General features: G+C 45.1%; 799 protein-coding genes, 33 tRNA genes, 2 rRNA genes, 2 other RNA genes, 5 pseudogenes, 2 riboswitches and 1 other annotated feature (2 of these 844 cut by a window edge). Of the genes and pseudogenes, 347 read left to right on the top strand and 494 right to left on the bottom strand.

Going from position 1 to position 922,746, the window contains the following annotated elements:
- The 4 genes from QMY49_RS07880 to QMY49_RS07895 all read left to right on the top strand — a co-directional run.
- A protein-coding gene (locus QMY49_RS07880) for an ABC transporter transmembrane domain-containing protein (RefSeq protein WP_074050361.1) crosses the window boundary here: on the top strand, positions 1–880 show its 3' portion. 863 nt of this gene lie to the left of the window's left edge; 880 of the gene's 1,743 nt are visible here — the last part of the coding sequence; its start codon lies beyond the left edge, outside the window; it ends in the stop codon at positions 878–880.
- The gene (locus tag QMY49_RS07885; RefSeq protein ID WP_017819468.1) at positions 880–2,658 is read left to right on the top strand and encodes an ABC transporter transmembrane domain-containing protein; all 1,779 of its coding nucleotides are present in this window, start codon (positions 880–882) and stop codon (positions 2,656–2,658) included. The genes QMY49_RS07880 and QMY49_RS07885 overlap by 1 nt, the downstream gene beginning before the upstream one ends.
- Before the next feature lie 577 nt (positions 2,659–3,235).
- Positions 3,236–4,963 (top strand): DUF3466 family protein, encoded by a 1,728-nt coding sequence (locus QMY49_RS07890; RefSeq protein WP_061065830.1) that lies wholly within the window; start codon positions 3,236–3,238, stop codon positions 4,961–4,963.
- A 462-nt stretch (positions 4,964–5,425) separates the two neighbouring features.
- Positions 5,426–5,974: an MSHA operon transcriptional regulator gene (locus tag QMY49_RS07895; protein ID WP_005442115.1), complete on the top strand. Its 549-nt coding sequence runs from the start codon at positions 5,426–5,428 to the stop codon at positions 5,972–5,974.
- 44 nt (positions 5,975–6,018) lie between these two features.
- Here QMY49_RS07895 and QMY49_RS07900 read toward each other — a convergent pair whose 3' ends face one another.
- The 9 genes from QMY49_RS07900 to QMY49_RS07940 all read right to left on the bottom strand — a co-directional run bounded on the left by QMY49_RS07900 (position 6,019) and on the right by QMY49_RS07940 (position 17,555).
- The gene (locus QMY49_RS07900; RefSeq protein WP_061065829.1) at positions 6,019–8,241 is read right to left on the bottom strand and encodes a TonB-dependent siderophore receptor; all 2,223 of its coding nucleotides are present in this window, start codon (positions 8,239–8,241) and stop codon (positions 6,019–6,021) included.
- Between the two features lie 216 nt (positions 8,242–8,457).
- Complete coding sequence (gene fhuB, locus QMY49_RS07905; protein ID WP_005444426.1) at positions 8,458–10,434, bottom strand: Fe(3+)-hydroxamate ABC transporter permease FhuB; 1,977 nt, start codon at positions 10,432–10,434, stop codon at positions 8,458–8,460.
- Positions 10,434–11,318 carry an ABC transporter substrate-binding protein gene (locus tag QMY49_RS07910; RefSeq protein WP_283313927.1) on the bottom strand — a complete coding sequence of 295 codons (885 nt, stop codon included), beginning with the start codon at positions 11,316–11,318 and terminating at the stop codon, positions 10,434–10,436. Before QMY49_RS07910 ends, fhuB begins: the two co-directional genes overlap by 1 nt.
- Before the next feature lie 12 nt (positions 11,319–11,330).
- The gene (locus QMY49_RS07915) at positions 11,331–12,095 is read right to left on the bottom strand and encodes an ABC transporter ATP-binding protein (protein WP_009699516.1); all 765 of its coding nucleotides are present in this window, start codon (positions 12,093–12,095) and stop codon (positions 11,331–11,333) included.
- Positions 12,096–12,469: 374 nt separating this feature from the next.
- Entirely contained in the window at positions 12,470–12,685 is a 216-nt protein-coding gene (locus tag QMY49_RS07920) for a hypothetical protein (protein ID WP_005433984.1), read from the bottom strand.
- A 99-nt stretch (positions 12,686–12,784) separates the two neighbouring features.
- Positions 12,785–13,909, bottom strand: a complete 1,125-nt coding sequence (locus QMY49_RS07925; protein ID WP_029789404.1) for an HD-GYP domain-containing protein — start codon at positions 13,907–13,909, stop codon at positions 12,785–12,787.
- Positions 13,910–14,169: 260 nt separating this feature from the next.
- Positions 14,170–15,375, bottom strand: coding sequence for an aromatic amino acid transport family protein (locus tag QMY49_RS07930; RefSeq protein WP_009698092.1), 1,206 nt, complete (start codon positions 15,373–15,375; stop codon positions 14,170–14,172).
- A gap of 174 nt (positions 15,376–15,549) precedes the next feature.
- On the bottom strand, positions 15,550–16,743 hold the full coding sequence (locus QMY49_RS07935; RefSeq protein WP_005444440.1) for an iron-containing alcohol dehydrogenase: 1,194 nt from the start codon (positions 16,741–16,743) through the stop codon (positions 15,550–15,552).
- A gap of 179 nt (positions 16,744–16,922) precedes the next feature.
- On the bottom strand, positions 16,923–17,555 hold the full coding sequence (locus QMY49_RS07940; RefSeq protein ID WP_005444445.1) for an SDR family NAD(P)-dependent oxidoreductase: 633 nt from the start codon (positions 17,553–17,555) through the stop codon (positions 16,923–16,925).
- 292 nt (positions 17,556–17,847) lie between these two features.
- Here QMY49_RS07940 and QMY49_RS07945 point away from each other — a divergent pair, with 292 nt between their 5' ends.
- Positions 17,848–19,107, top strand: coding sequence for an HD-GYP domain-containing protein (locus QMY49_RS07945; RefSeq protein WP_283313932.1), 1,260 nt, complete (start codon positions 17,848–17,850; stop codon positions 19,105–19,107).
- 93 nt (positions 19,108–19,200) lie between these two features.
- On the opposite strand, the gene QMY49_RS07950 is transcribed toward QMY49_RS07945, so the two are convergent.
- Positions 19,201–19,803 (bottom strand): 2OG-Fe(II) oxygenase, encoded by a 603-nt coding sequence (locus QMY49_RS07950; RefSeq protein WP_009698095.1) that lies wholly within the window; start codon positions 19,801–19,803, stop codon positions 19,201–19,203.
- A 168-nt stretch (positions 19,804–19,971) separates the two neighbouring features.
- Complete coding sequence (locus QMY49_RS07955) at positions 19,972–20,739, bottom strand: TerC family protein (RefSeq protein ID WP_283313934.1); 768 nt, start codon at positions 20,737–20,739, stop codon at positions 19,972–19,974.
- 339 nt (positions 20,740–21,078) lie between these two features.
- On the opposite strand from QMY49_RS07955, the gene QMY49_RS07960 reads away from it, so the two are divergent.
- On the top strand, positions 21,079–22,035 hold the full coding sequence (locus tag QMY49_RS07960) for a LysR family transcriptional regulator (RefSeq protein ID WP_283313935.1): 957 nt from the start codon (positions 21,079–21,081) through the stop codon (positions 22,033–22,035).
- Positions 22,036–22,051: 16 nt separating this feature from the next.
- On the opposite strand, the gene QMY49_RS07965 is transcribed toward QMY49_RS07960, so the two are convergent.
- The 4 genes from QMY49_RS07965 to QMY49_RS07980 all read right to left on the bottom strand — a co-directional run bounded on the left by QMY49_RS07965 (position 22,052) and on the right by QMY49_RS07980 (position 26,868).
- A complete protein-coding gene (locus tag QMY49_RS07965) occupies positions 22,052–22,933 on the bottom strand; it encodes a YjjW family glycine radical enzyme activase (protein WP_026000104.1) in 882 nt (293 codons plus the stop codon).
- A 21-nt stretch (positions 22,934–22,954) separates the two neighbouring features.
- Positions 22,955–24,499: a YjjI family glycine radical enzyme gene (locus tag QMY49_RS07970; protein WP_283313936.1), complete on the bottom strand. Its 1,545-nt coding sequence runs from the start codon at positions 24,497–24,499 to the stop codon at positions 22,955–22,957.
- Positions 24,500–24,706: 207 nt separating this feature from the next.
- Positions 24,707–25,333, bottom strand: a complete 627-nt coding sequence (locus QMY49_RS07975) for a LysE family translocator (RefSeq protein ID WP_017188148.1) — start codon at positions 25,331–25,333, stop codon at positions 24,707–24,709.
- Positions 25,334–25,656: 323 nt separating this feature from the next.
- Positions 25,657–26,868 carry a cyclic di-GMP phosphodiesterase gene (locus QMY49_RS07980; RefSeq protein ID WP_005444470.1) on the bottom strand — a complete coding sequence of 404 codons (1,212 nt, stop codon included), beginning with the start codon at positions 26,866–26,868 and terminating at the stop codon, positions 25,657–25,659.
- 460 nt (positions 26,869–27,328) lie between these two features.
- Between QMY49_RS07980 and QMY49_RS07985 the strand changes: the two genes are divergently transcribed.
- On the top strand, positions 27,329–29,035 hold the full coding sequence (locus QMY49_RS07985) for a putative bifunctional diguanylate cyclase/phosphodiesterase (protein WP_005444471.1): 1,707 nt from the start codon (positions 27,329–27,331) through the stop codon (positions 29,033–29,035).
- A gap of 85 nt (positions 29,036–29,120) precedes the next feature.
- Here QMY49_RS07985 and QMY49_RS07990 read toward each other — a convergent pair whose 3' ends face one another.
- The 5 genes from QMY49_RS07990 to QMY49_RS08010 form a co-directional block, all read right to left on the bottom strand.
- Positions 29,121–29,594, bottom strand: a complete 474-nt coding sequence (locus QMY49_RS07990) for a response regulator (protein WP_283313940.1) — start codon at positions 29,592–29,594, stop codon at positions 29,121–29,123.
- Positions 29,581–30,918 (bottom strand): ATP-binding protein, encoded by a 1,338-nt coding sequence (locus tag QMY49_RS07995; RefSeq protein ID WP_009698101.1) that lies wholly within the window; start codon positions 30,916–30,918, stop codon positions 29,581–29,583. The genes QMY49_RS07990 and QMY49_RS07995 overlap by 14 nt, the downstream gene beginning before the upstream one ends.
- A gap of 3 nt (positions 30,919–30,921) precedes the next feature.
- Entirely contained in the window at positions 30,922–32,340 is a 1,419-nt protein-coding gene (locus QMY49_RS08000) for an SLC13 family permease (protein ID WP_283313941.1), read from the bottom strand.
- A 209-nt stretch (positions 32,341–32,549) separates the two neighbouring features.
- The gene (locus QMY49_RS08005) at positions 32,550–33,029 is read right to left on the bottom strand and encodes a GNAT family N-acetyltransferase (RefSeq protein WP_283313943.1); all 480 of its coding nucleotides are present in this window, start codon (positions 33,027–33,029) and stop codon (positions 32,550–32,552) included.
- A complete protein-coding gene (locus QMY49_RS08010; RefSeq protein ID WP_009698103.1) occupies positions 33,026–33,502 on the bottom strand; it encodes a GNAT family N-acetyltransferase in 477 nt (158 codons plus the stop codon). The genes QMY49_RS08005 and QMY49_RS08010 overlap by 4 nt, the downstream gene beginning before the upstream one ends.
- Positions 33,503–33,630: 128 nt before the next feature.
- Here QMY49_RS08010 and QMY49_RS08015 point away from each other — a divergent pair, with 128 nt between their 5' ends.
- Together QMY49_RS08015 and QMY49_RS08020 are read left to right on the top strand one after the other, a co-directional pair.
- Positions 33,631–34,095 (top strand): DUF417 family protein, encoded by a 465-nt coding sequence (locus tag QMY49_RS08015; protein ID WP_005444484.1) that lies wholly within the window; start codon positions 33,631–33,633, stop codon positions 34,093–34,095.
- A 377-nt stretch (positions 34,096–34,472) separates the two neighbouring features.
- The gene (locus QMY49_RS08020) at positions 34,473–34,703 is read left to right on the top strand and encodes a PAS factor family protein (protein WP_009698104.1); all 231 of its coding nucleotides are present in this window, start codon (positions 34,473–34,475) and stop codon (positions 34,701–34,703) included.
- 58 nt (positions 34,704–34,761) lie between these two features.
- Here QMY49_RS08020 and QMY49_RS08025 read toward each other — a convergent pair whose 3' ends face one another.
- The 4 genes from QMY49_RS08025 to QMY49_RS08040 form a co-directional block, all read right to left on the bottom strand.
- Positions 34,762–35,121: a T6SS amidase immunity protein Tai4 family protein gene (locus tag QMY49_RS08025; RefSeq protein ID WP_009701546.1), complete on the bottom strand. Its 360-nt coding sequence runs from the start codon at positions 35,119–35,121 to the stop codon at positions 34,762–34,764.
- A gap of 215 nt (positions 35,122–35,336) precedes the next feature.
- Positions 35,337–37,013: an alkaline phosphatase D family protein gene (locus QMY49_RS08030; protein WP_283313947.1), complete on the bottom strand. Its 1,677-nt coding sequence runs from the start codon at positions 37,011–37,013 to the stop codon at positions 35,337–35,339.
- A gap of 291 nt (positions 37,014–37,304) precedes the next feature.
- A complete protein-coding gene (locus QMY49_RS08035) occupies positions 37,305–37,682 on the bottom strand; it encodes a hypothetical protein (RefSeq protein ID WP_005444488.1) in 378 nt (125 codons plus the stop codon).
- A gap of 402 nt (positions 37,683–38,084) precedes the next feature.
- Positions 38,085–40,439 carry a helicase-related protein gene (locus QMY49_RS08040; protein ID WP_283313952.1) on the bottom strand — a complete coding sequence of 785 codons (2,355 nt, stop codon included), beginning with the start codon at positions 40,437–40,439 and terminating at the stop codon, positions 38,085–38,087.
- Between the two features lie 228 nt (positions 40,440–40,667).
- Between QMY49_RS08040 and QMY49_RS08045 the strand changes: the two genes are divergently transcribed.
- From QMY49_RS08045 to QMY49_RS08055, 3 genes are all read left to right on the top strand, one after another.
- Positions 40,668–42,356 carry an NAD-dependent malic enzyme gene (locus QMY49_RS08045; protein ID WP_005444490.1) on the top strand — a complete coding sequence of 563 codons (1,689 nt, stop codon included), beginning with the start codon at positions 40,668–40,670 and terminating at the stop codon, positions 42,354–42,356.
- A gap of 166 nt (positions 42,357–42,522) precedes the next feature.
- A complete protein-coding gene (locus QMY49_RS08050) occupies positions 42,523–43,257 on the top strand; it encodes a SanA/YdcF family protein (RefSeq protein WP_009700901.1) in 735 nt (244 codons plus the stop codon).
- A gap of 245 nt (positions 43,258–43,502) precedes the next feature.
- Positions 43,503–44,873 (top strand): SLC13 family permease, encoded by a 1,371-nt coding sequence (locus tag QMY49_RS08055; RefSeq protein WP_009698107.1) that lies wholly within the window; start codon positions 43,503–43,505, stop codon positions 44,871–44,873.
- Positions 44,874–45,069: 196 nt separating this feature from the next.
- On the opposite strand, the gene QMY49_RS08060 is transcribed toward QMY49_RS08055, so the two are convergent.
- Positions 45,070–46,407 carry a GGDEF domain-containing protein gene (locus QMY49_RS08060; protein ID WP_017188153.1) on the bottom strand — a complete coding sequence of 446 codons (1,338 nt, stop codon included), beginning with the start codon at positions 46,405–46,407 and terminating at the stop codon, positions 45,070–45,072.
- Between the two features lie 339 nt (positions 46,408–46,746).
- Here QMY49_RS08060 and QMY49_RS08065 point away from each other — a divergent pair, with 339 nt between their 5' ends.
- A complete protein-coding gene (locus QMY49_RS08065; protein ID WP_026000105.1) occupies positions 46,747–47,571 on the top strand; it encodes a DUF2797 domain-containing protein in 825 nt (274 codons plus the stop codon).
- Positions 47,572–47,650: 79 nt separating this feature from the next.
- On the opposite strand, the gene QMY49_RS08070 is transcribed toward QMY49_RS08065, so the two are convergent.
- The gene (locus QMY49_RS08070) at positions 47,651–48,886 is read right to left on the bottom strand and encodes a cysteine desulfurase-like protein (RefSeq protein ID WP_047513635.1); all 1,236 of its coding nucleotides are present in this window, start codon (positions 48,884–48,886) and stop codon (positions 47,651–47,653) included.
- Positions 48,870–49,529 carry a 2OG-Fe dioxygenase family protein gene (locus QMY49_RS08075; protein ID WP_005444497.1) on the bottom strand — a complete coding sequence of 220 codons (660 nt, stop codon included), beginning with the start codon at positions 49,527–49,529 and terminating at the stop codon, positions 48,870–48,872. Before QMY49_RS08075 ends, QMY49_RS08070 begins: the two co-directional genes overlap by 17 nt.
- A 633-nt stretch (positions 49,530–50,162) precedes the next feature.
- Here QMY49_RS08075 and trxB point away from each other — a divergent pair.
- From trxB to cydC, 3 genes are all read left to right on the top strand, one after another.
- The gene (trxB, locus tag QMY49_RS08080) at positions 50,163–51,122 is read left to right on the top strand and encodes a thioredoxin-disulfide reductase (protein ID WP_283313960.1); all 960 of its coding nucleotides are present in this window, start codon (positions 50,163–50,165) and stop codon (positions 51,120–51,122) included.
- Positions 51,123–51,225: 103 nt separating this feature from the next.
- Positions 51,226–53,013: a heme ABC transporter permease/ATP-binding protein CydD gene (gene cydD, locus QMY49_RS08085; RefSeq protein WP_283313961.1), complete on the top strand. Its 1,788-nt coding sequence runs from the start codon at positions 51,226–51,228 to the stop codon at positions 53,011–53,013.
- Positions 53,006–54,727 (top strand): heme ABC transporter ATP-binding protein/permease CydC, encoded by a 1,722-nt coding sequence (gene cydC / locus QMY49_RS08090; protein WP_283313963.1) that lies wholly within the window; start codon positions 53,006–53,008, stop codon positions 54,725–54,727. Before cydD ends, cydC begins: the two co-directional genes overlap by 8 nt.
- A 260-nt stretch (positions 54,728–54,987) precedes the next feature.
- On the opposite strand, the gene dsdA is transcribed toward cydC, so the two are convergent.
- Positions 54,988–56,319: a D-serine ammonia-lyase gene (gene dsdA, locus QMY49_RS08095; RefSeq protein WP_283313966.1), complete on the bottom strand. Its 1,332-nt coding sequence runs from the start codon at positions 56,317–56,319 to the stop codon at positions 54,988–54,990.
- A gap of 15 nt (positions 56,320–56,334) precedes the next feature.
- The gene (gene dsdX, locus QMY49_RS08100; protein ID WP_199450176.1) at positions 56,335–57,672 is read right to left on the bottom strand and encodes a D-serine transporter DsdX; all 1,338 of its coding nucleotides are present in this window, start codon (positions 57,670–57,672) and stop codon (positions 56,335–56,337) included.
- A 208-nt stretch (positions 57,673–57,880) separates the two neighbouring features.
- Between dsdX and dsdC the strand changes: the two genes are divergently transcribed.
- The 4 genes from dsdC (at position 57,881) to QMY49_RS08120 (ending at position 62,145) form a co-directional block, all read left to right on the top strand.
- Positions 57,881–58,828: a DNA-binding transcriptional regulator DsdC gene (dsdC, locus tag QMY49_RS08105; RefSeq protein ID WP_005444507.1), complete on the top strand. Its 948-nt coding sequence runs from the start codon at positions 57,881–57,883 to the stop codon at positions 58,826–58,828.
- Positions 58,829–59,010: 182 nt separating this feature from the next.
- Positions 59,011–59,961 carry a helix-turn-helix domain-containing protein gene (locus tag QMY49_RS08110; RefSeq protein WP_050908859.1) on the top strand — a complete coding sequence of 317 codons (951 nt, stop codon included), beginning with the start codon at positions 59,011–59,013 and terminating at the stop codon, positions 59,959–59,961.
- Between the two features lie 549 nt (positions 59,962–60,510).
- Entirely contained in the window at positions 60,511–61,524 is a 1,014-nt protein-coding gene (locus tag QMY49_RS08115) for a helix-turn-helix domain-containing protein (protein WP_017188162.1), read from the top strand.
- A 234-nt stretch (positions 61,525–61,758) separates the two neighbouring features.
- Positions 61,759–62,145 (top strand): hypothetical protein, encoded by a 387-nt coding sequence (locus QMY49_RS08120; protein WP_005444511.1) that lies wholly within the window; start codon positions 61,759–61,761, stop codon positions 62,143–62,145.
- Positions 62,146–62,223: 78 nt separating this feature from the next.
- Here QMY49_RS08120 and QMY49_RS08125 read toward each other — a convergent pair whose 3' ends face one another.
- The 4 genes from QMY49_RS08125 to QMY49_RS08140 all read right to left on the bottom strand — a co-directional run bounded on the left by QMY49_RS08125 (position 62,224) and on the right by QMY49_RS08140 (position 67,983).
- Positions 62,224–64,158: a diguanylate cyclase domain-containing protein gene (locus QMY49_RS08125; RefSeq protein ID WP_222325551.1), complete on the bottom strand. Its 1,935-nt coding sequence runs from the start codon at positions 64,156–64,158 to the stop codon at positions 62,224–62,226.
- Entirely contained in the window at positions 64,155–65,327 is a 1,173-nt protein-coding gene (locus QMY49_RS08130; RefSeq protein WP_283313973.1) for a sugar ABC transporter substrate-binding protein, read from the bottom strand. The genes QMY49_RS08125 and QMY49_RS08130 overlap by 4 nt, the downstream gene beginning before the upstream one ends.
- A gap of 167 nt (positions 65,328–65,494) precedes the next feature.
- Entirely contained in the window at positions 65,495–66,589 is a 1,095-nt protein-coding gene (gene serC / locus QMY49_RS08135) for a 3-phosphoserine/phosphohydroxythreonine transaminase (protein WP_187992332.1), read from the bottom strand.
- Between the two features lie 131 nt (positions 66,590–66,720).
- Positions 66,721–67,983: a DUF945 family protein gene (locus QMY49_RS08140; protein WP_187992333.1), complete on the bottom strand. Its 1,263-nt coding sequence runs from the start codon at positions 67,981–67,983 to the stop codon at positions 66,721–66,723.
- A gap of 185 nt (positions 67,984–68,168) precedes the next feature.
- On the opposite strand from QMY49_RS08140, the gene QMY49_RS08145 reads away from it, so the two are divergent.
- The 3 genes from QMY49_RS08145 to QMY49_RS08155 all read left to right on the top strand — a co-directional run bounded on the left by QMY49_RS08145 (position 68,169) and on the right by QMY49_RS08155 (position 71,359).
- Positions 68,169–70,109 (top strand): ATP-binding protein, encoded by a 1,941-nt coding sequence (locus QMY49_RS08145; protein WP_009698121.1) that lies wholly within the window; start codon positions 68,169–68,171, stop codon positions 70,107–70,109.
- Entirely contained in the window at positions 70,106–70,603 is a 498-nt protein-coding gene (locus tag QMY49_RS08150; RefSeq protein WP_009698122.1) for a response regulator, read from the top strand. Before QMY49_RS08145 ends, QMY49_RS08150 begins: the two co-directional genes overlap by 4 nt.
- 207 nt (positions 70,604–70,810) lie before the next feature.
- Positions 70,811–71,359, top strand: a complete 549-nt coding sequence (locus QMY49_RS08155) for a hypothetical protein (RefSeq protein WP_005442235.1) — start codon at positions 70,811–70,813, stop codon at positions 71,357–71,359.
- 210 nt (positions 71,360–71,569) lie between these two features.
- Here QMY49_RS08155 and QMY49_RS08160 read toward each other — a convergent pair whose 3' ends face one another.
- Complete coding sequence (locus QMY49_RS08160; RefSeq protein ID WP_005444533.1) at positions 71,570–72,157, bottom strand: TfoX/Sxy family DNA transformation protein; 588 nt, start codon at positions 72,155–72,157, stop codon at positions 71,570–71,572.
- A 370-nt stretch (positions 72,158–72,527) separates the two neighbouring features.
- On the opposite strand from QMY49_RS08160, the gene QMY49_RS08165 reads away from it, so the two are divergent.
- The 5 genes from QMY49_RS08165 (at position 72,528) to QMY49_RS08185 (ending at position 78,118) form a co-directional block, all read left to right on the top strand.
- Complete coding sequence (locus QMY49_RS08165; RefSeq protein ID WP_005444535.1) at positions 72,528–73,448, top strand: HDOD domain-containing protein; 921 nt, start codon at positions 72,528–72,530, stop codon at positions 73,446–73,448.
- A 106-nt stretch (positions 73,449–73,554) separates the two neighbouring features.
- Positions 73,555–74,460, top strand: a complete 906-nt coding sequence (locus tag QMY49_RS08170) for a LysO family transporter (protein WP_005444536.1) — start codon at positions 73,555–73,557, stop codon at positions 74,458–74,460.
- Positions 74,461–74,671: 211 nt separating this feature from the next.
- Entirely contained in the window at positions 74,672–75,184 is a 513-nt protein-coding gene (locus QMY49_RS08175; protein ID WP_005444538.1) for a hypothetical protein, read from the top strand.
- A 121-nt stretch (positions 75,185–75,305) separates the two neighbouring features.
- Positions 75,306–76,952 carry a pyridoxal-dependent aspartate 1-decarboxylase PanP gene (gene panP / locus QMY49_RS08180; protein WP_050903952.1) on the top strand — a complete coding sequence of 549 codons (1,647 nt, stop codon included), beginning with the start codon at positions 75,306–75,308 and terminating at the stop codon, positions 76,950–76,952.
- Positions 76,953–77,263: 311 nt separating this feature from the next.
- Positions 77,264–78,118, top strand: a complete 855-nt coding sequence (locus QMY49_RS08185) for a MurR/RpiR family transcriptional regulator (RefSeq protein ID WP_005444542.1) — start codon at positions 77,264–77,266, stop codon at positions 78,116–78,118.
- 79 nt (positions 78,119–78,197) lie between these two features.
- Here QMY49_RS08185 and QMY49_RS08190 read toward each other — a convergent pair whose 3' ends face one another.
- Positions 78,198–79,436 carry an iron-containing alcohol dehydrogenase gene (locus QMY49_RS08190; RefSeq protein ID WP_283313985.1) on the bottom strand — a complete coding sequence of 413 codons (1,239 nt, stop codon included), beginning with the start codon at positions 79,434–79,436 and terminating at the stop codon, positions 78,198–78,200.
- Positions 79,437–79,796: 360 nt separating this feature from the next.
- On the opposite strand from QMY49_RS08190, the gene QMY49_RS08195 reads away from it, so the two are divergent.
- Entirely contained in the window at positions 79,797–80,063 is a 267-nt protein-coding gene (locus QMY49_RS08195) for a GrxA family glutaredoxin (protein WP_005428550.1), read from the top strand.
- 181 nt (positions 80,064–80,244) lie between these two features.
- Positions 80,245–81,927: an aspartate:alanine antiporter gene (locus QMY49_RS08200; protein ID WP_005444545.1), complete on the top strand. Its 1,683-nt coding sequence runs from the start codon at positions 80,245–80,247 to the stop codon at positions 81,925–81,927.
- Positions 81,928–82,040: 113 nt separating this feature from the next.
- Here the strand turns inward: QMY49_RS08200 and fabV are convergent, their stop codons facing one another.
- From fabV to QMY49_RS08240, 8 genes are all read right to left on the bottom strand, one after another.
- Positions 82,041–83,243: an enoyl-ACP reductase FabV gene (gene fabV, locus QMY49_RS08205; RefSeq protein ID WP_005444550.1), complete on the bottom strand. Its 1,203-nt coding sequence runs from the start codon at positions 83,241–83,243 to the stop codon at positions 82,041–82,043.
- 178 nt (positions 83,244–83,421) lie between these two features.
- Positions 83,422–85,707 carry an acyl-CoA dehydrogenase gene (locus QMY49_RS08210; RefSeq protein WP_283313988.1) on the bottom strand — a complete coding sequence of 762 codons (2,286 nt, stop codon included), beginning with the start codon at positions 85,705–85,707 and terminating at the stop codon, positions 83,422–83,424.
- 68 nt (positions 85,708–85,775) lie between these two features.
- Positions 85,776–86,402, bottom strand: coding sequence for a TetR family transcriptional repressor PsrA (gene psrA, locus QMY49_RS08215; protein ID WP_005444555.1), 627 nt, complete (start codon positions 86,400–86,402; stop codon positions 85,776–85,778).
- 458 nt (positions 86,403–86,860) lie between these two features.
- Positions 86,861–88,036, bottom strand: coding sequence for a Na+/H+ antiporter NhaA (gene nhaA / locus QMY49_RS08220; RefSeq protein WP_005444559.1), 1,176 nt, complete (start codon positions 88,034–88,036; stop codon positions 86,861–86,863).
- 331 nt (positions 88,037–88,367) lie between these two features.
- Positions 88,368–89,492: a lipocalin-like domain-containing protein gene (locus QMY49_RS08225; RefSeq protein ID WP_005450604.1), complete on the bottom strand. Its 1,125-nt coding sequence runs from the start codon at positions 89,490–89,492 to the stop codon at positions 88,368–88,370.
- On the bottom strand, positions 89,492–91,945 hold the full coding sequence (locus tag QMY49_RS08230; protein ID WP_009698130.1) for an ABC transporter permease: 2,454 nt from the start codon (positions 91,943–91,945) through the stop codon (positions 89,492–89,494). Before QMY49_RS08230 ends, QMY49_RS08225 begins: the two co-directional genes overlap by 1 nt.
- Positions 91,926–92,597, bottom strand: coding sequence for an ABC transporter ATP-binding protein (locus QMY49_RS08235; RefSeq protein ID WP_005428554.1), 672 nt, complete (start codon positions 92,595–92,597; stop codon positions 91,926–91,928). The genes QMY49_RS08230 and QMY49_RS08235 overlap by 20 nt, the downstream gene beginning before the upstream one ends.
- Positions 92,598–92,726: 129 nt before the next feature.
- Positions 92,727–94,103, bottom strand: a complete 1,377-nt coding sequence (locus tag QMY49_RS08240) for an MATE family efflux transporter (protein WP_005450606.1) — start codon at positions 94,101–94,103, stop codon at positions 92,727–92,729.
- A gap of 95 nt (positions 94,104–94,198) precedes the next feature.
- Here QMY49_RS08240 and QMY49_RS08245 point away from each other — a divergent pair, with 95 nt between their 5' ends.
- Positions 94,199–95,659, top strand: coding sequence for a DUF2867 domain-containing protein (locus QMY49_RS08245; RefSeq protein WP_005450607.1), 1,461 nt, complete (start codon positions 94,199–94,201; stop codon positions 95,657–95,659).
- On the opposite strand, the gene QMY49_RS08250 is transcribed toward QMY49_RS08245, so the two are convergent.
- Positions 95,656–96,717: a LacI family DNA-binding transcriptional regulator gene (locus tag QMY49_RS08250; protein ID WP_239923800.1), complete on the bottom strand. Its 1,062-nt coding sequence runs from the start codon at positions 96,715–96,717 to the stop codon at positions 95,656–95,658. The two genes, QMY49_RS08245 and QMY49_RS08250, sit on opposite strands and share 4 nt — an antisense overlap.
- Before the next feature lie 232 nt (positions 96,718–96,949).
- Here QMY49_RS08250 and QMY49_RS08255 point away from each other — a divergent pair, with 232 nt between their 5' ends.
- Entirely contained in the window at positions 96,950–99,052 is a 2,103-nt protein-coding gene (locus tag QMY49_RS08255) for an alpha-galactosidase (protein ID WP_283313999.1), read from the top strand.
- A gap of 133 nt (positions 99,053–99,185) precedes the next feature.
- Positions 99,186–100,907 (top strand): solute:sodium symporter family transporter, encoded by a 1,722-nt coding sequence (locus tag QMY49_RS08260; protein ID WP_239923802.1) that lies wholly within the window; start codon positions 99,186–99,188, stop codon positions 100,905–100,907.
- A 71-nt stretch (positions 100,908–100,978) separates the two neighbouring features.
- Here QMY49_RS08260 and QMY49_RS08265 read toward each other — a convergent pair whose 3' ends face one another.
- The 3 genes from QMY49_RS08265 to rsuA all read right to left on the bottom strand — a co-directional run bounded on the left by QMY49_RS08265 (position 100,979) and on the right by rsuA (position 104,012).
- Positions 100,979–101,641, bottom strand: coding sequence for a DUF2913 family protein (locus QMY49_RS08265; RefSeq protein WP_009702485.1), 663 nt, complete (start codon positions 101,639–101,641; stop codon positions 100,979–100,981).
- Positions 101,641–102,843 (bottom strand): Bcr/CflA family multidrug efflux MFS transporter, encoded by a 1,203-nt coding sequence (locus QMY49_RS08270; RefSeq protein ID WP_005450614.1) that lies wholly within the window; start codon positions 102,841–102,843, stop codon positions 101,641–101,643. Before QMY49_RS08270 ends, QMY49_RS08265 begins: the two co-directional genes overlap by 1 nt.
- A gap of 467 nt (positions 102,844–103,310) precedes the next feature.
- Positions 103,311–104,012, bottom strand: a complete 702-nt coding sequence (gene rsuA / locus QMY49_RS08275) for a 16S rRNA pseudouridine(516) synthase RsuA (protein ID WP_009698137.1) — start codon at positions 104,010–104,012, stop codon at positions 103,311–103,313.
- Positions 104,013–104,086: 74 nt separating this feature from the next.
- Here rsuA and radD point away from each other — a divergent pair, with 74 nt between their 5' ends.
- The 4 genes from radD (at position 104,087) to QMY49_RS08295 (ending at position 108,365) form a co-directional block, all read left to right on the top strand.
- Complete coding sequence (radD, locus tag QMY49_RS08280) at positions 104,087–105,838, top strand: DNA repair helicase RadD (RefSeq protein WP_009698138.1); 1,752 nt, start codon at positions 104,087–104,089, stop codon at positions 105,836–105,838.
- 77 nt (positions 105,839–105,915) lie between these two features.
- Positions 105,916–106,335, top strand: coding sequence for a PepSY domain-containing protein (locus tag QMY49_RS08285; protein ID WP_005450617.1), 420 nt, complete (start codon positions 105,916–105,918; stop codon positions 106,333–106,335).
- Between the two features lie 31 nt (positions 106,336–106,366).
- Entirely contained in the window at positions 106,367–107,026 is a 660-nt protein-coding gene (locus tag QMY49_RS08290; RefSeq protein ID WP_005442273.1) for a response regulator transcription factor, read from the top strand.
- On the top strand, positions 107,016–108,365 hold the full coding sequence (locus QMY49_RS08295) for an ATP-binding protein (RefSeq protein ID WP_017819499.1): 1,350 nt from the start codon (positions 107,016–107,018) through the stop codon (positions 108,363–108,365). Before QMY49_RS08290 ends, QMY49_RS08295 begins: the two co-directional genes overlap by 11 nt.
- 109 nt (positions 108,366–108,474) lie before the next feature.
- On the opposite strand, the gene QMY49_RS08300 is transcribed toward QMY49_RS08295, so the two are convergent.
- Both QMY49_RS08300 and QMY49_RS08305 read right to left on the bottom strand, forming a co-directional pair.
- A complete protein-coding gene (locus tag QMY49_RS08300) occupies positions 108,475–109,770 on the bottom strand; it encodes an LssY C-terminal domain-containing protein (protein WP_009698140.1) in 1,296 nt (431 codons plus the stop codon).
- 14 nt (positions 109,771–109,784) lie between these two features.
- Positions 109,785–110,519: a glycosyltransferase family 2 protein gene (locus QMY49_RS08305; RefSeq protein WP_005450620.1), complete on the bottom strand. Its 735-nt coding sequence runs from the start codon at positions 110,517–110,519 to the stop codon at positions 109,785–109,787.
- Between the two features lie 422 nt (positions 110,520–110,941).
- On the opposite strand from QMY49_RS08305, the gene rplY reads away from it, so the two are divergent.
- Positions 110,942–111,220: a 50S ribosomal protein L25 gene (rplY, locus tag QMY49_RS08310; protein ID WP_005450622.1), complete on the top strand. Its 279-nt coding sequence runs from the start codon at positions 110,942–110,944 to the stop codon at positions 111,218–111,220.
- A gap of 224 nt (positions 111,221–111,444) precedes the next feature.
- Here rplY and QMY49_RS08315 read toward each other — a convergent pair whose 3' ends face one another.
- Positions 111,445–111,960 (bottom strand): GNAT family N-acetyltransferase, encoded by a 516-nt coding sequence (locus tag QMY49_RS08315; RefSeq protein ID WP_005450623.1) that lies wholly within the window; start codon positions 111,958–111,960, stop codon positions 111,445–111,447.
- 15 nt (positions 111,961–111,975) lie between these two features.
- Positions 111,976–112,680 (bottom strand): GNAT family N-acetyltransferase, encoded by a 705-nt coding sequence (locus QMY49_RS08320; protein WP_050933469.1) that lies wholly within the window; start codon positions 112,678–112,680, stop codon positions 111,976–111,978.
- Positions 112,681–113,029: 349 nt separating this feature from the next.
- Here QMY49_RS08320 and ushA (QMY49_RS08325) point away from each other — a divergent pair, with 349 nt between their 5' ends.
- Both ushA (QMY49_RS08325) and QMY49_RS08330 read left to right on the top strand, forming a co-directional pair.
- Entirely contained in the window at positions 113,030–114,724 is a 1,695-nt protein-coding gene (gene ushA, locus QMY49_RS08325) for a bifunctional UDP-sugar hydrolase/5'-nucleotidase UshA (RefSeq protein WP_017188176.1), read from the top strand.
- 387 nt (positions 114,725–115,111) lie between these two features.
- Positions 115,112–115,333 carry a hypothetical protein gene (locus QMY49_RS08330; protein WP_005450627.1) on the top strand — a complete coding sequence of 74 codons (222 nt, stop codon included), beginning with the start codon at positions 115,112–115,114 and terminating at the stop codon, positions 115,331–115,333.
- Positions 115,334–115,450: 117 nt separating this feature from the next.
- Here the strand turns inward: QMY49_RS08330 and QMY49_RS08335 are convergent, their stop codons facing one another.
- Positions 115,451–115,699 carry a DUF1289 domain-containing protein gene (locus QMY49_RS08335; protein WP_283314016.1) on the bottom strand — a complete coding sequence of 83 codons (249 nt, stop codon included), beginning with the start codon at positions 115,697–115,699 and terminating at the stop codon, positions 115,451–115,453.
- 220 nt (positions 115,700–115,919) lie between these two features.
- On the opposite strand from QMY49_RS08335, the gene QMY49_RS08340 reads away from it, so the two are divergent.
- Positions 115,920–116,363: an META domain-containing protein gene (locus QMY49_RS08340; protein ID WP_005450631.1), complete on the top strand. Its 444-nt coding sequence runs from the start codon at positions 115,920–115,922 to the stop codon at positions 116,361–116,363.
- A 77-nt stretch (positions 116,364–116,440) separates the two neighbouring features.
- On the opposite strand, the gene QMY49_RS08345 is transcribed toward QMY49_RS08340, so the two are convergent.
- The 4 genes from QMY49_RS08345 to QMY49_RS08360 all read right to left on the bottom strand — a co-directional run bounded on the left by QMY49_RS08345 (position 116,441) and on the right by QMY49_RS08360 (position 121,471).
- Complete coding sequence (locus QMY49_RS08345; protein WP_005450633.1) at positions 116,441–117,931, bottom strand: SulP family inorganic anion transporter; 1,491 nt, start codon at positions 117,929–117,931, stop codon at positions 116,441–116,443.
- Positions 117,932–118,253: 322 nt separating this feature from the next.
- Positions 118,254–118,922, bottom strand: coding sequence for a hypothetical protein (locus QMY49_RS08350; RefSeq protein WP_005450635.1), 669 nt, complete (start codon positions 118,920–118,922; stop codon positions 118,254–118,256).
- Positions 118,923–119,079: 157 nt separating this feature from the next.
- Entirely contained in the window at positions 119,080–119,676 is a 597-nt protein-coding gene (locus QMY49_RS08355; protein WP_114092538.1) for a response regulator transcription factor, read from the bottom strand.
- Entirely contained in the window at positions 119,666–121,471 is a 1,806-nt protein-coding gene (locus tag QMY49_RS08360) for a sensor histidine kinase (protein ID WP_283314098.1), read from the bottom strand. Before QMY49_RS08360 ends, QMY49_RS08355 begins: the two co-directional genes overlap by 11 nt.
- 301 nt (positions 121,472–121,772) lie before the next feature.
- Between QMY49_RS08360 and QMY49_RS08365 the strand changes: the two genes are divergently transcribed.
- The 8 genes from QMY49_RS08365 (at position 121,773) to QMY49_RS08400 (ending at position 130,500) form a co-directional block, all read left to right on the top strand.
- Positions 121,773–122,756 (top strand): sulfurtransferase, encoded by a 984-nt coding sequence (locus QMY49_RS08365; RefSeq protein ID WP_258455342.1) that lies wholly within the window; start codon positions 121,773–121,775, stop codon positions 122,754–122,756.
- Positions 122,757–122,777: 21 nt separating this feature from the next.
- A complete protein-coding gene (locus QMY49_RS08370; RefSeq protein ID WP_283310991.1) occupies positions 122,778–124,574 on the top strand; it encodes an FAD-dependent oxidoreductase in 1,797 nt (598 codons plus the stop codon).
- Positions 124,571–125,341 (top strand): heterodisulfide reductase-related iron-sulfur binding cluster, encoded by a 771-nt coding sequence (locus QMY49_RS08375; RefSeq protein WP_009698151.1) that lies wholly within the window; start codon positions 124,571–124,573, stop codon positions 125,339–125,341. Before QMY49_RS08370 ends, QMY49_RS08375 begins: the two co-directional genes overlap by 4 nt.
- 55 nt (positions 125,342–125,396) lie before the next feature.
- Entirely contained in the window at positions 125,397–126,074 is a 678-nt protein-coding gene (locus QMY49_RS08380) for a TVP38/TMEM64 family protein (protein ID WP_005450645.1), read from the top strand.
- 335 nt (positions 126,075–126,409) lie between these two features.
- Positions 126,410–127,567, top strand: coding sequence for an ABC transporter substrate-binding protein (locus QMY49_RS08385; RefSeq protein ID WP_005450647.1), 1,158 nt, complete (start codon positions 126,410–126,412; stop codon positions 127,565–127,567).
- Between the two features lie 9 nt (positions 127,568–127,576).
- The gene (locus QMY49_RS08390; RefSeq protein ID WP_017819507.1) at positions 127,577–129,286 is read left to right on the top strand and encodes an ABC transporter permease; all 1,710 of its coding nucleotides are present in this window, start codon (positions 127,577–127,579) and stop codon (positions 129,284–129,286) included.
- Positions 129,252–129,899: an ATP-binding cassette domain-containing protein gene (locus QMY49_RS08395; protein WP_005450651.1), complete on the top strand. Its 648-nt coding sequence runs from the start codon at positions 129,252–129,254 to the stop codon at positions 129,897–129,899. The genes QMY49_RS08390 and QMY49_RS08395 overlap by 35 nt, the downstream gene beginning before the upstream one ends.
- Positions 129,892–130,500: a CDP-alcohol phosphatidyltransferase family protein gene (locus tag QMY49_RS08400; RefSeq protein WP_005450653.1), complete on the top strand. Its 609-nt coding sequence runs from the start codon at positions 129,892–129,894 to the stop codon at positions 130,498–130,500. The genes QMY49_RS08395 and QMY49_RS08400 overlap by 8 nt, the downstream gene beginning before the upstream one ends.
- A gap of 69 nt (positions 130,501–130,569) precedes the next feature.
- Here the strand turns inward: QMY49_RS08400 and QMY49_RS08405 are convergent, their stop codons facing one another.
- Positions 130,570–130,722 (bottom strand): hypothetical protein, encoded by a 153-nt coding sequence (locus tag QMY49_RS08405; RefSeq protein WP_017188183.1) that lies wholly within the window; start codon positions 130,720–130,722, stop codon positions 130,570–130,572.
- 270 nt (positions 130,723–130,992) lie between these two features.
- Here QMY49_RS08405 and norR point away from each other — a divergent pair, with 270 nt between their 5' ends.
- From norR to QMY49_RS08420, 3 genes are all read left to right on the top strand, one after another.
- Positions 130,993–132,522 (top strand): nitric oxide reductase transcriptional regulator NorR, encoded by a 1,530-nt coding sequence (norR, locus tag QMY49_RS08410; protein WP_283310998.1) that lies wholly within the window; start codon positions 130,993–130,995, stop codon positions 132,520–132,522.
- A gap of 562 nt (positions 132,523–133,084) precedes the next feature.
- The gene (gene hcp, locus QMY49_RS08415; protein ID WP_222325614.1) at positions 133,085–134,746 is read left to right on the top strand and encodes a hydroxylamine reductase; all 1,662 of its coding nucleotides are present in this window, start codon (positions 133,085–133,087) and stop codon (positions 134,744–134,746) included.
- Positions 134,747–134,822: 76 nt separating this feature from the next.
- The gene (locus QMY49_RS08420; protein ID WP_005450665.1) at positions 134,823–135,866 is read left to right on the top strand and encodes an FAD-binding oxidoreductase; all 1,044 of its coding nucleotides are present in this window, start codon (positions 134,823–134,825) and stop codon (positions 135,864–135,866) included.
- Between the two features lie 140 nt (positions 135,867–136,006).
- Here QMY49_RS08420 and QMY49_RS08425 read toward each other — a convergent pair whose 3' ends face one another.
- The 4 genes from QMY49_RS08425 to QMY49_RS08440 all read right to left on the bottom strand — a co-directional run bounded on the left by QMY49_RS08425 (position 136,007) and on the right by QMY49_RS08440 (position 141,015).
- Positions 136,007–136,939 carry a class I SAM-dependent methyltransferase gene (locus tag QMY49_RS08425; RefSeq protein WP_005450667.1) on the bottom strand — a complete coding sequence of 311 codons (933 nt, stop codon included), beginning with the start codon at positions 136,937–136,939 and terminating at the stop codon, positions 136,007–136,009.
- A 31-nt stretch (positions 136,940–136,970) separates the two neighbouring features.
- Positions 136,971–137,663, bottom strand: coding sequence for a TIGR01621 family pseudouridine synthase (locus QMY49_RS08430; protein ID WP_047513565.1), 693 nt, complete (start codon positions 137,661–137,663; stop codon positions 136,971–136,973).
- A 49-nt stretch (positions 137,664–137,712) separates the two neighbouring features.
- Entirely contained in the window at positions 137,713–139,326 is a 1,614-nt protein-coding gene (locus tag QMY49_RS08435; protein WP_026000108.1) for a methyl-accepting chemotaxis protein, read from the bottom strand.
- A gap of 261 nt (positions 139,327–139,587) precedes the next feature.
- Positions 139,588–141,015, bottom strand: coding sequence for a sodium-dependent transporter (locus QMY49_RS08440; RefSeq protein WP_005450673.1), 1,428 nt, complete (start codon positions 141,013–141,015; stop codon positions 139,588–139,590).
- 372 nt (positions 141,016–141,387) lie between these two features.
- Between QMY49_RS08440 and cls the strand changes: the two genes are divergently transcribed.
- The 4 genes from cls (at position 141,388) to QMY49_RS08460 (ending at position 146,565) form a co-directional block, all read left to right on the top strand.
- Positions 141,388–142,845 carry a cardiolipin synthase gene (gene cls / locus QMY49_RS08445; protein ID WP_005450675.1) on the top strand — a complete coding sequence of 486 codons (1,458 nt, stop codon included), beginning with the start codon at positions 141,388–141,390 and terminating at the stop codon, positions 142,843–142,845.
- A gap of 457 nt (positions 142,846–143,302) precedes the next feature.
- On the top strand, positions 143,303–144,508 hold the full coding sequence (locus QMY49_RS08450) for a cystathionine beta-lyase (RefSeq protein WP_005450676.1): 1,206 nt from the start codon (positions 143,303–143,305) through the stop codon (positions 144,506–144,508).
- A gap of 280 nt (positions 144,509–144,788) precedes the next feature.
- Positions 144,789–145,691 (top strand): esterase/lipase family protein, encoded by a 903-nt coding sequence (locus tag QMY49_RS08455; RefSeq protein ID WP_009698161.1) that lies wholly within the window; start codon positions 144,789–144,791, stop codon positions 145,689–145,691.
- 13 nt (positions 145,692–145,704) lie between these two features.
- Entirely contained in the window at positions 145,705–146,565 is an 861-nt protein-coding gene (locus tag QMY49_RS08460; protein ID WP_283311006.1) for a lipase secretion chaperone, read from the top strand.
- Here QMY49_RS08460 and QMY49_RS08465 read toward each other — a convergent pair.
- From QMY49_RS08465 to pspA, 7 genes are all read right to left on the bottom strand, one after another.
- The gene (locus QMY49_RS08465; protein ID WP_258455346.1) at positions 146,562–147,122 is read right to left on the bottom strand and encodes a DNA-3-methyladenine glycosylase I; all 561 of its coding nucleotides are present in this window, start codon (positions 147,120–147,122) and stop codon (positions 146,562–146,564) included. The two genes, QMY49_RS08460 and QMY49_RS08465, sit on opposite strands and share 4 nt — an antisense overlap.
- 69 nt (positions 147,123–147,191) lie before the next feature.
- Positions 147,192–150,299: an efflux RND transporter permease subunit VmeI gene (vmeI, locus tag QMY49_RS08470; RefSeq protein WP_005450688.1), complete on the bottom strand. Its 3,108-nt coding sequence runs from the start codon at positions 150,297–150,299 to the stop codon at positions 147,192–147,194.
- Positions 150,296–151,381 carry an efflux RND transporter periplasmic adaptor subunit gene (locus QMY49_RS08475; RefSeq protein ID WP_005450690.1) on the bottom strand — a complete coding sequence of 362 codons (1,086 nt, stop codon included), beginning with the start codon at positions 151,379–151,381 and terminating at the stop codon, positions 150,296–150,298. The genes vmeI and QMY49_RS08475 overlap by 4 nt, the downstream gene beginning before the upstream one ends.
- 1 nt (position 151,382) lies before the next feature.
- The gene (locus tag QMY49_RS08480) at positions 151,383–152,414 is read right to left on the bottom strand and encodes an efflux RND transporter periplasmic adaptor subunit (RefSeq protein WP_005450692.1); all 1,032 of its coding nucleotides are present in this window, start codon (positions 152,412–152,414) and stop codon (positions 151,383–151,385) included.
- A gap of 156 nt (positions 152,415–152,570) precedes the next feature.
- On the bottom strand, positions 152,571–152,960 hold the full coding sequence (gene pspC / locus QMY49_RS08485) for an envelope stress response membrane protein PspC (RefSeq protein ID WP_005450693.1): 390 nt from the start codon (positions 152,958–152,960) through the stop codon (positions 152,571–152,573).
- Positions 152,953–153,186: an envelope stress response membrane protein PspB gene (gene pspB, locus QMY49_RS08490; RefSeq protein WP_005450695.1), complete on the bottom strand. Its 234-nt coding sequence runs from the start codon at positions 153,184–153,186 to the stop codon at positions 152,953–152,955. Before pspB ends, pspC begins: the two co-directional genes overlap by 8 nt.
- A 14-nt stretch (positions 153,187–153,200) precedes the next feature.
- A complete protein-coding gene (gene pspA / locus QMY49_RS08495; RefSeq protein ID WP_005450697.1) occupies positions 153,201–153,872 on the bottom strand; it encodes a phage shock protein PspA in 672 nt (223 codons plus the stop codon).
- A 233-nt stretch (positions 153,873–154,105) separates the two neighbouring features.
- Between pspA and pspF the strand changes: the two genes are divergently transcribed.
- From pspF to QMY49_RS08525, 6 genes are all read left to right on the top strand, one after another.
- Positions 154,106–155,116 carry a phage shock protein operon transcriptional activator gene (gene pspF, locus QMY49_RS08500; RefSeq protein ID WP_009698165.1) on the top strand — a complete coding sequence of 337 codons (1,011 nt, stop codon included), beginning with the start codon at positions 154,106–154,108 and terminating at the stop codon, positions 155,114–155,116.
- 477 nt (positions 155,117–155,593) lie between these two features.
- Positions 155,594–157,213, top strand: coding sequence for an ABC transporter substrate-binding protein SapA (gene sapA / locus QMY49_RS08505; RefSeq protein WP_283311012.1), 1,620 nt, complete (start codon positions 155,594–155,596; stop codon positions 157,211–157,213).
- Positions 157,213–158,175: an ABC transporter permease gene (locus QMY49_RS08510; RefSeq protein ID WP_005450705.1), complete on the top strand. Its 963-nt coding sequence runs from the start codon at positions 157,213–157,215 to the stop codon at positions 158,173–158,175. The genes sapA and QMY49_RS08510 overlap by 1 nt, the downstream gene beginning before the upstream one ends.
- The gene (locus QMY49_RS08515) at positions 158,162–159,049 is read left to right on the top strand and encodes an ABC transporter permease subunit (RefSeq protein WP_005450707.1); all 888 of its coding nucleotides are present in this window, start codon (positions 158,162–158,164) and stop codon (positions 159,047–159,049) included. The genes QMY49_RS08510 and QMY49_RS08515 overlap by 14 nt, the downstream gene beginning before the upstream one ends.
- A complete protein-coding gene (locus QMY49_RS08520) occupies positions 159,049–160,044 on the top strand; it encodes a peptide ABC transporter ATP-binding protein (RefSeq protein ID WP_005450708.1) in 996 nt (331 codons plus the stop codon). Before QMY49_RS08515 ends, QMY49_RS08520 begins: the two co-directional genes overlap by 1 nt.
- Positions 160,041–160,823: a peptide ABC transporter ATP-binding protein gene (locus QMY49_RS08525; protein ID WP_005450710.1), complete on the top strand. Its 783-nt coding sequence runs from the start codon at positions 160,041–160,043 to the stop codon at positions 160,821–160,823. Before QMY49_RS08520 ends, QMY49_RS08525 begins: the two co-directional genes overlap by 4 nt.
- A 103-nt stretch (positions 160,824–160,926) precedes the next feature.
- Here QMY49_RS08525 and QMY49_RS08530 read toward each other — a convergent pair whose 3' ends face one another.
- The 10 genes from QMY49_RS08530 to torE all read right to left on the bottom strand — a co-directional run bounded on the left by QMY49_RS08530 (position 160,927) and on the right by torE (position 172,369).
- Positions 160,927–161,316, bottom strand: coding sequence for a DUF2750 domain-containing protein (locus QMY49_RS08530; RefSeq protein WP_005437260.1), 390 nt, complete (start codon positions 161,314–161,316; stop codon positions 160,927–160,929).
- 75 nt (positions 161,317–161,391) lie between these two features.
- Entirely contained in the window at positions 161,392–162,297 is a 906-nt protein-coding gene (locus QMY49_RS08535) for a manganese-dependent inorganic pyrophosphatase (protein WP_005450712.1), read from the bottom strand.
- A gap of 548 nt (positions 162,298–162,845) precedes the next feature.
- Positions 162,846–163,700, bottom strand: coding sequence for a metal ABC transporter permease (locus QMY49_RS08540; protein WP_005450714.1), 855 nt, complete (start codon positions 163,698–163,700; stop codon positions 162,846–162,848).
- Positions 163,693–164,601 (bottom strand): metal ABC transporter permease, encoded by a 909-nt coding sequence (locus tag QMY49_RS08545; protein ID WP_283311014.1) that lies wholly within the window; start codon positions 164,599–164,601, stop codon positions 163,693–163,695. Before QMY49_RS08545 ends, QMY49_RS08540 begins: the two co-directional genes overlap by 8 nt.
- A 13-nt stretch (positions 164,602–164,614) precedes the next feature.
- A complete protein-coding gene (locus tag QMY49_RS08550; protein WP_283311016.1) occupies positions 164,615–165,469 on the bottom strand; it encodes a manganese/iron ABC transporter ATP-binding protein in 855 nt (284 codons plus the stop codon).
- Entirely contained in the window at positions 165,469–166,377 is a 909-nt protein-coding gene (locus QMY49_RS08555) for a metal ABC transporter substrate-binding protein (protein WP_005450720.1), read from the bottom strand. Before QMY49_RS08555 ends, QMY49_RS08550 begins: the two co-directional genes overlap by 1 nt.
- 148 nt (positions 166,378–166,525) lie before the next feature.
- Positions 166,526–168,268, bottom strand: a complete 1,743-nt coding sequence (locus tag QMY49_RS08560; protein WP_009699912.1) for a glycoside hydrolase family 36 protein — start codon at positions 168,266–168,268, stop codon at positions 166,526–166,528.
- Positions 168,269–168,466: 198 nt separating this feature from the next.
- On the bottom strand, positions 168,467–170,929 hold the full coding sequence (torA, locus tag QMY49_RS08565) for a trimethylamine-N-oxide reductase TorA (protein ID WP_005450724.1): 2,463 nt from the start codon (positions 170,927–170,929) through the stop codon (positions 168,467–168,469).
- A 25-nt stretch (positions 170,930–170,954) separates the two neighbouring features.
- Positions 170,955–172,139, bottom strand: a complete 1,185-nt coding sequence (torC, locus tag QMY49_RS08570) for a pentaheme c-type cytochrome TorC (RefSeq protein WP_005450726.1) — start codon at positions 172,137–172,139, stop codon at positions 170,955–170,957.
- 50 nt (positions 172,140–172,189) lie between these two features.
- Complete coding sequence (gene torE / locus QMY49_RS08575) at positions 172,190–172,369, bottom strand: trimethylamine N-oxide reductase system protein TorE (RefSeq protein WP_005450728.1); 180 nt, start codon at positions 172,367–172,369, stop codon at positions 172,190–172,192.
- Between the two features lie 464 nt (positions 172,370–172,833).
- Between torE and QMY49_RS08580 the strand changes: the two genes are divergently transcribed.
- Both QMY49_RS08580 and QMY49_RS08585 read left to right on the top strand, forming a co-directional pair.
- Positions 172,834–173,634: an ABC transporter permease gene (locus QMY49_RS08580; RefSeq protein WP_283311021.1), complete on the top strand. Its 801-nt coding sequence runs from the start codon at positions 172,834–172,836 to the stop codon at positions 173,632–173,634.
- Positions 173,635–173,883: 249 nt separating this feature from the next.
- A complete protein-coding gene (locus tag QMY49_RS08585; protein ID WP_005450732.1) occupies positions 173,884–174,021 on the top strand; it encodes a hypothetical protein in 138 nt (45 codons plus the stop codon).
- A 63-nt stretch (positions 174,022–174,084) separates the two neighbouring features.
- Here the strand turns inward: QMY49_RS08585 and focA are convergent, their stop codons facing one another.
- Positions 174,085–174,945, bottom strand: coding sequence for a formate transporter FocA (gene focA, locus QMY49_RS08590; protein WP_005450735.1), 861 nt, complete (start codon positions 174,943–174,945; stop codon positions 174,085–174,087).
- Between the two features lie 299 nt (positions 174,946–175,244).
- On the opposite strand from focA, the gene QMY49_RS08595 reads away from it, so the two are divergent.
- Positions 175,245–175,481 carry a TIGR02647 family protein gene (locus tag QMY49_RS08595; protein WP_005430269.1) on the top strand — a complete coding sequence of 79 codons (237 nt, stop codon included), beginning with the start codon at positions 175,245–175,247 and terminating at the stop codon, positions 175,479–175,481.
- Positions 175,482–175,568: 87 nt separating this feature from the next.
- Here QMY49_RS08595 and QMY49_RS08600 read toward each other — a convergent pair whose 3' ends face one another.
- Entirely contained in the window at positions 175,569–175,991 is a 423-nt protein-coding gene (locus tag QMY49_RS08600; RefSeq protein WP_005450737.1) for a PACE efflux transporter, read from the bottom strand.
- A gap of 89 nt (positions 175,992–176,080) precedes the next feature.
- Between QMY49_RS08600 and QMY49_RS08605 the strand changes: the two genes are divergently transcribed.
- The 3 genes from QMY49_RS08605 to QMY49_RS08615 are packed head-to-tail and all read left to right on the top strand — an operon-like array spanning position 176,081 to position 178,445.
- Positions 176,081–176,953, top strand: coding sequence for a LysR family transcriptional regulator (locus QMY49_RS08605; protein WP_005450739.1), 873 nt, complete (start codon positions 176,081–176,083; stop codon positions 176,951–176,953).
- Positions 176,954–176,982: 29 nt separating this feature from the next.
- The gene (locus QMY49_RS08610; protein WP_283311027.1) at positions 176,983–177,810 is read left to right on the top strand and encodes an NAD(P)H-binding protein; all 828 of its coding nucleotides are present in this window, start codon (positions 176,983–176,985) and stop codon (positions 177,808–177,810) included.
- On the top strand, positions 177,807–178,445 hold the full coding sequence (locus tag QMY49_RS08615; RefSeq protein ID WP_017819518.1) for a YdcF family protein: 639 nt from the start codon (positions 177,807–177,809) through the stop codon (positions 178,443–178,445). The genes QMY49_RS08610 and QMY49_RS08615 overlap by 4 nt, the downstream gene beginning before the upstream one ends.
- A gap of 85 nt (positions 178,446–178,530) precedes the next feature.
- Here the strand turns inward: QMY49_RS08615 and QMY49_RS08620 are convergent, their stop codons facing one another.
- Together QMY49_RS08620 and cysS are read right to left on the bottom strand one after the other, a co-directional pair.
- Positions 178,531–179,109 (bottom strand): thymidine kinase, encoded by a 579-nt coding sequence (locus QMY49_RS08620; RefSeq protein WP_005450744.1) that lies wholly within the window; start codon positions 179,107–179,109, stop codon positions 178,531–178,533.
- A gap of 84 nt (positions 179,110–179,193) precedes the next feature.
- Complete coding sequence (gene cysS, locus QMY49_RS08625; RefSeq protein WP_005437232.1) at positions 179,194–180,576, bottom strand: cysteine--tRNA ligase; 1,383 nt, start codon at positions 180,574–180,576, stop codon at positions 179,194–179,196.
- 204 nt (positions 180,577–180,780) lie between these two features.
- Here cysS and QMY49_RS08630 point away from each other — a divergent pair, with 204 nt between their 5' ends.
- From QMY49_RS08630 to QMY49_RS08645, 4 genes are all read left to right on the top strand, one after another.
- Complete coding sequence (locus QMY49_RS08630; protein WP_005437228.1) at positions 180,781–181,275, top strand: peptidylprolyl isomerase; 495 nt, start codon at positions 180,781–180,783, stop codon at positions 181,273–181,275.
- A gap of 60 nt (positions 181,276–181,335) precedes the next feature.
- On the top strand, positions 181,336–182,073 hold the full coding sequence (gene lpxH, locus QMY49_RS08635; protein ID WP_026000110.1) for a UDP-2,3-diacylglucosamine diphosphatase: 738 nt from the start codon (positions 181,336–181,338) through the stop codon (positions 182,071–182,073).
- Positions 182,074–182,172: 99 nt separating this feature from the next.
- Complete coding sequence (locus tag QMY49_RS08640) at positions 182,173–183,387, top strand: EAL and HDOD domain-containing protein (RefSeq protein ID WP_009698175.1); 1,215 nt, start codon at positions 182,173–182,175, stop codon at positions 183,385–183,387.
- Between the two features lie 137 nt (positions 183,388–183,524).
- Positions 183,525–184,037: a YchJ family protein gene (locus QMY49_RS08645; protein WP_283311030.1), complete on the top strand. Its 513-nt coding sequence runs from the start codon at positions 183,525–183,527 to the stop codon at positions 184,035–184,037.
- Between the two features lie 280 nt (positions 184,038–184,317).
- Here the strand turns inward: QMY49_RS08645 and hisIE are convergent, their stop codons facing one another.
- The 8 genes from hisIE to hisG all read right to left on the bottom strand — a co-directional run bounded on the left by hisIE (position 184,318) and on the right by hisG (position 191,488).
- Positions 184,318–184,953, bottom strand: coding sequence for a bifunctional phosphoribosyl-AMP cyclohydrolase/phosphoribosyl-ATP diphosphatase HisIE (hisIE, locus tag QMY49_RS08650; RefSeq protein WP_005450749.1), 636 nt, complete (start codon positions 184,951–184,953; stop codon positions 184,318–184,320).
- Positions 184,950–185,723: an imidazole glycerol phosphate synthase subunit HisF gene (gene hisF / locus QMY49_RS08655; protein WP_004749837.1), complete on the bottom strand. Its 774-nt coding sequence runs from the start codon at positions 185,721–185,723 to the stop codon at positions 184,950–184,952. The genes hisIE and hisF overlap by 4 nt, the downstream gene beginning before the upstream one ends.
- Positions 185,705–186,442: a 1-(5-phosphoribosyl)-5-[(5-phosphoribosylamino)methylideneamino]imidazole-4-carboxamide isomerase gene (hisA, locus tag QMY49_RS08660; RefSeq protein WP_005450756.1), complete on the bottom strand. Its 738-nt coding sequence runs from the start codon at positions 186,440–186,442 to the stop codon at positions 185,705–185,707. The genes hisF and hisA overlap by 19 nt, the downstream gene beginning before the upstream one ends.
- A 12-nt stretch (positions 186,443–186,454) precedes the next feature.
- Entirely contained in the window at positions 186,455–187,069 is a 615-nt protein-coding gene (gene hisH, locus QMY49_RS08665; RefSeq protein WP_017819522.1) for an imidazole glycerol phosphate synthase subunit HisH, read from the bottom strand.
- 26 nt (positions 187,070–187,095) lie between these two features.
- Complete coding sequence (gene hisB, locus QMY49_RS08670) at positions 187,096–188,169, bottom strand: bifunctional histidinol-phosphatase/imidazoleglycerol-phosphate dehydratase HisB (RefSeq protein WP_005427528.1); 1,074 nt, start codon at positions 188,167–188,169, stop codon at positions 187,096–187,098.
- 71 nt (positions 188,170–188,240) lie between these two features.
- Positions 188,241–189,281, bottom strand: coding sequence for a histidinol-phosphate transaminase (hisC, locus tag QMY49_RS08675; RefSeq protein WP_017188198.1), 1,041 nt, complete (start codon positions 189,279–189,281; stop codon positions 188,241–188,243).
- A gap of 12 nt (positions 189,282–189,293) precedes the next feature.
- Entirely contained in the window at positions 189,294–190,586 is a 1,293-nt protein-coding gene (gene hisD, locus QMY49_RS08680) for a histidinol dehydrogenase (protein ID WP_009699819.1), read from the bottom strand.
- Between the two features lie 5 nt (positions 190,587–190,591).
- Positions 190,592–191,488 (bottom strand): ATP phosphoribosyltransferase, encoded by an 897-nt coding sequence (hisG, locus tag QMY49_RS08685; RefSeq protein ID WP_005450765.1) that lies wholly within the window; start codon positions 191,486–191,488, stop codon positions 190,592–190,594.
- A 53-nt stretch (positions 191,489–191,541) separates the two neighbouring features.
- Positions 191,542–191,680, bottom strand: a sequence feature (His leader region).
- Positions 191,681–192,042: 362 nt separating this feature from the next.
- Between hisG and QMY49_RS08690 the strand changes: the two genes are divergently transcribed.
- The gene (locus tag QMY49_RS08690; RefSeq protein WP_199480101.1) at positions 192,043–192,999 is read left to right on the top strand and encodes a sigma-54 interaction domain-containing protein; all 957 of its coding nucleotides are present in this window, start codon (positions 192,043–192,045) and stop codon (positions 192,997–192,999) included.
- 279 nt (positions 193,000–193,278) lie between these two features.
- Here the strand turns inward: QMY49_RS08690 and tet(35) are convergent, their stop codons facing one another.
- Complete coding sequence (gene tet(35) / locus QMY49_RS08695; protein ID WP_047513512.1) at positions 193,279–194,880, bottom strand: tetracycline efflux Na+/H+ antiporter family transporter Tet(35); 1,602 nt, start codon at positions 194,878–194,880, stop codon at positions 193,279–193,281.
- 109 nt (positions 194,881–194,989) lie between these two features.
- Positions 194,990–195,171: riboswitch (Lysine riboswitch) on the bottom strand.
- A 600-nt stretch (positions 195,172–195,771) separates the two neighbouring features.
- On the opposite strand from tet(35), the gene QMY49_RS08700 reads away from it, so the two are divergent.
- Positions 195,772–196,179 (top strand): H-NS family histone-like protein, encoded by a 408-nt coding sequence (locus tag QMY49_RS08700; RefSeq protein ID WP_005450770.1) that lies wholly within the window; start codon positions 195,772–195,774, stop codon positions 196,177–196,179.
- Positions 196,180–196,315: 136 nt separating this feature from the next.
- Here QMY49_RS08700 and QMY49_RS08705 read toward each other — a convergent pair whose 3' ends face one another.
- Both QMY49_RS08705 and QMY49_RS08710 read right to left on the bottom strand, forming a co-directional pair.
- Positions 196,316–197,620 (bottom strand): inosine/guanosine kinase, encoded by a 1,305-nt coding sequence (locus QMY49_RS08705; RefSeq protein WP_005450773.1) that lies wholly within the window; start codon positions 197,618–197,620, stop codon positions 196,316–196,318.
- A gap of 117 nt (positions 197,621–197,737) precedes the next feature.
- Positions 197,738–198,007 carry a hypothetical protein gene (locus tag QMY49_RS08710; RefSeq protein ID WP_005450775.1) on the bottom strand — a complete coding sequence of 90 codons (270 nt, stop codon included), beginning with the start codon at positions 198,005–198,007 and terminating at the stop codon, positions 197,738–197,740.
- 190 nt (positions 198,008–198,197) lie between these two features.
- Between QMY49_RS08710 and mnmA the strand changes: the two genes are divergently transcribed.
- The 3 genes from mnmA to purB all read left to right on the top strand — a co-directional run bounded on the left by mnmA (position 198,198) and on the right by purB (position 201,492).
- Positions 198,198–199,340, top strand: a complete 1,143-nt coding sequence (gene mnmA / locus QMY49_RS08715; protein ID WP_005450776.1) for a tRNA 2-thiouridine(34) synthase MnmA — start codon at positions 198,198–198,200, stop codon at positions 199,338–199,340.
- A 10-nt stretch (positions 199,341–199,350) separates the two neighbouring features.
- Positions 199,351–199,968: a high frequency lysogenization protein HflD gene (gene hflD / locus QMY49_RS08720; protein ID WP_017819156.1), complete on the top strand. Its 618-nt coding sequence runs from the start codon at positions 199,351–199,353 to the stop codon at positions 199,966–199,968.
- A 153-nt stretch (positions 199,969–200,121) separates the two neighbouring features.
- Positions 200,122–201,492 carry an adenylosuccinate lyase gene (purB, locus tag QMY49_RS08725; protein WP_152163532.1) on the top strand — a complete coding sequence of 457 codons (1,371 nt, stop codon included), beginning with the start codon at positions 200,122–200,124 and terminating at the stop codon, positions 201,490–201,492.
- A gap of 174 nt (positions 201,493–201,666) precedes the next feature.
- On the opposite strand, the gene QMY49_RS08730 is transcribed toward purB, so the two are convergent.
- The 9 genes from QMY49_RS08730 to htpX all read right to left on the bottom strand — a co-directional run bounded on the left by QMY49_RS08730 (position 201,667) and on the right by htpX (position 208,907).
- Entirely contained in the window at positions 201,667–202,185 is a 519-nt protein-coding gene (locus QMY49_RS08730; protein ID WP_005450780.1) for a DUF3833 domain-containing protein, read from the bottom strand.
- 14 nt (positions 202,186–202,199) lie between these two features.
- Entirely contained in the window at positions 202,200–202,793 is a 594-nt protein-coding gene (locus tag QMY49_RS08735) for a chalcone isomerase family protein (RefSeq protein ID WP_045488203.1), read from the bottom strand.
- On the bottom strand, positions 202,753–203,265 hold the full coding sequence (locus tag QMY49_RS08740) for a DUF2878 domain-containing protein (protein WP_050903429.1): 513 nt from the start codon (positions 203,263–203,265) through the stop codon (positions 202,753–202,755). Before QMY49_RS08740 ends, QMY49_RS08735 begins: the two co-directional genes overlap by 41 nt.
- Before the next feature lie 6 nt (positions 203,266–203,271).
- On the bottom strand, positions 203,272–204,528 hold the full coding sequence (locus QMY49_RS08745; protein ID WP_283311044.1) for an SAM-dependent methyltransferase: 1,257 nt from the start codon (positions 204,526–204,528) through the stop codon (positions 203,272–203,274).
- On the bottom strand, positions 204,522–205,343 hold the full coding sequence (locus QMY49_RS08750) for a DUF1365 domain-containing protein (RefSeq protein WP_283311046.1): 822 nt from the start codon (positions 205,341–205,343) through the stop codon (positions 204,522–204,524). The genes QMY49_RS08745 and QMY49_RS08750 overlap by 7 nt, the downstream gene beginning before the upstream one ends.
- Before the next feature lies 1 nt (position 205,344).
- Positions 205,345–206,655 carry an NAD(P)/FAD-dependent oxidoreductase gene (locus QMY49_RS08755; protein WP_017188202.1) on the bottom strand — a complete coding sequence of 437 codons (1,311 nt, stop codon included), beginning with the start codon at positions 206,653–206,655 and terminating at the stop codon, positions 205,345–205,347.
- A gap of 12 nt (positions 206,656–206,667) precedes the next feature.
- Complete coding sequence (locus tag QMY49_RS08760; protein WP_283311048.1) at positions 206,668–207,393, bottom strand: SDR family oxidoreductase; 726 nt, start codon at positions 207,391–207,393, stop codon at positions 206,668–206,670.
- Entirely contained in the window at positions 207,390–207,809 is a 420-nt protein-coding gene (locus tag QMY49_RS08765; RefSeq protein WP_005450787.1) for a nuclear transport factor 2 family protein, read from the bottom strand. The genes QMY49_RS08760 and QMY49_RS08765 overlap by 4 nt, the downstream gene beginning before the upstream one ends.
- A 228-nt stretch (positions 207,810–208,037) precedes the next feature.
- Positions 208,038–208,907, bottom strand: coding sequence for a protease HtpX (gene htpX / locus QMY49_RS08770; RefSeq protein ID WP_005450788.1), 870 nt, complete (start codon positions 208,905–208,907; stop codon positions 208,038–208,040).
- A gap of 372 nt (positions 208,908–209,279) precedes the next feature.
- Here htpX and QMY49_RS08775 point away from each other — a divergent pair, with 372 nt between their 5' ends.
- Positions 209,280–209,447: a hypothetical protein gene (locus tag QMY49_RS08775; protein ID WP_005450789.1), complete on the top strand. Its 168-nt coding sequence runs from the start codon at positions 209,280–209,282 to the stop codon at positions 209,445–209,447.
- Positions 209,448–209,541: 94 nt separating this feature from the next.
- On the opposite strand, the gene bioD is transcribed toward QMY49_RS08775, so the two are convergent.
- The 4 genes from bioD to bioB are packed head-to-tail and all read right to left on the bottom strand — an operon-like array spanning position 209,542 to position 213,233.
- Positions 209,542–210,225: a dethiobiotin synthase gene (gene bioD / locus QMY49_RS08780; RefSeq protein WP_009698190.1), complete on the bottom strand. Its 684-nt coding sequence runs from the start codon at positions 210,223–210,225 to the stop codon at positions 209,542–209,544.
- Positions 210,222–211,043 carry a malonyl-ACP O-methyltransferase BioC gene (gene bioC, locus QMY49_RS08785; protein WP_283311055.1) on the bottom strand — a complete coding sequence of 274 codons (822 nt, stop codon included), beginning with the start codon at positions 211,041–211,043 and terminating at the stop codon, positions 210,222–210,224. The genes bioD and bioC overlap by 4 nt, the downstream gene beginning before the upstream one ends.
- Positions 211,043–212,194, bottom strand: a complete 1,152-nt coding sequence (bioF, locus tag QMY49_RS08790) for an 8-amino-7-oxononanoate synthase (protein WP_283311057.1) — start codon at positions 212,192–212,194, stop codon at positions 211,043–211,045. Before bioF ends, bioC begins: the two co-directional genes overlap by 1 nt.
- Complete coding sequence (gene bioB, locus QMY49_RS08795) at positions 212,181–213,233, bottom strand: biotin synthase BioB (RefSeq protein ID WP_005450797.1); 1,053 nt, start codon at positions 213,231–213,233, stop codon at positions 212,181–212,183. Before bioB ends, bioF begins: the two co-directional genes overlap by 14 nt.
- A 130-nt stretch (positions 213,234–213,363) precedes the next feature.
- On the opposite strand from bioB, the gene bioA reads away from it, so the two are divergent.
- Positions 213,364–214,641: an adenosylmethionine--8-amino-7-oxononanoate transaminase gene (bioA, locus tag QMY49_RS08800; protein ID WP_283311061.1), complete on the top strand. Its 1,278-nt coding sequence runs from the start codon at positions 213,364–213,366 to the stop codon at positions 214,639–214,641.
- Positions 214,642–214,739: 98 nt separating this feature from the next.
- On the opposite strand, the gene QMY49_RS08805 is transcribed toward bioA, so the two are convergent.
- The 8 genes from QMY49_RS08805 to lrp all read right to left on the bottom strand — a co-directional run bounded on the left by QMY49_RS08805 (position 214,740) and on the right by lrp (position 224,028).
- Complete coding sequence (locus QMY49_RS08805; protein WP_017819146.1) at positions 214,740–215,006, bottom strand: DksA/TraR family C4-type zinc finger protein; 267 nt, start codon at positions 215,004–215,006, stop codon at positions 214,740–214,742.
- Positions 215,007–215,143: 137 nt separating this feature from the next.
- The gene (locus QMY49_RS08810) at positions 215,144–215,572 is read right to left on the bottom strand and encodes a hypothetical protein (RefSeq protein ID WP_017188206.1); all 429 of its coding nucleotides are present in this window, start codon (positions 215,570–215,572) and stop codon (positions 215,144–215,146) included.
- On the bottom strand, positions 215,562–216,464 hold the full coding sequence (locus tag QMY49_RS08815; protein WP_045488171.1) for an N-acetylmuramidase domain-containing protein: 903 nt from the start codon (positions 216,462–216,464) through the stop codon (positions 215,562–215,564). The genes QMY49_RS08810 and QMY49_RS08815 overlap by 11 nt, the downstream gene beginning before the upstream one ends.
- Positions 216,465–216,667: 203 nt before the next feature.
- On the bottom strand, positions 216,668–217,975 hold the full coding sequence (gene serS / locus QMY49_RS08820) for a serine--tRNA ligase (RefSeq protein WP_017819144.1): 1,308 nt from the start codon (positions 217,973–217,975) through the stop codon (positions 216,668–216,670).
- A 92-nt stretch (positions 217,976–218,067) separates the two neighbouring features.
- Positions 218,068–219,423 (bottom strand): replication-associated recombination protein A, encoded by a 1,356-nt coding sequence (locus QMY49_RS08825; protein WP_017819143.1) that lies wholly within the window; start codon positions 219,421–219,423, stop codon positions 218,068–218,070.
- Positions 219,424–220,050, bottom strand: a complete 627-nt coding sequence (gene lolA, locus QMY49_RS08830) for an outer membrane lipoprotein periplasmic chaperone LolA (protein ID WP_005450808.1) — start codon at positions 220,048–220,050, stop codon at positions 219,424–219,426.
- Positions 220,051–220,111: 61 nt separating this feature from the next.
- Positions 220,112–223,381, bottom strand: coding sequence for a DNA translocase FtsK 4TM domain-containing protein (locus QMY49_RS08835; RefSeq protein ID WP_283311065.1), 3,270 nt, complete (start codon positions 223,379–223,381; stop codon positions 220,112–220,114).
- 152 nt (positions 223,382–223,533) lie between these two features.
- On the bottom strand, positions 223,534–224,028 hold the full coding sequence (lrp, locus tag QMY49_RS08840) for a leucine-responsive transcriptional regulator Lrp (RefSeq protein WP_005437169.1): 495 nt from the start codon (positions 224,026–224,028) through the stop codon (positions 223,534–223,536).
- 156 nt (positions 224,029–224,184) lie between these two features.
- On the opposite strand from lrp, the gene ald reads away from it, so the two are divergent.
- Positions 224,185–225,309, top strand: a complete 1,125-nt coding sequence (gene ald / locus QMY49_RS08845; RefSeq protein WP_005450810.1) for an alanine dehydrogenase — start codon at positions 224,185–224,187, stop codon at positions 225,307–225,309.
- 93 nt (positions 225,310–225,402) lie between these two features.
- On the opposite strand, the gene QMY49_RS08850 is transcribed toward ald, so the two are convergent.
- Together QMY49_RS08850 and cysB are read right to left on the bottom strand one after the other, a co-directional pair.
- Positions 225,403–226,599 (bottom strand): methyltransferase, encoded by a 1,197-nt coding sequence (locus QMY49_RS08850; RefSeq protein ID WP_283311067.1) that lies wholly within the window; start codon positions 226,597–226,599, stop codon positions 225,403–225,405.
- Positions 226,600–226,652: 53 nt separating this feature from the next.
- Positions 226,653–227,627, bottom strand: coding sequence for an HTH-type transcriptional regulator CysB (gene cysB / locus QMY49_RS08855; RefSeq protein ID WP_005450814.1), 975 nt, complete (start codon positions 227,625–227,627; stop codon positions 226,653–226,655).
- A gap of 339 nt (positions 227,628–227,966) precedes the next feature.
- Here cysB and QMY49_RS08860 point away from each other — a divergent pair, with 339 nt between their 5' ends.
- Both QMY49_RS08860 and miaE read left to right on the top strand, forming a co-directional pair.
- Positions 227,967–228,731, top strand: a complete 765-nt coding sequence (locus QMY49_RS08860; protein WP_005450816.1) for a hypothetical protein — start codon at positions 227,967–227,969, stop codon at positions 228,729–228,731.
- 126 nt (positions 228,732–228,857) lie between these two features.
- Complete coding sequence (gene miaE / locus QMY49_RS08865) at positions 228,858–229,637, top strand: tRNA isopentenyl-2-thiomethyl-A-37 hydroxylase MiaE (RefSeq protein ID WP_283311069.1); 780 nt, start codon at positions 228,858–228,860, stop codon at positions 229,635–229,637.
- 214 nt (positions 229,638–229,851) lie between these two features.
- On the opposite strand, the gene QMY49_RS08870 is transcribed toward miaE, so the two are convergent.
- From QMY49_RS08870 to QMY49_RS08885, 4 genes are all read right to left on the bottom strand, one after another.
- A complete protein-coding gene (locus tag QMY49_RS08870) occupies positions 229,852–230,880 on the bottom strand; it encodes a metal-dependent hydrolase (RefSeq protein WP_283311070.1) in 1,029 nt (342 codons plus the stop codon).
- 428 nt (positions 230,881–231,308) lie between these two features.
- The gene (locus tag QMY49_RS08875; protein WP_005450822.1) at positions 231,309–231,560 is read right to left on the bottom strand and encodes a hypothetical protein; all 252 of its coding nucleotides are present in this window, start codon (positions 231,558–231,560) and stop codon (positions 231,309–231,311) included.
- A 443-nt stretch (positions 231,561–232,003) separates the two neighbouring features.
- Positions 232,004–234,442, bottom strand: a complete 2,439-nt coding sequence (locus QMY49_RS08880; protein ID WP_283311072.1) for a M9 family metallopeptidase — start codon at positions 234,440–234,442, stop codon at positions 232,004–232,006.
- A 209-nt stretch (positions 234,443–234,651) separates the two neighbouring features.
- The gene (locus QMY49_RS08885; protein WP_283311074.1) at positions 234,652–236,292 is read right to left on the bottom strand and encodes a methyl-accepting chemotaxis protein; all 1,641 of its coding nucleotides are present in this window, start codon (positions 236,290–236,292) and stop codon (positions 234,652–234,654) included.
- 508 nt (positions 236,293–236,800) lie between these two features.
- On the opposite strand from QMY49_RS08885, the gene QMY49_RS08890 reads away from it, so the two are divergent.
- Positions 236,801–238,129 carry a sphingomyelin phosphodiesterase gene (locus tag QMY49_RS08890; protein ID WP_283311076.1) on the top strand — a complete coding sequence of 443 codons (1,329 nt, stop codon included), beginning with the start codon at positions 236,801–236,803 and terminating at the stop codon, positions 238,127–238,129.
- Positions 238,126–239,085 carry a hypothetical protein gene (locus tag QMY49_RS08895; RefSeq protein ID WP_005450835.1) on the top strand — a complete coding sequence of 320 codons (960 nt, stop codon included), beginning with the start codon at positions 238,126–238,128 and terminating at the stop codon, positions 239,083–239,085. The genes QMY49_RS08890 and QMY49_RS08895 overlap by 4 nt, the downstream gene beginning before the upstream one ends.
- 185 nt (positions 239,086–239,270) lie before the next feature.
- On the opposite strand, the gene QMY49_RS08900 is transcribed toward QMY49_RS08895, so the two are convergent.
- Both QMY49_RS08900 and trpS read right to left on the bottom strand, forming a co-directional pair.
- Positions 239,271–239,825, bottom strand: a complete 555-nt coding sequence (locus tag QMY49_RS08900) for a hypothetical protein (protein ID WP_009699822.1) — start codon at positions 239,823–239,825, stop codon at positions 239,271–239,273.
- A gap of 194 nt (positions 239,826–240,019) precedes the next feature.
- Positions 240,020–241,042, bottom strand: coding sequence for a tryptophan--tRNA ligase (gene trpS, locus QMY49_RS08905; RefSeq protein ID WP_005450839.1), 1,023 nt, complete (start codon positions 241,040–241,042; stop codon positions 240,020–240,022).
- 796 nt (positions 241,043–241,838) lie between these two features.
- Here trpS and katG point away from each other — a divergent pair.
- The 3 genes from katG to QMY49_RS08920 all read left to right on the top strand — a co-directional run bounded on the left by katG (position 241,839) and on the right by QMY49_RS08920 (position 246,179).
- Positions 241,839–244,019, top strand: a complete 2,181-nt coding sequence (gene katG, locus QMY49_RS08910) for a catalase/peroxidase HPI (protein WP_283311079.1) — start codon at positions 241,839–241,841, stop codon at positions 244,017–244,019.
- Between the two features lie 428 nt (positions 244,020–244,447).
- Positions 244,448–245,326, top strand: coding sequence for an NAD(P)-dependent oxidoreductase (locus tag QMY49_RS08915; protein WP_045488142.1), 879 nt, complete (start codon positions 244,448–244,450; stop codon positions 245,324–245,326).
- Positions 245,327–245,879: 553 nt separating this feature from the next.
- Positions 245,880–246,179, top strand: coding sequence for a lipase (locus tag QMY49_RS08920; RefSeq protein WP_283311083.1), 300 nt, complete (start codon positions 245,880–245,882; stop codon positions 246,177–246,179).
- 70 nt (positions 246,180–246,249) lie between these two features.
- Here the strand turns inward: QMY49_RS08920 and QMY49_RS08925 are convergent, their stop codons facing one another.
- The 4 genes from QMY49_RS08925 to QMY49_RS08940 all read right to left on the bottom strand — a co-directional run bounded on the left by QMY49_RS08925 (position 246,250) and on the right by QMY49_RS08940 (position 250,629).
- Positions 246,250–248,007 carry a sodium:solute symporter family transporter gene (locus QMY49_RS08925; RefSeq protein ID WP_256892887.1) on the bottom strand — a complete coding sequence of 586 codons (1,758 nt, stop codon included), beginning with the start codon at positions 248,005–248,007 and terminating at the stop codon, positions 246,250–246,252.
- A 617-nt stretch (positions 248,008–248,624) separates the two neighbouring features.
- Entirely contained in the window at positions 248,625–249,248 is a 624-nt protein-coding gene (locus QMY49_RS08930) for a bifunctional 4-hydroxy-2-oxoglutarate aldolase/2-dehydro-3-deoxy-phosphogluconate aldolase (RefSeq protein ID WP_005388506.1), read from the bottom strand.
- A 78-nt stretch (positions 249,249–249,326) separates the two neighbouring features.
- The gene (gene kdgK, locus QMY49_RS08935) at positions 249,327–250,259 is read right to left on the bottom strand and encodes a 2-dehydro-3-deoxygluconokinase (RefSeq protein WP_050940206.1); all 933 of its coding nucleotides are present in this window, start codon (positions 250,257–250,259) and stop codon (positions 249,327–249,329) included.
- Between the two features lie 34 nt (positions 250,260–250,293).
- A complete protein-coding gene (locus tag QMY49_RS08940; protein WP_005450851.1) occupies positions 250,294–250,629 on the bottom strand; it encodes a cupin domain-containing protein in 336 nt (111 codons plus the stop codon).
- Between the two features lie 421 nt (positions 250,630–251,050).
- Here QMY49_RS08940 and QMY49_RS08945 point away from each other — a divergent pair, with 421 nt between their 5' ends.
- Both QMY49_RS08945 and QMY49_RS08950 read left to right on the top strand, forming a co-directional pair.
- A complete protein-coding gene (locus QMY49_RS08945) occupies positions 251,051–253,216 on the top strand; it encodes a heparinase II/III domain-containing protein (protein WP_053050721.1) in 2,166 nt (721 codons plus the stop codon).
- A 2-nt stretch (positions 253,217–253,218) separates the two neighbouring features.
- Positions 253,219–255,384, top strand: a complete 2,166-nt coding sequence (locus tag QMY49_RS08950) for a heparinase II/III domain-containing protein (RefSeq protein ID WP_009703185.1) — start codon at positions 253,219–253,221, stop codon at positions 255,382–255,384.
- A gap of 475 nt (positions 255,385–255,859) precedes the next feature.
- Here QMY49_RS08950 and QMY49_RS08955 read toward each other — a convergent pair whose 3' ends face one another.
- From QMY49_RS08955 to QMY49_RS08965, 3 genes are all read right to left on the bottom strand, one after another.
- Positions 255,860–257,149: an MATE family efflux transporter gene (locus QMY49_RS08955; protein ID WP_017188222.1), complete on the bottom strand. Its 1,290-nt coding sequence runs from the start codon at positions 257,147–257,149 to the stop codon at positions 255,860–255,862.
- Between the two features lie 187 nt (positions 257,150–257,336).
- Positions 257,337–258,053: a FadR/GntR family transcriptional regulator gene (locus QMY49_RS08960; protein ID WP_005450855.1), complete on the bottom strand. Its 717-nt coding sequence runs from the start codon at positions 258,051–258,053 to the stop codon at positions 257,337–257,339.
- Between the two features lie 119 nt (positions 258,054–258,172).
- Entirely contained in the window at positions 258,173–258,949 is a 777-nt protein-coding gene (locus QMY49_RS08965) for an SDR family NAD(P)-dependent oxidoreductase (RefSeq protein WP_188015239.1), read from the bottom strand.
- A 368-nt stretch (positions 258,950–259,317) separates the two neighbouring features.
- On the opposite strand from QMY49_RS08965, the gene QMY49_RS08970 reads away from it, so the two are divergent.
- From QMY49_RS08970 to QMY49_RS08985, 4 genes and pseudogenes are all read left to right on the top strand, one after another.
- A complete protein-coding gene (locus QMY49_RS08970) occupies positions 259,318–260,037 on the top strand; it encodes a FadR/GntR family transcriptional regulator (protein ID WP_005450857.1) in 720 nt (239 codons plus the stop codon).
- Positions 260,038–260,214: 177 nt separating this feature from the next.
- Positions 260,215–262,077, top strand: coding sequence for a putative nucleotidyltransferase substrate binding domain-containing protein (locus tag QMY49_RS08975; RefSeq protein ID WP_049535736.1), 1,863 nt, complete (start codon positions 260,215–260,217; stop codon positions 262,075–262,077).
- Positions 262,077–262,793 (top strand): 3'-5' exonuclease, encoded by a 717-nt coding sequence (locus QMY49_RS08980; protein WP_029789096.1) that lies wholly within the window; start codon positions 262,077–262,079, stop codon positions 262,791–262,793. The genes QMY49_RS08975 and QMY49_RS08980 overlap by 1 nt, the downstream gene beginning before the upstream one ends.
- Positions 262,794–262,811: 18 nt before the next feature.
- A pseudogene (locus QMY49_RS08985) lies at positions 262,812–262,958 on the top strand (DMT family transporter); the annotation flags it as partial.
- A 149-nt stretch (positions 262,959–263,107) separates the two neighbouring features.
- On the opposite strand, the gene QMY49_RS08990 reads toward QMY49_RS08985, so the two are convergent.
- Both QMY49_RS08990 and QMY49_RS08995 read right to left on the bottom strand, forming a co-directional pair.
- A complete protein-coding gene (locus QMY49_RS08990; protein ID WP_005450860.1) occupies positions 263,108–263,824 on the bottom strand; it encodes an oligogalacturonate-specific porin KdgM family protein in 717 nt (238 codons plus the stop codon).
- Positions 263,825–263,893: 69 nt separating this feature from the next.
- Positions 263,894–265,153 carry an alginate lyase family protein gene (locus QMY49_RS08995; RefSeq protein ID WP_283311103.1) on the bottom strand — a complete coding sequence of 420 codons (1,260 nt, stop codon included), beginning with the start codon at positions 265,151–265,153 and terminating at the stop codon, positions 263,894–263,896.
- 1,415 nt (positions 265,154–266,568) lie between these two features.
- On the opposite strand from QMY49_RS08995, the gene QMY49_RS09000 reads away from it, so the two are divergent.
- From QMY49_RS09000 to QMY49_RS09015, 4 genes are all read left to right on the top strand, one after another.
- Complete coding sequence (locus tag QMY49_RS09000) at positions 266,569–268,347, top strand: sodium:solute symporter family protein (protein ID WP_005450862.1); 1,779 nt, start codon at positions 266,569–266,571, stop codon at positions 268,345–268,347.
- 65 nt (positions 268,348–268,412) lie between these two features.
- On the top strand, positions 268,413–270,029 hold the full coding sequence (locus QMY49_RS09005; protein WP_005450863.1) for a polysaccharide lyase 6 family protein: 1,617 nt from the start codon (positions 268,413–268,415) through the stop codon (positions 270,027–270,029).
- Positions 270,030–270,208: 179 nt separating this feature from the next.
- Positions 270,209–271,165 carry an AEC family transporter gene (locus QMY49_RS09010; protein WP_172458613.1) on the top strand — a complete coding sequence of 319 codons (957 nt, stop codon included), beginning with the start codon at positions 270,209–270,211 and terminating at the stop codon, positions 271,163–271,165.
- An 87-nt stretch (positions 271,166–271,252) separates the two neighbouring features.
- The gene (locus tag QMY49_RS09015; protein WP_283311111.1) at positions 271,253–272,062 is read left to right on the top strand and encodes a fumarylacetoacetate hydrolase family protein; all 810 of its coding nucleotides are present in this window, start codon (positions 271,253–271,255) and stop codon (positions 272,060–272,062) included.
- A gap of 64 nt (positions 272,063–272,126) precedes the next feature.
- Here QMY49_RS09015 and QMY49_RS09020 read toward each other — a convergent pair whose 3' ends face one another.
- From QMY49_RS09020 to QMY49_RS09030, 3 genes are all read right to left on the bottom strand, one after another.
- Positions 272,127–272,828 (bottom strand): DUF1028 domain-containing protein, encoded by a 702-nt coding sequence (locus tag QMY49_RS09020; RefSeq protein WP_188015245.1) that lies wholly within the window; start codon positions 272,826–272,828, stop codon positions 272,127–272,129.
- Positions 272,829–272,850: 22 nt separating this feature from the next.
- The gene (locus tag QMY49_RS09025; protein ID WP_283311116.1) at positions 272,851–274,242 is read right to left on the bottom strand and encodes a YfcC family protein; all 1,392 of its coding nucleotides are present in this window, start codon (positions 274,240–274,242) and stop codon (positions 272,851–272,853) included.
- Positions 274,243–274,375: 133 nt separating this feature from the next.
- Positions 274,376–275,623, bottom strand: a complete 1,248-nt coding sequence (locus QMY49_RS09030; RefSeq protein WP_239923844.1) for a M20 family metallo-hydrolase — start codon at positions 275,621–275,623, stop codon at positions 274,376–274,378.
- A gap of 517 nt (positions 275,624–276,140) precedes the next feature.
- Between QMY49_RS09030 and QMY49_RS09035 the strand changes: the two genes are divergently transcribed.
- Positions 276,141–276,887: a FadR/GntR family transcriptional regulator gene (locus QMY49_RS09035; RefSeq protein WP_009700450.1), complete on the top strand. Its 747-nt coding sequence runs from the start codon at positions 276,141–276,143 to the stop codon at positions 276,885–276,887.
- Positions 276,888–276,915: 28 nt separating this feature from the next.
- Here QMY49_RS09035 and QMY49_RS09040 read toward each other — a convergent pair whose 3' ends face one another.
- From QMY49_RS09040 to QMY49_RS09050, 3 genes are all read right to left on the bottom strand, one after another.
- Complete coding sequence (locus tag QMY49_RS09040) at positions 276,916–277,368, bottom strand: MarR family winged helix-turn-helix transcriptional regulator (protein WP_005446725.1); 453 nt, start codon at positions 277,366–277,368, stop codon at positions 276,916–276,918.
- A gap of 1,007 nt (positions 277,369–278,375) precedes the next feature.
- Positions 278,376–281,537, bottom strand: coding sequence for an efflux RND transporter permease subunit (locus QMY49_RS09045; RefSeq protein WP_222325701.1), 3,162 nt, complete (start codon positions 281,535–281,537; stop codon positions 278,376–278,378).
- Between the two features lie 2 nt (positions 281,538–281,539).
- Positions 281,540–282,676: an efflux RND transporter periplasmic adaptor subunit gene (locus tag QMY49_RS09050; RefSeq protein ID WP_038898123.1), complete on the bottom strand. Its 1,137-nt coding sequence runs from the start codon at positions 282,674–282,676 to the stop codon at positions 281,540–281,542.
- A gap of 497 nt (positions 282,677–283,173) precedes the next feature.
- Between QMY49_RS09050 and QMY49_RS09055 the strand changes: the two genes are divergently transcribed.
- Entirely contained in the window at positions 283,174–283,800 is a 627-nt protein-coding gene (locus tag QMY49_RS09055; RefSeq protein ID WP_283311122.1) for a winged helix-turn-helix domain-containing protein, read from the top strand.
- A 438-nt stretch (positions 283,801–284,238) separates the two neighbouring features.
- On the opposite strand, the pseudogene QMY49_RS27315 reads toward QMY49_RS09055, so the two are convergent.
- The 5 genes and pseudogenes from QMY49_RS27315 to QMY49_RS09080 all read right to left on the bottom strand — a co-directional run.
- A pseudogene (locus tag QMY49_RS27315) lies at positions 284,239–284,352 on the bottom strand (alpha/beta hydrolase); the annotation flags it as partial.
- Positions 284,353–284,579: 227 nt separating this feature from the next.
- Positions 284,580–286,217, bottom strand: a complete 1,638-nt coding sequence (locus QMY49_RS09065) for a methyl-accepting chemotaxis protein (protein ID WP_017819109.1) — start codon at positions 286,215–286,217, stop codon at positions 284,580–284,582.
- A gap of 192 nt (positions 286,218–286,409) precedes the next feature.
- Entirely contained in the window at positions 286,410–286,877 is a 468-nt protein-coding gene (locus tag QMY49_RS09070; protein WP_283311125.1) for a hypothetical protein, read from the bottom strand.
- A 207-nt stretch (positions 286,878–287,084) separates the two neighbouring features.
- Positions 287,085–287,408, bottom strand: a complete 324-nt coding sequence (locus QMY49_RS09075) for a cupin domain-containing protein (RefSeq protein WP_283311127.1) — start codon at positions 287,406–287,408, stop codon at positions 287,085–287,087.
- A gap of 3 nt (positions 287,409–287,411) precedes the next feature.
- Entirely contained in the window at positions 287,412–288,218 is an 807-nt protein-coding gene (locus QMY49_RS09080) for a class I SAM-dependent methyltransferase (protein WP_283311130.1), read from the bottom strand.
- Between the two features lie 212 nt (positions 288,219–288,430).
- Here QMY49_RS09080 and QMY49_RS09085 point away from each other — a divergent pair, with 212 nt between their 5' ends.
- The 3 genes from QMY49_RS09085 to QMY49_RS09095 all read left to right on the top strand — a co-directional run bounded on the left by QMY49_RS09085 (position 288,431) and on the right by QMY49_RS09095 (position 292,498).
- Positions 288,431–289,111, top strand: a complete 681-nt coding sequence (locus QMY49_RS09085; protein WP_038898128.1) for a Crp/Fnr family transcriptional regulator — start codon at positions 288,431–288,433, stop codon at positions 289,109–289,111.
- Between the two features lie 201 nt (positions 289,112–289,312).
- Positions 289,313–291,568 carry a TonB-dependent hemoglobin/transferrin/lactoferrin family receptor gene (locus tag QMY49_RS09090; RefSeq protein WP_283311133.1) on the top strand — a complete coding sequence of 752 codons (2,256 nt, stop codon included), beginning with the start codon at positions 289,313–289,315 and terminating at the stop codon, positions 291,566–291,568.
- Positions 291,569–291,661: 93 nt separating this feature from the next.
- Complete coding sequence (locus QMY49_RS09095; RefSeq protein WP_049535749.1) at positions 291,662–292,498, top strand: heme/hemin ABC transporter substrate-binding protein; 837 nt, start codon at positions 291,662–291,664, stop codon at positions 292,496–292,498.
- 81 nt (positions 292,499–292,579) lie between these two features.
- Here QMY49_RS09095 and QMY49_RS09100 read toward each other — a convergent pair whose 3' ends face one another.
- The 4 genes from QMY49_RS09100 to QMY49_RS09115 all read right to left on the bottom strand — a co-directional run bounded on the left by QMY49_RS09100 (position 292,580) and on the right by QMY49_RS09115 (position 297,083).
- A complete protein-coding gene (locus tag QMY49_RS09100) occupies positions 292,580–292,915 on the bottom strand; it encodes a zinc ribbon domain-containing protein YjdM (RefSeq protein ID WP_005450215.1) in 336 nt (111 codons plus the stop codon).
- Between the two features lie 153 nt (positions 292,916–293,068).
- The gene (locus QMY49_RS09105) at positions 293,069–294,523 is read right to left on the bottom strand and encodes a sucrose-6-phosphate hydrolase (protein WP_283311138.1); all 1,455 of its coding nucleotides are present in this window, start codon (positions 294,521–294,523) and stop codon (positions 293,069–293,071) included.
- A gap of 31 nt (positions 294,524–294,554) precedes the next feature.
- Entirely contained in the window at positions 294,555–295,478 is a 924-nt protein-coding gene (locus QMY49_RS09110; protein ID WP_114321019.1) for an aminoimidazole riboside kinase, read from the bottom strand.
- A 165-nt stretch (positions 295,479–295,643) separates the two neighbouring features.
- Positions 295,644–297,083 (bottom strand): sucrose-specific PTS transporter subunit IIBC, encoded by a 1,440-nt coding sequence (locus tag QMY49_RS09115; protein WP_005450218.1) that lies wholly within the window; start codon positions 297,081–297,083, stop codon positions 295,644–295,646.
- Positions 297,084–297,318: 235 nt separating this feature from the next.
- Between QMY49_RS09115 and QMY49_RS09120 the strand changes: the two genes are divergently transcribed.
- Positions 297,319–298,305 carry a LacI family DNA-binding transcriptional regulator gene (locus tag QMY49_RS09120; protein ID WP_009698245.1) on the top strand — a complete coding sequence of 329 codons (987 nt, stop codon included), beginning with the start codon at positions 297,319–297,321 and terminating at the stop codon, positions 298,303–298,305.
- Between the two features lie 63 nt (positions 298,306–298,368).
- Here QMY49_RS09120 and QMY49_RS09125 read toward each other — a convergent pair whose 3' ends face one another.
- The 3 genes from QMY49_RS09125 to QMY49_RS09135 all read right to left on the bottom strand — a co-directional run bounded on the left by QMY49_RS09125 (position 298,369) and on the right by QMY49_RS09135 (position 301,001).
- The gene (locus QMY49_RS09125; protein WP_009698246.1) at positions 298,369–299,742 is read right to left on the bottom strand and encodes a carbohydrate porin; all 1,374 of its coding nucleotides are present in this window, start codon (positions 299,740–299,742) and stop codon (positions 298,369–298,371) included.
- 460 nt (positions 299,743–300,202) lie between these two features.
- Complete coding sequence (locus tag QMY49_RS09130) at positions 300,203–300,586, bottom strand: carboxymuconolactone decarboxylase family protein (protein ID WP_009698247.1); 384 nt, start codon at positions 300,584–300,586, stop codon at positions 300,203–300,205.
- A 58-nt stretch (positions 300,587–300,644) separates the two neighbouring features.
- Complete coding sequence (locus tag QMY49_RS09135; RefSeq protein WP_274790831.1) at positions 300,645–301,001, bottom strand: MerR family transcriptional regulator; 357 nt, start codon at positions 300,999–301,001, stop codon at positions 300,645–300,647.
- A 312-nt stretch (positions 301,002–301,313) separates the two neighbouring features.
- Between QMY49_RS09135 and QMY49_RS09140 the strand changes: the two genes are divergently transcribed.
- The gene (locus QMY49_RS09140; RefSeq protein WP_172458612.1) at positions 301,314–301,490 is read left to right on the top strand and encodes a hypothetical protein; all 177 of its coding nucleotides are present in this window, start codon (positions 301,314–301,316) and stop codon (positions 301,488–301,490) included.
- Between the two features lie 94 nt (positions 301,491–301,584).
- Here the strand turns inward: QMY49_RS09140 and vopD are convergent, their stop codons facing one another.
- Genes vopD through sctW form a run of 12 tightly spaced genes read right to left on the bottom strand, consistent with a single transcriptional unit; the run spans position 301,585 to position 311,527 of the window.
- Positions 301,585–302,598 carry a type III secretion system translocon subunit VopD gene (gene vopD, locus QMY49_RS09145; protein WP_005450225.1) on the bottom strand — a complete coding sequence of 338 codons (1,014 nt, stop codon included), beginning with the start codon at positions 302,596–302,598 and terminating at the stop codon, positions 301,585–301,587.
- 9 nt (positions 302,599–302,607) lie between these two features.
- Complete coding sequence (gene vopB, locus QMY49_RS09150) at positions 302,608–303,807, bottom strand: type III secretion system translocon subunit VopB (RefSeq protein ID WP_009698249.1); 1,200 nt, start codon at positions 303,805–303,807, stop codon at positions 302,608–302,610.
- A 3-nt stretch (positions 303,808–303,810) separates the two neighbouring features.
- Entirely contained in the window at positions 303,811–304,302 is a 492-nt protein-coding gene (vcrH, locus tag QMY49_RS09155; protein WP_005450229.1) for a SycD/LcrH family type III secretion system chaperone VcrH, read from the bottom strand.
- Between the two features lie 12 nt (positions 304,303–304,314).
- Positions 304,315–306,405: a virulence-associated V antigen gene (locus QMY49_RS09160; RefSeq protein WP_283311150.1), complete on the bottom strand. Its 2,091-nt coding sequence runs from the start codon at positions 306,403–306,405 to the stop codon at positions 304,315–304,317.
- Positions 306,406–306,415: 10 nt separating this feature from the next.
- Positions 306,416–306,706: an LcrG family type III secretion system chaperone gene (locus QMY49_RS09165; protein ID WP_005441819.1), complete on the bottom strand. Its 291-nt coding sequence runs from the start codon at positions 306,704–306,706 to the stop codon at positions 306,416–306,418.
- 60 nt (positions 306,707–306,766) lie between these two features.
- On the bottom strand, positions 306,767–307,180 hold the full coding sequence (locus tag QMY49_RS09170) for an LcrR family type III secretion system chaperone (RefSeq protein WP_283311151.1): 414 nt from the start codon (positions 307,178–307,180) through the stop codon (positions 306,767–306,769).
- The gene (gene vcrD / locus QMY49_RS09175) at positions 307,180–309,306 is read right to left on the bottom strand and encodes a SctV family type III secretion system export apparatus subunit VcrD (protein ID WP_155771760.1); all 2,127 of its coding nucleotides are present in this window, start codon (positions 309,304–309,306) and stop codon (positions 307,180–307,182) included. The genes QMY49_RS09170 and vcrD overlap by 1 nt, the downstream gene beginning before the upstream one ends.
- The gene (gene vscY / locus QMY49_RS09180; protein ID WP_009698254.1) at positions 309,290–309,628 is read right to left on the bottom strand and encodes a type III secretion system chaperone VscY; all 339 of its coding nucleotides are present in this window, start codon (positions 309,626–309,628) and stop codon (positions 309,290–309,292) included. Before vscY ends, vcrD begins: the two co-directional genes overlap by 17 nt.
- A gap of 5 nt (positions 309,629–309,633) precedes the next feature.
- Positions 309,634–310,011 (bottom strand): type III secretion system protein VscX, encoded by a 378-nt coding sequence (vscX, locus tag QMY49_RS09185; protein WP_005441811.1) that lies wholly within the window; start codon positions 310,009–310,011, stop codon positions 309,634–309,636.
- Entirely contained in the window at positions 310,008–310,382 is a 375-nt protein-coding gene (gene sycN / locus QMY49_RS09190; RefSeq protein WP_005441809.1) for a type III secretion chaperone SycN, read from the bottom strand. Before sycN ends, vscX begins: the two co-directional genes overlap by 4 nt.
- Positions 310,369–310,653 carry a TyeA family type III secretion system gatekeeper subunit gene (locus tag QMY49_RS09195; protein WP_005441806.1) on the bottom strand — a complete coding sequence of 95 codons (285 nt, stop codon included), beginning with the start codon at positions 310,651–310,653 and terminating at the stop codon, positions 310,369–310,371. Before QMY49_RS09195 ends, sycN begins: the two co-directional genes overlap by 14 nt.
- Positions 310,634–311,527, bottom strand: a complete 894-nt coding sequence (sctW, locus tag QMY49_RS09200) for a type III secretion system gatekeeper subunit SctW (protein ID WP_005441804.1) — start codon at positions 311,525–311,527, stop codon at positions 310,634–310,636. The genes QMY49_RS09195 and sctW overlap by 20 nt, the downstream gene beginning before the upstream one ends.
- Positions 311,528–311,714: 187 nt before the next feature.
- Here sctW and vscN point away from each other — a divergent pair, with 187 nt between their 5' ends.
- The 8 genes from vscN to sctU all read left to right on the top strand — a co-directional run bounded on the left by vscN (position 311,715) and on the right by sctU (position 318,823).
- The gene (vscN, locus tag QMY49_RS09205) at positions 311,715–313,037 is read left to right on the top strand and encodes a SctN family type III secretion system ATPase VscN (protein ID WP_283311153.1); all 1,323 of its coding nucleotides are present in this window, start codon (positions 311,715–311,717) and stop codon (positions 313,035–313,037) included.
- Entirely contained in the window at positions 313,034–313,495 is a 462-nt protein-coding gene (locus QMY49_RS09210) for a type III secretion protein (RefSeq protein WP_005441793.1), read from the top strand. The genes vscN and QMY49_RS09210 overlap by 4 nt, the downstream gene beginning before the upstream one ends.
- Before the next feature lie 9 nt (positions 313,496–313,504).
- Positions 313,505–314,980 (top strand): type III secretion system needle length determinant, encoded by a 1,476-nt coding sequence (locus QMY49_RS09215; protein ID WP_283311154.1) that lies wholly within the window; start codon positions 313,505–313,507, stop codon positions 314,978–314,980.
- Positions 314,977–315,942, top strand: coding sequence for a type III secretion system cytoplasmic ring protein SctQ (sctQ, locus tag QMY49_RS09220; RefSeq protein WP_050908109.1), 966 nt, complete (start codon positions 314,977–314,979; stop codon positions 315,940–315,942). The genes QMY49_RS09215 and sctQ overlap by 4 nt, the downstream gene beginning before the upstream one ends.
- A complete protein-coding gene (vscR, locus tag QMY49_RS09225) occupies positions 315,939–316,589 on the top strand; it encodes a SctR family type III secretion system export apparatus subunit VscR (protein ID WP_005426130.1) in 651 nt (216 codons plus the stop codon). The genes sctQ and vscR overlap by 4 nt, the downstream gene beginning before the upstream one ends.
- Positions 316,590–316,602: 13 nt before the next feature.
- Complete coding sequence (vscS, locus tag QMY49_RS09230) at positions 316,603–316,869, top strand: SctS family type III secretion system export apparatus subunit VscS (RefSeq protein WP_005441784.1); 267 nt, start codon at positions 316,603–316,605, stop codon at positions 316,867–316,869.
- The gene (gene sctT, locus QMY49_RS09235; protein WP_283311159.1) at positions 316,866–317,648 is read left to right on the top strand and encodes a type III secretion system export apparatus subunit SctT; all 783 of its coding nucleotides are present in this window, start codon (positions 316,866–316,868) and stop codon (positions 317,646–317,648) included. Before vscS ends, sctT begins: the two co-directional genes overlap by 4 nt.
- A 122-nt stretch (positions 317,649–317,770) precedes the next feature.
- Positions 317,771–318,823, top strand: coding sequence for a type III secretion system export apparatus subunit SctU (sctU, locus tag QMY49_RS09240; protein WP_005450246.1), 1,053 nt, complete (start codon positions 317,771–317,773; stop codon positions 318,821–318,823).
- 186 nt (positions 318,824–319,009) lie between these two features.
- Here sctU and QMY49_RS09245 read toward each other — a convergent pair whose 3' ends face one another.
- The 20 genes from QMY49_RS09245 to QMY49_RS09340 all read right to left on the bottom strand — a co-directional run bounded on the left by QMY49_RS09245 (position 319,010) and on the right by QMY49_RS09340 (position 336,974).
- Positions 319,010–320,488: a single stranded DNA-binding domain-containing protein gene (locus tag QMY49_RS09245; RefSeq protein ID WP_009698258.1), complete on the bottom strand. Its 1,479-nt coding sequence runs from the start codon at positions 320,486–320,488 to the stop codon at positions 319,010–319,012.
- An 11-nt stretch (positions 320,489–320,499) separates the two neighbouring features.
- Positions 320,500–320,958 (bottom strand): CesT family type III secretion system chaperone, encoded by a 459-nt coding sequence (locus QMY49_RS09250; protein WP_017188265.1) that lies wholly within the window; start codon positions 320,956–320,958, stop codon positions 320,500–320,502.
- Positions 320,959–321,178: 220 nt separating this feature from the next.
- Positions 321,179–322,156: a hypothetical protein gene (locus QMY49_RS09255; RefSeq protein ID WP_009698260.1), complete on the bottom strand. Its 978-nt coding sequence runs from the start codon at positions 322,154–322,156 to the stop codon at positions 321,179–321,181.
- A 12-nt stretch (positions 322,157–322,168) separates the two neighbouring features.
- Positions 322,169–322,609 (bottom strand): type III secretion system chaperone, encoded by a 441-nt coding sequence (locus QMY49_RS09260; protein ID WP_152163569.1) that lies wholly within the window; start codon positions 322,607–322,609, stop codon positions 322,169–322,171.
- A gap of 434 nt (positions 322,610–323,043) precedes the next feature.
- Entirely contained in the window at positions 323,044–325,935 is a 2,892-nt protein-coding gene (locus tag QMY49_RS09265) for an ADP-ribosyltransferase (RefSeq protein WP_283311163.1), read from the bottom strand.
- Positions 325,936–325,938: 3 nt separating this feature from the next.
- A complete protein-coding gene (locus tag QMY49_RS09270; RefSeq protein WP_283311165.1) occupies positions 325,939–326,334 on the bottom strand; it encodes a hypothetical protein in 396 nt (131 codons plus the stop codon).
- A 224-nt stretch (positions 326,335–326,558) separates the two neighbouring features.
- Positions 326,559–327,194, bottom strand: a complete 636-nt coding sequence (locus QMY49_RS09275) for an HrpE/YscL family type III secretion apparatus protein (RefSeq protein WP_005441770.1) — start codon at positions 327,192–327,194, stop codon at positions 326,559–326,561.
- On the bottom strand, positions 327,173–327,838 hold the full coding sequence (gene vscK / locus QMY49_RS09280) for a SctK family type III secretion system sorting platform protein VscK (RefSeq protein WP_009698262.1): 666 nt from the start codon (positions 327,836–327,838) through the stop codon (positions 327,173–327,175). Before vscK ends, QMY49_RS09275 begins: the two co-directional genes overlap by 22 nt.
- Complete coding sequence (gene sctJ / locus QMY49_RS09285; RefSeq protein WP_005441767.1) at positions 327,831–328,574, bottom strand: type III secretion system inner membrane ring lipoprotein SctJ; 744 nt, start codon at positions 328,572–328,574, stop codon at positions 327,831–327,833. The genes vscK and sctJ overlap by 8 nt, the downstream gene beginning before the upstream one ends.
- A 2-nt stretch (positions 328,575–328,576) precedes the next feature.
- Complete coding sequence (gene sctI / locus QMY49_RS09290; protein WP_005450269.1) at positions 328,577–328,921, bottom strand: type III secretion system inner rod subunit SctI; 345 nt, start codon at positions 328,919–328,921, stop codon at positions 328,577–328,579.
- Between the two features lie 8 nt (positions 328,922–328,929).
- Positions 328,930–329,562, bottom strand: coding sequence for a YopR family T3SS polymerization control protein (locus tag QMY49_RS09295; protein ID WP_009698264.1), 633 nt, complete (start codon positions 329,560–329,562; stop codon positions 328,930–328,932).
- Positions 329,562–329,918, bottom strand: coding sequence for a YscG family type III secretion system chaperone (locus QMY49_RS09300; protein WP_005441753.1), 357 nt, complete (start codon positions 329,916–329,918; stop codon positions 329,562–329,564). Before QMY49_RS09300 ends, QMY49_RS09295 begins: the two co-directional genes overlap by 1 nt.
- 3 nt (positions 329,919–329,921) lie before the next feature.
- Positions 329,922–330,170 (bottom strand): type III secretion system needle filament subunit SctF, encoded by a 249-nt coding sequence (sctF, locus tag QMY49_RS09305; RefSeq protein WP_009698265.1) that lies wholly within the window; start codon positions 330,168–330,170, stop codon positions 329,922–329,924.
- 15 nt (positions 330,171–330,185) lie between these two features.
- Positions 330,186–330,392 (bottom strand): EscE/YscE/SsaE family type III secretion system needle protein co-chaperone, encoded by a 207-nt coding sequence (locus tag QMY49_RS09310; protein ID WP_005450274.1) that lies wholly within the window; start codon positions 330,390–330,392, stop codon positions 330,186–330,188.
- Positions 330,379–331,680 (bottom strand): type III secretion system inner membrane ring subunit SctD, encoded by a 1,302-nt coding sequence (gene sctD / locus QMY49_RS09315; RefSeq protein WP_283311173.1) that lies wholly within the window; start codon positions 331,678–331,680, stop codon positions 330,379–330,381. Before sctD ends, QMY49_RS09310 begins: the two co-directional genes overlap by 14 nt.
- 5 nt (positions 331,681–331,685) lie before the next feature.
- Entirely contained in the window at positions 331,686–333,491 is a 1,806-nt protein-coding gene (sctC, locus tag QMY49_RS09320) for a type III secretion system outer membrane ring subunit SctC (RefSeq protein ID WP_430381702.1), read from the bottom strand.
- A gap of 65 nt (positions 333,492–333,556) precedes the next feature.
- On the bottom strand, positions 333,557–333,985 hold the full coding sequence (locus tag QMY49_RS09325; protein ID WP_005450277.1) for a YscB family type III secretion system chaperone: 429 nt from the start codon (positions 333,983–333,985) through the stop codon (positions 333,557–333,559).
- A gap of 12 nt (positions 333,986–333,997) precedes the next feature.
- Entirely contained in the window at positions 333,998–334,978 is a 981-nt protein-coding gene (locus QMY49_RS09330) for a T3SS regulon anti-activator ExsD domain-containing protein (RefSeq protein WP_005450278.1), read from the bottom strand.
- Between the two features lie 143 nt (positions 334,979–335,121).
- Positions 335,122–335,982 (bottom strand): helix-turn-helix transcriptional regulator, encoded by an 861-nt coding sequence (locus tag QMY49_RS09335; RefSeq protein ID WP_005450279.1) that lies wholly within the window; start codon positions 335,980–335,982, stop codon positions 335,122–335,124.
- Between the two features lie 584 nt (positions 335,983–336,566).
- Positions 336,567–336,974 (bottom strand): YscW family type III secretion system pilotin, encoded by a 408-nt coding sequence (locus QMY49_RS09340; RefSeq protein ID WP_005450280.1) that lies wholly within the window; start codon positions 336,972–336,974, stop codon positions 336,567–336,569.
- A 373-nt stretch (positions 336,975–337,347) separates the two neighbouring features.
- Between QMY49_RS09340 and QMY49_RS09345 the strand changes: the two genes are divergently transcribed.
- Entirely contained in the window at positions 337,348–337,794 is a 447-nt protein-coding gene (locus QMY49_RS09345; RefSeq protein WP_283311180.1) for a type III secretion system chaperone, read from the top strand.
- 7 nt (positions 337,795–337,801) lie between these two features.
- Positions 337,802–338,083, top strand: coding sequence for a T3SS regulon translocated regulator ExsE2 (gene exsE2, locus QMY49_RS09350; RefSeq protein ID WP_283311182.1), 282 nt, complete (start codon positions 337,802–337,804; stop codon positions 338,081–338,083).
- Positions 338,084–338,214: 131 nt separating this feature from the next.
- Here the strand turns inward: exsE2 and QMY49_RS09355 are convergent.
- The 3 genes from QMY49_RS09355 to QMY49_RS09365 all read right to left on the bottom strand — a co-directional run bounded on the left by QMY49_RS09355 (position 338,215) and on the right by QMY49_RS09365 (position 341,889).
- Positions 338,215–338,302: transfer RNA gene (locus QMY49_RS09355), tRNA-Ser, on the bottom strand.
- Between the two features lie 144 nt (positions 338,303–338,446).
- Positions 338,447–338,896: an L-alanine exporter AlaE gene (locus QMY49_RS09360; RefSeq protein ID WP_283311183.1), complete on the bottom strand. Its 450-nt coding sequence runs from the start codon at positions 338,894–338,896 to the stop codon at positions 338,447–338,449.
- Between the two features lie 572 nt (positions 338,897–339,468).
- Entirely contained in the window at positions 339,469–341,889 is a 2,421-nt protein-coding gene (locus QMY49_RS09365; protein ID WP_045488050.1) for a hybrid sensor histidine kinase/response regulator, read from the bottom strand.
- A 94-nt stretch (positions 341,890–341,983) separates the two neighbouring features.
- Here QMY49_RS09365 and QMY49_RS09370 point away from each other — a divergent pair, with 94 nt between their 5' ends.
- A complete protein-coding gene (locus tag QMY49_RS09370; protein WP_009698271.1) occupies positions 341,984–342,553 on the top strand; it encodes a YecA/YgfB family protein in 570 nt (189 codons plus the stop codon).
- Positions 342,554–342,618: 65 nt separating this feature from the next.
- On the opposite strand, the gene QMY49_RS09375 is transcribed toward QMY49_RS09370, so the two are convergent.
- From QMY49_RS09375 to aspS, 21 genes are all read right to left on the bottom strand, one after another.
- Positions 342,619–343,785, bottom strand: coding sequence for a glutathionylspermidine synthase family protein (locus tag QMY49_RS09375; protein WP_029789032.1), 1,167 nt, complete (start codon positions 343,783–343,785; stop codon positions 342,619–342,621).
- Between the two features lie 5 nt (positions 343,786–343,790).
- Positions 343,791–344,360 carry a DUF1190 domain-containing protein gene (locus QMY49_RS09380; RefSeq protein WP_283311188.1) on the bottom strand — a complete coding sequence of 190 codons (570 nt, stop codon included), beginning with the start codon at positions 344,358–344,360 and terminating at the stop codon, positions 343,791–343,793.
- A gap of 8 nt (positions 344,361–344,368) precedes the next feature.
- Positions 344,369–344,785: a DUF350 domain-containing protein gene (locus tag QMY49_RS09385; RefSeq protein ID WP_005450290.1), complete on the bottom strand. Its 417-nt coding sequence runs from the start codon at positions 344,783–344,785 to the stop codon at positions 344,369–344,371.
- Positions 344,785–345,828, bottom strand: a complete 1,044-nt coding sequence (locus QMY49_RS09390) for a potassium channel family protein (RefSeq protein ID WP_005450291.1) — start codon at positions 345,826–345,828, stop codon at positions 344,785–344,787. Before QMY49_RS09390 ends, QMY49_RS09385 begins: the two co-directional genes overlap by 1 nt.
- A gap of 132 nt (positions 345,829–345,960) precedes the next feature.
- Positions 345,961–347,022 (bottom strand): quinolinate synthase NadA, encoded by a 1,062-nt coding sequence (gene nadA / locus QMY49_RS09395; RefSeq protein WP_005450292.1) that lies wholly within the window; start codon positions 347,020–347,022, stop codon positions 345,961–345,963.
- Positions 347,023–347,242: 220 nt separating this feature from the next.
- Positions 347,243–347,998, bottom strand: coding sequence for a tol-pal system protein YbgF (gene ybgF, locus QMY49_RS09400; RefSeq protein WP_283311192.1), 756 nt, complete (start codon positions 347,996–347,998; stop codon positions 347,243–347,245).
- 15 nt (positions 347,999–348,013) lie between these two features.
- A complete protein-coding gene (pal, locus tag QMY49_RS09405; protein ID WP_283311195.1) occupies positions 348,014–348,535 on the bottom strand; it encodes a peptidoglycan-associated lipoprotein Pal in 522 nt (173 codons plus the stop codon).
- Between the two features lie 32 nt (positions 348,536–348,567).
- Positions 348,568–349,920: a Tol-Pal system beta propeller repeat protein TolB gene (gene tolB, locus QMY49_RS09410; RefSeq protein ID WP_080971538.1), complete on the bottom strand. Its 1,353-nt coding sequence runs from the start codon at positions 349,918–349,920 to the stop codon at positions 348,568–348,570.
- 16 nt (positions 349,921–349,936) lie between these two features.
- Complete coding sequence (gene tolA, locus QMY49_RS09415; protein WP_017819043.1) at positions 349,937–351,001, bottom strand: cell envelope integrity protein TolA; 1,065 nt, start codon at positions 350,999–351,001, stop codon at positions 349,937–349,939.
- Between the two features lie 13 nt (positions 351,002–351,014).
- Positions 351,015–351,458: an ExbD/TolR family protein gene (locus tag QMY49_RS09420; protein ID WP_005450302.1), complete on the bottom strand. Its 444-nt coding sequence runs from the start codon at positions 351,456–351,458 to the stop codon at positions 351,015–351,017.
- Positions 351,459–351,461: 3 nt separating this feature from the next.
- A complete protein-coding gene (gene tolQ / locus QMY49_RS09425; RefSeq protein ID WP_005450306.1) occupies positions 351,462–352,160 on the bottom strand; it encodes a protein TolQ in 699 nt (232 codons plus the stop codon).
- A complete protein-coding gene (gene ybgC, locus QMY49_RS09430) occupies positions 352,150–352,569 on the bottom strand; it encodes a tol-pal system-associated acyl-CoA thioesterase (protein WP_005450307.1) in 420 nt (139 codons plus the stop codon). Before ybgC ends, tolQ begins: the two co-directional genes overlap by 11 nt.
- Positions 352,570–352,740: 171 nt before the next feature.
- Positions 352,741–353,043, bottom strand: coding sequence for a cyd operon protein YbgE (ybgE, locus tag QMY49_RS09435; RefSeq protein WP_017188312.1), 303 nt, complete (start codon positions 353,041–353,043; stop codon positions 352,741–352,743).
- Positions 353,036–353,143, bottom strand: a complete 108-nt coding sequence (cydX, locus tag QMY49_RS09440; RefSeq protein WP_000270284.1) for a cytochrome bd-I oxidase subunit CydX — start codon at positions 353,141–353,143, stop codon at positions 353,036–353,038. Before cydX ends, ybgE begins: the two co-directional genes overlap by 8 nt.
- 12 nt (positions 353,144–353,155) lie before the next feature.
- Complete coding sequence (gene cydB, locus QMY49_RS09445; RefSeq protein WP_005450311.1) at positions 353,156–354,292, bottom strand: cytochrome d ubiquinol oxidase subunit II; 1,137 nt, start codon at positions 354,290–354,292, stop codon at positions 353,156–353,158.
- Positions 354,293–354,309: 17 nt separating this feature from the next.
- Positions 354,310–355,896, bottom strand: a complete 1,587-nt coding sequence (gene cydA, locus QMY49_RS09450) for a cytochrome ubiquinol oxidase subunit I (RefSeq protein WP_005450312.1) — start codon at positions 355,894–355,896, stop codon at positions 354,310–354,312.
- Between the two features lie 461 nt (positions 355,897–356,357).
- A complete protein-coding gene (gene ruvB, locus QMY49_RS09455) occupies positions 356,358–357,362 on the bottom strand; it encodes a Holliday junction branch migration DNA helicase RuvB (RefSeq protein WP_009698277.1) in 1,005 nt (334 codons plus the stop codon).
- Between the two features lie 21 nt (positions 357,363–357,383).
- On the bottom strand, positions 357,384–357,998 hold the full coding sequence (ruvA, locus tag QMY49_RS09460) for a Holliday junction branch migration protein RuvA (protein ID WP_009698278.1): 615 nt from the start codon (positions 357,996–357,998) through the stop codon (positions 357,384–357,386).
- Positions 357,999–358,076: 78 nt separating this feature from the next.
- On the bottom strand, positions 358,077–359,528 hold the full coding sequence (locus QMY49_RS09465) for a methyl-accepting chemotaxis protein (RefSeq protein WP_283311208.1): 1,452 nt from the start codon (positions 359,526–359,528) through the stop codon (positions 358,077–358,079).
- Positions 359,529–359,650: 122 nt separating this feature from the next.
- The gene (gene ruvC / locus QMY49_RS09470) at positions 359,651–360,172 is read right to left on the bottom strand and encodes a crossover junction endodeoxyribonuclease RuvC (protein ID WP_005426231.1); all 522 of its coding nucleotides are present in this window, start codon (positions 360,170–360,172) and stop codon (positions 359,651–359,653) included.
- Between the two features lie 100 nt (positions 360,173–360,272).
- Positions 360,273–362,051, bottom strand: a complete 1,779-nt coding sequence (aspS, locus tag QMY49_RS09475) for an aspartate--tRNA ligase (protein WP_049535766.1) — start codon at positions 362,049–362,051, stop codon at positions 360,273–360,275.
- A 272-nt stretch (positions 362,052–362,323) separates the two neighbouring features.
- On the opposite strand from aspS, the gene QMY49_RS09480 reads away from it, so the two are divergent.
- The 7 genes from QMY49_RS09480 (at position 362,324) to QMY49_RS09510 (ending at position 368,998) form a co-directional block, all read left to right on the top strand.
- Positions 362,324–363,190: a DUF72 domain-containing protein gene (locus QMY49_RS09480; RefSeq protein WP_283311211.1), complete on the top strand. Its 867-nt coding sequence runs from the start codon at positions 362,324–362,326 to the stop codon at positions 363,188–363,190.
- Positions 363,191–363,294: 104 nt separating this feature from the next.
- Positions 363,295–364,032 carry a carboxy-S-adenosyl-L-methionine synthase CmoA gene (cmoA, locus tag QMY49_RS09485; RefSeq protein WP_005426299.1) on the top strand — a complete coding sequence of 246 codons (738 nt, stop codon included), beginning with the start codon at positions 363,295–363,297 and terminating at the stop codon, positions 364,030–364,032.
- 185 nt (positions 364,033–364,217) lie between these two features.
- On the top strand, positions 364,218–365,189 hold the full coding sequence (gene cmoB, locus QMY49_RS09490; RefSeq protein WP_005450339.1) for a tRNA 5-methoxyuridine(34)/uridine 5-oxyacetic acid(34) synthase CmoB: 972 nt from the start codon (positions 364,218–364,220) through the stop codon (positions 365,187–365,189).
- Between the two features lie 221 nt (positions 365,190–365,410).
- A complete protein-coding gene (locus QMY49_RS09495; RefSeq protein WP_005450340.1) occupies positions 365,411–366,157 on the top strand; it encodes an ATP-dependent zinc protease family protein in 747 nt (248 codons plus the stop codon).
- A gap of 11 nt (positions 366,158–366,168) precedes the next feature.
- Positions 366,169–367,674 (top strand): inactive transglutaminase family protein, encoded by a 1,506-nt coding sequence (locus tag QMY49_RS09500; protein ID WP_005450341.1) that lies wholly within the window; start codon positions 366,169–366,171, stop codon positions 367,672–367,674.
- Positions 367,675–367,677: 3 nt separating this feature from the next.
- Positions 367,678–368,646, top strand: a complete 969-nt coding sequence (locus tag QMY49_RS09505; RefSeq protein ID WP_005450342.1) for an alpha-L-glutamate ligase-like protein — start codon at positions 367,678–367,680, stop codon at positions 368,644–368,646.
- Between the two features lie 199 nt (positions 368,647–368,845).
- Positions 368,846–368,998 carry a hypothetical protein gene (locus QMY49_RS09510; RefSeq protein ID WP_005450343.1) on the top strand — a complete coding sequence of 51 codons (153 nt, stop codon included), beginning with the start codon at positions 368,846–368,848 and terminating at the stop codon, positions 368,996–368,998.
- 125 nt (positions 368,999–369,123) lie between these two features.
- On the opposite strand, the gene mukB is transcribed toward QMY49_RS09510, so the two are convergent.
- The 4 genes from mukB to cmoM are packed head-to-tail and all read right to left on the bottom strand — an operon-like array spanning position 369,124 to position 376,427.
- Positions 369,124–373,587 (bottom strand): chromosome partition protein MukB, encoded by a 4,464-nt coding sequence (gene mukB, locus QMY49_RS09515; RefSeq protein WP_283314105.1) that lies wholly within the window; start codon positions 373,585–373,587, stop codon positions 369,124–369,126.
- Positions 373,588–373,589: 2 nt separating this feature from the next.
- Positions 373,590–374,315 (bottom strand): chromosome partition protein MukE, encoded by a 726-nt coding sequence (gene mukE, locus QMY49_RS09520; protein WP_005450345.1) that lies wholly within the window; start codon positions 374,313–374,315, stop codon positions 373,590–373,592.
- Positions 374,296–375,633, bottom strand: a complete 1,338-nt coding sequence (gene mukF, locus QMY49_RS09525) for a chromosome partition protein MukF (protein ID WP_283311216.1) — start codon at positions 375,631–375,633, stop codon at positions 374,296–374,298. Before mukF ends, mukE begins: the two co-directional genes overlap by 20 nt.
- A 2-nt stretch (positions 375,634–375,635) precedes the next feature.
- Complete coding sequence (gene cmoM, locus QMY49_RS09530) at positions 375,636–376,427, bottom strand: tRNA uridine 5-oxyacetic acid(34) methyltransferase CmoM (RefSeq protein WP_283311218.1); 792 nt, start codon at positions 376,425–376,427, stop codon at positions 375,636–375,638.
- Between the two features lie 114 nt (positions 376,428–376,541).
- On the opposite strand from cmoM, the gene elyC reads away from it, so the two are divergent.
- Positions 376,542–377,333: an envelope biogenesis factor ElyC gene (gene elyC, locus QMY49_RS09535; RefSeq protein WP_005450349.1), complete on the top strand. Its 792-nt coding sequence runs from the start codon at positions 376,542–376,544 to the stop codon at positions 377,331–377,333.
- 81 nt (positions 377,334–377,414) lie between these two features.
- Here the strand turns inward: elyC and torR are convergent, their stop codons facing one another.
- A complete protein-coding gene (gene torR, locus QMY49_RS09540) occupies positions 377,415–378,128 on the bottom strand; it encodes a two-component system response regulator TorR (RefSeq protein ID WP_005450350.1) in 714 nt (237 codons plus the stop codon).
- 233 nt (positions 378,129–378,361) lie between these two features.
- Between torR and torD the strand changes: the two genes are divergently transcribed.
- The 5 genes from torD to QMY49_RS09565 all read left to right on the top strand — a co-directional run bounded on the left by torD (position 378,362) and on the right by QMY49_RS09565 (position 382,662).
- Positions 378,362–379,009 carry a molecular chaperone TorD gene (gene torD / locus QMY49_RS09545; protein ID WP_005450351.1) on the top strand — a complete coding sequence of 216 codons (648 nt, stop codon included), beginning with the start codon at positions 378,362–378,364 and terminating at the stop codon, positions 379,007–379,009.
- Between the two features lie 446 nt (positions 379,010–379,455).
- The gene (gene purR, locus QMY49_RS09550) at positions 379,456–380,460 is read left to right on the top strand and encodes an HTH-type transcriptional repressor PurR (RefSeq protein WP_005450353.1); all 1,005 of its coding nucleotides are present in this window, start codon (positions 379,456–379,458) and stop codon (positions 380,458–380,460) included.
- A 278-nt stretch (positions 380,461–380,738) separates the two neighbouring features.
- Positions 380,739–380,828, top strand: a riboswitch (cyclic di-GMP riboswitch).
- Between the two features lie 116 nt (positions 380,829–380,944).
- Complete coding sequence (locus QMY49_RS09555) at positions 380,945–381,535, top strand: TfoX/Sxy family DNA transformation protein (RefSeq protein WP_005450356.1); 591 nt, start codon at positions 380,945–380,947, stop codon at positions 381,533–381,535.
- A 120-nt stretch (positions 381,536–381,655) separates the two neighbouring features.
- Complete coding sequence (locus tag QMY49_RS09560) at positions 381,656–382,345, top strand: TVP38/TMEM64 family protein (protein ID WP_005450359.1); 690 nt, start codon at positions 381,656–381,658, stop codon at positions 382,343–382,345.
- On the top strand, positions 382,345–382,662 hold the full coding sequence (locus QMY49_RS09565) for a putative signal transducing protein (RefSeq protein ID WP_005450364.1): 318 nt from the start codon (positions 382,345–382,347) through the stop codon (positions 382,660–382,662). The genes QMY49_RS09560 and QMY49_RS09565 overlap by 1 nt, the downstream gene beginning before the upstream one ends.
- 32 nt (positions 382,663–382,694) lie before the next feature.
- On the opposite strand, the gene QMY49_RS09570 is transcribed toward QMY49_RS09565, so the two are convergent.
- The 4 genes from QMY49_RS09570 to topA form a co-directional block, all read right to left on the bottom strand.
- On the bottom strand, positions 382,695–383,498 hold the full coding sequence (locus QMY49_RS09570; RefSeq protein WP_005450365.1) for an alpha/beta fold hydrolase: 804 nt from the start codon (positions 383,496–383,498) through the stop codon (positions 382,695–382,697).
- Between the two features lie 122 nt (positions 383,499–383,620).
- Positions 383,621–385,078, bottom strand: coding sequence for a glycogen synthase GlgA (gene glgA / locus QMY49_RS09575; RefSeq protein WP_026000128.1), 1,458 nt, complete (start codon positions 385,076–385,078; stop codon positions 383,621–383,623).
- On the bottom strand, positions 385,068–386,285 hold the full coding sequence (gene glgC / locus QMY49_RS09580) for a glucose-1-phosphate adenylyltransferase (RefSeq protein WP_005450367.1): 1,218 nt from the start codon (positions 386,283–386,285) through the stop codon (positions 385,068–385,070). The genes glgA and glgC overlap by 11 nt, the downstream gene beginning before the upstream one ends.
- Before the next feature lie 531 nt (positions 386,286–386,816).
- On the bottom strand, positions 386,817–389,447 hold the full coding sequence (gene topA, locus QMY49_RS09585; protein ID WP_005450368.1) for a type I DNA topoisomerase: 2,631 nt from the start codon (positions 389,445–389,447) through the stop codon (positions 386,817–386,819).
- Positions 389,448–389,926: 479 nt separating this feature from the next.
- Between topA and QMY49_RS09590 the strand changes: the two genes are divergently transcribed.
- Positions 389,927–390,175, top strand: a complete 249-nt coding sequence (locus tag QMY49_RS09590) for a YciN family protein (RefSeq protein WP_283311225.1) — start codon at positions 389,927–389,929, stop codon at positions 390,173–390,175.
- A 65-nt stretch (positions 390,176–390,240) separates the two neighbouring features.
- On the opposite strand, the gene aroA is transcribed toward QMY49_RS09590, so the two are convergent.
- Together aroA and QMY49_RS09600 are read right to left on the bottom strand one after the other, a co-directional pair.
- Positions 390,241–391,521, bottom strand: a complete 1,281-nt coding sequence (gene aroA / locus QMY49_RS09595) for a 3-phosphoshikimate 1-carboxyvinyltransferase (RefSeq protein ID WP_005450370.1) — start codon at positions 391,519–391,521, stop codon at positions 390,241–390,243.
- A 329-nt stretch (positions 391,522–391,850) separates the two neighbouring features.
- Positions 391,851–392,327: an outer membrane lipoprotein gene (locus QMY49_RS09600; protein WP_005450372.1), complete on the bottom strand. Its 477-nt coding sequence runs from the start codon at positions 392,325–392,327 to the stop codon at positions 391,851–391,853.
- Between the two features lie 41 nt (positions 392,328–392,368).
- Between QMY49_RS09600 and aat the strand changes: the two genes are divergently transcribed.
- The 3 genes from aat to infA all read left to right on the top strand — a co-directional run bounded on the left by aat (position 392,369) and on the right by infA (position 394,076).
- Positions 392,369–393,079 (top strand): leucyl/phenylalanyl-tRNA--protein transferase, encoded by a 711-nt coding sequence (gene aat / locus QMY49_RS09605; RefSeq protein WP_005450374.1) that lies wholly within the window; start codon positions 392,369–392,371, stop codon positions 393,077–393,079.
- Entirely contained in the window at positions 393,076–393,777 is a 702-nt protein-coding gene (locus QMY49_RS09610; protein WP_009701172.1) for an arginyltransferase, read from the top strand. Before aat ends, QMY49_RS09610 begins: the two co-directional genes overlap by 4 nt.
- Before the next feature lie 80 nt (positions 393,778–393,857).
- The gene (infA, locus tag QMY49_RS09615; protein WP_001040192.1) at positions 393,858–394,076 is read left to right on the top strand and encodes a translation initiation factor IF-1; all 219 of its coding nucleotides are present in this window, start codon (positions 393,858–393,860) and stop codon (positions 394,074–394,076) included.
- A 358-nt stretch (positions 394,077–394,434) separates the two neighbouring features.
- Here the strand turns inward: infA and clpA are convergent, their stop codons facing one another.
- Both clpA and clpS read right to left on the bottom strand, forming a co-directional pair.
- Complete coding sequence (gene clpA, locus QMY49_RS09620; RefSeq protein ID WP_005449844.1) at positions 394,435–396,705, bottom strand: ATP-dependent Clp protease ATP-binding subunit ClpA; 2,271 nt, start codon at positions 396,703–396,705, stop codon at positions 394,435–394,437.
- Positions 396,706–396,753: 48 nt separating this feature from the next.
- Positions 396,754–397,074, bottom strand: a complete 321-nt coding sequence (gene clpS, locus QMY49_RS09625; protein ID WP_005427554.1) for an ATP-dependent Clp protease adapter ClpS — start codon at positions 397,072–397,074, stop codon at positions 396,754–396,756.
- 711 nt (positions 397,075–397,785) lie between these two features.
- Here clpS and cspD point away from each other — a divergent pair.
- The gene (cspD, locus tag QMY49_RS09630; protein ID WP_005427548.1) at positions 397,786–398,004 is read left to right on the top strand and encodes a cold shock domain-containing protein CspD; all 219 of its coding nucleotides are present in this window, start codon (positions 397,786–397,788) and stop codon (positions 398,002–398,004) included.
- Between the two features lie 129 nt (positions 398,005–398,133).
- Here cspD and QMY49_RS09635 read toward each other — a convergent pair whose 3' ends face one another.
- The gene (locus QMY49_RS09635) at positions 398,134–400,359 is read right to left on the bottom strand and encodes an NADP-dependent isocitrate dehydrogenase (protein ID WP_005449846.1); all 2,226 of its coding nucleotides are present in this window, start codon (positions 400,357–400,359) and stop codon (positions 398,134–398,136) included.
- A 371-nt stretch (positions 400,360–400,730) separates the two neighbouring features.
- Here QMY49_RS09635 and QMY49_RS09640 point away from each other — a divergent pair, with 371 nt between their 5' ends.
- The gene (locus QMY49_RS09640; RefSeq protein ID WP_172580474.1) at positions 400,731–401,435 is read left to right on the top strand and encodes a pseudouridine synthase; all 705 of its coding nucleotides are present in this window, start codon (positions 400,731–400,733) and stop codon (positions 401,433–401,435) included.
- Between the two features lie 98 nt (positions 401,436–401,533).
- Here QMY49_RS09640 and QMY49_RS09645 read toward each other — a convergent pair whose 3' ends face one another.
- Together QMY49_RS09645 and QMY49_RS09650 are read right to left on the bottom strand one after the other, a co-directional pair.
- Complete coding sequence (locus QMY49_RS09645; protein ID WP_017188321.1) at positions 401,534–402,199, bottom strand: DUF2057 family protein; 666 nt, start codon at positions 402,197–402,199, stop codon at positions 401,534–401,536.
- Positions 402,200–402,459: 260 nt separating this feature from the next.
- A complete protein-coding gene (locus QMY49_RS09650; protein ID WP_050926269.1) occupies positions 402,460–403,467 on the bottom strand; it encodes a porin in 1,008 nt (335 codons plus the stop codon).
- Between the two features lie 514 nt (positions 403,468–403,981).
- On the opposite strand from QMY49_RS09650, the gene dinG reads away from it, so the two are divergent.
- From dinG to rsmS, 4 genes are read left to right on the top strand one after another with little or no spacing between them, the layout of a single operon-like run.
- Entirely contained in the window at positions 403,982–406,057 is a 2,076-nt protein-coding gene (dinG, locus tag QMY49_RS09655; RefSeq protein ID WP_283311236.1) for an ATP-dependent DNA helicase DinG, read from the top strand.
- Positions 406,058–406,071: 14 nt separating this feature from the next.
- The gene (locus tag QMY49_RS09660; RefSeq protein ID WP_005449856.1) at positions 406,072–406,857 is read left to right on the top strand and encodes a sulfite exporter TauE/SafE family protein; all 786 of its coding nucleotides are present in this window, start codon (positions 406,072–406,074) and stop codon (positions 406,855–406,857) included.
- On the top strand, positions 406,854–407,396 hold the full coding sequence (locus QMY49_RS09665) for a primosomal replication protein (RefSeq protein ID WP_049535772.1): 543 nt from the start codon (positions 406,854–406,856) through the stop codon (positions 407,394–407,396). Before QMY49_RS09660 ends, QMY49_RS09665 begins: the two co-directional genes overlap by 4 nt.
- Before the next feature lie 2 nt (positions 407,397–407,398).
- On the top strand, positions 407,399–407,563 hold the full coding sequence (rsmS, locus tag QMY49_RS09670) for a pleiotropic regulatory protein RsmS (protein WP_283311239.1): 165 nt from the start codon (positions 407,399–407,401) through the stop codon (positions 407,561–407,563).
- Positions 407,564–407,637: 74 nt separating this feature from the next.
- Here the strand turns inward: rsmS and QMY49_RS09675 are convergent, their stop codons facing one another.
- Entirely contained in the window at positions 407,638–409,755 is a 2,118-nt protein-coding gene (locus tag QMY49_RS09675) for a methyl-accepting chemotaxis protein (RefSeq protein WP_283311241.1), read from the bottom strand.
- 177 nt (positions 409,756–409,932) lie between these two features.
- Between QMY49_RS09675 and xthA the strand changes: the two genes are divergently transcribed.
- A complete protein-coding gene (gene xthA, locus QMY49_RS09680; RefSeq protein ID WP_009698305.1) occupies positions 409,933–410,739 on the top strand; it encodes an exodeoxyribonuclease III in 807 nt (268 codons plus the stop codon).
- A 366-nt stretch (positions 410,740–411,105) separates the two neighbouring features.
- Here xthA and QMY49_RS09685 read toward each other — a convergent pair whose 3' ends face one another.
- From QMY49_RS09685 to QMY49_RS09705, 5 genes are all read right to left on the bottom strand, one after another.
- Entirely contained in the window at positions 411,106–411,783 is a 678-nt protein-coding gene (locus QMY49_RS09685) for an ABC transporter permease (RefSeq protein WP_005446711.1), read from the bottom strand.
- A 3-nt stretch (positions 411,784–411,786) separates the two neighbouring features.
- On the bottom strand, positions 411,787–412,527 hold the full coding sequence (locus QMY49_RS09690; protein ID WP_005446710.1) for an ABC transporter permease: 741 nt from the start codon (positions 412,525–412,527) through the stop codon (positions 411,787–411,789).
- An 81-nt stretch (positions 412,528–412,608) separates the two neighbouring features.
- Positions 412,609–413,379 carry an ABC transporter substrate-binding protein gene (locus QMY49_RS09695; protein WP_009698306.1) on the bottom strand — a complete coding sequence of 257 codons (771 nt, stop codon included), beginning with the start codon at positions 413,377–413,379 and terminating at the stop codon, positions 412,609–412,611.
- A 79-nt stretch (positions 413,380–413,458) separates the two neighbouring features.
- Positions 413,459–414,229, bottom strand: coding sequence for an ABC transporter ATP-binding protein (locus QMY49_RS09700; protein WP_005446708.1), 771 nt, complete (start codon positions 414,227–414,229; stop codon positions 413,459–413,461).
- Between the two features lie 239 nt (positions 414,230–414,468).
- Entirely contained in the window at positions 414,469–415,935 is a 1,467-nt protein-coding gene (locus QMY49_RS09705) for a 54K polar flagellar sheath protein A (RefSeq protein WP_283311249.1), read from the bottom strand.
- 457 nt (positions 415,936–416,392) lie between these two features.
- On the opposite strand from QMY49_RS09705, the gene QMY49_RS09710 reads away from it, so the two are divergent.
- From QMY49_RS09710 to QMY49_RS09750, 9 genes are all read left to right on the top strand, one after another.
- Complete coding sequence (locus QMY49_RS09710) at positions 416,393–417,940, top strand: DUF3360 family protein (RefSeq protein WP_005446706.1); 1,548 nt, start codon at positions 416,393–416,395, stop codon at positions 417,938–417,940.
- Positions 417,941–418,246: 306 nt separating this feature from the next.
- Complete coding sequence (gene pflB / locus QMY49_RS09715) at positions 418,247–420,523, top strand: formate C-acetyltransferase (protein WP_005446705.1); 2,277 nt, start codon at positions 418,247–418,249, stop codon at positions 420,521–420,523.
- A 152-nt stretch (positions 420,524–420,675) separates the two neighbouring features.
- Positions 420,676–421,653, top strand: coding sequence for a lipid A deacylase LpxR family protein (locus QMY49_RS09720; protein ID WP_017819026.1), 978 nt, complete (start codon positions 420,676–420,678; stop codon positions 421,651–421,653).
- 144 nt (positions 421,654–421,797) lie between these two features.
- Positions 421,798–422,538, top strand: coding sequence for a pyruvate formate lyase 1-activating protein (gene pflA / locus QMY49_RS09725; RefSeq protein WP_005446703.1), 741 nt, complete (start codon positions 421,798–421,800; stop codon positions 422,536–422,538).
- Between the two features lie 179 nt (positions 422,539–422,717).
- On the top strand, positions 422,718–423,383 hold the full coding sequence (locus QMY49_RS09730) for an energy-coupling factor ABC transporter permease (protein ID WP_009698309.1): 666 nt from the start codon (positions 422,718–422,720) through the stop codon (positions 423,381–423,383).
- Positions 423,384–423,541: 158 nt separating this feature from the next.
- Positions 423,542–424,042 (top strand): YfbU family protein, encoded by a 501-nt coding sequence (locus QMY49_RS09735; protein ID WP_005431701.1) that lies wholly within the window; start codon positions 423,542–423,544, stop codon positions 424,040–424,042.
- 489 nt (positions 424,043–424,531) lie between these two features.
- Positions 424,532–426,466 (top strand): PrkA family serine protein kinase, encoded by a 1,935-nt coding sequence (locus QMY49_RS09740; protein ID WP_005431706.1) that lies wholly within the window; start codon positions 424,532–424,534, stop codon positions 426,464–426,466.
- 45 nt (positions 426,467–426,511) lie between these two features.
- Positions 426,512–427,783, top strand: a complete 1,272-nt coding sequence (locus QMY49_RS09745) for a YeaH/YhbH family protein (protein WP_005446701.1) — start codon at positions 426,512–426,514, stop codon at positions 427,781–427,783.
- An 11-nt stretch (positions 427,784–427,794) separates the two neighbouring features.
- Positions 427,795–429,354 (top strand): SpoVR family protein, encoded by a 1,560-nt coding sequence (locus tag QMY49_RS09750; protein WP_283311256.1) that lies wholly within the window; start codon positions 427,795–427,797, stop codon positions 429,352–429,354.
- A gap of 82 nt (positions 429,355–429,436) precedes the next feature.
- Here QMY49_RS09750 and kdsB read toward each other — a convergent pair whose 3' ends face one another.
- From kdsB to QMY49_RS09775, 5 genes are read right to left on the bottom strand one after another with little or no spacing between them, the layout of a single operon-like run.
- Positions 429,437–430,195, bottom strand: a complete 759-nt coding sequence (gene kdsB / locus QMY49_RS09755; protein WP_050902260.1) for a 3-deoxy-manno-octulosonate cytidylyltransferase — start codon at positions 430,193–430,195, stop codon at positions 429,437–429,439.
- A complete protein-coding gene (locus QMY49_RS09760) occupies positions 430,195–430,374 on the bottom strand; it encodes a Trm112 family protein (RefSeq protein WP_005378451.1) in 180 nt (59 codons plus the stop codon). Before QMY49_RS09760 ends, kdsB begins: the two co-directional genes overlap by 1 nt.
- Entirely contained in the window at positions 430,355–431,362 is a 1,008-nt protein-coding gene (lpxK, locus tag QMY49_RS09765; RefSeq protein ID WP_017188333.1) for a tetraacyldisaccharide 4'-kinase, read from the bottom strand. Before lpxK ends, QMY49_RS09760 begins: the two co-directional genes overlap by 20 nt.
- 5 nt (positions 431,363–431,367) lie before the next feature.
- Positions 431,368–433,116, bottom strand: a complete 1,749-nt coding sequence (gene msbA, locus QMY49_RS09770; RefSeq protein ID WP_005446696.1) for a lipid A ABC transporter ATP-binding protein/permease MsbA — start codon at positions 433,114–433,116, stop codon at positions 431,368–431,370.
- Positions 433,117–433,147: 31 nt separating this feature from the next.
- Entirely contained in the window at positions 433,148–435,406 is a 2,259-nt protein-coding gene (locus tag QMY49_RS09775) for a DNA internalization-related competence protein ComEC/Rec2 (RefSeq protein WP_283311260.1), read from the bottom strand.
- Positions 435,407–435,414: 8 nt separating this feature from the next.
- Between QMY49_RS09775 and QMY49_RS09780 the strand changes: the two genes are divergently transcribed.
- Entirely contained in the window at positions 435,415–435,924 is a 510-nt protein-coding gene (locus QMY49_RS09780) for a DUF2062 domain-containing protein (protein ID WP_005446692.1), read from the top strand.
- Between the two features lie 197 nt (positions 435,925–436,121).
- On the opposite strand, the gene lolE is transcribed toward QMY49_RS09780, so the two are convergent.
- Genes lolE through lolC form a run of 3 tightly spaced genes read right to left on the bottom strand, consistent with a single transcriptional unit; the run spans position 436,122 to position 439,277 of the window.
- Entirely contained in the window at positions 436,122–437,366 is a 1,245-nt protein-coding gene (gene lolE, locus QMY49_RS09785) for a lipoprotein-releasing ABC transporter permease subunit LolE (RefSeq protein ID WP_005446690.1), read from the bottom strand.
- A gap of 2 nt (positions 437,367–437,368) precedes the next feature.
- Positions 437,369–438,076 (bottom strand): lipoprotein-releasing ABC transporter ATP-binding protein LolD, encoded by a 708-nt coding sequence (gene lolD, locus QMY49_RS09790; RefSeq protein ID WP_005446689.1) that lies wholly within the window; start codon positions 438,074–438,076, stop codon positions 437,369–437,371.
- Positions 438,069–439,277: a lipoprotein-releasing ABC transporter permease subunit LolC gene (gene lolC / locus QMY49_RS09795; protein ID WP_026000130.1), complete on the bottom strand. Its 1,209-nt coding sequence runs from the start codon at positions 439,275–439,277 to the stop codon at positions 438,069–438,071. Before lolC ends, lolD begins: the two co-directional genes overlap by 8 nt.
- A gap of 264 nt (positions 439,278–439,541) precedes the next feature.
- On the opposite strand from lolC, the gene QMY49_RS09800 reads away from it, so the two are divergent.
- The 4 genes from QMY49_RS09800 to QMY49_RS09815 all read left to right on the top strand — a co-directional run bounded on the left by QMY49_RS09800 (position 439,542) and on the right by QMY49_RS09815 (position 444,976).
- The gene (locus tag QMY49_RS09800; RefSeq protein WP_005446685.1) at positions 439,542–440,111 is read left to right on the top strand and encodes a PilZ domain-containing protein; all 570 of its coding nucleotides are present in this window, start codon (positions 439,542–439,544) and stop codon (positions 440,109–440,111) included.
- Positions 440,112–440,116: 5 nt separating this feature from the next.
- Positions 440,117–443,578, top strand: a complete 3,462-nt coding sequence (gene mfd, locus QMY49_RS09805; RefSeq protein ID WP_005446683.1) for a transcription-repair coupling factor — start codon at positions 440,117–440,119, stop codon at positions 443,576–443,578.
- Positions 443,579–443,585: 7 nt separating this feature from the next.
- Complete coding sequence (locus QMY49_RS09810) at positions 443,586–444,356, top strand: peptidoglycan binding protein CsiV (protein WP_074050253.1); 771 nt, start codon at positions 443,586–443,588, stop codon at positions 444,354–444,356.
- A 71-nt stretch (positions 444,357–444,427) separates the two neighbouring features.
- Positions 444,428–444,976 (top strand): GNAT family N-acetyltransferase, encoded by a 549-nt coding sequence (locus tag QMY49_RS09815; protein WP_005446680.1) that lies wholly within the window; start codon positions 444,428–444,430, stop codon positions 444,974–444,976.
- Positions 444,977–445,062: 86 nt separating this feature from the next.
- Here the strand turns inward: QMY49_RS09815 and QMY49_RS09820 are convergent, their stop codons facing one another.
- The 7 genes from QMY49_RS09820 to hinT form a co-directional block, all read right to left on the bottom strand.
- On the bottom strand, positions 445,063–446,352 hold the full coding sequence (locus tag QMY49_RS09820) for an NAD(P)/FAD-dependent oxidoreductase (RefSeq protein WP_005446679.1): 1,290 nt from the start codon (positions 446,350–446,352) through the stop codon (positions 445,063–445,065).
- Between the two features lie 526 nt (positions 446,353–446,878).
- On the bottom strand, positions 446,879–447,418 hold the full coding sequence (ycfP, locus tag QMY49_RS09825) for an alpha/beta hydrolase YcfP (protein ID WP_005446677.1): 540 nt from the start codon (positions 447,416–447,418) through the stop codon (positions 446,879–446,881).
- A 75-nt stretch (positions 447,419–447,493) separates the two neighbouring features.
- Positions 447,494–448,375 (bottom strand): thiamine kinase, encoded by an 882-nt coding sequence (gene thiK / locus QMY49_RS09830; protein WP_005446675.1) that lies wholly within the window; start codon positions 448,373–448,375, stop codon positions 447,494–447,496.
- A 43-nt stretch (positions 448,376–448,418) separates the two neighbouring features.
- Positions 448,419–449,009, bottom strand: coding sequence for a penicillin-binding protein activator LpoB (gene lpoB, locus QMY49_RS09835; protein ID WP_005431666.1), 591 nt, complete (start codon positions 449,007–449,009; stop codon positions 448,419–448,421).
- A gap of 87 nt (positions 449,010–449,096) precedes the next feature.
- Positions 449,097–449,489, bottom strand: a complete 393-nt coding sequence (locus QMY49_RS09840) for a YcfL family putative periplasmic lipoprotein (RefSeq protein ID WP_005446667.1) — start codon at positions 449,487–449,489, stop codon at positions 449,097–449,099.
- Positions 449,489–450,886, bottom strand: a complete 1,398-nt coding sequence (locus QMY49_RS09845; RefSeq protein WP_101960924.1) for a COG3014 family protein — start codon at positions 450,884–450,886, stop codon at positions 449,489–449,491. The genes QMY49_RS09840 and QMY49_RS09845 overlap by 1 nt, the downstream gene beginning before the upstream one ends.
- Before the next feature lie 128 nt (positions 450,887–451,014).
- Positions 451,015–451,365, bottom strand: coding sequence for a purine nucleoside phosphoramidase (hinT, locus tag QMY49_RS09850; RefSeq protein ID WP_005446662.1), 351 nt, complete (start codon positions 451,363–451,365; stop codon positions 451,015–451,017).
- 235 nt (positions 451,366–451,600) lie between these two features.
- Between hinT and QMY49_RS09855 the strand changes: the two genes are divergently transcribed.
- Together QMY49_RS09855 and QMY49_RS09860 are read left to right on the top strand one after the other, a co-directional pair.
- Positions 451,601–453,592, top strand: a complete 1,992-nt coding sequence (locus tag QMY49_RS09855; protein WP_029790272.1) for a methyl-accepting chemotaxis protein — start codon at positions 451,601–451,603, stop codon at positions 453,590–453,592.
- 165 nt (positions 453,593–453,757) lie between these two features.
- A complete protein-coding gene (locus QMY49_RS09860; protein ID WP_005437515.1) occupies positions 453,758–454,918 on the top strand; it encodes a DUF1887 family protein in 1,161 nt (386 codons plus the stop codon).
- A gap of 164 nt (positions 454,919–455,082) precedes the next feature.
- Here the strand turns inward: QMY49_RS09860 and udp are convergent, their stop codons facing one another.
- From udp to QMY49_RS09885, 5 genes are all read right to left on the bottom strand, one after another.
- Complete coding sequence (gene udp / locus QMY49_RS09865) at positions 455,083–455,841, bottom strand: uridine phosphorylase (RefSeq protein WP_005437517.1); 759 nt, start codon at positions 455,839–455,841, stop codon at positions 455,083–455,085.
- Positions 455,842–456,146: 305 nt separating this feature from the next.
- Positions 456,147–458,453: a zinc/cadmium/mercury/lead-transporting ATPase gene (locus QMY49_RS09870; protein WP_101960921.1), complete on the bottom strand. Its 2,307-nt coding sequence runs from the start codon at positions 458,451–458,453 to the stop codon at positions 456,147–456,149.
- A 99-nt stretch (positions 458,454–458,552) separates the two neighbouring features.
- Positions 458,553–460,004, bottom strand: a complete 1,452-nt coding sequence (locus QMY49_RS09875) for an MATE family efflux transporter (protein ID WP_005446645.1) — start codon at positions 460,002–460,004, stop codon at positions 458,553–458,555.
- A 63-nt stretch (positions 460,005–460,067) separates the two neighbouring features.
- A complete protein-coding gene (locus QMY49_RS09880) occupies positions 460,068–460,487 on the bottom strand; it encodes a CBS domain-containing protein (protein WP_005446643.1) in 420 nt (139 codons plus the stop codon).
- Between the two features lie 344 nt (positions 460,488–460,831).
- On the bottom strand, positions 460,832–462,451 hold the full coding sequence (locus QMY49_RS09885) for an NAD(P)/FAD-dependent oxidoreductase (RefSeq protein WP_005446641.1): 1,620 nt from the start codon (positions 462,449–462,451) through the stop codon (positions 460,832–460,834).
- 232 nt (positions 462,452–462,683) lie between these two features.
- Between QMY49_RS09885 and fdxA the strand changes: the two genes are divergently transcribed.
- Complete coding sequence (gene fdxA, locus QMY49_RS09890; protein ID WP_005431654.1) at positions 462,684–463,007, top strand: ferredoxin FdxA; 324 nt, start codon at positions 462,684–462,686, stop codon at positions 463,005–463,007.
- Positions 463,008–463,097: 90 nt separating this feature from the next.
- Here fdxA and QMY49_RS09895 read toward each other — a convergent pair whose 3' ends face one another.
- The 5 genes from QMY49_RS09895 to QMY49_RS09915 form a co-directional block, all read right to left on the bottom strand.
- Positions 463,098–463,832: an RNA methyltransferase gene (locus QMY49_RS09895; RefSeq protein ID WP_050908950.1), complete on the bottom strand. Its 735-nt coding sequence runs from the start codon at positions 463,830–463,832 to the stop codon at positions 463,098–463,100.
- Positions 463,833–464,016: 184 nt separating this feature from the next.
- The gene (locus QMY49_RS09900) at positions 464,017–466,770 is read right to left on the bottom strand and encodes a cation-translocating P-type ATPase (protein WP_283311277.1); all 2,754 of its coding nucleotides are present in this window, start codon (positions 466,768–466,770) and stop codon (positions 464,017–464,019) included.
- Positions 466,771–467,621: 851 nt separating this feature from the next.
- An RNA gene (gene ffs, locus QMY49_RS09905) (signal recognition particle sRNA small type) lies at positions 467,622–467,718 on the bottom strand.
- A gap of 143 nt (positions 467,719–467,861) precedes the next feature.
- Positions 467,862–469,859: a GGDEF domain-containing protein gene (locus tag QMY49_RS09910; RefSeq protein ID WP_009698326.1), complete on the bottom strand. Its 1,998-nt coding sequence runs from the start codon at positions 469,857–469,859 to the stop codon at positions 467,862–467,864.
- A 174-nt stretch (positions 469,860–470,033) separates the two neighbouring features.
- Positions 470,034–470,777, bottom strand: a complete 744-nt coding sequence (locus QMY49_RS09915) for a VP0952 family biofilm-associated protein (protein WP_005446632.1) — start codon at positions 470,775–470,777, stop codon at positions 470,034–470,036.
- 273 nt (positions 470,778–471,050) lie between these two features.
- On the opposite strand from QMY49_RS09915, the gene QMY49_RS09920 reads away from it, so the two are divergent.
- Positions 471,051–471,353: a DNA base-flipping protein gene (locus tag QMY49_RS09920; protein ID WP_005446629.1), complete on the top strand. Its 303-nt coding sequence runs from the start codon at positions 471,051–471,053 to the stop codon at positions 471,351–471,353.
- Between the two features lie 34 nt (positions 471,354–471,387).
- Here QMY49_RS09920 and QMY49_RS09925 read toward each other — a convergent pair whose 3' ends face one another.
- Complete coding sequence (locus QMY49_RS09925) at positions 471,388–471,822, bottom strand: YbaY family lipoprotein (RefSeq protein WP_038899106.1); 435 nt, start codon at positions 471,820–471,822, stop codon at positions 471,388–471,390.
- A gap of 167 nt (positions 471,823–471,989) precedes the next feature.
- Here QMY49_RS09925 and tesB point away from each other — a divergent pair, with 167 nt between their 5' ends.
- The gene (gene tesB, locus QMY49_RS09930; protein WP_005446627.1) at positions 471,990–472,850 is read left to right on the top strand and encodes an acyl-CoA thioesterase II; all 861 of its coding nucleotides are present in this window, start codon (positions 471,990–471,992) and stop codon (positions 472,848–472,850) included.
- A 57-nt stretch (positions 472,851–472,907) separates the two neighbouring features.
- Here tesB and QMY49_RS09935 read toward each other — a convergent pair whose 3' ends face one another.
- Complete coding sequence (locus QMY49_RS09935) at positions 472,908–475,958, bottom strand: cadherin repeat domain-containing protein (protein ID WP_283311281.1); 3,051 nt, start codon at positions 475,956–475,958, stop codon at positions 472,908–472,910.
- 330 nt (positions 475,959–476,288) lie between these two features.
- Complete coding sequence (locus QMY49_RS09940) at positions 476,289–476,756, bottom strand: Lrp/AsnC family transcriptional regulator (protein WP_017188345.1); 468 nt, start codon at positions 476,754–476,756, stop codon at positions 476,289–476,291.
- A gap of 145 nt (positions 476,757–476,901) precedes the next feature.
- On the opposite strand from QMY49_RS09940, the gene QMY49_RS09945 reads away from it, so the two are divergent.
- The gene (locus QMY49_RS09945; protein WP_009698329.1) at positions 476,902–477,996 is read left to right on the top strand and encodes a PLP-dependent cysteine synthase family protein; all 1,095 of its coding nucleotides are present in this window, start codon (positions 476,902–476,904) and stop codon (positions 477,994–477,996) included.
- A gap of 73 nt (positions 477,997–478,069) precedes the next feature.
- Here QMY49_RS09945 and QMY49_RS09950 read toward each other — a convergent pair whose 3' ends face one another.
- Positions 478,070–478,387 carry a DUF1244 domain-containing protein gene (locus QMY49_RS09950; protein ID WP_005446621.1) on the bottom strand — a complete coding sequence of 106 codons (318 nt, stop codon included), beginning with the start codon at positions 478,385–478,387 and terminating at the stop codon, positions 478,070–478,072.
- A gap of 202 nt (positions 478,388–478,589) precedes the next feature.
- Here QMY49_RS09950 and QMY49_RS09955 point away from each other — a divergent pair, with 202 nt between their 5' ends.
- Entirely contained in the window at positions 478,590–479,165 is a 576-nt protein-coding gene (locus QMY49_RS09955; protein ID WP_005446619.1) for a porin family protein, read from the top strand.
- Positions 479,166–479,267: 102 nt separating this feature from the next.
- Here QMY49_RS09955 and QMY49_RS09960 read toward each other — a convergent pair whose 3' ends face one another.
- The 3 genes from QMY49_RS09960 to QMY49_RS09970 all read right to left on the bottom strand — a co-directional run bounded on the left by QMY49_RS09960 (position 479,268) and on the right by QMY49_RS09970 (position 483,903).
- A complete protein-coding gene (locus QMY49_RS09960) occupies positions 479,268–479,465 on the bottom strand; it encodes a type II secretion system protein (RefSeq protein WP_009698330.1) in 198 nt (65 codons plus the stop codon).
- Positions 479,466–479,692: 227 nt separating this feature from the next.
- Positions 479,693–482,806, bottom strand: a complete 3,114-nt coding sequence (vmeF, locus tag QMY49_RS09965) for a multidrug efflux RND transporter permease subunit VmeF (protein ID WP_029789978.1) — start codon at positions 482,804–482,806, stop codon at positions 479,693–479,695.
- Positions 482,806–483,903, bottom strand: coding sequence for an efflux RND transporter periplasmic adaptor subunit (locus QMY49_RS09970; RefSeq protein WP_114321998.1), 1,098 nt, complete (start codon positions 483,901–483,903; stop codon positions 482,806–482,808). Before QMY49_RS09970 ends, vmeF begins: the two co-directional genes overlap by 1 nt.
- Before the next feature lie 282 nt (positions 483,904–484,185).
- Here QMY49_RS09970 and QMY49_RS09975 point away from each other — a divergent pair.
- From QMY49_RS09975 to QMY49_RS10000, 6 genes are all read left to right on the top strand, one after another.
- Positions 484,186–484,270, top strand: a tRNA-Tyr gene (locus tag QMY49_RS09975).
- Positions 484,271–484,369: 99 nt separating this feature from the next.
- Positions 484,370–484,454, top strand: a tRNA-Tyr gene (locus QMY49_RS09980).
- Positions 484,455–484,554: 100 nt separating this feature from the next.
- Positions 484,555–484,639, top strand: a tRNA-Tyr gene (locus tag QMY49_RS09985).
- 99 nt (positions 484,640–484,738) lie between these two features.
- Positions 484,739–484,823, top strand: a tRNA-Tyr gene (locus QMY49_RS09990).
- Positions 484,824–484,922: 99 nt separating this feature from the next.
- Positions 484,923–485,007 (top strand) — tRNA-Tyr (locus tag QMY49_RS09995).
- A gap of 100 nt (positions 485,008–485,107) precedes the next feature.
- Positions 485,108–485,192: transfer RNA gene (locus QMY49_RS10000), tRNA-Tyr, on the top strand.
- Between the two features lie 408 nt (positions 485,193–485,600).
- Here the strand turns inward: QMY49_RS10000 and QMY49_RS10005 are convergent.
- A complete protein-coding gene (locus QMY49_RS10005; protein ID WP_005446611.1) occupies positions 485,601–486,473 on the bottom strand; it encodes a Tim44 domain-containing protein in 873 nt (290 codons plus the stop codon).
- Positions 486,474–486,729: 256 nt separating this feature from the next.
- Between QMY49_RS10005 and QMY49_RS10010 the strand changes: the two genes are divergently transcribed.
- The 3 genes from QMY49_RS10010 to QMY49_RS10020 all read left to right on the top strand — a co-directional run bounded on the left by QMY49_RS10010 (position 486,730) and on the right by QMY49_RS10020 (position 490,274).
- Entirely contained in the window at positions 486,730–487,320 is a 591-nt protein-coding gene (locus tag QMY49_RS10010; RefSeq protein WP_005446609.1) for a TetR/AcrR family transcriptional regulator, read from the top strand.
- A gap of 13 nt (positions 487,321–487,333) precedes the next feature.
- Positions 487,334–489,208, top strand: coding sequence for an MFS transporter (locus QMY49_RS10015; RefSeq protein WP_005446607.1), 1,875 nt, complete (start codon positions 487,334–487,336; stop codon positions 489,206–489,208).
- A gap of 133 nt (positions 489,209–489,341) precedes the next feature.
- Positions 489,342–490,274: a YeiH family protein gene (locus QMY49_RS10020; protein ID WP_102970157.1), complete on the top strand. Its 933-nt coding sequence runs from the start codon at positions 489,342–489,344 to the stop codon at positions 490,272–490,274.
- Here QMY49_RS10020 and QMY49_RS10025 read toward each other — a convergent pair.
- Positions 490,260–490,460 carry a hypothetical protein gene (locus QMY49_RS10025; protein ID WP_045490397.1) on the bottom strand — a complete coding sequence of 67 codons (201 nt, stop codon included), beginning with the start codon at positions 490,458–490,460 and terminating at the stop codon, positions 490,260–490,262. The genes QMY49_RS10020 and QMY49_RS10025 overlap by 15 nt on opposite strands.
- Positions 490,461–490,816: 356 nt before the next feature.
- Positions 490,817–491,701 (bottom strand): LysR substrate-binding domain-containing protein, encoded by an 885-nt coding sequence (locus tag QMY49_RS10030; protein ID WP_005446602.1) that lies wholly within the window; start codon positions 491,699–491,701, stop codon positions 490,817–490,819.
- Between the two features lie 156 nt (positions 491,702–491,857).
- Between QMY49_RS10030 and nagE (QMY49_RS10035) the strand changes: the two genes are divergently transcribed.
- Entirely contained in the window at positions 491,858–493,312 is a 1,455-nt protein-coding gene (gene nagE / locus QMY49_RS10035; RefSeq protein ID WP_050904053.1) for an N-acetylglucosamine-specific PTS transporter subunit IIBC, read from the top strand.
- Between the two features lie 50 nt (positions 493,313–493,362).
- Here the strand turns inward: nagE (QMY49_RS10035) and menE are convergent, their stop codons facing one another.
- The 6 genes from menE to QMY49_RS10065 all read right to left on the bottom strand — a co-directional run bounded on the left by menE (position 493,363) and on the right by QMY49_RS10065 (position 500,595).
- Positions 493,363–494,796: an o-succinylbenzoate--CoA ligase gene (menE, locus tag QMY49_RS10040; protein WP_283311295.1), complete on the bottom strand. Its 1,434-nt coding sequence runs from the start codon at positions 494,794–494,796 to the stop codon at positions 493,363–493,365.
- A complete protein-coding gene (gene menC, locus QMY49_RS10045) occupies positions 494,781–495,770 on the bottom strand; it encodes an o-succinylbenzoate synthase (RefSeq protein ID WP_005446597.1) in 990 nt (329 codons plus the stop codon). The genes menE and menC overlap by 16 nt, the downstream gene beginning before the upstream one ends.
- Positions 495,771–495,898: 128 nt before the next feature.
- The gene (gene menB, locus QMY49_RS10050; RefSeq protein ID WP_005446595.1) at positions 495,899–496,765 is read right to left on the bottom strand and encodes a 1,4-dihydroxy-2-naphthoyl-CoA synthase; all 867 of its coding nucleotides are present in this window, start codon (positions 496,763–496,765) and stop codon (positions 495,899–495,901) included.
- 26 nt (positions 496,766–496,791) lie between these two features.
- Positions 496,792–497,586, bottom strand: a complete 795-nt coding sequence (gene menH / locus QMY49_RS10055; RefSeq protein ID WP_009698338.1) for a 2-succinyl-6-hydroxy-2,4-cyclohexadiene-1-carboxylate synthase — start codon at positions 497,584–497,586, stop codon at positions 496,792–496,794.
- Positions 497,573–499,291, bottom strand: a complete 1,719-nt coding sequence (gene menD / locus QMY49_RS10060; protein ID WP_009698339.1) for a 2-succinyl-5-enolpyruvyl-6-hydroxy-3-cyclohexene-1-carboxylic-acid synthase — start codon at positions 499,289–499,291, stop codon at positions 497,573–497,575. Before menD ends, menH begins: the two co-directional genes overlap by 14 nt.
- Positions 499,288–500,595 carry an isochorismate synthase gene (locus QMY49_RS10065; RefSeq protein ID WP_017188355.1) on the bottom strand — a complete coding sequence of 436 codons (1,308 nt, stop codon included), beginning with the start codon at positions 500,593–500,595 and terminating at the stop codon, positions 499,288–499,290. The genes menD and QMY49_RS10065 overlap by 4 nt, the downstream gene beginning before the upstream one ends.
- A gap of 217 nt (positions 500,596–500,812) precedes the next feature.
- Between QMY49_RS10065 and QMY49_RS10070 the strand changes: the two genes are divergently transcribed.
- From QMY49_RS10070 to QMY49_RS10080, 3 genes are all read left to right on the top strand, one after another.
- A complete protein-coding gene (locus tag QMY49_RS10070) occupies positions 500,813–502,027 on the top strand; it encodes a pyridoxal phosphate-dependent aminotransferase (RefSeq protein WP_005446588.1) in 1,215 nt (404 codons plus the stop codon).
- 83 nt (positions 502,028–502,110) lie between these two features.
- Entirely contained in the window at positions 502,111–502,695 is a 585-nt protein-coding gene (gene yfbR / locus QMY49_RS10075) for a 5'-deoxynucleotidase (protein WP_026000131.1), read from the top strand.
- A 3-nt stretch (positions 502,696–502,698) separates the two neighbouring features.
- Complete coding sequence (locus tag QMY49_RS10080) at positions 502,699–504,033, top strand: anti-phage deoxyguanosine triphosphatase (RefSeq protein WP_283314107.1); 1,335 nt, start codon at positions 502,699–502,701, stop codon at positions 504,031–504,033.
- A gap of 36 nt (positions 504,034–504,069) precedes the next feature.
- On the opposite strand, the gene QMY49_RS10085 is transcribed toward QMY49_RS10080, so the two are convergent.
- On the bottom strand, positions 504,070–504,687 hold the full coding sequence (locus tag QMY49_RS10085) for a tRNA-uridine aminocarboxypropyltransferase (RefSeq protein WP_005446584.1): 618 nt from the start codon (positions 504,685–504,687) through the stop codon (positions 504,070–504,072).
- Positions 504,688–504,690: 3 nt separating this feature from the next.
- On the opposite strand from QMY49_RS10085, the gene rrtA reads away from it, so the two are divergent.
- The gene (gene rrtA / locus QMY49_RS10090) at positions 504,691–505,242 is read left to right on the top strand and encodes a rhombosortase (protein ID WP_005446582.1); all 552 of its coding nucleotides are present in this window, start codon (positions 504,691–504,693) and stop codon (positions 505,240–505,242) included.
- 152 nt (positions 505,243–505,394) lie between these two features.
- On the opposite strand, the gene QMY49_RS10095 is transcribed toward rrtA, so the two are convergent.
- From QMY49_RS10095 to QMY49_RS27280, 8 genes and pseudogenes are all read right to left on the bottom strand, one after another.
- A complete protein-coding gene (locus tag QMY49_RS10095; RefSeq protein ID WP_005446580.1) occupies positions 505,395–505,694 on the bottom strand; it encodes a ComEA family DNA-binding protein in 300 nt (99 codons plus the stop codon).
- Positions 505,695–505,839: 145 nt separating this feature from the next.
- Positions 505,840–507,699, bottom strand: a complete 1,860-nt coding sequence (ppiD, locus tag QMY49_RS10100; protein ID WP_049536102.1) for a peptidylprolyl isomerase — start codon at positions 507,697–507,699, stop codon at positions 505,840–505,842.
- 215 nt (positions 507,700–507,914) lie between these two features.
- A complete protein-coding gene (locus tag QMY49_RS10105) occupies positions 507,915–508,187 on the bottom strand; it encodes an HU family DNA-binding protein (protein ID WP_005430934.1) in 273 nt (90 codons plus the stop codon).
- A 191-nt stretch (positions 508,188–508,378) separates the two neighbouring features.
- The gene (gene lon, locus QMY49_RS10110; RefSeq protein ID WP_005446574.1) at positions 508,379–510,730 is read right to left on the bottom strand and encodes an endopeptidase La; all 2,352 of its coding nucleotides are present in this window, start codon (positions 510,728–510,730) and stop codon (positions 508,379–508,381) included.
- A gap of 130 nt (positions 510,731–510,860) precedes the next feature.
- The gene (gene clpX / locus QMY49_RS10115; RefSeq protein WP_005430932.1) at positions 510,861–512,141 is read right to left on the bottom strand and encodes an ATP-dependent protease ATP-binding subunit ClpX; all 1,281 of its coding nucleotides are present in this window, start codon (positions 512,139–512,141) and stop codon (positions 510,861–510,863) included.
- A 71-nt stretch (positions 512,142–512,212) separates the two neighbouring features.
- A complete protein-coding gene (clpP, locus tag QMY49_RS10120) occupies positions 512,213–512,839 on the bottom strand; it encodes an ATP-dependent Clp endopeptidase proteolytic subunit ClpP (protein ID WP_005430931.1) in 627 nt (208 codons plus the stop codon).
- Positions 512,840–512,944: 105 nt separating this feature from the next.
- The gene (gene tig, locus QMY49_RS10125; protein WP_009698344.1) at positions 512,945–514,249 is read right to left on the bottom strand and encodes a trigger factor; all 1,305 of its coding nucleotides are present in this window, start codon (positions 514,247–514,249) and stop codon (positions 512,945–512,947) included.
- Between the two features lie 302 nt (positions 514,250–514,551).
- Positions 514,552–514,737: pseudogene (locus QMY49_RS27280) on the bottom strand (hypothetical protein).
- 39 nt (positions 514,738–514,776) lie between these two features.
- Here QMY49_RS27280 and QMY49_RS10130 point away from each other — a divergent pair.
- The 3 genes from QMY49_RS10130 (at position 514,777) to QMY49_RS10140 (ending at position 518,184) form a co-directional block, all read left to right on the top strand.
- Positions 514,777–516,570: a sensor histidine kinase gene (locus QMY49_RS10130; RefSeq protein ID WP_283311312.1), complete on the top strand. Its 1,794-nt coding sequence runs from the start codon at positions 514,777–514,779 to the stop codon at positions 516,568–516,570.
- A gap of 15 nt (positions 516,571–516,585) precedes the next feature.
- A complete protein-coding gene (locus QMY49_RS10135; protein WP_009698346.1) occupies positions 516,586–517,923 on the top strand; it encodes a sigma-54-dependent transcriptional regulator in 1,338 nt (445 codons plus the stop codon).
- 78 nt (positions 517,924–518,001) lie between these two features.
- Positions 518,002–518,184, top strand: a complete 183-nt coding sequence (locus QMY49_RS10140; RefSeq protein ID WP_026000132.1) for a hypothetical protein — start codon at positions 518,002–518,004, stop codon at positions 518,182–518,184.
- A gap of 57 nt (positions 518,185–518,241) precedes the next feature.
- Here the strand turns inward: QMY49_RS10140 and QMY49_RS10145 are convergent, their stop codons facing one another.
- The 8 genes from QMY49_RS10145 to QMY49_RS10180 form a co-directional block, all read right to left on the bottom strand.
- Entirely contained in the window at positions 518,242–519,603 is a 1,362-nt protein-coding gene (locus QMY49_RS10145) for a TRAP transporter large permease (protein WP_005446567.1), read from the bottom strand.
- A 3-nt stretch (positions 519,604–519,606) separates the two neighbouring features.
- Positions 519,607–520,278, bottom strand: coding sequence for a TRAP transporter small permease (locus QMY49_RS10150; RefSeq protein ID WP_005446565.1), 672 nt, complete (start codon positions 520,276–520,278; stop codon positions 519,607–519,609).
- A gap of 120 nt (positions 520,279–520,398) precedes the next feature.
- The gene (locus QMY49_RS10155; RefSeq protein ID WP_009699389.1) at positions 520,399–521,394 is read right to left on the bottom strand and encodes a TRAP transporter substrate-binding protein; all 996 of its coding nucleotides are present in this window, start codon (positions 521,392–521,394) and stop codon (positions 520,399–520,401) included.
- A 214-nt stretch (positions 521,395–521,608) separates the two neighbouring features.
- Positions 521,609–523,078: a protein adenylyltransferase SelO gene (locus QMY49_RS10160; protein ID WP_188015328.1), complete on the bottom strand. Its 1,470-nt coding sequence runs from the start codon at positions 523,076–523,078 to the stop codon at positions 521,609–521,611.
- A 216-nt stretch (positions 523,079–523,294) separates the two neighbouring features.
- Positions 523,295–526,288 (bottom strand): M6 family metalloprotease domain-containing protein, encoded by a 2,994-nt coding sequence (locus QMY49_RS10165; protein ID WP_283311317.1) that lies wholly within the window; start codon positions 526,286–526,288, stop codon positions 523,295–523,297.
- 231 nt (positions 526,289–526,519) lie between these two features.
- On the bottom strand, positions 526,520–527,887 hold the full coding sequence (locus QMY49_RS10170; protein ID WP_283311318.1) for a TrkH family potassium uptake protein: 1,368 nt from the start codon (positions 527,885–527,887) through the stop codon (positions 526,520–526,522).
- Positions 527,884–528,546 carry a potassium channel family protein gene (locus tag QMY49_RS10175; protein WP_005446558.1) on the bottom strand — a complete coding sequence of 221 codons (663 nt, stop codon included), beginning with the start codon at positions 528,544–528,546 and terminating at the stop codon, positions 527,884–527,886. The genes QMY49_RS10170 and QMY49_RS10175 overlap by 4 nt, the downstream gene beginning before the upstream one ends.
- Before the next feature lie 338 nt (positions 528,547–528,884).
- The gene (locus QMY49_RS10180) at positions 528,885–530,120 is read right to left on the bottom strand and encodes a DEAD/DEAH box helicase (RefSeq protein ID WP_283311320.1); all 1,236 of its coding nucleotides are present in this window, start codon (positions 530,118–530,120) and stop codon (positions 528,885–528,887) included.
- Between the two features lie 197 nt (positions 530,121–530,317).
- Here QMY49_RS10180 and QMY49_RS10185 point away from each other — a divergent pair, with 197 nt between their 5' ends.
- Positions 530,318–531,640 carry a hemolysin family protein gene (locus tag QMY49_RS10185; RefSeq protein WP_283311321.1) on the top strand — a complete coding sequence of 441 codons (1,323 nt, stop codon included), beginning with the start codon at positions 530,318–530,320 and terminating at the stop codon, positions 531,638–531,640.
- A 62-nt stretch (positions 531,641–531,702) separates the two neighbouring features.
- Here QMY49_RS10185 and QMY49_RS10190 read toward each other — a convergent pair whose 3' ends face one another.
- Entirely contained in the window at positions 531,703–533,664 is a 1,962-nt protein-coding gene (locus QMY49_RS10190) for a TonB-dependent receptor domain-containing protein (protein WP_029788631.1), read from the bottom strand.
- Between QMY49_RS10190 and QMY49_RS10195 the strand changes: the two genes are divergently transcribed.
- Positions 533,639–534,511, top strand: a complete 873-nt coding sequence (locus QMY49_RS10195; RefSeq protein WP_101904117.1) for a 4'-phosphopantetheinyl transferase family protein — start codon at positions 533,639–533,641, stop codon at positions 534,509–534,511. The genes QMY49_RS10190 and QMY49_RS10195 overlap by 26 nt on opposite strands.
- Before the next feature lie 15 nt (positions 534,512–534,526).
- Here the strand turns inward: QMY49_RS10195 and QMY49_RS10200 are convergent, their stop codons facing one another.
- The 6 genes from QMY49_RS10200 to QMY49_RS10225 form a co-directional block, all read right to left on the bottom strand.
- Complete coding sequence (locus QMY49_RS10200) at positions 534,527–535,468, bottom strand: hypothetical protein (protein WP_283311324.1); 942 nt, start codon at positions 535,466–535,468, stop codon at positions 534,527–534,529.
- Positions 535,461–539,408, bottom strand: a complete 3,948-nt coding sequence (locus QMY49_RS10205; protein ID WP_283311325.1) for an enterobactin synthase subunit F — start codon at positions 539,406–539,408, stop codon at positions 535,461–535,463. Before QMY49_RS10205 ends, QMY49_RS10200 begins: the two co-directional genes overlap by 8 nt.
- 33 nt (positions 539,409–539,441) lie before the next feature.
- Positions 539,442–540,332 carry an isochorismatase gene (locus QMY49_RS10210; protein ID WP_283311326.1) on the bottom strand — a complete coding sequence of 297 codons (891 nt, stop codon included), beginning with the start codon at positions 540,330–540,332 and terminating at the stop codon, positions 539,442–539,444.
- A 66-nt stretch (positions 540,333–540,398) separates the two neighbouring features.
- A complete protein-coding gene (locus QMY49_RS10215) occupies positions 540,399–542,018 on the bottom strand; it encodes a (2,3-dihydroxybenzoyl)adenylate synthase (RefSeq protein WP_283311328.1) in 1,620 nt (539 codons plus the stop codon).
- The gene (locus QMY49_RS10220) at positions 542,015–543,235 is read right to left on the bottom strand and encodes an isochorismate synthase (RefSeq protein WP_283311331.1); all 1,221 of its coding nucleotides are present in this window, start codon (positions 543,233–543,235) and stop codon (positions 542,015–542,017) included. The genes QMY49_RS10215 and QMY49_RS10220 overlap by 4 nt, the downstream gene beginning before the upstream one ends.
- 354 nt (positions 543,236–543,589) lie before the next feature.
- Positions 543,590–544,696 carry a hypothetical protein gene (locus QMY49_RS10225; RefSeq protein WP_017818983.1) on the bottom strand — a complete coding sequence of 369 codons (1,107 nt, stop codon included), beginning with the start codon at positions 544,694–544,696 and terminating at the stop codon, positions 543,590–543,592.
- Between the two features lie 92 nt (positions 544,697–544,788).
- On the opposite strand from QMY49_RS10225, the gene QMY49_RS10230 reads away from it, so the two are divergent.
- Positions 544,789–545,580: a 2,3-dihydro-2,3-dihydroxybenzoate dehydrogenase gene (locus QMY49_RS10230; protein ID WP_009696055.1), complete on the top strand. Its 792-nt coding sequence runs from the start codon at positions 544,789–544,791 to the stop codon at positions 545,578–545,580.
- Between the two features lie 24 nt (positions 545,581–545,604).
- Here the strand turns inward: QMY49_RS10230 and QMY49_RS10235 are convergent, their stop codons facing one another.
- The 5 genes from QMY49_RS10235 to QMY49_RS10255 form a co-directional block, all read right to left on the bottom strand.
- Positions 545,605–546,324 (bottom strand): transglycosylase SLT domain-containing protein, encoded by a 720-nt coding sequence (locus QMY49_RS10235; RefSeq protein ID WP_283311334.1) that lies wholly within the window; start codon positions 546,322–546,324, stop codon positions 545,605–545,607.
- A gap of 169 nt (positions 546,325–546,493) precedes the next feature.
- Positions 546,494–546,913 carry a DUF5991 domain-containing protein gene (locus QMY49_RS10240; protein ID WP_050941219.1) on the bottom strand — a complete coding sequence of 140 codons (420 nt, stop codon included), beginning with the start codon at positions 546,911–546,913 and terminating at the stop codon, positions 546,494–546,496.
- A gap of 184 nt (positions 546,914–547,097) precedes the next feature.
- A complete protein-coding gene (locus tag QMY49_RS10245) occupies positions 547,098–548,342 on the bottom strand; it encodes an NAD(P)/FAD-dependent oxidoreductase (protein ID WP_283311337.1) in 1,245 nt (414 codons plus the stop codon).
- A gap of 8 nt (positions 548,343–548,350) precedes the next feature.
- Positions 548,351–549,418, bottom strand: a complete 1,068-nt coding sequence (locus QMY49_RS10250) for a class I SAM-dependent methyltransferase (protein ID WP_009696050.1) — start codon at positions 549,416–549,418, stop codon at positions 548,351–548,353.
- Positions 549,419–549,448: 30 nt separating this feature from the next.
- Positions 549,449–549,844 carry a hypothetical protein gene (locus tag QMY49_RS10255; protein WP_005446495.1) on the bottom strand — a complete coding sequence of 132 codons (396 nt, stop codon included), beginning with the start codon at positions 549,842–549,844 and terminating at the stop codon, positions 549,449–549,451.
- Between the two features lie 75 nt (positions 549,845–549,919).
- On the opposite strand from QMY49_RS10255, the gene QMY49_RS10260 reads away from it, so the two are divergent.
- The 17 genes from QMY49_RS10260 to QMY49_RS10340 are packed head-to-tail and all read left to right on the top strand — an operon-like array spanning position 549,920 to position 565,161.
- On the top strand, positions 549,920–550,645 hold the full coding sequence (locus QMY49_RS10260) for a beta-ketoacyl synthase chain length factor (RefSeq protein ID WP_283311341.1): 726 nt from the start codon (positions 549,920–549,922) through the stop codon (positions 550,643–550,645).
- A complete protein-coding gene (locus QMY49_RS10265; protein ID WP_005446490.1) occupies positions 550,642–551,406 on the top strand; it encodes a lysophospholipid acyltransferase family protein in 765 nt (254 codons plus the stop codon). Before QMY49_RS10260 ends, QMY49_RS10265 begins: the two co-directional genes overlap by 4 nt.
- Before the next feature lie 16 nt (positions 551,407–551,422).
- Positions 551,423–551,695 carry a phosphopantetheine-binding protein gene (locus QMY49_RS10270; RefSeq protein WP_009696047.1) on the top strand — a complete coding sequence of 91 codons (273 nt, stop codon included), beginning with the start codon at positions 551,423–551,425 and terminating at the stop codon, positions 551,693–551,695.
- Positions 551,696–551,710: 15 nt separating this feature from the next.
- Positions 551,711–551,968: an acyl carrier protein gene (locus QMY49_RS10275; protein WP_005446488.1), complete on the top strand. Its 258-nt coding sequence runs from the start codon at positions 551,711–551,713 to the stop codon at positions 551,966–551,968.
- Positions 551,968–552,528: a COG4648 family protein gene (locus QMY49_RS10280; protein WP_009700647.1), complete on the top strand. Its 561-nt coding sequence runs from the start codon at positions 551,968–551,970 to the stop codon at positions 552,526–552,528. The genes QMY49_RS10275 and QMY49_RS10280 overlap by 1 nt, the downstream gene beginning before the upstream one ends.
- A gap of 5 nt (positions 552,529–552,533) precedes the next feature.
- Positions 552,534–553,904, top strand: coding sequence for an AMP-binding protein (locus QMY49_RS10285; RefSeq protein WP_047513078.1), 1,371 nt, complete (start codon positions 552,534–552,536; stop codon positions 553,902–553,904).
- An 11-nt stretch (positions 553,905–553,915) separates the two neighbouring features.
- Entirely contained in the window at positions 553,916–554,275 is a 360-nt protein-coding gene (locus QMY49_RS10290) for an ApeI family dehydratase (RefSeq protein ID WP_283311351.1), read from the top strand.
- A 1-nt stretch (position 554,276) separates the two neighbouring features.
- On the top strand, positions 554,277–556,019 hold the full coding sequence (locus QMY49_RS10295) for a glycosyltransferase family 2 protein (RefSeq protein ID WP_005446481.1): 1,743 nt from the start codon (positions 554,277–554,279) through the stop codon (positions 556,017–556,019).
- Positions 556,003–557,556 (top strand): HAL/PAL/TAL family ammonia-lyase, encoded by a 1,554-nt coding sequence (locus tag QMY49_RS10300; protein WP_017188379.1) that lies wholly within the window; start codon positions 556,003–556,005, stop codon positions 557,554–557,556. The genes QMY49_RS10295 and QMY49_RS10300 overlap by 17 nt, the downstream gene beginning before the upstream one ends.
- The gene (locus QMY49_RS10305; RefSeq protein ID WP_005446478.1) at positions 557,556–558,002 is read left to right on the top strand and encodes an acyl-CoA thioesterase; all 447 of its coding nucleotides are present in this window, start codon (positions 557,556–557,558) and stop codon (positions 558,000–558,002) included. Before QMY49_RS10300 ends, QMY49_RS10305 begins: the two co-directional genes overlap by 1 nt.
- Positions 558,002–558,631 (top strand): LolA family protein, encoded by a 630-nt coding sequence (locus QMY49_RS10310; protein WP_283311357.1) that lies wholly within the window; start codon positions 558,002–558,004, stop codon positions 558,629–558,631. The genes QMY49_RS10305 and QMY49_RS10310 overlap by 1 nt, the downstream gene beginning before the upstream one ends.
- On the top strand, positions 558,603–560,945 hold the full coding sequence (locus tag QMY49_RS10315) for an MMPL family transporter (RefSeq protein ID WP_222325763.1): 2,343 nt from the start codon (positions 558,603–558,605) through the stop codon (positions 560,943–560,945). Before QMY49_RS10310 ends, QMY49_RS10315 begins: the two co-directional genes overlap by 29 nt.
- Complete coding sequence (locus QMY49_RS10320; protein WP_005446475.1) at positions 560,942–561,553, top strand: DUF3261 domain-containing protein; 612 nt, start codon at positions 560,942–560,944, stop codon at positions 561,551–561,553. The genes QMY49_RS10315 and QMY49_RS10320 overlap by 4 nt, the downstream gene beginning before the upstream one ends.
- 21 nt (positions 561,554–561,574) lie before the next feature.
- Positions 561,575–562,762 (top strand): beta-ketoacyl-[acyl-carrier-protein] synthase family protein, encoded by a 1,188-nt coding sequence (locus QMY49_RS10325; RefSeq protein ID WP_017818966.1) that lies wholly within the window; start codon positions 561,575–561,577, stop codon positions 562,760–562,762.
- Complete coding sequence (locus QMY49_RS10330; RefSeq protein ID WP_017188383.1) at positions 562,755–563,219, top strand: hotdog family protein; 465 nt, start codon at positions 562,755–562,757, stop codon at positions 563,217–563,219. The genes QMY49_RS10325 and QMY49_RS10330 overlap by 8 nt, the downstream gene beginning before the upstream one ends.
- Positions 563,216–563,941: a 3-oxoacyl-ACP reductase FabG gene (gene fabG, locus QMY49_RS10335; protein ID WP_029788652.1), complete on the top strand. Its 726-nt coding sequence runs from the start codon at positions 563,216–563,218 to the stop codon at positions 563,939–563,941. The genes QMY49_RS10330 and fabG overlap by 4 nt, the downstream gene beginning before the upstream one ends.
- Positions 563,938–565,161, top strand: coding sequence for a beta-ketoacyl-ACP synthase (locus tag QMY49_RS10340; RefSeq protein ID WP_283311359.1), 1,224 nt, complete (start codon positions 563,938–563,940; stop codon positions 565,159–565,161). The genes fabG and QMY49_RS10340 overlap by 4 nt, the downstream gene beginning before the upstream one ends.
- A gap of 54 nt (positions 565,162–565,215) precedes the next feature.
- Here the strand turns inward: QMY49_RS10340 and QMY49_RS10345 are convergent, their stop codons facing one another.
- Both QMY49_RS10345 and QMY49_RS10350 read right to left on the bottom strand, forming a co-directional pair.
- Positions 565,216–565,812 (bottom strand): hypothetical protein, encoded by a 597-nt coding sequence (locus tag QMY49_RS10345; protein WP_047513060.1) that lies wholly within the window; start codon positions 565,810–565,812, stop codon positions 565,216–565,218.
- Between the two features lie 112 nt (positions 565,813–565,924).
- Positions 565,925–566,001 (bottom strand) — tRNA-Arg (locus QMY49_RS10350).
- A 203-nt stretch (positions 566,002–566,204) separates the two neighbouring features.
- Between QMY49_RS10350 and folD the strand changes: the two genes are divergently transcribed.
- From folD to QMY49_RS10365, 3 genes are all read left to right on the top strand, one after another.
- The gene (folD, locus tag QMY49_RS10355) at positions 566,205–567,065 is read left to right on the top strand and encodes a bifunctional methylenetetrahydrofolate dehydrogenase/methenyltetrahydrofolate cyclohydrolase FolD (protein ID WP_005446463.1); all 861 of its coding nucleotides are present in this window, start codon (positions 566,205–566,207) and stop codon (positions 567,063–567,065) included.
- 196 nt (positions 567,066–567,261) lie between these two features.
- The gene (locus QMY49_RS10360) at positions 567,262–568,587 is read left to right on the top strand and encodes a phospholipase D-like domain-containing protein (protein ID WP_283311360.1); all 1,326 of its coding nucleotides are present in this window, start codon (positions 567,262–567,264) and stop codon (positions 568,585–568,587) included.
- Positions 568,588–568,976: 389 nt separating this feature from the next.
- Entirely contained in the window at positions 568,977–569,990 is a 1,014-nt protein-coding gene (locus QMY49_RS10365; RefSeq protein WP_005446460.1) for a DNA cytosine methyltransferase, read from the top strand.
- Positions 569,991–570,096: 106 nt separating this feature from the next.
- Here the strand turns inward: QMY49_RS10365 and QMY49_RS10370 are convergent, their stop codons facing one another.
- From QMY49_RS10370 to QMY49_RS10385, 4 genes are all read right to left on the bottom strand, one after another.
- Complete coding sequence (locus QMY49_RS10370; RefSeq protein ID WP_005446458.1) at positions 570,097–571,296, bottom strand: NupC/NupG family nucleoside CNT transporter; 1,200 nt, start codon at positions 571,294–571,296, stop codon at positions 570,097–570,099.
- Positions 571,297–571,532: 236 nt separating this feature from the next.
- On the bottom strand, positions 571,533–572,477 hold the full coding sequence (locus QMY49_RS10375) for a LysR family transcriptional regulator (protein WP_005446456.1): 945 nt from the start codon (positions 572,475–572,477) through the stop codon (positions 571,533–571,535).
- A 71-nt stretch (positions 572,478–572,548) separates the two neighbouring features.
- A complete protein-coding gene (locus QMY49_RS10380; protein WP_283311363.1) occupies positions 572,549–573,520 on the bottom strand; it encodes a lytic murein transglycosylase in 972 nt (323 codons plus the stop codon).
- 48 nt (positions 573,521–573,568) lie between these two features.
- Positions 573,569–573,850, bottom strand: a complete 282-nt coding sequence (locus QMY49_RS10385) for a YcgL domain-containing protein (protein WP_005430875.1) — start codon at positions 573,848–573,850, stop codon at positions 573,569–573,571.
- 197 nt (positions 573,851–574,047) lie between these two features.
- Between QMY49_RS10385 and minC the strand changes: the two genes are divergently transcribed.
- Genes minC through minE form a run of 3 tightly spaced genes read left to right on the top strand, consistent with a single transcriptional unit; the run spans position 574,048 to position 575,806 of the window.
- Positions 574,048–574,710 carry a septum site-determining protein MinC gene (gene minC / locus QMY49_RS10390; protein ID WP_005446451.1) on the top strand — a complete coding sequence of 221 codons (663 nt, stop codon included), beginning with the start codon at positions 574,048–574,050 and terminating at the stop codon, positions 574,708–574,710.
- A gap of 17 nt (positions 574,711–574,727) precedes the next feature.
- The gene (minD, locus tag QMY49_RS10395) at positions 574,728–575,540 is read left to right on the top strand and encodes a septum site-determining protein MinD (protein WP_005446449.1); all 813 of its coding nucleotides are present in this window, start codon (positions 574,728–574,730) and stop codon (positions 575,538–575,540) included.
- Positions 575,541–575,542: 2 nt separating this feature from the next.
- Positions 575,543–575,806, top strand: coding sequence for a cell division topological specificity factor MinE (minE, locus tag QMY49_RS10400; protein WP_005437690.1), 264 nt, complete (start codon positions 575,543–575,545; stop codon positions 575,804–575,806).
- Positions 575,807–576,154: 348 nt separating this feature from the next.
- Here minE and rnd read toward each other — a convergent pair whose 3' ends face one another.
- From rnd to yoaA, 7 genes are all read right to left on the bottom strand, one after another.
- On the bottom strand, positions 576,155–577,273 hold the full coding sequence (gene rnd, locus QMY49_RS10405) for a ribonuclease D (protein WP_005446447.1): 1,119 nt from the start codon (positions 577,271–577,273) through the stop codon (positions 576,155–576,157).
- Between the two features lie 87 nt (positions 577,274–577,360).
- Positions 577,361–579,052 (bottom strand): long-chain-fatty-acid--CoA ligase FadD, encoded by a 1,692-nt coding sequence (fadD, locus tag QMY49_RS10410; protein ID WP_005446443.1) that lies wholly within the window; start codon positions 579,050–579,052, stop codon positions 577,361–577,363.
- A gap of 106 nt (positions 579,053–579,158) precedes the next feature.
- On the bottom strand, positions 579,159–580,013 hold the full coding sequence (locus QMY49_RS10415; RefSeq protein WP_114321161.1) for an alpha/beta fold hydrolase: 855 nt from the start codon (positions 580,011–580,013) through the stop codon (positions 579,159–579,161).
- A 6-nt stretch (positions 580,014–580,019) separates the two neighbouring features.
- Positions 580,020–580,577, bottom strand: coding sequence for a Slp family lipoprotein (locus tag QMY49_RS10420; RefSeq protein WP_009698574.1), 558 nt, complete (start codon positions 580,575–580,577; stop codon positions 580,020–580,022).
- A gap of 25 nt (positions 580,578–580,602) precedes the next feature.
- The gene (locus QMY49_RS10425; RefSeq protein ID WP_283311376.1) at positions 580,603–580,908 is read right to left on the bottom strand and encodes a chromosome partitioning protein ParA; all 306 of its coding nucleotides are present in this window, start codon (positions 580,906–580,908) and stop codon (positions 580,603–580,605) included.
- 60 nt (positions 580,909–580,968) lie between these two features.
- On the bottom strand, positions 580,969–581,670 hold the full coding sequence (tsaB, locus tag QMY49_RS10430; protein ID WP_283311378.1) for a tRNA (adenosine(37)-N6)-threonylcarbamoyltransferase complex dimerization subunit type 1 TsaB: 702 nt from the start codon (positions 581,668–581,670) through the stop codon (positions 580,969–580,971).
- Positions 581,671–581,715: 45 nt separating this feature from the next.
- Positions 581,716–583,641, bottom strand: a complete 1,926-nt coding sequence (yoaA, locus tag QMY49_RS10435; RefSeq protein ID WP_283311381.1) for a DNA repair helicase YoaA — start codon at positions 583,639–583,641, stop codon at positions 581,716–581,718.
- Between the two features lie 217 nt (positions 583,642–583,858).
- On the opposite strand from yoaA, the gene purU reads away from it, so the two are divergent.
- Positions 583,859–584,692, top strand: a complete 834-nt coding sequence (purU, locus tag QMY49_RS10440) for a formyltetrahydrofolate deformylase (protein ID WP_005428723.1) — start codon at positions 583,859–583,861, stop codon at positions 584,690–584,692.
- Between the two features lie 74 nt (positions 584,693–584,766).
- Here the strand turns inward: purU and QMY49_RS10445 are convergent, their stop codons facing one another.
- Positions 584,767–585,366, bottom strand: coding sequence for a VOC family protein (locus QMY49_RS10445; protein WP_283311385.1), 600 nt, complete (start codon positions 585,364–585,366; stop codon positions 584,767–584,769).
- A gap of 220 nt (positions 585,367–585,586) precedes the next feature.
- On the opposite strand from QMY49_RS10445, the gene argS reads away from it, so the two are divergent.
- From argS to QMY49_RS10460, 3 genes are all read left to right on the top strand, one after another.
- On the top strand, positions 585,587–587,320 hold the full coding sequence (gene argS / locus QMY49_RS10450) for an arginine--tRNA ligase (protein WP_188015346.1): 1,734 nt from the start codon (positions 585,587–585,589) through the stop codon (positions 587,318–587,320).
- A gap of 104 nt (positions 587,321–587,424) precedes the next feature.
- Positions 587,425–587,853, top strand: coding sequence for an HIT family protein (locus tag QMY49_RS10455; RefSeq protein WP_188015347.1), 429 nt, complete (start codon positions 587,425–587,427; stop codon positions 587,851–587,853).
- 150 nt (positions 587,854–588,003) lie between these two features.
- A complete protein-coding gene (locus QMY49_RS10460) occupies positions 588,004–588,525 on the top strand; it encodes a YqhA family protein (protein ID WP_005446434.1) in 522 nt (173 codons plus the stop codon).
- Between the two features lie 109 nt (positions 588,526–588,634).
- Here the strand turns inward: QMY49_RS10460 and QMY49_RS10465 are convergent, their stop codons facing one another.
- From QMY49_RS10465 to znuA, 5 genes are all read right to left on the bottom strand, one after another.
- Complete coding sequence (locus tag QMY49_RS10465) at positions 588,635–588,865, bottom strand: FeoC-like transcriptional regulator (RefSeq protein WP_005382192.1); 231 nt, start codon at positions 588,863–588,865, stop codon at positions 588,635–588,637.
- Positions 588,862–591,138 carry a Fe(2+) transporter permease subunit FeoB gene (gene feoB / locus QMY49_RS10470; RefSeq protein ID WP_005446432.1) on the bottom strand — a complete coding sequence of 759 codons (2,277 nt, stop codon included), beginning with the start codon at positions 591,136–591,138 and terminating at the stop codon, positions 588,862–588,864. Before feoB ends, QMY49_RS10465 begins: the two co-directional genes overlap by 4 nt.
- Positions 591,138–591,365 (bottom strand): FeoA family protein, encoded by a 228-nt coding sequence (locus QMY49_RS10475; protein ID WP_005426705.1) that lies wholly within the window; start codon positions 591,363–591,365, stop codon positions 591,138–591,140. Before QMY49_RS10475 ends, feoB begins: the two co-directional genes overlap by 1 nt.
- A 776-nt stretch (positions 591,366–592,141) precedes the next feature.
- The gene (locus tag QMY49_RS10480) at positions 592,142–595,519 is read right to left on the bottom strand and encodes an AraC family transcriptional regulator (protein WP_283311393.1); all 3,378 of its coding nucleotides are present in this window, start codon (positions 595,517–595,519) and stop codon (positions 592,142–592,144) included.
- Positions 595,520–595,731: 212 nt separating this feature from the next.
- Positions 595,732–596,613: a zinc ABC transporter substrate-binding protein ZnuA gene (gene znuA, locus QMY49_RS10485; protein ID WP_009701938.1), complete on the bottom strand. Its 882-nt coding sequence runs from the start codon at positions 596,611–596,613 to the stop codon at positions 595,732–595,734.
- A gap of 78 nt (positions 596,614–596,691) precedes the next feature.
- Here znuA and znuC point away from each other — a divergent pair, with 78 nt between their 5' ends.
- Together znuC and znuB are read left to right on the top strand one after the other, a co-directional pair.
- Positions 596,692–597,480: a zinc ABC transporter ATP-binding protein ZnuC gene (gene znuC / locus QMY49_RS10490; RefSeq protein WP_283311397.1), complete on the top strand. Its 789-nt coding sequence runs from the start codon at positions 596,692–596,694 to the stop codon at positions 597,478–597,480.
- A complete protein-coding gene (gene znuB, locus QMY49_RS10495; RefSeq protein ID WP_009698582.1) occupies positions 597,473–598,258 on the top strand; it encodes a zinc ABC transporter permease subunit ZnuB in 786 nt (261 codons plus the stop codon). Before znuC ends, znuB begins: the two co-directional genes overlap by 8 nt.
- Positions 598,259–598,328: 70 nt before the next feature.
- On the opposite strand, the gene sucD is transcribed toward znuB, so the two are convergent.
- From sucD to sdhC, 8 genes are all read right to left on the bottom strand, one after another.
- Positions 598,329–599,201 (bottom strand): succinate--CoA ligase subunit alpha, encoded by an 873-nt coding sequence (sucD, locus tag QMY49_RS10500; protein WP_005436989.1) that lies wholly within the window; start codon positions 599,199–599,201, stop codon positions 598,329–598,331.
- Entirely contained in the window at positions 599,201–600,367 is a 1,167-nt protein-coding gene (gene sucC / locus QMY49_RS10505; RefSeq protein ID WP_005446426.1) for an ADP-forming succinate--CoA ligase subunit beta, read from the bottom strand. Before sucC ends, sucD begins: the two co-directional genes overlap by 1 nt.
- 203 nt (positions 600,368–600,570) lie before the next feature.
- Complete coding sequence (odhB, locus tag QMY49_RS10510) at positions 600,571–601,779, bottom strand: 2-oxoglutarate dehydrogenase complex dihydrolipoyllysine-residue succinyltransferase (RefSeq protein ID WP_283311401.1); 1,209 nt, start codon at positions 601,777–601,779, stop codon at positions 600,571–600,573.
- A 28-nt stretch (positions 601,780–601,807) separates the two neighbouring features.
- Positions 601,808–604,633, bottom strand: a complete 2,826-nt coding sequence (sucA, locus tag QMY49_RS10515; RefSeq protein ID WP_009698583.1) for a 2-oxoglutarate dehydrogenase E1 component — start codon at positions 604,631–604,633, stop codon at positions 601,808–601,810.
- A gap of 92 nt (positions 604,634–604,725) precedes the next feature.
- Positions 604,726–605,436, bottom strand: coding sequence for a succinate dehydrogenase iron-sulfur subunit (locus QMY49_RS10520; RefSeq protein ID WP_005446424.1), 711 nt, complete (start codon positions 605,434–605,436; stop codon positions 604,726–604,728).
- A gap of 15 nt (positions 605,437–605,451) precedes the next feature.
- Complete coding sequence (gene sdhA, locus QMY49_RS10525; protein WP_009698584.1) at positions 605,452–607,218, bottom strand: succinate dehydrogenase flavoprotein subunit; 1,767 nt, start codon at positions 607,216–607,218, stop codon at positions 605,452–605,454.
- Positions 607,219–607,563, bottom strand: a complete 345-nt coding sequence (gene sdhD, locus QMY49_RS10530; RefSeq protein WP_005446422.1) for a succinate dehydrogenase, hydrophobic membrane anchor protein — start codon at positions 607,561–607,563, stop codon at positions 607,219–607,221.
- Complete coding sequence (gene sdhC / locus QMY49_RS10535) at positions 607,557–607,949, bottom strand: succinate dehydrogenase cytochrome b556 subunit (protein ID WP_005446421.1); 393 nt, start codon at positions 607,947–607,949, stop codon at positions 607,557–607,559. Before sdhC ends, sdhD begins: the two co-directional genes overlap by 7 nt.
- 395 nt (positions 607,950–608,344) lie before the next feature.
- On the opposite strand from sdhC, the gene QMY49_RS10540 reads away from it, so the two are divergent.
- Positions 608,345–609,634 (top strand): citrate synthase, encoded by a 1,290-nt coding sequence (locus QMY49_RS10540; RefSeq protein WP_005446419.1) that lies wholly within the window; start codon positions 608,345–608,347, stop codon positions 609,632–609,634.
- Between the two features lie 313 nt (positions 609,635–609,947).
- On the opposite strand, the gene QMY49_RS10545 is transcribed toward QMY49_RS10540, so the two are convergent.
- Positions 609,948–610,706, bottom strand: a complete 759-nt coding sequence (locus QMY49_RS10545) for a Nif3-like dinuclear metal center hexameric protein (protein WP_005446417.1) — start codon at positions 610,704–610,706, stop codon at positions 609,948–609,950.
- Between the two features lie 132 nt (positions 610,707–610,838).
- Between QMY49_RS10545 and QMY49_RS10550 the strand changes: the two genes are divergently transcribed.
- Complete coding sequence (locus tag QMY49_RS10550; protein WP_283311407.1) at positions 610,839–611,591, top strand: DUF1853 family protein; 753 nt, start codon at positions 610,839–610,841, stop codon at positions 611,589–611,591.
- A gap of 304 nt (positions 611,592–611,895) precedes the next feature.
- On the opposite strand, the gene pgm is transcribed toward QMY49_RS10550, so the two are convergent.
- Both pgm and seqA read right to left on the bottom strand, forming a co-directional pair.
- A complete protein-coding gene (gene pgm / locus QMY49_RS10555; RefSeq protein ID WP_283311410.1) occupies positions 611,896–613,542 on the bottom strand; it encodes a phosphoglucomutase (alpha-D-glucose-1,6-bisphosphate-dependent) in 1,647 nt (548 codons plus the stop codon).
- Between the two features lie 92 nt (positions 613,543–613,634).
- Entirely contained in the window at positions 613,635–614,177 is a 543-nt protein-coding gene (gene seqA, locus QMY49_RS10560) for a replication initiation negative regulator SeqA (RefSeq protein WP_005446408.1), read from the bottom strand.
- 92 nt (positions 614,178–614,269) lie between these two features.
- Here seqA and QMY49_RS10565 point away from each other — a divergent pair, with 92 nt between their 5' ends.
- From QMY49_RS10565 to fldA, 3 genes are all read left to right on the top strand, one after another.
- Positions 614,270–615,037, top strand: coding sequence for an alpha/beta fold hydrolase (locus tag QMY49_RS10565; protein ID WP_009698588.1), 768 nt, complete (start codon positions 614,270–614,272; stop codon positions 615,035–615,037).
- A 112-nt stretch (positions 615,038–615,149) separates the two neighbouring features.
- Positions 615,150–615,371 carry a DUF2788 domain-containing protein gene (locus QMY49_RS10570; RefSeq protein ID WP_005446406.1) on the top strand — a complete coding sequence of 74 codons (222 nt, stop codon included), beginning with the start codon at positions 615,150–615,152 and terminating at the stop codon, positions 615,369–615,371.
- 48 nt (positions 615,372–615,419) lie between these two features.
- Positions 615,420–615,953, top strand: a complete 534-nt coding sequence (gene fldA / locus QMY49_RS10575) for a flavodoxin FldA (protein WP_005446405.1) — start codon at positions 615,420–615,422, stop codon at positions 615,951–615,953.
- Between the two features lie 55 nt (positions 615,954–616,008).
- On the opposite strand, the gene QMY49_RS10580 is transcribed toward fldA, so the two are convergent.
- Complete coding sequence (locus tag QMY49_RS10580) at positions 616,009–616,512, bottom strand: DUF4442 domain-containing protein (RefSeq protein WP_047513020.1); 504 nt, start codon at positions 616,510–616,512, stop codon at positions 616,009–616,011.
- A gap of 199 nt (positions 616,513–616,711) precedes the next feature.
- Here QMY49_RS10580 and fcrX point away from each other — a divergent pair, with 199 nt between their 5' ends.
- Positions 616,712–617,161: a ferric iron uptake transcriptional regulator FcrX gene (gene fcrX / locus QMY49_RS10585; protein ID WP_005446402.1), complete on the top strand. Its 450-nt coding sequence runs from the start codon at positions 616,712–616,714 to the stop codon at positions 617,159–617,161.
- Positions 617,162–617,233: 72 nt separating this feature from the next.
- Positions 617,234–617,821: a pilus assembly FimT family protein gene (locus QMY49_RS10590; RefSeq protein ID WP_283311415.1), complete on the top strand. Its 588-nt coding sequence runs from the start codon at positions 617,234–617,236 to the stop codon at positions 617,819–617,821.
- A 53-nt stretch (positions 617,822–617,874) separates the two neighbouring features.
- On the opposite strand, the gene glnS is transcribed toward QMY49_RS10590, so the two are convergent.
- Together glnS and nagE (QMY49_RS10600) are read right to left on the bottom strand one after the other, a co-directional pair.
- Positions 617,875–619,545 (bottom strand): glutamine--tRNA ligase, encoded by a 1,671-nt coding sequence (glnS, locus tag QMY49_RS10595; protein WP_005446398.1) that lies wholly within the window; start codon positions 619,543–619,545, stop codon positions 617,875–617,877.
- A 234-nt stretch (positions 619,546–619,779) separates the two neighbouring features.
- Entirely contained in the window at positions 619,780–621,354 is a 1,575-nt protein-coding gene (gene nagE, locus QMY49_RS10600) for an N-acetylglucosamine-specific PTS transporter subunit IIBC (RefSeq protein ID WP_005446396.1), read from the bottom strand.
- A 489-nt stretch (positions 621,355–621,843) separates the two neighbouring features.
- On the opposite strand from nagE (QMY49_RS10600), the gene nagA reads away from it, so the two are divergent.
- The 4 genes from nagA to asnB all read left to right on the top strand — a co-directional run bounded on the left by nagA (position 621,844) and on the right by asnB (position 627,763).
- Entirely contained in the window at positions 621,844–622,980 is a 1,137-nt protein-coding gene (nagA, locus tag QMY49_RS10605) for an N-acetylglucosamine-6-phosphate deacetylase (RefSeq protein WP_005446394.1), read from the top strand.
- Positions 622,981–622,982: 2 nt separating this feature from the next.
- Positions 622,983–624,197: a DNA-binding transcriptional regulator NagC gene (gene nagC / locus QMY49_RS10610; RefSeq protein WP_005446392.1), complete on the top strand. Its 1,215-nt coding sequence runs from the start codon at positions 622,983–622,985 to the stop codon at positions 624,195–624,197.
- An 81-nt stretch (positions 624,198–624,278) separates the two neighbouring features.
- On the top strand, positions 624,279–625,868 hold the full coding sequence (locus tag QMY49_RS10615; protein ID WP_005446391.1) for a cation:proton antiporter family protein: 1,590 nt from the start codon (positions 624,279–624,281) through the stop codon (positions 625,866–625,868).
- A gap of 230 nt (positions 625,869–626,098) precedes the next feature.
- The gene (gene asnB / locus QMY49_RS10620) at positions 626,099–627,763 is read left to right on the top strand and encodes an asparagine synthase B (protein WP_009698590.1); all 1,665 of its coding nucleotides are present in this window, start codon (positions 626,099–626,101) and stop codon (positions 627,761–627,763) included.
- 111 nt (positions 627,764–627,874) lie between these two features.
- On the opposite strand, the gene rfaH is transcribed toward asnB, so the two are convergent.
- A complete protein-coding gene (rfaH, locus tag QMY49_RS10625) occupies positions 627,875–628,375 on the bottom strand; it encodes a transcription/translation regulatory transformer protein RfaH (protein ID WP_005446384.1) in 501 nt (166 codons plus the stop codon).
- Between the two features lie 334 nt (positions 628,376–628,709).
- Here rfaH and QMY49_RS10630 point away from each other — a divergent pair, with 334 nt between their 5' ends.
- Positions 628,710–630,098, top strand: coding sequence for a peptide MFS transporter (locus QMY49_RS10630; protein ID WP_005446383.1), 1,389 nt, complete (start codon positions 628,710–628,712; stop codon positions 630,096–630,098).
- Positions 630,099–630,188: 90 nt separating this feature from the next.
- Here the strand turns inward: QMY49_RS10630 and hemH are convergent, their stop codons facing one another.
- The 3 genes from hemH to htpG all read right to left on the bottom strand — a co-directional run bounded on the left by hemH (position 630,189) and on the right by htpG (position 634,161).
- Positions 630,189–631,154, bottom strand: coding sequence for a ferrochelatase (gene hemH / locus QMY49_RS10635; RefSeq protein ID WP_283311422.1), 966 nt, complete (start codon positions 631,152–631,154; stop codon positions 630,189–630,191).
- A gap of 140 nt (positions 631,155–631,294) precedes the next feature.
- Positions 631,295–631,939, bottom strand: a complete 645-nt coding sequence (gene adk / locus QMY49_RS10640) for an adenylate kinase (RefSeq protein WP_005425498.1) — start codon at positions 631,937–631,939, stop codon at positions 631,295–631,297.
- Positions 631,940–632,256: 317 nt separating this feature from the next.
- Positions 632,257–634,161: a molecular chaperone HtpG gene (htpG, locus tag QMY49_RS10645; RefSeq protein ID WP_050908080.1), complete on the bottom strand. Its 1,905-nt coding sequence runs from the start codon at positions 634,159–634,161 to the stop codon at positions 632,257–632,259.
- Positions 634,162–634,434: 273 nt separating this feature from the next.
- Between htpG and QMY49_RS10650 the strand changes: the two genes are divergently transcribed.
- Genes QMY49_RS10650 through QMY49_RS10665 form a run of 4 tightly spaced genes read left to right on the top strand, consistent with a single transcriptional unit; the run spans position 634,435 to position 636,952 of the window.
- Entirely contained in the window at positions 634,435–635,310 is an 876-nt protein-coding gene (locus QMY49_RS10650) for a transcriptional regulator (protein WP_005446380.1), read from the top strand.
- Between the two features lie 11 nt (positions 635,311–635,321).
- Positions 635,322–635,837, top strand: coding sequence for a transmembrane regulator ToxS (gene toxS, locus QMY49_RS10655; protein ID WP_005446378.1), 516 nt, complete (start codon positions 635,322–635,324; stop codon positions 635,835–635,837).
- A gap of 46 nt (positions 635,838–635,883) precedes the next feature.
- Entirely contained in the window at positions 635,884–636,639 is a 756-nt protein-coding gene (locus QMY49_RS10660; RefSeq protein ID WP_009698593.1) for a sulfite exporter TauE/SafE family protein, read from the top strand.
- A 34-nt stretch (positions 636,640–636,673) separates the two neighbouring features.
- Complete coding sequence (locus tag QMY49_RS10665) at positions 636,674–636,952, top strand: Rdx family protein (RefSeq protein ID WP_005446375.1); 279 nt, start codon at positions 636,674–636,676, stop codon at positions 636,950–636,952.
- A 43-nt stretch (positions 636,953–636,995) separates the two neighbouring features.
- Here the strand turns inward: QMY49_RS10665 and yfcE are convergent, their stop codons facing one another.
- The 6 genes from yfcE to QMY49_RS10695 all read right to left on the bottom strand — a co-directional run bounded on the left by yfcE (position 636,996) and on the right by QMY49_RS10695 (position 640,249).
- Positions 636,996–637,541 carry a phosphodiesterase gene (gene yfcE / locus QMY49_RS10670; protein WP_005446373.1) on the bottom strand — a complete coding sequence of 182 codons (546 nt, stop codon included), beginning with the start codon at positions 637,539–637,541 and terminating at the stop codon, positions 636,996–636,998.
- Between the two features lie 71 nt (positions 637,542–637,612).
- Positions 637,613–637,822 carry a hypothetical protein gene (locus QMY49_RS10675; protein WP_009698596.1) on the bottom strand — a complete coding sequence of 70 codons (210 nt, stop codon included), beginning with the start codon at positions 637,820–637,822 and terminating at the stop codon, positions 637,613–637,615.
- A gap of 160 nt (positions 637,823–637,982) precedes the next feature.
- Complete coding sequence (locus tag QMY49_RS10680) at positions 637,983–638,390, bottom strand: CBS domain-containing protein (RefSeq protein ID WP_009698597.1); 408 nt, start codon at positions 638,388–638,390, stop codon at positions 637,983–637,985.
- A complete protein-coding gene (locus QMY49_RS10685; RefSeq protein ID WP_005451557.1) occupies positions 638,387–638,737 on the bottom strand; it encodes a P-II family nitrogen regulator in 351 nt (116 codons plus the stop codon). The genes QMY49_RS10680 and QMY49_RS10685 overlap by 4 nt, the downstream gene beginning before the upstream one ends.
- Positions 638,727–639,518, bottom strand: a complete 792-nt coding sequence (locus QMY49_RS10690; RefSeq protein ID WP_114092145.1) for a DUF1538 domain-containing protein — start codon at positions 639,516–639,518, stop codon at positions 638,727–638,729. Before QMY49_RS10690 ends, QMY49_RS10685 begins: the two co-directional genes overlap by 11 nt.
- Positions 639,515–640,249: a DUF1538 domain-containing protein gene (locus QMY49_RS10695; RefSeq protein WP_005451555.1), complete on the bottom strand. Its 735-nt coding sequence runs from the start codon at positions 640,247–640,249 to the stop codon at positions 639,515–639,517. The genes QMY49_RS10690 and QMY49_RS10695 overlap by 4 nt, the downstream gene beginning before the upstream one ends.
- A 260-nt stretch (positions 640,250–640,509) precedes the next feature.
- On the opposite strand from QMY49_RS10695, the gene QMY49_RS10700 reads away from it, so the two are divergent.
- From QMY49_RS10700 to QMY49_RS10735, 8 genes are all read left to right on the top strand, one after another.
- A complete protein-coding gene (locus QMY49_RS10700) occupies positions 640,510–641,427 on the top strand; it encodes a TIGR01777 family oxidoreductase (protein ID WP_005451554.1) in 918 nt (305 codons plus the stop codon).
- A 37-nt stretch (positions 641,428–641,464) separates the two neighbouring features.
- Positions 641,465–642,292: an SDR family oxidoreductase gene (locus QMY49_RS10705; RefSeq protein WP_283311438.1), complete on the top strand. Its 828-nt coding sequence runs from the start codon at positions 641,465–641,467 to the stop codon at positions 642,290–642,292.
- Positions 642,293–642,366: 74 nt separating this feature from the next.
- On the top strand, positions 642,367–642,549 hold the full coding sequence (locus QMY49_RS10710; RefSeq protein ID WP_009698600.1) for a hypothetical protein: 183 nt from the start codon (positions 642,367–642,369) through the stop codon (positions 642,547–642,549).
- Between the two features lie 199 nt (positions 642,550–642,748).
- Entirely contained in the window at positions 642,749–643,603 is an 855-nt protein-coding gene (locus tag QMY49_RS10715; protein ID WP_283311440.1) for a thioredoxin family protein, read from the top strand.
- Positions 643,604–643,760: 157 nt separating this feature from the next.
- Positions 643,761–644,675, top strand: a complete 915-nt coding sequence (locus QMY49_RS10720) for an SPFH domain-containing protein (protein ID WP_005451550.1) — start codon at positions 643,761–643,763, stop codon at positions 644,673–644,675.
- 9 nt (positions 644,676–644,684) lie between these two features.
- Positions 644,685–645,146, top strand: a complete 462-nt coding sequence (locus QMY49_RS10725) for an NfeD family protein (protein WP_283311443.1) — start codon at positions 644,685–644,687, stop codon at positions 645,144–645,146.
- Positions 645,147–645,476: 330 nt separating this feature from the next.
- Positions 645,477–645,659, top strand: coding sequence for a hypothetical protein (locus tag QMY49_RS10730; protein ID WP_100216240.1), 183 nt, complete (start codon positions 645,477–645,479; stop codon positions 645,657–645,659).
- A 119-nt stretch (positions 645,660–645,778) separates the two neighbouring features.
- A complete protein-coding gene (locus QMY49_RS10735; protein ID WP_283311449.1) occupies positions 645,779–645,952 on the top strand; it encodes a hypothetical protein in 174 nt (57 codons plus the stop codon).
- A 39-nt stretch (positions 645,953–645,991) separates the two neighbouring features.
- On the opposite strand, the gene QMY49_RS10740 is transcribed toward QMY49_RS10735, so the two are convergent.
- The 3 genes from QMY49_RS10740 to zipA all read right to left on the bottom strand — a co-directional run bounded on the left by QMY49_RS10740 (position 645,992) and on the right by zipA (position 650,979).
- The gene (locus tag QMY49_RS10740; protein WP_283311451.1) at positions 645,992–647,398 is read right to left on the bottom strand and encodes an OprD family porin; all 1,407 of its coding nucleotides are present in this window, start codon (positions 647,396–647,398) and stop codon (positions 645,992–645,994) included.
- A 511-nt stretch (positions 647,399–647,909) separates the two neighbouring features.
- Positions 647,910–649,922: an NAD-dependent DNA ligase LigA gene (gene ligA, locus QMY49_RS10745; RefSeq protein ID WP_283311453.1), complete on the bottom strand. Its 2,013-nt coding sequence runs from the start codon at positions 649,920–649,922 to the stop codon at positions 647,910–647,912.
- An 88-nt stretch (positions 649,923–650,010) separates the two neighbouring features.
- The gene (zipA, locus tag QMY49_RS10750) at positions 650,011–650,979 is read right to left on the bottom strand and encodes a cell division protein ZipA (protein ID WP_005451545.1); all 969 of its coding nucleotides are present in this window, start codon (positions 650,977–650,979) and stop codon (positions 650,011–650,013) included.
- A 249-nt stretch (positions 650,980–651,228) separates the two neighbouring features.
- Between zipA and cysZ the strand changes: the two genes are divergently transcribed.
- The 5 genes from cysZ to crr all read left to right on the top strand — a co-directional run bounded on the left by cysZ (position 651,229) and on the right by crr (position 656,142).
- Entirely contained in the window at positions 651,229–651,972 is a 744-nt protein-coding gene (gene cysZ / locus QMY49_RS10755; protein WP_005451544.1) for a sulfate transporter CysZ, read from the top strand.
- Positions 651,973–652,138: 166 nt separating this feature from the next.
- A complete protein-coding gene (cysK, locus tag QMY49_RS10760; RefSeq protein WP_005436896.1) occupies positions 652,139–653,107 on the top strand; it encodes a cysteine synthase A in 969 nt (322 codons plus the stop codon).
- Between the two features lie 298 nt (positions 653,108–653,405).
- The gene (locus tag QMY49_RS10765) at positions 653,406–653,663 is read left to right on the top strand and encodes an HPr family phosphocarrier protein (protein ID WP_005436894.1); all 258 of its coding nucleotides are present in this window, start codon (positions 653,406–653,408) and stop codon (positions 653,661–653,663) included.
- 139 nt (positions 653,664–653,802) lie between these two features.
- The gene (ptsI, locus tag QMY49_RS10770) at positions 653,803–655,527 is read left to right on the top strand and encodes a phosphoenolpyruvate-protein phosphotransferase PtsI (protein WP_017818939.1); all 1,725 of its coding nucleotides are present in this window, start codon (positions 653,803–653,805) and stop codon (positions 655,525–655,527) included.
- Between the two features lie 105 nt (positions 655,528–655,632).
- A complete protein-coding gene (crr, locus tag QMY49_RS10775; protein WP_005425608.1) occupies positions 655,633–656,142 on the top strand; it encodes a PTS glucose transporter subunit IIA in 510 nt (169 codons plus the stop codon).
- A 98-nt stretch (positions 656,143–656,240) separates the two neighbouring features.
- On the opposite strand, the gene QMY49_RS10780 is transcribed toward crr, so the two are convergent.
- From QMY49_RS10780 to QMY49_RS10855, 16 genes are all read right to left on the bottom strand, one after another.
- Entirely contained in the window at positions 656,241–657,365 is a 1,125-nt protein-coding gene (locus tag QMY49_RS10780; RefSeq protein WP_283311460.1) for a flagellin, read from the bottom strand.
- 114 nt (positions 657,366–657,479) lie between these two features.
- Positions 657,480–658,613: a flagellin gene (locus QMY49_RS10785; protein ID WP_005447265.1), complete on the bottom strand. Its 1,134-nt coding sequence runs from the start codon at positions 658,611–658,613 to the stop codon at positions 657,480–657,482.
- A gap of 516 nt (positions 658,614–659,129) precedes the next feature.
- Complete coding sequence (locus QMY49_RS10790) at positions 659,130–660,284, bottom strand: flagellin (protein WP_283311464.1); 1,155 nt, start codon at positions 660,282–660,284, stop codon at positions 659,130–659,132.
- Positions 660,285–660,775: 491 nt separating this feature from the next.
- Positions 660,776–661,966 carry a flagellar hook-associated protein FlgL gene (gene flgL, locus QMY49_RS10795; RefSeq protein ID WP_005449187.1) on the bottom strand — a complete coding sequence of 397 codons (1,191 nt, stop codon included), beginning with the start codon at positions 661,964–661,966 and terminating at the stop codon, positions 660,776–660,778.
- A gap of 13 nt (positions 661,967–661,979) precedes the next feature.
- Positions 661,980–663,893, bottom strand: coding sequence for a flagellar hook-associated protein FlgK (gene flgK / locus QMY49_RS10800; RefSeq protein WP_005449189.1), 1,914 nt, complete (start codon positions 663,891–663,893; stop codon positions 661,980–661,982).
- A 167-nt stretch (positions 663,894–664,060) separates the two neighbouring features.
- Positions 664,061–664,987: a flagellar assembly peptidoglycan hydrolase FlgJ gene (gene flgJ / locus QMY49_RS10805; protein WP_283311469.1), complete on the bottom strand. Its 927-nt coding sequence runs from the start codon at positions 664,985–664,987 to the stop codon at positions 664,061–664,063.
- 18 nt (positions 664,988–665,005) lie between these two features.
- Positions 665,006–666,097 (bottom strand): flagellar basal body P-ring protein FlgI, encoded by a 1,092-nt coding sequence (locus QMY49_RS10810; protein ID WP_253650692.1) that lies wholly within the window; start codon positions 666,095–666,097, stop codon positions 665,006–665,008.
- Between the two features lie 44 nt (positions 666,098–666,141).
- Entirely contained in the window at positions 666,142–666,921 is a 780-nt protein-coding gene (flgH, locus tag QMY49_RS10815; protein ID WP_005449195.1) for a flagellar basal body L-ring protein FlgH, read from the bottom strand.
- 29 nt (positions 666,922–666,950) lie between these two features.
- Positions 666,951–667,739, bottom strand: a complete 789-nt coding sequence (gene flgG, locus QMY49_RS10820; RefSeq protein WP_005449197.1) for a flagellar basal-body rod protein FlgG — start codon at positions 667,737–667,739, stop codon at positions 666,951–666,953.
- A gap of 18 nt (positions 667,740–667,757) precedes the next feature.
- Positions 667,758–668,507 (bottom strand): flagellar basal body rod protein FlgF, encoded by a 750-nt coding sequence (locus QMY49_RS10825; protein WP_005449199.1) that lies wholly within the window; start codon positions 668,505–668,507, stop codon positions 667,758–667,760.
- A gap of 318 nt (positions 668,508–668,825) precedes the next feature.
- Positions 668,826–670,139: a flagellar hook protein FlgE gene (gene flgE / locus QMY49_RS10830; RefSeq protein ID WP_005449201.1), complete on the bottom strand. Its 1,314-nt coding sequence runs from the start codon at positions 670,137–670,139 to the stop codon at positions 668,826–668,828.
- A 31-nt stretch (positions 670,140–670,170) separates the two neighbouring features.
- Entirely contained in the window at positions 670,171–670,878 is a 708-nt protein-coding gene (gene flgD, locus QMY49_RS10835; protein WP_005449203.1) for a flagellar hook assembly protein FlgD, read from the bottom strand.
- A gap of 17 nt (positions 670,879–670,895) precedes the next feature.
- Complete coding sequence (gene flgC / locus QMY49_RS10840) at positions 670,896–671,309, bottom strand: flagellar basal body rod protein FlgC (RefSeq protein ID WP_005393132.1); 414 nt, start codon at positions 671,307–671,309, stop codon at positions 670,896–670,898.
- 5 nt (positions 671,310–671,314) lie between these two features.
- Positions 671,315–671,710 carry a flagellar basal body rod protein FlgB gene (flgB, locus tag QMY49_RS10845; protein WP_005449205.1) on the bottom strand — a complete coding sequence of 132 codons (396 nt, stop codon included), beginning with the start codon at positions 671,708–671,710 and terminating at the stop codon, positions 671,315–671,317.
- 345 nt (positions 671,711–672,055) lie between these two features.
- Positions 672,056–672,883: a protein-glutamate O-methyltransferase gene (locus QMY49_RS10850; RefSeq protein WP_009696835.1), complete on the bottom strand. Its 828-nt coding sequence runs from the start codon at positions 672,881–672,883 to the stop codon at positions 672,056–672,058.
- An 11-nt stretch (positions 672,884–672,894) separates the two neighbouring features.
- Positions 672,895–673,821, bottom strand: a complete 927-nt coding sequence (locus tag QMY49_RS10855; protein ID WP_005449208.1) for a chemotaxis protein CheV — start codon at positions 673,819–673,821, stop codon at positions 672,895–672,897.
- 76 nt (positions 673,822–673,897) lie between these two features.
- On the opposite strand from QMY49_RS10855, the gene flgA reads away from it, so the two are divergent.
- The 3 genes from flgA to QMY49_RS10870 all read left to right on the top strand — a co-directional run bounded on the left by flgA (position 673,898) and on the right by QMY49_RS10870 (position 675,526).
- The gene (flgA, locus tag QMY49_RS10860; protein ID WP_029789160.1) at positions 673,898–674,644 is read left to right on the top strand and encodes a flagellar basal body P-ring formation chaperone FlgA; all 747 of its coding nucleotides are present in this window, start codon (positions 673,898–673,900) and stop codon (positions 674,642–674,644) included.
- 115 nt (positions 674,645–674,759) lie between these two features.
- On the top strand, positions 674,760–675,074 hold the full coding sequence (flgM, locus tag QMY49_RS10865) for a flagellar biosynthesis anti-sigma factor FlgM (RefSeq protein WP_017818937.1): 315 nt from the start codon (positions 674,760–674,762) through the stop codon (positions 675,072–675,074).
- Between the two features lie 26 nt (positions 675,075–675,100).
- The gene (locus QMY49_RS10870; protein WP_005449212.1) at positions 675,101–675,526 is read left to right on the top strand and encodes a flagella synthesis protein FlgN; all 426 of its coding nucleotides are present in this window, start codon (positions 675,101–675,103) and stop codon (positions 675,524–675,526) included.
- Between the two features lie 154 nt (positions 675,527–675,680).
- Here QMY49_RS10870 and flgP read toward each other — a convergent pair whose 3' ends face one another.
- Together flgP and QMY49_RS10880 are read right to left on the bottom strand one after the other, a co-directional pair.
- The gene (flgP, locus tag QMY49_RS10875; protein WP_049535671.1) at positions 675,681–676,112 is read right to left on the bottom strand and encodes a flagellar assembly lipoprotein FlgP; all 432 of its coding nucleotides are present in this window, start codon (positions 676,110–676,112) and stop codon (positions 675,681–675,683) included.
- Positions 676,113–676,121: 9 nt separating this feature from the next.
- A complete protein-coding gene (locus QMY49_RS10880) occupies positions 676,122–676,760 on the bottom strand; it encodes a FlgO family outer membrane protein (protein ID WP_005449216.1) in 639 nt (212 codons plus the stop codon).
- A 171-nt stretch (positions 676,761–676,931) separates the two neighbouring features.
- Between QMY49_RS10880 and QMY49_RS10885 the strand changes: the two genes are divergently transcribed.
- The 3 genes from QMY49_RS10885 (at position 676,932) to QMY49_RS10895 (ending at position 679,141) form a co-directional block, all read left to right on the top strand.
- Positions 676,932–678,065, top strand: a complete 1,134-nt coding sequence (locus QMY49_RS10885) for a flagellar assembly protein FlgT (protein ID WP_017188417.1) — start codon at positions 676,932–676,934, stop codon at positions 678,063–678,065.
- Between the two features lie 68 nt (positions 678,066–678,133).
- Positions 678,134–678,210, top strand: a tRNA-Arg gene (locus QMY49_RS10890).
- Positions 678,211–678,634: 424 nt separating this feature from the next.
- On the top strand, positions 678,635–679,141 hold the full coding sequence (locus QMY49_RS10895; RefSeq protein ID WP_005449220.1) for a hypothetical protein: 507 nt from the start codon (positions 678,635–678,637) through the stop codon (positions 679,139–679,141).
- A gap of 430 nt (positions 679,142–679,571) precedes the next feature.
- On the opposite strand, the gene QMY49_RS10900 is transcribed toward QMY49_RS10895, so the two are convergent.
- The 4 genes from QMY49_RS10900 to chiP all read right to left on the bottom strand — a co-directional run bounded on the left by QMY49_RS10900 (position 679,572) and on the right by chiP (position 684,642).
- Positions 679,572–680,531: an OmpA family protein gene (locus tag QMY49_RS10900; RefSeq protein WP_152163628.1), complete on the bottom strand. Its 960-nt coding sequence runs from the start codon at positions 680,529–680,531 to the stop codon at positions 679,572–679,574.
- Between the two features lie 604 nt (positions 680,532–681,135).
- Positions 681,136–682,563: a glutamate--tRNA ligase gene (gltX, locus tag QMY49_RS10905; RefSeq protein WP_005449225.1), complete on the bottom strand. Its 1,428-nt coding sequence runs from the start codon at positions 682,561–682,563 to the stop codon at positions 681,136–681,138.
- Positions 682,564–682,800: 237 nt separating this feature from the next.
- Complete coding sequence (locus QMY49_RS10910) at positions 682,801–683,397, bottom strand: YccT family protein (RefSeq protein WP_017818936.1); 597 nt, start codon at positions 683,395–683,397, stop codon at positions 682,801–682,803.
- Between the two features lie 123 nt (positions 683,398–683,520).
- On the bottom strand, positions 683,521–684,642 hold the full coding sequence (gene chiP, locus QMY49_RS10915; protein ID WP_038898462.1) for a chitoporin: 1,122 nt from the start codon (positions 684,640–684,642) through the stop codon (positions 683,521–683,523).
- Between the two features lie 473 nt (positions 684,643–685,115).
- On the opposite strand from chiP, the gene QMY49_RS10920 reads away from it, so the two are divergent.
- A complete protein-coding gene (locus QMY49_RS10920; RefSeq protein WP_283311496.1) occupies positions 685,116–687,812 on the top strand; it encodes a heavy metal translocating P-type ATPase in 2,697 nt (898 codons plus the stop codon).
- Between the two features lie 24 nt (positions 687,813–687,836).
- Positions 687,837–688,286: a DUF411 domain-containing protein gene (locus QMY49_RS10925; RefSeq protein WP_005449230.1), complete on the top strand. Its 450-nt coding sequence runs from the start codon at positions 687,837–687,839 to the stop codon at positions 688,284–688,286.
- A gap of 67 nt (positions 688,287–688,353) precedes the next feature.
- Here QMY49_RS10925 and QMY49_RS10930 read toward each other — a convergent pair whose 3' ends face one another.
- Complete coding sequence (locus QMY49_RS10930) at positions 688,354–689,046, bottom strand: oligogalacturonate-specific porin KdgM family protein (protein ID WP_005449231.1); 693 nt, start codon at positions 689,044–689,046, stop codon at positions 688,354–688,356.
- A gap of 450 nt (positions 689,047–689,496) precedes the next feature.
- A complete protein-coding gene (locus QMY49_RS10935) occupies positions 689,497–692,148 on the bottom strand; it encodes a beta-N-acetylhexosaminidase (RefSeq protein ID WP_005449232.1) in 2,652 nt (883 codons plus the stop codon).
- A 458-nt stretch (positions 692,149–692,606) separates the two neighbouring features.
- On the opposite strand from QMY49_RS10935, the gene QMY49_RS10940 reads away from it, so the two are divergent.
- A complete protein-coding gene (locus QMY49_RS10940) occupies positions 692,607–693,482 on the top strand; it encodes a TraB/GumN family protein (RefSeq protein ID WP_005449233.1) in 876 nt (291 codons plus the stop codon).
- A 151-nt stretch (positions 693,483–693,633) separates the two neighbouring features.
- A complete protein-coding gene (locus QMY49_RS10945; RefSeq protein ID WP_005449234.1) occupies positions 693,634–694,056 on the top strand; it encodes a hypothetical protein in 423 nt (140 codons plus the stop codon).
- 428 nt (positions 694,057–694,484) lie between these two features.
- Here the strand turns inward: QMY49_RS10945 and QMY49_RS10950 are convergent.
- A tRNA-Pro gene (locus QMY49_RS10950) sits at positions 694,485–694,561 on the bottom strand.
- A gap of 260 nt (positions 694,562–694,821) precedes the next feature.
- Here QMY49_RS10950 and QMY49_RS10955 point away from each other — a divergent pair.
- From QMY49_RS10955 to rluF, 3 genes are all read left to right on the top strand, one after another.
- On the top strand, positions 694,822–694,962 hold the full coding sequence (locus QMY49_RS10955) for a DUF3149 domain-containing protein (RefSeq protein ID WP_005382236.1): 141 nt from the start codon (positions 694,822–694,824) through the stop codon (positions 694,960–694,962).
- Between the two features lie 133 nt (positions 694,963–695,095).
- The gene (gene smrA / locus QMY49_RS10960; protein WP_005449235.1) at positions 695,096–695,677 is read left to right on the top strand and encodes a DNA endonuclease SmrA; all 582 of its coding nucleotides are present in this window, start codon (positions 695,096–695,098) and stop codon (positions 695,675–695,677) included.
- Between the two features lie 105 nt (positions 695,678–695,782).
- Positions 695,783–696,892, top strand: coding sequence for a 23S rRNA pseudouridine(2604) synthase RluF (gene rluF, locus QMY49_RS10965; protein WP_009696823.1), 1,110 nt, complete (start codon positions 695,783–695,785; stop codon positions 696,890–696,892).
- Between the two features lie 64 nt (positions 696,893–696,956).
- On the opposite strand, the gene ybaK is transcribed toward rluF, so the two are convergent.
- From ybaK to hemA, 8 genes are all read right to left on the bottom strand, one after another.
- A complete protein-coding gene (gene ybaK, locus QMY49_RS10970; protein ID WP_005449237.1) occupies positions 696,957–697,430 on the bottom strand; it encodes a Cys-tRNA(Pro) deacylase in 474 nt (157 codons plus the stop codon).
- 91 nt (positions 697,431–697,521) lie between these two features.
- Positions 697,522–699,183, bottom strand: coding sequence for a bifunctional UDP-sugar hydrolase/5'-nucleotidase UshA (gene ushA / locus QMY49_RS10975; RefSeq protein WP_009696822.1), 1,662 nt, complete (start codon positions 699,181–699,183; stop codon positions 697,522–697,524).
- Between the two features lie 431 nt (positions 699,184–699,614).
- Complete coding sequence (gene kdsA / locus QMY49_RS10980) at positions 699,615–700,466, bottom strand: 3-deoxy-8-phosphooctulonate synthase (RefSeq protein ID WP_005449239.1); 852 nt, start codon at positions 700,464–700,466, stop codon at positions 699,615–699,617.
- A gap of 54 nt (positions 700,467–700,520) precedes the next feature.
- Positions 700,521–701,330, bottom strand: a complete 810-nt coding sequence (locus tag QMY49_RS10985) for a SirB1 family protein (protein ID WP_005449240.1) — start codon at positions 701,328–701,330, stop codon at positions 700,521–700,523.
- Positions 701,331–701,335: 5 nt separating this feature from the next.
- The gene (locus QMY49_RS10990; RefSeq protein ID WP_005449241.1) at positions 701,336–701,719 is read right to left on the bottom strand and encodes a SirB2 family protein; all 384 of its coding nucleotides are present in this window, start codon (positions 701,717–701,719) and stop codon (positions 701,336–701,338) included.
- Between the two features lie 40 nt (positions 701,720–701,759).
- The gene (gene prmC / locus QMY49_RS10995) at positions 701,760–702,617 is read right to left on the bottom strand and encodes a peptide chain release factor N(5)-glutamine methyltransferase (RefSeq protein WP_274878220.1); all 858 of its coding nucleotides are present in this window, start codon (positions 702,615–702,617) and stop codon (positions 701,760–701,762) included.
- A 3-nt stretch (positions 702,618–702,620) separates the two neighbouring features.
- A complete protein-coding gene (gene prfA / locus QMY49_RS11000) occupies positions 702,621–703,709 on the bottom strand; it encodes a peptide chain release factor 1 (RefSeq protein WP_005449249.1) in 1,089 nt (362 codons plus the stop codon).
- Positions 703,710–703,738: 29 nt separating this feature from the next.
- Positions 703,739–704,995, bottom strand: coding sequence for a glutamyl-tRNA reductase (hemA, locus tag QMY49_RS11005; protein ID WP_005449251.1), 1,257 nt, complete (start codon positions 704,993–704,995; stop codon positions 703,739–703,741).
- A gap of 134 nt (positions 704,996–705,129) precedes the next feature.
- Between hemA and lolB the strand changes: the two genes are divergently transcribed.
- The 26 genes from lolB to QMY49_RS11135 all read left to right on the top strand — a co-directional run bounded on the left by lolB (position 705,130) and on the right by QMY49_RS11135 (position 712,236).
- Positions 705,130–705,768: a lipoprotein insertase outer membrane protein LolB gene (lolB, locus tag QMY49_RS11010; protein WP_005449252.1), complete on the top strand. Its 639-nt coding sequence runs from the start codon at positions 705,130–705,132 to the stop codon at positions 705,766–705,768.
- Complete coding sequence (ispE, locus tag QMY49_RS11015) at positions 705,765–706,637, top strand: 4-(cytidine 5'-diphospho)-2-C-methyl-D-erythritol kinase (protein WP_283311509.1); 873 nt, start codon at positions 705,765–705,767, stop codon at positions 706,635–706,637. The genes lolB and ispE overlap by 4 nt, the downstream gene beginning before the upstream one ends.
- A gap of 27 nt (positions 706,638–706,664) precedes the next feature.
- Complete coding sequence (locus QMY49_RS11020; protein ID WP_005449254.1) at positions 706,665–707,609, top strand: ribose-phosphate pyrophosphokinase; 945 nt, start codon at positions 706,665–706,667, stop codon at positions 707,607–707,609.
- A gap of 151 nt (positions 707,610–707,760) precedes the next feature.
- Positions 707,761–708,351, top strand: coding sequence for an aminoacyl-tRNA hydrolase (gene pth, locus QMY49_RS11025; RefSeq protein ID WP_283311513.1), 591 nt, complete (start codon positions 707,761–707,763; stop codon positions 708,349–708,351).
- A 10-nt stretch (positions 708,352–708,361) separates the two neighbouring features.
- On the top strand, positions 708,362–709,453 hold the full coding sequence (ychF, locus tag QMY49_RS11030) for a redox-regulated ATPase YchF (protein ID WP_005449255.1): 1,092 nt from the start codon (positions 708,362–708,364) through the stop codon (positions 709,451–709,453).
- 285 nt (positions 709,454–709,738) lie between these two features.
- Positions 709,739–709,815 (top strand) — tRNA-Met (locus QMY49_RS11035).
- A 39-nt stretch (positions 709,816–709,854) separates the two neighbouring features.
- Positions 709,855–709,939 (top strand) — tRNA-Leu (locus QMY49_RS11040).
- A 31-nt stretch (positions 709,940–709,970) separates the two neighbouring features.
- Positions 709,971–710,045 (top strand) — tRNA-Gln (locus QMY49_RS11045).
- Between the two features lie 79 nt (positions 710,046–710,124).
- Positions 710,125–710,201, top strand: a tRNA-Met gene (locus tag QMY49_RS11050).
- 72 nt (positions 710,202–710,273) lie between these two features.
- A tRNA-Leu gene (locus QMY49_RS11055) sits at positions 710,274–710,358 on the top strand.
- A gap of 25 nt (positions 710,359–710,383) precedes the next feature.
- Positions 710,384–710,468: transfer RNA gene (locus QMY49_RS11060), tRNA-Leu, on the top strand.
- Between the two features lie 31 nt (positions 710,469–710,499).
- A tRNA-Gln gene (locus QMY49_RS11065) sits at positions 710,500–710,574 on the top strand.
- A gap of 33 nt (positions 710,575–710,607) precedes the next feature.
- Positions 710,608–710,692: transfer RNA gene (locus QMY49_RS11070), tRNA-Leu, on the top strand.
- A gap of 30 nt (positions 710,693–710,722) precedes the next feature.
- Positions 710,723–710,797, top strand: a tRNA-Gln gene (locus QMY49_RS11075).
- A gap of 70 nt (positions 710,798–710,867) precedes the next feature.
- Positions 710,868–710,952 (top strand) — tRNA-Leu (locus QMY49_RS11080).
- Between the two features lie 24 nt (positions 710,953–710,976).
- Positions 710,977–711,053 (top strand) — tRNA-Met (locus tag QMY49_RS11085).
- Between the two features lie 52 nt (positions 711,054–711,105).
- A tRNA-Leu gene (locus tag QMY49_RS11090) sits at positions 711,106–711,190 on the top strand.
- A 40-nt stretch (positions 711,191–711,230) separates the two neighbouring features.
- Positions 711,231–711,305, top strand: a tRNA-Gln gene (locus QMY49_RS11095).
- 33 nt (positions 711,306–711,338) lie between these two features.
- Positions 711,339–711,423, top strand: a tRNA-Leu gene (locus QMY49_RS11100).
- A gap of 31 nt (positions 711,424–711,454) precedes the next feature.
- A tRNA-Gln gene (locus QMY49_RS11105) sits at positions 711,455–711,529 on the top strand.
- Between the two features lie 53 nt (positions 711,530–711,582).
- Positions 711,583–711,667: transfer RNA gene (locus tag QMY49_RS11110), tRNA-Leu, on the top strand.
- Between the two features lie 23 nt (positions 711,668–711,690).
- Positions 711,691–711,767, top strand: a tRNA-Met gene (locus QMY49_RS11115).
- Positions 711,768–711,785: 18 nt separating this feature from the next.
- Positions 711,786–711,870, top strand: a tRNA-Leu gene (locus tag QMY49_RS11120).
- A 21-nt stretch (positions 711,871–711,891) separates the two neighbouring features.
- Positions 711,892–711,976 (top strand) — tRNA-Leu (locus tag QMY49_RS11125).
- Between the two features lie 46 nt (positions 711,977–712,022).
- Positions 712,023–712,097: transfer RNA gene (locus QMY49_RS11130), tRNA-Gln, on the top strand.
- A 54-nt stretch (positions 712,098–712,151) separates the two neighbouring features.
- A tRNA-Leu gene (locus tag QMY49_RS11135) sits at positions 712,152–712,236 on the top strand.
- A gap of 160 nt (positions 712,237–712,396) precedes the next feature.
- Here QMY49_RS11135 and QMY49_RS11140 read toward each other — a convergent pair.
- Positions 712,397–713,572: a 2-octaprenyl-3-methyl-6-methoxy-1,4-benzoquinol hydroxylase gene (locus tag QMY49_RS11140; RefSeq protein WP_283311516.1), complete on the bottom strand. Its 1,176-nt coding sequence runs from the start codon at positions 713,570–713,572 to the stop codon at positions 712,397–712,399.
- 258 nt (positions 713,573–713,830) lie between these two features.
- On the opposite strand from QMY49_RS11140, the gene miaB reads away from it, so the two are divergent.
- From miaB to lnt, 5 genes are all read left to right on the top strand, one after another.
- Positions 713,831–715,255, top strand: a complete 1,425-nt coding sequence (gene miaB / locus QMY49_RS11145) for a tRNA (N6-isopentenyl adenosine(37)-C2)-methylthiotransferase MiaB (protein WP_005438595.1) — start codon at positions 713,831–713,833, stop codon at positions 715,253–715,255.
- A gap of 73 nt (positions 715,256–715,328) precedes the next feature.
- Positions 715,329–716,426 (top strand): PhoH family protein, encoded by a 1,098-nt coding sequence (locus QMY49_RS11150; RefSeq protein ID WP_005447495.1) that lies wholly within the window; start codon positions 715,329–715,331, stop codon positions 716,424–716,426.
- Between the two features lie 2 nt (positions 716,427–716,428).
- On the top strand, positions 716,429–716,893 hold the full coding sequence (gene ybeY / locus QMY49_RS11155) for an rRNA maturation RNase YbeY (protein ID WP_005425552.1): 465 nt from the start codon (positions 716,429–716,431) through the stop codon (positions 716,891–716,893).
- Positions 716,894–716,999: 106 nt separating this feature from the next.
- Complete coding sequence (gene corC / locus QMY49_RS11160) at positions 717,000–717,899, top strand: CNNM family magnesium/cobalt transport protein CorC (RefSeq protein WP_005425551.1); 900 nt, start codon at positions 717,000–717,002, stop codon at positions 717,897–717,899.
- 37 nt (positions 717,900–717,936) lie between these two features.
- Positions 717,937–719,457 (top strand): apolipoprotein N-acyltransferase, encoded by a 1,521-nt coding sequence (lnt, locus tag QMY49_RS11165; RefSeq protein WP_017818929.1) that lies wholly within the window; start codon positions 717,937–717,939, stop codon positions 719,455–719,457.
- 51 nt (positions 719,458–719,508) lie between these two features.
- Here lnt and QMY49_RS11170 read toward each other — a convergent pair whose 3' ends face one another.
- Complete coding sequence (locus tag QMY49_RS11170; protein ID WP_005447499.1) at positions 719,509–719,979, bottom strand: zinc ribbon-containing protein; 471 nt, start codon at positions 719,977–719,979, stop codon at positions 719,509–719,511.
- A gap of 155 nt (positions 719,980–720,134) precedes the next feature.
- Between QMY49_RS11170 and leuS the strand changes: the two genes are divergently transcribed.
- The 12 genes from leuS to lipA all read left to right on the top strand — a co-directional run bounded on the left by leuS (position 720,135) and on the right by lipA (position 732,705).
- Positions 720,135–722,708 carry a leucine--tRNA ligase gene (leuS, locus tag QMY49_RS11175; RefSeq protein ID WP_009697741.1) on the top strand — a complete coding sequence of 858 codons (2,574 nt, stop codon included), beginning with the start codon at positions 720,135–720,137 and terminating at the stop codon, positions 722,706–722,708.
- Between the two features lie 171 nt (positions 722,709–722,879).
- Entirely contained in the window at positions 722,880–723,437 is a 558-nt protein-coding gene (locus tag QMY49_RS11180) for an LPS-assembly lipoprotein LptE (protein WP_009697740.1), read from the top strand.
- A 5-nt stretch (positions 723,438–723,442) separates the two neighbouring features.
- Entirely contained in the window at positions 723,443–724,462 is a 1,020-nt protein-coding gene (gene holA / locus QMY49_RS11185) for a DNA polymerase III subunit delta (protein ID WP_005447513.1), read from the top strand.
- A gap of 90 nt (positions 724,463–724,552) precedes the next feature.
- The gene (gene rsfS, locus QMY49_RS11190) at positions 724,553–724,870 is read left to right on the top strand and encodes a ribosome silencing factor (protein ID WP_009697738.1); all 318 of its coding nucleotides are present in this window, start codon (positions 724,553–724,555) and stop codon (positions 724,868–724,870) included.
- 4 nt (positions 724,871–724,874) lie between these two features.
- The gene (gene rlmH, locus QMY49_RS11195) at positions 724,875–725,345 is read left to right on the top strand and encodes a 23S rRNA (pseudouridine(1915)-N(3))-methyltransferase RlmH (protein WP_005447517.1); all 471 of its coding nucleotides are present in this window, start codon (positions 724,875–724,877) and stop codon (positions 725,343–725,345) included.
- A gap of 29 nt (positions 725,346–725,374) precedes the next feature.
- Entirely contained in the window at positions 725,375–727,300 is a 1,926-nt protein-coding gene (mrdA, locus tag QMY49_RS11200) for a penicillin-binding protein 2 (protein WP_005447519.1), read from the top strand.
- The gene (gene rodA / locus QMY49_RS11205) at positions 727,300–728,421 is read left to right on the top strand and encodes a rod shape-determining protein RodA (RefSeq protein WP_005447521.1); all 1,122 of its coding nucleotides are present in this window, start codon (positions 727,300–727,302) and stop codon (positions 728,419–728,421) included. The genes mrdA and rodA overlap by 1 nt, the downstream gene beginning before the upstream one ends.
- 3 nt (positions 728,422–728,424) lie before the next feature.
- Positions 728,425–729,228 (top strand): septal ring lytic transglycosylase RlpA family protein, encoded by an 804-nt coding sequence (locus QMY49_RS11210; protein WP_009697737.1) that lies wholly within the window; start codon positions 728,425–728,427, stop codon positions 729,226–729,228.
- A 92-nt stretch (positions 729,229–729,320) separates the two neighbouring features.
- Complete coding sequence (locus tag QMY49_RS11215; RefSeq protein ID WP_005447533.1) at positions 729,321–730,499, top strand: serine hydrolase; 1,179 nt, start codon at positions 729,321–729,323, stop codon at positions 730,497–730,499.
- Positions 730,500–730,625: 126 nt separating this feature from the next.
- On the top strand, positions 730,626–730,904 hold the full coding sequence (gene ybeD / locus QMY49_RS11220) for a DUF493 family protein YbeD (protein WP_005384135.1): 279 nt from the start codon (positions 730,626–730,628) through the stop codon (positions 730,902–730,904).
- Positions 730,905–731,080: 176 nt separating this feature from the next.
- Positions 731,081–731,743: a lipoyl(octanoyl) transferase LipB gene (gene lipB, locus QMY49_RS11225; RefSeq protein ID WP_005447534.1), complete on the top strand. Its 663-nt coding sequence runs from the start codon at positions 731,081–731,083 to the stop codon at positions 731,741–731,743.
- On the top strand, positions 731,740–732,705 hold the full coding sequence (lipA, locus tag QMY49_RS11230; protein ID WP_005447535.1) for a lipoyl synthase: 966 nt from the start codon (positions 731,740–731,742) through the stop codon (positions 732,703–732,705). The genes lipB and lipA overlap by 4 nt, the downstream gene beginning before the upstream one ends.
- A 498-nt stretch (positions 732,706–733,203) precedes the next feature.
- Here the strand turns inward: lipA and glyA are convergent, their stop codons facing one another.
- A complete protein-coding gene (gene glyA, locus QMY49_RS11235; RefSeq protein WP_005440106.1) occupies positions 733,204–734,454 on the bottom strand; it encodes a serine hydroxymethyltransferase in 1,251 nt (416 codons plus the stop codon).
- A 347-nt stretch (positions 734,455–734,801) separates the two neighbouring features.
- On the opposite strand from glyA, the gene QMY49_RS11240 reads away from it, so the two are divergent.
- The 3 genes from QMY49_RS11240 (at position 734,802) to QMY49_RS11250 (ending at position 738,052) form a co-directional block, all read left to right on the top strand.
- Positions 734,802–735,404, top strand: a complete 603-nt coding sequence (locus tag QMY49_RS11240) for a YitT family protein (protein ID WP_005447540.1) — start codon at positions 734,802–734,804, stop codon at positions 735,402–735,404.
- A 90-nt stretch (positions 735,405–735,494) separates the two neighbouring features.
- Positions 735,495–737,021, top strand: coding sequence for a winged helix-turn-helix domain-containing protein (locus tag QMY49_RS11245; RefSeq protein WP_005447542.1), 1,527 nt, complete (start codon positions 735,495–735,497; stop codon positions 737,019–737,021).
- A 131-nt stretch (positions 737,022–737,152) separates the two neighbouring features.
- Positions 737,153–738,052, top strand: coding sequence for a hypothetical protein (locus tag QMY49_RS11250; RefSeq protein WP_009697735.1), 900 nt, complete (start codon positions 737,153–737,155; stop codon positions 738,050–738,052).
- A 98-nt stretch (positions 738,053–738,150) separates the two neighbouring features.
- Here QMY49_RS11250 and treC read toward each other — a convergent pair whose 3' ends face one another.
- From treC to gmhB, 4 genes are all read right to left on the bottom strand, one after another.
- Positions 738,151–739,836 carry an alpha,alpha-phosphotrehalase gene (gene treC / locus QMY49_RS11255; RefSeq protein WP_009697734.1) on the bottom strand — a complete coding sequence of 562 codons (1,686 nt, stop codon included), beginning with the start codon at positions 739,834–739,836 and terminating at the stop codon, positions 738,151–738,153.
- A gap of 92 nt (positions 739,837–739,928) precedes the next feature.
- Positions 739,929–741,353: a PTS trehalose transporter subunit IIBC gene (gene treB / locus QMY49_RS11260; protein ID WP_005440120.1), complete on the bottom strand. Its 1,425-nt coding sequence runs from the start codon at positions 741,351–741,353 to the stop codon at positions 739,929–739,931.
- Between the two features lie 175 nt (positions 741,354–741,528).
- Entirely contained in the window at positions 741,529–742,476 is a 948-nt protein-coding gene (gene treR, locus QMY49_RS11265) for a trehalose operon repressor TreR (protein WP_283311537.1), read from the bottom strand.
- A 74-nt stretch (positions 742,477–742,550) separates the two neighbouring features.
- Positions 742,551–743,102: a D-glycero-beta-D-manno-heptose 1,7-bisphosphate 7-phosphatase gene (gmhB, locus tag QMY49_RS11270; RefSeq protein ID WP_005447547.1), complete on the bottom strand. Its 552-nt coding sequence runs from the start codon at positions 743,100–743,102 to the stop codon at positions 742,551–742,553.
- 343 nt (positions 743,103–743,445) lie between these two features.
- Between gmhB and metN the strand changes: the two genes are divergently transcribed.
- From metN to QMY49_RS11285, 3 genes are read left to right on the top strand one after another with little or no spacing between them, the layout of a single operon-like run.
- A complete protein-coding gene (gene metN, locus QMY49_RS11275) occupies positions 743,446–744,480 on the top strand; it encodes a methionine ABC transporter ATP-binding protein MetN (protein ID WP_005447548.1) in 1,035 nt (344 codons plus the stop codon).
- Positions 744,470–745,147, top strand: coding sequence for a methionine ABC transporter permease (locus tag QMY49_RS11280; protein WP_005432672.1), 678 nt, complete (start codon positions 744,470–744,472; stop codon positions 745,145–745,147). Before metN ends, QMY49_RS11280 begins: the two co-directional genes overlap by 11 nt.
- Positions 745,148–745,179: 32 nt before the next feature.
- Entirely contained in the window at positions 745,180–745,989 is an 810-nt protein-coding gene (locus QMY49_RS11285; protein ID WP_005447551.1) for a MetQ/NlpA family lipoprotein, read from the top strand.
- Positions 745,990–746,076: 87 nt separating this feature from the next.
- Here QMY49_RS11285 and QMY49_RS11290 read toward each other — a convergent pair whose 3' ends face one another.
- From QMY49_RS11290 to syd, 4 genes are all read right to left on the bottom strand, one after another.
- The gene (locus tag QMY49_RS11290; RefSeq protein ID WP_283311541.1) at positions 746,077–747,267 is read right to left on the bottom strand and encodes a YibE/F family protein; all 1,191 of its coding nucleotides are present in this window, start codon (positions 747,265–747,267) and stop codon (positions 746,077–746,079) included.
- Positions 747,268–747,357: 90 nt separating this feature from the next.
- The gene (locus QMY49_RS11295) at positions 747,358–749,553 is read right to left on the bottom strand and encodes a bifunctional metallophosphatase/5'-nucleotidase (protein ID WP_283311543.1); all 2,196 of its coding nucleotides are present in this window, start codon (positions 749,551–749,553) and stop codon (positions 747,358–747,360) included.
- Between the two features lie 318 nt (positions 749,554–749,871).
- On the bottom strand, positions 749,872–750,648 hold the full coding sequence (locus tag QMY49_RS11300; RefSeq protein ID WP_283311545.1) for a Zn-ribbon-containing protein: 777 nt from the start codon (positions 750,646–750,648) through the stop codon (positions 749,872–749,874).
- Positions 750,649–750,650: 2 nt separating this feature from the next.
- A complete protein-coding gene (gene syd, locus QMY49_RS11305) occupies positions 750,651–751,196 on the bottom strand; it encodes a SecY-interacting protein (protein WP_005447560.1) in 546 nt (181 codons plus the stop codon).
- A 107-nt stretch (positions 751,197–751,303) separates the two neighbouring features.
- On the opposite strand from syd, the gene queF reads away from it, so the two are divergent.
- The 6 genes from queF (at position 751,304) to QMY49_RS11335 (ending at position 759,625) form a co-directional block, all read left to right on the top strand.
- Positions 751,304–752,149, top strand: coding sequence for an NADPH-dependent 7-cyano-7-deazaguanine reductase QueF (gene queF, locus QMY49_RS11310; protein WP_283311546.1), 846 nt, complete (start codon positions 751,304–751,306; stop codon positions 752,147–752,149).
- 148 nt (positions 752,150–752,297) lie between these two features.
- Positions 752,298–754,580, top strand: a complete 2,283-nt coding sequence (locus tag QMY49_RS11315; RefSeq protein WP_017188442.1) for a tetratricopeptide repeat protein — start codon at positions 752,298–752,300, stop codon at positions 754,578–754,580.
- A 98-nt stretch (positions 754,581–754,678) separates the two neighbouring features.
- Positions 754,679–756,244 (top strand): GGDEF domain-containing protein, encoded by a 1,566-nt coding sequence (locus QMY49_RS11320; protein ID WP_005447568.1) that lies wholly within the window; start codon positions 754,679–754,681, stop codon positions 756,242–756,244.
- 217 nt (positions 756,245–756,461) lie between these two features.
- Entirely contained in the window at positions 756,462–757,838 is a 1,377-nt protein-coding gene (gene ppnN / locus QMY49_RS11325) for a nucleotide 5'-monophosphate nucleosidase PpnN (protein WP_005447570.1), read from the top strand.
- Between the two features lie 58 nt (positions 757,839–757,896).
- Positions 757,897–758,679 carry a flap endonuclease Xni gene (xni, locus tag QMY49_RS11330; RefSeq protein ID WP_005447572.1) on the top strand — a complete coding sequence of 261 codons (783 nt, stop codon included), beginning with the start codon at positions 757,897–757,899 and terminating at the stop codon, positions 758,677–758,679.
- Positions 758,680–758,872: 193 nt separating this feature from the next.
- Complete coding sequence (locus QMY49_RS11335; RefSeq protein WP_009697728.1) at positions 758,873–759,625, top strand: DNA/RNA non-specific endonuclease; 753 nt, start codon at positions 758,873–758,875, stop codon at positions 759,623–759,625.
- 87 nt (positions 759,626–759,712) lie between these two features.
- On the opposite strand, the gene rlmM is transcribed toward QMY49_RS11335, so the two are convergent.
- From rlmM to pomA, 7 genes are all read right to left on the bottom strand, one after another.
- The gene (gene rlmM / locus QMY49_RS11340; protein WP_005447575.1) at positions 759,713–760,804 is read right to left on the bottom strand and encodes a 23S rRNA (cytidine(2498)-2'-O)-methyltransferase RlmM; all 1,092 of its coding nucleotides are present in this window, start codon (positions 760,802–760,804) and stop codon (positions 759,713–759,715) included.
- Positions 760,801–761,199, bottom strand: coding sequence for a DUF423 domain-containing protein (locus QMY49_RS11345; protein WP_005447577.1), 399 nt, complete (start codon positions 761,197–761,199; stop codon positions 760,801–760,803). The genes rlmM and QMY49_RS11345 overlap by 4 nt, the downstream gene beginning before the upstream one ends.
- Positions 761,189–761,812 carry an alpha/beta family hydrolase gene (locus tag QMY49_RS11350; protein ID WP_188015368.1) on the bottom strand — a complete coding sequence of 208 codons (624 nt, stop codon included), beginning with the start codon at positions 761,810–761,812 and terminating at the stop codon, positions 761,189–761,191. Before QMY49_RS11350 ends, QMY49_RS11345 begins: the two co-directional genes overlap by 11 nt.
- Positions 761,793–762,713 (bottom strand): transcriptional regulator GcvA, encoded by a 921-nt coding sequence (locus QMY49_RS11355; RefSeq protein WP_005447583.1) that lies wholly within the window; start codon positions 762,711–762,713, stop codon positions 761,793–761,795. Before QMY49_RS11355 ends, QMY49_RS11350 begins: the two co-directional genes overlap by 20 nt.
- A 521-nt stretch (positions 762,714–763,234) precedes the next feature.
- Positions 763,235–764,683 (bottom strand): tRNA uracil 4-sulfurtransferase ThiI, encoded by a 1,449-nt coding sequence (gene thiI, locus QMY49_RS11360; protein ID WP_005447587.1) that lies wholly within the window; start codon positions 764,681–764,683, stop codon positions 763,235–763,237.
- 199 nt (positions 764,684–764,882) lie between these two features.
- Positions 764,883–765,827, bottom strand: coding sequence for a flagellar motor protein MotB (locus tag QMY49_RS11365; RefSeq protein WP_005447588.1), 945 nt, complete (start codon positions 765,825–765,827; stop codon positions 764,883–764,885).
- A 15-nt stretch (positions 765,828–765,842) separates the two neighbouring features.
- Positions 765,843–766,604 (bottom strand): flagellar motor protein PomA, encoded by a 762-nt coding sequence (gene pomA, locus QMY49_RS11370; protein WP_005427558.1) that lies wholly within the window; start codon positions 766,602–766,604, stop codon positions 765,843–765,845.
- Between the two features lie 265 nt (positions 766,605–766,869).
- Between pomA and xseB the strand changes: the two genes are divergently transcribed.
- The 3 genes from xseB to dxs are packed head-to-tail and all read left to right on the top strand — an operon-like array spanning position 766,870 to position 769,903.
- Positions 766,870–767,112 (top strand): exodeoxyribonuclease VII small subunit, encoded by a 243-nt coding sequence (xseB, locus tag QMY49_RS11375; RefSeq protein WP_005427560.1) that lies wholly within the window; start codon positions 766,870–766,872, stop codon positions 767,110–767,112.
- Between the two features lie 21 nt (positions 767,113–767,133).
- The gene (gene ispA / locus QMY49_RS11380) at positions 767,134–768,018 is read left to right on the top strand and encodes a (2E,6E)-farnesyl diphosphate synthase (protein WP_005447589.1); all 885 of its coding nucleotides are present in this window, start codon (positions 767,134–767,136) and stop codon (positions 768,016–768,018) included.
- A 19-nt stretch (positions 768,019–768,037) separates the two neighbouring features.
- The gene (gene dxs / locus QMY49_RS11385; protein ID WP_005447590.1) at positions 768,038–769,903 is read left to right on the top strand and encodes a 1-deoxy-D-xylulose-5-phosphate synthase; all 1,866 of its coding nucleotides are present in this window, start codon (positions 768,038–768,040) and stop codon (positions 769,901–769,903) included.
- Positions 769,904–769,992: 89 nt separating this feature from the next.
- Here the strand turns inward: dxs and pgpA are convergent, their stop codons facing one another.
- From pgpA to vcdP, 15 genes are all read right to left on the bottom strand, one after another.
- The gene (pgpA, locus tag QMY49_RS11390; protein WP_009697721.1) at positions 769,993–770,496 is read right to left on the bottom strand and encodes a phosphatidylglycerophosphatase A; all 504 of its coding nucleotides are present in this window, start codon (positions 770,494–770,496) and stop codon (positions 769,993–769,995) included.
- A 57-nt stretch (positions 770,497–770,553) separates the two neighbouring features.
- Entirely contained in the window at positions 770,554–771,519 is a 966-nt protein-coding gene (gene thiL, locus QMY49_RS11395; protein WP_005447592.1) for a thiamine-phosphate kinase, read from the bottom strand.
- Between the two features lie 78 nt (positions 771,520–771,597).
- Positions 771,598–772,065 carry a transcription antitermination factor NusB gene (gene nusB / locus QMY49_RS11400; RefSeq protein ID WP_005440182.1) on the bottom strand — a complete coding sequence of 156 codons (468 nt, stop codon included), beginning with the start codon at positions 772,063–772,065 and terminating at the stop codon, positions 771,598–771,600.
- The gene (gene ribH / locus QMY49_RS11405) at positions 772,065–772,535 is read right to left on the bottom strand and encodes a 6,7-dimethyl-8-ribityllumazine synthase (protein ID WP_005440184.1); all 471 of its coding nucleotides are present in this window, start codon (positions 772,533–772,535) and stop codon (positions 772,065–772,067) included. Before ribH ends, nusB begins: the two co-directional genes overlap by 1 nt.
- 169 nt (positions 772,536–772,704) lie before the next feature.
- Positions 772,705–773,814 carry a bifunctional 3,4-dihydroxy-2-butanone-4-phosphate synthase/GTP cyclohydrolase II gene (ribBA, locus tag QMY49_RS11410; protein ID WP_005447594.1) on the bottom strand — a complete coding sequence of 370 codons (1,110 nt, stop codon included), beginning with the start codon at positions 773,812–773,814 and terminating at the stop codon, positions 772,705–772,707.
- Positions 773,815–773,966: 152 nt separating this feature from the next.
- Positions 773,967–774,620 (bottom strand): riboflavin synthase, encoded by a 654-nt coding sequence (locus QMY49_RS11415; RefSeq protein ID WP_283311559.1) that lies wholly within the window; start codon positions 774,618–774,620, stop codon positions 773,967–773,969.
- Between the two features lie 11 nt (positions 774,621–774,631).
- Positions 774,632–775,756 (bottom strand): bifunctional diaminohydroxyphosphoribosylaminopyrimidine deaminase/5-amino-6-(5-phosphoribosylamino)uracil reductase RibD, encoded by a 1,125-nt coding sequence (gene ribD, locus QMY49_RS11420; protein WP_283311560.1) that lies wholly within the window; start codon positions 775,754–775,756, stop codon positions 774,632–774,634.
- 7 nt (positions 775,757–775,763) lie between these two features.
- Positions 775,764–776,213 (bottom strand): transcriptional regulator NrdR, encoded by a 450-nt coding sequence (nrdR, locus tag QMY49_RS11425; protein ID WP_005424846.1) that lies wholly within the window; start codon positions 776,211–776,213, stop codon positions 775,764–775,766.
- Between the two features lie 127 nt (positions 776,214–776,340).
- Positions 776,341–777,591, bottom strand: a complete 1,251-nt coding sequence (locus QMY49_RS11430) for a glutamate-5-semialdehyde dehydrogenase (protein WP_026000141.1) — start codon at positions 777,589–777,591, stop codon at positions 776,341–776,343.
- 17 nt (positions 777,592–777,608) lie between these two features.
- The gene (gene proB / locus QMY49_RS11435) at positions 777,609–778,748 is read right to left on the bottom strand and encodes a glutamate 5-kinase (RefSeq protein WP_005447599.1); all 1,140 of its coding nucleotides are present in this window, start codon (positions 778,746–778,748) and stop codon (positions 777,609–777,611) included.
- Positions 778,749–778,870: 122 nt separating this feature from the next.
- Positions 778,871–779,260 carry a sigma factor-binding protein Crl gene (crl, locus tag QMY49_RS11440; RefSeq protein WP_005447601.1) on the bottom strand — a complete coding sequence of 130 codons (390 nt, stop codon included), beginning with the start codon at positions 779,258–779,260 and terminating at the stop codon, positions 778,871–778,873.
- A gap of 118 nt (positions 779,261–779,378) precedes the next feature.
- The gene (frsA, locus tag QMY49_RS11445; protein ID WP_009697716.1) at positions 779,379–780,626 is read right to left on the bottom strand and encodes an esterase FrsA; all 1,248 of its coding nucleotides are present in this window, start codon (positions 780,624–780,626) and stop codon (positions 779,379–779,381) included.
- A gap of 90 nt (positions 780,627–780,716) precedes the next feature.
- Entirely contained in the window at positions 780,717–781,181 is a 465-nt protein-coding gene (gene gpt, locus QMY49_RS11450) for a xanthine phosphoribosyltransferase (RefSeq protein ID WP_283311566.1), read from the bottom strand.
- 342 nt (positions 781,182–781,523) lie between these two features.
- Positions 781,524–782,813 carry an NCS2 family permease gene (locus tag QMY49_RS11455; protein WP_005447607.1) on the bottom strand — a complete coding sequence of 430 codons (1,290 nt, stop codon included), beginning with the start codon at positions 782,811–782,813 and terminating at the stop codon, positions 781,524–781,526.
- Between the two features lie 486 nt (positions 782,814–783,299).
- Positions 783,300–783,386 (bottom strand): small protein VcdP, encoded by an 87-nt coding sequence (vcdP, locus tag QMY49_RS27345; RefSeq protein ID WP_017188447.1) that lies wholly within the window; start codon positions 783,384–783,386, stop codon positions 783,300–783,302.
- 459 nt (positions 783,387–783,845) lie between these two features.
- Between vcdP and QMY49_RS11460 the strand changes: the two genes are divergently transcribed.
- On the top strand, positions 783,846–785,318 hold the full coding sequence (locus QMY49_RS11460; RefSeq protein ID WP_009697714.1) for an aminoacyl-histidine dipeptidase: 1,473 nt from the start codon (positions 783,846–783,848) through the stop codon (positions 785,316–785,318).
- 98 nt (positions 785,319–785,416) lie between these two features.
- Here the strand turns inward: QMY49_RS11460 and QMY49_RS11465 are convergent, their stop codons facing one another.
- Entirely contained in the window at positions 785,417–785,956 is a 540-nt protein-coding gene (locus QMY49_RS11465; RefSeq protein WP_005447616.1) for a DUF3332 domain-containing protein, read from the bottom strand.
- A 330-nt stretch (positions 785,957–786,286) separates the two neighbouring features.
- On the opposite strand from QMY49_RS11465, the gene QMY49_RS11470 reads away from it, so the two are divergent.
- The 3 genes from QMY49_RS11470 (at position 786,287) to QMY49_RS11480 (ending at position 790,386) form a co-directional block, all read left to right on the top strand.
- Positions 786,287–787,357, top strand: a complete 1,071-nt coding sequence (locus tag QMY49_RS11470) for a succinylglutamate desuccinylase/aspartoacylase family protein (RefSeq protein WP_005447618.1) — start codon at positions 786,287–786,289, stop codon at positions 787,355–787,357.
- Between the two features lie 240 nt (positions 787,358–787,597).
- On the top strand, positions 787,598–789,784 hold the full coding sequence (locus tag QMY49_RS11475) for a TonB-dependent receptor domain-containing protein (RefSeq protein WP_283311570.1): 2,187 nt from the start codon (positions 787,598–787,600) through the stop codon (positions 789,782–789,784).
- A 179-nt stretch (positions 789,785–789,963) separates the two neighbouring features.
- Positions 789,964–790,386 (top strand): DNA-directed RNA polymerase subunit beta, encoded by a 423-nt coding sequence (locus tag QMY49_RS11480; RefSeq protein ID WP_283314109.1) that lies wholly within the window; start codon positions 789,964–789,966, stop codon positions 790,384–790,386.
- Between the two features lie 89 nt (positions 790,387–790,475).
- Here the strand turns inward: QMY49_RS11480 and QMY49_RS11485 are convergent, their stop codons facing one another.
- Together QMY49_RS11485 and purL are read right to left on the bottom strand one after the other, a co-directional pair.
- A complete protein-coding gene (locus QMY49_RS11485; protein WP_005447624.1) occupies positions 790,476–790,778 on the bottom strand; it encodes a DUF3622 domain-containing protein in 303 nt (100 codons plus the stop codon).
- A 232-nt stretch (positions 790,779–791,010) separates the two neighbouring features.
- Positions 791,011–794,922, bottom strand: a complete 3,912-nt coding sequence (purL, locus tag QMY49_RS11490) for a phosphoribosylformylglycinamidine synthase (RefSeq protein WP_005447626.1) — start codon at positions 794,920–794,922, stop codon at positions 791,011–791,013.
- A gap of 323 nt (positions 794,923–795,245) precedes the next feature.
- On the opposite strand from purL, the gene mltF reads away from it, so the two are divergent.
- Positions 795,246–796,850, top strand: coding sequence for a membrane-bound lytic murein transglycosylase MltF (gene mltF / locus QMY49_RS11495; RefSeq protein WP_256893449.1), 1,605 nt, complete (start codon positions 795,246–795,248; stop codon positions 796,848–796,850).
- Between the two features lie 504 nt (positions 796,851–797,354).
- On the opposite strand, the gene tadA is transcribed toward mltF, so the two are convergent.
- From tadA to QMY49_RS11525, 6 genes are all read right to left on the bottom strand, one after another.
- A complete protein-coding gene (gene tadA / locus QMY49_RS11500) occupies positions 797,355–797,888 on the bottom strand; it encodes a tRNA adenosine(34) deaminase TadA (protein ID WP_005447631.1) in 534 nt (177 codons plus the stop codon).
- A 379-nt stretch (positions 797,889–798,267) separates the two neighbouring features.
- Entirely contained in the window at positions 798,268–799,827 is a 1,560-nt protein-coding gene (locus QMY49_RS11505; protein WP_005447634.1) for an AbgT family transporter, read from the bottom strand.
- A 289-nt stretch (positions 799,828–800,116) separates the two neighbouring features.
- Positions 800,117–800,527, bottom strand: coding sequence for a type IV pilus modification PilV family protein (locus tag QMY49_RS11510; RefSeq protein ID WP_005447635.1), 411 nt, complete (start codon positions 800,525–800,527; stop codon positions 800,117–800,119).
- A complete protein-coding gene (locus tag QMY49_RS11515; protein WP_005447637.1) occupies positions 800,517–801,824 on the bottom strand; it encodes a hypothetical protein in 1,308 nt (435 codons plus the stop codon). Before QMY49_RS11515 ends, QMY49_RS11510 begins: the two co-directional genes overlap by 11 nt.
- Complete coding sequence (locus tag QMY49_RS11520) at positions 801,824–802,450, bottom strand: PilW family protein (protein WP_005447638.1); 627 nt, start codon at positions 802,448–802,450, stop codon at positions 801,824–801,826. The genes QMY49_RS11515 and QMY49_RS11520 overlap by 1 nt, the downstream gene beginning before the upstream one ends.
- A 9-nt stretch (positions 802,451–802,459) precedes the next feature.
- Positions 802,460–802,975, bottom strand: coding sequence for a GspH/FimT family pseudopilin (locus QMY49_RS11525; protein WP_009697707.1), 516 nt, complete (start codon positions 802,973–802,975; stop codon positions 802,460–802,462).
- Positions 802,976–803,078: 103 nt separating this feature from the next.
- Here QMY49_RS11525 and QMY49_RS11530 point away from each other — a divergent pair, with 103 nt between their 5' ends.
- Positions 803,079–803,513 (top strand): type IV pilin protein, encoded by a 435-nt coding sequence (locus QMY49_RS11530; protein ID WP_005447645.1) that lies wholly within the window; start codon positions 803,079–803,081, stop codon positions 803,511–803,513.
- A 132-nt stretch (positions 803,514–803,645) separates the two neighbouring features.
- Here the strand turns inward: QMY49_RS11530 and dnaJ are convergent, their stop codons facing one another.
- The 4 genes from dnaJ to grpE form a co-directional block, all read right to left on the bottom strand.
- Positions 803,646–804,794 (bottom strand): molecular chaperone DnaJ, encoded by a 1,149-nt coding sequence (gene dnaJ / locus QMY49_RS11535; RefSeq protein WP_283311574.1) that lies wholly within the window; start codon positions 804,792–804,794, stop codon positions 803,646–803,648.
- A gap of 202 nt (positions 804,795–804,996) precedes the next feature.
- On the bottom strand, positions 804,997–806,913 hold the full coding sequence (gene dnaK, locus QMY49_RS11540) for a molecular chaperone DnaK (protein WP_005447648.1): 1,917 nt from the start codon (positions 806,911–806,913) through the stop codon (positions 804,997–804,999).
- 301 nt (positions 806,914–807,214) lie between these two features.
- Positions 807,215–808,489: a dicarboxylate/amino acid:cation symporter gene (locus QMY49_RS11545; protein WP_005447650.1), complete on the bottom strand. Its 1,275-nt coding sequence runs from the start codon at positions 808,487–808,489 to the stop codon at positions 807,215–807,217.
- 421 nt (positions 808,490–808,910) lie between these two features.
- Positions 808,911–809,507 carry a nucleotide exchange factor GrpE gene (grpE, locus tag QMY49_RS11550; protein ID WP_005447652.1) on the bottom strand — a complete coding sequence of 199 codons (597 nt, stop codon included), beginning with the start codon at positions 809,505–809,507 and terminating at the stop codon, positions 808,911–808,913.
- Positions 809,508–809,652: 145 nt separating this feature from the next.
- Here grpE and nadK point away from each other — a divergent pair, with 145 nt between their 5' ends.
- The 4 genes from nadK (at position 809,653) to bamE (ending at position 814,409) form a co-directional block, all read left to right on the top strand.
- A complete protein-coding gene (gene nadK / locus QMY49_RS11555) occupies positions 809,653–810,537 on the top strand; it encodes an NAD(+) kinase (RefSeq protein WP_005447653.1) in 885 nt (294 codons plus the stop codon).
- A 242-nt stretch (positions 810,538–810,779) separates the two neighbouring features.
- Complete coding sequence (locus tag QMY49_RS11560) at positions 810,780–811,967, top strand: DUF3103 domain-containing protein (RefSeq protein ID WP_005447654.1); 1,188 nt, start codon at positions 810,780–810,782, stop codon at positions 811,965–811,967.
- Between the two features lie 168 nt (positions 811,968–812,135).
- Positions 812,136–813,800 (top strand): DNA repair protein RecN, encoded by a 1,665-nt coding sequence (recN, locus tag QMY49_RS11565; RefSeq protein WP_005447655.1) that lies wholly within the window; start codon positions 812,136–812,138, stop codon positions 813,798–813,800.
- A 249-nt stretch (positions 813,801–814,049) separates the two neighbouring features.
- Entirely contained in the window at positions 814,050–814,409 is a 360-nt protein-coding gene (bamE, locus tag QMY49_RS11570) for an outer membrane protein assembly factor BamE (RefSeq protein WP_005447656.1), read from the top strand.
- A 135-nt stretch (positions 814,410–814,544) separates the two neighbouring features.
- Here bamE and QMY49_RS11575 read toward each other — a convergent pair whose 3' ends face one another.
- Both QMY49_RS11575 and QMY49_RS11580 read right to left on the bottom strand, forming a co-directional pair.
- A complete protein-coding gene (locus QMY49_RS11575) occupies positions 814,545–814,901 on the bottom strand; it encodes an RnfH family protein (protein ID WP_283311581.1) in 357 nt (118 codons plus the stop codon).
- Positions 814,891–815,334: an SRPBCC family protein gene (locus QMY49_RS11580; RefSeq protein WP_005447659.1), complete on the bottom strand. Its 444-nt coding sequence runs from the start codon at positions 815,332–815,334 to the stop codon at positions 814,891–814,893. Before QMY49_RS11580 ends, QMY49_RS11575 begins: the two co-directional genes overlap by 11 nt.
- A gap of 118 nt (positions 815,335–815,452) precedes the next feature.
- Here QMY49_RS11580 and smpB point away from each other — a divergent pair, with 118 nt between their 5' ends.
- The 3 genes and pseudogenes from smpB to QMY49_RS11595 all read left to right on the top strand — a co-directional run bounded on the left by smpB (position 815,453) and on the right by QMY49_RS11595 (position 817,790).
- The gene (gene smpB, locus QMY49_RS11585) at positions 815,453–815,938 is read left to right on the top strand and encodes an SsrA-binding protein SmpB (RefSeq protein WP_005440253.1); all 486 of its coding nucleotides are present in this window, start codon (positions 815,453–815,455) and stop codon (positions 815,936–815,938) included.
- 68 nt (positions 815,939–816,006) lie between these two features.
- Positions 816,007–816,374: a transfer-messenger RNA gene (gene ssrA / locus QMY49_RS11590) on the top strand.
- A 166-nt stretch (positions 816,375–816,540) separates the two neighbouring features.
- A pseudogene (locus tag QMY49_RS11595) lies at positions 816,541–817,790 on the top strand (integrase domain-containing protein).
- 286 nt (positions 817,791–818,076) lie between these two features.
- Here QMY49_RS11595 and QMY49_RS11600 read toward each other — a convergent pair.
- From QMY49_RS11600 to QMY49_RS11620, 5 genes are read right to left on the bottom strand one after another with little or no spacing between them, the layout of a single operon-like run.
- Positions 818,077–823,584 (bottom strand): DEAD/DEAH box helicase, encoded by a 5,508-nt coding sequence (locus QMY49_RS11600; protein ID WP_283311584.1) that lies wholly within the window; start codon positions 823,582–823,584, stop codon positions 818,077–818,079.
- Positions 823,585–823,602: 18 nt separating this feature from the next.
- The gene (locus QMY49_RS11605; protein ID WP_283311587.1) at positions 823,603–824,637 is read right to left on the bottom strand and encodes a hypothetical protein; all 1,035 of its coding nucleotides are present in this window, start codon (positions 824,635–824,637) and stop codon (positions 823,603–823,605) included.
- A gap of 7 nt (positions 824,638–824,644) precedes the next feature.
- Positions 824,645–826,510, bottom strand: a complete 1,866-nt coding sequence (locus QMY49_RS11610) for a hypothetical protein (protein WP_283311590.1) — start codon at positions 826,508–826,510, stop codon at positions 824,645–824,647.
- A complete protein-coding gene (locus QMY49_RS11615) occupies positions 826,507–828,171 on the bottom strand; it encodes a competence protein CoiA family protein (protein WP_283311592.1) in 1,665 nt (554 codons plus the stop codon). The genes QMY49_RS11610 and QMY49_RS11615 overlap by 4 nt, the downstream gene beginning before the upstream one ends.
- 27 nt (positions 828,172–828,198) lie before the next feature.
- A complete protein-coding gene (locus QMY49_RS11620) occupies positions 828,199–829,392 on the bottom strand; it encodes a Druantia anti-phage system protein DruA (protein WP_283311594.1) in 1,194 nt (397 codons plus the stop codon).
- A gap of 567 nt (positions 829,393–829,959) precedes the next feature.
- On the opposite strand from QMY49_RS11620, the gene QMY49_RS11625 reads away from it, so the two are divergent.
- Entirely contained in the window at positions 829,960–830,988 is a 1,029-nt protein-coding gene (locus QMY49_RS11625; protein WP_283311596.1) for a hypothetical protein, read from the top strand.
- Complete coding sequence (locus QMY49_RS11630; protein WP_283311598.1) at positions 830,985–831,608, top strand: hypothetical protein; 624 nt, start codon at positions 830,985–830,987, stop codon at positions 831,606–831,608. Before QMY49_RS11625 ends, QMY49_RS11630 begins: the two co-directional genes overlap by 4 nt.
- A gap of 82 nt (positions 831,609–831,690) precedes the next feature.
- On the opposite strand, the gene QMY49_RS11635 is transcribed toward QMY49_RS11630, so the two are convergent.
- The 3 genes from QMY49_RS11635 to QMY49_RS11645 form a co-directional block, all read right to left on the bottom strand.
- Positions 831,691–831,894 carry a helix-turn-helix transcriptional regulator gene (locus QMY49_RS11635; RefSeq protein ID WP_283311601.1) on the bottom strand — a complete coding sequence of 68 codons (204 nt, stop codon included), beginning with the start codon at positions 831,892–831,894 and terminating at the stop codon, positions 831,691–831,693.
- A 220-nt stretch (positions 831,895–832,114) separates the two neighbouring features.
- Positions 832,115–832,570 carry an RNase H family protein gene (locus QMY49_RS11640; protein ID WP_283311603.1) on the bottom strand — a complete coding sequence of 152 codons (456 nt, stop codon included), beginning with the start codon at positions 832,568–832,570 and terminating at the stop codon, positions 832,115–832,117.
- A 99-nt stretch (positions 832,571–832,669) separates the two neighbouring features.
- Positions 832,670–833,065, bottom strand: a complete 396-nt coding sequence (locus QMY49_RS11645; protein WP_283311605.1) for a hypothetical protein — start codon at positions 833,063–833,065, stop codon at positions 832,670–832,672.
- A 93-nt stretch (positions 833,066–833,158) separates the two neighbouring features.
- Between QMY49_RS11645 and QMY49_RS11650 the strand changes: the two genes are divergently transcribed.
- The 5 genes from QMY49_RS11650 (at position 833,159) to QMY49_RS11670 (ending at position 839,389) form a co-directional block, all read left to right on the top strand.
- Entirely contained in the window at positions 833,159–833,812 is a 654-nt protein-coding gene (locus tag QMY49_RS11650; RefSeq protein WP_283311607.1) for a hypothetical protein, read from the top strand.
- 273 nt (positions 833,813–834,085) lie between these two features.
- Complete coding sequence (locus QMY49_RS11655; RefSeq protein WP_274878245.1) at positions 834,086–834,979, top strand: LysR family transcriptional regulator; 894 nt, start codon at positions 834,086–834,088, stop codon at positions 834,977–834,979.
- Between the two features lie 99 nt (positions 834,980–835,078).
- Positions 835,079–837,121: an FUSC family protein gene (locus QMY49_RS11660; RefSeq protein ID WP_283311610.1), complete on the top strand. Its 2,043-nt coding sequence runs from the start codon at positions 835,079–835,081 to the stop codon at positions 837,119–837,121.
- A 145-nt stretch (positions 837,122–837,266) separates the two neighbouring features.
- Complete coding sequence (locus tag QMY49_RS11665; protein ID WP_283314112.1) at positions 837,267–837,842, top strand: DedA family protein; 576 nt, start codon at positions 837,267–837,269, stop codon at positions 837,840–837,842.
- Positions 837,843–838,021: 179 nt separating this feature from the next.
- Positions 838,022–839,389: a Na+/H+ antiporter NhaC family protein gene (locus tag QMY49_RS11670; protein WP_005447666.1), complete on the top strand. Its 1,368-nt coding sequence runs from the start codon at positions 838,022–838,024 to the stop codon at positions 839,387–839,389.
- 177 nt (positions 839,390–839,566) lie between these two features.
- Here the strand turns inward: QMY49_RS11670 and QMY49_RS11675 are convergent, their stop codons facing one another.
- Together QMY49_RS11675 and QMY49_RS11680 are read right to left on the bottom strand one after the other, a co-directional pair.
- The gene (locus QMY49_RS11675) at positions 839,567–840,412 is read right to left on the bottom strand and encodes a beta-keto acid cleavage family enzyme (RefSeq protein ID WP_283311612.1); all 846 of its coding nucleotides are present in this window, start codon (positions 840,410–840,412) and stop codon (positions 839,567–839,569) included.
- Positions 840,406–841,734, bottom strand: a complete 1,329-nt coding sequence (locus QMY49_RS11680; RefSeq protein ID WP_283311614.1) for an aspartate aminotransferase family protein — start codon at positions 841,732–841,734, stop codon at positions 840,406–840,408. Before QMY49_RS11680 ends, QMY49_RS11675 begins: the two co-directional genes overlap by 7 nt.
- Before the next feature lie 203 nt (positions 841,735–841,937).
- On the opposite strand from QMY49_RS11680, the gene QMY49_RS11685 reads away from it, so the two are divergent.
- Positions 841,938–842,324 carry a hypothetical protein gene (locus QMY49_RS11685; RefSeq protein WP_226982055.1) on the top strand — a complete coding sequence of 129 codons (387 nt, stop codon included), beginning with the start codon at positions 841,938–841,940 and terminating at the stop codon, positions 842,322–842,324.
- Positions 842,325–842,343: 19 nt separating this feature from the next.
- Here the strand turns inward: QMY49_RS11685 and sufE are convergent, their stop codons facing one another.
- The 10 genes and pseudogenes from sufE to QMY49_RS11735 all read right to left on the bottom strand — a co-directional run bounded on the left by sufE (position 842,344) and on the right by QMY49_RS11735 (position 852,324).
- The gene (sufE, locus tag QMY49_RS11690) at positions 842,344–842,751 is read right to left on the bottom strand and encodes a cysteine desulfuration protein SufE (RefSeq protein WP_005447670.1); all 408 of its coding nucleotides are present in this window, start codon (positions 842,749–842,751) and stop codon (positions 842,344–842,346) included.
- A 13-nt stretch (positions 842,752–842,764) separates the two neighbouring features.
- Positions 842,765–843,988 (bottom strand): cysteine desulfurase SufS, encoded by a 1,224-nt coding sequence (gene sufS, locus QMY49_RS11695; protein WP_199479925.1) that lies wholly within the window; start codon positions 843,986–843,988, stop codon positions 842,765–842,767.
- The gene (gene sufD / locus QMY49_RS11700) at positions 843,985–845,265 is read right to left on the bottom strand and encodes a Fe-S cluster assembly protein SufD (RefSeq protein ID WP_283311618.1); all 1,281 of its coding nucleotides are present in this window, start codon (positions 845,263–845,265) and stop codon (positions 843,985–843,987) included. The genes sufS and sufD overlap by 4 nt, the downstream gene beginning before the upstream one ends.
- Positions 845,240–845,986 (bottom strand): Fe-S cluster assembly ATPase SufC, encoded by a 747-nt coding sequence (gene sufC, locus QMY49_RS11705; protein ID WP_005447675.1) that lies wholly within the window; start codon positions 845,984–845,986, stop codon positions 845,240–845,242. The genes sufD and sufC overlap by 26 nt, the downstream gene beginning before the upstream one ends.
- A 6-nt stretch (positions 845,987–845,992) precedes the next feature.
- Positions 845,993–847,468: a Fe-S cluster assembly protein SufB gene (gene sufB / locus QMY49_RS11710; RefSeq protein ID WP_283311621.1), complete on the bottom strand. Its 1,476-nt coding sequence runs from the start codon at positions 847,466–847,468 to the stop codon at positions 845,993–845,995.
- Positions 847,469–847,516: 48 nt separating this feature from the next.
- The gene (gene sufA / locus QMY49_RS11715) at positions 847,517–847,888 is read right to left on the bottom strand and encodes a Fe-S cluster assembly scaffold SufA (RefSeq protein WP_005447677.1); all 372 of its coding nucleotides are present in this window, start codon (positions 847,886–847,888) and stop codon (positions 847,517–847,519) included.
- A gap of 228 nt (positions 847,889–848,116) precedes the next feature.
- Entirely contained in the window at positions 848,117–849,385 is a 1,269-nt protein-coding gene (locus QMY49_RS11720; protein ID WP_009700544.1) for an O-acetylhomoserine aminocarboxypropyltransferase/cysteine synthase family protein, read from the bottom strand.
- Between the two features lie 155 nt (positions 849,386–849,540).
- Positions 849,541–850,683, bottom strand: a pseudogene (locus QMY49_RS11725) (lipase family protein).
- 1 nt (position 850,684) lies between these two features.
- Positions 850,685–851,257, bottom strand: coding sequence for a DUF6795 domain-containing protein (locus tag QMY49_RS11730; protein ID WP_053053259.1), 573 nt, complete (start codon positions 851,255–851,257; stop codon positions 850,685–850,687).
- A gap of 164 nt (positions 851,258–851,421) precedes the next feature.
- On the bottom strand, positions 851,422–852,324 hold the full coding sequence (locus QMY49_RS11735) for a LysR substrate-binding domain-containing protein (RefSeq protein WP_017188495.1): 903 nt from the start codon (positions 852,322–852,324) through the stop codon (positions 851,422–851,424).
- Between the two features lie 104 nt (positions 852,325–852,428).
- Between QMY49_RS11735 and QMY49_RS11740 the strand changes: the two genes are divergently transcribed.
- Together QMY49_RS11740 and QMY49_RS11745 are read left to right on the top strand one after the other, a co-directional pair.
- A complete protein-coding gene (locus QMY49_RS11740) occupies positions 852,429–853,685 on the top strand; it encodes a D-amino acid dehydrogenase (protein WP_283311627.1) in 1,257 nt (418 codons plus the stop codon).
- 307 nt (positions 853,686–853,992) lie between these two features.
- Positions 853,993–855,540: an alanine/glycine:cation symporter family protein gene (locus QMY49_RS11745; protein ID WP_005447683.1), complete on the top strand. Its 1,548-nt coding sequence runs from the start codon at positions 853,993–853,995 to the stop codon at positions 855,538–855,540.
- Positions 855,541–855,665: 125 nt separating this feature from the next.
- Here QMY49_RS11745 and QMY49_RS11750 read toward each other — a convergent pair whose 3' ends face one another.
- The 5 genes from QMY49_RS11750 to guaB form a co-directional block, all read right to left on the bottom strand.
- Positions 855,666–856,259 carry an acetate uptake transporter gene (locus tag QMY49_RS11750; protein WP_005447690.1) on the bottom strand — a complete coding sequence of 198 codons (594 nt, stop codon included), beginning with the start codon at positions 856,257–856,259 and terminating at the stop codon, positions 855,666–855,668.
- Positions 856,260–856,441: 182 nt separating this feature from the next.
- The gene (locus QMY49_RS11755; RefSeq protein ID WP_050940916.1) at positions 856,442–858,121 is read right to left on the bottom strand and encodes a chitinase; all 1,680 of its coding nucleotides are present in this window, start codon (positions 858,119–858,121) and stop codon (positions 856,442–856,444) included.
- A 200-nt stretch (positions 858,122–858,321) separates the two neighbouring features.
- Positions 858,322–859,845 carry a Na+/H+ antiporter NhaC family protein gene (locus QMY49_RS11760; RefSeq protein WP_283311629.1) on the bottom strand — a complete coding sequence of 508 codons (1,524 nt, stop codon included), beginning with the start codon at positions 859,843–859,845 and terminating at the stop codon, positions 858,322–858,324.
- A 164-nt stretch (positions 859,846–860,009) separates the two neighbouring features.
- Positions 860,010–861,563 (bottom strand): glutamine-hydrolyzing GMP synthase, encoded by a 1,554-nt coding sequence (gene guaA, locus QMY49_RS11765; RefSeq protein ID WP_005447693.1) that lies wholly within the window; start codon positions 861,561–861,563, stop codon positions 860,010–860,012.
- 126 nt (positions 861,564–861,689) lie between these two features.
- A complete protein-coding gene (gene guaB / locus QMY49_RS11770; RefSeq protein ID WP_005447694.1) occupies positions 861,690–863,153 on the bottom strand; it encodes an IMP dehydrogenase in 1,464 nt (487 codons plus the stop codon).
- Positions 863,154–863,384: 231 nt separating this feature from the next.
- On the opposite strand from guaB, the gene xseA reads away from it, so the two are divergent.
- Complete coding sequence (xseA, locus tag QMY49_RS11775) at positions 863,385–864,716, top strand: exodeoxyribonuclease VII large subunit (RefSeq protein WP_005447695.1); 1,332 nt, start codon at positions 863,385–863,387, stop codon at positions 864,714–864,716.
- Here the strand turns inward: xseA and QMY49_RS11780 are convergent.
- The 21 genes from QMY49_RS11780 to trmJ form a co-directional block, all read right to left on the bottom strand.
- A complete protein-coding gene (locus QMY49_RS11780; RefSeq protein WP_074051091.1) occupies positions 864,713–864,937 on the bottom strand; it encodes a zinc ribbon domain-containing protein in 225 nt (74 codons plus the stop codon). The two genes, xseA and QMY49_RS11780, sit on opposite strands and share 4 nt — an antisense overlap.
- A gap of 72 nt (positions 864,938–865,009) precedes the next feature.
- Positions 865,010–866,014 carry a GGDEF domain-containing protein gene (locus QMY49_RS11785; RefSeq protein ID WP_005447698.1) on the bottom strand — a complete coding sequence of 335 codons (1,005 nt, stop codon included), beginning with the start codon at positions 866,012–866,014 and terminating at the stop codon, positions 865,010–865,012.
- Between the two features lie 294 nt (positions 866,015–866,308).
- A complete protein-coding gene (locus tag QMY49_RS11790) occupies positions 866,309–867,178 on the bottom strand; it encodes an alanyl-tRNA editing protein (RefSeq protein ID WP_009697677.1) in 870 nt (289 codons plus the stop codon).
- A gap of 93 nt (positions 867,179–867,271) precedes the next feature.
- Complete coding sequence (gene der / locus QMY49_RS11795) at positions 867,272–868,768, bottom strand: ribosome biogenesis GTPase Der (RefSeq protein WP_009697676.1); 1,497 nt, start codon at positions 868,766–868,768, stop codon at positions 867,272–867,274.
- Between the two features lie 181 nt (positions 868,769–868,949).
- Positions 868,950–870,110: an outer membrane protein assembly factor BamB gene (gene bamB, locus QMY49_RS11800; RefSeq protein WP_283311637.1), complete on the bottom strand. Its 1,161-nt coding sequence runs from the start codon at positions 870,108–870,110 to the stop codon at positions 868,950–868,952.
- A gap of 12 nt (positions 870,111–870,122) precedes the next feature.
- Positions 870,123–870,737, bottom strand: a complete 615-nt coding sequence (locus QMY49_RS11805; protein WP_283311639.1) for a YfgM family protein — start codon at positions 870,735–870,737, stop codon at positions 870,123–870,125.
- 126 nt (positions 870,738–870,863) lie between these two features.
- Entirely contained in the window at positions 870,864–872,132 is a 1,269-nt protein-coding gene (gene hisS, locus QMY49_RS11810) for a histidine--tRNA ligase (protein WP_005447704.1), read from the bottom strand.
- 55 nt (positions 872,133–872,187) lie between these two features.
- Entirely contained in the window at positions 872,188–873,306 is a 1,119-nt protein-coding gene (ispG, locus tag QMY49_RS11815) for a flavodoxin-dependent (E)-4-hydroxy-3-methylbut-2-enyl-diphosphate synthase (protein ID WP_005424674.1), read from the bottom strand.
- A gap of 5 nt (positions 873,307–873,311) precedes the next feature.
- Positions 873,312–874,277 carry a cytoskeleton protein RodZ gene (rodZ, locus tag QMY49_RS11820; RefSeq protein ID WP_017188502.1) on the bottom strand — a complete coding sequence of 322 codons (966 nt, stop codon included), beginning with the start codon at positions 874,275–874,277 and terminating at the stop codon, positions 873,312–873,314.
- Between the two features lie 419 nt (positions 874,278–874,696).
- Positions 874,697–875,824 carry a dual-specificity RNA methyltransferase RlmN gene (gene rlmN, locus QMY49_RS11825; protein ID WP_009697672.1) on the bottom strand — a complete coding sequence of 376 codons (1,128 nt, stop codon included), beginning with the start codon at positions 875,822–875,824 and terminating at the stop codon, positions 874,697–874,699.
- 210 nt (positions 875,825–876,034) lie between these two features.
- Complete coding sequence (ndk, locus tag QMY49_RS11830; protein ID WP_005440311.1) at positions 876,035–876,460, bottom strand: nucleoside-diphosphate kinase; 426 nt, start codon at positions 876,458–876,460, stop codon at positions 876,035–876,037.
- 100 nt (positions 876,461–876,560) lie between these two features.
- Positions 876,561–877,859 (bottom strand): aminopeptidase PepB, encoded by a 1,299-nt coding sequence (pepB, locus tag QMY49_RS11835; protein ID WP_005447710.1) that lies wholly within the window; start codon positions 877,857–877,859, stop codon positions 876,561–876,563.
- Between the two features lie 172 nt (positions 877,860–878,031).
- Positions 878,032–878,226, bottom strand: a complete 195-nt coding sequence (iscX, locus tag QMY49_RS11840) for a Fe-S cluster assembly protein IscX (RefSeq protein WP_005424887.1) — start codon at positions 878,224–878,226, stop codon at positions 878,032–878,034.
- A gap of 44 nt (positions 878,227–878,270) precedes the next feature.
- The gene (gene fdx, locus QMY49_RS11845; protein WP_005424889.1) at positions 878,271–878,609 is read right to left on the bottom strand and encodes an ISC system 2Fe-2S type ferredoxin; all 339 of its coding nucleotides are present in this window, start codon (positions 878,607–878,609) and stop codon (positions 878,271–878,273) included.
- A 13-nt stretch (positions 878,610–878,622) separates the two neighbouring features.
- Positions 878,623–880,476, bottom strand: coding sequence for a Fe-S protein assembly chaperone HscA (gene hscA, locus QMY49_RS11850; protein WP_283311647.1), 1,854 nt, complete (start codon positions 880,474–880,476; stop codon positions 878,623–878,625).
- 21 nt (positions 880,477–880,497) lie between these two features.
- Complete coding sequence (hscB, locus tag QMY49_RS11855; protein ID WP_005447715.1) at positions 880,498–881,013, bottom strand: co-chaperone HscB; 516 nt, start codon at positions 881,011–881,013, stop codon at positions 880,498–880,500.
- A 55-nt stretch (positions 881,014–881,068) separates the two neighbouring features.
- Entirely contained in the window at positions 881,069–881,392 is a 324-nt protein-coding gene (gene iscA / locus QMY49_RS11860) for an iron-sulfur cluster assembly protein IscA (protein WP_005424893.1), read from the bottom strand.
- A 73-nt stretch (positions 881,393–881,465) separates the two neighbouring features.
- Entirely contained in the window at positions 881,466–881,849 is a 384-nt protein-coding gene (iscU, locus tag QMY49_RS11865; protein ID WP_005424883.1) for a Fe-S cluster assembly scaffold IscU, read from the bottom strand.
- A gap of 37 nt (positions 881,850–881,886) precedes the next feature.
- On the bottom strand, positions 881,887–883,101 hold the full coding sequence (locus tag QMY49_RS11870; RefSeq protein ID WP_005447719.1) for an IscS subfamily cysteine desulfurase: 1,215 nt from the start codon (positions 883,099–883,101) through the stop codon (positions 881,887–881,889).
- Between the two features lie 28 nt (positions 883,102–883,129).
- A complete protein-coding gene (iscR, locus tag QMY49_RS11875; RefSeq protein WP_005381720.1) occupies positions 883,130–883,636 on the bottom strand; it encodes a Fe-S cluster assembly transcriptional regulator IscR in 507 nt (168 codons plus the stop codon).
- Between the two features lie 125 nt (positions 883,637–883,761).
- Positions 883,762–884,481, bottom strand: a complete 720-nt coding sequence (trmJ, locus tag QMY49_RS11880) for a tRNA (cytosine(32)/uridine(32)-2'-O)-methyltransferase TrmJ (RefSeq protein WP_101960752.1) — start codon at positions 884,479–884,481, stop codon at positions 883,762–883,764.
- A 231-nt stretch (positions 884,482–884,712) separates the two neighbouring features.
- Here trmJ and suhB point away from each other — a divergent pair, with 231 nt between their 5' ends.
- Positions 884,713–885,516 carry an inositol-1-monophosphatase gene (gene suhB / locus QMY49_RS11885; RefSeq protein ID WP_005447724.1) on the top strand — a complete coding sequence of 268 codons (804 nt, stop codon included), beginning with the start codon at positions 884,713–884,715 and terminating at the stop codon, positions 885,514–885,516.
- A gap of 71 nt (positions 885,517–885,587) precedes the next feature.
- Here suhB and QMY49_RS11890 read toward each other — a convergent pair whose 3' ends face one another.
- From QMY49_RS11890 to QMY49_RS11920, 7 genes are all read right to left on the bottom strand, one after another.
- A complete protein-coding gene (locus QMY49_RS11890; protein WP_033008539.1) occupies positions 885,588–885,926 on the bottom strand; it encodes a hypothetical protein in 339 nt (112 codons plus the stop codon).
- Between the two features lie 479 nt (positions 885,927–886,405).
- Positions 886,406–887,353 (bottom strand): protein translocase subunit SecF, encoded by a 948-nt coding sequence (gene secF / locus QMY49_RS11895; RefSeq protein ID WP_005447727.1) that lies wholly within the window; start codon positions 887,351–887,353, stop codon positions 886,406–886,408.
- 14 nt (positions 887,354–887,367) lie between these two features.
- A complete protein-coding gene (gene secD / locus QMY49_RS11900) occupies positions 887,368–889,224 on the bottom strand; it encodes a protein translocase subunit SecD (RefSeq protein WP_005447728.1) in 1,857 nt (618 codons plus the stop codon).
- A gap of 21 nt (positions 889,225–889,245) precedes the next feature.
- Positions 889,246–889,575 carry a preprotein translocase subunit YajC gene (yajC, locus tag QMY49_RS11905; protein ID WP_005424903.1) on the bottom strand — a complete coding sequence of 110 codons (330 nt, stop codon included), beginning with the start codon at positions 889,573–889,575 and terminating at the stop codon, positions 889,246–889,248.
- Between the two features lie 177 nt (positions 889,576–889,752).
- On the bottom strand, positions 889,753–890,889 hold the full coding sequence (gene tgt / locus QMY49_RS11910) for a tRNA guanosine(34) transglycosylase Tgt (RefSeq protein ID WP_009697666.1): 1,137 nt from the start codon (positions 890,887–890,889) through the stop codon (positions 889,753–889,755).
- Positions 890,890–891,096: 207 nt separating this feature from the next.
- Positions 891,097–892,149, bottom strand: coding sequence for a tRNA preQ1(34) S-adenosylmethionine ribosyltransferase-isomerase QueA (gene queA / locus QMY49_RS11915; RefSeq protein WP_283311663.1), 1,053 nt, complete (start codon positions 892,147–892,149; stop codon positions 891,097–891,099).
- A gap of 235 nt (positions 892,150–892,384) precedes the next feature.
- Positions 892,385–893,554, bottom strand: a complete 1,170-nt coding sequence (locus QMY49_RS11920; protein ID WP_005445304.1) for a trypsin-like serine protease — start codon at positions 893,552–893,554, stop codon at positions 892,385–892,387.
- Between the two features lie 260 nt (positions 893,555–893,814).
- Between QMY49_RS11920 and QMY49_RS11925 the strand changes: the two genes are divergently transcribed.
- Together QMY49_RS11925 and QMY49_RS11930 are read left to right on the top strand one after the other, a co-directional pair.
- The gene (locus QMY49_RS11925; RefSeq protein WP_005445303.1) at positions 893,815–894,036 is read left to right on the top strand and encodes a hypothetical protein; all 222 of its coding nucleotides are present in this window, start codon (positions 893,815–893,817) and stop codon (positions 894,034–894,036) included.
- Positions 894,037–894,270: 234 nt separating this feature from the next.
- Positions 894,271–894,717: a CBS domain-containing protein gene (locus tag QMY49_RS11930; RefSeq protein WP_009697664.1), complete on the top strand. Its 447-nt coding sequence runs from the start codon at positions 894,271–894,273 to the stop codon at positions 894,715–894,717.
- Between the two features lie 101 nt (positions 894,718–894,818).
- Here QMY49_RS11930 and aceA read toward each other — a convergent pair whose 3' ends face one another.
- From aceA to QMY49_RS11945, 3 genes are all read right to left on the bottom strand, one after another.
- On the bottom strand, positions 894,819–896,132 hold the full coding sequence (aceA, locus tag QMY49_RS11935) for an isocitrate lyase (RefSeq protein WP_005440333.1): 1,314 nt from the start codon (positions 896,130–896,132) through the stop codon (positions 894,819–894,821).
- A gap of 148 nt (positions 896,133–896,280) precedes the next feature.
- Positions 896,281–897,909, bottom strand: coding sequence for a malate synthase A (aceB, locus tag QMY49_RS11940; RefSeq protein WP_005424786.1), 1,629 nt, complete (start codon positions 897,907–897,909; stop codon positions 896,281–896,283).
- A 606-nt stretch (positions 897,910–898,515) separates the two neighbouring features.
- Positions 898,516–899,421, bottom strand: coding sequence for a hydrogen peroxide-inducible genes activator (locus QMY49_RS11945; protein WP_005440336.1), 906 nt, complete (start codon positions 899,419–899,421; stop codon positions 898,516–898,518).
- Between the two features lie 200 nt (positions 899,422–899,621).
- Between QMY49_RS11945 and QMY49_RS11950 the strand changes: the two genes are divergently transcribed.
- The 6 genes from QMY49_RS11950 (at position 899,622) to QMY49_RS11975 (ending at position 904,344) form a co-directional block, all read left to right on the top strand.
- Positions 899,622–900,230 carry a peroxiredoxin C gene (locus tag QMY49_RS11950; protein ID WP_005445301.1) on the top strand — a complete coding sequence of 203 codons (609 nt, stop codon included), beginning with the start codon at positions 899,622–899,624 and terminating at the stop codon, positions 900,228–900,230.
- 275 nt (positions 900,231–900,505) lie between these two features.
- The gene (locus tag QMY49_RS11955; protein ID WP_283311669.1) at positions 900,506–901,249 is read left to right on the top strand and encodes a copper homeostasis protein CutC; all 744 of its coding nucleotides are present in this window, start codon (positions 900,506–900,508) and stop codon (positions 901,247–901,249) included.
- 66 nt (positions 901,250–901,315) lie between these two features.
- Positions 901,316–902,092, top strand: coding sequence for a polyphosphate kinase 2 (gene ppk2 / locus QMY49_RS11960; protein ID WP_005445296.1), 777 nt, complete (start codon positions 901,316–901,318; stop codon positions 902,090–902,092).
- 9 nt (positions 902,093–902,101) lie between these two features.
- Positions 902,102–903,034: a LysR family transcriptional regulator gene (locus QMY49_RS11965; protein ID WP_005445294.1), complete on the top strand. Its 933-nt coding sequence runs from the start codon at positions 902,102–902,104 to the stop codon at positions 903,032–903,034.
- Positions 903,035–903,172: 138 nt separating this feature from the next.
- Positions 903,173–903,811, top strand: coding sequence for a YadA C-terminal domain-containing protein (locus QMY49_RS11970; protein ID WP_005445292.1), 639 nt, complete (start codon positions 903,173–903,175; stop codon positions 903,809–903,811).
- Between the two features lie 53 nt (positions 903,812–903,864).
- Entirely contained in the window at positions 903,865–904,344 is a 480-nt protein-coding gene (locus QMY49_RS11975; protein WP_009697662.1) for a hypothetical protein, read from the top strand.
- A 3-nt stretch (positions 904,345–904,347) separates the two neighbouring features.
- Here the strand turns inward: QMY49_RS11975 and phoU are convergent, their stop codons facing one another.
- Genes phoU through QMY49_RS11995 form a run of 4 tightly spaced genes read right to left on the bottom strand, consistent with a single transcriptional unit; the run spans position 904,348 to position 909,805 of the window.
- On the bottom strand, positions 904,348–905,046 hold the full coding sequence (phoU, locus tag QMY49_RS11980; protein ID WP_005440349.1) for a phosphate signaling complex protein PhoU: 699 nt from the start codon (positions 905,044–905,046) through the stop codon (positions 904,348–904,350).
- A gap of 32 nt (positions 905,047–905,078) precedes the next feature.
- Positions 905,079–905,897, bottom strand: a complete 819-nt coding sequence (gene pstB / locus QMY49_RS11985; protein WP_005424834.1) for a phosphate ABC transporter ATP-binding protein PstB — start codon at positions 905,895–905,897, stop codon at positions 905,079–905,081.
- 2 nt (positions 905,898–905,899) lie between these two features.
- Positions 905,900–907,573: a phosphate ABC transporter permease PstA gene (gene pstA, locus QMY49_RS11990; RefSeq protein ID WP_017188512.1), complete on the bottom strand. Its 1,674-nt coding sequence runs from the start codon at positions 907,571–907,573 to the stop codon at positions 905,900–905,902.
- A gap of 27 nt (positions 907,574–907,600) precedes the next feature.
- Entirely contained in the window at positions 907,601–909,805 is a 2,205-nt protein-coding gene (locus QMY49_RS11995) for an ABC transporter permease subunit (protein WP_017188513.1), read from the bottom strand.
- Between the two features lie 211 nt (positions 909,806–910,016).
- On the opposite strand from QMY49_RS11995, the gene ppk1 reads away from it, so the two are divergent.
- Positions 910,017–912,107 (top strand): polyphosphate kinase 1, encoded by a 2,091-nt coding sequence (gene ppk1, locus QMY49_RS12000; protein WP_017188514.1) that lies wholly within the window; start codon positions 910,017–910,019, stop codon positions 912,105–912,107.
- Positions 912,091–913,596 carry an exopolyphosphatase gene (ppx, locus tag QMY49_RS12005; protein ID WP_239211027.1) on the top strand — a complete coding sequence of 502 codons (1,506 nt, stop codon included), beginning with the start codon at positions 912,091–912,093 and terminating at the stop codon, positions 913,594–913,596. Before ppk1 ends, ppx begins: the two co-directional genes overlap by 17 nt.
- A 34-nt stretch (positions 913,597–913,630) precedes the next feature.
- Here ppx and QMY49_RS12010 read toward each other — a convergent pair whose 3' ends face one another.
- Genes QMY49_RS12010 through phoB form a run of 3 tightly spaced genes read right to left on the bottom strand, consistent with a single transcriptional unit; the run spans position 913,631 to position 916,624 of the window.
- Positions 913,631–914,596 carry a PstS family phosphate ABC transporter substrate-binding protein gene (locus QMY49_RS12010; protein ID WP_049535718.1) on the bottom strand — a complete coding sequence of 322 codons (966 nt, stop codon included), beginning with the start codon at positions 914,594–914,596 and terminating at the stop codon, positions 913,631–913,633.
- Positions 914,596–915,894: a phosphate regulon sensor histidine kinase PhoR gene (gene phoR, locus QMY49_RS12015; RefSeq protein WP_005445279.1), complete on the bottom strand. Its 1,299-nt coding sequence runs from the start codon at positions 915,892–915,894 to the stop codon at positions 914,596–914,598. Before phoR ends, QMY49_RS12010 begins: the two co-directional genes overlap by 1 nt.
- A 40-nt stretch (positions 915,895–915,934) precedes the next feature.
- Positions 915,935–916,624, bottom strand: coding sequence for a phosphate regulon transcriptional regulator PhoB (gene phoB, locus QMY49_RS12020; RefSeq protein ID WP_005424836.1), 690 nt, complete (start codon positions 916,622–916,624; stop codon positions 915,935–915,937).
- A 224-nt stretch (positions 916,625–916,848) separates the two neighbouring features.
- On the opposite strand from phoB, the gene rdgC reads away from it, so the two are divergent.
- From rdgC to QMY49_RS12035, 3 genes are all read left to right on the top strand, one after another.
- Complete coding sequence (gene rdgC, locus QMY49_RS12025) at positions 916,849–917,763, top strand: recombination-associated protein RdgC (protein WP_005445276.1); 915 nt, start codon at positions 916,849–916,851, stop codon at positions 917,761–917,763.
- A 166-nt stretch (positions 917,764–917,929) separates the two neighbouring features.
- Positions 917,930–919,330 (top strand): prephenate-dependent tRNA uridine(34) hydroxylase TrhP, encoded by a 1,401-nt coding sequence (trhP, locus tag QMY49_RS12030; RefSeq protein ID WP_283311714.1) that lies wholly within the window; start codon positions 917,930–917,932, stop codon positions 919,328–919,330.
- A 2-nt stretch (positions 919,331–919,332) separates the two neighbouring features.
- Positions 919,333–919,587, top strand: coding sequence for a YfhL family 4Fe-4S dicluster ferredoxin (locus QMY49_RS12035; protein WP_005445273.1), 255 nt, complete (start codon positions 919,333–919,335; stop codon positions 919,585–919,587).
- Positions 919,588–919,628: 41 nt separating this feature from the next.
- On the opposite strand, the gene QMY49_RS12040 is transcribed toward QMY49_RS12035, so the two are convergent.
- The 7 genes from QMY49_RS12040 to QMY49_RS12070 all read right to left on the bottom strand — a co-directional run.
- Complete coding sequence (locus QMY49_RS12040) at positions 919,629–919,937, bottom strand: hypothetical protein (protein ID WP_005445270.1); 309 nt, start codon at positions 919,935–919,937, stop codon at positions 919,629–919,631.
- Positions 919,938–920,274: 337 nt separating this feature from the next.
- Positions 920,275–921,114, bottom strand: coding sequence for a penicillin-insensitive murein endopeptidase (gene mepA / locus QMY49_RS12045; RefSeq protein WP_258456292.1), 840 nt, complete (start codon positions 921,112–921,114; stop codon positions 920,275–920,277).
- A gap of 12 nt (positions 921,115–921,126) precedes the next feature.
- Positions 921,127–921,459, bottom strand: coding sequence for a DUF1904 domain-containing protein (locus QMY49_RS12050; protein WP_005445267.1), 333 nt, complete (start codon positions 921,457–921,459; stop codon positions 921,127–921,129).
- A gap of 446 nt (positions 921,460–921,905) precedes the next feature.
- A tRNA-Trp gene (locus QMY49_RS12055) sits at positions 921,906–921,982 on the bottom strand.
- Positions 921,983–922,017: 35 nt separating this feature from the next.
- Positions 922,018–922,094, bottom strand: a tRNA-Asp gene (locus tag QMY49_RS12060).
- 68 nt (positions 922,095–922,162) lie between these two features.
- Positions 922,163–922,279: ribosomal RNA gene (gene rrf / locus QMY49_RS12065) — 5S ribosomal RNA — on the bottom strand.
- Between the two features lie 91 nt (positions 922,280–922,370).
- Positions 922,371–922,746 (bottom strand): 23S ribosomal RNA (locus QMY49_RS12070); it runs 2,514 nt beyond the window's last position.

The following is a 922,746-nucleotide window of genomic DNA, read 5'->3' on the forward strand; positions in this document are numbered from 1 at the left end:
TTGGCCGATGTTGGCATTCGCGTTCTTGTTCAATATTCTGGAACGAGGCTCTGCTGCGTGGAATCGCCTACAAGAAATATTTGATGAGAAGCCAGAAATCATCAGTGGCGATACAGCATTAGGCACGGCTCCATTACCTTTGCAGATCAAGATTAATGAGTTCCACTGGTCAAAAGATCTGCCCGCTGCGCTCACCGATGTTCACATCACTTTGGAGCCTGGAAAAATGCTCGGCATTGCAGGTCCTGTCGGTAGTGGCAAATCAACCTTGCTAACCCTACTGCTTCGTCAACATGACATGGACAACGGTACGATTCAATTTGGTGATATCAAAATCAAAAACGCACTCTTACCAGAATGGCGAAACCGCTTTGCCGTGGTCAATCAAAGCCCGTTCTTGTTCTCTAAATCTATCTTCGACAACATCGCTCTAGGTAACCCTGACGCATCAAAAGAAGACGTTTATCGTGCAGCGAAACTGGCTTGTATCCACGACGATATTGAGAAGTTTCCTGAAGGCTATCAAACAGAAGTGGGCGAAAAAGGCATTACCCTCTCTGGAGGTCAGAAACAACGTATCGCTATTGCTCGCGCCATGTTGCTCAATGCACAAGTGCTGGTCTTAGATGACGCTCTATCTGCCGTTGATGGGCGTACAGAGCATCAAATACTAAAGAACCTAGAGACGCATTACCGTGAACAGGCGTTAATCGTCATCGCTCATCGCCTCACTGCACTAGAGGCAGCCGAAGAGATTGTCGTACTCAACCACGGTCACATCGCAGAACGTGGTCAACATCGCGCGCTCCTTGAGCGGCAAGGTTGGTACGCAGAGATGTACCAATATCAAAAACTAGAACAAGCAATGGAGGACGAATAATGAAGCAATCAACAACGTTTAAACGGTTATTGTCTTACCCATTGTCGCAACCAAAGCCGATGTTAAAAGGCTTAGCACTGCTGTTTATAGCCGCGTTAGCCAGCGCGGGTGGACCTTGGCTCGTTCAATACTTTATTGATGAACACATCGCGAAAGGTGATTATTCACGAGATATTTTGATTTCATTGGCAGCGGGCTACATCGCATTACAGCTTATTTCAGCGACGTTTCAATACTTCCAATCGCTGCAGTTCAGCATTGTGGCGACCAACACAATAAAAACGATTCGCAAACAAGTTTTCGCTGGCGTCATCAAGCAACCCTTGTCCGAGTTTGATTACACTCCTGCTGGTAAGTTGGTTTCAAGAATCACCAACGACACGGAATCGCTGCAACAGTTTTACGAACTGCTAATCGCGACGGTAGTGAAGAACGCGGTGATGATCTTGGTAATGCTTGGGGTTATGTTTTACATGAGCTGGAAGCTGACTATCGTGGTGTTAGTGCTCCTACCTATCGTTATCGGCTTCATGTACCTGTTCAAAAAACTAAGTACCGAAAGCTACCGCAACATGCGTGATTTACTGACAGACATTAACGCCAACTTGAGTGAGTCTATTCAAGGCATGAGTGTAGTGCAGTTGATGCAGCAAGAAGAACGATTCAACAAGCAATTCAACGGGCTCACCGCAGATCATTTAGTCGCATCAAAGAAAGTTATTCGTTTGAACGGCTTCCTACTGCGTCCGCTCATGGATTTACTCGCGGGTCTTGCACTGCTCTCACTCGTTGCTATCTTTGGTTTTAATGGCGTAGAAATGATTGGTGTCGGCGTTCTTTATGCCTTCATAAGCTACTTAGCGCGCGTAACGGAACCTTTGATTGAAATGACTCAGCAGTTGGCACTACTTCAGCAAGCATTAGTATCGAGTGAGCGAGTGTTCGAGTTGATGGATGCGAAAGAACAAACCTATGGTGACGATCACCGCCCACTCCAAACGGGTGCAATCGAATTGAGCAACCTCACTTTCAGCTACGATGGCAAACAAGACGTGTTGAAAGACATTTCTCTCAAAGCTGCTCACCAAGACTTTATCGCTCTTGTTGGTCATACCGGCAGTGGTAAAAGTACTCTCGCATCACTACTGATGGGCTTTTATCCAACGAACATCGGTGAGTTACGCATCGATGGTCGTCCATTAAAGTCCCTAGGAAAAGACGTACTTCGTAAAGACGTTGCCATGGTTCAACAAGACCCGCATATCTTACCTGCTAGCGTAAGAGAAAATATTTCTTTAGGTAGAGCGGTCGAAGATACTCAAGTTTGGGATGCACTAGAAAAGGTAGGATTGGCAGAACAAATTCGTCGTTATCCGAATGGTCTAGACACACAACTTGGACAAGGCGAAACGAATCTTTCTGCAGGTCAAAAGCAGTTGCTTGCGCTGGCGCGTGTTTTGGTGGCTAAACCAAAAATCCTTATCTTGGATGAGGCAACCGCGAACATCGATTCGGGTACTGAAGCTCTGATTCAAAAAAGCTTAGAAGTTCTGCGCCAAGATATGACGCTTGTCGTCATTGCGCACCGATTATCGACTATTTTAGATGCCGATCAGATTATCGTTTTGCATCATGGCGATTTGGTTGAAAGTGGCACGCACAAAGCGCTGTTAAAACACAATGGACGATACGCGCAGATGTACCAGCTTCAGCAAGCAAATCGACATATTCAGCAACTTGAAGAGGAAGATGACAAACAGTTTGAGGAAGCTGTTTAAACAGTCTACAGACCCAGACATTAAGCCCGTTGGTCATACTGCGGGCTTTTGTTTATCCCCAATACGGGCGAACCGATTTGGTGTCTCGTTCTTCGGTTTCCACCGCCTACATTTCTAGTTTTCTTAGACTATACCCAAGTAACCTCGAGATGCTAGGTTCAGCGAGAATGACTTGGTTTGTAGACGCGGCGACGATTTAAAGATCTAGCCACTCTAAATCAAGAATCAGCAACAAAGTATACAAGCCAGACAGCTCGCCCTTCGGGAGCGTGGCATTGCCCCGCTTTTTTAATTAAACCAATGGCTGCGTCAAACAACTTGGAAAGAGCTGGCTATTTCGCTGCGTTGTTTTCCTTGACCTCGAATCAATGACAACGCTCTGAATCCTACATCTTGAAGTCACTTGGGTATATAACCCGTTATCCATTCTTATTTTAAAACTATTTACTTTGTATTTTTATGTATTTATTTGTACGTGAATACATACAAAAAAAACACCGTTCAATAATGAATTATCTATAAATCCCTTGGTCACATATTACCGAAAACATTATTTAGAATGATAGGAATTGGATGGATGAGTTTAAAAGCGAATATTAAGTTTATAGCGCTTGCTACTGCTAGTTTTTCAATAAGTTCACAAGCTGCACTATATCAAGTAGTGCAAGTCGTTCCCGATAACACTAATTTATCTTCATTTGGTTCCGCGATTCAAAGTGGAGACATTAATAATCCAATTACTGGACAACCTTACTCACTCGGTTGCTTTGAAAAAGAAGCGAATTGTGATGCCAGTAAATTCAAAATAGCACTCGATGTTCGCTCAACGGCTATGCTAGAGGGGAAACCTATTGATGTATCTGAACTGAGAGAAGAAGTACCTTTTGCAATGGATTCTAGCTTTGCATATCGAGGTAGTGAATCTGGTTTTAAACGATACTGTGACAACGAAAAAAAATACAAGATTTGTTCAGCGTGGGCGAGCACACTCTGGCAAGCATGGTCATTGGGTCACAATGAGGCATCTGAGCCAACAGTAACCGCATACGTAGAAGGTGACCACAACACAGCCTTCCCTCTCTTTAACCCAAATACCAAAAACAGCGTGGTTAATGCTTTAACAAAAGACGCAAAGTCAATTGGGACAGTGGCGACTGGATTAGACTCTAAAGACACCATTTCACCAGTTAAACCAAACTTTACTACTGCAGGCGATCAAGCAGCCATAGTCGCAACCCGTGCATGGGCGACAGATGGCACTATCACTGTTGGCAGCGTGGCGAGAAAATCAGGGTCAAACCACAGTTCTAAAGCTGCAATATGGGATGACAAAGGAAATGCGCTAGAACTCGAATGGCAAAGCAAACGACTCAAAGGCGGCAAAAGACTTGCCCAAGGTAGTATGCGAGACTTTGTTACTGATGGTAGTACTGTCTATGGCGTCGGCTACAACTCGTATCAGAAAGACAACTACATGGACGCCACCGTCTTTGTTGGCGACCTTAATAAAAAAGAAGATTGGGTCAACAAACCCGTGGACGGGGCACAGCAACGAATTAAAAACAAAACACTGCATAGCAATTCAAGGTTAACCGGCGTTAACTCTAACTTCGTTGCGATTGGTGAAGCGAAACGTTCAGGGCAGTATTTAATGCCAACAGGTTCTGCGCCCAACCGTTTATTCGTCGTCAATGATGTAAGAGCAAAAACATTGCGAGCCAACTATTTGCAATCCGGGATCTTCTTTGACGGTGCGAGTGGAAAAATGGGTGCAATCAATACATACAATGAAATTGTCGGCAGAGTGGATGCAGAAAAGGTACGCGCATCGAAAGGCAAACCACGTAGACAACGAGCGTTTATCTTGCCTTATGCAAAAAATAGTAAAGTCAGTGAAAGAGCAAAAACGCTGTTTGATGGAAAAGCGTGGTATTTGGATGATTTAACAAACGGTTCAGATTCAAGCGATACTTCGTCCACCTCTTACTCCCAAGAAAATAACCGATTCAGAATTATCGATGCGAGCGACATTAATGATGCGGGCATTATTTCTGCAACAGCGCTGAAGTGTCATTCTGGATATAAAACCACCGCCAATAATGCGACTTGTTCAGATAAGGAAGAAGTCGTTGCGGTTAAATTAATTCCAATTAAAGGAAAAACAGCGAAGAATATTGTACCTAGGGATGTTGAAAAAACACCAACGAAACGTAATGGCGCGGGTTTGGGGCTATTTACCGCATTCGGGTTGATTATTCTTTCAATTACGAGAAACGTTAAGACAAGAAAAATAAACATTAAATAGGAAAATATTGGAGCAAGTTAAAAACACATCGTAGATGACAATGGTGACTCCCCTGTTTCTGAACAACCAATTAAAACAGAAATGGGGGCATTCATGAGCTTAAAACTCTATTTGAAGTTCAGAACAGGCAAGGCTAATGAGATTTACGCCCTAGCTTTGAGCTTTTGATAAAGACTCGAAACTGACGTCCCTTTCCTTTTACAAAGTCGGAAGTACACTAAGGTTACTTTGGAGGTGTTCAAGTTAAAATCCCCATAAAACCACCTGATTCTATTCATAATCTAAACAATTTTTTTATTTCTTACCTATTATTGACATAACCCCTCGCTATTTTGAGCGATGTCGTTGTAAAATCGCGCTAATTACCGACACGTTTTCCCTCAGCAAAGTGGATTCATTCTGCTTGCCGGGACTCGCGTCTATCAATTTTCCTATTGCATGTTAATTTCATGACTGAAGTCCATGGACCAAGATAAGTTTACTAACATCTATCGCTTGCCAGGTTCGCTACAAATTCGAATCGCTAAGTGGCAAAAGACCTTCCGCGGCACATCTGATTTGGTTCTTCATCAGGTGCTAATGGAACGTAATAAGCAATTTAAGAAACCAAGCTTTTTACCAAAGAGTTGGTGCATCACGCCTATCGATGAGAATGACATCACCATTACTCATCACGGTAAATACATTCAAACCGTCATGCGTACCATGCTGGACAGAAAGGTTTCTTACAAACGCCTATTCTTATCTCGAATGGATGCGGACAAGGGTGAGAAGGTATTACGCGAGTACAAGCTTGAGTGGGTAAGAAAGCACAATCAGATTGCTAAAAAGTACAACCAAATCAAGAAAAAACAGTACATGAACTTTGCAAGAGAAGAGGAAGAAACGCTCTACCCTTCAATCCCAAAAGGCGAGTTCGATAAAGCGTTATGGAATAAATTGGTGGTTTCTACCTTTGGTCCCGAGAAAAAGTACAAAAACCCTCATTACGTGCGCAAAGCTGATTTCTAAAAAATCCCCCGATAATTCGGGGGATTTTTGTTTCACACTAATATTTACCAATCGTAGGTTAAGCTCGCGATGACATTACGACGGTCGCCGTACCAACAAAAGCCATCACATGTCGCGACATACTCTTTATCTGCTAGGTTCTTAGCTGCAACTTGCAACTTGTAATCACCAATACGGTAGCTCACCGTCGCATCCATCAAGAAGTAGCTCGGCACTTTAATTGTTTCAGTGTTATCGCCGTATGATTCACCGGTGTAACGCGCCCCAAGCCCAACAGCTAAGCCATCAAGTGTCCCTTCTAGGAAACGGTAATGCGCCCAAGCGGATGATACCGTGTTCGCCACTTGAGATGGAGAATTGCCCACCCATGCTGCGTTCACATCTTCTTTGATTTCAGAATCCACATAAGCAATGTTACCAAGTAATGTCAGTGACGGGGTCACATTTGCTACTGCTTCAAATTCAATACCCTTATTTTCTACTTTACCAATTTGAGTTAACTGATTGAGGTGGATTCGAGCAAGGTTCTCTTTCGTTGCTTGGTAAGCTGCAATATTAAAGTAGCCATCGAACGTACGAGGTTGGTATTTCACACCGATTTCAAACTGGTCTCCACTTTCTGGCTTCGCAGGCTTGCCTGCACTGTCTTGCTGAATAATAGGATCAAAATACTGCGAATAACTAAAGTATGGCGTAAAACCAGCCTCTGAAATGTATGCAGTACCTACGCTAAACGTCCACTCTTCATTATCAACTTTAGTTCGAGAGCCTGTCGTTACATTGTGAACCTCATTGCTCGTATCATCATAACGTGCGCCAAGAAGAACCGCCCACCTGTCATTGACCAGAATGTGGTCTTGTAGATAGATACCAAGCTGCTCGTTATCAACCTTTGTTCGCTGCTTGTCGGCGTCAGTCAAAGGCTGAAGCGTTGTTGGGTCTAGCAACCAAACATTGTTCGAATAACTTGGGTTGAAAACATCAAAACGCGGATCTGGCAAGATTCCAATAGGCGTGGTTAAGAGTGAATTTCCATCAGCCACCAATGGGTCGCTTGCAAAGTCTTTACCATCAATACTGACCATCTGATAGTCAATACCAACCATGAGGTTATGTTCAACACTTCCCCATTGCATGTTGTGCATCAAGCGGTTATCAATATTGAAAGCATCAGAAGAGCCCTCTTCTGTACTGGCCGCACGCAGGATGCTTTTGCGCTCATTCAAAGGATCAAGCAGCGGACCTAATCCTGGGACGTCAGCAGCATAGACGTACGAATACATTTGTCGAAGGTTGACGTCCATTTGGCTATAACGAGTCGACTGAACAAAAGAAGTCGTGTCATTGAACATATGTGCAAACTCGTAACCAACAGAAAGCTGTTCGCGTTCAAACGTTTCCCAATCCGTGTTCCCGACCGCAAGACTATCGCTTATCTTACCGTTTTTGTTTGGCTTCAATGTTCCCTCTACAGGTAAGAACTGCAGGTATGGGTCAGAATCATCTTTTTGGTAACTGGTCAGCAAAGTAATTTCTGACGTATCAGTGAACTTGTAAGTCAGTGAAGGAGCAATAAGGAAACGCTCGGCCTCAACGCCATCAACACGTGTGCCGTTCTTTCGCGCCAAACCTTGCACACGAACAGCAAGCTTCTCATTCACTTCTGAGTTCACATCCAGAGAAATCTGTTTGCGATCTTCAGAACCATACTCCACCGACACCTGACCAGAGCCACCATCAAACTGAGGGCGTTTGCTCACCAAATTGATAACACCACCTGGAGGGTTTTGACCATAAAGCACAGAGGCTGCGCCACGAAGCACTTCCACTCGCTCTAATGCAAACGGGTCAATCTGCCAACTGTAAAATCCAGATGAATACAGACGAGTTCCATCTTGATATAAGCCACTATTCGCCTGCTTAAAACCACGGATAATAAACCAATCTTGCTTGTTATCTTCACCAAAGTAATTGGTTTGAATGCTTGGCGTATATTGCAGTGCATCTGAGACACTGATTGATGCGCGGTCATCCATTTGCTCACGAGTCACAACGGAAACAGCGCGTGGCGTTTCGTTGATCGCTAAATCCATCTTCGTTGCAGTACGACTCTTCGCACCAAGGTAGCTAAAATCAGGACCAACGGCACTGTCTTCTTGTAGACCAATTACAACAATGTTTTCATCTTCTTGAGCAAGCACTTGAGGGGTCACTAGCACCATCGCAATAGCCACTGCTGCGGGTGTTAGCATAAACTGCCGATTCATCATTTTTCTCCTTTTTTGTCGGCAACCTTTCCAACCTTTTATGCGTCGAGCGAATAGACAAGCCCACACGGGTTGGTTCCGGCATAACCACTGATTTTCCTTAAATGCAAAAACACAGGACGTGCTTTGCTAGCATCACAAACTGGGTGATGAGAGCGATCACCCAGTTCTAGATTTTTATTGTTTTGATATGTGAGGAATGAAGCCAAATCGTCGTTACAGTCGACGTAGTCCCCACATCAGATACAAACCACCAATAAGAGATGCCACCAATCCTGCAGGGATCTCTTGCGGATAAAGCACCTGTCTGCCCATCCAGTCAGCCAATAGCATCACACCTGCACCAAGCAAGGCGGCACATAGCATGTGTTGCGATGCTTTATTAAAGCCAAACAAACGTGCCAAATGTGGCGCAAGCAAACCGACGAAACTAATAGGACCAACAACCAAAGTCGCGCTGACAGTAAGACAAGCCACAAGCAATAGTAAAATGGCACGAGAACGGTCAACTTTGAGACCGAGAGCTTTAGAAGAAGAAGCCCCGATCGGCAAAATATCTAACCAACGAACACAAACAAAACTCAAACCAATAAACACAATGGCAGAAAGAGCGAGCGGGAGCAGCGTGTCCATTGACACGTAATACGTCGAGCCTGAAAGCCAAGCCAATGCTTGATAACTGCGTGGGTCACCCGTTGCCAAAATAAAACTCTGGATGGCATTCATGAGCGCAGTAATGGCAATACCTGTCAGCAAGATTCGTTCTGGTTGGAAGCCAGATTTTCTATTCAACAAGACAATGATTAGTACCGTCAACAAGGCACCAATCAAGCCACCAATAGACAAAGTCACAACCGATGCACCGACGCCAGTAAACATAGCAATGATCAAGCCCATTGCTGTTCCTGAGCTGATACCAATCACTTCCGGGCTAGCCATCGGGTTGCCGCTTAATCGCTGAATCATGGTTCCTGCAATCGCCAACATAGCCCCGGCCATCGCCGCGGCTAAAAGCCTAGGTGTGCGCCATTCCAAAAATAGCCATTCATGGGTAGAGAAAAGCGATGTCCAGCCGTCGTTCTGAACTGAAACGGTGCTGAAGAGCACGATGCCCGCCAAGATGATCAACAAAGTAAATGCGATAGCGTGTTTGTTAAGTTTGTTGACGCGCTCCGAGTGACGAGTGAGCACAGTTTGCGTATGCCCTTGCGTCTTTTGTGATAATCGAGGTAGTAACCAAAGTAACAGTGGTGCGCCTAACGCGGCAGTGGCAGCTCCTGTTGGAATAAAGCTCGCCATCAAACCCGGTAATTGTTGAATGACTAAATCGGTGAGGGTCAAAAGCATTGCACCAATCAACATTGAGATCCAAAGTTTGTGCTGAATCTTATGCACGCCAATCAAGCGTGTAATAGCTGGCGCAGCAAGACCGATAAAACCGATGATACCCACCGTCGCCACAACCCAAGAAGTAATAAGCACCGCTAAGCCAAGGCAAACAAAGCGCAGCTTCGCTAGCGACACACCTAAGCTCTTTGCTCCTTGCTCTGATAGCTCCAAAAGGCTCAAAGGTTTAGCAAACAAAAATGCCACTAGTGCAGCAATGGCGACTCTTGGTGCAAGATAGCTGAAATCATCCCAACCACTTTGAACTAAGGAGCCTGCTCCCCAGATCATGAGTCCATTGAGCTTCTCCGTATTCATCATCAAAATGACCGTACTCAGAGAAGCAAAATACAAGTTGATCACCAAGCCAGAAACAACAACAACGGTCGGAGAAAGAGCCCGTCGCCAAGACAACAACATCACTAGCCCCATTGAAGTGATACCACCAACCAAAGCAACTAAATTGGCAGAAAAGTCCAGCATCCAAGGTGTGAATAACGTGGCAAGCATGAGCGTAAAGTTCGCCCCACTCGCAACGCCTAAAGTCGTAGGAGATGCCAACGGATTACGTAGAACCTGTTGCATCAACACACCAGCAACTGCCAAGCCCGCTCCGGAGATCACCGTCGTAAACACGCGTGGCCACCAGCTAAAATGAAGAAGAACGGAATTTATCGACTGGAAATCAGGCTGCCAAAGGCTTGCTAAACCATTGGAAAAGGCGGTGGTTTGACTCAGATGTAACGCTCCAACCGACACCGTAAACATAGAAAGTAAGATCACTAAGGATAAAGGAAAAGCTCTCATTAGAAGTGCTCCTTCTCTTTTGCCGCAGCGACTAAATGAGCAAAGCGAACCGCAGAGGGCATGGCACCAAAGCTCCAAACAGGATCAACGCGCATAACTGGGTGACCTGATTGTTCTACGATATATTGCCAAAATTGGTCTTGTGCCAACTGTTGCTCTCCACCATGAGGAAGCGGATCCACAATAACGATCTGCGCTTTTATTCCCGCGAGTTTGTCGATACCGACCATACTAAAACCCCAGCTATTGGTTTTTTCCGTCCACGCATTAGAGAGACCAAGCTGGTTTATTGCTTGTGAATACAAACTGTTCTCGCCAAAGACACGCACGTGTTTAGTGTCCATAAACTGGACCATTAATAATGGCGCTGAATCTTGGTCGACTTTTTCTTTGAGTGAGGCAAGCTGTGCCTCTGACTGTTCAATAAACGTTTCTGCTTCTACCTCTCGTCCCAATTCTTTGCCGAAAGTACGAGTGAATTGAGTCAATACCGACCAATCCGTGATTCCCTGCCCGTAAAGATCTATCGTTGTAACAGGCGCAATTTCCGCTAATCGGCTTTCCATCGCAGAAAAATAAGGGGCAATAAAAATACGGTCGGGTTTGAGCTCGTAGATACGCTCAATGTTGGGTTGCGTTCTTAAACCCACATCTTTTGTGTGTTTTGGCAATATTGGGGCTTTCACCCATGCGTCATAATCTTGCCCTTGTGCGACGCCAACCGGAACAACACCGAGTGCAAGCATGGTTTCGGTCTGTGTCCAATCCACCGACATCACTCGTGGTGATTGCGTCTTATCAACTGCATGAGCAAACAGAGGAAAAGCAAGACTTGTCGCCCAAACAAGTCGCTTCAGCAATGAAATAAGCGGCTTACAATCCATTGTTGACCCCACTTAGCTTGGCATCGCTACTGGATACCCAGCAGGATGGTCAGAAATACGCATTTCAATGCCATAGATTTGTCGTAACTTAGGCTCGGTAAATACTTGTTGAACGTCACCTTGCGCTATCAAGTCGCCTTGGTGCAGTGCGACAATCTCATCACAAAAGCGTGCAGCTAAGTTAATGTCATGCAATACGATGATGACCCCTAAACCTAGGTCCTTACTAAGTTTAGAGATCAAAGAAAGCATATCGACCTGATGACTAATATCGAGCGCAGACAAGGGCTCATCAAGCAACAGGTATTCGGTTTTCTGTGCGAGTAACATCGCAAGCCACACTCGTTGGCGCTCACCACCCGAAAGCGTGTCAACAAGGCGATCGGCATATTTGGATGTTCCTGTCATTTCCATCGCCTCTTCCACGATGGTTTTATCTTTTGTACTCAACCGTCCTAATAAACCATGCCAAGGGTAACGACCAAAGCTCACTAAATCTCGACCGAGAATGCTGTCGGTCATGGGTAAGTGCTGAGGAAGGTAAGCGATGTGCTGGGCGAATTTCTTTGCCGATAAACGGTTGATGTTGTCACCATGCAGCAAAATATCGCCATCACTGTATGGTTGTTGCTGAGCGAGCAGCTTGAGAAGTGTAGATTTGCCAGAACCATTGTGTCCGACAAGCGCGTACGTTTTTCCAGTTTCAAACGTCAAATCAAATGCTTTCAACAAAGACTTACCGTCAATATCGAATTGGAGTGCTTTGGCTTCTAACATCCCTACTTCACCTAATCCTATGTACGTCTCGGGGCTGGTGAAACTTCGCTTTGCCGTCTACCTTCCCGTTACGTTTTATAATTTTATTCAACAAAACGATTAATAAGCTTGGCTTTATATAACAGCAAAGATACAAATGCAAACCATTGTCATTATCATTAATAAATAATTTTATAAATCTTATTGGGAGCACATTCTCGCTACAAAAAGCACGTCAGAAGCAAGGGGAAAAGCAATTTAAAACGAAATGAAATAGGGATTGGAAATGAGGACTATCGGCGGCGAGCATCGCCATTCGCAATGCTCGCTCAAGGAATAAGTTAAGCTGCGACGATAAGAAAAGTTGGATGAGAGCCGCAGCGTTGTTGAACCAGTTAATGACGAGCGTCAGCGCCAAACTCTACTTCTTTATAGATATCGGCCAGCGACTTCTTACCTTGTTTGTCTTTGGCTGAACGCTTTCTTGGTTGGTAGTGATACTCTTGGTCATGCAAAGCTTCTTCATGTTCCTTTGCCGACTCTACGAATTCAGCATTCGCAAGTGCTTGTTGGCGTAAGCGGTTTACTCTCTCTAGGGTTTCCCACAACATACTTCACCTCCAAACGAGTTACTGTATACATATACAGTATTATTTATTCCGACCTCCTAGTCAATATTTTGATTCCCTTCATGGTTTGCTCCTCTACTTTCACATTAACCCCATACCAGCATAATGCTCTGGGTACTTATGAATAATTTGTTTTAAGTAGCCTTGATGTTCGCGCAAAGCATTCACGCATTCTCGGGATAACAAGCCTTGGTAAACGCGTTTTTCAAGCTCTAACAAGGCATACGGGATTGACCACGCTTGACGATATGGATGATGGGTGGTCATGACATCAAACACATTAGCAACTGCCGCAATTTGAGCGGCGATAGGAATCCCTGAACGATCTAACCCATGCGGATAGCCAGACCCATCGAGGTTTTCATATTGGTAAGACGTAATTTGCTGAAATAAAGTGACACTCGGATGAACTGGATTACCAATTCTCGCCACAATGTTATCTGCTGATTCAACACATTGTTCAATATGCTCAGATAGCAGCGCTTCTTGCTCTGCATTCACACATCGGCGATTACATACCACATCAGCAGGGAGTTTTATTTCACTCAAAGCATGATAACGAGTGAACATTCCAATTTGCTCGACAACTTCATCACTAAATTGATAAACATCGGCAAGCTCTGTCGCAATTAATTGGGCGTACATACCAATACGCTTAGTGTGCGAGTAAACTTCCGGCGAATACCCTGGCATCAAGCACTGCATTCTTTCTGCCAAGATTTCAATCGCATTGACGACGTGGTCTTCAGATTCAACGGCAAATTGCACCATCTCAAAATAGGGTCTTAGCCCATTTAAAGCCTCGACGCTAAACGCATTGGGTTGAATCGAATTGAGAAACACAAACCCAGTAAAGGTTTGACGGTCATAACAAGGAATAGCGACAGACGAGTGGTAGCCTTGTTTCAACAAGGTTTGAATACGTGGACAGTGGTTGATGTCGTAAAGATCGTTAACAAGACGAGGGATGGCATTGTCTGCAGCAATGCTCAGATTGTGCAGTTTTCGAAGTGGCGCTTCGTGATGAGCCAAACACCAAGTGTCGAACTCACTTTCGGCAAAAGATTTAAGCATGCCTTGTTTAGGGTGATACTTAGCAAAAGACACCCTATCGACACACGGTAAATGTGCCTGCATCCTATTCTTCAACGTTTGCATTTGCTCATTGAGCGGTTTTGCAAACGGGTAAAAACTCCGGTGCGCCATACTTCACCTCCACACCAAGTAGAGAAACCAGAAGAAAAGGCTCATGAAAGTCAGCGTATTTGATGTGATTAGAGCGGCTTTTCTCCACCTAATTTATCGACATACCACAACTTAAGTGTACGAAATAAAACCAGTTTTTCGCCAATCTTTTCACCGAATATTCTACGGTAATTTAATCCAGATCAAAAAAAAACCAGTGCTATTTTGAGCACTGGCTGTTTTATGCAAATTGAGTTTTCCGATATCAATCCGTTTGGTGATTAACCCAACGCAGGAAGAACACCCAAAGTAATGAGTAGCTGCGCCATCACAATACCAGTACCAGCGATACCTGTTACTAATAGTGCTCCTTGTCCACCTGCCACACGGTATTCACCCGTAAACTCATCAGAGCGACGCACCTTTACCACCATAACTAGCGGTAGGAAGATAGCAAGAATAGCTAAAGCGATTGCAGCATAACCTAGCGCCATGATGAAACCTTGCGGGTAAAACAATGCAAAGCCTAGTGGTGGTGTAAATGTGATCACTGCTGCAACCAAACGGTTTGGCTTTTCACTGTCGCCTTTGATCGTGTCACCCAAGAATTCAAACAGACCCAAACTCACACCTAGGAAAGACGTCAGAAGTGCAAGGTCAGCAAATACACCTACCACACTACCAAGATTTGACTGGTGAACAGTTTGAGACAGTTGACCAATCAATGCGCTCAAACCACCGTTTTCAATCAAGGTATCTTGGCTTACTACACCAAGCGTTACAATTTGCCAGAAAATGTAGATCACGAGAGGAATTGTAGAGCCAACGATGATCGCTTTACGCAGAGACGACGTGTCACCGTCGAGGTAGTTAACAATAGCCGGGATACTGCCGTGGAAACCAAAAGAGGTAAAGATTACTGGAATAGCGGCAACGACAAGACCTTGCTCTATTGGCATGCTTAGCAAGTAAGATTCGGTCACGTTTGGCGCAAGAAATGACAAGACTGCAATCATGGTCACCATTTTAAGACCAAACAGCACGCGGTTTACTTTGTCTACAGTGCCAGTGCCCACTGTCACAACCATGGTCACGATAAGGGTAAAGATGATGGTTGAAGTCGAGCCAGAAATATCCAGACCAAACCACTCTGTCAAACGGTCACCAAACTGAGCACCACCACCCGCAATGTAAGCAGCACACAATGAGTAGAACAAGAAGAGCATGGCAAAGCTTGCAACCCATTTGCCCTTCTGACCAAGAATTTGTTTCGCTAGAGTATGAAGAGTTGCACTGCTGTCCGCATATTGGTGAAGCTCCAGCATCAACAACGCAGTAAACGCCATTAACGCCCATAACCCCAGCATAATAATTAAAGAGGTAGAAAAACCAATGCCAGCAGAGGCAAGAGGAAGCGCCAGCATGCCAGCACCAATCGTAGTCCCAGCAATAATCAGGGTGCTACCAAACACTTTAGATCGACTCATTGTATATTTATCTTTACAGCTTTATAAGATTTATCAGCATCAGATCGGGCAACGGCATACCAAACCTAACACCATATTTGGAATGATGACGATTCTGTAGGATCTTTCTAATAAGATCAAGTAAAGTGTAAGGATAAAAACCCACACACGTAAACTTAAGTGTACATAACTTTTTTAAACTCTAATTTCTGCAAGCAATTGGGCGCACTCCTCTTCATTCATAAATTTAGGAACAGGATAATTCCAGTGCGCTTCTTTAAGGATCAAACTCACTAACTCTCCAGTATCAGAGGATTGCAACAGTGGCGATGTTTGTTCGATGCCAATTGCGTTATACAAATCTTCTAGCCTATGAATGAAATCTTGTGCACTCGCTCTATCCTCACCTTGCGTTCCGATCAAGGCTTCACTTAGGGCTGTCAGTTGTGGCTCAATCTCAGAGAAAGAAAATCGAAGGACAGGGAGCAAAGCAAGACCATTCGCCATTCCGTGAGGTATGCCATACTTGGCACCCAAGTTATGCGCGAATGCGTGAACGTAACCAAGACTCGCTTTAGTAAAGGCTAACCCAGCATAGTAAGACGCCATTGCCATTTTGTTTCGAGCCTCAATACTACTCCCGTCTTCTACGGCTTGAGGTAAGTACTTGAAGATAAGCTTAATAGCCGCAATCGAATAGGCTTTGGTATCAACAGTCGCATTACGGGAAATGAAAGCTTCTACCGCGTGTGTCAACGCATCAATACCCGTATCAGCCGTTATCTTTGCCGGTAAACCAACCAGTAAATTCGCATCCAATGCGGCCATTAAAGGCACCAATTTCGGATCCATTAATGGAGTTTTGTGGTGGGTGTCTGGTTCGGAAACAACAGCGGCAATCGTCACCTCAGATCCAGTACCAGACGTCGTCGGAATCACGAATAAAGGCGCAGGAGTTCTCCACACACGAAACAAACCAGCAAGCTTCTTAATGGATTTCCTGTTTGTCACCCGGGCAGCAATAACTTTGGCACAATCCATGGCAGAACCACCGCCAAGCGCTAAAATCGCGTCACATCCTGAGTCGAAATACATCGTTAATCCAGTCTCTACTTGATCGTATGTGGGATCTGGTTTTACTTCAGAAAACAGCACAACGTCTAAACCTCTGGCTTTCGCGCTTTCTATTACCTGCTCCGCCATACCAATTTTTACTAAGCCGTCATCAGTCACAAGAAGCAACTTTTTAAAACCAAGATCAGCAATCGCCTCCGTCAACTCATGGAGACTGCCAGCACCAGAGAATAATGTCGGTTTAGGAAGTGGGAGTACATAGGCGGCGGCTTTCAAACCATTGGTATAACCGCGATAAAGCAGGTGTTTTAACATAACAAGTCCTTTTGTTTTGAGCTTTTATTCTAGTTGCTTTTTTAATCCGCTCGAACTTGTAAGGTCACAGATTCATCTTTCCGTTAGCATTATTGATAATACAAATATCGAGACTCTAAGCGCAAACAGGGACAGCGCCTAAACACTCTCCCTGTTTTTGATTCATTCGATTAGCACATTTAGTACGTTAATTCTGGATCGACACAATGGAAGATCTCTCCGCTTCCTTTGCCGTCTTCAAGCATATCAAAAATCAAACGAGCAACTTCTTGACGATATACCAATCCATGCACTTCTTTCGGCTCGACCAAAACACCATTGCCTGTCACGTCACCATCTTTAAGACCACCTGGGCGAATAATGGTGTAATCCAAATCACTAGTCTGTAACCATGCTTCTGCCAATGACTTCTCCCGGACGACACCGCCGAAGCCCGCTTTAGAGCGTTCAGAAAGATACTGCCAGCTGTCACCACAACCGAGAGACGTCACCAATACAAAACGCTTCAGTGAAGCGTGGCAAGCAGCGTCGATAAGATGGCGATGACCAAGATAATCCACCGGAACATCCGCACGAAAGCTGCCCATAGTACTGATGATGATGTCATCTTGATTAAGCTGCTCGACAACCGCATTCACCTCAGTCGCTACCGTTGCATCACACGTAAAGGTCGAGTGGCATATCGCCTTCAATTCCGGATTCTTATCTGGATTTCTTGCTACGCCAATCACTTGAGTACCCTTATCAGCAAAATACTGCGCAATTGCCAAACCAAGACCACTGCTCGCGCCCCATATAACGACTCTTTTCATAACTTACCTTTCACAACACACATGATAATGAGAATACTTTACATCAATATTTGTGTGGTTTTCAAAGGAAGTCAATCGAACAAGGAGAAATCTTTCGAAATCAATACGTAGTTCAAAGAAATGACCAAGAGTTCTGGGCTTCGGATGAATTTTACGTGCGACAAGCAGTATTATTCTCGGCATAACTATAACTAAGCCATGTGCACCCTTTTTAGGTATCAGTTCGCTGTCGCATTCCCCTAAAAAATCAAAATAAAATAAGCACAGGCGAGTAAAAACGTCGGTAATTACAATGAAGCAATCTTCCCACTCCATCTCGGGGTTTGAAGTCGATCTAAAACAAGCCCTGATCTGGGTAGCGCGTGCGTTAGATTACGTAGGCGTAGACGATACACACCATAGCCATCGAGTCGCCTATATTGCCTATCAATGTGCGATCACCTTAGGTTGGGACATCAAAAAAGCAGAGTTCTGTTACTTTGCTGGCATGATCCACGACTGCGGAGTTTCTGAGACCCGCGAGCACATGATGCTGCTTGAACAGCTTGTTCCTCAAGACGCCAAAGCGCACTGCATCCGTGGCTACCACACGCTTAAGCAATGTCGGTTGCTCACTCAATTCGCAACGCCAATTCTTTATCATCATACGCACTGGAAAGAACTCGAACAGATCGATCTTCCGACATTTGAAAAAGACGTAGCTGCACTGCTTTACCTTTCTGATCGTCTCGATTTTATGCGTGCGTATTACGTATCTAACTGCCATAGCGACCTTGTCACCTTGCATGAGGAACTGATTGCCGAGTGTGTAATGGCAAATGCGGGCACGCTGTTTAACCCAAACATGTGCGACGCGATGGTTCAATTGATCATGACAGATGCGTTTTGGTTTGCGATGGAGTCAGAGCATATCGAAACGATTGGACTTCAATTTGAGAATATAGACTGGCTGCAAAAACAACTAACCATAGAAGACATGAACAGCTTGGGTTTGTTCTTAGCTCGTATTGTTGATGCCAAGAGCCCTTTTACTTATCAACATTCACAAAAGGTCGCTGAACTGTCTCGTTACTTGGCGAAGAAAATGGGGTTGGATGAGCACGAACAAGAGATGATTTTCATTGCTGGACTCGTTCACGATATTGGTAAACTCAAAACTCCGGATGAGATCCTTCATAAGGAAGGACCGCTGGACAAACACGAATACACTCGAATTAAACGTCACACCGTGGACACAGAGTTAGCACTGCATAAAGTGTTTCCTAACGCCAAAATTGCTGAATGGGCTTCCAATCATCACGAGCGCTTAGACGGCTCAGGTTATCCATACCATAAAACAGGTGAAGCCTTGGACGTACCATCGCGCATTATTGCGGTCGCAGATGTCTTTCAAGCACTTTCTCAAGATCGTCCCTACCGTGGACGCATGACGCCACAAGAAATCGCCATCATCATGGATGAGCAGATCAAATCAGGTAAGCTCTGTGCTGATGTATATCGAGTTTTGTCATCACACATGCAAACGTGTTATGAGCTCTCCACTCAAGCTTAACGCCAAGCCGTAAACAGAATAAAACAAAGGGACACCAGATTGGCGTCCCTTTGTTATTTCAAACGTATTTCAACGCGACCACAATAATAAGGTCTAGTGAGCGATGTCGAGCTGGTTATCTTTGACACCGTTAATACGGAACCAACCTGCAATACTGAATCGCTCAGCGTTTGTCGGCAACACTTCGTGTGGGAATTGCTCAGATAGGAATACGAACAGACGACCAGAACGCGGTGGAATAGTCGCAATTTTGTTGTCATTCAAATCGTACACCACCAACTCACCTGCATCTTCTTCGCTCCACGACTCATTCATATAGAACACCGTGGTTAGGCGGCGGTTTTCATTGCCCTTAAAGCAGTCGAGGTGTTTTTGGTAGAAGTCACCTTTCTCGTATTTCGCGAAGTGCGCTTCGTACTCAAACAAGCCTAGAAAGAAATGACGGTTTGCTTCCAAACGGATCTCTTCCATCTTGTCTAAGAAAGACGCCACTGGTGCACCCATGTCGCGTTTCAACCATTGGATCTTGTCACTGCGAATGGTTTCAATACGAGTCACGTCGTCGTTACGACCAATACGTGCTTTCTTCCAATCATCAGGAATACAGTCACGCAGCTCAGCCACTTCCTCTTGAGAAATAAAATCATCCCAGATGTAGTATCCGTGCGTCGATAACGCGTCGATCAGTTTGTTCATTCTATTTTGTTCACTCGTATAGGTTTGGGCGGTCTATATAAGAAATCCGTGCTACAACAACAAATTCCATTTTCTATCGACACGACAAATCCACACAGTTCGCAGAATACAGACGTAAAAAAGCCGCTCTCAAGAGCGGCTCAGTTTGCTTCAGTTGCTACGTTTCAATTATCGAGTTTGAAGCGCAACAGAACGAGGTCGGATTGGACGAATTCGCTGAATCACTGGGCGTTGTTTTTTCTTTAGCTGGATATGACACATTTCCAACACTAGACCAAACGCCATCGCGAAATACACGTAACCTTTGTTGATGTGAATAGCAAAACCTTCTGCCATCAACAGACCACCTAGCAATACTAGGAACAGTAGAGCAAGTGTCTTAAAGCCCGGGTAACGCGTCACTAGATTGTTGATTTTCTCCGCCGTTAATACCATTACAATTGCTGACGAGATGATTGCCGCCACCATAATAGGTACCTCGCTCGTTAAACCAACTGCGGTGATCACCGAGTCCATTGAGAACACAGCGTCAACTGCAACGATCTGCAATAGAACCACGGCAAGACCAGTACGAACATGAGTCGAGTGACCGTGTTCTGTATGCGTTAACCAACTCCACAACTCTTTCAAGCTTTTCGCCAACAGGAACGCACCACCTGCAATCATAATCAAATCACGACCAGTAAATGCGTAGTCTCTAAAGCTGATTAACGGCTGAGTAAGCTGCATGATCCAAGAGATCGAGAACACCAAAACAATGCGAGCCATAACGGCAAGACCGATACCTAGGTTTCGGGCAAGTTTACGCTGGTGTTGTGGTAATCGTTCACACAAAACGGAGATGAATACGACGTTATCAACGCCTAAGACAACTTCAAGAGCAAACAAGGTAGCGAAGATAGCCCACGCTTCTGGTTGCATAAAAAGTTCTAACATGAGTACGCCTCCGATGATTGGAAGCCATACAGTGAATTGTTCAGTCGACTAAAGGGGTCGTCCATTAAGTTTATTTAAACCTCTGTTACTTAGGAAAGTTGAGTAAATCACCTCTCCTATTTGTTCGCAATCCCCTATTTTGTCAGGCTTATGTCAACCATCTTTCGTCCTCTAAGGGTTATTGCCACTACTCACCCCCATATAGTGCCCAGTTGAGCCAAATCTTTATATAGAACACGAAAAGAAACACCTCTTTTTGCGTGCTTCAACAATCGTAAAAAAATGTTTCACAATAATATTTTGATATACTGAGAAAAATCACACTAGTTAGTCTTACGAATGGATTACATAACACTCTCACGCATTAGCCTTAAACACCTTACCGTATTGCACATGTTGCTCACAACACACAGTGTGACTCAAGCAGCAGAACAGCTTTGCGTGACCCCTTCTAGCGTGAGTAAAACGCTAAGCCAATTGCGCGACATTCTTAAAGATGACCTTTTTTACCGCGATGGTACTCGCTTAGTTCCAACGCCGTTTGCTTTAAACATCGGTCCTTCGGTACACGGCATTCTTTCCAGTATGAACGGTTTGCTTTATCAAGGCTCATTCAATCCTGCGTATTACGAAGGTCACTTCTCTTTGGCGATGCGTGAAAGTACCTTTGAAATTTTCGCACCAATGCTACAAAACCTATCTCAACAAATGGGCAGTCGAGCACAATTGAACGTCTACGCGAAAGAGCAGATGAGTTTTGATTCTTTAATCCGTGGACAAGTGGACTTTATGATTCTGCCGCACGATATCAGCCAACCACCTACGCATAATAAAGACTTGGTTTGGGAAACGATTTTGGAAGATGAGATGATCTGTTTGATGGGCAGTAACAACCCATTGTCAAAAGAAGATCTCTCGGTAGAAAACTACTTGTGTGCTAGGCACATTGGCATTCACGATAAAGACTTATCTCAACCTTACTTTGAGCAGAACTTAACTCAGCGCTACGCCAAACGCAGTATCGCGATGCACGTGGCGGACTTTGGGTCCGCAGCTGTGATGTGTCACCACTCAGATTATCTGTTCACTTGTTCAAAGCTTTGGGCACAAATGGCACTACAAGCGAAAGGATTAGTAGAAAGACCATTGCCGTTCGAATATGGACAAGTGGCGTATAGCTTGGTGTGGAACAAAGCGAGCCTCAACGATCCCGCTTTAAGATGGCTACAACAACAAGTGCTTAAGGCTTGTGAAACCTTGGGAGGATGCAGCAAACCAAGAGTGAATAAACTCTAAAGTTATCCCCGCTGCGTTACACGTAGACCGATGGCATGGTCATTGGTTTGCTAACGAATTGGCTCAATTGAGCGTGGAAGCGCTCCATTTCATCCTGAGAGCATTTCTCCCAGCCAAGGGCTTCGCCTGTTACACCATGATGCTGAAACGCGTTCAAACGAATGTTGACTGATTCAGGTAACGCTTGCAGATAGTGCCCAACTGTTGCGACTTCCGTATCGAGATCGCTCTTACCTGGAATATGCAGTAAACGCACTTCATACAACTTGCTTGCTTCGGCTAAATACTGAATCGCTTGAAATACACGGTGATTATCCCGCCCTACTAACCAGTGATGCGTTTCACTTTGCCACGATTTTAGGTCGATCATCGCCCCATCCATATACGGTAGGACTTTTTCCCAACCTGCGGTAGATAAAGAGCCATTGCTATCAATGAAGCAAGTAAGATGTTGCAATTCAGGGTCCTGTTTAATCCCTCTAAACAGCGCAATAATGAAAGGAAGCTGTAAGGTAGATTCCCCACCGGATACCGTCACACCGCTAATAAAAAAGCGCTGTTTTCGTATCAAATCGAGCATTGCTTCCACAGAGTAGTCAGTAATTTTTGGATTAGATTGGTGCTGACATATCTCTATACAACGGTCGCAGTGGGTGCACTCCTCTTTAAGCCAAACAACGTTGTTGCTTTCGTCGAACTTCAGTGCGTCAGCAGGACACTCGCTCACACAATCACCACAATGGTTGCAGTGATTGATTGTGTGCGGATTGTGGCAGTTGATGCACTGATAGTTACAACCCTGTAGAAAGATGACTAGACGGTTTCCAGGTCCATCAACACAAGAGAACGGAAGGATACGAGTTACCTTAGCCAAGAGGTGTTCCGATCGTCTAGCCATCTTATTCTTATCCGTCACCAATTACTTAACGTAAATCGGTGACATTTCATGACTCACCACACGTGGTGAACGCTCCAAAATACCAGTGTTCTTCGCCGCTTCTGCGCCTAGGAATGTAGTATTAGTACGTGAACCTCCTGCATCGTATTTCGCGATATCAGACAGCTTCACCATGTAACCCGTCACGCGAACCAAGTCGTTCGATGCTACGTTTGCCGTAAACTCGCGGTAACCAGCATTCAATGCGCCTTTACATAGGTTGAACATCGCTTCTGGGTTCGATTTCACGGTTTCGTCGATAGTCAGAATGTCACTGATGCCAGAACGGTAGTATTGATGATGACCTGCCGTCGCTTGCACGTAAGACACTGGATCTGGTTCGTTGCCGTAAGGAATGCGCACACCCGGCGTCACATCCAAATCTAAGCTGATGCCACCTTGCGCGTGCAGTAGTGCTTTGCCTTCCAAACCAAATTTCACTGATGTGCTTTCTACCAATTCAGCCAATTTCGCAGAGATCTTATGACCTAGCTCATTTGCCGCTGTGTCTTGACCATAACGGCTCGCATTGCCCTCTTTCTCTAGCAATACGTTTACCGCTTCTGCCATGCCATAAATGCCATACATTGGCGCAAAACGAGACTCTTCGATCAGACCTTCTTGCGTTAGAAAGCCTTTAAAGAATTCAGATTTCTCATGCAAATGTGAAGCTCGAGCATCCATCAACTCAACCATCAAACCGTGGTATTCTGGCAGAACGTTGTTGAAGAAATCTTCACGGTTATCTGCACGATTCGCCGCTTCTTTTAGATTCATACGCACTAACGTGTTTGAACCACCAGCCAATGGCAGAGAGTTGTAGCAACTCACGATACCAAAGCGACCACCTTCGTACGCGCTCACATGCATTGGGTAGTTTGCGATGTGCGGCTTGCTGCACTCACAAATGTTTTGTGTTGCTTGTTTTAACAGGTCGTCTGGTGTAACTGCTTCGTCGTACATGAACGTTAAGTTTGGCGCGATCTGTTTTAGCTCTGCGTCAACTTTCAAAATCGTACGACAAATGATGTTGTCCGTAGGACCAATATTCACGTGCATGAACGCGTCTGGCAATGTGCGATCAAGCATGACCCAGAAGTGTTTCAGTTTTTTGTATATTTGCTCGTCAGTTAGGTCACCCACGTAAGGCATTAGCACGTCATCAAGTTGACCAAGGTAAACGGGAATGTTGGTTACCGAAGGCACGTGATGATAAATGATGGTCAACATATTGATCGCATCATCAAAATCTTCTGCTGGAGCTAACTCCAAGTATTCAGAACCTTGAGAAAGAAATTTTGCGTAATCTGGCAAAACATAGCGCGGCTTAAATGGCGCGTGACCTTCAAACATGTCACATATGACGCCTTGCTGCATCGCTTGGCTTACCTCGTCAGAGACGGTCATATATGGAATTGTGGCTTCGGCTTCCAAAGCAAGAAAATTTGATTTCTGTTTTGGAGATAAGTTGCTATCGGTCGCGATAGCAAGGAAACGCTGCTGAAGATCAGAAAGGCTTTGAGTCATCTAAGATGTTCCTGGAGAAAATACAACGAATACGTCCTTTCAAATCGTTTGCTCACTTTTGAGCATTGGTTGAAAGGACGCGTTGAATTCTACGCCTTGAGAATCTTTGCCACTAATGAAAAAAACCAAAAAGTTGATTTCCATTTTGGAAATAAGATTTTGCTAATTTAGCCTAAGTTTTAATAACTTAGCGAAATAATTATCAATTCAGCTGCGATGCGCAGTCGACAACATAACGCCCGCGCTAATGAATACACCGCCCGTTAAACGATTGAATAACTTCGCTCGTCCTTTCACAAATAACCAATCCGATGTTTTCACGCCCAGCAAACCATAGAAGGTCAGCCAGCTCAGTTCAAACACCACAAAGGTACTAGCAAAGACAATATATTGAGTGAATAACGATGCAGATGGGTCAATAAATTGAGGAAACAGCGCGGTAAAGAACACAATGGCTTTCGGGTTACTCGAACCCACAATAAAACCACTGGTAAATGCGCTTAAATAATTCGAAGAAGATTGCTCCGGTTGTGCTTGTGAGAAATCCGTTTGCTTAGAGCGTAATGCTTGAATACCAAGCCAAATAAGATACGCAGCACCACACCATTTAATGATGTTAAACACCAGTTCTGAAGAGGCGATAACGACGCCAAGTCCAGTAAAAGATAAGGTAAGAATTATAGTAATTGCCGTCAGACTGCCAAGGGCGGTCGCAAAGGCATGGCGAAATCCATTACTGACGCCTTTACTCAAACAAAGCAGCGAGCTAGGACCAGGAGAGGCAGTCAGAACAAGTATCGCAAGGGTGTAGTAGATCCAAGTATCGAGTTGCATTGGCGCTCCTTTCCAATGTGTTGATGGGGGTACAGATCGTGTAGCCTACTTGCCTTTCTCGACGTTTCTATCCATGAAACGTAACGCGGAAAGACACCACATAGCTTTTATGAAAGCTGAACGAAGATAACTGAACAGACTCAAAACCAACCTAGCTTTTAGTCGATCCTATGAGTAAGCAAGCTAAGTAGAAAAACTCAGTTTGCCTCGCTTCTAGTCCACTTTGAGCTGTTGAGTTATGCAATCAACATACTGGTAATATGCAACCCTGTAAAGCGATTCGTTACTCGACAGATATTGTGAATAACCCATCTTAATTGCGCTTAATCGTAGAAAGGTTTTGGATCCACTTCTAACGATGATGGCGCTACTGCTTTCTCAACCGAATGTGAGCTGTTTTTTAAATCTACCATAGCAACATCGATGTAACGCTTGTACTTACGTGAGTAGAAACACTTCACGATGGGTTTAAGTGGCTGAGAATCGTTGGATGTCCACACAATGCCAACTCGGCCATCACTCAATTGTACTATCGAGCCCACAGGGTACACACCTATGCAGTTGATGAACTTGTACACCAAGTCGGGATCAAGGTGGAATGGCGTCAAACTCAATAAGATTTTAAACGCTTCTGCCGAGCTCATGCCCTTTTTGTAGACGCGATCCGCCGTCAATGCATCATAGATATCAACGATACAGCTCATGCGCCCATGCATCGGGATTTGCTCACCCGATAAGCCCAGTGGGTAACCAGTACCATCAAGTTTCTCGTGGTGCATCAAGCACACATCACGACTCACGCTACTCAACCCTTTAACGCCAACAATGATCTCACCTGCGAACACTTGGTGCAGTTTCATGTGTTCAAATTCTTCCGGTGTTAAGCGAGCAGGTTTATGCAAGATCTCATCATCAACTTTGATTTTACCAACATCATGAATGATGCCGCCGATCGCAAGTTGTTTCAGCGTCTCTTTGTCTAGCCCTAAATGCTTACCGAAAGAAACCAACAAACAAGCGACATTCACTGAGTGCTCCAAAAGGTAACTGTCTTTTTGGCGCAGCGCTGATACACATTGGAGTGCATCAGAATCAATGAATACGCTGTCAATCATGTCATCGGCCCACGATTCAATCTCGTTGACCTCAATGATTTTTCCTTCAAAGGTTTGGTTCAGCAGCTTTTGCGCTAAACACTTCGCTTCCGCAATCAGTTTTTTGGCACGCTTGTGCTGCGCCTCGCGGGAACGGAACGCTCGCTGGATTTGAGGAGTGGTCGTGATTTCAGAAGCTGACAACGTAATGTCATGCTCTTCTTCAACAGGCTTAAAGACGCACTGCTGCGCTGAGAGTTTCTGATCGACCCAAACGTACTTTACGCCGCTCGCATGCAGTTTTTTGATGCCCTGCTCCGTAGAGACACGACCAGCATTCGCGAGGTTGACACGTTTGTTCTGTTCAATCGCAGTAACGAACATACCGATACTGACGTCTGCGATCGCTATTTTTATTGAGTCTTCTGGTTTGTACTGCATACGCGCAACTTGTTAACACTTATTATTTAGCAAACGCATTATAAGAGATCTGACCATTCACTGTTATAAGAATTCACTATCATTTAGAATTAATGAGCTTTTGGTCAATATATGAGACAACATCGCCACAATAAACCACTTTTATTTTATGGACTTAGGTCAAGATTTCATCACAGATGCTGACAATTTCGATAATTTGGGTGCTGAATCAATAACTTCTCAATACAAATGGTATTTACTGTTGACTAAGTTTTATAAATACCGATTATTAGTCGCATTACTCTAATAATTATTCTACTTACACATAAACACCGTAAGCTCATTAACATAACAAACTGTCAATCTGGACCGACTTCTTTCGTTTGCAGTGTAAAAGGACAAACTTCAAAAATATGTCATTTGCGTGTAGCTCGACTTATATACTTATCTCCAAGACGGCTTGGGTTATGGGGGAAGTATCTTGACCAACAAGGTTGATCAAACTATTTCAGAACACGATCGTGATTTTTTACAGATCGTTGAACAACGCTTCATTCATATCTTCGATGTGTTTAATGAAGGACTCTTCTACATGGATGAGTTCGGCAGCATGGTTTTTTACAACCAGCGTTTTTATGAGCAGTTCGGCATCAACGCTGGGCGTATCAACCTCGATAGATGGTTAGAGTTGGTGCACCCGTTAGATCGAGAACGCTTATCTAAACGTGTCGATGAACACATCACGACCGACAACACTCGCGTCACGACCACCTACCGCCTTCGTAAACCCAACGGGCAATATGTTTGGATCGAAGGCGTTGCAATGACCAAAGAAACCGAACTGGGTCATTATATGGTTGGCAGCCATCGCGATATTTCTGAACGTAAGTTGATGGAGAGTTACATTCATCAAGTCGCTTTCCATGACAACGCATCCGGTATGGCCAACCGCGCTCACTTACTGCTTAACATCAGTGAATGCGTAAAATCCAACGGTGCTCATGCGTCGATTTTTTACATCCAGATCGAAGAGATCAAGTCGTACCTAAACCAATACGGTAGCGAGCTTGTTGATGGTTTAGTAGAAAAGCTATTGCAAACGCTTAGTCACTTACCTTCACCAAACTGCACGGTTTATCGTGTTCACGATGACGACTTCGCGATTTTGGTACTTGACGACGTGCCGCTCGAACAGTTGCAAGAATACGCACAGACCATCAAGCAAAATTATCACGATGCCGTTGTCGAACAAGGGCAATATCTTGGCAGTAACATCAGTATCGGTTTATACCCTTCCATCGATCCGGAACATTCTGCTGAAGAAATTTTGCGTAAAGCCGCACGCACTTGCCAATACGCCAATGAGAAGAACAAAGATCGTATTGCCGTATACAGCCAGAAAACGCAGTATGCGGTAGATCGCTATTTCTTTATTGAGCAAGGCTTAAAAAACGCACTTGAAGAGCGAACACTGAGTGTAAAATTCCAACCAATCGTCAGTGCATCCGATCTGCAAGTCGTGAGTTTCGAGTCTTTGGTACGTTGGCGCAGTAAAGAGTTCGGTGAGATCTATCCAGACGAGTTCATTCCCGTCGCAGAAAACAAAGGCTTGATCGTTGAGCTTGGCTATCAAGTATTCGAGAAAGCGTGTCAGTTCATAAAGAGCTATCGTGAGCGCTATCAAAACCAAGTAAGGGTGAACGTAAACGTATCAGTATTACAGCTTCTCAATAGCGAATTTCCAAACAAAATTAAAGCAATGGCTGACGAAGTAGGAGTCGAGCCACAAGCAATTGTTTTGGAGCTTACTGAGACCTTTATATTGGACAATAACCAGGCAGCTATTGCTCCTTTGAACACCTTGAGTGAGTTGGGCTTCGCTCTCTCTTTGGATGACTTCGGTGCTGGTTACAGCTCATTAAACTGCTTCTTCGATCTGCCAATGACACAGATTAAGATTGATAAGTCGATGGCTTGGAAGACATTAACCAACCGCTCCTCTCATGAGTACCTGAAGTTCTTGATCACTATGTGTCGCGAACAAAATATAGAAGTGGTTATCGAAGGGATTGAAGACGCAAAAATGCGCGACTTCTTTACCAGTATGGGCGTGGACTACCTACAAGGCTATTGGTTCTCGAAACCACTTTCAGTGGCGAGCGCAAGCCGATACACCTTGAGTCAATAAAGGCGCTCACTAAGAATCGGTCCTCATCATTGAACTTCCCTGAGCTGGAGACACTCCAGCTCAGGCTTTTCATTTTGTTTGCGATTTATCTCAAGCGATCAAACACAACATTTTGAGCTAAGTGCTCATGATATTCGGTGTAGTCTAATCCCATATCAAAGATATATTTAGTCACCAAATTTCTGACACATTCGACCAATTGTTCCGCTTGCCATGGCTTTTCAAAGTAACGGTCAATGCCTGCCGAGTTAATCGCATTAATCGTATCCGTATGGGTTGCTTGTCCTGTCAGCAGAACTTTTCGCGTATGGATAAAACGACTGTCTTTGGAAATTTCCGTTAGCAGCTCTACACCTGTTTTCCCTGGCATGACGTGATCTGAAATAATGAGAGCGATCATCTCACCTTCCGCATCCAATTCGTCCATCAGCTCAAGAACTTCATCGGCAGACTCGCAATCTTCAATGTTGAGCCATTGGCTTAACGACTGTAAGTCTTGCAGAACCGCGCTTAACACCTCTCGCTGGTCATCAACGCAAATTAAATTAAGCTTGTCCATGTTCATCCTCTACCGGTAATTTAATTCTAAATATGGTTTTCTCACTGTCGCTTTTCACCGCAATTGAGCCGTTGTAGCCAGCCACAATACGTTTCACTATCGACAGCCCCAACCCTAAGCCAAACGACAACCCACCTTTTTTCGTGGTGAAGTTTGGTCGAAAAATCTTTCTGCGTGTCGCTTCATCAATCTCTGGACCATTATTTGCGATGGTCACAAGTATCTTGCTTTTACTCACACGAGTTTGGATCTCAATCGCAGGTGATTCTGTCTCTCTCATCGCATCACATGCGTTCTTTAGGATGTTGACCCAGATCTGCACCAATTCCGTTTGTGAACCAACAAACAAAGGCAAGTCAGCAGGACTAAAGCGCACGCTTACGCGTCGTAAATCGCTTTGTAACAAAGCAAGCGCTTGGTTTATCGAGTCATTGACTCTAAGCCCTTCTTCTTTATCGATGTCAGTGCGACCAAGCTGTTTCACCGATTTCACGATGCCAACAGTGTGCTTGGAGGCAATGCGTAAGTCGTGTAAATCACGCCCCATTTGCCAGTAACGAATGGCTTCTTCTGGTCGCTTTAACCAATGTTCATTTAGGTAATCGGTCGGCACTGCACGGGCGAGTTCACGAGCCAATTCTTTGGGTAAACCGTAATATTTTTCGAAATGGCGTCCCCGCTTTCTTGCCTCACTGGAAGAAACTTTTTGCCCTTGCATCAAACCAAAATCAAAGAACTGACTTGCTTCCGGATGAACTTCTTCAAGTAATTCCATGATCACGGATTCCAAACGCTCCGACTTACTACTCACCACCCCAATGGCATTATTAAGCTCATGCGCAATGCCTGCAGCAAGTTGACCTAACGTCGTCATTTGCTCTGCGGTGTGCAGCTTTTGCAGTGCTTTCTCTTTGGCTAAGGCTTCTTGCATCGCTCGACGTTGACGGCGCGACAGCTCATTGACCATGACAGGCATAAACTGCGCCGTTAATGGTCCGTATTTGCCCGCTTCCACAGCCGGAGTATTGCGCTCTATCCACGCTAGCTCAACATCCGTTTGCGCTATCACCGTTGACGACGCGGTCCACGTTCCTGAAAAGAAACTGTGCACACCGATAAATGCCCCTTTCGATGCAGAAAACACTTCGGTTTGCTTTTTACCGTCTTCGGAAAAGTAGCCAGCAAGCTCGCCTGATAACACGTAATAGAGTCGCTCGTTGTAACCGTCTTGTTCAATCAAAACCGAACCTGCCGCTACGGTAATGCGACGCTCGATATGATTGAAGTAACGCTCGACCAGCGTATCTAGTTTACTTTCGTACATGGCTTAACCAATGTGTCCAACCGTGTGAAGAATCCACACCATCAAGAAGCTCAACAACACACCAACCACACCGAGCACAACGCCGACACGAGCCATTTGATTGCTTTGTACATGCCCAGTTGCATGAGCCAATGCGTTTGGTGGTGTACTGATTGGGAGAGACATTCCTAATGACGCTGCGAAAGTCACTACTAGAATCAATGTCACTTCACCGCCCAACGGAGTCAAGGACGCCATAGATGTACCAAGCGCAGCCATAATAGGCATCAGCAAGTTAGCCGTCGCAGTGTGGGACATAAAGTTCGCCATCACCAAACATAAGAACGCCGCACCAAACAACACAACATAAGGTGAGAATTCATCAAACGGAATGCTATGCACCACCAGCTTAGCTAGACCCGTTTTATCCAGAGCAAGCCCAAGCGCAATACCACCAGACACGAGCCAAAGCACATCCCAAGAGATTTTTTTCAAGTCTTCTTTGTTGATGATGCCAGTTAGCGAGAATACCGCGACAGGAATTAAAGCGACGGTGTACGAGTTCATGCCATGAGCAGAACCCATCAACCAAAGTAAAATGGTGCCTGCAAAGGTGATATAAACGATCATCGCTTTCGGTGTTTTTAGGAATTTGCTCTTAATATTGAGGTCAATCGTGGTTTGTTCCGCTTTATACATAAAGCCGATTAAAAACCAAGCAAGAGCCATCATCACAACCACAAAAGGTACACCGAAGACCATCCACTCACCGAAGGTAATTAAGTTATCACCAACGAGATACTTCAAGGCAATCGCATTTGGAGGCGTACCAATTGGCGTGCCGATGCCACCAATGTTTGCAGCAACAGGAATACACAAAGCAAACGCGATACGCCCAGGGTCTTTGGGGCCAAACACCGCAATCACTGGCGTTAGAATCGACAACATCATTGCGGTTGTCGCGGTGTTCGACATAAACATCGAAAAAATCGCCGAGATCAGCATTAAACCTAACATCACGTATTTAGGATTTTGCCCAAAAGGCTTGAGTAGCACACGCGCCAAGTTCACATCCAAGCGATATTTAGTTGCGGCCATCGCAAGAAAGAAACCGCCCAAAAACAGCATAATGATTGGGCTAGCAAAGGTCGCCATGATGTCGTTGTATTGCAATAGCTCGCCAAAATGAGGCTGCCCTTCATCAAACCTAAAGAAAATGATGCTCTTGTTGGATACGAGCAACAGCTCAAGCACGATGATCACCACCGACGTGGCATAAATTGGGATCGGTTCAAATACCCAGCAAAGCGCTGCAAGCAAGAAGATTGCAATCACTCGTTGCTGAATAATGGTGATTCCTTCGAATGGAAAGGCTGACAATGGCATCAGCAAAACGAGCAAAGGGATCACCGTTGGGATGATGTATTTGAGATAAGGGCGCATAGTACTACTTCTCTTCCTGAGATGGTTTACCGTGAGATAACAAGCGTAAGAAGCTGTTTTTATTGGCTTCCTTTCGCCACTCCGAGAAGAAATTATGCGCGCCCTTTAGAGGAGGGTTTCTGGTGTTAGATCAATGAACTCTTATTCACGACGGAAAACATGCGGTATCTGTGTTCAAGCTCACTAATTGAGCGAAATATATTTATCGATCACACAGCGCTTCCATCATACGCTCGCTCCATAACATAGTTCGTCAGTATCGCTCCACGCACCTCAACTTGTTGTTCCTTAAGCACAGAGAATCCCATGTGTTCAAAGAAAGGACGAGCGGTAATACTCACCTCCGAATAGAGCCGTGTCAGCCCTTTTTCTTTAGCTTGCTTGAATACATGCGCCATTAGTGCGCGTCCAACGCCCTGCCCTTGATATGCGTGATGACAGAAAAAGTGGTCGACAAGCCCGCTTGATTGAACATCACTGTAGCCCACAATGACCCCATCTAACTCTGCGACAAAGGGTTGAATTTCCATCATTTTCTGCAGCCAGATTTCTGAATCAAACTCGTCTGGCGCCCACGCTTTCAGTTGCTGTTCGTTGTAGTCTCGACGGTTAACATTACGTACCGTGTTATAGAAAAGTGCCCAGAGTATTGGTGCATCTTGCTCACGAAAATCACGAATAACAATCATAGTTTTTCTATTAAATCGAACTGCATTAATTGGCCTCGCACACCTGGCTCACCTACTGGGTACCAACCATGCTTGAGGTAGAAACGTTCTCCCGCATCATTACCCGGAATATAACGCAATCTTGCATATACGCAGCCCTCTTCAACAAAGCGTTTGAATAGGAAATCTTGCAATTGCTTACCCAGCCCTTGATGACGAAACTCCGGCAGCAAATAAAACAGGTTGATATATCCGAATCTATGACCCTCTTCATCGGCTACCGGATACCGACACTCTAATTGCCCGATAATTTGGTCATCTTTGATCACATGAAAAAAACCCGCTTCGGGATCTTCCACTATCGACTTGAACCACAAGGTGATTTCTTGAGTATCGAACCCATTTTGATGACCAAAACTCACCTCATACGCGTCTTGTCGAAATGCAATGCACAAATCCAAATGACGAGATAAATCGACGGGAACAAATTCCATTTAAGCCTTTCCTTTTCTTGCTTAGCTTGCCTATATAGACATTAGTTATTTTATATAACCATAAATTCAAGAATTTTATAATTCAACCGTCGGTCATTTGAAATCATGCTTTTATAGGAGAAGTTATTATGCATGCATCATCTGTTACCCAAAAACCGACTCAATTTGGCTACTACCTAGGCGTATTTGGCGTTGCCTTGGTTCTTATCTGGCTAGGTATTTATAAGTTCACCCCTACAGAAGCCAAGCTAATTGAACCTTTGGTGCTTAATCACCCAGCAATGTCTTGGCTGTACAGCATCATCTCAGTTCAAGCAGTTTCTAATATCATTGGTCTGACAGAAATCATTGTCGCACTTGGATTGATCATCGGTTTGAAAAAACCAACCGTTGCCTACTGGTCTGGTATTGCGGCTAGTGTCATCTTTCTTGCTACACTAAGCTTCTTAGTTACGACACCAAACACATGGAAAGTTTCCGACGGTGTTCTAATCGCGAACTTTTTCCTAGTGAAAGATATTTTGTTCCTAGCAATTTCAATCAGTGTGATTGAGAAGAATAAACCGAGCTCGTTTACAAAGGCAGCCGCTTAAGTAACAGGCACTTTTAAAGTGAATGAAGAGGAGCGCCATTTGATAGTGGCGCTTTTAATCAGGCGTAATACAACGCAGTGTTTTTCCATGTCAGCTCCCTTTTTAATCCTTTAAAATCGAACTTGTTAAAGTGCAAATAAAAGTACGCTTTGAAGTCCTTGAAGTTCCCAACTTAAATATCATCTATAAGAATCATACCTCCCCTATCACGCTGATTTAAATAAACATTTAATCTCGGCTCATACATAACTACTGATAAATAGTTACTTCGCTTCGAAAATTTTCATTGGGCAGCTTTTCTGTGATTGGTACGTCTGAAATTTAGCTTGTAATCGAATACACTCCATATGCACCCCGTGCAATAAAAAAGGAATTATATGAAAACGCTTATTTATGACACGCTTGTCAACCTTGCTAACCAAGAACCTGAACACCACGCAAAGATCCGCCAAAACTTGTATGAGCAACTCGATCTGCCATTTGATAAGCAACTTGCATTGTATGCATGCGCTCTTGGCCCAGCGAGTTCAGGGAAACTGGAAAGCCGTGAAGGAATAGACAATGCAGTAGACAGCGCGATTAGACTGTTAACGACTCCTGAGCGTTAATTTGCTTTTTGTTCTGTGACGGCCCTACTCCCCTAAGGGCCGTTTTTCTTTCCGAGATTTAATCAGAAGTCGTGAGTCGCTGGACTTGTTCTGAGTGTGAGAAGTCGATGCAATAAGCGAGCTCTACCGTCCCTCCTCTTTTCGCTTGATACTGTTCTACCGCTTTACGGTCAATGAGTTCATGAATACCTGCAAACACTTCTATCGATAGATCTGAAAACTCTACGTACCCCTGCATTGCCACTTTCGCGTCTTTTGCCACTTCTGTTTTTGGATAAAACGTGGCGATGCACGAAGCAAGAGCAAAGTTCGTCAACAACTGCTCGTTACTGTGATTTTCAAGCGGACTTGCTCCTACCAATAAACTGTAAAACCAACCGACACATCCTAACCAGACGCTATTTTTCAATGTCTTCATCCTTGAGTCTCATCCAAAAAGTTTAAACTTTAAGCTAGATGCAACCTAACGCACCTTTACGTCTCATTGCACCCAGCATTTGGAATTTGCGACACATTCGAGGAAAGTGATTGTTCATTGGGAGTGAGGGCGTCATGTGTAATCAAGCCAGCAACGACCTTGCTGGCTTAAGGTTAACGTTTAAGGAGTTCGTTCAAGGAGAGTGAGTTGAAACCCTATTCAAGAGCGAGCGTGACACCATCTGTTGTTGATGCCATCTTTTTGGTCACTTGGTAGTTTTTATCTTTAACACTAGAGAGCATGTACCAAGTAGATTGCGCTTTTTCTGGTGTAAAGGTTACACGCATAAAGCCACGCTGTTTAATGTCTGTCCATTGCAACTCAGAAACCAAATGCGGCAATGTGTACTCCATTTGTGCGATGGCAACGGGCTCTAACGCTAAATATTCTTCTAAACCCGGAGAGCTAACCGAACTTGTCGCAAACTCGACACCAACAGGGTTATTAGATACATCCTTTAACTCACTGGTCCATGCATTGTGCGTATCACCAGCTAAGCAAACAAAATGACCTTCACTCGCTTTTGCAATCTCATACACTCGCTCTCGCTCAACATAGTACCCATCCCAAGCATCGAGGTTATATGGCAGCTTAGTCGTATCTGAGCTTGGATCAGCGAGGTAATTTGAAATCGCACTGTTCACCGCGAGAAGAGCATCCATTTTCTGCTCGTCTGTGGCATTGAATAACTGAAACATTGCTAACATAACCGAGCTCGGAAGCTCCATACGCGACATAAGAACTTGCTGCCCAAGAACATTCCATTTGGCGTCTTGGCTGTTAAACGCATTCATTAACCAAGCCAGTTGTTCAGTACCAAGTAGCTCCCTATCAGCACTGCGTGATTGCGCTACGAGTCCACCAATCGCATCCATTGTCGGTGCATTAAGCGAAAAGTAGTCCAACGGCTGATCTCGCCCAACTAAGCGAGTATCGAGCATCATTAGGTTGATCAAATCACCAAACGAGAACTGACGATAAATCAACATATTCGAAAAGGTATTCTCGCGAACAGGCAACCACTCAGTCCATGCTGCGGCAGCGGCGGCGCGTCTGTCGACAAAACTGCCTTCATTATTTTGATGGTTTTCTGCACCATTTTTCCATGCGTCATTTGCGAGCTCATGGTCATCCCAAACCGCAATCATTGGCAATGCAGCATGCAAAGCTTGGAGCTCTTGATCTTGACGGTATTGAGCATAGCGCTTTCGATAGTCATCTAAAGTAATGCATTCGGTACCTTTACTTGGCTCACGCCCCAACCTAGCTGCATCGTCACTAGCATAACCACCAGCACCATATTCGTAGATGTAATCACCAAGGTGCAAAACTACATCGAACGACTCTGTTTGATGCTGTTTGAGAATCTCCTTATAAACGTTGAAATAACCCGCGGGATAATTTGCGCAAGACACGACAGCCATGGATGCTTTATCTACGCCGCCTTCAGGTAGAGTTTGTGTCATCCCAACGATGCTAGTGGTCTCGCCTACCATGAAGCGGTAGTAATACTGAGTACTCGGGTTGAGGTTTTGCACATCCACCTTAACCGTAAAGTCTCGACTGGTGTCCGTGGTGAAAGTACCGCTTTGCTCAACGGTTGAAAAATCTTCTGACCTTGAGACCTGCCATGTTACATCCACATAACTGGCGGCGGTGGTCACTCGACTCCAGATAATCACTTGAGTTTGGGTCGGGTCGCCGCTGGCCACACCGTATTCGAATGATCCCGTGGGAGTCGCATCGCTATCATCGCTACCACAGGCGGTAAGTGTTGTTACAACGGCTCCTGAAGAGACGGCTTTTATGAAATCTCGACGAGACAATGACATAGTAACTTCCTTTGTTATTGTGTTTTATTAACGCGCTCGTTCCTGCACGATTTAACCAGCCAGTAGACGCATTATGCTTCTTTGGCTAATTACTCTAAAAAAACATTAAGTTAGAAGGTAGTTATGACAATTGCATTTCTTGATGTTACATTTTTGTTAATTTAAGTGTAAATACTCTATATTCATCACACTTCCAACAAATCATGAAGGTATTTATAAATCTGATAGGTAAAACAAAAAAAGCGACCTTTTGACAGGTCGCTTTTGTGTTTGGGGATCGTTCCTTGGGTGTTAGAGCCTCAAATTCAGCACATCTTGCTCGGCAGTTTCTACTTTTAGTTTGCTTCGAGATTCAATGTACTCAATCTGCTTTGAGTCTAACGAATAAGGCATAACTACACGTAATTCATGGATCCCTTCATGTTTTGCTAGCTTCACCAACATCACTAGATTGGATTCATCACTCTGACGTGAAGACATCGATTTTAAGGCAGCATCCCAAAGGCGATCCTCTGGTAAGCTCAACTCCGCGATGTTCTGTTTCCACATCAAGCCAAAAATGGGAGCGATGGTGGCGAATGCCTCCAAGAAGGTCCACTTCTTACTTCCCGTTGCCCCTAGGAAGCTTGTGTAGTCGAATTCAATGCATGTCTTTCCTTGTTGCTCCATCCTATGCCTCGACACTCTGAAATGAGATATACAAAATATCGTTCAATTACTTTGATATAGCAATAGGATATAAAACAATGGTCTTTTATGCCCTAATTTAACCTCAAAAGGAAATATTAAAACCAGCTTTGTAACAAATGGAGTACAGCTTCGCCATATATAAGCATTCAATTGATTAATATTTTAAACGACGAACTAAAACTACGGTGTGCCAAGGCATGCCAGTGGATGATGACTATTAAGTTCAAAAGACGAATATCGAGTCCTACTTGAGTTTGTGACTAGTCATAATCTATCGAGGTTTCTCCGTAGTCGTGATACCCCTGCACATACAGACCTAAGATGTCATTAAAGTACAAGGTGTCGCTTAGTTCGATTCCGCCTTTACTGTTCCGGTTTAGGTTATTTTACATCGAGCACTCGGCTGGCTTTCTTATATTGCACTTTCCAGCCTGACCATCGTGGTAGCTCCCAGCGTTTTGGGTCACCTTTCCGGTTACCTTCTGTGTAGATGACATGAACCAATTTACGTGACACAAAGTACTCTACGTCGAGTTTTAGTTCAGCTAACACCAGCTTAAGTGGAAACTGTTCTGCAAAATCTTGATATTCCCAATCTGGAATACCTTCGAAAGGGATATCATCCGCGTCAAACAGTTCGATGTCTTCTACACTTTCGACACCAAGCGTTTCCAGCTGTTCGACCAGCCAAGTAGAAAAAGACAAATCATCAAGCATGCTTTTATCAACAGGAGTTTGGTTTAACCCGAGAGCGTTATAGATCTTCCAATGCTGAATTTGTTGCTTTCTTAGTGGCGCAAATCCCGGCAATAGCGCTTGTTCATCAATCATCTCAACAATAGACTGAACCGCTACTTCTCCTTGAAGTGCTTGGTATTCAGTACAAATGGTTCGCCCTGCATAGATCAAATGCATGGTCGCGCGCGGGACTTCTTCTTCATAATTGGTTTCGCCTTGCTGCCATTCGCCAAGTTCTAATTCACGTAGCAGCGCCAAGGAAACAGGTAACATCACAGATGCAAGGTTAAGCGTCTGCTTTACGCCTCTTCCGGGGACACTATGGCTATCGAGCACCAATGCTGCCTCACTTTTATCAGAGAAGCGGCTATTGCGACCGACCACCATTTCCATCAAGCCATTGCCCAAAGCGTCACGGCGTCGTTCTCGACGAACGAAGACCAGCTCAGGATGCAACTTGGCGATTGCTTTAGTCAGTTCATCACGTTTGTATCGCGATGCTACGTCAAGTTCTGGCAATTCAAACACTTCTCGCATCTGTTTCGCCAAGCCTTGTGCTTCTTCAAGTACGCTCACATCAACATTAACGCCGGGAAGTTGCTCTCCTCTCACCAAGCGAATCATCAGCGATGCATCACAACCAAATGGTTCTTCTTGCGCTAGGGCTTCGGCAGACTCACCGCCTTGCAATTGATGCAACTGAGCTGGAACAGAGAGTGCGGCAGCTAAGTCGATCATCGCTTCTTTTTCTGATTTGGTTTGCATACGAGTGACTAAATCAGCAAACAATGCGTCAATAGGTAAGGGGTAAACTTTTTTACCATGCTCGGTTACATCACCTTGTTGGTCTATCGCTTCCATACCTCGCAAGGTTTGGCTCGCGGAGAGCAGCGATTTTTCAGGTAACGCATCAAGAAATTGAAGTTCGGAAAGTCTATAGCCGCAACAAGCAGCCGCAAGCACAGGCTCCACAAGTTCTTCACGATGTAATTCGGGTGGGGTAACCAATTCTAATGGCGCATGTTCACCAAACAGACGAATACACGCCCCTTCTGCAACACGACCAGCACGCCCCATTCGCTGAGCGGCACTGGCTTTGGAGATATGAGTTAATGTCAGAGCTGTGCGTCCGTTTCGTTGCACCGTTCTGCGTTCCAAACCACTGTCGATCACCACGCGGATATTGGGAATGGTCAGCGAGGTTTCCGCTACGTTGGTCGCTAAAACCACTTTGCGTTGATTTTGTACCGTTAACGCATGGTGTCGCTCTTCATCACTCACCGAAGCATGCAGCTTCACAATCATTACGTCATTGATGTTTTGCAGCATTTGTGCGCATTGAGTAATTTCTTTGCGACCCGGTAAGAAAACGAGAATATCGCCCTCTTCGTCTTCCAGCGCCTCCTTAACTGTTCGAACGACATCATTCTCGCAACCTTTTTTGTTCGGCAAGTAACGGCTATCCAGTGAACGATGGGTAACGGTAACAGGAAAACAACGACCTTCCGATCGCAGCCGTTTGGCATCCAAATAGTTCGCCAGTTTTTCACCTTCTAAGGTTGCTGACGTCACGATCAAGCGGTGTTGCTTTTCTTGCTTTAAAATCGCCGTAAGGAGATCAATGTCCCAGCGACGCTCATGAAATTCGTCCACCATCACGATATCGAAGCTAGCAAGCTTGTCTTCTGCGAACCAACGTAGTGCAACACCAGGCGTCACAAACACGACTTTGGTGTTTTCATCATAGTGAGCGTGAAGCTTAATCGCGTAACCAATCTGCTTCCCTAACGGTTGACCAGATTGATCAGCAAGAAACTCTGCCAATGACGTACATGCGATTCGACGCGGCTCAATGACCAATACTCGACCATGATTAGCAGACCAAAGCGGTAAACGCGTAGATTTACCAGAGCCCGTTTCGGCTTCTACCACCAAATGGTGGTGATTCACGAGTTGGTCAAATTTAGCTTGTAAGCTATCGATAGGCAATTGAGACATAACAAATAAGAACGTGATAATGGATTGCGGGGCATTATACCTGAGTGAGAAATTCCTGCTTTAGGAATCGATTTCATGGTTATGTTTTCTTTCCAGTGACGATATTTTCGTCGGGAACTGAATTTTTTTGCGACATTACGTTGATGTACATCAACGAATGTTTACAACTAAATAGTGAACCCGTTAGAATTTTGCACGCATCCTTCAACCCTACATTTAAGGCACCCAATGAACAACGACAAGCGCCCACTCTATATCCCATATGCGGGTCCGGCTCTTTTAGCGACTCCTCTATTGAACAAGGGCAGTGCGTTCTCTGCAGAAGAACGTAGTTCATTTAACTTGGAAGGTCTTCTACCAGAGACAACTGAAACGATCCAAGAACAGGTAGAGCGTGCGTACCAACAGTACAAAAGCTTTGAAAGCGACATGGATAAGCACATTTACCTGCGCAACATCCAAGATACAAACGAAACGCTATACTACCGACTAGTTCAAAACCACATTTCAGAGATGATGCCTATCATCTACACACCAACTGTTGGTGCAGCGTGTGAGAACTTCTCAAATATCTACCGTCGTGGTCGTGGTCTATTTATCTCATACCCGAACCGCGATCGTATCGATGATCTGCTAAACAACGCAGCCAACCACAACGTTAAAGTTATCGTTGTGACTGATGGCGAACGAATCTTGGGCTTGGGTGACCAAGGTATCGGCGGCATGGGCATTCCAATCGGTAAACTTTCTTTATACACGGCGTGTGGTGGTATCAGCCCTGCGTACACGCTACCAATCGTACTGGATGTAGGTACTAACAACCCGCAACGTCTAGCAGACCCAATGTACATGGGCTGGCGTCATCCTCGTATCACGGGTCCAGATTACGATGCGTTTGTTGAAGAGTTTATCCAAGCAGTACAACGTCGTTGGCCAGATGCGCTAATCCAGTTCGAAGACTTTGCACAGAAAAACGCAATGCCGCTTCTAGAGCGCTACAAAGATCGCATCTGTTGTTTCAACGATGACATTCAAGGTACAGCTGCGGTAACGGTAGGCTCTCTACTAGCAGCATGTAAAGCGGCAGGCACTAAGCTTTCAGATCAACGTATTACTTTCTTGGGTGCAGGTTCAGCAGGTTGTGGTATCGCCGAAGCGATCATCGCACAAATGGTGTCGGAAGGGATTTCTGATAAGAAAGCGCGTTCGCAAGTTTACATGGTTGACCGTTGGGGTCTATTGCAAGAGGGTATGCCTAATCTTCTTGATTTCCAGCAACGCTTGGTTCAGAAGTTCGACAACACAAAAGAGTGGGAAAATGAAGGAAATGGCTTCTCACTTCTTGATGTGATGCACAACGCGAAACCAACAGTGCTGATCGGTGTATCGGGTGCTCCGGGTCTGTTCAGTGAAGAAGTAATCAAAGAGATGCACAAACACTGTAAGCGTCCGATCGTGTTCCCATTGTCGAACCCAACTAGCCGTGTAGAAGCAACGCCAAACGACATCATTCGTTGGACAAACGGCGAAGCATTGGTTGCAACAGGTAGCCCATTCGAGCCAGTGGTTCATGAAGGTCGTTCTTACCCTATCGCACAATGTAACAACAGCTACATTTTCCCAGGTATTGGCCTTGGTGTTCTGGCGGTGAATGCGAAACGTGTAACCGATGAAATGCTGATGGAATCAAGCCGAGCGTTGGCAACATGTTCGCCATTAGCTATCAACGGCAACGGTGCCCTACTTCCACCACTAGAAGAAATTCATTTGGTATCGAAGAAGATTGCATTCGCTGTTGCGAAGAAAGCAATTGAGCAAGGCGTTGCGCTAGAAATCACCGATGAAGCGTTAAACGACGCCATTGACCAAGCGTTCTGGCAGCCTGTTTATCGCCGTTACAAACGCACAGCATTCTAAATTTTGCTACGCTTTGTATAATAATTAGCCCTCGCATTGCGGGGGCTTTTGTTTTTTATGCTTTTTTTTCTCATCCTAACCGTATTTTGGCATAAATGGGCTTCTCTCTTTTCATTTCTATCAGATATGATGAGGGATACACATTGAAATAAGGACATCGAACGTTTTGCTGTTTTCCCGCATAAAGTCAAAGTGGAAGCTTAAATTCTCATGGAAGCGTCTGGCTTTGGTTTTGTCGATCTCTTTAATCGGTCTCCTCGTCACTGTTATCGCCATAGACCGTTGGGTTGTGCTACAAGCACAAGAACAAATTTTTACCGACTACGAGCAAGTACCCGAGCATGAAGTCGCCGTTGTTCTTGGTACCAGTAAATACATTGGTAAGGTGCTCAACACCTATTACACACACCGAATCAATGCTGCTATTGAGTTGTACAAACAAGGCAAAGTGAAGCAATTTTTGTTGAGTGGGGATAACGCTCACCGCTCTTACAATGAACCTTGGACGATGAAACGAGACTTACTGAAAGCCGGTGTGCCGGAGGAGGTCATCCATCTCGATTACGCAGGATTTCGTACTTTGGATTCGATTGTTCGAGCAAAGAAGATTTTTGCCTCTGAGCGCTTCCTAATTGTCACACAGCGGTTCCACTGTGAGCGTGCTCTTTTCATTGCCGATGCATACAATATCGACGCACAATGTTTGGCAGTAGCAGGTCCAACGGCAAGCAAGCAAAAACTCAACATGCGCACTCGTGAACTTATGGCTCGTGTAAAAGCATTCTTAGATCTGTACGTAATGCATACTCAACCGCGCTTTCTTGGTCCTCAAGAGCCAATCGTTGCCGTGGAAGAGGTACCAGAAACCATCGATAACGAACGTAATATCCCTGTGCAGTAAACCCTATGAGATGTCGTTTATTTCAACCACTCAGCCATGCATTACACACCGATAACAATTCATTAAAAGTAAATGGGTAGCTTTCTACCCATTTCTAATTCCCAACCTCACACTTTCTTGCTCGACCGTCGATTCAGACAAAATTACCTTTCGCATTCGCAGTAACATTTAATCAATAAATAACTACAAGTCAGTTACTTTGCCATAAAAAACCAACACTAAGGCAATGCAAAAGGAGCACAATCATGACCGCACTCGCTGTGACATTGAAGAACTGGTTCTTCACTCGCAACAGCATGATATTAACGTCTAATGTCCTGCTGTTCGCTATATTGTTCAACACCCTACCCTTTGATCCTCAAGTCGTAACTGGCTTGTGTATTTTGATTTTCGTAGCTGTACTTTGGTTAACGGAAGCAATCCATGTGAGCATCACGGCCCTTTTGATCCCGCTACTCGCGGTATTTTTAGGGGTCTTTAATACGCAAGCCGCACTGAACAACTTCTCTAACTCGATCATCTTCTTGTTCTTGGGTGGATTTGCTCTTGCCGCTGCCCTTCATAAACAAAAGCTCGATCAGGCCATCGCCGATAAAGTGTTGCTCATCGCACGCGGTAAGATGTCAGTTGCTGTGTTTATGTTGTTTGGTGTTAGTGCCGGTCTTTCAATGTGGATTTCAAACACCGCAACCACAGCCATGATGTTGCCATTGGTTCTAGGTGTAATGAGCAAACTGGATGCGAAGAAAAGTCACAGTACCTACTTGTTCGTTCTACTGGGCATTGCTTACAGCGCCTCTATTGGTGGCATTGCAACGCTAGTTGGTAGCCCACCGAACGCTATCGCAGCGGCAGAAGTCGGTTTGAGTTTTACAGAGTGGATGGAACTAGGTTTACCAATTTCATTGATTCTCATGCCTATCGCTATCTTGGTCCTTTACACCATGACTAAACCTGACTTGAGCCACAAGTTTGAACTTGACCACCAGCCTGTTGAGTGGACAAACGGCAAAATGATCACGCTAGCAATCTTCCTATTGACGGTTACTTTGTGGATTTTCAGCAAACCAATCAACGCGATGCTAGGTGGCTTTGCTAAATTCGATACCTTAGTGGCAATCGGTGCAATTCTTTTGCTTGGTGCGTCACGAGCAGTGGAATGGAAAGATATTGAGAAAACCACCGATTGGGGCGTACTGATCTTGTTCGGCGGTGGTATCTGTCTGAGCAATGTGCTTAAAGCGACAGGAACAAGCGTATTCCTAGCAAATGGTCTAGCTGGATTCCTAGAGCAAGCAGGCGTGCTACTGACTATCTTAGCCGTTGTCGCATTCGTCGTTTTCTTAACTGAGTTTGCAAGTAACACGGCGAGTGCTGCACTGTTAGTGCCTGTATTTGCAACCATTGCTGAGGCTCTTGGTCTATCGCCAGTGATTCTATCTGCGTTAATCGCTGTTGCTGCGTCTTGTGCCTTCATGCTTCCAGTAGCAACACCACCAAATGCTATTGTTTTTGCAACGGGTCATATTAAACAGAAAGAAATGATGCGAATTGGTATGGTTCTGAACATCGCATGTATTGGTGCACTAACGCTGTTCGCTTGGTTGTTCTGGTAACAACGAGGTTCTTGAAAAACGCAGAGAGCTACATCATGCGCAGCTCTCTGTCGTCAAAGTCTAGCACTACAGCTGCTGTTCTCGGTAATCATATGAATACCTAGCTACTACCCCATAGTCATGTTCAGCAGTTTCCCTTTTGGTGGTCGGTCGGCCACCTTTTTTCTTCTCTGTATTTCTCTGTCTAAGGCTGGATTTAAGACGCCACATCTGACTTCATTTGCATGCCGTAATTCACTTCGATTCGGTTGCGACCATTGCGCTTAGCTAAGTAGAGCACTTCGTCTGCACGAGCCATCGTCTCAGAGACTCGTTCATTTTGCATCTGAGCGACACCGATACTGCACGTCAAAGGTTCACCATGAACCCACAAGTGACTTTCAACATTCTGTCTTATGACTTCTGCTTTTTTCACCGCTTGTTCCACATTGGTGTCAGGGCAAAAAACCACAAACTCTTCCCCACCCCATCGAACCAGGCGATCTTCGGGTTGAATCGAACTTGAGATTACCATGACGAACTCACGCAGAATATCATCACCCATCTGGTGACCGTACTTGTCGTTCACACGTTTGAATTTATCTAAGTCCATATACAAAATGGAAAATGAGTCGTGCCCCCATCGAACCTGTCGAGCTTGCTGTTCTAGCCAACTTTGTACCGCATGACGGTTCATCGCTCCAGTCAATGCATCACGGTGCGCCAGTTCAGCGAATTCATAATTTTGCGCACGTAACGTGTTGTTAACTTTCTCTAGATGACGATGACGTTTTTTCGCTTTGTTGTAAGCCATTTTGTTCTTTCGCATCTCGTGCAGTGAAAATGCCAAACCTAATGCCATCCAGGAGAACAATAAAACAAACAACAGCGTTGATTGCTGGACGTACGCACCTTCAAACTCAATTTTGTCGATCACGATCTTATGTTTACCAAGCGCCGCACCTGCACCTGTCGCTAAATCAATGCGTGTAATGTTAGAAAACTCCGGAGCAGAGTGCTCAATAGCAACATCATTGTCATTCAACCACCATGTCATAACTTGAAGGTTCTTAATTGGGATCTCAATAATCTCACTGAAATCGGAAGGAGAAAACTGCATACCATTGTATTTAATGGTGTATTCATCCGTTGGTATTGAGTAGGCAGAGTTAAAGTTTCTTAAATACAAACGTAGATTTTTGCTTGGGCTTTGCCCATCACCTGCAGCCTCGTAACGGATCTTCAAACGGACCGTGTGGTAACTAGAAAGATCCAACCCCTTGGTTGCTTCTTTTACATCGGTGTACACGGAAATTCCACAGTATGGCCATGCGTACTTACTCTCTTTGAGATCACAATTTAAAGTCAAACTGTGGTTTTGATAGGTAATATCTGACTCACTCAGACCGCCCGCAATAGCGTCATTGGTTACATGGATATTGAACTTGTCTGGTGTAACTTCAAGTTTGCGGGTGTCACCAAGCAAGCTATATAACGCCACCAAACTGATGGTGCATATCGATAATGCAAAAATTAATCTATGTATCCATTTCATCACGACCAACCTAGTTACTGAGTATCATTCTGTTTATATCGACCAATGTACTGAATGTTATTTCACTTTTCAAATAAAGTTATTTATCAAGCCAAAAAGTGATTTTTAACTCAAATTCTCACTATTGATACATTACATATGGTTATACAACATGATCTTGCTCCAAGTAGCCTGTGTATTTTCATTTAGGTGCTTGTGCGAAGCACTTCAAACCCTAATAGAGCACATCGATTAAAAAACCAACAAAGAACACTCAAATCCCGCAACTTCGCTCCCTCTTCCTGCCTATCGAGCCCGGTTCGGTATATACTGTGCAAAAACACAATAATGAGTAATGTCATGTCAATAATTGCTACTGGTACGCTAAGTAAGATGCGTGCTTCTCTAGACGGTGCCGTAAGTTACCGTTTACCTGTCGGTGATGAAGAAGTGGATCTAAGTCCGTTTCTTGGTCAAACACTTACCTTGACTCACACTGGCAACATTTACTGCTGCTCTTGCGGTAAGAAAACTAAGAAAAGCTATTCTCAAGGCCACTGTTTTGTTTGTATGAAAAAGTTAGCGAGTTGCGACATGTGCATCATGAAGCCCGAAACTTGTCACTACGAGCAAGGTACCTGCCGTGAACCTCAATGGGGGGAAGAGAATTGCATGGTAGACCACTTCGTTTACCTGTCGAATACGTCAAGCTTGAAAGTTGGTATCACACGTCATACTCAAATCCCAACCCGCTGGATCGATCAGGGTGCGACGCAAGGCCTACCGATCTTCAAGGTGAAAACCCGCCATATCTCTGGTCTGATTGAAGTAGAATTAGCGAAACACATTGCCGATAAGACGAATTGGCGTACTCTATTAAAAGGTGATGGAGAACCAATTGAGCTACAAGAGCGTTTCGCTGAGCTGCTGCCATTGGTGGAAGATAAAATTGCTGAGATTAAGCAACAATACGGTGATGATGCTATTGAAGTATTAAGTGAGAACATCACTTCCCTGAGCTACCCAGTTCAGCAACATCCAACAAAAATCACCTCACACAACTTTGATAAGAACCCTGTCGTCACTGGCACGCTACAAGGCATTAAAGGTCAATACCTAATCTTTGATACTGGGGTGATTAACGTACGTAAATTTACTTCGTATGAGATTGAAGTGAGCGAATAAGCCTCGATTAATTGAATTTAGAGAAACGAAAAAGCTCGAGCCAAGTGCCCGAGCTTTTTGTTCTTTGAGTTTTCGATTCTTACGCGTCGAGTATGCTCTCTAACACATCAAATAACATATCGATCTCAGCTGTGGTGTTGTAGTGCATACAACCAATTCGCACCACGCCACCAGATTCTTCGAGCCCCAATTGGCGAACCAACCCGAGTGCATAGAAGTGCCCGTTCCAAACGCAGATATTGTGCTCACCCAACGTTTTAGCAATGAACTCTGGAGCGTATTTATCAAACGTAAGAGCAAACGTGGGTGTCCTCAGTTGGCTACTTTCATCGTTAATACCAAACAGATTCACCCCATCAAGCGCACTCAGACGGTGTAAGAAATGCGCACTTAATTGCTGTTCATGCTGATTATATAACGCGTAGCTTTGCTCTAAACGCTGACGAAGTGACGCACCTTCATCACCAAATTGCGCTAAGTATTCGATAGCAGCAGTCACGCCTGCTAAACCTTCAAAACTCTGCGTTCCTGTTTCGAAGCGTCCTGGTCCGATATTCGTTGCAGGTTCCACTTTATACGGTTTGATACTGTGCAACCATTGGTCAGCAATGTAAGCGATACCGACATGTGGTCCAAAAAACTTATATGCGGAACACGCCAAGAAATCACACCCTATAGCTTGTACATCGACTAAGTGGTGCGGCGCATAATGAACAGCATCCACATAAACCTGAGCACCAATGCGATGCGCCAGTTCTACCACTTGATGAATGTCGACAATTGAGCCGGTGGTATTCGATGCGTAAGTCACAGCGACTAAGCGAGTTTTTTCGCTCAGCAGACTTTGCAGATGTTCTAGATCTAACGTACAGTCATGTTCGTTGATTCTCACTTGGTGAACAATGACGCCTTTGTCTTCTGCGGCTTGCTGCCAGCTAGATACATTGGAGTAGTGATCTAATGCCGAGACAATGATTTCATCTCCCTCTTTCCAATCGCGACTGATCGCACGGCTTAATTGGAAAGTCAGTGACGTCATATTGGCACCAAAAACGATATTACCGGATGAAGGTGCATTGAGCAGTGCTTGCGCAGACTCACGAGCGGATTGCATAACGTCAACCGTCGCTTGACTCGAGAAATAGTGCCCACCGAGATTAGAGTTAAAATGCCCAAGGTAACTCACCATACTGTCTAACACCGACTGCGGTACCTGTGAACCACCAGGACCATCAAAAAACGTTACTGGACGGTCGTTATGGTATTGCGCCAATGCCGGAAACTGCTCTCGAATTTGATTAAGATTGAAGTTCATTTCGTTTGTCCGTCGCTGTCAGTACAAATACATCCATGTGACCTTCTTGATCATTAATCACTGAGCGAATTGGAACGGCGTTGTGCCACAGTTTGCTGTCTGCCAGCATTGCTACTTCCCCATTCTCCAGCACTTTACGGAAGAAAGGCGCTTGATTGTGGCTGCTGTAAAGCATGATGTCCCCGCCCATGATGTTGTGACGTCCCACGCCGACAAGCGCGATATGGTCAAAGCCATCTTGGTGCACGCCTTCGGGAGCAACTTGAGTTTCATCATAAATCGCTGTGATTCGAATCTGGTGAATTTCGATTTCCTGACCTTCTGGTAGGTGATTAGCATTAACAAACAACGCGCACATTTCACGGAAGCCGTCACTTGAAAGAATACCTTTCTCAATCGGCTCAAATTGACGAACGACATCACCTTGAAAGCGGTTGATATCCGATGACTGAACAAAGCTGTTCTTGTTTAAATCAATCACTTGACCATTTTCAAACCCCACGACGGAGTAGCGGCGTAAACGATACTGACCATCGGCATGTTCTGTCCGAGGTAGTCCTTCAAAGGAAGGAGAAAGTTGCTCAATCGCGGCCATGCTGAGCTGAGTTAAATGTAGGGTGTTCTCACGTGAATGTAACATCATTGGCTCCTTTAATGAGGCACATCTAGTTTGTTTTAGTTAACATTTAATTTACATTCTAGGATACGCAAATATTCTGCAATTACCAGAATTTGACGTTGATAGCTTCAACAAAAACGAAAAAACAACATACATATCTAATATTTCGTTAAATATCAGTCTAAACATTCAGAACGGAGCATTCGCCACATTTGAAACTAGAACTCTCCACTATGAATAGAATTTTATTCTGGAATGGCACACTCGATGATATACCCAAGTGACTTCAAGATGCAGGATTCAGAGCGTTGTCATTGATTCGAGTTCAAGGAAAACAACACCGCGTAATAGCCAGCTCTTTCCAAGTTGTTTGACGCAGAAATCGAGGCAATGACACGCTCCCGAAGGGCGAGTTGTCTTGGCTTGTATACTTTGTTGCCGATTCTTGATTTAGAGTGACTAGATCTTTAAATCGTCGCCGCGTCTACAAACCAAGTCATTCTCGCTGAACCTAGCATCTCGAGGTTACTTGGGTATAAACATCAGCAAGTTCTAACCTATAACCAATAATTCGGTTGGCTCCTTTCGTTTATGCTTTTAAAGCACTAAGAATTTCCATACAATCGGAGAAAATGTTCAGCCCTCTATGGAGCCATAATGAGCGACGTAAAACACTGTAAACTATTAATTCTTGGTTCTGGTCCAGCAGGTTACACCGCAGCAGTCTACGCAGCGCGTGCCAATCTAAACCCTGTGCTTGTGACGGGAATGCAGCAAGGTGGTCAGCTAACGACCACAACAGAAGTAGAAAACTGGCCTGGTGATGCAGAAGGTCTTACTGGTCCTGGTTTGATGGAACGTATGAAAGAGCACGCAGAACGATTCGAAACAGAAATCGTGTTCGATCACATTAACGAAGTGGAATTGTCTCAACGTCCATTCCGTCTAAAAGGTGACTCTGGTGAGTACACTTGTGATGCGTTAATTATCTCTACCGGCGCATCAGCAAAATACCTAGGTCTTGAATCTGAAGAAGCGTTCAAAGGCCGTGGTGTATCGGCATGTGCAACCTGTGATGGTTTCTTCTACCGTAATCAAAAAGTAGCGGTAGTGGGTGGTGGTAACACAGCGGTAGAAGAAGCGCTTTACCTATCAAACATTGCCTCTGAAGTTCACCTTATCCACCGTCGCGACTCATTCCGCGCTGAAAAGATCCTCGTGAAGCGTCTGATGGATAAAGTAGAAAGCGGTAACATCATTCTTCATACTGATCGCACTCTAGATGAAGTGCTAGGTGACGACATGGGCGTTACTGGCGTTCGTATCAAAGATGTGAACAGCGGTGCGACCGAAGATCTCGAAGTAATGGGCGCATTCATCGCAATCGGTCACCAACCAAATACACAGGTCTTTGAAGGTCAGGTAGACATGAAAGATGGTTACATCATCGTTCAATCTGGTCTTGAAGGAAACGCAACACAAACCAGCATTAAAGGTGTGTTCGCAGCGGGTGATGTGATGGATCATAACTACCGTCAAGCTATTACCTCTGCAGGTACTGGTTGTATGGCTGCACTGGATGCAGAACGTTTCCTAGACGCACTTACTGACAAATAACTTTTCACATTTGTGTCATATCCTTAAAGCCCAGCGGTATTCCCGCTGGGTTTTCTTTTGTATACTACCGCCTCATTAAAACAATTATCATTAAGCCTTCACGATGGATAAGAAAAAGCAAAGCAGCTTGAATAAGTGGCTTAAGCAACAAAGTAAGTTAGCCAAGCGCTGGCTGATGGTTGCGATAGGCCTAGGCGTACTATCAAGCGTGTTTTTATTGGCTCAAGCAGCCCTGCTCGCCTCCATTCTCCACCAGTTAATCATTGAGCATGTCGACAAAAGTGAACTTGTTTGGCACTTCGTCGGATTAGGTGTCACCGTTGTTGGTCGCGCGGCCTGTACTTGGGGACGCGAAATTGCGGGATACCGTTGTGGTGAACAAATCCGCGTTTATATTCGTCAACTGATTCTCGATAAAGTCCACCAACTTGGTCCTGCTTACATCAAAGGCAAGCCAGCGGGCAGTTGGGCAACTCTGATTTTAGAGCAAGTAGAAGATATGCAAGATTTCTTCTCTCGCTACCTTCCACAAATGTCGTTGTCTGTATTGGTGCCTTTCATCATTCTGGTGGTGGTCTTCCCTATTAACTGGGCAGCGGGTTTAATTTTCCTAGTAACTGCGCCATTGGTCCCAATGTTCATGGCCTTGGTTGGTATGAAAGCCGCTGACGCAAACCGCAAGAACTTCAAAGCGCTACAACGTCTTTCTGGGCATTTCTACGACCGCTTACAAGCGATGACAACGATTCGTTTGTTCGATCGCACTAAGTCAGAAACCGAGACATTAAAAGGGGCATCAGAAGTCTTCCGTACACGTACGATGGATGTCTTGAAGATTGCCTTTCTATCTTCTGCCGTGCTTGAGTTCTTCACTTCGATTTCAATTGCGATTACTGCGGTATACTTCGGTTTCAGCTACATCGGTGAACTGAACTTCGGCTATTACGGCGCTGGCGTAACCCTCTTCGCCGGTTTGTTTATTCTTATCCTTGCGCCTGAATTCTATCAACCACTGCGCGATCTAGGCACTTTCTATCATGCGAAGCAGCAAGCAGTCGGTGCAGCAGAAAGCATCGTTGAGTTCTTAGAGCTAGACATTGACCAAGTGAAAGACGGCAATAAAGTCGTTGAGCAAAACGCAGCGATTCACATCGAAGCCAGTGACCTTGTTATCTTCAGTCCAGAAGGCAAACAACTCGTCGGTCCCCTAACCTTCTCTTTAGACGCCAACCAAAGCACGGCATTAGTTGGCCCTAGTGGTGCAGGTAAAACCAGCTTAGTGAACACCATCCTTGGCTTTATGCCATACAAGGGCAGTCTGAAAGTTAACGGTTGTGAATTATCTGAGTTGGACTTGTCTACATGGCGAAAAGCCATCAGTTGGATTGGGCAAAACCCGATGCTTTTACATGGCAGCATTCGTGACAACGTCATCTTGGGCAAGCAAGATATTCAAGACCAACAAGTCCATTCAGTACTCAACGACTCTCACGCCGCAGAGTTTGTTGAAATGCATGGCTTGGATTACCAAATTTCTGACCGCTCCGGTGGTCTATCTGTTGGTCAGGCACAGCGTCTTGCACTTGCGCGTGCGATGCTACAAAACGGGAGTTTTTGGTTACTCGATGAGCCAACCGCCAGCTTGGATGCTCGGAGCGAGAAACTTGTGATGGAAGGCATCGGTAAATACACCGAATCCACCACTAACTTGATGATCACTCACCAATTGGCACCACTGCAAAATGTGTCTCAGATTTTGGTGATGCAAGAAGGTCAAATTGTCCAACGTGGTGATTACGAAACTCTGGCATCTCAAGATGGTTTATTTAAAGAAATGTTGGCTGCCAACCTAGCTCAACGTGAATCAGACAAGGGGAACTTAGATGCGTGATTTACTCCCTTATCTAAAACTGTATAAAAAGCACTGGTTTGGTTTGTCGCTGGGTATGCTACTGGCTTTCCTAACACTGGCCGCTTCCATTGGTCTGCTAACCTTATCAGGCTGGTTTATTTCGGCTGCTGCTGTGGCAGGATTGACCATAGCTCGCGAGACCTTTAACTACATGTTGCCTGGCGCAGGTGTTCGTGGTGCGGCAATGGCACGTACGGCAGGTCGTTGGGGTGAACGAGTGGTTAGCCACAATGCGACCTTCAAGCTACTAACGGATCTACGTATCTTCTTCTTCAAGAAGCTTGCGCCGTTGATCCCCGGTCGTGTTTCGACTTTGCGTGATGCAGACTTACTAAACCGTCTAGTGGCGGATGTAGATGCAATGGATCATGTTTATTTGCGTCTTATCAGCCCTGTGATTGTTGGCGTATTCGGCATCTTGTCGCTAACCGCAGTGCTTGCTTTCTTTGACTGGCATCTTGCCCTATTGCTTGGCGGTATTCTAACGGTAATGCTGTTAGTGTGGCCGGTACTGTTCTACAAACTGGGTAAGCATAACGGCGAACATCTGACACAAAATAAAGCACAGCTACGCGTGGCAACATTAGACTGGTTGCAAGGTTACAGCGAACTAAGCTTATTCGGCGCAGAAGAGCGCTACCGCAATGTGATTCTTGAGAAGCAAAAACAACTGCTATCCAACCAGTTCGTCAACGCGAACCTAACGGGCATGGCGTCTAGCCTGCTGATGCTAGCGAATGGTTTAACGCTCGTTGCGATGCTGTGGTTTGCTGCGGATGGCGTTGGTGGTCGTGCGCCAGATCCTTGGATTGCGCTGTTCGCATTTGCCACCATGGCGAGCTTTGAAATTCTGATGCCAATCGCCGGTGCTTTCCAATACCTAGGTCAAACACTGACTTCAGCACGTCGATTAAACGAAATCACGCTAGCTGAACCAGACGTTATCTTCCCTGAACGTTCTAAACGCGAAGATAAGCCGTTAGATATTGAGTTCAGTAAGGTAGATTTCATCTACCCTGATGGTCAGCAAAAAGTACTGAAAGATCTAACGCTATCACTGCCACTGGGCTCGAAAACGGCGATTGTTGGTCAAACTGGTTCAGGTAAATCAACACTTATTCAATTGCTTTGTCGCTACTGGGATGTAAACCAGGGTCAAGTGAGCATCGGTGGCGCACCTCTGCAAGATTGGAGTGAATCTGATCTGCGCGCGGCAATCACAGTAGTAAGCCAACGTGTTGATGTTCTTAATGGCACATTGCGTGACAACCTGCTGCTTGCAGCCCCTGAAGCCACGGACGAGCAGCTAGCTGATATTCTGACCAAAGTGGACTTGGCGAATCTCTTAGAAGAGCCAGGATTGAACGCTTGGTTAGGTGATGGCGGACGTCAACTGTCTGGTGGTGAAAAGCGTCGAATTGGTATTGCGCGCGCTCTATTGCGTGATGCCCCAATCCTGCTTCTTGATGAACCAACTGAAGGTCTAGACAAACGCACAGAGCAAACGGTAATGGCACTGTTCAAAGAGCACTTTGCGAACAAAACCGTGGTATTTATCACCCACCGTTTGATTGAGCTAGAGAGTATGGACAAAATCTGTCTGATGGAGCAAGGCGAGATCATCGAACAAGGTAGCCACCAAGCGCTACTAGCTGAGAAAGGTCGTTACCACCAGCTATTACAATCTCTGTAGTCTGGAATTAACATAAACAAAGGGCTCATCCATTGATGAGCCCTTTTTTATACCAATCACAGTAAGCAAGTGTTCAGAGTTAACGCAGGAAAAACGCTTGAGAACAAGGCTAAAATTTTCGATAAGTAGTTACTCTACAATTAACTTACTTTGAAACGAAAAGTAAACAAAGTTATCAAGCGTTATAACCAGCTAGAATGACCAGTTATTTGCTACGATTGGTATTACTCTCACAGTTCCCAAAGCAAGAGTAAACTCAATTATCGACCAGATTTCGCAAGGTACGCCGACATTTCAGCCTCTGGCACCATGCCGCCACCCGTAGCCCAAACTAGGTGAATGGCGTTCTTCATCTTATCTTCACTAAATTGCATTCGAGCTTGGTAAACTTGGTCTTGTGAAACGTGAACTGCCCCCATCATGCCCGCCAACGCAGAAGGCTCTAAACGAATGTCTTCTTGTTCACTTAGCTCACCCAGATGATGGTACATGCGCTCATCCGTCATGGTGTAGTAACCATCAAGCAGTCTTTCCATTGCTCGTCCCACAAAACCAGACGCACGCCCTACCGCTAGACCATCAGCGGCAGTAATGTTGTCGATACCAAGATCTTGCACCGCGATGTCATCATGTAAGCCAGTGTGCACCCCAAGCAGCATACACGGAGAGTGTGTCGGCTCCGCGAAGATACAATGAACGTGGTCACCAAATGCCATCTTCAAGCCAAACGCCACACCACCAGGGCCACCGCCCACCCCACAAGGTAGGTAAACGAACAGAGGGTGCTCCGCGTCAACGATGATACCCATATCATCAAACTGTTGCTTCAAGCGTTCGCCTGCAACGGAATAACCTAAGAACAAGGTCTGAGAGTTCTCATCATCAATAAAGAAGCAAGTTGGATCTTTCTCCGCTTCTTTGCGTCCCTGCTCTACAGCAACACCGTAATCTTGCTCGTACTCCACCACGTTTACGCCATGAGAACGCAGCTTGTTTTTCTTCCACTCTCGTGCATCCGCTGACATATGAACCGATACCGAGAAGCCGAGTTTTGCACTCATGATGCCGATAGACATACCGAGATTCCCTGTCGAACCTACGGCAATGCTGTACTGCTGAAAGAACTGACGAAACTCTTCACTGAACAATTTGCTGTAATCATCACTTTCACTTAGAAGCCCAGCTTCAATCGCCAACTTCTCTGCATGTGTTAGCACTTCATAGATGCCACCACGCGCCTTTATTGATCCTGAAATAGGCAAATGACTGTCTTTTTTAAGCATCAAACGTCCAAGAATTTGAGTACCATATTGCGCTTCCAAGCAGGGCTTCATCTTGTCGATGTCAACAACGTTCGATTCAATAATTCCGTTAGAAGCCACCGTTTCTGGGAAGGCTTTCATTAAGTATGGAGCAAAGCGTTTTAGTCGTTCACTCGCGTCTTTGATGTTGGCTGCACCTAAACCAACGTACGGCAGACCTTCTTCAAGTGTGGTGATATTTGGGTTGAACCAAACCACCTCTTCTAACCCAATGAGTCGCTCAACCAAAGGGAATTCTGCTACTAGTGCGTTTACGTTATGCGTAGTCATTATTGTTTACCTTTATTAGATCATGTACGACAGAAGGAATGTGCCTGCTAATGCAACAAAAGAGGCAATGAATGTCGCTGTCGTGTAGTACTTGAAGATTTCTGTCATCGTGGCTCCGCAATATTGCTTCACCAACCAAAAGAGCGAATCGGTCACTATCGTACAACCAATTGCGCCAGAGCCTATAGCCAGAGTAATGATTTCTGGACTTACGTTCGGATAAAGTGGGAGTAATGGAGCCACAATTGCCGTCGCGCCCATCATGGCAACGGTGGCAGAGCCCACTGCCGCATGCAGAATAATCGCGACAAGCCATGCAAGAAGGATCGGATGCATATCGAGATTAGAAAGTAACTGTGCCAATACATCCGCCAAACCACTGCCCTTTAATACGCCGTTGAATGCACCACCAGCGCCAATAATCAGCAAGATGTTGGCAATCGAAGAAAATGCACCTTCCGTTTTCTCAAGCAGTACACTCATGCCCATGTTCTGCTTAATACCTAACATGTAATAAGCAACAAAAGCGGCGATAAACATTGCTGTAATTGGGTTGCCGATAAACTCCAAAGTGGTGTAGAGCACAGTGCCTTGTTCCATATTGAGTTCTGCCGCCGTTTTTAACAGCATCAGCGCAATAGGTAACATCACGGTGAATAGCGTCGCCCCCAAAGATGGTAATTGTGATTCATCTTTCACTTCTAATGAGGTGAACTCTTCAGGTACGGTTTTGAAAGGTAGACGAGCACCCATCATCTTCAAGAACAGCGGACCGCCAACTAAAGACGCAACCAAACCTATGAGTAAGCCATAGAAAATCACAGAACCGATATCAGCACCAAGCTCATTGGTCACAAACAATGCGGCGGGGTGTGGAGGAACAATACAGTGCACTGCCATCAAGGCGGTACAAAGCGGAATGGCGAGATTTAAAAGTGAGGTATTGGTTTTTTTCGCAATCGAAAAAGCCAGTGGAATTAACAGCACTACGCCAACTTCTACGAATAGGGTAATTCCGCAAACAAGGCCGATTAACACCATAATGACTTCAGGTGATAGCCAGCGAATCTTTTGTAAGGTAAGCCCAATTCGCTCAGCCGCCCCAGACACTTCCATCATCTTGCCAAGTATGGTGCCTAAACCAATCACGACAGCAAGAAAACCAAGAGTGCCGCCAATGCCACTTTCGATAGCACTGACCATCTCTAAAGGTTGCATGCCCATCATCCCACCAACGTAAAAACTGGCGAGTAACAGCGCTAAAAAAGGATGGAGTTTAAACTTAACGATCGCAAAAACGATCATTAAGATACTCGTTATGAGGGTAGTAATGACCCAAAGGTTGGATTCCATGTTCAGACCTATGTTGTTGTTTTAATTGACTGCAATTAAACGAGGAATCCATAGCCCTGACAAACGATCAAAACTCACCTTTAGATGAAGTAAACTTAAACAAAAGCGTGATTTATACGACGTTTAGTGAATTTTTCGACCAATAGGTGAATCCAACTATAACAACGCCGTTATTATGTGTTCTATCAAGTTCGACTCAATAACGCACATGTATACCAGAGACAATATTTTCGCCAAGAACCAACGCATCAATAGTTTTCAACTTTCCAAGCTTCATACTTTTGAAGTGGCAGCACGACACAGTTCATTTTCTCTTGCAGCAGAAGAACTCTCCATGACGCCCAGCGCCATCTCTCACCGTATCAACAAGCTCGAAGAAGAACTTGGCATTGCCTTGTTTACCCGCTCTCACCGAAAAATCACGCTCACTGAAGAAGGGGAACGTATTTATCTCGCCTTGAACAGAACGCTCAACGAGTTAAACCAAGAGGTCATGGAAGTCAGAAATGGCGAAGTCTCCGGAGAGCTGACGATTTACTCCCGCCCTTCTTTTGCACAATGTTGGCTTGTGCCTAGGTTGTACCTATTTAAGCAAAAGCACCCTTCCATCGAGCTGAATATTCTTACTGGCAATGAGAACGTCAATTTCCAAGGTTATGGCATCGATGCCGCGATCTATTTCGATGAGCAAATGCCAGAAAAGTTGTGGTCGAAAGAATTGATGAGCGAAGAGATAATCCCGGTCTGCACTCAAACATATGCAGAACAATTTAACCTATTTGAAAAGCCAGCGAATTTGGTAAACGCCACCCTACTTCACGACAACCAAGCATGGGATTACAACTCCCATCACGATGAATGGACACTGTGGGCAAAGCAAAATGGCATAACAGACATTGACGCTATTCCAAGCATTTCATTCGACCGATCCGATTTAGCCGTCAGTGCTGCTATGCACAATGCGGGGGTTGCTATCGGTCGATTATCGCTGGTGGAAAAACGACTTAAATCCGGCGAACTGATCACCCCTTTTAGAAACCAAACTCTGCAATGCAAACAGAAATATTATGTCGTTACGGCTAACGAAAAACATTCTCGAAAGCTTGAGCTTTTTATTAACTGGCTAATTGAGCAAATCAGTATAACGAGAATATAAGAGAAAACGATTCAGAAGATCTATTACTTCACGCGCCGATTTCGCGTCACAAATAAATGTTAAGGCTGACTGAAAAACCAGCGCCTTCATTAGAAAGCGCTGATGCTTGAGCTTTGTCTGTCTCTCCCTATAATGACCCAACAATCAATACCCCAAACAGAACAAACTTGGTGAGGTAGTTAATGTTCGGTGATTATCTAAAGCAATTGAGATATCAACTTGGATTAACGCAAAGGGAGCTTGCGACAAAATTAAACTTGGCAAATCCAGAGTTTTCATCTGTGGATTCAGTCACTATTAGTCGCTGGGAAAGGAATGCAACGGCTCCTAAGACCGTCAAAGCAATTAAAGTGCTACGTGAGCTTACCTTAGATCTCAGACCTTTTTTGCTCTCTTTGCCTTCGCCGGAGAACGAAACGTTTTTGGACGATATCATTTATGAACGTTACTACTCACAAAAAGCACTATTACTTTCTTCTGGATATGAAGAATTAAAACCCCAAGAAGAAGCGCCTATTATCGAAGAGGCACTCTTTGCTCATGACATCGACACTCACCTCCCACGGTTGCATAACTTCTTCCTAAATGCCGATGCTCACTACCCAGGAATGCTGGACCTTGATTTCTTAGCATTAGATGAAGAAAACAAATTGATAGCCAAGGTGTATAGAGATAGTGAGTCCAACAAGGTAAAAGGACATTCAATTTCCTTCTTATTTAAAACAAAGGACCTCGACGAACACTTTACCAATCCTAACCAAACACTGCCATTTGAGCTCGTGCGGTCTTATTCGGAGCAGTATCAATTCGCCATGTGTTGTTTGAGTCGTTATGCCATGAGTGAACAAGTCTTCATGACACTGCACCCAACGTTTGTGGATTACATCGCGAGCAAATCCAATATTACTGAGATTTACTACTATGCCTTCGATAACAAATTCAGTGATTATCTAGTGGACCTTGGTGCCAAAAAAGTCGCGTATGACAGCCCAGCTCGGACCGGCTCTGTCAAAATCGGTCGAAAAGCATATCGAAAGTGTTTATTGAAATTGGATACTGCCGTGCTGTTAGCTCAGCCAGCGATGATCTACCTGCTCCACCAACATCAAACCAACATGGCTGCTCAAAGATAAATATAAAATGACTATGCAACGTTATTAATGGCTTTAGTTCGTATATTCCTACGTATAAGAGGTTGAAATTCACCTAAAGAACACCATTCCATTAATACCTATTATTTTCTTATGAAATATATTCTCTTTGATGAACATTTCTCATTTTTAAGATAATGGCAAAAAATATTAGCTCGAATTAAAATTCAATTATTTTTGTTTGGACATTGATAAATAAAACAATAAAATCATTATTATTCATATGGTTATATGAATGCAAAATAATATCCTTCATTTTCAACTAGGCATCTCATGCCTATAGAATACGCACAATGCCTTCTCAATTAAACGACAAACATAATACGATTTGCATGATATTTATGAGCAGCACGACATAAATATTAATGCATTTCCAACTTCCTATATGTCTCATCAATTTTAAATGATTGTACCGTACCGGAATACCATTTCTCAAAATTGACACATTTGGCAGAGAAATGTCATGCACATAACTTAAACGAAAAATAACAATTAGCTATGGACATGTTTTAAACCTATGGGGGAAGTAAAGTGTTCGGGAGTTATCTAAAATCAATAAGAACCACATTAGGGTTAACTCAGGAGCAAGCATCAATAAGACTAAATCTATTAGGTGGTGATTTAGCAAATATAGACTGTGTTACTTTTAGCCGATGGGAAAGAGGAATCACTCAACCGAGTCTAAGCCGACGAGTCAGAGTGCTTCGTGCATTTGAAAACAACCTGCTGCCATACCTTTGTAATTTAGGGTTAGATACGCCTTTAAAAGACGAGGTTGAACAGTTTGAATTGTCTTTGAAACAAAGATACCAAGACGCAATGTCTATCATCTCAGGGATTGACTACAAAAATGCTTACCCTGTTGTGTATGATCATATTGAAGAGGAAGAACTGAGCCAAAATAATGAGCAAGAATTCATTAATAGTCTGAACAACTTTCATAATCAGCTTAAGTCTTTAAATATTAAACATAGTCTTGCGACTATTGATTTGGTTGAATATCAGAAAGACAATCGAGCAATTGCTTATAAATACCTTTCCAAAGGTGAGCTAGTCGGTCATAACATTGGTATGTTTTTTACTGTGCCCACATTGGAAAATGAGCTAGATAGAACTAAAAAGCAACGCTTACCTATCGACACGATTGACCTTAGATTAACCAAGCCATTGAGAGAGAAAGGAGTATATTCTTACTACGCCATCAGTCAGCACTCCAAAAATGAACGCGTATTTCGTAAACAGCTGCATACAGAGTTCACTTTCTTGGCTCAAAACGCGCATATTCATCATTATTACGCAAGTGTCACTTTAAAGAGCTCGGTCGATGTGATGTTTAAAATGGGCTTTAGTGTTGCGGCTTACGAAGGAGAAAGCCCGGTAGGTGCAATCAAAGTTGGCGCTAAACGCTATACTCGCGCAATCATGTATATTGAAACCAGTGAGCTGTTTATTCAGCCAGAATTTCTCTATTTATTGACGTGTTGTGGTGTTTGTACTCATCGCCAATGTGACAGTTGTACAGAACACCCTAATTGCATTTGTTAAACAAATACCGGCTTTTACGCTTTGCTGTCGATTGTTAGTTTAGATTCACTGTGCCTTCATATCGCTATCTTTGACTTCTGATAACGGTTCACAGCTCTATAGCGGCATTCAAATGATTGCCGCTATATCACTTAGCAATCGAGATGCTCATCAATTCTCAAATGCTATCCTGCTCAACATCTAAGTCGTTAAGATCTATACCCAAGTGCTTTAATTTATTAGCAGGTGAAACGCATGAAAAAGATTCGCTATCCATTTGATTTGCACGGGACACTCTCAATTCAATATCGGGATAAAGTTAATCCAATATTTCTAGACACTAATGAAGAAAACCAATCCATCATTGATATTGATGACTTTGCAGTAAGAGCATTCAGCTATGAAGCGGAAGATCGTCTATTAAAAATCTCACTACAAAAAGCGGTAAATTTATCTGAAATAGCTGACTGTGATTCAGTATTGACGGGCATCGAACTTAAACAAAATAATATCAAACTTGATATCGTCTATTGCCTATATAATGCAGGCATTGTCAGCTCTAGTATCTCCTATCCTCTCGATGATGACTCGCCGATTGAATCCATTGCTATCGCGAAACCTCTGACTCTGCACCTTAACTAACCTAACGTTTAAAACCGGATACGAAAAAGCCCTTAATTCGGCAAGAACAAGGGCTTTTCTGTCTGCGATTACTCGTTATTACTTCTGATAGAAGGCGCGTTTTTTCTCATACATAGCTTCATCCGCGATCGAAAACAGATTTTCAATCGACACAGATTCACTTGAAGCCCCTCCAACAGAAAACTGAACTGGGTAGCGGTTATGCTCAGATAGCTCAACCCACTTATTCTGTTGAGATACCTCAAGACGTGTAATCAACTCGTTTAGAGCGTCAATACTCAAGTCTTTTGCAATGACGGCAAATTCATCACCACCAATTCTGTACAACAAGGATTTTCCGTTGAGAACCGACTTGATGAGTTGCGTTGACTTAGCAATCAAAACATCACCACGGTCGTGCCCATAATTGTCATTGAGGTTTTTTAAGCCGTTTATATCAATCACAATAATAGCCATAGATTGCCAATGTCCTTGAATGACGGATTGGCAAGCAAACTCATAGTCTTCGTCAAACGCCTTACGATTAAAGCACTTTGAGAGTTTGTCTCGACGTGCGAAATCTTCTAACTCCAGCCACGAGTATAACTGCTTCTTAAATAGCTCCAATAAAATGCGATCTTCTCCTGTCATGACATAATTGCCATAACAGAAGTAACCAATTTCAGCTCCCGTAGAAGATCGCATGGTTTTCGCATTTTCGCTGCGCGGTTTTTCAAAACTAAAGCGCATGTCTGAGTCAGGAAACAAGCGGGAGAGCCCCGAATTAATCACTTCCGGAATCGCATGGAACCCTACCCCTGCATGGCTAGTGGTAAAGTTAATCAGCGTCATGAGTTTTGCTTGGTGCGCTTCTTCGCGTGTTAAGTTTGCCCGCAACTCCGCCGTTTGCTCTTCAACTCGATGCTCTAGCTTTTGGTTGAAGTTCGCAAGTTGCGCGTTAGTATCTTGAACTTGTTGGTTGGCGTTGCGCAGCGCTTTGTTTCGTACTTCCAACTCATCCATCTGACTGGTCAATTGCGCCCAAAGCGAATCCAATAGGCTCATCAACTGTCTAAACTCTTTAAATTGAAAACGCTTAGGCGATAAATCTGGTCGTTTATTCGTTTTAAATCGACGCACGACCACTTCCATCTGACGAATAGGTTCTGTAAGCCATCGGCTTGCCACAATCGCAATGCATAGAGTCACAACCAAGGTCGCAATGATGATATTTAATAGCTGTTGCTTCGATTGTGTCAGTTCTTGGTTTCGTGCTGCGTCTGACACAGTGTGAATCATAGTCACTTCTAATGGCTTCACAAAACTGTTGTTCTGGACGGTAATTTTACTCAAATGATGCGTGGTATCCCCCTTGGTATTACTCACCGCACCATAGTGGAAGTTAACGCTTTCTTGAGCATATAAGAATGGTTGCGAAATTCGGATTAAATCCTGATATGACACTAAAACAACCAAATAACCTTGCGGCTCATACTCTGAACCTGCCAGCAGCGTGTACGGCAGTAACGGGCTGACAAAGGCGATACCACTTTGCCCCCCATTTAATACCAGCCCCTCATCAAAGTAAGTACTGTGATACATCTTACCTTGCTTATAAATATCTTCAGCGGCTCGAATTTTGGTCAGCAGCTTACTGTTTTCTAGGTGATATACTGAGCCATTGCTTTCGTACATTGGTTGCCAGTTTTTATCGATAATGTAAGTCGTACTGACATTGACCGCCAACTCTTCAAATGTCTCTATCATTTGCCAGATAATGGATGAATACAGGACGTTATCCATGCCTTGAACGAGTAAGCGATCCTTGGAATACCAGCGAGTTAAGTTCGCCACAAAGGTCAGGTCTTCACCTATCGTTTCTTGGATACCTTGATTGGTATTTTCCAGTTTAAGTTCTTTTTGCACCAACAAATCGGTTTGGTGCTTATCGATCATACTGGTGCCCACCCAATAAGCAGGCAGTAACGACCCTACCACCACAATCAAAGTTAAGATGCTACGCAAACTTATCATAAGGATGCTTTCCTACTCTTGTGAATGTGATTTGAATGTTTATTGATGAAGTCCACCACAAATTGAGCGGCGCCGTGTGCAGGCATGCCTACTTTGTAGCGCTTATATCCGCGAATCAACGCTTCCCAAGTCACCGCCATTTCTACGGTACTTGGCATGGCATAAGCGGGGGTCAGCTCTTTGTACAAATCGCTATAGTAGGTGTTCTCTTCGTCATACCATTTGCGGTTGATTGAGCGATTGGTAGAGATCAAGTTCTGGTTGATGATGACGTCTTCAATAAACTCCGGCTTTTGTACGATCATCGCCAGAGTACGCATTGCTTTTTTCTTCGCCGGATTGCGCATTGCTTCAGCATTAAATGCCAACACCTTACCGCCACTCAGTGAGTGCATGTGGTGATTATTGTACGTCGGTAAACTGCTGATTCTGAGTTCTGTTGAGAAGTGTTGCTTCAGCTCACCTAGCGCCCAATCACCATCAATGAGATATGGCGCTTTCCCTTCAATGAACAACGCTCGCGCTTGATCTTGGTTGTAATCATCAATCACCACACCTTCTTTAGGTAAACGACCATAAAACTTAAGAGCCGCCGCCAGTGCACCAACATCAATATCGGTGATAGGTTGCGTTCTATGATCGGAAAACATAGGCACAAACGACATCAAGAAGTACATGTTCGGATACTGCATTGCGAGCGTGCTTTTGCCCTGTTTGGCATCTTCAATAAGCTTTTCCCAAGTTGGCTGTACTTCGTTGGTCAGCTTCGTATTCACATACAAAACCAAGTGATTACCTAAACCAAGCGGTACCCCATAAATGGCGTCGTCCACGGTGACGAGTTCCAGAGCTTTTGGCTCTATGCTTTTCTCTTCTAACCAGCTTGGCGGAATTTGGGCGAGATCAAAGTAGTCATGTAGTCCCAAGAAATCAGAAGGAACCCAAATAACATCAGGCACGGTAATACCAGTTTGCTTGGCGAGTAGTAGTTCTGAACGGATATTGTTTACATCGAACTCTCTGATCGCGAGTGTGTTGCCTGTTTCGGCTTCGAAGCGCTCGTTAATTTCTGCGACGGTAGAATATTCAATGCCACTCCAAACTTGGATCTCTTGAGCGGAGACCAAGGAGGAAAACAGAAATAACAACAACAGGCTCAGGTTTCTCACTAGAATTCTCGAAAATTGATGGTATTACAAAAGTAGCGAACGACTGGTGCTTATTCAAAAGCGCCGACAGGAAATGTGCGGGTGCTTCCATTGGTGGTTCACCCTACCATAGAAAGCAAAAAGCGCCGCAATTGCGACGCTTTCAAAGATTATATCACAGTTAGTGATTAAGCGTACTCTTGCTCGAACTCACGCATAAAGTCCACGAGAGCTTGCACTCCTTCAAGCGGCATCGCGTTGTAAATTGATGCACGCATACCACCAACGGCACGGTGACCTTTTAGTGCCTTCAGTCCTTTTGCATCTGCCAACTCTAGGAATGTGCCATCAAGTTCTGGTTTTGCTAGTTGGAACGGTACGTTCATCAGAGAACGGTTCGCAGTGTGCACTCCGTTACGGTAGAAATCAGACTGATCGATGTAATCGTATAGCAATGCTGCTTTTTCACGGTTTACTTGCTCAATCGCTTTTACGCCACCTTGCTCTTTTAACCACTTAAACACTAGACCTGATAAGTACCAAGCGAATGTAGGAGGCGTGTTGAACATCGACTCTTTTTCTGCCAACACTTTGTAGTCAAGAATACTCGGTAGCACTTCTTTCGCCAAACCAAGAAGATCGTCACGAACAATCGCAATTGCAATGCCTGATGGACCAATATTCTTTTGTGCACCAGCGTAAATGACACCGTATTGAGAAACATCAATTTCACGAGAAAGAATGGTCGAAGACATATCTGCAACAATTGGTTTATCCGTTACTGGCAGATCGTTGATTTCAATACCATCAATGGTCTCGTTCGGGCAAAAATGGACGTAAGCCGCATCTGGCGAAATTTTCCATTCTGTTGCAGGTAGAACTGCCGCTTTACCGTCAATCACCGTTTTTGCGTTGAACACGTCAGGTTCACAGTACTTTTTCGCTTCCGCTACTGCGCTTTCTGCCCAGTAACCACCATCAATGTAAGTCGCAGTTTCCGCGCTACCTAATAGGTTTAGTGGAACAGCGGCAAATTGAGCACGAGCACCACCTTGGCAAAACAATACTTTATAGTTGTCTGGGATATTTAAAAGATCACGAAGGTCTTGCTCTGCTTCTTCTGCAACCTTAATGAACTCTTTGCTTCGGTGACTGATTTCCATCACTGAAGTCCCAAGACCTTGCCAGTTGATTAGCTCCTTTTGTGCTTGCTGCATGACTGCTTTTGGCAGACCTGCAGGCCCTGCACTGAAGTTAAATACGTTGTCCGTATTTTGTTCCATGATGCTCATTGCTCCTGCTAAGTAAAGATTACGAAATTAATATCACGTTTTTGCAGGGATAAAAACAAGAAAAGAGGTCTTACGACCTCTTTTTAAACCGGAAAAGCTAAAAACTTACTTTGTAAACTTCTCTATTGCATCAATGCAGGCATAAGCAGTGCGATTAAAGGAAATTCTTGTCCATTTTCGAACTTCAATTTCCCATCAGAAATTTGTGCTTTTAGTTCATAGCCCTTGTCTTTTTTCTCAATAAGTTCCATCACCATCAACTCGTCAACGCCTTCTTGAATGAATGGGTACAGATCCACCAACTCATCAGAGAAGTAAGTATTCAGCGAGCCTTTTGTCGCTGTCATTAGCTTCATCGGGTCTTGCGTGATGTGGTCGGTACCTTCCGGCACGGATAATTGCCATTCATTACGGAATTTGCCGTCTCCAAATGCGAGAGATAGCTCGTTGACTGATAGGTTAAAGCCTTTGCTAAACAAAGTATCAATATGCGGCAACAGCTTTTGAATCTCTTGCTCATCTAGCATTGGTGAACTTTGGTAAATCGACATAATTTGATCGAACGACTGGCTGTCAATATCACCGATAGCGAAATCAAGCTTGAAGTTATCAACGTCTGTACCATCCGTTAAACGCATTTGCTTAGCGTCTAATACCAACTTGGTGTTCAGTTTGTCGCCAGATTCATTCAGGGACGTATTGCCACTGTAGCTTGCGTTCTCGATTAGGAACATAGGGGCAAGTTGCGCATCAACAATATCCAATTTTTGTAGAGAGAAAGACTGCTCCCCTAGCCAGTATCCTTTTGCTTGCTTACCTTTACCTTCACCTTTCAGCTCTGTTAGATGAATCTCTTCACCATTTTCAAAGTCGATTTGTACCGAAGGAATCGACACTTGGTAGTTTAAATCACCCAGCACAGTCACATTACCTTTAACTTGCGCAGGACTAGATGAAAGGTGCATACCTTGAGCGTCGTTTTGGTAATTCCAACTTGCTAGGTTAAGCGTGAAATCCGTGTTTCCGTTGAGCTGAGTTTTACTGTGCATCGTCAACGGTAGGAAGTCCGCGTCAACGAGTTTAGAATCTGCACTTAAGCTCGTTAAACCATGTGTTACGTCGCTGGTCACATCAAAAGCTGTCGGAAGACCATCACGCTCAAGCTGCGCTTTGATTTCTGGGTCGACAACGGTGTAACGCGTCAGAACGACCGAAGACAGGTAACCGCGGTCATATTCCACAATTTCACCTTTGACCATTTCATCGTTCATATTGGCGATGCCATCTTCAATGATAGTTTGACCAATCTGACCAACTGCTAACGGCCAACACAGCGCAAGAGAAATAGCGCCACCAATGGCACCGATTTTTTTAAGATTTTCCATAACGTCACTTATTGAGTATTTGTGCTCAGTCTAACCCAAACCCAAAGCGGATAAAACATTGAGATATATCAGACTATTGATGGTTATTTTAGTTCATTAATCGAGAACAATACTCAGCTCTCAACCATTTCTATATTTAATTGATATGTTGTTGGTGCCAAGTTTTAACCGGAGCTCAAACCACTGTGAACCGTTACGCCGTATTGTGCCTCGACAACAATCCAATCAGTGCCGAACAGTTTCGACTGGAGTTGTCTGCCTTTTCGAGCAAGTTTGATATTCTCTCTGTAGAATCGATAGAAGAAGCGCAGAGCGCTCTCGAATACCTTGAAGAAAGAGAACAAAAGGTTGCGCTGGTTATTGCGAGCCATCATGCACATTTTAATGGCGTTGACTTCCTCATCGGTCTCGACCGCAAGCCACACACTGAGCAAGCTCGCAAAATCCTTATTAGCTGCTCGTCCGATATTGAGGCCATTTTAACCGCCGTCAATGAAGGACGCCTCGATCACTGCTTAACCAAGCCTCTTCCGGATAAGGTCCTGTTCAATACGGCGCAAAAAGAACTGACCCAGTTCATTCTCCGTCATGATAGAGAAGACTTGCTCAACTACAGCCAAATCCTCGACCAGCATAAATTGCTGCGCGCTCACATCGAAAATCAGATGAGCAACTATCAAGCAGGGTTCTTGAACGACTACCACGCCCTCTCTGATGGGGAACTCGCAGAACAAGTCATCACGGCGTTGCAACACTTCTTTGAACAAAATGACGATACCAAGGCTTGCCGTACCTACTCTCCTGAACACCTACTTACGATTGAAGGCGAGCCAAACAGTTTCTTGTGGTTTATTACCAGTGGTGAGGTAGCGCTCTACAAACGTGATGAACTTGGCATGCAACGTGAAGTGGTGCGCCATTCAAAAGGAAACATTGTCGGCGGCATGTCATTTGTCACTGGAGAGAGTTCGTTTTCAACTGCACTCACCCTAACAAAAACGGAAGTCATCAAGCTTGACAGAAATGTCTTCCGTAAGGTGATGCAAGGTGATTCTAACTTACTACCTCTGTTTACCAACTTGTTGCTACGTCATTTCAACCGACGATTGCAACGCAGTATCAACACTAAGTTGCAACTGCAAAAAACATTGGAATCATTGGAGTCCGCCCACCAGCAACTCATCGAACGCGAAAAAATGGCGATGCTGGGTCAACTTGTTGCGGGTGTCGCACACGAATTAAACAACCCCATTGCAGCTATCTTGCGAGGGGTAGAAAACCTAACTCTGACACTTGAAAACCTACTCACTCAGCTACCTAGTTACGAGGTTCAAGAAAAAGGCATTGGTTTACTGACAAGAGCTCAAAGCGCCAAACCGGCTTCGACCGCAGAACTCAGAGAGCGAGTAAAACAATTGAGTTCCAGCCTTCCCGACAGAACATTAGCAAAGAAAGTCGTTAATCTAGGGCTTGAGGGCGACCAAACTTTGGTTGCACAACTTAACCGTCAAAACGCCGACTCATTGGATTCACTTGGCACGTTAGAACAATATCATCAAGTCGGCGCATCACTTCGCTCAATCAATGTTTGCGCAGCTCGCATCGCTGATATGGTAAAAAGCTTAAAAGGCTACGCACGCTCAGACGACGAAGGTTTACACTTTGCCAACTTACATGAAGGCATAGAAGATACGTTGGTGATCTTTGAGAACAAACTCAAGATGCATAAGGTCACAACAAACTACGCAGAACTTCCTAATACACTCTGCCAACCCATTGCTTTACAGCAAGTTTGGACGAATCTAATTTCCAACGCCATTGATGCCTTTCCTGATAAAGGCGAACTCACAATTCAATCTCGTTTGGTAGAAAAAAACCAACAAAAGTATGCCGTAATTTCGTTTACAGACAACGGATGTGGCATCCCCGAATCGCAACAAAAAGCCATTTTTGAACTCAACTTTACAACCAAGAAAGAAGGTAATTTCGGTTTAGGTATCGGACTGTCTATCTGCCAACAGATTATGGCAAGCCATAAAGGCTGGATAGAGGTGGAATCTGAGCTCAACCACTTCACTTGCATGACCGTCTGGTTACCTATCACTCAAGAAGGAGATGAAGTATGACTAAATATCTGATTTTATGTGTGGATGATGAAAGAGAAGTCTTAGATAGTGTCCTTCAGGATTTGATGCCATTCGAAGAAAATTTCGTTGTTGAGGGTGCGGAATCTGTCACGGAAGCAAAACAGGTGATTGAAGAAATGGCGGAAGACGGTATTCAGCTTGCCTTGATTCTGTGTGACCACATCATGCCGGAGCAAACTGGCATCAGCTTTTTAATCGAACTCAGTCAAAATGGTGACACTAAATCATCTCGCAAGCTGCTCTTAACGGGTCAAGCTGGCTTAGAAGACACCGTTGAAGCAATCAATCATGCGAGCCTCGATTACTACATCGCCAAGCCTTGGAAAGGTGAAGAGCTCAGAGACGCTATTGTTTCGCAACTGACTGCTTTTATGATAGAAAATGATGACAACTTATTATCGTGGACATCCATCCTAGACGCAGAGGCAATCCTCAACGCGATGGCACAACGACGTGCAAGCTTTGGTGAATGAGAGCTGGGATAGAAAAACAAGTCATATTCGTCATCAACATGGCGCGTTTTTTGCTGATAAAACGGCACAATGAGTCATTTGACAAAACATCGACACATTTTTGTTGGTCGTAGACCTTCGTTTTTATTATGATGTCGAACAAATCAGATTACGGTTCAAGTGGTTACTTGGATCCATGGAACTATAAGACAAGGTTTATCGTTAGTTATGCGTAAAACACTATTAGCCGCTGCCCTTTTGTTGGCATCAAGCCAAGCTCTAGCTGCGAACGACTACAACGCTCCAGCAACAATGAGCAACTTTAGCTACGACTACATGGAAGCTCGCATTGGTGCTAGCCCAGTAACGTTCGGTGCTGGTTTCAGCAAATCAATCCACCCAAATGCACACGTAATCGCGCGCATCGACTCTGAGTTTGATGGTGATTTCGATTCAGCAGCAGGTTTTGGTTTCCACTCACCACTAAACAACTGGGCTGACCTAACGGGTGCAATGCTAATGCGCGTTGTACAGCCGTCAAACTCAAGCAGCACTGACGTTGGTATGGAACTTAACTTAGGCGTGCGCCAATGGCTTGGTCCTCAACTAGAAGTTGGTGGTAAAGCGGGTTACGTTTCTATCGACAACGATGACGATTGGATCGGTTCTGTTTACGCTCGTTTCCACTCTACAGAGCTATTCTCTCTGGGTGCTGAAGCGCGTATCAACGACTTCTACGGTGATCAAGTAATGTTCACTACTCGCTTTAAGTTCTAAACGCCTACTGAGCGTACTTTCTTAAAGTATGAACTAAAAAACCGAGGCATTTACCTCGGTTTTTTTGTATCTACAAACTGTCTTGTTGCAATGACTAACTCAAATGAAGTGGCCAAAAGCATCAACTTCCTTTTGTCGCTTTCAACACTCACCTTTTATGACTCGCTAACTTCATCCTAAACGAGTCAATCATCGTGAAACTAAAGCGATTTATTCACACATTGCCAGCAGTTGTTTCTTGCGTGGTTCTTGGAGCAGTTTCCAGTGAATACCATCAGTGGCGCCAGCAAACTTCCATAGAAGCTTTACATCAACATCACTACCGTATGTCACTCTTACTTTATTAAATACTTCTACTGGTCCTAGTTCCAAAAACGTTTCTACGTCATCAATACCTGCTTTTTTGACCATACGCTCTAGCGTCAACTGCATATTGGGTAGGTCACGCAAACGTCTACTGGCTGAAGACTTTTGGTATTTACGTTCCTTAATAGAACATTCAATCGATTTTTGTAACAACGCGTCTAGACCCGCAAAACCTGAGTCAAATAGATCGGTTACATCATAGTAGTTAACGGTTGCCGTCGTTTGTTTTTTGACGTGCTTATATTTTTCACAGTTTAGTTGAGTAAATTCTTCATCTAACCCATTACCACCACGTAAATAACAACAGTCGTTACTTACTAGTGCGAACATTGCGTCGTTGCTGAATAAACCAATCCCGCCAAACATTGAACGTTTTTGGTACTCACTAAAATTGCTTACATAGTTAAAAAAAGCTTGGTCTGTCATGTCCATTGACCTCTGTAATTGGAATAAATTACCCCGATTAGCGATGTCACCAGATGAACAGCAGCTTATAGCGAATTATAAATTGTCGATATGTTGGCGATATTTTTGTGAATTGCGCTCACCAACTGTCTTAATCATACTTAACGTTGAAAAATAAGTTAGGATCTATGTCACAGTTGCCGAACTACAAATTTCACATACGTGATTAGTTTCACATTTACTCATCCTTAAGCGATGTTTTTTTGACACAGCAACTGCCAAAAATCAAACATCATGGTGATAAATGCGGCAATTGCGAACGTGAAATAGGTATTTAATTGATAAGCAACATAGTGTGGAGGTACACTGTACGAAAGCTCTCTAGCACAACGTCATAATGGAACATCTATCATTTTTTTGGCTACCAAATAATAAAGATAAGCTTATAAAAGCACTCGAATCTGAGTTCGCTCACCTAGTAGAACAATCAATTTCTACCGGGAAAATCTCCCTTCCTCCTATCCCTGATGTCGTACTTAAAATCCAGCAACTCTGCACAGAAGAAAACACCACGATTTCCGACGTCGCAAATGCGTTACTAGAAGATCCTAGTCTTGCTGCGGTTGTGGTTCGCGTCGCGAATTCCGTGATTTTTAATCGCCGTAATATTACCTGTAATGACCTAACAACAGCGGTATCTCGCTTAGGCATTTTACGAGTGAGGGATATCGTCACAGCTCAAGCAATTGAACAGTTAAAGCATTCGGTCAACCTTTCTAAAGACTGCAATAGTATATTGGTGAAAAGTGCCGCGGTTTCTCGTGAGCTAGGCGCAACCATGGTATTGGTTGTACAAGAGTTCCGTAAGCATGAACCAGCGACATACGGTCACCTAGAGCAAGAAAAAGCGCTATTAGTAGGTTTGTTGGCGGATATTGGTCTGTTCTGTCTCATCAACGAATACCACTTATATCTTGATCGTGGTAATTACTTAGATGCAGATATTGCACTACAAATATTCCAAACGCGCTGTTCTGCGACAAGCAAATTAGTATTGGAGAAGTGGGGTTTTGACAATGATTTCCGTGAGGTTTCATCGAATGAAAAATATGAAGCATCGCGCCCAGAAGTCAGCTACCTAGATATTGCTCGTATCGCAAACCACTTATTAATGTTCCGTAACCAAGATGAACGCATTGAAGATCATGAAGTGGAATTCAATTTAACGGGTGCAGAAATCTTGTACGAGTTGAGCAATATGAGTGATACTGACTTCCATTGTGAAATTAAAGAAGTTCTAAGCGCAAGCGGTCTTTAATCTCTCAATACTTCATTTTAAGCCACGCTAAGCATCAGATAGTATTCTGAGCTGTTTATGCGTGGCTACGTATTTTGCTTACCTCATAAAGGAATCATTGAGTTTTATGTTCTCAGGGATGCTATTTATCTTTGCCCCATTGGTGGTGGGCTACTTAATTCCAATTTCTCAGGCGTCGGTACTTGAAAAAATCAACAAGTCGACCTCATACCTGATTTACGTCATTCTCTCCTTGATGGGTTTAAGCCTTGCTGCACTCGACAACCTCGGCAGCAACTTGCAAACCATCTTGCTTTACGCTGGTACTTTCTTCGTCTGTTTGGGCGCTTGTAACCTACTTGCCTTGCCGCTAGTCGATAAACTGCTTCCTTTGCAAACCGACCAAAACCAGAAAAAACTCCCACTGTCTTCTATGGCATTAGAATCAATCAAGCTTGTTGTCGTCGTTGGTGGTGGTTTGATTGCCGGTTTGATCTTGCCAATTGGTCTTTCTTGGGTGGATACAGCGAGCGAATGGATTTTATTTCTTCTACTGTTCTTTATTGGCATTCAATTGCGTAATAGCGGCTTAACCCTTAAGCAGATTCTGTTGAACAAACAAGGCATGGCGATTGCGACAGTCATTATTGCAACTTGTATGCTCGGTGGTGCAATTGCCTCAGTGATCTTGGATTTACCACTCTACCAAGCGCTGGCAATGTCTTCTGGCTTTGGTTGGTATTCGTTAGCTGGCATCTTGATGGGTGATGCATTTGGTCCCATTTTTGGCGGCGCTTCCTTCTTGATTGAATTGATGCGTGAGTTGGTCGCATTAGTTGCTATTCCATTGTTTATTCGCACCTACCCTTCAACAGCCATTGGTTACGCAGGAGCAACAGCAATGGACTTTACCCTGCCAGTCATCCAGACAACTGGGGGTGTTCGATGTGTGCCTGTCGCGATCGTAAGTGGTTTTATTTTGAGCTTATTGGTGCCTGTCATGATGCTTTTCTTTGTGTCTCTTGCTAGCTAGATCTCAGGAATATTCATTAACATCCATTACAATACGGCAAAAATTCAAATACCCACGTAACCTCAAAATGCTCAATTCAAAGAGAATTTTCTGGATTACCGCTTAGTTATCGAGCCCTTTGATTTTTAAACTCTTGGATCGGTAATCAGTGACAGGCAAGGCATAGTGCCTATTGGGGTTACAAAGGGAATTCAACCAAAAAGGAATAACAATGAAACGCTTTGTCGTTGCAGCGCTCCTCGCTACAAGCTCAACTTTTACCTTTGCTGCTGACCAGCAATGTCTTGCAAACAAATACGACGGTTATATAGACGCCTCTTTACAGTGGTATCAAGACCTTGTAGACCTAACCGTTACTCAATACCCAGATTTGAAAGAAGTAAGTCAATGGTTCTTAGAAGGTCGCCAACACCACTTTGAATTAAACCGTGAAGCGGTACATTACTTCCTGAAAAATGATCCTAGCCGTGTTGCTACAGAGCAACCTGTTGAAGCGTGGCTCAAGCTAGAACAACACGATGTGAAGCAGCTTGCAACACGCAGTGATGAGCTCGGTCAAGCTGCACAAAAAACGTTTAGTGATCGTCAATCGGCGAACCATCCAAAGAACTATGACCTACGTTCTGCATTTGCTGACTTATTGAGCCACCCAAAACAGATCGATTCTGCGCTTAATAAGTACAATCAATCAATTGCTAAGATTGAAAAGCAGAAGTGTGAATAAACCTCGCCCTAGAATTTCATTTTAGCAACATGGGTTTCAATAATTAAAACGGGACTTTGCGCCCGTTTTGGTTTAGATTGTGCCGCTCGCATTACCAAAATAACTACAAAGATTCTTTGCTATGGTTAAGGAACAAAAAACCGCTGACGTTAGCTTCGAGAGCTTGTTAAAGATCTTCACAATTCCTGAAGGTCCAGATTCTACGTTGACCAAAATCGACGAGAGTCTCTCCCAGAACTTGAACAAATTTCTTCGTGAACACATCGTGGCAGAAGAAAAGCCTTTACGTGAAATTGAGAAAGACTTTTCTTCTGCTCAGATTCCTGAGCAACCAGAGTTCGTGTCAGACCATACCGAGCACCTACTAGATACCTTGGTATCTCACTCGGTTCATACCTCTGCGCCAAGCTTTATTGGTCACATGACTTCTGCCCTGCCGTATTTCTTAATGCCGCTGTCGAAGATCATGATCGCCTTGAACCAAAACTTGGTAAAGATTGAAACTTCGAAAGCATTCACACCACTTGAACGCCAAGTACTTGGTATGCTGCATCGCCTTATTTATGGTCAGGACGACAAGTTCTACCGTAAGTGGATGCACAGCGCGAAGCACTCTCTCGGTGCATTTTGTTCTGGCGGTACCATCGCGAACATTACTGCGCTTTGGGTTGCTCGCAATAAAGCACTAAGAGCAGATGGCGCATTCAAAGGGGTAGAAAAAGAAGGTCTGTTCAAAGCCATGAAACATTATGGCTATGAAGGACTCGCAATTCTGGTTTCTGAGCGTGGGCATTACTCACTGAAGAAAGCTGCCGACGTACTTGGGCTTGGTCAAGAAGGATTAGTTGCCGTCAAAACAGACGCAAACAACCGCATTATCGTTGATGACTTGAAAGCAAAAATTGCGGAACTTGAGTCGCAAAATATCAAGCCTATTGCGGTGGTTGGTGTTGCTGGTACGACAGAAACCGGTAGCGTTGACCCGCTTCCTCAAATCGCTGAAGTGTGTGCTGAACACGATTGTCACTTCCATGTGGATGCAGCATGGGGTGGTGCGACACTGATGTCGAACAATCATCGTCACCTACTTGGTGGGGTCGAACTTGCAGATTCTGTGACGATTGACGCGCATAAACAACTCTACATCCCTATGGGTGCAGGTATGGTTCTGTTTAAAGACCCAGATGCGATGAAGTCAATCGAGCACCACGCACAATACATTTTGCGTAAGGGCTCAAAAGACCTAGGTAGCCACACCCTTGAGGGCTCTCGCTCCGGTATGGCGATGTTGGTTTACGCGGCAATGCATATCATTAGCCGACCTGGTTATGAACTGCTGATTGACCAGAGTATCGCCAAAGCGCGCTACTTCGCTGATCTTATTAACGAGCAAGAGGACTTTGAGTTAGTGTCTGAGCCTGAGCTTTGTCTGCTGACTTACCGTTATTTGCCAACCAATATGCGCGCAGCATTAGAGAAAGCACAAGGTACGCAGAAAGAGAAACTGAATGAGTTACTCAACCAACTAACTCAGTTTATCCAAAAGCGCCAGCGTGAAACAGGTAAGTCCTTTGTGTCACGTACTCGACTGAACCCAGACCAATGGCAACGCATGAACACCATTGTATTCCGTGTTGTGTTAGCGAACCCATTGACGACCAATGACATTCTAAGTGCGGTATTGGACGAGCAGCGCGAAATTGCTCAACAAGCCCCAAGCTTAATGGCAAAAATTGAAGAAACTGTCGACGACATTCTCAATTCTTAAGCGCCAATGTGAGTTACATCAAATTGAAAATTTCTTTCTTTTTGATGTAACTCAATCATCATTATTGTGCCACTAGAGCAACAAACCATCGTTCCCACATCCAATTCTGTAGTTTTTACAACATTTTGTTTGAGGCTTGTCAAATTCTCACGAAATAGTAACCGTATTTGGTTTAGCCAGATTGAGGATCGGGTTTATACTGAATTTATGGCGCTGGTAGTTTTCGTTAACGCCCCTCTAGACCGAGAAGCCTTTGGGTTTCCATTCGTTAGCAGAGCCAGCGAGTTGTTCTCTATACCCTCGTGAACACTATGAATACATTAGAAAAAATTCAAAAAAATCTGGAGAATTTCAGTAAGTCAGAGCGCAAAGTTGCGGAAGTGATTATGGCGTCTCCACAAACTGCAATTCATTCAAGCATTGCAACGTTAGCTAAAATGGCTGACGTGAGTGAGCCTACTGTTAACCGTTTCTGTCGTCGTCTGGATACCAAAGGTTTCCCAGATTTTAAACTTCACCTTGCGCAAAGCCTTGCCAATGGTACGCCTTACGTTAACCGTAATGTGGAAGAAGACGATGGTCCTGATGCCTACACGCACAAGATTTTCGAATCGACAATGGCGTGTTTAGATGTCGCAAAAAACAGCCTTGATGCGATGCAAGTTAATCGTGCAGTTGATCTCCTGACTCAAGCGAAGCGCATCTCATTCTTCGGTCTAGGTGCTTCTTCTTCTGTCGCACGCGACGCTCAAAACAAGTTTATCCGCTTCAACATTCCTATTACTTGTTTTGAAGATATCGTAATGCAACGCATGAGCTGCATTAACTGTAGCGACAATGACGTTATCGTTCTGATTTCTCACACAGGTCGTACTAAGAGCCAAGTTGAGATTGCGAACCTTGCACGTGAAAACGGTGCAACCGTTATTGCAATCACAGCAAAAGACTCACCACTAGAGAAAGCGAGTTCACTGGCTATTACACTAGACGTGCCAGAAGATACCGACGTGTATATGCCAATGGCAAGTCGCGTAGTACAAATGACGGTTATCGATGTCCTAGCAACAGGCTTCACGCTGCGCCGTGGTACTGGCTTCCGTGAAAACCTAAAGCGAGTAAAAGACGCATTGAAAGACAGCCGCTACGATAAGCTAAGTCAATACTAACGAATCGACTTAGTCTGTAATAAAAAATAGAAAGGGGAGCTAAATAGCTCCCCTTTTCGTATCTGTTCAGGTCGTATTTCTATTGATTCACATCCGATAGATCAGAGCGAGACTCCAGCACTTCTACTGAACTTACGTGATGCGAACTCTCTCCTACACACGCATCGCTACAATCACAGACTTGACGAAGAATGTACACCAACCGATCCTGCGTAAGGGGTAAGGGGTTGCCTTTGATTGCTACTGACTTCAAAGCATCATCCGCAACTTGCTCAAAAGAAGTTTGGCATACTCCAAACTTACCTAACTGAGGTAGCGCTATCTTATCTAACACCATTTTCACCCAAAGCACGCCATCGTGCTCATTGGCATTAGTTCGGTCCGTCACTAATTGCGCTAAACGCTTATAACGACTGATCACATCACTTCGTCCTGCTTGCTTTGCCGCATTGATATTCTCTTGCATCACATGCGGAGCCAGACGTGCAGTAATCACACTATGAGGCGCATCAAGCTTGCCTCCCAATGCGGAAGCTAAACCATGCGCAGCGCCGAGCTTGGCATTTGTGATTGCCATTCCGCCTAAAAGTGCCGCAAAAGAAAGGTCTGATCTGGCTTTGTGACTGTCTTGTTTACACCCTGCAATTACTGAGCGGCTTAAGCGACGTAAACCTTCTTCACACACCATATCGGTAAGAGGATTTGGATCACCACAAACGTAGGCTTCCATAAGGTGAGTAAACGCATCCATCGCGCCACGACCAGAAGTATACTGATCAGTACCATAGGTTAAGGTTGGATCAACAATCGCAACGTCTGCGAGCATTTCCGGGCTTCTTAAGCTTACTTTCACTTGGTCTTGCCCCGATTTAAGCACAGCATTTCTGGTTACCTCTGACCCTGTGCTTGCTGTCGTAGGAATAGCAATAAAATGAATCGGCTTGGTTTTCAAAGGAACGTTTCTTCCAACGACTTCGACGTAGTCATAGACGTCACCTTGGTTAGGTATGATCGCCGCAAGCGCTTTGCCCATGTCAATGACACTACCCCCTCCAATCGCGATAACCATATCAGGTTGGAACTTACGTCCAAGCACTGCGGTTTCTTCTACCATTGTGATATTAGGTTCACCATTGATGGCAACGTGCTGATAACGCATGTTCTGCGCTTTTAGATAATTAATGATAGGTGTGGCACGTTGCGTATCTTTACCAGTCACCAGTAAAACGCTGTAGCCAAATTGATTGATTACAGACAGCGAAGATTGGAGTGCTCCCTCGCCGAAGATAATCCGTGTCGCAGTCATAAACTGAAACATACACTTCCTCCCCAAAACAACAACTCACACTAGAGTGCTATGCTTTCCACCAAAAAAAGTTGACCAAGTGCACCTTGCCGCCATTAACCCTTCAAAAAGTGTGTTTTTATGCGTCACTTCACATACTTACGTCATGTGCTTTTGCGGTTAAGAATCATTCTAAAAAGTGACTTTTCATGGCTTTAAGCTTAGTGCGTGTTTAGTTTTTATACGATAGATTTCGCCTATCGAGACAAGAGGTAAATGCTGCTTTATTTCCGTATCTGGATCGGGCATAGTTGTCTCAAGAAACGAAAGCATGTACCGACATGAAGTCTAGTTGTGCTTTCAAAAAGAATAGATTTTAGGAGAAATAAGATTATGTTCGTAGTTATCTTTGGTCGCCCAGCTTGCCCATTCTGTGTTCGCGCGAAAGAGCACGCAGAAACACTTAAAGCAAAACGTGATGACTTCAACTACCGTTACGTAGACATCCACGCTGAAGGTATTTCTAAAGCTGACCTAGAGAAAACAGTTGGTAAGCCAGTAGAAACTGTTCCTCAAATCTTCATCGACCAAACACACATTGGTGGTTGTGATGATTTTGAAGCTTACGCAAAAGAGCACCTAGGTCTATTCGACGAGTAATCCAAATTACTGAATTTTTAAAAGCCGCTATTAGCGGCTTTTTTATTGTTTATTCAATTTGTTATTCCCTTACGTCAAGTAATAGTAAAACCTAAAAAAATTCACTTATCTTTTTGCTATATTTAGTTACAATTCGCAATTCTTAATCTTTTATTTGGCACACACTTTACCGAGCCACACAGTGAACATAGACGTCGTACACCTTCTTGAACAAAACCCTATTCTTCTAATCTTCGTCGTATTAGCAATTGGTCTTGCCATTGGTAAAATTCGCTTTGGAAACCTACAGTTAGGTAACTCCATAGGCGTCCTCATTACTTCTCTTGTTATGGGTCATCTTGGTTTCTCCTTTAACGCAGAAGCCCTAACCATCGGCTTTATGCTATTTATCTACTGTGTAGGTATTGAAGCTGGTCCAAACTTTTTCGGCATATTTTTCCGCGACGGTAAACATTATTTTATTTTGAGCATGACCGTATTAGTCTCAGCGGTAGGGCTAACCTATTTCTGTAGCCATTATATGGGACTCGATTTTGGTTTATCTGCGGGTATGATGGCCGGCGCTCTCACCGCTACGCCTGTATTGGTGGGCGCACAAGATGCGTTGAATTCTGGTCTTGCAACCATCCCACGAAACATGGATTTTTCTTTGGTATTAGAAAATCTATCGGTTGGTTATGCGATGGCTTATTTGGTGGGTTTGATCAGTATGATCATGTTCGCCAAACTGTTGCCAAAACTGCAAAAGCAGAATCTATCCGATTCAGCTCAGCAAATTGCGCAAGAACGTGGATTGGGTAACTCTAGCCAACGTAAGGTCTACTTGCCAATCATCCGTGCGTACCGCGTTGGTCCTGAGCTAATTGACTGGACAGATGGTAAGAACCTTCGTGAGTTGGGCATTTACCGCCAAACAGGCTGCTACATAGAGCGTATTCGCCGTAATGGTATCCTTGCTCACCCAGACGGTGATGCAATCCTACAAGAAGGTGACGAAATCGCATTGGTAGGCTTCCCAGATAGCCATGCACGTCTTGATCCAAGCTTTCGCAACGGTAAAGAAGTATTCGACCGTAACTTGCTGGACCTTCGAATCGTCGAAGAAGAGATCGTGGTTAAAAGTGATGCAATTGCTGGTAAGCGCCTATCTGATTTGAATCTATCGGAATTCGGCTGTTTCTTGAACCGCGTAGTGCGTGCTCAAATTGAAATGCCAATGGACTTGGACATTGTTCTAGCCAAAGGTGATGTGCTCCAAGTAAGTGGAGAGAAGAGTCGTGTTCATGGTCTCGCTGAGAAAATCGGTTTCATCTCGATCCACAGCCAGATGGCAGACTTGCTCGCATTCTGTAGCTTCTTCATTCTAGGTATTATGTTTGGTTTGGTGACCATGACGTTTGGTCAAGTGTCATTCAGCCTAGGTAACGCAGTTGGCCTGTTGCTTTCAGGCATCACGCTGGGCTTCCTACGAGCGAACCACCCTACTTTCGGTTATGTACCGCAAGGGGCATTGAATATGGTCAAAGACTTAGGTTTAATGTTCTTTATGGTTGGCATCGGCTTAAGCGCCGGTGGCAAGATGTTTGAACACTTAACTCAAGTGGGTCCACAAATCATCGGTTTGGCATTTATCGTTAGTGTTGTGCCTGTCGTGCTCGCGTACCTAGTTGGCGCTTACGTACTTAAGATGAACCGTGCTCTACTCTTTGGTGCCATCATCGGTGCTCGTACGTGTGCACCAGCAATGGACGTAGTGAACGAATACGCAAAGTCGACTATTCCTGCCCTTGGCTACGCGGGTACCTACGCGATTGCCAATATCTTAATGACTTTAGCCGGTACGATTCTGATTATTTTGAGTTAATCTCTTTGAGCACGCTTTTCAGGTGTGTTCAAGCAGCGCTCATTATTCAGCACAGAGATTCAAGACACAAAAAAGGCGCTCAATGAGCGCCTTTTTAATACCGTTAGAAACGATTAGATTTGAGTGAAATCTGTTTCTACTGCTGGGTTAACGTCTGCTTCGTAATCCACACCGTCAACACCAAAGCCGAATAGCTTCAAGAACTCTTCTTTGTACTCAACGTAGTCAGTCAGCTCTTTTAGGTTTTCAGAGGTAATTTGTGGCCATAGATCTCGGCAGTGTTGCTGGATATCTTCACGTAGTTCCCAGTCATCCAGACGCAGACGGTTTACTTCATCTACTTCTGCTGCGCTGCCGTCTTCTTTGTAAAGACGTTGGCTGAACATACGGAAGATTTGCTCCATACAACCTTCGTGTACGCCTTCTTCACGCATTTTCTTGAACACCATCGCGATGTAAAGAGGCATGACAGGAATTGCAGAACTTGCTTGAGTCACAACAGACTTAAGTACCGCTACGTTTGCGCTACCGCCTGTTGTTGATAGTTTCTCGTTAAGTGCTGCTGCTGCGCGGTCTAGGTCCATTTTCGCTTTACCTAGAGCACCATCCCAGTAGATCGGCCAAGTCAGCTCTGTACCGATGTAGCTGTACGCCACAGTTTTGCAGCCATCTGCTAGAACGCCAGCTTCTGATAGTGCATTAATCCATAGTTCCCAGTCTTCACCGCCCATTACGGTTACTGTGTCTTGGATTTCTTGCTCAGTAGCAGGCTCTACGCTTGCTTCGATGATTACATCTTTGTTGGTATCAACAGCAGTCGACGTGTAAGTTTCACCGATAGGCTTAAGTGCTGAACGGATCAGTTCACCCGTTTCTGGCATTTTACGTACTGGAGAAGCCAGTGAGTAAACCACCATATCCACCTGACCAAGGTCTTCTTTGATCAGATCGATTGTTTTCTGTTTTGCTTCATTTGAGAAAGCGTCGCCGTTTAGGCTTTTCGCGTACAGACCCTCTTCACGAGCTAGCTTCTCGAAAGCAGCCGCATTGTAAAAACCTGCTGTACCTGGCTTCTTCTCTGTGCCTTCTTTTTCGAAGAAAACACCAATAGTTGAAGCGCCGCCACCAAATGCCGCAGCGATACGAGAAGATAGACCGTAGCCACTTGATGCACCCACAACAAGAACGCGTTTTGGCGCGTTTTTAATTGGACCTTGCGCTTTAGTGTAAGCAATTTGTTCTTTTACGTTAGCTTCACAACCCACTGGGTGCGTAGTAGTACAGATAAATCCACGAATTCTAGGTTTGATGATCATATTCAACTTCCTTTAAAAAACGTTGCTAGGATAAAAGGTTCAGCCCTACTTCGCACCTAATTTCTGTAAAAATGCTGCGAAAATGCAAGTGGTTGGAGCACTCAACAAAAAAGCTATAGGCTCAAACACGAAAAAGCACCTCAATTGAGGTGCTTTTCTTATTTTATACGCAGTCGTATTACGCTGCCGAGTTCAAATGCGATTTTTTGCTTGGGGCATTTGTACGAACTTCTGAAAAGTCGTGGCTAAAATGGTCGACTTGAATCGCTTTATAGCGCAGTTTGTCTGCTGCCATAATTTGATCAATTTCTTGCTCAGTAAGTACGTCCGCTTCGAATGCTTGTTGCAGGCGGTCATGCAATAAACCTTTACGCGCTACCTTGCCATCTTTCGCTGCTTTCATCAGTTTGCGTTCAAGAGGCTTCACGTCGTACATCGCAAGGAACGCTCGTTCCATGAGCCCTACGCTATCATCCTCTGATTGACCGATGTAGCATAAGCTCGTCATTCGGTCACGTTGAGCTCCAGGCGTCATCATTGCCTCAGCAAGGCTCACACAGAGCTCATCGCTTGGAGCTTTGAAGTGATTACCCAATGGGAACAACAGACCTTTCAGAACGCCACCGACGTATTTCACTGGGAAGTTTGAATACGCTTCATTAAGCGACTTCGATGCGTTGTACAAACAGTGCTGAACGGCATAGTGCACAAAGTTCAAATCACCTTGTTGACGGCCTTCATCTTCGTACTTCTTAAGTGCAGCGGACGCCATGTACAAGTAACTCAAACCATCACCAAGGCGTGCAGAGATCATTTCTTTACGCTTCAGATCGCCACCTAGAGTTAACATTGCAAAGTCTGCGCTCACTGCAAGTGCGCGGCTTAAGCGCGTGATGTCTTTATAGTATTGCTGCGTAGGACCGCTCATGTGCGCTTTAACAAAGCGAGAACCTGTCAATGCCGCGCCAAGAGCACCAAAAGTATTACCCATCGCATGTTTAATATGTTTGAACAACAATTCGTCAAACTCTTTTGCGCCTTCTTTTACATCTGGGTTTGCTGCTGCTTCCATTTCTTTCAAAACATATGGATGACAACGTGTCGCACCTTGACCGAAGATCATCAAGTTGCGAGTCAGGATGTTTGCACCTTCAACGGTAATCGCAACGGGAATACCCAGATAGTGCTTAGCTAGGTAATTCATTGGGCCATCTTGAATTGCACGTCCTGCATGAATATCGAAAGAGTCGTTCAGGATAGTACGAGCCATTTCGGTCATGTGGTATTTGGCAATTGCGGTCACGATGCCCGGCTTCTCCTTCATATCCAGAGAAGTGGTTGTCAGCGTTCGTGTCGCTTCCAACAGGTAAGTTAAACCACCAATGCGACCCATCGCTTCTGCCACACCTTCAAACTTACCAATCGACATACCAAACTGCTTACGAACATATGCATAAGCACCGGTTGTACGCGTTGTAAGGTGACCAATCGCGGTGCCAAGTGCAGGAAGAGAGATACCACGACCAGCCGATAGACATTCCACCAACATACGCCAGCCTTTACCTGCGTATTCGGAACCACCAATCAACCATTCCATTGGAATGAATACATCATTACCGCGTGTTGGACCGTTCATGAATGCAGAGCCTAGTGGGTCGTGACGCTCACCGATCTCCACACCTTCATGATCTGCTGGGATAAGTGCACAAGTAATGCCCACGTCTTTTTTGTCGCCAAGTAGACCATCAGGATCTTGAAGCTTAAATGCCAACCCAAGAACTGTTGCTACTGGCGCTAGAGTGATATAACGCTTATTCCAGCTAACACGGATACCAAGAACTTCTTCACCTTCGTGAGTTCCGTAACACACTACGCCTTGATCTGGAATGCCACCGGCATCAGAGCCCGCTTCTGGAGCTGTAAGGGCGAAACACGGAATGTCCGTACCATCTGCTAAACGCGGCAACCAATAATCTTTCTGTTCTTGAGTACCATAGTGAGACAGCAACTCACCAGGTCCCAGAGAGTTTGGAACCATCACTGATACCGCAGCACTGATACTACGTGTTGCGATGCGAGAAACGATGGTCGAGTTAGCCAGTGCTGAGAACTCACGACCGCCATACTCTTTTGAAATGATTAACGAGAAGAAACGCTCTTTACGCAAGTATTCCCATACTTCAGGCGAAAGATCTCTGTCTTCCTTAACGATCTTTTGGTCATCAAGCATTTCAAGCAATGTTTCGAGTTCATTGTCCATGAAAGCTTGTTCTTCAGAAGAAAGCGCAGGTTTTGGATAATGATGTAACGTCGTAAAGTTAGGTTTGCCTGAAAACAGCTCAGCATCCCACCATACGCTACCCGCTTCCATCGCTTCTTTTTCCGTGCTCGACAATGGAGGCAGTACTTTCTTAAACATTTTGAATGCTGGGTCACTAATCCATTTTCTTCGTAGAGAGCTCATAGTTCAGATCCTTTTGTTCACGTCATCGCTCGCGGCTTTAACTTATTTTATTATTGATTTAATTTCGTTTACTTGGCTGACATACCTGCCGACAAGTATGGAATCAGAAGATCAACGACAGACTTTGCATCGACCTCTTTTTCAAACTTACTTTCTGCAATCTCGGTTAACGCTTGGCTTGATGCCATAGTGAAAACACAAGTGCCTAGTGTGAAGTGCAATCGCCAGAACAACTGTTCTTCCGTCAATTCCGAATTTGCTTTCATGATGGAAAACATAAACAGCTTCAGCACTTCCTCATATCTTGTACTAATAAACCAACGTAAATGACCTTGGACATCGGTATATCCACGACCAATTAGCAACATAAATAACGCAGTACCATTCGGACGCACATCATTCAGTGCTCTTAGAGGCAAACGTAGCGATTCAAACACTTCATCCATGTTGTAATCATCGCGCGTGTTTAACTCGATCAAAGACGTCTTAATATTTGGCATTAGCGCTTCTAGGTATCGGTCTAATACTGCCCTCACCAGTGTTTTCTTATCGCCAAAGTGGTAGTTAACCGAAGCTAGGTTGACATTCGCCTTACCAGTAATGGTTCGTAGTGATGTGTCATTGAAGCCGTATTCTGCAAATAGTCCTTCTGCTACATCGAGTATTTTTTCTTTAGTTGTACTTCTCGGGGCCATTTCAATCACTCGTATTAAACAACTGTTTGAAATATACTCCCGAAACCTGAGATCAACAAATGATTAACATCACATTTTCAAGCATTGGTCTGACCAGACAGAAGAAGTGCGAACTTAAAGGAATGAATTTAAAGCGAATATTGTTTTGTGAAAAAAAATTCTAAAAAAAATGGAACTGTTTGGAATTGTCTCGGTCTGAATTATTGTAACAACTAGGGCATTTAAAGTTTCACAGGCCGTCAAACTTGTTTCTATCTAGTTGCTACATTGCTGCTTTTTCTTATTAACTCCTATGTTTGTATCCGCCCAGACAATTTTTCGTCTGGGCTTTTTTTCGTCTGTCATTTGAGTTTGCCGCCTTCGCTTAACCTTGTATTACGTTGAACAAACTTCACCGATCCTCGGATACAAAAAAGCCCCCCTGTCGGGAGGCTTTCGTTAAATTATTCTATCTTAGCTTACGCTTTTTTCTCGCTTGCGACTTCTTCAGCCGCTTTCTTTGGCAAGGAGAAGTGCAGTAGTGCGTAACCAATTACAGCAGCTGTCGTTGAGCCCATCAGGATACCTAGTCGAGCGTAAGTATCAAATTCTGGACTTACATTGCCAAACGCAAGTGACGAGATGAAGATCGACATGGTGAAGCCGATACCACACAACACGGACACAGCGAAAATATGTACAAAGTTCACACCTTCTGGCAGCTTAGCCACGCCCATTTTCACTGCAGCCCAGCTAAATGTGAAGATACCAAGTGGTTTACCAACCAACAGACCCAGCGCAATACCCAGAGGCAACATTGAAGTCAGACCTGACATCGATACGCCTTCTAGTGAGATACCTGCATTTGCAAAAGCAAACAGAGGAAGAATACCGAATGCTACGTATGGGTGAAGTGCGTGCTCCATGTGTTTCAGTGGAGAGTGCTCGCCCTTCTTGCCTTTAAGTGGGATAGCGAAGCCGATAACCACACCTGCAAGTGTTGCGTGAACACCAGATTTAAGTACGGCAAACCATAGTATCGCACCGACAATCATATAAGGTGTTAGCTTGGTGACCTCTTTTGCGTTCAGCATGAACAAGACACCCGTCATGATGAAGCCGACAATCAATGCCATCGTTGATAGGTCGCCAGTGTAGAACAGCGCAATAATCACAACCACACCAAGGTCATCAATGATCGCCAACGCAAGTAAGAAAACCTTCAAGCTGATTGGAACACGCTTACCAAGAAGCGCCATGATACCTAGAGCGAACGCGATGTCTGTTGCCGCAGGAATTGCCCAGCCAGAAATCGCTTCTGCATCACCTGCGTTGAAAGCAACGTAGATAAGTGCCGGAGCTAACATACCGCCTACCGCTGCAATTGCAGGGAAGATTGCGGTTTCTTTTGATTTAAGTGCGCCTTCAAGCAGCTCACGCTTTACTTCAAGACCGATTAATAGGAAGAACACAGCCATCAGGCCATCGTTGATCCAGTGAGACACTGACATACCAAATACATAAGTATGCAGCATTGCTTGATAACTTTCGCCAAGCGGTGAGTTTGCAATGGTCATAGCGATTGCTGCTGCAATCACAAGAAGGATACCGCCTGCGGATTCCATTTTGAAAAAGTCACGAATGACATCGTTCATGGTTTCGCCCTTATATTTATTATCTTAATAAACGATTAACAAAGAATGATGAGAGTGTATAGCTGCTGAAAATTTTAGAATAATCGCTTGTTTAGAGTTTAAACTTCGATTTTTCCGAGGTTTCATTTACGAAACATCGTATTTTTCAACAAGAACATAATTATTTACAAGACCTGCCTATCTCCTTATAAGCTCAATCTATTCACATAGACTACTATTAAGTTAGTATAATATCTGACTAATTTTCGTGATTAACGTGCGGTTTTACACCGAAAACTGCGTGTTTCAGTAACAAAAAAGCCACCCTTGTTGGGTGGCTTTTTCGTTGTTTCTAGTAACCGGTGAGTTGCATAAAACCCCAGGCTTCATTGGAACCCGATGCGAGTATCGGTCCTTCCCAATATGGAATCACAAAAGGAAGCCACATGTCCGATTTTATGATCCGTGTCGTTAAATTGATGTTTTGCCCGGGGACATTGATGATCCACTGAAGCGGTAGCCTTCTTCCATTAGACAAGTTAGTGACGTGCAGTGGCGTCATCGTCAGCTCTTTTTCTGTTAGGTTTATCACCTTGCCAGAACGCGTTGATAGTGTGCCGAATAAATGAGGAACCTGACCATTATGACGATAACGACTCACTGTAAGCGCTCGTCCATCATCAAGGTTAAACACAAACCAATCCCAACCTTGCTGCCCTTCGCCAATCAGACCACTTCCCCACTCCTTCTGTGTCCATCCAGAGCCTGATACCGGGATTTCACGTCCATTAAGGGTAAGGGTACCTTTGACATTGAGAAACGGCGCACTGAAGCTAAAAGACGCGATAGATTGCAGCGCATGTTTAACTTGGAACCCTTTGTCACCATTAACAACAAAAGGACCGCTCGTTGTAGTATTTAAGTCAATTGCAAACGTATCGGTCGAGACATCAAGATTTCCTGGGAATGGTGTGGAGCCAAGCGCACGCCAAGTCCAGTTGTCAATCCATAAACGGAAAGGACGATTCGTCATGCCCGCCTGCCCAATCCCTCCACGAGCGACACGCTGCTCTTTCCAAACATGCGAGCCGGAACTGACGACAATATGAGAGATAAACAATTGTGGGTTTTGCCAACCTCGAGTATCACGCTCGTCGGTAGCAACGCGGAAATAACTCCATTGAATGTTGTAAACCTTGCCGTGCTTGTCTTGCACCTTCGCAAAGTAGTTCCACCATTCATGTTGGTAATCTGGATGAAAACGGAAATCATGCGGCAGCGAAACGTGCTCATTTGGTAGAACTGGCTCGAAGATAGTCTTACTTTCGCGCTTTAATACATCGCTGATTTCACTTTGTTCAGTTGCTGTCGCTTCCGCCCAATACGTAAAATAAAGAGTCATGCCCGCGAGGGTGACAAATACGACAAACACTAATGCAGAAAGAGATAGCAGCTTTTTGAGTTTCATGTTTTTCACTACAGCGCATCCCTCAATGACTTCATTGGCGTGCTCTTAATCATCCTGATAACAGGTAAAGCTCCTGCTATCATGATCGCCAACATTGCCCAAGCGATCGTTTGAGCGTATTCCCAAGGAATCGTCTGTAACTCTAGCGACCAACCAAATGATTGTTTAATGATGATATCAACGATCAAGTGTGCCAATGCTAAACCAAGTGGGACCGCAATGATGGCTGAGATGGTACCGAAGACAAATAACTGTAAACCACCCAACATGACTAGTTCTTTGCCTGATACACCCATACACCGCAGTAGTGAGAAGTGTCTTTGCCGAGAAAGTTCTCCCGCAAGTGTTGCAAAGAACAAACCAAATACCGCAATGATCAGAGTGATGTTGCCCAAGGTGCCTGCAATAGCAAAGGTATGGTCAAACACACGCATAGCTTGGTTGTAGATATTGTTGTTATCAAAGACTCGGTCTTGGGACAAACGGAATACGTTCTCTAATCTACGCTTCAAGCCTTCGCCATTGACATTATCTTCCAGCAAAACACCAAGTCCAACATTACCAGAGCCCGCAAACGCGTACAGCCAATTACGATGAGACATCATGATTTGGTTATATGGGTTGCCATAATCGTAGTACACGCCAACCACTTGCCAACCTCCCCCTAAAGGAGGTTGAAGGTCGATATAGTCGCCAGGGCGAATGTCGAGCTTCAAAGCCATGGATTCACTTACCATTAAACTCTTAGAATGGTGCAAGTGATACCAGTAATTTGGAACGCCTAGTTTCACCGTAAGAGAGTCCAACTCTCCTTCTGAAGAACCCGTGCTCACCACTTGTAATGCACCGCGCTCAGTAGGGACATCTTTTTCCCAACGCCACCAAACAGCATCCACTTCGGGTTGCTCTTTTAACCAAGCACTCATGCGTGCTGCTGAGTTATTAGTTGGGTAAATATAGATATCAGCCGCAAGGCGTTGGCTCAGCCACTTATCCGTTGTATCACGGAAGCTGCCCACCATGGTCTCCACGCCAATGTTCGCTGCCAATGCGAGCATAAATGCCATGGTTGCTACACCACGATAACTCATACTTGCTGCAGCATCGGCAAAGAACCAACGTACACGAACCCAACGAAGTGAATAAGAGAAGCTTTGGAACATATGCCACATCAAAAACGGCATAAACAACGCCACACTGATCAGCATGAGTGCGATAATCGCAAATCCCGACTCTTGAGTTTTTGGCGCTTGATAGACGGCAACTGCCGCTACACAGAACGCACACGCCGCGAAAGCCTGCCAAGAGAACTCTCGCCCAGCAAAACGCATCAGAGACAACCGAGAAGAAAGTCGAATCGGTTGTGACTTTAACAAGCGAATCAGCGGCCACAGACACGAAATCAAAGCGCCCATCGCTGACATTGCCAAACTGTACAGGCTCGACTCCCATGACCAGCCAATCGTCAAACCGACGTTTGCGTCATAAAGATCGCTCAAGCTTGAAGAGACAGCAGGGATAAGCTCATTTGCCAAAATAAGACCAAAGAAGTTACCACACGCCCAAGCAACAAGAACAAGGATGGTCAGTTCAAGCATAAGCGCTTGCGCCAATTGCATGCCATTCACCCCCGTTTGACGGAGGATACCAACCAAGCGCTGACGTTGAATAAAAGACAACGACATTGCTTGATAGAAGATGAATAAGCCAACTAAGAACGACAACATACCCATCGCCGTTAAGTTCATGTGGAATGCTTTTGTCAGTGACTCTAATTCGGAGCGGCTGTTACGCACCAGTGTCATACCGTTTGGCAGCATATTTTTTAGTGCCAACATTTTCTCTTCGGACATTTCACCACAAGCAATAGCGGACAAACCGGAGCTGCGCTTAAGCATACGAAGAAGAGAAATATCGGTAACGAGGCGAGTGCCAGAGAGTAAGTTGTCCGTATCGACTTTTAGCGGTCCAAGTCGACTGCCATCATTGAGCTCAATAAAGTCGCCATCATTCCATTGCATGTGTGCAGCCAGATCTTGGCTAGCAAGGATAGGATACGGAGGCTTCATTAAAGACAACATAGGAAGGTCTTTAAGTGATTTACCTTGGTGAAGCGGCAACAGCGCTACAGGATCAACGCCTACTAGCATCAGGCTTAAGTCGGCTTTCGTATCGAGATGAAGAATATCAAAAGGCGCACATTGGTTGAAACCAGCGCGACGTAATTGAATATAAAAGCCCTGAGGAATTTTGTTAGCAGAATGCTTAGTACGAATACGGTAAGGCAAAGGGTTTGAAAAAAGTTTCTCACCGGTTTCGTAGCTCTGTTTAGCGTGTTGGTTAATAGAAGTCACACCGACAAGGAGGGACACCCCGAGGGTTAAACCAAGCCAAACAAGAATGATTTGAAGTGGATAGCGACGGTAATGACCGAGTAGTGCCTTAACTACGGGCCATAACATGTAGCTGTCCTCCTTGAAGACGGATTCGACCTTCCATGTGTTCTGCCACTTTTTCACTGTGTGTCACCAGCAGCAAAGTACATTCTAACTGGCGAGCAAGACTCGTTAGCAAACGCATTACCGCTTCAGCATTACGCTCATCCAAACTACCAGTTGGCTCATCGGCAAGCAGGATTTTCGGTTCCATGTACAAAGCACGAGCAATCGCTGCACGTTGTTGCTGACCACCAGAGACTTCTTCAGGGTAACGACCTAAAAGCGGCATAAGGTCTAGAGCTGAAAGAATTTGACGCCACAAGCCTTTATCTTCTGGTAAGCCTTTTAATTGGCGACAAAAACGGATGTTGTCAGCGATGTTCAAAGTAGGAAGTAGGTTAAACTGCTGGAAGATATTACCAATATTGTTGCGGCGGTATAGAGTTCTTAAGTGCTCTGGAGCGCTGTGCATGGCGAAGCTTGGGTACTGGATCTCGCCAGAATCTGCGGTATCAAGACCAGCTATCAAGTTAAGTAAGGTACTTTTACCTGAGCCACTTTCCCCCATTAATGCAACTTGTTCACCTTGTTGTAATGTTAATTCTGCCCCTTGTAGTACAGGATGAAATTCTCCCCCGTCTACATAGCCTTTACATAGGTCTGACAGTTTTAACATTGATTTTGCCGCTCAAATGGTGTTTAAAAATTGGAATCAGAATCTACACTAAAATCCTGTTGGTAGGAAGTATTTTGAATAGTTGATCACACTATCAGAGTACAAATGCAACTTGTCTCGCGACACCATTCAAGCTTCGATCAAATTTTTCATCCATTTCTTGCTCGCCATGCGGTGTAGACATGTTCCCCACTTCACCACTTCTTCGGTCAAAAACAGCAAATAAACCCACTGAGGCTCAAAACCAAGATAAATTGCACCAAAAGCAGCAAGAGGGATACTGATCACCCATTGCGCGATTAGATCTTGGTATAAACAGAACTTCACATCCCCACCCGCACGAAGTACACCAACAATAGCCATCATAGGTACAGAGCGAAGAACCACACCGATCGCAAGAATCACCATAAACTGTTCAGCTAGGTGGCGCGTTTCTGGCGTTAGAGCACTAAAGGCATCGAGAATAAGTTGGTTTGAGAGCAGAAGTAAAATCGCGACAACAACAGCTATCAACACATTGAGAATCACGGTTGCCCACGCTTGGTAGTAAACCGGACCAAAGTTCTTTGCGCCTAATTGATTACCCACCAATACCGCAGCAGCGTTAGACGAGCCAATCATCATAGCAAGAGCAATCGACTCTACTGGCGTCATTACTGACAATGCCGCTAAGCCTTGCACGCCTGCTTGTCCCATAATCGCGTGATAAGCAAACAAGCCGCCCGCCCATGCTAGGAAGTTAAATGTTGTCGGAAGGGAAAGTTTTAAGAATCGGGTGATTTTATCCAACACTAAGCTGGCACGAATGTCATCCAAGCCAAAAGCAATGATGTGCTTTTTAAACCACAGATAACTGAATAAACAGGTTACTTCAATTGCGCCACTGATGACCGTCGCAATGGCAGCCCCTTTAATCCCCATCGCAGGAAAGCCAAATTGCCCAAAAATAAGCACCCAGTTAAGAAAGATATTAGACAGAATGCCGATGCCGCTAAAAAAAGTACTTAACCCCGGTTGATGCATGGCGCGTAGACCCACCGCCATACTGGCAACACAAGCCACGGCAAACATGCTGACCGATGAGATCACCAGATAATCGGCACCAAGACGAATCACTTCTTCTGAATCTGTTGTCAGACGCATAATGGGCTCGGGGAACAACACAAATAACACGACAGTGAAAGCCGCGAATACCATGGAGATCATCCAAGTGAGTGAAGTACTCTGGCGCACCCCCACTTTATCGCCCGCCCCCCAATATTGCGCCGTTAACAACGCACCACCAGTTGTTACACCAAGCAACATAATTGTGGTAACAAAGGTCGCTCTAGCTGCAACACCCACAGCCGCAATTTCTGCCTCACCCAACTGACCAAGCATCAACACGTCTACTAAGCCACGGCTGGAGAACATCATACTCTGTAAAGTAATGGGTAATGCGATAGCAAATAGTCGACGTAAAAACGACTTATCAGCATGAGTAACCAATTGTGAGAAAAAAGTCATGCTCGCTCCGACGACAACTTATTGATAGAACGGGAAAAGTGTCTCATGATTATACCCAGTGGTGACTAATCCACCAGCAATAAAAAGGACTCAGAATGAAAAAGGTGTTGGTACTTGGGGCTTCAGGATACATTGGTTCACAGCTTCTTCCACAACTGCTTGATAAAGGTTACATTGTCACGGCAGCGGCGCGTCATATTGACTATTTAGAATCCCGAACTCAGCCACACCCTAATCTCACACTCACTTATTTAGACCTCGCCGAAGCAGAAGCGACGCTCGAAATCGTGAATGATTTTGATTTGGTTTTCTTCCTTGTGCACGGTATGGCGCAAGGTCACGACTTTGTTGAATACGAATTAAACCTCGCAGAGAACTTCAAAAATGCCCTTGAGAAAAGTCGTGTAGAACACGTTATTTACTTAAGTGCAATTCAGCCTCAAACTGGCAACTCTCAACATTTGGCAGCACGCAAAGCGACGGGAAAGATCATTCGCCAAGCCGGTGTGCCTGTTACTGAACTTAGAGCTGGCGTCATTATCGGTCCCGGTTCTGCGGCATTCGAGATCATGCGCGACTTTGTCTATAACCTGCCGATTCTAATTGCACCTAAATGGGTAGACTCCAAAGCCAACCCAATCGCCCTACCCAACCTCAATCACTATTTGCTTGAATTGGCAGAAACCAAACCAACAGAAAGTGAAATTTATGAAGTTGGTGGTCCAGATACACTAAGTTATCGCGATCAATTTGAAGTAATCTGTAAGGTCACTAAGAAACCTTACCGACTTTGGTCAACACCCCTGCTGACACCTAAAATGGCATCGTATTGGTTAGCTATTGTGACATCTGTACCCGCAAGTATTGGTAAAGCGCTACTTGCAGGTTTGGAACACGATTACATTGCTGATACCAAAGCCATTCATGAGCGATTCCCTCAAGAGCTGATCAGCTATGAGCAGTCCGTTACAGACACCATAGCAACTGAAGGGACTTTTGTGCGCAGTAATGTTTGGGGATTTGAGCCTGCAGCACTCAAACGTTGGCAACCAGGCTACGGGTACTATCCAAAACAAGCGGGAGCTAACATCAAGACAAAAGCCTCTGCGGAATCACTTTGGAAAGTCGCGCAAAAGATCGGAAGCCCGGAAAAAGGCTATTACTTTGCCAATCTCCTTTGGCGAACCCGCGAGTGGCTCGATATCTTCTTTGGTGGTGGGAAACCTATTCGAGTTTCACCACCAGGACCAGAGCTTAAGGTGGGTGACTTCATTGATTCATGGAAAGTCATTCGCTGTGAAGAGAACCAGTTCCTCTCACTGTTCTTTGGAATGAAAGGACCGGGACTTGGTCGTTTGGAAATCACGATTAAAGACGATGGCGAAGAGCGTGAGTTCGACATTACCGCATGGTGGCACCCACAAGGCTTTCCGGGCTTACTTTACTGGTTTGCGATGATGCCCGCACACCTATTTATCTTTAAAGGAATGGTGAAAGCCATCGCCAAAGAAGCAGAAGTGCTAGAAAGCCAAAGCAAAGCCCAACCTGACGGTTAAGGCAATAATCGGCGGATATTTTCTAGATGAGCAAGTATTTCTTGCTTGTCATAAAGTGTATCCGCCTTTGCTGATGTGCTTTGTCGTTCAACCAAGCTGACAGGCAATACTTCTGACACAACGCCTTGTCCTTTTTCCATCTGGCTCAGCACTAACTTGACCGCCCTTCGTCCAAGTTCGTTGAAATCTTGCTTAATCGTTGTCAGAGGGGGTGAGAAAAATTGGCTATCTTGAATGCCATCAAACCCAACCACAGACACGGTTTTAGGGACATTAATACCCGCCTCCGAAAGCGCGCATAACACACCAAGCGCCATCTGATCATTTGCGACTAATACGGCATCAAAAGATACACCTTTTAACACGGCGTCTTTAACTGCGTTGTAGCCACTGGCTGCTTGCCAGTCCCCCTCATAGAATGCCGTTTGCATCAGTCCACGCTGCTGAATCTGTGACTGCCACTCTTGGTAACGAATCTGAGAAGCCGTGGATGCCTTGGGTCCAGAAATGCACACAAAAGATTCGCGTTTGTGCTCAATCAAATGGGAGATCGCCAAATTTGCCCCAGATTTATGATCACAACTGAGAGAATTAACGGGCGTCCCCTCGGGTACATCGATAAAAACCAGCGTGAGCTGAGTGAACTGCTCCACTAGGGTCTCTGCCATCTCTCTGGTTACTGGGGCGTTGATGATAATGGCATCAACTTGTTGGGCAATGAGCTCTCGGATTGCAACACGGAATTCCTCAATGGAGTTGTCACCTAACACTGCCAGCGCCGTCGCGTAATCCATCTCATGCGCTTGGTTGCGCACGCCATTAGCAATAAGAGCCACACCGTGCAGTGAGATATCCAAAGAGACAATACCGATGATCCGCGACTTCGCTCGGCTCAACATTTGTGCCCCTTTGTTCGGCACGTATCCAAGCTTTTTGATTGCGTCGTTAACTCGCTTTCGTGTTTCTTCTGCGACGTTATCCGCGCCGTTGGTTACGCGCGATACGGTTTGCGTCGAGACACCTGCTAACCGTGCAACATCTTTAAACGTAACTGCCACTGCGTTCTCCTATTCTGATTTGCTGTTCACTCTACCAAATTTATTCGAATGTTCTCGTGAACAATGTCGTAAAAAACATGAAAAAATGTTCCCGAAAACAGCAGATCTAGCACACAAAACTGCGTTCTAAAACCTGTTCAAAGTCACATTTAAACGGCTATTTAATCGAAATAAAACCAAACAAGCGCATGATTATTTGCAGACTAAATGTTTGCGAAAACAGAGAAACAACATGCAAAAAATTGTTCACTTAAAATCCAAGAATCACAGCATGATCATTAAAGTGGATCGTGTTCCTGAAATCCTTCATTGGGGCGCAAAAATCGCTCAGATCGATCCCGATTTAATGCTCTCAACCGAGCGCCCTATATCTCAGGCTCGCCTTGATGTCGACGTACCCTTATCACTCTGCCCTGAGCTGGGTAGTGGTCACTTTAATGCGCCTGGGATTGAGGGACATCGCAATGGCGAAGACTGGGCTCCCGTGTTCACAACCACATCCATTGAGCACGATGACAACAGCGCGACATTTACCCTGCAAGATGACATTGCCGGTCTTGAATTATTGATTGAGCTACAACTGGACTTTAACAGTGATGTGGTACAAAAACGCATCACCGTAAAAAACACGACTGCCGGTGAGTATTGCTTGGGTAAGCTCTCCTCTACCCTGCCACTTCCTAACCATGCAAACGAGCTGATGACGTTTCACGGACGCTGGTGCCATGAGTTTCAAACTCAGCGTTTGAGCTTTGAGCATGGTGGCTTTATGCAAGAAAACCGTCGCGGTCGCACCTCTCACGAAAACTTCCCAGGTTTGTTCGCAGGCACTAATGGCTTTAGTGAACAATTGGGACAAGTTTGGGGCTTCCATCTTGGTTGGAGTGGTAACCATCAACTGCGTGCCGATGTTCGTAGTGACGGTCGCCGTTTTGTTCAAGCAGGTGAACTGCTGTTGTCTGGTGAAAAGCGCCTACAAAGCGGTGAAACCTACCAATCACCATGGCTTTACGCGACATACAGTAACTCGGGTTTGAATGGAATATCAGAGCGATTCCACGAGTTCGTTCGTGCCAATATTATTCAATTTCCAAACAACAAGCCTCGTCCTGTTCACTTAAACACCTGGGAAGGCATCTACTTCGATCATAAACCCGAATACATCATGCAGATGGCAACCGAAGCCGCCGAGATGGGTGTCGAGCGCTTCATCATTGATGATGGTTGGTTCATAGGTCGTGATGGCGAACGCGCAGCGCTTGGTGATTGGTACTTGGATGAAACAAAGTACCCAAATGGTCTTGAGCCTGTCATCGAGCACGTAAACAACAAAGGCATGGAGTTTGGTCTTTGGGTTGAGCCAGAGATGGTCAGCCAAGACTCAAATCTATATCGCCAACACCCAGATTGGGTATTAAGTCTGCAAGGCTACCACCAGCCCTCCGGTCGCTGGCAATACGTGTTGGATTTGCAAAACCAAGATTGCTTCAACTACCTGTTTGAACGTTTGAATGACTTACTGACTCGTTACAACATCGGCTACCTGAAATGGGACATGAACCGTGAATTGGTTCAACCGGGGCATCAAGGTAAACCTGCTGTACATGGTCAAACGAAAGCGCTTTACCGCTTGCTGGACGAGCTTCAAGCAACACACCCTGCGGTTGAAATTGAGTCTTGCTCTTCGGGTGGTGGTCGTATTGATTTTGAAATCCTTAAACGCACTCTCCGTTTCTGGGCTTCTGATTGTAACGATGCGCTGGAACGTCAAGCGATTCAGCGTGGTATGAGCTACTTCTTCCCACCTGAAGTCATGGGCGCTCACATTGGTCCTGCAGAGTGTCACTCAACCAATCGTCGTCATGCGATCAACATGCGTGGTGTGACAGCGTTAAGCGGCCACATGGGTGTGGAGCTCGATCCAGTAAAAGAAAGCGCGGAAGAAAAACAAGCGTTTGCTCATTACATTCAACTGCACAAACAGTATCGCGATTTGCTTCATTCTGGACGTACTTTCCGCATCGATCCTGCCGATCAAAACCAGAACATCTATGGCGTTGAGAACGGGCAAGAAATGCTGATTACGGTGTGTCAGTTGGCAATGCCAAATCATGCGCTGCCATCTCCACTTCGCGTTAGCTGTGCGGATGAAAACGCCCGTTACGAAGTCAAGATTGTTGAAATGCCAAAAACCAGCTTCCAGTTGATGAAGCAACGTCCGCAATGGCTAGACAAAACCCTGACGTTAAGTGGCGATAACTTAAAGGAAATTGGGGTGACGCTTCCGATTCTCGACCCTGAATCGGCACTGATTGTACACCTTAAGAAAATTTAAACCTCTATCTGTGCCCTCTAGCGACCGGGTTTCAACTTCGCGTTGTTCCTGATAAAACACTCCTATACGCGCTAGAGGGACACCCTACAACTAACAAGCAAAACTTAATTGCTTAACTTGTTAAGGAAACAAAATGTCTATTACAGTATTACTTTCGTTCTTGCTGTTTACAGGCTTTGTTGTGGTGTTCACTTACAGCAAAGTTAAAAACGATAAACACACCTCTCAAGACGGTTTCTTCCTTGGTGGACGAAGCTTAACAGGTGGGCTGATTGCCAGCTCCTTGATTCTTACCAACCTGAGTGCTACTAGCTTTGTTGGCATGAGTGCACAATCCTACACCCACAACATGAGTGTGATGGGTTGGGAAGTGGCCTCTGGCGTCACACTGGTTATCATTGCGCTGCTGCTTGTCCCTCGCTACCTCAAGCAAGGTATCACCACCATTCCTGACTTCTTAGAAAGCCGTTACGACATGTCGGTGAAGAAGTTCGTTACCCTGTTGTTCTTGTGCCAATACGTCATCAACATTCTACCTACCACTCTTTACGCTGGCGCAGTGGTACTGGGCGAAATCTTTGATGTGCAAGGTTTATTGGGTATTTCTGAGTTCAGCTCTATCGCCCTTATTTCTGCCACTATTGGTTTGCTGGGTTTCTTTTACGCGATTTACGGCGGTCTAAAAGCCGTGGTAATTGCAGACACGATCAATGGCGTAGGCTTGATCACCGGCGGTTTGATGATCCCTGTATTTGGTCTGATGGCATTAGGCGGCGGTAACTTTATGGAAGGTTTAGACGTATTGCTGACTGCCGCCCCAGAAAAGCTGCAATCCGTAGGTAAAGAAACCGATCCACTGCCGTTCTCTACCCTGTTCACAGGTCTATTGTTGGTGAACTTGTACTACTGGGGTACTGACCAATCTATTATCCAACGTGCACTTGGCGCGAAGAACCTGAAAGAAGGTCAGAAAGGTGTGATTCTCGCGGGTGCGATTAAAGTTATCTCTCCACTTTTCCTAATCATTCCGGGCATCATTGCTTTCCATATGTTTGGCGCAGATGCAGGCAACCCAGACACGATGTACACACGCTTGGTGAACGAGGTATTGCCTAAGCCGCTTGTTGGTTTCTTTGTTGCGGTCATGTTTGGCGCTATCTTAAGTACCTTTAACGGCGTATTGAACAGCTCAACAACCTTGTTTGCTTTGAATGTTTACAAACCATTATTTGGCAAAGACAAATCGGATGAGGAGTTGGTCGGTAAAGGTCGTATCTTCGGTGTTATCATTGCGATCATTTCGGTCTGTATTGCCCCTTTCATCATGTACGCACCAGAAGGCTTGTTCCAATACCTACAAATGGTTGCGGGCTTCTTTAGTGTGCCTATCTTCACCATCGTATTTGTAGGCTACATTTCCAAACGTGTACCGGCTATTGCTGCAAAAGTCGCGCTAACCATATTTGTAAGCTCCTACGCAGCGATGCAATTGGTCTTTGATACACCAATCCACTTCCTACACCAATTAGCGATTCTATTCGTCGTGTGTACTGCGTTGATGTTTGCGATTGGTCACTTCATGCCACGTGATACGGATTACGTAATGCCAGTGAATAAGAATATCGATGTGACGCCGTGGTCATTCCGCTTTGAAGCATCAGCGGTCATCATCTACATGGTATTGGGGGCTTACGTGATGTTCTCGGACGCGGGCTTTGTGTCAAGAGATCCAACCATCATGCAAGTGTACGGCTTCTGTGGTCTCGTCTTGATGTTTGGTGTGGTTTCTAACTACTTCATCAAGCGTAGAAAGCATAAGCAAGTGACTAAACTGAATGACATGTACATGCCATAAATAAGATCGATAAGTCACGGATATAAAAAATCGGAGCACAGGCTCCGATTTTTTATGATGCGATAGATGAATTAGTCTGCTTTAAATGACAGTGGAATCTCTGCCAATTGATTGCCTTCGTTCGCAGGGAAGATAAGGTACTCACCGTGGTATTTCACCATCGATTTGTAGTCAGTGACCTTGTGCACCATGTAACCTGCTTGCGATGCTTTCTCAACGAACTCTGCGTGGTTACCGCGAACAAACCAACTCATCGGTTTTACCAACAGCTCACCATCAAAACAGCTTTCACACTGGTCAGCACATAAGGCTAGTGAGTTTTGACCTTCAGTGTAGATTTGTACTTTGCCGCAGCCAACTAACTGCTCAGAAGTTGACACTTCCCAGCCCGCTTGCTCCATCGCATCAAGAAACGCTTCAATGTCAGAATCTTTGATCACTTTAGACTCTTCACCTTCAGGGAAAAACTGCGCGTAAAAGCCTGAGATGCGTTTAAAGATAAATAGCAAACCAGCATCGTTGCCTTTTGAGCGACCTGCTTTTTGCCAACGCGTTAGATCATCACCTACAGTGCGACCAAAACGCTGTGACTTCAGCGCCTTGGTTACCCAACGAACCAAGTAATGATTGTTCGCTACTGGTGCATTTGCCAATTTACCAGAGCGATGCTCTTGGTCTAAATCTGCCAAAGCAGCGTTAACTAAATTTTGAATTTCTTTGGTGTAATTAGACATTACGCCTTTCTTCCTAAAGTCCAATAAAACAGTGCAGACAGCACTGAACAAGCAAACATAACAACGATCATCGGCCACGCAACGCCACCGGGCATTGCTGCAACAAGCGCTCCAATCAATGAACCTGTGCCAAAGCGCAGAGTACCAGCAAGTGAAGATGCAGTGCCTGCCATCGTTGGGTAGCCACTTAACAGCAGCGCCATCGAGTTACTACCAATCGTAGACAAGGTTCCGATAAACAGCACTACAAATGGCACGATGCCCCACAAACCAAGATCAAGCATCCAACCAGCAAACAGTCCAATACCAGCAATCAACTGGATGGTTAGACCGAAGCGCAGCATAAAATGGGAACCGACCTTTTTCACCATGCGACCATTGAGACTGGTCATGATGATCATTGCCACAATGTTCAAGCCAAATAGGTAACCAAATTGGTCTGGCCGAACACCGTATAAATCGATATATATAAATGAACCCGCAGTCAGGAATGCAAACATGCCTGAGAACGAGAACGCACCTGAGAGCATTAACCCTAACGCTTCAGGGTTAGAACACAGACGTGCATAGTTACGAATCGTGGTTCTGAATCTTAATGGCTGACGGTTTTCTGGTTTCAATGTCTCTGGAATCATCCATAGAACAAGCAAGATCACCACAACCGCGAAGATAGCGAGCACCCAAAAGATTGAACGCCAACCGAACCAGATCGCGAGGTGACCACCAATCATCGGTGCAACCAAAGGTGCAATCGTGATCACCAACGTCACGAATGACATTGCACGCGCAAAATCTTCACGGTCAAACATGTCTCGTACAACCGCTTGGATAATCACAGCCGCTGCCGCACCAGCAAAACCTTGTGCCGTACGCACATAAGTAAGCGCATCAATACCGTTAGTCGTTGCACTGACTACCGCTGCCAAACCAAAAAAGAGCACACCTAAAATGAGTACAGGTCGGCGACCATAGCTGTCGGCTAACGGACCATGAATCAGCTGACCTATTGCGAAGCCTGCTGTATAAGCCGTTAACGTAATCTGTACAGCACCTGCGGTTACACCAAGATCTTTAGCGATGGTTGGCATAGCCGGCAAATACATATCGATAGCAAGTGGCGTCAACGCACCAATTGCACCGAGTACAAGGAACAATAAAAAACTGATTTGTGACTGGGGAGCACTTTGGGCTTTTTCTGTCATTGCCTTACCTCTTGTTGTGTCCTCCCATCAACATTCCACATTGATTGAGATAGATGATTGACGCTTCCCTTACCCCGAATCCGTAACAATCACGGAGACAGTGCATAGTATCCTTACTATTGAGAAGATCATAAAAGACGAAAGTATACCAAGGCGGTCTTGCCTAACTCGACGCTAAAACCTGCATGATGAGTATGCAGAACGAAAAAGTAACCGAGCTAAAACGAAGAGGCGACGACGTTAACACCGTCTGTACTTATCGTCAGTAAGGACCAACAAGAGAAAAGACTTTTCTCAGATTAAATACAGTTCTGCCTGCGTTTATGAGCGGCGAATGCGCGTCTTGTTCAGACACTAAGACTTATTTGGTAGGAATCCCCATTCTGAGCGATTTCCTACCAAAACACTAGTTCCTATCAGGAATTAAACAATTTCCCAGAACAGCAATTACTTCCAACCAGAGTGAATCATTTCACTACTGATTCGACTTCTTCTTCTGTTAAGAATCGGTAATCACCCGGCTCAAGCGATTCATCAAGCACAATTGAGCCAATACGCTCACGGTGAAGGTGTTCAACCTTGTTGCCGAGCGCAGCAAACATACGCTTCACTTGGTGGTATTTACCTTCCACAATCGTTAACAGCACTTCGTTTTCAGCTTCGTTTACAATTTCAAGGTGGGCAGGCAATGTTGGTTCGCGTTCATTACGTAACTCAATACCTTCGGCAAACTTTTCAACGTAATCAGGTTGAATCGCATCCACAAGCCATACGCGGTACGTCTTTTCACATTTGTGTTTTGGCGACGTAATACGGTGGGACCATTGACCATCGTCAGTGATCAACACAAGACCAGTAGTGTCCACATCCAAGCGACCAGCAAAGTGTAGGTTTTCTACCTTTGGCTCATCAAGCAACACGAATGCGGTTGGGTTATGCCCATCTTCATGTGAACACACAAAGTCCGCAGGCTTGTACAACATAATGTAACGAGGACCAGGTGCACCAACTTCGCGCCCTTCCCACTCAACCACACCACCTTCTGGCACTTTGAAAGCACCACTCTTTTGTACTTCGCCATCAACGGTCACTTCGCCACTTTTGATGATCTTCGTTGCCTGCTTGCGAGTCGCACCCAGCCCATCACACAAATATTTATCTAAACGCATGAATACCTCTAATGTTTAAGGTCGGGTATTATAGCGATCCTAATTCGAATAGTTGAGCAATTTCACAGATTTTCATGTACACCCTTCGACCATACCAAGCCGACTCTGTTAAAGCGGTGATTCACTATTTTCGTAAACACACCACACCAGCAGTCATTGTGCTGCCTACAGGTGCAGGTAAAAGCTTGGTCATTGCAGAGCTAGCAAGACTTGCCAAAGGGCGCGTCCTAGTACTTGCTCATGTAAAAGAGCTGGTGGAACAGAACCACGCTAAGTACGAAGGCTATGGACTGAAAGGCTCAATATTCTCAGCGGGTCTTGGACGTAAAGAAACCGATCAGCAAGTGGTGTTTGCTTCTGTACAATCAGTAGTGCGCAATCTGGACTCTTTCAAGAATCAATTTTCCTTGTTAGTGATTGATGAATGCCATCGCGTGCCAGACGAAAAAACCAGTAGCTACCAAAAAGTAATCACGCACCTAAGAGAACTCAACCCAGGCATTAAAGTTTTGGGGTTAACCGCAACCCCATACCGCTTAGGCATGGGCTGGATCTATCAGTATCACACCCGTGGACAAGTTCGCACGGAAGAGTCACGCTTTTTCCGTGACTGTATCTTCGAACTCCCTATCCGTTACTTACTGGATGAAAACTTCTTAACACCAGCTCGCATGATGGACGCGCCAGTCCTATCTTATGACTTCTCACAACTCAAACCAGCAAACACAGGTCGATACAAAGAAGCTGAGATGGACATGGTGATCGACAAAGCTAAGCGAGCGACACCACAGATCGTTGAACAAATCATTCAATACGCCAAAGAACGCAAAGGCGTAATGGTATTTGCAGCTACAGTTCGCCATGCACAAGAAATCCATGGTTTATTGCCTGAAGGCGAAACCGCGATTGTGATTGGGGACACGCCAACACCAGAGCGCGATGCCATTATTCAGTCGTTCAAGAATCGTGAGATAAAGTACTTGGTTAATGTGTCCGTTTTAACCACGGGCTTCGATGCACCACATGTGGATTTAATCGCGATTCTGCGCCCAACCGAGTCGGTCAGCTTGTATCAGCAAATTGTTGGTCGTGGTTTGCGTCTGTCGGAAGGCAAATCAGAATGTCTCGTACTGGATTACGCTGGCAACAGCTATGATTTATATCAGCCTGAAGTGGGCGATCCGAAGCCAGATTCCACTAGCGAAATCATCACCATCCCTTGCCCCGCTTGCGGCTTTAATAATAACTTCTGGGGAAAACTGGATAGCAATGGCTTTTTGCTGGAGCACTTTGGTCGTCGTTGCCAAGGATATTTTGAGGACGATGAGACCGGAGAACGTGAGCATTGCGGTTATCGATTTAGAGCTAAATATTGCGGCGAATGTGGCGCTGATAACGACATTGCAGCGCGTATTTGTCATGAGTGTGATGCCACGCTGGTTGATCCAGACAAAAAGCTCAAGGAAGCATTGAACCTAAAAGATGCGTTGATCTTTGAATGTACCGAGATGGACTTGTCAGTATTTAAGTCCAGTGATGGCAAATCACAGTTGAAAGTGACGTATTCCGGTGAAACCTATCAAGGAGAAGGAAATGCATTGGTTCACGAATTCTGGTCACTGAATACCAAAAAACAGAAGCAAATCTTCAAAGACCAGTTTGTCCGCCCTCACCTTGCTGACAAACATCGTCCATTTGAAGAGGCGTCGCCAACCAGAGTCGTGGCAAACCAGCATCGTTTCCGTCTGCCACAATTCGTGATTGCTAGAAAGTCAGGGCGTTTTTGGAAACTGCGCGATAAGATCTTTGACGACGAACTAAGATAAGCGAATGCTCACGAATTCACTTTCTGTTCATGTACAGCACGATATAATCGTCGTAACTCATTGAAAAAGGCTTTGCTATGTCTACCTCCTTCACTCCGCGCAAACTTCCCGTGCTGCTAGGCTTAGTGCCACTTTTATTGTCAGCACCAAGTTTTGCATCTCACCATGATCATCATGATGAAAAAGACGGTCATGCCATCGTTCGTGACGTTGAGAAACCGGGAACTCGAATTGAATTCGATGAAGATCAAGATGAAGTCTATCGTGCCGTTCAAAAAGGTTACATTCGCCCATTCTCCGATATGTACGCAGCAGTGGAGAATGATTTGTATGGGCGTATTATTAAAGTTGAACTTGAAGAAGACGATGACGAATGGGTTTACGAGCTGAAAATCTTGTTCAATGACAGTGTGATAAAAGTGGAATACGACGCTGCCACACTAGAGATGCTCGAGATCAAAGGGCGTAACTTCAATAAAGCTCTTAAGCCGCAGTAACCGATATCCAAACATAATTAGAAGAAAGAATATGAAAATACTTGTTGTCGAAGATGAACCTCGCCTAGGCGAACAGATTTTAGAAACGTTGGAAAACAATGGCTGGGTACCAGAACTTTCCCAAGATGGTATCGACGCGCTTTACCGTGCGACCTCTGAAGAATGGGATGCGATTGTGCTCGACTTGGGTTTGCCAAAGCTCGATGGTCTAACGGTCCTTAAAGGTATTCGAGACGAAAACATTAATACGCCAGTTGTTATTTTGAGTGCCCGTGACACACTATCTCAACGTGTTGAGGGTTTGAATGCCGGAGCCGACGATTATCTAACCAAGCCATTTGAAATGGTTGAGCTAACGGCTCGCCTTCGCGCTCAATTACGCCGTGCTTCAGGTAACGCCTCACCTGTCATGCAGATTGGTGATTTAAGTTTAGATACGCGCTCATCAAAAGTGCTGTGGCAAGGGCAAGCAGTAAGCTTAACCGCGTTAGAATATAAAGTGGTCGCGTACTTCATGCACAACCCAGAAAAAGTCATTTCTCGTACCGAGTTGGTAGAACACATTTACAAGCAAGACTTCGACCGTGACTCAAACACCATCGAAGTGTTTATCGGTCGTATTCGCAAGAAGATCGCCCCAAAAATCATCAAAACCGTCCGCGGTTTAGGGTATCAATTGAATGCGGAATAGAAGCAAACTTCCCATGCACATTCTTAAGCGGCTGAGCATCAAAAGCCGCTTAGTGCTAGCGGCGGTCGTTTGGCTCACAGCGATGATCCTCGCGGCGGGCGTCACGATCCCAACCCAAGTTTACAGCTATATGGTGGACGACACTCGCTCCCAATTGAATGTCTACATGGACGAGATTGCCGCCCAGCTCGAAGTCGACAGTAAAGGTCAACTCACCCTTCCTACTCAACTTTCCGACCCAAGATTTAATCGTCCATACAGTGGTCTTTACTGGAGCGCATCAACGGACACAAGCCTAGAACGTTCGCGTTCACTATGGGATAAGAAAATTGAGTACAAAGGATTGGATAAAGACGCCTTTGGCGCACGTGATGAAAAACTTATCACGTTGAAAAAGACCCTTTATCTACCGGATTACGATGGTCCCATTGATGTCATCATCGGCATTGACGAAGATCCAATTGAAGGCACGATTCAGTCTTTAACTGGGCAGCTTTGGATCATTTTAGGATTGCTCTTTGCTGGTGTTCTTGCGGTTATCTTGCTGCAAATCGCCTGGTCATTGAGTCCGTTAACCAAGCTGCAAAGAGAGTTAGCCGAACTGAAATCAGGCAACAAGAAAGGCTTGGAAGAAGAGTACCCGAAAGAAATCTCACCTTTGATTTCTGACCTTAATGCCCTGCTCTTTCACTATCAAGAGCTACTTGAACGTGCACGCAATCATGCAGGAAACTTATCTCACGCGCTGAAAACACCACTTTCGGTTTTAAAAAACGAAGTACAAAACTTCACGCCTGAAGAACAAGAACGCTTGAACGCGCCAATCGCACAGATCCAACAACACATCGATTACCACTTAGGTCGCGCTCGTATGGCTGGTTCAATGAACATTCTTTCGGTGAAATCGAACCCTTCAGAGCGCGTTGATGCCATATCCATGGCGTTTGACAAGGTCTACGCACATCGTGACGTCACACTGATTAACGAGCTTGATTCTGAATTGAACGTCGCCGTAGAGAAAACCGATCTGGATGAAATGGCGGGAAACTTACTGGAAAATGGCTACAAATGGGCGAACAGCATCATTCGTGTTCATTCAACGTTAGATAAAGACAACATTCATATCATTGTTGAAGACGATGGTCCGGGTATTCCTCCTGAGCAATTATGCCAAGTAATAAAGCGTGGCTACCGTCTGGATGAAACAACGCCAGGATCCGGTTTAGGTTTAAACATTGTCAGTGAAATGGCGCACAGTTACCGCGGTCAACTTGAATTATCAGAGAGTAAAATGGGAGGGTTAAAAGCCACCTTGATTCTGCAAAAGAGCCGCGCTTAAGTCAGCTTACATCAGTCACTCACAGTATTACTTTAAAATGGCACTTATCGATTTATTCGCTAGGTGCCATTTTTATATACCCAAGTAACCTCAAGATGCTTGGGTATATCTAAATAGCGCTTTGATTGGGTAAGTTTAATGCTAGCGATGGTTCACTAATCAACAGCACATTCCCATCCGAATAATAGTCGTGCTTACTATCCATTGCGACAGGTTGCGCTAACGAATGTAACTCTCCTACTAGCGCTAAATGACTGACTTCAATTTGATTCGCTAGACGGTCTCTTTCGCTGTCCACATTAGGATCTATTCGATGCAACACCGTCACAATACCCGAGTAATGCGCCAACTTGAGACCGTCATCGTAGCTAATCGCTCCGACCCAAATCGGTTGACCAGACTTTGATTCTAACCCTGCTTGCCACCAGCGAACATGAGAGCGTTTTAACAAACTTCCGGGCTCTTGGAATGCCATCGACTGTGGCTTGCCATTCCAAAACAAATCAGAAACGGGCGGCAGCTTCTGCTTCAATAAGCTCACATAGTCTGCCAATTCAATGTCGTTTCTTGAAAAGGTTTGATTCTCTAGCCAGCCGAGCTCTTGCATTAGGCTTCGCGGGGATTCTCCGACGTACACCAAGTTGACTGCCTGAGCGTCAAACACATTCGAGCGCCCCGGATAAACCTTAAAGCCGATATCATTAAGGACTATCGATTGATTTTCAGTAACGCCGGGTTGTTCAATATTGTCATCTGCTAGATAGAAAAAGTGTCCATAATTCGCAGCAACTAAACATAACACTAAAGCCGTTAGGGATTTGGTCCATTTACGTGACCAGTTTTTCTTCCAAGCCACAAGAGCGAATACAGAAGCGATGAGTACTGAGGCAATAAGAAGCTTATGCTCAACAAGGATGAACTTTATGGAATCAAGTGGAATCCATGTGTTAAGACCCGCAGCAAGCAAATACCCAGCAACGACAAATTGCCCAACACCAAGTATCAATCCAATTGATGAACAGACAGTAAAACGCTTCCAACTCACATTCGCAGTACCCGCCATAAATGGCACGACCCAAGCAACAGGTCCGAGTAAGCGTGCAAAGATCAAAATGGCATTGCCGCGTTTTTTCATCAACAAACGACAACGAGCGATTGGACGCCTTGTCTTGGCTTGCCAACGAATCAGCTTCTTCTGTGCTTTAGAGCCAGAACGCTTACCAATAAAGTAACTGAGTTGATCGCCAACCCAACCGCCCAACAAAACGGCGACAACGCCCCAAATCACACCTTGGTGCAATTGATAGCCCGCAGCGAGCAAAAACGGCTCGCCCGGGACAAAGAGATTAGGTCCAATCGTCGCATCCAGAAATGCTCCGAAAAACAGACTGATTGCTTCCAGCATGCAGCCTCCGACGATTACGAATGTTGATCTTTGTAGTGACCGAATTTGTATTCCATTTCGTTGTTACGCATCTCGCCAAAGAAGAATCGACGTACATTGGCTTTGAAATAGGTCATGCCCATCTTAAAGAAGCCGTCTTGCTCAAGGCGGCGCGGATCGAATTCAAACGTCATCGGTAAGAAGCGGAAACGCCATGTTTTAGAAGCGCGTTTTACGTAATCACAATCTTCGCAAAGTGTAATAGACTCATCAAAGCCGTTGATCTCTTTGTGTGCGCGTTTGGTAGAGAAAATACAAGCACCTACCGCCGTTGGGAATGTGTACTGAGTAATAAACAATCCCGCGTTAAACATGCCATAACCCAACTTATGTGCCATTGGCAGATTTTTTGAGCCCATGTAAACACCAGCAACTTCCAACTTCGCATCCTCAAGCTTACTCATTGCACGGCTCAGAAAATCACTTGGTAAGCGCACGTCCGCATCTAAGAAAAGAATACGTTCATACTTCGCCAGTTCTGCACCTGTATTACGACCTAAGCTGACACCACGCGTATCCATGCGGTGCACTGTCAGTTCTGGCAATGAGCTTTCGTAAGCTTGTGCAACTTCACGTGTCGAATCTTCGCTGTTCGAATCCACCACGATCACTTCAAAGTTCTGGTGAGTTTGTTTGGTTAAGTCTTCAAGTAGTCGACCAATACGTTTTTCTTCATTGAGGGTAATAATCACGATACTGATAGGATTCATAATGTGCTCCATTGAGGTTGTCCGTTTATGTACGATGGAGAATAGAACCGACTGACTTAACGGTTACTGAGGTCAACATTCATTTTGCGTTCATTTTGTGAATAACAGATGTCGTTAATGAATGAATTAACTTGGAAAGAGGATTGAGTCCTAGGCAAATAAAAACGTACTGACAAAAAGCCAAATAGGTTAAAATCAGCGCAATGCGGACAAAGTTTTGCCGACACCACAAAACAGACACTCTTCTTGACGAAGAATTACTGGCTTTTTGGTGATTTAGGTACAATTTTGGTTGCTGAATGTAGAGCAGGATGATAGTATCCGCGCTCGCTTGAACAGTTCCTGTTTCAAGCTTTACTACGAACACAAGGTCGCATTGTGTTTGTAAAGTTTTATTTTTTACTAATTTGAGAGTAAATACTATGAAATTCGAAGCAGTAGTACGTACTGAACTAGGTAAAGGTGCGAGCCGCCGCCTACGTCACGCTGGCAAATTCCCTGCAGTTGTATACGGCGGTGAAGAAGCAGCAGTTGCTATCGTTCTTAACCACGACGACATCGTTAACCAAATGGACAAGCCTGAGTTCTACGAAGGTATCGTTCTAGTGATCGACGGCGCTGAAGTTAAAGTTAAGCCACAAGACGTTCAACGTCACGCTTACAAGCCAAAAGTTGAGCACATGGACTTCATCCGTATCTAATTCCCTACCAAGGAATTAACGGATAAAATCCAAACCTTTTGCATAAAGATTATCGGACTTACCAACCGAGACATCTAAAAAATTTCAAAACCCCGGAGACTTACCACCTCCGGGGTTTTACTATTTAGAACAGAAGTAAATCTCCCCTACTCTTTTCTCAATTCTCTTTTCATTACCGATAGTGCTTTTCTGCAAACACCGCATTAAACACTCTCACCAGTAAGTTATGTTCGTGCTATGTACTTCACCAGCGTCACGTCGTTGAGCGTCATATCATCGATAACCTCCGACTCTTCCTCTCCAGATCGCACAAAGCCACACTTCTTATAGAAATTAAGCCCTTGTTTATTGGTGTCTAACGCCTTAAGGCTAATTTGCATCACTGGTGTCGAGAGTAAACGAGTTTCTAATTCATCAATCAGAGCACTGCCAGCGCCCTGCCCGAAGTATAAAGGCGAAACATAGCAACAAGTAACCGTTGCCGTCTTGTCTTCACTGGTGTGATCAGGCAGTTCATAACTTAGAAAGCCCACGATCTCTTTCTGTTTCTCAACAACAATGAGATTGGCCAGTTGCTCCGTCATTACTCGCGTCCACATGCGCTCTCGACGTTCTCGAGTAAATTGGTCAATGTAACTCTGCGGCATTAATCCTCGGTAAGCGACTTGCCATGAATCAACGTGTATTTTAGCGATCTGATCCGCTTCATCTCTCACTGCATTTCTAACTGTATATCCCATTGCTTGCCTTTCTCATTACTCCGGAGTAAACACTCTTTGACGACTGTACGCTTCAAACCCCAAAGACTGGCAGAGCCTTATTGAAGGCGTATTTTCACTATTTACTCGATACCTAATTTTGCGCTGCCTCGACTTCACTTCATTGATTAAATGACGGAGCAGGCGTTTTCCATACCCTTTTCCTCTTGCTTCAGGAGAAACCAATATGGATAAAGACTCAAACGGCTCTTTCCCTTTATAACAATAAGAAGCAAGCACAGCGACCAGCTCATTTTTGTCAAATATGCCGTAAAAAAAATGGCTATCGAGGTCAAAGTCCGCTTTAAGGATATCTTCTTCACTCATTCGGCTGACAAAAGATTCAAGTAATTCGAGATCAGATTCGATCGAGAGAGGAATTATCCCATCGTCTTTGTTGACGTTGTCGTCATTAAATAAATAGTAGTCGACATCATCATATTCACAGAACATTTGTTTATTATTGAGTTTTCTCTCCAGCTCACTTGGCTGAAAATGTTTAATTCGTTCCCATAATTTAGGGGGACAAGATATAAACGTAACGGCGTCTGATTGATATAAAAATACAGCGCAAAGATCGGAGAACTTTTGCCAATAGTGAGGGTCATAAGAATAGCCATTGTACAAATTACAGCTCACACTGAACTGCTTTTGCCATGAGCAATCGATTTCCGCGGCAAGTGCGGTTGTTTTTTTGAGCATCCTTACTCCTCAACACAGCGTACAGAAAAATCTTAACTATTTGTTTCGTAGAGAGTAAGAAGACATTAATCTGGCAAAATAATCACCAAAGTTTGCTCCATATCTCACCAAAATGCGTATTGATTCACATTAGTAAATTGAAATCAATTAAGCGACTCACAAATTTAATTAGTAAAAACATTAAATCCTTTCTAAATACGGTTTCTGTTTATTTGTCGACGCGGTTTGCAGCCCTGTTATTTCCTGTATTCAACAAAACTGTAAATAAGATATAGATCACTAAAGTTTCACATTATTTCCGTATATTTCACGCCGTAATAAAATCAAAATCACAAAGAAAGGATCCCTTATGAAGTTTTACAAATCCCTTTTGGTACTTTCAGTCGGCGCTGCGCTAGCAGGATGTGGCTCAGACAGCGACAACTCTCCAGTCACTTGTGACACTGCAGATTCATGTACCAAGTTCACAATTCTACATACCAATGACAACCACGGTCGCTTCTGGCATAACGAAGACGGCGAGTATGGTATGGCTGCGCGTAAAACACTGATTGATCAAATGCGCCAAGAAGTTGCAGCAAATGGCGGCTCATCCCTACTACTCTCTGGTGGTGACATCAACACTGGTGTTCCTGAATCAGACCTACAAGATGCAGAGCCTGACTTCTTAGGTATGAGCGATATTGGCTATGATGCTATGGCAGTTGGTAACCACGAATTTGATAACCCTCTTAGCGTTCTTGAAAAGCAACGTGTTTGGGCAAACTTCCCAATGCTTGCTGCCAACATTTATGATAAAAATGGCGACCGCTACTTCAAACCTTACAAAATCTTTGAGCTTGGTGACCTTCGTGTAGCTGTTGTAGGTATGACAACAGAAGATACAGCAAAAATCGGTAACCCTGAGTTTATCTCTGACCTGACATTTACCAAACCAACAGAAGAAATGCCGAAGGTAATTGCAGAAATCAAAGAAACCTACAAAGATGACCCTGTCGATTTCATTTTCGCTACGACACATATGGGTCACTATGAAAATGGCCAGCACGGTTCAAATGCACCTGGCGATGTAGCGATGGCGAAAGCAGTCGAAGAAGGACAGCTTGCAGCTATCTTCGGTGGTCACTCGCAAAACCCTGTTTGTATGGAACCAGATGGTTCAGGATACGCTGACTTCGAACCTGGTGATGACTGCAAACCAGACCAACAAAACGGTACTTACATCATGCAAGCGCACGAGTGGGGTAAGTACGTTGGTAAAGCAGACTTCGAATACTACGACGGTAAACTTCACCTTGCTGGTTATGAGCTAGTTCCTGTAAACCTAAAACGCAAAAACGAAGCTGGTGAGCTAGAATTCATTGGCACAGAAATCAAGCCAGACCTTGCTCTTCAAGGACGTCTTCAATACTTCCAAGATAAAGGACAAGATGAGCTAGATAAGGTAATTGCTACCTCTGATGACAAGCTGGAAGGTGACCGCGCAGTAGTTCGCTACCAACAAACTAACTTAGGTCGTTTGATCGCAACTGCTCACCAAGAAAATCAAAAAGCCGATTTTGCGGTTATGAACTCAGGTGGCGTTCGTGCATCAATTGAAGCAGGTCCGATTGCTTACCGCCATGTACTAACAGTTCAACCATTTGGCAATATGGTAACTGTAGCCACGATGACTGGCGCTCAAGTAGTCGATTACTTGAACGTGGTTGCTACAATGCAACGTGGATCGGGTGCGTACGCACAACTGGCAGGTCTAAATATGACTGTAGACTGTACTGCTAAGAAAGTTGAAATCAGCAAGATCAATGGCAAAGATTTCGACACAGCGGCAACTTATAAGTTTACCGTACCAAGCTTCAACGCGGCGGGTGGTGATGGTTACCCTGCACTTAACGTAATTAACACTGGTAACGTTGACGCAGAAGTAATGTACAGCTACCTAGAGACTCTTGGTACAGTACAAGTAAGCAACTACGAGCCACAAGGCGAAATCGTCTACACTAACTCAGACAGCCCACTTGGTTGTGAAATCGCAGCTGAGTAAATAAAAGGCGTCTCAGACTGACTCTAAGACCAACCGGAGCCCAAGTGGCTCCGGTTTTTTTATTTGCGCTAAATCTCTGATAAAACGCCACCTTCACAAATCGTTCAAAAAATGTTCATTTACGTTGTTGACGACCATGTGTAGGGCTTCTATGTTTGATAAGGTCTTTCGAATATGAAGATTCATCAACTGTGTTTGAGCAATTAACTTTTATTCACACAGTCAATGATTCTGAGAAAGATGCGAATGGCGTTACAAACACTGCTCTCAAACAATTTGTCTCTCAGACTTCAAACGAAGGCGATGGGCTTCTACGCTCCCGCCAATGAGCAGCGATCTGAACGCCAATGTGTTCAAACTGCTGCCATCGAGTTCTGGAGGTCAAAAATGAAACGAGCCAGCAACAGCTATAGACTGCAGATAATTAAAGAAGTGGTCACTCGCAGAGAGCGTGAAGCATGTACTGATCCAATGGCAAGATACATTCATCAAATGATGGATGAATTACCCACCAGTAAATTAGACGTGGAACAAAATCACCGCTTTGCCGGTAGTCACTTCGACGAACAAGCAGGAGGCTGGGTAAGCGACCAATGGTCTTTAAAGTAACGCCAAGTGCTCATCACTTTGAGCACGAAAATGGATAGGAGCTTCCCGGCTCTTATGGATAAGTAGTTCAGACTGGGCCGGGAACAGTTAGTCATAAGTAATAAAGCGTAAACAACACTAAAACAAATCCTGTTGCGGGGATGAGTCATCTTGAGGCAGTTCTGCTTTCCCCCTCCCTGCTAGCACCTTTCTTCTGTACCTCTGACGACACAGCTTAATCACGTGCAACTGTTGTGCAGGAGTAAAACTCAGCCAATTAACCCGCTCTTCTCGTTTACGCATGCATCCCTTGCAATAGCCCTTTTCGTCAGAAGTGCACACTCCGACACAAGGACTTGGGACGGTAAAAAACTCCAGTTGCTCCATGCTCAACCCGTTCTTTGGTTATCTCATCAAGACCCGATTCACTTATAGTCGAATAACTGTAAGAAATTTCGAAGTTTTCGCTGAATTTTAGTACCTGGAATGGGATCTCTGTTATAAAATACGCCGTGTTTAAAAACATACGAAACCATAACCGTATGCTGACAAAAACACTGTTTTATTACCTATACTTACCACGTTTTCTAAAAACGGAGTCAATAAAATGAAGCTTAGCCTAAAAACGTTAGTAGCAGCAATCTCACTTCCAGTTCTAATGACTGCATGCGCTAGCAACGGTGACAATGTGAAAGAAATTACGGCTCAAGATCTACAGCACCACAACTGGCAGCTGGTTCAAATCGATGGCAAAAACATCGCAGCAGAAGAACGCCAAGCACCTCGCTTAGAAATTGGTGAAAACCTAACAGCGAACGGTAATGCAGGTTGTAACAACTTCTTCGGTCAAGCTGAACTAAAAGATAACCAACTACGCATCGAGAAAATGGGCATGACCATGAAGATGTGTATGGAAGACCAAATGAAGATTGAAAAAGTAATGTCTGAAACGCTTTCTGATTGGAGCGACATTACTCTGACTAACGATGGTCTAGTACTGAAAAACGCAGATCACGAACTAACGTTCACACTGCGTGACTGGGTAAACTAATCCCACATTTGTTTCTGAGACAATAAGTCTCTGAAAGAATCTCTAAAAAAGCAGCCCTTTGGCTGCTTTTTTTGTTTCTAATGCCCCATACCTTGCTTAGCCAGCTTTTCAGGATCATCATAAACCGCGTGGCGATCTATCATATCCAAGGTTGCTTCATTCATTCCGGTTACAGCAACAATAGAGCCGCCTTTACGAAACTTAATGATGGCTTTATCCAAAGCTGATATTGCTGTGATATCCCAAAAATGCGCATCGGATAAATCAATCGTGATGTATCGCGTCGCATTATCGAAATCAAACATATCAGTGAAACTATAAGCGGAAGCGAAAAAGATTTGCCCATGAACTTTGTGAATCGTATGGTCGTTATCAACAATGACTTCATCCGAAACCTTCATTAAAGTCCGGCTCTGATTCACATAAAAGACACACGCTAATAAAACGCCCACCAGCACACCAATAGCAAGATTGTGGGTGGCAACAACCGCAATCACCGTCGATAGCATGATAAGGTTTGTCGATAAACTGTGTTTACGCATTTCTGCAATGGAGTGCCACGAGAAAGTACTTATCGCAACCATGATCATCACAGCAACGAGCGCCGCCATTGGGATTTGCTTGAGGTAATCCCCCAAGAACACCACCATGATCAGCAAAAACACACCGGAGCAAAGCGTCGATAAACGTGTTCGACCGCCAGACTGGATATTGATCATCGACTGACCAATCATTGCGCATCCTGCCATACCGCCAAACAGCGATGCGACCATATTCGCAATCCCCTGTCCTTTGCACTCGTCGTTTTTTTCACTCTCTGTATCCGTCAACTCATCGACGATAGATGCGGTCATCAGTGATTCAAGGACACCGACAATGGCGAGAGCTAATGAATAAGGGAAAATGATTTGGAGTGTTTCAATGTTGAAGGGAATATCGGGAATCATGAATACGGGAAGCGAATCGGGTAGCTGCCCCATATCGCCAACAGTACGAATATCGATATCAAACATCAACGCAACCACTGTCACCGTGATAATGCATACCAAAGGGGACGGTAGCATTTTTCCGATTTTCGGCACATATGGAAACAAATAGATGATGGCTAGTCCTAAAACGGTCAATGCATAAACGGACCAAGAAACGTTCGTCAGTTCAGGCAGTTGCGCCAAAAAGATTAAAATTGCCAACGCATTTACAAATCCAGTCATAATGGATTTAGACACAAAACGCATTAAATCCCCTAGCCTTAAGTAGCCAATCAATAACTGCAGTACACCAGCGAAAAACGACGCGGCGAGCAAATATTGCAGACCATAATCTTTAACTAAGGTGGTCATCAATAGCGCCATAGCTCCGGTTGCCGCGGAAATCATTCCGGACCTTGAGCCAGTAAACGCAATCACGACACAGATGGAAAACGAGGCATACAAACCCACTTTGGGGTCGAGTCCTGCGATGATAGAGAATGCAATAGCTTCTGGAATAAGTGCCAGTGCTACAACAACTCCTGATAAACAATCTCCTTTAACGTTGTTAAACCAAGTATCTTTTGTAAATTTAAACATAAATCTCTCATAAACGTATTGCCTTAGTTGGTGCATTGCGCACGGTGAAGGGAGTGATGCAAACGCATCTGAGAGATCGTTCTAGGGCGGACTAATGAGCAAAAAGCACCTACCTTATTCGTCAATTGAAACGTCACGGTTTTTCTCGATATGGGCCAGTCAAAAACAAAACCAGCCTCATCGAAGGTGTGCTTTATATCACTTTAAAAATGCAATTTGTAATAAATTCTTACAAAACCAAGTAAATTTACCTACAAGTAATCATAAAAAAGCGCCTCTAAAAGGAGGCGCTTCTTCATTCATAACATCTACTTAAGTGACTTCAAAATGACTGCTGAGAATAAGATTGTCCATCAAAACCACTTAATTGCTCGTACGCTTTAGACAAAATAGCAATCCCGATGATGGTCACTAGGAAGCTTAATAAACTCATTAGGATTGGCAGTTGTAAATACGCCAGAGGTGATATTGCGATACCACACAGAAGCGGTACCAAGATCACCACACCCATCATGTACCACGTGTACCCTTTGGTTAAGTTCCATGCATAAGGGAATGACACACCTTTACCAATAGCAATGGCGGGAAACACCAACACCAATCGGCAACAGATCACACCAAGTGCGAACAGTACAATGGCGGCAAGCGCAACGTTAATCATCGCAAAGATGGCGGCAACGGCGACTACTGCAACTGTCATCACCAAGTAATGACCGATGAACCACATTTCGATCTTACCAAGGGTGAAACGCCCCCACTGAGGGACAGATTGAGGACCTTTAAGGATAATACTGTGCACGTTAATCGCGACGATCGCAGACAATAGCGCCATCAAGATTTGTACGAAGATAGCAGCACCATCGCCTTCACTTGCACCTAAAAGGAGATCAAGAATAACAGAAAAGAGAATCGGTAAAGCGGTCGCTTTCGCAATCGCTTGTTTATGCGTGTTTAGTGAAGCAAAGGCACTTTTAACGGTATCGACAAACATAGTTAGGTTCTAGCCAAGATTAAGATTCATTTCATTTTGGGTACTGATGTTATCTTCCTGATACCGGTTGAGCAAACCTTTCCCAAAATATCATTAGGTTACAGTGATTAATTCGACCTAAATAGCTCAGTTCGTTGCCCCCAAAAACATAAATCAATTAGATCAAATGCCCGACTTTGCGAATCAATACTGCAAGGCTTTCTGCTTCAAGTTTTTTCATCACATTAGAGCGATGTACCTCAATTGTTCTTAGAGAAACACACAACGAATCGGCCATCTCTTGGTTTTTCATCCCCTTGACTACCAATCCAAGTACTTCTTTCTCGCGCTTGGTGAGATTCTGTAATACCTGATTCGCACTCAACTTTTCACCGTTTTTTAATGACTGTGCCATAGCATTATCCACTGCAACCACAAGCGCGTTTCCATCAACAGGCTTTTGAAAGAAATCTAATGCGCCATCTTTTAGTGCATCGACAGCCATAGGTATGTCACCATGACCAGTTAGGTAAATCACGCTGATCGGGCTGAATTTCTCATTCATTACATGATGGACATCTTGTCCCCGCATCTCAGGCATACGGCTATCAAGCAAAACACAACCCGGAGCGGACAATTCAGCGTTGTTGAGAAAATCTATCCCACTAGAAAAAGACTCAACCTCGTAACCATAACTTTCCAACATAAACGCCATGGATTCTAATACTGGCTCTTCATCATCAACAATGTAGAGTGGACAAAGGTTACGACTCATAACAAGCCTCCTGATACGGTAAAACAATGGTCACCTGACACCCAGTGGGCTCTATGGACCTAAATTGCATGCTGCTTTGGTGCGCATCGAGTACATCACGACATATTGCCAGACCTAGCCCTAATCCATTTTCCTTCGTGGTGTAGAAAGCTTGGTCTAATGGCGTACTTTCTTCTTCAATTCCAATGCCGTTGTCCGTCACGTCAATGATGACCATCTCATCACAGAAGCTCACGTGCAGATCCACGTACAAATCTCTACGTTTAGGCGAATGGCTCAAACACGCATCTTTGGCGTTATTTAAAACATTGAGAATGACCTGCTGCAAACCTGTCACATCTGCAAAGACTTTTTGCGGCTCACCAGAGTAAAGCACGCCAAGTTGGATTCGATGACGTTGGAATTCGTAATCCACCAGCTTCATCGCTTCTTCAATCAAACAAGGTAGATCCACCCAGTTTTTTTCAATCGGTGTTTTGTTTATCAAGCTACGAAGGCGCTGAATGATGTCGCTTGCAGAAGTCACCTGTTGCTGGATTTTATCGAGGATTGGCGCCATTTCTTCGGCAGTCGCGCCATGTTCCATGCGCATTTTAGCCCCTTGACTGTAGTTTTTGATTGCTGCCAATGGTTGATTAATTTCATGCGCAATACTGCTACCAAGTTCACCGACAATGGTGATACGTTGGGCATGCTCCAACATTGAGCTCTTACGGCGTAAGTCGTTCATGGTGGTTTTTAACGTTTCACGACTACGTTGAAACTTCCATTCCAACCAGAAGTGATATCCCGTCAATAGCAGCAAAGTCAGTAACGACGCCATTGCGATCGCTTGGTTCTTATGCAGCCATTCTTGTGCTTTTTGTCCCCAAGACTTTTGCAACGGATGCATGTCTAAGTGCTTGTAGACTTTATCAACGTTGATGCTCGGCGCAGGCAACATCCAGCCAACGTTGTTCGCCGCAACGGCTGCTGGATGATCTTCTGGCATTGCGAAAAGGGTTTGCGCCACCATTTGCCCCACATCCGTCGGCGCTCGCTCTGTCATAGCCATGGTCCAGTTTGGATACAGTGGCGTGCTCACCGCGCAAACAGAATCAGCAGGGCGCTTCTCATTCAATACACGCAAGCTGTGCAGTTGAATACGCCCCTCCTTCGCCATGTTCTCCAGAGTACATGCAGGGACGATCGCGACATCGAGATCGTTCTTGATCACGTCCAAAATCAACTGGTCAGTTGGTGGACCAGTAAAATGAATTTTTTCGAAGAAAGAGGAATTGAAATAGCCGAGCTTATCGAGCTCATAACGCAGCGCGAGAAAGCCGCCAAAGGCTTTTTCCGATACCGCCGCGACATTAGCTTTATTGATGTCACGCAGCGTTTTATAAGGCGACTCTTCACGCACCACTACCACCGAAGCAATCGACTTATTTGGTAAGTTGCTATAGGCAGTTTTTTGCGTTGCTAACCAGTTGATTGGGTATTCACGTGCCAACTTAGTCGCCTGCCCTGGACTAGTTAGAATGAAGTCAAGCCAACCGTGCAAAAATGCATCTTCAAGTTGGTCGAAATCGTAAGTATGTAGGTTGAATTGATAGCCAGGATTCTGAGTCTCCAACCAATCCAAAGTTGGTTGCCACGCTTCACGAGCATGTGCGTGTCCACGCAGCGCTAAAACGCCAACATCGTAGTCTTTTCTCGGTACTTTTTGATCATTAGCAGAGGCAAAAGAGGTAAAGAAAAAGGAGAGAGCAAAAATGAAAAGAATTAACTTTTGAGAATAATTATCAATCACTTGCGAAATACTACCAAAACTCGGTTGTGGCACATTTTAGCACCACTTCCCCCTTCTACTTTGTTGCTTTAGATCAATCCCACATCATTATTGTGGGAAACCACAATATCGTCATTTAAACGATTTCCTCAGAATGCCTTACCCATAAAGGGGTAGAGCGCATTTCCGCTTTTTTTAAGCCATGAACACCAAAAATGATTAAGAAACGTTCATGTCAGCACTGCCCCATCAAAAGCATTCTATCTGTCGAAACATCAAGGATTCGGCAGCAAAACTTTAAATTAAAATATGGAAGCAACTCATGAAAAAATCGACGATTGCGTTGGGTGTGTTAGCAGTTGTCACAGCGGTTGGCTACTCAGCTTACAATACGATGTTCTCAGCTGAGGCTGTGATTGTGGATGCCGCTGCTCAAGAGCAGAAATTCGCAGAATATGCTCATCCTGAGCACTTCATTTCGGCACAACAACTTAAGTCGCTGATGGACGGCGACAAAGATGTGGTTGTGATCGGTGCGCTAAACCCTATCAAACCAGATAGTCCTATTTCTGGCTCTTACACTATGTGGCGTAACGATTACTCGGCGGCTGATGGTCAATACGACTTCGGTGGTATGAGCAATAACACCGAAGAAATGGAGACCATTCTGGGCAGCTTCGGCGCAACAGCTGACAGCACAATCGTGGTTTACGCAGCAGGCTCTCACCACGATGCCGCTCGCCTTTACTGGCAAATCCATAACCTTGGTCATCAAGACGTTCGTTACCTAGACGGTGGCTTGAACGCTTGGATGGGCGCTGGTTACCCAACTGGCTCTGCAAACCCAAGCGTTGCCGCAGTTGAATACAAAGCACCGAACACAAAACAAGACAACAACACGCTAGCGACACTGGATATGGTTATCGCAGCGCAAAACAACCCTGATTGGGTGATCCTAGATACTCGCGGCAACGACGAGTTCAACGGCGACGTTGCGGTTTCTGGTGCGTACGGTCCGGGTACTATCCCAAGCAGTGTTCACATTAACTGGACCAAAGCGTTAAACGAAGACACAACGCTGAAATCTGCACAAGAACTGCAAGCTCTTTATGGCGACATCATCAAAGGCAAAAAAGTGATCGCTTATTGCCAATCCGGTGTTCGTTCTGCCCACACCACCATGATTCTTACTGAAGTACTTGGCGCAGAAGGCGTCTACAACTATGACGGTTCATGGATCGAGTACAGCCATGCTCACTATGAGCAGAAAAACCCTGAAGTGAACGTTATCAACGGCAAGAGCTAATCAACACGGAAATAGCAGTTAATGAACAATGTAATTTTTAGTCAAAAGCTATTCGACACCGCTCAAATGATTGTCGATGGCTGTATGGGTGATGCCGATCCGGCATGTCAAACCGCGTGCCCAATGCACACAGACGTAAAGCAATACGTTCGCATGGCGGGTGAAGGTGATTTTCAAGGTGCTCTGGATCTGATCCGTAGCAAACTATTCCTTCCTCAAACACTAGGTCGCATCTGCGCACATCCGTGTGAAGCGTCTTGTCGCCGTAATTCTGAGTTTGGTCAGCCAATCAGCGTAGCTGGGATTAAACGTTTCGTCGCAGAGAAAATGGATAACCAAGATCACTGGGATCTAAACATTGCGCCCCTAACTAACAAGCACATCGCGATCGTAGGTGCAGGTCCTGCTGGCGCTCAAGCGGCAATCGAACTGCGTCGTCAGGGTCATGAAGTCACCATCTATGAAAAGCTGGACGTTTACGGCGGCATGATGCGTGTTGGTATCCCTGAATACCGCCTGCCACGCGATGTTATCGATTTCGAATACAGCTACTTAGCGATGCTGGGAATCAAAACTCAGTTTGGCGTTGAGATCGGCAAAGACATCAGTTTCGAAACACTACGCAACGAGCATGATGCGGTGGTACTTGCACATGGTGCGCACGTAGGTTCGATCATCCCTCTACCGGGTCATGACAACGATGGCGTGTTCTCTGCGGTTGAATACCTAAAAGAGATTTCTGAAACTCGCCAATTCCCACGAGCAGGTAAGCGCGTAATGGTTATCGGCGGTGGTGACGTAGCGATGGACTGCGCACGCTCTTCATGGCGTATCGGCGCAAGTGAAGTTTACCAATGTTCACTTGAGAGCCTTGAGAACCTGCCTGCAAGCCAAATCGAAATCGATGAGTCACTAGAAGAAGGCGTTGAATTCCATGCGGGTTGGGGACCTGTCGCTATCGAGCACGAGAGCGGCAAAGTAACAGGCATTACTATCAAGAAAGTGCTGTCGATCTTTGATGAGCAAGGCAACTTTGCACCTCAGTACAGCGAAGAAAGCAAAACTATCTCTGTGGATACCGTTGTTTTCGCTACGGGTCAAATCGTGGCAGATATTACTGACGGTGCACTAGAGCAAACTCGCGGTGGCCGTTACGTTGTCGATAAACAAACACTAGCATCTAGTCTAGAAGACGTATTCGTAGCTGGTGATGCGTGTGGCGGGAACATCGTAATTGAAGCGATGGCATTAGGTCGTAAAGCAGCAATGAGCGTTGAACGATTCCTAACGACTCGTCCACTAACTGAAGACCGCGACTTCGAGCAAGAATACAGCTACTCATCTCGTCTAGCCGTACCACTACCAAAAGGTACGGTAGATACCCCTCGCCTACACGGTGAATTGCGTGACGCTGAAGAGCGTAAGCAGGATTTTGCACAAGTGGATTTAGGCTTTACTGAAGCGCAAATCAAACTAGAAGCTTCTCGCTGCCTGCAATGCAGCTGCAAGCTATGTATGACCGAGTGCATCATGATGAATGACTTCAGCGACTGTCCGAAAACCATTTTCTCAGACTTTGTGAACAACAAGTCGATGGATCCACTGATGGCTTACTCATGCAACGCGTGTGACCAATGCACCATCGTGTGTCCGAAAGACTTCCCAATGAAAGAGATGTTCCTAGGGGCACGTGCTGACTTTGTTAAGGCAAACAACGGTGAATCTCCAATGCCGGGTCATAAAGCGATCAACATGCACCAGAAGCTTGGCTTCTCAAAAATCTTCACTATGGCAAAACGAGCGGTATCGACAAAATGAGTAATAAAGTATTTATGCCAGGATGCAGCTTGCCATCCTATTCACCTGAAGGTGTAGCTGCCATTGCTAGCTACCTAAAGCAAGTATTTCCAGACATGGGCGCAGTCCAAAAATGCTGTGGCAAACCGACTGCTGCTATCGGTCAAACGGAGAAGTTTAAAGAGCGTTACGGTCAGCTACAGGCTGATTTTGATAAGCTAGACGCACAAGAAGTGATTGTGGCGTGTCAAAGCTGCTACGGCATGATCAAAAAATCTGGTGGCACACAAAAACCAGTGTCTTTGTGGAAGCTACTTCCTGAAATTGGTTTACCGGAAGAACTGCGCGGCAAAGCCAAAAACAGCGACGTGGTGTTTACCATTCACGACTCTTGTTCAACTCGCTACGAGAAAGAGCTGCAAGACGGTATCCGTTGGATATTAAACGAACTTGGTTACAAAACCTCTGAGCCAGAACACACACGAGAAAACACCCGCTGCTGTGGCTTCGGCGGCATGGTTGTACCTGCAAACCCAGATGTGGCAACGCGCGTAATTAAGCGCCGTGTTGAAGAGTTTGAAACCGACTACGTAGTGGTTTATTGCTCGGCATGTCGTGCATCCATGATGGGTGTTGGTACAAAGTCTTGGCACATTCTGGATCTGATGTTCGGTCCTGTGATCATGCAAGGTGATGAGCCGCCAGTAAACGTACTTGCGAGCCCTGTAAAAGCTTGGTTCAACCGCTACAAGTCAAAAGCGGGCCTGATCAAGTGTATGTCAGTGTAACTGTCTCTGTGTCGCTATCTCTTTTTAATTATTAGGTTTAAGTGAAGTTGAACTTATGAAACTCGTAAAAATCGCTCTTATCGTCGCTGTTGTAGCTCTCGCTCTGTTCGCGGCAAAACAAACTGGCATTCTTGAAATCATCACTGACATCAAGAGCCTACAAGATTGGATCGCAAGCTTTGGTGTGTGGGGTTACGCCGTATTCGTAGCAGCATTCGTATTTGCGTGTGTTTTCCTACTACCGGGCAGCGCATTTACCATTGTGGCAGGTATCGTATTTGGTCCTATCAAAGGTGGCGTATTGGCGCTCTTTTCTGCAACGCTTGGTGCAGTAGCAGCCTTTATCGTGGCGCGCTTCCTACTGCGTAACACCATCATGAAGAAGTTTGGCGACAACCCAATATTCAAGAAAATCGATGACGGTGTAGCAGCAAACGGCACCAGCTTCTTGATTCTGACTCGTCTTGTGCCTGTATTCCCATTCAGCCTACAAAACTACGCTTACGGTCTAACCAGCCTAAACCTTGGCACTTACGCTCTGGTTTCTCTGTTGACCATGGCGCCAGGTGCTTTCATTTTTGCTTACATGGCTGGTGACATCGCAACAAACGGTGTGTCTGCAATGTTGTTGGTAAAATTTGCGGTTGCGGGTCTTGTGCTGTTTGGCATGTCTTTGATTCCAAAATACATCGCAAAGAAAAAAGGCATCAACATGGAAGAATTAGCGAAGTAATCCGGTCTATCCATTATTGAAGTCAAAATAGTGCGACTTATCGAGAGTCGCACTATTTTCATTGCTACTGATTTGCTCACACTTTGTCCTTAAATTGGTGACTTTTAAGACCAAAAACTGACGTGGATTGGTATCACCTCACAAGGCGAGTAATTCTCTGAATCTATTATCAAATTCGCGTTGATAATAGAGCAAGATAGATTACTATCCATCTAGAGGGAACGGAGCTTCCAGCGTGGTTTATCCCCAATTCAGAGTACCAAAACAGCCGTTTGTACCTCATGGGAATATAAAGCTCCAAAATGAAAACAAAGATAAAGAAACACGGATTACGTATGAAAAAGCTACTTAGCACCATTGGCATTTTAGCCACCACATTCGCGACCTCCTCTTTTGCATCTTCGACCGCTGAAGAATGGCAAAAAATAGAACAGCAAGCCGACGGTCAGACCGTTTATTTTCATGCTTGGGGTGGTAGCCAAGAAATTAACCGCTACATCCAATGGGCAGGCAAAGAGCTTAAATCTCGCTACAACGTGACACTTAACCACGTCAAGGTCACCGATATTTCTGAAACCACCACTCGTCTTATTGCTGAAAAAGCCGCAGGGAAAAACAGCGGTGGCAGTGTTGATATGGTTTGGATTAATGGCGAAAACTTTAAATCGATGAAAGACAACCAACTATTGTTTGGTCCTTTCGTTGAAGGTTTACCAAGCTGGCAGTATGTCGATAAAACCCTGCCTGTTGATGTCGATTTCTCTGAACCAACAGATGGTCTAGAAGCGCCTTGGGGCGTAGGTCAATTGGTGTTTATCTACGATGAAGAAACCCTGCACAACCCGCCAAGCTCATATGCTGAAATGCTGAGCTACGCAAAAGCGTTTCCAAATCGTCTGACATACCCTCGCCCACCGGAGTTTCATGGCACCAGTTTCATCAAATCTCTACTGATCGAACTGAGCAATAACGATCCTGCACTGCAAAAGCCAGTGACAGACGAATCATTCAAAACTATCACGCAACCTCTATGGGCTTACCTAGATGAATTTCACAAAGTCGCATGGCGTGGCGGTAAGCAGTTTCCGGGTGGCACAGCGGAAACGGTACAACTACTAGATGATGGTCAGATTGACTTAGCCGTCACTTTTAACCCAAATGCGGTTTATTCAGCACAATCTAGCGGCAACCTTGCAGATAGCACCAAAGCGTATGCGATGGATGCGGGTGCACTTTCTAACATTCACTTCTTAGCTATCCCTTGGAACGCAAACGCCAGTGCAGGGGCTCAAGTTGCTATAAACTTTTTATTAAGTCCTGAAGCGCAATCTCGTAAAGGTGATATCAACATCTGGGGTGATCCTTCAGTGCTAAGCAGCCAATACCTGACTGGTACGGCTAAAAATACTCAACAATTCAAGTCTATTGCAGAGCCACATCCAAGCTGGCAAGCCGCACTAGAAAAAGAATGGTTGAAACGCTACGGGAATTAATAATCACCCATGTTAAGAGCGCTGTATCTAGTTATTATCGCAGTTTGTATATTACCAACCATCCCGGGTCTACTCGGGGTGGTGGTCTCTGCGCTCGGCTATGTTCCCCCTATCGGCTTACATCATTTTTCACTTGATGGCTTTGATGCTGTGTTTGACTGGGAAGGCGTGTGGACATCTATTGGTCTAACGTTCTACTCTGCCATTTTCAGTAGCTACCTTGCTTGTTTGATGACGTTTGCGATTCTGCAAGCTTCTTGGGGAAGTAAATTCTGGCGTAAAATCGAAGTCAGTCTTTCTCCGCTTCTTGCCATGCCACACGTGGCATTCGCCATTGGTTTTGCTTTCCTATTTGCACCAACAGGTATGGGCGTTCGCGTACTCAACCAAATGTTTGGTTACGATCCAAATGCGCAAACGGTGAATGACTTAGCGTTGCTGATCAAAGACCCACACGCACTAGGTTTGATCATCATGCTTGCCATCAAAGAAGTCCCGTTCCTTTTGTTGATGAGTATTCCGATTCTTCAACAATTGAAGGTCGAGAAGATAGAAAAAGTCAGTCATTCGATGGGGTATAGCTCAGCTCAAGCTTGGTGGAAATGCGTTTTCCCACAATGGTTAGCAAAACTGCGCTTCCCAATGCTAGCCGTGCTGGCTTACAGCTTATCCGTTGTCGATGTCGCGCTAATTATCGGTCCAACCAACCCTCCTACCTTTGCAGTATTGGTATGGCAGTGGTTTAACGATCCTGATTTATCCCTCCTACCAAGGGCGGCGGCGGGTGCGGTGGTGCTGTTTGCTATTGCAAGCCTTTTGATTGGTTTTGCACGACTCGTCGAGTGGAGCATCACCAAAGGCTTCAAGCGCTGGCAATACTCCGGTCGTAGCGGTTTCCGCTTACCAGGAAAGACCTTGTTCTCTATGATTGCTCTACTCGCACTGTTAATGGTGCCGTTGATGGTGGTGTGGAGCTTTGCACAGCGTTGGCGTTTCCCTGACTTATTGCCAAGCCGTTACAGCTTACGTTTTTGGGAATACGAGTGGCAAAGCATTCTTGGCACGCTAGAGCAAAGCATGTTGATTGCGGTGATCAGCGCATCAATTGCTCTGGTACTTGCTCTGATTGCTCACGAATACCGACTGCGTTACCGCTGGCAAGTCCCAGGGTACATCATTGCCGTGCCAATGTTGATTCCGCAGCTTTCCGTTTTGTTTGGAATGCAAGTCGTCACGCTGTACCTCGACAGCAGCGCGTACTTGTTCTGGGTATGTTGGGCACACGTCTTCTTTGCTTTCCCGTTTGTTTACCTATCACTCGACGGTCCATGGCGCAGCTTCGACAATGGTCTGACTCGTGTCGCCTTAAGCCTTGGTAAATCACCGATGCAGGCTTGGTTAAAAGTCAAACTGCCCATTCTTTTGCCTGCGATTGCTTTTGCTTGGGCAGTTGGCATTAGTGTCAGCTTAGCGCAGTACCTACCAACACTCGTGCTGGGAGCTGGTCGCATCAGCACAATAACAACAGAAGCGGTCGCCCTATCAAGTGGCTTTGACCGTCGTGTCACTGCGATTTACGCAATTTGGCAAGCTCTCTTGCCGTTAATGTTCTTCTCTTTTGCGATTTTACTTAGCCGCTTACACGTTAAGTATCGCCGGTTGTCTATTAAAGGTTTACTACCGAATGAGTCTCTGTCTCGAAAACCTCGCCATCCATAAAACCAATGGCGACACGCTTTTCTCTGCCTTCAATATGACGGTAGAGAAAGGTGAAATTGTTACCCTGATGGGTCCAAGCGGCTGTGGCAAATCCACTTTATTGGATGCCATTGCTGGTCACCTATCTTCCGAGTTCGACTATTCAGGCTCAATCACTCTCGATAATGAAAAGTTGGATGCTTTGCCTGCGCATAAGCGTCAGGTAGGTATTTTGTTCCAAGACGATTTGCTCTTTCCGCACCTCACCGTATGGGAAAACCTTGCCTTCGCTCTGCCTGATTCAATCAAAGGGGCTGAGCGTAAAGAACGTGCGATGCAAGCATTGAAACACATCTCGTTAACCAAGCTCGCGGAATCTTTCCCAGATCAAATATCAGGTGGTCAGCGCGCCCGTATCGCTCTGACTCGTATGTTGTTGGCGAAACCAAAAGTTGCCCTACTCGACGAACCATACAGCAAACTCGATAAAGATTTGCGCGTGCAGTTTCGTAACTGGGTCGTGGAACAGCTTCAACTTGCTAATATCCCCGCGTTGATGGTGACGCACGATGAAGACGATATCCCTGCAGGCAGTCGTTGCCTAAACTGGCCGTGGGAGACAAGTCATGCTTGATAGCCTAAGCATCAAAATCATTAAGTGGCCACTGGCACAAAGCGCAAAGCTGATCGACAAATGTGGCGTGACGGCTAACCAAACCACACTGTTCGGTTTTGCCCTTGGATGCTTTGCCCTACCAGCATTGATGGCAGAGCAATACACACTCGCATTAGCGTTTATCCTGCTGAACCGAATTTGTGATGGATTAGATGGTGCGTTGGCAAGAATCCAAGGTATTACCGATGCCGGAGGCTTTCTCGATATTAGCTTGGACTTCTTGTTCTATTCTTTGATTCCATTTGGTTTTGTGTTGGCAAATCCAGAACAAAACGCCGTCGCGGGCGCATTCTTGATCTTCTCGTTTATTGGCACGGGGAGCAGCTTCTTAGCTTTCGCGATCATGGCAGGTAAACGCGGTATCGATAACCCTGTCTACAAACACAAATCTCTGTACTACATGAGCGGTCTAACAGAAGGCACCGAGACCATTGGTTGTTTCGTGTTGTTCTGTTTGTTCCCACAACATTTTGCCGTGATTGCGTATATCTTTGGTGCGGCGTGTTGGTTTACCACATTTACACGTATTTACTCTGGGTTTCATACGCTGAAACCGTAAACAAAACTTAAAGGGAGATTCCTGATTGCTACGAAGGAATGCAACCGGGAATCTCTTTTCAATCTTCCCTCAATAAAGCATCCCACTCACCACCAGCGTCACCACAATCCCAGAGACAAAACTCGGCACATGCCACTTCTGCTGCTTAGCTCGAAAATACTCTTTTTGTCGCTCTTCTTGATAGCTCTTCACCGCTAGTTCTTTAATGTAATCGTTTTGCATAATCTACCCTCCTGACGTTTTTCAAATCGAGGATAGAAGCTCAAGTTAACTTGAGGTCAATGCTGAAGTTCCAATTTAGGATATATTCCTTAGAAGTGGAGCGATCCTTGCTTTCAATTCATTAAACTCAACCAGTTGCATTTATTTGTATCACAGTTCTGGCGTGTCACTTGATCGTCGTCAATGGAACATCAATCTATTTCACCTTTCGATGTTCAAATGACATCAAGTTGCTAGCATGAGCCCATTCAAGATAACTCTGGGCTTGTTATGACTCCTACTGTTGACCATGTACTCCTCAATATCGCACTCAATTTGAGCTCAAACCGTTCTCATGAGCAGCAATACCAAAACCTGATTGATGGGGTCGCACAAGTCTTCCCTTGTGATGCGAGTTGCTTGTTCATATTCGATGAGGATGGCTTTCTAACGCCGGTTGCAGTAAAAGGCTTGTCAAACTCAGTACTCGGTCGCCGTTATTTTCCTAAAGCCCATCCGCGCTTAGACGCTATTATCCACAACCGTGAGCCTGTTCGCTTCGATGCCGACTGTGCCCTGCCCGACCCATTTGACGGGACATTATTGACCGAAGACCAATGCATTGATGTCCATGACTGCATGGGTTTTAGCTTATATGTTGAAGGGCAACTTGTCGGGGCATTAACCATGGATGCACTTGCGGTTGGCGCGTTTGATCATATCGACCCAGTAGCTATCGAAACCTTCGCGGCACTAACGGCGGCAACACTGCGCAACATTGCACAATTAAAAGCCCTCAAAGCACAAAACCAAAAGCAAAAAAGCGTTACACAAACCCTGATTCAACAAGCGCGATCACAACATGGTGACATGGTTGGCTTAAGTCCACAGATCAATCAGTTACGAAATAACATAGCAACCGTTGCACAATCGGATTACGCGGTATTGGTATCTGGAGAAACCGGTACAGGTAAAGAACTTGTCGCTCATTCAGTTCACGCTCAATCTCATCGCAACGATAAGCCGATGATCTACGTGAACTGTGCCGCTCTGCCCGAGGGCCTGGCGGAGAGCGAACTGTTTGGCCATGTGAAGGGAGCTTTCACCGGAGCCAATAGTCACCGTGCAGGTAAGTTCGAGCTAGCTGATGGCGGCACAATCTTCCTAGATGAAGTGGGTGAATTGCCTTTAGTTTTACAAGCAAAACTACTGCGCGTTATTCAGCAAGGCGAGCTGCAACGTGTGGGCAGCGATCAGCATTTGATGGTGAACGTACGCATCATCGCAGCCACTAACCGACAGTTAGAAAAAGAAGTGGAAACTGGCACATTCCGCGCTGATTTGTTCCATCGATTGAACGTGTTTCCCATCAAAGTGCCACCACTGCGCGCGCGTGACGGCGACATTCCAGTTCTTGCGGGATACTTACTGGAAAAAGTGCGTCAGCAATTTAACGCACCAAACCTTCATGTTCACCCTAAGGTACTGAATCAATTAGAGTTTCTGCCTTGGTACGGTAATGTTCGAGAGCTTGAGCATACCTTAACGCGAGCAGCATTACATGCCATTCAGCAAGGCGATAGCACCATCATGCTCAATCACTTTGACACTTCACTCGCGTTAGATGATGTAAAAAGCACATCACATTACTTGCCTAGAGAGAGCCAGCCGATGCGCGAGTTGGTGGAGCGTTATCAACATGACTTGATTGAGCACGCATTGAGCCAATCTGGCGGTGTTTGGGCAAAAGCAGCGGAGTTTTTACAAATGGATCGAGGTAACTTATATCGCATGGGTAAAAAGCTCGGCATAAATAAATAGAGGCTCCCGCTTCGCCCTTGTGAAACAACGATTTACTTTTATCGATAGCAAACATATCGATAACAAACAAAGAGATTCCGGATGACTCACTCTGGCTCGTCCGGAATGACACCCAACACCAATGAACTTGGGCTAACTGTCCCATCTGGTTTCTCGTATTTCACTTACTCTTCCTCATTCGTAATAATTAAACCGCTCAAGTCTCAGCTTTCTTGTAACTCTTTAAACTCATCAAGTTTTCGGTTGCCTTATTGCGTCATTCCCGACAGCGACGAAGGAGCGTAATCGGGAATCTCTTGCCTCCACAAAACCGCAATAACTTATCTCCTGTTTAACAAGCACTTCTACTATCGTCCGTTAAAACGTTTATCGCGCGTCGCTTTTATCACCAATTCAAATACACCGTTGTAATTTACACATCAGTTACGTTGTAAAAATCACATCATCGACATACTCAAAAAAACATAAAGCCGTTAAAAATCAAAGAGATAATTATTGGCACGCATTCTGCTCTATTGGAGAAAACAAAACGACTATTACTACAATCACTGGAGAACCCAATATGTTCTGTATTCAATGTGAACAGACAATCCAAACCCCGGCTGTAAAAGGCTGTTCTTTCGCACAAGGTATGTGTGGCAAAACTTCAGAGGTATCCGATCTACAAGACGTGTTGGTTTACACTTTGCAAGGGGTTTCTTTTTGGGCAGCACGCGCGCTTGAATTCAATATCATCAATGATGAAATCAACCAGTGGGCTCCAAGAGCATTCTTCTCTACGTTGACCAACGTAAACTTTGATCCAGAACGTATCCTTGAACTGACTTCTCAAGCAGCCACTTACAAAGCGCAGCTAAAAGACCAAGCGACGACAGCAGCAACTCTTGCAGATGAAGTGCTAGTGAACATTCCTGATGTAGCGAACTTCGAGTTGCCAAACAGCGCAGAGGAAATTTTGGCGTTTGCTCCTCAAGTTGCGGTAAACCGCGGTAAAGAACAAGTACACGAAGACGTTATCGGTCTACGTCTGCTTTGCTTATACGGTCTAAAAGGTGCAGCTGCGTACATGGAACACGCACGCGTACTTGAGCAAACCAACAATGACATCTTCGCCGAATACCACGAAATCATGGCTTGGTTGGGTACTGACCCTGAAGATCTAGGCGAACTGTTAGATTGCTCAATGCGTATTGGTCTTATGAACTACAAAGTGATGGAAATGCTGGATCACGGTGAAACAGCTACGTTCGGTCACCCAGAGCCAACAACCGTTAACGTTAAGCCAGTCAAAGGCAAATGTATTCTTGTTTCTGGTCATGACCTTCACGACCTAGAAAAAATCTTGCAACAGACAGAAGGCAAAGGCATTAACGTATACACTAACGGTGAGATGCTGCCTGCACACGGCTACCCAGAGCTGAAGAAATACCCTCATCTAGTAGGTAACTACGGCAGCGCGTGGCAGAACCAACAGAAAGAATTCGCCAACTTCCCTGGCGCGATTGTGATGACCTCAAACTGCCTATTGAACCCGAACGTGGGTCAGTACGCAGACCGTCTATTCACTCGTAGCATTGTCGGTTGGCCAGGTGTCGCTCACCTAGAAGGTGATGATTTTAGCCAAGTAGTCGAGTGTGCATTGGCACAAGAAGGCTTCCAACACGATGAAATCGAGCACAACATCACGGTTGGTTTTGGACGTAACGCACTGATGAACGCGGCTCCTGCGGTTATCGACCAAGTGAAACAAGGCAACATCAAACACTTCTTCCTAGTAGGTGGTTGTGATGGCGACAAAGCAGAACGTAGCTACTACACAGACTTCACTGCAGAAGCACCAGAAGATACGCTAATCCTAACGCTGGCTTGTGGTAAATACCGCTTTAACAAGAATACATTTGGCGATATTAATGGCATCCCTCGCCTATTGGATGTGGGTCAATGTAACGATGCATACTCAGCAATTCAGCTGGCATTAGCCCTTGCGAAAGAATTCGACTGCGACATCAACGAGCTTCCTCTTACGCTTGTTCTTTCTTGGTTCGAGCAAAAAGCGATTGTGATCCTACTTACGCTATTCGCACTGGGCGTAAAAGGCATCTACACAGGTCCAACAGCGCCTGCATTCTTGACGCCAAACCTGATTGCAATTATCCAAGAGAAGTTCGATATGCGCAGCATTGGTAATGTTCAAGATGACCTTAAAACTATCCTAGCAGCGTAATCACCTTGCTTATCACGCGCCTCCTTAATTGGGGGCGCTTTTATCTATTGAGTACTCGACAACCAAAGAGATTGTTATGTTTTTTGAATGGCAAGGCAGTCAACCTGTCACCTTACGCTGTGTAGATAAATATCACGAGACTGCCGATGCAGTGAGCCTCAAGCTGGCAGACTTATCTGAATCGCTTTTGTTTGAATTTAAAGCGGGTCAGTTCATAAATCTTGGCATTGAAATCGATGGCAAGATGGAATTCCGAGCCTATTCACTCAGTTCCCTTTCCGGCGATGATTGCTTACAACTGACCATTAAACGCGTCGACGGCGGGAAGGTATCAAACTACATCATCGATAAACTGTTGATTGGAGATACAGTTCAAGCTCTTCCACCAACGGGTGATTTCAACTGTGTTGACCATCCACCAATCACGCTAGATGGTAAAAAGAAAGCCCTGCTGATCAGTGCTGGATGCGGCATCACTCCCGTATTCGCGATGACAAAACAATGGCTGAGCAATGATCAAGAAGTGGATATCGAATTTCTGCATATCGCTCGCTCTCAACCAGAAACGATTTACTTTGATTTGCTAGAGACTTACCACTCAGTTTACCCAGATTTTAACTTGAAGCTGTTACTAAAAAATCGCGGTGAGACCCAGTACCCTGAAGGTCGACTCAGTAAGGAATGGCTTCAGGAGTTGGTCCCAGATTTTAATCAGCGCACGGTTTATCTATGTGGTCCAAACCAGTTCATGCTCGATGTTCAAGGTTATTTGACCGAGCTTGGCTTTGATATGGCTAACTTCTTCCAAGAAAGCTTTACACCAGCAGCAAGTGAAGAAACTGAAGTGTCAGATGAAACGGCAAGTGTGTCAGTCCCCGATTTTGCTCAAACGATTGATGCACAAAAAGGTCAAGTCCTTGCTGATGTGTTGGAAGGCGCAGGGTTACCGTTGATCGTCGCTTGTCGAAGTGGCATTTGTGGCTCTTGTAAGTGTAAGGTTCGCAAAGGCAGTGTTTCTTCAACCAGCCTTGAAACATTAACACCGGAAGAAATTGAACAAGGTTATGTACTCGCCTGTTCTTCGACGATTGAATCCGACCTCGAAGTTCAGATTGGTTAAAGCGGTTGATACAAACATTAAAAAAGCGCCGTACTCGGCGCTTTTTGTTTATCGAAGACTGTAATTCTACCAAGACGCGAAGCATTTGATAGAGATTCTCTATAAGGAGAAACGACTGAGCTGGGAACCTCGCTTTAAACTCAGCTAAACAGCAGAACCTTCAGTGCGGCTTCGCTATCTACATCCATAAACTCTGGTGGGTTGTCCAAACGCTCACGGAATGTCAGCTCAGGCGCTTCTTCCTTCATGCTTTCAATCAAGAAATCGCTGGTCACCGATGGCGAGTTTACACACGCGAGAACTTGTCCACCTTCTGCTAGCAAATCTGGCAAACGGCGTAGAATCTTTTTGTAGTCTTTCGTTAACGCGAAGCTGCCTTTTTGGAATGATGGTGGATCAATGATGATCATATCGTACTGACCTGACTTCTTGATCTTCCCCCACGACTTAAAGATGTCGTGCCCCATAAAGCTCACTTGGTTGATGTTATGGCCATTCAGTTTATGGTTCTCACGACCTTTCGAAAGCGACGCTTTTGCCATATCCACGTTTACGACTTTATCGGCACCACCAGCAATAGCCGCCACAGAAAAGCCGCAAGTATAAGCGAACAGGTTAAGTACATTTTTGTACTTGGCATTTTCACGAACCCAATCACGACCGTAGCGCATATCAAGGAACAAACCGAAGTTCTGGTTACGACCGATATCTAGCTGGTACTTCAAGCCACTTTCTTCAACCACAGGTCGAGCATCTAGCTCACCCAACAGAATTTCTGAAGGTGCGCCGTCAGCATAACGGTGTTGAATCACGATAGTGCGCCCCTGTTTCTCTGCCCACAGAGCAGATTCAGAAAGCGTATTTAAACCAGCTTTTAATTCAGAAACAAACGTCTCATCGACTTCTTTAAATAGGTTAATGATCAACTGACCTTGTAACCAATCACATGTGATTTGCTCTAAACCTTCGAAGCGGCGACCGCGACCGTGGAACAGTCGGCGAATTTCATTGGGAGCTTGTGTTAGCTCCGCTTCTAGATGCTGGAAAAACAGCGGAAGTTGTGATGCTTGCATCGAATTCTCTTATTCGTTTTCTTTGTAATGGTTATTTGATCGTAGGCCAGTTCAGTTCCCATGGAGAAAGCCAAGTGTCGATACCTTGGGATACAATTTCATTGTGCCATTTACTGCCAAGCGCTTTATGCTCGCGTGGATCGCAAACAAAGCAGTGTGTTTCATCTTGATACGGGAAACACAATGAAAATGCATGCAAGTAACCACGGTCAGCGTCATTACCTGCATTATAAATAGGATCACCAACAATACCCGAACCAACGGATTTTAATGCCACACGAATTTGGTGTGTTTTGCCAGTATGCGGCTTGCATAAAAACAGGCGCTCTCCCGGCTCTGCAGCGAGAGAAAAGAATTGGGTAATCGCTGGATTCGTTTTGCTGTTGACCAGTTTCCATGAAGAACGACGAGAGCGTTCCATGTCCCCCACTACCAGCCCTTGCTTCTTCTTAGGCTTTTTCGAACCAATCGCAAGATAGAACTTCTCGACTTCACGATCTGCAAATGCTTGCGACAACGCGCTTGCTGCTTTTGCGTTGCGACCCAAAAGCAAAATTCCAGACGTCATTTTGTCGAGGCGGTGAATAAGATACAACTGCTCATCACCACTTTGTTTCGCTACTTCTTGCAGCAACATAGTTTCACCATCGTCCTTATGTACTGAGACGTTGGGATGTTTATTGATGATCAGAAAATCTGGATGGGTGTGTAGAATGTCGAACATAAAAAACTGGCTCCACGTTTGGAGCCAGAAGTATACCGATTCTAAGCAATTAGGCGAGCTTAAACTTACCCACCAGCGCTTCCAATTCTTGAACTTTACGGTTCAGACCTTCTACGCTTTGCGAGCTGTCATTCGCTAATTGTAATGAACGGTTTGAGATGTCGCTGATCGATGTAATGTCAGCCGCAATTTCTTTCGTCACTGCGGTTTGCTCTTCCGCTGCTGTCGCGATTGAGTTCACCATGCTTTGAACATGAGCCGCACCAGAAACGATTTCTTCCAGTGAGTTCACCGCTCCCGAGCTTTGACTCACGCCAATTTCAACCAAACGACAGCCATCTTCCGTGTAAGTCACTGCCTCTTGAGTGCCGACTTGAATCGCTTGGATGATCTCACCGACCTCTTGTGTTGCCTTCGTTGTGCGTTCAGCCAGAGCGCGTACTTCATCGGCAACCACAGCAAAGCCACGACCAAACTCGCCTGCACGTGCCGCTTCGATTGCCGCGTTCAATGCCAGCAGGTTCGTCTGCTCGGCAATGTCTTCGATCACTTTGATAACCGCGCCAATTTTCTCGCCATGAGAACCTAGGCTGTTCATCTGCACCGACATATCCGACATTTGCTGTGATACCTGTTGAATGCTCTCCACCATCTCAACAATCACGGTGCGACCTTGTTCAGCGGTTGATTCCGACTTGCGTGCTTCTTCAAACGTCGCAGCACCTTGCTCTGCAACTTGAGAAATGGTCAAGCTCAACTCTTCTGCCGCAGTCGCAATCAAGTTTGCTTTATCAGATTGGCTACTTGCACCCGACACAATATCTTGGCTCACAACTGACAGCTCGCCGGTAACCGATTTCACTTCTTCCGATACGAGCGAAATCGAACCAATAAGGCTAGTCAATGATGCTTGCATCTTATTTAGAGAAGTCGCTAGGTTAGCCAACTCGTCACCCGATTTATCTTCAATCGGTTCTACCGTTAAATCGCCTTCCGCGACACGTTGCGCTAACTCATCGAGCTTACTCAAACGGTGAGTAATTGAGTTGGACAACAAGTACGCAATAACGGCTGTTGCAATCAGCGCAATCGAACCAAGCACATAAATCGTCAGTTCAATGCTATTAAACGAATCCGAAAGGTCCAGTAGCGCTTCACTGGTACTTTGGCGACCATCCGTTGATGCCGCATCAAGGATAGATTCAATCGGCGCTAGGTTAGCGTCATAAAGAGAGCGAAGGCGCGCCACGTTCTCTTCAACGTTTTCTAGACCAAGATTAGTCAAAATTTGCGACTCAAAGTCACGAGTGAAATTACTCATGTAACGTTCAACTTTTTCAACATTACGGTAATCTTCGCCACCAACCGTTTCCAAAAGTTTGACTTCAGCAATCGCTGCTGCAAATTCTTGTTTATTTACTTGGTACTCCGCCTGAGCACCCGATACACCTACGATGCTACCTAATGCATCACGATAAACATCACCTGCTTCATCGATCAAAATTAAGTACTGAACAGTTTCAGGAACATCGTCCGTTCTCACCTCGTCAGCCACTTCGTGCGAGTTCAATACTTCTAATGTGATAATTCCAATCATCACCAGCATGATTGCTAAGATTGCACCAAAACTCGCGTACAGTTTTTTACGAACAGACATTGTCACTAATAACCTACCTTACCCTTGTCTTCTATTTTCTAACTTAGTTCATCCACATATTTACACATGCTTTGTAAGGCTTATCGGAACGTTCAACTGCAACTTTAACACTTATTTTTGTGATCCAGCTCTCTTTGCGAGTCGTCTCACAATTAATACCCATTATTAATATGAATTCACTCAATCCTATAAATAATGAATATAAAAAACGGGAGCCTGTGAAGACTCCCGTTTATTAGTTTTTGAATTTAGCTGAATACTTCTCGCTTATAGCTTCTTAGAAAAGATACCTGCGAGGGCAATGATACCAATACCAAGTAGCATGATTTCGCCTTTACCGCTGTCGAAACCAGACTTGATGCCCATGAAAGCTACGATTGCGATAGCGACTGGGATTACGTATTTAACTAGGTTGTACCATAGACCAAATAGAGGGAAAGAAACTTTACCATCGTTAGTGATCTCTTTTTCAAGGTCAGCACGGTTTAGACGCCAGCCTGCAAAGATACATACCAACATACCGCCGACCGCTAGGAAGATCTTATCTGTTAGTAGGTCGAAGATATCAAATGCGCCCGTACCGAATAGAGTTGGACCAACACCACCAAGTGACAGTGACGCGAACACACATAGTGTTGCCATTACGACGCTCGCAGACAGTACTGCTGTTGAACGCTTCAGACCTTTCTCATCGATTAGGTAAGAAACAACTACCTCTAGTAGAGATACAGAAGACGTCAGTGCCGCAACAGTAAGACCAATGAAGAACATCAGAGCAAATAGAAGACCAATTACGCCGCCCATTTCAGCAAACAGTTGAGGTACAACTACGAAGACTAGACCTGGACCTGCTGCTGGCTCCATACCAAATGCGAACATTGCAGGGAACATAGCTACACCCGCTAGGATTGCAACACCTGTGTCCATTGCCGTAACCATACCGGTTGTTTGAACTAGGTTCTCTTTCTTCTTCAGGTAAGAACCGTATGTCATCATACAACCCATACCTAGACTTAGAGAGAAGAATGCCTGACCTAGCGCCGCTAGAACGACATTGCTGTCTACTTTTGAGAAGTCAGGCATGAACAGGAACTCAAGACCTGCCATTGCGCCCGGTAGCATCAGACCTTTCACTGATACAACGATCAGGATAAGGAATAGAAGAGGCATTAGGATTTTACCCGCTTTCTCGATACCGCCAGAAATACCTTTCATTACGATAACGATGTTTAGGAACAGGTAAACACCCATCCACATTAGCGGTTGAACTGGATCAGAAATGAAGCCGCCGAAGCTGTCACCAATTGCTTCAGGAGCACTTAGTAGACCACCGCCTACTTTAAAGATGTACGCTAACGCCCAGCCACCTACTACAGGGTAGAAACCCATGATCAATAGACCACTCAGTACGCCGATAACACCCGTAAATGTCCAACGACGATCAGTCGATTTGAAAGCACCTACTGCTGAAAGACCTGTCTTACGACCAATAGCGAACTCAGTAAGCATGACGCTAAAGCCGATAAAAATAACAAACAAAAGGTAAATTGCAACGAACGCACCGCCGCCGCTCTCACCAGCTGTGTAAGGGAATTTCCATATATTGCCTAAACCGACAGCGGAACCCGCTGCTGCCATTACGAAGCCTAGTTTAGACCCCCACGTATCACGTGGTGCTGCTGTATTTGTAGCCACGCTTTTTCTCCAAAATGTTTTGTTGTGTTTGCATAGAGATAGGCGTCTAGAATATGTTCGTGTAAACATTAATGTACACTTTATAAGATGTTTGTGTGACGCTCTATGTATGGCAAGTAAAGCAGTTTAACTTTAAAATTGGAACCCCGAATAGCACATTTATCGCGCAAATGTATCATTGTTCACGCTAAATGCTGCTTTTTTGCGCAAAAGTTAAAATTTCATCCAACTTTTCACACCTTAGTAACACATTACCCCGTTATAAAATCTATTTCACAACATAAAATCACCTAACCGTGTTGGTATGAAAATAGTTTCCCGTTACGTCATTTCCGCTTAATATCCATGTTGGGCTTATTACTTTTGGCGTATATGGACAAGTTCTATCACTTTCTCACCCTAGCTAGCATCGGGCTTTATTGGTTCCTAGTGGCTGGTGTTACTATTCGTGTCGTATTAAAACGTCGCGCTGTTAGCGTCTCTCTTGCATGGCTGATGATCATCTACATCCTGCCAGTGCTTGGCGTTGCCTGTTATTTCTTATTTGGTGAGCTTAACCTTGGTCGAAAACGTGCAGAACGGGCTAAAGTGATGTTCACACCGTTCCAACAATGGTTCACTCAGTTAAATGATTGTAACGCGCATGTTCCAGAAGCAATGGGGCGTCATATCTATCGCATTGATGAGCTATGTAACAACCGTTTGGGTCTTCCTGCATTAAGTGGTAACACACTTTCACTTCAGCAATCACCGGATGAGATCCTTCATTCCATCATTGAAGATATCGAAAACGCACAGCACAGCATTCGAATGGTGTTCTACATTTGGCACCCAGGAGGCTTAGCCGATTCAGTCGCTTCTGCACTGATTCAAGCGGCAAAACGTGGCGTAGACGTAAAACTGCTTCTTGACTCTGCTGGTAGTCCGCGTTTCTTCCGCAGTCATTGGTATAAGATGATGAAGGATGCGGGCATCGATGTAGTACAAGCATTGGAAGTTAAAATGTGGCGTATCTTCCTGCGCCGTTTGGACTTGCGTCAGCATCGTAAGATCATCGTGATTGATGACGAAATTGCTTATACAGGCTCAATGAACTTGGTCGACCCTGCTTTCTTTAAACAAAGCAGTGGTGTTGGTCAGTGGATTGACATCATGGTGCGAATTACCGGTCCTACGGTCAACGTGCTAAGTGCCATTCACTGCTGGGATTGGGAAGTAGAAACAGGTGAACGTCAGTTACCTAAACACCCAGAGTGCCGCATTGACAACAGCGATGAGTTTCAACATCCAATTCAGGTGGTTCCGTCTGGTCCGGGGATGCCGGAGTACTTGATTTACCAAGTACTGACTTTGGCGATCAACCAAGCGAATCGCTCGGTGAGGATCACCACGCCTTACTTCGTGCCAAGCTCTGATTTACTCGAAACATTAAAAATGACCGCACAACGTGGCATCGATGTTGAGCTGATCATCCCGCACAAAAACGATTCCATGATGGTGCAATGGGCATCGCGAGCTTTCTACAGTGAGCTGATGGCTGCTGGTGTGAAAATCTACGAATTCTATGGCGGTTTATTGCACACTAAATCGGTGGTGATTGATGATCAATTCTGTCTGGTCGGCACGGTAAACATGGATATGCGCAGCTTGTGGCTCAACTTTGAGGTAACTCTGGCAGTAGATGACGAAGAGTTCACCAAGCAAATGTCGTGGCTGCAGGACACCTACATCCAACAATCACACACTGTTGATAAAGAAGAATGGGAGAAGCGCAGTATCTTCTCTCGTTTCTTGGAACGTGTTTTCTATCTATTTAACCCATTGCTATAACAAATGAGTTATACCCAAGTAACCTCGAGATGCTAGGTTCAGCGAGAATGACTTGGTTTGTAGACGCGGCGGCGATTTAAAGGTCTAGTGGGTCTAAATCAAGAATCGACAACAAAGTATACAAACCAAGACAACTCGCCCTTTGGGAGCGTGTCATTGACTCGACTTCTGCGTCAAACAACTTGGAAAGAGCTGGCTATTACGCTGCGTTGTTTTCCTTGACCTCGAATCAATGACTACGCTCTGAATCCTGCATCTTGAAGTCACTTGGGTATAAAGCTAATAAATCTCTACAAAACCGACAGTTCTATGCTGTCGGTTTTCTTTATCTGTTGCACTTTCTCACTGTTTTTCGCTCTATGCTCTGACGAGTCGTTTCATTTCTACTTTTCCCTTGCAAACCACCCTTGGTCCATGTTTTAAATATTGAAAATCGTAATTTAGACAGGGAATTTTTATGTCAGAAGGCAAAAAGACCAAACTCGTTACCGCAGGTCGTGATAAGAAGTGGACAAATGGCGTGGTAAACCCACCAGTGCAGCGCGCTTCTACTATAGTGTTTGATACCGTCGCAGAAAAAAACCAAGCGATGATCAATCGTACAAATAAAACCCTGTTTTACGGACGCCGTGGTACAAACACACACTTTGCCTTTCAAGATGCCATGGTAGAGGTCGAAGGCGGCGCAGGGTGTGCCCTTTACCCATGTGGCACGGCGGCAATTTCTAATGCCATCTTGTCTTTTGTCGAAACGGGCGACCATATCTTAATGGTGGATACCTGCTACGAACCTACTCGCGATTTCTGTGACACCATCATGAAGAAGATGGGTGTAGAGACAACTTACTTCGATCCTATGATCGGCGCAGGCATTCGTGACCTTATTCAGCCGAATACTAAAGTGCTTTTCCTTGAGTCTCCTGGTTCCATTACCATGGAAGTGATGGATGTCCCTACCCTAGCAAGCATTGCACACGAACAAGACATCATTGTAATGTTGGATAACACATGGGGCGCGGGGGTGAACTTCTCACCATTCGAGCACGGCGTGGATATCTCTATCCAAGCAGCAACCAAATACATTGTTGGTCACTCAGATGTAATGCTGGGTACGGCGGTTGCGTCTGAGAAGTACTGGGATCAGCTACGCGAGCAGAGCTACCTAATGGGTCAATGTGTTTCTCCTGATGATGCATATCTAGGTCTGCGTGGTATTCGCACACTTGATGTACGCTTACGCCAACACGCGGAAAACAGCCTAAAAGTCGCGCAATGGTTAGCAGCTCGTCCTGAAGTTGACCACGTTCGTCACCCTGCTCTAGAGAGTTGTCCGGGTCACGAATTCTATAAACGCGATTTTACTGGTGGTAACGGTCTGTTCTCATTCGTGTTGAAAAGCTCGTACCCGAAAGCCACCACAGCATTGTTGGATGGTATGAAGCACTTCAGCATGGGTTATTCATGGGGCGGGTTTGAGAGTTTGATTTTAGCTAACGAGCCAAAGAGCTTTAATAGCTTGCGCACAGTGGCGAATCCAAATTTCGAAGGTACATTGGTACGTCTACACATTGGTTTAGAAGATGTAGAAGACTTAATCGCCGATCTTGAAGCTGGCTTTGCTCGATACAATGCATTAGTGCTAGAAAAAGAAGCCTCTTTATAAGCATTCAGAACAATTATTAAATAGCCTCGTACTGCGAGGCTATTTTTTTACCTCTCATTATAGAGTTACTAACTCATTGTCTTAATTAGAATTAACTAACATTCTAATATTCATCAATCCTATGTTAATTGAATCTGTTGATTTTCTTTTGAGTAATCACAGATTAAAACAATGTGCCACAAACGAACTTCTCAACCGCAAAACTTATCTCCTATTTTATAAAACTCATAAGAGGTCATACCACAAGGAGATAGTTTTGAAACTCAGATTCATAACAACAATGCTTTTCGTTTTAAGCACCCTACCTTTTGCATCTGCCAACGCCAGTGGTTACACAGAAACCAAATACCCCATCGTACTTGTCCATGGTTTATTTGGTTTTGATTCCCTTGCCGGAGTCGATTACTTCTATGGCATCCCACATGCTCTAACGAAAGATGGCGCGACGGTTTATGTCGCTCAAGTCTCCGCAACCAACAGCAGTGAAGCACGTGGAGAGCAGCTCTTGGCTCAAGTAGAAACGTTGCTTGCTGCTACAGGCGCGGAAAAGGTCAATTTGATTGGGCACAGCCATGGTGGACCAACAACACGTTATGTTGCTTCTGTACGCCCAGATTTAGTGGCGTCCGTTACCAGTATTGGAGGGGTGAACAAAGGATCAAAAGTAGCTGATATTGTGCGTGGAACGGTTCCTGAAGGTTCCATCAGTGAAGGTGTCGCGGTGAAGCTAGCAGAAGGGCTGGTGACTCTCATTAATCTACTTTCCGGTGGCACTGATCTCGACCAAGACCCACTAGCTTCCTTAGCGGCACTAACCACCGAAGGTTCTTTGGCGTTCAACCAGCATTACCCTGAAGGCATTCCAACCAGTGAATGTGGAGATGGAGACCTATTGGCGTCTAACGGTGTGCATTACTACTCATGGACTGGCTCTTCCAACTTTACCAACCTGTTTGATCCAACAGACGGCGCAATGGTGGTTTTAGGTTTGGCGTTTGATAGTCCAAATGATGGTCTCGTGGGCACGTGCAGCACTCACTTGGGGAAAGTGATTCGTGATGATTACAAAATGAATCATCTGGATGAAATCAACGGGCTGCTAGGTATCCATCATTTGTTCGAAACGGATCCAGTCACATTGTATCGCCAACATGCAAACCGCCTAAAACAGCAAGGTCTATAAGAAGGAAGCCATTATGAAGAAAGTCGCTCTCATCACCTTATTCATCGTATCACTCATTGGTGTAGGAGCGGCTTATCTGTTTCCATCGTCTCCACCTTCACAACTTATAAAAGCTCAGTCACAACAGGACACCAGTATTGATCTCTCTTCTCAAAAAGACTTCTTTGAATACACTCTGAGCGGTCTAGGAGAACAAAGCCTTGAAGAAATCAAAGCCAACGTAAAAACTGGTGAATCACAACTAGATTCACTGGGTATCAGCGCAGAACTGTTCGAGACCTATCTTGCATACAAAGAAGCACTATCCAAGCTAGAACCGTTCGAAGGAAATTCGTTGTCATTAAACGAACTGAAGCAGCTAAATGACGCAATCTTAGCGATGCAAAGCGCGTTTTTTACTGACGAACAAATTGCTCAACTTTTCGATGAAGAAAATCGCTTACGCCAGTTAGCAATAGATAAACTCACCATTCGAGAAACCGAATTAGACGCTGATTCTCAACAACAAATGCTTGAAGAAAACCTCGCCTCTCAACCTAAGTACATTCAACAAAGTGAGCGCAACAACGCGCTAGTGATTGAACTAAATCAGACCTCAGAAATGTCTGCACAGGAGAAGTATTTGGCTCGTGTTGATTTGGTGGGTGAAGAAGGCGCGGAACGACTACAAGCTCTGGATGAACAACGAGCCTCGTTTAACGCATCACTCAACGATTATTTAGAGAAACGTGCGGAGATCATCAACAATGATTTCCTCGGCGAAGAAGAAAAGAAAACAGAAATAGCCGGATTAAGAGAACAAAGCTTCGAGCAAAACCAATGGCGTCGCATAGAAGCTTTGGAAAGGATTCATGATAGTAAATCTAAAAACTAATTCAGTTTTTTAGGACAACCAACAATATGGTCATCGACCATACCTACTGCTTGCATGAAGGCGTAGCAAATGGTCTCACCAACAAACTTAAAGCCTTTCTTTTTGAGGAACTTACTCATCGCTTTGGATTGTTCTGTCGATACTGGCACTTGGCTCATGTCTGTCCAGTGATTCACGATTGGTTTGCCATCAACAAATTGCCATAGCGCCGCTGAAAGGCTTCCGTATTCTTCTATCAATTGCTTTGCCGCTTTGGCATTACTGAATACCGAATTAATTTTGCCGCGATGCTTAACCACGTCGAAGTTTTCAACGATGAATTCGGTACGCACTTCATCGCGTTTAATCAGCTTATCTAAGTCATAGTTTTCAAACGCTTCTCGATAACCTTCACGCTTTTTCAAAATCGTAATCCAGCTTAAACCGGCTTGCGCACCTTCTAGCGTGATGAATTCGAACAATACCGTATCGTCGTGTACAGGCACACCCCATTCAGTATCGTGATATTCGCGTTCAAGTGGATGGTTCATCGCCCATGCACACGTATTCTGTTCCATATTTAATCCTTATAAAAACGCCCCTGACGTTAGCCAGAGGCGCTCTAGAACGTTACTTAAACTAAGTCGTTACTTCGGCACTGCCACCTTGTGGAATAGACGATACAACACTGGCACGACAATTAGTGTCAGTACGGTCGCAAAACCTAAACCAAACATGATGGTTACAGCCATTGGTTTAAAGAAGATATCCGGTAGTAGAGGAATCATACCTAGAATGGTTGTGATTGCAGCCATGCATACTGGACGCACACGACTTACTGCGGCATCCACCACTGCGTCGTACGCTTCTTTACCCGACTTCATTTCAATCTCAATCTGATCAAGCAGTACGATACCATTTTTCAGTACCATCCCCGACAGACTCAAGAAACCCAGTAATGCCATAAAGCCAAACGGCGTATTCAACACCAATAGACCGGTTGTCACACCAATTAATGCCAAAGGTACTGTCAACCAAACAATAAGAGGCTCTTTGATTGAGTTAAACAAGAAGATGGTGATCAAGAACATAAACAAGTAACCCATCGGCATCGTGGTAAACAACGACGCCTTCGCATCACCTGATGACTCATACTCACCACCCCACTCTAGTGAGTAACCTGGTGGCATTTCGATCGCTTCAATCTGCGGCTGTAGACGTGCTTGCAATGTTGCCGCTGTCTCTTCACCTAGGATATCTGGATCTGCCATTACCGTTAGCATGCGCTTACGGTTCTTACGCACAATGATTGGGTCTTCCCAACGCATGTCGTAACCCATAGTTACTTGTTGTAGAGGAATAAATTCACTCTGCGCTGGGCTCCAAATTTTCATGCCTTCGATGTTACGAATGTCGATACGCTCATCTTCCGGAAGACGCGCAACAATCGGCATCAGAGTTGTACCATCGCGGTATAAACCAATATTCATACCAGAGAAGGACATCGATAAGAAATCATCCACATCCGATTTAGTGATGCCGTAACGACGAGCTTGACTTTCATTAAACTGAGGCTCAAGCACTTGTGTACGTTCACGCCAATCGTGACGAATGTTCGTTGCTCCCGGGTCGGCGTACATCACATCCATCACTTGTGCAGCAATAGTACGCAGCACCGTTGGGTCAGAACCAATAATGCGCGCTTCAATCTTCGCACCGCCACCAGGACCCAATTCAATTTGCTTCAATTTGTAATTGATTTCTGGGTAGTTGGATTTGATGTGCTCTCTAAAGCGCTCCATAAGTGGTGCTAACGCTTCGTAGTTCTCAACACGCGTAGTGATCTCACCATAAGCCGCGTAGCTTTTCTCTGGGGCATAAGTCAGCATGAAGCGCTGCAAACCCTTACCTGCGGTGGTAGTGATATGTTCAACGTGATCTTGCTCAGCAAGCCAGCCTTCCAGTTCTTTCAGCGTATCATTCGTAGCTCGAATATCCGTACCCTCTGGCAACCAAACATCCAACTGGAAAATAGGGGTGGTTGAAGATGGGAAGAAGGCTTGTTTCACATAGGTGAAGCCGTAAACACTCGCCGCTAGACCTGCCACCAAGACAACAACAGTAAACCACGCTCGGCGCATACAGAAGCTTAAGAACTTCTTATACATAACGAAGATGATGCCATTGTATGGGTCATTGTCTTCGCCTTCACCACTCTTAATTTTCTGACCTTTGAAGAAAATATCAGCGAAGAAAGGCGTCAACGAAATAGCGGTAAACCAGCTCAGCATTAACGAGATAAGCAGTACGGTAAACAAGGTACCACAGTACTCACCCGTCGAGTCTTCTGATAGACCGATTGGTGCAAAAGCAGTAACAGCGATAACCGTCGCGCCTAAAAGCGGCCATTTGGTTTGCGTGACGATATCCGTCGCAGCTTGAAGTCTCGTTCGTCCTTTTTGAGTCCCGATGAGTATCCCTTCCACGACGACGATGGCGTTATCCACCAGCATACCCAGAGCAATAACCAATGCCCCAAGAGAGATACGTTGTAAATCGATGGCTAAGTACTTCATAAAAATGAAGGTACCTAGTACAGTCAGTAGCAAGATCAGACCAATAAGCAGACCTGAGCGTAAACCCATAAAGAACAACAGAACGATGATTACGATACCAACGGCTTGAGCCAAACTGATAACGAAGCCACTCACCGACTTATCTACTTCTTTTGGCTGATTGTAGATTTCTGAAATTTGAACGCCTACTGGCTGTTGGTACTTCAGTTCTGCAACTCGACGATCAAATGCCTTGCCAACTTCAACAACGTTGACCCCTTGAGCAAATGAAATCCCCAAGTTCAGCGCCAACTCACCATTGTAGTTAATGATGTTGGTTGGAACTTCTACATAACCTCGTTTAATTTCGGCAACGTCTTTTAAGAAAATCAGACCTTGTGCACCAGACTCGGTGATCAATAAGTCACCTAGCTCATCTACGCTTTGAAACTCACCGGTAGGTTGAATACGAATGTACTCATCACCGATACGGATCGCACCTGCATCAGAAACTACGTTTTGGGTCGAAAGTAAGTTAAAAACGGTTGTCGGAGATAGCCCCAAACTGCTTAGCTTTTTCATCGAGATTTCGATGAACACTTGCTCTTGCTGTTGACCAGATACCGAGACCTTACTTACCCCATCAACCAGTTCAAGTTCACGCCTTAAATAATCAACGTAATCGAGCAACTCTTTATAACTGTATCCGTCACCAGTTACCGCAAGCAAAATCCCGTATACATCGCCGAAGTCATCAATCACCGATGGGTCATTGACACCCGGTGGTAATGTACCTTTTAGGTCATTAACCTTACGACGTAGTTCATCCCAAATCTGTGGTAAATCATCCGGACCATAGTTGTTTTTCATGGTCACTGTAATTTGAGATAGACCACGGCTGGAAATGGAGTTCACTTCATCCACGTAGGTTAATTGCTGAATCGCTTTCTCTATCGGATAAGTAACTTCTTCTTCCACTTGTTGTGGCGTTGCCCCCGGATAAGAGGTCACTACCATTGCGTCTTTAATAGTAAAGGCTGGATCTTCAAGACGCCCTAATCCAAAGAACGCTGCAACACCACCAATCAAGAAGATCAGCGACACCATCCAACTGATTACGCGGTTTCTAATGAAATACGCCGCAATACCCGTTACGTTTTCATCATCTTGTTGAGGCGCAACGTTATTTTGTTCACTCATTGAGTTGCCTCCTGCTTAACCACTTCCACTTTCATGCCTTCTCTCAATCGAGCCACACCTGCAACAACGACTTTGTCATCAAGCTCTAGACCATCAAGAATTTGAACCGATGTTTTTGATGCTTTGCCCGCTCGTACTTGCTTGCGAGTGACGGTATTGTCGTCATTTAGCACCCAAACAAATTTGTTTTCTCGGCTTAAATCATCGCCATCAGCATTGAAAATCGCTTCAATCGGAACATTGATACCAACATTCAATTCCAAGCCAACATTCTCATCTTTAGACGTCACATCAACAGCCATACCGTCAAGAATGTACTCTTGCTCTGGCATAGGCAGTGATAAGGTGACGGTAAATGTGCCAGTATCTGGATCTGGTTCGGTCGTGAATTCTTTGATGTGGGCTTTGTATTCATTACCACTTGGTACACGAACCACCGCATCAATTTTGGCAAGATTTTCCGACGTCGGCGGCTGTTTGACATAGAGGCGATCCGGAAGTTGGATCAGCACTTCAACACGATCAACACTATGAATGTTCACGATGTACTGCCCAACTTGAATATTTTCAAACTGGTCAACGTTGACACGTGAGATGATGCCGTCAACAGGCGCTTTAAGTTGAGTAAAAGACAGTCGAAGTTTGGCTAACTCCAATTCAGCAAGTGCGATTTGACGTTGTGCTGCAATCTCATCGAATTGAGATTTCGCTAATAAACCTTTTTTCACCAAAGGTGCAGAGCGACGATACTGGCTATCGACGACGGAAAAACGTGCCGAAGCATTATCAACATCAAGCTGATAATCCGTAGGATCCAGTGTGGCAATGACATCGCCTTTAATGACTTTATCACCCTCTTTCACCAACACTCGGCTCACCTCACCCGCAACACGGAAACTCAAATGCGAACGGTCAGCCGCATTGGCAATAGCAGGGAAATAAAGATTATCATCGACTCGCTTTCCTTCCAGAGAAGCGACTCTCACACGAGGTGTTTCTAGTTCTCTTTCAGGTCCTTTGTCACCACAACCAGCGAGCAATACCGCAGAGCAAAGCGTCGTTAAAGCTAAGATTCCTTTCATGTTACAGCCCTCGCTCCTTAACCCATTCTCGAACCTTAATACCCGGTTCGATCACGTTCACGCCAGAGATAATGATTTGATCACCATCTTGCAGTCCTTCCTCGATTTGCTGCTTATCGTTTAACGCGACGGACACTTTCTCAACAATACCTTGGTCATTGACACGCCAAACACAGGTTTTGCCATCTTCAGTAAATATCGCGGAGCTTGGAATTCGGGTGGCACCTGCATTTTCAGAAACTAAATGCACGTTACCGGACATACCCGGCAATATCCCCACCCCTTCTGGTCGTTCCATTACCATGGTGACTTTGTAACTACCAGTTTTAGGGTCTGCTTCAGTATCAATTTCTTGGAAGGTTAACTCGAAAGAACGCTCTGGGAATGCATCAAACGTCATGGAGGCGTACGCATTTGCACCTTGAGTAAATTTACTTAACAAGTGATCAGGCAGTTGGAACAGTACCTTCATTACTTGGTTGGTCTGAATATTCATGACGCCTTCTTTTGCCGCCACATACTCATGGTTTTCTGCTGGGAGATAAGAAATCGTGCCGTCATAAGGGGCAACAAGTTTGGTGTATCTTAGGTTTGCTTTTGCCTGATTCCACTGGGCTTTGGCCGAGTTGTGATTGGCTTTTGCTGCATCAAAATCTTGTTCCGAGACTACTTGTTCTTTACGAAGCTTTTTCGAACGCTCGTATTGAACGTCAGCAAGGGTGTAGTTTGCACGGGCTTGTTTTTCGAGTAGTGAATACTCATCGGGGTTGAGCACGGCAAGCACATCGCCTTTATTGACCATTTGACCTGCGTTTACTTCTATCGATTGAAGCAAACCAGGGACACGAAATGCGAGTACTGCTCGGTCACCAGCTTCTGTAGTGGCAGGAAAATGTCTTTCAAACTGAGCATTGCCTACAGAAACAGTGAAGAGTTTGGCGGGCCGAGATTCGGGTTCAGGGACTGGTGGCAGCTCTTTACCACACCCCGAAAGAACCGTCATGACAGCGATTGGAATGAGCGCTTTTCTCATGTGAATTCATCCATTTAACATCCATTCTTTTTAAGGTAGATGAATTTATGACATTCTTCTAGAGCATCTGAATCTAATTTTTCTTTAAAATGAGCTATTTGAGACAAAAATAAAGCAGACCGAGGTCTGCTTTATCAATAAATTCATAATTAATTATCAGAGCTTATTAAATTCTCTGTTTACGCGATAGGCATCAGAGGTGACATACGCTTCCATACTTCGAATCTTATTATCAAGACGACTGAAGTCGTTTTCTAGCACACTGAGCAACTGATCTGGGCTTTGCCCTTTTTGCCACGGTTTGCTCTTCAATGTATGTTCCTGTTGCGACTTAATGTTTTCGGTATAAGTCATTGGCTGCTTTTCTAACATGAAGGTCATCGCAATGTATGCCAACAAGACAAGGAAAGTACCACCAAGCAAGGCTGCGGAAATCACAACGATACGAATCAACCAAACTTCTGCACCAAAGTAGTTTGCCACTCCGGCACACACGCCGGAGATTTTACCGTTTACAGGGTCACGATACAGTTCTCGTTTACTCATACTTGCGTCTCCACGTTGGGGATTCTGCATCTAGGATACGCTCCAATGTATCAACTCGAGACTGCATCGCTTCCGCTTTCTCAGACAGCACCTGAAGACGCTCTAGATCTTGGCTCGACAGTGCACTATCTGCTTTGCGTTTGCTGCGATAGTGTAAGAAGAGCCATAGTGGAGCGACAAAGATTAAAAAGACAATCAATGGTCCAGTAATAAAAAATGTCGACATAAATGGCTCCTTTCTTATTTATTGTTTGATGACATCTGTTCTTTCAGTTTTGCCAACTCTTTTTCGATTTCATCTTGTGCTTGTAGCTCGGCAAACTCTTGGTCTAAAGATTTTGCGTTGCCAGTTTTTGCGTAAAGATCTGCTTCTGCTTCCATCTCGTCAATTTTACGAGAGTACTGTTCGAACTTTGCCATCGCTTCGTTTGTGCGACCTGCATGCAGTTGTTTTTGAACATCACGACGGTTAGATGCCGTTTGGTTGCGAATTGCCAATGCTTGTTGCTTAGCGCGCGTTTCAGCAATTTTGTTTTCTAGTTTACCGATTTCACCGGTTAGCTTCTCGATGGTTTCTTCAACCAACGTTTGCTCAGTATGAAGACCTTTAATGACTTGCTCTAACTTTTGCTTTTCAATCAGAGCTGCGCGAGCCAAATCTTCACGCTCTTTCACTAAAGCTAGGCTTGCTTTTTGCCCCCACTCAGTGATTTGCTCTTCTAGAGCTTCGACTTTGCGAGCCAACTCTTTTTTATCTGCAATCGCTTTAGCCGAGTTAGTACGCACTTCTACAAGTGTGTCTTCCATTTCTTGGATGATAAGACGGATCATTTTTTCAGGATCTTCCGCCTTGTCCAGCAATGCACTGATGTTTGAGTTAACGATATCTGCAAAACGAGAAAAAATACCCATAACGGAACTCCTCTTTTTTCCTATTAAAACTCGACAAGGCGGTTATTCACCTTGTGTCTCCATTTAGATATTACAAGTAGCGTGCCAACTTTTATTTCCCTTAATAAACAGCAAGTTAAGCATTTTGTTGTTGTTGCATACCGTTATGCTATGATGGTTTTTACCAACTGTTGGTAAATTTCACCAACTCCAATACTGTAAGTCATGGCAAGATAGAAAATAAGAAGGATTTTATGAAGCAAAACCTCATCGGTGAATCACCTGCTTTTCTCGCCGTATTAGATAAAGTATCACAACTTGCGCCAATTGAGCGCCCTGTCCTCATAATTGGAGAACGAGGCACAGGTAAAGAACTCATCGCGCAACGTTTACACTATTTATCAAAGCGTTGGGATAAACCACTGCTTTCCCTAAACTGTGCGACATTAAGCGAAGGTTTGATTGATTCTGAGCTTTTTGGTCATGAGTCCGGCTCATTTACTGGCTCTAAAGGCAAGCACAAAGGACGTTTTGAACGCGCAGAGGGTGGCACACTATTTCTCGATGAATTGGCGACCGCTCCTCTCCTCGTTCAAGAAAAACTTTTGCGTGTGATTGAATATGGGGAATACGAGCGCGTTGGTGGGCATACTGCATTAAACGCCGATGTACGTTTGGTGTGTGCAACCAATGCAGACTTACCAAAGTTGGCGGAACAAGGCGATTTCCGAGCGGATTTACTCGATCGCTTGGCGTTTGACGTCATCATGCTTCCTCCTTTACGTGAAAGAAAAGAAGACATTCTCTCTCTTGCCGAGCATTACGCGATCAAAATGTGTCGTGAACTCCAACTTGAATACTTCGTCGGTTTTACGGAGCAAGCGCAGCAATCGCTCCTAGACTACGAATGGCCAGGTAACGTACGTGAACTTAAGAATGTCATTGAGCGTGCCATATACCGTCATGGATTGAACTCAGATCCGATTGAACACTTGATCTTTAACCCATTTGAAACGGGTTGGGAGAACGCATTGGGGCACTCTGCGAGTCAAGAAGAACCAGAAACAACACAAGCCGCACAAAAAGCAGAAATACACTTCCCGTTGGATTACAAGCAGTGGCAAGAAGACCAAGATATTGAATTGCTCAACCGTGCATTGGAAGAAGCCAAGTTTAACCAGCGTCAAGCAGCAGAGCTGTTAGGTCTGAGCTACCATCAACTAAGAGGCATGGTGAGAAAATATGGCTTAGTTGGTCAAGGATAAACGTCCTTGCACCAAGTTAACTATCATTGCTCTCTAGCGATGTCTCACTCTATCAATTGATCACTATACCCAAGTGACTTCAAGATGCAGGATTCAGAGCGTTGTCTCTGGTTCCCTGTTTAATGAAAGTAAGCAAGGAAGACAACGCTGGATAATAGTCGGCTCTTTCCTAGCGGTTTGACACAGCAGCCAGGTTAATAGCACGCTCTCGAAGGGCGAGTTGACTTGGGTATATAATGATAAAACGAACCGCGGTGCGAAAGGCGCTATTGCACGTACGTTGTGAGCAATTTCAAGAGGCAAAACAGGTCAACGACCAGAAATGATACGGTAATTTGATCTAACACCCTGCAGCTCAACGATTTTATGTTTGGAGCGAGTTGGCAAAAGTGATAAATTAGCGAGATCATTTTCGCTTGTTATACCCGATGCTATAACGCGCTGGGAGCAAGCAAAGTCCAATGACCATTTCATATTATGAATGCTTTTATAAGACTATCGCTGAGCCTAATTGGTATTAGCTTACTCACCGCCTGTGGTGACGAAATCGATCACAATGATATTCGAGAGAATGGCTTTGTGTTTTGTGGGCAAGGTAAGCCAACCACATTCAACCCTCAGCTAATTGACAGCGGCATTACAGCCGAAGCATTAAGTCCTCAGCTTTATGACACGCTGCTCACGCTCGATCCTAAATCTCATCAACCCATCGCGAACCTTGCTGAGAGCTGGTCGGTGAATGAAGAAGGCACCGAATATACGTTTAATCTTAAGCGTGGTGTTCAGTTCCAAAAGACTTCATGGTTCACACCAACTCGACCATTCAACGCGCAAGACGTGGTATTTAGCTTTAAGCGAATCATTGATGTAGACCATCCGTTTCACGACGTCGGTGGTGGTTTTTATCCATGGTTTGCAGGTTTAGATTTCCAAAACCTAGTTAAAGATGTGATTGCGCTGGATGACCACACGGTTAAATTTGTTCTGGCTCAACCTAACTTTGCTTTTTTGGCAAACATTGCCACCAGCCATGCTGTGCTTCTCTCTGCAGAATATGGTCAGCAGTTAGCAGCAAAGGATGAGAAAGCGCAAATTGATATGCTACCTATAGGTACCGGTCCATACCAACTAAAAGAGTATCAAGTGAACGACTTGATTCGTTTAGAGCGCCATCCTAAATACTGGAAATCGCCGGCAAAAATGGAGCAAGTCGTATTCGATATTTCCCACCGTGGTACGGGCACACTCGCTAAGCTACTGAGAAATGAGTGCGATGTCTTGGCTTCACCGATCTCTAGCCAAATCCCGATCATCCAAGAAACAGAAGAGCTGGAATTAACCGCAACACCTGCTAACAACGTGTCCTTTATTGCGATTAATACTGAGCACCCTGCTCTGCGCGATGCTCGAGTTCGCCAAGCCTTGAATCTGGCGATCAACCGCCAGAACATTCTTGACTCGGTTTATTACGGTACGGGTACTCAAGCTTATACACTGCTTCCACCGAACTCTTGGGCTTACCAAAAAGACAGCGTGAAAATACGTTATGACCGTAATTATGCTTTAGCCCTACTTAGAGAGGCAGGTTACGAGAAAGGTCTGCAACTGACGATGTGGGTCCCATTAGAGCCTCGCGCTTTCAACCCTAGCCCGCGTAAAACCGCAGAACTTATCCAAGCTAACTTTGCCGATATCGGTGTTGAGTTACGCCTACTGACCGATGATCGCTTTGAACGCACACAGCTCGAAACCATCAACGATGTTGATTTGCTCTTAACTGGCTGGATTGGTGATACTGGCGATCCTGACAACTTCTTCCGTCCGTTGCTTTCTTGTGAATCTGAGCGGGTGGGTTTAAACGTTTCAATGTGGTGTAACGATGATTTTGACTTCCTGCTCGATCTCGCATTAGAGACACAGCAGCAGCGTTACCGCTTGAACCTATACCGCCAAGCACAGAATATTCTGAATGAAGAGTTTCCAGTTATCCCATTAGCTCACGGCGTTCAGTTCCGTGTTCACGATAAATCGCTGAAAGGTTTTAAATCGAGCCCTTTCAATGCGCAACCTTTTGATAGAGTTGAGAGAATTCATTAATGTTTTGGTACGCCGTAAGACGTCTTAATCTATTTGTCATCACTTTGATGATTCTCACTTTGGTGGGCTTTTCACTCTTGCGTTTGGATCCAACATCTCATTGGGCAAATGTAGAGTTTTGGTCGGGCTGGCAAAGCTACCTAGTCGAGTTGTCTCAGCTCAATTTCGGTATCAGCAAAAATGGCAACCCAATCTATGAAGAGTTAGCGGTGGTGTTCCCTGCAACGCTAGAGCTGTGCTTTTTCGCCTTTGTTGTGTCACTGCTGATCGGTATTCCACTCGGTACAATAGCGGGCATGAAACAAGGCAAATGGTTAGATACCAGCATCTCGTTCGTTTCTATGTCTGGTTATTCCGCCCCAATTTTCTGGGTTGCGCTGATGTTGATTATGGTCTTTTCACTTCAATATCATGTCTTCCCTGTCGCAGGACGCTATGATCTTCTTTACGAAATTGACCATGTGACAGGCTTCGCCATTATCGATGCATTTATGGCAAAAGGTGAATACCGAGCTCATGCGCTACAAAGCGTTATTGAGCATATGGTTCTTCCTTGTTTGGTTCTAGCTCTAACACCAACCACACAGGTCATCGGTTTGATGCGTGCATCAGTGGCAGAAGTGATGAGCCAAAACTACATCCGTGCGGCACGAATCAAAGGTCTATCAAACCGTGAGATCGTGACACAACACGTATTACGCAATGCGATTCCACCCATCATTCCAAAGGTTGGGGTTCAGCTTTCAAGCATGATTACGTTAGCTATCATTACTGAGTCTATCTTCAACTGGCCAGGCATTGGGCGCTGGTTGTTGGACGCTCTTTCGAATCAAGACTATGCGTCAATTCAAGCTGGTGTCATGGTTCTGGCGACCCTTGTTTTAACTGCCAACATCCTTTCGGATTTGATTGGTGCCATGATCAACCCTCTGGTGAGAAAGGAATGGTATGCTAACAAATAACGTCTATCAGGAAGAGCGCATTCCGACTCAGTTCGAACGATTCTGGCGTAGCTACCGCGCGAACAGCTTGGCAATGTTTGGCTTGTGGTGCTTGATCTTCATTGTGCTGATCACCATTTTTGCGCCTTTAATTGCCCCTTATGATCCTCAAGCTCAATCTGGCGAATTGCTTGTGCCGCCATCATGGGCACCAGCTGGCACGGTTGACTACTTCTTAGGGACTGACGATTTAGGTCGTGACATTCTTTCGCGCCTTATTATGGGCTCTCAACTGACGTTCGGAGCTGCAGTCGCAATTACGGCGATAGCAGCGTTGATCGGTTGTTTCATTGGTGTTTTAGCGGGCATGACTAAAGGTCTGCTCTCCAGTACCTTAAACCACTTGCTCGACACTGTGATGTCTATTCCATCACTACTGCTCGCGATCATTTTCGTGGCATTCTTAGGCTTTGGTGAGTTCAATATTCTTCTGGCCATCTGCTTAGCTCTGATCCCACGTTTTATCCGTTCGGTCTATATTGCCGTGCATACCGAGGTTGAAAAAGATTACATCATGGCAGCACGTCTGGATGGTGCGAACGATTTTTATCTGCTGTGGAACTCCATTCTACCTAACGTATTAACGGTTATCGCCGCTGAAATTACCCTTGCACTGTCAGTTGCTATTCTAGATATCACTGCGCTTGGTTTCCTCGGCTTAGGCGCTCAAGCACCAAGTACTGAATGGGGAGCAATTCTAGGTGACTCTGTTGAGCTCATTTACATTGCGCCATGGACAGTAACACTACCAGGTCTCACCATTATGTTTACCGTGGTTGTTCTAAACTTAGTGGGTGAAGGTGTACGCCAAGCTCTCAATGCGGGGATCGAATAATGCCGTTATTAGATATTCGACATTTAACCATTGAAATTGAAACGCCCTCAGGTTTGGTGAAAGCCGTGGACCGCATGAGTATTACCCTGAATGAAGGGGAAATCCGTGGTTTAGTAGGCGAATCAGGCTCGGGCAAAAGCTTGGTGGCCAAAGCCATTGTAGGCGTTTGTAAAGACAACTGGAAAGTGACCGCAGACCGAATGCGTCTTGGCAATATTGACCTGCTTCAACTGACGCCAAAAGAACGCCGAAGAGTGATTGCGCGAGACATCGCCATGATATTCCAAGAGCCTTCAACGTGTTTGGATCCCTCAGAAGAAGTAGGACGTCAGTTGATAGAATCGATCCCGTCTCGCTCTTTTGAAGGTAAATGGTGGGAACGCTTTAAGTGGCGTAAAAAACAGGCCATCGCCCTACTCCATAAAGTGGGTATCAAAGATCATAAACGCTTAATGGGCAGTTACCCGTACGAGCTAACCGATGGTGAATGTCAAAAAGTCATGATCGCAATGGCTATTGCAACCAAGCCAAAAATCTTGATTGCCGATGAACCAACAAACGACCTTGACCCAATTACACAATCGCAAATCTTGCGTTTGTTGAGTCGTATGAACCAACTCAACAACACCACCATTGTGTTGATCGGGCACGACTTGACGACCATTACACAATGGGCAAATCGCATTACCGTAATGTACTGTGGTCAATCGGTGGAATCAGCAGATACCGATAAACTCATCGAAGCACCTAAACACCCTTATACTGCTGCGCTGCTAAAAGCGATGCCCGATTTCAATGATTGGATTCCTCATAAACAGAAACTGCAATCGCTGCCAGGCTCAATCCCTCCGTTGCAGCACTTACCGATTGGTTGCCGTTTAGGACCTCGTTGTCCTTATGCACAAAGACAATGTGTCGAAATTCCGCATACCAAACGAATTAAGAACCATAAATTTAACTGCCACTTCCCATTGAACACGGAGAAACATTCATGAGTGCGTTGCTTGAAGTCGATAACCTATCGAAACAGTTTGTCACGCGCTCAGGTCTGTTCAAACGCACAGTCAAAGAGGCAGTAAAGCCGGTCAGCTTCAGTTTAGAGCCGGGGCAAACTATCGGCTTTATCGGACAAAATGGTTCAGGCAAATCGACGCTAGCACGTATGTTAGCTGGCGTTGTTGAGCCGAGTTCTGGTGAGATTCGAGTGAACGGTGAACGTCTCGAACACAAAGATTACTCGACGCGCTGTAAGCTGATTCGCATGATTTTCCAAGACCCAAACACCTCTTTGAACCCACGAATTCAGATAGGTCGAATTTTGGAAGGTCCGTTAAAGCGAAACACGAACATGCCGCCAGATGCACGTATGAAGCGTGTGAAAGAAACCTTACTTCGAGTTGGTCTGCTGCCGGAACATGCGTACTTCTACCCTCAAATGCTCGCAGCAGGTCAGAAACAACGCGTGTGCCTTGCTCGTGCATTGATCCTTCAGCCTTCGATCATTGTGGCTGACGAAGCACTCAACGGTCTCGACATGGCGATGCGCTCTCAGATCATCAACCTCTTCTTAGAGCTGCAAGAAGAGATGGGACTGTCCTTTGTTTATGTATCTCAGCATATTGGGATCGTAAAACACATTACCGACAAAGTGATGGTGATGCACGAAGGCGAAGTTGTGGAGTTTGGTGAAACTAACCAAGTACTTACCAATCCAGAGCACGCTATTACTCAACGATTGGTCGAGAGTCACTTTTACAAAGCGCCAAGCCACTAATCCTTGTCTCTCAGAAAATCGTAAATTACTGACAAAAATAACAAAGCCTGCATCAACGCAGGCTTTTTAGTATTACTGGATATCAAGACGCGACTCGACCCAATTAGCGACGGCTTTCTTGTTTGCGCAGTTCAAAATCAAATTCGTCAGGAAAAAGAACAACACCTTCTTCATTCTGGTTTGGGAAAACCACGACAGAGAGCTCATCGTCTTCTAAACCGGACGTCCAGCGACTGTGCCACTTGTTCAATGAAATAGCTTCCGGCTCACATTCTTCCCAGTCACCCGTTGCCCATTGCTGTGCAAACTCTTCGTTTGGCCAAACTGGTACACAATCGTCATCTTCTGTGTTTAGCATGACACAACCGTGTTCGTCTTTCAGAATCCACACTTTGCGGTTCGCTACGATTTCTTTTACGCAGTATTTCAAACGCTGCTCTTCATTGTAGCGGTTAATGGTGTCCATCTGCTCTTGGGTTAATGCTTCAGACATAGTCGTCTCCTATTTCCCATAGAAAAATGCCCACCGAAGGGCGGGCATCTAAAGTATAAACTGGTAACAATGAAATTACGCAAGCTCAGTTTGAAGCCAAGGCCAACCTTGCTTCTTACGGCTTAGCGTGTTTTCCATCATTAGCATGCCATCTTTCTCATGCTTAACAAGCTTCTCAGCCCACTCACCTTTGTATAGAAGACGAGTTTGAGCAGTAGTGATGTCTGTTAGCATCACTGCCGCGAATGCTAGGTTGTCGTTTGCACAACGCGCCTCTAGATCAGCTTCTAGCGCATCGATCATGCCATCCACTTGCTCAAGAGTTGCAAGCTCAACCTGACCTACAACTACGTCACGACCGTTGAATGGGTAACCTTTCAGGTCTTTTTCAACAAGCTCAGCAGCAGATAGACCTTCGATGTTTGTCTTAGCAATTAGAAGATCTTTAGTGAATGCGTCAACATCTTGCACGTCTGCGATTGCCGCTAGTTCAGCAACAGCGTCTTTGTCTTTTTGAGTACAAGTTGGAGAAGCAAAACCAACAGTGTCAGATAGAATAGCTGACATCATTAGCTTAGCGATTTGAGGTGTGATCTCGTGACCTTCAATCTTGAACATGTTGAATAGTACTGTGTTAGTACAACCAACAGGCCAGATCCATGCTTCCATTGGGTTTACTGTCATCACATCACCTAGACGGTGGTGGTCAACGATACCCGCGATTTCAGCTTCAGCGATGTCGTCTGGTGCTTGCGCTAGATCTGAGTAATCTACTAGCCAAACTGTTTCACCCGCAACTGAAGTACGTAGCTCAGGAACTTCTGCGCCAGCTACTTCTAAGATGTGCTGAGTTTCACGGTTAATTTCGCCCTGACGAATTGGCATTGCTTCAACACCACGCGCCTTTAGAAGTTCAGTTGCAACTAGTGCACTACAAATACTGTCACTGTCTGGGTTCTTATGACCTACAACTAGAATCATGTCTCTTCCTATTCAAGTCAATTTGATGGCTTCCTAACGGGGTGAATTACGTAACGAATTGCACCAAGGAAGCGAGTTTGCTCACAAAGGCGGTTACTTTACCTGAAATTTTGCTTTTGTCCTAATTTCAAAACGTAAAAAAGACTCAATAAATTCACCCGACAAGCACAACACACAGGATTCATTCAATAGAGGTCGTTTATACCCAAGTGACTTCAGGATGCAGGATTCAGAGCGTTGTCATTGATTCGAGAGCAAGGAAAACAACGCAGTGTAATAGCCAGCTCTTTCCAAGTAGCCATTTGTTTGACTAAAAAAGCGAGTCAAAGACACGCTCCCAAAGGGCGCTCCTTGCAAATATAAGGGCCTTGGCTTGTATACTTTGTTGCCGATTCTTGATTTAGACCCACAAAACCTTTAAATCGCCGCCGCGTCTACAAACCAAGTCAGTCTCGCTGAACCTAGCATCTCGAAGTTACTTGGGTATAGTAGTGACAACGAAAAAAGCTCAAGCAATTCAATACTTGGGCTTTGATGAAAAGTCTGGTTTAAAACTGTTCTATCGTGTCGCCAGATTTAAACTCCACTTTCCTATTTTTATAACTGGTGTAGCAGAAGACAATAATAAACTTCAGCGTCATGATGAGAATGATGGTAGGCGCTGGTGCACTGTCAATGAAAAAGCTCAAGTACACACCAAGAAAAGCACTCAGCAGTGACATACATAAGGCAAGCAACACCATGCTGTGGAAACGGCGCGTTAGTAAGAATGCGGTTGCCCCGGGAGCAATCAGCATCGCGATAACTAAGATCATCCCAACAGCCTTAAGTGCAGCGACAATGGCTAACGATAGTAACGAAAGCAAACCATAATGGAGAAACTTAACAGGCAGACCAATTGCTTGCGCGTGTTGGTAATCAAATACGAAAACTAACAAATCTTTTCCTTTGAACACCGCAAAAAGCACAACAAGTAAAGCGACGATTGCGGCTTCAATGATGTCCGCCCAACTCACACCTAGTGCATCACCAAACAAGATATGATCTAGGTGGACGCCTACTTCGATTTTGGTCATCAATACGAGACCAAGCGCGAACATGGCAGAAAAGACTACGCCCATAATGGTGTCTTCTTTGATACGGCTATTTTCTTTTAAGTAGCCTGTTGAAAGCGCACAAAATATACCCGCAGCAAACGCGCCAACGGTGTAAGGGATAGCAAGGATATAGGCAATCACCACACCAGGAAGAATCGAGTGCGCGATGGCGTCCCCCATCAACGACCAACCTTTCAATACAAGGAAGCAAGACAATAAAGCCGTTGGAATTGAAACAAGCAAAACAATCAAGAATGCTTGCTGCATGAATGTGAAGGTAAAAGGCATAAGGAGTGTATCAAGCATTTTTGTGCTCCTTATTCATCATAGGCATTGAAGACGCTGATTCACGATTCTTTTTTGCGATTTGTTGTTTGCTTTTACGTCTAATCGCAATTTGACCATGCTTAGGTGCGAAAACAAATGCCATCAAGAAACAAGCTGTTTGCAGTAAAACGATGCTCCCGCCAGTCGCGCCATCAATGTAGTAACTGACGTAGGCACCAACGAATGAACTTAGAGACCCAATTGCAACAGCGTAAACAATCACGCGTGAAAATCGGTCAGTCATTAAATACGCTGTAGCCCCTGGAATAACAACCATCGCAATAACCAAAAAAGCACCAACGGTCTGCAACGCTGCGACAGTACATGCACTTAGAAGCGTAAAAAACAACACTTTCAATCGGGTCGGGTTCAGTCCGACACTCTTGGCATGGTTCTCATCGAAAAAGACCACCATTAGGTCTTTCCATTTGACGAGCATAACGGCAAGCGAGATTCCACCAATAATAACTAACTGGAATGTATCGGTCGGCGTGATGGCGAGCACATTACCTAATACAATAGTTTGAATATTCACCGCGGCAGGGAAAAGTGAAACTAAAAATAACCCCAGACCAAAAAAAGACGTAAATATCAAACCAATGATGGCATCTTCTTTTAATTTGCTTCTTTGGCTCAAGAACAACATTCCAGCGGCAGCAAGACCACCAGACAAAAACGCGCCAAAGGCAAAAGGTAAGCCGAGCATATATGCACCAGCAACCCCAGGAACGATCGAGTGAGAAAGTGCATCACCAATGAGTGACCAGCCTTTCAACATTAGGTAAGTCGACAGAAAGCCGCAGACACCGCCAATCAATGCACTCACCCACATGGCATTCACCATGTAGCCATAGTGAAAAGGTTCGAGTAAATAATCCATAAAAATGAACTCCTTACTTGTCTGGACGCAAAACCGGAACAGCTTGCTGCTCACCATACATAACAACTGGACGTTCGTGGTCAGACAATACTGTCAACTTACGCTCATCATCATCTTCATGAAGATCTTTACCGCCAAGGATGAAGTGTCGAAGGACGCCACCAAATGCAAGTTCGAGGTTTTCAGGAGTGAAGATTTCGCTAGTCATCCCGGAAGCAAGCACAGTTCGATTGATCAATACGGTGCGGTCACAAAAATCTGGCACACTACCTAAATTGTGCGTGGATACCAGCATGACTTTGCCCTCATCACGTAAGTCACGCAGCAACGCCATGATTTGTTCTTCCGTTTGAACGTCGACACCAGTAAAAGGTTCATCCAGCAAAATAACGTCACTCTCTTGCGCCAATGCTCGCGCAAGAAAAACACGTTTCTTTTGTCCGCCAGAAAGTTCACCTATTTGGCGTTTTCTAAACGCGGTCATGTTCACGCGATCAAGTGCAGCCGTCACCATGTCATGATCGGTTTGCTTTGGAATGCGGAGTAATCCCATATGACCATAGCGCCCCATCATGACAACATCTTCAACCAGAACAGGAAAGTTCCAATCGATTTCTTCGCTTTGCGGTACGTACGCGACAACATTCTGTTTTAGAGCTTTTTTTGCCGGCATACCAAGGATCTCAACCGATCCTTGGCTAACCGGTACAAACCCCATAATGGATTTGAATAACGTCGACTTACCGCTGCCATTCACACCAACAAGAGCCGTAATTGATCCTTTTGGAAGAGAAAAACTTGCATCATATAGCGCGGTATGACCGTTGCGATAAGTGACACTAATGTCTGATACTTTAATTCCTGCCATTACTGTTCTAGACCCTCTGCGATTGTGTTTGAAGTCACTTTCAGTAAGTCTAAGAAGGTTGGCACTGGACCGTTTTTACTGCTCAATGAATCCACGTACAAGACACCTGCATATTTAGCCCCTGTTTCACGCGCAACCTGCTGTGCTGGCTTTGCCGATACAGTGCTTTCACTGAATACCGCAGAGATCTGATTTGCACGAACTTCATCAATAACACGTTTAACTTGTTGTGGCGTACCTTGCGAGTCTGCATTGATTGGCCATAGGTAGAGTTCTTTAAGACCGAAGTCTCGAGCCAAATAGCTGAATGCCCCTTCACTTGTTACCAACCAACGTTTGTCTTCTGGGATTTGAGCCACTTTTTCACGAATAGGCTGAACCATATCCATGATCTGCTTTTTGTATGCTTCAGCATTCTTTTGGTAAGTCTTTGCATTAACACTGTCGTATTTCACTAGTGCATCACGAATATTATCGACGTATATCAGAGCATCACTTGGAGACATCCAAGCATGGGGATTAGGTTTGCCACTGTAAGGACCTTGAGCGATGCTCATCGGCTGCACACCCTCGGTCACAATCACACTTGGCACATCATGAAGATTTTTGAAGAACTTTTTGAACCACAGTTCTAGGTTCAAACCATTGTACAGAATAAGATCCGCGCCTTGAGCGCGTCGAATATCACCAGGGGTCGCTTGATAGTTGTGAATCTCAGCGTCAGGTTTAGTAATCGACTCAACAACAGCCGCATCACCAGCTACGTTTTGAGCCATATCCGCGATAATGGTGAAAGTTGTCACTACTTTAAATTTCTCGGCTGCCATTGCTGCCGTGCTTAATCCAAGTGACATCATAGACAAAAGTACAACCGCAGGTTTGGCAAAAGAGCCAATTTTTAATCTCATCCCTGTTTTCTCCAGAAGGCAAATAGTTACTTTGAAAAGATAGAAGGATTCTACCTTTCATTAGCATTACTGTAAATGATAATAGTTATCATTTGCAGTAATTTTAGCCTTTATTTCTGAAAAGGACGAGATTGGCTCACTTTTCCAATTACATTGCTGTCACGACAGCCTTAGCATTTAACCCTTTATCTAAGCTGACTAGCAATAACTGACATGGCTCTTGATTGAGCTTCTCCCCGGTCCAGTAATCATACCAATCTGTTGGTTGGTCTGCGGTAAGCGTAAATTCTGTCGCATCATCGTTCGCGTAGTTAAACAAACAGTGCAGATCATTCTTAGATGTTAGTGGCAGAAAAGCATGGTTCAAACCTAATGCGGTAAACTTAGCCGATTCTTGATTACGGCGTTGACGCAGCATCAGTTTCGCTAGCGTCTTACTCGCAAATGGGGTGATTTCTGGTAGAGGGTCACCGGAAAGTAGTAGACCGCCACACGCTAGCAGCACGTTACGATGGAATTGATAATCTTCACGCGAGGCTGCTTGGTTAGGTAATGAAGTGAACGTTGCGCAATCTGGGTCGATTTGCCATAACTTGCGATGCTGCCAACTGCGGAAGAAGGTCTCTTTAGCAATTTGCTCAAAGCGATGGCTATGGCGCTCTACATCGTCAGACACACGCATGGCATCGACTAAGCCCAAAGAAGGCCACATTGGTGCGTTACAACCCAATAGCCATGCATCTCCTGCCCCTTTAGCGATCGCTTCCATACCCATACGGTAGGCTTCTACACCGGTTACGCCCGATTGACTGCGCTTACCTTTTAAAGTGCCCCAATAGTTTGCGTCTAATTTGAATAGCTCAACACCCCACTCTTCGCGCATGACAGATACTACGTGAGTTAAGTGATCTTGAACTTCAGGGTTTGAAGTATCGAGAATGTACCAAGGTGTACACCGCCAACCACCATAGGTGACATCTTCAGCTTTCAGAAGCTCTCCGTCTTCGTGACGCACAAACCAATCGGGATGCTTTTTGAAGATTTCTGATTCTGGCTGGGCAATGAATGGTGCCATCCAAATGGCTGGTTTTTTGCCTTTTGCACGAATGTTATGAATCAGCTCTTTTACACCACCAGAGAACTTATCTGAAGGCGTTAGCCAATCTCCCATAAATGCTTGGTAGCCATCATCTAGCAGTACCCATTCGAGCTCAGCTAGGTTGTCTTGCATACATTCCACGTTTTCCAAAACGTTGCCTTCGGTCACGTCCGCGTAGTAGGCATACCAAGAGCACCAACCAACCGGAGCGTCTTGCATTACTCCGTTACGTGCAGGGTGATGTTCTGCAATCATCTCACTGTATTCTTGATACAGCTCAGATAACGAACTCCCACGTAACACAACAACCGATTCAAGATGGTTATGTTCCCAGTCTGCAACTTGCGTTCTTTCACCATCGATTGCTGCTGAAAGTACCCAATGTTCACCATGTTGCTTCACCTCAAAGTAACCAGCAAAGCGACGGCAAGTAGTGAAACCAAATAAGGTGTAACCTGCAGAGTCTTCTACGACTAAATAGTTGTAGTAACGCTTTGGTGCGCTCTCAGGGTAAATACGGTAGGAATTGTTGTTATCGGGGCAACGACCAATGTCGATAGGTTGAGAAATGGTACCGCTGGTCTGTGCCAACATTTGGAAGCCATCACCGATAACGGTTGCGCCTTGCTCATAGAGAAAAGGCATTTGAAACAAGACTTCACGGTCAGTAAAGGTTTTATTGTGTATCCCGGCAAAAGAAAAGTGAATTTGGTTGCCGACGATTTCGAATTGAAGATCGTTATCACTTACTGAGATCTCAGTGTGATTGGCCAATTGAATGGTCTGAGCCATAGAAAATCTACTCACTTGATTATTATTGTTTAGTTTGGCTCATTATCCTCCGCTTCTGCTGCTCAATTCGTTATCGACGTCACGAATCTGTTGCTCTTGAGCAAGCCCAAACTCGGTATTGAGAGAATGCTCACTGAAATTTGGTCAAAAAAATACCAGCCCGGAGGCTGGTATTTTATTTAAAGCTTAGTGCTCTGATTAAGCAACTTCGATTGGACCACCGAATGAAGTAACTGGTGGAACTTTACCAGTGAACTTCTCGAAGTTTACGATACATGTATTCGCAGAAGTCGCCTGTGCTAGCTCAGAAGAACCGATATCTTGAGTTAGAGTGTTAGGGTCACCGTAAGTACAGATTGCACCTACTTTCTCGTTTAGAGGACCGTACCACGCACCTTCTTCGATACGGATAACACCACGTGGGTAGCTGTCAGTAAGTACAGCACCGGCAAGAAGCTGACCACGATCGTTAAATACGCGTACCAAGTCACCGTCTTTGATGCCTTTCGCTTTTGCATCAGCCGGGTTGATGTATACAGGCTCACGACCTTGAACAGCGTAAGTTGCACGGAAGTCTTCAGATTCACACATCTGAGAGTGCAGACGCTTGTCTGGGTGGCAAGATTGTAGCCAGTACGGGTGTTTGTCAGAGCCAGGACCACCGTGTGAACGTTCTGATTTCTCGAACCACATAGGGTGTTCTTGACAGTGTTCGTAACCGTAACGACCGATCTTACGAGAAGTGATCTCGATGAAACCAGAAGGTGTACCCAGTGGGTTGATTTCTGGATCTTGACGGAAGTCAGCGTGACGAACCCAAGGCTTACCTTGACCGAAGTCTAGTACGCTCTTCTCCCAGAACTCATCAAATTCTGGCATTTCGAACTTACCGTCGTTCGCTTTCTTACAATCGTTGTACAGGCTGCGGATCCATTCCATCTCGCTCATGCCACGAGTGTACTCGTCGCGACGACCAAAGCGTTGAGTCAGTTCACTCATGATTTGGAAGTCTGGCTTAGATTGGAACAATGGGTCCACTAGACGATGCATAGCAATCAGACCTTTGTTCGAGTAAGAACCGTACACGTCGATGTCGTTACGTTCCCACTGAGTACATGCTGGAAGCACGATATCAGAGAAACGACACGTTGCAGTCCAAGCGAACTCAACCGTTACTACTGTTTGTAGCTTCTGGAACGCTTGCTTCATGCGGTTACGGTCTTGGTGGTGGTGCCATGGGTTACAACCCGAGATCACCATCATCTTGAAGTCTGGAAGTTTAACTTTACCACCGTTGTAGTTGATCTCTTTGCCTGGTTCTAGCAGACAGTCGATCCAACGAGCAACAGGGATAGTACGGCTGTAACCGTTAAAGTCGTTGTTGTCCCACTTCGGCTTCATACCAGTATCTAGGTTACGAGGGAAACCACCAGGACCCGCGAAACCAGTTGAAGGTACACCGATACTTGAGTAGTGGTGACCGTAAGAGATACCACCGCCAGGCAGACCAATTTGACCAACCATTGCTGCAACTACTGCTGCTGCCCAGTATGGTTGCTCACCGTGCTCTTGACGTTGGATACACCAACCCATAAGGATTTGTGTACGACCGTTCACTAGCATGCGTGCGAATTCACGAATCTTGTCCGCTTTCACGCCACAGATAGGAGCAGCCCACTCAGGTGTCTTAACAACTTTATCTTTCGTTTCACCTTGAACGTACTTGATGAAATCTTCGAAACCTAGACAGTAAGTTTCAATAAACTTCTTGTCGTATAGGTCTTCGTTGTACAGTACGTGCGCAACAGCAAGCATGAATGCTACGTCTGTTAGCGGGTTAATGTATAGGTGATCGTTCTCTAGGTAACGTTGAGTCTTGTTCTTAACTGGGTCTACAGAAAGAACATTGATCTCGCCTTTCGCTACTTTTTCCTTCAACTGCGCTAGGTAGTTGAAAGATTCGTGCGTTTCACAGTTCCAACCTACTTGCAGGTTTTTCACTGGGTCATTTGCCCAAAGAATGATGTTGTCTGAGTTCTCTAGAATTTCAGACCAAGACGTACCTTGTGCATAAACTTCTGTTGAACCAAGTACGTAAGGCATGATGGTTTGACCTGCACCAGTCGAGTAGTCACCTACTTTAGTGATGAAGTTACCGTGCATACCTACAGCACGTTGCATGTGTGCCGTACAGTTGTTGAACGCACCAGTTTGGTTCCAACCAGTTTGACCTGCGTGTAGAGCCCATGGACCGTATTCTTTCTGAACACGTTCTAGCTCACGGTAGAACAGATCTAGAGCTTCATCCCAAGTTACACGGATGAAACGGTTGTTACCGCGCGTCTCAGCGCTGTATTTGTGCTTCTTCAGCCAATCTAGACGAACCATTGGGTAACGAACACGTGATGGGCTGTAGATGATGCCCTTGATGCCGTTCAACATTTCTGTTGGGTTCTGGTCTAGTTCTAGCGGTTTGATCTCTTGAACTTTACCCGCGTAGATGTGGGCGCGGAACGCGCCCCAGTGTGAACCTGTTACTTTCCAAGTACCAGTAGTCTCAGCTGCGTTTGCAGATGCTGAAGCCAATAAGCTTGGACCGATAACTGACGCTGCACTTGTGGTTGCTACACCTTTAAGAAAACTTCTTCGTGTAATAGCCATTTAATTTACTCCAATCCGACGCTTATTAGTGGTGACCTTCAGCATAATCTGAAGAGTGCTTCTGTAGGTACTTCAAGATCAGTGCTTCACTGTCTGTATCTAGGTTAACGAACGCTAGCATACCGTCGAACATACCTGGCCATGTGTTCGCATCGAAGTGCGCTTCAGCAGGTTGTGTGTGACATACAGAACAGTTAGTTTTGTAAGCTTCTTTTGATTTTTCCCATACAGGGTTGATGTCGTTCAGCATAGATTCTTTCTTGATCCATACTTTCGCAGCTACTTTCTCCCAAGGAAGACCTGTTAGCTCATCAACTTTCTTCTCACCAGCAGTCACAACGTTAGCGTCTGTTGATGCTTCTTTTAGTAGTGATGCTACTGCGATGTTCTTACCGAAGTCTTCTTGAATTACACGACCGAAGCCTTTCGCTTTACGCCAGCCATCGATTTCAACTTCAACGTAGTCGCCTTTCTCTTCAAGAACTTTAACAGTCGATGCAGGGTTTAGAAGACCTGCTTCTTTAGCACCTTTATCGTCGAAGTAGATTGGTAGGTGACGAACACTTACAAGTTGTTGACCTACACCGTAGTCAGTGTTTGAAGTCATACCTTCAAGGTCACCAACGATACCACCAATGCTGTCCATACCTGCTGGCAGGTTGTGTGCGATACCTTTGTGACAGTCAACACAGCTTTGGTCTTTCTCAGCTGCTTGTTTCATTTGGATACGAGCCGTTGGAGACATTTGCTCGAAGTCCATAGAATCATAGTTGTGACAGTTTTTACACTCTAGAGATTTGTTTGCAGAGAAACGATCCCATTCGTGTTTAGCAAGTTCGATACGGCGCTCTTCGAAAACACCCGGTTCGTCGTAGTTGCCAAATACTTGTGCAAATACTTCTTTAGATGCTTGCATTTTACGAGCGATCTTATCTGTCCAGTTGTGTGGAACGTGACAGTCAGGACATGTAGCACGAACACCAGAGTGGTTTTTCCAGTGAACCGTATCTTGCAGTTCAACGTATACGTTGTCACGCATAGTGTGACAGCTAATACAGAATTCTTCTGTGTTGGTTGCTTCTAGTGCGGTGTTAAAACCACCCCAGAAAATAACACCAGCGATGAAACCGCCCATAGTCAGCACGCCAAGGCTGATATGAACTGCCGGGCGCGTCATCGTACGCCACAGTTTAATGATTAATGATTTCATTATTTGCTCTCTTAAAATCTTTTCAAAAGTGTGGTTGTGAGCTCACTGGCTTACATGCCGTGTGCGCCTGGAGGACCAAAGAAGAACACTTGTAGTGCCCAAACGATAAATCCGTAGCCACCTACGAAAGCCACACTCAGAATTGGGAAGAGAACAACTGCAATGAAGAGGAAAGACTTCCACTCCAGGGAGCGTTTTTCACCACTCTCAATTTTGTTAACATCACTCATACATTTGCCTATTTTGTATCTAGTGTTATTGAAAAGCCTGCGTTACCAAGCTTAAGTTTTTTACAATCTCTATTGGAAAATGTTAGACCATACTAATAGTAAGGTTCAATCAAATCTGACGCTCCAGCCCTTGTTATCCAACACTTTTTTGAGCTCATCCAGAGATGTGTTTGATTGATATCCTTTGTGAAAGAATATTAATAGATGTGAAAAAATAAGTCTTTTGCAAACATGTTAAGAATACAACATGAGATTAACTTTGTTTACATTTTTATGGATTTTTTCGTGCTACTAAATCGCTATTTTTTCGACTAAAGACAATGCTTTGTGATCTTTATGTTAAGAAAACTTCACGAAGTCCTAGCGATCATTTTGTCGATGAGATTGCGAAAAAACAGAGCTTAGCAATTCATAAACCTATGCCACTTCGTTAGAATCAAAGCATTGATTTTGGGAGAAGGTTTATGAATCAAGTTGTCGATATAAATTGGTTTGAGCTTGCACTTTTTAGTTTGATTCTTATTGTTCCACTCACCATCAATGCTCGCTATAAATTAGGAATTGCGAAAGATACAGCGATGAGTGTTGTGCGAATGACAGTGCAACTCATTTTGGTTGGTGTGTATCTGGAATACCTTTTTAAGCTAAATAGCTTACTCGTAAATTTACTGTGGTTATCCATTATGGTTGTCGTCGGAGCAAGCTCAATTGTGGGCAAAGCTAATCTTCCGAAGAAACCACTCATGCTCCCACTGATTACTGGCTTGTCTTGCAGTCTAGTCCCTCTTCTTGCCGCTATCACTTTAGGTCTCGTAAAACCAGAACCATTCTACAATGCCCAATACATGATTCCGTTAGCAGGCATGCTGTTAGGCAATAGCTTAAGCAGCAATATTGTCGCGTTGCAGAACTTATTCACCGCTTTCGAACAACGCAAGTCAGAGTACGAGGCAGCCATCTCATTGGGAGCCGCTCCTAGGTATGCCTCCTTCCCTTTTCTTCAAGAAGCCCTTCGCAAATCCCTTGCGCCAATTCTTGCTTCTATGGCGACAACAGGCTTGGTGACGCTCCCTGGTATGATGACAGGTCAGATCTTAGGTGGTGCTAGCCCGATGGTCGCCATCAAGTATCAATTGGTTATTATGCTGACGATTTTTGTCATGCTCAGTGTGTCTGTAGCGATCACTTTAGAGATGACACTAAGTTGTGTACAAACCAAAGAAGGACGTATTAAAGTGAAGTTTATCAACAAGGAAAAAACATAAAACCGGTCACTTCGTCATCACATAAGCGTCTCATTTTATGAATTTTTCTCGATCAAAAAAGATACTCACGATCTTTGAGACAGGTTATCCACAGAAAATGTGGATAAACCCCGAAAACCCATAAGCAACCAGAAACATAAGCGCAACTTTGAGACCACTGTACACTGCGAAATTTAATGGTCACTGATTGGTCATTGAACCGTCATCTTACTCTTCTAAAGTGCAATTAAACGACATAGGGAGAGCACCATGGATAGGTTAGCCGTACGAGAAAACTTCGATGAGTTGCAGTCAGATTCGCCCGTTGATTGGCTGACTCAGGAACCGGTAGAAATGACGTCTCATTGGATTCCAAACGAATATGGCATCAACGAAGAATTGGTTTAAACATCGGTTGAGCGAAGTTTAGATAAAAGAAAGGCAAGCCATTTAGCTTGCCTTTTTTAAAAGTTATTTCAGATGCTTGTCTTCATCACGTAGATAAATCATCCAATACCACATGCCAACGAAGACACCACCACCGATGATATTACCGATTGTCACAGGGATTAGGTTGTTCACTAAGAATCCCATCATGTTTAGATCCGCGTAATCTGCAATGTTTGCACCTGTCATTTGCCAAAACGATTCAGGTGCGAAGTATTTAATACCGATCGCCATTGGTACTTGGAACATGTTAGCGATACAGTGCTCAAAGCCAGCAGAAACGAACATAGCTACCGGCAAGATCATTACGGCGATTTTATCAGTCAATGTGCGACCACTGAACGTCATCCAAACTGCGATACATACCAAAACGTTACACATGATGCCCAGCGCGACAGCTTGGAAAAAGCCATGATGCAGTTTGTGCTGCGAAATGGCCATCGCATTCAAGCCCACTTGACCACCGTCGAACATGTACTGTTTGGTGATCAGCATACACACAACAAGCAAAACCGCACCAACCATGTTACCGAAGTACACAACCAGCCAGTTTTTCATTAAGGCTTTCCATGAAATCTTGCCGCTTGCACGTGCCACCAGCGTAAGAACTGAGCTAGTAAAAAGCTCGCCGCCGGTTACAACCACTAAGATCAGACCAAGACTGAATGCCAAACCACCAATAAGACGTGTAATGCCCCATGGAAGATCACCAGCACCTGTGGTTACGGTTGTATAAAAAATAAAAGCGATACCAATGTGAAGACCAGCTGAAATTGCCAACAGGAAAGATTTCATTGGAGCTTTAGTTGCTTTGCCAACACCTACTTCGGCGGCACGTTCAGCAGCCTGAGGTGGTAATAATGAGTCAAACTGATTGAAGTTCATGGAAGTGTAACATTTAGAAACAATTAACGAGGCGCGGATAATCGCTCCATTTCCAGACTTTTTCAAGGGCTATTTTTCATGTTTACCAAATTTGTTGTTGTTGAGAGAGTAATCGATAAAATTCAACTATGAGTTATTGTCCTAACCATTATTAATATTTGGGTCAAATGTTTACCGTAGAATAAAATTTCCGCGTTATATCAGAGCTATAGCGCTACACTTAACATTTCTAAGGGTTTTCTATTGCTCAACCTTAGTTTTCAGACTAGCTTGGATAAAAAAGTACGAAGGAATTACCTATGAAATATTCAGCTGACCATATCGCCGAACTGAACCTACTTCTTCAATTCGATTTAAGCAGCGCAGCAACAGGCATCAAAGTCCACAAAGAAGCTTCTGAAGAAATGCAGGCAGCCGTTGCTCGTCTGTACGAAAAACAACTATGTACACAACCTGATGGCGGTTATCTAACTGACGAAGGTATCGAAGTTGCAGAACACGCAGATAAAATTCTTCGAGTCCTTTCTGCTGAATAACGATATTTAAATAAACCAGTATCGGAATTAAAAAAGCCACCGCAACGGTGGCTTTTTTGATAATTAAATTTATCTAGACTCACTATATTAAGCAATGAGCTTTCTCATTTTTCCAAATGGTTGAATTTTATCATACGCCCAGTTAAAGCCCGTTGCATAAAATAAGAAGAAAATTAAGAAGCCCGCTTCTAACGCTAATGCCTGTAGCAGAGTGATTTCCAAAAACCACGCGATCACCGGAATAGACAAGAAGATTAATCCACCTTCAAACCCCAAAGTGTGACCAATGCGCATCGCTAGACTGCGCTCTTCACGGTTTGGACCAAACCACTTGTCAAAGTACAAGTTATAAATGTAGTTCCAAACTACGGTGTAAAGACTCAGACCAATACCCACCACTGCTAAGTCACTGGATCCCTTCCCTGTTATTAAAGAAGCAGCAGGAATAATGATCGCCAATGCAATCATTTCAAATAGTACAGCGTGAAAGATACGTTCGTTACGAGTCATGATGTTTTACCTAAATAGTTCTACTCAATGACTGGCATTTTATCTATCATTAAGATAATTAAAAGTTAGGTACCATCGGTTAAAACGATATGTTTACTATTGAACAACTACAAGCTTTCGCCACTACATCAGAAGCTGGTTCTTTCTCCGCAGCAGCCCGTAAGCTTGGACGAGCACAATCGGTGATCAGTCAGCACATCATGAACATGGAACTTGATTGCGGCGTGGACCTTTTTGATCGAACTGGTCGTTATCCAAAACTGACGGAGAAAGGTCATGAGTTAATGCCTTACGCACTTGCAACGCTTAGCCAACTTGACCGACTGAATAATAAAGCGTCTCAACTTTTTTCCAGCCCTGCAACCAAGCTTGTCCTTGCTGTTGACGAAGGGATTCCGCTCACCCGCCTCCCGATTGCATTGAAAAATTTAGAAAAAAAGTTCCCAAGTCTACAGGTGGAATGCTTGACCGCATCCAGCCCTGACATTATTGAACTAATTAAATCAGAACGTGCGACAACGGGCATCATCTTAAGTGACTTACAAATGCCTAAGAATGTTGATTTATCTAACCTAGGGCATATTGGTTTTGATGTGTTTGTCTCATCACAACATCCTTTAGCAATACAGCCAATCCGAAACATCGACGAGCTAAAGCAACATCGTCAACTGGTAATCCGTTCAAAGAATGAAGACGTGAGCGGTCTTAATCAGGCGTTTAGCCCAGATATCTGGTACGCTGATGATTACTACATATTATTAGAACTGGCGAACAAGGGATTTGGCTGGTGCTTTCTTCCTGAACATTTGGTGTCTTACGCACCAAATACCTTAGTGAAACTTGGCGAAGAATTCACAAAACTGGCATGGCAAGTCAACATTGATTTGATACAACATCAGAAATGGCATTCCGATCCCCTGCATCAACAAGCCAGATTAGAGTTACAAACCCTGTTTGAGTAGTCATCAGGGCATACCGTAGGAACATACAGATGGCAAATATATTGATCGTGGGCGCAGGCTGGCTAGGAGCGCCACTTGCACAAACTTTAGCTGACCAAGGACACCATGTTACGGTTACCCGTCGTAGCCAATCTAGGCTAGATGAACTTCCAATCACTTCCGTACGAACGGCTCAACTTGACCTTAACGAGCCAAGAGCTCAACAGAAAATTGTCGAACTGATCAAACAAGAACAAATAGAACGCATTGTCGGATCGTTTCCTCCAGGTTTTCGCAAAGGAAACGGACAAGAATATGCACAGCAATGGCAACGTTTAGTTGAAGCCGCAAAAGTAAGTGGTGTGGAAAAGCTTTTGATGGTCAGTTCAACGACGGTCTATCCAAATTTGCCCGTCGATATGAGAGAGGAAGACGCCACAATCGCTTTAGCGCAAGACAATCCGCATTTCTCTGATAATGCACGTATTATGCTGCAAGCCGAGCAATACGTGATGGACTCCGGTATTGACTACGCTATCGTTCGCTGTAGTGGTTTGATTGGTGCCGACCGACACCCGTCTCGCTTTGCGTTGCGATTAAAACAGGTCAGTCGCAAAGCGCCAGCGAATATGGTGCATCAAAACGATGCTGTTGCGGCAACGGCTTTCGCGCTCAATCAAATTGAGAATGAGGTAGTTAATGCGACCACGCCAAATACCGTCAGCAAAGCTGAGTTTTATCAAGCTGCCATTACGCAAAGTGATTTAGACATTGCCCTTCCGCCAGTCACCGAAACCGCCGATAAGCGAATCCTTGCAGACAAACTTATCTCGCTTGGTTACCAGTTCCAATTCACCTCAACGCTGGACGCACTATGAAACTCTATCAACACATTGAAACCTTGTGGGAGTACATGCAACTCAAGCATAAGCTAAAGCCTGCTGACTGCCTATTTGTAATGTGCAGTAATGACTTACGCGTAGCCGAACACGCCGCTAAGCTTTACCATCAAAAATTTGCGCCACTCATTGTATTTTCTGGTGGCGAAGGGCGTTTTACGGATGGTTTATTTGAGAGAAGTGAAGCAGAGACTTTTGCAGATATCGCCAAGCTTGCAGGTGTACCGAGCGAAGCAATATTGCTCGAAACAAAGTCGAGTAACAGTGGTGAGAACGTTCGCTTCACTGAGCTGTTATTGAAAGAAAAAGGGATTAGCTGTGACTCTCTGATTTTGGTTCAAAAGCCATTTATGGAAAGACGCGCCATTGCAACCTTTGAAAAACAGTGGCAATCGCCTTATTCACAGCTTCAAGTCACGTCCACAGCGCACCCTTTCTTTGAATATATCAACGAAGAAATGCCACTAATGATGGTGCTTGAAGCGCTCATGGAAGATTTTTCTCGTGTGAAAAACTACCCAGAGAAAGGCTTTCAAACAAAACAAGAGATTCCTGCCCACGTTGAGTCTTCTTATCAAGCACTTCGAGAAAAGTTTGAGTTTGGCCTCGCGTAATCCTTCACTTACGGACCAACAGCTAGACAGTAAAAAGCCACCGAATTCGGTGGCTTTTTCTTATCTAACTCTTATCTAGACTGGCTTACTTACCAAGTGCTTCTTTATAATGCTGGCGACAAACGGATACGTAACGATCGTTACCACCGATTGCGACTTGATCACCTTCTTTGATTGCAACACCGTGCTCATCAGTACGGATAACCATGTTTGCCTTGCGACCACAGTGACAAATCGTTTTGAGTTCCACCAACTTGTCTGCCCAAGATAGCAGGTACTTGCTGCCTTCAAAAAGTTCGCCTAGAAAATCGGTACGAAGACCATAGCAGAGTACAGGAATATGCAGCTTATCAACCACTTCTGTTAGTTGGTAAACCTGTTCTTTCGACAAAAACTGACACTCATCAATTAGGATACAGTGACGTTTTTCAACTTCATGCAGTGCCGCGATCTCTTGGTAAAGGTTGGTATCTGGACGGAACAAATGCGCGTCTGATTGCAAACCAATACGAGAGCTCACTTTACCCACGCCGTAGCGATCATCTAACGCTGCTGTGAAAATCACAGGCGTCATGCCACGTTCTTGGTAGTTAAATGAAGATTGAAGAAGAGTTGTCGATTTACCCGCGTTCATTGCCGAGTAATAGAAATACATCTGAGCCACAGAGCACTACCTTCGTTAAAGTTTAGAATTTATAAAAGCTTGTAAAGAAAAGGGCTGAATCATCAGCCCTTTTAAAAGATTCAATTACTTACGTCGCCACGTTGTGCCTTCTGGACCATCTTCCAGAACAATGCCCATTTCCGTCAGCTTGTCACGAGCCATATCTGCGTTAGCCCAATCTTTTGCTGCACGAGAATCGTTACGTAGCTTAATTAGTGCTTCGATTTCAGCCACTTCATCGTCGTCGCCTGCATCACCTTTTAAGAATGCTTCTGGATCTTGGTGAAGAATACCGATCACGTCAGCCAGTTCACGCATTAGCGCACCTAGCTCGCTCGCTTTCTCTAGGTTTTCTGTCTTCAGACGGTTTACTTCACGCGCCATGTCAAACAGTACTGAGTAAGCTTCTGGTGTGTTGAAGTCATCGTTCATCGCTGCTGTAAAGCGAGTTACGTATTCTTCACCACCCGCTGGCGCAGCATTTAGATCCAGACCACGTAGAGATGTGTATAGACGCTCAAGAGACGCGCGTGCTTGGTTTAGGTTATCTTCGCTGTAGTTTAGCTGGCTACGGTAGTGACCAGACATTAGGAAGTAACGAACGGTCTCAGCATCGTAGTGACCTAGAACATCACGGATAGTAAAGAAGTTACCTAGAGACTTTGACATCTTCTCACGGTCTACCATTACCATGCCGCTGTGCATCCATGTGTTCACGTACTGAGTGTCGTGTGCACAGCATGATTGCGCGATTTCGTTCTCGTGGTGTGGGAACTGAAGATCAGAACCGCCGCCGTGGATGTCGAAGTGGTTGCCTAGGATTGACGAGTTCATAGCAGAACACTCAATGTGCCAACCTGGACGACCTGGACCCCATGGTGATTCCCATGTTGGCTCTCCCGGTTTAGACATCTTCCAAAGTACGAAGTCTAGCGGGCTACGTTTTGCTGTTTCGATATCGACACGAGCACCAGCTTGAAGCTGGTCAAGATCTTGCTTAGACAATTTTCCGTATTCGTTGAACTTGCCCACTTCGAACATTACGTCGCCGTTGTCTGCAACGTAAGCAAAACCACGCTCGATTAGCTTTTCAACCAATTCGATGATTTCAGCAATGAACTGAGTCGCACGAGGTTCAACGTCAGGACGTTTCATGTTTAGTGCATCAAAGTCAGCGTGCATTTCACCGATCAAACGTTCAGTGAGTGAATCACAAGACTCGCCGTTTTCTGCCGCGCGTTTGATGATTTTGTCGTCGATATCAGTGATGTTGCGTACAAACGTTAGATCGTAACCAAGGTAACGTAGGTAACGAGAAACAACATCAAAAGAAACGAAAGTACGACCGTGACCAATATGACAGAGATCGTAGATGGTAACTCCACAGACATACATGCCAACTTTGCCGGCTGTAATTGGTTTGAATTCCTCTTTCTGTCTTGTGAGTGTGTTATATATCTTTAACATGATCTCTATCTATGATTGTGAATGAATAACAAGAACACCGAGTATAACAACTCAGACCTTATTAGGTAATAGCAATTAACCGATAAAACGATAATCGGCTAAACTTCAAGCACAAAACTATGAATTTGTTCTTCCTGAGTTTTTAAAGCGTAATAACTTAGGCTAGAATCGCAGTTTCAATACAACACAGTAAAGGAAAGTAGCATGATCACCCTTCACACTAATTTTGGTGACATCAAGATTCAACTAAACGAAGAGAAAGCGCCAGAAACAAGCGCAAACTTCCTTCAGTACTGCCGCGACGGTTTCTACGACAACACTCTTTTCCACCGTGTTATTGACGGCTTCATGATCCAAGGTGGTGGTATGGAGTCCGGTCTACGTGAAAAAGCTACACGTGCACCTATCAAGAACGAAGCAAACAACGGCCTTAGCAACAAAGTGGGTACACTTGCTATGGCTCGTACTATGGAGCCGCATTCAGCAAGCTCTCAGTTCTTCATCAACGTAAACAACAACACGTTCCTAGATTTCCGTAGCGAAAGCCTAGATGGTTGGGGTTACTGTGTATTCGGTGAAGTAATCGAAGGCATGGACATCGTAAACAAGATCAAAGGCGTTAGCACTGGTTCTTACGGCATGCACCAAGACGTACCTCTAGAAGATGTAATGATCACTGGTACTACAATCGAAGAGTAATTCTTTAGAATTGCCACCAAGAGATAAGTTTGTGGGGAGGCTTCGCCTCCCCTTATTTCTATGACGACATTATTTATATCTGATCTTCATCTTACCCCATCACGTCCGGACATCACGGAGTGCTTTGTCACGTTCATGCGTACAGAGGCGATCCATGCAGATACTTTGTATGTGCTCGGTGATTTGTTCGAGTTTTGGATTGGTGACGATGATAACACCCCTTTCGCAGACCAGATCCGCGCTGAATTTAAAGCGCTGACGGATTCTGGTGTCCCTGTTTTCTTCATCCAAGGCAACCGAGACTTCCTCCTAGGTAAACGCTTTTGCAAAGAAACCGGTATGACGTTGCTCGACGACGTTTGTACGATTGACCTCTATGGTCAAAAAGCCGTTATCTTACATGGCGATACACTTTGCATTGATGATGTGAAATACCAAGAGTTTCGTAAAACCGTTCATAAACCATGGCTTCAATGGTTGTTTAATCGAATTCCTTGGTTCGTTAAGAAAAGAATTGTCACCAAGGTTCAATCAGACATTCGAGATGATAAAAAAACTAAGTCTCTCGATATCATGGATGTAAACCAAGGCGAAGTTGAACGTGTTATGTCTCAAAACTGCGTCAACTTGATGATTCACGGTCATACACATCGTCCAAATACACATTTTTTTGAACTTAATGGTGCTAAAAACACCCGCATCGTTTTAGGTGATTGGTATACCCAAGGCTCAGTTTTACAAGTAAATTCTGACGGTTTTGACTTACAAACACGACCGTTTGACACAGAATTGAAGTAAAGCTTGTCGAGCGTGTAGAAGATTGACGCGTAAAGCATAGAAATTTTACAAAAAATCGCTATCATCGTAATACTAAGTTAAACAGAACAAAGTACCGCATTGAAGTATTCATACGTAGCTCGTCAACCGATACTAGACAGAGAAAAGCGTACCATTGGGTACGAGCTTCTCTTTCGTGACGGTCCGAAAAACACCTTTCCAGAAGTAGAACCAGAAATGGCGACTAGCCGACTTTTGTCTGATCACTTCTTGACGACTCACTACAGCACACTAGGTGATAAACTTGGCTTTGTTAATTTTCCATACCAAAGCTTAGTCAACCTAGTTCCTACTCTATTTCCTAATGAGTCGTTAGTTGTAGAGGTGCTGGAAGATTGCGAACCGACAGATGAGCTACTTCATGCGATAAAACATCTGCACGCATCTGGTTATCGTGTCGCATTAGATGACTTCGTTCCGACCAAGGCTTGGAAGCGCTTCTTACCATACGTCGCTATCATTAAGTTTGATATCCGTTTGGTGCCTATAGATAAAGCTGCAATCTATATTCGTTCTCTCGGACATTTTGGTATCGACTTCTTAGCAGAAAAAGTCGAAACCTATGAAGAGTTTGAGCAAGCGATGGATGCTGGGTTTAACTACTTCCAAGGATACTTTTTCAGTAAGCCAGAGATGATTCAGAAAAAACGCCTCAACCCAGCGTTTTTGACGGTTATACAACTGTGCAAAGAAATTGCAGATAAACCTATCGATTTCAATGAGGTAGAACGTCTGTTTTCTATTGATGTGACTTTGTCTTATAAGCTGTTGACTTACGTAAACTCAGGTTACACGCTCACAACTAAGATTAAGTCTTTCCGTCAAGCTCTGGTTTACCTTGGTGAAGAGCGCTTAAGACGCTTTATTTCTCTTGTGGCGATTGCCTCTGTGCACGAGGATAAACCTGACTCTCTCTATTCGTTAGCGATTCAACGCGCACGTATGTGTGAGATTTTGTTGAGCCAGATGAAAACCAAGTATGATCCGGGCCAAGCATTCCTGACAGGTATGTTTTCACTGCTGGACTCACTACTCGATCAGCCACTATCCGATGTAATCAGCGACATTCCAGTCGATGAGGAAATCAAACAAGCACTCACCAGTCGAAAAGGTGTATTAGGCTACCTACTTTCAATGATCATTGCTTACGAGAAAGCCGATTGGGAAACGACGGAAAAGTACTGTAACGCGCTCAAACTGAATGAACCACAATTAGCGAAGGCGTTCAGTCAATCCACTGCGTGGGCCCAAGAACTGCTGTCTCAAACGCCCTAAATCGCTATAATGCCCCAAAAGAATACCTCCAGCCTCACTGATATGCTCAAGTAACCTCGCGATGCTACGTTCAGCGAGAATAAGTTGGGTGTAAAAGGTTGTTTGTTTTACCGCTTAATTAATCGAGATTTCATTTTATGGCTTCTTCTTGTCCTTGCGGGTCTAACCGCACCTACTCACAGTGTTGTGAAATCGCCCACAATAACCATGCTGACGTCATCACTCCAGAGCAGTTGATGCGTTCTCGCTATAGTGCACATGTGTTGGGTCTAGTGGATTACGTGGTAAAAACATATCACCCAAGCTGTAACGCAGAAGAACAACGTGAAGGCATTGCCCAGTCCATCGATAGCGATTGGTGCAAGCTTGAGGTAGTCAAAACTGAAGCGAGTAGCAACAAGAATGAAGGTTTTGTTGAGTTCAATGCGTACTTTAATGAAGACGGCAAACGCTACTGCATGACAGAGCGTTCTCGCTTTGTAAAAGAAGACGGACTTTGGTACTACATTGACGGCACATTTCCTGAAGAGCCAGAAGACGAACTAGAGCAAGATCCACGCTTAAGCCAGCCAGTAAGTAGCCTAAAAGTAGGTCGCAATGACCCGTGTATCTGTGGAAGTGGTAAGAAATTTAAGAAGTGTTGTGGGTAAAGCATTCATACCTAGCTTATTAAACTCGATTTAATTGGATTCTTGACATCGCTTAGGCTTGTCGAAATGACGTGAATATATGTACCTGTTTGAAGTAGATAACTCTACTGCAAGCACCATTAGAAAATATACCGTCATTCTGAACAGCGAGGGACGAGCATGATTCAGAATCCAATCGCCACTCGCACTGTCGCCGAGGTTTACCCCGAACCAAGAACACTAAATTAAAAAAGCCCCTAGACTCCCGAGTCATAGGGGCTTTCATTTATCTATAGCAGGCTTATTTATGACGCTCTTTCAGTTTATTCACCACGTCATTCATCGATAGACCTTGGTCCTGAAGCAATACCAGTAAGTGGTATATCAGATCTGCAGATTCACACACTAACTCCGCCTTATCGCCCGACGTCGCCGCAAGCGCGACTTCAACGCCTTCTTCGCCCACTTTTTGCGAAATACGCTTGGTGCCACGGGCATAAAGACTGGCAGTATAAGAGGAATCTGGGTCGGCACTCTTGCGGGCAGCCAATAGCTGCTCAAGTTGATGAAGCCACACCATTTGTGACTCCTCTTGAGGGTCCACATCCCAGCAAGTAGTGTTACCCAAGTGACACGTAGGACCAATGGGATTCACTTTCACCAGTAGCGTATCGTTGTCGCAATCGAGCTGAATGTTCACCAATTGCAATACGTTGCCAGAGGTCTCACCTTTCGTCCAAAGACGTTGCTTGGTACGAGAGAAAAACGTCACTTGACCTGTTTCGCCCGTTTTTGCCAACGCATCTTGGTTCATGTAACCCATCATCAGCACTTGGCTTGATTGGAAATCTTGTACGATGGCAGGTACCAGACCATCCACCTTTTCCCAGTTGATTCGCTCAGCTAGCGAACTTACTTCGGCGGCTTTCACACTCATAGTCGTACCTCAATGCCTTGTTGTTTCAAATACTGCTTTAGTTCACCAATATTGATGACTTGCTTGTGGAATACCGATGCGGCAAGCGCGCCATCCACATTTGCTTTTTGGTAGGCTTCTGCGAAATGCTCCATGGCACCTGCACCGCCCGATGCAATCAATGGCACGTTACACACTTCACGCACCATATTCAGTTGTTCGATGTCGTAGCCGTTACGTACACCGTCTTGGTTCATCATGTTCAGCACGATTTCACCAGCGCCGCGCTTTTGTACTTCTTGCACCCAATCACGCGTTTCCCATTGGGTCGCTTTGGTGCGTTCTTCATCACCAGTAAACTGGTAAACCTGATACTTGCCCGTCTCTTTGTCGTAGTATGAATCGATACCAACGACGATACATTGCACACCAAACTTATCAGCAAGGTCAGTAATCAACTGAGGGTTAGCCAAGGCAGGAGAGTTAATAGATACCTTATCGGCACCAAACTCAAGAATGCGCGCCGCGTCTTCTGCTGATTTAATACCACCAGCCACACAGAACGGGATATCAATCACTTCTGCAACGCGAGCGACCCAACTTTTATCGACGACACGACCATCACTTGAAGCGGTAATATCGTAGAACACAAGCTCGTCTGCGCCTTCTTCAGCATAACGCTGCGCCAGAGGAACGATGTCACCAATAATTTCGTGGTTGCGAAACTGGACGCCCTTCACCACTTGTCCATCACGAACATCAAGACATGGAATTATTCGCTTTGCCAACATGCAAACGCCTCCTCTGCTGTGAACTTACCATCTAACAATGCACGACCAACAATCACGCCAGCAACACCGCTGCCTTTTAGTGCTTCGATATCCGCTAATGAACCGATGCCACCTGAAGATTGGAACTGCACTTGCGGGTACTGTTTACATAAGTCGACGTAAAGCTCAACGTTTGAACCTTCTAGCGTACCGTCACGAGAAATGTCCGTGCAAAGCACATGCTGTAGACCTACCGTCAGATAATCGTTGATCAATGCTTCGATAGTCACGCCTGAATCTTCTTGCCAACCAGAGATCGCTACCTTACGCGTGCCGTCTTGATCGATGTTGATGTCTAGCGCGAGAACAATTTTCTCTGCACCGTATTTTTCCATCCAACCTTTCACAAGCTCTGGCTGTTTTACCGCTGTAGAACCAACGACAACACGCTGAGCACCCGCTTCTAGCAGGTCAACCACGTCTTGCTCTGTACGCACACCGCCACCGATTTGGATGTTTGCTGGTGTGCTTGCTAGTAGCTTTGCAATCAAATCTAACTGGCGTGCTGTCGTGTCTTTCGCGCCAGTTAAATCCACTAAGTGTAGCCAGTTAGCACCCGCTTGGTGGTACAAATTAAACTGCTTTGCTGGGTCGACTTTGTACTCGGTAACTTGACCGTAATCACCTTGATAAAGGCGAACCACCTGTCCTTCAATTAAATCAAGAGCTGGAATAATCACACTAAATCCCTTTTATAATTCTAAGAAGTTTTGAATAAGCTTCGCGCCTGCTTTTGAAGAACGCTCAGGGTGGAACTGCACACCGTAGTAGTTGCCACTTTGTACTGCTGCTGTGAACGGGTTGCCGTATTCACACTCAGCAATCGTGTACTCCCCGACAGGCATTGCAAAGCTGTGTACAAAGTAGAAGTACTCACCTTCTTCAATGCCTTTGAACAGTGGGTTACCTGCTTTTGCAGACACTGTATTCCACCCCATATGCGGCAGCGGTAAATCGCCGGTTTGTAGCAACTTTACTTCGCCATCACAAAGTCCAAGACACTCAACCAACTCATCTGCTTTCTGCCCTTTCTCTTGAGACACTTTGCCCAATAGTTGCATGCCTAAACAGATACCTAGCAAAGGCTTTTCTACCTGTTTTACCAAGCTGATAAGATCGCGCTCTTCTAGGTTCTTCATCGCTTCACTGGCAGTCCCCACTCCCGGTAGAAATAGCTTGTCAGCTGCCAATACAACTTGTGGATCTTTTGAAATAGTTACGTCATAACCTAGGCGTTCAATGGCAAACTTCACCGAAGAAACGTTGGCACAGCCAGTATCGATAATGACAACTTTCTGTTCTGTCACTGTTTTTCTCCTTGCTAACGTGAGCCTTAAAGCACGCCTTTACTACTTGGTAGCTCAGTGCCTTCTACTTTGATTGCTTGACGTAAAGTACGACCAAACGCTTTAAACAAGCTTTCAATGATGTGGTGGTCATTATTGCCCGCAGAAGACAGGTGCAGCGTACACGCTAGGGTGTCAGTCAGAGAACGGAAGAAGTGAACCACCATCTCTGTTGAAAGATCACCCACTTGCTCACGGCTAAACTGCGCGTCGAACTTAAGGTAGGGACGACCTGATAGGTCTAGCGCACATTGTGCTAAACACTCATCCATTGGCAGGCTGAAACCAAAGCGACCAATACCACGCTTGTCACCCAGCGCTTCTTTCAACGCCTGACCCAAGGCAAGAGCGGTATCTTCTACTGTGTGGTGATCATCGATGTGAAGGTCTCCTTCCACTTTGCACACCATTTGGAATCCACCGTGCGTCGCAATTTGATCCAACATGTGGTCGAAGAAACCAAGACCCGTTGAGATGTCATTACCGCCTTGCTCATCAAGATTAACCGCAACTTTGATGTCCGTTTCTTTCGTGGTACGAATCACTTCAGCAACACGAGCTTTCACCGTCAGATCTTTCAGGATCTGTTTCCAACCCATGGTTTCTGGGTTGTATTGAATACCACGAATTGCCATGTTTTCTGCAAGTTGAAGATCGGTTTGACGATCACCAATCACAACAGAGTTTTGAAAATCAACTTTGCCACCTTGTAGATACTCTTTTACCAAGCCCAATTTAGGCTTACGGCAAGAGCAGTTATCTTCATCAAAGTGAGGACAAATCAGCACGTCGTCAAACTTCACACCTTGAGACTCAAAGATCTCCATCATCATGTTGTGTGGAGCATCAAAGTCTGCTTGTGGGTAGCTGTCGGTACCTAGACCATCTTGGTTCGTTACCATCACTAGGCGGTATCCGGCATCCTGCAACGACAACAGGCTTGGGATAACAAATGGCTCTAGTTTAAGCTTATCTAAACGGTCTACTTGAAAATCAACCGGCGGCTCAACAATTAAGGTGCCATCACGGTCGATAAAAAGGATTTTTTGTTGTTTGCTCACTCGAACTTCCTTATTGCTATATCTTTTTGGCGCTCCCGCTATTGAGCGAGAGCGATAAATACTTTTTCTACTTATGAGTAGTAGTTTCTGATAAATCCGAGTGTTTTTTCGCACTCGTCGCGGTTACCCACACTGATACGTACACAGTTCTCGATTGGTGAGTTACGTAAAATAATGCCCGTATCCCAAGCGGCTTTGAAAAGATCATCGCCATCTGGGAACTTCACCAATAGGTAATTCCCCCATCCTTCAAAGACTTCCAATCCCGGAATCATTGACAAACCAACTTGTAAGTAAGCTCGGTTTGCATTCAAGTCGAGAACTTGGAACTTCGCTCGCGCTAGACCTGCTTCAGACAGCGCTTGAGTAGCAATTTCTGCCACTGGAACCGGTACTGGATATGGTGCGATAACTTTAAGAAGTACATTAATCAGCTCTTCGTTCGCAAGCGTAAATCCACAACGCAGACCAGCAAGCGCGAAAGCTTTCGACAGAGTACGCAGAATTGCTAGGTTCGGATATTGCGCCAGCAAATCTACCGTTGACGCTTCTGGACAAAAATCAATGTACGCTTCATCCATTACAACGATTGCTCGGTCTTTTGTCATTTCAAGCAGAGACACAATGTCTTCACGCTTAACCAAGTTACCTGTTGGGTTGTTTGGCGAACATACGAAAACCAGTTTCACGTTATCCAGATTGGCTTCGATGCCTGCAAGGTCTAGTTGCCAATCTGACGTCAGTGGTACGGTTTTGCGCTCAACACCGATGGTTTCGGCACTGATAGCGTACATACCGTAAGTCGGTGGACAGTAAAGAATCGCATCTTCACCCGGCTCACAGAAAGCACGAATCAGTAGCTCAATGCCTTCATCTGCACCGCGAGAAGTCAGCGTTTGTTCTGGTTTCACACCCGCATACGCCGCGTAAGCGGAAATCAGTTCTTTCGGTTGGCATTCGCTGTAACGATTAAGACGAGCAAAGTCTGTTTTGTATTCATTGTTAAATGGTGATTCGTTGGCATTTAGCCATACGTCACCAGTACCGCCAATTCGGCGAGCCGATAAATAAGGGGTAAGTTTTTGGACTTGTTTACGCGCTAGCTTTTCCATCTCAATATCCTCTTACTTCGCTGCCAATTTTTCTACACGGATAGTCACCGCACGTTTGTGTGCATCTAAGCCTTCTGCTTCAGCCATAGTGACTACTGTAGGGGCAAGGTTCTTTAGACCGTCAGCAGATAGCTCTTGAATCGTCATACGCTTAGAGAAGTCCGCCAAGCCTAAGCTTGAATAAGTACGTGTGTAACCGTAAGTAGGAAGAACGTGGTTAGTACCCGATGCGTAGTCACCTGCTGATTCAGGCGACCAATCACCAAGGAAAATAGAACCTGCGTTGTCTAATAGAGGCAGAAGCTCGCGTGGGTTCTTCGTCTGAACAATTAAGTGCTCAGGACCGTAGTAATTTGAGATTGAAACCGATTGAGTCAGAGACTCAGCAATAATAATCAAACTTGAAGCTAATGCTTGCTCGGCAATGTCCGCACGAGACAACTCTTTAAGCTGACGTTGAACAGCATCCGTCACTTGATCTGCAAGCACAGGAGAAGGAGTCACAAGAACCACTTGAGAGTCAGGACCGTGCTCTGCTTGGCTTAACAAATCCGCTGCAATGAAATCTGGGTCTGCCGTTTCATCAGCAATCACTAGCACTTCTGATGGGCCCGCTGGCATATCAATCGCTGCACCACGGAAATCATTACTTACCTGACGTTTTGCTTCTGTCACGTAAGCGTTACCTGGACCAAAGATCTTATCAACTTTAGATACGGTTTCTGTTCCGTAAGCCATTGCTGCGACGGCTTGACCACCGCCGACATTGTACACTTCATCAATGCCACACAGTTTTGCTACATAAAGGATCTCGTCAGCAATTGGGGGTGGAGAACAAAGCACCACTTTACGACAGCCTGCAATTTTTGCAGGAACCCCAAGCATCAAAACAGTCGATGGCAATGGCGCACTGCCACCGGGAATGTACAAACCCACTTTTTGAATTGGGCGCGTTACCTGTTCACAAACTACACCCGGTTGAGTTTCTACTTTGATTGGCTGCGGCTTCTGCGCTTTGTGAAACTTAGCAATGTTTTCATACGCTTGCTCCAGTGCATTCTTCATTTTTTCAGAAAGACGCGCAGATGCCTCATCGATTTCTTGAGTTGATACACGGATAGATTCCGGCTGCACTCGGTCAAACTTCTCAGTTAGCTCCAATAATGCAGCATCGCCTTCTTTGCGAACTTTTGCGATTACTTCAGAAACCGCGGCAGTGATATTCGCACCTTCTGTAATTGCAGGACGTTCTAGGATTGAGTCTTGCTGCGTTTCACTTAGCGATTGCCATACGACTGTTCTCATTGCGATTACTCCATCATTTTTTCAATTGGTAGTACTAGAATTGAGCTCGCACCCAGTTCTTTTAGCTGTTCCATGGTTTCCCAGAACAGGTTTTCAGTACTTACCAAATGAACCGCAACTTTTTGCTTGTCAGCAGATAGAGGCAATACCGTTGGGTCTTCAGCACCAGGAAGTAGAGCTTTGATTTGGTCTAGCTTCTCTGCAGGTGCGTGTAACATGATGTACTTAGACTCCTTCGCTTGCTGTACGCCTTGCATGCGGGTAAGAAGTTTTTCGATTAGCGCCACTTTGTCTGCATCGAATTCGCCAGTACGTTGAATCAGTGTCGCTTTTGATTTGAAGATAATTTCAGCTTCTTTAAGACCGTTCGCTTCCAGTGTTGCGCCTGTAGAGACCAAGTCAGCGATGGCATCAGCAAGACCAGCGCGAGGAGCAACTTCTACTGAGCCTGTCAACATACATGTTGAGAATGGAACACCCGCTTCATCCATATAAGCTTTTAACAGCTGCGGGTAAGTTGTGGCGATACGTTTTCCAGCTAAGTCTTGAGGACCGTTGTACTCTTCGTCTTTATCAATCGCGATAGATAAACGGCAACCACCGAAATCAAGTCGACGAAGTTGAACAAATTCAGACGGTTCACCCAGTGCTTTGCGATCAAGACGAACTTCTTCTAATTCGTTTTCACCAATAAAGCCCAAGTCAACCACGCCATCCATAATTAGACCTGGAATATCGTCGTCACGAACCAAAAGCAAATCAATTGGCATATTTTCAGAATGAACAACTAAACGCTCACCCATTACATTGAACTTCACGCCACATTTTTTAAGTAGAGCTTGGCTCTCTTTGCTTAGACGACCTTTTTTCTGAATTGCAATTCTTAAGCGTTGTGTTTGCATTGCTTTATCCCTGTGCCAGATTCGGTAATTAAAATATTTTATAAACCAGTAAAACTAAAAAACCCTCGAGAGATGTTGGTCTCCCGAGGGTTTGAAATCTGTTTTCACTTTGATTTTCACCTCCGGGAGTTTCCTATCTCCCGGGTATGCGTGCATCTCCCGAAAGACTAGGCTGGGTGATGATGGTGATGAATGTTCATTACAAAATTACGCATACTTATTTAAGGCTCGATTATGTTGATTCGTTAATGACCACACTAACGAAGGATTAATTTTTTTTCAACAACGAATTTGCACTTTTCCTAATGTTTTTACTAACCAATTGATATTATTATTCTTTATTTTCATTTCAATCATCAAAGAAACACAAATTCAGCTCATTTATGCCACCAATTTGTTATAAAAAAACTAGTAGCCTCAAATCTCGCAAAAACAAACGTTTAAAATTCCATCAATGCGACAAGCAACAAAAGTCTCAATAACGAAACACTTGATTCAAATTTGAGACATCATTCATTACTAAACTTTCCTTTGGGGCATAAAAGTAAAGAGTCATCAAAGTGCAAAAAATCGACACTACGTTAAAACGACATTCGGCAGATGCAGATCCATTGGTTCCTTTAATAGGGAACAGTGCGTGCATCAATGAACTTCGTAACAAGCTCAAAAAATACGCACGATGCGACGCAGAGGTGCTTATTCAAGGTGAAACAGGGGTCGGAAAAGGAATGTGTGCTCGTATCATCCATGAGCTGTCCAACAGGCATTCATTCCCATTTGTCGAAGTAAATTGTGGAGCAATTCCGAGTGGACTGATTGCATCTGAGCTTTTTGGTCATGAAAAAGGCGCATTTACAGGAGCTATCTCCGATAGGATTGGATTTATTCAGAAAGCAAATCGAGGCACCCTATTTCTCGATGAGATTGGCGATATGCCGCCAGAATTACAAATACATTTACTCCATTTCCTTGAGAGTAAGCAAATACATAAAGTGGGTGCAGACAATATCATCGACGTAGACTGCCGTGTGATAGCAGCAAGTCACGTAGATCTAAAAAATGAAGTAATACAGGGAACGTTTCGCGAGGATCTGTTCTACAGACTCAATATTCTGCCACTTACTATTCCCCCCCTACGGAAGCGTGGCAAAGACATCCTGACATTATCAGAATACTTCTTGAGTTCTCTTACCAATAAAAGGTCTCAAGGGCTATCAACAGAAGTTAGAAACAAGCTAATGAAGCACAAGTGGCCCGGAAACGTAAGAGAGCTTCGTAATGTGATCCAAAGAGCGATTGTTATGTGCGAAAACAACACTCTACATGTTGCAGATCTCGGTTTAGATACCAGTGAGAGGCAACTTCTTCCCTCTGTCGAACAAATAGATTTGGATTATCTACTAAAAGCGATTGAAGACAACAAGCACAACATGAGTGCCGCTGCGAGACATTTGGGGATCTCCAGAACCACACTCTATCGCTTAATTAAAAAATATAACCTACCCGTCTGATCCCGTTGAACTTCGAGCCTTGATAAACTGTAACGTAACACTGTGTAACAGGTGAATTCTTGTTTATCAATCAGTTAGACAATGGCGTCCATTCCTTAAAATAAAAAAACATACAATTCAACAAGTTGAGTTCGGCATGCTATTTGCCTTATTCATATCAGTCTTCTAGACAAAATATCCCCAAAAACGCGATTTGCCCCCCTCACCATAAATCGCGTATAAAAAAAGCTCCGCTAGAAATAGCGGAGCTTCCTCTTTATAAGCTTGTATAAAAGCAACTTACGCGTTTTGACAAGATGCCATTTTTGACTTTGAAAGCCATGACAAAATCGCACAAACGATAACGAATGTAATCGATGCTGCGATGAAAGAGAACGCAATTGAAGCCGTCATACCAAGAGCAATAAAGCCAACGCATGAAACAAGCGCGACTGATAATGCATAAGGTAACTGAGTTGATACGTGATCGATATGGTTACAACGTGCACCAGTCGATGACAAGATAGTCGTATCTGAGATTGGAGAACAGTGGTCACCGAATACCGCACCAGCAAGAACCGCACTTAGCATTGGTAGCATAAGCGCTACATCTGTTGCGCCAGCCATATCGCCCGCGATTGGTAGCATGATACCGAACGTACCCCATGAAGTACCTGTCGAGAACGCCATTAGACCAGACAGCAAGAATAGGATAACTGGCAGCCAGTGTGGGTTGATGTTGCCTTGTGCCATTGTAGATAGGTAAGAACCTGTCTTCATGTCACCGATAACAGAACCGATAGTCCAAGCAAACACTAGGATTAGGATTGCACCAAACATTGATTTAGCACCAATCCAAAGCGTACGTGCAATCTCAACCATTGGTAAACCTTGCTTCAGCACCGTAAATAGCGCGACAGCAAGACCAAGTAAGCTACCGTAAATTAGAGAAGTACCAACATCAGTATTCTCAAACGCACCTAACAAAGCAAATTCTTTGCCATCTGCTGCTAGTGCTTGACCACCGGTGTAAAGCATTGAAGCAATCGTTGCCACAATAAGCGTAACGATTGGAAGAACTAGGTCAGAAACCTTACCCTTCTCACTTTCACGGATATCTAGCTCTTCATTTAGCTCATGCGCTTCTTGAGTATCATTTTCTTTATCTTTATCGAAACCACGACCTTGAGACGCCGCGATTTCGTGATCACGCATCTTACCAATATCCAAACCAAACCATGCCACTGCGAATACCATTAGCAAAGCAAACACAGCGTAGAAGTTCATTGGGATAAGGCGAACATAAGCGCCTAGTGCAGAATATTCTGTGATGCCATGTGACACCAAGATACCACCGATAATAGTAATGATGTATGCACCCCAGCTTGATGCTGGCATGATCACACACATAGGTGCAGCTGTGGAGTCTAAGATGTACGCTAGCTTAGCGCGAGAGACGTAAAAGCGGTCAGTTACTGGACGAGAGATCGCACCAACAGCAAGACTGTTAAAGTAATCGTCGACAAAAATGAATACGCCAAGGAAAGCTGCAAGAAGTTTAGAGCCACGTTTACTTTTTACGCGTGTTTGCGCCCATTCAGCGAAAGCACGAGTACCACCAGAAAGTGTTAACAACGCTGTTGTCATACCTAAAAGAATAAGGAAGCCAACAATACTCATGTTCCAAGTATTGATACCACCGTCTTCAATAAAGACAGAAGAAACTTGAGAACTAACATAACCTACCGTATTACCGATAGACCAATCGTTAAGAAGTACCGCACCCAGCACGATACCAACACCAAGAGAAACTAAAACACGTCGAGTTAGAATCGCCAGCGTCAGCGCGACAATAGGCGGTAATAACGAAACAGGAGAATGTGCAAAATCTATTAAATTCATGATCTTCAAAAACCAAAGTTTGGCTAGAGATCTACTGCAGACAAGTCACGTAGCATACGGTACGTGCTCATGTTGAACTTAGCGACAGGGAAGCGAACACTTCACCCAACCCTACAGTAGCGCTCCATAGTTTAATGTAAATATACTATGGCAGTGTTGTTCCTTTCAGAGACAACCCCAGCAAGTGGTTTCGATAGCCCCACTTACTTCGGCAATCTTCGCCTTCCACTATTATTCATTGGCATCACCCCAATAATAGCTACTCTTCGAGACTGCACCTCTACGGCAATAACAAACAATTAACCGTTAATCGTACAAATTAACAACAATTTATCTGCAATATTGCATCAGGTGGTTGTCATTGTACCTATGAAGCCTCCCATTGCAACACATCAAACTAAATTAAATGAATAAATAATCGCGATTTCGATTTATAAATGAAATGTGACCAAATCATACATTGCGCAACTGCAATCACTTCAACCTTGTCCATTATGAAACTTTATTACTACTATTAAATACGCCATAGTTTTACGTGCAACAATAAATGAATGAAATATGACAGTGATAGCATTTGCCATCTAATCCTTTTCTGTCAGAAAAAGGGAAATTTAATTCAAGCTATAAATAAACATGATAGCGATCGAGAAAAAGACCGTATCTATTAAGTAAAAATTGTCTGAAGTGGCTAATTAAATTTCAAATTGATTAATTAATATTGTTAGAACCCGAAAAAACTAAAGAAATTTAATCTAAATCATGAATTAGCATTTGCACATATCAGAAAGATAAAGTTAAATATAAGGACTCTATGTTTATTTCTAGATTCACATTTAATTTATCTTATCGATAAGCGATGTAGAATCTTTTAACCTATTAATAGGAATCGTCATGTCAGAGCTGACTAAAACACTTCTAAATATCCGTAGCCTTCGTGCATTTTCTCGTGAGCTGACTCTAGAACAATTGGAAGAAGCTCTAGATAAACTAACTATCGTTGTTCAAGAGCGTCAAGAAGCAGAAGAAGCAGACCGCGCAGCACAAGCTGAGCAAGAAGCTAAACTGGCTGCTATCGCTGAGCAAATCGCTCAAGACGGTATCGATGTTGAAGCGCTAATTAGTGCACTTGCTGGTGAAACAAAAACTAAAGCAAAAACTAAACGTGCTCCTCGCCCTGCTAAATACAAATACACTGACGTAAGCGGTGAAGAGAAAACTTGGACAGGTCAAGGTCGTACACCTTCTGCAATCCAAGAGCAACTAGATGCAGGCAAATCTCTAGATGATTTCCTAATCTAAGAATAGATTTATGAAATTTTAAAAAGGTTCCCTATGGGAGCCTTTTTTATTTGTCTGTAAATAGATACAAAAATGGCGCATTTTGAATGCGCCATTTTTTGCGTATGTAAGAAGTTGGTTAATTCAACAGAATCTATTAACGTTCCCAGTATGCTTCTTCTAAACTATCTTCGCGCTCAGGAAGACCACGAGAAAGACGTGGTGAATGCTGCACTAACACTTCGTAACTCGCACGGTTTGCGTATTTACAGACTTGAGAGAACGAAGAGTAAGTTAAATACTCATTGCTGTGCTTGCTAGAGTTAGGCACATTTTCTTTGTGGTATTTATTTGCAGCCATATCGTGAAGTACTGCTGACAATGCTGCATCACCTGCACCATTAGTATTTTTAATTTTTTCTGGACCACCCATGTATGGGGAGATATGTGAATATACTTTGATCGCATTTTCACATGAGTCTTTCTTTGCAGGTCGGCTAAATTCAAAACGGTTGAATTCGGCAATAGAACCAGGAAGCAGCGGCAACGACGTTTCACGCTTCGCGCTTTCTTCTGTATAACCCGCCATAAATAGACCAACAGGACCTGCTGTACATAACACAAGGTCAGCCCACTCAAGCGTCTTATCCGACGCCGCTAGCGGATCAGATTCGCCCGTTAGCGCTTCCGCTTCGTCTTCATTCATTGCAACAACGGATACATTGTCACGAATAAATTCTTGCCAGAATGTTGGGTCATCTTGAATAACAAATTTAGTTCCTAGTGTTAGTACCACAGGAACATCATGTTTCTTCGCGTATTCAATTGCACGCATCGTTGCTTCCGGCATTGGGTCGCCTTCTTTACAACGAACTAGGTAAGCAGTCAGTACTAACGCAGATGCGCTCTTGAAGATTTTCTCAGGGATGTTGTCTGGGTGAAGTTGGTTCATTTGACCTTCACTGATTGCGAAAGTACGTTCACCATCTTCTGTAATCAGAGCGAAACAGCGACCGATGGCACCTTCAACACCTTGTAGGTAGTTCAGGTCCATACGGCTAGAAGTGTTACATAGGTAGCGGTAACCGTAGCTACCAATTTTGATGTCCTGACTCATTACACCCAAAAGCGTTGAACGGTCATCCGCTAACACAGAATAGTTGTGTAGCGTGTTACCAATTGTGCCACCAGCATACTCATTGGTAATTAAGCATTCTTCTTTTAGCTGTTGGTATAGCGCTTCTGCAGTCGCGTCATCAATTACCAACGAGTGTCCTTTACTCAAACCGTACTTTTCAATCACATCCGTTGTAACTTTCGCTTCAATATCAACCAGCGTTTGGTCAATGCCGATGATGTGAGTGCGCGTCATCTTTTTGCTTTCTTGTGCTTGGCTCACCAATGGGTCACGAGCATGAACAGGAAAATAGTGCTTCGATTTGCGTTGTCCAGGAAATTTCATATTGTTAGTCTGAGTAAGGGGATGAAAAGGAGAACGGATTCTATACCGCCGTCATTAAAGCAGCAATAAAGGCAATTATAGCAAACGTTTGCAGTCCGCTTTTTTCTTTCAATCGCCCTATTCGCCTTCCATGAAACCAAGATCTGGCAGTTGTTCGAGGTGTTCACTGTAACGCTTAAGGTCGAACTCCCCACCGTTCTTCATTACGTCAAAAATCTCAATAGACATAGCACACGCCATCATCGCCACCGCATCTTCACGTGGTGTGCCTGTCATCATTAGACGCATCAGCGTTTCTTTCACCTTAAGTGGATTACCATCTTCAAGTTGATTTTCAACAATTTCAATCAACTCAGCTTCTTGCATAAATTGGTTTTCTTCAGTCATTTGATTTTTCCTCTTGGATTTTTGCCAACTATGCCATATATAACCCTTCTATACTTATCGAATTTAATACTCACGTTCGCATTTGGATAAATTTAAGCCAAAATCGAAGTGTGATTTCGATCTCGGATCTGTCACCGGTCAGTGGATTCTGGTAGAATCTGCGTCCCGTTAATTTTAGTGGTGTTTAGTAATGTCTGATAACAGCCAAAAGAAAGTCATCGTCGGTATGTCCGGCGGCGTTGATTCATCTGTTTCTGCGTATCTTCTAAAGCAACAAGGCTACCAAGTAGAAGGCCTGTTCATGAAGAACTGGGAAGAAGATGACAACGAAGAATATTGTACAGCAGCAGAAGATCTTGCTGATGCGCAGGCAGTATGTGACAAGCTAGGCATCCACCTACACACTATCAACTTTGCTGCTGAATACTGGGATAATGTATTTGAATACTTCCTTGCGGAATACAAAGCAGGTCGTACACCAAACCCAGACATTCTTTGTAACAAAGAAATCAAATTCAAAGCATTTCTAGAATTTGCGGATGAAGTGCTTGATGCAGATTACATCGCAATGGGTCACTATGTGCGTCGTTCTTTCCCAGAAGACGCTTTACCTGGTGAAGAACAGGAAAAACCACAAATGCTACGTGGTCTAGATGGCAACAAAGACCAGAGCTACTTCCTATACACATTAAGCCACGAGCAGATTGCACGTAGCCTATTCCCTGTTGGTGATTTAGAGAAGCCAGAAGTGCGCCGTATCGCAGAAGAGCAAGACCTGATCACAGCGAAGAAGAAAGATTCTACCGGTATCTGTTTCATCGGTGAACGTAAGTTTACGGAATTCCTAGGTCGTTACCTTCCTGCTCAACCGGGTAATATCGAAACGCCAGAAGGCGAAGTGATCGGTCAGCATCAAGGTTTGATGTACCACACATTAGGTCAACGCAAAGGTCTTCATATCGGTGGTCGTAAAGGCGGTGGCGGTAACGAAGACCCATGGTTTGTTGGTGAGAAAGATCTAGAACGTAACGTTTTGATTGCGGTTCAAGGTAAAGACCACCCAATGCTGAAATCAGAAGGTCTACTTGCATCACAACTTCACTGGGTAGATCGTGAGCCAATTCGCGATGTTATGAAGTGCACAGTGAAAACTCGTTACCGTCAGGAAGATATTCCTTGTACAATCATCCCTATCGATGATGAAAACATTAAAGTGATCTTTGACGAGCCACAAATTGCTGTAACGCCAGGTCAATCAGCCGTGTTCTATAAAGATGACGTGTGCCTTGGTGGCGGCATCATCGAGCAACGCATTAAATATTCTCAAGCTTAGGAGTCGTTACGTGGCGAATACACTTTATGACCGTACTATCGCTTTTGCAGGTATCTGCCAAGCTGTTGCTTTGGTTCAACAGGTAGCGAGAGACGGACATTGTGATCAAGATGCCTTTGAAACGTCAATTAACGCCATTTTGAATACTAGCCCAGCCAACACCATCGGTGTTTTCGGTCGCGAAGCCGACCTTAAGCTGGGTCTTGAATGCTTGGTGAAAGGGATTGATAGCACCCCATCTGGAAGTGAAGTCACTCGCTACATCATCAGCCTAATGGCATTAGAGCGCAAGCTATCGAGTCGTAACGATGCAATGTCACAACTTGGTGACCGCATTCAAATGGCTCAGCGTCAAACGGAACATTTTGAATTGCTAGATGATCAAATGATCAGCAACCTAGCGAGCATTTACTTGGATGTAGTCAGCCCTATTGGTCCTCGTATTCAAGTAACTGGTACTCCATCTGTACTGCAACAAACCGCTAACCAGCACAAAGTTCGTGCGTTGTTGTTATCGGGTATTCGTAGCGCAGTACTCTGGCGTCAAGTTGGCGGTAAACGTCGCCACCTGATCTTCGGACGCAAGAAGATGGTAGAGCAAGCACAAATCCTTCTTGCTCGAATGTAATAAGGTATCAAGTAAGCAGCTCGCGTTTATCGCGAGCTCATTTTTTTCGATCAAAACAAATCTCGCGCAAACGTTTGCGCAATATTCGTGACAATTGCCACAGTTATTGGTATAAAGCTCACGAAATTTAGAAACCCAATTCAGGAGAACATCATGGAACTGTCAGCATTGACTGCTGTTTCACCAGTAGACGGCCGTTACGGAAGCAAGACAATTGCGTTACGCGAAATTTTCAGTGAATACGGTCTACTAAAGTACCGTACTATCGTTGAAATCCGCTGGCTACAAAAGCTTGCTGCTACTGCTGAAATTGCAGAAGTGCCAGCGTTTAGCGCAGAAGCAAACCAATTCCTAGACGACCTTGCTGCAAACTTCTCTGAAGAAGATGCACGCCGAATCAAAGAGATCGAGCGTACAACTAACCACGACGTTAAAGCGGTTGAGTACTTCCTAAAAGAGAAAGTAGCAGACGTTCCTGAACTGCACGCAGTAAACGAGTTCTTCCACTTTGCATGTACTTCTGAAGACATCAACAACACTTCACACGCTCTTATGCTTAAAGAAGCGCGTGAGAACGTGATTCTTCCAGAAATGCGTAACCTAATCGACGCTATCAAAGCGCTAGCAGTGGAATACCGCGACATTCCTCTTCTATCTCGTACACACGGTCAGCCAGCTTCTCCATCAACAATGGGTAAAGAAATGGCAAACGTGGCGTACCGTATGGAGCGTCAATTCAAGCAAATCGAAAACGTTGAGATCCTAGCGAAAATCAACGGTGCAGTAGGTAACTACAACGCACACCTTTCTGCTTACCCAGAGCTAGATTGGCACAAGTTCTCTGAAGAGTTCATCACAGAGTCTCTAGGCGTAACTTGGAACCCTTACACAACTCAGATCGAACCGCACGATTACATCGCTGAACTGTTCGACGCTATCGCTCGTTTCAACACTATCCTGATTGACTTCGACCGTGACGTTTGGGGTTACATCGCACTAGGTCACTTCAAGCAAAAAACCATTGCTGGTGAGATTGGCTCTTCAACAATGCCTCACAAAGTTAACCCAATCGACTTTGAAAACTCAGAAGGTAACCTAGGTCTTGCGAACGCTGTATTCGGTCACCTAGCACAGAAACTACCTATCTCTCGTTGGCAACGTGACCTAACTGACTCAACAGTTCTACGTAACCTTGGTGTTGGTGTTGGCTACGCAATTATCGCTTACACTTCTACGCTTAAAGGCATCAGCAAGCTAGAAGTAAACCGCGAAGCACTTCTTGCTGAACTAGACAAGAACTGGGAAGTACTGGCAGAACCAGTACAAACAGTAATGCGTCGTTACGGCATCGAGAAGCCTTACGAGAAACTAAAAGAACTGACTCGTGGTAAGCGTGTAGATGGTGAAGCAATGCGTAACTTCATCGACGGTCTTGAGCTTCCTGAGCACGAGAAAGCGCGACTTAAAGAGATGACACCAGCGAACTACATCGGTCAAGCAATTGAGTTGACAGACAAGCTGTAAGAGAATCGAATAATAAAGAGGGTTGACGTGAAAGCGTCAACCCTTTCTTTATTTTAGGGGGAACGAACTGCACCCTATGCAGCGCAGTGATTCGGAATAATGGATAAGGCTCTATTCATGAAGCGAAGCGTTCTCGAATCTCGAAGACCAGCATTACCAGCATTACCAGCAATTTTATTGCCTCTGAAAAAACAGAGTAATCGTCCCTACTTCGATCCCAAACTTCTTGATCTTAGTGAGATTAAACACGTGCATTTCGTCTTGGCGGTAGAGCCAGTCATCAAATGAAACCGTGATAGTTGAATCATCCATTTTTAGCTCAAAATCGTACTGCCATTGCAGAGCGTTTCCTACCTCTTTGCCCGTAGCGACACCAATAATATCATCCGCTTTCCCCTGATAAGTACCGTCTGCTAGTTTGGTAATGACCCAGATTCGCTGGTCAAGTTCACCATCGTCAAAGACAAAGTCTTCCACCAGCGTCAACTCATTGCCTTCAACCGTTCCAACAATATCGACTTCAAAGCGGCGAGTTTGCTTCTCGGTGTAATCTTGAACCATCCCCCACGCTTTGACATCGCCTTCAAAGTAGCCAAATAGATCAAAAGCCGGTGAGGACGCCTGGTAATTATCTATGTCAGCTGAACATGCGCCGAGTAACGTTGCAGCAGCGACAACCGATGTTTTGATCATTCGTTTTATTATTTTCACTGCCTCACCTGCCCGATCAGTTGTTTACGAAGTTTGGGGAATTCCGTCTGTGGTGATAACCAAATTGAAAGAAAGGCATCATTGAGGTGCTCATCATTCACATAACCAACCGTCTGGTAAGGTTTACTGCCTGCTTGACGATAAATCAGTTGACCATTTTTACCATCGGTAAGGTAGGTAAGCTCATCGCCTTTCTTGATGTCAGGAAACATAGTGTTCAATTCAGAAATCCACTGCTGGCGATAAGCCTGAGTAAAACCCAGCTTTTGCCATTGTTCGTCGGTCACATCAAGTAGCTGGTCTCTACTGATATCGCGCTGATAGTTAATCTCGAGAGCAAATGGATGGGGAGAAATATCACCGGACACCATATATATGCCCTCAGGCGCTTTTAAGCGAGATTTATAGATATCAAACACGAACCAAGTGAGCTGCGCTTCGCCGACAGTTTGCCATTGCTGCCAATCGCTATTTGTTACTCCGTTTGTACTCGTCACACTTTGCGCTTGCAAAGGCACCGCACAGAATAGGGAGGCGACTATTACACTGCTAGTCAGTTTCCGTTTCCAATTTATCTTCCAACTTTTCATTTCCGTACACCTTGAGTATCAATAGCATCATCAAACACCATTCAACGAACAAAATCGCTAGTGTCGCGCTAACGCTGAAACCAAACTCGACAGCCTCAAGCTTACAACCGGCAAAGTAGCTGGCTGTGCCTCCGAGACCACCTACTATTGATACGTAAATTTTGGGGAAACGGTACAAAATTGACTTAAGTTGATAAGCGTACCAAGAGAACAGAACCCACAAACATGTAAGCCATAAGGGTAACCACGTGGTCGGAAATATAAAGACAGAAAATTGCTTATTGAGTGTGTCTAGCACCAAACCCACAAAGACAACCATTGCGATACGTTTGAGAGCGGAGGGCTCCACTCTCCAACAATGTACTATGGTCAGCAATGTAAGTATTAAGGTCAGCGACTGCCACTGATAGGTTCCAAGCACAGCTAAAAACCAGCATAGTTGGAACCAAGTTGACGCTAAAAACACTTTCATGACGAACTACGGGCGCTGAAACGTCATATGAACCGCACTGATCGTGCGAGCTAGAAACCCACCTTCACAGTAACTTAGATAGTATCGCCACATACGTACAAAGCGATCATCGTAACCAAACGCACGCACGTCATGCTCTGATTGATTAAAGCGGTGGTGCCATTCGTTAAGCGTCTTGGCGTAATCCAACCCAATATCAAACAAGTCTCGCGTCACCAGGTCACTGTGTTTAGTTGTTGCTTGGGTGAGTGACGTTACCGAAGGTAAAAAACCGCCAGGGAAAATGTACTTCTGAATGAAGTCGACATTGTTGCTGTAGTAATCGTAACGCTGATCGGCAATAGTAATCGCTTGGATAGCCATCAAACCACCCGACTTTAGCAGGGACTCACACTTCTTGATATAAGAAGGTAAAAATTGCTTACCCACGGCTTCTATCATCTCAATAGAAACAAGCTTGTCATAAGACCCAGTTAAGTTTCGGTAATCTTCTTTAAGCAAGGTGATTTTGTCGGTCAAACCCCGCTCATTTATCTTCTGTTCAGCGTAGGCATACTGTTCTTCAGAAATGGTTGTCGTAGTCACTCGACAGCCATACTGCTCAGCCATATAAATCGCCATTGCGCCCCAACCGGTACCAATTTCAATGACATGGTCGCTAGATTTGAGCTCAAGTTGTTGACACAGGCGTTCCATCTTATTGATTTGCGCCTGCTCTAATGAGTCATCCACTTGGTTGTACAGGGCCGACGAGTACAGCATATTCGTATCAAGAAATGCTTCATACAAATTGTTGCCTAAATCGTAATGAGCGTGAATGTTTTTGCGCGAATTTTCTTGCGAATTGCGATTTGTCCAATGGCTCACCTTATATAACAGCCTCGTTATCCAGTTGCCCTGCTCTTCAAGCTTATCCAGCGCTCGCATGTTAAGCGCCATTAGCTTCATCAATGCTGTCAGATCTGGACTATCCCACCACCCATCCATATAGGCTTCACCCGCAGCGATACTGCCGCCCTGTAGAATTCGGGAGTAGAACCCCGGATGCTTAACTTCAATAGTTGCAGCAACGGGTTCTCCGTTATGCTCACCATTGGGTGTTGAAAAACGTTCGCTACGCTCAGTCGTTTCTGTCTTGAAGCTCTCAATGACCGTTAAGCATCCAATCTCCATCTTTTGCAGACACTGGAAAAGAACTCCACGGGCCGCTTTTTGCGTTGTTGTTAATTCACGCGGCATTGCGATAGAAGTTGTATTTAACATGCAGAGTTCTCCTTATGCTTATTATTTTTCTTGTCTTCACCCACATGGTTTGCTTCGCCCTTACTGGATTGAGCGTATTTTGGATGTGAGTAAAAAGGTGCGCCTTTAATCCACAATTTCAGTGCGTGCCAATAAATACCAACCATTACTTTTACCGTTTGAATCGGCGTAACGATCAAGCATTTCAACAAGGCATTACTTGAAAAGGGCTTGGCTTTCATAGCCATAGTCGCATCAAAATGTTTTTCGCCTTTATGGCATTCCAAATGAATATTCAGCTTGTCTGTTAAAGGTTTGATTTTCCATCGGTACAGTTGGTCGATTGGGTTGAAAGGAGAAACATGAAATGCTTTGTTCTGCTCCCACCCAAACTCTTCATCTTGCTCGTCCTTTGCTACCGCATAATAATGACGTTCATTCCAAGGTGTGTTGCTCACCTCTGCTAGAAGGTACTTCCATTCCCCTTCTTTGTTATAAACGTAGTAGAAATTGACCGGACTGAAATAGAGTCCTAGATAACGTAAGTGACAAACCGCTATCACTTTACCGGTCAAACGAACACCAGCTAGCGCTTCCAGTTTGTCTTGAACCGCAGATTTTACGCACCCTTTTCCACCAATATAATCACTGCGCTTAAAACGTGCCCAATGCCACCATCGCGAACCAAAGCCCCATACTTTTTTCTCTAACGCTTCGAGCTCGTCCACGTCGATGGCTGGCATAAATAGCGAGTAATTCAACTCATGCTTTATAGGCGTAAAGCGACGGTGACGGACGTTGCCTATAAATAATCTGCTGTTCATCTGACTATCCATATCATGCCGCGCCTTTTTCAAAAGGAACCACATTTTGCTCGCGGTACTTTTCTTCTAGCCCTTGAACAACATCGAGTGCGCTACGGACACCATCTTCATGGAAACCGTTGTACCAATAAGCACCGCAGAACCATGTGCCTTGTATACCTTGAACTTCGTCTTTACGTTGCTGCGCAGCGATAGACTCCGTCGTAAATACAGGGTGATGATAAGTGAATGAGCGTAGGATTTTGCTTGGGTCGATTTGTTCCGTACTGTTCAAAGTGACACAGAAAGTATGCTCAGACTGGACATGCTGAAGGATATTCATGTTGTAAGTAAGCGAAGGAAGTCGTTGCTGCTCATCTTCACTACCTTCTAGCAGATAATTCCATGACGCCCACGCTGCCTTACGTTTTGGGAGTAAACGGGTGTCTGTATGCAGTACAACCTCGTTTGCTTGATAGGTCATATCCCCTAGAATTTCCTGCTCGGTTTGGCTGATATCTCCTAGCATTCTCATTGCTTGATCACTGTGACAAGCGAAGATAACGTCATCAAACCAATGTGTTTCTCCATGAACCTGAACACCTACGCCATTTTCAGTTCGGATAACTTTCTCTACAGGGCTGTTTAGACGAATATCATTGGCATAGCCTTTCGTTAGAGGCGTAATGTAAGAGCGAGAGCCACCTTTAACCACGTACCATTGTGGGCGATTTGTAATATCCAACAAACCGTGGTTGAGGAAGAAGCGTAAGAAAAACATAAGCGGGAATGCACGCATATCCGCTAGTGTCGACGACCAAATTGCAGCGCCCATCGGCAAGATGTAGTTGTCGGTAAAGAAAGCACTGAATTTGTGCTCATCCAGAAACGCTCCCAACGTCTGGTTATTAGTTAACTGTTCATTGGCAAAGCTTTTAGCCAGTTTGTTGAAGCGAAGGATTTCAAAAATAAAACGATAGAACTTTGGATTTGCCCAATTTCGTTTTTGAGCAAACAATGTCGATACAGTGTGTCCGTTGTATTCCAATCCATTACCATCGTTTCTGACGCTGAAGCTCATCTGAGTAGGAATGCCTTCAACGCCAATCTCATCCATCATTTCTATGAAGTTTGGGTATGTACGATCGTTGTATACGATAAACCCAGTGTCGATTGCATACTCTTTACCATCAAGACTGACATCAACAGTCGCCGTATGACCACCAACGTAATCATTCGCTTCAAACAACGTCACGTCATGTTCTTTATGTAAGTAATAGCCACATGTGAGACCAGATATCCCTGTACCTACGATGGCGATTTTTTTTCTTCCTGCCGTATTCATGATTCTTCCTTCTTATGATGCGAGTTTTGAGGTAAGCCGAGCTTGCCAGCTATACGGAAGCAACGAGATAAAACGCAGAACACCGGTGAATCTCGCCGGGAAATAAATATGGCTTTTGTTGGCATCCAACTGTTTTCGAATCGCAGTTGAAGCCTGATTGACAGAAACAATCATCGGCATGTCAAACGTGTTTTTGTCAGTAAGTGGCGTTTCGACAAAGCCAGGGAACACCGTCACCACTTTGATACCTTTCTTCTTCAAATCGACGGCTAGCGTACGCGCAAAGTAACTGACGGCTGCTTTTGAAGCGCCGTAGGCTTCAGCACGAGGCAATGCGACCTCTGACGCGATTGACCCGACAATTACGACGCGATGCCCACGTTCAAATTGCCCCTGACACGCTTCGACACAATTGGCCACACCAACGACGTTAACGTTCATAACACGCGCCATGAGTTGCGCATCAACAATGCCATCATCCATGTATTCACAGTCACCGGCATTGAAAATCCAAGTTTCAGGGATAAACGGCAGTTGAGAGAGAGCTTGAATTGTTTCGTCGTACTGAGTCACGTCGAAGCGTAAACTCGACATGTTGGTTGAACCTTTTTCTAGCTCAGCCAATACAGCTTCGTTACGACCACATGCAATCACTTTCCAACCTTCATTGGCATAATCCAACGCGAGCTGTTTGCCAATGCCTGAAGTTGCCCCGGTGATAAGTACTGAGCCACTCATTGTCCTAACCTCTGTTTAATGGTTTTGACGACAGAACCTAGGAGCGGTAGGTTCTCGTAGAGCATTTCGCCCAAATCAAAATAATCACGATGGTAAATGACTTGCCCTTCACAAAACTTAAGGTGGGATACACCATTTACAGATATCGGCGCACCCTTTTGAAGCTTAGGATGTTGTAAATCCATCGTCCAAGTGAGAAACCCAGTTTCTCCGACTTGTTGATGGTCATGGATAACGAAGTCACAGCGAATGACATTGGTGTATAAGGACTGAAAGTAATCGGAAAGTGCAGGCCACCCTTCTAATCGATGGGCTGCATCTTCAAACACCACATCTCGGTGGTAAACCCCTTCAAGCAAATGCAAGTTTGCTTTACTCAACTTCTGATATATGTTGCCAACTGACTGAATGTCCATTCCTTTGCTCCTATACCACATCAAAAGTTGTACAAAAATATCATATGTACAAGATAGACTAATCATGAAAAGTTGTACAAAAATATTTTTGTATAACTTTGTTTCTGAACAGTGATACGTGATGAAGTACAGCAGAGATCAACAGACACAAAAAAAGGCTTGGTTAAAAAACCAAGCCTTTTCAAAATTTTAACTAGCAGTAAGTTGAACTGTTAGCTTCCAACGTGATTAGTATTGTTGGCTACGTAGCGCTGCAATACGTTTATCTAACGGTGGGTGGCTCATTAGAAGTTCTGTCATCGAGCGCTTACCGTTAATACCAAATGCCATCATAGTGCCATCTAGTTGAGATTCGTGGCTCATCTTCAAGCGCTCTAGTGCTGCGATCATCTTCTCTTTACCGACTAATTGAGCAGCCCCTGCGTCTGCGTGGAATTCACGATGGCGGCTGTACCACATGGTTAAGAAACTTGCTAGGAACCCGAATACCAGTTCAAGTACCATAGATACACCAAAGTAAACCATCATGTTGGTACCTTGACCTTCCTCATCATCGTTAGAAGCAACAATATTTGCGATAAAGCGAGATAGGAAGATAACAAACGTATTCACCACACCTTGCATTAGCGTCATCGTCACCATGTCACCATTAGCGATGTGGCTAACTTCGTGCGCCAATACCGCTTCTGCTTCATCACGGGTCATGTTGTGTAGCAGACCGGTAGAAACTGCAACCAATGAATCGTCGCGTTTTGCACCCGTTGCGAATGCGTTGATGTCCGCAGAATCATAAATTGCAACAGTTGGCATACCAATGCCAGCTTGCTGAGCTTGACGTCCAACCGTTTCAAGAAGCCAATGCTCTGTTTCGTTACGAGGACTTTCGATGACCATCCCACCCACAGAACGCAGTGCCATGCCCTTAGACATCATTAACGAAATAAATGCGCCACCAAAACCAAATACAGCAGCCATCACAAGTAGACCAGATAGACTGCCTGGTTGCATTCCAGTTACAGCGTAAACAATATTCAGAACAACACTAAGCACTAGCACAACAGCTAGGTTAGTTGCTAGGAATAACATAATTCGCTTCATTACTTTTCTCCGAGGAAGCTTATCGTTTTTTAAAACAGATGTTTTTTAAACGGATTATTATATGGAACAGGTTTTTATAAGTAACAGAACGCTTGAAAAGCTGATTCCGCTTAGTTTCGTGCTCCGTTGCGTTATAGATATAGTCTATCCGCGATAAAAACAAGGTTAAGCAATAAATTGCAACATTTGTTTTCGAGACTGAAATAATACACACCTTTTTACACTCTTAAATCAGCACTTTAGACCGAGTATAGACTTTGGTCTTATTGTGCGACTATCTGTACGTGCTAGATTCGGGTTAGATGAACGAAACGGGGTTAGCTTTTAGGACAATTAAGCAGCTCCAAACTTCCATGTCTTGAGGGAAAAATCATGGTAGAAACTAACGACTATCAAATGGCTATCGATCTACTTTGTTGTCATCTGGGTATCTCAGAGGATGAGGCAAAGCAACAACTAGGTATTTCAACCGATGCTCAAATGTCAAAGCGCGTTGCAGAAACACAACAGGCGTTGATGGGGCTTAGCCAAGAGAAATAAACTGAACATCGAATCTTACGATTAGACACAAAGGTTTACACGAAAAAAGGGCTGCATTTCGCAGCCCTTTTGGTTTTAACTAAAACCTTATTACTTATACGTTCAGCAACGGTTCAACGTTGATGTATTTGCCTAACTCTTTACGTTTAGCACTTGGGATGTACGGGATCTCACCGAGTTTTGGCGCGTCTAGACGTTCTTCCAACATATCGATGATTTCTGCATAATGCTCTGTGCCCGGATTCACGCGATTTGCCACCCAGCCGACTAGATTTAAACCATCAGCTTTGATGATTTCAGCGGTGAGCAATGCATGGCTCAAACACCCCAGCTTAATACCTACAACCAATACGACAGGTAACTGCTCTTGCTGTACCCAAGTCGACAAGCTGTCTGTATCAGACACAGGCACACGCCAGCCACCAGCACCTTCCACTAGAACAATGTCAGATTGCTCTTTGTGTTGAGCCAATTTCTCGCTCAGTACTTCGTATTTAATTTCTACATGTTCATGTTTAGCGGCGATGTGAGGAGAAGCAGGTAATTCCAAAGCGTATGGGTTTACATCGTCGTATGCGATATCGAGTGTCGCCGCTTTCTGCAGATGCAATGCATCCGAGTTACGCCAACCTTCCGCCGTCTTGTCGCTTCCTGCTGCCACTGGCTTGTAACCAATGGTGTTAAGCCCTTTTGCACCAAGTGCTTGCAAAATAGCTTTAGACGCTACCGTTTTTCCTACATCAGTATCCGTACCAGCAATAAAAAATGCATCAATCATTTAACTATGACTCCAAAACAAACCTGATAACTTGCAGGTAGAAGACCTTGATCGTTTCTAAATGCTTGGTACGCGCGCTCAACCTGCAACAAAGTGCGACGGCTCGTCAGACCATGTGAGCGCCCGCTTACGTGATTTGCACCAATGCCTTTGAGATCACGCATGACAGAAAACGCTGAATCGTACCAAACTGTGATGGGGGTCAAGTCTAGATGATGGTTGTGGCACCAAGATTGCGCTAACGCAATTTTTACCTGATTGTGGGTAATAAAGTTATTCACGTGTTGATATGTATCAATTTTTGACCAAGCCTCACGCAACTCATAAAGCGAGCCATCGACTAGCGTAGAGAAACACCCGCTTCCCCCCACTTTTAAGACACGACGTATTTCTCTTAATGGGTAACTCAAATCTGTACACCATTGTAAAGCCAAACTAGAAAACACGTAGTCGAAGCTTTCATCATCAAAAGGCAAGTTTTCAGCATCAGCCAACTGATAATGCATGTATTCTGAACCACAACGTTGCTTTGCTTTATCTAACATGGCTTGAGAAATGTCACCGCACACTACTTCTGCGCCCCGCTGCTGAAGAAGCTGAGAAAAGTAGCCAGTGCCACATCCTAAATCTAACACACGCTTGCCGGTTAAATTTGTAGGGAGCTTATTAAGTAACCGATGCCCAACGTCGCGTTGAAACGCTGCATGTTTATCGTATGTTTCTGCAGCTTTACCAAATGAAGAGGCAATCGCATCCTTATCTTGGTGAAAGCTCTCTAATGTGACCATTTGTGCTAAAGCGGAAGTTGCATTATCCATTACAGCGCTCCTAATGCTTGCTTCAATGCCATTGAAAGCGTTTTAACTTGTTCATTAGTATGATTAGCAGTAAGCGTAATTCGAAGACGAGACGTCCCTTTCGGTACCGTCGGAGGACGAATAGCCGTCACCCAAATACCGTTCTGACGACAAGCACCTGCAACTTGCAAAGCCAAATCAGATTCACCAATCAAAAACGGCTTAATCGATGTTTGAGTCTCAACAAAACCGTCAAGATCACTGAGATTGTCTCTATACACTTTCCCCAACTCTGTCAGTTTTTCACGCCGCCACGACTGCTCTTGAATCATCGAGACAGCATGCGTCAGCGCATAGGCTTGCGCTGGAGGTATCGCCGTAGAATACACATGGTGACGAGCAAATTGAGTTAAAAAATCCCCCGTTGCGCGATCACATAAAATGGCTGCACCAGACATTCCAAATGCTTTGCCGAAGGTCACGATCAATATCTCGGGCTTAACCGCCGCCAATTCACATGAGCCACCGCCAGATTCCCCGAGAACACCGATACCATGAGCGTCGTCTACAGCAAGCCATGCATCATGATTACTGGTGACATCAGCGATATCAGCAAGTGGGGCACAGTCACCGTCCATGCTGAACACCCCTTCGGTAACCACAAGATTGTTATCTTCAGCGCTTATGAGTGATGAAAGGTGCTCGATATCGTTATGTTTGAAGCGCTTCATTTTAGCTGGTGACAACGCACCAGCCTCCATCAAAGAGGCATGGTTCAAACGGTCTTGGAGCAATACGTCTGATTTTTCTAGCAGAGTAAACAGCAGCGCTTGGTTAGCACTGAAACCAGAGCCAAATAGGATTGCCCTCTCGTAGCCCAGCCATTCAGTTAGCGCCGCCTCTAAATTGCCATGCGCCGCACTAAACCCCGTAACCATTGGAGAAGCACCGCTGCCACTGCCATATACGCTCAAGCCTTGCTGCCAAGCACGGACAAGTGCTTGGTCATTTGCCAAGCCCAAATAATCATTGCTTGAGAAATTGATGTAACGTCTGCCTTCGTGCTCCAAAATTGATTGGTTACCAGCAAACACCACATTCATGGAACGACTCAGCCCTCGCGTTTTACGCTCAGCAAGAGCGGATTCGATACGAGATTTAAACGCTGGCATCGTAGAAAAGATCGTCTTTTGTCGGGCGAGCAGCAACGCGCTCTACGACGCGATCGAGTAGCTCGTTTTCTTCGATTTCATCAGGTTTTTGAGACACCTCTTGGCTGTTAATGCCAAGCTTCTTAAACAACATCATGTCTTTGTCTTCAGAAGGGTTTGGTGTAGTTAGAAGCTTGCAGCCATAAAAAACAGAGTTAGCGCCGGCCATAAAGCAAAGCGTTTGCATTTGTTCGTTCATGTTTTCACGACCAGCCGATAAACGGACTGCGGATTGAGGCATCATGATTCTGGCAATGGCGATCAAACGAATAAAATCGAACGGTTCAACGTCATCAACTTCTTCGAGTGGTGTGCCCTTCACCTTTACTAGCATGTTGATTGGTACACTTTCAGGATGCACTGGCAAGTTAGCCAATTCAACCAACAAACCTGCTCGGTCATGTGCACTTTCACCCATACCAATGATACCGCCAGAACAAATTTTCATACCTGCATCACGAACGTGAGAAAGCGTGTCTAAGCGGTCTTGGTAAGTACGTGTGGTAATGATGTTGCCATAGAACTCAGGTGAGGTATCGAGGTTATGGTTGTAGTAATCCAGACCTGCAGTAGCCAATTGCTTAGCTTGATCTGGCGTTAACATACCTAACGTCATACAGGTTTCTAACCCCATGTCTTTCACACCTTTGATCATATCGGTCAAATGTGGCATGTCGCGCTCTTTCGGGTTTTTCCACGCAGCCCCCATACAGAAGCGGGTCGAGCCAGCGTTTTTCGCTTTTTGTGCAGCGTCGAGCACACGCTCAACTTCCATCAAACGTTCTTTTTCAATGTCTGTGGTGTAGCGAGCACTCTGAGGACAGTACTTACAATCTTCTGGACAAGCACCTGTCTTAATCGACAAAAGCGTGCTTACTTGAACATGGTTGGTTTGTTGATATTGACGATGAACAAGCTGCGCTTCGAATAGGAGATCCATGAATGGTTTTTCCATGAGATCGCGCACTTCAGCATGCGTCCAGTTATGACGAACTTCCACGTGTATTCCTTTAATCACTTTTTTTGTTGTGTTGACAGTCTACTGAGTCTCGATAAACTGTCAACACAACATAAAACAACAAAGTTTACATTTGGTTATTTTTTAAACTTAATTATTATTGGAATAGCACATGGATCTCGCCTTCGACCGCCAGCATATCTGGCATCCTTATACTTCGACGTTGACACCTCTGACCTGCTACCCAGTTGCATCAGCAAATGGCGTGCGTATTAAATTGGAAGATGGCACTGAGCTTATAGACGGGATGTCTTCTTGGTGGTCGACAATCCACGGTTATAATCATCCGCACTTAAATCAAGCGGCTCACCAGCAAATCGAGCAGGTCTCTCATGTGATGTTTGGCGGGATTACCCATCAACCAGCAATCAATTTGTGTAAGAAACTGCTGTCCCTCGCACCAAGTAACCTTGAACATGTCTTTCTTGCTGATTCTGGCTCCGTTGCCGTAGAAGTGAGCTTGAAGATGGCACTACAATATTGGCATGCCAGGGGCGAACACCGACCAAAGTTTCTCACTTTACGACACGGTTATCACGGCGATACTTTTGCGGCAATGTCGGTTACCGATCCTGACAACTCAATGCATTCTCTCTACAAAGGCTTTTTGCCTGAACATATCTTTGCGGAGTCACCAACTTGTGGTTATTGGGATGAATGGAAATCAGAAGACCTTACTGACTTCGAGCAAAAGATAGAGACGCACCATCAAGAACTTGCTGCGGTGATCCTAGAACCTATTGTTCAAGGCGCAGGTGGAATGCGCATCTACCATCCAGAATTTCTCAGAGGTGTGCGTAAGCTTTGCGACAAATACGGCTTGTTATTGATTGCAGATGAGATCGCAACTGGGTTTGGACGCACTGGCAAATTGTTTGCCTGCGAACATGCAGATATTCAACCAGACATTCTGTGTGTCGGTAAAGCGCTCACTGGAGGTTACATGACCCTCTCAGCGACCCTAGCTAGCAAACACGTCGCAGATACCGTTTGTGGCGGTGATGCTGGGTGTTTTATGCACGGCCCAACCTTTATGGGCAACCCACTCGCCTGTGCTGTTGCCACCGCAAGTTTGGAGTTGGTTGAGCAAGGTAATTGGCAGCAACAAACCCAACAAATAGAAACGCTGTTTTCCGAGCTGCTGCCAAAACTTGAAACATACGACTTGGTGAAAAGCACCCGTTGGCTAGGTGCTATTGGCGTTGTGGAAACGTATAGCCCAGTAAATATGGAAACCATCCAAGCTCTCTTTGTTGAGCACGGTGTTTGGATTCGTCCATTTGGCAAACTGATTTATATGATGCCACCGTTTATCAGCAAACCAGACGAAATTGAAAAGTTGGTTAATGCGATTGATGCTGCTTTGCAACGCGAAGATTGCTTCGCTTAATTCGTTCTCGGTTAACGCAGGACACTGTGACAAAAAGACAAATAAGAACGGTTTGAATTGCTACTCAAACCGTTTTCTTGTCATTGGCTCAAGGAAAGCTATCGAAGTTGACTCTCTTTACTCGCTCGTCGATTGAACAGTGCTTGGCGTCGCGACACCAATTCGATCGTTGACTGGCATTCGATACAAAGACGAACGCCTTTCATTGCAAGACGACGCGCTTCTGGGATCTCATCACCACACTCATCGCAGTAATGGGCGCTCTCACCCTTTGTGATACTGCCACGAACACGGGAAATCTCGTCGTCTATTGTGTTTTGAATTTGTTGGCTGACGCTATCGTCGTTTGCCCACCCTACGGCCATAAGCCCTCCTCGTTACTTGAATGAGAAAATCTACTTACCGTGGTAAGGTGGATGATTATATCGATTACAAATAACAAGATAATTAGGGTAAATTCGAAAACACTATTACGTTTTAGTAATAATTACTCTGTAATCGATTATTCGGCGCTCTCATGGAAAAGCAATGCAAGGTTACTCATACTCCCTTCCTCGCATTCAAAATGCTGCGTTTGCTCAGGCTCTCTCAAAGTAACACTGAGTATCTTCTCTACCTCATCAAACTCCTCGCTAAAGTACTCACTAACCAATATGACGCGCTCACCAATACTAAATTCCAGTGACTTCTCATCTACCAACGCTCGATGATACTGGTCTAATTTAAAGTCCTTTATAACTAATGATCTTTCAATACTGCTCCCCCCTAAGCTAAGCTCCGACAGTAGAACCTGACTGTTTATGTTTTCTATTGATATTTCTAGACGGTTAGGATGTGAAGCATCACACTTAAATAGCGCAGTATTAGTGTGGCTGGAAGCACAAGCAGATGAACTAAAAATAAGTCCAAGCAAAGAAATGTTACGCAGCATTTTTAATCGAAGCATATTTTTTGTAAGCCTTTTCTAATTTGACGTCGTATTGATTTTTCTGATACTCAGAACCATTGTAACCATGAGCAAAGGCAGCCCAATTTTTATCTCTTATATGCTCACCTAAGCCAGACTTTTGGATAAACGTAACAAAAGCCTCAAGTTGTTTCTTCTCCGACTCGAATACAGCTTTAACAAAGGATTCAGCGGTAACATGACCAGCTAACTTGAAATTAAAGCCCATAATTTGGAAACGTCCCCAAGATGCGGAACGGATTGCTGCATTTGAATTCAGTTCAATCGCTTTATTTAAACGTACGTATTCTGAGATACCACCGACATAAAGACTTCGATTCCAATGCCGACTTGAAATACTTGGATGACTGTTATCGTAGGCTCTTGAAGTGAGTCTCGAAAATATATGAGCCTCAAACAAAATCTTTGGCTTACCATTGCTAAAGTAGGCTTCTCCTCGGCTCTCAACTTCCGCTACAGCTTTAATAGCAGCGACTTCGCATCCAAGAGTTTCAGCTACTTTGCGATAATCCAAGTCCGTCAACGCATCTCTTGAGCCAACCAAAGGTAACGTATATGCCACCGCAGTCTCAGGTGTTCGTTTTAAATAATCATTCAGCTTACGATGGCTTCTTCCATTCACATCTATCCTTCCATCTGGACGAGCCATCCCAACAAGGTTTTTCTGAAAAGCTTTAATTGCGCCGACAGTTTTGGAGTTTTCCGGTCTAGAGCCTAGTTTCCCATCCACTTTAAGTTCCTTTACTCCCTTTAAAGAACCAAGCAATTGGTTAATAGACCTTTGTACCGTACGAATGTCACCATCCACATTTTTACCACCCAAGCCAACAGAGCCGCTTATTCTTATTGAAGCCATGAAAGTACCTCCTCTTTATCTTTTGGAGGAGCTTGTCACGCTCAATGAAGCTTAGAAAAATGTCATTAGGGGCTGGTTTTAATAATTTGGGCTAACTATGCAATACCTCATCCTACATTTACATAACAACGTATTTTCACTCGACGCAGATAACAAAAAACCCAGCACTAAGGCTGGGTTTTGGTGTTCTAATGGTCAATGAATTAACCGATGTGCGTTGCGCCCGCCATGTACTTCTGAAGTACTGTAGGGATTGCAATGCGGCCGTCTGCTTCTTGGTTGTTTTCTAGGATAGCAACCATTGTACGACCTACAGCAAGACCAGAACCGTTTAGCGTGTGTACAAGCTCAGGTTTCTTCTCGCCTTTACGACGGAAACGCGCTTGCATACGACGAGCTTGGAAGTCCCACATGTTAGAACATGAAGAGATCTCACGGTAAGTTTCTTGAGCAGGAACCCAAACTTCTAGGTCGTAAGTCTTACGAGCGCCGAAGCCCATGTCACCTGTACATAGAACCACTTTACGGTAAGGAAGCTCTAGAAGTTGTAGAACTTTCTCAGCGTGACCTGTTAGCTCTTCTAGTGCGTTCATTGAATCTTCTGGCTTAGTGATTTGTACTAGTTCAACTTTGTCGAACTGGTGCATACGAATCAAACCACGAGTATCACGACCGTAAGAACCGGCTTCTGAACGGAAACATGGCGTGTGAGCTGTCATCTTAATTGGTAGATCCGCTTCGTCAGAAATCGTGTCACGAACTAGGTTCGTTACAGGTACTTCTGCAGTAGGGATTAGAGACAGTTTACGTGGCTCTTCGTCGTTTACTTTTTCTACTAGTGGCTCAGTGTGGAAAAGATCTTTACCAAACTTAGGAAGCTGACCAGTACCGAATAAGCTGTCAGAGTTTACTAGGTAAGGTACGTACATTTCTGTGTAGCCGTGCTCTTCAGTGTGAAGATCTAGCATGAACTGAGCGATTGCACGGTGTAGACGAGCAAATTGGCCTTTCATCACGATGAAACGTGCGCCAGTGATCTTAACAGCACTTGCGAAGTCTAGACCGTCGCCCATTTCGCCTAGGTCAACGTGATCTTTCAGTTCGAAGTCGTAAGACTTTGGCTCACCCCAACGAGAGATTTCAACGTTGTCGTTTTCATCTTTGCCATCTGGCACTTCGTCTGCTGGGATGTTTGGTACAGAAAGCGTGAATTCGTCTAGTTGAGCCATTACTTGCTCAAGTTCAACTTTCTTCGCATCAAGATCGCTACCTAGAGTACCGATTTGCTTCTTGATTTCTTCTGCGCCTTCTTTGTCGCCAGCCGCCATTTTTTGGCCGATTTGCTTGGAGATGGAGTTACGCGTGGATTGTAAATTTTCTACTTCTACTTGAATGGACTTACGTTGTTCTTCAAGTTTACGAATAGTCTCTACGTCTAGCTTAAAGCCACGACGCGCCAGTTTAGCAGCTGTTTCATCCAGCTCTGTACGAAGTAATTTAGAATCCAGCATTGTTAATCCTATGCTTTTTGTTGTGAAATCACGCGCACTTTCCAAGGCGTGCGCGTTAAAAAAATTTACTGAACAAATGTATCCAAAAACGCCTACTTTTCATAGCGCTTTTGTGGGCTATTTGCGTCTAAAGTAGCCAAGTAATCTAACTTTTCGCCGATTTTGGTCTCTAGACCACGATTTGTCGGCTGATAGTACCTACGATCACCCATTTCAGGCGGCAAATATTGCTCACCTGCGGCGTAAGCGCCAGGCTCATCGTGCGCGTAACGATACTCTGCCCCATAACCCATGTCTTTCATCAAACTGGTCGGTGCATTTCGAAGGTGATGCGGCACTTCATATTCAGGCAAGTTATGAGCATCTGTGAGCGCTTGTTTCCACGCCACGTATACCGCATTACTTTTTGGCGCACACGCTAAGTACACGATCGCCTGTGCAATAGCGCGCTCACCTTCTGCCGGACCAACACGGGTAAAACAGTCCCAAGCAGATAAGGCTACTTGCATTGCGCGAGGATCTGCGTTGCCTACGTCTTCAGAGGCAATAGCCAGCAGGCGGCGTGCGATGTACAAAGGGTCACAACCCGCAGCCATCATACGCGCAGCCCAATAGAGCGCAGCATCAGGGTTTGAGCCACGAATGGATTTGTGGACCGCAGAGATTAAGTCGTACCAAATGTCGCCTTTGTTATCAAAGCGAGAGACCTTTTCCCCTGCGACTTCCGCAAGTAACTTCAGAGTGATCTCTTTTTCGCCCTGCGCATTATCCTCAGCCATATCATAGAGCAGCTCAAGGTAATTGAGGGACATGCGAGCATCACCGTTTACCAGTTCTGCTAAGCGATCTAATACGTTATCGGCGAAATGTGCTGGTGTATTCCCCAACCCACGCTCTTTATCGCTAATGGCTTGGTTCAACGCTAATGAAATTTCTTTTTTATCTAAAGAAGTCAGCTTGTACACACGTGCACGTGACAGCAATGCGTTGTTTAGCTCAAACGATGGATTTTCTGTGGTCGCGCCGATAAAAGTAACGGTTCCATCTTCAATATGAGGTAAAAACGCGTCCTGTTGAGATTTATTGAAGCGGTGCACCTCATCCACAAACAAGATGGTACGGCGACCCGCCATTTTATTCTCACGCGCTTTCTCGATTGCAGCACGGATTTCTTTCACACCAGACGTCACCGCAGACACACGCTCTACTTCTGCGTTGGCATAGTTTGCAGCAACTTCCGCTAATGTCGTTTTGCCAGTGCCTGGTGGTCCCCACAAGATCATCGAGTGAATATGACCCGCTTCTAACGCGCGACGTAAAGGCTTACCAGGACCTAAAATGTGCTGCTGTCCGATGTATTGTTCGATCGTTTCCGGTCTCATACGAGCAGCAAGGGGACGAAAATCTTCGTCCCCCGAGAAATCTAATGTGTAATTGCTCACTACCAATTAATTCCTTTGATCATCCACTTCCACGCCATCTGGGATTGTGAAGGTGAATCTGTCTGCTTTTGGTTTGCCAAGCTTCACGTTGCTAAAGCTGAACAGCCCCTTCTGACCATCTTGCTCAACTACGTTAAAGCCTTTCACCACACCTTTTGCATCAATATTAATCTGGAATTGACCTTGTGTGGAGTCTACTGCGGTAGGAATGAGGGTGAACTCGTCACCTTTTTGAGAAATCTTGTAGTTATCCCAATCACTTGCGCGATTACGCGTTAGCAAAACAAATGGCGTTTGCTCTGTTGCTTGCTCTTGCCAGTAGATGCTGACTTGTTCAATGAATGGGCTGTAGTACCACAGTGTTTTACCATCAGAGACCAGCAAGTTTTCGTCAGGGAATGTCGTGCTCCAGCGGAACAGGCTTGGACGAGCAATTTCAACCGTACCTTCCCCTTCCATGACTGTTTCACCTTCTGGGCTGATTACTTGCTGTGAGAAATCCGCACTGAAGCCATCATTCATAGACAGGCGTTTGTTTAATTCATCTTTAGGAGACGCGGCATGTGCAGTAGAGAAGAGAGAAAAGCTTAAAACAAGCGCAGAGAAAAGTTTCGCTGAAAATAGTTTGTTCATTCAGATACCTATTGTTAGAACCACTCACCTCAGTTGGACTGAGGTGAGTAACACAAGTTCATTAATCTTTTGGTGGCGCAGGAGCCAGTACTTCACGGTTACCGTTATGACCCGGAGCACTTACGATGCCTTGCGCTTCAAGCTGCTCAACAATTCGAGCCGCTCGGTTGTAACCAATCTTGAATCGACGTTGTACGCCAGAAACCGACCCACGACGAGATTGAACCACATGCTCTACGACTTGATCGAACAATGGGTCCACTTCTTCATCCGATTCCATCTGTTCACCCGGAAGCAGACTTTCTGGACCTTGGTCACCACTGATGATTTCGTCGATGTAATTAGGCTTACCACGCGCTTTCCAGTTGTTCACAACAGCGTGAACATCATCATCCGACGCAAACGCACCGTGAACACGGATTGTATGGCTTGAACCCGGAGGTAGGTAAAGCATGTCACCCATACCGAGTAGTGATTCTGCGCCGCCTTGGTCAAGAATCGTGCGCGAGTCAGTCTTAGTAGATACTGTAAATGCCACACGCGTTGGAATGTTCGCTTTAATCAGACCGGTAATAACGTCAACCGATGGGCGCTGCGTCGCAAGGATCAAGTGAATACCAGCCGCACGCGCTTTCTGTGCCAAACGAGCAATCAGTTCTTCAACCTTCTTACCTACCACCATCATTAGGTCGGCAAATTCGTCGACAACCACAACGATGTAAGGCAGTTTCTCTAGCAACGGTGGCTCAGTGTCCATGCTGTCGCCTTCTTGCCAGAATGGGTCATGAATTGGATGACCCGCTTCTGCTGCCATCTTCAACTTCTCGTTGAAGCCTTTGACATTACGGACGCCCAATGCCGACATCAGTTTATAACGACGTTCCATCTCGCCTACACACCAACGTAGCGCGTTAGACGCGTCTTTCATGTCCGTTACAACTTCAGAAAGAAGATGAGGGATACCTTCGTAGATTGAAAGTTCCAACATTTTCGGGTCGATCATGATGAAACGCAGATCTTCAGGCGATGCTTTATACAGCATACTCAAGATCATGACGTTCACACCCACCGACTTACCAGAACCAGTCGTACCCGCAACTAACACGTGAGGCATCTTCGCAATATCAGCAATAACCGCTTCACCAGCAATATCTTGACCAAGAACGACTGTTGTCGGCGAGGTTGCTTGTTCAAATTGAGGACTGTTGATTACATCAGACAGGAACACGGTTTGGCGGCTCATATTAGGCAACTCTAGACCCACATACGGTTTGCCTGGAATAACTTCGACAACACGTACTGCCATTGCTGACAATGCACGAGCCAAGTCCATAGACAAACCTGAAATACGGCTCACTTTTACGCCCGGAGCCAAATCAAGCTCGAATCGAGTGATAACAGGACCTGGGTAAATACCGACTACATCAGCTTTAATCTTGTAATCTGCAAGTTTGGTTTCAACCAAACGAGCCACCTCCTCCAAAGCGTCGCGGTCGATAAAGTTGTCGCGTTTCTCTGGGTGGTAAAGCAATTCTAGCGTTGGCAATGGCTCTGCTGGTACTGGCAAGTTTTGCTCTTGTTGTACCAAGAATGGGTTTTGCTGAGCAGCCACTTTCGCTTGAGCGCTCGAAACCAAGTTTTGGAACGCCGCTACGTCTTGGTCACCTTCTTGAACCTCTTCTACCTCGACATCTTGAGGCGCTGGTGCTACCGGCTGAGGCGCAGCTTGGTGCTGCATGGGTTGTTCTTGTATAGCCTGCGGTTGTACAGGCTGAGAAACAGGTTGTTGCGGCTCAACATGTGTAGGCTGAGCTTGCTGTACAGGTTGTTGCGTTTGGTAATCATCTTCTTCATCCAAGACATCAAAGTTCGAAATCGTTGGCTCGATGTGCTGGCTTGGCTCTGTTTGTTCTGCAATGTTATCCAAAGCTGCAGCGTTAATTACAGGCTCTTCATGTAGAGGTTGCTCTGTAGTTGGCTGTTCGATTGGGGCGTGAACTAATGCTTGTTCTTGAACAACTTGGGGCTGTTGAGCCTGATCTGCTTCAAACTGAGCATACTCATCGTAGCTTGGCTCATTCTCGACCTGTTCAAAGACTGTTGGTTCAGGTGCCACAAACGGTTCTTGTAGCGCTTGTTGATGATCAACTTGCTGTGGAGCTGGTTCTTGAGCAACGGACTGTGGCGCTTCAGGCTGAGCCACAATAGGTGCAACCACTGGCTCTTGGGCTTGTGATACTTGAACTTGTGGCGTTTCATCAGCCCAGTCGTCAGCTTGTTGCGCTGCCGCTTCTAGCTCCTCAATGGTGACATTCAGTTGCTTAGTACGCTCAACCGTCGGATCCACGTTGTCTGTGTTCACTGCTCGAACAGGCTCAACTGATTGAGCTTGCTCTTGAGCTTGATGCTGAACTTGAGATTGTAGTGGCGCTGCATTCACAACCGCTGGTTGAGGCGTTGGCTGCGCTATAGGTTGTGTCGCAGACTGCTGTTTCGGTTGTTCCGCTGCAGATTGAGGCATGTAGATCGGGTATTCATGTGCAGGCGCCTCTTCTTTCGGCTCTTCTACATCATAAGCCGTAAGGTGCGGCAGAGGTTCATCTTCAAGATCATCTTGACCGCGCTTACTCACGACTCGGTCCTCAGCGAACTCGTCTAATTGAGGCTCTAGCGTTTCTTGCTCAGTACCACGAGCTTTATTAGTAACAGCAGCAACTAAGCCAAGCGCACGGTCACCTAACCATTCGACGATCTTCAGCCAAGAAATACCGGTAAACAGAGTAAAGCCGGCTCCCCATAGGAAAAGAAGCACAAGCGTTGTACCCAACACATTGAGTGTAGGTAAAGATAGACTGGTTAGTACGTCACCAACGACACCACCAGATGAGAAATACCAAATGTCGTCAAAGTTAATATCAGCAAGACCACAACTGGTAAGAATGAGGATAACTAACCCAAGTAGACGAGTACCCCACAACATAAGGTCGATAGGATCGTCTTCAGAACGCTTACGGCAAATCACCCATGCTCCTGCTGTCAACAGGAATGGCAGTGGGTACGCAAGGGAACCAAAGGTAAAGAATAGCGTGTCGGCTAACCAAGCGCCGAACAAGCCACCAGCGTTATTGATCTCTCCCCCCCAAGCAGTTTGGGACCAAGACGGATCAGCCGGGCTAAAGGTAAATAGTGCAACGGCTAACAATACCGAGCTAAGAACGCCAACGATAAAGCAGCACTCTTTTAAGCGTTGGAAGCCATTTAGACGTGAAGACTGAGGCTCTTCACTGGTTTTGATAATGGTTTCGACTTTCTTTGCGTTCTCTTTGAACATAAATCAACTTGAATATGGAAATGAATTAGGAATAAGCAAAACATTCCGAGCGGCACAAAGCCGCTCGGTAAATTGATTTAACCATATCAAAGAGAAAAACCCAATTACTCTATGGAGAAAGCGGAAGCATTTACCGCTTTCTTTGCAAGAAATTAACGAGTTTTAATCACAAGCTGGTTAGTTTGCTTCACTTCTTCCATAACGACGTACGTACGAGTGTCATTTACGCCAGGAAGACGTAGTAACGTATCGCCTAGTAGTCGACGGTAAGCACCCATATCAGATACACGGGTCTTTAGAAGATAGTCGAAATCACCTGATACAAGATGACACTCTTGGATGTCGTCTAGTTTTTGAACAGCTGCGTTAAACTGCTCGAACACATCTGGTGCACCACGGTTCAACGTAATTTCTACGAATACCAATAGTGATGCATCGAGGAACTGCGGGTTTAATAGCGCAGTGTACCCTGTGATGTAACCTTGACGCTCTAAGCGACGCACACGCTCCAAACACGGCGTTGGAGAAAGTCCTACACGTTTTGAAAGTTCAACGTTCGAAATACGACCGTCTTTCTGCAGTTCATTAAGAATGTTGCGGTCGATACGGTCTAGTTCCTTGGACGGCTTCTTATAGTTGTCTGCCATTTTTTATTCCACCTTATTACTTCCTTGCAAAAAAATATACTACAACTTTTTAATATTTGGTGCCAAATATTACAAATCAACATCTATACTAGATATTAATTCGACAATAACACCCTACAAACAGTTAATACAACCATTTTAGAAAGAGGACACAGGATGATCATTGGCGTACCTAAGGAAATCAAGAACCACGAATACCGTGTGGGTATGATCCCAGCTAGCGTGAGAGAGCTAATCTCACATGGTCACCAAGTTTTGGTTGAGACCAATGCAGGTGCCGGCATTGGTTTTTCAGACGATGATTACATCGCTGTAGGCGCATCCATTCTTCCTACTGCTACAGACGTGTTTGCGAAAGCAGATATGATTGTAAAAGTAAAAGAACCCCAAGCTGTCGAGAGAGCAATGCTCCGCGAAGGGCAGATTTTATTTACTTATTTACACCTAGCACCAGATTTTCCACAAACTGAAGAGCTAATCAAGAGCAAAGCTGTCTGTATAGCGTATGAGACTGTAACAGATAATATGGGTCGTTTGCCACTGTTAGCACCAATGTCAGAAGTGGCAGGTCGGATGTCTATTCAAGCAGGTGCGCAAACGTTGGAAAAATCGCACGGCGGTCGCGGTCTACTACTAGGTGGCGTACCTGGTGTTGAGCCTGCGAAAGTTGTTGTCGTTGGCGGCGGTGTAGTTGGCGCGAACGCAGCTCGTATGGCTGTTGGTCTTCGTGCAGACGTAACTATCCTAGACCGTAACGTAGATACTCTACGTAAATTAGACGAAGAATTCCAAGGTCGCGCTAAAGTGGTTTATTCTACTGAAGACGCTATCGAGAAGCATGTTCTAGAAGCAGACCTAGTGATCGGCGCGGTTCTAATCCCTGGTGCAGCAGCACCGAAACTGGTAACAAAAGAGCATATCGCTAAGATGAAGCCAGGTGCGGCGGTTGTTGACGTAGCCATCGACCAAGGTGGTTGTTTCGAAACTTCTCACGCAACAACACACGCAGACCCAACTTACATCGTTGACGAAGTCGTTCACTACTGTGTAGCAAACATGCCAGGTGCAGTTGCTCGTACTTCAACATTCGCGCTGAACAACGCAACGCTTCCATACATCGTGAAGCTAGCAAACAAAGGCTACCGTGAAGCGCTTCTTGAAGACAAAGGTTTCCTTGAAGGTCTAAACGTTATCCACGGTAAAGTGACTTGCAAAGAAGTTGCTGAGAGCTTTGACCTAGAATACGTTGAACCAGCGCAAGCTATCGCAATGTTCAACTAATGACAAAATAACGCACAAATTGTCACGTTTTGTTTACAAAAGCCCACATTAAAGTGGGCTTTTTTGCATAGAGCATTTAATTATAAAAAATAACTAAACCTTATAAGCGCAAATTAAAATGTTTCGAGGTGTGACTGATTTAGCGCAAAACTCTGCCAATCTAACACGATAACCACGTTCTTCAAGATAAAGTGCTTTGTCCAAAGCAAGCCAAATCTCCAACGGTCGTTGAAACATCAACTGAACCAAGCTCAAACGCTCCATTTGCCAAAAGCGCTTCTCGCCTAACTTTTCGAAATGTTCGAAGTCGATTTGGCCAGAGAGATCGATACCTTTCTGGTCCGCAGCCCAGCGACACAAAGATTCAAATCCTTCACTTAATTGCGACTTACGCACACTTGGAACTGGTTGGTACTCTTCCATGCCCAACGCTTGTCGTGTGATCAAATCAAACCCAAGACGAAACACCATTTCCTGCTGACGATGACGTCGCACACGTTCTCCGCCCGTTACTGTTTGTTGTAACGGAATACGCAGTTCTTGCTTAGACAATGAGAGATAAGAAGCCCTGCCCTGCGTCGACATCGGCTGATACTGCTCAGACTGAATCAGATGGTAACAACAAGGTGAGATTGTCATCGCAGCAATCCCATTCTCGCTTCCATACTGCATTAAGCGAACATGGAGATCACCACAAGCATGAAGTGCTACCGCGTGTTGCGTCGGTTTAAATACCGCTCTCGCTTTGCTATCGAACGCATCGCCTTGAATAAACGTCATCTTCCAATGGTGTTCATTCGCCGCTTGTTGCCCTGAGTCACACAGCGCTTGCTGGTATTCAAAACTAGTAACAGGTTGATCGGTTTGCGTTGTCAGGATTCGTCCCAAATACCCTTTACCTGAACACCACTCAAGCCATTCTTCACCGTGATGATGTTGAATCGCCGCTTCGCCCATCGAGCTAATTTGCTCTAACTTACGACCAGGGATGCCGTTATCTAAACCACGGACAAGTTCCAAACCCTTTAAATCTAGTGGCTCTAAAAAAGTGAGTTCTGCGAGTTGTTCAAGTTCAGGCAAAAACGGACTGAGTGCTTTTAGCGCAAGTTCTGGTTCCGCTTTATATTCTTCGATTTGAGAGGGACTAAGAGACGCTAACCATTGGCACAACTGAGGGTGTTGCTCTTGCCAAGGTAACGATACGTGAACGCTGCTTTTAAATGGCTCGAATCGCCACAAAGATTGGTTTTCGATTAAGCAGTCATTAATAAATTGAAATTGCGTTTTCATAGCTCCCCCTACAACGAGCGCATTGTAGAGGGAATCGAAACATCAATGAAGTGTTATCTAACCGGAAGCTCGATGTCTTTAAACATCTCTTCAATTTCCGAGTTCGATTTCAGAGAAATCGCTTGTTCAACTACCGGACGAGTCAAGTGCGGTGCAAAACGCTCCATAAAGTCGAACATGTAAGAACGTAGGAAGGTACCGCGACGGAAACCGATGCTTGTCGTACTCGCACCAAATAAGTGGCTTGCGTCAATCGCAACCAAATCGCTGTCTTGGTCTTCATCAACCGCCATACTTGCAATCACACCGACTCCAATGCCCATACGAACGTAAGTTTTAATCACGTCAGCATCTGTCGCAGTGAACACAACGCGCGGCGTCAAACCTTCGCGGTTAAATGCCGTATCCAGTTCAGAGCGACCAGTAAAGCCGAACACGTAAGTCACCAATGGGTAAGCTGCTAAATCGTGAATGGTTACCGTGTCTTTCTTCGCCAATGGATGTTCTTTTGGTACCACGATCGAACGATTCCAGTGGTAACAAGGCAGCATAATGGCATCTTGGTAAAGGTGAAGAGCTTCTGTCGCAATCGCGAAATTGGCCGTACCTTTCGCAATCGCTTCAGACATTTGCGAAGGCGTACCTTGGTGCATGTGCAGCGACACTTTCGGGTAACGTGCCGTAAAGCCTTTGATCACGTCAGGAAGTGCGTAACGTGCTTGGGTGTGAGTGGTAGAAATGTTCAACGTACCCATTTCAGGGTGAGTATGTTCACCAGCAACCGCCTTAATGCTTTCAACCCGCGCCAGAATCTCTTGAGAAATTCGCACGATTTCTTCACCAGCGGGTGTCACCTGCGTTAAGTGTTTACCACTTCGTTCAAAGATCTGAATACCCAATTCATCTTCCAGCAAACGAACTTGCTTACTGATACCAGGCTGAGAGGTATATAGGCTCTCTGCCGTCGCAGAAACATTCAGATTATGGTTCACAACCTCAACAATGTACTTCAGTTGTTGCAGCTTCATCGTAATCCCTTACTCATTGATTGAGATAATAACGTCATACTTATCTTGTCTACTCGCCCGAGTAGATATAATGATTAGTTATAACGTGTTAGCAACTAAATGAACAGTAATTTCTAACTTATAGCTCAAACTCATAGCGAATCGAACTCCTTGATTAAATATGCATAGAGTTGAATTTTAAAAATTCGCTTTTTCTTACAGCTCACCGCATTCCGTGCTTAATTACGTCGGAAAACGTGTTTGGGGCAAAATAATCAAACAAATAGGGTGCCGAGAAAGATAAGATTCATGTATTCTTGAACGCTAGCCATACAAAAGTAAAAAAGCAGACGCAAAGATATGAATACTGGTTTAATAATCGCTTTGGTAGTCATCCTACTGGTACTGATCCTTGGCTATAACATCATGTTGCAGTACAAGGTCAAAGTAGAGACAGCGAAAAGACAAGAGTCTGCTCGCTACGTGGCACTGATTGACGGTACAGAAGAGCTGATTGGACACGCTCATCATATTCCTTTCAGCAAGGACTTACTGTTATGTCTTAATAATCGCATTCTTGATGCGCTTGAAAGCATGCGTGACCTCGATCCGAAGAACAAACAACTTGTTCAGCGCGTCGAGAACATGAAACAGCAGATTGCCCAACTGAATGAGAGCAATCAAAGCGGCGAAAGCACGACGTTTAAAATGCCAAGCAGCGACAAGCAAGCTATCTTGATGCTGAAACTGGTAAAACGCCTGCGTGACACCGTTCGTAACGAGCACAACAAAGGTCGACTCGATACACAAACTTATGTGACTGAAAACGCGCGTCTGGAAACCATGCAGATTCGTATTAACATCGAAAACGTCATTAAGCGTGCAAACGATTCGATTGCTCGTGGTCAGCCTGGTACCGCTCTGCAATTGCTTCGCAAAGGTATTGATGCTCTGAGCACAAAAAATGATGCTTATTCAGTTCAAGCAAAACAAAAGCTTGAAGAAATGCTTGGTGATCTTGATAAGAAACGCCAGGACAAGAACGACGCAGAAATGCAGCAAATTGCCGATAAAGAGCGTGACAGTGATATGGATGCGCTCTTCGGTGAAAAGAAAAAGTGGTAAACTCTCCACAAGCTTTCCGCCCTATCCGATTAAAGGCTGCGTTTGCAGCCTTTTTTGTGTCTTATTACTCTGAAAATGACACAGGCTGGATAACCCAAATTTGAATGTAAAGTGCTAAAAATTAAAATGATGAATCTCGACGCCTATCAGGATCTTCTTGCTCCAATTAACCAATTCTTGCAGTGCAGCACCCCAGATGAGTGGGTTGAAGAAGCAAAGAAGCGGGAAAACCTTCAAACCATTTTATTAGACCATCTACTGTGTGAGCTGAAAGCGGGTCAGTCTGCGATGTTCTTGATCCGTAAATACGCCATAGACAAAGCAAGTTCACACGCCCTGCTCGACTGGTTTAAACCCTACGAAGATTTCGCTTACCGTAAAACGGGGTCATTAGAGACACTAAAAGGTAAGAGCAATATTTCTAAAGCCATCATCGCTAAGTCTGATTCACCATACAGTCAGGATCTGATCGATAAGATGGTTCTGCTGATCAAAGAAGAGTTGCACCACTTCTACCAAGTGCTCGAAATCATGGAAAGCCGTGGCATTGAGTACCAGAACATTCCAGCAAGCCGCTACGCAAAAACCTTAATTTCACACATGAAAACGCATGAACCAGAAACCTTGATTGATAAGCTCATCATCGGTGCTTACATCGAAGCGCGTTCGTGTGAGCGTTTCGCTAAACTGGCTCCGCATATGGATGAAGATATTGCCAAGTTTTATGTTTCTCTGCTGCGTTCAGAGGCGCGTCATTATCAGGATTATTTGATTCTGGCAGAGCAAATCGCGGGTAAAGATATTAGCGAGCGCGTGGCAGAGTTTGGTCGTATCGAAGCCGAGCTGATTTCAACTCCAGACGACGATTTTAAGTTTCACAGTGGTGTGCCTGTACTAGCAGCTTAAGTTGCGAACCTGAAGTAAATAGCAAAAAGCCGGACATCACATCCGGCTTTTCTGTATCTGGTTCGGCACTTGCTGTAACTCAGTGTTCCATAGACATTCCCGACTGCGCCCTTTCGTCGCTTTTGGAAATGACATTATGTTGCGTTAGCAATTCTAACGTCGTCATCCTAAAGAGTGAGGGACGAGCGAGTTGGGGAGCTCTTTTACTCGCCAACTAAGAACGTGCGTTCAGCTCCATACGTTGTAAATTTGCATCAATGGTTTGATCGCCTTTCAGCCTTTCCCACAGCTGCCCTAACAGATCTAAGCTTCGCTCACTTGGGTAACGTTGTGTCGATTCCAACAACTGCCATTCCCCGCTTTGGCTCTTCTCGGCGAAAACAAACTCAAAGGAAAGGTTGTTAGACATACCTAATCGTAAATCAGTCACAATCAATGCATCATTCTCTACACGGTAGTTAAGGTAGTTGTGTGAAAACGCCTGAAGCCCTTTTAACGTATCCGGTTTGTCCTCTAGTGGCCAACTGCCTAGAGGATGTGAGACAAAATCAATGCGTTCGCTATTGTCGAAAACTGATGCCAAACCTTCCCAATATTTACCATCATCCATCACGACTACACGCCAAAGCAGAGTATTAAATGGTGTCGGTGTAATCAGCACCTGTTGATTTGGTAGGCTCTGCGTCATTAAGTTTTGCTCCACTCGGGAAGCAATGATCTGCTGTGAAGCGTAACCCCACCCCAGATAAAGTGTCGAGATCAGCACAACCGCTTGGCACCACTGTCCACCACGCGATTTAGAAAACAGAGCGACACCAATTGCGACCAGTAGAGGTAAGGTGTAAAGCGGATCAATGATGAAGACGTTCCGTAGCTCAAAATAGCCCTCAAAAGGCCATATTAACTGGGTGCCGTAGGTTGTCATCGCATCCAATAAAGTGTGCGTAACCAAAACACTCACAGTCAGAAAAAATACTCGAGACAACGTCCAGAATGTGTCTGGTCTCCATCGACAGTACAGCCAAGAAATCAGCAACGCGAAAGGAGGTAAAACAAGTAAAGAGTGAGAGAATCCACGGTGCTTAATCGTATTTTGGACCGCATCACCATAATCAAGGATCACATCTAGGTCAGGCAAGGTTCCGAGCGCTGCGCCCGTTAATAACACTTTCGCATTGCAGCGTTTGCCGGCTATTGCACCTGAAACCGTTGCCCCTAATGCTGCTTGAGTAATTGAGTCCATACTGGCTATCTAAACCTATTCATGACAAAGATTGATTAAGCCGAAAACTAAAACGCATTCCGATAGGAGTCAAACAACTCGCCTTATTTCACTCTCTTATTTACTTACTTTTACACAATATACCCAAGTGACTTCAAGATGCAGGATTCAGAGCGTTGTCATTGATTCGAGTTCAAGGAAAACAACGTAGCGTAATAGCCCGCTCTTTCCAAGTTGTTTGACGCAGCAATCGGGTCAATGACACGCTCCCAAAGGGCGAGTTGACTGGGCTTGTATACTTTGTTGTCGATTCTTGATTTAGACCCGCTAGACCTTTAAATCGCCGCCGCGTCTACAAACCCAGTCATTCTCGCTGAACCGAGCATCTCGAGGTTACTTGGGTATAGAAGTCGATCAAATGTCGAGACAGGATTGAGCATCACCTTAGGCTAGTTCGGCACCTCAGTGCTGGCAATCTTCTTTAACAGCGTTTCTCTTCGAAGCTCCAAGATCTCATCAATGAGTTTTTCTTTCGCATCGATACCGAAATGCTGAGCATAGTTTTTCACTTTCTCAATTTCGTCTGGCTGGAGACGGTAGACCTCTTTCTTTAAAAGAACTTCTGCTTCGCTTTTGATACAGCCTTGGTGTTGAAGCAACTTAATGATGATTTCATCCGTTGGGTTTACAGCTTTTACCATGATTCTCTAATCTTCAGGTTGAGTGTTGAGCCATTTAGCTCGCTCATTTAAGTCGCACAACTTATAGCCCAAACATGACAACTTTATTGCAGCATCACGTCATAAAATAGCAAAACATGATTTACCGCACATTGGTTTAAATGATTGTTTTTAATCATCATAACTAGACAATCGATATAGCTAGACAAGCAATGTCAGCCGCTCGTAGAGGATATAAAGAGATATCGATAGTAAGAGAAGCAGACAAAATAAACGTACATCGCAGAACCACTTACCTACTCTGCCGAAGAAATATAGAAGCTCAGAATCTTGATACGAAAAAGCCGGACAACTACGTCCGGCTTTGGCTTAATTTAAAGTGACTAGATCGCTAAATCGCCGCCGCGTCTACAAACCAAGTCATTCTCACTGAACCTAGCATCTCAAGGTTACTTGGGTATAGTTCAGTAAAAATATACCAGCATCTCGACATCATCCCCTTGCTGCTTAGCATTTAATGAGAAATGCAAGTAACCAGCTTCGGTAACTGGAATTTGCAGATATTCATTGCTGCCCCAGTAGTTTGATGCATATTCGTGCTGTTCTACTGTCGGCCAGTACGCTCGGCTAGCGTAGAGGTCAACATTGCCATTTTCGTCATTGTTATTTTTATCACTTAACCATACGCGAACTTCTTTTACGCCTTGCGGAACATATACCGCAGCGTAACGTTGTTGATGCACGGTTAAGGTCTTTGCCTGACCAGATTCCAACACTACAGGCGCTAAATCATCTTGTTCTTGTGTTGGGGGTGTTTCTGCTTCTGTCTCTAGCGTCGCAACCAGAGTCACAGCATTAAATTCAGTACGACCAGCAATGGTGATGTAGTATCGACCAGGTTTAATGTAGCCAGAAGGTTCGGTCTCAAAGGTGACTACCTCATTACTACCATCTGCGTACTGGCTGAATTCAAAATCGTAGTAATGCGCTTCTTTCTCAAAGCTCATGTAAAGGTCTGCATCACCTTGATTCTCACCTTGCAACGCGACTTCAAAGTGTGTGCTCTTCTCTGGAACGTCAACATAGAACAACTGCTCACTGTATGCTTCCCCACTAATTACCACGCTTTGGTTGGTCGCTAGCGCCGTGACTTGAGCAGAAGGGTCTGTCGGCTCGTCTGGCTTGGTATCTGGATTTGGGTCTGGCTGCTCTGGTTGGTTAGCAACAGAATCTAACCAGCGGTCAAACTCGCCGTTGTATTGCTGACCTAATATCTGCACTTGCTGCGCCCATTGCTTAAACTCACCAGTACGCGAAAGCGCCAGCAGAGTGTCCACTTCCTGAGGATGCTCTTCCAACATAAAACGTACGGCTAGGTAACCCCAGCGATAAATACGGTTGGAATCGTGAGAGTAAGTGGTTGCAAACACATCCGACAAACTCATCTTTCCATTGTCAATCAAACCAATTGCTGCGTCATAGCCTTGTTTGTAATGCATGTATTCAGCGAAACCTTCTAACCACCAAACAACATAGCCATGTGCCAAGTTATCGCTAAACGAACCGTATTGGTTGAATCTCGCATCCAGATAATGGGTGTACTCATGCTCTAGATTGAGAATAGAAAGCTCATCACCATTGGCGTAACGATAAGCGACAAAGCGCGCCACATTGCCGGCTTCTGATGGGTTACCTTCTAGGTACTGTCCACCATTATCAGTTGTGTTACCAAATAAGAAAGATGAATAATCTACATAGCTGCCATTATTAGCAAACACTGCCACTTCTACCCGTTCGTTATGGTCATCTGCCACTGGCTGATTCCCGGTATTCGCAACTTGGTGAAAGTCCGCTTCTTTGGCAGAAAGCACGTCACATGCTTCTATCGCCTGAGCTTGGGTCAGATCTTGTGAGCGAATAATTGCAGGACCATCACACTCATGACGATTCGGTAAAACACGCGCAGCTAAATCATGTTTTGCTTGGTCTAAATCGAGACCATTCAACCCTTCCGGCGCGTAATAGCTCATCATCTCAACTGCCGCTAACCAAAGTTTGTCGTGTTTGCTACCCAACGGGTTTTGCACCATCACTTGCTGCATTACACGTAGTGCTTTTTCTTTAGTCGCTTTATCCGGACTTGCTAGCAAACGACCAGTTTCACGTACCGCGTTGTACACGAGGAAGCTAGCATCAGTATCAAGCGCCCAAGCGTTATCACGAGCAAAGGCAGCTAAGGTATCGATGTGCTGTGTGTGACTTGCCATGTAACGATAAAAATCATCCTTCGACGCATGCCCTGCCATGGCACGGAATAGATTGTTCAGCCCAGCCACCCACTGCGTATCTTTTGCCGTCTCGCGATTAAAGTGACGAAGAGCAGTGAGCTGAGCATCCATGGTCAACGGTAATTGTCTTACGTTGTCGACCATTAAGGTCAAACTCTTCATCGCCCCCACTTGTTCGCGACCTTGATCAAGCGCATGTGGGTTAGCAAGAAACGCATTTATTGACTGCGCAAAGCGTTGGCTCAGAGCTTGAGAGAAATTCGGTTGCTGCGCGTTATAGCGCACATAGTAAGCAGCACGCACAAATTCACCCAAGTTTTCTAACTTACGCGCTTGCTCGGCGTCACCTCGATAACGAGTAATTTCTTGATTTAATACAGTTTGAATGCGACTCAAGCTCGCTTCGGTGTAAATATCATTTAGCGAGTCAGCAGGAGCAGAAAACCAAGAGCTGTAACAGTGATAGTCGGCAGCAGACACTGCGGAAGCAAGATCAACCGCATGCTGAAGATCAGCAACATCACATTGTTCTTGGGCAAATGAGAAACTGGAAACACTGGCAAGCATGCAAGCTAGCGCCAAGCGATGACGTGGGAATAGACGGGTATGAGACATAACAACACTCATTAATTAGTTATATATTTGAGCGGTGATTTATATTCCCCTTGCACAATTAGGTGCAATTGATAGCATAACTTTTTATGAAGTTAGTTCAGAAATATTTAAACGAAAACGTTTTACAAAATATTGATAAACTTATGAATTCAAATAAAAAAGCTCAGCAAGAATCCTCACTGAGCTTTTTTACAGGTCGCAATCAGATTTTAAACTTTAAAATAAGCCACTTCTTGTTTGAGCTTATTAGAAAGTGCGTTCAGATTCTGGCTTGCGACGTCATTGTTTTTCATCGAGTCAATCGATTCTTTCGACATGCTGGAAATCTGATCCATCGCCACGACAAGCTCACTCACAACTTGAACTTGCTCTTCTGTGGCAGTCACAATATCACGCACTCGATCAAGGGAGTCCTGCGCTTGTTTCTCAATGCTAACCAATAAATGCGTCGCCTCTTCTGTGTTCCTTTGACAACTTTCCACTTGTGGTTGCGTGCTTTCCATCGCGTTCACACTTGCGACCGTCTGGGCTTGAACCTCTTTCAGCATCTTCTCAATCTGAGTAGTGGCTTCCCCCGTACGCTTAGCGAGGTTTCTTACCTCATCAGCAACGACTGCAAAACCGCGTCCAGATTCACCCGCCCGCGCAGCTTCAATTGCAGCATTAAGTGCCAACAAGTTAGTTTGCTCAGAGATGTCACTGATCATATTCACGATGCCACCAATTTCACGCGTTTTTGTCTCAAGTGCCTTCACCTGCCCTACTGTGCCATTTACGGCTGCAGTAACGGATAACATTTGTTCTGCCACAGCAGCAATGCGTTCGCGACCATCACGAGCATTCTCTGATGTGTTAACTGAGTTTTGCTCCGATAAATTTACGATCTTGGCTATCTCATCGATACTCGCATGCATGGTTTCTAATCTGATCGCCATTTGATCCGTAAGAGACGCTTGCTGTTGAGCAGTATCAAATACCGAGCGAGAACCACGAGAGACTTCTTCGACTTGCTCTGCTAATTGCTCAGAAGCGCCACGAATATTGCTGACAATCGAGCTGAGCTTTTCTGACATCAAAGACAGAGAATGTAAAATGCTGCCTTGTGCGCTGTCGCTATGATCTTGGGTTAACTCACCTTCTGCCATTGTTTGAATCGCGCGTTGTGCCTCAAATGGCTCGCCACCTAGAGAGCGTCGGAAGCTACGCTCAATAACAAAACCAACTAAGATTGAAATCAGCAAAGCAATTCCACTTAGAGCAAGCATTAAGCTTTGGAAGCCACTTGCTTGCTCTCGCGCTACTGGCGTCAATTTCTGGTTCAACGTTTCTTGGTAATCAATAAACTCGTTGATCACCTTTAGCCACATCGCAAAGTTAGGGCGGACTTGCTCCAAAAGTAAATCCGTGACCGGTTTGCCGTTTTCTTTTTTAGCGATAACTTCTTGAACGAGAGGAAGTGTTTTCGCTTGGATGTCATCGATACGTTGCAATATCTCGCGTTCTTTAGCGGTAAAAGGAACATCACTTGCCATCATGCTTTGCATCTGTTGTTCAGACTCGCGATAAAACGCTTCCAGACGTTTGATTTCCTCTTCAAAGGCGCGCATTTCTTCCATATTTCGCGCCATTGCAACATCTCTAATTGCAATCGCACGGTCATGAACACTACCTCGATAGTTAATGGCATAGCGCTGCTTCACAGAGTTGACATCCGTAACCTCAGATAAGGTCATATCAATAAAGTTAACTTTCTGAATTCCGACAACCGTAAGTATCGCCATAAGCGCCACTAATGTACCGAAGCCAAGCGCCAAACGGGTTCTCACTTTTAACTGAGCAAGGGACTGCATTTCGTTCTCCTGATAGCAAACGAGATAAGTGAGGCAACTTCGCTGGTTACCTCTCATTTTAATTTTGTGCGAAAGAGAACAGACCTTGTTGTTCTGACAAAAATTCCAAACTAAATGAGAATTCATCACAGGCATGTTCTATACGCTATCCCGATCACATATTTGAGTTTGAATAAGCAGTGGAATCAGAAGGTTAAGTTCAATATTTTATTATGTGAAACAGAATGGTTTGCGGGATTATTACAACCTAACCTGTCAAGTTCTAATCGGTTGAATCAATAAAAGCGATAGGTACCATCGAACAATAAAGATAAGAAATAATTGTTGTTTAACAAGTGCTTAATAAATGTCTGATTCGGTCTCCTCATATTTTCCAATTTCCACTTGGAATCTGGATCACAACTCATCAACAAATTCGGTCAAAAGATAATCTGTCATCCATATTTAACGTGCTAGTCATATTTATAAATAAGAATTATTGCTCTAACACAACTTATGGATAAACAAGATGAAATTTACGCAGTGGAGTCTTTTGCTAAGCGGTTTAGTGGCATTACCAAGCTTGGCAGATACGGACGTATACCTCACTAATAACTCGGACCAACCGTTAACCATTCAAGTGAAGCACGAAGGCAGCGATTTACTGAAATACGGAGAGGAATGGCAGCAACATGTGCAAGTGCTTGGTCCTTGGGAAACCAAATCCGTACTCAGCTTTAACCGCTGGGAAGGTGTTAAGTCTGGTCAGAATTATCGCTTCGAGACTGTGGTGTCTAACCCGCAAGGTGAAAGCGTTACGCTTAACCAAGTCATGGAAGGTCATTGGTACAACTCGACCATTGAGTACGGTTTATCTGCAGCAGATGTGGATTTAACGCTGAAAGATGATCGTAATATTCACCGTTCTAGCACTAGTGCCTTTGGGTCTCGCACTTCTGAATTGGCTTTTAAATCCGCAAGCACTGCGCGCTATGACGATTTGTACTACACCATTACTCCAAACAAAATCGATGAAGTCGTCGATACTGATGAACAAAATCTCAAGTTGATGACTTATAACATTTGGGCGCTGCCTGCGATTACTTCACATATTGGTGATCGTTTTGAACTCATTCCCGATTATGTCAAAGGTTATGACGTGTTAGCACTGCAAGAAGTGTTTGCCAGTGGTCGCGATGCTTTCTTACGCGAACTCGCCAAAGAATATCCTTACCAAACTAAGATGCTGGATAAAGATGGCTTCAACATTTACGACGGTGGCGTGATCATTGTGAGCCGTTACCCTATCGTTAATCAGGCTCAATACGTCTTCCCAGATTGCTCCGGAACAGATTGCTTCGCAGACAAAGGAGTGAATTACGCAGAGATCATTAAAGGTGGTCAGGCATATCACGTATTCGCTACGCATACAGCCTCTTTCGATACTGATACTGCACGCGAATACCGACAGCGTCAGTTCAAGCAAATGCGCACAATGGCGCAATCTCTCAATATTCCGAGTAATGAAACGGTGGTTTACAGCGGCGATTTCAATGTGAACAAATTGAAGTTCCCTGGCGATTACCAGCAAATGATCGCCAACCTAAGCGCGATAGAACCGCAATACTCTGGTTATACCGCTTCGACGTTTGATCCTCGCATCAACAACTTTGCCGGAGAAGCCCTATCCGGGGGTGAAAATGTGGAATATCTAGATTATGTAATGGTGAGTAATGAATATGGCGTGAAGTCGTTTAACGATAACCGTGTCGACATTCCACGCTCAACAGCGGAGAGTTTGTGGAAGCATTACAATCTGTCAGATCACTTCCCTGTTAGCGCTGTGATCAAACCATGAAGCGTATTGCGTTAGTTACTGTGTCCGCCGTTGTGGCGGGCACGATTTGGTTCTCAAGCAAAGGCGAAAAGAGCGAGAGCTTTCTGCCGTTTTCTTCCGTATTGGAGAGTGCGACGAATCCCCAAGTCGCTGCATCTACGTCTTCCACAACCAATCAAACTGCAAACAAAACAATCGTACCAAAAGCGAAGGATACCCCCTCTCCACTCAAAGCAATTGCAGGACGGTTAAGTGATGCCAAAGGCAGAGTATTAAAGGATGAGATAGAAGCGTTTTGGCACTCATGTATGTCCGACCATAACTGTGAATCCAAGCTTGCTGAGTTAGAGAGCTACATGGCAGAAGAACGTTTTGCTCTGCTGGCGAATTACCACCAGCTCAATAGCTTATGGCAACAAAGTGTTGGTAATTTAATGTTTGATGAGCATCAGCCTCTTGCCTCTCGCATCGCACTTCTCAAGGCAGAAGCGAGGAAGATATGGGGGGAACTAGCAGACGTAATTTTTGCCGATGAGTTTGCACTCTATGACTTCAGCTTGCAGGCAAAGCAGTTGGATTCGACTTCTCCTCAAGACTATGTGCAAACCTTTGAGAAGTTAGTCCAAGATTGGCAAGGCAATCAAGAAGCATTGGGATTGGTCAGCGAACAAGCGAAATATGAACGCGCTGTTGAACTGATACCGAAAGACATGGGTCATGCGGAGCGCAAGGCTTTGGTTGAGAAGCTTCAACAAACTTACCTTTCTGAGCAAGAGAGTGAGGAGATACACGCTCGTGAACAACAGGTCGCGCAGCAAAAGCTGCAAGTGCGCGATTATCAGAGCGAGTTGCAACAGCTTGAATCTAAATTAGCAACGCAAAGAGCCACCAGTCACGCGGTTTTGTCGGACTCGGATTGGCAACGTTATTATCAACAAGCGGTAGCCGATTTTCGCCGTGAGTTCTTCGCGGGTTAATCGCTCACTTGTTTATTGAGAAGTAAGGATAACCAAGAGATTCCCTACTCGCTCAAAACTTAAACTAGGTCATTCCAGCAAGCCTAGGCGCGACTAGGAATCTGGTTCCCGCGAATGCTTGATACAAGAAGGTCGCTCACTTAAAGCGACCTTTTGTTATTCATTCTGTTGGTACAACTCAAGAGTTACAGCACGCGCAAGCACTCTTCTGGTGGCAAACTTAGAAGCGTGTTCGCAAAATTAATCTTCTCATCACGCCATTTCAGTGCTGCTTCTCGGCTGTCTTGCGAGTGACGATCTGCTTCAAAATAGCTTTTCCTTGGTAAACCATTTGCTGGTGTCATCACCATAGACTGTTCATTCAAACGAATCGTAAATAAGAACTGACCACGTTGCCCTGTCTGCGCCGCTGGGTGATGCAACGTCGTATCGCAACAATAACGCTTATCACGTAACGCACGACACGTGTACTCAAATGCATCTTGTGCACCACGCCCCGGAAAAGCGGTATACACACTGATGCCATCACGTTGCAAAGACTGATCACCCGCCGCTAATTGCACTGCATACTGGATCATTCTAAAGCCCAGTACCACACCACCAATGCTATTTAATCCACTAAATTGAATCGCCCCTTCTAAACTCAGACGAAGTTTATCTTCACCTTCATAGAGAAAGAGATCAGGCGCCGCCCAATCACTTTTTGGAATAAGCAGTTGAGTAATATCCGTGTGTTCCATGTTGGTCTCCGCAACAGTATTTGTATTTGAGACCATTAAGATAATGTAATGAGAATTATTATCAATAAAATTCAGCAAAAAATGAGAGAAGAAAAAGGCACAACGCCATGAAAAACGGTGTGCCTATAACGAAATCATCTGTCACCGAAGCCCAAATTGAATTCGTTTAGCGAGGTAGGTATTCGATGGTCGTCTCAGAACAGATTCAAACCAAACACCCCTTTCACATCAAACAACACTTGCTCGGTTTTCTCACGGGAAAGCTGACTGCCTTGTTTTAGGATGTCGATAAGCTGTGCTTTGTCATCAAGGAACATGGCGCGTTTTTCTCGAATAGGACGAAGCATCTCTTGCAGACACTCTTCCAATACTTTCTTGGTTGTTCCATCGCCTAATCCACCACGGCGATAAAGCATTTTGAGTTCTTCTACATAATCTTTGTCGGTATGAAACGCATCAAGGTATGTAAATACGATATTTCCTTCAACCTGACCTGGGTCTTCAATGCGTAGGTGGTTTGGGTCGGTGTACATCGATTTCACTGCCGCAGAGATTTCTTTCTCTGTTGCTCCAAGGTTGATTGCATTGCCCATGCTTTTTGACATCTTGTTTTTGCCGTCAGTGCTTGGCAAGCGTGGTGCGTCACTGAGCAATGGACGACACTCTTTCAAGATGGCTTTTCCGCCAAGGTGATTTATCTTTCTAACGATCTCATTGGTCTGTTCTAGCATCGGTAATTGGTCATCTCCGACAGGCACGAGAGTCGCGTGAAAACCTGTGATGTCCGCGGCTTGAGAAATTGGGTACGTCAGAAACCCAGCCGGAATGGAACGCTCAAACCCTTTGCTTTGAATTTCATTTTTCACCGTCGGGTTACGCTCCAAGCGTGCGATAGAAACCAAGTTACTGTAGTACATTGTCAACTCGGCAAGAGCCGGGACTTGAGACTGCAAACAAATGGTAGTTTGGGTTGGGTCAATCCCGACGGCAAGGTAATCCGCGACCACATTTAAAATGTTAGACGAGACCTTAGAGGGATTATGCGCGTTATCGGTTAAGCCCTGCATGTCAGCAACCAAAATGGTTTGCTCATGTTGAGTTTGTAGAGCAACACGTTGTTGTAGTGAACCAACGTAATGACCCAGATGCAAAGGACCTGTAGCTCGATCACCAGTTAAAATAATTTCGCGTTCTTGGGTATCGTGTGGGGTGTTCATAACTTATCTCCAAAGAAAAATAGATCGCTACTGGAGATAAAAAAGACATGACATTCTCAGCTACCGTCCAGCAGCGTAAGAATGTAAAGATTCCGCGCCGCTCTAATTAGAGCGCCACCAGAAGAAGTTTGATGAAGGAGTAAATGTCGTTTTCATGTTTTTAAAACTAACAAGGAGCAGAGCTGAAAACAACCCTACTCCTTGCACAATTTGATTTTTCAATTTTGGTGGCTTTGCCATACACGCATCAAATTTGAATATACATAGCGATAACGAGCGCCGCGCCAAATACACTCCCTGACACAAACGCGAGTAATACCGCTTTGTTCTGTTTACTTCTCATCCTTTGTTTCTCGACTCTCAATTTACGTGAGCTCTCGCTCGGCTCAGTACTCGTAATCAATGGGACAGTAATCAATCCTTTTCGGTGAGCCAATACTGCGAATAACCCTCAGCTCACTCTGTTGCACACAGCGTTACGATTTTTGGCACAAACTTAAACCACTTAGCCCTAGAAATGTGATGACCTTAGAACAAGTTCAATGAAATCCGACATGGATTACAAAGGTACGTATTTTGAAAAATCACGTTTAGATACTTCTTTTAGGATGCTTTTATTTAGATGTTTAATGGATAAAAATTTGAGTTATTTAGCATCAAATACTGTTTATCAAAAGAAGAATGACACCGATCATCTTTTGACCAAAACCTTGAAAAATATAACCAAACCATGAGGGCGAAATAGCTAACCAATAACTAAACTTTCAGGACACTAACCCCAGTTAGGGAGCAAAAGATGAGCGACAACAACAATCACTCCAAATGTCCTGTCATGCATGGAGCGAATACCAACCAACAAGCCACAGAGTTCAATTGGTGGCCGAAAACCCTCAACCTCGATATCCTACATCAACACGATCACAAAACTGACCCAATGGGCGCAGACTTCAACTACGCTGATGCCTTTAACTCTCTTGACTTAGAGGAAGTCAAAAAAGACCTGAAAGATCTGATGACCGATAGCCAAGATTGGTGGCCAGCGGATTGGGGTCATTACGGTGGTTTGATGATTCGGATGGCGTGGCACTCGGCAGGTACGTATCGAATTGCCGATGGCCGTGGTGGTGCAAGTCGAGGCAACCAGCGTTTTGCTCCCCTCAACAGTTGGCCAGATAACGGTAACCTCGACAAAGCCCGTCGCCTTTTATGGCCGGTCAAAAGAAAATACGGTAACAAGCTATCCTGGGCGGATTTAATGATTCTTGCTGGCAACATGGCTTATGAGTCAATGGGCTTCAAGACGTTCGGTTTTGCCGGCGGTCGAGAAGACATTTGGCATCCAGAAAAAGACATTTATTGGGGCGCAGAAAAAGAGTGGCTGCAACCAAGTGGCGGTGAAAACAACCGATACTCTGGCGAACGTGATCTCGAGAATCCGCTTGCAGCAGTGATGATGGGCCTGATTTACGTAAACCCAGAAGGGGTCGACGGTAAACCCGATCCCATCAAAACCGCACACGACATGCGTGTAACATTTGCCCGTATGGCAATGAACGATGAAGAAACCGTTGCATTAACAGCCGGTGGTCACACTGTTGGTAAAGCACACGGCAACGGCGACGCTTCGTTACTTGGTCCTGAACCTGAAGGCGCTGAAATTGAAGACCAAGGTTTCGGTTGGCTAAATAAAACTTCTCGTGGCATAGGACGTGATACCGTCACTAGTGGCATCGAAGGCGCATGGACAACCAACCCAACCAAGTGGGATAACGGCTACTTCCATTTGTTGTTCACCTACGACTGGTGGGTAACGAAGAGCCCAGCAGGCGCAGAGCAATGGGAACCAATCAACATCAAAGAAGAAGACATGCCTGTGGATGTGGAAGACCCAAGCATCCGCCGCAATCCGATGATGACCGATGCGGATATGGCACTGAAGTTTGACCCAGAGTACCGCAAAATCGCCGAGCGTTTCCGCGACGACCCTAAGTACTTTGAGGATTGCTTTGCTCGAGCTTGGTTTAAACTGACTCACCGCGATTTAGGACCTAAATCTCGTTATCTCGGCCCTGATGTGCCAGCCGAGGATTTGATTTGGCAAGATCCGGTACCACCGGTGTCTTATCACTTATCTGAAGACAATATCGATGCACTCAAGATGGCGATTCTTAACAGCGAGCTAAGTATCGTAGAATTAGTCTCAACCGCATGGGACAGCGCGCGAACATTCCGTGGTTCAGATCGCCGAGGCGGAGCAAACGGTGCGCGTATCCGCCTTGCACCGCAAAAAGATTGGGTAGGTAACGAACCGGAAAGATTGCAGAAAGTGCTCAACACGCTCGATTCAATTCGCACCACCCACAACTCCCCTATCAGCATGGCGGATTTGATTGTGCTTGCTGGCGGAGTGGGTATTGAGAAAGCAGCATCGAATGCGGGCATGAATATTTCTGTGCCATTTAGCCAAGGTCGTGGTGACTCAACCGATGCAATGACTGACGCCGAATCCTTCGATGTACTCGAGCCGATCCATGATGGATTCCGTAACTGGCTAAAATCAGATTACGTTGTGACGGCAGAAGAACTATTGCTTGAAAGAAGCCAATTGATGCAACTAACCGCAGTCGAAATGACCGTATTAGTTGGTGGCATGCGCGTGCTTGGTACCAACTACGGCGGCGCTGCGCATGGTGTGTTCACTGATAATGTCGGCGCGTTAACGAATGACTTCTTCGTAAACCTCACTGATATGAGCTACACCTGGCATCCAACCAGTGATAACGAATACGAAATCCGCGAGCGAGCTTCTGGTCAAACAAGATGGACAGCATCACGTGTTGACTTGGTGTTCGGTTCAAACTCCGTGCTCCGCTCTTATGCCGAGGTTTACGCACAAGACGACAACAAAGAGAAGTTTGTGCACGATTTTGTTGCTGCGTGGGTAAAAGTAATGAACAACGACCGCTTTGACCTTTAATCGCCTAACTTAATCAAGCTTTAACCATTGAGAGAAGAGCCAAACATTATGGCTCTTCTCTTTCTTACCTTTCTTTTATTTCTGGTTTCTCTATCCATACTTCCTCGTTCTCTCCTCTCTTTGGCTTAGATTCTTTTACTGAAGATTAACCGCCCGATATTGTCATACAATTAACCATATTCAGAAGGCAAACGTATCTCAATCAAATACCCATTTTTTGCTTATACCTTCTCGTTTTCGTGACCTCATTCCGAAGACATAAAAATCACTCAAAGCCAATAAAAATCGTATCAATAGGCTAACCAACCTCTCATTTTTATCAAAAACCAGTGGCAAATCGCCTTTCGTCTCATTTTCCGATTGCAAATTCAAAATGAGGAATTAAAATAAAAGCATATAATCATACAATACGATATTTGGAGTTTGATATGACAAAACCTGTCATTGGTTTCATCGGCCTTGGTCTGATGGGTGGAAACATGGTTGAGAACCTTCAAAACCGTGGTTACGAACTAAACGTAATGGATCTGAATAAAGACGCAGTAGCAGCATGTGTTGCTCGCGGCGCAAAAGAAGCAAGCTCACCTAAAGCACTGGCTGAAGCAAGTGACATCGTGATGCTATGTCTAACAACATCTGAAGTTGTTGAGAAAATCGTTTATGGTGAAGAAGGTATCCTAGCGGGTATTCAAGAAGGCGCGACACTGATTGACTTCGGTACGTCTATCCCTGCTTCTACTCGTAAGATCGGTGCAGACCTTGCAGCTAAAGGCGCAGGTATGATCGATGCGCCTCTAGGTCGTACGCCTGCTCACGCAAAAGATGGTCTTTTGAACATCATGGCTGCAGGTGACATCGAAACATTCAACAAGGTGAAGCCTGTACTGGACGATCAAGGTGAAAACGTATTCCACCTTGGTGCGCTAGGTTCTGGTCATGTGACTAAGCTAGTAAACAACTTCATGGGTATGACAACAGTAGCGACCATGTCTCAGGCATTTGCGGTTGCTAAACGTGCTGGCGTTGATGGTCAACAACTATTCGACATCATGTCAGCTGGTCCATCAAACTCACCATTCATGCAGTTCTGTAAGTTCTACGCTGTAGATGGCGAAGAAAAGCTTGGTTTCTCTATTGCAAACGCAAACAAAGACCTTGGTTACTTCTTAGAGATGGTAAAAGACCTAGGCACTGAGTCTCTTATCGCAGAAGGGACTTCTAAGAGCCTACAAGCTGCAGTGGACCAAGGTCTTGGTCAAAACGACGTACCAGTGATCTTTGATTACTTCGCAGAGCTAGAAGGTTAATACCTTACTCAACTGCGCTTCCAAAGCCTTGCTAACCCCGTAGCAAGGCTTTTTTTGTGCTTTCTTTTCTCCTCTTAAATTCACTCCTTCTCCCTCTTTGAGATCCACACCCTACGTTCAAACTGTATATGTACTCAAGCAGCTTCAAGATGCAGGATTCAGAATGTTGCCATCGATTCCCTTTTTACCAAAAGTAAGCAAGGAGAATAACGCCGTGCGATAGCAAGGTTTGTCCAAGTGGTTTGACACCGCCATTGGTTTAATAAAAAACCGAGTTCATGACACGCCCCCAACGGATATTCTTGGCAAATGGTAAGTGGATTGGCTTGTATACTTTGTTGGCGATTATTGATTGAACTCTACGAAACCTTTAAATCACCGCCACGTCTACAAACCAAGTCATTCTCACTAAATCAAGCATCACGAGGTTACTTGGGTATAGACATGACATTATGTTTGTACATTATTCCGCGGATATTTTCTTTTTACAGTTAAAGAGTGACCGATTATCTTGAGACTGGTTTCTGAGTACTAGTTGAAGAATTCCAAGTTAATGGGAAGCTTTGCCCTTCGTTACAAACCATCGGTGAACTACCCAGAACAACCATTATCACCGCAGAACATGACCCACGGCGTGATGATTATCGATGACTACAGCTCAAGGCGTGGGAGCACACTGCAAGCGTTATCTGGGTGTTATTCATGGCTTTTTGTCATTCTCTGGGCTGAATGGTTTAGCAACGCGCTCTACTGCAACGTTTTCAAAGCAGCGCAAACATCCGTCATGGCGCACTTTCAGAATCGTTCACTGCAAGTTACTTGGAATGATAAAGATCGTTTGTGGCTCAATTAATGACACCATAAACAAAAAAATCCCACGGTATTGACCGTGGGATTTTTCATAGAGAGTTTGTTAATTGCGGTTAGCTTTTCGCGTTAGCTAACTTTGGGCTTTTAGGTCCTCGCGCCGCGTTCACCAACAGAACACCAACCGAGAGAACAATCGCACCACACAAGATGAACAGCAGTCGACCTGTTGGCTCGTTTGGAATCAGAGCCATCGCTAGGATACCGAAGCCTGCTACGCTAATAAGCTTACCAAGCATGCCACGCTGTTTTGTATCTAGGTTTTGTTGCTCTTCACTATCAGCGACAAGCGGTGTGTTCCAGTTCTCGAACAATTGGTCCACTTCTTTTTCACGCTCAGGCGTCAAGCCTTTGTAGAAGCGTGTTGTTAGTAAGAAGAAACCACCAGTGAAGACAACGTGCGCCGCTAAGCTCAAGCCAACTTTAAGGTCAGCCCACTCACGTGCTGTTAGAGCTTGTTCTAGTCCGAATAGGTGCTCAACATCTTGTGCTTGTAGAGAGATACCGAAGATGTAAGAAACAAAGCCACCTACAACGAGTGTTGCCCAACCAGCCCAGTCTGGCGTCTTACGAATCCACATACCAAGCAACACAGGAATCAACATTGGGAAACCAATCAACGCACCTACGTTTAGTACGATATCAAACAAGCTCAGGTGACGTAATGAGTTAATAAACAGACCAATACCGATGATGATGAAGCCCATCATAATGGTCGTCACTTTACTCACGATAACCAGCTCTTTCTGTGACGCTTTCGGGCGTACAATAGGGCTGTAGAAGTTCATCACAAAGATACCTGCGTTACGGTTTAGACCAGAGTCCATTGAAGACATGGTCGCCGCAAACATTGCTGACATCAGAAGACCCACCATACCCGCCGGCATTACGTTTTGTACGAACGCTAGGTAAGCTGCATCACCACCTACTGAGCCGTACTGCTCTGCAAAGTCAGGCATAAATGCCGCTACGTACCAAGGAGGTAGGAACCAAATGATAGGACCAACAATCATCAACACACATGCAAGACCTGCAGCTTTACGCGCATTCTCACTGTCTTTTGCACATAGGTAGCGGTAAGCGTTGATGCTGTTGTTCATTACACCGAACTGCTTAACAAAGATGAACACCACCCAAAGGACAAAGATACTGATGTAGTTCAGGTTATTACCCAGCATGAAGTCGCCGTGGAAGTTCGACACGATGTTACCAATACCGCCGCCGTGGAAGTAAGCCGCCACCGCACAAGTAATGGTTACCGCCATGATAACCAGCATCTGCATGAAGTCAGAAGCAACAACCGCCCAAGAGCCGCCCGTTACCGCCATCAACATCAGAACCAAACCAGTTACGATAATGGTCGCTTCCATCGGAATATTGAATACCGCAGCCACAAAGATTGCGAGACCATTCAACCAGATACCAGCTGAGATCAAGCTGTCTGGCATGCCAGCCCAAGTGAAGAACTGCTCTGACGTTTTACCAAAACGCTGACGAATTGCTTCGATTGCCGTTACTACACGTAGCTGGCGGAACTTTGGAGCAAAGTAGAGATAGTTCAAGAAGTAGCCAAATGCGTTGGCTAAGAATAGGATTACAACAACGAAACCGTCGTTGAACGCGCGTCCTGCGGCACCTGTAAACGTCCATGCTGAAAATTGCGTCATGAAGGCGGTAGCACCTACCATCCACCATAACATCTTACCGCCCCCTCGGAAGTAGTCACTGGTCGACGTCGTGAACTTACGGAACATCCAACCAATGGCAACTAGGAAGAAGAAGTAGGCAAGAACAACAAAAGTATCAATAGTCATTTTTTCAGCCTTTCGAGTTTGATCATTTTCTACTGCCTAGATTACTCCGTTCATATTTTTATTTGTACTACAATAAGCTTTAATTGTGATCTGAAGCATAAGTTATTCGACGAAGAAAACGCACTAAAAGCCTTTATTTTCTTGGCTCTTTGGGATTTAAAGGAATAATCACCACGTAAGCCATTGCGTTATATTGTAATACAAATAATATATTAAAAATCCATTAAAGTATGGAATATTTTTCTTTCTTGTGCTTTGTCTGAAGATCAAAAATGCGTGGCATTTATTCGTAGGAAACGTAATGAGATGTTTCAGATGAACTGGATCGCAAGCGCGATTATAGATGAATACAAAAATTGAGATTCCCGACTCGCTCCTTCGTCGCTCTCGAGAATGACGCTGAGGAGGTTCTACGCATTACCACTCCCAGATCTCAAACCTCATGCTTCTCCTCTCGGCTTTACCCCTACTCCTTACCGTCATTTCCTAGAAGGAGGACGACTGAGTAGGAAATCTCTTTTCTGGTTCCTTTATCTCGCCTCTTTCAAACACAAAAAAGCGAGCACTAAGGCTCGCTTTACATTCTTTTCGCTAATTTTATCGGGGCGCTACTGCACTTATGCTACGTGAGCGACGGCGTCACGAACCAATGTACCTAGTTCATCCCACTTGCCTTCATCGATAAGTTTTGTTGGAACCATCCAAGTACCGCCACATGCCAGCACTGAAGGAATAGACAAGTACTCATCTACGTTACCTAGGCTCACACCACCTGTTGGCATGAATTTTACTGGGTAAACTGCCGTTAGTGCTTTAAGCATACCAACACCGCCAGATGGCTCAGCAGGGAAGAACTTAAGTGTACGCAGACCCATTTCCATCGCTTGCTCAACAAGGCTTGGATTGTTTACGCCAGGTACAATAGCTACGCCCTTGTCTAGGCAGTATTGAACCGTACGAGGGTTAAAGCCTGGGCTAACAATAAAGTCCACACCGGCTTCAATCGCTTGGTCAACTTGTTCATTAGTTAAGATTGTACCCGCACCAATCAACATTTCTGGGAACTCAGCACGCATAGCACGAATCGCTTCTGCAGCACACTCTGTGCGGAACGTGATTTCAGCGCAAGGCATACCGTTTTCAACCAAAGTGCGACCTAGAGGAATCGCATCTTCTGCTTTGTTGATGGCAATAACAGGAATTACTTTTAGGTTTGCTAATTGTTCGTTTAATGTCGTCATAAGAGTGTACTCATCGTCGTTAACTTGAGTTCAATAAATCACTGCGGAGCGCCGATTATTCAACACTCCGCAAAAGAATTACAAAGGAAGATCGGGCATCACTTCACGTGGAATGATGGCACCTTTGTGCTGAATAACCTCACCAGCCATACAATGACCAGAGTAAGCCGATTCAGCCGCATTACCACCAGTCAAACGCTTCGCCAAAAAGCCTGCACTGAAAGAGTCACCTGCTGCCGTCGTATCAATCACGCTATCGACTTTGTTTGGCGCCACGTATTGCGCTTCGCCATTCGCCACAACCAAGCAATCTTTGCTACCACGTTTGATGATGATTTCATCCACGCCCAGTGCAGAGGTTCTCTCAATGCACTGTTCTAGATGCTCGTCACCATACAGCATTTGCTCATCTTCAAATGTGAGTAGAGCAATATCGGTAAACTTAAGAATCTTAAGGTACCAAGACATGGCATTCTCTCGGCTTTCCCACAATTTAGGACGATAGTTATTATCGAAAATAACCTTGCCGCCTTGCGCTTTAAAGCGTTCGAGGAATGCAAACAACTGCGTCTTACCTTCTTCAGTAAGAATCGCTAATGTAATACCACTCAGGTAAACCGCATCATAAGAATAAAGCGTGTCGACTAGTGCCGAAGATTCGTTCTGTTCAAACAAAAACTTTGCTGCTGCTTCATTACGCCAATAGTGGAAGTAACGCTCGCCTGTCTCATCCGTTTCGATGTAGTAAATACCCGGCTGTTTACCATTAACAGTCAACACTAAGCTGGTATCAATGCCCTCTTCTTGCCATGCTGAAAGCATTTCTTGGCTAAAAGGATCATTACCCAGGGCAGTTACATAGCTAGTTTTGATATCGTGAGCTTTCGTCAAACGGGATAAGTAAAGAGCGGTATTCAACGTGTCACCACCGAATGACTGACGCAACTGACCTTCCTTTTTCTGTAGCTCAACCATACATTCGCCAATGATCGCGATACTTAATGATTTCATACTGTCACCTTAGCAACTGAGGTTGCGCTATACGTTACTTTAAGAAGTCTTCACGAGCTGGGTTGAAGATATCCAGAAGAATGCTGTCTTGCTCTAGTGCAACCGCGCCATGCATCATGTGCTTACGAGCAAAGTACGCGTCACCCTCTTTCAGTACTTTCTTTTCGCCTTCGATTTCTGCTTCAAAGCTGCCACGTACTACGTAACCGATTTGATCGTGAATCTCATGCGTATGTGGAGCACCAATCGCACCTTTGTCAAAACATAGGTGAACAGCCATAAGATCATCTGTGTAAGCAACAATTTTACGCTTGATACCGCCGCCTAACTCTTCCCACGGGTTCTCATCTAATACAAAGAAAGAATTCATCGTCATACTCCTAAAAAGTCTCTATTAAAGCGAACCCTACTGCACTTCATTCTTAACCATGCTTTCACAAGAAGGTTCTCTTAAAAAACCGTCATGTTGATAAAAGTGAAACACGAAACGAAAGGGTCTGCTGTCGAATTGGTAAAGAGCATATCCGATCCATTTTAATTGTCATACAATATATCTAAAAATATGTGATATCCATCAAATGGAGAGACCTAAAGCATTCCACTCAACGATTGATAACGTAGAAATATCAGCCACACAAAGGATTACCGCCGCATTAAAAATCAATAAGTTAACTAAAATCGCGTGATTTCACTCTCCCTTTTTGCCACAAAAACTACACCCAAACCTAATATTGTATTACTTTATAGAAAGTTTAAGAAAACAACACACTTCATCTGAGGGTGGTAAAGAAATGACTACACAACCGATTTTGTTGACTGAAGCAGAAGTCGAACTACTAAGAAAGGAAGTCGGAAAGCCGAGCTTGATGGGCAAATCCATTGAAGCGAATCGCAAGGAACTTGAAGCCTTCATGCGTCTGCCTCTAGACGTCCCAGGTCACGGCGAAGCGGGTGGCTACGAGCACAACCGCCACAAACAAAACTATACCTACATGAACTTAGCGGGTCGTTTGTTCTTGATCACTCAAGAAGAAAAGTACGCGCAGTTCGTTAAAGATCTTCTCGCTATTTACGCAGAGAAGTACCTCACCTTTGATTTCCACGTACAGAAAAACACTAACCCTACAGGTCGTCTTTTCCACCAGATCCTTAATGAACACTGTTGGTTAATGTTTACTAGTCTTGCCTACTCTTGCGTGGCATCAGTGATGACAGAAGAAGAGCGCACTGCGGTTGTTGAGCGCATTTTCGAACCAATGCTAGACATGTTCACCGTGAAATACGCGCACGATTTCGACCGTATTCACAACCACGGTATCTGGGCAGTGGCGGCTGTTGGTATTTGTGGTCTAGCTATTGGCAAACCTGAATATCTAGAGATGTCTGTGTATGGTCAAGATCGTGATGATACTGGCGGCTTCCTAGCGCAAATCTCACAACTGTTCGCACCTTCTGGTTACTACATGGAAGGTCCGTACTACCATCGTTATGCGATTCGTCCAACTTGTGTATTCGCAGAAGTGGTACACCGTCACATGCCTGAAGTAGACATCTACAACTACAAAGACAAAGTGATTGGCAACACAGTACAGGCGATGCTGGCAACAGCTTACCCGAATGGTGAGTTCCCAGCCCTAAACGACGCATCTCGTACCATGAGCATTACCGATATGGGTGTTCAAGTTGCAGTGAGCGTTTACAGCAAGCACTACGGCTTGGATGACAACATTCTAGGCATGGCGAAGATTCAAAACGCCGTTTGGATGCACCCATGCGGTCTAGAGCTTTCTCAAGCTTACGATAAAGCAATCGCAGACCGTGAAATCGGTATACCTTTCTGGCCAAGTGTGGAACTTAACGAAGGTCCAACTGGCAACAACGGTGCACAAGGCTTTATCCGTATGCAGGATAAAACCGGTGATGTGTCACAGCTTGTGATGAACTACGGTCAACACGGCATGGGACATGGTAACTTCGATACGCTTGGCATTACCTTCTTCAATCGTGGTCAAGAAGTGCTGCGTGAATACGGCTTCTGTCGCTGGGTAAACGTTGAGCCTAAATTCGGCGGTCGTTACCTAGACGAAAACAAATCGTACGCACGTCAAACTATCGCGCATAACGCGGTAACGATTGATGAGCAATGTCAGAATGGTTTCGATGTAGATCGCGCTGATTCAGTGCACGGTTTGCCTCACTTCTTCAAAGTAGAAGGCACTGAAATCAACGGTATGAGCGCGTTTGCGAACGACCACTACCCTAAAACAGACATGCAGCGCAGTGTGTTCATGCTTAACCTCGATGAGCTTGAAGCACCGCTATTGTTAGACCTTTACCGCATTGAAGGTGAAGGCGAACATCAGTACGACTACTCTCATCAATACGATGGTCAAATCGTACGTACTAACTTCGATTACCAAAGCTTTGGTGAGCTGAACACGCTTGGCGATGACTTCGGTTACCAGCACCTTTGGAAAGTAGCAAGCGGAAAAACGCAAGATATGGCATTGGTTAGCTGGCTACAAAACAACACCTACTACACTTGGTTAGGCACAAGCAGCAGTGCGAAGCAGAACGGTGATAATGAAGTGATCTTCACTCGCACTGGCGCCAATGACCCAAGCTTTAACCTACGTAGCGAACCGGCATTCATTCTACGCAGCAAGGGTGAATCGACGCTATTTGCTTCTGTGCTAGAAACACACGGCTACTTCAACGAAGAGTTTGAGCAATCGGTGAATGCACGTGGTCAGGTGAAAGATATCCGCGTCGTGGGTTACAACGCCGTTGGCAGCATCGTAGAAATCACGACTGAAAAATCACTGGTTACTGTGATGATCAGCAATGTTCTAGGCGCTGATGACCAAACCCCACACCAAGTAGAAATGAACGGTAAAACCTACAGCTGGAATGGCTTCTACTCTCTAGAAGTGAACGCATTCGGGCAGGAGAAATAATAATGAGCTACCAAACCCAGTCTTACCAACCGCTATTAATGAACTTTGAAGAAGCGGCAGAACTAAGCAAAGCACTTGGCACGGATAGCCTATTAGGAAATGCACTAGCACGTGACATCAAACAAACTGACGCTTACATGGCAGAGGTAGGTATTGAAGTTCCAGGTCACGGCGAAGGCGGCGGTTACGAGCATAACCGTCACAAACAAAACTACATCCACATTGATCTAGCGGGTCGCCTATTCCTTATCACTGGCGAACAAAAATACCGCGATTACATCGTGGACATGCTAACGGCTTACGCGAAGGTTTACCCGACGCTAGAAAGCAACACCAGCCGTGACTCTAACCCTCCGGGTAAGATCTTCCACCAAACTCTTAACGAGAACATGTGGATGCTATACGCCTCTTGTGCGTACAGCTGCATTTACCACACATTGGAAGAAGAGCAAAAATCACTGATTGAGAACGACCTGTTCAAGCAAATGATTGAGCTGTTCGTGGTCACTTACGGTCACGACTTCGACATCGTACACAACCACGGTCTATGGGCAGTAGCCGCTGTGGGTATTTGTGGTTACGCAATTAACGATCAAGATGCGGTAGACAAAGCGCTTTACGGCTTGAAACTGGACAAGGTCAGCGGCGGCTTCCTAGCTCAGTTAGACCAGTTGTTCTCGCCAGACGGCTACTACATGGAAGGTCCTTATTACCACCGTTTCTCGCTACGTCCAATCTACCTATTCGCAGAAGCGATTGAGCGTCGTCAGCCTGAGCTTGGTATTTACGAGTTCAACGACTCGGTCATCAAGACCACGTCTTATGCCGTATTTAAGACGGCATTCCCAGATGGTACTTTGCCAGCGTTGAACGATTCATCGAAGACGATTTCGATCAATGATGAAGGCGTAATCATGGCTACGTCAGTATGTTTCCACCGTTACGAGCAGTCTGAAACGCTACTTGGTATGGCAGACCACCAGCAAGACGTTTGGGTTCATATCTCAGGTAAAACATTGTCTGACGCAGTTGCAGCCGCAGATAACATCAAACCATTCAACTGGGGTAGCCTATTCGTAACAGACGGTCCAGAGGGCGAAAAAGGCGGCGTAAGCATTCTTCGTCACCGTGACGAGCAAGACGACGACACAATGGCGCTTATCTGGTTTGGTCAACACGGCTCCGATCACCAGTACCACTCAGCGCTAGACCACGGTCACTACGATGGTTTACACCTGAGCGTGTTTAACCGCGGTCATGAAGTGCTGCACGATTACGGCTTTGGTCGCTGGGTAAACGTTGAGCCTAAATTTGGCGGTCGTTACATCCCAGAGAACAAGTCTTACTGTAAGCAGACGGTCGCACACAACACAGTAACGGTTGATCAAAAGACACAAAACAACTTCGACACAGCGCTAGCAGAAACCAAGTTCGGTTCTAAGCACTTCTTCAAAGCTGATGACGAAAAACTGCAAGGCATGAGCGGTCGCATCTCTGGTTATTACAACGGCGTAGACATGCAGCGCAGCATCATTCTTGCTGAGTTGCCAGAATTTGAAAAACCGCTTGTGATTGATGTTTACCGCATCGAAGCAGATCAAGAACACCAATACGACCTGCCAGTGCACTACTCTGGTCAAATCATCCGTACGGATTTTGAATACGATGTAGAAAGCACGCTGCGTCCAATGGGCGAAGACAACGGCTACCAGCACCTATGGAACATCGGTTCTGGTCAAGTCGAAGGCAGTTCACTGGTAAGCTGGCTGCACGACAACAGCTACTACTCGCTAATCACAAGCGCAACTAACGGCAGCAAAGTGTTCTTCACCCGCACAGGCGCAAATGATCCAGACTTCAACTTGAAGAGCGAACCAGCACTTATCCTACGTCAATCAGGTCAGAACCACGTGTTTGCCTCAGTGCTAGAAACACACGGTTACTTCAACGAGTCTATCGAAGCATCGGTTGGCGCTCGTGGCCTAGTTGAGTCAGTAACCGTCGTTGGCAACAACGAAGTGGGTACTGTGATTCGTCTGCAAACCACAACAGGCAACGCTTATCTGTTCGCTATTTGCAACTTAGATGAAGACAAGCAAAACGCTGCACATCGCGTTGAATTCGACGGTGTGGCTTACACTTGGGAAGGCGCATTCGCACAAATTTAATCTTTAGATAGCCACTAAAAATTAATGTAAAAAATCGGGAACTAATTCAAAGCCGGACGCTATGTTCGGCTTTTTTTCTTTCAATTCAAATCACTAAGTCTCTCTCAGTTTTATCAAAACAAATCGTTTGTACGTGTTTTATTGAAGGCACAAAAAGCACCTAACCACAGGACTCTGCTGATTAGGGATGTTTGAAATTAATCATTAGCTATCAGGTTACTTGCGGTTTAGCTTTAACTTAGAGAACAAAACTCCACCAACTTGACCAATGTTTTGGGCTTTTCAAAGCGAGGGCTTCTTGTTCCTCTAGAATCTGACCTATCACTTAAAACGCCCCTTTCACTGAGTACCTTATCCGTAGAAATCGGTGCTAAAAGCCCCCTATCATCGGTTGTCTCCCTTCCATAGTGAGCAAGCAACTGGCATAAAAAAGCCCTCGTCGTTGAGGGCTTTTAATCAGATGACAACTTACTTATTAATCATACATAAGCTTCTCTGCTTTCTTTAAATCAAACTCATTAAGGGATTTACGCGCCAAATGCCTAAATGGTAGCGCTTTTACTATCTCCTCAAATGGCATGACGGCGAACGCCCAGAAAAAAGAAAGGTCCCAATGCAGAATGATTAACGCACATAACGGGATAGACACGATCCACTGACCAGTGAAGTTAATCTTGAATACTTCCGTTGTCTTACCTAATGCACGTAAAACATGCCCATGCACCGTGTTATAGCCACGCACAATTGGCAACAAAATGTACAGCGGGGCAATGGAAGCAAGTGCAACGTATGTAGTCGGGTCCAAATCTGGATACAAATCTGGAAGAACGAAACTCAACGCAAGGAAAAAGGCAGCGGATACAAACGAGATCATCACTGCCATATCGATGCTGATATCAACGTTCTTACGTAACTCATCCATTTGTCGTGACCCGATAGCTTGACTGATCGTAATCGCCGACGAGTGTGCCCAAGCGGTGATGAACTGTGTACCTGCTTTAATCCAAGGCATCACAATGGTCATAGCTACGTAGGCGTTCAAGGTAAGCTGCGAGTACAGCAACATGTAAATGGTCGCACCGGTTTGCAGCATGGTCACGTTTGCTGCAACAGGGAAAATCTCTTTAAAGTGATTGAGTGTGTTTCTCTTCAGTGAAGCATCCAGATTTTTAGTCGACAAGACAATGGAGTCATCTAACTTGATACAGAGAGTCAAATACGACAGTCGAATGGTGATCGCGATTAAGCTGCCTGCCGCTGCACCTTGCACACCAATCCCCTCAAAGCCTGCTAATCCGTGAATCAGCACATAAGACATTGCCATGTTCACTGGCAACTCAATCAAGTAACCTTTAAACGGCACTTTGGTTCGACCAAGTGCATTAAACAAAGCGATCATCACTTGAGTAATGGCGTTGAAAATAATGATGAACTTAGCAACAGCAAGGTAGCGTTCAGTCTCTGCATAAAGGGCGACATTATCGGTTAACTTACTGATCAGCGCTTTGTCGAAGGCGGTAATTAATGTCCAAAACAAAACCGCGACCAAAACGTTGATAATTAAGCCCGCCCAGAAGCCTTTGTTGAGCGACAAATGTTGCCCAGATCCGACCGCACGGCTAAGTACCAACTGTGAACCGTTCGCCAACGCCATTTGTATACCTAAAACAAAGGAGACGATAGTGGTAGCAATACCCATGGCAGCAAGAGAAACTTCACCGAGCGGTGATACTAGGAAGGTGTCGATCATTAACATCGACTGCATTAACAGTGCGTTCAAGGCCAGAGGCCAAGCAAGGGACAGATTTTTTCTTATATAGGGTTGGGAAGACATGCTAGACCTTTCAAAGTTGTCACAGAGAACCGCTAACACAACAAGCGGTTGTCATTAAAACCTTGGCTCTGCCCCCCTTTTCATATTCATGGGGCAAAGCCAAACATATGTTGATTCATCAACCGTTAACGACCTGGGACAGTTTTTGGTTTTCGTCATTCAGCAAAGTGTGCGACGCTAACCGAGCTTGATCGCCATTGCCCGCCATGATGGCGTCATAAATTTCACGATGCTCTTCAATGCAGAATCGACCACCTTCAGCTGAATGATCGATAAACAGCTTAAAGATGGTCGAGAGAATATTGCCAAACGGAATATAGAATTGGTTACCCGTGGACAAGAAAATTGTCTGGTGAAACAGGTGGTCGTTGACCGTCCAATCGTCATAGTCATAGCGACTGGCTGCCATGGTCATACGCTGAAAAATGACCGACAATTCCTTTCTTTGCTCTGCCGTTGCGTTACTTGCAGCCAAGGCACATGCCTCAGGCTCAATCGCTTTACGTAGCCCCAAAAACTGAGCCAGAAACGGCTCGGTATCTTCTAAATCTTGAATCCATTCCAAGAGTTGTGGATCGAGAAAATGCCAATTATTACGCGCACGAACTGTTGTCCCTACTTTTGGCTTAGACTCGATCAACCCTTTTGCTGAAAGCAGTTTGGTTGATTCGCGCAATGCCGTACGACTCACCCCAAATGCGTCACAGAGTTCCATTTCATTCGGTAGCCTTTCATTTTGATTTAGCTCACCTGACAGTATTTTGCGGGCGATTTGCCTGGCAACTTGCACATGAATCTTGCGGTGTGAATCTTCCACAAGAGAAAATTTTGCCATTTGACGCTCCTTATAATTATGTTTCCAGTGCTTTGGCACTCAATAAATGATCAAAAAAAGCCAGACGAAGCTGGCTTTTTGAGGTCAGTGTATTCGTCTGAAACGAAATGGGTCAGCGCTTATGGCGCCATTTGACCACCATTTACATCCAGAACTTGACCAGTGATGTAACCCGCACATGCATGTGAAGCGAAGAAAGCAAATGTTGGTGCAACTTCGTCGATTCGACCAAAGCGTCCCATTGGAATGCCATTTGCGATCGCCGCTTTCAACTCATCAGACTTACCATCGTGGAATGCTGTGTCGATTGTGCCCGGTGAAACGATGTTGAAACGGATATTGTCTTTAGTGAACTCTTTCACCCAGTTACGGTGAATGTCATGCAACCACGCTTTTGATGCTGCGTAGATGCCTGCACCAACACCACCACCTTCGCGAGCAGCGATTGAACCAGTACTAATCACACAAGCAGTTTCACCAGATTCTGCAGCCGACGTACGTAGGTGTGGGATTGAATATTTGGTTGTCATTAACGCTGAACGTGCGTTCAGATCCATTACACGGTTGTAAAACTCATCATCAATGTTTTCTAGGTTTTCACGACCGCCAAGACCACCAGCGTTGTTGATTAGCACGTCCATGCCACCGAAATGATCAGTGAACTCCTCAACCAGTTTTTCGCAATCAGCGGTCACCATAAGATTTGCTTGGAAAAACTTCACATCACCACCAAGTGCGGTAAGCTCGGTTACCGCAGCATCGGCATCCGGACCAGCTTGATGACTGTTGATGCCGATTTTTGCGCCGTATTTTGCAAACACGCGTGCAGCCGCTAAGCCCATACCTGCTGTAGAGCCAGTGATAAGTACGCGTTTACCTTTCAAATCGTTAAACATTACGGTTTACCTATGTTAGTTATTCGTGCCGAACTAATAAATCATACAATAAGATCTTTCTTCTGCAAGCGTATTTACTATCAATTGAGTGAGAACTGGCAAAATTCGTCATTTTTGAACCGCAATTGTGCTTCTGGTCACAGTGTGCTGAATTTTTGAGCTATTATTTGTATGAATAATTTAACAAGTTGATAGCGTTCAAAACGATTGAGAGAATAGGCTGAAGTCAACGCAAACATTGATTGTGCCTGCTGCAAAGAAAGGTTCTGTGACCCCTCTTATATTACGTTAACATCCGCTTGGTACAGGGGTGTAGGAGTGCTATAGTACGGCTTAAATAATACATATTTAGCAATTAAGTGAAGATTATGTCTGGCGAATTTCATTCTATCTCAGGCTCGAAGCGAAGCCTTCATGTGCAAGTTGCACGTGAAATCGCTCGTGGCATTTTGTCTGGTAAGCTCCCTCAAGGTTCTATCCTACCCGGTGAAATGGTTCTTTGTGAGCAATTTGGCATTAGCCGCACCGCATTACGTGAAGCAGTAAAATTGCTGACGTCGAAGGGTCTGTTAGAGTCTCGTCCTAAAGTTGGTACGCGTGTTATCAACCGCGCTTACTGGAACTTTTTGGATCCTCAATTAATTGAATGGATGGACGGACTTGCTGACACTGACCAATTCTGTAGTCAGTTCCTAGGTTTACGCCGAGCTATCGAACCGGAAGCCTGTGCACTCGCAGCTATCCACGCGACAGCAGAGCAACGAATTGAATTATCGGAAACTTTCCAACAAATGGTTGAAGTGGCAGAAGCCGAAGAATTTGACCAAGCACGTTGGATGGAAGTCGATACCCGTTTCCACAGCCTAATCTTCAATGCGACAGGTAACGATTTCTACCTCCCGTTTGGCAATATTCTGACGACCATGTTCGTGAACTTCATTGCCCACTCTTCGGAAGAAGGTAGCACGTGTATCAAAGAACACCGCCAGATTTACGATGCAATTATGGCAGGTAACCCGGATAAGGCTCGCCAAGCTTCGGCAAACCACCTACTCGATTCAAAGCACCGCCTGACCGCAGTCAACTAAAGCACTTTCTAGATCTGACATTAAAAAGCACGCCCTAGCGCGTGCTTTTTTGTCTACTCTTTCCTTCTTATCCTCTCAAGATCCCTTCGACCTTCACAAAAATTTTCCTAATCAATGATACTTTGCATGGTTTTAGATATATAATAATACAAATTAAATCATCTAATGTGCCGTGTTATGACTGAATCTCTGCTGCCAAACATCTTGCAATTTATTGGGCAAATCGACCCATTCGACAAAATTCCAAAACCGGCTTTGCGTGAACTCGCATCGCACGTGCAGATTACTTACCTTGGCAAAGGTGAAGTCATTGACCAATGCGTGACTGGGCAAGAGAAATCACTCTATATCATCCGCACAGGCTCCATGGAACAAAGAAAGTCTGATGGTGTACTGCGCGCGAAACTGGGTCCTGAAGACATTTTCGGTTTTACTTTTCTTGGTAGGCAAATAGACAGCAATAAGGGCTATCGAGCCATCGCTATTGAGAACTCGCTGGTGTACGTAATTCCTAATTCTGCTCTCAAAAAATTGTTTGAATCGCACCCTGAATGTGCGGAGCATTTTGCTTCACAGGCACAGGTTCGTTTGAAATCAGCACTGGATGTCGTTTGGTCCAACAAAGAGAAAGGTTTGTTCATTCGCCGAGTTGGTGAAGTCGCCAGTGGTCGCGTTGCTGTAGTGACAGCCGACCAGTCGATTCAAGCCGTTGCCAACGAAATGCTAACTAAGTGCTCACCTTGTGCCGTGGTTTATGAGAATGACAAAATCGTCGGTTTAATTACCGACCGCGATATGACCAAGCGTGTTATCGCGCAAGGGGTAAGTACCGACAGCCCTATTTCAGAGGTCATGACGCACGATCCACAGACCATCAAACCGGATGACCTAGTTTTACACGCTGCATCTATGATGATGCAACACAATATCCGCAATCTACCGCTGGTCGAGAGCAATAAGGTCGTAGGTGTTCTTACTACGACGCACCTTGTACAAAATCACCGCGTACAAGCGATCTTCTTAATCGAAAAAATCAAATATGCGGGCAGCGTAAAATCACTGTCGAGCTTTACCCCAGAGCGCCAAGCTATCTTTGAAGCTCTGGTTGATGGACACGTTTCACCGGAAGTCATAGGTAAAGTGATGACGATGATCATGGACGCTTACACGCGCCGCTTGATTCAAATCGCGATTGATAAACTTGGACCTCCGCCATGTAAGTTCTCATGGATTGTGGCAGGTTCGCACGCTCGTAACGAAGTCCACATGCTGTCGGATCAAGACAGTGCGATTGTCCTTGCTGACCACGCGACGGAGAATGACCGAATTTACTTCAAGCATCTTGCTATGATCGTCAGTAACGGTCTTGCGAGTTGTGATTATCCTTTGTGTCCTGGCAAATTTATGGCCGCAACGCCAAAGTGGTGCCAACCTTTAAGTGTCTGGAAGAAGTACTACAAGAAATGGGTTGCCAACCCAGAGTACGAACGTTTACTGAACATCAGTGTGTTCTTGGAAATTCGTACCCTTTATGGCAATAAAGATTACGAGAGTATCTTGCGAGATGAACTGCACACCAACATTCGCAGTAACCGTGAATTCCTTTCCATGCTGGTGAATGATGCGGTAAACACGAACCCTCCGCTTGGCATCTTCAACAGTTTGGTCTTGGAGAAATCCGGCGAGAATAAGAAGACGCTAGACGTGAAAAAGTACGCCATCAACCTAATCATTGATTTGGCGCGCATTTACGGTTTAGCAGTTGAGTGTGATTTAACCGCGACCGACGAGCGTTTCAAAGCCGCCAATGAAGCGGGTGTATTGAGTGAAGATGCGTACAAGAACATCCTGAACGCGTACCAGTTCATCTTATCGTTCCGTTTTGGTCATCAGTTAGAGGCGCTTAAACGCGGTGAAGAACCAAATAACCACATCGACCCAAACACGTTCGGTAGCTTTGAACGCCAACACCTGAAAGACGCCTTCCGTATTATTGCGGATTTGCAAGAAGCCGCGAAAGTGCGCTTTGGGAGCCGTTAATGAAGCGGATCTTAGACCACTTTCATCCTTGCTCACGCCTGAATCGAAAGCGTGAGCAATACGCGAAGCAAACAACGATGCCAGAGCACATCAAAGCGTTGGTTCAAACGCCATATTTGGACGCCACGCAATTCGCTCAGGATGCCAGCTATATTGTATTGGATTTGGAAACGACAGGATTAGACAGCGAAGAAGATTTGATTTTATCAATCGGCTGGGTCGACATTGTTCATGGCAAAGTAGATCTTGCCACCAGTCAGCACATGTACATTAATAGCGATTCGCAAATCAAGCCAGAAACTGCCGTGATCAACCATATTACGCCGCAAATGCTGTCTGAAGGCGTTTCTATCCATGATGCAATGCGTGCATTCTTCTGCGCAGCCAAAGGCAAGATTTTAGTCGCTCACGCTTGTGTCGTCGAAACTCAGTTCATCAATCAGTATCTTCAGCGCGTGTTTAAACTCTGCGAGCCGCCCTTGGTTTGGCTCGACACTATGTGCATTGAAAAGCACTTACAAAAAGCGATCAATCCTCGTGACGAAATTGATGTCACCCTGTCAGGCACTCGCGCTCGTTATGGCTTGCCTGAGTACAACGGACATAATGCGTTAGCGGACGCGGTCGCGACAGCAGAGTTGTTGTTGGCACAAAAAACTCGAATTACACCTCAAGGAAAAACTACCATCGGTACCCTTTATCGATTGAGTCTCTAGCTCACTATACATTCGAATATGAAAAAATCTGACGTATCTAGCGCCAGCTTCCTTTTGGTGGCGGCGTACTTGGTTGCGTCTCTTTCGAACGTGTCACTCAAAATGCTCAATGGCGAAGTTCCCACTTTTCAATACGTCTTTATTCGCCAGTTAATCCGACAAGTTACCAATCTAAGTGGATTAAACATAGATCATGCAGACGTTTTTAGGTTCATGTTGATATGCTCTTGTACTGTAATCATGCGAAAGCCATAAAAAAATAGCCCGCTTCGGGGCGGGCTATTGGAAAGACTCTAAATTTGTATTCGCTTGGATTAGAAGCTGTACGTGACACCAACACGGCTACGTAGCTGGCGCGATGAGCTGTCATCACAAGAGCTGTTACACTGAACGTTGCCGAACTCAACGTATGGACGCCAATCCCAACCTTTCTCTTTGTAACCCACTTTTAGGTTGTAATCCCACTCGTATTTACCGTCACGGTTGCCAAGCTTCCACTCATTACTGAAGAAATCTTCTTTGTAGTTCGCTTCAAAGCCAAATTGCCATGCGTTCCAGTTGTAATCGATATTACCTGTGATCTTGCCTGCGTTTAGTGAATCATGTTGCTGACCATCTAAGCCCGTTGAAGTTTTACCCGATGCGTAGTTGCGGAATTCGTGACGGTAGCGAAGCTTCGTTGTGATACCAGAATCGAATTTGTATTGAACGCGAACCTGAGGTTTGTATGTTACGGCTTCATCACCAAACGTAATTGGCATCGAAGTAGTAATACGCCAGTGGTCATCCAATTTGAAGTGGTAACCATATTCAAACTCACTGTCACCGCGCTGAAGTTCACTTAGGTTGCCTGTGTGCTTCATTTCAACGCCGTAGTAATGATTGCCAGTGCTACCACTGATCTTAATACGACCTGCCCATTGTTCTGAATCGTGTTTGTATTCTTCACGGAAGTCTAGTGATGCGGCTGAAATACTGCCTGCAAAAAGGGTGGTCGCGATCGCTAAAGCAATTTGTTTTTTAGATGTCATAGTAGTGTTCCACTGTAGATAAATAGTTTTTCAAAGTGGCGACGCATTACACGCCGCCCTTCTAGGGTTTTATTGTTTTGGGTAAAGCAATTCGATATCGCGCTGAGCCCAAACTTCTGCCAAATTCTTCTTCACTGTGAATTGGCTAAAGTCGGTTTCTGTTGCCAGTTTCACCCATTCAGGTTTCTCCATCGCCACACCTGCTTTTAGGTAAATTGGTGTCATGCGTTCTACTCGGCGTGGATTGTCTTTTGCGGTGTATGGCCAGTCAGACGCTGGATCTTGATAAGTCGCCATTAGCTGAATGCCTTGTGCTAACGAGCCACCTTTCTTGTTTTGGTAGTGCCAGAGGTCGATGCCCACTTTGTCACCGATTTGAGCGATGCCGACCAATGGATCTAAGCTGAAGTAGTGGTAGTGGTAAGCACGAGTGCGTTCGATTTCATGAGGTTGAGAACCGTCTTTTTCAAACTGAGTGTCTACACGCATCTTGCCCTTTTGAACCATCTGTTTTGCTAGAGGCTCATTACCTAAGAAGTAAGCAATACTCGCGACTTGGAAGTCATACCAAGTGCCGTGGTTGTTCGCCGCTGCCGCTTCGCCTTTCGGACCACCTGATAAGTCATCAACAATCAACCAATCTAAGTACTCGCCGTACCATTGTGTGATTTGCTGTTCGTCTTTATCCGTCCAAGCTGGAGAAAGCGATAGGATGGCAATGGAATCCAGCATGCGATCTGCCAGCGTACGTGTATCAATGATGCCGCCACGACGTCCTTCTGCTCGTCCAGGAACTCCCTGCCCGTAATTCACGTTCGGGTTCATCTTGGTTTCGTCATTCATAAACCAAGTGCGAACATACTCAATACCTTGGTTTGCGTATTTCTCGTCTTGACTGAAGTAATAAGCCAACGCAAGTGCACGGACAGAGCGCGTGAAATGACCTATGCGTTTAGAATCTGTTTCCGCCGTTTTCGAAGCAGGGTTAGTTTTGCCATCATGGCGGACCCAAGGAAGACCATCTTCTTTGGATTCATCTGGCCACCAGTAAGGGCTGATACTCATGTAATCGTTTTTGCTACCGCTTGGTGGAGTCATGCCTTTCGCGGTAACCGTGAACGGGCCATCTTTCATTGCCAGTTCTGCTTCTTCAATCAGACGATCGTACGCGTCTTTCATTGAATCGCTCGCTTTATCTGACTGTAAAACAGCGCGGTTTTGTTCAAGCGTTGCTTCATCAAGAAACACAAAGTCTGCAGCAAGAGTGTTAGCACTGAAAAGAATGGTGCTGAGGCAGGTTGCTAGATGTAGAGGTCGTAGGGGTTTCATTATTATCGGCCTTTTATCTTGAGTTAAAATACTACAAATATAGTACCCAACCGATGTTGAGCGATCTGTGAATTAGATCTAATTGTATGATTTATCCACATTGCAAAGCTCTATTACAACTTCCACTTAATTAAATAAGCTATTGATATTAAATATATTAAGGCTGTTTCACTGTTTTTAATTGTCTTAATATTTAGGGCAAAAGTGTGCTCTACCGCATATTTTTACACCAACTTAGTTTACCTTTATTTGTCATACAATATAATCATTTGGAGATTTTGAGACACAGAACATAAAGTTACTGTTGACGTGTGCTTTTCGCCATGATCTTTCCTACATAGAGTCAAATTACAGGTTAAGCATCCTTGGTTTTTAGAGATGAAATGAATAGGGCTCGACGCAACAGAAGCGAAGATCACTTATGTAAGGCTGAGACATAAGTAGATAGAAAGGTGAGCAAGCAGCAGAAATAGCCAATAGAGGCAAAGCAAAGCGAGCAGGATGGATTCACCCGGTGAAAATTTCAACATTGAAGAATACTGTTTTGTCATCCCTACTCACTTTTGCTCAAGTTTTAATGGTCCTGAGCAGCTTGTTGTTGCTCCCTACCGTTGTCGTCCTCATCGGACTTAAGTGGGTGTAGAGATTGTTCTTTTTGTCGCCACGCCCCATCGCGACCAGCGACCAGCGACCAGTTTAGGCTTGCTATTGACGGACAATAAGCCAATGAAAACGCTTTATTCGTCAGTAATCATTAATTAAGTGGAGAAAGTTAAGCGGAGATCGTTAATACCAATCGGCATAAATATAACGTCGAAATCTAGACGACAGGGATAATGACTTGTGTCGATTGGTATAGTTGCTCCCATATCATAACAACACTTTAAAGAGCTTAGCTTTGTTGAACTTTGCAATGATTGTCGAAGATCTTACAGCGTAACGTGCTTAGCAGCGATGAAAGGTATACCCCTCGAGTATCTTTCAGCTACATCCAGAACCGCGTTTCACTGTTCTATTGCAATCCAACAGAGCCATTGGCTCAGACGGTATCAATACCGTTTTTCGCCCACGCATTACAGGCATGTCGTGGGCGTTTTTTTATCTTAAATAGTCATACAAATCTAATGATACTTCCTACCTTCTTACACCGTTATACCCTTTGATATCTAAACCTAGAAATCCCACTGAACGTACCTCGTACACATCCAATTTATTGATAGATTAATGTGATGTTGTAGTGGTTTTCCTTTCCCTTTTTGAGTGCAATGTCAATATTCGATCACGATCACTTGTATGATTATTGAAATAACCCATTCCGGATCATTCGTCACGCTTTTGAGTTATTGTACTACAAATAAACAGACTGATAGTTAGTATTACCTCAAGACATTAAATAACTATCAAAAGGTCTAAAGATGGAACTCAATACCCTTATTGTAGGCATCTACTTTCTATTCTTAATTGCAATAGGTTGGATGTTCAGAACGTTTACCAGTACCACCAGTGACTACTTCCGAGGCGGCGGCAGCATGCTTTGGTGGATGGTAGGTGCAACCGCATTTATGACGCAGTTCAGTGCATGGACGTTTACTGGCGCAGCTGGTAAAGCCTATGCTGATGGCTTTGCGGTGGCCGTCATCTTCTTAGCTAACGCATTCGGTTACCTAATGAACTACCTCTACTTTGCGCCTAAGTTCCGTCAGCTACGCGTCGTGACGGTTATAGAGGCAATTCGTATGCGTTTCGGCAAGTTCAACGAGCAAGTGTTTACTTGGTCTGGCATGCCAAACAGCGTAATCTCAGCAGGTATCTGGTTGAATGGTCTGGCAATCATCGCATCGGGCATATTCGGCTTCGATATGACCACCACAATCATAGTGACAGGTCTTGTTGTACTTGTAATGTCGGTAACGGGCGGCTCTTGGGCGGTTATCGCTTCTGACTTCATGCAGATGGTCATCATTATGGCAGTAACGGTAACCTGTGCGGTTGTGGCGATCGTTCAAGGCGGTGGCGTTACAGAGATCATCAATAATTTCCCTGTAGAAGAAGGCGCATCATTTGTTTCAGGTAACAACCTGAATTACCTAAGCATCTTCGGTATTTGGGCATTCTTTATCTTCTTTAAGCAGTTCAGTATCACCAACAACATGCTGAACTCTTACCGCTACCTTGCAGCAAAAGACTCTAAGAACGCGAAAAAAGCAGCTCTATTGGCTTGTTTATTAATGACAATGGGTCCACTAATTTGGTTCATGCCTTCTTGGTTCATTGCAGGTCAAGGTATTGACCTAGCAGCACAATACCCAGATGCAGGTTCTAAAGCTGGTGACTTCGCGTACCTTTACTTCGTACAAGAGTACATGCCAGCAGGTATGGTGGGTCTACTGATTGCCGCCATGTTCGCAGCGACCATGTCTTCTATGGACTCTGGTCTAAACCGCAACTCAGGCATCTTCGTTAAGAACTTCTACGAGCCAATCCTTCGCCCTCAAGCAACAGAAAAAGAGCTTGTGGTGGTATCTAAGCTGACCTCGACGTTCTTTGGTGTTGCCATCATCTTGGTTGCTCTGTTCATCAACTCACTGAAGGGGCTAAGCCTGTTCGACACCATGATGTATGTGGGCGCGTTAATCGGCTTCCCAATGACCATCCCTGCGTTCTGCGGCTTCTTTATTAAGAAAACGCCAGACTGGGCTGGCTGGGGCACGCTAGTCATGGGTGGTATCGTCTCTTACTTTGTTGGCTTCGTCATCACAGCAGACATGGTTCAAAACTGGTTTAACCTAGAGCCGTTAACAGGTCGCGAATGGTCTGACTTGAAAGTTGCTATCGGTCTGATCGCTCACCTAGTCTTCACCGCTGGCTTCTTCATGATGTCGACATTGTTCTACAAGCCGCTTTCAGAAGAGCGTCAAAAGAACGTAGACAAATTCTTCGAAAACCTAGCGACACCACTTGTATCTGAGTCTACAGAACAGAAGAAACTGGATAACAAACAACGCCGCATGCTTGGCTCACTGATTGCGGTTGCAGGTGTTGGCGTGATGACCATGTTTGTTCTGCCTAACCCAATGTGGGGACGCCTAATCTTCGTCTTCTGTGGTGTGATTGTTCTTGCTGTTGGTCTACTGCTTGTAAAAGCGGTTGACGACAAAGTAGAGCAAGCTTCAGAAACGGTTACAGAAAGCTAGATTCCTCCCTTCTCTAATTAAGCGGTCGTCTTCTGACCGCTTTCTACTTAAAAAAGATCATGACTATGAAAAAAACAATGCTTGCTGGCGTGGTTGCCGCGTCCATTTCTGCCCTAACCCTAGTAGGTTGTAACACTTCACCTTCTCAAACCACGGAAGCCGCGGCTCCCGCTGTTGTTGAAACCGCAGTGAATGACATCACTCGCGATTACTTGCTTGCTACGGATCGCTTAAACACAGTGGATGGCAGCGCACTTCAAGCGCAATCCGCAGACACCGTGCAAGCATTGAAACAACAAATGGAGAATGCCGCAGACGGTACAACAATTACGATTCCTGCGGGTAAATACGCGGATCTTGATATCGTCACGGTAAAAGCCAACGACATTACCATCAAGGCGGAGCAACCTGGCAGCGTTTGGCTAACGGGTTTGGCTCAGCTTCGTCTTGAAGGTAACAACATCACTGTCGACGGTTTGGTGTTTACCAAAGGCGGTCCTGCTGAACGTTTCGGTGGTGTGCGTATGATGGGTAACAACAACACTTTACAAAACTCTACGTTCTACTACTTCAACCACGCTTACGAATACCAACCGGATGAACGTCGCTCTGAATACCCGAAATACTTGTGGGTTTCACTTTGGGGTAAAGATGGCAAAGTGATCAATAACCGTTTTGAAGGTAAGCAAAAGCGCGGCACGTTAATTGGCGTACAAAAAGACGACACACCAGATAACCACCTTATTGCTAACAACATTTTCTTGGACCAAAAGCCAAATCAGTTCAATGAATTCGACATCAAAGATGCGATTCGTTACAACGGCAACAGCTGGGAAGCGATTCGAATTGGTGATTCAAAATCTTCTCAGTGGGCATCAAACTCTAAGTTCACCAATAACCTACTGATTGATATGGATGGTGAACGCGAGCTGATTTCGATTAAGTCAGGTGGCAATGAAATCTCTGGCAATACTATCTTTGAAAGTGCGTCTCTGATTTCTCTTCGTCACGGTAAAGCGAACGTAGTGAAAGACAACGTGATTCTAGGTAACGAAAAACTGCTTACTGGCGGTATGCGTATTTACGATGAAGACCACGTGATCGAGAACAACTACATCACTGGCACGCGTGGCCGTGATGGCAAAATTGAAGGCAATGCGGATCTACGTGGCGGCATCGTAATCAATACGGGCATCATTGATGTGGCAAACGGCGAGAAGCTCGACCAAGCAGTGAAAGGCAAAGAGCTCAACAAGCAATGGACACCAAAGAACATCACCATTCGTAACAACACCCTTGTAGATACGGAATGGGGCATTGTCTACGGCAACCAAACGCACCGTGTGAGCCTGTTCAACAACAGTGAAGTGAAAAACATTTTCGCTGGCGTAGATGTTCACTTCGATAGCAACGTGGTTGATAACCATCAGCAAAAGCAATTCGTCAGTGTACGTGCGACAGAAGAGTTACCGCTGGTCAATCCTACCTACAACAACGAAGTGTACGTCGGCACGGTGACTAACGCAGAGCAAATCGCTTCTTACTCAGTAGAACTGCCGAAGAGCGAGCAAGCAAAAGGCTTTACGCAATACCAAGGCGTTGGTGCGGATACGAGCAAGCTGTCTGTAGTAACGGCAGAAACAGCTGGTCCTGATTACCTCCTTGCAAATACCCAAAAGTAATTCTGCTTTAGAGTTTGCTTCCAGTCTGGTGATACAAGCCAGACTGGTTTCCCTCTCCTTTCACCAGTAACCCCACAATAACTGAAGAAAATTTCACCACCCTACTGTCTCCCAAGATTGAGTTGTGGTTTAATTGTATGACAATTATAAAACTCTTTTCTTTTGCTGCGGATACACTCATGGATGCTGTTTTACATCAGTTGCAATTCTCGTTATCGATCACTGGTCCCATCTGCTTAATGCTGGTTTTGGGCGTTGTCTTCAAACGCATAGGACTTATCAACGACAACTTTATCGAAATCGGCTCTAAACTGGTGTTTCAGGTCACGCTGCCTGCGATGTTGTTCCTAAGTATCGTCGTCTCCGAGCACGATTTCTCCGCGGCTAGCGGCTTCGTCAATTACGGTATTGTTGCCAGCATCGCGTTTTTCATTTTCACCTATGTTTCCGTCAAGCTGTTCTTCAAATCGTCACCCGATCAAGGCGTTTTAATCCAAGGTGGCTTTCGCGCCAATACGGGCATCATCGGCATTGCGTATGTGGCGAATGCTTACGGTTCACAAGGCGTGGCGCTGGCTGCACTTTATGTTGCGGTAACCACCTTTATCTATAACGTACAAGCGGTAATTTGTTTGTCTCCAAAAGGCGCAACGTCTGGATCTCAAGCCGCCAAAATGATGGTGAGAACCTTAACGCGCAACCCGCTGATCATCGCGATCGTCTCTGGCATGATGTTCTACCTTCTGTCGATTCCTGTTCCAGATGTAGCGATTGATGCTGGTAACTACCTATCGAAGATGACGCTTCCCCTCGCCCTCTTGTGTACTGGTGGCTCACTCGATTTAAGTTTGATGAAGAAAGAGAAAGGGCCGTCTTGGTTTGCCAGCAGCTACAAACTGGTCGTCGCCCCTATCGTGATTACCACAGGTGCATATTTAGTTGGCTTTCGAGGGATTGAGCTTGGTATTTTGTTCTTTATGAACGCTTCTCCCGTTGCGGCGGCAAGTTATGTCATGGCACGCTCTATGGGAGGTAATTCTGTCTTAGCGGCAAACATCATCGCTTTAACGACCGTACTCTCAACAATTACCTGTACATTGGGTATCGTCATTCTTAAGAGTTACAACCTAATTTAATCGGGACATCACCCCAAGTAGGAGAGATCGGCATACGCTTCCCAGCAATTAACCGATATAATGCGCTAAAAAATAAGGATTTCTATAATGAAACTCATCGCATTATGTTTGGGCGTGTGTTTAAGTGTGGTCAGCCTAACGGCAAATGCAGCTTCAACGACTTATGTTCGCTATCAGCACCTCGGGAAAATCAGTTACGGCAAGTTAGTAGAAGACTCAATCTATCCTCTTAAGGGGGATATTTTCTCCGATTCATCACTCTCACCTCGTCAAGTTTCCGTTGATGATGTCAGTCTGCTGCTTCCGACTAAGCCAGAAAAAGTGTTCATCGTTCAAGCGAAAAAACAAGCAGATAAGGCGAAGAAAAGTGATTATCAGTTTTTCTTTAAACTGCCTTCAGCGTTAATTTCTACCGGCGCTCCAATCCAAGTGCCATCTGATGCCGATAACATCGAGTATTCAAGCTCCCTCGTGGTCGTGATAGGAAAGCAAAGTAAGAACATCGATACCAAGCAAGCGTCAGCCGCTATATTTGGACTCACCGTTGGGGGCGATCTTACGGAAACAAACTGGCTGCAGCATGATGCCCATTCGCTAAGAGCAAAAAGCGCAGACGGTTTTGCCCCAATTGCGAATGAGATCGTTCGCGGACTCGATTTCACCCAGATTCATGTTTCTTCGCAAATCAACGGTAAAGCCATTAACAATGACGCCTTTGCTGAAATGACCTATTCTCCAGCAGAAATCGTGAGTGAACTCAGTCAGTATTTCACACTCAAACCGGGCGATTTAATTTACATCGACTTACCAACTCACACAGTTGAAGTGAAAGATAACGATGTCATTTCTGTTTCACTCAATGGCATCGTTAAAGTTGAAAACAAAATTATGTTTTAACCAATACAAAAAAGCCGAACAGCAGTCACTGTTCGGCTTTTTATTTTGCGCGACATGAATCCTCTTACTGACTCGGCACGCCATTAAGAAACTCTTGAAAGCTCGGCGCTCGAACTCGGCTCAGTACCTTCCTTATGTCTTCCATCAAGCTGTCATCAGACCAATCGACACGAATATCGATCGGCGCATGAGTATAACTTTCTATACGAAGAGAGGCAGAATAGGTACCGCGCTTATCCCCTCCCGCTTCCAATGCGGCTTCTAGTGCAGAAATAAGCACTTCCGCTAGCGTTGCCTCATAGCTATCACGATATTGCGGTTTGCCCCCAGCTCTCACTTGCTCGGCATTGATCACAGTCTGAGCTAGGAACGAATCTGCAAACGCCTCAATAACCGCATCACTTTCAAGCATATTTCCGGCAACCGCCAAATCTTGAAGTGCTAGAGATCCTACGTACGCGATGTTCTCTTCGCCGTTTATAAACGCGGTATGGCCATGTTTGTCCATTACCATACATTGGCGCTTGGCGAATTCCGCATCACCTTCTTTCAAACGGTCAATCACCTCATGACAAGACAGTCCTTGAGATAACCATCGCTTGGCATTGTCTGCATACCAAGGATTGGTAAACAAACCTTGAGTTGCACAGGCGCCAACTCCACGCCAACTGTGGTTCACATAACCACCAACGGCAACACCGCCAGTGGCTGTGATGGAAGCCGATAATCCCGTTTCAGGATTAACATGAATAAGTGAAATCGTCATAGATTCTCGATATAAAAAGACGTTAGTAGCCGACCATTTGTCCAATAAACAGCGCCAACCAACACAAGGCGTAAACAAATACCATGAATGGCATAATTGCCTTTAACCACTGCTCGTAAGAGACGCGACCCAGCGCCAACATGGCTAGCGTACCACCAGAAGTCGGTACAATAAGGTTGGTAAGACCATCACCAACTTGGAATGCAGTGATCATAAGCTGACGGCTCATGCCAGTAAGATCTGCAACAGGAATTAGGATCGGCATGGTCACCATCGCTTGACCAGAACCCGATGGCACAAATAGGTTGATCACACCTTGCACCACACTTGCGACAATCGCAGAGATAGCAATCGGCATGTCTTGGATAAGTGAGCTTAGCGCGTTAACGATGGTATCGATGATTTGCGCTTGGTCGAGAATGATTTGAATCGACGCCGCAACACCAATCACCAAGGCGCCTGCGGTTACGCCCGATGCACCTTCCATCATTTGCTTCACGATGCCATTCGCACTTAAACCGTTCACCGCACCGATCACAATTGCCATTAATAAGAACAGACCTGCGATCTCGTTGATGTACCAACCGTTAGCAAATACGCCGTAAAGCATCACACCAAGACCAGCTAGGAATACGCCTAGCGTCAGTTTGTCTTTCTTCTCTAGGTGGTATTCCGATAAATCTTTGCTTAAGCCTTCTGCTGAATCTGGCTCTTTAAACTCCATCTTCGCCACACGAGTACAGATGTAGTAAGACAGCAATGCAAGAGAGGAAATTACCATCGCTGCACGCAACCAAGCGCCCGAGAAAGTAGGCAGTTCAGCAATACCTTGAGCCACACCTACGGTATAAGGGTTGATTGGTGACAGTGCAAAGCCTACACCGATACCGCCCACTGCCATTACCGTACCGACAAGGCTGGAGTAACCAACCGCAACAGAAATCAGAACCGCAACCGGAACGAGTGCGATGTTGTTCTCAAAGCCTACCGCCACGCCAAAGAAACCGTAGATAAAGGTGCCGATTGTGATGATAAGATTACGGTTCTTCACGCCAGCTTTGTTTACCGCCACACCAATCGCGTTCTCAAGCGCACCAGTGCGTTGCAAGATGTGGAACAAACCACCAGCAATGAATACGATGAACAAGTAAGGTGCCGCGCTGATCAAACCTTTCGGAATCGCGACAAAAATGTCAAAGAAATGCACCGCAGGCACATCACTCAGATAAGCAAATGAGTTTGGGACAACGGTAGTACGACCGTCCACCACAACACGTGAGAACTCCCCGGCAGGCACAACAAAAGTCAGTAGATACGTTGCCACCAAAATCATAAAGATCAGGACCATTGGGTCCGGCATACTCTTGTACCAAGCCTTCTTCTCTGTTGTCTCCATCTTTTTTGTCATATCCATAACAAAATCTCTCCTTAGTATAGGAATGAAAACCCATTGGTATGAGCCTTCACGTTCACAAGCTAAAACCAAGTCTTGGTTTTGAAAGTAAAAAAGAGGATGAACCCCCACCCTCTCTTGTGTTATTTCGCTTTTATTGGTGTTTCATCAGCATGCAGAAATGGTTCAGAACCTCGACTGCTGCTACTAGGTCTTGTTGTAAAATCGCTTCATCAGGATGATGGCTAACCCCGCCCGTACAACGCATAAACAACATCGCAATATCCGTCAGCTCACACACAGCCAGACCATCATGACCCGCGCCACTGAATAGATGTTTGGTGTCAATATTGGATAGTGCGATCGCTTGAGTAAGTGCCGAAGAAAGTGAATCAGAACAGGTGACAGCAGCTTGCTCATAAGTTTGTTCGTGGTGATACGCGAGGTTGTACTGCGCCATCAAGGTTTGAATGTTCTCCAGCATTTCTTTTCGTGCGGCAATGCGAGAGGCATCATTTGGAGAGCGCAGTTCGATAGTGATGTCCGTCTGCTGAGGAATCACATTCACACCATTTGGGAAGTTGGCGATTTTACCTACGACGCCCACTAGGTCGTCTTCACGTTTGCACAGTTGGTCAAACATATGAATGACCTGAGCTGCCCCAACTAGCGCATCTTGACGCATGTCCATTGGCACTGTGCCTGCGTGTCCGGCTTTGCCAACAATCGACAAAGTATGACGCTCAATCCCAGTGATGGCAGTAACCACACCGACTGGCAAGTTCGCTTGTTCAAGCTGTGGTCCTTGCTCAATATGCAGTTCCACAAAGCCCAACACCTTTTCTTTGCTGTAAGCATCTTTTCCGATCTGATCTGGATGGCAACCAAACGACGTTAACGCTTCACGCATGGTCACGCCGTGGGCATCTCGCGCATCCAGCACACTTGGGTCAAACGTCCCAGATATCGCTTTTGAGCCAAGCAGTGTCGATTGGAATCGAGTGCCCTCTTCATCGCTAAAGGCAATCACATCAATATTGAATGGGAATTCGAATTTCTGTTGATGAAAATAGTGAATCAACGCAACTGGTAGAATCACACCCAAAATGCCATCGTATTTACCACCATTTGGCACCGTGTCTTGGTGAGAGCCAAAAATCAGCGTCTGGGCATTTGGATTTGGGCTGTGATAGCGACCAATAAGATTTGCAGCATTGTCCATGCGCACTTCCATACCAGACAGCAGCATCCACTCACGTAGTTTTTCATTCGCTTTTGCGTGCTCTTCACTGGCACATAAGCGAGTAACACCTTCGCTATCTGGGTCTTGGGTTTGGCTGCATTGAGCAATATCTTCCAACCACTCCCACGCTAGGCTGGCAGTTTCTACAAATTTTTCCATCTTGAATCGCTCTTTTTCTAACCATGTTCATTTTTAATTTATCATGATAAATATCAAATGAAAGACATTTATCATGATAAATAGACTTTTTTGTGAGAGTGATTCGATCGATAATCGGATGGTTTCATAATCAACAACCCGTACTTTTTCCAAAAAAAGAAACGTAGAAAACAGGTGACATCCTTTGAATTTCCTTCAGAATTCAATAGGGTCTGTTAACCTTTCGTGCTGATTTTTGCAGCGAATTGTTGGGTGTTTACACAAGGCAGAGACTTTGATGTGTAGTTAGCCTACATGAGAAGTCGATAACGAAGTAGAAATGGTCAACAAACGCTGCCCAAAGGGTTCGGGCTAGGCGCCCCCGCAAAATCGTTTTATGCTTTGTTAAGGAGTATTTGCTTAGAGTGACTAGGCGGCACACTCCTTGCCTCGCCTAAAACGATTTTATCTCGAACAAAATTTAACCACGAAAGATAAACAGACCCTAGATACCGCGAGAAAAACCAGCGAGGATAATGTGGCAAGCAGCGCAAAAGGACGTAGAACTCAACAATTAGCCGAATCGATCAAAGCATGGATTGTCGATCAAGCTTTACAACCCGGCGATCGTCTCCCAAGCGAAACCGACGTGATGGAAACTTTTGATGCGTCAAAAAGCACAGTACGTGAAAGCATGCGTATCTTAGAGGCTCAAGGTATTCTCTCGACCAAGACTGGGCCAAAAGGCGGTGTGTTTGTTAGCGAAATGAGTGAGAACAAAGCTCAGGCACTACTGAGTAACTACCTGTTCTTCAAAGACGTTTCAATTTCTGATCTGTACCAGATCCGCTTATCTCTGGAACCAGAGATCGCAGCATCATTGGCGGGCACATTGACCGATGAGCAACTTGCTCGTCTCGATCAGCAGATCGATAAGTACCAGACGCCACCGGAAGATGTGTATCAAGAGCGCGAACACCACATTGCATCGATTGAGTTTCACAGCCTCTTAGCGAGCTATTCTGGCAACGAGCTGCTGAAGTTTGTGGTTCGCTTTACTGCGCAAATGCTTACCGAGCTAACGATTTATCGCAAACTGTATGAACCGGGCAACCACAAGCTGTGGCAAACGGGTGTGCAAAGCCAACGTGCACTGGTTGAAGCATTGCGTAAAAGTGACGCATCAAAAGCCAAGCAAGTGATGGAACAACACATGCTGACTGCGCATCAATTGATGAAGAAACAAGAAGCTGAAGTGGCGAACCGTTTTCTCACAGAAAGCTAATTGGCCCGCCATCGTTTGAAATGCTGAATTAAGCGTGATTGGCTAAGGTCATTTTACGCACCAAACGGAAGAATTCATCGGATTCTTCTTCCGTCAGGCAAGAGAAGAAATCTTGCTTGAGGTTAGTCATGATGCGGTGCACTTTGCGTACCGCCTCTACCCCTTCTTTTGTGAGTGTTAGAATCTTTAATCTCTGATTGGTTTCGCTCTTAGAGACTTGTACAAAGCCACGCTTTTCTAAGTTGTCCACCATGCGTTTTGCGACACTTCGCTCCGTTAGTACCGCATCCGCCAATTCTTGCTGACTCATCGGTTGAAACTCTTCCAACGCGGCCAAGGCACTCGCCATTTCCAACGTCATCAAGTTCTGACGCGATAGCTCTGCTTGTGCACGATTACGGAATGTTCGGTGCATCACACCACACACAAACATTGGGCTTTGATCCAACACGGATATCGGAGAAATCTTCTGATCTTTCATATTGCCTGTTTTACTTTCGGCTTTGTTTTCAATTGGATAGTCTGGTGTTTGCAAGAGATTCCCGACTGCGCTCCTTCGTCGCTTTCGGGAATGACGAGAAACATAACCGAGAGAGCAACACCCCGTCATTCCGACGAGCCTACGCGAGATCAAGAATCTAATTGCCACACGCTCTCACTCAATATTTCACATCAAGTCACAGCACTCGGTGAGCAGATTCTGAATCATGCTCGTCCCTCGCTGTTCAGAATGACGAGAAACATAACCCAGAGAGCAACACCCCGTCATTCCGACGAGCCTACGCGAGATCAAGAATCTAATTGCCGCACGCTCCCACTCAATATTTCACGTAAAGCAACAGCACTCGGTGAGCAGATTCTGAATCACGCTCGTCCCTCGCTGTTCAGAATGACGAGAAACATAACCGAGAGAGCAACACCCCGTCATTCCGACGAGCCTAAGCGAGATCAGGAATCTAACTGCCGCACGCTCCCACTCAATATTTCTCATCAAGCCACAATACTCGGTGAGCAGATTATGAATCACGCTCGTCCCTCGCTATTCAGAATGACGAGAAACATAACCGAGAGAGTAACATCCCGTCATTCCGACGAGCCTAGGCGAGATCAGGAATCTAATTGCCGCACGCTCTTGGCTCAATATTTCTCATCAAGCCACAGCACTCGGTGAGCAGATTCTGAATCACACTCGTCCCTCGCTGTTCAGAATGACGAGAAACATAACCGAGAGAGCAACACCCCGTCATTCCGACGAGCCTAAGCGAGATCAGGAATCTAATTGCCACACGCTCTCACTCAATATTTCACGTCAAGCTAAGGCTCTCGGTGAGCAGATTCTGAATCACACTCGTTCCTCGCTGTTCAGAATGACGTAAAAATTAAACTTAAAACCCAAACTATCCAATTAAATCCAAAAATAAAGGACGCCGAAGCGCCCTTTTCTTGTACTTATTAGCAATAGTATAACTTAGTCTTTAGCGCTAAGTCCTACTCTTGGCTTGCCGTTGGTTGTGAAGTAGATTCCACTTGCTCTTTTTGAGCCTCTTTTCTTGCGCGGCGGTCGAACAAACGCTCAACCACAACGAAGAACACAGGCACGAAGAAGATACCAAGCAAGGTCGCACTTACCATACCGCCAAGTACACCTGTACCTACCGCGTTTTGACCCGCAGAGCCTACACCCGCACTGATCGCTAGCGGTACTACGCCAAGACCAAACGCAAGCGAGGTCATGATGATCGGACGAAGACGAACACGTACCGCATGCAGCGTTGCTTCAATCAAGCCCGCGCCTTTCTCGTAGTATTCCTTCGCAAATTCCACAATAAGGATCGCGTTCTTGGTTGCCAGACCAACAGTGGTCAACAAGCTTACTTGGAAGAATACGTCGTTATCCATACCGCGAGTCATGACCGCAAGTACCGCACCTAGAACACCTAGAGGTACAACAAGCACAACCGCAAATGGTACTGACCAACTCTCATAAAGCGCTGCTAGTACAAGGAAGACAACCAGAATCGACAGCGCGTAAAGCATTGGTGCTTGGTTACCAGACAAACGTTCCTCGTAAGAGATACCGTTCCAGTTCACCGTAAAGCCAGGAGGCAGTTTTTCTACCATGGCTTCGATTTCTGCCATCGCTTCACCAGTACTTACGCCCGGAGCCGCGCCACCTTGGATGTTCATCGCAGGTAGACCGTTAAAGCGTTGTAATAGCGGAGAACCGTAAGTCCATTCACCCGTTGCAAATGCCGAGAACGGTACCATTTCGCCTTGTGAGTTACGCACGTACCATGAGTCGAAATCTTTCGGCTGCATGCGGTGTTCTGCGTCACTCTGTACCATTACCTTCTTCACGCGTCCGCGGTCGATGTAATCGTTAATGTACGCACCACCCCATGCCGAAGCGAGGATTTGGTTTACATCATTAATGCTCACATCAAGCGCACGCAGTTTCACGTGGTCGATATGAACTTGGTACATCGGCGCATCTGCCTGACCGTTTGGACGCACACCCACCAGTTTCGGGTTTTGTGCTGCCATACCTAGGATTTGGTATTGAGCTGCCACAAGCGCTTCGTGACCGTTACCGGTTGAGTCTTGTAGGTAGAAGTCGAAACCGGTCGCGTTACCCAACTCTTGAATCGCCGGTGGTGCAAACGCAAACACCATTGCTTCTTTAATCGTTGAGAAGTAACCCATCGCACGACCTGTCAGCGAAGCCGCATCCGAACCCGGTGCTTCACGTTCTGACCAATCTTTCAGACCGATAAACGCCATACCCATGTTCTGACCTTGACCTGCGAAGCTGAAGCCCGCTACCGAGAAGACAGATTTAACATTGCCTTTCTCTTCTTCAAGGAAGTAGTTACGGACTTTTTCTAGTGTTTTTTCAGTCTGCTCTTGAGTCGAGTTCGGTGGCAAAATTGCCATTGAGAACACGGTACCTTGGTCTTCATCCGGTAGGAACGATGTCGGAAGGTTCATGAACAACCAACCTGCGCCGGCACTCATTGCCGCGAATACCAACAGCATACGACCGGTGCGTTTTAGCATTTTCGCTACGCCCGCTTCGTAACCCGCTGTTGCTGCATCAAACTTACGGTTGAACCAGCCAAAGAAGCCTTTCTTATCCGAAAATTCTGCATCGCCTTTCTTCAGTAAACTCGCACAAAGTGCCGGAGTAAGAATGATCGCCACCAATACCGATAGCGTCATCGCCGCTACGATGGTGATAGAGAACTGACGGTAGATAACACCAGTTGAGCCAGACATGAACGCCATCGGTACGAATACCGCAGACAGCGTCAAACCAACACCCACTAGTGCGCCAGTGATCTGCCCCATTGACTTCTTCGTTGCTTCTTTTGGATCGAGACCGTCTTCGTGCATTACACGTTCCACGTTCTCTACCACAACGATCGCATCATCTACCAGCAAGCCGATTGCCAGAACCATCGCAAACATGGTTAAGGTGTTAACACTAAAGCCTGTCGCGTAAAGGATCGCAAACGTACCCAGCAATACCACCGGAACCGCAATCGTTGGGATGATCGTCGCACGGAAGTTCTGCAAGAACAGGTACATGATCAAGAATACCAACACGATCGCTTCAAGCAGTGTCTTGATTACCTCTTTGATCGACGCATCAACGAATGGCGTTGTCTCAAACGGGTAAGCGATCTTCAAGCCATCAGGGAAAGTCGCACTTAGCTGACCAAGACGTTCTTTTACTGCTTCTGCCGTTTCTAGCGCGTTCGCACCAGTACCAAGCGAGATACCAAGACCTGCTGCCGGGAAGCCGTTGTACTGACCTTTGATATCGTAGCTTTCTGCGCCGCGCTCAACACGTGCCACGTCTTTCAGGTAAACGTTCGAACCGTTCGCTTCTGATTTCAGAATGATGTTTCTGAATTCAGCCACACTGGTTAAACGGCTTGCTGAAGAAATGGTTGCGTTAAGCAACTGACCTTTTTGCGCAGGCGCTGCACCCAACTGACCAGAAGAAACCTGTGCGTTCTGTTCACGAATAGCGTTCGCGACGTCGATTGCAGTAAGGTTGAACTGAGTCAGTTTGAATGGGTCTAGCCAAACACGCATTGCGTATTGAGAACCAAACGCTTGCACTTGACCTACGCCCGTTACACGGCTGATCGGATCTTGAATATTGGTAACAACAAAGTCACCGATGTCGTTTTCTGTAAAGTCCGGGTCTTCTGAGTAAACTGCCACAACCATCAAGAATGAGGTGTTAGATTTATTTACAACGATACCTTGGCTTTGTACTTCCATCGGAAGCGACGTCATCGCCAATTGCAGTTTATTCTGCACCTGAACTTGCGCGATATCTGGATCGGCTTCGCTATCAAACGTCAGCGTGATGGTGGCATTACCAAACGCATCACTGCTTGAGTTTAGGTAACGCAGGTAGTCCAGACCCGTCATGTTTTGCTCGATAACCTGAGTTACTGAGTCTTCTACGGTTTTCGCAGAAGCACCAGGGTAACGAGCACTGATTGAGATCGTGGTCGGTGAAATCGTTGGATATTGAGAAACTGGCAAGTTGAACAAAGACATTACGCCCGCCAACATAGTCAGAATCGCAAGTACCCAAGCAAATACCGGACGATCGATAAAGAATCGTGCCATGATTAAGCCTGCTCACCTGATTGAATAGTTACTGGACTACCCGGTTGGATCATCTGTAGACCGGTTGTGATGACTTTATCACCCACTTTCAGACCGTCAGTAATACGCCACTGGTTACCAATAGACTCCGCCGTTGTTACCGGAGTTATTGTTACCTTGTTGTCCGCACCCACTGTCATTACTGAGGCTTTGCCCGTTGCGTCACGCGTAACTGTGTTCTGCGGGATAAGAATCGCCACTGGGTCCACACCTACTGTTACCGTTGCGCGCACAAACATACCCGGTAGCAATAAGCCATCTGGGTTCGCGAATTCTGCACGTAGCGTTACGCTGCCAGTACTTTCATCTACATTCACTTCGGTAAACTTCATAATACCTTTATGCGCATACGTCGAACCGTCTTCAAGCGTTAGTGTTACTTGAGCGGATTCGTCTTTTTGCAAGTGACCTTGTGACATCGCTGCTTTCAAACGGAGTAGCTGAGCAGAAGATTGCACGATATCAACATTGATTGGGTCTAGCTGTTGGATAGTCGTTAGCGTCGCCGCTTGGTTTGCCGTTACTAGCGCACCCGCCGTTACGTTAGACTTGCTGATCACACCGCTGATTGGCGCCTTAACTTGTGCGTAAGAAAGATTGATCTTCGCTGTATTGATCTTCGCTTTCGCTACCAACACTTGCGCTTTCGCTTCTTTGTACGCTGCTTCTGCTTCATCGAGATCTTGTTGGCTGATCGATTTCTTCGTAATCAACGCGCGGTAACGACGAACTGTTGAGTACGTCGATTCTTCCGAAGCTTGAGCACGGATCAATTCCGCTTCTGCACTTAATAGGTCTGCTTGGAACGTAGAATCGTCGATCTGGTAAAGCGACTGACCTTTCTCAACCACACCACCCTCTTCAAAATTGCGCTCAGAAATAATACCCGTGACCTGTGGGCGAACTTCTGCCTCTTTAAACGCTCGGCTACGACCAGGCAATTCTACCGTTAACGCTTGGCGAACCGGTTCAACCGTCATTACCGTCACTTCTGGTGTCGGCGCTGGACCACCTTGTGCTTGTCCTTCTTGGCTCTGTTCACACCCGACCAATAATAGGCTCGACGCAATCAAGAGCGATAGCGTGGTTCTACGTGTCATGAAAATTCTCTCTTCCTAACTAAAAAACGTGACTCAATAAAAAGTCAGCAAATATTAGTCGGGATGATAATTATTCAATGTTGTACATACAACAAAATTTACCGCTCTTTACGATAGACAAAAATGTTTGTTCTAAAGCTGTTATTGATCTCTCAATTTGAGCGCTTTTCTATTGGAAAAATAAATTTTCTGTGAGCAATTGAAATTGGATTTTTCTTAAGAAAAACAGGAAAAAAGAGTAGACAAAACCAGAGAATTAGTGACAAAAAAATCAACAAAAATTCATATTGGAGAAAAATTAATATAAGCAGAGCATAAACTGAAATGATAACAAAGTGGCATTGAATTTCATTTACACCTGATTAACATTGAATCATAAGCTGAACATTTACGCTTCGCTTTGCGTAATTATTTTTCAAATATAGACGTTGATTTCCTTCTTCATTTCCCTATAATCCGCTCCCCTAAAACAGCCTGAAATACGAAATAAGTTGGTTATGAAAAACAACAATAGAATAGTATTAGGGAAATTCACATGGGACAGGACGACTCACTATTTACTGCCCTCCCTCTTGAGTGGCAAAACAGAAGAGCTAGACGCACTTAAGCTCACCAATAAACAAAAAGCGTTATTGAACTGCCTTGTTGATGCGTATCCAAACACGATCAGCAATAAAGAGATTATTCAGCAAGTCTGGGGCTATGAGCACATCTCACAAGAGAGTTTACCTCAGCTGATTAATCGCACTCGACGAACGTTAGAAGATAACGAAAAAACCATTCTGGTTAATACCCCTGGGGTTGGTTATTCCCTCAGTTTTGAGTTTGCTCCAGAAGAGCCAGTTTCACAGCCAATGACCAAGCCAGAAGAGTGCGAGAGCAAACCAGTCAACAAGCAAAACGCAAAACTATGGAATGCGCTTTTTATAGTCATGATGCTAGTGACGCTCTTTAATCTTTATGAAACGACGAAAGCACTGTATTACAAGCACGACTTTGAACAAGTGCTAAGAGCCAAAGCTTACCCAGAAATGAACCGTTCAAAAGATGGCACCATCACGCTAACGATAGATAACCATGAATGTATTTACCACAAAGATGAGCTCTTACTTAAATGTCCATAAATACAAAGCATTAGTATTACTGGTCATGCTAAATAGCCTTTTGTTGTTTATTGCGCATCAGTCAAAGGTGCAGCTTTTCGGCAAGGTCGAAGGGATTGGCTACCGATGGACAACTTACACTGAGTTGTATAAAAGCCACATAGATTCCCAAGTTCACTATTCAAAGCTTGATTCTGGTGAAGAGAACTACCAATTTAAGGAATATCACTATGAGTATTCCAAATCAAAAGGGAAAGACTATATTGTTTTGGGCGATGATAAACCAGTAAGTGCCCGACACAATCGTGTCTTCTACATTGACGAACAATGCAATGTCTTTTTCTTCGGTAGAGCCAAAAGAACGTTATCGAATATGTCTTTTCGCTGCTTATACTGAGAAGATTGCAATCGCTGTTAGAGCATAAAAACCGAGCTGAATAATTTCAACTCGGTTTTCTTTTATTTCGAAATAACTGGAAAGTGTTTGTTAAGAAACGCCATCACGTGCGGAGCATACTTCTGAGAATCAAATATCGGCGCACTATGCCCCACTCCTTCTTCAATCCACAACTTCTACTCATTAATAAACGGAAGTCTCGTTTAGTCACGACCTTACGATAAATATTTTGTTCCAATGTCGGTGGCTCGTAGGAAGAAAGCGAGAAATGCACATCGCCAGACACCAGTTTCAATGATGAATAGAGACTTCCCGCCCCCCGAATAATGGTGCGGGTTCAAACACCTATAGACAAAAAAGCCCCAAACTAAAGGGGCTTTGAGTTACCTAATCTTCCACTTGATTAAACGCGGAACTGACTGACTTGCTTGTCTAACTGTTGCGTCTGTTCTGACAGCATAGACAGTGACTGTTGCGCTTGGCTCACCACATCAACAATCGACGTGCTGCTGTCTGCGATACCTTGAACGTTGCTGTTCACTTCATCACTCACTGAGCTTTGTTGACCTGCTGCTGTCGCAATGTGCGTGTTCATCTCGTTCATACGTGCGATCGCGTTAAGGATTTCAGCCAAAGATTCTGTCGCCAAACCTGCCGATTGAATGGTGTCTTCGCTGCTGGTTTTACTGCCCTGCATCACTTCCACCGCCTGAGCAGCGCCTGCTTGCAGCTTCTCAATCATCGATTGAATCTCGCCCGTGCTCTTTTGCGTGCGGCTCGCTAGGGAACGAACTTCATCTGCCACGACAGCAAAACCACGACCTTGCTCACCAGCACGCGCCGCTTCAATCGCCGCGTTCAATGCCAACAAGTTGGTCTGTTCTGCAATGCCACGGATAACGTCCAATACCGAAGCAATGTTGCTTACGTCATTATCTAGTGTATTGATAACTTGGCTTGCACTTTCAATCTCACCCGCAAGATCACGAATCGCTGCGACTGTTTGCTCCAAAATCACATTGGTATTCGACAGCTCTTCGTTCGCTGTTTGGCTTGCCAAAGCGGCTTCTGTAGCGCTGTCGCTCACGTTGCGACTGGTCACTTGCATTTCATGAACTGCTGCGGCAACAGCTTCGCTATCACGTTGTTGGTGAACTGTTGAATCTGCAATGGTTGAGGTCAACGAATTCAGGTTGTTCATTTCCTGACGCAATGTGTTTGCGCTTTCGACGACTTGTGACACTGTCGCTTGAATTTTAGTCACGAACTGGTTGAAGCCACCGGCAAGTTGACCAATTTCATCTTGCGAGTTGATGCTAATACGTTGGCTCAAATCTCCTTCTCCAGACGCAATTTGCACCATTGCTTCTTTGATGTCGTTGATTGGCTTCACAACAGTTTTTAGCAGTAATACCACCATACCAAGCGCAGCAATAATCACGATTGCGATGCCTGCTTCAAGAATAAGTTCTGCACGGAGCGCCGCTGCTGCGATATCCGTTTTTAGCGTCTTTTGTTTCGCTTCAATCGCATCTTTCACCACATTTAGTTGCTCACGTACCGCACCAAATTGGTGTTCAAATTCCGCTTTGTTTGACTCGTAATAACTTACCCACTGCGATTGTGGCTTGCTGATCATGGTTTCATAGCTTTGCAGCCATTTCTCACCTGTTGATACTAGCTTCTGCACCTCGCTACCATGACTGCGAGGCATTACCCCCGCATCGGACAGTGACATGACTTTTTTCATACGTGGCAGAGCTTTGTATGCGTTGTCTTTGTATTCAAATAGATGGTGGTCAATTTCCGCTTGAGACTGCGCCAGAGCTAAACCTTGAATCGCTGACGTCGCCTGATAAAGGTCGCGATACGCATCTTCAATGGTAAAAAGGCTTGGGGTAACCTGCTCGTTAAGCGTGTCGCTAAGCTCGGTTTGTTTCCACATCGTGAGAACATTCAATACTGAGCTTAAAGTCAGTAATACAATCATCAAAGATAGAGGGAGAACTATCTTTTGCTTGATAGAGAGGTTGCTGAACATGAATAGATACCTTTTGTTATATTGTTCAAATCGCGCCCAATTATAACAAAGAGAAAGCACAAGTAATTTCATATACAGTGCAACGTATTATAATAATTTTTATCTTTACGACTAATATTTTAGATTCAACAAATAATTGAATTTATTGGCTTATCTATAACGGACCAAGGTCACAAAGACACATCAAGAACTTCAGTCAATACAAGTTGTTTCCCCTTGTTTTGGTTGGAAGATCTCCATCATGGGTTCAATTTGACCATTACCCCACACGACAAAGCCAAAGCACAATAAGGGGAGCAAGAGATGAATAAGGGATTTAAGCGTGCCAAGTTTGCCGCGTTGAATCGCTGTGGGTCTGAATACTTTGACGCCTTTTGGTGGGAACTGACCTTCGATCAAGCCACGTACACCGAGAGGCAACATCAATACCGCAGAAAGTAAAAACACGGACAGTGGCATCCAAAAGAACAGTATGTGAACCAGAAGTTCTAAACCTGACATACCGAACACTTCATAACATTCCGGTGCTTTGGCAACTGCTTGCAGTAGAGACTCTCCCTTAAGCTTAAACAGCACGCCTACTAGAACACAAAATGCACCAGTGATAGCGACTCTGATGATCTTTTCTTGTTTGCTGTACTCCGGTGCGTATTCCTTCATGCCCTTCCCTACAAAGATAAAAAACGAATCAAACAAGATTAAGAATGGCACGCCAAAGGGCAAATGTGTGGCTGGCTTTTGGGACACACAATGGCGAATAATGAAACAGAAAGAAAACAGCCTCAATATCGGTATTGAGGCTGCCAAATACTGTTGCCCTAGTAAACTAACAATTTGGTTTTAATGATGGCGTACCTTATTTGAACATTACTTAAGCTCGCGCAACAGGTACAGCATCAGCTTCAATGGCGTTTTTGCGATAATGCTGTGAGGCAAATGCGCGTCCATTAGTAGCCAAGCGCCAGCTTTTAGTTCCTTCGCCTCTTCTTCTAACGTGAACGTACATTCTCCTTCGAGTATTTGTGCAATCGCTGGTACTGCTGCGGTATGTTCGCTCATTTCTTCACCTTCGGCGAACCCGAAGATAACACCTCGCAAACGCTCACTTTTGTACACAGGACAACTCGTGATACCTGCTTTGGGGATATTCACTTCATTCGCGAGATCTTCATATAAGGTGTATTCAAACATGATTTAGCTTTCCTTCTTTCTTGCGACAAGCGTTATCGCAGATAGGTTCTTTTCGTATTTACGGAAAATCTTACGCATGCCTAACACACGCTTTCTCGCTTGCGGTTTAGTCAGTACGTTTTTCACGATTTTTAAGAACCCACTCAAGCCTTCATCGGCGATAACGCGTTTTGGTTCGAGTAAATGCATTGGAGCAACAGCTTCAAATTCAACGACAAAACCATTCTCTTCCATCAGAGCTTTCCACTCTGCGGGTGCGATGGGTTTGGCGGGGTGTTGAATGGTCTCGGAAACTTCTCTTTGAATCGCGCGCTTTTTGTCTTCATCGATAGTATCTGGCGTAATGCACAATTCATGGATACCGTAACGCCCATGAGTCGCGAGGATTCGAGCAGCCTCAGCAATAATTTCGTTTTTACGCGCATCGGATTGCATCGTCAGCATTGCTTCGCCATAAACCACAGAAGCGCATTCTGGCTCTAACCCTGTCTCTTGTGCATTCCCGACATGACAACGTTGGTTTGAACCCTGTAAGTAAGAGCGAACAATCTCGGCTGCCTGCTCATTTTGTTCGATAGCGGTGTAGCTTGCAGGGGATTTTTCCAAGCACAAACGTGCCGTATAACCCATACCAGGCGCGAATTCGACAACACGGTCATCACGGGTAATTGCCAACCCTTGCAGCATTTTTTGTGTTAGCTCTTTGCCACCAGGACGCAGCACTTTCTTACCCAGTTGAGCGAGTACCCAGTGTCCCGGTGTTTTTGTCACTTCTCGCCCTTCATTGGGCATCGCTAATCGTTTAGACATAATGACTCCTAAGCAAAGATGGCGACGGGAACAAAAAGAACGACCAGACCGCACAAGGCAACCCATCGAAATACGTGGCTAATACCGTCCATAACTGTTCTCCTTTCTCAGGTTGGATAAGTTGGCACATCAATCAATAATGATTATTATTTGTATCTTATCCCCCAAGTCCGAATTTGCTGCTTGATAATTATCAAGCTAAGGAAAACAGCGTGCCCGGCTCTATTGTTTCGCTCCTGAACGAAGAAGAAAAAACGCAACTCTTCTCAAAACGCTCGCCTTTGCATTGCGATGCAGGGCATCAACTGTTTGAACGTGGGGAGCCTGCGGAAAATATGTATTTGGTAGAGAAAGGAAAAGTCTCGCTGTTTCGTTTGATGCCAAACGGCGACGAAAAGCTGTTTAGAGTGTTCATGGCGGGAGAAATGATTGCGGAAATGGCGATGTTTATGTCTCCAAGAACCTATCCGATGAGTGCCCGTGTCGATCAGGACACGGAGTTATCAGTGTTCTACTACCAAGATGTGTTAACGGTGTTTACTCAGTCTCCGCAGACTTCATTAAAAGTCATGAACTACATGACCAATCGCATCCACCAGCTGATGGATACCGTGAACATTTTGACGCAAGTAAACGCGAACCAAAGACTGGTGATGAAGCTGGCTGACTTCTATTGTGCTCAATCGAGAAGCGAAGGGAAAATCACATTACCCGTGACAAAAAAGCTGCTCGCAACACAGCTAGGGATGACGCCAGAAACGCTTTCTAGGACGTTCAAAAAACTGAAAAACGAGGGTTTTATTACTGAGTGCGAAAGCCATATCACGTTGCTAGATATTCCTGCCATGTGCGAAGCGGTGGAGTTAGCACCAGAAATATTCCAACGAGATTGAGAGGCAGCCATCAGCGGTGTTTGCCGACTTGAACATTCCACCACCACCCAAAAGATGCAAATGAGATGCATTATTAATTGATAAAGATCAAATCTGGGTGAGCAAATCTTGTTCATCATACTGCGATAATAATGATAACCATTCCCACTTAAAGTGCTAAGAGCTTTTATTTTTAGTGCGATTTTTCTAAGGAAATGCAGTATGTCTCTTTTAAAGCCAAGGGTGGCACCTTTTACATTATTGCTGCCAACGCTTATTGCCCCTCTCACCTATGCATCTAGTGATGCCGAACAACAAAAGCCCACAGCAAACACACAAAAAATGGAAACCGTTGTCGTCGTTGCGTCTCGTATGGAACAGTCTATTTCTGACGTCGCAGGTAGTGTGGCGGTTGTCAGCTCAGAAGATATTGAAAAGCAGATGGCAAACAATATCGAAGAAAGCCTACGTTACATACCGGGCGTCAGCATGAATGGCAACTCACGTTTTGGGGCGTCAGATTTCAATGTCCGAGGAATGGACGGAAGCCGGGTTAAAGTTCTAGTCGATGGCGTAGAACAACCCGTCGCTTACGGTTCAGGAGTCAGCGGAACTGTGATGAATGTTCTTGGCAAAGGTCAAGGGCAAGTCGAAGTTGATACGCTCACCGCCATTGAAGTTAACAAAGGTTCGTCTTCAAGTTTGTACGGCAGTGGTGCACTCGGCGGCAGCGTTTTGATGAGAACAAAATCCGCTGATGATCTCCTCCAAGGCGAAGAAGGTCATGCGAGTGTCGACGCAGGGTATCAATCTCGCGACGGCAGTTACAAAGCAACCGTAAACGCGGCTCGCCAGTTTAATGAAGACCTTAAAGGGATGATTATCTTTACTCACCGCGATGGTGACGAACTGGAAACGCATGGCGATGGAGCTGATATCACTGGCGAAGGTCGCGGTAAAGCCGATCCGATGAACTACACATCAAACAACATTTTGTCTAAGTTAGAGCTTCAAGCCAGTGAAGATCATCATTTCGTGTTTACTGGGCAGTACTTCGAACAAGACTCGGATGGAGAAAGTCTTTCTCTAGAAGGCAGCTCTAGTGGCTTCAATAAATATTCTAACTATCATTTCGAGGACACTCAGCGCAGAGGTCGCGTTGGCATTGAGCACACTTGGAATGCTCAATACGCCGCTTTTGATCGCTTAACTTGGCAAGCAAACTGGCAGATTTCGGAAGCGAAAAACACCACAAAAGACACACTGACAAGCGCTTTCCCACCTTTTACCAGCACCGTTCGAACCAGACAACGTAACGCGAAGGATACATCGCTCCAGCTGGATGTACAGCTCGATAAATCGTTCGTGCTAGGAAACACAAATCACGACTTTATTTACGGAGCAACCTTAATCGACAGCGAGTTCAAGCTCGAAACTCGTGACACGGATAATAAAGGGAAAGACACCAGTGGCGTTGTTGAAATGCCACCAAAAACTGACGTACGCAAAGCTGGGCTTTTCGCGCAAGATCAGATGTATCTTATGAATGACCGCTTGATTGTAACCACTGGTCTTCGCTACGACATGTTCCAATACCGACCAACCAAAGATCATCGCAATATCAACGGTAACCTAGGTGAATACGAAGATCTCGATACAGATGCAATCACAGGACAATTGGGAGGCGTGTTCCACTTTACCGATACCACCAGCGCCTTCGCTAAATACGCGCGTGGTTTTAAAGCACCAACACCAGAAGAGCTTTACTACAGCTTTGAGCGTAATCCCGTCCCTGGAATGCATGTTGTAGTGCTTGCAAACCCTGATTTGAAGCCCGAATCCAGTGATTCTATTGAACTGGGTGTTCGCCAGAACTACCAAGCGTTGAACTGGGAATTAGCAGCGTACTACAACGATTACAGTGACTTCATTAACTCGACATCTTGGACTGAAGTGCACCAAGGTACTCGATACATGTACAGCAAAAACGAGAACATCGACAACGCGAAAATCTACGGTGTGGAATTCTCAAGTGCCCTGCAGCTCGGAGCATTAATGCCTGTACCAAATGGCACTTACTTACGTGTCAGTGGTGCATGGTCCGAAGGTGAGGATAAAGACTCAGGAAAAGCCATAGACAGTGTCGCACCACTGACCGGGGTATTGGGTCTTGGCTTCGACCAAGCCAATGCACTGTACGGTTGGGAAACCACCTTAACGGCTGTTGCTAGCAAAGATGGCAGCGATTGGAGCAATAAAGATAACTTGTCAGCACCTGGCTACGGCATCGTTGATGTTACCGCCTATGCGCAACCAATCAAGAACCTAACCATTCGAGGTGGTGTATTTAACGTATTTGATAAGAAATACTGGAACTACAGCCGTGTGAAAGGGTTAACACCAACGTCCGTTGCAAATTCAGACTCGTTAACTTCGCCAGGTATCAACTTCGGCGTGAACGCGAAATACGTTTTCTAAAGCACATTTATACTATTTAGCCCCTTCTTCTACGGAGGGGCTTTGATTTATCAAACATACCCATATTTGTTCATGGTATGTAAGGTGAAATACATGAAAAAACTCTTATGTTTGGCACTCGCTTCTTTGGTCACGATGCCCTTGCATGCTGAAGATCGTATGATCAGCGCAGGCTTTGGGGTGACGGAAATCATTTATGCATTAGGCGCGCAAGACAAGCTAGTCGGTGCAGATTTTACCAGTAGACATTTGATTGAAGGCAATGAAGACATCGCACAGCTAGGCTTGCATGTTCGCCTCTCTGCTGAGGGAGTAATGGCACTGCGCCCTACCCACTTGATCGGCACTGATGAAATGGGACCACAAACTGCCATCAAACAAATTGCCAAAAGTGGTGTCGAAGTGGTAACAATCCCTTCAGGGCAACATGTTCCTCAGCTGTTGTCTCGAATAGACACTCTGGCAGCAGTCATGGGGCATCCTACTGAAGCCAAGCAGCTAAAACAAAGCGTGACATCAGAAATTGAGAAACTAGAACACAAACAATGCCAAACCAAGCCAAAAGCTATTTTCTTTATGCTTGACCGCTCTGGAGCAACACGCGTCGGTGGCGCTGATACGGCAATCGACACCATCATTACTCTCGCAGGGGCGATTAATCCTGCACAAGCACACTTTAAAGGCTATCGCTCAACCAGTATGGAAGCGATGTTAGAGATGCAACCCGACTACATTTTAGTGAGTCAAAGAGCGTGGGATATGTATCAGAGTGCGGATAAGATTCTGGACAAGTTGCCGGTTCTAAAATTAACGCCAGCCGGCATCAACAAAAATATCCTTGTCGTACCAAGTGGCGCCTTATTGGGTGGATTTGGGCTAGCAAGTATCGAGGTAGCAAAAGAGCTCAATCAAACGTTTTGCCCTCAATAATCAAGCGTTGCTTAAAAACAAAAAAACAGCTCCTAATGAGCTGTTTTTGTTGCTTCTGAAAGCGATATCTAAGTGCAGGTATTACGCCTTCTTCACAAACTGCGCCGTCACCATCATCTCGCCAGCGCCATCGACTTTACAATCTAGTTGATGATCTTTGCCGTCTTTAATACGACGAATCACAGCTTTGGTGCCGATCTTCAGCACCAATGAGCTGCCTTTTACTTTTAGATCTTTGGCTAACGTGACCTTATCACCTTCCTGCAGCAAAGTGCCGTTGGCATCTTTCACGTTTACGGCGTCTTCTTCTGCTGCCTGAGTCGGGTTCCACTCGTGTGCGCATTCAGGGCAAACTAAGTGGTCTTGATCTGGATAAACGTATTCTGAGTTACAATTTGGGCAAGGAGGTAAAGACATAAATAATCACGAGCTAATGAATTTGCCAATATGGTAATGGTAATTGCTCACCTTATCGAGCCTATTTGCAAACTATCGTATATATCGAAAAACAAAGCTGATTGAAAACGGCGTCATCTCTTACCCGAGGACAACGCCGTTCGATGCGCCGAACTATATAGACGATTCAAACAAGCCTGTAATACATTTCAAAGGGAAAAGCCTTGCTTGCTCCAACCCTCTCAACGTTACCGTATTGAGGTCATCAATAAAGAAACGACTGGTCATCGTGTGTTTGCCACCATTAATGAAAATCTCGATGACAGAATGGTCGATATACATCTCAATCGTCTGCTTAGCGTCCAATCTTGGTGCTTTTCGAATGCCACCAAATTCTTCTGCGTACAATTGCGACATGTGACGACGGTCCAGCATAAACTCATGCTCTGTCGCACTAAAGACGATGTTGTCACCCTTGAGGTTACTCAGCTCAAGTTCAAAGCCATCACCCTCAAGGTCTAATTGGATCAAACAACTGGTGCTTTCAAGTGTATGGGATTGTGCAAAGACCACCTCTTCTTTTCTTAAACTTTTCAGCTCAGGGAGCGGAGTTTGAACAAGAAAACCATCTGTCAACGCTAGTTCTCTAGGAAGAGACAACATTCCTGCCCACTGGTATGTGACCGATGGTGTGTCGATATCTGGCAACCCTATCCATGCAATAAGAATGCGACGCCCATTCTCATCTAAATAGGTTTGTGGGGCGTAGAAATCAAACCCATAATCTGGCTGCAAAATATCTTGGTGGTTTTCTAAAGTCATCGACTCTAGGTTCAACTGATCACCCACGATATACGCGACAGAATAGATGTTTTTAAAATCATAAGGATTACTACTGCTCACGCCCTGTGGAGAAAACAGCATCACCGATTGACCATTAATCTCAAAGAAATCAGGGCACTCCCACATGTACCCAAGGTCAGAAAACTTGGTCTTGATAGAACCTTTATGCTGCCACGTTTTCAAATCTTTGCTTTGATAGAGCACCATTGAACCATGTTCAGTTTTGGTTTGAGCACCCACCACCATCAAATAGTCGTCGCCTTTCTTCCAAACTTTTGGATCACGAAAGTGCTCCGTGTAATGTTCGTTCTCAATGACCACACCGTGCTTTTCAATGTTGCCGTCTGAATCCATGGTGGCAAAACACTGTGTTGGGATTCGATTCCAGTTTTGGTCACGCTTGTTGCCAGTAAAAAACAGCAAAGCCTTGTTGTTTTCCACCAAAGCGCCGCCCGAATAGACACCATGTGAATCGTAGTCTTGGTCAGGATGAAGACCCACGCCATGATCAGTAAAATGGATGAAGTCTTTAGTAGAAAGGTGATACCAATACTTCATTCCATGAACTGGTCCCACAGGCGTCCACTGGTAAAAGATGTGGTGCTCACCATTGAAATAGCACAACCCATTTGGGTCATTTAACAGCCCAAATCTAGGGGCTATATGAAAACTAGGAAAGCCTTTATCTTGCTGACGTAAAAGTGTCATTTCTTCGATATCACACTGAGGGATTTGCTCAAGTCGGCGATATCTTTGCTCTACAGTCCAACGGTTGTTTAAGCTCATAATTTTTCTCAACTGAAATTGGATCTGGAGATCATTGCCCAATAAATTGCAGCAATTCTGTCTGGGTTGGAAGCGCGGTCATTGCGCCTTTTTGCGTCGTCGCTAATGCACCACAGCCATTTGCCCATTGAGTCGCAGAGCTAACAACAGGATGATTTTTCCAATCGTCATGTTGAGACAGACATGCCAGTAGCCCTCCGACAAAAGCATCACCCGCACCTGTGGTATCAATCGGACTAACGACTTGACCTGTGATCAGCTCACTCTGACTTTCAAAGACGCGCCAAACACCTTTCGCACCTTGTGTCACCAAGACCAAAGCAATATTCAAAGCGGCTATTTGTTGTAAACCTTGTGCCATCGATGTTGAGTCAGTTAAGAACAAAAGCTCCTCTTCAGAGAACTTAACCACATCAGCCATCGCTACAGCCTTCATCACGACAGCTTGGATTTCTGATTGATCTTGCCACACTTCATCACGCAAGTTAGGGTCAAAGCTAATGAAACCACCAGCGGCTTTTGCTCTTTTGATCGCCTCAAATGTGCTACTTCGACTTGGCTCATTTGCCAGTGAAATCGAGCAAACATGCAGCCAATCACCTTGCTTAAAGTTTGGGATATCTTCAACAGACATAAACTGATCAGCGCTCGGTTTTACCATAAACGTAAAGCTGCGTTCACCTTGATCGTCTAAATCCACCACCACTGTTGATGTTCTTTGCTCAGGATCTTTAACGAGAAACTCCGTGCACACGCCCTCTTGATCCAGCGTTGATTGCATGAAGCGACCAAATGGGTCATCACCCACACGTCCAAAAAACGCACTCTTACCAGATAGACGAGCAATTGCTACGGCGACATTCGCTGGTGCACCACCGGGACATTTGAGTAAAGAAGTCTCAGATTCCGGTATTAGATCGACAACAGCATCACCAGTTACCCACACTTGATTCATCTTGCTTACCTTAAAATTAAAGCCCTGATAGTCCAACGTGTTGAACACCTTCACTACCAAGTAAAAATTGAAAAAGGCTAGCCAAGCCATTAGTGCTTGGCTAGCACCCCAAACATTTAGGAAAAGAAGTGGATTTTGGGGGACTCCACCCTTAAGGAGTTCAGATTAAGCCGTTGCTTTTTTACCGACTTTAGCGCGGTCACGCATACCAAGAACAATGGTGAGAACAAATGCGGTCAAGAACGCGATCACCATACCCGCGATGTAGTAACCAATCTTATCCGGCGTGATGGAAATGATGCCTGGAAGACCAGCTGCCCCTAATGCCTGAGCTTTCACATTAAACATTGTGATGAACGCACTTGATAACGCCGCAGCGCAAACTGCCGCAATAAATGGGTAACGTAGTTTTAAGTTAACACCAAACATGGCTGGTTCTGTAATACCCAGCAAACCCGTGACACCCGATGGAATCGCAATACCTTTCATCTTCTTATCTTTACTCATCACGCCCACCGCCAACGCTGCTGCGCCTTGAGAAACGTTAGACATTGCCGCAATAGGAAATATAAAGGTGCCGCCCGTCGTCGCAATATCCGCAAGAAGTTGCGTTTCAATCGCAATGAAGCTGTGATGCATACCGGTAATAACAAACGGAGCATAGATAAGACCAAATACCGCACCACCAACAAAGCCAGCTGTGTTGTATAGCCAGTTCAGACCATCACCCAATAGGAAACCGATATCACGCGTGAATGGACCGACGACAGTAAACGTCAATAAACCAGTGATGAAAATCGCAAGTAGCGGCGTTAAAAGGTTATCTAAAACAGAAGGAATAACCTTGCGCAGACCCAACTCAACCTTCGCAAGAATGAATGCCGATACCAAAACCGGTAACACCGAACCTTGGTAGCCCACTTTTTGAATTTCAAAGCCAAGAATATTCCAAACCGGAATGTTGCCAGATACCGCAGCCCCCCCGAAGCCCCATCCGTTAAGTAATTCTGGGTGGACCATCAACATACCTAACGCCGCCCCTAAATAAGGGTTACCGCCAAACTTCTTACTGGCTGAAAATGCCAGCAAAATAGGCAGGTAAACAAACGGAGCATTCGCAAACGTGTTGATCATGTTCGCCAAGTCTGTCAGTCCTGGGTTGGCATCAATCAAAGATTTGCCATCAATAAACAAACCTTGAGCAGTCAATAGGTTATAGATACCCATCAACAAACCGCCAGCGACGATTGCGGGAATGATTGGGACGAAAATATCAGACAGCCCTTTCACCGCGCGCTGAACGATGTTTTGTTTCTCTGCGCCAGCAGACGCAACGTCGTTGGTGGACATTTCACTCATCCCCGTCAACTTCGCCATTTCTGCATAAACTTGGTTTACGATGCCTGATCCAAAAATGATTTGGTACTGACCCGCAACTTTGAACTGCCCTTTTACCCCTTCAAGGCTATCAATCGCTTGTTCATCTATTTTTTGCTCATCTGCAACGGCAAGGCGTAAGCGTGTCGCACAATGCGCAAGTGCGGTGATGTTGCTTTTACCACCTAATAGAGTTAACAACTCTTTTGCTACTGCCGGATAATTCATTTCATACCCCATTGGATTATTATCTGAGCTTGCGAAATTTTCGGGAACGTTTGCAAAACAGATTTTTGCTCAATAAAACCAAATGATCAAAGATAAAGCAGAGAGAATGTGAGAATGATCGTCAAATTCTCTCCCTAAGAGCAGTATAGGAGGTTAGAATCGCTACTTATCAAAGAGATTTTCATCTTCTCTTTGCAAACAATCCCAAAAACGAAAAACAGAATGGATAGGAACAATGGCGAGTCTGCATGATGTCGCCCGTCTGGCTGGCGTATCAAAATCAACAGTGTCACGGGTTATAAACGATGAGTATGGCGTAAAAGAAGCGACAAAACAGAAGGTCCGCCAAGCAGTAGCGGAGTGTGGCTATGTGCCGAACCAAGTCGCTAAAGATCTAAAATCTCAAAAGACCAATCTGGTTGGTGTCATTGTTCCTCGGGTTTCCTCTCATGCCACATCCCAAGGTGTCGATGGATTAACCGATGTCCTTGAAAAAGCTGGGAAACATGTCTTACTTGCTAGCACTCACCAAGCCCACGAAAAAGAACTGGAATACATTCAGATCTTTAACCAAAAACGGGTTGAAGGGATCATTCTTTATGCCACCCACCTCGATTCCAAGCTGGTAAAAGCAATTCAAAACTCAGCCGTCCCAGTTGTGCTCGTCGGTCAAGATGGTTCCATGTTTAATATTCCAAGCATCATTCATGATGACGCACGAGTAGGGTTTGAAGCGGGAAATAGACTGGTTGCAAAAGGTTGCCAAACCATGGGTTTTATTGGTGTGCAAGGTGACGATATCGCGGTAGATAAGCAACGCTCTGAAGGATTTGTTCAAGCTCTGCAACACCATGGTTTTGAGCTCGCCTTCCATGCTCGTGGTGACTTTACAATCGATTCTGGCTATTCATTGGCAAAACAACACTTAACAAAGAACCCTAAGCTAGATGGCTTGTTCTGTGCGACAGACCGTATTGCTATCGGTGCGATGAGAGCGATTCAAGAGCTCGGGTTAACACCGGGTAAAGACGTTTTAGTGCTAGGAGTTGGTGATGATGAGCTCGCATCAGTGTGCACCCCAACCTTATCAACATTTAACTATGCATTTGATAAAGCAGGGGAAAATGGTGCGAAACTGTTACTAGATAGAATTGCCAACAGAAGTTTTGAAATGAGTAAGATGGTACTAACCTTCAAAACAATTGAGCGTCAGTCCTGTTAATGAAAAAGCGCCAACTGAAATCAGTTGGCGCTTTTCTTATTACTCTTTGTCGGTTAGATCCCTTTAGAACCAAGTTTCCATTTGCAGTGCAAACAGAACTTCACCACCATCACCCATCGTTGCAGCGCCCGCATCCTGGCTAATCGAGTAGCCATTCAAGTCTTCGCTCCAATCAACGTAGCTAACAGCAAAACGTAGCTCCGGACGGTCAAAGAAACCTGCTGCGGTAGACATCTTAAGCGTTGGTGCAATTGTCGCTTTGTAAAAACTGCCACTTGCTTTATCAATCGCATTGTCTAGGTCCATGTATTGGTATGAGCCTTCATAAACCATCTCAAAGTTTTGTGTAAACTCTTGCGCTAAGCGGATGTTGAACGATGCCCAAGTAAATTCATCATTTTTAGCAAAGCGATCTTGGCTATGTTCTGCTAGCAACGCAGGTGCTACACGCCAGTTGTCGCCGATGCGTGTTACACCATAACTGAACAAACGTACGGCTTTTGCGTCTTCTAACAAATCACCGTTTGAACCAATGCCTTTAAGTTCCGCACCCAGTCCATCACCCATCAAAATACCGGTTTTAGAGAAGCCTTCACTCATGCCAAAGAAGTTATCGCCATGGTAAGCAAACATCGCATGTAAACCTTTGTCTGCTGCACCTTCTACGCGATCATTGTTATCAGCAGACGTCATGCCGCTCAGCATCAATTGCCAATTACCAAAGCGGTTGTTCATTGTCGCGATATAGTTTTCAACATCAGTTGACGAGCTATCAATCTCACCAAAATCACGACCATAGATCGAGAAGTTTGCTTTCCATGAATCGTTCATTTGGACGTCATACACGCCAGCACCAGTACCAGATAGGAAAACGATATCCGAGTCAAAGAAGTGAATGTCAAAGTTATCACGGTCAAATCGTTTACCTGCCCAAAACGTTGCGTCAGCAAACGCACTTGATTCAGAGAACATGCTCAACTTGTTTAGCTCAGCATATACCTGACGAACGTTTAATTGACTCTCACTCGCTGTCCATTCGTTATTGGTTTCCGTACTATCTGCCAACATGATTCGGAACAATGCGCTGGAACCATCATCTGCAAAGCGTTTGTGAATAAGGTTTGCTTCCACATAATGATCATCCTCAACCCCTAATCGTCCAATTGGCGCGCCAATAGCACCAGCTGCCGTCATGTAAGGACCAGTACCCACTGCACCATTCAGATCATCATTAATGAGCAGCCCGGAACGAGCGTAGCCATGAAACTCAAAGCTTGAGGCTTTCTCATTTGCTTCTGTGGATACTTTTTCTGTCTGTTCAAGTCTCTGTTCTAATTCATTAATTCGCTTTTCAAGAGCGTCAACATCTGTTGTTGCGAATGCAGGTGCTGTAACCAGCCCAAGCGCTACTGCCATCGTCAAAGTGTGTAGTTTCATTTCCATAGTCTCACGTAAATTTATACTTAGGTTATTTGCAAACGTTCCCAAGTAAAATTGCAAACTTATGGTGACTTTAAATACCCATCTAAAGTCTGAATTTCAGAGCGCTCAGACTCAGAGCGTCTCTACCACTTGTATCAATGGGGCGATAATATACAAACTTTTCGGGAACGTTACCGAACAAAAATAATTTTGTTAGCTGTATCACGTCCAGGGGCATTATTTACATAAAAATCATTAACCAGCGCACATTCCATTGATTGAAGCTATATAAACGAAGAATTGGTATAGCGGTGACCAAGCAGAGATAAGAAGATCATCCTATGTTGTCCTCGCCTTCTTAGTAGATTAGAGATGAGATGAGTTAAGAAAAAGCCAGAGTCGACGCTCTGGCTTTGTTGTATTACCTTTTCAAGACCTTGAGTGCGGTTTGATGCTACGACCTGCGTGCTCCCTATTAATTCAGATCACTCCGTTCAGCGAGGACCTCCTTGAACGCAAACATTCCGTTTAATGCCGCAGGAAAACCTGCATAAACCGACATTTGCAGTAAGACTTCTTTTATCTCTTCTGCTGTACACCCAACATTCAATGCTGCATTTAAGTGTACTTTTAACTGCGGCTGACAGTGCCCCAATGCTGTTAATGCCGCAACCGTCGCGATTTCACGCGATTTGATATCCAGTGCAGGTCGCGAGTAAATATCTCCGAACGGGTATTCAATGGTGAACTTGGCTAAGTCCGGACAGATATCTTGCAGACTATCAATAACGTTATGCCCTGCCTCACCATCGATGTCTGAAAGCAGTTTTAATCCTTGATCAAAGCGTGACGATGACATGTTTATGCCCCTTTTGTATGAATCTAGGAACACTCTACAAGTTAGAGTTAACTCTAAGTCAACGAACTTTTCCTTGCTTATACAAATCTATTTTTGCTTCTAGCGCTGCAAGGTGTAGCTTCTGTAACTCTAGGTATTCAGTCAGTTTTTCTTGATGTTTCTCTAGCAATACCTGACGCTCTTCAATCGTGCTCTCGCCTACTTCACGTAAATCTGCGTACTTAAGGATCTCTTCAAGCGGCATCGCGGTGTCTTTCAAACGTTTGACGAACTCGATCCAAGACAAGTCTTTGGCGGTATACATCCTATGTCCACTGGGGGATCTTTGAATATTCTTCAATAAACCAATTTTTTCATAATATCTGAGTGTATGAGGCGACAGTTCAACACGCTTCGAAAACTCACTCATGTTCATGCTCATTTCCCTACTTAAATTGCTTTATACCCAAGTAATCTCAAGGTGCTAGGTTCAGCAAGAATGACTTGGTTTGAAGGCGAGGCAACAATTTGAAGATCTAGTGGTTCTAAATCAAAAATCGTTAACGAAACATACGAACCAAGGCAGCTCGCCCTTCAAAGCACCTGTGCTATAAAGGCACTCAAATTTTCAATAGCTTTAATCATATAGAAAGAAGCGATGATCCAACAAATTAGGTAGCCTAAACTCAACCTTCTTGATGAAAACGCCAAGTAACAAGACATTGAAAACCATACCGTAGGACTCGACATGGAACGTCAAAAGCATCGGATATCAATTTGTTTGACCGCTAGCGTTACCGCACTGGTCTGTATTCTACTTCTACCGCTATCGGACAACATGAAGCTGTTTTCAATCTTAGCCGTAGAGAGCATCATTGCGTTCAGCTACTACCGGAAGCAAAGCGTTTCAAAACCAAAAGAATAATCTGGCTTATACGACTTATACCATTGCGATCTACACAAAAAAGGCGCTGTATATACAGCGCCTTAACTCTTTATGCGATCTTATCCGTTATGGTTTAAACCGTTGGGATAGATGCACGCCATGCTTGGTTTTGACTATCAGCAATTGAGCGGAACAGTTCACGCAACTCTTTTAGCAACCCTTCTTGGAAGCCGACGTTTTCGTCTGCTTTCTGTTTAGATGCTTGTGCGCGTGTCGCTAGAACTTCGTCTTCTTTACTACGAGCCTGAGCTTTGGTTTGCTCTACGTTTGACGCAGAGTTTGCCATTTGAGTCAGAGCTTGAATGACTGAGTTCGTCGCTTGGTTGTTGCCCATTTGCTTATCAAACTTACGTCCGTAAGCCGTGGTATCCGCTTTGATATGATCCATATCGGTACGAATCATATTTGCTTCGCGGTGCATTTCCCCACGTTTTGCTTTCGCGCCTTCAAAACCTTTGGTGTTTTTGATCTCAGCCATTTTGGCATCTAAGTTCGCTTGTTGTCCCTTAAATGCTTTGTTACCAGCGGCTTCTTGTTTGATCTTCTTACCTGCTTTCATTGAGCCAACTGCGCCCATGATTGCGGTAACACCCGCCATAACACCAGAGATAACCGCCATTGCGATCATCGCTTTGGCTGAGTTGTTAAGCTCTTGTGCTTGGCTCTTAAGGCTTGCTACGTTTGCTTCAACAGCAATTTCACGTTGCAGTACTTGCTGCTCACGGCTTAGCTTAGACACTTGATAAAGCAGCGTAAGCAGAGACAGTGATTGTGAAATTGCGTCCGATGGAGATTTAATGACCTGCTCACCGTTTAGGGCTTTTTCTGTTGTCTGCATTAGCAGATTCACAGTTGGCGCCAATGCGCTCATCAGCTTTTCAACTACTCGAGCTTGATCGCCGATTGCAGGTGCTTTTGGACCATCCAATTGGTAATGTTTAGGACCTGATACTGCTGCCTCGCTGTTACCACGGATTGCCGCAGCTTCCGTTTTTGTCTCAGGCGCTTTTTCAGCCTTAGTGGTTTTACCTAGCTCGCCCAAACCGTAAAGATCTGCACGTCCAGTATTGCCAATTTTATCTAACATAAACGCTCCTTAAACCGTCGCTGGACGGCTCATCACCGCTTGCATCGTTTCGCCTTTCGCCTGAATCATCTGCATGATGACACTCATCAGCTCTTGGAAGTCTTCCATCAGCTTAGCGATCTCTTCTTTAAGCTTGTCGATAACCGCTTGGCTAAGGGTCATCTTCGCTCGCAAGTCAGTGATATCCGATTGGATATTAGTAACTTTCGCGTTATTAGAAGCATGAACCGCATCAGTGGTCCCCTTACCAACATTGACAGCAAGGTCGACGGTTTCTGCACCAAAACGGATTGCTTTCGCAGTCGTAGTCGCAGCTTTAGAGCCCATATCTGCGATCTTCGCCATGTTCGCTGCTGCTTTGGTCGCAATATCAGTGACTTTCTGTGCAATCTTACCTGCACTCTTCGCCGCCAATTTCGCGATACCACCTGCAGCGGCGCCGCCAAAGGTGACGATTGCCCCGATAACTGCTACGGCAATCTCTAGAGCCATCACGACCTTGTTGAGAGCATCGACATTAATGCCAGCCTCTTTCATCGCGTCTTGTACAGCTGGCTCTTGTAGAACCATGCTAACCGCGCCCATCACGCCGCCGGCAATCATTAATGCGCCTGCTGCCGCACCAACACCAGTAGCCACCATGATGGCACCAACGACAATAGAGACAACAGCACTGATCCAACCGAAGATCTTAGAGGCTAAGCCTGACTTCTGAGCTTCTTTTGCCGCAGCTTCAGACTCTTTGATCTTCTCTTGGTTTTCTGCCATTTCTTGCTCGTGCTTCGCTTTCGCTACTTTCACTTCCTGAATTTTAAGCTCGTTTTGAGCGCTCTTCAGTTTGTCTGTGATTGCAGCCAGCTCTACTTCAAAATCATCCGCAGAACCTGCGATGATTCTCACTGCTAGCGAGCCCGTATTGTCGGCAACCGCATGCAAAACCTTGGCAATCGAGTCTACGATTTTTTGTAGCTGAGCCATGGCTTTCAGCGTAAGTTCATTAACCTTATCGCTTACTGCGGCATTAGGTGCATCAAGCTGAACTTTAACTTTACCAGTGTTCAATGCTTCAGCATCTTTACCTTTTACGTTTTCAACGGTTACAGAAGGTGACGCATGAGATGCGGTCTTCGTTACCTTGTCTAACGTAGTTTGGCCAGAATCAGGTGTGTATACCTGACTCTGAGTGCGGTCAAGTGCAATAGAATTCATATTCTAGTTACTCCTTTTGTTTCTCACCGCTTCTAACATGATGTCTGCTCGTTGATGCAAGTCTGCATACTCTGATTTCCCGGCAGACATCTCCTTCGCGCTGTAAAACCCACTCTCTGCTTCTGTCAATTGCTCAAGCTTAAGGTGACATTCTGCAGAGTGGAAAGGTGGGCGTGGATCATTAATATCCACAAGCGCAGCGTAGCTGTAGGCATCAATCGCCTGCAGGTACTCACCCAGTTCCTGACGAGCGGCTCCCAAACCAATGAAAAAGCGCGCTTGGTAATGATCAAGCATGCTAAGTAGTTGGAAAACCTTAGCGGCTTGCTCTACCTTGCCTGATTGGAAAAAGTTGTATCCAACCGCATAAATGTGCTCGATAGTATCTGCCGATACGTCGTGCAGCATTTTTAACGTACCCCCATCCTCTAGAAACGAAAGTAGTTCCTCTGCTTGCATTTGAGATGGGTCAGTTGCCGCGTTTTGTGTAGTCATGGTTGTTTATCCTTAAATCGCTCGTAGGATTTCTTGTAAAATACTGTGGTACTTCTGAACAAACTTGTTCATAGCTTCAACGGTAGAGTTGTATTGAGAACTGGTGTCGTTCAGCTCAGTGGTTTTGATTTGCACTTCATCGTTAAGCAACTTGGATTTATCACTGACAGAACTAGAGAAATCAGACAATTTTTTGGATTTCTCGCCATTTTGATAATTCTCATCTTTTGCATCAATTCCCTCATACTTCAAAAACATACGGTGCGTAACCGATAGTACGTCTTCAGTTGAAGGTTTAATTCCACCGGAAGGGTCTCGGAATTCTGGTTTGATGTATTTCTCAACATTTTCTTTAGTAAAAACAAATTGAGAAATTGATCCAAATTGAAACTTGACGACACTATTCAGATCAACGTTGTCTCTGCTTATTGCATCAAAATCGATATATCGTCGATCTAAAAACACATCCTTGCCTGGTCCAGGTTGCTCCAAACCTCTACTGCTACGAAAAACGTCACTTAGATGTTTAAACTCAGGTGACTTATGAAATTCTTCTGGAGTACTGTAGTTAAAACTGGTGTGGTTAAATTTATAACTTTCAGGGTTGTAACCTTCACCATAAGTACCGCTTCCACTTTGCTTGATATGTATCTGAGACTGTACTTCACCAAAGATTTTTAGCCTTGCTGTATAAGACTGAAGTTCCTCTTTTTGCTGATCTCGTTTTTCAAGTCGGTTAACGCGACGTTCGTTTAAGGCAAACAGCACACGCTCATCAAAGCGATCACCAATGCTGGATTCAATCACAGACAGTAAATCGCGAGCAGTCAGAGAGTGTTCCGCTTTAACATCAGCGTGCTCTTTCCCGTCAGCTCCTGTGGTTATCTTCTTTTCTTCTTCTGAGATTTTGCTCAAGCGCGTATTTAACTTGCTAAGGTTCTCCATCATTTTTTGATGACGCGTAATGAAATCAGTACCAATGTCTTTTCTGGCAACAATCTTCTCAAATAGCAGGTTTATGTCTCGTGCAGTATTTTGTTTGATTAGATCAACCTGATCTTGCGTCGCTTGGTATTTCTGTACCTTATGGAGGTTACCGTAAAAAGTATCGACTTGCTTGTTCACAAGGCTTACCGCAATGCTAGAAAACAAACTCGAAAGTGTTATCGCATTTGGGGAGTTCTTGAGGTTTGCTACCACGGCATTAAGCACGTTTTGCAGTTGACCAACCTGTCCTGCCCCGTATTCGTTTTCGTACTGACCTTTCACTTGTTTTGCTAGGTCATTTAATGCACCGGTAAGCTCTTGCTTGGATATACCTGGAATCCAAGCAATCTTATCTGCCAAAGCCTTAGCATCACTGTTACTTAACGTGATGCCTACGCTGTCCAAAGAAGTAACCAGTTGAGCTGTAACCGCTGCACTGAAGCTTTCTTGCGTTAGCAAGTAGTCCGAGTTCTTGAGCCCGTTGATGTCTACCGAGCCTAGATTACGAAAGGCATTGCGCAAAAATGAAATCGCACTATCACGGACTTCGCTAGAGCTCATTTGCTGCGCAAGAGCGTCTACAAATTTGCTGATCTCTGCTGTCGCGGCTGTAAGCGCACTCGCATCTAAGGCTGCAATTTGCTGCGCTTGGGTGCTTTGGCTGCCTAAACGAAACTCATTGATAAAATCTGTTGGAAGCGAGCTGTCGACCGTATCTTTTAATTGCTTATCGAACCAAGACTGGAATTGATGCGCGAGCGTGTTGTTTATGCCAGTCACTAGGTCTTGAGGCGCAATCTGACCATTCACCGCTTGGTGTTGCAGTGACTGCATCCAATGCGCAGCAGTCTCAGCGGCAGCAGTCCCCGTAAAGGCGGCTTGCTTTTCTAGCAGCGTGCGTAATGAATCTGCATATAGGTCCAAACTTTCTTGTTCGGTGCGCCCAACTACCATTGGTAATTGGCGAATCAAAGACTCTAATTGAGCTGCATCGGAATCGCCTAGAATTGGAGAAAGAGTCTCTACCAAACGCTGCTGGAAAGAGGCTTGAGAGTCACGATTCGTTGCTGTATTTAGAACTCCAGATACAGAGTTCATGGTTGTCATATCCGTCATTTAGAAACCTCTAGATCACCATGCCACGCATCATTGTTGGTCGCTTGCGCCTAGAGCCTTTGGTACTCGTGGCTTGCACTTGATGCTGTTGTTGTCTGCGGCGTTGTACTTCTTCAAGCAGTTCATGCTCTGCTTGTTTCATCAATTGGGGCGAAGCATTTAACCCGTCGAGCAGAATATTGCCTGCTACTGGACCAACGCCTAATCCTTCAAGTAATTCATTGAAGACATCAGTTCTATCTTCCGCATTACGGATAGCAAGTTCTGATTTTTCAATGGTTTCGGTAAAGGGTTGCTTCATCTTGATACCTATCTTAAAGCGAAGCATCTCTTGGATGCTGTCAGTAACAGTCGAGAGTTTTTACTTTTTTCTCTTTTTAAGTGGGCGGTAATCACTGAGGCGCAAGAAGTACCAATCTTCTTGTTCATCGTGGCTCGCCCCACAGGCTTTTAAATAGAACTGCGCTAACCTTTGGCTACTCATATTGCTGCCTCGCAATACGTCAACGTTGCCGCGAATGCTCCAATCGGGTGGGTATAATCGGATCGCGTGTTCTGCGAGCAAAAACAGTGCAGAGAAAGGATTGCTCAAACCTTGATTAGGGCTGATTCTTCGCAGCAGTACGATGATGATTTCACCTTCTTCCACTCGGAATACCAGTTCCATACCGTCGAACTCGTATCGTTGCCCGAGCAAGATGGTGCTTTTCTGCCAAAAGTAAGGCGTCACTTCGATTCCTGACGCCATTAAAGACTGAGCGAGTTCACACGCCATTACATTCCTACCCTTCCCAGCGGTTGAATATTGATTTGCTGAGTCAGTTCTTGGAACGACAACACTGGCAGTTCGTAGTATTCAGATTCAATCAATTTACGTACGTAACGACGCACATCCATCGACACCACCAGCACAGGTTTATTTGGCATGCGACTCAAATCACCGATAGTTTGCTTAACGTCGCTGACAAACTGTTGAGTCACAGAAGGGTCAAGCGCTAAGTAGCTGCCCGCTGAAGTCTGGCGAATACCGTTACGGATCGTATCTTCCAAGCTCTGATCCAACAGATACGCAGGCAGCATATTTTGACCGCTGGCGTACTTGTAACAGATGTAGCGTTTCAAGCTGGAACGGATGTATTCCGTCAGTTGAACCACGTCTTTCTCTTTTTGTCCCCACTCAACCATTGCTTCTAAGATCACACGTAAGTTACGAATAGAAATATCTTCAGAAACGAGGCGTTGCAGGATTTCCGTCATCTTTTGTAGAGGCACAATACGTTGCGCTTCTTTCACTAATTCGGAGTAGCTGCCTTCCATTTGTTCAAGCAAGTAACGGGTCTCTTGAATACCGATAAAGTCTTGCGCGTACTCTTTCAGTACGTGAGACAGGTGGTAAGTCAGAATGCGGTCGGGAGTCAAAAAGCCCACATGGCTGTTTTGCAGTTTTTCTCGGTGACTGTGGTCAACCCAAATACTTACAATGCCCGGCAGAAAGTCGTCATCGCTTTCGTAAGGCACACCCAGTAAATCGATCTGCTCATTGCCCTCTGTCACCAGCAATTTTTCGCTTTCAATTCGACCGCGAGCAACTGGTACTTCTTGCAATTGAATCAGGTATTCACCATTGCTCATCCCTTCATTAAATCGCAAGTGAATACCCGGGAATGGCACACCTAGATCGAGGTACAGCGCGCGTCTGACTCGTGCGAGTTCATCATTTAATGCCACAGCTTCTAGGCTCTCTTGTAAGCGAGAATCCAAGTCGATGAGCAGCGGTACCGTCATCGCAAACTCTTCTTGCTCGCCCAATTTACCTTTGCTGTTGCGAGAAGGAGTTGGTTTATTCGGTTTGGCGGCTGGTGAGCCCGCCCCTTGGGCGACAAAACTAGGCAGATCAGAACTGTCAGATTCGCTTTGCTTTCTCTGTTGATAGAACAAGAAGAAACCACCACCGCCTACAACAACGGCAAGCACAAGGAAAGTGATTTTCGGGAAGCCTGGAATGAGTGCAAACAGCACCAATAGGACACCACCAATCAATAAAGCTCTTGGTTGCGCGGTAACCTGACCACCGATATCTGAACCTAGGTCAGAGGAATCTTCATTTGAAACACGTGTAACGATAATACCGGCCGTAATAGCGATAAACAGCGCCGGAATCTGCGATACCAGGCCATCACCGACGGTCAAAATAGCAAACAGTTCAAGCGCTTCAGACGCAGACATGCCCTTTTGAGTCACACCAATGGTCACACCGCCCAGAATGTTCACCACGATGATCACCAGACCGGCAATGGAGTCCCCTTTTACGAACTTCATTGCACCGTCCATCGAACCGTACATTTGGCTTTCTTTTTCGATCAATGAACGACGATGACGCGCCTCATGAACGTCGATCACCCCAGCACGCATATCGCCGTCGATACTCATTTGCTTACCCGGCATCGCATCAAGGGAGAATCGAGCACTGACTTCCGCAACCCTTTCAGAACCTTTGGTGATCACCATAAACTGAACGATGGTGATGATCAGGAACACCACGATACCCACGACCAAGTTACCGCCAACTACGAAGTTACCGAAGGTATAAACGATCTGACCGGCGTCGCCTTGCAGAAGGATAAGTCGCGTTGTCGTAATAGAAAGTGACAAGCGAAACAGCGTTGTAATCAAAAGAACCGCCGGGAATGCAGAGAATTCCAGCGGTGAGGTAATGTAGATAGCAAGCATCAAAAGGACGACCGCTATACTCATGTTGGTACCGATTAGTACATCCACCAATGCCGTCGGTAAAGGCAAAATCATCATAAAGACGATCGCCAATAGCATCACGGCGAGCATGATGTCTTTGCGTTGTCCAACTTTGTTTAGAATATCGATCAACTTATTCATTTGATTCACTATTTAGAGATTTCAGATAACGTCGATGAGCACGGCGTGCCCCCTCAACATCATTTTGTTTCCAGCGCGCTTGGCTGAGACAAAACCATAAGCCCGCTTTATTTGAGTTGTTTGCTTCCAATAAGCTTTCGCACAGCTCGATTGAACGTGTGTAACGACCAGAATTCAGGCATGCCACCGCCAGTGTTTGGCGAGCTTCTTGATGGTCTGGTTCGATTTCCAACAACGCGTCCAGCAACGTGATCGCCTGTTCGGGCTTTTGATATTGAACTTGGAGTGCTGCGTGGATAAGCAATAGCTCCACATCTTTTGTTTGCAACATGGGGCTTAAACCTGAATCAGTAGATTCAACGCCATGGTGAGATAACGTTGGTCTAATTGCGTGTTTTGCAGCGTTTCCACCGCTTGGGAAAGCGCATGGGAACCGTTTTGCTGTGCCAATTCCTGAAGTCGCTGCTGAGTCGTATCAAACTGCTGACGATACTTGTCTGGGCGAAGTAGCTCTGAATGGGTAAGCTTTGGCTTGGCGAGCGACATCAAGTACTGCTCAGATGGGCGAAGCTCATACAGTTTCTCTAAGTGCGTCGCGATGGCTTGACCATCAGGCAACAGTTGAAAGCGCTGTGGGAAATCGTTTTCAACTTGCTCAAGAGAGACATGAGTAAAGCCTTCAATACCAACGTTTAACGTACTAATTCTACTCATGAATTCGCCACATCATTGTGTAAGCGAACCAAGAGCGCGAATGCTTGTTCGATGGTTGGCAATGTCACTTCATCACCTTCAATTTGCGCAGAGAAAACCAGCGTCTGTTCATCGAGCAATCCGGTTTTAATGGTAAATGGCCAACCTTGCCCTGCATGGCAAAAGCTCAGTGCCTTCTTGATCGGCTCATTAGATTGATGCCACGGCAGCGCTTTCGCCAACATAAGAAACAAACAGTCCTGATGCTTCTCAAGGTGCAAAGTACCGCTCTGTTCAAAGCTCAACTGAACACGTCCTGCTGACGAGAAATCTACAGCGTCAAGCCCCATTCCTCGGCAAAAATCATCCACTGACGCATCAATCCAATTCATCGTCCCACATTTCCTCTTCTTCTAAATCAATCGCTTCATCAAGCGCTTTTTGCACGGCTTGTATTAGGTTTTGTCGCTGTTCTTCATCGTTAAACACATCAATTGGGATATGCCGAACCAGTTTATGCAGCTCTCTGAAAAAGCTAATTTTTCGCTCGGTGGATTCCAATTCCATGGCATTCGCTAAGTTCCAGATCTCTTCACTGCCCACCCAGCGCTGCTCAACCAAAGCAATGACATCTGACATCAAATCAGTAACTTGATAAGCCATGGCTTGCCTGCTGAGGTTTAAACATCTGATAGAGATTGCCAACTTGGTCTTGAAGGGTGTTCAGCGTTTTAAGCTTTTGCATATCTGACATCAAAAGCTGCAACTTAACTGAGTCGATATTGCTACCTTGAACGCTTAAGTCAGCACTCATGCCTTGCAACATAAAGTCGACCGCCGTAGACACCTCTTTTTCACCAAAGCGCTCAACCACATCCTTGTATGCTGAGCCTAAACCTTGGTAGCTATGTACGGTGTCGCGATAGAAACCACGCAGTTGGTGCAAACTGCTGAAGCCTTGTTCTTGGCTGTATTCGTCCGCAAAACTGGATACGCGAATTTCAGTATCAATTTGAGACCATGAATCTGGGTTTTGCTCAAAGTTCAGAAGGGCTTGGTCGATCAGCGCCAGTAGGTTCTTACTTTCTGGGTTAGCGCCAAGAAACTTTTTCACCGCTTTTAATGCAAGGTACTGGTGGCTTTTCTCTTCAGAAAAACCATTAAGGTACGCTTGTAACTGGGCAATTGTTGATAAGTTGCCACTTGCCATTTTGGCAGCAAGGTCTTTGATCTTTTGGTTCTTCTCAAGATCAGGCACTTTTCTTAGGTAATCAGAAACCAACTCGTGGGCTTCATTAACGCGAATACCGCCATCTTTCACTTTGCGTTTGGTCAGATCTTTTTCCGCTTTTTCTGAGCCTAATGACGTCAGCTCTTCCATCGCGTCAAACAGTGATTGAGTAGCATTGTGTACACGGACAGTTTCGCCTCGATAGTTGCCACCAATTGACTCCCCAGAACGTGAAGACTCAAGACCGCTTCGAATTGGCGTGTCAAACTTGTTACCCGTTGTAATTTGATTATTGATAATACTCATTCACTTGCACTCCTTTCGTACAATATGAGCGAATTATAAGAATTGCATTTGCAACGGGCTGTCAAAATCAGACGTGTTTTTTTAGGGCGTTTTAAGTTTTCTAAAAACTCCCGACCAATAGTCACTATAAATACTGCACCATCCTTTTTATTCTCTCAGCATCAGTTATTGCGCATGTTTTCCTAAATTGAACGACTTCTCATACATCACCGAAACCCAACAATCTGCAATCAAACAGACACGTTTGATCCAAATCCGCGGTCGAGTTACTCAAGTTACCGGCACCATCATCAAAGCCGTGGTGCCAGGTGTACGTGTCGGTGAACTTTGTGAGTTGCGTAACCCGGATCAAACCTTGTCACTGCTAGCGGAAGTGGTTGGCTTTCAACAACATCACGCGTTACTCACCCCACTTGGCAACATGTTTGGTATTTCCTCCAATACCGAAGTAAGCCCGCTTGGGAAGATGCACGAAGTGGGTGTTGGCGCTCACCTGTTAGGGAAGATTCTGGATGGTCTGGGGCGACCGTTTGATGGCACCCAAAGCAAAGAGCCGAGTGCTTGGTATCCGGTTTACAGAGACGCGCCGCCGCCGATGCAGAGAAAACTGATCGAGAAACCCATTTCCATGGGGGTTCGTTCGATAGACGGATTGCTCACCTGTGGCGAAGGACAAAGGATGGGTATTTTTGCGGCAGCAGGCGGTGGTAAAAGTACCCTACTCGCGAAACTTATTCGCTCTGCCGATGTTGATGTAACGGTCCTCGCCCTTATCGGTGAAAGGGGTCGTGAGGTAAGAGAATTTATCGAGCACGACCTTGGTGAAGAAGGCATGGCAAGGTCAGTATTGGTTGTTGCGACCTCCGACAGACCAGCAATGGAACGTGCCAAAGCTGCGTTTGTCGCGACCTCTATCGCGGAGTACTTCCGAGACCAAGGTAAACGTGTCTTGCTGCTTATGGATTCAGTGACGCGTTTTGCCCGAGCTCAGCGTGAGATTGGCTTGGCTGCTGGTGAACCACCAACACGACGAGGCTATCCGCCCTCTGTTTTCGCTGCACTACCAAAACTGATGGAACGTGCGGGTCAATCAGATAAAGGTTCCATTACCGCGCTGTATACCGTGCTTGTAGAAGGTGACGATATGACAGAGCCAGTTGCCGATGAGACTCGCTCGATACTGGATGGTCACATCATTCTTTCTCGCAAACTGGCAGCGATGAACCACTACCCAGCTATCGATGTACTTCGCTCCGCGAGCCGTGTGATGAACCAAATCGTGGACAAAACGCATCAAGCGTCGGCAGCTCATATGCGTGAAATGTTGGCAAAATATGAAGAAGTGGAACTGCTGATCAAAATTGGTGAATACCAACATGGTGCTGACAGCCGCGCGGATATGGCAATTGCACAAGGTGATGATATCCGAGCGTTTTTGCGCCAAGGCACACACGAACCAAGTGAACTCTACGAAACCGTGACTCAGTTACGAGGACTGGCGGGCTTATGATCGAGCAGTTACTAGAGATAAAAAAGATTCGAGCTGATCGAGCAGACAGTGCCGTTCAGCAGCAAGAGTATCGAGTCAATAGTGCGCTTTCTTTATTGCGAAAAGCCGAGCAGTCCGTGGTCGATTATCACCAATGGCGAAAAGAGGAAGAAGAGCGACGGTTTGCCAAAGCGAAGCAGAAAACGGTGGTACTAAAAGAGCTTGAAATATTACGCCAAGAAATCGCGCTATTAAGGGAGAGAGAAGCAGATTTAAAACAACGTGCCGCAGAGGCAAAAAAAGCATTAGAACAAGAAAACCAACGGCTTAAAGAAAGAAAACAAGAAGCCCTTGCCGCTCATAAAACAAAAGAAAAATTCATTCAGCTAAACGAACAAGAAATTGCTGAACAAATGCGTCAAGTGCAGTACCAAGAAGAGCTCGAACAGGAAGAGTTTCGTAGCGTCGTTGTTTCATAGAAGGTAAAGATGCGAGTCAAACACGATCACCCAAACACAACAGAATTCTCACAACAAGGTCAACAGAGTCCAGCAAGCAACATCTCTGAAGAACTTGAGTCTCGCTTTAACAACGCTCTTAAGCCAATGCCGTCAGAAGCGGAGCATAGTCAAGAGACGACTCGTTTGTACAAAGCGGCATTGAGTTTAGATAAGTTCGAGCCCCTGAAGCCTACAGCTCAGCCTGAGCAAGAAAGAGCCAAAGACCAAGCTTCTTCTGAAAAAACGGACAAAGCTGGCAGTACAAACGGTGCTGACAGTTCAGACAGCGCGAAACATGCTGCTAAAGCCAATCTTTCTCCGTTAGAAAAAGACTCTACGCTAGGCACAAATCATCAAGCTTCAAAAGACGCTTCGAACAGTGATGCTGTAGAACAGCCAAAGACCGCGACAGAAGCGGAATCAGATATCACAAAACCCGTTAAGCCTAACTCGTTAGTCGAGCAAGCGATTGGCGATAAAGAACGCATAAAGCATGAGAACAGCTTGCACAATACGGGGATAACGGAGCGCCCAAGCAAGGACAAATCTCCTGCCGAAAACAACGATAAAGACGCTGCTCAATCTCTATCTGAAAAAGCGCCTCTGAGTAATATGGCAGGTAAACATGCACAGCAGCAAGAGGAAGTCATTGTGAAAAACCAATCCGTCGGTTCCTCAGCAACAAAAGAAAAAACGACTCGTGATAACCAAGCTGATTCAGCAGGTTCAACCGCATCTCTTGATGGTCTGTATCACGATCCTAAAGCCATTATTGGCGGTTTCCAAAAAGACTTGAATAGTCAACCAACGCCAATCCAGCTTGATGGCAAAGCTGTTACCGCCGTGCAAAACGTATTAAATGGTCAGCGACAAAAGCCAGATACGACAACAAAAGAAGCAGGCACTTTAAGTAACGCGCAAACTAATGCAGAAGCGAAAGCTGCGTTGTCAGCGTTTGAAGAGAAGCTAAAACACTCGAAGCACATTGATTTACATCATTCGACGCCTGAAGCCGACACCAAACTGTTCTCGGCGTCGAATATAAGCCAGCCGACCACCCAAGGTGATGTGATCCTCAAAAGTATGGAGGCACAAGCACCACAAAGTTCGGCAAGAGATGTGAACGAGCTGATCAGCAAGCTGGTTGACAAGATCTATGTGTCTTTGCCAAGTGCGAACGAGAAGGAAGTCCGACTGCTTCTCAACGAAGGTCAGTTAAAAGGTGGCGAGATCTCGATTAAACATGACAGTTCTGGTTACAGCGTTCTGATCAAGCAAGAGCATGCCCTGTCACTGATCAATCAAAACGCTAAACAAGAATTAGTTGAGCGCTTGCAACGCTTGGGTATCGACCAACCAATTCGAATCTCGGTCAGCGAACAAATGAACCAACAACAAGATCAACAACGCTCGCGACAACAACGCAGTATTTATGATGAATGGAAACCTGAGGACGAACGATGATACTTGATTTTCCCAAGGTCGACGCATCGAGCATCGCACTAAGCAACCAACTGTGTGCGAAGCAATGTCACTTTCAAGATAGCCAGAGCAACAGCCTGTCGGTCACGCTTGGACAAAAGCCTGAATTTTCGGGCTACCGTTTAACGCTACTCATTGGCGGACAAACGATTCAAATCGATTTTTGTGGTGCGCAGTTACAACAGTGGCTACATGGCATGCTTGAATCAACGGCATTTGAATCGCTGCCAAACTCATTGCAAATGGCGCTACTCAGCAGTCAGATTGAGCCCTACACCGATGTCATTAAGCGTCTGTTTGGGCAACTGCCAGTGTTGAGTAAATTGCAAGCTCATGAACAGCAAGCTCAGCAAGAAAATGTGTTGATGCTTACCATCAACCGTGATGACGCCTCTCTTAGCCTATGGGTAAATGAAGGTCGAGATGTGCTGATTGACGCCTTGCCACAAGCACCGTCTTACCTAAGCCAAAACATTGCGCTGCCGTTCTGGCTGAGCTTTGGCAAAACACGTTTAGCACTCGGTCAATTTGAACAATTGGAACTGGGCGATGTGGTGTTCTTCGATGATTGCTACATCGCACAACATCAAGTGCTCTTTCAGGTATCCAATCAAAACCTTTGGCGATGCCAACTCGACGAAACCACACTCCATATCCTAGAAAAAGAAACCAATATGAACGATATCAATAGCTCTGAAGCACTTACCGACCACCAGCAACTGCCAATTGAACTCACGTTTGATGTTGGTCAGCAGACCATTACTTTAGAGCAACTTAACGCTCTGCAACCTGGTTTTACCTTTGAACTTAACCAACCAATTTCTAACCCAGTGACAATGCGAGCAAATGGCAAAATCATTGGTGAGTGCGAATTGGTGAACATCAATGAACGTCTAGGTGTGCGTGTACTCGAACTGTTTGGCGGTAGTCAGGAGCCAGCATGATCCAGTTACCTGATGAACTGAACCTCATCGTCACACTCGCCCTACTTGCTTTGATTCCTTTCATTGCAATGATGGCGACTTCTTTCGTTAAGCTGGCGGTGGTATTTTCCCTATTGCGAAACGCACTGGGTGTACAACAAATACCACCTAACATGGCGCTCTATGGATTGGCGATCATTCTGTCGATCTTCATCATGGCACCAGTGGGTTTTGAAACCTATGACTACGTGACGCAGCATGAAATATCCCTAGAAGATTCCGAGAGTATCGAAGGACTGATTGAGAGCGGATTGCAACCGTATCGTGAGTTTTTGAAGAAGCACATTCGTGAAACCGAATCGGTGTTTTTTACCGATGCGGCAAGAACATTGTGGCCACAAAAGTACGTCGATCGTTTGGAATCAGACAGCTTATTGTTGTTGCTCCCCGCCTTTACGGTAAGCGAGTTGACTAGGGCGTTTGAGATTGGTTTCTTGTTGTACCTACCTTTCATCGCAATCGACCTGATCGTGTCCAACATCCTATTGGCAATGGGCATGATGATGGTATCGCCGATGACAATCTCGCTACCGTTCAAACTGCTGCTGTTTGTATTGCTAGACGGTTGGACCAAGCTGACTCATGGCTTAGTGCTCAGTTACGGATAGTAAGGAGAGAAGCATGAATCCGGCTGAAATAATCCACTTTACCACTCAAGCTTTGACGCTTGTTCTGTTCTTGTCGCTGCCACCGATTGTCGTTGCAGCGCTGGTTGGTACTTTGGTCTCGCTCATTCAGGCGTTAACTCAAGTGCAGGAACAGACGTTGGGTTTTGTCGTTAAACTGATCGCCGTCATCATTACCTTGTTCGTCACCACACAGTGGCTAGGCGCAGAACTGCATGCCTTTGCAACATTAGCTTTGGATAAAATCCCGCAAATACGATGAGTTACGATGATTTGCACCAAGCGTTGTTCCTATACAGCTTAACGCTTCCTAGGTTAATGGCTTGCTTTATATTTCTGCCCATCTTAAACAAGCAAACTCTGGGCGGCACCATGGTGAGAAATGGTGTCTTGTGCTCCCTTGCGTTGTTTATTTTTCCGATGATTAACCAGCAGGATTTGCCCGCAGAAACGGATGGGATCTGGTTGATGATCATCTTGGGCAAAGAGGTACTGTTAGGTCTGCTGATTGGCTTTGTTGCGGCGATCCCTTTTTGGGCAATCGAGGCGGCAGGCTTTCTCGTGGATAACCAACGAGGCGCAGCAATGGCGAGTATGTTCAACCCTACCCTCGGCTCACAATCGACGCCAACCGCAGTACTGTTGACTCAAACTCTCATCACCTTGTTCTTCTCGGGCGGTGGCTTTGTCGCTTTTATTTACGCGCTATTTAACAGTTATGCTTCTTGGCCCGTCATCAGCTTTTTCCCGTCCGTAACGGAAGAGTGGGTACACTTTTTCTATGCCCAGTTCGAACAATTAATGTGGCTTGGGGTATTGATGTCTGCGCCTTTAGTATTGGCGATGTTCCTCGCCGAATTTGGTCTGGCATTGATCAGCCGTTTTGCACCGCAGCTGAACGTTTTCTTCTTGGCAATGCCAATCAAAAGTGCCATCGCCAGTGTGCTGTTGATTGTGTACTTGGCGTTGATGATGAATCACTTTCAAGCACTTTTCTCTGAAATTGTAGTGTTCAGAGAGCAGCTCAATACCATTTGGTGATCGCATAAGAACACATTGGAGAGAGGCGAATAGGTGACTGTTCACTAGCTTCCGCCTCTCCGATGATTAAAACGCTTTTAGATTGAACTAAATTTAACTATGAAAGATAAACAGGCCCAGTAATGAGCGGAGAAAAAACAGAACTCCCCACCCCGAAAAAACTCCGGGATGCCCGTCAAAAAGGGCAAGTTGCAAAAAGTCAGGAAATCGTTTCATCGGCGTTGATTCTGGCTTTGATCACCGTGCTATTTGCGTTTGCCGATTACTATATGTCGCATATCTCCGCCCTACTTTTATTACCAAGTGAGCTGGCGTATCAGGGCTTTCAAGATGCTCTTCTCGATGTAGCAATCGCCATTGCCAAAGAAATGGTTTATCTGCTCGCACCGATCATCTTAGTCGCCGCTCTCATCGCCATCATGGCGAACATGGGTCAGTTCGGCTTTCTGTTTAGTGGCGAATCTGTCAAACCAGATATCAAGAAGATCAACCCAGTTGAAGGGGCCAAGCGAATTTTCTCGTTAAAGAGCATTATTGAGTTTATTAAGTCGATCCTTAAAGTTTCGCTGCTTTCATGCATTATTTGGGTAACGTTAAAAGGTAACTTAAACACTTTACTGCAGATTCCTACCTGTGGATTAGAGTGTGTACCGACCATCACTGGCGTGCTAATCAAACAATTAATGATCATTTCGGCAGTTGGTTTTATTGTGATTGCTGCTGCCGACTTTGCTTACCAAAAGTTTGACCATACCAAACAATTGAAGATGACCAAGGATGAAGTGAAGCGCGAATACAAAGAGATGGAAGGCAGTCCAGAAATCAAAAGTAAGCGCCGTCAGTTGCACCAAGAGCTGCAAGCCTCCAACCAAAGAGATAACGTTAAACGCTCAAATGTTTTGGTAACAAACCCAACGCACATTGCCATTGGTTTGTACTACAAGAAAGGCGAAACACCTCTACCTGTAATTACCCTGAAAGAGACCGATGCGATGGCGAAACGCATGATTGCAATAGCCAAAGAAGAAGGGATTCCTGTCATGCAGAAAGTGCCACTCGCACGTGCGTTATATTCGGATGGCCAGCTAAACCAATACATACCTGGCGATCTTATTGAAGCCACCGCAGAGATCTTACGTTGGGTTGCGTCTTTGGAGCAATCCGAAGAACAATAAATAAGAAACAAGAAGCAATAAGCAGAAGCAAGTTTTGTCTTTACAACAGCAAGCCTTGGTCACGGTTGTTTTGACTTTTTTTCATTAGACGGTTTTTCATCAAAAACAAAAGGGAGCATCTGCTCCCTTTTGTGTTTTCTTGTTCGCTAGGATTTCACTGCGGACTTTGGTTTAAAGCCAAATCAGTTAAATCCAACCTTCTGCTAAGTACATCAAACGTAGTTGGCTTGGTGAACCTAGCTTTTCCAGCGCCGAAAGTTGCCCATCATCAAGGTTCGGGCTTTTATCCAAGTACACGCGTCCGTTCGCTGCATCAAGAGGCAGTTTGTAGGTCAAAGTCTTATTGATGTCCTGCGCCTTACCTTGATCAATGGCTCGGACGGCTGGCATCAACCAGTCCCAATCTTCATTGAGCAGTTTCTTAAACGCACCATTCGCCACCGATTCAGTTTGACTTGGAGCATCTTCCACACTCAGTTTAAGCATAGGATCGACATCTGGTACTAAATGCTCGCTAGCATCTGAGCCCAACATCTTCTTGAGCGTCAAACGCGCAGCTTCCATTTCTTGCGCTTCTTTTGGTGCTTGAGGCGATGTCATAGACTTGTCTTCCTTTGGACCTAAGTACGCCATTAAAGCGCGCACTGATGCTGCATCTTGCATGCTGAAAGTAAAGTCGCCCTTGCTGTTAGACACTTCAATACGTGGTAACACGCCAGACATCGGCTCTTGACGAAGTTGATCTTGAACTTCGTTGTTCAAGCCGTAAGAGCCAGCTTGACCAGCAACAAAACCAGAGCCACTGATTAAGCCCGATGCTGCCACACTGCCTAGAGCTTCTTTTGCTACAGGAAGTACACCTGCGGTACCTACGGAGGTAACACCAAATGCTCCAAGGCTACCTGTTGCCATACCTAACGTGGCACCAATCGCGCCTTCTGCCGACAGAGTGGCGTGCCCATGTGCAAGCGCTTGCTGCATTGGCAGTGCCAACCTTTGGTCACGACCGGGTAACTGGGCAATTTGATCCAATTGGTGGTGGTATGCCTCTGCATCACCATTGACGGCGGCTTTATGCAATTCACGCCCAGTGGCAACCAACAAGCCAACACCCGGTAGCGCCAAGTTAATCGCTGCGTTGACACCAGTCCCTTTAATCTTCTCTTTCGCCATCTCAAGTAACTCAGCGCCAAAGCCATCCATCTTTCCTGGGTATTGGTTTTCGATACTGACTTGTAAACGTGGGTCTTTGCTGATCGAATCGAACGTGCCTTTTAGATTTTCATAAGCGCTTCCGTCAACCTTTACTTCTTCCAATAGGCTGACGACTTCAAGGATCTTACGCTCAGTCAAAGGCTCGCCGCGATAACCTGATGGGCTAACAAGAGAGAACGCCAATAATGCCGTTTCTGGTTTTTCTTCTTTTAACAGCGCCTGTTTTAAATCTAAGTGAGTCTTAATGTTTTCTTGGAAGTACTTTTGATATTTCGAGCGCAGCACGTTTTCACTCACCGCTGCGAATTTTTGCCCTTTATGGAAGGTCGAGGGCTCTTTGACTTCACCGCGCTTACTGATAACGCGATCATCTTTTTGTGCCGCGACAGAACGGAATTGATCCAAGCTCGGAACGGGGCTTTGACTGATTTTGCTGGTTGGACTTACCATGGGAGAACTCCTTAAACTCGAAGCGTCTGAACGTGAGATTGTTCTTGATTGATAAATTGGGTTGGGTCTTGGTCTAGCATCGCAAATCGAGCCTGCCAGAGTTGCGTTTGCTCATTGAGGGCATGGAACCAAGTTGATAGGCTCGCTGCGTTTAAATGCTCAATTGGCTTTCGCCCCGCAAGAACCAACTGTCGACCATTGGGTGCAAGTGAAAGCGTTAAGCTCCCATCCGCAATACCGAAATAATTAGCATGGGCGAGAAGTTCGAGACCTTTCAGTCTCAGTTCACCGCTTTTTTCGAGCCCACCAAAAGCCACCGATAAAATAAGATCGTTTTGTTCTGTCGCACTAAAGTAAATAACGTAACGATCATCAACCAATAACTGGCAACGATTTTCTTCAGAAAAAGAAAGTGGTGGTAGCTCGTTTATTTCGCAAAACTCTTTCAATAGAACTTGTAATGTATTCATCGTTTATTCCTTCTGTTTCACTATTGCTAGTAAACAACGAATGGCATAATTACGATGTCGAAAATGGCTTTTATTTTGTTAGTTTCACGATACTGTCGTGATTTGCGCCACAAAAAATGAGAAATAAACAATGAGTAATTTTTAGTTTAATAAATGAAAAAAGAGCAGCAAAATGCTGCTCTTTTAAGAGATTAAATATTAACAACCGATTATGAAATCTTTAATTTAACTTATGGCTATCAAAAATAACTTCAGACGGTGGGAACATATTAGAAACAGGTGGATGAGCAATATCACCAAACATTCTTGCGCCAAAAGCTGATGCTGCCCAAGGGTCTACAATCTTCACATCTTTATTCCATGTACTTGGGTCTTTGATATCACTACCATCTTGTCGACCAACCAGAACATACAAGTGCGTTCCTGAGTGTCCTTTCTTGAATGCCACTACTTCAACCTTGGTGTTTTGATCCATTTCACCTTGCATTCCTTGAATCATTTCAGAGGCGGCGGCAAAGGCAAACGTCGTACAGCAACCGGCTTTAGCATCTTGAACAGATTTCGCGATGTTTTGCAGCGTGCCCATTTGAGGGCTATTGCCTCTTTGCGCTGCGACTTGAACCATGTTTGCCGACATGGTTGCTTTTTTATCTTGTTGAACTCTCGCTGGGTTGGCGTAGAACCCCTCTAATCTTGGTTTCGCTTTCGATTGATAGAACTCAGATCGCTTGTCACCGAACGTATTAAGGTCAGTACAGGCAAAATCACCCAGCTTTTGCAGTGCGCCTTGGTGCTTTCTGATCAGGGCATCTGCAGGGTCTGTTTTACCCGTACTGGATGGCTTTGAAGTGCTTGAAACACTCGGCCAGTTCTCTCGTGGTCCTGTCGATAGTCGCTCTAAATCTTTAAGGTTTCCAAGAGTCAGCTTATTCTCACCATTAAGTACGTTTTGCATCATGGCTTTTGCGACGTCTTTCGGCAGACCTTGCTTAACCAATAAACCCACTACAATCGCTTTCGCTTTGTTTTGGTGATTGATACGAGCGCTTACACTTGTGTTTTTCGGCGCACCTTCTTTAACAAAGATATCCTTGCCACCATGAGCTCGGACTTCTTTGTCATCTGATTGATTTTGCGTAGATAGGTGTGCAGTCAGCTCGCTGAGCGAGTGCATATGTGATGTATTGATATTTACCATGACCATAACCTTTTAAACAGAGATGAAAGAGTGCAGCTTTTCGTGTTGTTCAGCCGACTGATGCTGAGTCGTTAGATATTGATTCCACAACTGGCAAAGCTCCATAAGCTGAGTAATCATGGTCGAAACTCGACTCACTTCTGACGTCATTGGCATGCTTACTTGCATGTGTACTTCTTGGTTTTCTGGGTTTATGCAGAACTGCACGCCACCTGATTCGCGGTATAAGAAGTTATATTCTAAAAGTGTCTGCAGTTTTTTAAACTCAAATGCTTCTTCACCTTGGCAAACCTTGATTGAAAATAACAGTTCTTCTCTCTCATCCAAGCTTTGAACTTCAACTTCTTTGCCTGCAGACATATATACAGCCCACATTTGATTATCATATGCCGTCACTCGATCAATATCGAGTGTGTTACCAAGTTCAATTAGTAAGGTATTCACCTTATCCATACTCACCTACTATCCTGATATTTGATATTGATGTATTAATTTAACAACCAGATATAAAATCTCGAATTTAAAATACATCTATCACATCATTTTTGTTTTATTTTTTATTACTATGGTTAACTTTATTAAACTAACCATTACTGCAAAAACCAAATTAAGTATTCTTGAGCAAACGTTCCGCTCTTATGAGGCTATAGTAAAACCTTTAAAGATGAACAGATTGTCAGTTGATGGGAGTATTGTGCTCAATAACAGCGACAAAATATGCCAGATATGGTCGGCTTTTTTTCGTTTTAAGCCGTTTATAGAAAGGTATATGGTGAGAATCAAAGAATCTCACCATATACCCAGCTTTACTCTTTCAATCTCAAGCAAGTTACAGCTGCTGAGATACTTCAAGTTGAATGGATTTCGTTAATTAGATGAGGACTTAGCTAAACAAAGCCACCAGAATACATCGGTTTAAAGGCTTCTGTTGCCGCTTTATCCGCATTCGCCACACTGACGTTTGGTGCACTGGATTCTCGGCTCAAAACCACAACTTTGGTTTGCTCTTCCATGTTCGAGCTATTTTTCTTGATATGATCAATCAAGTCAGCAAGCTCCGCCTCTCCTTTTGGATCGCTTTTACCACTCAAACCCGCTTTTTCCATCTCTGGCGTCGTCACACGTATGGTCACATGAGGTTGGCGGCGACCCATCGCAACTTCTGCATCGTGGATTCGCTTTTTCATCATAGTATTGGCTGAAGACGGGTAACCTTTCTCGAGATGTAAGGTGTAGCTTTGTTCAACAGTAAAAGACGTCCCCGCAGGAACCAAGATTTCTCTCTCACCTTCAGCTTTGCTGATAGGTTCAATATTCATCCCGATGTCTGGCGTAGGGTTGATGACTAAAAGCGCACCTTTCGCCATGTAACTTTGTGCCACGTCTGGAGCACGCGTTGTACTCATGAATCCAGGAAACTGAAAACCGGTTCCTTTCTCTAACGCCGCATCGGCGACACTAGTGTGACAGCCATGCCAGACTTTACCGGAGTATCGCTCAAACATTGGAGAGTCTAGCGCAGCCTGCAACATATCCACGGTCTGACGATACTCTTTCTTCGCCTGCGCTCGCTCAGCAGAACTGGTGTATTGGTTACGTTTTAGGAACGATTGAAGACGAATCTCCATTTCACTCTCGTTCTTTGGCGGAGCAAAGTCGCCGTAGCCTGGGTTGATAATATTCGCGCCGTTCCCTGTGTAAAATCGAGTCGTCGCCAGCAGCATCACGTTAATCAACGTCGCTTGGTTATTCGCATCATCACCAATGGCTTCTAATACCGCTTGTTGGCGTTCAGCTGGCGTAGCTTTGCTACTCACGACATCTTGTAAAAAGGCCAACGCATCTTGGTGATCAGGTTTGTTTTTTAGCACCAACTGAGCATCAAGCATGTTTGACTTATCTACCGTACGAAAAGTATCCCACACGTCATTACGGTCGCCGTAACGAAAAACATTACTCAGCGATCCTTCCTGTGAAGATTCCGCCAACAAAGATGCAGCATTGCTGAGAAGCTGTTGATATTGCTCAGGAGACTGACGCTCTAACCAATTGCCTAACGCTTCCGCTTTAACACCGTCAATGAATGGCTGTCCTGACGGTGTTCGCTCAGGCAATTCCGGCATGGTTCTCTGCTCGGTATTGTATAACTTCAAGTCGTTCATATTTTGCGCAGCGTAGAGAATTTTCTCAGAAGCCAGACCAAAGGTATCGTCCGCCTCTTGATGACTCTGAGCAGCCTGCGCCAGTGCATCAAGATATTCACTCCCAGCATATTGTGATGGGTAGCCTTTCCCTTGAGTCACAGAATGGTCGAACTCCTCAACACTCATTTTCACCGGTTCAATCGCAGGTAAATGAATTTCTTGCCCATTTAGCGTGATTGTCTTGGCTTCCATTCCGGGTAAGTCGATGTCTTGGCTCACTAGACCCTCGTAAGCACCAAGCCAATTGCCCGTCTCGCGCGCTTGCCACGCCATCATGCCATCACTGTCTACCGTCGCAGCGCCGTGGTCGTTGTGCTCCATCGCATAAGCATCCAGTGCTCCCATGATCTCTGTAAAACTGTGATCACGTGGCTGAATCATCCACCCCAATAGCAAGGCTCGAAATGCTTGCGCTTCAGAAGCGGGCATTTTGAGAAGGCGTGCCACTTCGTACATAAAAGAGGTGGTACTAGATGGTCCAGCAAACATAGGTAATTTCTTATCCATGTTCTGTTGGCGCCAGTTGACTGAAGTTGGCTCATCCTGACCAATCGTGGTTAAGGTTTTATCATTGATAACGAAACCACCATAGCCGGACTCATGCTCTGAACGCTCTTTTAAAGCAACGGCGTCGTTGTGATAAGCCGCAGGCTTCATGGCCTCCTGCATTCCTTGAAACTTGAATCCGGTCCCTTTATGAGGGTCGCCGTTTTGACGACTGCCGATAAAGTCATTGCCGGTTTTGTTGCCAAGCGCTTCACTTGTATTCCAATCGGCATACTTAAGCCATGCCCAACCATGGGGTTGGGTTGTGGTCGGAGTCGAGATCTCGGGCTTTGCCCCTGCACCGTGTGAGTGAAAAATGTTCAGCCTTTGATTCGCTTCCTTGGCATTCAGCAATAGCTGATTCACGGCATCGCCCATCATCTTAAGTCGCGAAGGATCACGAAATACCCTCAAATGACTATAAGCTAATGTAGTCAGTACCCGAGCATTGGCTTTAGGGTCATTGAGTACGCTGTTGAGCTGCTCTGCCCACTTAGCGTCGTCGTCACTCCAGCCGTCCAGAAAACCGATACCTGCGTCTTCATTTGTCTTTGCTACTGGCACTGAAGGATCTTTCGCTTGAGCGATCGCTACGTTTTCTAAGATTCGACGCAAAAACGATTGAGACATGTACTCAACTGCAGGGTTCTGCAGCAGGTCATTGCCCAAATGGTTAAACTCAAATGCTTGGTTGGCTTCTGCAATCTTCTCCACCGACTGAGCAACTATCTGGTTTTTCACCGCGTCAGAGGTTGTTGGAAACTGCGCATTCACCTTATCTCGGACCAAATTTTCAATGCTGCCTTCATACTGTGCAGCACGCATGATGGCATGGTTAAACTCCTCCACAGCCTGACGCAATGGCGGCATTGAGACAGGTTGCGTGTTCAGCGGCGGCTGATTACCAACTAGGGAAACGGAGACCGATGGGGTCTGACTTAAAGAGGTATTAACCGCTCTTGGTGTCTGTTGCGAGGACAGTAAAGCCGCGGTACTTGTCGCCCCGTCTGTGCGAATCGTCGTTTGCATCGATCACCCCGCAGTGGATTCAGTGATCGCATCAAACAAGGCACTGCGTAAACTGAGCGCATTTTGCCAAAAGACATTGAGGTCACTATTCACCACGGAGTCATCCGGCAGTGAAAAATTGAGTACAACAGTAGCGTTGTCTGCCGCTAACGAGAACGACGCAATGCCGACGACATCAGGGTGAGAATTAAGCGCCAGCAGTTTGGAAGGCGATATGCCCCCTTCTGGCTGTTTGGCTGGTGACAAAGGGAACATGACCACCATGCGATTTTCATAATTGAAAATCGTGGCGTAATGCATACCATCTTCGCCAACCAAGTTACATTGATCATTCAAAAGCTGCCATTGCCCACCAGATAAGTCGGATAGCCAGTTGTTTATGATTTCTTCTTTGTTCATTGCGAGGACCCCTTTTCGTATTGAATAATCAAAACGATAAGCGCAAGGGCATTCGCCATATATCACTTTTGGTCAGAAGTTTTTAGGGCGGCTTTTATCAGTTAGCGCTCGCCGCTTTCATTTGCATGCTAGTGAGAGAAAATTGATGCTGAATCTAGAAATAGCCAGCCACTGAAAGCAAAAAAGCCCAGCATCGCTGAGCTTTCAAGTTTCAAAGATAGGCGTTATGAAAGTACCTGTTGGCGCTCGCTGAACTGCTTGGTAATCGCTTGTTTGAGCGCTTGCAACTGTCCGTCGATACTGGCATCAATGATGCCGACTTCCGTTTCCAAGATACATCCGCCATTTTTGAGTCGCGCATCGGCGATCACTTCAACATAACCAACTTCAGGGAAGTCACTGAGTATTGAAGAAACCTTTTCTCGAACCTCAGCCACCTGCTCTGGGTGCACATGCAAGATCACTTGTTTTTGGTTGCTAACCAGTTGAAGCGCTTCTCTTACGACACTTGCAGTTGTATCCACATCATCAAAGCTGCTGATGATCTTTCTGACTGCATCCAGTACTACACCTGTCATTTTCTGTTCGACCTGCAAGTAGTATTCATTACATCTTGCTAGCGTCGCCATCATGGTTTCCGCGTTCTCGATCTTCGCTTGATCGATACCATCTTGATAACCACGTTGTCTTTCTAACTCATAGGCTTCGTCGGCTTTAGCAACAATGCTCTCGGCTTTGGAATGTGCTGCTTCAACCAAATGTTGCGAATCTAAGTAACTCACATAATCTTTTGCTTTGAGAATTTTTAGACCCGGAGCCAACTGTAAGTTGTCGGTTTTTATTTCAACAAATGAAACCATTGAGGAATTACCTGTTTTGCGATTTTCTTTATAAGTCGATAAGCAAGATCTCGATGCGTTTCATCCAACCAATCTGCATTGAGTGTGGTTTGAGTGAGTGAACGTTCGAGTTTGAACTGCCATCTTTGCACGAGCTCAGAGGGCGATTTTGCCAATAGGAATCTTATCCATAGATAGCCGAGCTCACGGGCAGTCTTTTCAAAGCTGGCTTCATCTAAAGTCGGCGGCAACGATTTTTGCCAACCGCTTGGCCAGTTTGAAATCATCATTGGTCCTTGCTGAATAAGAAAGCGGGTTTCATCGACACCAAAAACATGATTGAGACACTGTTTAGGCTGTTTCAATACGACTTGGCGCATCGATTCGCAATACATTGCTCCGCCAATCATCAACAACAATCTGTTGGTCGCTTCGGCTGGCAACAGTGCCAAACTGTTAAATGGATGATTAAAGACATGGTCAGTAATCGACGATAGCTGCCACTCTTCAATGCACCACTGATTGATCGTCGCTTGCTCCCTCCAGCCTTGGAGTCGTAACAACCAAGGCTGTTTTTCGCTTACCCAGCTCTCATCAATATAGCTGCAAGGACAATAGTTAAACTGATGCTGAATCTGAGAAACCGGCGTATCAGAATTAACCACGTTTTGCATTCCTGCGGCACCATGCAAACGTCGCCGCGTTAGAACCAATGACGAGTAGCACTAAGAATACGAGGATTGCAATCAAATGGCTTGCCGTGTCTTTGGTTACTTGAATCGACAAAATACTTTCAAATTGGTTGCCCTGAGCCGTCACTCGAACTTCTGAAGATGGCACCATAACCACGCTAATACGATCGTAATTCAGCCCTTCGATACTGTTGTTCACCAACAGCTTGATTTGAGGGACGTAAGAATCCAGAGCGACATCCGCTGCGTGTTTGATAAACACAGATGCCGATGCTGGCGTCGGACGCTCACCTGGACGAAGGTTTTGATCTTCAAGTACAACGTGAACGCGAGCCACTAGCACACCATCAATTTGTGACAAGGTTGAAGACAGCTCTTGCGATTTCGCGTAGATAAGTCTCGCTCTTTCAGCAAGCGGAGACGAGATCAGGTCGTCTTTCGGGAACACTTCTTTCAGTGTTGAAAATTGCTCTCTCGGATAACCTTTACGTTTCAGTGCATCAACCGCAAACGCAATCTGGGCGTTATCGACCATCAATTTAACGGTGTTGTCTTTATCCGGCTCTTTCGTTGCCACTACGCCCTCAGAAAGCAGAATAGACAGCATTTCATTGCCTTCTTTCTGGCTTACTCCAGTGTATAGCTCCGTCTGACAACCGACTAAAAATAAAACGAGTAACATGCACGCCGCACGCATTGTCTTCATCATGACTATTGGGCCTTCAACAGTGTTTCTACGTTCTGTGTCGTTTTACCTACCGTCTTAGCAATCAGCTCTTCTTGAAAGGTAATTCGAGTCAACGCCCACTGCATCTGCAAAAGTTGAGCGGGGTCGTCACCGACCATTTTCATGCTGTCGGTTAAACTGGTTTTTGCATTGTCGATGGTATTTTTCAGTTCGCTAATGTTTTCTAACAAGCCACCTTCTAAACCGTGGTTTCCCTCCGGCGCTAGCATCGCTTGCTCGAAACGCTCACTAAGCCCCTCTTCAGCTTGTGCGTCTTGCACTTGCTCGAGGTTGGTTTGCATTACTTCTGTGTACTGCGTATTGATCATATCCATTCCTATGAGAGGTCTAGTTTGTGGCTGTAAGTCAACATGTTCTTGACCATGGCATTCTTTTGTATAACAAAGCTCAGCTCTTTTCGGACCATGTCCAACACTGGGGCTTGATCAGGGATGTCTTTCAACTCTGCCCAACTGTGCCAAAGCGCTTGTTCTTTTTGCGCGCCAAGCGGGAAATGCTCAGAAAGCAACGCTTTCAACTCTTGGCGGTCTTTAGGGGGTTCCGCTAATAAGCGCCCCGAAAAACTGCCCAACAACTCTTGCTCTAATGATGCCAACAATTCTGGTGACGCTTTATCGGTGCCCTTTGCACTTCTCTCCTGACTAAAGGCGTACCATAACGCTTCTTTCTTCTCGCTAGGCGAGGAAAACGCACCTTCAAGCGTACTGTTGAGCGTAGTAGCACTGAAATTTCCAGTACGTTTTAGCGTCTCGTACCATTCCTTTATCGCCGTTGTTTTGGCTTCGGCTTGTGTGACGCTGTCCGTGCTCTTTTGCGTCGACGATGTGCTCTTATCTGATGAGCTATCACTCATTAAACGGCTCATCTTGTTCGCATCATGTGCATCAACTCTAGAAGGTTGCTGCACATGACCGAGCGTGTAGTTGAATGCGTTGTTTTCAACCTTCATTAAAGGTTCCTGATGTCCTTAGAGAAACTCATGGCAAAGGCTTGGTTTTCTTCACTGCCTTTTGATGCCATATCTAGCCAAGACTCCGCTTTGCTTGATAGCCCAGCTTTTCCTGCTGCTAACGCTGCCAGACTGATTAAGTCTGGGTACGTCATACAAAGCGGTTCAAGTAGACGATGAGCGTCTTCGTACAAGCCACGATTCATCAAACTCATTGAACGAATCATAGCGACGACTTCTTCTGCACCACCTTGTGACTCAAGGCATTCCGCGATGGTATTTGCCTCTTCATGACGATGCAGACCGGTTGCCATCAACGCTGTTTCAGCCAGCAGCAAACGCATGTCTTTATCCATAACTTACACCTTCTGCAGAATCGACTGCATCACGTCTTTGATTGCACGAGTTGTGGTCGCGTTGATGTTGTAAACCACAGACCATTTGTTGATTGTGTGCTGCAGCTCTGCAAGCTTCGACGGATCGTCTGCGTTCGTTTCTAGGTTTTTGATTGCCGTGTTTACGTCCTCGTTCGCTTTTTGAGCTTGTGCTTCTAGTTTCGCCTTAACGTCGTCGAGATAAACACTTTTACTCGAATCATAAAATGACATAGGTATCGCCTCTTTTTATTTATTGTCTTTGAAAGTTTCAATTACAGTTAAGGCTGCTTGATACGCCTCATGCTGTTTGAGTAGCAATTGATATTCTTGTGGTGAACAACCAAGATCGAGCTGACGCTTTACTGCTGACTGCGCTTGCTTGAACTTGAGGATGATCGCCTCTTTTTCTTGCTGTCCTGAATCGCCTTGTAATAACTGCTCAAGATTTGTCATTGGTATTTTCACCTTCGTACCCTAGATCAATAGTGATCACTCGCCCGCCTTTTACGAGTTCAATCCCTGCAGGAGTAACGCTAGAAATGCGATATCCTTGAGGAGTGCGGGCACCTACCATGTAACGAACATTGTCTGTGAGGATGACGTAAGGGACTCGACCAAAGTTCACGCTACGAAACGGAAAATCGATGTTGGTTCCTTTGCTTACCTTAGGAATGGACTTCAAAACCAAATAAGGTTTCTCGCCATACTGCTCACGGAAATCTCTCGTTACGCCATAAAATCGAGTGGTCTCAATGTCATCAAGCTCACCACGAACTTCGATGCGGTCACCGCTAGTCACAAGCTGAACTTTTTTCAAGAGCTCCGCTTTTTCTAACAGTTCTTTAAGCGTATCCATGTACGCACCCGCTCTTTGTAGCTCGACCTTCCAAGCAACAAGTCCAGGGACATCGCGTTCTAATATCTGCTCAACCTGGCTCCAACGACTTGCGTCATCGATATAGCCCGTTAGCAGCAGCGTGCCTGTCTCATCACCATTTTCGACTTTGACTTGGTGATAACCGAGGTTGCGCAAGATAAAGCGCACACCACGGCGTATCTCTTCCATCGTTCTCAGGTCACTTTTGTAGTTGATACCTAAGGCATCAATCCGACCCAGTAGTTGGAGTTTCTGTGTTCTGTCTTCGACGTAACCTTCAAGTACCGCCTGTCGAGCACTTGCGTTCCATTCAACACGAACATCGTCAAGTTTGAGCTCGCTAAGAATGTTGCGCACCAAGACAATCGGTTCTGCTGCGGTGATGGCGTCTTTGTCACTGGCATGAATTTGACTGTACCAAACGCCTGCAAATATCACGCTTGGAATCAAGCTACACATCAATCCAATGAGCAGTGTTCTCTTCCAACCTGACGATGGTTTATGGCTGACGGGGGCAGCTTGCTTGTCTGATGTATCGCTTGCCACATCGATAACCAAATCGTCTTCTAGATAACCGACTGCAAAGGTTAAACGACCCACAGAGACCAGCGCGTTTCGCGCCAGCTCAATGCCACCAGCATCCACGGTGACACTCTCATTGTTGATGGAGACCTCTTCACAATCGCGCAATAAAACTGTTTCGCCATCGCAAACCAAAACAAGGTGACTTGCTTTGATGCCAGAGTCGGTTAACACCAAATCTGCAGTAAAATCATCACTACCTAATACCAATGAATCATTGGGTAAGGTGACTTCCACTCCGGAATGGACACCGGAGAGGATACGAATTTTCCATTGCTGCATTGAGGCTACTGCTCCTCTAATGGTCGAACGCAATGATTCTCTGAGCCATTACACTCTTTAATTTGTACTCGCCATCCTTTTTGTCCCGTAGGAAGCTCGCATTCTGCTAGCAACGATGACTTTCCTTGTGACAACAAATCTTGCTGGTAACGCTCGGCTTGCACTTGAGTCGTACAGCTGTACAAGGCAAGCGCTGATTTAAGGTCTGCACTGTTGTTTGAAATGTTGTTTAACGTGCCAATCTTTGGTCTTAAATCATATTCATTGCCGATGAGAACGTTGTCGCCAATACCATCCACAACGATTCTTGGCTCGATAATGAACATACGTACCGTTCTTCTTGTGGTGTTTTCCGTACTTCTAAACAAAGCACCAAGGTATGGAATGTCTCCTAGCAAAGGGACTTTTCGCAGCTTGTTGCTGATTTCGTCACGGTATACACCACCGATGAGCAGGCTTTGTCCCTGTTTCACTGTCGCCAGTGTGCTGATTTCTGTCTTGCGAATTGAAGGCACACCGTCGATGCCACCATCAGAGATTTGCGCACCATCTTCTAAGTGCAGACTCAGGTTGATTTCTGGTCTTTCCACAAATCGATCGCCGACGATACGAGGCACGATTTTCAATAACGTACCGTACGTCACTTGCTCTAATGCTGCCGTCTCTTTACCGATCAACTTGACGTAAAAGGTGCTGCTGTTATTGAGTACGGCTTCCACGTTTTCTTGTGTTAGCAAGGTTGGTCTTGAAACTACCTGCGCGCTGCCTCTAGATTCAAGCAAACGGATTTGAGCCAATAGGTAATTCAAGTTCGTTGCGTCAAGCAAAGACTTAAAGGTTTGTCCGCTGCCAAGCTCGACATCGCCATCACCGACGTCACCCGTTGTTTTGAGATCCAGAATGCTGTTGTTACCAACCGCAACACCAGCTCGCCAGTCAACACCAAGCTGACTCAAATCGTTCGCGCTGATATCAACAATTGAAAGCGCCACTTCGATTCTTGACTGCGGCTGATCCAACTGAGCAATCAACTTGCGATACAGCGGCAATCGAGCTTGCGTATCGCGCACAATGATCGCATTTAACCCTGGTTCAGCTTCTACCGATGCGCCGCTATGGACAGAAGCTTTTTTAGTCACTGTTGCAGACTTACTCGCTCCTGCTTCGTCGCTCTCATTCGCCACCTTAACTTGAGTTTGAACACCGGATAGAACTCGGCTCAATACCGAAGCAATACCTGGCACCGTCACCCCTTGGTCACGATAAGTGATCTCTCTATCCGTCGCAGAGGCGTACTTCAACGGAATAATGTCAACAAACAATTCATCCGTAGAGTTGGATTTTTGTACCAGTCGGCTTTCCAGCGCTTCTGCCGTTTGCACAACCAGATCGACGTACCTCGGAGGACCAGCCAAGTAAACCAGACCTTTATTTTCTGCTGCGCGCCAACCGTAACGAGAATCCCAGATCCCTGTTGAAATCAGCGTGCTACGCAGTTCACGAGCCGTTAGCAGTTCTAGCTGTAGCAATCGCGAACGAGTTTCCGTCGCTTTGTATACATGAAGTACCGCGCCATCGAAGTACCACATCAAGTTGTAAACTTGCGCCAAATAGTCGAGAAACTCGGCTGGGTCTTCTGGTGTAAATCGACCACTGACACGGTCATTTACTTTATCGCTCACCGATACAGAAACGCGGTAGTTTGCGCCAAAGTTGTTCAGTAATTCTTTTAGCGAATCATTGTCCGCGTAGTAACGAAACGGTTGATCAGACCAATTAAGCTCAGAAGCATGAGAAGGAAGTGCCATCATCAAGCTTGAGGCACACACCGCTGATAACACGAGTCTGCGCATTTGTGTCTTTAAAACTGCAAGCATTATGGAATCCAAACACTGTGGCTAACGGTATGATTAACACGCTGGTGCTCGAGCAAATCGCTGAACTGCTCCACCAAATTCACGTGTTGAGAAAGTTGCGTACAAAGCGCTTCTGTCGTTGCGCTTTCCATATTCATTTTGCCTTGCACAATCAACTGCGCTTTGTCGTTCACCGTTAACGTGCAACGCGTATCTCGCAACGTTTTCAAAGAGAGCTGCATACAGTGCTTTAGCGCCTGTTCTTTCTGATAATCAAGGTGCTGTTCAAACTGAAATGGGAGAACGGTTTCCCACAAGACCCATGATGATTGCTGCCGAATGTTAAGCAGCATCTGGTCGACTTCGATGTCATAGGAACCATTATTTGAGGCAATAAAATCCCCAACCCCTAGCGTTGCCGCTAGAGATTTCATCATTTGATCTAACATATTTAGCCCTATTTAAATCTGGCTGAGATGGTTACAAGCTTGACCGCACTGGTTGCTCTGAATGTCAAAGTAGTAATGATCTACGCTGCCAACGGTTTGCATGTCTTGAAACCATTGCCAAATTTTCGCGACGGCATTTAGGTCGCTGTATACAAGATCACACGCATCCCAAACATCGTTTAGCTCAGGCGCTTGTACTCGCGCTTCGCTACACCATATTTTCCATTCAGAGATAAACTTATCCGACGTTCTGCTGTACTCAGATAAGCCCTTGAGTTTTTCTAGAGTTGGTTTCCACTCTTCAACCAATGCTCGATGAGATTCAACCACTTGGTTTTGCTGCTCATTGAGAACACTTAGCTGCTCATGCAATTCACTCTGCTGGCTCTTAATCAGTTCCAGTTGTTGCTCTGCAAAAATCGCACTGCTCTCTTCTCCAGACAATCTCAACCAATACTCTTTCTGAATACTCAGTTGATTGATTAACTGTTCAAGCTTGATGGAATCATGCAACACCGTCTGATCCGTCTGCTGATTAACCCACTCATTTAGAGTCAAGTACATCGAAAGGATCAGCGTTTTAGGTGACGCTAGATTGAAGCGGTAACCTAATCGGTGATTAATGTAATCCAGTCTTTGTTCAAAAGTGCTCAACGCACGATTGTCACTGAGTTGCCCACCCACCTCTAAAAAGAGGCGCATAGCAAATCGATCTAGAGACGTACCAAGCTTTTGATATGTCTTAATCAGCTGACTAGCACATAAACAATCGACGACATTGCGATCAAGCAAGCGCTGGAGTAAAGACAATTGGTCGTAACTCAGAACGCCTTCACTGAGTAGCTGTCGGTGATTGACATTAACAACATTGGGCTCTTGCGATGATTGGGATAAACCTTCGTATCGTGCGCCTCGCTGTAAAACAGTGACCTTCCTTTGCGTCACAATGTTGTTAGGAAAAAGCGAACGGCGTCGCCAATGCTGCTTTTTCATTTGTGTTCTTCTCCGCATCTACTTCGAACAATCCAGAAGGAAGTAGAGGTAATAGTTTTGTTCGTTGTTACGCTGAGCATAATAGAGTTTACGTCAGTTAATGCCTTTCAAAATTAGTCAGAAAATTTTAGTCGTCAGACATTTCACTTAGCAATTGCTACTTGTTCATCTCCAGAACGAACCTTACTTGGTGTCGTTCCGAAGCGGCGGCGATAACTTTGTGTAAAGTAAGATTGGCTTGAGAACCCCGCTTCCATCGCAACGTCGACGATGCTCATTTTGCTTGTGAGCAATAGCTTGTGAGCATGCAATAAACGACGTTCACTGATCCACGCTCTAGGAGAAATACCATAATATTCATTAAAGAGCTCTTTAAACGTAGTCAAACTCGCACCAAATTCTTGGGCGTAGTCGGTCAGTTTCCACTCTTTAAGGTAATGAAGCTCCATAAAGCGACGCAGTCGATCTGAGGTTCGGTTTGTCAGTTGTGATAACAACGCGTAGAGGTGTTCACCTTGGTCCCCATGCAACAATAAGATGAGCATTTCCTCATACTTTAAGCGCATAATAGCATCAGGAAAAGACTGTTCTTCTAGCGTCTTCATTCCTGATAGTGTCTGTTCTATCAATAAGTTGAGAGTAAAAGGGAATAATCCAGACTGAACATTTTCAACCTTTGGCAACGACATCAAAAGATCACTATGCTTTTGCAATAGTTGACTCACCAGTTCATTGTCAAACTCGATAACAGAAGCCGTATATTGACCATCTATCGGTGTGTATTCTAGTAAGTAATCCCCTTGAGAGAGATAAATTCCACAACCAGCAACAACGTCTAGCGTGCAATCCCCTGTTTGGACTCTCAGTTGACCATTGTGAACGACAACAATGTGAGATTGACTAGAATGAAATACTTCATCGTGTTTTTCATAGCAGCAAGCACTATGGATTTTTCGCAAGCGCGAGTCGACCCTTTCTGTGTTTAGTTGGCCTAACACATCCATTTTCTACCCTTCATAATTTTAATTTCTCTAATCCCCATCAGAGAAACTGTCAAAGTCCCGCAGTGCGAAGACAAACGCAGGACAATTTCAATTAAAGAAGCAAAGAAAAGAGCATAGAAGCGCATAACACTCCCATACCCCCCGAATAATAACGAATAGCTCAAGCGCTACCTTTGGTAGCAAAATAGTCTTGGCAAAGAAACCTTCCCGATATTGTTATGTATTGTTTTCGGGAATTAATAAGCTTTTGCTAAAGTTCAACTTATAACTAGTGATACTAAAGCAGCAAAAACTCTTTTTATATTAGAATAAATGAAAGTACTAATATTAAAGTCTACTTCATTTATATTGATATTTCTAACAACTTTGAGCTGTTTATTTTTAAACCATTCTACCTAGCCAACGTATCCAAGGCGGTGGATATAACCATAAAAATTATGATGGGCGCAACCGATATTCATATAAAGACAAACTGACCCGATGACCTAAGTTGATTGATTAATAGAGACCTAGGTCTGGAGATATTACTTTCAATTGTCTTAATTTTTTTAAATAATAAAGACAAATGAAAACGATTACTTTTTTTAGTAATTCTTATAAGCTTCTAGCTTTAAGTCCTTATGTACACTGCCTTGCGTAAAAATATACTGCTCTTCTTTTTTTGCGATAATTTCACCTTGAGAACGCAATATAGCGCGCACTTTCATTTCGCCATTTCCAGCTTGTATTGGAGCAATAACAACCGAGTACTGAACAGGTAACTGAACCCCTTGATAGTCTTGCTGTACAACTGTAAAGCATTGATTATCTGAAACCTGACATACTTCGACGTTTACAGAAGTACTCACTGGAGCGACGTAATCATCAAACGTTATCCAACCAAATAGCGTTCCTTGAATATGATTAGAAAACCCATCTGATACCGTATTTGTGGTAGCACAAGCGCTGAGAAGCAATGCACTTAGTATCGGAATATACGTATTACATTTCATTATGGATTCTATTTGACTGAATATGTTTTAAATAAAAATGAGCAGGCGCAATTTTGGTACACAAATATATAAAAGATCAACTATTATTTTATACACCATTCGGACAATATAGATTCTCAAAAGTAAGACTCATTATTATTTGATAAGGAATTTTTATTGCCTTTATTTTATAGTTGATACTGCTTCCAAATAAATGCTCAAACTTTCTGCAAAGGTAAGTGGTACAACACTTGAGACATAAGCAACATAGTTGATAAGTTTTTATTATCCGCATAGAAAAAACGCTTATATAAAAAATTCCAACCAATATTGATAAACATCAGTTTTAACTTTCCATAATTTCGATGATAAAATTCTAAAAAGGACTGCTTCTATGTCAGCGCGCCAAATCGTAGATGAGGTTTTGCTTAAGTTTGCTCATCAAATAGGTTTGCCTGAATTACATTTGACTGAAGACGAACTGGGTTTAGCTTTTGACGATAACTTAAGAGTGCATTTCATTTTCCACCCAGATACAGAAACGCTTCAACTAGAAGCAGAGATTGTCGACCTACAAATTGTTAATTCTGAACTTTATCGTTCTTTTTTGGCATTCAACTATCATTGGTCTGAGCATCAACTGTTTTTTAGCCTAGATAACCACAGGCACAAGCTTTGTTTAAACAGGTTGCTTCAGACCGAGCAGCTCGACTATGAGTTGTTTGAGAGTGCACTTGCTGAGCTGCTCACACAGAGCGAATCTTGGGAGTCATTGTTGTCTGCCCATATCGCAATGGAAGTTTCACCATCTATGCTTCAGAGCTCGGACTTAAGAGTTTAGGTACCCTATGTCCAATGACATCCAACCAACACCAAAGAACTTGTCTATCGACCGGTTAGAACATACCGAGCAAACAGCCTCTGTAAAGCAAGGCTCGTTTCTAGGTCGAACCGTTGTGCAGATAAGCCCTAAAGAGCGAGAGGTGAACCGAGCTAACTCCAAGCTAGAGTTAAGTGAGTCTCTGTCGATGCTTGCAAACGTCGATATTTGCAACTCAATCTTAAGCTTCGAGAAAGATTCCAATGCGGTACAAGCTTTGTTAAATAGAAAGGTTCAAGTGCTCAGTTAACCTCAATAAGACCGACTTTAAACAAGCACTCGCTTCGCCAAAAACGAAAAGCCCCGAACTCTCGGGGCTTTTGTTGTTTCTAAACTGCAGATACAAAAAAAGACGTCCTAGGACGTCTTTTTTCAAGAATGTGGCGGTGAGTGAGAGATTCGAACTCTCGATACGTTGCCGTATACACACTTTCCAGGCGTGCTCCTTCAGCCACTCGGACAACTCACCGAATCTAATTGTGGTTAGCATCATTGGCTAACGAGGCGCTAATTTAATGATTATGTTCCTGATGGTCAAGGCTAAACACGAAAAAAAGCGCCCTTTTGCGTTTGTTTGCTCACTATCTAGCTAAATTGCGCAAAACTGGGGCAATTAGGCTTCTTGATAGTAACCTGGAACTCGGAACCAACGGCGACACTGATCTAAGAAGTAACCGTAAAGGACACCCATGCCACATGACACAACTGCATTACTTGCTACTGCCGTGATGATTTGGTCAGTTGACGCGCCTACTGCCAGCAAAATGCCCGCATAGACTGGAGATTGGAACAATACGTACGCCACCAAGTCAGACACGTTCTTCATAAACGAAGAGGGTGATAGTTTTTTACCTTGGCGTAATACCCAATCACGGAACATACCGTAAGGCCATGCAATCGCGATGTTTACTGGGATAGACAATGTGCGTGATGCTAAAGACTGCTCAAACGTCATACCCGAAATCAAGATCTCGATAATCATCCCTGTAATAAAACAAAAAACCACCATAGCAAAAGTATCCGCTGCGGCATTGCGAATACAAAATGGTCCACGAGACTTCATTTACAACCTCTAAAATCAAACACCAATAAAAATAACATCTATAAAATCATTTACTGCATTTAAAACCACATAGCAGTTAATAGCGCTATTAAATCACATTATTTTCAGTTTATGATTCCGTTTTAAAATATGAGTTGTAAATTAATAACTAACTTTCAAAGCAAAAGTAGCAGCTTTCACCAAAATCAGTAAAAAGCCCCATAAAACACTTCAAAATGGAGTTTTAAAACGTAATTTATTTACTTTTAAGCCAGTTAGCTCGCGAAAAAACACAGAAAACTAGAGAAATATCTGGCAAATGAATTTCAAAAAGATCGTCTCATGCTATTGGATCAAGCAAATTCAGAGTAAACACGAAGTTTATAGAATGGGAAGTGAAGATGGAGGTTATACCCAAGTAACATCGAGATGCTAGGTTCATCAAGGATGACTTGGTTTGTAGGCGCAGCGGCGATTTAAAGATCTAGTTACTCTAAATCGAGAAACGACAACGCTCTGAGTCCTGCATCTTGAAATCACTTGGGTATAAGTAATGTAGGAAGTACCCTACACTACTTAGTGAATGCACGGAGTTAGTGTTCTGCTAACAGTACCGTCAGTTGGTCGATGTCCTCTTGCTCAGGGGTAAGCGCTTTACTCAAATAGTCTTCGATGCGTTGGATAACTTTATTCAGTTCATCAGAGACATTTGGTTTGGCACTTTCGAAAATGTGAGAAAGTGTCGTCATTGCTTGTTCCAAGTTGCCATCATCTAATGCCATATAGAAGTTCAGCAACAATGCCTCGGCGTTTTGAGGTTTAGGTTGTTCTCCGCTTTGCTTGTCTTGGTATTGATAAAGTATCGACGCATGACGATACAAAGCATCATCGAGTTCTGATTCAACAATCGGTTTGGCGATGATATGGTTTGCCCCTACATCTAACATACGCTCCTGCGTTTCTTTGAAGACGTCTGCAGTACAGCCGAAGATCAAAACCGAGCGAGCTGGTGCATCCATAGAGCGAATAACAGCAATCGCTCCTACGCCATCAAGTACTGGCATGTGGTTATCCATCAACACCAAATCAAATTCATGCTTCGACACCTGCTCTACTGCTTGCTGCCCATTCTCGACACAAACGCATACAAACCCTTTAGAGCGCAAGAAGGTCTCCATAATGATGGTGTTCGTACGGTTGTCTTCCACGATAAGCGCACGTAAGCCTTGGCAATCAAGTTTATGTGTATTAGATGCTTCTAACACCCCAGCCTCACAAGGGTTGAGCTCAAGTTCGACAATAAACTTGGTGCCAATACACTCTTGGCTTTGAACAGTAATACTCCCGCCCATATGCTCTGAAATCTGCTTCACTATCGCCAACCCAAGACCCGTGCCGCCATATCGACGTGTTGTCGACGATTCGGCTTGTTCGAATGGTCGGAAAATGCGTTTCTGCGCATCAGGGCTGATACCAATCCCAGTGTCTTTCACACTAATGGTTAGTTTGGTTATGCCATCTTTCACATGCTCGGTCAGTTCGACTTCAACAAAGCCACGATCCGTGAACTTCACTGCGTTATTGAGGAGGTTAAATAACACCTGGCGCAGGCGTGCTTTGTCATTGTTGTACCAACGTCCAAATGGAACATTAGAAATAACTCTAAATTGCAGCCCCTTTTCGGCACATAAAGTGTGATACACACTGTTGATACTACCGAGAATCGATTCGATTGGGAAAGGCGTGTTGTCGAGCTCAATGTGTCCTTGCTCAATTTTCGAGTAATCAAGAATTTCATTCAGTAGCGTCATCATGTGATCGCCAGAATCATACAAGGTATTTAAGTGCTTTCTTTGTTCGTCAGTTAGATGAGTTTTCAGCAGTATTTGTGCGGTTCCCAACACCCCATTCATCGGCGTTCGGATTTCATGAGACAAGGTTGCTAAGAAGGCTGTTTTTGCGTTTGTAGATGCCTGCGCCTTAACCCGTTCACGCTCAAGGTAAACCGTCTTTTCATTGAACTTGGTGATTAAGTGCCCGATTTCATCTTCACTCTCATAGGCGATATCGATAATGCCGCCCGTTTTGGAGTCATCCACTTTCTTAGCAATTCGAACAATCGGTTCTACAATGTATCGGTTTAATAGGTAGTAACCCACCAGCACGCAGAGCAGTAGAAATGGGATAACACCGGTCTCAACACTCATTACTTGATTAAAGACTTGATCCGATACTTTGACCTTGGCATTCACCACATCCATGCGCCAATTAAAGCCACCAAACCCGAGCTGGCTGATGTATATGTTCTTAGTAAGCTGAAAGTTGTGCTCAATCACGACTTGGTCATCGGCATCACGAATCACAACACCTAATGAGTATTGATTTGTATGTTCACGAATGAACTGGAATAACGCTTCCAAAGACAAGTCTACGGTTGCCACTCCGGCAAAAACACCCTCTTTGTAATAAGGCGCTGAAGCCGTGATCATCTGAACTTGCGTGAAGGTATCGATATACACGCCAGACCAACTCACTGCCCCTGCAGGTTTGTTTGCAACAGACTGGTACCAAGGTTCGTTGTCGTAGCCACCAGACTCTGGATTATTGTAGGAATAGATTTGATCCAAGCTGCCGTTGTCATTCTTATTGAAGAATAAGCTTGTATATTGCCAACGTTCATCTTCCAATGTTGGTTTTGGCCATAATCCGCCACTGACGATGATGTCGTCGCTCACCGCGAGTAACTGGGGAATCGTATCTTGAAGTGAAATACTTGGTGTTGGCGTCTGCCCTAACCCTACAAGGCTATTGAGCAAACCAACGGAACTGGTTAGCGGTCCTTCAATCTGTGAGGCGAGCAATTGAGTTCGCAAATCCAAATTACGCTCAAGCTTTTCACGCACTGGAGGCTCAACAACGAGGTAAACAACAGAACCAATGGTCGCGATGAAGAAACACAAATAAAGTGTCAGGGCGAGAATGCTTTTGTTTCTGAGTGACGAACGAATTTCCATAGATGTAGACGAATCATTCCCTAATATCGATTTATCACTGATTGATTGGTAAGATTAGCCAACCAACCAGCCCATTAACAAATGGTATTCTATTTTGAAACTACAAGACATCCTTTCTCTTCCAGAACTTGATGGAAAACTACTAAACCTAGCGAAAACTCAAGGCTTTGTTACGTCTATGGCATGTGCGCCAAACGTGTTGAATCCTCAAGAGTGGCTACCATTCCTATGGGGCGGTGAAGAAACAGCACCTTTCTCTGATGGTGAGCAACTGGAACAGTACATCGATGAGATCATTCAAATGTGGAACCAAACACGCCCAGCGCTACTGGAAGGTGCATGGCTATGGCCTGAAGGATGCGAGCTGGATGATCAAGATATCGTATCTGCAAACACGCGTGATTTCTGTGAGGGTGTACTTCAAGGCTGGCAATTGTCTCGTGACGATTGGGAAACGTTGATGCCTGATGACAGTGAAGACAGTGCATTGCTTGGTGGCGTACTGCTTTCTCTAACTATGCTTTACGATCCAGAAACGACAATCGCGACACTTGCAGAGCAAGGTATGGAAGGTCTAGAGCAGTTTGAAGAGATCTTCAACGCAATGCCGATGATGCTTTGCGGACTGACTCAACGTGGCGTAATGCTAGCTGAGCAAGAATAAACTCCCCCCCTGTGAGAGACATAAGACAGAATGAAAAAGCTCTCCAATCCGGAGAGCTTTTTTGATCAATCTAGAATGACATGGGGGATATATCGCGCCATATCTTGGGTAACTAAACTGCTGTCTTCTCGAATGGAGATCCCGGCTGCTTTATCATTCACTAACCAACTGCCAATCAACGTATGGCTTGAGCCAAACTTAGGTAGCGGATGATATTGTTGAATGATGTTTTGACTCGATTCATACGGACCCGGTGTTTTCACCAATCGCTGACCATTTTTGACAATCTCAATATTGGCACCTTCGCGAGAAAACAGAGGTTTAATGACATAGTCTTTTAAGCTAGCCGCTTTTGGATCATTGGCAAAATACGCGGGCAAAAGATTCGGATGATTTGGAAACCTCTCCCAAAGCAAGGGTAACAACGCTTTATTAGACAGAATCGATTTCCACATCGGCTCTAACCAATTCACACTCGCAGTTGCCAAGTACTGACTGTATTCCTCTTCGAACATGAACTCCCAAGGGTAGAGTTTGAACATCCAGCGAATCGCTCTGCCATCGACATCCACAAATTGCCCATCTTGCGTCACGCCAATATCTTCGACAAAAACAAAGGCGGTTGCTAACCCAGCTTCTCGCGCACAGTCTTCGAGGTATTGCACCGTGCCTTTATCTTCTTCGGTGTATTTGCAACAACTAAAATGCAGCGTTTGACCCGGCTGCAATTTGGCAATATCGGCAAAGCGTTGAATCAGAAAGTCTTGCAGAATATTAAACTGATCCGCACTTTGGTGAATGCGACCTTTATTGACAACATCCTCTAACCACACCCACTGCCAAAAGCCAGTCTCAAACAATGACGTTGGTGTGTCTGCGTTGTTTTCTAATAACTTTGCAGGAGAGGAGCCGTTGTAAGCAAAGTCCATCCTCGAATAAAGAGAAGGCTCTCTTCGTTGCCAAGAGGAAGCGACTTGTGACCACATAGCTTCGGGAATCGCACACTGTGTCAGTAACTGCTCACTTCGTACAACCTGATCGACGATTTCAAGACACATTTGATGAAGCTCTTCCGTTGGGTCTTCAATGTCTTTCTCTATCTGCTCAAGGGTAAATTGATAGTAAGCACTCTCATCCCAATACGGTTGGTCGTACATAGAATGGAAGCCAAAACCAAACTGGCGTGCCAATTCACGCCAGTTTTCTCTTTCTTGTATTTCTCGTCGAAACATTTCAGTTAACCGCCGCGGCTGACTGACACAGCTTTACCAAAGCCACCGCGAGACATCGCACGACCAATCGTACCGCCGCCGCGCTTATTTAGGCTACTGGTAGCAACCTTAGTGGATTGATTGCGATAAGAGCCGTAAAACTGCCCTGCACCGTTGTAATACTTCGATTTATAACGATACATCGGCTCTGAGTAATAACTTTTGTTGTAACCCTTAAGCCCACTCACCGCGCGACTGAAGAAGTAACCACCAACAAATGGGACATATGAGTGATGACGAGAACTGTAGTAACAATCATCCTCGTAAAAGTCATTTTCGCACTCATATTTGTTGTTGTAGCGCGGCGCATTTTCTTCTGCACGCGCCATCGCTTCTTGGTAGGCGATGTCACACTGCTCACTGAATTCAGGCGCGGCAGATTTACACTCGTCAGCATCGACGTAGATATAGCCTTCCGTTTCTGATTCTTGAGTTGCGAGGAAAAAAATCCCACCAAAAGCAACGAATGGAATGATTCGTCCGATTTTAAAACTCTTGTCCATTGAGGAGCGTTTTACATTGGAACTGCGTTTCATCGTTCCTCCTAGTATGTCATGCAGGCTGCGTTAAGCACACCGACAGACACAGAGACAGCCGCTAAAACAATGCCCGCTGGCACTTCATCATTTTCAATACGCTCCGATACTTTTGGCAGCAGAATAAAACGTACAATACCAAACGCAATGATCTGTGCCAGCATCGCTACAACGCCCCATACCATGAAATCCACAATATTGACTGAGTTAGTCGCAGCGCCGGCAATAGCCAGACAGTAACCAAGAAAAGCACCACTTAACGCAACTGCCGCAGCGGTATTTTTCTCTTCCTTGATCAGATGCCATTCATCATAAGGCGTCAATCTGACGTAGACGAATTTAAACGCCAGCACGAAAACGATCGAAACAGAAAAGTAGAGAAGAAAATTGGGAAAACCTGCCAACAGGTCGGCAATCATATGCATTATTTGTCCTTGTTCATGTCTGTCCAAGCGAAGTCATCAATTCGCTCGTCGGCAATGTAAAACAGCTTAGTGCTTGGTGGCACTTGAGCATTTAAATCTGGGTTGAGTTCAATCCCGTCACCAAGATCGAACGCGATCAACGTAGCTTGGTGATGCTTCTTGATAAATCCGAAGATTTTTTCCACGCTGGTTGTCGGTTGATCTTGTGGGTAAATCACCGAGTACTGTGTCATACCCCGAGTTGAAGCAAGTAGCTCCTGATGAAGTGCACTCGAACCCGGATCTACTGCCGCTTTCGCAAGCATCTCTGCGCCAACGGCTGGAATGCATTCTGCTTTTGGACAGTGCTCACTCAACAGTCGACCTAGCGCTTCATCTTTAAAATAAGCCAGCAAGTGTGCATCAGGATTCACTGAGGCACAATACAATGCGGCAGAGAGAGTAATATCATCGCTAAGATTATCGACAATAATACAGTTAGCATCGGTGATGTTGGCGTTTTTCATCTCTTGCGCGTCGGTGTAACTGTTCACCTTGATAAAACCAATTTCACCTGGTAATGGGTTTTCAATGTCTGAACGACTGCATAACACAATTGGGCGTTTGCCCTCTTCTTCATGCTGCAACATGCGGATAAGGTGCATGGTTCGTGCGCCATTCCAACCCAATAATACGATATGGTTATCCACTCTTACTCTCCGTTTACCCAGTATGCCTGCTCGCCAATAGTCAATTGCGCCACCAGCCACTCGCCCCAAAATGGCAGCAAATAAACTCAAACCACCAGGGATAATAAACAGAACCACAACCCACTTACCCATATCACTTGAGGGTGATAAGTCACCATAGCCAACCGTTGAAGCAGTCACCATGAGGTAGTAAATAAAGTTAGAGAAGTTTTCGGTCAGTGCATGCTCTCCTGCAAGAGCCAACAATAACCACGAGATGGCAATATATGCGCCACTAATGACGAGAAGGTTTCGGTTGCTTAATTTGAAAAGATGGGTGCTTAGCCACTTTTTCAGTACTAGCCATACAGCCATAAGTTTCCGATTCCTTTCTAATTGCTATAACTAAATACTAACCTATTGATTGTAAGAAATAAAAAAACCAGCCACATTCGGCTGGTTTTTGAGATTTATATTAACAAACTACAGTCTAAGTAGACGGAATGACTATGCGTTGCCTTTGACTTGCATGTTTAACTGCTCGGCAAAATCTAGCATGCGGTTGAGCGGAATCAGTGACTTCACACGTAGTGCTTCATCAACAAAGATTTCGTGCTCTTCACCACCTTCACGCAGCGCTTGCTCAATTGCTTTAAGACCGTTCATCGCCATCCAAGGGCAGTGTGCACAGCTACGACATGTCGCGCCAGCCCCTGCTGTCGGTGCTTCAATCAGTTCTTTTTCAGGCACTAACTGTTGCATCTTAAAGAAGATACCTTTGTCTGTTGCGACGATCATTTGCTTTTGAGGCAGCTCTTTCGCTGCTTTGATTAGCTGACTTGTCGAGCCTACTGCATCGGCTAGCTCTACAACACTTGCAGGTGATTCTGGGTGCACTAGGATTGCCGCATCCGAGTATACGTTCTTCATCTTGCGTAGCGCATCTGCAGAAAACTCGTCGTGAACTACGCACTCACCTTGCCATAGCAACATGTCTGCACCAGTTTTGTTTGCAATGTAAGAACCTAAGTGGCGATCCGGTCCCCAGATGATTGGCTTATCTTCTGCGTCTAGATGCTCGACGATTTCAAGCGCGATACTAGAAGTCACAACCCAATCAGCACGTGCTTTTACTGCCGCAGATGTGTTTGCGTATACCACCACCGTGTGGTCAGGATGAGCGTCACAGAACTCGCTAAACTTGTCCGCCGGGCAACCAAGATCCAGTGAACATTCTGCTTCTAGCGTTGGCATTAGAATGCGTTTTTCTGGTGTCAGGATCTTTGCAGATTCACCCATAAAGCGAACCCCACCAATGATCAGTGTACTTGCTGGATGGCGGTTACCAAATTTTGCCATTTCTAGCGAATCACCAACAAAACCGCCGGTCTCTTCAGCCAGAGCTTGGATTTCAGGATCAGTGTAATAGTGGGCGATAAGTACCGCGTCTTTTTCTTTAAGCAGCTTTTTGATTCGCTCGATGTAATCGGCTTTTTCTTGTTGGCTTAATGGGATTGGTTTTGGTGGGAATGGGTAAACTGTGTCGATTTTATCTAATATGTGGCTCATTGCTCTTGCTCTACGCAACTTCCTTTAATCCGAGTATTGTAACCTTGTTGATTTTCAAAAACCAACCCGTAACCGGAATTTATAGCAGTCTAGCCGTATATCTTTGTTGTGAGTGACAATTCTGATTGTTGCCTTTAGACATTCATCGCATCAATAGGTCTTTAAAAAAGTGCGCGGTGAAGCCCAAAGAAAAAGGGAGCCTGAGCTCCCTTTTGTTGTTTTACTTCAGCTTAGAGCTAGCGACTTTCGCCGATGCACTGCCTGGGTACTCATCCACCACTTGCTGATAGTATTTCTTCGCTTGCGCTGCATTGTTGTTACGCTCAGCAATATCGCCTAGCTTGACTAATGCATCTGCACGCTTGTTGGAATCTTTGTAAGAAACCACGGCTGCAAAGCTCTTCACAGCTTCTTTATCCTGTTTCTTCGCGAAGTACAACTGACCTAGCCAGTAATGTGAGTTCGCAGAATATGTTGAATCAGGATAGTCCTTTTGGAACTGCTGGAATGCAGCGATAGCACCGGTGTAGTCGCGTTTTTTAAGGATCAAATCCACCGCGTCTTGGTAAGCCGTTTGTTCATCGGCATTCGATGTATACTTACCACCCGTCTCTGCTAGTTTCGTTTCTTTAACAGGTGCGGCTTTCATTTCGCCACGCACTCGATCAAGCTCAACAAACAGCTCACGCTGACGTTTCAGCATTTGCTGCATCTCGTAGCTATTACGCTCTAACTGACCACGTAGATCACTGATCTCTTGTGACATTTGGTCAATTTGCTCTTGCATTTGAAGCTGAACGCGGTTGCGATTTTGCAGCAAGCGCTCTAAACGCTCGATGTCGGTTTCTGAAGAAGATCGAGTAGATACTGATGACGTGCTGTTGAGATCTGATACTGGAGCTGGTGCAGCGAACGCGAAGTTCGCTGCACTTGCCAGTAACGTAAGCGTAACAGCGCGCTTAGTGTTACTGAACATGAGGTTTACCTCGAATTAGTATACTAGAACCGCACGACGGTTCTTAGCGTAAACTTCTTCAGATTGACCTAGAAGAAGTGGCTTCTCTTCACCGTAGCTAACGATAGAGATTTGGTCAGCTTGTACACCTAGTGCTTGTAGGTAGTTTGATACTGCTTCTGCACGACGCTCGCCTAGTGCGATGTTGTACTCAGGAGTACCACGCTCATCAGCGTGACCTTCGATAGTTACTTTTAGAGCAGGGTTCTTGCTTAGGTAAGAAGCGTGAGCTGCTAGCATTTCTTCGTAATCACCTGCAATTCTTGAGTTGTCAAATGCGAAGTAGATAGTTTGAGTTTCACGTAGCGCTTGCTCTTTTAGCTCTTGCTCCGTTAGCTGACCGTTTTGATCGATCGGAGTAACGACTGTTGTTTCTGCAGCACCAGTGTTTGTTTCTGCACCAGTGTTAGAAGCAGCGTCATCGCTTGAACTACATGCTGTCATAGCCATCACAGGAATCGCGATTAGTAGCCCTTTTAGAACCTTGTTCAGTTGCATCTTATTTTCCTTTATTAATCAATTTTTTCTTACTACAAAAACGGTGACCATGCGGGAGCTCTTACACGCCCATTTGTTGCCGGTAATCTAGCTTTAAATCGACCATCAATTGACACCATCGATAGTACGTTTTTCTTGTTGTAAATCGAGCTATAGATAACCATGCCACCATTTGGGGCAATGCTCGGAGACTCATCAAGCAACGTTTTTGTTAGCACCTGAAGAGCACCTGTTTCCAAATCTTGTTTAGCCAAGTTGAAGCCCGAATCACTGCGATTCACCATGACGAGGAATCGGCCGTCAGGAGTGATTTGTCCACCCAAGTTCTGACTGCCTTGCCAAGTCAAGCGGTTAGTTGAACCGCTGCCCAAATTTACTTGATAAATCTGAGGTTTACCACCCCTGTCTGATGTGAAAATCAGCGATTTGCCATCGGGGTGCCAGAACGGTTCCGTATTATTTGATCTGCCACGCGTAATTTGTGTCAGCTTACGTGTTTTTAGATCCAAGGTGTAAACCTGAAGTGAACCTGTCTTAGACAGTACCAAAGCAAGTTTACTGCCATCCGGCGAGAATCTTGGCGCACCATTATGACGAGGGTATGACGTTACCTTCTCACGCTCACCGGTATAGATGTTCATGATGAAGATTTCAGCCTGACCATTTTGGAAGCTCACGTATGCAAGCTTCTGACCATCTGGTGACCATGCTGGAGACATAAGCGGTTGCTTAGAGCGAAGTACCAAACGTTCGTTGTAACCATCGTAATCCGCAACGCGAAGTTGGTATGGGAAGCGATCTTTGTCATTTACAACAACGTAAGCAATACGCGTCATAAATGCACCGCGTTCGCCAGTAAGTTGCTCGTAAACAAGGTCAGCAATACGGTGCGCGTATTCACGCATGCGTGGAGCTTCAACCGTTGCTACTTTGTTGAAAAGAACATGATCTTTAGAAAGTACCAGCTCACCATCACCACCAAGAGCTTTACTCTGACCGCCCGTTAGCTGACCACGAACAACGTCCACTAATTGGTAGTTAACCACATAGTTACCTTGCTCGTTTTGCTTAATTGAACCAGTTAGCAGAGCATCAACGCCAAGACCTGTCCACGCATCAAAGTTCACCTCTGATTCATTGAATGGAGTTTGTGGCATTTTGCTCGTTGGTACAGGGCTGAATTTACCACTGCGTTGCAAATCAGAAGCAATCACAGCTGAAATATCAGTTGGAAGAGGTTTACTGCCTTCCCATTTGAATGGAACAACAGCAATTGGTCGCGCTGAATCAATACCATCGGTAATCACCAGCTCTAGTGCAGCATGAGCCACACTCGTTAGACTGCCAAGCAGTACAAACATTCCTAGTAAAAGGCGTTTAATCACGTCTCAGTTCCTTAATTTAATAATCAACCGTTAAGTTAACATCACGAATTTTATCTATAATGGCGCGGTCTTTTGGCATAGGGAAATTACCAACTTGATTAACTGCGCTCTTTGCTGCGCTACATAAACGAGCATCACCACTGATAATTGAAACACTACTCACTACGCCATCTGTTCCTGTTGGCACAAGCTTAATGTTCAACCTACACGACTTTCCCACAAGATAGTCATCCTTGATGATACGACTTTCGATTAGCTGTTTATAGATCGCACCATAACGATCAGCTTCCGAATTAACATGCTGATTCTTTGCTTCTTGGTTAAGTTCAGATTCACTTTCTAGACCAGCAAAGATGTCATCCAACGCTGCTTCTTGCTCTTTACGCTCACGCTCTAATCGCTCAAGACGCTCTTTTTCTTTGCGCGCTTTTTCAGCTGCCTCTTTCGCGGCTTTTTCTTTCGCAATACGTTCTTGCTCTGCTTTTGCTGCAGCCTCACGTTCACGACGCGCTTTCTCTTCTGCTTCTTTCGCAGCTTTCTCGCGCGCTACACGCTCTTGTTCCGCTTTTGCTGCGGCAGCTTCTTTAGCAATGCGTTGCTGCTCAGCTTTACGTACAGCCTCTTCTTTGGCTTTACGTTCTTTTTCTGCTTTTGCTGCACGTTCTTTTTCTTTACGAGTGCGTTCTTCCTCTGCCTTACGCTCTTGCTCTTTCTTCTTACGAGCAGCTTCGGCTTCGCGAGCGGCTTTGGCATCTTTCGCCTGTTGCTCTTTCAGTTTACGAATCTGTTCTTCTTCTGCTTTGCGATTTTTCTCAAGCTGCTCAGCTTCACGTCTCAACTTATCAAGACGGTCTTGCTCTTTCTTTGCAGCTTTTTCGCGTTGCTGACGAATCTCTTTCGCTTGCTGTTGAACAAGTTTAGGGTCAATGACCACTGCCTGCACCATTTGCCCCGTAGGTTCCGGCTTAGACATTGTGAAATCTGTACCCCAAAGCAGAGCAACGACTAACAGCGCATGCAAACCAACCGATATCGCTATCGGCTTGGTGTATTCTTTGCGTTTCTTCTTGTTGTCTTTCATAGATGTACGATGTCTATTCCTTGATATCGGTCATCAGACCCACTTTTGGGATGCCTGCACGACTTAACTCGTCAAGCAAAAGTACAACGTCAGCATATGGCGTCGCCGCATCGCCGCCCACCGCAACAGGTGAATCTGGCTTGATAGAGCGTTCTGCTTTCACTCGTACAATCACGTCTTGTAGTGATAGACCGCGCTGAACCTCTTCGTCATTCACGCTCAGACCTAAATTACCGTCGCGATCAATTTCAATGATGATAAAGCTGCTGTCTGTATCACCCGCTATATCTTGCATCGATTCAGCTGTCGATGTTTGTGGAAGATCTACATCAACACCTTGGGTGACAAATGGAGCGGTTGCCATAAAAATGATCAGCAATACGAGCATGACGTCGATATATGGCACGACGTTGATCTCTGCTGTCATTTTACGCTTTTTAGGTTGGTAACCCGCCATGCCTTATTCCTTACTTGCGCTGTCTCTACCCGCCATCGCTTGACGGTGCAGGATGCTGTGGAATTCTTCAGAGAAAGTCGCGTAAGTGTGCTCTAACTTACTTACTTTGTTGCTTAGACGGTTGTAAGCCATTACTGCTGGAATAGCGGCAAATAGACCCATAGCAGTTGCAATCAGTGCTTCTGCAATACCAGGAGCCACCATAGAAAGTGTCGCCTGCTTCACTTCACCTAGCGCAATAAAGGCGTGCATGATGCCCCAAACAGTACCAAATAGACCAATGTACGGGCTAATTGAACCAACTGTGGCAAGAAATGGTAGGCTCGTTTCCAGTTCATCGACTTCACGAGCAACGGAGACACGCATCGCACGACCCGTACCTTCCATGATGTAAGCTGGAGAATTCGCATTGCTTTTGCGTAGACGTGCAAACTCTGTAAAACCTGCGTAGAAGATTTCTTCTGTGCCAGTAATGTCATCTTTACGGGCTTTTACCTTTTGGTAAAGCTGAGAAAGATCAGTACCTGACCAGAATTTGTCTTCAAATGACTCGGCATCTTTCGATGCTTGAGACAACACTTTGCTGCGCTTGATGATCATTGCCCAAGATGCGACAGACATACCGAGTAGTGTCAACATCACAAGCTTTACCAACAGACTGGCCTGAAGAAAGAGATCTAAAATGGAAATATCAGCAGTCACTATTTGTTAGCTCCGAATTGATAAAAGATGGGATAGCTATTGGTTTCATTTTCTTATTATCGATACATGCTACCTTAACAATTGTCTTGCACAATGTTTTGCCTTCATCATTGACTAACTCTTGACAGAATTGCAGAGACGCACGTTTTATTTCTGACACTCGGGTAAGAACGGTCAAATGCTCGTCCAATCTAGCCCCTTGGTTGAAATCGATATCCATGTGTCGGACAACGAAACCTATATTTTGTTCCAACAACAGATTTTGAGAAATGCCTTTTGCACGCAATAACTCAGTACGCGCACGTTCAAAGAATTTTAAATAATTTGAGTGATAGACGACGCCGCCCGCATCAGTGTCTTCGTAATACACCGTGATTGGCCAGCGGAAGGAATTTGATGTGCCTTGCAAGGGAGTACCAATATATTCAATTCTTTAAAGCAATTACTATAACTGAAGCGACAGCAATTGGTACTGAGCTAAGGGAATATTTTTGAAATTTGTAGAAAAAATAAAAGCCAGACTATGAGTCTGGCTTTTATTCGATGATTTAGTAACCGACTTTATTTCAGTCTGTAACGCTTACATGAAATACAGTGCAGTTAGATAAATTAAGATAGCGAGCGAGAAATAAGGACTGAACAGCACCTGCCAGTACCAATTTCTTGGCTTGAAGCCCACACCATATACCATGCTTGAGCACACTGCCCAAATCAGCGCTGGTGCGATAAACGCATTAAAGCCACCAATTTCTCGATGGTATGCGTTCGGATCCCACATCACCAACCCTACATGCATAAAGCCAAGGATTAAGGCCAAGACTCTTAGCAGAGTCTTGTCCATTGGTGCGTGAAGTTTCGCTACCTTGTCAGCGAGATTACTCACTGTCTTTATCCATCATTTCTGAGTGCTCTAACCAAAGAGCGTTGATGATACCGAATGCACAAGCAAGTAGTACACCTAGAATCCATGCGAAATACCACATAGTAATAGCTCCTTAGTATAGTGAGTTTTTGTTTTCTTCGATGAACTGGTCATCCAAGCGGCCAAACATCTTGTAGTAAGTCCAAGACGTGTAAGCAAGGATGATAGGAACCATAACAAACGCTACGCCTGTCATTAGGTTCAGAGTCAGTTCAGATGAAGTTGCATCCCACATTGTTAGACTTTGGCTTGGCATCAGGTCTGAAGGCATTACGAATGGGAACATTGCGATACCAGCAGTAAAGATAACACCAGCGTTGCCAAGGCTTGACGTTAGGAACGCGATACCACACTTCTCTAGGCGAGATGCCAATACAGCTAGTAGCGGCATAGCAACACCCAGTACAGGTGCAGCCCATAGTAGTGGGTAAGCTTCAAAGTTATTCATCCACGCACCAGCTTCACGGATAACCTCTTTGTTTAGAGGGTTAGAAGCCGCTGCAGTGTCGATGCCACCTACAATAACGTAGCCTTCGATGCTCTGGATCCAGAAACCTGCAACCACAAATGCAATAACAGTTAGTAGACCTGTTAGCTGAGCCACATTACGAGCACGAGTATGTACTTCGCCAGTTGTCTTCATTTGAAGCCAAGTTGCACCTTGCATCAGGATCATGAACAAACTTACTAGACCACATAACAGAGCAAATGGGTTTAGTAGACCAAAGAATGAACCGTGGTACGTTGGCATTAGGAATTCGTTCAACTGGAATGGAACACCTTGTAGAAGGTTACCAAACGCTACACCAAAGATGATTGGTGGAACGAAGCCACTGATTGAGATACAGATATCCCAAGTGTTACGCCATTTTGGATCTTCGATTTTTGAGCGGTAATCAAGACCAATCGGACGTAGCCAAAGTGCCGCTAGAGTTAGGATCATCGCTAGGTAGAAACCAGAAAACGATGTCGCGTAAACCAAAGGCCATGCTGCGAACAATGCACCACCCGCAGTGATAAGCCAAACTTGGTTACCATCCCAGTGCGGAGCGATTGAGTTAATCATGACACGACGTTGTGTGTCGTTTTTACCGATAACAGGTACAAGCGCGCCTACACCCATATCGAAACCGTCAGTAATAGCGAAACCAACTAGTAGAACACCGATCAGTACCCACCAGATGAATCGCAAGATTTCGTAATCAAACATCTTGTTGTCTCCTTACCTTACGCTTCTACTTGGCGGCTAACTTTGTCTTCAACAGAGTCAGCGTTTTGCTCGAAGTGGTAGCGACCAGTTTTCAGGCTACTTGGACCTTTACGAGCGAATTTCACCATTAGGTATACTTCTGCAATTAGGAATGCAGTGTACAGCGCTAGGATTGCAAATAGTGAAGTCCAGATTTCACCTGCTGTTAGTGCTGAAGCCGCAACGTGTACCGGTAGGATTTCACCTACTGCCCACGGTTGACGGCCGTACTCAGCAACAAACCAACCTGCTTCGATCGCAATCCATGGAAGTGGAATGCTGAACAATGCAGCTTTAAGAATCCATGGTTTCTGTTCGATCTTCTGACGACATGTTTGGATAAATGATGCACCAAATACGAATAGCATGATGAAGCCACACGCAACCATGATACGGAATGACCAGAATAGCGGCCATACTGTTGGGATTGAATCATCTGCAGCAGCTTGGATTTGGTCTTCTGTCGCGTCAACAACGTTTTCTGTGTAACGTTTTAGAAGTAGACCATAACCTAGGTCACCCTTCACTTCGTCAAACGCAGTCATGTTTGCTTCAGACTTGTCGCCTGCACGTAGTTTTTCAAGCAATTCATATGCGTACATACCAGTACGGATACGGTCAACGTGCTCTTCACGTAAGTCGTGCAGACCTGTTACTTGCTCGTCAAATGAACGTGTCGCGATGATACCCATAACGTAAGGGATCTTAATTGCGTAATCGGTGTTCATTGTTTCTTGGTTTGGTAAACCGAACAGTGTGAACGCCGCTGGTGCTGGTTCTGTGTGCCACTCAGCTTCGACTGCTGCAAGCTTCACTTTTTGAACTTCACCAAGCTCGTAACCAGATTCATCACCTAGCACGATAGTAGACAGGATTGCTGCCATACCGAAAGAAGCTGCGATAGCAAACGAACGACGAGCGAACGCCACATCACGACCTTTCAATAAGTAGTAAGAACTGATGCCTAGAACAAACATTGCACCACATGTGTAACCAGACGCTACTGTGTGTACAAATTTAACTTGCGCTACAGGGTTTAGAACAACGTCTGCGAAGCTCACCATTTCCATACGCATGGTTTCAAAGTTGAACTCAGCGCCAACTGGGTTTTGCATCCAGCCGTTCGCAATAAGAATCCAAAGTGCAGAGAAGTTAGAACCCAGAGCAACCAACCAGGTTACCGCTAAGTGTTGACGTTTAGATAGACGATCCCACCCGAAGAAGAATAGACCAACAAAAGTTGACTCCAGGAAGAAAGCAACCAGTGCTTCGATCGCCAGTGGTGCACCGAAGATGTCACCTACATAGTGGGAGTAGTAAGACCAGTTCGTACCAAACTGGAACTCCATGGTAAGGCCGGTAGCCACACCAAGTGCAAAGTTAATACCGAACAGCTTACCCCAGAACTTGGTCATGTCCTTGTAGATTTGCTTGTTCGTCATTACGTACATCGATTCCATAATGGCCAAAAGGAAGGCCATACCAAGAGTCAATGGTACGAATAGGAAGTGATACATCGCTGTCAGTGCAAACTGCAACCGCGACAGATCAACTACGTCAATCATGGTAACTCCTATGTGTCGGCTGAATGACACTCTCTACATATTGCAATCCATACACAAGTGTTATTCACACTTGAAAAATGTTGAATTATCACAACGCTTTGTTGCAAAAATGTGCTTCATTGGTTAGTTAATTGTTAAGCATCAGCTAATATAGCTGGGTCTAATATTACTTGTAAAAACAGTTTGTTTCAAAAGGTTTATGGCGAGAAACCGCTTTGATATACATCAATCTTTATGCGCTGATTTTGCACAAAAATCCATCACATTGATCCAGATCAATCGATATTCGATGAGTATGTTAATAGAGAGTAATCAGGAGAGAAAATAATCAGTTAGGCAAGAACATAGAGTTAACAATCTATAAGTTTCTATTACCTATTTAGTATTAGAAGAGATTTAATAAATGAGAGGTTGGTCAACATTGGTGAAACGCTGAGCGCTAAGCGCCCAGCGATGGAATCTTACTTTTCAATTCCGAAATGCAGATAAGCGCGATCTGTGGCAATTCTACCACGAGGAGTGCGTTGCAAGTAGCCTTGTTGGATTAGATATGGCTCAAGAACGTCTTCAATGGTGTCTTTCTCTTCACCAATCGCGGCTGCCATGTTGTCTAAACCGACAGGTCCACCACCAAATTTCTCCATGATCGCAAGCAACAGCTTACGGTCCATGTAATCAAAGCCTTCTGCATCCACATCAAGCATGTTCAGCGCTTTGTCTGCTGTATCAGCACATATATGACCATTACCTTTCACTTCGGCATAGTCACGAACACGGCGCAATAGTCGGTTAGCAATACGTGGTGTACCACGAGCACGGCGAGCGACTTCCAATGCACCTTCTGATTCCATCGACAAGCCCAAGCAATCGGCACTGCGCTGAACGATATCTTGCAGGTCTTTTACTTTATAGTACTCAAGGCGCTGCGTAATACCGAAACGGTCACGAAGTGGCGAAGTCAGAGAACCTGCACGCGTCGTTGCACCGATCAAAGTGAAAGGTGGCAAATCAATTTTGATAGAGCGTGCTGCAGGACCTTCACCAATCATGATGTCCAACTGGTAATCCTCCATTGCTGGATACAACACCTCTTCAACCATCGGGCTTAAGCGGTGAATCTCATCAATGAACAGCACATCGTTTTCTTCTAAATTGGTCAGCAGCGCCGCCAAGTCTCCTGCTTTCTCAAGCACTGGGCCAGAAGTGGTTCGAATGTTCACTTCCATCTCATTGGCGACGATATTCGCAAGCGTGGTTTTACCCAAGCCCGGAGGACCAAAAATCAAAAGGTGGTCAAGCGCTTCATTTCGCAATTGAGCAGCTTTGATGAAAATCTCCATCTGATCACGAACGTGATCCTGACCTTGGTAATCTGCCAGTTTCTTAGGACGAATCGCACGGTCGATGACATCTTCATCACGAAACGAAGGATTTTCTGGAGCGATTAAACGATCGGCTTCAATCATATTGTTCCCTTGGGCTTTCCGTTACACCATTGATTTTAGTGCTTCACGGATCAGTTGCTCACTGGTCATATCCGGTTTAGCGATCTGAGAAACCACTTTCGACGCTTGAGTCGGCTTGTAGCCCAGAGCAAGAAGCGCACTGATTGCCTCTTCTTCTGCGTTGTTAGAACCCGCAGAGCCAGAGTCCGCAGGTGCTGCATCCGTAAATGGAGTAAACAGATCGCCAGCGCCCCACCCTTTCAGACGGTCTTTCATTTCTACGACGAGGCGTTCAGCGGTCTTCTTACCAACACCCGGTAGCTTCACAAGCGTTGAAATGTCTTCACGCTCAACGCAAGAAACGAATTGGCTCGCCGTCATGCCAGAAAGGATACCTAGACCTAGCTTAGGACCAACGCCGTTCGCTTTAATCACTTCACGGAAAAGCGCACGTTCTTTTACTGTGTTGAAACCGTAAAGCAATTGCGCGTCTTCACGCACAACAAAGTGAGTATAAATAATGGCTTCTTCGCCGACATTTGGCAGTTCGTAGAAACAGCTCATTGGCATCTGAACTTCATAACCAATGCCATTAACTTCAATTAAAACTTCAGGTGGTTGCTTTTCAAGCAGAGTGCCGCGAAGACGTCCAATCACTATAAATACTCTTTGGAAATGAATTTGCGACAGGATAATAAAGAACTGGATAGACATCCAGTCCTTTATGCGGTGGGGTTAAATTTTTGAGACAACTTGATCAAGCTGTTGAGTCAGATTGCGCACCGCGACCACTTGCCCGTTCAGCTCGTTGCCGTATTGCGCGACAGTTTCGGCAATGGTTTTGGTGTTCACTACGCCGTTAGCAACTTCACTGCTGGCTTCATCTAACTCTTTTAAAGCCGTCATTTGCGTCGCCATGATGCCAGACAGACTCTGCACATCGTGAGAGATGGTGGTAACTTGCTGAATAATGGTGTTCATTCGCTCTGTACTCGATGTCACGACGCTTTGACCATGCTTCACTTCTTGCTCACTGCGATCAAGCAAGTTCCGAATTTCCACCGCCGACTGACTGCTCTTAGCTGAAAGCTCTCGCACTTGGTCCGCAACGACCGCAAAACCTCTGCCCTGCTCACCCGCTCTCGCCGCTTCAATAGCGGCATTCAGAGCGAGCAAGTTGGTTTGTTCCGCAACTGACGTAATCAAGTCCGCCACTTTCATGATGTCTTCATGGCTGGTAATGATCTGGCTGATCGCTTGGGTAGAGTCCTCCAATAATTCCGAGCTTTTCTCAGCTTGTTGATGAACGCCCTCACTCTTCTCGCGCAGCTCTTGGACAAACTTGCTGGACTCTTCAATCCCAGTCGCCATGTGATGCACTTGCTGACTCATTTGCTCGGCTGCGCTGGCTTGGGATTCACTGTTTACATTAAGGGCGTTCACTTGAGCATCCAATTGCGATGATTGTTCATCGAGTACTTGCGAGACTTGTTTCAACTCACTTGAGTTTTGATTCGCCTGTTCTAGCACCTCTGCTAAACGTAGCTCCCCTTCTGTCGCCTTTTGTGCCACCAACTCACTTTCTGCTTTAGCTTTCTCTGCACTTTCAATCGCGATGTCTCGCTGCTTGGTGGTAAAGGCTTGCGCAATACAAATCACCACCAGCGGTAACACTGTGCCTGACCATATCTCCACACGCTGCGCAGATTCTGACAACACGAGTTGGGGAAAACCAAAACCAGATACATGCTGATACGTCATTACCGCAGAAAGCACTATTACTAACGCGCTCCAAGAGATTGCCATGATACGAGTGCCAGATAAAAAGAAAGCGACGACTAACAAAGGCACCCAGTAAGTTTGGGTAGAATCGACCACGCCACCACTTTGATAGATGATGTTGAGTGCATGCACTGACATGCCAACAAAACCAAGATTGAGCGACAATGCCGGTTGTTTGAACCACCTCAGGCTAAAGGCGGATATTAGTTCGAGTGCGATTAAGAGTACTGAGGTGAAAATTAGGCTTTCATGTCCATGTTTGGACCATTTGATCAGGCTGTAGATACCGACGAGGAAAGCGATGAAGGTAAATAGAGAGAGGATGTCTGCTTGACGTTGTTGTGTTCTTGTCCATTGAGTTTGGCGCGGCATAAATGCACTGCGCCACAGCGTGGCTGGATTCATGTTCAATCTTCCTTGATTGATTTCTTGTTAGACCTCTGACCACTATAGTTTTGTAACATTTTCTCAACAAATCCAATCCATAAATCTGTCTGAGATGTCTCATTTTTAATACGAGAATACGCCTAACGGTAACGACCTTTTCTTGCACTGGTTGCTTTGCCTGCGAGCGCCACTAGTGTCTTATTGGTGTTAGCGTGACAAATGGCAACACCCAACGCATCGGCGGCATCGGCTTGAGGCTTGGCTGGCAATTTAAGCATGTGTTGAACCATATGTTGAACCTGAACTTTGTCTGCGCCACCAGTGCCTGTTACCGCTTGTTTAATGAGACGAGCCGCGTACTCATGCACCGGAAGATCCGCATTCACAGCCGCCACAATTGCACTACCACGCGCCTGCCCTAGCTTTAATGCAGAATCAGCGTTCTTCGCCATAAACACTTGTTCGATAGCAAATACATCTGGTTGAAACTGGGTGATGATTTCCGTCACGCCTGCGTAGATTTGCTTGAGACGACCTGGCAGCTCTTTTTCAGAAGTACGAATACAGCCGCTGCCTAGATATTGCAGATGACGACCTTGCTGGCGAATCACGCCGTAACCGGTAATACGAGAGCCTGGGTCAATACCCAAAATAATTGACATGAAAAGTCCTAATCAATAACTCACTAAATTTATTAGAATATATGCCATTAAAACAAAAACTCCCGCAGGTGCGGGAGTTTTTTCTTTAATTGTTGTGCGCTTATTCTGCGTCTTTTTCTTTCGCAACTGTCACTGCAATCGCTAGCTCTTCTAGAGCCGCTGGGTTTGCAAGGCTTGGAGCGTCTGTTAGTAGACACGCCGCCGCAGTTGTTTTAGGGAACGCGATAACATCACGGATGTTCTCTGTACCACATAGCAGCATCACTAGACGGTCTAGACCGAATGCAAGACCTGCGTGTGGAGGCGTACCGAATTTTAGCGCGTCCAGTAGGAAGCCGAATTTCAGTTGTTGCTCTTCTGCATCGATACCTAGGATATCGAATACCGCTGCTTGCATTTCTGCGTTGTGGATACGTACAGAACCACCGCCTACTTCGTAGCCGTTTAGAACCATGTCGTATGCGTTTGAGTTCGCTACTGCTGGGTTCGCTTTTAGCTCTTCCGCAGTCACACCTAGAGGTGATGTGAATGGGTGGTGCATTGCGTGTAGGTTGCCTTCGTCGTCTTCTTCGAACATTGGGAAGTCAACAACCCATAGCGGAGCCCAAGTGCCTTCTTTAGTTAGACCTAGGTCTTTACCAAGTTTAAGACGAAGTGCACCCAGTGCTTCAGCAACGATGTTAGCTTTGTCTGCACCAAATAGGATGATGTCGCCAGATTCCGCTTGAGTGCGATCTAGAATGCCGTTGATCACGTCTTCGTTTAGGAATTTAGCTACAGGAGATTGGATACCTTCCATGCCTGCTGCACGGTCGTTAACCTTCATCCATGCTAGACCTTTCGCACCGTAGATACCTACGAATTCTGCGTAGCCATCGATTTGCTTACGAGTAAGCTCAGCACCACCTGGAACACGGATAACTGCAACGCGACCTTTCTCGTCGTTTGCTGGACCAGAGAATACTTTGAACTCAACGTCTTTTACTAGGTCAGCAACGTCTACTAGCTCTAGCGGGTTACGTAGGTCTGGCTTGTCAGAACCGAAACGACGAATCGCTTCGCTGAACGGCATTACTGGGAATTCACCTAGGTCAACGTTCAGTAGCTCTTGCCACATTTCACGAACCATTTTCTCAGTCGTTGCACGAACTTGATCAGCCGTCATGAATGACGTTTCGATATCGATCTGAGTGAATTCTGGTTGACGGTCAGCACGCAAGTCTTCATCACGGAAACACTTAACGATTTGGTAGTAACGGTCAAAACCAGACATCATTAGAAGCTGTTTGAATAGCTGTGGAGACTGAGGAAGCGCGTAGAAGCTGCCTTTGTGAACACGGCTAGGTACTAGGTAGTCACGAGCGCCTTCTGGTGTCGCTTTTGTTAGTACTGGTGTTTCGATATCTAGGAAGCCGTTGTCATCTAGGAAACGACGAACAAAGCTAGACGCTTTAGCTCGTAGCTTGATGCGGTCGCTCATTTCTGGACGACGTAGATCTAGGTAACGGTACTTCAGACGTTGCTCTTCAGAGTTCTTTTGGTTGAAGTCTAGAGGCAGAACGTCAGAACGGTTGATGATTTCAAGACCTGTAGCAAGGATCTCAACTTCACCTGTTGCCATGTCTTTGTTTACTTGGCTTTCTGGGCGAACGCGAACCTCACCAGTTAGCTTGATACAGAATTCATTACGAAGTGTGTTAGCCACTTCATACGCATCTGCCATATCTGGATCAACAACTACCTGAACGATACCTTCGCGATCTCGCATATCGATAAAAATAAGACCGCCTAAATCACGACGACGGTTAACCCAGCCGCAAAGTTCTACAGTTTGTCCTGCAAGGGACTTGTTCAGGTGACCACAGTAATGGGTACGCATAATGAAATTCCCAATCTCTCAAATATTGTTAACTACGCTCTGTCAGCCTCATTGCCGAGCAGAGTAAAGATCCATTTATACGCTGAAAGCCTATGAAAATCGACTACTCAACATACAATTAAGTGTGTTTTATCATTCATTGGTGGTTTTTAGTACAACAAATGTTCAAAAGCGCACCAAAGCGAAAAAATTGGTGGGGATTATAGCGTGAAATTACCCATTTCAGCAAAACTCTCGTAAAGTGGACTCAGGAAAAAACGTAAAGCAGAGATATGGATAATTTACCCCTTCGACTTGGATTGACCATGTGGTCGCACAACCAGTGGCAGCAAAGCTTTTATGGCAGTGGCACCAAACCCGCAGAGCGACTTGAAAAGTACGCGCAGGTGTTCCACACCGTAGAAGGCAACACCACCTTTTATGCCACACCGACGCTCAACACGGTGCAAAACTGGAAAGCCGCGACTCACGACGATTTCAAATTCACCTTTAAGTTGCCAAAAGCCATTACTCACGAACAGATGCTCAGAGGTTGCGACGAGCAGTTACGTGACTTTATGACGATCATGGAACCGCTTCATGAACGTGTTGGACAATGGACGATTCAGCTCCCTGCGGCATTTGGTCCAGAACACCTCGATAGATTAAAGAAGTTCTGTGCCAGCTTTCCGCCGAATTTCCCGCTTGGGGTGGAAGTTCGTCACATGGCGTTTTTCTCCAAAGGTGAAGAAGAACGTGCGTTGAATCAGTGGTTGTTAGAGAGCGGCATCGACCGCATTATTATGGACAGCCGCCCTGTATTCGCCGCGCAGCCGATAACAGAAGCAGTGATCGATGCCCATCAGAAAAAGCCTCGCGTTCCGGTTCATGCAATCGCAACCGCCAAACACCCGATGATTCGTTTTATCGGTCATCCAGACATGGACGACAACCTGCGCTTTTTCGAAGCTTGGTTGAAGAAGCTGCCGATGTGGATTGAACAAGGCATTCAACCGTACTTGATGATTCACACACCAGATAACGTCTTAGCACCAGAACTGGCTGAAAAGTTATATAAGCAGCTACAACTTAAGCTCTCACTGCCAAATTTGTCTGTATTTCCTGCCAACGATGGCAACTCGCAAATACAAATGTTTTAGACAAGCTTATAATTAAGCAAATGACAGAGGCGCGAATTTCCCATAAAATACGCGCCTTTTTTGATGCCTGACATTTTAGGCGGCTTGTATGCAGAGACTTGGTTATGAACCCTAAGAGCAATCCAGATACTATTTTTTCGGCTCCAATCGATAAAATTGGGGATTTCACGTTCGATGAACGCGTGGCGGAAGTTTTCCCTGACATGATTCAGCGATCGGTGCCGGGTTACAGCAACATCATTTCTGCAATTGGTATGTTGGCAGAGCGTTTTGTTAAGCCTCACTCAAACATCTACGACCTAGGTTGTTCTTTGGGTGCTGCTACGCTGTCTATGCGTCGTCATATCAAACAAGAAGGTTGCCAAATCATTGCAGTGGACAACTCTCCTGCGATGGTTGAACGCTGTAAGCTTCACGTCAATGCGTACCGCAGTGATACGCCAGTTGATGTAGTCGAAGCGGACATTCGTAATATCGAAATCGAAAACGCGTCTGTGGTGGTATTGAACTTCACGCTGCAATTCCTTTCTCCAGAAGACCGCTATGCTCTACTAGAGAAAATCTACGCGGGTCTGCGCCCAGGCGGCATTTTGATTCTGTCTGAAAAGTTCGTGTTTGAAGATGAAGTATCTAACGAGTTGTTGATTGACCTTCACCACGACTTTAAACGTGCAAATGGCTACAGCGAACTTGAGATCAGCCAAAAGCGCAGCGCGATTGAAAACGTGATGCGCCCTGATTCCAAAAAAGATCATAAAGAGCGTTTCGCAGAAATTGGTTTCTCAAGCTACGACGTTTGGTTCCAGTGCTTTAACTTCGGTTCAATGTTTGCGATTAAATAAACTTCGCAACACAGTTCGCTCTCATTAGGACGTCATCCTCAAGAGCGAGGAACGAGCGAGTTGGGGATCTCTTATCAAAAACGATAAAAACCGAGATTCCCTATCACGTTCGTCCCTCACTGTAGGGAATGACACATTTAACTTTTACCCAGGGTCTGCAGACTCCATAAACTCAGTGAAAAACTATGTTTAATTTTGCTAATTTTTATCAGTTAATCGCTCAAGACACTCGTCTTCAGCCGTGGCTAAACGTATTACCTCAACAGTTAACAGATTGGCAAAACGCTGAGCACGGTGACTTTGGTCGCTGGCTGAAAGCGCTGAACAAGATTCCACAAGGTGCACCAAACCAAGTGGACATCAAAAACTCAGTAACCATCAGCAACGATACGCCTTTCCATGAAGGTGAGCTGAAAAAGCTAGAAAGCCTACTGCGTACATTCCACCCATGGCGTAAAGGTCCATACACAGTGCACGGTATTCATATCGATACTGAATGGCGCAGTGACTGGAAATGGGATCGCGTTCTTCCGCACATCTCACCACTAAAAAACCGCAGCGTGCTCGATGTAGGTTGTGGTAACGGCTACCACATGTGGCGCATGCTGGGTGAAGGAGCACGCCTAACGGTTGGTATCGACCCATCTCATCTGTTCCTAATTCAGTTCGAAGCGATTCGTAAGTTAATGGGCGATGACCAACGCGCTCACCTTCTTCCATTAGGTATTGAACAACTACCAAAGTTAGAAGCGTTCGACACTGTATTTAGTATGGGCGTCCTTTACCACCGTCGCTCTCCACTGGATCACTTGGTGCAGCTAAAAGACCAGTTAGTATCAGGTGGCGAGCTTGTTCTAGAGACACTCGTTATCGAAGGCGATGAGAACGCGGTATTGGTTCCGACGTCTCGCTACGCGCAAATGCGTAACGTGTACTTCTTCCCGTCAGCGAAAGCACTGAAAGTATGGCTAGAATTGGTTGGCTTTAAAGATGTGCGTATTGTAGATGAGAACGTAACGTCTGTAGATGAGCAGCGTACGACCGACTGGATGACGCACAATTCACTGCCGGATTACCTAGATCCAAACGACCCAAGCAAAACGGTAGAAGGCTACCCTGCACCTCGCCGTGCGGTGCTTGTCGCAACCAAGCCATAATTAACTGAGATTTCTGACATTGTCTTAACTCACTCCCTCCATTAAGACATTAACCTCTCTTCAAATCTAATTAAGGATGCGTCTTGCGTCCTTAATTTTTTGGCTTTTCGTCACTATTCCTCATTCTGTAAGAGTCTGAAGCAGATTCTTGCTTGTGAGCCTTTGGCGATAACGCTAAACTCTTAAAAAACAAACAACTTACTCCAATCCCAAGGTTTTCAATGTTTATACGATTGACTCCGGTTGTTGCCATCGCCTTACTATCTGGATGTACTTTGACCAAAGGCGAACAGTACCACCAAGAAACGTTAGCTGCTATTCAGGCTTCAGAAACGAATTTCAATACTCGCGTTACCAACTTAGAGCTTCAACTTAGTAACCAGTCGGATTACATCGAAAGTTTGGAAGACCAAGTGGATAAGTTAAATGGCGAACTCAATACCTTCCGTAAAGAAGCAATGGACGAAGTGAGAAAGCCTAAAGAACCTATCATTGTTCAAGCTCCTGCTCCCGTTCAAGCAACTCCTACCCATGACATTGTCCTTGGCTCAATTGAGCGAGTGACGATCGATTCAATCAAACAAACGTTCGACGCTCGCGTAGATACCGGCGCGGCAACATCTTCACTGAATGCTGTTGATATCGAAGAATTCGAAAGAAATGGCAAAAACTGGGTGCGTTTCCACCTAGCTGATAATACCAAGTCAGATGAAGAGAAAGATATTTGGATTGAAGCACCAATTATTCGCTACGTGAAAATCCGTCAAGCAACCAATGAAGAACTAGAGCGTCGTGCTGTAGTTGAACTTTGGGTGCGCGTTGGAAAAATTCATGAAAAAGCGCAATTTACGTTGGCAGATCGCTCTCAAATGAACCATCCTGTGTTACTAGGAAGAGAATTTATGCGCGACATCGCACTCGTCGATGTGAGTCGTAAATATATTCAAACGGAAGAAGATAAAAAATAATAAGGTAGATTATGACGTCAAGAATACCGTTTTACCTGTCAATCATCCTTTTGGTGGTTGCGGGCATCGCTTTGAGTGTTTTCAGACATCAGAATTACGGCGTTCCATGGACTCCAGGTGAAACGCGTCAAGTTTGGGATGTTGAAGCCCGCATTGAGTTCAATGCAAATGGCGGTGAAGTTAAAGCTTCTCTCGCTGCTCCTCATACACAAAAAGGCTACACCTTAATCGGTGAGTCGGCGTCATCTCCTGGTTATGGTGTTTCTTACGTAAACTCTGATTCAGGTCGTCGTGCTGAATGGTCTATCCGCCAAGCAACTGGCGCACAAACCATTTACTACAAAGCCCAATTCTTGGTTGATCCACAAGCAAAAGTGGATGAACAGCCACCAACCGGTGAAATTGCCAAACCAACCCTTTCAGCACCTCAACAAGCGGCAGCAAATGCGTTGATTGAGCGTGCAATGAGCCGTTCAGCAGACAACGAGACTTTCGCTCGTGAGCTGATCAAAACACTGAACGATCCAGATAGCCAAAACGCGGCACTGATTCTAAATGACTTTGATCGTACCGACGCTCTGCACAAAATTCTGCTTACCGCTGGCGTACAGAGTAAGACCGTTGGCGTTATCGAGCTGGAAGATGGACGTCGCCGTCAAACGATTCAACCTATGGTTCAAGTTTGGTCTGGCGATAAGTGGGTACTCTTCTCACCAAACTCTGAGCAAGCTGCAGCGCAGCCTAACCTGCTTGTTTGGGATGAATCGAATGTTTCCCTACTTGACCTAGTGGGCGGCAAAAACAGCCAAGTTCACTTCTCTATGATCAAGCAGGAGCTTACACCGCAAGAAGCAACCAACAACAAAGTGGAAGCTGACGGTCTATTGAACCTGTCTATCCACAGCCTACCTCTTGAAGAGCAGGCGATGTTTAAGACCATCATGCTGATTCCAATTGGTGCTCTTATTGTTGTATTCCTGCGCGTTATCATCGGTCTTAAGACATCCGGTACCTTCATGCCAGTTCTTATTGCGGTTGCCTTTGTACAAACGCAACTTGTAACAGGTATCGTCGGCTTCCTACTGATTGTCGGTACGGGTCTGATCATCCGAAGTTACTTATCGAGGCTAAACTTACTTCTGGTCGCAAGGATATCCGCGGTTATCATCACAGTAATCATGATCATCTCTGTGTTTACCGTTGTGGCATTCAAGATTGGTCTGACTGAGGGTCTAACCATTACCTTCTTCCCAATGATCATCTTGTCATGGACGATCGAACGTATGTCGATTCTATGGGAAGAAGAAGGCGCGAAAGAAGTTGCCCTTCAAGGTGGTGGCTCACTACTGACCGCGGTACTGGTTTACTTGGCAATGACCAACACCTACATCCAGCACCTAACGTTTAACTTTATCGGCCTACAGCTCATTGTACTGGCAGGTATTCTACTACTAGGTACATACACGGGTTACCGTCTAACTGAGCTACGTCGCTTTAAACCACTAGCGGAGGACTAAACGATGTTTGAACGTTTTACTTCGCCAGCAAAACTCCGCCATAAAGGCATTATGGGGATGAACAAGCGTAACCACAGTTACATTGGTCGTTACAATGATCGTTCTAAATACCCTTTGGTGGATGACAAGCTCAAAACCAAAATTATCGCTGAAGCAGCAGGCGCGACTGTGCCTGCTCTTATTGGCGTGATCGCCAGCCAAGCTGAAGTGAAAAAGATTCACAAGATGGTTGAGAACTGGCCCGGTTTTGTAATCAAGCCAGCTCAAGGCAGTGGTGGTAAAGGTATCTTGGTTATCACTTCACACAAAGATGGCGTATATACAAAGCCATCTGGTGCTACCTGCAATAAAGAAGAAGTTGAGCGTCACATCAGTAACGCACTCGCGGGTCTTTTCTCCCTTGGTGGTAAGAACGATGTAGCTGTGGTTGAGAACTTAATTAAGTTTGATGACTGCTTCGACGGCTTCAGTTACGAAGGTGTGCCAGACGTACGTATTATCGTATTTAAGGGCTACCCTGTTATGGCGATGATGCGTTGCTCTACAGCAGCATCGGATGGTAAGGCTAACCTTCACCAAGGCGCGGTAGGTGTCGGTATCGACATTGCTACTGGTAAAGCCATTCGCGCGGTGCAATTTGACCAACCAGTGACTCATCACCCAGATACGGGTAAAGACCTGTCGACACTGCAAGTGCCTCATTGGGAGCGCTTGTTAGAGCTTGCGTCCAGTGCTTGGGAAATGACAGGTCTAGGTTACATGGGCACCGACATGGTATTGGACAAAGAAGAAGGTCCAATGGTTCTGGAGCTAAACGCTCGCCCTGGCCTAGCAATCCAAATTGCAAACGGTGCAGGTCTCCTACCTCGCTTGAAACACATTGAGAACCTTGGCACTCCTGCTGAGTATCCAAAACCAAAAGAGCGTGTTGCGTACGCAGCAGAGCAATTTGGCGTAAAATCTCAGTTCTAATCTAATCGCTAGCAGCCATTCTCGTGGTTGCTAGCTTTCTTTTCATATTTGAGCACTATCGCTCTCTTCCTAAGTAATTCATCGTTTTTATCACTGCAATCGATGATCCAGCTAACAAAATACACATCGATCGTTTCTTTTTTCTGCCGATTTTTGATTTTATATTTTCTCCCCCTTACTCAACTCGAGAGGTTGGGCGATGCTAACAAAAGAAACTAATAACAATGATACTCCGCTTGTTGAACAAGAGAACTTTGACCAACACCTACAACGTTTGTCGGAAATCTCTGTCCAAGCACTTGATGAGCTTGCTGAAATGATCGAAAAAGGAAACGACTTTTCAGAAGAATAGGACTTACCTTTTCACATTTAAGCGCCTGCAAAAAAGCCGAGCCTGTTGCCCTACAGACTCGGCTTATTTCGTTTTACAAATACAAAAACGCCCGCGTTTCTTGCGGGCGTTTTTAGCTTCGGAGTTTAGGACTCAAACTCTTCAATCATCTCTTGTGCTTCAGTCTTAGGTTTATCGTTTTGACCAAAACCACGCAGACCAACTACGTGTACATGCTCGTGGTCTTTAAACACCTTACGCACGAGTTTGTAGGTCGTACCTTTCTCTGGGCTGATATTTTCTGGCGCCGCGATAAGAAGCTGCATATCCAGACGGTCACACAGTTCAAACAACGTTGAGATAGATTTCGCATCCAGACGTGCTGCCTCATCAAGGAACAACAGACGACATGGTACGATATCTTTACTGCGCAAACGGCGTGATTCTTCTTCCCAGCTTTGAACAACCATCAGTAGGATTGACTGACCAGTACCGATCGCCTCACCCGTAGATAGCGCGCCAGATTCAGCTTGTAGCCAGCCGTCAGAACCACGGTTCACTTCCACACTTAGCTCTAGGTAGTTACGGTAATCCAGTAGCTCTTCACCCAGAACCTGAGGAGAACGTTGACCCATATCGATGTGTGGGTTCACGCGTTGGAACAGTTTCGCCATTGCTTCAGAGAAGGTAAAGCGAGTCGATTCAAACAGATCTTTATGCTGCTCTTGTTGTGTCGCTAGACCGTTCAGTAGCACTTCGTGACTTTCGCGGATCTTCACATTTAGACGTACGCCCTTCACCTGACCGAACGAGATGTTCGACAAACCTTGGTTCAGCATACGAATACGGTTTTGCTCACGCTGAATCGTCTTCTTGATGATGCTCGCTACTGACTCAGAGCTGATCGCTAGGCGGTTTTCACGTTGCGTTAGCTCTTCCGTTAGACGCGCCAGCTCTACTTCCATCTCTTCGATCGCTTCGACTGGATCATCAGTACGGATGATATCCTGACGAATGCGCTCACGAAGATGTTGGTAAACCGCGATGTAAAACAGAACTTTACGCTCTGGACGTGCATTGTCTTCTGATAGACGCAGCGCATCACGCAGGTCATCATTATTCGCAACCGCTAGACGCAGCGCACCCAATGATTTATCCGACATTGAACGCAGTTCATCCGCTGACATGTAAGCCAGTTCACGCTTGTGTAGACGACGCTCAACATCGTTCTCACGCGCTAGACGAAGTACCGAACACCAGCCAGCTTTCGCTGCAACAACGAAGGTACGCAGCTCAACGTATTCTTTCTGAACTTTCTTCAGACGTTTCGCCAAGCCTTTCATCTCTAGTTCAGTAGAGGTGATCGTACGCTCGTATTCGCTCTTACGGCTACGAGAAGTGTGTAGACGCTCATGCAGTTCGTCACGACGACGCATTGCACGCTCTTCTGCACCTTCGTCAGCGTTCACGCCAAACTCTTGAAGTTCTTGTTTGAACTCTTGAACCGTTTCCAGTTTCGCTTGGTGTGAACTCTTCAGAGAAGCCAATACTTGGTTGTATTGGTTCATTTGACCTTGCGATTGTTTCAACTCTTCACGAGAGCGAGTACGCATTTGTTCAGCTTGAACCAGTTTTGCTTTTAGCTGTTCGCTCAGCTCACTGCTCTTGTTCAGTAGGTCTACTGAATCTGAATAAGCGAAGTAGTGGCGACGTTCAACGAGATCCGAGAGCGCAAAGATTTGCTTCTTAAGATCTTGTAGCTGTTCGTCTGCCGCTTTGTATTCCGCTTCTAGTGCATCGAATTGCTCTGGATCGGCATCTAGGGCAACTGCGACTTTTTCCAGTTCCGCCACCGCTTTCGCGTGGTTATTTAGGAAAGCTTTTGCTTCTGAAAGCTGGGCGATTTTCTCTTCCAACTCATCAAAGCGCGCTTGCAGCGACTCGTCTTCAATCAACGCCATGTTTGGTGCTAGCTTGTCTAGAGAAGACAATGCTTGCTTGCTGGTTTGCAGTTGAGAACGTTGCTGCTGCTCTTTTGCATCCAGATCAGCCAGTACGCGCGCAATTTGGTTACGCTTGTCGCGAATGGTTGCCAATGCTTGCTCTGGGTCAGCTTCGAATGCTACTTGAATGTGGCTTGCCACAAACTGGTTGAAAGCTTGATACAGACGCTGCATTTTTTGCGAATCGAATGCTGCTTTCGCGTGCTTCTCAACAACTTCTTCACGTTCGTTACGTAGTAGCTCTAAACGCTGCTCACGTGCTGCACGACCAAACAGTGGGATTTCAGGCAAGCGAGAGTAACGCATTTGGCGATCGTTCATGCGAACACAAACCGCGCCTTCTAACTCTTCTGCGCCGAATGAGCTGTCATCAAAGGCATCGATGTCACCTTCAATGATGTACAAGTCTTCTGGACAGTCGTCTAGCTCTACCAGTTTCTCTTCGATACCAGATAGGTCAGAAACAACGATAGCGTGACGAGCCGGACCGTACATCGCACTGAAGTAAGGCGCGTCATCAATAGTGATGTCATCGTAGATCTCAGACAGCAATACGCCGCCTAGAGTATCTGCCAAACCTTTCAGGCGAGGGTCGTTTGAACCACCAGGTGAAGCAAGACGCTCAATCTCAGTGTCAAGTTGGCTGCGACGCTCTGCTAGTTTGTCTTTTGCCAGAGAAAGGGTCTTCTCTTGCTCAAGCACCACTTGCATTTGGCTCATGACTGACTGGCTATCTTCTAGCTCAGCGCCACTTTGTTCACGCAGTTTTTCTAGCGCATCGTTCGCTGCAATCCACGTTGGAGCAATGGCTTCTAGCTTGTTGATTTCCGCCGCTGCATCTTGCTCTAGACGACGCTGTTCGCTGCGTTGTTCACGCACGTCTTCTTGCGTCATTTCTAGCGAGTCGATTTGCATCGCATGACGTTCACGCTCTTGTTCAAACGTGATTTCGTCAGTCAGTTCAACATGGAATTGCTTTTGGTACTCGTTGACTAGCTCGCGCGCTTGACGTTGCTGGTTAAGGCTACGCTCAAGGTCACGGTGCTGTGCACGCCATTGCTGTTCGTTTTGCGCGACTTGCTGAGATTCACGCGCTTTCGCAATTGCGGTTTTCGCATGTTCAGACGCGTCTTTACGCTCAACTTGACCAACGATGCTTTGTACCAGTTTAAGCGCGGTTTCGAACTGCTCTGCTGCCGCAGAAGACATGTCCAGTTTGTGCTTAACCGATAGCAACGCGTTGGTGCTTTCTGATTCTTTGCTCTTAAGCTCAGAGACAAGCGCTTGTGCCGATTCTGCCGTTAGGCTGTCATCGCCAAGTAGTTGCTTCGCTTTTTCCAGCGCTTGAACCGCTTGTTGGTATTGAAGGGCGCGAGTTTGTTGAACGTCGAGTGCTTGTTGGTAGTCAGCCAGCTGCGTCTTAAGGCTATCCACCTCTTCTTCCGCAACGGTCGCTTGCTCTTCCACCATCATCACGCGTTCTTGCGCTTCTTCCACTACCATCATCTGTTCTTCAAGACGCTCACTCAGCTCTTCAAGATCTTCTTGGTAGCGTTCGATCTTCTCTTGCTGGCGTAATGCGTTTTGCACCAGTTGCAAGTGATCCGAAGCCGCTTGGTAATCTTGCTCTAGCGCAGATTCCGACTCGATCAGCAGTTCTAGCTCTTCTTGAACACGGTTAAGCAGGTTGTTTTGCTCAACGAGAGTTTCGCGAGAACCGAACAGCTCTGAACGCAATGACAGCGTTTTATCCAGCTTGTTACGACGATCGTTCGCGTGACGCATGTAGTCCGCAGCCACGTAGTTGGTTGACTCTGTGATCAAGTGTTTGAACAAGTCACGGTCTGCTTGCGTGGTTTTGATCGCTTCTAGCGTCATGCGGTTTTCACGCAGTGCTGATTCCATATCTTGGAAGGCTTTCTTCACGCCGCCGTTTTGTGGCAGAAGGTAGTCACGAAGCGAGCGCGTGATTGCACTTGAGATACCACCGTAAAGCGATGCTTCGATCAGGCGGTAGAATTTAGAACGGTCACCAGAGTTACGCAGTTTCTTCGGAATCACACCGAATTCGAACATCTGCGAGTGGTAATCCACGATAGAAGAGAAGGCTTTAAATTGAACGCCTTCAAATTCTGCGATCGATTCTTTTACTTCATTGATTTGACGTACACGAGCTTGAGTCGCAGATACGCTTTCAACCAAGATATCCGTTGGTTTCACATGGCTTGGAAGACCTTGGATAACAAACGGTTTGATGTCTACTTTCTTATCACGACCCGCTACTTGCTGCAGTTTTACTGCAAACAATAGGCGTTGGTTACGTGAGTTCACCACATCTAGCGCCGCATAACATGCGCCCGGCTGTAACTTACCGTACAGACCTTTGTCGCGAGACGATTGGCTGCTGCCTGCTTCTGTGGTGTTACGGAAGTGCAGTAGCGTTTGGTCAGGAATCAATGCGGTGATGAACGCCGCCATTGTGGTTGATTTACCTGCACCGTTACCACCTGATAGCGTGGTGACCAGACCATCGATGTCAAACGTACGGGCAAAGAAGCCGTTCCAGTTGACCATGGTCAGCGATTGGTATTTACCGCGTTCAATCATGCTCATGCTTCACCCTCTTCTGTTGTTTCTTCTTGGGCTTGGTCGTCTTGATCTTCTTCAGACAATAGGCTGCCTTGGCTTGGCTCTTTGGTGTGCACTACCGCTTCACCATCACGGATCAGACGTAGCTGCGCTTCACGCATATCATCACCAATTCGTACATCGGCACCAAAGCGGAATACTGCTTCACTGATGCTGAATTTACCGGTTTCACCGATGTTGATGATCATGCCTAGGCGACGCAGGCGACGGAGTGACGTACGTACTTTTTCAAACAGCTTTTCTTTATCAAGGTCAGAACCAGTCGCACGGTTCGTCACTAGCTTCATCAGCTTGTTTTCATCAGCCAGAGCAAGTAGCTCGTCGTACAATTCTTGGTTAGTGAAGATGCCTTCGTGCGCAAGACGTTCTGGGCTTAGGTAAAGGAAACACAGTACCTTACCCACCAGCATGTCCAGCTCAGAAAGGACACTACGACCAATCAAAGACGTTGAACGTGGACGGAGGTAGAAGAAACCTTCTGGCGCTTTCACCAATTCGGTGTTGTAGCGCTGATAGAAAGAAGAAAGCTCAAGTTCGAAATCCGACAACAACGCGTGGTTGTCCAGATCTTCACTTGAAACATGACGCCCTGCTCGAAGCATGCTGTCTAGCGCTGGGAACAGAGGGTTAGAAATTGCTTTTGCCAGATTCTCTGACATGTATTCATTAGTATCGGTCGATGACATTCGCTTGTACCTTTGCCCCAAATTCGTTGATTGCTTTCCAGTCTGGCTGAACAGCTTGGTAGTCGGATTCTGAATAACCCAGACGTACCGCCTGATCAACGACAATGCGAGCTAAATCAAAGTGATGAGTATGAGGGTGTTGTGCAAGGTAATCTCGCAGTACCACGCTCAAGTCAATAGGTGCGCCTTGGTCTTTATGCGCTTTCAGCATGTCACCAATTCGCTCCGCCAACTCATCATTGACTTGTTGAAACTCTTCGTATTCCACTTCCATCGGAACTTGACCTGTTACCTCGTCATCACGCAGTACTAGGGCTTCATCACGAAGGTCAGAAAGCCTTTCCGCATCTGCATAAGTCAGATACCAAGGCGAATCAAAGTAGTCTTTAACGGACTGGCGTAGACGCGAGCTAAAAGCACGGTTCTTATCCATATCAATTGCAGTACGGATGAACTTGTGTACGTGTCGGTCGTAGCCAATCCAAAGGTCGATCGCTTGCTGACCCCAGCTTGTGATTCGGTCCAGTTTCATCTGAAGACCAAACAAGGCTTCTTCGATAAACTCAAGCTCAGGGTCACCATAGACAATCTCTTGAATGTCTAGGATCTGAGTTTGCAGTTCATCACTGGCAGCTTGCAGCGTATCTTGAAGTTCACGCAACGTGCTTGATGTTTCTGACAGAAGCGCTTCACAGTTGTTGATTGCTTCACGCCAGTCTTTGTTAAGCAGGTCAGCAATCTGTTGTTTCACAGATTGTTGCTGCTCATCCATCACACGTTGGTTGAGATCAATTTGATCGAAGATTTCGCCTACAGAATATTTCAATATCCCGTACACGTTCTTCTTCCAGTGGCCCGAAGTGCCACCTTTTTGTGCCGCTTCAATCGCTTTCGCCATTTCATCAGCGACCATAGACAACTGAATAGAAAGGCGCAGTTTCGAGAACTCACGATGGCGCACGTAGTAGTCGGTAATTCCTATCGCTAATGGCGACAAGCGGTAAATGCTCGCTCCGTCAGTAATCTCACTGACAAAACGGCTCATAAGACGCTGCTTAACCATCTCGTTAATGGCATTGTTCGCACGGAAAGCCGAAGCTTCTCCCGTCTCATCAAAAAGTCGAGTGACGATGGCAAATGCGTCGTGCAATTCACCTTCACCCAATTCTTCATCGAACCTTTCATTACTTAATACAGCGATAGCAATCAAAAATGCCAGTCGCTCAGTGGTCAGGTTCAACGAGAAATCGTGCTGCTTTACCCAGCCAACCAACTCATCGATTGGTTGCTCTGCAGCATTGAGAGTCATCTCACTCATCGTTATTCCTGTTTATCGTTCTTCTTAGCCCACACATGAATATAGCGGCCTAATGAGAGGTATGGCTCTTGTCGACAAAGTTGTTTTTCTAGCGCCAACACATCTTCAAACTCGTAATCGCCCATGTATTGCATATTACCTATGTAATCACTGAATGAACGAATACCAGATTTACCACAAATACTAAAACCAGAATCTTCTATCCATTGATAAACCTCTTCAGGTTTTAGCCCTTTTTGTGGCTGTAGTTTAAATCTTTTTCGGTGAGGCATGCCGTCTAAAACATGAGGAATGTTGCCACAAACCACATTTTTATAGACCAAGCCGTGGTGGTTATAGAACATAACCGAAGCGATGCCCCCCGGTTTGACCTGCTCCAAAAGCGTTTCAAGTGCGGTTTTCGGATCAACCAACCACTCCATAACGGCATGGAACATGACAAGATCCACCTGCGCTTCCATGTGTTCACCAATGGATTGGACAGGCGAATGAATCAGGCGATACTGCTCAAGCAAACCGTTTTTTTCAATATCCTTCTTTGCTAGTTGCAGCATTTCCGAAGATAGATCACACAAAGCGACATGATGTCCGAGCTTAGCAAGCTTTTGCGACATTTGTGCTAAACCACCACCAGCATCAAGGACTTGTAATGCTTGATGGTCGGCGTCTAATTCACTTAGAATCTGTAGAAAATCTTCCCACACAATGATTTGTCGGATCTCCCCTTTATCGGAGCCGTAAATATTTTTTGCAAATTTGTGGGCGATATCGTCGAAATTGCGGTCTTCTGTCACTTCTGCTGAGTTATCATAACGGATTGTGCCGCTATTCTGTCACAAGGAAAGCAGGAATAAAGAGGGTTATCCTCATTTTTATTATCAATTGATGTTTTTTCGGACTATTTATGTATGTTTGAGCTGAAAAAAGTAATGTCAGCCTTGTTAATGCCGCTTCCGGCATTGCTAATCATAGGCTTGTTAGGTCTTGCTCTCATTAGTTTTACCACGAAACGTAAAACTGGCTGCTTTGTTGTTCTATTCTCTTTTGTCGGCATTTTCCTCGTTGCCTTCCAACCTGTTTCAACCAAGCTTCTGATGCCTCTTGAGCGCGAGTACAAAGCGTTTTTACCTGTATCAGGTAGCATTGACTATGTCATGGTGCTTGGTAATGGTCATGTCGTCGATGATGAGATCCCACCAACTTCTCAACTAAGCCGTACAGCGCTAATGCGCCTTACCGAGGGCATCCGTATTTTACGTATGTACCCTGGCGCTAAGTTAATTTTGTCCGGTTATGCAGGTGGATCTGAAATCAGTCATGCGCGCATGATGGCTAACGTGGCACTTTCTCTTGGTGTCGCAAAGTCCGACATCATCCTTCTCGAAGACGCTAAAGACACATGGGAAGAAGCCCGCCAAGCCGCTGCCTTTGTGAAGCAAAAAGACATTGTGCTGGTAACCTCAGCAAGCCATATGAAGCGTGCTTTGTACGAGTTTAATGCTGCAGGTATCAAGCCAATCCCTGCGCCAACCAACTTTATGGCAATTGATGACATTGAACAGCCATGGCAAAAGTACACTCCGAAAGCTCGTTACTTAGAACAAACCGAATTGTATTGGCATGAGTATTTAGGTGGGTTGTGGCAAAAGTTGCGTGATAACGTAGGTCAAACACCAATGGTTGAAGTAGAACAACCATAAAACACTTAAAAACGATTCAGTGGTCAAATTGCGGAAACAAAAAAGGAGAGCCAATGCTCTCCTTTTTTCTTTAGGTATGATTTAATCACCAGCAAACATGTAGCCTTCACCGTGAACCGTCACAAAGATTTGTGGGTTCTTAGGATCAAACTCCATCTTAGCGCGCATGCGGCGAATCAGTACGTCAATCGTACGATCATTTGGCGCATCCACTCGGTGGCTGATCATATTCAAAATACGCTCGCGGCTTAGTACCTGATTTGGGTACGAGGACAGTGCAACCAATAACTCGTATTCAGCTTTGGTTAGTTTCACTGGCTCACCATTACGGCTTAGAGCTCGACGCTGAATATCAAACGTCCACTCACCGAAGCGCACAATGTGTTCTTCATTAGTGTCGTTCGCTGCTTTTTGAGAACCGCTGCGTGCCGCAGAGATGCGCCATAGCAAGTTCTTCACGCGAACCAATAATTCCCTTAGTTCAAAAGGCTTTGTCACATAATCGTCTGCGCCCATTTCTAGACCAACGATTTTGTCAATGCTATCCGTGCGTCCTGTCACTAATATGATGCCGATATCTGATTGGCTGCGTAATTCACGCGTAAGCATAAGGCCGTCTTCGCCAGGCAGGTTAATATCCAGCATGATTAGGTCAACATCACCGCCTTGAAGCACTTCGCGCATCTCTGCGCCGCTTTCTGCTTCACTGACTTTGTAACCTTCATTTTGGAAATAGCCCGCGAGCTTACTGCGAGTTACAACATCATCTTCTACGACTAATACGTGATAGCTCATTTACACCACTTTCTGTCTTTTTTATTTTCCAAGACGTATTCTATTCATAACTAGTAACATTTCTAGTCATAGATACATTAAAAAGCAAGATTTTGCGATTTTATTGATTCAAAGCAAGCTTATTTACAGCCATTCACAAATACGCATATTTTCCAATAATGCATAACAATTATAGTTACTGCTATTCATCTTAATTGTTTACACTTAAGGGATAACCATTCAGGAGCAAAAAAATGCAAGAAGTGAAAGCTTTTAACGAGAAACGCGCAGAAATCTATTGGTGGTTTTCTAGCCTGTTCGCAAAAGAACTGACAGAGAAAGAACTAGAAACCTACCACAGTGTTGAAATTCGAAGCTTTTTAGCGGGTCTTGGTGAAAACGAATCACTAAAACCAGCTGTTGATACCCTTGTTGATGCACTCAACCGTTTACAAGACCGTGAAGACGCTCAGTTAGAATTAGCAGCGGACTTCTGTGAACTCTTTCTAAAAACAGAAAAGCACGGCGCACTGCCTTATGCTTCAATGTACATCGGCGAATCTGGTTTATTAAATGATAAGCCAGCAGAAGAGATGGAAAAACTGATGGCAGACTTTGGCGTGCAAGTGGACGAAAATCTGAAAGAACCAGCGGACCACTTAGCGGTCGAGCTAGATTTTCTAGGCAACATGATTATCCGCTCGAACGAACTAGAGCAAGATAAACATATGGAAGAAGCGTTCGGAAAACAGAACGAGTTCATCCAACAACACCTTATGACTTGGCTGCCACAGTTTGCTGCTAAATGTAAGCAATTCGACGAATTTGGCTTCTACATTAGCGTTACGCAACTATTAATTGCATTTTGTAAACTGGACAGCACCTACCTTCTTGGTGAATAATTGCCACCTATTTTGGGGAGTCTGTCATTCAGACTCCCTATTTTATTCGTTTGTTTTTAATCTGGCACAGAGAAATACAATCAATTTAGCCGTTAAAATGTGACCTCAGGGGCACAAAACAACTGCCTAGAATATTGCCAGCTTGCTCGCATCAGTCTAAAATGTGAGCGCAAACGATTAAATATGATTTATATGTAAACCGCTGAAATAAAGCGGTTTTTGTGTTTTCTTAACAGGATTGCTGACCAATTCCTCACTTATATAAGAAAGGAATATGAGACTCAGCGATAAATGTTGCTACAAACCTTTTTATACCGATTTCGGAACAACCGCTGCCAAATATCTCAGCAATGCCCCTATTCGCAGTTGCTCGGTTTGCGCAAGACCCTAAGCGTATGGTTGTCTTCACTACGGTATTTACAGTAGCTCGATACAGGACATCATTTATGGCCACTATTAAAGACGTTGCTCGCTTAGCCGGCGTTTCTACCACTACGGTTTCGCACGTAATTAATAAAACTCGCTTTGTTGCTGAAGCAACTCAAGAAAAAGTAATGAAAGCGGTGGATGAACTTAATTACGCACCAAGTGCCGTTGCGCGCAGTTTAAAATGCAACTCAACTCGTACCATCGGTATGTTAGTTACTCAATCTACCAACCTATTCTTCTCTGAAGTAATCGACGGCGTTGAGAGCTACTGTTACCGTCAAGGTTACACTCTGATCCTATGTAACACGGGCGGTATTTACGAGAAGCAACGTGACTACATCCGCATGCTAGCTGAGAAACGTGTAGATGGCATTCTAGTAATGTGTTCTGACCTTACGGAAGAGCTAAAAGAGATGCTTGACCGTCATTCAGATATTCCTAAAGTTGTCATGGATTGGGGTCCTGAAAGCTCACAAGCAGACAAGATCATCGATAACTCAGAAGAAGGCGGTTACATCGCAACAAAATACCTGATCGACAATGGTCATACTGATATTGCTTGTCTGAGCGGTCACTTCGAAAAAGCAGCTTGCCAAGAACGTATTGCGGGTTACCGTCGTGCGATGGCTGAAGCAAATCTAGCCGTTAACGAAGATTGGATTCTTGAAGGCAACTTTGAGTGTGACACGGCTGTCTTAGCTGCAGATAACATCAGTGCTATGGACAAACGTCCAACCGCTGTTTTCTGTTTCAATGACACTATGGCTCTTGGCTTGATGAGCCGCCTACAACAAAACGGTATCAAAGTACCAGACGATATTTCTGTTATCGGTTACGACAATATCGAACTTGCTGAGTACTTCTCTCCACCGCTAACGACGATTCACCAACCAAAACGTCGTGTGGGTAAAAATGCATTTGAGATCCTACTTGAGCGCATCAAAGATAAAGAGCATGAGAAGCGTGTTTTCGAAATGCAACCAGAGATCGTTGTGCGTAATACAGTTAAGAAATTGAACTGATCTCTCACTTGATTTTATAAAGCGCTCCTAGGGGCGCTTTTTTATTGCCTAAAAATAACTTTTTTGGACATTTCATCAGAAAAATAATTTAAAGAACGAAGATAAGTTGCTGTTTTAACTCAAGGTAGCACATATCCTTGATAGACCTTTTGTATTACAATTATACATTCCAGCATATGAAACTTTACACATCAAATTACCACTATTAACTGAACCAAGATCACACTTCAACGTTTGAAACGTGATGTTAATTCAATATACGAAGTATCCTCAAAGAGTCACGCACAGGGCAAACCATCCGAAAGGGTGGGACGCAAAGCCTCCGGCCTGAACCATCTTATTAGATGGAAGGTAGCGGGGTTACCGATGGCAAATATGCATTAAGTGAGTTTACCCTTTAATGACATTGTGTCTGCATGCATTTGCTAATCTCTCGGACCTGATTTTTGGTGGCGTAATATTAATTACACCGAGATAACACACCATGGATAAACCGATACTCAAAGACTCAATGAAGCTGTTTGAGGCACTTGGTAATATCAAGTCGCGCTCAATGTTTGGTGGTTTTGGGCTCTTCGCCGATGAAACGATGTTTGCGCTTGTCGTAAACAATCAACTTCATATTCGAGCTGACCAACAAACTTCATCTGACTTCGAGACTCAAGGACTAAAACCGTACGTCTACAAGAAACGTGGTTTCCCAGTCGTTACGAAATACTATGCAATTTCTGATGATCTTTGGGACACAACCGACCGCTTGATTGAAGTTGCCAAGCAATCCCTCGAGACTGCTAAGCAAGAGAAAAAACAACAAGCAAGCACCAAGCCTAATCGATTGAAAGATCTACCTAACCTGCGTCTAGCAACTGAGCGTATGCTCAAGAAAGCGGGCATTGACTCTGTAGAGCAACTTGAAGCAGAAGGCGCGCTAAACGCATACAAAGCAATCCAAGATACGCATGCCTCTACGGTAAGCCTTGAACTGCTCTGGGCGTTAGAAGGTGCAATCAAAGGCACACATTGGAGTGTCGTACCTCAGTCTCGTCGAGAAGAATTGATGAGTGCTCTTTCCTAAAGCATTTATATCAGCATGACATTGAGTAAAAGCCGCAGTTTTCAAACTGCGGTTTTTTTTTGAAATTTTTTATTGCCCCATTCTGTCTTATTATCTAAGAAGCCAAACGGAGCTATTGATATGAATAAGAAACTGATTTTAGGACTGATCCTACTCGCGACGATTATCTTTTTAGGCGTGAATTTTGGTCAATACCTAACGCTAGAAAACGCGAAGGCGCAACAAGAAGCGTTGAACACTTTTATTAGCGAAAACTTCGTATTCGCTGCTGCCACTTATTTCTTTGCTTACATTGCCATCACTGCGTTTTCGATTCCAGGCGCAGCAGTGGTGACTTTGCTTGGTGCGGCGCTATTTGGTTTCTGGACAAGTTTGCTGCTGGTTTCTTTTGCCAGCACAATCGGTGCAACGATCGCTTTTTTAAGCAGCCGTTACCTATTGAGGGAATGGGTACAGAGTAAGTTTGGAAACAAGCTAGGTGCGATCAACCAGGGTGTAGAAAAAGACGGCGCATTTTACCTGTTTTCGCTACGCTTAATCCCTGTTTTTCCATTTTTCCTAATCAACTTGTTAATGGGTCTAACACCAATGACTATTGCTCGATTCTACTTAACAAGCCAAATTGGTATGTTGCCCGGCACTGCGGTTTATCTGAATGCAGGTACACAGCTAGCAACCATTGATAGTCTTTCTGGAATTGTGTCACCAACCGTATTAGCATCGTTTGCTCTACTTGGTTTGTTCCCTATTATCGCTAAATGGGTTATGAATAAGGTTCGCCCTGCACAAGTACAGAATGGAAACGCTTAATGAAAATATACATCGCTAAAAATCCGGCTGAAGCTCATATCGTTTGTGAGCTTCTTAAAACCGAGCAAATAGCCTGCGAAGTGCGAGGTGAAGGCATGTTCGGATTGAAGGGAGAGCTGCCTTTTAGCGATGATACTGACCCGTATGTTTGGCTTTTACATCCGGAGCAACAGTTGAAAGCATCAGCCATCGTCGAAGACTATCGAAAACAAGCAGAACTTATTTACCAAGATTGGCAGTGCCCACAATGTTCGGAGCAAAATGAAGGTCAATTTGGCGCTTGTTGGCAATGCGGATATCAAATAGGGGAGCCTTAATGGCTCCCCTATTCTTTTCAATCATTTTAAGTTTAAGCGGCTAAGCTTTGCTGCTTAATGAACTCGATAGAGTGTTGATTGAAGTCATCAGGTCGTTCTACATTGCACACATGACCACAATCTGGAATCTCGCGTAGAACACTTTGCTTATGTACCGCAACCATCTCTTTAACTGGCTTGATGAACATGTAATCCCTATCACCCATTAAATACAATGTTGGGATAGGCAGTTCACGATCTTTAAAGTATTTCATCAGAGGATTAACGTCAGCGGCTAAGATGAACCATCGTTTGAATTCTTTCTGGCACAATTTCTTTGCTTCGCGGATAAATAGGTGACGTGATTCTCGTTGGTTTTTTTGCGGCATAACAATGTAGGCAAACAACTTGTACAGCCACATATAAGGCAGAATGTGCTTTCCTAGATTACCTAACTTCACCAGGATTTGTGAGCGGGTATTTAAACGCGTAACTGCGCCACCAAGAACCATAGAGCGTACTCGCTCAGAGGCTAACTCAGCCAAATTACGAACAATAATAGTACCCAAAGACATACCGACAAAGTGCGCAGACTGAATCTTAAGATGATCCAAAACTTTTAGAATATCTTGAGTCACCGCCGTAAAGGTATAGCGACTTGTCATCAATTCTTTAAGCAGTTGGTTAGATTTTCCATGCCCTCGAAGGTCGATCAGCAGTAAATTAAAGTGCTGCTTATACGCTTTGATCTGCTTAAACCATATCGAAGAACTGCCACCAGCACCATGCACGAAAACGACCCACTCTTTGCTAGTAGGGTGTATATAGGTTTTATGGAATAAAAGTGGCTGAGTCATGTATCAGTATGAAAAACATTCTTTGTGAACAGGAATGGATAAATGCTACCACACTCCTTATGGGTAAGATAATAAAGGCACCCTATTCGGTGCCTTTCGTTACACTTTTTAAAGATTTTGCGTCAATTTAACGCGGCTCTATACAACTGCAAGTATTCTTCCGCAGCTTTACGCCAACAAAAGTCTTTCTGCATTGCATGAAGCTGTACACGCCTTACTTCGTTCGGACTCTGTGCGTAAAGCAACAGTGCCCTTAGCATCGTCAATAATAACGCTTGTGGTGTTGGCTCATAGAATACAAAACCTGTGGCTTCTTCAAGATCTGCGTCGTAGTCATTAACACTGTCTTTCAAACCGCCTACACCACGAACAATCGGCAACGTGCCATAAGCCATACTGTAGATCTGATTTAAACCACAAGGTTCAAATTCTGAAGGCATCAGGAAGAAATCTGAGCCAGCCTCAACAAGGTGTGCGAGTTCATTATCGTATGCTTCAACAAAAACCAACTTATTAGCGAACTGTGCTGAGACGTCTCTCAGTTGGGCAGCAAGGATAGGATCGCCAGTCCCCACGACGACAACTTGAACATCATGTTTGAGGAAGTCAGCCAATGCTGGTAGCAAATAATGCACGCCTTTTTGTTGCGTTAAACGGCAAACCATACCAAACATAGCGCAATCAGATGCTTCAAGACCCAGCTTTTCTTGTAGGGCTCTCTTACAAGCGTTTTTGCCACGCACCATGCTTTGTCGGTTCGCTTTGTAGTTCAACGGTAAACTAGAGTCCGTTTCTGGATTCCACGCACTGTAATCACAACCATTTAGAATACCCACTAAATCGTCAGCGCGTTGTTGAAACTCCCACGCCATACCATGACTACCTAGCTCAGTCTTAAGCTCTTCTGCGTAAGTCGGGCTTACTGCATTGATTTTGTCTGCATTCATCACCCCCGCTTTGAGCATGGTGATGTGAGTGGCACTGACGGCTGCATCAGGCACATTTCGACTATGGAACTCTGGAAGGCATTGAACATCGTCGTAACTAAATACCCCTTTGAACACCGCGTTGTGAATTGAAATAACGCTGCGAGTGTTTGCAAAGAAGGCTTCATTGCCGTATCGATGTTTGAGCAAGAATGGGACTAATCCTGTATGCCAGTCATTAGCGTGAACAATGTCCGGCTGGAAGCCAAGCTTAGGTAACATGTCCAAACACGCTGCACTAAAGAATGCAAAGCGTTCACCATTGTCTGTATAAGCTTGGTTGTTTTCGGCGTACATAGAAGGACGATTGAAATACGGCGGACAATCAATTAAGTAAACTGGATTATCCCCAAGCGTTAACTTAAGCACTCGGTACGCCGTATGTGGCCAACTCGTTAACTCTGTTTCTAGAACCGTTTCCGCTTCCGATAGTTGCTCAATGCCAGTATAGGCTGGAATAGAAATTCGTACATCTTGCTGAAGATTTTGAAGGGCTTCCGGCAGTGCCTTGGCTACATCAGCCAAGCCACCACTTTTAATTAGTCCTTCGACTTCAGACGCTACAAACAGAACAGACAAATTGTTAGTAGCCAACACGTGCTCCTTTTGGAATTACAACGATGCCATCATCTGACACATGGTAGTGTTTCTTATCTTCTTGTAGATTTACACCAATTTGCGTACCCGGCGCAATATCTGCGTCTTTATCTACAATCACGCGACGAAGCACACAACCTTCCCCGACTTTCACATCACCGAGCAAAATACACTGGCTGATGTCACACGCCGAAGCAATGTTGCTACGGAAACCTAATACTGATTTTTCAATACGTGAACCACGTACGTAGCTACCGTTACATACCAAGCTATCGATGATCTGAACTCGACCATTAACAGAGTCAGTAAATGTCGCTGGTGGCAATGGTGGGTAATAAGTATGAAGTGGCCATTTGCGGTTGTATAGAGAGAACGGTGCGTCTTTCTCAAGAAGATCCATATGAGCTTGCCAGTACGCATCAATCGTACCTACATCGCGCCAATATACTTCTTCTTTCTCACCCGTGATGCGGTTGGTACTGAAGTCATAAACAAACACATCACCACGCGGGAACATTTTAGGAATAATGTCTTTACCAAAGTCGTGCGTTGACGCTTCGTTATCAGCATCTTCAATAAGTTCGGCAAACAGTGTCTGAGCTTCGAAGATATAGTTACCCATAGACACGAGTGCGTGCTCTGGATCACCTGGGATAGATTTCGGATTAGCTGGCTTTTCTTCAAAGCCAATCATGCGACCTTCGTTGTCTACTTCGATAACACCAAATTGAGACGCTTCAGATAACGGCATTCTTAGCGCTGAAACCGTTAGCGAAGCCTCTTTCTCTTGGTGGAAAGCCAACATCTGTTTAATGTCCATTTTATAGATATGATCGGAACCAAAGATACATACTTGATCAGGTTCTGCCAACTCCATAAAACGCAGGTTTTGGTAGATAGCATCTGCCGTTCCTTCATACCAACGCTTGCCTGTACGCATCTGCGCAGGAATTGGGTCGATAAAGCGGTCGGTGATGCCATTGATGTTCCACCCTTTCTTCAAGTGGTGGAATAGAGATTGAGATTTGAATTGAGTCAGGACGTAAATGCGCATTAAATCCGCATTTACAAAGTTATTCAGAGCGAAATCAATAAGTCGGTAACTTCCGCCGAAAGGGACCGAAGGTTTACTGCGGGATTCCGTTAAAGGTCTCAAGCGAGAGCCTTCACCGCCAGCAAGAATCATTCCCAAAACACCAGCCATTCGTTGTTCTCCATATAGTTATAGCTTGGAACTGGTACTCGCTTGATATGAGCAGAACTCGGGGAGTCAAGCGAATACGTTAATACGTCCATACTGATGAGTTTCTATGAACCCTCACAATACGAACTGAAAAAGCTATTGCACATCCTCGTACGCACACGCCTTAGTTATTCTTTATTTTCGGCGCTAAATAACAGCATACAGTTGCATTATCTGTCTAATAAGTTATCGAACTGGAACTAAATTACAATTTAAAATATGCCATTCCGTGTAGTGTACAGATGTTGCTTACTCAATACGGTATCTTGATCACACAATGGGACGCAAACGATTACATTGTGAAAACAATTTACAAACCGATTAACTACACAAGTGCAGTTTTGCGACAGGATACGATGAAACTATGACCGTTGGATGAAAACAAGAATGGTGAAAATGGAAGAAAAGTGATTGGTGAAATGAATGAATTATAAAATAGCAGGTAAAAAATAAGGCAGCGTATGAGCTGCCTTATCGATTCAATCTCTAGGATTATGCTTTCGCTTTTTTGCGCTTGTCCGTGATTTCCCACTTACCATCGATAAACAATGCCGTCCAACCACTTGGTTTTCCATTGTCTTCAGTGCGCACGTAGTTCTCTTTGCTCTTGCGGCTAAAGCGAACAACAGCAGGGCGACCATCAGGGTCCGCAGCTGGCGCGGTAGTCAGATACTTAAACTTCTCAGGAAGACGTTCTTCGAAGCGAGCAAGTTCAGAAACTAATGGAGCACGAGTCTCACGTGATTTAGGGAAGTTACTCGCAGCCATAAACAGACCAGAAGCACCATCACGTAAAACAAAGTACGCATCTGAGTTTTCACAAGGAAGTTCAGGGAAATGAACTGGATCTTCTTTCGGCGGTGCTACTTCACCGTTCTTCAGGATCTTACGAGTGTTCTTACACGTTTCACTTGTACAATCCATGTATTTACCGAAGCGACCGTTCTTAAGCACCATGTCAGAACCACACTTGTCACACTCAACAACTGGACCATCATAGCCTTTCACTTTGAATTCGCCATGCTCGACGATGTAGCCTTCACAGTTCGGGTTGTTACCACAAACGTGCATCTTGCGTTTATCATCGATCAAGTATGCGTCCATCGCCGTTTCACAGATAGGACAACGCTTCTTAGCACGCAGAGCTGCTGTTTCCACATCTTCTTCTAGAACGTTGATGATACCGTCTTCGTCACCCAAGTTGATGGTTGTCTTGCAACGCTCCTTAGGTGGCAATGCGTAACCAGAACAGCCTAGGAATACGCCTGTTGACGCGGTACGAATACCCATAGGACGGCTACAAGTCGGACACTCGATATCTGTCATCACAATGTGATTCAACTTCATGCCGCCTTCGTTCTCGTCTTGCTCCGCTTTCTCTAGATCGCCAGTGAAGTCTGTGAAGAAGTTATCTAGAACATCTTTCCACATCACATCGCCTTCAGCGATTTGGTCAAGCTTCTGCTCCATACGCGCAGTGAAGTCGTAGTTCATTAGATCGTTGAAACTGTCATCCAGACGGTCAGTAACAATCTCGCCCATCTTCTCTGCGTAGAAACGACGCTGTTCTACTTTTACGTAGCCGCGATCTTGGATCGTAGAGATGATTGAAGCGTATGTAGAAGGACGACCAATGCCGCGCTTCTCAAGTTCTTTTACCAGCGCCGCTTCTGTGAAACGTGCTGGTGGCTTGGTAAAGTGCTGTTTAGGATCTAGTGATTCAAGATCTAGCTTATCGCCCAGTTGAACAGCAGGAAGAATCGTATCTTCGTTTTTACCCATTGGGCGTTGAACGCGAGTCCAACCATCAAACTTAAGAATACGACCTTTCGCTTTTAGCGTGTACTCAGCCGCTTTCACACTGATGGTGGTTGAATCGTATTCTGCAGGCGTCATTTGACACGCAACGAATTGATTCCAAATCAGCGCGTACAGCTTATGTGCGTCCGCATCAACACCTTGTAGGTCTTCAGCTTTCACAGCAACGTCGGAAGGACGAATTGCTTCGTGCGCTTCTTGTGCGCCTTCTTTGCTACCGTATGTTAGCGGTTTAGCTGGAAGGTATTTGTCACCGAACTCAGAACCGATGAAACCGCGAACTGCATCTACTGCTTCCGCGCTCAAGTTGGTTGAGTCGGTACGCATATAGGTGATGTAACCCGCTTCGTATAGACGCTGCGCCAGCATCATTGTCTTCTTAACGCCGTAGCCTAAACGAGTACTCGCTGCTTGCTGAAGTGTAGACGTAATGTATGGTGCAGACGGCTTACTTTTCGTTGGGCGGTCTTCACGCTTACATACTTCGTAGCTTGCGTTTTCCAGTACCGACATCGCCGCCTTGGTTTCAGCCTCGTTAACTGGCTTAAACGCAACGCCATCTTTCTGCGCAACAAGCAGTTTGAACGCCGTCTTATCTTTTGTGTGCGTATTTGCGTTGATATCCCAGAATTCTTCTGGAATGAAAGCGTTGATTTCACGCTCACGCTCAACCAGTAGTTTAACCGCTACTGATTGTACACGACCAGCAGACAGACCACGCGCCACTTTCTTCCATAGCAATGGAGAAACCATGAAACCTACTACACGGTCCATGAATCGACGTGCTTGCTGTGCGTTAACACCATCCATGTTTAGCTCACCAGGCGTCTGGAAAGCTTGCTGGATTGCATTCTTCGTGATCTCGTTAAACACTACGCGTTTGTATCGCTCTTCATCGCCACCGATGATCTCACGAAGGTGCCATGCGATTGCTTCCCCCTCGCGGTCTAAATCGGTTGCGAGATAAACGTAATCAGCATCTTTGGCTAATTTTTGCAGTTCGCTAACGACTTTTTCTTTGCCTGGAAGGATTTGGTAATTCGCATCCCAGTCATGATATGGGTTAATCCCCATTTTTTTGATTAGAGCTTTACGGTCTTTTTCTTTTTTGACACGCGCTTTTTCTTCCGGGCTCATTCCTTTAGTAGAAATGGCTGCGGCTTTTTTCTCACCAGTGCTTTGACCGGCCGTAGGCAGATCACGCACGTGACCAACACTAGACTTAACAATAAAGTCTTTACCAAGGTATTTATTTATCGTCTTAGCCTTGGCTGGTGACTCCACTATAACGAGCGATTTACCCATAACTGACTCTAACGTCCTTCATAATAATGCGGGTAACTAGCCCAAAGGAAGCTACCCGCATAATGTTCTATTTCATTGCTTCTTTTTTTACTATTGTGCGAGATGAAAAGAAGATCAACTGCTTTTTTGAAATTCAGATCCGATTGGTTGACAATTCATCGCCTTTGTACTTTGACGAGGCAGGGTACTGCAAAAGGTCTTGAGCGGCATATACTAAGCAGGCAAAGTTTCCTCTCGCTAGTCGAATTCGATAAATTTTGTCTCTCATCACAAAATAATTTGTCTTACGCGATCAGAACGTAAGCTTAAGTTATGCCAGTGAAATATCGGCTATTTGCAGATGAGAATCGCTTCGCTACTCCCTCTATATTAACGTGTGACGTTCGTAAAACACGCAATCACTGTTTTTAGTATGCAAACCCTTCACAATTGTGGGTATACTGCCCCCACTTAAAGTTTCATTGAATGACGAGAATGGTATGTCTGATAGAAAACACATTGAAGAGTTCAACCTTCTTTTAATTGCGAACCAAATCATCCAAGAGCACGATGACTACATTGAAGGCATGCGCGCAACAAGTGTAGAAGAAAAAGACGGTGTTTTGGTGTTTAAAGGTGAGTACTTCTTAGATGAAAAAGGTCTGCCGACAACCAACACTACTGCGGTTTTCAATATGTTTAAGTACCTAGCGCACCACCTTTCAAAAGAGTTCACATTGAACAAGTAAGCGCTTCAAATTCCAATAAAAAAGCCAGAGTCTCTACTCTGGCTTTTCACTTTCAATAAGGCGAATTAGCAGCTTAGTGCCTTTAACTTATCGAAGTAATCTGGGAAGGTCTTTGACGTACATTTAGGGTCGTTAATCGTCACTGGAGTATCACTCAGTGCCACTAATGAAAAACACATCGCCATGCGGTGATCATCGTAAGTATCAATCGCTGCGTGCGTAAGCTTAGGGACTGGTTTCACGATGATGTAGTCCTCACCCTCTTCCACCTCAGCACCGACTTTACGAAGCTCAGTCGCCATCGCTGAAAGGCGATCCGTTTCCTTTACGCGCCAGTTGTATACATTGCGAATTGCGGTTGTACCTTCAGCAAAAAGCGCTGTCGTTGCAATAGTCATTGCTGCATCAGGGATATGGTTATAATCCATATCGATGCCTTTTAACTGACCAACACGAGAAATGACGTAATCATCACCCCATTCGATTTCTGCACCCATTTTTTCAAGTGCATCAGCGAATTGGATATCTCCCTGAATGCTGTTCTTACCAATACCGGTTACTTTTACTTCACCACCCTTGATGGCAGCTGCGGCCAAAAAGTAAGAAGCAGAAGAAGCATCACCTTCCACCAAAAAATCACCCGGAGCGATATATTGCTGACCAGCTGGAATCACAAACTCTTGGTAATCATTGTTGATTACGTTGACACCAAACTGCTTCATAATATGGAGTGTAATGTCGATGTATGGTTTAGAAACCAACTCACCGTCAATATTGATGCGAATCTCACCATCAGCCAGCGGTGCTGACATTAAAAACGCTGTCAGAAATTGGCTAGAGATTGAACCATCAATCGATACAGAGCCAGACTTAAGTCCAGTACCAGTGATTTTCAGCGGTGGGTAGTTTTCGTTCTCTAGATATTCGACGTCAGCGCCTGCTGCTTTTAAGGCTGTCACTAAGTGACCAATTGGGCGTTCTTTCATGCGAGGTTCGCCAGTAAGAACGTATTCACCTTCACCTAAGCACAAGGCTGCTGCCAATGGGCGCATTGCTGTACCTGCGTTACCCAAAAATAGCTCAACAGGTTCAGAAACAGAAAATGGACGACCAAGCCCCTCTACGACACATTCTGTCTTGTCTTCGGACAACTGATACTGAACACCAAGCTTAGTCAGAGCGTTCAACATGTGGCGAATATCGTCGCTGTCGAGAAGGTTGGTCAACCGAGTCGTGCCTTTTGCTAGAGCGGCAAGAAGTAAAGCTCGATTGGAAACGCTTTTTGATCCAGGAAGGTTCACTTCCCCTTGAATTTTATTGATAGGTTGTAACGTTAGGCTTTCCATTAAAAGTTGTTAATCCTTTGTGCTCTCACTTCACAATTTTTGAGAGCTAAACAATTCTTCGTAAATTCAGACTAACGAAAAAGCCACCACAAAACCAGAGCAAATCTACGCTAATTTTTGAATAATTAGTCAACTTCGTTTTTGCAGTACAAACATATACCCAAGTGACTTCAAGATGCATGGTTCAGACCGTTGTCATTGACTCGAGAGCAAAGAAAACAACGCAGTGTATTGGTTGCCAATTTTTGGCTTGGCTCCACTGAACCTTTAAATCCTAACCACGCTAACAAACCAAGCCATTGTCGCGACCCCAAACATCTCGAGGTTACTTAATATGCAATATCAACCCTGACACCATCATCAAAATACAGAATGCGTACATCATCACCACGGTTAAACAGCATACTATTATCAACGTCTTGAATGACGTTGATAAGTTTGTTGCCATCAACCTTAATTAGCAGCTCAACCAATTTATACTCAACCGTGTATTCGTAGTTATTTCGATTTCGAACGACTGCGGCCCCCGCGAGTGCGCCCACGGCAGTTGCGACTTCTCTACCTGTGCCACCACCAAATTGGTTGCCAACTAGACCACCAATTGTGGCACCAAGAAGCGTTTCCCAACCGTTACTTTGTGATTGCTTTACTTCTTGTTGAGTTATGTATCGCACAGAATCGACTTTGCCATACACCACTTGATTGACTGGTTTTGCTACATTTCTTTCATAAGCTGCATTGGCGAAAAATGGCAAAAACAGTATGATCCATGCCCATCGTTTTATATTAAGTCTTTCTCTGCTCATAATAAGCTCCTATAGGCTCTGATGTTGGTAAACTTCTCTTTATGGCTATCTATTTAACTGAACTTGATGATTCGCTCTCTTTTCCATCTCCCTATGATGCGCTGAGCGATCCAAACGGTTTATTGGCGTTTGGTGGCGACCTTAACCCCGATCGCATCCTATGTGGCTATCAACAAGGCATTTTCCCTTGGTATGGTCCAGGGGAGCCAATTCTCTGGTGGAGTCCATCACCACGAGCTGTTTTCGATCCTTTGACCTTTACGCCTTCCAAGAGTTTGAAAAAGTTTCAGCGTAAACAACAGTATAAAGTAACGTTAAACAACGCAACCGAACGTGTCATTCAGTTTTGCTCTTCCACCCGCCCTGCGGAAGAGACTTGGCTCAATGACGAGATGCAAGCTTCTTATATCGAGCTTGCAAAGCGTGGTCATTGTCACTCAGTAGAAGTATGGCACGACGATCAATTAATTGGCGGTCTATATGGTATTAGCGTCGGTCGACTTTTTTGTGGTGAGTCGATGTTTAGCCTCAAAGACAATGCTTCAAAAATCGCATTGTGGTATCTGTGCGAACACTTGGCGTCAAATCAAGGTCAATTGATTGATTGTCAGGTGATGAACCCACACCTAGCATCGCTTGGTGCATTTGAACTCCAACGCGACGATTTCATACAAAAACTACTATCTTTAAGAGATAAGAAAACCGATTTGGGCACGTTTGAGCCACAGATTTTGCAGGGCGCGGTATCATGAGCACAGATCTCCAACATATTCGTATTGGGTTAACCAACAACCATCCATGCAGCTATTTACCTGAGCGTGAAGAGCGTGTGGCAGTAGCTCTTGATGCTGATTTGCATACAGAGCAAAGCTATCAAGTATTGATGGCTAATGGTTTCCGCCGCAGTGGAGACACCATTTACAAGCCGCATTGTCAGCACTGTAGTGCTTGTCAACCAATCCGAATCGCAGTACCGGATTTCGTAGCATCCAAAAGCCAGAAACGTTTGCTAAACAAAGGAAAGGCACTGCATTGGGAGATGAAACCTGAGCTCGATTCAAATTGGTTTGAACTCTACAGCCGTTATATTTGCGAACGGCACCAAAGTGGTACTATGTATCCACCTCGGGAAGACGAGTTCGCGCGATTTGCTCAAACAACATGGTTAACGACTGGCTTTCTTCATGTTTATGATGACGAAGCGCGCTTAGTAGCCGTTGCTGTCACTGATATTATGGAGCATTGTGCGAGTGCGTTTTACACCTTCTTTGACCCAGATTATCCTTTGTCTCTCGGGACCTTAGGCGTGCTTTTCCAGCTAGAATACTGCCGACAGCACAACAAACATTGGCTGTATCTAGGGTATCAAATCGATGAATGTCCGGCGATGAACTACAAAACTCGCTTTCAGAGACACCAAAGGCTAGTAAATCAGCGTTGGCAAGGGTAGAATACGCCCCAACTTTACATAATTACTGTTTAGCGGCAAAATTAGCCCGCTAATACCGCCTAATTTCTAAAGAGGATTAAATGGCTAAAGAAGACGTAATTGAGATGCAAGGCACTGTGCTTGACACTCTACCAAACACTATGTTCCGCGTTGAACTTGAAAACGGTCACGTTGTGACTGCACATATCTCTGGCAAGATGCGTAAGAACTACATCCGTATCCTTACTGGTGATAAAGTAACTGTAGAGATGACTCCATACGACCTATCTAAAGGCCGCATCGTCTTCCGTGCTCGTTAATCTCTGATTTTCGAATACAATAAAAAACGGAGCTCGTAGCTCCGTTTTTTATTGCTTGTCATTTGCTTTAAAAGCCAGTCTGGCTTTGGAAATTCAATTCACGCTACAAGCTATACTCAAGTGACTTCAAGTTACAGGATTCAAAGCGTTATCACTGATTCTCTGTTTACCGAAAGTAAGCAATGAAGACAATGAAGCGAAATAGCCAGCGTTTCAAATAGTCGCCTCGCCTTCAAATCAAGTCAAGTCAAGTCATTCTCGCTGAACCAAGCTCATTGAGGTTAATTGAGAATATAATAGCAGGCATAAAAAAGCGCACGACTAAGCGCACGCTTTTAGAACTCAACAAGACCTAAGCTTAGTGAAGCGCAGCTTCTTTCTCACTTAAGTACTCAAACTTAAGCTCGTCTTTCACCAACGTAACTTTCACTGTACCACCGTCAACCAGTGATCCAAACAGAAGTTCATTCGCCAAAGGTTTCTTAAGCTGCTCTTGGATAACACGTCCCATAGGGCGAGCTCCCATCGCTTTGTCGTACCCCTTGTGAGCCAACCAATGACGCGCATCTTGCGATACTTCCATCGACACACCACGAGCGTCCAGTTGCACTTGTAGCTCCACGATGAATTTGTCAACCACTTGATGGATAACCGTTTCATCTAGGCTATTGAACCAAATGATATTGTCTAGACGGTTACGGAACTCAGGGGTAAATACCTTTTTGATTTCCGCCATCGCATCATGACTGTTGTCTTGTTGGATAAGACCGATCGATTTCTTCTCAGTTTCAGCTACACCTGCGTTCGTGGTCATTACAAGGATCACGTTGCGGAAGTCCGCTTTGCGACCGTTGTTGTCCGTTAGCGTACCGTTATCCATCACTTGCAGTAGCAAATTAAAGATATCCGGGTGTGCTTTTTCAATCTCATCAAGCAGCACGACCGAATGAGGATGTTTAATCACCGCATCCGTCAATAGACCACCTTGGTCGTAGCCAACATAACCAGGAGGCGCACCAATCAAGCGACTGACCGAGTGACGCTCACCATATTCAGACATATCAAAGCGCAGTAGCTCAATGCCTAGCAGTTTAGAAAGCTGAACGGTAACTTCTGTTTTACCAACGCCTGTTGGACCTGCAAACAGGAATGAGCCAACGGGTTTGTTATCCACTCCAAGACCAGCACGAGATAGCTTGATTGCTTCTGACAGTGCATCGATTGCCGTATCTTGACCGAACACAAGCATCTTCATCTTGTCATCCAGATTCTTCAGAATGTCTTTATCTGAAGATGATACTGATTTCTCTGGAATACGTGCCATCTTAGCGACCATCGCTTCGATGTCTGCAACACCAACGGTCTTTTTACGACGACTTGCTGGCGCTAGACGACTGCGGGCGCCTGCTTCATCAATAACGTCGATCGCTTTGTCTGGCAAGTGACGCTCGTTGATGTACTTCGCTGACAGCTCTACCGCTGCACGCAACGCTTTGTTGGTATAACGTACTTCGTGGTGCGCTTCATACTTAGGTTTCAAACCAATTAGGATTTTGGTTGTATCATCCAGAGAAGGCTCTACCACATCGATCTTTTGGAAACGACGGGACAATGCACGCTCTTTCTCAAAGATGTTGCTGTACTCTTGGTACGTCGTTGAACCGATACAACGCAACTTACCACTACTTAGTAGAGGCTTGATCAGGTTAGCGGCATCGACTTGACCACCAGAAGCGGCACCCGCACCGATGATGGTATGAATTTCATCGATAAACAGGATCGCGTCCTCTTCTTTCTCTAGCTGCTTTAACACAGACTTAAAGCGCTTCTCGAAATCACCACGGTATTTAGTACCAGCGAGTAAAGAGCCAATATCCAGTGAGTAAATCACACTGTTTTGAATCACTTCAGGAACCTGCCCCTCAACGATTCTCCAAGCGAGACCTTCGGCAATCGCCGTTTTACCTACGCCAGCTTCACCCACAAGTAATGGGTTATTTTTGCGGCGGCGACAAAGTACTTGGATTGTACGCTCTAGCTCTTTATCACGACCAATAAGAGGGTCGATATTACCGGCTTTTGCAACTTGGTTTAGATTTGTAGCAAAGCTTTCTAAACGTTCTTCTGGGTTGGTTTCTTCAGGCGCTTCCGAACCAAAAGAATCGGACGAAGAAGAGTCTTCGCTTGAACCAGAAGCTTTGGTAATACCATGAGAGATAAAGTTAACGATATCCAAACGAGAGATATCATTCTTTTTCAGCAGATAAGCGGCGTGAGACTCTTGCTCACTAAAAATAGCAACAAGAACGTTTGCCCCGGTCACTTCGCTTCGACCAGACGACTGAACATGGAAGACGGCGCGTTGAAGTACACGCTGGAAACTCAATGTCGGCTGGGTTTCGCGCGTCTCATCGCTTTCTGGGATGAGCGGCGTTGTTTGGTCGATAAAAATATCGAGTTCGTTACGCAAAGCATCAAGGTCCGCTTTGCAGGCTAGAAGGGCTTCCTTAGCTGCATCATTCTCCAATAATGCAAGTAGGAGGTGTTCGACAGTCATGAACTCGTGGCGTTTGTCACGTGCACGAGCGAATGCACCGTTAAGGCTTGACTCTAGTTCTTTATTTAGCATAAGTACCTCCCGAAAGAACAACTTTGGTTGCTCGAGCAAGTCTTCTTATTACGCTTGCTCCATAGTACATAGTAGCGGATGCTCATTTTCCCTTGAGTACATCGTCACTTGCGCTACTTTTGTTTCGGCAATTTCTGCACTGTATGTGCCACAAATTGCCTTTCCTTCATAGTGAATCTTGAGCATGATTTGCGTTGCTTTATCAATATCATGTGAAAAGAATCGCTCAAGCACCTCTATGACGAAATCCATAGGTGTATAGTCATCATTATTGAGTACAACGTTGTATAGCTTTGGCGGCTGAACTTTTGTACTTTCTCGCTCCAGAAGATCTGAGTCTGGAGTCACCCATTCAAAATTTTTACTCATGGCAATTCAAAGATATCGTATCAAAGGGTTGATGTTTTCGACCTATAAAAACAATCTACCATAAGCATGCCGTGCGGTGTAGTGAGATATGACACCTAATTCGATTTTGATAGATAAAATTTGCGTCCTCATATAGAGACTAATGCACCTCCGGCAGGCGCGCAAATAAAAGATTTTTATCTCTTAGAACGGTTATTTTTTGCTGTTAGAACTATCAATTTTTGCTCTGTTTCCATATAACCGATAAACATTCTTAAACTGCCAAGATCACACTTACAACGGAAAAGTCGCTAAATATCACGAAAACATCACTTTTTATTCATTTAGTAGAATCTTCTAATGTACACACTTGGTTTAGAATGCCTTCGCTCTATTTCAATACCTTGCAGACCTTTTATCTAAACTTCGGCGAACCACCTCGATTGAGTTTGCAAAATTGTTAATCTCAAAAGTGATTTGTTTTCAAATATGTTTCTTAATGTTGTCTTTCACTATTGACTGACGAGATTCATTGACTACAGTGGAAAGTGTTGATGCATAAATCCTCATTCTGAATTTGTTGGATTTCTAACAATTTGATGAATGTGGATGTGCACACTCGACGTGTGTTAGCAATTACTAGCATAGCAAGGCTAACAATGAGACCAAGCTGAAGGGATGGCTTGGGTGAAGTAACAACATCAGTAAAAAATGCATGAGGGATGTAAAAGCATGGCTACAGGTACAGTAAAGTGGTTTAACAACGCCAAAGGATTTGGGTTTATTTGTTCAGACGAAGAGGAAGGAGACATTTTCGCCCACTACTCAACTATCCAAATGGACGGTTATCGTACACTGAAAGCAGGCCAACAAGTCTCATACGAGATTGAAAAAGGTCCAAAAGGTTCACACGCAAGCAGCGTTGTTCCAATAGAAGGCCAAGCCAAATAAATAGAGCGCTGTCGGAAAGACAAATCATTTGCTCTCGTAGAAGCACACGAGCTTTTATGAAGAGAAAAATAAACCCGCGTAAAGCGGGTTTATTGTTTCTATAGGTCTACCGAAGTAGCGTGTACAAGATTATTTATTGATAATAGCGTTCAGCGTTGCGCTTGGACGCATCAATGTAGACGCTAGAGAATCATCAAGAGAGTAGTAACCACCTAGCTCGCCTTTTACACCCTGCGCGTTGTTTAGCTCAGACACAATCGCTTCCTCTTGCTCTGCCAACGCTTTTGCGACAGGGGCAAACTCTGCTGCAAGATCCGCGTCTTCTGTTTGCTCAGCCAATGCTTTCGCCCAGTACGATGCTAAGTAGTAATGGCTACCACGGTTATCCAACTCACCTACTTTACGAGAAGGTGATTTATTTTCGTCTAAGAACTCGCCTGTTGCTTTATCAAGAGCGTCAGCAAGAACTTGAGCCTTCGCATTGCCCGCCACAGAGCTTAGGTGCTCTAGAGAAGCTGCCAGCGCAAGGAACTCACCTAGAGAATCCCAACGTAAGTGGTTTTCTTTTTCAACTTGCTGAACGTGCTTAGGTGCCGAACCTCCTGCTCCCGTTTCAAATAGACCACCACCGTTCATTAGCGGAACGATAGATAGCATCTTCGCTGAAGTACCAAGCTCCAAAATTGGGAACAAATCGGTCAGGTAATCACGCAATACGTTACCCGTTACAGAAATGGTATCTAGACCTTCTTTGATACGCTCTAGAGAGAATTTACATGCATCGATTGGCGCAAGGATCTTAATTTCTAGACCTGAAGTATCGTGTGCTGGAAGGTAGGCATTCACTTTTTTGATAAGTTCTGCATCATGAGCACGCGCTTCATCAAGCCAGAACACAGCCGGCGCACCCGAAGCACGAGCACGAGTTACCGCAAGTTTCACCCAATCTTGGATTGGCGCATCTTTGACCTGACACATACGGAAGATGTCACCTTCTTCTACTTCTTGCTCAAGAAGAACCGCACCAGAAGCATCTACAACACGTACAGTACCTGCTGCATCTAAAATGAATGTCTTATCGTGTGAACCGTATTCTTCAGCTTTCTGAGCCATTAGACCTACGTTTGGTACGCTACCCATAGTTGTTGGGTCAAATGCACCATGTTCTTTACAAAAATCGATAACCGCTTGGTAAATACCTGCATAGCTACGATCTGGAATCATTGCTTTAGTATCTTTCTGTTTGCCGTCTGGTCCCCACATTTGACCAGATGCACGCAGCATTGCTGGCATAGAAGCATCAACGATGATGTCACTTGGTACGTGCAGGTTGGTAATACCGCGATCTGAGTCAACCATCGCGAGTGCTGGTTGTGTTTCGTATACCGCAAGGATCGCCGCTTCGATTTCCGCTTTTTGTTCAGCAGGTAGCGCATCGATCTTCGCGTATACGTCACCGATACCATTGTTTACATCAACGCCTAGCTCTTCGAATAGCTTGCCGTATTTCGCAAACACGTCTTTGTAGTAAACCTTAACAGCATGACCAAAGATAACTGGATCCGATACCTTCATCATGGTCGCTTTCATGTGTAGAGAGAGCAGAACGTCTTGCTGCTTTGCTTCTGCAATTTCCTTCTCAAAGAACTCAACAAGCGCTTTCTTGTTCATTACCGAACAATCGATCACTTCTTTGTCTTGTAAAGGGAACGCCGATTTAAGTTCTTTCACCGAACCATCTGCAGCGACAAATTCAATTTTTACGTCAGTAGCACCAGAAACGGTTACCGATTTTTCACTACCGAAGAAGTCGTTGTCTGCCATGCTTGAAACATGAGATTGAGAATCCGCTGACCATGCACCCATTGAGTGCGGGTTCTTCTTCGCGTAATTCTTTACTGAAAGTGGCGCACGACGGTCTGAGTTACCTTCGCGTAGAACCGGGTTAACCGCACTACCTTTGATTTTGTCGTAAGTCGCTTTAATCGCTTCTTCTTCGTAAGTGCTCGGCTCTTCTGGGTAGTTTGGTAGCTCATAGCCTTTTGCTTGCAGCTCTTTGATAGCAGCTTTTAACTGCGGGATAGATGCAGAAATGTTTGGAAGTTTGATGATGTTTGCTTCTGGCGTTTTCGCCAACTCGCCAAGTTCTGCTAGCGCGTCACCGATGCGCTGTTCTTCTTTTAAATGCTCTGGGAAGTTAGCGATGATACGACCTGCTAACGAAATATCACGAGTATCTACATTAATGCCAGACGATGCAGTAAACGATTGAATGATTGGTAGTAATGAATAGGTTGCTAACGCCGGGGCTTCATCAGTGATTGTGTAGATAATTGTAGGTTTTTCTGTAGGCATGAAATTTCCCTATTTTTTACTCAACTAAGCTGAACAACTCAGCAACTGAGTTCGTTGAATTTACGCATTGCTTAACGTTAGTAGTGCATTCCTCCTCACCAACGTGACATGCGGTTTGCACTCTTTCTTATAGTTTGAAGCTCTATGGCTCTCTATCCATGAGTGCACTTTGTGCCAAGTTTGCTTTCATGAAGTTCTTTTGCAAAAACACCTCTCTAAAAGCAACTTGGCTATATCATTAAACAAATAACACGAAATAGTCTATTATTCTGTGCGCTTTTGTTAGTTTTAGGCGCGCAAATGATAGCCGATAAGAAGAAAACTTAAAACTTTCAAACACAGTTCATTTACATTTTTGCAAGGTAGTTAACATGTCATCTCGCACGGGTCATGAAAAAGGTCGCCGTAGTAACCACTCTAAACCGAGCCATTTTAAACGCTCAGGCAAGTCAAACCATTCAAATGGACAGGCGAAAAATCGACCAGGGCGCTCTACCCGTTCATCAAAGTCAACAAAACCACGCATTGCACCAGAAGACCGTAAGGTGATCATCTTCAACAAACCTTATGATACGTTGAGCCAATTTACCGATGGAGATGGTCGTAAAACGTTAGCGGATTACATCCCTGTCAAAGATGTATACGCGGCAGGACGGTTAGATAGAGATAGCGAAGGTCTGATGGTGCTAACAAATGATGGCATCTTGCAAGCAAAGTTGACACAACCTCAATCAAAGTCGCCAAAAACTTACTGGGTACAAGTAGATGGAGCACCTAATGAAGAGGACTTGGAAAAACTTCGTAAAGGTGTTGAATTGAAAGATGGCATGACATTACCAGCAAAAGTAAAAGTGATGCCTGAACCAAAGATCTGGGATAGAAATCCGCCCGTTCGGTTTAGAGCTAATATTCCTACAACTTGGCTAGCAATTACGATCATTGAAGGTCGAAATCGCCAAGTACGACGAATGACAGCACATATTGGCTTCCCGACACTGCGTTTAGTACGTTACTCCATGGGTGATATTGCGCTTGACGACTTGAAGCCGGGAGAATGGCGAGAAGTCACTCTCTAAGCTCGTCTAAGCTCGCACATCAAAAAACACCCACATCAAAAAATATAAAAAGCAGGTCAAGACCTGCTTTTTTATATTTTTGTCGTCACCAATAATATTTATTGTTGAGCAACCCACTTCATGAATGCCTGACGTTCTTCGTCTGTCATTTCTAGGTAGGCAATCTTCGCTTTTGTTACCGGTGATTTTACTCTTTGCGCGCTTTTGCTAGTTGCCGTTACAGCCGTCGCTGCTTGTAGCTCAGACAATTCGACTCTCTTACCGTTAGCAAAGAAAACGCCATTAGCTTCATTGTATTCCGCTAGTTGCTCATCTAGGTTTGAGTAAGGGAACGCACCTTTCTCACCTGGCATTTTATATTGAGAGTAATCAATAGACTTATCGTTGAAACTTACTTTCCAGTCCATTTTGTCTTGTTCGAACAACTTCTCAGCCTGACGTTGCTCTCTAAAAGACGGCGCATCAATGTATAGCTTTCCTGCACCTGCACTCAAGCCGATAATATATGGTGAGGATTTAACTTGGGTACGCTTTTCACCACGACCAATCCCCTTATTAACTTTAACCACAATTTGGTTTGAGCCTTCAACTAGGGGAAACGGTGCACTCAAATCGTCCGCATCAACGCCATTTACAAACAGCACTTGAACGCCTTGAGCGGTAGTTAAGGTTGCTGATGCATCAGCTTTATTTGTTGTGTCTGCGCTCGCTGTTGTCCCAAATAGCCCAAGAACAAATGCTACAGTCCAAGCTTTTAGTCTCATATCCTAATAACCTTAAAATTCAATTAATTACATCAACAGTGTTAAATCTCGTTTACCGTTCATCACAGTTTGAGGAAATCATTGCTGAAAAGCCAATGATTTCTACATAACTCACTGTAGATAATTGGTAAACGCACTCAATCCTTGACGTTTCACACTCTTTCACATTGACCAGAGTTCAAGAAGGATTTGCTTATATACTCTATAGAAAAAAGGTCGCAATAGCTGCGACCTTTTACTATAAATATTAGGCTCTGTAATTAGAACGTGTAGTATAGACCAGCTACAACTACTTCGCCTTCGTCTAGCTTAGCTTTGCCTACGCCTTCATCTTCATCGATTGCTGTGTATTCAATGAACGTAAGGATGTTACCTGTTAGAGCGTAGTCAGCACCTAGAGTGTAGTAGTTGCCGTCTTTGTTGTCTTCGTAGCTAGTGAAACCGAATGAAGTGTATAGACGAGCTTCATTGATTTGGTAAGAAGCAGCTACAGACCAAGTGTCAGCGTCGTTTTTAACGTTAGCTTCTTTCTTCTCTTCAGCAACGTAGTTTACAGCTGCCGCGAAGTTTTCAATGTTTAGACGAGCAGCAACACCCATCACTTTGTAGTCAAGTTTCTTAACTTCGTTCTCACCTTGATCTTGGTAAGAAGCACCAACTGTGAACATGTCGTTGATTGCGTATTGTGCAGATAGACCAAACGCAGTGTCGATGTTCTCTTCTTGGTTTAGGTATGCATCAGCAATAACAGTTAGGTTGTTGAAGTTACCTTTTACAGAAGCAGCGTGACCACGGCTTTCTTGAGAAATTACGAAGTCATCTACGTAACCAAGACCTTCGTTAGTGTTGTCGATAGTGATTGCGTCTAGAGAGTCGCCGAAATCGCCGATTTCACCGAAAGCAACACCCCAGTTGTCGCCTAGGTAAGCACCGAAGTATAGGTCATCAGTTTGTACGTTTTTGTCGTCGCCCGCGAAGCCGTCGCCGTCAAAACCAAAACCTTCACCGTTTTGCATTTCGAAAGAACCGAATACAGTGATATCTTCGTTTACTTTGTGTTGAGAATCGATTTGGATTTTAGCCCAAACATCGATATCTAGATCAGATGACTTTTCTACGTTTTTGTACTTGCTCTTTAGAGTAGTTACGTAAGTATCGATTTCACCTTTAACATTGAAAGATGTTGTACCGTTGTCGTAGATGTTGCCTGCTGCTAGTGCAGACGTAGAGATGCCTGCTACTGCAAGAGCTACTAGAGTCTTTTTCATAATTAATCCACTGCCTTTTCTTAGATTGGGATATCCTTTCCGATTCCCTTTTTTATATTTTTGAGGTCGCTTGTTATCAAATCGCAACAATGCTTTACCTGCAAAATCTGGGCACTAGAGTGCAAAAGATTATTCTGGCTGTCAAATTTTCTAAATCACAACATCAAAAAACAAAAAAATCTTTATTTTACAGCAACATAGAAATTTAAGTTTCAATTATTCGATGAAGTTCTAAACAATCGACTTGATTTTTCTTAATTTAGCAAAAGATAAACAAAAGAGATAAACAACCTTACAATAACAAAAAACCGAATTAATTCAGAATAAAATTCTGGTCAAATGGTATTTTTGAAGCTTTATATTTTTCACCTAATGAAATTATTTTCATTTAGATTGAGTTCAATATTTTTTTGTGAACAAGATCTACATTCCACATAAAAGCATTCCGTTTTGTGAACTACAGTACAACTAGTGATGTGTGCTACTATGCGCGCCCCACGCGTTTGAGGCACTTATGCTAACTAGTAACATCCAAAAATCGATCAGAACCAGCTACCAGAACTTACAAGCTCAACTGGATAACTTTGTACCTCGAAGAGCGCAAAATTACCTAGTCGCAGAGATTGCTAAGACGTTGTGCGGGCAATACCACAAATCGAATAGAATGCTTGTTGCAGAAGCAGGAACAGGGATCGGTAAGTCATTGTCATATCTGATGGCGGTTATTCCCGTGGCAGTCTACAACAACCGAAAAGTCGTGATTTCGACTGCAACAGTCGCGTTGCAAGAACAGTTGGTGAATAAAGATCTCCCATTATTTCGTCGTATTACCGACCGCGAGTTTTCTTTTATTCTGGCAAAAGGGCGCCAACGTTATTGCTGCGCGGAGAAACTCGCAACGGCAAGTGGTGTCGATGGCGGACAACTTGCCATGTTTGAGACTAAGCCAAAAAAGAAAGACATTGATTTGTTGGAAACCATGTACCGTTCTCTTGCTCAAGGCAAATGGGATGGCGACCGCGACTCCTGGCCAAAACCTATTGATGACCATATCTGGCAATTGATTGTCAGTGACAAGCACAGCTGTAATAACAGCCTACCAGCTCATCGTAACTGCCCTTTCCAAAAAGCACGTTCAGAACTGGATAAAAATGATGTCATCATCGCAAACCATTCATTAGTAATGGCAGACGCCGATCTGGGTGGTGGCGTAATTCTGCCCGAGCCGGAAAATACTATTTATGTCTTTGATGAGGCGCATCATCTTCCGCACGTTGCACGAGACCACGCTTCCGCATCTGCAAGCTTAAAAGGAGCGGCAGCTTGGTTAGAGAAACTCAATCAGTCCACCAGCAAATTCTCATCATTGGCAGACGAGAAACGCGTCGCACGCTTTCGCAATGACTTGCAGGAGTCGGTACAAGAACTCATTCCCGCGCTTAGCCAATTAACAAAGCAATTTGACCCAAACCAATTTGAAGAAAACATCTATCGCTTTGAACATGGCGAACTTCCAACTTGGTTAGAAAATCAATCTAAAGATTTAAAACAGCTCAGTAAAAAAGCAAACCAAAGTGTCGCGAAAATTGCGGATTTGATTGCTGAGCGAGTAAAAGACGGGGAACTTTCTTCAAGGTTAGCAGAGCCAGCTCTGGCTGAATTGGGGTTCTACATTCAGCGCTTAGAAAATCTTGCTCAAGTTTGGAACTTGATGGCAGAGCCAACACGAGAAAAAGGGGCACCGTTAGCAAGGTGGCTTGAGAAGCACCCAGATCGTGAAGGTGACTATATTGTGAGCGTTTCACCTTTGGAAATCGGCTGGCAACTTGATCAACAAATCTGGAGTCGTTGTATCGGTGCGGTATTAGTCTCTGCTACGATGCGTGCACTGAATTCATTCCATTACTTTTGCCATCAAGTGGGAGTAGACGCAAAACCTGAGTCAGGTACGCAGTTTTTAGCCTTGGCGTCACCGTTTGATTATCAGAACCAAGCGGAGCTTTTAATCCCTGCGATGAAGTATGAACCTCAAGCGCCACAGTTTACCGAATATCTTATTGAAATTTTGCCTAAGTATTTAGAAGACAACAAAGCGAACTTGGTATTATTCTCGTCATATTGGCAGATGAACCAAGTCGCAGATGCTCTAAGTGCTGATTTTGTAAAACGAGGCTGGGCACTGCAAGTACAAGGCGAAAGTTCACGCGCAGAAATGCTAAAAAAACATAAAAAGCTCGTCGACCAACAGAAAACCAGTATTCTCTTTGGCACGGGTAGCTTCTCGGAAGGTCTTGATTTGCCAGGAGAGCTATTGGAAAACTTGGTCATTACTAAGATTCCTTTTGGTGTCCCTACCTCACCCGTAGAGCAAGCGCACTCAGAGTACATAGAAAAGAAAGGGGGCAACCCATTCATGCAAATTACTGTGCCTGATGCGAGCAAAAAACTGATTCAAAGTGTCGGTCGTTTACTGCGCAAAGAGCGCGATTCTGGTAGAGTGACCATCCTTGATAGACGTTTGATAACAAAACGCTACGGGCAAGCCTTAATTGACTCGTTGCCGCCATTTAAACGCAAGATAGAATATTAGAAGAATAACGATTTATGGAAATGATTGAGCCAACCATGCTGTTGGTTTTGGCGCTCGTCGCTTTTGTTGCTGGATTTATCGATGCGGTTGCAGGCGGTGGCGGTATGCTCACCGTCCCTGCCTTATTGTCATTGGGACTCCCTCCGCACATTGCATTGGGCACAAATAAACTGGCAGCATCGTTTGCCTCTTCTACTGCCGCTTTCACATACTACAAGAAGCGTTTGTTTAAACCACAATGCTGGGGACGAGCGTTTGTGGCGACTCTTGTTGGTGCCACGCTCGGCACATTGTTTGTCGACGCAATCAGTACTGAATGGCTAGAGAAGGTTTTACCTCTCATTATTCTTGCTGCCGCGATGTATACCGTGTTCCATAAAGCTCCACAATCGACTCACCAGAGCCCGACACCCGAACCATGCCCAATGTTGAATAAAAAGCAGTATCTGCAAGGATTCTCAATCGGCTTCTACGATGGTCTAGCCGGACCAGGGACTGGCGCATTTTGGACTGTAAGCTCAATGGCGCTTTATCGGTTGAACATCTTGCTCGCTTCCGGGTTAGCAAAGGCGATGAACTTTACTAGCAACTTCACTTCTCTTGTCACTTTTGCTGTTTTGGGTCATATAAATTGGGTGCTAGGATTAACAATGGGCGTATGTTTAATGGCAGGCGCATTTGTTGGGGCTCACTCTGCAATCCGCTTTGGTTCTAAATTTATTCGCCCTGTGTTTGTTTCTGTTGTCAGCGTATTAGCAATTAAACTCGCTTATGATGCGTGGTTTGTAGGCTTATCATGAACATCAAACAGCTTTCCAATGGTCTAGAACAAATGTCTGAGAAAGCGGCTTCACTTGACCATCAGCGAGGTCATCATGAGGCAATGCTGTTTGATGAACGTCTATTTCGCTGCCGCTCTCGTTTGTTAGTTCCTTGTGTCAATGAAGCAAGAGCGACATTAAACGACATCATCAAGGAGCAAAAAGAAGGTGAGTTAAATGCGCAACGAGCAGAATATCTGACTGACCGATTGGTTGCCCAAATCACGGCAATTCAACGCGAAATTTCTATCGCCGAGATACCTAAAGCAAAGCCTAAGAAATCCGCTCGACAAGACAAGTCCCTTGATGCACTAAAACAAGAAGTCGCGCAGCATAAAGAATGGGCTCGTCGCTTGCGCGAGATGGTTATAGAAAAACAACAAATAGTTGCCATTGCTCCAGCTCATTTACGCACCGAAGCGCAGAAAGCTGTATTAACGGCAAAACAACGACTGATTCGCTGTGAAGCTGCATTAAACGAGCTAGAAAAGCAAGTAATCCAAAGAGAGAACAATTGAGCATGTCTGAAGAATCGAAACCACCACTGGATGATGCCCCAGAAGAGATCAAGCTAGCTGTCGATTTAATTTACTTGCTAGAAACGAATGAAATCGATCCTAAAATAGCGCTAAAAGCGATTAAGATCGTACAAAGCGATCTTGAAAATAAGATCAACGCAAACTGATAGACAACAAATAGACAAAAAAGAGGAGCGATTTCGCTCCTCTTTGTTTAAGCTGAGTTTGCGTTGATACCACGTTATACTTTGAATTGAGACATTAAGGTTTGCTGTTGATCAGAAAGTGAGGTCATCTCGATACCTGTATTTTCCGACGTTTGCGCTTGATTAAGGATTTCTCTGCTCAGATCGCGAATGTTCGCCACACTTTGATTCACCTCATTAGAGACAGATTGCTGCTCTTCTGCCGCTTTTACTATCTGATTATTCATATCACTTATCGCAGCAATTGACTCAAATACTTTCTGTAATTCCTCTACCGCCATATTCACCTGTTGAGAAGAGGATTGCGCACTTTGATTCCCTTCTGTAATGGACTCAACAACCGCTTGCGTGCCCTTTTGAACATTAGCAATGACATCTCGAATTTCACCCACCGAACTTTGAGTTCGACTTGCTAAGCTCCTTACCTCATCAGCCACCACAGCGAAACCACGACCTTGTTCACCAGCTCGTGCGGCTTCTATTGCTGCATTGAGAGCTAACAAGTTGGTTTGCTCAGAAATGCCTTCAATAACAGAAAGAATTTCGGTAATGCTGGCGTTGTTCTTCGCTAGCTCTTCTACAACCGGGACGGCATTCATCATGGTCAATAATAGTTTTTGCATCTGAGCTTCAGACGCCAAGATCACTTTCTGACCGTTTTCTGCAGATTCACTCGCCTCACCAGCCGCCTTTACCGCAACTTCGGCATTTTGTACCACCAACGCCGCTGTTTGCGTCATTTCTTCAGCAGCAGTCGCGACTAAATCAACTTCTTTAAACTGCGAATCACTGCTATTTCGAGTAACGGCTACAACGTGTTTTGCATGTTCGGTCTTATCTGCAATTTGTCGAGATGTTTCTGCGACTTCTTTAATCGTTAATTGCAAACGCTCAAGAAATCGATTGAACGCCCTCGCAAGTTGACCAATTTCATCGTCTGTTTTAACTTCCAAACGCTGAGTTAAGTCTCCTTCCCCTGTCGAAATATCTTCCAAACGAGCGACAACTTCTCGAATCGGCTTCACTAAGGTCTTAGCCAGCAGTCCGGTTGTAATCAGTCCAACAACGACAAGTGCGACACCAACACTTAATTCAATAATAACGCCGTCTTGCATCTTATTGGTAATCAAAGCGTCTAACTGATCCGCATCAGCAAGCACTGCAGAACGAGGCATTTCAAAGATCACACCCCACGTTTGATTCGCTATTTGGATAGGCGAAAAGACCGTCATCCACTCACCAGAGGCATCCCATTCAACCTTGGCTTCACCGCCAAACAATAAATCAGTGAGATTGTCATTAGAAATGGTGGAACTCGAAAAAGGCTGTCCAGGGGAATCAGTGTTACTATCTGAAGCTAACAAAGTTCCATCGAGACTGATCATTGATACCTTTCCAGCCCCAGCGAACAAGCTTTGATCAGAATTAATCGCAATGCTCGCTAACTGGTCTAATCGTAACTCTATACCCAAGAAGCCAATCGGCATACTCTCGACAATGAGTGGAATGGAGATCGATGTTGTTAAGAAGGAACCAGCATCGTTGGTGTTAACCCGCGGCGATGCAATGCAAGTTTGACCAGACGAGAGCGGACAGTAAAAGCGCTCAGCATTGTCGTTCTCATTCAAGGCTTGCTCACTTATCGTACTCGCTAACACGTTTTCACCATTGCTCGCTTTGGACCAATAGGTCGCAAACCGACCGACTTCATTAGAACCGACGTAATCGGCACTTCGATAGTTGGCATCTTCACTGTCGAGCATGTCGGGATTAAACACCAGATAAGCCGCTTGTATCGTGTCAAAGCGTAACACTGCCTGACGAATCATTTCATTCAGAGCGGAGCGAAGATCTTCACTACTGCCAAAATTCTCTTCCGAGTTGGTTTTAAAAAACAGCGCATTTGCTGCCAACATTTCAGCGCGGTAAGTCGCTTCATTGAGATACTCAGACACTTCCGTCGCGTTTAATAACGCTCGTGTCTGTAAGAGTTGTTCAGATTTTTCGATAACAGAAGAGCTAGTTTCTCGCTGCAACAACTTTTGGTTACCGAGCGCGTTGTAGACCGAAAAACCAATTAAAGATAAAGAAGTGACGAGCAGGCAAAGCCCGGAGAGTAATGTAATTTTCCACTGCACAGATATGGTTCGCATACAACATCCTTATTCAAGCAAACTCATTTTTGAGACTCATTAAACCATACGCAGGCACAATAGCAATTACATATTTAACAATTCTTTAAACTTATTCCGTTTACATGAGAACCATTTTCAGCTTGCCTTTGCAATGGTAACATCATGCTCAAACACGCCCTCTGAGAAGGATAAAAAATGAAAGTAATTAGCTTTAACATCAATGGACTTCGTGCGCGTCTGCATCAACTCCAAGCACTCATCGACAAGCACCAACCTGACGTGATTGGTCTGCAGGAAATCAAAGTTCACGACGAAGCCTTCCCTATCGACGATGTAGAAGCAATGGGATACAAAGTTTACTTTCACGGTCAAAAAGCCCATTACGGTGTGGCAATGCTATGTAAACAAGAGCCTATCAGCGTTCAAAAAGGTTTCCCAACCGATAATGAAGAACACCAAAAGCGCATGATCATGGCGACGTTTGAAGATGAAAACGGTGAAAAAGTGACGGTTCTTAACGGTTATTTCCCGCAAGGCGATAACGTTGCTCACGAAACTAAGTATCCATACAAACGTCAGTTCTACAAAGACTTGATGACTTACCTCAACGATCACCACACTAACGATGAGCAGCTGATTGTCATGGGCGACATCAATATCAGCCCAATCGACGCGGACATCGGTATCGGCGAACCAAACCGTAAACGTTGGCTGAAAACGGGTAAATGTTCTTTCCAACCAGAAGAGCGTGAGTGGTTGCAAACGCTTCTAGATTGGGGCTTTGAAGATACTTTCCGTAACTTACACCCTGAAGTCGATGACCGCTTCTCGTGGTTTGATTACCGTTCGCGTGGCTTCGATGATAACCGTGGTCTTCGTATTGATGTTATTTTGGCAACACCATCACTCGCAGAAAAATGCATAGAATCCGATATTGACTATGAGTTACGAGGCATTGAAAAACCTTCAGATCACGCGCCAATCTGGTCAACCTTCAAGTAGTTCTTACTAGGGTCTGTTGACCTTTTGAGCTGATTTTTGCAGCAGTTTGTGGGTTCTTTATACAAGGCAGAGGCTTTGAAATGTAGTTGCCCTACCTGATAAGCCGATAACGCAGTAGAAAGGAGCCACAAACGCTGCCCGAAGGGTTCGGCTAAAAGCGTTTTACTCTTTGTTGAGAGGATTTTGCTTAGAATAACTAGGCTACAAACCTCTCGCCGCGATTAAAACGCTTTTATCTCGAACAAAATTTAACCGCAAAAGGTCAACAGACCCTAACATCGACTAAAAATAAAAAAGAGCGCCAACAAGCGCTCTTTTTTGATGTTTGTATTGTCCTACATGAAGTGGAATTAACAAGCCATCTTGTTAGCTCAATGGTCTTAGGTACGCCAAGAAGCGCTTCTCTGCCACTTTGAAGCACCACAAAATAATAAATGTCAGCGCCATGTAGAAGAGTCCCGCTGTCAAGAATGACTCAAATGGTGCGTAGTATCTTGAGTTCACCAAACGGGCTGCACCTGTCAGATCCATAATGGTGATGATGCCGGCGACCGCACTGCCATGAAGCATGAAGATAACCTCATTCGAGTAGGCAGGTAACGCGCGCCGCAAAGCACTTGGAAGAATAATGCGACGGTAAGTCATAAACGTACTCATGCCGTATGCCTTAGCTGCCTCTACCTCTCCCTTCGGCAAGCCATTGATTGCCCCGCGAATAATTTCAGCAGTATAAGCGGACGTGTTGAGAACAAACGCCACCAGAGCACAAAACCATGCGTTTTCCCAAAGCGTGTCTTTTACCGGAAAAAACTGGTCCATGCCGTAGTAGATCAGATACAGCTGCACCAACAAAGGAGTGCCTCGGAAAAAGTAAATAAACGCCCATGAAGGCAGGCTTAGTGCGTAGTTTGCACTATTACGTGCAATCGCAAGAGGAATCGATACGGCTAACCCAATCACCAGTGCTAACGCAACAAGCCATACCGTCGTCCACAATCCATCTAGGTAGACCGGGAAACTTTCAATTATCAATGAAAAATCCATGGTTTACCTCGCGTGAATACTAAATTTGCGTTCAACCAACTTAAGTAAGCCTGTTGAAACACTGGTAAAGAACAAGAAGATGATTGCAACCGCCATGTAAAAAGTGAATGGCATTTTGGTTGTACCCGCAGCCAACGAGCTAATGCGCACCATATCTTCCAGACCAATGATGGATACTAACGCGGTCGTTTTCAGTAGAACCAACCAGTTGTTACCAAAGCCTGGTAAAGCATGTCGGATCATTTGAGGCAATAGAATTCTTCGGAACGACATTATCGGGCTCATGCCATAAGCTTTTGCGGCTTCTAGTTCACCCTTGTCTACCGCCATGATAGCGCCACGAAACGTCTCTGCCATGTATGCACCGAAGATAAACCCAATGGTTAAAACGCCAGCAATAAAGGGGCTGACATCGATGTAATCTGGCAAATACGAAGTCCACTCATGATTTGGGTCACTTGCAGTAAACCATTCATTGAGTGTTTCATTGATCGAGTAAAGGCTATTGTTAAGTAGAATTTGACCACCAAAGAAGATAAGCATCATCAGAACTAAATCAGGGATGCCACGAATGATGGTGGTGTAAAGCGTCGCAACTGCTCTTGCCCACTTGTACGGTGCCAACTTCGCCAATGCACCCAGCATTCCGAGAATGACCGCTAAAAGTAAAGAAAGTACTGCGACTTCGATGGTTACTAGAGCCCCTTTTAAGATCGAGGCTTCATATCCTTGTAGATCCAGCATAGGTGAGTTCCTAATCCCTAAACTCAAAAGATCGACCGTTGGTTACTTCTAGGAACAAGCCAACGGTCGCTTAATTACAGCTTATTCGCCGTAAACGTCGTAGTTAAAGTATTTACCTGCGATTTCTTGATAAACACCTTTTTCACGTAGTGACAAAATAGCTGCATCGAGCTTTTTCGTTAGATCCTTGTCTTGCTTACGAACTGCAATACCAAAACCATCACCAAACCACTTAGGATCCGTTAGTGAAGGACCAACAAATTCATAAGCATCGCCACCAGCTTTGTTTAAAACACCCTCTTCTAGTGCAGACGCATCACCAAGCACTGCCGCAACACGACCGTTTGCAAGGTCTAGGTACGCTTCGTCAAATGATCCGTAACGCACGATTTCAACTTTGTCGCCATAGTTATCTGTCAGGTATTTGTCGTGGGTCGTTGCACGCTGCACGGCAATTTTTTGACCATCAAGGTTATCAAAATCGAGGTTTGCACCTTTCTTAGCGATGAACTTGTTTGGAATCAGTGCGTATTTTCCTGTGAAGTCGACTTTCTTCTTACGTTCTTCAGTGATCGACATTGCAGCAATAATCGCATCGTATTTACGAGCAAGTAGAGAAGGAATAATTCCATCCCAGTCTTGAGCAACGATCTGACACTTCACTTTCATCTCTTCACAAAGTGCGTTCGCCATATCCACGTCGAAGCCTTTTAGAGAGCCGTCCGTTTCTGTCCAGCTAAACGGAGGGTAAGCGCCTTCAATACCAAAGCGAACGGTTTTCCATTCTTTCGCTTGAGCGACACCAGACACTGCTGTTGCAGCAAGCGTTGCTGCTAATAACCACTTTTTCATTTCCATACTCCTGTGATTGCTTTTATTTGGTTTTGATTGTTGTGCTTATGGGCGGCAAAAGACTGCCACCCAAGAAATATTAGTAGATAGATGAGATAAATTGCTGTAATCGTTCTGAATCTGGGTTTGTAAATAGCTTAGCTGGATCTCCCTGTTCTTCCACTAAGCCTTGATGTAAAAACATCACATGGTTAGATACGTCACGCGCAAATGCCATTTCATGGGTAACGACCAACATCGTTCGCCCTTCATCTGCCAAATCTCGCATTACTCCTAACACCTCACCAACCAACTCAGGATCGAGTGCTGAGGTCGGCTCATCGAACAACATCACTTCTGGGTCAACAGCAAGAGCACGAGCAATAGCAGCACGTTGTTGTTGACCTCCGGATAGATGTCCAGGGTAGTAATCTTTACGTTCGTACAATCCCACTTTTTTCAAAAGCAGTTCAGCGTTTTCGATGGCTTGAGCTTTCGGTACGCCAAGCACATGAACTGGTGCTTCAATCACATTTTCTAGAACGGTTAGATGTGACCAAAGATTAAAGCCTTGAAACACCATGGCTAAACGAGAGCGAATGCGCTGAACTTGTTTCTCATTAGCTGGAACTGACTCTCCTGCTCGGTTGTTCTTCATCTGGATAAGTTCACCATTTACCCAAATTTCACCGGCGGTCGGAGTTTCGAGAAGGTTAATACATCTAAGGAAGGTACTCTTACCTGAACCGGAAGAGCCGATGATGGAGATAACATCACCTTTATGAGCGGCAAGTGAAATGCCTTTCAAGACTTCATTTTGTCCAAATGTTTTGTGCAGGTCTTTTATATCTAGCGCTGGTACATCATTCATGCGCCTTACTCCCTGTGTTTTTGTCACTGCAATTAAGGGACTCCGCCCTCTTTGAATTGGAACAAACTATCACCACCCATCGCAAGTTGCAACAAATTATTAACCTAAATAATTCGAATAGATAGATACAACAATCAAATGAATATGCAATTTTTAGCAATATATTCTTTTAATGCTGAATATTAGACGTAAAAAAGCCCCTCACAGGAAGGGGCTCTTTTTTGTAAAAATGTTAATTATTACTTAATCAACACCATAAAGTCAGACTTCTGAGCATTCGTATTGACCTTCTCAGAATCAACTTCACTGATCACAAGACCATCGTGATCCACTTTAAGATCGGTCACATCACCATGAGAGAAAAGAGAAACAAAGTCATAGCTATTTAGGTTTGCTTCAGCAGACTCCACGACAATAGATTGTGAGTAATCACTGGTAGAAGAAACTTTCAAATCTTGCTTCACACTGTCATCGAATGTGTAGTAGTACAATTCCGGAACAACGACATCACTCTCTAAAGTTGTAAATATCTTGTGTGTTACTCGGTGTAGTGTTCCAGAGTTAGACTCTGCACGATATGCGAGGCGGCTAAAGCCTTTATCTTGGTCATTGAAAGCAAAACCAGTATCAATCGTTGAACCTCTCACCACATGCGCTGCAGGCAGAGCATTTAGGTTGTAGTAAGCGCTTGGATCAATTGAGATATCCCATTTTGCGTCCTGGTACATCTTTTGGTTCAGCGCAACTGTCCAACCATTGATCGGTTTTTCAGCTGCAACACTGTAAGTCCAAGTTTCCGTTTTAGGTTCAAGCGGGTGGTAGAACTTCATCGTTGACATAGGTAACTCTGCAACTTCGTAGTTGTAATCACCAACCAGTACACTGATGTCTAAAGTGTCATATTTAAAAGATGTTGGGTTCAAGATTGGTGAAGAACCAGTCATGCCAACCAACGGCAATGGTGATTCACTTGACCAATCGCGAATACCATATTGGTGCAGTTCTGTCTTCGCTGCGTCCGCATATTGCAGCACGACAGTCGACTCCATCTTCGAACCAATAGCTCTCACATCCAAAGAGTCAATGGAATAAGCAGGCTTAGACTCTTTAGCAACTTGAGATATAAAGTTGTACTCTAAGCCACCAGCTTCTGTTGCCACATAGTTAAGATCGGTTCGGGTAGTCTTATTAAAGTTACCATTTTTGTTACAAGCAGACACAGCCTCTCGATTCATCGAGAACGTTGAGTTTCTAAGGTTATTGTCCTGTAAAAAGTCTCGACTAAAGCTGTTTGCCGTAAATACGGTTCCAGAAGCATCAAGCAACTGATAAGTAAAGTAGCCATCCTCAGGAATGTCTTCTAGAACAAATTTTAAAGTAGTGCCTGATGGGTAGATAAAGTCGCCTTGACGGACACCATTCTTGTCAGAATAGAAACCAACAACCTTATCCCCTGTCAACTGTGCACTTACAGCTGGTTGATAAGTTAATACTTGATTGATGCCATTACCATCTACTCTACGCTCGTAAACAGTACAACTATCTTTTTGTGCGTTTGCTTCACTGATGACATTTGGGGCAGCAAAAGTAAAAGTGAATGTAGTTCTCGGTGTAGAACTGCCACCACCGCCACCGCCGCCGCCACCGCAACCGACCATTAATCCCGAAATGATTGCCACTAGCGGCAGTACTTTAAGCTGTTTCATGTCTTCTTCCTAAACTGAGCGGCAATGGTTAGCCAAAAAATCGTCTTTGCTCGGTACTAAGCAAGAATAAAGCCAGCTTTTAATATCACTCATGAATGATATCAATAAATATCGTTGAGTATTATTTCCGCAAAACCACATCTAATTTTATGCAACTTGTGTAATCGAATTACACACGAAATAACCAAGTTGTTCGCATGCCAGACACTTTCTGTAGTTTTCTTTCACATCTATTCTTAAAGTGATCTAAATCAATCACCCCAAAGGGCTATCTTGTTAGACTCCGCCCCAATGATGAGGAATTTTTTGTGCCTCAACACAACAAGTTATTAGCTATGCTTAGGCACGAGATATTCGTGTGACAAAATCTAATAATAGCTAGCATAGGACGTGCCGCAGGAAGCGGAAAAACACAATTCAATTTAGAATTCATAACTTTTAAATATATGAGGAATCTATGTCAGACGCAGTTAATAAAGCGCACTCTGATTCGGATATTGAGACTAAAAGCTACCGCGAGCTTCATCGTCCATCATCTGAGTTCGCAAGCCGTTCAGACTACCTAGACCACGAACTACAAATTATGAAGCCACGTCGATTTGGCTTGAACTTGCCAGGTCGTGACTTCCGCTTTGAGCTTGAAGACCTTGTTCCAGCACTTGCTGGTACTATCGGTATTATCGCAATGTACTCTGCGGTAATGATGTCTTGGGCTGAAGGTCTTACTGCAGCATGGGACCACGTCAACTTGGGCAAAGATTTTGCTATCGAAGTTGCACGTGTAGAAATGCTTATCCCTGCACTTCTTTTCTGTGTACTTGCTTCTGGTTTTATTAACCCTAAAGCCAACCTTGCAGGTAACCACGGTCCAATGATCCCTCTTATTGGTACCATCGCTCTTGCTGGTGCTCACCCTCTTGCATTGGCAATTCTAATCGGTGTGTTCGGTCTTCTACTGAGTTTCCTAAAAGGCGGCTCCAAACTGGTGAACCTCACCTCGGAAGGTACAGCCGGTGGCTTGCTTATCTTCTTGGGTTTGACTGGTACCATGAGCCAGATTACTTCGATTCAAGAATGGGCCGTTGGTCTGCAATCTTCTACTGTTGAAGCTGGTAGCATGGGCTATGTTGGTCTGATCGTACTGGCAGTCACTATCGCACTATACGCATTCCTTGCAAAAGTGAACAAGCGTTGGCTTGCTATTCCGGTGTGTGCTTTCACTGGTCTTGCAATCGCTTTAGTACTAGGTGCAGGTTTCGATATTAAATTCGTCACTGAAACAGGTCTTCCTAACCTAAACCCTGTTTACTGGTGGGGCAGCACTGAAGAAGGTTGGATGCTAGGTCTTCCTAACATGGAACACTTCATCGCATCTCTACCATTTGCAATCCTTGCCGTGGCAATGTGGTCTCCTGACTTCCTAGGTCACCGTATCTTCCAAGAATTGAACTACCCTAAAAAGACAGAAAAAGTATTGATGGACGTAGATGACACAATGACAATGTGTTCTATCCGTCAGATGGTAGGTACAGCAGTAGGTGGTGGTAACATCACTTCATCTTGGGGTACTTACATGATCCCAGCAGCGATCGCAAAACGCCCTATCCCTGGCGGTGCAATCCTTCTTGGTCTTCTGGTAATGATCATTGCAATCCTTGGTTTCCCAATGGATATCGCAGTATGGCCACCAGTAATGCGTGTTGCTCTTCTTGTAGGTGTATCTCTACCTCTACTTGAAGCAGGTATGCAGATGGTGAAAGACTCGAAAGATTCTCAAGCAGCAGGTATCTGTATCTTTGGTTCTGCAGTCGTTAACCCAGTTCTTGCTTGGGCACTGACTATGCTGCTAGACAACAATGGTCTGATTGGTGATAAGGAGCGCGCTTCTCGTCTATCCTTTGTCGATAAGATTGTGATCCCTGTAGGTGTACTTGTTATCTGTTTAGTCGCTATGCTTGCAGTAGGTATGCTAGAAGGACAATATGGCATTAAAGCTTGGCTATAATGACATTCGTTCAAAAATTGTGTGGGTAGCGCTCGTCGCTACCCAATTTTTATCGAGATTTTTTAGGATTTATTGATTTAGTTTAAGGTTTGCAAAATTTTTTTAGTGTAGCCTTGAATTGTGGTTGGGAAGAACCCACATTGTTAGCAGTGACAATATTTATAGTTTTATGACCCACTCTTTCTTATTTAAGACTATAAATATTGTTATTCATTAAGAGTGTACTGTTCTCCGTTTAACAGTGGAGATAGCTGGCTCAACGGCGAACCAGTACGTATTTTTTTCTACTACAAAGGTAGGTATGTCATGGCAGAGCAATTTGCTAAAGCTTGGGAAGGTTTTGCTGCAGGCGACTGGCAAAACGAAGTAAACGTTCGTGATTTCATTCAGAAGAACTACACTCCGTACGAAGGCGACGAATCTTTCCTAGTTTCTGAAGGTACTGAAGCGACTAACAAGCTTTGGGCTAAGGTAATGGAAGGTATCAAACAAGAGAACGCGACTCACGCTCCTGTTGATTTCGATACTTCAGTTATCTCTACCATCACTGCTCACGATGCAGGCTACATCGAAAAAGACCTAGAAACTATCGTAGGTCTACAAACTGAAGCTCCTCTTAAGCGTGCAATCATCCCTAACGGTGGTATCCGTATGGTTGAAGGTTCTTGCAAAGCTTACGATCGCGAGCTTGACCCACAAGTTAAGAAAATCTTCACAGAATACCGTAAAACGCACAACGCTGGCGTATTCGATATCTACACTCCAGATATCCTAGCATGTCGTAAATCAGGCGTTCTAACTGGTCTTCCAGATGCGTACGGTCGTGGTCGTATCATCGGTGACTACCGTCGTGTTGCTCTATACGGTATCGACCGTCTAATGCAAGACAAGCTAGCTCAATTCAAGTCTCTACAAGAGCGTTTTGAGAACGGTGAAGATCTACAGATGACTATGCAGCTTCGCGAAGAGATCGCTGAGCAGCACCGTGCACTTGGTCAAATGAAAGTTATGGCTGCGAAATACGGCTGTGACATCTCTCGTCCAGCTGAAACTGCACAAGAAGCTATCCAGTGGACTTACTTCGGTTACCTAGCTGCTGTTAAATCTCAAAACGGCGCAGCAATGTCTCTAGGTCGTACTTCTACTTTCCTAGATATCTACATCGAACGTGATATCGCTGAAGGTAAGATCACTGAAGTTGACGCACAGGAAATGATCGACCACTTCGTAATGAAACTACGTATGGTTCGTTTCCTACGTACTCCTGAGTACGATGATCTATTCTCTGGCGACCCAATCTGGGCAACAGAGTCTATGGGTGGTATGGGTCTTGACGGTCGTACGCTAGTTACACGTTCAAACTTCCGTTTCCTAAACTCTCTATACACAATGGGTCCTTCTCCAGAGCCAAACATCACTGTTCTTTGGTCTGAGCAACTACCTGAAGGCTTCAAGAAGTTCTGTGCAAAAGTATCTATCGATACTTCATCAATCCAGTACGAGAACGACGATCTAATGCGTCCAGACTTCGAGTCTGATGATTACGCAATCGCATGTTGTGTATCTCCAATGATCATTGGTAAGCACATGCAATTCTTCGGCGCTCGCGCTAACCTAGCTAAGACTCTTCTATACGTTATCAACGGCGGTGTGGATGAGAAACTGAAGATCCAAGTTGGTCCAGAGATGCCTAAGATCACTGACGAAGTTCTAGACTTCGACGATGTATGGGGCAAACTAGACCACTTCATGGATTGGCTAGCTAAGCAGTACGTGACTGCACTAAACAGCATCCACTTCATGCACGACAAGTACAGCTACGAAGCTGCGCTAATGGCTCTACATGACCGTGACGTTCGCCGTACTATGGCTTGTGGTATCGCAGGTCTATCTGTTGCAGCTGACTCACTATCTGCAATCAAATTCGCGAAAGTTAAACCAGTTCGTGACGAAGATGGCGTAGCAATCGACTTCGAAATCGAAGGCGACTACCCTAAATTCGGTAACAACGATGCTCGCGTAGATGACATCGCTTGTGAACTTGTTGAAGTGTTCATGAACAAGATTCGTCAGCTTAAGACTTACCGTGACGCAATCCCTACTCAGTCTATCCTAACTATCACTTCAAACGTGGTATACGGTAAGAAGACTGGTAACACGCCTGACGGTCGTCGCGCAGGTGCTCCTTTCGCACCAGGTGCTAACCCAATGCACGGTCGTGACGAAAAAGGTGCTGTAGCGTCTCTAACGTCTGTAGGTAAACTACCGTTTGCTCACGCTAAAGATGGTATCTCTTACACGTTCTCTATCGTACCTAACGCTCTAGGTAAAGATGAAGGTTCACAACGTGCTAACCTTGCTGGTCTAATGGATGGTTACTTCCACCATGAATCTGGCATCGAAGGTGGTCAACACCTAAACGTGAACGTTCTTAACCGCGAAACTCTAGAAGACGCTGTTAAGCACCCAGAGAAATACCCTCAGCTAACAATCCGTGTATCTGGTTACGCTGTACGCTTCAACTCTCTAACTGCAGAGCAACAAGCTGACGTAATCGCACGTACATTCACTGAGTCTCTATAAGACTGATTGAATTAGCACTTTAAGTGATAGAACAAAGGTCGATGCTGAAAAGCATCGACCTTTTTTTGTTTCTTGAACTAAAGTTGTGACATTACAAAAGATTTTGTCTGGGATCTTCCGTATGATGCGTAAAAAGCTTGCAAACATACACTATGAAACTCAGTAAATTATTCATCCTTGCGCTGCTATCACCGGCAGCAATCGCATCCACCAAATCCACAGTCTCTTTCACTCTCGATAACGATGGCATTTTTGGCGTTGACCAAGATTATACCAATGGTATTTTTCTCTCTTACGCGACTGAACAATTGCGTGAAGACGCAGAATGGAAGTGGTTTACATTAAATGATTCTAGCCAAAGCAACGTCGATAAGATTGAATTAGTGCTTGGGCATAAAATGTACACGCCAAGTGACATCGAAGCCGACTACCCACTTATCAACGATCGTCCTTACGCTGGCTACTTACACACTGAAATCAACTATATCTCACTCACCGCTGATAAAGCTGTTCGCTACAATTTCACTATCGGCGCAACGGGCGAGAGCTCACTCTCTGAAAAGGCGCAAGAGCTGGTTCATAGCATTACTGGTTCAACCGATCCACAAGGTTGGGATTACCAAATTGATGACGAGTTGGCATTTAGCGTCGGCTACCGAGCGTTCAACAAATTGATGCGTAGCGAAGGCAAAACGACACAGTGGGAAATCACCAACGTTAACGATATTAACGCAGGTAATTTCCGAAGTGACGTTTCACAAGGTGTCATGTTTCGTTGGGGTACTAACTTAGCCAACAGCATAGGTGCCGCAAACATCAGCGTTGAAAGTCCATTCCATGCCAGCATGTTAGCTAAGAGCACATCAAGTTGGTTCTTATTCACGGGCTTTGAAGGTCGTTACCGCTTTAACGATATCACTATTGAAGGCGACCGTTCAGGTCTACCAGAGCCATCAGACCAATATGATGTCACACTACAGAACTGGCAAGCGAGTGCCGTTGCAGGTGCGGCTTGGTACAACCAAAACTATGGCGCAAGCTTAACATTTACAGTGAAAACGCCAGACTATGAGGAAGCCCAAACTGACGTTTACGGTACAGGCTCTTTGTCTTTGTTCGCCTTCTTCTAAAGAAATCTCCCCATACGGCGTGTGAGTTTTCATTCGCCGTTGTCTTTGCTCAATATCTCGCCAACGAAAGCCCACTTAGACTGTTTTAACCCTGCAATTTGTAATAAAATAACGGTCAGAATTTATTAAAAATGAGAGCAAAAGATGTCAACAACTGGTCGTATTCACTCGTTTGAGTCATGTGGTACCGTAGACGGACCTGGTATCCGTTTTATCGTCTTCTTGCAGGGTTGCTTAATGCGTTGTAAGTATTGCCATAACCGCGATACATGGGACACGCATGATGGCAAGGAAGTTACGGTTGAAGAGATTATTGCTGAAGCAAAAACTTACCGTCACTTCATGAACGCATCAGGTGGTGGCATTACTTGTTCCGGTGGTGAAGCGATGCTTCAGCCTGAGTTCGTTCGTGACTTCTTCCGCGCTGCTCAAGCAGAAGGCATTCACACTTGTTTGGATACTAACGGCTACATCCGTAAACACACCGACGTGATCGATGAAGTGTTGGATGCGACTGACCTAGTCATGCTTGACCTAAAACACATGAAAGATGAGATTCACCAAGATTTCATTGGTGTGTCTAACCGTCGTGTTTTAGACTTTGCTCGTTATCTACATAAAATTGGTCAAAAGACTTGGATTCGTTATGTGGTTGTTCCTGGCTACACGGACGAACCAGAAGCCGCTCATATGCTTGGTGAATTCATTAAAGATATGGATAACATTGAAAAAGTAGAGCTTCTGCCATACCACAAACTCGGCGCACACAAATGGGAGGCGCTTGGTGTTGAATATCCTCTTGATGGTGTAAATCCTCCATCTAAAGAAACTATGGACGAAATCCAGTCAATTCTTTCCCAATACCACTCAAATGTGAAATACTAAGTAGCATTAGGTTATTGAATAGATTAAAAATACCAGCAACTTGCTGGTATTTTTTTACCTATACGTAGGTATATGTGTCTAACGGATCAGCAGGTCTTGTGCCCTATCCAACTCATATTAGACGTATTAGGAATACGAAACCGTAAGTAAAGCTCATAGGAAAAGCGTTGGGATAACACATGGATTGGTTTAATTTTGTTTCGATCATCATTATTTTCTGGGTCGTCGTCGTTTATTGTCTCCCCGATTGGCGAAGAGTCGTTTGGCCTAAAATGGAACAAGAAAAGCCATTCCAACATTTAGTCTTCGCGACACTTTTCTTGATTAGCGTTTTGTGGTCTGCCCAAGCAGGGGTAAAAGAAGGGTTACAAATTCATTTCCTTGCTTTAACCACGCTAACTATGATGTATGGTTGGCGCATGGCTTTTCTATTTTGCATCCCTGCGATGGTCGTCAACCACTTGATTCATGACATATCGTTGTTGATGTTGCCAAGCGCGCTGGTGCTCTCTGCACTGATTCCAATACTTATCAGTTACAGCATCTTTCTTCTGAGCTACCAGTACTTACCACGTAACATCTTCGTTTTCATTTTTGTGGCAGGATTCTTCAATGGTGCACTTACCGGCAGCCTCCACTTGCTGATCAATTCTTTTTACCACCTATCTGTGGGTCACTATGATTGGCAAACCATCCAGCACAATTACTTTGTGTTTGTTCCGTTACTCGCTTTCCCTGAAGGTCTTCTTAATGGAATGGCTTTAGCGGTACTGACCGTTTTTAAGCCTGAGTGGCTGAGAGTTTTTTCAGACCGTGACTACATATACAACCATTATCACAAATAAGTTGTAACGCCCCATTCATACTGCATTTGTAAACTGGTTAAATTCGATAATTCTTGCCATTTTTCATATTAAATATGTGTTGAGATCATGTTTCACCTTCATCCGAAACGTTAACCTAAGCACATTAAAAATGTATTAGATTATTTAGTGAGGTCACCATGGAAATGTCAAACGCTCAACGTTTGATCCTATCAAACCAGTACAACCTAATGTCTCAACTTGATCCTAACAACGCAGCAAAATACAAGCGTCTACAGACTATTGTAGAGCGTGGTTACGAGCTACAAATGCGCGAGTTGAACAAAGATTTTGGCTGCATTACAGAAACCGAGTGTCGTGAAATCATCGACATCATGGAGATGTACCACGCAATGCAAGAATCAAACAAAATGCTGGATGACGAAGAGCGCGGTAAAGTCGACCAGCGTCGCCTTCAGTTCCTTGGCTTTGATATTGCGACAGAAGCACAACAAGTACACTATGTGCGCTTCCTAGTGGATTCAGAAGGTCTTTACCCTCAATTTGATAAAGCTGATCACCACTTCAATAGCCAAATGCCAATGTTAGACAAATACCGCCGCATGCTAAAAACCTGGCGCAACTGTCCTCGTCAATACCACCTATGTGCAAACGAGCTAGCACAAATCTTTAGTGCATAATTCACCAAGTATTTGAAAAGGAGGGCAAAGGCTCTCCTTTTTTCTTTTCCCCTGTCACAAGTCAAGCTCATTCTATCAGCACAGTTTTATCTTTCATTCTCTAGACTTGTATACGAATCACTAATATCAGTGACTCAAAGCCAAATATCTGATTTCTATCACTCCTATTCACAACATAAATTTTTCAATCTCCAAACAGTGATTCAAATGTCACTTTTGCAATAAATTCATAATTGTTAAGCAAAATTGGAAATCCCCGACTAGGCTTAAAATGAGAAAGGGAGTGATTGAAAGGTACCTATCCATCGTTCTCCGTTGCAGTGAAAAAGTGTCCATAAAGCAAAGTCTTTGGTGTTGTCTAGCTTACTTCCAGTACAAACCAAACGTGATAACAGGACGTATAACTTCATACAACGAAGGGCATATCAAAGGTGGATAAGCCTGCGTCAACGTTCGTCGGTAGACTGACTAGTTAAAGGGGAAAGCGACATGAGTATTTTCGACCACTATCAATCAAGATATGAAGCTGCAAAAGATGAAGAGATGTCGTTACAGGATTTCTTAGCCCTGTGTAAAGACGACAAAAGCGCTTACGCTAATGCTGCAGAACGCCTACTGATGGCTATCGGAGAGCCAGAAGTCATTGATACTGCTCAAGATCCAAGACTGAGCCGTATATTCTCGAACCGAGTCATCTCACGTTATGAAACCTTCAAAGACTTCTATGGCATGGAAGATGCGATTGAGCAGATTGTTTCTTATCTCAAACATGCCGCACAAGGTTTGGAAGAGCGTAAACAAATTCTGTACTTACTCGGTCCTGTTGGTGGTGGTAAGTCATCACTTGCCGAAAAGCTAAAAGCCCTAATGGAAAAAATGCCCGTTTATGTGCTTAGTGCGAACGGCGAACGAAGCCCAGTTAACGATCACCCTTTCTGTCTGTTCAATCCGACAGAAGATGGCGAGATCTTGAAGAAAGAATACGGCATCGAACATCGTTACCTACGATCTATCATGTCACCGTGGGCAGCAAAACGTCTGCATGAATTTGGTGGTGATATCACCAAGTTCAAAGTGCTGAAAGTACGCCCTTCCATCCTCGACCAAGTGGCTATTGCCAAAACCGAACCAGGCGATGAAAACAACCAAGACATTTCGTCCCTCGTTGGTAAAGTCGATATTCGTCAGTTAGAGCATTACTCACAAGACGACCCAGATGCCTACAGTTACTCTGGTGCGCTGTGTAAAGCGAACCAAGGTTTGATGGAATTCGTAGAGATGTTCAAGGCGCCAATCAAGGTGCTACACCCTCTATTAACCGCAACTCAAGAAGGCAACTTTAATGGTACCGAGGGACTGTCTGCGATTCCATTCGACGGTATGATTCTGGCTCACTCGAACGAATCTGAGTGGCAAACCTTCCGCAACAATAAGAACAATGAGGCGTTCTTAGACCGTGTGTACATAGTGAAAGTACCTTACTGCTTACGTGTGTCGGAAGAAGTGAAGATCTACCAGAAACTGCTTGAAAACAGTGAGCTTTCTAAAGCACCTTGCTCACCAAGTACGCTCGAAACTCTGGCACAATTTAGTATTCTTTCGCGACTTAAAGAGCCTGAGAACTCGTCCATCTTCTCTAAGATGCGAGTGTACGATGGTGAAACACTGAAAGACACCGATCCGAAAGCGAAGAGCTACCAAGAGTACCGTGACTACGCAGGCGTTGACGAGGGTATGAACGGTCTATCAACTCGTTTCGCCTTCAAAATCCTATCTCGCGTGTTCAACTTCGACCAAACGGAAGTGGCGGCCAACCCTGTTCACCTGTTCTATGTTATTGAACAGCAAGTAGAACGTGAGCAGTTCCCTTCAGAAATGGCAGAGAAGTACCTTGAATTCTTGAAAGGCTATCTAGTGCCTCGTTATGTCGAGTTCATTGGTAAAGAAGTTCAAACGGCATACCTAGAGTCTTACTCTGAGTACGGTCAGAATATCTTCGACCGTTACGTCACCTATGCAGACTTCTGGATCCAAGACCAAGAATATCGCGATCCAGAAACAGGCCAACTGTTCGACCGTGCTTCTCTAAATGCTGAATTAGAGAAGATCGAGAAAACAGCGGGCATCTCTAACCCGAAAGATTTCCGAAACGAAATCGTAAACTTTGTGCTTCGTGCGAAAGCCAATAACAATGGTCAAAACCCAGTTTGGACCAGCTACGAAAAACTGCGCACGGTAATCGAGAAAAAAATGTTCTCCAATACCGAAGAGCTGCTTCCGGTTATCTCATTCAATGCGAAAACGTCTTCTGAAGATCAGAAGAAACACGACGACTTTGTCGCTCGCATGATGGAAAAAGGCTACACCGAGAAACAGGTTCGCTTACTTTCTGAGTGGTACCTACGAGTACGTAAGTCATCCTAACCAGTTTGAGTTAGGTCGCTTGTGAAACATGAAGAGGGCTATTTCATGGCGCAATTTATAGACCGAAGGCTCAATGGCAAGAACAAGAGCGCTGTTAATCGACAGCGCTTCTTGAAGCGCCATAAAGAGCAGATTAAAGAGTCGGTAGCTGACGCAGTGAATCGACGCTCGATCACGAACACAGAAACGGGCGAAGACGTCGCAATACCGCACAAAGACATTAACGAACCTATGTTTCATCAGGGTAAAGGGGGCGTACGTGACCGTGTGCACCCTGGTAACGACCAATTTATCACGGGTGATAAAATTGAACGTCCGAAAGGTGGAGGTCAAGGCGGCGGTGCTGGTGAAGGCAATGCTAGCCCCGACGGCGAAGGTCAAGACGAGTTCGTTTTCCAAATCTCAAAAGACGAATATCTCGACATCTTATTTGAAGATTTAGAGCTACCAAATCTCGAGAAAAACCAAATTGCCAAAATCACAGAGTGGAAGACCCATCGCGCGGGTTATCAAACCGCGGGTATTCCATCCAACATTGCCGTCGTTCGCTCGTTACAACAATCTCTGGCGCGACGCACCGCAATGACAGCAGGTAAAAAACGTCTTCTTAACGAGCTAGAGGATGAACTAACTCGCATCAAGAACATTGAGCCTGCACAACAGCTCGAAGAAAATCGCTTGAAGAAGGAAATCGAAGAGTTACGTAAGAAAATCGAAAGCGTGCCCTTCATTGATACCTTCGACTTACGTTTCAAGAACTATGAGAAGCGCCCTGTGCCATCGAGCCAAGCAGTCATGTTCTGTCTAATGGACGTATCCGGTTCTATGGATCAAGCCACCAAAGACATTGCAAAACGCTTCTATGTGCTTTTGTATCTTTTCTTAACTCGCACGTATGAGAATGTTGAAGTGGTCTTCATTCGCCACCACACCCAAGCGAAAGAAGTCGACGAGCACGAGTTTTTCTATTCGCAAGAAACGGGGGGCACTATCGTATCGAGCGCGCTCAAGCTGATGAATGAGATCGTTCAAGACCGCTACCCTGTGGGTCAATGGAACATCTACGCGGCTCAGGCATCCGATGGCGATAACTGGGCAGACGACTCACCCCGTTGTCGTGACCTACTCGTCAATAAGTTACTACCAAATTGTCAGTACTATTCATACATCGAGATCACTAGACGTTCCCATCAAACGCTGTGGCATGAGTATGAAAAGCTTTCCGAAGCCTTTCCAAACTTCGCCATGAAAAACATCCGCTCTGTGGAGGATATCTTCCCAGTCTTCCGTGAACTATTCCAAAAAGAAAATGCGTAAGGAGGCTAGCGATGAATACCGCAACGACAAACCTTTCGGGGGAAACCTCGAAGAAACGTAGAGATAATATGCTGCCAGATGGTCCAGACTGGACATTTGAACTGCTGGAGCGTTACCACAAGGAAATCAAGCGTGTCGCGGAGCATTATCGTCTCGACACCTACCCTAACCAAATCGAAGTCATCACCTCAGAGCAAATGATGGACGCATACTCAAGCATCGGTATGCCCATCAACTACAACCACTGGTCATTTGGTAAAAAGTTCATCCAAACAGAGCAGAACTATAAGCACGGTCAAATGGGTCTAGCTTACGAGATCGTCATTAACTCAAACCCATGTATCGCTTATTTGATGGAAGAGAACACCATCACTATGCAGGCACTGGTTATTGCTCACGCATGCTATGGGCACAACTCGTTCTTTAAAGGCAATTACCTGTTCCAAACTTGGACCGATGCCAGCTCTATCATCGATTATCTATTGTTTGCGAAGAACTACATTGCGGAATGTGAAGAGCGTTATGGTGTGCACGAAGTCGAGCAGCTTCTAGACTCTTGCCATGCACTTATGAACTTCGGCGTTGACCGTTATAAACGTCCTGAAAAGATTTCAATTAACGAGGAGAAAGCGCGTCAGGAAGAGCGTGAAGCTTACCTGCAATCGCAAGTGAACGAGTTATGGCGCACCGTTCCACAATCGAAAACCAAAGAAGAAGACATTAAAGTTCGTTTCCCTAGCGAGCCACAAGAGAACCTGCTCTACTTCTTTGAAAAACATGCTCCTCTGCTTGAACCATGGCAACGTGAGATTGTGCGTATCGTTCGTAAGGTAAGCCAATACTTCTATCCTCAAAAACAAACTCAGGTCATGAACGAAGGCTGGGCAACATTCTGGCACTACACCATTCTTAATCACCTTTATGATGAGGGTTTGGTGTCTGAGAAGTTCATTCTCGAATTTCTACACAGCCACACTAGTGTGGTTGCACAGCCACCATATAACAGCCCTTACTTTAGTGGTATCAACCCTTATGCGCTTGGTTTTGCGATGTTCCGCGATATCAAACGTATCTGTGAAGAACCAACAGACGAGGACAAAGAGTGGTTCCCTGAACTAGCAGGAACAGACTGGTTAGACGCGGTTCACTTTGCCATGCATAACTTCAAGGATGAAAGCTTTATTAGCCAATACTTATCACCGAAGCTCATGCGTGATTTCAAGTTGTTTGCCATCAATGACGATGATCGTAAAAACTTCATCGAAGTTGCCGCCATTCACGATGAGATGGGTTACCGACGCATTCGTGAAACGCTAGCTGCGCAATATAACTTGGCGAATTTAGAGCCAAATATTCAGGTGTTTAACGTAGATGTCCGCGGTGACCGCTCATTAACGCTGCAATATGTCCCCCATAACCGCATTCCTTTGGATAACAGTTATGAAGAAGTACTTAAGCATGTATATCGCTTGTGGGGCTTCGACGTGATTTTGGAAGAAGTCAAAGACACCGGACACAGAGAGATCCTCTCAACATGTCCGAAACGCAATCAGTACGACACCAATATCTAACCGATACAGCTTCCAATCTATCGTAGATACAAAAAGGCTCCTCAATGAGGAGCCTTTTCTAATTTTGAAATCAATACCAAGCTTATTGTGCATGCTTAGCGACAATCGCACGTACTGCTTCTAAATCTTCTGGCGTATCCACACCAGCTGCTGGCGCTTCTTTTGCAACTTCCACATGAATCTTTTCGCCGTACCAAAGTACGCGAAGCTGCTCTAGGCACTCGATTTGTTCAAGTGCACTTGGCTGCCAATTCACATAGGTATTGATAAAACCAGCACGGTAAGCGTAGATGCCGATGTGACGCATCAATGGGTTCGCGATCGTTTTGTCTTGTTTAGCAAAGTTGTCACGATCCCATGGAATCGTTGCTCGGCTAAAATACATGGCATAGCCACGCTCATCCGCGACCACTTTTACCGCATTCGGGTTGAAGACTTCCTCTTCCGATTCGATCTCCACCGCAAGCGTTGCCATGGGCGCATCGCAACCTGCTAAGTTATCAGCCACTTGGCGAATGATAGACGGCGGAATCAATGGTTCATCACCCTGAACATTCACCACAATGTGGTCTGCAGGAATCGCCATTTTCTCTACTACTTCGGCTAGTCGCTCAGTGCCAGATTCGTGGTTTGGCGAGGTCATACAAACCTTGCCACCAAACTGCTCTGCTGCCACTGACACTCGCTCATCGTCAGTTGCAATAATCACATCTTCTGCACCCGCTTGTAACGCTTGCTCGTAAACCCATTGGATCATAGGTTTACCACCAATATCTGCCAATGGCTTACCTGGTAAGCGGCTTGACGCATAGCGTGCAGGAATGACAACCGTAAAAGACATTAGCGTCCCTCGTCCATGCTCATGGTTCGAGCTTCTGGTTCAAGCAGAACAGGAATACCCTCTTTTATTGGGTAAGCAAGGCGATCCAATTTGCAGATCAACTCTTGATTATCTTTATCGTACGTCAGCTTACCTTTGCACACAGGGCAAGCTACAATCTCAAGCAGACGGTGATCCATAAGTCGCTTTAACCTCTTTTATTCGATTTAAAATTCGCTCTGCATCGTTTGATTCAAACTGAGCAGAAACAGGCAGATACCACCAATTATCTTGCGCATAGCTGTCACATTTGACGGCATCTTTTTCTGTCATAATCACATTCGCCCCTTGTTGAGCCAATGTGTGCAATTCTTGCTGGTCAAAGTCTTGATGATCGGCAAAGCCCTTCGTTACTTTAACGTCAGCGTTCATCGCATTAAGTGTATTAAAAAATCGTGGTGGATGTCCGATCCCAGCAAATGCAACGAGGTCTTGCAGTTCACTCATCTCGACTTGCTGTTTTGTCTTTAAATTAACGGCTTTCGATGGCGCTAAAGACATTGGCATTTCGTTTTGCTGAGCTTGACCACCGTTAGTGATAATAAAATCGACGTTAGAAAGACGCTCTACCCCTTCGCGAAGCGGGCCAAGCGGTATAAGGCTTTCATTACCAAAGCGACGATTACCATCAACAATAACAAACTCGATATCTCTCTCAAGCGCGTAATGTTGAAGCCCATCATCCGTAACAATGATATCAACGCCCACTTCTAGTAATGCTTTCACTGCATTAGCACGGACTGGATCCACTGCCACTGGTGCGCCAGTTCTGCGATAGATAAGCTTAGGTTCATCACCACAATGTTTAGCAGGCGTACTATCATCAAGCAATAACGGATATTGCGGCGCTTTTGCGCCATAGCCTCTAGACACCACTCCAGGCTTAAAACCAAGTTGCTGCAATTGCTCTACCAGCCACACCACAACTGGGGTTTTGCCGTTCCCACCAGCAGTAATGTTACCAACAACGACTACAGGTACAGGCGCTTTATACGCTTGTTTTTTTCCAGATTGGTATTGTTGTCGCTTAGACTTACTAATTGCACCAAATAACAGACTAAGTGGCCACAGTAGCGGCCACAGTAAGTACTTGAGAGGGTGGTTTTCGAACCAGATTTTTTCAATCACAGCGCTTAAGCACCAAATTGGATTCGGTGAAGTTGGGCATAAGCGCCATCTTTCGCGATTAAATCGGCATGGCTACCACGCTCAACAATTGCACCTTCGTCCACAACCAAAATTTCATCTGCATTCTCAATCGTAGATAGGCGGTGGGCAATCACCAATACGGTTTTGTCTTTCTGTAGCTCATCCAGAGCAGATTGGATGGCACGTTCAGATTCGGTATCTAAAGCAGATGTTGCCTCATCAAGAATAAGAACTGGCGCATCACGTAATAAAGCTCGAGCAATTGCTACACGTTGACGCTGCCCACCAGAAAGGCTTGCACCGTTCTCACCTATCATCGCGTCGAGTCCACCATCCATCTTACTGATGAACTCCATCGCGTGAGCTAGGCTGGCTGCGCGTTCAATGTCTTCACGTGAATACTTGCCTTCTGTTGCGTAAGCAATATTGTTCGCAATCGTATCGTTAAACAGATGCACGTTTTGCGAAACCAGAGCAAACTGCTCACGTAAGTTTTTCAGCTCATAGTCACGGATATCATGACCATCAAGTGAGATAGCACCGCCACTTACATCGTAGAAACGGTTAAACAAATTCGCAATGGTACTCTTACCTGAACCTGAGCGCCCCACTAAGGCAACTGTTTTGCCTCGTGGAATATCAAAGCTGACATTTTCCAATGCAGGCTTTTCAGAACCTTCATAGGTAAAGCTTACATCTTTCACTGCAACGTCGCCTTTTGCTCGCTCGACAGTGAATTTGCCTTCGTTCTTTTCTGTATCCAAATCCACAAGAGCGAACAAGGTTTGGCTCGCCGCCATACCACGTTGGAACTGTGACGTTACGTTTGTTAGTGCTTTCAATGGACGCATCAAACCAAACATCGCAGAGAATACAACAGTAAATGTACCCGGCGTTAACTGGTCTTTAATTGAGTCAATACTTGCAAGATAAAGCACCACAACAATAGCAATAGACGCAATCATCTGGATGATTGGGTTTGCCGCTGCTTGAGCTGTCACCAACTTCATGCTTTGTTGGCGCATTTGGTTACTTACTTTCTCGAAGCGTTTACCTTCGATATCTTGGCCGCCATAACTCAGTACTACTTTGTGACCTTTCAGCATTTGCTCTGCAGAGGCAGTCACATTGCCCATCATCGTCTGCATGTTTCTCGAGATCTTTCTGAATCGCTTAGAAACAACGCTAATACCAAAAGCAACAACAGGCGCAACAGCAAACAAAACCAAAGACAATTGCCAGCTGTTATAGAACATCAGAACCAACAAACCAATGATGCTTGCGCCTTCACGCACAATGCTAACTAGCGCAGAACTAGTCGCCGCTGAAACTTGTTCAGAGTCATAAGTAATTCGAGAAAGTAGATTGCCTGTTTTTTCTTTATCGAAATAAGAAACAGGCATATGCATAAAATGATTAAACACCATGCGACGGATTTGCATTACCACATTGCCGGATACCCAGCTCAGACAATAAGTAGAGACAAACCCGCTCACACCACGAATAAACATCATGGCGAAAACGATAAGTGGAAGTGTACGTAGAAAATCAGATTCCGCACTACCAAAACCTTCATCTAGAAGCGGTTTTAGCAAGGAGATCATGTAGGTATCAGAGATAGCATTAACAACCAATGCTACAACAGCAACGATTAGACCTGACTTATAAAGGCGAATAAATTGCCATAGACGCTTAAACGTCTGCCAAGTCGTTTCATCAGTATTTATCGACATAGAAGTGCTTTGTTTTCTTACATTAAGACTCTTATTCTACTCCGTTACGCAGCATCTGCCTATACCAAGGGTCAAATGTCTCACTTCGTTTCGTTTCAAAATACCAATTCTCTTGCTCAATAAGGACGCTTATTTGACCGCCATTCCCCGTATCCAGCCATTTCGCATTGGCGTTCTCGTACGCTAGAACCACGTTATTTGCAGGCATTCCCCACTGATTCCCTTTTGCCAGAGATGCGATCGCCAGTTTTGGGGCAATCGCTTCAACAAACTTGGGGTTAGAAGAGCTCTTACTTCCGTGATGCGGGACAATCACAACATCACTTTTTAACTGATCGGGGTTTCTCACCAAGATCCATTCACTAACGGCTTCAATATCGCCCGTTAATAGCAACTTAAAATCCGTTTTGGTATCGACGACACGAATCACGCATGAATGTGGGTTATATGCACGTTTAACCAACTTCGGAGGCCAAAGAACTTCAAATTCTAGCGCTTGCCATTTCCATCGCTCCCCGGCAATACAAGGTTGGTAGTTAGCGTAGTTTTGGCTACTAAGCTTACGAACTGGGGCGAAGTGCCTTTCGATATATGCACGTCCTCCAGCATGATCTGAGTCGGCGTGACTGACGACAAACATGTCGATAGAACCGAACCCTCTGCGATACAAGATAGGAGCAATAACTTGTTCAGCAATACTTCCATAAGCCCATGTTTTACCCGTGTCATATAAAAGCACTTCACCGTCTTTTTCTAGGAGCACTGCAAGTCCATGCCCAACATCTAACACATCAATACGCCAACCATCGGATTTTCGTTCATACCACAACGCCAGACTTGTGATGACCAAGAACAAAACGCCTGAGGTTTCTCGATTTAAAAATCGCATCGAAAGCACACAAACGCCCAATGCCAGCACCCACAACGTTGCCTGTGAGCTAAGAGATTGCCAACTCCCCAAAGCAAATGGCAAAGACCAAGTAAGGGGTACAAGCATCCAATCTAACCACTGCCACAGCATGTTCGCCAAGTGCACTGAAAACGGGGTAATGATAAGTGCAACAAACATCAGTGGAACGACAACAAAACCGAACCAAGGGATAAAAATGAGGTTATATAAAATAGAGGAGAGGCTCGTCCCGGCAAAAAACAACCCACTAATCGGAATGATCAACACAGTGAGTACTAACTGAATTTTGAATAAGGTACCCAGTTTCCTAATCCAATTGCCACGGCTATGTTGTACACAATTCACTGCAAATAAAACGGCGATAACAGAGAGATAAGACAGCCAAAAGCTCATAGTGAGTGCAGAAAACGGCTCGATGCACAACTGTATTGCTACAGCAAGGAGCAGCACGCGCCAAGCGCTCCAATAAATCAAAGCAGACTTTAATAACAAGTAAATCAAACATACTGAAAAAGCTCGAGTCGTAGGCAAAGAGAAGTCTGCTAACCATGAATACAAAAAAGCAGTAGCAAGCCCAAACAAGGAAGGTAAAAAGACAAATTTTGGCAAAGCGTACCTAACAACAACCCCAAAGCTCATACCAAAAGCAAACGCCATTCCTATATGTAAACCCGAAATCGAGACCAAATGCAGTAAGCCACTATCACGTAGGAGTTGCCAGTCATATCGAGACAGAAGCGTACGGTCACTAAACGCCAAAGCACGAATAAGAGCGAAGTGTTCAAGCTGAACAATGTGCTTATGAACGACGGCGATAATTTGCGTTCTTAATGATGATCGCTCACGAATAAGCCACGCTGAATCCTTTGAAACGGTAGCCCTTGCCACAATGCCCTTTCCTACTGCCTGCTTTTCGGCGTCATGACCTGCTTCGTTTAAGAGCCCAAAGATGGGTTTAATTGTCACTTCGGTAGTGAACTCACTGTTAACGGCGAGTGGGAAAGGCGTTATCAACCGGATTTTCGGTTTAAAAAAAGGTAACAAGTTTTGAGAATTCACCTGATGGACACGCGCAATTCCTTCATATCCGTGACTTATTTGCGTAAAAGGGCTGTCAACTTTGCCATTTATGGTAATATTCACCCCTGCTTGAAACAGGGCTTGTCTTTGATGCTCCATAACATTGCCGTGGATAATGACAACCATAAAGCCCAAAATTACGCCTATGCTCAATAAGCCACGTCGTAATTTTATTATTGAGCCAGTGGCAATTATTCCCAGCAGCAACCAACGCCAATCTGGTATCGTCGGCCACCATGCAGACGAAATAACGCTCGCTACAAATAAAGCCAAGGTCAAACTTTTTTCTAAGAGAGTCATGTCGTCCTATGCCTAGAAAGCTGATAAAACGCTTCATGCCAGATCATGAAATGATCAAACGCCAAAAAGCACTGAAGGTCTTCGGCAACGTTTTATATAACCCAAACTTGTGGTGTTTAAATCGTCGCTCTGCGTCTGGTGCTTTTGCTGTTGGTCTGTTTATGGCGTTTGTCCCGCTTCCGAGTCAGATGATCATGGCGGCAGGTCTTGCCATCATGCTTGGTGTTAACTTGCCTCTATCAGTCGCACTTGTTTGGATCAGTAACCCAATTACCATGCCAGTGCTGTTCTACTTTGCTTACAAGCTTGGTGCCTTGGTCATGCATGTACCACCACAACCATTCCACTTTGAATTGTCGTGGGAATTCATCATGCAGCAAATGAACACCATAGGACCTCCGTTCTTACTTGGCTGCGCGATCTGTGGCGTAGTGTCAGCAATCATTGGTTATTTCGGTATTCGTGGTCTTTGGCGTTATTCAGTCGTGAGAAGCTGGCAAAAGCGTAAAGTACGATAAGCGCTTATTCACCAGTTGGCAGGTTATGACGCGTTGAATGGAAAACAGTTAACGTTAGAAATGAAAGGTGATGTAACTCAAGTATGAAACGCATCGATCCAATTAGAGATAGCAACGATATAGATAAAAAGGACCGATAATAATCGGTCCTTTTTTTGTTGTCTGTTATTTGCGAACTGTTCGCTGAGTTTTGTAGATTACTTGGAACTCAATACCGCCGCTGGATTAAGTTTCGCTGCACGGGAGGCTGGGTACCATGTTGCCAACAAACTCAAGATAATCGCCGTAATTGAAACCAAAGCAACATCTGGCCAATGCAATTGCGATGGTAAGAAGTCGACAAAGTAGATATCCCCCGAAAGAAATTGGTGACCAATTAAGGCTTCCAACCCCTTAATAATCGGTGTGAGGTTGAGAGCGACAAGAACACCAACGACACTACCCGCAAGACTACCAAATACGCCCGAGAATACGCCTTGCCAAACGAAGATACGCTTAATCAAACTGTCTTTTGCACCCATAGTACGAAGAATCGCAATCTCAGCCGCGCGATCTTTAACCGCCATCATCAATGTCGAGACAATATTGAAACACGCGACACCAATCACTAGCACCATTACCAGGTACATAATGGTACGAACAAGTTGGATATCACGGTACAAAAAGCCAAATTGTTGTTGCCAGCTTTTTAGGTAAACATAAACATCAATTCGGCTACCGACTTCACGTACAATTGATGGTGCATTCAACACATCATCCGTCTTCAGCGAAATACCTGTAACGCCATCACCTAAGCGGGCATAGGCTTGAGCATCCTTGAGTGGTACTAGCGCTAATGAATGATCGATTTGACCGTTAAGCGTTAAAAAACCAGCGACTTTGACTCGGACTCGCTTTGGGGCTTGTACCTTATTCGTACTGCCTGATTGCGGGATCATTAAAGTAATATAGTCACCAACATCGACCTTTAACTCATTGGCGACACCACGCCCAAGAATCACTTGCTGTTGACCTGAGTAAAAATTTTGCCACGCCTGTGGGTCAATAAAGTCAGACATACTAGAAACAGCTTGCTCAAAAGCTGGATCCACACCGCGAACTTCTATTGCTTTTAGCTTACTGCCCTTTTCTGCTAACCCCGTAAACCGAACATAAGGTGCGGCAGCAACCACATGCTCATGACCTAGGGCTTGCTTCATGGTTTTGGTATAGTTGTGCAGTGGACCATTCACCCCCTCTAACTCACCATGTGGAATCACAGAAAGCACACGAGACTGTAACTCTCGTTCAAAGCCATTCATCGCAGATAAGCCAATGATGATGACTGCTACGCCAACCGCAATACCGATGGTGGAGGAAAGAGAAATGAACGATACCATCTTGTTACGCTTTTTAGCGCGACTGAAACGTCCACCAATCATCAATGCTAAAGATGAAAACAAAATTAGCCCTCCACGGTTGCTGTGTCTGTGGTAAAACGATCCACCAGCAAACCATCTTGCATATGCATTTGGCGATCCATTTTCGCGGCCAGCTCGTTATCATGAGTGACAACTAAGAAAGCAATATTCGACTCCTGATTTAACTCACGCATTAAGTCGTAAATCGCTAGCGCCGTATTGTGATCTAAGTTACCAGTCGGCTCATCTGCTAAAACCAAGTCAGGCTTATTGACCAAAGCTCGTGCGATAGCCACACGTTGGCGCTCACCACCAGAAAGTTCTGACGGACGATGATCCATTCGATGTCCCAACCCCACCTTCTCCAGAAGGGCTTTTGCTTCCGTTTTCGCATCTGCAACTTTCGCCCCACCAATCAACAGTGGCATTGCAACATTTTCAACCGCTGTGAAATCAGCCAGCAGATGATGGAATTGATACACAAAGCCAAGATGCTTATTGCGCAATGCAGCTTGTTTGTTGGAGCTCAAAGCAGACAGGTTCTGTCCCAGAAAATCCACTTCCCCTTGAGATGCATCGTCTAATGCTCCAAGAATGTGGAGCAACGTACTCTTACCCGAGCCTGATGAACCGACAATAGACACTAACTCGCCTTTATCAATATCAAAACTTACACCTTTGAGCACTTCAGTATCTAACGAACCCTCTCGGTAGACTTTACGAATATCACGACATTCTAATAGCTTATTCATAGCGAAGTGCCTCAGCAGGTTTAACAGAAGATGCTCGGAAAGACGGGTAAACAGTTGCAGCTAGACTCAGAGCAATCGCCAGCACTACCACTAGTAAAATTTGGAATGAATCAATCACGATAGGTAAGTGACCACCGAAGCTAAATAGTGCCACTCCCGCCGCTTCCAGAATTGCATTGAGGTTAAGTGATAAAGCAACGCCCATTGCACCACCAACAATGGCACCAATCACACCACTGCTTGCGCCTTGAACCATGAAAATCGCCATCACTTGAGATTGAGTCATACCTTGTGTTTTAAGAATCGCGACTTCAGATTGCTTCTCCATCACCACCATGATCAAAGCGGAAATAATGTTAAACGCAGCAACACCAACGATCAGCCCAAGCATCAAGCCCATCATATTCTTTTCCATTTTGACGGCTTGGAAAAGCTCACCACGTTGTTCTCGCCAATCACTCCATTGCCAACCATCAGGCATTGGCTGATCAGCAAAATCAGTCACCATAAAAGGGTCTGAGAAGAACACACGCCAGCCAGAGACTGTATCTTTCGGTAAACGCATCAGCTTTGCCGCATCAGTCATATTAACAATCATAAGCTGACCATCGACATCTGAGCCCGTATTGAAGATGCCAGCTACCGTGAAATTACGTTGGCTCGGAATTCGACCCAGTGGGGTAAATTGGGTGGCATTGGTGACCATCAAACGGACTTTATCGCCCATCGACACTTTCAATGAGCGCGCCAAGCTGTGACCAAGGAATACTTTGTACTCACCTGCTTGAAGAGAAGATAAACGTCCTGCGATAAGGTGGTTAGAAATCGGGTCGCCAAGTTTGGGCTCTATACCAATTAAATAACCAGCTGTCAGTTGTGCAGAGCTTTGAATAACTGCCTCACCACGAACAATAGGTTCTGGTTTTGCTATGGTCGACATATCTTGAATGAACTTAGGAGCAGCTTCACTGAGAGGCGTTTTACTATCGTGTTGCGAAATCACAGCATGAGGAAGCACTCCTAAAATGCGCTCTTTCAACTGGGCTTCAAAACCGTTCATTACGGAAAGCACCGTCACTAACGCCATCACGCCAATTGTGATACCGGCTGTCGACATATAAGAAACAAATCGGCTAAATCGGTCTCCGGAGCGTCCCCGAAGGTACCGCAAGCCAATAAACAAAGAAATAGGATGATACATATAGGACAAACCAACTGGTTATCTAGTTATGAAGCCATTACTTAGCTAGTTAATACGGGTTATCTTACCTTACTCTTACAATGAAGAAGACAAGATAATCGCTAAATTTGTCAACGACATGCAATAAGTCCCCATTTACAGCAAAAAGTTCAGCCAGAGAAACGGGGAAACTTGATAACTTAACCTGATTAGCGATAATCAACCCCCTATCCTACTCATTCCTAAATGAAATGAGAGCGCTCGATGGCAGAAAAGGACCGAATTATGACAGAGCAAGAATATTTTACCGTACACCACAATCTGACTATCAACGTCGAAACGCTAGGGACGGACTTTGCTCTGCCAGATGAAGAGACTTTCCAATCCGAAATTCCAGCGCCTTTTATTGTCGCAAGTGAATTTAGCCATTTAGATATGGTAGCTGATAACGCGAGATTGGAGCTGCAAAACAAAGAGTTAAAACACGTCATCCATTTGCTGGATACTCAAAACTCTAAACTCAACTTACTGCTCAGCTTTATGCTCTCGCAACAAGATGACATTGCTCTCCGTTTCCAGACTACGCAATTCGGCGCAAGCCAACTGAGCTACCGTAGCGATTCTGCCGTAGAAAAAGACCAACTGGTTCGTGTGAAGCTCTTCTTAGATCATCCTGCCGCAGCAATTTACTGCTACGCTCAGGTAGTAGAGTGCGAATCTGCCGAGCAAGGCTATGTAGTCACACTAAAGTACAAGTTACTTCGAGAAGCTGACCAAGATTTATTGATTAAAGCCGCACTATACCAACAACAAAAACTACTCCGTCAGCGCTCATTAGAGCGAGATAACAAATAATTACCATGACAAAAGCAACGATTCTGTCCGTCACCAATCCGTCTGAGCGTGGCGATAAAAAACAGCTTGGCAACTTACCGGGAGCGGCATTGCCGATGGCGATTGCCGAGCTAGCAAAACAACACTCAAGCCACTCTCTGCTAGTGGTACCAGACCCGCAAATCGCACTCAAACTGCAAGCAGAAATTGAGCAATTTACCGACCAACCTGTAAGCCTATTCCCTGATTGGGAGACGCTGCCATACGACAACTTTTCTCCACACCAAGAGATCATCTCAGATCGTATTGCCCGCTTATATCAATTGCCAAACCAAAATCGTGGTGTGACCATTGTGCCAGTGAGCACGGTATTACAACGCCAGTCCCCGCGTGATTTCTTACTTCAGCACACCTTGATGGTGAAAACGGGCGACCAATTCTCGCTGGAAAAACTGCGTGTGCAACTGGAGAACTCTGGCTACCGTCACGTTGATCAAGTTTTTGGTCCAGGTGAATATGCAAGCCGAGGTTCGATCCTAGATTTGTTCCCAATGGGCAGTTCAGATCCATATCGCATTGATTTCTTTGATGACGAGATCGACACCATTCGCACATTTGATCCAGAAAACCAACGTTCGATCGAAGACATTCAGCAAATCCAGCTTCTGCCTGCGCATGAATTTCCGACGACGAAAGCGGCTATTGAAGATTTCCGTACTCGTTGGCGCTCTCAGTTTGAAGCTCGCCGCGAGCCTGAGTCAATTTACATGCAAGTCACCAAAGGCACTTGGCCGGCGGGCATCGAATATTGGCAGCCACTATTTTTCGATCATACAGAAACGCTTTTCGATTATTTACCCGATGACTCTCAACTGATCACCTACGGCGATATTGAAGCCGCAGTCGATACCTTCTTGAATGACGTTGACTACCGCTACGATCAAAAGAAAATCGATCCACTGCGTCCGTTGTTAGCACCACATGAATTGTGGCTGAAGAAAGATGAGCTATTCACTCACTTCAAACAACTACCGCAAGCTCAGCTGAGCCTAGAGAAAATCGTTAAACGTGCAGGTCGCCAGAATCTCGCCGTTCAATCTCTAGCCGAGCTTGGTGTTCAACAGCAGAACAAAGAGCCGTTAGCGCGTTTACGCCAATTCAGTGAACAGTTTGCGGGTAAAATCGTTTTCTCTGTCGAGTCAGAAGGTCGCCGTGAAGCATTAACAGAGCTACTGCAAGGCATTAAAGTGCGCCCAGTAGTCCATGGTTCACTATATCAAGCGCTGGACTCTGACGATCGTTTCAGCCTAATTCTAGGTGCTGCGGAACATGGTTTTATTCATGAAGAGCTAAATTTCGCGCTGATCTGCGAAAGCGATCTGCTTGGCGATCGCGTAATCCAACGTCGCCGTAAAGACAAAAAAGCGGTCAACAGTGACACCGTCATACGCCACCTAGCTGAACTTAAGCCGGGTCAACCTGTTGTGCACATCGATCACGGTATCGGCCGCTACATAGGCCTACAAACTCTTGAAGCTGGCGGTATGAAAACGGAATACGTAACACTTGAGTATCAAAATGATGCCAAGCTTTACGTACCCGTATCTTCACTGAACTTGATTAGCCGCTACTCTGGCGGAGCTGAAGAAAGTGCACCGCTGCATAAACTAGGCGGTGAAGCATGGGCAAAAGCTCGCCGTAAAGCTGCAGAGAAAGTTCGTGACGTTGCAGCAGAGCTTCTGGATGTTTATGCCAAGCGAGAGCTAAAACCGGGCTATAAATTTGAGCTCGACCGCGGTCAATACGCAACTTTCAAAGCAACTTTCCCGTTTGAGGAGACCGACGATCAGTCAATGGCAATTAATGCGGTCTTGTCTGACATGTGCCAAGCAAAAGCCATGGACCGCCTAGTTTGTGGTGACGTTGGTTTTGGTAAAACAGAAGTCGCAATGCGCGCTGCATTTGTTGCCACAGACAACAGTAAGCAAGTGGCAGTCTTAGTACCAACCACTCTGCTTGCACAGCAACACTTTGAAAACTTCCGCGACCGCTTTGCTAACTTGCCAATTCGCGTAGAAGTCCTGTCGCGCTTTAAATCGGCAAAAGAGCAAAAAGTGATTCTCCAAGATGTCGCTGATGGCAAAGTTGATATTGTCGTTGGTACTCACAAGTTGCTATCAAGCGATATTAAGTTCAAAGATCTTGGCTTGTTGATTGTTGATGAAGAACACCGATTTGGTGTGCGTCAAAAAGAAAAAGTGAAAGCAATGCGTGCCGATGTCGACATCTTAACGCTTACCGCAACACCAATTCCGCGCACATTAAATATGGCAATGAGTGGCATGCGCGATTTGTCGATCATCGCAACACCACCAGCACGCCGCTTGGCGATTAAGACCTTCGTACGTCAACGCGAAGACTCCGTGGTACGCGAAGCAGTACTCCGTGAAATCATGCGTGGTGGTCAGGTTTACTTCCTACATAACCAAGTCGAAACGATTGAAAAAACCGCCGAAGATTTGCAAAAGCTGATTCCGGAAGCGCGAGTTACCGTTGCACATGGTCAGATGCGTGAACGCGAGCTCGAGCGCATCATGAATGATTTCTATCATCAGCGCTTCAACTTACTCGTATGTACTACGATCATAGAAACAGGTATTGACGTACCAACCGCCAACACCATCATCATGGACCGAGCAGATAACCTAGGTCTCGCGCAGTTGCACCAGCTTCGTGGTCGTGTTGGTCGTTCGCACCACCAAGCGTACGCTTACCTGTTGACGCCACATCCAAAAGCAATAACGAAAGATGCAATTAAGCGTCTTGATGCAATTGCGTCACTGGAAGACCTTGGTGCTGGCTTCACTCTTGCTACCCACGATCTTGAAATCCGCGGGGCTGGTGAGTTACTGGGTGACGAACAAAGTGGTCAAATTCAATCGGTTGGTTTTACACTATATATGGAAATGCTTGAACAAGCCGTTGAAGCCTTAAAAGAAGGCAAAGAACCTTCACTGGATGATCTACTTCGAGAACAAACTGAAATCGAAATGCGCATTCCAGCTCTTTTGCCAGATGACTACATACCAGACGTCAACACTCGCCTATCTATGTACAAACGAATCGCGAGCGTGACAGATAAGGAAGGGCTATCAGAATTAAAAGTGGAACTGATTGATCGTTTCGGCTTGCTACCTGATGCAACAAAGAACTTACTGTCTGTCTCTGAGCTAAAAATTGCTGCTGCATGTCTCAAAGCTAAGAAAATTGAAGCTCATGACAAAGGTGGTTTCATCGAGTTTTACCCTGATGCTGACATAAACCCAGCATATTTAGTTAAACTCCTGCAATCACAGCCGCAAAAATTTGCAATGGAAGGTCCAACTAAGTTCAAGTTTAGCGTACCATTGACGGACCGACGTAAACGCATTCAGTTTGTTCAAGACTTACTGAATGATTTTAAACAGAATTTATTACCAACGAGCTAATAGTCGAATGAGAATACTGATCCCATTATTACTTCTTTGTGTCTCAATGCCATCATGGGCTGCGCGTCAATTTGATATTGAAGTAATTATTTTCAAGCGAGCAGTCGACGCTGAAAGTACCAGTGAATCATGGCCAAACAAACTGCCAACTATCGAAATGAGTAACGTCGGCAGCTTACAAAGCGATTCTTACCGTCAATCAAAAGGCGTCACCTTGCTTCCTCGTTCTTCTTACAGATTGAACGCTCAAGAAGCAGCACTTAACAACCATGCAGGCTTTAAAGTATTGAAGCACGTAGCGTGGCGTCAAGGTGACCGTGGTAAAGCAAGTGCACCAGTTTTCCGCATTGTTGGCGGGCGTGATTTTTCAGGATCATATAATCCAGATGGCAGCTCAATCACTGGCAATGCACATTCCTTAGCGACCGATGGCTATAGTGAAGAAAGCGTTAAAGGTCCACTTTATGAGTTAGATGGCAAATTACAAATCTACGTTCAGCACTATTTGTTTGCCGAGACAACCATGGACTTACGTGAACCGAGTGTACGGGAGGTTCACATTGAATCGCAACCTTCAGAACAATTGTCTGAAGAATTTGGCGAAGTCGATGGTAACGTGCAAGTCGGTAACTTAGCAGAAGTCTCTCCGACTGTGACTGAAGAGACATTCTTGAAGAGCTTCCGAATGGATCAGAAGCGTCGTATGCGCAGTGGCGAAACCCACTACTTAGATAACCCATTAATGGGGATGATCATTCAAGTTCGTCGAGTACAATAAAACACAGTACCAACAACAAAGCGCAGCACTTGCTGCGCTTTGTTTTATTTGAAATCTAACATGGAAGTTGTATGAGTCCAGATTTTGAAATCATAACCCCTCGTTTGGCTCTCAGATTAATCCCATCTGAGGAAGCCCATATTCTACAACGCATACTGGCAGAGTCCCCTTCCCTACACCAATGGTTAGATTGGTGTGATGAAAATGTCTCACTAAGAGATGCGCAAGATTTCTTGCTCGCTACGCGACTGAACTGGGTAAAAACAGAAGCGTTTGGTTTTGGCATTTATGAACGAAGTAGCGATAACCTTGTTGGTATGGCTGCTGTCAATGAGCTTTATCATACCTTCAATATGGCAAGCATTGGCTATTGGGTTGCGGACCGTTATCAACGCAAAGGTTACGCTCAAGAGGCAATCCGCGCGCTTGCCGAGTTCTGCTTCGCTAAACTCAATTTGACTCGCGTAGAAATCGTCTGTGATTTAGATAACACAGCCAGTCAGGCTTTAATTGAGTCTGTTGGTGCACAGAAAGAAGCGATTGCCAGAAACCGATTTATCTTTCATGGGAAGCCAAAAGATGGGGTCGTTTATTCACTGTTACCCAATGACTTGGAATGAAAAAAGCCACCGACATGCGGTGGCTTTTCTTCTATTTATTATTTGATTCTCTCGCCAAATCTTCAACAAAGAACCAAAAATTCAAATTAGTGCAGTTTCAAGTTTGGACGCAATACGCGGTTGATACGACCAACCAGCATCATCAAACCCGTTTTAATCACACCGTGTAGCGCCATTTGGTGCATACGGTACAGTGAAATGTAAACTACGCGTGCGATGCGACCTTCAACCATCATAGAGCCTTTGGTTAAGTTACCCATCAAGCTACCAACGGTTGAGAAGCGGCTTAGAGACACTAGAGAGCCGTGGTCTTTGTATTCGTATGCTTTAAGCTCGCGACCATTAAGCTTAGCCACAATGTTAGTGAACGCTTGACTTGCCATTTGGTGCGCAGCCTGAGCTCGTGGCGGCACAAATGAGCCATCTGGCTGGGTACATTGAGCCAAGTCGCCGATAACGAAGATGTCGTCATCCCGAGTGGTTTGCAACGTGTTTTTCACAACTAATTGGTTAATACGGTTCGTTTCTAGACCGGCAATATCTTTGATGAAATCAGGCGCTTTGATACCCGCAGCCCATACCATGATTTGTGCAGGGATTTTCTCACCATCTTTGGTAGTCAAACCGTCTTTGTCCGCTTGTGTCACCATGGTCGCAGTACGCACGTTTACACCTAGCTTAACCAACTCTTGATGCGCTGCAGAAGAGATACGTGGTGGAAGCGCAGGCAGAATGCGCTCACCTGCTTCAACTAGGTTTACATTTAGTTTGCTAGAGTCAAGATCGCCGAAGCCATACGTACGTAATTCTTTTACTGCGTTGTGAAGCTCTGCCGATAATTCAACACCAGTTGCACCCGCACCAACGATCGCGATATCTACCGTACCGTTACCGTTTTTTGCATGCAGTTTTAAGAATTCATTATTCATTTCACTACGGAAACGGTGCGCCTGTTCAGGGCTGTCGAGGAAGATACAGTTTTCACGAACCCCAGGCGTATTGAAGTCGTTTGACGTAGAGCCAATTGCCATAACCAGAATATCGTATTCCAGTTCACGGCTTGGCATCAGAAGTTCACCATGTTCGTCTTTTAGTTCACTTAGAATGATCACTTTACGTTCACGGTCAATGTCTTGAAGGCTACCCATTTGGAAATCGAAGCAATGGTTTTTGGCATGAGCACGGTAGCTCAATGCATCCACACCTTCGTCTAATGAGCCTGTTGCCACTTCGTGCAACAGCGGTTTCCACAAGTGGCTCGCTTTACGGTCTACCAGTGTAATTTGCGCACGGTTCTTACGACCCAGAGTGCGGCCCAGTTTGGTAGCCAACTCAAGGCCACCAGCACCGCCGCCTACAACGATAATGCGTGTCACAATGTTATCCTCTACAAAAATGAATATATGGGTTCAGCTCGACGTAGACTCACAGTTACGCTGCGGTCATACATCCAACCGATGAATTCTTTGGTCTCTAGAGGTGAGCTCACTTTTTGGATAAATCCCGATGCCATCATGTTATTGCCTACTCTTGTTTTCGGCTTATGGTCCATCGGATTATTCGCCTGAAACACACGATCTCAGACAAAAAATGGGCAAGTTTCTTACTCGCTCTCAATTTTTTTTGATATTTATCAAATTATTTTTACCAAGTTCATTATATAGAGCAATCCTTTGATGGCAACAAAAATCCTTACTCTGGATACGGATTGACTACTTTTCATCTGCTTGACGGTAACGTTTTCGTGCCACAAAAGGTTAAATCGATAAATCAAGCCGATAAATCGATACAAAATGTAAAATTTGGCAGAATCAGTGCGATAGAGTCAAAACCAATAGATACAAAAACAGCACTTCTTGAAGTGCTGTTTAAAGGTAGTTAAATTTTTATCTATTGGGCAATTTATGCGTTCTTGAATGCCTTCATCGCTTGCAGATGATGAGAGATTTTCTTGAACTTGTGCGTTTGGTTCTCATCCCAAATAATCTGATAATGCTTGTCCAACTCTGCCGCAGTTTTCGAATTGTCATGTATTTCATCTTCTTTGGATAAAATCACTAAACAACGATCTTGGTTTTTGGTTCGGAATTGCTCGACACATTTGGTCGCGATATCTTCATATTCTTCGGGACGATCAATGCGACCTGCCATCGTTTTCTCTGGATGCAGGTTTGGGTTGAACATCACCTGCTTAATGCCGCAAAGAAAACCGATACGCTCTGACCAATATGCGCCAAGACCAACACCACAGATAAGTGGGGCTGGGTCATTCGCTTGGTCGATGACCTTAGACACTTCCTTCAACAAGTGCTGCATATCGTGCTTAGGATGAAGTGTACTGTAATTGATGAAACGAACGTCATCATCGATGAATTGCAATTGAAGAACTTTTTCGTGGTTACCTGGGCTTGTACTATCAAAGCCGTGCAAGTAAATAATCATGTGTACCTCTCCCTGTGACTTGCTGGTACTTCACTTTAAACTACCACTATTTCCTTATGGTTAAAGAGGAAAAAGTCATGAGTTATCAAAACAGTGATCTTCCATACATAATAAGTCTTTAAACTCATTCGCACTGTCTAAGTATTGTTCATCATCCCACAATTTGTAGGCGATCAAATACCATAACATCGCCATCATAATGGTCCTTGGCATCCACGCACGTACGCCTTCCAGCCACAGAGACACATCATCAATTTGACGAATCTGGCAATACTGAGCAACACCCTGCTCAATTGGCACATCGGCAAGCTGCAAAATCAAAGTGAGGTCTAATCTTGGATCAGATAAAGCGGCGTATTCCCAGTCTATGACCTTCACCCCTTCTTCACCACGAACCAAGTTATAACAACCAAGATCGAAGTGGCACAGTGCAACGGGAACTTGTTCAACACTTGGTTCCGACCGCCATTTTCGATACAAGGTTTCAAACTCTGTACCAATGTACTTACCACCTAGCTCTAACCAGTAGTGATCAATTCGTGACAAGTAAGAGAAAGGAACCAAAGGAATCGCCGTCGACGGATATTCATGAATAGCAGCAGCGATTGGCAATAATTCATCAATATCGATACCAGGCTTAGTCAATGTCTCACCCGGAACCCACTCCACTAGCAAACCTTGCTCATGAACAAAGACAGGTTTAGGTCCGAGGTTAAGCGGGGCGATTGCGTTGAGCACTTGATATTCGTTATGGCGAGATATAGCAAAGGTCTTGCATACGTTACTGGTTGGTCGCCAGACATACGCAAGACCCTCTGAAGATTCCAACCGCCAACAACGATTGGTAAGTCCACCAGTGACGGTTTGAACCTTCACTGGTGGTGAAGTAAAGAAGCCATCAAGAGTATTTAAACTCGGATCTAACTGTTTCGCTTGTTGCCAAGAAAACCACGCCATGAATGACTTCTCCACTCAAGGTCATATGACCAAAAAGAATCAATTAAAGACCAAATAGGCTCTTAGATTGCTCTTTACGGATTTCTGTTTCATCCGCCCATTCAATCAGACCTGTTTCTAGATCCATTAGACGCATCGTCATTTTGTAGTAAACGTCTTTGTCACTGCCTGCATTTTTCACGATGCTAGAAAGGTTGCCGTAAAGCATGTATTGCGCACCGACCATTTTACCGAATTGGATAGCTGTGCTTTGGTTCACTAGCTCGTCAGTGTTTTGGAAGTTAAGTTGCTCACGAACAGATTCCACACGATCCATGTCTACAAAACGGAACTTACCAGAGTTCAGCATCTTAGTAGAGATAGTGTCAGTAATAGATTCAGTATCGATGTGCTCACTTGTTTTGTTCTTGATGCGCTCAACAAACACGATAGGACGTTGGTCACGAGTAATTGCTGCCACTGAACCTGACATCATCATGCTGTCGACCATTTCGCCAGCAATTTTTTGTAGATCCGTCGAGCCGAAATCAATCGTTGTTGTTTCTGTCGCTTGCGCATCACCGTAAGAGACCTTGTTTGAACAACCACCCAGAATGACGGCAAGACCTAAAAGAGCAATAATACTTTTTTTCATGAGAGTTCCTTAGTTTGTGTTTCATACCAAGGTGCCTCCACCTTGGCAAAGCAGCATAGCCGCCGAAATTGTGTTACTCGAATTGAGTTAGTTATCATCTGCTTCGCGAATTTGTACACGAAATTGTGTTCCGTTTGGGTTCACCGTCACTTCAGACAGAGTCACCTGTTCGAATCCACGCACAATCATTTTGCGCCACGGACCAGGTTTAGTGTTCACTTCCAGACCTGTATTGTCATACCAATAAAAGCGATAAAGAATGTGCTGGTCACCTTTGTAGTTACTGCTTAACTGCACGACACCTCGTGGGCGATCATCCACGTAAGTAGTTGTGATGTTGTCAACTAACAAACGGCTACCCAAAACATTGTCATTAAAAAACACCTTTTGAGTTTGACCATCAATTCGGATACCTGCGGTGTTGTCAGCACACCCGGCTAAACCAATGATCACCGCTAAGCCTATAAGCCATGCTCTCATTACAACCTCCCTAGTTGTTTATGCCACACTGTTGAGTGCGAACCCTGACGGGACACCCAAACCAACGTGGTTTGTTGTGCTGGCACGTCAAATTGATACACCTGATCACCTAAGTTAAGACTCTGCTTGCCCGACTTCACCACTTTCGAAGCCGTTTTCACCGTCCCCGGGAGCGTCTGCCAACTTCTGGTATCAGGTTGTTCAGTTAATGTATTCCAAACATTGAAAAGAATGTTGCCGACGTCATCGCCTTTCTTCGCTGCTTCTTTTCTAATTCGGTCTTTTGCCCAAACACGAATTGCCTGACGAATAACAATCGTCGTTAAACGTTCGTTCAAATCGTTTTGAGCCATCGAGTTAACATCGACTAAAGTGCTCGATGGTAATTTGCTGCCATTCAATGCCACATCGCCAAAACGCTGCGTTCCGCTTTTTGGGTAATAAGGTAATGCGAGCGAATAAATTGCACCATCACCTCGGCTGTCATATATAGGCAAATCTATACGCCAACCTTGTAATGCTTCTACAACACCTTGTTCGTCGATCACGATCACGCGACCTTGAGACTTACTCAACCCTGAAGGTGCTTTACCATAACGTTTTTCAAGTAAACGTAAGTCTTCACGCATGCCGAGCTTTTTTGCGGCATACATGGTGCTTTCAATCACTTGCTTATTGTTTGGCATCACCGCAAGGGCACGACGGTAGTCTACATACGCACTATTCAAATCTCGTGACGCTTCATATAAAAGACCCGACAGATAGAACAAGTAGCCATTTTGTACTGAACTTAGCTTTTTACCCGCATCTGGGTAGTTTGCAAGCACGCTACCTAGGTTCGCCGACATGCCTTGACTCTTAAGATCCTTCTCTGCGCGTTTTAGTTCCTTTTCACGTGCTTTCTTCGCTGCTTCTTGCACTTGGTTAGCACGGCGCATTTCTACCAGCGCACCTTCGAGATCATTCTTTTGCAAATAGTTTAAACCTAAGTACAAATGCAAAAAGCCGAGCTCATAATCGGCAGGCTGATATTCATTTAGATTGTCGTTAACGGCAAGAGAACCAACGCTGGTTGCTGTTTCCGTAACAGAAATGGTTGCACGATCTTGTTGTTTACGAACTGCACGATCGCTTTCTTCTAATGAGTTCAAGCTGGTAGGGTAATCCTCAGCAAGAAACGAAATTCTTCCTTGTTCAAAGTTTCCAAGGATTTCGCCACCTACATCACTTGATTGCAGTTGTTCAGCTTTGGCGTATTCACCAGCAACCACCGCTTGGTAGACTTCTTTATTTTGGTCGCTGTAATGACTGAACAGATTGCCAGCGGATAAGTTCGCACATCCCGTAGCAAGCAGGACCCAGCTCATCAATCCAAATAGCTTCACACCATGTTTCACATTTATCTCCACAAATGTGTCGTTCACAGAAATATACCCAAGTAATTTCAAAACATTGGCTGAGCCAAACATCCCGAAGTGCTTGGGTATAAAGAAGTGGATGAACTGCTTCATCCACTTCTAATAGATTAGCTCAATACCATTGGACCTAAAGGACGACCGCCCACTAGATGCATATGAATATGATAGACTTCCTGACCGCCATGTGAGTTACAGTTTACAATCAAACGGTAACCGTCTTCTGCAATGCCTTCTTCTTTAGCCAGCTTTTTCGCAACCGTGAACATGCGCCCCATCATCGCTTCATCTTCGGCTTCCACGTCATTAGTTGTCGGGATCAGCTTATTTGGAATGATAAGAATGTGGCTTGGTGCACGCGGATTAATATCACGAAACGCCGTTACTAAATCATCTTGGTAAAGGACATCTGCTGGGATTTCTTTGCGAATAATTTTGCTAAAGATGGTTTCTTCCGCCATGGGTACTCCATTTTATAAGGTGTGTAACCTATTTAGTATGCGCTAAGCCAAAAGCGAGCTCAATAAAAAACAGTGTTCACTTAACATTATCAATATAAGCCGTTACGTTGAAGCTTTTTTTGTCGTGTCCGTCATAAAACGTGCGTCTCAAACTCAATACAATCCAATGAATTTTGTTACTTTTTTAAGACATTTCTTATTTATCTTGTCTATTTTTGGGAGAGGAAGCTCACTTATGCGAGGTTCAGTTATTAAACGGATGTATGCAGGCTTCGCGCTAATCATCGTCCTGTTTGCGGTCACGATTGCCATTATGATGGGGGGCATGAATGATATTCACGGTAAGTTTGAGACAGTATCCAAGTCTTCACTACCACTTGTTTCACTATCTAACCAGACCAGTGTGGAACTGCTTTCCGCAGATAAATCTTTTAAGGATTTCCTGACCACAGAGAATAAACAACGCATGGATGAAATGCGTCAGGAATTTGCTAAATCTCAACAGCGCTTTGAAGAGACATTGAGTCAACTTGAAATCGCGAGTCAAATCTACCCTTCTCTTGCCGAACCATTTTCTCAACTTAAAGAACTTGAGCAGAGCTACTTTACCGAAGCAAAAGAAGCCATGGACAACTATGAGGCAATGTTCTCTGCACAAGAAGAAGTGCAAAAATCATCGCGTCGTTTCCAAAAGCTCAACACAGAGCTTTCTGTTGGTCTTAAAGAATACGTTGCAGATCAATCCAGCATCTCAGTGAAAGTGATGGCAAAAAGCTACTTCATTAAATTAAAAGATGCTGAAGTTATTACCTCGGATGCGCTGGCAAGTACCAACCCAGAATTCGTAACTCAAGCGGTAGCAAAAAACCGTAAAGCAGTCACGCACCTAAACTACGCGTTCCGTGGACTTGTGACACAACTGCCTGAGCTGCAAAAAGCCTTCGGCGAATCGGTTGAGCAGTTTACTCGCGACGTAGGTATGCGTGGCGGAGTATTGGATCAACACAACAGTTACTTATCGGCTCGATCTGCGTTGTACAATAACATTGCTAACCTAGCGACAAAAGTAGACTCTAGCATGGCAATTCTTGAACAATTCACCACAACCGCAACCGACAAGCTGAACGAATCTCTCGCTGACGCTGGGGACATCTACTCAGCGGGCGTGACTAAAGCGATTGTCATTGCTGTTATTGTTGTTCTCTTTGCAACAGCGATCGGCTACCACATCGCGCAAAGTGTTCGTGAACCACTAACTCGCATCTTAAAAGCGTTGGAAGGCCTTACAGAAGGCGATATGACGCAACGTATCGACAACCGTTACAACAACGAATTCAGCCGTGTGAGCGGTCACATCAATACGCTCGCGGATAGCCTGCACAACATCCTTGTGAAACTAAACGATGCATCAGACAACTTAGCAACAACCGCATCAACCAACGAGCAAACTTCTTCACAAGCACAAACACAATTGAATTCTCAACGTGAGCAAACCGCTAATGTGGCGACAGCAATGACTGAGATGTCTCACTCAGTACAAGAAGTCGCGCAGAGTGCACAAGGCTCGCTAGAGATGGTACAACGTGTTGAGACAGCGTCTGACCAAGGACGCAACGTGATGAACAGCAATATCTCGACCATCAACCAACTTGAGACACGTTTAAACGAATCAGTGTCTGCGGTTTCTGAATTGCAGAAAATGAGTGGGCAAATTGGCTCTATTCTGGATGTAATTCGTAACATTGCTGAACAAACCAACCTACTCGCACTGAATGCCGCCATTGAGGCAGCACGTGCTGGCGAGCAAGGTCGTGGTTTTGCAGTTGTTGCCGATGAAGTTCGAGTGTTAGCTTCCAAGACGACACAATCGACAACTGAGATTGAGTCAATGATCAGTAACCTACAAACCAGTTCACAAACCGCGAGTCAGGTGATTCAAAGTTGTATGAGTGATATGGAAATGTCGGTGGAACAAGCATCAAAAGCAAACAGTTCAATGGAAGAAATCCAAGCACTGATCATCGAAATCAGCCAAATGAGCACGCATATATCTCAGGCGGCAGCTGAGCAGAGCGAGACTTCTGCCGATATTGCACGCAGCATTGAAGACATCAATAGCATTGCAGACCAAAGCTATCACGCGATGTCTAGCATTGCGCAAACCAGCGAATCAATGACGCAACTTGCGCATCAGCAAAATGAACTGGTTCATCGATTTAAGCTATAAAATCGAACGCAAAAAGTAGCGGATTTATTGCAACCAACTGTATAAGGGTGACTTTTTATTAAAGTCACCCTTGTTTTTTATGAGCCTTGTCTACATATGGTTATTATGGCTTGCTCATCCCTTTTCTTTTCTCTTTTCGAGCAAGCCAAATAAGAAGGAAAACCTATGGCTGTTCATGTTGGTATTATCGACCAAGATCCAGTGAGATTAGTCACTCCTCTTTTGGATAATCGCACTGTAAGTACACATATCGTCTTCATCGGCGACAAAAGCCAATCCGATATGTACGAGCGACTGAGCGCAGTATTAGAGCAGCGAGAAATTACTTCCGAATTCTTTGAAATTCCTTCTGCAGTAAACACTTCTCTGATCAAACAATCTGTCCACAAATTGGCAAAAGACCTCCACGACCGAGGCGAAGAAGTTAAACTCAATGCAAGCTGTGGTCTTCGTCACCGTCTGCTTTCCGTGTACGAAGTCTTCCGTACTTATCGCTGGCCAATCTTCGTTGTAGAGCCAAACAGTGACAAATTATGCTGGCTTTACCCAGATGGCAAAGAAGACACGCAAGTAGAAGACCACATTACGATTTCTGACTACCTTACAATTTTCGGTGCGCGCGGTGAATTCCACCACGTAGACCTTCCTCCTCAACTTGACCAAAAGCTGTATGAACTTGGCGAGCGCTGGGCGTCTAACGCGTTAGAGCTTGGTCCTGGTCTTGCTACACTAAACTACCTTGCAACAACGTGTCGTAAAGAGCAAAAGCTAGATGTTGAGCTTTCTGAGAAACAACAAGGCTACCGTGAACTGAACATGTTGTTGACCGACTTGGTCGAAGCGCAAATCGCCACTTACGAAAACGGCGTACTGACGTTTGCTGACGAAGATGCACGCCGCTTCTCAAATGGTGAGTGGTTAGAAACTCTGGTTCACAGCACCGTTAAACAAATTCAAGACACCATGCCGACCATTCAAGACCGTTCGTTGAACGTGCAGGTTTATCGCAAACTCGGTGAAAGTGAAGTTCGTAATGAGCTTGACGTGGCAACGGTGGTGAACAACAAGCTTCACATCATCGAATGTAAAACCAAAGGCATGCGTGACGATGGCGATGACACGCTCTACAAACTTGAATCGCTGCGTGATCTTCTTGGCGGTCTACAAGCAAGAGCGATGTTGGTGAGCTTCCGCCCACTGCGCCATAATGACATCACTCGTGCAGAAGATTTAGGTTTGGCACTGATCGGTCCTGATGAACTCAAAGATCTCAAAACTCACCTTTCTGCATGGTTTGAAGCCGCTGGCGGTTCTGACGAAATCTAGTTTTTAACCTCCAATCAAAAAAACAGAAAAGCAGCCCTCTCGGCTGCTTTTTTTTATTGCGTCAGGTTTAAAGTTGTTGCACCCAAACAAAACGAACAGATAGAAAAAACCAGAGGCGAACCTCTGGTTTTTCCCGTTTGTTTAAATGCCAACTAATGTTGTACTTAAAGCATCTTACGAGCGGCTTCTACTACAACTTTAATTGAGCGAGCTTCCGTTTCTTTCAGAGTTGAATGATCTGGAATCTCTTTTTGTGTACGGTTGATGATTACACCCGCCACACAACCTGCTTTCAGGCCAGAGCTTGCACACATGGTTAGCAATGTTGCTGACTCCATTTCGAAGTTCAGAACGCCCATGTCTTGCCACTCTTGCATAGAACCTTGGAAACGCTTAACAACACGACCAGAGAAAGTATCGTAACGCTCTTGACCTGGGTAGAAAGTGTCACTTGAAGCAGTCACACCCATATGAACTGTTGCACCAGACTCTTCAACTGCTGCTTTCATTGCTGTTGCGATTTCGAAATCTGCTACTGCTGGGAACTCCATTGGAGCAAAGTGTAGGCTCGCGCCATCTAGACGAACAGAACCTGTCGTAACGATCATGTCACCTACGTTTACGTGTGGTTGGATTGCGCCAGTAGTACCAACACGTAGGAAAGTACGAACACCAAGTTGCGCTAGCTCTTCTACTGCAATAGAAGTAGATGGACCACCGATACCTGTAGAACAAACCACAACAGGTTTACCGTCTAGCTCTGCACGGTATAGCGTGTATTCACGGTGACTTGCTAGAAATACTGGGTTTTCCATTTCTTCTGCGATTTTTTGTACGCGTGCTGGATCGCCTGGAATGATTGCTAGAGTAGCACCATTAAGATCAGCTTCAGTAACACCTAAATGGAATACAGCTTGAGACATAAGTCGCTCCTTGTTGTGGCTTATTTTGTAAACAATAAGCTCATTAATAAGTTGTTGGGTACAGATGCACTGTAGCGAACCTTTTACCAACTTTGAGTGATCACAATCACAATGAAACAATGTAATAAATCTACACTTTCAAATAAAAACGGTTTGGATCACACTTTACAGACCAAAAGATCATTTCATTGCATAGTAATCAGTGATTCACCAAATGAAACCATCACTAAGACCATCTCGATTAACAGATATAAAAAAGCCTGAGACGTCTCCGCCTCAGGCTAATTCTTAATACACGTTTATGATTATTTTACTTGCTTAGTTTCAAAGCGTAATAGTCTTAGAGCGTTCAAAGTCACCAAGGCAGTAGCCCCGCTGTCGGCTAATACCGCAACCCATAACCCGGTAATACCGAGTAAGCTTGTCACCAAGAACACGCCTTTCAAGCCTAAAGCCAACGCTACGTTCTGACGAATATTATTGAGCGTCGCACGTGATAGCTCAATCATCGCAGGCAATTCAACCAAGCGGTTGTGAGTCAGGGCCGCATCTGCGGTTTCTAGCGCAACATCCGTACCACCACCCATGGCGATACCGATGCTGGATGCTTTCATCGCCGGTGCATCGTTAATACCATCTCCGACCATCGCGACAGTGTGTTGCGCTGATATCTCTTCCACATAGTGCACTTTATCCGCTGGTAACAGACTGGCTTTGTAATCAAGACCAATCTGGTTAGCAATAGCTTCTGCACTACGTGGGTTATCACCGGTTAACATGACTGATGAAATACCAAGTTTCTTCAGTGCAGCAACCGCTTGCTGGGCGTCTTGGCGAAGCGTGTCTTGCCATGCGATCAAGCCAAGGACTTCATGATCATGACGAGCAATAACGACCGTTTTACCCTGCCCTTCTAACTCAACCACTTGTTGCTCAACCTGTTGCGAGATTGGGAAGTCTGCTTTCGATGGTGCGATGACTTGAACCAACTTCCCTTCAACCACACCTGTCACACCAGAACCAACCTGCGCAGTTTTATCTGCCGCTTCAGGAATATTGATGCCTTGCTCTTGCGCTTTACTTACCAGCGATAACGCTAGTGGGTGACTTGAGCCAATCTCAATCGACGCCGTTAAGCTTAATAGCTGCTCTTCTGTTACATCGAATGGAACCACGTCAGTCACTTGCGGTTTACCTTGTGTCAAAGTACCTGTTTTGTCGAACGCGACAGATTCAACACGTCCCAACAGTTCCAACGCTGCACCGCCTTTGATCAAGGCACCTCGTTTTGCTGCCGCGGCTAAACCTGAGGTAATCGCTGCAGGAGTAGAGATAACCAAAGCACATGGACATGCGATCAATAACAATGCTAAACCGCGGTATACCCATGTCTCCCAAGGTTGTGCAAACAGCAATGGCGGTGTGATGATGACTAATAGAGAGACAAGCATCATCAGCGGTGTGTACCAACGACTGAATTTATCTAGGAAGCGTTCAAGCGGTGCTTTGCGTGACTCTGCTTCTTCAATCAAATGCAGAATACGGTCGATCGCGTTTTCACCTTGGCGAGACGTCACTTTCACTTGCACGACTTTGTCGACAACCACGGCACCCGCCATGATTTTTCCACCTTCAGCATGTTCAACTGGAACGGATTCACCGGTTAGTGCGCTCTCATCAAAGCTTGCTGCTTGGGTCATAAGTAGACCGTCAGCAGGCATACGACCACCAGGAGCGACTTCAATAATGTCACCTGGCTGAAGCTGTGACGCTGGCACTTCTTGACGTTCGCCGTCCACAATTAGTGTCGTATTTTCAGGCACTAAGTCCATCAATGCCTGAACACCACTGCGAGCACGAGATGATGCGTATGCTTCTAACTTTTCACCAATAAGGAAAAGCAATAGCACCATCGCTGCTTCAGCAGTTTCGCCAAGGTAAAGTGCACCTAATGCTGCGACACTCATTAATGTTTCAATCGCAAACGGAGTGCCACTACGAGCCAATTTCACCGCTTTCATTGCAACCGGATACAAACCAAGCAAACAGGTTAAGGTAAACAGCCAAGTACTTAACGTTGGGTTGAAATCAGAAATGATGCCAGCAAACGCCATTGCACCTGCGATCGATAGGATTTGTACATTGTCTTTAACAATGCCTAACCAACCTTTCTTTTCTGCTTTTGGCTTTGGTGCATCGGTAGAAGTTAATGGAAAACCAGTTTGTTGAGAGACCTGCTCAATTACAGCCGCGACGGCACGGTTATCAAAATCGACGACCAATTTTTCGGTTGCGAATAGTACTTTAGCGTTGGTAACCCCTTCTACAGAGGTAATCGCCTTCTCTAGCTTTTGGGCACAAGAAGGACAGTCCATACCAGACACTAACCAGCTATGACGAATGGAGGATTCGAGGGGTTCGGCAGGACCTTCGTCTTCGGCAGACTCTGAGCTACAACCGCCGCTACTGCAGCAAGAGCCTTCTGAGCCGACCACGCTCGCTTGCGTGATATTGAGAGTTGGTTTTGCCGGTGCGCAGCAAGAGTCGTTTGCACCTACCGCCACCGCAGATTTGATTTTGCCAGATTGGCAACCTTGATGTTTTGTACACATAATTCACTTTCCTTATTGGTGATGAGTCTCTTTCTGCCACTAAGGATAAACCTTGGAGCTAGCTCCAAGGTCAAGAACAATATGATGAATTAAGCAAAATTACGCTTTTTCTTCTTCCAAAGCCGTTGCGACTTCGTCGATCAATACCGCGTCATGCGAACAGAAAGGCTGAGTGTTAACACAAGTAATCGCTGGGTCATCTTCAATAATGTCTTCCCCAAAGTTCTGCATCAGATCTTTGATGTGCTTGTTCAGTACTACCAGTGCAAGTAAACCAAATACAATCGTACCCACCGCTTGTCCATATAGCACACCAAGTGCGCCATACCATTGAGCCCCAAAGTACACAAATGGTAATGTACCAATTGTCGCTTTACCCAAATTCAATGCCGTTGAATAAAGCGGTTTACCAAGGTTGTTAAACGAGGTATTCGCAACAAATAAAGTGCCATTGAATACAAATGTGATAGCAACGTAAGTGCAGAACGCGACAACAATAATCGCGGCATCCCCCGTCAAACTAAACATAGCGACGATGTAATCTTGCAAAACATAAAGCAAGGCACAAACACCCAGCGTGTAAATAGTGGTAACCAACAAAGAGTCTGTCAGTGTTCGCTTCACGCGGTCCATTCGCTCCGCGCCAAAGTTCTGCCCAATGATAGGACCAACCGCACCAGACAATGCAAAAATCACAGCAAAACACACTGGTGTTAAACGCCCTATCACCGCAAAGCCTGCGACAAAGTCCTCACCGAATTGAGCAATATGTGTCGTTACAATCGCGTTGCCAATTGGCGTTGCGGTATTAGTGATGATTGCTGGAATGGCAATCGCCAAAATCGGCTTAAGGTTATTTTTGAAGATATCGAATGTTGGAAAGGACACCAACTGATGCACTTTCACCAGTGGATAAAGGGAGAATGCCAATACCGTAAAACGAGCAATCACCGAAGCCGCCGCCGCACCTTCCACGTTCCATTTGAAGACAAAGATAAAGAGAGGATCAAGAATCGCATTAACGATACCACCAGCCAACGTGGCCCACATCGAGCGTTTAGCATCACCAGCAGCACGCAAACCTGCACCGGCTGACATACCTAATGCCAAAATTGGCGCACTTGGCAGAAGAATGTTGAGATACGCTTCAGCACGCTCCGCCGCAACTCCTTCCGCACCGATGGCTGCGAGTAATTCAGGAATGTGGATGAACATACCAATGGTAATGACCAAGCTGATCATAAAAGCCACCAGCATGATGCTACCACTGGTCAACTTCGCTCGTTCGAAATCCTTTGCACCGATCGCTTTGGAAACTAAAGCGCCCATCGCTATCGAGGTACCTATCGATGCTGAAGTTGAGAAGAAAATTAATGTTCCCGCGAAACCAACCGCCGCAGCCAACTCGACCTGCCCCAACATACTGATGAACAACATATCGAGCAAATCGACGACAAACAGCGCCATTAAACCCACGGAGCCCGCTCCGGACATCACCAGAATGTGGCGCATGGTTGAACCTTGGACAAACTTTGCGTCTTGCGTAGACATATTCTTCCTCAACGACAAAAAGACGCCGTAGCGTCTTTCGTCTTCATACTTATTGTTTCGTTATTAAACGGGGTGTTTGAAACATTCGTTCAGCGTTTTTCCTATCGCTCTCAGCACATCGCGTCTTGTAATCACACCGACGAGTTTCTCTTTATCATCTACCACAGGGTACATTTTTGGCTTGCCTATCTTCATCATGTCGGCCAGCTCAATGATCGACATATCCGGCGATACAGACAAAACATCATCATGCATACACTCTTCTACTGTGTGCGTGTCCTGACAGTGATAACTGGCTTTAACGAGTTTGTCCAAAAGGTCTTGTTCAGAAAGGAATCCAATGACTTTCTCGTTTTCGTCGATAACAGGTCCACCTAGAGTAACACTTTGCATCACCTTGTCCAAAGCCGCCGTCAACGACATGTTCTTGGTGAAAGTCACTGCCTGTAACGTCATGTAATCTTTAACTTTTAGTGAGTGCATTCTTATCTCCTTAGCGGCACATTTTTGCTGCCTTTAAGATAAGTGTCGTCTAATTTCTTGATTTTACTAAATGGAAATTAGCAATTTTATCCATAGATTTAGTCTATCGATCTCTAATCGAATCAATACATAAGACAAAACAATAGATGCTCAGTTGCATATTTATATACCATCAACACCGCCCTCAGCTCAATGAATAACCATGAGAATATAAAGCATGAGAAGAGGTTGGATAAGTAACCAGTCGTTCAAAAACTTAAATGAGAAATAACTAGCTATGCAGCAAAGACAAAAAAGCCAGCCTATGATCGGGCTGGCTTTCGACGTTATATCACGCGACTAAATTATGCATTTTCCAGTGAAGCTACGATGTCACGCGCTACGGCTTCCGCCACTTTGATGCCATCAATACCCGCAGAAAGAATACCACCAGCATAACCGGCACCTTCACCCGCAGGGAAGAAACCTTTTAAGTTAATGCTCTGGAAGTCTTTGCCACGCTTGATGCAAACTGGAGAAGACGTACGTGTTTCAACACCTGTAAGCAAACCATCTTCTGATGCAAAACCTTTGATCTTACGATCGAATGCTGGAATCGCTTCACGAATCGCTTCAATAGCAAATGCAGGTAGCGCTTTTGACAGGTCAGTCAATTTGATGCCCGGAGTGAACGATGGCTCAACATCACCCAGTGCGCTTGGATCGCGACCTTTCAGGAAGTCACCAATTTTCTGTGCTGGTGCGTCGTAGTTCTCACCACCGAGTGTGTAAGCGCCCGATTCCAGTTCACGTTGGAAACGGATACCTGCTAGTGGATCGCCTGGGTAATCTACCTCTGGTGAGATACCGACGACGATTGCGCTGTTCGCGTTACGCTCCGCACGAGAGTACTGGCTCATGCCGTTCGTTACTACACGACCTTCTTCAGAAGTTGCCGCAACTACCGTACCACCAGGGCACATACAGAAGCTGTAAACCGTACGACCATTCTTACAGTGGTGAACCAGTTTGTAGTCTGCAGCACCAAGAATTGGGTGACCTGCGTTTGGACCAAAACGCGCTTCGTCGATCATCGACTGTTTATGCTCGATACGGAAACCAACAGAGAATGGTTTCGCTTCCATGTAAACGCCACGGTCGTGCAGCATTTCAAAGGTATCACGAGCACTATGACCTACCGCTAGTACTACGTGACGAGATTTGATCTCTTCACCGTTTGATAGCGTTACGCCTGTGATTTGACCATCTTCCATATGCAGATCGTCAACACGAGTGCTAAAGCGGATCTCACCACCTAGCTCGATGATTTTCGCGCGCATCTTCTCGATCATGGTAACCAGTTTAAAGGTACCGATGTGCGGCTTACTTACGTATAGAATTTCTTCTGGGGCACCAGCTTCAACAAACTCAGTGATCACTTTGCGACCGTAGAAATTTGGATCTTTCACTTGGCTGTAAAGTTTACCATCAGAGAAAGTACCTGCACCGCCCTCACCAAACTGTACGTTCGATTCTGGGTTAAGTGTACGCTTGCGCCAGAAGCCAAACGTGTCTTTAGTGCGCTCACGTACTTCTTTACCACGTTCAACGATGATTGGGTTAAAGCCCATTTGAGCCAAAACCAAACCCGCAAAAAGACCACAAGGACCGAAACCGATCACCACTGGGCGCTCAGTTAGGTTCTCAGGTGCTTTCGCCACGAACTTGTATTCCATGTCAGGTGTTTGGCGAACATGTGGGTCTTTTTCAAATTTCGCTAACAACGCTTCTTCATCACCTTCAACGATGATGTCTAGCGTGTAGATAAGATGAATATTGGTTTTCTTACGAGCATCGTAGCCGCGTCTAAAGACATTAAAAGAGATAACTTTCTCAGCAGCAATGCCAAGCTTTTTAGTAATCGCGTCCAATAGCGCGCCTTCCTCGTGATCAAGAGGAAGTTTAATTTCATTAATACGAATCATGTGATGTCTCGTTATGGTAGGTGTCTTAGCCAGAACTGCTATTTTCTCCTCGTTAATATCAAGGGTGAAAAAGCAGTCAGCTCACAATGGCGCGCATTTTACGAGAAATTGAATTGTCTGTCATACTAAATCCAAGTTGCGCGGCGGAATTAACGTAGCGAATGTTGAATTTTGCCTTGGGATGAGTATTATCCCCATTCTTCAATTTTGACTAACTTAAGAGCTGATTATCATGGCGTTTGTCGTAACCGATAACTGTATCCAATGTAAATACACTGACTGTGTCGCGGTATGCCCTGCAGATGCCTTCCACGAAGGTCCAAACTTTATGGTAATCAACCCGATTGAATGCATCGATTGTGGCTTGTGCGTGGATGAATGTGCCGCAGCCGCCATCTTCCAAGAAGACGAGCTACCAGAAGATCAAGTGATCTACAAAGAGCTCAACGCAGAGCTTGCGGAAATCTGGCCGGTACAAACTGAAGTGAAGCCAGCAATGGATGAAGCAGAAAAGTGGAACGGCGTGCCAAACAAGTTGGACATGCTAGAAAAATAAGCGCATTAAAACGAAAAAAGCGTAATGAACCTCAACTTGAAAAAGTCTGGCTCGTTACGCTTTTTTTGTATCTATGATTCGTCGCTGCGATTAGCTGTGTTGACGACGCATGTTGTCCAGAATAATACCTGTCGCCATTGCTACATTTAGAGACTCTGCACCACCAAATGCTGGAATAGTAATCTTGTCAGTCACAAATTTAGACGCCGCTTCACGCACACCATGAGATTCGCTGCCCATCAACAAAATACCGTCTGCTGAGAATTCTGTCTTGTGCACACTCTCGCCTTCAAGGAAAGCGCCATATACTGGCAAGTTTGCCTCTTCTAAGTAGCTTGGTAAATCCACTAGGCTAACTTGCACACGACCAAAGCTACCCATGGTTGCGCTGATGGTTTTTGGGTTGTATGGATCGGCACAATCTGTGCTCGCGATGATGTGCTTGATACCGTACCAGTCTGCTACGCGAATAATCGTACCTAGGTTGCCCGGATCAGAAACGCCATCCAATGCGATCATCAAGCCTTTTGCCTGAGGCACTGTTACGTTTGGAATTTCAACCACAGCAATAGCTGCATTGTTGCTGACTAGGGTACTTGCCTTGGTTAAGTCATCAAGTGACGCTTCAATACATTCGAAACTGTTGAGTTCTTGACGATGCTCATCCAGAAACTCGACCGTCGCAAAAATCTGCTTTACCGTGAGCGAGCTGTTCGCCAATTCCAGTACGTTCTTTTCACCTTGAACCAGAAATAAGCCGTGCGCTTTACGCTGCTTCTTTTGACCTAAAGCACGCAGCAGTTTTAGTTGGTTTTTTGAAATCATGAAAATATCCCAGATGAAAGTTGGTGAAGTACCAGATGAAAACGGAGAGGATTATAGAGTAAACCTTCGCACAGCTAAAGAGATGCCTTGCTTGAGAGAAAAGAAAAGCCCGCCAAGCTATCACTCTCGGCGGGCTTTAGGTCTCTGTCGCTTCCCTATGCTGCAAGAATCGACATCACTATCCTTAAACGACTTTGGTTTTCGTCATCTCTTTGATACCAGACAAAATGAACGTCGGCAGTGAAGACACTAATATCACACCAAATAGGTGACCAGCACTCAGCGCCTCTGTATTAAAGATAAGCTGACCAAGACTCGTGTAAATAACGCCAAGAGACAGCATTGCTGATACTGCGACTGCCCCCAGTAGGTATTTATTGGTGAGTGGGTTCTTACGATATAGCGAGTTAAACGTACGCGAATCAAACAAGTGCCATAACTGGGCAAAAATCAACATTGCGAATGCCATTGTCTGTGCATATTGAGCGCTTTGACCGCTACTCAATGCCCAGTTGAACGCCAAATAGCTCATTCCGCCTAATGCTAAACCACGCGTCACAATACGTGTACCGAGATGGTCGCTGAAGAAACTTTCGTTACGCTTGCGCGGCTTACGTTCCATCAAGTCTTTCTCTTCTGGCTCAACACCCAACGCCAAAGCAGGCAAGCCGTCAGAGACTAGGTTAATCCAAAGAATCATCAATGGCGTGAGTGGTAGAATCGCCTCAGGTCCCATCATCAAGAAAGCAAATAAGATAACCGACACTTCACCCACGTTCGCTGTCAGTGCTTGGCGAATGAACTTACGCAAGTTATCGAAGATCTGACGTCCTTGGCGCACGGCTTTCACGATCGTACTGAAGTTGTCATCCAGAAGGATCAAATCACCTGAATCTTTGGCCACCGAAGTACCGGTAATACCCATCGCAACACCAATGTCAGCTCGACGAAGGGCAGGTGCGTCATTAACGCCATCACCCGTCATCGCTGCCACTTCATTATTGTGTTGCTGAGCTTGAACAATACGCAGCTTGTGTTCTGGCGTCACGCGGGCAAAGACTGCCACTTCCGGGCAAATCTTACGCAATGCCTCATCGTCCATTTCATCCAGTTGTGCTCCCGTTATAACCAAGTCTTTTTCACTGCGGATAATGCCGATTTCGCGTGCAATTGCCGCTGCAGTGAGTGCATGGTCACCCGTGATCATTACCGTGCGAACGCCAGCGTTGTAACAACTCTCTACTGCATCTCGAACCTCTGGACGCGGTGGGTCCATGATTCCATACAAACCAAGCACGGTCACATCTTTCTCTAGCTCAGCAGGATCACGCTTTAGGTCATCCTCTGTCAGCTCTTTGTAACCCACCGCCAAAGTACGAAGCACTTGCTCTGCGAAGTCCTGAATTGCCGCTTCATAATTCGCGATGACCTCTTCTGCTGGACTTGCCGCTAACGCAAGGCTACCTGTCGACATGGTTGGAGCTGTTGGTAGCTCACCACCATCAACCATAAAACCAGAGGCATTACGCAGCACCACATCTGGCGCACCTTTGATAGCAAGGAAGTGCTTACCATCAGGTCCTTTAACAATCACTGACGCCATCTTACGTGCAGAGTCGAATGGGAACTTCTCGACGATAGAGTAACCGCCTGTTGATAGCATGTCTGATTGTTCCAGACCCGCTTTTGCCGCGGCAACAATCAGTGCACCCTCGGTTGGGTTACCACGCACTGACGAATTATCACCATCTTTGATGTATTCCGCATCATTACACAGGGTCGCAACTACCAAGCCTTTCATCATTTCTGGGCTTTGCTTTGCATCAACCGTATGACCTAGAGGTTTGAATTCCCCCTCAGGGCTAAAGCCTTTGCCCGACACTTCCCAGTAACGACCACTTGCATCGTACGCTTTCATTACCTGCATTTGGTTTTGTGTCAGCGTACCGGTTTTATCCGAACAGATAACCGTGGTTGAACCGAGCGTTTCAATCGCAGAAAGCTGCTTCGCCAATGCGTTGTTCTTCACCATACGTGTTGAGCCCATGGTCAACACAATTGAAATAACCGTTGGTAGACCTTCTGGAATTGCTGCTACCGATAGAGAAATACCCGTGTTGAGGATTTCGAGCCAAGGCATACCATGGTAAAGACCGATACCACAAACCACAGCAACCACACCCAAAGCCGCAACCATCAAGGTCTTCGCAATGGTATCCATACGTTCTTGCATTGGTGTTTTGGTTTCTTCGGTGTTTGCCATCATATCCGCAATATGACCGACTTCCGTCTTCATGCCTGTGCTGACTACTACACCTAAGCCTGTACCTGTCGTCACAATCGTGGTCATAAAGCCCATATTACGCTGATCACCAAGACCAACGGTTTCGTCTTCAATCACCTTGACGATTTTATCAACCGGCTCAGACTCACCAGTAAGCGCAGCCTCATCTACTGCGAGACGGTTCGCTTCGATGATACGCACGTCCGCTGCGAGGATGTCACCCGTATTAATCTTTAGGATATCGCCTGGCACAATGTCACGCGCCAAGACATCAACCCATTCTCCATTGCGACGAACTTGTGCGGTTGGGGCTGCCATTTCTTGCAGTGCTTCCATGCCCTTCTGAGCTTTAAACTCTTGCCAAAATGCAATGATGGCATTGATGAAGATGATCACAGTGATGGCAATCGCATCAACTAGGTGACCAGTGAAGAAGGAAACAATCGCACCAATACCCAGAATGAAGATCAATGGGTTCTTAAATTGGTGTAGAAATAGCTCAAGCGCAGATTTGCCTTCTTGCTCTTGTAGCTCATTTTTGCCGTGTTCAGCCTGACGCTGTTCTACTTCTTCCGAAGTCAGACCTTGCTCAGTTGATACATTAAATTGAGTCAGTGTTTCTTCAACCGACTCAGTAAACCACTTTTTAGTCATGGGGGTCTCCAAAAAGCATTCAAGCGACATCAGTACAATTTCAAACTGATAAAAAGCATTCGCTGAATAGAATTGAGTTAAATCACCTCGCTCGTCACCTTTGCACCGTTTATTTTCATTTTGAATATTTATCAAGAATCTATTCAGTGTTATGTCAGCGAGTAAAAATAACCTACCCGAACCAATGAATACTTGTAATTAACTTTCAGCCCCGAAAAAGGCGAATGCGGACGAATCTTTGACCCCAATCAATCTCAATTTTATTTTGTCATACAAAAAATAAAACAAGTGTAAAAGATCATGAATAAGACCCCGAATAGACGGAAAATACACTTCATATTTCCCGAAAAGTGTAATTTTTCTACAGATTAATTTTCTTAAAGATTGCTAACAAATCTAACAAGCAGACAAACCATTCGAATAAACAGGAACGAGAAGATAAAAGAATTGCTAACAGAAAATAATGATGCGAGCACTGTAAGAATATAAAGCCTTGCATTCATCGGTAATGAATATTTATTTTCTGAGCATATTCTGGGAAAAATGAATAACGCGGGGAAAAGTGCGACTTTAGATTCCTTACCATAGAATGAAGCTCGCCCATGTATACCCAAATAACCTCGAGATGCTTGGTTCAGCGAGAATGACTTGGTTTGAAGGCGAGGCAACAATTTGAAGATCTAATGGTTCTAAATCGAAAATTGTTAACGAAGCATGCGAACCAAGGCAACTCGCCCTTCGGGAGCGTGTCACTTGGGTATAGGTACAGAAATCAGGGTATTGAATGGCTCTAAAGTGCAGAAGATGAAAACGAAAAAGCCCCGCTGTATAAGCGAGGCTTTTAAAGGGTGGGACCCCAGCCACATCCCGGCACACAAGTCACACGCTGCGGCTGCTTCCTTCCGGACCTGACCGAGTTCACGAGCTATTGTTGCGAGAGGACCAGAGCCCCATAATTCTTGCTTTGAGAGCTTGTCTCAAATGATGTGAGGATTATTCAGCATCGCCTCTCGGATTGCAAGGGCTAAAGCGACGAATTTGTCCTTTTCACTTCCGTTTGGACAAAACTCGGTCAATTCAGTCTATTAAAGCTAAACCATACAAGGGTTTGCTTCATTGCAATTCCGGGAAGCTTGTTTGCTCGAGTACATATCTTCATCTGCTAAATGCAGCGCTTGCTCAAGACTAACGCTTCGCTCTCGCTTGGCGGAAACACCCACAGAAATGGTTACCACATTCAAACCATCAGATTGTTCGTCTTTGACATCCAGTGAACTCAGTTCTTCAACCGCTCGACTTAACTGAACCTCAGTAGGATAGCCAAGCAAAATAAACTCATCACCACCAATCCGATAACTTCTACCCGCCCACACACGATGTATTTTGAGCGACAGCAATTGCAACACTTTATCCCCTGCTCGATGTCCAAACGTATCGTTGATTTGCTTGAAGTGGTTAATATCGAGATACAAGACCGCAAGATCCTTTGGTACACCCTGTCGGTACTTAAGTTGTAACGAGCGTCGATTTCTCAATCCAGTCAAGTTGTCAGTGTTTGATTGACGGTATAGGTACAAGCTGACACCAACCGCAAACACCAGCACAAAAACAAACACAGCTTGAGTCTGCGTCGCCAAACGAACTTCATATTCTAAGGCGGTTCGCCAATCTGGTCTTAAGTCATACTGAGCAACAATTTTCTCCAAATCTAGCATGGAGATTGCTCGACTAAAGTATGGGGCGAGAATTTCACCACGCTGATTGGTTGTTAACCCTATCGACAATTCCGATTCGTAAAACTCACCAATCGCATCGTCTTGTTCAATTGGAATTAACTCACTCAAACGTAAGAAATGATTCAGCATAGCGGTGTCCATCGCAATGTAATCAATCTCTCTGGCTAACAAGGCATCTAATGTTGCTTGCTGAGAATCAAATCGCTTGAGTTCTTTTAATGGCAGCATTTGGGTAAGCATTTGATCAAAAAAGTCATCTTTTACCACACCAATACGTTCAGAAATAAGCTGAGAAACATGGGAATATACGTTGGGCTTGTAGCCCAAGCGTTTCACCATAACCGACGTTGGTTGGTAATGAGGTTGAGGGAAGTAACTGAAAGCACGTCGTTCTCGACTGATGGTCAGTGGCGCTAATAAATCGAATTCACCTTGGATAAATTGGGCGTACATGGACTCCCAACTTTCATCAGGCTTACTGATAACCACACAATTCAAAGCCAAAATTTTACAGCTTTTCATTACGACGTCTGCTGTCATCCCTTCGATAGAACCGTCCTCTTTATAAACCACGTAAGGAAAGATAGATTCAAACTTGATAGTAAGAGGCTGCTCTAAATCGATTGGCAGTCGTTTGATAGATTCACGCAATGCTGTCTGTCGAAGTTCAAACTGATATAGCGCAACTTGTTCGCGTAAATGCTTTTGTACCGATTCATCGTGAATAAAATTGGCAAACGTCGACAACTCATCAAGATGTGATCCTTTCTGGCTAACAATAGAAACAGGCTTGATGGAGATTTGGTCATTAAGAAGTTTGGCATCAAAGCCTTCTAGCAACATAGGTTTGAGTTGATTGATAGCATCTACTACCCCATCAACTTGACCAGAACGCAGCAGTGCCACCGCTTCTTCATGCCCTTGATAAGGAACTTGAAGCAACTCAGGGTAGTTTTGTTGAATAAGCTCTGCATAGATGGTGTCTTTTGGTACCCCAACAACACTCGCTTCACCTAAGGTCGCGTCATTCAAACCATACAGATAAGTATATTCAATGTTAGTTGGACGTGAATAACTGAACTTCAGTGCACGTTCTGAGGTGTAGGTGATATTCGCAGCAAAGTCGCTCTCACCGTTCGCAACAGAATCCAAAATAGCGTCGAAACTCGAGTAATTCACGTACTGGATCGAAACACCAAAATGTTCTGCTACTGCGTCAAATAACACGCGAGTAACGACATCATCCGCCTCTGTCGCTACCTTATAATTAGGGGCTTGTTCCGGTTCTGCTTTGAGGCTCAAACTCAATAGAAAGCAAGCAAAAACCAACAGCCTTTGAACTACTTTAACCATGACAAACGTTTCTAAAAGGACCCTTCATACATATTGAAGGTAGGATTGAATTTTCATTATTAAATGCACAATAAATATGAAAGGCCGAACATATAACATTCGGCCTATTATTTCATAAACAAATCAAGAGTCTGCCGCACGGGTCACTATTTACCCAGAGCGACTACAACTATTTCATAACTCTGCCTGCTCATCGCTACTACGTAAGATGTAGTCCGTCATCCAAGCCGTTCCGAGCAAACAAATCCAAACAACAAAGACAGGGTTTGGTACTTCAATGTTTGGGCTAACGACTAATGCAGCGAACCCTACGGTCGGCAAAGTCCAGCAGAGCAACTTACCCCAACGCATCGAATTTCGAATCTTAGTTAACGCCTCCATAGAAGCCAGAATTCCCGTAATACTTAGTGCGACAAGCACAGCATAAGGCAAATCAGCTAACCACAGTGGCAGCAACAACAGCAATGACCACCAACTGTGTTTTTCTGAAGGTTTCCAATGATTTGCTGCCCACCACATGACTATCACTGATAAGGTTTGTACCACTGTCAACCACGCAGAGCCATCAAGCTTCCCGGCTTGTTGTGTCACCATAATGCCTACTTGTAAGGTCAATACAATCAGACCCGCGGTAAGCAATACGCCTAGTGAACTACGACGTGAGAACACGACCATTAATAGTGGGAATAGGATCAAAACGCCCACTGACAATGCAATCGGCTGCATCGACAGAGTGACACCATAAACGGTCATGGCACCGAGCAGAATCAAACCGGCAATTCCTCCTTGTGGCAATATCCACAGTGCGGGAATCATTAAGGCGAGAACGGGGATCTCTCCTTCGCTCAAACTGATGGCACGAGCACACACCACGGCAAGAAGAGTCGTAATAAGAAATTGAAGTGTCGAAAAAATCATAGCGCCTCCTGGCTTCCCCAACCAACTTGGTAACTCAACGGCATGTCAAACTGGGCATTAAAAGTCGTTGAGCGGGTCTATATGTAAACTAAGCATAAGCTTGTTTTTGTATTTCCAACTTACTCTGAGAGATCACTTGCAGCTCACAAAAGAAACAATAAAAGGCGGTGAAGAGAGATGAGCGACAAATGATGTTAAGGAGCAAGAACTGATAGCGAAGTACAAGTCTTGTGTATTACCATTCCTTGGTAAACAACAATGGACACTTTCAGTATGGACCAATTTTTAATGCAAATCTTTGCTGTAATTCACCAAATTCCCACCGGACGTGTTTCTACTTATGGTGAAATTGCCAAAATGGCTGGCTATCCGGGCTACGCAAGGCATGTTGGTAAAGCGTTAGGTAATCTACCCGAAGGCAGTAAACTGCCATGGTTTCGTGTCATAAATAGTCAGGGGAAGATTTCGTTGAAAGGTCGCGATCTGGAAAGACAAAAGCAAAAGCTTGAAGCTGAGGGAATTGAAGTGTCTGAGATTGGAAAAGTCTCGCTCAGAAAATACAAATGGCAGCCTTAATGGCTGCCATTTTAACAATCAGTTGGGCTAACGATTAACGAGTACCAACAAGACGAATGTTTGCTTGGTGCGTTTGTTCTGTATCTGTAATGACAGGAATGCTTGTGTCATTGATAAAGCGCAATTTACCATCCACTTCGATACGAGCACGTAGGCTGTAACGGTGGTTTGGTTTGATATCGTTGCTGTTGTAGCTCAGTTCAAATGCCAAAGGTACTTGTTTACCCTCTGTCTCGAATGTTTGTTTCGCTAGTACTTTAGCTGGGGCATCCGCAAGAGAAACATCTTCTAGCGCAACCGTAACGACTGCGTGCGGAGGCAGTGCAATACGCTCACGGTAAGCCACTGTACCTGTAATTGTCTTCATAGACGCCTCAGCTGATTCCATTTCTGTTGTTTGAGAAGTTTGGCAACCCACTAGTGCAGCACCGAATAGTAAAGAAGTAACAAGTAGTAGTGTTTTTTTCATAGTTTCCTCAACGGGTGTATCAATTCGCGCTAAGTATAGAGGGAGATTATTAAACTGTCTGCTGTACGCTTATCTATTTGACAATAGTTTGACTAAGTTAGAAATTATCAAACAGTTGATTTTGTTTCATAATTGAAGCAGCAATAAAAACAAGGTGAGGAGACATCATGAGTAAACCACTAAGAGAATTGCTCAGCCTACTACAACTCGAAAAACTAGAAGAAGGCTTGTTCCGTGGTCAAAGCGAGAACCTAGGTTTACCTCAAGTTTACGGTGGCCAGGTTATTGGACAGGCATTATCTGCTGCACGTTACACTGTAGAGGACGCACGCACAGTGCACTCGTTTCACAGTTATTTCCTCTATCCTGGCGATCCAGAGAAACCAATCATCTATGACGTAGAGAACCTACGTGACGGGCGCAGCTTTAGTACTCGTCGAGTCAAAGCGATTCAAAATGGTCGTCCTATTTTCTATCTAACGGCGTCTTATCATGGCGATGCTCCTGGTTTTGATCATCAAAACACCATGCCAGATATTCCTGGACCGGAGAATTTTCCTTCGGAAACTGAGCTTGCCAGCCATATTGCAGAGTTCTTACCCGAGCGTTTACGCAAAACATTCTGTGGCGAAAAACCTATCGAGACTCGCCCAGTCAACATCGTAAACCCATTGAAACCTAAGAAAACTGAAGCGAAACAGTACCTATGGATTCGCGCCAATGGAGAAATGCCAGAGAACCAACTGATTCACCAATATCTCCTAGCTTACGCGTCGGATTGGGGCTTCCTAACAACGGCACTTCATCCACACGAAGTGTCATTGATGACTCCGAACTTCCAAGTGGCAACCATCGATCACTCTATCTGGTTCCACCGCCCGTTTAAGATGGATGAGTGGTTGCTGTATGTTATTGAAAGTCCAACCGCCAGTAACACTCGCGGTCTAGTTCGTGGGGAAATCTACAACCAACAAGGTCATCTTGTTGCAACGGCAGTTCAAGAAGGTGTGATGCGCTTTACCAAATAGCTCTTCTCACAAATTGGGACTAAAAAAGGAGTGCTTATGCACTCCTTTTTATGTCAGTTAGTTTTTTTGATATTCAAAAGTAACAACAGACCACTCGTACAAGCTGTCTGGAGGACCGTACTCACCTTTATGATAAATCACACCTGGTTCCGCGTATTGCCCCCCTTTCTTAGTGGCCAGAAACTCGCGATGTCCACGTCGGTACTGAATCAATGGGCTGACTATCTCGTATTTGGTTCCTTTTTCAAGCTTGCTGTCATCAATAACCAAATAACGAGTCATACGAAAGGTTGCACCGGTTTTACAATAACCTTCCGCTGAATAGTCGATCGCTAAAAATGGGCGAGGATCATTAGGATCCAATAATGCAGCACGACAGCCATCAAAACGAGCAATATGCATCCACACAGCTCGCACTGCCATTGGGTCATCATTATCTGTTGGCCTCATCAGCAACAGGGCAACTTTACCTTCGCCATTCTCAACCAATTCAGTATCTGTAGGCTCTCGTAAGAAGCTCGCTCCCATAATACCAAATTCACTTTCTTTTAAATTAGCGAATTGTTGTGCATTCAATTCACTACCAACGACCGTTTGACCACCTGTTAAATGTGTGTACTTATCCGCCACACCAGAAGCAGAGAGGTTGAGTGCTACTGTTACCGGAGTGTCACTCATCTCTTTGTAATCGCGGGTTTCTTTCTCAGCAATATTAATTTGCACAGCGCTACTAGAATCATAACCTTTTAAGGTGATAACACCGCGTGAAGGATCTAGTGACGCTATATTTTCGCGTCTGGTGTTGTGTAGTACGTAACTGCGCTCGCCAATTGCTCGACCAAAATCTAGCACCACTTCTTTGAAGGGTTCAAACTCTACCTCTTGGCGAAGTACAGATAAACCAGGGTGATCGGCTTTGCCTATTTTCCCCTGATAGCTGACCTTTTTAGTTAGGTAGTTACGTCCTGTCAGCGTGGCTTCAACCGTGTAATCTCCAGCATGCAGTATCGTTAACTCGCCATTGTTTGAAGCCATTTTTACAGACGGATCTGATTGGTTGATCAAGCGATATTCAGCTTTGACACCATCACCGTTTAAATTAGGTTTTAACTTGTCACCAGAACCATATGTCGCTTGTGGATAGGTAATAGTCGCACGGCTCTCAATCGGTTTAACGGTAACAGCAAAGCTTGCTTGTCCAGCGGAGTATTGCTCATTGCCCACATCAGACACGACAATTCTTGTGCTGCCAGCATTCAGAATTCGCATTTCACCTGAGTTAGGGTCTAATGAAACCACATCGGTTTCTGAACCTTCAGCAAACGCATAGCTGACCTGACCAACCACTCCTGAAATTGTCGGTTTGGCTACCGATGGTTTAAGCGCGTTCCAATTAACTTCGACATCAGAGCTAATCTGGATTCGACTCGGTGCACTCAATATGGTGAAGGTTACCGTTTGCTCTGGTCCCGCGGTATAGTTCTGACTCTCTTTACGACGTAACGTTAAGGTTGTCACACCCGCTTTATACACGTGAACCAGACCATTCGCGATGGCATCAGCAACACTCGGCTGGGTATTATCGAGAACTTCAATTCCATCGCCAGAAGCGAGCAACTCAAAATCACGTAATAACTGGAACTGATGATTTGTGCTGTATACAACCTCATAGTCTTTCACAGGCATTGCTGAGCCTTGAGCCTTGGCGACATTAAGAACGACATCAAACTGAGTCGATTGATAATACTCACCACCATCATCTTCAAAGCGTAGCGTGTAGCTGCCTGCTCTATTTACATAGATTTTACCGGCAGCAATTTGCAGCCCTTCAGGAATAGAATCAACTAAACTGAGTTTGCCTTTCTGACCAGCAAACTGCAGTGGAACTGTTAACTCATCTTGATAAGTGAGAGCAATTGCAACATCTTCCATGTCTGGGTGCGGTGCTGGAGCAATATCAACCGTGATTTGAGTTTGCGTATTAGGAAAATTACGTATTTCTCGCTCAATAATGTCGATTTTTGCTTGACCGACACCTCGTATGATCAGAGCGTCTCCATTTGGAGATACACGAACAACATCTTGCCCTTCAGCCACATCAAAATAGTAGTCGCCCTTTGCATTGCTAACGAGAGGATACAGCGATTGGTTAGCACTGTAGTTTGCAGCGATATTGATAGAGTTGAGCGGCTGACGCTTACCTTTGGCAACGTTCACCACAAAACGGGCTGTTTGTTGCTGCTGAACAAAACCTTGGCTGTATGTTGCCGTCGCCTCTATTTCGACCTGCCCTGCGTTATGAATCAACAGTAAACCGGTGTTCTTATCAAGAATTTCAACAACATCGGATTGGACGTTACTGTCAGCAAGCTTAAACGTAAGACTCTCAGTTTCGACGTCATCCAGTCGAACTGGTTCTAGTGTTAAACCGTCCCTATAAACAGGGCTTAGAGGCGCAAACTGTAATTGTTCAGCACCAACTTGGAAAACATGGACATTGGCATAAATATCACGCGCTTGGTAATAATCATCTCCCGTATCGTGAATACGGATTCGCGCCTGACCTTGCGCTCCAATAGCATACACGCGACCATTTTGGTTTACGCGAACCAAGTGCTCATCACCATCAACCACTTCAAAGCTTATTTGGCCTCGCTGCCCACGAACAACCAATAACTCACCGTCTTTATTCAATGCGTTCAAATTGAGTTCGTTGACCACTAAATCGGGGTTAGTGCCTTTGCTCACTGTCACAGTGAACTCTGCCTCAGAAGACTCATAAATCGAGCTGTTATCCGTCGCTTTTACCTTCGCGATGCCAGGGCGCAGAATTTGCAATTGCCCAGATTCATCAATTTGGACCACATTAGAAGGTGTTGAAGAGAGAATTTGGTATGTGATCGTGCCCTGCACATTGCTCATCGTTGTATTAAGAACGTGACCAACGCCATCAAAGGCAAGCTTTGTGTCTTCTACCTTTAACTGAGCACGGCTTTGCTTGGTCGTTTGAGTTGAAGAGTTTGAATTATCGGGTTTGGAATCACCGCCCCCACCACCGCAACCTGCAATAACAGCAGCGAAAAACAAGAGAAAATAATATCTTTTCATTTTTTGTAATAATTTCTTACATCAGGAATGTGGCGCGATAATAATACGATGTTTTATTCATCACCACCCCCATTTGGGATTAATTTCATACCTATCAACCCCGAAATACATTCACAAAATCCATAAATTGCCTACAATTTTCGAAAACTTGCAAAAAGAGAAGGCAAGCAAACGTTTACCTTACATTAAGTTATTAAATTAGTGATAATAAATATTGGGTTTTCAACAGGTTAAAATATAAGCACCAAATCACACTTTGAGGTGCTAATAATTGTGAGAGGTAAAAGACGTGAGGCCTAAAAAGGCACTCACGGAGATGTGAAAGAGAAATTAAACGCCATAAATTGGTAGCTCAGTAGTGTACTTTATCGGTTCCATAGCAAAGGTTGATGTTACGTTGGATAAACCTTTTACACTGTTCACCAATCGTTTATAGAACTCATCAAAACACTTCATGTCTTTGACGACCACTTTCATCATATAGTCGTATTCTCCTGCCATGCGATAGAACTCCATCACTTCAGGGAAATCACTTACGGTCGTCACAAAATGGTTATACCACCCTTCTGAGTGATCACTGGTTTTGAGCTGCACAAACGCAATGAAGGATAAATCTAACTTCTCCGCACTCAGTAGCGCGACACGCTTTTCAATATAGCCTTCATCTTCTAGCTTTTTTAAACGCTTCCAGCAAGGCGTGGTCGTCAGATTAACTCGCTCAGCTAAGTCATTTAATGACAAGGTTCCATCATTTTGGAGGAAAGAAAGCAACTGCTTATCGATTTTATCTAAGCCCATTACTATAAAAACCCTTTAATGTAGAAAATTTTTCTACTTTTGATAAATAACAGAACAATAATAGCAAAGTTTTTCTCTGCAGTTATAGGTAGATTATCCCTATAGACAAAAACAACTACCCTACAGAATTTCGAGGAGTCATGTTATGTGTACTGACCACAACTGGATCAACAATGCTGTACGCAAAATCGAAGCAGACTTTCAACGCTCAGCAGATACCCACTTATTCAAGTTAGATCTACCTTCTTTGGAAGGCATCGATATCTACTTAAAAGATGAAAGCACCCACCCGACAGGCTCACTAAAGCACCGCTTGGCACGCTCGCTGTTCCTTTACGCGATTTGTAATGGTTGGGTTGGTCCAGAAACCACGGTGATCGAAGCATCATCAGGCAGTACAGCGGTTTCTGAAGCGTACTTCGCTCGTCTTCTTGGCTTACCATTTATTGCGGTGATGCCAAAAACGACGGCACGCAAGAAAATTGAACAAATCGAATTCTACGGCGGCAAAGCGCACCTTGTTGACCGTTCAGACCAAATTTACGATGAGTCTCGTCGACTAGCGAAAGAGCTAAACGGTCACTACATGGACCAATTTACTTACGCTGAGCGCGCAACTGACTGGCGTGGTAATAACAATATTGCGAACTCTATTTTTAGCCAAATGGAGTTGGAAGATCATCCAATCCCAAGTTGGGTTGTAATGAGCCCAGGTACAGGTGGTACGTCGGCAACCATTGGTCGCTTTATTCGTTACCAAAAATACGACACAAAACTGTGTGTGGTTGATCCAGATAACTCGGTATTCTATGACTACTTCCAGTCTGGCAACGCAGAGATTAAAGGCGAAAACGGCAGCAAGATTGAAGGTATCGGTCGTCCACGAGTAGAGCCTAGCTTTATCGCAGGTGTGGTAGACGAAATGCGCAAAATTCCTGATGCAGCAAGCGTAGCAACAGCACATTGGCTGTCTGGCTTAATTGGTCGTAAAGTTGGCGCGTCGACAGGCACCAACCTATATGGTGTTCTTCAGCTTGCATGTGAGATGAAACAACGGGGTGAGACTGGCTCTATCGTAACGCTTCTGTGTGACTCTGGTGAACGTTACCTAGACACTTACTACAACACGGATTGGGTAAAAGAAAACATCGGTGACATTCAACCTTACCTAGCACAGCTTGAAATTATTCAGTCAAAAGGTTGCGTTGAACCAGCATGTTGCGGTCCAATCACTGAGTAAAACTCAGACGCCAAATAAAGAAATAGCCCGCTCAATCAGCGGGCTATTTTTTTATCTGCTTAATACAGAAAAATCACTTCTTCTGGCGTGCTTCAAATGCAGCCAATTGCTCTGGCGTTGCTTTAGGTTGGTGGTTCTGTTTCCATTCATCGTAAGTCATGCCATAGACACGCTCACGAGCATCATCGATATCGATATCCGCACCTAGTTCTTCAGCTTCTGCTTTATACCATTTGCTAAAGCAATTGCGGCAGAAACCAGCAAGGATCATGAGATCAATGTTTTGCACGTCTTTATTTTCATCCAAGTGAGCCAACAGGCGACGAAATGTCGCTGCATCAAGCTTGTCTTGCTCTTCTTGGGTTAGATTTTTGTACTTGAATTCAGCCACTTTACTTTCCTTTTATTTATCTCGCAGTTCATAGCATAGAAATGAGTGAGCGTGCTGAGTCTAAAATCTGCGTCATTACAACAAATTTCCTTGTAAAATCACGCACTCACCCAAAAGACTGATATGATAACCGCCAGTTATCTTATTGATTAAATTAATACTAATTCTAAAAACGGTCTTTCACAAAGGTTATCGCCAAGTTATGAAAAACGCCATCCTATTATTATCTGCATTGACCATGAGTCTGCCAACTTTCGCTACTCAAGAACAAACTCACCAATCTTATTTGTACCTTGGAACTGGTAATGTGGGCTTCGACACGCCGGAGTTTGGTTCTGATCGAGACAGTGGTTGGTCAACACCTCATATTACAATTGGCTGGGGCTACAACGTAAACCAATACCTTGCGTTTGAGGGTGTGTTGCGTTATTCACAAAATGAACTTAAGAATGATTCTCTTAAGACAGATTTAGACCTTCATTACTACCAAGCAGGTATGTCAGCCGTACTAACAAGCGATAACTTGGGTGATACACCATTGTCACTATTTGGTCGCGTGACCGCATTGGGTACTCAAGCAGAAATGTACATTCCTGATGTTCAAAAAGTCACCGATGACTCTGGCGCGCTATTCAACGTTGGTGCAGGTATTCACTGGGACATGAGTAAAGATATTTGGCTTCGTGCTGAGTACATCTACAATGTGGCAGATATGGGCTTTGATAACTTTTATGACAGCTATGAAGGTGTCCAAGTAAGCTTAGGTAAACGCTTTTAATCAGACTTTCCCAAGCTTATATTACGTTCAGAATTGAAGACAAAAAAACCGAGGTCATTACCTCGGCTTTTTTGAATTTATTGCACGGAGTCACTAAGCAACTTATTGTTCAGAAAACTGACCAGCGGTGTCTTGCTTCACATGACTACTGCCTTGACCCGCATCCAATGAGGTCAAAATGTTTTCTTGGCGATCTTGAATCGCGCCTGTTAACTGCGGTAACGCAGTTGTCGCTAATAGCGCCATTGCACCAGCAACTAAAACCATCTCAACCATGTAACTGCCACGGAATTTTTTCAAGGGAACACCTCAATAGTAACGCCAGCCAAAGTATTAATCCTCAGATACATTGCCTGCCAAGACCCATCATTCGGTCAAACATGATGAGCGAGTCCTGTGCCCCTCGAAGAAGTGGCGAAATAATAACCAATAATTATCATTAGATCTATAAATAGCCAAGCGAAAAATATAAAAAAACCGAACGAAAATTGTTCGGCTTTTATATTCAACGTCTTAGCGGTAACACCTTATGGATGAGCAATACGTCCTTTTGTGTCGTGGCTTAGCGCTTTGTTCAACTCAGCCTCTACATGACCAGGTGAACGTGTCTTCGCAGAGATCAATCGGTACATCGCAGGGATAACAAACAGTGTCACTAATGTCGCAAAGCCCATACCGAAGAAGATAACCGTACCGACAGCCACACGGCTTTCATAACCCGCGCCTGTCGACATGATCAAAGGAATCGCACCGGCAAGTGTTGTGAATGCAGTCATCATGATCGGACGTAGACGACGAGCTGCCGCATCAGTAATCGCTTTTTCAAATTCAATGCCACGGTCACGTAACTGATTAGCAAACTCAACGATCAAGATACCGTTCTTAGTTACCATACCGATCAACATGATCATGCCGATCTGACTGTAGATGTTCATCCCTTGGCTCATCACTACCAAACCAAGGAAGCCACCAAAGACCCCCATCGGCACAGTGAACATTACCACTAGAGGGTTGACGAAGCTTTCGAACTGCGCCGCCAATACGAGATATGCAACTAACAATGCCAAGGCAAATACAACTGCAACACTGGCTTGGTTCTCTTTGAAGTCCTTTGACTCACCAGAATAGCTCACTGAAATATCACCCGGCAGGTTATCAATCGCTTCTTGGTCTAAGAAGTCAAGCGCCTCACCTAAAGTGTAGCCTTCTGATAAATTGGCAGTAATGGTGATGGATTTCTGTTTGTTATAGTGAGACAAACGAATCGATGCAGCCACTTCTTCTACCTTAGTCACCGTATCTAAAGTCACTAGCTCACCGCTGGTAGTGCGCAAGTAAATCTGGCTTAAGTCAGCCGCGTTATTGAAGCTATTTTCATCACCTCGAAGGTAAACATCATATTCTTCACCACGGTCAACATAAGTCGTTTCACTTTTACCACCAAGCATGATTTCCAGAGTTTCAGAAATGTCTTGAACACTTACGCCAAGTTCAGCCGCGCGGCGTTTGTCGACAGACACCAATAGCTCTGGCGTTTTCTCTGAATAATCGATTTCAGCGCCTTCCATCATTGGTGATTCTTCAGCTTTGTTCTTGAGCATTTCTGCCCAGACTAATAGCTCATCGTAGTCCGATCCGCCCAAGACAAACTGCACTGGTTCGCTCGATCCACCACGGAAACCCGGCATGAATGGGAAGACACGAACGTCAGGAATACCTGCCAGTGATTTGCGAACTTGATTCAACGCATCTTGAGCAGTGACATCACGTTCGTTCCAGTCTTCCAGAATCATGATAACGAAACCCGTTTGGTCACCCGCTTGACCACCGAATGCTGGAGTTTGGATACTGAACGATTTCAAGAATCCTTGCCCTAGTAACGGCATTAAGCGATCTTCTACAATGTCCATGTTCGCTGACATGCGGTTATAGGAAGTTGCATCTGCACCACGAACAAAGGCAAAGATCACGCCTCGGTCCTCTTGCGGAGTTAACTGTGCAGGCACTTGATTCATCAAGAAGTAACTGCCACCCATACACGCGATAATAACCAAAGGTGCAGCCCAACGAACTTTCAACGCACCGCGCAGCGCTGTACGATAACCTGCTTCCAATTTCGCAAACAGCTTATCAACGGCTTGATTAAATCGGTTTGGTTTCACGTTCGCTTTTAGAATTTGACTGCCTAAAACAGGAGTAAGCGTCAAAGCAATTAAGGACGAGAAGATCACCGACATTGCCAACAAAACTGAGAATTCAGTAAACAGCAAACCGACCATGCCATCCATAAAGGAGATCGGCAGGAATACCATCACAAGAACTAACGTTGTGGCGATAACAGCAAAACCTACTTCACGCGTACCTTTGTAAGCCGCCAATAATGGTGATTCACCACGTTCAATATGGTGGAAGATGTTCTCTACTACTACGATTGCATCGTCCACAACCAGACCAATAGACAGGATCAACGCCATCAAGGTAATGAGGTTAATAGAGAAACCAAAATAGTAGGCAGCGATGAATGATGAAATCAGTGACACTGGTACCGTCACCGCAGGAATCAACGTTGCTCGTGCCTGACCGATAAAGATGTACAAAACCAGAATTACCAGACCACCCGTAATAAAGAGTGTACTGTAGACCTCATCGATCGAACGTTCGATAAAGACAGTGGCATCATAATCAATAGCTAGACGAGTCCCATCTGGCAAAAACTTCTGGATTTTATCCACTTCAGAACGCACAGCCTGCGCAACTTCTAAAGGGTTCGCATCTGATTGAGGCACCACCCCCAAACTGATGTTCACGACACCATCACTCTTAAAGGTCGAGTTTTCGTTTTCTGCACCGATGAACACATCAGCCACGTCTTTTAGGTAAATAGGCGTGTTGTCACTTGCACGTTTCACCACAAGGTATTGGAAATCTTCTGGCGTGTTGTATGTACGGGCAGTTCGCACTGACATCACTGTCGAATCGTTTCGAACTTCACCACCCGGACTTTCTAAGTTTTCACTACGAAGCGCTGCTGTAATATCAGAGGCAGTAACCGAACGTCCTGCCATCAGATCTGGTTTGAGTTTCACGTACATCACTTTGTACAAACCACCAGACAGATCGATAGAACTAACACCCGAGATCAAACTGAAACGGTCCATAAGCACACGTTCGGCATAATCCGTCAATTGTGTGCGGTCCATCTCTGATGAGCTGAGGTTAATATAGAGAGAAGCTTCACCAGAACCATTGTTTTTGTAAACAACAGGATCATCAGCTTCATCTGGCAACGAACGCTGTGCTCGAGCTACCGCATCACGAACATCACTTACGCCAGTATTAAGGTCATAACCCAATTCAAAAGTGATGGTGATACGCGACATGCTGTTACGCGTAGTGGAGCTAATTTCATCAATTCCACTGATGCCCGAAAGTTGATCTTCCAGTACCGAAGTAATTTGGCTTTCAATGATGGTTGCAGAAGCGCCTTCATAACGAGTGCTGATCGATACAACTGGACTTTCGATATCTGGCATTTCACGCACTGCAAGTTTGGTAAACGACACAAAGCCGAATACACATAGCAGCATGCTTAATACCAGCGCCGCAACAGGGCGTTTTACGGAAACGTCAGAAAGTAACATTAATTTGCTTCCTTAGCCGCTTCGTCTTGCGCGCCCTGCTCACTGGTTGCATTCGCAGTTTTCGCTTTTCCTGGTGCGACGATTTCTTTCACTTCGACGCCATCGCGCATGTTCACAATACCTTGCACGACGATCTTGTCGCCAATCTCTACACCAGATTCAATCACCACTTCATTATCGACACGTGCTCCCAAGAACACTTCTTGACGCTTCGCTTTGTTGTCTTCATCAATAACGTACACAAAACGCTTCGTTCCGGAATATTCCAGCGCTTGAACTGGGATAATTGGTGCTTCAATCGCAGGGAATGCCAAAGACGCATTCATAAGCATGCCTGGCTTCAGATGGTTTTCTGGGTTGTCGAATTCGATACGAATACGTAAGTTCAACGTTTCTGCACTGATACGAGTATCGATGCCTGTAACTTTACCGACAAAATCAACACCGCTCCAAGCGCTGGTCGTCGCGTGAACCTCCATACCAACAGATAACATGGATAGGTAACGCTCAGGTACTTGCAGATCCAGTTCCATTACGGACAAGTCATCTAACGTCAGCAACTCAGAGCCTGCACTGACCATTTTTCCTCGACTAAAATCGATAAAACCAACCGTACCGGCAAAAGGTGCACTGATATTTAGATCCGCTAGGTTAGCTTTTGCTGCATCTAGACGCGCTTCCGCAATCTCTACGCTTGCTTTTTGCGCATCAATTTCCGTTTGAGTAATGGCATTACGTTTCACCAAACGCTGAAACTCTTTTAACTTACGCTGTTCATCTTTTAGGTAAGCTTTTGCTTCTACTAATGCTGCTTGCGCTTTGTCATCATTTAGTAGAATGAGCAACTGATCTTGTTGAACGTTTTGATTGGCTTTTACGGGGATATCTTTTACCTTGCCAGCAACTTCAGAAGCAACAATCACTGATTGGGCAGCTTCTAGCTTACCAATCAATGATAGAGATTGGTTGATTTGATGCGTCTCTACTTGCTCAGTTACGACCGTAACCGTCGATGGACCACGTTTTGCAGCAAAAGCCGCAGGTGATGCCATTAAAATAGAAAGCGTTAGAACGGATAAAGTGGCTCTCATACTCATAATTTTGACTACTAAACAGATAAACTTATGTCATTAAACTGATTACAGTTTATCAGTTGATACGACGCCTAACGTCAAGTAGTGTAAATTCAAGTAAAAAGTCAGTTTCTCTTTTGTATAAACGACATACAAAACGCTGACTTTCTACCATCTTTGCCCAAAAAGGCAGCATTCAACTTAAAAACGTAAGAAAAACGCTTTACAGCTTGAGCGAGTTTGCTATGATGCGCTCCGCACTTGAGAGATGTGTTGGGAAAACATTCTTAAGTATAAAAATACCCTGGAGGGGTTCCCGAGTGGCCAAAGGGAGCAGACTGTAAATCTGCCGGCACTGCCTTCGATGGTTCGAATCCGTCCCCCTCCACCATATTCTTTCTTATGTTTTTCCTTTGAACATGAGAACAACTTGGAAGCTAGGTTGGGAAACTAATTTTCAAGCATGCTCTTTGTAGTATGAAAACACCCTGGAGGGGTTCCCGAGTGGCCAAAGGGAGCAGACTGTAAATCTGCCGGCACTGCCTTCGATGGTTCGAATCCGTCCCCCTCCACCATATTCTTTCTTATGTTTTTCCTTTGAACATAAGAACAACTTGGAAGCTAGGTTGGGAAACTAATTTTCAAGCATGCTCTTTGTAGTATGAAAAACACCCTGGAGGGGTTCCCGAGTGGCCAAAGGGAGCAGACTGTAAATCTGCCGGCACTGCCTTCGATGGTTCGAATCCGTCCCCCTCCACCATATTCTTTCTTATGTTTTTCCTTTGAACATGAGAACAACTTGGAAGCTAGGTTGGGAAACTAATTTTCAAGCATGCTCTTTGTAGTATGAAAACACCCTGGAGGGGTTCCCGAGTGGCCAAAGGGAGCAGACTGTAAATCTGCCGGCACTGCCTTCGATGGTTCGAATCCGTCCCCCTCCACCATATTCTTTCTTATGTTTTTCCTTTGAACATAAGAACAACTTGGAAGCTAGGTTGGGAAACTAATTTTCAAGCATGCTCTTTGTAGTATGAAAATACCCTGGAGGGGTTCCCGAGTGGCCAAAGGGAGCAGACTGTAAATCTGCCGGCACTGCCTTCGATGGTTCGAATCCGTCCCCCTCCACCATATTCTTTCTTATGTTTTTCCTTTAAACATGAGAACAACTTGGAAGCTAGGTTGGGAAACTAATTTTCAAGCATACTCTTTGTAGTATGAAAAACACCCTGGAGGGGTTCCCGAGTGGCCAAAGGGAGCAGACTGTAAATCTGCCGGCACTGCCTTCGATGGTTCGAATCCGTCCCCCTCCACCATATTGAAAAAGCCAGCTCATTGAGCTGGCTTTTTTCGTTCTATACCTATCAATTTTCAATGACTACCCCACTATCTGGCTAAATCTAGTCTCACTCATAGCGCGATTTTTAGTGATCTTTCGTTAAGTAGTACGACACCTAGATACTTTTAACTAGCTCTGCTTGAGAGGGAATCAAAGTGTCAGTTGGTTTATTTTAGGCCAATGGAATCAAGCCATAGATCATCTCATTAGCTCTATCTTCACCATTCCCTATGTGTGACTCATCGTTTCCTTTGTAAGGATCCTATTTGCTCGACTTTAACCACTCGAAATTATATCGATAGGTTTCAATTTTCTGATTTCCAGACATAAAAAATCCCGCTCGAAAGCGGGATTTTACTAAGACTAAATTGAACGCTGCTGGTGATTAACCTTGAATACCGACAATCAACCAAGGTGCGTTTGGTACCGTTAGGTCGCGCTCTAGGTGCCAGATATCTTCGATATCTTCTTCAATGCCTTCTGCTGCATCACGGTAGCGACCACTGAACTGCAGACTAAGCTGTGCTTTACTTGCATCGTAGTCAGCGCGAACGATTTCAGCATCTACATACATCACATCGGTGTGTTGCTCGCCATCTAGCTTCGCACGTTCTGCTTTCAAATCTTCAAATAGGCTTGGTGAAACATACTCTTCAATCGTGTGAAGTTGGTTATGGTTCCATGCGCCTTGCAAGATGCGGTAGTGCTCACGAGAGCCATTGATAAATGCAGCTTGGTCAAAACCCGGTGGGTAGTTATGTGGGATGTCAGTTTGAGCACCGAAACCGCCAAAACCACCAGCGTTTGTATTTGGCTGTTGCTCAAAATTCTGCATGTTTGGTTGCTCGAACTTAGAAGCATTACCGCCAAATGCTGGCTGTTGACGATGCTGATTCATACTGCCCTGTTTAGCGCCAAGCATGCCGCGCATCAATTTGAAGATAACAAATGCAATCAAACCGATGATTAGGATATCCATAAATTGGATACCTTCGAATGCACCACCAAAGAATGCTGCTAACAAACCACCAGCAAGAAGACCACCAAGTAAGCCGCCCATCAAACCTTTTTTGCTTGATGATTTAGCACCTTGTTCTTTACCAATGGTGTTTGTGTTTTGTTGCTGCTGTTTAGGAGCAGGGGCTGTTTTATAACTCTTACCGAAAGACTTACCACCACCGAACTTTTTCGCTTCCGCGATAGGCGTTACAGCAACAGTAAACATCAGTAGGGCGACAATCGAAAATAAACGTTTCATCGTTATCCTTAAAATTGACGATATGTACTTAATCGCGCTGCATGATAGTGAAATGAACGAGCATCTAATATCAGTAGCACGCTAAATATGAGATGTGTCCATCATACTCCGTCGGATTCAACAATGAAACAATCCGTAATAGAAGACATGTATCAGAATATTGCCAACCCACAGGTTTCTGACTTGTTTGCGTTATTGACGGTCAATCAGTAGCTGACTATCATATTGAACGTTGTTCAATAAGTAGTTTTAAATTATGGCGCGCAGAAACGATCACACTAGAGAAGAGTTAGTCAATTTGACTCTTACCACAGTCAAAGACTTTTTAGACGAAAACTCTTACCACGACCTGAGCCTTCGCAAGATCGCTAATATGATAGGTTACGTGCCAAGTACTCTCGTTAATATCTTTGGCAACTATAACCTACTGCTTTTACATGCCGTTGCACAGACATTGGATGAGTTGCAACAAGAAGCAGTAACCGCGACCAAAAACAGTAAGGATGCTCATCAAGCACTTTTTGAACTGGCATACTGCTACCATGACTTTGCGCAAAAACACCCTTACCGCTGGCAACTGGTATTTGAGCACAACATGAATGGTGCTGAGCTTCCAGAGTGGCACGCGAAGCGCATCGATGGTATGACAGGAATGTTGGAATCCTTATTGGCACAAATCGCTCCCCATCGTACTGAATCTGAAGTATTACAAGCGAGTCGAGTATTATGGTCAGGTGTTCACGGCATTACACTTCTGAGTGTCGATGACAAATTTTTCTCAAGCGAACCTATTGATGGTAAAGAGCTTATCGATAACCTGATTTCAAACTACCTGATCAGCTGGTAATAAAGGATTGTTCATGTCATCAGACAGCCAGTCGTCTTTGCTTAGGCAGCGAAAGTTCCTCCCCTACTTTATTACCCAGTTTTTTGGTGCTTTCAACGACAACATATTTAAGAACGTACTGCTGCTGTTTGTGGCTTTTGCTGGGTCAAGCGCGTTACCAATTTCTAGCAACCTTTTCATTAACTTAGCGGCAGGCTTGTTTATTCTTCCATTCTTCTTATTCTCTGCATCAGCTGGGGTGCTCGCGGATAAGTACGAGAAGTCATGGTTTATTCGAAAGGTAAAGTTGTTCGAGATCGGCATCATGCTATTAGGCGCAATTGGTTTTATCACCGAAAGCTATGGCGTCCTGCTCTTATTGCTGTTTTTGATGGGCACCCAATCGGCGTTCTTTGGACCAGTCAAATATGCCCTACTTCCTCAGCAACTTAATGAAAGAGAACTCGTCCCTGGCAACGCATTAGTCGAAGCTGGTACGTTTATCGCAATTCTGGTCGGTACTCTCGGTGCCGGTATCATTGCCTCAGCAGAGAGTGCCAAATATCTTGCTGCTTTCTGCGTTGTCATCTTTGCTGTTTTGGGCTACCTATCTAGTCGCTTTATTCCGTTTGCATCAGCCAGCGCACCGGACATTCAATTCAAATGGCAACCATATAAACAGACCAAGCACACACTCGCGATTGCTAAGTCTGATCGTATTGTCTTCCAATGCATCATGGCAATCAGCTGGTTTTGGTTCCTAGGTGCGGCTTATCTGACTCAATTTCCAAACTTCACCAAGGTGTATTTGAACGGTACCGAAAGCTCGGTTTCTTTCCTTCTAGCGCTATTCTCTGTGGGCATTGCGGTTGGCTCCATGGCGTGTAATTGGCTCTCAAATCATCGTATTGAAGTCGGCATCGTGCCGATTGGTGCTCTGGGTATCACAATCTTCGGTTTCTTGATGGCAACATCGATTCCGACCGATCTGCCTCGCTTCCATACTTTCGCTGAGTTTGTTAGCTACGATGCATTCTGGTCCTTGTTCTTCTACTTATTAATGATAGGTGTATCCGGCGGTCTCTTTATCGTCCCCCTTTATGCCTTGATGCAACACCGAGCTAAAGAAACGGAACGAGCGCAGGTCATTGCAGGCTTAAACATCTTTAACTCTCTATTCATGGTAGGCAGCGCTGTATTAGGCATTGTTTGTCTAAGCGTACTTGAAATGAGCATTCCTCAATTGTTTGCTCTTCTGGCGGTGCTTAACTTCCTCGTTGCAACGTACATTTTTTTGCAGATTCCTATCTTTGTGGTGCGCTTTGCGATGTGGGTGGTCACTCATACCATTTACCGAGTGAAGCACAAGAACTTACACCACCTACCAGAACACGGCGGGGCATTGATCGTCTGCAATCATGTCAGCTATATGGACTCACTGCTATTAAGTGCCGTTTGTCCTCGTCTCATTCGATTTGTGATGGAAGAAGACTATGCGAACCTTCCTCCTTTGCGACGATTCCTTCGCCGAGCAGGCGTGATCCCCATCTCGGCTAGCAATCGAACATCGATTCGCCGCGCATTTAATGATGTTGAGAAAGCACTGAGTGAGGGTCATATTGTGTGTATTTTCCCAGAGGGACGTTTAACGTCAGATGGTGAGATGAACGAGTTTATGCGTGGTATCGATATCATCCTTCGCCGCAGCCCTGTCCCTGTTATACCAATGGCACTGAAAGGTTTGTGGGGCAGCTATTTCAGCCGTGCAAAAGGTCGCGCATGTAAGGGGTTACCAACCCGTTTCTGGTCTAAATTAGAAATCGAAGCAGGAACACCCGTCGATCCAAAACAAGCCAGCGCGCAAGTTATGTTTGAAAAAGTAAGAGCACTTCGAGGCGACTGGCGTTAAACTCAGAGCAGCACTTTCATATTCTTGAACATGCGTTTAGTTTAACTGAACGCATGTTCAATTCATTAAGACTTTCTGACCAAAAGCGTTACTGTATACTCCACGCTTTAACTCATAACAACGAACGACACCCTTGAATACAAAGAATATCCCCTTTGGATTGGCACTGCTGTTTTGTTTAACCCCTTTCGTGTCCTCTCCTATTGCGCTTGTGATCGGTTTTCTATTGGCGAGTTTTAGCCTAGTACCGACAGAACTTCCTATTGCCTCTTTTACCAAGAAGTTGCTTTCCTATTCAATCATTGGCTTAGGCTTCGGTATTCACTTTGAGCAGGCTCTAGCAGTCACTTCTGACGGCATTGGTCTTATCATCGCCACCATTCTTGGTACGCTTGTGATCGGTATGACGATCGCGAAGATGATTAAGTTAGAACGAACGACCGCTTACCTAATCGCTTCTGGCACTGCAATTTGCGGTGGCAGTGCAATTGCCGCTGTCGCTCCAGCGATTAAAGCGAAGGATGAACAAATCGGTCTTGCACTTGCAACGGTTTTCGTTCTGAACTCATTAGCGCTATTTATCTTCCCAGTGATTGGTCACGCAATAGGCTTGGATCAGCATACGTTCGGAACATGGGCGGCGATTGCGATTCACGACACCTCTTCAGTTGTGGGTGCCGCGTCTGCTTACGGCGAAGAAGCACTTACGACAGCAACAACATTGAAACTCGCCCGAGCATTGTGGATTATCCCTGTCGCACTGATCAGTGCTGTGATCTTTTCTCGAGGTAATGGAGAGGAAGGCAAAAGTAAGTTAGTGATTCCTTACTTCATTTTCTGGTACTGTGCTGCAATTGCATTCAGCGATTTTTTCCCACAATTTGAAGTGGTATATCAAGGCATCTTTGCCATTGCTAAGCAAGCTCTTGTGGTTTGTTTGTTCTTGATTGGTTGCAGTATTTCAGTCTCAAAACTCAAATCAGCAGGCGCAAAGCCATTACTGTTTGGCGTCACATTGTGGGTACTGATTTCTACTACGTCTCTAGGCTGGTTACTTCTCAGCTAAACCTTGTTCGATTTTCTGAGGCTGGGTTAGCTCGACTTTTCGCGTGCTTTGACTTTTGTGTACCAACACTAAAGCTATCGCAACCAGAAAGGCTGTTAACTCAGCCAATGAACGCATTAACCCCTCACTGCTGACAGCTACACCGATTTGCAATAATACCGCCGCTGCTAACGCTAATTTGATCATCCTGAACCTTATGCCTTATTCCTTTATCTTTGAGCATGATTATGATTCAGAGTTATAAGGATACGAAATTACCTTTTCGACTAATTCATTGCGAAATCAACTATACCCAAGTGACTTCAAGGTGCTGGATTCAGAGCGCTGTCACTGATTCAAGTTCAAGGAAAACAACGAAGCGTAATAAGCAAGCTCTTTCCAAGTTGTTTGACGATGAAATTGTTTCAGTGACACGCTCCCAAAGGGCGAGTTGCCTTGGTTCGTATGCTCCGTTAACAACTTTTGATTTAGAACCACTAGATCTTCAAATTGTTGCCTTGCCTTCAAACCAAGTCATTCTCGCTGAACCAAGCATTTTGAGGTTACTTGGGTATATGACTTTCTATCCATGAAATAAAGGTTTTCACTTTAGGTCGATGTTCATAGCCAGATGGACAAATTAAATCGTACCCCAAGTTCGTATCCATTGTCGGATAAGGGCTAACCAATTCTCCTTTATCCAGTAGATCTTTGACGAATCGATACCGCCCCATCGCCACACCAACACTATTTCTCGCCGCGAGCACCGCCATATCTCGATGGCTAACACAATAAAAATGCTCAAAGATATCAACATCAAGTCCCACATGGGCAATCCATCGTTGCCATACATCCGAACCCAATGCATGGATAAAGTTGATACGATGAAGTGATGCCATCCCATCCTCTAAAATATTCTGTTCTTTCATGTACTCAGGTGTACAGACCGGGATGTACTTTTCACCAAACAGTCTTTGGCGATACACATCAACCAAATGCTCCGTATCATAAAAAATCGCAGCATCAATGTGATTAGTCACTAAATCTAATTGGTTTTCCTGTGCAAACAGGTTGAGGTTAAATCCCGGATAAAGACGTTTAAAATCCGCAATACGTGGCATCAACCATCCATTTAAGAATCCCGGAGATGCAGCGATATTCAGTTCACCAACTAAATCCGTTGATTTTATTTCTTCAATTTCATTAAAGATGGTGCTCAGTGACGATGATAATGTCTTTTGGAATCGGTACCCTTCTGCGGTCAAATCTAACTTCCGCGTACCTCGCACAAACAGAGAAAAACCAAGCTCCTGCTCTAGCACTTTGATGCGATGACTCACAGCGCCTTGAGTGAGGTGCAACTCTTTCGCTGCCTGCGTAAAGCTGAGGTGCTTCGCTGCGATACTGAAGGTATGAAGGTTTCTAAGCAGTAACTGTTGGTTAGCCATAACGCACCATGCATTAAAAATATTAATTCATGATAGTAGTGATTTCGTTTGTTTGCGTCGATAATTAAGTTTCAAATAGTCTCTAGAAACTAAATAAAAACGCCACTTTCAAACATAGATCATGTTTTAGGTGGCATTAAAATTATAGGGGCAAATATGAATATACTCGGCTATATGCAAAAAGTCGGTAAGGCATTAATGGTACCCGTGGCGACCCTACCTGCTGCGGCAATATTAATGGGGATTGGCTACTGGATTGATCCGGTCGGTTGGGGCTCTGAAAGTGTTTTAGCGGCATTCCTAATTAAATCCGGTGGAGCCATCATTGATAACATGGCGGTACTGTTCGCCGTTGGTGTCGCTTTCGGATTAAGTAAGGATAAGAATGGCTCTGCCGCTTTATCTGGTTTTATCTGTTTTATGGTGCTAACCACATTACTAGCACCGGGTGCCGTTACTCAATTGATGGATATTAGTGCTGACGAAGTGCCTGATGCGTTCAACAAAATCAACAACCAGTTTATCGGTATTCTAGTTGGCGTGATCTCAGCAGAAATCTATAACCGTTACTCTGGTGTTGAGCTACCAAAGGCGTTGGCATTCTTCAGTGGCAAGCGTCTGGTTCCAATCTTAACCTCTATCGCTGGCATGGCTTTGGCTTTTGTCCTGCTTTATGTATGGCCTGTGATTTACGATGCATTAATTATTTTCGGGACTAAGCTCGAATCCATGGGGGCGTTAGGCGCAGGTCTCTTTGGCTTCTTTAACCGTTTGATGCTGACAATCGGCATGCACCACGCGCTCTACCCAGTCTTCTGGTTTGATGTGGTTGGCATCAACGATATTCCAAACTTCTTAGGCGGCGCACAGTCTATTGCCAATGGTACGGCTGTGATCGGCAAAACTGGTATGTACCAAGCTGGCTTCTTCCCAATTATGATGTTTGGTCTACCAGGTGCCGCTCTTGCGATTTATCACTGCGCTGATAAGCAAAACAAAACCAAAGTGTTTTCTATCATGCTGGCTGCTGCGATGGCGTCTTTCTTCACTGGTATCACAGAACCTCTAGAGTTCAGCTTCATGTTCTTAGCGCCAATGTTGTACCTGATTCACGCAGTATTAACGGGGATCTCAATGTACATTGCGGCAAGCATGCAATGGATGGCAGGTTTTGGCTTCTCTGCAGGCTTCGTTGACTTCGTACTATCAAGCCAAAACCCGCTGGCGACCAAATGGTACATGCTGATCCCACAAGGTTTAGTTTTCTTCGCGATTTACTACAGCGTATTCCGCTTTGCGATTATTAAGTTCAACTTACGTACACCCGGTCGCGGCGAGGATATGGAAAAAGAAGTCACTGAGAACATTGGTGAATTGGCGAAAGACTACATCGCAGCGATTGGTGGTGCAGATAACATTCTCGAGGTGGACAATTGTATTACTCGCCTTCGCTTGACTGTAAAAGACTCTTCTCTAGCCGATGAAGCTAAGCTAAAACAACTAGGTGCTGCTGGCGTAGTTATGATTGGTAAAGGCGGCTTACAAGTGATTATCGGATTGGGCAAAGTAGATAAAGTGGCTGAGCAGATGAAAGTCGCGCTCGCTAACTAAAGAATTGTGGTGACTCACCATCACCACATCCCCCTGAAGTGCAATAACGCTTAGTCACCGTTTTGCACTTCATTTTTTAGCCAGTCTTTCACTGCTTTGCGCGACACTTTAATACCACCACCTAACAGAGTTTGAGGCATTGCGTAATACGCTACTGGCCATTTGAATTTCTCTAGCTTAGTTTTTAGGTATTGCTCGTACTGTACTTTGCTCAATAACGATTCAGTTTGAATCACAGCCACTGGTCGGTGTCCAAATTCCGCATCTTCTACTGGCACAACAATGCTTTGCGAAATACCCTCGATTTGGTTCAGTACTGCTTCAATTTCTTCGCAGTGAACATTCTCACCGCCAGAGATGAATTGGTTGTCTGCTCGTCCAATGATCTTAAGTTCATCGCCTTGCCACTCACCTAAGTCTTTACTGTCGAACCAACCATCATCATTAAGCAGAGAAGTAATACTTCCTTGATTGAAGTAGCCAGTTGCGAGAGTGAGCCCGCCAATATAAATGCGTTGCTCCTCCAGCTTAATATCTCGATTTTGCAATAGGTGACCTGCATTGCTGATGCTGTCTATTTGCTTTGCTGTCACCGTTGAAGCGGCTTCCGTCATGCCGTAGCCTAGCCAAGTCTCAATGCCTTGTTGTGTCGCTCGTAGTGCGAGCTCATGTGCGACGTGGCTACCACCCAGTAATACATGCGTGAGAGACAATTCAACTTGTTCGTCCAGCAAACGCTTAAGCTGGGTCGAGACTAAAGAAGCATGAGAGACACCAACAATATCGTCCGTAAGGCTTCCACTTCCGACCTTAATGGTTGCACCAGCGAACAGCCAGCGATACATAATGGCAAGACCAGAAACATGATAAAGCGGCAGAGAGAGTAACCACGTACCTTGTTGGTCGAACCGAAACTCAGCCAACAGACCTTGAGCTGAAGAAAGGTGTTGTCTATGTGTATGAACAACCGCTTTGGGCGTACCGGTTGAACCAGAGGTAAATACGATAGATGCGAATCCATCATGCGAGTATCCGTCAGTAGAGAGCACTGATAAATCATCGGTGTTAGTGTCTGGAATCGACAACAAGGTAGCACTAAGTTGTGATAACTGATTTTCTGAGTACAAACCAACGGCACCATCAGCAAACCAAACAAAGCGTTGCTGGTTCGGTTTGTATAATGTCGTTAGTTTGCCAGACAGAGCCTCAAAAGGCTGCGGCATGGTTAAAGCAACAGTCGCTCCTAACTGCTGAGCGGCAAGATAAAACCACAGGGTTTCAACTTGATTCTTACCGACTAACGTCACCACATCTCCATTCATCACACCTTGCTGTTGCAGGGAATGAACATAATGGCTAATCCGTGCCGCTAATTGCTGCCAATTGAGCGACGCTTTGTTTGTTTCAAGCGCAATAGAAAAAGGGCTCACTTGAGCCCAGTATTTCCAAGGTGCAATCGCAATATCATCTACGCTGAATGCCACACTAACTCCTGCTCTGACAGCGGAATAACTGGAAGATCGCACTTCGGCCAGCCCTGCTCTAATTGCGCTTTAAACAAACCAATGGTATCCAAACCTGGGATCTCATTTGGTAGTTGCCATTGTGCTAAGCGCGCAAGTTGGTTGAGACCTAAGCTCGATTCAATGCTTGAGCTGATCACGGCTTTAATGCCCAGCGTCTTCGCCTTTTCAATCAGCTTAATACAGAAATCAACCGAGCCGATTAACGTTGGCTTGATGATGATGGTTTTCACACCAGTAAGATCTTCCAAGCTGAAATCTTCACGACGAACCGCATCTTGCAACGTCTCATCCCACGCGATAGCGATCCCCGTATTGATTGCAAAAGACAGGCTGTCGCCAGGAGAGCGACATGGCTCCTCCAAGAAGGTGATGCGCTGGCGTAGTGATGGTGCAATGTATTTTGCAAACTGCTGCGCTTTTTCTGGCGTCCAAGCACGGTTTGCATCAAGACGAAGCGTTAGCTGTGGAATCGACTCAAGAAACAAGTTCACCAGCATACCGTCACGAATCGGTTCATACAGACCGACTTTTACTTTCGCGACTTTTTCGCCTTCCATTTCGTTCAGTTTTGGGATCAGATCGTCTGGGTCACCGTTACACAAAGGCGCGACTTGGTGCTTACCTTGCGTAGGTAAACCACCTTCAAGCTCCAGTTGAGCCATCGACAAACCAAACGCAACCGATGGATACATGTGGTTGTAATCCAAAGGTAAGTTCGCAACCCAGCGTTCAACCTGAGCTTGCAATTGAATACCGGCTTCTTCCACACCTTCCAAGCTAAAACCAACCAGTGGAGCGACTTCACCACGACCTATTTTATCGCCTTCGGACAGTTCAACGATATAACCTGTACGTTCCGTCAACTTGTTATCACGCAGTATCACGCCACTGTCCATTGGCAAGCAGTAACGATAAATCTTCGCTTTACGCATAATTCGAATCCTATGTAATGCCGTATATTCTGAGCTCTTTAGCGAGAAAACCCGCTAGCCTCCCAGAGGGCGAGGCGCTCAGGACGAAAACGAAATAGAGGAGCGCATGGCTCCTCTTCTTATACGGATTATGGGTTACGAGGGAATTTGTCGAAGTCTGGGCGACGTTTCTCGTTGAATGCGTTACGACCTTCTTGGCCTTCATCCGTCATGTAGAACATCATTGTCGCGTTACCAGCAAGCTCTTGCAGACCCGCTTGACCATCACAGTCTGCATTGAGTGCCGCTTTCAAACAACGTAGCGCCATAGGGCTATGTTGTAGAACTTCACGACACCAGCGAACGGTTTCTTTTTCTAGGTCTTCTAGTGGCACAACTGTGTTCACTAGTCCCATATCTACTGCTTCTTGTGCATTGTAGAAGCGACATAGGAACCAGATTTCGCGAGCTTTCTTCTGGCCAACAATGCGAGCCATATAAGATGCACCCCAGCCACCATCAAATGAACCGACTTTAGGACCCGTTTGACCAAATTGTGCATTATCAGCTGCAATCGTTAGATCACACATCATGTGAAGAACATGACCACCACCGACAGCCCAACCTGCAACCGATGCGATCACTGGTTTTGGACAAGTACGGATGTCGCGTTGGAAATCCAATACGTTTAGATGGTGAGTGCCTTGGTCGTCTTTATAGCCGCCGTAATCACCGCGGATCTTCTGGTCACCGCCAGAACAGAAAGCGTCTTCGCCTAGACCCGTTAGAATGATCACGCCAACACCAGAGTCGTAGCGTGCATCTGCCAACGCATCAATCATCTCTTTCACCGTTTGAGGGCGGAACGCATTACGCACTTGTGGACGTGCAATAGTAATTTTCGCGATACCGTCTTCAGACTTGTGGTAATGAATGTCCTCGTATTTCTCGCCGCAATCTTTCCATTGAACCGGAGCGTAAAGTTCTTCTTCAGAAATGCCTACTGTTTTAGCCATGGTGATTCCCATTGTTCTCGTTGCTCTCACCCAAAGTGAGAATGAAATATTTGATTAATGTGCATCGCAAATTGTTGTGGTTGCTCTTGATGGACATTGTGTCCAGCGCCCTCAACTTGCAGATACGCCAACCCGCTACTCTCAGCCAGTTGACTAAATTTCTTGTCTTTTGAACCGCAAATGTAATACAGCGGAATGGTTTGTTGTTGCAGCGCAGACAGCAAGTAAGATTGCCTTGCTAAAGACGTCGCAAGCAACATGTCCGCAACTGCTGAACCAAGATTAGCACTTCGTTTCTCAATCAATGTTTGTCTTTGCTCATGGTTTAGTGAAGAAAAGACCAACTGTTGGTACCAATCGTTCAAAACACAGGCAAGAGGCTCTGTTTTGAAGCGTCTCGCCCAATGCGCATCGTTGCTAAACCGTGCTTGTTTTTCTGACTCGCTTTGCAGCCCGAAGTTTCCCCCTTCGATAATCGCACCGCAAATATTGAGATCCAGAAAACACTGGTGCGCAAGACCATGCATAGCAATGCGCCCACCCATTGAATAACCAATCAGAATAAACGGTTGTTGTGAGGGAAATAGTAAAGATAGTGTGGAATGGAGCAGTTTGCAGCAATCATTCAGGTCACGGCAAAAAATAGATTGGCTATGCCCATGCCCGGGTAAGTCAATCGTTACTCGGTCATACTGTGGCAAAGCTGCCATACACGTTTGCCAATCCTCACCACTGCCAAGCAAACCATGCAAAAACACCAACGTAGGTAATGCGCTACCTTGGTGTTTTTCCGTTGCAGGAAAGTGTTCAGAATAGAGCATGTAGATTCTTATTGAAGGATTTAAGATGCTCTACCGCTTGATTTGACGGCGTTTGCACTTCGACCACCAATGCTCCACGACCTGTCGCCAAATGTTGTGCTACTAACGTTTGGTACTCTGCCAGCGTGCTTGGTTTACTGTATTCTAATCCAAACTGCTTAGCGGCATGCTCAAACTCATAGCCATGGGGCATTTGGTAGAAAGACTCCCTATGCTCTTGTGGCACTGGCAGTAAATCAAAAATCGCACCACCATCGTTATTCGTGATCACTAAAACCGAAGGTAATTCACTGTGTGTAAACAGCGCTAGTGAGTTCAATCCATATAGAGCAGAAGTATCGCCAAGGAACATCAACATTGGATTTTGACGAGCTCGTTGCACACCACTTGCCGTAGCAAACAATCCATCAATACCCGAAGCGCCACGGTTAGTGAAGACTTCGGTATTGTCCAGTTTGCCAAACATATCGATTAGGCGAACAAACAAGCTATTACCAACAAACAAGTCCACCCCTTGAGACCGCTCCGCAACATCTATTGCCAAAGCAATTTCACTCAATTCACTCTTAGGATCGGAGACAAACAAACCTTTCGCATGCTGAGTCACCTGTTTGATGTCAGCAGCAAGGTCATCTGCCCAGCCGGAATACTCCGATTCAAACTCTGTAGTACGCTCTACCCACGCGCTTGGCTGCTCTGCCCAATGCCATTGAGGCAAGTGGCTTTGATTGTCACGATCCAACCGTGGAGAGACATACCAATATTGAATATCCCCACCATGCTGATTGCGAGAAACATGTCTCTCTAACCAATGATTAAAACGCTTAGAAATGATTCGGCTGCCGAACTGAACAATCAAATCGCAGTCATCAAGCTGGCTTGCCAACCTTGGGTTTTGTAGCCATAAATCAAAGTGCGCCCAATCAGAACTCACTCCACTTTGTGGGTCGGCAAGTATCGGCCACCCCATCTGTTCCGCAAATACACGAGCCGCTTGCGCTTGAACTAATGGCAAGCTTCCGATGACTACCACGCCTTTGTTATCGCCGCAACTTGGGATCGCACTGCTGGTTTTAGGGTTAAATCGCTGACAATACGTGACTTTGCTGTCTCTCCAACCTGCAACCGTGTCCAAGTAGCTTTGGTACGTACTCTTTTCAGTGTTCGAGTACAAAGGCTCAGGAAAGGCACAGTTAATGTGCACCGCACTGCCTCTTAGGCGTTGCGTAAACATCACTTCATCAACAGAAGTCAGCAACCAATTAAGAGGCGTTGATAATGTCGGACTCGGAAGGTTTAAACTGTCCGATACATGCTCAGCGAAAATACCCAATTGGTTGATGGCTTGGTTTGCACCGCAACCTACTAATTCAACAGGGCGGTCAGCGGTCAGTACCACCAGCTTTTCACCAGTCAACTTTGCTTCAGCAATCGCAGGCAATAAGTTCGCTACGGCAGTGCCAGAAGTCACAATCAATGCGACCGGCTCTTTGCTTGCTTTAGCAAGTCCGAGCGCCATGAAGCCTAATCCACGCTCATCAAAATGAGTATGAATAGTAAAATTGGGGTTATCTGCCGCTTCTACTGTTAAAGGTGTAGAGCGAGAACCAGGCGCAATACAAACGTGATTCACACCGAAGCGGTTCAATTCTGTCAGGATGGTTTCAGACCAGATGCGATTCAAAACAGCTTGATCGGCACTCATGATGCAACCCCAAGCGGTGGGTGATCTGAAATAAGAGAAAGTAACGTCGACATTTTTTTATCTAACTCGGCCCATTCATGTTCTGCAATGGAGCCTGGAACAATACCCGCGCCAGCAAACAGTTGAACTTGATCCCCTAAGATCAAAGCACTTCTGATCGCAACGCAAAATTCTGCACGTTCATGGCTAATATAACCCATCGAACCTGCATACCAACCACGAGCAAACGGTTCGTTATCCAGAATAAACTGCATCGATTCCTTGCGTGGTAAACCCGCGACTGCAGCGGTTGGTTGTAAAGCGGAAAGAAGCTGAACCCCATTGATTCCAGCTTTCAGTTCAGCGTGAATATTACGCTTCAAGTGCTGAACTTTTCTTAAACGTACTAAGCGAGGCTCGTTTTCGACCTCAACGCTTTCTGAATGCGGCGACAAACGATCGATAATGTCATCCACTACATATTGGTTTTCATTCAGATTTTTAGAATCTTGAGATAGCCAGTTTGCTAGCTCCATATCTTGCTTTGCATTATCGCCACGACCAATAGTGCCGGCTAAAGCTTCGGTATGAAGCTCATGACCAACGCGTGAATAAAGACGCTCAGGCGTTGACCCCATAAAACTGTGTTTACTGTCTAGACTCAATAGAAAATGAAAGCTGTGGTGATTATTTAAGTAGCTTGCTTTAAGTAACTGCGCAGCAGAAAGTGTCGAATCTAGTTGAACCACTGTTTTGCGAGCCAAAACCACTTTCTTGAAATCATCGTTTTCAATACCTGTCAGCACTTTTTCTACTAGCGTGTTCCACTCAGGCTCAGTTGGCGCGTGGTCAATAGATCGAATATGAGAAGAAATAGGCGCAAGGCTAGGCACATCACAAACCAGCTTTTTTAAGCCTGCTAATGTACGGGTTTTATCTTCTGAGATATTGACTGCGAGCGACCATTGTTGATCGAAGCGAATCAACTCGATTTGAGGAAGAAAAAAGAAAGATGGCATGCAGCGACGATTTTTCTCGTGCTGACCATCGAATGAACGACCACCCCATACACGTTGACCTTCTCCAAGGATCGTATATGCAGGTCCCGGCTCAACAAAAGAATGGAGCTGACCTAGGGCAACAACTTCTTCACGAGTATCACGGGACTGCCAGTAAAACTTGGGAAAAAGTGGTTGTGCTTCAAGCCAGTCAATAAACGCAAAATTTGGTTTCTCGTTGAGTGGCTCGACTAAACGTGTTTGATTGCCTTCCGTTTGCTGAACTCGCTCGATAATTCTATTTACGGCTTGGTGGAACTGTGACAAATCAACCTCGAAATATGTGAGGATTAGTGGTAACTGACGGCTACTCTAAGTTTAGACCCAAAGCAAATCAAGGTCGTATGCGATCTTTTGCAAAATCCTGTGATGGCGACAGGACAAAACTTAGCCACTAAACGGATAATTTACAGATTTATATTCTAATAAAAAACAAATTATTGTATTTTAATAAAGAAATTAACGATTTTTTAGGAATTAAACAATGCAAAATATCGGGATGTCGTCAAAACTCGACAATGTCTGCTACGACATTAGGGGTCCTGTACTCAAACATGCTAAACGCATGGAGGAAGAAGGGCATAAAATCCTAAAGCTAAACATTGGTAACCCCGCCCCATTTGGTTTTGACGCCCCTGATGAGATTCTAGTAGATGTAATCCGTAATCTACCAACTTCTCAAGGCTATTGTGATTCCAAGGGTATTTACTCAGCACGTAAAGCCGTCGTGCAGCACTACCAACGTAAAGGCATCCGTTCTCTGGATGTGGAAGATGTATACGTAGGCAACGGTGTTTCCGAACTCATCGTAATGGCAATGCAAGCGCTATTGAATAATGGCGATGAAATGCTGATCCCAGCACCGGATTACCCATTGTGGACGGCATCTGTTGCGCTATCAGGTGGTAAGCCTGTTCATTACTTATGTGATGAAGGTGCGGACTGGTATCCAGATCTAGAAGACATCAAAAAGAAAATCACGCCAAAAACACGCGGTATTGTTCTCATCAACCCGAACAACCCAACGGGTGCGGTTTACAGCCGTGATTTCCTTTTAGAAGTGATTGAGATTGCGCGTCAGCATAAGTTGATGATCTTCGCCGACGAAATCTACGACAAAGTACTTTACGACGGTGCAACACACACTTCTGTCGCAACACTTACTGACGATGTATTGGTAATGACCTTCAACGGTCTGTCAAAAGCATACCGTGTTTGTGGTTTCCGCGGTGGTTGGATGTTCCTAACGGGTCCTAAACATTTGGCACAAGGCTATATCAACGGTCTCGAACTGCTGTCTTCAATGCGTTTGTGTGCCAATGTACCAATGCAACATGCAATCCAAACCGCGTTAGGCGGCTACCAAAGTATTAATGAGTTAATCCTGCCAGGTGGTCGTCTTCTTGAACAACGAAACCGCGCTTACGAACTGATCAATCAGATCCCTGGGGTTTCGTGTGTGAAGCCAAAAGGCGCGATGTACTTGTTCCCGAAAATCGACACCAAGATGTACAACATCAAAAATGACCAACAAATGGTCTTGGATTTCTTAAAACAAGAGAAGGTATTGTTGGTACAAGGCTCTGGCTTCAACTGGCCAAAACCCGATCACTTCCGTATCGTGACTTTACCCCACGTAGAAGATCTCGAAACCGCGATTAGTCGCTTTGAACGGTTCTTAACAACGTATAGCCAGTAGTAATTACTACTGAACTCTCATATGCTTAGAGGAGCTCCTAGTGAGCTCCTTTTTTTGTATCAGAATCAAAATTGGAGACAGCAATGAAAGAAAGCCATTTTTTCGCCCACTTGGCACGAATGAAGCTCATCCAACGCTGGCCCTTGATGCGCTCGGTATCACCGGAAAACGTTTCTGAACACAGCTTGCAAGTCGCGTTTGTCGCTCATGCCCTCGCCTTAATCAAAAACAAGAAGTTTGGCGGCAACCTCAATCCTGAACGGATAGCAATTCTAGCCATGTACCACGACTCCAGTGAGGTGTTAACTGGTGACTTGCCAACTCCTGTAAAATACTACAACCCAGAAATCTCTAAAGAATATAAGAAGATCGAAGCAGCTGCGGAACAAAAGTTACTGTCCATGTTGCCTGAGGAGTTTCAAGACGATTTTGCTCCCTACCTGTTGTCGCACTCTGCGCATGAAGAAGATGCATTGATCGTGAAACAAGCTGATTCCATCTGTGCATATTTAAAATGTCTCGAAGAACTTAGTGCAGGTAATCACGAGTTTGCTCTCGCCAAGAAGCGTCTCGACATCACTTTGCAAGAACGTAAAACACCGGAAATGGAATACTTCCTTCATATCTTTGCCCCAAGTTTTGAATTATCGCTGGATGAAATCAGTTAGTTGATGGAGAGAAACGTGTCGTTTGAATTAGATACTTCATGGCAAGAGCGCCATGACGATGAACATAAGATCCGCCGTGACGATCATCGCAGCCCATATCAGCGTGACCGTGCGCGCATCTTGCACTCTGCGGCTTTCCGCCGCTTACAGGCGAAGACTCAGGTCCACGGCAACAGCTTAGAAGACTTCCACCGAACTCGCTTAACCCACTCTCTCGAAGCCGCGCAATTGGGAACGGGTATCGTAGCGCAGCTCAAGAAAAAGCAACCAGAGTTTCGAGATCTTCTGCCGTCTGACAGCTTGATCGATTCTCTCTGTTTAGCACACGACATTGGTCATCCTCCCTATGGACATGGTGGTGAAGTAGCCCTCAACTACATGATGCGTGAGCATGGCGGCTTTGAGGGGAATGCTCAAACATTTCGTATCGTCACCAAACTAGAGCCATATACTGAGCACTTTGGTATGAACTTATCGCGACGCGCGCTACTTGGTTTGATCAAATACCCTGCGCTACTTAGCCAAACTCGTGCAGTCTGCTTACCTGACCCAGTCGAACACCAACGCAAGCTAAAAGCCAAAGACTGGTGCCCAGCAAAGGGGATCTACGACTGCGATAAGGATTTGTTCAATTGGGTCATTGCACCATTAACCGACAACGACAAAACCTTGTTAAGCCAAATGCGCTGTCGTCCGGAATCAGAGTTTGAACACTGTAAAACTCGCTTCAAGTCACTCGATTGTTCCATCATGGAACTCGCCGATGACATTGCTTATGGCGTACATGATTTGGAAGATGCAATTGTGCTGGGAATGGTCACTCGCCAACAATGGCAAGAAGGAGCAGCAAGCCAACTGGCAGATTGTGGTGACCCGTGGTTTGAAGAACACATTGGATCAATCGGGCAGATGTTGTTTAGTGGCAAACATCATGAGCGCAAAGATGCGATCGGCGGTATGGTCAATGCGCTACTTACCAGTATCTCAATTAAAGTCGTCGATGAACCATTTAACAATGCGCTGCTGGCTTGGAACGCCTGCTTAGAACCACAGATGGCAAAAGCGCTTGAAGTCCTCAAACACTTTGTTAGTAAGTATGTGATTCAAGTGCATCAGGTGCAGATTGTTGAGTATAAGGGTCAACAGATCATCATGGATTTGTTTGAGGCATTAAGTGCCGATCCTGAACGCTTACTTCCTACACACACCCAAACCTTGTGGCAAACTGCCACCACCGAGAGCGCAAAAATGCGAGTGATAGCAGATTACATCTCGGCGATGACTGACGGGCATGCACAAAAGCTACACCGTCAGTTGTTTTCTTCAATCGTGCTCTAACCGAAAAGGACGGCTGAACCTTAATCCCCTTTCAGCTTAACGAGCTTTCAGATAGTTCTTTTCAAATACGCCCGGAGGCATCTGGGCGATTTGGAACTCAATCATCTTCTCAAACGCCGCCAATAAAGGTGTGAAATCTTGGTTTGGCTCTAACAAGCTTAACGCATGATACCCAGCTTCTACCGTCGATAAGCTGTTTTCAGACGGTGCTTTACGAATGGTGTAGTGACCTTGTAGATTCTCCGGCAACTTCACCGTGGGGATAGACTGTAAATTGGTCGAAAGCTGCCACATCTTGTAAGCTTTCTTCCATGTCCCATCAAGTAAAATCAAACGAGTTTTCTTAGTAGAATCAGATCGTTCATCTGCCAACTGAGAAAGACACAACGACTGCTCTGAAGGATACAGAATAAAGTGCTGGTACGTTGCATCCTCAAGCAAGGCATTTAAAACTGAATCGTCAGAAAAATCTTCACCAATCAAGCAAGTACAATGATTTAAGCTTAAATTGAGAATCCGTGCCGTACCGAGAGGACGATGCTCTTCACTCGTATGCTGAAGGATGATAAGTTCAACCTCGTTTGCTAGCGATACAATCCATTGGCAGATACAAGCTTTGCGCGATTTTCCACACTGAGAACAATAACGAGACATAGAGTGAACCTTTATACATTGCTGAGCATCATCAGCGTCATCTGTTTAATACTTCAATTCGAGCCAATGGCAAGTCTAACTGAATGGCATGCATACAATATACGCCATGGCGAATGGTGGCGAATCGTAACAGGAAATTTGACGCATACCAACTTTGCTCATCTTGGTATGAACTTAGCTGGTCTATGGATTATTGGTTTTATTTTCCGCCCTACCGTGCGCAACTTTCTCATTGTGTTCATTGTCTTGTGCGCCTTTGTTGGTGCAATGAACTTGTTCACTAATATGTCGGTTTACGTTGGTTTATCAGGGGTACTGCACGGATTGTTCGGTTTCTGGGCTCTGAGTGAAGTTTTTGATGGCAGAAGAAGCAGCATGCTGCTCGTTGGTGGTCTAATTGCGAAAATCGCCTGGGAACAGTTCTACGGTCCTTCGACTAGTACAGCTGCAATGATTGGGGCTCGTGTTGCTGTTGATGCGCATTTATTTGGCGCAATTGGTGGTCTAGGTATGGCTGGGTTAGAAAAATTGCTACACCGTCGTCTCTTTGGTTAGCTCCCTTGGCAAAACGCTAAAAAGAGCTCTTCACACTCCATTTTCGCATTTAAGCTAACCAAACAAAAAAATCCCGAACCATTAAAGAAGATTGGTTCGGGAAAGCAGTAATAGGAAACAGAAACTTCGCTTTTTAATGGCAAGAACGTTGATTACAACAAAATACGCTCTTCATTCTTTTTCACCGTGGCATCGCCAATGCCCTTCACTTTGGTCAGATCCGCAACGGTTTTAAAAGGACCGTGTTCATTACGATATTCGACGATATCTTTCGCTTTCTTTTCACCAATACCCTTTAGCATGGTGGCAATCTCTTGCGCTGAAGCTGTATTTACGTTTACCGTAATCTCGATACCTTCGTACTTAGCTGCTTTTGTGTTAGCCGACTTACTCTCTTCTGCCCAGCTCATCGGTGCTAAGAGTAATAAGCACAGTGTTAACATCCATTTCATTTGAGCACCCTCCCTTGAGTTTTTGTATTAAAACGAAAACTACTCTATGCAAAGCGCTGTTTATGTTGAAGTTTATTCAAACAAAAATAAAACGGGCCGCGAATGCGACCCGTTTTAGTTAACATGCAAATTACATCAGTAATGCTTAGTTGCTCACAACAAAGTACTCAATGTCAGTGTTTGCGCGTAGTACAGAGATTACCGAAGTAAGATCTTGTTGAGCAGAAGCACGTTGCATTTGCATCGCAACTTGCTCTTCCAATGCGCTGTCTAGTTCAGCATGAACAGCATCAAGCTCAACAACAACAATGTTGCCTTCTAGATCTTTAGATTGACCAAACACTGGTTTGCCATCAACAGGTTTCGCCATTGCAAATACTGTTGCTGCTAGTGGAGAGCGACGATCAACAGACTCTTGCTCACCAAACGCCAAACCATTTTCAGCAAGAATAGCCGTGTTGCCTTCTTTCAGAGCAGCAACAACTTTCGTACCGAGTTCGATCGCACCTTGCTCGCCTTTAACACGAGACAGTTCTGCAACCACTTGATCTTTCACTTCAGCTAGTGGAAGAACTGTTTCGTCACGAGCATCTTCGACACGAACAACAATGATGTGCTCAGGCGCCACTTCGATTGCTTCAGAGTTCAGACCATCTTCTTTCACTTCTGGGCTCATAATTGCCTGCATCACAGCTTGGTTCTTAAGAACTTCTGGCGCATCAACTTGAGAAATGAAGTCTGTCGTCTTCACTTTTTGACCAACCGCTTTAGAAGCGTCATCTAGCGAATCTGGGTATTCAAACGCTACTTTTTCAAGTTCGTTTTGTAGTTCATAGAACTGATCTACCGCTTTCTGGTCTACCATTTCTTGTTTAATTTCAGCTGCAACTTCAGAGAATGGTTTCGCCACTGCACCTTTTAGCTCTTCAAGCTTAATGATGTGGTAACCGAAATCTGACTTCACTAGACCAGTCATATCACCTGGGTTCTTAAGTGCAAATGCCGCTTCTTCAAAAGATGGGTCCATTACATCACGTTCGATCCAGCCTAGGTCACCGCCATTTTCAGCGCTACCAAAGTCTTCCGATTTTTCTTTTGCTAGTGTAGCAAAATCAGCACCTGCGTTTAGCTCTTCAAGAATTGCTTGCGCTTTCGCTTCATCATCACCTTCAACTAGGATGTGTGCTACGCGACGTTGCTCTTCTGTTGAGTACTTATCTAGGTGCTCGTCGTAGTATTTCTTAACTTCTGCGTCAGAAACTTGGATTTGCTTCTTAAGCTCTTCAGCAGAAAGCTCGATGTAAGCAACTTTAACTTGCTCAGGACGAGTGAAGTTATCTGGGTTTGCTTTGTAGTACTCTTGAATTTCTTCATCAGTAAGATCTACTTTCTTAGCAAACTCAGCCAAATCGATAGTGATTGTGCGAACGTCACGAGTTTGAGTGAACAGCTTGCCTTCTGCCTGAACTTCGCCAGGTAGCGTGAATTCACTTGTTTGCAGTGCGTTCAGCAGTTGCTCACGAACCAATTCACGGCGCATGTACTCTGCGAATGAGTCTGGAGAGAAGCCTGCGCGACGCAGAGACGCTTGGTAGATCTCTTGGTCGAATTTACCGTTAGATTGGAACTGAGGCATGTCTAGAATCATGCTGCGAACTTGTGCATCGCTAATGCGTAGACCTAGAGCTTCAGCTTGTTGGTCAAGTAGCACATCGTTGATCATGCGGTCTAGAACAGATTTGCGGAACGATTCAACGTATGCAGGGTCAGCCAGCATTTGAGAGAAGTAATCACCCAATTGAGCTTGCATGCGGTTACGCTCATTTTGGTATGCCATCTCAAACTCACCACGAGCAATCTCGGTGTTCCCTACTTTCGCTGCCGCGTTGTTGTTACCGCCAACAATGTAGCTACCTACACCAGCAAAAACGAAAGAAAGGATGATAAGTCCAAGGATAATTTTGACCGCGATGCTGTTCACGCCTTCGCGTAGTCGATCCATCATAATTTAACTGCTCTCCACAATTGAAGCCGACTGCTTCTAATAGAAAATGTAATGTCGCGATAATATCAGAAAAAGAAATGCGCATCAGTAGGATGCGCATAATTTAAGAAAGTTCGGCTCTTAGTTTGTAAATTTTTGTTCAAATCTGACTGTTTGGACAAAAGTTATGCAATGGCCGTTAGCTGAACCAGCTCTTGTGTCTTCGACACAAAAAATTAGTTACAAGCGTCTTTTAGAGCTTTACCAGCTTTGAAAGAAGGTACTTTAGCTTCTGCGATTTGGATTTCTTCACCAGTTTTTGGGTTACGACCTGTGCGTGCTGCACGAGTACGTACGCTGAATGTACCGAAGCCAACAAGAGCAACTTGGTCACCAGACTGAAGCGTACCACTAACTGCTTCGATGAATGCGTCTAGAGCGCGACCAGCTGATGCTTTAGAGATGTCTGCGTTTTCTGCGATTTGTTCTACTAGTTGAGTTTTATTCACTGTGATTTCCCCTTTGTGTCATCTGTGATTATTTTTGTGATGACTTTCGTTCCATAATTAAAAAAATATGCTTCAACCCTTATCCTTCAAGGGCTGGAAGCTATCGAACTTAACTTAGCGTCCAAAAAAAACGCTGACAAGCCTTTTTAAGCCTATCAGCGTAAAGTTTTACTTATTTTTGCTACACATCACTATTTTTGAGACTGAAACTCAACGCCCGTCGGGTCTCGCTCAAGTGCAACTTTAAGAACTTCGTCGATCCACTGTACCGGGATAACCTTCAGATCCGCGATAACATTTTCTGGAATCTCTTCCAAATCACGCTCATTGTCTTTCGGAATCAGTACCGTTTTGATGCCGCCACGGTGTGCCGCAAGTAACTTCTCTTTTAGACCGCCGATAGGTAGAACTTCACCACGTAGAGTGATTTCACCCGTCATACCCACTTCTGCTTTCACAGGGTTACCTGTCAAGCTAGAAACTAGCGCAGTACACATTGCGATACCCGCACTTGGACCGTCTTTTGGTGTCGCACCCTCTGGTACGTGTACGTGAATATCACGTTTCTCGTAGAAGTCTGAGTTAATACCCAACTTCTCAGCACGTGAACGTACAACCGTCATCGCCGCTTGGATAGACTCTTTCATTACGTCGCCAAGAGAACCTGTCTGCGTCAACTTACCTTTACCTGGCATCGCTTCCGTTTCGATAGTCAGTAGATCGCCGCCCACTTGAGTCCAAGCGAGACCAGTTACTTGACCAATACGGTTGCTGTCATCTGCCTTACCAAAGTCATGACGTTGAACACCTAGGTATTCTTTCAGGTTATCCATCGTAACTGTCACTGACTTCAAGCTTGAATCAAGCAGGATGTTCTTCACTGCTTTACGACAGATCTTAGAAATTTCACGCTCTAGGCTACGTACACCCGCTTCACGCGTGTAGTAACGAATGATACCGATGATTGCAGAATCTTCGATGGTAATCTCGTTTGGTTTCAGACCATTACGCTTAACTTGCTTATCAACAAGGTGGCGTTTTGCAATGTTTAGTTTCTCGTCTTCTGTGTAGCCAGAAAGACGAATCACTTCCATACGATCCAATAGCGGTCCAGGAATGTCCATCGAGTTCGATGTAGCAACGAACATAACGTCAGAAAGATCGTAATCTACCTCTAGGTAGTGATCGTTAAACGCATTGTTTTGCTCTGGGTCTAGAACTTCTAATAGTGCTGATGATGGGTCACCACGCATATCTGAAGACATTTTGTCGATTTCATCCAGAAGGAACAGCGGGTTTTTCACACCAACTTTCGACATTTTCTGAATTAGCTTACCCGGCAGAGAGCCGATGTAAGTACGACGGTGACCACGGATTTCCGCTTCATCACGTACACCACCCAATGCCATACGCGTGTATTTACGACCCGTTGCCGCTGCAATTGAGCGACCTAGAGACGTTTTACCAACACCAGGAGGACCTACAAGACAAAGGATTGGACCTTTCAGCTTGTTGATACGGTTCTGCACCGCTAAGTACTCAAGAATACGCTCTTTCACACGCTCTAGACCGTAATGGTCTTCGTTTAGAATCTCTTCTGCTTTCGCCAAGTTCTTCTTCACTTTAGAACGCTTGTTCCAAGGCACGCTTACCATCCAATCGATGTAGCTGCGAACAACTGTCGCTTCTGCCGACATTGGAGACATCATCTTAAGCTTTTGCAGCTCTTGTTCTGTCTTTTCACGTGCATCCTGAGGCATTTTCGATTCTTCAATCTTTTGCTTCAGCGTTTCAAACTCGTCAGGCGCATCTTCCATCTCACCAAGTTCTTTCTGAATCGCTTTCATTTGCTCATTCAGGTAGTACTCACGCTGAGACTTTTCCATCTGCTTCTTAACGCGACCGCGGATGCGCTTTTCTACTTGAAGAAGATCGATTTCTGATTCCATCTGACCCATTAGGAATTCTAGACGTTCAGTTACATCAATAATTTCAAGTACTTGTTGTTTGTCCACCAGCTTAAGAGGCATGTGCGCAGCAATGGTATCTGCTAGACGCGCAGCTTCATCAATACCGCTTAGAGAAGTCAGTACTTCTGGTGGGATTTTTTTGTTTAGTTTGATGAAGCCTTCAAATTGGTTAATCGCACTGCGAACAATCACTTCTTGCTCACGCTCATCCAACTCAGGTGTTACCACAAATTCCGCTTCAGCAAGGAAGAATTCGCTCTCTTTGAAATGGTTGATTTTAGCGCGCTGCTGACCTTCAACGAGCACTTTTACTGTGCCATCAGGTAGCTTAAGAAGTTGAAGAATGGTTGCAACTGTACCTACTTCGAATAGGTCTTCAACCGTCGGCTCGTCAGTGTCAGCTTGCTTTTGTGCCACAAGCAGAACTTGTTTGTTTGTTTCCATCGCTGTTTCTAGACAGCTAATCGATTTCTCACGACCAACAAACAATGGAATAACCATGTGTGGGTATACCACTACGTCACGTAGAGGTAATACCGGGATCTCGATACGCTCGGAACGTTCCAAGTTCATATAATTCTCTCTTCCGCTTTCACGTTTAACGTATTACTTAAGGCAGTATATGGGGGCTAATTATTTGGATTCAATAAAAGAAATAAAAAAAGGAGGTAATTACTTACCTCCTTTTTATTTATGGCTGAATTTATTCTGCTCCAGCAGCCTGATTATCGGCATTGCTGTAGATGAGCAATGGTTCTGATTCACCGTTAATTACTGATTCATCAATCACGACTTTACTTACGTCAGTCGCTGATGGCAGTTCATACATGGTTTCTAACAGAACGCTTTCTAAGATTGAACGTAGACCACGAGCACCCGTCTTACGCTCCATCGCTTTTTTAGCGATAGCACGCAACGCGTCTTCACGGAACTCAAGTTCTGCGTCTTCTAGTTCGAACAATGCTGCATATTGCTTGGTCAACGCATTCTTCGGTTCACATAGGATCTGAATTAGCGCTTCTTCATCAAGCTCTGTCAGTGTTGTTGTTACAGGCAGACGACCAATGAACTCAGGGATCAAACCGTACTTCACTAGATCCTCAGGTTCTACCTGAGTAAATAGTTCACCAACGGTTTTGGTTTCGTTCTTCGAGCGCACTTCTGCGCCAAAACCAATACCTGTGCCTGTTGCTACACGTTGTTCAATCACTTTATCTAGACCAGCAAATGCACCGCCACAGATGAACAGGATCTTAGACGTGTCCACTTGTAGGAATTCTTGCTGTGGATGCTTACGACCACCTTGTGGTGGAACCGATGCAACCGTGCCTTCGATAAGTTTTAGTAGCGCCTGCTGAACACCTTCACCAGATACGTCACGCGTAATTGATGGGTTTTCAGCTTTACGAGAAATCTTGTCAATTTCGTCAATGTATACAATGCCGCGTTCAGCCTTCGCTACATCGTAATCACATTTTTGCAGAAGCTTCTGGATGATGTTTTCAACGTCTTCACCAACATAACCAGCTTCGGTTAGTGTGGTAGCGTCAGCCATTGTAAATGGCACATCCAGGAATCGAGCTAGTGTCTCAGCAAGCAGTGTTTTACCACTACCAGTAGGACCAATTAGAAGGATGTTACTTTTACCAAGTTCCACACCTTCGCTCGTTGTATCACCATTGCGTAAACGCTTGTAGTGGTTATATACCGCAACTGCGAGCACTTTTTTCGCGTAATCTTGTCCGATCACATAGTCATCAAGGTGTTCACGGATCTGTTTTGGCGTTGGTAACGCTTCAGATTCTTTCTTAGGGAGAACATCCTTGATTTCTTCGCGAATGATATCGTTACATAAGTCGACACACTCGTCGCAAATGTAAACTGACGGACCTGCGATTAGCTTGCGAACTTCGTGCTGACTTTTGCCACAGAAAGAGCAGTACAGCAATTTGCCGCTGCCGCTTTCTTTGCTTTTATCTGTCATTCGCTAACCTCTTAGCCTTTACTCTTTATGAATGAGTGTATATCAAATTTAGCCAAAATGCGCTGGCTAAATTACTCGCCGCGATGGCTCAACACTGCATCCACAATACCGTATTCTACTGCCTGATCTGCCGACATGAAGTTGTCACGATCAGTATCGCGCTCAATCACTTCAAGAGGCTGGCCAGTATGTTCTGCTAATAGGTTGTTTAGCTTCTGCTTGATAGTCAGGATTTCCTGAGCATGAATTTGGATATCAGAAGCTTGACCTTGGAAGCCACCTAGTGGTTGGTGGATCATCACACGTGAATTAGGCAGAACGTAACGCTTACCTGGCGCACCACCTGCAAGCAGGAACGCACCCATAGAGCAAGCTTGACCCATACATACTGTGCTTACATTTGGTTTGATGAACTGCATTGTGTCGTAGATAGACATACCTGCAGTCACGCTGCCGCCTGGCGAGTTGATGTATAGGAAAATATCTTTATCTGGATTTTCAGATTCTAGGAAAAGTAGCTGAGCCACGACAAGGTTTGCCATGTGGTCTTCCACTTGACCAGTTAAAAAGATCACGCGCTCTTTAAGCAAGCGTGAGTAAATGTCGTAAGAGCGTTCGCCGCGGGAAGTTTGTTCAACCACCATTGGCACTAGCGCGTCAATAATTGGCGACATTGCGTTTTTTTCTTGGTAGCTCATATTCTTATGTCCCTAAAATAAATGGCCCGGATGATGTGTATCATACGGACCATTGTTAGCAGAATAGTCGACGTTAAGTCAACCTTCTACGCAAGATATTGCTTATTAAGCAGCAGGTTGTTGGTTAAGTAGCTCGTTGAAGCTTACTTCTTTCTCAGTAACCTGTGCTTTAGCGATGATCGCGTCGATAGCTTGCTCTTCTAGAGCAACGTTACGCATGTTGTTCATCATTTGCTCGTTTTGCTCGTAGTAAGCAATAACTTCTGATGGATCTTCGTAAGCAGTTGCCATTTCTTCGATTAGCGCTTTCACTTTCTCGTCGTCAGCTTTTAGCTCTTCAGACTTGATTACTTCGCCTAGTAGAAGACCTACAACTACGCGACGTTTAGCTTGCTCTTCGAATAGTTCACGTGGAAGCTGTGCAGCTGCTTCTGGGTTACCACCGAAGCGTTGTGCAGCTTGTTGACGTAGAACTTGGATTTCTTGGTCGATAAGTGCAGCTGGTACGTCGATTTCGTTTTGCTCAACTAGACCGTCGATAGCTTGCTCTTTGATGCGGTTCTTAACAGCTTGCTTAAGTTCGCGCTCCATGTTCTTACGAACTTCAGCTTTAAGTGCTTCAACGCCACCTTCAGCAACACCGAACTTAGAAACGAACTCGTCGTTTAGTTCTGGTAGTTCACGAGCTTCAACTTTGTTCACTTTGATTGCGAACTTAGCTGCTTTACCTTTTAGGTTTTCAGCGTGGTAATCTTCTGGGAAGTTTACGTCGATTTCGAATTCCATACCTTTAGTTTTACCTTCGATACCGTCTTCGAAACCTGGGATCATGCGACCTGCGCCCATTTCTAGTGGGAAGTTCTCAGCTTTACCGCCTTCGAACTCTTCACCGTCGATAGAGCCAACGAAATCGATGCTTACACGCTTACCAGCTTCTGCAGCTTCTTCAACTTCTGCCCAAGTAGCTTGTTGCTTACGTAGAGTTTCGATCATCTCTTCTACGTCTGCATCTTTAACTTCTGTTGTTGGTTTTTCAACAGTGATGCTGTCTAGACCTTTAAGCTCAACTTCTGGGTAAACTTCGAAAGTTGCAGTGAAAACTAGGTCTGCGCCTTCGTTGTTTTCAACTGGAGCGAAAGTTGGAGCGCCAGCTGGGTTGATTTTCTCTTTTACGATCGCTTCGATGAAGTGGCGTTGCATAACTTCACCAAGAACGTCTTGACGTACTGCTTTGCCGTACATCTTAGCAACCATTTTTAGAGGCACTTTACCCTTACGGAAACCATCGAAACGACGGTTTTTAGCGATGTTGCGTAGTTCAGCTGTTACAGCGTCTTCGATGTTTGCAGCTGGAACAGTAATGTTTAGACGGCGCTCTAGGCCTTCTAGCGTTTCAACAGTAACTTGCATTATTTATAAACCTCTAAAGTGGCTCGGTTTGTCCGAGCGTATGAGCGAGACTCTCCGGAGTTCACGCTTCATCCTTGTGTAGTGTCCTGTCCGAACACCTAATTTAAAATCGAGTATCGATGCTGAAAATCAACATCGGACTAATCAGTGATATCTTCGGTGTTATCACCAAAGGTATCTCCTATTAGCCTCAGGACAGAATTTTTAGACGCGACATTCTAGCGATCTGTCGCTACCCTGTCGAGCCAATAGCCACTATGTGGACATTGTCTGCGCTAAATTCTCGAATACTGACCCCAAAATTAGCGAAAAATGCGATTTGAACACCGCTTCATCGCTGTCAGCATATCTAGAATGGGGACAATAGCGACTTTTTCAAGAGAATCGACAGCTTTTTTTATTGAAAAGCCTAAAAAGAGATCTTGCTCTTGTTTTACTCCACAGAGTTGGAAACTAAATCCCTATTCATCTCTACAAACTATTAACATTTTCTTACGTGACAAAAGGAAGGTGTCAAGGAGCGTGGGATGTCGCAGAGAAACCGTATTATACTGATTTTTTTCGCCTTCTATTTCCTCTGCGCGTTCATCGGTGGTCACTGGGTTTGGAGCCATAGCTACCAGTCATTACTCGACAAGCATCAATCACAGTTGGAGCGCTTTTCTAGCCATATTCAAAATAAGTTAGATAAATATGCCCACATCCCACACCTGCTTTCTAAGGATGAACCTTTGGTCGAAGCGCTGCTTAACCCAGAAAACAGCGCACAACTTGAAATCACCAATCGATACTTAGAATCGGTCAATGGCGTCATTGAAGCGGCTGACACCTATTTAATAGATAAATGGGGAACAACGATCGCTGCAAGCAACTGGCGTAAAGAACGTTCTTTCGTCGGACGCAACTTCGCCTTTCGTCCCTATTTTAAACAAGCGATTACAGGGCAACGCAGCCAATATTACGCGCTGGGTTCAACATCGGGTAAGCGTGGTTATTACTACTCTTACCCTATTGTCTATGCTGGGGGGGTGATCGGCGTCGTCGTGGTTAAAATGGATCTGAGTAAGATAGAGGACAACTGGCAACAACCCAACAGCGTTTTCGTAGCCAGTGACCCGAACGGTATTGTATTTATGAGCAGTCGCAATGACTGGTTGTTCAAAAGCCTGCAGCCTCTCGAAGAGCCAACTGCAGCAGAGGTGTGGGCAAGCAGGCAATATTTGAACACCACAATCGACTCACTTGGATTCGTCGGTGACATGAGCTTAGCGCATACCGAAGCGAAGCAAGGCTACCCCTATAACAAAGGGACACTAGTGGTTTCATCCTTACCTTTAGAAAACCTCAAACTCACTATCCGAGTGCTTTCTCCTAAGCAATCTGTCATCTGGTTCACTATGGGCTATTTGCTTGTTCTCACGCTTGTTTTTACTGTGCTCTTTCTCGTTGGGCAGCTCATTTATCATCGCCAGCAGCGGCATCGACAAATCGAACGCATTCAGCAAGAAGCAAATCAGAAATTGGAATATCAGGTAATGGCTCGCACCGCTGAATTGCAAGCAGAGATAGCACAACGTATCGAGACAGAGCAAACCTTACGCGTTACCCAAGACGAGCTGGTGCAAGCCGCAAAACTTGCTGTGCTGGGACAAATGTCGGCAAGCATCAGTCATGAACTCAATAATCCCCTCGCCGCCATTCGCAGTTTTGCTGAAAACGGTAAGCTTTTCTTGCACAAAGAGAAATATGAACGGACGGAAGATAACTTAACGCGTATATCCGCCCTGACCGACAGAATGGCGAACATCAGTCAGCAGCTGCGCTCTTTTGCTAAGAAGACCTGTGGGAATGAGCTGGCACAAACTCACCTTCTGCCCGTTATCGCCTCCGCAAAAGAACTGATGAAGCCGGCATTCAAATCAGCCCGAGTGACATTAAGTACCAAACTCATAGAACAAGACGTAGAAGTGCAGATCAACACAATTCAACTCGAACAAGTGCTGGTGAACTTATTGACCAACGCAATAGAAGCGACCAAAGGGCAAGAAAACAAGCAAGTCCATTTGTCTATCGAAAAAGATATACAAGCCGAACTCGTATGGATTTATGTCGATGATAATGGCACGGGGCTCGGAGAGTTCACCTTTTCACAGCTATGCGAACCCTTTTTAACCACCAAGCAAAATGGCTTAGGTTTAGGGCTCTCGATATCGCAACAAATTTTAGCTGGTATGAATGGCAAATTAAGCGCCCAGAATCGAGAGCAAGGCGGAGCTCGATTCTCCATTTGCTTACCTCTTATTTCATCACACACCACATAACAAAAGGATTGAACTATGTGTCAGGTGTTTTTTATTGATGACGAAGCCGATCTCAGACTGGCGATCGAACAAACCTTTGAACTGGCAGACATAGAAGCCAAGTTTTTTCCGGATGCAGAGTCGGCTTTGATCGCGATGCAACAAGGAGAAGGCTCGGGCGTGGTCGTCACCGACATCTGTTTGCCGGGCATTTCTGGTATGGATTTACTGACCACATTAACCCAGCGCGACCCAAACTTACCCGTCATCATGATCACAGGACACGGCGACATTTCAATGGCAGTTCAAGCTCTTCATCAAGGAGCCTATGACTTTATTGAAAAACCATTTGCACCTGAGCATCTGGTAGAAACCGTCAAACGCGCAATTGAGAAACGCAAACTGACGAATGAAAATGAGAAACTGCGTCAATCCCTGAAAGCCAGTCAAACCTTGGGACCACGTATTATTGGAGAAACCGAAAGTATCCAACTGCTACGTGAAACCATCACTCACATTGCTGACACCGATGCGGATATATTGCTGTTTGGAGAAACGGGGACAGGTAAAGAACTGATAGCTCGCTCTCTGCACGAACAAAGCTCTCGTCGGAACCAAAACTTTGTCGCGGTAAACTGTGGGGCAGTACCTGAGAACCTCATCGAAAGCGAGCTTTATGGTCACGAAAAAGGGGCGTTTACCGGAGCAGAAAGTCGTCGCATCGGTAAGTTTGAATTTGCACAGGGTGGCACGTTATTTTTGGATGAAATCGAATCTATGCCAGTTCAAGCACAAATCCGTTTACTGCGCGTTTTGCAAGAAAGAGTGATTGAGCGGGTTGGTTCCAATGAGTTATTGCCATTGGATATTCGAGTGATTGCAGCAACAAAGGTGGACTTAAAGCAAGCCTCTGAACAAGGCACATTTCGCCAAGACCTCTATTATCGCCTCAATGTGGTAACACTGGATTTACCGCCGATGCGCGAGCGTAAGGAAGATATTCCCGCACTATTCCACCACTTTTTACTGGTTGCCGCATCACGCTATGGGAAAACCTCCCCTAGCCTCTCCTCACAAGATTTGGCTCAGTTAATGGCACATGATTGGCCGGGTAATGTGCGTGAGTTACGTAACGCGGCAGAACGATTTGTTTTACTTGGGAAACTGATACAGCTAGGCGACGCTTCGTGCACATCTACATCCCCATCGAGCCTTTCTGAACAAGTGGCAGAGTTTGAAAAAGCAGCCATAGAGAGTGCTCTACTGGAGAACAGCGGGAGTATCAAGCAAACGATGGAACAATTGAATGTGCCTCGAAAAACCCTGTACGACAAAATGCAACGCTATCAGATAGATAAAGATCTATATAAATAAAACGCCGTTTGCGGTTTGTTGTTATATCCAACTTGAATCATACTTTTTACTAACGAGAGTTTAATGGTTCATATGGATATGACAGAGAAAATCAGGATACCCGTTATCACAGATACCGTGATGGTCGACGGGCATTATCAGGAAGAAAGGCGATCCGGTGAAGATCGGCGCAAAAATAGAAAGAAGTGGCTTGGTTACGAGCGCAGAGTCAATCCCGACCCTCGTAGACCTTCCTACAAGTCAATAAACGAAGAGGTGTGAATCGTCACACCTCTTTTGTTTTAACTGTTTCGGCTCTTACCGTTCACTTGCTCGCCGCTACTTAGTAATGATTTCCGGTCCCATCAGCGTCGTTGGCAACCAAGTTGACACCCAAGGAACGTACGTCACGATAATGAGGAATAAGAACATCACCGCCACCCACGGTAGCGCCGCTTTAACCACATTCATCATCGACATTTTGGCGACCCCAGCAGTCACAAACAAGTTAAGTCCAACAGGTGGCGTAATCATGCCAATTTCCATGTTAACGACCATCATGATGCCAAGGTGAATCGGATCGATGCCCAGAGCGATCGCTATTGGGAACACTAGCGGTGCCACAATGATCAACAAGCCAGAAGGTTCCATAAACTGACCACCAATCAACAGCAGCACGTTCACGACAATCAAGAAAGTAATAGGACCTAGCCCCGCCGACAGCATAGATTCAGTGATCATTTGCGGTATGCGTTCTTCTGTCAGCACATGCTTAAGAATCAAAGCGTTGGCAATGATAAACAGTAACATGATGGTCAGCTTGCCTGCTTCATATAAGGTGTGTTTGGTGTCTTTATGAACGAAAGTCTGAAACACTTTAACTAAGGCTGGTTTACTATTTTGCTTATCAGCAAAGGGACCCATGTCTTTGTAAACGAAGTTGGCAATGAAGAAGGAATACACCGCCGCCACTGCCGCCGCTTCTGTTGGGGTAAAGATACCGCCGTAGATACCCCCCAAAATGATCACCACCAACAACAGACCCCAGCTCGCATCTTTGGCGGCATCAAAGGTTTCTTTCCAACCCACGAAAGGCTGTTTGGGTAAGTTCTTGATCCGTGCGGCAATGTAAATGGCGATCATCAACATCACTCCTGCAAGTAAGCCTGGAATCACACCACCAAGGAACATACGTCCAACCGACACATCAGTTGCAGCGGCGTACACCACCATCACAATCGAAGGAGGAATCAAAATACCCAGCGTACCCGCATTACAGATCACGCCTGCAGCAAACTCTTTGGAGTAACCGTTTTTGATCATACCAGCAATAACGATACTACCGATCGCAACCACCGTCGCAGGGGACGAGCCAGAAAGTGCAGCAAACATCATGCAAGCCACAACTGATGCCATCGCTAACCCACCGCGGAACCAACCTACAATGGCAATCGCGAAGCGGATAATGCGCTTGGCAACGCCACCCGTAGACATAAAGCTAGAGGCCAAAATAAAGAAAGGTATCGCTAACAAGGTGTAGTGGCCAGCAAACGCGTTAAATAAGGTTTGTGCTACCGATGCAAGAGAAGCATCTGAGTGCATCAATAAGAAAAGAATACTGGACAGACCCAGTGAGATAGCAATTGGCACACCAATCAACATGAAGCCAATGACCATCAAGAATAACAACAGAATATCCATGATTTATTGCTCCTTGCGATCTGATGACGAAGAGCCGTTTGGAATCGCATCAGCGGCTTCGCTCAGCTCTTCTTTAAGTGCTTCCAACTCTTCTTCTGCTTCATGACCTGCAATCAAACGGTCTAACTTACCCGTCGCGATCTGCCATGTGATTTGTACAAAACGAAAAGTCAGAAGTGCCATACCAAGAGGTAAAGCAAAGTAAGGAATAAAACGAGGAAGCTTCTCATAGCGTTCCCCTTCGTTGAGCCAGTCCGCTAGAAACTGAAACATCTCAGGCATAGGAATATCGTCGGTTTCATACCATGCACGCTCAGTGACAAACGGATACCAGTAATTCCAAGAGCCGATTAACAGTAGAATGGAAAATGCCAAACAACACACAGCAGCAAGCAGTGCGAGGATCTTACGTTTGCCTTCAGGGACCATGTTAATGATGACATCAACACCGATATGAAAGTGCTTCTTCACACCGTAGGAGGCACCGACCAAAACCATCCATGCGAACATGAATACCGTCAACTCAAGTGCCCAAAGGATGTTGTCGTTAAAGACATAGCGGAAAATAACATTGGCAAAAGTCAGCAACGTCATTGCACCAAGAAAGAACGCAATCAGCGTTTCTTCAATCGCATCGGTGACTCGTCCTGCCTTGGAAAAAAAAGTCTGTTCCATAATTACATCACGTCATTATTGGGATAAAAGGGTCCCCCTCCTCCATATTGGAGTACGCGAGGACCAATCGTAGTGCTTAGTGCTTTTTACTTATGAGCCCAAAGAGCTTGGGCTGTTTGATTATTGGTTGGAAGCAAGAGCGGCATCGATAAGATCTGAACCAATGTCTTTCTCGAATTTCTTCCACACAGGTTGCAGTGCCGTCACCCACTCTTGACGCTGCTCAGGCGTTAAAGTACGAACCACACCACCGGCTTCAATGATGTTGTTCTTATTAGCAAGGTTCACCTTGGTTGACTCGGCATTACGCTGAGCCGTCACTTCTTGAATAATGGTATTAAGCTGTTCGCGCTGATCGTCTGGTAACTTTTTCCAGAAATCGTTCGATGTCACAACTAAGTAATCTAGGATGCCGTGGTTAGTTTCAGTAATGCCATCTTGTACTTCGAAGAACTTCTTACCGTAAATGTTCGACCATGTGTTTTCCTGACCATCGATAACTTTGGTTTGAAGACCGCCATACACTTCTTTAAATGACATTTTTTGAGGGTTTGCACCAAGCTGTTCGAACTGAGCCACCAATACGTCGGAAGCTTGCACACGGAACTTCAAACCTTCCGCATCGCTAGGCAACATCAATGGCTTGTTGGCAGACATTTGCTTCATACCGTTATGCCAAAATGCCAGACCTTGCAAGCCACGACGCTTCATTGCATTTTTTAGCTTTTCACCGGATTCCGAGTTTTGGAAACGGTCGACAGCCGCCACATCCTCAAAAAGGAAAGGAAGGTCGAAGATGCGGTACTTCTTGGTGAATTTCTCAAACTTAGAAAGAGAAGGGGCAGCGAGTTGAACATCACCATTAAGCAGAGCTTCAAGCACCTTGTTGTCGTCGTAAAGCGTCGAGTTAGGGAAGACCTGCATGCAAACTTTGCCGTTCATCTCTTCATTTACACGCTTTTCCAGTAGCGAGGCAGCAATGCCTTTAGGGTGTTTATCTGTGTTCGTTACGTGACTGAACTTGATCACGGTTTCACCAGGGTCACAGTTTGCAGCAGCATTAAAGCTGGTGATGGCTAGAGCAGATACAGACAAAAGGGTTAGAGGCTTGAACATTATTATTCTCCTTGTTGAATCACATCCCATCCTTTCCATGAATACCAAACGGGCAGAGGGTGATGGGTACAGATGTTCAACAAGGAGCAAGTTGTAGACCAACTCAATTATAAATTTAAAATCAATGAGTTAAATTAAATCCAAAAGTTAGCCAGAGCAAAAAGGGGTTAAATCCACCCATGCTAATCTGCATGATGGGTGGAGAATGACACATTTAAGAAGAGCAGCTAATTTCCATCTTTTTCCCCCACTCTGGAGGCAGTTTGGCGTAGTCGTCCAACTCTGGCTGCTCGTCATAAGGACGCTTGAGCAATTCAGCCAGACGGCTTACTTCACTGAAGTCTCCTTCCTCTGCCTTATCAATGGCAAGTTGAGCTAGGTAGTTACGCAAGATGTATTTTGGATTCGCTCGACGCATCTTTTCACAGCGAGTTTCTGCTGATACGCACTCACCGCGCTCGTCCACTTCCAACTCACAGCGGGCAAGATATAAGTCTACCCATGCACTTGCAGCTTCTCGATCAATAAACAAATCAATCACAGCTTGGGACGAGTTAACGTCTAAGTTAGACAACTCACGGAAGAATCGCGTGTAGTCCGTTTTGTTTTGGTTCAACAGTTCAAACATGGCTTCGAACAAGCGTCCGTCTTCTTCTATTTTGGTCAAAAGACCGAGCTTGGCGCGCATCAATTCACTGAACTTCTGGCTAAGGCGCATTTCAAACTTTCCTAGTGCTGCCTCCAGATCTTCCCGCTGCACAAGCGCTGACAAAGAATGTGCTAAAGCCGAAAGGTTCCAAAGAGCGATACGTGGTTGCTGTTCAAAGGCATACCGCCCTTGGTAGTCCGAATGGTTGCAGATGTAATTAGGATCATAGTCGTCGAGGAAGCCAAACGGTCCATAATCAAAAGTTTGCCCAAGTATCGACATGTTGTCGGTATTCATCACACCGTGGGCAAAACCATAGGCTTGCCAGTACGCAATCATCACTGAGGTTTTCTCCACGATGGTCTCGAACATGGCAGCATATGGTTTCTCCACTTCTAAACAATCTGGGAAATACCACTCGATGACTTTATCAGCGAGGTACTTTTGCTCACTAAGTTGGTTGGTGTAGAAAAAATGCTCAAAGTGACCGAAGCGAATGTGCGTTTCAGCGATTCGAATCAGTAGCGCGCCATATTCCATCTTCTCACGGTAAACAGGCGTATCGCTGTCCATCATGCCAAGCGCTCTGGTCGTAGGAATGCCTAACCCGGCCATGGCTTCACTGCACAGATATTCGCGGATCGTAGAGCGCAATACTGCCCGACCATCCCCCATCCGTGAGTACGGCGTAAGCCCTGCTCCTTTGAGGTGAATATCAAACCAAGTGCCATTTTGGTGTTGCATCTCAGCCAGTAACAACCCGCGACCGTCACCTAAATCCGGGTTGTACACGCCAAATTGATGCCCTGCGTACTTCATTGCCAAAGGAGCAAATGATGCAAATTCGTTTTGCCCTGCAAACACATTCAACAACTCTTCATTCGCGCTTTCTGGTAAGCCAAATTGCTTCGCTAATTCTCCGTTCCAAACAACCCAACGTGTGTTATCTAAAGGCTGTGGCGTGACATAAGTGAAAAACGCAGATGGCAGGTCACTGAAGCGATGGGTGAAATTAACACCTTCCCAGATGGACATAGTAGTTCCTTAATAAAACGACTTCCTAAACGTGAGTATAAGCGCTGAACAGGTTTCTCTTCAGCCACGAATTATTCATGGGTATTTACGAAATACCGATAACGACAGACCAACATGAGATGACTTCACAACGCGTCACTGTACTACGGGACGAGACAACTAAAGAAATAAAAAAGCCACTCGGCTGAGTGGCTTTAATGAATGAACAAGAGACGCTTATTGCTCGCGACGACGCCAGCCAAACAGCCCTAATAACAATAGTGCCCAGTAAGACAAAGCACCACCGCCACTATCCGAATTGTCAAAACTTAAGCTGCTTACCGAAGCCACCACTGACACATTCACTGAGCCAGTCGCCAAGCCACCATTCCCATCCGACACGGTGTATTCCAGTTGAACATTCGTCACTTGATCTTGAGGTGCTTGGTATTGGATCTTTCCATCCACCACACTTGCCGTTCCCACGCCGGATGGATTACTCACGCTCTGCAACACTAAGCGATCTTCATTGAAATCTGAATCATTGGCGAGCACGTTGATCATAATGCTCTTTCCAGACTCAACACTGGCGCTATCTTGATTAGTAACCGGCGGCGTGTTCTCAACATCAACACTAACCGTCGCGGTTGCAGACAAACCGCTAGGGTCCGTGACCCTCACTTGGAAGGTAAGCGTCTCGCCCGCCTTCGTTCCTTGCGCCACAGTAAACTTCGCGTTCACACTATTCGCATCTGAAATAATGGCTTTAGTACCCGTCGTTTGCTGCCATCTATAGTTAAGTGCATCACCATCAGGGTCAGAGCTTGAAGAAGCTGACAAGCTGCCTTGCCCGTTCGCTGTCATGCTACTGGAATCAACTTCGGCATTGGCTGTTGGCGCTTCATTTTGACCATTCACACGCACTTGCACCGCCACTGGCAGCGATTTCAGTGCGCCATCTGAAGAAACAAGACGATATTGGAAACTGTCATTACCCACGAAGTTTTCTTTAGGTGTGTATTGGGTGCCGCTCAATGTGCCATGCGTAGGTTGTTGAGTGTATTCCACATTGAATTGATAGCCAGGGGCAATAAAGTCATTCGACATAAGCGCAAGCGTTACAGGCACGTTTTTGTCCGTCGTCACCGTGTCCGTTTTAGCCTCTACGATATTGCTTGAATCAATATCAAACAGCGCGCCAAAAGGAATGTAAGAGAAGTTTTGACGCATTAAACCTGAAGAGTAAATACGTTCACGATCTCCTGCCCAAATCGTTGGCACTGTTTCTTGTTCCGTCGCTAAGGTGCTTCTAAAGTTATAGTTAGATTCAAAACGCCCGTTCTCAATTTCAACCACAAGCAAATGCTTACCTGCCGTTATGCGACTTGGTTGTTCAAACAGAATACGAGTGCTGCTACGAAGTGAGCCTGCCTGCAGAAGCTGCGCCTCATTTTGATCGAACTGCAAACTGAACGATTCAAATCCAGGATGTGGGAAACGCCATACCTTGTAGTTCATCACCCCAGCATTGTCATTAGGTGTCACATAAAGTTGCAAGCCATCCAATTCTGAAGCCACTTTAAGATCCAAAGAGACAGCCAAAGCGTCATCAGAGCTTGGGTAAACATATCCTCGATGGAACGAGTTTTGCCACGCCGACTTGTTTGGTTCACTTGGCATGGTTAGTGAAAACGTTGCCGAGTTTGATTCACTTGAGATATTTGAGATACGAACACCCGTGTTAAAGCCTGCTATGCCGGTCAAACTAGGGTTGGAATCGTCAGAAATGCTCGTGCCACCATTTGGATAAAGATCTCGATCGTCGCTAGGAAAACCGGCTTCCAATTGTTTGCGTCCGTCAGCTTGCATGATCTGCACCTGCATATCACCGACATCGTTGAATCGATTTAAGATATTCACCGACGTTGCCAACACCCCTTCTGATACCAATGCTCGGTCGTACCCTTCAAACCGTCTATTCTCAAGGTAGATACGAGGACCGAACTCTTTAAGATATGGATCAAGATAAACGAGCTTCACTTGCCCATTTTCAACCGAAGCAGATTCATCGCTGGATTGCGCAATGTCCGGCAGTACAAAGCCCGCAGCATGCTTACTCCAAGCACTCATGTTGACCGGTGTATCTCCAGCATAACGGTCGCCTTCTTTCTTCGCCCAAGAACCACCCCCCATCACGCCCCACTGGCCAATAGATGCATCGCTGTTGTAAGAGTACAAATCCGGTAACCCAAGCATCAGGTGACCAAGTTCATGGACGATCACCCCCAATGTGGATTGATGCGTCTGCTGAAAGTCAGCAAACACACAGTAGTCTCTGATGGTAGTTCCGTCGATTGACACCGCATCATGTGAGTATTTGTGCGGCCATATAGAAGGACGATCTAGCTGGTTTGCCGCCAAGTCCCCACCAGCAAAAACAAACATAACCGAGAGCTCTGTTGGTTCGACACGACCGCTGCTGTCGGTGTCGTATTGAGCTAAGTTGATGTATTGGTCTAGCTTTTGGTACGCCTCAGAAAAAACCGCCTTAAGCTTGGTATTACAAGCATCACCGCTGGTTTTGGTGCTACAGTTAGGATGGTTTTGGTTCACCGTGACACTAATAACGCCATCATCCGCAGTGCCATAGCTTTCCTTCGCTGGTACGACGCGATACTTCCCATGTGAGTTCTTGTCATAATAATCCACCACGCTTTGACGATTTTCGCCAAACACCAACTGTTGAAAATCGTTAACCATAGTCTGGTTATTAAACGACACCTCAACCACCAGCAAAGGCTGTTGAACCACACTCGATGAACTCATTGCTCGGTATCCTTGCTGAGCTTGGCGCATCAAGTTTGCACGAGCTTGGGGTTCTAGTGTTCTCAAAGAAGAAAGAGAAGGTTTTAATAGTACATCAGGGCGGTTTTTCGATACTTGTGGAGCGATTGCAGATTGTGTTTTTTCTACTCCAGTCGAGACAAGTAGCGGCTGATCCGCTTCTCGCTTGATCTCAGCAAAAAACCAAGTATCACCGTCTTTGATTAATGCATTTCCTTGCTTATCTTCATGCCAGTAGAAACTAGCGGTACCGCGAACCAGAATTTCACTGACCGTCCCATCACTGAGAGTCACGGGTTGCCAAATAGGAGATGGGGGTGTGGTTGCCATGCTGTGACCAGAAATCAGCGCGGTCAACATGGTGAGTGCGAGAGTCTTTAACTTCAAACTACGGCTCCATGAGTTCGATGTGTAAGCCATGCATCTCATATGCAAATGATTACAACAAGTTATATATAGTGGAGCTATGAAATAGTACAGAAATCGAGAAGGAATGAAATGCTGTGACAGGAGTAGATCGAAATTATTTGCATTCGCTCACTAATTTTATAAAAAACGCGAGAGCCGAATAATCAAAACTCTCGCGTAAGCTATTAATATTAAAAGATTAAAATGCAATTAACCTGTTAAAACGTTATCTTCTGGGTATTTAATTAATGTCGGTTCTGGTCGCGCCAGCATGTAGGCTAGTGTCAATGGACCAATACGACCGATGATCATCACAACGATCATGATGTACTTACCTGGTTCCGACAGTTCTGCTGTCAATCCAGCCGTCAAACCTACCGTCGCAAAGGCAGAAATGGTTTCAAACATTACCTTATCAAACGCGGCTTTCTCAGTAATCATCAACAAAAACATCGCAGTGGTGAGGATAGCGCCACTTACCACGATAATCGCTAATGACTTGGTTACGGTTTGCCAATTCACCGTGCGTTTAAAGATCACAACATGCTTTTTCTGGCGCAAGAACGCCCATGTCGCCATAAATGCCACTGCAAAAGTCGACACTTTAATACCCCCACCTGTAGAGGTTGAGCCCGCACCAATCAACATCAGTACGATCATCACTAACAAAGCAGGTTGGGTAAACTGAGCCAAATCTACGCTGTTAAACCCAGCGGTACGTGCACTTGCCGATTGGAAGAAAGCCGCTAACCATTGCCCCGTAACAGGCAAAGACGCCATGGTATTTGGGTTATGTCTTTCCAGTAGCCAAAACAAAATAGTACCGACACCAAGCAATGCAGGTGTCGCGATCAACATGATTTTGGTGTGCAGATGCAAAAAGTGAAAGCCTTTACGCCAATGCAGCCATAAATCACCGATCACGGTGAAGCCCAAGCCACCGAAGATAAACAAACCCGCTAGGGTGAAAATCACCACCGGGTCGTTAACAAAGCTCATCATACTATCGGAGAACAACGCAAATCCTGCGTTATTGAATGCTGAAATAGAATGAAACAGCGCATAAAACATGCCTGTTTGCCAGCCCATTTCTGGCACCCAGCGGAAAGAGAGGAAGATAAATCCAATGGTCTCAGCAATCAGAGCAAAGACAACGATTTTCTTGACCAATTTACGTAAGTTGACTTGGCGATCTTGCCCTAATGCATCTTTCGCAAGTGCTTGTTGACGCAAACTCAAACGAACACCAAACATATACAGCAGCACCGCAGACAGCGTCATCTGCCCTAGCCCACCAATTTGCATTAAGAACATCAATAGCACTTTACCCGCCAAGGTAAAGTGCTGCCCGGTATCTACGACACCAAGCCCCGTTACACTGATAGCCGAAGTCGCGGTGAACAAAGCGTCAGTGATAGAAAGCCCGGTTACAGAAAAAACCGGCAAGGTCAGCAAAACAGCAGAAGGCAATAACACACCGAGAAAGCTCAGCAATATAATGCGCGGTTCGCCACCTTTCGCTTTATCTCGTTTGCCATCTGGGGCGTAAAACACGCCTCTCTGATGAAATTGCTTCATAGTGATTTCAACTTGCTCGCAAGTTTGTCTTGGGGTCCCACAACAATGATGAGATCGCCGATCTCCAGCGTTGAATTGAGATCCGGTGCTTTGGTGATTTCTGGACCGCGTTTAAAGCCAAGCACTTGTACACCTTCCACCTTACATAAGGCTAAATCACCAAGTGTTTTGCCCATCCAACGAGAGCCAATCACAAACTCTGTCATGGCTAAGCCACTGCCTAGTGGATGAAACTCCAACACACGTTTGTCCAGCATCTTACGCGCCACACGAATACCCATATCACGCTCTGGCATGATGACGTGGTCTGCACCGATTTTTTGTAGAACACGTGCTTGGAAGCGATCATTCGCTTTTACCCAAACCGATTTCACACCCGCTTCTTTTGCGATAAGTGTTGCGAGGATGCTGGCATTGACGTCTGCACCGATAGCAATCATGACCATGTCATAATCATCAAGCTTGAGTTCTGCGACTGTCTCTTCATGAGTACAGTTCGCTACGATGGCTTGGCTAACAAATCCCGCCGCTTCTTTCACTCGGTCTTCGTTAATGTCTACCGCCAAAACTTGTGAACCTGAATCCTGCAGTTCTTTACAAACGGCCAAGCCGAAACGACCTAGACCAATTACAGCAAATTGCTTATCACCAGTTTTCATTCGTGCCTCATTTATGCGTTGAATAGCAGGCGCGAAAGTCTGCGCCTATTCCTCACCATCTGCAAACATGACGACAAAAAATTGACAAAACCCTAACTCAAACCTTCGCGCAAGATCTAACCAAAGCGTAAGACACATTGAACGAGTTTTCCTAATTATTAGCAATTAAATCAAAAGAATAACTACATGCTTCACACTTCATCTGTGCATGGTTTTCGCTATCAAATAAAGAAAGAAAACTGAGACCACGTTGAACAAAAAGCCAGAGAGAAAAGAAAAAAGTAAAAAATAAGCCGCATCGAGGTGCGGCTTATCATGTAGAAAAGAGCTATCAAACGTTATTTAGCGTTACGTTTATCACCATTTTCACGACGTGGACGCTGATCTTGCGGTTTACGCTTGTTCTTCGGTACGTAGTTCAGAATCGAAATTGGCACAGGTTTTCTAGGTGCAAATCCTTCAATTTCTACACGCTCTAGCAAATGACCAAGGCGGCTTTCGATCATGCACAGGTTTTTGAAATCGTCTTTCGATACCAGTGAAATCGCCTCGCCCTCTGCACCAGCACGACCAGTACGACCAATGCGGTGTACATATTCATCTGCTGGGTAAGGTAGATCGTAGTTAATCACGACAGGCAAGTTATCAATATCGATACCACGTGCCGCCACACCCGTTGCCACTAAGTATTGGATTTCACCGGCTTTGAACTTCTCAATCAGTTCTTGGCGAACACGTTGGTTACGACCACTGTGGAAAGCTTCAGCCACAATGCCACGCTTCTCTAATTGAGTAACCAGTTTCGCTGCGCCATGTTTTGTCTCGATGAACACCAACACTTGCGACCAGTCGTTCTTATTCAACATGTGGCTCAGTAGTGAGGATTTCATGTCTTTATCAACGGTGGTGATCCATTGCTTAATGTTTGACTTAGATGCGCTGTGTTTTGCAATGGTGATTTCTTCAGGGTCAACAATTGCATTCTTTGCCAAATCACGAACTGGGTTAGATAAGGTCGCGGAGAACAGCAAGCTTTGAATATCTTCCGGCATGCAATCGATGATCTTATCAATCGAATCAATAAAGCCCATATCCAACATTTTGTCAGCTTCATCTAGGACCAGCATTTCCACTTCATCAAAGTGAATAGCACGCTGACCGTAAAGATCAATCAAACGACCTGGAGTACTTACGACAATGTCTACGCCTTCAATCAACGCTTGTTTTTGCGGTGCGTAATCCACACCACCGAACATCGCCATAGAACGCAATGGTAGATTTTTGCCATACGCTTCAATGCTCTGATGAACCTGAAGAGCCAATTCGCGCGTTGGCGTTAGGATGATCGCACGTGCACGCTTTTTACGTTGCGTTTCGCCGTGGCTCAGTTTTTCTAAGATTGGTAATACAAAGCTGGCAGTTTTACCTGTACCCGTTTGTGCTGCGGCAATTAGGTTGCTACCACGCAGAACAATAGGAATGGCTTTTTGTTGGATAGAAGTCGGTTTTTCGTAACCCAGCGCCTTCACAGCATCTGTGATAGAAGCACTTAAACCAAGCTTAGAAAATGGCATACAAACGTCTCAACGAAGAAATGGGCGCGTAGTGTATCAGAATCCGAACTAAGTAACAGAATCTATCTGTCTCCAGCAGAGGCTTACTGAAATCTACTCGTGGCGACAAAGAAATTCTATCCTTTTAATCAGTCATTCAATTGTTACAGCGTGATGATTTATTCGCCACTTCACGTTTCTTGTATTTGAACCTCGTTATGCTGCTAGGGTGTGCATCACTGGAAAACTTCATGGACATTTTATTACTGGTTGGATTAATCGCGCTCAATGGTGTGTTCGCCATGTCTGAGATTGCATTAGTGACTGCCAAAAGCGGTCGACTGAAAAAGTCAGCCGAACACAGCCCTTCCGCTCGTCTTGCTTTAGAGCTTAAGAATAACCCCACTCAATTTCTCTCTACTATACAAATCGGCATCACCGTCATTGGCATCCTCAGCGGTATTTTTGGTGAAGCAACCCTCTCAGTTCCATTCGGGCATTGGCTCGTCGCACAAGGTTTAGAACGTGAGATAGCAAATATCCTTGCAACGGCAATCGTGGTGGTCATGATCACTTACTTCGCCATCGTGATTGGTGAGCTCGTGCCAAAGCGTTTTGCACAAAACAATGCCGAACGCATCGCTGTCATCGTTGCCTACCCAATCCACTGGCTAGCAAAACTGACCACGCCATTTGTCATACTACTGACCGTTTCGACCGACACACTGCTTAAGCTTCTACGCCAAAACAACGCAGGCGTAATCGTCACAGAAGAGGACATCTTTGCTGTTGTTAGCGAAGGTTCTGAATGTGGTGCTATTGAGCCTCAAGAACAATTGATGATCCGTAACTTGCTCCACCTTAATGACCGACTAGCACTTTCACTCATGACACCGAGATGCGATATCCATTATCTCGATTTAGATTTACCTCTCGATGCGATTTTGAGGAATCTACGTCAAACTCAGCATTCTGTTTGGCCCGTCTGCAAAGGAGGGTTAGATAACATTATCGGCACCGTTTCCTCTAAGGCGTTATTAGATGAATACGATGAGCTATCCATTTCTCGCTTAGCCAAGCTGTTGAAACGGTCGCGCTTCGTACCCGAATCAATGAAAGGTCTACCACTGCTCAATTACATGCAAAAAACCAGTACCGAGATGATGTTTATCGTCGACGAATATGGCGATGTGCAAGGACTAGTAACTCACTACGATCTGCTTAAATCCATCGCTGGTGAATTGGGCATGGCACCACAGCAACTCTGGGCAAAGAAACAGAAAGATGGCAGTTGGATCATGGATGCGCTGATCCCACTTAACGAGTTGAAGTACAAACTAACGTTGAACCATATTGAAGGCGAAGAAATAGAAGGATTCCAAACATTGAATGGTTTTCTGACGTGGTTAATTGGGCGCGTGCCGACTCAAGGAGAAACCGTCGAATATCAACAATGGCAATTTGAGATACTACACGTGAAGAATAATCGCATTGTCCAAGTCAAAGTCACCGAGTCGCTCTGTGAAATGAAAAGCGTTTAAAGCGGAATAAAAAAGCAGCTTCCGGCTAGGAGGCTGCTTGTTAGATCAAACCAGTATTCGCTTTAGAATAGGTAAGTTGCACTTACGTATGCACTGCGACCTTTCTCTGAATAACCGTAGTAGTCGTCTTCATCATCAAGCTCGACATCAAAGATGTTGTTCAAGCCAGCTTTAAGATTGAGCTGTTGGAAGTCATAAGCAACACCAAGACCGACAAGCGTGTAGCCATCTACTGTTTTGTTCTCACGGCTTTGGTTTGTGATCACCTGTTCACCAACGTAGTTTACTCGCGCAAACGTAGTGAATGCATCAAACACTTCCCAGTTCAAATCAAGATTTGCAAGATGCTCTGGCGTCTTCATGAGCGTATCACCCGTGCTCTTGTCTTTCGCGTCCGTGTAGGTGTAGTTACCCTTTAGGTTGATGCTGTCAGTAATATCATACCAACCTTCAAGCTCGATACCTTTGATCTCTGCTTTACCGATGTTTTGGTAAGTGAAGATAGGCATTTTACCAACCGCACCAACTGGCTTGGTTAGGTCGCGTTCAATCTTGTTCTTAAAGTCCGTGTAGTAGTACATCAAACCAACACCCATAGACGTGGACTCATAAGCAAAACCGGCTTCGTAGCTTTCTGATTCTTCAGGTTTTAGATCATCGTTACCCGTTAACCAACAACGGTTACCACAACTGATTACACGTACTTGATCGCTGCTTTCCATCATACCCGGCGCACGGAAACCACCACCCGCACCACCTTTGAACACAAATTCATCGGTGAAGCTATAAACTGCATATGCTCTTGGACTGAAGTGACTACCATACACTTCATGGAAGTCTTGACGACCACCAAGTGTCAGCGCCAATTTATCGAGATCGAACTCACCCTGAACAAAAACCGCGCCTTGATAGTTATCGATGTCGCCTGATGGTACATCTCGGCTGTTTTCCAATTCAGAAGTACGGTATTCGCCACCAAACACCCACTCATGTGAGTCACGCCACAAACCAGAAACTTTAAAATCAAGCGTGTTGTTTTGTAGCTCAACATCAGCAGCGCCATTGGTGTATGCCGTACTTGCATCATCAAGCTTCATATTTTCGCCATACAAACGTACTTGTGTATCCACAGACTCCCATGCACCTTCATGCGTCAGTCCGTAGTTCCAACGCGTTGAGTCTTGGGAATTTGTTTGCGCACCCGAACGAGGATGGACCCAATCCGCTTCACGCTCATCGTTGGTGTAAATCACATCGGCGATCAAACGCTGTTCATCAGTAAGCTGCCAAGCCATCTCACCAAATACATTGGTGGTGTCTTTCTTTTCTAATGCATCAAAGGTCGGGTTAGTATCGGTACGCCACGGATCTCTTGAAGAGCTTTCAACAATGATGCTGCCTTCAAGGTTTTGTGCGAGTTCACCACTAGCGTAAGCATGACCTTTAACACCATCACCACCGTCGCCTTCAAGAATGCTTTCGTATTCCAAACCAACAGAACCTGATGTCTCTTTGGTTGGCGACTTCAAGATAACGTTGACCACACCACCCATCGCTTCAGACCCATACAGGGAAGAAACCGGACCGCGAACCACTTCAATTCTCTGAACCGCAGTCAGTGGGATGCTTGATAAGTCAAAATCGTTACCACGAATCAAAGCATCTTGAGAGTTAATACGACGACCGTTAATCAAAACCAAGGTGTGCTTAGAATCCAGACCACGAATACGAATGGTGTTACGACCGTAAGCTGTACTACTCAACACACTCACCCCGGTAGCACTACGCACCGCTTCTGAAATGTCTTTTACCGGCATCTTAGCGAGATCGTCAGCGGTAATCACCGACACTGATGCCGGTGCAGTCAACTCTGAATGCTGTGTTAAAGACGCTGTCACGACCATGCGTTCCATTTCCACAACATCATCTTTATCGTTAGCAACTGCATGACCACTGAGTGCCGTCAAAAGTGCACCGGCAAGCACTGTCGGCATAAATGTGGGCTTTTTAACTAAACTATTCACTGCATATCCTTATATCTATTTTATAAATAAATTGAGCTCGCAAACTCTAATAAACGAATGTATAAATGACAATCATTACTACTCGCATTTACATTTAGATTTGAGCTGGGCTATATTTTTGAACTGCAACACATTGAAAAGCACCGAGCTGGGTAACATTCTCGACCCTTTCTGTCTTCAATTAGAAAGTGTCAGTCCAAGGGTTCACATCGTAAAAGCCACACCGGAGATGTATTCCAAATTGGGCTTTCCCGAGGAAGAGCAACAAATTCATAAGTCGATAGCTAAACGCCAGCGAGAATTCAGAGCAGGACGCAACGCGGCTCGTGCCGCCATACAAATGCTCACCTTGAGCCAAGATAACGGGAACTCCCCGCTCATTTTGACGGGAAAATCCAGAGAGCCTTTATTCCCTCAGCCAATCAGTGGCAGCATCAGTCACACTGATGGTATTTGCCTCGCGGGTTGTGCATTAAAAAGTGACATCGCAAGCTTAGGGATCGACGTAGAACGCAATGTCCCCCTCGCCTCACACCTTTTTACAAGCATCTACACAGGTGACGAACAGAACTTAATCAAATCGTCTAGCCACCTACCTGATGCTCTGATATTCAGCATCAAAGAGAGCTTGTTTAAATGCTGCTTCCCCTTTGTTCAGGTGTATTTCGATTTTCTAGAAGCACAAATCACGCTGCTGCCTGAGAGTAAAAACTCAGGACAATTTCGCTTCGAGCTGATTGGAAATAACCAAACCTCTTTAACCGCCAAATTGCCCGACCTTCCATTTCATGGCTACTACTGCTTCAACAAGCAGTTTATTTTCTCACTGTGCTATTTCTCCTCATGAAGTCGTCATTCATTTCTATTCGATGACCTTTTTGATCACCATTTGCTGTCGTTCATTAACCAGCGGTAAGCGCTGCTCTAAACGCCACTTCCACATTTGTGGGATTGAAATACCTACTGTATCGAGTTGCCTTGCCTGCGGACCCAAGTACCAATAAGCATCAACCAATTCATCTAAGCAGGTAAAAGCATATGGATTCACGGGAGGCTTTTTCGGGATCAGTTCAAGAAACGAGCGCTGTTTTAGTAAAGGCTGATCCGTCGGGTAAATGCCATGTTCAGGGGCATTCAGTTCGCTAGATAAGATGTGTGGCCAAACTGATACATACTGCTCACCAAACTTGTGTTTCGCTAGCTCACCGAAGGTGCTGTGTTTTGCCATAAAGCCCAGCGTTGGCGAGCACTTTAGAATATGTCTTGCACCAACTAACACCACCACACCAAGCCCACATTTCGACGTTTGTTTTTCTACTCCTTCTGCCAAAGCTTGATCACGTTGTGCACTGAGCTTTGCTAACTCTTTCGAATGTTGGATGTCTTCCCAGTTGAACGATGGTTCGGTCAACACTATCTTGATCGGCACCTTACGCGTGCTATTTACAGCACGAACTCGCTCAAAGAAAGCACCGTAACAAGGATGCAACCAAGCGGGAAATGCGACTGAGTCCAACCACACCGCCGCTAATTCAGCTTGGGTAACCGTCTCTCCCGATAAGTAGTTATTGAGTAATGCTTGATGCTTGGCATTCCCAAATTCAATGAACAAATGGGAAAACGAGCCATCCAATTCAGGTGCAAGTAAGGCTTCCGTTATCTTCTCGAACAGTTCGCTAAACCAATGAGCTTCACCGATGGCAACTACACTGCCAGCGTTAAGTTTGCTTTTGAGAAAAGCCAGAGGGGAAACCGCCCCCTCCAACAAATCCTTAGTTTTTGCTTTGGTTGAGGTATCAAACATCAAATCTCTCTCTCAGTTCTTCAACCATATGTGAACCAATCAAACGCAGCATATCTGGGCGCATCATTTCACGGTGAATACACGCGACATCGATCACTTTGAGCTCGCCATCCATGTATTTGAACCATCCATTGCGATCAAGAAATGCCTCTTCCGGTGGCTTCTCCGCATTGAAAAACAACACATCCCCTTGATACTGATAATCGACGCTATCGCGTACGCGATGGTTGTTGTTAATGACCACTTCCACCATTGCCGTAATGGTTTCAGCACTCAGGTGCGCCATTGATGATCCTGCATCTTGTAAGATGTCGATCACTTCAGGTCGCGTTAGGCTAGAATGCAACGATTCATCAAACTCTACCCCAGCCATACGAATTAAGGCGCCAAGCGCTTTCTCTTCGCCAGGCGGGTGCATACTTTGCCATTGCTCCGTTGGGTAAGAGTCCAACAAGGTGACTAAGCCAACTTCTTGACCTTGCTGCTGTAAGATACCCGCCATTAAATGCGCAATCATGCCGCCAATAGACCAGCCTAGTAGGTGATATGGACCAAAGGGTTGTTCTTCTCGAATCGCCGCCACGTAATCCTCAGCCATTTCGGTCATTGATTTAGGCAGCGGAGAAGAAGGGTCACCGAGGTTTTTCGCTTGTACGCCGTAAAGAGGCACATTGGATGGAATAATCGGAGTCAAAGCCGCATAGCACCAACTCAAGCCACCAGCAGGATGGACGCAGAAAATAGCTGGCTTGCCCTCTCGCTTTCGCAGAGGCAGTAAGATATTGAGCGCTTCATCACTTTCACTGCCATTTAGCTTGGCGGCAATACCGGAAACCGTCGGAGACTCAAACACCGCCGCAAGCGATAGCTCAATTCCCATGATCTCTTTCACATGAGCAATCAACTGAGCAGCAAGCAACGAGTGTCCGCCTAATTCAAAGAAGTTGTCATCCACACCAACCGCCGGTAAATCAAGTAAGCGGCAAAATAGTTTGCATAAACGCTCTTCAACAAGGTTACTTGGTCCTTTTGTGCTCACTTGAGCAGACAAATCTGGCTTGGGTAACGCATCACGATCCAATTTACCATTCGGTGTTAAAGGGAAGCTTTCAAGCTCAACAAAATAGCTTGGCACCATGTATTCCGGTAATGGCTCAGCAAGGTACTTTTGTAGTGCGTTAGTATCAATTCCCTGCTCAAGATCCTCTGCCGACACATAAGCAACAAGGCGTTTATCATTCTCAGTATATTCCTGAGCTAACACGGCAACTTGCGCAACACTTGGGTGGTTTGCTAAGGCATTTTCAATCTCTTCTAACTCGATTCGGAAACCACGAATCTTGACCTGAAAATCGCTTCGCCCACAGTATTCAATCGCACCATCTTCGCGCCAGCGCGCCAAATCACCAGACAAGTACATTCGGCTACCTTGTGGACCAAAGGGATTGTCAATAAAGCGCTCTTGAGTCAGTTCTGGCTGACCATAGTAGCCCATCGCCAACTGTCGACCTGCAATGTATAAGTTACCCACCACACCAGGAGGTACAGGATTAAGTTCGTCATCAAGAATATAGATTTGCGTGTTCCATACAGGACGACCTATAGGAATCGAATTCCCTTGCGTATTCGCCTCACTCGGCCAGTAAGTTACGTCCACCGCAGCTTCTGTCGGACCGTACAAATTATGCAATGGTGCATCAAACTCTTGGTAATAGTGATTGACTAGCTCCATTGGCAACGCCTCCCCGCTACAAAAGACTTGGCGTAGACTTTGGCACAATCTGGCATCTGCTTGTTGTACGAAAATTTGCAGCATTGAAGGCACAAAATGCAAGGTGGTGATCTGCTCTTTATGAATCAAATCTTGTAGGTATATTGGGTCTTTGTGTCCGTCTGGTTTCGCAATAACAAGGCACGATCCGACCATCATTGGCCAGAAGAACTCCCATACTGAAACATCGAACCCTGCTGGCGTTTTTTGTAATACCCGGTCTTTCGCATCAATTGGATATTGGTCGTGCATCCACAAGAGTCGATTGACAATCGCATCATGCGTAACGACGACGCCTTTTGGTTTCCCAGTCGAGCCCGAGGTATAAATCATATAAGCTGGTGAATGAGGTTCTGGCTTAACTTGAGGAGGCAACGGTTCTACTACTTTGTATATCGTAGGCAGCGTCTCATCATCCACTAGCTTTACATCCACCTCTTGCGGCAGTTTGTCTTGAAGCGTCTTGGTTGAGAAAACAAATTTCGGTGAAGAAGATTCGAGCATGTAGTGGATACGCCCCTCGGGGTAGTCAGGATCCACAGGCACATAAACCGCGCCAGCCGCTAAAATGGCTTGCTGTACTACAATCAGCTCTTCGCTTCTTGGGACACACACAGCAATGCGGTCACCAAGCTCAACGCCTTGCGCTGTTAACCAGTTGGTGAGTGAATACACTTTGCGAGCCAGTTGCTCGTAACTCAACTTCTGACCTTCAAAGATCAAAGCCGGAGCGTGTGGTGTCAAAATACGTTGGCGAGCCATGATGGCGGACAGCGTCGTTTCCGGCACTTCGCGAGCGGTATCGTTCCATGTCTCGACAACCTTCTCTCGCTCACCAGCCAGTAAAATACTGACATCACTCACTTGGCAATGAGAAGAATCTTGAGCTTCTGCGCTTGTAAAAAAGTCACTCATAAAATGGAACAAGCGTTGTTGATGCTCATGAATCTCTTTCTCTGAATACAGCTCTGGATTCGCATCCATATCGATGTGTAATTGCCCAGCTAATTCATAGCAATAGAAAGAAATGTCATCGACCGGTCCGGCTGATAAGTTGTGTGCTTTTGAAGTGAGGTCACCGAATTTATGCTCGTACTCAAACGGCATAATATTCACCAATGGACCAAATAGATTACGATGATCTTTTACCAAATTTAGCTCGCGATGAAGCTCTTCATAGCGATAGTTTTGATGACGGCGAACCGATGCAAATTCTTGGTTAACTTGCTTCACCAACGTTTTGATATCCAATCCTGATTCAAAACTGACTCGTACAGGAAGAATATTGACGCGCATCGCCGGAGTTTGAATGGCTACCGAGCCCAAACGCCCCATCAGAGGCACGCCAATCACCACTTCATTGGAGCGTGTCATACGGTGTACATAAGCCGCGATAGATGCGATAAGTACGCTATACCAATGTGTTCTGCACTGTTTAGCTAGCGACTCCATTCTCTGAAAGTCAGAGGCTGCCATTGCACCTTTTAGACGAAGGAAATGGTCTGAAGTCACTGTCGGCTTACCCGCAAGGTTTACAGTGTCAGAATGGTCGGCATAACGCTGTAAATAAAATGCGCGATCTTTTTGGTATTTCTCAGAAGCTTTATAGTCGTCATCTTCTTTCAAAAGAGCCTGTTGGTCTGCAAATTCAAGCTTCTCAAAGTGCTCTCCTTTAACCAACTGACCATAAACATGCGCCACCCGCCCCGCGACCAGCGACATGCTGTAACCGTCTATCGCAATGTGATGCAGTGAAAGGAACCAAACGTATTGATCATCGGAGAGCTTAAGCAATGCCATGATGAATAAAGGACCTTGTTCCAAATCGACAGGTTGCTTTAACTGATCTTTCATCCAAGTCACAGCGGCATCAAGCGGTTTAACGTGTTGCGAAAAGTCGATACGTTCGACTTGCCAGGTTTGTCTATCTATCACCATTCGCGGTCCTTCGGTGGTGGTGACAAACTTAGCGTGCAACGAGTCGACTTCATCAATTGCCGTTTTGACTGCTTCAACAAAACAAGGCTCATCCACCTCGCCTTCAATAACCAGGTATTCGCCAGTCTTATAAATTGGGTTTTTAGGGTCACGTAACTGAGCAAACCAAATCCCAGCTTGGGCATCCGTAAGCGGCAACAACTGCTCTGCCGTATAAGGTAAATCGTACATGTTCATTCCTTTGTCATTTTTCCGCTTTGGCTGTTAGGTCAGCTTCTTCTCGATCAGTCTCCACCAATCCTGCAAACTCGGTTTCGCTGCTAATTCCATAAAACTCACATCAAGGCCCGCCTGTTGCCAATCTCCGACCAGCGACATCATGCGTACCGAATCCAAACCAAAATCAAGCAAACTATCCTCTGGCGTCATCTCATCGGCTGGTATCTCTAACAGCGCCGCTAACTGTTGAGTAAGTTGCGGTTGCGACTGAGGAATCACAAAATCACCAGCTGCGAGCTCGTTCGCACTTGCCACTTGTTCGAGCAATTGCTGCTTGTCCAAGACATAACCGCATCGACCCGCCACATAGTTGAGCGCCATGTCATGATCGCTCGCTGAGAAGTCAGCAACGGCATCGGAAACCATGAAAGCTTTAATGTCTGTCATGAACGCTTCTGCCGCGGTTTGTAAACAACCGATGTGAGCATAAATACCCACGATAATTAGCTGATCACGCTCCGTTTCATCCATCATGGATTTAAGTGGCGTACGTTGAAACGCACTGTAACGCCATTTGGTGTAAACGGTGTCCTGCTCCGTTGGCGCAAGTGCTGGGGAGATACGAGTAATGTTGTCATCCGCTTTTAAACCGGGACCCCAAAAATCGGTCAATAAAGCGCGATCTTCTTGGCGTTGGTCACCGGGCTGCGCGGTATAAACCACTGGAATGCCGGCATCAATACATGCTTGTTTGATCTCTTGAATGTTGCGAGTCAACGTTTGAATCAGCTCGCTGTCTGCATCGTAGAAATTGAGAAAGTATTGCTGCATATCGTGGATTAACAACACGGCACGATGTGGTTCTACTGACCAGTTAACGCGATTTTCTGGCTTCACTTTCGTTAGTGAGTAACCAGAGATAGATGGAATGGCCATTGGGCTTATCTCCAAAGTAATCAAAATGCTAAGCACACCAAATCAACCTTGGTGTTTCGACCTTGGTTAAACGAGTTCGAGTAATTTATTTTTATTCACTTTACCTACTGGCGTTTTGGGTAATACATCAACAAAAACGACCATATCTGGGATCTTAAAATCAGCCAGCCCACGCCCTCGTAAGAAACGCTTTATCTCGATCGGTTTCGGGGCTTGCTGCGGGCAAACTAAGGCAGCACAACTGCGCTCTCCAAGGTAATCATCTGGGATGGCAATAACAGCAGCATCATGGACACAATCGTGCGCCAGCAAATGGTTCTCGACCTCTTCTGCTGCGATTTTTTCACCCCCTCGGTTAATCTGATCTTTGTCGCGACCAACAACTTTCAAATTGCCCTCTTCAGTCAGCAGTACCACATCGCCAGTACGGTAGTAGCCTTGCTCGGTGAATGAACGCTGATTGTGCTCTGGAGCCCGGTAGTAACCTTGAATGGTATAAGGTCCACGCACGAACAAAATACCTTCCGTACCTTGCGGGATAGGGTTACCCATTTCATCGAGTATCAACAGTTCATCAGCAGGTGACATTGGGCGACCTTGCGTCGTGACAATCACGGACTCAGGATCATCTAGACGGGTGTAGTTAACTAGCCCTTCAGCCATGCCAAATACTTGCTGTAAGGTACAACCAAGTTCAGGTTTGATACGCTTTGCCGCTTCCTCACTAAAACGAGCCCCCCCAACTTGCAGCACTTCTAATGAAGTAAGGTCATGTCGAGTTCTTGCTGCTTCATCGAGCCACAATAGTGCCAACGGTGGCACTAAAGCGGCTACGGTAATTCGGTACTTTTCAATCAAAGAAAAGGCAGTTTGAGGGCTTGCGTCTGGAGCAAGTACAACGGTGCCACCCGCCATAAAACAGCCCAACGCACCGGGAGAACTCAATGGGAAATTGTGGGCGGCCGGTAAAACACAAAGGTAACGTGTATTTGGCGAGAATTGGCAAACCTCATTGCTCGCTCGCACACTGTATAGATAGTCGTAATGTGTGCGAGGAATAAGCTTAGGTGTGCCAGTCGTACCACCCGATAATTGGAAAAAGGCAAAATCTTCACCGCGATGAACTTGAGGTTCAACATTGTCTAGCAAGAGCGCTCTAAGGGCTACGCTACCAATCGGCATGGCTCTCATGTCACCCGCCCAAACGATGTTCTTCAAGCTTGGTAATTCAGACGCTACTTGCAGCGCAATATCAGCCGTATCGACGCCGAGTTGAGGAGCAGTGATTAACGCTTTTGCCTGTGCAAAATGACAAAAGTATCGAATCTCCGAATAACGATGAGCGGGTAACGCAAGCACAGGTTGAACGCCAATTTTAAGCAGTGCAAAAAAGCTAATGTAAAACTCGCCTATGTTAGGCAAATGCAAAACGACCTTGTCGCCAGATTTAAGATTCAGAGTCGATTGGAAACCAGCAGCTAACTTATCAACATGCTCAAGTAACGATTGATACGTCCACTGTCGCTCCCCGTCAACTAGAGCAACATGGTTAGGAGAAATAGAGACGCTTGCCTCAAGCATCTCTGGAATGGTTTGCTCTGTCCAAAAACCCGCTTGGCGGTATTGCTTTGCTAAACCTTCTGACCAAGGTGTAAAACCAGAGGCATTCATGCTTAAGCAAGTCATTGAACTACCCCCATATTCTCACGGATTTCAATACCCAGCGCGTTCAATACAGTGCGCATTTTATTTCCTGTTTCTTCAAGCTCACTTTGTGGCTCAGATCCGGAGACGATCCCAGCTCCGGCATAAACTCGAATACGCTTCTTCTCAACTTCAGCGCAGCGGATAACAACAACCCATTCGCCATTACCACGAGCATCTACCCAACCAACAAGACCCGTGAAATAGCCCCTATCAAAGGGCTCCACTTGACTGATGAAATCGTAAGCTTGAGCCGTAGGATAGCCACACACGGCAGGTGTTGGGTGAAGCGCACTCGCCAATTTCAGAACGCTGGTATTGGCATCGGAAACCGTCCCTTCAATACGAGTCGAAAGGTGCAACATGGCTTTGGTTTCAATAACCGACGGCACCATAGGCACATAAAGGTTATGACACCAAGGTTGAAGCGCTTTTTCTACCGCATCGACCACCACCGCATGCTCATGAAGATCTTTGCTACTCTCCATCATGAGCTCGCCTTGCTGCTGATTCATTGATGCATTTTCACAACGTCGACGAGAACCTGCCAAAGGATTTGAGCACACATGAGGACCTTTGCGGGATACCAGTAATTCAGGGCTGGATCCCATCAAATAAGCGTCAGAATGACCACCGCCGATACGAGTAGAAAAGGTATAACCACCAGGATTTTGCTTGAGTAAGGTTTTGAGGAAGCGAGCTCGATCGATTTCATCTTGTGTATCCACTTGCATCGTGCGTGACAACACCACTTTATCAAGAGCGATGTTTTCTTGGCTGCAACGATGAGTGGCAAGCTCAACACTATGCATGTATTCAGTAGGCGTCGGGATAGGTTGAATAGAAGAAGGATGACAGTCGTTGCAACCATCGATATCTAATACTTTATCCGGTCTGATCGGCGACGTCGTGATCAAACGCTCAGGGACGATAAAGTGCACGGGATTATGTTCAGAAAACGGTATTACACCAACGGCAATAGGGTTGTCATTCCCCTCTTCCTTCGCCGATTCTAGTAATTTGCTAATGTGAGTATCTAACTCTGAGAATTTAACTTGTTGGGAAAATTCTGCAGCAATGCCTTGCGTAAGCAACGTCACCGTCGGTGAGCTAAAGAAGAACGAAGCGTCATCCGTATGGGCGTTGAGAAACTCTGTGAGCATAGTACTGCTTCCCATGGAGTTACGAAGCATAATCATCTCTCAAACTGTATTAAACATAGCGTCCTAAATGAGATTCCTTCTCATTTGAAGAATGAGACTACACATCTAGTTACAATTATTCAATTATTTTTGATAATAATTATCATTCGCATAACTTATGGTTTTATAAATTAATATTCTTAAACAAATAGAATCTCAAACAAACAATTCACCATATTTATATCTAAGTAACTTCAAATCTAAGCAACTTCAAGGTGGAGGATTCAGAGCGACTTGCCTTGGTTCGTATGCATCGTTAACAATTTTTGATTTGGATCCATAGCCAAAAAGAAAGGGCTGACGCCCTCAGCCGTCAGCCCTTTCTCAATCTTTATTTCAATTAACAGCGCATCAGTTGTTATCAACAAAGCCGTACTTCTTATCACTTAATGAGCGAATCTCATTGAAGCGGTCTTGCGTCTTCCCACCGATAATATCGACGCGTCTTTGCATCTCATTTACCCACTCCCGATCTTCCATCACATCACGAGGGAATACCGTTGTTCGTTGATTATCACCCAGATAAAGAAAAGCATCAAACAAACCACCGACTTGGGCGTCCATGTCGTCCATCGCAGCAAGCTTATAACGGGCTTTTGGTAATAAATCGATAAACCTCAGATCAGCAATCGGACTTTTTGCGACCTCAAGAAGCGCCGGAGCTTTTACGTCATGAAATGTCTTCACCACTTCTGGTTCCGTCATTGGCCAAATCAAGTAGGTACTATTGGGAAACGCTTGCTCTAATCGTGTCGCCAATGGCCAAGCACTGGCTTGTGTTTTTGCAACGTAATCCCGCGGCGCATTCACCAAATGGAAAGCCCCAAAAATCAACAGTGCTTTCTGATTGTTTTGTATACGCTCAGCAGCAACTTGATAAAAATGATCCGTCTTGTTTTTAGCAGCTTGCTGCCATACCTTTTCATCACTCACAGTGCTCCAATCAAACGGTGCTTCGGCTAAATGCACATGGATTTTTTTCCCTTTAGGTAGCGTTTGATTTCGCACCTTTATCGCTTTGAAGAAATCGGCATAAGCATCTGGCATCCAAGCCATAAAGTAGATCGAACCTCGCAAAATTGAGCGAAGCTGTTCATCACTCACGTCCCCACCAGCTAAGTAGTTATCCAGTACAGGCTGGTACTTTGCATTGCCAAACTCCACCACGATATGCGTGACTTGATCTGAAAATGCAGGAGTCGAAACCAGCTCTGTTGCATAGCGCAAGAAAGCATCATTCCAATGATAATCGCCAATACCCACAAAGTTGTGTTGCTTAAACGCATTAAGAATCGCAGCGTCTGCTGATTTAGCTTGCTCGACCACTTGTTCGACTTTTTGCTCGGACAGATCTACCTCTGCGTAGTGTGGTAAATACTCACATCCAGCCAACCCGACAAGCCCTAACGTGAGCAACCAAGGTTTGATTTTCCAACCTAGTTTGTTCGTCAATTTCATTACCTCCTTGTTAACATTATGACAACGATAACAAAAATCATTATCATCTATCTAGTTTGGATGTGATATTTGCAGCACGAAGGGAGAGGGTTATGAGTGAAAACAACACAGAATTCAAAAGTAAACTGTGCCTAGTGACTGGTGCAGGGCAAGGTATTGGACTTGCCTGTGCCAAAAGCTTATTGGAACAAGGGGCTACTGTGATTGCCTGCGATATCACGCAAGCTCTGCTAGAGGAATTCAAACAATCTTTGCCAAAAAAACAGCAAGCTCGAACGTTGCTACTTCCCTTTGACTTAGCCAACACCACAGCCGTTCAGTATGCGTGTCATTATCTTGCTCAAGACAAGCTCATTCCTGACTACGTGATTACATGCGCCGGTGCGCTACATCTTGGTTCTGTTCTGGAACTCCCTCCTGAAGCGCTCATTAAAACGTTAGACGTGAACCTAAAGGGAACCATGCTACTGACACAACAACTGGCGAAATTGCTGGTTCAAAATAACAAAAAAGGCGCGATTGTTGCGGTAGGTTCGAACGCAGCAGACACCCCAAGAGTCAACATGTCGGCGTATTGTTCGTCTAAAGCGGGACTTCATATGTGGATGCAATGTTTGGGGTTAGAACTCGCGGCATACGGCATTCGCTGTAACATTGTTAGCCCTGGCTCAACCAGAACACCGATGCAAGAACAAATGTGGAATGAGTCCTATGGAGAACGAGAAACGATTCAGGGTAACTTAGCGTCACACCGGATTGGTATTCCTTTGAACAAGATTGCAGAAACCAAAGACATAACCAATGCGATCGAATTTTTACTGAGTGAGAAAGCGGGTCACATTACTATGCACGATTTAAGAGTGGACGGCGGAGCAACTTTCTAGTTGCTCCAGATTTAAGAGAATGAGCTAGCCTAAGAACTTAGGATGCAGTCCCTTTTCTAGCTTACGTCTCACCTTATATGACACATCGCCTAGTGTGATTTTCCCAGCGTTATTGCGGTCGATCCCTGCATTCTGGCGATAAGCAATTGATCCTTGTTTAAATAATACATGAGCAGCGGGTTTACCAATAGCCGCAGGATACAGGATCGCCATATACACATCCTCAAGAGAAGACAGGCGGTTTCGGTAAGGCATAAAATACGCTTTCACATAATCGAGTTGCTCTAACGCACTCATTTGAGCAAGCTTCTTTGTGCTCGTACCAAGTGCTTCCGCGGTTGATGGCATAAATTGAATCAAACCCGTCGCCCCACTCCCCGAGCCGTTTTTAATGCTGGGGCTGAATGTCTCTGCTGTTTCAAAAGCCATGCAAGCCATCAGATGATTTGGATCGATGTTGAGATCTCGGGAAATATCATTCACTTTACTTTTAAACTCAGGAGATACGCGACTCCCCCAAGCAAGAGCATCTACAGAAGGCGTCGAAAAGGGCACAGAAACATGACCTTTCTTGTAGAAAAATGAAGATGGAGAGAGGATTTTTAGAATTTTCTGATTCTTTTGAGTGTACGTATCAGAAAGGGGAAAAACCTTATCTTTCTTGTGTTTAAGCTGCTTAATTTTTATCAACTTATACAATAACTTAGAAACCGTTTTCACGATAAAACCACATTTGGAAAACATGCTCCAAACTGTAATCCATTTCTCACTTATTTAACATCGTTATCAGTAATAACAAGCAAAAGTGTGAGATGGATCTTTTGGTCTTATGAAAAATATAACTGTGGTGAACACGATTGGTGAAAAAACATTCGCAAAGAGCTCACAATCAAGCCTTCTCAACGAAATTGGCTTATTGTTGTCGCTCGAAACAAGATTGGAATCGCCCCATCGGCGCTGTTAACCCTAAAGAGTGCCATTGAGTCATTAACCCTTCTTGCCTCTTCTCCAATAGGAACAGTATCTCGTTCACTTGATACACCTGTACTCCATATGTGTTGCTCACCTCGCCATTAGTATAGGATTTGAACCGCACCTCTAGACCTTGCTCCTGATGATGTACCGAACAGAGAATAGATTCGTTTAACTGGAAGCCTTTTGCTTCAAAAAAGCAAAAGTCTTTCGATACATCCAACCGATACTCACCCCATGCGGATTGCCCTGCCGCATTCGCACCTAAATCTAACTCACATCGATAACGACCATCCCAAGAATTCACTAACGAAGTTGATGCAATCGCACTCAACATAAAAATGCTTACTGTTACGTCCATACCCTTACCTTTGTGACCAGCTTATCGTTCCTTTGGGTTCTTCTTAACATATTCAACCTAATCAATAAGAGAGTATTAAGGGTGTTTTTCGGTCGTGCTCCCAAGTCTTAAATTTAGGTGTTCTAAAAAACGAAAAAGCCCCGCGATTTTTTGCGGGGCTTCGGTATTAAGAAGAGTGGGAGGATTACATCCCCTCATCTCTCACTAGCTCAGCTAGGGTCGCTAAGCGTTGTTCACTCTGTTTTACGTATGGGTTGGCTTCATCCCATGCGTAACCCGCAAGAATCGCGCTGATCATCTGTTTGATACGTGGATTGGGGTTTTGGTAGAAGATAACATCTTGCAACATGCCGTTGTACCAACCTTCCACGTAAGTACGGAAAGTATTGACGCCCACCATTAGGCGATCAGCATAATCAGATTGCCAATCGACCGTTTCACCATTTAGCTGGCGTTCAATGCAGTCTGCTGCAAATTGTGCTGACTTCATGGCAATAGTCACGCCTGAAGAGAAGACAGGATCAAGAAACTCACCAGCATTACCAAGCAACGCGTAGTGTGGTGTCGCTAAGTGTTTTACGTTCGCTGAATAGCCACCCAGTTCACCAGCAGGATTTGGGTACTGAGCTTGGTTAAGGAGTTGCGCAAGCCCTGGTTCTTCACTTGCTAACTGCTTAAGAGCGGCAATCTTTTCCTCGGGATAGTTTTCAAAGAACGTCGGTTCGCCAACCACACCAAATGAGCAAGTACCATTTGAGAACGGGATCAACCAATACCACACATCATGATTTTCAGGATGCACAGAGATCAGGATCTTGTTGCGATCGTATTCAATCCCTTCTGCAGTAATGTTGTCTTCAATGTGCGTAAAAATTGCTTTTCTTGGTGGCAGGCATGAAGGCTCTTCTAGCGCGAGCAAACGAGGAAGAACGCGACCAAAACCACTAGCATCTAGCACATAATCGGCTTCAATTTGGTAAGCTTGTTTGTCAGCGTCAAGCACATTAAGAATCGACTTGGCACCTTCAAAGTCGATGCTTGTCAGTTCGTGCTGGTAACGAATTTCAACACCTTGCTCCACTGCACTGTCTGCCAGTACTTTATCGAAGTTACCGCGTTGAACTTGGTAAGTGGTACCCGGTCCTGCAGTGAATTTGTCGGTGAAATCAAATTGGGTATAAACGCCATTGCGACGAAACGCAGCACCATCTTTGTACTGGAATCCATATTGGTTCACCGCTTCCAACATACCGGCTTGCTCTACCACTTCCATGCAGGCAGGAAGAAGGCTTTCACCGATCGAAAAACGTGGGAACAACGCTTTCTCAATCACAACGACATTAATTCCGCGCATATTGAGCAATGCGGAAACGGTAGAACCTGACGGTCCTGCACCAACGACGACGACTTGCTTTTGTTCTTTTATCATTCTGCTTTCTAGTTTGCTTGTAGTTTTAATAACGTATGACCGAGACCAATGTTGTCGGTTCTTTCTGTCACGACTAAGCCTGCCGCTTCAACAATTTCCAGAAAATCATCGCTGCGGTAGAAACGACTGTTGCCGTTTGCTAAACAGGTAAAGTAAAGCGAGGTCGCGTTCAAGCTATAAGAAGCACCCGCGTATTTTTGTGCATCCCAGAACAGTTCTAAGATATACACCGTATCGCCTTCTCGAAGCTGCGCTTTCACTTTCTTAAGAATATTGAGAATTTCGATTGGTGAGAAGCAATCAAGGAATTGACTCATCCACCAGATATCAGCGTGCTCAGGTAACACTTGAGCTTTATCCAGCATGTTGGCTGGGAATGGAGTGATGCGCTCACTCAGTTGATTTTCCTTGGCATTTGCCATCGCAACTTCTAGCTGCTGAGGAAGATCAACAATTGTAATGTTCACATCTTGATCGTGGTTACAGCACTGCATTGCCCACTTACCAGTATTGCCACCAATGTCCACAATGTGACTTGGTTTATTAGCAAATACTTCTTTAAGTAATAGTGGGAAAGAGCGATCAGAGTAAAAGTGGTCAAACTTGAACCAGCTTTGTTTCGCTTGTTCTGGCAATGTTGATAACCCTTGGTAAATGGTTTCCCAATCACCAAGTTCTTTAAGACCTGACGGCTTGCCTTCTTTGATCGCATCCGTTAGGTGCATCATAGCGGCGTAACAAACATCGGCAGTGAAATCCATGTTTGCTTGCGTCATGCCATCATAAAGTAAGTAAAAGCCTAGGTTAGCCAAGGAATAGTTAGGTTTTTCCCACAAAACAATGTGCGCACTAATGGCCATATCCAACAATACTTTCACGCCGTATTCAGACACACCCGTTTTTTCTGCAATTTCTACAGCGTTCATACCCTTTGAGCCTGCACTGTCGAGCGCGGCTAAGATACCAAGTTCTCTTAATGTTCTCGCAGTGTGGAAAACAATAGGGGCAAAAGATAATTTTTGAGCTTCTGTTTTAGCTTCAAAAGCGTTGAAAGGATCAATATTTTGATTTAACACGAAAAAACCTAACTTCAATTAATATAATTATTACTGGGACTCTGCGCCTAAAAGTGCAAGCGCGCGTTGAATATCAACATTTAAGTTGTTCACCCAACGGTTGTAATTACGATGGATTTTGCCATCACTTGCTTTTAGATTTACTGAGTTGAGATAAATAATTGAATAATATTTGTTGCTATATGGAATTTTTACTTCCGCAAAGTGACTACGAACGTTGATTTTTGCAATTAATACACCTGGGCTTGTTTCTTCAATCGTCCAACCGCGATTAGTTGCTGATTGAACAATCGCCGCTTTTACTTGTTTATTTTGAAGATCATAAGCAACTGGAGTATCCTCCACATTCAATACAGGTTGCACTCGACCACAACCGACAAGAAGCAAAGTTAATAGCACTGATATAAACAGCTTTAAACGTGACATGATAATTTCCTTTATTATGGTTTCTGCTGAAGCTTAAATTGTATCGAGCGGTAAAATAAAGCAATTTAATCAAATATGCCAAACTCCAAGATCAAAATTTCGTTTAGTATCGACGCTTGGTCAGCTAACTCTCAAGGGCTTAGTCAAGTCGATGAGTGGAAACAATGGACCTCTACCGGTCAGTGGCCAGAAGAAGGCAAACTGAACGTATCTGATATCCCACCTATGATGCGCAGACGTATGAGCCAACTGAGTAAGCTAGCGGTTCAAACGGCGATTGAGTTGCTCAAGCAGCACGATGTTGACTACCTTGTTTTCTCTAGCCGTCATGGTGAACTTCATCGCAGTGTGGCGTTGGTAGAAGACATCCTCAAGGGTGAAGAAGCTTCGCCAATGGCATTCTCTCAGTCTGTGCATAATACCGCAGCGGGGCTTGCGACCATCGCAACTAAACAGCCGATCCCTCTCACCTCTATCGCAGCTGCTGAAAATACCTTCCAAAGCGCGTTAATCGAAGCGTGGCTATTCCTGTATGACAACCCTGACAAGAAAGTTCTGATTGTCGATTTTGATGAGCCACTCCCAGAGTCATATTCTGAGTTTGAAACGCACGATTACCATGGATATGGTTTAGGTCTGGTGCTTTCTCATGGCGATACTTTTAGCGTACAAGCAACAACCGAGAAAACAGACGAAGATGCCTTTCCGCAAGGGCTTAGCTTTATTCAGCACTTTTTATCATCAGCAAACAATTGGACGATTCATTCGCCTCAACAATCATGGGAATGGCGTCGTCAATGAGAATGTTGAATCAATATTGGCGAGTATTCGCGACAGGATTTTGTTTCTCGGTTTTTGGTTTAGGTGGCTTGGCACTCAGCTTTATCGTCATTCCACTTATTCACCTAACTACATCGGATATAAAACAGAGAGAATATAAAGTTCAAGGGGCGATTCAATATTCTTTCAACACTTTTTGTAATTTGATGAAGCTTTGCGGCGCAATTGATTACCAAATCATTGGTGCCGACATTCTTCAACAAGATAAAAACTGTCTCATAGTTGCGAACCACCCAAGTTTAATTGATTACGTTTTGATCGCATCCCAATTAAAGCGCTGCGACTGTTTAGTTAAGTCCGCAATTTGGGCAAACCCATTTATGAAGCACATTGTTAAGGCTGCAGGTTATATACCCAACGAAGCACCTGATGATTTATTAGCAATGTGTGAAGAAAGATTTGACGATGGTAACGTTTTGCTTATTTTTCCTGAAGGCACAAGAACCACTCCAGGTGTAAAATCGAAATTACAAAGAGGCGCTGCGCAAATAGCGGTTAGAACCGAGCGAGATTTGCGTGTCGTACATATTACGGTCACGCCAAGCTTCCTGACAAAAGAGAAAAAATGGTATCAAGTTCCAAAGACAAAACCATTTTTCAAGGTTGAAGTTAAGGATAAAGTTGAGATTGAGCCTTTTATAAAGCAAACTACGTCCCCAACGATAGCGGCTCGTCGCTTACAACAGCATTTGGCTGAAACTATATTTCCAGAAAATTCGTAATTATAAGCAGGTCCCAGTGGAACAATTACACAACGATATCAAGCAACTTATTATTGACGCTCTAAACCTAGAAGATTTAACCGTCGACGATATTGAAACAGAAGCACCACTTTTTGGTGATGGTCTTGGCTTGGATTCTATCGATGCTCTTGAGCTTGGATTAGCAATTAAAAAGCAATACAACATTGTCATTGATGCAGACGATTCGAACACTCGTGAGCACTTCGCTTCTGTAGCTAACCTTGCGAAGTACATTTCTTCTCAAACCTCTTCTCAAGATAATGAATAGTTTTTAGGTATATTCATGACAGACGTAAATAAAGATCAAGTATTTGAACAAGTTAAAGATGCGCTTGTGGAGCTATTCGAAATTGAAGCTGAAGACATTCAGCCAGAAGCCCATCTTTACACCGATCTAGACCTAGACAGCATTGATGCCGTAGACCTTGTTGTACACCTACAAAATGTCACTGGCAAAAAGATCAAACCAGCGGAATTCAGCACAGTTCGTACTGTCGATGACGTGGTTAATGCAGTAACTGAACTTCTCAAGGAAAGTTAATGCGCCAATTGCTGACGGTTTTGTCTGCAATTGTATTATTTGCCTACCCCTTCGCGGTTTACTTCGGTATCGACCGATTTGGTTTAAATCTGGTTGGTGGCTTATTGGTTGCAGCGTTGCTTTTGCGGTTACTCGCTGCAAACAAAACACCACTCAAAGAGTTTAAGTTCCTTGCGATCACCACGGGCGTTGTGGGTATTGTCTTAGTCACCTTAGGTGTTGTTTTTAAGCAGCACGGGTGGCTAAAGTTCTACCCTGTTGTCGTCAATCTTTGCATGCTTGGCGTGTTCTCACTGAGCTTGAAGCAACCGCAAACCATCATCGAGAGACTGGCTCGCCTTCAAGAGCCTGAACTTCCTCAAAGTGGCGTGATCTACACACGAAAAGTTACGATCGTGTGGTGTGGATTCTTTATCTTGAATGCATCGGTAGCACTGTATACCTGTTTTCAACCTATTGAAATCTGGACGCTGTACAACGGCTTAATCAGTTATTTGCTCGCTGGTAGCTTGTTCGCTGGTGAATGGATAGTGCGTCAATTTGTACGAAAGGAACATTAAATCGTATGAACACAAGTTCGTTAAACTTCTCCTCTATTGCGACCTTAATGACAGCCAATAGAGAGGCACAATCCACGATTGCGTATGACAGAAACCAAACCATGACGTGGGAGTCTTTTCAGCATAACGTCGCCAGTTTGCGAGCAACGTTAGAAGCGCTTGATGCCCAACGAATCGCGCTCTGTTTTGGCAACAGCTACCTTTTTGCGCTCAGTTTCTTTGCTTGTTGCCATGCTGGAAAATCCATCGTCCTTCCCGGCAATTACCAACCTGAAGCTTTAAAAGAGCTCGACGAGCACTTCGATCTTGTATTGCACGACACTGAAGTGATGATTCCGACAGGGCTCTCAGCTTTGCACGTGAATACAAGTTTCGATTCTCTCATTTGTGAATGGCAAGCCTTGCCACTTGCGAATATCAACGTCACGCTGTTTACCTCAGGTTCAAGCGGTAAACCAAAAGCGATCAGAAAAACACTCAAACAACTGGATGTGGAAGTCGCCATTCTTGACGGCTTATGGGGAGACAAACTGGAAGGTTCTCATATCGAGAGCACAGTATCTCACCAACATATCTACGGATTGCTATTCCGCGTTCTCTGGCCATTGTGCTCTGGGCGCCCTTTTGCCGCTCATAACTTAGAATTTCCAGAGCAGATTGTGCATTTTGCCTCTACTGAGACAACATTGATCAGTAGCCCTGCATTACTTAAACGCCTGACAGAAGAGCATCAACCATCGGCGTTACGCTGCGTTTTTTCTTCTGGAGGTCCTTTACCTAATGATGCTGCCAATCACAGCCAGCAATTGTTTGGTGATTACCCATTAGAGGTCTTCGGCAGTACCGAAACGGGTGGTATCGCTTATCGACAGCAACTATCTGCTACTCAACCTTGGACTCTTTTCCCCGGTGTTGAAGCCGCTCTAAATCATGAAAACTGTTTAAAGCTTCGCTCCCCCCACATTGATGAAAACGCGTGGTATCAAACTGCAGATGAATGCTATTTCCATGATAGTATTTCCTTCGAACTACGCGGTCGCACCGACAGAATCGTCAAAGTTGAAGAAAAGCGCGTTTCGTTGGTCGAAGTCGAGAAGCGTTTAGAACAATTGCCGTGGGTAAAAGAAAGTGCCGTCATCCCGATGGAAGATGCCGGTCGGCTGTCTCTATTTGCAGTGATAGTCTTGACCAACGAAGGCGATCAAACACTGCAAGAACTCGGGAAAGGTAAGTTCTGGTTAGCGCTAAGAAAAGCCTTGCGTAACTGGTTAGAGCCGATTGCTATTCCAAGAAAATTCCGCGTTTTAGACGAGATTCCGCTCAATAGCCAAGGCAAGCGCCAGATCGCTGAAATAGAAAAACTGTTCCAAGAATAAAAGAACTCATCATGGACAAAAGAAAACCAACGCTCAAACAGGTTGATATCGACAATCACATCGCGACGATTAAAATGCGTGTCGATGCCGACATCTTGGATTTCCAAGGTCACTTTACCCATTTCCCATTGTTGCCAGGCGTAACACAAATCGATTGGGCGCTGTTTTATGCGGTCGAATACTTGAACACACCAACACTGTTCAAAGGCATGGAAGTCATCAAATTCCAAGAACCTATCCTACCGGACATGTGCGTTAGCCTCACGCTTTCCTGGGATGTAGAGCGTGAAAAACTGGCATTTAAGTATACGTCGATCTCGGGCGAGCAAACCGTGGTTCACTCTTCAGGCAAAATGAAGCTAGGGAATTAACGTGACAAGCGCAAGCAACGAGAACCAATACCACCCTTGTTTTCTTATTCCATGCTACAACCATGGCAGCACGATTGCGGCTGTGGTTGAGTCGTTGTCTGTTTTTTCCCTGCCAGTTTTAGTCGTTGATGACGGCAGTAATGAAGAGACAAAACGTGCTCTAGATGCTTTAGCAAATGAAGAGAAAATCACCTTGATTCGCCTTTCAGAAAACCAAGGTAAAGGTGGCGCAGTAATGGCTGGTATTAAGCAAGCGCTGCTACAAGGGTTCTCTCATGCAATTCAGATAGATGCCGATGGGCAACACGACCTTGAGGCTGTGCCAACGTTATTGCAGGCTTCGCAGGCTAACCCAAACAGACTGATTTCTGGACAACCGGTTTACGACGAAAGCGTACCTAAATCACGTCTCTACGGACGATACGCGACCCATGTTTGGGTGTGGATTGAGACGCTATCGCTTTCTATCAAAGACAGCATGTGTGGCTTTCGAGCTTACCCTCTTACCCAGACTGTGGACGTACTCAACAAGTACGACATTGGTAAGCGCATGGACTTCGACATTGAGATCTTAGTTCGTATGTATTGGGAAGGCACCGATATTGATTTCGTACCAACACGCGTGATTTACCCTGAAGGTGGCATTTCTCATTTTGATGCACTTTGGGACAACGTAAAAATCAGTTGGATGCACACACGTTTGTTCTTTGGCATGTTGCCTCGCATCCCTTCATTGCTGGCTCGTAAGCACAAGCGTGCAAACGAATCCAAGCAAGCAACATCTCGCGACGATCATTGGTCAAAGCGAAAAGAACAAGGCACCGTGTTGGGGATCAAAACCCTATTGGCCGTGTATCGAGTATTTGGACGCAAAGTTTTTGACCTCATTTTGAAGCTCGTAATGCGTTACTACCACCTAACAGGTAAGTCTGCACGACAAGCTTCTGAGATCTACTTAGATCAATTGCAACAACACGCGAAGCAACAGAACATCACCCTACCTCAACCTTTGGACAGCTATCAGCACCTGCTGTCATTTGGGCGAACCATGCTTGATAAGTTGGCAGCTTGGCAAGGTGATTTCAGTGTGGACAATCTCACCATTCATGGTCAGCACCACTTCGAAGAGATGGCTGAGAAACAACAAGGCGTGGTCATTCTTGGTTCCCACCTTGGTAACATCGAATTGTGTAGAGCGCTTGGTCGCCGACATTCACACGTGAAAATCAATGCATTGGTGTTCACCGAGCACGCCGAGCAATTTAATGCCGTGATGAAGGCCGTCAACCCAAGCTCCGAGCTTAACCTTATCCAAGTGAGTTCGATGGGACCTGATACCGCCATTTTGCTTCAACAAAAAATAGAGCAAGGCGAATGGGTGGTGATTGTTGGCGATCGCACTTCCACCAGCGTTGAAAGCCGCGTCGTTTGGGCGGACTTTTTAGGCAAGCCAGCGCCCTTCCCACAGGGACCATTTATGTTGGCTTCAGTGTTGAAAGCTCCAGTTTATCTGCTGTTTGGTCTACGAGACGATAACGCCGAAACGCCGCACTTTAACGTATATTTTGAACATTTTAGTGATCAAATCGTCTTACCACGTAAGAGTCGCCAAGAAGCGCTGGACAACGTGGTGCAGCAATATGCGCAACGATTAGAACATCACACACTGCAAGCTCCATTGCAGTGGTACAACTTTTTTAATTTCTGGACTTTAAGTAATCAGCAACATGACAATGAACAATAATCAAAGCATCACCTTTGGTGCAGAACGCCTTTCGATTGAAGATGTCGTCGCGATTGCACACGGTGCAAAAGCAAACATGAATGCGTCACCGGAATTCACATCGAAGATTGATCGCGGCGTGGCATTCCTAGAAAAATTACTTAAAGAAGAAGGCGTAATTTACGGCGTAACCACTGGGTATGGCGACTCTTGCACTGTTGCAATCCCACCAGCATTGGTCGATGAATTACCCCTTCACCTCACTCGCTTTCATGGTTGTGGTTTAGGCGAGATCTTGTCTCATGAGCAAGCAAGAGCCGTGCTGGCAACTCGCCTATGTTCTCTATCACAAGGGGTTTCTGGTGTTTCGCATGATCTATTGAACCAAATCGTCAACCTGATCAACCACGACATTGCACCACGCATCCCACAGGAAGGCTCAGTTGGCGCTAGTGGCGACTTAACACCACTGTCTTACCTTGCTGCGGCGCTTATTGGTGAGCGCGATGTGCTTTACAAAGGTGAAGTACGTCCAACTCTTGATGTATTTACTGAACTTGGCATTACTCCAATTACGCTCAAACCAAAAGAAGGTTTGGCGCTGATGAATGGCACATCCGTGATGACTGCTCTGGCGTGTATTGCTTACAAACGCGCAGAATACCTTGCTCAGTTGTGCACTAAGATCACGGCGATGGTATCGGTAGGTATGCAGGGCAATGATTTCCACTTTGATGAAGCCCTCTTCGCAGTGAAACCTCATCCGGGTCAACAACAAGTTGCGGCATGGCTACGTAACGACCTTAAAGCGGAACGCCCACCACGCAACAGTGACCGCCTGCAGGATCGTTACTCTCTGCGTTGTGCTCCACACGTGATCGGCATGGTTCAAGATTCTCTTCCTTGGTTGCGTCAATTGATCGAGAACGAGCTTAACAGCGCAAACGACAACCCAATCATCGATGGCGACAACGAACGCGTACTGCATGGTGGACACTTCTACGGCGGTCATATTGCAATGGCGATGGACACACTGAAAACAAACATCGCGAACCTAGCGGATCTACTGGATCGTCAGATGGCTCAGTTAATGGACTACAAGTTCAACAATGGTCTGCCATTCAACCTGACGGGTGCGGAAGGCGAACGTAAGCCAATCAACCATGGCTTTAAAGCGGTGCAAATTGGTATTTCAGCTTGGACAGCAGAAGCGCTAAAACACACCATGCCTGCAAGCGTGTTCTCACGCTCAACAGAGTGTCACAACCAAGACAAAGTGAGCATGGGTACGATTGCAGCTCGCGACTGTATGCGCGTTCTTGAGCTGACAGAACAAGTCGCAGCGGCATCTTTGCTGGCGAGTGTTCAAGCGGTAGAGATTCGTCGCCGCCATAATGAGCTAGACGAACACCACATGAGCAGTAACTTGAAGATGATTCGCGATGCGGTATTGGAAGAGTTCGAGTTTGTTGTCGAAGACCGTCCACTAGAGCACGATCTACGTAACTTCATCGCTAAAATCCAACAACGTCACTGGTTGTTGTACGCGGAGGCGTAATGCAAGAACAAGTCCTTTACCCGCTAGAAACCGAGGTGACAATGGTCACCTCATTTCAGGATGCTGATCCGATGGGCGTCATCTATCACGGTAACTTCTTTCGTTACTTCGAAGAAGCACGCCGAGTGCTAATGGAGAAGATTGAGTACAGCTACCGTGATATGCAAGCGTCGGGCTACATGTGGCCAATCATCGACACCCGCGTGAAGTATGTAAAGGCAATCCCATTCAACCACGAGATTCGCATTACCGCGACGCTCACTGAGTGGGAAAACCGCTTGCGCGTAGACTACGTGATTTATGATGCCAAAACCGATCAGCGCATGTGTAAAGCTCATACCACACAAGTGGCAGTTTCTATCGAAAAACAAGAAATGTGCTTTGTTTCTCCTGCCGCTTTTCTAGATAAAGTAGAGCAGTGGCATAAGTGTGGGAGCCTATCTTAATGCGCAAATCCTTGTTCTCTTTATTTGTGTCTATGGCTCTGCTCGTATCATTCTCGACTCCGAGCTGGGCTAAAGTGGTGGATCTCGACTCATTGCAGGCGCAGCTGTCACAAAACGAAGTAGTCCGCGGCGATTTTAAACAAAGCCGTCACCTAGAGATGTTTAATCAACCGCTTACTTCAACAGGCATTTTTACTCTCAGCAAATCGCACGGTTTACTTTGGCAACAGCAGATCCCATTTGCCGTAAACTTGGTTTTAACTCAAGACAAGTTACGCCAGACCTTTGCTAACCAAGTGCCAAAAACCATCACCGCACAAGAAAACCCAATGGCATTCTATTTTAGCCATGTATTTCTATCAGTTTTCCATGGTGATACCGCAGCATTGAAAGAACAGTTTACGCTGGACTTTTCTGCTCAAGATAGTGGTCAATGGCAATTGGTTCTCACTCCAAAACAAGCGCCACTTAACGCGGTGTTTAAAGCCATCACGCTCTCTGGTAACACTCATATTGACCAATTAATGCTAGAAGAACTGCGCGGCGACAAAACAGAGATTGAGTTTACTCAACAAGCGTCTTTGCCAAAGGAATTAACGGATGCAGAAAAGGCTCAATTTGATTTCTAAATTCCGTCTAGGTTCATACGCATTGGCTTGGCTTTGGTTAAGCTTAGTTGTGATCGCAAGCGCTCTGCTATTAAAACAATGGGTGGGGAGCGAACACTCGCCGATTGAAACCAACATCCTAAAACTGCTGCCTGAAAATCAGCAAAATCCAATCGCAGAGCAAGCGTTTGAAGCAGTCTCCACCAGCATGAGTGATCAAGTCATCTTTGTACTGACCGCTGCCGACAAAACACAATTGTTAAAAGCCGCTGGCGCATTTGAAAAAGGGTTAAGAGAAACCCAACAGTTTACCAACGTCGTCGGGAAAATATCACCTGACGCTCAACAAGCTTGGGCAAGCTACTACTTCAATCATCGTTTCCAGCAACTGACTCAAGCACAACGAGAGCGATTAAGCCAAGACCCACAAGCTCAAGTGCAATATGTGGTTCAATCCCTTTACAACCCGTTTTCGGGCGTAACAGGTCAAGAGCTACAAAACGATCCGTTCTTGCTGTTTCGTGATTACTTAAGTCAAGTCACGCAGCAAACATCAGCGTTTAGACTCGATAATGGCTACTTGTCTGTCGAAAAAGATGGTCAACAATACCTCTTAATCACTGCGACACTCAGTGGTTCTCCATACGCTCTCTCGACTCAAAGTGTCGTTCCAAAAATCGAACAACTAGAGCAATCCATCGCCGCACAGTTTAGTGCTAAAACTGCGCATACAGGCGTACTGTTTTACGCAGACTTTGGCACTCAGAGTGCGAAATCAGAAATCAGCACTATTGGCGTATTCTCTTTATTGGGCATCGTCGTGTTGTTCTTGGTTGTGTTCCGAAGTTTAATGCCGCTCTCTTTAGCGCTGTTATCCATTTCGGTTGGTTTGCTGATTGCTCTTAGCGTCACCACTTGGGTATTTGGCAAAGTCCATCTATTCAGTTTGGTCTTCGGTGCAAGCTTGATTGGCGTTTCAATAGACTACGCCTTCCATTATCTGACGGAACGTTTATCTGAAGGCAGCCAGTGGGACAGTCGAAAAGGTCTCAAACATATTTTTGCTGCCATCACTTTAGGTCTTATCACCAGTTTGATTGGCTATTTAGGCATGTTGATTGCGCCTTTCCCAGGCTTGCAGCAACTTGCCCTCTTCTCCTCTATCGGACTGATTGCCGCTTACGCAACCGTAGTGGCTTGGTACCCGATTCTCGCAGTGAAACCTTCTCGCAATGCGGTGAAAGTACCGGGTCATCGGTTGTTGTCTGCATGGTTATCTGTGTGGCAACGTCCTAGTGTGAAAGTTGGGCTGCCGCTTATCTGTCTTATCATCAGCGGCTATTTTCTCACTCAGTTGAAGTACGACGATGACATTCGCCAATTGCAAGCCATGCCAGAAACGCTAAAGCAGCAAGAAGCTTTGATTACAAAAGTCAGTGGAATGCAGGCTTCTCAACAAATGCTTGTGGTCACCGCCGACACGGATCAATCTCTACTTCAACGACTAGAGCAACTTGACCCTACGCTACAGCAATGGCAACAAACCAACATCATTGAAGGCTATCAAAGTTTGAGTAAGTATCTGGGCTCAACCGAACGCCAACAAAGTGATTTTGCTCTGATAGCGAATCTGTACCAAACGCAAGCTTCTGCTTTAGCATCAGGCTTACAACTGGCACACAAGCCAAAACTGACAAACACCCTTGTGCCAGTCAGTTTGCCAGACTATCTAAACAATCCGGTATCCGAACCAATTCGCTTCCTCTACTTGGGAGAAATCGAAGGCCAATCGGCAGCGGTCATCACGTTAAACAAGTTGAGCGACCCAGAAATTGTAATAGCATTTGCGCAGTCTCAACCAGATATCAGTTACTTAAACAAAGCCGAAGAGATCTCGACATTATTTGGCGAGTACCGCATTAAAATCATGGAGCTGTTATTTGCTGCTGCCGCGATTATTTTTGCCGTTCTAGTCAAACGCTACGGCTTTCACCACGGTTGGCGTATTTTACTCCCTTCAGCAATTGCTTGTATTGGAGGTCTCGCTGCCGCGGTTGCTGCTGGCTCGACACTCAACTTATTTAACTTGTTAGGCTTGATCCTGATCTTGGGAATCGGTATCGACTACACCCTATTTTTTGCTGAGAAAGCACGCAGTTTGAGCACTCTTCTCGCGATTACGCTCTCTGCCATCACAACGGTATTGTCTTTTGGGTTACTCTCTCTCAGTCAAACCCATGCGATTCATAGCTTTGGTGTGACCGTTTTAAGCGGCATTTTCATCGCTTGGCTACTCTCGCCGATTGCTATTATGACTAAGGAAAAATCACAATGAGCACTTCCACGGCCGTGCGTATTTTCATCACAATGATTTTTGTAACTTTGCTCAGTGCTTGCAGCTTAGTACCCAAACAATCAACGCCTAGCGTCGAAATAGAACAAGGCGTCTCTGTCGCGCTCCCTGCCCCAAACGATCTCGGTTATCACCTCACAGCAAGCCAGTTGATTACTGCGACTTGGACCGCAGAAGGAAAAGAGAGACAAGAACAACTGCCAGTGCAATTACAAGTGAACAGCAACGATGTAACACTAGCCGGCTTTTCCTCTTGGGGTACCCGAATTTTATCCCTCAACTACAATGGTGAGCAGATAAATACAGAAGTTTTAACCGGTCTCGATGGCACGTTGCCAGAACCGGAGCAAGTACTATTCAACCTAATGATCACGCTGTGGCCGAGTTCTGCTTGGGAAGCGCCGCTAAATAAGGTAAGGTGGCGAATGATTGATGATGAATATTCTAGAGCCGTGTTTAATAGCGACGGTGAAAAGATCATAGACATCCGCTATGAGAATCACGACAAACTGAAAGGTAAGATTAGCTTTAATCACCTTCAACATCCGTTTTCGATTTCTATTCAAACACTGCAGTATCAATTAAATTAAGAACGATCCTAATACAACACTATGTCTACTCGCTCTCCTCAACCTTTGTATATTCAGGCCTGCGGCTTTCATTCCGCGATGGGTAACGATGATGCAAGCATTCATCAATGTCTATCGGGTTCTAAGCCATCGAACATGGTCATGGATAAAACCATTCTGAATAACGATCGAGAAACCGTTATTGGACGCGTCTTAGAACCATTACCAACGCTTCCGCAGGCGTTGCATTCGTTTGACTCTAGAAACAACCGACTCGCACTCTCTGCCATTTTGCAGATCGAACCCAAAGTCCGCGAAGCCATTAGCCAATATGGCTCAGACCGCATTGCCGTAGTGATCGGGACCAGCACCTCCGGCATTGCAGATGGTGAAATTGCCTTTGCAGAAAAGCTCTCAGATGGTGCGTTCCCAGACGATTACCATTACCGTAAGCAAGAGCTTGGTCATTGCAGTGACTTTGTCGCCGCGTATTTTGGACTGACAGGTCCTCATTACGCTGTATCGACAGCTTGCTCTTCCAGTGGACGCGTATTTATCACCGCTCAACGTCTTTTAAAATCGGGGCTAGTCGATGCCGTGATTGTTGGTGGTGTCGACACCATATGTCGCCTGACCTTAAATGGCTTTAGTGGTCTAGAAGCCCTGTCAGACAAACACTGCTTACCATTCGATGCAGATCGTTCGGGTATTAATATCGGAGAAGCCGCGTCCATCATGCTATTGAGCCACACGCCCGCCAAAGTGGCGTTGTTAGGCGCAGGAGACAGCTCTGACGCACACCATATCTCTGCACCACACCCAGAGGGACTCGGTGCAGAAGAGGCCATGAACAAAGCCCTTTCAAACGCTGGCTTAACGGCTGAAGATATTGGTTACATCAATGCGCATGGAACCGCGACCCCATTGAACGATTCGATGGAAAGCAAAGCCATTTTCCGCTGCTTTGGCGATGCTGTATCAGTGAGCTCAACCAAACCGTTAACCGGTCATACTCTAGGTGCCGCCAGCGCAACTGAAGCGGCAATCGCATGGCATATTTTGAATTACGATCTCGATCTCCCCGTCCAGCATTGCGCAAACAAAGCGGAAGATATCGAAATCTCCCTCGTTGAAGCACCATCAAAACTTGGTGGAAAAGCGATTTTAAGCAACTCTTTTGCTTTCGGCGGTAATAACGTTAGTCTTATTTTTGGTTACGCTCATGACTAAACTTCCCCCAATTGAACAACTGCTTCCGCACGATAGACCAATGATCTTGGTTGATCGTGCTATCGATATTCAACAAGACACCATCCATTGTCAGGTTGATATTGGCGAGCATAACCCTTTTTTCAACCGTGATACTCAAACGGTTCCGGCGTATGTCGGCATAGAGTTTATGGCACAGTCTGTTGCCGCTTGGTCTGGCTACCATGCCCTTATTCAAGGACAGGAGCCACCTATTGGGTTCTTATTAGGCAGTCGACGTTACACCTCTGAGTGCGATGCCTTTACTCAAGGTCAACAGCTCGACGTATATGCCGAGAAAATGATGGAAGACAATGGCATGGCGGTGTTTTCTGCTCGCATGGAGTGGCAAGAAAAAACCATCGCTACCTGTCAGTTGAACGTATACGTTCCATCAGAAGAAAAATTAAAAGAAATGAAAATCAGGAGTCAACAATGACCCGACAAGTCCTCGTAACTGGTGCCAGTAAAGGCATTGGTAAAGCCATCGCCGTTCAACTTGCCAAAGACGGTTTCCACGTCGTCGTGCATTACATGGGCGATCAACAAGGCGCACAAAACACTTTAGAGACCATTGAACAACATGGTGGCTCGGGTCGTCTGATCCAGTTTGATATCAGCAACCGCGAAGAATGCCGTACTAAACTAGAAGCCGACATCGCAGAGCATGGTGCTTACTACGGTGTCGTCAACAATGCTGGCATCACTCGCGACACTGCTTTCCCAGCTATGACGGAAGAAGAATGGGATGGCGTGATTCATACCAACCTAGATAGTTTCTACAACGTACTGCACCCTTGCGTAATGCCAATGGTACAAAAACGCAAAGGCGGTCGTATTGTGACTCTCGCGTCGGTGTCTGGTCTGATGGGCAACCGCGGTCAAACCAACTACAGCGCGGCAAAAGCTGGCGTGATTGGCGCAACAAAATCTCTCGCGCTTGAACTCGCAAAACGTAAGATCACCGTGAACTGTGTGGCACCAGGTCTTATTGATACTGGCATGGTGGATGAGCACGTAAAAGAGCACGCGATGCCGCAAATCCCTCTTCGTCGCATGGGTGAACCAGAGGAAGTGGCTGGTCTGGTAAGCTACTTGATGTCTGATATCGCAGGTTACGTTACCCGCCAAGTTATCTCAGTAAATGGAGGCTTAGTATGAGTCGTCGAGTCGTTGTGACAGGTATGTCCGGTGTTACCGCCTTTGGTAACGATTGGTCAGCAGTAGAGCCTAAACTGCGCGACTGCCAGAACGCCACTCAATACATGCCTTCTTATGAGCAATATGATGGTTTGAACACCAAGCTTGCTGCACCTGTAACTGACTTCGAACTACCGAAGCATTACAAACGCAAACAAGTCCGCGGTATGGGTCGTGTCTCTAAGCTTGCGACTGTCGCAACAGAAAACGCGCTAAGCCAAGCTGGTCTGATTGGCAATGATGTTCTCACTAACGGTCAAACCGGTATCGCTTACGGCTCATCTACAGGCAGTACCGATGCCATTGGCGCATTTGGTGTAATGCTAAATGACAAAACCACCAAAGCGATTACCGCGACAACTTACGTACAAATGATGCCACACACGACTGCGGTTAACGTTGGTCTGTTCTTTGGCTTAAAAGGTCGCGTGATCCCAACCAGTAGCGCATGTACTTCTGGCAGCCAAGCGATTGGTTACGCCTACGAAGCCATTAAGCACGGTTACCAAACCGTGATGGTTGCAGGTGGCGCTGAAGAGCTTTGCCCAACAGAATCGGCTGTGTTTGATACCCTTTTCGCGACCAGTTTGAAAAACGACGCACCGAAAAGTACCCCAAGACCCTACGATACCGAGCGCGATGGCTTAGTAATTGGCGAAGGCGCAGGTACATTGGTTTTAGAAGAGTACGAACACGCAGTGGCTCGCGGCGCGAAAATCTATGCCGAGATCATTGGTTTTGCAAGCAACTGCGATGCTGCACACGTAACACAACCTCAAATGGAAACCATGCAAATCTGTATGGAGATGGCGCTACAGAACGCAGGCATTTCGGCAGATCAAATCGATTATGTATCGGCGCACGGTACGGCGACTGACCGCGGCGACATTGCAGAAAGCAACGCCACGGCAAATGCACTCGGTAAAGTGCCAATCAGCTCATTGAAGAGCTACTTTGGTCATACCCTAGGTGCTTGTGGTGCTATCGAGGCGTGGCTAAGCCTAGAGATGATGCACGGAGGTTGGTTTAGCCCGACCCTTAACCTAGAGAACCTAGACCCACAGTGTGGCGACCTAGATTACATCTCAGGACAAGGTCGCGAGCTCAATGTTGAATACCTAATGAGCAATAACTTTGCGTTTGGCGGTATCAACACCTCAATCATCTTTAAAAAGATCTAAACCCCTTTAAACAAAAAGCGCTAGCTTCTTCTTATTAGCTAGCGCTTTTTTGTTCTATTCGTAAGCTACAGAGCGGTGCTTACAGCGATAAACATCTGCTGAAACTGACGTTGGATTTTGTCCATCAGTTTCTATCACCTTCACCACGTGATATCGGTTACCACCCGCCATATAAACTTGGTTTGCAAGTTCCTCAAATAAGGAACCTTTTTGTTGCTCAGACACAACTTGGTTACCGATGACTTTACACTCATTGTTTTCCACCTCTGCAAATGAGATTGGCTGCACCTCATTGGCACCAGGCAATAGCATGGTCTTGGTTGCTTTAGCCACACTTACGCTCGGTGCCGATGGACAATGATACAACTCAGCAACCACACTGGAAGGACGACCACGACTGGTATCGAGCACGGTAGCAATGTGATAACGGTTACCTCCCGATGCGTATGTTTGATTCTTCAACATACGGTCAACGTTGTTAGGATGGATATCTTCAATCGTGTAAGAGTCCACCATCTGACAATTAAGATTTTTAATTGCTACGTCAGTAATCGGAGAAATATTGACGGCTTGTGGAAGCACACGAACTTTACGCGTGACACATCCACTTAAAATAGAAAGCACAACTGCGGTTAGAATTATTTTTTTCATGATTTACTAAATGGAATAGAAGAGAACCAAATTCTATGAAATGAGTCATTTTGGACAATCCAAAACGACAAAACCCCGACAACTCAGAGAGTTATCGGGGCTTTTGAATAAATGGCACGCCCTATAGGATTCGAACCTATGACCACATCCTTAGAAGGGACGTGCTCTATCCAGCTGAGCTAAGGGCGCGCTACAGGGACAGGATTATACGAGTTCAAGCGCTTAAATCAACGAGTTTTCATAACATTCTGATCTGAATGCCTAAAAAAAGGGCACCAAAAGGCTAAATGTTCAAAAACACCACAAAGCAAACGTTTGCGTATGGATGTTAAATAGATTTTCTGCGACAATGCGCCGCAAATAATTTGCCTTCTCAATTTAAAAGGAAAGTCATGACTGCTCAAAATATAGATGGAACTCTTATTTCCCAAACTGTTCGATCCGAAGTTGCAGCACGTGTGAAAGCTCGTATTGAAGCTGGTCTTCGCGCTCCTGGTCTTGCAGTTGTTCTAGTTGGTGAAGATCCAGCTTCTCAAGTATACGTTGGCAGTAAGCGCCGTGCGTGTGAGGAAGTTGGCTTTGTCTCTAAGTCTTTTGACCTTCCTGCGACAACGTCGGAAGAAGAATTGCTGGCTCTAATTGATGAGTTGAACAACGACGCAGAAATCGACGGTATTCTTGTGCAGTTGCCTCTTCCTGCTGGCATCGATGCAACGCACGTTCTTGAGCGCATTCACCCAGAGAAAGACGTGGATGGCTTCCACCCTTACAACGTGGGTCGTCTAGCGCAGCGCATTCCTAAGCTTCGTTCTTGTACACCAAAAGGCATTATTACGCTTCTTGACCGTTACAACATAGAACTACGTGGCAAACACGCAGTTGTGGTTGGTGCATCAAACATTGTTGGTCGCCCAATGACTCTTGAGCTGCTTCTTGCTGGCTGCACAACAACGACTTGTCACCGCTTTACCAAAGACCTAGAAGGTCACGTTCGCCAAGCAGACCTTGTTGTAGTTGCGGTTGGTAAGCCGAACTTCATTCCTGGAGAGTGGATTAAGAAAGGCGCGGTTGTGGTTGATGTGGGTATCAACCGTCTTGAGTCAGGCAAACTAGTGGGTGACGTGGAATACGATAAAGCGCGTGAAAACGCGAGCTTCATTACCCCTGTACCAGGTGGTGTTGGTCCGATGACAGTGGCAAGCCTAATTGAGAACACAATGCTGGCATGCGAACAGTTCCACACCAAAAAGTAAGTGCGCCCCCCGATGAAAAAAGGCTCCAGCGGAGCCTTTTTTATTGGCTGTAACTCTAACCCCAGCCGTTAATAACAATATGACTCAATAGAGAGTGAGTATTTTTTGAACCACTTCTAAGTTCATTCAAACACAGCCAATACACAATTTAGTCGCGGTATAGTGGCTTTCATTTGTTTCTGTACAGCTAAATACCATGCGAGAAAGAATACTGTTTGATGGTCCATCACCAAAACAAAACCTACCGGATTATGAGTTTTACGCGGAAGGTGGAAGCCCCAAATTTACTGATTTCATTTGCGATTTTATCGACCAACAGAAAGAGCAGATCGAAGAGATCAATCTCGCGTTGTATTTATGCAATAACAAATTGATGCTGGAAAGTATGATTGGATCAGCGTTGAAGGCTGGAATTACATTGAATATCTTCTCTATTCCTTTAGAGGGCTACGATAAAACTCCGGCGCAATCTCCCACTTTCGCACCCAAGCTAAGCAAAAACAAAGCACTACAAAGTAAACAGGAAAAACCGTTCTCCAAAAAGGACATCGCCCAATATTTATATGGCAGATTTGCCAAGTCTGAGAATCCAAAAATCAACTTGTACATCTGTGATCATATGTATGTCCGATCGAAGTATGTTAAGCCCTTCTCTCGAGGAAGAATGCCCTACTCTCTCCATATCAAACACCTATTTATTAAGTTCAAATCGGGGTCTAGTCACTCCATGGTCACGTCTTCAAATATGGCTGTCAGGGACTTAATTAAGCATGAGTTATTGGTTCATACGGAAAATTCAGAACACGATCATCAAAGGTGTCAGGTGTTTTTTGACCACTTAAAAATCAATAGCGCAAATATCAAACATTACGAGGAAAAACGAGGGTATAGCTATCAAGAGAAGACACAAGAGAGATTGTCTTCCCCCTCATGGGATCAAGGCATCTACTTTACCGCTCACTTTTTAAATGAATCCAATACCATTGTGCAGGATAAAATTTATACCCTGATTCGCAATGCGAGAAAAAGGGTCATTCTGTGTGCACAGCACATTAATGATCAGAACTTAATACCTAACCATCCCGATGTCGAATTGCGCGTCATTTCCCAAACCTATACGGATGAACACAAAATTAAAAAATCAGGTAAACACTACGTTTGCATCAACCAGCAGTTAGTGGAAACGCGGATGCCTTCTAATACCACGAACTTTCTCCAGATGGTCAACTTCCTCAAACAAAGACCAAACACGGCGTATTACTTCAATACCTCTTTGCACGCTAAATTTATCGTCGTCGATGACACAATCATTATCTCCACGGGTAACCTGACAGAGACTCAATTTATTTACCGTTATGTTGCATCAATGAATCTCGTCAACATGCCTGATACAACCTACGAAGGGACACATTCCGAGGTGAATGCCTACTATTTGAGTCGCAACAATCCAAAACTTGCCGATGAGCTTGTCACTTATTTTGAAGTATTAACTCAATGCCCTCTCACCCATCGCGCTTTCTGAGTCTAGCTTCTACTATACCCAAGTGACTTCAAGATGCAGGATTCAGAGCGTTGTCATTGATTCGAGAGTAAGGAAAACAACGCAGTGTAATAGCCAGCTCTTTCCAAGTTGTTTGACGCAGCAATCGGGTCAATGACACGCTCCCAAAGGGCGAGCTGCCTTGGCTTGTATACTTTGTTGCCGATTCTTGATTTAGAATGACTAGATCTTTAAATCGCCGCCGCGTCTACAAACCAAGTCATTCTCGCTGAACCTAGCATCTCGAGGTTACTTGGGTATAAGTGCAGCCATACATTCAACTTATTGAAATAACGTGAGAAAAAATCACTGGCCTTATGTACAGTAAGTTGGTACAATACGCCCATTATTTAGACGACATATATCAGAGCATGACACAACGAATCGTTTCTTTTTTTGCTGGGGCTGGTGGCTTAGACCTAGGGTTCGAACAAGCTGGGTTCAATGTAACTTGGGCTAACGAATACGATAAAGATATTTGGGCGACATACGAGAAGAACCATCCTCACACTACGTTGGACAGACGTAGTATCACAAACATTGATGCGGATGAAGTGCCTGAATGTGATGGTATTATTGGTGGTCCACCATGCCAAAGCTGGAGTGAAGCGGGTGCACAACGTGGTATCGAAGACAAGCGTGGTCAGCTGTTCTTCGATTTTATCCGTATCCTAGAAGCGAAAAAGCCCAAGTTCTTCTTGGCTGAAAACGTAAGTGGTATGCAGCACACACGCCATGCAAACGCGCTCAACAACATCAAGCAGATGTTTAAAGATGCTGGTTATGATTTGTATTACCAGATGATGAACGCGGTTGACTACGGTGCTGCGCAAGACAGAAAGCGCGTTATCTTTATTGGCTTCAGAAGTGACTTAAACATCAAGTACACCTTCCCAGAACCAATGGAAAAAACAGAACGTCGCACCTTGAAGCACGTGATTGCAGACCTTGATGGAACGGCAGTGCCTGCATTAGACAAGCAGAAGCCAAACCCAGATGTGAAAGTGCTAAACCACGAGTACATGATTGGCGGTTTCTCTACGATGTTTATGTCTCGAAACCGAGTGAGAACTTGGGATGAGCCTTCTTTTACCATTCAGGCTGGCGGTCGCCATGCACCGATTCACCCAGGCGCGCCAAAAATGGAAAAAGTAGAGACAGACAAGTTTAAGTTTGTGGAAGGTCACGAAGACAAATATCGCCGTCTGAGTGTGCGTGAGTGTGCACGAATTCAGGGCTTTCCGAATGACTTTGAGTTCGTTTACAACAATGTTGCGGCGGGCTACAAGATGATTGGTAATGCTGTTGCTGTCCCTTTTGCAAAAGCATTGGCTTTAAGCATTCAAGAGCACCTAGCTCAAGCAAAAGATCTTAAAGCCGCTTAACGAAAAAAGTATCCCTAAATGCCTTTAGGGATACTCATTTCTTCTCTTTCTATTACTTCAATTGGAAGAAGATCCCCACTTAAGGGAACCTTCCATCGCCTTTCAATTAAAGACTCAAAATCACGCCAGCGATTGATGCGCTCATCAGGTTGGCCATTACGCCTGCTGCGATTGCGCGGAAGCCGTATTTCGAGATGAATGAACGCTTCTCTGGTACGAGTGAGCCTAGACCACCAATCAGCATTGCCATGGTTGAGATGTTTGCGAAACCACACAGTGCGAAGGTTACGATAGCTTGTGAGTGTGCGCTTAGCTGAGACTTCACTTCCATCAGTTGGATGAAGGCTACGAACTCGTTTACCACAATCTTGTTACCGATCAGTGAGCCAGCCACAATAGCTTCATTCCAAGGAATACCTAGCAACCATGCGATTGGTGCGAATAGGTAGCCAAGTACTAGCTCGAAGCTCAGTTCCATACCGAATAGACCGCCGAACCAGCCTAGAATGCCGTTTAGCATCGCGATAACGCTCACGAACGCCAATAGGGTTGCACCTACCGCCACTGCGATGCGTAAACCAGACATTGCGCCGTCTGCCATTGCTTCAACCACATTGGTTGCACGTGGCATTTCTACTTGGTCTAGGTCGATATCTGGTGTTGTGGTGTCTGTCTCTGGCATCATGATTTTTGCCATCAGAAGACCTGCAGGCGCTGACATGAATGCTGCCGCGATTAGGAAGTTAAGATCCACACCCAGTGATGCGTAACCTACTAGCGTGCCACCAGCAACCGATGCCAAACCACCAGTCATTACTGCGAAAAACTGAGAATCACTCATGTGCTTCAGGTATGGCTTTACTACAAGCGGCGCTTCAATCATACCAACGAAGATGTTCGCTGTTGCAGATAACGATTCTGCACGACCTGTACCTAGCAAACGCTGAAGACCACCACCGATTAGGTTGATCACTTTTGGCATTAGACCGATGTGGTACAAACCAGAAATCAGTGCCGAGAAGAAGATGATGATACCAAGTACGTTAATCGCGAAGGTAAAGCCGTTGGTCGCAAGACCGCCGAATAGGAACGCGATGCCCTCTTGACCGTAGTTGATTAGGTTAGAAACCGCGCCAGTTACTGCGTTAAGCGCTTCTTTACCCGCTGGTACGTAAAGTACCAATAGCGCGAAGATTACTTGCAGAGCAAAAGCCAAAGACACCGTTCGTAGACGAATGTTCTTACGGTTAGTCGAAAGCAGCCATGCTACGAATAGGATGGCTACGATACCAAGAATTGAGTTCATAAAATGAATCCGACAAAAGGGGGAACAGGAAAGGCGTCGGATTGTATAGAGCGTAAAAAAAGCTGCAAGTTCGGGATGTTAACAGGCTGAGAATCTCGCCTGCTCACTCTTTAACCAGCAAAATAACTCTTTGAATTAAATAAAGATAAACGTTTGCCTAAAGTTATTATTTCCAAATGGAAAAGATGTTTCTGGATTTGGAAAAATTTTGTGATTCAAATCACTTTATGTATTCCCTACTTCGGAATCGAAATATACGGTGCTAATCGCTGATCCCAATGGCAAGGCGATCCGATCTTTTGTTTGATGAACTCGATCACTGCTGAGATCTTTTTCGGCATATGTTGACGGCTTGGGTACACCGCATAAAACGGCATGGATTGGCTGGCTCTCCAGTCTGGTAACAGCTGAATCAGTTTGCCTGAGCGGAATTCATCCCCCAGCAAATAAGTGGCTAAGTAAGCAATCCCCCACCCTGCGATTGCGGCATCACGCACCGCTTCTGCTAAATCGACCGAGTAGTTGCCAGAGACTTTCACGTTGAGCTCTTGCTCGCGATTGGTGAACGCCCAACTGGTGTAGTCACGCTCCCAACTGCGGTAAATAAGGCAGTTGTGCTGCGACAAGTCATTCGGTTCGGTTGGCGTATCGAATTTGAGTAAGTAATCCGGCGATGCCGCAACCACAAATTGGCAATCCGCCAAACGCTGAGCAATGTAGCCTTCTGGCAAATGTTCATTATTGGTGATCCACAGATCCAAGCCTTCTTCGAGCATATCGACTTTGTAATCGAACAAATGCACTTCGACTTGCAGTTGCGGGTATTTCTCACGAAGTTCTTGAATGGCAGGGATGATGTGCAACGTGCCAAAAGACTGCGACAAACCGAGACGAACCAAACCGGCGACTTCATCGCGTTGGCTTTCCATCTCTAACGTGGCACTGCTAACGGCTTGCACCACTTGTTCACAATGGTGATAGAAGGTTTGCCCCGCTTCGGTTGGTGTGAAGCTGCGCGTGGTGCGTTGCACGAGCTTGATACCCAGTGACGCTTCCAACTGGCTGAGCTGTTTACTGACGTGAGAAACAGACACACCTAAGCTCTTTGCCGCAGCGGTAAAGTTTTTATGTTTGATCAACGCCGAGAAGATCACCATTTGTGCAGCACGTTCAGATAACACGCAAACCTCGTTTCAAATAGAGAAAACAAAGGGCTCCGAAGAGCCCCTTTTTATTCGTTTATACATTCAATCTAGAATGTGATGCGGTCAGCTAAATGACTTACCGCCAGTGCGAAGTAGTAAGAGCGGTTCCACTTCATCAACACATTGTAGTTGTTGTACACCAGGTAAGTACGACCGTTCTCATCGTCTGGCATGATCAACCATGCTTCGATGTCTTCGTCGAGCTTAGGAAGTGGGCTGCCATCGTATTTGGTGATGCCAAGCTTGCTCCACTCTTGCAGATACTTACCTTTTTCCGCTTCGCGACCTTGCAGGTTGTGGTCAATGCCGTGTGGCACTTTAACCTGACGACCCCAAGTGAACTTATCATCCCAGCCAGATTTGCTTAGGTAGTTCGCAGTAGAAGCAAACACGTCAGCTTCTGATTGCCAGATATCCTTCTTGCCGTCGCCGTTACCATCCGCGGCAAAGCGTAGGAATGAGCTTGGCATAAACTGACATTGACCCATTGCACCAGCCCAAGAACCTTTGAAGTTCTCTAGCTCGATATGACCTTCATCTAGGATTTGTAGTGCCGCCATGGTTTCTTTACGGAAGAACTCTTCACGGCGGCCCTCAAACGCCATGGTCGACAACGCGTCGATCACGCGGAAGTTACCAGTGAACTTACCGAAGTTACTTTCCACGCCCCAAAGTGCAACGATAAATCGCGGCTGCACGCCAAACTCATCACCAATGCGTTTTAGCTCAGCGTAGTGTTCTTTGTACAGTTGCTTCGCTTGTTTTACCTTCCACTCAGGTACCGCGCGCGGAATGTATTCATCTAACGTCAGTTTCTTCTCAGGTTGGTTACGGTCGGCTTTGACTGCTCGTGGTTTGTATTCCACATCAGCAAAAGCGGCACTGATCACCTGTTCGGAAATGCCTTTATCACGCGCTTCTGCACGCAATTTATTTAGGTATTCATCAAAGCCATCGCTGCTTGCAAAGGCTGAAGTGCACATACCAACGCTGAGCATTACTGCCAGTATCTTTTTCATATCGCCCTCCTTGAGCGAGGCAGAATTCCCAGATGAAAAGCGGTGACGTTATTCGCCTTTCTGCTGGGCTTTTTGTTCTTTGTATTTTTCTAGTAGGTTTTCCGGCGGAGGCGGAACCTGTAGGAAGAAACCATCATTGATTAGTGACGTTTTCACTTTCTCGACATCAACTTGTGCCAAAGTACGACCATCAAGCTTGATTGTCATCACCGGCATAGGCTTACCGAACATCTGCATTAACGTGTCAGGAACCTGTGAGAAATCATCCTTTTTCGGAATATAGAGATAAGTGCCTTCTTTTCTGGAGCTTTTATAAATAGAACAAAGCATGACGAGCCTTTTGTGCTGATTTACCCGCTTTGAGTGCGGATTTTGTTGAAAACGTAAAATTCTCGCAAACTTGATAGCAAATTTGAGATTAATTCACTTATTTGCCCGCTTGAGAACTTGCTGCGCTAAAGGATGAAATATAACATGACAGACCTAGTTTAAGGCAACGCTCTTTCAATAAAGGCAAGAAGTCCACGATGACCCATTCACCTGACCTTAAAGGTAGCAGTTTTACATTGTCAGTTTTACACCTTTCTGACAACGAGATCGCTAAGACTGTCGAATTTTTGCAAGAAAAGGTTTCTCAAGCACCCTCTTTCTTCGCATCCGCACCTCTGGTTATCAATATAGCAAAAGTAGAAGGCGACATTGATTTCACCACACTTAAACAAGGCATCGCCGATGCAGGGTTTATTCCGGTTGGTGTGACTGGCTGTAAAGATAAGCGCGTTCAAAACCTTGCCTCAGAAGCGGGCTTCGCCATCATGTCTGCGAGCAAATCTCCAACTCAAGCACCAGCGAAAATGGCGCCGACCAAAATCGTTCGTACGCCTGTGCGTTCTGGTCAGCAGATTTACGCCAAAGACGGTGACTTGGTTGTACTAGCACACGTAAGCGCTGGTGCAGAAGTGATTGCTGATGGCTCTATCCACATTCATGGCACTCTACGCGGACGCGCCATTGCAGGGGCGAGTGGTCAACAAGAAGCACGAATTATTTGTCACGATTTACAAGCTGAACTGGTTTCCATTGCAGGAGATTACTGGTTGAGCGATCAAATTGAGAGTGAGTATTGGCAAAAGAAAGTAATGATCAGTAAAGCCGAAGAATCATTACATCTAGAAACACTCACGATTTAGTCTAAAAAGGAAATAAAATGGCACGCATTATTGTAGTAACGTCTGGTAAAGGTGGCGTTGGTAAAACCACTTCAAGCGCAGCCATCGCCTCTGGTCTGGCTCTTAAGGGCAAAAAGACTGCGGTGATCGATTTTGATATCGGCTTGCGTAACCTCGATCTTATCATGGGCTGTGAACGCCGCGTGGTGTATGACTTTGTTAACGTCATCAACGGTGAAGCAACGCTTAACCAAGCGATGATTAAAGACAAGCGCACAGATAACCTATTCATTCTTCCAGCTTCTCAAACACGTGATAAAGACGCGCTAACCAAAGATGGCGTGCAACGTGTGTTCACTGAGTTGGATGAAATGGGCTTCGACTTCATCATCTGTGACTCTCCAGCAGGTATCGAGCAAGGTGCTCTGATGGCACTGTACTACGCAGATGAAGCGATTGTAACGACGAACCCAGAAGTCTCTTCGGTACGTGACTCTGACCGCATCCTAGGTATTTTGGATTCTAAGTCTCTACGTGCTGAGCAAGGTCTTGAGCCTGTTAAGCAGCACCTATTGCTGACGCGTTACAACCCATCTCGCGTAACACAAGGTGAGATGCTGAGCGTTGAAGACGTAGAAGAGATCCTACACATTTCTCTACTGGGCGTGATTCCAGAAAGCCAAGCCGTTCTAAACGCATCCAACAAAGGTGTGCCAGTGATCTTTGACGAGAACACAGACGCAGGCATGGCTTACTCTGATACGGTAGACCGCCTACTGGGCAACCAGGTTGAATTTCGTTTCCTTACCGAGGAGAAGAAAGGAATCTTTAAACGACTATTCGGAGGCTAGAGATGTCACTATTAGAATTTTTCCGCCCGCAAAAGAAAACTTCAGCGAATCTAGCCAAAGAGCGTTTGCAGATCATCGTTGCTGAGCGTCGTAGCCAGAACGATCCTGCGCCTTCTTACTTGCCTCAATTGAAAGAGGACATCTTGAAGGTGATCAGCAAATACGTTGCGATTGATCCAAACATGGTGGATTTGACGTTTGAGCACAAGGACGATGATATTTCGGTTCTTGAGCTAAACGTGAAGTTGCCAGAAGACGAGAAGTAATTACTTTTCGACTTTGCTTGAGAGTCTTCCTCTTCGTCATTCTGGACAGCGAGGTACGAGCGCGATTCAGAATCTATTACCAGAGTACTCGGCTTGGTGAAAGAAGGTTTTGGCTTTAAAGCGGGCTGTCAGTAGATTCCTAGTCTCACTTAAGCTTTTGGCTTTCACCCAGCTTCGCTGGAATGACTCAAGACCCCTTCGTCATTCTGAACAGCGAGGCACGAGCGTGATTCAGAATCTACGACTAGCGTGCTCGGGTTGTTGAAAATAGGTTTTGGCTTCAAAGCCAATTACAAATGCGTGTTACAAAAAAGGTTGGCGATAGTGCCAACCTTTTTTATTTGGTACTTACTTCAGCACCTTATTCATCTTCTCGCCGAGTAATTCAAGACGCCAGCCTTGCATCACATCCGGTAGACGCGCTGGGTCCCGGTCTTTCTTCCATACCCAACTGATGATTTGGTTGATCTGCTTTTTAGACGCCAAGAACTCGGTCGCCAAGCCTGATTTTTGCGATGCTACCTTCACCACATCTTTCATGTTCTTGAAGATTTGCTTGTAGCCTGGGTAATCCATCAAACGCTCGATTTTAGCTGGGTAATCATCGGCAGGTGTTTGCTTTGCACTTTTCACGATAGCCGCAATTCGTGCGCCGTGGCGGTTAATCGCACGAATGTCGATGCCTTCCGCTTCCATCTTCTTAAAGCCAGTCAAACCAAGGCGAGCCACTGTCAGCAAATCACCTTCTTTGAAGATAAAGTTCAGTGCTAGGTCACGCTTAATCGCTTCGCGGTAGCGCCAAGTCGCCAAAGGCTTAAGAATCGCTAGTTCAGCCGGTCTTAGTTGCCATGCACCTTTGATATCTAGGTAGACGGTTTCTTCATTTAAGTTACGAATACGCTTTGATACAAGCAGGTCACTCTCTTGCTGAACCGCTTCCCACCAGCCTGCTTCGTTCACTTTATCTAATAGCTTCTCGTAAAGAGGCATTAGATAGTGTACGTCGGCCGCGGCGTAATCAAGCTGCTTTTGAGTAAGTGGGCGCGCCATCCAATCAGTGCGAGATTCGCTCTTGTCTAGCTCCACGCCTAGGTATTCTTCCACCAGCGTAGCAAAGCCCGTCGACAGACCGTGACCCAAAAATGCTGCCATCAACTGAGTATCCACCATTGGGAATGGTGTGCAGCCAAAGGCATTTTGGAAGACTTCTAAATCTTCACCACACGCGTGCAGTACTTTTAGCACTGAGGTGTCTTTTAGCAACTCGACGAACGACGTCATGTCAGTCAGTTCGGTCGGGTCGATAAGGGAAAGTTGTTTGCCATCGAAAAGCTGAATCAAACCTAGTTGCGGATAGTAAGTCCTGATTCGCACGAATTCGGTATCCAGCATAACTACGTCGGCTTCTCTTGCTAGAGCGCAGACTTCTTCTAGGTCTTTGTTTTTCGTAATGATCTGATAGTTCACATGCTTCTCGCTATAAAAAAATGCCAGCAAAACGCTGGCATTCTAACACTATTTGGCAATAAATGATTGTTGCACAAAGAAATCCGCTTATGCGCTCTTCTTCGCTAGCTCTGCATCGTTCTCTTCACGCAGTACGCGACGAAGGATCTTACCTACGTTGGTCTTAGGTAGATCTTCACGGAACTCAACCAACTTCGGCACTTTGTAGCCAGTTAGGTGTTGGCGACAGTGTGCAATCACTTCGTCTTTGGTTAGGCTCGGATCGCGTTTTACAACGTAGATCTTCACCAACTCACCAGACACTTCGTGAGGCTGACCGATTGCTGCGACTTCTAACACTTTACCGTGTAGAGCAACCACGTCTTCGATTTCGTTCGGGTAAACGTTAAAGCCAGACACAAGAATCATGTCTTTCTTACGATCAACAATGTGTAGGAAACCTTCATCATCAAACTTAACGATGTCACCCGTCGATAGCCAACCGTCTTCGTTGATCACTTCTTTAGTCGCTTCTGGACGCTGCCAGTAACCTTGCATCACTTGAGGACCGCGAACTTGAAGCTCACCAGTCTCAGTATTTGCTAGTGCGTTACCTTCTTCATCAACAATACGTACTTCAGTTGATGGCACAGGCAGACCGATAGAACCGTTGTATTCCACTAGGTCGTGCGGGTAAGCCGCCACCAATGGAGAACATTCTGTTAGACCGTAACCTTCTAGTAGGTAACAGCCTGTGGTCTTTTGCCATTTCTCAGCGACGGCACGTTGCACTGCCATACCACCACCTACTGCTAGGCGAAGGTTTCTGAAATCTAGCTCATGGAAGTCTTCGTTGTTCACTAGTGCATTAAACAGCGTGTTTACGCCAGTAATCGCAGTGAACTGGTATTTTTGCAGCTCTTTCACAAAGCCCGGAATATCACGCGGGTTAGTGATAAGCAGGTTGTTACCACCCATCTCAACGAACAGTAGACAGTTCACCGTCAGCGCGAATACGTGGTAAAGCGGCAGCGCCGTAACAACAAGCTCGCGACCCGGAGACAATACAGGACCATAAGCACCTTTCGCCTGCATTACGTTAGCGATCATGTTGCGGTGCGTCAGGATTGCGCCTTTCGCTACGCCCGTTGTACCACCAGTGTACTGTAGGAATGCGATATCATCGCCAGACATAAATGGTTTCACGTACTGAAGACGACGACCTTTGTGCAGCGCTTTACGCATTGAGATTGCACCCGGTAGATCGTACTTAGGCACCATGCCCTTCACGTACTTAACCACGAAGTCGACAAGCGTACCTTTCGCACGTGGCAACATTTGACCAAGGCTGGTCAGAACCACGTGTTTCACTGGCGTGTTTTCTACGATTTGCTCTAGTGTGTTCGCGAAATTAGAAACGATAACGATCGCTGTTGCGCCAGCATCGTTTAGCTGGTGCTCAAGCTCACGAGGAGTGTAAAGTGGGTTCACGTTCACAGCGATACAGCCTGCACGCAAAATACCAAATAGCGCGACAGGGTATTGAAGCAGGTTTGGCATCATAAGAGCAACGCGGTCGCCCTTCTTCAGCTTAAGTTCGTTTTGTAGGTATGCGGCGAATGCGCGGCTACGCTCTTCCAATTTGCGGAAGGTCATGACCGAGCCCATGTTCATGAATGCCGGCTGGTCTGCGTATTTTTGAACAGACTGCTCGAACATTTCTACCAAAGACTCATATTGCTCTGGATTAATGGTTTCAGGTACGTCACTTGGATAACGTGAAAGCCATGGTTTATCCACGATGTTACTCCTCGTTTATAACTGGCTAAAAAATAGCGTCCTTTTTATTTTGAGCACTATTACAGCACAGCAAACGTGCTTGAGCACGTAACTCTCAAACACTTGTTTAAATTTTGTTAACTACACCAAGAATTCGCTTTGCGACCTCGAGTATTTGCTCTAAATGGCAATGATGCCCACCCGCGACAGAAACCACGTTCGGTGGATTTTCGCCCCAATCGACTTGGTTAGACTGTAAATGTTGAAATCCTTTGTCACCCAATATGATCAGGTGTGGACAGCGTATTTGGCTGGTGATCGAGTTCGCGTGGTCCTGTGCCATGCGATAAAGAGAATCGCACTTTAATTTGGCATCGTGTCGCCAAAACCATTGGTTCTCGCGACATTCAGTCCCGCGCTCTACGATTGGCATCAACTGCTCGGCGGTCAGGTGATTCGCTTGCATGCGTAGCTTTAACGCCAGATCGAAAGAAGCGATAGCTCGCTCCGGTTTGTTGCGTTGACGTTGCCGGCTAAGGACACCATCACGCAGTCGTTTTACGCTATTGGAAGGTTGTTCTGCGAGTGGACCCGCTCCTTCAATTTGCACTAACGCTTCGACCTGTTCAGGAAAGGCAGCACTATAGCAACTTGCGATTAAAGCGCCTAGTGAATGACCTACTAACACCAGTCTGTTTGGCGATAATTCATCCAATAATTGGTGTAAATCAGCAATGTAGTCGTGGAAGGGGTAGTAATTGTCTGAGGATTTATGACTGGATAAGCCATGACCAAATAGGTCAATTGCTAGTAAATGAAGATCAGGGTTGCAGTGATGGATAGCTTGCATCAAGGTTTTGAAGCTGCCTGCGTTATCCATCCACCCATGAAGAAAAACGACTGAACAAGCAGTCGTTTTTTCATTTCCGATCTCTAAGGCTGCCATGCTCCCATTTGGGAGTTCGAAACGGCGCTCATTCATCACAGATTATTTAACCTTCTTGATCACCTTACCGTCTTGCGGGAAATCCGAACGCATCATACGGCAGTTTATGGAGTAACAAGGGTAGTAATAGGTTGGCGTGTCGTACATACGTACTCGCTCTTCAATCTTCCATAAACGGTAGCCATCGCCTTTGATGACAGGGAAGATGTATTGGTGCTCGCCAATTTTGCCTTCTTCTTCGCCCGCACCTTTACCCACCACGGTAATGATTCGACCTTTACTGAAAGCAACTGGCTCTAAGTAACCATCAAAATAAACCGCGAAGCGACCCGTTGGTTCTTGATCGATGTCCGGCTTGCCTGATTTGCTGATTGGCAGATTTACGATCTCCAGGCGCGTTTGGTCTTTCAAGTTATCTACTTTCGCGATAACACCACCAAGACGGACATCATTAGCAGCCTGTCCTTGGTCTTCAGCAAAGGCTTTGTAATCCGTCAAAACCTGCTCGGTGCTTGCATTCAGCTCTTCAGGAAGAGAGCTACAGGCAGAAAGCCCGAATGCTGCGATAATAACCAGAAAAATACGTCCAGAAAGTTTCATAAACCCCCACTATAAATTCGTTGTTTTACACATAGATATCGACACCAAGTAACTGAGCAAGTTCCTCTTTCTTCGCTCGATTCATGACGTCCATATACTGTTCCATTGCTTTGCGAGCATGACCCTCGGGCAAATCATATTGCACTTGAGCGCGATGAATCTGAGACTCATCCACTTGCTTAATGGAATGCGCGACAGCGTTCGCCACCTTAGAAGGTTGACCAACGGGCTGCTTATCTTGAGCTTTCTTTACCTGCCCTTTTTTACCGACTTTATTGGTGCGATTTACACCCGGTATTAACGCAGGAGGTAAACCATTGATAGACGCCATAACGCTCCATAAAAATACAGGGCAAACGCCCTGCACTTTGTCATGTCATTGAAAGTCCGATTATTCGCGACCCGGCAGTTTCTTCCACGTCACATTATCACGCAGATAAACCGGGCTCGATTCTTCTACTGGGACTGTGTTGCCTTTCTTAAGTTCCTGCTCAGCAAGAATCACAATGTCTTGCGAATCAGGGTAAAGAACATCGCCACTGGTGACGTTGAATGGCAGTTTGCCAAGATCTTCTTGGTAAGCATCCCAACCGGTACCCGCTTTAGTCCACGTTTTGTCGTCTGCTTGTGCTTCTTCCGCTAGACGCGCTGGTGGAATAACGCATTCTGCATCCACGCCTGTCCACTCACCGTTTTCTTGGCGAGTGTAACGTGCCCAGTAAACTTCACCCATGCGCGCATCAATCGCAACAGCGGCATTTGTAGCACCGTGTAGGCGGTAGCTTGCTTGTGCCATCGCAGCCAGTGTTGAAACGCCGATCATTGGTAATTCAGCACCAAACGCCAAACCTTGTGCGATACCAATACCGATACGAACGCCAGTAAAGCTGCCCGGACCACGACCAAACGCCAATGCGTCTAGATCTTGTAGAGCCAGACCCGCTTCTTTTAGTACTTCGTCTACCATAGGAAGTACTTTCTTAGTGTGGTCACGAGGAGCCACTTCACTGCGTGAAATCACTCGGTCATTAACCAGTAGCGCAACTGAACAGTTCTCAGTTGCCGTATCGATAGCAAGAATTTTTGCGCTCATGTAACTCTCTACAATTCTTCTTTAATTTATTGATGCCACAGCGCATTAGTCTGCGGCAGGTTGTTCTGTTTTTAGGAATGTTTTGATTCGTTCCAAATCCCGTGTTCTTGGGATTGGCGGTAAACTACCGAGGAAGATGCCACCATAATCACGCGTTACCAAACGGTTGTCGCAAATGATTAAGGCACCATGGTCTTTTTGGTCTCGAATCAAACGTCCTACGCCCTGCTTCAACGTGATAACCGCATCTGGGATTTGCACTTCTGCAAACGGCTCACCACCACGTAATCGACAATCTTCGATTCGGGCTTTGAGTAGCGGATCATCAGGGGCAGTAAACGGTAATTTATCGATGATAACACAGCTCAACGCATCACCTCTAACATCGATCCCTTCCCAGAATGCACCAGTTGCCACCAGCAGCGCATTACCCAGTTCCATAAACTCGGCAAGGGTCTTTTGTTTGCTCATCTCACCTTGCATTAGCACAGGCAGATCCAATACTTCACGGAAGCGTTCACCAAGCTCACGCATCATGCTGTGCGAAGTACACAGAAAGAAACAACGCCCGTCGTTCTCTTCAATCACAGGCGCAAGCATTCGCACCAGTTTGTCGGCTAAGCCAGGGCTGTTTGGTTCTGGTAAATAACGAGGCACACACAAACGTGCTTGCTTCTCGTAATCGAACGGAGATGGCAACGAAAACTGCTGCTTCGGCTTCAATCCAAGACGGTCGGTAAAGTGTTTAAAGTCACCCGATACCGCTAGGGTTGCTGAGGTAAAAATCCACGCACCTTGTTTGATTTCTATTTGCTCATGGAATTTATCCGCCACCGATAGCGGCGTAATGTGCAAAGCAAAGTGACGGGGAGATGTGTCGTACCAGTATGAGTAACCGGTAATATCGACATCACAGACGCGATCAATTCGTCCTTTGATCAGGTTGGCACGCTCAAAGGCAGTATCCAGCAATTGGCTTCGACCTAATGCCAGTTTCAACACATCAATCGCCAGATCTAAGCTGTCGGTTAAACGTACCAATTCACGTTTGATCGATTCCGATTGCAAAGCTTCACGCCAGTTACCACGAAAGCCCGGTTCACCCAACACGATGCGCATATCCATCGCACTTTGCATCAGCTTATCGCCCACTTTTTGCAGTTGGCGCATGTCTTTTGCTTCTGTGCGGTAGGCAATCTCAATGTCTTTGGCGAGCTCTTGGATCTGACGGCTAGAAATCGATTGTCCGAAGTATTCGCTGGCAATATCTGGAAGCTGGTGGGCTTCGTCGAAGATGAACACATCAGCTTCAGGGATCAATTCACCAAAGCCGGTTTCTTTGATCGCAAGGTCTGCAAGGAACAAGTGGTGGTTAACGACAACAATGTCTGAATCCATTGCGCGTTTGCGTGCTTTTAAGACGAAACAATCGGTGTAGCTCGGGCACTCTTTACCCAAACAGTTGTCGTTGGTTGAAGTAATGGTCGGGATAATCATGCTGTCTTCTGGCAGGTCATCACAGTCCCCTAAATCGCCCGTTTTGGTTTCTGACGACCAAGTGCGGACTTTAACCAATTGAGTTAACAATGTTGGATCGGCTTGATTAGTATGACTCTCGACCATTTGTCGGCTTAGACGATCCAAACAAAGGTAGTTGGAGCGACCTTTTAGTAGCGCGACTTGTCCATAAAAGCCCAAAGCACTGATCATCAACGGCAGGTCACGATGATACAACTGCTCTTGCAGGTTCTTCGACCCCGTACTAATGATGACTTTTTTGCCGCTCAAGAGCGCAGGCACAAGGTAAGCGAAGGTCTTACCCGTTCCCGTTCCTGCTTCAACCACCATCTGAGTTTGGTCTTTGATCGCACTGCTGACAGCTTCTGCCATATCGATTTGTGGCTGGCGAGCTTGAAAGCCCGGAATGGCTTTGCCTAACGCGCCCTCAGAGGAGAATGTTTTTGCGATCATGCCTGACATCTGGTTGGAAAAATTGTCGAGAGTATATCAGGAGTTGAGCGTAAACATCAGCCAACAAAAGCACTAGGTTTTAGCATCACGCGGATAATTTGTTGAAACCGCGCCGAGAATAGATTATTTATGAAGTCAGATTGCAGTACGATTCACGCTTCTGACGTGACCCTTTTATTCGTACGCTAGAAAAATAATGCATGGAAGTATCTGATTTATGGAAAAGAAAACACTGTTAACCCATTGTTCTGACGCACCGGGTTTGATCTCAAAAATCACCAATATCTGTTATAAGCATCAGCTGAATATCGTTCATAATAACGAGTTTGTTGATAACACCAGTGGGCACTTTTTCATGAGAACCGAGTTGGAGGGATACTTCAACGATCAAACGCTACTCGCCGATTTAGACCAAGCACTGCCACAAGGTGCAAAACGTAAACTTATTAGCTCTCGCCGCAAACGCATCGTCATTCTAGTAACCAAAGAAGCGCACTGTCTGGGTGATATTCTGATGAAGACTTACGATGGCAGCTTAGATGTTGAAATTGCTGCGGTAGTTGGTAACTACGACAAACTGCAAACACTCACGGAGCGTTTTGATATTCCTTACCATCACGTTACTCACGAAGATCTTAGCCGTGAAGAGCACGAGCAGAAGATGCTTGAAGTGATTGATCAATATGATGCCGATTATCTAGTTCTTGCGAAATACATGCGTGTTCTCACTCCGACTTTCGTAGAGAAATACCGTCATAAGATCATCAACATCCACCACAGTTTCTTACCCGCTTTCATCGGTGCAAAGCCATATCAGCAGGCTTACGACCGCGGTGTGAAGATCATCGGTGCTACGGCGCACTTCGTGACAAATGACTTGGATGAAGGTCCAATCATCAAGCAGGACGTTATTCCAGTGGATCACACGTTCAGCGCACAAGATATGGCGCAAGCGGGTCGTGATGTAGAAAAGAACGTATTGAGCAAGGCTTTGAATAAAGTGATCAATGACCACGTTTTTGTTTACGGCAATAAGACGGTTATTCTTTAAGTTCATCGCATTTGAAAAAAGAAAGGGTTGCTCATTTGGCAACCCTTTCTTCTTTATAGTTGCTCAGAGCTCACTTAATCAGCCTGCTCAGACTCCACAATACGCTTGAGTGAATGCGGGTGCAGCTTGATGCAAATGCCTTGATACTTAAACGCCACGGTTGGGTTGTTCAAGCGTTCGCCTTCCCCTTTAGGACTCGACAGTTTGATCTTCACACCTAGCTCTTCTAACTCCTCAAAACGCGCGCCAAACGCTGGGTAAGTGTGTTTCAAATCAGCAAGAAACTCATCTGCGGTATCGGCGTGAGATGGAATCACGAACTCCACATGCTCCCAACTTTCGCTTGGGTAGATTTTGCCTTCCGCAGGGTATGGCAGCTCAAGACACTCAATCTTCCAACCACGGCTTTCCAACGCTTTGTCGAATTCGATAACAATAATTGGGCGACCGTTAATTTTCGCTTGTGAAATCACCTTACCGTATTGATTCCATGCTTCATGCGCGGCTTTCGCTGTTTCAGTATCATTAATACGCAGCGCAATATGGTCAGCTTGAGCAAAGCTCAGATCCAGTTTTAACAGGGATGCAAGCTCTTCAATCTTCGCCATAAATGCATCCAGATCTTGGATCATCAATTCAGGCGCTAGGCGTTTTTCAACTAGTTGAGTCGTCATTGTGGCTCTCTTATGGGGCGATTTATCTCATTACTCTGAGCGCAATAGTAAACGCAAACCAAGCCACATTTCCATTCAATCGAAAAAGTATAAATTTCCCCAATTCCTCTCTGTATGAAAAGCAATAAAGTTGTTATCATTAGCCCCATTTTTGTGAACTCCAACAGAACTCGGCACTTACTTCGCCGAGTTCTTCGTCCTTGAATTGAAGGAAACGCGTGTGAATATCCAAGCACTTATTAATGACAAAGTATCTCAGGCTCTAGAAGCCGCTGGCGCACCTGCAGGCAGTCCTGCGGCAGTACGCCAATCAGCAAAGCCACAATTTGGTGACTACCAAGCAAACGGCGTAATGGGCGTTGCTAAAAAACTGGGTACTAACCCACGAGAATTTGCACAGAAAGTACTGGATGTTCTAGACCTAGACGGTATTGCGAGCAAGACAGAAATCGCAGGTCCTGGTTTCATCAACATTTTCCTAAGCGAAGAGTTCCTAGCAAAACAAGCGGAAGCAGCATTGGCTGACTCACGTCTTGGCGTTGCGGCAGACGAAGCTCAAACTATCGTTGCTGACTACTCTGCACCAAACGTTGCTAAAGAAATGCACGTTGGTCACCTACGTTCAACCATCATCGGTGATGCAGTAGTACGTACTCTTGAGTTCCTAGGTCACAAAGTGATCCGTGCGAACCACATCGGTGACTGGGGTACTCAGTTCGGTATGCTTATCGCAAACCTTGAGCGTGTACAACAAGAGTCTGGCGAAGTTTCTATGGAGCTGGCTGACCTTGAAGGCTTCTACCGTGAGTCTAAGAAACTATACGACGAAGACGAAGAATTCGCAGTGAAAGCACGTAACTACGTTGTGAAACTGCAAAGCGGCGACGAGTTCTGCGCAGAAATGTGGAAGAAGCTGGTTGACGTAACCATGATCCAAAACCAGCGTAACTACGATCGTCTAAACGTATCTCTATCTCGTGATGACGTAATGGGCGAGAGCATGTACAACGACATGCTACCTAAGATCGTAGCAGACCTTAAAGCACAAGGTCTTGCGGTTGAAGATGACGGCGCGCAAGTTGTGTTCCTTGAAGAATTCAAGAACAAAGACGGCGAAGCGATGGGCGTTATCGTTCAGAAACGCGACGGCGGCTTCCTATACACAACGACGGACATCGCATGTGCGAAATACCGTTACGAAGAACTAGGCGCAGACCGCGTACTTTACTTCATCGACTCTCGTCAGCACCAACACCTAATGCAAGCTTGGACTATCGTTCGTAAAGCGGGTTACGTGCCAGAGTCAGTATCTCTTGAGCACCACGCGTTTGGTATGATGCTAGGTAAAGATGGTAAGCCATTCAAGACTCGTGCAGGTGGTACGGTTCGTCTTGCTGATCTTCTTGATGAAGCAGAAGTTCGTGCAGCACAGCTGATCGAATCTAAGAACCCAGAACTAGCAGAAGACGAGAAGAAAGCGATCGCGAACACAGTTGCAATGGCAGCGGTTAAATACGCAGACCTTTCTAAGCACCGTACTACGGACTACGTGTTCGATTGGGACAACATGCTAGCGTTCGAAGGTAACACTGCACCGTACATGCAATACGCTTACACTCGCGTAGCATCTGTATTCGCTAAAGCTGGCGTTTCTATGAATGATCTACAAGGTGAAATTAAGATCACTGACGAGAAAGAAAAAGCGCTTATCGCAAAACTTATGCAGTTCGAAGAAGCGGTTCAATCTGTTGCTCGCGAAGGTCAACCACACATCATGTGTAGCTACCTATTCGAACTAGCAGGTCAGTTCTCTAGCTTCTACGAAGCGTGCCCTATCCTAGTTGCTGAAGACGAAGCAGTGAAACAAAGCCGTCTGAAACTGGCAGCCCTAACAGCGAAGACCATCAAGCAAGGTCTGTCTCTACTAGGTATTGATACTCTAGAGCGTATGTAAACGATTCGAGAATCGAGACGATTTAGAAAGGTTGGCGTGAAAGCGTCAACCTTTTGTTTTATCTGGCGTATACTGATGTCATTCAATTCAAATCGGATAATATAATGAGTTTTGAACTGCACCCTCAATTGGCAAAAGACACTACCGTTATCGGTCACTTCCCACTGTGTGTGGCGCTTCTGCATAAAGACAATGCCGTGCCATGGGTTATCTTGGTACCAAAACGTGCAAACCTAAAAGAGCTTCACCACTTGCCAATGAAAGAACAGCAACAGTTTTTGCTAGAGTCTCAGGCAGTAAGCCAAGCACTAGAAGCAACATTCCGTCCAGACAAGTTAAACCTAGGCGCACTAGGTAACATGGTGCCTCAGCTACACATTCACCATATTGCTCGCTTCAAAGGTGACGTAGCATGGCCGGGACCAGTTTGGGGCAACACCAAAGGTGAATTCCGTACAGAAGAAGAGCAAAACGAATTGCTTGGCCGTATTAAAAACGTGCTATCACTGAGCTCTATTTTCCAAAAAGCATAGCCGCTGCCAGCGAAAATAATTCGCCTTTGAATACGGCTGAAACAGACAGAGAAAGATTAATACGCATTTGTAACAATCTTTCTCATTTTTCTAGGATTATCACTAAAATAAAACTTGTTTAGACTGCCAACTCAGTTAGAGAGGGTCATCATGAAACAAGTCTTCAACACATTCCGATACGTCAGTTGGATCGCCATCATCTGTTCTATGGCTGCTTCATTCTTGCTTTTTCTTATGGGCGCAGCAAAAACCTATTCGGCATTTGCGGTCTTCATTCTTAATCAAACACCTCCAGAAGCACTCGCACATTTAGATAAAGCAGACATCGCGATCGCATATTTGATCAAATCACTGGATACGTTTCTTGTCGCACTAGTTTTGTTCATCTTTGCTCACGGCATCTACACACTGTTTATTTCCAACAAAGCTAAAGCGAAAACACAAGAACCGTCGGTTTTGCATTGGATCAGAACCCCAAACATCGGTCACCTAAAAAACATTTTGGCTGAAGTCATCATCGTGATCTTGTTTGTGAAGTTCTTAGAGCTCGTGCTGATTAACTTCGACAGCTTAGATTGGACGATCTTAACATTACCTATTTCGATTTTAGTTTTAAGTCTTGGTTTGAAGTTCCTAGGGTTAGGCGCGACTAAACACTCTGAAGAGCATTAATTTCGCTGTATTCACAAACAATAACCAGCAAAAGAAAAGCCGCATCATTGCTGATGCGGCTTTGTCGTTTTTACGTAATAACTTTTTAGGTGACTAATTTTGACAATCGCTACATGGTGACTGTCAAAGACAAACCATCTTGTTTAGTCACTGAGTAGCGAACACGAGTCACGTCATGAGCTTTATTAGTGTCGACTAGGCGGCTAATTTTGCCCTTCTTAATCCACACGTTTAACATCGCGTCGGCGCCATCTTCACTCATCCCAAACTGTTTAGCCAGATCTGACTGGGAGACGGTTCCTTTGTCTGCAATGTATTGATAAAGCTCTTTTAAAATCATGCTACTTGCGCCTCTAATGCACCGTTTTGTTTCTTACCAACTTGTTTGAACACGCGGTAGGTACCAAAGAAGATAGCAACGATCACAGCCATCCAAATACCACTTGTCACTGGGCTATCTGCGAAATGCGTCAATTGGTTGTAGAACGTCGCACATAGGTAAGCCAAGCCCATTGTCCAAACCGCGATAAAGCGTGCGAACTTATGACCAAACTCACGTACGTAAGCACCCATCGCCGCCACACAAGGTGTGTACAGTAGGATAAAGATTAGGTAAGCAAATGCGGCATTGCCAGAAGCAAACTGCGATTTGATGTTACCGAAGATAGAAGCATCGACTTCTTGTTCTTCTGCAACTGCATTTGAGTCAGTTAAGTCACCCACTTCAATGCCTAGTGGATCTGAGTAGCTCAAACCGGCTAGGTTTTCAGGGATACTCATTACTGCCTCTTCTAGGCTGCCCATTAGGTCAAATTCTGCGTCTTCACCATCGCTTGGTGTTGTGTATAGGCTGTTAAGCGTACCAACTACCGCCTCTTTTGCGAAGATACCGGTAATGATACCTACCGTCGCCGGCCAGTTGTCTTCTTGAACACCGATTGGCGCGAATACTGGAGTCACAACTTGCGCTGCTTTAGAAAGCACAGAGTTTTCGCTGTCTTCGTTACCAAAGCTGCCATCAGTACCCAATGAGTTGAAGAAACTCAGAATAGCAACAACGATAACGATGGTTTTACCTGCACCAAGAACGAAGCGCTTTAGCTTTTGCCAAGTTTTGATCACCACGTTTTGTAACGTTGGAAGCTCATAGTCAGGCATTTCCATTACTAGGCTGTCACTGCTACCTGGGTAAAGCGTGTGCTTAAGGAAAAGCCCCGTGAAGATCGCTGCCACAATACCAAGTAGGTAAAGTGCGAATACAATGTTCTGACCAGAACCTGGGAAGAATGCCGCAGCGAAGAGTGCGTATACTGGTAGACGAGCACCACATGACATAAATGGCGCCATAGATGCAGCTAGTTTACGCTCACGTTCTTGGTCTAGAGTACGGGTTGCCATGATTGACGGTACGTTACAGCCAAAACCAAGAACAAGCGGTACGAATGCTTTGCCTGGTAAACCAATCTTCTGCATCACTTTATCTAGTACGAATGCGGCACGAGCCATGTAGCCTGAGCTTTCTAGTACCGCTAAGAACAAGTACAAACACGCGATAACTGGAATAAAGGTTGCAACCGTTTGGATACCACCACCAATACCATCAGCAAGCACCGTCACTAACCACACAGGCAAATGACCGTCTAACAAGTGGTGTCCACCATCAACCAACAGAGCACCGACACCGATATCAAAGAAGTCGATGAACGCACTACCAATGTTGATAGAGAACATGAACATTAGGTACATAACAATGAAGAAGAATGGAATGCCCACCCACTTGTTCAAGATAAATTGGTCTAGCTTTTCAGTCACACTGCGACTTAGCTTGCCCTCACTGCGACGTACTTTCTTACACTCTTCATGAAGGTGTGTGTATTTTGTATCTGCAACATGTAAGTCAACATCAAGCTCAAGTTCTGCAATTGTGTTTTCAACGCTATTGCGATCAGCATCCGACATGCTGTTAAGAACCAGTGCATCTTTTTCCAGTGCACGAATTGCTAGAGCACGGTTAGAAACGGTTTGATCATTGAAAAGAGCCGAAACGTTGTTGATCGCCGCTTCCATTTGTTCGCCGTAATTCAAAGCGATGTCTTTTAGTGCAACACCTTGAACCACTGACTTGTGCAACTTCTCTTTAAATTCTGCAACTTGTGCTTTATTTGTCGCTGATAGGCTAACGACTGGACAACCCAAGGTTTTTTCTAGTTCTGCAACATTGATGACTTGGCGTTCACGCTTCAGTGCGTCCATTTTGTTTAATACAACAATCATAGGACGACCAAGTTCACGCAGTTGTAGCGTCATGTATAAGCTGCGCTCAAGACTCGTTGCGTCTACTACGTTGATAATCAGATCAGCAGGGTGCGTCAAAACCGCACGCGACGCGATAGATTCGTCGATACTATTACTGTCATTGCCACTGTCGAGAGAGTAGATACCCGGAAGGTCCGTCAGAAGAAATTCATCACCAGCATGTTTGAACTGACCGGTTTTCTTTTCAACCGTTACACCAGCCCAGTTACCAACTTGTTGTTTTGCACCAGTCAGGCCATTAAAAAGTGTGGTTTTACCGCTGTTTGGGTTACCAACAGTAAGAATTTGGTATTGCATTATGCTCGCTCCACTTCGATGTTTTGCGCAATAGTTTCTCGTAATGCAACAGAAACACCACGAACTTCAACTTGCAGTGGGTCTCCCATTGGTGCACGTCGAATAACTTTAACCTCAGTATTAGGAAGTAGTCCCATTACCATTAGCTTTTTTCTGACGTCCGACGTAAGTCCTTCTAACAACCGAATTGTCACTGTTTCGCCAGGTTTGATTTCTGATAGCTTCATAGTGGCCCTTAAGAGTAGTGCAAATGATAAATATTATTATTAATAGTATAGGGCGCTAATGTTACTCTTCTATACCCTCTCATTCATTGTGTGAAATCAAAGATTTCATTAATGCTTTTGGCGAAATCTAACGTCAACTCCGTTAATTAATTTCACGTCATTTTCGTCAAAATTGAATATTTTCAGACAAATGCAAATTAACACAAGCGTAACATTTGCAGTTTCGAAAAATTAAAAAATCAATAAATTCAGCACCTTAAATAGAAAAAGGCAACTTGTCGCTTTTCTCACATAAAGCTGTCGTTATTTTTATAAGAAAAATAAGTAAGGTCTCGTATAGTTAACCCATCGAGAGACAACAGCCTCTCAAAAGAATTCCAGAGGTGGCATGGCAACATGTCACTCCGGCAGCAAGCGAAGGTGTCATTGACACCCGTGGTATAGTCCCCCCGGCTATACCACGATATTTTTTTTCTTCTCTTTCTTCATTCGCTTCTCAATTAAGTCCCAATAATTCTTAAACGTTTTACTCGAACAAATCCCTGTTATTCTCATTATCTATCACAACACTATATCGCCATTGTGCTGCACGTACTCTGCGTTATATAGCTCGAGCCCTTTATCACGCATCACGCATCACGCATCACGCATCACGCCAGACTAAATGTCATTCCCTTGTGTCCAGAATCTATATTGAGCTCTTTACGATACCGTTTACCTTACAGACGTAAAAAAGCCCAACGCTAAGGCTGGGCTCGGTAATGTCGAATTAAGAGCTAGAGGCTTGTTTGGCTCTCTTGAGTCATTGCGAACTTAGAAGGTGGCAGCCCGAAATGTAGCTTAAACTTCTGGCTAAAGTACGACGGGTCATTAAAGCCGCAGTTAAAGGCAACTTCACTGATCTTCTCACCAGCGAGCAATTGTTCACATGCGGTTTCCAACCTAACTTCCGTTAAGTAGTCTTTCAATGTTCGTGAAGAAGCAGATTTAAATCGTCGTTGTAGGCTTCTTTCTGACATATAGAGCATCTTCGCTGCAGACGCTGTACCAAATTCTGGGTCGTGATAATGTTCTGCGACAAGTTGATACACTTTCATCAACCATTCTTGTTCCGGCGATGTATCTTGCTGTGGTTTCTCTACTTCTGCAAACTCCGGCAAGACCTCTTCGACATGACTCGGTTCTTGAGCACATGGCCACGTGATTTCAATTTTATTTTGAGCATCCGACGCAAACATAGATAAATGACCACCGCTGACCGCCACCAATTGAGGCAAATTATCCATACTTAAATCAACATTGCTGCTGTTTGATGGTCGCATCGTCGAAGCCTTACTCGGTAACTGGGTACCATGATCGATAAAACTTAACGAGACAATGTCATTCCCCTCCTCCAATACCAACTTAACCGACTGCCCTCTAAAAGAGCGTTTAATAATATTGGCGAAGATGCTGTTAAAAATGACATCAAGATTAAAGCTTTCGAGTGAAATACGGCTCGCTTTGTTGTCATCTTCTAACTCAACACTAATGCCAGCTTTAGTGAAGTCCTCTCGCCACACATCAACGACGGACTGGGTAATCTGGCTTAAGTTATAGTTTTGACTACCATTGCTGGTATCTTCTGGTGAGCTCTTAAGCTCGTTCAATTGCCAATAGGTTTTAGAAAGGTGATCTTGAGTTACTGAATCTAAATCCAGTGGAAGCTTATGGGCAATCGAATCCACACTAGATTTAATTGATTGTGCGACATGGTCCACCAGCAAGTTTCTCACTTGAATTTGCTTTCTAAGCTGTTGATTGCTCGTCAATAGAACTCGACTTTGATGACGTAACTGATTGGTTTTTAATGTCACCTGCGCCGCTAGATCACGGTTCGCTTGCAATACAAATCGCGAACGCCAGTACATCAGGAGTGCTAACGTTGCGATCGTAATTAACGTAAATCCAGATATTGCCAACTTTGACAAATACCAAGGCTTGAGTACCGTAAACTTAGATTCAAGTCCAATCAAACCAGAGGCGAGCTGTGAGTCATTACTTACTTGAAGGTGATAATCTCCGGAATTTAAGTGCTCTAGTGTTAACTGTCCACCTTCCAGAGATTGCCATTGTTCACTCTCATTCAAGCGATAGTAGAGGTTTTGGTTATCTGGTTTTGGCATCACACCAAACAAGAAACTCAATGAAGACCCATAAGGCAACTTCATATCTTCTAAGTCAGAGCTTCCTACTTGAACAACATCATTTTCCAACATGACTTGGCTAACAATAAGTTTGGACTCTGGCGTATTAGACACTAGCAGTTTTGATGAATCAGCTTTCACTAAACCGTATTGAGATCCAAAGATAAGTTGGCGGTCACTATCCTCTGAACGTCGAATCAGATTACAAACGCCTGGAAGAAATTCATTATTAATTAAACCTGAAGAAGAGGAATAGTGCTTCATCAACTGACCGGAGAGATGGTAATAGCTTAACCCTACCGATGAAGCGAGCCAAACCCCTTCAGAATCACTCAGTAAACAAGTGGGCCGAGAGTTTGAAACACTCATTTCCATCACCTGCTTTTCGTTACGACCCGGGATGGTTCGAAAAACACCGTAAGCAGATGCAAACCACTGGGAGCCATCATTAGCAGTAATGATATCAAGCGACTCTCCGTACTTTTCAGAGAAACGGTTAAAACGAATCCGCTCTCCATCATACTCATAGACACCGTGATCGGTACCAATCAGCAGCAACTCTTCTTTGTCATACAAACGAGTAATTTTGGCAGGTAGATACTGACTCACTAACCAGTCACTGCCAAAGTTACGCATTTCTTGCTTTTCAGCGTCGATATTAAACAGTTGATAACCACTTGATACCCACAATCGGCTCGCCCCGTCAGCCACAATATGCTCAATGGCTCGTCCTGCAATGACTTGCAAATACGGGAAGGTCATTGGGGTTAAGTTCTCAAGATCGAATATCTCAAGGCCATTTGCTGTCGCTATCCATAACTTATCACCTTGAAAAGCGAACTCATTAATCTGAGAAGATAAATCTAAAACCTCACTAATTGCCTTGGGTCCTGAGCGATAAAGCTTATGATCATCAGCAAACCAAAGCGCACCATCAGGTCCCGTCAACGTTTGGCGGATTCGCCCAGAAAGTGTCAATTGATCGTAACTACTGAACGTTGTTCGCTCGAATTTTTTACTAAATAATGAGTAATAACGAATACCTTGGTTGGTAGCAATCCACATACCGCCCATGTTGTCGTTCAATAACGAGTAGATCTTAGTGGTCGCTAATTCCAGCTCAAGGAAGCTTGCCGGGGTGACTTGAGTTACATCTCCGCTTAAGAACGAATACAAATAAAGCCCTTGCTCCGTTCCGACCCAATACTCTTGGTTGGTTTCTGCAAATGTAAGAACGTGAGATGTACCAATTCGAATGACAGGTTTAGCTGGTTCGGAGATATTAAAAATCAGCGCGCCTTTTAGCGTTCCGACCAGAATCTCTCGACGAGTATGTGAGTAATACACTTTTTCTATGTAGTGTTTACCCGACGAAACAACATGGTTGAACTTGCTCCCCTCTGATAGATATACACCTGATGTCGTCGCTAACGCCCACTTCGTTTCGACGAAAATGGCGTCATTAATATAGACGTAACTGTTGTTACTATGCTGATAGAGTTGCAGTAAAGAGAAGGAGTTAAGTTCACTGGTTTCAATATTGTAGGTATAGAAATGCGCGCCGTCACTAACCCAGATAAAATTGCCAGATGAGCCAATCTTACGAATTTGAGAACCAGGATTGAGACTAAAGACCAAGCGACGTTCTTGGTTAGGGTAAGTCTGATATACCTCGTTTTCGATAAACGTCCAGAATGAGCCTTTGTGGTATGCCAGTTGTTCTACTTTCGCTCGTAGAAAACTGCCTGATTTTGGCAAAGTGGTTTGCCCATCATAAAACAGCACCCGTCCGTGGACATCGTGAATCCAAAGCCCACCATGCTCACCCGGGAACAATTTTTTTGCCGCAATAAAAGTCCCCTTAACCTGATTTGGCAAAGGGTAAAAGATCGCATTCGCTTCACTTGAAGCAAACGCTTGAAATGAGAGGATAAAAGCCCAGAAAAAGAGGGCTAATTGGCGCAGCAAGATAAAATCCTTACATGTATCAATACGTGCGACTCATGGTTCACTCATGCCTTCCATAGCTAAGTGTCTATATGGTTATTTTGAGCCGCTAATTATTGATAATGATATCTCAAATCCTTTGATAGAAAAGACTCACTGCGCTTAAGGTTTGTAATTCTTACTGCCAGATCACGTTAAAAACGTATTCCGTGTAGAGAAGCACAACACAATTGTTACTTTTCGCTCAAACATTGACTAAAGCTGTTGGACATTCCTTTAAGAAATTCGAAGTAACTTCCAGATTTCACCTCAACCTCACTACCTAGCGGATCAAGAACACCTGAACGAACGTTACTGCCGCGCATCACACTCTCAATAACCGCCGGAGTAAACTGAGGCTCAGAGAACACGCACGCTACATCACCGGTTCCCAACGTTTTACGGATACGAATCAGTGTTTTTGCACCAGGTTTACGGTCTGGTGAAACGGTGAAGTGACCCATTTGATTCAAACCATAACGCTCTTCAAAATACCCATAAGCATCATGGAATACGAAGTAACCTTTATCTTTGACTGGAGCAAGCTGCTGTTTAATCTCAGAATCAGTCGCGTTCAACTTTACTTCAAATTTCTTCAGGTTGTTGGCGTACGTATCGGCATGTACTGGATCAACTTCCGCTAACTTGTGTGCAATTGCATTAGCGACCTGTTGTACTGTTTCAACACCCAACCAAAAATGAGGATCATGTGTACCATGGTCATGACCATCGTGATCATGAGAATGCTCGCTACCAAACTCTCGCAGCGACAAACCTGGAATTTGGCTTAGCGTTAGTGTGTTCCCTCTATCTGTCACCACTTTTTCAAGGAATGGTTCGAGGTCGTGCCCATACCAAATCACCAGATCCGCTGCTGCTACTTTCTGGACATCAGAAGGGCGCAACGCGTAATCATGCGGAGATGCATTGTTTTGTAGCAATACGTCCGGAGCCGTTACGCCTTCAGTAAGCTCGGTCGTGATCATTTGAATTGGTTTGATACTGGTTAACACAGTTACCGCGTGAGCAGGTAACGTTAATATTGCTGAGACAGCAAGAATAATAGCTCTTTTCATAGTTTTACTTGGGGTATGGCGTGGAAAGTGAGATAATGTTACATTATAACATTATTATTTTGCAAATGAGTTTCATTCATGTCTTCACTAGTCCGTCTTGAGCAACTGTGCGTCGAGTTTGACGAACGCAGAGTTCTCGACAATATCACTATGGAATTAGAAAAGGGCAAGATCACCACCCTAATTGGTCCCAACGGAGCGGGAAAATCGACATTAGTTAAAGTCATTCTAGGTCTCCAAAAACCGACCAGCGGTAAGTTAACGAAGCAACGTAAACTGAAAATTGGTTATGTTCCTCAGAAACTGAAACTCAACGATTCACTGCCACTCAATGTCATTCGCTTTTTGAACCTTGCTGGCAAGTATAGCAAGCAGGAATGTCTCGATGCGCTACGCCTTGTTGGAGCTGAGCACCTCATCGCAAGTAACATGCACCGTCTATCTGGCGGAGAGAACCAACGAGTATTGCTCGCACGCGCCCTACTACAACGTCCAGAATTGTTGGTATTAGATGAACCCGCTCAAGGGGTCGATGTTCAAGGTCAGATCGATCTCTATGACTTAATTGAGAGCATCCGCCACCGATTTGAGTGCGGTGTGTTCATGGTGTCTCATGACTTGCACTTAGTGATGGCTAAAACTGACGATGTGATTTGCTTGCATCATCATGTGTGCTGCTCTGGCTCACCGGCAACCATCACCCAGCACCCTTCTTACATTGCGCTGTTTGGTAATGCGACTCGAGAATCTCTGGCTTTTTACCATCATGATCATGAGCATCACCACCACGATTTAGCGGGTTCACCAGTCACTGGCGATGCTACATCTTGTTCAAACCATTCTCACGGACATCATCATCATGATTGAGTTTTTATTGCCTTCAATTCTGGCTGGTATTGGTATTGCGCTCATCGCAGGTCCACTTGGCTCATTCGTGGTTTGGCGAAAAATGGCTTACTTTGGCGATACCCTTGCTCACGCCTCGTTAATGGGGTTAGCGCTGGGCTTTTTACTCAATGTGAACCTATATCTTGCGCTACTAGTTTGCTGTTTAGCGTTAGCGGTCCTGCTTGTGACTCTGCAAAAACAACAGCTTGTGGCGACAGATACCTTGCTTGGTATTTTGGCGCACAGTGCACTGTCCATTGGTTTAGTGTCCGTCAGTTTCTTAGACAACGTTCGCGTAGATCTTATGAGCTACCTATTCGGTGACTTGCTTGCGGTCTCGCCACAAGATCTGATGTTCATCTACGCTGGTGTTGTTGCTGTAAGTGCGTGTTTGTACATCTTTTGGCGCCCACTGCTCTCCAGCACAGTCAGCGAAGAGCTTGCCGCCGTGGAGGGCGTGAATACCGATCTAGTGCGTTTGGTATTAATGCTGATGGTGGGTGTGGTCATAGCAGTAGGTATGAAGTTTGTTGGCGCATTGATCATGACTTCTCTACTGATTATCCCTGCAGCCACTGCGCGTAAAGTTTCCTCATCACCAGAGCAAATGGCATTGTTTGCCTCGATTATCGGTTCGATTGCAGTGTTAATGGGGTTAAGCCTATCTTGGCACTTCGATACGCCAGCAGGTCCTTCTGTTGTCATTAGTGCAACATTCCTGTTTATGCTTAGCCAATTGATTAGACGTAAAGCCTAATGTACTGATAGAAAAAGAAAAGCCTGCGAAATCGCAGGCTTTTTTGATGCTTTTGTAATGGTTTGGTTGATTACCAACCTGTCACTTCACGTAGACCTTTGCCAATCTCTGCTAGAGATTTCACAGTCTTAACGCCAGCCGCTTCTAGTGCTGCGAATTTGTCTTCAGCAGTACCTTTGCCACCAGAGATAATCGCACCAGCGTGACCCATACGTTTACCAGGAGGAGCCGTTACACCAGCAATGTAAGAAACCACTGGCTTCGTTACGTTTTCTTTGATGTAAGCAGCAGCTTCTTCTTCCGCAGTACCGCCAATTTCACCAATCATTACGATTGCTTCAGTTTCTGGGTCTTCTTGGAAAAGTTTAAGGATATCGATAAAGTTTGAACCAGGAATTGGGTCACCACCGATACCAACACACGTTGATTGACCGAAGCCTTCATCCGTTGTTTGCTTAACCGCTTCGTACGTTAGAGTACCTGAACGAGAAACGATACCTACTTTACCTTTCTTGTGAATATGACCAGGCATGATACCGATCTTACATTCATCAGGTGTGATAACACCCGGACAGTTTGGACCGATCATGCGAACGCCAGTTTCTTCTAGCTTCACTTTAACATCGATCATATCTGTTGTTGGGATGCCTTCCGTGATGGTCACGATAAGCTCAATACCCGCATCAATCGCTTCTAGGATTGCATCTTTACAGAATGGCGCTGGCACGTAGATTACTGTTGCTGTTGCGCCAGTCACTTCGACTGCTTCACGTACAGTGTTGAATACAGGAAGACCAAGGTGAGTTTGACCACCTTTACCTGGAGATACACCACCAACCATTTGTGTACCGTAAGCAATTGCCTGCTCTGAGTGGAAAGTACCTTGACCACCCGTGAAGCCCTGACAGATTACTTTAGTGTCTTTGTTAATTAGTACAGACATTATTTAGCCTCCGCAGCAGCAACAACTTTCTGAGCAGCATCTGTTAGCGACTCAGCAGCAATGATATCAACATCAGAATTAGCAAGAACTTCGCGACCTAGGTCAGCGTTAGTACCTTCAAGACGAACAACAACAGGTACCGTTACACCAACTTCTTTCACTGCACCAATGATGCCTTCTGCGATCATGTCACAACGAACGATACCGCCGAAGATGTTGACTAGAACTGCTTTCACGTTGTCATCAGATAGGATGATCTTGAACGCTTCCGCTACACGCTCTTTTGTTGCACCGCCACCTACGTCTAGGAAGTTAGCCGGCTTGCCACCGTGTAGGTTTACGATGTCCATTGTACCCATCGCCAGACCTGCACCATTAACCATACAGCCAACGTTGCCGTCTAGTGCTACGTAGTTCAGTTCCCACTGAGCTGCGTGCGCTTCACGCTCATCTTCTTGTGAAGGATCGTGCATTTCACGAAGCTTAGGCTGACGGTATAACGCGTTTGAGTCGATGTTGATCTTACCGTCAAGACACAGCAGGTTGCCTTCGCCAGTAATAACCAGTGGGTTGATCTCTAGTAGCGCTAGGTCGTACTGAGAGAACATAGTGCCAAGACCCATGAAGATCTTAACGAATTGTTTGATTTGGTCACCTTCAAGACCAAGTTTGAACGCGAGCTCACGACCTTGGTAAGCCTGAGGACCTACTAGTGGATCGATTGCTGCTTTGTGGATTAGCTCCGGTGTTTCTTCCGCAACTTTTTCGATTTCCACACCACCTTCAGTTGAAGCCATGAATACGATCTTACGGCTTGCACGGTCTACAACCGCACCAAGGTAAAGTTCGTTAGCAATGTTAGATGCTTCTTCTACAAGGATTTTAGTAACAGGCTGACCATTTGCGTCTGTTTGGTAAGTAACCAAGTTCTTACCTAGCCATTTTTGTGCGAATTCTTTTACACCATCTTTTGTATCGTGTAGCTCTACGCCGCCCGCTTTACCGCGACCGCCAGCGTGAACCTGACACTTTACAACTTTCTTTTCAGTAGTGATGCGACCCGCTGCTTCAAAAGCTTCTTGTGGCGTATCACATGCGTAGCCTTCCGGTACAGGCAAACCGAATTCTGCAAACAGCTGTTTGGCTTGGTATTCATGCAAATTCATTTTGATATTCCGTTTGTTTATCCCTTAAGGGATTTATTATTTCCATAACACCACTTCATGCGGTGCGTCTGTAGGGTCTTCTCAAATCAACTGCTTATAGATTATATCGGGGGCAGTTCAAGTGAAGGCCAGACGCTGAGCCAGTCTAGCCTTGGATGCTGTAGGCGTCGAGCTATCAGGGACAACTCGACGTTTTAGCGATATTAAACGTCTAATAACAGACGCGCTGGATCTTCTAGTAGCTCTTTAATGGTTACTAGGAAACCCACTGACTCACGACCATCAATCAAACGGTGATCGTAAGATAGTGCTAGGTACATCATTGGCAAGATTTCTACTTTGCCATCAACCGCCATTGGACGCTCTTGGATCTTGTGCATACCCAAGATTGCTGATTGTGGTGGGTTAATGATTGGCGTAGACATCAATGAACCAAATACACCGCCGTTAGTGATAGTGAAGTTACCGCCCATCAACTCATCCACCGTTAGCTTGCCGTCACGACCTTTGATTGCTAGCTCTTTGATGCCTTTTTCGATGTCAGCAAAACCTAGCGTGTCACAGTCTTTTAGAACTGGCGTCACTAGACCGCGTGGCGTAGAAACCGCCATACTGATATCAAAGTAGTTGTGGTAAACGATGTCATCACCATCAATAGATGCATTCACTTCTGGGTAACGTTTTAGTGCTTCAGTTACTGCTTTCACGTAGAAAGACATGAAGCCAAGACGAGTGCCGTGACGCTCTTCAAACTGGTCTTTGTACTGCTTACGAAGGTCCATGATTGGCTTCATGTTCACTTCGTTAAACGTAGTTAGCATTGCCGTGTTGTTTTTCGCTTCTAGAAGACGATTTGCCACTGTCTTACGTAGACGCGTCATTGGAACACGTTTTTGGCTGCGAGCTGCCGCAGGCGCTTCAACGGCTGCTGTAGCTTCTGCTTTCGGAACTGCTTTTGCGTTTGCAAGGTGCGCTTCGATATCTTCGCGAGTAATGCGACCGCCAACACCAGAGCCTTTCACTTGGCTTGCTTCTAGACCGTGTTCAGCAAGAAGACGACGAACCGCTGGGCTTAACGCATCGTTGCTCTCTTCTGTCAGCGTTGCTTTATGACGCTTGTCAGGAGATGCTTCTTTGTCTTCTGTTGAATCTGTCGTTGGTTCGCCTGCTACGGCACCTGGCTTAAGCTTTGCGATCAACTGCTTAGAAAGTACTGTCGCACCTTCTTCTTCGATAATAGCTTCTAAAACGCCCGCTTCCGGAGCAGGTACTTCAAGCACGACTTTATCAGTTTCGATATCAACCAGAACTTCATCACGCTCGACTACGTCGCCTGGTTGTTTGTGCCATGTCGCTACGGTTGCGTCAGCAACTGATTCAGGTAAATCTGGAACCAGAATTTCAATTGTCATATCTGTTTCTTCCTTTAACTTCTAGTTCTTAATTCGAAGTTTTTGAGTTCACGTTCAGAGCGTCTTCAACCAACGCTTTTTGTTGTTTCAAGTGCACCGACATGTAGCCTACTGCTGGCGAAGCAGAAGCTGGGCGACCTGCGTATTTAAGATCTGCGCCTGCTGGAATAGCTGCACGGAAGTTGTGTTGGCTACAGTACCAAGCACCCTGGTTTTGAGGCTCTTCCTGACACCATACAAAGTCTTCAACATTCGTGTATTGCTCAATAGCGGCTTGAACTTCTTCCATCGGGAATGGGTATAGCTGCTCAATACGCACAATAGCAACATCATCTTGTTCGTTATTGCGACGCTGTTCTAGAAGGTCGAAATAAACCTTACCCGAACAGAACACAACACGTTTCACTTTGCTTGGTTCCAGATTATCGATTTCTGGAATCGCCGGCTGGAATGTACCTTCAGAAAGATCTTCCAAAGACGATGTACAAAGTGGATGACGCAGTAGCGACTTAGGTGACATAACAATCAGTGGACGACGCATTGGACGCACCACCTGACGACGGATCATGTGGTAAACCTGTGCTGGTGTAGATGGCACTACAACCTGCATGTTTTGTTCAGCACACAATTGTAGGTAACGTTCTAAACGCGCTGACGAGTGCTCAGGACCTTGACCTTCATAACCGTGTGGCAACAGCATCGTCAGACCACATAGACGAGCCCATTTTTGCTCACCCGACGAAATGAACTGGTCGATCACCACTTGCGCACCGTTTGCGAAATCACCAAATTGTGCTTCCCAAATGGTCAAACCGCTTGGCTCTGCCGTTGCGTAACCGTACTCAAACGCCAGTACCGCTTCTTCTGACAATACAGAGTCAAAGACTTGGAATGGACCTTGTTTGTCATGAATATTTGCTAGCGGGATGTAAGTGCTCGCATCGTTTTGGTTATGCAAAACAGAGTGGCGATGGAAGAAAGTACCACGACCTGAGTCCTGACCAGAGATACGAATACGCTTGCCATCGTCAACTAAGGTAGCGTACGCAAGTGTCTCTGCCATACCCCAATCTAATGGCTTCTCACCACTGATCATTGCAGCACGATCGTTGTAAAGCTTGTTTACACGGCTTTGTAGCTTATGGCTATCCGGGTATTGAATTAGGCGTTGACCAAGCTCTTTCAAGCGGGTTGAATCAAATTTGTTGTCCCATTCAACATCCCAGTCGTGACCTAGATACGGAGACCAGTCAACAGAGTGAAGAGCCATTGGACGCCACTCTTTCACCACAACTTCACCTTTATCAAGCGCGTCGCGGTACTCATTCACAAGCTGAGTTGCAACTTCAATGTCTGATTCATTTTTATCGATCAATACATCAGCGTATAGCTTACGTGGTGTTGGGTGCTTTTTGATTTTCTGGTACATCAACGGTTGAGTCGCATTCGGCTCATCCGCTTCGTTGTGACCATGACGACGGTAACAAACCAAATCAATCACAACATCACGCTTAAACTCGTTGCGGTAATCCAGAGCAATACGAGTGACAAAAGCAACTGCTTCTGGGTCGTCAGCGTTAACGTGGAAAATCGGAGCCTGTACCATCTTCGCAATATCAGTACAGTACATCGTCGAGCGAGTATCACGAGGGTTCGATGTTGTAAAACCAACTTGGTTGTTCACGACGATACGTACCGTACCGCCGACACAGAAGCCGCGCGCTAGAGACATGTTAAACGTCTCTGCTACCACGCCCTGACCTGCAATTGCTGAGTCACCGTGAATAGTGATTGGCAGTACGCGGCTACCATCAAAATCACCAAGGCGATCTTGACGCGCACGAACCGAACCGATAACTACTGGGTTTACAATCTCAAGGTGAGATGGGTTAAATGCTAGCGCTAAGTGGACATCGCCACCTGGCGTTGCAAAGTCTGCAGAGAAACCTTGGTGGTACTTAACGTCACCCGTACCCCATGTTTCGTCATGTTTGCCTGCAAACTCGTCAAACAAATCTTGTGGCTTCTTACCTAGAACGTTGACTAGCATGTTCAAACGTCCACGGTGAGCCATACCGATAACCACTTCACGCATGCCGCTCTTACCAGCATGACGAATCAGCTCTTTTGTCATCGGAATTAGTGCATCACCACCTTCTAGAGAGAAACGTTTAGCGCCTGGGAACTTAGCACCCAAGTAACGCTCAAGACCTTCAGCAGCAGTTAGCTCCTCAAGGAATGTACGTTTTTCAGTTTTATCGAAAGATGGCTGACCAACAACAGACTCTAAACGTTGCTGAATCCAACGCTTCTGTTCTGTGTCTGTCATGTGCATGTATTCAGCACCAATAGAACCACAGTACGTTTTCTTCAGAGCTGAGTAGATGTCTTTCAACTGCATGGTTTCTTGCCCAATAGCAAAAGAACCTACGTTGAAAGTTTCTTCGAAGTCATCTTCGGTGAGATTGTGGAATGCAGGGTCTAGCTCCGCCACAGGTGGACGTTGCCATAGACCTAGAGGATCAAGCTCAGCAGCTTCATGACCGCGGAAGCGGTATGCGTTGATAAGCTGTAGAACTTTTACTTGCTTAGCGTCGACATCTGGATCACTAACTTGGACACTGTAATGCTTTGTTTCTTGAGCGAGTCGTCGGAAGTAGTCACGGACACGCGAATGCGGCTGTTCTGCCACTTCTTCTGAGTTTTTAGGCAACTCATCAAATACGCGTTTCCACTCCTCACTTACCAGATCGGGATCACTTAGATACAGTTCGTAGAGGTCCTCTACATACGTTGCATTGGCGCCAGCCAAGTGTGAAGACTCGAGCCATGCCTTCATCACGCCGTTGTGCATATTTTCCCTTAACCAGTAGTTTTCACGTTTGCTTCGGTCTGCGCCGAGCTATTAAGAGCCGACCCATTTGGGTCGGCAATTTTTGTTGTTAATTAAATCGAACGATTCACCAGCATCGACTTGATGTGACCGATGGCTTTCGTAGGATTTAGCCCCTTAGGACAAACACTTACACAATTCATGATGCCATGGCAACGAAAAACGCTAAATGCATCATCAAGATCGGACAAACGTTCATCAGTTGCTGTATCTCGGCTATCAATTAGCCAACGGTAAGCCGCTAAGAGACCAGCAGGGCCGATAAATTTATCTGGGTTCCACCAGAATGATGGACAAGAAGTTGTACAACATGCACACATGATACATTCATACAATCCATCTAAATGCGCACGTTCATCTGGCGATTGTAAGTTCTCTCGCGATGGTGGTAGAGCACCGTCATCAATCAAGAAAGGCTTAACTTTCGCATAGTTATCGTAGAACTGTGTCATGTCAACGATAAGATCACGTACTACTGGTAGGCCAGGTAACGGTCGGATGACAATCTTGTCACCTTGAAGCGCAGATAACGGAGTAATACACGCTAGACCGTTTTTACCATTCATATTCAGACCATCAGATCCACATACCCCTTCACGACATGAACGACGGAATGCAATGCTCGGATCTTGCTCTTTTAGTAAAATCAGCGCGTCCAGAACCATCATGTCTGAGCCTTCTTCCACTTCAAGAACGTAGTCTTTCATGTAAGGTTTTGTGTCTACATCCGGGTTGTAACGGTATAAAGAGAAGTTCAGTTTCATAGTCATATCCTCCCTTTAGTAAGTACGTACTTTCGGAGGGAAAGCTTCACGATGAGTTGGCGTCATATTCACATCACGCTTAGTCATTGCTTCAGTTTCCGGGTTGTAGATTGAGTGGCATAGCCAATTTTCATCATCACGCTCAGGGAAGTCGAAGCGAGCATGTGCGCCACGGCTTTCAGTACGGTAGTTCGCCGCTACTGCTGTAGAGAATGCAGTTTCCATCAAGTTGTCTAGCTCTAAACACTCAATACGTTGCGTGTTGAATTCAGAAGACTTGTCAGCTAGGTGTGCGTCTTTTAGGCGCTCACGAATCACTTTCAACTCTTCCAGACCTGTTGCCATTGCGTCGCCTTCACGGAATACCGAGAAGCTGTTTTGCATGCAAGATTGCAGATCTTTACGAATTTGAACTGGGTCTTCACCACCAGTGCTGTTCTCCCAACGCATAGTACGCGCTAGTGAAGCTTCGATGTCAGACTCTGTTGCTGGACGAGCTTCAGCTTGTGCAGCCAGTGTTTCGCCAAGGTGTAGACCTGTTGCGCGACCGAATACCACCAAATCAAGCAGTGAGTTGCCGCCCAGACGGTTTGCACCGTGTACCGATACAGAAGCAATTTCACCACAAGCGTATAGACCTTGGACTTCGACATCATTACCGTCAGCAGTCTGTTTGATTGCTTGACCTGAAACTTGCGTTGGAACACCACCCATCATGTAGTGACAAGTTGGGATTACTGGAATTGGCTCTTTAACTGGATCAACGTGCGCGAATGTACGCGAAAGCTCACAGATACCAGGCAGACGAGACTCAAGAACATCTTTACCTAGGTGATCCAATTTCAGCTTGATGTGTGGGCCCCAAGGACCGTCACAACCACGACCTTCACGGATTTCAATCATCATAGAACGAGCTACTACGTCACGACCAGCAAGGTCTTTCGCGTTTGGCGCATAACGCTCCATGAAGCGCTCGCCATCTTTATTTAGAAGGTAACCACCTTCACCACGACAACCTTCTGTAACAAGAACACCTGCACCAGCAATACCCGTTGGGTGGAACTGCCACATTTCCATGTCTTGCATTGGAACGCCTGCGCGAAGTGCCATACCAACACCATCACCAGTATTGATGTGCGCGTTAGTAGTCGACGCGTAGATACGGCCTGCACCACCTGTTGCTAGGATGGTTGCTTTCGATTTGAAGTAACAAATCTCACCCGTTTCCATACAGATAGCCGTACAACCCATGATCGCGCCGTCTTGGTTTTTCACCAAATCTAGAGCGTACCATTCAGAGAAAATGGTTGTTTTGTGTTTTACGTTTTGTTGGTAGAGCGTGTGAAGAAGTGCGTGACCAGTACGGTCTGCCGCTGCTGCTGTACGAGCCGCTTGCTCACCACCAAACTCTTTTGACTGGCCACCAAATGGACGTTGGTAGATTGTTCCGTTATCAAAGCGAGAGAATGGAAGACCCATTTTTTCTAGTTCGATAACTGACTCAGGACCATTTTTACACATGTACTCAATCGCATTTTGGTCACCGATGTAATCAGAACCTTTTACCGTATCGTACATATGCCATTGCCAATCGTCCTTGTGCGAGTTACCAAGCGCAACTGTAATACCACCCTGCGCGGATACAGTATGAGAACGAGTTGGGAAAACTTTAGATAGCAAAGCACATGATAAGCCTTGCTCCGAAATTTGTAGTGCAGCGCGCATGCCCGCACCACCAGCGCCGATTACTACGGCATCAAACTCACGAACTGGAATAGACACTTACGCACCCCACAGAATAAATAGACCAGAGAAGACATAGCCGAACAGAACGGCAATAACACCAAGTTGAAGTGCACCGCGAAGTTTCGAGCACTTAATGTAATCGGTTAAGACTTGCCATAAACCAATCCACGCGTGAATCAGAATAGAAACAAGTGCCAACATGGTGAAAACTTTGGTGAAAGTACCACCAAAGAATTGGGTCCAAGATGCGTAAGAGATATCTGAGAAAGCACAGAAGCTCACTAGATAAATCGTGTATAGCGTCATAATGATGGCTGAAGCACGAATCAATAAGAAATCGTGAACACCATTACGACCAAATGAAGAAACGTGTTTTACCATACCAAGATCCCCGCCAGTAGTGATAACACTGCAGTTGCACCAAATGCGACTTTAGCGCTCATCGCGCCTGAATCGAGTTCTTCGAAATGACCTAGGTCCATCAATAAGTGACGAACACCACCAGCAATGTGGTAGGCAAGTGCAGTTAGAATGCCCCATAGAATGAATTTCACGAAGAAGCTATCGACAATGTCAGCGGCTTCCATAAAACCCATCGGGGACGACAGAGAAATGGACAGTAACCAAAGTAATATACCCACCGCAACAAACGTAATCACACCAGATACACGGTGTAGGATTGACGCGATTGCTGTGATGGGAAAGCGGATGGTCTGTAAATCTAAATTAACAGGTCTTGACTTTCTTTCTTTCACGGGCTTGCTCACTCAGCTCCATTGAGCATTTATTGTTATAACCAATTTCAGCTTCCAAACGTACAAAAGTTAACATTTGATTAACAAATACTCGCAATAAGCTCGGAGATAATTGTAAACGCTTTGTTAACAAACGGAGTCCACAAACAAACCTCACTTTTGTTTCTAGCCCCGAATTTATAAGGATTTAACTAAAATTTTCTGTGCCAATATACGGCTAGCAACATTCTAATACAATTGATGTAACAAATTATGCTACATAGAACAGATTTTTAACGATTTTCATGAGAAAAATCATAACAAGTGCACACAAAAATGGAGAAAAATTGACTTTAAGCTTTAACAACAGTACAAAAATGGCACATAAACATCCTGGACGGATTAAATAATAAACAAAGGAGATTGTTATGGCGGATAAGAAAGCTACCCTTCATGTTGAAGGTCATGCGCCGATCGAACTGCCAATTATGGACGGTACGCTAGGTACACCTGTGATTGATGTTCGTAAACTGGGAGCCAATGGTTACTTTACTTTTGACCCAGGTTTTCTTGCCACTGCATCTTGTGAATCGTCAATCACGTACATCGACGGCGGCAAAGGTATTCTTTTGCACCGCGGTTACCCAATTGACCAATTAGCCAATAACGCAGATTACTTGGAAGTATGTTACATCCTGCTTTATGGCGAAGCCCCTACCCGTGAGCAATACGAGCAATTCAAAACAACGGTTACTCGCCATACAATGGTGCACGAGCAAATCGCAAGCTTCTTCCATGGCTTCCGTCGCGACGCTCACCCAATGGCAGTAATGTGTGGTGTAGTTGGTGCACTAGCGGCCTTCTACCACGATTCACTAGATATCAACAACGACGAACACCGTGAAATTGCGGCGTACCGTCTGCTATCGAAAATGCCAACATTGGCGGCGATGTGTTACAAGTACTCAATCGGTCAGCCATTTATCTACCCTCGTAACGACCTAAGCTACGCAGAAAACTTTTTACACATGATGTACGCAAACCCATGTGAAGAATACGAAGTAAACCCTGTTGTTGCTCGTGCGATGGATAAAATCTTTACGCTTCACGCAGATCACGAACAAAACGCATCAACATCAACCGTTCGTCTATCTGGTTCTTCTGGTGCGAACCCATTCGCATGTATTGCCGCAGGTATTGCTTCTCTATGGGGTCCTGCACACGGTGGTGCAAACGAAGCATGTCTGAAGATGCTTGAAGAGATCGGCAGTGTAGAGAACATTCCTGAGTACGTTGAGCGTGCAAAAGACAAAGATGACCCGTTCCGTCTAATGGGCTTTGGTCACCGCGTTTACAAAAACTACGATCCACGTGCTACAGTTATGCGCGAAACATGTCACGAAGTTCTAAAAGAGCTAAACATTAAAGATCCACTACTAGACGTAGCAATGGAGCTTGAGCGTATTGCACTTTCTGACGAATACTTCGTGTCTAAGAAGCTTTACCCGAACGTAGACTTCTACTCAGGTATCATTCTAAAAGCGATCGGCATTCCTGTATCGATGTTTACGGTAATCTTCGCGATTTCTCGTACTATCGGTTGGATCGCTCACTGGAACGAAATGCACAGCGACCCACTAAACCGAATCGGTCGTCCTCGTCAGCTATACACAGGTGAAACTCAGCGTGAGTTCTCTCCACTGCACGAGCGTGAATAACCGTTAGAATCGATAATCGGATAAGAGTTGGGGTTGACGTGAAAGCGTCAACCCTTTCTTTATTTGAAGAGATGAGAACACGCAGCGTTCTATGAAATGCGTCGCATCGAGAGACTATTTCTCTACGCTCTTACAGCTATTACACAAGAAATTCCTGACGTTGCTCCTACCTCACAATCGGAGATGACGTCGTGAAGACTTCAGAGTTTTCGTCTTCTTTATGAGCGAGGCACAAGTGAGTTGGGGATCTGCTCTTTCTCTCTGTTTAGAAAGCAGAGCGTCCCCGTATCACGAAGGATGAAGTCCGTCCCGTCTATACTGGATTATCAATATCGATAAACGTGACATCTAACCCGTGCTCTTGCGCCAACCATTCACCCAACGCCTTAATACCGTAACGTTCTGTAGCATGGTGACCCGCAGAGAAATAATGAATGTCTAACTCACGAGCGGTGTAAGTTGTTCGTTCTGAGATCTCACCCGAAATAAACGCATCTAATCCGTGCTGAGCGGCAAGCTCAATAAAATCTTGACCACCGCCAGTACACCAACCGACGGTCTCAATCATTTTGTCTGCATTTTCAGGTGCGATATGCAAAGGTTCACGGTTTAGGACTTGATTAATTTTGTTCGCAAACTCAGCACCTGTCATCGCTTGTTTTAAACGACCAAACATCGCCACGGACTGAGGGTGACCTTCTAACCCACCTTCAACCGAGATATTCAACAAACGAGCAAGCTCAGCGTTATTGCCGAGTTCTGGGTGAATATCTAACGGTAAGTGGTAGCCGTAAAGGTTGATGTCGTTTTTAATCAAACTACGAATGCGCTTACCTTTCATACCACGAATAGGCTCTGGTTCACCTTTCCAAAAGTACCCATGATGCACAAGCAGAGCATCAGCTTCCAACTCGATGGCTTTATTGATCAAGGCTTGTGAAGCAGTGACACCAGTTACGATACGTTTGATTTCTGATTTACCTTCTACTTGCATTCCATTTGGCGCGTAGTCTTTGATAAGTTGCGGCGACAATTTCTCGTTGAGGATCTTTTCCAACTGTAAATTATTCATTATTACTTCCAATACTTGTGGCTTGAGCAAAGTGTATATCGAACCGCAATCCAGATGCCAGTTGTGACATCCCCAACTCAAACAAATTTAGATACAATAGAAAGGCTTTACCCGTGACAACAAGGATAATGGATGAATTCACTACAACGTTTCCAACAATGGATTGCTAACACCTCTCCACTTTTCAAACTTAAGCCCCCTTTTGTCACTGTCAAAGATATTCAGACGCAGGCTCTGCCAGACAATGAAGAATATGATGGAAACCCTCGCCTTGGTTTTCTGTATCAGTACCTTTGCACCAAGTTGCTAACCTGTTCGCCTCGTTATGAACTGGTTGCTGAAGAGATTCAATTAAATGACGCCACTGGGCGAACCATTGGTGCTGTCGATCTGATCTTAAAAGACGTAGAAAGTAATCAACATGAGCATTGGGAAGTCGCAATTAAATTCTACTTACTTCATCAAGGAGTTTGGTATGGACCGAATGCTCACGACCAACTGCACAAAAAGCTCGAACGTATGCTCAACCACCAGCTAAAAATGAGCCAAAGGGAAGAGTTTCGTCAGCAACTACCGCTAAACAGTGAACCGAGTGAACATTTACTAATGCAGGGACGTCTGTACGTAAACCCTTTTTCAAAAGAACCTATCCCTACAACCTGTTTAGGTTATGAATTAGAGCCTATACAAATATCTGGTTTCTGGTGTTATCAAAGCCAATGGGAACAAATTAAACAGCCACTTTACGCACTTCCTAAACCGCTCTGGGCAACTGGTAATGAGGAATTCTTGGATCCAATCGACAAACCATCTGATAGGTTTGTTCACGCGCAGACAAAGGACGGCCAGTTTTGGTTTGTTGTACCGGATACGTGGCCCAATTAAAAACGAAAGACATTTTATTTTGTCTTTTTAGGGACAAGTTCTTTCAACGAGCTAATCTCGACATTTCCGGTTATAAGAAAGATTCTCGACCACAACCTTTCGCCGCTTTCGGACATGACGCTGCCGAGGTCCAGTATATCCAGTTCATCACCTTCAAAAGGGAGAAACGAACGAGTTGGGCTCCCTTTCTTTTTGCTCGCCTCTCCAAGCGAGACTCCTTCGAATCTTGAAGCGAAGCATTACCTCTTCACAAACAAAAAAGGGTCGACACAAAGTCGACCCTTTCAAACAATAATCGCTTAAGTTACAAACCAGCGGCTGCAAATACTTGATTAACGATTTCTTGTGCTTCAGCTTCGATTTGTTTTAGGTGCTCTTCACCTTTGAAGCTTTCACAGTAAATTTTGTAGATGTCTTCAGTGCCTGATGGACGAGCTGCGAACCAACCATTAGCGGTCGTGACTTTAAGACCACCAATTGCAGCGCCGTTACCAGGAGCGTGCGTTAGACGAGCAGTGATTGCATCGCCTGCTAGTGTTTCAGCCGCTACCATTTCAGGTGAAAGCTTCTTCAGTACGTCTTTTTGCGGACCATTCGCTACAGCTTGAATACGGTTGTACTTAGACTCACCATGCTTCGCAGCTAGCTCCTCATAGTAATCTTGCGGGTTCTTACCCGTTACCGCAGTGATCTCTGCCGCTAGAAGACATAACAAGATGCCATCTTTGTCTGTTGACCAAGGCGTACCATCTTTACGAAGGAAAGACGCACCAGCACTTTCTTCACCGCCGAAGCCGAACTTACCAGTGTATAGACCATCAACAAACCATTTGAAACCGACTGGTACTTCGCACAGTTCACGACCTAAATCAGCCACAACACGGTCAATAAGAGCACTTGATACTAGCGTTTTACCAACAGCAACATCTTTGCCCCACGCATCGCGATGACGGTATAGGTAGTCAATACAAACCGCTAAGAAGTGGTTCGGGTTCATCAAACCTTTTGCCGTAACGATACCGTGACGGTCGTAGTCAGGGTCATTACCAAAAGCTAAATCATATTCATCTTTCAATGCCAATAGACCAGCCATTGCGTAAGGAGAAGAACAATCCATACGTACAACGCCATCTTTATCGAGAGACATGAATTGGAAAGAAGGATCAATCGCTTCACTTACTAGCGTTAGGTCTAGGTTGTACACCTGACCAATTTGACGCCAGTAATCAATACCGCTACCACCCAATGGATCAACACCAATTTTCAAGTTTGCTTTTTGGATTGCTTCCATATCGATAACATTAACTAGGTCATCGATGTACGGTTTCACCAAGTCCATCTCTACAAACAGATCCGATGCTTTTGCTTCTGCTAGAGGTAAGCGTTTAACACCTTGTAGACCTTCGGCAATTAGCGCATTTGCACGATCTTCGATCGCTTGAGTCAGTTCAGCTTCTGCAGGACCACCGTGAGTCGGATTGTATTTGATACCGCCGTCTTGTGGTGGGTTGTGAGATGGTGTGATCACGATGCCATCTGCCTTATCATCGTGCTTGATGTTGTAAGTCAGGATCGCATGAGAAATACCCGGCGTTGGTGTGTAGCCGTTGTCTTGCTGCACAATCACTTGTACACCGTTTGCAATCAATACTTCAACCACACTTGAAAAAGCAGGCTCAGAAAGCGCGTGAGTGTCTTTACCCACAAACAATGGACCCGTTGTGCCTTGTTCTGCACGAACTTCCGCTACCGCTTGAGCAATCGCTAAGATGTGGTTTTCGTTAAAAGTGTGTTTGTCTGCAGTACCGCGATGACCAGAAGTACCAAATTGAACTTTATGTTCTGCATTAGTTGCATCTGGCTGAAGTAAGAAGTAATTAGCAACGAGTGCTGGGATATTGTGAAGATCTTCCTGCTGCGCTTTTTGCCCAGCACGAGGGTGCATAGCCATGTTTGACATCCTTTCTTTAAATACAAATAAAATCAAAAAAGCCTCATAATATCCGCTACACGCTACACATTATGAGGCTTCTATCAGGTTTCTTAGATTGAACCTGTTACTTTCTCTATTAAGTCAGGCTGGAATTCCATGTGCGTCATCACCTGCTCCACCATTTGTCGTTTACGACTGGTGTTGTTGTTAGTGATTACCCAAAATGGCGTACCAGGAATTGCTTTAGGTTTGGTAGTGTTACCATTTGCTAGTAGAGTCTCTTCGTTATCAGCAAAGTAAACACGTTTGCGTCCCTTCACTTTTGTCGCTTGGGAGAAACTCTCTGGATTTAGTTTGTGTAAGGTTGATAGTACCAACATGAAGCGATCAATCGCTTTCTTAAGACCAGCAAACTCATCAGAGATAAGTAGAGAACGCATCTCTTTTACGGTATCTACTGATTCTGCTTTACCTGCATCTTTACTTACTACAATCCCTTGTGGCTTTTCTACTACAGGTGCAACGACTGCTTCCTGCAACTGACCATCAAGGTTCAAAAGGCGTCGTAAAATATCCGAGGCACTTTCACCGATATGCTTGGTTTGACCTGCAATGTAACGGTATAGATCCTCATCAACCTCAATTGTTTTCATTCGCTTTTCACATTCTCAATGTTTAAACTCTGGGGGATTATAACGAGATCCTCGCGGATACTCCACGTTAAACCCATCACGAATAAGATAAAATGTCAGCATTACTCAACTATAAGCAGGAAGGGCAAGGCCAAACGGTTGTTTTGATTCATGGATTATTTGGCAGTTTCAGTAATCTAGGTTTACTGGCTCGCGATCTCGTTCAAGATCACTCAGTGATCAGCATTGATCTCCGAAATCATGGTCTTTCTTTCCATTCAGATACACACAATTACGAAGTGATGGCACAAGATGTTGCTGATTTACTTCACCATTTAAACATCGAGCCAGCGTTAGTTATTGGTCACTCAATGGGTGGCAAAGTAGCGATGAAACTCGCAGATGTCGCACCTGAATTCGTCAAACAGCTGATTGTATTAGACATGGCTCCTGTGGCTTATCAAACCAACCGTCATGACAATGTATTTAATGGCTTGCGAGCAGTAATCGAGGAACAACCAGCCAATCGACAACAAACTATGGATATTCTCGCTCAACACATCGAGATGGATGGAGTCAGACAATTCTTGTCAAAGTCCCTATATAAAAACGGGAACAAAATGGATTGGCGTTTTAACGTCACGGGCTTACTGAACAACTACGACAACATCATCGGTTGGAACGACATCGCACCCACCGACATTCCAACTCTGTTTGTTAAAGGCGGCGATTCCGACTACTTGATGCCAGAGCACCAGCCTGCAGTTAAGCGTCAGTTTAACAATGCAAAAGCGCACATTATTGCTAACACAGGACACTGGTTACATGCAGAAAAACCAGCAGAAGTTATGCGGGTGATCAGGAAATATATTTCCAGTTAACAAATTCGGAAAACAACGCCAGATTATTGAAATAACCCTTCTTGTTGTGCATTAACTTTACGGTTTAACAGTGGTATAGTGCGCCCAAGAATTTTTGGCATGAAGGACGACAATGCTATACGACTATATGGACATGCTCGAGTCGATCGGGCTCGATCTTCTTTTTGCTGCTATCTTCTTTTTCATCGGGATGGCAATAAAAGATGTACTAAAACAAGGTAACGTACCTGTTTTCGGTCGTCGTATTGTGTGGTTGGTTCTTTTCCTTGGCTGCGCTGGCTTCATTGCGAAAGGTCTGATTCAGCTCAGTTGGGAAGGCACAGGGCTCGGTTAAGCTCTCTATCCCATAGCCAGTAACAAACAATGTAAAGGTATAGACTCTATGGCAAGTGTAGGTATCTTCTTCGGTAGCGACACAGGTAATACTGAAGCCGTTGCAAAGATGATTCAAAAGCAACTAGGTAAACAACTAGTTCACGTTCAAGACATCGCAAAAAGCAGCAAAGAAGACATTGATAACTTTGATCTTCTGCTTCTAGGTATCCCGACTTGGTACTATGGCGAAGCACAATGTGACTGGGATGACTTCTTCCCTGAACTTGAGCAAATCGACTTCTCGACAAAGCTAGTTGCTATCTTCGGTTGTGGTGACCAAGAAGATTACGCAGAGTACTTCTGTGATGCAATGGGTACAGTACGTGATATCGTTGAAGCGAAAGGTGGCACTATTCTGGGTCACACTTCAACTGAAGGTTACGAGTTCGAAGCATCTAAAGCACTTGTAGAAGGTGATGATAGCCAGTTTGTAGGTCTATGTATCGATGAAGACCGTCAACCAGAACTTACTGATGAACGTGTTGAAAACTGGGTTAAGCAAATCTACGAAGAGATGTGCCTAGCTGAGCTTGAAGGCTAATTAAAAGCATTCATTAAAAAGACCTCCACTCTGGAGGTCTTTTTGTATGTGGTAATCAAGATGCCTCAGTGGCAATTTCTTCTTCGCGAAATTGTGGTTTCTTGCGTACATACAATTTGCGCTGAACTTCAGAGACCACATTGCCTTCCTTATCTTTGACGTGGGTAATAAACTCAGGGAAACATTTTTCTCCATTGCGCGTCATCTGATAGATGTCGTCCAGCATTCCTTCCGTCACCTCAAATTCAGCAAACAAATCACTTTGTCCTGGCTTGATAAAGTTGATGCTCGCCTCTTTGTCCCATACATAATATTCTTCACGTAGAATACCCATGAGCATCAGCGAGTAGATAGGATCCGTCAGGGAAAAAATGCTCCCTCCATATTGAGTGCGATTGGCGTTTTTATTCCACCATCTCAACTTCAAACGTACTTTAACCGTTCGAAAGTCTTCAGAAATATGTAAGATTTTAATACCCGCCCCCCAAAATGGCGGCCAAATATTGAGCGCAAATTTCACAATTCCCGGTTTATATATCTTAGCAAGTCGCTTATTCATAACTTTCCATGTCTTTGCGATTCTGATGTTATCAATTTGTAACTGGTCTGATCTGTAATATAATCGACCTGTTTCTAATTTACAAAAAGAATCTATTAACCCTTTGAAGTTCGTGGTTTAATGTTTCGAACGCTTCGCCTATAATGGTAGGAATATTGAATTCTGTTAAATCGCTGCAGATGATCCAACGGGAAAGTATATGTCAGACAATAATCAGGCGCTGAAGGATGCGGGCTTAAAAGTAACCCTTCCGAGGCTAAAAATTCTAGAAGTACTTCAGCAGCCAGACTGCCAGCACATCAGTGCTGAAGATTTGTACAAAAAGCTGATTGATCTCGGTGAAGAGATTGGTCTTGCAACCGTTTATCGTGTACTCAACCAATTCGATGATGCTGGTATTGTAACTCGTCACCACTTTGAGGGCGGCAAATCAGTTTTTGAATTATCAACGCAACACCACCACGACCACCTTGTTTGTCTGGATTGTGGTGAAGTTATTGAATTTTCTGACGATGTTATTGAGCAACGTCAAAAAGAAATCGCCGCTAAGTACAACGTGACGTTGACTAACCACAGCTTATACCTATACGGCAAATGCAGCGACGGTTCTTGCAAAGATAATCCAGACGCACACAAACCAGTAAAATAAGAAGTATTTCTTTTTATTGATAAACATAGTAAAACGTCAGCTAAGGCTGACGTTTTTTTATGGAGAAGAGCAATGAAGAGAAGGAATCCTCAAGGCTTTACCCTACTAGAACTTATCATTGCGATCGTCATTCTCGGCATCCTAGCTGTTGTTGCAGCTCCCCGTTTTTTAAACCTCCAAGACGATGCGTATCAAGCAAAAATGGAATCCATCGCTGACCAATTCGAAACAGGCGTGCGATTTACCCAAAGCCAATGGTTAGTCAATGGTGGAACACAGGAAGCTCAAACAGATATCGATGGATATGGTGGTGGCGAACTGGATGTAAATGAGTTTGGCTTTCCGCTTGGCACTAACAAGGGCAACAGAAATGGCGTGATTGGCAACCCGTATAACATAGGACAAGGGAATGCTGGTTGTATTGCCGTGTGGCAAGCTTTACTCGGCAACGAATACTCTCTATCAAATAATCGTAACGCGAACGATAGGTTTGATTTTATTACCCGACGAGTCCAAGACAAAGAATCCCACCAATCTGTTTGTTATTATAACTTTACTAAAAAAGGTTACGATCGCAATCCTGATAACTCTAGCTTCGTCATATGGTATGACTCAAAAACAGGCAGCGTCACGACATCAAAACCAACTAGATTGGAATAACAAACAAAAATGCCAGCAATGATGCTGGCATTTTTATTAGCGAAGGATTGAGATTATTGGTTCTCGATTTTCGCCCAAGTATCACGTAGACCAACCGTACGGTTGAATACTAGGTTCTCTGCTGAAGAGTCTTTTGAATCTGCACAGAAGTAACCCATACGCTCAAACTGGTAACCTGTTTCCGCTTCTGCGTTTACTAGGCTTGGCTCAACAAAACCGTTTAGAACCACTAGTGATTCTGGGTTGATTGTCGCAGCAAAGTCATCCGCAGCCGCTGGGTTTGGTACTGTGAACAAACGATCGTACATGCGGATTTCTGCAGGCAATGCTTTGTCTGCTGATACCCAGTGAATTACGCCTTTCACTTTACGGCCATCTGCAGGGTTCTTACCTAGCGTTTCAGCATCGTAAGTACAGAAGATTGTCGTGATGTTACCTTCTGCGTCTTTTTCGATGCGCTCAGCTTTGATCACGTATGCGCCACGTAGACGTACTTCTTTACCTAGAACCAGGCGCTTGTACTTCTTGTTCGCTTCTTCGCGGAAGTCTTCACGCTCGATCCAAACTTCACGAGTGAATGGCACTTCACGCTCACCCATCTCAGGTTTGTTTGGATGGTTAGCAACAGTCAGCGTCTCTACCGCGCCTGCTTCGAAGTTCTCGATAACGATCTTAACTGGATCTAGAACAGCCATCGCACGTGGTGCGTTTTCGTTTAGATCATCACGAATACAAGATTCTAGTGAACCGAACTCAATCATGTTCTCTTGCTTCGTTACGCCAATGCGCTTACAGAATTCACGAATAGATGCTGATGTGAAGCCACGACGACGCAGACCAGACACTGTAGGCATACGTGGGTCGTCCCAACCATCAACCAATTTCTCAGTCACTAGTTGGTTTAGCTTACGCTTAGACATCACTGTGTATTCAAGATTTAGGCGGCTGAATTCGTACTGGTGTGGACGACAATCAATCGTGATGTTGTCTAGAACCCAGTCGTACAGACGACGGTTGTCCATGAATTCTAGAGTACAGATAGAGTGCGTAATGCCCTCTAGCGCATCAGAGATACAGTGCGTGAAGTCGTACATTGGGTAAATGCACCACTTATCACCAGTCTGGTGGTGAGTCGCGAAACGTACACGGTAGATAACTGGATCACGCATTACCATGAATGAAGAACCCATATCGATCTTCGCACGTAAACACGCTTTACCTTCTTCGAACTCACCTGCACGCATTTTTTCAAATAGCGCTAGGTTTTCTTCGATTGGACGATCACGGTATGGGCTTGGTTTACCCGGAGCCGTTAGCGTACCGCGGTATTCACGAATCTGCTCAGGACTTAGCTCATCAACGTACGCTAAGCCTTTATTAATCAATTCAATTGCATATTCGTAAAGCTTGTCGAAGTAGTTTGATGAGTAACATACTTCACCATCCCACTCGAAGCCCAACCAGTTTACATCTTTCTTGATAGACTCAACGTATTCGATGTCTTCTTTTTCAGGGTTTGTATCGTCGAAACGTAAGTTACATTGACCCTGGTAGTCCTGAGCAATACCGAAGTTCAAACAGATAGACTTAGCATGACCGATATGCAGGTAGCCATTTGGCTCCGGCGGGAATCGAGTATGCACGCTAGTGTGTTTACCATCCGCTAGATCTTTATCAATGATCTGGCGAATAAAGTTTGATGGACGAGCATCAGCTTCACTCATCTATAGCACCTCAAAAATATTAGTATTGTCAGAGAAAACAGTACTCCGTAGCCTTACTCGGTTTACAGAGTGCATTGTTCCTAATGATCCACAATTCTTAGCGATTAGACAACAAGAACCGTCGTTAAAACGGGAATATTTCTGTTCTTCGCTTGAAAGCGCAGCATATTAAATCCGTATAAACAAAAAAAGACCTCCCGAAGGAGGTCTTTATAGAGAGTCATTAAGATGTAATTAAGGAAGTTTTACATCTGATAGGTCTTCACCTGCACCGATTGCTTTCATTTCACCAGCAACGATTTCTGCAAGAGGACCAAGGATAACTTGAAGGTTGTTTTCGCCTAGCTTAACAACACCTTTCGCGCCTAATTTCTTAAGTACTGCTTCGTCTGCAACAGAGCGATCCTTAAGTGTTAGACGTAGACGAGTGATACACGCGTCGATTGAAGTTAGGTTGTCGTGACCACCTAGCGCTTTTAGGTATTGACGAGCTAGGTCACCTTTTGCTGCATCACCAGCAGGAGCTGCAGATGTTTCATCTTCGTCATCTTCACGACCTGGCGATTTCAGGTTGAAAGCGCGGATTGCGAAGCTGAATGTGAAGAAGTATAGAGCACCGAAAGCCAAACCTAGAGCAAGTAGTACTAGAGGCTTAGTTGCTAGACCGTAGTTCAGTACGAAGTCGATTAGACCTGCAGAGAAACCAAAGCCGTGTAGCGTGCCAAGCATGTTTGCAAGTACTAGAGATAGACCTGTAAATACAGCGTGGATAGCGTATAGAGCAGGAGCTAGGAACACGAACATGAACTCTAGAGGTTCAGTGATACCTGTTAGGAATGAACAGAATGCTACTGAGAATAGTGCACCACCAACTTGGCTACGCTTCTCAACCGGAGCTGCTAGGTACATAGCAAGTGCTGCACCAGGTAGACCGAACATCATTACAGGGAAGAAACCGTTCATGAATACACCAGCGCTCTTATCGCCGCCGAAGAAGCGGTGTAGGTCACCAGATTTCAGAGTTTCAGTTACTTCTTTAACTGTTGCTGTGATTTCTGGAGTTACAGAGTTAGCGAATTCGAATGTGTGAGTTTGACCAGCAACAAGAGTCTTAGCTAGAGCTGGGTCAACACAAAGCTGTTGTAGAGCAGGAAGCGCTTGACCCGCCGCTGTTGCGCCAGATACTAGAACTTCTTGACACGTACCCATACCGAACCAGAAGTACGAGTTTAGTACGTGGTGTAGACCTACAGGGATTAGTGCACGGTTAAGCGTACCGTATACGAATTGACCGATAGCACCAGAAGTAGAAACTGCGTGCGCTAACGCGTCAAGACCGCCTTGGATTGTTGGCCATACAACACCAGCAATTGCACCAGCAACTAGCGAGAATAGACCCGCCATGATTGGTACTAGACGTTTGCCAGAGAAGAATGCCAACCACTCAGGTAGACGAGTAGCGTGGAAAGCGTTGTAAGAGTGACCAGCGATGATACCTGCAATGATACCGCCGAAGAATGACATGTTAACGCTTGCATCGATCGTTGCTGCTGTCGCAGTAAGAACGAAGTAAGCAACTGCACCAGCTAGACCTGCAGCACCTTGACCGTCTTTAGAAAGACCAATCGCGATACCTAGACCGAATAGTAGTGGAAGTTGACTAAAGATTGCATTACCAGCAGATGCCATAAACGCAATATCTAAAAGGTCAGGCTGACCCAAACGTAGTAAAAGCGCTGCAACTGGAAGCGTTGCGATAGGAAGCATAAGAGCTTTACCTAACTTCTGCGCGTATCCAAGAATATTCACCTTAAGTTCCCCCTATAGGATTTTATGTTTTGTTGAATGACTTATTTCAGTCGTTCAATTTAGTCGCTATCAGTTTATGATATTAATTTTGCTCCGCAAATTAAAACCTCATTGTTTGTGATCATAATCACCAGAAATTGGTCATTCAGAAGGTTTTTGCTAGCGAGATCATAAAACTTATTTTATTATACGAAAAAATGGCGTTTTAGAGATAAGATTCTCGTACTTTATGCAAGACAGAATCAGTGTTATTTTGGTATCTCTACAGATGATTCGCAGTAACTTCGCTCTGGAAAACAATCATAAAAACTAATTCATTTATTATTTTTCAGTTAGTTACTCTGATAATGACATCGATAAAACGCGACTTGCTGTATGTGACTCGTTATCTAATTCAGTGATACAAACTAAGTACCAGCCTGGCTCATAGAGTCACCAGTTAGATAACGGGACAGAAAATGAATTCTCATCTATAAGGACTAGCTGACTATGTACGCGCTAAGTAACTGTAAAATCTATACCGGTAGTGATGTTCTTACCGATCATGCTGTCATCATCGACAATGACCAGATTCAATCAGTTGTACCAGTGACTCAACTACCAGAAGGTATTGAAGTAAAAGACCTGGACGGTGCTAATCTAAGCCCTGGTTTTATCGACCTACAGCTAAATGGCTGTGGTGGTGTGATGCTTAACGACGAAATCACACCAGAAACAATGCAGATCATGCATGAAGCTAACCTAAAGTCGGGTTGTACAAGCTTCCTACCTACCCTAATCACATCTTCAGACGAAGATATGCGTGCTGCTATCACTGCTGCTCGCGAGTACCACAACAAATACCAAAACCAATCGCTAGGTCTGCATCTTGAAGGTCCGTACCTTAACGTAGCGAAAAAAGGTATTCATAGCGTTGACTTCATCCGCCCTTCTGATGACGGTATGATCGATCTAATCTGTGCTAACGCAGACATCATCGCGAAAGTAACGCTTGCACCAGAACAAAATGATCCTGAGCACATTGCACGCTTGAAAGCAGCTGGCATTGTTGTTTCTATCGGTCACACGAATGCAACTTATGCAGAAGCTCGCCAAGGTTTCGATGCAGGCATCACATTCGCAACTCACCTATTCAACGCAATGACACCGATGGTTGGCCGTGAACCAGGTGTAGTTGGTGCGATTTATGACACCCCTGAAGTCTACGCTGGTATCATCGCTGATGGTTTCCACGTTGATTACGCAAACATTCGAATCGCTCATAAAATCAAAGGCGAAAAGCTTGTTTTGGTGACGGATGCCACAGCTCCAGCAGGTGCTAACATTGATCACTTTATTTTTGTCGGTAAGAAAGTATATTACCGAGATGGTAAGTGTGTTGATGAAAATGGCACACTAGGCGGCTCAGCTCTGACTATGATTGAAGCAGTTCAGAATTCAGTTGAGCACGCAGGCATCGCTTTAGAAGAAGCTCTACGAATGGCTACGCTTTACCCAGCAACCGCAATCGGTGTTGAGGAGCGTCTTGGCCGAGTTCGAAAAGGAATGGTAGCTAACCTGACCATTTTCGATCGTGACTTCAATGTAAAAGCGACGGTTGTTAACGGACAATACGAGCAAAATTAAGCATGAATGGCGGACAGATTGGTAATGTAGATTTAGTAAAACAGCTTAACAGTGCTGCGGTATACAGGCTGATTGACCAACAAGGTCCAATCTCACGTATTCAAGTCGCGGATGTTAGTCAGCTCGCCCCAGCGAGTGTTACCAAAATAACCCGCCAACTATTAGAGCGCGGCTTGATCAAAGAAGTCGCGCAACAAGCTTCTACCGGTGGTCGTCGAGCCATCTCGTTGACCACTGAAGTAAAACCTTTTCACTCTATCGCTGTACGATTAGGTCGTGACTATGTGCAATTCTGTTTGTACGACCTAGGCGGAACGGCACTTGCAGAAGACCAGCACGAACTTCACTATACCAATCAAGCAGACCTTATCGCAGGTTTGATTGACTTGCTAAAGGACTTCGTGAGTCGCTGCCAAGATAAAATTGACCAACTGATTGCTATCGGTATTACACTGCCTGGTTTGGTGAACCCAACCACAGGCGTAGTGGAATACATGCCGAACACAGACATCGATAACCTTGCACTGGGTGAAATCATCCGTGAAAAGTTCAATACCGCTTGTTTTGTCGGTAACGATGTTCGTGGTATGGCATTGGCTGAACATTACTTTGGTGCAAGCCAAGATTGCCAAGACTCAATTCTTGTCAGTGTTCACCGTGGTACTGGTGCCGGCATCATTGTCAATGGTCAAGTATTCCTTGGCTTCAACCGTAACGTCGGTGAAATTGGTCACATCCAAATCGACCCACTTGGCGAGCAATGCCAATGTGGCAACTTTGGCTGTCTAGAAACGGTTGCAGCAAACCCAGCAATCGTACAACGCGTTAAAAAGCTTATTGCACAGGGCTATGAATCAAGCCTTACTCAACTAGAGCACATCACAATCGATGACGTTTGTACTCATGCGATGAACGGCGATGAACTTGCTAAGCAAAGCTTAGTGCGCGTAGGCAACCAACTTGGTAAAGCTATCGCAATTACGATTAACTTGTTTAACCCACAAAAAATCGTCATTGCCGGTGACATTACGGCGGCTGAAGAAATTGTTTTCCCAGCAATCCAGCGCAATGTTGAAAACCAATCTTTGAAGACTTTCCATAACGAACTTCCGATTGTTGCTTCTCATATTGATAAGCAACCAACAATGGGCGCATTCGCAATGATAAAGCGCGCCATGTTGAACGGAGTTTTGTTACAAAAGTTACTAGAAGACTAAGTTTATACAACCAATTGAGTTACAATCTCGGGCTGTGGTTTCACAGCCCGTTTTTGTATATCAGGAATATAGCTCAATAGTATGGAAATTATTCTAATTACAACGGCGTTTCTCGCCGGCTTCATCGCTCTAAAATGTAACCTTCCGCCCTTGGTTGGTTTCCTACTCGCAGGCTTCGGTCTTCACGCGTTTGGCTACCAAAGTAATGACGTCATTGTCACGCTTGCTGATCTTGGTGTGACCTTGCTGCTTTTCACTATTGGTCTAAAGTTGGACGTAAAAACGCTACTTTCCAAAGAGATTTGGGGTGGCGCAACCGCGCACAATATTCTTTCTACCCTTTTCTTTGCGCTGGTTCTCGTTGGTCTAAAACTGCTCGGTTTGTCATCACTGGCCACTATGGAACACAGCCAGATTCTGTTGTTGGCTTTCGCTCTGTCTTTTTCTAGTACTGTCTTCGCGGTAAAAACCCTGCAAGAAAAAGGTGAGATGAATGCGACTTACGGCACCCTAGCAATTGGTATTCTGGTCATGCAGGATATTTTTGCTGTGGTCTTCCTTACCGCTTCAACAGGTAAAATTCCGGAGTGGTATGCGATAGGTTTGTTTGCACTCCCTCTTATCCGCCCATTGTTCTACAAACTCCTAGATAAAGTAGGTCACGGCGAGATGCTGGTTCTATTTGGTATCTTCTTTGCGCTCGTCGTCGGGGCTGGTTTGTTTGAACTCGTCGGTATGAAGCCAGATTTAGGCGCGCTGATTTTAGGCATGTTACTAGCTGGGCATCGTAAAGCATCAGAGTTATCAAAATCGCTCTTTAATATGAAAGAGCTCTTCCTCGTGTGCTTCTTCCTCAATATTGGTTTGTCAGCATCATTGAGCTTCACTGGTGTGGGTCTTGCGCTGCTATTCATCTTGTTGCTACCAATCAAAGGTCTGCTGTATTTCCTTACTATCAACCACTTTAAGTTCCGTGTTCGGACTTCATTACTGACGTCTCTTTCTCTTTTCAACTACAGTGAATTTGGTTTGATTGTCGGTGGACTGGCTTACAAGATGGGCTGGATGCCTAGTGACATGCTAGCGGCTATCGCTGTGGCTGTTTCGATTTCATTTATCATCTCAGCACCGTTAAATCGTCTTGGTCACCAAATCTACCAACACTCGGGCAAATGGTTACAAGAAACGGCGGCAGAGAAATTGAACCAACGAGATCAATTAATCAATCCAGGGCATGCCCAAGTATTGATCCTAGGTATGGGTCGAATTGGCACCGGTGCTTACGACGAATTACGATCTCGCTATGGCAAAGTTTCTCTTGGTGTTGAAGTAAGAGAAGAAGCTGCGCATAAACACCGCTCTGAAGGTCGCAACGTTATTTCAGGCGATGCAACAGACCCTGACTTTTGGGAACGCATTTTAGATACAGCAAACGTAAAGTTGGTCCTATTGGCGATGCCACACCACCAAGGTAACCAAACCGCGCTTGAACAGCTTCAAAGCCGAAACTATAAAGGGCAAATAGCAGCAATTGCCGAATACCCAGATCAACTTGAAGGCTTACTAGAGACTGGGGTCGACGCCGCATTCAACATCTATAGCGAAGCTGGTAGTGGTTTCGCACGCCATGTTTGCGAGCAACTTCAACCTCAATTTACACCGATGAAATAAGCATCAAACGTAACTATCCTTATTGAGCCCTCTTCTAATAAGAGGGCTTTTTTGTGCATTTTTTAAACCAAACCTTGATCTCATTCATCAGATTAAGGTTATTTTTAAACAACATCTAACCATCAAGCCTTTTTATCATTTTTTTCATCATCAAACGTTGCTTTTTTTACTAAGAATGGCAAATTGAACCCATACCGATTAAAAATTGTTTAGTTTAAAAAGGATGTTGTATGTGTTCAGTATTTGGCATTTTAGACATTAAGAGCGATGCAGCAGCATTGCGCCCTATCGCACTTGAGATGTCGAAAAAGCTTCGTCACCGCGGTCCAGACTGGTCTGGTATTTACTCATCAGAGCGCGCGATTCTTGCGCATGAACGTTTGGCGATCGTTGGTCTAAATAGTGGTGCTCAACCACTATACAGCCCTGATAAAAAACTCATCCTTGCTGTAAACGGTGAAATCTACAACCACAAAGAAATTCGTGCTCGCTACGAAGGTAAATACGAATTCCAAACTGACTCAGACTGTGAAGTTATCCTAGCGCTATACCAAGACATGGGTGCAGACCTTCTTGAAGAACTAAACGGTATTTTTGCGTTCGTACTTTACGATGAAGAAAAAGACGAGTACTTAGTAGGTCGTGACCACATTGGTATCATTCCTCTTTACCAAGGTTATGATGAACATGGTAACTACTACGTTGCATCAGAAATGAAAGCACTGGTTCCAGTATGTAAGACCGTGAGCGAGTTCCCTCCGGGTTGTCACTACGGCAGTGCAGATGCAGAACCTCAACGTTACTACATTCGTGATTGGAACGAGTACGCAGCAGTACAAGGCAACAGCACAAGCAAAGAAGAACTTACAGAAGCTTTAGAAGCTGCGGTAAAACGCCAACTAATGACTGACGTGCCATATGGCGTACTTCTTTCTGGTGGTCTGGATTCATCGATTACATCTGCTGTAGCAAAACGATTTGCAGCAATGCGTATTGAAGACGACGAAAAGTCTGAAGCTTGGTGGCCACAGTTGCACTCTTTCGCTGTAGGTCTAGAAGGAGCACCAGATCTGAAAGCCGCTCGCGAAGTTGCAGAACAAATTGGTACGGTTCACCATGAAATGACGTACACCATCCAAGAAGGCTTGGACGCGATTCGTGATGTGATTTACCACATTGAAACATATGACGTAACGACTATCCGCGCTTCAACACCTATGTTCCTAATGGGTCGTAAGATCAAAGCAATGGGAATCAAAATGGTACTTTCTGGTGAAGGCGCTGATGAAATCTTCGGTGGCTACTTATACTTCCATAAAGCGCCAAACGCGCAAGAGTTCCACGAAGAGACCGTACGTAAGCTTCTAGCTCTGAACATGTTTGACTGTGCACGTGCAAACAAATCGCTAGCGGCATGGGGTGTTGAAGGTCGTGTACCATTCCTAGATAAGGAGTTCATTGACGTAGCAATGCGTTTGAACCCTGCCGATAAGATGTGTGGCAACGGTAAGATGGAGAAGCACATTTTACGTGAGTGCTTCGAACACTACCTACCGGAGTCGATTGCATGGCGTCAGAAGGAACAGTTCTCTGATGGTGTTGGTTACAGCTGGATTGATACGCTAAAAGAAGTCGCAGAGCAAAAAGTAACAGATCAGCAAATGGAGACGGCTCAATTCCGCTTCCCTTACAACACACCTACAACTAAAGAAGGTTATGTATACCGCGAGATCTTTGAAGAGTTGTTCCCTCTACCATCAGCTGCGGAATGTGTTCCTGGTGGCCCATCAGTCGCGTGTTCTTCAGCGAAAGCGATTGAATGGGATGAGTCATTCCAAAACTGTGTTGACCCATCAGGTCGTGCCGTTCAAACCGTACACAACGATGCATACTAATCGTATCACGTGTTAAATAGGGCTGAGTCACCAGCCCTTGAACACTGGTAAGTTAACACGATCAAAAAGAGGTGCATTACGCACCTCTTTTTGATCTTTCAATGAGTTGGTTTACATAAATTCCAAATCATTATTGTCAATGCTGACAGGCACTCGCTTAGAGAGCATTTGAACCAACATAATCGAACGCTTTTCACCATCTTGTTCGTGATAAATCGCATCAATACCAGCAAACTGTCCGTTCATAACACGAACATGATCGCCTGGTTTCGGCATACATTCTGGGCTTGTCGGCTCCTCAGCACACTTTTCAATCTGCTTTAGTTCATAAACAAGATCACCTTGAATCTCTTTTGGTTGTGCTCCGAAGCGTACGAAGTCAACGACACCTCGAGTGGAACGTACCGATGTAAAATTCGGTCCTTGTTCATAATCAAATCGAGAAAAAACATAGCAAGGGAATAATGGTTCTTCGACCTTTTGTCGCTTGCCGCGTAAGATCTTTTCGACCTCCACAGTTGGGTAAAAACACTCTACTCCTTGGTTTTCAAGGTGTTGCTTCGCCCTAACTTGCTCTCCTCGTTTACAATACAATAAATACCAACGTTTCATTTTATTACTAGCCAATTATATTTTTATTTCATCCTAGCATTAAGCCTAGAACGAGTCATGGGTATTCAAGAAACCTATCAGTAAGCCTCTTAAACATAACATGCATAACTTACACTTTTTCGAAGCATTAAGAAAATAAGTCTATAGGCAAAAATGGAAAGTAAGTTTGTAACACGAACGATTCGCCGATTAAAACCCCACAAAATCAACGCGGAGCCATCATTTAATAAGGCAAATGAATCGTCACATAAAATTTTATTGTTTGTAAGTCATCAAAATGACATGTATACGTAGATTTCTTTAAAAAATGTAATAACTACTATTAGAAGAGCTTATGTCAAACCAACATCAATACTTTGGTCACCCACGTGGCTTGTTCTTATTGTTCGGTACTGAACTTTGGGAACGCTTTTCTTACTACGCAATGCGCGCCATTCTAGTACTGTATTTAACTGACACAACAATGAACGGTGGCCTTGGCTGGTCGACTAAAGATGCCCTAGACCTATACGGCATCTATACTGGACTTGTCTACATTACTCCTCTCATCGGTGGTTACCTTGCGGATAACTACTTAGGTCAACGCCGTTCTATCTTGATTGGTGGCGCGTTGATGGCAATCGGTCAATTTACACTAGCAATGCCTGCTGACGCTCTAGGTCTTGGTGCTCTACACACATTCTATTTAGGCCTTGCTCTACTTATCTGTGGTAACGGTCTATTTAAGCCAAACATCTCTACAATGGTTGGTGACTTATATCAAGAAGGTGACAACCGTCGTGATGGTGCTTTCACTATCTTCTACATGGGTATTAACCTTGGTGCATTAATCGCTGGTGTTGTTTCTGGCTCTGTAACAACTGAATTCGGTTGGAAAGCGGGTTTCGTGGCTGCTGGTATCGGTATGCTTATCAGTCTAGTCATGCAGATGACGTTTGCTCAAGCATGGCTTGGTGATATTGGTCGTGTTCCAGCTGCAAAACGTGATCTAGCGATTAAAAAATCTTCTCAAAAAGAACCGTTAACAAAAGAAGAAACGGATCGCATCAAAGTAATCCTAGTGATGAGCCTATTCACTATCGTATTCTGGGCAGGCTTTGAACAAGCTGGCGGTCTAATGAACATCTACACTCAGCAATACACAGATCGAATGATCGGTGGCTTTGAAGTGCCTGCTGCGTGGTTCCAATCACTAAACCCATTCTTCATCATCACGCTAGCACCTGTACTAGCCGTACTATGGGTGAAACTAGGTAAACGTGAGCCAAACTCACCAGTGAAATTTGCTTTAGCGATGTTCTTCCTAGCGCTTGGTTTCCTATGTATGGTTGGTGCGGTTATTGAGCAAGGCGGTGACACTACAGTTAAGACATCCATGTTGTGGCTTGTTGGTGCATTCTTCTTCCATACTCTGGGCGAATTGTGTCTATCTCCGATTGGTCTGTCTCTTGTTACTAAACTGGCTCCGCTGCGTCTTGCTTCACTCATGATGGGTGCATGGTTTGGCTGTAATGCAATTGCAAACTACGTTGCTGGTTATGTGGGCTCTCACGTTGGTGAGCTAGGTGCACTGGCTATCTTCAGCGGTATTGCAGTAACAGCGATGGTTTCTGGTGTCATTCTTCTGTTGTTCTCTAACACGCTTGTTCGTTGGATGCACGGTGCTGAAAACACACATAGCACAGCAGAACAAATTGAAGAGCAGCAAACTCAAGTAGCTTAATATATAAAGTGCAAATAAAAACAAAGGGTCGCAATTGCGACCCTTTTTGTATTCAAAGCTCTAAGTGAAAGAATGTAGGACACAGACGCTTTACAACTTTGAGCGAACCAAATCCACCATCATCTCGATGTGTAACTCGTTGTCATTTAAACACGGAATGTAGCTAAAGCTCTCACCACCAGCTTCTAAGTAAATTTCACGGCACTCTTCTGAGATCTCTTCCAGTGTCTCTAAGCAGTCAGCAGAAAAAGCTGGCGTTACGATATTCAGCTTTTTTTTACCTTGGCTGGGTAGGACTTCTAATGTCTTGTCCGTGTATGGTTGTAACCATTCTTCGCGACCAAATCGAGACTGGTAGGTCATACCAATTTGATCCTCATTCAAACCAAGGGCCTCACCAAGCAAGCGAGTTGTCTCGGCACAATGTTGAGGATAAATATCACCATTGTCCGCGTATCGCTTCGGAATACCATGGTAAGAACATAGCAAGTAATCACCCTTACCATTTGCTTCCCAATGCTCGCGTACCGACTGAGCTAAAGCTTCAATGTATTTAGGGTGATTGTGGTAATCGCGAATAAAACTAAACTCTGGCATCACAGGCATATTCTTAAATGCCTTTGTCATCCCGTCAGAAACTGCAGCTGTCGTTGTTCCTGAGTATTGAGGGTAAAGCGGCAAAACGATCACTTGTTCAACGCCTTGGGCTAATAGCGTCTCAAAACCGGTTTGCAAGCTAGGATTGCCATATGTCATTCCTAGCTCTACTGGCATGTCTAAAGCTGTGCTCAGCTTCTTTGCCTGGCGTTTTGAATATACCATTAGAGGTGATCCCTCTTCCATCCACACCGACTCATACAGCTTGGCTACTTTTGGAGAACGAACTGGAAGGATGATGCCATGCAAAATCGGGCACCAGAGCCAACGTGTCGTATCAACAACACGGTGATCATGAAGGAACTGGCTTAGAAAGCGTTTAACGGCTGGCGGAGTTGGCTCATCAGGCGTCCCAAGGTTGACCAATAACACGCCCTGCTTCTTATTGTTGTTTTTCATAACATCCTATTCATGGTAAACGGCTTGATTTGTACGGCATATCTAAGAGAAAAGTTCATCGTACTAACAGACAGAATAAAAAAAGCGACCCAAAGGTCGCTTTTAAATATATCAAAATATTAAATTTTGCCGTTAGCAAATTATGCTAGCGCTTTCTCAATATCTGCGCTTACTTCTGCAACTTGCTTAGTGCCGTCGAATTTAAGGTACTTAGTGTTGCCAGCTTCTGCTTCTTTGCCGTAGTAGTTGATCAGTGGTGCAGTTTGCTCGTGGTAAACGCCTAGACGTGCGCGTACTGTTTCTTCTTTGTCGTCATCACGAACAACAAGATCTTCACCAGTTACGTCATCTTTACCTTCCACTTTTGGTGGGTTGTAAACAACGTGGTAAGTACGACCAGAAGGAAGGTGAGCACGACGACCAGCCATACGCTCAACAATCACATCATCAGCTACGTCAAATTCAATCACGTAATCTACGTCAACGCCCATTTCTTTTAGGCCATCAGCTTGAGGGATAGTGCGAGGGAAACCATCTAGTAGGAAACCTTTTTCGCAATCGTCTTGAGCAATACGCTCTTTGATTAGACCAAGGATGATTTCATCAGAAACTAGCTGACCAGCGTCGATAACAGCTTTAGCTTGTTTACCAAGCTCTGTACCTGCTTTGATAGCAGCACGAAGCATATCACCAGTAGAGATTTGTGGAATACCGTATTTATCCATGATGAAGTTTGCTTGTGTGCCTTTACCTGCACCTGGAGCACCTAGAAGAATGATGCGCATGATTTATCCTCTTTAATATTTAAGATTTATACCGAAGCTCACAATAGCTGGACTTCTAGGAATCACCCTCGAAGCACTGGCAACGATAAGTTTCGGTATAACGTTTAGGCGAGCCAAAATACACGCCTTATTACTCACATTCAAGTGTTGAGATTCTAACATAGGTTCACTGTGTAATGAGCAGATTAAGACTAAAGAATGTTAGCGATGCCAGCTTTCCTGTCTTATTGACTACTAACTCAACACTTAAAGTGTGAATCTATGCGTTTACAAACAAAAAGCTCGCATTTCGCGAGCTTTTTAGTGGTTTTTAGTTATTAAACCTTAGTCAAAAGCTTATTGATGGCACCTAAGAATTGAGAAGGATCTTCCATCGAGCCACGCTCGGCTAACATTGCCTGACCCAGTAACACTTCTACCCAGCGACCAAACGCTTCGTCGTCTGCTTCATCCGCCATTCGCTTCACGAGCTCATGTTCAGGGTTGATTTCGAAGATGTACTTCACTTCTGGTACCGCTTGACCTGCAGCTTCAAGAAGCTTCGCCATTTGCGTCCCCATTTCGAAATCGTCCGTCACCACAACAGCAGGTGTTGTTGCAAGCTTGAAGGTTGTACGAACTTCTTTTACGCGGTCACCTAGGTAAGACTGAGTGCGCTCAACAACAGACTTAAACTCTTCTTCTGTTTCTTTCTGTTTTTCTTTTTCTGCTTCGTCTTCGAACTTGCTCAGATCCAGACCCGCTTTGGTGATCGATTGGAACTGCTTGCCGTCAAACTCTGTCAGGTAGTTCATCAACCACTCATCAATTCGATCGAACATCAAAATAACTTCAATGCCTTTCGCCTTAAATTGCTCTAGGTGCGGACTGTTCTTCGCCGCTGCGTAGCTGTCTGCTGTTAAGAAGTAAATCTTATCTTGACCTTCCTTCATGCGTTCAACATAAGCAGCCAAACCAACAGATTGCTCAGCTGAGTCCACTTCAGTAGATGCGAAGCGCAACAGACCGGCAACTTTCTCTTTGTTTGCCATGTCTTCAGCAGGACCTTCCTTCATCACCTGACCAAACTCTTTCCAGAATGATTGGTATTTCTCTTCGTCATTCTTCGCCATGCGCTCCAGCATTGTCAGTACACGCTTAGTACAAGCGTTACGCAATGACTGAGTCACTTTGTTGTCTTGAAGAATTTCACGAGAAACGTTCAGTGGCAGATCGTTCGAATCAATTAAGCCGCGGACGAAACGCAAGTAAGACGGCATAAACTGCTCTGCGTCATCCATGATGAATACACGTTGTACGTATAATTTCAGACCCGACTTGTGATCGCGGTTCATCATGTCCCAAGGTGCCTTCGCTGGAATGTAAAGCAAGCTTGTGTAATCGTTCTTGCCTTCTACGCGGTTATGACTCCAAGTTAGAGGATCTGCAAAGTCGTGAGAAACGTGTTTGTAGAACTCTTGGTATTCTGCTTCAGAGACGTCTGATTTGTTGCGAGTCCAAAGTGCTTGAGCTTTGTTGATTTGCTCCCACTTCTTCTCACTTGTTTCGTTGCCTTCCTCATCGCGAACAGCAGTTTGGATAGAAACTGGAATACCGATATGGTCGGAGTATTTGCTGATCACGTCACGTAGACGCCATTCATTTAAGAACTCTTTCCCTTCTTCACGCATGTGAAGCACGATATCAGTACCACGAGATTCTTTCGTGATCGTCTCAATAGTGTATTCGCCTTCGCCCGCAGAATGCCATTGAACCGCTTCATCTGCAGAAATACCTGCGGCACGAGTGCGTACCGTCACAGCATCAGCAACAATGAATGCAGAATAGAAACCCACACCAAACTGACCAATAAGCTGAGAGTCTTTGCTCTGCTCATCGGATAATTTAGAGAAAAACTCTGCTGTACCTGATTTTGCAATGGTACCTAAATGTTCAATCACATCATCACGGCTCATACCGATGCCGTTATCAGAGATTGTTAGTGTATTAGCACTTTCGTCAAACGCCAGCTTAACACCCAGATCCGCGTTACCCTCATATAAATCTGGGTTAGATAGCGCTTGGAAACGAAGCTTATCTGATGCGTCAGACGCGTTTGAAATCAGCTCGCGTAGGAAAATCTCTTTGTTTGAGTAAAGAGAGTGAATCATCAGATGAAGTAGTTGTTTTACTTCTGATTGAAAGCCACGAGTTTCTTTGTTTTGTGATACGGTTTCGCTCATGTTTGCTCCATAACATCTAAACTAAAAAGACTTTTAATGACAAAGTCCTAACCGCCACCTTAAAAAAGCAGCATTACTAAGATGTCATTTAACATGTGGCTGACAAATGTAAATTCAAGGTCAATATTGCTAAAAACGGTGTTTTTTTAGAAAATTTTAATTATCCTACGTCCCTAAAAGCATCTAAAACGTAGCACATGTCTTTTTGCGCACGCCTTATTATGTGACGCAAATCACTTATAATTACAGAATCATCCATCTAAGAAGAACTAAATGACTAACATCGGCACCAAATTTCTGCTTGCTCAAAGATTTGTCTTTGACCCAAATAGTAATTCGCTCGCTGACCAACAAAATGGCAACGAAGTTGTACGATTAGGAAGCAACGAAAGCCGTATTCTACTCATGTTGGCAGAGAGACCCAATGAAGTATTAACGCGTAACGAGCTTCACGAGTTCGTATGGCGGGAGCAGGGTTTTGAGGTGGATGACTCAAGCCTTACTCAAGCGATTTCCACTCTACGTAAAATGTTGAAAGACTCTACGAAGTCGCCTGAATTTGTAAAAACGGTGCCAAAGCGCGGTTACCAACTGATTTGTTCAGTTGAACGTTTAAGCCCACTATCTTCTGAAGCAGCACTCACCGATGTTGATGCTCAAGAGGAAGAAAATGAAGCTCCAGTCGTTGATCTAGAGCAATTCGCAGAGCCCACTGCTGAGACAAAAGCAGAAACAGCCGTCGAACAAGCACCGACAGCTCAACCATTAAAATCTGCACCTGCACAAAAGAACACAAACTGGTTATTCAGAATCATCGTGTTAGTTGCCCTGCTACTTCCTGTCGGCGTGTTAATGCTAACCAACCCTGCAGAATCACAATTTCGTCAAATTGGTGAATATCACAACGTGCCAGTGATGACACCGATCAACCACCCTCAATTAAACAATTGGCTGCCGTCCATTGAGCAATGCATTCAACGCTATGTTGAACACCATGCTGCTGAGTCTTCACCAGTCGAAGTCATTGCAACAGGTGGTCAAAACAATCAATTGATTCTGAACTACATTCACGACAGTGATCACTCATATGAGAATGTAACACTGCGTATTTTTGCTGGTCGTAACGACCCAACTGACATCTGCAATTAAGGGAGGCTGAAATGAAGATAAGAATAGCATCTGCGGTTTTAGCCGTATCCATCCTTTTTAGTGGTTGGTTGTACTGGGGTAGTGACCTTAAAGTTGAGCAAGTCCTTACGTCAAATGAGTGGCAATCAACCATGGTGACACTTATTACTGATAACTTGCCAGATGATACCGTAGGTCCGCTACGCAAAGTCAACGTTGAGTCGAATGTGAAGTACCTACCTAATGGTGACTATATTCGCGTGGCAAACATCAAGCTATTTGCACAGGGCTCAAACGTCGAGTCTACGATCAATATCTCTGAAAAAGGTCGTTGGGAAGTCAGTGATAACTATTTGCTGGTCTCTCCTTCTGAGTTCAAAGACATCTCCGCATCACAATCTAAAGATTTTTCGGAGTCTCAACTTCGTCTTATCACTCAAATCTTTAAGCTAGATGCTGAACAGAGTCGTCGTATTGACGTCGTTAACGAAAAAACTCTACTACTGACTAGCCTGAATCACGGTTCTACGGTACTGTTTAGAAACTGATTTTGATTCGATAAGAAGGGGGCAAGATGCCCCCTTTATTTTGCATATGGATTGGCTAGACACCCTCACCCTCTTCTTCGGTTCCCTTGTCGCAAATACGCTTGCTTCACTCTCTGGCGGTGGTGCGGGATTACTGCAGTTTCCACTTCTTATCTTTCTTGGTCTTCCCTTTTCTGTCGCACTAGGTACGCATAAAGTCGCTTCAGTCGCACTCGGTTTAGGCGCAGCAAGCACACACCTTAAAGCCGGTACGATTAAACCAAAAGTCGCCCTCTATCTCATACTCACCGGCAGTATTGGCGTGGTGATTGGCGCTAATCTCATTGTACAAATCCCAGATGGCATTGCTGAAAAAATGCTTGGCGCGATGATCTTAGCTCTTGGTATTTACTCTCGATTTAAGAAAGAGCTCGGTCAAACGGAAACTAAAACGCATCGTGACAGTGCCGGTTGGCTTATTGGTGGACTGGGTTTACTGCTGATTGGGATTGTAAACGGCTCACTCACAGCAGGTTCTGGGTTGCTTGTGACACTCTTTCTTGTCCGCTGGTTTGGTTACGATTACAAGCAAGCGGTAGCTTACACCATGATTTGTGTCGGTCTGTTTTGGAATGGCATTGGAGGTATTGCCGTTGTGCAAGCTGGTGCTCCTATTCATTGGGCTTGGTTACCTGTTTTATTATTCAGCTCATTTCTAGGTGGCAGCTTAGGCGCATGGGCAGCAACTCGATACAGCAATCGCGTCATCAAAGTTGCCTTTGAAGTGCTCACCTTCGCCGTTGGAATCAAATTGCTCCTCTGACGTTTTAAAAAATTTGAAATTAAGGAATTCGGAAATGGATAAAGCCATCATTGACATTTATTACTGTCGCCAGTGCAATTGGATGCTACGTTCAACCTGGCTCTCACAAGAGCTATTACATACCTTTAGTGAAGAAATAAAAACGATGAGCTTGCACCCAGATACGGGCGGTCGGTTCGAAATCTTTTGTAATGGAACCCAGATTTGGGAGCGTAAGAAAGATGGTGGCTTTCCTGAGGCGAAAGTCCTCAAACAACGCGTTAGAGACATCATCGACCCAGAACGCGATCTAGGACATTCAGACACAAAATAGGGAGCCATTCGCTCCCTTTATCTTTTCTTTACTCGCAAGGCTATTAAATCGTAGTTTGTGCTAGTACTTCGCCTTCTGGAGTTTGAACTGTTAGCGTATTACCTTCGAGTACACCATAACTGCGTGGTAAGCCATTTCTCGGGAACGTCATTGAGCCCGGATTGAAAATGATGACACCATCTTGCATCTCCGCCACAGGAACATGAGTATGACCATGGGCAATGATGTCGCCCTCACGCAACGGCGGTCGCTTTGTGGTGTTGTATAGGTGACCATGAGTCAAGAACATACGCTTACCAGACTCTAACAGAAGCCAAGCATACTCCGTCATCATTGGGAAATTTAACAGCATCTGATCCACTTCACTGTCGCAGTTACCGCGCACAGAGATAATGCGCTCACTGTATTGATTCAGCAATTCTGCCACTTGTGGTGGGTTATAGCCTTCTGGTATTGGATTTCTTGGTCCGTGATTAAGCGTATCGCCCAATAAGATTAGGTGCTCTGCACCAGAGGCTAAATAAAGCTTGATGGTTTCTTCTGTGGCTGGCAAAGAACCGTGCAAGTCTGAGGCAAAAAATAGTTTCACGACATCGTCTCCTCAAAATGTATGAGGGTATTCTACGGCATTCCTATAGAAGCTCAACCACAGTGAAACCTCTAATGACCACGCAACATTTCCACCAGCATCGGAACCAGGTAGAACCACGCGACATAACCAACGCCCACTAAGACAATCATCCAGAAAATGAGGGACAAGAACTTTGACTTAGCAAGATGGTTAAGTGGATCTGGCTCTCCGCAGCCAGGACAAGTATGAGCTCGTTTTGAAATTTGTTTCTCGCACACAGGACAAGCAACTAGCGGCATGACATGACATCCTCAATTATTTCTTTAATTCTCAAAGGATAAGCCTCAGATCGAGGATATGCAATGGCACTAATACGCTAATCTTCTTAGCTAGGCAAAATGTCGCTGACCTGAGAAATTATCTTTACCAGCAGCGCGCGAACCACACTCAAAACCGTCGCTATACTTCTTCCCGAGCCATACCATTGATAACAATATTGTTATAACTCACCATGCCAATGACCTCTCCATTTTCAATGACTGGCGCGCGGCTGATACCAAAACGCTCAAACAAACGCGCACAATATTTCACATTCATATTGGGGTCGACGGTTAACGCAGGTTTGGTCATGATTTCATAGATGTTGGTGCGTTGTGGTGAACGGTTTTTTGCCAACACTTTTTTCGCTATGTCGTTCATTAAGACGATGCCATATTCATCATCGTCATCACGCTTTTTCACCACCAGCGCTTTCACTTCACTCTTCCTCGCTAGCGTGATCCCTTCGTGAACCGTAATCAACCCATCGACAATGATGTATGTTGCCGCCATTACGTCTCTGACTCTAATCAGCTCATGACTACTCATAACTCATCCTCTACCACTTTAGTTAGCTTCTCGACTTGGTGTGCGACACCGACAGCATCCTCGACATCAATCTGCACGGCAATCCCTTGACCGGATTCCTGATCGAACTCTCCAACGTCACTGATGGTTTCTAAAATGTGTCTCGACAAATGCTCCTCTACAACAAATAACAGCACATCTTTTTGCACCTCCAAGGTTAATCCAAAGAAAGTTCGTTTCTGGTTTAAACCTTGTCCTCGGGCATTGTTGATCACCGTAGCCCCCGTTGCTCCTGCATCTCTTGCTGCATCGAGCACCTTGTCGGTTTTGCTGTCTTCAACAAAGGCCAAAATCAATTTAAAGCGCATTTTCTTTTTCCTCCGCGGTTCCTTTATTCAACCACTGGGTAATCTGGGCATAGCCCATCACAGAAATCATTGGAAACAGGCTGGCAAACGCTATCAAGCCAAAGCCATCTATCATTGGGTTTCGTCCTGGTACGGTTGAAGCTAACCCCAACCCAAGCGCGGTCACTAAAGGTACGGTCACCGTCGAGGTAGTAACACCGCCTGAATCGTAAGCCAAAGGTACAATCAACTTTGGCGCATAGAAGGTTTGAATCACCACTACGATGTAACCGGCGATAATGTAGTAGTGAATAGGATCACCAACGACAATCCGATAGCTGCCTAGAGCAATACCAACTGCCACCCCCAAAGCAACGGCAACGCGCAATCCATTCACACTAATACTGCCACCAGAAACCTGGTTTGCCTTTATCGCCACTGCAATAAGAGAAGGCTCTGCGATTGTCGTACTGAAACCGATAAAGAAAGCAAAGATATACACCCAGTAGTAGTCTACCCAACTTAAAGCTTGACCGATGGATACTTTAAACTCGTGTAGAAATGCAGGGGCAGTGAGCTGCGTTGCCATGGTTTCACCCAACGGAAACAGCGCCATTTCTAACCCAAGCAAAAACAGCGACAAACCGAGGATAACGTAGGCAAATCCAAGCAGGACTTTAGGCAGGTTAGAGATGGGACGTCGTAATACTGCAAGCTGGAAACCAAAAATAATGGTCGCAATCGGGATCACGTCACTGATAGTAGAAACAAAGGTATCGAAGAAATGCTCAAACGAAATCATGCCACCACCATCCCGTATACCATCACAAACATCATTGGTAGCAATGAGGCAAAGGCGATCAAACCAAACCCATCAATCATAGGGTTTCGCCCTTTAATCGCAGAAGCGAGCCCAACGCCAAGCGCTGTGACCAAAGGAACCGTGATGGTGGATGTCGTCACTCCTCCAGAATCATAAGCCACCCCAATGATTGATTCAGGCGCAAATCCCGTTAGTATCACAACGCCAATATAACCACCTATGATCATGTACTGAATCGGCCAGCCCTTGAGAATTCGCAACACGCCGAGCACAATCGCTACACCTACCGACAAAGCAACCGTTAGGCGTAATCCATCTGCGTACTCTTCCATAGATTGTTCTGTATTGGCAATCATGCCCCCTTCAGCCGCAACTTCTGATGCTTCCTCTGCAACAGCTGTCAAGGCTGGTTCTGCAATGGTGGTACCAAAACCCAAGCAGAACGCAAAGATCAGTAACCAGAAAACGCTGCCTTTATTAGCGAACGCTTGTGCCATATTTTCCCCAATGGGAAACAAACCAAGCTCTAATCCAAAGATAAAGAAGGTTAAACCGAGAATAACCAGAAGAAGACCAAATAGGATAGAGACGAGATTAGGCAGCGGTTCCTGAAGCACGACCAACTGAAAAAAGGTGATGACAATAACAATAGGTAGCAAGTCACGAGCACTACTGAGCAACGCTCTAAATAGAGCAACAAATGCCTCCATACTCCCTCCTATCTACTGACTGTTATTCTCCTTTAAGTTCAGCATGACACAGTTTCCCTAAGCTAAGTGTGAGCTTTGCTAAAGGCTTGATAACATTTTGTTACATTCTTTCAAATTGTGAACTTCGCATCGCTTCCCAACAAAATGCTTCTAACTCCTTAGGAACTAATAATAAAATCGACACTGCAAGTCATTGATATGATCACGCTAGGCGTATAACGACTATAATGTTTGAATAGTTTTACCATCAAAGGGATGACATGAAGATACTACTGACCGGCGGCACAGGCTTTATTGGCTCAGAGCTACTTAAGTTACTGACCACTCACCAAGTCATTTTGCTTACGCGTAACCCAGAGCAAGCAAAACAGCGACTTAATCATGCCGATGTCGGTAATATTGAATATCTCGACTCCCTTGATTCACTTGAAGATCTTAATGATGTTGATGCCGTGATTAACCTCGCAGGTGAACCGATCGCAGACAAGCGCTGGAGCAAGGAGCAGAAAGAGATCATTTGTAACAGCCGTTGGAAGGTTACCGAGCGTATTGTCGCACTGATCCACGCAAGTACAGAACCACCATCGGTGTTCATCAGTGGATCTGCCGTTGGTTATTACGGCGACCAGCAAGACCATCCTTTTGATGAGTGCTTACACGTCAATAGCGAGGCGTTCGCTCACTCCGTTTGTGCTCGTTGGGAGCAGATAGCAAAACGCGCAGAATCCGAACAAACCCGGGTATGCTTGTTGCGTACTGGCGTTGTCCTTGGTCCAAATGGTGGCGCACTTGCCAAAATGATTTTGCCTTACAAACTAGGTTTAGGGGGACCATTGGGTAGCGGTAAACAATACATGCCATGGATCCATATTTTGGATATGGTTCGTGCCATTATGTACTTGCTTGAAACGCCACACGCTCATGGTGAATTCAACTTATGTGCTCCCCACCCTGTTAGCAATCGAATCTTTAGTGGCACACTGGCGAAAACGCTAAAACGTCCACATATTCTCTTCACCCCTAAATGGGTGATGAATATGGCGATGGGAGAATCCTCTTGCTTACTGTTTGATAGCATTCGCGCCAAACCGAAAAAGCTGACCGAATTGGGTTTTCAATTCAGCTACTCTCGCGTCGAACCTGCACTCAAGAACTTGCTTCAAGATCGAAGTTATTGAATCATAAGGCTCACTATACTTTCGTGAGCCCTCTAATATGAAAAAATCCATTCTTATCACCGGATGCTCCACTGGCATCGGCTACGTTTGTGCCCATGCTTTGAAAAAAGAGGGCTTCCACGTGATTGCCTCCTGCCGGCACGAACAAGATGTCGAACGCTTAACAAGCGAAGGACTAACCTGTATTCAATTGGATCTTAACGATTCTGAAAGCATCTCTTCGGGAGTCAAGCAAGCATTAACACTAGCCGACGGAAAGTTATATGCCGTATTCAATAACGGGGCATATGGTCAGCCTGGCGCGCTAGAAGACTTGCCGACAGAGGCGCTCCAAGCTCAGTTTCAAACCAACTTTTTTGGCTGGCATCAGTTAGTCAGAGAAGTACTGCCACATATGCGCAAACAGGGTGAAGGAAGAATCATCCAAAATAGCTCTGTGCTTGGGTTTGCAGCCATGAAATATCGTGGTGCCTATAATGCCTCTAAGTTCGCACTCGAAGGCTGGACCGACACACTACGTTTGGAATTGATGGACACCAACATCAAAATCGCACTGATAGAGCCGGGACCTATTGAAACCCAATTTAGACACAATGCATTAAAAGCCTTCGAGCGATGGATTGATGTCGAGAACAGCCCACACAAAGCCGCTTACGAAGGTCAGAAGCAGCGTCTAGATAACGACAAGTCGAACAATAGATTTGTGCTTCCTGCAGAATCTTGCATCGAGACAGTGCTTCATGCGCTAACAAGCGATAAACCAAAAATCCGCTACCGCATTACAACGCCAACTAAAGTATTTGCCGTGTTAAAGCGCCTATTACCAACGCGTATTCTTGATAAGATTCTGCGACAAGCAGCATAAAAACTTTTTATCACAATGTAATTTTACCGTAACAATGTGATGTCATTATGAGCATGTAGGTTAAGAAAGCCTCAATGTTCGAATCAATTTCTAAGTTAGTATCTTCATCTATCGAGCCTGAACACGATGTTGATACTCACTTTAGATTTGGTATCGCCACCCTTTCTGTTTTGTATTTACGCGAGACAATAATGACATTAAATCAGCTCAACTGGCTTAGTGTGGGTGTAGTGTTGACTGTGTTCATCCTATTTTGATACCTCACCCAGCACACAAAGATAATGTCTAACAAGACTCCCTAATTCGTGCTGGAATAGCCAAAGTTTTATAGCACTTTCGCTTGCTATCAGGATTACGCTGCTTCGGCAGCGTTTTTCCTTTCTATCGCTTGAATTTCCCAAATATCAACTCCATATCTACAATCAACGACAAGAAACAAAAAGCAAGGACACTCTGATGCAATCCCCATTTATCGTTGAGTTAACAGAACAAAATTTCCGCGAGACTCTTGAAGGGTCAATGAACACGCCAGTGTTGATCCACTTCTGGGCGAGTGCTCAACCAGAAAGTGCGCAAGTGATCCCTGAGCTACAAATGCTAACTCAACAATACAACGGTGCATTCACCCTTGCTCTATTGAACTGTGAGCAGCAACCAGCTTTAGCATCACAGTTTGGCGTACAAGTCTTACCAACTATCGCGTTGTTTATGAACGGTCAAGCGGTAGATGGTATGGGTGGTCCTCAGCCGATTGATGCCATTTCAGCCATGCTGCAAAAACACCTCCCAAGCCAAGACGAAATGCAGTTAAAGCAAGCAAGCGAGTTGCTCCAACAAGGCGAACATGCTCAAGCTCTAGCTATTTTGCAAACCCTTTCAGAAGATCTGCAAAACCGCGGTGATGTAAAACTAGCGATGGCAGATTGTTTGCTAGAAACCAAACAATTTGAATTGGCACAAACGCTATTGAGTGCAATCCCACTGGAATATCAAGATAACTACTATAAGGGATTGATTGCCAAGTTAGATCTGCACCTCCAAGCAGCAGATAGCCCAGAGCTTCAACGCCTTGAACAAGAGCTAGCCGCAAACCCAGATAACTTCGAATTGGCATGTGAGCTTGCAGTTCAATACAACCAAGTTGGTCGCGATGAAGACGCGTTGGAGCTACTTTGGAATATTTTAAAAACCAACCTCGGCGCACAAGACGGTGAAGTGAAGAAAACTTTTATGGATATCTTAAGTGCATTGGGTCAAGGCAATGCATTAGCAAGTAAATTCCGTCGTCAGTTGTACTCTATTCTCTACTAATTAAAGTACTAACCTGCTGAATTAAAAATATAAAAAGGTCGGATTAATCCGGCCTTTATTCTGTCTATAATTTATCGAGGCTCTCATTTCTACGATTGTGTCATAAGCCTAAATGAGTAAAAATGAAACAAACATTATGCACTTAAGGGAATAGAACATGCCAATCGACTCATTGATCACCATCGGGATCTTAGTTGTACTAGCCATTATTGTCCTCGCTTCTGGGATCAAAACCGTACCACAAGGGAACAACTGGACCGTCGAACGCTTCGGACGTTATACCCACACCTTAAAGCCAGGTCTAAACCTAATCATTCCTTTCGTTGATCGCGTAGGTCAAAAAGTCAACATGATGGAACGTGTACTGGACATCCCGGCACAAGAAGTCATCTCAAAAGACAATGCGAATGTTGTTATCGATGCAGTCGGCTTTGTCCAAGTCATCGACGCAGCCAAAGCGGCGTATGAAGTCAACGATCTAGAACACGCTATCCGTAACCTAACACTAACGAACATTCGTACCGTGCTCGGCTCAATGGAATTGGATGAGATGCTTAGCCAGCGTGACATGATCAACACCAAATTGCTCTCTATCGTTGACCAAGCAACCAACCCTTGGGGCGTAAAAGTAACTCGTATCGAGATCAAAGACGTTCAACCACCAGCAGATCTAACAGCAGCAATGAACGCTCAGATGAAAGCAGAACGTAATAAGCGTGCTGAAATCCTAGAAGCTGAAGGGATACGTCAGGCAGAAATCTTACGAGCAGAAGGTCAAAAACAATCGGAAATTCTGAAAGCGGAAGGTGAAAAGCAATCGGCGATCTTACATGCGGAAGCGCGTGAGCGTGCAGCTCAAGCAGAAGCAAAAGCGACTTACATGGTATCTGAAGCAATCGCTAAAGGTGATGTTCAGGCGGTTAACTACTTTATTGCCCAAGGTTATACCGATGCACTGAAGAGTATCGGTCAAGCGGAAAATGGTAAGATCATCATGATGCCGATCGAAGCGACAGGTCTAATGGGCTCAGTCGCGGGTATTGCTGAAATGTTCAAACAAAGTAAGGACTAAGGATTGCCTATGGATTTATTTAGCCTATTAGAAAGCGTGTCATTCTGGCATTGGATTGCGCTTGGTTTAGCCTTGCTCGCTGTAGAGCTATTGGGCACAGCAGGCTATTTTCTTTGGCTAGGCATTTCCGCCCTGATCGTTGGCGCTATCCTATCTTTCTTACCAATGAGTTGGCAGATGCAGTGGCTTGCCTTTGTGGCTTTCAGTTTGGTTACCACTTGGCTATGTTGGAGAAAGCAATGGTCCAAGGATCGCAAAAGTGATCAAGCCAGAGATCTCAATCAAAAACACAAACAGCTGATAGGTAATATTGTCACGCTCGAAGAAGATTTTCACATTGGAATGAATCGTCTTAGAGTGGCAGATACAACGTGGTCAGCTGAATGCGAACACGAATTGCCGACGGGAACTCGGGTCGAAATTATCGCCGTAGACGGCATAATTTTGAAGATTAAACCGGTTTCTCGCTGATTTGTGTCAAAATAAAAGGGTGCTCAGCATCCTTTTATTTCCTTCCCGTGACTAATGCTTTTATTTCATCTACTTATTTAAATTAACCACAAAAATTAAGTAATAGAAATATTATTAATATTCTCTCCTTTATCAAAACAGATCCTCCTACTAAATTAAAATTTCAAGCACATAGATAAATATATCCCAAAATTTAAAATCTAAATTCATTTTAAAAAATAAAACACTGTTGAATTAATTTTTGATCTTTCTAGGTCTCTATACATACTTAACGCATAAGCATGGCAATTAAATGCTTATATTTTTTTAAGGTAAGTAAGAGGATGTACTATGAAGAAGTGTTTTTTGTTTTTAGCGTGCAGCGCGTTTGCGTTTTCTTCATTCGCCTATAACAACGGGAATGGAGGCACCACCAATCTAGGACCTATCGTTGAATGTGTTTTACCAAGTGGCGATGTTGCCCATCTACCTAGTGAGATGTGCCGCTTTCAAGGTGGTTCATGGGACAACTAAATCGTAGGTTAGATTAAGGAGCAGAACGCTACGCTTTAATATTTCCCACCTAAACAACGAACTCAAGTAATTAAGTGAAATTAAAAAGAAAATACATTCTAGATTACAAGGTAAATAATATGAAACTGGTAACTGGATTATTAGTCGCTATCGCTGCATTAATGCCATTGACTTCGCTAGCAAATGGCGCTTCTGGTGGTAGAACATTAGCACCGGAAATAAAGTGTGAATTGAACGTACACATGCTTCCTCCCCTATATTGCAAAATGTATGACGGAAAAGAAGTAAAATAAAAAAGGAGCCGATTGGCTCCTTTTCTTAACTTCTAAATATTAGTGGAAGCTGTATGGGATAAGAACTTGTAGACGTAAGTCTGTCTCATCCGCGTCTGCTGCACCAGCAAACTCGTCACGCTCTAGGATAGTACCGTGTAGACGCACGGTTGTACCTTTAAGAGAACCGCTTTGTAGAGAGTAAGAAACTGTTGCGTTAACTGCGTACTCGCTCTCGTAATCCCAGTCACCAGATGCGCCGCTTGCTGCAGAGTCTGCACCAGAACCGTAGCCGAAGCCTAGGTAGTAGTTCCAGCCGTTACCTTGGTTGTAAGATAGACGGTTGTACCAAGCTAGCTCGCCAGCTTTGTTCCAGTCAGATAGAGCATCCCACCATTGTGACCAAGTACCGTTATTCATACCGTAAGTATGGATTGTACGAGGAACGAAATCTGAACGGTTGTCTGTGTCTGTGTAACGTAGTTCAGACATCCAAGACAGTTTACCGAACGATTGGTTTAGAGATAGACCAGTGTGGAAACCTAGACCATCGTATTTCACATCGTCATCAACACCGTAGAAGTCAAATGCAAGAGTAGTACGGTCACTTACTGTGTACTTCAAGTAAGCTTTGTATGACGTGTTATCAGTTTCGTCATGGTAGCTAGTTACTTGACCTGCACCCCAGTCGATACCGTTAGCATATTTAACGCCTGTCGCTTGACCAAGACCAACTTGGAAGAATAGAGCATCAGTAATGTTACCATTCAAACCTAGAGAGTGTAGGTAGCTCCAAGAAGTGTCTGACCATAGTGCTGGCGCGTAGTCATCTTCGTGTAGCAACCATGGTGCTGTAAATTGGTCTGCACCAAAGTAGCTTAGGTTGAAATCACCCAGCTTCGCGTTTAGTTCGAAACCACGGTAAGTACCTGGTACGAAGCTCCAAACGTTACCGATTGTGCCATTACCACCAGCTTGCAACATACCGAAGCGAGCGTTAAAGTTTTCGCCAGTCTTAAACTTCAGAGCAGCTTTGTAAACTTTAAGTTGATCACCGTCACCTGCACCCCAGTCTAGGTTAGTACAAGTAGAGATCTCGTTACATAGGTAACCGTCTGCGCCTTTCAAGCTATCGTTGTATAGGTCGCCAGAGTAGTAAGCTGCTACGTCTGCACCTAACCAACCATCATGGTAGCCAGAAGTGAAGTCAATGATCGCGTTGTAAGATGAGTAGTTTAGACGGCTCCAGCGGTCGCCATTCTCACCACCAGGTTTACCTGTTGTACGAGTACGAGAACGAGTATCAACAACGAACATTGCATTAAGACTTGAGTCTTGCATAAATTCGTTAACTTTTTCTACATACTCACCACCAGCTGCACTTTCAGTAGATGCTGTAGCCGGAGCTACTGCAACCGCACCAAACATCGCAGTTGTTAACGCTGAAACCTTGAAAAATTTGTCCATGGAAAAAACTCCTAAAAATGGATATAGCTGTATTTTTCTATCTCGCCTTAAGTTGGCCGCCGAAGGAGAGAAGTAAATTCCTGAGTGAACCTCAATATTTCTAAATTGGTTCTTTTTAGTTCCTGCATACACACCGTGTATCCACGCTTCTAAGACTAACTTCGCATCTAAAAACATCCAAATGGAACTTATTTTTTTTCTAAAAAAATATGACCAACGCCAAAGTTCCATATAAGTTGTTGATCCAGATCTTATTTTTAACACCAAAGACACAAATCAAAGAAAAGGCTTTAAATATCAAATACATAATAAAAACCCATCCATTCTATTTTGAAGTCGATCGCAGAGTTTTAGTTATAAAAGAAGAATAACGTAAGGAGAGATCCTGATCACTGAAATCAGGAAAAGTGGTATTTGAACGGTTATTGAGTGACTTTTTAATTGCCAAGAAAAAGCCCCAAGCGACTGACACTTGGGGCTTTTAGGTATTTTTTATCTTTTTTTAGGAGAGTTATTTCATCAAATTGAGTAAGTCTTGCTCAGTTTGAATCTCAATTCCAAGTTCTTGAGCTTTAGCTAGCTTAGAACCGGCATTTTCTCCAGCAAACAAAATATCTGTTTTCTTCGAAACACTACCAGTTACTTTTGCGCCTAAATTCTGTAGTGCTTCTTTCGCCTCTGAACGACCTAACTGAGAAAGCGTACCGGTTAACACCACGGTTTTACCTTCCAAAGGTAATTCGACCCCTTCCTGTGGTGTGGCGATTTCTGGCCAGTGAATGCCCTGCGCCAGTAGGTCTTGTACAACCGCTTGGTTTTTCTCTTCGCTGAAGAAAGTGGTAATGTGTTTTGCTACGACCACACCAATATCTTGAACCTCAACCAACTGCTCTTCTGTTGCTTGCTCAATGATTTCAAGATTCTTGAAATGTTGTGCAAGGTTTGCAGCTGTAGCTTCACCGACTTCTCGGATACCAAGTGAGTACAAGAAACGTGGCAATGTTGTTAGTTTTGATTTCTCAAGAGCATTAACAACGTTGGTTGCCGATTTCGGTCCCATTCGTTCCAAGACCGTCAGTACGCCTGCAGAAAGCTTGAACAGGTCAGCTGGTGTTTCGACCATCTCACGATCAACCAATTGTTCAATGACCTTCTCGCCCAATCCGTCTACATCTAGCGCCTTACGAGACACAAAGTGTTTTAACGCTTCTTTACGTTGAGCCTGACATACTAAACCACCAGTACAACGTGTAACGGCTTCACCTTCGATACGTTCAACATGAGAGCCACATACCGGACAAGCATTGGGGAATAGGATCTCGCGCGCCGTTTCTGAGCGACGTTCTTTGATAACAGAGACAACTTGCGGAATCACATCACCAGCACGACGAATCACTACTTGATCACCTACCATCACTTGTAAACGTTCAATCTCGTCTGCGTTGTGAAGAGTTGCATTACTTACCGTGACACCACCAACAAATACTGGCTCAAGCTTAGCTACTGGCGTAATGGCACCTGTACGGCCAACTTGGAACTCCACATCATTTAGCGTGGTAATTTCTTCTTGCGCAGGGAATTTATACGCGATTGCCCAACGAGGAGCACGAGCAACAAAACCCAAACGCTCTTGAATTGCAATATCATCAACTTTAATGACGACGCCATCAATTTCATACGCCAAAGCTTCACGACGGTTAAGAATGTCTTGGTAGTAGGCTTTTACCTCTTCCAAGTTATCGACTCGCTTGGTTTCAGGGCACATTGGTAAGCCCCAAGATTTGATTTGTAAGAATCGCTCGTAGTGGCTGTTTGCTAACGTAGCACCTTCAACAACGCCAACGCTGTAAGCATAAAAGCTCAATGGACGCGAAGCGGTAATACGTGAATCTAGTTGACGCAGACTGCCCGCCGCCGCGTTACGTGGGTTAACAAAAACTTTCTCGCCTTTTTGACGAGCGATCTCGTTAAGTTTGTCAAAACCCGCTTTTGGCATAAAGACTTCACCACGAACTTCTAGACGTGTTGGCCAGTCTTTACCCTGCAGCTTTAATGGAATTGCGCTGATGGTACGTACATTTTCCGTGATGTTTTCACCAGTAGTACCATCACCACGTGTCGCAGCCTGGACCAAGACACCATCTTCGTACAATAGACTTACAGCCAAACCGTCAAGCTTAGGCTCACAGCAGTACTGTTTGATGGTATGACCGACAACGCGATCTTGAGCGCGTTTATGAAAACCATCCAGTTCCGTATCATCAAAAGCGTTATCCAACGATAGCATCGGCACTTCATGAGTAACTTGGCTGAACTCAGACAGTGGCTGACCTCCTACGCGTTGACTTGGAGAGTCGACGGTAACCAGTTCTGGGTGTTCGGCTTCAATATCCAATAATTCACGCATCATACGATCGTATTCTGCATCTGGAATCTCTGGGTTATCTTCCACGTAGTAACGAACCGCGTGGTAATGCAACGACTCTTTTAGCTCTTCTAGTCGCTGATGTACTGATTCAGACATATTAAAGCCCCGTGTATATTCATTAATGAGGTTGGGAATCTAAGAAAAAGGGCTCCTAACGGAGCCCTATCATTATTTGGTGTTAAGGTTATGCGTTAGCAGCATTAAACTCAACTATTTGACGTCGATATGATGCTAATCGATCAGGTGTCATCAGGTTACGTTGATCATCCAGTACGTTCCCCCCCATATCGTCCGCGACTTGCTGTGCAATACGCAGCATAAGGTTGAAGTTTTGGTCTGCTTCACCATAGCAAGGGAGAGTCATAAAGAAGGAAATACCTTTCGTTGAAAACTCTGCTGGGTCACCGTGCTCTAACGTACCCGGCTGCATCATGTTTGCAACACTGAATAACACTTTACCATTGCCAGACAAGTCCACATGACGATGGAAGATATTCATTTCACCGTAAATCAAACCGTTTTGCTGAAGGCTATCGAATAGCTTAGTACCAATAAATGGCTCTTCGCCTGCACAGTGCACATTTAACACAATCACTTGCATTTCTGGCTCTGGCTTCGGCTCTTCAACCGCTACCTCTGTCATTACAGGCGCAATCTCTACTTCTGCCGATTCTGGTACCACCGTTGTTTCAAATACCGGTTCGATAATTTCTTCTTTTTCCGCGATAGTTTCGTTTTCAGCAAAAGTGTCTACTGACTCTTGTAAAACTGGCTCTACCACGTCTTCTTCTGTTTTTGTCGCAACAAAAGCTGGGATTTCTTGCTCTTCTTTATGCTCTTTCTCTTCTTTTACATCAAGAACATCATCGATCAGAGGATCAGAAGCGAATTTATTATCAAATGAATTCTCCATCCCAAAGTCTGGCTCTTTGCGATCTTTACGGATGATTTCGAAGTCGTCTTCTGGAGCAGGAGCAAAATCACGCTCTTGTTCTGGAGACTCTTTATCCTCTTGGTCAACATCCAACTTACCAAGCGGCTTGTTACCAAATTTTGCTTTGCCTTCTTTTTTGCTTGTCCACAGACCATGAAATAGCAATGCGGCGATGGCTAATGCGCCAACAACAATGAGTACGAATCGCAATTCCTGCATTATTTACTCTCAATCTACTTGTTCTACTACTCGCACATCCTTGAGCAGTAACCCAAGTGCAATAAATCCGAATGATGCTTTTACTTTACCAAAACTATATGTAGGTTTAGAACAACTTAATGCAAGAAGTTCGGTTTTTTGTTGTGATTCTTGCCACGATTCCACTTTACAAGACCCAAAATGTTAGGGCATTGAAAGAAAACCATCCACAGGTACAATGAGTTTTCACTTACACGAAACAAAATAGATATGAAGTTGAATAATCAGCCTAGAACCGGATTCGGTTACTTCCTATATGGGATTCAAATAGCACTCTCTCCGGAGATCCGTCGCTTTGTGGTTTTGCCATTACTTGCCAACGTATTACTCGTGGGTGGCGCGATTTTCTATCTATTCTCCCATCTCGATGTTTGGATCCAGAACTGGATTGGTCAGTTACCAGATTTTCTCTCTTGGCTTACCTACATATTATGGCCAATATTGGTGTTAACTATTCTCGCCACATTCTCTTATTTCTTTAGTACATTAGCTAACTTCATCGCCGCACCATTCAATGGTTTACTCGCTGAAAAAGTCGAAGAGTCCTTAACGGGTCAAAAAGTGAATGATGATGGCATGGCTGCGGTTATAAAAGATGTCCCTCGCGTGCTAGCACGAGAATGGCGAAAATTGCTTTATGTCCTACCAAAAGCGATTGGCTTGTTTCTTCTTCTGTTGATCCCTGCACTCGGGCAAACGGTTGGACCTTTCTTGTGGTTCATCTTCACCGCTTGGATGCTTGCTATCCAGTACTGTGACTATCCGTTTGATAACCATAAAGTGTCTTTCAACGAGATGCGTTACAAATTGAAACAAAAGCAAGGGAAAGCCTATGGCTTTGGAGTGTTGGTTTCGGTGTTTACCACGATTCCAATTCTTAACCTAATTGTTATGCCTGTTGCTGTCTGCGGTGCAACTGCAATGTGGGTGAACGAATTTAAGCATCAACAATAACTCACACTTTCATTCGATACGGGGAGGTTTTAGACGCCTCCCCTTTCATTTTGCTCAATTCTCGACCAACCTCATAAGATATAACTTTTTAATCCTTTTCCCTTTTTTTGAGACCGCATATTCTTCTACTCATATTCACAATATCGTGTAATGAAGGAACATCACTATGAGCAAGATCTACGAAGACAACTCTCTTACTATCGGTAACACACCTCTTGTTCGCTTGAATAAAGTGAGCAAAGGTAAAGTTTTGGCGAAAATCGAAGCGCGTAACCCAAGCTTCAGTGTTAAGTGCCGTATTGGTGCGAACATGATTTGGGAAGCAGAAAAGGCAGGTACTCTTAAGCCGGGCGTTGAGCTAGTTGAGCCAACCAGTGGTAACACAGGTGTTGCACTTGCATTCGTAGCAGCCGCTCGCGGTTACAAGCTCACTCTGACAATGCCAGAATCAATGAGCCTTGAGCGTCGTAAGCTTCTTAAAGCGCTAGGTGCAAACCTAGAACTAACAGAAGCAGCAAAAGGTATGAAAGGCGCGATCGCTAAAGCGGAAGAAATCGTTGCAAGCAATCCAGACAAATACCTTCTTCTACAGCAGTTCAACAACCCTGCCAACCCAGAGATTCACGAGAAGACAACTGGTCCAGAAATCTGGGAAGCAACAGACGGTGAAATCGATGTATTCGTAGCAGGTGTAGGTACAGGCGGTACCATCACAGGCACAAGCCGCTACATCAAAGGTGAGAAAGGCAAAGCCATCACATCTGTTGCAGTAGAGCCAGCAGAATCACCAGTAATTGCGCAAGCGCTAGCAGGTGAAGAAATCCAACCAGCGCCTCACAAAATCCAAGGTATTGGTGCAGGTTTCATCCCTGGTAACTTAGATTTAGAACTTCTAGACCGTGTTGAGCAAGTGACTTCTGAAGAAGCGATCGAGATGGCTCGTCGCCTAATGGAAGAAGAAGGCATCCTAGCTGGCATCTCATCAGGTGCAGCAGTCGTTGCAGCAAACCGACTCGCGGAACTTCCTGAATTTGAAGGAAAAACAATCGTAACAGTTCTACCAAGCTCTGGTGAACGTTACCTAAGTACAGCACTATTTGCTGGTATCTTTACCGAGAAAGAGAACCAACAGTAATATGTGGTCAAATCAATTTTTCGTTTAAAAAAGCCCCGTTCAGGGGCTTTTTTGTTGATCCCTGCCCCACCTTTGGTAATATCAGGGTGTTTTATTTTTAGGTTCAAAATAAAGAATCTAAACCAAAAAGGTTTCAGTGTAATTACGCACGCAAACAGTTGCGTAATTACCAAACTTTTGACTAGTATCAGTTCTGACACGCTTTGAACTCTCCCGTGCTAGCGCACAAGGTGTAAAGCAGTTAAGCTAAAACTTAGTCACAAACTAACAAAAAAATACATTTATTGGGGTATATCACATGTACGAGAAGCAAGTAGAAATCACAGCAGAAAACGGTCTTCACACTCGTCCAGCTGCACAGTTCGTTAAAGAAGCTAAAGCATTCGACGCGGACATCACTGTGACTTCTAACGGTAAAAGCGCTAGCGCTAAGAGCCTATTCAAGCTACAAACACTAGGCCTAGTAAAAGGTACTCTAGTAACTATCTCAGCTGAAGGCCCACAAGCTCAGCAAGCAGTTGACCACCTAGTTGCTCTAATGGACCAACTACACTAATTCGGTCTCCTATTTCAGAAGCCATTTTGTGAAAGCAAAATGGCTTCGTTGGAAATAGACTCAAAACTAAGCTAAAACTATTCGTTAGCGCACCCATTATTCTCCCGTTTTATAAAGTTGACCAACTTAAGGTAAGGCTATGATTTCAGGCATCCTAGCATCTCCTGGTATTGCAATCGGTAAAGCACTACTACTTCAAGAAGATGAAATTGTCCTAAACACAAACACTATTTCTGATGATCAAGTAGAAGCAGAAGTTGCACGTTTCTTTGACGCTCGTAACAAATCTTCTGCTCAACTAGAAACTATCAAGCAAAAAGCGCTTGAAACGTTTGGCGAAGAAAAAGAAGCGATCTTTGAAGGTCACATCATGCTTCTTGAAGACGAAGAGCTAGAAGAAGAAATCCTAGCACTTATCAAAAACGACAAAATGTCTGCTGACCACGCGATCCACTCTGTGATCGAAGAGCAAGCAACGGCTCTTGAGTCTCTAGACGACGAATACCTGAAAGAACGTGCAACTGACATCCGTGATATCGGTTCTCGTTTCGTTAAGAACGCTCTAGGTATCAACATCGTTTCTCTAAGCGATATTGATCAAGAAGTTATCCTAGTAGCTTACGACCTAACGCCATCTGAAACTGCGCAGATCAACCTAGACTACGTTCTTGGTTTTGCTTGTGACATCGGTGGTCGCACTTCTCACACTTCAATCATGGCTCGCTCTCTTGAGCTTCCAGCTATCGTTGGTACTAACGACATCACTAAGCAAGTTAAGAACGGCGACATGCTGATTCTTGATGCGATGAACAACAAGATCGTTATCAACCCATCTGACGCTGAGCTAGAAGAAGCAAAAGCAGTTAAAGCTGCATTCCTTGCTGAAAAAGAAGAGCTAGCTAAGCTAAAAGACCTACACGCAGAAACAACTGACGGTCACCGCGTAGAAGTTTGCGGTAACATCGGTACTGTTAAAGACTGTGACGGTATCATCCGTAACGGTGGTGAAGGTGTTGGTCTGTACCGTACTGAATTCCTATTCATGGACCGTGACGCACTTCCAACTGAAGAAGAGCAATACCAAGCTTACAAAGAAGTTGCTGAAGCAATGAACGGTCACGCTGTGATCATCCGTACTATGGATATCGGCGGCGACAAAGATCTTCCATACATGGATCTTCCAAAAGAGATGAACCCGTTCCTAGGCTGGCGTGCAGTACGTATCAGCTTGGATCGTCGTGAAATCCTACGTGACCAGCTACGTGGTATCCTACGTGCATCTGCACACGGTAAACTGCGTATCATGTTCCCAATGATCATCTCTGTTGAAGAAATCCGTGAGCTTAAGAAAGCGATCGAAGAGTACAAAGCAGAACTACGCGCTGAAGGTCATGCATTCGACGAAAACATCGAAATCGGTGTAATGGTTGAGACTCCAGCTGCAGCAGCTATCGCGCACCACCTAGCGAAGGAAGTATCTTTCTTCTCTATCGGTACAAATGACCTAACTCAGTACACACTAGCGGTTGACCGTGGTAACGAGATGATTTCTCACCTATACAACCCACTATCACCAGCTGTACTTACTGTGATTAAGCAAGTTATCGACGCTTCTCACGCTGAAGGTAAGTGGACTGGTATGTGTGGTGAGCTAGCAGGTGATGAGCGTGCAACACTTCTACTTCTAGGTATGGGTCTAGACGAGTTCTCAATGAGCGGCATCTCTATCCCTAAAGTGAAGAAAGTTATCCGTAACTCTAACTTCGCAGAAGTGAAAGCAATGGCTGAAGAAGCACTTTCTCTACCAACAGCAGCAGAAATTGAAGCAGTTGTAGAAAAGTTCATTGCAGAGAAAACTCAATAATCAACTAATTCCAATGAGATAGGCGGTTAAAAAAAGTCGTCTATCTCGAAAGATTGGTATACTATAATTCGACAGAATTAAATAAAACGTTAGGAGCATGACACAATGGGTCTGTTTGACAAACTTAAGAAGCTAGTATCTGACGACAGCGCTGACGCAGGTGCAATCGAAATCATCGCACCACTTTCTGGTGAGATCGTGAACATTGAAGATGTGCCAGATGTTGTTTTCGCTGAGAAAATCGTTGGTGATGGTATTGCTATCAAACCTGCTGGTAACAAAATGGTAGCTCCTGTAAACGGTACTATCGGTAAGATCTTCGAAACGAACCACGCGTTCTCTATCGAGTCTGACGACGGTGTTGAGCTTTTCGTTCACTTCGGTATCGATACTGTTGAACTTAAAGGCGAAGGCTTCAAGCGTATCGCTGAAGAAGGTCAAACTGTTAAAGCTGGCGACACTGTAATTGAATTCGACCTAGCTCTTCTAGAAGAGAAAGCGAAATCAACGCTAACTCCAGTTGTTATCTCTAACATGGACGAAATCAAAGAGCTAAACAAGCTTTCTGGTTCTGTTACTGTTGGTGAAACTCCAGTTCTACGTGTAACTAAGTAATTTTTACTTAGCTGAACACGAAAAAAACGCTGCCATTGGCAGCGTTTTTTATTACCTGAAACTTTTGTTCCTGAGCGATATTCATCGCTGCAACCCGCTCAACTGAGCAAGCCAAGTGCCGAGCTCGGTCTCTGCTTCGCTTGGGCTAATAATGCGGTAGTCGCATCTTGCAGCACTTGTGACCGTACCATCTCCGTCGACTCACGAGCAAAATCAGTATCGCGTATCCGCCCTTTTGATTCGGTCACACTCCGGTTCACCGTGTTAAGGTTATCCATCGTGCCGCTAACCCGGTTTTGGAAGCCACCTATTTCACTTCGATGCGAATCAACATACTTAATTGCCGCATCAATCACTCCAATCGAAAGCTGTGCCCCACCAACAGTCGACATATCGATGTCGTCCATTGTGATGAGCCCATCAGCAGTAACATCAAGCTCATCCGCCAAACTACCCTCTAACGTTACACCTTCAGGTGCATTCAGCGTCGAGGCAAAGAATTGCAGTTCATTGTTTTCAGTCACTGAGGCACTCACTATCGATTGCTGTGCATTGATGTAAGTGGCAACCTGCTCGATGCGATCTCCTAGTTTGAGCCCAATAGATTCTGTTTGGGTTTGCCCTTTACTGTCTTGGTATTCAAATTTAAGGGTTTGATTATCTTTAGTGACTCGCCAATCTTTACCGACTGCATCACCAACATAATGCTGCCCTCCCATCTCCGGGATGTGACTGCGCATATTTCGCAGTGTCAGAGAGATAGAGTTGGCATTCGCACCAATATGGAAGCTTTGCGAGCCGTAAGAACCATCAAACAGGTTTTTATCTGCAAATGTCGTCGTGATCGCGACACGATCAAGCTCATCTTGCAGCGCTACGACCTCGTATTGAATACTTTGCCGATCACTTGAGTCATTACTGCCGTTTGCCGCTTGAAGCCCCAGAGAGCGCAAGCGTTGCAATATATCACTGCTCTCATGCAGAGCGCCTTCTGCGGTTTGTGCCACCGAATACGCATCGTGCGCATTTCTCAAGGCGACATCAAGCCCTCTCGTTTGGACATTAAGAGTATTGGAGATTTGCAGACCTGCAGCATCATCACTGGCGGAATTAATCCGATAACCCGAGGTGAGGTTTCGCTGAGACTCTATGTTTTGCTCAGCCGCATGACTGAGATGTCGCTGCGTCATCATCGCAGTGACATTGGTATTTAAAGAGACCATCTAATCGATACAAACTCCTTGTCACCTATCCTATTCGGTGTCCCTAATGCGTGATTCGAATATGCAAAAAGCCAGGGATGAACCTGGCTTTTGTATCGCGTCGTATTAGGTTGATTAACCTAGTAGGCTTAGCGCTGAGTTAGGCGCTTGTTTCGCTTGCGCAAGGATTGAGCTTGACGCTTGCGATAGAATTTGTGACTTAGTCATTTGAGTTGTTTCTTTCGCGAAGTCGGTATCTTTAATACGGCTCTTCGACGCGTTCACGTTCTCGTTGATGTTGTCCAAGTTGCTGATTGCGTGGTTGAAACGGTTTTGGAAAGCACCTAGCTCTGCACGGTGGCTATCTACGTATTTCAACGCCGCATCAATGATAGCGACAGATTCTTGTGCGCCACCTACTGATGTTACATCGATGGTATCAACCGTTACTTTCTTACCATCGCTTAGACCTAACTCACCAGAAAGACCGCCAGAAAACTCTACTTCGCCTTCAACTTTGTTGTTACCAGCGAAAACTTGCAGTTTACCGTCTTGGTCTACTGATGCTTTTACTAGGTCTGTTTGACCGTTGATGTAAGTCGCAAGCTCTTCGATATCGTCACCCGCTTTTGCGCTGATGTTGATTTCTTGCTCTTTACCGAAGCTGTCTGTCAGACTGATTTTCAGGTCGTTTTTGCCCGCTTCAACACCCCAGTCTTTATCTTTGCCTTTTTCAGCTTGGTAGCTCACGCCGCCCATCATTTGGTTGTCAGAGCGCATGTCTTTTAGGTTTAGCATCACGGCTTCACCGTTGTCCGCACCAATTTGGAAAGACTGAGTACCGTAAGTACCGTTAAGTAGACGGTTACCACCGAATGATGTTGTTTCAGCGATACGGTTTAGTTCGTCGTTTAGTGCCGTTACTTCTTCTTGAATCGCAACACGCTCAGACTTTGAGTTAGAGCCGTTCGCTGATTGAAGAGATAGGTCACGCATACGTTGTAGGATGTTGGTTGTCTCGTTCATTGCACCTTCTGCTGTTTGTGCAATCGAGATACCGTCGTTCGCGTTACGAACAGCTACATCCAAGCCACGGCTTTGTACGTTCAAGCGGTTCGAGATTTGAAGGCCCGCAGCGTCATCTTTCGCGCTGTTGATTTTGAAACCTGAAGACAAACGTTCCATTGAAGTTTGTTGTGCTGAGTTTGCGTTGTTTAGGTAACGCTGAGCGGTCATCGCTGATACGTTAGTGTTTACATTCACTGCCATGGTGATTTCTCCAATTGATTTTCCGATGTAGCGGTTTCCGACGTCTCGGAAAACCAAGTAGTTCTCTCAAAGTTACTTCTATTAACGACTCGGATTTCAGAAGCTTTAGGAAAAAATAAAAAAAAGTGAATTAGCGAGATTTGGCTAGAAAAATTGGAGAAAAGTAGAAAAAAGCGCTCAAGTTTCTTAGATTTACGCCGAGCGGAATATTTTGTACATAAAACAACCAAAAGCGAATAAAAGCAGTCAGTTAGAGCGGTATCAGTAAGGAGATTTGCTGGAAGATAGAAAAGAAAAAGCCCCTTTTCCTTTGAGAGAACCGGGGCTAGGTTGGTAGCCAGAGCCTATGTGGAGATCAAGAGAAATGAACACATATCCGACACACCGGGTGCAACCTTACATTGAAAATGATTGGCAGGTGAGAGATGAGAGAGCCGCACATTCTATTATAAAGTTGCTTGCCAAAAGCCTGCATTCCCATCCACGTCTGAATGTATTGAGTACAGGCTAGGTAAACTACTGCAATAGTGACATCGCAGAGTTTGGCAATTGTTTCGCTTGAGCAAGAATCGAAGTACCTGCTTGTTGCAAAATTTGCGCTTTGGTCATTTGCGTTGTTTCTTTCGCAAAGTCCGTATCTTTAATTCGGCTGTTAGACGCATCGACGTTTTCTTGGATGTTTGCCAAGTTGTTGATGCTGTGGCTTAGACGGTTTTGCTTCGCACCTAGGTCTGCACGTTGTGAATCAACATACTTAAGTGCTGAATCCAATACTGAAATCGCGTTTTGAGAACCTTGCACGGTTGTCATATCGATGTCTTGTACTGATGTACGTACTGGCTCGTCACTTAAACCCAAATCAGAAGCTAGACCACCAGAGATTGAAATCTCACCTTGAACGTTCGGGTGCGCTACAAATACTTGCAGCTTGCCGTCTTCACTCACCGATGCGTTAATCATATCAGATTGGCCGTTGATGTACGTTGCCAACTCTTCAATATCATCGCCTGCTTTCGCATTGATGCTGATTTCTAGATCATCTGGGTTGCCATCTTCATCTTCACCCATACCTGGTAGTGTGATTTTTAGATCTGCTTTAGCAGGATCAACACCCCAGTTTTTGTCTTTGCCATTCTCAGAGAAGAAAGTCACACCGCCCATACGTTGGTCATCCGCACGGATGCTTGTTAGGGCCATGATCATTGCTTCACCAGAGCTTGAACCAATTTGGAATGCTGCTTCACCAAACGAACCGTTCAATAGACGACGACCACCAAATGATGTCGTTTCTGCGATACGGTTTAGTTCATCCGTCAACGCTGATGACTCTTCGTTGATCGCCTGACGCTCAGCCGGAGAGTTAGTACCGTTTGAAGATTGGATCGCCAAGTCACGCATACGTTGCATTACTGACGTCGCTTCGTTCATCGCACCTTCCGCCGTTTGGGCAATCGAGATACCGTCGTTTGCGTTACGCATTGCCACATCTAGACCACGAGACTGAGCCGTTAGACGGTTAGAGATCTGTAGACCTGCTGCGTCGTCTTTTGCACTGTTAATCTTGTGACCAGATGAAAGACGTTCCATCGAAGTATTAAGTTCGTTGGTCGCCTTGTTTAAATAACGCTGCGCGGTCATCGCGGAGACGTTAGTACTAACTGTTACAGCCATTTTGCTCTCCTTTTGAGTTCGCAAGCTTTTGCGAAGCGGCCAGCTTTACTCTCATTTGGATAAGCACTGACCGTAAAAATTACTTGCTAAATCTGCCTATATGGCAGGGTTTAGAATCTCGTAAGTCTGTTCTGACAACATCAATACAATTTGTGTGCCAACTTGAATTTAATAACTCACTCTTTTAAAAACGAGCAAATAAACAACAAGTTAGTTCAGCAATGAAAGGGCGTATTCGCCTTTTCCTTCTGCTGAGTTACGTTATCAGCCAGTTGTTGATCTATTGCCGCTTGATTTGCCGCGAACCTCATTGCCGCTTTCGGTAAAATCGTGCCGCTTGGCTCGCGTTACTCGGCATTTTCCGTTGATTTCTCGCGCTTAAGGCTTTGCACATAAGGCATTAAAATTACGGATTAAAGGCGTTACTCTTCCATTCAGATGCTATGGGCATCTCGCTAGGTTTCAGCAGCGCTAGATCGAATTAAGTGTCGCTAAATATAGTTAAATAGCGTTAGGTCTTTGGTTTTACCAAAAGCCTGTTGCGAGGCTTGCAGTGCACGTGAGTTCTCGCTGAACTCGATGACCGCCTTGGAATAATCCAAATCCTCAAAATTGCTCTTCGCTTTCGCCAGAGACAAATTAAAATCTTCGTGGTTTTGCTCTTGAATATCGAGCGTGCTCAACTTAGCACCCAAATCGGTTCTTACTTTGTTCATGTGAACAAATGCCGCTTGGAATTCTTCTGTCATTTGATGCAGCTTCGCGGTCGCCGAAGCGTCTGATACTGAGCTTTCCGACCATTGCATAGTTTCTCTAAACGCATCAAAAATACTAAAGGTCTGGCGTGGCTCTAACGTAATGCTGTCGCCAGCCGATACTTGACCTTTAAGCTGAATATTCACGCCTTCGTATTTGATGCCATCAACAGGTGAATAATCATCAACCTGCACGATGCTGCCATCTTTTTCTAACTGATAACCAAACTTGCCGTTACTCATATCCACAAAGGTCACTTTGTAGTTTGAGTTATCTTCTGACGCACTCGTTGCTTGACCAAGCAACAACTCAGAGCCTTCTTGTAAATCGTATTGTGGTTCGAAATCACCAAACGGATTCGGGATCTCTGAAAACAAGTGGTTACCCGGGTAATTGATACCTAGCTCAATATTGCTCGCAATCTTCATCTTGCGTTGGTAATCATCGCCGGTGTACACAACACTACCATCGTTATCTCTAAAAAACGGCTGAGTTTTCGGCTTAGTACCGGCAAAAACGTAGTTACCTGATTCATCTTGAGTGTTCACTAGCGCCAAGAAGTTATTGGCAATCTCTTCAAGCTCGCGCTTTTTCGCGGCACGGTCTTCTGGAGAGTAAGCACCGTTGATCATTTCCATCGAAATACGCTTCGATTCATCGGTGAACTCTTCAGCATTGGCAATCACGACCTCTTGGTTTTCTAGTCGGTTACGAACCAGAACGATTGCATCAAGGTACTGCTTTAGCTGTTCTTCTTGTTGACCAATACTCTGTATGTAGTGCGTCGCCAACGGGTTATCGCTCGGCTTGGTCAACTGCTTACCAGAAGCAAGTTGCTCCTGATTGTGGTGAACTTTGTTTTCCTGACGGCGCAAATCGTTTTGCACCGACTGGTAGTTATGGAAGCTGGAAATTCGAGTTAACATCTACGGCCTCCTGTTATCGCAATTGCAAGATGGTGTTGAAGGTGTCATTTGCCGCCTGCATCACACGAGAAGAGGCCATATACGCCTGTTGGAACTTCATCATGTTTGCCGCTTCTTCATCGAGGTTTACCCCCGAGATCGACGCCACTCGCTCTTGCGCTGCTTCACTTTCTAATTGAGCAACATCGGCTAAGCGACTTGCAGTGGATGTCTTCAAACCCACATCTGTGTTCAAGTTGTAGTAAAGACTAACCAGAGTCGACTCATTGCCGTTCATCTTCTTGTCGGTTTGAATGTTCAGCATCTTACGTAAGTTGCCGTTATCACCTTCAGAAGGCACAAGGTTAGCCGTAAACTTATCGTTAGGTAGTGCACCACTCGTGAGCTCAAATACCGTCGCGCCACCGTTTTTATAACCAGGATGGTTACTTGGTAGGCTTACCGACACAGGTCCAGTTGGAGGGTATGGCTGCGGAGCCATAAGCACATTGCCTTTGGTGTCCGTAACAGCAAATTGATCGCCGGTAGGAGAAACCACTACCTCAAACTCTCGTAAGTCACCTGCGTCAACGATTTCAAACTTCGCGTTGCCTTGAGCGAATGTGGTTGACGCTTCATAGCTTTGCGCTGCAATGGCTTTTGGGTCGTTGGTTTCAACTTTTATTTGTGCCGCACTGCTGCGCGTTGGGCGAAGTAAAATGTGCTCACCGACTTTAGGTTCATTGCGCACTTCCACTCGCATACCATCAAGATAGAACGCATTCCCTGAATCGGTGTTCAGCTTAACGGTTTCACCATTCGGCTTCGTCACACTGTAGCTGTCGCCATCGTAACGAAGCGAATACTCACCGCCTTTCAGCGCACTAATGTCGTTGATGTATACCGCCATATCAGCAGTAGATTGAGGTCCGGCTACTACACGAGATTTCGCTAACGGCTCTGAGTTCACATCGGTAAACAAAGGGTCACCGACATTGCCGTAGTGGTCCAAACCTTGTGATTGCAAGTGGTTCACTTCACTTGAAAAAGCAACCGATAGGCGACCAAGTTCATCCATCACTTGAGGGATGTGCTCGTCGCGCATTTTCAATAGTGCCCCAATTTTGCCGTCAATATCGTCCGATTTGATCGCTTTAATGCCGCCACCTTCAACCATAGCAAGACGACGTTCATGGACGTCAGGAAAGCCATCAATCATCTTCAGCTGGCTAGCTTCCGTGCCTGAAACAAGCGTATGTCCGTTACCAATATGCACATTGAAACCTTCAGCATTTTTTCGCGGGGTCACGGTAACTTTGGTGTATTCAGACAGCTCTTTAATCAGCTTTTCATGTTGGTCCATCAAATCGTTATGAGGACCTGGGGTTCGCATCATCAATCGATGAACATCGCGGATCTCAACGGCAAGTTGGTTCACGCGTTCAATGCCCATATCCAGTGACTTATTCGTCACATCGGATTGCTGACGTACGGTTTCGTGGAATTCGTTTAAGGTATCGCTAAGCAGTTTGGCTTTTTCCAACACTACTTTACGCGCCCCCATGTCATTGGGAGTGTCCGCCATGGTTTTCACAGCATCAAACCATTCGTTCATGTTCTCTGGGATCTTTTTCGATGCCACAGAAGACAACATGCCAGACAGCAAATCGAGGTTCTTTTCGTTATCTAGCTTATTGGCGTAGTTGGTGGTGGACAAATTAAGCTCTTTAACGGCAAATTCATCCCATGAGCGGCGAACATTTTCCACATGCACGCCCATGCCGTAGGTAGAGCCGCCAAATTGGCGTGGGTCATTGGTGCCTTGGATAACAGACTGACGGCTGTAACCCTCTGTATTAGCATTAGAAATGTTATGACCAGTCGTATTCAACTGTCGCTGAGCAGTAAGCACACTTTGTGTACCCACATTCAACAGATCTGACGCCATACATGCCCCCAAAAACGAAATAAAATCGGTATTGACCGATCACCTAGTTAGCATTTAGCAAAAGATGTGCCAGTTTAGAAAAGAAAGAGAAACCTAGGAAAAAAGAAAGGCTTGCACCATAGCAAGCCTTATCAAGAAGTGTCTTAAGCATTCAAAATCGTTATGAATTACATGCTCTCGATTTTCTGCTTCACCTGCAGTACTTTGTCTGCGTAATTTGGATCGGTTGCGTAACCTGCACTATGGATACCACGAATAAATAATTCCGAATCACCTTTCTGTTGAAGAGCGGTTTCGTAGCGCGGATTTTCATTCAAGAAACGCACATAATCATTAAAGCTGTCTTGGTAGTTAGAGTAAGAGCGGAATGCTGCAGTCTCTTTCACTGGCGTATTGTCATGGAATTCCAAGGTTTGAGTCGTTACCTTATCACCCTGCCAGCTTCTGTCCGCTTTGATGTTGAATAAGTTGTTGCTGCTACCACGCGCATTCTTCACCACCTTTTGCCCCCAGCCTGTTTCTAGCGCGGCTTGAGCAAGCAGTAATGACGGCTCGACACCCAGTGCTTTTGCTGCGCGATCAGCGTAAGGCTTCATCGAGTTAACGAAGGATTCTGGTGTATCAAAACGTGACGGCTCTGAACCAGGACGAGACAGCTGACCCGATTCAATCAAGCGCTGCTCAATCTCGCGCGCTTTTTTAGGGTCTACACGACGATATTCCACAGCATTGTTTGCCGCATCGCGCATTGCTGTTTCACTCTTGTCATCGCCCTGGCCTACCGTCAACTGCTTAACAATCATGTCAGCTAGCCCCATTGAACCTGAAGCACTCAGTTCACTTGCCATTTGTTCATCAAGCATTTGGCGGTAGAACTTTTCGTTCTGACTATTCATGAAGTTCGATTCGAAGCCTTCATTCGCCTCACGCATTGATTTCAGCATCATCGACGTAAAGATAGATTCAAACTGACGAGCGGCCGCACGCAGTGCTTCATGCTCGCCGTCTTTGCCTTCTTTTACGGCTTTCTGACGCAGCGTATCAAGGGAGCTGATGTCGTGAATAAAGCCGATATCGTTAGGATTGTTCACCATGGTTTGCCTCCTAATCGATTAGATGATGATCAACTGGCCTTCAATGGCACCAGCTTGTTTTAATGCTTGCAGAATCGCCATTAAATCAGAAGGTGCTGCACCAACTTCATTAACCGCACGAACGAGATCATCCAGTGTCAAACCCGGTTCAAACTTGAACATCTTGCCTTTTTCTTCACTCACTTCGATATCAGAATCCGGCACGACAACCGTTTGACCACCAGAGAAGCTGTTCGGCTGACTAACGTTAAGGTTTTCTTTGATTGCGACTGTCATACCACCATGCGTTACGGCCGCTGGTTTAAGACGGACATGCTTACCGACCACGATAGTGCCAGTGCGAGAGTTAACAATGATCTTTGCTGCGCCATCTGCCGGGTCAAACTCTAGGTTCTCAATTGCCGATAGGAATGCAACGCGTTGGCTGATGTCTCGTGGAGCACGAACACGCACAGACGTGGCATCGACAGCACTTGCCATCTGAGGACCAAGGAAGTTGTTTACCGCATCAGCCATACGCTGCGCAGTCGTGAAATCAGAATCCAGTAGGTTAAATGTGATGTAGTCGCCACGCCCAAATGGGTTTGGGATTTCACGCTCTACTGTTGCACCGCTAGAGATAAGACCGACCGTCGGGTTGTTACCAACGATTTTTGAGCCGTCGGCACCTTCTGCACTGAAACCACTGACAACAAGATTACCTTGAGCAACGGCATAAACTTGTCCATCTAGACCTTTTAGGAAAGTTTGTAACAAGGTACCGCCACGTAAACTTTTCGCGCTACCGATTGAAGAAACCGTCACGTCAACTTGCTGACCCGGTTTCGAAAACGCAGGTAGTTCAGCCGTTACCATTACTGCGGCAACGTTTTTGATCTTTGGCTTTGTGCCCGGCGGCATCTGAATGCCGAAGTTTTGCAGCATTGCCGCGAAGCTTTGTTCTGTAAACGGATTGGATTCACCCGTTCCTGGTAAGCCCGAAACCAAGCCATAACCCACGAGTTGGTTACTACGCACACCAGCCACCTGCGCGACGTCTTTGATACGTGCAGCATGGGCTGTGGTTGCGAACAGTGCAACGCTCATCAGTGCTAATAGGATTCTTTTCATGCTTACTTAATCTCTTGCAGTCAAATTGCCGTCAATGCGGCGTTTTATAGGGCTACATTAAAGAATCGTGCCAAGAAACCAGGCTCTTGCATATCTTGTGGTAGACCCGTGCCAGAGTATTGAATTCTTGCGTTAGATACGCGATTTGACGCAATAGTATTGTCGAAGTTGATGTCATCAGGACGAATTGTGCCGCTCAGGCGAATGTACTCGTCACCCGTATTTAGCGTCATCCACTTTTCGCCACGGATCACTAGGTTGCCGTTTGCCAGCACCTCAATCACTTCCACCGTAATGTAACCGCTGATGCTGTTACTCTGTTTCGCCGAAGAATCGCCAGCAAACGTGTTGGTGTTGTTCAAATCGTAAGAGAAGTTGTACTTACCGCCCACTTGCAGCTCTTGACCACCCACCGACAGCGGTTCCATCTTCGCGTCGTTGGTTTTCGATAGATCCGCATTTGCACTCTTAGTCGCACGAGTCGTCTCATCGAGCGTCACGGTAATGATGTCACCAATGCCACGAGGTTTAGAGTCATCGTACAGGTCAGTAATGTGTTCTGCGCTAAACAAAGAGCCCGTTGCCGCCGCGTAATGCTCTGGCTTTTGCTTAGGATGAATCGGGGCCCATGCCGGATCGCCTGCTACTGGATCGCTTCTGCCACGCAGAGTATCAATGATGCCGCTGCTCTCGTCTTTCGACTTATCGCCTTCAACCGCATCAACCACTGTTGTTGCTTGGCTGACTTCATCTGTTTCGATAGGCTCTAGCATCGTACAGCCAGACATCGTAGCGATAAGTGCAAGTAGACAAATACGTTTCATCATTGGCTCCTAAATCCCGATTCTAGCGATTAAAGCTGCTGGTTAACGAAGCTCATCATCTTGTCGACAGATGAGATCACTTTTGAGTTCATTTCATACACACGCTGCGCTTCGATCATGTTGACCAACTCTTCAGTCACGTTCACGTTTGATGCTTCAAGCATGGATTGACGAATTTCGCCCAAACCATCAAGACCTGGGACACCTTCTTGTGGGTCACCGCTTGCGCCTGTTGGTAGGTAAAGGTTTTGACCGATTGGCTCTAGACCACCAGGGTTTACGAAATCGGTAATGGTTAACTGACCAACCACAACGTTGTTTTGCTCACCACGGATACGTACAGAGACTTCACCGTCAGTACCGACAGTAATCGAGATAGCATCTTCAGGAATCACGATCTCTGGCTCAACTGGGTAACCGGAGCCAGAGGTCACTAGCGTACCTTCGCCGTTTAGCGTGAACTGGCCGTTACGAGTGTAACCAATGTTGCCGTCTGGCAGTGTCACTTGGAAAAAGCCATCACCCTCTACCATCATATCGAGAGCGTTAGTTGTAGTTTGCGCGTTACCGTGCGTGTGCACTTTTTGTGTCGCAACCACTTTAGAGCCGGCACCCAGCATCAAACCACTTGGCAGTTCAGTGTTTTGAGACGATTGACCCCCAGGCTGGTTAATGTTTTGGTAGAAAAGATCTTCGAATACCGCGCGGCTTTTTTTGTAGCCCACGGTAGAGGCGTTCGCCAAGTTGTTCGAAATCGTTGCGATGTTGGTCTGCTGGGCATCTAGACCCGTTTTACTTACCCATAGTGCTGGATGCATTGTGAACCTCTAACTCTGTTAACTCATACGAAGCAATGAATCTGAAGATTTATCCATCTCTTCAGCGGTGCTCATCATCTTGACTTGCATTTCAAACTGACGCTGAAGGTCAATCAGAGCAGTCATTTCACCCACGGCATTTACGTTACTACCTTCAATTGCACCAGTTTGGATGCTGATAGTGCCGTCTGCTTCGTAAGGCTGGTTTGGAGTTTTATGGCGGAATAAGCCATTGGTATCTTTAAATAAGCTTTGATCGTCTGTGCGTACAAGCTTAATACGATCAACCACTTCTAATTCTTCGGCCGGCGCACCTTGAGGCAGTACAGAGATGGTGCCATCACGACCGATTTCGATTTTGGAGACTGGAATGGGTAACGTAATTGGCGCGTCGTTTTCGCCTAGTACCACATGACCACTAGCGTTTGTCAGTAAGCCATTTTGATCAACTTTTAGGTTACCGTTACGCGTCAAACCTTCTTTACCAGTTTGATCCATAACCGCAATCCAACCGCTGCCTTCCACTGTAATATCAAGATCGCGACCTGTAGTGATCACACTACCTTGCGCAAAGTTGTGCCCTGGACGTTCCGTCATGCTGAATACACGTGAAGGTAAACCTTCACCATAAGCTTGCATAGAACGAGCTTGTGCCAAGTCAGCACGGAAACCCGTTGTACTCACGTTTGCCAAGTTGTTGGCACGCAATTGCAGGGCCTGCATATTTTGCTTGGCGCCGCTCATTGCGAGAAACAGTGCGCGATCCATAAATTACTCCAAAAATTCTCTGTACGAAGGAGTAAAAGCAATAGTTATGCCAACACTAAAATAATGTTATTAATCAAAAGCTTGAATATGAAATGCAGTCTTTAAGATGGCAATTCAATGAGAATCAACCAAAAGAGAGGCAATGTTTTGATCCGCTTAGCGGCAATAGCGGCAAGCTGGAGATCAAAGCATGCCCAACCTGAATTGAGGTAATTTCAGGTTGAGCATCAGATGAATGTCATGATGTTATCAAACGAAGCGGCAAGCGCACGCAGCGTTTGATTAAACAGATTACCTAGTGAGCTATCAACTAGCGCTCTAGCGAATCTGCAGGATATTTTGTTGTAGCTGGTTATGTACTTCTAGCGCACGAGAGTTCGCTTGGAAGTTACGCTGAGCAGAGATCAGATCCACCAGCTCCTGAGTCATATCAATGTTTGATTGCTCTAGCATACCGTTGTTAATAGTACCGAAAGAGCCCTTGTTAGATTCACCCCAGATCTTGTCACCAGAGAACTGTGTTGAATCCCATTGAGTACCGCCTTTTTTATCCAAACCTTGCTCGTTAGGAACACGAACCAGCGCTACACGACCCAATGTTACGTTTTCACCGTTTGAGTAAGTACCCAACACGCTACCGTTCTCATCAAAGTCGACTTTGGTTAGGAAGCCTGTTGTCGCACCATCTTCATCGAACTTAGTTAGCTCAAATGGAGCGGCAAACTGTGTTGCTGAACCTAAACCAAAGTTAAGTGTTTGCGCAATGTCCGCACCGTTCAGATCAAGTGGTGTCGTGTTTGTCGCAGGATCGCCCAACGCTACCGATGTGATTGGCTGACCATTGTTTAGGCTCGCCAATGTACCGTCGTTGTTGAACTTCATTGTGTGACCAACATGACCCGTTGGCGTTGCCGCATCACCGTTTGCGATGTTCAATGGCTTCTCACCACCTTTATCTGTCACGGTGTAGTAGGTTTGCCACGTGTTCGGTTGAGTTTGGTCTTTCAAGTAGTACGTAGTTAACTTGTAAGACTGACCCATAGAGTCATAAATCGTCGAAGACGTAGAGCGGTTATATGTATCCGGGTCAGAAAAATCAAACTGAGTTGGATCTTTCAAATCACCGTTAGCAGGTAAGTTCACACCCACTTCAATGTTCGCTGTTTGCTTTGGCTTACCAAATTCTGCAGGAATATTGATTGGTTGTGGCTCGTAAGATGAAACCTCACCAGACTCTGGGTTTACTTGGTAACCAAGTAGGAACTCATCGTTCGCTGTTACCATGTAGTTGTCTTTGTTCAAATGGAATGCACCGTTACGTGTCATTTCATTTTGCTGTGGGATAAGACGATCTTTCGCTACCGCGAAGAAGCCCGTACCCGATACACGCAAATCCATTGGGTTATTGGTGTAAATGCTTGAACCTTCGTGGAACTGTTGCGCCACTTGGTTCGCTTGTGCACCGCCACCCGGAGTGGTTTTTGCGTTAGTGAACAAAGAGTTTGAGTACACATCGCTGAATTCCGCACGAGACTCTTTAAAGCCGTACGTGTTGGCGTTCGCAATGTTGTTACTGGTGGTGTTCAAATCCAGTTGAGCGGAGGACAAACCGCTTAAAGATACATATGACATTCCAAAATCTCCTAACCTGACGTGCTATTGATTACGCTTTGCCAACTTCCAAAACTTCTGCAAGTCGAACTGGCGATTCAAAGCCTGCCAGATTGAGTAATACGTTACCGTCACCCTTGCCTAGCAACACACTGTTCACGTTCGCGTAAGTAGATACTGGGAACTCTTGAGACTCCCCTTCTACCAAGCCAGACGCTTTCACATTGTATTTGCCAGCAGGCATCGGATTACCGTTTTCATCATTACCGTCCCAAAGTACACGAGTATCACCGGCTGGTTTCGCACCTACCTCAAAAGTACGCACCAGTTGGCCCGCTTCGTTTTCTACTCGGACAAATAAGTTGTCGATCGGTTGTGCTAGCTTAACCATTGCCGCCATTGCCGCATTGTCTTGCTTCACACCCGCCGCACCTGGGACCAATACGTCACGACCAACCAAAGAGGAAGCTTGTAACGCTTGGTTTGATGTCATTGACGAGTTTAAGCTCTCGAACTGAGAGTTCATCTTGCCAATACCATCTACGGTCGCAAATGACGCCATTTGCGCAATCATCTGGTCATTACTTACCGGCTTAAAAGGGTCCTGTTGAGACAATTGCTTAGTGAGCAAAGATAGGAAGTCTTCCTGTTTCAGGTCCTGCTTACCTGTACTCTCTTCAGTCTTCTTGTTCTCTTGTAGGCTTTTAAGCTGGTCGATATAGGACAAGCCGCTTTGACCAACGTTGTTAATTCCGGCCATACGCTACCCCCTTATCCTTATTGACCCATCTGCAGCGTACGCAGCAGCATTTGTTTACTAGAATCAGCCACTTGCACATTAGTTTGGTATGCGCGAGAAGCTGAAATCATGTTTGCCATTTCTTCCATTACATTCACGTTAGGCTTGTAGATGTAGCCTTCCTCGTTTGCAAGGGGATGGTCAGGGTTGTACTCCGCACTAAGCGGTTTATCGCTTTCTACAATACCCATCACTTTCACTGGCACCGTATCACCGCCACGCATGGCGTTACTTAACTCAGCACCAAACACAGCATGACGAGCCTTATAAGTGTCTTTCGCAGAACTGCTGACACTGTCGGCATTCGCCAAGTTGCTTGAGGTAGTATTCAGACGAACGGACTCAGCGCTCATTGCGGAACCTGTCACATTGAAAACGTTAAATAAGCTCATCTAAATTATTCCCCTTTGATTGCTTTGGTTAAGTTCTTGAATTTGCTGCCTAGAAAGTCGAGTGATGCTTGGTGTCTAATTTGGTTTTGCATAAACAAGTTACGCTCTAAATCCAAATCAACCGTGTTGCCATCGCCCGTATCTGGTTGCGTAGGTAGACGATATAGCTTGTCCCCGACCAACGTTGTAGTGGCAGGAATGTGCCGACCATCTGTGCGGCTAAGACCAATGCTTGCCCCAGATGTTGCCGCCTGCAATTCCTTGGCAAAGTCTAAACCTCTTGCTTTATAACCAGGCGTGTTTGCTTGCGCGATGTTGGTGGAAATCACCTCCGCGTTGCGCTCACGTACGCCCACCGTGTACTGGTGGATGCCTAGTGCGTTGTCAAAAGATATAGCCATGTTTGCCTCTACATTAAGAACTGACCGTAATTAATAACTAAAAAGCAATTAGCGTGCCAAAAATAGAACATGCCATTTTGCCGCTTCAGTTATCGACGTAATGGTTTGCAATAAGCAAGCCAATGTTATTGATGGAGTGTCATACGAATCGAGTAATGAGCTCGACTCTTTAAAAAATATACACCCTATGGTCGGGAGCAGGCAAAAATGGCGTGAGCTTTTAGAACAAGGGCGCGAAAAAGCGATGTAAGAATAAGAGACGTGAAAAAGACAAGGAAAAAGAAAATCGAATAAAAAAGAAAAGCCTGACACAAGGTCAGGCTTTGGAATGGGTTAAAGAGTCCGCTATTTTAACTTGTAAATAATGCCAGGGTTGCAGCGCACCATTTCAAATCGGTCAGTCAAACCTGTTAGCGATTCTGACGCACCAAGCAATAAGTAACCACCGGGGTTAAGGCTGTTTGCCATTTGGTTTAGTACTTTAGACTTCATCTCTGGCGAGAAGTAAATCAGTACATTGCGACAGAAGATGATGTCGAATTTGCCCATAAGTGCATAACTGTCCATCAAGTTCTGAGGACGGAAGTTCACTAGGCGTTTTACGTTGTCTTTCACTTTCATGCGGCCGTCTCCCGCATCTTCAAAGAAGGTGCGGCGACGCTCAGGAGAAAGACCACGTCCCAATGCTAGGTTGTCGTACAAACCCGCACGACACATATCCAACATGCTCGATGAGATGTCCGTAGCCGTAATCGATACGTTCGGAAGCAGTCCTGGTTTACGCTGTTGTGTTTCCAGAACAGTCATCGCCATTGAGTAAGGTTCTTGACCTGACGAGCTGGCTGCAGACCAAATTTTGATTGGTCGTTTGTTTGCCGCCATCTCCGGCAATAGTTTATCAGCTAATACCGTGAACGGATAAGTATCTCGGAACCACAATGTTTCGTTAGTCGTCATTGCATCAACAGCAGCAATACGCAGCTCACGATTGCGACCTGTCACGACATCACGCAGCAGATCCGACAAAGAAGCAAGCTTGAACTTAGTCACAAGCGGGCTCAGTCGACTACGCACTAGGTACTGTTTGCTGTCACCTAATACGATGCCACATTGTGATTCTAGAAAACGGCTAAAGTCACGATACTCTTGATCACTGATTGTAATAGCAGTCATTAATGTCTCTTTTATTGTGTTAAAGCAGATTTAACCGCGTTACCCAATTCGTCTGGGTTAAATTTCGCAATGAAGGTGTTCGCACCTACACGCTCAACCATGGCTTGGTTGAAGACGCCACTCAATGAGGAGTGAAGGATAACATAAAGGTTCTTCAAATCTGCATTTCTGCGAATTTCAGCTGTTAAGGTATAGCCGTCCATCTCTGGCATCTCGATATCCGAAATCACCAAGGAGATCTGATCGTAGATACTACCCTCTTGTGCCATTTCGATCAGCTTATTGTACGCTTCTTTACCATCTTTCACAGAGACAACTTCAAATCCGATAGAAGTAATTGCTCGTTCAACCTGTTTACGCGCAACCGTAGAGTCATCCGCAATCAAAATACGACGTACGATTGGCTTTTCTTGTTCTGCGACTGCAATTTCTTCACCGATGGTTGAATCCATGGTTTCATCTACTGGTGCGATCTCAGCCAAGATCTTCTCAACGTCCAGAATTTCAACTAGCTCGTTGTCGATGTTAGTGACTGCCGTTAGGTAGTGTGCTTTACCTGCGCCATCTGGCGGCGGCAAAATCGCTTCCCAGTGCATGTTAATGATACGCTCAACAGAAGATACCAAGAACGCCTGGATTGTTCGGTTGAACTCAGCGATCACAACAAAACACTTGTCGATATCAGTCGTCGGACGACCACCAATAGCCAAGCTTAAATCGATCACTGACACGGTATGGCCACGGATATGAGCGACACCTTTAACCAGCGGGTGTAGATTTGGCATCGAAGTCAGCTTAGGGCACTGAAGTACTTCTTTTACTTTGAATACGTTAATGCCGTAGCGCTGTCGACCCATCAATCGGAAAGTAAGTAGCTCCAATCGGTTTTGGCCGACGAGTTGCGTACGCTGATTCACCGAGTCAAGAATCCCCGTCATATGCTCATCTCCATCTCAAACTTTTTGTTTTTAAATGATACTCTACCACTGGCAGGCATAATACCAGAGAAACAGTATGGCGTATCATAATATGAATTCGACACCATTTACTATGACAATATGTAGAGCGTTATTTACAAAGTACGCTAAGTTTATCGGCATTTTGCTCAGTATGTTTAGCTTTTTTGTTCATTCAGCAACGGAAAGTCAAATTGAGCAAATCAGAACCGCCGCTGAACAGCACATTCTTAGCACGGTAGAGCAGCCAGCGGGAGGGAAATTAACAGTCAATGCGGCAAATATTGATCCACGTATCAAAGCCACGGATTGCCCAGAGCCACTGGAAACGTCTGCATCATCAACCAGTAGCACACGTAGCAACATCAACGTCTTAGTCGAGTGTCTGGCTGACAACTGGAAAGTTTATGTCCCAGTTAGGATCTCAGCGTCAGTGCCAATGATCGTTTCTACCCGCCAATTAGGTCGCGGCGAGATCATTAGCACTTCAGATGTCACCACATCAATGATCGAGCTTCAGCGTTTTCGCAAAGATGGCTTTACTAACTTTGAGCAAGTAGTTGGCGCAAAGTTAAAACGCAATGTTCGCTTGGGTGACGTGGTCGAACGTAACGATGTGTGCGTAGTTTGCCGAAATGAAAAAGTGACGATTCGAGCCGTAAAAGGCGGTATGACCATCACCACACAGGGTACGGCATTGCAAGATGGATCATCTGGTGATCAAGTAAGAGTGAAAAATGATAAGTCCCAACGTATAATAGAAGGAATTGTGACAGGTATTGCGGAAATCACCATCACCTTCTGAGGTAGGCTGGTGTACGGCAAATCGATCAATAAAAATGCAAAAAATCTCTAAAGTTATTTTGCGCTTGGTCGATAGTCTGGATACCAGTATTACGATACGAGTTTAAGGTTGAGATATGGCAGGTATAGATAATATACGTTCAGGTCAGATGATGACGACGACAAGTCGCGCTCCTGCACGTACTGATTCTAGTGCGACCAGCACAACAGAATCAAAGAAAGCGCCAGCACAACAAGACGCGGTATCATTAAGCCAACAAGGCAAAGCAGTCAGCAAACTCCAAAAGGATATGGCAGCTTCTCCGGCTTATGACAGCGCGAAAGTGGCGGCAATTAAAGAAGCAATTGCAAACGGTTCATACAAAGTTGACCCAGAAAAACTGGCTGACAATATGATTAAGTTTGAAAATGAATTGCAAGGCAACAGCTAACTGACTTAGGCCCAAGGTAAGTATTCATGGCAGCATTAGTCGATCTTGTAAACTTCCAACTAGAAAATGCAAAAGCACTTTCTGGTGTGTTACGTCAAGAAACACAGGCGATCAGCGCTCGTGTATCTACTGAGATCGAAAAACTCGCCAAGGAAAAGATGACACTCATTGGTCAACTAAGAACCACCGACCAGCGAATCGCCTCTCACCCGCACGTCAATCAACTTACCGAAGATGAAAACCTGAGTCAGGTTGTCGCTCAAATCCAATCTATCGTTCTCGATTGTCAGCAAGTAAACCAAATGAATGGTGAATCGCTCAATCGTGCCCAATCGAGTTTCAATAAACTCAACAACATGCTTCAACGCACGCACGGAAAGGTCGGCATGACTTACAACTCCGGCGGTAAAACTCACACCATCTCCACACTAGGCACCAACATCAAAGCCTAGCACTTTTCTTCTGTCCCTCAGTCTATTTAAACTGCCGTCTAACTACAGCAAGCTTATTAGCTTCACTCATTCCCAAAAAGTATCACGCATAAAAAAGCGACCAATTGTTGCCAATCAGCCGCTCAAAAAGATCATCTGTTTAGTGAAGATTGAATTAGAACAAGGTCTGCTGACGCTTCTCAGGCACCTGCTGCACTTCACCGTAGTCGCGCAATTTATCCATCTTACGGATATCCAAACGCAACTCTGTCACATAGCTGTCTTCAACTAAGTAACTGCGTACCACTTCTGCACCACGAATCACACCGTCTACGGCACCGCTTGTGCTTTCAATGCCTAAACGTTGGTCTTCCAACTGCGCACGACCACTTACACGCATGCCATATACTTGCTCGGCAAGTTCGCGGTACGCATCGATCTTAGATGCACGCATTGCACGAACGCGCTTCTCTTCCATTGTGCGACCGGTTTGCTCACTAACGCTTGCATAACCCACCGCCACTAAAATTTCGTCTTGACGCATCTGCTGCAGAGGCTGACAACCCACCAGCAATAAGGTCGCGATAATAAATAATAACTTCTTCATGTCTGTTTCCTACGGGCGGAGAATCACTGTGTATGGCTGACGGATGGTTGGGTCAGAACGAATCAACACACCATCTTGAGTACGGATGCTATTAAGCGTATCCAGATCACGACCGATACGGTCCGCAGGTAAGAAGCCTTGCGCCGTAGCAACAACAATACGGCTCTGCATACCGACAATGCGTGCGTTGACGAGGACACCGCCTTCTTGACGTAGCATTGTGCCCGTCAATACGTACTGGATCTCTTGCTCTTGTGCCAGATCTTGCCAATCTCGGCTCAGAGCGAAATCACCCTGTTGGGTTACTTGGATTGAACCTGTCGTTTTAAAGTCGACAACTTTAAAACCGCGGCGTTGGAACTGGTGGATAAACCCTTCCGATACTGAGTTACCCAACCAATTGGTTGAATCCATGTTTTGCAGGTCGACAAAAGAAGTAATCGCAACGGGCGTACGTGACGACACTGCAACGTTTGAAACCATCAACTCTTCAGTCATGCTTTCAATAAAGAAATCCATCGTATGGCGTGGACTGTCCATTAACATGAACTGACTGCCAGAGTACGGTTCTTTACCATTATAAATTGGTGAGTATGCGCACGATGTTAAAAGCGTCATCATCGATGCGGCAACAAGCCATCTTTTCATGGTTTGATTCTCCAGATAATCTTAGGTGTTACTGCTCTTTACTGACTTCATTTCTATAAAGTGCAATCTTGGAACAGTCTTTGCTTTTCTTCTGTTTGTCGAACGAAAGAAAGCTCACCAAACTTCACTGAAATTGGTAAAGCAATATTTATACCCGAACGGTTACAAACAATGAAAAAAATATTTTTTAGCCTTATATCAATCACTTTCATATTGATCCTACCATTTCGTGCGGTGGCATCTTGGTATGAAGTGACAGGCGTTGCCACGATCGTTTCTTCAGATGAAGCGGCAAGGCTACATGCGTTAGAGGACGCACTCTTTAAAGCCGTCAACTTTTCGGGTGCGGATATCGGTAGCATCAGTAACTTGATGCCACTGCTAGAAGAAAGCCGTAAAGAGTACCAATTCACGAACCATGAAGTACGTTACATCTTGGTAGAATCTGAACGTAAACGTGGCGGCAAGATGGAAATGAGGATCCGAGTGGACATCTATCCGTCGGCAACGGGTTGCCACGTGAATCAATACAAGAAGACGGTATTAGTCGGCAATATTGATGTTGCCTCTCCGCAGCAAGCGGTGATGGGACAGATCTACAACGTGGGCAATGATTTTAGCCACGTCGTCAACCGCCAGTTAGATCAAACATCGCGCAGCTTTGTTTCTGTCGGCACCACAGACTATTCGATCTCAGCGAAGTCACCAGAACGCACCCAGATGATTGCTCAAGATAATGGCGCTCAGTACATCATCGGTGGTGTGATTACAGACTTAACGGCAACCATTGATGCCAAACTACTCCAAGATGATGTGATCAACCGTCAGTTTGCACTAGAGATGAAAGTCTTTGATGGCAAAACAGGTCACGAGGTCTACCACAAAAACTATCGTGAAGTGGCACACTGGCCTTTTGCAAAAACCAGTCAAGTAGATACTCGTAGCGCACGTTTCTGGGCATCGACTTACGGTGAGATGATGCTGCGTGTGAGCCGCAATATCATGCTAGACCTAGAATCAGAGCTGTCTTGTAAGATCACACTTCCTGAAGTCGTTGCAGTATTTGGCAATACCGTAACCATGGATCTTGGTCGTATGCACGGCGTAAAAGAAGGCGACCAGCTACAACTTTGGCACACGGCGTCGTTCATCGATCAAAATGGCTTACCGCGTAACAAGGTGTCTCAGAGTGAAATTACCCTAACGGTTTCTCGTGTTTACGAACACGAAGCGGAGCTCACGATTGACCAGCCAAACCTTGCGTCTAGCGTGCAAATTGGCGACGTAATGAACAAGATGTTGTAGATGCACGTATAAAGCATTGCCATATGCCTGCTTTTGAATATCATAGGCAACGCATCTTATTTGATTACGCCCCCATGGCACAGCTGGATAGCGCAGTCCCCTCCTAAGGGACAGGTCGTAGGTTCGAATCCTACTGGGGGCGCCACATAGATCAACGCCTTAGCTATAACTTTAGCTAAGGCGTTTTTGTTTGTATCCACAAAATGCCCATGCATTGAGCTTGATGCCCCGAATTCTCCCAATAAGCAAACCTTACTCAAGGTAAAACTGAGCCATCCATTCTTTTAAGTCTTCATAACTCATTTCATATTCTTTTTTGAAGGCGATCTTTGCTTGTCAAAACGTTAATAAACGATTGTATGATGACGCCTTGCCTTTATCGACTACTCTTAGCAGACAAACTTTTTGCCGGCTTTGAGGGAGTGCCTAACTCAAGAATTCTGTCTTGATTTAGATGTATCAGAAAAGATTCAATACTCATGCTATTTACAGTTTTGTATTTTATTACTTTAATTATCTATGAGTTTTGCTTACCCTTTTAGCTATTAACAAAACTATTAGTTAGCACTATGTCTAAGAGCAATTTAATTACAAACACTGGACACCGCTTCATCTCGAAGGGCAAAACGGCCTTCAAGATTCATATCCACACACCGGATGACACGGTTTTACACCGCTCCGTAGGTTTCGTTCGCATTGGAGAAAAGAAAGGGCTTAAAAAGGCTATCAAGCTGCGTAACGAGCTTGGACGGGAGATGTGGGGTAAATTTTGGCGTCGTCTGCTGAAAGACCCTTATTTAATGACCAGACTGCCGCATAGCGTCGAACCAAAGATTGTCCATAAGCCTAACCCTACCCTAGAGGATCCTGATAATAGAGACACCTGCTACATTGCGAAATGGCGTGAGTTTAACGATGCTGGCGAGTACAAATATAAAACGGTCGTGCGCTCTATTAACAAGTACGGCAAACTGGCCGCCTATATGCAAACAAAGAAAGCGTTGCTGGATGCACACAAAGATAACCTGGAAATCCTGACGTTTATGGGGCGTCTCAACAGCATTGACCTCAAGTGACCTTTATTCCTTCCTTTCATTGAGTGTTCTTCGCTGATAAACAGATATACCCAAGTAACCTCGAGATGCAGGGTTCAGCGAGAATGACTTGTTTTGTAGACGCGGCGACGATTTAAAGGTCTAGTGGACCTAAATCAAGAATCGACAACAAAGTATACAAGCCAAGGTTCTTGCTATTTGCAAAGAGTACCCTTTGGGAGTGTGTCATTGACTCGCGTTTTTATTAAACTAATGGCTGCGTCAAACAACTTGGAATGAGCAGGTACGCTACGTTGTTTTCCTTGCTTGCTTTAGGTAAATAGGGAATCAATGACAACGCTCTGAATCCGGAATCTTAAAGTCACTTGGGTATATAAAAAAACCCCAAAAGAGCGAACTCTTTGGGGCTTTTCGTATCTAGCTTTCTAACGGTTAGTGTTAGATTTCGCGATTATTGTTGAACTTGGTATTCAAACTCAGGAACAACGATTTCTACGCGACGGTTTTGCTCACGACCTTCACGAGTGTCGTTTGAAGCGATAGGGTTGTTTTCACCTTCACCACGAGCGTGAATGCGAGAAGCATCGATACCTTTCTCTACAAGAGCATTTGCTACAGATTCAGCACGCTTCTCAGAAACTTTTAGGTTGTATGCCGCTGGACCAGAAGTATCTGTGTAGCCAATTACATCAACGTTTGCTTGTGGGTACTCGTTTAGGAACGCTACTAGGTCGTCTAGTTTTTCTGCGCTCGCAGGTTTAAGCGTTGTGCTGTTTAGCGCAAAGCTACCTGTACCGATTGTTTGAGTTTCGAAAGTTTTCGTTACAACAACTGGTGCAACAACTTCTTCTACTACTACTTCTTCAACTACTGGCTCTTCTTCAACAACCACTTCGTCTTGACCGCCAAACTTGAATGACACACCTAGAGTTGCTGTGTTACCCATTGCTTTTACTGAATCGTTGTTGATGTCTGTGATTGTTTGGTATTCCGCACGTGCTGTTACGTTTTGGCTAACGTTGAACTCAAGACCAGCCGCACCTAGGTAAGAGTAATCGTCTTTACCGTCGTTCATCATTAGGTATGCGCCACCAACTTTACCGTAAAGAGCGATGTCTTCAGTGATTGGTAGGCTAAATTTAGGAGCAAGAGTGATTGCTTCAACGTGACCGCCGAAAGAAGTTTGGTCAAAATCACCAAGGTTGTCGAAGCCTGCTTCTACTGAGAAGTAGTCATTCATTTCGTAACCAACAAAAGCACCTAGAGTAGAGCCATCTTTGTCACAAGCTTGACCAGCTACACAAGCGTCTTCCATCCAAGACTTACCCATCTTACCGCCCACGTACACTTCTGCGTGTGCTGCTGAAGCCATAAGTAAAGAAGCTGAAATTACCGCTGCTAGTTTTTTCATTATTGATTCCTCTAAAAGAAGTTCTCTTGTTCGTAACGAAATGCGCCGCCTGACTGACGTTGTATTTCAATTCTTTTATTCAAATCCTTTGATTTTGATACCGAAGTAACTTCCGCAATTTTGCATAAAAGTTACTTGGGTATGGATCCTGACCAGTGATGCATATTGCTGCTTCACTGACGGCGAGCACTATAACTCCAAGAAACCCCAAGACAAATCCCAAAACTGTCAATTTAATGTCATCGAAAAGCATGACTTTATGTGATCTAGAGCACTCAAATACGAGTGATAGCAATGACGCAAACGTTTGCGTGATATTTCAAAATAAAATAAGTAAAGCAAATTAACTTCTCATTAATGAGACGATATTTAAGGAACTTTATGGATTTTGGTGCTAAGTCAGAGAGATATTTTGTATTGAAAGGTCAAAAAAACATTCGTCGAGGATATATTTGGATAAGTAAAACTTATTAATTTTTCGAACTATTGTTGGGAAAACATACAGATTTCGACGTCATTTATGTTGAGTTAAGATGTTTTCTTAACGTCAGGCACAAAAAAGCCGCGAAATATATCGCGGCTTTCTGATTATTTATTCAAGTAATTATGCGTTTGCTTCGCGCTCAGCGATGAACTCAAGAGCCATTTTGATACGTGCAACACAACGCTCTTTGCCAATCAGTTCCATTACTGCGTCTACAGAAGGAGACTGACCGCCACCTGTTACTGCAACACGCAGTGGCATACCGATTTTGCCCATGCCGATTTCTAGCTCTTCGCACACAGCTGCGATAACACCATCTTTGATGTTCGCTGTCGTCCACTCAGTCAGTGCTTCAGCTTTCGCTAGAGCAAGCTCTAGAGGCTCTTTAGCTACGCCGCGTAAATGCTTCTTCGCTGCGCCCGCTTCAAACTCAGAGAAATCTTCGTAGAAGTAACGAATCTGCTCAGCTAGCTCAACAAGCGTGTTGCAACGCTCACCAACAAGCTTGATCACTTCCGTGATAGCTGGACCATTAGTTACGTCTAGTTTTTGTTGATCTAGGTGCCATTGTAGGTGCTGTGCAACGTACGCTGGATCTGAGTTTTTGATGTAGTGGTTGTTCAACCATTGCAGTTTGTCAGTGTTGAATGCAGACGCTGACTTAGATACTGCGTTTAGGCTAAATAGGTTGATCATCTCTTCTTGAGTGAAGATTTCTTGATCACCATGAGACCAACCAAGACGCACTAGGTAGTTGTTTAGCGCAGCAGGTAGGTAACCCATATCGCGGTACTGCATTACAGATACTGCACCGTGACGCTTAGACAGTTTCGCGCCGTCATCACCTAGGATCATTGCACAGTGCGCAAATGTTGGTACTGGCGCACCTAGCGCTTCGTAGATGTTGATCTGACGAGGCGTGTTGTTGATGTGGTCTTCACCACGAACAACGTGAGTGATACCCATATCCCAGTCGTCAACCACAACACAGAAGTTGTACGTTGGAGAGCCGTCAGTACGACGAATGATCAGATCATCCATTTGGTCGTTGCGGATTTCAATGCGACCACGAATTTGGTCATCAAATACTACGCTGCCTTCTTTCGGGTTACGGAAACGGATAACACATGGATCGCCATCTTTTGCCGCTTCGTTTGCCGCTTTGATTTTTGGATGGTTAGCATCGTAGCGAGGCATTTCTTTGTTTGCTTCTTGCTCTGCACGAACTTCGTCTAGCAGTTCTTTAGACGCGTAACATTTGTATGCTTTGTCTTCTTCTAGAAGCTTATCAACCATCTCGTTGTAACGATCAAAACGTTGAGTTTGGAAATAAGGGCCTTCGTTCCACTCAAGACCTAGCCATTCCATGCCTTCTAGGATCGCATCAACCGCTTCCTGAGAGTTACGCTCAAGGTCAGTATCTTCGATACGTAGAACGAATTCACCACCTTGGTTTTTAGCGTATAGCCAAGAGTAAAGTGCAGTACGAGCACCACCAACGTGTAGGTAGCCAGTTGGGCTAGGAGCAAAACGAGTTTTAACCGTCATTTGAGTTCCTTAGGGATAATGAGCAACGAGAAGGCTCTCGTTGTAATGTCAAGGATAAAAGTGGCGACATTTTACCACCGTAAGTCAATACTACAATCCTTCCTTGTGGTTTAACGCCAGAAATAAAAACGGGCAGCCACCGAACACGGTGCTGCCCTTTGATTTATCTCTTAAGTACAATTGTTGCTAGATAACTACTATCGCTATAGAAAGCCTATATAAAAGAAGAAAACCAGATTACTTTAGGTTACGCATTGCCCATTGCATGAACTCTTGCTGCTCTTCACGGCTTAGGTCGTTGAACGACTCTTTCAGTGTTTTTGTTACCGCTGGAGAAGCTGCAATGCTCGCTTTTGTCGTTTGCTTGTTCATTGCTTGGTTGTAGTCAGCGACTTCACGTTCGTAGTCACGGAAACCTTGTAAACCACCTTTGCGAAGTTGAACCATTGAGAACTCAACGTCTTTGCCGTTCGCATCTTTTAGCGTCAGTTTAGGGTCCATTTCAAAAGCCTTGGCTTCTTCAATAGTGCGGAACTTGTTGTATGTAAGCGTAAGCTCAGCATCTTTAGGTGCATCAAATTCAAGTAAAAGCGGCTGTGAATCAAACTTACGACGCTTGCCATCTTCAAACACAATTTGACCAACATTTACAGCAAGTTGGTTTGCACCATCTTCAACTTTGATGCTGTTGTTGTCAGAGATCCACTCAGGGTAGACGAACTCACTGTTGAGAACGCGAGGAACCAATTCCGCTTGCAGAGTCAGTTGAGCAGCAAATGCAGGCGCAGAAAGGATTGCGCAAAGTCCTAATAGTGTGGTTGTTTTTTTCATCATGGTTTTCTCGTTTTATACCAATTTAGATAAGCCACTGAAACTAACAGGCCAGTCATTCCAATGGCTTATGTGAATAAGTATCAAGACAAAAAGGGCGTTTCCGCCCTTTTAGCTGCTTCTTTATTAGAAGTAGTATTCAACACCTACAGAGAACTCGTCGTAGTCAGCTGACTTCCAACGTGCTTCTGTTGGCTTGTCTAGTTGAGACGCACCGTCACCGAAGTCTAGAGTACGTGCACGAGCGTAAAGTACTGCGGATGGGTCTACGAAGTACATGATCTGTGCAGATAGTACATCATCTGCTGTGTTGTCGATTGTCTTACCGTCACGTTCTAGGTCAAAGTTTGCTGCGTAACCCAGTTTGTACTGCCAGTCACCTGTTGTGTACATAAGACCTGCAGACATTGCATCTTGCTTCTCGTTTACACCGTTGCTTGCGTCAGCTTCCATGTATTTGTATTGAGCGAAGAAAGAGATGCCGTTTTCAAACCAACCTTGAACACCTACTAGGTACGTGTTGTTTTCCCAAGTTTGACCTTCACCTTCGATGTTGCGGTTACCTTCGTACGCAGCATCCAATTGTAGTGGACCTAACTTGTAGTGAGCCGCGATGCCGCCCCAGTAATCGTCGCCTTCACCTAGACCAGCTTTGTCACCTGCACCCGCTGCGATATCTAGAGAGAATTTGTCAGCAAACATTGGAGAGTCCCAACGGATTGTGTTTGATTGACGGTCTTGGTACTTCGCACCACCGATCGCACCACCCCAGTCGTAAACATCGCCTAGACCTGGGTTCGATGCTGGCCAGTCAACCAACTCGTACATTGGAGTAAGAACACGACCTAGACGAACTTGACCCCAAGAAGCGCTTTCAAAACCTACGAATGTATCACGCTCACCAAGACCTGCACCTTCACCACCGAAACTTGGGTCTACGTAACCACCTTCAATTTGCCAAATGAACGTTGGTTCAAAGTTAGCGAATTGCTTTTTACCACGGAAGCCGATACGTGATTCGTTGTTTAGCTGCATGCCGCCCAAATCGTCGTCAGTTGCTTTGCTACCAGAATCGTAATCGCGGTACGCGGCCTGCATCGCGATAATGCCGTAAACTTCGTAAGAGAAAGAGTCTTTAGTTAGGTACTCTTTCGCTGCATCACTGTTTGCACCATCAGCAAAAGCTGAACCACTGAACATCATGCCTGTGATTGCAGTAGCAAGTAGGCTTTTCTTTAGGTAAGACATTTTAAACCCCTATATTTTTAGTTTTTTCCATTTTCAAATTCGCTAACTAGGACATTGCAGGAACTTGAAACAATGTGTGGACGGGGCAAATATGACAAACTTTTTTCGCAGTAAAAAACTTTCCCAGCGGCAATCTGAGCAAGTTCAAAATGAGAAGATCAAAAAGAATATAAACCTTTAAATAACAGTTATTTATAGTGACAGATAAAAATATAAAAACGTCAAAACCGTTCTAATCAACTTCGTTTTTATATAAAAAGCTCAAAAATCGTGAGCAACTTCACTCAGGTTTTAGGCGTTTTAACGGAACTTTATATTCAGAGAGAAAAAACTTTGAGATAACTCGCAACAATAGGGGCGTAAGGTCGGCTCAATAAAGTGGATTTTGACGAATTTGTTTCGCGTCGAAAAGCTTGACCTTCCCCTTGCAGGAAGGTTTATGCTCTGCACACTACTATTATTGAGGACAAATTATGTATCAGTTTGTTGTACCTATGTCGGGACTCAACTGCATGGGCTGTGCGAGAAAAGTTGAGAAAGCTTTACATGCCAATCACAGTGTTGAGATCATTAATTTGTCCCCGACGATGGTAGAGGTGAAAACCGAATCTTCACTCTCTTCTATTATCGAATCCATCGAATCGCTGGGCTACCGCGCCGGTCACCAATATCAATTCCATTTGACGGGTTTGAGCTGTGGTGGCTGCGTGAAAAAGCTCTCTTCTTTATTAGAATCAAATCAAGACGTCATTACATTCCAAGCCTCTACAACACAACTTGACATCACAACCCTACTCTCTGAGCAGCAAGTGATCGATCTCGTTGCGACATTGGGCTATACCACTAGCATCGAGACTATCGAGGCTAAAGAAGAAGTCACAGAGCAAATAACGCCCGCAATAAAAGAAGCGCATCTCGATCGTAACCAACCCGAATCTGCCAATGTTCAGCTACAGATGCTGATTCAAGGCATGACATGTGCCAGCTGTGTATCTTCGGTCGAGAAAGCACTCACTAATGTCGAAGGCATAGAGAAAGCACAGGTCAATCTTGCAGAGCAGAGCGCGTTAGTATTTGCAAACCAAGATAGTGAAATGCTTCATCAAGCCATCATCGAGTCGGTAAAACAAGCGGGCTATCAAGCAGAAATCCTTCAAGACGCAGCAACGCAACAAGAAAAACAAGCAGCACAGCAACTTGCTCAACAAAAGCGCTTTAAACTTGATGCTATCGCAGGCTTAGTCGTTGGTGCACCATTGATGCTCTGGGGGGTATTTGGTGGCAACATGGTTATCCGAGATGCCAGTGATCAAATGGTTTGGGGTGCGATAGGTATTCTCTGTCTATTATTGCTGGCGACAGCAGGTAAGCACTTCTTTACTAACGCATGGTTAGCAGCCACTCACAAACGTGCCACCATGGACACTTTAGTTGCCCTAGGTACTGGTGCCGCGTGGTTCTATTCAATGCTTGTGGTGATTTTTCCTGATTGGTTCCCACTCGCCTCTCGCCATGTTTACTTTGAAGCAAGTGCGATGATCGTCGGTCTGATTTCTCTTGGTCACTATATAGAAGCAAAAGCAAAGGCAAATACAACACGCTCATTGCAAGCTCTGATTAACCTACAACCTCAGCAAGCCACCGTCATTACTGAAAATGGCGATCAGCAAATTGCGGTTGAGCAAATCACGTTGGGCATGAAGCTACGCATCAAACCGGGTGAGAAAGTGCCCGTTGATGGTATCGTGATTCAGGGGGAATCATACATTGATGAATCTATGCTAACTGGTGAACCCGTACCCGTGTTAAAAGCGCAAGAGGCTCAAGTGTCTGCGGGCACACTAAATACCGATGGTGCTCTGATTATTGAAGCCACCGGCATCGGTGCAAATACCATGCTAGCGCGTATTATCCGTATGGTACGCACCGCACAAAGCAGTAAGCCAGCAATTGCCAAATTAGCGGATCAGATTTCTTCTGTATTCGTTCCTGTGGTTGTCGGTATCGCAATCCTTGCTGCTTTGGTTTGGTTCGCAGTAGGTCCAGAACCTAAAGCCAGCTACATGCTTGTGGTAACGACGACTGTACTGATTATTGCCTGTCCTTGTGCTCTGGGCTTAGCAACACCATTGTCGGTCACCGTAGGCGTGGGCAAAGCCGCAGAACTGGGTATCTTGATCAAAGACGCAGACGCACTGCAATTGGCGAGCAAAGTCGACACCGTTGTATTCGACAAAACAGGTACGTTAACTCAGGGCAAACCCAGTGTGCAGCAAGTATTTACTCACGCCACCAGCCAAGAACACTTGTTAGCATTAGCATACGCAGCAGAGCGTCAATCTGAGCACCCATTAGCAAAAGCCGTGTGTGATTACGCTAAGGAAAATGCGGCTGAAGATATCGAGTTGGACGCTTTTGAAAACATTCGCGGTCGCGGCATTCTTGCAACTTACCAAGCACAACCACTGTTGATTGGTTCATTGCAGTTTATGCAAACAGAGCAGGTAGATACTTCCGCGATGGATCAAGCCATTCAAGATTGCGCCAACAACGCATGGACACCGGTTGCCATTTCCCTCAACAACGAACTGATTGGTTTAATTGCCATCGCTGATCCAATTAAATCTGATGCCAAACAAGCAGTCACTGCACTAAAATTACAGGGTATCAACACAGTGATGCTCACTGGTGATAATCAACACGTAGCGACAGCCATCGGCAACGAATTAGGCATTGATGAAGTCATTGCTCAGGTGATGCCAGATGAGAAAGCGCAACATATAAAACAACTACAATCACAAGGACAAACCGTCGCCATGATTGGTGATGGTATTAATGACGCACCCGCTCTCGCCCTCGCCGATCTCGGCGTTGCAATGGGCAGCGGCAGTGATGTGGCGATCGAAAGTTCACAAATGACGATTCTTAATACATCACCAATGGCAATTGTTCATGCCATCGAACTGTCTCGTGCAACATTGAAGAACATGAAACAAAACCTGTTTGGTGCCTTTGTTTATAACTCGTTGGGTATTCCAATCGCCGCTGGCGTGCTCTACCCAGCATTCGGATTCCTACTCAGTCCTGTTGTTGCTGGCGCAGCAATGGCACTGTCTTCAATCACAGTCGTGAGTAATGCAAATCGACTACGACTGTTTACCATTAAGTAAGCGACACTTCTTATAGAGGATATTATGAAGTTGAAACTATTGACCTTTACAATGCTTGCTGTCACATCGGCGAACGTATTAGCCGCTGATGTCATCAACCACAAATCGCCATACTGTGGCTGCTGTGGAGAATGGACGAAACACATGGAAGAGAACGGCTTTACCGTCGAAGAAAAGCTGCACGATGACATGAACGCGGTTAAACGCGACTTGGGCATCAAGAATGAACAGCTTTACTCGTGCCACACCGCAGAAATTAATGGCTACGTATTTGAAGGTCATATTCCTGCTGACGACATTAAAGCCTTTTTAGAAAACCCACCTCGCAACGCAAAAGGCCTTGCGGTACCCGGCATGCCTATGGGATCACCGGGTATGGAGTATGGCGACAAAAAAGACAGTTACGCCGTCTACGCCTACAACGACAAAGGTCAGGTTTACGAATACCGCTTCCACAAAGGCAACGACCAGTAAAAACAAAGCCCAGCGAGACATACCGCTGGGCTTTTTCTTAATGGACAGTTAAGACAAAACTCTTTAATTAGAAGCCGTAAGACGCACCAAATACGAATGCGTTGTTCACTAGGCTATCACCCGCCGCATTTTCCGCACCGTGTGCTTGGCTACGGAACTCGAAGTAAGGCTGAACGCCCTTACGAGTCCATGTTGCACGTAGCTCGTGGTCCATCGTTTCTGCTTCAATCATGTAAACGTTGTTGTAGCTCAAAGTCACATCTTCGTTCATTACGTAACCAATGCGGTTATCCATACGGTAGTCTGTTTTCGCGTCTGCAGACGTTGCATCGATGTGCGCGCGAGTACGGTTGCTCAATGAGATGCCGTTATCAAAGTTGTAGCCGATCTTTACAAGTGGACGGTACTGGATGCTCTCACCCGCAGAGAATAGGTGTTGGTAGCCCGCAGCAACCCATAGATGATCAGTGATGTTGAAAGATTGCTCACCACCTACAGTGATGGCTGGCGTTGTGTTGCCTGCGCCGCCATTTTCAGTTTCCAGTTTGCCTAGCTGAATACCATCAAACTCAGTGTAAACCGTAAGACCGCCGAATTGGTTATCAAACGTATGACCCGCTTCTAGCGTAGATGTCATGTCTGAACCGTGAATTCGACCGTCATCGTGGAATTGGATGTTACCAGTTACATAAGATGAACCCGCGAAAGCGCTTGAAGCGAAAACAAGAGAAAGTGCACTTAGTGCTAAAACGTTTTTCATAATTACTGCCTTTATTTGTTCACGTTATGCGACGAGTTTTTTGGCTATCACTTGCCTCTCATCACATACTTTGGGATGTGCCTCCCTGGCGACGGCAATACTGCGCAATTTAATTCGCATTGAAAAATAAATCGTTTAAAACAGTGATCAAATTCAAATCGCGATTTTCGAAAATAAAAAAAGTTTATTAAATACAGTGGCTTGATATAAAAACTAAAAATTCGTCAAAAAAATAAAGTGTGAAGTAAGGCATATCTCCCCTTTTATTTGACAGTTAAATACACATCCAGATCACACTATGACAGACACCCTAAATTAGAAACTTAATTATCAATAAAAAATAATTAGACATTGATCACGCTTATTTTCCGAAGAAAAATAAACAAAGCCCCCAACATAAGTTGAGGGCTTTGAGTAAGGAACTATGATTTTAGTGAATACTGAGCGCTATTATTTCACGCTAGTGATACGGCTTACCTTCTCACCTGTCGCAGATACCGAGCGGATGAAGACTTCACCAGTTACATTTGGACGAGCGTTGTCTGCATAAGTCAACCAGTTCTCACCATCCAGAGAGTATTGAAGCGTTACGCCAGGGAACTGAACGTTCATTGCTAGCTTACCATCTTCTACTTTTGCACCTGGTACTGGTAGGCGGTAGTCGATACCTGATTTTTCTAGCTTAGCCAGTTCACGTTGACCAAGTACGTTCGCAAAGCGGTTGTAGTCTTGGTTTAGCGATGCTTTATCAACTAGATTAGAGTTTTGCGAGTACTCAACACCAACTTTGTAGTCGTTTTCCCAGTCAGCACGGTGCCATGCACGCTCAGCAGCAGCGAGGACGCGAGGGAATACCATGTACTCGTATTGCTCGTCGTTACGTACTGTCTCAGACCAAAGTTGTGCAGATAGACCGTAGAAAGGTTTCGCTTCGATTTCACCTTTACCAGTAAAGCCATTGCCATCGCGATCTACAGAAGTTTCTGCGTTTTGAGGCATGTTCTCTGGTGCAAAGCCAAACATCTTACGAGTATCCGTTGCACGTGTTGCCCAGTAGTAACCACGCTCTTTCGGGTCAACTTCGTATGGCATATCCATGTACACGTAATCTGGGTTAGAAACAATCACGTCGTAACCTTTCTTAGACCACTCGTACACTGACGAAGTACCGCCCCAGTAAAGAACGTCCCAGAAGTTTACGCGAGTATTTTCTGTAGCGAACGCTTTTTCGCCGTCACTGTATTTCAAACCATCTTGCCAAGCTTGGAAGTTTGGAATGCCTTTCTCAGCAACAATCTTCGACACTTCTTCCGCGAAGTGGCTTGGTAGGTGAGCAAAGTCACTGACTGTGCCATCTGTGATTAGCGTCTGACATTGTGGAGACTGTGCAAACGGCTTGTCTTGTTTAGACAGGTCAATCGTGCCTTTCCAGCTTACTTTATCTTCTGCGTTAACGTCTTGGAAACCAGCACCTAGCTTGATGTTCTTCGCTTCGTCACCACCGAAGTGCCAAGTTGTTAGTGGAGCGCCAGCTTCTTGGTGCATTGCTGCCACTTCTGAAATCACCTTATCAACAAAGCGAGTTGAAGATTCCATACATGGGTTGATGAAGCTTTGCTTATTGTAGAACTGAACCGTCGTTACGTTTGATGTATCTTGAGGATCCATCAGACGGTATTCGTTCGCTTCAGCTTCTTTACCTTCTTCCATTAGGCGGTCGTAACGAGCTTCCATTGATACTACTGCTGCACGAGCGTGAGCTGGCATATCGATTTCTGGAATCACTTCAATGTTACGTGCTTTCGCGTATTTCAAGATTTCCACGTAGTCTGCTTTGCTGAAGTAGCCAGAGCCAAAGTTGTCTGTCGTTGGACCAGAGCCAAGCTGAGGCAGTAAACAGCTTTTCTCTTGTGTATCGAAACAACGGTTAGCACCCACTTCTGTCAGCTCAGGCAGACCCGGGATTTCTAAACGCCAGCCTTCATCATCGGTTAGGTGAAGGTGAAGTTTGTTCATCTTGTACGCTGCCATTTGGTCTAGCGTTGCAAGGATTGCGTCCTTAGAGTGGAAGTTACGAGCCACATCCACCATCACACCACGGTAATCAAAACGAGGCGCATCTTTAATAGACAGTTGTGGTAGAGAATCAGCATTTTGGCTATCTACCAGGCCAAAGATAGATTGTACTGCGTAGAAAGCGCCTGCTTGGTCGAACGCTTTAATCACAATACCGTCGCCTTTGATGCTCATTTCGTAAGCACCAGATTTTGCTAATTCACCGGTGAAGTCAGCAGGAACAACAGTGATGCTTACAGGAAGATCACCACGAACGTCCACACCTACCACTTCTGCACGATCTTGAATCGCTGCAAACTGAGTCGCATCGAATGCGTCTTTAGGCAGCGCAATACCATCCGCGATATCTACTTTGCCTTTACCCGCTTCAACGTGCATTGGTGTTGGTAGTAACGTGGTTGATACGTCTTGTGTTGCTAGGTCTTCGTTTTTCTCAAAACGAGACACAGCGTTTGCAAATACATTGTTGTCGTCTGGTGTACGTTTTAGGTTATTACCTTCAAGACCCGTCACAAAAGACGCAACATCTTCAGTATTTAGAGAAGCAATCATCTTAGGTTCTGCGTTTGGAGCAGAAACGAATGCACCTGGCATGAAGTCAGTTTCAAATAGTTGCCAGTATTCACCAACCAATGGAAGAACAACCTCTTCACCGGCAGCGAAGCCGTCAAACTTATCTGTTGGTTCTAGCTTATGTAGGTCACCCGTTACACGAGAGATTTTGAACTGCTCGTTGTCAACATCCAGAATCAGACGAATGCTGTGGAAGTAAATAGCCCAATCTTTTGAGTCAACAGCTTCACCTTGGTTAACAAGCGTCATGTTTACTTTGTTACAGGAAGCCCATTCTGCGCCCATATCTTGGCACGCAAGACCTTCGTTAGCACCATGATTAGTTAACACTTCATATTGGATATCAAGGTTATCAGCCAGTGAGTTTACAACTTGTTGCTCAGAGCTCTGTAGTGAAGAGCAGCCTGCCAATGTAGCGATAACAGAAGCAGCAATCAGACTATGTTTCAACATCTTACTTTCCCCAAAAAGTCAGTGGTTCAAAACGACATTTATTAAAAATGGTGAGCACCTAAATGCGAGGCGCTTAACAGTTGCATTCAACATACAAGCAGTTATTTCTAAGCGTAAAATTAATAAAACTAAGAAGTGATCTGGCTCAAATTAAGCCAAGCATTCAAAAATATAAACATAATAATTTCAACAAGTTAAACTTGACGTTAAAAGCGGCTAACTTTTTTTGACGAGTTTGTTGCGATCTCAATCACGAATATCGATGGGTTTCGACTGATTTTGTAGGATTCTGATCACTATTGGTTATTAAGTGAACCATTAACAACAAACTCAATTGAAACACTTTCGTGAATTACCTCTCATTTCCTAGCCGTTAAAACTCGTCAATTTTTTAAAAAATGACGATTTTGCCGAACCATGTTATAGATAAAGTGCCTATTGAATTCGAGGAGCAAAATATGTTTCGACTCTTGTCCGTGATGTCATCTCTGATCGTCTTTTTTACTTCTTATTCTGTTCAAGCCGAACCACAACACTGGCTGGCAAAGAAGGGCGAGACGGAATACATGATTATCGGGTCTGTACATGTCGGCGATAAAAGCATGTATCCATTACCAGAAGCTGTGACTCGGTTCCTGACAAACAGTGATGGTTTAATCATCGAAGCAGACATTCGAAATACAGAAGGGGTGACTTACCCGGAAACCTCGCTTCACGCTAGAGATGTTTTAGATAAAACACAGCGCAAACATCTTGCTGAAATAGCCAATGACCTAGGTCTACAAGAAGCACAGTTGCTCAATGCACCGCCATGGTCTGCGGCTTTGACAATCCAGTTAATGTTGGTAAACAAACTTGGTTACGAGTCTGATCAAGGTGTCGACATGCACCTCATTAACTTAGCTGACCAACAAAAAGTACCAGTACTTGCTTTGGAGAATGTGCAATTCCAATTGGACTTAATTGCGGGACAAAAAGATGGCGGTAAAGATTTTTTGCTCTCTTCTATTGAAGAATATGACGGTGGCGACAAACTGGTACAATGCTTAATCGACAGTTGGAAGAGCGGCGATGGTAGCTCACTTGAAGCAGCATCAGCGAGTGAACAATCCAGTGATGAGTTCAATGAAGCCTTTCTCTATTCCCGTAATCGCGACTGGGCTCAGAAACTCGATACAGGTAGTGTACTACCGAAAAAATCCGGTAAATACACCGTGGTGGTAGGCAGCTTACATCTAGTAGGTAAAGACAATGTAATCGAACTATTAGAAAAACGCGGTTTCACTGTCAAACCACTAGCAAAAACTCACAAAGCAGACTGCGATATTGGATAAAGAAGATAGCTCCATTTGCTGGTATGCTTACATCTACTTATCGTGTTGTATTTGTAGGCAAATGACGCTTACATCACGCTGACAAATACGATCACCTATTGGATACTATCGAGTCAATCCTTAAACAACTTCAAATTTGATAAGAGCCTTTATGACGTTCAAAGCCTCATTATTATGCCTTGCTAGCGCGCTACTATTGCCATCGCTTGCCCATGCAAAATCGTCTTGTACGATTGAAGACTTCCAACCTATTGATATTACGCCGGATACAAAAGGCGGTGTTTTGGATAAAGAAAGTGGACAGTTTCTCATTAACCAAAAGCCTATGATGCGTTGTGCAAACATCACTTTTTCAACCGCCCATACTCGTAACCGCGTCGCTCATATGATGAACCAGAACTTTGAAGCTACTTACTTTGATGGCAAAACTGGTCAGTCTCATTCCGCTACTTTTGATGAAGATGAGCTAAAAGCTGGGTACATTAAAATCGGTCCAAACCATCCAAAAACGGCTTACGTTTGTTTCACGACGTCCGAAACTCCGATTAAAGACATTAGTTGTGATGTGAACTAGCGAGAAGCGCAGTTTTATCATATCACTCAGAACAATAGAGAGATTCCCGACTGCGCTCCTTCGTCGCTTTCGGGAATGACGCCTTTGAATTCAGTGCTTTTTATTCGTCATCCTCAAGAGCGAGGGACGAGCGAGTTGGGGATCTCTTACGTTTTCATTTACCAGTTGATGAAAGCTGATTTGCCTCAAAGCGTTCCTTCTCTCGCATCTCGAAGAGCAGAGTCTGTTCCCGAAGCGAAGCGTTCTCGATTCAAAAAGCCGTAAAACGCAAAAAAGCCGTAGCATTTCTGCTACGGCTTTCTCTAATACGGTCGGTAAAGAGCCATATTCTAACTTCAGGCGAACCCCATTTGGTTCACTACTATCAAAGCCAAATTTGCGACCGCTGAAACGACGAAAGCCTGCTCATTGAGCAGGCTTTCTGAAAGTGGTCGGTGAAGAGGGATTCGAACCCCCGACCCTCTGGTCCCAAACCAGATGCGCTACCAAGCTGCGCTATTCACCGAGATGTTTAACTGAGGACTTATCCCCGTCAACGGATGCGTATATTACGGATTCTTTAGTTAGACGCAAGCGCTTTTTACAAAAAAACGTAATGTCTTAATTCGTTTGACGATTTACTGAACACTAGCACGTGAAATGTGACTAAGAACCCACAATAAAACACAGTTTATTAACCTTGGCAACATAATTGATCCAGATCAGTGTGCAAAAAAACACCACCCATTAACGTTATCAATGTCGGAAATATCTTGGAGGAAACGTATGGACTTTTGGCTTGATCTCCTATTTGGTAATGCGGTGGGACTATCGTCAATGATAGTAATCTTTGGGGCAATTGGTCTGATGTTGTTTTACGGCGGTTTCTTCATTTACAAGATTATGAACGACAAATCTCCTCACTAGATCTCGCTTAGCTCTAGAAACGCTTTGCACCGGAGTTGGTTACTTGCCTGCTCCGGTTTTTTATTTGATCTCAATGCACTACTCATTGATATAATCTTACTATTCCTACCCTGTTCTTTATGAGATTGCCGTTATGTCTCAAGACGACGATTTTGATCTGTTTCAACAGATGATGGGCGACGTAAAGCCTATCGACCACGATACTGCAGAGCACAAAAAAGTGCACCAAGTGACGGACGCTCAGATGGCGAAACGCGAAGCCGCAATTTGGCTTACTGAAGACGACCCAGAGTACCTGTCGATTGACCATGCAGAAATGCTCAAACCCGATGACTTTATCGAGTTCAAACGGGATGGTGTACAAGATGGTGTATACCGCAAACTACGCCTTGGTAAATACCCAATTCAAGCTCGACTTGATCTGCACCGTAAGACACTGAAAGAAGCACGTGACGAAGTAGTCAAATTCCTCAAGCAATGTATTGAGATGGATATCCGTACCGTCGTGATCGTACATGGTCGTGGCGAGCGCTCTAATCCACCAGCATTAATGAAAAGTTTCGTCAGCAGTTGGTTACAACAGATCCGTGAAGTGCAATGCGTACATAGTGCACAACGATTCCACGGTGGCAGCGGCGCCGTTTACGTTCTATTAAGAAAGAGTGCTGAAAAGAAAATGGAGACGCGTGAACGTCATCAAAAACGTTTAGGCTAACTCGAATCTCGGTGCTAGAATGCCCGACCTTATCTTGTCTTGCTGCAATTAACTGCGGCAAGACAACCTTTATTAACCGCCGTTGTGAAACGTTAGGAGATCAACATGTCACAAGACAACGCAAAACGCTTAAACAAATACATCAGCGAAACGGGCTTCTGCTCACGTCGTGAAGCCGACCGTCTTATCGAGCAAGGTCGTGTCACCATTAATGGTCAACAACCAGAAATGGGAACAAAAGTACTTCCAGGCGATGACGTTTGTGTCGATGGCAACCCTGTTGCAGCAAAAGAAAAACCGATTTATATCGCGTTGAACAAACCAACGGGCATCACCTGTACAACTGAACGCGACATCCCGGGCAACATCGTTGATTTCATCGGTCATAAAAAGCGTATCTTCCCTATCGGTCGTCTGGATAAGCCTTCAGATGGTTTGATCTTTCTGACTAACGATGGTGATATCGTAAATAAGATTCTGCGTGCAGGTAACAACCACGAAAAAGAATACGTGGTGCGTGTTGATAAGCCTATTACTGGCGAATTCCTAAAACAGATGTCGAGCGGTGTGAAAATCCTCGATACAGTCACGCTACCTTGTCAGGTAACAAAAGAAACCAAATTCTCTTTCCGCATCGTGTTAACGCAAGGTTTGAACCGTCAAATCCGTCGTATGTGTGAAGCGCTCGGCTACGAAGTATTTAAACTGCGTCGCGTACGCATCATGAACATCTCACTTGATGGCATTCCAAATGGTAAATGGCGTTACCTGAGTGACGATGAAGTGGCAGAGATCCTAGCAATGTGTGAAGGTTCAGTGGGCACAGAGGAAGCGTCAAAGACAGATTCTAAAGGTCGTAACATTCGTAAAGCGACCGATGCCAAACTATTTGATAGCCGCGAAGAAAACCAAGGTTCAACGGCACGTCGTAACCAAAAAACACGTACCTTCCGTGGTAACAACGCGGATGAATTCCGCCATGCGCCAAATTCTAAAAAAGGTCAGCAAAAACGTCGCCAACGTGATGATGAGAATGCACGCCCTGCAAAAGAGCACTACAAAGCGAAACCACAAGGTGAACGCAGTAAGCCTCAAGGTGATCACAATAAACCTCAATCACCGAGCAAGCCTAAGCAGCATTACATGAATCCAAATGCAGCGAAGCCAAGCAAACCAACGAAACGCACAGGCGGCACGTTGAGCCTGAAGAAGTAACCATTCGCTCCATCACAAGATCAAAAAAGGACGCTCATCAGCGTCCTTTTTATTGGTCATGTATTTACAGACAAAGAGGAGCAAATTGACCACGTGTTAGACTCAACAAATCTTTGGGTGCCAATTCAATTTCTAAACCACGCTTACCTGCGCTCACACAGATCGTCTCTTGCTGTGTTGCACTTTCATGCAGAAAAGTAGGCAGCGCTTTCTTCTGCCCCAATGGGCTGATTCCACCCACAACATAACCTGTGGTCTTTTGAGCGATTTCAGGATCTGCCATGTCCGCTTTCTTACCTTTCGCAGCTTTCGCCGCCAATTTTAGGTTCAATTTTTGATCGACAGGAATGATCGCAACGGCAAGGTTCTTAGGCTCGCCGTTTAAGCAAAACAGCAAAGTCTTAAATACTTTCTTTGGATCTTGTCCCAATACTTCTGCTGCTTCTAATCCGTAGCTGTCTGCTCTTGGATCATGCTCATATTGGTGAATGGTGTGTGAAACTTTTTTCTTTTTCGCAAGATTAATGGCCGGAGTCATCAAGATTCTCCTTATAAAACAAAAAACGCTGCCCCTAGTGAGGAGCAGCGCTTTAAGTTAATGGTATCAGCGACTTTGAGTCAATCGCTTTTTACTTGTAAACCATCTCACCTGAAGGCGCGTATTCGTTTACGTCAATTGGGCTGTGTGACTCTAGGTACTCTTTCAGTACTTCAGCATCCGTAAAGCCTGTATTTACGTAACCTGGGTGAGTGTTAACTTTCGGGTAACCGTCACCGCCTGAAGCGTTGTAACTTGGTACAGTAAAGCGGTACTCACCATCAAGTCGAAGCTGTTTGCCACCGATAAATACATTTGCTACTTTGCCATTCTCAACAGTCATTGAAATACCAGCGAACTGAGCGTAAGCGCCAGAATCAACAGGTTTCGTTGCAACAACATTTAGGTAGTCTAGTACTTCTTTACCAGACATATCTACGTAAGAAACCATGTTGCCAAATGGTTGAACGGTCAGCACATCTTTGTACGTGATGTCACCCGCTTCAATTGAATCACGAACACCACCTGAGTTCATTACAGCGAAGTCTGCTTTCGCACGCTCCATGTGTGCTGTTGCGATCAGACGACCAAGGTTCGTTTGTTGGAAACGTACCACATTACGATCACCTTCCAGTTTGCCATTGGATTCTGCAATCTTAACGTTTAGCTTGCCTTGACCTTTTTCTTGGTAAGGACGTAGGAAATCAAGCATAGCTTCATCTTGCGCGATCTCATCTTGGATAAGCACGCGTTGAGATTTACCATCAACTTTGATCTTCTTCTTCAGGTTCACAGGGATCAGATCGTAGCTCACCATAGACAATTCGCCGTTGCGGAATTCGTAATCAGCTCGACCAACGTACTTACCCCACTCGTACGCTTGTACGATGTAAGTGCCGTTTTGCTCATCTGGTTTACACTCTTCACCCGGCTTGAAGTTCTTCTTAATAACGTTTGGACCTTCCATACATACAGGCTCTTGTGAGTGACCACCCACAATCATGTCCAAATCACCTTCATTTAGGTAGCGAGCCAACGCAACATCACCCGGAGCGTTCACACCACGGTTGCCGTTTTCGTAGTGACCCATATGTGTCACTGCAAAGATAAGGTCTGGCTTCTCAGTTTCTTTTAGCTCAGCGATCAGCTTCTTCGCTTCTTCTTTCGGATCACGGAAGTCAACTTGACCAATGTACTCTGGGTTACCTAGTTTTGCTGTGTCTTCTGTCGTTAGACCGATCACGGCAATCTTGATGCCTTGCTTATTGAACATTGCGTAAGGTTGGAACAAGCGCTCACCGGTTTCCTTATCGTAAATGTTCGCAGACAGCATTGGGAAGTTAGCCCATTCTTGCTGCTTGAATAGCACGTCAAGTGGGTTATCGAACTCATGGTTACCCAACGCCATCGCGTCGTAACCAATTTTGCTCATGCCTTTGAAATCTGGTTCCGCATCTTGCAGATCTGATTCAGGAACACCTGTATTGATATCGCCGCCTGACAGTAGAAGAACGCTGCCACCCTCTGCTTGAATTTCTGTACGTAGCTCGTCGATCAATGTCTTGCGAGCTGCCATACCATACTCACCGTATTTGTTTTGCCAGAAGCGACCGTGGTGGTCGTTCGTGTGCAGTACAGTCAGTTTGTATGTTGTATCTTCATTCCATTCATGTGCTGGTTGCGTTGCACATCCGGCAAGAGTTGCCAGAATCGCCGCGCTCAAAGCGGTTTTTACAATCAGGCGTTGCTTCATTGTTTTACCTTTTTATCGTCTGGGGTCCACTGCAGACGCTCTTAACCCTTTAAAGGAGCTCCGTCCATATAATTAAGAGCGCTAAAACTTGACGTAGTTTATAGGAAGAATTGCACGCTAACATATTGATTTCATAATTATGATGCATGGATCACTAATGACTATTTTAACAACTGCAACTCTGACGCTACGTTTCAACAGATTATAGACCCATTCACAGGCAATCGTTTTGCTGTGACATTGGCAGGCATTTCAATGCAATTGGTAAGCGAGAAGCGAGAAGCGAGAAGCGAGAAGCGAGAAGCGAGAAGCGAGAAGCGAGAAGCGAGAAGCGAGAAGCGAGAAAAGAATAATTTGGCAGAATGAATATGCCAATACAAAAATGGTCAGCACATTGGCTGACCATTTCCCACAAACATTCAGTAAACTGATTATTTGATATCGATGCTGTCGAAGCTCTTAATTAGGTCATCTAGTGACTTCATTTGCGCTAGGAATGGCTCAAGTTTATCTAGAGGCAGTGCAGACGGACCATCACAGCGAGCTTGATCTGGGTTCGGGTGCGCTTCAATAAACAAACCTGCGATGCCTGTTGCTAGGCCCGCTTTCGCAAGTTCAACGGTTTGCTCACGACGACCACCAGATGCCGCGCCCGACGGATCGCGCATTTGTAGCGAGTGCGTTACGTCAAAAATGATTGGGCTGCCTTTTGATGCGTTCTTCATGACACCAAAACCAAGCATATCAACCACTAGGTTGTCGTAACCATGGCAAGAGCCGCGCTCACATAAAATGATGTTTTCGTTACCACACTCAGCAAACTTCTCAACGATGTTACCTACTTGACCAGGGCTCATGAACTGAGGTTTTTTAACGTTGATCACCGCGCCTGTTTTCGCCATTGCTTCTACAAGGTCAGTTTGACGAGCTAGGAATGCAGGAAGTTGGATAACATCAACCACATCAGCGACAGGTTGAGCTTGTTCCTCAGTGTGAACATCAGTGATGATCTTCACGCCAAACGTGTCTTTCAGCTCTTGGAAGATTTTCATGCCTTCTTCCAGACCAGGACCACGGTATGAATGAACAGAACTGCGGTTTGCTTTATCGAACGATGCCTTGAACACGTATGGGATGCCAAGTTTGTCGGTTACTTTTACGTAGTGCTCACAGATCTGCATAGCAAGATCACGAGACTCAAGAACGTTCATACCTGCAAATAGGGTGAATGGCTTGTCGTTAGCAACCTGAATGTCGCCAATATTAACGATTTTCTGTTCCATTTTGATTCTCTTTTGTCTGTCTTCAACACGCCGCTTTCAGCATGCCGATAAAATTTAGTGAAGCGTAACGTGCTTTTCGCTCATCGCGTTAACTTGTGATTTTAGTAGCTCTGATGCCGGATCGTCTGGGCACTGGTCAATAAAGTACTGAAAATCTGAAACCGCTACCTGATGGCACTCCAATTGTTGGAAGATAAAGCCTCGGTCACGAATCTCGTATGGGTCGTCCGGTACGAAAGTCAGCGCAAGGTTGGTGCACCGTAGTGCTAACGTATAACGCTCTTCACGCAACATCGCACTTTTAATTAATGCCAACCAACGACCTATTACTGTTGGGTTATCCGCTTCTTCAAAGTGCTCAGGCTTCAAGGTTGCAAGTGGACCTTCTTGACCAATCAGCCAAGCTTGAAGGATTTTCTCACCGACGTATTCACCGTTAAATGGATTAATGTAGTCCGGCGTTTTGTGCATCCAATCTACTTTGATCAAAAATTGCGTCGGAAAGGTCACGCCTTTCATCGGAAAACCAAGTCGGTTCCCCAAGTAAAGTAGGACCGCCCCCAAACTAACGGGAATGCCTTTTTTACGCTCCAACACTTTATCAATGAAGCTATTGTCAGAGATAAAGTACTCTTGATCGTCGCCTTTAAAGCCCCATTCATAAAAGAACAAACGGAGAAACGAATCAAAACGTTGTTCTTCGTCCGTCTCGTGAACCAGAATAGCTTCCGCTTCTTTATAAAGACGTTCTAATTCTTGCTTTGCCCAATGCACATTAGTGTCTGGATTGATGGAGTGGTTCAGTTCTAACGCGCCTTCCACCAACGCCATGTTGTCAAAATCTTCGTCAAAAAACTCAAGCATGAAGATTACCCAAATAAGTTTGGATTTTTAGATACGGCAATATTAGCGGCCATCACTAGCCAGCCTAGAGCACCAAAGAAGGCGAAAATTCTCAGCAGCTTGTTCTTTGCCATCTTTAAAGCAAAGAAACCAAGAGCAATGTACGCAAGCACACAAGTGATCTTGTTAGTTAACCAAGGCGCTGCATCCGTAAATGGAATAAAGCCTGTCACCATGATCAAACCAATACCGGAAAGGAGTAACGCGGTATCAACAATATGTGGGAAAACTTTTAGGAATCGGTTGTTGCGCTTAGGAGAATCCATCATCAACAATACGAATCGGATCGATAGTAGCGTCGCGCTCAATGCGATCGTTACTAAGTGAATGTGTTTTAGAGCTACGTACATTTCATTTCTCTTTTATAAGTTACTGCTGACTTGCTCGTTATTATGAAGGCTTGTAACAACCAAGTGTCACTCGGTCGTTGCCGCCGTAGTCTTTTTCCGTGACTACTTGTTCAAAACCAAAATGAGTCATGATCTCACGAACAGCTTCGCCTTGGTCATAACCATGTTCAAACGCGAGCCACCCATCTTCTTCCAAATATTGACGAGCAAGATCAGAGATATGGCGAATATCCGCCAAGCCATTCTCATCCGCAACGAGTGCCGATTTTGGCTCAAAACGCACATCACCTTCCGCAAGATGTGGATCTTTTTCGTCGATATACGGTGGGTTGGAGACAATTAAAGCAAACTTTGTTCCGCTGGCAATAGGTTCGAACCAACTACCTTGATCAAACGTCACATTTTTGATGTTTAACTGCGATGCGTTGTACTCTGCGAGCTCTTTCGCTTCATGTTTAAGGTCAACCCCCACCACTTGACGCTTGGGTAACTCAGACGCCAATGCCAATGCAATCGCCCCAGTGCCAGTGCCTAAATCAAGGATTGGTCCTGTCTGCTCGTAAGTTTTATCCAATGCAACTTCAACCAAACGTTCCGTGTCCGGTCTTGGAATTAATGTGGATGGAGAGACTTTAAGAGGTAAAGACCAAAACTCGCGTTCACCGATAATGTAAGCCACAGGCTCACCCGTGATACGACGAGCCAATAACGCATCAAACTGAGCTTGTTGCTCGGGGTCCAATGCTTTTTCAGGCCAAGTCAGAAGATAGGTTCTTGGTTTGCCAAGGACATGGCAAAGAAGTACGGCTGCATCGAGAGAAGGCGACTCTTTGCCGCCTTCAGTCAATATTGCCGTCGCACTTTTCAGCGCTTGCTCAATAGATTGAACTTGGCTCATCGATTAGTTGTTCTCTGCGAGCGCCGCAAGTTGGTCTGCTTGGTGCTCTTGAACCACAGGATCAATCAAACTTTGCAGGTCACCTTCCATCACTTCGTTCAAACGGTAGATGGTTAGGTTGATGCGGTGGTCAGAAACTCGACCTTGTGGGTAGTTGTAAGTACGGATACGGTCACTACGGTCACCAGAACCTAATAGGTTACGACGTGTATCAGAAACTTCTGCTGCACGACGTTCTTCTTCTGCTTGAACGATGCGAGCAGCAAGTACTGCCATCGCTTTTGCTTTGTTCTTATGCTGTGAACGCTCGTCTTGACACTCTACTACTGTACCAGTTGGTAAGTGGGTAATACGGATTGCAGAATCCGTGGTGTTAACGTGCTGACCACCCGCGCCAGATGCACGGAATGTATCGATTTTTAGGTCTGCTGCCTTGATTTCTGGCAGATCCGCTTCTGGGATTTCCGCCATAACCGCTACGGTACACGCAGAAGTATGAACACGACCTTGAGATTCGGTCGCTGGTACACGTTGTACACGGTGACCGCCTGACTCAAACTTCAGCACGCCGTATGCGCCGTCACCGCTCACTTTCGCGATCATCTCTTTGTAACCACCGTGTTCAGCTTCGTTTGAAGACATCACCTCGATACGCCAACCACGCTTTTCTGCGTACTTGCTGTACATACGGAACAGGTCACCAGCGAAGATACCTGCTTCGTCACCACCCGCACCTGCACGGATTTCTAGGAAACAGTTACGGTCATCGTTTGGATCTTTTGGAAGAAGAAGAATTTGTAGCTCATCAGTTAGACGCTCAATCGTTTCTTTTGCTTCTTTGATTTCTTCCTGCGCCATTTCACGCATTTCTTCGTCGTCTTCGTTCGCCATATCTTCAGCAGCGACAAGATCGTCTTGCGCTTGTTGATACGCTTGGAAGCACTTAGTAACTTCTTCTAGCTGAGAGTACTCTTTTGATAGAGCGCGGAATTTATCCTGATTTCCAATTACATCAGGATCACCAAGAAGATGTTGAACTTCTTCGTAACGTTCTACTAGCGTTTCTAGCTTAGTCAGAATAGAGGCTTTCATAGTGTCGTTTTCTTAATAAAAAGCGTGAGTTACAGATCATCCAAACCAAGGGTCTGGCGGATAACCGTTAATTTTGCTGGTTCGCCCTGCTCTGCCGCACTTTGCAGCGCGCGAGTTGGAGCGTGAATCAGTTTGTTGGTGAGTTTATTACTAAGTTCGCGCAGCACTTTCTCTGGGTCTGCACCGGTTGCCAATGATTGTAGGCTTTTACTTAGTAAGTCTTCACGAATTTCGTTGGCCGATTTGCGATAATCACGAATGCTATCCACAGCTTGAAGTGAACGCAGCCACGTCATAAATGCCGCGCTTTCTTCGCTAACGATCGCTTCTGCTTGAATGGCTTCTACTTTACGTTGTTCGATGTTGCTATCAATGATCGACTGTAAGTCATCCACCGAGTACAAGTAAGCGTCACTCAATTCCCCAACCTGAGCTTCCACATCGCGAGGTACTGCGATATCGACCAATAACATCGGTTGATGACGACGTTTCTTCAACGCGGTCTCAACCATGCCTTTACCAATGATAGGTAGAGGACTCGCCGTTGAGCTGATGACGATGTCTGCTCTTGGTAAATGGTCAGGAATTTCATTCAAGCTGATCACTTCTGCTCCAAATTGCTCTGCTAGACCAAGAGCTCGCTCTCGAGTTCGGTTTGCAACAATCATCTTAGTACAGCCGTTCGACGCTAAGTGTTTTGCCACCAATTCGATGGTTTCACCTGCACCAACCAACAGTACGGTTGAGTCAGACAGTGATTCAAAGATGTGTTTCGCCAATGTACAGGCAGCATAAGCCACCGACACGGCGTTACCACCAATATCAGTTTCTGTTCGAACACGTTTTGCGACTGAGAAAGTCTTTTGGAACAACTTATCAATCGACGCATCCACCGCCTGATGATCTCGGGAATCAGAAAACGCTTGTTTTACCTGACCCAAAATCTGAGGCTCACCTAGTACCAGTGAATCAAGGCCGCAAGAAACACGCATCAAGTGCTTAATCGCCGCTTGCTCTTCATGGACATAAAGGCTCGGCATCAAGTCTTCTTGACTAACTTGATGGAACTGGGCTAACCAGTCGATAAGCTTATTTCGCGCTCCTTGCTTCACGTCGCAGTACACTTCGGTACGGTTACAGGTAGAAACAATCACACTGCCATTGACGGCTTCATGGTCTCTGAGTTGCTCAAGTGCTGGTCCCAATTTATCGGGTCCGAACGCCACTTTCTCTCGCAAGTCAACAGACGCTGTATTGTGATTGATTCCAATAGCAAGCAAGGACATCTAACGTGGTATCTCTGAGATCGGTTATAAAATAGGTTCAGAATTTTACTGTAAGCACGCATTTATTGAAAGGGTAAGCCGGATTTGTTTTCCTTCACTCGGCTTTTCAATGCTATAGTTGTGAGCGATTACCGATGAAACTGATTAATAAGCCATCAAACATGACCTTACGCTCCTTTCTCATCTTGCTCATGTCGAGCATTGTTCTCGCAGGTTGTAGTTCTGTTCCTGAAAGTGTCACCAGCGTAGAGTGGCAGGCACACGAGCAGCGACTTGAAACCATTAAAAATTTTCAAGCCACAGGTAAACTTGGCTACATTGGTCCCGATCAAAGACAAAGCCTGAATTTCTTCTGGAAGCACTCTTCGTCATTAAGCCAGTTACGCTTAACGACCTTACTTGGTCAAACCGCATTAAAGCTCACTATTACGCCACAAGGCGCAACCGTCGAAACCTATGATGACCAAGTACTCTCCGCTCGTGATGCTAACCAACTGATTTACCGATTAACCGGCTTAATGATGCCAGTTGACCATTTACCTGATTGGCTACTTGGCTTACCAACAGATGCCGACTCTTTCCAACTATCACCGACCAATACTCTCCAAGCACTGGACAAACAGATCGGTTTGAACGACTGGAATATTGCTTACCAGCGTTACGGTGATATTGAGTGGCATAACCAGACGTTACCTCTCCCAAACAAGCTAAAACTAAGTACGTCTGACGTAAAAATTAATTTAGTGATCACAAAATGGAACATCACCCAATGATCGATCTTTCAACCCGTTGGCCATCACCAGCGAAATTGAATCTCTTTCTTTATATCAATGGTCGGACCGAAAACGGTTACCACGAGTTACAAACTCTATTCCAGTTCGTCGATCACGGCGATGAACTAACCATTCAAGCGAACGATTCAGGTGAGATCACGATTTCGCCAGAGATCGAAGGTGTTCCTCTGCAAGACAATTTGATCTGGAAAGCGGCGACCGCACTTCAACGTTATGCGAAATGCTCTTATGGGGCACATATCGATCTTCATAAGATCTTACCTATGGGCGGTGGCATTGGCGGCGGCTCATCCAACGCAGCAACTACTTTGGTTGCACTCAATTACCTATGGCAAACCCATCTTAGTGATGATGAATTAGCCGAAATCGGTCTTGCACTTGGTGCAGATGTGTCTGTATTTGTGCGTGGTTTTGCCGCATTTGCTGAAGGCGTTGGTGAGAAACTTTCTCCTGCTCATCCAGATGAGAAATGGTATTTAGTTGTTCGTCCAAATGTTTCTATTGCAACCGCCGACATATTCGGACATCCGGATTTGACTCGAAACACGCCAAAACGCGATTTAGAAACGCTTTTGAACACGCCAAGCGTAAACGATTGCGAAAAAATTGTACGAATGCTCTACCCAGAGGTTGATAAGCAACTTTCATGGCTGCTACAATACGCGCCGTCAAGATTGACGGGGACAGGATCTTGCGTTTTTGCTGAATTTTCGAGCAAATCCGAAGCAGAAACTATCCTTGCACAACTCTCTGATAAAGTCTCGGCATTTGTCGCTCAAGGGCGAAATATTTCGCCACTAAAAGAGACTTTGGCTGAATACCAATCAGCCTCACACCGACCTATTTAAACTGGACGCAAACCCGAGGTTTCCACCGTGCCTGATATGAAGCTATTTGCTGGTAACGCAACACCTGAACTAGCCCAACGTATTGCTGATCGTCTTTACATCTCTCTTGGTGATGCATCTGTTTCTCGCTTTTCTGATGGCGAAGTTGCAGTTCAAATCAATGAGAACGTTCGTGGTAGTGATGTTTTCATCATTCAATCCACTTGTGCACCGACTAACGACAACCTAATGGAATTGGTTGTTATGATTGATGCAATGCGCCGTGCTTCAGCAGGTCGTATCACTGCAGTAATTCCTTACTTCGGCTACGCTCGCCAAGACCGTCGTGTACGTTCTGCGCGTGTGCCAATCACTGCAAAAGTTGTTGCTGATTTCCTATCTAACGTTGGCGTAGACCGCGTTCTAACTATCGACCTACATGCTGAGCAAATTCAAGGCTTCTTCGATGTACCAGTTGATAACATCTTCGGTACACCAGTACTTCTAGAAGACATGCAATCTCGTGGTCTAGAAAACCCAGTAGTGGTTTCTCCTGATCTAGGTGGCGTTGTTCGTGCTCGTGCAACTGCAAAAGCGCTAGGCGACATCGACATCGCTATCGTTGATAAGCGTCGTCCACGTGCAAACGTTTCTGAAGTAATGAACCTAATCGGTGACGTTGAAGGTCGTGACTGTGTGATCGTTGATGACATGATCGATACAGGTGGCACTCTATGTAAAGCAGCTGAAGCGCTAAAAGAGCGCGGTGCTAAGCGTGTATTCGCTTACGCAACTCACGCTGTATTCTCTGGTAACGCTGCGGACAACATTAAGAACTCTGTTCTTGACCAAGTTATCGTGACTGACTCTATCTCTCTATCTAAAGAGATGGCTGCAACTGGCAAAGTAACCACACTAAGCCTATCTCGCATGCTAGCTGAAGCGATTCGTCGTATCAGCAACGAAGAGTCAATCTCTGCAATGTTCAACTAATACGAACATTTCAGTTAAACTGATTTCAAAAGCACCCCTCTTTGGGGTGTTTTTTTATTTGTATCGATAGGCAGAAAATCCCTTGGTCGCCCACTGCGAGAATTCTGTGCTATCATACTGCGCTTTTTGAGATTCCAGAGAGATCCTAACCTTGACTCAACCAATCAAACTTCTTGTTGGTCTTGCTAATCCGGGACCAGAATACGCCAAAACTCGCCACAATGCGGGTGCTTGGGTTGTAGAAGAATTAGCACGCGTTCACAACGTTACCCTGAAGAATGAACCAAAATTCTTTGGCCTAACAGGACGCATTATGGTCAATGGCCAGGATCTCCGTTTGCTAATCCCAACCACTTTCATGAACCTCTCTGGCAAAGCAATCGCAGCACTTGCGAAGTTTTACCAAATTAAGCCAGAAGAGATCATGGTTGCTCATGACGAGCTAGACTTACCGCCAGGTATCGCTAAGTTTAAGAAAGGTGGTGGTCACGGTGGTCACAATGGTCTGCGTGACACTATTAGCAAACTGGGCAATAACAAAGATTTTTATCGTCTTCGTATCGGCATTGGCCATCCGGGACACAAAGATAAAGTGGCGGGTTTTGTACTAGGCAAAGCTCCAGCGAAAGAGCAAGAGCTACTAGACGCCGCAGCTGACGAATCAGTGCGCTGTCTAGATATCCTAATTAAGGATGGTCTATCAAAAGCACAAAATCGCCTCCACACGTTCAAAGCTGAATAAGGTTACTATCATGGGTTTTAAATGTGGCATCGTTGGTCTACCTAACGTTGGTAAATCAACTCTGTTTAACGCACTAACTAAAGCGGGTATTGAAGCAGCAAACTTCCCGTTCTGTACCATTGAACCAAACACTGGTGTGGTTCCTGTGCCAGATCTACGTCTAGATGCTCTAGCAAAGATCGTTAACCCACAGAAAGTTCTACCTACCACAATGGAATTCGTAGACATCGCTGGTCTAGTTGCGGGCGCATCTCGTGGTGAAGGTCTAGGTAACAAATTCCTAGCGAACATCCGTGAAACTGACGCAATCGGCCACGTTGTACGTTGTTTCGAAAACGACAACATCGTTCACGTTGCAGGTAAAGTATCTCCAATCGAAGATATTGAAGTTATCAACCTTGAACTAGCAATGGCTGACCTTGATTCTTGTGAACGCGCTATCCAGCGTAACGCTAAGAAAGCAAAAGGCGGTGACAAAGACGCGAAATTCGAACTGACGGTTCTAGAAAAACTGCTTCCTGTACTAACAGAAGGTGGCATGGCGCGTACTGTTGATCTTGCAAAAGAAGAGCTAGCAGCAATTGGCTACCTAAACTTCCTAACGCTAAAGCCAACAATGTACATCGCTAACGTGAACGAAGATGGTTTTGAAGACAACGCATACCTAGATGCAGTACGTGAGTTTGCAGCAAAAGAAAACAACGTTGTTGTTCCTGTATGTGCAGCTATCGAATCAGAAATGGCTGAGCTAGAAGATGACGAGCGTGAAGAGTTCCTAGCAGACCTAGGTATCGAAGAACCAGGTCTAAACCGCGTTATCCGCGCAGGTTACGAACTACTGAACCTACAAACTTACTTCACAGCTGGCGTGAAAGAAGTTCGTGCATGGACTATCCCTGTTGGCGCTACGGCACCAAAAGCGGCAGCGAAGATCCACACAGACTTCGAAAAAGGCTTTATCCGTGCTGAAGTTGTTGGTTACGACGATTTCATCCAATTCAACGGTGAAAGCGGCGCGAAAGACGCAGGTAAATGGCGTCTAGAAGGTAAAGAATACATCGTTAAAGATGGTGATGTTGTACACTTCCGCTTCAACGTATAATTAAGTGAATGAATTCTAAACACTTCATTTACATAAAAAGCCGGCCATAGCGCTGGCTTTTTTTATACCTTTCTAAAACAACAAGAAATTAAGTCCCTTAATGCAAGCCATTTTATTTCCAGTTTTAGATCATAAACGCGCCTCTTTGTTTAAAAAGGAAGCGAACGATGGATTTTGCAGGATTTATTGAAAAAAACTGTTGACGGATCTCACTCAACTTCGCATAATGCGCGCCGTTCCCGACGACAAGGCAACTTAGCGACGAGAACGAGAAAACATGGTTTTGGCTACGTAGCTCAGCTGGTTAGAGCACATCACTCATAATGATGGGGTCACAGGTTCGAATCCCGTCGTAGCCACCATTCCTAAAGGTTCTTTTTTAAGAGCAATTAGGAATAGATGCGGAAGTGGCGGAATTGGTAGACGCACCAGATTTAGGTTCTGGCGCCGCAAGGTGTGAGAGTTCAAGTCTCTCCTTCCGCACCATGTTTTAAGTAGTTTTACGACTACTGTCTGCAGGTCTATCGCCAAGCGGTAAGGCAGCGGCTTTTGATGCCGCCATTCCCTGGTTCGAATCCAGGTAGACCTGCCATTATTTAAAGTGGGATTCCTTTGACAAAAAGGGTTGTCACTTAGAGCGTGAAGGTTTATATTGTCTCGCTCAAAAAGATGGCTACGTAGCTCAGCTGGTTAGAGCACATCACTCATAATGATGGGGTCACAGGTTCGAATCCCGTCGTAGCCACCATTCTTTCTTTTGAAAGACAAAATTTAGTTGTTAGTTTTTACCAATTAACTGATAGCTTATAGAGTTCAAGATGCGGAAGTGGCGGAATTGGTAGACGCACCAGATTTAGGTTCTGGCGCCGCAAGGTGTGAGAGTTCAAGTCTCTCCTTCCGCACCATCTTGAAATGCTCTAAACAACATATGCGGAAATGGCGGAATTGGTAGACGCACCAGATTTAGGTTCTGGCGCCGCAAGGTGTGAGAGTTCAAGTCTCTCTTTCCGCACCATATATTGAATAGTCTTTTGACTATTGCCTGCAGGTCTATCGCCAAGCGGTAAGGCAGCGGCTTTTGATGCCGCCATTCCCTGGTTCGAATCCAGGTAGACCTGCCACTATTTTGATTATTGAGTTTACTCAGTAATTATGCGGAAGTGGCGGAATTGGTAGACGCACCAGATTTAGGTTCTGGCGCCGCAAGGTGTGAGAGTTCAAGTCTCTCCTTCCGCACCATTATTAAAGTCTCTTTTATTAGAGCGCTGTAGGTCTATCGCCAAGCGGTAAGGCAGCGGCTTTTGATGCCGCCATTCCCTGGTTCGAATCCAGGTAGACCTGCCATTATTCTTCCTTGAAACATAGGAATGTTATTGATGTTTTACCAATTATATCAGTAACGACAAATCAAGTTGCGGAAGTGGCGGAATTGGTAGACGCACCAGATTTAGGTTCTGGCGCCGCAAGGTGTGAGAGTTCAAGTCTCTCCTTCCGCACCATCTTGATTTAAAGAATATTGTGTTGGCTACGTAGCTCAGCTGGTTAGAGCACATCACTCATAATGATGGGGTCACAGGTTCGAATCCCGTCGTAGCCACCATTTATTTCGTTGTTTAGGTTTTACCAATTACCTTTATGACGACAGAAAAGTTGCGGAAGTGGCGGAATTGGTAGACGCACCAGATTTAGGTTCTGGCGCCGCAAGGTGTGAGAGTTCAAGTCTCTCCTTCCGCACCATGCTTTTCTAACTTGATTAGTCTTTATGACTATCGCCTGCAGGTCTATCGCCAAGCGGTAAGGCAGCGGCTTTTGATGCCGCCATTCCCTGGTTCGAATCCAGGTAGACCTGCCACTATTTTGATTATTGAGTTTACTCAGTAATTATGCGGAAGTGGCGGAATTGGTAGACGCACCAGATTTAGGTTCTGGCGCCGCAAGGTGTGAGAGTTCAAGTCTCTCCTTCCGCACCATTATTTGATATGTCTTAGGACTATCGCCCGTAGGTCTATCGCCAAGCGGTAAGGCAGCGGCTTTTGATGCCGCCATTCCCTGGTTCGAATCCAGGTAGACCTGCCATATTCAATGCTATTGATGTTTTACCAATTACATCAATAACTACAGATCAAGTTGCGGAAGTGGCGGAATTGGTAGACGCACCAGATTTAGGTTCTGGCGCCGCAAGGTGTGAGAGTTCAAGTCTCTCCTTCCGCACCATACTTGATTAAAGAATATAGAATGGCTACGTAGCTCAGCTGGTTAGAGCACATCACTCATAATGATGGGGTCACAGGTTCGAATCCCGTCGTAGCCACCATTAATATAGATTTTAGATGCGGAAGTGGCGGAATTGGTAGACGCACCAGATTTAGGTTCTGGCGCCGCAAGGTGTGAGAGTTCAAGTCTCTCCTTCCGCACCATCTAAAAATAATCTATACTTTGCGGAAATGGCGGAATTGGTAGACGCACCAGATTTAGGTTCTGGCGCCGCAAGGTGTGAGAGTTCAAGTCTCTCTTTCCGCACCATACTTTCCTTTATCGGAAAGCACTTAGTTGAAAGGCTAAGACTTGTAGGGCTATCGCCAAGCGGTAAGGCAGCGGCTTTTGATGCCGCCATTCCCTGGTTCGAATCCAGGTAGCCCTGCCATTACACAACGTTGTTGAGGTTTTACCAATTACCTTGATAACTACAGAATAAGTTGCGGAAGTGGCGGAATTGGTAGACGCACCAGATTTAGGTTCTGGCGCCGCAAGGTGTGAGAGTTCAAGTCTCTCCTTCCGCACCATTCTTAAGAAACCCAGCATTAGTTTGCTGGGTTTTTTCTTTTTTCTAATTCTGGACTCGGTAGATCTCTGATTTATCGAATTAAAAAAGCGAGCTCATGGCTCGCTTTTTTTCTATCTATTGCTTTCCTATCGACCGCTTTCTATGTGATCAGAAGTCTTTTACATGCCTAGCGCATACTTCAATACTTGCGCTTTGATCGGTCCTGAGTTTTCCGCCAGCTTCAATGCTGCATTACGAGCGAACTTCAATGGACCTAAATCATTACTAAAGCCTTTGTAGAACACATCCATGCCCGTTTGCATTAATAAGTTATCTGGTCGACGGGCGCGCTCATACTTGGCGAGCAAAGCATCATTAAGTTGCTCTTGCTGATTGGTAACCGAAAGCAGAACATCAACATCTTTGAAGCCGAGATTCACACCTTGCCCTGCAAGTGGGTTGATTGTATGAGCAGAATCCCCCACTAACACGCAATTCTTGTTTGAATAGCTTTGGGCATGGCGACGAGTGAGTGGGAATGAGCCAAATTGTAAAACTTCAATATCGCCTAACTCAGCAGGGAAATGACGTAGGATCTCCTCTTTTAACTGAGGTTTCGTCATCGCACACAATTGTTTAATGCGTTTTGGCGAGTCATACCACACCAGCGACCCCTGCCCGACTTCTTTACCATCCTCAGTTAGTGAGCATAACGGCAAGAACGAACGTGGACCTGAGGGAGTAAATTGCTGCCAAGTGATGTCTTGTTGAGGAAGTTCGGTTTTTACGTTGATCAACATGCAGTGTTGACGGTAATCCCATGCGGTTACGCCAATACCCGCCAATTGACGAACTTTCGAGTTCGCGCCATCAGCGCCAATCACCCAGCTAGCTTCAAACTGCTCGCCACTTTCTAGCGTTACACGGTTTACTTCGGCAAATTGAATATCTTTCAATCGCTCTGGGCACATCACCGTTAAGTTGTCGTATTGTGCGAAAGTTTGCCAAAGCCCCAGTTGGATTAGGCGGTTTTCAACAATGTATCCTAACTGCTCCAATGACAGTTCATCAGAGTGAAAACGAGTACGGCACTCAGGATGTTCCCACGTTTCCAAACGACGATAAGGGCACACACGCATGCTTTCAATCGCGGACCATGCACCTAATGAATCAAGTAGCTTCACCGACTGATGAGAAATCGCGGAAACGCGAATATCCAACGCTTGAGAAGCCTCAAACGCCTTTGGCTCTGCGCCTTCTACCATTACAACGCTTCTGCCTTGCTTGGCAAACCCAACAGCCACCGCTGCCCCGACCATGCCGCCACCGATTACGGCGATGTCATACTTGTTCATTTTTTGCTCTTCATCATATTGATTAATTGGCGTTTTTTAATTGTACGTTCCATGGCTATTTTTACAAAATTGTTTAACAAAAAACCTTGCTGTATATAGGGCAAAAAACTAGATTTCATCAGGGTTTGCAGAGAATTCGTCAGATCACTAGTCAGGTGCTTTTTAAAGCAGTACAATACGCCGCTTACCGCCGAGATGGCGGCTATAATTTGAGCAATAGCTCTCCGATTTAAGTACAACTGAACGAGCGAAAGTGAGATGAGTAAGAAACTGCTAATTAAAACCTGGGGCTGCCAGATGAACGAATACGATTCATCAAAAATGGCCGACCTGCTTAATGCTGCAAACGGCTATGAGCTGACCGAAGAGCCAGAGGAAGCAGACGTACTTCTACTTAACACCTGTTCGATCCGTGAAAAAGCGCAAGAGAAAGTTTTCCACCAGCTTGGTCGTTGGAAGACACTAAAAGATAAAAAGCCTGGCGTAGTTATCGGCGTAGGTGGTTGTGTAGCAACTCAAGAAGGTGACCACATCCGTCAGCGTGCTCCATACGTTGATGTAATTTTTGGTCCACAAACTCTTCACCGTCTTCCTGAGATGATCAAACAATCTCAATCGGATGAAGCACCAGTAATGGACATTTCATTCCCAGAAATCGAAAAGTTCGACCGTCTACCTGAACCTCGTGCTGAAGGTGCAACGGCATTCGTTTCTATTATGGAAGGCTGTTCTAAGTACTGTACTTACTGTGTAGTACCGTACACTCGTGGTGAAGAAGTAAGCCGTCCAATGGATGACGTACTGTTCGAAATCGCACAGCTAGCAGATCAAGGCGTACGTGAAGTAAACCTACTAGGTCAAAACGTAAACGCGTACCGTGGTCCTATGCACGACGGTGAAATCTGTTCATTTGCAGAACTGCTTCGTTTGGTTGCGTCTATCGATGGTATTGATCGTATCCGCTTTACAACAAGCCACCCATTAGAGTTTACTGACGACATCATCGCAGTATACGAAGACACACCTGAGCTAGTGAGCTTCCTTCACCTACCAGTACAAAGCGGTAGTGACCGAGTGCTGACTATGATGAAACGTCCTCACACTGGGATTGAGTACAAGTCGATCATCCGTAAACTGCGTAAAGCACGTCCTGATATCCAAATCAGTTCAGACTTTATCGTTGGTTTCCCTGGTGAAACAGACAAAGATTTCCAAGACACAATGAAGCTAATCAAAGACGTAGACTTTGACATGAGCTTCAGCTTCATCTTCTCTCCACGTCCAGGTACGCCAGCGGCAGATTACCCTTGTGACCTATCAGAGCAAGTGAAGAAAGAGCGTCTATACGAGCTACAACAAACCGTAAATGCACAAGCAATGCGCTACTCTCGTTTAATGCTTGGTACTGAGCAACGCGTTCTGGTTGAAGGTCCTTCTAAGAAGAACCTAATGGAGCTTCGCGCTCGTACAGAAAACAACCGTGTAGTAAACTTTGAAGGTAGCGCAGACCTAATCGGTCAGTTCGTTGACGTGAAGATTACGGATGTATTTGCTAACTCGCTACGTGGTGAGCTAGTACGTACTGAAAAAGACATGGACCTTCGTAGTGTGATTTCACCAACGCAAATGATGGCGAAAACACGTCGCGAAGATGAGCTAGGTGTAGCTACTTTTACGCCATAAGCTCGTACAAATAGCCATTGAGAGCCTGGTCGTTATCAGGCTCTCGTTAAGTGGCATAAAATGAGAGGCAACATTGAGCAATAAAATCGTAACGCTAGAAATCAATCTAGAACCTTCAGACAACCGCCGACTAGCAAGCCTGTGCGGTCCATTCGATGACAACATCAAGCATTTAGAACGTCGTCTAGGCGTTGAAATTAACCACCGTAGCGACCTTTTCACCATTGTCGGTAAACCTCATACCGCAGCTGCTGCGCTGGATATCCTGAAAACCCTTTACGTAGACACCGCTCCTGTCCGCGGCGAAACGCCTGATATCGAACCAGAGCAGATCCATCTGGCAATCAAAGAATCAGGTGTACTGGAGCAAAACACCGAGTCACATTTCGAACACGGTAAAGAGGTCTTTGTTAAAACGAAAAAAGGCGTGATCAAGCCTCGTACACCAAATCAGGGTCAATACCTGATGAACATGGTGACGCACGATATCACTTTCGGTATCGGTCCTGCTGGCACAGGTAAAACTTACCTCGCGGTTGCAGCAGCCGTTGACGCACTAGAGCGCCAAGAGATCCGTCGCATTCTATTAACTCGTCCTGCGGTTGAAGCGGGCGAGAAACTGGGCTTCCTACCTGGTGATTTGAGCCAGAAAGTCGACCCATACCTACGCCCTCTCTACGATGCCCTATTTGAAATGCTGGGCTTTGAGCGCGTAGAAAAGCTGATTGAACGTAACGTGATTGAGGTAGCACCTCTTGCTTACATGCGTGGTCGTACTCTAAACGACGCCTTCATCATTCTTGATGAGAGCCAAAACACCACCGTCGAGCAGATGAAGATGTTCCTAACGCGAATTGGCTTCAACTCTCGTGCGGTTATCACTGGTGACGTCACACAGATTGACTTACCTCGCGGCGCGAAATCAGGTCTTCGTCATGCCATTGAGGTACTGAGCGAAGTTGACGACATCAGCTTTAACTTCTTCCAAGCTGACGACGTAGTGCGCCACCCAGTGGTTGCTCGTATCGTTAACGCTTATGAGAAGTGGGAAGCGCAAGACCAGAAAGAACGTAAAGAGTTCGAAAAACGCCGTCGTGAAGAGCGTGATGCCAAATTGCTAGAAGCAGCAAAAGCAGAACTGAGCGCACAAGTCGCGGCAACTAAGGAATAACCATGGCAATTGAACTTGATTTGCAACTGGCAGTCGAAAATGAAGAAGGCTTACCTTCTGAGCAAGATTTCCAATTGTGGCTAGATAAGACCATTCCTCTTTTCCAACCACAAGCGGAACTGACGATTCGTATTGTCGACGAGCAAGAAAGTCACGAGCTAAACCACGAATACCGTGGTAAAGACAAGCCGACCAACGTGCTATCTTTCCCATTCGAAGTACCACCGGGTATGGAAATGGACCTACTGGGCGATTTGATTATCTGTCGCCAAGTCGTTGAAAAAGAGGCAGTAGAGCAGAACAAGCCTCTACTAGCACATTGGGCGCATATGGTTGTACATGGCAGCTTGCATCTGCTAGGTTATGACCATATCGAGGATGATGAAGCTGAAGAGATGGAATCCCTCGAGACAGAAATCATGCAAGGTATGGGTTATGAAGACCCATATATTGCTGAAAAAGAGTAGCTTTGGTTGCTCGACAGGGAAAGGCGAACTACCCAGATAACCATCTCGTACTCGTCTTTCTATGTGAGCTATCACACATCTGATAGCGTTACTTAATTGAGAAACAATGAACGAAGATAATTCTCCCTCTTCTAATGAAGGCAAGAAAGAAAAGGCAGAAGGTCCGAGTAGAAAGTCCTTCTTTGAACGTCTAGGTCAACTATTTCAAGGCGAACCAAAAGACCGCCAAGAGCTTGTGGATGTGATCCGCGACTCTGAAATCAATGACCTGATTGACCACGACACCCGCGACATGCTTGAAGGTGTAATGGAAATCTCCGAAATGCGCGTGCGTGACATCATGATCCCGCGTTCGCAAATGGTTACTGTTGAGCGCACAGACGATCTTGATACTTTGATCGCACTGATCACTGATGCTCAACACTCTCGCTACCCTGTGATCAGCGAAGATAAAGACCATGTGGAAGGCATTCTACTAGCGAAGGACTTACTCAAATACTTGGGCTCAGGCAGTAACCCATTTGATATCGAAGAAGTGATTCGACCAGCAGTCGTAGTACCGGAAAGTAAACGTGTAGACCGCCTGCTAAAAGAATTCCGTGAAGAACGTTATCACATGGCGATTGTTGTCGATGAATTCGGCGGTGTTTCTGGTCTTGTAACTATCGAAGATATCCTTGAAGAAATCGTAGGGGATATTGAAGATGAGTTCGATGATGATGAAGAAACCGATATCCGTAAGCTGAGCAAACACACGTTTGCTGTCAGAGCTCTGACAACCATTGAAGAGTTTAATGAGACATTCGGTACCAACTTCAGTGATGAAGAAGTGGATACCGTTGGCGGCATGGTAATGACTGCTTTTGGTCACCTACCATCGCGTGGCGAAGTCGTGGATATTGAAGCATACAGCTTCAAAGTAACGGCAGCCGACAACCGTCGTGTCATTCAACTTCAAGTGACGATTCCAGACGAAGAAAAGCTGGTTGAAGCCACTCAAGAGTAACGCGATACCCTAACATCGGGAATATCAGAAAAATAAAATGATGAATGTACTCTTTCATCGCCTCAAGCGGCCCTTAGTGGCCGCTTTTGTTGGCGCCTCCACTACCCTAGCATTTGCTCCTTATCAGCTATGGCCGCTTGCCATACTTAGCCCTGCTATCCTACTTATTCTTCTTGCAGACCAATCACCTAGGCGTGCGCTTTGGATCGGTTATTCATGGGGTTTAGGGCAATTTGCGACAGGAGTAAGCTGGGTTTACGTTAGCATTGCAGGCTTTGGCGGCATGCCGCTGATTGCAAACCTATTCCTCATGGGCTTGTTAATCGCCTACCTATCCATATACACAGGTTTATTTGCGTGGCTCACTAACAAGTTTTTCCCTGAATTTACCCTAAGCAAAGCATTGCTTGCTGCTCCTGCGTTATGGCTAGTGACCGACTGGCTACGTGGCTGGGTTATGACAGGTTTCCCTTGGCTATGGCTTGGCTACAGTCAAATTGACGCACCATTTGCCAGCTTTGCACCCATCGGTGGTGTAGAACTACTAACACTGTTCATCATGATCAGTGCTGGTGCATTGGCGTATGCTTGGATTCACAAGCAATGGTTAATGATCATCATCCCTGCGGTACTGTTAAGTGCAGGCTTTGGTATTCGCCAATACGATTGGGTAACTCCTCGCATTGAAGACACAACCAAAGTAGCGCTGATCCAAGGTAACGTTGACCAGAACCTAAAATGGCTACCGAGCCAACGCTGGCCAACCATCATGAAATACGCAGACCTCACTCGTGAGAACTGGGATGCTGACATCATCGTATGGCCAGAGGCTGCCATTCCTGCATTTGAAATTGAAGTTCCGTCGTTCTTGAGAAACATCGATACTGCGGCGAAAATGAACAACAGCGCCATTATTACGGGTGTGGTAAACCAAGGAAAAGACGGTCAATTCTACAACAGCATTTTATCGCTGGGTGTAAATCCATACGGTGATTACAGCTTTGATATGGACAAGCGCTACCACAAGCACCACTTACTTCCGTTTGGTGAGTTCGTGCCGTTTGAAGACGTATTGCGCCCACTTGCACCATTCTTCAACTTGCCAATGTCTTCCTTCAGCCGTGGCGATTTTATTCAGCCAAACATCGTGGCGAATGGAAAGCACATGGATCCTGCACTGTGTTATGAAATCATCTTCAGCGAACAAGTTCGTCAGAACGTGACCGACGATACTGATTTCATTCTAACGCTTTCTAACGACGCTTGGTTCGGTCATTCAATTGGTCCACTACAGCACATGGAAATCGCTCGAATGCGTGCTCTAGAGCTGGGTAAGCCACTTATTCGCTCGACCAACAATGGCGTAACCGCAGTGACCGATCATAAAGGTAAGGTGATTGAACAAATCCCTCAATTTGAAACCGCAGTGCTTCGCGCAGAACTTGTTCCTACCGATGGTCAAACTCCGTATCGCATCGTCGGCACTTGGCCTCTGTATATTTGGGCTGGATTAAGTTTGATGTTGGCTTGGTGGTTATCAAGGAAGAAAAAGTCATAAGTGAAAAAGAGGCTCTTAGGCCTCTTTTTTTTACGTTTGTTAATGCTGTTCTTATGGCTTGAGAGACTGACGACTAAAGCCAGTATGATTGCACTTAATGCATGGAATGATCACAGTTGGATGGTTATATGTCGTCTTATGACCACATTCATCGCAGACCAATGTGCCAAGTCCAATCACCTCTCCCGCCTCATAAAGACCTTGATGTTCTAAATCATCAAACAGTTCAACCCACTCCACTTTGGTTCGGTCTGTAATTTCGAGCAAACCTTGCCAAACGGAATCGGCAATTGTGAGATAGAAGGGTCCACTCTTACCTTCTTCATAGCTATCAGAAAACTCTTTTAAATCGGCTTTGACATAAGCTGATATCAGTGAGAGTTCGTCTTTGGTCATGTCGTTGGCAGCATCCACCACTTTGCCCGACGTTTCGAATACTTTGTTAACTTCATCCGGACTGTGCTTCAAGGTTTCAATCACATCCTCGAGCATTTCCTCATAACCTGCTTTACGTTTAGGCATAACTGACCTCCATCTTTCTACTACCAAGCACCATTTCAAGGCGTATGGGTACAGATTGGCTATTGTTGTGATCCCTAGCTTTAGGTATTCTATGACGATCTATTTAAGTCTGTTCTAACCGAACTCACAAATTCCAAGATAACCGGATACCATCGATGCAAGAACAATACAATCCACAAGACCTTGAACAGAAAGTTCAAAAGCACTGGGATGACAACAAGACCTTTGTTGTAAGTGAAGACCCAAATAAAGAAAAATTCTACTGTCTATCCATGTTCCCATACCCAAGTGGTCGACTGCACATGGGTCACGTGCGCAACTACACCATCGGTGACGTAGTATCTCGTTTCCAACGCCTACAAGGCAAAAACGTAATGCAACCAATCGGTTGGGACGCATTTGGTCTACCTGCAGAAAACGCAGCAGTGAAAAACAACACGGCGCCTGCACCATGGACTTACGAAAACATCGAATACATGAAGAACCAACTTAAGCTTCTTGGCTTTGGTTACGATTGGAACCGTGAATTCGCAACATGTACACCTGAGTACTACCGTTGGGAACAAGAGTTCTTCACTAAGCTTTACGAGAAAGGTCTGGTTTACAAAAAGACTTCTTCTGTTAACTGGTGTCCAAACGACCAAACTGTTCTTGCGAACGAGCAGGTTGAAGATGGCTGCTGCTGGCGTTGTGACACTCCAGTAGAGCAAAAAGAAATTCCTCAGTGGTTCATCAAGATCACAGAATACGCTCAAGAGTTGCTGGACGATCTAGACAAACTTGAAGGTTGGCCAGAAATGGTGAAAACCATGCAGCGCAACTGGATCGGCCGTTCTGAAGGTGTTGAGCTCAAGTTTGAAGTCAAGGGTCAACAAGACCTAGAAGTTTACACAACACGTCCAGACACGCTAATGGGCGTCACTTACGTTGGTATCGCTGCAGGTCACCCTCTAGCGACTATCGCGGCTGAGAACAACCCAGAACTTGCTGCGTTCATCGAAGAGTGTAAGAACACCAAAGTAGCAGAAGCTGAACTGGCGACAATGGAGAAGAAAGGTATGGCGACGGGCCTTACTGCTATTCACCCATTGAACGGTCGTGAAGTTCCTGTTTACGTAGCAAACTTCGTACTGATGGACTACGGTACAGGCGCTGTAATGGCAGTACCTGCACACGACCAACGTGACTTCGAGTTCGCAACTAAGTACGGTCTAGACATCGTGCCTGTTATCAAGCCGGTTGATGGCAGCGAGCTAGACATCTCTGAAGCGGCATACACTGAGAAAGGTGTACTGTTCGATTCAGGTGAATTCGACGGTCTAGAATTCCAAGCGGCATTCGATGCAATTGCAGCGAAGCTAGAAGCAGAAGGCAAAGGCACTAAGACAGTTAACTTCCGTCTACGTGACTGGGGTGTATCTCGCCAACGTTACTGGGGTGCACCAATCCCAATGGTAACCACTGAAGACGGTGAAGTTCACCCAGTACCCGCTGACCAGCTACCTGTTATTCTTCCAGAAGACGTAGTAATGGATGGCGTTACTAGCCCAATTAAAGCAGACAAAGAGTGGGCAAAGACAACCTTTAACGGCGAACCTGCTCTACGTGAGACAGATACATTCGATACGTTCATGGAGTCTTCTTGGTACTACGCTCGTTACTGTTCACCACAAGCTGATGACATCCTAGATCCAGAAAAAGCAAACTACTGGCTACCAGTAGACCAGTACATCGGTGGTATCGAGCACGCTTGTATGCACCTACTGTACTCTCGCTTCTTCCACAAACTGCTGCGTGATGCTGGCTACGTAACGTCTGACGAGCCGTTCAAGCAACTACTGTGTCAAGGCATGGTACTAGCGGACGCGTTCTACTTCGAGAACGAGAAAGGCGGTAAAGAGTGGGTTGCACCAACTGACGTTAAAGTTGAACGTGACGGTAAAGGTCGCATCACTTCTGCAACGGATAACGAAGGTCGCAACGTTGAACACTCAGGCATGATCAAAATGTCTAAGTCTAAGAACAACGGTATTGACCCTCAAGAGATGGTAGACAAGTACGGCGCAGACACAGTACGTCTATTCATGATGTTCGCGTCTCCAGCAGACATGACACTTGAGTGGCAAGAGTCTGGCGTAGAAGGTGCTAACCGCTTCCTGAAACGTGTTTGGAAACTAGTAAACGAGCACACATCAAAAGGTGCAGCAGAAGCAGTAGATGCAGCAGCACTTTCTGGTGACCAAAAAGCTCTTCGTCGTGACGTTCACAAAACTATCGCGAAAGTGACTGATGATATTGCTCGTCGTCAAACGTTCAACACAGCAATCGCTGCAATCATGGAACTGATGAACAAGCTAGCGAAAGCGCCTCAAGAATCTGCGCAAGATCGTGCAATCCTTGATGAGGCTCTAAAAGCTGTTGTTGCAATGCTTTACCCAATCACTCCGCACATCTCATACGAACTATGGGCTGCGCTAGGTGAAGCAGACATCGACAATGCTGTATGGCCAACGTTCGATGAGAAAGCACTTGTTGAAGACGAGAAGACTATCGTTGTTCAAGTTAACGGTAAACTGCGTGCGAAACTGACTGTAGCGGCTGACGCAACGAAAGAACAAGTTGAAGAGCTTGGTCTAAATGACGAAAACGTTACTAAGTTCACAGATGGTCTAACAATCCGTAAAGTAATTTACGTACCAGGTAAACTGTTGAACATCGTTGCTAACTAGTCTTTCACGACAAACGATACGTAGTTAGCAATAACTCAAAGCAGAGCGAACTTATTCGCCTGTAAAGAGTCATTAAACAGGGTAGTTCGCTACCCTGTTTATTTACCTCAAGCCATTCATGCTGAGTGGTTTAAGGTAAATAACCCCTTCAATTTAGGATGAATACAATCAATGCGCTTTTTCTCTTTGATTAAACTACCAGTGGTATTGGTATTAGCGGGGCTTCTTTCTGCCTGTGGTTTCCACCTTCGTGGCGAATACTCGGTTCCGGAAGAACTGCATACCATGTCTTTCACTAGCTACGATGAATACAGCCCATTGACGCGTTATATTCGCGCTCAACTTGAATTGAACAAAGTAGATTTAGTACAACCATCTTCAAGTACACCAAACCTGCACCTGATCGAAGCGACTATCGACGAACGTACACTATCGCTGTACCAAAACAGTCGTGCGGCAGAGAAAGAACTGACTTACGTAGTGAAGTACCGTGTGACTATTCCTGGTTTCGGTGCAAAAGACTTCAAAACAACCGTAAACCGCAACTACCTTGATAACCCATTAACAGCATTGGCGAAGTCGGTAGAACGTGACGTTATTGAAGACGAAATGCGTCAACAAGCGGCGAGTCAAATGATGCGTCAGCTAGGTCGAGTTCGTGCGGAATACGAACAAGGTCAACCTACCCCTGATGTGATGAAGACTAACTCTACGAACACTAACTCTTAATCAGAATGCGAATTTTTGCCGACAAGCTGGCTGACCATCTAGCGAAACACATCAAACAGGTTTACCTGATTTTTGGTAATGAACCTCTGCTGATTCAAGAAAGTCGCCAAGCGATCCAAACAATGGCGCACCAGCAAGGTTTTGAAGAAAGACACCGTTTCGCGGTTGACGCTAGTTTAGATTGGAACCAAGTATATGATTGTTTCCAAGCACTAAGCCTATTTTCCAGTCGCCAACTAATTGAACTTGAGCTACCAGAAAGCGGCGTAACGACAACAGTTAGTAAAGAACTGCAAACCCTATGTGAAATGCTACACGACGACATTATGCTGGTGATCGTGGGCAGTAAACTGACAAAAGCCCAAGAAAACGCAAAATGGTTTAAAGCGCTGAGTGCAAAAGGTGATTGGGTAAGCTGCCAAACACCAGATCTGCAACGTTTGCCGATGTTCGTACAGGCTCGTTGCCGCACATTAGGGCTAAAAGCAGATCAGCAATCACTGCAAATGTTGGCACAGTGGCATGAAGGGAACTTGTTCGCGCTCTCACAAAGCTTAGAGAAGCTCGCTTTACTCTACCCAGATGGCGAACTGACGGTTGTGCGTCTTGAAGAAGCCTTGAGCCGACACAACCACTTTACGACTTTCCATTGGATTGACGCTCTCCTTGCTGGGAAAGCCAACCGAGCACAACGCATTTTGCGCCAGCTTGAAGCTGAAGGCACAGAGACTGTTATCCTTATCCGCAGTGTACAGAAAGAGTTCAACCAATTACTTAATATGCATCGAGACCTTACCCAAATGGGCATGAGTCAGGTGTTTGAAAAGCATCGAGTGTGGCAAAATAAACGCCCATTCTATAATGCTGCGCTGACTCGCCTGTCAGCCTCAAGAATTTGTGCCCTTTTATCCTTGCTCACACATGCTGAGATAAAAGCCAAAACCCAATACGATGAATCTGTGTGGCCAACTATCCATCAATTGAGCCTAGAAACCTGCTCTCCTGATATTAAGCTGGCAATTTAGCTTTCAAAGCGTGATATAGTGCGCGACCAGTTTTAACTCAACGAGATTAAAACGCCCACAGACAAAAAAGAAAATACCGAGGAAAACCGAGTGCTTCGCGAAGAACTTAAAGACTTTTTAGCCGATAAAGCCGACGACATGAAAGCGGAAGAGATTGTTATTCTGAATGTTGAAGGCAAATCAAGCGTGACAGATTACATGATCATTTGTACTGGCACGTCGAAACGTCACGTTTCATCTATCGCTGATCACGTTGCATCTGAAGTGAAGAAAGCTGGTCTAGAGCCACTAGGTATGGAAGGCGAAAATGAAGGTGAATGGGTTGTCCTAGACATGGGCGACGCAATGCTTCATGTGATGCAAGAAGAGCATCGCGAGCTATACCAACTAGAAAAACTCTGGGGTTAATCTTTTGAAAATTCAACTAATTGCCGTTGGCACCAAAATGCCAAAATGGGTCGAAGAAGGTTTTCAAGAATACCGTCGTCGCTTCCCACATGATATGCCACTTGAGTTGGTTGAAATCCCTGCGGGTAAACGTGGCAAAAATGCAGACATCGCACGCATCTTACAAAAAGAAGGCGAAGCGATGTTGGCTGCGGTACCTAAAGGTGCGCGTATCGTCACTCTCGATATTCCAGGGAAAAAGTGGGATACCCCACAGCTAGCAGAACAGCTAGAAGCATGGAAACTAGATGGTCGTGACGTGTCGATCCTAATCGGTGGTCCTGAAGGCTTAGCGCCAGCTTGTAAAGCCGCAGCAGATCAAAGTTGGTCACTGTCAGCACTGACACTACCACACCCACTTGTGCGTATCGTGATGGCAGAGAGTTTATACCGAGCGTGGAGCATTACTGCTAACCACCCTTACCACCGCGAATAATCGCTACTTAGCTGTAGAGACAAGCGTTAATGATTCGTAAACGCCGCAGTCAAATTCGAGATTACCAAGCAGAAGCGCGTCTATTTTCTAGTCGCGCTATTGTTGCATTTATAGGTATCGTAATTTTGATGGGCTTGCTGGTTGCCAACATGTACAACATTCAGGTAAACCAGTTCCAAGACTATAAAACCCGTTCTAATGACAACCGCATTAAAGTGGTTCCTATTGCACCAAACCGTGGTTTGATCTACGACCGCAATGGTGTTCTGCTCGCTGAAAACCGCCCCGTCTTTAACCTGGAACTGACCCCAGAAAAAATCAAAGACATTGACGGCACCATCAAAGAGCTACAAACCATCCTTGAAATCACACCAGAGCAAATCGAACGCTTCCAACGTGAGCGTAAGCGTACTCGTCGCTTCAAGTCAGTTCCGTTGTTGACTCAATTGGATGAAAACCAAGTTGCGGTTTTCTCTGTCAATCAATACCGTTTCCCGGGCGTTGAGATTAGCGCTACGCTAAAGCGTTACTACCCATTCAGCGAAGTACTGACCCATGTGATTGGCTATGTTTCTCGTATTAACGACCGCGACATGCAGCGCTTAGTGCGCGAAGAAAAAGACGCCAACTACCAAGCAACTCGTGACATCGGTAAGTTAGGTATCGAGAAGTACTACGAGGACCTATTGCACGGTACGGCGGGTTACCAAGAAGTGGAAGTAAACAGCCGCGGACGTGTCATTCGTACTTTGAAATACGTTCCACCTGTGCCAGGTAAAGACATCGTCTTAAACCTCGATATCAACCTACAGCTCTATGTGCATCAGTTATTAGATGGACGTCGTGGTAGCGCGGTAGTGCTCGACCCTCGAGACAATGGTGTATTGGCTATGGTTTCTAGCCCAAGCTACGATCCAAATGCGTTCGTACACGGGATCTCAGGTAAAGCATACCGAGCACTATTAAACGATAAAAACCGTCCATTGGTGAACCGCACAACGCTTGGCATTTACCCACCAGCTTCAACCATCAAACCCTTCATTGCTGTAGCGGCTCTGGAAGAAGGTGTTGTGACACCGAAAACCACCCGAAACGATCCTGGTTACTGGCGAATTCCAAATTCAGATACTCGTCCATTCCGTGACTGGCTACGTTGGGGTCATGGTCGCGTCGACATCATCAAATCAATTGAAGAATCCGTCGATACCTTCTTCTACCAAATTGCCTACGACATGGGCATTGATCGCCTATCGAATTGGATGATGATGTTTGGTTTTGGCGATTATACGGGCATCGACATTTACGAAGAAAGTAAGGCAAATATGCCAACTCGTGAATGGAAAATGGCTCGTCATAAAACACCTTGGTACAAGGGCGACACTATCCCTGTTGGTATTGGGCAAGGTTACTGGACAGCAACACCAATGCAGATAGCGAAAGCGACCTCAGTATTGGTTAACGAAGGCGCTGTAACAGCACCTCACTTGCTAAAAGCAACCATCGACAACGGTGGCGACTTTGAGGAGCAAGAAAGCTCTGAATACGAAACCTACCCTCCTATCCAAAATGTGCCAGACAAATACTGGAATATGGCGAAGGAAGGCATGCGTTTGGTTAACCACGGCCCAAAAGGTACTGCTCGTCGCTCTTTCTATAATATGGATTACCAAACTGGTGGTAAGTCAGGGACCGCTCAGGTATTTGGTCTTGCAGAAGACGAAGAGTACAACGCAGATGAAGTCGCAGAACACTTACGTGACCACGCGTTGTTTACCGGTTTTGCGCCATTCGATGATCCAAAAGTCGTCGTATCAGTGGTACTGGAAAACGCAGGTGGTGGTTCGAGTAACGGCGCGCCTGTTGTGAGAAAGATCTTCGACCGTGTCATCCTTGGTCCTGAAAAAATCGAGTCAGATGAAGAACAAAACAATGCGAAGAAAGAGGTAGCGCAGTGATGAAAATGGATCCCTCTACAGGCAAAAACCGTGCTCTGTTTGAACGCTTCCATATCGACTTGCCGTTGTTACTCGGCATCTTTGCGTTGATGGGCTTTGGTCTTGTCATCATGTACAGTGCCAGTGGTCAAAGTTTGGCGATGATGGATCGTCAAGCAATGCGCATGGTGCTGTCACTGGTTGTCATGATCGTATTGGCACAGATCTCGCCCAGAACCTATGAGAGCCTTGCTCCATTAATGTTTGTTGGTGGCGTTATTCTGTTGTTTGGCGTGCTCTTCTTTGGTGAAGCCTCCAAAGGCGCCCAACGCTGGCTCAATCTTGGTTTTGTTCGTTTCCAGCCCTCAGAGCTCCTTAAGCTTGCCGTACCTTTAATGGTGGCGCGCTACATCGGTCGTCAACCACTTCCTCCGACGTTCAAAACGCTCATTGTTGCACTAATCATGGTTTGTCTACCAACCATTCTTATTGCAAAACAGCCAGACCTTGGTACTTCAATTCTGATCGCCGCTTCTGGTATTTTCGTTATCTTCCTTGCGGGTATTAGTTGGAAAATCATTGCCGCTGCCGCCATTGCTCTGGGTGGTTTTATTCCTATTTTGTGGTTCTTCCTGATGCGCGAATACCAAAAGGTACGTGTGCGCACTCTATTTAATCCAGAGTCAGACCCTCTTGGTGCCGGCTATCATATTATCCAAAGTAAGATTGCAATCGGCTCTGGTGGTATTTCAGGCAAAGGTTGGCTGCAAGGTACACAATCTCAATTAGAATTTCTTCCAGAGCGACACACTGACTTTATCTTTGCAGTAATCGCTGAGGAATGGGGTATGATTGGCTTCCTTTGCCTATTAGCCATCTACCTATTTATTATCGGTCGAGGTCTCTACCTCGCAAGCCAAGCACAAACAGCGTTTGGTCGAATGATGGCGGGCAGTATTGTACTCAGCTTCTTCGTGTATATTTTTGTAAATATCGGCATGGTAAGTGGCATCCTACCTGTAGTAGGCGTACCTTTACCGTTGATCAGTTATGGTGGTACTTCAATGGTGACACTGATGGCTGGTTTTGGCATTCTTATGTCGATCCATACACACCGAAAAGCATTCTCTAAGGCGACCTAGACCATGCAAAAACGCGCTTTATATTCCTTAGTTTTTTCTGCTTTGATTTTGGCGGGTTGTTCATCCACCGATCAAAAAACGCAGGAAGGACGTTATGAACTTGAATCTGATGTAGCTCCAGAAAAGCCATTATCAGTCGAGCACATTGAGGATGCGCACCCAAAATACGAACCATACAGCTTAGGTGGTAACAGCGATTACAACCTTCGAGGTTCAGACTACAAAATCGTTCGTGATGCAAAAGGCTTTACGGAAAAAGGTCGTGCCTCTTGGTACGGCAAGAAATTCCAAGGTCATTTAACTTCAAATGGCGAGATTTACGACATGTACTCGATGACTGCTGCGCACAAAACGCTGCCATTACCGAGCTACGTGAAAGTCACCAATACCGACAATGGTAAATCCACGGTTGTGCGAGTTAACGACCGAGGTCCTTTCCATGAGGGTCGCATCATTGATTTGAGCTACGCGGCAGCTTACAAGCTTGACGTAGTGAAAACTGGGACGGCGAACGTAGAGATCGAAGTCATCATGGTGGATAAACCGACCGATGAAAAGTCGTTAGCGGCCCATCCTAAGTACGTCATTCAGGTTGCTTCTTCAAAATATGAAGATCGAGCGCGAACTTTAGGCCAAGAGCTTGGTCAAAAGCTGGATACGGAAACTTTCTTGGAGTCCACGGAAGGTTCGTATCGCTTGTTGTTAGGTCCATATACTGACTATTCTCTGACGCAAGCCACACTGGATAAAGTAAAGTTGCTCGGCTATTCGTCCGCATTTATTAAAAAACACAAAACTGGCAAATGACCTTGGTGTCATGATTTTCTATGCAGAGCCCCTCTTACATAAGTGGGGATTCTGTTAAGATGTCGACAGTTAACCAAAAAATTTGAATTACCATGAATAAAAATAAGTTTGTGAAATCTATTCTCGTTTCTTCGGTTGCACTATCAGCAACCATCGCTCAATCTGCTTTTGCTTCACCAGTTGTTGTCCCAGATGCTCCTCAAATCGCAGCCAAAGGCTACGTACTTATGGATTACAACTCAGGTAAAGTTCTGGCTGAGAAAGAGATGAACACAAAATTGTCTCCTGCTAGTCTGACAAAAATGATGACCAGCTACGTAATTGGCCAAGAGCTAGCGCGTGGTAATATTTCAGAAGACGATGATGTAACCATCAGTAAGAATGCTTGGGCGAAAAACTTCCCTGACTCTTCAAAAATGTTCATTGAAGTTGGCACGACGGTAAAAGTAAAAGACCTGAACCGTGGCATCATCATCCAATCTGGTAACGATGCGTGTGTGGCAATGGCTGAACACATTGCTGGTTCAGAAGATGCATTCGTTGATCTAATGAATGCTTGGGCGGATACGATCGGTATGACGAACACGCACTTTGCGAACGTTCACGGTCTAGACAACCCTAACCTATACTCAACACCTTACGATATGGCACTGCTTGGTAAAGCACTGATCCGTGACGTACCAGACGAGTACCGTATTTACTCTCAAAAGAAATTCACTTACAACGGCATCACTCAGTACAACCGTAACGGTCTACTGTGGGATAAGAGCATGAATGTTGACGGTATCAAAACGGGTCACACAAGCAATGCTGGTTATAGCCTAGTAAGCTCTGCAACAGAAGGTCAAATGCGCCTAGTTGCGGTTGTGATGGGAACAAAAGATGCGAATGCACGTAAATCAGAAAGTAAAAAGCTTCTGAGCTACGGTTTCCGTTTCTTCGAAACAGTGGCACCTCATAAAGCGGGTGAAACTTTCGTAGAAGAAAAAATCTGGATGGGTAACAAAGACACCATTGCTCTGGGTCTTGATCAAGATACCTACGTAACCCTACCTCGCGGCGAAGCAAAGAACCTAAAAGCAAGCTTCGTACTTGAAAAAGAACTTGAAGCCCCAATTAAGAAAGGTGATGTAGTTGGTAAGCTATACTATCAAATTGATGGTGAAGATATTGCTGAGTACCCACTAATGGCACTGGAAACAGTAGACCAAGGCAGCCTATTTAGCCGCATGTGGGACTACATCGTATTGTTGTTTAAGAGCTTCTTCTAACAGTCGCTTCTGACCAACAAACAAGTCTACAAAGCCGCCAACTAGGGCGGCTTTGTTAATCTTGAGTTCACCCTAATTTGACTGTACTATTTCGCACCGCAACGAATACCAACTGGAGTTACCGATATGCTAACCATCAACTCTGATGCAAAATTGAAAGACCTGCTTGAGTTCCCTTGTTCATTTACTTACAAGGTAATGGGTCATGCAAAGCCTGAGCTTCCAGAGCTAGTTCTAGAAGTTATCCAGCGCCATGCTCCAGGTGACTACAGCCCAACAGTAAAACCAAGTGCTAAGGGCAACTACCACTCGGTGTCTATCAACATCACTGCAACGTCTATCGAGCAAGTTGAAACCCTATACAAAGAACTGGGTGAAATCGACATCGTACGCATGGTTCTATAATTTTTTGATAAATTAAATTTTTTTTGAAAGCAGCTTCGGCTGCTTTCTTTTTATTTATCATACAGATAATACAAACCACTCGAACTTTCAGTTAAAAATCTGTTACTCAGCTGTAGAGCATCAGGGTTATCCGGTTTATAATCCAAAAACTTTATATATTATCGACAGGAATTCCCATGCAACACCAACTTGTTGTGAAACGACTTGGACGCCAAGATTATGAGCCTGTATGGAAGGCGATGCATGAGTTCACTGACCAACGCACAGACGACACGCCTGATGAAGTTTGGTTGGTAGAACATAACCCAGTATTCACTCAAGGTCAGGCAGGTAAAGCCGAGCACCTGATTAATACCGGAGATATTCCTGTTGTTCAAAGCGATCGTGGCGGTCAGGTGACTTATCATGGTCCGGGTCAATTAGTCGCGTACTTCTTGATCAACCTACGTCGCAAAAAATTAGGAGTGCGAGATCTCGTTACGCACATCGAGAACCTCGTTATTAACACTCTTAAGGCATACAATATCGATTCTGCTGCACGACCTGATGCCCCTGGCGTTTATGTCGGCGGTAAAAAAATATGTTCTCTCGGACTTCGCATTCGAAAAGGGTGCTCATTCCACGGTCTAGCGTTGAACGTTAATATGGACTTAGGTCCTTTTTTACGTATTAACCCATGTGGCTACGAAGGAATGGAGATGGTTCAAGTCAGCCAAGTTGGCGGTCCTGAAGACATCGAAGCCGTGGAAAAACAACTAATACAAGAACTCGTTACTTTGCTTGATTACGAGCAAGTAGATTTCAGCACAGAAGCACCTTCTCAAGGTAACAAAGCATGAGCAAACCAATCCAGATGGAAAAAGGCGTTAAATACCGCGACGCCGACAAGATGGCATTGATTCCCGTAAAGAACATGCCAACAGAGCAGAAAGAAGTGCTACGTAAGCCTGATTGGATGAAGATCAAGCTACCAGCCGACAGCCAACGTATTCAAGACATCAAATCAGCAATGCGTAAGAACAACCTTCACTCTGTATGTGAAGAAGCGTCTTGCCCTAACCTAGCTGAGTGTTTTAACCACGGTACGGCAACTTTCATGATCCTTGGTGCGATCTGTACTCGCCGTTGTCCTTTCTGTGACGTTGCCCATGGTCGTCCTCTTGCTGTTGAAGCTGAAGAACCAAAGAAACTTGCGAAAACCATCGCAGACATGAAACTGAAGTACGTTGTAATCACTTCTGTTGACCGTGATGATTTGCGTGATGGTGGTGCAGAGCATTTTGCTAACTGTAACCGCGAAATTCGCGAACTAAACCCGCACATCAAGATTGAAACTCTGGTTCCTGACTTCCGTGGTCGTATGGACGTGGCACTTGATCTTATGAAAGACAACCCGCCAGATGTCTTCAACCACAACCTAGAAACCGCCCCTCGTCTTTACCGTAAAGCTCGCCCAGGCGCGAACTACAAGTGGTCATTGCAATTGCTGCAAAAATTCAAAGAGCAGCATCCAAATGTACCGACGAAATCAGGTCTAATGATGGGTCTTGGTGAAACCAAAGAAGAGATCGTCGAAGTACTAAAAGATCTTCGTGCACATGGTGTAACTATGCTGACACTTGGTCAGTACCTAGCACCAAGCCGTCACCACTTGCCAGTAGAACGTTACGTTCCACCTTCAGAGTTTGACGAGCTAAAAGAGATCGCACTAGAACTTGGCTTCACCCACGCGGCGTGTGGTCCATTTGTTCGCTCTTCTTACCATGCTGATATGCAGGCTCAAGGTATTGAAGTGAAATAAGCTCTCGCTTGTTTTGATAAGAAAAGGTTGGCTCTGTGCCAACCTTTTTTGTCTCCATAGAACATAAAGCATCGTCATTCGAACAATAACCCTACTGGTTAAAACCAAACTCGCTATTTCGAAGAACCTACGAGATATCAGGATATCTTGTTTCAACACTCTCTAAGTAACAACGATAATTTGAGATTCCCTATCCCGCTCGTTCCTCGCTTGTAGGGAATGACGACATTGGCTCTTGAGTAAATCAAAAGTATATTCAGAACCTAATAACCTCTTTCGTTTTCCACGCAAATACTCCCAAGCTTCCACATAGCAACCTGTCTCTCAGAGACCAAAGCACATCATTCCGAAGAGCCTAAGCTGATATTTCCATACGCTAGAAAAACAAAAAGGTCCTCAAACGAGGACCTTTCATCAATCAAATTATCACACTGAATCGCAGAAATAGAACGAGTCAGCCTGTACTACTTTGCAAAGAAAGCGAATTTACACAGAGAACTATGCGTAAACTGGTAGACGCTTACAGATCTCTAGAACTTTCTGCTTCGTCGCTTCGATAACTTCCTCGTTGCCGATGTTATCTAGAACATCACACATCCAGTTTGCTAGCTCTTTCGCGTCATCTTCAGTGAAGCCGCGGCGAGTAATTGCTGGCGTACCAACACGGATACCAGACGTTACGAATGGGCTGCGTGGGTCGTTTGGAACCGAGTTCTTGTTTACTGTGATGTTTGCTGCACCTAGTGCTGCATCTGCATCTTTACCTGTAATGTCTTTGTCAATTAGGTCAACTAGGAATAGGTGGTTCTCAGTACCGTTAGATACGATTTTGTAACCACGCTCTTGGAATTGACCAACCATTGCTTTCGCGTTTTTCACTACGTTAGCTTGGTAAGCTTTGAATTCAGGTTCCATCGCTTCTTTGAACGCTACAGCTTTACCAGCAATAACGTGCATTAGAGGACCACCTTGGCCGCCAGGGAATACCGCTGAGTTCAGCTTCTTGTACAGCTCTTCACCTTCGTTAGAAAGGATAAGACCACCACGAGGACCTGCTAGCGTTTTGTGCGTCGTTGTTGTCACAACGTGAGCATGTGGAACTGGAGTCGGGTACTCGCCTGCTGCGATTAGACCAGCAACGTGCGCCATGTCTACGAATAGGTAAGCATCAACTTTGTCTGCGATTTCACGCATGCGTTTCCAATCAACGATTTGCGAGTAAGCAGAAAAACCACCGATGATCATCTTAGGCTTGTGCTCAAGCGCTAGCTGTTCCATCTCGTCGTAGTTGATTTGACCTGCTTCGTCGATACCGTAAGGAATAACGTTGTAGTGCTTACCAGAGAAGTTTACTGGTGAACCGTGAGTTAGGTGACCACCGTGCGCTAGGCTCATACCTAGAACTGTGTCGCCTGGGTTTAGAAGCGCCATGTAAACTGCGCTGTTTGCTTGAGAACCTGAGTGAGGCTGTACGTTCGCGTACTCACAACCAAATAGTTGGCATGCACGATCGATTGCTAGTGCTTCAGCTTTATCTACGTACTCACAACCGCCGTAGTAACGCTTGCCTGGGTAGCCTTCAGCGTATTTGTTCGTTAGCTGAGAACCTTGAGCTTCCATTACACGTGGACTTGTGTAGTTTTCAGAAGCGATAAGTTCAATGTGTTCTTCCTGGCGAAGAGTCTCTTCCTGGATAGCTGCGAACAGTTCCGCATCGTAATCTGCGATGTTCATATCACGCTTAAGCATCTGTATCTCCTGACTCAGATTGGTACTGAAAGTTGCAAAAAAACTGAATAACGACCTAACGCAAACGTTTTCGTCGACCTAATGGCGCGCATTCTACATAATTTGATCTAGGTCATAAAGAGAAATTTACAATTTTTCTCATGCAGTTTTTTCATGGTGACAAGCAAGAAATATCATGACGATGTTGCAATCGTTTAACCATGATTCCCTGACTGTCAATTTTGTGCTTTACACCCTGTAAAACAACAATTACATAGGTTTACCGCAAATTTTACCCTCTAGCTACCGAAAAGATCATCTTTTTACTACTATGCACGCCCGAATTATCACAAACGACTGCATATTAGATGGAAAAACACTCAAGAAAAGAAGACTGGATGGCAATTCTTACAGGTACCTTTTTGGTAGCTCAAGGCGTTTTCTTTCTCCAATCCGCGAACCTCTTAACCGGAGGCACAACCGGATTGGCTCTGCTTATTAGCCAATTTACACCTTTTACGTTTGGTGTGCTTTACTTTTTAGCCAACTGTCCTTTTTACTTGCTCGCATGGAAACGCTTCGGTCGTCACTTTGCCATTAACAGTGCAATTTCTGGCGCTTTGGTTTCTATCTTTGCTGATCACCTGTATTTACTGATTTCATTGGAATCAATCAACGAAATTTACTGCGCGGTAGCGGGTGGCTTGCTGATGGGCTTGGGTATGTTGATCCTATTCCGTCATCGTTCAAGCTTGGGCGGCTTTAACGTATTGTGCTTATTCATCCAAGATAAGTTCGGTATTTCTGTAGGTAAATCCCAGATGGCAATTGACGCATGTATCTTGTTTGCGTCTTTCTTCTTCGTCACACCTTGGGTTATTGGGTTGTCGATACTTGGAGCCTTCGCACTGAACCTCGTGCTTGCGATGAACCATAAACCGCATCGCTATTCGGTGAGCTACGGTTCATAGCCTTTCCATGATGATTGGAGCGCAATTTATAAGATTTTGCGCTCCAATGACTATATAATATCTCGCCATTCACTAATCACTCATGATGGTATGCGAGACTTTCTACAACAAGCCAAACAAACCAAAAGTCAGATTGCTATTGGCGAGCTTATCTACAATCCAGAGACTCAAACTCTGCATAAACAAGCAGTCAGTATCGATCTTGAGCCGCGTACCGTCGAGTTACTGGAGCTGTTGCTCACCAGTGTTGGACACCCACTCTCTGCTGAAACCATCATCGAGACCATTTGGCAAAGTAAGTTCATTTCAAAGAATGTCCTAACCAACCGAATCAGTACACTCAGAGCTTTGCTTCAAGAACACTTGCCGGAGCACGATGCAGCCAAATTGTTGGTCACCTACCCACGTAAAGGTTACTTCCTTAATCCAGCCAATATTCAATTGCTACCTCCAGCCCAGAAGGCTCAGCAAACCAAAGAGCCAGCTAAGAGCAACCTTGCCCCTGCGTCTCACAAATTCAAACTTGTTTATGGCTTATGCGCCGCACTTGCGCTAATGAGCATTGGGCTTGGGGTGACGCTGTGGCAACAGCAAGGCATTTCAACTCAGCAAACTCGAAACCAACTCTTAATCCCTAAAGTAGAATTGTTGCTGAACCGTGTTGATGCTATAGGCACCACTGCTCGTGAGTACCGAACTCTAGTGAAAGCGATCTTGTTGCAGCAACAAGTCGAGTATCCTTATACCGATATCGCTAACCAAGATGCGCCGAGCTACTTTCTCGATCCAATTAATGAAACCCCTTATTTCCCTGGCGCACGAAACATGCAAACCAGCGATTATCAGCTCAACATTGAGCTAAAAGATGACTCCACAGAAGGGGGACTCAAAGCACAAATGAACCTAATTTACCCAGCGACGGGCAAATTGGCGTTTCGTAATCAATACGAGCTCCGTATCAGTCATCTACAATCAGATATCTTTCGTATGCATGCAGATATCGCTCAATACTTTAATTTGCCTGCGCCTTCTCAGAGCAATTGGCAGTTAACCGATGCACACGAGAAGATGCTACTGGATGAGCAATTCTCAATGGATGGTATTAAAAACATGGATGAGTTTACTGCCATCACGATAGCTCGCCATCTCGCGTTGTACGAACAAAATCAAACCAAACTCGAAGGGTTTCTTTATCAAGTACAGTCCGAGTTCGATGCCTTACCCGATGAACTGAACTTATGGATGGGTATCCTCAATTACAAACTCGGCAATCTTGATAAGGCGAAAACCTTATTGACGACACCGGCGGGAGACTCATTAATTCAGAATGCCCTGATTTACACTTTTGTATCTCATATTGCCTACAAGCAAAATAAGCTTGATCAGTTCCGCTTAAATTACATGGAATCGCTCGTAGCTCTTTTACGTGTTATGCCTTCTGAAGAGTTATTCAGTCGTTTGTCTCAGCCGGAATCGAAAGAAACCTGCTTACAGCCTTGGAAGAAGTTGCGTGTCAGTATTAAAGAAAAGGAAATTGTGATGCGCTGGAAGGCATTAATTGAAGAATACTGCACCAATATCGAAGAAGACATTAACCCAGAAAAAACAAAGACCTAAATATAAAATTAAGCTTTCATTTAACTCTATTAGTTTTTGTTTTTTGCCCTTTTTCTCACTCAAAACTTAGCATGGCGACATTCAAATAACGGCTCGATTTATCAGCCTTCTAAAATTAGGAATGTAAACTCATGCTTAAAAAAATGACGCTTCTCGCAGCAGCTACGATCGCACTTTACGGCTGTGGAGGGGGCGGTTCTTCTTCTGGTTCTACAAGCGAAAGCAAAGGTCCACAATCAAGCTTCGACTACCCAATCCAAAACTCATCTTTCAAACCTGAAGCAAGTACAAAGCTTCACTACGTCACTTCTGCTGACGGTCAACAGGGCGAACCTATAACGATAAGCTTTGAGCCAATGGCTGTTCAAAAGCTCATCGACCGACTACGCGACACCCAGCAAGATGACCCTTTTATTCCCGTTATCCAACTTCTGGAAAACAACGGCATTACACAGTTCTACCTAGACAGTAGCGAGCAAGAAGGTAATACCATTTACTTCGCTGGTATTGACGGTGCGCTGCATGAAGTTACCGACCTTTATCTCATTGACTCTCTATCCAACGTCATGATGATGAACAGCAGCCCTCTATTTCGGTTAGAGGGGTCAACGGTGAAAGAGAAGGATCCAAACATTGATATCAGCAAACATCTCGTATCTGTAATCGTAGATTTGTCAGGAGAGCAAGTGAAACGCATGCTTGATTCCTTTGATGATAATCCTTGGGTAAACGCGTTAGCTGATAACGCTCAGTGTAAAACCACTTGGAGCCAACAAGTTGGAGAAACAGGTGCCCGTAAGACGTTTAATGTCTCCGGTAAATCGGTTGAAGCGGCATACCTAACCGAGAAAAATACTTATAACCTTGTATGTGACGGTATGGAATTGATCGATTCAAAAGAGTTTGAGAGTTCTGCTGAACGCTGGTTTAACCCAACTCTAGGATTCATTGAGCAAGTAGAACTACTAAAGAGTGAACAGATTCAAGTGAGAGAAACGAAAGTAACTTTGAATAAGATCGAAAAAGCTTAATTCAGCCATCAAATCTTATTTAGATAAAAAGCAAAGGCTTTGGGGAGCACTCCAAAGCCTTTTGTTTAGGACCGAAATCCTTAGGGGAAGCTTAATTTTTACTCTTCAATCAGCAAGATGCGAGTTTCGTAAGGACGCAATACCTGATGACTAGAAGCAATCGCGCTGGTCGCATTTTGATAGTTGGAAAGCAGGTTCTTGGCTTTACTCATATCAAAACGATCTGGTAGTACACACTCCGCTTCTTCACCGTAGTAGTTGTTGATACATAGTAGCGTTTGCTTATCGTTCTGACGTGCGTAAGCAAAAATACGTTTGTGCTCAGGCAACAGGTCCTCGTAACGACCATCAGTGATCACCGGAACCTGTTTACGCAGTTCAATCAAGCGCTTGTAGAAGTAGAACACTGAGTTCAAATCAGCAATCGCCGCTTCCGCGTTGATTGCAGAATAGTTCTGAGCCACCTCTAGCCACGGCGTGCCTTCAGTAAAACCCGCATGTTTCGCGCTGTTCCATTGCATTGGGGTACGTGAATTATCACGCGACTTCTGCGCCAAAATCGCCATCATATCGTCGTGAGATACACCATCGCGATTAACCATGATTTCGTACATGTTCGTGCTTTCAACATCGCGATATTGGCTGATTTCGGTGTAGCCCGGGTTGGTCATGCCGATCTCTTCACCTTGATAAACATAAGGTGTGCCTTGCATCATGTGTACCGATGCCGCAAGCATTTTGGCAGATTCAACACGGTATTGTTCGTCGTTACCTAATCGGCTCACAACGCGTGGTTGGTCGTGGTTACACCAAAATAGCGCGCCCCACCCTTTGCCATTTAAGCCGGTTTGCCAATGGTTGAAGATCTGTTTTAGTTGGATGAAATCAAACGGCGCTTTCGTCCACTTATCACCATTCGGGTAATCGACTTTAAGATGGTGGAAATTGAACACCATTGACAGCTCTTTGCCATCTTGCGCTGAATACTGCTGACAATGCTCTAGCGTGGTGGACGACATTTCACCCACCGTCACGCTGCCATATTTTTGGAACACGGCTTCACTGATCTCTTGAAGATATTCATGTACGCGAGGACCATCCGTGTAGAAACGGCGACCATCACCAATATCGTCACTTGGGAAGTCTTGTTGCTTGGAAATCAGGTTGATAACGTCAAGACGAAAACCATCCACACCTTTTTCTGCCCAAAAGCTGATGACTTCTTTCACTTCTTCACGCACTACCGGGTTTTCCCAGTTTAGGTCCGCTTGCTCTTTAGCAAAAAGGTGCAAATAGTACTGACCCGTTTTTTCATCCAGCGCCCAAGCGTTGCCACCAAACTTAGATTGCCAGTTGTTTGGCTCTGCGCCATCAACCGGATCTTTCCAGATGTAGTAATCACGGTATGGGCTGTTTTTATCACCCAATGCCGATTGGAACCACTTATGTTCTGTCGAAGTATGATTCACCACGATATCCATGATGATTCGAATACCCAGCTGGTGAGCCTCAGCCAACAGGGTATCGAAATCTTGCATGGTGCCGAAATCTGGGTTGATCGCATAGTAATCGGAAATGTCATAACCGTTGTCGATCATTGGTGATTGATAAACCGGCGTCAGCCAAATCGCATCCACACCAAGGTGTTTTAGATAATCCAGCTTAGAAATGATCCCTTTAATATCGCCCGTGCCTTTACTTCCACTGTCACAAAAGCTTTTTGGGTAAATTTGGTAGATGGTTGCGGTTTTCCACCAGCTCTCATCATGCTTGGTCATTGCCATTTCTAACGCTCACTTACCATTAAACGGAAACTTAAAAATCTTAAAAAATAGAGGAGATAAACGAGGCAGCCAAATCGCTGCCTCAGTTTGAATTACGCGTTAGCGGTTTCTAACTCGCCTTTCATCTGTGCGCGCTTATACAACACAAGCGTCAGCGCTACTGGGACGACAATCGCCACCAACATCGCCAGAGCAAATACGCCCCAGAACTGCGGTTGGATAGACAAGATGCCCGGCAAACCGCCCACACCGATGCCGTTCGCCATCACACCTGCACTACCACAGATAGCAGCGGCAATCGCACTACCGATCATCGCGCTCAGCATTGGGAATTTGTATTTCAAGTTGATGCCGTACATCGCTGGCTCAGTCACACCAAGGTAAGCAGAGATAGCCGCAGGCACCGAGATATCACGCTCACCGTGTTTTTTACTGATGATAATGATGCCGACTACTGCAGACGCTTGAGCAATATTTGAAAGTGCAATCAAAGGCCAAATTGGCGTGCCACCTAGCTCTTGCATCAGTTGAAGATCAACCGCGTTGGTGGTGTGGTGAATACCGGTAATTACCAATGGCGCATATAGGAAACCGAAGATGGTTGAGCCAATCATTGCGAAGTCACCCGTCATGGCTGCTTTTGCTGCGAAAGCAACGCCGTCACCTAACATACGACCAAATGGACCAATGATAGAGTGCGCAAGAATCACAGACACGATGATAGAAACAAACGGCACGACCACTAGGTAGAGGTAAGAAGGAATGATGCGTTTTAAGTTGGTTTCAATAAACGCCAGAGCCATACCAGCAAGCATCGCTGGAATCACTTGCGCTTGATAGCCTACTTTCTCGATGGCGAATAAGCCAAAGTCCCATACTTCAGGCACTTGCTTACCAATTAAATAGGCATTCATTAACTGTGGCGAAACCAGCGTCACGCCCAATGTGATACCCAGAATCGGAGTACCGCCAAGCTTTTTCACTGTCGACCAACACACGCCAACCGGTAGGAAGAAGAAGATCGCCTCACCAATTAGCCATAGGAAAGAGTGTACCGTTGCCCAAAACTGGCTGATTTCCGTTAGCGTTTGACCATCAAACATCTTGATGTCGCCAATCACGTTACGGAAACCAAGAATCAAACCACCGGTGATGATCGCTGGTAGCAGTGGTACAAAGATTTCAGCAAGGTGGGAAATACCACGCTCAACGATGTTCATATTTTGACGAGCAGCGTTCTTAGATTCATCTTTGCTCGATTCACTTTTGCCGCTAAGCTCGATCAGTACTTTGTAAACCTCATCAACTTCAGTGCCGATAACGACCTGAAATTGACCGGCATTGGTAAAGCAGCCCTTCACCATAGGCAGTGCATCTAACTGTTTTGTATCGGCTTTGTCAGTGTCATTCAACACGAAACGCAAGCGAGTTAAGCAGTGGCTTACACTGGCAATATTGTCCGATCCCCCGACCAGCTCAATAAGACGCTGTACATCTTGACGCGCAATCTTACTCATAACTTTGTCCACCCTGTATTGGATACATTCAATTCATCGTTTTATTTTTATAATGGGAACATTCCCACTTGATGATTTTAATAGTGCCATTTCGCATTCAAAAACAAAATGGGAACAGTCCCATTAATTGAGAATGATCACAGTATAATTTTAGAGCAGATCATCGAAAGAAGGATTAATGACGGATAGGCTGCTGGGTAAAATGCACCACAGACTCATCACCATTTAATTGATTAATCAGCATGTTAGCGGCTTTTTCACCAGCATGAGAGTAGCCTGGATCCACGCTAAAGACATTCGGGAAGAGAAAAGAAAGCAATTCGTTACCACCCACACCTGTGACCACCACGTCTTCGCGTCCGATTTCTTGCAGACGTTTAATCACACCTAGAGCAATGGTATCACTGGCACAAGCAATGGCTTGCGTATCGGATTGAAGAACGTGATCCACCAGCTGATAAGCACTTTCGTGGTTGAGCTTGCCGGTTTGGAAGCAAGGTTCGATGCGCTTTTTCTCACACCAAGCTTGGTAAGCATTAAGGCGAGCGAGACCTGTAGTGCGGTCTTCTGGATCAACACCAATGTAGGCAATATGAGAAATAGATTGTTGTTCCAGGTGGGAGAGCGCCATATCGATAACGCCTTGGTTGTCGTAGTTGATCGAGGAAACCATTTGTGTGTCCATCGCGATCACGACAATGCGATTGCCCCACTCCGCTAACGCTTGCTCATCACATCCAGTAAAGCCAAACACGATCACCCCATCGACATTGCGACGTTTAAGCACATCCAAATGCTCATTGGTTTTATCACGATCGAACTGGCTCTCCATGATCACGACATCGTATCCGGCTGAGTACAAAGCGTTGAGCATGGTCCCAACAGCGCGGTTTTCTGATGGTGAATCCAAACGAGAGATGATCACGCCGATCACCTTTTGGCTGCCACCACGCATCGACTGCGCAGACTTTGATGGGACGTAGCCTGATTCTCGAATGATTTGCTCTACCTTCTCACGCGTTTGCGGTTTTACCTTGGGATCATTGGTAAGCACACGACTGACCGTCGACTTGCCTACGCCAGCCAGTTTCGCGATATCAAGAATGGTGAGTTTTTTGCTCATAAGTGTTCAGACTAAAAGAAGGAATCAAACAAAAGGGAAGCAGCGGCTTCCCTTATCTCAGTCAGTAATGAAGATTACTTGTTTAGGTACGCAGGCACGTCTGCAATGCTATCTAATACTACCGTTGCAATCGCTTCGCCTTGTTCTGTTACTGGCTTACCAGTGCGAACCAAAATCTTAGTGCCAACGCCTGCCGCTTCTGCTGCCATCATGTCTTCGGCTTTGTCGCCGATCATCACAGATTTCTCCATGTCGATCTTCAAGAAGTCACGCGCAGAAATAAACATACCTGGTTTTGGCTTACGACAATCACAATCTTGCTTGTACTCGCCAATGCCATGCTCCGGATGATGTGGGCAGTAGTAGATGCCGTCGAACTCAACGCCATTATCAGCGAAGTTCCAGTCCATCCATTGAGTCAGAGACAAGAAACGGTCTTCGCTGAATTTACCACGTGCAATGCCAGATTGATTGGTCACAAGCACCAGCAGGTAGCCTTTATCTTTCAGCGCTTTTGTCGCTTCAAAGACACCGTCAATGTACTCAAAATCATGTTCGTCATGAACGTAGCCGTGGTCAACGTTGATCACGCCGTCACGGTCGATAAAAACAGCAGGTTTTGCCAAAACGTATTTCTCTATTTACTCGGTTTTATCAGATTATTACATACCTTATAAGCACTCACACTATCTAATTGGTGTGAGTGGGCGACAAAACAGTTGATTTGTCGTCCGAGAATCGGTAAATCTTGAGTATCCCTATTATATATGTCCTTCCGCCAAACATTCTCTGTTTTCCTTTCCCAACAGAACATCCATACATTTAGACGTCTAGACGTAAAAATATCTATTGACTTAATACTACTTAACCCATAGCATCAACTGAGAATTGAGATAGAGTTCAAAATTTACTCCTGTTAAAAGCCGTTTTTAACAGCGAAGTTCCCAGTATCTCTGTGCAGGTTGAAACATGATAGAAATAAAAAACGTCAATAAAGTGTTCTACCAAGGCAGTAAGGAAATTCTTGCCCTTAAGGACATTAATCTAGATATCGCGAAGGGCACCATCTTCGGTGTTATTGGCTCATCGGGCGCGGGTAAAAGTACCCTAATCCGCTGTGTGAACATGCTGGAAGCCCCGACATCGGGTTCCATCATCGTAGATGGCGTTGATCTAACCAAATTAAGCAAAAAGCAATTGGGAGAAACTCGCCGTAACATCGGGATGATCTTCCAACACTTTAACCTGCTGTCGTCTCGCACCGTTTTCGACAATGTCGCACTCCCTCTTGAGCTAGCAGGCAAAGACAAAGCGCAAATCACAACAAAAGTGACTGAGCTACTTAAACTCGTTGGTCTTTCAGACAAGCATGAAAGCTACCCAGCAAACCTAAGTGGTGGTCAAAAGCAACGCGTGGCGATTGCACGTGCACTGGCATCAGACCCTAGCGTTTTGCTGTGTGACGAAGCAACCAGTGCACTGGATCCAGCAACGACTCAGTCCATCTTAGAACTACTAAAAGAAATCAACCGCAAGCTAGAAATCACCATTCTACTGATCACTCACGAAATGGAAGTGGTTAAGAGCATCTGTCACGAAGTGGCGATCATCGGTGATGGTGAGCTAGTGGAAAAAGGTACCGTTGGTGAAATCTTCGCGCATCCGAAGACTGCACTGGCGCACGAGTTCATTCGCTCTACTTTGGATCTTTCTATCCCAGAAGATTACCAAGCTCGCTTACAAACCACGCGCGTAGAAAACAGCTACCCATTGGTTCGCTTAGAATTTACTGGCGCAACCGTGGATGCCCCTCTAATGACGCAGATCGCTCGTAAGTACAACATCGACGTAAGCATTCTAAGCTCTGATCTGGATTACGCTGGCGGCGTGAAGTTCGGCATGATGGTCGCAGAGCTGTTTGGTAACGAAGAAGACGACAACGCAGCGATTGAGTTCTTGCGTGAGCACAACGTGAAAGTAGAGGTACTTGGCTATGTCCTTTAATACGATTTCTGAATGGCTGAGCCTAAACAGCAACCTACTTTTGGGCGCAACATGGGAAACCCTATACATGGTTGCGGTTGCTGGCATCGTTGGTTTTGCTGTTGGTATTCCACTAGGCGTAATTTTGCACACCACTAAAAAAGGTGGCTTGCTGGAGAACACTAAACTTAATCGCGTGCTTGGCGCCATCGTTAACATTGGTCGCTCGGTTCCTTTCCTAGTGCTGATGGTTGCGATTATTCCAGTAACCAAACTGTTGGTTGGCACCTTTATCGGTACAACAGCAGCGATTGTTCCTTTGACTATCGGTGCAATCCCATTTGTGGCGCGTCTCATTGAAGGTGCACTGCTGGAAGTACCATCAGGTTTGGTTGAGGCTGCACAATCTATGGGCGCAACACCAACACAAATCATCACAAAAGTTCTGCTTCCTGAAGCAATGCCGACTATTGTTAACTCAGTAACGATTACCCTAGTAACACTTGTAAGCTACTCAGCAATGGCGGGTACGGTAGGCGGCGGCGGTCTTGGTGACGTAGCTATCCGTTATGGCTTCCACCGTTACGACGTAGTCATCATGGCAGTAACGGTCGTGATGCTGATTGTTCTAGTACAAATTATTCAGTCTATCGGTGATGCAATCGTACGCCGTGTAGACCACAGATAAGAATTGAAAATACCAATTATAAGGAGATAAAGATGAAATTTAGCCTTAAGAGTCTTTTGACTGTTGCAACTGCCGCTTCTGCACTGGTTCTTGCTGGTTGTGGTGACAAAGAAGTCGACGTGAATAAAGTAAAAGTTGGCGTAATGGCAGGTGCTGAAGCTCAAGTTGCGGAAGTTGCAGCAAAAGTTGCTAAAGAGAAATATAACCTGGATGTTGAGTTGGTTACCTTTACCGATTACGTAACACCAAACGCAGCACTAGATGATGGCTCAATCGACGCAAACGCGTTCCAACACAAGCCATACCTAGATCAGCAAGTAAAAGATCGTGGCTACAAGCTAGTAACTGCAGGCAACTCTTTCGTATACCCTATCGCTGGTTACTCTAAGCAAGTGAAATCAGTGGATGAAATCGAAGATGGTGCTCGCATCGCGGTTCCAAACGATCCAACTAACCTAGGTCGTTCTCTTCTACTTCTTGAGCAACAAGGTCTGATCGAACTGCGCGATGGCGTTGGTCTACTGGCAACAGTACGTGACATCGTAGGTAACCCGAAAAACATCACTATCGTTGAACTAGACGCAGCACAGCTTCCACGTTCTCTTGATGACGTTGCGGTTTCTATCATCAACACAACTTACGCAAGTTCAATTGACCTAACACCTGAGCGTGACGGTATCTTCGTAGAAGACAAAGAGTCTCCATACGTAAACCTTATCGTTGCTCGTGAAGACAACGTTCAAGCAGCTAACGTACAAAACTTCGTGAAAGCATACCAAACAGATGAAGTTTACGAAGCAGCGAAAGACATCTTCAAAGGTGGTGTAGTGAAAGGTTGGTAATCCCCTCTTTCTACAACACTTTAAACTTAAAAAGGGCGCTCATCGGAGCGCCCTTTTTGCATTTGTTTTCATTGCGGTTTTATATCGCTAGAACAGCTGAACCTCGTCTTGCTCAAGCTTCTTTTGCTCCTGTTCTTGCTGTGTATCCACTTGCGGATGTTTAAACACATAAGGCGCTAAAAACGCAGTAAACGGGATAGTAAGCACAATGCCTACACTGCCCGCTAACGCATTCACCACTGCAAGTCCCACCAGCGGCATATTCATAAACTGGCTCGCTGGCATGTTAAGACCCCACACCATCATGATAGTCGTCAATGAGCCACCAGCAAACGCCAAAATCAAGGTGTTAGTCATGGTGCCCATGATGTCTCGACCAATGTTCATCGACGCTCTAACCAACTGCTTTGGTTTGAGTTTCGGGTCGGTTTGTTGCAGCTCCGCATACGCCGATGCAATCGAAATCGCAACGTCCATAACAGCGCCAAGTGCAGCAACGACAATCGTCACGAACATCAACCAACGGATGCCCATCTTTACCGACGTTAGGTAAATCACGTCTTCGCCCTTGTCGAGGTAAATGCCCGACAAGTGCGCCATTTCACCGAACCACTGCGCCATTACACCCGCGGCGATCACACCCAATAATGTGCCGCCCATGGCACATAAACTCTTGCGGTTATAGCCAGAGACGAGAATAAAGCTGACCACGATGATCACCACCATCAGCAAAATACTAACCAGCATCGGATTCCAGCCAGCGAAAATACTTGGCACCAACACGCCAACAATCAATGCCGCGGTAAAATAGAGCGCGACCATAGAATTGATGCCCTCTTTCTTGCCAAAGCTCAGTAGCAGCGCACAGAACAGCACAAGCATAAGGTAAATCGCGTCTGAGCGTTTGTGGTTATACGCCCAATAAACGGTGCCATTGGTGGTTTCGCGGATCATCATGATGAAGGTATCACCTTCACTGACATACACATTGTGCTGGCGACTAAGAGGATTGGTGACTTCCACCTCTAAACCTTCGCTCTCTCCCTCAAGGATTTTTGCCATGAAGACTTGCTTACCAGTCATCACATCCGGCACAAGCGGATCTGGCGCAACATGGTTTGAGATCGAACGCGTGACAGTCGCTTCAACAAACTCTTGTTGTTGACGAGATTTGGGACGGAAATCTTCACTCCACGAAGAAGAAAACTGAAAGATAAGCGTGGAGATAAGGGTAATCAGTAGGGTGAAACCCCATCGGGTATAGATTCTTTTGATCATGAAGCACTCTTCTACATCACTCACTAAACGGGCTTTGCCTCTGGTGAGTAAAATTAGGCGCGGTAAAGATTACCGCGCCCATATGCAGGATTAATGAGTTGGGTTACAACCTGCGACTTTCTCATCAAGCGTCGCCGCGTCTTTGTTAGGGTTAACAAAGTAGCTAGACGAATCATTGATGTTCACAGACTTAACAATTGCAGGGTATTTCGGGTTTTCCAAATCAATCGAGACACAGATTTCCATGTTCTTCAATTGCTCCCACAGCGCCTTGCCTTTACCTTCTCTTAGTGTCGTAATTTCACCACTTGGCAGGTATTGCGTGAACGACCAGTTACCAACGTTGCCATTAAAATCTGCCACGTTGATGCCTTTGTTCTTCTCAACATAAGCCGTCAACATATCGCGGATTGCGTATACCGGCTCATTCACTGAGTCGTAGAACACGTCATCTTTGCTCGCCCAACCAAACTTCTGGATTTGCGAACCAAAGCGGTAGCTGTTCATTGCCACTTTGTAAGTTGCATTAGGATCGAACTGTTCACCGCCAATGCTAGTGATGTTGACGCGGCTGCCTTCATTCGTCACTGTATTGTTTTCATCCAACTCAAGAGACGGCTTACTCAGATCCACAGTAAATTCGATATCACCATCAAATTGGTCGTATAGGTAAGCAGGAGCGCCTTTCTTGAACGAAACGGTAATGTCACCCGGTTGGTATTGGTTGAAGTAAGAGTAAGACCATTCGATGAAGCGTTTTAGGTTGGCACCTGTCATCTCCACACCAAGCAAGGTGTTGTCGTATTTATACAAGTTAGTCGACTTACCTTTGGTGTACACTTCGTTGTCTATTAAGTTAGATTGATCAGAGAACAGAGATGCTGCAGAGACTATCGCGCCGTTACCTTTACCCATCGCCGCTTCGATTTGCTGCATTTGGATTTGGTTAATCACATCCATCAATGGTGTATCAACCACTTTCGCAAGGTGAATCGTCGAGTACAGACGCTCTGCGGTGTAGTTGTAATCCGTCGCGGTCGCTTCATCTGGGAAGCCTGATGCGCTTGGTGTGAAGTTGCCCGTTACACGACCAAGCTCGCGCGTCGCGTCTTCAACCGAAATATCATGCACGTATTGGAATTTCGCTTGTAGAGCCTGCTCTTCTTTGACCTTCTTCGTGCCGATGTTGGTTAACGTGGTGTCTTCCATTGTCCACTTACCATCGACTTTCTTCAGTTGAATCTCAGCTTTGGCAAGGTAAGCACCCCACTTACCTGGCTCAATGATTTTCACGCTTTGTGCTCGGTTATCTTGAGTGTATTCGCCAGACTTGGCTTTATCTTCAATCAACGTATTTTCGCCGCCGATTTCTGATGTTGATTTGCTGATTGGTGTGACTGTGCCGTCCGCATTCACTTGCTCGATGTAGTTCGCGTGTTCGTGACCCGCTAGAATAACGTCGAATTTATCCGCCATTGCAGACGCAATTTCATAAACGCCCACACCACCGTCTTCTTGGCGACCAAGGTGAAGTGCACCCACAATCACATCTGGATTGTATTTAGACACCAGTTGATCAACCGCTTCTTTGGTTGCGTCCAATTCGTTCTCAAACTTCAAGCCTTTGAAGTGATCCGGAGCTGATGCTTCCCAGTTCGGCACGTTCGATGGCGTTAGACCAACGATCGCCACTTTCACGCCTTCCACTTCAAACATTTGGAACGCGCGAATGTAGTTCACATCGTTACTTTCCCACTTGATGTTAGAAGACAGGACCGCACCATTAAAATGATCGAGGTTGCGATCGACAAACGAACGCTCAAAGTTAAATTCATGGTTGCCTGGTACCCAAACATCAAAGCCAAGAGAGTTCATGCTCTCAACCACAGGGTGAGTTGGGTCATCGTTGAATAGCTGCGCGGAGTTGCCCTGAACCGTATCACCGATATCAATCAGGATCATATTTGGATGTGCCGCTTTTTGGCCAGCAAGCAAGGTTGCGATGCGGGTAATACCAGCGTCATCGTCTACGGCATTTAGCGCATAGTCAAAACCAAACAAGCGACCATGTAAATCCGATGTCGCCGCGATAGCAATGGTGACTTCGTCATCTTGCGTTGCTTCACCTTTGACGACGACGTCAGGTGTGTTAGTTAGCGTTTTACCCTCTGCGACCACTGGACTGTAATCTGATGGTACCTCTACGTATTTGGTTTCATCATCGTTACAACCAGCCATCAAGCCGACAACTGCAATACAGATTAGGCTTCGTTTAAATAAAGTCATCTCAATTCCTTCCAGATTATTTTTTTATATATATTTTCGGAAGGGGCCCTCTTCCCAAAACCTCAAAAAGGATATGGATATTATTTGAAATTTTTGAGAAGCAAACGTTTCAATGCTTATAAACCATGCAACTAAGTTACATTTTTCTTTGAACATGAACAAAGATCACAATCAAGGGGATGAGAGGAATGGCCAATGAAAATGCTTTTCGAATCAATGTATTGACAAAATGAATAATAGAAAATTTTACCAATCAACCCTGATTCATTTATAGCGATAGAAAAAAGCTGGCATAGACGCCAGCTTTTTAAAAATAGACTAATTGATGTGGTCCCAAGAGATATTGGAGACAATTCGGCAATCGTCACACTTAAAGTAGAAGATGTCGTGTAGCGGTTCGTCTAGTAACCAGTCACCACCACATTTGGGACACTTGCGCGCTTTTTCCGCTTCCAGTGACTCACCACCAACTCGGTATTGGTAGTAATAAGTCGGGATCTTGGTGATGTATTCAATACGACCACGCAAATCCCAACCTCGACGGAACAGCACACTGTCAGCGTCGCAAATTTCATGCAGCGCAGCGTGTTCAGCACGACAGCCACCTGCCATTTGGATTTCATCACACGCTTGCCATTCGGTTTGCCATTTCACCACCGCTTTGTGGTCACCATTCAACGTAGCACCATTACGGTAAAGTGGAATTGGTAACAGTGTCTCGCCGCTGCGCAGTGGAGAACAAGTATGAACGTACGTGGTGTACAGCACTTGCCAGCTAGGTGTCTCTTCTTCCGCCGCTTCTTCTGAGTTCAAATCACGACCCAACATGCGCATTTTCGGCGCAAGCAACGAGGCTTCCGACAAACGATTCATGCACACTTTGACGAAATCAGAATGGTAACGAGGGTGCAAACTGTCTTGCTCTGGGCAAACCACGCGAACATAAAACTCGCCATCACCCATCACGATAGGAAACTCACGACCAAGCACCTGACCGTTATAGCGCAATGCGTCCATCAGACCATTAATCGCTTTATCAACCGCGCTTACGGTAGTGTTATCAAAACACTCAAACTGCAACTCAACAACGTACATGCTTACACTGCAGCCTCTAGTTTGCTTAGAAACTCGGTGAGCGTCTCAGCCAGTACGTCGCGTTTGTCTGAGCCTAAGCGCTCAAGAATCACATTACCGGTTAAGTTACAGATAGAAATAACATCCAACTCTGCATCTGTCGCTGCGATAAATACCGTCGGCTTTAATTTTAGACGGCGCTGAGTGACTAGATGACCAAGAATATTTTCTTGCAGACGAGTAAAGTCATCATCACTCCATACTTGCAGCAACGTCAGTTCGTTACCTTGCCAAGTTGCGTCCATATCAGCGCTGTACTGAGAACCGTAAAAGGTTTTGATGTCTTCATGCAGCGTCAGCTCAATTGCGTTCTCAACGTTAGTGAAATCCGCCATTTCTTCACGTGGGAATGCTTTCCACAATACGGCCCCGTCGCGTTTCTCTTCTACACATGGAGAAACAAGATCAGCAAGCTCTTCACTGCGTGGCAGTTCGTTATGCTCGTCTTGCCAAGCTTGTTGGTAGCGCAGGCTAAAGTCCTGTAGAGCCTGAGTAACGGTTTGGGTCATGAAGGTCTCCTGGTTGGTTTTTATCAGGTCGCGGTGTCTGCCGGATGGCAATTAATCAGCGGATTCAGTAAAATTCTCGCCATTCTAATCGAAAATGACCACAAAGTATGAGCAAATATTCTGACGCTAAAGAGCTTGCTGGCCTAACTCTGGGTAAAAAGACCGAGTACACAAATCAATACGACGCAAGCTTGCTGCAACCTGTACCTCGCAGCCTAAACCGTGATGACCTTGAACTTGGCGACAGCCTACCGTTTATGGGTCACGATATTTGGACGCTGTACGAGCTATCTTGGCTAAACAGTAAAGGCTTGCCTCAAGTTGCCGTTGGCGAAGTCTACATCCCAGCAACCAGCGCAAACTTAATTGAGTCAAAGTCGTTCAAGTTGTACCTAAACAGCTACAACCAAACGCGTTTTGCTACTTGGGAAGAAGTCACTGAGCGTTTAGCGCAAGATTTATCAGCATGCGCTGGCGAGCAAGTACTTGTGGAAGTGAACCCAGTTAGTCACTACACCAACCAACCTATTGTCACGATGGAAGGTGAATGCATTGACGATCAAGACATCGAAATCACTAGCTACGACTTCGATGCCGCGCTTCTAGACGGCGCTGCAGGTAACGAGCAAGTGGAAGAAGTACTTCACAGCCATTTACTAAAATCAAACTGTTTGATCACCAACCAGCCAGATTGGGGCAGCGTAGAAATTCGCTACCAAGGCGCTAAGCTTGATCGTGAGAAGCTGCTTCGCTACTTAGTTTCATTCCGTGAACACAATGAGTTCCACGAGCAATGTGTTGAACGTATCTTCACTGACTTGATGAAGTACTGCCAACCAACGAAACTAACCATATTCGCACGTTACACGCGTCGTGGTGGTTTGGATATCAACCCTTACCGCTCAACGGAACAAGACAAGCCAGCGCACAATAATCGCATGGCTCGTCAATAATCTGAGTACTTAATCAAAAGCGAATGAGCTAAATACTCAACACTCATTGCTTAAATACTCAAAAACGCCCAGCTATCTGTTGGATTGCTGGGCGTTTTTCTCTAATATTGTTTATTCAAAAACGACACAGTTCGAGGGAACGAAAAGGATGTTTTGGGACAGTTCGCGTCTATTAAGGCTGATTGGCTTTCTTTGCTTATTGTTAGCACAGCCACTTCACGCGACCATTTTATCTTCCGCTTTGCTCAATGAAGCTCAGCAATTGGCTGAGATCGAACCTTCACAAGCAAAACAAGCGGCCAAAAACTACCTTTTGCAACGCGAGCTGATTGAACGCCAAGAGAATGGCAGCCCTTCCGCGATGTCTCGTGAAGAGACCGACCGCAGTATCCGCACCCCGAGCAGCACGATTGAGGCGCACAAAATCATTGCACAAGCCGATTATGCAATGGGCAACATTCGCTCTGCCATCAACAACCTTGATGAAGCAGAACGTCTAGCCAAAGAATACCAATTGCCGTACATGAATCTGGATGTGCAACTAATGCGCAACCAAATGATTTGGATGTACGACAAAAACTACGCCGCAGCAGAACAAAAACTCGACCAGATCGAAAAGCAGATTGAAGAAGCAAATCCGGTTTTACAGCGTACCGACAGCGTTCGTTACCGCTTAGTGATGCAACGAGCCTTGCTCGCAGCAAACAGCGGTGACTCCGTAAACGCTGAGCGTTTGTATGCTAAAGCTAAAACCATGTTGGAAGACAATCGCTCAGATCTGACTCTGATTGACTACCACACAGCGGTAGGCGAATTTTACCTCAACAACAAGAAATACAACCTTGCGCTTTCAGAACTGCTTTACGGCTACTGGCAATCTATCGAGAGCGACAGTGGAGCCAGACTAGCAAAGGTTAACCGTCTATTAGCTCGACTATTCCAAGAGCGCCGCGTTTACGACAAAGCAATTGAATACCTCTCTCAGGCGGCGGACTTTTACGACAGTTACCCAAGCTCCCCAATTTTGGCTGACGTGCTAGAACAGATGGGCGATATCTACTTCTACCAAGGTAAGTTCAACCTCGCGCTGGTGCATTACTTCAATGTACTTGATCACGACAGCACCAGTAAGAATATCAACCGCATCATTAAAATACGTTTGAGCCTAGCTGCCACTTACCTTCAGCTTTACAACTATGCGTTAGCAGAGCAGTACCTAGACCGTTCCAAAGACTTATTGGAATACGCTGACTTGCCTCAGCTAGAAGCCAAAGCTGCACTGCTTAAATCAGGTCTGGCATACCATCAAAATGACAGTAAAGATGTGATCGTCAATGCCAAGAGAGCGCTAGACCTGATAGAGAAAGCACCAGAAGATACGGGCTTCATTAAACAGCAAAGCTATCGCTTACTGGGTTTGGGGTATGAGCAAGCTGGCGAATACCAGTTATCCCTTCAAGCGTATAAAAAATACATCAGCCTAGTGCGCCTAGAGCAAAAGCAGCTTAACCAAATCAGTGAAGATGCCTTCCGCCAACAAAAAGAGTTTGCTGAGCAAAGCATCCACTATGTAGGTCAGGCAGACAAGCTAGCTCAAGTTGAAATGGAGCATCGTAAATTCCAAAAGATCTCGTTCGCACTGTTTATTACCGTTTTGGTGATGTTCTTATTCATCATGCGTCGTGGTGTTATCAACCAACGTCAAACAGCTGAGATTGAAAAGCTACGTAATGATCTGTTCACTCACTCTCGCTCACGCCTGCGTAACTTACGTATGCTCAACGTCAAGCTATCGCGTTCATTGAAGAAGTCGAGCGACACATTCGAACAATGGCAAATGGGTGAACTTATCCACGAGCCGTTGAATGACCGCTTACGCTTTGTGATGATCGATTTGCCATTCTTGCGCAGCATGTACGTTCAACATGGTTACAAAGCTGGCTTAGAGTTAGAACGTGCATTTGGTGAGTTCCTAGCAGAACGCATTCAGAAGCCAACACGTTTGTACCATTTCTCAGATGCAAACTTGTTGTACATTGAGCCAAATGCCGATCGCGATGCCTCCGCAGAAGCCACCTTTGATAAATTCCAAGGCTGGGTGGACGAGTTCGCAGCACAGCACAACGTTAATCGTATCATTCGCATGGGCATCAGTGATTACCCATTCTTGCCGCGTGCTTACACCGCGATTAACGATGAAGAACTGCTCGATCTACTGTTGCTTGCGACACACATTGCACGTGAAGTTAGTTTGAAAGATAAGCACAGTCATTGGGTATTCTTAAAGGCCATTGATAATGCACCTGCCGCGAGCTTTGCAACCGGTGACATAAGGACAGCTTGCCAACATGCCATCAATCAAGGGCTAATAAAGATTCATTCTTCGTACAAGAATGAGGACGACATCAAAAAAATATTAAAAAACGGATAATTAAACAACGGTTGAGCGTGATCAGTGATGACGCTATAAAGTTTTTTGTTATTATCAAATAATCGTCAGTAGTACATGGACTTAACCGTAGTCACTTCATGGGAATCTTGGAATCCGATATTCAGTCGCAGCTTCATCAGCTGAGTTGTCAACTTGACCAACTCAGGCTGACTCATCGTGATACTTCGCTCAAATTTCAACGTGAGCAGCAAGTTCTTAAGCGAGTTGTGGCATCATTGTCTTCTGCTTGTCAGGGTTCAAACTCTCAAGTATCCAACTACCTGCGCGAAATTCAGCAAGAGCTTGAACATCATAAAGATGTAAGTACGCTGATCCCTCGCTTAGCAGTGCTAGAAAGAATGCTCAAACAGCAATCTAAGACGATGGAAAAACAAAACGGTTATCTCGACGAACAAATCAAACACAGTGGTGAAACGCTTCAACGTATCACCGGCTTGCCTGCGCAGTTAAAACGTGAATTGCGTAACCTGATGAGCTTCTCGGAAGTCCATGCTGGTAAGAAAGTCGATCAAGCCACTAAGCTACTGAGCATCTACGAGCGCGCACTCAAGATAATCACCTCTAATTCACGCCTTAACCTAGGCGAGCTAGAACACGGTCCTGATAAGTCACAACTGGAATGCCTTGCAAGCGATCTACAACACACCATCACGGAACTCGATTTTGAAGGTGAGTCTGGCGATCAACTGTTGGATATTCGCGCTAAGTTACTTTTAGGTGTCAATGCTGAATCTCTGATTGAATTAACGCTACACACATTAAAACTGGTCGTGGAAGCGACCAAGTACGAGCGTAAATCATCAGAACAGTTCCTAGAACAGTTAAACACGTCACTGTCTAGCAATCTCAAAACCGTTCATCAGAATGTTGACCAGCACCAAACTTACTTTGAGCATCGTCAAGAGCTGAACGCTGAGATGACCACTTTGGTTGAACGCAGCCAAGAGTCTCTTGAGCAAGCTCAAGACTTAGACGAGTTAAAAGGCGAAGTTTCGCCACTGCTGGCAAAAATGGCATCACTGACTGAGCGCTTGAGAATGACAGAAGAGCGTGAGCAAGCACTTCAAGAACGCCTAAGCTACAGCAAAAATCAATTGGAAGCAGTGTTCGAAACGACACAAGATTACCGTCGCCGCTTGGAAGACCAAGCTCAGCGTATGCTGCTTGATCCTCTTACAAAGGTCTACAATCGCACGGCTTTTAACGATCGTTTAGAGCTCGAATATCGTCGTTGGATTCGCTCACAGCAAAACTTGCGCGTGGTGCTGTTTGACGTGGATAACTTTAAAGCGGTTAATGATAGCTACGGTTACACAGCTGGTGACAAGGCGCTAAAAATCATTGCCCGCACGATGAACAAGCGGATTGCAGATACGGAAACCGTAGCGCGTTTTGGTGGTGAAGAGTTCATCTTGCTGATCCCGGAACAATCAGAAGAATACACGCTTGAATTGATGAAAAACATTCAACGTGACATCAGCAAATTACCATTCAAGTTCCGTGAGCAAAACATCATGATCACCTTAACTGCGGTTTCTACATCATTTAAAGAAGCAGACAACCCAGAATACGTCCTCGACCGTCTTGGTAACATGCTAAAAGACGCCAAACAGCGTGGTAACAACCAAGTCAACTGGAACTAAAAAGCGTTCAAAAAACAATCAAACGAACACTTTTTACGTGCTGTTTTGTCATATTGCCTCAAATTTTCAACGAGTTATCACGTTTCTCCTCTTCCAGTCTGCTAAGCTGTTTAAACGCTATAAACAAAGTCTGCCAACCACTGAGTAGAACGACACGTATAAGCTAAGTAGGTGAGTTGGTTTCTTCCCTCAAAGAAAGCACTAGCAAGGAGGCCTTATGATTACCCATATAAGCCCCGCAGGTAGCATGGATTTGCTATCACAACTGGAAGTTGAACGTCTTAAGAAAACCGCATCAAGTGAGCTTTACCAGCTCTATCGCAATTGTACGCTCGCGGTCCTCAACTCTGGTAGCCATACCGACAACTCAAAAGAGCTGTTAGATAAATACCTATCGTTTGATGTGAACGTAGTTCGACGTGAACGCGGCATCAAGCTTGAGCTTGCCAACCCGCCAGAACATGCGTTCGTTGACGGAGAGATCATCAAGGGTATTCAAGAGCACTTATTCTCTGTTTTGCGTGACATCGTGTACGTAAACATGCATTTGGCGGACAACCAACGCCTTAACCTCACCAATGCCACGCACATCACCAACCTCGTATTTGGCATCTTGCGTAATGCTGGTACGTTGACGCCCGGCATTGAGCCGAACCTTGTGGTTTGTTGGGGTGGTCACTCAATCAACGCGACAGAGTACCAATACACTCGCGAAGTGGGTAACGAGTTGGGTCTACGTGAACTGAACATCTGTACGGGCTGTGGTCCTGGTGCGATGGAAGGTCCAATGAAAGGCGCAGCGATTGGTCACGCCAAACAGCGTTATACCGAGCAGCGTTACCTTGGCTTGACAGAGCCTTCAATCATTGCGGCTGAGCCACCAAACCCTATCGTGAACGAGTTGGTGATCATGCCAGACATCGAGAAACGTCTCGAAGCCTTTGTTCGCATGGCGCACGGCATCGTTATCTTCCCTGGTGGTCCGGGTACCGCCGAAGAGTTGCTGTACATCTTGGGTATCATGATGCACCCAGAAAATGCCGACCAACCAATGCCTATCGTACTTACAGGTCCGAAAGAGAGTGAAGCCTACTTCCGCTCAATCGATGCCTTCATTGCCGATACATTGGGCGAAGAAGGTCAGAAGCACTACCAAATCGTGATTGATGATCCGGCAGAAGTTGCCCGTATTATGAAGCGCTCAATGGACGAGGTTCGTCAGCATCGTAAAGAAAAAGGCGACGCGTACAGCTTTAACTGGTCGCTAAAAATTGAGCCAGAGTTCCAACTTCCGTTTGAACCAACTCATGATGCGATGGCAAGCCTAGATTTGCATTTGAACCAACAGCCTCAAGTTCTGGCTGCAAGCCTGCGCCAAGCCTTCTCAGGTATTGTTGCTGGTAACGTTAAAGCGGAAGGGATTCGAGAAATCGAACGCAAAGGTCCGTTTACCATCAATGGCGATCCAGTCTTGATGAAAAAACTCGACAAACTGTTGAAAGACTTCGTAGAGCAGCACCGCATGAAACTGCCGGGTGGCACTGCGTATGAACCATGCTACCGTATTGCCCATCGAGAAAATGGTGGTCGATAGATAACTCAGCTTTGGTTACACTAGGGGCATTCCGCCCCTTTTTTATTGCTAAGTCATTATGTCTATTCATCTTGTTATCATTGATGCCCTAAACCTGATCCGCCGTGTGCACTCAGCACAACCCGATCCAACTGACATAGCAAGAACCATCACAACGACAGGCAGAACGCTGACTCGCATCCTATCTGAGGCGCAACCTACGCACATCATCGCGGTATTCGATCACCACGAGCAAGACCGAGGTTGGCGCGCGGAAATCCTTCCAGACTACAAACAAAACCGCAAACCTATGCCAGAGCCCCTGATGCAAGGTTTAGACGCAATTCAACAAGCGTGGTGGGAGCAAGGCATCGACTCACTGCTATCTGAAGGTGATGAAGCGGATGACTTAGTTGCAACCCTCGCCACTAAAGTCGCAAGTCACGGAGAGAAAGTCACCATCGTCTCCACCGACAAAGGTTATTGCCAATTGTTGTCCCCAACTTTGCAAATCCGAGACTACTTCCAACATCGTTGGTTGGATGAGCCGTTTATCGAAAAAGAGTTTGGCGTGAAACCCACTCAGCTTGCCGACTACTGGGGTTTAACAGGGATTAGCTCAAGCCAAGTACCGGGTGTACCCGGTGTTGGTCCAAAAGCCGCTAAGGAAATTCTCACTCAGTTTGAGGACATTGAAGCGGCATACGCAAGTGAAGAGCTGGTACCGAAATATCGTAAGAAGCTGGATGAACACATTGAATCTGCACGTCTATGCAAACGAGTAGCAGCGTTGAAATGCGACATCGAGCTCGGCTTTAACCTGCAAGACATTCGCTTTACCGGACCAAATAAAGCCGAGTAAGTGCATCTCTTTTACGCTGCTAGTTTTGGGTTAGACAACACGTTTATAAAATCTGTTGTGTAACCCTTTACATTCACAGCAATGATATTTACCTCATCATTAACCTACAAGATACTGATTAGTTTATAAGCTAATTCACAGTCTTAGTGAGTAATTTCATTATTTTCAAATCTCCCAATAACGGAGAAAAATAATGAAAAACATCATCTTAGTATCTTTAGTCACGCTCCTATCCTTCCCTACTCTTGCTGAAACTTGCGGTCAACACCTTGATAAAGGTATGCCTTCAACCAACAGCGATCAGTTCCTCTGCCGAGATGGCTATGCGGTTGGGTACAACTACGACACCAAAAACGCAGACTGGGTTGCTTACCACATTACCGCTGAAAGCGTGAATATCACCAACAAACGCAGTAACTCCTTCAAAGAAGACACTGAAATGCCGGATTACGCGCGCTCTACCCTAGCGGACTACAAAGGCTCAGGTTACGACAGAGGACACCTTGCTCCGTCAGCGACAATGGACTTCACCCGAGAGTCAATGAAGCAAAGCTTTTTGATGAGCAACATGTCGCCTCAACTTCCGGGGTTTAACCGAGTTGGTTGGCGCGTTCTAGAAGAACATGTTCGTGATCTCGCCAATGAATACAACGAACTTTATGTGGTGACTGGACCGATTTACCAAGGCAACGAAGGAACAATCGGTAATGGTGTGGTGATCCCGAGCGCGTTTTACAAAGTCATTCTTGATCCAAGCTTTGATGAAGCCATTGCGTTCATTGTCCCGCATCGTGATGTTTCAAGCTCAGAGTTAGCCAACTTTATTACCACTATTGACGAAGTTGAACGTCAAACTGGATTAGACTTTTTTGCTCAAACGCCAGATAGCATCGAAGACAACATGGAATCAGTAAAATGGGAAGAGATGTGGCCTACCAGCAACTAAGTAATGGTCATGGTTCTTAAACCGCAATAAAAAAGCGCCTGCATTAGGCGCTTTTTTGAAAATGTTCAACCACATAGAAACGATAGCTTAGTGTGGTGAGATATTAGACAGACATTGAATGTGAATCGTGATCTCTTCGCGGTCATGGTATAGGTGCTTCGCTTGCAGCTTGAATTTCACCTTGTTCTCAATCAGGAACATTTTTAGGTTTTCAAGATCTTGCAGCACTTCATCGTAACGACCTTTCATTGGAAGCTTAAGGTTGAAAATCGCTTCTTTCGCCCAACCTTTTAGCAGCCATTGCCCCATAAGGTGCGCAACGCGTGCTGGCTTCTCAACCATGTCACATACAATCCAAGTAACGTTCTTACGGTCTGGTTCAAATTTAAAGCCATCTACCATGTGGTGTTTAATTTGACCCGTTTCCATTAGGCTATCCGCCATCATGCCGTTATCCACACAGTGAACAAACATCGAACGTTTCACCAATTGGTAAGTCCAACCGCCCGGACAAGCACCTAGGTCGACACCCCACATGCCTGGAGCCAAACGCTCATCCCATTCCTCACGCGGAATGAAGACGTGGAATGCTTCTTCTAATTTCAGCGTAGAGCGGCTTGGTGCATCTGAAGGGAACTTAAGGCGAGGAATACCCATGAAGAACTGCGAGTTGTTGCCTGGGTATGAGTAACCCACGTAACAATGACCCGGAGCCACAAAGCAAATATGCAGTACTGGCTTCTTCGCGTTGTCTTTGTTCCACATAAGACCTTTACCACGCATCGCCTGACGCATTGGTACCGTGAACTTGCGGCAAAACTTCAATAACTCTTTCGCTTCGTTAGTATCGGGAGTTTCAATACGCAGATCGCCACAACGTGGGAATGCTTCGATTTCAGACAATTCAGCAAGAATTGGGCTGATACGGTCATCGCTTGGTAGCGCTTCAAACTCGGCAGCCACAGCAAACATCTGACGTGCAAAAATCAGTGCGCTAAAGTCTAAGCCTTTTGCTAGCTTATCTGCGTCTCCATCTTGGTAACATTCGAAGACAACATAACCTGAGTTTTTCTTCACACGAGGGAAGCCATACACTTCCAATTGTGTTGCTTTGTCCTGAATTTCACCAGCACACTCTTTCTCAAAGCCAGAACGGCAATAGAGCATTAGTTGTTTCACTTGGAGACCTCTTTGATATTAAACGCAGCAAAAAAGAACAGACACCAACCGATCATGAACAAGAATCCTCCCATAGGAGTAATTGGTCCAAACCACTTAATGCCCGTCAGCGCCAGCGCGTAAAGACTGCCGCTAAAACAAAAGATGCCGATGATAAAGCAAATCGCCGCGATGAAAAAATACTTTTGTGCTTTTTGTCCCAAATTGAGCAACAGCAAAATCGCACAAAATGCGATAGCCAAAGTATGGATGAACTGATACAAAACGCCGGTTTCAAAGACGCCCAGTAAATAAGGCGATAACTTTGCTTTCAATCCATGTGCAGCAAATGCACCTAGCGCCACTGATGTTAAGCCAGAAAGACCAGTAAATGAGAGTAACCACTTACTTTTCACAGGACACCTCTTTAATAAATGTCGCTAACTGCTCCACTGTTGAAGCAATGTTACCTGCCTCTGTATAGCCAGAGCTCTTGCGTGGCTTAAAGCTGTGGTCACCGTCTGGCAGAAAGCTCACTGTGACCTGATCTGATAATGCAAAGCCTTCGAACTCTTCACGCTTGCCGAATGTATCGCGCTCACCTTGCAGGATTAAAGTTGGCTTTTCGATACTCGCTAAATGCTCGCCTTTGTATTTCTCTGGTTTACCGGGAGGATGAAAAGGGAAACCTAAACAGGCAACACCCGCCACCAGCGCATTATCGGCGAGTAAGCTCGACATACGCCCACCCATCGACTTACCGCCAATCACGATAGGTTGAGAAGTAAAGTGAGCGATCACTTCTTCATAAGCTTCAAGAAGTTTTGGGGCACGATCTGGCGGACGCTTCTTGCCATCTTCCGCTCGCTTAACCATATAGGGGAAGTTAAAACGCACCACGCGTATACCCTGCTCAACTAATCCTTTGGCGACGGCAGTCATGAAATCGTGTTCCATGCCTGCCCCTGCGCCGTGAGCAAAAATAAACAGCGGTCCGTTTTCAGGTCCCTCAGCTATCCAATGGCTCATCCAATACTTCCTCTTGTTCTTTTCTTGCGGTTGCCAGCATCCAGTCCCTAAACGTCGCGATACGTCCCATATCCGCTTGCTGTTCGTGACACACCACATAGAAGGCATTCTTCGACACCAATACCTCATCAAATGGCGCGATTAAGCGTCCCGCTTCCATTTCAGGTTTGGCTAGCACGTTGTTACCTAGAGCGACACCTTGCCCGTGCGCAGCAGCTTGAAGCACCATGGTCGAGTGGCTGAAAATAGGACCATGGTTCACATTGATGCCTTCGATATTCTGCTGGCGAGCGAACTGCTTCCAATCTTTACGAGAGGTATCATGTAACAAGGTGTGTAATTTAAGGTCACTTAGAGATTCTAATGGTTTGTTACCTAAAAGTAACGAAGGTGAACAAAGTGGGATCAAAAACTCTTGGTAGAGTTTATCGGCACGCAAACCAGGCCAGTTACCACGACCATAATAGATAGCCACATCAACATCATCAGTCAGTGAACCTTCGTCCATATCAACCGCTTTAATACGCACATCGATGTCCGGTTCTTGGGCATTAAAATCCGCCAAGCGAGGTACCAGCCATTGGATTGCAAAACTTGGTGGCAAACTGATGGTCAACGCACCTTTTTCACTACGTTCCAATACCTTATCGGTCGCTTCTGCAATCGAAGTGAAAATATCTTTGATGTCTAGAAAGTAACTTTGCCCCTCTTCCGTTAGCAACAAAGAGCGGTTGCGACGACGGAAAAGTTTCAAAGATAAGAACTCTTCTAACGCTTTAATTTGGTGACTCACTGCTGCTTGAGTAACAAACAACTCTTCAGCAGCACGGGTAAAACTGAGATGGCGAGCAGCCGCTTCAAAAACGCGAAGTGAATTCAACGGAGGCAATCTGCGAGACATTATGGGACCTCAAGTAGGATTAGTTTTTTTTATCTGAAACATTATAAAATGTCCGTTGCCGAACAGCCAGATAAATTCTATATTTCATCCCGCAACACGAGCCTGAACGGCTTGATTCCTTTTGTGAATCAATTGGCTTCGTTGTTGCGATGTTGTGTTTGCAAACTCGTATTTCGAGTTAGGTAGATTTCTACCATATGTTTTGTCCACACTCCCTGTGACAAAACAGATACTTCCTGTATTTATTTTGACCTGTCTGTCAAATTTCTTGCACCGCCTTATTAGGCGGTGTTTTTTTATCTAAAAAATCCCACTGTCCCTCTTCTTCAGAAATTGGTATCAACATCACCTTTTCATCCTGATTTCGGATTAATTATCGTTATATCAATACAAATCCCGAAGCGTGCGATTGAGCTCAATCTTATCACTTCATTAGGGAAAATTTTGCGCGTGCTAAAACGAAAAAAGCGCAAACTGATTTCTCAATTTGCGCTTTTGTGATTGTCAGCATTACAACGCGATTATGGGCGGTAAACCTTCACGTTGTTGAAACCTTGCTCTTGCAAGTAAAGTGCTTGCAGACGGCTCATCACACCACGGTCACAGTACAGTAGGTATGTCTTAGCTTGGTCTAGATCACCAAACTGAGTACCCAGTTTGTAGAATGGAATATGTTTAACATCAACACCATCGATTTCTAGTGGGTTATCGTCTTCCTCTTCAGGGCTACGGATATCCAATACGATTGCGTTTTCTTCTACTGCTTGTACTTGCTCAACTTCTGGTGCTGCTTCCTGTGACTCTTTTGCGATATCACGGATGTCCATCATACGAGCTTCTTGAACCACTTGCTCAAGGATGCTGAAGTCGAATTTCTCTTCTTCTGCTTCTAGCTTGCCTTTCACCGCTTTAACAGTTGGCTTCTTAGAGATAACACCACAGTATTCTGGCATCGTCTTCGCAAAGTCTTCTGTGCCGATTTCACGCGCTAGGTTGATGATGTCTTCTTTATCCCAGTTGATCAGCGGACGCAGAATCAGAGTATCTGTTACGTTATCGATATGGCGTAGGTTAGTCAGCGTCTGGCTCGATACCTGACCCAGCGCTTCACCTGTTACCAATGCTTCGATCTTCATCTTCTGAGCGATCATACCTGCTGCACGCATGAACATACGCTTCAGGATCACGCCCATTTGGCCGTCATCAACTTTCTCTAGGATTTCTGCAACTACAGGCTCGAAATCAACTGAGATGAAACGTACTTTTGCTGAAGAACCGTATTTGTTCCATAGGTAGTGAGAAACCTGCTTAACGCCGATTTCATGTGCTGGACCACCTAGGTTAAAGAAACAGTAATGTACTTTTGAGCCACGTTTGATATGTAGGTAGCTAGAAACACCAGAGTCGAAACCACCCGAGATCAGGCTTAGTACGTCTTCTTGTGTACCTAGAGGGAAACCACCTAGACCTTTGTGACGTGCCAACACTTGGTTTAGCTTGTCGTTAGTCACTTCAACGTTGATCGTTACGTCTGGCTTACTTAGCTTAACTCGAGCGCTTTCTACCGCTTGGTTAAGACCGCCACCTACGTAACGCTCTAACTCAATAGAAGTAAATTCGTGTTTACCACGACGCTTAGCACGCACTACGAAAGTCTTGCCTTCGATCAGTGAACCGCTTAGCTCCAACACTTGCTCGTAGATATCGTGCAAGTCTTTGAATTCAGTTTGTTTTACTTCAAGAATATGGTGAATACCTGGCGTGTGTGTCAGGATTTCTAAAACTTCAGCGTGGAACTCGTCACTCTCAGAGGTCACTTCAATGTGATCACGACGGTTGAATACCGCGACAGACTCCGTACGGCTCTTAACGATGTTACGAATGTTGCACTCTAAAATCTTTGTGAAGCGCTTACGCACAGATTCACTTTTTACAAAAATTTCTGGATGGGGCTTTACAATAAATTTCATAGTCTAGTTCGCAGGTTAGTTTCGCAATCAACAATGAGTGATACTCCACCTCGATGCTTCATACGCAGCAAAAGTGCGTTTTGGTCATAAAAGGTAGCCTGAGCTCACTTCAAAGGCGCAAGATTATACACCTAAGCGAAATGGAATGACAAAAAAAGCGAGCTAACGCTCGCTTTTAGTAATAAGAACAAATATCCGCTTATTGAATTACGGGCACTTCTTCACTGTAAAGTGGTTCACCTTGCATGATGCTGATTTCAACACGGCGGTTAAGTGCGCGGTTTGCATCAGAATCGTTTGGCGCTAATGGCTCAGTATCAGCCATGCCTCGCACTCGTAAGCGTTGGTGCGAGAAGCCTCTTACTTTCTCCATCTCTTGGGCAACCGATACAGCTCGTTGCGAAGACAAGTCCCAGTTAGAACGATACAGCTCAGAATCCAGCGGTTGGTTGTCCGTATGTCCAGACACTCGAACAATACCCGGTACGTCTTTCACCAGTTCGGCAATCTGGCGTACTAATGGTCTGAATTTCGGCTGTAAGAACGCCGATCCCTCAGGGAACGCGCCTTTCTCTCGCATTCGAATCACAATTTGCTGACCGAGGTTTTCTACTTCAATCGCGCCTTGCTCAATCTCTCGCTCCAACGCTTTCTTGATGCTTTCCATCAAGGTTTCCATCTCTTGCGACGTTTGTTCAGACTGCTGTTGTTGCATATCTGCTTCTGCCGATTGATTGTTTTGCGTTGAAGTTTCTGGTGATTGCCCCCCCGTCAGCTTACCTTGGTCACGTTTAGTACCACCTGCTCGGTCAGATTCCCCTTCATGGAATTCCAACGTCTGCTGAGTGATGTCCATGGTTTGCTGCATGATGACATCAATTGGCGTCGGCTCAGGGCGACCCGGTCGAAATTCCTGAGCGATGATGCTGGTACCTTTTGGGATGTCCTTCACTTCAAGTTGGTTTTGTACACCAAAAGCGAACTTCATCGAGCCCGCAATTTGTTTGAACTTCAATACGTCCATTTCCGAAAACGAAAGCAGCAGTACGAAGAAACACATCAGCAGTGACATCAAGTCAGCGAATGTCCCCATCCACAGCGGGAGACCGGGTGGCGGACAATCACATTTGTTATCTTCATCCATCAGATGACCTCCGGATTACTCGTCTATCTCGAGAGCGCGTTTACCCTCGTTGAGGTAGTTCTTCAAGTAACTATCGATAACACGAGGGTTTTGACCATCTTGGATCGCCAAAACACCATCCATAATCAAACGACGGTTTAACGTTTCTTGATCGCGACGTAATGAAAGCTTGTCTGCAATTGGGAAAAACACCATGTTAGAAAGCACCGCACCGTATAGTGTGGTCAAAAGCGCTACCGCCATCGCAGGACCGATCGCTTTTGGGTCATCCATGTTTGAAAGCATGGCCACCAGACCAACCAGTGTACCGATCATCCCCATCGCAGGGGCTACGTCACCAAATGCACGAAACACGCCTGTACCTTGCGTATGGCGCTCATCGGTAAGTGCAATGTCTTTCTGTAGTGCCGCACGTACAACGTCGGCATCATGTCCATCAACCAGTAAATCGATGCCTTTCTGCATAAAGCTGTTGTTGATTTCCATCTCTTCAAGAGCGAGGAAACCACCTTTACGTGCCGCGTCTGCCATTTCAACAATCTTAGCGATCAGATCTTCTGGCTCATCGGCTTTAAACATGAACGCTTTACCTGCGATCTTTGTCGCACCGAAGAACTGCCCCATGGTGAACTTCATCAACACAACAAATGCAGAGCCACCAACTACGATTAGGATTGAGGTAACGTCTACGAACATACCGATGCTGCCGCCTAGCACCATCGCCATGATGACGAATGCAAAACCACCGATCAAACCTATTAGGGTTGCTAAATCCACAAAGCACTCCTCTCGCTATACTTAAATATTGCCTAGTCAGGCGAATTATTACTTGTATCGACAACTAGAACAGTTTTTTTAGAAAAATCTTGGTCAATACGTCACAAAAAGATCGTTTAGCTCCGAAGTCTATGATCAATATCGTCTTATCAGACCTGTCTAACGCTAATTTTGTGACAATTATATAAGGTTAAATTTGACCAACTTAGTAGGCTAAGGTAACTTGCGTGCATTCTATTAGAGGCTCTATTAAGGCAGATAAAAGATGGCGGTCAAGAAACCAGAAAATATGACCTTCGAAGCAACAATTGAAGAGCTAGATAGCTTAGTTGATCAATTAGAGAATGGCGATCTTGCCCTTGATGATGCCCTACGTAAATTTGAACGTGGCATTGCACTGGCTCGTGCTGGTCAAACAAAACTGAGCGACGCCGAACAGCGCGTAAGCATTCTTCTTAGCGAAGATGATGAAGCACCACTGAGTGACTTCAACCCTGAGTCAGAATAATAATCAGTAGTGAGCAATGTGATGCAAGAGACATTGACGTCTTATCAACAACGAAACAACCAACAACTCAATCTGTGGCTTGAGCAATTGCCTCACCAAGAACAGCCGCTGATTCAAGCGATGAAATATGGTCTGCTGCTAGGCGGCAAACGTGTTCGTCCTTTCCTTGTTTACATTACTGGTCAAATGCTGGGTTGTAAGCCAGAAGATCTCGACACGCCAGCGTCTGCTATTGAGTGTATTCACGCCTACTCTCTGATTCACGATGATCTACCTGCAATGGACGACGATGCGCTGCGTCGCGGTCAACCGACTTGCCACATTAAGTTTGATGAAGCCACAGCAATCTTGACTGGTGATGCTCTACAAACATTGGCATTCACGATTCTTGCTGAAGGTAAACTGAATCCGAACGCGGAAAGCCAGCGTATAAAGATGGTACAAGCACTAGCGCAAGCTTCTGGTGCAAGTGGCATGTGCCTTGGTCAAGCGTTAGATTTAGGTGCAGAGAATCGTCGAGTTTCTCTCGCAGATTTAGAAGAAATTCATCGCAATAAAACTGGTGCACTGATTAACTGTGCAGTCAAACTTGGTGCGTTAGCCGCAGGCGAAAAAGGTCTGGAAGTATTGCCACACCTAGAACGCTACTCAAAAGCGATCGGTCTGGCGTTTCAGGTTCAAGACGATATTCTTGATATCATTAGTGACACAGAAACACTGGGTAAGCCTCAAGGCTCAGACCAAGAGCTGAACAAGAGCACTTATCCATCTCTACTGGGTTTGGAGGGAGCAATGGAGAAAGCTCACACTCTGTTACAGGAAGCACTTCAAGCATTGGAAGCAATCCCATACAATACTCAGTTACTCGAAGAGTTCGCCCGATATGTCATCGAGCGCAAGAACTAAACTATAAGCGCGCATTTATATGACTCTTGATATTTCAAAATACCCGACACTGGCGTTAGCAAATACACCGGAGGAGTTGCGTCTTCTTCCGAAAGAAACATTGCCGACATTGTGCGATGAACTACGCACGTATCTGCTAAATTCAGTGAGTCAGTCTAGCGGACATTTAGCGTCTGGCTTAGGCACAGTAGAGCTAACGGTCGCTCTGCACTATGTATATAACACACCTGTTGACCAGTTAATCTGGGATGTGGGTCATCAGGCTTACCCACATAAGATTCTGACAGGTCGTCGTGACCAAATGCCGACTATCCGTCAAAAAGGCGGGCTTCACCCATTCCCTTGGCGCGAAGAGAGCGAGTACGACACTTTATCTGTTGGCCACTCATCGACTTCTATCAGTGCTGGTCTCGGAATGGCTATTAGCGCAGAAAAAGAAGGTCAAGGTCGTAAAGTGGTCAGCGTAATCGGTGATGGTGCCATTACGGCTGGTATGGCTTTTGAAGCAATGAACCACGCTGGTGACGTTCACCCTGACATGCTAGTGATTCTAAACGACAACGAAATGTCGATTTCAGAGAACGTAGGCGCGCTGAACAATCACCTTGCGAAAGTCCTTTCTGGCAGCTTGTACACTTCTATCCGTGAAGGCGGCAAGAAAGTGCTGTCCGGCGTCCCACCGATCAAAGAGTTGGTGCGTCGTACAGAAGAGCACCTAAAAGGCATGGTCGTTCCTGGCACGTTATTCGAAGAGCTTGGCTTCAACTACATCGGTCCTATCGATGGTCACGATGTCAACGAGCTCGTCAAGACATTGAAAAACATGCGTGAGTTGAAAGGTCCACAATTCCTGCACATCATGACCAAGAAAGGTAAAGGTTATGAGCCAGCAGAAAAAGATCCTATCGGCTACCACGGTGTACCAAAGTTCGACCCATCACATAACAGTTTGCCGAAGAGCAGTGGCGGCAAGCCAACCTTCTCTAAGATCTTTGGTGATTTCCTATGTGACATGGCAGCGCAAGATCCTAAGCTGATGGCGATTACACCAGCAATGCGTGAAGGCTCTGGTATGGTTCGCTTCTCAAAAGAGTACCCTGAGCAGTACTTTGACGTAGCGATCGCAGAGCAGCATGCCGTGACACTTGCAACAGGTATGGCAATTGCGGGCGATCACCCGATCGTAGCAATCTACTCTACCTTCCTACAGCGTGGTTATGATCAACTGATCCACGACGTTGCGATCATGGATTTGCCAGTGATGTTCGCTATCGACCGTGCAGGTCTGGTTGGCGCAGATGGTCAAACTCACCAAGGTGCGTTCGATCTCAGCTTTATGCGTTGTATCCCGAACATGGTAATCATGGCACCAAGTGACGAAAACGAATGTCGTCAGATGCTGTACACAGGCCACAAACACACGGGTCCAAGCGCGGTTCGTTACCCACGCGGTAGCGGTATGGGCACTGAAATCGAAAAAGACTTCACTGCACTTGAAATCGGTAAAGGTCGTATCGTGCGTAAAGGCGAGAAAGTGGCAATTCTTAGCTTCGGTACCTTCTTAGGTAACGCACTGGAGGCGGCTGAAAACCTCAACGCAACAGTTGCTGATATGCGCTTTGTTAAGCCTCTTGATGAAGCCTTGATCCGTCAGCTCGCCGCTGAGCATGATGTTCTGGTCACACTAGAAGAGAATGCGATTGCAGGTGGCGCTGGTGCTGGTGTAATTGAGTTTATGATGCAAGATAAGATCATCAAGCCAGTACTAAATCTTGGCTTGCCAGATCGCTTCATACCTCAAGGTACGCAAGACGAGCTGCACGAAGAACTTGGTTTAGACGCAAAAGGCATCGAGAAATCAATCAACGATTACCTAGCCAAGTAAATAGACGTAAAGCAATAAAATCGCGTAAACACAAAAAAGGGATGCTCTGGCATCCCTTTTGTTTATTTGTCGATGGTCAGTGGTAGGTACTACATCCAACCTGCGTATTTCGCCACAAAAAACAGTGCGATACCCGCCATAATGCCCGCCACGATATCATCAATCATGATACCTAAGCCGCCATGAACACGTTTATCTAACCAACCGATAGGCCACGGTTTTACCATGTCAAAGAAGCGGAACAAGATAAAACCAGTAAGTAACCATTTCCATTCTGTTAAAGGAATATTCAGTGCAGGCACTAAGCTCATGGTGATCCAAAAGCCCGCAAATTCATCCCACACGATTGAGCCATGGTCATGAACGCCCATGTCGTCTGATGTCACTTGGCAGATCTTAATGCCAATCACACAAGAGATAAGTACGGCGACCACGTATAGTGGAAAAGGCAATTGGGCTAACAATAGAAATAATGGTACAGATGCCAGTGTGCCCATAGTGCCTGGCACTACAGGTGATAAACCGCTACCAAAACCTGTCGCTAATAAATGCCACGGGTTCTTTAATGAAATCAGAGAGAGAGGGTTGGTCATTTCCTTAAACCTATACTGCAAGTTTGGTTTCAATCTTAGGCTAGAGCCTAGCTCATATCATTTAAAGTGGTCAAAGCCACTCAGATCCCAATCAAGCGGTTGATTGTTATCATGCAGCTCGAAGGTACCTTTTGGTCGAATCTGACCAATACACGTGACTTTACATCCGATATGAGACAAAGCGCTTTGTAATGAGCCACGGTTTTGCTCTGGCACAGTAAAGCACAGTTCGTATTCTTCGCCACTTGATAGAGCATACTGCTGTGCGATGACCTTATCATCTAAAAACTGAACCAGTTCTGAAGAAATTGGCAATTGGGAAACATCTAAGCTCACACCAACATCAGAACGTTTGAGGATGTGTTTGATATCAGAGATTAAACCATCAGAGATATCAATCGCAGCCGAAGCCAACCCAACAAGCGCTTGACCAGCCAAAACACGAGGTGAGCTAAGATAATGCGCTGTCTCAAGTTCCTGCGCAGCAATACGTGAGCGCAGTGAATCATCCAGAATCACATCCAGACCGGCTTTGGCATCTCCAAGGTTGCCCGTGACATAAACCCAGTCCCCGACTTTCGCCCCAGAGCGAGTCAATGCTTTCCCTTCTGGTACAAACCCTTGCACGGTGAGCGTCAGGCTCAGTGGACCTTTTGTGGTATCACCACCAATAAGTTGAATACCAAAATAATCCGCCAGCTCAAAAAATGCATCACAAAAAGGAGCGAGCCAAGCTTCATCAGGCTTAGGCATCGTCAATGCAAAGCTCACCCACGCCGGCGTTGCACCCATTGCCGCGAGATCACTAATATTTGATGCCAACGCCTTATGTGCGACCCAAGCAGGGTTTGCATCCGCAAGAAAATGGGTTCCAGCCACTAACGTATCAGTACTAATGGCAATTTGTACGTTATCTGGCGCTTTCACTAACGCACAGTCGTCCCCCGCCGCTAGGTGTACGTCTTTGCGTTGGCTTTGACGTCCAACAAAGTACTTATCGATCAGATTGAATTCACCAGACATTATTCACTTACTTTTTGATGGAAAAGCTTTTGATACAAAAAAGGTCAGCATCTGCTGACCTTTTTAATGAAGAAATCGTTATTTCTTACGTACGTGTGGCGCCGCTTTATCTAGCACACCATTCACAAATTTGTGGCTGTCTTCTGCCGCGAATACTTTTGCAAGTTCAATCGCTTCGTTGATTACCACTTTGTAAGGAACATCTTCGCGACGAGTCATCTCGTACATAGCAAGACGAAGAAGAGCAAGTTCCATCATGTCTAGGTCCTGCATTGGACGAGACACGTATGGACGGATTTTGCTATCTAGCTCAGAGTGGCTAAGTACAACACCGCTTAGTAGTTCACGGAAGTAAGCTACGTCTGTTTCTGGAGCAGCAAGTGCAGGCTCAGATGCGTGAAGTTCTTCTTCATCGTATTTGTCGCCAGACAAAAACTGTTCTTCGATCGTGGCAACATTATCTTTAGTAATTTGCCATGAATAGATCGCTTGTAGAGCGAATTGACGTGCGTTACGACGTGCGGCTGGTTTCACACTGGCCCCCATTAGGAATCAATTTCAGATAGTACATTAATCATTTCAAGTGCGCTTAGTGCAGCCTCTGCACCTTTATTACCAGCCTTGGTTCCTGCGCGTTCAATCGCTTGATCGATAGTATCAACAGTCAATACACCAAATGCTACTGGAAGACTGTACTCCAGAGAAACTTGTGCAAGACCCTTGTTACACTCACTACAAACATAGTCAAAGTGCGGTGTACCGCCACGAATTACTGTACCTAGAGATACGATTGCATCGTACTTACCAGTTTTAGCAACACGTTGAGCTACTAGAGGTAGTTCTACGGCACCTGGGCAACGAACAACAGTGATGTTGTCTTCGCTTACTTGTCCGTGACGCTTTAGTGTATCGATCGCACCAGATAGTAGGCTTTCGTTAATAAAACTGTTGAAACGAGAAATAACGATAGCAATTTTTGCATTTGGCGCTGGGAAGCCACCCTCGATCACTTTCATAAGCTTTCCTTTAACTCTATTTATAAGTGAAAATTGTTCATCAAGTGAGAATCGCCGGATTCTATCACAATTTTGTGAGCAATATCTAATGGAAATTGGGGACGAATCACGAGTTCTTCGCCTTAGCGACGATAAGTGCGTGTAAGACTAGGAACTCGCTGGTCAGTTATTATTCGCAGACGTACTCAACCACATTCAGACCAAAACCGCCGAGTGCGTGGTACTTCTTGTTGGTTGAAGAAAGCAGGCGCATATCGTGAATACCCAGATCAGCAAGGATTTGAGAGCCGACACCCACTCGGCGTGACGTACCTTGCTTCTTAGCAAGCGTTGGTGCTTCGCCTTTGTCTTGTGCTTCAAACATTTTCACTCGGTGAATAAGCAGATCGGTTGACTCTTCGTTGCCAAGTACAACCAGAACACCACCTTCTTCGCCAATGCGCTTCATTGCTTTCTCAAGTGTCCAGCTACGCTCTGCGTTGCGGTCACTTCGAAGGACATCGGTAAATACATCTTGTAAATGAACGCGGACCAATGGCGCTTCAGAAGCAAGGTCGCCCTTACACATTGCGTAGTGCACTTGGTTATCAATCGTGTCTTTGTAAGTCACAAGCGTGAACTCACCAAACTCTGTTGGCAATGCACACTCAGCAACACGTTCAATCGTTGTTTCGGTGTTATTGCGGTATTCAATCAAGTCCGCAATAGTACCTAGCTTTAAGCCGTGCTTTTCAGCAAATACTTCAAGATCAGGACGACGTGCCATCGTGCCGTCGTCGTTTAGGATCTCAACGATAACCGATGCTGGCTCTAGACCTGCAAGGCGAGCCAAATCGCAGCCAGCTTCTGTATGACCAGCGCGAGTTAGAACGCCACCATCTTGTGCTGCTAGAGGGAAGATATGACCAGGTTGAACTAAATCAGCTGCTTTCGCATTTGGCGCAACGGCTGCTTGTACAGTGCGAGCACGGTCTGCGGCAGAGATACCTGTCGTAACACCTTCAGCCGCTTCAATAGAAACGGTAAAGTTCGTGGTGTATTGCGCATTGTTGTCTTGCACCATTGGCGGTAAACCAAGGCTTTCACAACGTGCTTTTGTCATGGTTAGACAGATCAAGCCACGACCATGCGTAGCCATAAAGTTGATTGCTTCCGGCGTAATGTGCTCGGCAGCCATGATCAAATCACCTTCATTCTCGCGGTCTTCATCATCCATCAGGATGACCATTTTGCCCGCGCGAATGTCATCAATAATTTCTTGAGGCGTGCTGATAGGCATATTCTGTTTCCCGTTATTCATAAATTTATTATTGCAGCAGCAATACGTTTAACGTTTCGGTTAGCCATGTCTACTGGCTTTAGCGCAGTTTGCAGCCAACCCTTATTAAGTCAATTAACCTGATAACGTTCTGTGATTATTGTCGGTTTCGCCTACGCAAAACCATTTTGCTGCAAGAAGTCCATGGTAATACGTGACTCTTGCGATTCTTCTTTTTGACCTTGTAGCAAGCGTTCCATGTAGCGAGCCAGTACATCCACTTCTAGGTTCACTTTGTGACCCACCTGGAACTGATCAATCGTGGTCTCTTCACTGGTGTGAGGAACAATCGTCAATTTAAAACCATTTTTACGTAGGTCATTGACGGTCAGACTAATGCCATCCACTGTGATCGAGCCTTTTTCTGCGACGTACTTACTGATTTCAGTAGGCATTTCTACCCAGAATTCAATCGCTCGACCAACTTGGTTGCGCTCAACAATCACGCCCACGCCATCGACGTGACCAGACACAATGTGCCCACCAAAACGTGTCGTTGGTAACATGGCCTTTTCAAGGTTCACTTTATCGCCAACTTGGTAAGCGGCAAAACCTGTTTTATTCAGCGTTTCCAGTGATAAGTCAGCACTGTAATAGTTGCTACCGAAGTCGACGACCGTCAAGCACACACCATTCGTTGCGATACTGTCCCCCAACTTAACGTCAGACATATCCAACTTGCCAACTTCGACCTTAACGGTGATGTCTTCGCCTTTTGGCGTGATTGCAGTTAGTTTGCCAACTGCTTCTACAATTCCTGTAAACATAATGCTTCTTTCTAGCTTTGGTTGCGTTTGACGGTTGCGGTAATGCGAATATCCACCCCTACCATTCGAACGTCGGTAATAGTTAAATCGATAACTTGTGCCATATCGGTTAGCCCAAGAGCACCAATCAAACCTCGCCCATCGCTGCCCATTAATTTAGGAGCAAGATAAACAATCAGTTCATCTACAAGGTTAGCTTTGATTAATGAACTCGCGAGTGTAGCACCAGCTTCAACCCACAAGTGATTAATATGATATTCGCTCGCTACAGCTTTTAATGTCGCCGTTAAGTCAATTTGACCATTTTCCGTCAGCTCAGGCGCAATATCGCCGTCGTGATTAACAATAATACGCTCACCGTCAGTATTGAATAGTTTTAGATCATCGCTAAGTTGAGACTGGCGATCGAAAATCACACGAGGAGGCTGACGAACTTCATCTTGAGGATATTGAGCTTGCACACTGCATGGCAGGTCATCCCAACGCACATTCAGCGATGCATTGTCATCAATGACTGTCTTACTGGTAGAGAGAATAGCGCCACTCAACGCTCGATAACGCTGTACATCTTGGCGAGCCTTTGGGGAGGTGATCCATTGACTCTGACCATTATTGAGTGCACTTTGCCCATCGAGGCTGGCTGCCATTTTCAACTGAACATAAGGCATGCCAGTTTGCATGAACTTGATAAACCCTTTGTTCAGCTCGATCGCATCGCTTTCTAATAAGCCAACTTGAACGTCTACCCCCGCATCGCGCAGCATTTGAAAACCGCGTCCTGCAACTTTCGGGTTTGGATCTTCCATTGCACAAACAACACGTGCGACTTTGGCTTTGATTAGCCCCTCTGCACAAGGTGGTGTACGACCATAATGAGAGCAAGGTTCCAGTGTCACATATGCCGTTGCGCCTTCAGCTTTATTGCCAGCCATACGCATCGCGTGAACTTCAGCATGAGGTTCCCCCGCACGATGGTGATGACCTTCGCCAACAATCTCACCGTCACGGACAATAACGCAGCCTACATTCGGGTTAGGTGCCGTTGTATAAATGCCGCGCTTCGCTAACTTGAGCGCACGCGACATCATTTCGAAATCTTGAGAGGTAAATTCTGAAGAGAGAGATTGTTGAGCCATGATTCAATCAGTCTTCTAGGCGAGCAATTTCTTCACCGAATTCACGGATGTCTTCAAAGCTACGATAAACCGATGCAAAGCGGATATAAGCGACTTTATCCAGCTCTTTCAATTGATCCATAACCAAATTACCAATCATTTCACTTGGAACTTCACGTTCACCAGTTGCACGTAGTTGGGACTTAATCATGCTGATGGCTAGCTCAATAGAGTCAGCACTGACTGGACGTTTTTCTAAGGCACGTTGAATACCACCAACCATTTTATCTTCATCAAATGGTTCACGGTTACCATTAGATTTAATCACTTTCGGCATCACCAACTCTGCGGTCTCAAAAGTTGTAAAACGTTCACTGCACGCAAGGCATTGACGACGACGACGCACTTGATGCCCATCAGCAACCAAGCGTGAATCAATTACTTTTGTATCGTTCTCAGAACAAAAAGGACAATGCATATCACCTCCAAATAGCTTGCAATTGGGTTCGTCCCAAAAGCAAGACTAGTGTAGCGGAATTGCTATGTTAGAGAAAACAAAAAGGGGCATCGCTGCCCCTTTTTCAATCAATATCAAACGGTTTCTGTTAACTGCGTGCTAAGTAGTTCGCTTTACCAACCCATTTGTAGCTGGTCAGTTCTTCCAAACCCATAGGACCACGAGCATGCAGCTTCTGAGTTGATACCGCAACTTCGGCACCTAAACCAAACTGAGCACCGTCAGTAAAACGTGTTGCGGCATTTACGTAAACCGCCGCAGAACCGACAGAGTTAATGAACAATTCTGAGTTTTGTAGGCTGTTTGTCATGATCGCATCTGAGTGGCTCGCGTTGTGAACGCGCATGTGATCAATCGCTTCTTTCACATCAGCAACCACTTTTACACCTAGCGTATAACTTAGCCATTCCGTATCAAAATCACCTTCACCCGCATCGCGAATTTGTTTCGCTTGTGCCATCAGTGCTTTTGCTTTTGGCTCTGCGACAAAAGTTACGTTTTCGCTCATGCGCTCTACGATCATTGGCAGGAACTGCGCAGCGATATTCTCGTGAACCAGCAAAGTATCTAGCGAGTTACATGCGGACGGACGTTGAACTTTTGAGTTTTCAACAACATTGAGTGATTTATCTAGCTCTGCTGATTCATCAACAAAAATGTGGCTAATACCAAAACCACCAATGATCACTGGAATGGTGCTGTTCTCTTTACACATTTTGTGTAGACCAGCGCCACCACGTGGAATGATCATATCGACGTAGTCGTCTAGCTTAAGTAATTGAGAAACCAACTCACGGTCTGGTTTTTCAATGTACTGAACAGAAGCCGCTGGCAAGTTTGCTTTCGCAAGTGCCGATTGGATAACCTTCACCAGCTCCATATTAGAGAAAAATGTCTCTTTACCACCACGTAGGATGCTTGCATTACCTGTTTTTAGACACAAAGCAGCAATATCGATGGTTACATTCGGACGCGCTTCGTAAATCACACCAACTACACCAAGTGGCACGCGACGACGAGACAGAGACATGCCGTTTTCTAGCACTTTGCTGTCAATTTCACTGCCCACAGGATCGTTAAGGCTGATCACATTACGAACATCGTTAGCAATACCCGTTAAGCGCTCTTCATTCAGTAAAAGGCGGTCAAGTAATGCATCCGTTAGACCCGCTTCGCGACCTAACTCAATATCTTTTGCGTTTGCAGCCAAAATAGTTGCTGCATTTGCTTCTAGCTCATCGGCGATAATGGCTAGTGCTTGGTTCTTTTGTGCGGTTGACGCTGTCGCCAATTCGAAAGCTGCATCTTTGGCAGCTTTACCCATATTCGTTAAATCCACTTTGCTTCCCTCAATTTCTATTCTTGAATGACGACAAGATCATCGCGATGAATCACTTCTGAGCCGTAGTCATGACCCAAAATAGAGATGATATCTTTACTGTGCTTACCTGCAATTTTCGCTAGGTCTTCACTTGAGTAGGCACTGATACCACGAGCAACCAGTTTACCGTGGGAGTTTGTCACGCGGGCGACTTCGCCACGAGCAAAATCACCACTTACTTTAATAACGCCTTTCGCAAGCAGACTACTGCCCTTACCTACAACCGCGTTAACGGCACCGTCATCAATAATGATGTCACCAGACGCCGCAGGACCGGCTAAGATCCAACGCTTACGGTTTTCTAGTGCTTCAGAACACGGTAGGAAACGTGTGCCTTGTGGCTCTGAACTCAATGAGTCAAAGATAACATTTGGTGCGCTACCAGCGGCGATAATAACTTCAATACCTGCACGGCGAGCTATGTCTGCCGCTTGAAGTTTGGTTGCCATGCCGCCCGTACCTAGCGTTGTGCCACTACCACCTGCAATTTTACGCAAAGTATCATCGATAGTTTTCACTTCTTTGATCAGCTCAGCATTCGGATCTTTACGTGGGTCTGCGGTAAACAAACCTTTTTGATCAGTCAGGAGCAGCAATTTGTCTGCACCACACAAAATCCCCACCAAAGCAGACAAGTTATCGTTATCACCTACTTTGATTTCATTTGTAGCGACAGCATCGTTTTCATTAACGATAGGGATAATGTCATTCGCAACCAACGCATTAATGGTGTCACGTGCGTTAAGGAAACGTTCACGATCGTCCAAATCAGCGCGAGTCAGTAGCATCTGACCAATTTTGATACCGTAAATACCAAACAAAGACTCCCATGTTTGAATCAGACGGCTCTGACCCACGGCTGCAAGCAACTGTTTGCTCGCCATCGCGTTGGGCAGTGCGGGGTATCCAAGATGCTCACGGCCTGCTGCAATCGCACCAGACGAAACCATTACTACTGAATGGCCTTGTTTTTTAAGCTCAGCACATTGACGAGCCAGCTCTACCATATGAGCACGGTCTAACGCCAAAGTGCCGCCTGTCAGCACACTTGTACCCAGTTTCACAACGACGGTCTGTGGTTGTGAAACAACTGCATTCTGTTGATTCGTTGTCATGATGTCTTCTGAAATGAAAAACAAATAAAGAGTGGATGTTTTAGCAATCAAATGGGGATTTAACAAGCAGAAAAGGTGCGAAAACGCACCTTTTTGTCTTATCAGGGAAGAAAACAGCCAAATTAGGCGAAATCAAACGATTCGGTGTGATATTCCACTTCCAGTTTGAAATGCTCAGCCACTGTATCAATAAGCTTTTGATGGAAGGTACTTTGTGTCAAGTACACTTCCTCTACTACCTTATTTGGTAATGGTTCTGAGGTCCATTCCCCTTCTTTGTTGTATTTACCAATATGGTATTTTGCCGTAAAGCCACCTTCGATGGACTCCAAGTCCATCCACCAGCCCCAAAATTCACGTTTCTCAGGTGACTTTTTGTCGTCTACACAGACAGATAGACAGTCAAAATAGTAGTGCCCTTCTTGTGATTGTGGTTCGCGCAGGTACGGACCTATCGCCTTCAACTTTGACATCAAGCGAAAGTGAGTCGGCCCTTGTGTCGTCTCTGACATAAGAATCTCCGTTTCCATAGTAAGGATATTTAGCTATCCAAGAATGATTATTATTTTTAATTATCATGAGCTTATTTTTTGCTCACATATATCACTCTTAACTAAATTAGGAGATTTGTCATCTTAATAATTCGTCCTCCAACCACTTTATGGCTAAATCGAGGGATTGCTCATAACCTTTTGTAATTGTCTTGGAACTGATTTTCTTGGCTTGTCCGTACTGGCTAAACAGTGCTACCAACTGGTTATCACTATGAGGTGAAACTGGGTCCCCTTCGAGACTCAATGCTAAAATTGGCACCTTAGTTTTACGGCTACTTAGGAAACCTTGTACCTTGAGTGACCATGCCATCATCTGTCCGGCCATGCTATTGATGTCAACAGCACTCTTACCAAGGCGAGACGCTAATAGGTCAAGGTACATCTTCGGCATTTGCTGCAACTTTTTAGGCGACGTAAACAGATCATGCACTGGTGCTCCCAAAGCCACACAAGCTTTGATCTTTTCTTGCTCAACAAACGAAAGACGAATCATGGCATTACCGCCAAAGCGGAAGCCAATCAATCCAACTTTGTGGTGATCAACCCAAGGTAGAGAATACAGTTCATTCAAAACCGCTTGATGAAGGCAACTGGAGTTTTCAGTCAGCGGCCAATGTGAACTATGACCGACTGACGGCATATCAATAGTCACCATCGCAATGTCTTTTGGAGCTAAGTGGTTTCTGAACAAGCGCCACATATCCGTTTGCAAGCTGTCCAAACCAGCACTGACCATTACAACTGGTAATTGTTTATCTGTGCGAGGAAGATGTAGGTTCGCGATGATCTTGCGTTTTTGGTAAGGCACTTCGATCTGCTTGATCACGTATTTAGTTTTTTCTGAGCCTTCTGAATACGCTTTGTTCGCCAATACCTGTGCTTGAATGGCTAAGTTATCATTCTTTAAATGTGGATAGCCTGCAATGCTAAAACACAATGAAGCCGTAAACAGCTCATCAGCCGCTTCCTCCCCCTTCATTTCATTCGCGCGGCGTTGATGCTCCATGCCTAACTTAATCCACTCAAACGTCCAGTTACCACCGTGGTAACCCATGACCGTATCAAGCCATTTATCTTCGGTGCGAGAATGATTCGATGACGCGATTTTAGAAAGTACCCCTTCCATTTCGATAGGAGATAAGCCCTGCCACGCCCATTGAAGACGTCTCAAATGACGATACCAAGCACGATCTTCATGCTCTTCTCGCTCATCAAGAATCTTTTGGCTGGTCGGCATGTATTGAGTAAGTGCAGAGGTTTCTTTCGCTTGTTTGTGTTTGACAAACAAAGTTTCGGAGAGGTTTTTACTGACGTCTTCTGACATAGGAAGAACTCTAGGCTGGTTGCAATAGCGTAATAATAATAAAAAAAATGCCCCTATAAAGGGGCATTTCTCAATATTCTTAGTGCAAACTTATTTTTGCTTGCGATTTACTGGCTCAGCGTACTGGATAGACATATCCCAAGGTTGCTCGATCCAAGTGTCTTGTGCGATGTCTACTACGTAGTCATCAAGTAGCTCTTTACCAGAAGGCTTAGCACATACAGCAATCAGTTTTGCTTTCGGGTACATTTCACGAAGTTTACGCGCTGTATCACCGCTATCTACTAGGTCTTCAATGATTAGGTAACCTTCACCGTCACCTTCTGGCGCTTTAAGCACTGTCATGTCACGTTGATGATCGTGGTCGTAGCTTGAGATACAAATTGTATCTACGTAGCGAATACCTAGCTCACGAGCCAAGATAGCACCAGGAACCAAGCCACCACGGCTTACCGCCCAAATACCTTTCCATTGCTCAGTTGGCATTTGTTTCTCAGCCAGTTCACGGCAGTAAGACTGCATCGCATCCCAAGTGATAATGAATTTTTTACTCATTGTAATAACCTAATAATTTCAAAATATGCATCCCCGTGACCTAGCTGATGGCGCTGAAATGGACTCATCAATCTAGATTTCCCACACCAGAGGAAATGGGGGTTTCAAGCTACGCAAACGATTATTCTACCGAAACCCATGATTAATACCAACGCTGATATCAAAATTCTCCGTCTATTACGCAGAAAAATCGAATTCAGTGAACACGGCAAAATAAAGAAGGGAATGAATTTGAGAAGAAATGCTCCATAAACAAGGAGAAATTCCCCTCCAGTAAAAGCCCACAAACAAAAAGCCAGTGTGAACGAGTGCCCACACTGGCTTTTCTTTTAATCGTCAGAGTTAGCCTAGGATGTACTTCGCAATGAAGATAGCGGACATAACCCATACACTCATTGAGACTTCACGTCCTTTACCACTGAACAGTTTGATCGCAGCGTAAGCAATGAAACCAAGCGTGATACCTTCTGCAATAGAGAAAGTCAAAGGCATAACCAAACACGTTACGACAACAGGAGCCGCTTCTGTTAGGTCACGCCAGTCGATGCCAACAAGACCAGAAAGCATCAAGATAGCCACGTAAAATAGTGCACCAGACGTTGCGTAAGCTGGAATCATTCCCGCTAGTGGCGAGAACAATAGAGCAAGAAGGAACAGTACGCCAACAACCACAGCAGTTAGACCTGTACGACCACCAGCGGCTACACCAGAAACGCTCTCAATGTATGACGTCGTGTTTGATGTACCTAGTAGAGCACCGACAGATGTTGCTGTTGAGTCTGCAAGTAGCGCTTTATTTAGGCGTGGAATGTTGCCGTTTTCGTCAGTCAAACCCGCTTTTTGCGAAACACCAACTAGCGTGCCTGCAGTGTCGAACAAGTCAACGAATAGGAAAGCAAATACTACAGAGATCATACCTACTTCGAACAAGCCAGAGAAGTCTAGCTGCATGAAGGTTGGCGCGATGCTTGGTGGTGTTGACATGATGCCGCCCCACTGAACGTCACCAAAGATCAGACCAAGAATTGTTACGCCTAGGATTGCGATCATAACCGCACCTTTCACACCACGGTGAACCAATGCAATCGTCATGAAGAAACCAATCGCTGCAAGTACAGATGGTAGAGAAGTGATATTACCCATTGAAACTAGCGTTGCTGGGTTATCTACAACAATACCTGCGTTTTTCAGTGCGATGAAAGCAAGGAACAGACCGATACCTGCTGAGATACCAGTACGAAGAGAAAGTGGAATCGAATTGATGATCCATTCGCGAATCTTAAACACACTCAAGACGATAAATAGCAGACCGGAAACAAATACTGCTGCTAGCGCGACTTGCCATGTGTAACCCATGCCCAACACAACGGAATAGGTAAAGAACGCGTTTAGCCCCATACCTGGAGCCTGAGCGATTGGGTAGTTTGCTACTAAGCCCATGATGAAACAGCCAATAGCGGCAGCAAGACACGTCGCAACGAACACGGCACCACGATCCATACCTGTATCTGCAAGGATAGCTGGGTTTACAAAGATGATGTAAGCCATAGTTAGGAAGGTAGTAACACCTGCGATGATCTCAGTGCGCACATTGGTGCCATTTTCACTAAGTTTAAAGAGCCTTTCGAGCATGATCGAATCCTGTAAAAGGTAAAAAGTAAACGGTTGCGTAATCGATTGGCTCGAATTATAAAGTTATCAAATAACAAATTCCAGATAGAATTTTCACTCTAAAGGGATTTTTTTCTTGGGATATGAAACCCATTCGCTAGCGTTTTAAACAGCAAATAAATTTAGGTCTTAATAAACAATAACTAACGAACTTGTACTGAAAACAAACGTATGTGTATAAACTGAGCAATGTATTAAACTTTCAAACGCAAAGTCATCGTTTTGGACGCTAAATACCCAAAGAATTGGTCAGAAAATGAAACAAGTGAGATAAGCAATCGGAGAATTGAAGCTTGGTGGCGATAAAATAGGCGAGATTGGGATCAGAAGATAAAAAAACGCCACTCAATTTGAGTGGCGGTGAATCATGTCAGCACTATGCACTGAAAAAAAATTCCAATTTATAGGGGTGAACAAACTTGTTCGAGTCACATGCGTTGGCTTCAATTAGTAACCAAAGCTTGTTGGGTATACAAAGTTACCGGTGTAAACAGATTTACTGTTCCAGAACATTGCACTTGGTAAACCTTTCATAAATATCACCTTCTAAATCAATTAATACTGTTAATTTGGTTGATTTCTCAGTTCCTTGGAGGCGATAAACGGACTCATCCTTTGAGCATTTCATTCTTCTCTCAGAAGCTGGTTACAAATATACCACCCAGAAATTTAATTACAAGCATTTAGTGACCAAAATCACAAAAACTTAATAAATTGACCTCCATCAAGAATTAACTGTAATTAAATTACAGTTTAGTAAATTAAAAATTAAACAAACTTTCAGAACATACTAAGCTCGTTGCATTGGTGTATTACGTTGTGTTCATAATCTGTGACAGTTCTAGGGCAAATCCTTTTCACCACAACTACTAGAACCGCTTTTCTGGTGGTATGCTGAGGGCAATTCCAAGCCAATACCGATTAGCATTTACTGCTAAACACTCATTAAATTTACGGTTTAAATTTGGCAAAGCACATCAAAAGGAGTCTTCCGTGTCTGAATTCCATTCTGAAATCAGTACCTTATCACCTGCTCCACTTTGGCAGTTTTTCGATAAGATTTGTTCAATCCCTCACCCTTCAAAACATGAAGAAGCTCTAGCACAGTACATTGTTACTTGGGCAACAGAGCAAGGTTTTGACGTACGCCGCGATCCAACTGGCAACGTGTTCATTAAAAAACCTGCGACACCAGGTATGGAAAACAAAAAAGGTGTAGTGCTTCAAGCACACATCGACATGGTGCCACAAAAGAACGAAGACACTGATCACGACTTCACTCAAGATCCAATTCAGCCATACATCGATGGTGAATGGGTAACAGCAAAGGGCACAACGCTAGGTGCAGATAACGGCATCGGCATGGCTTCTTGTCTTGCTGTACTTGCTTCTAAAGAGATCAAGCACGGTCCTATTGAAGTTTTACTGACTATTGATGAAGAAGCAGGCATGACAGGTGCATTTGGTCTTGAAGCTGGCTGGTTGGAAGGCGATATCCTTCTAAATACAGACTCAGAACAAGAAGGCGAAGTGTACATGGGTTGTGCAGGAGGTATCGATGGCGCAATGACCTTCGATATTACTCGTGACGCAATTCCAGCGGGCTTTATTACTCGTCAACTAACACTGAAAGGTCTAAAAGGCGGTCACTCTGGCTGTGACATCCATACAGGTCGCGGTAACGCAAACAAACTGATTGGTCGCTTCCTCGCTGGTCACGCGCAAGAGTTGGATCTTCGCCTGGTTGAATTCCGTGGCGGTAGTTTACGTAACGCGATTCCTCGTGAAGCTTTTGTAACTGTAGCACTACCGGCAGAAAATCAAGATAAACTAGCGGAACTGTTCAACTACTACACTGAGTTACTAAAAACAGAGCTTGGTAAAATTGAAACAGACATCGTGACTTTCAACGAAGAAGTTGCAACAGATGCACAAGTGTTTGCGATTGCAGACCAACAACGTTTCATCGCAGCATTGAACGCTTGTCCAAACGGTGTAATGCGTATGAGTGATGAAGTTGAAGGCGTGGTTGAAACATCACTTAACGTTGGTGTTATCACAACAGAAGAGAACAAAGTAACCGTTCTATGCCTAATTCGTTCCCTGATCGACTCAGGTCGTAGCCAAGTTGAAGGTATGCTTCAATCTGTCGCTGAACTGGCTGGTGCTCAAATTGAATTCTCTGGCGCTTACCCAGGCTGGAAACCAGATGCTGATTCAGAGATCATGGCAATTTTCCGTGATATGTACGAAGGCATCTACGGTCACAAGCCAAACATCATGGTTATCCACGCAGGTCTTGAATGTGGTCTGTTCAAAGAACCTTACCCGAACATGGATATGGTTTCTTTCGGTCCAACCATCAAGTTCCCTCATTCTCCAGATGAGAAAGTGAAGATCGATACCGTTCAGCTGTTCTGGGACCAAATGGTTGCGCTTCTTGAAGCCATTCCTGAAAAAGCGTAATTCAAACCAATACGCGAAAAACACAAAAGGGTGCCTCGGCACCCTTTTCTTATTGTGAGCTTTTTATTACAGACTCTTTATAACAAGAGTATCGCAAACTATGCGCGAGTTTGCGCGTATGCCGCTAGCTCATCCATAGAAGTTTTAGCAACTACTTCACCATCGATGTAGTAAGTAACGAAGTCACCTTCACGAACGCCCATTAGTGTCGCTTTGTCACCGTTGTTGTATGTAATGTCCATCTGAACGGTGTTCTCGTCGATCTGTTGCATTTGACCTTGCTCGATAACACGGTTGTGCGTTAGAGGACCGATCGGTGCAGTCGTTAGAGATTTGTCTAACTGGTGGTTCACGTCGATGTAAGTATCCATCTTGGTATCAAAGATGTGTGGCTTACCGTTTAGTGGGTTTTTACCAGTCCAGAATTCTAGAGAGTTGAATACGATGTAATCCGCTGCAACAGCAACACCATAAACAGGCGCCAAAAGCATGTTTAGACCACCACGAGCGTAACGGTTATCTACTGCTTTTAGGTTAAAGCCCATTACGTAACCTGTCACTGCATTACTGCCCACACAGCCAGAAAGAGAAACTGCGACTGCAGTCAATGCGCCAATTTTAGCGAACGCCTTTTTCATCAAAACCTCTAGTTAAATAGTATTAGGTCAAAAATTCGGCGGGGATATTAGCGGATTAAAACCATAGGTAAAAGTCAGTTTTTCTTCAAAAAAATATGAGTATTAAATTTAACACAGCCTTATTTACTCGATGAATGTGCTACTTTAAAACACAGCGTACAGCCACTCAATAAACACAGAAATTAACCCAATGTGCTTACACAACTCATACATCTGGTGAAACTTTAATCTTTTCAATAAAAATTATTTTTCGTCACCTAAAGAAGAATGATTAGTGTGATTTTGAACCAGTTGTTACATTGTTGCTAACGTATTTGACAGAGATGGTTTATGGCCAGAAGTAAAAAAAGCAAAGTATTTGAGCTACTCGGGCATCAAGTACAACCAGGACAACGACTAGAAACCGAATTTGAAGCAGCACAGCTTTACACGCACTCACCACTTTCTATTCCTGTGGAAATCATCCACGGTAAACAAGAAGGTCCCGTGCTAATGGTGAATGCGGCGATCCATGGTGATGAGCTTAATGGCGTAGAAATCGTTCGTCAGATGATCAACCAACTGGATCCGCAAAAGCTGAAAGGCACCGTGATTGCGGTTCCTATTGTGAACGTATTTGGTTTTATTCATAAGTCACGCTACCTACCGGACCGCCGCGACCTAAACCGTTGCTTCCCAGGAAGCGAAAAAGGTGCATTGGCATCTCGCATGGCGCATGGGTTCTTTAACAATATCGCCAAACGCTGTGATTACATCTTGGATCTTCATACGGGTGCGATTCACCGTACTAACCTACCGCAGATCCGTGCGAACCTGAGTAATCCAGAAACACTGCGAATCGCAAAAGCGTTTGCCACACCAGTGATCGTAGACTCGGCACTGCGTGATGGCTCTTTGCGTAGTGAAGCTGAAAAATGCGATATCCCAGTGCTAACTTATGAAGCTGGTGAAGCTCTGCGCTTTGACCCTCTATCTATCAGCGCAGGTGTACTTGGCGTGCAGCGCGTCATGCAAGCCATCGGCATGCTTCGCGCAAGCCGCAAAAAGCTACCAGAACCAATTATCGCAAAATCCACCAGTTGGGTACGTGCATCAGGTAACGGTATTCTGCGTACTGTCGTGAACCTAGGTGACAAAGTTGAAGAAGGTGAAACACTCGCATACATCAGCTCGCCGCTTGGTCACGACGAACTTGAACTGGTTGCACCAAAAGGCGGTATCGTGATCGGTCAGCAAACACTGCCTCTAGTTAACGAAGGTGATGCAATCTTCCACATTGCTTACTTCAAACAAGACGATGATGTCGTTGAACAAACCGTAGAAAGCTATATTGAAGAGCTAACAGAGTTCGATGTTGATCAAGTCACGACAGGGCAAATTCCGCTAGAAACTCAGCAATAAGTTTTTGCATAAACTGAAAGCCCAGAAATTCATCTGGGCTTTTTTGTGGCGAAAAGATAGACACATTCACTTCCCTACATATCTTAATCCCTATCAAAATCTGTTTTACCGTCATTTGGTGGATATAAAACTTTACAGGCATTCAAAAAAACACCATTGATAATTAATCTCATTATCATTTATTAATTTGTGCAGCATTCATATAATCCTCGCCTAATCAAATTACTATAAATGACGAATATGAAACGTTTATCCACTCATGGCTTCAAGGTAAGCCTTGTTTCGCTCGCAGTGCTCAACTCCCTTGCTTCCTATGCAGCAGAAGGCTCAGATGAAGAGCTTGAAGTCATTGGTGTGCATTACGCGAAACCAATCACTGTTGCAGAACCTGCTCAAACGACCATTGATTGGTCTCTTATCGAGGAACAGCAGTATTCCAATTTTGCAGATATGATCGACTCCGTGCCAGGAGCAACATTAGATGGTGGTGCTCGCTCTGGGGGGGAACGTATCAATATCCGCGGTTTTGATGACCCAAGTGACATCGCTGTATTTGTTGATGGCGCACCTATCGGCTTCCAACAATACCGTTACGGAACCTTCTTCTTTGACCCGTTCTTAATTGGCGAGGCAGAGATCATCAAAGGCGCGCACGACTATCGCGCATTGAATGGTAAATTTGGTGGCTCCATCCGTATCAAAACGAAAAGTGTCGATGATCTCCTCGATGGCGATCGTAACTTTGGTGCTCGTGTTTCCACTGGCTATAACAATAATGGTGATGAAAACTCATACACCTTGTCCTTATACGGCAAGAACGACGCCGGCTTCTACTTCTTAGCCAATGGCTCGGTAAAAGATTCAGATGACATCCAAGTTGGCGGCGGTGAAACGTTGGATTACTCGGGTTACGAGCAAGAAAACATGCTGGTGAAAGTCGGCTATGAAAATGACGACCACGAGTTCGAAATCAGTCATACGCGCTACAAAGACGAAGGCCGCAAACCTTGGGCGAACCGTCGTGGAAAAATGCCGAATATTTCCGACTACAACATCAAAAAATATGGCTCATTAGAGAAGGCGAAATACGCGTACACGGTCGACAACAAATACACCGACAATACGACGACGCTCTCTTACCATTACATGCCTTCCAATCCTTACATTGATTTCAACATCAAAATGGCACGCTCTGAAAATGATCGCCACTGGGTACGCCCTGATGTTGCATTCGAAAAAATGTTCGTCTCTGTCGGCAGCTACGGTCACGAGTCTTGGCTAAGTTACGAACGCGATTATGTTGATGTCTTCAACCAAGCACAAATTGGAGATCACGCACTAGTCACCGGTCTTCAGTACCAAAAAACTGATCGCGATTCACTGGTCTTCAATAAATCGTATGCCAAAAAAGAAGCAAAGAACTACGGCTGGTACACGCCTTATTACGAACCATCGGGTATACAGACGATTTACGCCGCTTATGTAGCAGACCATTACCAAGCGACCGATCGTCTAACCATCACACCATCTTTGCGTTATGAATACATCACCAGCGAAGGTAAAGGCAATGCAGCGCCAGACTACGACGATCCGGCGGCTGGACATGACTACAGTGAGACGAGCCACAAAGGCTTTAGTCCGCGTCTCGATATCGATTTTGATGCCACTAATAATACGCGTTTGAATTTCTCTTACGCATACGCATTAAAAGCGCCAACGGTTGATAACATCTACTCTGTACAATATGCCCGCGCTACGGCGACAGCAACAGCAAGAGATCTGGATGTTTCGCGCATTCATGCCTACCAAGCGAGCGTGATCAATTTAACCGAAGGTCTCGTCAGTGACCGTGACAACCTTGCAACGGAGTTTACCGTGTTTTACAACGACGTAAATGACACGGTCGATATCCGAACAGGCGCAAATCTAGATAAAAACAGTACAGAAAACCAAAGCTGGAATACGAACTTAGATGGGTTCAAAAACTACGGTTTTGAGTTGATTTCACAGTACCGTATTTCAGATTTCTATACTGATTTTTCAGCGAGTTACGTACGTGGTAAAAACAAAGGTAGTCTATCTGACTCCACTGGTTCTGATGACGATCACCCAGATGTACCACCATTGAACATCAACCTAGGCTTCGGTTACGAATGGCTCCCAGGTCTACGCTCAGGTTGGGAAGTACGTTGGTACGATGCACAAACCAAAACGAAGGCAGAGGGAAACAACCTGAAAGTAAAATCGCCTAGTGAGCAATATACGCTGCAAAATGCGTATGTCGTTTGGGATGTGCAACAAGTCAAAGGCTTGAGCGTTGGAGCGGTCGTGAAAAACCTAACTGACCGTTACTATGAAGCCTACCTATCTAACGGCGTGCCTTCACCGGGTCGTGAAGTTAAACTTAAACTGACTTACCAGTACTAATTAATCACATTATCTGTATTGGTCTTCAACCAGCTCGGGGCTATGAATGGCTCCGAGTTTTCGTTTATATCCAAGTAACCTCAAAATGCTTGATTCAGCCAGAGTGACTTGGGTCTATCACCCTCATTTTACATACGAGACTTATGAGCCTTCGAAGAAAAACGCTGACATGGAAACAAATGTTATTTGTCGCTGCCCTAGCCTCTCCGCATGCAACGAGTATTTCACAAGACAATATCTCTCAATATTTGGAAGAACACAGTAAGCGCCAGCAATTAGAAGATCATTACGCTGCCACTGTGACAGACAACTTAGATCTTGATGCTCAAACAGATAGTTTAACGTGGAAAGAAGATGGCAAACCCGATCATTGCCAATACACAAAAGGAGAGATTACGGAAGCGAGAGATTATGATTATGGGGAAGCCAAAGATCTTTCTGACGGCTTGCATAACATCGATTTGCCGCCCGTACATACTCCCAAAAACAGCCACAAGCATCGAACCTATTCGAATAATCCTCAATTGCTTGCAGGTAATAAGCAATTTGCAGCCCCTGCAGAAGGTTCGGTGAGCTTTTCGGTATCTTCGGACTGCTTTTAAACGACACAAACAAAAATGCCCCGAGATGATCTCAGGGCACTTTTTAATTCATAATCGACGGCACAGATAAGCCATCTAGTAGGCTGAGATTACTCTTCGTCAGCTTCTACTTCACGCGCTTTGCGAGCTTCTTCTTTGCGAACTTTCGCCGCTAGTTGCTCAGCTTCACGCTCTTGACGCTGTGCTGCTTTACGCTCGTTACGAACAACTTGGTTTTGAACAAAACCCGCTAGTTCTTGCTCAGCCCAAGCTTGTGCTTTCTCTTCGCTGTCAAAACCAGTTTCACGTTTTGATACTACTGTCTTACGAGATGTCACTTGACGAGTGATCTCTGCGCTCCAGCCGTTACGTTTTTCAGTTACGCGGATAGCAAATTTTGGATTTTTAGACATTTCTTTCATTTCCTAAGGGATTAATCAGGGATTCGGTCAACTTGATAACTCCATCTAAGCTGAGCTGTTTAACACCATCCCTTGGTAAGCGCGGTATTAGAGCATAAAAGTTACCGAAACGCTGCAAGTTTTTTAAGGGAGACGGGAGACGTTCTCGATTCCCTTAAATAAAAAAGCGCCAGTCTTTCAACCAGCGCTTTATTCTTTTCGTTAACCTTGTACTACGCCGTAATTAGCCGATGTTCTTACGTGCGTTTTGGAACATACGCATCCAAGCACCATTCTCGCCCCAACCTTCTGGAGCCCATGAGTTCGCTACTGTGCGGAACACACGCTCAGGGTGCGGCATCATGATTGTGACACGACCATCTTGAGTCGTTAGACCCGTAATAGCGTTTGGCGAACCGTTCGGGTTATTCGGGTATTGCTGCGTTGGGTTACCGTGGTTGTCCACGTAACGAACCGCAACGGTACCTGATGCTTCAATCGCTGCTAGATGGTCAGCATCACGTACTTCTACACGACCTTCACCGTGAGAAACTGCGATAGGCATACGAGAACCCGCCATGCCGTCAAAGAATACAGAATCAGACTTCTGAACTTCAACTAAGCTAAAGCGCGCTTCAAAACGCTCAGATTCATTACGAACAAAGCGTGGCCATAGGTCTGCACCTGGGATTAGCTCTTTCAGGTTCGATAACATCTGACAGCCGTTACACACACCTAGAGAAAATGTGTTGTCACGATTAAAGAAGCTTTGGAACTGTTCACGAGCTTGTGCATTGAACAAAATAGACTTAGCCCAACCTTCACCCGCACCAAGTACGTCACCGTAAGAGAAGCCACCACAAGCCACTAGACCGTGGTACTCATCCAGAGCCGCTTGACCTGTTAGGATGTCGCTCATGTGAATATCAGTCGCTTCGAAACCTGCACGATCAAACGCTGCTGCCATTTCTACATGAGAGTTAACGCCCTGCTCACGAAGAATAGCCATCTTAGGCTTCGCACCGGTATTTACCATAGAACCCGCGATGTAAGGCGCTGCGATGTCTTCGTTTACGTCGAAGCTTAGCTTAACGTTTAGACCTGGATCAGAGTTGTCTTTCTTCGCTTCATGCTCTTGGTCAGCACATGCTGGGTTATCACGTAGACCTTGCATCTTATGCGTCGTCTCAGCCCAGATAGTACGCAGTTCAGTACGGTTACGCTCAAGAACCACTGTGTCACCAGAAGTAATCACTAGCTCATCAGACGCTTCGACTGAGCCGATTACGTGAGAACATGCTTCAAGACCGTTCGCTGCTAGCGTTGAAAGTACAGCGTCTAGGTCATCGTTTTTAACCTGAAGCACTGCACCCAACTCTTCGTTGAATAGTGCTGCTAGTACATCTTCACCTAGGTCGGCGATGTCTGCTTTAACACCACAGTGACCAGCGAATGCCATCTCTGCAAGCGTTACAAATAGACCGCCATCGCCTTTATCGTGGTAAGCCACTACTTGATCGTTTGCTACTAGAGTTTGAACTCCTTCGTAGAAACCTTTCAGTTGTGCTGCGTTGTCTACATCTGCTGGCTTATCACCAAGCTGCTTGTAAACCTGCGCAAGTGCTGTTGCGCCTAGACGGTTTTGCCCGTTACCTAGGTCGATAAGAACCAGTGACGTGTCACCTTTATCTGTGCGCAATTGCGGTGTGATTGTCTTACGAACATCTTCAACACGAGCAAACGCAGTGATGATGAGAGATAGCGGAGAGGTTACTTCTTTCTGTTCGCCGTTCTCTTCCCACTTGGTCTTCATCGACATTGAGTCTTTACCCACAGGGATAGTCAGACCAAGTGCTGGACATAGCTCTTCACCCACTGCTTTCACCGCTTCGTAAAGACCAGCATCTTCACCCGGGTGACCGGCTGGAGACATCCAGTTTGCAGACAGTTTAATGTGTTTGATATCACCAATGTTTGTCGCAGCGATGTTGGTAATCGCTTCACCAACCGCTAGACGAGCCGATGCACCAAAGTCTAGTAGAGCAACTGGTGTACGCTCACCCATTGACATCGCTTCACCATGGTAAGTGTCATAACTTGCAGCAGTTACTGCGCAGTTAGCAACAGGAACCTGCCACGGACCAACCATTTGGTCACGCGCTACAAGACCTGTTACCGTGCGGTCACCGATCGTGATTAGGAATGTTTTCTCTGCAACGGTTGGAAGGCGTAGAACGCGATCCACGGCTTCGTTCAGCTCGATGCCGTCACGGTTAACCGCCGGGTTGTTTGCTTTTAGCGTTTTCGCATCACGGTGCATCTTAGGCGTCTTACCAAGAAGCACATCCATTGGCATGTCAATTGGCGTGTTCTCGAAGTGTGAATCTTCAAGTTTAAGCTCACGCTCTTCAGTTGCGATGCCTACTACTGCGTATGGTGCGCGCTCACGCTTACAGATTGCATCGAATACTTCCATGTTCTCTGGCGCAACCGCCATTACGTAACGCTCTTGAGATTCGTTACACCAGATCTCAAGTGGGCTCATGCCTGGTTCGTCATTTGGTACGTCACGCAGTTGGAAAATACCACCACGTTCGCCATCGTCGACAAGCTCTGGAAGTGCGTTAGAGATACCGCCCGCACCCACATCGTGGATGAATGCAATTGGGTTAGCATCACCAAGTTGCCAACAACGGTCGATCACTTCCTGACAGCGACGCTCCATCTCTGGGTTTTCACGCTGTACTGAAGCGAAATCTAAGTCTTCTGCTGATTGACCAGATGCCATTGAAGAAGCAGCACCACCGCCAAGACCGATGTTCATTGCAGGACCACCAAGTACGATTAGGCTTGCACCTACGGGGATCTCTTTCTTCTGAACGTGCTCGTCACGGATGTTACCCATACCACCAGCAATCATGATTGGCTTGTGGTAACCACGAACCTCTTCACCTGCGTGAGAGTTAACTTTCTCTTCGTAAGTACGGAAGTAGCCAAGTAGGTTTGGACGACCAAATTCGTTGTTGAACGCCGCGCCACCAAGTGGACCTTCTAGCATGATATCTAAAGCGTTAACGATACGACCCGGCTTACCGAAATCTGTTTCCCATGGCTGCTCAAAACCAGGAATACGTAGGTTAGAAGTAGTGAAGCCAACAAGACCTGCTTTTGGCTTACCACCGATACCAGTCGCGCCTTCATCACGGATCTCACCGCCTGAACCAGTAGAAGCGCCCGGCCATGGAGAGATCGCTGTCGGGTGGTTGTGCGTTTCCACCTTCATTAGGATGTGCGCTTTCTCTTGGCTGTAACCGTACTGGCGAGTTTCTGGGTTCGGGAAGAAACGACCTACATCTGAACCCACCATAACTGCTGCGTTATCTTTGTACGCAGACAGTACGTTTTCTGGTGTGGTTTCAAACGTGTTTTTGATCATCTTGAACAGAGACTTCTCTTGCTTAACACCGTCGATAGTCCAATCTGCATTGAAGATTTTATGACGACAGTGTTCTGAGTTCGCTTGTGCGAACATCATCAGCTCAATGTCAGTCGGGTTGCGCTCTAGCTTATTTACGAACGCATCGTAAAGGTATTCTATTTCATCATCTGCAAGTGCAAGACCTAGGGTAACGTTTGCGTTTTCAAGCGCAGCACGACCGCCGTTTAATAGGTCAACGTCTGCCACTGGTGCAGGTTCTGCAGCTTGGAATAATGCGCTTGCGTCGTCGAAGTCAGTAAAAGTAACTTCCATCATGCGATCATGGATGAGCGCTTTTACATCTGCAATTTGAGCATCGTTAAGAGGCGTCGCTGTTTCTACGTAGTATGCTGTGCCGCGCTCAAGACGTTTTACTTTGTCTAGACCACAGTTGATGGCGATGTCTGTAGATTTAGAAGACCAAGGCGAAATAGTGCCCGGGCGAGGAGTCACAAGAAGTAAAAGACCTTCTGGCTCATGCTCTTCGATCGTTGGACCGTAAGTCAGCAATTTTTCCAGTTTTTCCAACTCTTGGTCATCAAGGTCAGACTTTAGATCCGCAAAGTGCATAAACTCTGCGTAAATGCCAGTGACAGGCAGATCTTGTTCACGACATAGTTCCAGTAGTTTATTAACACGAAACTCAGAAAGAGCTGGGGAGCCACGCAAAATTCTCATGTGCTTAGGTCTCTTATTGCAAGTGATTAAGGTGATATTGGAATAAATTCAGTGGGTTATACTGTTTTCTTCGAAGCTATTCCCGAAGGTTTTTCAAACCTATGCCGATGCCACCTCTTCGTTGCGAGCGCATTATATAGCAATTGTTTTTGTGATGTAACACCAAAAGCAACCGTTTGCGTCATTTTTTTTGCCAAATTTGAATTACGACTAAAATGTCGATAAATCACACAATGTCGCACTCTATCTGTCTGATTCACTTTGCCCCACCAGCGCGCTTTGATATAAAGGCAACTAGAAATTTATCGAGACGTACCGAATTAATGCAAATAAGTCAGTTCAACCGACTCAAGCGCAGCGCCCTACTTTTCGCTTCTGTGCTTTTACTTTCTGCCTGTCAGATTGAGTCGGAACCTAAAAGTGAATTTGAGCAAATCCAAGAGCGTGGTGTCCTACGTGTTGGCACGCTAAATAACCAACTCTCCTACTACATTGGTCCAGACGGTCCTGCTGGCTTGGATTACGAACTGGCACGTAAATTTGCAGAACAACTAGGCGTGAAGTTGGAAATCAAACCTGCTTTCCGTCAAGCCGAGTTATTCCCTGCCCTCAAAAAAGGCGATATCGACATCATTGCGACAGGTTTGAATCAAACTTCGCAAGCGGTGCAACGCTTCCGTCCGGGACCTGCCTACTACTACGTAAGCCAACAGGTGGTATATAAGAAAGGACAACTTCGTCCTCGCGACATTGATCAGCTCATCAAGTATCAAGAATCAAAAGATGAAAAGGCTGTCGATGAAAATGCCAATGCAGGTGCAGAAACGCTACAGATCGTTGAACAATCACAGTTTGTTCCGACACTAACGTCACTACAAAAAGAATATCCAGAGCTTCAATTCGAGATTGTTGGCGATGCAGACACTCGCGATTTGCTAAAACACGTATCGACGGGTGAACTGCGTTTTACTGTAACTGACTCGGTTGAATTATCTTTAGCTCAACGTTTATACCCAGATCTTGCACTTGCTTTTGAGCTAACAGAAGACCAACCCGTCTCTTGGTTTACTCGCCGCTCTGAAGATGAAAGCTTATACGCGATGCTGATTGAATTCTTTGGCAATATCCAGCAGTCAGGCGAGTTGGCGACACTAGAAGAAAAGTACATCGGTCATATTGAAGCATTTGATTATGTCGATACTCGCGCCTTTATCCGAGCGCTAGACAATAGCCTGCCTAAGTGGGCACCACTATTCCAAAAATACAGCGAAGAGTTTGATTGGCGCTTGATCGCCGCATTGGCTTACCAAGAGTCCCACTGGAAACCAAAAGCAAAATCACCGACGGGTGTACGTGGAATGATGATGCTTACATTGCCTACTGCTAAGAGCGTTGGGGTAACGGACCGACTTGACCCAGAACAGTCTGTTCGAGGTGGTGTGGAATACCTGCGTCGTATTGTCGCTCGTGTACCAGATTCCATTAATGAACACGAAAAGATTTGGTTTGCGTTGGCATCTTACAACGTTGGCTATGGTCATATGATGGACGCACGACGCCTGACTAAAGCGCAAGGCGGCGATCCAAACGCATGGGCAGATGTAAAAGAGCGTCTACCATTGTTGCGTCAGAAACGTTATTACAGCCAGACTCGTTACGGTTATGCCCGTGGTGATGAAGCACGTAACTACGTAGAAAACATCCGCCGTTACTATCAATCGATCATTGGTCATGTCAGTCAGAAACCAGCCATTGACGAAGATACGGAAGATCTTCAGGTCATTCCGCCACTCAATCCAAACCTATTGGTTTCTGGGGCGGTTGAAACCTTGGCTGAGCAAGTTTCAGGGGCTAAAAGCACAACACCAAATGAAGTGCAAAAACCAGAGACGAAAACCGAACCTATTCCTGTTTCAGGGGCGGAATAAACCTTTCGAAAATAGCGAGCTCACAGCTCGCTATTTTTTTGTTGAGTCAACAAAAAAAGTTATCTAGAATCCGGTCTTTCGAGCTTATCTAGTTTGCGTTGCTATTTGGTGCCATACCAATACGAAGCGCGCAGAAAAGTAAGTTCTTTTGGTCACCTCTCCTCACTCGATGTCACCTTCATCGGAAGTGTGCATCACCAGAATGTCATCAATTGATAATGAATCGGACGCTTTGCTATGCGAGTGTCGGAGAGTGTGTTCGTTGTCTGCAAGAGGTTCTGATTATGAGAAAACGCAGAGTGCAGTCAAAACGTTTGAATAAGACAGTGGCTGCTAACCGCCGTAAGCGCAAGCTTACGTGTATGAAAAAGAAAGTCAGTGCACGTAACCGTGTTTTCGTTCACCTAGTGAATCACTGAGAACTTGAAGCAAACATCTACTTCCGAGTAGGTGTTTGCTAAAGAGATGAATTATTGCTGCGAACCTTAATTTACTCGCCTGAATTTATTCGCCCTTTGTATCCTGCTCATTATCTAACGCTTTCTGCGCTTGTTTTTTAGCTTTAATTTCTTTACGACGACGCTTAAAGAACGCTTGCAACTGAGCGCGGCACTCCTCTTCTAGCAATCCATTTTCTACTGTTGCGTAATGGTATGCCGCTTGGCTTTCGAACAAATTCAATACCGTCCCTGCTGCCCCTGCTTTTAAATCAGGCGCACCGTAAACCACTCGCTTTACTCGGCTATGTAGCAACGCACCAGCACACATAGGACAAGGCTCTAACGTGACATACAAAGTCGTATCAAGCAGTCGATAGTTACCTAGTGCTTCTCCTGCTTTTCGTAATGTCTGGATCTCGGCGTGTGCGGTTGCATCGTGAGCACAAATAGAACGGTTCCAACCTTCCGCAATAACCTCTCCATCTTTTACCAACACAGCGCCAACTGGTACCTCCCCTTCAGCTTCGGCTTGCTCGGCAAGCTCCATCGCACGGCGCATAAATAGTTCGTCTTGAGGAGAAAACTGAGAATCTGACAAAAGGGAGCTCCGGAATTTGGGATAGATCGTGATTGAAAGTGGATTTTAACCTTCAAAGAGGGGAAGTGGAAGCGGGATGATTTTGCCTGTTAGGGCACAAATACCGTGATTCAAAGCAGTTTGATCGTCATCCTCAAGAGCGAGGTACGAGCGAGTTGGGGCTCTCTTTATTTTGTATCCCGAAGGGCAAAGTCCGTTCCCGACTCCCAAAACAAAAAAAGCGCCAGTCTCTCGACCAGCGCTTTCGAATTACCAATACCTAAATAGTTGGTGTTGTAGCTAGGCAACAAGCAAGTTCAGCCCTATGAGCATAGAGGCTCTATGTGATTAGGGTGAACTTGCGCAGTTAACAACGCTACAGCGCCAAATATGACGGTATTTACATTGTGTAAGTGTATGGCGCTTGGATACCTAGAGGAATGCCTAGCATCCAGTAAACCACTAGGAATACTGACCATCCGATTAGCATTGCAATCGAGAATGGCATCATTAGCGATGCTAGCGTACCGATACCTGTCGACTTCACGTAACGTTGACAGTAAACCACGACTAGAGGGAAGAATACCATCAGAGGTGAAATGATGTTCGATACAGAGTCACCTACGCGGTAAGCCGCCTGAGATAGCTCAGGAGAGATACCCACAGCCATTAGCATAGGAACTAGGATTGGACCGATAAGAGCCCATTTCGCCGATGCAGAACCGATTAGAAGGTTTACAGAAGCTGTTAGAAGAATCATACCGATGATAGTAGCTTCACCAGGTAGGTTCATTGCTTTCAGACCTTCTGCACCGTAAAGCGCTAGCATCGTACCGATGTTTGATTGCGCGAATGCTGATAGGAACTGTGCACAGAAGAACGACATTACGATGTATGCGCCCATAGTAGACATAGTATCCGCCATCGCTTTGATGATGTCGTTACTTGTCTTGAACGTGCCTGAAACGCGACCGTAAACGTAACCCGGAATGATAAACAGGATGAAGATCAACGGAACAATAGACTTCATGATTGGCGCAGAGAACGCTGTGATTTCACCTTCAGGTGAACGCAGTGCAGAGTTTTCTGGAATAAGTGCTACAACAAGAAGTGCGATACCCGCCATCATTGCCCAACCAGCGTAACGGAACGCTTTAGACTCAAGCTCAGTGAAAGAACCTAGATCTGGTGCTTTCTCTGCGTCTTCGTCGATTGGTGTGTTCTTTAGGCGTGGTTCGATGATTTTCTCAGTTACGTACCAACCGATAGCCACAATAATTACTGAAGATAGACCAGTAAAGAAGATGTTCGCTAGAGGGTTAACCACGTACTCAGGATCTAGAACCTGCGCAGCTGTTTGCGTGAAACCAGCCAATAGAGGATCGATACCTGAAGGGATGAAGTTTGCAGAGAAACCACCCGATACACCTGCAAACGCTGCCGCGATACCCGCTAGAGGGTGACGACCAGCCGCGTGGAAGATGATACCACCAAGAGGAATAACTAGAACGTAGCCCGCATCCGCCGCAGTGTGCGATACGATTGCTACAAGAATGAGCATTGGAGTAAGAAGTTTAGCTGGCGTGAAGTTCAGCATCTTCTTAAGACCAGTGGTGATGAAGCCAGAAGAATCGGCAACACCTACACCCAACATCGCTACAAGAACGATACCAAGTGGTGCAAAGCCAGTGAACGTGGTCACCATGTTAGCAAGGAAACTTGCTAGTGCTTCGCCTGTTAGAAGGTTAGTGATTGTGAGAGCTTCGCCAGTTCGAGGATTTAGAAGGTCGAAAGAAACATTCGACAAAAGTGCAGACGCAGCCCAAGTAATGATTAGTGCCCAGAAGAACAGAATCGCAGGATCAGGAATTTTGTTACCTGCTCGTTCGATAAAGTTCAGGAAGCGATCCATCCCGCTCGGCTTCGGTGACGGTGCCTTATTTACTGCTTGGTTACTCATCGTAACTCCATATGAATGATGTTGGTGCCATGGCCTATTTGAATAATTATAACGGCCTATTTTCAACAGAGCATTCTAGTAAATAGCGCCTCAGAAAGCACAAGGTTCTATGTTTTTTTCCATATTTGGAGACATATTTTGCAAAAACGCCATATCAATTAAACATAAAAAAAACAGTAGCACACCATTCGCATTAACAGTTGTAAAACCACCCATTAACCACGCAATTTAGCAATAAAAAGCGTCAATATTAACGATAAAAGTAATTATAAGAGGAATGCCTAATCCATCACTTTTCGAATTCACTATGACGCGAAATCATAGTTTTCAATTCAACTGATTGCGTTTCCCCCATTCGGTCAACCCAACTCGATTTGATAGTAATGGTCTTAAGCGATCCTGAAACCGTAGCTGCTGGAACTTCCCACTCAACAACATAAGATCCACTAGCAGAAGATCCGGTTGCAATCGAAGCAAAATTGGCAGGCGTAATGGTAGACATCGCCTCAGAAGCACCACGAGAGCGGAACCACTCAAGTTGATTTTCAGCCAGTCTCAACGCCTCGATACTATGAATCGCATAATCCGATTCACGTTCCATGTAAATTTGTAGTTTAGTGAGTCCGAGCGCCCCAATGCCCAATAAAAGAAAAGAAATCAGCACCTCAATTAAACTAAAGCCTTGTTGTCTAGAGATCATTCCAAGACCCCTTTTGCCAATATACTTTCTTTAGCTTCTTCCAAGGTTCGTCAATCACATCACGATTGTATTGGAAGGATAAAGCTGCATTGAAGAGTGCAAATGTTCCAGGCGCGTCCATGACAAAACCTCCTAATGGGTTAAACGCTCCGTGCTGAAAATAGCCAATCTTTGTCTTTTCCATAGGCACTGTTGCATCTAAAGCCGCGATAACGCCATCCAATGCAGGATCATTCGCGGAAGCTGCCCAGTCGGTAAAATCTAATGTAGCCCCGGTTGTCGGGTCGACATACAGTGGAGAAATAAAATGGTAAAGCATACCTTTAAAATTCTGTGTCCCTATCGTAGAAAAAATACCGTCTTGAACAACTAGGATTATTCCGTTGCCCCCTAGGCTGTTATCTATTGCGTTCTTTATACTCGTGAAATCTGCCGTGTTTATTTCACAACCACCGTAAACCCAAATGAGATCTTTTCCATTTTCGATATTGCTAACTATCCCCTCCGCGCAAGTATCATTGAATACCGGAGAAGGAAGATCCGCTTCAGAGTCCAATGTCATACCATTCAACGACAAAGGTACATATCCAAACAAAGAGCTATCAGACATCACATCGAACCATTCACTACGCGGGACATCAAAGACATCTTTAAATGGGTCCATGTCCGAAGACTGGCGATAATCGCTCTTAGATGCCGCAACACTTGTGCCCCAACTGTAGTGTGTAGATGCACATTTTTGTTCCTGTCCAGCAGGACTATCAGGGAAACTTGAATAAGGTTTGTCGGATAGCTGATAAGGGTGAAAAGTACTTACACTGGTAGCGTAGAAAAAGTTGTAATAAAGAACGGAGGTGCACTCCCACAAATTACTACCGAGACTTTTACTCGGATCTGGAGAGCTCGTATAGGAACCATTAATAACCAGATCAGATTTAGATTTGATCGCCCCCGCCCCGCTACTTGAAGGCAACTTGATGGTCTTTTTCGTTTCCCGATGACCAATCGTTGAAGTCACGAGACTTGAAGGACCAGAGGAAAATGTAAGTGCATCAAGTCCCATCGCTGTGATGCAGTCATTGACGTTAGTTGGCAATTCTTTATTTAGTTTGGTTTTGCTGTAAACACACTCTAACCCGCCTTCTGCACGCCAATGCTCTTGTCTGGATTCAATTTGATTGTTGGCACGTTTGATTTGATAGAAAAGGGACTTGTAGCTTCCCAGTGACATCATTAATGCCGCAACCAGCAACACGCTCACAACTAATAATGCTGCGGCTCCCTGTTGATTTCTCATTACTGCCAGTTCCTCTGCTTCACGGTAAACGACTGCTCTGTTTGAACACTTGTTGCGCCAACTAATTCCGTTCCTAAGGTAATGGTGACTACCGCGCTTTCAGCATCTGTGTTTTTCAGCGTGCGAGCGGCAAGATCAAAGCGGTTAATATGAATCGCTCTCTTATCAAAAAGCGTATTGCATGTACCGGTACCAGAAAGCGCAATAACTTGACTGACGTTCCATATCGTCGTTTGTTTTTTCTCACAGACAAACAAAGACTCTGGCGTATTAATCCGCTGCTCATATACAACATTTTTATAAAGTGGTGCTGCACCTGAAGTCCCAACTTGATAGGCGTATGCAATCAACCCCATCCCCGGAGTATCAAGAGTGTAAATCGTATCGGTCGCACCTGAAATTTTGACTGAATCACTGCCACTTTCATTAAAGCCAGCTCGTTGGATATCGTTTCTTAACATCGCTAATACGCTGCCCGTGTTTTGCAGTAACATCAGCTCTTTGGAACGCTCCATCGCCACTTTTTGTCCACTGATGTAAAGCGATCCAACAATAGCTAGAGCAATCAGCCCTAAAGAGGATGCAATCATAAACTCGACGAGGCTCGCGCCTTTCTGCTTATACATATTCATTCCTCAAGAACAGGTTGAATAGCCGAAGAACTCGGTATTGTTGTTGTCGCTGCATACCCGGACACGCGCAGACAAAGTGTGAGAGATAAGTTTTAAGGCTTTAGAAGACTCTCCGACCGGGTAAAAGCGAATGTTGCCTGAAGAAGGGCGACCATGGACGTCATCAAAACTGATTTGGTCTGAAGCGTAGCTCGGAGTAACCACAATGCCCTTGTAAGGCGCGCCTGAAAACGAGAATAAAACCGTACCGGCTCCCTCGGAGCTATTATCTGTGAGCTCAATGCGCCAATTACCATCACTGGATGAACCTCCAGACATGATCAGGTGTGCCCAAAGCCTCTCTCGGCGCAATACCGCTTCTGACTTACCTTGAATAACAAAGCCATGCAGTTCATTCGCTAAGCGCTGCATTTTGTTGGTTTCAAAAACATTTTGGAAAGAAGGAGCAGCAGCCGTGAGCAAAACACTCAGCACGGCGATAGTGATCAGAAGCTCCAATAATGTAAACCCGCGAGGCATTTCCCAAATTCCTATGCAAACGGCAAGAGGACCGTAATTCATCTTGCGCAGATGCTATCACCTGAGAAAAATAGGCGGAAAAGTGAAAAGGAAACTACTCGTCATGATTCGAATTTCTGGTTGTAACGGATACAACAAACGATTTAGAGGGATGACATTGATCGAAATACTGATAGCAGTTGTGATTATTGGAATCATCGCGGCTATCGCTTATCCGTCATATACCAACCACACCATTACGGCACACCGCACCGTTGCTCTAAGCGATATCAGTCGCATACAACTGGAGCTAGAAACCTCTTACAACGGTGGGTACGATTGGAGTAGTATCATCTCTGGCGGGACTTGTACGATCTGCGACTCCGATTCAAATCGCTTTTCATTTAGTATCGCAAGCACATCCAGCGCAGCTTATGTTATCGAAGCAACGGCAAAAGCCGATTTAGGGCAAAACGGTGATAACTGTTTCCCTAGTGGGGTAAATAAAATAACCCTAACGTCCACCAACATAGAGTCACCGAGTGCATGTTGGGATTAGCCCTTTCGAGAATAGATAAAGACAACTTAGACGACAAGTTCGATGCCATAAAGTCACTTTAAATAAAAAGAAAGCAGATACAAAAAAGCCTGCATCACAGCAGGCTTTTTATTGGATTCAACTAACCAGCAATTAGCTTGTTAGGTCATCAAAGAACTTCTTCACGCCGTTGAAGAAGCCTTCAGATTTTGGTTTGTGCTTAGTTGCGGCATCACCACCACAAGATTCATCAAACTCTTTAAGCAATTCTTTCTGACGAGCGCTCAAGTTAACTGGAGTCTCTACTACAAGCTTAACGATTAGGTCACCAACACCGCCACCACGAACGCCTTTCACCCCTTTACCGCGCATACGGAACATACGTCCTGTTTGCGTTTCTGTTGGTACTTTAAGGTTCACACGACCATCTAGTGTCGGAACTTCAACTTCACCACCTAGAGCAGCCATAGCAAAGCTAACTGGCACTTCACAATACAAGTTGTTGCCTTCACGTTCGAAGATATGGTGCTCTTTCACGTGAACTTGTACGTATAGGTCACCTGCTGGTGCACCCATTTCTCCAGCTTCGCCTTCGCCAGATAGACGAATGCGATCGCCAGTATCAACACCTGCTGGGATCTTAACGTTAAGTGTCTTAGTTTTCTGTTTGCGACCTTGACCATGACATTCGTTACATGGGTCTTTGATGATCTTACCTTTACCATGACAGGTAGGACAGGTTTGCTGCACAGCAAAGAAACCTTGGCGCATTTGAACTTGACCGTGACCATGACAGGTTCCACAAGTCTCAGATGAAGAACCTTTCTTCGCACCGCTACCGTCACAGGTATCACAATGAACAAGCGTTGGTACTTCGATTTCTTTCGATACGCCACGAACGGCTTCTTCTAGCGACAGTTCCATGTTGTAACGTAGATCTGCGCCACGTTGTGCACGTTGCTGACCACCGCCACGACGACCGCCGCCAAAGATATCGCCAAAAACGTCACCAAAGATGTCGCCGAAATCAGCACCACCGCCACCAAAACCGCCGCCGCCGAAGCCGCCACCGCCTTGTTCAAAAGCAGCATGACCATACTGATCGTACGCCGCTTTCTTTTGAGGGTCAGTGAGAATTTCGTACGCTTCTTTTACTTCTTTAAACTTATCCGCAGCAGATTCATCACCCTGGTTACGGTCTGGGTGGTATTTCATTGCTAGACGCTTGTACGCCTTTTTGATATCGCGCTCAGAGGCATCACGGCTTACGCCTAATACTTCGTAAAAATCACGTTTTGACATGTTCTTCGTCACCAATTAATTACTGCAAACGGCATGATTTACCGCTTGGTGTTTGTATCGTTCTAGGTAAGTGCACTTATTGCAAAATACTTAACTAGAAAGACAGCTTGGACAAACAGACGGGCGTAAGAGTTACCCCAAACGCCCGCACACAAAAGTCTTATCGACTCTAGGCGACCATAAGCCGCCTAGTTAAGAAATATTATTTCTTGTCGTCTTTAACTTCTTCGAACTCAGCATCAACAACATCGTCTTCTTGAGACTGTTGTGCACCAGCGTCAGCACCTTGTGCTTGTTGCGCTTGAGCTTGTTGTTGAGCGATTTCCATTAGCTTTTGAGCTGCAGTCATTAGCGCTTGAACTTTAGCGTCGATCGCTTCTTTGTCATCACCTTTACGTGCAGTTTCTAGCTCAGAGATAGCTGCTTCAATCTTCTCTTTCTCTTCTGCAGGTAGAGCTTCACCAGCTTCTTCTACTTGCTTACGAGTACCGTGAATCATTTGGTCAGCTTGGTTACGTGCAGTTGCTAGCTCTTCGAACTTTTTGTCCGCTTCTTTGTTAGCTTCTGCTTCTTGAACCATTTTCTCGATGTCGTCATCGCTTAGACCGCCAGAAGCTTGGATAGTGATCTTCTGCTCTTTACCAGTCTGCTTGTCTTTCGCTGAAACGTGTAGGATACCATCCGCATCTAGGTCGAAAGTAACTTCGATTTGTGGCATACCACGTGGTGCAGCTTGGATACCTTCTAGGTTGAATTGACCTAGAGATTTGTTGAAAGACGCTTGCTTACGCTCACCTTGAAGAACGTGGATAGTTACCGCGCTCTGGTTGTCTTCTGCTGTAGAGAAAACTTGGTTCGCTTTAGTTGGGATAGTCGTGTTTTTCTCAACTAGCTTAGTCATTACGCCGCCCATTGTCTCGATACCTAGAGATAGTGGAGTAACGTCTAGTAGAAGTACGTCTTTAACTTCACCCGCAAGTACACCACCTTGAACTGCAGCACCCATTGCTACTGCTTCATCAGGGTTTACATCGCGGCGAGCTTCTTTACCGAAGAACTCAGCAACCTTCGCTTGAACCATAGGCATACGAGTCTGACCACCAACTAGGATTACGTCAGTGATGTCGTTTACTGATAGGTCAGCATCAGCTAGAGCAACTTTTAGTGGCTCAAGAGAACGTTGTACTAGGTCTTCAACTAGAGATTCTAGTTTCGCACGAGTCACTTTGATGTTCATGTGCTTAGGACCAGTTGCATCAGCAGTAACGTAAGGTAGGTTTACGTCAGTTTGAGAAGTAGAAGAAAGCTCGATTTTCGCTTTTTCTGCTGCTTCTTTAACACGCTGCATTGCTAGTGGATCGTTCTTAAGGTTGATGCCTTGCTCTTTGTTGAACTCGTCGACTAGGTAGTTGATTAGACGGTTATCAAAGTCTTCACCACCAAGGTGAGTGTCACCGTTAGTTGCTAGAACTTCGAATGTTTTCTCGCCTTCAACTTCATCGATTTCGATGATAGAGATATCGAATGTACCACCACCAAGGTCGTATACCGCGATAGTGCGGTCGCCACCTGACTTGTCTAGACCGTATGCTAGAGCAGCCGCTGTTGGTTCGTTGATGATACGTTTAACTTCTAGACCTGCAATACGACCAGCGTCTTTAGTAGCTTGACGTTGAGCATCATTAAAGTAAGCAGGAACTGTGATAACTGCGCCAGTTACTTCCTCACCTAGGAAGTCTTCAGCAGTTTTCTTCATTTTCTTAAGTACTTCAGCAGATACTTGAGGAGCCGCCATTTTCTGGCCTTTTGCTTCTACCCATGCATCACCGTTGTCAGCCTTAACGATTTTGTAAGGCATGATTTCGATGTCACGCTGAACTTCTTCGTCTTCAAAACGACGACCAATTAGACGCTTGATTGCAAATAGCGTGTTAGTTGGGTTAGTTACTGCTTGACGTTTCGCTGGTTGACCTACTAGCGTCTCACCGTCAGTGTAAGCAATAACCGATGCAGTAGTACGTTCACCCTCTGCGTTTTCAATTACACGTGGTTTGTCGCCGTCTAGTACAGCAACACATGAGTTAGTAGTACCTAAGTCAATACCAATGATTTTACCCATCAGGCTATCTCCGAATAAATTCTATTTTGTTTTGCTATATCCCCTATGTGGGGACTTAGAATCGGGTTTCAACCCTTGCTCACAAACTAAAGTAATGTTGTTTGCTTCTCTTATGCCCAATAGATAAGGGCTGCAAATGGCTTTTCAAGGGAGAGAATGAAAAAAAACAAAAAAAAGTTGCGCAAAAGGCGAGAGACGAGCGCAACTCTGCCCCTTTCGACTTTTCAATCTCGATTCTCGTTTCTATAAAAGAAAAAGCGAGGCATATAGCCTCGCTTTTCAACTAAGAGTGTATTGCAAATTATGCGCTTGCTTGTGCAGGCTCTGCGTCTACGACTTCTTCTTTACCAATCTCGCCTTCAGACTTCGCAACAATAGTGTTTACTGCTGTATCACCAACTACGTTAGATGAAGTACAGAACATATCATTGATACGGTCTACAGCTGCAATGATTGCTAAACCTTCTGGTGGAAGACCTAGTTGGTGTAATAGAACACCTACCATCACTACGCCGCCGCCCGGAACACCACCAGCACCGATAGAAAGTAGCAAGATAGTTAGACCAAGAGTAAAGATATCAGCAGTATTGATTGGCTGACCAAACGCGTTTGCGACAAACATAGTTGCTAGTGCGATATAGATAGAAACACCAGACATGTTCATTGTTGCGCCCAGCGGTACACCGAAACCAGCAACCGACTTAGAAACCTTAAGCTTCTCAGTTAGCGTGCGCATTGTTACCGGGATAGTTGCGTTTGAACTTGCAGTTGATAGTGAGAATAGGATCTGCTCTCGAGTTGCACGTAGGAACGCTTTTGGTGAAGTGCCCGTCGCAATACCTACCGCCATTGGGTAGAAGAAGAAAATCCAGAACACTAGCATTGCAACAACAAGTGCTACGTAGCCAGCAACAGACATCAGCGTGTTTGCATCCAGTGTTGCACCTAGTTGAATCATCAGAGCAAATACACCGTAAGGTGCAAGGCTCATTACTAGACCAACCAGCTTCATCATGATTTCGTTCGCCATTTTAAACGTACGAATTGCCGGGCCGCCTCGAGAATCCAAAGCTTGAATAGCAAGACCTGTCAAAATTGCCATAAAGATGATTTGTAACATGTCGCCATTTGCAAACGCTTGTACAGGGTTGCTTGGAACGATGTTTACAACCAACGAGAAAATGTCAGGTGTTTCAGTTGTTGTTAAGTTAACAGTTTCTGAAATCGTGCCTGCCAGATTTGCATCAGCACCCGGTTGGAAAATAAGACCAACAGTCAGTGCCGCAGTAATCGCGATGATGGTGTTGATAATGTATAGAGCAAAGGTTTTACCACCAAGACGACCAAAAGCCGTGATGTCTTTTAGGTCCACGATACCGCATACGATAGATACGTAAACAAGAGGTACTACTAACAGCTTAATCAATGATACGAACATACCACCAGCGCCTTCCGCTGCGCCAAGTAAATATGTATCAAAGAGAGCAACGCCACTAAAAAGATACTGAATTGCAGTACCGATCAGAAGACCCGCAAACAAGCCGATAAAAATCTTGCTAGAAAGCGATTTATCCATCATAAATCTCCAAAATGTTGTGTTTGCTATTTATGCTTTTATAGTTACATCTGCTGGTTTTTACGGCAGACCTCGCGAATAATACACACCACAGTTACAAAATAAAGACTTTCTTTACAGGATTGTTAATAAATAACATTAAAAGTAAACCACTAGATCTACATTCATATTCAGAATTAAATTTTGATTGCGAGTGATAACAGGTACTTATAGACACACCCATTCCATAAGTAAGCAAGATAAAGAAAGGATATCCCTTATTGGAAAATTTTTTACCAATAAGAAAAAATTTGAAGGGGATCAAATTTCATTTTGCGCACATATTCAGAGAGATGAATATGTTGATAGAGATGTTTGAAACAAAAACGCCCGCTATTGAATAGCAGGCGTTTTAATATATTTATATCAATGAGTTATTTGATTACTTAGCAACCATAACCATTGCAGGACGAACAACTCGACCGTTTAGCTCATAGCCTTTTTGCATCACAAACATAACTGTGTTTGATTCGTGATCTGGGCTTTCTTGAATAGACATAGCTTGGTGGAATTCAGGGTTGAATGCTTCACCTTCTGGGTTGATCTCTTTCAAACCAAATTTCGATACTGCGTCTACAAACGTCTTGTGTGTTAGCTCAACACCTTCAAGAATTGGCTTAACCACTTCGTGCTCTGCATCTGCAGCTTGGATTGCACGCTCAAGGTTATCGATAACTGGAAGTAGTTCTTCAGCGAATTTGTTCAGAGCGTACTTACGAGCTTTATCGATTTCTTGCTCAGTACGACGACGCATGTTTTCTACTTCAGCTTTAGAGCGAAGAACCGCATCTTGCTGGTCTTTCACTTTTGTTTCGCTAGACAGTAGTGCTGCTTCTAGTTGAGCAATCTTAGCGTCTTTCTCATCACCAATTTCTTCAAGTTCTGCTTCAGCTTCTTGCGCTGCGGCTTCTACTTTCTCAGCTTCTTCGATGATTTGATCAAGCTCTTCTTCTGTAACTTTGTTTTCTTCGTTGCTCATGATATCTCCAGAATTCAACTTAATGTCCTTAAAGCCACTCACGTTTTGTGGGCTTTAACCACATAAAAATTCGCATATTTAGGTAACTTGCCATTATTATGGGGATGAAGATTCCTGATTCAAGCCTCTTTAATGCGGAAATGCTATGAAAAACCCATGTAACGTGATCGCGATTATCGGAAAACCACGAGATCAGCAGGCAATTCAAACTCATAGAGAGTTATACGAATGGCTGACATCCGAAGGTTACCAAGTATTTATCGATGATCGCCTTGCTGCAATTTTAGACGAAATCCCGCAAAGCCAGTTTGCTAGCCTCGTAGAGCTAGGTAAAAACGCCGATCTCGCTATCGTAGTTGGCGGTGATGGCAACATGCTGGGTGCCGCTCGCATTCTATCTCGTTTCGATGTTGCTGTGATTGGTGTCAACCGAGGTAACTTGGGGTTCCTGACGGATCTAAACCCCGACGACTTCAAAGAAGCATTAAAAGCCGTATTAAAAGGCGAATATATAGAAGAAGAGCGTTTCTTATTGGAAGCGGAGATCCATCGTCACGGTCAAATCAAGAGCCATAACGCGGCATTAAACGAAGCCGTGCTCCACCCAGGACAAGTGGCGCACATGATTGAGTTTGAAGTTTATATTGATGACAGCTTTGCGTTTTCGCTGCGTGCCGATGGTTTGATTGTCTCTACTCCAACAGGCTCTACGGCTTACTCCCTGTCAGGTGGTGGACCTATTTTGTCACCAAGCTTAAACGCGATTTCTTTAGTGCCAATGTTCCCGCACACATTGTCTAGCCGCCCATTAGTTGTCGATGGCAAACGTCGTATCAAACTGGTCGTGTCACCAGAAAACCGCGGTACTCAGGAAGTAAGTTGTGACGGACAAGTTTCGCTCCCCGTCTCTCCAGGTGATGAAATACACATCTACCAGAGCCCGAACGTTCTCAAACTTATCCACCCGAAAGACTATAGCTACTATCACGTACTAAGAAATAAGCTTGGATGGTCGAGCAAACTGTTTTAGCAATAAAGGTTGGTGTGAAAGCATCAACCTTTTTTCTTTGCTCATATTTCAGCTTTCTACTCTATCCCGATTAAGGCGACACAAAATAAAAACCTACTAAATCTAGATTTATAAAATTTGATCTTGTGGGCAGATTTTATACAAATCTTGGAGAGCAAATTGAATGATAGGTGTCTGGTGATATTCTTGCCATGAATAGAATATTAACTCTATTTCATACAAACTATCTCAAAGGACACACTATGAAAAAAACAATTATATTGTCCGCTCTCAGTACTTTAGCGCTTATGGGCTGCCAGTCTGAGGAGGCAAAGGTTAACAATATATCAAATGCAAAAGCCGAGGATATAACCAACACAAAACGCGCGCTCGCTCAGCAACTTAGTGAGAGCTATACCAGCATGGAGCCAATGCTACGTAGGGACATTACCGCGGAGCACACTAGCGTCCCAGTATCTTCCTTTGTTGAACAAACGCCCCAAGCTGCTTTCAGTAAACAGCTTGTACAAGCCGATAACCAGATCCGTACATGGAAAGGCATCGAGCAATACTCAGATCAGTTGCTAGAAGTCCGTCTAGCGAATGAAGAGATGCTAAATGTATGGCAAGAAGGGAAAGTCGATCCCCTATTCGCTTTCGAGCCAAGCGGTGATGACTCGCAATGGCAGTATATCGAAGCGTACGATGTATATGGTCAAATCCACCAGCTCGATGTCTATCAGCTTCCTGACGTACCAGTATTGGTTGTCGACAATAACAGCTCTGCAGAACTAAAAGCAGGTCTGCAAGCGATGCAAGCTGAGATGAAGAGCTTAGGTCAAGCCACGATGGTTCAGCCATACCTAGCGGACAAACAGCAAGTTAATTCCCCACTTCTCGCTAGCGCTGAAAGTTCGGTTCAACCAATTCAGACTACACAACTGAAGAAGATCCGTCTTTCTGATGACCAAGAACCATGGATCTCGGGTAAAGCAGAAATCTACGCCATCGTCACAGGGGTGAACCCAAGTCGCGACGAGCCGACGTTAGATTTAGTCGAGCTTCCATATTTGGATTATGACAACAAAGACTATTACCCGAATCAAATCATCATTCATTGGTCTCGTTACCGTTGGGGCGCGGCTGACATTGTATTGATGGAACAAGATGACGGTACGGATTACAAACAGTTGGCAAAACTGCTCGTTCAAGTTGCTGAAGAAGTATTAAAGGCGATTCCAGATCCAGAGGTGCAGGCGTATGCCATTATTCCTCAGATCACCAACAAGATCATTGATGCAATTCCTGATGGGGTTCTGACCAATGATGACGATTTCGTTGATGTTTACTACACCCTGATGCAAGACACATCTTACGTCGACCATCCGGGCGCGGGAGTCAATGCAGTCGTCACATTAGAACCGCTCACCATTAACCCAACTCGTCCGTAACTTGTTCAATTTAAATAGGTCGTTGCATTTTGCACGACCTATTTTTCTTCTCTTCATCACAAAAAGCCGCTTCTTTAAGAAAAAATACCGCACCTGACTTTACTGTATAAAGAAACAGTATATACTGTTTTCTTATACAGTATTGTTCAGTTATACAGGTAAATAAAAATGCTGGCTCATCTAAGTGTTAATAATTTTGCGATTGTTAAGTCTTTACAGCTCGAGCTTTCAAAGGGCATGACCACCATTACTGGTGAAACAGGTGCAGGTAAGTCTATTGCAATTGATGCGTTAGGTCTTTGTTTAGGCGGACGTGCCGATGCAGGTATGGTGCGCCAAGGCGAAGAGAAAACAGAAGTCAGCGCTGCCTTTTTACTGGATAACAATCTACACGCAACGCGTTGGCTAGAAGATAACGACCTGCTTGATGGCAGCGAGTGTATCTTGCGTCGCATCATCACCAAAGAAGGTCGCTCTAGAGCCTTCATCAACGGCAGCCCAGTCCCACTTTCACAACTCAAATCTCTTGGGCAGTTGTTGATCAACATCCATGGACAGCACGCACATCATCAATTGATGAAGAGCGAGCACCAAATGGCAATGCTTGACCAATATGCAGGACATTTAAACCTATTAAAAGGCACACGCAGTGCTTACCAGCATTGGCGTCAGGCAGACAATAACCTCAAGCAACTAAAAGAGAACAGCCAGCAAAATCAGGCACAAAAGCAGTTGCTCGAATACCAAATCAAAGAACTGAATGAGTTATCGCTAGGTGAAGAAGAATTCGCAGAGCTCGAACAAGAGCACAAACGACTGTCCAATAGCGGTGAACTTGCCGCTACCTGTCAGCAAGCCATCGAACTTATTTACGAAGGTGAAGAAGTCAATGCGCTTGGTATTTTGCAATCGGCCAATCACTCCCTAATTCAATTAGCTGAATTGGATGAGAAATTAGCAGAGCTACCAAATATGCTGGCAGAAGCAATGATCCAGCTAGAAGAAACTAAAAACGAACTTCGCAGCTACCTTGATGGCATTGATGTCGATCCGGGTCGCATGGCTTATGTCGAAGAACGCTTTTCTAAAGTGATGTCAATGGCTCGTAAACACCACGTTATGCCTGATGAGCTATATCAACACCATCAAGATCTGTTGGCTCAAATCGAAGCGCTCGATTGCTCTGATGAACGTTTGGATGAACTCGCTCAAGAAGTTGAACAAAAATATCAAAGCTTCTTGACCCAAGCGGAAAAACTGCACAAATCACGCAGTCGCTACGCAAAAGAGTTGAACAAACTGATCACACAAAGCATGCACGAATTGAGCATGGAGAAAGCGGTATTCAGCATTGAAGTGAACAACGAAAATACCCACCCATCACCGCTGGGAATGGACAGCGTCTGCTTCTTGGTTTCAACCAACCCAGGTCAGCCATTGCAACCCATCGCTAAAGTGGCATCGGGTGGTGAGCTATCACGTATCTCATTAGCCATCCAAGTGATCACCGCGCAGAAAGTAGATACTCCAAGCTTGATCTTCGATGAAGTAGACGTAGGTATCAGTGGTCCAACCGCTGCTGTTGTCGGTAAGATGCTGCGCAAACTAGGAGAGTCGACCCAAGTAATGTGTGTCACCCACTTACCTCAAGTCGCAGGTTGTGGTCATCAGCAAATGTTTGTCGCAAAACACACCAAAGGTGGTCAAACTGAAACACAAATGCGCTCACTAGATAAAGAGCAACGTGTGGCAGAATTAGCTCGTCTACTTGGTGGTAGTCAAATTACAGATTCCACATTGGCAAATGCTAAAGAACTGCTTATCGCTGCTTAAGATTATTACTGAGCCACCGCATATCAACCAGTTCAGTGGCTCTCTCCCATTTCAACTGCCCCAGTACTTTTGCTTTTCGCTAAACGAATGCGCAATGTTCCGCCAATTATTGTTCAATCTCAGCGAATAAATGCAACTCAACTCAAAATTCGTTGTCAGATTCCCTACCATACGACGCATAGCTTTTTACATCTGCGTCGAGCTTGTTTATTATCAGCGCAGTATTTTAAAGGTTACTAAGAAATTATTATGCAATTAAAGAAGTGGTTAGTTGCCGTACCATTAGCAATGACATTGCTGACAGGATGTTCGGTATTGGAAAAACTGGTTTATCGCATTGATATCAACCAAGGCAACTACGTAGAACAAAGTGCGGTTGATAAATTAAAGTTTGGGATGACTAAAGCACAGGTTCGCTACGTTCTTGGTTCACCTATGTTGGTTGAAAATGGCTACCCGAATACGTGGTACTACATTTACCACCACACTCCTGGTCACGGTGACTCAGTGCAAAAAGATCTTATCGTTCAGTTTAACGACCAAGGCACGCTGGCAGACATCACTGGTGACTACCCGAAAAGCGATGCATTTTACGAGAAGATTCAGTAAGCAACCTTTATTTTCACAGTATTCTTAAAGCCTCCTGACGGAGGCTTTTTTATTTCTGCTCAACAGAGCAAGGAAAGTTCGCCCCACAAAAAATAACACCTCCCAATTGGGAGGCGTTGTTCGTAATCAAAAGCATTATTCCTCAGCTTTTCTCAAAACATTGGGCTTACCGCCTGTCACAGGGTCTGCACTACCAGCGGCTTTTGCTTGCTCCGCTCGTTTACGACGAATCTCTTTTGGATCTGCCAATAGTGGGCGGTAAATCTCGATACGGTCCTTGTCGCGTACCGTTGCATCTAATCGCACGTTACGGCTGTAAACACCGACTTTATTCTTCTTCAAATCAATCTCAGGGTATAGCTCAAGCACACCCGACTGGCGGATAATATCTTCAACCGTTGCTTGATTGTTTACCACCAAATTGAATACACGCTGCTCTTGAGGAAGCGCATAAACCACTTCCACGTGAATCATGTCCGACTCAATACTCATAGCACTCGTACACCTGTTTCGCGCGTTTGGTAAAAGCATTCACCATGTTATTGGTTAGCTCATTAAAAATCTTGCCGAAAGCCATTTCGATCATCTTGCTTGAGAATTCAAACTCAAGCTTCAGTTCCACTTTACACGCCTGCTCATCCAAAGCAGTGAAGATCCAACCACCACGCAGTGTCTTAAATGGACCATCGACCAAATTCATCATGATCGCTTGACCCGGAATAATCTCGTTAGAGGTTGTAAATGTCTTACTGATACCTGCTTTTGCTACATCGACAGAAGCCACCATACCATCGTCCGAAGACTCAATGATTCGTGAACCTGAACAACCAGGTAGAAACTCAGGATACTTAGAAACATCATTGACCAGATCGAACATCTGCTCTGCACTAAAAGACACCAAGGCAGAACGGCTGATTTGCTTCATACACACTCCTATCGATACGCGTACATGTTTAAGGCTTGTGCCAATTCTACTTTTATTCCACGATAGCGCAAATAAAAGGATTTCCTAACCCATATCCAACCCGTATAATGAGTCCATTATGGTAAAGAAAAAATCAAAGCAAAAAGCGGGTAGCAACACTATCGCGCTGAATAAAAAAGCTCGCCACGAATACTTCATTGACGATGAAATTGAAGCAGGCTTGGAGCTACAAGGCTGGGAAGTGAAAGCACTTCGCCAAGGTAAAGCCAATATCGCTGAAAGCTACGTTTTCATGCGTGACGGAGAAGCCTTTGTCAGCGGAATGACCATCACGCCTCTTAACCAAGCTTCTACTCACGTTGTCGCAAACCCTACACGTGTGCGCAAACTATTGATGAGTCGTCGTGAACTCGACAACCTTCTTGGTCGCATCAACCGTGAAGGTATGACGCTAGCCGCATTGTCACTGTACTGGTCTCGCTCTTGGGTGAAGATCAAAATCGGTGTTGCGAAAGGTAAAAAACTTCACGACAAACGTACCGATCTGAAAGAAAAAGACTGGGCTCGTGAAAAAGCACGCGTGATGAAGAGTTCACTGCGTTAAACTTGACCACTTAGACGCATAGTACTGGACAGCTTAGGCTTTTCTGTTACTATGCCGATATTACCTCTGGGGCTGATTTAGGATTCGACGGGAATTCAGAAGTCTGAGGTGCATGCCGAGGTGCGGTAGGCCTCGTTAACAAACCGCAAAAAAATAGTCGCAAACGACGAAAACTACGCACTAGCAGCTTAATAACCTGCTCAGAGCTCTCTCGCCCTAGCTTCCGCACGTAAGACGGGGACCAACGAGGGATCAAACCCAAACGCGCTAGCCCGGATTCTCCCGCCTGAGAGATGAACGGCGAATTTTAATTCAGGATAGTCATTCATTAGCGTGTCGGTTCGCAGGTGGGTGGTGAATTTAAAGATCGACTAAGCATGTAGTACCAATGATGAAAGGTTTTCGGACGCGGGTTCAACTCCCGCCAGCTCCACCAATTCAACATCTAAAGACGTCCACGGACGTCTTTTTTTGTGCCCACAACAACCAAAAATCAATAAGTTACAGCACACTAACATCTACAGACATCTACCCACATCTTTGAGTTTTAGTAACCAATGTAGGAACCTTGATATTGTATTCCTAACTTTTGGTTCCTAACCATGCCAAGACAAACAAAACCTCTGACAGCAACCGAAGTCAAAAACGCGAAGCCCAAAGACAAAGAATATAATTTAGTAGACGGTCAAGGGTTGAAGTTAAGAGTACTTCCTAGTGGCTCAAAACAATGGCAGTTAAATTACTACCGCCCGACCAATGGTAAACGCACTAATCTGAACTTGGGAAGGTATCCAGATGTTTCTCTTGTACAAGCAAGAAAAAGCTCTATGGAAGCAAAAGAGCTGATCGCTCAAGGTATAGATCCTCAAGAAGAAAGAAAGCGCAAGCTACAAGAATACAAAGAGAACCACGTGCACACGTTCTTAAAAGTTTCTGAAGATTGGTTCGAAATCAAAAAGCACGATGTCACCCCAGATTACGCTGTCAATATTTGGAGATCATTGGAATTACACGTATTCCCACATTTGTCTGACATACCTGTAAAAGACATAACAGCACCAAAGGTTATTGAGCTTCTAAAGCCTATAGAAGCTAAAGGCAGTTTAGAGACGGTTAAACGATTATCTCAACGCCTCAACGAAATAATGAACTTTGCTACAAACTGCGGACTAATCCAAGCCAACCCTCTAACTGGTATAAAAGCTGCCTTCAAAAAACCCAAAAAAGAAAATATGGCAGCGTTAACGCCTGTTGAACTACCAGAACTTATGAATGCAATAGCTAACGCTAGTATCAAGCGCACTACACGTTGTTTGATAGAGGGGCAATTACACACTATGACTCGTCCTTCAGAAGCGTCAGGAGCACGGTGGGATGAATTAGATTTAGATAATAAGGTTTGGATCATTCCCAAAGGTAGAATGAAAAAAAGAAGAGTGCACCGCATTCCACTCACTGAGCAGATGCTAGCGCTTTTAGAAGTGATGAAACCGATCAGTGGGCACCGAGAGTTTATCTTTCCCTCAGACAGAGATCCTAAGAAGCCATGTAACAGCCAAACAGCTAATATGGCGCTAAAAAAATGGGGTTTGCAGGTAGGTTAGTGAGTCATGGGCTAAGGTCATTAGCAAGCACAACTCTTAATGAACAAGCTCTTGACCCAGACCTTATAGAGGCAGCCCTAGCCCACGTCGACGAAAATAAAATACGTGGCATCTACAACCGCACTGACTACCTAGAACGTCGCCGCTCGATGATGGCTTGGTGGAGTGAACATATCGAAAATGCAGCGAAGGGGAGTTTATCTATTACAGGGGCTAAACATCTAAAAGTCATCAACTTATCAGCCTAACACGCATCCCCAAAGAGTATACATAAAGACCTAAAGTCACTTTAGATATTTCGGTCTGAGGTTGGCTAGGAGCCAGCTATTTAGTCTATGACTTAAAAGTAAGCTATTGGGGCAAAAATATCGATGAAATTTTAGACACAATTGAGCTTTGGGCTCACCTTGGTGCTGGGCATCCTGCTTTTCAGCAATACCAATTGAGTACAGGCTCTACAGCTAATCTTTGGCTTCTCCGCGTCATAAGTTAGAGGGGGAGTCCCCCTCTAACTAACTCAATACAATTTTCGTTCTACGGACACGTAAATAGAGTTCGGACTCCTAAGTGTATCTCTGGCTGATTAGACTTAAGCAGATACTCATTAATCAACATTACCTCGTCTGCTTTTCTCTCCTCTAAAACTGCGTGTGTGAGTCCACTTCTATCTAATAGACCAGGGTAACTACCTATTGTTACAGTTTTCCCCTTATACTCTACTAAAATCGGACTCTTTGAGCTTTTACCTTCTACACACTTGTAACCATCCAGTTCAAGCAATGCACATAGCTGTGACAAGTTCATTGCCTGTTCATCGTGATTAGCTATCTCAGGGATTTCTCCATAAACAACATACCTCAATAATGAGGCTCCTAGTCTCCTATCAAGCCTATTCTGAATATGCTGGTTATGAAAGTGGTTTAGACAGTCGGTACATGATGTATCACATTCACACTCTTCTAATAAGCTAAGAGTATCTCTCAATATCTCATCCAAGTTCTTAGCTGCTATCTCTGCATAGCCCGCACCACCGGACAAAGTGTCATATAAGAATAGATCTATTAGCCTTTCCGTCCCTTGAAGAGCAGGGACAACTCTAAATCCTGAGCCAAACTCTGCCGGGTCTACATCTAGTTGGCGATGCCTACTCGCAGCCAAACGAAGAGCTTCCGCTACAGAGTGCAACGCATCTTCTAATATATGTAATGAAATTACATTCGATGTATCCGTAATCAATGGGGCTGAGATTCTAAGCCGAATAAGCAGTAAGTCTGTTTTGAAATCATGCCCCAAAAGAACACGTTTATATTCACCAGAGCATAACTTAGGAGTTCCTTTTGGTGCTAATGTCTTATAAGGGCGCTCATGTTCACCTGTCGTTTGCAAATCATCATCGAAAACTTTTGCAGCACCACAATCTACACAAACAGAGAAACCACCAAGTTCACTATCACTTTTACCCCGGTTGACTGTTACTAATCGCTGACCTTGAGCATGTGTATAGCTAGCATTAGGACCACACTCTCGAAACACGAATTCCTGCTCATTCACTGGCTGAGGAAATTGCGCCATTGTAGCAAATGTAATCTCTTGCTCTCGATCCTCTTCAGGTAAATATTTAGCATTTTCTGGTCCAAAAACTTCAGGCTGAATCATAGTCTCCTCTTGAAGGTTCCCTGAACAAACTGGACAAATTAGATGGTCAACTTCTGTTGCATGTGGATCTCTAACAAATGAACACTCTTCACAATAAACCAGCTTTTTGGCCTCTTGGAATAACGGTCTTGCTCGATTAACTTCAAAAGAAGGCATGTCTGCAAAGACACCTCCTGAACGATAAGTATACTTATCGATCACAATCAATCGACCTGGAGCATATTCACTTAGAGCTTTGGAAATATCCTGCTGAGGTCTCTGTATCGTTTTAACTTTCCAAGTTGAGGAATTCACTTTTTCTAGTGCTTCAACCAGGAAACTACTTAAACTTGTTGGAAATGCATAACTAGGCAATAAATCATGGAAGAACAAAAAGTCGAGTAGTTCTTCTTGCTCCAACTCATTTACTGCCAATGTTTCATCCGCATCTTCACTTTCAGCCTCTATTTGATTTGGAATTTCATCCGCCAAACATCTCAAAGTTTCGATAAAACGACTAGCAGTGCTAACTAGCCATTCTTCAAGGCTGAGTTTTCCTGTTTCCAGTGATACCGGAAGCCAACTGAGTATAGAGGCTCTCAAGTCGCCATCCTCAGCAAGCACCTTTCTATTTACCCACTCATCAAACGTATTGAAATCTAGTTTGTTGTCTCCAGAAGCAAAGAAAAAGTCTCTTGTTTTGCCTAGTGCCTTTTCCAATATTGAAGTTTCTTCACTTGGCCTATAAGTACCTGTATCCAAAACTTCTTGAAAGAAAGTTTGGATTAGATACGAATGAACATGCCTCATAGCAATTTTCGCATTATCTACTTTTACTTCAGGGGTTCTTGGAGGCCCTGCAACAATCTTTTCAGGATTGAGGAAATAATGGCTGTCATGAGGTCCATTTTGACAGTATGTTACTACCGTTGAAACTGAAGAGCCTCTTCGGCCAGCACGACCAGCTCTTTGTTGATAGTTCTCGCGCTGAGGTGGAACATTACGTAGTGAAACTGCAGTTAGAGAACCAATATCTACACCTACTTCCATCGTAGTTGTACAACTTAATACATCTATCGGTCTGTCATCTTCGTGGATTAAAACGTCCTGAAACCTCAGCTCATATAGCTCAGTAGTTGAGTGCACACTGCTTCTATCCCTATTTGATAACTGCGCCGTATGCTCCTCAACCGATAGATTTGATAACCTAGCTCCATGCTCAAGGGCTTCTTCAACTGGCGAGCGCCAGAAACCTTTTCTCGCTGTTATATAAGTATCACTACTAGGATCAATTCGACTAGTAGCATTACTACCACAACATAAACAAATATTCCCCTTAAAAGATAGAGGCATCAGAGATGTACAATCTGAACATTGAGTCCATACGTGAGATAAATCTATGTTTATGACAAGAGAGTTTGGTGACAGAAACCACATTTCACCATGCTTTGAAGCTAGTTGCTGCCTAAAAGTCTCCTCTAATGAATCTATAGTGTCTTCAGTCCATGCGAGCCTTTGAATTAAGCCCTCTCTCAAAGTTCTGTCAAAACATCCTCTACTCCCCCAACCAGGTTTAGAGTATCCAGCAGCTTTGTACCGGAAGTAAGAATCTATAGATGAATCAAACGCAAATGAGGTTAGTTGTGAGTCAATCCAGGCAACAGAAAGGGCTACTACATCATCGTCACTAACTCCCAAATTAAGCTTTTGAATAGCACTTTTTAGACGTCTAGACTTTGCTGCTGTCGGCTTAATAAAGCCCACGGTAGTCCCTATTAAGGAGTAATAATTGCCGCAAAGTAACTTCAGTAGTGCTACCTTGTATCTGCTAGGCGGCGGCTCAGATGGTTCAAAATTGTCTTGTAGAGCCTCATCAAGCTCTCCTTCGTAATCTCTATAAAACTCATCTCTAGCTGAGATTATTTTCGCAGCATCCCGTCCATCAAACATCGAGAGATCGTGTTCTGACAAAACAGATAAAAAGGCCAAATATAAACTATTGTTCGGGCGAGCTTCTCTCGAAGATCTTTGGAGACGAACACATGCCAATGCGATTGCTTGACGGAAAACATCCAACTCAATATCCCTAGGAATATCTCTCGCCAAACGAGCTGCCTTCTGTCTACCATCAGAAAAAATCAAAACTTTCCTGCCACCATTAGGGTGTTTAGAATCTATAACACGGCTTGCCGGTTGGTTTGACATTTGAGTGCGGACTAATGTGGTAAATGGTGCCTCGCCCTTTGTAACATGGTCCATTATCTTGTACATAGAACCATTTGATGCGTTTGTATTGCGCATACAAACTGGACACTCATCAAATGTGAGAGGTTCTCCCGCCGCAACCTTATCTGGAACACAAACTTTACGGTAACCACTAGGATCCGGAGGACAACGATCTAGCAACTTACCACTAGACACATGTAACCACATATCTTTGTGCCTACTGCGCGGGTGTGCCTTATCTTCAACTAAGATATCGACAGGCATCAAATCTACAGCACCACTTTCAACCAACGGTCCATTTGACTCATGCCATAAAAAGTTCATGTCAGAGCTAACATACCCTCGGATAAAAGCAGCGCCACAATCACGATGGGTGAACAACTCATATACTCGAGCTTTACTTTCACAAGAGCATTGCCTTAATGATTTCGTATATAGCCGCCCAAGAATAGGATCTTGCATCTTACTCAACCGCTGAGAGCAATTAGTATCTATACATGCAAATAGTCCAGGTAAGCCTCGATGAAACAGGTGTAGGCGAGTTGGGAGCAGCACTCTTCCATCAGAAGATCTTTTCGCATAACACCCCAACGCTAAGAGAGAGTCTGTTGCCTTAGAGGCGATGGGGTGATTTGCCCCCTTAAACAACTCCTGACTTAAGCTCTCTAATTGAACTGCTTTCCCTGATACTTGGCTAATTAACTCCTCTAACGGCGCATACCCTGTCAGATTGTGATATAGCCAGTCTTTAATTTTGACAAGATCTGTTTCTGGAGGCTGTTGCCAACCTAATCTCTCAGCAAGTGACTCCAAAGCAATTGATGCTCTGTTAGTATCGTTAGCAATATTTTGGAATGAGGTTAAATCGAACTCCGCTAATGCTTCTGCGTCTAAATCAGAAGTTTTTGATGTGGCCCTTCTCTCTTCTGAAGTTCCCTGGATAATCTTGAACTTGCGTTTTGAATCAATTGATAAACCAGTTAAATCACATGCAAACTGAACGCCATCCTCAATAGTCCCAAGACTAGCACTGGTCAAAATACACCGCATACGTTCTCGTGGAATTTCAAGACGAGCACACAAACGGCGAATTAACAGTGCAACCTCCGCTCCTCCTGTTCCTCGATACATATGAGCTTCATCAATTACTAAAACAAACTCGTTACTTGGGTCAGCCTTCAGCCAGTCTCGGGTCTGTTCAAATATTCCCCTTTCGATTGGGCGCATTAGCATATACTCGAGCATCGAGTAGTTTGTAATAAGTAACTCTGGGCACTCTTGTTGTATCTCATGACGCGTCATGAGCTCTCTGTCACCAGGTTGAGTGTTTAGTCTATTTTTCCAGTTTTTTCTAGTGTATTGCTTTCCTTTTCTTTTACCATTCTCATATACCCTCTCTTCAACTAAATCAGAAGCGTAAAAACCTTCTAAGTCCTTGCTCGGCCAACGACCAATTTTTTCCAACTCTCCTAACACTTCCGGCTCATGTATCACCTTGCTGTAAAAGTTCTCAAAGAGGGGTTTTATAAGTTGCTCATCTTTTTTGCCACTCCGGCTTCCTGGATAAGGAGTACGCCCTGTATAACTGCCAAATCTAATAGGTCTTGAACGTTTATTTTTCAAAATTTGTGCAGCCCTAGGATCTCCTAGCAACCTTCGTATTCTTGATAACTGATCGTTAACCAGTGCGTTCATCGGATATAGAAGCATCGCCCTACATCCTGGTAGATTAGCTGAATCAGGTCTTTCTTCGCCTTCAATTGCTAGGTTGCCAATTATCGGCATAAGGAAGCTCTCTGTCTTTCCTGAACCTGTACCTGTTGCGACAACGATATCCGTTGATTCTTCACCTAAAAAAGAATTCAGAGCTTGAGTTTGATGCTCATAAGGGCGCGGGTATAGGCCAACACCTAAATCCGCCAATTGAGTTAAAGCACTTGACGCTGCTTTAGGAATATCAAGCGCGCTGTAAACATTGCCCACCTTGTAAACCTGAGTAGCTTCAACATAAGGAGATTGCACTATAGTAGGTTCTTGCTCTAGTAAAAGATTTCTTTCCTCAACAAGTGGCTCATTGCGAATATGGTATTGTGCTTCGATGTATTGCTTTAAACTCTTTTTCAAATTGGCAACCGTATCATGTACGCCGCTTGCTCCCTTCATTTGGGATGAACTGCTCATTGATTTCTCCTTATATTTTTATACCAATGCCAACACGATTTTTAACCTATCAAACACTTCTCGAATAACTGGAACAACTTCTATTGGAAACTCAAAATACTCTGCTCTTGAGTATTCCCCGTTAAGAGCAGGCACTCTCCAGCCAAGTAGCAACACTTTTGACTCTTCAATAGGCAAAGGTCGAACCAATTGCAGTCTAATTATTTCTTTAGATACATAGCTAGCTTTCACAACAACTGGGTTATTAGACTCTGCGTCGATATAAAAGCGAAGTCTCCGAGCTTCTTGCGAAGTCAATGAAGATAGTCTATTCAAAGAGCTATTCTTGAACTCCCCTAGAAAGTAAGAGAAGTATTTTTTGGTCTTAACTCTACAAACAAAATGTCCGCTAACATCACTAGGTATAGCCGTTGATTCTACCCAACGACCATTTAAGTAAATATGGTTTTGCCCAAAGTCATGTATTGAATCACTCATGTTACCTATACATTTTTTCAACAAAGATTCAGCCCAGCTATTCAACTGTTTAAAATTGTGACCAATCCAATCACTAACCTGCCAAACCTCAACATGTTCTTCAATTTTTACATGCTCAATGAATCGAACTCTCCCTACAACTCGAACTTTGTCAGCAATTTGCGCCGGTAAAATCGGAATGGGCCCTCCACCTAACAGCACAGCTTTATCATCTCCACACTTAATTGCGTGCATTGGGGGAATCAGCCAATGTCCACCGCTAGACTTGTGCAAATCTCCAAGTTCGAACAAGCCATCTAATACTTGAGCAACACATGGGTATATACCTCTTTTACCGGGATTACCTATGTCTGCCCAAAAGACACTTAGCTTTTGTCGTGCTTTACTTGTTAAACGTACTGTCGGTATCGGTTTCCAGTTACACTCTTGTAGGCTTTTATAGGAATAAAAGTACAAAACCGCCCTTAAACATTCAGATACAATCGAGATTCTTAAGCCTTCACACTGCAAATGGCAATGTATCTTCTCGGCGAGAACTTTTAACACTTCGTTTTGAGATACCGGTGAAAGCTCCATATTTTACTCAAACCATCTCTTCATCTTCAGTTTGTAATAAATCCCGCTTAGCCAATAAGATAATATCTTCAGTCTTTGCACCTAAATACTCAGCCCACGGTAAACTCCAGAGCATCAATATAGAATACAAATCCGTATCTTCTGCCCCCCCCGGAATCCGACGCATTGTTTGATAAGCTCTAGTTACACTCCTCACCCAAAGGTTCCCACCGTGAAAATCCACATCTTGTATAATGTCATTTAATTCATCAAGACAATCGTGAACAGTCCTTTTCTGATGCTCTAACTCGACTTTTAACTCAGTATGGTTAAGTTCCCCAAATGTAAAATCAGTGCTTTTTGAACTTTTAGCCCTAACTTTCAGGTCATCCGTATTAATAACAGGCCCTAGCTCTGAAATAGAACCACCGTTAGGGAAAACAGCAGCCCCATGCCTTACTGAAGCAACAACAGGAAAATTGTTTCTTGTAGGAAGTGAAAACTGACGATGTAACACCATATCTCGTATTGGGGAACCATAAACTTCAAACGCAGATAAGTTCACCCCTTTTAGTACAAGACACCCTGCATTGCAGGAGGCTGCTTCGGCTAAGAACTGTTTTGTGTAGCTGCAATCTGTCAGCCCAACAGGCACATTCCATTCAAGTACGCACTTCCCTCCAATAGCTAAAGACACTGCCTCAGCAGTCAAATCTGATAGAGCCCCTGTAAACTGTACAACTTGTCCTAACGACAAAGCTGCTACTATCTGACGCACAATAGAATTAGCATCTCGCTTAACAAAGCCAATAGCTTGTAGATTTAAAGAAATAGCTTCACAAGCCTCAGTAACCGAGTTCAATACAGTAATTGATTCCGAGCACAACTTATTAAAAGCACTTTGATGTGAAACCATACCACCATCTTTAAAGTCATTTTTTTCTACCTGATTTTCCAGCATGGCTAGTTTTTCACTTAGTTGCTGTATTTCTTTACCGTCATCATCTTTGAGCTTTGAGAAGAATGATTCATACTTTGACTCAAGCTCATTCACAGTGCTATACAAATCACTTATAACATCACTATTATATTTTTGTGATTGGAGTTGCTTACCAATCGACGTTAGTTCCTGCTCAATTTTTGACAATGATACAGATAGATCTTTTATGTCAGCTTCCAGTTGAGATTGGCTATTTGACAAAGCGGTAAAGCTAGATTCTAGCTTATGCTCTGACTGTTCAAACTTACGCGATGCTTCACTCAAATCTAACTGAATGTCATTGAACTTTCTCTCAATTGAATCAAACTCAGACTCTGCTTCAGCATGTAATGCATCGGATTCCCTAAAACTGCTTTCTGCCTTTTTTAGTTTATCTTCGATATGTTTGAGGCGCTTTGGTAACTCTGTTACTAACTGCTCTCTCTTAATCTCGGACTTTGACTTGAATTGTGAAACTAAAAACTGAACTTCATCACTATTTTCAAATCCGCTAAACAAATAGAGCCTTTCTACATCCTCACGAGGCGCCTGAGGGGCAATATCAATGAGTTCACGGAAGAAGTTCTTTGCGTTCTGCCAACCATCACATCCGCTATCAATCTCAGGCAAGGTAGTTTCTAAGTGCTCCTTTCCCCATATTTCCCATATTTTCGCAAAGACGAACCAATCATGATTGACCTTCGATTGGGAATGATGAGTAAGGTGCATTACAAAGCGTTTTTGCTTCTCTTTGAACTCAGCTATGCTGTTACGTCGAAAACCATCAACTTTAGGAAGAGCTCTAAAAACATTTCTAAGGAGGCTTTGCGGCAGTTCTTCGATAAACTTGGTTACTTCTGCTGGACCTAGCGAAGCTATCCGTTCTTTGGCTTCTCTACTAAATTCGATAGTCATGGTAAAAATATATCTCTCGTGAATTCAAAGTGATGCCCACATGAAACAATGTCCCTTGAGAGTAAACGATAATGTGGGATTAAATCTTTTTTTGGCTTTATTTTTGCGAATGTAGATACTAAATCAATGTCATTTAAACGACTCACATTAGGCTGAAGAGATAACTGTGACATATAGCAAACTAAGCGCTGTCGCAAGGAAGCAGGCAACTCTAAATCAGAAAGATCATTTTCATTGCCATCAACAAAGTGAGAAAAATATAAGCACCCAAAGCCTCCAAAATTGAGCTCAGTTGTACAGTTTCTATCATTGAGAGCTTCTCTCAATATGTCGTTTTCTGTCTGCCCTAAGACAAATGCATTGTTATTGTGAGGCGCTTCCCCCCCATCCCCCTTAAGAACTAAACACTGCTCTTGCGAAAAGTAGGTTTTCAATCTACCTTCAACACCATTAGGTATTGATAAATAGTCAAAGTCATACCCAGTTCTGATAGCTTCACGAACTGACTCCAGACAATTTGAGCTGTGCAGTTGAAAAATGACAGGTTCTTTCTTTAGGCCTTTAAATACAATATCCACTGTGGGGAAATTGATTTCCTGTTGATTGGGTAACTCTTCAGAAAAAGACAAAAACTTATGGGTATTGGAGTTATCCCCCAAACTAAGACTTACAAAATCCGAGTTATGAGGAGTGAAAGCAAAAAACTTGTTAACACCAACTAAACTAGCAACCGAGAGGGAATCGCTTTGACTAATAGCCCTCATTTCTGTCCTAGTTGACTGCTGTACTTGAGAAAGGTTTTTCGCAACCAACAAAACATTGCTTGATTGCTCGCACTCAACCTCATCAATATTTAGTTTAAAACTATCGAACGGCCAAACCACCTCTATAGACGAATGCGGTAAAGAAACGTCTAATCCAGTAAACTCTCTCAACCAATCACGATTCTTAGTCGACAAATGTTCTGGAATTGTAACTAAAGCTAAATGCCACTCTCCTCTATGGGGCAATACATCAACATCAATTTCATCAGGAAAGGATAGAGTTGATGGCTGACTCCAAACCATTGCGAAAGTTTCACTATATCTCAACTCTTTGGCACGAGAGAATCCGTTGCGTTCATGATCGCCCACTGAGGTAAACACTGATGCTCCGTATACTCGAAGAGACTTACACTCTTTTTCAACACCGTGGACAAAATGCGGATCAGGTAGCCCTGAGAACTCTACTATTCGGTAGGGCTTACTTGTGAGTTCTGCGGTAACACTACGAGGATTGCTCATACCTCTCATATCAAGTATTTGAAATCGCCCCCCCACATCGATAGTAACCGTTGCGCTTGCTTTATTGCATCTAGGTATTGTTAGTTCGAGATACCATGCTGCATTGTTAGTGCTAGGAATAATTAGCCGCAACTCCATGCGGCTACTAGATTGTTGAGGAGAGGAAGTTCCCTGCCACTCACTATGTGAATTACCTGGGACAAAGTTTTCACACTTAGGCGAACCAAAACCACGCCAGTGAGCGAAGTATGCCTTTCTTTTGGGACCCGATCTTAGGTTTACCGGAGCTTTACACTCATGACATATATACTTACCATAACAGCTAGCACTTTCCGCAAACTCTATCTTGCCTGATAACTTATTGACTGCGTATTTCATTTGCTTGATGGCTTACTTTGGAAGTTCCTATGCGGCATTAATATCATCTTCTGTTGGTGTCCCTTTGATATTTAGTAACTCCAGAATAGACGAGGAATTCCAGTTTAGATATCTTGTATCACGATAAGAACGGGGCAGCACCCATCGCTCTAGTGCACACTCAGAAACCTCTTTCACCGATTTTAAGTTGCTGAGATCGGGAACACCTTCCCCGGTCAATAGAAGCTCCACACTGTTTTCGGCCAATTGAGACATAAATACTTCTCTCTTTATACCGTGTCGAAGCAGGTTGTCTTTGAACCCTAAGTACTTTAATGCCGCCTTTGTTGCCCTTAAGCGCCAATTTGGACCTTGACCAAACCCATACTGATCCGCGTACCTATGATCTTTTTCACGTAAGTACTCTCGTAACTCTTTAAAAAGCCATTCTGGAATATGGAAGTGTCCCCAACCACCAGTGTAACCGAGCGGTTTTAAGTAATCCTCACCCTCAAGCTTTAACCGGTTGTATACCGACGAACGTCCCATAGAGGATGAAGTTGTCACTGCCAAAAGTCTTGCACTCTTTTCTGACTGTGAGATTACTCCTGTAGAGTTTCCATACTTAGAGGCAAAATCATCATATAAATCTCGAGTTTTTAATAAACTAGCGATCAACTTACCACATAGCAGAGAGTTGTATGGTGGAACAGATCCTAAAACATAAGCGTCCATCACATTAACCAATCGTGCACTTCTATCCTTAGTATTCCAACCGATAAAATTATCCCTAACAGCCAAGTTAAATACAGGGTCTCCAATAGCAATAATGCCCATTAACTTCCCGTTTGACTCATCCCACACCAAGTATCTTAGACGCCGACCAAATCCACTTGAAACAGGGACAGACCATGTGAGTGACGCCAATCTAAACAAGTCTCCAGTCCAATTTCTTGAATCGACACGCTCTAGAACTGGTGAAATCTTATCCGGAACCACTTCTTCACCTGAAGCAAAATACTTCAATAGCCTTTCGTGCTTGCTTTTAACGAACTTCTCACTAGCTTCGAGTCTTTCGTGCCTTTGCGCTTTATGTAGAGAGCGTATGATATCTTTACTATCCCCTGGCGCTACCAAAATCCCACTCTCTGATTTAGTGAACCCCAAGGAGTGCAAGTGCTCCCGGAGCTTTCGCTTGAGATTTGCTTCTTTTAAGTTGACACTAACGACTGTATTAGACATATATGCTCTTATAATCTTGTTGCTCAGACGTATATAACACTACTATGCAACTTAACGTTCAATGACCATTTAAACAACAAAGCCATAGCAATCATAAAGTTAAACCACTCAAGCTCACCAGGCCAAACCACTGACAATAATACACTAATTTCATAATATCATTACAATGTATGTTTAAATTTCTTAGTTCTAATTCCCAATTGAGCAGTATAATATCATTGACAAAGCTTTAATGATGCAAGGAGTTGAGTTGGTGGGGGGATTTTTGGCAAACAATATAATGTAACAAAGACATTCCATCACACTATCTGATATCAAATCAGCTAAAGAGGAAAGCACTCAATCAGTACCTAGGCGATGCTGAGTACCAACTACCTCATCATCTCCGAAAAAGCTACGCAGGCACTACATACTAATGATCTCACTGACAAATTTAACCTTAACGTTAAAATCAACAGTAAGCGCTTCTTGAACTTACAGTCAAACTTCACACCACTGAAAGAAAGATAAATCTCTTTTGTTATGATACAGTTGCGCTGTATTTATCTGTAAATTGGAAGAACAACGATGTCATTTGTGAAACGTCTTGAGTTTGGTAACTACACGTTAAAGTTTGGAGAGAACAAGGTTCTTCTCGATATGTTTGACGAGATAGTTATGCCCTCATTTCTGGAGATGAAGTATGTCCGTAAGCTAGGTGACAGCAGCGAATACTTCTTTCTTGACACCGAGTTAGTTGTTCTAGACGACAACCCCCAAAAACCAACCATAGGTATAACTGGACGTATAGTTAAGAATACTAAACTAAAACGAGATCAAATATTTAAGGAAGGTGGACTTGTAGATGACAAAGATGAACTAGAGTCGGCTCCAAGTTCTGTGTTCTTACTCATCCTTAACAACCACCGACTAATCTTGACACGTGAAGTCGCTGGCGCACCGACTATACAAAACTTTCAAAGTGCCAGTCAGTATTGCCTGAACCAAGCATATAAAGACTTTATCAACCAGGAATATGATGAAGCCAGAAACGCAAAGAAACAAAACCCTCAACTAAGCAGTGTGACAAAGAAAAAGTTAAGAGAAAGTACTCCTTCGCCGCGTCTTCGTATTACCCCACTACCAGATAAAGAGTCATTAGACGATTTCATCGGTAGATTTAAAACTATCAACAAGTTAAGCATCAAGCTACTTCCTACTAACCGTGAAGAAATTGATAATGACGACTTTTGGTCAGCACTAGATCAAGGCCGAGAGGATATGGGAGAAGCCTCAACCGCCAAGGTTGACTTTACCAATAACACAGCCGGATTAAACAAAGTTCAGGTACTCGGTAAGACCTCAACTGCAACGGCTCTTGGAAATTCATCAGTTGACTTAAAAGGAACAGATGAACATGGTGACTCACTCAAGGGGAACAATGACAGTTTCAGTTTAAGCATTGAAGTAGATGAATTATCAAAAGAAGTAACTGAATCTGCAAAAACCCAATTCAAGTTATTTAACAGCCTTGCCGACTCAGGAGCGATAACTATTCCGGTGGTAGCTGATGCAGCAATATCTACTGTAAAAACTCTATTTAGGCGATTCAAATGAAATACAAATTTGATCCTAAAGACCTAACAGAAGAGAAGTCTCTCTGGGATATATACAAGAAGGCATATATAATATTCCCGAATAAGTTGCAGATTGCAATTGTACTTGCAGTCGCTACTTGCCTGGCTATTAATGCTTTTATATTAGAAAAGAATAGCACCATACTCTTAGAGAACGTAAGAGCGTGGTCCTCTATTGGGTTTAACTTCTCTATTACAACTCTGGGATTCTTAATTGCAGGGTTCACAATATTTGCGACACTGACTAAGCCAGATATGATGTTAGCAATGATGGATCACTCAAACAAGGAATATAACCTCCCCACTCTGAAGTATAACTTTTTTGTTTTTATAAAAGTTTTTATTTCATACATATTTTTTTCCGTCATGTATGTACTAATATTACTACTTGGACAGCAAGGGGGATTCCTAACCAATGTGATAGATCTTATCCCCAATCCAACCTGTATGAAGCTAGCTTTAATTAAAATAAGTTATGTGTTTATTGGTAGTAGTTTCGTACACCTTTTACTTCAACTCAAATCGTTCATATTCAATATCTACATGATAGTAATGAACATGCTCCGTTGGGAACATAGAGAACATAATGCCAACAAGTGAGCACCTGCTCAATTACTTTTCCGGAGGGGTGATGCTAAGAAAATCAATCTCTCCGGAGCAGTTACCTATCTGTGCTCCCTTATCAACTAAAGAACCCTTTAACTTTTCTATCCCGCACTTGAACCCTCCACTCCAGCCATTCATTGACATCGCTTTCAAGCCAAGCGACCGTCCTTGAGCCGATAGACACACTAGCTGGAAACTCCCCTTCCTTAATTTTGCTGTAGATTGCAGACTTGCTTAAGCCCGTCTTTTCTTTAACTTCTTGTAAACGTAGAAATCTCATTGTGTTCCTTATTTTAAAATCTCATATAGCGCCAAAGACCCACCTAGGGGTATGAGAACGTCCCAGAGCGCCCAGATACAACGAAGCAAAAGTACCAAGAGTTTCTACTCCTGCTGCTCAACCATCGAATCTCTGGACTTGGCGTGTAAGTTGGCTGGCTCGATTTCTTTTCATATCACCACCAGCCTTGAGCTTCTGGAGCATTCACATCCATCTTGAGTTAGTAGAACGCTTCATCATCGAAACAGGACTTAGCAAGGGCATTCGACTTTTGCATTTTGTGTCCCATATCCCGCAACCTTTCCAGATGCACTTCCACATATTTTTCTGACCGAAGGCTATCTACCTGTTGCCATAGTTGTCGATAGACCACAGGCTTTCGACCCGCCTTACGCCAGCCTTTCGCTTTCCACCTGTCTAACCACTCGTTATAGCCACGTTCACAAAACGCACTGCTGATAAAGACTTCATCGCCGTCCTGTGCGTAGCTCAAAGCCTCTACCAATGCAGAAAGCTCAAGTTCAGTGTTACTTTCCACCTCTAACACTCTGATACGACTCTCATCGACTAAAACACCTCTGGCGTTGTACACGGACAGTCCGATGCTGCCTTGAGCATCGCCGTTGCGGTTTGGATTCATAGCAATACTGACGTAGATTGATTGCGACTCGTTCATGGGAAGTATTCCTTTTTGGTTTTAATTTGGGTAGCCAGAGCTAGGACAGCCATCCGCTCTAGCTATGAATAGGTTTTGTGTAAATGGAGAAGAGTGCTGTTACTCAGGTTCTACTGTGCGCTTCTTGCTGGGAAAGAAGCCTTGTAAGTGATGGAAGCAGTGTGAGGCAGGATGCGTAATCTCCGGTTCAATATCAGCAAAAGCTCTCTCAAGGTTTTCTATGGCATCGCGGTATTGTGGACTACCGGGCCTTAAGCCAAGAAAAGCCTGACCCGGAGAAAACTGCACTAGATGCGTCACCATATGGCTACCTATCATTAATGCACTCGCCCACGACATAGTGACCCAACGTTTAACTTGCTTCTTAATATCGTCTGGCAGCCTCCGCCCGAATGCCTTCAGATTGAATGTCACGGCAACCAGAAATAGTGTCGAACTGTCTTCTATCGTCAGTTTCTTAAAGCTGACTGGATTAGGAAGTACCTTAAATCTCACAGTGAGCCAGCTCCATGGTTCTCTCCACATGAGCTAAAATCACTGGCATCTAAAGAGTATGTAGAAGCATTTGTATCTGCGGCATATCACGCCGTGGATGGTGACAATGTAAGCTACGATCGAGTTGAAGGAGTAAAGTCATTATGCAACAAACTCAAAGCGGCTTGGACTTCGAAACAACGCAGAAAAAAGAACATCAACCAAACTGAAACCGCGTTTACATTGAGCAAAAAGGCTCGTTTACAACTTGAGAAATTAGCTAAGACCCAGAACTGTAGTTTCAGCCAAGTTGTAGATGCCTTGCTTAAATCAGTCAAGGATATACAGTCACTGGAGCGTAAGTTAAAAAGTGAAGACTCAGAACAAACTGAATCGACCGGAAAACTACAACCTATTAGCGAGCTACTTGCCGGAGAGATCGAGAATTCGAAAGTTGAAGATAATACTATAAATCAACTTCATGAAAGCCATAACCGACTGAATGTCGAGCTAAGTATTGCTAGAGAACAAAATGATAAGCTAGTAACTCAAGTAAACGAACATGAGCAAGAGATAGTAAAACTAAGCGAAGAAATAACTCAACTCCGGCTAGAAAATGAAGATTTTAGGGCGCAGAGAAGTGCTCAAAACGATATGACACCTGTACAACCGCAAAGCTCAATTGAGAATAATTGCAACGAAGGAATGACAGCACAACCAGTAGACTTAAGAAAAGGGTTCGACTACAGAAAGAAATATAATAAATAATCTCATTTCAGCGTTTCAGGGGAAATTGCATTTATTTTGATTAAGCAAACAGCCTTAGTAACCAAAACAAAAATCAAGCCAATCGATAGCAAATAAAATCAACATCTTAAGCAACAAATTCAACTTACGCCAGCCAAACGTTTGGAAAGGGCCAACTCGAAAGGGTTGGCCCTTTTTGTATCTGCGATTCGTATTTCCCCTCAACTCATCGCTTTGATTCCTAGCCAAAATCTCTTAGTCTGTGGTTAAGCATTCATCAACGGACATGAGTTTATGCTAAAAGGCAGTGAGTACCCTTCTATTCGTGCGCTGCGAACCTTTGTTGCAGTTGCTAACCATCTGAGTTTTTCTAAAGCGGCAGAGAGTTTGTGCGTAACTCAAGGTGCCGTGAGCAAACAAATTGCGACGTTAGAGCAACTGGTTGGGTTGCCTTTGATTCAGCGTGGTATCAATGGTATTGAGCTCAGCGAAGAAGGAAAACGTTACTTGCCCAAGGTGACCGAAGCGTTGGAGATCATCCAACATGCGACGGCGAGCTTAATTCAAACCGATACAGAGCAAGAGTTACTGGTGGTCGATGTTACGCCTTCTTTCGCCAGTTTGTGGTTGGTGCCAAACATTGATGCATTCCATCAAACCCATCCTGATATCCGCCTTAAAGTTCGCACCAGTGATGGTCCAATAAATCAGTTAGACGTAGACAGCGACATCACCATCCGTTGCCTTCCTCTCTCTAGTCACTACGAACATGGTCGATTGTTGCGTCAAGAAACGCTGCTGCTAACGGGCTCATCAAGTTCTTCAACGTGTAACGACAAACAATCCATTACGGATTTCGCTTTTATTCCTCAAACAACGCGCCCGCAGTTGTGGGAGCAGTTCAAACTAGAACAATCTCTGCAAAGCGCGATTCATTATCACCCTGTCGGTCATGAGCATTTCTATCTCTCTTATGAAGCGGTAAAGCTTGGTAAAGGTCTTGCCCTCCTGCCTGATTTTATGGTGCAGCAGGCGATGTCGAGAGATGAGGTCTACCACATCCAACAATTGCGTATGCATAGCCATTATGGCTATTACGTATTTGTGCCGAACTACCGTCTAGCGGCGCGAAAAGTCTCGCTGTTCAAAGATTGGCTATTTACTCAACTTGGAGAAGGCGTCGGTTAGATAACGACTCCGCTTCAATTTTTCAAACTGTGGTTGAAGCCAGCACATCTAAAGATATTCGCGTTACACTGAAGGTGTTGCCAACTGTAATGAGGGTTTATGACGTTATCTCCTGCCTTTCTGCGTAAAATCTGGTACTCCCCTTCTGTCAACCTTGGTTTGCGTGCCACCAGCGCGATTGTCCTGTTCATAGGATTGGGTGTGCTATTCAACCAAATCAATCTCGCCATGACAGCTTTAATGACCATGCCTGCAGCATTGATCAGCGGTTTAGACACTGCCGGTCCTAGACGCTGGACACGCTTTGCGATTACCGCTTTTACATGGAGCATTACGCTCGTCATCAGTTATGCTCTGCTGAATATGGGCTTACCGCTGTGGCTGACTTACGGCGCGATGGGAGCAATATTGGCGAGTACAGCAGTGAATGGTCCGTTTTGGGGACGTCTTGGCATGTCGAGCTTACTGATCGCGGTCGTGAGCTTGTCACTACATAATTCCAGCGCGGTACTTGGTCTCTATCCTATGTTGGTGTTTGGACCACTCACTTTTGCGCTGTTCAGTTGGCTTTGGTTTGCCTTATGGAAACATTACGCGCTGCGTGTTTGTCTTTCTGCGATTTACGAGACGCTAGCGGACTACATTCAATATCGCCAAGCTTTCTTACTTGGAAGCGAAAACGATGCTCCGAAACGACGCATCAAATATCAGTTGATTGAACTGTTCCAACAAGCGCTGCAATCAGAATCTTTTCGCTCGAAACATGAAGACGCCAACTCTCTACGTCAGGCTTTGTTTTTGGCGCTCGATACATTTGAAGTCGTCTTGAGCAGCCATACCAGCAACCCTGATCTGCTTAATCAATTTCAATCCAGTAAACCGAAACGAGATCTGCTCTTGGTTTGGAGCCAACACTGCCAGCAAAGATTAAGACACAAAGCCAAGCAGCTTTTGCATAACACGCATGAAGAGATGGAACACTTGAGCTCACTAGAGCAGGAAGCCCATGATTTGATTGAGGCGGTGAAGCTAGAAGACCAACCTCGCTTTCGCTACTGGGCATACGCGGTAAAGCATATTTCTCGTCGTATTGAGCTCAATGAGCCCGCTTATGAACGCTCCTTTGAGGTGCAACCATTCGAGCTGTCTTTTCGTTTGCCAAGTCGAGGCAACCCAATTTGGCGCCATGTGACTCGCGTTGGTTTGATGTTCGCTCTTGGAGCTGGGATTGCTGAATACTTTGAATTGATTCGCCCGGATTGGGTGTTGATTTCCATGTTGATGGTCATTCAACCGAGTTTCTTGGCAACCCGAAGTAAAACTTGGCAACGCTGTTTGGGAACGGCACTTGGGGTACTCTTCGCCACCTCCTTGATTCATCTTGGCGTACCAACGACCATCCTGTTGGTATTAATCGCGGTCCTATTACCCATCGCAATGCTCAATATTATGCGCCATTACTCGCTGGCGATTGGCTGTATTACCGCGCTGTTGATTTTGGTTTATCAAACCATGGCACACCAGGGGCTCGACTTTGCCGCTCCGCGCTTGATCGACAATGTCGTCGGTGGCGCAATTGTCCTACTCGGTTATGGCTTATTGTGGCCGCAGTGGCGAGGTAAGGAGATTCATACCCAAGCATTAAAAGCGCTCGATAGTTCAAAAAGCTTATTTGTGTATTGCTATGAGCAGTTACAAGTCGACACAGAGCAACGTGATCACATGGCGCTCACTAAGCAACGTGCCGCCATGCTCACAGCAGAAAGCGATCTTGAACTGATTTACAACGAGATGCAGCAAGAGCCAAGGCACACTCGCGCCGATCCGCATTATTATGAAGATATGTTGAGCCATTATCGCTTGTTGAGTCACTACCTCTGCTTGCTGATCCCTCTAGTGAGAACAGGGACTCATTACCAAGGCACACCGCAAGTCGAACGCCTGATTCATGATGCGATGGATGCGTTGATCAGTACGATTCGTGACAATCGTGTTCATGAGCTGCCAGCACTGAGCAATAAAACCGATGCCAATCATCCCTCCTCGACTGCAGGACAGCGCTCTGTCGAAGAGATCATCTGGTTAGCATTGATGACGATTAAGCAAATGCACGACTTAGTAAGGCGTAACCTAAAAGACTAAATACGCACCACTATTATCAACGGAATGTCAGATTTGACTATTTGAGAACAACGTCGATTGACCAAGCTAACTAACAGGAGTATCACTCCAGCTTCGTTCCACTTTGGTTAGAGGAAAGCATTTGGAACACATTAATGATTTACTGATGGCGATGAAGCCGCTGCTTGAGCAATATGGCTATCTCGCTCTTATCGTCAGCATCTTTCTTGAAGGTATTGGCATTCCGATGCCGGGGCAATCGCTGATGATTGCGGCGTCTATCATCTCATCTGAGCATGTCATGAACCTTAGCCTAGTGATGATAGTCTCTTGGTTGAGTTGCTTTTTTGGCAACACGTGCGGCTACCTGATTGGCTATCACTTTGAAGGTTGGTTAGACAAGAAAGGCTATATTTCTGGCCCTAAAATGCAGAAGCTACAAAATACAATTCAGAGGTATGGTCCTGCTTGCTTGGTTGTCAGCCGCTTTATTGAAGGAATGAAACAGTTTATGCCGCTTGCTTGTGGCATTGCTAAGATGTCGCGTAAAGAGTTCTTATTGGGCAACGCCCTTGCAACCACCATTTGGGTTGCCGTGTTCAGTTTGCTCACTAACTTTGCGTTTGAGCATCTAAGCGTTCTCAGCCAGTTCTATACCGAGCATCGCTACGTGGTTTGGTCGAGCGCAGCGTTGTTGTTCTCACTGATGATCTTCGCGCTCCTCAAACGAAAAAAAGCATAAATACTCTACACAAGTAAAATTCTACAAAGGCTCACAGTATCAATAAGATATGTTATGTGAGCCTTTTTTCTTGGTCTTTTCGATTAAAAATAACCAGCCATTTAGACGTCTAGACGTTGACAAGTCTTTGGTGTCAGATTAGTCTGCTCGCCTTATTTGTTGATTATGTTGTCGTTCACATGTCTGGTTCTAAAAATTCTAATAAAGCAATCGCACCATCAGCGGTCGCACTTTTACCTTTAGTGCTATTCCTTGCGCTGTTTATTGGCGTGGGCACTTACTTATCCTTGCAAGGCGTTGATTTCGCCTTCTACCAACTGCCAGCGCCTATCGCGGTATTGCCTGCTGTGATCCTTGCGCTCATCCTAAGCAAAGACAAACTCAATCGCTCTATCGAACACTTTATGCGTGGCGTTGGTCATCAAGACATCATCGCGATGTGTATGATCTACCTGCTTGCCGGTGCCTTTGCTGCTGTTGCAAAAGCGTCTGGCGGCGTAGATGCGACAGTTAACCTTGGTCTATCTGCGATTCCAACCAGCATGATCTTGCCAGGTATCTTCCTGATTTCTGCATTTATTGCGACAGCGATGGGCACCTCAATGGGCACCATCGCAGCAGTTGCGCCTGTTGCTCTGGGCATTGCTCAATCAGCAGGTATGAGCCTTCCATTGACTGCTGGTGTAGTGCTTAGCGGCGCAATGTTTGGTGATAACCTTTCGATCATCTCAGACACCACCATTGCGGCAACCCGCTCTCAAGGCTGTGAGATGAAGGACAAATTCAAAGAGAACATCCGTATCGCACTACCAGCAGCACTGGTTGCGCTTGTGATCTTCGCCTTCAACAGCACAGCGACTCAAGTACCAGAAACCGGTCCTATTGAATGGTTGAAAGTGCTGCCATATGTGACGATTCTTATCCTTGCTGTATCAGGCATGAATGTGTTTGTCGTGCTTACTATTGGTATCGTTTTGGCAGGCGGCGTGAGCTTGTCTTCTATCGATGATTACGGTCTAACCAACTTCGCACAAGACATCTACTCAGGCTTTGGCAACATGCAAGAGATCTTCCTGCTATCCATGCTGATTGGTGGTCTGAGTGAGCTTATGCGTCGCCAAGGCGGTCTCGCGTTTCTAACTAACCTAGTGAGCGGCATCATCCGTACGTTTGGCTCTAGCCACTCGAAAGAAGCAAATGGTCGTGCAAGTGAGCTCGGTATTGCTGGTCTGGTTTCGATGGTGAATACCTGTACCGCCAACAACACCGTTGCCATCATCGTATCAGGTAGCGTGGCTCGTCAGTTGGCAGAAGAGAACAACGTTTCACCGCGTCGCTCTGCAAGTTTGTTGGACATTTTCTCGTGTGTTATCCAAGGTGTATTGCCATACGGTGCGCAAGTTCTGCTATTGGGCTCGGTATTTAACCTTTCTCCACTAGAAGTTGTCGCGAACTCTTATTACTGTTTCGCGCTTGCAATTGCAGCTATCGTGGCGGTGTTTATCAAGCATCCGGCACGTCAGCCTGTCCCTCAGACTGAAAGCTAAAATTAACTTTGAAGAAGGGCTCCGATTGGAGCCTTTTTTGTGTCTTAAGAAAAGAAGCGATTCCCTACTCGCTCCTTCGTCGCTCTAGATAATGACGCTATGTAAAACCAAGCATCAACCAAGGCTAACTCCGTCATTCTCGAGAAGGAGGAACGACTGAGTCGGGAATCTCTCAAATCAACTACCACTCAGGCTAAGGCGAAAACTCTCCGCATCATGCAGGGGCACATCGAGCAATTCACAAATCTCTTTTAATCGCCGAACTTGCTCTGTATTGCTTTTCGCGAGCTGACCATCTGAACTCAAATGGTTGTTCTCAAAGCCTACCCGAACATCCAATCCCAGTAACATTGCATGGGTTAAACAGTCTTGCTCTCTCGCGCCAAACGCGCACACGGCACATCTAACGCTCTCTTCGATAAAGCGCTCCAAATGCAGTGCCCGTAAATCCCATGGCGAAGATTGTTGAGCCTCATGATATCGACCAAGTACCACTAACGCGTGTTGGTTTTGCTTTGGTAAAACGCCTCGCTCTCTTAGGGAGAAATAGCGCTCGATGTCTGCCTGATCATACAAAATGATTTGGCTGAGAATGCCCTGATCAGCGACCCAATCAAAAAAGATAAGACCTTGCTCCTCACTCTGCTCATCAGGAATCAGTTCACGCAAAGCAAAAGAGGCGGCTTCTGGTTTTACCGCTTTGATCAGCGCCATTTGCTGTTGTGGTGAATACATACCAACAGCCTCAGTTGTGAGCTGAACTATCATCGAATTCCCAACCGCAGCTTTCACCGCGTGGTAGATTTCTAAGTTGTCATCAACCCCGAGAGAATGCCTGCCTTGCACATCTCTCGCGTGCAAATGGATCATGGTAGACCCTGCCGTTTGACATGCTTTCGCCTCGGCAACCATTTCTTCAGTATTCATCGGCAATTGAGCATGGTCTTGCTTGGTTTTTTTCGCTCCATTAGGCGCAACAATAATCGCGATTCGAGCTCTTTCTATTGGGGAATTTATTACCATGTTTTCGACACCTCTCTGAGTGTACGAGTGAGCTTTTCTACCAGATCGTCGATGTGGCTTCGTTCGATGATAAAAGGCGGTGCAAGCAGGATATGATGCCCATTGACACCATCAATCGTGCCCCCCATTGGATAGCACATCAGTCCATTTTTCATCGCTTGATGTTTGATCTTTTTGTCTACCAAAATTGAATTAGGCAGAGGTATTTTACTTACTTTGTCTGCCACAAGTTCAATGCCAAGAAACAGCCCTTTACCACGAATATCCCCAATATACGGGAAGTCTGAAAGCGCTGACTCGAGTTCTCTTTTTAACATTGCTCCTTGTTGGTTGACGGCTTGCAGGAGCTTTTGGGCACCGATGGTCTGAATGGTTGCAACGGCGGCAGCACATGCGACGGGATGCGCCATAAAAGTATGCCCATGTTGAAAGAAGCCACTACCAGACGCGATTGCTTGATAGACTCTGTCATTGGCAACAACGGCTCCGATAGGTTGATAACCCGCACCTAATCCTTTCGCCATGCAAACTAAATCTGGGACGGCTTGCTCTTGTTCAAAAGCAAAAAAGCTACCGCTACGTCCAACGCCACACATCACCTCATCCATGATCAGCAACACATCATAGCGATCGCAAATCTCTCGTATTCGTTCGAAGTAACCTTGAGTGGCAGGTACTGCGCCCGCTGTTGCGCCAACAATCGGCTCTGCAACAAATGCCATGACGTTATCCGAGCCCAGTTCTAAAATTTTAGCTTCAAGTTCATTGGCAGCTCTCAGTGAGTAATCGAGCTCTGATTCACCTTCTCTTTGATGACGATAGGCATAGCACGGCGCAATGTGATGGCTTGGGTGCAAAATGGGTTTAAAAGGCTCACGCCGCCATTCGTTACCACCAACAGCCAACGCACCAAGCGTATTACCGTGATAACTTTGCTGGCGAGCAATAAACTGCTTTTTCTCTGGCTTACCACATTCCACAAAGTATTGTCTTGCCATCTTTAGTGCAGATTCAACCGCTTCAGAGCCCCCACTGACTAAGTAGACGTGATTGAATTGCGATGGCATTTGCTGGCAAATCAACTCAGCCAACTGCTCACTTACTTCACTAGTAAAAAAGCCAGTATGAGCAAAAGGTACTTTTTCGATTTGATCGAGCATGGCTTGTTTAACAGCTTGGTGGCTGTGCCCAAGGTTTGATACGGCAGCGCCACCGCAAGCATCGAGATATTGATTACCTTGGCTATCGAACAAATAAACCCCTTCCCCTCTGGCGATAGTAGGCAACTTGGCGTGACAATGGCGGTGAAACACATAAGACATGAGCGTCCCTTCCTCGTGACTATTTGCTAAGCATAGTCAGGAAGGTGCGATTTATACGCAAGGTAAGAAAAGTGCACCGCGATGAGCATTTGGAATAGACCGCTGGAGTAACGATAAAAACGTATAAGAAGCCTTGATTTATAAATGATAATAATTATCATTAAGATCAAGTAACAGATGGAAGGTGTTTTATGGATTGCGTGATGACATGGTTAACTTCAGAGATTGACGACTATAAGGATAGATTACAAACGGCCACTTCAGAGTTCTTTCTTGCAGAGATGAATCTTAATCGTCATGGTCCGTCTGAAAAACGGTTATCAGAGTATTATCATGCGAGTCTCGACGTTGCCCTGACTGCTCGTGATAGCGGTGATGATATGAGTTATCTACTTTGCCTAAAAAAGCTCTACACCAGAATGATGGCTGAATTGAATGACACCAATAACGAGCTTTGCTGCCGCTCCCAATGCAAAGTCTACGCGCTTGATTCACTCAATCTCACTTGTCAACTCTACAAAGGCTATGACGTGATGGACAAAGCCAAGATCCTTCGCACTGACTTTGCCAAACGCTCGTCCATTACCTAACACAGAAGCTCTGCGGAAATCACGCCATCTCTAGCGCTTGAACTTGCTTAAAAATACTCTTAACCATAGCTTCAATGCCTTGGTTTCTGGCCGGAGTTAATTGTTGCTGTAAACCTAACTCAGCAAAAATGCTTTTAATGTTAGTCTCCAACAACTGCTTCGGTGTTTTATCTTGCAATAACAAGCACACCACAGCGACAAGCCCTTTCACTAAAGCCGCGTCGCTGCTACCCAACAATTGCACTTTTCCTTGTTCTACTTGTACCTGAATCCATACTTGGCTTTGACAGCCGTAAATGGCCGTCTGTTCAGTCTGTAACGCTTCTGGTAAACGAGCAAACTTCTCGCCAAGCGAAATGATGTATAAGTACTTGTCTTCCCAATCAATACATCGATTGAAGTTTTTAATTAATTGTTTTTGGTCCACTACTTTCTCTTTCCTATCCGACTAACAAGGTATGGATACGTTTTAGGCTAGAAACCAAAACATCAATATCTTGTTGATTATTATATAAAGCAACCGATGCACGACACATCGCAGGTACTTGGTAGTATTTCATCAGAGGTTGAGCGCAATGATGCCCCGTTCGAATCGCAACACCGTACTTATCTAAAAAGCTACCCACATCAAAGGCATGCACTTGTGCAAGGTTGAATGACACTACGCCGCAGCGCTCTTGAGGACCATAAATGACAATATCTGGCACCGTCTTTAATTGATCGTAGAGGTAGTCAACCAATGCTTGTTCATAGCGACCAATCGCTTCAAACCCAAGATCGAGCACATAATCAATCGCACACCCCAAACCGATAATGCCTGCAACATTAGGAGTGCCAGCTTCAAAACGCCATGGCGCGTCGTTATAAGTGGCTCCTTGGTAAAGATCGACCTCTTTTATCATCGCGCCGCCACCTTCCCACGGAGGCATAATATCAAGCAGCTCTTTCTTCGCGTATAACACCCCTACCCCTGTCGGACCATAGAGCTTATGCCCTGAAAAGACATAGAAGTCGCAGTCAATTTCTTGTACATCGACCGCTTGGTGCATCACTGCTTGTGCCCCATCTACCAGCACTCGGGTGCCATTCTGATGAGCCAACTCGATGATATTTTTGACCGGATTAATGGTACCAAGCACATTAGAGACGTGGGTGACCGCTAATAAGCGAGTACGCCCAGTCATCAGCGTTTTCAGCGTATCCAAACTCAAGCTTCCATCAAGCTCTAGCGGCCACACCACCACTTTGATCCCGATGTCTTGTTCTAGCATTTGCCAAGGCACGATATTGGCGTGATGCTCCATTTCAGACACGATGATCTCATCACCTTCCGTCAACTGCGCTTTCGCATAAGCATTCGCAACAAGGTTAATGCCATGCGTAGTTCCATGAACAAAAACCACCTCTTCACGCAGCTTGGCACTAATGAATTGCTGAACCTTATCACGCGCTTGTTCCATCAAATCTGTCGCATGAGCACTCAAATGATGGATTCCACGATGAACCGCTGCGTTTTCATGTCGATAAAAGGTGTCGACTCGTTCAATCACGACCGATGGTTTATGTGCACTTGCTGCGCTGTCTAAGTAAACCAAAGACTTGTTGTTCACTTCCTGATGTAAGGTTGGAAAGTGTGCTCGTTGCGCTGTTATGGAAGAGCTCATGCATTTACCTCTGCTAGCTTGGACTCTATATGCTGTAAAACCAGCGTACGAATAACGTCAATATCAATCGCCTCTGCGACTTCCGCGGCAAAGGCAAGGGTGATCAATTGTTCAGCTTGGTGCTTTGGTAATCCGCGAGCCTGCAAATAAAACACCTGCTCTTTGCTCAATGCTCCTGTGGTAGTACCGTGACTGCACTTCACGTCGTCCGCATAGATCTCCAGTTGAGGCTTACTGTTGACCTCACACGCTTTACTTAGCAACAAGTTGTGATTGTCCATTTGTCCGTCAGTTTTGAGCGCATTTGGGGCGACTTTGATCATGCCGTTAAATACTGCTTTGCCTTGCTGACTGGCAATAATTTTGTGCAGTTGCTGACTCGTGCAATGCCCTTTGTTGTGTTCAAGGTAAGTACGCGTGTCGTACGTTTGCTGATGGCTAGGTAGCGCTAGGCTGTTGATTTCAATCTCTGTATTTTCGCCATTTAACTGGCAACTGGTGTGGTGGCGCGTCAATTGACCAGCGAGCAAAAAGGTCTGGCTTGATACATTTGCATCTCGTCCAACGAAAAGATCATTGTGAGCAAAATGGTAATGTTCCACAGAACCCAAGCAGAGCTTGTAATGGGTAAGTTCAGCATTGTCCGAAACCTCCATCGTAAGTCGCGAACCGGAATAACTTGCTGCCACACGGTTGCCATGACAAGCAGAAAGAAGGTGCTCAACAATTTTAACTTCGCTACTTTGTCCGACTTTTAGGTGTACGCGATGATGTGCCATACCACCTTGAGGTCGAGACTCAATTTGCATCAAGTAAATAGGCTTGGCTACGGTATGTTTGGCATCCACCTCAATCAACAAAGTCGTATCGGAAAACGCTTCCGTGAGATGCAAAAAGATTTCTGGTGCAATCGCGGCAGGCAACGCTTGTTTTGCATCACCATTAAGTAAAGAAAGTCGAAATGCCTCGCCATCAATATCACTCAAATTAGGTTGGAACTGACCGTTCACAAATACTAACCTTTCTGCGTCCATATCGAGCTTGTGAGCCTGAACAAAAGCCATCGATACATCAGTCTCACGCTGGCTGGAAAAATCAATGGCATCGAAGCCTTCAAGCGCGGTGTATTTCCAATCTTCATGCTGACGAGTCGGTAATCCTTGTGCTAATGCGGCTTGCCAATGGTATTTGGCAACCTCATCTAACTCAATCAGACGAGGCTTTAAATAGTCACTGAATGGCAATAGACAATTACTCCTCTCCGGTGAGCCAACCATAGCCCTTCTCCTCTAACTCAGCCACCATAGAGAAATCACCCGATTTGATGATTTTTCCTTGATACAGCACGTGCACAAAGTCAGGTTTGATGTAATCAAGAATGCGTTGGTAATGGGTCACAATGATGAAAGAACGCTTGCCGTCTTTTAGGCTATTTACGCCATTAGCAACTTCTTTAAGTGCATCAATATCTAATCCAGAATCGGTCTCGTCCAAAATGCAAAGTTGTGGGTCAAGTACCGCCATTTGCAAGATGTCATTACGCTTCTTTTCTCCGCCAGAAAAGCCGACGTTTACCGAGCGAGAAAGTAAGTCTTTCGGCATATTGAGAAGCTCAATTTTCTCCTCAATTAAATCCGCAAGTTCAAAGCGTTCCAATTCCGGAAGTTCACGGTATTTTCGCACCGCATTCACTGATGCTTGTAAGAAGAGATGGTTACTCACTCCCGGAATTTCGACAGGGTATTGGAATGCCAAGAACACGCCTTCGCCTGCACGTTCATCAGGATCTAATTCCAATAAATCCTTGCCGTTGAAATCGACAGATCCATCGGTAATTTCGTAGTCTTCACGTCCCGCGAGCGTGCTTGCCAGCGTGCTTTTACCGGAACCGTTTGGTCCCATGATGGCGTGAATTTCTCCAGGGTTAATCTGAAGATTGACTCCTTTTAGAATTTCTTGTTCTTCAATTTGGGCTTTTAAGTTGTTAATTGTTAACATTTTTCATTATCCAACGCTGTGTTCTAAGCTGATTGCCAATAATTTTTGTGCTTCTACGGCAAACTCCAGCGGTAATTCGGAAAACACATCCTTACAAAAACCGTTCACAATCATTGAGATCGCATCCTCTTCAGCGATGCCTCGTTGTGAACAGTAAAACAGTTGGTCTTCACCAATTTTGGTTGTGGTTGCTTCATGCTCGATCTGAGCGGAGTTGTTTTTTACTTCAACGTAAGGGAAGGTATGCGCCCCACAATCCGGACCGATGAGCATCGAGTCACATTGAGTGAAATTTCGCGCATTTTCAGCGCTCGGTAAGATCTTCACTAATCCGCGGTAGCTGTTTTCACTGTGCCCAGCGGAGACGCCTTTTGAGATGATGGTGGACTTGGTATTTTTACCGATATGGATCATCTTAGTGCCAGTGTCGGCCAACTGCTTACCCGACGTTAACGCGATGGAATAAAACTCACCGATCGAGTTATCCCCTTGGAGAATGACGCTTGGGTACTTCCATGTAATGGCAGATCCCGTTTCGGATTGAGTCCAAGACATCTTTGAACCACTGCCTTTACACAGCGCTCGCTTGGTCACAAAGTTGAGGATACCGCCGTTGGTATCTTTGCCTGAGAACCAGTTTTGTACGGTCGAATACTTCACGTAAGCATCTTTGAGGACGATCACTTCTACCACCGCAGCATGCAGCTGGTAATTATCATGCGATGGTGCCGAACATCCTTCGATATAGCTGACATAGCTGCCCTCATCAGCAATCAAAATCGTACGTTCAAATTGACCTGTTTTTGCAGCATTGATCCGGAAATAGGTCGAGAGCTCCATAGGACACTCAACACCTTTGGGGATGTAAACGAAGGTGCCATCCGACGCAACGGCAGCATTTAGCGCAGCAAAGAAGTTATCTTCTGGCGGGACGACTGTCCCTAGGTACTCTTGTACTAGCTCAGGGTACTTGTGAATCGCTTCGCTGAATGAGCAAAAAATGATGCCTTTCTCTGCCAATTTTTCACTGTACGTGGTTTTGACCGATACGGAGTCAAAGATTGCATCAACAGCGACTTCGCTTCCCTCACGAACTGGCACACCCAGCAGGTCAAAAGCTTGTTCGACTTCTTTAGTCAAAAACTCCGGGTCTTGCGATGCTTCATCGCCAGCACAAGTATCATCGCACTGACCACAAGATGGCGCGGAATAATAGCTATAATCTTGATAGTTAAGCGGGGCGTAGTGCGCTTTTAACCAATGCGGTTCCTCCATGGTTTGCCAAATTCGAAACGCCCGAAGTCGGAACTCCAGCATCCATTCAGGTTCGTTTCTTTTGGCAGAAATCGCACGTACAACATCTTCATTGATGCCTTTTGCTAACTGGTCTGTCGCAATATTGCTGTAGAACCCTTGTTTGTAACTATCATCATCAACCCAAGCTTGAACATCTTCTTGGATCTCAATACCACTTTGTGTCATTGTCGGTACCATTTAAAACCAGCCACTGCCCTAGAGCAGTGCTCGCTTTTACACATTAAAACTTTCACCACAACCACAAGCACTTTGTACTTTAGGATTGTTGTACTGGAACATCTGGTTCAACCCTTGTGAAATGAAGTCCACTTCTGTTCCATCGAGATAAGGCATGGCATCAAGAGGCACAAATAACTTGGCGCCTAGATGCTCATATACAAGATCGTCAGCGATGACTTCATCCACGGTGGACAGTACATACGCGTAGCCCGCACAACCTGAAGGCTTAATTGTGAGTCGCAAGCCACATAGAGATTCGTCTTTTTCGAGCAGCTTGTTAATTTGATTGGCAGCTTTATCGGTCAGAGTTAGCCCTTGCCAACTGCTGCTTGGATCGAAGCTGTCTACTGAGTTGAGTCCCGACATGACTATTCACCTATTTAAAAACAAACACTGAGAATGATAGTTATTATCATTTATCCATTCAACCATAATGAATTTATGGGATTAAGGCATGCTGCTCGGTCACAATTTGGAATAGAAAACGAAATGGGATTTGAAAAAGAAATAGGGTCTGAAATGAAAGTTGAATATCGACGGTGTCTTCAAAAAGCAGCCCTATCAAAGAGCTGCTTTTCACTTTTAATTCAATAATTAAGCATTAAGGGCTTGTTCAAGGTCTACCAAGATGTCATCAATGTGTTCAATACCGACGGACAAGCGAATCATCTCTGGGGATACACCCGCTTGCTTTTGCTCCGCTTCACTCAATTGACGGTGCGTAGTCGACGCCGGATGGCATGCAAGCGATTTTGCGTCACCAATGTTCACTAAACGCTTAAAGATCTTCAATGCATCGTAAAAGCGCACACCAGCTTCATAACCATCTTTCAAGCCAAACGACAATATCGCTGATGGTTTACCTTGCATGTATTTTTCTGCCAATGGATAGAATTCCGAAGTAGGTAAACCCGCGTAGCTTACCCAACTCACTTTCTCGTGCTGGCTTAAGTATTCCGCGACTTTCAGCGCATTTTCGGTATGACGCTCCATACGCAGAGACAGCGTTTCCAGCCCCTGCATCAACATAAAGGCATTCATTGGTGACAAAGCAGAACCAGTATTACGCAAAGGAACGGTACGAGCACGACCAATAAAAGCCGCCTCACCAAATGCTTCGGTGTAAACCACGCCGTGGTAAGAAGGCTCAGGCTGATTAAATACTGGGAAGCGATCTTTATGCTGTGCCCACGGGAACTTCCCAGAATCAATGATGATGCCACCCAGCGTCGTACCATGCCCACCAACATACTTAGTGAGCGAATGAACCACGATATCGGCACCAAATTCGATTGGCTTGCATAGCACAGGAGTTGCGACCGTATTGTCTACAATCACAGGCACGCCCTGCGCATGAGCCAGTTCGGCAACACGTTCTAGGTCTATGATGTTCCCTGCCGGATTACCGATGCTTTCACAGTAAACCGCTTTGGTATTCTCATCGATAAGCTCAGCAAGACTTTCAGGCTTATCGTCCTTGGCAAAACGCACTTCAATACCTTGGCTTGGCAACATATGCGCAAACAAGGTGTAAGTACCACCATATAATTGAGGAGTAGAAACGATGTTATCGCCAGCTTGCGCGAGCGTGAGAATAGCGTAGTTAATTGCCGCACTACCTGCACTCACAACCAAACCAGCAATCCCCCCTTCCAACGCTGCCATGCGTTTTTCCAACACGTCATTGGTTGGGTTCATAATACGAGTGTAAATATTGCCCGGAACTTCAAGGTTGAATAAATCCGCACCATGTTGCGCATTATCAAACTCATACGCTACCGTCTGGTAAATCGGTGTCGCTACTGATTTGGTTGTTGGGTCGGTTTCGTAGCCAAAATGGATCGAGAGTGTTTCGTCTTTCATGCATCTTCCCTGAACTATTGAGTGAATGGTTATTCTTTTATATTGCCGATTTTTTCAACAAAGAAAAGCAGTTCAAGTCACAGGGGAGGAACTAGGTTTTAGAAAGGTTTTATTGTAAAACAAAAATCGCCTCGCTTGAGGCGGTTTATAGATGATTAAAAAGTACTTTTAAGTGCAGCTTTAACCGCCTGATTCAATTTGTTTAAAACCAATTCAAATACCCAGCGGATAAATGAATAGGTAAACTTAATCGCGATCTGAGCTCCCTTGCCCGCAAATACCAGCATATGACCAAGTAAGCCTTTTACACGTTCTGCAAATTCACTTGATAATTCTGAGATCTTAACCATTGAACGAGCAATAGCATCATAGATAGTTGAAATCGCCGAGCCTATATTTTGCGCAGCAAAGACTATAGAAGCACACCCCCCATCAATTAACAATGTCAGGATTGCAGCTGAGATTTTGTCTGCCCAAAACTCATTCGGTCTGGTTTCAAGCCGATTGTTATAATTTAAGACTACCTTTTCAAAGGGATAGGCAACCTTCTGGGAATAGATTTTTCCCAACTCTGAAATTCCGTCCATTGAGCATAACGCTTCATATCATGAGCTTTATGATCTAGACCCTGTTGTCTGCTCGATAAATACTCCGAACCATTGTAAGGAGTGTGATAGAAAGGCCACACAGGAACTTTAGGTACAGGGTCAGCACCATTAACACATCTAAAAATACTATCTAGACGTTGAGTTGCATTCATAGAGAAACTTTTTCCACCTACTCTGGGAGCACCAAATGTATAAAGGTGAACTTTTGCATTAACTTCAGGAAAAGATTTAAGCCAGTTCGCGGCTAAAGTGGCTAAAGCACCACCAAGGCTATGACCCACACAGTGAATATTTAGTAATTTATCTGACTTACTGGTTTTCACGAAAGCTCTAATTTCAGGAACCATAGAATTAAAGGTTCCTTGAAACCCATTGTGTACTAGCTCTCCAGAATGTGTACCTCTATGGTTTGCCGTCATATTAGTCAATGCATCAGCAAGTGTTTTAGTGCCTCGAAAAGAAAGTACGATATCTCTCTTATAAATTTCACTACCCCCTTTACCTACAACGATGAAACCTGAAGTAGGGCGATAAAAAAAGCCTCCAGAAGTTCCTGATATCACGTTGCTAATATCAAACTTAAAGTGGGCCTTTGTGTTTTTTTTGTAGAGAAATACTTTTTCTTTTTAATCTTGCTTGATAAGCAAGAGTTGCAATATCTGATGCAATTGTAGGTGATAATACACTCATATTAATCCTCTGACGGTAAGTCATTTGTTTCTTTAATCAGCTGTTCATTTGTATAACCTTTTAATCCTTCCCAACGACAAACCGAGACTAGAGGTAGATATATTCGCTCTCCACTTTGAGGTTCTCTGAACTCATAATTGAGTTCCTCTTGATTTAGTTCACAGTTAAGAGCCAACAATAATTCAGATGCAAAAGGAATTGGCTTTGCATGCTTAGTAGCGTTCCACAGATAAACTTCCTTGCCTTCTTTTAAGATATATATTTCTTGAGCTACAACGAAGTTTTGCCCGAGAACATCTTCTGGCGCTCTCGAACGAACCTGAAAATTAGGAAAATAAAACTCCCCTTTTAAGCCAGTTATTGCCTCATCGGAGATTTTCTCTCCATCTTTGTAACCTTCGTAGAATAAGTCCCGATGAACCGTTAACCCCGCTTGCGGTACGCCATCAAGTGTGATGACACCACGAACTTCTGGAGACATTTCCACATCGTATTTTTTAAACGGCCAAAACATTGCGCTTGCTCCTACCGAAAATAGAGCTAAGGCTAATATAAGAGAGTTTTTTTTAGCCATAGTCTTTCTCATCCATTGATTAATTCGTGGATGATATGGAAAAAGAGGACGGAGTGAGAGGAGTGAATAAACGGAAGACAATTTGTGGAAAGCAATTCGAAGTATCATGTAATTAAGAAATTTATTTTTATTATTTCTTAAACACTCGTGCCAATTGGCTCTCTCTACATTGATAATTGAACTTGTTGTAAAAGCCACTTTTTAAATCGTTGGGTTGGTTCGCTTTTCGTGTTAATGATCAAGTAGTACCCCGCGTTGGCATCAACGGGTTCAAATGGTGAGACCAAACGACTATTTTTAAGTTCATCCTCCACCAGCGCCATACGTGCCATCGCAATACCAACGCCGGCTTCAGCTGCGGACATCGCCATATCCGTTCGATTAAAGAAATGCCCAGAATCCGTTTTAAAATCCAGCCCCATACTTGATGCCCAATAGAGCCACTCATAGTCACGCGGCGCTTTATCCCATGGCATAGCATCGTGCAATAACGTCGCATCTCGCCATTGCTCTGGTGTCGTTTTAGGTGTTTTTAGCCACCCATGATCCTCAAGGTATTTGACACTCATCACTGGAAGAAGTTGCTCATCAAGAATCCGCTTCGCGTTTTTGTCTCGATACGGGTGCGGACCATAGTCAATTGCAACGTCGTAATCCTTCAGCTCACTATTCACAAGCGCTCCCTCTGCAAAAATCTGTACTTGCAGGTCGGGGTTATTTAGGTGGAAGCTTTCAAGCCTAGGAACCAGCCATTTAAATGCAAAAGAAGGTGTCAGTTTGAGGCGAATTTCATTGTGGGGCTTTTCAATCTGTAGCTCTTCAAGTGCTTTCCTAAGTTCAGAGAAGTGAAATTGCGAAGTCTGAGATAACTGCAAACCTTTAGGTGTCAGCCTAATTCCTCGCGAATGGCGTTCAAACAAAGTAAAGCCTAGTTGTTCTTCCAACTGGATAATTTGCTGGCTAATTGCGCCTGTCGTCAAGTGCAATGCCTTTGCTGCACTAGTAAAACTGTTGTGTTCCGCTACTTGGCTAAATAACCACAATCCACTTACGACACTACTTTTCATCCTGAGCCTATAGTTTTTCTAAACGCTGGATGTAATTTATATCGATTGTTAACAAAAGGTAAAGAAGACAAACTGCGCACATCGAAAATGTGTGGAGCACATCAATGGAAGTCATCGTTTTAGGTAGTGGTGTTATCGGTTTGACCTCAGCTTGGTATCTAGCTCAAGCAGGTTATCAGGTCACCGTGATCGATCGCCAACCAAGCAGTGCGATGGAAACCAGCTTCGCCAATGCAGGACAAATCTCTTACGGCTACTCTTCACCATGGGCAGCCCCAGGCATTCCACTCAAAGCCGTGAAATGGCTAACCGAGGAGCATGCCCCACTCAAAATAAAACCGTCTCTCAGCCCAGAGCTTATCCTCTGGGCTACGAAAATGGTGTCTAATTGCACCTTATCTCGCTATCAGATCAACAAAGCACGAATGCTATCCATCGCCAATCACAGCCGCACTTGTTTAGAGCAGCTAAGACGTGATCATGCGATTGAATACCAAGGTCGCCAACTCGGGACGTTACAAGTATTTCGATCTCAACAGCAGTTAGACGCCATAGAAAAAGACCTTAAGTTGTTAGAACAAAGCGGTACACGTTTTCAGCTAATGAACGTCGAGCACTGCATCAAACAAGAGCCTGGGTTAGCGTTAGTAAAAGAAAAACTGGTCGGTGGGTTGTACCTACCCGATGATGAAACCGGAGATTGTTTCCAGTTTTGTCAGCAGTTAACTAAGCTGGCGAAAGCTTATGGTGTCAGGTTTGAATTCAATACAGAGGTAAGCAATTGGGTTACCGTAGGCAAAAAGGTCATGGGTGTCCAAACGGATCGTGGTTTATTTAAAGCAGACCAGTTTGTACTTGCTTCGGGCAGTTACTCAACGGCGTTACTCAAGCAGCTTGAGATTGATATTCCGATCTATCCCGTCAAAGGGTATTCACTGACGGTTCCGATTGAATGTGAACAATTTGCACCGCGATCTACCGTCATGGATGAGACCTATAAAGTGGCAATGACACGCTTTGACGATCGCATCCGGGTCGCAGGGACCGCTGAACTTGCGGGCTTTGATCCTTCATTACCGCAAAAGCGCAAGAATACGATTGAAATGGTGATTCGAGATTTATTTCCGCAAAGTGCCGATTTCACTCAAGCCGAATTTTGGACAGGATTTCGCCCCATGACGCCCGATGGTACACCCATCATTGGTGCGACCCCTTACGACAATTTATTCACGAATACAGGACATGGAACGCTAGGTTGGACCATGGCTTGTGGGTCAGGACAACTCCTTGCCGACATTATGATCGGTGCAGAAAGCAAAGTAACAAATCACTCAGAATTGAGCCTAAGCCGTTACGCCTAAACACCTGCAAACCATTTCAAATAGAACATTACTCCACATGTTGAATAGCATTCAGAAGATATGACTTCCATATCTCGCAGCACATTTTCATGACAATGTGCTGCATATTCAATCAATTCATTGTCATTTCCAATAAAAACCACACACAAACATAACAAGAACCAATTTTTAACAATATTTAACCATTCTGTGTTCATCATCACGCTACAAAGGATTTTTAGTCAAAAAGGTTAACAATTACATTACAAAAAAGGGTAATGTGTTGTACGAAAAACAACCACAACCATAACAAACAGGGAAAATACTCATGCAGTCATTAGTTGATTTTCTGAATGGAATTATCTGGAGTCCGGTACTGATTTATTTGTGCCTTGGCGCTGGTTTGTTCTACTCGATCATGACGCGCTTTGTGCAGATTCGTCACTTCTTTGAAATGTGGCGCTTGCTACTTTCTGGTAAGAGTTCAACCAAGGGGATTTCATCATTTCAGGCTTTGGCCGTTTCACTATCTGGCCGTGTAGGTACAGGTAACATTGCAGGTGTTGCAGCCGCTATCGGTTTCGGTGGTCCAGGTGCTGTTTTCTGGATGTGGGTTGTCGCCTTCTTTGGCGCAGCAACCGCATACGCAGAATCAACACTCGCACAGATTTATAAAGAAGAAGACGAAGGCGAATTCCGCGGTGGTCCAGCTTATTACATCGAAAAAGCAATGGGTCAAAAGTGGTACGCTTGGATCTTCGCTATCGCAACCATCTTTGCATGTGGTGTTCTGCTTCCTGGCGTTCAATCGAACAGTATTGGTAACGCAGTAGAAGCAGCATTTGGCTCAGGTGACATGATTGAAACCGCTATTGGTACCTTCAGTTTCGCTAAAATTTTCACTGGTACGGTTGTCTGTGTCATTCTTGCTTTCATTATCTTTGGTGGTGTGAAACGAATCGCGAACTTTACTCAAATCGTAGTTCCGTTCATGGCTCTGGCGTACATCATCACAGCATTCGTTATCATCCTACTTAACATCGGTGAAATTCCACGTATTGTTGGCATGATCATTGGTGATGCATTCACACCGATGGCGGGTATTGGTGCTGCGATTGGTTGGGGTGTAAAACGTGGTGTTTACTCTAACGAAGCAGGTCAAGGTACTGGTCCTCACGCAGCAGCAGCAGCAAGTGTTGATCACCCAGCACAGCAAGGTCTGGTTCAATCGTTCTCCATCTACATCGATACACTGCTAGTGTGTTCAGCAACCGCATTTATGATTCTTATCACGGGTGCGTACAACGTACACGGTGCAGTCGAAGGTGCGTTCTTAGTACAGAACCTTCCAGCAGATATCGGTGCAAATGGTCCTGTATTTACGCAAATGGCGATTGAAAGTGCCCTTCCGGGTGTGGGTAAACCATTCATCGCGATTGCTCTGTTTTTCTTCGCCTTTACAACGATTTTGGCGTACTACTACATCGCAGAAACCAACATCGCTTACATCCGTCGCACAGTAAAAGTAAACGGTCTGATGTTTATCTTGAAGGTCATTCTGATCTCAGCGGTATTCTACGGTACGGTTAAAACAGCTAACCTTGCGTGGGCAATGGGTGACGTAGGCGTAGGTCTAATGGCATGGCTAAATATTGTCGGCATTCTGATCATCTTCTTCATGTCTAAGCCAGCACTAAAAGCTCTAGCTGATTATGAAGAGCAGCAAAAACGTGGGGTTACAGAGTACACATTCAACCCTGTTGCGCTTGGTATCAAAGGTGCTGACTACTGGGAAGAAAAGTACAAACGTAAAACAGGCAAGGCGCCTACAGCGGATAGTGACACGGCAGAAACAGTAGAACAACCATCTACCTAATGCCTCATTAACCTCCTCCCCCAGCAGGTTGGCGGGTATATAAGAAAAAGCAGTGGTCCGAAAAGGACATTAAAAAAGGGTTAGCCAGTGGCTAACCCTTTTCTTTTGCATTCAATTCGAAGCGATTATGCTGCGATTTCTTGCGTTGCAACTTGAGGCTTTTGCTTTTCGCCGATTGGAAGAACCGTGCGACCGTACTCGTTGTTTAGTACTTGAGCCATTGCGAAGTAGATTGCGCTTGCACCACAGAAGATACCTTCAAAGCCTGCGATAGTGCCGATCAGCTCACTACCAGTAAAGTCACGTGCAGCTAGTAGGAAAAACAGGATAGTAAGAGAACCAAATACGACTTGCTTCGCTACTGGGTAGCATAGAGAACCAATAAACATGAAGCCAGTGAAGATACCCCATAGCAGTAGGTACCAACCCATAAAGTGTGCTGGGCTTGCAGGAAGACCCATGTAAGGCATTACGATTAGGCCAACCAGTGTTAGCCAGAACAGACCGTAAGACGTAAATGCAGTCGTACCGAAAGTATCACCACGTTTGAAGCACATCATGCCAACAAGAACTTGGCTAAGACCACCGTAGAAGATACCCATTGCTAGGATCATTGAGTCAATTGGGAAGAATCCTGCGTTGTGGATGTTAAGCAGAATCGTGGTCATACCGAAACCCATTAGGCCTAGCGGCGCTGGGTTAGCCAGTTTAGTAGACATGTAAGCGTACCTGTTTTCAAAAATGTTGATAAAAATTGCGCGCGAATTTTAATGGACTAAAAAACAAAAGAGAAAAGACGTTATTGGAAACTTAGATTGCACAAATAGGCAATCAAATGAATAAAAAAAGACCCTACTAAAAAGCAGAGTCTTTATAGATACTTAGACTATTTATTGTTCAATCACTGGCAAGAGATCTCATCCCAGAACCAGTTACTCTGAGTTGGCGTTTCCCATACACCCGGACCGTTTTTCGCAATAAAACACTTACCTTGATAAGTCACTTTGTCACCATTGGCTACTTGAGTGACACCTGGTTCCCATGCGATAAAGTCCCCTGAAACAGGAGGCTCCGTCACCGGTGGTTCGGTTACTGGTGGCTCTGTCACAGGAGGTTCAGTCGTTGGTGGCTCGGTTGGCGTGCCCGAAACGAGCTTCCAAGGGTCACCTTTGGTCGGCTCATTGCCTTGTGACCACCACTTAGCTTCATATACCGCCCCCTTGTAAGAGACTTGGTCGCCTGTGTTATAAACCTTGCCAGCATCCCATGCAGCAACACCACCTACAGGTGGGTCAACCGGATCGACTGGGTCTAGTTTGTCGACAATGCGTACTTCAGGCCAACCCGCGTGAGATTGGTAGAAGTTGGTAACACATTTCTCGTAATCTCCTGCTACCAGAGCCGAATATGCGGTTTGGAAGCCAACCAATTCACACTCAAATGAATGACCCCCAGGGCGATCTGAGTAGTACTTCCAGTTACCATCCCAGTTGGTGTAAAGCACATCAGTCGCACCGTTAAGGTTTAAGCTACCGTACGGCGTTTGTTGCCAACAAGTATTGGTTTCATCAGCTTCGATAGGAATTTGATAATGCGCTGCTAAACCTTCCCAGTAACGAATACGGTTAACAGGCTGACCTTTGTCTTTGTTTTGCTCGCCACATTCAATACCGCCATTGATGACGTTGATAGTGGTACCAAAACCGTAACCAATGCCCGCATCGATCTCACGTTGCGATGGCACCCATGTACGATCAATTACGTGTAACATCGCTGGTTTTGGCGCTTGAGGGGTTAAGAAGAACCAAATTGCAGAAGCCAAGTTCAACCAAGAGTCAGCGACTAAACCCGGATTCTTCAGCAGCACCGATGCATCGCCATCAAACATTACTTCAGAGAATGCGCCATAGTTAAAGTGGTAAGAAAGCTGTTTGGCACCACGCCCAAAATACCCTTGACCAGGTTCGCATGGCCAGCGCTTATTTTGCCAATCGTTCTGACCACAGCCTGTGGTGTAACCCTCTTGACCTTCAGACCATCCCATTTCGCGTACATGCACGAGTGCCTGCTGCCACTCTTCTAATGCAAGTGGGTTGTCTGATACGTTATCAACCGCAATGTGACCACCAGTTTCTTGAGCAAAATGCGCAAATGCTGTCACGATGGATTTCTTACAGATTGCGTCAGAGTCTCGACCATCGGTGTACTCACCACAGAATGCAGGGAACTTACCTATCGCACGTAAGAAACGAGTATAAGTGTATTCAGGCGCAGCCATTTGCGTTAGGAAGTCCCACTCACTTTCGGGGAATACACGTTCAACACGTTTAACGTTTTCTGGGTTACCTGCTGCGCCCGGTACGATAGCTTCTACAACGCTGTTCGGACGAGTCTCTAACGCCTGTGCCCAGATGGCATACATTGGGTCAGATGTTTTGCTTTGCTCAACCGCTTGAATGTCACCACGAGCGATCACGTAGCCATTCGGGTTTTGAGGATCAGGTTGGATATTCATACTGGCATGAGCTTGTGCCGCGAGCACACAGCTTAATGCAAGAGGCAGATGTTTGAGTGCAAACATGTCTAATCTCCGTATTTATCAATACAATATACAAGGAATAACTAGACACATAGTGGATCATGTAGAAAAAACGCCGAGTAAAGCCCATTCATTCTGCGACGCAAAGTTTATAAATAAATACTGTTACACAGCGGGTATCACAAAAACTGTTACCTTGACTCAAAACAAAACGGGAGCACCTTCCCCCGTTTTATTCTTGGTTATTGGTTGGCTGTTATCGACTCTAAAGCCTGCGAAGATTTCTGTTTAGAAAGCAATAAATAGACAGCAAACTGAACCACAACCGCCACCAGTACAATCACAGGCGAAGCCATTACCCCAGCGACAAGAAAACTTGCTAGGGCAATGGCACCATTAAGCACCGCATAAGGTAATTGAGTTCTAAAGTGTTCGTACTGCTCGCAACCAGCACCAGTCGAAGACAAGATGGTGGTTTCAGAAATTGGCGAACAGTGATCACCAAATAGACCGCCAGACAGAACCGCACCAATACACACCAACAATGGTGCATCAATCGCAACTGCAGTTGGGATAACCAACGGCATCATAATAGCGAATGTCCCCCACGACGATCCTGTTGCGAACGAAATAATACTAGCTAACAAAAATGCCACCGCTGGCAATAACCAATAAGGGAAACCAGCCTGCGCTTGTTCTGCAATGTACGCCGCTGCGCCAAGCTCCTTGCCAACCGAACTCAATGACCAAGCAAGAACCAAAATCACCGCAACGGACATCATGTTCGACATCCCTTTTAGGTAAACCTGAATGCCATCAGAGAGTTTTCTCACGCCATAAAACGCCATCAAACTAATCAAAGTAATTGCAGCAAAGAAATACGCCGACGACAGTGCTGCACGGAAAGTTGAGCCTGCTACTTTCTGAAATGGAAAGCCATGAGGAACCAATATTGAACAAAGCACCACAAGCATGACGAGAAGCGGTGCCCAAACAAAACTTGTTTTTGCATTTTTATGCTCAAACACATTCAATGAATCTTGCACTTTTCCAAAATCAGAACCCTGCTCTGCAAGCTGCTCAGCTTTCGCCATTGGTCCAAAATCCAGTTTGAAGAAAGAAACAATCGGCACAATCACGATCGCTAAAAAGGCATAAAACTGGTAAGGAATCGCACCAATAAAGGCATCCCAATCACTGATACCCACATCCAGTACAGCAAACTCTTTTTGAATCAGGCTCATAATGTAAACGCCCCAACCGATGAAAGGGATGAGGATTGCCACGGGGGATGAAGTTGAATCGATGATAAAGGCTAGCTTCTGGCGAGAGACTTTCAGTTTATCAAAAAGAGGACGAAAGACAGGACCAACAATTAACGGTGTACCAAGGTCTGAAAAGAAAATAACAACGCCGCCAAACCAAGCAGAAAGCTGTGCTTGGCATTTACTTGCAACCCACTGAGTGACCTTTTTAGCGAACGCCACGCCACCGCCAGATTTCTCCATCAAGGCAACAAAACCACCAATGAAAACCAAAAGAAGGATGACGCCCGCATTGTAACTGTCAGTCAGTTGCGGCAACAGGTAACTTTTCATCAGTGCGCTAAACGAATCGAGCGGACCTTTGTCAACGAATGTGCCTTCTAACATAGCCACACCGCTAACAACGCCAGCAAAAAGACCGACAACAACGTTTCTTGTAGTTAGCGCGAGGACTAACGTAATAATGATGGGGATGAGGGAGGTAACTTCTGCCTGTTCCATAGCAATACCAACTTTAATATTTAAACACTAAAAATGAATATACATTCAACAATCTCGCATGTATATATTTTCTAATAAAAAAGTTGAGACCTGCGTTCACACTTTTCAGGCATAAAAAAACCAGCCCGAAGGCTGGTTTTTAATTTGGTATATCTAACAGGAAATTATTCCCATTCGATTGTCGCTGGTGGCTTACCAGAAATGTCGTAAACCACGCGAGAAATACCGTCAACTTCGTTGATGATACGGTTAGAAACCTTACCTAGGAAGTCGTATGGTAGGTGTGCCCAATGCGCAGTCATAAAGTCGATAGTTTCTACCGCACGTAGAGATACAACCCAATCGTACTTACGACCATCACCCATTACACCTACAGAGCGAACTGGTAAGAATACCGTGAACGCTTGAGATACTTTGTTGTATAGGTCTGCAGCGTGTAGCTCTTCAATGAAGATAGCGTCTGCACGACGTAGCAAGTCACAGTACTCTTTCTTGATTTCACCAAGAACACGAACACCTAGACCAGGACCCGGGAATGGGTGGCGGTAAAGCATGTTGTACGGAAGACCAAGCTCTAGACCGATCTTACGAACTTCATCTTTAAACAGCTCACGTAGTGGCTCAACAAGACCCATTTCCATGTCATCTGGAAGACCGCCCACGTTGTGATGTGATTTGATCACGTGCGCTTTACCAGTCTTAGATGCAGCAGATTCGATAACGTCTGGGTAAATCGTACCTTGAGCTAGCCATTTCGCGTTTTTCAGCTTCTTAGACTCTTCATCAAATACGTCTACGAATACGTGACCGATTGTCTTACGCTTCTCTTCTGGATCCGATTTGCCTTCAAGTGCTTTTAGGAAACGTTCTTCAGCGTCAACTTTGATGATGTTCAAACCAAATTGGTCGCCGAACATATCCATTACTTGTTGACCTTCGTTTAGACGAAGAAGACCGTTATCTACGAATACACACGTTAGCTTGTCGCCGATTGCACGGTGAACTAGCATCGCTACTACCGATGAATCAACACCACCAGATAGACCTAGGATAACTTCGTCGTCACCCACTTGCTCTTTAATACGAGCAACCGCGTCTTCGATGATAGATTCAGAAGTCCATAGACGCTCACAGCCACATACGCCAAGAACAAAGTTCTCTAGCATTTGTAGACCGCCTTTCGTGTGCGTTACTTCTGGGTGGAACTGAACACCGTAGTACTTCTTCTCTTCGTTCGCCATCGCAGCGTACGGACATGTGTCTGTCTCACCAACTTTCACGAAGTCAGCAGGAATTTCTACTACTTTGTCACCGTGGCTCATCCACACGTCTTGAGTTAGCTCAAGATCTTTAAATAGTGCAGATTCACCAGAAACTTTAACTTGTGCGTAGCCAAATTCACGTTCTGTAGAACCCGCTACTTTACCACCTAGCTGCTCAGCCATAGTTTGCATGCCGTAACATACACCTAATACTGGCACACCAGAGTCAAATACATATTGAGGAGCGCGTGGAGAGTTATCTTCCGTTACGCTTTCTGGACCACCAGAGAGGATAATACCGTCTGGATTGAATTCACGAATATCCGCTTCTTCAACGTCCCAGCTCCACAGTTCACAGTAAACACCGATTTCACGTACACGGCGCGCTACTAGCTGAGTGTACTGAGAACCGAAGTCCAAGATCAGAATACGTTGGTCATGAATATTTTTAGTCATTTTGAGCAGTCTTATAAGCTAGGTTATTAAAACGGAGGCGAGTGTACTCGCCTCTTATTAATGCTTCAAGGAAAAAAGCAAACGTTTACGTCGAGTGTGTAGGTTTTATTTTTACAACAGTAAAAATTAACCGCGACGGTAGTTTGGAGCTTCCTTAGTGATTTGAACGTCGTGTACGTGTGATTCAGCCATGCCCGCACCTGAGATACGAACAAATTCAGCTTTAGTACGCATATCTTCAATCGTTGCAGAGCCAGTAAGACCCATGCTTGAACGTAGACCACCCATTTGCTGGTGTACGATTTCTTTTAGACGACCTTTGTATGCGATACGACCTTCGATACCTTCTGGTACTAGCTTGTCTGCTGCATTGTCAGACTGGAAGTAACGGTCAGATGAACCTTGAGACATCGCACCAAGAGACCCCATACCACGGTAAGACTTGTAAGAACGACCGTTGTAAAGAATCACTTCACCCGGTGCTTCTTCTGTACCTGCGAACATTGAACCAACCATCACACATGATGCGCCAGCTACGATTGCTTTACAGATGTCACCAGAGAAACGGATACCGCCGTCAGCGATAACTGGGATACCGAATGAGTTCGCCACTTCTGCTGCGTCTGCGATTGCTGTTACTTGAGGAACACCAACGCCCGTTACGATACGAGTAGTACAGATTGAACCAGGACCGATACCCACTTTCACAGCGCTAACGCCCGCTTCGATAAGTGCTTTAGCACCAGCACCTGTCGCAACGTTACCGCCGATGATGTCTAGATCTGGGTAAGCTGCGCGAGTTTCGCGGATACGGTTTAGTACACCTTCAGAGTGACCGTGTGAAGAGTCGATAAGTAGAACGTCAACGCCCGCTTCAACTAGAGCAGCAACACGCTCTTCGTTACCAGCGCCAGCACCAACGGCTGCGCCAACACGTAGACGACCGCGCTCATCTTTACATGCGTTTGGTTTACGTTCTGCTTTGTGGAAGTCTTTCGCAGTGATCATACCGGTTAGTTGGAACTCATCGTTCACAACCAATACTTTCTCAACGCGTGCTTCGTGCATCTTCTCTTGCACTTCTTCACGTGTTGCACCTTCTTTTACTGCTGCAAGGTTTTCTTTTGCTGTCATTACTGAAGACACTTTCTTAGAAAGGTCAGTAACAAAGCGCACATCACGACCAGTGATAATGCCTACAAGCTCGTTGTTCTCTGTGATTACAGGGAAACCAGCGAAGCCGTGTTTTTCAGTCAGTGCAACCACGTCAGCGATAGTCGCTTCAGGGCTAACAGTTACTGGATCAGAAACGACACCAGCTTCAAACTTCTTAACTTTACGAACTTCAGCAGCTTGCTGCTCAATAGACATGTTTTTGTGGATAAAGCCAATGCCACCCTCTTGCGCTAGCGCGATAGCTAGACGAGCTTCTGTAACAGTGTCCATAGACGCTGAAATCATTGGGATGTTTAGGGTGATGTTCTTAGTCAACTGAGTGCGAAGATCAGCTGTGTTTGGGAGAACGGTGGAGTGAGCTGGCACGAGTAGTACGTCATCGAATGTCAGCGCTTCTTTGGCAATTCTTAGCATTTGCAATATCTCACAATTAGAGGAGTAAAAAGACAATCCAATCTCATCGTTTCGCATAATGAGGGTAACCAGTTTTAGGTTGTTGGCTACATTTGGATTAGATATTGCGGAGGGATTATACGGTTAACGCAATCGCTTGACCACAAATTTTTTAATTTTTTTCTTGCAATTACCCCCTTGATATGTATTATATTGCCGCTAATTTCCATACTCACGTCTACGGAATTAGCTGTGCTCTCCCAGACCAATCAAAACATCTTCACTGTTTCTCGTCTCAATGCCGAAGTGCGTCTGCTGCTCGAAAACGAAATGGGGATCGTCTGGCTTGTCGGAGAGATATCCAACTTTTCAGCTCCCGTCTCTGGTCACTGGTACCTCACTCTTAAAGATTCTCGCGCTCAAGTTAAATGTGCCATGTTCCGTGGTAACAATCGTCGCGTCACTTTCAAACCTGCTAACGGCAATCAAGTATTAGTTAAAGCACGTCTGTCTCTGTACGAGCCTCGTGGTGACTATCAATTGATCATTGAGAGCATGCAGCCTGAAGGTGATGGTCGTCTGCAACAAGAGTTCGAAGCACTTAAGATGAAATTGGCAGCAGAAGGTTTGTTTGCTCAAACCAATAAGCAGCCTTTACCTGAGCACCCAAAACGCGTTGGTGTGATCACCTCAAAAACCGGTGCAGCACTGTACGACATCTTAGACGTATTGAAACGTCGTGATCCTTCCCTACCCGTGGTGGTTTACCCAACCATGGTGCAAGGTGAAGAAGCCGCGATTCAAATTGCGCAGGCAATCGGCCGTGCAAACAGTCGTGACGAATGTGATGTATTGATTGTTGGTCGTGGTGGCGGTTCGTTAGAAGACCTTTGGTGCTTTAACAACGAAATCCTTGCTCGCACTATTGCTGCAAGCCAAATTCCGATCATCAGTGCAGTTGGTCATGAGGTTGATGTGACAATTGCTGACTTTGTAGCGGACATGCGAGCGCCGACTCCATCAGCCGCGGCTGAATTGGTAAGCCGCGATAACAGCCACAAAGATCAAGCTTTGGTGACTCGCCAACATAAGCTAGCCAGTGCAATGCGTTACTACCTAGCGCAACAAAAACAGCAATCGGCTCAACTGATGCACCGTTTAGAGCGCCAGCATCCAAGCTATCAATTGCAGCGTCAGACGCAACAACTTGATGAGTTGGACATGCGCCTACAACGCGCAATGCAACGATTTATCACGACACGCCAACAAGCGGTAGAACGCAAACATCATCGCCTACAACTGAACTCACCAGTAAAACATTTGGCTGAGCAGAAGTCGAAGCTTGACCGCGTTGAGCAAAAGCTAATGGACGCAATGGATCGCAAGTTACTGACTATGCGTCACCAACTGGCAATCGCGGCAGAGAAGCTAGATACGGTAAGCCCACTGGCAACACTAAAACGTGGCTACTCAATTACTCAGACTGAGCAAGGTCAGGTTGTTACCCAAGCAAAGGATGTAAAAACGGGCGACGTTTTAGTCACCCGCTTATCTGATGGTGAGCTTCGCTCAACGGTTAATTAACTGACTTTTTGAAATTCAAATCGAACACGTGATTTCGATTTGAGTTCATTACAACTATTGCAGAAATAGTTTGCCGCACCACAAGCCTGTAGTTTTTCTAACTCCGCATCGCAATCTGGGCAAAACCCTACCTTCTTATAATCTGAGTCGCACTGATTACAGTGATATTGCCCAGTCCATTCCAGTTCTACGTTGCAAGTTGGGCAAATATTTGGTTGCATAACTTCCTCTAAATAACTTCAATTCACTGACTTACAGTCTAATCATAAGCCAGCTTAACGCCTTGATCTTTATCACGCTCGCTTAGCACGCTTGTTCTGATACATAGCAACATCAGCTTGTTGAATAAGCTGCTGCAACACTGCACGCTCACTAGCTGTACTACAAGAAGCGCCAATGCTGGCTTTGACTTGATATTCTTCTAATTGGTAAATCTGATTAAGCTCATCCGCTAAACGAGAAACAAAGTGAAAGTAGGTCTGCTCATCTGGGAAACAACAAAAACCGACAAATTCATCACCACCGTAACGTCCGATCACCGAGCAAGAGCGAAAAGCTTGTTTTAAATGTTCAGCTACTAGTACTAAAACTTGATCACCAGTCTCATGACCAAATCGGTCATTAATATACTTAAACTCATCAATATCAACGAAGAAACAGGCGACTAAGGCATTACGACCACATTTACCGTTTATTTTCCGGTCAACTTCTGACAACAAAGCACGACGGTTAAAGCAGTGCGTGAGAGGATCTCGACTGGCATGAAAATGAAGCTGTTCTTCTAAACGGTATTTCTCTAGCGCAACGGCATACAAGGCAGCTAGCATTTCGAGCACTTCAAGTTCATAAGGGTGAGGTTTGGAAGGGACGTTACTGTAAATAGCAAATGTACCCAGAACATGACCATCCGATGCAATAATCGGCACTGACCAGCACGCATGAAGTTGGGCTTGTTGAGTGAGTTTAAGAAAAGGTGCCCAGTTAACATGATGATCGATATCGCTAACAACCACAGTTTGTTTTAAGAATGCAGCAGCACCACAAGACCCGACCTTTGGTCCAATGGGGACTCCTTCAATAGCTTGGTTGTAGAAATCAGGTAAATGCGGAGCAAATTCCAAGTGCAATGTATTGGTATCGGGGTGCAATCGAAGTATGGAAGCTTGCCTCTTACCGAATAGGTGTTCACTTAACTTAATAACCTCATTGTTGAGGCTATCGCGTTCCATTCCCAGAGCAAGCTTACCTAAAAGACGATTGACTGCTCGGTGAGCATCTAACAGTCTATCTTTATCCATAATGGCGTAATCATATCGTTATTATGTTTATTAACCTGAAATATAATAAATCTATTAATATGACACAGGTAACTAACTCACATTATGCGAACGCGGCACTATAAAAGATCGCATGCTGATCATCGGATATTACCCTTTTGATCAGCGATCACCCCTTAAAAGAATATTTATATAACCACATACCGAAAGCATAAGTTACATATTCTGTCTTTCAATTTAAAACAGAACTTAAAACCACACTCCCGAGAAAGCAAACAAATAAACAGAATATAATAAAAAGATCAAAAAGCTAAATTAGCGAATTACATCGGTGTGCATTTCGATGGTTTGTGAGTCTATCTCCACCAGTGTTACTTGGATGGAACCAAAGTCATTCAAATGGCTCGCATGCGTTCCCCCACAAGGGATGACAGCGATTTCACCTTCGCCTAAATCACACTGCCAGTAACGTGAATCAGTAAGGTGTTCACCATGGCAATCGATGGTGATCGCAACGTCCCTTTTTAGCCAATCTCTCAACAGAACATTCACCTGTTGTTCGATGCTTTTTAGGTCAGACAGCATATCTGCACTGTTTAACCCCCTTTTACGGAGTGTTTTACCTAAACGATAGGTATCCAAACATTTATCTGAGGTAACAAAGCTGGTCTCTTGGGCATAGCTGTTGAAGTCATAATTACCATGTGGGTCTTTACGATCTGCATCTTTTCGCCAATAGTTTTGTGCAAGTACCTTGTTGAGCGCAAGGTATGCGATGTGCCCAGCACTATGACCACGACTCAGTGACAGTTGGTATTCCTTATCTACTTCTAGTAATGCAGCATCACCAACGGCAACAGCTTCTGTACGTGGCAACACATGTACCACAACAAACACCCACCCTTCCGTATCACGTTTTACCGGAATTTCAGTACCGACGAACAACTTCCCACTCGCAAGTTCTACCGCACCAACTTGGCAATCGACCACTTCAAAGCTCATGCCCTTAATAGTTAGTGTGCCTTTGTCAGCGGGATGATCTGGCCAAATGTGGCTGACAGGATGAAAAGGGGTCTCCTCAGTAACAACGTAAGTGACTTCTTCAGTTGAGTGAGAAAGTTGTACTGGTGCTTCCAGTTGCCAAGTTTGATGACAGAAGCGAGTTTTGGTAGCTGTGATCGTCATGTTAGTCATACTTCTAATGCATTGGTTCGAGCAAAAATCTGCTTATAAAAAAATACCCAAGTCGAAACTTGGGTATTCAGAAAATCTTAGCGATTACTTGTTGCGGTTTTTCACCGCAGACATCATACGCTTGCGCTTACGTTCTTGAGACAGCGTTAGCTTGTTTGTACGGTTTTCGTACGGGTTATCGCTGTTCTGGAAGTTAATACGGATTGGTGTACCCATGATTTCCAGAGACTTACGGAAGTAGTTCATCAAGTAACGTTTGTATGAATCTGGTAGATCGCGAACCATATTACCGTGAATAACCACGATTGGTGGGTTGTAACCACCCGCGTGCGCATATTTCAGTTTGATACGGCGACCACGAACCATTGGCGGTTGGTGATCGTCTGTTGCCATCTTCATGATACGAGTTAGAACAGAAGTACCAACGCGTGTCGTTGCTGACTTGTACGCTTCTTGAATCGATTCGAACAAGTGACCAACGCCTGTACCGTGAAGCGCAGAGATAAAGTGAATACGTGCAAAATCAACGAAACCTAAACGGCGGTCGAGTTCTTTCTTCACGTTCTCTTTCACTTCGTTATCTAGACCATCCCACTTGTTCACGGCTAGTACGATTGAACGACCTGCGTTCAATGCAAAGCCAAGTAGACTCAAGTCTTGATCAGAAATGTTTTCGCGCGCGTCGATAACCAATAGAACCACGTTTGCGTCTTCTACGGCTTTCAGTGTTTTAACAACAGAGAACTTCTCTACTGTTTCGTTGATACGACCACGACGACGTACGCCTGCAGTATCGATCAACACGTATTCACGACCATCACGTTCCATTGGGATATAGATAGAGTCACGAGTGGTGCCTGGCATGTCGTATACCACAACGCGCTCTTCACCAAGAATACGGTTTGTTAGTGTTGATTTACCAACGTTAGGACGACCAATGATTGCCAATTTGATTGGCTGGTCTTGCAAACGTTTGAACTCCGCTTCAGCATCTTCTTCGGTGTAATCTTCAATCGCTAGCTCTTCATCTTCGAATTCAGTCAGATCTTCAATCTCACCTTCTTCAGATTCGCTTGCTAGAAGATCATCGAAAAATGGCGCTAACGCTCGTTCCAACAATGCTGTCACACCACGACCGTGTGCCGCAGCGATTTGGTACATGTCATCAACACCAAGTTGCCAGAAATCGGCACAAGCAGCATCAGCATCAATACCATCGATCTTGTTTACTACCAGCATTGCTGGTTTTTCGATTTTACGCAGATGCGCGGCAATCGCTTCATCCGATGGTGTTAATCCAGCACGACCGTCAACAAGGAATAGCACTACGTCAGCTTCATCAATCGCTGCTAACGATTGTTCCGCCATCTTTGTTTCTACACCTTCTTCCGTGCCATCAATACCGCCGGTATCAATAACGATGAATTCATGTTCTTCGCCAAGGCGAGCTTGGCCATATTTACGGTCTCGCGTTAGGCCAGGGAAGTCCGCAACCAACGCATCACGCGTACGTGTCAATCGGTTAAATAGTGTAGATTTACCTACGTTCGGACGCCCCACAAGAGCAACAACAGGTACCATAACAACCTCTACAATAATCTTTCTTCTGTAGTTATAGGTAACGACTTGCTTGATGCCAAATCAAACCAGCTTTTTACCTATAACCACGTCAGGAATAACGGTTAATAAATAAAAATTTCAAACAACAAAACGGCTCCTAACTGTTACCAGCCAGGAGCCGAATGTGAATTATATCACGATATTATTCGTTGATGGTTAGTTTCTTTACATCGCCATTGCGAGTTGTAATCACGTAACCATCAGACAATAGTGTCGGACCAACAGCAAAACCACTGTCATCGACATATTGTTGTGCAACGAATTCGCCAGTCGAACGATCCATCCAGTGTAGGTAACCTAATGTGTCGCCTACCACTAGATAGTTATCAACAATCACTGGAGCAGTAAGCTGGCGGTATTCCAACTTGCTGTTTTCCCAAAGCTCTGTACCGCTGCGTGCATCTACTGCAACTACGTGATCTTTTTCTGTGATCACGAAGATACGGCTACCGTCTGTAGCAATATCAGTTGCTGACGAGTAGTTACGCTTCCAAATTGGATTTGCAGAACGTAAGTCGATTGCAATAAGTTGACCGTTGTAACCAACAGTGAAAAGAGTGCCGCCCAGTACAATCGGTGAAGAATCAACGTCTACAAGACGATCGATTTCCGTAGCACCTTTTGGAGTACCTACTGGTTGTTGCCAGATCAATTGACCACGTTCAACAATTGCCGCAGCTAGTCGACCGTTTGCTGTCCCCCAGAATACACCACCACCAATAGCCGTTGGCGTGCTATCGCCACGCAGCGTTAGGTTTGGAACTTCTGTGCTCAGCGCCCAGCGTTGCTCACCAGTACTTTCATCCAAAGCAATCAAAGTGCCTCGGCTAGTATTTACAATGATCAAACCAGAGTCAGCGACGGGTTTCGCTAACACCTCACCACCTACTTCGATACGCCAGATGATGTCACCGGTTTCTTGGTCAAGTGCAATCACTTCACCATTTTCAGAACCAATGTAAAGGTGTTCATACGCAGCTGTGATACCACCAGAAAGGCGTGCAATCACACCTTCTTCTAGATCAGTTTGCCATTTGAGCTTACCGTTTTCTGGATCTAATGCTTTGACTAGACCATCACGACTTGCAACAAACAATGTGTCGTTAGCAACAACAGGAGACAGCTTCGAGAAATAATGACCTACGCCACCACCAATCGACGTTGACCATTCCGCACTTGGCGTAAACTGACTGTCTACCTGAGGCAATGGAGCCATGACAATGGTGTCTTCCTCGCCAGCACAACCAGCCAGAATTCCCACTGTTAATGCCCCTAACAAGGCTTTCTTAAAGACTCTTTTCATCCAATGCGGTCCTTATTTCGCCAGGTCGTCCAATTTCATTTGTAGTGCAGGGCTAGCATCTGCAGCTTGTTGAGCTTCAGTGTATGCTGTGTATGCTGCCTCTTTGTCACCTTGACGAAGAGCGATATCACCACGAAGTTCTGCAATACGACCCGTCCATGCAGCGTCAGTTACTTTGCCTAGTTCTGCATTTGCAGCGTCAAAGTTACCCATTTCTGCTTCAATACGCGCAATACGGTAGCTGATAAGTGGAGTTAGCGCGGCATCTTTAGTGTTGCTTTGAGCCCACTTAAGTTGCTCAAGTGCAGTTGAAAGATCTTTGGCATCTACTTGTACTTTTGCTAGCTGGAGCGCAGCAAGTACTGAGTATTCTTTAACTTTGTTTGAGTCGATGAACGCTTGAATATCTGCTTGTGCGTCTGCACCTTTGGTTTGCAGGGCGTTCATTACTGTTGTGTAGCTTTGAGAAGCTGCTTCACTCGCCTGAATCACAGAATCCTGGTAGTAACGCCAGCCAAATAGACCACCTAAACCAACAACCGCACCGATGATGACGGCTTTGCCGTTTTCCTTCCACCAGTCTTTAATGGCTTCAACTTGTTGTTCTTCAGTATCGTAAAGTTCCACTTCCTGTCCTCTTAAAACATGTAAATGACAGCGAGGCTGCCATTGTTCCTATTTCGTCGAAAGGCTCCTATCTTGGGAGCCTTACTATTACGAATTAGGATTTTAATCTTTAGCTTATTAAAAGACTTAAATCAGTGCTGCGATCTTCTCAGCAACTTCTGTTTGGTTGTAAGTCTCTTGCTCACCACCCACCAAGTCTTTTAGTACTACGGTGTTTTCTGCAACTTCGTTTTCGCCCAGAACCAATGCTACTACAGCACCGACTTTATCTGCGCGCTTAAACTGTTTCTTGAAGTTACCACCACCGAAGTGACTCATCACACGAACGCCTGGAATAGCTTCACGAAGCTGTTCTGCTAGCTTCATACCAACCATCATTGTGCCTTCGCCTGCTGTCACAACGTAAACATCTACACTGCGACGAACGTCTGTTAGCTCTAGCGTTTCTAGCATCAGTACAAGGCGCTCTAGACCCATGGCAAAGCCAACGGCAGGTGTTGCACTGCCACCCAATTGTTCTACAAGACCATCGTAACGACCACCGCCACATACTGTACCTTGAGCACCTAGGCTCTCAGTGATCCATTCAAATACCGTGCGGTTGTAGTAATCCAGACCACGAACTAGACGCTCGTTAACTGTGTATTCGATACCTGCAGCGTCTAAAAGTTCACATAGACCTGCGAAGTGTGCTTTAGATTCTTCACCTAAGTACTCAGAAAGGCGAGGTGCATCACCTAAAATAGCCTGAACATCAGGGTTCTTCGTATCCAGAACTCGCAGTGGGTTCGTGTGCATGCGACGCTTACAATCTTCGTCTAGCACATCGATATGTTGCTCAAGGAATGCAACCAGTGCCGTGCGGTAGTCTGCGCGATCTTCTTGAGAACCGATAGAGTTAAGCTCAAGACGAACATGCTCATTGATACCCAGCTCACGCCATAGACGTGCAGTCATCATGATAAGCTCAGCATCAACGTCTGGACCATTGAGACCGAACACCTCAACACCACACTGGTGGAATTGACGGTAACGACCTTTCTGCGGACGCTCATGGCGGAACATAGGTCCCATGTACCACAGACGTTGTTCGTCACGGTTGATCAGACTGTTTTGAATACATGCACGCACACAACCCGCCGTACCTTCAGGGCGAAGTGTTAGGCTGTCTCCGTTACGATCATCAAAAGTGTACATTTCTTTTGAAACGACATCAGTCTCTTCACCAACCGCACGGCTGAATAGGTTTGTTTCTTCAACGATTGGCATGCGCACTTCGTTATAGCCGTATGCGCTCACAGTACTTTTTACTGCGTTTTCAAGTTTTTGCCACAGCGGAGACTGAGTTGGAAGGCAATCGTTCATGCCTCGGATTGCTTGGATTTTCTTTGCCACAATTATTACCGTCGCTTAGTAACCCGAGCACACTTAGTGTGCTCAAGCTATGAGATTAATCTTCTTGTTTGATATCGATGCGGTTAGCTTGATCTAATACAGATGCTTTCGCACGGATTTTCGCTTCTAGCTGATTCACTAGATCATCGTTGTCAAAACGCTCTTTCTGACGTTTTCCGTCTTCGTAGAATGCGCTCTTCTTGTTGCTGCCTGCCAGACCTAGGTGTGAAACCTCAGCTTCACCTGGGCCGTTTACGACACAGCCGATGATAGACACATCCATAGGTGTGATGATGTCTTCTAGGCGCTCTTCCAATGCGTTTACTGTGTTAATCACGTCGAATTCCTGACGTGAGCAGCTTGGACAGGCAATAAAGTTGATACCACGTGAGCGAATACGCAGAGACTTAAGAATATCAAAGCCAACTTTGATCTCTTCTACCGGATCTGCCGCCAACGAGATACGTAGCGTATCACCGATGCCTTCAGCTAAAAGCATACCAAGACCAACCGATGACTTCACAGCACCAGCTCTTGCACCACCAGCTTCGGTGATACCGAGGTGTAGTGGCTGGTCAATCTGCTTTGCCAATAGGCGGTATGAATCCACCGCTAGGAATACATCCGACGCTTTCACACTAACTTTGAACTGGTCAAAGTTAAGGCGGTCTAGATGATCCACATGACGCATCGCCGATTCCACCAATGCTTCTGGCGTTGGCTCACCGTATTTCATCTGCAGATCTTTTTCTAAAGAGCCACCGTTGACGCCAATACGGATTGGGATGTTTTTGTCACGGGCACAATCAACAACCGAACGAATACGCTCTTCGTTGCCAATGTTACCTGGGTTAATGCGCAAACAGTCAACACCGTACTCTGCCACTTTCAGTGCAATACGGTAGTCGAAGTGGATGTCCGCAACGAGCGGCACTGACACTTGCTGTTTGATAAGCTTAAAGGCTTCCGCCGCATCCATGGTAGGAACAGAAACACGTACAATGTCTGCACCCACTTTTTCTAATGCTCGGATTTGTGCGACTGTGGCTTCCACATCAGTCGTGCGAGTGTTTGTCATTGACTGTACAGCAATTGGTGCACCATCACCAATTGGCACATCACCCACATAAATACGCGTCGATTTACGACGAATAATTGGAGATTCGTGTTGCATAATATTTATAACGGTAAAGTGAATCTAGCTACTTTGCCTGAAGTATACCCAGAAAGGTCGACAGGTTCACTTGCAAATGTCATTGTTACGCCTTCAGGTGCGCCTAATATCACTTTAAACGGTGCTTTTCCGGCAAGTTCTACATCTTGACCCGGTTTACGAGTACCACTTACCAGTGTTTTGCCGTTTGCGTCTTTAACTTGAATCCAGCAATCAGCTTTAAATTTCATAGTCAGTAACGTCATGCCTTCTGGAATAACTGGAGTTACTGGCTCTTCTGCCGCTTGAGCATCTTCGATAACCGCAACAGGCTCTTGAGCGGTTTCCTCAACAGCTTCAGCTGTCGGAGTTACTGTTGACTCAGCCATCCCCTCATCAGTCGCGCTCATTGTCGTATCAGCTTCAGAAACAACCGCTGGCGCAGCAGATACAGGAGCAATTTCAGCTGGAGTGCTTGCGATTAGCTCATCTGCGCTCATCTGATCGATATCAGCATCATTGGCAACATGTTCTGTTTCTGCCGTTTCAGAACTCAACTGTGCAAGGCTATTCTCTTGTTGGTTTTGCCACCACCATGCCGCGGAGATACCGGTAATCACGATCGCGATGGCCCAAGTCAGCAACATAATTCGGCTGTTGTGTTTCTCGTGCTTGGTTTTACGAGAGAAGCTTTGCATCTCTGTTTCTTGCGGCTTCACATGAACTTCAGATGTTTGCTCTAAAGCTGCCAAAACAATCTTTTCATCAAGACCAACAAGCTTTGCATACGAACGCAAATAGCCACGCGTGAATGTCGTGACCTGTTGTTCTTCAAATCGATTGTTTTCAATGTCTTCAATAACAGAAACGCGAAGTCTAAGGCGATCAGCAACGTGCTTCTGAGTCATGCCTAGAGATTCGCGTTTGTTTTTTAGTATTGTGCCTGCTTCCATAGAAAGCGGCACTTCATTAGTCTTTTCGTGTTCTGTCATAATGGCGGTATTTAATCTGTTTGGTGGCTAACGCAGTTATTTATTTTCGTTTTTGTTCTAATTAAGCCTCACTTAAAGATAGCTAGCCTAAACGCGTTAACCAAAAATAATCTTTTAGAAATTCTCAGTAGTCAGAGTAAGAATGCTCGTCTTGCAATGGTTCAGCAAAGCGTATTGGAAAAAATACTGAGAATAGTCAATGTCGTAGTTATATTTCACTCACCATGATAAGCGAATGTTTAACGAAGACAAAAACTCTTTGCTCTCAAATTAACAGATAGCTCAAGCTTTTGTCCAAAAATTGACACAGCAAAGTAAAATTAGCACCGTTCAGTCTGTCAGCATCAAATGACAATCCACTTGTAATAAACAAAATAGCCAGAGCATAAGGCTCTGGCTATTTCTTTATTCTTGGCGTCTTAAACCGCTTTTACATCGATAGTTTCAGCACCACGTGCTGCTTTTAAAGCTGCGGTACGTTTCGTACGGTCAATAACATCACCGACTAACTGACCACACGCAGCATCAATATCATCACCACGTGTTTTACGAACCGTTACGGTGTGGTCATATTGCATCAATGTTTTTTGGAAACGGTCAATACGTGAGTTACTTGGTTTCTTGTAAGGTGAACCTGGGTACGGGTTAAATGGAATCAGGTTGATCTTGCATGGCGTATCTTTCATTAGCTCTGCCAACTCACGTGCGTGGTCCATGTCATCATTAACATGATCAAGCAGCACGTACTCTACCGTAACTTTACCGCGGTTAGCATTTGAAGACGCGATGTAACGGCGAACAGACGCGAGAAAATCTTGGATATCCCAACGGTCGTTGATCGGCATGATTTCACTACGTAGCTTGTCGTTTGGTGCATGAAGAGAAATCGCCAATGCTACATCAATTTTACCGGTCATCTGATCAAGACCAGAAACAACACCTGACGTTGATACGGTAACTCGACGCTTAGAAAGACCGAAACCAAGATCATCAAGCATGATTTCAAGCGCAGGGATAAGGTTCTTCATGTTAAGAAGTGGCTCACCCATCCCCATCATCACTACGTTAGTGATTGGACGGCGACCCGTTTCTTTCTGTAAGCCGATTTCACGTGCAGCACGCCATACCTGACCAATGATTTCAGATACTTTTAGGTTACGGTTGAAACCTTGTTGAGCGGTTGAACAGAACTTACACTCCAGCGCACAACCAACCTGAGAAGACACACATAATGTTGCGCGGTCATCTTCTGGGATGTAGACCGTTTCTACGTCTTGGTCACCCACCTTCATCGCCCACTTAATTGTGCCGTCTGAAGAATGTTGAGCCTCTGCTACCGTTGGTGCTTTGATTTCACACTTGTGCTGCAGTTTTTCACGTAGTTTCTTGTTGATGTTCGTCATGTTATCGAAGTCATCAACACCGAAATGGTAGATCCACTTCATAACCTGATCAGCACGGAACGCTTTTTCGCCTAGCTCTTCCGCGAAAAATTGACGCATGCCCTTGCGATCAAAGTCGAGTAGATTGATTTTTTCAGTGGTCATGTTGCCTCTCAATGACTGAAACAAGAATAAGGGCGCGAATTGTACAGCCTTTATGCAGCTACAACAAGGGCTGTAAGACCCCGACTTCGCTAAGGCATTAAAATATTAATGATTAAATTTTAGCCAATTATTATCATTCATTCTTTCTAAGTAACAGATAAGAAAAAGCCCCGGAAAGATCCGAGGCTTAGGAAGCAAATTAGTACAAGATTAGCGAGGGCAAATCTCTGACTCTGGGAAGAAGTACTCGATTTCACGAGCTGCTGACTCAGGGCTATCCGAACCATGAACAGAGTTATGGCGCATGCTTAGTGCGTAATCGGCACGGATAGTGCCACATGCTGCTTCTTCTGGGTTTGTTTTGCCCATTAGCTCACGGTAGCGTGCGATTGCATCTTCACCTTCAAGAACCTGAACCATGATAGGACCAGATGTCATGAACTCTTTCAGTGCAGGGAAAAAAGGTTTGCCTTCATGTTCTGCGTAAAAACCGCTCGCCTGTTCTTCTGTCAGATGAACCATTTTTGCAGCAACGATACGTAGACCCGCCTTTTCGATACGGTGGTAGATTTCACCAATCAGGTTGCGTTCTACAGCGTCGGGCTTAACAATTGAAAACGTTCTTTCTAGAGCCATAAAGTTTCCTTTTTGTACTTGTAATAATAGTTTTATATGAGTGACTTGCGTCTCTCTTAGTTATACCAGTACAGACGGGGTGTCTGCACTGGTAAAAGTCTTATTTTGCTGCTTGTTCGTTCAAGAAACGAGCAAGTGTGCGAACACCCATGCCTGTTGCGCCTGCAGCCCACTTATCAGACGCTGACTTACGGTACGTGCCTGCACAGTCAAAGTGCAACCAACCTTTCTTGTAATCCTCGACAAAGTAAGACAAGAATGCTGCAGCTGTACTTGCGCCAGGTGAGTAATCGCCAGAACTGATGTTAGATAGGTCAGCAAAGTTTGACGGCAGCATGCCACGGTGAAAATCAGCAAGAGGCAGTGGCCACAGACCTTCTTTCTCTTGGTTTGCCGCCGTTAGCGCTTGATGAGAAAGCTCATCATCAAAGCTCATTAATGCATGGTAATCGTTCCCTAGTGCATTCTTCGCTGCGCCCGTTAGGGTCGCACAGTCAATGATCAGTTCAGGGTTTTGCTCACTTGCGTAAATAAGACCATCAGCAAGAACCAAACGACCTTCTGCGTCGGTATTCATGATCTCAACGGTCTTACCATTTTTGTAAGTGATGATGTCGCCCAGTTTAAGTGCGCGACCAGAGACCATGTTCTCCGCACAACAAAGGATAAGCTTTACACGCTTATTAAGACCACGAAGAATAGCAAGACCAAGACCGCCAGTAATCGTACCTGAACCGCCCATATCCGCTTTCATTGCTGTCATGAAGTTTGATGGCTTCAAGCTGTAACCACCTGAATCAAAGGTGATGCCTTTACCTACTAGACATGCAAAGACTGGTGCGTTTTCATCGCCTGTTGGGTTGTAATCAAGTTGCAGCATTGCCGATGTGCGCTCAGAGCCACGACCTACGGCATAAATACCTTCCCAACCTTCAGAAAGCAGATCTTTATCTTTAACGATACGAGCCGTTACTGTACCTTGTGGCGCGATAGATTTGATGAATTCAGCTGCCATGGTTGCCAATTGACGTGGCGCAACTTCTTCTGCAGTTTTGTTGATGATATCGCGAGTAAAGTCCGTAGAAGTGATGCGAGCGTGAAGCTCTGCTTGGTCTTGCTCAGAAAGCTCAACCCATTCTAGTGTGCCGTGTTTTTTCGGGTTGCGGTAACCTTGGTGGAATGCCCAAACGCTCTCCAAATCCCAGTTATCACCAGCAAGTAAAACTGAACGAATTCCTTGGCCATCGAGTTGACGCGCTGCACGTTGAATCGCACCAAGATCGTGACCTTCACCTAGGTGAATGGTTGCGCCATTCTCAGCGAAAGAAAGCAGTGCTTTGTCGCCCCAATGTGGTGCCGCTGGTTCTTGGCTAAGAAATACAGACATCTGTGTAGACATGGTTTCTCCTTGTCTTATAACGGCGTTGCCTACGCCTCTTCTTTTTTAATAACTAACGGATGTTAGCATTATGTAGGGTAAAAATGTCAACTTGATAAAAAAACGGACCTAAAGGTCCGCTTTTTTTAGTGAGAATTGTTAACTCTGCTGCGTTTTACCGCCGAATTGAGCATTAATCTGCTTCGTCCATCCAGCACAAGATAACCGCTTCTAGAATCTTTTCATTACAATGGTTTGGCTCATCGTCAAACTCATCCAACTCCATGATCCATTGGTGAAGATCGGTAAAACGTACGGTTTTAGGATCTAAGTCGGGAAACTTGTCACAAAGCTCAATCGCGATATCGCGAGAATCTGTCCATTTCATTGCTCATCTTCCTTTTGCTTCGCCCCTATGTTGGGGAGATAGTATTAGTGATCTTCCGACGCGTGGTTTAGCGTGTATTTTGGAATTTCAACAACCAAATCTTCATCCGCTACTTTTGCTTGGCAACCAAGGCGAGATTCAGGCTCAAGGCCCCATGCTTTATCTAGCATGTCATCTTCTAGCTCTTCACTCTCTTCTAGCGAATCAAAACCTTCACGAATGATCACGTGGCAGGTAGTACATGCACATGACTTTTCACATGCGTGTTCGATACCAATGCCATTTTTTAGCGCTACGTCTAGAACGGTGTCACCAGTGTTTGCTTCCAACACTGCACCCTCTGGGCACAAATCTTCGTGTGGTAATACAATAATCTTAGGCATAACTACTTATCTCTTATATATCATTAACTGACTGACCTGACAGTGCAGCTCGAATCGATTTATCCATACGGCGCGACGCAAAATCTTGGCTTGCTTTGTCGGTGTCTTTGATGCCTTGCTCGATAGCGTCCGCATCTTCGCCGTTGCGCAGTTCAATCAGCGCTTCAATCACTTTTAATAGGTCTTGTTTCTCTTGGTCTGATAGTAGTTCATCACCATCAGCTTGCATCGCAGCAATCAAACCTTCAATCACACGATCCGCTTCTACGCGCTGCTCAGCCAGTGCACGAGCTTGCATGTCTTCTTTCGCGTAAGTCATCGAGTCACGCAGCATGTTTGCGACTTCGTCATCGCTTAAACCGTAAGAAGGTTTCACTTGGATTTCAGCCTGAACACCCGTGCTCTTTTCCATCGCAGTGACAGACAACAGACCATCAGCGTCCACTTGGTACGTCACGCGAATGTGTGCAGCACCAGCCGCCATCGGTGGAATGCCTTTTAATGAGAAACGAGCCAGTGAACGACAGTCATCCACCATTTCTCGTTCACCTTGTACGGTGTGCACGCTCATTGCCGTTTGACCATCTTTGAACGTCGTAAACTCTTGCGCACGAGCCACAGGAATAGTGGTGTTACGTGGAATGATTTTCTCAACCAAGCCGCCCATGGTTTCAATACCAAGAGATAAAGGAATAACGTCCAGAAGCAGCATCTCAGAGTCAGGTTTGTTACCCGCTAGGATATCTGCTTGAATACCCGCGCCGATTGCAACAACTTCATCTGGGTTAATGCTTGTCAGTGGTGTACGACCGAAGAATTCGCCTACCATTTCACGAACAAGCAATGTGCGAGTTGAACCGCCAACCATAACCGCTTCAAGTACGTCTTCCGCATCCACATCCGCATCTTTCAATGCACGACGGCAAGACATCAGGGTTTTCTTCACTAGCGGACGAATCAGATCTTCGAACTGCTCGCGAGTCACAGAACCTTTCCAACCAAATACATCAACATCAACACTGTCTTGCTCAGAGAAAGCAATCTTAGTTGCTGTTGCAATGTTCAGTAGTGCACGGTTTTTCTCAGCAGAAAGCGGCGCTTCTAGACCAGCTTGCTCCATTAGGTAATCCGCTAATAGGTGGTCAAAATCATCACCGCCTAGCGCAGAATCACCACCTGTCGCTAATACTTCAAATACGCCTTTTGACAAACGTAGGATGGAGATATCGAACGTACCGCCACCTAGATCGTAAACCGCAATCACGCCCTCTTGACCAGAGTCTAGGCCGTAAGCGATCGCTGCAGCTGTCGGCTCGTTAAGCAGACGTAGCACATGAAGCCCCGCCAATTTCGCCGCATCTTTTGTACCAGCACGTTGAGCATCATCAAAGTAAGCAGGAACAGTAATAACCACGCCAGCTAACTCGCCGCCGAGTGTCTCTTCTGCACGTTTTCCTAGTGCTTTAAGAATATCGGCAGACACTTCAATCGGGTTCTTGTCACCTTGTGCAGTTTGCAAAATAGGCAGACCGTTGTCGCTTTCTTTAAATTGGTAAGGCAAAGATGGGTAGCGAGCTTGAATGTCTTTTAGTGAACGACCAATCAGACGTTTTACCGAAATAATGGTGTTTTCTGGTTCTTGCTCTGCTTTTGCTTTTGCCTCGTAACCAACTAAAGCCGAGTCCTCTGCGTAGTTCACCACAGAAGGCAAAATGCTACGACCTTGATCGTCTTTCAGTGTGTTTGCGTCACCGCTGCGAACAGACGCAACCAAAGAGTTGGTAGTACCTAAGTCGATACCCGCTGCTAACTTGTGCTCATGAGGTGCCGAGCTTTGGCCCGGTTCTGCGATTTGAAGTAATGCCATGATGGGTCCTTGTCGCGCTAACTAGCCGAGGAGCTTGTCTTCAACCAGTTCAATTTCGTTCTTTAGCTTGGCAATGAATTTGAGTTTACGAACTCGGTCTGCAGCTTCCGCCCAAAGACCTTGGTCAAGTTCTTGTTCTACACTCGCCAAATGCTGTTTGTACATTTTGCTGACCTTAGAATCGAAGTCAAAAAGCGCTGATTCAGGATCAGAGCTGTCAGCAATGTCTTCCAGTTCTTCACGCAGTTCCATTTGTTCCATTAGGAACATCGGGTCTTGCATGGTTTGTTGCTCACCACGAATTTCTGTGCCGTTTTCTGCCAATATGTATTCAGCGCGAGAGATTGGATGCTTAAGTATTTGATACGCATCGTTGATTTGCGCTGCTTTTTGAACAGCCATCAAGCGATCACGCTCTGAGGCAGTCGCAAAGTTGTCTGGGTGGAAGCGTTTTTGTAGTTCTCGGAACTGAGAAGAAAGAAGGCTACCATCCAGCTGAAACTGACTTGGTAGCCCAAATAATTCAAAGTGATTCATTAAGATCGGGTCCTAGTAAAGCCTTCTGGACTCGCTTGCCCAGAAGGACAGTCAATTAGACGTTGAAGCTTTCACCACAACCACATTCACTTTTCGCGTTAGGGTTGTTGAATTCAAAACCTTCATTCAACCCTTCCTTAACGTAATCCAGCTCAGTACCGTCTAGGTATACTAGGCTTTTCTTATCAATGATGATCTTTACATCCGACAGTTCAAAAACTTCATCTTCTTCGTTTAGATCATCAACAAACTCAAGAACGTAAGCCATGCCGGAACAGCCTGTCGTCTTCACTCCAAGACGCAAACCGATACCTTTACCTCGGTTATCTAGGAATGCTTTTACGCGACTTGCCGCTGATTCTGTCATTGTGATGGCCATACTGCACCTTAGTCTGTCTAAATTACGTTTTGGAATGGGAGCATTTCAAGGGCTCCCATTATATACGGAATAATTATTCCTGGTGTTTTTTCTTGTAGTCAGCAACCGCTGCTTTGATTGCGTCTTCCGCAAGGATTGAGCAGTGAACTTTCACTGGTGGAAGCTCTAGCTCTTCTGCAATCTCAGAGTTTTTGATAGATGCCGCTTCGTCGATAGACTTGCCTTTTACCCACTCAGTTACTAGTGAGCTTGAAGCGATTGCACTACCACAACCGTATGTTTTGAATTTCGCGTCTTCAATGATGCCTTCTGGCGTCACTTTGATTTGAAGCTTCATTACGTCACCACAAGCTGGTGCGCCAACCATGCCGCTGCCTACTGATGGGTCTTCTTTATCGAACGAACCAACGTTACGTGGGTTCTCGTAGTGATCAATTACTTTTTCGCTGTATGCCATGATAAATTACCTCGAATCCTCTATTCAGTCCGTGAGATTAATGGTGAGCCCATTCAACAGTGCTCAGATCAACCCCTTCCTTGTACATATCCCATAGAGGAGACATGTCGCGTAGCTTAGTCACTGCAACGCGGATTTGTTCAATTGCGTAATCAATTTCTGCTTCAGTCGTGAAACGACCAAATGAGAAACGTACTGAGCTGTGCGCCAATTCGTCGTCTAGACCAAGTGCACGAAGAACGTAAGATGGCTCTAGGCTCGCTGATGTACAAGCACTACCAGAAGAGACTGCTAGGTCTTTCAGTGACATCAGTAGAGATTCACCTTCTACGAATGCAAAGCTCACGTTTAGGTTGTGTGGAACACGCTGTTCAAGATCACCGTTCACCGTTACTGCTTCTAGATCTTTAACGCCATCTAGAAGACGGTTACGAAGTGCTAGCGCGTGATCGTAATCTTTTTGCATGTCTTCCTTCGCTACACGGAACGCTTCACCCATACCCACGATTTGGTGAGTTGGAAGTGTACCCGAACGGAAACCACGCTCATGACCACCACCGTGCATTTGCGCTTCCAGACGGATACGAGGCTTACGACGTACGTAAAGTGCGCCAATGCCTTTAGGACCGTATACTTTGTGCGCAGACAGTGAAATTAGGTCAACTTTCAATTCTTGAACATCGATTGGCAGTTTGCCCGCAGACTGTGCCGCATCCACGTGGAACACAATCTTACGTTCACGACATAGTTCGCCGATTGCAGCGATGTCTTGGATTACACCAATCTCGTTGTTAACATGCATGATTGATACCAAAACAGTGTCTTCTCGCATCGCTGCTTGAAGTTTGTTTAGATCGATCAGACCGTTTGATTCTGGCTCTAGGTAAGTCACTTCAAAGCCTTCGCGTTCTAGTTGACGACATGGGTCAAGAACCGCTTTATGCTCTGTTTTACAAGTGATTACGTGTTTACCCTTCTTAGAGTAAAAATGTGCTGCACCTTTGATAGCAAGGTTGTCAGACTCTGTCGCACCAGATGTGAATACGATTTCGCGAGGATCTGCATTTAGAAGGTCAGCAATTTGCTCACGAGCAGTATCTACAGCTTCTTCTGCCTGCCAGCCGTAACGGTGCGAACGCGAAGCTGGGTTGCCAAATGTGCCATCCATTGTCATGTACTGAACCATTTTTTCAGCAACACGAGGATCTACTGGACATGTAGCGGAATAATCAAGATAAATCGGCAGTTTCATTCTCTACTCCAATGTAAAATGCTGACCGCTAAGAGCGGACGTTTACACCGATGGGCGCGGCGGTTGTATTTTTGTTTGAAAGCCCATGAGTTACCGCCAGATCAATGTCCTGACGATCAGAAATTTCTAAAACTTCATTGTCTGTCATTAGCTCACCGAGCGTAATGTTATTCAAGAAGTCACTAATACGAGAGCTCAGGTCACGCCATAGGGTGTGAGTTAAGCAACGAGTACCACCCTGGCAATCGCCTTTGCCTTGGCATTTGGTTGCGTCTACTGACTCATCAACCGCGGCAATCACAGTGCCAATGGCAATGCTGTGCGCGTCTGCTCCAAGTCGGTAACCACCACCAGGACCACGAACGCTGGCTACAAGACCTGCTTTACGCAATTTTGAAAAAAGCTGCTCTAAGTATGAGAGCGAGATCCCTTGACGCTCTGAGATATCTGCAAGAGGTACTGGGTTTTGTTGCGAATGCAGTGCCACATCCAGCATGGCTGTCACCGCATATCTTCCTTTAGATGTAAGTTTCATACCACACCGTATCCACATGGTTTGTAATGATTAGGATTTTTCCATACCTGACTAAAACGGTCAAGTATTTATTTGACTATTTTAGTCAGGTATTCATCCTTACACCTAAAGTGGTTATTATTTGTTCAGAGTTTCTTTTCGATCGCCGTCAAAACACCGCGCAGAATATTCAACTCTTGCGCCTCTGGTCGTGCACGTGAGTACAAACGACGCAGCTTGTTCATCACCTGACCCGGCTGTTCTTTGTTGATAAATTGGGTATCAACCATCACCTTTTCAAGGTGCTCAAAGAACATTTCTAGCTCTTTATGACGTGGATACTCTTCAGGCTCACTTGGGGCGTATTGGCTTTGCTCTAGGTTGAGGTGTGCAACGCGAACTTCATAGCTCAACGTTTGGACGGCCATCGCTAAGTTAAGCGAACTGTATTCAGGGTTAGCAGGAATGCAAACATGATAGTGACACTTTTGCAGTTCATCATTCGTTAGACCGGTTCTTTCTCGACCAAAGACCAATGCAACTGGGTGCTTTTGCCCTTCAACTGCAAACTTTTCTCCACACTCACGTGGCTCAAGCATTGGCCATTCAAGTGTACGTGAGCGAGCACTTGAACCCACAACAAGACCACAATCTTCAATGGCTTCTTCAAGCGTACTTACTACAGTGGCATTTTGAGCAATATCACCAGCACCAGCAGCAAGCGCAAGGGTTTGATCATCGACTTCACATTGCGGCTCAACCAATACTAGTTGGCTTAAACCCATGACTTTCATTGCTCGAGCTGCCGAGCCAATGTTGCCTGAATGAGAAGTTCCGACGAGTACGATTTTTACTTGATCCAACATCTGTGTTTGCTACCTGAATTAAAACCGAGGGATATTATCATAATTTTCTAATACACCCTAGAGTGAAGCGGGCTTCTATTCGCATTCTCATCAATTGTTTTCTTCTCTATCGACATAGCTATCACAACTCGTTTTGCTTGCGCACAAAAAATAACCACTTCCCTTTTCGTTTGACTCTGGTATACTCGCCGCCGCTTTAAATTGTTCTTTAACATCCGTTGGGAAATTCGTATGCATCCAATGCTAAACATTGCTATTCGCGCTGCGCGAAAGGCAGGCAATCACATTGCTAAATCATTAGAAAACACAGATAAAATTGAATCTACGCTAAAAGGCACTAATGACTTTGTTACTAATGTAGACAAAGAAGCAGAAGCTATCATCATCGATACTATCAAGCACTCTTACCCAGAGCACTGCATCGTTGCTGAAGAAGCTGGTCTTATCGAAGGTAAAGATAAAGACGTACAATGGATCATCGACCCAATGGATGGCACTAATAACTTTGTAAAAGGTTACCCAACTTTCGCAGTATCTATCGCGGTTCGCTTCAAAGGTAAAACTGAAGTGGCTTGTGTATACGATCCAATGCAAAACGAGCTATTCACTGCACAACGCGGTGCTGGCGCTCAGCTAAACAACGCTCGTATCCGTGTTACTCAACTTAAAGACCTACACGGTACTGTTCTTGCGACTGGTTTCCCATTCAAACAGAAGCAACACTCTGAGTCTTACATCAAGATCGTAGGTTCTCTATTCACTGAGTGTGCTGACTTCCGTCGTAGCGGTTGTTCTGCTCTTGACCTATGTTATGTGGCAGCTGGTCGTGTAGATGGTTACTTTGAGCTAGGTCTAAAACCTTGGCAGATGGCTGCAGGTGAGCTTATCGCTCGTGAAGCTGGCGCAATCCTAACTGACTTCGCTGGCGGTACTGACTACATGAAGTCTGGTAACATTGTTGCTTCTAGTGCTCGTGGCGTGAAATCTATCCTTAAGCACGTTCGCGAAAACGGCAACAGCGCGATCCTTAAGTAAGATTCTGAAGTCATACTAAGCCCGTCACGCTGATGACTTTTGAATAGCCCCGCTCATTGAGCGGGGCTTTTTTATATCGAACAATCTGCCTGTTTATAGAAACGATCGTAGTCAGGTAAGTGGTCTATTTTTACGTGCTTAACCTTCCATACTTGTTCCTTCATTAGAAACTGCAACGAAACCGTGACTGGCTGGTATACATCTCCAAATCCGTTAACGGAAAGACACCCAACGCCTCCAGCCTCACTGTATGCTTCAAAGTAAGACAGCTCCGTAACCAAACTTGATGGAATGGATGATAAAAATGGAAATTGATGACCAAATTTTATTGGGTGAGATTTAATACTATTTAGCTCTTCAATCGATAGGTTTGGTCCTGCCATAGCTTCTACCACCTCGATATACTGCATCTTGTATAAATTATTGCGTATATCAAGGCAAGTATCGTGGAGTGGACTTGCTATGCAGGGTCCTGAAACACTGAGTAAAACCGGAATAGGTAGAATTCTATTTAGCATAATCAACTAAACCCCAGCTTCACGGAACGCTTGATCAATTTTACTCGGCTTAAATCTGTACTTACAAAGCCCCCACTCGCACTGCTCTAAAAGCTCTCGGACATTTACCTGCCCAGTAACTAGCTTGGTGGTAACGCCTTTATAGTGTTTGTAAGAAATCTCTACAAACTTCAGTAACTGTACTTTTATTTCAGCTTGCCTTGACATTATTTCCCCCCGAAATTGTTGAACATACTTCCGATATTCAACTCAATCAAAAAACTACAATTCAAGCTGGAAATACTTCAAAGAAAAGTGAAACAATCAAATCTATCAAGCATAAAAAAACCGCTGACTGCTCAGCGGTTTTTGTTTTCGGTTCTCAATCTGCCTTATGGCATCTCGTCGAACTCTGCACCTTCTTTTTCTACTTGAGGTGGCATCAAGTGCTCTTTCTGGATGCCCAGTTTTAGCGCTAGCGCTGATGCTACGTAGATAGAAGAGTAAGTACCAACAGTGATACCTAGTAATAGCGCTGTTGCAAAGCCGTGAATCATCGCACCACCTTGCATGAACAGTGCAATTACCACGAACAACGTCGTACCAGACGTAATCAAAGTACGGCTCAATGTTTGAGTAATTGAAGCGTCCATGATGTCCGAAGGTTCACCCTTACGCATCTTACGGAAGTTTTCACGAATCCGGTCGAATACAACAATGGTATCATTGAGCGAGTAACCGACTACCGTTAGTAGCGCCGCTACGATGGTAAGGTCAACTTCGATTTGTAGGAATGAGAATACACCCAGCGTGATGATGATATCGTGTGCCAGTGCCATTACCGCACCAGCCGCTAGACGCCATTCAAATCGCATTGATACGTAGATCAGGATACAGATTAGCGATACAAGGATCGCCAGACCACCCGCTTCTGTTAGCTCATCACCAACGTTTGGACCTACGAATTCAATACGACGCATTTCTACGCTTTCGCCAGTACCTTCTTTGATCGCACCAATGATTTGGTTGCCTAGCGTTTCACCTGAAACGTCGTCACGTGGACGAAGACGAACCATCACTTCACGAGCACTACCGAAGTTTTGAACTGTCGCATCGCCGAAGCCTTTTGAATCTAGTGCTGCACGAATTTCTTCAAGGTTTGCAGGTTGTTCAAAACCTACCTCGATTAGCGTACCACCAGTAAAGTCTAGACCCCAGTTCAACCATTTGGTTGATAGCGTGAAGATAGAGGCAGCGATCATAAAGATGGAAAATACGAACGCGACTTTCGACCAACGCATAAAGCCGATCGTGTTTTCTGCTTTTAGAATTTGAAACATATTAATTCCCAGCCTTAGATCGACAGTTTATCAACGCGTTTGCCACCGTAAATCAGGTTCACGATACAACGTGTACCCACAATAGCGGTGAACATTGAAGTTAAGATACCGATAGATAGTGTTACCGCGAAGCCCTTCACTGCGCCTGTACCCACTGCAAATAGAATGATTGCAGTGATAAGCGTTGTGATGTTCGCATCGGCAATGGTACTGAATGCGTTTGCGTAACCTTGGTGGATCGCTTGCTGAGGACTGCGTCCATCTCGAAGCTCTTCACGGATACGCTCGAATATCAGCACGTTCGCATCGACCGCCATACCGACGGTTAAGACGATACCGGCAATACCTGGCAACGTCATGGTAGCGCCTGGAATCATCGACATTACACCAATGATAAGAACCAAGTTTGCCATCAATGCAATGTTAGCAATCAGACCAAAACCACGGTAGTAAAGCAGCGTAAACAGCATTACCGCAACCATACCCCAGATACATGCTTGGATACCCATATCGATGTTTTGCTGACCCATTGATGGACCAATGGTACGTTCTTCAACGATAGAGATCGGTGCGATTAGTGCACCAGCACGAAGTAGAAGTGCTAGGTTGTGCGCTTCTGCTGCAGAGTCGATACCCGTGATACGGAAGTTACGACCAAGAGCCGATTGAATCGTTGCTTGGTTGATAACTTCTTCATGCTTATCAAGGATAACTTTGCCTTCAGGCGTACGACGACCACTGTCTTTGTATTCTGCAAACACGGTAGCCATTAGCTTACCGATGTTCTTCTTAGAGAACGCGGACATTTTGTTGCCACCTTCGCTGTCTAGCGAGATGTTAACTTGTGGGCGACCGTATTCATCAACACTTGAACTTGCATCCGTGATGCTTTGACCACCAAGAATAACGCGCTTCTTAAGCACAACTGGGCGACCATCACGGTCCATCTTGATTTCGCTACCTGCTGGCGCGCGACCATTTGCCGCCGCTGATAGGTCAGCTTTATCGTCAACTTCGCGGAACTCTAGTGTTGCAGTAGCACCTAGAATTTCCTTCGCACGAGCTGTGTCTTGAACACCTGGTAGCTCAACTACGATGCGGCTAGCACCTTGACGTTGAACCAATGGTTCAGCAACACCCAGTTCGTTAACACGGTTACGAAGAATCGTGATGTTTTGTTCAACTGCGTAGTTACGTATCTCTTGTAAACGTTGCTCGGTAAAGGTGGCAATCAACGCGTAACGACCATTAGAATCAGAGTCGACAAAGTTCATGTCTGGGTGATTCTTTTCTAGCGTTGCTTTCGCTTCCGCTAGCTGCTCCTCATTACGTAGCAGTACTTCCACACCTTCTGTACCAGAAGGACGGATTGCACGGTAACGGATCTTAGCTTCACGAAGTTCGCTACGGAAAGCTTCTTCTTGTTGACCAACCAACTTCTCCATCGCCGCGTCCATGTCAACTTCCATTAGGAAGTGAACACCACCGCGCAGGTCAAGACCTAGCTTAAGTGGCGACGCACCGATTGCTTCTAGCCAATCTGGCGTAGATGGAGCAAGGTTTAGTGCAACAATTTTATCTTTGCCAAGCGCTTCGCTGATGATATCGCGGGCACTGATTTGAGTGTCAGTGTCATTGAAACGAACAAGGATTGATCCATTCTCGAGAGCAATGGATTTATGAGAGAGATGCTCTTTATCAAGAGCTTTGGTGACAGCATCCAGCGTTGACATATCTACAGAGGCGCCACGCGCCCCTGTAACTTGAATAGCCGGATCTTCACCGTAGATATTTGGAAGTGCGTACAACGCAGCGGTGATGATGGCAAAAAATACCATCAAGTACTTCCATAATGGATAACGGTTTAGCACAGCGAGGATCCTTTAGCTGTTTTATAGAGACTTCAGCGTACCTTTTGGTAGCACTGCAGTTACGAAGTCTTTCTTGATTACAACTTCATTGTTTGCGTTTAGCTCAATTGAAATGAAATCGTTGTCTTCAGCAATCTTAGTGATTTTACCCACTAGACCGCCGCTTGTTAGAACTTCATCACCTTTGCCCATAGAAGACATTAGGTTCTTGTGTTCTTTAACACGCTTAGATTGCGGACGGTAGATCATGAAGTAGAAGATCACCGCGAACATGCCTAGCATGATTAGCATTTCAAAACCGCCGCCTGCTGGTGCGCCTTCTGCTGCTGCGTGAGCTTGAGAAATAAACATTAAAACATCCTCATTATATTTTATTGATAATCCAACAAGTTGGGCTTTCGTAATTTAGATTCAAGTTTGAGATTAAGTAATAGAGATCACCTTCTCAAAAATAACGTACGTTAGCCTACTTTATTAGCAAAAGCCTCTGGCAACATGCCAAAGGCTTTAATTCTTTTAATCTGTCAATTACTGCTCTTTTGCAAGCGGTGGCACTTCACGACCACGACGCTCATAGAATTCAGTAACAAACTCATCGAAACGATCTTCATCAATCGCCTTACGAATGCTTTCCATCAGACGCTGGTAGTAGCGTAGGTTGTGGATAGTGTTCAGACGAGCACCTAGGATTTCGTTACAACGCTCTAGGTGGTGAAGGTACGATTTGCTGTAGTGCTGACAAGTGTAACAGTCGCAATGCGGATCTAGCGGAGTTGTATCCGTTTTATGTTTCGCATTACGGATCTTGATCACACCACCAGTCACAAATAGGTGACCATTACGCGCGTTACGCGTTGGCATTACACAGTCAAACATGTCGATACCACGACGAACACCTTCAACCAAATCTTCCGGTTTACCTACACCCATTAGGTAACGAGGCTTATCTTCTGGAAGTTGTGGACATGTGTGCTCAAGAATACGGTGCATGTCTTCTTTCGGTTCGCCTACTGCAAGACCACCAACTGCGTAACCATCAAAGCCGATTTCTGTCAGACCTTTGATAGACACATCACGTAGATCTTCGTAAACACCACCTTGAACGATACCAAATAGGTTGTTCGGGTTTTCTAGTTTGTTGAAGTGATCACGTGAGCGTTGTGCCCAGCGTAGTGACATTTCCATCGATTTTTTCGCTTCGTTGTGTGTCGCCGGGTATGGTGTACACTCGTCGAAGATCATTACGATGTCAGAACCTAGGTCTTTTTGGATTTCCATCGACTTTTCCGCGTCCATGAAAATCTTGTCACCGTTTACAGGGCTACGGAAGTGAACACCTTTCTCAGTGATCTTACGCATTTTTCCTAGACTGAATACTTGGAAACCGCCTGAATCGGTAAGAATAGGACCGTGCCAGTTCATGAAATCGTGCAGGTCACCGTGCATTTTCATCACTTCTTGACCAGGACGTAGCCATAGGTGGAAAGTGTTACCTAGCAGGATTTCTGCACCAGTACCTTTCACTTCTTCTGGTGTCATGCCTTTAACGGTACCGTAAGTACCTACTGGCATGAACGCAGGAGTTTGAACAGTGCCACGTTCGAAAGTCAATTGACCACGACGTGCATTGCCGTTTTTCTTCTTAAGATCGAATTTTAATTTCACGATGCCTCCGGGTGTCAGAGAAACAGTCTGACTATGTATCCAGGGTGGTAAACCCTATTTTAAGGAGCGGTCGCTTTTCCGTGCGAGAGACAAAGCAGAGATTCCACTTTATTTCCTAGCTTACTGCTAGCACTCGTAAATCGTTAACTTTCTCCCCCTCCTAGCCTCCCCCTTTTTTGAGAGGAGGGCTAGAAAAGGGTCAAAACATTATGCAGTCTTCTTTTTAATAAACATTGAATCACCGTACGAGAAGAAACGGTATTTGTTTTCCACCGCGTGCTTGTAAGCATTCATGGTGTTCTCGTAACCTGCAAACGCACTTACCAACATGATCAGGGTTGATTCAGGTAAGTGGAAGTTGGTGATCAAGCAATCCACCATCTGGTACTCGTAACCAGGGTAGATAAAGATTTCAGTATCGCCAAAGAATGGAACCAGTTCTGTGCCTTTCTTAAGCGCGTCTTGCGCTGCACTTTCTAGTGAGCGAACAGACGTTGTACCTACAGCGATGATGCGACCACCGCGCGCCTTAGTTGCGTTAATCGCATCCACTACGTCTTGTGGTACTTCAACGTATTCTGCGTGCATGTGGTGATCATTAATGTCATCCACTTTAACTGGCTGGAACGTACCCGCTCCCACATGCAAAGTAACGTATGCTAGCTCAGCGCCTTTCGCTTTGATTTTTTCAAGCAGAACATCATCAAAGTGAAGACCCGCCGTTGGCGCAGCAACCGCACCAGGCTTTTGGTTATAAACCGTTTGGTAACGCTCTTTATCCGCGTCTTCATCTGGACGGTCGATGTATGGAGGAAGTGGCATGTGACCAATTTCTTCCAGAATCTCTAGTACCGTGTTATCAGAATTAAATTTCAGTTCAAACAGTGCATCATGACGAGCGACCATTTGTGCTGAGTATTCATCGTTTTCACCAACAAAGATCGTTGTACCTGGTTTTGGCGATTTCGAACAACGAACGTGTGCCAGAATGCTTTTCTCGTCGAGCATGCGCTCCACTAACACTTCTAGCTTACCGCCTGATTCTTTACGACCAAACAAACGCGCAGGAATAACGCGAGTATTGTTGAAAACCACTAGGTCACCGGCTTGAACCTGCTCCAGCACATCGGTAAACGTGCCATCAATAAGTTCACCAGTATTGCCGTCCATTTGCAGCAGTCGGCTAGCGGTACGCTCTGGTTGAGGGTAGCGAGCGATGAGTTCATCTGGAAGGTCGAAATGGAAATCTGATACTTGCATGTTACTTGTCTTATCTATTGGTCAAATCACGTCAAAGACGACGATAAAATTGCGACGAGTTTTTCGCAGCAGACTAGTATATGTTTACATGCTGCAATAGCAAGCAAATCCCCCTAGATTGACTGTAAAAGCTTTCACCAAGAGTGTAATAAAACGTGAAAGACGCAAAACAGACGCTCATAAAAAAAGCAGCGAAGTTCGCTGCTTTTTAAAATGTTTATCAGTCGTTGATCGTTTAACTTTTGCGTCGGCGCGCCCACACCAGTGGAACCAATAAGCCGAATAGCCAAGCGCCTAGGCTACCACCGTCGTCCTCAGAACCTCTGAAATCACAATTGTTGGTCGCAATGCCATCGTGGCACTCCTCTTCCCCACCACCACTTCCACTATTCGCTTCTTTGATGAAATTCGGCTCAATGATGTAACTGCTCGGTGGGCCACCGGCGGTGATGTAAGACTGCACCCAATCGTAATATTGGCTCACTTTGGTGTAGAAGCTTGGGATCGTCAAAGAGCCACACGTAGGCAGAATAAGAGGCGCACCACTAACAATTCCAATCTGTTTGCCCGTCGCCACATCCACCAGCGGACCACCACTATCACCTTTACACGCGGAGTTGCCATACTGAGTATGGCTATCCGGTTCTAACACTCGGTTTTTCGTTGGTAGTGTACAGATTTTGGTTTGGTTCTCTCTGGAATCAATGATCCCCGGAAAACTGCTGCCAATTTCTAAACGCTCATAACATTTATCGATAGGTAAAAATGTACTGATGGTAGTTTTGAGCGTATTGGAAGGTTCAGATGCATCCGGCTGAGTGGTTCCCCACCCAAATACTTGCACGTTTTCGACACGTTGATTGGTCAGGTCGTTATCGTTCCAATCCGCTGCCAGACGCGCTTCGATATTCTCCATATCAGTTTTATTCGCTAAGTCAGCAAAGCGTGCATTTGCTACTGGGCGTGTGAGATACAATAACGCGATGTCTGAGTCTAAACCCGTTTGGATAGGTTTCACATTGCCATTGCTGTCAATCTCAGCCTTTGAAATCCGCGTGTAGTCGGGGTGAACCACAACGTGAGACACAGGATAGAAGTTATCCAGCCCAGCAGAGTTAAGTTCATAAACGTTGGCATTCACCGACAGTTCTCCCGGCGGAGTCACATAGTAGCTCGCTTCGTTGGTTCCCTGCCCCATCACCACACAGTGTGCCGCAGTCAACACCCATCGTTCAGTCAGCATAGTGCCGCCACACAACGGGAACTCTGCCATGTTACTTGCTCGTAAAGTCACGCGATCTACCGGGTCGGTTTGCTCATCTCCTAGCACAATTGCCTGAGCAGATTGCATGCTGAATGCCGCTACTGTCAGCGCAATGAGTTTGTTACACGTTGTTCGTTTCATTTAGGTTGTTATCTTCAATCTGGTAAGCCTGAGCGTATCTTCTTCCACAGGCTTATCTTGGAAAATCAAGCAAGTAAAAATGTGCGATTCAATTCATTGGATTAACTGCGGTCTACACACCTTATCAGTCAAAAGTGCAAACTGACTCGCATTGAGTTTCCACCCTGCAATTACCAATTAAAAACAAACTTATCAATAGGGATAAGGGCGACTATATTGAGAGTGAGCGATACGCTCTTTGATGATAAATTGAGGTAAGTATGAAGATCTTTCTAGCCACTTTAAGTGCTTCAATATTGTTGTTTTCTGTCAGCAGTTTTGGCGATGAGAGAACAGATTTGTTTCGAGCTCAGCAACAAGCTTGTGCCTTAAAACAAGTCCCTCGCCACTGCGCTGTGAACGTACCTGGTAAACACTACATTGGTCGCTGTGTCGATGCGAAAGCGTATGGTCTTATCTGTGTGCATTTCAAGCAACGTTAAGAGTAACCAAAGCTAAGGTTTCAACGCCTTAGCTTTGGTTATTTATGATAGCGCTTACATCCTAACATCGCCCTAAATGAGTAGCTGGATTTATGGAAAACACCAGTCCATTTTCACCTCTGATTGATCTCCATCTAATCGTATTATTTTATTAGTGAAAAACGAGTTAGCTCCCAGATATACAGCAAAATATTCTCTATATTTAAGAGAAGGACAATGCCGCTGGAGGTCTCTATGATCAAGGTTGAAGACATGATGACTCGCAACCCTCATACCTTGCTGCGTGAGCACACATTACGTGACGCAAAAAGTATGATGGACGCGCTTGATATTCGACATATTCCGGTTGTTGATGCCAATAAACACTTAAAAGGCTTGGTGACTCAACGCGATATTCTTGCCGCACAAGAATCCTGCTTGCACCCAGATGAGGCAGAACAATCTTTTACCCTCGATACTCCGCTTTACCAAATGATGCACACCAACATCATGACTGCCGAACCAAGGGCAGGTTTAAAGGAAAGCGCAATCTATATGCAAAAGCATAAAGTCGGCTGTTTGCCAGTGGTCAATAAAGGTCACTTGGTCGGCATCATCACTGATACAGACTTTGTGACTATTGCAATTAACTTGTTAGAGCTGCAAGAAGAAACCGAGCCGGAAGAAATCGAAGCGGATTAATACGCCACTACGTTTTTCTCGAATCGTAGACAAAAAAAGAGCGGCTCAATCGCCGCTCAAAGATGTCATTACTAACGTAGTAATAGTCGACTCTATGATGATTAAAATTGGTCTTCTTCAGTAGAACCTGTCAGTGCTGTCACTGATGAGTTACCACCTTGGATTGTATTGGTCATTCTATCGAAGTAGCCCGTACCAACTTCTTGTTGGTGCGCTACGAACGTGTAACCTTTTTCTGCCGCTTCAAACTCAGGACGTTGAACCTTCTCAACATAATGACGCATACCTTCGCCTTGAGCATAAGCGTGTGCCAATTCGAACATGTTGAACCACATGTTGTGGATACCTGCTAACGTAATGAACTGGTACTTGTAGCCCATGTTAGCCAGCTCTTGTTGGAACTTAGCAATAGTTTCTGCGTCTAGGTTCTTCTCCCAGTTGAATGAAGGCGAACAGTTGTATGCCAACAGTTGGTCTGGGTACTCTGCATGAATCGCTTCTGCAAACTTGCGTGCTTCTTCTAGACATGGCGTTGCTGTCTCACACCAAATAAGATCCGCATATGGCGCATAAGCCAGACCACGCGAGATAGCTTGGTCGATACCTGCACGTACACGGTAGAAACCTTCTTGAGTACGCTCGCCTTCGATGAAGTCTTTATCGTATGGGTCACAATCAGACGTTAGTAGGTCTGCTGCGTTTGCATCGGTACGTGCGATTACCAGCGTTGTCGTGCCAGCAACGTCCGCAGCAAGACGAGCTGCTACCAGTTTTTGCACTGCTTCTTGAGTTGGAACCAGTACTTTACCGCCCATGTGACCACACTTCTTCACGGATGCCAGTTGGTCCTCAAAGTGAACACCTGCCGCACCTGCGTCGATCATCGATTTCATTAGCTCGTAAGCGTTCAATACACCACCAAAGCCTGCTTCAGCATCCGCTACGATTGGTAGGAAGTAATCAATACCGCCTTCGTCTTCTGGTGACTTACCTGCAGACCACTGAATTTGGTCTGCACGACGGAATGAGTTATTGATGCGTTTTACTACCGACGGTACAGAATCTACTGGGTACAGAGATTGGTCTGGGTACATCGTCGAAGCGGTGTTGTTGTCCGCCGCTACCTGCCAACCTGACAGGTAAATCGCTTCAATACCCGCTTTTGCTTGCTGTACAGCTTGACCACCTGTCAGTGCACCAAGGCAGTTTACGTAGCCTTTCTTTGAGCTACCGTTGACCAGTGACCAAAGTTTGTCAGCACCACGTTGTGCGATTGTGTTCGCAGGCACCATAGAACCACGCAGTTCTACTACTTCTTCTGCTGTATAAGTACGCTTTACGTTTTTCCAGCGTGGGTTGGTTGCCCAATCTTTTTCCAGAGCTTCAATTTGTTGGCGGCGAGTTAAGTTAGTCATTGGTCTATCCCTCTTATAATGTGCACTTGTGCATGTGCGTTGAGTTTTCCGTTCTCAGGCAGTACATCCTTATCTGCCTCGAATCCTTCACGTATTGGTTAAATAAACATGTATTAGTTAAATAAATTGAGTGTTCTAAATCTTTGGGTTAATCCAAGTAGTCGTAACCTGGAATGGTTAAAAAGTTGGTCAGTTCATCACTCGTGGTGAGCCTTGCCATCAAGTCTGCCGCTTCTTCAAATCGACCTGCTTGGTAACGCTGCTCGCCAATTTCTTGCTTCACGACTTCAATCTCTTCTTTCAGGTAGAGTTCGAACAGCTCTTTAGTGACCTTCAATCCGTTATCGAGCGACTTGCCGTGTTGAATCCATTGCCAGATAGAGGCGCGTGAGATTTCTGCCGTTGCTGCGTCTTCCATCAGTCCGTAAATCGGCACACAACCGTTGCCAGAGATCCAAGCTTCGATGTATTGCAGCGCAACGCGGATGTTATGGCGCATGCCCTCTTCTGAACGTTCACCCTCGCACGGTTCAAGTAACTCTGCGGCGGTGATTGGCGCGTCTTCTGAGCGGCTCACATCCAATTGGTTAGTGCGCTGCCCCAGTGTGGCACTGAACACTTCCATTGCGGTGTCTGCCAACCCCGGGTGAGCAACCCAAGTGCCGTCATGACCGTTGTTGGCTTCTAGTGATTTATCGTTGTGGATCTTATCCAGCACTTTTTGGTTTTCTTGTGGGTCTTTAGCCGGAATAAAGGCTGCCATGCCGCCCATCGCAAATGCGCCACGTTTATGACAAGTGCGCACCAACAATCTTGAGTAAGCGTTGAGGAATGGCTTATCCATGGTCACCACTTGGCGATCCGGAAGTACGCGATCTGGGTGGTTTTTCAGTGTTTTGATGTAGCTAAAGATGTAATCCCAGCGACCGCAGTTCAAACCAACGATGTGCTCTTTCAGAGAGAACAGAATCTCATCCATTTCGAATACGGCTGGTAAGGTTTCAATCAGCACTGTCGCTTTGATGGTGCCAGTATCCAAACCGAAATACTCTTCGGTGAAATGGAACACTTCGCTCCACCACTTCGCTTCATGATGCGATTGCAGTTTTGGAATGTAAAAGTAAGGACCACTTCCCTTTTTCAGTAGCGCTTTGTAGTTGTTGTAGAAGTACAGAGCGAAATCGAATAGCGCACCTGGAATGATCTGACCGTGCCACGTTACGTGTTTTTCTTTTAGATGCAGTCCGCGAACACGGCAGATCAACACCGCTGGGTCTTCTGCCAGCTGATAGTGTTTACCATTGCCAGGGTTGGTGTAGCTGATAGTGCCATTAACAGCGTCACGCAGGTTAATTTGACCATCCAGAACTTTACTCCACGCAGGGGACATCGAGTCTTCGAAATCAGCCATGAACACTTTTACATTCGCATTCAGTGCGTTAATCACCATCTTGCGATCGGTTGGTCCAGTGATTTCCACTCGGCGATCTTGCAGATCTTGCGGGATTCCAAGGATCTTCCAGCTTCCTTCACGAATGTCTTGTGTCTCTGGTAGAAAGTCTGGCAGTTCACCTGCGTCGATACGTGCTTGCTTCTCTTCTCGTGCTTCCAGCAACTGCTCAACACGTCCGGCAAATTTTTCACACAGTAGAGATAAAAAGGTTTGGGCTTCAACAGGGAAGATTGCTTGATGTTCAGGAGCAACGACTCCATTCACCTCAAGCATGCCTTGGGTTTGCTTTAGTTGTTGTGTTTTTTGTTCTGTCTGAGCAAGCATAATCATTCATCCTTAACGTGCTTTATCCATCTTGGGCAGTCAGCCTAAAGCTACATTTGTAAGTTATGAACAACAAATTACATCCTTCGATTTGGTGTTCACTTCGCTTCGTTGTGTCTATACCTTGCGCAACCTAAATTGCTTTTTCAATCTAGACATAAGTCTTACAAGCCTTTAATTAAGCTAACCCAACAAAGGTTTAAGCGAAACCCCTCAAGTAAACAAAACGTTAAATTCAAAGTTTTATTCGGTATCAAACAAGTGTTTGATTTTTGAGTTCAATTTGTAAGTTATTACGTAATTAAATTACATCAATTTTACAGGTTATTTTTGAATTCAAACAAGTGTATGAATAGTAAGGCAGGAGAAAAATCCTTGTATTCACAAGGGCTAGGAAGAGGAAATTAAACACGACTTAAACGCGTTACACAGGCAGTTGTGTAAAATTAACATTGTGAAATTTCACTATTTTATGAAAGCTTCATGAAAGTTCATCTGTAAAATTTTACAAGTCAAAGTTCACGCACAGAATAAAATGCTAAAAAGCGCACTATTTCTAGTGCGCTTTTTGATATTAGATCGGGAGTAGCAGGCTAATACTAATAGCTAAAGCAGTTCAGAGACGACTTCTGCCAATTGATTGAAAGTGTTTGATCTTGACGAACTCGGACGCCAAACCAAACCAATATCGCGATACGCTTGCTGACCAGGAGGGTCGATCACCACTAAGTTCTGGTTATGTAGCAAACCATGATCAATCGCCATTTGCGGAATAAACGTGGTGCCCAGACCATTCGCTACCATTTGCACCAATGTATGAAGACTGGTTGCGGTGAATGGGTTGATCTTCTCTTTGTCCGTCAACTTACATGCTGAAACCGCGTGCTCTGTAAGACAGTGCTCTTTCTCTAATAAGAAGACGGATTCATCTGGCAAGTCTGCATAACGGATCGGCACAGGAACGGAATCCGCTTGATTGGCACTGATCACCATGCGGAACGGGTCTTGTCCCACTACTCGGCTTTCCATTCCTTCTATCTCTACAGGCAGAGCCAGAATCAACACGTCCAACTCACCGTGGCGAAGTGCTTGCAGTAAGTTAGTCGTCGTGTCTTCTCTTAATAGAAGGTTTAATTGAGGGAAGCGGTAGTTCACCTCCTGAACAAGGTCGCACAATAAGAACGGAGCAATGGTCGGAATACAGCCTACTTTAAGCTGCCCTTCCATATCATCGCCTTGGCATAGACGCCCCAGTTCAACAAGATCTTGCCCTTTAGCGAGCAGTTCTCGACCATGTTGCACCACCATCTCACCAGCTTGGGTGAAAACTAATGGGCTTTTTTTATCTTTCTTTTCATAAAGCGGGCAACCAATCAACTCTTCAAGGTTTTGGATGCCTTTACTTAAGGTAGATTGACTGACAAAACAACGCTCAGCAGCATCACTAAAATGTCGAGTTTCATGCAGAGTGACCAAATAGTGTAACTGCTTCAAGCTAGGCCATTTATTCATAATTCTATTTGTATCTATTGCTGTTCCAGTGATCGAGATAATAGTTTCGTTATTATCGCTTTTTTCGATGAACTCAATCTATTTATTTCGCTTTTTTCAATACTACAATCTGTACTATAGTTTGTCTCGCACAAACAAGGACCAAACCTAAATAACTGAATGTAGGTTTGGATCAAACCAAATTTTTTAGGAGCAAAAAAATGGTACTAGTAGGTCGTCAAGCCCCTGACTTTACTGCAGCAGCTGTTCTAGGTAACGGCGAAATCGTTGAAAACTTCAACTTTGCAGAATTCACTAAAGGTAAGAAAGCAGTAGTATTCTTCTACCCACTAGATTTCACTTTCGTTTGCCCATCTGAGCTAATCGCATTCGACAACCGTCTAGCTGATTTCCAAGCTAAAGGTGTTGAAGTAATCGGTGTTTCTATCGATTCTCAGTTCTCTCACAACGCATGGCGTAACACTGCTATCGAAGATGGCGGTATCGGTCAAGTTAAATACCCTCTAGTTGCTGACGTTAAACACGAAATCTGTAAAGCGTACGATGTAGAGCACCCAGAAGCAGGCGTTGCTTTCCGTGGTTCTTTCCTAATCGACGAAGAAGGTCTTGTACGTCACCAAGTAGTTAACGATCTACCACTAGGTCGTAACATCGACGAAATGCTACGCATGGTTGATGCACTAAACTTCCACCAGAAGCACGGCGAAGTATGTCCTGCACAATGGGAAGAAGGTAAAGCAGGTATGGACGCATCTCCAAAAGGTGTTGCAGCGTTCCTATCTGAGCACGCAGACGACCTAAGCAAGTAATAGACTACATAGCCCAAGCTCAACGGGCGTGTTGGTTGGATGTATATATAAAGCAAAAAGCTATAGCGGAAAAACCGCAAACGCCAATCAGTCTAAGTAAAGTCATAAAAAAGCCCAGAGTTCACTCTGGGCTTTCTTTTTATCTGCATTTTTGAAAAGCAAAAGAGGCAAGCATCACGCAAAAAGTTTACCTCTATTTCCCTCCGTCTCAGTACAGATTCTCCCCTTTCGTCCTGCTAGTATTTGCTGTAATTACAATAATTCAGGACAACCTAGTGAACACTCAACTTGAAGTCTGTATTGATAACATTGAATCTCTCCACAACGCGATTGCCGGTGGTGCAACCCGCATCGAACTCTGCTCTTCACTTGCTTTGGGTGGCTTAACCCCAAGCTATGGCTTTATGCAGCAAGCCGCTAAACGCTCTACTATTCCGGTTTACGCGATGATTCGCCCTCGCCAAGGCGACTTCTTCTACAGTGAGGAAGAAATCGAAATGATGCGTTGGGATATTGAAGCAGCTAAACAAGCAGGCTTGAATGGTGTCGTACTCGGCGTGCTCACTCAAGACGGCAACATTCATATGCCGTACGCAACTGCGCTGTGTGAATTTGCTCAAGCGCTTGGCTTAGGCGTGACCTTCCATCGTGCCTTTGACCAGTGTCGCGACGCTGAAAAAGCGTTAGAAGAAGTGTTCAGCTTAGGTTGTGAACGTATTTTAACCTCCGGTCTTGCGCCTTCGGCACCGCAAGGTATCGATGTGCTTAAAACCTTAGTTGAACAAGCACAAGGACGCATTGCGATCATGGCGGGCGCCGGTGTGAATGCGGACAATGTTGGTCAGATCGTTGAACAAGCCAAAGTCACTGAAGTGCATTTATCTGGCAAGACAACTCGCCCAAGTCACATGACCTTTATTGCCGAGCAAAGCAAAATGGGCGCTGCCGATATAGATGATTTTTCGATTCCAGTCACCAACACCGATGCTATCGCGAACATGGTAACAGCTCTCAATTAAGAGCTTTCAAATCCCGTCTTTGGTTATTGAGTGCTAACATATTGATAACTAAGGACGGGAGGAAACATGGCGAAACTGAAGAAAAAGGAATACGAAGAAGCACTAGAACAACTGCAAATTGAGTTGGTTAAGCTCCAAGAGTGGGTCAAACACAAAGGGCTTAAAGTCGTGGTACTTTTTGAAGGACGTGACGCCGCTGGCAAAGGTGGCACCATCAAACGCATCACTGAAAAACTCAACCCTCGTGTCTGCCGTATCGCAGCCCTTCCCGCCCCAACAGAGAAAGAAAAAACACAATGGTACTTCCAGCGTTATGTGGCACACCTGCCTGCTGCTGGAGAAATCGTACTGTTTGACCGCAGTTGGTACAACCGTGCCGGCGTAGAGAAAGTCATGGGCTTTTGTACCCCAGATCAATATGAAGAGTTTCTCCGTTCTTGCCCGGAGTTTGAACGCATGCTTCAGCGCTCTGGCATCATCTTAATTAAGTACTGGTTTTCGGTCTCCGATGAAGAGCAAGAAAAGCGCTTTCTAGAACGCATCAACACCCCAATTAAACGCTGGAAGTTCAGCCCAATGGATTTGGAATCACGCAATCGCTGGGCAGAATATTCAGAGGCAAAAGATAAGATGTTTGCCTACACAGATACGAAAAACTGTCCTTGGTGGGTAGTCCCTTCTGATGATAAAAAGAAAGCTCGATTGAACTGTATCAGCCATCTGCTTAGTCAAGTCGAATACGAAGAACTTGAGCATCCAGTTATCGAATTGCCAGAGTTGAATAAAGAAGGTTATGTCCGTGCGCCTATCGACGATCAAACCTTCGTTCCTGATAAATATTAGAGATGTATCATGGCGAAAGACCTGTTTCACACCCTTGACCTGAATCTGCTCAAGACCTTTATGGTTTTGATGCAAGAGCGAAACATGCGTAAAGCATCACAGCGCTTGTTTGTCTCTCAGCCAGCGATCAGTCAGGCATTACAAAAGCTACGTAATCACTTCGATGATGAGCTGTTTGTGAAGGTCAAAACTGGTCTTGAACCGACACCGTTCGCCGAATCTCTTGCCAATGATATTACCCCCCATCTCGATGGTTTAGCTGCCGCAGTTAATCGCTCTCATCAGTTTGATCCTGCCGAAGTGGACAACAAAATTCGAATTGCACTGGCACCAATCACAATGACTTGCTTGCCCGGTTTCCTCTTCGAACAAATGAGAGCGTTAGCCCCTAATGCTCAACTTGAATTAGTTGGTTGGTCGAACAGCACGGTTGATGAGATCTTGAAAGGTGAAACACTGATGGGAGTAAATTACGAGTTACTTCTAACCAATAAAGAGATCTACACGCCGAAGCTACTGGATTTGAAAGGGCGTATTTTTGTCCGTGAAGATCACCCAATCACCAAGACTCATGTTGAGCCACATGATCTTGGCGGATACCCAATTGCTTCTTTGATTTCCCCAGGTTGGAACGACAAGTTCAGTTACGCATCTGAGCTTCTTACCGAAATGGGCATTGAACACAGCATTGGCTTTCGCTCAGAAATGGTCTCTGCAATACTTGATGTCGTCAAACACACCGACATGTATTTACCTCACTCCAATTTACTTCCGGTAGAGCAATTTCCGGGATTAAGAGCCGTTGATGTCACGATTGATGGTCAACCACAAATGAAGTCTATTCACGCTCACATGCATGTGAGAAACCGGAATAACCCACTAGTAAAATGGTTAACAGAGCTTATTCAACAAGGTCTAAAATCACAGGGTGATAAGATTTAATTATCACTGAGATAACGATAGCCATTTAGTCATAAACCATACTTCTCAATAAGATAGCCCTGCTTTTAAGGGAAATGACAAAAAGCGATTGCTTACAGTAAGGATGCTGTCCCTCGTTTACTTATTGAGAGTTCAGACATGACTAAAAAAATTGTAAAGCTGACCGCTGCTTGCACCCTTCTTGCTTCTTTCAGCTCAATTGCAGCTGTTATCCCGGATCGTCCACACCCAGGCATTCCAACCAACCCAATTCAAGGTGTGCCAGAGCAACCTGTTCTACCAGAAGTTGATAACGGTGTTCCTGGAGTGCCAGATCGTCCACATCCAGATCAATCACCAACACCACCAATCGAAGCAGCACCAGAGCACCCAACGCTTCCTGAACCAGACAACGGTATTCCTGAAGTCCCAGAGCGTCCAACACCGCAACTGCCATCAAACCCTATTGAAAATAACCCGACGGATGACCGCCTGAACCACTTAGAAGGCTTAGCCGCAGAATACGACTACCGCTTAAACCAACAAGCAGAACAAATGGACGGTATTCGCGCAAGTCTACACGCAGTCACCAACGCTCGCCCTTATGCAACCAATGGTGAACTGGCAATCGGTGCCGGTGTGGGTTTTTCTGGTAGTAAAGAAGCAGTAGCGATTGGTGGTGCGTACGGTCTAAGTGATCAAGTAAGCCTGTCGGGCACATTCCACTATGAATCATCAGGCAAATATTCTTCATCTGACGTTGCTGGCGGCGTTGGTGTTCAAATTAGCTTTAAGTAAAAACTGCACTCAATAAGTTCATAGCCAAGGAAGGCTTTTATTTAGGTAACTCTATGAAACGCAAATTCTTTCTCGCTGCCCTTATTCTCGCTCCTATTAGTGTCCAAGCTTCAGGTATTTATGTCTCTCCAGAAGTTAAGATTGGCTCATTTCGAGGGGCAGGTATCCAATTGGGGGCGACCGATATTGCGGGCTTTGATGCGCTGTATTTTGATTACTCTCAGATTACTTATAAGAGCGGTAATTATGATGAAACCATTGACGCCTACCGTATTGGCTTTCAACACTTATTTGGTCATCAACCACAGATGGGATTTCAAGCGAGCTTAGGATTAGCGCAGTACGATGGAACGTATCGCAATGAACGAAGAGATGCGAACGGATTGAGTATTGGTGGCGCTTACGTATATCAAGTTAACCCAATATTATCAGTTCGAGCAGGTGCGGATTTAGACGTTTTCATGAACGATAAAACACACACCTACACAGACACTGCCATTAACTTTTCTCTAGGCTTTGGTTTGCGCCTTTAAGACTTACTTCAGTACGTCATCGATGCTTTGATCACCTAGATGGCGTACATCTTTTCCTTTCACGAAGTAGATAATGTATTCACAGATATTTTGGCAACGGTCACCCACGCGTTCAATGGCTCGCGCCGACCACATCACTTGCAGAATATGTGGAATGTTTTTCGGGTCTTCCATCATGTAAGTCATCAACTGACGAATCACCGCTTCGTATTCCGCATCCAACTTATCATCAAGCTTGTGTACTTCTGCTGCGGCTTCGACATCCATACGAGCAAACGCATCAAGCACTTGGTGTAACATTTGGATTGCTTGACGACATAAAGGCTCTAACGAGACTTGGAATTGGCGCTCTTTCGATGATGGGCTTTCAATCGCCACATAGGCAATACGTGTTGCAACATCACCAATGCGCTCAAGATCTGTGATGGTCTTAATGATAGCCATGATCAAGCGTAAGTCTTTTGCTGTAGGCTGACGCTTAGCAATGATGCGAGTACAAGCGTCATCAATCGACACTTCCATCGCATTAACTTTGTGATCATCACGCACAACTTTACGCGCCAGTTCGATGTCTTCCTTGTGCAAGGCTTGAATAGCATACGACAACTGCTGTTCTACCAAGCCACCCATGGTAAGTACATGGGTACGAATCGATTCTAGCTCTACGTTAAATTGTCCTGAGATGTGACGTCCAAAGTGCATGGCTTTCCTTTTAATCCTTGAAAGGTCGCGGCTTAACCGTAACGACCGGTGATATAATCTTCGGTTTGTTTCTTCATTGGAGAAGTGAAGATCGAATCCGCATCCGAGTATTCAATCAGCTTACCCATATGAATGAATGCAGTGTGGTCACTGACGCGCGCTGCTTGTTGCATGTTATGGGTAACGATAACCACAGTATATTGAGTCTTGAGCTCGTTGATAAGCTCTTCAATAGTTAAAGTTGAGATTGGATCCAAAGCCGATGTTGGTTCATCCAATAATAGTACTTCTGGCTCAATCGCGACGGCGCGAGCAATCACTAAACGTTGTTGCTGACCGCCAGAAAGTCCAAATGCATTTTCATGTAGACGATCTTTTACTTCATCCCACAATGCCGCAGAACGTAGTGAACGCTCGACCGCATCGTCTAGCATGCGACTGTTCTTCACCCCTTGTAGACGAAGACCGTAAACCACGTTTTCGTAAATTGACTTAGGGAATGGGTTTGGGCGCTGGAATACCATGCCTACTCGGCGGCGCAGCGTGGCAACATCCACACTTGGGTTGTACACATTCTTACCGTGCAAGCGTACTTTCCCCGTCACCTTACAACCTTCGACTAAATCGTTCATGCGGTTGATACAGCGCAGCAATGTAGATTTACCACAACCGGACGGTCCGATGAATGCGGTTACGCGTCCTTTTGGGATGCGCATGGAGATATCATGCAACGCCTGAGCCTGACCATAGAAAAGATTAAGGTTCTCGATCGAGATAGCCGTTTGTTCATCCGTCAGGTTGTGCACATCCAATGGCGGCTCATAACCTAATGTATTATCAAAGTTAAACATGCTTAATCTTGTCCTAAAGTTCGGTATTTCTCTCGCAGATTATTACGAATACTGATTGCTGTTAAGTTTAGTCCGACAATAACCGTCACGAGTAAGAAGGAAGTCGCGTAAACCAACGGACGCGCAGCTTCGATATTCGAGGTCTGGAATCCAACATCGTAAATGTGGAAGCCTAGGTGCATAAACTTTCTATCCAAATGCACGTAAGGGAATTGCCCATCTACCGGTAAGCTAGAAGCTAACTTCACGACCCCCACCAGCATCAATGGTGCTACCTCACCCGCAGCGCGAGCAATCGCAAGAATCAAACCAGTGATTATCGCAGGGGTTGCCATAGGCAAAACCACACGCCAAAGCGTTTCGAACTGCGTTGCACCCAAGGCTAACGAACCATGACGAACTGAACTCGGAATACGGGTTAAACCTTCTTCCGTGGTAACAATCACCACTGGTAGAGTCAAGACCGCTAGCGTCAATGCAGACCACAACAAGCCCGGCGTACCAAAGGTTGGAGCGGGTAATCGCTCGGCATAAAACAGGTTATCGATTGAGGCACCAATGGTGTAGACAAAAAAGCCCAAACCAAATACGCCGTAAACGATAGAAGGAACACCTGCAAGGTTAATCACCGCAATACGGATCACCCGAGTTAGGGCATTATTCTTGGCATATTCATGCAAATAAATCGCCGCAACCACACCTAATGGCATCACGATGATCGACATGATGATAACCAAGAAAACCGTACCGAAAATCGCTGGGAAAACCCCACCTTCAGAGTTCGATTCGCGAGGGTCTTCGGATAAGAACTTCCAAACCTGTTTTCCCCAATGGGTAACCTTTTCAGGCAGTGACATTTGGTTTGGATACCAGTAGTCCAAAATGTCTTCTAATGGAATCGAAACTTGAGTCCCAGTCATGTCTTCGACAATCAGCGCATAATCAGAGAAGCCCAAGCGCAGCCCGTCAAGTTGCATGTCTAGCTTGGCTAACTCTGCTTCAATTTCTGCCTTACGCTTGCTGTTGTTTGCTAAAAACTCTTCAGTGATGGTGTCGTTAAGCTCGTGCTTACGTTTATCTAAGCGAAGCTGCTCTAACTGCCATCCCAAGTCTTTTACTTGGTCATCCACCAGCATGTCGATTTCGTGATGCAAGGTTTCGGCATCATCGAGCTTTTGATCCAAAAGCTTTTGAATGTCATTTTCGTAACGCGTGTTACCATCTTGGAAGGCCACAAACTTACCGAAGAAGTAGCCACCGCTGCTGCGTTCAATCACTGCCCATTCGCCCGGCGTAGTTGGATCATCCAACTGCATTCTCAACACAGAAATAAAGTCCGCTGGGTACAATTCACGGTTGGCAATTTTGATGTTTAGGCGCGTCGCAAACTCTTCGTCATCCGCGAGTTTATTCGCCGCTTCTTCTGGTAGGTAACTTCTTGGCACAAAGCTGCGCTCGTAAACCTGACCAACCAGAATCGAATTTTCATGCAGCACTTCGCCCTGCACCGGAGTCAGCGCAGCAACATTCCATTGATAAAGTGGCGCAGGCCAGAAGTAAGTAAGCCCCTTCCAGCCAATCAATAGCAATAAACCGAGGACAGAAAGCAGACTGATGCTTACCGCTCCCCCGGTTAACCAAATCCAAGGTGCGCCAGAACGAATCCAATTTAACACGCTATTACTCGCTCTTTCGTTAACTGATTACAACGCACGATATTTATCTCTTAGTCTTTGACGAACCCATTCCGCCAAGGCGTTCACCGCAAAGGTGAAGACAAACAAAATTAATGCCGATAGGAACAACAATCGATAGTGCGAACTGCCTACTTCCGACTCTGGCAATTCAACCGCAATGGTCGCCGACAAGCTACGCAAGCCTTCTAGCACGTTCCAATCCATTAATGGCGTATTACCTGTCGCCATTAATACAATCATGGTTTCACCCACAGCACGACCAAGCCCCATCATGATTGCCGAGAAGATACCCGGACTGGCTGTCAGCAGGACCACATAAATCAGGGTTTGCCATGGCGTCGCGCCGAGTGCTAATGAACCATCCGATAAGTGCTTAGGTACAGAGAAAATCGCATCTTCGGCAATGGTGAAAATCGTTGGTATAACCGCAAATCCCATCGCCAAACCAACCACCAACGCGTTACGTTGGTCAAAGCCAATACCATGGTCAGTCAGGAACAAACGCATATCACCGCCAAAGAAGGCTTGCTCAAGCATTGGCGACACCCACACACCCAGCCCGATCAACAACAGAAGCAAAGGCATCAATACTAAGGCATGCCACCCATTAGGAAGGCGGTTACGTATCGGCTGTGGGATCAGTGCCCATAGACCGCCCATCACCATAGTGCTTAGAGGCAGAACGAACAGCATCACCACAACGGTAATCAGATGGTCTTCCACAATCGGCGCGAACCAGAGCCCGGCAAGGAAACCAATAATAACCGTAGGCAAAGCTTCCATTAACTCGATGGATGGCTTCACCACACGGCGCATACGTGGTGACATAAAGTAAGCGGTATAAATTGCGCCCAGCACAGCCAGTGGTACCGAGAACAACATTGCAAACATTGCCGCCTTGATGGTACCAAACGCAATTGGCACTAAGCTGAATTTCGCCTCGAAGTCATCACTGGCTGAGGTAGATTGCCACACAAATTCGGGCTCTGGGTAACCTTCATACCAAACCTTTTGCCATAAGGAGGACAGAGAGACTTCTGGGTACGGGTTATCAACAAACGCGACATTCAATTCGTCGTTTTGCCATGTGATCAAGTAGCGCTCGTTATTCGACATTCCTGCCATCACTGGCGCTTGTTTGTAGGCACGTTTAAACAACACCAACTTCTCACTGGTGGTGTAGTGGCTTTGCAACGTACCGTTGGTGTAAAAGCTGTAGAAACCTTTGCGGTGTGAATCGGGAAGTAAATACTTCAGCTCAGACGCCAACTTAAAGTCACGAATGTGAGTCAAAGTTCGCTGGTCGCCCTGCAACGTATCAAACCATTGCGATACACGACCATCGTTATGCGTAACAAGCAGAGAATACGCCCCAGCCAACAAATCCATCGTTCTCACAGAGTGCTTTTTATCACCCTGAGTCAGATCGATCACTTCACGCACTGAGAACTTATTGTCACCTTTCACCAAGACAATCAGCTCTGAACCATTGCGCAAGTAAAGGTTATTGCCATCTGGCGTCAGCAACATTTGGTCTGGCGCATCAAAACCTGAAGAGAAGGTGTAATCATGGGTAACAGGTGATGCATCTAATAGTTGAGGAACTTGCCAACGCGCTTTTATTACGCCGCTTTGTGTTTGCCAAACAAGGGTTGGAGCTTGCGTGGAGGTACTAAAAACAAACTTCTTAACTGGATCGGATGCATCTGTCAGTTGCATGTCCATTGAAGTGCGAAACGGCACTACTTCTGGTGGGCGAGTGTTTTCGCGCAGTGTTGCGTTAAATTCCGGTTTGAAGATGTGCGCTTTGCCTTGGTCATCAACCAAACCATACCAACCTAATCCCGGCGCAGACTGAGAAAATGCCACTGGGTTGTTGGCTATCTGCTGAGTGTACAGCGCTGGTTTGCTGGAATCATCGAGAGGAAGAAAACGCACTTCACCGGATTGTGTTAACACCAGACCGATTTGAGAGTAATCATCAACGGAAATTGCGAGTGGCTTCCCGCTTTGGGTAGCACGAGCGGCGTAATTGGTTTCGATCTCTGCATCAGAAAACAGAGGAATGATCACCATTGCAAGGTAAACGAAGATCAACACAAGAGCAGCAAGAACGCCTACACCACCGGATGTCACTGCAAATCGAACCAAACGATCTTTGATCAATCGTTTTTTATCTTTTTCCTGCAATGAAAACTCGGCTTGTGCCATTGATCTCTCTACCCTTTTTGACTTAGTACTAGAATATGTCGTTAAGATGACAATTATATTACAGATCACATTAAACAACTGAAAAGAATACAACTCTTATGCAGACCGTGTTATGAAATAAATCTGTAACGTAAACCTCATAATGTTCAGGCTCATCTTTTTTATCCCACAGATGAGTGCGGATTTACTTCATTTTAGGCTAGGTAAGGTTATGAGCGCAGAAAAACTCTATATAGAAAAAGAACTTAGTTGGTTGTCTTTTAACGAGAGAGTATTACAAGAAGCCGCTGATAAAACCGTCCCCCTGATCGAACGTATTCGTTTTCTAGGGATCTTTTCCAATAACTTAGATGAGTTCTACAAGGTTCGCTTTGCAGACGTAAAACGTCGGATCTTGATCAACCAAGAACGAGGTGGAAGCGATAACTCTAAGCACTTGTTAACTAAGATGCAAACCAAAGCATTGAGGCTGAACGAACAATTTGATGAACTGTACGGTGATTTGATCCGAGAAATGGCGCGACGCCGCATTTTCTTGGTTAACGAAAACCAACTGGACGACACGCAAAAACGCTGGATCACCAAGTACTTTCGCAAAGAAGTCATGCCACACATCACTCCGCTTTTGATTAAAGATGACATCGATGTGTTGCAGTTTCTTAAAGACGAATACGCCTACATTACCGTCGATCTGCGCAAAGACGATCATTCCCAATACGCTTTACTCGAAATCCCAACTGACCACCTACCCCGCTTCGTTATGGTTCCGGAGCAAAAAGGCAAACGTCGCAAGACCATCATTCTGCTCGACAACATCATCCGTTACTGTCTGGATGAGCTGTTTAAAGGCTTCTTCGATTATGACGAGCTAAATGGCTACGCGATGAAGATGACCCGCGATGCCGAATACGATTTACGCCTAGAGATCGAATACAGCTTGCTTGAACAGATGTCTGAAGGGGTGAACCAACGCTTGACTGCCATGCCAGTGCGCTTTGTTTACGAGCGTGAAATGCCGCAAGAGATGCTCGATTTCTTGTGCAGCAAACTGCAAATCTCCAACTACGACAGTTTGATTCCCGGTGGTCGTTACCACAACTTTAAAGACTTCATTGGCTTCCCAAATGTTGGTCGTGAGTACCTAGAAAACAAACCCATGCCACCGATGAAATGTGCCGACTTCGAAGGCTATGCCAACAGTTTCGATGCGATCAAAGCCAAAGACATTTTGCTTTACTACCCTTATCACACTTTTGATCACATCTCTGAATTGGTTCGCCAAGCTTCCTTCGATCCAAAAGTATTGGCGATCAAGATTAATATCTACCGCGTTGCTAAAGATTCGCGCTTGATGAACTCACTGATCGATGCGGTGCACAATGGCAAAAGCGTAACAGTGGTGGTGGAACTGCAAGCCAGATTCGATGAAGAAGCCAATATCGAGTGGTCAAAGGTTCTCACCGATGCAGGCGTGCACGTTATCTTTGGTGCACCGGGTTTGAAAATTCACTCAAAACTGCTCTTGATTAGCCGCCGCGAAGAAGGTGAAATCGTACGTTACGCGCATATAGGAACAGGTAACTTCCACGAGAAAACCGCACGTATCTACACTGACTTCGCTCTGCTAACTGCAGATCAAGAAATTACCAATGAAGTCCGTAACGTCTTTGGTTATATAGAGAACCCATACCGTCCTGTAAGGTTTAATCACCTCATTGTTTCACCACGCAATTCGCGTAAACAACTCTACCGTCTGATTGACGGTGAAATTGCCAACGCAAAAGCCGGCAAGAAAGCAGCACTGACGATCAAAGTGAATAACTTAGTCGACAAAGGCATCGTCAATAAACTTTATGGAGCAAGCAATGCTGGGGTGAAAATTAATATGATCATCCGCGGTATGTGCTCACTCGTCCCTGGTATTGAAGGCGTGAGCGAGAACATTCGCATCATCAGTATTGTTGACCGTTTCCTCGAACACCCTCGTGTCGTGATCACCCACAATGATGGCGACCCGCAGGTTTATATCTCATCAGCGGACTGGATGACGCGAAATATCGATCATCGTATTGAAGTTGCCGCTCCGGTTCGTGATCCACGTTTGAAACAGCGAATTATTGATATAACTAACATTCACTTTACCGATACAGTAAAGGCTCGTTTGATAGATAAGGAGATGAGCAACAGCTACGTACCACGAGGTAATCGTAAAAAAGTTCGCTCACAAGTTGCCATCTACGACTATCTTAAAAATATAGAGAAGCAAACAAGAAAACAAAAAGCAGATGCCTCAAATACTTGAACAAGATGTACGCCATATTGCAGCCATTGACCTTGGGTCGAACAGCTTCCATATGGTGGTGGCGAAAGTTGTTGGAAGTGACCTGCAATTAGTCAGCCGCCATAAACAGCGAGTGCGCTTAGCTGCCGGACTCGATTCAGAGCTCAATCTTAGCCATGCTGCAATGGAGCGAGGTCTTGAGTGCCTCGCGATGTTCGCCGAACGCTTGCAAGGCTTTGAAGCTTCAAACGTTAGAATTGCAGCCACCCACACCTTAAGGCGCGCTAACAATGCCCACCTCTTTATCAAACGGGCCAAAGAGGTGCTGCCTTTCCCAATTGAAATCATCCCGGGCGAAGAAGAAGCTCGCCTCATCTATCTCGGCGTCGCGCACACCCAAGCGGAGTCTAACTCCAAGTTAGTTGTCGATATCGGTGGCGGCAGTACCGAGATGATCATTGGTCAAGAGTTTGAGCCAGAGCTTCTCAACAGTAAGCAAATGGGTTGTGTGAGTTTTACCGAGCAGTTCTTCAATAATGGCAAACTGTCACGGAAGAACTTCAGCAAAGCGATTCTCGCCGCAGAGCAACGCATGGAGTCCATTGCTGCAAAATACCGCAAGAAAGGCTGGGATATTGCCCTCGGCTCTTCAGGTACTATTAAAGCGATTCGCGAAGTCTTGATTGGATTGGGTCATGAAGATGGGCTGATCACCAATAAGCGTTTGGGTAAGCTCATCGACACATTGTGCGAATTTGAGTCCATTGATGATATTGAACTAGTTGGTCTGACCGACGAACGTAAGCCAGTCTTTGCCGCTGGTGTAGCCATTTTATCTGCCATCTTCCAATCACTAAAAATCAACCAGATGTTCTTCTCGGATGGTGCATTACGTGAAGGTCTGCTCTACGAGATGGAAGAACGCTTCGCTCGTTCTGATATTCGTATGCGCACCACAGAAAACCTAGCAAAACAGCATCGCGTTGATATCGAACACGCTGCACGCGTAAAAGGTCATGCAAGAGAGATGCTGTGCAATGTTCGTTCTGAACTAGGTATCAAGAAGAAAAGTGAGTTGTTTGATTTATTGGAATGGGCGGCTTTGCTACATGAAGTCGGCTTGAGCATCAGTCTGCGCGGTTTCCATCGTCACTCATTCTACATTCTGCTGCACTCAAACTTGCCCGGCTTTAACCGCGAGCAGCAATTGGTATTGGCGACTTTAGCTCGCTTCCAACGTAAATCCCTCAAGTTGAATGAGTTCCCAGAGTTTAACCTCTACAAAGAGAGTGACATCATCAACTTAATTAAGATTCTGCGTCTAGCGATTGTGGTCAACGGTCAACGCAATGATGACCCGCTACCAGAGCTGACATTATCGATAGAAGAAGATAAGTGGGTACTTACCTGCGCAGAGGAAGATTGGTTGGAGAATAACAAACTGCTCGATGCAGATTTGCAGGAAGAACAGCAACGCTGGGAAAGCGCAGGATGGACATTGAACTTCTAACTACGAACTCAATGAGATAAAGAAAAAGGTCGGCTTATAAACCGACCTTTTTTAATTCCTCTGCAGCGAAATCGGCAGTAATGGGAACATAACCGTCTTTCGCGACCAGCGCTTGCCCTTGAGCTGAGAACATAAAGCGAATGAACTCAGCTTCAATTGGGCTTAGCGGATAATCAGGATGTTTATTCACGTATACATAAAGATAACGCGATAGTGGGTACTTACCTGAGATGATATTTTCACGTACAGGGCTAACGTAATCAGTGCCTGTTTTCGCAATTGGGACTAAACGAACACCCGCCACGCGATAGCCTACGCCTGAATAACCTACACCACTGATCGTTGATGCCACAGACTGCACCACTGACGCCGATCCCGGTTGCTCGTTCACACGAGTTTTAAAATCACCGCCACACAAGGCATTACTTTTAAAATAACCGTACGTACCCGATACCGAGTTACGACCAAACAGCTGCAAGTTACGTTTTGCCCACTCAGTTTTGATGCCTAACTCACGCCAGTTGGTGATGAACTCACTTTCGCCGCAGCGTAAAGTCGCGGAAAACATCGCATCCAACTGATGGAAATTAAGCCCTTTGATTGGATTATCTTGGTGCACAAAAATACCAATCGCATCAATCGCAACACGAAGCGCCGTTGGTTTGTAACCATGCACCCGCTCAAATGCTTCGATCTCACGCATACGCATAGAGCGACTCATTGGACCGAATTGCGCAGTTTGCTCCGTTAACGCCGGTGGCGCAGTCGATGAGCCAGACGCTTGTACCTGAGCATTAATGTTCGGGTAGATAGATTTAAACTCTTCCACCCAAAGCGTGGTCATGCCCGCTAGCGTATCAGAGCCGACAGACAATAAGTTACCGGCTATGCCAGTCGTCTTTTGATAATTCGGCAACGGTTTATCTTGTGCAACAGCCACGCAGGAAAGCACTAACGTAGCTAGAGTGATTTTCTTGATAGCTTTGGATACAACACTCATTACTTCACCACCAAACGACTTGGTAGGATGAAGGAGAACTTACTGCCGACACCAACTTCACTGTAAATTTCGAGATGAGAGTCATGGTGGCTCAACGCGTGCTTAACGATGGCTAAGCCTAGACCACTGCCACCAGTATCGCGTGAACGGGCTTTATCGACGCGATAGAAACGCTCGGTCAATCGGTGTAAGTGTTGTGGTTCAATACCATCACCGCTGTCTTCAACCTCTAGACAAGCGCCTTGCGCGGTTTGATACCAACGAACGTTGATGTGTGCACCAGGTGGTGTGTATTTCACTGCGTTGTACACCAAGTTAGAGATCGCACTACGCAGTTGGTCATCATCGCCGAGCACGCGCAGACTAGAATCCACGTCGAACTTCAACTGATGTTGATCATCACCACTTAGGCTTACCGCTTCCTTCTCTAGCACTTCTAACATGCTAGGGACATTGACCACATCTTCCAACTCATGCATTGGTGCCGCTTCAATCTTAGACAGCGTCAGAAGCTGATTAACCAAGCTGTTCATGCGGTTGAGCTGCTCTGTCATCACCCCATGCGCTTTCGTCCACATTGGACCAACAATCATATCTGGATCTTCTGTCATCTCAAGATAGCCTTGCAGTACCGTCATCGGTGTACGAAGTTCATGAGATACGTTGGCGAAGAAGTTACGACGCATACCTTCAAGCTGTTTAAGTTGGCTCACATCACGCACCACCATCAAGTGTTCCCCTTCGGTGTAAGGCACGATACGCAGCTCTAACATACGTTCAACGTTCAATGGTGAGCGCATTTCTAGCGGCTCAGAGAAGTCTTGCTTGTTGATGTACTTAATAAAATCTGGAGTACGGATGAGGTTAGAAATAGGTTGCCCAGAATCTTCCGGCCAGTGGAAACCCAAAAGGTGTTGCGCGAGCTTGTTACACCATACGATGTTACCTTCAGCACGAAACACCACCACCGCATCCGGCAGCGATTCAGCACCATTACGGAAACGGCGAATCAAATTGGTAAGCTCTTTACGCTTACGACGCTGACGTTGTTGCAATCGGTATAAACCGTTGAATAACGATTCCCAGTTGCCACTACCTGACGGTGGCGTAAGACGCTTTTCATCCCACAGCCAAGCCGACAAGCGCACCTGATTATGCAAATGCCATACAAGCTGCAAAGCCGTGGCCGCCAAAAGCAACCACGGCATATAACCGAATATCCAACCTATTATCACCCAAGGGGTGTAAAAAAAAGCCAGCTCCCAGGCCAGCTTTTTCCAAGTCAATCTTTCAACCACTCATTACTCCAGAAATGGTATTGATAAGCTGCTAGCGATGTTATGCCTTCGTCGAGAAACGGTATCCTGCGCCACGAACAGTTTGGATGAGTTTGTCGTGACCTGCGGCCTCAAGCGCTTTACGCAAACGACGAATATGTACATCAACGGTACGGTCTTCTACATACACGTTGGTGCCCCAAACATTGTTTAGTAGTTGTTCACGACTGTAAACACGCTCTTGGTGCGTCATGAAGAAGTGCAACATTTTGAACTCTGTTGGTCCCATATCAACCGCTTCATCATTTGCGGTCACACGGTGAGAAACAGGATCCAACTTCAGACCTTGTACATCAATCACATCTTCGAGCGCAGTCGGTGTTACGCGGCGAATAACGGCTTTAAGGCGAGCAACCAACTCTTTTGGTGAGAAAGGTTTGGTGATGTAGTCATCCGCGCCAACTTCTAAGCCGCGCACTTTGTCTTCTTCTTCACCACGAGCTGTCAGCATCACAACGGGAATGTTGCGAGTTAACTCTTCGCGCTTCATGTGTTTGATGAAGTTAATACCACTGCCACCTGGTAGCATCCAGTCTAGTAGCACTAAATCCGGGAAGGGTTCAGCCAGTTTGGTTACCGCAGAGTCGTAATCTTCTGCTTCTACTGCTTGATAACCTTTCTGTTCAAGCACGAAGCATAGCATTTCACGAATCGGAGCTTCGTCTTCAACAACCAGAATCCTTCTAGACATAATTGAATAACCTTATGTTAGTTGAGCTAATGAATTTAAAGGACAAAGCGCCCCTCTATGCATAAGCATTATTACTACCAATTATGACACTTTTGTGACCTTTGAAAACAAATTTTCATATAACTTTCTTTTGAGATTCATCATGATCTTTTTCAATTCAATTAGGACAACGCCGGGAAAATTCCCTATGATTAGTCCCTTGTCATCAAGCCTAGAGAAGATTTATGTGGTTTAAAAACTGTCTGGTATACCGCGTTAACCGCGAGGTTAACTTCAACGCCGATCAACTGGAAACTCAACTAGCCGAGTTCCGATTCACCCCTTGTGGAAGCCAAGATAAGCAAAAGTTTGGCTGGGTTAGCGCGATGGGTAGAAATGGCGACATGATGACGCACGTTTCTGAAAACCGCATTCTGATTTGCGCTAAGAAAGAAGAAAAAATGCTGCCTGCTTCAGTGATCAAAGACTCACTAAATGCAAAAGTAGAAGCAATGGAAGCACAGGAAGGTCGTCCTCTTAAAAAGAAAGAGAAAGACAACCTGAAAGATGACATCGTAATGGACCTCCTGCCACGTGCGTTCAGCCGTAGCAGCCACACTTACGTGCTGATTATGCCAAAAGAAGGCTTCATCCTTGTTGATGCAAGCAGCTACAAAAAAGCAGAAGACGTATTGGCACTACTACGTAAGACAATGGGTAGCCTGCCTGTTGTACCAGCAATCCCAGAAGTTGCGATCGAAACAACTCTAACTGAATGGGTAAAAACTGGTGATACACCACAAGGCATCACAATGATGGACGAAGCAGAGCTTAAGTCTGTGCTAGAAGAAGGCGGCGTGATTCGTTGTAAGAAGCAAGAGCTTACAACCGATGAAATCCGCAACCACATCGCTGCAGATAAAGTGGTGACTAAGCTAGCACTGAACTGGCAAGATCGTATCGAATTCATCATGGCAGAAGATTCTGGCATCAAACGTCTGAAGTTCTCTGATGAACTAAAAGACCAAAACGATGATATCCCACGCGAAGATCAGGCTGCTCGCTTCGACGCAGACTTCTCTCTAATGTGTGGCGAGTTCAGCGCTTTCCTACCAAATCTATACGAAGCATTGGGCGGTCTGCCAAACCCTAACGCTTAATTTCGTACAAAGATCAACCATAACGCCCTCACTTTTTTTGAGGGCGTTTGTTTATCCAAACCATAATTCTCCTAGTCACAGGTCACATTTTGACGTAAAATTTGCGCCCCATTTCCATGAGGTGGAATTGGCCTGACTTGTGATCAGATATTAAGAGAATTGAGCAATGACAACAGAGAAAGCATTCGTACCAGAGCTACTATCTCCAGCAGGTAGCCTTAAAAACATGCGTTACGCATTCGCCTACGGCGCAGATGCAGTATACGCTGGTCAACCTCGCTACAGCCTTCGCGTACGTAACAACGAGTTCAACCACGAAAACCTACAAATCGGTATCAACGAAGCGCATGCCCTAGGCAAAAAGCTTTACGTGGTATGCAACATCCAACCGCACAACTCTAAGCTTAAAACTTTCATCCGTGACCTTAAACCAGTGGTAGAAATGGGTCCAGACGCACTTATCATGTCTGATCCAGGTCTCATCATGATGGTTCGCGAAGCGTTCCCAGAAATGCCAATTCACCTGTCTGTACAGGCGAACGCAGTAAACTGGGCAACTGTTAAATTCTGGGCTGCTAACGGTGTTGAGCGCGTGATCGTTTCTCGTGAGCTTTCTCTAGAAGAAATCGAAGAAATTCGCGAGCATTGTCCTGAAACTGAATTAGAAGTTTTCGTTCACGGTGCTCTATGCATGGCTTACTCTGGTCGCTGCCTACTGTCCGGTTACATCAACAAGCGTGACCCTAACCAAGGTACTTGCACTAACGCATGCCGTTGGGAATATAAAGTCGAAGAAGGTAAAGAAAACGACGCCGGTCAAATTGTTGAAGCGTTCGATCCAAACGAAGCTCAAGCAATCGAAGTCGCAGACGAACGCCCAGAAACCACTATCGGTCGCGGCAAACCAACTGACGAAGTGGTATTGCTTTCTGAAAGTCACCGTCCAGAAGAAAAAATGGCGGCGTTCGAAGACGAGCACGGTACTTACATCATGAACTCGAAAGACCTGCGTGCAATCCAACACGTAGAACGTCTAACTAAGATGGGTGTTCACTCATTGAAGATCGAGGGCCGTACCAAGTCATTCTACTACTGTGCACGTACTGCTCAGGTTTACCGCAAAGCGATTGATGACGCAGTTGCTGGTCGTCCATTCGATGAGAGCCTAATGGGTACGCTAGAAAGCCTAGCTCACCGTGGCTACACAGAAGGTTTCCTACGTCGTCACACTCACGACAGCTACCAGAACTACGATTACGGTTACTCTGTATCTGACGCACAACAATTTGTTGGTGAATTCACTGGCAAACGTCGCGGTGACATGGCAGAAGTTGAAGTGAAGAACAAGTTCATCGTTGGTGACAGCCTTGAGCTAATGACGCCAAAAGGCAACGTAATCTTCACGCTAGAAGCTATGGAAAACCGTAAGTCAGAATCAATTGAAGACGCAAAAGGTAACGGCCACTTTGTATTTATCCCGGTTCCAGAAGACATGGATCTGGAATACAGTCTGTTGATGCGTAACTTAAATGCAGGTCAGGATACCCGTAACCCAACTGGTAAGTAATCATGGCACTACTTATTACCGATAAGTGCATCAACTGCGACATGTGTGACCCTGAGTGCCCTAATGGTGCAATTACTATGGGTGACAGCATTTTCGAAATTGACCCTGCTCTATGCACAGAGTGTAAAGGTCACTACGAAAAACCAACATGTCAGTCGGTGTGTCCAATTACGAAGTGCATTATTACCGACCCAAATCATGTCGAGACTGAAGAGCAATTGCTAGAGAAGTTCGTGATTATTCAAGGGCTAGCGTAATTGAAAGAGGTTCAACTTTGCGCTCAAAGTTGAACCTTTTTTTAACCTGATTTCTCGATAGGAATAATGTTGCAGAAGAGCTCTTTCTCGAAATGATACTCTAGCCTTTCACGCCAATTTTCAGCTTGTGAGACAGGTATCAAATAGAAATTCTCTCGACTCGTATCCGTAACGAAAGCCATCCCATATTGCATTAGTTCGTAATGCACATCATTAACAAATCCCGGGTCAAGACGCTGACGTCCTGTCAGGTGATTAACATCCTCTCGAGTCAGATAGACTCCCTTATTCTCACTGCTAAATCTGTGTCTTAACCACTCTGCAAATTCTTTTGCACAAATCATAGTCATGGTTTTGTCCTTGATTAACTCTTAGATGGGGAAAGTCTCCATACCCACCTCAATACACTTGTCTGCGTTGCTATTTGTCTTTCACCAACCAACAGACATATTGCTAAGAAACCAGAGAATCGCGACGAAAAGATCTTTGTAAAACCAGAGTTATAACTACAAGAAAAACCACATAACCCTTTGTTTAATTTAGATTTCTGTAATATGCCACCAAAACTAATTAGGTTAGTTTTTATACTGGTATTATTCACTGTAGACAAAAGAATGATCTTTCTCCAGTTTCATAATGGAGATACCTAGTAGGTTTAATCGCAGCTTGATAGGAAGGAATTACCCTTTACTTCTTAGTAAGCAATGGCTGACATTGTGCAGGCATTATCTTTTTCTTCTTAGGCTTGGGCGTAGTTTTGATGGTCTTTTTAGCCACGGGAGGTGGCGTAGCTTTAGGTTGCCAACTCGCAAGTTCAGCTCCACAACCATCACCCACTGGAGGAGGAGCCTGGTTGATGCAATTAGCACTCGACTCCGGACAGTTTAATCTAACGTGGAAATGATAATGATGCCCCCACCAAGGGCGAACTTTGCGTAACCACCCTCTGTCTTTTTCCCCTTCCTGCTTACAAAGTTGCTCTTTTATCACCGGGTGAACAAAAATACGAGCTACATCCTCACTTTGCGCTGCGCTACGAATCAGTTCAAAGTGTCGAGTTTCCCAACGGTTTTCCAAAATCTTATATTTTTTAAGATCAACTACGCTCATTGGTTTAGGCAGCTGGAGCTCATTGTACGACAAAGGTTCATCGACTAGACGCAACCAGATATCGATATCTAAACCTGTTTGATGACTAGAATGTCCAGAAGAGAAACGCCCGCCACGAGCCAATGACAAGTCACCGACCAACAACGTTGTGCTTAAATTTTGATTCGTTTTTTTTGCTAGTTCTTGAATGAAATTGATCGTATGTGGGTGCCCATAGTAACGCTTCGTTTTGCTACGTAGCACTTGGTAACCAATACCATCCAAAGGAAGTGGAGATGCGCCATCTAGACAGCCATTAGCATAACTGCCGATAGAGGAAGAAGTGTTATTTGTGGGACCAGAGACCTGCTCCCACGGAGTTGCATAAAGAGAAGCTGAGAATAGAAAACTTAAACAAAAAGAAAGACTCAGCTTCATCACGCTCATTCCTTAATAGTGGTCACCATTATCATAGTAGCCTTTAGGAGAGAGTGCAGAGAAAATTACCGCAACATCGATATCTTCGCCGACAATACCACGTACTTGTTGAGTAATTGCTTTTGCAACCTTGTTCTGCGTTTCTTGACCGCGATCGAACCATAAAACTTCAACAAAAGGATAAGCAGCACTTACCTCACCTTCGCTGAAAAATGTACTGTAGATATATTCGAACGTAAAATCTTCGCGAGGGCAGTCCATAAGAGGCTGTAGTTCGTCAGTAAGTGGTTTTGATAGCGCTTGAACCGCTTGTGGCTCGACCGCTCTAAATCGAAGATGTGGCATAGACTTGCTTCCTAATTATTAGAATTCAGCGCCGATAATAACAGGAAGTCGACCTCTTATCACGTTAGCTTCTGGCAACACTCACTTTAAATAACGAAGATGCGGAGAAGCTTCAGGGCTTCTGTTGAAGACTTAGAAGATCCCAGAAGAACTAGGCTGGCAACTCACAGATTCGAGTAAATTATCGAGCAAGCACTCTGAGTTAGTCTGAAAAGACAAAAACGCAAAAAGCCCCAGCATTTCTGCTGAGGCTTTACAAGGTGGCAGGGGTAGATTGGACCGGCACTCCGGAAATTCGATATGACTTGCTACCAAGCGGGCTGGCGGCTCAGCTCCCAACACGCACTATTTAGGCATTAGGGGAATCTGCTACTCTTCCAGCTAGACTGGTATTCTTTCCTTCATATACGAAAAAGGCTCTAGCATTTCTGCTAGAGCCTTAAATATGGCAGGGGTGGAGAGATTCGAACTCCCAACACGCGGATTTGGAATCCGCTGCTCTGCCAATTGGAGCTACACCCCTGTAATTCGTGTTTAATGAGACGACTCTCGAATAAGTGGCGGAGCGGACGGGACTCGAACCCGCGACCCCCGGCGTGACAGGCCGGTATTCTAACCAACTGAACTACCGCTCCGCACTGGTTAGACCTAAAGTCTAAGTTTTTGTCTTCACTTTTTCATAAAAAGTGAAAATAAAATACAAGCCTGGCGATGTCCTACTCTCACATGGGGAAGCCCCACACTACCATCGGCGCTAATTCGTTTCACTTCTGAGTTCGGAATGGAAATCAGGTGGGTCCAAATCGCTATGGTCGCCAAGCAAATTCTTTAATCTGGAAAGCTGTTTTAAATTCTACTTACACACATTCAATGTTCTTACATTGAGTCCATCAAAACCCCTTGGGTGTTGTATGGTTAAGCCTCACGGGCAATTAGTACAGGTTAGCTCAACGCCTCACAACGCTTACACACCCTGCCTATCAACGTTCTAGTCTCGAACAACCCTTTAGGATACTTAAAGTATCAGGGAAGACTCATCTCAGGGCTCGCTTCCCGCTTAGATGCTTTCAGCGGTTATCGATTCCGAACTTAGCTACCGGGCAATGCGTCTGGCGACACAACCCGAACACCAGAGGTTCGTCCACTCCGGTCCTCTCGTACTAGGAGCAGCCCCCTTCAATCTTCCAACGCCCACGGCAGATAGGGACCGAACTGTCTCACGACGTTCTAAACCCAGCTCGCGTACCACTTTAAATGGCGAACAGCCATACCCTTGGGACCGACTTC

This window comes from Vibrio harveyi, assembly GCF_030060435.1.
In the GTDB taxonomy this organism is placed as follows: Bacteria; Pseudomonadota; Gammaproteobacteria; order Enterobacterales; family Vibrionaceae; genus Vibrio; species Vibrio harveyi.

Bases quoted from the DNA above. Each gene is read 5' to 3' on its own strand.
- QMY49_RS07885 (WP_017819468.1), top strand. From the start codon at position 880: ATGAAGCAATCAACAACGTTTAAACGGTTATTGTCTTACCCATTGTCG.
- QMY49_RS07890 (WP_061065830.1), top strand. From the start codon at position 3,236: ATGAGTTTAAAAGCGAATATTAAGTTTATAGCGCTTGCTACTGCTAGT.
- QMY49_RS07895 (WP_005442115.1), top strand. From the start codon at position 5,426: ATGGACCAAGATAAGTTTACTAACATCTATCGCTTGCCAGGTTCGCTA.
- QMY49_RS07900 (WP_061065829.1), bottom strand. From the start codon at position 8,241: ATGAATCGGCAGTTTATGCTAACACCCGCAGCAGTGGCTATTGCGATG.
- fhuB (WP_005444426.1), bottom strand. From the start codon at position 10,434: ATGAGAGCTTTTCCTTTATCCTTAGTGATCTTACTTTCTATGTTTACG.
- QMY49_RS07910 (WP_283313927.1), bottom strand. From the start codon at position 11,318: ATGGATTGTAAGCCGCTTATTTCATTGCTGAAGCGACTTGTTTGGGCG.
- QMY49_RS07915 (WP_009699516.1), bottom strand. From the start codon at position 12,095: ATGTTAGAAGCCAAAGCACTCCAATTCGATATTGACGGTAAGTCTTTG.
- QMY49_RS07920 (WP_005433984.1), bottom strand. From the start codon at position 12,685: ATGTTGTGGGAAACCCTAGAGAGAGTAAACCGCTTACGCCAACAAGCA.
- QMY49_RS07925 (WP_029789404.1), bottom strand. From the start codon at position 13,909: ATGGCGCACCGGAGTTTTTACCCGTTTGCAAAACCGCTCAATGAGCAA.
- QMY49_RS07930 (WP_009698092.1), bottom strand. From the start codon at position 15,375: ATGAGTCGATCTAAAGTGTTTGGTAGCACCCTGATTATTGCTGGGACT.
- QMY49_RS07935 (WP_005444440.1), bottom strand. From the start codon at position 16,743: ATGTTAAAACACCTGCTTTATCGCGGTTATACCAATGGTTTGAAAGCC.
- QMY49_RS07940 (WP_005444445.1), bottom strand. From the start codon at position 17,555: ATGAAAAGAGTCGTTATATGGGGCGCGAGCAGTGGTCTTGGTTTGGCA.
- QMY49_RS07945 (WP_283313932.1), top strand. From the start codon at position 17,848: ATGAAGCAATCTTCCCACTCCATCTCGGGGTTTGAAGTCGATCTAAAA.
- QMY49_RS07950 (WP_009698095.1), bottom strand. From the start codon at position 19,803: ATGAACAAACTGATCGACGCGTTATCGACGCACGGATACTACATCTGG.
- QMY49_RS07955 (WP_283313934.1), bottom strand. From the start codon at position 20,739: ATGTTAGAACTTTTTATGCAACCAGAAGCGTGGGCTATCTTCGCTACC.
- QMY49_RS07960 (WP_283313935.1), top strand. From the start codon at position 21,079: ATGGATTACATAACACTCTCACGCATTAGCCTTAAACACCTTACCGTA.
- QMY49_RS07965 (WP_026000104.1), bottom strand. From the start codon at position 22,933: ATGGCTAGACGATCGGAACACCTCTTGGCTAAGGTAACTCGTATCCTT.
- QMY49_RS07970 (WP_283313936.1), bottom strand. From the start codon at position 24,499: ATGACTCAAAGCCTTTCTGATCTTCAGCAGCGTTTCCTTGCTATCGCG.
- QMY49_RS07975 (WP_017188148.1), bottom strand. From the start codon at position 25,333: ATGCAACTCGATACTTGGATCTACTACACCCTTGCGATACTTGTTCTG.
- QMY49_RS07980 (WP_005444470.1), bottom strand. From the start codon at position 26,868: ATGCAGTACAAACCAGAAGACTCAATAAAAATAGCGATCGCAGACGTC.
- QMY49_RS07990 (WP_283313940.1), bottom strand. From the start codon at position 29,594: ATGGACAAGCTTAATTTAATTTGCGTTGATGACCAGCGAGAGGTGTTA.
- QMY49_RS07995 (WP_009698101.1), bottom strand. From the start codon at position 30,918: ATGTACGAAAGTAAACTAGATACGCTGGTCGAGCGTTACTTCAATCAT.
- QMY49_RS08000 (WP_283313941.1), bottom strand. From the start codon at position 32,340: ATGCGCCCTTATCTCAAATACATCATCCCAACGGTGATCCCTTTGCTC.
- QMY49_RS08005 (WP_283313943.1), bottom strand. From the start codon at position 33,029: ATGATTGTTATTCGTGATTTTCGTGAGCAAGATGCACCAATACTCTGG.
- QMY49_RS08010 (WP_009698103.1), bottom strand. From the start codon at position 33,502: ATGGAATTTGTTCCCGTCGATTTATCTCGTCATTTGGATTTGTGCATT.
- QMY49_RS08015 (WP_005444484.1), top strand. From the start codon at position 33,631: ATGCATGCATCATCTGTTACCCAAAAACCGACTCAATTTGGCTACTAC.
- QMY49_RS08020 (WP_009698104.1), top strand. From the start codon at position 34,473: ATGAAAACGCTTATTTATGACACGCTTGTCAACCTTGCTAACCAAGAA.
- QMY49_RS08025 (WP_009701546.1), bottom strand. From the start codon at position 35,121: ATGAAGACATTGAAAAATAGCGTCTGGTTAGGATGTGTCGGTTGGTTT.
- QMY49_RS08030 (WP_283313947.1), bottom strand. From the start codon at position 37,013: ATGTCATTGTCTCGTCGAGATTTCATAAAAGCCGTCTCTTCAGGAGCC.
- QMY49_RS08035 (WP_005444488.1), bottom strand. From the start codon at position 37,682: ATGGAGCAACAAGGAAAGACATGCATTGAATTCGACTACACAAGCTTC.
- QMY49_RS08040 (WP_283313952.1), bottom strand. From the start codon at position 40,439: ATGTCTCAATTGCCTATCGATAGCTTACAAGCTAAATTTGACCAACTC.
- QMY49_RS08045 (WP_005444490.1), top strand. From the start codon at position 40,668: ATGAACAACGACAAGCGCCCACTCTATATCCCATATGCGGGTCCGGCT.
- QMY49_RS08055 (WP_009698107.1), top strand. From the start codon at position 43,503: ATGACCGCACTCGCTGTGACATTGAAGAACTGGTTCTTCACTCGCAAC.
- QMY49_RS08060 (WP_017188153.1), bottom strand. From the start codon at position 46,407: ATGAAATGGATACATAGATTAATTTTTGCATTATCGATATGCACCATC.
- QMY49_RS08065 (WP_026000105.1), top strand. From the start codon at position 46,747: ATGTCAATAATTGCTACTGGTACGCTAAGTAAGATGCGTGCTTCTCTA.
- QMY49_RS08070 (WP_047513635.1), bottom strand. From the start codon at position 48,886: ATGAACTTCAATCTTAATCAAATTCGAGAGCAGTTTCCGGCATTGGCG.
- QMY49_RS08075 (WP_005444497.1), bottom strand. From the start codon at position 49,529: ATGATGTTACATTCACGTGAGAACACCCTACATTTAACTCAGCTCAGC.
- trxB (WP_283313960.1), top strand. From the start codon at position 50,163: ATGAGCGACGTAAAACACTGTAAACTATTAATTCTTGGTTCTGGTCCA.
- cydD (WP_283313961.1), top strand. From the start codon at position 51,226: ATGGATAAGAAAAAGCAAAGCAGCTTGAATAAGTGGCTTAAGCAACAA.
- cydC (WP_283313963.1), top strand. From the start codon at position 53,006: ATGCGTGATTTACTCCCTTATCTAAAACTGTATAAAAAGCACTGGTTT.
- dsdA (WP_283313966.1), bottom strand. From the start codon at position 56,319: ATGACTACGCATAACGTAAACGCACTAGTAGCAGAATTCCCTTTGGTT.
- dsdX (WP_199450176.1), bottom strand. From the start codon at position 57,672: ATGGAATCCAACCTTTGGGTCATTACTACCCTCATAACGAGTATCTTA.
- dsdC (WP_005444507.1), top strand. From the start codon at position 57,881: ATGTATACCAGAGACAATATTTTCGCCAAGAACCAACGCATCAATAGT.
- QMY49_RS08110 (WP_050908859.1), top strand. From the start codon at position 59,011: ATGTTCGGTGATTATCTAAAGCAATTGAGATATCAACTTGGATTAACG.
- QMY49_RS08120 (WP_005444511.1), top strand. From the start codon at position 61,759: ATGAAAAAGATTCGCTATCCATTTGATTTGCACGGGACACTCTCAATT.
- QMY49_RS08125 (WP_222325551.1), bottom strand. From the start codon at position 64,158: ATGATAAGTTTGCGTAGCATCTTAACTTTGATTGTGGTGGTAGGGTCG.
- serC (WP_187992332.1), bottom strand. From the start codon at position 66,589: ATGGAACAAAATACGGACAACGTATTTAACTTCAGTGCAGGGCCTGCA.
- QMY49_RS08140 (WP_187992333.1), bottom strand. From the start codon at position 67,983: ATGGAAAATCTTAAAAAAATCGGTGCCATTGGTGGCGCTATTTCTCTT.
- QMY49_RS08150 (WP_009698122.1), top strand. From the start codon at position 70,106: ATGACTAAATATCTGATTTTATGTGTGGATGATGAAAGAGAAGTCTTA.
- QMY49_RS08155 (WP_005442235.1), top strand. From the start codon at position 70,811: ATGCGTAAAACACTATTAGCCGCTGCCCTTTTGTTGGCATCAAGCCAA.
- QMY49_RS08160 (WP_005444533.1), bottom strand. From the start codon at position 72,157: ATGGACATGACAGACCAAGCTTTTTTTAACTATGTAAGCAATTTTAGT.
- QMY49_RS08165 (WP_005444535.1), top strand. From the start codon at position 72,528: ATGGAACATCTATCATTTTTTTGGCTACCAAATAATAAAGATAAGCTT.
- QMY49_RS08170 (WP_005444536.1), top strand. From the start codon at position 73,555: ATGTTCTCAGGGATGCTATTTATCTTTGCCCCATTGGTGGTGGGCTAC.
- QMY49_RS08175 (WP_005444538.1), top strand. From the start codon at position 74,672: ATGAAACGCTTTGTCGTTGCAGCGCTCCTCGCTACAAGCTCAACTTTT.
- panP (WP_050903952.1), top strand. From the start codon at position 75,306: ATGGTTAAGGAACAAAAAACCGCTGACGTTAGCTTCGAGAGCTTGTTA.
- QMY49_RS08185 (WP_005444542.1), top strand. From the start codon at position 77,264: ATGAATACATTAGAAAAAATTCAAAAAAATCTGGAGAATTTCAGTAAG.
- QMY49_RS08190 (WP_283313985.1), bottom strand. From the start codon at position 79,436: ATGTTTCAGTTTATGACTGCGACACGGATTATCTTCGGCGAGGGAGCA.
- QMY49_RS08195 (WP_005428550.1), top strand. From the start codon at position 79,797: ATGTTCGTAGTTATCTTTGGTCGCCCAGCTTGCCCATTCTGTGTTCGC.
- fabV (WP_005444550.1), bottom strand. From the start codon at position 83,243: ATGATCATCAAACCTAGAATTCGTGGATTTATCTGTACTACTACGCAC.
- QMY49_RS08210 (WP_283313988.1), bottom strand. From the start codon at position 85,707: ATGAGCTCTCTACGAAGAAAATGGATTAGTGACCCAGCATTCAAAATG.
- psrA (WP_005444555.1), bottom strand. From the start codon at position 86,402: ATGGCCCCGAGAAGTACAACTAAAGAAAAAATACTCGATGTAGCAGAA.
- nhaA (WP_005444559.1), bottom strand. From the start codon at position 88,036: ATGAACGATGTCATTCGTGACTTTTTCAAAATGGAATCCGCAGGCGGT.
- QMY49_RS08230 (WP_009698130.1), bottom strand. From the start codon at position 91,945: ATGTTATGGCCCGTAGTTAAGGCACTACTCGGTCATTACCGTCGCTAT.
- QMY49_RS08235 (WP_005428554.1), bottom strand. From the start codon at position 92,597: ATGTTAAAACTGTCAGACCTATGTAAAGGCTATGTAGACGGGGGAGAA.
- QMY49_RS08240 (WP_005450606.1), bottom strand. From the start codon at position 94,103: ATGACTTTTTTCTCACAATTGGTTACTCATGCTGATAAGTCGTTTTTA.
- QMY49_RS08245 (WP_005450607.1), top strand. From the start codon at position 94,199: ATGAAAAAGGTGTTGGTACTTGGGGCTTCAGGATACATTGGTTCACAG.
- QMY49_RS08255 (WP_283313999.1), top strand. From the start codon at position 96,950: ATGCAAAAAATTGTTCACTTAAAATCCAAGAATCACAGCATGATCATT.
- QMY49_RS08260 (WP_239923802.1), top strand. From the start codon at position 99,186: ATGTCTATTACAGTATTACTTTCGTTCTTGCTGTTTACAGGCTTTGTT.
- QMY49_RS08265 (WP_009702485.1), bottom strand. From the start codon at position 101,641: ATGTCTAATTACACCAAAGAAATTCAAAATTTAGTTAACGCTGCTTTG.
- QMY49_RS08270 (WP_005450614.1), bottom strand. From the start codon at position 102,843: ATGACAGAAAAAGCCCAAAGTGCTCCCCAGTCACAAATCAGTTTTTTA.
- rsuA (WP_009698137.1), bottom strand. From the start codon at position 104,012: ATGCGTTTAGATAAATATTTGTGTGATGGGCTGGGTGCGACTCGCAAG.
- radD (WP_009698138.1), top strand. From the start codon at position 104,087: ATGTACACCCTTCGACCATACCAAGCCGACTCTGTTAAAGCGGTGATT.
- QMY49_RS08285 (WP_005450617.1), top strand. From the start codon at position 105,916: ATGTCTACCTCCTTCACTCCGCGCAAACTTCCCGTGCTGCTAGGCTTA.
- QMY49_RS08290 (WP_005442273.1), top strand. From the start codon at position 106,367: ATGAAAATACTTGTTGTCGAAGATGAACCTCGCCTAGGCGAACAGATT.
- QMY49_RS08295 (WP_017819499.1), top strand. From the start codon at position 107,016: ATGCGGAATAGAAGCAAACTTCCCATGCACATTCTTAAGCGGCTGAGC.
- QMY49_RS08300 (WP_009698140.1), bottom strand. From the start codon at position 109,770: ATGCTGGAAGCAATCAGTCTGTTTTTCGGAGCATTTCTGGATGCGACG.
- QMY49_RS08305 (WP_005450620.1), bottom strand. From the start codon at position 110,519: ATGAATCCTATCAGTATCGTGATTATTACCCTCAATGAAGAAAAACGT.
- rplY (WP_005450622.1), top strand. From the start codon at position 110,942: ATGAAATTCGAAGCAGTAGTACGTACTGAACTAGGTAAAGGTGCGAGC.
- QMY49_RS08315 (WP_005450623.1), bottom strand. From the start codon at position 111,960: ATGGGATATACAGTTAGAAATGCAGTGAGAGATGAAGCGGATCAGATC.
- QMY49_RS08320 (WP_050933469.1), bottom strand. From the start codon at position 112,680: ATGCTCAAAAAAACAACCGCACTTGCCGCGGAAATCGATTGCTCATGG.
- ushA (WP_017188176.1), top strand. From the start codon at position 113,030: ATGAAGTTTTACAAATCCCTTTTGGTACTTTCAGTCGGCGCTGCGCTA.
- QMY49_RS08330 (WP_005450627.1), top strand. From the start codon at position 115,112: ATGAAACGAGCCAGCAACAGCTATAGACTGCAGATAATTAAAGAAGTG.
- QMY49_RS08335 (WP_283314016.1), bottom strand. From the start codon at position 115,699: ATGGAGCAACTGGAGTTTTTTACCGTCCCAAGTCCTTGTGTCGGAGTG.
- QMY49_RS08340 (WP_005450631.1), top strand. From the start codon at position 115,920: ATGAAGCTTAGCCTAAAAACGTTAGTAGCAGCAATCTCACTTCCAGTT.
- QMY49_RS08345 (WP_005450633.1), bottom strand. From the start codon at position 117,931: ATGTTTAAATTTACAAAAGATACTTGGTTTAACAACGTTAAAGGAGAT.
- QMY49_RS08350 (WP_005450635.1), bottom strand. From the start codon at position 118,922: ATGTTTGTCGATACCGTTAAAAGTGCCTTTGCTTCACTAAACACGCAT.
- QMY49_RS08355 (WP_114092538.1), bottom strand. From the start codon at position 119,676: ATGAGTCGTAACCTTTGTCCACTCTACATTGTTGATGATGAAGAGCCA.
- QMY49_RS08365 (WP_258455342.1), top strand. From the start codon at position 121,773: ATGAAAAAATCGACGATTGCGTTGGGTGTGTTAGCAGTTGTCACAGCG.
- QMY49_RS08370 (WP_283310991.1), top strand. From the start codon at position 122,778: ATGAACAATGTAATTTTTAGTCAAAAGCTATTCGACACCGCTCAAATG.
- QMY49_RS08375 (WP_009698151.1), top strand. From the start codon at position 124,571: ATGAGTAATAAAGTATTTATGCCAGGATGCAGCTTGCCATCCTATTCA.
- QMY49_RS08380 (WP_005450645.1), top strand. From the start codon at position 125,397: ATGAAACTCGTAAAAATCGCTCTTATCGTCGCTGTTGTAGCTCTCGCT.
- QMY49_RS08385 (WP_005450647.1), top strand. From the start codon at position 126,410: ATGAAAAAGCTACTTAGCACCATTGGCATTTTAGCCACCACATTCGCG.
- QMY49_RS08390 (WP_017819507.1), top strand. From the start codon at position 127,577: ATGTTAAGAGCGCTGTATCTAGTTATTATCGCAGTTTGTATATTACCA.
- QMY49_RS08395 (WP_005450651.1), top strand. From the start codon at position 129,252: ATGAGTCTCTGTCTCGAAAACCTCGCCATCCATAAAACCAATGGCGAC.
- QMY49_RS08400 (WP_005450653.1), top strand. From the start codon at position 129,892: ATGCTTGATAGCCTAAGCATCAAAATCATTAAGTGGCCACTGGCACAA.
- QMY49_RS08405 (WP_017188183.1), bottom strand. From the start codon at position 130,722: ATGCAAAACGATTACATTAAAGAACTAGCGGTGAAGAGCTATCAAGAA.
- norR (WP_283310998.1), top strand. From the start codon at position 130,993: ATGACTCCTACTGTTGACCATGTACTCCTCAATATCGCACTCAATTTG.
- hcp (WP_222325614.1), top strand. From the start codon at position 133,085: ATGTTCTGTATTCAATGTGAACAGACAATCCAAACCCCGGCTGTAAAA.
- QMY49_RS08420 (WP_005450665.1), top strand. From the start codon at position 134,823: ATGTTTTTTGAATGGCAAGGCAGTCAACCTGTCACCTTACGCTGTGTA.
- QMY49_RS08425 (WP_005450667.1), bottom strand. From the start codon at position 136,939: ATGCAAGCATCACAACTTCCGCTGTTTTTCCAGCATCTAGAAGCGGAG.
- QMY49_RS08430 (WP_047513565.1), bottom strand. From the start codon at position 137,663: ATGTTCGACATTCTACACACCCATCCAGATTTTCTGATCATCAATAAA.
- cls (WP_005450675.1), top strand. From the start codon at position 141,388: ATGGACAAGTTCTATCACTTTCTCACCCTAGCTAGCATCGGGCTTTAT.
- QMY49_RS08450 (WP_005450676.1), top strand. From the start codon at position 143,303: ATGTCAGAAGGCAAAAAGACCAAACTCGTTACCGCAGGTCGTGATAAG.
- QMY49_RS08455 (WP_009698161.1), top strand. From the start codon at position 144,789: ATGCTTTTCGTTTTAAGCACCCTACCTTTTGCATCTGCCAACGCCAGT.
- QMY49_RS08460 (WP_283311006.1), top strand. From the start codon at position 145,705: ATGAAGAAAGTCGCTCTCATCACCTTATTCATCGTATCACTCATTGGT.
- QMY49_RS08465 (WP_258455346.1), bottom strand. From the start codon at position 147,122: ATGGAACAGAATACGTGTGCATGGGCGATGAACCATCCACTTGAACGC.
- vmeI (WP_005450688.1), bottom strand. From the start codon at position 150,299: ATGAGTGAACAAAATAACGTTGCGCCTCAACAAGATGATGAAAACGTA.
- QMY49_RS08475 (WP_005450690.1), bottom strand. From the start codon at position 151,381: ATGAAAGGAATCTTAGCTTTAACGACGCTTTGCTCTGCGGTATTGCTC.
- QMY49_RS08480 (WP_005450692.1), bottom strand. From the start codon at position 152,414: ATGAGAAAAGCGCTCATTCCAATCGCTGTCATGACGGTTCTTTCGGGG.
- pspC (WP_005450693.1), bottom strand. From the start codon at position 152,960: ATGAGTAAACGAGAACTGTATCGTGACCCTGTAAACGGTAAAATCTCC.
- pspB (WP_005450695.1), bottom strand. From the start codon at position 153,186: ATGTCGACATTTTTTATTACTGGACCATTGATTGTCTTTTTAATCTTT.
- pspA (WP_005450697.1), bottom strand. From the start codon at position 153,872: ATGGGTATTTTTTCTCGTTTTGCAGATATCGTTAACTCAAACATCAGT.
- pspF (WP_009698165.1), top strand. From the start codon at position 154,106: ATGAAGCAAAACCTCATCGGTGAATCACCTGCTTTTCTCGCCGTATTA.
- sapA (WP_283311012.1), top strand. From the start codon at position 155,594: ATGAATGCTTTTATAAGACTATCGCTGAGCCTAATTGGTATTAGCTTA.
- QMY49_RS08510 (WP_005450705.1), top strand. From the start codon at position 157,213: ATGTTTTGGTACGCCGTAAGACGTCTTAATCTATTTGTCATCACTTTG.
- QMY49_RS08515 (WP_005450707.1), top strand. From the start codon at position 158,162: ATGCTAACAAATAACGTCTATCAGGAAGAGCGCATTCCGACTCAGTTC.
- QMY49_RS08520 (WP_005450708.1), top strand. From the start codon at position 159,049: ATGCCGTTATTAGATATTCGACATTTAACCATTGAAATTGAAACGCCC.
- QMY49_RS08525 (WP_005450710.1), top strand. From the start codon at position 160,041: ATGAGTGCGTTGCTTGAAGTCGATAACCTATCGAAACAGTTTGTCACG.
- QMY49_RS08530 (WP_005437260.1), bottom strand. From the start codon at position 161,316: ATGTCTGAAGCATTAACCCAAGAGCAGATGGACACCATTAACCGCTAC.
- QMY49_RS08535 (WP_005450712.1), bottom strand. From the start codon at position 162,297: ATGATTCTAGTTGTAGGTCATAAGAACCCAGACAGTGACAGTATTTGT.
- QMY49_RS08540 (WP_005450714.1), bottom strand. From the start codon at position 163,700: ATGCTTGATACACTCCTTATGCCTTTTACCTTCACATTCATGCAGCAA.
- QMY49_RS08545 (WP_283311014.1), bottom strand. From the start codon at position 164,601: ATGGATTATTTACTCGAACCTTTTCACTATGGCTACATGGTGAATGCC.
- QMY49_RS08550 (WP_283311016.1), bottom strand. From the start codon at position 165,469: ATGGCAGGAATTAAAGTATCAGACATTAGTGTCACTTATCGCAACGGT.
- QMY49_RS08555 (WP_005450720.1), bottom strand. From the start codon at position 166,377: ATGAGATTAAAAATTGGCTCTTTTGCCAAACCTGCGGTTGTACTTTTG.
- QMY49_RS08560 (WP_009699912.1), bottom strand. From the start codon at position 168,268: ATGGCTCAGACCATTCAATTGGCCAATCACACTGAGATCTCAGTAAGT.
- torA (WP_005450724.1), bottom strand. From the start codon at position 170,929: ATGGCTATTACACGAAGAAGTTTTCTTAAAGGTGTAGCAACCACAAGT.
- torC (WP_005450726.1), bottom strand. From the start codon at position 172,139: ATGAAATCATTAATCATTAAACTGTGGCGTACGATGACGCGCCCGGCA.
- torE (WP_005450728.1), bottom strand. From the start codon at position 172,369: ATGAGTGATGTTAACAAAATTGAGAGTGGTGAAAAACGCTCCCTGGAG.
- QMY49_RS08580 (WP_283311021.1), top strand. From the start codon at position 172,834: ATGAATCAAGTTGTCGATATAAATTGGTTTGAGCTTGCACTTTTTAGT.
- QMY49_RS08585 (WP_005450732.1), top strand. From the start codon at position 173,884: ATGGATAGGTTAGCCGTACGAGAAAACTTCGATGAGTTGCAGTCAGAT.
- focA (WP_005450735.1), bottom strand. From the start codon at position 174,945: ATGAACTTCAATCAGTTTGACTCATTATTACCACCTCAGGCTGCTGAA.
- QMY49_RS08595 (WP_005430269.1), top strand. From the start codon at position 175,245: ATGAAATATTCAGCTGACCATATCGCCGAACTGAACCTACTTCTTCAA.
- QMY49_RS08600 (WP_005450737.1), bottom strand. From the start codon at position 175,991: ATGACTCGTAACGAACGTATCTTTCACGCTGTACTATTTGAAATGATT.
- QMY49_RS08605 (WP_005450739.1), top strand. From the start codon at position 176,081: ATGTTTACTATTGAACAACTACAAGCTTTCGCCACTACATCAGAAGCT.
- QMY49_RS08610 (WP_283311027.1), top strand. From the start codon at position 176,983: ATGGCAAATATATTGATCGTGGGCGCAGGCTGGCTAGGAGCGCCACTT.
- QMY49_RS08615 (WP_017819518.1), top strand. From the start codon at position 177,807: ATGAAACTCTATCAACACATTGAAACCTTGTGGGAGTACATGCAACTC.
- cysS (WP_005437232.1), bottom strand. From the start codon at position 180,576: ATGTTAAAGATATATAACACACTCACAAGACAGAAAGAGGAATTCAAA.
- QMY49_RS08630 (WP_005437228.1), top strand. From the start codon at position 180,781: ATGATCACCCTTCACACTAATTTTGGTGACATCAAGATTCAACTAAAC.
- lpxH (WP_026000110.1), top strand. From the start codon at position 181,336: ATGACGACATTATTTATATCTGATCTTCATCTTACCCCATCACGTCCG.
- QMY49_RS08645 (WP_283311030.1), top strand. From the start codon at position 183,525: ATGGCTTCTTCTTGTCCTTGCGGGTCTAACCGCACCTACTCACAGTGT.
- hisIE (WP_005450749.1), bottom strand. From the start codon at position 184,953: ATGAGTGTGAAAGCCGCCGAAGTAAGTTCGCTAGCTGAGCGAATCAAC.
- hisF (WP_004749837.1), bottom strand. From the start codon at position 185,723: ATGTTGGCAAAGCGAATAATTCCATGTCTTGATGTTCGTGATGGACAA.
- hisC (WP_017188198.1), bottom strand. From the start codon at position 189,281: ATGGAAAAGCTAGCGCGTAAACAAGTCCAAAAACTTACCCCTTATTTA.
- hisD (WP_009699819.1), bottom strand. From the start codon at position 190,586: ATGAGAACAGTCGTATGGCAATCGCTAAGTGAAACGCAGCAAGACTCA.
- hisG (WP_005450765.1), bottom strand. From the start codon at position 191,488: ATGCAAACACAACGCTTAAGAATTGCAATTCAGAAAAAAGGTCGTCTA.
- QMY49_RS08700 (WP_005450770.1), top strand. From the start codon at position 195,772: ATGTCAGAGCTGACTAAAACACTTCTAAATATCCGTAGCCTTCGTGCA.
- QMY49_RS08705 (WP_005450773.1), bottom strand. From the start codon at position 197,620: ATGAAATTTCCTGGACAACGCAAATCGAAGCACTATTTTCCTGTTCAT.
- QMY49_RS08710 (WP_005450775.1), bottom strand. From the start codon at position 198,007: ATGACTGAAGAAAACCAATTTATGCAAGAAGCTGAGTTGATTGAAATT.
- mnmA (WP_005450776.1), top strand. From the start codon at position 198,198: ATGTCTGATAACAGCCAAAAGAAAGTCATCGTCGGTATGTCCGGCGGC.
- purB (WP_152163532.1), top strand. From the start codon at position 200,122: ATGGAACTGTCAGCATTGACTGCTGTTTCACCAGTAGACGGCCGTTAC.
- QMY49_RS08730 (WP_005450780.1), bottom strand. From the start codon at position 202,185: ATGATCAAAACATCGGTTGTCGCTGCTGCAACGTTACTCGGCGCATGT.
- QMY49_RS08735 (WP_045488203.1), bottom strand. From the start codon at position 202,793: ATGAAAAGTTGGAAGATAAATTGGAAACGGAAACTGACTAGCAGTGTA.
- QMY49_RS08740 (WP_050903429.1), bottom strand. From the start codon at position 203,265: ATGAAAGTGTTTTTAGCGTCAACTTGGTTCCAACTATGCTGGTTTTTA.
- QMY49_RS08745 (WP_283311044.1), bottom strand. From the start codon at position 204,528: ATGTTAAATACAACTTCTATCGCAATGCCGCGTGAATTAACAACAACG.
- QMY49_RS08750 (WP_283311046.1), bottom strand. From the start codon at position 205,343: ATGGATAGTCAGATGAACAGCAGATTATTTATAGGCAACGTCCGTCAC.
- QMY49_RS08755 (WP_017188202.1), bottom strand. From the start codon at position 206,655: ATGAATACGGCAGGAAGAAAAAAAATCGCCATCGTAGGTACAGGGATA.
- QMY49_RS08760 (WP_283311048.1), bottom strand. From the start codon at position 207,393: ATGAGTGGCTCAGTACTTATCACCGGGGCAACTTCAGGCATTGGCAAA.
- QMY49_RS08765 (WP_005450787.1), bottom strand. From the start codon at position 207,809: ATGGACATTCAGTCAGTTGGCAACATATATCAGAAGTTGAGTAAAGCA.
- htpX (WP_005450788.1), bottom strand. From the start codon at position 208,907: ATGAAGCGAATTATGTTATTCCTAGCAACTAACCTAGCTGTTGTGCTA.
- QMY49_RS08775 (WP_005450789.1), top strand. From the start codon at position 209,280: ATGGTAGAAACTAACGACTATCAAATGGCTATCGATCTACTTTGTTGT.
- bioD (WP_009698190.1), bottom strand. From the start codon at position 210,225: ATGATTGATGCATTTTTTATTGCTGGTACGGATACTGATGTAGGAAAA.
- bioC (WP_283311055.1), bottom strand. From the start codon at position 211,043: ATGGATAATGCAACTTCCGCTTTAGCACAAATGGTCACATTAGAGAGC.
- bioF (WP_283311057.1), bottom strand. From the start codon at position 212,194: ATGCCAGCGTTTAAATCTCGTATCGAATCCGCTCTTGCTGAGCGTAAA.
- bioA (WP_283311061.1), top strand. From the start codon at position 213,364: ATGGATCTCGCCTTCGACCGCCAGCATATCTGGCATCCTTATACTTCG.
- QMY49_RS08805 (WP_017819146.1), bottom strand. From the start codon at position 215,006: ATGGCCGTAGGGTGGGCAAACGACGATAGCGTCAGCCAACAAATTCAA.
- QMY49_RS08810 (WP_017188206.1), bottom strand. From the start codon at position 215,572: ATGCTGCGTAACATTTCTTTGCTTGGACTTATTTTTAGTTCATCTGCT.
- QMY49_RS08815 (WP_045488171.1), bottom strand. From the start codon at position 216,464: ATGGCTTCAATAAGAATAAGCGGCTCTGTTGGCTTGGGTGGTAAAAAT.
- serS (WP_017819144.1), bottom strand. From the start codon at position 217,975: ATGCTGGATTCTAAATTACTTCGTACAGAGCTGGATGAAACAGCTGCT.
- lolA (WP_005450808.1), bottom strand. From the start codon at position 220,050: ATGAACAAACTATTTTCAGCGAAACTTTTCTCTGCGCTTGTTTTAAGC.
- QMY49_RS08835 (WP_283311065.1), bottom strand. From the start codon at position 223,381: ATGTTCAAAGAGAACGCAAAGAAAGTCGAAACCATTATCAAAACCAGT.
- lrp (WP_005437169.1), bottom strand. From the start codon at position 224,028: ATGGCAGACAACTATAAGAAGCCGTCCAAGGAACTAGACCGTATCGAC.
- ald (WP_005450810.1), top strand. From the start codon at position 224,185: ATGATCATTGGCGTACCTAAGGAAATCAAGAACCACGAATACCGTGTG.
- QMY49_RS08850 (WP_283311067.1), bottom strand. From the start codon at position 226,599: ATGAAAACGCAATTTCAATTTATTAATGACTGCTTAATCGAAAACCAA.
- cysB (WP_005450814.1), bottom strand. From the start codon at position 227,627: ATGAAGCTGCAACAACTGAAGTACATTGTTGAGGTTGTGAACCATAAT.
- QMY49_RS08860 (WP_005450816.1), top strand. From the start codon at position 227,967: ATGAATACTGGTTTAATAATCGCTTTGGTAGTCATCCTACTGGTACTG.
- miaE (WP_283311069.1), top strand. From the start codon at position 228,858: ATGATGAATCTCGACGCCTATCAGGATCTTCTTGCTCCAATTAACCAA.
- QMY49_RS08870 (WP_283311070.1), bottom strand. From the start codon at position 230,880: ATGGACTCAATTACTCAAGCAGCATTAGGGGCAACGGTTTCAGGTGCA.
- QMY49_RS08875 (WP_005450822.1), bottom strand. From the start codon at position 231,560: ATGGTAAAAGCTGTAAACCCAACGGATGAAATCATCATTAAGTTGCTT.
- QMY49_RS08880 (WP_283311072.1), bottom strand. From the start codon at position 234,442: ATGTCTCATACCCGTCTATTCCCACGTCATCGCTTGGCGCTAGCTTGC.
- QMY49_RS08885 (WP_283311074.1), bottom strand. From the start codon at position 236,292: ATGCAGTCCCTTGCTCAGTTAAAAGTGAGAACCCGTTTGGCGCTTGGC.
- QMY49_RS08890 (WP_283311076.1), top strand. From the start codon at position 236,801: ATGAAATTTACGCAGTGGAGTCTTTTGCTAAGCGGTTTAGTGGCATTA.
- QMY49_RS08895 (WP_005450835.1), top strand. From the start codon at position 238,126: ATGAAGCGTATTGCGTTAGTTACTGTGTCCGCCGTTGTGGCGGGCACG.
- QMY49_RS08900 (WP_009699822.1), bottom strand. From the start codon at position 239,825: ATGGAACACACGGATATTACTCAACTGCTTATTCCAAAAAGTGATTGG.
- trpS (WP_005450839.1), bottom strand. From the start codon at position 241,042: ATGAACACCCCACACGATACCCAAGAACGCGAAATTATTTTAACTGGT.
- katG (WP_283311079.1), top strand. From the start codon at position 241,839: ATGAGCGACAACAACAATCACTCCAAATGTCCTGTCATGCATGGAGCG.
- QMY49_RS08915 (WP_045488142.1), top strand. From the start codon at position 244,448: ATGACAAAACCTGTCATTGGTTTCATCGGCCTTGGTCTGATGGGTGGA.
- QMY49_RS08920 (WP_283311083.1), top strand. From the start codon at position 245,880: ATGGGAAGCTTTGCCCTTCGTTACAAACCATCGGTGAACTACCCAGAA.
- QMY49_RS08925 (WP_256892887.1), bottom strand. From the start codon at position 248,007: ATGACTATTGATACTTTTGTTGTTCTTGCCTACTTCTTCTTCCTAGTT.
- QMY49_RS08930 (WP_005388506.1), bottom strand. From the start codon at position 249,248: ATGACGACATTAAACGAACAATTAGCAAACCTAAAAGTAATTCCTGTT.
- kdgK (WP_050940206.1), bottom strand. From the start codon at position 250,259: ATGAAATCATTAAGTATCGCGATCATTGGCGAATGTATGGTTGAGCTA.
- QMY49_RS08940 (WP_005450851.1), bottom strand. From the start codon at position 250,629: ATGAATTCTTTCTTTGTATTAGATGAGAACCCGTGGGAAGAGTTAGGC.
- QMY49_RS08945 (WP_053050721.1), top strand. From the start codon at position 251,051: ATGACTACACAACCGATTTTGTTGACTGAAGCAGAAGTCGAACTACTA.
- QMY49_RS08950 (WP_009703185.1), top strand. From the start codon at position 253,219: ATGAGCTACCAAACCCAGTCTTACCAACCGCTATTAATGAACTTTGAA.
- QMY49_RS08955 (WP_017188222.1), bottom strand. From the start codon at position 257,149: ATGCAGTCGATGTTAATGATCGACACCTTCCTAGTATCACCGCTCGGT.
- QMY49_RS08960 (WP_005450855.1), bottom strand. From the start codon at position 258,053: ATGGCAAAATTTTCTCTTGTGGAAGATTCACACCGCAAGATTCATGTG.
- QMY49_RS08965 (WP_188015239.1), bottom strand. From the start codon at position 258,949: ATGTTTAACGATTTGAAAGGTAAACGCGTACTTATCACTGGCTCTACA.
- QMY49_RS08970 (WP_005450857.1), top strand. From the start codon at position 259,318: ATGTCTGGCGAATTTCATTCTATCTCAGGCTCGAAGCGAAGCCTTCAT.
- QMY49_RS08975 (WP_049535736.1), top strand. From the start codon at position 260,215: ATGACTGAATCTCTGCTGCCAAACATCTTGCAATTTATTGGGCAAATC.
- QMY49_RS08980 (WP_029789096.1), top strand. From the start codon at position 262,077: ATGAAGCGGATCTTAGACCACTTTCATCCTTGCTCACGCCTGAATCGA.
- QMY49_RS08990 (WP_005450860.1), bottom strand. From the start codon at position 263,824: ATGACATCTAAAAAACAAATTGCTTTAGCGATCGCGACCACCCTTTTT.
- QMY49_RS08995 (WP_283311103.1), bottom strand. From the start codon at position 265,153: ATGAAACCCCTACGACCTCTACATCTAGCAACCTGCCTCAGCACCATT.
- QMY49_RS09000 (WP_005450862.1), top strand. From the start codon at position 266,569: ATGGAACTCAATACCCTTATTGTAGGCATCTACTTTCTATTCTTAATT.
- QMY49_RS09005 (WP_005450863.1), top strand. From the start codon at position 268,413: ATGAAAAAAACAATGCTTGCTGGCGTGGTTGCCGCGTCCATTTCTGCC.
- QMY49_RS09010 (WP_172458613.1), top strand. From the start codon at position 270,209: ATGGATGCTGTTTTACATCAGTTGCAATTCTCGTTATCGATCACTGGT.
- QMY49_RS09015 (WP_283311111.1), top strand. From the start codon at position 271,253: ATGAAACTCATCGCATTATGTTTGGGCGTGTGTTTAAGTGTGGTCAGC.
- QMY49_RS09020 (WP_188015245.1), bottom strand. From the start codon at position 272,828: ATGACGATTTCACTTATTCATGTTAATCCTGAAACGGGATTATCGGCT.
- QMY49_RS09025 (WP_283311116.1), bottom strand. From the start codon at position 274,242: ATGGATATGACAAAAAAGATGGAGACAACAGAGAAGAAGGCTTGGTAC.
- QMY49_RS09030 (WP_239923844.1), bottom strand. From the start codon at position 275,623: ATGGAAAAATTTGTAGAAACTGCCAGCCTAGCGTGGGAGTGGTTGGAA.
- QMY49_RS09040 (WP_005446725.1), bottom strand. From the start codon at position 277,368: ATGAAAGATCAGAAGATTTCTCCGATATCCGTGTTGGATCAAAGCCCA.
- QMY49_RS09045 (WP_222325701.1), bottom strand. From the start codon at position 281,537: ATGGCACGATTCTTTATCGATCGTCCGGTATTTGCTTGGGTACTTGCG.
- QMY49_RS09050 (WP_038898123.1), bottom strand. From the start codon at position 282,676: ATGACACGTAGAACCACGCTATCGCTCTTGATTGCGTCGAGCCTATTA.
- QMY49_RS09055 (WP_283311122.1), top strand. From the start codon at position 283,174: ATGAAAAACAACAATAGAATAGTATTAGGGAAATTCACATGGGACAGG.
- QMY49_RS09065 (WP_017819109.1), bottom strand. From the start codon at position 286,217: ATGTTCAGCAACCTCTCTATCAAGCAAAAGATAGTTCTCCCTCTATCT.
- QMY49_RS09070 (WP_283311125.1), bottom strand. From the start codon at position 286,877: ATGAAGGAATACGCACCGGAGTACAGCAAACAAGAAAAGATCATCAGA.
- QMY49_RS09075 (WP_283311127.1), bottom strand. From the start codon at position 287,408: ATGTTTGAATACACCTTATATGAAGATCTCGCGAATGAAGTGAATATC.
- QMY49_RS09080 (WP_283311130.1), bottom strand. From the start codon at position 288,218: ATGTCTAAACGATTAGCGATGCCCAATGAAGGGCGAGAAGTGACAAAA.
- QMY49_RS09090 (WP_283311133.1), top strand. From the start codon at position 289,313: ATGTCTCTTTTAAAGCCAAGGGTGGCACCTTTTACATTATTGCTGCCA.
- QMY49_RS09095 (WP_049535749.1), top strand. From the start codon at position 291,662: ATGAAAAAACTCTTATGTTTGGCACTCGCTTCTTTGGTCACGATGCCC.
- QMY49_RS09100 (WP_005450215.1), bottom strand. From the start codon at position 292,915: ATGTCTTTACCTCCTTGCCCAAATTGTAACTCAGAATACGTTTATCCA.
- QMY49_RS09105 (WP_283311138.1), bottom strand. From the start codon at position 294,523: ATGAGCTTAAACAACCGTTGGACTGTAGAGCAAAGATATCGCCGACTT.
- QMY49_RS09110 (WP_114321019.1), bottom strand. From the start codon at position 295,478: ATGAATCAAGTGTGGGTAACTGGTGATGCTGTTGTCGATCTAATACCG.
- QMY49_RS09115 (WP_005450218.1), bottom strand. From the start codon at position 297,083: ATGAATTATCCGGCAGTAGCAAAAGAGTTGTTAACTCTATTAGGTGGT.
- QMY49_RS09120 (WP_009698245.1), top strand. From the start codon at position 297,319: ATGGCGAGTCTGCATGATGTCGCCCGTCTGGCTGGCGTATCAAAATCA.
- QMY49_RS09125 (WP_009698246.1), bottom strand. From the start codon at position 299,742: ATGAAACTACACACTTTGACGATGGCAGTAGCGCTTGGGCTGGTTACA.
- QMY49_RS09130 (WP_009698247.1), bottom strand. From the start codon at position 300,586: ATGTCATCGTCACGCTTTGATCAAGGATTAAAACTGCTTTCAGACATC.
- QMY49_RS09135 (WP_274790831.1), bottom strand. From the start codon at position 301,001: ATGAACATGAGTGAGTTTTCGAAGCGTGTTGAACTGTCGCCTCATACA.
- QMY49_RS09140 (WP_172458612.1), top strand. From the start codon at position 301,314: ATGGAACGTCAAAAGCATCGGATATCAATTTGTTTGACCGCTAGCGTT.
- vopD (WP_005450225.1), bottom strand. From the start codon at position 302,598: ATGTTAGATAAAATTGGCAATACTGGACGTGCAGATCTTTACGGTTTG.
- vopB (WP_009698249.1), bottom strand. From the start codon at position 303,807: ATGAATTCTATTGCACTTGACCGCACTCAGAGTCAGGTATACACACCT.
- vcrH (WP_005450229.1), bottom strand. From the start codon at position 304,302: ATGACTACACAAAACGCGGCAACTGACCCATCTCAAATGCAAGCAGAG.
- QMY49_RS09160 (WP_283311150.1), bottom strand. From the start codon at position 306,405: ATGACGGATATGACAACCATGAACTCTGTATCTGGAGTTCTAAATACA.
- QMY49_RS09165 (WP_005441819.1), bottom strand. From the start codon at position 306,706: ATGAAGCAACCCTTTACCGAAACCATTGAAAAATCAGAACTTGCTATC.
- QMY49_RS09170 (WP_283311151.1), bottom strand. From the start codon at position 307,180: ATGGCGTGTGAACTCGCTCAGTCTTTAATGGCGTCAGGAATCGAAGTG.
- vscY (WP_009698254.1), bottom strand. From the start codon at position 309,628: ATGTTGCAAACAAAAGATGTGGAGCTATTGCTTATCCACGCAGCACTC.
- vscX (WP_005441811.1), bottom strand. From the start codon at position 310,011: ATGAGTAGAATTAGTACGTTAAACGTTGGTATTGAAGGCTTTACTCAT.
- sycN (WP_005441809.1), bottom strand. From the start codon at position 310,382: ATGAATTGGATTGATGCGTCAGTGGATGATTTTTGCCGAGGAATGGGG.
- QMY49_RS09195 (WP_005441806.1), bottom strand. From the start codon at position 310,653: ATGGCTTATCAAGTTACTGATTTGATGTCAGATGTCATTGCTTTGGTT.
- sctW (WP_005441804.1), bottom strand. From the start codon at position 311,527: ATGAGTATTATCAATAATCAAATTACAACGGGTAACAAGTTTGACACG.
- QMY49_RS09210 (WP_005441793.1), top strand. From the start codon at position 313,034: ATGATCGAGCAGTTACTAGAGATAAAAAAGATTCGAGCTGATCGAGCA.
- QMY49_RS09215 (WP_283311154.1), top strand. From the start codon at position 313,505: ATGCGAGTCAAACACGATCACCCAAACACAACAGAATTCTCACAACAA.
- sctQ (WP_050908109.1), top strand. From the start codon at position 314,977: ATGATACTTGATTTTCCCAAGGTCGACGCATCGAGCATCGCACTAAGC.
- vscR (WP_005426130.1), top strand. From the start codon at position 315,939: ATGATCCAGTTACCTGATGAACTGAACCTCATCGTCACACTCGCCCTA.
- vscS (WP_005441784.1), top strand. From the start codon at position 316,603: ATGAATCCGGCTGAAATAATCCACTTTACCACTCAAGCTTTGACGCTT.
- sctT (WP_283311159.1), top strand. From the start codon at position 316,866: ATGAGTTACGATGATTTGCACCAAGCGTTGTTCCTATACAGCTTAACG.
- sctU (WP_005450246.1), top strand. From the start codon at position 317,771: ATGAGCGGAGAAAAAACAGAACTCCCCACCCCGAAAAAACTCCGGGAT.
- QMY49_RS09245 (WP_009698258.1), bottom strand. From the start codon at position 320,488: ATGGTAAGTCCAACCAGCAAAATCAGTCAAAGCCCCGTTCCGAGCTTG.
- QMY49_RS09250 (WP_017188265.1), bottom strand. From the start codon at position 320,958: ATGAATACATTACAAGTTCTATTGAAAGAGTTTTGCGAAATAAACGAG.
- QMY49_RS09255 (WP_009698260.1), bottom strand. From the start codon at position 322,156: ATGGTAAATATCAATACATCACATATGCACTCGCTCAGCGAGCTGACT.
- QMY49_RS09260 (WP_152163569.1), bottom strand. From the start codon at position 322,609: ATGGATAAGGTGAATACCTTACTAATTGAACTTGGTAACACACTCGAT.
- QMY49_RS09265 (WP_283311163.1), bottom strand. From the start codon at position 325,935: ATGCAAACGACGATTCGCACAGACGGGGCGACAAGTACCGCGGCTTTA.
- QMY49_RS09270 (WP_283311165.1), bottom strand. From the start codon at position 326,334: ATGAACAAAGAAGAAATCATAAACAACTGGCTATCCGACTTATCTGGT.
- QMY49_RS09275 (WP_005441770.1), bottom strand. From the start codon at position 327,194: ATGGTTTCATTTGTTGAAATAAAAACCGACAACTTACAGTTGGCTCCG.
- sctJ (WP_005441767.1), bottom strand. From the start codon at position 328,574: ATGATGAAGACAATGCGTGCGGCGTGCATGTTACTCGTTTTATTTTTA.
- sctI (WP_005450269.1), bottom strand. From the start codon at position 328,921: ATGATCAATACGCAGTACACAGAAGTAATGCAAACCAACCTCGAGCAA.
- QMY49_RS09295 (WP_009698264.1), bottom strand. From the start codon at position 329,562: ATGAAGGTTGAAAACAACGCATTCAACTACACGCTCGGTCATGTGCAG.
- QMY49_RS09300 (WP_005441753.1), bottom strand. From the start codon at position 329,918: ATGGATAAAGACATGCGTTTGCTGCTGGCTGAAACAGCGTTGATGGCA.
- sctF (WP_009698265.1), bottom strand. From the start codon at position 330,170: ATGTCATTTTATGATTCGAGTAAAAGTGTTTATCTCGACGACGTTAAG.
- QMY49_RS09310 (WP_005450274.1), bottom strand. From the start codon at position 330,392: ATGACAAATCTTGAGCAGTTATTACAAGGCGATTCAGGACAGCAAGAA.
- sctD (WP_283311173.1), bottom strand. From the start codon at position 331,680: ATGCAGCAATGGAAAATTCGTATCCTCTCCGGTGTCCATTCCGGAGTG.
- sctC (WP_430381702.1), bottom strand. From the start codon at position 333,491: ATGATGGCACTTCCTTCTCATGCTTCTGAGCTTAATTGGTCTGATCAA.
- QMY49_RS09325 (WP_005450277.1), bottom strand. From the start codon at position 333,985: ATGTTAGATCAAATGATGAAATCTCTAGCGGCAACGCTAGGGGTTGGG.
- QMY49_RS09330 (WP_005450278.1), bottom strand. From the start codon at position 334,978: ATGAAAAAGCAGCATTGGCGACGCCGTTCGCTTTTTCCTAACAACATT.
- QMY49_RS09335 (WP_005450279.1), bottom strand. From the start codon at position 335,982: ATGGATGTGTTAGGCCAACTAAACACAGAAAGGGTCGACTCGCGCTTG.
- QMY49_RS09340 (WP_005450280.1), bottom strand. From the start codon at position 336,974: ATGAAATGTAATACGTATATTCCGATACTAAGTGCATTGCTTCTCAGC.
- QMY49_RS09345 (WP_283311180.1), top strand. From the start codon at position 337,348: ATGTCAGCGCGCCAAATCGTAGATGAGGTTTTGCTTAAGTTTGCTCAT.
- exsE2 (WP_283311182.1), top strand. From the start codon at position 337,802: ATGTCCAATGACATCCAACCAACACCAAAGAACTTGTCTATCGACCGG.
- QMY49_RS09360 (WP_283311183.1), bottom strand. From the start codon at position 338,896: ATGAAGTCTCGTGGACCATTTTGTATTCGCAATGCCGCAGCGGATACT.
- QMY49_RS09365 (WP_045488050.1), bottom strand. From the start codon at position 341,889: ATGGAAATTCGTTCGTCACTCAGAAACAAAAGCATTCTCGCCCTGACA.
- QMY49_RS09375 (WP_029789032.1), bottom strand. From the start codon at position 343,785: ATGTTTCGACGAGAAATACAAGAAAGAGAAAACTGGCGTGAATTGGCA.
- QMY49_RS09380 (WP_283311188.1), bottom strand. From the start codon at position 344,360: ATGAAACGCAGTTCCAATGTAAAACGCTCCTCAATGGACAAGAGTTTT.
- QMY49_RS09385 (WP_005450290.1), bottom strand. From the start codon at position 344,785: ATGCATATGATTGCCGACCTGTTGGCAGGTTTTCCCAATTTTCTTCTC.
- QMY49_RS09390 (WP_005450291.1), bottom strand. From the start codon at position 345,828: ATGGCTGTATGGCTAGTACTGAAAAAGTGGCTAAGCACCCATCTTTTC.
- nadA (WP_005450292.1), bottom strand. From the start codon at position 347,022: ATGAGCCACATATTAGATAAAATCGACACAGTTTACCCATTCCCACCA.
- ybgF (WP_283311192.1), bottom strand. From the start codon at position 347,998: ATGTTCAGTAACACTAAGCGCGCTGTTACGCTTACGTTACTGGCAAGT.
- pal (WP_283311195.1), bottom strand. From the start codon at position 348,535: ATGCAACTGAACAAGGTTCTAAAAGGGCTACTAATCGCGATTCCTGTG.
- tolA (WP_017819043.1), bottom strand. From the start codon at position 351,001: ATGAAAGACAACAAGAAGAAACGCAAAGAATACACCAAGCCGATAGCG.
- QMY49_RS09420 (WP_005450302.1), bottom strand. From the start codon at position 351,458: ATGGCGGGTTACCAACCTAAAAAGCGTAAAATGACAGCAGAGATCAAC.
- cydX (WP_000270284.1), bottom strand. From the start codon at position 353,143: ATGTGGTATTTCGCATGGATTCTAGGTGTACTACTTGCTTGTGCATTC.
- cydB (WP_005450311.1), bottom strand. From the start codon at position 354,292: ATGTTTGATTACGAAATCTTGCGATTCATCTGGTGGGTACTGATCGGT.
- cydA (WP_005450312.1), bottom strand. From the start codon at position 355,896: ATGATTGACGTAGTTGATCTGTCGCGGTTGCAGTTTGCACTGACAGCG.
- ruvB (WP_009698277.1), bottom strand. From the start codon at position 357,362: ATGATTGAAGCCGATCGTTTAATCGCTCCAGAAAATCCTTCGTTTCGT.
- QMY49_RS09465 (WP_283311208.1), bottom strand. From the start codon at position 359,528: ATGAATCCAGCCACGCTGTGGCGCAGTGCATTTATGCCGCGCCAAACT.
- ruvC (WP_005426231.1), bottom strand. From the start codon at position 360,172: ATGTCAATTATTTTGGGTATTGACCCAGGCTCTCGTATTACCGGTTAC.
- aspS (WP_049535766.1), bottom strand. From the start codon at position 362,051: ATGCGTACCCATTACTGTGGTCACCTGAACAAGTCCCTTGCAGGACAA.
- QMY49_RS09480 (WP_283311211.1), top strand. From the start codon at position 362,324: ATGGATAATTTACCCCTTCGACTTGGATTGACCATGTGGTCGCACAAC.
- cmoA (WP_005426299.1), top strand. From the start codon at position 363,295: ATGAACCCTAAGAGCAATCCAGATACTATTTTTTCGGCTCCAATCGAT.
- cmoB (WP_005450339.1), top strand. From the start codon at position 364,218: ATGTTTAATTTTGCTAATTTTTATCAGTTAATCGCTCAAGACACTCGT.
- QMY49_RS09495 (WP_005450340.1), top strand. From the start codon at position 365,411: ATGTTTATACGATTGACTCCGGTTGTTGCCATCGCCTTACTATCTGGA.
- QMY49_RS09500 (WP_005450341.1), top strand. From the start codon at position 366,169: ATGACGTCAAGAATACCGTTTTACCTGTCAATCATCCTTTTGGTGGTT.
- QMY49_RS09505 (WP_005450342.1), top strand. From the start codon at position 367,678: ATGTTTGAACGTTTTACTTCGCCAGCAAAACTCCGCCATAAAGGCATT.
- QMY49_RS09510 (WP_005450343.1), top strand. From the start codon at position 368,846: ATGCTAACAAAAGAAACTAATAACAATGATACTCCGCTTGTTGAACAA.
- mukB (WP_283314105.1), bottom strand. From the start codon at position 373,587: ATGATTGAACGCGGTAAATACCAATCGCTGACCATGGTCAACTGGAAC.
- mukE (WP_005450345.1), bottom strand. From the start codon at position 374,315: ATGTCATCGACCGATACTAATGAATACATGTCAGAGAATCTGGCAAAA.
- mukF (WP_283311216.1), bottom strand. From the start codon at position 375,633: ATGAGTGAGATGACTCTCAATGCTGCAGAGCAACCAATCGATGAGTTG.
- elyC (WP_005450349.1), top strand. From the start codon at position 376,542: ATGTTTGAGCTGAAAAAAGTAATGTCAGCCTTGTTAATGCCGCTTCCG.
- torR (WP_005450350.1), bottom strand. From the start codon at position 378,128: ATGAGCTATCACGTATTAGTCGTAGAAGATGATGTTGTAACTCGCAGT.
- torD (WP_005450351.1), top strand. From the start codon at position 378,362: ATGCAAGAAGTGAAAGCTTTTAACGAGAAACGCGCAGAAATCTATTGG.
- purR (WP_005450353.1), top strand. From the start codon at position 379,456: ATGGCCACTATTAAAGACGTTGCTCGCTTAGCCGGCGTTTCTACCACT.
- QMY49_RS09555 (WP_005450356.1), top strand. From the start codon at position 380,945: ATGGATAAACCGATACTCAAAGACTCAATGAAGCTGTTTGAGGCACTT.
- QMY49_RS09560 (WP_005450359.1), top strand. From the start codon at position 381,656: ATGAATAAGAAACTGATTTTAGGACTGATCCTACTCGCGACGATTATC.
- QMY49_RS09565 (WP_005450364.1), top strand. From the start codon at position 382,345: ATGAAAATATACATCGCTAAAAATCCGGCTGAAGCTCATATCGTTTGT.
- QMY49_RS09570 (WP_005450365.1), bottom strand. From the start codon at position 383,498: ATGACTCAGCCACTTTTATTCCATAAAACCTATATACACCCTACTAGC.
- glgC (WP_005450367.1), bottom strand. From the start codon at position 386,285: ATGGCTGGTGTTTTGGGAATGATTCTTGCTGGCGGTGAAGGCTCTCGC.
- topA (WP_005450368.1), bottom strand. From the start codon at position 389,447: ATGGGTAAATCGCTCGTTATAGTGGAGTCACCAGCCAAGGCTAAGACG.
- QMY49_RS09590 (WP_283311225.1), top strand. From the start codon at position 389,927: ATGTCTGATAGAAAACACATTGAAGAGTTCAACCTTCTTTTAATTGCG.
- aroA (WP_005450370.1), bottom strand. From the start codon at position 391,521: ATGGAAAGCCTAACGTTACAACCTATCAATAAAATTCAAGGGGAAGTG.
- QMY49_RS09600 (WP_005450372.1), bottom strand. From the start codon at position 392,327: ATGAGCAGAGAAAGACTTAATATAAAACGATGGGCATGGATCATACTG.
- aat (WP_005450374.1), top strand. From the start codon at position 392,369: ATGGCTATCTATTTAACTGAACTTGATGATTCGCTCTCTTTTCCATCT.
- QMY49_RS09610 (WP_009701172.1), top strand. From the start codon at position 393,076: ATGAGCACAGATCTCCAACATATTCGTATTGGGTTAACCAACAACCAT.
- infA (WP_001040192.1), top strand. From the start codon at position 393,858: ATGGCTAAAGAAGACGTAATTGAGATGCAAGGCACTGTGCTTGACACT.
- clpA (WP_005449844.1), bottom strand. From the start codon at position 396,705: ATGCTAAATAAAGAACTAGAGTCAAGCCTTAACGGTGCATTCGCTCGT.
- clpS (WP_005427554.1), bottom strand. From the start codon at position 397,074: ATGAGTAAAAATTTTGAATGGGTGACTCCAGACTCAGATCTTCTGGAG.
- cspD (WP_005427548.1), top strand. From the start codon at position 397,786: ATGGCTACAGGTACAGTAAAGTGGTTTAACAACGCCAAAGGATTTGGG.
- QMY49_RS09635 (WP_005449846.1), bottom strand. From the start codon at position 400,359: ATGCCTACAGAAAAACCTACAATTATCTACACAATCACTGATGAAGCC.
- QMY49_RS09640 (WP_172580474.1), top strand. From the start codon at position 400,731: ATGTCATCTCGCACGGGTCATGAAAAAGGTCGCCGTAGTAACCACTCT.
- QMY49_RS09645 (WP_017188321.1), bottom strand. From the start codon at position 402,199: ATGAGACTAAAAGCTTGGACTGTAGCATTTGTTCTTGGGCTATTTGGG.
- QMY49_RS09650 (WP_050926269.1), bottom strand. From the start codon at position 403,467: ATGAAAAAGACTCTAGTAGCTCTTGCAGTAGCAGGCATCTCTACGTCT.
- dinG (WP_283311236.1), top strand. From the start codon at position 403,982: ATGCTAACTAGTAACATCCAAAAATCGATCAGAACCAGCTACCAGAAC.
- QMY49_RS09660 (WP_005449856.1), top strand. From the start codon at position 406,072: ATGGAAATGATTGAGCCAACCATGCTGTTGGTTTTGGCGCTCGTCGCT.
- QMY49_RS09665 (WP_049535772.1), top strand. From the start codon at position 406,854: ATGAACATCAAACAGCTTTCCAATGGTCTAGAACAAATGTCTGAGAAA.
- rsmS (WP_283311239.1), top strand. From the start codon at position 407,399: ATGTCTGAAGAATCGAAACCACCACTGGATGATGCCCCAGAAGAGATC.
- QMY49_RS09675 (WP_283311241.1), bottom strand. From the start codon at position 409,755: ATGCGAACCATATCTGTGCAGTGGAAAATTACATTACTCTCCGGGCTT.
- xthA (WP_009698305.1), top strand. From the start codon at position 409,933: ATGAAAGTAATTAGCTTTAACATCAATGGACTTCGTGCGCGTCTGCAT.
- QMY49_RS09685 (WP_005446711.1), bottom strand. From the start codon at position 411,783: ATGGATTTTTCATTGATAATTGAAAGTTTCCCGGTCTACCTAGATGGA.
- QMY49_RS09690 (WP_005446710.1), bottom strand. From the start codon at position 412,527: ATGCTGGATCTACAAGGATATGAAGCCTCGATCTTAAAAGGGGCTCTA.
- QMY49_RS09695 (WP_009698306.1), bottom strand. From the start codon at position 413,379: ATGAAAAAGTGGTTATTAGCAGCAACGCTTGCTGCAACAGCAGTGTCT.
- QMY49_RS09700 (WP_005446708.1), bottom strand. From the start codon at position 414,229: ATGAATGATGTACCAGCGCTAGATATAAAAGACCTGCACAAAACATTT.
- QMY49_RS09705 (WP_283311249.1), bottom strand. From the start codon at position 415,935: ATGAAACAGCTTAAAGTACTGCCGCTAGTGGCAATCATTTCGGGATTA.
- QMY49_RS09710 (WP_005446706.1), top strand. From the start codon at position 416,393: ATGTCAGACGCAGTTAATAAAGCGCACTCTGATTCGGATATTGAGACT.
- pflB (WP_005446705.1), top strand. From the start codon at position 418,247: ATGGCAGAGCAATTTGCTAAAGCTTGGGAAGGTTTTGCTGCAGGCGAC.
- QMY49_RS09720 (WP_017819026.1), top strand. From the start codon at position 420,676: ATGAAACTCAGTAAATTATTCATCCTTGCGCTGCTATCACCGGCAGCA.
- pflA (WP_005446703.1), top strand. From the start codon at position 421,798: ATGTCAACAACTGGTCGTATTCACTCGTTTGAGTCATGTGGTACCGTA.
- QMY49_RS09730 (WP_009698309.1), top strand. From the start codon at position 422,718: ATGGATTGGTTTAATTTTGTTTCGATCATCATTATTTTCTGGGTCGTC.
- QMY49_RS09735 (WP_005431701.1), top strand. From the start codon at position 423,542: ATGGAAATGTCAAACGCTCAACGTTTGATCCTATCAAACCAGTACAAC.
- QMY49_RS09740 (WP_005431706.1), top strand. From the start codon at position 424,532: ATGAGTATTTTCGACCACTATCAATCAAGATATGAAGCTGCAAAAGAT.
- QMY49_RS09745 (WP_005446701.1), top strand. From the start codon at position 426,512: ATGGCGCAATTTATAGACCGAAGGCTCAATGGCAAGAACAAGAGCGCT.
- QMY49_RS09750 (WP_283311256.1), top strand. From the start codon at position 427,795: ATGAATACCGCAACGACAAACCTTTCGGGGGAAACCTCGAAGAAACGT.
- kdsB (WP_050902260.1), bottom strand. From the start codon at position 430,195: ATGTCTTTTACGGTTGTCATTCCTGCACGCTATGCGTCAAGCCGCTTA.
- QMY49_RS09760 (WP_005378451.1), bottom strand. From the start codon at position 430,374: ATGGATCACCGTCTGCTTGAGATTGTAGCTTGCCCTGTGTGCAAAGGT.
- msbA (WP_005446696.1), bottom strand. From the start codon at position 433,116: ATGTCGATAAATACTGATGAAACGACTTGGCAGACGTTTAAGCGTCTA.
- QMY49_RS09775 (WP_283311260.1), bottom strand. From the start codon at position 435,406: ATGACTCTCTTAGAAAAAAGTTTGACCTTGGCTTTATTTGTAGCGAGC.
- QMY49_RS09780 (WP_005446692.1), top strand. From the start codon at position 435,415: ATGCCTAGAAAGCTGATAAAACGCTTCATGCCAGATCATGAAATGATC.
- lolD (WP_005446689.1), bottom strand. From the start codon at position 438,076: ATGAATAAGCTATTAGAATGTCGTGATATTCGTAAAGTCTACCGAGAG.
- lolC (WP_026000130.1), bottom strand. From the start codon at position 439,277: ATGTATCATCCTATTTCTTTGTTTATTGGCTTGCGGTACCTTCGGGGA.
- QMY49_RS09800 (WP_005446685.1), top strand. From the start codon at position 439,542: ATGACAGAGCAAGAATATTTTACCGTACACCACAATCTGACTATCAAC.
- mfd (WP_005446683.1), top strand. From the start codon at position 440,117: ATGACAAAAGCAACGATTCTGTCCGTCACCAATCCGTCTGAGCGTGGC.
- QMY49_RS09810 (WP_074050253.1), top strand. From the start codon at position 443,586: ATGAGAATACTGATCCCATTATTACTTCTTTGTGTCTCAATGCCATCA.
- QMY49_RS09815 (WP_005446680.1), top strand. From the start codon at position 444,428: ATGAGTCCAGATTTTGAAATCATAACCCCTCGTTTGGCTCTCAGATTA.
- ycfP (WP_005446677.1), bottom strand. From the start codon at position 447,418: ATGATTATTTACTTGCACGGCTTTGATAGTACAAGCCCAGGTAACCAC.
- thiK (WP_005446675.1), bottom strand. From the start codon at position 448,375: ATGGCGTGGTTTTCTTGGCAACAAGCGAAACAGTTAGATCCGAGTTTA.
- lpoB (WP_005431666.1), bottom strand. From the start codon at position 449,009: ATGAAAAAAAGTATTATTGCTCTTTTAGGTCTTGCCGTCATTCTGGGT.
- QMY49_RS09840 (WP_005446667.1), bottom strand. From the start codon at position 449,489: ATGAGAGCATGGCTTATAGGCTTAGCGGTGATCATTGGTTTAGCCGGG.
- hinT (WP_005446662.1), bottom strand. From the start codon at position 451,365: ATGGCGGAAGAAACCATCTTTAGCAAAATTATTCGCAAAGAAATCCCA.
- QMY49_RS09855 (WP_029790272.1), top strand. From the start codon at position 451,601: ATGCGAGGTTCAGTTATTAAACGGATGTATGCAGGCTTCGCGCTAATC.
- QMY49_RS09860 (WP_005437515.1), top strand. From the start codon at position 453,758: ATGGCTGTTCATGTTGGTATTATCGACCAAGATCCAGTGAGATTAGTC.
- udp (WP_005437517.1), bottom strand. From the start codon at position 455,841: ATGTCTCAAGCTGTATTCCATTTAGGTGTTACTGAAGCTGATCTTAAT.
- QMY49_RS09870 (WP_101960921.1), bottom strand. From the start codon at position 458,453: ATGTGTACAAAACATCAAGGTTGCCAATCTGGCAAAATCAAATCTGCG.
- QMY49_RS09875 (WP_005446645.1), bottom strand. From the start codon at position 460,004: ATGTCTACGCAAGACGCAAAGTTTGTCCAAGGTTCAACCATGCGCCAC.
- QMY49_RS09880 (WP_005446643.1), bottom strand. From the start codon at position 460,487: ATGCACTCACTAAAAGTTAAAGATTACATGACGTTACAGGCAGTGACT.
- QMY49_RS09885 (WP_005446641.1), bottom strand. From the start codon at position 462,451: ATGATTCGTATTAATGAAATTAAACTTCCTCTTGATCACGAGGAAGGC.
- fdxA (WP_005431654.1), top strand. From the start codon at position 462,684: ATGGCGTTTGTCGTAACCGATAACTGTATCCAATGTAAATACACTGAC.
- QMY49_RS09895 (WP_050908950.1), bottom strand. From the start codon at position 463,832: ATGATTTCAAAAAACCAACTAAAACTGCTGCGTGCTTTAGGTCAAAAG.
- QMY49_RS09900 (WP_283311277.1), bottom strand. From the start codon at position 466,770: ATGACTAAAAAGTGGTTTACTGAGTCGGTTGAAGAAACACTGACTCAA.
- QMY49_RS09910 (WP_009698326.1), bottom strand. From the start codon at position 469,859: ATGGTTAAAGTAGTTCAAAGGCTGTTGGTTTTTGCTTGCTTTCTATTG.
- QMY49_RS09915 (WP_005446632.1), bottom strand. From the start codon at position 470,777: ATGATTTTTTCGACACTTCAATTTCTTATTACGACTCTTCTTGCCGTG.
- QMY49_RS09920 (WP_005446629.1), top strand. From the start codon at position 471,051: ATGGACCAATTTTTAATGCAAATCTTTGCTGTAATTCACCAAATTCCC.
- QMY49_RS09925 (WP_038899106.1), bottom strand. From the start codon at position 471,822: ATGAAAAAAACACTACTACTTGTTACTTCTTTACTATTCGGTGCTGCA.
- tesB (WP_005446627.1), top strand. From the start codon at position 471,990: ATGAGTAAACCACTAAGAGAATTGCTCAGCCTACTACAACTCGAAAAA.
- QMY49_RS09935 (WP_283311281.1), bottom strand. From the start codon at position 475,958: ATGAAAAGATATTATTTTCTCTTGTTTTTCGCTGCTGTTATTGCAGGT.
- QMY49_RS09940 (WP_017188345.1), bottom strand. From the start codon at position 476,756: ATGGGCTTAGATAAAATCGATAAGCAGTTGCTTTCTTTCCTCCAAAAT.
- QMY49_RS09945 (WP_009698329.1), top strand. From the start codon at position 476,902: ATGTGTACTGACCACAACTGGATCAACAATGCTGTACGCAAAATCGAA.
- QMY49_RS09955 (WP_005446619.1), top strand. From the start codon at position 478,590: ATGAAAAACGCCATCCTATTATTATCTGCATTGACCATGAGTCTGCCA.
- vmeF (WP_029789978.1), bottom strand. From the start codon at position 482,806: ATGTTACTTTCTGACGTTTCCGTAAAACGCCCTGTTGCGGCGCTGGTA.
- QMY49_RS09970 (WP_114321998.1), bottom strand. From the start codon at position 483,903: ATGAGTATGAGAGCCACTTTATCCGTTCTAACGCTTTCTATTTTAATG.
- QMY49_RS10005 (WP_005446611.1), bottom strand. From the start codon at position 486,473: ATGAAACGTTTATTTTCGATTGTCGCCCTACTGATGTTTACTGTTGCT.
- QMY49_RS10010 (WP_005446609.1), top strand. From the start codon at position 486,730: ATGGCGCGCAGAAACGATCACACTAGAGAAGAGTTAGTCAATTTGACT.
- QMY49_RS10015 (WP_005446607.1), top strand. From the start codon at position 487,334: ATGTCATCAGACAGCCAGTCGTCTTTGCTTAGGCAGCGAAAGTTCCTC.
- QMY49_RS10025 (WP_045490397.1), bottom strand. From the start codon at position 490,460: ATGATCAAATTAGCGTTAGCAGCGGCGGTATTATTGCAAATCGGTGTA.
- QMY49_RS10030 (WP_005446602.1), bottom strand. From the start codon at position 491,701: ATGGCTAACCAACAGTTACTGCTTAGAAACCTTCATACCTTCAGTATC.
- nagE (WP_050904053.1), top strand. From the start codon at position 491,858: ATGAATATACTCGGCTATATGCAAAAAGTCGGTAAGGCATTAATGGTA.
- menC (WP_005446597.1), bottom strand. From the start codon at position 495,770: ATGCGTAAAGCGAAGATTTATCGTTACTGCTTGCCAATGGACAGTGGC.
- menB (WP_005446595.1), bottom strand. From the start codon at position 496,765: ATGGCTAAAACAGTAGGCATTTCTGAAGAAGAACTTTACGCTCCGGTT.
- menH (WP_009698338.1), bottom strand. From the start codon at position 497,586: ATGCTCTATTCTGAACACTTTCCTGCAACGGAAAAACACCAAGGTAGC.
- menD (WP_009698339.1), bottom strand. From the start codon at position 499,291: ATGAGTGCCGATCAAGCTGTTTTGAATCGCATCTGGTCTGAAACCATC.
- QMY49_RS10070 (WP_005446588.1), top strand. From the start codon at position 500,813: ATGCAAAATATCGGGATGTCGTCAAAACTCGACAATGTCTGCTACGAC.
- yfbR (WP_026000131.1), top strand. From the start codon at position 502,111: ATGAAAGAAAGCCATTTTTTCGCCCACTTGGCACGAATGAAGCTCATC.
- QMY49_RS10080 (WP_283314107.1), top strand. From the start codon at position 502,699: ATGGAGAGAAACGTGTCGTTTGAATTAGATACTTCATGGCAAGAGCGC.
- QMY49_RS10085 (WP_005446584.1), bottom strand. From the start codon at position 504,687: ATGTCTCGTTATTGTTCTCAGTGTGGAAAATCGCGCAAAGCTTGTATC.
- QMY49_RS10095 (WP_005446580.1), bottom strand. From the start codon at position 505,694: ATGAAATGGATGTTAACACTGTGCTTATTACTCTTAGCACCGATGAGC.
- ppiD (WP_049536102.1), bottom strand. From the start codon at position 507,699: ATGATGGATCGACTACGCGAAGGCGTGAACAGCATCGCGGTCAAAATT.
- lon (WP_005446574.1), bottom strand. From the start codon at position 510,730: ATGAACTTGGAACGTTCCGAGCGTATCGAGATCCCGGTATTACCTCTA.
- clpX (WP_005430932.1), bottom strand. From the start codon at position 512,141: ATGACAGATAAAAGCAAAGAAAGCGGCAGCGGCAAATTGCTGTACTGC.
- clpP (WP_005430931.1), bottom strand. From the start codon at position 512,839: ATGAGCTACCAAGAAAAAAACGCAATGTCGCCAATTATTGACGCGCTA.
- tig (WP_009698344.1), bottom strand. From the start codon at position 514,249: ATGCAAGTTACTGTTGAAACGCTAGAAGGCCTAGAGCGCCGTCTAAAC.
- QMY49_RS10130 (WP_283311312.1), top strand. From the start codon at position 514,777: ATGTCGCAGAGAAACCGTATTATACTGATTTTTTTCGCCTTCTATTTC.
- QMY49_RS10135 (WP_009698346.1), top strand. From the start codon at position 516,586: ATGTGTCAGGTGTTTTTTATTGATGACGAAGCCGATCTCAGACTGGCG.
- QMY49_RS10140 (WP_026000132.1), top strand. From the start codon at position 518,002: ATGACAGAGAAAATCAGGATACCCGTTATCACAGATACCGTGATGGTC.
- QMY49_RS10145 (WP_005446567.1), bottom strand. From the start codon at position 519,603: ATGGATATTCTGTTGTTATTCTTGATGGTCATTGGCTTCATGTTGATT.
- QMY49_RS10150 (WP_005446565.1), bottom strand. From the start codon at position 520,278: ATGGAACAGACTTTTTTTTCCAAGGCAGGACGAGTCACCGATGCGATT.
- QMY49_RS10155 (WP_009699389.1), bottom strand. From the start codon at position 521,394: ATGTTCAAGCCTCTAACCCTTTTGTCTGTATCTGCTCTAGCCATCACC.
- QMY49_RS10160 (WP_188015328.1), bottom strand. From the start codon at position 523,078: ATGTCCATCTGGGAAGGTGTTAATTTCACCCATCGCTTCAGTGACCTG.
- QMY49_RS10170 (WP_283311318.1), bottom strand. From the start codon at position 527,887: ATGAAGCAATTTCATCAGAGAGGCGTGTTTTACGCCCCAGATGGCAAA.
- QMY49_RS10175 (WP_005446558.1), bottom strand. From the start codon at position 528,546: ATGAAAACTGGTGATAAGCAATTTGCTGTAATTGGTCTAGGTCGTTTC.
- QMY49_RS10180 (WP_283311320.1), bottom strand. From the start codon at position 530,120: ATGCCATTTTCTAAGCTTGGTTTAAGTGCTTCTATCACAGATGCTGTG.
- QMY49_RS10185 (WP_283311321.1), top strand. From the start codon at position 530,318: ATGCTGCTAGGGTGTGCATCACTGGAAAACTTCATGGACATTTTATTA.
- QMY49_RS10200 (WP_283311324.1), bottom strand. From the start codon at position 535,468: ATGTTTGATACCTCAACCAAAGCAAAAACTAAGGATTTGTTGGAGGGG.
- QMY49_RS10205 (WP_283311325.1), bottom strand. From the start codon at position 539,408: ATGTACGATTTACCTTATACGGCAGAGCAGTTGTTGCCGCTTACGGAT.
- QMY49_RS10210 (WP_283311326.1), bottom strand. From the start codon at position 540,332: ATGGCCATTCCATCTATCTCTGGTTACTCACTAACGAAAGTGAAGCCA.
- QMY49_RS10215 (WP_283311328.1), bottom strand. From the start codon at position 542,018: ATGACTTGCTTAAGCATGAATGCCTCTGGTTTTACACCTTGGTCAGAA.
- QMY49_RS10220 (WP_283311331.1), bottom strand. From the start codon at position 543,235: ATGATTATGCTTCGTAACTCCATGGGAAGCAGTACTATGCTCACAGAG.
- QMY49_RS10225 (WP_017818983.1), bottom strand. From the start codon at position 544,696: ATGAAATTGACGAACAAACTAGGTTGGAAAATCAAACCTTGGTTGCTC.
- QMY49_RS10230 (WP_009696055.1), top strand. From the start codon at position 544,789: ATGAGTGAAAACAACACAGAATTCAAAAGTAAACTGTGCCTAGTGACT.
- QMY49_RS10235 (WP_283311334.1), bottom strand. From the start codon at position 546,324: ATGTTTTCCAAATGTGGTTTTATCGTGAAAACGGTTTCTAAGTTATTG.
- QMY49_RS10240 (WP_050941219.1), bottom strand. From the start codon at position 546,913: ATGGACGTAACAGTAAGCATTTTTATGTTGAGTGCGATTGCATCAACT.
- QMY49_RS10245 (WP_283311337.1), bottom strand. From the start codon at position 548,342: ATGATAAAAGAACAAAAGCAAGTCGTCGTCGTTGGTGCAGGACCGTCA.
- QMY49_RS10255 (WP_005446495.1), bottom strand. From the start codon at position 549,844: ATGTCACGTTTAAAGCTGTTTATATCAGTGCTATTAACTTTGCTTCTT.
- QMY49_RS10260 (WP_283311341.1), top strand. From the start codon at position 549,920: ATGCCAAACTCCAAGATCAAAATTTCGTTTAGTATCGACGCTTGGTCA.
- QMY49_RS10265 (WP_005446490.1), top strand. From the start codon at position 550,642: ATGAGAATGTTGAATCAATATTGGCGAGTATTCGCGACAGGATTTTGT.
- QMY49_RS10275 (WP_005446488.1), top strand. From the start codon at position 551,711: ATGACAGACGTAAATAAAGATCAAGTATTTGAACAAGTTAAAGATGCG.
- QMY49_RS10280 (WP_009700647.1), top strand. From the start codon at position 551,968: ATGCGCCAATTGCTGACGGTTTTGTCTGCAATTGTATTATTTGCCTAC.
- QMY49_RS10285 (WP_047513078.1), top strand. From the start codon at position 552,534: ATGAACACAAGTTCGTTAAACTTCTCCTCTATTGCGACCTTAATGACA.
- QMY49_RS10290 (WP_283311351.1), top strand. From the start codon at position 553,916: ATGGACAAAAGAAAACCAACGCTCAAACAGGTTGATATCGACAATCAC.
- QMY49_RS10300 (WP_017188379.1), top strand. From the start codon at position 556,003: ATGACAATGAACAATAATCAAAGCATCACCTTTGGTGCAGAACGCCTT.
- QMY49_RS10305 (WP_005446478.1), top strand. From the start codon at position 557,556: ATGCAAGAACAAGTCCTTTACCCGCTAGAAACCGAGGTGACAATGGTC.
- QMY49_RS10310 (WP_283311357.1), top strand. From the start codon at position 558,002: ATGCGCAAATCCTTGTTCTCTTTATTTGTGTCTATGGCTCTGCTCGTA.
- QMY49_RS10315 (WP_222325763.1), top strand. From the start codon at position 558,603: ATGCAGAAAAGGCTCAATTTGATTTCTAAATTCCGTCTAGGTTCATAC.
- QMY49_RS10320 (WP_005446475.1), top strand. From the start codon at position 560,942: ATGAGCACTTCCACGGCCGTGCGTATTTTCATCACAATGATTTTTGTA.
- QMY49_RS10325 (WP_017818966.1), top strand. From the start codon at position 561,575: ATGTCTACTCGCTCTCCTCAACCTTTGTATATTCAGGCCTGCGGCTTT.
- QMY49_RS10330 (WP_017188383.1), top strand. From the start codon at position 562,755: ATGACTAAACTTCCCCCAATTGAACAACTGCTTCCGCACGATAGACCA.
- fabG (WP_029788652.1), top strand. From the start codon at position 563,216: ATGACCCGACAAGTCCTCGTAACTGGTGCCAGTAAAGGCATTGGTAAA.
- QMY49_RS10340 (WP_283311359.1), top strand. From the start codon at position 563,938: ATGAGTCGTCGAGTCGTTGTGACAGGTATGTCCGGTGTTACCGCCTTT.
- QMY49_RS10345 (WP_047513060.1), bottom strand. From the start codon at position 565,812: ATGAAAAAAATAATTCTAACCGCAGTTGTGCTTTCTATTTTAAGTGGA.
- folD (WP_005446463.1), top strand. From the start codon at position 566,205: ATGACTGCTCAAAATATAGATGGAACTCTTATTTCCCAAACTGTTCGA.
- QMY49_RS10360 (WP_283311360.1), top strand. From the start codon at position 567,262: ATGCGAGAAAGAATACTGTTTGATGGTCCATCACCAAAACAAAACCTA.
- QMY49_RS10365 (WP_005446460.1), top strand. From the start codon at position 568,977: ATGACACAACGAATCGTTTCTTTTTTTGCTGGGGCTGGTGGCTTAGAC.
- QMY49_RS10370 (WP_005446458.1), bottom strand. From the start codon at position 571,296: ATGAACTCAATTCTTGGTATCGTAGCCATCCTATTCGTAGCATGGCTG.
- QMY49_RS10380 (WP_283311363.1), bottom strand. From the start codon at position 573,520: ATGAAAAAGATACTGGCAGTAATGCTCAGCGTTGGTATGTGCACTTCA.
- QMY49_RS10385 (WP_005430875.1), bottom strand. From the start codon at position 573,850: ATGCTTTGTTCTATTTATAAAAGCTCCAGAAAAGAAGGCACTTATCTC.
- minC (WP_005446451.1), top strand. From the start codon at position 574,048: ATGACCCATTCACCTGACCTTAAAGGTAGCAGTTTTACATTGTCAGTT.
- minD (WP_005446449.1), top strand. From the start codon at position 574,728: ATGGCACGCATTATTGTAGTAACGTCTGGTAAAGGTGGCGTTGGTAAA.
- minE (WP_005437690.1), top strand. From the start codon at position 575,543: ATGTCACTATTAGAATTTTTCCGCCCGCAAAAGAAAACTTCAGCGAAT.
- QMY49_RS10415 (WP_114321161.1), bottom strand. From the start codon at position 580,013: ATGAATGAGCGCCGTTTCGAACTCCCAAATGGGAGCATGGCAGCCTTA.
- QMY49_RS10420 (WP_009698574.1), bottom strand. From the start codon at position 580,577: ATGAAACTTTCTGGACGTATTTTTCTGGTTATTATCGCAGCATTCGGG.
- QMY49_RS10425 (WP_283311376.1), bottom strand. From the start codon at position 580,908: ATGGCGTCTATCAATGGTTTACCTCCTGCGTTAATACCGGGTGTAAAT.
- tsaB (WP_283311378.1), bottom strand. From the start codon at position 581,670: ATGAGCGCAAAAATTCTTGCTATCGATACGGCAACTGAGAACTGTTCA.
- yoaA (WP_283311381.1), bottom strand. From the start codon at position 583,641: ATGATCGCAAAAACATTCTCCTCTGAGGGCGCGTTAGGCAAAGCCATT.
- purU (WP_005428723.1), top strand. From the start codon at position 583,859: ATGGAAAAGAAAACACTGTTAACCCATTGTTCTGACGCACCGGGTTTG.
- QMY49_RS10445 (WP_283311385.1), bottom strand. From the start codon at position 585,366: ATGACGACTCAACTAGTTGAAAAACGCCTAGCGCCTGAATTGATGATC.
- QMY49_RS10455 (WP_188015347.1), top strand. From the start codon at position 587,425: ATGAGTTTTGAACTGCACCCTCAATTGGCAAAAGACACTACCGTTATC.
- QMY49_RS10460 (WP_005446434.1), top strand. From the start codon at position 588,004: ATGAAACAAGTCTTCAACACATTCCGATACGTCAGTTGGATCGCCATC.
- QMY49_RS10465 (WP_005382192.1), bottom strand. From the start codon at position 588,865: ATGATTTTAAAAGAGCTTTATCAATACATTGCAGACAAAGGAACCGTC.
- feoB (WP_005446432.1), bottom strand. From the start codon at position 591,138: ATGCAATACCAAATTCTTACTGTTGGTAACCCAAACAGCGGTAAAACC.
- QMY49_RS10475 (WP_005426705.1), bottom strand. From the start codon at position 591,365: ATGAAGCTATCAGAAATCAAACCTGGCGAAACAGTGACAATTCGGTTG.
- znuA (WP_009701938.1), bottom strand. From the start codon at position 596,613: ATGAAAAGAGCTATTATTCTTGCTGTCTCAGCAATATTAACGTTACCT.
- znuC (WP_283311397.1), top strand. From the start codon at position 596,692: ATGTCTTCACTAGTCCGTCTTGAGCAACTGTGCGTCGAGTTTGACGAA.
- znuB (WP_009698582.1), top strand. From the start codon at position 597,473: ATGATTGAGTTTTTATTGCCTTCAATTCTGGCTGGTATTGGTATTGCG.
- sucD (WP_005436989.1), bottom strand. From the start codon at position 599,201: ATGTCTGTACTAATTAACAAAGACACTAAAGTAATCTGTCAGGGCTTC.
- sucC (WP_005446426.1), bottom strand. From the start codon at position 600,367: ATGAATTTGCATGAATACCAAGCCAAACAGCTGTTTGCAGAATTCGGT.
- odhB (WP_283311401.1), bottom strand. From the start codon at position 601,779: ATGACAATTGAAATTCTGGTTCCAGATTTACCTGAATCAGTTGCTGAC.
- sucA (WP_009698583.1), bottom strand. From the start codon at position 604,633: ATGCACAACGGCGTGATGAAGGCATGGCTCGAGTCTTCACACTTGGCT.
- QMY49_RS10520 (WP_005446424.1), bottom strand. From the start codon at position 605,436: ATGAAACTGAACTTCTCTTTATACCGTTACAACCCGGATGTAGACACA.
- sdhD (WP_005446422.1), bottom strand. From the start codon at position 607,563: ATGGTAAAACACGTTTCTTCATTTGGTCGTAATGGTGTTCACGATTTC.
- QMY49_RS10540 (WP_005446419.1), top strand. From the start codon at position 608,345: ATGGCGGATAAGAAAGCTACCCTTCATGTTGAAGGTCATGCGCCGATC.
- QMY49_RS10545 (WP_005446417.1), bottom strand. From the start codon at position 610,706: ATGAATAATTTACAGTTGGAAAAGATCCTCAACGAGAAATTGTCGCCG.
- QMY49_RS10550 (WP_283311407.1), top strand. From the start codon at position 610,839: ATGAATTCACTACAACGTTTCCAACAATGGATTGCTAACACCTCTCCA.
- pgm (WP_283311410.1), bottom strand. From the start codon at position 613,542: ATGGCTATGCACCCTCGTGCTGGGCAAAAAGCGCAGCAGGAAGATCTT.
- seqA (WP_005446408.1), bottom strand. From the start codon at position 614,177: ATGAAAACAATTGAGGTTGATGAGGATCTATACCGTTACATTGCAGGT.
- QMY49_RS10565 (WP_009698588.1), top strand. From the start codon at position 614,270: ATGTCAGCATTACTCAACTATAAGCAGGAAGGGCAAGGCCAAACGGTT.
- QMY49_RS10570 (WP_005446406.1), top strand. From the start codon at position 615,150: ATGCTATACGACTATATGGACATGCTCGAGTCGATCGGGCTCGATCTT.
- fldA (WP_005446405.1), top strand. From the start codon at position 615,420: ATGGCAAGTGTAGGTATCTTCTTCGGTAGCGACACAGGTAATACTGAA.
- QMY49_RS10580 (WP_047513020.1), bottom strand. From the start codon at position 616,512: ATGAATAAGCGACTTGCTAAGATATATAAACCGGGAATTGTGAAATTT.
- fcrX (WP_005446402.1), top strand. From the start codon at position 616,712: ATGTCAGACAATAATCAGGCGCTGAAGGATGCGGGCTTAAAAGTAACC.
- QMY49_RS10590 (WP_283311415.1), top strand. From the start codon at position 617,234: ATGAAGAGAAGGAATCCTCAAGGCTTTACCCTACTAGAACTTATCATT.
- glnS (WP_005446398.1), bottom strand. From the start codon at position 619,545: ATGAGTGAAGCTGATGCTCGTCCATCAAACTTTATTCGCCAGATCATT.
- nagA (WP_005446394.1), top strand. From the start codon at position 621,844: ATGTACGCGCTAAGTAACTGTAAAATCTATACCGGTAGTGATGTTCTT.
- nagC (WP_005446392.1), top strand. From the start codon at position 622,983: ATGAATGGCGGACAGATTGGTAATGTAGATTTAGTAAAACAGCTTAAC.
- QMY49_RS10615 (WP_005446391.1), top strand. From the start codon at position 624,279: ATGGAAATTATTCTAATTACAACGGCGTTTCTCGCCGGCTTCATCGCT.
- asnB (WP_009698590.1), top strand. From the start codon at position 626,099: ATGTGTTCAGTATTTGGCATTTTAGACATTAAGAGCGATGCAGCAGCA.
- rfaH (WP_005446384.1), bottom strand. From the start codon at position 628,375: ATGAAACGTTGGTATTTATTGTATTGTAAACGAGGAGAGCAAGTTAGG.
- QMY49_RS10630 (WP_005446383.1), top strand. From the start codon at position 628,710: ATGTCAAACCAACATCAATACTTTGGTCACCCACGTGGCTTGTTCTTA.
- hemH (WP_283311422.1), bottom strand. From the start codon at position 631,154: ATGAAAAACAACAATAAGAAGCAGGGCGTGTTATTGGTCAACCTTGGG.
- adk (WP_005425498.1), bottom strand. From the start codon at position 631,939: ATGCGCATCATTCTTCTAGGTGCTCCAGGTGCAGGTAAAGGCACACAA.
- htpG (WP_050908080.1), bottom strand. From the start codon at position 634,161: ATGAGCGAAACCGTATCACAAAACAAAGAAACTCGTGGCTTTCAATCA.
- QMY49_RS10650 (WP_005446380.1), top strand. From the start codon at position 634,435: ATGACTAACATCGGCACCAAATTTCTGCTTGCTCAAAGATTTGTCTTT.
- toxS (WP_005446378.1), top strand. From the start codon at position 635,322: ATGAAGATAAGAATAGCATCTGCGGTTTTAGCCGTATCCATCCTTTTT.
- QMY49_RS10660 (WP_009698593.1), top strand. From the start codon at position 635,884: ATGGATTGGCTAGACACCCTCACCCTCTTCTTCGGTTCCCTTGTCGCA.
- QMY49_RS10665 (WP_005446375.1), top strand. From the start codon at position 636,674: ATGGATAAAGCCATCATTGACATTTATTACTGTCGCCAGTGCAATTGG.
- QMY49_RS10675 (WP_009698596.1), bottom strand. From the start codon at position 637,822: ATGCCGCTAGTTGCTTGTCCTGTGTGCGAGAAACAAATTTCAAAACGA.
- QMY49_RS10680 (WP_009698597.1), bottom strand. From the start codon at position 638,390: ATGAGTAGTCATGAGCTGATTAGAGTCAGAGACGTAATGGCGGCAACA.
- QMY49_RS10685 (WP_005451557.1), bottom strand. From the start codon at position 638,737: ATGCGCTTTAAATTGATTTTGGCCTTTGTTGAAGACAGCAAAACCGAC.
- QMY49_RS10690 (WP_114092145.1), bottom strand. From the start codon at position 639,518: ATGATTTCGTTTGAGCATTTCTTCGATACCTTTGTTTCTACTATCAGT.
- QMY49_RS10695 (WP_005451555.1), bottom strand. From the start codon at position 640,249: ATGGAGGCATTTGTTGCTCTATTTAGAGCGTTGCTCAGTAGTGCTCGT.
- QMY49_RS10700 (WP_005451554.1), top strand. From the start codon at position 640,510: ATGAAGATACTACTGACCGGCGGCACAGGCTTTATTGGCTCAGAGCTA.
- QMY49_RS10705 (WP_283311438.1), top strand. From the start codon at position 641,465: ATGAAAAAATCCATTCTTATCACCGGATGCTCCACTGGCATCGGCTAC.
- QMY49_RS10710 (WP_009698600.1), top strand. From the start codon at position 642,367: ATGTTCGAATCAATTTCTAAGTTAGTATCTTCATCTATCGAGCCTGAA.
- QMY49_RS10715 (WP_283311440.1), top strand. From the start codon at position 642,749: ATGCAATCCCCATTTATCGTTGAGTTAACAGAACAAAATTTCCGCGAG.
- QMY49_RS10720 (WP_005451550.1), top strand. From the start codon at position 643,761: ATGCCAATCGACTCATTGATCACCATCGGGATCTTAGTTGTACTAGCC.
- QMY49_RS10725 (WP_283311443.1), top strand. From the start codon at position 644,685: ATGGATTTATTTAGCCTATTAGAAAGCGTGTCATTCTGGCATTGGATT.
- QMY49_RS10730 (WP_100216240.1), top strand. From the start codon at position 645,477: ATGAAGAAGTGTTTTTTGTTTTTAGCGTGCAGCGCGTTTGCGTTTTCT.
- QMY49_RS10735 (WP_283311449.1), top strand. From the start codon at position 645,779: ATGAAACTGGTAACTGGATTATTAGTCGCTATCGCTGCATTAATGCCA.
- QMY49_RS10740 (WP_283311451.1), bottom strand. From the start codon at position 647,398: ATGGACAAATTTTTCAAGGTTTCAGCGTTAACAACTGCGATGTTTGGT.
- ligA (WP_283311453.1), bottom strand. From the start codon at position 649,922: ATGTCTGAATCAGTACATCAGCGACTAGAAGAGCTAAAAGAGTCGTTG.
- zipA (WP_005451545.1), bottom strand. From the start codon at position 650,979: ATGCAGGAATTGCGATTCGTACTCATTGTTGTTGGCGCATTAGCCATC.
- cysZ (WP_005451544.1), top strand. From the start codon at position 651,229: ATGAAGTTGAATAATCAGCCTAGAACCGGATTCGGTTACTTCCTATAT.
- cysK (WP_005436896.1), top strand. From the start codon at position 652,139: ATGAGCAAGATCTACGAAGACAACTCTCTTACTATCGGTAACACACCT.
- QMY49_RS10765 (WP_005436894.1), top strand. From the start codon at position 653,406: ATGTACGAGAAGCAAGTAGAAATCACAGCAGAAAACGGTCTTCACACT.
- ptsI (WP_017818939.1), top strand. From the start codon at position 653,803: ATGATTTCAGGCATCCTAGCATCTCCTGGTATTGCAATCGGTAAAGCA.
- crr (WP_005425608.1), top strand. From the start codon at position 655,633: ATGGGTCTGTTTGACAAACTTAAGAAGCTAGTATCTGACGACAGCGCT.
- QMY49_RS10780 (WP_283311460.1), bottom strand. From the start codon at position 657,365: ATGGTCTCTTTAAATACCAATGTCACTGCGATGATGACGCAGCGACAT.
- QMY49_RS10785 (WP_005447265.1), bottom strand. From the start codon at position 658,613: ATGGCAGTGAATGTAAACACTAACGTATCAGCGATGACCGCTCAGCGT.
- QMY49_RS10790 (WP_283311464.1), bottom strand. From the start codon at position 660,284: ATGGCTGTAACAGTTAGTACTAACGTCTCCGCGATGACCGCGCAGCGT.
- flgL (WP_005449187.1), bottom strand. From the start codon at position 661,966: ATGTTAACTCGAATTTCCAGCTTCCATAACTACCAGTCGGTGCAAAAC.
- flgK (WP_005449189.1), bottom strand. From the start codon at position 663,893: ATGGCGTCAGATCTGTTGAATGTGGGTACACAAAGTGTGCTTACTGCT.
- flgJ (WP_283311469.1), bottom strand. From the start codon at position 664,987: ATGGTGAACAATCCTAACGATATCGGCTTTATTCACGACATCAGCTCC.
- QMY49_RS10810 (WP_253650692.1), bottom strand. From the start codon at position 666,097: ATGAAAAGAATCCTATTAGCACTGATGAGCGTTGCACTGTTCGCAACC.
- flgH (WP_005449195.1), bottom strand. From the start codon at position 666,921: ATGAAACGTATTTGTCTACTTGCACTTATCGCTACGATGTCTGGCTGT.
- flgG (WP_005449197.1), bottom strand. From the start codon at position 667,739: ATGCATCCAGCACTATGGGTAAGTAAAACGGGTCTAGATGCCCAGCAG.
- QMY49_RS10825 (WP_005449199.1), bottom strand. From the start codon at position 668,507: ATGGATCGCGCACTGTTTCTCGCAATGAGCGGCGCCAAGCAAAATATG.
- flgE (WP_005449201.1), bottom strand. From the start codon at position 670,139: ATGTCATATGTATCTTTAAGCGGTTTGTCCTCCGCTCAACTGGATTTG.
- flgD (WP_005449203.1), bottom strand. From the start codon at position 670,878: ATGGCCGGAATTAACAACGTTGGTCAAAGCGGCTTGTCCTATATCGAC.
- flgC (WP_005393132.1), bottom strand. From the start codon at position 671,309: ATGAGCTTATTTAACGTTTTCAATGTGACAGGTTCCGCAATGAGCGCT.
- flgB (WP_005449205.1), bottom strand. From the start codon at position 671,710: ATGGCTATATCTTTTGACAACGCACTAGGCATCCACCAGTACACGGTG.
- QMY49_RS10850 (WP_009696835.1), bottom strand. From the start codon at position 672,883: ATGACTGCTATTACAATCAGTGATCAAGAGTATCGTGACTTTAGCCGT.
- QMY49_RS10855 (WP_005449208.1), bottom strand. From the start codon at position 673,821: ATGACGGGGATTCTTGACTCGGTGAATCAGCGTACGCAACTCGTCGGC.
- flgA (WP_029789160.1), top strand. From the start codon at position 673,898: ATGGCGTATCATAATATGAATTCGACACCATTTACTATGACAATATGT.
- flgM (WP_017818937.1), top strand. From the start codon at position 674,760: ATGGCAGGTATAGATAATATACGTTCAGGTCAGATGATGACGACGACA.
- QMY49_RS10870 (WP_005449212.1), top strand. From the start codon at position 675,101: ATGGCAGCATTAGTCGATCTTGTAAACTTCCAACTAGAAAATGCAAAA.
- flgP (WP_049535671.1), bottom strand. From the start codon at position 676,112: ATGAAGAAGTTATTATTTATTATCGCGACCTTATTGCTGGTGGGTTGT.
- QMY49_RS10880 (WP_005449216.1), bottom strand. From the start codon at position 676,760: ATGAAAAGATGGCTTGTTGCCGCATCGATGATGACGCTTTTAACATCG.
- QMY49_RS10885 (WP_017188417.1), top strand. From the start codon at position 676,932: ATGAAAAAAATATTTTTTAGCCTTATATCAATCACTTTCATATTGATC.
- QMY49_RS10895 (WP_005449220.1), top strand. From the start codon at position 678,635: ATGTCTAAGAGCAATTTAATTACAAACACTGGACACCGCTTCATCTCG.
- QMY49_RS10900 (WP_152163628.1), bottom strand. From the start codon at position 680,531: ATGAAAAAACTAGCAGCGGTAATTTCAGCTTCTTTACTTATGGCTTCA.
- gltX (WP_005449225.1), bottom strand. From the start codon at position 682,563: ATGACGGTTAAAACTCGTTTTGCTCCTAGCCCAACTGGCTACCTACAC.
- QMY49_RS10910 (WP_017818936.1), bottom strand. From the start codon at position 683,397: ATGATGAAAAAAACAACCACACTATTAGGACTTTGCGCAATCCTTTCT.
- chiP (WP_038898462.1), bottom strand. From the start codon at position 684,642: ATGTCTTACCTAAAGAAAAGCCTACTTGCTACTGCAATCACAGGCATG.
- QMY49_RS10920 (WP_283311496.1), top strand. From the start codon at position 685,116: ATGTATCAGTTTGTTGTACCTATGTCGGGACTCAACTGCATGGGCTGT.
- QMY49_RS10925 (WP_005449230.1), top strand. From the start codon at position 687,837: ATGAAGTTGAAACTATTGACCTTTACAATGCTTGCTGTCACATCGGCG.
- QMY49_RS10930 (WP_005449231.1), bottom strand. From the start codon at position 689,046: ATGAAAAACGTTTTAGCACTAAGTGCACTTTCTCTTGTTTTCGCTTCA.
- QMY49_RS10935 (WP_005449232.1), bottom strand. From the start codon at position 692,148: ATGTTGAAACATAGTCTGATTGCTGCTTCTGTTATCGCTACATTGGCA.
- QMY49_RS10940 (WP_005449233.1), top strand. From the start codon at position 692,607: ATGTTTCGACTCTTGTCCGTGATGTCATCTCTGATCGTCTTTTTTACT.
- QMY49_RS10945 (WP_005449234.1), top strand. From the start codon at position 693,634: ATGACGTTCAAAGCCTCATTATTATGCCTTGCTAGCGCGCTACTATTG.
- QMY49_RS10955 (WP_005382236.1), top strand. From the start codon at position 694,822: ATGGACTTTTGGCTTGATCTCCTATTTGGTAATGCGGTGGGACTATCG.
- smrA (WP_005449235.1), top strand. From the start codon at position 695,096: ATGTCTCAAGACGACGATTTTGATCTGTTTCAACAGATGATGGGCGAC.
- rluF (WP_009696823.1), top strand. From the start codon at position 695,783: ATGTCACAAGACAACGCAAAACGCTTAAACAAATACATCAGCGAAACG.
- ybaK (WP_005449237.1), bottom strand. From the start codon at position 697,430: ATGACTCCGGCCATTAATCTTGCGAAAAAGAAAAAAGTTTCACACACC.
- ushA (WP_009696822.1), bottom strand. From the start codon at position 699,183: ATGAAGCAACGCCTGATTGTAAAAACCGCTTTGAGCGCGGCGATTCTG.
- kdsA (WP_005449239.1), bottom strand. From the start codon at position 700,466: ATGGAACAGAAAATCGTTAATATTGGCGACATTCAGGTTGCTAACGAC.
- QMY49_RS10985 (WP_005449240.1), bottom strand. From the start codon at position 701,330: ATGCTTGAGTTTTTTGACGAAGATTTTGACAACATGGCGTTGGTGGAA.
- QMY49_RS10990 (WP_005449241.1), bottom strand. From the start codon at position 701,719: ATGTACGTAGCTCTAAAACACATTCACTTAGTAACGATCGCATTGAGC.
- prmC (WP_274878220.1), bottom strand. From the start codon at position 702,617: ATGAGCCAAGTTCAATCTATTGAGCAAGCGCTGAAAAGTGCGACGGCA.
- prfA (WP_005449249.1), bottom strand. From the start codon at position 703,709: ATGAAAGCCTCTATTCTGACTAAGCTAGAAACGCTAGTAGAACGTTAC.
- hemA (WP_005449251.1), bottom strand. From the start codon at position 704,995: ATGTCCTTGCTTGCTATTGGAATCAATCACAATACAGCGTCTGTTGAC.
- lolB (WP_005449252.1), top strand. From the start codon at position 705,130: ATGAAACTGATTAATAAGCCATCAAACATGACCTTACGCTCCTTTCTC.
- ispE (WP_283311509.1), top strand. From the start codon at position 705,765: ATGATCGATCTTTCAACCCGTTGGCCATCACCAGCGAAATTGAATCTC.
- ychF (WP_005449255.1), top strand. From the start codon at position 708,362: ATGGGTTTTAAATGTGGCATCGTTGGTCTACCTAACGTTGGTAAATCA.
- QMY49_RS11140 (WP_283311516.1), bottom strand. From the start codon at position 713,572: ATGAACAAGTATGACATCGCCGTAATCGGTGGCGGCATGGTCGGGGCA.
- miaB (WP_005438595.1), top strand. From the start codon at position 713,831: ATGAGTAAGAAACTGCTAATTAAAACCTGGGGCTGCCAGATGAACGAA.
- ybeY (WP_005425552.1), top strand. From the start codon at position 716,429: ATGGCAATTGAACTTGATTTGCAACTGGCAGTCGAAAATGAAGAAGGC.
- corC (WP_005425551.1), top strand. From the start codon at position 717,000: ATGAACGAAGATAATTCTCCCTCTTCTAATGAAGGCAAGAAAGAAAAG.
- lnt (WP_017818929.1), top strand. From the start codon at position 717,937: ATGATGAATGTACTCTTTCATCGCCTCAAGCGGCCCTTAGTGGCCGCT.
- QMY49_RS11170 (WP_005447499.1), bottom strand. From the start codon at position 719,979: ATGCCTAAACGTAAAGCAGGTTATGAGGAAATGCTCGAGGATGTGATT.
- leuS (WP_009697741.1), top strand. From the start codon at position 720,135: ATGCAAGAACAATACAATCCACAAGACCTTGAACAGAAAGTTCAAAAG.
- QMY49_RS11180 (WP_009697740.1), top strand. From the start codon at position 722,880: ATGCGCTTTTTCTCTTTGATTAAACTACCAGTGGTATTGGTATTAGCG.
- holA (WP_005447513.1), top strand. From the start codon at position 723,443: ATGCGAATTTTTGCCGACAAGCTGGCTGACCATCTAGCGAAACACATC.
- mrdA (WP_005447519.1), top strand. From the start codon at position 725,375: ATGATTCGTAAACGCCGCAGTCAAATTCGAGATTACCAAGCAGAAGCG.
- rodA (WP_005447521.1), top strand. From the start codon at position 727,300: ATGAAAATGGATCCCTCTACAGGCAAAAACCGTGCTCTGTTTGAACGC.
- QMY49_RS11210 (WP_009697737.1), top strand. From the start codon at position 728,425: ATGCAAAAACGCGCTTTATATTCCTTAGTTTTTTCTGCTTTGATTTTG.
- QMY49_RS11215 (WP_005447533.1), top strand. From the start codon at position 729,321: ATGAATAAAAATAAGTTTGTGAAATCTATTCTCGTTTCTTCGGTTGCA.
- ybeD (WP_005384135.1), top strand. From the start codon at position 730,626: ATGCTAACCATCAACTCTGATGCAAAATTGAAAGACCTGCTTGAGTTC.
- lipB (WP_005447534.1), top strand. From the start codon at position 731,081: ATGCAACACCAACTTGTTGTGAAACGACTTGGACGCCAAGATTATGAG.
- lipA (WP_005447535.1), top strand. From the start codon at position 731,740: ATGAGCAAACCAATCCAGATGGAAAAAGGCGTTAAATACCGCGACGCC.
- glyA (WP_005440106.1), bottom strand. From the start codon at position 734,454: ATGCTTAAGCGTGATATGAACATCGCAGATTACGATGCGGAACTGTTC.
- QMY49_RS11240 (WP_005447540.1), top strand. From the start codon at position 734,802: ATGGAAAAACACTCAAGAAAAGAAGACTGGATGGCAATTCTTACAGGT.
- QMY49_RS11245 (WP_005447542.1), top strand. From the start codon at position 735,495: ATGCGAGACTTTCTACAACAAGCCAAACAAACCAAAAGTCAGATTGCT.
- QMY49_RS11250 (WP_009697735.1), top strand. From the start codon at position 737,153: ATGCTTAAAAAAATGACGCTTCTCGCAGCAGCTACGATCGCACTTTAC.
- treC (WP_009697734.1), bottom strand. From the start codon at position 739,836: ATGGCAATGACCAAGCATGATGAGAGCTGGTGGAAAACCGCAACCATC.
- treB (WP_005440120.1), bottom strand. From the start codon at position 741,353: ATGAGTAAGATTGCGCGTCAAGATGTACAGCGTCTTATTGAGCTGGTC.
- treR (WP_283311537.1), bottom strand. From the start codon at position 742,476: ATGAGCAAAAAACTCACCATTCTTGATATCGCGAAACTGGCTGGCGTA.
- metN (WP_005447548.1), top strand. From the start codon at position 743,446: ATGATAGAAATAAAAAACGTCAATAAAGTGTTCTACCAAGGCAGTAAG.
- QMY49_RS11280 (WP_005432672.1), top strand. From the start codon at position 744,470: ATGTCCTTTAATACGATTTCTGAATGGCTGAGCCTAAACAGCAACCTA.
- QMY49_RS11285 (WP_005447551.1), top strand. From the start codon at position 745,180: ATGAAATTTAGCCTTAAGAGTCTTTTGACTGTTGCAACTGCCGCTTCT.
- QMY49_RS11290 (WP_283311541.1), bottom strand. From the start codon at position 747,267: ATGATCAAAAGAATCTATACCCGATGGGGTTTCACCCTACTGATTACC.
- QMY49_RS11295 (WP_283311543.1), bottom strand. From the start codon at position 749,553: ATGACTTTATTTAAACGAAGCCTAATCTGTATTGCAGTTGTCGGCTTG.
- QMY49_RS11300 (WP_283311545.1), bottom strand. From the start codon at position 750,648: ATGTACGTTGTTGAGTTGCAGTTTGAGTGTTTTGATAACACTACCGTA.
- syd (WP_005447560.1), bottom strand. From the start codon at position 751,196: ATGACCCAAACCGTTACTCAGGCTCTACAGGACTTTAGCCTGCGCTAC.
- queF (WP_283311546.1), top strand. From the start codon at position 751,304: ATGAGCAAATATTCTGACGCTAAAGAGCTTGCTGGCCTAACTCTGGGT.
- QMY49_RS11315 (WP_017188442.1), top strand. From the start codon at position 752,298: ATGTTTTGGGACAGTTCGCGTCTATTAAGGCTGATTGGCTTTCTTTGC.
- QMY49_RS11320 (WP_005447568.1), top strand. From the start codon at position 754,679: ATGGGAATCTTGGAATCCGATATTCAGTCGCAGCTTCATCAGCTGAGT.
- ppnN (WP_005447570.1), top strand. From the start codon at position 756,462: ATGATTACCCATATAAGCCCCGCAGGTAGCATGGATTTGCTATCACAA.
- xni (WP_005447572.1), top strand. From the start codon at position 757,897: ATGTCTATTCATCTTGTTATCATTGATGCCCTAAACCTGATCCGCCGT.
- QMY49_RS11335 (WP_009697728.1), top strand. From the start codon at position 758,873: ATGAAAAACATCATCTTAGTATCTTTAGTCACGCTCCTATCCTTCCCT.
- QMY49_RS11350 (WP_188015368.1), bottom strand. From the start codon at position 761,812: ATGAGCCATTGGATAGCTGAGGGACCTGAAAACGGACCGCTGTTTATT.
- QMY49_RS11355 (WP_005447583.1), bottom strand. From the start codon at position 762,713: ATGTCTCGCAGATTGCCTCCGTTGAATTCACTTCGCGTTTTTGAAGCG.
- thiI (WP_005447587.1), bottom strand. From the start codon at position 764,683: ATGAAATTTATTGTAAAGCCCCATCCAGAAATTTTTGTAAAAAGTGAA.
- QMY49_RS11365 (WP_005447588.1), bottom strand. From the start codon at position 765,827: ATGGATGAAGATAACAAATGTGATTGTCCGCCACCCGGTCTCCCGCTG.
- xseB (WP_005427560.1), top strand. From the start codon at position 766,870: ATGGCGGTCAAGAAACCAGAAAATATGACCTTCGAAGCAACAATTGAA.
- ispA (WP_005447589.1), top strand. From the start codon at position 767,134: ATGCAAGAGACATTGACGTCTTATCAACAACGAAACAACCAACAACTC.
- dxs (WP_005447590.1), top strand. From the start codon at position 768,038: ATGACTCTTGATATTTCAAAATACCCGACACTGGCGTTAGCAAATACA.
- pgpA (WP_009697721.1), bottom strand. From the start codon at position 770,496: ATGACCAACCCTCTCTCTCTGATTTCATTAAAGAACCCGTGGCATTTA.
- thiL (WP_005447592.1), bottom strand. From the start codon at position 771,519: ATGTCTGGTGAATTCAATCTGATCGATAAGTACTTTGTTGGACGTCAA.
- nusB (WP_005440182.1), bottom strand. From the start codon at position 772,065: ATGGGGGCCAGTGTGAAACCAGCCGCACGTCGTAACGCACGTCAATTC.
- ribH (WP_005440184.1), bottom strand. From the start codon at position 772,535: ATGAAAGTGATCGAGGGTGGCTTCCCAGCGCCAAATGCAAAAATTGCT.
- ribBA (WP_005447594.1), bottom strand. From the start codon at position 773,814: ATGCCTATCAGCACGCCTCAAGAAATTATTGATGACATTCGCGCGGGC.
- QMY49_RS11415 (WP_283311559.1), bottom strand. From the start codon at position 774,620: ATGTTTACAGGAATTGTAGAAGCAGTTGGCAAACTAACTGCAATCACG.
- ribD (WP_283311560.1), bottom strand. From the start codon at position 775,756: ATGGCTCAACAATCTCTCTCTTCAGAATTTACCTCTCAAGATTTCGAA.
- nrdR (WP_005424846.1), bottom strand. From the start codon at position 776,213: ATGCATTGTCCTTTTTGTTCTGAGAACGATACAAAAGTAATTGATTCA.
- proB (WP_005447599.1), bottom strand. From the start codon at position 778,748: ATGACAACGAATCAACAGAATGCAGTTGTTTCACAACCACAGACCGTC.
- crl (WP_005447601.1), bottom strand. From the start codon at position 779,260: ATGTCAGAGACGACACAAGGGCCGACTCACTTTCGCTTGATGTCAAAG.
- frsA (WP_009697716.1), bottom strand. From the start codon at position 780,626: ATGTCAGAAGACGTCAGTAAAAACCTCTCCGAAACTTTGTTTGTCAAA.
- gpt (WP_283311566.1), bottom strand. From the start codon at position 781,181: ATGAGTAAAAAATTCATTATCACTTGGGATGCGATGCAGTCTTACTGC.
- QMY49_RS11455 (WP_005447607.1), bottom strand. From the start codon at position 782,813: ATGCTCGAAAGGCTCTTTAAACTTAGTGAAAATGGCACCAATGTGCGC.
- vcdP (WP_017188447.1), bottom strand. From the start codon at position 783,386: ATGAAAGGTTTACCAAGTGCAATGTTCTGGAACAGTAAATCTGTTTAC.
- QMY49_RS11465 (WP_005447616.1), bottom strand. From the start codon at position 785,956: ATGAAAAAGGCGTTCGCTAAAATTGGCGCATTGACTGCAGTCGCAGTT.
- QMY49_RS11470 (WP_005447618.1), top strand. From the start codon at position 786,287: ATGGCCAGAAGTAAAAAAAGCAAAGTATTTGAGCTACTCGGGCATCAA.
- QMY49_RS11475 (WP_283311570.1), top strand. From the start codon at position 787,598: ATGAAACGTTTATCCACTCATGGCTTCAAGGTAAGCCTTGTTTCGCTC.
- QMY49_RS11480 (WP_283314109.1), top strand. From the start codon at position 789,964: ATGTTATTTGTCGCTGCCCTAGCCTCTCCGCATGCAACGAGTATTTCA.
- QMY49_RS11485 (WP_005447624.1), bottom strand. From the start codon at position 790,778: ATGTCTAAAAATCCAAAATTTGCTATCCGCGTAACTGAAAAACGTAAC.
- purL (WP_005447626.1), bottom strand. From the start codon at position 794,922: ATGAGAATTTTGCGTGGCTCCCCAGCTCTTTCTGAGTTTCGTGTTAAT.
- mltF (WP_256893449.1), top strand. From the start codon at position 795,246: ATGCAAATAAGTCAGTTCAACCGACTCAAGCGCAGCGCCCTACTTTTC.
- QMY49_RS11505 (WP_005447634.1), bottom strand. From the start codon at position 799,827: ATGAGTAACCAAGCAGTAAATAAGGCACCGTCACCGAAGCCGAGCGGG.
- QMY49_RS11510 (WP_005447635.1), bottom strand. From the start codon at position 800,527: ATGATCTCTAGACAACAAGGCTTTAGTTTAATTGAGGTGCTGATTTCT.
- QMY49_RS11515 (WP_005447637.1), bottom strand. From the start codon at position 801,824: ATGAGAAATCAACAGGGAGCCGCAGCATTATTAGTTGTGAGCGTGTTG.
- QMY49_RS11520 (WP_005447638.1), bottom strand. From the start codon at position 802,450: ATGTATAAGCAGAAAGGCGCGAGCCTCGTCGAGTTTATGATTGCATCC.
- QMY49_RS11525 (WP_009697707.1), bottom strand. From the start codon at position 802,975: ATGCCTCGCGGGTTTACATTATTGGAGCTTCTGATCACTATCGCCGTG.
- QMY49_RS11530 (WP_005447645.1), top strand. From the start codon at position 803,079: ATGATTCGAATTTCTGGTTGTAACGGATACAACAAACGATTTAGAGGG.
- dnaJ (WP_283311574.1), bottom strand. From the start codon at position 804,794: ATGTCAAAACGTGATTTTTACGAAGTATTAGGCGTAAGCCGTGATGCC.
- dnaK (WP_005447648.1), bottom strand. From the start codon at position 806,913: ATGGGTAAAATCATTGGTATTGACTTAGGTACTACTAACTCATGTGTT.
- QMY49_RS11545 (WP_005447650.1), bottom strand. From the start codon at position 808,489: ATGGATAAATCGCTTTCTAGCAAGATTTTTATCGGCTTGTTTGCGGGT.
- grpE (WP_005447652.1), bottom strand. From the start codon at position 809,507: ATGAGCAACGAAGAAAACAAAGTTACAGAAGAAGAGCTTGATCAAATC.
- nadK (WP_005447653.1), top strand. From the start codon at position 809,653: ATGAAAAACCCATGTAACGTGATCGCGATTATCGGAAAACCACGAGAT.
- QMY49_RS11560 (WP_005447654.1), top strand. From the start codon at position 810,780: ATGAAAAAAACAATTATATTGTCCGCTCTCAGTACTTTAGCGCTTATG.
- recN (WP_005447655.1), top strand. From the start codon at position 812,136: ATGCTGGCTCATCTAAGTGTTAATAATTTTGCGATTGTTAAGTCTTTA.
- bamE (WP_005447656.1), top strand. From the start codon at position 814,050: ATGCAATTAAAGAAGTGGTTAGTTGCCGTACCATTAGCAATGACATTG.
- QMY49_RS11575 (WP_283311581.1), bottom strand. From the start codon at position 814,901: ATGAGTATTGAGTCGGACATGATTCACGTGGAAGTGGTTTATGCGCTT.
- QMY49_RS11580 (WP_005447659.1), bottom strand. From the start codon at position 815,334: ATGAAGCAAATCAGCCGTTCTGCCTTGGTGTCTTTTAGTGCAGAGCAG.
- smpB (WP_005440253.1), top strand. From the start codon at position 815,453: ATGGTAAAGAAAAAATCAAAGCAAAAAGCGGGTAGCAACACTATCGCG.
- QMY49_RS11600 (WP_283311584.1), bottom strand. From the start codon at position 823,584: ATGAGCAGTTCATCCCAAATGAAGGGAGCAAGCGGCGTACATGATACG.
- QMY49_RS11605 (WP_283311587.1), bottom strand. From the start codon at position 824,637: ATGGAGCTTTCACCGGTATCTCAAAACGAAGTGTTAAAAGTTCTCGCC.
- QMY49_RS11610 (WP_283311590.1), bottom strand. From the start codon at position 826,510: ATGACTATCGAATTTAGTAGAGAAGCCAAAGAACGGATAGCTTCGCTA.
- QMY49_RS11615 (WP_283311592.1), bottom strand. From the start codon at position 828,171: ATGAAATACGCAGTCAATAAGTTATCAGGCAAGATAGAGTTTGCGGAA.
- QMY49_RS11620 (WP_283311594.1), bottom strand. From the start codon at position 829,392: ATGTCTAATACAGTCGTTAGTGTCAACTTAAAAGAAGCAAATCTCAAG.
- QMY49_RS11625 (WP_283311596.1), top strand. From the start codon at position 829,960: ATGTCATTTGTGAAACGTCTTGAGTTTGGTAACTACACGTTAAAGTTT.
- QMY49_RS11630 (WP_283311598.1), top strand. From the start codon at position 830,985: ATGAAATACAAATTTGATCCTAAAGACCTAACAGAAGAGAAGTCTCTC.
- QMY49_RS11635 (WP_283311601.1), bottom strand. From the start codon at position 831,894: ATGAGATTTCTACGTTTACAAGAAGTTAAAGAAAAGACGGGCTTAAGC.
- QMY49_RS11640 (WP_283311603.1), bottom strand. From the start codon at position 832,570: ATGAACGAGTCGCAATCAATCTACGTCAGTATTGCTATGAATCCAAAC.
- QMY49_RS11655 (WP_274878245.1), top strand. From the start codon at position 834,086: ATGCTAAAAGGCAGTGAGTACCCTTCTATTCGTGCGCTGCGAACCTTT.
- QMY49_RS11660 (WP_283311610.1), top strand. From the start codon at position 835,079: ATGACGTTATCTCCTGCCTTTCTGCGTAAAATCTGGTACTCCCCTTCT.
- QMY49_RS11665 (WP_283314112.1), top strand. From the start codon at position 837,267: ATGGCGATGAAGCCGCTGCTTGAGCAATATGGCTATCTCGCTCTTATC.
- QMY49_RS11670 (WP_005447666.1), top strand. From the start codon at position 838,022: ATGTCTGGTTCTAAAAATTCTAATAAAGCAATCGCACCATCAGCGGTC.
- QMY49_RS11675 (WP_283311612.1), bottom strand. From the start codon at position 840,412: ATGGTAATAAATTCCCCAATAGAAAGAGCTCGAATCGCGATTATTGTT.
- QMY49_RS11680 (WP_283311614.1), bottom strand. From the start codon at position 841,734: ATGTCTTATGTGTTTCACCGCCATTGTCACGCCAAGTTGCCTACTATC.
- QMY49_RS11685 (WP_226982055.1), top strand. From the start codon at position 841,938: ATGACATGGTTAACTTCAGAGATTGACGACTATAAGGATAGATTACAA.
- sufS (WP_199479925.1), bottom strand. From the start codon at position 843,988: ATGAGCTCTTCCATAACAGCGCAACGAGCACACTTTCCAACCTTACAT.
- sufD (WP_283311618.1), bottom strand. From the start codon at position 845,265: ATGGTTGGCTCACCGGAGAGGAGTAATTGTCTATTGCCATTCAGTGAC.
- sufC (WP_005447675.1), bottom strand. From the start codon at position 845,986: ATGTTAACAATTAACAACTTAAAAGCCCAAATTGAAGAACAAGAAATT.
- sufB (WP_283311621.1), bottom strand. From the start codon at position 847,468: ATGACACAAAGTGGTATTGAGATCCAAGAAGATGTTCAAGCTTGGGTT.
- sufA (WP_005447677.1), bottom strand. From the start codon at position 847,888: ATGTCGGGACTCAACTCAGTAGACAGCTTCGATCCAAGCAGCAGTTGG.
- QMY49_RS11720 (WP_009700544.1), bottom strand. From the start codon at position 849,385: ATGAAAGACGAAACACTCTCGATCCATTTTGGCTACGAAACCGACCCA.
- QMY49_RS11730 (WP_053053259.1), bottom strand. From the start codon at position 851,257: ATGGCTAAAAAAAACTCTCTTATATTAGCCTTAGCTCTATTTTCGGTA.
- QMY49_RS11735 (WP_017188495.1), bottom strand. From the start codon at position 852,324: ATGAAAAGTAGTGTCGTAAGTGGATTGTGGTTATTTAGCCAAGTAGCG.
- QMY49_RS11740 (WP_283311627.1), top strand. From the start codon at position 852,429: ATGGAAGTCATCGTTTTAGGTAGTGGTGTTATCGGTTTGACCTCAGCT.
- QMY49_RS11745 (WP_005447683.1), top strand. From the start codon at position 853,993: ATGCAGTCATTAGTTGATTTTCTGAATGGAATTATCTGGAGTCCGGTA.
- QMY49_RS11750 (WP_005447690.1), bottom strand. From the start codon at position 856,259: ATGTCTACTAAACTGGCTAACCCAGCGCCGCTAGGCCTAATGGGTTTC.
- QMY49_RS11755 (WP_050940916.1), bottom strand. From the start codon at position 858,121: ATGTTTGCACTCAAACATCTGCCTCTTGCATTAAGCTGTGTGCTCGCG.
- QMY49_RS11760 (WP_283311629.1), bottom strand. From the start codon at position 859,845: ATGGAACAGGCAGAAGTTACCTCCCTCATCCCCATCATTATTACGTTA.
- guaA (WP_005447693.1), bottom strand. From the start codon at position 861,563: ATGACTAAAAATATTCATGACCAACGTATTCTGATCTTGGACTTCGGT.
- guaB (WP_005447694.1), bottom strand. From the start codon at position 863,153: ATGCTAAGAATTGCCAAAGAAGCGCTGACATTCGATGACGTACTACTC.
- QMY49_RS11780 (WP_074051091.1), bottom strand. From the start codon at position 864,937: ATGCAACCAAATATTTGCCCAACTTGCAACGTAGAACTGGAATGGACT.
- QMY49_RS11785 (WP_005447698.1), bottom strand. From the start codon at position 866,014: ATGGATAAAGATAGACTGTTAGATGCTCACCGAGCAGTCAATCGTCTT.
- QMY49_RS11790 (WP_009697677.1), bottom strand. From the start codon at position 867,178: ATGACGATCACAGCTACCAAAACTCGCTTCTGTCATCAAACTTGGCAA.
- der (WP_009697676.1), bottom strand. From the start codon at position 868,768: ATGGTACCTGTTGTTGCTCTTGTGGGGCGTCCGAACGTAGGTAAATCT.
- bamB (WP_283311637.1), bottom strand. From the start codon at position 870,110: ATGAAAAGAGTCTTTAAGAAAGCCTTGTTAGGGGCATTAACAGTGGGA.
- ispG (WP_005424674.1), bottom strand. From the start codon at position 873,306: ATGCAACACGAATCTCCAATTATTCGTCGTAAATCGACGCGTATTTAT.
- rodZ (WP_017188502.1), bottom strand. From the start codon at position 874,277: ATGACAGAACACGAAAAGACTAATGAAGTGCCGCTTTCTATGGAAGCA.
- rlmN (WP_009697672.1), bottom strand. From the start codon at position 875,824: ATGACCACTGAAAAAATCAATCTACTCGACTTTGATCGCAAGGGCATG.
- ndk (WP_005440311.1), bottom strand. From the start codon at position 876,460: ATGGCTCTAGAAAGAACGTTTTCAATTGTTAAGCCCGACGCTGTAGAA.
- pepB (WP_005447710.1), bottom strand. From the start codon at position 877,859: ATGTCTACACAGATGTCTGTATTTCTTAGCCAAGAACCAGCGGCACCA.
- iscX (WP_005424887.1), bottom strand. From the start codon at position 878,226: ATGAAATGGACAGATTCTCGCGATATCGCGATTGAGCTTTGTGACAAG.
- fdx (WP_005424889.1), bottom strand. From the start codon at position 878,609: ATGCCTAAGATTATTGTATTACCACACGAAGATTTGTGCCCAGAGGGT.
- hscA (WP_283311647.1), bottom strand. From the start codon at position 880,476: ATGGCATTACTTCAAATCGCAGAACCGGGCCAAAGCTCGGCACCTCAT.
- hscB (WP_005447715.1), bottom strand. From the start codon at position 881,013: ATGAATCACTTTGAATTATTTGGGCTACCAAGTCAGTTTCAGCTGGAT.
- iscA (WP_005424893.1), bottom strand. From the start codon at position 881,392: ATGGCCATCACAATGACAGAATCAGCGGCAAGTCGCGTAAAAGCATTC.
- iscU (WP_005424883.1), bottom strand. From the start codon at position 881,849: ATGGCATACAGCGAAAAAGTAATTGATCACTACGAGAACCCACGTAAC.
- QMY49_RS11870 (WP_005447719.1), bottom strand. From the start codon at position 883,101: ATGAAACTGCCGATTTATCTTGATTATTCCGCTACATGTCCAGTAGAT.
- iscR (WP_005381720.1), bottom strand. From the start codon at position 883,636: ATGAAACTTACATCTAAAGGAAGATATGCGGTGACAGCCATGCTGGAT.
- trmJ (WP_101960752.1), bottom strand. From the start codon at position 884,481: ATGTTGGATCAAGTAAAAATCGTACTCGTCGGAACTTCTCATTCAGGC.
- suhB (WP_005447724.1), top strand. From the start codon at position 884,713: ATGCATCCAATGCTAAACATTGCTATTCGCGCTGCGCGAAAGGCAGGC.
- QMY49_RS11890 (WP_033008539.1), bottom strand. From the start codon at position 885,926: ATGCAGTATATCGAGGTGGTAGAAGCTATGGCAGGACCAAACCTATCG.
- secF (WP_005447727.1), bottom strand. From the start codon at position 887,353: ATGTTTCAAATTCTAAAAGCAGAAAACACGATCGGCTTTATGCGTTGG.
- yajC (WP_005424903.1), bottom strand. From the start codon at position 889,575: ATGTTTATTTCTCAAGCTCACGCAGCAGCAGAAGGCGCACCAGCAGGC.
- queA (WP_283311663.1), bottom strand. From the start codon at position 892,149: ATGCAAGTATCAGATTTCCATTTCGACCTTCCAGATGAACTCATCGCT.
- QMY49_RS11920 (WP_005445304.1), bottom strand. From the start codon at position 893,554: ATGAAACGAACAACGTGTAACAAACTCATTGCGCTGACAGTAGCGGCA.
- QMY49_RS11925 (WP_005445303.1), top strand. From the start codon at position 893,815: ATGAAGATCTTTCTAGCCACTTTAAGTGCTTCAATATTGTTGTTTTCT.
- QMY49_RS11930 (WP_009697664.1), top strand. From the start codon at position 894,271: ATGATCAAGGTTGAAGACATGATGACTCGCAACCCTCATACCTTGCTG.
- aceA (WP_005440333.1), bottom strand. From the start codon at position 896,132: ATGACTAACTTAACTCGCCGCCAACAAATTGAAGCTCTGGAAAAAGAT.
- aceB (WP_005424786.1), bottom strand. From the start codon at position 897,909: ATGCTTGCTCAGACAGAACAAAAAACACAACAACTAAAGCAAACCCAA.
- QMY49_RS11945 (WP_005440336.1), bottom strand. From the start codon at position 899,421: ATGAATAAATGGCCTAGCTTGAAGCAGTTACACTATTTGGTCACTCTG.
- QMY49_RS11950 (WP_005445301.1), top strand. From the start codon at position 899,622: ATGGTACTAGTAGGTCGTCAAGCCCCTGACTTTACTGCAGCAGCTGTT.
- ppk2 (WP_005445296.1), top strand. From the start codon at position 901,316: ATGGCGAAACTGAAGAAAAAGGAATACGAAGAAGCACTAGAACAACTG.
- QMY49_RS11965 (WP_005445294.1), top strand. From the start codon at position 902,102: ATGGCGAAAGACCTGTTTCACACCCTTGACCTGAATCTGCTCAAGACC.
- QMY49_RS11970 (WP_005445292.1), top strand. From the start codon at position 903,173: ATGACTAAAAAAATTGTAAAGCTGACCGCTGCTTGCACCCTTCTTGCT.
- QMY49_RS11975 (WP_009697662.1), top strand. From the start codon at position 903,865: ATGAAACGCAAATTCTTTCTCGCTGCCCTTATTCTCGCTCCTATTAGT.
- phoU (WP_005440349.1), bottom strand. From the start codon at position 905,046: ATGCACTTTGGACGTCACATCTCAGGACAATTTAACGTAGAGCTAGAA.
- pstB (WP_005424834.1), bottom strand. From the start codon at position 905,897: ATGTTTAACTTTGATAATACATTAGGTTATGAGCCGCCATTGGATGTG.
- QMY49_RS11995 (WP_017188513.1), bottom strand. From the start codon at position 909,805: ATGGCACAAGCCGAGTTTTCATTGCAGGAAAAAGATAAAAAACGATTG.
- ppk1 (WP_017188514.1), top strand. From the start codon at position 910,017: ATGAGCGCAGAAAAACTCTATATAGAAAAAGAACTTAGTTGGTTGTCT.
- ppx (WP_239211027.1), top strand. From the start codon at position 912,091: ATGCCTCAAATACTTGAACAAGATGTACGCCATATTGCAGCCATTGAC.
- QMY49_RS12010 (WP_049535718.1), bottom strand. From the start codon at position 914,596: ATGAGTGTTGTATCCAAAGCTATCAAGAAAATCACTCTAGCTACGTTA.
- phoB (WP_005424836.1), bottom strand. From the start codon at position 916,624: ATGTCTAGAAGGATTCTGGTTGTTGAAGACGAAGCTCCGATTCGTGAA.
- rdgC (WP_005445276.1), top strand. From the start codon at position 916,849: ATGTGGTTTAAAAACTGTCTGGTATACCGCGTTAACCGCGAGGTTAAC.
- trhP (WP_283311714.1), top strand. From the start codon at position 917,930: ATGACAACAGAGAAAGCATTCGTACCAGAGCTACTATCTCCAGCAGGT.
- QMY49_RS12035 (WP_005445273.1), top strand. From the start codon at position 919,333: ATGGCACTACTTATTACCGATAAGTGCATCAACTGCGACATGTGTGAC.
- QMY49_RS12040 (WP_005445270.1), bottom strand. From the start codon at position 919,937: ATGACTATGATTTGTGCAAAAGAATTTGCAGAGTGGTTAAGACACAGA.
- mepA (WP_258456292.1), bottom strand. From the start codon at position 921,114: ATGAAGCTGAGTCTTTCTTTTTGTTTAAGTTTTCTATTCTCAGCTTCT.
- QMY49_RS12050 (WP_005445267.1), bottom strand. From the start codon at position 921,459: ATGCCACATCTTCGATTTAGAGCGGTCGAGCCACAAGCGGTTCAAGCG.